Consider the following 922,746-nt stretch of genomic DNA (forward strand, 5'->3'; position numbering starts at 1 on the left):
ATGAACGATTTCTGGCAACACTGCGCGACCCGTCTCGAACAAGAGCTGACGCCCCAGCAATTCCGCACCTGGATCAAACCGCTGGCGCCGCTCGACTTCGATGAACAGGCACGCACGCTCAAGATTGGCGCCCCCAACCGCTTCAAGCTGGATTGGGTGAAGAGCCAGTTCTCCGGGCGAATCCAGAGCATGGCGGCGGATTACTGGAACGCGCCGATCGAGGTGACGTTCGTGCTCGATCCGAAGGCCGGTACGCGTGTGCCGTCCTCGACCCCTGCCCCGCCCCCGGCACCCGCGCCGGTGCCGGCCAGCGTCGCGCGAGCCAATCCGGCGGCTGCGGCAGCACAGACTGCGGTGGCAGGTGGGCATGGCGGGCACGGTGCCGACACGGCGTCGCTCGATGGCGAGCGTCCGGACCTGGAGGCCAGCGAAGCCGAGGCGGTGCGCCGCAATTGGCGGGTTACGCCGCAAGAACCGGTGCAGGTGGGAGAAGCCGAGTCGATCTATGAGCGCTCGAAGCTCAACCCCGTGCTGACCTTCGACAATTTCGTGACGGGTAAGTCGAACCAGCTCGCGCGCGCCGCAGCGATTCAGGTCGCGAACAATCCGGGCACGTCGTATAACCCGTTGTTCCTGTATGGCGGCGTCGGTCTGGGTAAGACCCACTTGATCCACGCCATCGGCAACCAGTTGCTGGCGGAAAAGCAGAATCCGCGCATTCGGTACATTCACGCCGAGCAGTACGTGTCCGACGTGGTCAAGGCATACCAGCGCAAGGCTTTCGACGAATTCAAGCGTTATTACCACTCGCTCGATCTGCTGCTGATCGACGATATTCAGTTCTTCTCGGGCAAGAGCCGCACGCAGGAAGAATTCTTCTATGCGTTCGAGGCACTCATCGCGAACCGTGCGCAGGTGATCATCACGAGCGACACGTATCCGAAGGAGATCACCGGGATCGACGATCGTCTGATTTCGCGTTTCGATTCCGGTCTGACGGTGGCCATCGAGCCGCCCGAGCTGGAAATGCGGGTGGCGATTCTTATCAAGAAGGCGCAGGCCGAGGGTGTGGGCCTGTCGGAAGATGTGGCGTTTTTCGTCGGCAAGCATTTGCGCTCGAACGTGCGTGAGCTCGAAGGCGCGTTGCGCAAGATCCTGGCGTACTCGAAGTTCCATGGTCGCGAGATCACCATCGAACTGACGAAGGAAGCGCTGAAAGATCTGCTGACGGTTCAGAATCGTCAGATTTCTGTCGAAAACATTCAAAAGACGGTGGCCGATTTTTACAATATCAAGGTCGCCGACATGTATTCGAAAAAACGGCCTGCCAATATTGCGCGGCCGCGTCAGATTGCGATGTATCTGGCGAAGGAGTTGACGCAGAAGAGTCTGCCGGAAATCGGCGAACTGTTCGGCGGACGCGACCATACGACGGTGCTGCACGCGGTACGCAAGATTGCGGAAGAGCGAGGCAAGGACGCGCAGCTCAATCACGAGTTGCACGTGCTGGAGCAGACGCTCAAGGGGTAAAAACCGGCGGATACGCGGGATGGCGGGCGGGGTTGCCTGCATCCCTGTGGATAAGCTGGGTGCGGTTTGGGGGGAACTGACGTTTTCGGGCACAATAGCGGATCGGCGCACAATGCGTCCCCTGTTCGTCCACAGCGTTTTCCGCCCTGTTATCCCTTCCACAAGCGATTGATTGATAAGGGAATCTTCGGGTTTTCAGCAGAAACTGATGCCCGTTAACAGTTACTACGAAGGATAAATATGCAATTGGTCAAAACTCAACGAGACAATCTGCTGCGGCCGCTGCAAATTGTGAGTGGCATCGTCGAGCGTCGCCATACGTTGCCGATTCTGGCCAATTTGCTCATTCGCAAGCACGGACAGGACATTTCCTTCCTGTCGACCGACCTTGAGCTGCAGATCACGACCACCGCCGATTGCGGTGCTGGCGCCGATGATGTGGCGACGACCGTGGCTGCCCGCAAGCTGCTCGATATTCTGCGCAACATGCCGGACGCTGAAGTGGCGTTGTCGCTGTCGGACAAGCGTCTGACGGTGCAGGCCGGCAAGAGCCGATTCCAACTGCTGACGCTGGCGGCGGAAGATTTCCCGACGGTTGCCGCAGCGACGGACTATGCCGCGAGCTTCAAACTGCCGCAGCGCGCGCTGCGTCAATTGCTGGGCATGGTGCATTTCGCCATGGCGCAGCAGGACATCCGTTATTACCTGAATGGCATGCTGCTCGTGGTCGAAGGCACCAAGATCGAGGCGGTGGCGACGGACGGTCACCGTCTGGCGTATTGCAACACCACGATCGAGGGTGAGAATTTTGCGCGTCAGGAAGTCATCATTCCGCGCAAGACGATTCTTGAGTTGCAGCGCCTGCTCGAAGACATCGACGACAAGGTGGAAATCGATGTGGCACCGAGCCAGGTCAAGTTCACCTTCGCGAATGTCGAGCTGGTCTCGAAGCTGGTGGAGGGCAAGTTCCCCGACTTCAATCGTGTGATCCCGAAGGGTTACAACAAGAGCTTCCTCATCAGCCGCGAAGAGTTGCATCGTTCGTTGCAGCGTGCGGCCATTGTGACGTCGGACAAGTTCAAGGGCGTGCGTTTCCAGGTGAGCGATAACCTGCTGCGGATCAACTCGACCAACGCAGAGCAGGAAGAAGCACAGGAAGAAATCGAAATCGATTACACGGGCGAGTCGGTGGATATCGGCTTTAACGTGACGTACCTGCTCGACGTGTTGTCGAACCTCAAGGTCGAACAGGTGAAGGTGAGTCTGGGCGATGCGAATTCGAGCGCCCTGATCACCTTGCCGGACAACGACGAGTTCAAGTACGTCGTCATGCCGATGCGCATTTGAGCGGATATTCCGCCATACGCGCCGTCATATGCGCGAAGGGGCCGAGTGCCCCTTTGGCGTTTCTAGAGAATTATCCTTTTGCGGGATAAGCCTGCCTTTGCAGCGCCAAAAGCGCGCGGAGGTGGCGGGTCATGAAGCAGTAATTCGTCAGTTAAATGACGCAGTAACCGGAAGATTGTCATGAGCGAACAGCAAAAGCAGGCCGATAGCGGCTATGGTGCAGCCTCCATCCAGATCCTCGAAGGTCTGGAGGCTGTGCGCAAGCGTCCCGGCATGTACATTGGCGACACGTCGGACGGCACGGGCCTGCATCACTTGGTATTCGAGGTGCTGGACAACTCGATCGACGAAGCGCTTGCGGGTTACTGCGATGACATCCACGTGATCATTCACGCGGACAATTCCATTTCCGTGACGGACAACGGTCGCGGCATTCCCACGGGCATCAAGTTCGACGACAAGCACGAACCGAAGCGCAGCGCTGCGGAAATCGTGATGACCGAGTTGCACGCGGGCGGCAAGTTCGACCAGAACAGCTACAAGGTGTCGGGCGGTCTGCACGGCGTGGGCGTGTCGTGCGTGAACGCGCTCTCCACGTATCTGAAGCTGACCGTGCGTCGCGACGGCAAGAAGCACTTCATGGAATTCCACCGTGGTGTGCCGCAGAACCGCGAGCTGGAAGTCATCGACGGTGTCGAGACGTCGCCGCTCAAGCTGCTGGGCGACACGGACAAGCGCGGTACCGAAGTGCACTTCCTGGCTGACGAAACGATCTTCGGCAAGGTCGAATTTCACTACGACATTCTCGCCAAGCGCATGCGCGAGCTGTCCTTCCTGAACAACGGCGTGCGGATTCGTCTGACGGATCAACGCACGGGCAAGGAAGACGATTTCGCGTTTGGCGGTGGCGTGAAGGGCTTCGTCGAGTACATCAACAAGTCGAAGTCGGTGCTGCACCCGACGATCTTCCACGTGACGGGCGAGCGCGACGGTATCGGCGTGGAAGTCGCGATGCAGTGGAACGACAGCTACAACGAAACGGTGTTGTGCTTCACGAACAACATTCCGCAGCGTGATGGCGGCTCGCACCTGACCGGGCTGCGTGCGGCGATGACGCGCATCATCAACAAGTACATCGACGAAAACGAACTGGCGAAGAAGGCCAAGGTCGAGACGACCGGTGACGACATGCGCGAAGGTCTCACGTGCGTGTTGTCGGTGAAGGTGCCGGAGCCGAAGTTCTCGTCGCAGACGAAGGACAAGCTGGTGTCGTCGGAAGTGCGTGCGCCGGTGGAAGAGTACGTGGCGAAGGCGCTGGAAGAGTTCCTGCAGGAAACGCCGAACGACGCGAAGATCATCTGCGGCAAGATCGTTGAGGCGGCGCGTGCGCGCGACGCCGCGCGCAAGGCGCGTGAAATGACGCGTCGTAAGGGCGTGCTCGACGGCGTTGGCCTGCCGGGCAAGCTGGCGGATTGCCAGGAGAAGGATCCGGCGCTGTGCGAGATTTACGTGGTCGAAGGCGACTCGGCAGGTGGGTCGGCGAAGCAGGGTCGCGACCGTAAGTTCCAGGCGATTCTGCCGCTGCGCGGCAAGGTGCTGAACGTCGAGAAGGCGCGCTTCGACAAGCTGATTTCGAGCGAGCAGATCGTGACGCTGATTACTGCGCTGGGTTGCGGTATCGGCAAGGACGACTACAACATCGACAAGCTGCGTTACCACCGCATCATCATCATGACCGATGCTGACGTGGACGGCGCGCACATCCGCACGCTGCTGCTGACGTTCTTGTACCGTCAGGTGCCGGAGCTGATCGAGCGCGGCTATGTGTATATTGCGCAACCGCCGCTGTACAAGATCAAGCACAACAAGGACGAGCGCTACATCAAGGACGAAAGCGAGCTGGGTCAGTACATGCTGAAGCTTGCGCTGAACAATGCCGAGCTGACGCCGACGACGGGCGCTGCGCCGATTTCGGGCGATGCGCTGGGCGAGCTGACGCGCAGCTACCAGTTGTCCGATGGTGTGATCGAACGTTTGAGCCGCATTTACGAGTCGTCGGTGCTGACGGCCGTGACTGAAGGCGTCGAAATCAATCTCGACACCGAGGCGACGGCGCAGGCGTCGGCCAAGGCGCTTGAGGCAGCATTGAGCAACGATCCGCTCGCGCCGGAGATCACGATCACGGCGGTGATGGAAGACGTCGAGAATGCCGAAGCCGTGCCGTCGCTGCGTGTGGAGCGTCGTCACCACGGTAACGTGAAGGTGACGGTGATCGATCAGGACTTCCTGCAGACGGCGGACTATGCGCAATTGCTGAAGACGGCCGAGACGTTCAAGGGCCTGATCGGCGAAGGCGCCACGATCAAGCGCGGCGAGCGCTCGCAGCCGGTGACGAACTTCAAGTCGGCGATGAAGTGGTTGATGGCCGATGCGGAAAGCAAGGTCTCGAAGCAGCGCTATAAGGGTCTGGGCGAAATGAACGCGGAACAGTTGTGGGAAACCACGATGGACCCGGCAGTGCGCCGCCTGCTGCGCGTGCAGATCGAAGACGCGATCGCTGCGGACGGCATCTTCACCACACTGATGGGCGACGACGTGGAACCGCGCCGCGCGTTCATCGAGTCGAACGCGCTGCGCGCGGGGAATATTGACGTTTGATTGATGTTGTTGCAGGGAAACCGAATTCGTGAGATTTGACGCGAATTCGTGAGACCAAGGTAACGAAGTTGATGAGACTATCTGGACTCGATCTGCCACACATTTGCACCGTCTGAGCCAAAATGACGGTGTGTGTTGACCATAGCAAAAATTCGAAGAGGGCCTTGAAGTTCAAGGCCCTCTTTTTGTTTGATATTGGAGTGCAACCCTGCTGTGGCGCACCACAACTCGCGCGGTAGGACGCCAGATACGGCGCCACCGGCCGCTAATCGAGCCAACTGGTTGCGGCACGACCAAAAATGATGAGCGCGAAGTCTTTCGTCGCGCGGTGTTCTCCCGACCGTCTCTTACCGGCCAGCTGAGAATCTGGATGACTACCGTGACAACGCCGCAGTCGATCCGAGGCACGAATGTACATCATCTGTAAGGGGCGTGGGTATTCGAATCCGCTTGATTTGTTGGGTGCGGAGTTGAATGTGCTCGACGTCGGGCAATTCGTACGGGAGCAAAATCCGATTAAAGATCGGACCATTGTTGTTCGGCTCCTCCGATCAGCGGATCTCGATGATTGGAGGCTGATGGGTGGCATTCCCGCGAACTATCCGGACACCACTTCCGGCTGAACAGCCATCACGAAGTCTTGTTTGAAGGAACGGATGGATCCGAAGTCCCAGAAATCGACAAGTTCACCGTGGATCTTGGCAACCAACCGAGGATAATTACAGTCGCCCACGATGCAACAACCGCCTACTTCGATTTGCGGGGCGTCGGACAAGTCTCTGCTCCAGAACTGGCCAAATTCATTTGTGAGCCGGATCCATTTGTCTGCCCGCGCTGAGTCCAATGGATTGGATCGAAGCGTCGCTGCAGTGTAGCGTCTCAGATCGTCGCTGGCGGCGGCATCGGCGGCCACAGGTGGCGCGAGGGCGAGGAATATCGCCTTTGCGCGCAACTTCTCGTTCCGACCGTTCGTGTCGAACGCGTCGACGGATGATTCCGGAACCTTCTCGCCGATAATCCATGCCAACCACAACAGCAACACACGGAGCTGAATCGCTTCCTCGGTTTCCGTGTTGGTATCGTCCGTCAGTGTGTCGATTAGCCGCGTTCTGGAATTGAACAAACACCACATGGATTCGTCCAGCAAGCGACGGCGCTCTGCCTCGGGAACGAGGAACTCGCGTGCCATTTGCCAACGCGGTAAGCGCTCAATACGCACCAGCTCCTTCACGAGCGAAAGCACGGCGATGAGTTGAACGAGCGCCCGCGCTTTGGTATCAGTTCTGTCGGCCTTAGTCAGCTTGACGAGCATCCGGTTGATGAGCCTCGTCACTTTTTTGCCAACCCGCCGCGCAATCTCGGCATCGCGGAGAACCTGAGCGTCGACATTCTCACCGTCTTCGGTTTGCTCTGGATTGTCGTCCTGATTGACCTGTTCTTCCTCGGTTCGGCCTGCCCTGTCCATGGGCATGGTCGGCTGCGTACGTAGCTCCTCGCCGAATTTTCGGGTCAGAAGGTCGATCAGCGTGATGATATCGGCGGATTCGACTAGACGGCGACGTCTCCTAGTCTGGCAAAGCTCGGTGACGCTGATTTCGAATGTGTCGGGTCTGCCGCCACTCGCTATGTGGGCTTGCGCCGATCCACGCCGTAATCGCACTTCGTTCTGTATTTCTTCTTCGGCGGCCGGTTCGAAGATCGCAGCTTCGACCGCCTTGAGCATTTCTGAAATGCTCTCACCGGACGGGTCCAATGCACCGAGCGCGTCGCGAACCTGGCGATGCGACGATCGCGTCTCCGCCGTCAGCAAATGTGGGTGAGCGATCATCGCCCTAGCCACGCGCTCGCTACCCAGGTACAAGTCGCACGCGCGCACCAGCTTCACGTCGATCGACACGGGAATACTCAGGACATCTCCCTTGCGAGTGACGGCGATATTTGCTTGAATTACGTCTAGATTGTCACTTAACAGACAGGCGCTGCCGGGCTCGATGGCCCCGCCTGGCGTTGCGATTTGCAGTTCGTTAGGGTTTGCCGCTACACCTATCCAGAAGCGTTCGGCCGATTCATCGATCGAACGTATTTGGGTGACGCTTCGTGTAGCGGTGGCCTCGAGCTCGCGTGCTGAGAGCGGTGGCAGCGCGAACATGCCGTACAACCCCAGCGCCTCCGCCGTCACCTGTGCGTCTGGACCAATGCGCATCATCACGGCTTCGACATTCGCGCGGCTTCGATCGCCCATCCAAGCGGGGCGGCTGGGATTGGCGCTTCCCGATATGAGCGCGTTCCCATTGTCATGCGTTTGCTCAATATATAGCGCCTTCGCATGTAGGTACTTGTCGCCGCAATTGCTGGGGTTTGTCCAGAGAAGCCTCGCGTCCACGAAACGCGCCTGCACCTTATGCATGCTTGGCAAATGCACGGTTTCCGGATCGATTGCGATGACCACGTCGGCCTGCGGCCAGCGTTCATGCAGATGCGCGACGAAAGCCAGGTCGCTATCGAAGAACGCACCGGTCACCCCGATCCTGCGAACTTCGCCTTTAACGCGCGCGTCAATTTGCTCAATAAGCGACGCTCCTCCTGGGCGCTGATGTAACGCGACGGTCGTCGTGGTTGCGCCTGGCGACGACAACGGCGCCACGCTTTTGGAAAAGGAAAGCACCGCTTCGATCAGGGAGGGTGGCGCCTGCTCCCGTGCAAGTTCGATCCACTCCTGCGCCATCTGCCAAATCGAGTCCAGCAGAGCGGCACCTTCCTGATCCTTACGGTCCGTCACGTGCACCCAGTTCGTGATCTCCCGGTTGTAGCCGAAGCCTGATAGCGTCAGATTGTGGCTGCCGACGAGAATCGAGGCCTTCTTTTTGCCGGCCAGAATACAGACTTTGGGATGAAATGCTCCGCGCACGTTGACCGGCAAGAGCGAGTACGCTATGCCTGCAAGCCTCGGGCGGGTCGCTTCGGATTGCCAGCTTAAGCTGCATTGTGCGTGATCCATCAAGACGATGTTCTGGTGGCAGCCCGCCGCCACCAAGCGACGCAGCAAGACCTCTTCATAGAAGGGCAGGCTCGCGTTGAACGTGGTGATTAGTGATGCGTCGAAGCCGCCTTGCTTGATGACATTCAAAAGGGAGATCGAATCAGGCACTGACGCCCTCCATCAACTGCTTGCCTTCCGCGCTCAGCAACGTACGTTTATCGTCATTGCGCACGACCGCGCCTATGTCCATCAGGATCTGTAGTGCTTGACGAAAGCGCGGCGTGGTATTGGACGGTGCGGGTATGTTTCCATCTGTCAGTTGCAAACCGCGCTCAGACGGGCGGAAACGAAACGTCGCTGAATTCGTGCGATGAAGTTTGCGTAACGACACGCGCAAATGCGTATTCATGCACCACGCAACGACGTCAGAGACCACGGCGCTTGGTGACATCTCTCGCCACTCAGCAGCTTTGCGCCGGAACGTATCGAGATTGATGGGGTAATCCCGCAGTGCTTGTGGCGTGATCGCGAGCCCTTCATACGGCGCACGACTAAAATCGTCACGAATGACAAGGATCGCGAGCACTCGCATGGCTGACGCAAACAACGCGGCTTCGCTTTCGCGCCCCCAAGACGAAACCATGTTTTGAGCCATCGGCATCTCGTGACCCTCAGCGGACCACTCCTCGAGCGCTGGCAATGTAGATTCGATGTTCGAGAGCCACGCTCCGAACGTCGCACAGTTGGTGTCGGCAACGAAGCCTTCCACGACGGCTGATTCCTCGAACGCCTTGACGAACGCCTCGACTGTGTCGCACACATAGCGCTCTCCCGCGATCTGCGGGGATAGCTTGTTTAAAACAAGCGAGAAGATCGTCTGAACCGCAACCGATAGCAGATCGTTGCGAACGTAAATGGCCCAGGTCGCACGCGTGGACGCCAGATCGGCTGGGATGCTCCAGCACGGCCGATCCGGCAGTGCGTTGCCATACATGACGGCGCGGAATACGTATTCGGAAAACTCGACGTCAGGCGTCAGATTATCTATGAGACGCTGGATTATCGCTAGCGAACGCTTGCGCTGCGTGCCTTCTTCGCCGTACTCTCGCAACCGGTCGAAGTAGATATCGGTGAGCCGTTCGCGCTCACTCGACTCGGGGCTTCGAAGGTGGCACGGACAGAACGCATGCAACTGTCTAATGTCGTCGTCAGCGATCTCACCTTCCTCGAGGATGCTCCAGAATAGGTCTGACGGCACCGATGCATTGAAAGCTTCGGCAATTGGCTTGCCGACTTCCTTTGTGAATTGAAACCACGGCTTTCTGCCGCCGTGCAGCATGCGTAAGTCGGTGAGCGTTCCTGCGTAATACTGCGAAAGCCCTCCCATGCGATTCATGAAGTACCGATCTTCGGAGTCGTTGGCGGTGAACCTGACTAGCTTCAGTGTCTCTCCGTCGAGCGCTCGCTGCACTGCGCTGACCAGTTTCTGTCGACCTACCATCGCTGCGCCGTGGCGCTCGCTGATCTTGTCGGTGCATTGCGAGTGGTGTTCGGCAATCAGTGTGAACAGGCAATCGGCTCGCCGAAAACGTTCGACGAACGATGTCTCGTCCTCGTCATACGGAAAGCGTTTTGCGAGCGACCATATGAGCCACGGATAGAAGGAGTAATAACGGGCTCGGTCGGTGACGTTCGTTATTCCCGGCAATAGCTGACCGTAAATAAGAACGCACGGCGCTTGTGCGCCGAGGTGATCCAATCCGCCGATGGAGTGTGGGGGTTCGACCCACGCAGTGTCGATTTTCAATTCGCTCTCTCGGGATGGCGGTATTTAATTGGGGCGTGGAGTGGCACGCATGGCGAGGCGGTTCTGTCTGGGCAATTGTCGGTTCGTCGGATTCATGTTCGCTATCGGCAGACTTCTCCAATTAGTAGGTGCACGAAACAGGTTAGTCAGCCTCACAGTAACGATGCGTGATCCCGTAGTCGCGCCAACTGCGACATGTCAGTCGACGGAGGGCTCAAACTTGGCAAAGAGTTGTACCCATCGCTCAATCAAATCAATATCTATATCCGAGATCCCCTTGGACAGCGAGACGGTCTTCACACGCTTCGCAACCTCCACCTTCCAACCAAGCGTGAGCTCAATGCCTTCACGCTTGGCCCAAGCTTCCACCTGAGGCACGATGGGCTTACCTTTCAAGGCGGCATCCGAGAAGGTTTGCTCCGCAGCACGAAAGACGCGGTCCACACCATCTACAAAGCGCTGGTGAGGAATCAAGTCCTCCAGCTCCGACCCTTGGAATTCGACGAATTCGTCTGTTGATATGACCTTCGCCTCCTCGCGGTTATAGAGGCTACTACGAAGCTCTGCGGCCAACTTAGTGCCCATGTGATCACCATCTAGCAAAACGACCGGCAGAGTCTCATCTCGACCAGTCAGGATGCTGGCAGTGATCCGAAGTGTTTTGGTTCCACCTGCGGGTGGAAACACCAATTCTCTACGAGGTTTAATCTTTCCTGCGCCAATGAGGAGAGCCTTGATCATCGTGAGATAGTGCTGATCAGACGCACCTTCCACGACAATCGGCAGGCACCCTAGAAGCAAGCTCTCGGCGACATTCAGATTGAGTGCCGAATACACAGCATACGCAGCGCCAGCTTGCGCTGGGTCGGCCCCCGACTGACGTAGATTTGGCGAGGACTCAGTCGAGCCATCTGAAGCGACATAAACTTTTCGTACTCGATCTAAGCGGTCGGGATCAACGAGAAATGGCGAATGCGTCGTATAGATGATTTGATTGGTGTTAGCCAGCCCATCGAAGAAGGCGGATAGATCGCGCTGCGCGAGAGGATGAAGGGATAGGCCCGGCTCATCGAGCAGAAGGATGGCACCTTCGTGATCACCTTGGCTTTCAACCAAGAACACGAGATAGAAGCTTAGGAACCACTGCAATCCAGTACTGCGATTCTCAAGTTCCACTTCCTCCGGACGTCGATCGTCCGATACCCAGATGCGAAAATGATCGCCGTCTGCCTCGAAGCGGAAGCGGTAGTCGCCTTGTTTCCACCACGACTTGAACTCTTTGGTCAAAGTTGTGCCCGCAGACTGTAACAGGATGGATCGCTCTCGCTTGCGCTCGGCGATCTTCGCGATCTCGTCTTGGGTTGGCTGCCGGTTTTGATTGCTGGGGTCTTTGAAATCACGACCGAGTTCAAGAATTTCCTTGGGCTGAAGCCGAACGAAGCTGAATAGCACGCGGAGGGTTCGAGCTTTCGCCGCTTCCTTGGCGCCCAGATCTTTTCTTTCCAGATTCTGGACTACATGGGGGAGATAAATCTCGGAGTCTAGATTTCCATAATTGGAGTAGTAGACAAATTTGGGGAGCGCGTTCAGGACAAGGTTCAGGACTCCGTCGATGTTCTCTGGAGCGGGTGACCGGATTTGGGACAAGCGGCCGGTTAAGACGTCGATGGTTTGCTGGACGCGAGGGACGATTGTCGACGTTTTCGCTGGTTGTTCTGGCAATAACTTATTCAGTAACTCAATGGCGGTATCCAAGTCCTGTGCAGTCCAGTCTTGGCTAATGGAGTCGATCAGCTCGCGAACAGCGTCGACAAGTGTTAGCTTAAGAGACTCTTCGCTTTTGAGCGCCTCGGTCTGTTTAAGAGCTGTGGATAAGGACGTCAACTCGTGCCTCATGTCCAGAGCAGTGACGGTCGTCTCGGGAACATACAGAGGAAACGAGATCTCGTATTGCCCGTCAAAGTACCTGTCGACACGCACGATTTTAAGTTGTGAAGCATCCAGATTCGTGCTTTCGACCAATCTGGCGCTGAGAGACGTTGCATCAAAGTCGGCACTGATGAACCGAAACCGCCCCGGTTTGTCACGCACATCCGCGAACATGGTCTTCGGGTAGTCCGATGTCGGCTGAATCTCGCCTTCACGGGCGGGATTGAGCTTCCAAAGGGGAAGCAGCAAGTTCGTTTTTCCAGACTCGTTTACACCGATTAGTGCGGCAACGTCACCAGCTTCAATATCGCCGCTGTCCTTCACAGAGCGGAAATTCGTTACCCGGTATTTGATCAACTTCATCCTGCCCCCGTTGAGATTGCTTATTCGTTTGCGAAACTGAAGTCCGTGCGACCAATTGGTTACAGTAATCGGTGTGCCTAGCCGATGATGCGGGCTACCCCATCCGGGGAGGAGCCCACCACAGCCGGCTGTAGGAATACGGCATCGTCGTGTCGATGAGCTGTTTCATGTCCGGAAACGGTCGAGCTCGATCTTCACGCCATACGGGCCAGAGACGTTACGTGCCCGGACTATTTTTTCGTTTTGTTTGTCTCCGGATTGGCGGAGACACCTCCTGATCATCTGGCATGACTGCCGGTCGCCTTGCCCCTACGGAGAGGGACTGCTTCAACCTCTCCAGCATCTTCTCGCCCAACTCCGGGTGCATACGTTTCACCATAGCGGCTTGTCCCCTAACTCTGCTCACTGGCATTGTGGACTCCTCACCGATGGAGATAGCCAGGTTTGTGCGATGGAGCAGAGAGGAGATGCTTCGACGTTGAGGTTTCGGCAACGAGACCTTCTTATTCACCACAAGGCCGTTGACGGACGTCCGTGCGTTGCTTCGTTGAACATCATGCTTGGGGCGTTTGACGGAATAGCCATGCCTGTTGACAAACGCGAACAGCATTCGATTCGTCTCCGTCACTTCGTCGCTATTTACTCGTTGTTGCTTCGATATTGTGATGTCATCAACCAAGCGAGAGTATCGCCATCCCTGCCTTTCCAATCGAGCGACTAGATCATGCTCGTCTGAAAAAAACACAAGATTTGCGAGATAACTACTGGTCCTCGCGCCTTGAGGAAGGAACCCGTCTTTGGTTGTGAGCATGGTGAGCAACTTCGCAACCGCAGGAGAAAAACGAAAAAATTTGGACCAAATGTCCATTACTGCCGAATCGGAGGTGCTTGGAAAAAAGTCAGCGATATCCAGCGTCACGAGGATTGTGGGGTCAACGTGGATTTCGGCATTGCGAACATAGTCGCGAGGATGGAGCCGGTCACGAATTCCGCCCTGAAGGAATAGGGGAAACATCGTCCGGTGGAAGATCCTGCTGTTAATGTGTCCGTGAACTTCTTTCAGTTGCTTCTGAGCATCCCATGTGTACCGCGTCGAGCCATCCTTTTTAGGTACGGGCACTTTTCTGTACATGCGAGACGCGTTACGGGCGAGTTGAAGCAATTGAGGCTCGGTCAAAAGCAATGTCCGAGCAAGCGCGCCCACACTCTTTATAGGCGCGTTTCTATAAAAGGGCTTGTTCTGAAGGCTCTTCATTCAACAACTGGAGTGCAGTGAAGGAAAGCTTCTCTTGAAGGTCAAGTGGCAGCCCAGCGAGTTCTGTTTGATCGGCTGCGAGGAAAAACAGAATACCTGATGGTACAGCCAACGCTTCAGCGATTTTCTGAATAACCGATAACGTTGGGTCCTTACGCTTGTTTTGTTCTAGGAGCGAAAGGTACGACACAGAAATCTCGGCCTTCTCCGCAAGCTGCGCTTGGTTCCACCCACGCTGCTTGCGACAAAGCGTGATTGCGCGGCCCAAATTCATTTTCTAACCCTTGGAAAAAATGGTTCGCTGCGTCAACTCGGGTTGAAGAATCGATGAATGAGAGCTGCCAAGTTACTCACGATACCTGCGGCTTGAACGATAAGTTCCAACGCGCGCATGCGCAGGTGACGCGGCACTTCAACTTCATCTTCCCTATCTTGCAGGCAACGTTCCAATTCCTCAACGAGTGCCTTCAACTCTTCATTGACGCTGGTGCTTAACTCTTGGTGCTTGCTCTGACGAAGCGCGTTGAGCGCATCGATGCAGTACTTCAAATGGTCTGATTTCATGGAGATTCTCCGTTGCAGGGCACATGCCCAGCTTCCACAAGCAGGTAACCGAACGGAGAGAGTTAGAGCACCACGAACCACATTCCAATTAGCTTCCACAACACAGCTTTTGAGATACCGAACATTGCCTACAGCTTCCAAGAATCCACCCGGTATCGGAGAGGACAGGCGCGGAAGCTAAGTTCCGACAGCATGCACTGAGCTCCGGAGCCAAGTATTGACGCCCGAATCGCAGACAGCGGCTCGGCCTCGTTTCGTGCGATACGGCGCGATACGTCTCGGTTCGACAATGAGACGGCGCGTTAGTCCGAAGGCCTCACGAAAATTGCCCGCATAGCGGGTACCCCGTCCAAAGGACGAAGCGGCACTACCTCGCTACCACTTGAGGAATTACGAAATCGACCTGTTAAAGAGCACCGGAGCAGTTCTACTCCTCCCAACGCAAATAATAGTGGAATGCCCACCAAAGTCAATAAAAATTATCTGGCAGTCAATTTTTGAGGGTTTTGGTAAGGCATCACGTCGAAATGCAACGGGTGCGAGCAGTTTTCACATTGGCGCAACCTTGACGCAAGCTACTTGTCTGGTCTGGCACATAGGTGGACGCCTGAGTTTGCTTGCGCCTCATTGGGGCGCTCTGAGACTGACAGATCCAGCTTGGGTACCACGGTGCCCGCTCGCGTATGTATTCGCTGCACGCTTACCGTACTTCCCGCCACCACAGATTTCCAACGTAGGAAATCATTCTTGTGGCAAAGTGAAATAAAAATACCTATTTTTAATCAATAACTTACGCATTGACTCGGTTTCACCTTTGGTCTAACGTTGGTAACACTTATGACCGCCCGCAAGCATTTCACGATGTCAACGCCGATCGGTATCCACCTTAAGACGCTTCGATTGAGAGCTGGCTTTCGACAGCAGGAGCTTGCTGCTCGGCTTGAGTATGACGCGTCGCATGTCTCGAGCGTAGAGGTCGGTCGCAAAAATCCCTCCCAAGATTTCCTTCATCGCTTTGCTAGCGCGCTTCGGCTTTCGCAAGACGAAGTTGCGCACTTGGAAAGGGAGATGTCGGATTCTCCTACGAGCATTCAACTGATTCCGGATTTGCCCACCGACGAGTACAGGATGTACGCAGAACTTGCTCGGAAGCTTGGGAGATTGTCGCCTGGACAAATCGTGGCGATACGGAAGATTGCCGGGCTCGACGAGGAGATACGGATGCAGCCCACTTATCAGCCGTCACGTATCAAACGCCGAGTAAAAGAGGAGGCGCCAATGTAAAAACGGGACAAACCTCGCGGCCTGTCCCGTTGCGAGTTAGCGAACGACACTAACCCGGTTAGCGCCTTTAGTATCAATCGCAGCCTCACGACAGTCAAGCCGCTTTTTCGTCGAAACATGGAAAGCGCGCGAACCCTGTGTGTCCGCGTAAGGACACTATGTCGCCTGAATTCCAGCATATCGGCAGCTGACGTTGTGAACACGACGTGGCCGACATCGGCATTGGCTGGTTCCAAGTTTCGTCTTCAACGAACCCGCGCGTCTTATACGACGCGCGCGGACTCTTTCGTAGGTGCGGACATGGAAATTGAATCTAAAGACGCCGGCACTAGCCGCAGCACCCTTTCCTCCTCGTCACACAACCTCGTTCCGGCGCGCAATCCTGTTACTCCGTCCGGTCGAGGTTTTCGGGCGAAATTCTTCTCACCCAAAAACCAACGGCTTATCCGGTGCGAAAGCCTTCTCGAGTTTGACTGCTTACACCTATTTGAATTTGCGCGCGGCGTGACGAGCTTCGTCGAACAGCCGAAAACGATTCGATATCAGTTACGAGGTCGCTCGCGCACGTACACGCCTGACTTTGCGGTTGATTGGGCCGATGGACAACGCTGGCTGGTCGAAGTAAAGCCAGCGGACGTACTGCAAGCGCCTGCGAACAGAGAGAAGTTCGAGCGACTCGCAGAGGTGTTTGGTAACCAGCAAGACAAATTCGTGATTCTGAGTGATAGACAGATACGAAACGCCGTCCGGCTCAAGCAGATCAAGCACCTGCTGCGCATTCGTTATGAAAAATGGTTGGATGGAACGGCGGATGCGGTAGCACCGTCGAGCCTGGAAAATCGCACGATTGCGCAAGTGCTTAACGCCGGAGCGTCTGGGCGGGCGATATTACATCGACTTGCTTCACGCGAAATCGTTTGTTCTCTGGACGAAGAAATCACCGGCGCGACACGCTTGCGCGCTTTTGAGGAGCGCGACGATGCCGTCCTATTCCTTTAAGGTTGGCGAGATGATCGCGCTCGAGGACAAGATCTTCCTGATTGAACACATGATTGGCGAGATGATTCACGTGGTCGGCGCGACAGACGCACAACGCACCACCTACCCGGCCGTCACCCTTCTGGAGCACTTTGCACAAGGGCGGCTGAAATTCATCACGCGCGGAGAACTCGAGTCTGGCGTGAGCGCTATTTCGACCGAGGCAACGCTCGAACGCAGCCTCTCGGATTTTCCGTTGGCGCTCCAGCAAAGCGCGCTACGAAAGTGGCGATACCTAAACGCGATTTGCCCCGATGGTCGGCTTGGGGTCTCGCGGCCCGTGCTGGCTCAAATGCTCCGGACTGTGTGGTCGGGGCTTGGTGCTCAGTCGGGCGGTGCCATGCCGCCGTCGGTACCGAGCTTTTACCGCTGGCGATCGAAGTGGGTCTGGTCGAGGCTCGATGTTCGTTCGCTTATCGACAAGCATGAACTTCGGGGCCGGCGCCCGACGTCGTTGCCCGACAGATTATCGGAGCTCATCGACGAAGGGATTGAGAAGATTTACCTCACGCCGCAGCGAGAATCGCTACGAGAAACTCGGGACTGGATTCAGTTGAGGATTGAGCAGGAGAACCGACGACGGACTCCCACGCAGGCGCTTCCTGACGTTACGCATCGGATGTTGCGCCAGGCGCTCTCTCGCATTGACCGATATGCGATTCTCAAGGCCCGCTATGGGCAGCGATACGCGCAGGATGCGGTCCGCGTCTACGGAAAAGGCCCGGCATGTACGTATCCGCTGGAGCGCGTCGAGGTCGATCATACGCCGCTGGACGTCCTGGTCGTCGACGCTGAGACCGGACTGCTTCTGGGGCGACCTTGGATCACGGTTATGATCGATGGGTACTCAAGGATGATCGTTGGTATCCATATTTCATTTCGCAATCCGAGCGTTCGTTCGGTGCTTCGATGCCTGAAGCACGCGATCCTGCCCAAAGTCGATGTGAAGGAGCGCTTCCCCAAGGTCAACGGTGAATGGAAAGCGTACGGACTCATCCATCAACTGGTGTGCGACAACGGGCTTGAGTTTCACGCCCACGATTTGGAGGCGGCATGCGCTGAGCTTGGCGCGCACGTGGTCTATTGCCCGACGAGATCCCCGCAGATGAAAGGCCGCGTTGAGCGCTTCCTGAAAACGCTGAACTATGGTTTCGTTCACTTGCAGCCTGGAACGACATTCGCGACCTACGACAAGCGGCATGTGTACGACTCTGGCGCCACTGCGGCGCTCACGCTCGAATCTCTGCAGGAAATCGTTCACCGCTGGATCGTCGATGTCTACTCGGTGACTTTCCATCGGGCAATTCAAAGCACACCCAGCCAGAGGTGGGATGAGGGAATACAAAAGTTTCCCCCGCGCCTGCCCAAATCCGCCGATGTCGTGAATGCTTACCTCGGGAATTGCAGCCGCCGGCACCTGACGAAGAACGGGATCGAGGTCCATTCCTTACAGTACAACTCGGCAGCGCTGCAAGAGCTCAGGCGACGATGCGGCAACATTGAGGTATCCGTCAGGACCGATCCTGATGACTTGGGCGCCATTTTTGTTTTTGATGATCAGTCAAAACGATATCTTGAAGCGCGATCCACCATGCCAGGCTATGCGGATGGCGTCAGTGTGGAGCAACACCGATGGATACGGTCCAAGGCACGTCGGGACTACGCGGCCTCGCCGATGCGACACGCTTTGCTCGCCGCGAAAGCAGACTTGCGCGCCGACACGGAAAAAGCCATGGACGCGGGCCGGGCTTTGCGGGGCAAGGACCGAAGAAAAACGCTGCCCAAGCATGAGCGGGAGCTCATGGTGCAACAGGCGGAGGCGCGACAGCAAAACCTGCCGCTGGAGCTCGAATCCGATGAGCCGTTTGCGCCGGATGAACCGACGGAAGACCTCGCGCACGATCACGAGGTCCCGCTTTTCCCAGTTCGTCGCGGCACGAATGGAGTGCCACCTGCGCGGGGGGGCGGCGAGGACAATCCCGTCGGAGGCCCGGCCCCCCACAGGAGGCACTTGTCATGAGTGACGTCATTAGAGCGGGGGCGCAGCCGCCGAGCAGGGTAAGTTCGAGCGAAATCGCGTCGATGTCTTCGTCCGCGATTGGAATAACGGAGATCGTGGCCGGAGTTCGGGGCACACTGATCGAACACCCGGCATTCGCTGCAGGAATTGCGGCGATTCAACGATGCCACCGCATGGGGCGGTTTGCGCTCGAGGAGCCCGGTTGCTTGTTAATTACCGGTGTTTCGGGCAGTGGCAAGTCCACGCTTCGTAAGGAGTACGCGAGGCATCATCCTCGCCGGGAGACCCCTGAGGGGACGGAAATTCCGGTATTGCATCTTGAATTGCCTGCGCAACCGACAATAAAAAATGTTGCTGAACGCGTGCTTTGGGAGCTAGGTGATCCGCTATTTACCCGGGGTTCTGCTGAAGCGATGACCTCGCGCATTGTGACGTTATTCAAAAACTGCAAGGTCGAACTGGTGGTTCTCGATGAGTTCCAGCATTTCATCGACCACTCGAGTGAGAAGATTGAAACTCGGGTTGCTGACTGGTTAAAGCATCTGGTGAACATCACGAAAGTGCCGTTCGTCCTAATGGGACTGGGGCGATGTCGTCGCATTCTTCAGAGTAACGAGCAACTACGCCGGCGTTTTTCGCGACACATCGCACTCGAACCCTTTGGTAATTCTGAGAAACGTGCCAGACGCATCTTTGATGGCCTAATGCGCTCCATCTGGGCCAACGTCCCGGTGATGCCGTCACCGGATTTAGTGGAGGATGGCGATATGCTGGACCGAATTCACTATGCGACGTATGGCCTGATTGGTTACATCATGACGCTTGTGAGCACGTCGGTGGAGATCGCATTGGACGAGAAGCGTTCGAGCATCGACCGGGAGGTGCTCGCGCACGCATTTGTCGAGTCCGTTTGGCCCGAAGCACGGGGGAACAATAACCCATTTCATCCTCGCTTCATCATGAGGCCTCTGACGCACATTGGGGAGCCCTTCGGTGGTTATGCCGTCTGAAATCGGTGGCCGTCGCTTTGTCCGCCGGCCGCGTCCGGCGGATGACGAGCACGTACTGAGTTACTTCATGCGCCTTGGCGAGGCGAACGGCTTCACGGGTAGGAAAGCGCTCGGGAGCTTGGTCCGATATCTCACCGCCGCGCTTGAGCGCCCGAGTGAACGGGCTGCGGTTTCATGCGCGCTGGACGTAGACGAATCCGTCATGAGGGAAATCAGCCTACGTCATCAACGCGTTCACGGTTTTGCGGGGCACGCTAAGGGCTACGCGCGCCGCAATTTCTTTCGTGACCCGCACGTGGCGTATTGTCCGGCGTGTGTCCGGGAGCGAGGACTCTTCAGGGCCCTATGGAATTTTCGTGCGCTCGCCGTTTGTGAGTCGCACGGACTCTGGCTTCTGGAGCGTTGCCAACGTTGCTGTGCGTTGGTGGGATGGGATCGTCCCGGGTCGACGACCTGCGCATGCGGGTTCGAGTTCGGACAAGCCAAGACCACTGCGGCCCCCCATGAGGCTGTACTCATCAGCATGCTGATCTCCGCCGCTATTGTGGGTTCAGACGCGGCGAATTTCGTAGATGAGCAGCATTTTTGCTCGGAAGCCCGGCAAATGAGTGCGATCGACTGGCTAGCCGTCGCGAGCTTCTTCGCCATTTTTGTTGATGGCGAACCTCGCGTCAGCCCGCGACGAAGGGCGAACCTGGACGCAGAAAAGCGTGCCACCTTGCTGGCGGTAAGATGGTTCACTCAATGGCCGCGGGGTGCAGAACAGGAGTTGAACAGCAGCACTCAGGCCCTGTGTGACCCCGGCGGTCCGCTACTTTTCGCATCGCGACACTTGCGCTCCAAGATACCGGCGCGATTCCTAATGTATCGCTGTGGAGAGCTCACCCTACCCGACTTCATGATTAACTTAATTGAGGGTTACGGCCATTCGCTGTTTGTGTATAGCGACGGATGCGGTCTCGTCGTCAATCCGAACCGACTGGTGTCTGGGGAGGATGGGGTGCTCGGCCTCGAACTGCCACGTGCTGAGCACGTGCGTTCATCAGCGGGCAAAAAGCGGCGGAATTTTCTGCCACTGGCGCGCTTTATCAGGGGCGTGCGCGCCGCGAACATCGTGCTTTACGACAATCGAGAAGTGGAAATCCTGATTGGGGCCACGGCGATCCAACGAGCTGTGCTTGTCGATGGTGGTTTCCTCAAAGTTGACGACGAAAGACGGAACATGTTGTCGACCGAAGTCGAGCGATTCCGTACTTGGCTGACGAACGCCAGCACCTATATCACGGACCTCGACGATATGCTGCCGCTGAGCCAGTTGTCGGTGCGAAGGAAGGAGTTACTGTTGCAAATTCTAAGGGCGGCTGCCGCCGCTCGCATATCCCTGTTCAGAGACACCAAAGGTACGGCAAGGCTGGATGGGTGTTACGTTCGACGAATTGAGCTCGACGAACTCGCAAGGGGAAGCTGTGTCTAGGCTCCTTGTGCGTCCAGCACCGATGCTCGATGAAAGTATGATCGGCTATTTGCTTCGGCTCGCCGAATGCAATGGGTTTGCATCGCTGTGTGATCTGGATTTCTTGGTCTCTCCGCAGAATTGCGGTGGTAGCCGCGTAAAGGTAGAGAGCCTGCTTGGTGGGCTGTCATTGTCGGCAACACGCGGGCAGGTGACGTACTTTCGGAACCTCCAAATTCCCGACTGTGGGGGCGTTGATTCGAAGTGCTGGAATGGACGAAGACCGCGTTACTGCCCAATCTGCCTCGCTCAGGCGCCTTATTGGCGCGCAGTATGGGACTTGACATTGATGGCCGCCTGCCCGGCGCACCGGGTTGCGTTACGCGATTCTTGTCCTGGTTGTCATCGTGCTCTAACGTGGAAGCGTCGCCATGTTTCCGAGTGTGATTGTGGTCATACGTTGACGAAGGTGGAACCAGAACATGCCTCCGATGAGTCTGTCGCGATAGGGGCCTATCTAGCCTACGCGATGTCTCCGAAAGCAGCTAGCTCTCTGAGGTACCGACAGCCGGACGTTCAGGCGCTCTCCCTTGTCGATCTGTTTGACCTCTGCGTTCAGTTCGGTACCTATCTATCCCCAAAGGGAACAAAGCCCACGAAAGTGGCAAATTTGTACGATGTGTCGGTTGCTCTGGGTGTGGCAAATGGCGCCGGGCAAGTATTGATCGATTGGCCCAATGGGTTTTTTGGATTGCTTCGAGAAATCGGTAACCGTGCCGCCATCGATGGCAAGTCGAGTCGCCTGTCGGCAAGATTCGGGTACTTTTATACCGCGCTTTATCGTCGGTTCGGTGCCAGCCAGTTCGATTTTCTGCGCAGAGAGTTCGAGACGTTCGTAGGACGCGAATGGGTGGGGCAATTAGCGGGACGGAACCGTCGCATGTCTCTAGCCACAAGACGCGAGCACGCGTGGCTTCCCATCACAGTAGCGGCGAAGTTATTAAGAGTTGGACGGGATACTGTTCGAGCGCTAATAGAGGAAGGAAGACTTGAGGGACAAACCCACGTATCTCCAGCGGGTAGGACCTGGGGCACAGTAAGCAAGCTAAGCGTTGAACAGCTACGTAATGCAGGGGCGCAGCGGATGACGCTGACCGAAGTGCGAGGGGTTCTTGGCATCTCGCGGAAGCACGCTTATGCACTCATACGCTCCGGCATGATGAAAGCGATTCGAGGCCCCTCCGTGGATGGCTCAGCGGTATGGCAATTTGATAGACAAGAGATCGCGGAGTTAGGGGAGCAGCTCTCCAACCCCATTCCGACGTGTCATACCCATTCGCAGTGGAGGAATAATGAGCGGGAACGATCCAGAGGGCGCCACCCCTACGGCATTGAATTCGTGTGAATTGACGAGGTCACTGGACACGCTCTGCGAAGCCGACAGTCGTAACGCGTGTTCTTTGCGCAAAGATACGAACACCGGGGAAATTCGTCTCGCCACATCTGCAGATCAAATTGCGGACATGGCTGTCTTCAATCTCTCCAGCAGGGTTCCGACGGCGGTTCATATCCACTTTGAAACGGCCAAGAATCTCTACGTTTACGCGTGGTTTGTTTATCGCTTCTATTCGGTAGCAGAGCAGCAAGCGTTGGCCTCACTTGAGTTCGCTCTTCGAACAAGACTGGAAGACGATGCTTCGCGCTCAGCGTCAAGAGGTGCAAAGCGACCGCGCGGGTTGAAGGCGTGGCTGAATGAAGCCTTGAAGCAAGGTGCGATAGCTAATGATCGATTTCAGTGGGCTGAAAAGCGGGCGAAGGCACGTGCGATGCGACGAGTAGATGTTCAAGCGATTCAGCAGATGAAGGATTTGGGGTTGAAATCCATACAGCTCGATTATTCGCGCGCAGAGCTGCTGCGCGAGGATTTCGCCGAAGATTGGATTGGCACGTTCATCGAGACGCTTCCTGAAATTCGAAATGAATATGCCCACGGCTCGAGTCATTTGGATAGTTCTTCCGTCTTGAGGACGTTCGAAATCATCACCGAACTTATCAACCAATTGTTTGACCGAACATCGGGGCCGCGCTGATCATGGGCACACTTCATCCATGGGAATGTCGAATATACATAGACACCGAATTCACTGACATAGCTGCACCGGAGCTTGTTAGCCTAGGGATGGTCGCGGAGGATGGCCGGGAGTTTTACGGCGAATTGAACGATATTCCGATAGAGCGCTGTAGCTCATTCGTACTAGCTAACGTATTGCCGCAACTGGGAACGGTGCCTGCGCAAATGATGTCGCTTATAGCTTTGGGCGGTGCCGTTCGAACATGGATGCAAAGTTTCGAGGGGCAGAAGCAGCGCCCCGTAATTTGCTACGACCATCCAGTTGATGTTGAGCTTCTGTGGCGACTAGTCGGCGGACGGCCTGCTGGATGGAAGGAAAAGCTAATTTCCCAGATGATCGATCACCGGAGCAGAGAGGAGTATTTTAAAAGAAATGGGGGCCGGCATCACGCTTTGCATGATGCGAGAGCGAACAGAACGGCATGTAGGTGAGGCAAGAGCAGGACGAGTTCTCGAGGACGAGATTTCCGATAGAGTGCGGTTGTTATCCCTTCCGTCCGGTTGTGACCTGATTGGTAGCTCTCGCGAGAGACCTCAAATTGCCACAGGTTGATTACCCTACGAAGTCTTTTCTGTCGTGAGACCAATGCAAATCCGCGCGCTTCACCGACAGCCGGAGCATGGTCAGCAATGCCGCCTATCGCTAAATAGGCGGCGTTCTCGTCCTACTCGATGGAGAGGCGCCCTAGCGCGTCGCCTTTACATGCTAGGTTTCGTCGAACGGGCAGAGTCAATAATCGGCACGCACCTTTGCTTACGGCCAACTCGACTATCCTCCAACTACCACCAGCTGCGACTCCGTGATGGCCTACTGTAGCGGAGGCGCTCGCGACGACTGCTACATTGCTGTCCTGCACGATGCCTAGATATTCCTGGTGTCGATGACCATGAAGGACGACGGAAGGCTCGCCTCGCTTTACAAGCATCTCGACCAACTCGATGGCGTTTTCGAACACGAGGAAAGCGGCCTTGAATCGCGTTGCGAGGCTGCTACTTTGCGGAACAGCGAGATGATGGTGCACGGCGACAGCAAAGCACTTGAACGTGTCTGCGGTAGCGGCCATCAACGTTTCGCAGCGAGAAATTGCATCGGATGGTGCTGCGCCGATTGCATTAGTGGCATTCACGGAAGCCGGCTTTACGCTATCGAGCAAAATCATGCCAACGCCGTGAGTTCCAGATTTAACCACCAGCGGGAACATGCCACTCCAAATCTCCGACATGGGGGTTTGGGGGCCCGGAGTACTGCTGATATGCGCATTAATAGACGCAAGGTGACTTCGTGAATAGTCTGCGAGAGTCACGACGCGATTTGTTCGCCGGTCGACTAGAAGCGCACGGTCTCCCATTAGTTCAGTCATGACGCACATTGCGCGAATTTGACGCAAGCCGCGACCAAAATTACTGAACCGTTCCGCTTTCAATCTTGGCACACTGAGAAGCCAATTCAGCTTTCGCCGGAATGGTCTTGTGTCAGCTTTAGCGCCCTGTTGAAGGTTGAGGTCGTGGTTGCCCGGAATCAAGATCAGGTTGCCATGGAGGCTCGGTGGGCAAAGCGTCAAGAACCGCTCCCAGGCAGCCGCAGAACCGTCGTCGGTGATATCACCGGTCATGAGAACTGCATCGCAATCCGAGGCATCTCGCTCTATCGACGTCAATACTTTACGAACGACATCGTCCGATATCGGTTGTCCGGTTTCAATAAGGCCCGCTTCTTGGCTCGCGGTTACGTGTAGATCAGAAGCATGAACGACCCTGAATTTTGAATAATTATCATGGTCGAAGGCGGAGAATTTCTTGATTTCATCGCACTTTGGCTTCGCAAAGATCATTCTCCATTTGCGAGAGAAGCCGAAGCGGAACAATAAGATAGAAAAGGTTGTGGCGACGAGTAACACAAGGGTAAACAGAAACATCTGCGGACTTGTGAAATGCGAAAGTGCAATGCCAGTATCGATGCTGCGCGGAATCTCAGGGGCGAGCGCAACCGAAAATCTAAAAGCTATAACAATGAATATGAGCGCAAAGAATGAGGCTAGCCAACCAATAAATTTTCTCGCATACCACAGATGATCAGGGATTATTGCGTGACAGAGCGCATGCCCAACAACGAGTGCGCGTCCAACAAAATCCTCAAGACGCTTTCCGAAATATCGGAGCATCTCGGGGATCCTGTTCCAATTAGATGATGTAATAATAAAAAGCAGCGAGGTGATGCCGATGATGAAAAAATCCAGCCACCTCATGGGCACATGTGGGCTTGCGGTCGTCGAGCCGAGTGCCGCGACTATGCTGAACACGTATACCGCCGCCGATGTGAGCCACAAGTAGATTGCGATGCCGAAAAGAACCACTCCCATCAAGCGCTTGAACGCCGATGTGGTCTCTGGCTTAGTAGGGTTGGAAGTCTTTTGAAGTAGTAATATCCATTCGGAGTTCAAAATTACCTCGTTTGGTTGACAGCGGATTCGGCAGATCGTATCAAAGACGGGCGGGTTTGATACTGGCTAACAGCGATCGATGGCTCCTCGCAGGTAGTGAGCCACGCCATACGTCGAGGGAACCTTCTTAAAGATAAGTTGTGAGCCAGTTGGGAGGATCTGGAGCATGATGCCTCTTCGTTTGCGAGCACAGCTGATCCAATTAGGATAGCGTAATCAAAAGATCGAACGTCGTTGGGGAAGATGGAAAAGAAAGCGAAAGCCGTTACCGAAATCGACACAGTCCGCGCGTCACGTGCCGGTCACACGTTCCACGAGCGATGGACTGCGAGGCGCGCCTTGCAGTTGGTCTTTCCGAATGACGATCTGTTTGCGATCGCCGTGGAGGGGATTTCATCAACCGAGACCGTAGACCCGGGGGTGAAGGCCGAGGAGGTCGCCGACCTTGTTCTTTACTATGGCAACGGGGACAATTTTCGGTCCTGCGATCGGCTCGAAACGATTCAATTCAAGTACAAAATTCGCGAAGAAGCTGTTACAGCTGCTTATCTTAAAAAGACAGTCGAGAAATTTTCTAGCTCGATCTTGGGGTACGAGGGTAACTCCGCGCCTGATGAGGTCGACAATAAGATCTCATTCATTTTCGTCACGAACGCGGAATTCACTGAAAGTCTTTGGGAAGCGATCAAGTCACTTGTAGAGGGAACAACGCCTTCCGATCGCGAGGCGGCCAATCAGGCCCGAAATCTCAAAAAGTGGTGTAAAGATAGCGGCTTGTCGGACTCAATGCGCCTCTTTTCGCGGATAGTATTTCAGGCTGGCGAGAAGCGCGTTGCCGGGCTGGATAATGCGTTGAAGCGGACGCTTACTGACTGGTCCGCTGGCGCTGATTCTGAGGCTAGAGTCCGGCTCCATGAGCTCCAAGACCTTGTCTTGAAGAAGGCAAGCCCGAGCGGCCAAGGCAAGAATCTGATTCGGCGAGAAGATGTCCTGGATGCATTTGATTGTGAGCCGGAGGATCTTTTCCCCGCGGATACACGGTTCATCGACGTCGGTGCGGTCGTCGAGCGGGCTGAACTCTCAGTCGTTTCGGGTTTGATCAAGACTTCAGAGGTACCCGTTGTTGTCCATGCCGATGGTGGGGTGGGTAAGACGGTGCTCATCCAAAGCCTTGCCGAAAAAATGGCGAGCGAGTTTGAGGTCGTTGTTTTTGATTGCTTTGGTGGTGGTTCATACCGCTCTGAGAATCACTCCCGTCATCTTCCCAGAATAGGGTTGGTTCAGATCGTCAACGAACTGGCATCGCGAACGTTATGTGACCCGATGCTACCGGGCGGCGATGATAATCGAAAAATCATGAAGGCGGCACGCAGGCGACTGGAACAAGCTGCGCTGGCAATTCGAACTCAATCAAAAAAGCAGGCGCTGCTTATTATTATCGATGCGGCCGACAATGCTCAGCTTGAGGCCGACTATCGTCATGAAGCTGCATTTCCTAGGCTTCTTCTGTCTACTGTCGACGAAGATCCGATCGAGGGCGTAAAGCTGTTGTTCACAGCGCGCCCCCACCGAAAAGGGGCAGTTATCGGTTCCGCTAGGGTGAATGAGCTGGCGCTTGGACCATTCACCGATTCAGAGGCGTGCGAATTCCTTAAAGAACGTAAGCCCAGTGCTTCTTACGCGGAGATCACCACAGCGTTAGCGCGCTCCGGGCGCAATGCACGCGTCCTCGACTACCTTGTTCAAACGTGGGACACAAATGTTATCGGCACAACTTCGGATCTCCCGATCTCTGTTCGGGAGATTATCGCCCAGCGTTGCACCAAGATTGTCTCGGATCTTCATATTGCAGGGTGGCCTGATTCAGAAATAACCGAGTTTTTTGTTGCACTGTCACTCCTTCCACCGCCGATCCCGCTGGAAGAGCTAGCGAACGCGCTTGGGTGGTCTGCTGCGCAGGTCAAGTCTGCGGCATCGGATTTGGCCCCAATGCTTGAGATCACGTCGCACGGTGCGATTTTCCGAGACGAGCCAACCGAAACATACGTTCGGGAGACTTACTCTGATCGGTCATCAGCTCAAAGAAGCATTGCTGACCGCCTTCTGTCATCGCAGGCAACGTCAACCTATGCTGCCGAGGCACTGCCGCACTTTCTAGTCGTGATCAAAGATAGCGACAGGGCATTCGCACTCGCTGATTCAAATAGTTTTCCAGCGTCAATACAGTCGGATTTCGGTCGCCGCCGACTAGCGCTTGCGCGTCTTAGAGCAGCTTTTCGGTTAGCGGTGGCGGAGGATGACTTCGATAGGGCACTTGAACTCAGTATGCGACTGTCTCAGTCTGCTGCTGCAAACATGCGAGGAGATGAGTTTATTCGAAGCTCGCCCGCTCTTGCGATCGTACTCGGGGACGCCGACTCCTATCGCCGTCTTGCATCGGATCGCTCCGGGTGGCGTGGTGCAAGAAGTGCGCGGCTGACGGTCGCGCATCAATTTGCGGGCGATGCCGAAGAGGCGCAGATACAGTGCGAAAGTACCATTCGCTGGATTAACTGGAATGCCTCACAGCGGCGAGACGGATTCCGGCGGGACCAATCTGGTCCGGAGATGGACGACTATGTAGCGGTGCTCTTCCAGCAATCGGTTCAAGGGCGGTTTGAAACAGTCAATCGCAATCTGGCGAACCGGAATGAACGCTTTTCGCTGTCCGCTTGTCATGAGCTCCTGAGGTTGCTGGAATTGTTTGACCAAGCAAACGAGACAACCGTGCTGAAGGACTTGACCTCGTTCGCCGTCAGCAATAACTGCAACTCTCGATCGCTGAGACTATGGATGCTCGCGCGTTGTCGATACGTCGATGGAAAGCACGCGAAAGTACTTGCGCAGAAGATCGCGAAGTTCCCTCCCGATGAAGACCGGACCAACGAGGGCTTCTCCAATGAGAACGAACAAGAGAGTGCAAATCCCACCGATTTAGCGGCATTGGCTGCGCTCTTCTACGGTTCGCGAACCTCCGCTGCCGCGATTATCGGTAATGCGTCTCGTGCACGTCCGTCCGCTTACGACTATGGCGAGCGTTATGGTCTGTCCAGAGCTTGGCCTCCAATCCTCCGAGCCTGCATTCGTGCTTGGTCTGCTAAGAGACCGGTCGCCTATCACGATCTCCTGCCCGACGGCGTTAAGGTCACCAAGCTGGCAAAGTCCATCACGACTCCAGCCGAGCTGGCGACGTTTTTGCAGAAACTTCGCAAAACCTCATCTACCGGAAATGCCAAGAAGAGAGGAAAAAAGCAGTTCGAGGCGAGATTCGACGAGCGAGAACGCAGGGACATCAGCCACGGTATCGACGTGGCGCGAGCATTAACCAAGCCAATCGAAGATGCAGTCCTCACTGGACGTTTCGTTTCGGTTTCCGACTTCTTGGACGTCTGGGCAAAACTTTTGCGTCGAGATGTGCACTGGCGAGCAGATAGTGCGGCGGATTCGTTAGTCCGCACTTTAGGGCTGGGTTGTATGAGTGTTCTGCTGAACCATGCACGCGACGTATCGGTCGCTCAAGCCGAGGTACTTATTGGCCTGATCTCTACAGGGCACTTCTTCGTCCCGCAGAAGATTGACGTATTGGCGCAGCTGGCCCGGCGACCTGCGCTCCATGAGCTCGCGGGAAAGTTCGCACGTCACGTCGCGGAGCAGATTCGCGGAGATGACGACGTCGGAGGACGTGGCGCCTCCTACATAAAGTTAGCAGAATCCCTAGTCCACATGAGTATCAATGAAGCCCGAGAGTACTATCGGGAGGGGCTGGCCGAGTTAGACCAGATAGGTGGAGAAAGCTACGACCAAATCTACGCACTGCTTCATTTCTCATGTGCCCAGCAAGGTGGTTTTTTAAAGCCCGCGTTGGCGCAACGGCTAATGAACCTTTGCCAAACGTTGGTGCAATACGATGCCAGGAAGTTTGGATGGACGTTGTTCGCGAGAGCCGCCGCTACCTCCATTGGCCTTCCAGCAATAGCCAAGTTGGTGCGCTGGCATGATCAAGACGTCGCAGACCTGTCTTATGGATTGCCGCAGCTTGTATGTTTTCTTGCCAAGAATGGCAAGCTTGATCCACGCCGCGCTGCATTTGTTCTCACGATTTGTGAGGAACACGGATGGTGGGATTGGCGCACTGCCGACGGGGTTGCCGACTTGCTCGGGCTGACCGATGCCGGGAACCAACGGCGGATTTTTCTGGCGATCTTCGAGAAATGGCGTGGTGAGCACCCGTCCGGTGGTTGGCCCGCGCTTTGGGAGGGGCTCCTAGAAGCGAGCAATAAGTATCCAAGTGTAACCACCACCGAAGTGCGTGAAGAGATTGAACGACTCTGTGCTGTTGCTCGGCGCAATCAGGAAGAGTCTCATAGTCGAAGTAACTCGTCGTCGGACTTCCTGGCAAGCAAATCCTCAAAGCGAAGTGAGGCCGAAGTTGAGAGCGTCATCGCCGCATTGGCTTCTGCCTGCGATCCCACTTCGGAAAGTTCGATTGATGAAAACCTAAGAACCATAGCCTCCGACGACAAGCTGAGCTACTCTGCTCGACAACAATTTATCAACAAGTTGCGTGTCACTTGCCCGTACTCAAAGCGGCTGCCCTTTTTATCCGCGATCTGTAGTGCGTCCGAGCTGAGTTTCGCTCAGTCATTAGAAATCCTCTCGGGTTGCTTCACTGCTTGGATCGATTCATCCAAGCATCTGGTCTCAGAGGCAAAGGTGTTGGTTGTGCGTCTGTTCGAGTGCAAGAGTCCGGAACTGTTCGAAGGACAGTTCTCCGACGTGGCGCGCGATATCCGTCGACTGTCGGATCTCTGCAACGATCAGAGGTTTGTGCTGCAGCTCGTTCTCCGCAAGGTTGCCGCCGACGAGGTCGACCTCGATGGAAATGAGTGGCTCCAACTAGCTACTGCATTATGCGAAGTAGCTGATGCTAAAACGGGACTTTGTGCATTAGAGTCACTACTTTCCGGCCCGGCGGCTCGCATTGCCGATGAGATCGGAGAGGGCCCATTTCGGCAGCAGCAGGAAATCTCGACGAGCGACTCAGAGTTTATCGTGGACGTCATATGGCATCTTCTTGGCGACGATGACGCCTACGTTCGTTGGACCGTTGCTAGGGGCTTGAAGACGCTGGTTGAGTTAGGACTCAACGAAGACCTATCTCTGTTAGTTGATCGCTTTGACCAAACCGAATCCCCGGCCTTGGCTTCGACCGACAGGAAACTGTCGTTTCAGAATTCCCAGCAATGGTTGCTGATGGGATTGGCGCGAGTTGCTTTGCACCATGGAGAGACCATGGGCACACTTCGAAACAAGCTACGCGCTCTCGCACGGAGACCTGATCTGCACGTCATAAATAAAGTTCACCTTGCGAGGTGCTTGGGCCACATTGGAAGTGAAGAGCCTCACGATGAGGAGTTGGGGACTCTGCTTAGTGAAATCAACCAACCTGCGTATGGCGTTGCCATCAGCGACGGCTACCCAGGTGAGGTGAAGCGGACATCGGATTTTTACTTCGGCTATGAGTTCACGAAAAACGAGATCGGCGACCTCGTTCGCTTATTCAACGTTGCCCAAGGAACCGTCGAAGACGCCATCGCGGCAGAGATAAAGCGCAAATGGCCGAGGACTACTTCAATGAACGATTTCCCAGGCAGCAAGCGCTACTGGCGAGACCGAGGAGACCGATATGAATCCTATCGAGAGCATATTCAGAGACATGCACTGCTTAGCGTTGCTACCAATCTGCTAAGGACGATGCCGACGGTTGTTCGAAGCTACGAAGACCAGGATAACTCACCTTGGCTCGAGTGGCGCGATCGCTTTGATGTCACATTCGATGACGGGTCATGGCTGTCCGATCATAAGGATGCCGTTCCTCAACAGGCGAAGGAGTATCTGCTAGGTAAGAGGGGCACCAAACAGGAAACACTGCAGGATCAGGACGTGATACTACGCAAATTAGGTTTTTGCGGGGCCAACGCTGATGCACTGTTTCCGTTGTATGGGACTTGGTCGTCTCCTGACGGAGTAAGCGTACGGTTCACATCTGCGCTGACAGTGCGAAAGGATGTCGCAGGTCGCTGCAGGGCCTTTGCGAAGCGAAAAGAACATGATTTTTGGTTGCCGGAGTTCTGGGACGATGGGTATTACGATCGCCGCTATCGAAAAGACAATCCTTTTGCTCCATTTGTATGGGCACCTGAAGCACACAGGCTTGGTATAGATGAGGGTGATGAGATGGCCGCCAAGGGGCCGGCAAGACGACCGCGTCTCGGTATTGACATCACGAAGAGCCTGTCGCTGTTGAATGAGCCGGGAAGTCCTGAATGGCGCGCAAGAGATGGACGCCTAGCTTTAAGGAGCCAAGTGTGGGGCAATTGGAAGCCTGACTCCAGCGATCACCGTTCCCGCTATCAAGATGATGGTGAAATGTTATGGGCCTCTCCAGGATGGCTGGATGCAACGTTGTCCGACCTCGACCGCAATCTCGTTTTTACGGTGAAGCTATGCAAGTACGGATCGTCGCGTGACTATGACCCTTCAGAAGGCGTCAAATCCGTTTTCCTGGGGTTAAGAGCTGATGACGGCACGCTGGAGTTTTGGCCGGCAACCAATGCCTCAAAGCAAGACTAGGCGTGTTGGGCAATTCATTGCTGCAAGCGAATTGTCTAAATTTTACGAAAGCGGCGACCACGAAGCTAGCGACAACTATGGAAAACTCGAAGAACCTCGTAGTTACCATCGACCACTTTCGACGAGCACTCGGTGACGTGAGCGACTTGCACTACGATGATGTGATGGAGATTCGTTACATGGATGTTGCGACCCGGCTATACCTGACCGCGGGGGTAGCGATAAGGTTTGCGTCAAAGCACGCCCGCTGCGGGTGGCAGGCTTGGACACTTCAGTCGCTCGTCGCTGACGGGGTGATCCAGGACGAGGTCGGGCGAGATTTTACTCAGGCCGACCTGCGCCTTATGTCGACCCGTAGTGGGTCGATCAGGATCCGATACGCGAACAGCGCATTGCACGGGGATGCGTATCTTAATGGCGATCACTTGTTCGGGTGGTCAGATTGATCGATCGGGCCGCGAACTTCGGCGGGCCACGGGGGCTGGCGGAGCAATCTAACGATTTCGCGACGCAAATCAGGTAAATCTCACTAATTCGGTCAAGCCGGCGAAAATATGTGACAGAATTCGTGAGTAACTACCTGTTTTATAAGGGGGCGCAGTCTAGCGAATTTGCGATCCCTGCAGTTGTAGCCGTAGGGCGCCAGAGTAAGTGTGACTGGCGCCATACTTTTGCGACTGTGTAACTGAGTTTGTGCGATTTACCTATTGAAGTAAGGAAGTCGTCGCGACGAAGCGCTTGGGCTGGAAGAAAATTTGGGGCCGGAATCGCGGCGGGACGCTGGCAATCCGATGCCTCGTATGCCTCGTATGCCTCGCGTTCGCGATGTGAGGGTCGTGAGTTCGATCCACATCTGCCCCATCAAAAAAAGGGCTTACCGGCGATTCGTCTGTAAGCCCTTTGTGTTTCTGGACGAAGTGTAACCGCTGTGCAATGCGCGAGCGCTTCCCATTCATCAAGTTCGCCGATGTCGAGTGCCGCCTGATCAAGCGCTGGATATCCAGGTGCTCGCCGCCGCATTCATCTGGACCTGCTGATTATCAACAGGCCCTAGGTCATCATGCCCGGCAATGCTTCTGCCAACGCGTCGACGGCGATGCGAACCTTGCGCGGCAGATGCGGCGTCTGCAGCCATAACGCATAGGCGTCGTAGAGAAATGGTGGCTGCTCGGGAAGCAGGTGAACCAGCGCACCTGCGCGAATGCGATCGCTCACCAGCCAGTAGGGCAACCAGGCGATGCCCGCGCCCAGCGTCGCAGCGTCGGCGATGGCGTCGAGATCGTCCATGCGCACCCGATTCGCGGGCATGAACGCGTGCGGCGCTTGTCCATCGCGGGGAAACAACCACGGACGCGCCCGGCCGGAGCGTCGATACAACACCGCCTGATGCATGCCGAGCGCGTCGATGTCGTGCGGCAGTCCATGCGTCTCGACGTACGCGGGCGACGCGCAGACAATCATCGGCTGACGCGCCACCCGCCGCGCAACAATGCCCGCCTTGTCCTCCAGGTCGCCGGTGCGAATGGCGATGTCGTAGTCCCCCTCCGCCAGATCGACGAAACGATCGCTGAACGAGAGATCGAGTTCCAGCGCCGGATACCGCTGCGCGAGGCGCAGGAGCACGGGTGCGACACAACGTCGGCCGAAGTGTACCGGCATGGCCACACGCAGCTTGCCGCGCGGCTCCGCCAATTGATCCGCCGCGAGCGCATCCGCCGCTTCGGCCTCGGCGAGCACGATCTTGCAGCGCTCGTAGTAGGCGCGTCCGAAGTCGGTCAGGCTCTGGCGCCGCGTCGTGCGATTGAGCAACCGCGTCCCCAGCCGCGTCTCCAGCCAGTGCACGTGCTTGCCAACCATGGGGCCGGACAGGCCGAGGGTATCCGCCACGGCGGCAAATGATCCCAGATCGACCGCTTTCACGAATACCGCCATGCTGGTGAGACGATCCATATTGGAAACCCCTGGTTTCTAGTGTTGATATCGAACCGCCATTTATTGACGGAGAGCGTACCGCTACAGTGAATTCCTATCAATGAGTTCTTACTGGAGGTCCAAATGGCAACCCAAATGGCACGCGTCGTTCGTTTTCATCGACATGGCGACCCGGAGGTGCTTCGCATCGAAACGGTGGAGGTTGCGCCACCGGGGCCGGGGGAAGTGCAGATTCGCGTCAGGGCGCTGGGGCTTAATCGCGCAGAGGCGTTGTTGCGGGCGGGGAAGTACATCGAGCAACCGACTTTTCCGTCCGGACTGGGACTGGAGGCCGCGGGCGTCGTCGAGGCGGTGGGCGAGGCGGTGACCGGCTTCGTACCGGGCGACGCCGTGAGTGTGATCCCGCCGCAATCGATGGTGCGCTGGCCCGCGTACGGCGAATTGGTCACGTTTCCCGAAGCGCTCGTGGTCAAGCACCCGCCGGCGCTCGGCTGGGTGGCCGCAGCGGCAGTCTGGATGCCGTACCTGACCGCCTATGGCGCGCTGATCGATATCGGCAAGCTGAGCCGGGGAGACTTCGTCGTGGTGACGGCAGCGTCGAGCAGCGTGGGACTCGCGGCGATACAGATCGCCAATCGGGTGGGTGCGATCCCCATTGCGGTCACGCGGACGTCGGTCAAGGCACAGGCGTTGCGGGAGGCCGGCGCGGCGCATGTCGTAGCGACCGCCGAGGCCGACCTTGCCACACGGCTGCAGGAAATCACCGGGCGGACCGGGGCGCGAGTGGTGCTGGACCCGATCGGCGGGCCGATTTTCGAACCGCTCACGGCCTCGATGTCCCGCGGTGGCATCCTCATCGAATATGGCGGTCTAAGCCCGGCGCCAACGCCGTTCCCGTTGTTCGCCGTGCTGAGCAAGACGCTGACGCTGCGTGGCTATCTCGTTCACGAAATCACGGGCGATCCGGTGCGGCTGGCGGCGGCCAAGGCGTTCATCCTTGACGGGCTGGCATCGGGGGCGTTCTCGCCGGTGATCGCGAAGACGTTTGCGTTCGACGACATCGTCGACGCCCATCGTTTCCTCGAATCGAATGAACAGTTCGGCAAGATCGTCGTGACGGTTTGAGACGGTGTAGTGGCACATGGGAAACAACACCGCACCTGCGCGTCATTAGAGGCCGTTCAGCGCAGCGGTCACTCGTAAAAGTATGAGACGTTGGATTCCTGAAGCCATCTGGTCCGTGTATGCGCTTAGCCAATACAAGATGGACAAGAAAATCGAGCAAGCACTCGGCCGGCGCTAAATCCATCGCCCCTTGAGCGGAGTTGTCTCCGCTCAGGGAGCTTAAGTTTCAAAATTTGAGCTTTAGTGGGGCACTGGATTGCTAATGGGCTGAGAGTCCTTCTCGGGCAGAGGTTCACTATTCCGACAGTTGATGAAGTAGCGTTGTTTGCTAGCGACTCGTGCGTTTGTGAGTCCCGAGACACGTGATTGAAGTGCCGCCATGCGATATTGGTTTGTGTCGTTATCCGAACTTATAATGACAAAAAAAATCGCGGGGGCGAATAAATGACGGAGGGGATTTCGCAACAAGGGGCAGGCCTGCTCACGTATCTCCGGAGACTAATCGCCGGAAACAACGCACGGGAAGTCGATGTATCTGTAATTTCCGAGCGTACGCAAAGTTACGCTGTCTCTGTCGGCGTCATGTGGCAATTCCGAAGCGACGTAAGTGCGCAATCGGTTGCCGGAATGTCGCCCATCCGCGGTGCGCACTATGGTTATGACGCGGACAGCTTCGATACGAATATTTCTCGCCTTTGCCGAGAAGCGGTCCATCGAATGGACATTCGCGAACGATTCATGCGGCGGATCGATGGTGCGGGTGTTGATGGGTTAGATTTAAGCTGCTCAAGGCAGCCCGTGCATGATTTCGGCTCATATTCGAAGTTTCGAGATTGCAGCACGTGCGAAGGGGGCGGAACGGTACGCTGCGGCCGTTGCTCTGGAACTGGCCGACACATATGCACTGGATGTGGCGGGGGCGGAACCGTCCTCCAGATGCAGACGAGCACGCGATGGAACGGACGTTACAACGAAACCTATTCGCATTCGACATACGTGACGTGCTCGTCCTGTTGGGGCGGGGGAACGACGAGGTGCAATGGTTGCGCCGGCTCAGGTGACCTAACGTGTAACCCCTGCAAGGGGCACGGATGCTTCACTGACATCTCGAACGTTCAATCGATAGCGAAACCCACGTGGCTCGTCCCGAAATTGACTGGATTGGCTGGTGATGCGCTATCTGCCGCACTTCAACGAAGAGGCCCGAGCGGTGCTCACGCCCTGGTTGCACTCACTCCCGCGGGGACGCATTACAACGATGAGACTGATTGGGTCGTCCGCTACAAAGGGATGGCCGAAGTTGTCGAACTGGACGTCGTCGTAAAGAAATCACAGCACACAGTCGCTGCTGTCGGGAAAAGCATAATCCCTATTTCACGCCCCCCAATCTTTGATCAGTTATTAGGGAACGAACTGTCGACGATTCGCGGTCTATCGACGTCAAACGGTCAACCTCAACTCGGGAAGCGTCGGTCGTCTTCGTTATTTCATCATTATCGTTCGCTCCCGGCCATGGATAGGGCTCTCCACAGAGTCGCAAAACTAAAGGGAAGTGATCGCGCACATCCTGAAGCCGCTGTGTCAATCGCAACGGACGGATTCATATCTCAAGGTGCGGCTAAGGCGATAGGCACTACGATTATCGGCATCATCAACAAAGTGTCGCCAGCGTACTCCGTCGCCGCATGGTCATTGATTGCGTTGCCAGTAGCAGGCGTCGCATTTTTTCTTACTGCAAATGAGTTTCTGAAGGTTTCGACGGCAGGTATCTGGAGCACCCTGTTCGTCTTGACTGTTTGTGCGGCGCTCTCGGCATTCGCGATGTTGATTGCATCTCCCCTGGCCTGGGTATCGAGCGCGTTGACCAGCGCACTACTTCGATTGCGAGTGCCAAAGGATTACCGGCAGCGAGGTCGAAACTGGGAGCCATTGAGGAAAACGTTACTTGGCGTCACTGGTGCGGCGTTACTCGGTGCCGGATATGGCTCTGCGGCATCGTTTCATCTCACTCCGCCACTCGCTGAGGTGCTTGCACCTGCTGTTACGTACGCGGCGTCTTTGGTTCCGAACAACGCTTTCGCGACGGCAGTTCTATCGTCTTCACCCAATAGGGCATCTGGCCACACAGCTGTCGTCTCGGGCCCAGAGCTTTACAAGGAAATCCAGGCCAGGCTGATTTTGACCGGCTATTTGCACGGAAAGGCGGACGGCGTGATGGGGCCCTCAACGCGAGCGGCGATTGCGCGGTATGAACGCTCGAATAACTTGTCGCTCGGCACCTCATTGACAGATTTATTAGCGCATATGAGAAAGATGCGCGAAACGTCAAATTGAGGCGTATGTATCGGCACGGTTCTCCATTGGTCCGGTGACCTCCCCCCCAAAAGTCCGCCATTTCTTGACTTTGCGATTCATTCGTTCGGCAAATTAGTCAATTCGATTTGCGCAAGAAATGGCCGGACACCCCACAGCTTAGAATCCAACCAGGACATACCGGTGCAATTAATACATTAAATGGATCTTGCCTGGATCCGCTCTGGAGACACGTCGATGGCAATTCAGATGGATCACATTTCCTCGCCGCGAGAAGCGACGGCGGACGCGTCCGCTACGCGCGCCCGCGCGGTCGAAGAGGCCACCTATCGTAAGGTTGCGTGGCGGCTCATACCCTTGTTGATGCTTTGCTACGTCGTGGCGTACCTCGACCGAGTCAACGTGGGTTTCGCCAAGTTGCAGATGGCGAGCGACCTGAATCTGTCAGACGCCGTGTACGGTTTCGGCGCCGGAGTCTTCTTTCTCGGCTATTTCTTGTTCGAAATCCCGAGCAATCTGATCCTGAATCGCGTCGGCGCACGCGTCTGGATCGCTCGGATTATGATCACGTGGGGCCTGATCTCGTGCCTGACGCTCTACGTCACGTCGCCCACCGGCTTCTACGTGATGCGTTTCTTGCTCGGCGTTGCCGAGGCCGGCTTCTTTCCCGGCATCATCGTCTATCTCACCTGCTGGTTCCCGGCGCATCGACGCGCGCGCATGACCTCGCGCTTCATCGTGGCGGTGCCACTTTCCGGCATCATCGGCGGCCCGCTCTCCGGCTTCATTCTCAAAACCTTCGACGGTCTGCACGGCTGGCATGGCTGGCAATGGCTCTTCCTGCTCGAAGGCCTGCCCTCGATCCTGCTTGGCTTTCTGGTGCTCAGGTGCCTCGACGACCGTATCGACAAGGCGAAATGGCTCACGCAAGAAGAGAAGGCCCTGCTCGTGCGCAATGCCGATATCGATAACGCCAGCAAGACCGACGTGCCGCTCGCTGCGATCCTCGCGGACCCGCGAATCTGGCTGATCTGCGCGATGCATTTCTGCTTTGTCATGGGGATGTACGGCGTCGGGTTCTGGATGCCGACGATCATCAAGGGTGCGGGCGCTGTCGATCCGTGGACGATCGGGTTGCTGTCCGCGATTCCATCGCTCGCCGCCGTGGTCGTCATGCTCGGCGTCGCGCGCAACGCCGATCTGCGCCGTGAACGCCGCTGGCACACCGCAGGCCCGGCGCTTTGCGGCGCGGTCGGCTTACTGCTGGCCGTGGCATGGACCCACAATACGACGCTGTCGATGCTCGCGCTGTCGATGGCAACGGCAGGCATTCTCACGACACTGCCGCTCTTCTGGTGTTTCCCGACCGCCATTCTGGCCGGCGCGGGGGCAGCCGCCGGCATCGCGCTCGTCAATGCCATGGGGAATCTCGCCGGCTTCGCGGGGCCGTATGCAGTGGGTTGGCTACGCGACGTCACCGGCTCGGCTACCGCCAGCATGGTGATGCTGGCCGGGTTCATGGTGCTCGGCGCGATTCTGGCGCTGTGCGTGCCCGGGAAGCTAGTCAATCGATAAGGGGATGACGAGGGTACGCCGGCCGCCATCCGGTTGGTGTGCCCGCCCCTTTTTTGCATTCTTCCGAAAATCCAATCAATCTATTTAGTCAACGCATAGATGCCTTGCCTGCGCGTGACGAGAATGTCATCAACCGACTCAGAGGCCGCTGCCCTTGCGTGCGTCCACCGGTTCAAACCAAATAAACGAAGACAGGAGACATCATGGCAGAGCAAACCGCCCAGCCCAGGGTCGATAAGGCAAAGCAGGCTCGACGCGCACTCATCTCAAGCTGTGTCGGCACGTCGGTGGAGTGGTATGAGTACTTCATCTATGGCACGGCGGCGGCCCTCTACTTCGGGCCGCTATTTTTCCCGAACAAGGACCCTTCGATCGCACGGCTGATCGCCTTCGCGTCGTTCGGCGTCGCATTCCTGGCGCGCCCGCTCGGTGCGTTCCTGTTCGGTCACCTCGGTGATCGCATCGGCCGTAAGTCGACGATGATCTTCACGCTGGTGCTCATGGGGCTGGCCACAGGCGCCATCGGCTTGCTGCCGACCTACGAGCAGATCGGCATGCTCGCGCCGGTGCTGCTTGTCTCGCTGCGCCTGCTGCAAGGCCTTGCGGTCGGCGGTGAATGGGGCGGCGCCGTGCTGGTCGCCGTCGAAAATGCACCGAAGCACAAGATCCGGCTTTATGGCGCCGCCCCGCAGATGGGCAGCGGCTTCGGTCTGTTCCTGTCGACCGGCGCGATGGCGCTCGTAGGTATGCTGCCACCCGACGATCGTCTGGCATGGGGCTGGCGCGTGCCGTTCATTGCAGGCTTCGCGCTCGTGATCATTGGTTTGATCATTCGTCTCGGTGTCGCAGAATCGGAAGACTTCGAGCGCGTGAAAGCCGCCGGCAAGCGCGTGAAACTTCCCATCGCCGACCTGCTGCGTCACGCGAAGGTGCCCACGCTGATCTCCACGGCGATGTCGGCCTCGTTCGCCGTTGTCTTCTACATGGTGGCCACATACTTCGTATCGTATGCCACCTTTCAACTCAAAATGCCGCAGGCGATGACGTTCCGCCTGGTGATGATCGCGTCGCTGGTGGCACTGGTCGCTTTCCCCATTGTTTGTTCTTATGCGGACCGCATCGGCGCGCATCGCATTTTCTTCTTCGGCACACTCTTCGCCGTCTTCGCCAGCATTCCTCTGTTCATGACGCTGAATACGGCTAGCCCGGTGCTCGTCGGCATTGCGCTAGCGCTCGCGATGGTGTGCGGCCAAGTCACGACGTACGGCGTGGTCGGAAGTATGAGTGCGGAGTTGTTCCCGGCGGAGTACCGGTACACCGGTGTGGCCGTCTCCGGCGCCATCGCCTCGATTCTGTTCAGCGCGCCCACACCGCTTCTCGCCGAGTGGCTGATGCGTGAGACGGGATCCTGGGTCTACCTCGCCGGCATGGTGTCGGTGTCGGGCCTGGTCGCCACGCTCGGCGGTATCGGCTATATGAAGCGGCATCACCGTACCCATTCGGTGGGCTACGCAGGCGGTATGACGTCCACCAGCAACGATTCGATCGCGCCGAGAGCGACGGTCGTCGGCAACAGTGCAGCCACCTGAGCCCACAGTGCGCTGCCGGTAAGGCCGGCATCACCCGAACGGTGTCACCGCGTATGCAGTGACACCGTTTTTTAATGTGTGAGGGAAGTCGGCCGCAGCACGTTACGCCACCATTGCGGCACCGTCATGCCGCCGTGCCGGCACCTTGCATCAGCGTCTCGAACTCCTGATGCAGATGCTCGCGGAAGCTCTTGATGGCGCTGGTGGGCACCGCCTTGCGGGCGACAATGCTGCCGTAGCAACGCGTGGCGTGAAAGTCGGCGAGCTCCAGCGTGGTGCGATTACGGCGTGCGTTCGACTCCGCGAGCGAACGAGGCATGAGCGTTAGGAAGCCCCCGGTGTCGATCATGCCGAGCAATGTCGGCAGCGTGGCGGCCGACGCGGCATCGAACACGGCACCCCGCTCATCGAATGCCTGAGCGAGACGCTGGCGCAGATTGCCATAACGGGCCAACAGAATCAGACGGAACGGCAACAGCATTTCGACCGTCACCTTCTGCACTTGCGTAATCGGATGCGACGCGGGCGCGATCAGCACCACGGGTTCTTCGGCAAGCGCGCGGAAGACGAGATTGTCCTGCTCGCCATCGATGGCGGCCACACCCAGATCCGCCGCACCGTCGGAGACCGACTTGAGCACGCTTTCATACGGCATGTCCCTGAGCTGGACACTGACGTCAGGAAAACGCTCGCAATACGAGTGAATGATTTGCGGGAGGAATGTCGCGGCAATCATCGGCGTGGCAGCCACGATGACACGATTACGTGCCGCTTCGGAGCGGCCGCGGAACTGTCTGAGTACATCGTAGAGGCCACTGAGCGCCTCGGTCGCGGCGGCCTGCAGCAGGCGCCCTTCTTCCGTCGGCTCGACGCTGCGCGTGGTGCGCACCAGCAATTGCACGCGCAATACCGATTCGAGCTTCTTCACCCGGCTCGACGCCGTCGGCTGAGAGATGCAGAGTCGCTCGGCCGCCTTGCTGAACTGTCCTTCTTCGAGCACCACCAGGAAAGTTTCCAGCTCAGGAAGGTGAAAGCGAAACGCGGGGTTGTCCATGAGATCGGCCGAGGGTGGAAATGCGTCGGACGCACGCATGTGCGGCGCAGCCGTCGCTAAAAGATTCGGCGGCATCGTGCTAACGCGTTAGCGGCGATGTTAGCACGCAGCCCGATGGCCGATTGTCCGGAAATCGTCTCTGCGCGTAGGGAAATACACTGAGGTACAGGTTCAGTTCAGCGCCCGCGTGCGGACGCGAAGTCGGCAACGCGGGGGCAGACGCGCTCAAGCGAATACGTGATCCTGAGCGAGATGCGTCAGATATCGGCCATCGCAGAACGCGAGCGGTGCCCGATCCGCACGGAACAGGTTTTCGACCTGGCCGAGAAACACGACGTGATCGCCGCCGGGATACGTCGCCATTTTTCGGCACTCAAGAAAGGCGGCGGCTCCACGTATGATCGGCAGGCCGCCCAGCCCCTCGTCGATGTCGACGCCTTCGAACTTATCGTCGCTGGATTGCGCGAAGCGATCCGACACGTGACTCTGATCCGCCGCCAGAATATTGACGACGAAGCGTTCCGTGTCGCGAAACGCCGGATGGCTGCGCGATGCCGTGGACTGGCTCCACAGGATGAGCGGTGGATCCAGAGAGACCGAGCTGAAGGAGTTGGCTGTAACGCCATATCGCTTGCCATCTTCGCCAAGCGTGGTGATGACCGTCACGCCCGTCGTGAATGCGCCGAGCGTCTTGCGCAGCGCTTTGCTGTCGATGATGTTCATGTTTCCTCTCGCTGCCTTTCAAGCCATTTCCGTCGCGCCGCAATACGCGACCAGTTGTGCGATCGAGATCAGCGCGATGCCATGCTCGATAGCAAAGCGCATCAAGTCCGGCTTGCGCGCCATCGTTCCGTCGTCGTTGACTACCTCACACAGCACACCGGCATAGCCGCGGCCCGCCAGTCGCACGAGGTCGTAGGCCGCTTCGGTGTGTCCCGGGCGCTCCGTCACGCCGCCCTCGCGGGCGCGCAGCGGGAATACGTGGCCTGGGCGCACGAAGTCGTCGGCCGAAGACTTCGTCTGCGCGAGCGCGGCGATCGTCGCCGCCCGATCGGCGGCCGAGATGCCCGTCGAGATGCCCTGACGCAAGTCAACGCTGACTGAGAAGGCCGTGCGCATCGGATCTTCGTTGTTCTGCACCATCGGCGGAAGATGCAAACGATCGAGCACACGCCCGGGCATCGCCACGCAAATAAGCCCACTGGTATGCCGCACCATGAAGGCGAGCTTCTCAGGTGTCACGGCGTCGGCCGCGATAATCAGATCCCCCTCGTTCTCACGGTTCTCGTCGTCCAGTACGAGCACGAACTCGCCGCGCTCGATGGCGTGAATCGCCGACGGTACATTGTCGAACGCGCACGTCACATTGGTGCGATGCCGCCCGGCATGAATCGATTGGCGCGCCTCGTTAGAAGGCGCAGGTCTGCCCATCAGGGAATGAACGTCGTGCATGGTTCTGGCCTTGCGTGTCTGTCCGGAAGATTCGACATCCTCAGCGTCGCCCATTACAGCGGCACCTCGATGTCGAGCAGAATCGCGTGCTGCTGTGCGCCGTAGATGTCGGTGTCGCCGATGGCGCCCGACGCGATACGGCGCGGCAACGTCGCCTTCCATGCGAGCGCCGGTGGATACTCGGTGAAACGCACCTGTTCGACGTCGACCTGATACAGCGACGCGATGCGCTGGGCGGTAATGACGCCCGTGGCACGCACGCGCTCATACAACGCCGGGTCGTCGAACATGATGTCGAGCGTGATGTGAAACGGTCCCGCGTTCTTGCTCTTGCACGCCTTCGCGATGTCTTTGAGACGGGTCATCGTCAGACCTCCTCGTATTCGATTGGGAACATTTCGAGCGGGTTGTCCGGAAGTACGACGTGCTGCAACATGAACTCGTACACTTCGCCGCGCTCGATGTCCGACGGCGAGAACGGGAACGCCATATTGCCCTCGCGACACATGCGTCCAGCAAAGTCCGAATGTAGCAACGTGACACGCGCGAGCGAGAGTGCCGCGTTCGCGATCTCCTGCGTCTTGCCGATCACCTCGGCGATGATCGACATTTCGACCGGCACGACACCGGATGTCGGTTCCCACGCGCCCATCACGCCGTTGCGACCGTAGACACGAAGCACGAGCTGATAGTCGTCGGGCGAGATGTTCAGTGCAGAGACTTTCGTCCGCGTCGATTCGCGCACGAAATCAAGAAACGTGTCGATCTGCGAAATCAGTCCCGGGTCGCGTGTCGCTGCGAACGTCACGGCACTGAAACCGACGCTGCGGGCCCCTTCAAGTTTGATCGAGTACGGTTGCGGTACCCAGCCCATGCCGGACACGCGTACCACGCGGTCGGTGACAGCTTCGATGCGGCAATGCGTCGTGTCGACGAGACCACCGGGTTCGTGCCGAATCACCGGACTCGACGTTTCATGCAGCGCCTGAACCGCGACCGACAACGGCGTGCACCGGAGTTCGGGATTGAGCGGCTCGGCTTCGACGTAGTCGTCGCCCACCGTCACGAGCAGGCAGTCGTGCTTCTTCGGGATCGCCGCGTTGCACGCGCATTCCAGCATCTTGCCCGCGTACCACGACGACGCCTCCGGCATGCCGTGATGCATCGCCAGCGCCACCCACGGAGACGGGTCGGTGCCGCGACCGCCGAGGATCACCTGCGCTCCGGCCTCCAGTGCCGCCCGATACGGTTCGGGCCCCATCATGCCGACGATGCGATGCGCGCTGTCGAGCGTGTCGGCGTCGAGCATCGGTGCATCGTCGAGGGCGCGGACGCGGCCTTCGGCGAGTCGTCGCTTGAGGTAATCCTTTGGCTGTTCGGCGTGAATCAGCGCCATCTTGAAATGCAGATCGTGCTCGCGGGCGATCTCGCGCACGATATCCGCGCAGACCTGCAGATGCGGTTCGCCGCCGGCGCCGCCTGCCGTGCCGACCATCATCGGGACCCCCGAGGCAATGGCCGCGCGCAGCAACAACGACAGGTCCCGCTTCATGGCGAGCCGCGAGTTCAGTGTCTTGCCCGAGCCCAGGTAGTAGGGGCCCGGGTCCGAGCTGCCGCCATCCACACCGAACATGTGCGGTCGGCGTTCCATGGCCGCTCGAATCGAGGCTTCCGGAAAGCCGTAGCCAAGGATGCCGCTCGCCGACATCATGCGTACTGTCTTGGACGTCATTTGGACGGTATCTCCCATATCGTTCAGGTCACCCGCCAATCACTGCGGCTTGCGCCAATCGCCGGCGCGCGGCTTGCGCAGACCGAGATGACTGCGCAACGTGCCGTCTTCGTATTCCTTACGGAACACGCCGCGCTTTTGCAGCTCGGGGATCACCAGACGCACGATGTCTTCGTAAGTGCCCGGCACATACGTCGCAGACAGGACGAAGCCGTCGCACGCCTTGTCGAACCACTCGATCATTTGTTCCGCCACCTGTGCGCCGGTGCCGACGAAGCATGGACCGTCGCGCAACGTACCGCGACCGGAGGCCTCGACGAAATCGCGTACGGACGGATTCTTCTTGCCGCTGACCTGCACCACTTTGTCGCGCAGGCTCTGCCACGACACGGCGGCTAGTTCTTCGTCGGTGAAAGGTTGATCGTAAGGACGCCCCGCGAAGTCGATGTTGAGCGTCTCACCGATCATCGTCAGGCCGTCGATCGGGCGCGAGAGCGACGCGATGAGGTCGTGCTTTTCGCGGGCATCGGCTTCGGTGTCACCCACGATGATCTTCACTTCGGCGCAGATCTTGATCGACGCCGGATCGCGGCCGGCCGCTGCCGCTCCCGCTTTCAACGCCTGATACTGCTTGATGCCATTCTCGAGCGTCGGGTACTTGGCAAAGACGACTTCGGCCCAGCGCGCCGCGAAGGCCAGCCCCCGACCGCTCTGTCCGGCCTGAAGAATCACGGGGTGACCCTGCGCCGAGCGCGGTACCGTGAGGGGGCCGCGAGATTTGAAGAAGCGGCCCTCATGGTCGAGCCGCGTCACCATCGACGGATCGGCGAAATAGCTTTCCTGCTTGTCGGCCACGATGGCGCCCTCGCGCCACGTACTCCAGTGACCCATCACGACTTCCATGAACTCGTCGGCGCGGTCGTAGCGGGTGTCGTGTTCCAGGTGTTCGTCCGCGCCAAAGTTCGCCGCCTCCGAGTCGTTCATCGACGTGACGACGTTCCAGGCGACGCGGCCCTTGGTCATCAGATCGAGCGTCGCGAACAAGCGCGCCACATGGTACGGCTCGTAGTAAGTCGTCGAGTAGGTGGCTCCCAGCCCGAGGCGTGATGTCACCATACCCATCGCCATGAGTACGGATGTCGGTTCCAGCTTGATGGCGCGCACGCCGTGGCGAACGGTTTCGTGATGGTTGTTGCCGTAGATGTCGGGCATGGCGAGGCGGTCGTCGAAAAATGCCATGTCGAACTTGCCTTCTTCGAGCGTGCGGGCAATGCGCTGGTAGTACTCGGGAGACAGATAGTCCGTCATGCTCGACGGGTGCCGCCACGAGCCCGCGTAGTTGCTGCAATTCTGCGCCTGGAGGAAGGCGACCAGCGCCATTTGCCGCGGTGTTGCTGAAGTCATGATGTCGTTGTCCTCGTGTGGAATTGGGTGGTGCGTTTCACGAGAGCAACGTTATTACCGGCGGACACCGAGCACAATTTAGACAGTCCGATAGATCTATAGGCATATCGAATGAATCGGGGACTCCGAGTGCGTCACGGATGCGTTTATGCTTGTTGCCAAGCCAGATTCGCTTCGATTCGCCCCGGCCGGCAGCGTGCCGCGCGACGCCCGCGAATGAATCCGCCACCGGATCGGGCATTCATTCGCTGCACGGATAGATTCGACATATCGCCCCGGAACGAGGTGCGGCGAATGCGAAATCCACGGCTACCATCTTCGGAGGAGACATTTCGTGAACGCTTCAACCCAAGCTGCCGTCCAGCACGATCCGCCCCTGGTCCAGACACGTCACCCGAGCGCTGAGTGGCTTGCACGCGCGCCCGAGCCGACGCTGGACCCGACGCGCCGGATCATCGATCCGCATCATCACTTCTCACATCACTGGGGCGGTTTCGGGCTCGACGACCTTCTGCGCGACACCGGCGCGGGCCACAACGTCGAAGGCACCGTCTATGTTCAGTGTGGCTGGGAGTACCGGACGTCGGGCGAAGCGCGATGGATGCCGCTCGGCGAGACCGAAGCCGTGGTGGCTTGCGCCGAAGCGGCGCAGGCGCGCGGCGCGAAGACCGACGTGGCGGCCGGCATCGTCGGCTACGCCGATCTGCTCGAAGGCGATGCCATAGAAGACGTGCTCGTCGCGCAAATCGAGGCCGGCAAGGGCCGTTTTCGCGGAATTCGCTGCTCGGCCGCGCGCCATGACGCGTTCAAACACGGCGTGTTGCCGCGTCCGCCGGCCGGGCTTTTCGCCGACGGTGGATTCCGCGCAGGTGTGCGCCGGCTGGCGAAGCTTGGGCTTTCATTCGATGCCTGGGTGTATCACACGCAGCTACAGGAAGTGATCGATCTTGCACGTGCCGCACCGGACACGATCATCGTCCTCGACCACATTGGCGGGTTGCTTGGCGTCGGCCCCTACGCCGGCCGGCAGCAGGTGGCCTTCGACGAGTGGTTGTCGTTGCTGGCGCCGCTTGCTGCATGCCCGAATGTCGTCGTGAAGATCGGTGGGTATGGCACAGCCGTGTACGGCTTCGACTTCATCAGTCAGCCCGAGCCGCCGTCGTCGCTCACGCTCGCCAACGCGTGGCGTCCATCCGTGGATGCGGTGATCTCGGCGTTCGGCGCGCAGCGCTGCATGTTCGAGAGCAACTTCCCGGTCGATCGTGCATCGGCCAGTTACGCGACGGTGTGGAACGCGTTCAAGCGTCTCGCCGCCAACGCGAGCGAGAGGGAGAAGCACGATCTTTTCTACGGCACGGCCGCCCGGATTTACCAGATCGGCGACGCTGCTCGCGGCATCTGAGCGATGCGAAGGCGCGCCGCGCGCAACCACACGAATCGAATACGCCTTGAACACAACACCGATTTAGCCCTGACGTCGTGCGTCGTGGCCGAATCGATCTCGCCTGCAAAGAGACACACCATGCACAGCAATTCCTTACTACGTCAGCCCTCGGCAAATATCGCCCAATGCCTATCGACGTTCGCCGTCGATCTGAATGTCGGGACGTTGCCCGAGAGCGTCTGGAACAAGTCCGTTCATCACATCGTCGATGCCATCGGACTCGCTTTCGCTTCGCACCATTTTCCGTTTGCCGCCCCGGGGCTGCGGGGCATCCGCGCGGCTGCCGGAAGTGGTGAGGCGACGGTGATCGGAAGCGATGCGCGTCTGGCACCGCGCGATGCCGCGTTGGCTAACGGATACCTCATTCACGGCCTGGACTTCGACGACACACATCCGGCGAGTATTGTGCATCCGTCGGTGGCCTGTTTGCCCACGGCACTGGCGTTGGCCGAGGCGACCAACGCGACCTGGGGTGAATTGATCGCAGCCTATGTTGCGGGCATGGAGACGGCGATTCGCCTGGGACGTGCAGTGAAGGGCGGTTTCCATCACGTCGGCTTCCACGCCACCGGTATCGTGTCGCACTTCAGCTCAGCGGTCGTCGCGGGCAAGCTGCTCGGTCTGACGGCCGATCAGATCACCTGCGCGCAAGGCATCGCCGCCAGCACGGCGTCGGGCGTACAGGTGTTCCTCGAAGATGGCGCGTGGACCAAGCGGATGCACCCCGGGTGGGGCGCACTCGCGGGCATCACGGCGGCGTACATGGCGCAGGCGGGATTCGCCGGCCCGAAGCGGCCATATGAGGGGCGGTTCGGCCTGATTGACACGCACTTGCAGGAACTGGCCGGTCAAGTCGATGCGGACTCCGCCATCGACGGGCTCGGCACGACGTGGACGATGCTCGACACGTCGATTAAGCCGTTCCCGGTGTGCCATTTCATTCACGGCTGTGCCGAAGCTGCGCTGCAACTGCGCCGGGAACTGGGGCCCGACGCGAAGATCGAGCGCATCGTGTGCGAGTTGCCGGAGGCGACGCTGCCGATCGTGGCGGAGCCAGCCAGCGCCAAGATCGTGCCGAAGAGCGACTACGAGGGAAAATTCAGCGCACAGTTCGTCGTCGCAGCTTGCTTTGCGCGCAATCGATTCACGCTGGGCGAACTCGACGACAACAGCCTGCGCGATCCGGAAATTCTGTCGCTCGCAGCGAAGACTGAATGCGTGAAGGAGGTCGATTCCAGATTCCCGACATACTTCTCCGGCGCGGTGACGGTGACGCTCGCGGACGGCCGGACGCTGCGTGCACATGTGCCGATGAATCTCGGCAGCGGCGCGCGTGCACTGTCACTCGCTGAAATCCAGGAGAAGTTCCGTGGCAACGCCGGACTGACGCTGTCGGATACCCGCGCGAGCGCTGTGCTCGACGCGTTGCTCTCGGCCGGACCTGACACGCCGGTGCGCGACGTGACGCGTGTGCTCGGCTGACATCGTCACGTAAGACGTTGTGTCGTATGGACGCCGCGGCGCAACACCTTGAGGCTCGGTCATCCTGCATGCCGAGCCTCTCGTCTTTGGCTTGCGGCCGCGTGAAATTCGATGGGCTGCCGCGCTGCTATAGAATCTTCCGTCATCGTCGGTTTGCATTACCCGTCGAGCACGTTGCACATTCATTGGAGATCACAGGCGAAACGTCATGGACATGCGACATCTGCGCTCCTTCGTTGCTGTTGCGGAGGAGCTGAGCTTCAGCCGCGCAGCGGAGCGGCTTCACATTTCGCAGCCGCCGCTTACGCAGCACATCAAGGCGCTCGAAGCGGAGATGGGCGTGCAGTTGTTCGCGCGCACGAAGCGTGAGGTCAGGCTGACGGACGCCGGCGTGGTGTTCCTGCGCGAGAGCCGGTTGCTGCTCGATCAGTTGCGCACGGCAGTCAATGCGACGATACGTACTGCGAAGAGCGACGCTGGCACGTTACGTGTGGGTGTCGCGACGGCGGCATTGTTCGGCGTGATGCCGACGTTTCTCTCGCTGATGCGCGAAGCGTTTCCGCATGTCGTGATCTCGGTCAACGACATGCAGTCCCAGGATCAGGTGGTGGCTGTCGCGCAGGGGGCACTCGATCTCGGCATCGTTCATGTGCGCCCGGATCGCATGAAGCTCAGTCACGCACCGATCTTCAGCGAGTCGCTCGTGGCCGTCGTGCCCGAGCATCACTGGCTCGCGAGCAAGCCGGACTTCACGCTTGCCGATATGGCCAGCGAGCCCATGGTAGGGCTCTCGCGCGAGCACGGCCCCGCCATCTTCGATGCCATCGTGGCGTGCTGTCATCGGGCGGGCTTTAGTCCGGAAATGCAACATAGCGCGCGCAATCCGTTGACTATTTTCCAGATGGTGCGCCTGGGGTTCGGGGTGTCGCTCGTGCCTCGTGCATATGCACACAGTGCATTCCCGGGCGTGCGATTTCGCGAGATGCCGACGACGGCCGGCAGTGTGCGCATGGAAGCGATTTGGAGCGAGCGTCATGCGTCTGCGCTCACGCACAAGATTGTCACGACGATACTGCCGCGATTGGCGGGTGTGCCGTTCGAGGAGGCGTGAGCGGGCCGCGCGATCGGTTCGTGCGGCCCGTGTCGGACGATGTGGCGATTCAGGAGATCATGCCGACTTTTCCCCTTTACCGCTGGCCCGACCGTCGACGATCTGCACGATCGCAGGGTGGTAGTTCTGACCGAAGCCGGCTTCACGCGCTTCGCACATCAGGTCGTAAGTGTATTGCGCGATGTGTGGTTTGAAGTCGCCTTGCTTGGCCAGATTCAGCGCAAGGCTCGCGTCCTTGATCGCATACACGAGCGGAAACACTTTCTCCGGGAACGTGTCGGCTGCGAGCGACTTCATGCCGTGGTTGCGCAGCACAAAGCTGTCGGCCGATCCCTTCGACAGCAGATCGAACAGTACCTGACCGTCCAGCCCGGCACGACGCCCGATCGTGATGATTTCCGACAGCGCATTCACTGTCATGAAGACCATCATGTTGTTGAGGATCTTCACCATCTGGCCGGCGCCGACGTCACCGCAATGCAAAACGTCGCTGCCCATGCATTCAAGCAGCGGGCGGACGGATTCGAACAGCGCGACGCTGCTGCCTACTGTGATGAGCAGCGTTCCCTTAACGGCGGCCTCGGCGGTCCGTGCGACGGGCGCGTCAATGTAGGCGATACCGTCGCTGGCGAGCGACTCGGCCAGCGCGCGGGTTCGCGTCACGTCGCTCGTGCTCATGTCGACGATCAAACGAAGCTTGCCGCCGGCGCTGCGCAGTTCCGCGCACACCGCTTCGACCTGATCGATCGACGGCAGCGAGAGAAACGCGATGTCGGTGGCCTGTGCAAGCGAGGCGATGCTACTGTGCGCTGTGGCACCTGCTTCGACGAGTTTGCCGAGGGCCTCCTTCGAAGTATCGAACACATGCACCGGGTGGCCGGATTTGCGCGTGAGATTGGCGCACATAGGGCCGCCCATCACGCCGAGGCCGATGAAGCCGATTGTTTGCGTAGTAGCCAAGGTTGTCTCCTGAATGTCGTTATTGGGGTTCGCGTTGACGACAAGGTCGCGAGGTGCGCCGTTGGCGAGTCGCGGCCTTTCCGAATCGCTACGTGCGGATCGCAAACGGATCTCGAACGGCGTCGGAGTAATCGATCATGACGTTCTTGGTTGTCATGTATTCGTGCAGACCGGCTTCGCCGCGCTCGCGCCCGATCCCCGATTCCTTGAAGCCGCCGAAGGGGGCTTGCGCCGCGAGTGCGCGATATGTGTTGACCCACACGCTACCGGCCTGAATCGCTTTCGAAACGCGCATGACCCGCGAGATGTCGCGCGACCAGATGCCAGCGGCCAAGCCGTAGCGCGTGTCGTTGGCGATCGCGATGGCCTCGGCTTCCGTGTCGAACGGAATGATGGCCAGCACCGGCCCGAAGATCTCTTCCTGAGCCAGTTCGCTGCGGTTGTCGACATCGGCGAAGATCGTCGGCTCGATGAAGTACCCTTGATCGAGGCCGGGTCCAGTGGCGCGCCTTCCGCCGCAAATGAGGCGTCCGCCAGCCTCTTTCGCAGCTTCGATGGCGGCGAGGATGCGTCGGTATTGCGGCTCGTTGGCGACGGCACCCATCTCCGTTGCCGAATCGAGCGGATCGCCCATACGGATGGAACTCGCCCGCGTGGCTAGCCGGTCGATCACCTGATCGTAGACATTTCGCTGCACCACGAGGCGCGAGCCGGCCACGCATGTCTGCCCGGTGGCGCCGAAAATGCCGGCGAGAGCGCCCACGACGGCCTTATCGAGATCTGCGTCGTCAAAAATGATGTTCGGCGATTTGCCGCCGAGTTCGAGCTTGACCGGGATCAGGCGGCGACCGGCGGCGGCGGCGATATGCCGGCCGACGTTAGGGCTGCCGGTGAAACTCACGAGCGATACGCCTGGGTCGTCGACCAGGGCGCGGCCGGTTTCCGCTCCGCCGGTCACGACGTTGAAGACACCGGGTGGGAAGCCGGCTTCTTCGACCAGTGAGGCGAATTCGAGCGTCGATGCGGAGGCGTGCTCGGACGGTTTCACAACGACGCAGTTGCCGGCCGCGAGCGCTGGAGCCAGTTTGTTGGCGAGCAGCGAGAGCGGGGAGTTCCAGGCGGTGATCACCCCGACGACGCCGTACGGTTCGAGCGAGAGGTAGTCGAGAGTGTTCGGTTGATCGAGCGGGAGGTGCTGGCCAAGCAGCTTGTCGGCGTAGCCTGCGAAGTAGCGCAGGTTGCGCGCTACCCAGAGCATCTGCGGGCGCGTCTCGCGCACGATCTTGCCGTTGTCCGTGCTCTCGATGGTGGAAAGACGGTCAGCGTTCGCTTCGACCAATGCCGCAAGCTTATGCATCAGACCGGCCCGCAGGACACCGGGGGTGTTGCACCAGCCTTCGTGGAAGGCTCGGTTGGCCGCGGCGACCGCGCGCGACACGTCGGCTGCACTACCGTCGGGTATTTCAGCCCACACAGCGCCGGTGTAGGGATTGACGCTCGGTAGCGTCCGACCACCCGTCGCCTCGACCGGGCGGCCATCAATATAGAGCTGGTATCGCTTGACCACATCGTCTCCTGTCTTCTTATGAGGATTACCCGCTTACGTGCCGCACTCCGTGCAACACGCCAATGCAGGGCATCTTCAAACGAAGCCGCGCAAGCGTCCAATATCGATTTCGAAGTTCTGTTATTTGGGGGGCGGGGGTAGGAGAAAATCTGGTGCTTGGTGACGTGTCCCCTTTTCGGGGACATGTCATTTACCGCGAAGACACCGGCCCGGATGTCTCTTGCGTATTGCTTTGCGTCATCGCACGGGGTGCGACGACGCGCTGCCCGCCGGGCATCGCCGTCAGCTCGATGGTCTCATTGATCTGCGTGAAGGTGCTCATGCTGGAGACACGCATCTTGATCACCCTGTTGAGTTGCGGTGAGTACCAGATCGTCGCGTCGTAGGGCGTCGATTGCATCGAGCGACCCTGGTTGCGCGTCGCCACTTCGAGCAATGCGCCGTGGTATTCAACGCGTAGCACATCGAATGTTCCTGCCGGCGTGACGAGCGATTCCTGCGAGGCTACGCGTGCGTTGAGGTTCAGCGAGCGGCCCTGCGTGCCCAACGAGGTATAGCTCATGGTCCAGGCCTGTCCCGGCTTGGCGCCCTCGCGAACCCAGCCGCCAGCGGGCATCGAATTGTCGATTTCGCCGAGCTGAGGTTGCGACATCTCGATCAACTTGCCGTCCGCCAGCTCCACACGAGCGCCGTTGTTGTAGAACAGCTTGTCGCCGTCAATACGATCCACGACCATCGCAACGCGACTCTTTACGCCGGTAAATCCATCGGTAATCGTGTACTCCCACCGTGCCCCGAGGGTACCTGCCGCCGCCTCCCGGGCCTGGGCAACCTGCTTTGCGGCGGCGGCGTGCGAATCGGCGGTCTCGCGCGCCGCAATGGCTGCGCGACTGCGCGACGGCAACTCGTCGATGAAGTTCGCCGGAATGGCGTAGTTCAGGTTCTGATTCAGATGGCGGGCGTCTTCAAGCACGGCCGTGGTCAGGCCGATCAAACGGCCTTCGGTGTCGAACAATCCGCCACCGCTCGATCCCGGCGAGACCGGCGCGGAGGTTTGGATCAATGAAATGCGTTCGTCCGTATCCAGATGCAACGACGAGATGATGCCGTCGGCCAACGAGAGTTCCTGACCGCTCGGGCTGCCAAGCGTGTAGACCTTCTGCCCGACACGCAGCGTGTTCATAGGCGCGCGCGCGACGGGGGGCGCGGTCATTTCATCGACCCGCAGTTGGCACAGATCCCGTGCCGGATCTACCAGTTCCAGCGCGGCGCGATGACTCGTGTTACGTCGCTGCACGACCACGCGCGACGCTTTACGCAGGACATGACAATTCGTCGCGAGACGCTGCGGCGCGACAACAACGGCACTGCCTTGTGACAGACGCTTGCCGTCGCGGTCGTATGTGATGACGACCCACACGCTAGGTGAGGCCTTTTCGTAGAGTTTTTCGGCGTCCAGGGCAAGTGCCGGGACACAGAAGGTCGCGGCCAGCGCTGTGGCCAGAAGACGTTTGAGCATGTGCGAAAAGCGCCGTGCGAAGCGCCGGCCCCCATTTTTTGATTTGTATCGCTCCTTCGCGCCTTCGTCGTCAATCCTGCGGCGATGGCGTCCGATTCGCGAGAGTGTACCCAAAGCTTGGGCACCCTGCAAAAGCTCGGATTCCTGTATGCTATTTCGCACAAAAACAAGACGTCCGGAAAATGACAAGAAAACACGCAGACCATCGGGGGATGGGGTCACAGGGGACTACACGGCAATGGATGAGCCGCGCAGGTGTTGCCCTGACGTTGGCGGCAGCGGCCCTGCTTGCCGGCTGCGCTACGCCGACCGATATCACCAGCACACGCGTAAGCGACTACAAAGCGCACATCGACCGCATGTTCGTCGTCTATGACGGGGATATGCGTTTCGGCGACGATTTTGCCGCCGGCTTTCGCGACGAACTCAGACAACGACTCGCGTCATGCAACGTCAAGAGCGATTTCGGTGAAATACGTGCCCTGATGCTCGACACCTCGCCGGTGGAGCGGAAGCTTCGCGCGTTTCAACCGGATGTGACATTGCGTGTAGATCCCAACGGTGGTGTTGTCACTGGCAATCTGCCGCTACGTGTCGATTTCCGCGTCAACATGTTCGACATGGATCGCAACGCCACGGTCTGGCGTGGCATTTTCCAGGTCCACCATGTCGGCACACTCTACGTTTCCAAGACGGAGCGAGGCGCTGTCTTTGCGGTCGACATCGTCAATCAACTGATCATCGACGGGCTCATCCAAAACTGTCCGATCACCCGGCTCGATGCGGGCAATCGGCTGCCGAAGCGTCCGACGGTCACTGTCACGCCCGCGGAATCAGGTACCGAGAAGGTGCCCGCAGCACCGACCGCTTCGGGCAAGCCAGCGCCATCGCCTTACAAGCTTCCGGGGGGGCCGTCGGTGGCGACAGCGGGTTCTGACGCTCCGGTCGTCCCTGCGACAACTGCCATCCCGAGCCAGCCGACACGCGCAGCATCGACACCGGCGCCTGCACGGACAGCCGGGGAGAAGCCGGCACCGCAGCCGCGCGAAACGTCGGTGAAACCCACATTGCCAGCACTGCCTTCGACATCTCTGGCCGATCTTCCTCCGATCGATGCGCCCGAATCGTCGCCGCCTGCTGCTACGCGGAATTCCAAGGTGGCGCCGACTGTCACTCGCGTCGAATCGCCCCCTGCCCCGAGCGGTAGCGCCGCGAATTTCCGCACGGATACGCGCGTGAAGCTCGACGATCTGGATGGTCTGCTGCCCGCCAAATGAGCGGCGCTCCGGGGGCAACATGAAGCGACTAATGGTCTTGATGGCACTCGTGCTGCTCTGCACGGCCTGCGTGCCCCGAGGAGCGCAGCCCTCGCTCGCATACTCTCCGCTCAATTTTCGGATGCCGAAGCCGGAGGACAACCTCATTCGAAAACCCGGCTTTTTGACATGTGAGTCGGAAGCATTCGTTGCACTGGGGTACGGCCGACAGGTGATCGTATTCAAGAGCACACAGGCATCGCTGCTGGCGGGACCAGATGTTGGCGCTCTTCAGATCGCGTTGATCGATGAGCTGTTCAAACGCATGCAGAGCGAGGGATTTTCAGACTATCCGCGATTCGCAGCGGAGAAGTTCTACGCATGCACTGAGCGTGAGAAGGTGCCTGTGGAAGAAAATCTGACCAACGCGTCGATCTGCCTGTTTCGCCAGGACGTTCTCTTCTACCTCAACGAGAGAAAGAAGCAGGGCCGTTCGCTCAACGAGGCGACGCTGATGGTGTCGAAGATGTACCGCGAGAATACGGAGGAAGTCCTTCCTCAACGCCTCATCGATATGGCAGCGTCGATGGTCTATAAAGCGAAGACCGATGAGGACATGTATGCGCTTCGACGATTCCATTTCGAATCGTGTCTGTTCCCGGATCAGTGGAAAGCCTGGTGGAATGCGCAACAGACACCGAGGAATCGACTGGAGTAGTCGCCTGAGGTGAAAACAAAAGGCCCCGGAGAGTTGGCGTCCTGCCCAACCATTGGACGTCAATTCAAAGTGAAGAGACTTCTGAGTTCTCTATTTTCGACCCAACGACAGAGCCCTATTCATCACTCCGATGGGTGGGGGCTGAATACGTGAGCAGTCGGTGCCGCGAACGTGTGTCGAGGTCGGTATCGAACCACCCGCAGGCGGGATCATTGCGTTGACGCTGCGCAAGTCCTCAGTGCCGCGATGAATGCCGACGCGAGTGGCGAGAGCGGGTAGTCCTTGCGCCATGCCACGCCCATCGGTGCTGGTAATGGCGGTGAGCGCAGCGACAGGATCGAAACCTCGCCCTTGTCGCGCAGCTCGTAAGCGAGCCGACTCGGCAGCACCGTCATTGCATCGCATGACTGCAACATGCCCAACGCGAGCGGGATGGAAAACGCCTCTACGATGACCTTCGGACCTTGCGCGCCGTCCGATAGGAACTGAGACTGGATCGCGTGGCTAATCGGCGACTCCTTCGGCGGCAGCAACCAGGGATAGTCGGCCACGTCGCGCCATCTCAAATCCGTTGCCTTCGCCAGCGGATGACCACTACGACAAATCACAAGCAGGTCTTCTTCGAACAGTGGCTCAAGATTGACCGCCGAACGAAAATACTCCGGCACGAGTCGTCCCACGATCAGATCGAAAGTCCCGTCGTGAAGGCCCGCCGCCAATCCGAACGAACCGCTTTCGCGCACGGTAATGACACAACGAGGATCCGACTTCGCGAGCAGCGCGATGGCCTGCGGCAGCAACTGCGGCATCGCGATGAAGAGCGCGCCGACGGCGAGGCTCTCACGGTGCTCGTTCATCAAATCGCGAAGCTCGTCCTCTGCCGAACGAAGATTCCCGAGAATCAAGCGAGCATGACGCGCGAGCGTGCGCCCGAACGTCGTCGGCACCATGCCGGATGCCGTGCGCTCGTAGAGCTTCACGCCGAGCAAATCTTCCAGCCCCGCAAGCGTCTTCGAAAGCGCCGCGCGCGTGAGATTCAGACGATCGGCTGCCTTCGCCAGACTATGCGTTTCGTCGAGCACGGCCACAGCCTGAAGGTATTTGAGTTTGATGCGCGAAGGCGGTGCCTGACCGGTAATGGCTTTCATCTTCAATCTCCGACGACACGTTGACGGCAAGCAAGGCGACGCTCCCTTCCCGCTCATCTTCGCGACGCACAAGCCTGTCCGTCATCCTCTCACCTGTTCAACGACTTCGCGCGCACGGCGTCAACCCATAGTTGATGACCCGCTCCAAAAAGTCACCGGACGGGCCTTGCGCTGGACCTAAACTCGTTTTCCAGAGCCTTCACACACTGAGGGACGGATTCAAAAGGCAGGGGCCGCGTTCGCACAACGCATGCAGGCCTCAACGGGCTAATTATGTTTAAGTATAAATTATTCATACATAAAAGATAGCGCATTCCCGCTTCCTGAACATGATTCGGGGTTGCGACGGATGCATGGCGGGCAATGCCTATCGGGCGACGTCTCGTGGAAGCTGTCCTTGTTATGCACCTAGAACCATTCAGGGGAGACAACGTGAATCATCACGGCATTTGGGCAGGCTCGCTGCTCGCTGCGGGCGTCATGAGCGGCGGGTTTGCGATGACGGCGTCGGCGCAGAGCAATCTCGAAATCAGCGGCCTGCTCGGCACAGGCGTGGGCTATACGAGCAACGTAGGCGGCGGCGCCGCTATCACCGCAAATCCTGGTGTGCTGCGCCCGAGCGCAGTGATCTTCAGGGGAGCGGAGGATCTGGGCGACGGCAATCGCGCCGTGTTTAATCTCGGCACGCTGTTCAGCATTCTTAACGGCGGCGTGTTTGGCGGGCCGGGCACCCTCTTCTCGCGTGAGTCGTATGTCGGGCTGGCGAATCGCTATGGCACGTTGACGCTCGGCAATCAGCGCGACTTCATGTTCGACAGCCTCACACTGAATCGCTATCCGGGCAGCTTTTTTGAAGGCGCTTATGCGGCGCACCAGGGGCCGTTCTCAAAATTCGGCGTCTCATATTCCCCGCAAGGTTCGTTCGATTTCGATCGCGTGAACGGTGAAGCGATCACCAACACCATCAAGGTCAAGAGTGCCGATTTTTACGGCTTGACGTTCGGCGCCATGTACGGCTTCGGCGGAGTGGCGGGCAGCTTCGGGCGGTCGAGCGCCACGAGCTTCGGCATCAACTATGAGCGTGGCAACGCGGGCTTCGGTGTTGCGTACACCATGGTCAAGGCACCGCAGACGAACAACGGCAACGACGGTATCCGCAACCTGGGCTTCGGGCTTCGCTACGGCTTCGACAGGCTCACGCTCTCCGGCCTCGCCACGGTCTCCCACAACACGGCAACCGGTGCGCAGATCAACGTGTTCGATGTCAGCGCGGGCTATGACTTCGTGTCGGCGTGGTACGCGTCGCTGACCTACAGCTACATGCATGGCAACGCGCAACTCGACAACCGCCGCGCAAATCAACTGACCTCGCTCGTGGGCTATCGCTTCTCGAAGCGCACGACCGTGTACGTCGACGCCGCTTATCAGCTCGCCTACGGCGCAGGTGCCCAGGCGCAGGTGAATGCATCGGCGGGCCCATCGAGCAGTGACCGTCAGTTCATCGGCACGCTCAGCATTCAGCACACTTTCTAACGCTTCGTCGCGCACAAGGAGTCAAGACATGAGGGACGAAATACACCAGGGCCGGCGCAGCCTGCTCAAGCTTTGCGGTGCGATGGCGGGCGGCACGTTGATGTCCGCCTCCGGTATCGCGCACGCCGCAGACGCCCGTAAGGTACCGTCCGGCGAATACATTCTGCGCGGCGGCTATGTGCTCACGATGGATTCGTCGCTCGGCGAATTCCCAGTGGGCGACGTGCACGTGAAGGACGGCAAGATCGTCGCCGTCGCTGCCCGGATCGTCGCGCCGCACGTGCGCATCGTCGATGCGAGTCACAGGATCGTCATGCCCGGCTTTGTCGACACGCACCAGCACTTGTGGACGAGTCTGTTGCGCGGTTCGTTGCGCGGCGACGATCCAATGTTTGGTTACTTTCCAAGCAAGGCGCGCGCCGGTGCCGTCATGACGCCGGAGGACTTCTTTCATTCGGTGCGATTCGGCGTGGCGCAAAACCTTGCCTCGGGCATCACGACCGTGCACGACTTCTGTCACAACGTGCCCTCGCCAGCGCATGCCGACGCGGATATGCAGGCGTTGGAAGATCTCGGCGTGCGCGCCCGGTTTTCCTACGGCCGCTTTGGAGAGCCGTCGACGCGGCCGATGGACTGGCAAGACGTCGAGCGCGTTCGGCAGACGCTCGTGCCGAAGCGCTCACGTTTGACGCTCGGTGTGGTCGTAGCACCGACCACAGAGAAAGACGGCTCGATGCGTCAGAACGTGTTCGACGATCTCAGCGTATCGATGGCGCACGCGCAGGCCATGCAACTGCCGTACACGTTGCATTACGGCAATCTGACGCACGGCATCATTGAGGTCATGGATAAGCACGGATGGCTCAATTCCAACCTGTTGCTCGTGCATCCGCAGGGTTTCAAGGAAACCGAGCGCGAAATGCTCGCTGCGTCGAACGTGAACATCAGCATCGCACCGATCATCGAACTTCAATACTCCACGGTGCGAAGCGGTTATACCCAGTTCGCGGAAATGGAGGCGCTGCATGCGCAGATGGGGATCTCGATAGACTCGTCGGCGGCGTCTGCAAACGCGAACTTCTTCAACGAAATGCGCGCGTTGCTGTGGGCGCACAAATCGCGCGGCGCACACGTTCCGCTCACGCCGCGCAGGCTGGTGGAGCTCGCCACCATCGACGGCGCAAGAACGCTCAATCTCGCCGAGCGCACCGGCTCGCTCACCCCCGGAAAGCAGGCTGACATTCTCCTTGTTCGCATGGACGCTCTCGATATCGCGCCGGTCTTCGATCCGTTCAACGCGCTGGTATATTCGGCACAGCCAGATCACGTGGATACGGTGATCGTGGACGGCCGGGTGCTGCGACAGGGCGGCAAGTTTGTGTCGATCAACGCGGATGAGATCATTCGTGACGCGACGCGATCGGCCGTGCGGTTGAGGAAGGAGGCCGGTCTGGCGTGAGTAAAAAGCCGCAGACTACGTATGTTGTGGTCTGGGCTGCCTTGGTACGGGGGAACCGTAGCGTGCGGTTGGCATGCGCCGATGCTGTCGCAGCCGCGCGCAACGACTCTGGCGCTGCTATGGGCGAGTCGCAAGAACGGTGGTGTTACCATATGCGCCTATTGCCGATCAGAGCGGTAACTCGTTGATTTATCGGAGCCTATAGTTGTGTAGACTCTGGCGCTCTACGGTTTGACGTCAGGCAACAGCCCTGACATCAAATCGAGATCGCACTGACAAGCGGGACGGAAATCGCAAAAGGCCTTAAGCATTAAGGCCTTTTCTTTTTGCTTTTCCAGTCCCGCCTATTTTTCACTTAAGGAACACGAAGTTGGCACGACCGGAACACGAACAGCACCGAGACGGTAGCGAAACGGGGGCATCGGCTCCGAGTGAGTTGCGTCGCACCCTGTCGGCGCGTCACCTGACAATGATCGCGGTAGGTGGGTCCATCGGGACGGGGTTGTTCGTGGCCTCCGGCGCCACCATTGCGCAGGCGGGGCCCGGCGGCGCGCTGCTCGGCTATGTGCTGATCGGCGTCATGGTCTACTTCCTGATGACCAGTCTGGGCGAACTGGCGGCAGCCATGCCGGTGTCCGGTTCCTTCTCGACCTACGGCGCGCGTTACGTCGACGAGGGTTTCGGCTTCGCACTGGGCTGGAACTATTGGTACAACTGGGCCGTGACCGTGGCGGTCGATCTGGTCGCGGCGCAACTGGTCATGGCGTACTGGTTCCCGAGCGTGCCCGGCGTCTATTGGAGCGCCCTCTTCCTGGCCATTACCTTCGGCCTTAACGCGTTGTCCGCACGCGGTTTCGGTGAGGCCGAATTCTGGTTCGCCTTGATCAAGGTGTTCGCCGTGCTCGCCTTTGTGGCGATGGGCGTGATGATGCTGTTGGGCATCATTCGTGGGGGCGAGAGCGGCGGTGTCGCCAACTGGACGGTCGGCGATGCGCCATTCGCCGGGGGCTTCGCAGCGCTGATCGGCGTGGCGATGGTCGTGGGTTTTTCGTTTCAGGGCACCGAACTCATCGGCATTGCCGCAGGCGAATCGAAGGACCCCGCACGCAATCTGCCGCGCGCGGTTCGTCAGGTGTTCTGGCGAATTCTGCTCTTCTACGTAGCGGCCATTCTGGTGATCGGTCTGCTGATTCCGTACACCGATCCGCATCTGCTGCGCAACGACGTGACCGACATCAGCGTCAGTCCGTTCGCCCTCATCTTCGAGCGCGCCGGCTTGCTCGGAGCCGCTTCCGTCATGAACGCGGTGGTGCTGACCTCCGTGCTTTCGGCCGGCAACTCCGGCATGTACGCGGCCACACGCATGCTCTACAGTCTCGCGCGCGATGGCAAGGCACCCCGTGTCTTCGGCCGCATCTCGCGCAACGGTGTGCCGTTGTGGGCGCTGCTGGCAACGGCCGCCGTCGCGGCGTTGTGCTTCTTCACCTTCGTGTTCAGTCCCAACGCCGTCTACATCTGGCTGCTGAACACGTCCGGCATGACGGGCTTCATCGCATGGCTGGGCATCGCGATCAGTCACTACCGGTTCCGTCGCGGATATCTCAGGCACGGCCATCATCTGGCAGATCTGCCTTACGTCTCCCCCTACTTCCCGTTCGGCCCGATCTTCGCGTTCGTGCTCTGCCTGATCATCACCCTAGGCCAGAACTATCAGGCGTTCCTGCAGGACAGGATCGATTGGGGCGGCGTGGTCGCGACCTACATCGGCATCCCGCTGTTCCTGCTCATCTGGGCGGGCTACAAGCTCGTGCGCGGCTCGCGCTTCGTGCGCTATCGCGACATGCAATTCCCGATAGCACCGAAGCGCACCACGGAAGACCTATCGGCTTCCGGGGTGGCGACCGAGACGGCTTAGGGCGCGGCGTTAATTCGTCAGCGAGACGAACCAGACTTTTTTCACGAAGGCGTCGACCTCCCAGTGCCCTTTGTAGCCCTCAGGCATGACAAAGGGATCACCGGTGCGCAGGGCGTGTACCGTGCCGTCGGGGTCGACCACACGGCAATCGCCTTCCAGGATGTATCCGAACTCGATATAGCCCGTGGTATCCGCACGGAACTTGCCCGCCGTGCTTTCCCAAATGCCGGACGACGCGCGCCCGCCATTGCCCTCGAATCCCGTCATGCTGCGAAATACCGTGTCACCTTCCATCGGACGGCGCGGCTTGCCGATCTCGGGATTCTGCAAGGGCCCCGCGCTAAAGCGCACCAGACGCGAATGACTTTCGGCCACAACTCACCTCTCTCTTGATTAAGACGGATTACTAAATGAATGAATAATTCGAGCGGGACGCGGCACCTTTGAGTTAGCCGTTCCCCGCTCTAAGTACGCCGGATTCAATGTCGGGTGTACTTCGAGAGCCGGAAAGCATGCGGATCGACCTTCGGGGTGTTGCCCTGCACGAGATCCGCCATCAGCGCCCCCGCTGCCGGACCGATGCCGAAGCCATGACCCGAGAAGCCGGACGCAAGGAAGAATCCCGGCACCTCGTCCACACCCGAAATCACAGGAATCGCGTCGGGTGTCACGTCGATAAAGCCGGCCCAGGCATGCGCGATCTGTGCCGGCTCAAAGGCCGGGAACGCTTGCTTGAGCTTATCGAGCGCCACGCCAATCGATTTCATCCCCGGCGCCGGATCGAGCGTGCGATGCGCTTCGAACGGCGTTGGGCTATCAGCGCCAAAGCGCGTGGGCATCCTCAACTCATCGAGGAAGCGCTTGCCGACGCGCAGCTTCAGATACTTCTTTTCCGATAGCCACGCCGGGAAGAACTGGCGGCACAGGCGAATACTGTCAGGGGTGAGATCGGCGACCGATGCCCCCAATTGCGACACCGAATAGCCGCCGTCTGCCCGCTTGCGGCATGTGAAGTCTTTGCCGTTGACGGCGAGATCCAGTCCGGCGTCCATCGGTGTGGTTCGCAAGACCGATGCATGCACCTTCAACTGCGGGAAGTTCACCCCCGTATTGCCGCAGAACAGACGCGACCACGCGCCGCCGGCTAACACGACCGCATCGGCGGCCACACGTCCCCGTTCGGTCACGATGCCGCTCGCCCGTCCCCCCTGCCGATCGAGACAACGCACGGCGGTCTGCTCGAACACCTGCGCACCGGCAGCCACCGCCAGCGCCGCAATCGCTTTGGTCGCGCGTTCCGGCTCAGCCACGCCGTCCACCGGACAATGCAGCGCGCCGATCCAGCCACGCGCCGATGGCGTGTTGAACAGGTCGGGGAGTTGCTCGCGGTTCAGCAATTGCGCCGGCACACCCAATGGCAAGGCTTTGTCGAGCCACTTGCGATAACCGGCCATGTCGGCGTCGGACTCGGCGAGGTACGCCACGCCAGTCTGGCGGTAGCCGACATCGTGCTGCGACTGAATTTCCTTCCACAGGTCGATGGCCTGCATGGCCAGCGGCAGTTCCTTGTGATCGCGTCCGACCGTGCGAATCCAGCCCCAGTTGCGCGACGACTGTTCGCCGGCAATCACACCTTTCTCGAACACTGCCACGCGCAGACCGGCCTTTGCCAGCGCCCACGCGGTACTCATTCCGATGATGCCTGCGCCAATGATCGCAACATCGACCTGCTTGGGGAGAACGCTAGCCATAAATCACCAATCGACAGAAGAGGAAACAGTCAGCGGGGACATTCGCGCGACAGACGTCGCGCTCATACGTAGAAGTGGTTGCTGTTCACGACCATGAACACAGTGGGTTCGTCCCACGCGTTTTCCCAGCGATACGGCCGGTTGCCGGTGAAGCCATAGGTGTCGCCGGGGCCAAGCACCAACGTGGTGTCGTCGATGAACACGCGCAATTTGCCGGCGAGCACGTACCCCACTTTGTCCCCGGTCTGCACCAACAGATTCGAATCGGACGCGGCACCCGGCTCGAGCTCCATCATGAATGCCTCGAGCGACGCACAATTCGATGGCGTGATGCGCGACTTTGTCACGCCGGAGCCTGCCAGCCGTAACGGTTTGCGTTGGTTTGCCCACACCACGAACTCGTTCGGCTCGGTGCTGTTCGGCGCGTCGTCCGTTTGCGCCGGGGCCGACGTGAACAGCGCGGCGCCGTCCACGCCCAGCGCATGACACAACTGACGCAGCGAACGCATCGAGGGCGAACTTACGCCGCGCTCGATCTGGCTCAACATGCCGATCGACATGTTGGTGCGCGCTGCCAGATCCTTCAGCGTGAATTTGCGTTCGGTACGCATGGCCCGCAGGCGCATCCCCAGCTCCTTGTCGCTGGCCTGCACTGCGGGATCGTCGGGCAGATCGTCGGCCAGACGGAGAACCCCGTCGGGTTCCGGCGCTGAAGACGCGGTCGGGGTCTGAGGAGGGACAGCTTTCGGCTTCGATGACATGGCGAAAGGGAATCGGAGACGCAACGGGACGGAGGCGCGTGAAACGTACGCTCGACGAATTTCAATATCACTTCAAAAAGCTTAGAGTGATTTCGATATAGCGTCAATTCGGAAAGGCCCGCCTTTGTCGTCATCGCCACGAATTTGCAACGGCTCGCAACGCGATGTCACGGCCGTCACTGCGTCATGACGTTAATAGGCCGCCAGCGGGCTGCTGCGTGCAAACGTGCGGTCGTGCCAGAGCAGGCAGCCGGCGTTGGCCGTATCGCCGACCTTTGTGGCGGCTACGGCGCCCACGATGATCGTGTGCGAGTAGCCGTCGTGCGTGTCGAGCAACGTGCAGTCGAGCGTGAGCGCGGCATTGCTCAGGGTGGGGGCGCCTGTCTTGAGCGGGGCCCACAGCGCCGGCTCGAAGCGCGCGGCGCCTCGCTGCTGCGAAAAGCGGGCGACGAGCGCCTGGTGGCGGGTGGACAGCAGATTTACGGCGAAGCAGCCGGCATCGAGAATGGCGTCGTGCACCGACGCATGCTTGTGCACGCAGACCAGAATCGATGGCGGTTCTGCCGAGAGGCTGCATACGGCGGTCGCGATGATGCCAATGGGGCCGTCGGTGCTGTGTGTCGTGACGGCCGTAATGCCGCCGGGGAACGAGGCCATCGCCTGCTGAAAATCGGGGACTTGCACGGTGGAGATCATGATGTCGGACTGCCTGTGTCGTGAGTTGCTCTGCCGTTGCGTCAGTCCTGCCGGAACGTCAGCGGTCTGAGGCCGAGGTTCGCGCGCAGCGTCGCGCCCTCATATTCGGTGCGGAACAGCCCTCGACGGCGCAACTCCGGCACCACCAGTTCCGCCATGTCGTCGATGCCATGCGGCAGCGTCGCCGGGCAGATGTTGAATCCGTCGGCGGCCTCGCTCCGGAACCATGCCTCCATCTGATCGGCAATGTCGGCGGGCGTGCCGATGACCATGCGCACGGTATAGGTCGCCGCCACGCGCTGGTATAGCTGGCGGATCGTGAGATTTTCGCGGTGTGCCATGGCCAGCAGATTCTCGGCGATGCTGCGGATGCTGCCGCCGGCCTCGATCTGTGGCACCGGCCCGTCGACCGGATAGCCGGACAGATCGCCCAGCGCGTCGTACAGGCTGGCAAGGCCGCTGATCGGGTCGATCAATTCCTGCAACTGGTCGAACTTATCCTGCGCCTCCTGACGGGTACGCCCCACGAAGGGCGTGAGCCCCGGCATGATCAGCAGATCGTCCGGTGCGCGCCCTTGCGCCGCGAGCCGCGCCTTCAGATCCCGGTAATACGCCTGGGCGTGTTCGAGGTTATGCGAGTTGCTGTAGACGAGATCGGCCTCGCGTGCCGCCAGTGCCCGCCCTGCCTCGGACGCCCCCGCCTGTACGATCAGCGGCCGTCCTTGCGGCGTGCGCGCGGAGTTCAATGGGCCGCGCACCTGAAAGTGTTTGCCCACGTGATTCGGAACGTGCAGCTTGTCTTCGTCGTAAAACACCCCACTGGCCTTGTTGCGCACGAAGGCATCGTCTTCCCAGCTCTGCCAGAGCGACTTCACGACCTCGACGAACTCGTCCGCGCGCTCGTAGCGGGCTTCGTAGCCCAGATGCTCGTCACGGCCGAAATTGCGGGCTTCCTCGTTGGACCACGACGTGACAACGTTCCAGCCCGCGCGCCCGCCGCTGATGTGATCGATCGAGGCAAATTTACGGGCAACGTGAAAGGGCTCGTTGTAGGTCGTCGATGCCGTGGCGACCAGACCGATATGCGACGTGTGTGCGGCAATCGCAGCCAGCAGCGTGAGCGGTTCCAGTTCGGCGTTGCGCATGTCGCGGGCCAGCGCACCGCGTGGATTGTCCTGGGCGCGAATGCCGAGTCCGTCGGCGAAGAAGATCATGTCGAACTTGGCGGCCTCGGCCTTCTGCGCGTTTGCCAGGAAGTAGCGGTAGTCGAGCGCACCGCCCGCCGGTACCTCGGGGTGACGCCACGCGGCGACGTGGTAGCCAAGGTAGCGCATCGACAGGCCGAGCTTCATTTTGCGAGCAGTCGTCATGGGAGGGGGCCTTCAGGAAACGTTGAGAAAGTGGGATGTCCGGTGGGCGGCGCTAGGCACCGCAGCGCGCCGAGACTTCGCTAAAGCAGCGGTCGCGGGATTCGCGCAGGAAAGCGATGAACGTGCGGCACACCTTCGAGAGCGGCCGATGGCGCGGGTACAGCAATCCCACCCCGAAGTCGAGGCTGGGGCGCAGCACACGCGCCTCGACGCGATCGAGGTTGGCATGCACCGTGAACGGATCGGCCAGCGCGACGCCCATGCCGAGATGCACGAACTCGCCGACCGCCTGCAGGTAGGACGTCTCCAGATGCGTCACGCGGCGCACGCCATGCGTGTCGAAGAACTGATCGACGTGATGGCGTACCTGACACACGCTGGTCATCGAGATGAACGGCAGGCCGTCGAAATCGCGCGGCTGCAGTTCGCGCCGGGCTGCCAGTGGGTGGCCCGGTGGCACGATGGCGTAGTAAGGCACCCGGCAAAACTCGTCGACGGCGACGTCTGCCCGCGAGAACGGCAGCTCGGCCAGACCAAAATCCGTTTGCTGCGCGGCGATCCAGTCTTCCACGCGTGCCGACGACTGGATCTCGAGCGAGATGCTCACGCCGGGATACTTGTCGCAGAACGCCTTGACGACGCCGGGCAAAAAGCTCAGGCCCAGCGCCGGCATGCACGAGATGGCAATCTGTCCGACCCGGTTTTGCCGCACGTCGGCCGCAAGTTCCTGGATACGCGCGTGAGCGCGATGGGCGTGTTCGGCTTGCTCGAAGATCAACTGCCCTTCGGGCGTTGGCACCAGTCGGCCGTTGGCGCGATCGAACAGCGCCAGCGCCAGCGAACGCTCGAGATGCCCGATCAGGCGGCTGACGGTGGACTGCGAGGTCCCGAGCATTTCCGCCGCCCCGTTGACGGTGCCGGCGGTGACGGTGGCGCGGAAGGCTTCGAGTTGTCGAATGTTCATCGTGAACTCCGGGAGGGGGGGCGCAGGCGCGTGAAACCATCTTGGGACTCGCGCGCCGTGCAGGCAATGACATCAATATGGGTTGGCATTGCAAAAACTGCATATGCCGGACGAAACACCGCCGGTGGCATGGGGCAGTGGCATCGCCAAGACGCAAAAGCCCGGCAACCCCTGAAGGGCTGCCGGGCTGCGCTATCTCCGAGCAGGCTAACCGGTGTCTGGCGCCGGGCGCCACACCGTCACTTCACGTGCTTGCGGCTGGCGTACAGCCCGATCAACGCGAACACCGCGATGATCACGATGTAGTACGCCGGCGCCATGACGCTCCCCGTGGTCTTGACCATGAAGCCGACCACCAGCGGCGTAATACCGCCAAAGAACGTCTGCGCGATCACATAGGCGATCGACACGCCCGTCGTACGGCACGACGTCGGAAACAACTGCGACAGCAGCGACCCGATCGGCGAGTAGTAGAAGCTGTAGAACACGAATGACAGCGTGCACTGGAAGATCGCGAGCGTGAGCAGCGAAGGCGAGCGCGTCAGCATCTGAAACAGCGGGAAGACCAGAATTACACCGACGATCAGCGCCGTGCGCATCACCTTGATGGTGCCGAGGCGGTCGGCGGTTATTCCGCCGAGCATGGGCACCAGCGTGCAGACAACGCCGCTGCAAATCGATGCAATGAAGGCGTCGTCCTTGGTCAGACCGAGGTTGTTGATGGCGAACGTCGGCATGTAAAGGTTCAGAAAGCTGGCTACCACGCCGGCGGCCGCCACCATCGCGCCGATCAGCACGAAGCGCTTGTGCGACCGGAACGTCTCCGCAAGCGGGTTCTGCACCGTGGCGCCCGCATGCTTGACCTTCTCGAAGTCAGCGGTTTCCTCGATCTTCGAGCGGATGTACAGCCCCACCGGTCCGATCAGACAACCGAACAGGAACGGCAGACGCCAACCCCATGCGTTGATCTGATCCTGCGTGAGCGAATGGTTGCAAAAGTAGGCGAACAGCGATGCGGCCAGCACCGCGAGGCCCGACGCCGAGAACTGCAAGCTCGCGAAAAACGCCTTTCGCGAGGCGCTTTGTTCCGTCAGGTACGAGTTCGCGGTGCCGAATTCTCCCCCCACGGAGAAGCCTTGCAGCAAACGGCCCGTGACGAGGATCACCGGCGCCCAGACGCCGATTGCGTCGTAGGTCGGCGATACGGCGATCAGGACCGTGCCGGCCAACATCAGCATCGCTGCGAAGCTCAGCGTGGCGCGGCGTCCCACCTTGTCGGCCATGATGCCCAGTACCACGGCCCCGACCGGTCGGATCAGGAACGAACTGGCGAACGTCATCAGGCTGAACAGCAATGCCGACTGCGGATCGCCCTGCGGGAAGAACAGCTTGGAGATGGTGATCGCGAACATCGCGTACACCAGAAGATCGAACCACTCAAAAAACGTGCCGAAGTTCGCCGCGATCACGTCGCGGGTCCGGTTGCCCTTGCGGGCCTTCGGTGCCGGGAAACTGCCGATTTTGGTGGTGTCCATATACGACCTTCCAGTGCGAGACGTCACAGTGACCTGAGCCTGCATTCTGAGCAGCCGAATTAGGTGTCGATATTAGAGATTTCACCTATGTGAAATTTTCATGCGAATTTCGATGAAATTTCTTTCTCATTGAAATTATTTTGAAGTCGGATGCCGGGCGACCGGATGTGGCCACGGATCGCGACAGACGTTGCCGGCCGGCGATCGTTGAGAAGGTTGCAAATCGGGAGCCTGATTGCCTGATGCGTCAGGGACCTTGGGGTCGTGCCATTGGCAGGAGAACAAGGGGGACGTCAGGCGTTCACTCGGCACATTTCTTTTTTTGATTAGCTCGTGATCCTAAATGGTGCAAAATGCTTTTTCTTCACAAGAATAAGCACCATCGATGGGCATCCGAGATGAAATATCAATCACTTGACGATTTTCTGCGCTCCACCGCCGAGCGCAACCCCGGCCAACCGGAATTCCTGCAAGCTGTCACGGAGGTGATGGAAAGCCTGTGGCCGTTCATATCGCAGCATCAGAAATATGCCGAGCATGGTTTGCTCGACCGTCTGGTCGAACCCGAGCGCATCGTCATGTTCCGGGTGTCGTGGGTCAACGATCACGGTGACGTTCAGGTCAATCGCGGTTATCGCATTCAACATAGCTCCTCGATCGGTCCTTACAAGGGCGGTCTGCGCTTCCATCCGTCGGTCAATCTCTCCATCCTGAAATTCCTGGCCTTTGAGCAGACGTTCAAGAACGCGTTGACCACACTGCCCATGGGTGGCGGCAAAGGCGGCTCCGACTTCGATCCGAAGGGCAAGAGCCCCGGAGAAGTCATGCGGTTTTGTCAGGCGTTCGTGACCGAGCTGTTCCGCCATGTCGGCAGCGACACGGATGTGCCTGCGGGCGACATCGGCGTGGGAGGGCGCGAAGTCGGCTTCATGGCCGGCATGATGAAGAAGCTCTCGAACCGTGCCGATTGCGTATTTACCGGCAAGGGACTGTCGTTTGGCGGCTCGCTGATTCGTCCGGAAGCCACCGGCTACGGCACGGTGTACTTCGCCGAGGAAATGCTCAGGCAGACCGGCCGCAGCTTCGACGGCTTGCGAGTGAGCGTGTCCGGTTCGGGCAACGTGGCGCAGTACGCGGTGGAGAAAGCAATGGCGCTTGGCGCCAAGGTTGTCACCGTCTCCGACTCAAGCGGCACGGTCGTCGACGAAGCGGGCTTCACTACCGAAAAGCTCGCCGAGCTGATGGACGTGAAGAACCATCACTATGGCCGCGTCAGCGACTACGCAAAGCGCACCGGCCTGGAATTCCTGGCGGGGCAGCGCCCGTGGCATATCCCCGTTGACGTCGCGCTGCCCTGCGCCACGCAGAACGAACTGAATGCCGACGACGCGGCAACCCTCATCAAGAACGGGGTGATCTGCGTGGCGGAAGGGGCCAACATGCCCTCGACCAACGAGGCCGCCAAGCGTTTTGAAAGCCACGGCGTTCTGTACGCGCCGGGCAAGGCGAGCAACGCCGGCGGGGTCGCGACCTCGGGGCTGGAAATGAGCCAGAACGCGATGCGCATCTCGTGGCCGCGCGAGGAAGTCGATGCACGTCTGCACGACATCATGCGCAGCATCCACGAGGTCTGCCTGCAACACGGTCGGCGTGCCGATGGCTCGGTCAGCTACGTGAACGGTGCGAACGTCGCCGGCTTCGTGAAGGTTGCCGACGCCATGCTCGCCCAAGGCGTGATCTAAGCTGCTGGCTAACGTCGGCATTGAGTGAAATGCCGACGTGCGCGATCTAACGCCCGCGGAATCTGTGAAGGAGCAAACGAGCGGCGAAGTGCTGGTCTTCGGTCATCGCCTCGCCGAGCCGGGAGTGCGTCTGCGTCATGCTCATCGTTGGCCAGTTCGGCCACTCGTGTGATGAACTATAACGACGCATACTCGTTCGAAGGATTGACGACGCACTTGCCGCGCAAATGACCGGGCATCGTTCGATCACGATAGCCTTTGTCGCCGGCGCACTCTCGACACACGCCAACCTCCCAAAGCTGAACTGCCCCATGACAGAAACACCACCGCCGACAGAGGGCAGTCACACATATCTTTGGACTTTCCAACACGTTGCACAATTAGACGCGTTGTTGCGACATGGTGTGTTGTATGGGGATTGGAGGCATGTCGATCCTCATTGTGAGCAAGCGTACCGGTACATGTGCGGAGTCATGGAGAAGTGCGGGTTGGATTGTGGGACTGCCCCTCCGATTTGGGCATGGCACTCCTGCTGGGGAAATCAGAAAGCACCTGATCGTGAGGTTGCGACGCAGCTTCTCAGCCTCGCCCAGCTAGCTGAAGACAATATGGTGATGCTTACCCTGGCGTGCCCCGATGACCAGTATCTGCTCTCCAGCTATCACCAGTGGTGTGACCTGGTCTACTTCCCGTCATTACAGGAAGGGGGGCATTGCGATTTGGAAACGACGTGGCAGGAAGCGAACGAAACGGAGCGGCGCATCCTTGAAATTGATTTTTCTTCCCTCGAAGATGACATGGTCCAAGCCACACTGCCCCGTGTTCGCAAGGAATGGCTAAGGCAGGTTCATCGAGTCTGACTTTGATCGACAGACCGCATCAATCGCCAGAACGTTGTCCGGCTGATGCCCAGCGCGCGGCTGGCGGCGGCCCGATTACCGCCCGCAGCCTCCAGCGCGGCGAGTGCAGCGGTGTATGTGACAGGCGCGGCCGTTGCGCCCGCTTCGGCAGCCTGCTGCACGGGTTGCGGTTTCCCCGTCGAAACTCGCAACAACTCCGGAAATACCTCATGCAGCGTCTGCGCGTGACGCGCCACATCGTTATCGAGATAGATCGCGGCACGTGCCAGCAAATTCTCCAGCTCACGCACATTGCCCGGCCAGTCGTAGCGATCGAACAGCGGCGAGAGCGCCTTGAGAATCCGTTTCGATGCGGTGGCATCCAACCCGTACTGCGCGGCGTTTCTCGAGAGTAACGTCTGCGCGAGCAGACGAATATCCTCGCGACGTTCGCGCAATGCGGGCAGTGTCACCTGCAATAGATTCAACCGGAAATACAGATCCGCGCGAAAGCGACCTTCCGCGACCAGCGCGTTCAGATCGCGATGCGTTGCCGCAATGACCCGGACATCGATCGGCACCGGACGCCCCGATCCCAGCCGCATCACCTCGCGTTCCTGCAACACGCGCAGCAATCGGCTTTGCAGGGCGGCCGGCATCTCGCCGATCTCGTCGAGAAAGATAGTGCCGGTGTGCGCGATCTCGAACAGCCCCGCCTTGCCACCGCGCCGTGCGCCGGTGAACGCGCCCTCGTCGTGTCCGAACAGTTCGCTCTCGATGAGCCCCTCGGGAAGCGCTGCGCAGTTGAAGGCGACGAACGGATTGCCGCGTCGCGCACTCGCGTTATGAATGCCCTGCGCGACCAGTTCCTTGCCCGTGCCGCTCTCGCCGGTCAGCAGCACCGTTGCATCGTGCGATGCGCCAGTGCGTGCGAGCCGCCTCACCTTTTCGATCTGCGGCGAGTCGCCGACCAATTCGGCCAGTTCATGTTTCGCCACCAGATGTCTGGGCCGTTGCGTTGTGCGCAACGATCGGTCGATGCGCTGCGCCATTTGCGCGTCCTGCACCGTGACCACCGCGCCCGAGCGCATCCCGTGCTCGTAGATCGGCACACAACTCACGATGAACGGGCGGGCGTCGATATGGGCCAGACGCTCCTCGATGGCGACGCCGTCGTCCGACAACTCGCGCAACATCGGCCCGAGTTTTCGCGTCAGTTCGAATTGCCGCGCACCCTGCGTTGCGACTCGCTCGGCGTCGATGTCCAGCAGCGAAAACATCGCGGGATTCACCGCTTCGAGTTGTCCGTTTTCGTCAAACGCGGCGACACCGTCGCGCATGTGCGCCACGATGGTGTTCAGACGCATGCGTTTTGATTCCTTCTCGCGGCTCACCCGCGCCAGCTCGACCGATCGCTCGAAGGCTTCTTCCACCGCGCCGAGCGAGTAGAGGAAGACGTGTTCGAGCCCCGCCTCTTGCGCCAGATCGCACGCCATCCCGGGGCCGATGATGACCTTGCACCCCTGCGCCGCCAGTGCGTCGACCGCCGCCTGAACTTCGTCCACGGAACGGTAAGCGCGCTGCCGAAGCTGAATCTTCAGCAACTCACCCAGATCGTCCAGTTCGCGCGACACCGTTTCGTGAAGCACCAGGCCCAGCGGCTGATCCGGCCAGGTTGTGGTCGCACGCGTGATCGCGCTGAGGACGTCGAAGCCATTGACCTTGACGGTCACGACCGGCACCGACAGGTTTTCGCGCAGGTACGCGCCGTTCGATCCTGCCGCCAGCACGACGTCGACAGCCCCGGATTCCACATACGACTGCAACGCGGCGACGGCCGCACCGTAGCCTTCGCGCACCGAGTAAAAGCGTGCGCGGTCGGTGTAGCGCGGCGCGACCGTCTCACAAAGGGTCTGCAATCGGCTGATGCTCACGAGGGCGATGCCCGGACGGCGTGCGCGGGGATCAAGCGGTGCGGATGTGCCTGAATGCGGTGGCACGGCACCGGAAAGGCTGGGGGGCATGACGATGTCTCCGGACGGCACTTATGAAACGCAAGACCCACCGTTTCAAAAGCGTTTCATGAAACGTTTCATTTTCTGCCCGGCGATTCTGCCACATCCGTGGAAAACGGGCTGTGCAGCGCAAGTCCATGATTTGACGACGATTTGCGCAACGTTCTCAAAGCGAGTGACGACTGGCACGCGGCTTGCGAACGGTAGACCCATTGACCGACACCGCAGGTGCCACTGGCACCACCGATAGGAGACAAACATCATGACCACCGCGACCGCGCAACGCCGCGCCGAATTCCGCCGTAAAGTCGAAGCCCGCCGGGGGCTGCTCGTGCCTGGCGCCTTCAATGCCCTTTCGGCTCGCGTCATCGAAGACGCTGGCTTCGAAGCGCTGTACCTCACTGGCGCGGGCGTCACCAATATGTCGCTGGGCCTGCCCGACCTTGCGTTCGTTGGGCTCGCCGAGATGGCCGAGCACACCGCACGCGTGCGCGACGCCGTGTCGTTGCCGATCATCGTCGACGCCGACACCGGGTTCGGCAACGCGCTCAACGTGCGTCATACGGTGCGCGTGCTCGAGCGCAGCGGTGCCGACGCCATCCAGTTCGAAGATCAGGTGTTGCCGAAGAAGTGCGGTCACTTCAACGGCAAGGCCGTGATCGGTGCCGACGAGATGGCCGGCAAGATCCGCGCTGCCGTCGATGCGCGCGAAGACGCCAACCTGCAAATCATTGCGCGCACCGACGCTGCGGCCGTCGAAGGAATTGAAGCCGCCATCGAGCGCGGTCGCCGCTTCATCGAAGCCGGCGCCGACATTCTGTTCATCGAAGCGACGGAAACGCTGGCCGACATCGAACGCCTGCCCGCGCTGTTCGATCGTCCGCAGTTGATCAACATCGTGATCGGCGGAAAGACACCGACGCAATCGCAGCCGCGTCTGGCCGAGCTGGGCTACGGCATCGTGCTCTATGCCAACGCGGCGTTGCAAAGCGCCGTGCTCGGCATGCAAAAGGCGCTGGGCGCACTGCGCGACAGCGGCCGTCTGGATGAAGATCCGACGCTTGTAGTGCCCTTCGCGGAACGCCAGCGTCTGGTGAACAAGCCGTTCTACGACGCGCTCGACAAGCAGTACGCCGCCGACTGAGCGTACTGCGCGCCACGCCCCCCGAATACGCATGACAGTGACGCCGGCCGTGCGCGGCGTCGCTCGTATTTCCAGCAGCACGGCATGACTGCACGACTGCACCACACAACAAGTATTGGAGACAGATGTTGACGCCCCCCTCGGATTCCCTCGCCGCTCGCCCTTCTCAAACAACACTTCCGACTCACGCGACTTCCGGCGCGCGTGCGCCAGTCAAGATCGGTTCCATCGTCGGCGGCCTCGCGGGCAACCTGATCGAGTGGTACGACTTTCTCGCGTACAGCATCTTCTCGATCTATTTCGCCAAAGCGTTTTTCCCCGGCGATAACCCGACCGTTCAACTGATGAATACTGCGGCGATTGCAGCAGTCGGCTATGTCGCACGCCCGCTGGGCAGTTGGTTGATCGGGCTTTACGCCGACCGGCGCGGCCGCAAGGCCGCCCTCACGGGATCGGTGCTGGCGATGAGCGTCGGCTCCATGATGATTGCGCTCACTCCCGGCTACGCGAGCATCGGCATCTTCGCGCCGATGGTGCTGATTGCGGCGCGTCTGCTGCAAGGCCTTTCGATGGGTGGCGAGTACGGCACCAGCGCGACCTACCTGAGCGAAGTCGCGCCGGAGCATCGCAAAGGCTTCTACCTCGGGTTCCTGCAAGTGAGCGTGGTGGCCGGACAACTCGTGGCGCTCGGCCTGATGCTGCTGATGCAGCGAGTCTTGCTCACGTCGGCGCAAATCGAACATTGGGGATGGCGTATCCCATTCGTCATCGGTGGTGTGCTGGCGCTCTTTGCCCTGTATATGCGTCGCAACGTGACGGAGAGCGAGGCGTTTGTCGATAGCGCGAAGAAGCGCGAGACGTCGATTGCCCGCGAGGTGCTCGGACACTGGCGTCAGATTCTGCTGGCGATCGGCATCACCATCGGCGGCACGGTGGCGTTCTACACGTTCACCGTCTACATGCAGAAGTTTCTGGTGAACTCCGTCGGCCTGTCGAAAGAGTCGTCGACGTTCGTCTCCGCGCTGGCGCTGTTGCTGTACATGCCGCTGCAACCGCTGTTCGGACTGCTCTCGGACGTGATCGGACGACGCAAGGTACTGATGATCTTCGGCGTGAGCACGACGCTGTTCTCAGTGCCACTCTTCACGGCGCTCAGCCACACGAAGGACCCGGTCGTGGCGTTTGCGCTGTCGTTCGCCGGATTGGTGATGCTCTCGGGCTTCACGTCGGTGCACATGCTGGCCAAGACGGAATTGTTCCCGCCGCGCATCCGAGCGCTCGCGGTCGGCTTCCCGTATGCGCTGACCACGGCGATTCTCGGCGGCACGACGGAGTTCGTCGCATTGCGTTTCAAAGCCAGCGGTCACGAATCGTACTTCTATTGGTACGTCACGATCTGCGCGGCCATCTCGCTCGTCGTCTATCTGAAGATGCCGGAGACGCGCGGCCGACGCTTCGACTGAATACCGACGGAACCACGCTCAACAATTTCGCTGCAAATTGCGTTGACTTTGCGCGGATGCGACGACGGCACGAAGGCATCGCGTCTGCCATCGTCGCGCCCGCCGTTCGTCTCGCTACATCTCGTCGACGGCCGTGCTGAGCGTGGGTTGACCGCGCTCTTGCTCCAGCGAGAATCGGTTGCGGGTATCGACGTAGAAGCTCGCACCGAAACGTCCCACGGGAAAGTAGTTCTGCAACCGGACACGCCATTGCTCGGTATCGATCAGTTCGTCGCGGGCGTGCATGCGCTCAACGCGTCCGATAAAGATATGACGGCTCGGCGTCTCCAGCGTTTCCCAGAGCGTGCATTCAAACGCGACCGGCGCCTCCGCAATGCGGGGTGGTGCGACGAGACTGCTTGCCACCGGCGTGAGGCCTGCGTGCGTCAACTCGCTCTCGCTGGGAGGCAACCGGTCGCCACACACATGCATGCGCGCCGTCATCGCTTCGTCAGTCAGATGCACCACGTATTCGCGGCTACGCAGAATATTGGCGGCAGTGTCCTTGAGCGAGTCGTCGTCGCGCCGGTTGATGGATAGCATCACGATGGGCGGTTCTTCGCCGAGCATGTTGAACATCGAGAACGGGGCGGCGTTGACGGCGCCACCATCGTTGATTGTCGTGACCAGCGCAATCGGACGCGGCACGATCAGACTCGCCATCAGTTTGTAGCGTTGGTACGCCGTGATTTCACGGAAATCGATTTCCATGCGTTGTCCTCAGCTTTTGCGGCGGCGTTCGCGTTTGACGGGAGCGTCCGGTGGTGCAGCCTGCTGCGGCAATGCCACCTCCGGCAAACCCAGCAGCGACGCCAGACTTTTCTCGCCGCGCATGCGGGTCGTCTCGATGCGCCGCTCGAGTTCTTCGAGATGCGCTTGCATGCGAGCAATGGCGCCCGCGGCGTCGCGCCGGGCGATGCAATCGACGATTGCCGAATGTTCGTCGTGTTCGCACGGGGCGTAGCCGGGCGGTTCGTACAAGCCGACGATCAGCGAGCAACGCGAGATCAACTCGGTGAGATAGCGCAGCAGCACCGCGTTGCCTGCCAGCGCAGCGACGCGCAAATGAAAGTCGCTCGCGAGGCGCGCCCACGACGGCTGATCGAAACGATGCATGGCGGCATGCTCGGCGTCGAGTTGACGGCGCAGCATCGCGAGATCGTCGTCGTTCACGTTGGCGACCGCCAATTCGACGAGCGCGCGCTCCAACGCGCGCCGCGCCTGAAAGATCTCGCGGGTTTCTTCGGGCGTCGGCTCGGCGATCACCGCCCCTTTGTTGGGGCGCAACGTGACGATGCCGTCATGCGCCAGTCGCTCCAGCACGCGACGTACCACCGCACGCCCCACATCGAAGAGCTGGCACAGCTCAGGCTCAGGCAGTTTCGTGCCGGGGGTAAGCCGATGCGCAAGCACACCATCGACGATGGTGCGATAGATATGCGTCTCGATCCGCATTTCGGCGCTCTGATCGCCGAGGTCCTGCGTGGCTGGAGTATGCAGAGACAGCAGACGGGATTCCGTATCGTTCGCAGACATCGAAGTGCTGGCGGCGGACACGCGCTGTGCAGCGCTTGCGGCGGTGCGACGCGAAGGGGGCGACGATTTTTCGGCAGGCATAGACGGCGACGGTAACAAGGTCGAGGGCAGGCAGTCGGGACACGCGGGGCAATGCAGCTTGAGCGTCATGTCGCACCTTACCCCATGAGGGTGTCGGGTTGCGTCACGCTCACGGTGGCGACGTGCAATGCGATTTGGCCCGGTGTGGCGAGCCAGATTTCACCGCGTCGCGCCGCGTCGGCAATGGGCGTGAGCACACGGCGCAAATGACGCAGGCGATACGGTTGCCCGACGAGATACGGATGCAAGGCGATCCCCATCACCAGTGGCTGCGCCCGCGTCGGGTGTTCCGCCTGTGCGTACATCTCGTCGAACTGGTCGGTAATCATGTCGGCAAAAGCCGCTCCGTCGAGATGACGGCCGACGATCATCGGAATGTCGTTCACCTCCTGCGGATACGGCACCGACCACAGCGTGCCGTGCGCGGTGCGCATGCGCACCGGCCGGTCGTCGTGACACCAGTTCAACGTGTAGCGATAGCCGGTGCGCGCGAGCAGATCCGGCGTGTGGTGTGTCTCCGATATCCACGGCGACAGCCATCCCGTCGGCGCGTAGCCCGCCTCTGTCGTCAGGCGTTCCCGGCAATGGGCCAGCAGGTCGTGCTCATGCGCAAACTCGAAGTCGCTCTGCCGATGCGCGTTCGTATGTCCGTGTCCGATCAACTCGTCGCCACGCGCGACACACGCATGCACGAGCGCGGGGCAGTGATCGAGCAACGACGTATTGAGCACCACGCCAGCCGGCATCGACAGATCGTCGAACAGGTCGAGACAGCGCCATGCCCCCACACGATTGCCGTATTCGCGCCAACTGAAGTTGAGGACGTCCGGCTGCGGCGAGAGCGGGCCGAGGTTCGCCCCTAATCCTTCCCCAAAAGCGAAGTGCTCCAGATTGAAGCCGAGGTAGACGGCCAGGCGCGCGCCATTGGGCCAGCGATAGGTGTCGCGCGCCGTGATCGGCAGATAGTCGAAGCGGTCGTGGGTACGAAGCGCGCCGAAGCGGGTGTCGGGGCTCGCGCGGTCGTCGTGTTCCGGAAGCGTCAGGGCAGAAGTCATCGGGTGTCGTCTTTGCCTCGCGAGGTTCGCCAGGCGTGCTCACTGTCAGGGGCCATTCATTCATCGTTCGTGCTCACGTCGTGGGCCGACTTGAAACATTTGCGCACCGCGACTGTGCGGGCGCGTTCCGAGTTGGCGCAAAACCTATCGTCAACGAACGTCATAACCAATCGTTCGCAATTTCAATGCCAGATCGTCAACACATCGCGATGCGTTTCGTACCGGGCGATTCACGCGAAATGTCGACGACGTGGCACGCCTCTTGCGTGAGGCGGTGACATGTCCGGGCGATGTCCCGGCACCGGGACTGTGATCGGTCCGCTCTCGATTCGCTTCTGATGCTTCCTCACGGAGATTGCTCATGTCTGCATCTGTACGTTCTCACGCTGCCTGCGCCAACGACTCGACGGTGGCGTCGACCTCACCTCGCCGGCGTTGGCTGCGCGCGGGTGCACTTGCGCTGGCAGCGGCCGGTATGTCGCTCGTCGGTGTCACGAGCTATGCGGCGGACACGATCAAGATCGGTCTGGTCACCGCGCTCTCCGGGCAATCGGCACGTGCAGGCGAAGCGCTCACACGCGGGATGACGATCGCCATCGACGAAATCAATGCGAGTGGCGGCGTGCTCGGCGGTCGCAAGCTCGAACTGGTGCGTCGCGACGACGAGGGCAATCCCGCCAAAGGCGTGCTCGCGGCACGTGAGCTGATTTACAAGGACAAGGTGGCGGTGCTGTTCGGCGGACTCGACACGCCGGTGTCGATGGCCATTGTGCCCATTGCCAATCAGGAGAAGGTGCCGTTCATGGGCCCGTGGGCGGCGGGCACGCCGATCACCCGCAACGGTGCCAATCCGAACTATGTGTTCCGCGTGTCGGCCGTCGACGAGATCGTCGACAGTGCCATGGTGGTGCACGCGCAAGAGACCTTCGGGGCGAAGAAGCTTGGCCTGATTCTCGTGAACAACCCGTGGGGCGAATCGAACGAGAAAGGCATCGTGGCGGCGCTGGCAGCGAAAGGCATGAAGCCCGCCGGCGTGGAGAAGTTCGAAGCGAACGACGTGGACGTCACGCCGCAGCTTGGCCGCCTCAAGGCCGCCGGGGCCGACACATTGCTGATGGTCGGCAACGTCGGGCCGTCGGCGCAGGTGGTGAAGTCGCTCGACCGCATGGGGTGGAAGGTGCCTATCGTGTCGCACTGGGGCCCGGCGGGCGGACGCTTCACCGAGTTGGCAGGTCCCAACGCCAAGGCCGTGCATTTCGTACAGACGTATAGCTTCTTCGGCGCGACATCGCCGGTGAGCGCGCGCGTCGTTGCCGCGCTCAAAGCGAAATATTCCGACGTGAAGGGCGTTGACGACATTACCCCGGCCGTGGGGGTGGCGAACGCTTACGACGCCATGCGTCTGAGCGCACTTGCCATCGACAAGGCCGGCTCGACCAACGGCGACGCAATTCGCAGCGGCTTCTACAAGATCGACCGCTATGAGGGGCTCATCAAGACTTATGTGAAGCCGTTCAGCGATCAGCAGCACGACGCGCTGTCTGCACAGGACTACGTGTGGGCGCAATTCATCGACAACCGCATTGTCCCGGTGCCTGCTGCCGGCGCGAAGGTCGCGGCGAAGTAAGTCACACCTCACCGGTATTGAGGGATGCCGCACGGCGGCATTCCGGAGGACATCTCATGCAATGGATTTCGGCGCTCGTCGCCGGCCTGGGGCTCGGCAGCATGTATGGGCTCATGGCGCTCGGCTTTCATCTGACCTTTGCGGTGAGCGCGACGGTCAACTTCGCGCAGGGTAGCTCGATGATGCTGGGCGCCGTGCTGGCGTACACGTTCGCGCAGACGCTTGGCTGGCCGATGCCGTTGGCGATCGTCGTCGCACTCGCGCTGTGTGCCGTGTACGGGCTGGTGGTCGAGCGGCTCGCCGTGCAGCCGTTCGTGCGGCGCGGGTCGAGCGCGTGGCTGATGGCGACGGTGGCGTTGGGTATCGTGCTGGACAACGTGGTCATGCTGACCTTCGGCACGGAGCCGCGAAGCCTGCCGTCGTCGCTGGCGCAAAGCTCGTTGCACATCGGCGACGCAGGACTCGGCGTGTATCCGCTGCAACTGGTGATCCCGGTGGTCGGCCTCGCGCTCGCAGGGGGATTGCACTACGTGCTGCGCCGCTCGCGCTGGGGCGTGGCGATGCTCGCCGTGGTGCAGAACCGCGACGCCGCACGACTCATGGGCATTCCCATTCAACGCACCATTGCCGCCGCGTTTGCGGTGTCGACGCTGCTCGCAGGCGTAGCCGGCGTGCTGATCGCGCCGCTCTTCAACGTACAGGCCGATATGGGGACGGTGTTCGGCCTGAAGGCGTTCGCCGTGGCGATTCTCGGCGGACTTTCCAGCGCGTGGGGCGTGATGATCGCGGGACTGCTGTTCGGCGTGAGCGAAGCCATGATTACCGCGACGCTGGGCTCGAGCTACACACAAATCATCACGTTCGGTCTGGTCATCGTGTTGCTTGCGATGCGTCCGGAGGGCATGTTCGGTCGCGCGGAGGTGCGCAAGGTATGAGTGATTCTCCTTTGCGGCTGGCGTCGCATGCTATGAAGCCGGGCGTGTCGGGCATGATGACCGCCCGACACCGTGACGGCATCGCCCTCGCGGCCATCCTTGCCGTCGTACTGCTCGCAATGGCGGGGGCGGCGTGTGTGGTGAACGGCTATTTCGTCGTCGTGATCGCGGGTGTGGCATTGCTCGCGATCTGCGGCGTGGGCCTGAATCTTCTGCTGGGACTCACCGGGCAAGTGTCGTTCGGGCACGTGGGTTTTTACGCGATTGGCGCGTATGCGGTTGCGATTCTGACGACACAGGCGGGGTGGCCGTTCTGGCCCGCGTGGCTTGCGGGCGGGATGATGGCTGCGCTGACCGGCGCGTTACTGGCGCTGCCGGCGCTGCGGGTTCGGGGACCGGGCCTTGCCATGGTGACGATTGCCTTTGGTTTCATCGTCGAGCATGGTGCGGTGGAGTGGCGTGCGCTGACCGGCGGGCAGAATGGCTTGATGGGTGTCATGCCGCCGGGGGTGTTCGGCATGGCCGGAAGCGAGCGCGTGGTGGCCGTGGCGGCGCTCGCCGTGCTGGGCGTGGCGCTGCTGATCTATGCACGTATCTCTCGCGGCGCCTGGGGCGCCGCCATGCGCGCCGTGCGCGACAGCGAGACGGCGGCGGCATCGATTGGGGTCAATCCGTTGGTCGTCAAAGCGGTGGCGTTCGCCTTCTCGGCGGCCCTTGCCGGGTTGGCGGGCGGCTTGTTCGCGCCGTTGCAGGGCATGGTTACGCCGGGCATGTTCTCGTTCCTCCAGTCGCTGTTGTTCGTCCTGGTCGTGATGATCGGCGGCGCAGGCACGATTGCCGGGCCGCTGGTCGGCGCGGTCGTCGTCGGGTTGCTGCCGGAGTTGCTGGCGAGCCTCGAGAATCTGCGTCTGCTGTGTTTCGGCGTGCTGCTGCTCGTGGTGTTGTGGGGCGCACCGAATGGCGTGATTGGTGTGTTGGGAAGCTGGTGGAAGTCGCGGCGTGGCGTGTCGTCGGGAGACGTTCAAGCCGATGCAGCGGCGTCGCTGACGCTGCCGGTGCTTGCACAAGCGCAGCGCAAGAGCCTCGCGGCGCAAGGTCTGGCCATGACGTTCGGTGGTGTGAAAGCCGTGGCCGATCTGTCGTTCGAACTGCCGGCGGCGAAGGTCACGAGTCTGATCGGCCCGAACGGCGCAGGTAAATCGACCGTCCTCAATATGTTCTCGGGCTTTTATCGACCGCAGGCGGGCACGCGCGCACTCGGTGGCGACGCCCTTGCCGCGCGAGGCGCATGCGACAGTGCACGGCATGGCGTGGCGCGCACGTATCAGACGTCGCAACTGTTTGGCGGCATGAGCGTGCTGGATAACGTAACGCTCGCGCTGAGTGCCGGAAGACTCGGTGGCTTGCTTGGCGTTGCGCGCATGCGCAGCAAGACACATCGCGACGCGGCAACCGCGTTGCTGCGGGCGTGCGGGTATCACGGCGATGTGGAATTGATGGCCGCCGATCTTGCGCACGTCGATCGTCGTCTGGTGGAGATCGCCCGTGCATTGGCAACGCGTCCGGCCGTTCTGCTGCTCGACGAACCGGCCGCCGGGTTGTCGACGCAGGACAAGGCGCAGCTAGGCAAACTGCTGCGCGAGATCGCCGACAGTGGTGTAGCGGTTGGGCTGGTGGAACACGACATGTCTCTGGTGATGGGCGTGTCGGATGGGATCGTCGTGATCGATGCGGGACGCTTTCTTGCGCAGGGATCGCCCACGGCGATCCGGCATGACGAGCGCGTCCGCGAGGCTTACCTCGGGGCATCGGCGGCGGCATTGGACAAGCCGGTTCAGCGCGACGCTGCGATCACTCAGGAAGTGCTGGGCGTTGGCAAACTGACCGCAGGATATGGCGCCGCGCCGGTGCTGCACGACGTCTCGATTCAGGTCCGCGAGGGCGAACTGGTCGCACTGCTCGGCGCCAATGGTGCGGGCAAGTCGACCCTCATGCGTTCGCTCGCGGGATTGCATCGCCCGGTGAGTGGCGGCATCACATTCGACGGACGCGATCTGTCGCGACTGGATGCGGCGAAGATCGCGGCGCTGGGTGTGGTACTGGTGCCGGAGGGCCGGCAGGTGTTCGCGGAACTCTCGGTGCTCGATAATCTTCGGCTCGGTGCCTTTCCGTGCGGACGTCTGCCGCGCGCGACGCGCGACGCCCGTATCGAGCAGATGTTCACGCGCTATCCGCGCTTGCGGGAGCGGCAGCATCAGCGCGCTGGCTTGCTCTCGGGTGGGGAGCAACAGATGCTCGCCATTGCGCGTGCGCTGATGTCTGCACCGCGCGTGCTGTTGCTCGACGAGCCGTCGCTCGGGTTGGCCCCGAAGGTTATTGCGGAGTTGTTCGCGTCGCTCGATGCGTTGCGGCGCGAATCGCTGTCGATGTTGCTCGTCGACCAGATGGCGGCCATGGCGCTGTCGATTGCAGATCGCGGCTACGTGCTCGAAGAGGGGCGCGTGAGCGTGAGTGGCGCCGCGAGCGAACTGGCGGGCGATGCCCGGCTGGCGGCGGCGTATCTCGGTGGACAACACGGCGCAGGAGCCGCCGCATGACGGCGCGGGAGATTGCCGGGGTTGCCGATGCCGACGAGGTGGCCGCAGCGGCCCTCGCCTGCGGCCGCGCCGGATTGGTCACCAGTCCGCATGCGCTGGCCAGCGCGGCGGGGCGCGATGTGCTGCAACAGGGCGGCAATGCCATCGAAGCGGCCATCGCCATCGCGGCCATGCTGTGTGTCACGATGCCGCACTTCACCGGACTTGGCGGCGATGGCTTCTGGCTGATTGCCGACAGTGCGCCGGGCGATGCGCCACCGCTTGCGATTTCCGGCATTGGACAAGCGGCGCGGCACCTCCCGTCGGCGTTGCTCGATGGTGCGACGATTGCCTCACGCGGCCCGGCTTCGGCGCTCACCACTGCGGCGACGGTCGCGGCATGGGAGGCCGCGTATTGCGTGAGCCGCGACGCATGGGGCGGCACGATGTCGTGGGCGTCGCTGCTCGCACCGGCCATTGCCGCTGCCGAGGAGGGTTTCGCTGTTAGTCGTTCGCAAGACTTCTGGTATGGCTATCGCGCGAACGAGATGGGCGATGCCACGACGTGGCATGGGTTTGCGAAAACGTTTCTGCCGGGCGGGCGCGCACCGGCCTTGGGCGAACGGTTTCGACAACCGGCATTGGCGCACACACTCCGGTGCGTGGCCGATGGCGGTGCGCGCGAATTCTATGAAGGTGAATTGGCGGCCCGTATGGCGAAGGGCCTGCAAGCGGCGGGCTCGCCACTGACGCGAAACGATCTTGCCGCCACGCGCGTGTATGTGTCGTCTGCACTGACGATGCCGTATGGCAATGGCGTGCTGGCGACCTTACCGCCGCCGACGCAAGGCGTGACGACGCTGCAAATCATGGGAATACTCGCGCGACTGGGGCTGGACGACTGCGCCCACGGGAGCGCGACGTATTACCACCGTCTTGTCGAGGCGGTGAAGCAGGCGTTCATCGATCGCGACCGCTTCGTGGCGGACCCGGAATATGCCGATGTCCCCGTGCAGACGATGTTGTCCGAGGCGCATCTCACGGCGGCTGCGTCGCGTATCGACGACCACGCTGCACTCGACTGGCCGCACCGCTTTCGCGAGGGCGATACGGTGTACTTCGCCGCGACGGACGCCGCCGGGCGTGCCGTCAGTGTGTTGCAGACGATCTATTTCGATTGGGGAAGCGGTGTGATGGCGGGCGACACGGGCGTGTTGTGGCACAACCGGGGGGCGGCGTTTCGTCCGGTGGGCTGCGCGCATCCCAATGCGTTGATGCCCGGCAAGCGACCGTTCCATACGCTCAATCCCGGCATGTATCTGGAAGGCGGTCGCCCTCGCCTGCTGTACGGCACGCAAGGGGCGGACGGTCAGCCGCAAACGCTATGTGCACTGCTCACGCGGCTGATCGACTACGGCATGCGTCCGCACGAAGCGCTTTCGCAACCGCGCTTTCTGCTGGGGCGTACCTTCTCCGATAGTCGGGACAATCTGAAGCTGGAGTGCGACGCGGGAGAGGACGTATTTGCCGACTTGACGCAGCGCGGCCATGCGTTGGCGGCGCTACCGAGGCACAGTCCCCTGGCGGGGCAGGCCGGGGTGATCGCGATGGACGCGCACGGGTGGGCGACGGGCGCTCACGACCCGCGCAGCGATGGGGCGGCGTTGGCCGTCTAGCGAGGGATTAGCGTGGGCCGTCGCTGTCGTCGAAATCCGCGTCGGACGACGGATTCGCATCGCCCCTTGTCGTCGCGCGTTTGTGCTTGACCTGATAAGCGGTCATCACGAGCGTGGCGACCAGATCGAGCGCGGGACGCGTTTCGCCATTGCGGTCGGTCCACACCTTCGGCGTGAGCGAGCCGGATATCGACACGCTATCGCCGTCTTCGAGCGCCAGCAGCGCGTTGCTCGCGGTCTCGCTGAAGGCGATCACGTTGACGAAGATCGCGTCGCCATCGCCGTCCCCGCCAGTCGCGCGAACTTTGGCGGTGACGAAGGGGTGTCCGTTCTGTCCGGTGCGTTGCGATGCCTTGCCGTACAGTTTGCCGCCGATCAGGCCGTCAATCATTGTGATTCTCCATGGCGATTCGGCTGAGCGTCTCGCGCAATGCTGCGTGTGTGATCGCACCGGCAATGCCGATGCGAGTCGGATGGGCTTTCATGTTGCCCGATGTCTGACCGACACCTGGCACCGTCCCTGATGGTTATGCGTGGGCTGCCTGTTCGAGGGTGTCTGCCACCCATTGGTTGAGGCTTTGTCCATGCGCTGCCGCAGCAATGGCTGCCGCTTCGTGAGCCTTAGGATTCAGGCGAATGACGAACTTGCCGGAAAATTGCTTTTGGGGCTCGACACCCCGTCGGGCGCACTCCTCCAGAAAGACTTTCAACGACAGTTCGCCTTCGCGCCGCAACCCGGAAACATCATCCGCATAAAAGTCTGCGCCGCCATTCAGGCCGACAAATTCGCCCCTGAACATGTCTATCTCCGGGTCAAAGGAGATAACTGCCTTATGTCCACCGATGATCATGACATTGTTCATGGTTGCACCCCATTATCTTCAAGCCATTTGCGGATCGACGCTATCGCCCCTTTGTCCATATTTGGCGAGGGGTGAGGTCGATGCATGACCTTGATTTGGTCGAACAAGTACACGGCGACACGGGAGCCTTCCCGCTCACTCAACGCTCCACCAAGTTCAAGAAATAACGCCACAACGTCGGCCCACTTGACGCTCGCCGGGGTCGGGCGGGAAAAAATCAGATCAAGAGTTCGTCTTGATTTGGATTTCATAAACGAATGATATTAAAAAATAGTACTACCGTCAAGCGCAACGGAGGTGGGGGCCTGAGGTTGCTCGGGCGGTGTAGCGGGAGTCAGTCGGACGGGGCAGTATGGGGCACCGAACGCGTGCCGTTTCGAGGCGTCGCGGTTTATGCGGTCGGAAGATTATCGATCTCGATTCGTTCGCGCCCGTGAGCGCTTGAGTGGCGGCAACGCGGCGGACCATCATGAAGGGCGAGGCCCGATAAAGAGTCGGAGCACTCCCATGAGCGAACGCAAGGGTTCGGACTCGCTTGCGCTGGGCCCAGCGAACGTCTCGCAAGGAGATCTTGCCTGTGGTGCCTGATTGAATGTTGGCTTGTCTACTACCAACGCTGCATTTCAGCGTCTGACAGTCCGCGATGGTGGGGAGATTGTGGCTACGGTCCGACGTGCGCTGGTGCTGCAAGCTACACCAAAATCACGCCAAATCGTCAGGGGGAGGCGCTATTGGAAATAGCGCTTTTGGTGCCCAGGGCGGGACTCGAACCCGCACGCCTCTCGGCGCTACCCCCTCAAGATAGTGCGTCTACCAATTCCGCCACCTGGGCAGGGGACGGCGATTGTAACGGGAAAATCGGATTTTGTGAATGCTTCGCGTGCGAAGCGCCCCGATGGCTGCGAAGCCCGTTTCCCGAACACAATGTCGCGCTCGCCCAATGCCGGCTCAGCCCTCAGGCGGCCAGACGCTGCGCCGATCCGACCACCGACAGCGACGGCGATTGCGGCGCGCCAACGCCGTGCGAGTCGCTGCGATGCCCTTCGCGCAGACGGAAGCGCGCCACGGTTTCGGCGAGCATGCGGGCCTGCTCGCTCAACATCGCCGACGCAGCAGCAGACTCCTCCACCAGTGCCGCGTTCTGCTGCGTCGCCTGGTCCATTTCCGAGACTGAGCGGTCGATCTGGCTGATCCCCGCGCTCTGCTCGGTCATCGCGCCGTGGATCTCGCTTACCAGACGCTGCACGCGCGTAATCCCATCGACGATCTCGTTCATCGTCGTGCCCGCCGCCTGCACGCGCTCCGTGCCGCTCTTCACGTTATGTACCGACGTTTCGATGAGGGCCTTGATTTCCTGTGCCGCGGCGGCGCTGCGCTGGGCCAGCGTGCGCACCTCGCCCGCCACCACGGCGAAACCGCGTCCCTGCTCGCCCGCGCGTGCGGCTTCCACCGCGGCGTTGAGCGCAAGAATGTTGGTCTGGAACGCAATGCCGTCGATCACGCCGATGATCTCCGTGATGCGCTCCGACGATTGCGTGATCGCCGCCATCGTGCCGACCGCATCGGTTACGACCTGACCCCCGCGCGCAGCAGCGGCGCTCGCGTCGTTAGCCAGACGCGTGGCGTGCTCGGCGGTGTCGGCCGTCTGTTTGACGCTGGAGGTCAGTTCGGTGAGCGCAGACGACGTTTCCTGCAACGACCCCGCCGACGCTTCCGTGCGTTGCGACAGATCGCGGTTGCCCATCTCGATCTCGCTGGTGGCCGACGTCATCGACGACACTCCGGCGCGTACATCGAGCATCACCGAACTGATCTTGTCGACGAACGCATTGAACGACTTCGAGATTTGCGCCACTTCGTCGTGACCGACGACGTCGAGGCGTTGTGTCATGTCGCCGTCGCCTGAACCGATGGTGTCCATGGCGTCGCGCACGGTCGACAGGCGCTTGAAGGCGCGCGATGTGAAGATCGAGGCAATCGCCAGCGAGATCAGCGTCAGCACGATCAGCGTGATGACCGTCGCGCCCAGCACATGGGTCAGGCCGGCAGTGGCTTCCGCGCGGTCGAGGGCGACCACGAGATACCAGTCCGTACCCGGAATGCGCTTGGCCTTGAGCAGCTTGGGCGCGCCGGCGAGTTCCATGGCGACCGGTGCGGCGCCGTCGGCGGCCATGCCCGGCAACGAATCGGCGGTAAGCGCGGCGGCGACTTCCGTAGACGGCTTGAGAGAGAACTTGTTGTCCGGGTGGGCAATCACCTGCCCGTCGCTCGCCACGACCAGCGCGAGGCTCGACGGCGTGGGGTGCACTGCCTTGATGATGTCCTGCACGCCGGTGAGCGCCACGGCGCCGCTGATGGCGCCGGTGGTCTGGCCGTCACGCACGAGCGGCGCGGTGAAGGCCACGTAAGGAATACCCGTCGACGAATCGCCATACGGCTTGGTGACGGTCAGCTTGCCTGCGGCGACCGCGCTTTTGTACCAGGGCCGGGCGGTGGGATCGTAGTCCGCCGGGGTGGGCGCGGTCGAGAAGAAGGTCTTGTCCGACCAGCCGATGCTCGTGATCGGAAAATCGTTGGTCTTGCCCATGAGCTTCACCAGCCCGGCCGGGTCTCCCTTCTCGACGACCTGCGACGTCGCCACGACCGCCTGCGCCTTGTCGGCCGACCAGCGCTCGATGGCGCTCGCATTGCCGTTGGCAACGGCCGAGAGCGTGTGCGCAATGCTCGACATCATGCTATCGCGCACGATCACGTAAGTCGTGATGCCAGAGAGAATCAGGGCCCCCACCACCGTGAGGCAGGTAATGAGCAGAATCCGGGTTCGCAACGAAGTGACTTTCATGGGCTTTCATCGTTAGGCTCGCGCGCGAGCCGTTGATTGGGGGGGGCCGCTCAGGCGGTGCTGCCGGTGCCGTCGCATCGTGGCATGGCTGCGTGACTTCTTCACTCTCTGCGCTTACGGCCCGTCGGACCGATAACTTTAATGAGCGCAGATCAATGCACGCGTGCCGTGTTTCAACGGCGGTCCAGATGGCCTGACACCCTGCCTGACAACCCCTCTCCCCGCTTCACCCATCCTTGCGCGTATTGCCGCGAGTGTTTTCATCGTCATCGTCGCCGGCGATGAAGGGGGAGTCGGTGTCCACAACCCCTTGCTTCAGTGCAATCCGTGCCGCCTCGGCAAGACTCTCGTAGCGCTTGCGGAAGCGGTTCAGCTCCTTCTCGTCGAGTTCTTCGAGATCGAGCAGCGCGTTGTGGGCGCCCTCCATCGCACGGATCAACTCGTCGAGCTTGATCTGCATGGCCGCCGTGTCGCGGTTCTGCGTATTCTGGATGAGGAAGACCATCAGAAACGTGACGATGGTGGTCGAGGTGTTGATAACCAACTGCCACGTATCGCTGTAGTGAAACAGTGGGCCCGTCGCTGCCCAGATCAGGACCAGCGTGACGGCCAGGACGAACGAAACCGGCCGGCCGGTTACGGTGGAAAGGTAGCTCGAAAACTTCGAAAACCATTTGCCGCTCATGACCGTCTCCCGTGATTGGAACGATAGACGGATGATGGCACAGACGCGTCGAAAGACGCGAGCGATGGGCAAACCGCCTTAGACGACGCGGTGGCGTGCGAGATCGGGGAAGCCGATCGTGGTGGCGTGACAGCCGTCGGCGAGTTCGTCGTCGTGCGTCGAGAAGAACACGCAGCGATCCTTGCCGAGGGTCGTGAACAGCTCGATGAGCACGGCGCGTGATCCGGCATCGAGGCCGCCGCTGGGCTCGTCGGCGAGAATGACGCTCGGCGTGCCGAATAGCGTCGCCGTCAAATAGAACTTGCGTCGGGTGCCGAGCGACATCTGATCGAACCGTTTTTCGCGATGTGGCGTCAGCCCGAAGCGCTCGGCCAGATCGAGGACATGGGCGTCGACACTCGACTGCGTTTCGCGGGCGCGTTGCTCAAGAAAGCCTTGGCCGGTTTGCGAAGGATCGGCAAGGCAGTCGAACGGCACGACGGCAAGCGACGCCTTCGCGGCAGCCGGGGCTTCGTGCATGGCGTGATCGTCAATCCAGACCTTGCCGCCCTCCGGGTCGGCGGTGCCTGCAAGCATCGCCAGCAACGTGGTTTTGCCACCGCCGCCCTCATCGCGCAAGGCGAAGCATCCACGCGCCGCGTGGAAACTCAGGTTCTCGAAAAGGGTGAAGTCGCCGAAGCGGCGGGTGAGATTTTCAAAGCGGAGCATAGCGGCGTGAGGGCTACTTCAGATAGGCCTTGATGACATGAAGCACGGGCGCCAGCTCGGCTTCGCGATTCGCCTGTTCGGGTTCATTGACGAGGTGATCGACGAGATGGCCTTCGATGACCGCGCCCATCAGACCGTTGACCGCTCCGCGAATGGCCGCGATCTGCTGGAGGATCTCGACGCAGTCGCTCTCCTCATTCAATTGACGCTCCAATGCTTGCGCCTGTCCTTGAATGCGACGCACGCGTGCCAGCAACTTGTTCTTGTCTCGAATCGTGTGCACGGTCTGCCGCGCTCCTGTCTGTGACGTCAACGGATGAAAAATGCTAACACGAATATACTGGGGGGTAGTATATTCCGGATTCACCGTCCCACCTCTCGAATCGTGCGTCATGACTGAGTTCTCGACTTTGCTTCAGCAAGGCAATGCCTGGCTGTTCCTCCCCAGCGCCATCTTGCTTGGTGCGTTGCATGGACTGGAACCGGGGCATTCGAAAACGATGATGGCGGCGTTCATCGTTGCCATTCGCGGTACCGTGGGACAGGCCGCGTTGCTCGGCTTATCGGCGACGGTGTCGCATACTGCGGTCGTCTGGCTGGTCGCGTTGGCCGGGCTGTACTTCGGACGTAACTGGAACGCCGACGCCTCCGAACCGTACTTCCAACTCGCCTCGGGCGTGCTGATACTCGGCGTCGCTGGCTGGATGCTCTGGCGCACGTGGCGCGACAACGCACAGACGCACACGCACGATCATGACCATGCGCACGGGGCACACGCGCATGCCGCTCACGTGTCCTCGGATGGCTATCAGGACGCTCACGAACGCGCCCATGCCCGCGACATTCAGAAGCGCTTCACGGGACGCGACGTCACGACTGGTCAGATCGTCGTGTTTGGCCTGACCGGCGGTCTGGTCCCATGCCCGGCATCGATCACGGTCTTGCTGCTCTGCCTGCAACTCAAGCGGTTCGCATTGGGCGCGGGCCTCGTGCTGTGCTTCAGCATCGGGCTGGCGGTCACGATGGTCGCGTCCGGCACATTGGCAGCGCTCAGCGTGCGGCACGTTTCTCGCCGGTGGAGCGGTTTCGGCGACTTCGCGAGAAAGGCACCTTACTTTTCGGGCGCGTTGATCATCCTGGTAGGACTGTACGTCGGCTATCAAGGCGCATCGCACCTCTTCTTCAAGGCGTAGTGGATTGGGCCGGATGGTAAAGCGGCCCTCGCCAACGCGCGGAAGTTGATCGCGATGGCGGACGCTTCCTGCATACCCGTCTTTCAGATTCAGCCTGTCGCGCCTGTCGGTGCGCGCGTTCATCGATGTCATGACGGAACACTATCGTCGGCCGTGAACGATTGCCCGGCACGGTCGACGGGGCTGTGCAAAAATCGGCACATCCCGCATCGATTTCGTGAGATAGGCATCATGACCGATTCCAAAGACATCGCTCCCGAGAGCACGGCGGCGCGCGTGGCGCTGTGGCGTGCGCTGCATCTCGAACTCGACGGCGCGCCGCCCATTCTTGCCGACGACGTGGGTCTGAAGCTGCTCGACCCGCCAGACGACTGGCGCGAGCGTGGCGACATGGACCCCGTGTTCACCCGAGCGTTTCGCGCGTCCATCGTTGCCCGAGCGCGCTTCATCGAAGACCTTGTGCTGGCGCAAATGAAGCAAGGCGTTACCCAGTACGTGATTCTTGGGGCGGGCCTCGACAGCTTCGCACAGCGGCATCCCGAACTCGCGGCATCGCTCACGATCTTTGAAGTCGACCGGCCAGGGCCGCAGCGCTGGAAACACGACCGGCTTATCGCGCTGGGCTACGGTGTGCAAGACTGGCTGCATTTCGTGCCGGTGGATTTCGAAGCCGGCCAGTCGTGGCGTGACGCCCTCTTGCAACATGGCTTCGACGCCAGCCGGCCGGCGGTGATCGTGTCGACTGGCGTCAGCATGTATCTGACGCGCGAAGCGAATGCTGCGACGTTGCGCGAAGTGTCGTCGTTTGCGCCCGGCTCGACATTGGCGATGACGTTTCTGCTACCGCTGGAGATGGCCGATCCCGAGGTGCGCCCCGGCCTTGAAATGGCGGAGAAAGGGGCGCGGGCGAGCGGCACGCCGTTCATCAGCTTCTTCACGCCGCAGGACATGATGGCGTTCGCCCGGGAAAACGGCTTCAGGCATGCAACGCATGTCTCGGCGGCGGCGCTCACCGAGCGCTACTTCGCGAACCGGGAAGACGGGTTGCGTCCGCCGTCAAACGCCGAGGAACTGCTCATCGCAACAACGTAAGCGTTCACTGGTTGGCCACGCCTGCTATGCGAAACCGCCGGGATCGCGATATGCTGCGTCGCGGATTCCCGACAATAACAACGGAGTAGTGGCATGACGCTGACCGAACTTCTCATCCCCACGTTGTCGCATATGCTGCGCGGCTTGTCTGCATGGCTGGACAAGGCGGCGGCATACGAGAAATCCAAGGGCAAGGATCCCGATGCGCTGATGACATTGCGTCTCGCGCCGGACATGTACCCGCTTGCCGCGCAGGTGCGCTTCGTGTGCTATCAGGCGATGGAGCCTGCCTACCGGCTGCGCAGCGAGCCGATTCCGGAAGATGTGCTCGCGGTGCAGCGCGACGGCTGGAATGCCGAGCAACGTCCGGGCACGTTCGCCGAAGCGAAGACTTGCCTTGCCAACGCCATCGCCTTTCTCGACGCGCTCCCCGGCAACGCGCTTGACGCGGGCGAGTACATCGACATCTCGCTCTCATTGCCCAATGGGGTGGTCTTCGACATGACGGGCGAACAGTACGCACGCGACTGGTTGCTCGCGCAGTTCTATTTCCATACCAACATCGCCTATGGGATTCTGCGTCAGCATGGCGTGGAACTGGGCAAAGCCGACTACGTGGCGCATGTGGGCAAATACCTGCGTCCGGGCACGGCGCCCAAGGGCTGATTACTCGCCAATCAGAAACGGCGGCCCGAAACGCGTGGCGATGTGCTCCGTCGACTCGAACAATTCGCGCAGCACCTGACTGGTACACGTCGGTTGCACGTAAAGATAGAACGCGACGTCGGGCAGACGTGGCAGACCGTCGGCCTCCGAGAGCACGCGCATGTTCGCGTCGAGCAGCTCGGTGGTGCGGGCCGTGACACCAAGGCCCGCGCTGATCGCGGCCTTGATGCCCGTGAGTGTCGGCGAGATGAAGCTCGTGCGCCACGCGATACCCGCCGCGTTCAGGCGCTCGATCGACAGCCGCCGGAACAGACTCAACTCGTCGGCCATCACCAGCGGTACCGGCGCGGACGAATTGAAGATGAAATCGTCCGCGCAAATCCATACCATCGGCGAGGTGCGCAGCTTGATCCCCGGAAAGCCTTCGTCGTAACGGGTCGAGATCGCCAGATCCAGTTCCTTGTCGCGCAGCGCGTCCATCAGGTGCGGACTGCGTCCGACGATAATCTCCAACTGCAACTCTGCCGAGAGTTTCGATAGCCGTCGCAACATGCTGGGCAGGATCGAATCGGCCACGTCGTGTGGCGAGCCGATGCGCAACTTCTCCGCAGGCCCGCGTGTCTGCATGACCTGCACCGCTTGATCGTTGAGCGCAAGAATCTTGTTTGCATAGGCGACGAGCCGCACCCCGTCGGCCGTCATCGTCTTCTGCCGCCCCTGCTTTTCAAACAGCGCACACCCCATTTCCTGCTCCAGCCGCTGCATTTGCTGCGTGATGGCGGACTGCGTGCGACCTACGCGGGTGGCCGCCGCCGCGAAGGTTTCGTGCTGCGCAATCGCCACGAAAGTCCGCAGCAGATCGATGTCGAGGTTTCGCATGGTCGTTAGGCTAATACTTCAGAGGCGCTAATGTTTTCGAGATAAAAATTAAATTGTTCTTGGGAATTTTGGTGGATAACCTGCCTGACACTCAAGCAATATTTATGTGACCGGGGCATAACGGGTGGATCGCCGGCGCTGACCGGTCCCCCGCTAATCGATTCGCCCCCCCAGGTCGAACTCAAGGAGACTCAGGATCATGTGGCAACGACACCTTGCAGCCGCGCTGTTGGCAACCCTCGCCATGACAGGCGTCGCGCACGCCGACCAACTGGCTGACATCAAGGCGCGCGGCACGCTCGTTTGCGGCACGCAAAACGCCAGCGAGCCGTATGCGTTTCCCGATGCCGCCACGCGCAAGATCGTCGGCTTCGATGTCGACGTGTGCAGCGCGATCGCCAAGGGGCTGGGCGTGAAACTCGAACACCGCGCCCTGTCGACCGACGCCCGTATTCCCGAACTCAAGACGCGCCGCGTCGACGTATTGGCCGCCGCTGTCGCCTGGATGCCCGCCCGCGCCGCACAGGTCGACTTCAGCGATCAGTACTTCGTCGCGCCGATTCGCGTGCTGGTGCGCGCCGACTCGCCGCTGCAAACGCTCGACCAACTCGCCGGCAAGAAGATCGCCGCGTCCGAGGGTTCCAGCTCGGCGGCGGTATCGGTGACGCGTCTGCCCGATTCGAACCTGTTGACCTTCCATGACATTTCGTCGGCGTTCCTCGCATTGCAACAGGGCAAGGTGGAAGGTCTCGTCGCCGGCCAACTGATTCTGGCGCGCTTTGCCAATGAAGCGGCCGCCAAGGGCGGCCAGCAATATCGTCTGCTGACCAAGCCCGTCTTCGAGGAGCGTTGGGGCGTAGTGATGAACAAGAACGAACCCGCATTGCTCGCTGCTGTGAACAAGATTCTGGTCGACTACGACAAGTCGAACGGCTTGCAGGAGAGCTTTGACAAGTGGCTCGGCAACAAGTCCGTCTACAAGTTCACGCGCGACTATAAGGTCGAGCCGATCAAGGTGCAGTAAGCGAGACGACGCGCAATGTTCGATCTCTCGTTTTTGCTCGAAGACGGCTACCTGAAGCTGTTTCGCGACGGTGTGCTCACGACGCTCCGGCTGTTCGTGGTCTCGGGTCTGCTGTCCATCGTGGTGGGCGTCACGCTCACCACGTTGCGCGCCCTGCCGGTCAAGCTCTTCAAGGGCTTCGTGATCGTGGTGGTGGAGTACCACCGCAACGTGCCTGTGCTGGTGCAGATTCTGGTGTGGTACTTCGGTGTGCCGCAACTGCTGCCCGAAGGACTGCGCGACTGGATCAACGCGGGCAACACCGAGTTCTTCTTCGCGACGATCGCGCTGTCGCTCAACGCCGGTGCGTTCATCTCGGAAGACCTGCGCTCGGGGTTGCGCGCGATCCCGAACACGCAGCAGGAAGCCGCGTGGTCCATCGGTCTGACGTATCTGCAGTCGTTCCGTTACGTGATCCTGCCGCAAGGGATTCGTGTGGCATTGCCCGCGTTGCTCAACCAGGCGCTACTGCTCTTCAAGAACAGCTCGCTGGCGATGGCGATCGGTGTGCACGAACTGCTGTACCGCACGCGTCAGATCGATAACCTGACGTTTCGCACGTTCGATGTGTTTCTGGTCGCGACGATCCTGTATCTGATCGGCACGCTGGCCTTGATGGCGCTCTCCGAGCACTTCGCCAAACGCCGCATGGCGCCCTCGGGAGTCTGAGACGATGTACGAGATTCTGCATGACTATCTCGCGTTGTTCCTCGTCGGGAGCTGGCCTAACGGCCCGCTCGGCGGCGTGGCGATCACGCTCATTCTCTCGGCGCTTGGGCTGGTGATTTCGTTCCCGATCTCGGTCGCGATCGGACTGGCACAGGTTTCGCCGTGGCGCTGGATGCGTCGCGTGGCCGGCGTCTGGACACGACTGGTGCGCGGCATCCCGCTGCTGATGATCATCTTCTGGGCGTACTTCGCCGTGCCGCTGCTGGTGGGCGCTGAAGTGTCGGCATTCACCACGGCTGTGTGCGCGATCATCGTCTACGAGAGCGCCTTCCTGTCGCAGATCGTGCGGGCCGGTCTCGAGGGGCTGCCGCGCGGGCAGATGGAGGCGGCGCGCTCGAACGGCCTGTCGTGGCTGCAAAGCATGCGTTATGTGCAACTGCCGCAGGCGCTTGCGAACATGCTGCCGTCCATCGTCAATCAGTTTGTGTCGATCATCAAGGCGACATCGCTGGCGTATGTGATCGGGGTGCCTGAGCTGACGTATTCGGCCGCACAGGTCAATACGATCGTGCTGACCAAGCCGCTGCAGACGTTCCTCGTGCTGGCAGCTTTCTATTTCGTGTTGTGTTTCGCCATTTCGCGCTTCGCTGGCTGGCTCGAGCGTCGCATCGCCCGTCAGCGCGCGGGGTTGGCGTGAGCGCAGGATTCAAGAAGGAGAACGCGACCATGAGCATGCTCGCATTCGAGAATGTCGATAAGTTCTACGGCGAACATCATGTCCTCAAGGGCATCAATGCCACCATTGAACGCGGCGAAGTCGTCGTCGTGTGCGGTCCGTCGGGTTCGGGCAAGTCGACCCTGATTCGCACCGTCACGCGGCTCGAAGCCATTCAGAAGGGGCGCATCCTCTTCGAAGGCAAAGACGTAAGTGCGCGCGATGTGAAGCTCAATCAGTTGCGCGCCCGTATCGGCTTCGTCTTCCAGAGCTTCAATCTGTTTCAGAATCTGTCGGTGCGGCAGAACCTGATTCTCGGGCCGACGAAGGTGCTGGGCATGTCGCGCGACGAGGCGATCGCTCAGGCAGAGACGCTGCTCGCCAAGGTCGGTCTCGCCCACAAGATCGACGCCATGCCGTCGAATCTCTCGGGCGGTCAGCAGCAGCGTGTGGCGATTGCCCGTGCGCTTGCCATGAAGCCGCCGCTCATGTTGTTCGACGAGCCGACGAGCGCGCTCGATCCGGAGATGGTGCAGGAAGTGTTGCAGGTCATGCGCTCGCTGGCTGACGAAGGCCTGACGATGATGATCGTGACGCACGAGATGGGCTTTGCGCGCGATGTCTCGAGCCGCGTCTGGTTCATGGATCAGGGGGAGTTGCTCGAAGACTCGCCGCCCGCAGCGTTCTTCAGCCAGCCGAAGCATGCGCGCGCACAGCGCTTCTTGCAGGACGTGCTGCGCCCGTCACCGATGATCAGCGTCCCGCGCGACCCCGTGCCCGCCTGAGGGTCGCTGCAACGCCAGGCGAATCAATCCTCACATCAACACACGACAGCGCCCCCTCGGGCACCTCGCATAACAAAGCACAACGGAGAAGACTCTCATCATGTCCACGCCCACTGTTTCCGAACAACGTCAGGCCGCCGTCAGCGACGCGATCAAGGCCATGAAGGCCGCATTGGCGCCCGAGGGCGAAACGCGTCCCGCGCTGGCGGCCGTGCTCGATCAGGTCAAATCGCTCGCCGCGCGCAGCGCATTGTGGAGCGAGGCCGACTTCCCGCCGCCGACCGACGGCGAATTGCAGGCGCGCTATCTGATTCACGAAGATGCCGACAAGACCTACGCGCTGTATCTGAACGTCATGCGTCCGGGCAAGAAAATCACGCCGCATAACCACACGACGTGGGCCTGCATCGCGGCGGTCGACGGCGTGGAATACAACTACGTCTACCGCCGCACGGACGATGGCAAGACGCCCGGCGTTGGCACGCTCGAAGTGAGCGACACCGTCGTGGTCGATCCTGGTCACGGCATTGCGCTGGCCTCGGAAGACATTCACGCGGTCGAGATCAAGGGCGAAGCGCCGATTCGTCACCTGCACATGTACGGCCGTGCGCTGGAAACGCTCACCGAGCGCATCACCTTCGACCTTGCCAAGGGCACGTATCAAGTGATGGACATCGGCGTGAAAACCCGCCGCTGATCGTGCAGTGACCGCCGGGAAAGACCGGCGGCGAATTTCCTGACGGCGCGAATCCGTTTCGCGCTACCCGCATCACACCGCCCTCGTGGGCGGTGCGGGCCTGCTCATCCCTACGCTTTGGCAAAGGCCGGGCGAAACCTGACAACGACGCAACGCTATGACCTCGTTCACTCCTCAATTTGTGCCGCCCACCCGTCTCAAGGAATGGCTGCACGATGGCGCCGAGATCGCCGTGTTCGACGTGCGCGAGCACGGCCAGTACGGTGAGGCGCACCTCTTCTACGGCGTGACGCTGCCTTACAGCCGTCTCGAACTCGATATCGTGCGGCTGGCCCCGCGTCGCGGCACCCGCGTGGTGCTCTACGACACCGACGCGAGTGTCGCCGTGCTGGCGGCGCAACGGCTGGCCGCACTCGGCTACACCGATGTGTCCGTGCTCGAAGGCGGCACCAATGCCTGGCAACAGGCGGGCTTCACGCTGTTCGCCGGGGTCAACGTGCCGTCGAAGACATTCGGCGAACTGGTGGAGATGGCGTATCACACGCCGCGCGTCACCGCTCGCGAACTGGCGGCGATGCGCGAACGCGGCGACGATCTGGTGATTCTCGACGGACGCCCCGTCAGCGAATATCTGAAGATGACGATTCCGTCGTCGATCTGCTGTCCGAACGGCGAACTCGGCTATCGCATCCGGGAGCTGGTGCCGAACCCCACGACGCCCATTGTCGTGAACTGCGCCGGACGCACGCGCAGCATCATCGGCGCACAGACGCTCATCAACCTTGGCATTCCCAATCCGGTGATGGCGCTGGAGAACGGCACGCAGGGCTGGTATCTGGAAGACCTGCCCCTGGAGCATGGCAGCACGCGCCGCTACCCGGACGTAGTGACGCCGTCGAGCCTTGCGCAAATGCGCGAAGCGAGCAGCGCGCTGGCCGAGCGATTTGCCGTGCCGGAGGTCGACGCCGCCACGTTGGCGCAGTGGGCATCGGACACGTCGCGTTCGTTGTTCCTGTGCGACGTGCGCACGCCCGAAGAATTCGCCGCCGGCTCGCTGCCGGGGGCGCAGCACACGCCGGGCGGTCAGTTGATTCAGGCGACGGATCAGTATGTGGGCGTGCGTCACGCGCGTGTGGTGCTGTTCGATAACGATGGGGTGCGTGCCCCTATCGTCGCAAGCTGGTTGCGTCAGTTGGGTCACGATGCCTACGTGCTGCGCGACGGTCTTGCCAGTGGCGCGTCGCTGCCGGCAAGCGAGTCGGTCGTTGGCACGACATTGCCGGAAATCGACGTGGCAACGCTGGCTGCCGCGCTCGCCGAGGGCACCGTTACCGTGGTCGATGTGCGTCCGAGCATGAGCTACCGTCGCGCGCATGTGGCTGGCGCACAGTGGGCGATTCGTCCTCATCTGCCGACGCTGCCGGCGTCGCGTAACATCGTGCTCATCGCAGAGGAACGCGGTATCGCGGAACTGTTCGCGGCCGACTGGCGTCTTGAGCACGCCGGCGATTCGCGTGCGGTCTCGGTGCTCGCGGGCGGCTTCAAGGCATGGGCCGCTGCCGGTCTCGCCGTCGAGAGCACGCCCGATCTGCCGCCGGATGCCGAGTGCATCGACTACCTGTTCTTTGTCCATGATCGCCACGACGGCAACAAGGCGGCGGCACGTCAGTATCTGGCGTGGGAGACGGGCCTGCTCGCACAGCTCGACGAACAGGAGCGCGGGGCTTTCCGTATTGGTGAGTCCGCCGCCGCGCAGTAAGCTCTGAGCTCGGCGTGCGCGTCCCGATGCGAACGCCGGGACGCCACCTCCGAATCGTTCGAATCGTTATCAGTCACGCCCCCCGATCATGTCCCGACAATCGTCTCCCAAACGTCTCGCCACCCGCCTGGTCAAGGGCGGCACGCATACCACCGTCGTTGGCGGCCGCGCCGTCAATCCGCCGGTGGTGCGCGCGTCCACCGTGTTGTTCGACTCGATGGACGACCTGAACGACGCTCGCCGTCGTCGCGGCACCGAGCGCATGTTCACCTACGGCGCACGCGGCAACCCGACCGGCTTCGCGCTGGAGGATGTCGTGGCCGATCTGGAGGGCGGCTATCGCACGCGACTCTTCCCGACGGGACTCGCGGCGATCTCGATGGTGTTTCTGGCTTACGTGCGTCCGGGCGACCATGTGTTGATCTCGGACTGCGTGTATCAGCCGTTGCGGCACTTCGTCGAGACGTTTCTCAAGCCGTGGGGCGTGCACGTGACCTACTTCCGCGCCGACGGCAGCGATGCGGACGAGCATTTCACTGCGCGCACGAAGTTGATCTATGTGGAAGCGCCAGGCTCGCTCGTCTACGAGATGTGCGACATTCCGGCGCTGGCCGATCTGGCGCATCGTCACGGTGCGTTGCTGGTGGCCGATAACACCTGGGGCTCGGGCGTGCAGTGCCGTCCGCTCATGCTGGGGGCCGACGTGTCGATCATGGCCGCGACGAAATACCTGAGCGGGCACTCGGACGTGATGATGGGTACCGTCACCACCACGCAGGAGGTCTGGCAGACGCTCTCCACCATGGCCGACGCGCAGGGCGTGGCGGTGAGTCCCGACGATGCCTATCTCGTGCTGCGCGGTACGCGCACGCTGGCCGCGCGTTTGCAGATGCACGAACGCCATGCGCTGGAGATTGCCCACTGGCTCGAGAGCCTCCCCGACGTGGCGCGTGTGTTCTGCCCGGCGCTGCCGACGCATCCCGGCCACGCGTTGTGGCAGCGCGATTGCCTCGGCACGAACGGCCTCCTCTCGTTCGAGTTTGCGAACGCCACGACGGCGCAGGCGGATCGCTTTGTCGACGCGCTTGAGCTGTTCGGCATCGGCGCGTCGTGGGGCGGTTTCGAGAGTCTGGCGACGGTCACGAACGTTGCCGGCACGCGTACTTGCGAGGACTGGTCGTCTGCGGGGCCGATCGTGCGCCTGCACATCGGTCTCGAAGATCCGCAGGATCTGATCGACGATATGACGGCAGCGCTCGAGCGCGTCTTCGGGCAGCCGTCCCGCGTGGGCTGACGGGACGTCGGCATATCGGCGCGTTGGCGCATCGACGCGCGCTCGGGTTCGCTTCGATGAAACGGGCGATGGTCTCGATCTCGCCGGACGAGATCACTCTCGCGAGGCGGCCGTGGCGCGTGTGCCGCCATCGAGCGTCGTCAGGATGTGATGCGCTGCGCGAATGCGCTCGTCCATCGGGTAGTTCTTGTTCGCCAGCAACACAATGCCCATCTGCTTCGACGGCACGAAGGCGACGTAGGTGCCGAATCCGTTTGTCGATCCCGTCTTGTTGATCCAGACGACGGACGTCGGCGCCATCGGCGGCGAGAGTTCCCGGGCGGGCGTCGGTTCATACGCCATGTGGTTCGCGTTGCCTTCGAGCAGTGCATCGACGCCGACGGGATACGGATACTGTTCCCAGATCAGGTCCTGCGTCATCGGCTTGTCGAAGAAATAGCCGGTGTGCGTTGCCTGAATGGCCTTTCGCAACGACTCGTCGCGCACTGGTCCGCCGAGGTTGGCCTGCACGAATTGCAGCAGGTCGCTCGCGGTGGTTTTTACCCCGTAGGCTTCCTGCTCGAACACGCCCGGGTTGACGCGAATCGGCTTGCCATCCTTCCCGTAGCCCCATGCGTAATTCGCCTGTTGATCTTCCGGCACGCGGATGAAGGTGTGCTTCAGATCCAGTGGCTTGAAGACATGTTCGGTGACGAGCGTGGAGAAGTCGCCATGCATGGCGCGCGCGGTGATCCAGCCCAGCGCGCCGATACTGACATTCGAATAGGTGCGCACGGTGCCCGTCGGTTGCGCCGGTTTCCATGCCTTGAAGTATTGGACGATCTGGTCGGTGTTGTGGATATCGTCCGGCACTTGCAGCGGCATGCCGCCAGTCGTGTGCGTGCCGAGATTCATCAACTTCACGTCGCCGAAGGGCGTGCCGGCCAGTTCAGGCACGAAGCGACTCGTCTTGTCGTCGAGCGAGAGTGCGCCGGTCGTTTGCGCGTAAGCCGCGAGCGTAGCGGTGAAGGTCTTGCTGACCGAGCCGATTTCAAAAAGCGTGTCGGGCGTGACGGGCTTCCTGGTAGCTTTGTCGGCTACGCCATAGTCGAAGACGTAGGTATGTCCGTCGAAGACGATGCCCACGGCCATGCCCGGAACGTTCTGCCGGGCCATGAGCGGCGTGATCGTGTTGTCGACCAGCGACTTGATCTCCGCCTGCCGTGGGTCGGCGGGCGCTGCGGCAGCGGGCTCGGCAGCGTAGCTGCGTGCACTGAATGCCATCCAGCCAATGGCAGCCGTGGCCGCAAGCGCGGCACAAAGGGTGAGGTAGGGTTTGGTCATCGATGGTCGTCTCCGTGAAGGGCGTAGCACGCACAAGCGGCGGCAGCCCGACTGCGTGCGGGGGATGCGGTCAGCCATGCCCGAAGCGTAAACCCAAATCGATGCCTGCCTGAAGGCTATCGACGTAACTGACGTAACCGACGTAATGCGCGCAACGAAGTATCGGGCGCAGGTGTCAGGGTCTCGTCGCCGGCAACGTGGCCCAGATGCATTCAGACGAAAAAAAGCCGCTCTCACGGAGCGGCAGCACGCTGAAATCAAACGGGGGGAACCGCTTTTCAGCGCGTGGGGTTGTCGGTCGTGGCCTTACGCCGGTTCGAGTTCGCGGCTATGGGCTTCGCGCATGATGCGGATGGCTTCGGCCGAGATCATGGCGTCGGCGTTGAGCGGCGGCACATCACCGAACAGCGGACGGTAGACGAAGTCGCCCACGTCCATCGTCTCGCCCGTCAACGCGCAAACGCCCGGATGATGGGCGCGGCGGATGCGCCAGATCTGCGCACCGTAGTTGCCGCCCATCGCGTCGTTCCACGACACGGTGATCGTCAGTTCGCTGGAAATTTCCAGCACCCGGACGATGGGAGCGCGTCGCGTGTAGGGAATGACCGGCTGGCACACGACAGGCTCGGCATCGAGCATCGCAACGGTGTGCTGCCAGACGCCCTGAGTGCGCGAGGCACTGCGCGATGTGCGCGGGGTACGGGAGGTCGGGGAGGTTCCCGGGGCGCGGCTGCTGCCGCTTCGGTTGGGGCAATTGGTTCGGTCGCTTCGCATGATCAGGCCAGCCGGATGCGCGGCCCGCGAAGGCCGCCGAGTTTTTCCGCGCCAAGCAACACGGTCGCGCGGGCGAACCCGTGCAATGCCTGCTGATGACGCCGATACAACATGGCGTGGCTCCACTGCGCAAACTGTCCGCGCACGATGCCACCTTTGAAAAAGCCGAATCGTCCCAGCGTGCCGAACGCGTTGTAGTCAGACAGCGAAACCAACGCGCCGGGATCGCGATAGGCGAACGGCGGAATTGCGCGGCCTTCGAGCCACGCACCGAAATGACGGCCCAGATGCGCCGCCTGTTGTGTCGCCACCTGAGCCGTCGGCGGCAACGCGCTCTCACCTTGTGCGGGGGTGAGCGATGCGCAGTCGCCGAGCGCGAAAATTCGCTCGTCCTGCGCGGTTTGCATCGTATTGCGCACCACGATCTGATCGGCCTCGTTGGTGGTCAGGCCACCGATGCCCTTCAGGCAATCAGGGGCTTTCACGCCCGCCGCCCAGACCAGCAGATCGCCGGGAATCAACTGACCGTCGTCGCGATAAAAGCCGTCGCGATCCGCACACACGATGCGGGTGTCCGTCAGCACGCGAAAACCCAGACGCTCCAACTGTGCCTGTGACGCCTCGCAAACATCAGGCGGAAATGCGCCCAGCACACGCGGGCCGCGCTCGACGAGCGTGAGTTTCAGACGCTCGCAAATCTGGGGATCGCCGTATCCGGCGGCCAGCGCAAAGGTGCGGCTCAGCTCGGCGGCAAGTGCTACGCCGGTGGTGCCACCGCCAGCGATCACGACACGCAGCGCGTCGTCGTTCACGGCACTGCGTAACGCCTCGCAACGCAGCGCGTCATGAAAAGCCTCGGCCTGCGGCTGACTGTCGATGAAATGACAGACGTCGCGCACGCCGGGCAGACAGGCGTCGTCGGCTTGCGAGCCGAGCGCGAGCACCAGCGCGTCGTAGGGTACGCGGCGCTCGCTCAGCAGGCGGGTGCCGTCGGGCGCTTCCATTTCCTCCAGCACGATCTCCCGGTGCGCACGGTCCAGTCCGCACATGCGCCCTGCCTGATACGTGAAGCCGTTGCTGCACGCATGGGCCAGATACGCCACCTGGGTGTGCGTGACATCACGCGTGCCGGCCGCCACGGTATGCAGCATCGGCTTCCAAAGGTGGGTAGGATGGCTGTCGACAAGTGTCACGCGCGCAGTCCCGGCGCGTCCGAGCGTGCGGCCCAGACGCGTTGCCAGCTTGAGGCCGGCGATACCGCCACCGACAATCACGATTCGGTTTGCGCGAGACATTCGGGGGGAAAATGTCAAATTCAACAAGTGATGAATAAGCGCATAATAGCGACCGTGGCCCCAGCGTGTCAAATAGCAAACGTCTGGGCAGGCAGGCGCGTTCGGGTCGGGTAGACTTGGCGCATTGCTGTCGCGAATTCGACCACCCCATCGTTCAATGACTCCAAACAAAGCTGTCTCGCAAGCCGCACCGCCCCGAAAACGCACCCGTGGACGCCCCACATGCGACTGCACGCATGGTGCCGACGCGTTGTTGCTCAACGCCAGACGTATTTTTGCGCAACGAGGGTTCTATGCGAGCAGCGTGCGGCAGATCGCGGAGGCGTCGGGTGTCGACGCGGCGCTGATCTCGCACCACTTCGGCTCGAAAGAGGCGCTGTGGGTCGCGGTCGTCGATCAGATTGCCGCGATCACGCGCTCGCTCATCGAGCAGACCGATGCCCTGCAACATGCGCCACTGCCGCCGGCCGAGCGTATCGAACAGGCCGTGCGCGTGTTCGTGGAAGTGGTCTTCGAGAATCCGGACGTCGGCATGTTCTTCTCGACCGCGGCCACCGAAGAGGGCGAGCGGCTCGACATTCTCACGCAGCGGCTCGTGCGTCCGTATCGCGATGCGATGGTGCCGCTCGTGGCCGATTGGCTCGAAGCGCAGAAGCGTCCCGTGGAAGACGCCGACGTGATGTTCTTCATGCTCACGTCCGCCATCAGCAAGACGGTGTCGTATCGCCACATGATGGGGCCGTTCCTGCCGCCCGAAGGCATGGCCGATCTCAAGCGCACCGTGCTCGACTGTGCGATGGCGCTGATCCGGCAGTGATCCGCCGGTCAAGGGGAATGGGGGAATACAGGCGTCGTATAAGATAGCGCCCGGGCCGACTCCCGGCCCGTTTTCTTTGTTACGGTGCCCCCCTATGTCGAACGAAATCAAGCGTCTGTACACCAACGCTCGCATGAGCCAGATCGTGATCGCCAACGGCGTGGTGTATCTGGCCGGTCAGGTGCCCGATACGGCCGACCTGTCGGTCACGGAGCAGACCACCCAGGTCCTCGCCCGCATCGATGCGTTGCTCGCGGACGCTGGCGTCAACAAGTCGCGTTTGCTGACGGCCAACATCTGGTTGTCCGATGCCAAGCACTTCGCCGAATTCAATGCCGTGTGGGACGCCTGGGTGCCCGAAGGCCACGCGCCGACGCGTGCCTGCGTGCAATCGCCGCTGATGCGCGCCGGCCTCGAAGTCGAAATCGCCGTGACCGCACTGGCGTAATGTCTATCTGCCGCAACGCCCATGACGTTCGACGTGTTCGACGCCCTTGGGCCATGGGCCGATGAGATAACCACGGCCCTTATTGCGGCATCTCTTCCGACGAATCGGTGCTTGGCGCTTGCACGGCGTCTGCACCGGCTTCGGTATCGTCACCGCCGATCACGCTGATCTCGAACAACGACTTGCCCGCGAGCGAGCGCACCTCCCGATCTTCCGGATAGGTCTTGAGCAACGGCAGGATCACCGAGCCGCCAATGACGTTGCGACGGCTGTTATCCGCAGGCGAAAGCCCCCACACGTTCTGATAGGTCATCGGCACACTGGCGCCGTCGCGCTGCGCATTGCCCAGATACAGCATGATGTGGCCGTTGATGTGGATCAGCGTCATCAGCGGGCGGCCGCGCTCGGCGAGTGTGCGCAGTCGCGTATCGATGTCGGCCGTGCGCAGATCGGTGCGTTGGCCCGCGCGTAGCTGATCGGACGAATGTCGTGGCAGCCACACGCCGAAGGGGGCGAAAAGACTGCGCGTCTCTGCCGAGCAATCGTTATAGAACAGCGTGTTACCCCAGCCGTAGGGGCGTCCGATCTGCTGCTTCATCACCTGAGCCATATGACGCGGCGTCAGCGCCCACGGCATCGGCACGATGGTCGATGTGTCGAGCACAATGGTGCGAATCTGCGCATGTCGTTCAATGTCGGCCACGGGGAACATCGCCACTTGCCGTGCGTCGCGCGAGGGCATCAGCGGCAGCACCGTGCCGATCGGCGCGAACGTGCGGTAGATGGGCACACCCGCACCGGCGGCGCCGGATGACACGTCGGCCAGCGCGGTGTCGGCACGCACGATCGCACCGAGGCTGCGCTGCGCCGCGTTACGCCAGGTCGCAACGAATCGCTCGTCGACCGACGCCACGGTGCGGGCATCCACCCATCCGATCAGATCGGGCGAATAGACGAGCAGCCATGCGCCGTCGGCGCTGCGCGCGAGCGTGTACACCGGTGTGCCGGGGCGCAGTGCGGAGTCTTGCAGTGCATCGAACGGATAGCCCTCGCCGGCTTCACGGAAATCGTAGAACGCCGGATCGGCGCTCGGCAGCTGGCGCACAAGCGCATTGTCGACGGTGATGCCGCGACGTCGCGGATCGTATTGCCATGCCGCGTGATCCGCATTGAGTTGCGCCAGCGCCATGTTGGCTTCGATGGCGCGAATCCATGCGGCAGTGTGCGGCTGAAAATTCTCTCCGTAGGTCGTGCGCACGCCGGGCGCGCTGTTGTCGAAACGTCTGACACGACGGCCTTGCGAATCGGCGATCTGCCGGGCACCGGCGGCATTGAGCAGCGAGTTTGAGAGCCATGCGCCGTTCCACGGCGACGGGTCGCGCGGTGCGGTGCCGAAGTAGCGCGCACGGAACGCGTCGAAGCGTCGGCTTTGTGCTTGCTCGGAGAGGAGCGGTTGATCGTAGCCGGGGTCGTCTGGGCGAATCCAGTGATCGACGGTCTGATCGTAATGCTCGATGGGGAAGCGGCTGAGGTTGCCGCGCGCGGCCGTGGTGATCGCGCCGGACGGCGGTGGCGCCGTGACGCTTTGGGGAGCACCCGCACAGGCGGCGAGCAAGAGGAGCGGCAGGAGTGGCGCGAAGAAGGCGGCGCGGCGGTGGGTACGGCCCGCGACGTTGCCTGCTGCCTCGTGCGAGGCCGCGCGCAGTGTGGCGCTGCGCGCCGCAAGGATTGCACTCATGTCGTGCGAAAGAGAGCCCGGATGCCGCCATGCTACTCCATCGCACCAGGCGCGATCCCGGGTGCCCGCAACACGCGAACGCCCCGGGATCTGCCGACGCGTTTTACCAGCGCGCCGTCACACTGCCGAGCACCGTGCGGCCGGTGCCGTAGTAGCACTGCACCGTGGTGTTGCAGCCTGCCACATAAGTGCGGTCGAACAGGTTGGTCGCGTTGAGTTGCACACGCCAGCGCCAGCCGATGTCGGCATGCAGCGAGGCGTCGACGAGCGTGACGCCCGGTACCGAGAACGAGTTGGCCGTGTCGCCTGCCGTCTGACCCAGATAGCGCACGCCTGCGCCTGCGCCGAGCTTCACGTCGCCGACATTGCCGAAGTTGTAGTCGGCCCAGAACGACGCCATGTTGCGCGGCACGCCATAGGGGCGCTTACCCAGATCGCTGTTGTTGCTGCGAGTGACTTCGACGTCCTGATACGTGTAGCTCGCGACCACGTTGAGCCTGTTCGTCAGGCTCATGCGGGCTTCGAGTTCCGCCCCGCGCGAGCGCACTTCGCCCGTTTGAATCGTGTTGCGCGTGTTGGCCGGATCGGCGGTCGAGACATTTTGCTGGGTCAGGTTGAACAGCGACGCGGTGAAGATCGCATTGGTGTTCACCGGCTGGTACTTGATGCCGATTTCGTATTGCTGACCCGTCGTGGGCTTGAGCGGATCGCCCGCGAGGTTGGTCGAGAGCGTGGGCAGGAACGACGTCGAATAGCTGAAGTACGGCGACAGGCCGATGGCCGACTCGTACAGCAGACCGGCGCGCCAGGTGAACTTGTTCGGCGTTTGCTTCACCGACGTCTTGTTGATGTTGTTGTCGGTCGTCGACCACGTGAAATCTTCGCGTCCACCCAGCGTGAGATACCAGCGGTCCCAGCGCATCTGATCCTGCAAATACAGACCGAGCTGCGTTTGTGTCTGGTCGGTGCTTGTCGTGGGGTTGGCGGGCAACACGCCCTTCACGCCGTAGACCGGTGCGTAGAGATCGAGCGACGGTGCCGTGCCCGTCCACACGCGATTCAGGAAACGCTGCGTCTGGAAATCGACGCCCCCGACGACCTTGTGCGCCACGGGGCCGGTTTTGGTGTCGTATTGCACGTTGTTATCGAGCTGCCAGCCGTTAAGGATCGGCGCGGCCTGATAAGCCGTGCGTTGCAACGTGCGTTGATCGGCCAGCAGTGCCGTGCCATAGATCGACTTGTAGTCGAGATCCATGTGCGTGAAGCGCGCGGTCGAGCGAAATTGCAGGGCGTCGTTCAGGCGATGCTCGAAGCGGTAGCCGGTGGCGACCTGCGTTTTGCGATAGCGATCGAACGCCGGGTCGCCGGTGAGCAGGTCGCGGTCGATGCGGCCCCAGCGCGAGGGATTCACCATGCCGAGCGCCGGGCCATAGCTGACCGACGAGCCCATGTTGTCCTGCATGTAGTTCACGAACCACGTGAGGCTCGTCTGCGCATTGGGACGCCACGTAATCGACGGTTGAAGCATGATGCGGTCGTCGCTCACGTTATCGGTCTGCGAATTCGAGAGACGCCCGAGTCCTGTGATGCGGTACAGCAGCGTGCCGTCTTCGTTGGCCGGCCCGGTCATGTCGACGCGCAACTGACGTCGATCGAAGGTGCCGTAGTCGACGCCGATTTCGCGATACGGCTCAGCGCTTGGCGCCTTGCTCACGAGATTGACGAGACCGCCGAGGTTGCCTGCGCCATAGAGGATGGAACTCGGACCGCGCAGCACTTCCACGCGCTCGAGCGTGTACGGATCGACGCGAATGGCGGCGTAGCTGCCCGGACGGTTGGCAATCTGCGGCACGCGCAGGCCATCCCAGTAGACGTCGGCATTGAAGCCGCGAATGTAGAACCAGTCGGCGCGGGTGTCGCTGCCATACGGGTCGGCGTTCACGCCGGCGGCGTACTTGAGCGCGTCGGTCACGGTCTGCACGGCCTGATCGTTCATCTGATCGCGCGGGATCACGCTGATCGATTGCGAGGTCGTCATGATCGACGTATCCGACTTGGTCGCCGTGTCGCTGCGCTGCGCGACGTAGCCAACGACCGGCCCGCGAGCGACGTCGCGCTCAGCGCGGGCGTTCACGTTCGTCTGCGGCAGAGCGACGGCGGCGCCGGTGGCGCCGGCCGCGGCACTCGCGCCGGGCGCGATGAGGTAGCCCCCGTTGGGTTGGCCGGAAGCCTGCAAGCCGGTGCCTTCGATCAGGATCGCCAGCCCGAGCGACGGCGTGTAGGTGCCCGAGACACCGGCCGTGCGCTTGTCGGCGATCTGGGCGGCGTCATAGGAAATCATCAGGCCGGTCTGCTGGGCAAAGGCGACGAGGCCCTGTTGCAGCGACCCGGCGGGAATATGCAGCGACTGCGCGGCGCGCGCCGCTGTGGCCGGGGCGGCGCTGCCGCCGGCCGACTGAGCGTAGGCGCTCAGGGCCGTCAATGCGCTCAGGGCGAATAGCGTGCTGGCGGCCAGCGTGACGGCCCGGCGAGCGTTGGCGGTTTCGGCACGCACGAGCGTGCGCACACGTGCGGCACGCATAGGCGTGTGGCTGACGTGAGAAGACATGACGGCGGATTCCTTTCTATGGAGCATCGAAACATCGAAATGGGCATTCCTGTCTATGCCCCGCGAGATTCGAAAACCCCTCATCCGACGTCAAAATATTTCCTGCCATTGCCTCAGGTGTGCGGGCGGTCGCCGCCGACGGCACGGTACGTTCGCACGCGCCCCGGGGGTTCGCTCGTGCCCGCGCCGGGCTGTACGCGAACGAACCAGCGCGTGTAACGCTGCACGTCGACCGGCAATGCGCGCGAGAGCATATCGAGCACGCGGTCGGTGTCGTCGACGGGGTAAATGCCGGAGACGCGCAGGCCGGCGATTTCCGGGGCGCATCCGAGATGCCCCCGGCGGTAGCGGCCGAGCTCGGTAAGAAAGGCGCCGAGCGACATGGCGTGGACGACGAGCATGCCTTGTGTCCACGCGGCGGCGGCGCTGGCTGCGCTCGGGTCGTCGACGCGTGAGCGCAGCGCGATGGCGTCGAACGTCGCGCCCTGTCCTGCCGTGAGGATGGTGGCGGCGCTCGCGGCTTTCGCGGGCACGATGCGCACGGCGCCTTCGAGCACCGTGACGGTGGCGCTGTCGTTGTGCTGACGCACGACGAAGCGAGTGCCGAGCGCCTGAAGACTGCCCTGTGCGGTGTCGACAAAGAACGGGCGGTGGCCACGATCCGCATCGGCGCCGGTCGTGATGGCGATCTCGCCGCGCAAGAGGCGCAGGCGGCGGGTGTCCTGCAAGAGGCTGACGTCGACGGCGGAGTCGGTATTCAGTGCGAGCGTGGTGCCGTCTGCCAACTGGAGGGTGCGGCGCTCGCCCACGCCGGTGCTCACGTCGGCTCGCCAGGCACGCACGGCATTGGAGTCGCTGGCGGACCAGACGGCGCCCGCGATACCGCCAAAGGCGATGAGGCTGAGCACGCGCCGTCGCCCCGGATTCGCTCGCGCACGCACGAGCGTGTGGTGCGCGACGAGGGGCGGGAGGGTGCGCAGATGCGTGCCGAAGTCGACCAGACGCTGCCATGCGAGGGCGTGGCGGGTATCGGCGTCGTGCCAGTGCTGCCATGCGGCCTGCGTGGCGGCGCGAACGCTGGCGTCGGTGCCGGGCGCATCGTTCGCTTGCAGGCGAACGAACCACTCGGTGGCCGCGAGCGTGATCGATTCCGGAAGGCGTGCGGAACGCGTGTCGGCACTCATGCGGCGGGGTTCCCGAAGCAGCACGCGTGCAGCGCCTTGACGATGTGGCGTTGCACCGTGGCGATGGAGATGCCGGTGGCGTCGGCAATATCGCGCTGCGCGAGGCCGTCGAGTTGCGACATCAGGAAGACGCGGCGCACGACAGGCGGCAGGCCGTCGAGGCGTCGGTCGATATCGATGAGTGTCTGGAGCAGGATCGCACGGGTTTCCGGATCAGGCGCAACGGTCTCGGGTTGCGCGGCGAGCGCGTCGAGATAGGCGGCTTCGATCTTGCGATGGCGATGCAGGTTGGCGACCAGCCCCTGCGCAACGACGGTGAGAAACGCCCGGGGTTCGCGTGGGCAGACGGGGGCGTCTTTGCTGAGCAGGCGCACGAACGTGTCGTGCGCGAGGTCGGCGGCGTCGCCGTGATTGCCCAGCTTGCGCTGCAACCAGTTGCGCAGCCAGCCATGGTGATCGTGATAGAGCGTGGCCACGCCGGACGCGTCGGCGCGTGCGTCGTGTTTGCGTCCCCCGGTGTCGTCACGCATCATGGTCCTGGCTCGGCCGCGCGAGTACGCAACCTTCGCTGATCTAGCCGCTTTTGAGGTTAATGATAATCATTCGCATCATATCATGAGCGTATCGGGTGGTGACGCATAGGAAACAATTCGGGAGCCGGGGAGGGCAGCCGGATTAGGAACACCGGCAATGGGGGAATCGATTATGCTGTACAAATGTACAGTACAATCGCGGCATGCCGAGCGAAGCGCGGATGCTGCCAGCGACTGTCGTATCGGCCTGATACAGTAGTTCCCCCGAGGCGCGCGTGCGCGCTGTCAGACGTCACGCTGTTTATCTTCACGCTGTTCATTGTCAATCAAGCGGCCCTGATACCAAGTGGACAAGTCATCCCCGAAATCCGACCCGTCGGCCAGCCACGCCATTCGCATTCGTGGCGCTCGCCAGCACAACCTCAAGAACCTCGACGTCGATCTGCAGACCGGTGAAATGACGGTCGTGACCGGTCCGTCCGGTTCCGGCAAGTCGAGCCTTGTCTTCGACACGCTGTTTGCCGAAGGCCAGCGGCGCTACGTCGAAACCTTCAGTGCCTACGCCCGCCAGTTCCTCGATCGCATGGATCGTCCGCAGGTCGACCATGTGGAAGGGGTGCCGCCTGCCATCGCCATCGATCAGACGAACCCCGTGCGCAGTTCGCGCTCGACGGTCGGCACGATGACCGAACTCAACGATCACCTCAAGTTGCTGTTCGCCCGTGCGGCGGCGCTGTTCGATCGCGAGACGGCGCAACCGGTGCGTCACGACACGCCCGAGACGATCTACGCCGATCTGATGGCACGTACCGCCGAAGGCGATCCGCGTCTGGTCGTGACGTTCCCGGTCGAACTGCCGGGCAGCGTGACGGCCGATGAAGTCGAGCAGTGGCTATCGGCCTCCGGCTATACGCGTGTGCAGGCCGAGCGCGAAGTCGCAACGGCAGATGGCACACGCAAGGTGCTTGACGTCGTGGCCGACCGGTTCCGTTTGCAGAACACCGAGAAGGTGCGTGCGATGGAGGCCATCGAGTCGTCGCTCAAACGTGGTCGTGGACGTGTGAATGTCTACGTGCTGGCCGACGTGGGCGAGCCCGACATCTGGCGCTACTCGCAGGATCTGCACTGCCCCGATAGCGACCTGCATTACGCCGACCCGCAACCCGCGCTCTTCTCGTTCAATTCCGCCTATGGCGCGTGCGAAGCCTGTCGCGGCTTCGGCCGTGTGATCGGTGTCGATCTCGGTCTGGTGATTCCCGACGAACGCAAGACGCTGCGGGGGGGCGCGGTCAAGACCATCCAGACACCGGCGTGGAAAGAGATTCAGGACGACCTGCTCGAATACGCCGGCAAGGCCGGTATTCCGCGCGACACGCCCTGGTCGAAACTGTCGCCCGAGCATCGCGAGTGGGTCATCGAAGGCGATGCCGACTGGAAAGGCGAGTGGAACAAACAGTGGTACGGCATCCGCCGCTTCTTCGGCTATCTGGAGTCGAAGGCGTACAAGATGCACATCCGTGTGCTGCTGTCGAAGTACCGCAGTTATACGACTTGCGAGACCTGTGGCGGCGCTCGCCTGAAGACGGAAGGCCTGCTGTGGCGTCTTGGCTCGAAGGCGAACGCCGACGCCGTGATGCCGCCCGCCCAGCGCTTCATGCCGCGTGGCGTGTCATGGTCGCGCGAGCAGCTCGAGGCGCTGCCGGGCCTCACCATGCACGACCTGATGCTCATGCCGATTTCGCGCGTGCGTCAGTTCTTCGATTCACTCACCTTGCCCTCGAGCCTGCTCGACGACGCTCTCAAGCTGCTGCAGGAGGAAGTCGGCACCCGCCTGAAGTATCTGTGCGACGTCGGCATCGGGTACCTCACGCTCGATCGCCAGAGCCGCACGCTCTCCGGCGGTGAAGTGCAGCGTATCAATCTGACGACCGCGCTCGGTACGTCGCTCGTCAACACGCTCTTCGTGCTGGACGAACCGAGTATCGGCCTGCATCCGCGCGACATGGACCGCATCGTTGCCGCGATGCATCGTCTGCGCGACGCGGGCAATACACTCGTCGTGGTCGAGCACGACCCGGCGGTGATGCTCGCTGCCGACCGCGTCATCGATATGGGGCCGGGGCCGGGCGAGCGTGGCGGCCAGATCGTTTTCGACGGCACGCCGGAGGAAGTGCGTCACGCCGATACGCTGACCGGCAGCTATCTGGGCGGGCGCAAGCATGTGGCCAACGCGTCGAACTGGCGCGCGCGCCCGGTCGATGCCGATACGCCGCGCCTGACGTTGCGTGGCGTTCGCGAGCACAACCTCAAGCATGTCAACGTCGAGATTCCGCTCGGGCGACTCGTGTGCGTGACTGGTGTGTCGGGTTCCGGCAAATCGACGTTGGTGCAGGACGTGCTCAATCCGGCATTGGCGCGTCACTTTGGCGATCCGACCGAGGCGCCGGGCGCGCACGACGAACTCCTCGGTGCCGAGCAACTCTCGGGCGTGGTGTTCGTCGATCAATCGCCTATCGGCAAAACGGCACGTTCGAACCCGGCGAGCTATGTCGGCGCGTTCGACGAGATTCGCAAGCTGTTCGCGGCCGAGCCGGTGGCACTGCAACGCGGCTACACCGCCAGCACCTTCAGTTTCAACTCCGGCAACGGGCGTTGCCCGACGTGCGGTGGCTCGGGCTTCGAGCATGTGGAGATGCAGTTCCTGAGCGACGTCTATCTGCGCTGCCCGGATTGCGACGGCAAGCGCTATCGCGCCGAAGTGCTCGACGTGAAGATTCAGCGCGCCGTGCCGGGTGAGGCGATGTGCGAATTGAGCGTGTCCGACGTACTCGAGCTGACGGTCAACGAGGCCGTCAAGCTGTTCTCGTCGGATCGCGATGTGCTGCGAGTGCTTCAGCCGATCGTGGACGTCGGTCTCGAATACGTGAAGCTGGGCCAGCCGGTGCCGACCCTCTCGGGCGGCGAAGCCCAGCGTCTGAAGCTGGCGGGTTTCCTTGCGGAAGCTGCGCAGAAGAAAACGGCGAGCGGACAGAAGGTCGCGCATCGCGGCCGTCTCTTCATCTTCGACGAACCGACGACCGGGCTGCACTTCGACGATATCGCCAAGCTCATGCGGGCGTTCGGCAAGTTGCTCGACGGCGGTAACTCGCTGCTTGTCATCGAACACAACCTCGACGTCGTGCGTGCGGCGGACTGGATCATCGACCTTGGCCCGGAAGGTGGCGAAGGCGGCGGTGAAGTCCTCTGCGCGGGCACGCTTGCGCAGGTGGTCGCTTGCGAGGGGTCGCATACGGGACGTGCACTGGCCGACTACGAACGCACGGTGGTCGCGCCGGGACAAGCGGCCGCGGTAGCCAAACCTGCTGGCGACCCCGGCATGCCGTTGCAAACGGCGTTGCGTGCAGCGCGGGCGCATCGCAAGCCCGCCGGTGGCGACGACATTCGCATCGTCAATGCGCGCGAGCACAATCTGAAGTCGCTCGACGTTTCCATTCCGCGCGGCAAGTTCAGTGTGATTACCGGCGTCTCGGGCTCGGGCAAATCGACGCTCGCGTTCGACATTCTCTTCAACGAGGGGCAGCGTCGTTACCTCGAATCGCTCAATGCCTATGCACGCTCCATCGTGCAACCGGCGGGGCGTCCGGAGGTGGACGCCGTGTATGGCATTCCGCCGACCGTCGCCATCGAGCAGCGCCTGTCGCGTGGCGGGCGCAAGAGTACCGTCGCAACGACGACCGAGGTCTGGCACTTTCTGCGCCTGTTGTACGTCAAGCTCGGCATTCAGCACTGTATCCACGACGGTGCGCCTGTCACGGCGCAGAGTCCGGATTCCATCGTTGCGCAACTGATGCGCGACCGTCGCGATCAGCACGTGGGCCTGCTTGCACCGCTGGTGGTGGGCCGCAAGGGCATCTATACCGATCTGGCGAAATGGGCCAAGGCGCGCGGACATTCGCATTTGCGAGTGGACGGCGTGTTCCTGCCGGTCGACCCGTGGCCGAAGCTCGATCGCTTCCGGGAGCACACCATCGAACTGCCCGTGGGCGATGTGGTGATCACGCCCGAGAACGAAGGCCTGCTGCGCACGTTGCTGGCGGCGGCGCTTGAGTTGGGCAAGGGCGTCATGCATCTGCTTGCGCCGCTCGACGGGCTTGGCGACACGATGTCCGACGAACAGCCGGGCGAAGGCGTGGGTGAGATCGAGGTGTTCTCGGTCAAGCGGGCGTGCCCGGTGTGTGGCACGAGTTATCCCGATCTCGATCCGCGCATGTTCTCGTTCAACAGCAAGCACGGCTGGTGTACGACGTGCGTAGGCACGGGCCTCGCGCTCACGCGCGAACAACGCGAAGCCTTCGACGACACGGTGCTCAATCAGGACAACCGGGGGCGTGAGCATTCGCTGCCGTCGGAGGAGCAGGAACCGGAAGGCGTGGGCGATCAGCCGTGTCCGGATTGTCATGGCGCGCGGCTCAATACCGTCGCCCGCGCCGTGACGTTCGACGAACACGCGATCTCCGACGTCGCCCAATGGACCGTGAGCGACGTGCGCGAGTGGATTCAGCAACTCGAACTTCGCGGCCGCGATGCGAGCATTGCGCGCGACCTGATCAGCGAGATTCAGGGGCGTCTGGAGTTTCTGGAGGAAGTCGGGCTCGGTTATCTCACGCTCGACCGTGCGGCGCCCACGCTCTCGGGCGGCGAGTCGCAGCGTATTCGTCTGGCGGCGCAGTTGGGCAGCAACCTGCAAGGCGTTTGCTACGTGCTGGACGAGCCGACCATCGGCTTGCACCCGCGCGACAATGGCATTCTGCTCGGCGCGTTGCGCAAGCTGGGCGATCAGGGCAATACGCTGGTCGTGGTCGAGCACGACGAGGACACGATCCGTCGCGCGGATCACATCATCGATATCGGGCCGGGCGCAGGCAAACGTGGTGGCACGCTTGTCGCGCAAGGCAGCGTGGCGGATCTTGCTGCGCATCCCGAATCGTTGACCGGCCAGTTCCTGGCGCACCCGTTGCAGCATCCGCTTCAACCGCGTCGCGAGGTGATCGCGCCCGCCAAGGGTGTCGAAGCGGTGCCGCCGAACTGGCTGACGGTGCACGGCGCGACGTTGCATAACCTGAAGCACGTCACGGCGTCGTTGCCGTTGTCGCGGCTCACAGCGATCACCGGTGTCTCGGGGTCGGGCAAATCGACGCTCGCGCGCGATGTGCTGATGACGAACCTGCTCGATGCCGTGGGGCGTTCGGTGCTGTCGTCGCCAGCCGAGCGACGTGCCCGCAAGGGGACGGTGCGTCACGCAGTGAAGGCAGACGGCAAGCCGCGCGCGAAGTCGGAGGCGCCCGCAGAACCGCGTCGCCCGGTGGTGCACGCCTGGCATGGCTGCGAGTCCGTGACGGGCTGGGAGACGATCGATCGCGTGCTTGAAGTCGATCAGACCCCTATTGGTAAAACACCGCGTTCATGCCCTGCCACGTACATCGGCTTCTGGGACACGATTCGACGCTTGTTTGCCGATACGCTCGAAGCGCGTGCGCGCGGTTATGCGGCGTCGCGATTCTCGTTCAATACCGGAGAGGGACGTTGTCCGGCATGCGAAGGACAAGGCGTGCGCACCATCGGCATGAGCTTCCTCGCCGACGTGAAGGTGCTCTGCGATGTCTGTCACGGTCAGCGCTTCAACGCCGAAACGCTCGCCGTCACCTGGCGTGGCAAGAGCATTGGCGATGTGCTGACGATGGAAGTGGACGAAGCCGTCGAGTTCTTCGCGTCGATGCCGAGCATCGCGCATCCGCTGCAACTGATGCAGGACGTCGGGCTCGGTTACCTCACACTGGGACAGCCGTCGCCGACGTTATCGGGCGGTGAAGCGCAGCGTATCAAGCTGGTGACGGAGTTGACCAAGGTGCGCGACGATATCACGCGTCGCGGACAGAAGTCGCCGCACACGCTGTACGTGCTCGACGAACCGACCGTCGGTCTTCACATGGCAGACGTGGCGCGACTTATCAACGTGCTGCATCGGCTCGTGAATGGCGGGCATACCGTGGTCGTCATCGAGCACAACCTCGATGTGATTGCCGAAGCCGACTGGATCGTCGACATGGGACCGGAAGGCGGCAAGAACGGCGGGAGCGTGGTGGCGACGACATCCCCCGATGCGCTGACGAAGGTCGCGGCAAGTCACACCGGCATTGCGCTCAAACCGGTGCTCGCGCAAACCACGGCCTCGGGGACGTCGACTAGGAAGTCGGAGGAAGCTGCCACAGCGAAGTAGCCGCTCGCTTTCCCGGTCGACTCGACCCTCGACCCTCGTTCACGGCCAGTTCGTGGGCGATAGACGGGACGCCTGATGGCGTCCCGTTTTTCATTTGGCACCGCGATTCATCGTATACGGTTTTGTATATTTTAAATTCCCCCTTCTGTTCATCACTGTCACGGCCAGCCGTGCGTCATTTGATGTAAGTGTGTGCACACTTGCTCTGATACGTCGGGAATATCTCGCCTTAATTGTTTCTAAAATAGCAATTAGAAATAGACAATTATCGACTTTATTGCGATTGATGGTGGCAATAGACTGCAACTGTCGACGATGAATTGAACATCGCCGCGTTTTAAATAGACAGGAGAAAACACCATGAAGCGCACTCTTATTACCTCTGCCCTGATTTCCGCGATGTTGGCTGTGTCGGCCGGTTCGGCTTTCGCCAGCGACGCTTTCGAAGGTCCGTCGGAATTCTCGTGGGTTCCCCAAACCAGCGTGCTGACCCGCGCCCAGGTTCGTGAAGAACTCGTGCAAGCTCAGCAAGCCGGTCTGCTGCAACAACACGATTCGGTCTATCCGAAGTCGGTTGCCAAGGTTGGCGGTGCCACTGCCGTTGTGACCCCGGGTTCGGTCGGTAACATCGCACAAGCGGGTACCACGTACTTCGGTAGCTAATTCCCGCTACCTGTCGCTGCACTTGCTGTAACCCCCGTGAGCCAGCGCCGTCAGGGCGCATTGCGACTCCGGGTAGCAGTCTCCGATGACAAATCGGCCGCAATTCTGGCGGCCGATTTTGTTTTGTGCGCCGCATTCCTTCGCGCATCGGTTGTGGACAAGTCTGTCGATAACCCTGTTGGCAAACTGTGATTCGACTGTGGGCAACCCTGTGGATGACGAGGGGATAGCCGGTGGATAGGCGGGGGAAAAGTGTCCGATATCCGTGGGATAACCAGTGGATATCCCGTGGATAAGGGGTGGATATGTAGTGGAAATACCTTGGATAACTCAGGGGAAAACCAGTGAATTTCCTGTGGGGATCTCCGGTTTTTCTGTGATTAAGCTGTGGATTCCCGGTGGATAAATTTCGTTGCACCCGACGGCCACGACCACCGGGCGGGCATCTCCACCGCAATGCCGGGAATGCCTCGCCGAATGCGCAAGAAAATCACGTTCCGAAAACTTTTGCAAGAAACGTCGTCACGCGTGCGATAGCGTCATCGCGTGCTTCCGGCTGGGTGCCGGTAACTGGCACGACGTGAGTGCGCGGGTTGGTGAATTCCGGACGACTGCGCACGGGGAGATTCGGATAGTCGAAATCGTGCACCGCGCCCGGATAGATGTGGAATGTGATCGGTGCGCTCTGTGCCATCACGCTGTGCACGAAGGCGTCGCAAGGGGCGGGCTTCGACCACACGTCGTCGGCACCGATGAGGAGCAGCAACGGGATGCGCGTCGTCCAGTCGGCACCTTGCGCCGTCGCGTTGCACCAGCCGGGATAGAACGCGATGGCCGCAACGAAGTCCGGCGCCGGTTTGGCATCCTGCGAGCGGCCGGGACCCTTCGGGCCGATCGAGAACAGCACTGTGCCGCCGCCATGCGACCAGCCCATCAAGGCAATGCGATCCGGCTGGATGGCCGGTAAGGTCTGCAAGTAACGCAATGCCCCGTAGGCATCGCGCGGGCGCTCCACGGATGGGCGCACCGGTCCGCCCCTGGCACACTCGCTGGACTGTCCGCGCGAGGTGAAGCTGTCCACGGCCAGTACCGCGTAGCCTTGCGCATTCAACCGGTGTGCCCAGTCGAGTTCGCGGCTGTCGATGTTGCCCTTGCGCGTGAACATGCCGTTGCAGCCATGCATGAAAACGACGGCAGGTGTGGGGCCGGTGGCGTGGGTCGCGCGGAACAAGTAGGCGTCGATCATCACGGGCGCGCCGTTGTTGTCGGTGTCCAGCGAAGGGAGGCTCACCTTCTCCTGCGCGAACGCTGTGCCAAACCCACTCAACGAAAGACAGATGAGCGCGACGGCAAGGGATGACGTCACAGGGTGTGCGGACCGACTGACAAAACGGTGAGAGACGCGATCCACAGGACGCATGAGACCTGTGAGACCCATAAAGCCAGTCGCCATGAGATGCCTCTCCCGGAAGCCGCCGCCGCGGCGTGTGCGAACGAGTATAGCCAGCGGCTCAAGCCTCCGATAGCGCAGCGGTCACGCCTGATATTACGAAAGGTTGCGGGTCGTGTCTCGCTAAGCATCTGCCAATCGGAGATAAGCCCGGATCATGTCGCCGTTTAGAATGCCGTTGGATACCTAATCAAATCGTTCCGCCCGTGGAGCGTCATGCTTATCCGGAGACATTCGACATGACCGACAAGACCAACGCATCATCGCAAGCCCCGCAATGGCGTCTCGAGACGCTTGCCGTTCACGGTGGCTACCGCCCTGACCCGACCACGCGCGCCGTGGCCGTGCCGATCTACCAGACGGTGGCCTACGCCTTCGACGACACGCAGCACGGTGCCGACCTGTTCGACCTCAAGGTGCCGGGCAATATCTACACGCGCATCATGAACCCGACGCAGGACGTGCTGGAACAGCGCGTCGCGGCGCTCGAAGGCGGTGTGGCGGCGCTGGCGCTGGCGTCCGGTCAGGCGGCCGTGACTTACGCCATTCAGACGATTGCCGAGGCGGGCGACAACATCGTGGCCGCCAGCACGCTGTATGGCGGCACCTATAACCTGCTGGCGCACACGCTGCCGCTCTCGGGCATCACCACGCGCTTCGCCGATCCGCGCGAGCCGGAATCGTTCGAGCCGCTCATCGACGCGAACACCAAAGCGATCTTCGCAGAGTCGGTCGGCAATCCGCTGGGCAACATCACCGATATCGCGAAGCTCGCGGAGATTGCGCACCGTCACGGCATTCCGCTCATCATCGACAACACGGTGCCGTCGCCCTATCTGCTGCGTCCGTTCGAGCATGGCGCAGACATCGTCGTGCACTCGCTCACGAAGTATCTCGGCGGCCACGGCACGAGCCTGGGAGGCGCCATCGTCGACTCGGGCAAATTCCCGTGGGCCGATCACAAGGTGCGTTTCAAGCGTCTGAACGAGCCGGATGTGAGCTACCACGGCGTGGTGTACACCGAGGCCTTCGGCCCGGCGGCGTATATCGGTCGTGCTCGCGTGGTGCCGCTGCGCAACACGGGCGCGGCGATCTCGCCGTTCAACGCGTTCCAGATTCTGCAAGGCATCGAAACGCTGGCGCTGCGGCTCGATCGCATCACCGACAACGCGCTGAAGGTCGCGCAGTTCCTCAAGACGCATCCGAAGGTGGAGTGGGTGAATTACGCGGGGCTGCCGGAGCATCCGGACCACGCTCTCGTGGCGCGCTACCTGTCGGGGCGCGGTCCGGGCATTCTGACCTTCGGCGTGAAGGGCGGCCGCGAAGCCGGCGCCGCGTTTCAGGACGCGTTGCAACTCTTCACGCGGCTGGTCAACATCGGTGACGCCAAGTCGCTCGCGACGCACCCGGCATCGACCACGCACCGCCAGCTCTCGCCCGAGGAGCTGCGCAAGGCCGGGGTGAGCGAAGAGACGGTGCGTCTGTCGATCGGCATCGAGCACATCGACGATCTGATCGCGGACCTGGATCAGGCACTGGGACGTCTGAAGGGCTGATTGCCCGGGGACCCAATACCTCATTTCCTGCCAATTCTGTGGGAGTATCATTCGCGGCAGCCGGTTGAGGGCAGGCAACCGGCGCCGGCGTCATGTGACTGTCACGAAAATGTCACGAGTCCGGCGTACTGTCCTTGCCCATTTCCCAGGGATTACGCATGGATTATCTGCAAGTACTCGTGCTCGCCATTGTGCAGGGCGTGGCGGAATTGCTCCCGGTGTCGAGTTCGGCACACGTCATCATGGCCGAGAAGCTGATGGGGCTCGATCCGTCGGCCCCAGAGATGACGTTGTTGCTGGTCATGCTCCACACCGGCACGATGCTCGCCGTCATCGTCTATTTCTGGAAGTCGTGGCGCGAGCGTTATTTCTCGTCAAAGTACGATTTCATTCACAACGCCAAACAGGTGATCATCGCCACCGCCTTCACCGGCGTGATCGGACTGGCGCTGATGTTCTTCATCGAGAAGGTGCTGATGCGCGGCACCCAGCATTCCGAGATCGAGCATCTATTCGGCAACCTGTACATCATCTCGGCCGGTCTCGCGATGGCGGGCATTCTGATTCTGATTTCGGGCACGCGGCGCCCACCGATGGGCGACCGTCCGATGCGTGCCGCCGACTCCGCGTGGATCGGTGCCGTGCAAGGCATTTGCCTGCCCTTTCGTGGCTTCTCGCGCTCCGGCTCGACCATCTCGACGGGCATGATGCGCGGACTCGATAAGGTGCGTGTCGAAGAATTCAGCTTCGCGCTGGCCGTGGTGCTCACGCCGCCGGTGATCGTCAAGGAGGCTTACCGTCTGTACAAATCGGGGGGCGCGCAGTCGTTCTCGGGTCATTACATGACGGTGCTCACGCCGAGTCTCGTCGGCATGGTGTTCAGCTTCCTCGCCGGTCTGGTGGCGCTGCGCTGGCTCTCGCGCTGGCTGGAACATGGCCGCTGGTACCTGTTCGGCATCTACTGTCTCGTGGCCTCGGCCGTGGTGCTGGCAGCAAGCCAGTTTCTGTAACGCGAGATGTTTCGGGGGCAGCCCATCCGGCGCTGCCCTCGCGATGCTCGATGCCCGATGCCGCCAGGCATCACACCAATCCCGCCACCACTTCCAGAAACGCCGCGATCGCGCGCGATTCGCGCCGTTCCGCCAGACACACGACGACGGTGGTCGTCTCCACGCGGGCGTCGCTGATCGCCACCGTGGCGAGCCGCTCGTCGGGGGTGTGCTCACGCGCCGACACCGCCGCAATCCCCAGTCCCAGAATTACCGCCTCGCGGATGGCTTCGCGACTCCCGATCTCCATCGCCACGCTCGGCGTCACGCCAGCGCTCTGCAACGCGGCTTCGAGTGCGTGACGCGTGGTCGAACCCGGCTCGCGCATGAGCATCGGCACGTCGGCCAGCGCGGCGAGCTTCACGCTGCGGTGCCGCGCGAACGGGTGCGAGCGTGGCACGAGCAGCACGACCGGATGCGTGCGATAGGGCACCACATGCAGCCGGGCGTCGTCGTAGTAGCGCGCGAGCACCGCCACGTCGGTGCGATAGGCCAGCAGGCTCTCGATCATCTCTTCCGAATTGCCCGGGCGCATCGAAATGCGCATGCCGGGATAGCGCGGCTGGAAGGCCGCCACGATCTCCATCGCGTGATGCGGGCCGACGGCACCCAGACGTAACTCCCCCGTGCGCAGCCCGCCATGCTCCTTGAGCAGGCCGAGGGCCTCGGCCTCGTCGGCAAAGATGCGCAGACTCACGGCGTACAACGCTTTGCCGGTCGGGGTCAGCGTCAACCCGCGCCCGTGCCGGTAGAACAGCTCGACCCCGTAGGTCTCCTCCAGCGCACGAATCTGCGTGGTCATCGTGGGCTGACTGACATGCAGGGCTTCTGCTGCGCGTGTCACGCTGCCATGACGCGCCACGGCGTGGAACGAGCGCAATTGGGTAATCCGCATCGATGACGCTCCGGTGACGAGGTATAGGTTTTACCAATACAACGGCGAAAAAATGTGAATTGGAAGTATAGGACGGCGCTCACCATAATCCAGCTCAATCTTCGTCAATTGATCGCATCGCCTGCGGGCGCGGCGGCACCGTCCTCACCATGACTGCACGTTCACGTTTTCATAATCCGGTCGACGTTCACTTCGGTGCGGGCGCCCTCGCCCATTTGCCCGAACTGGTCGGCAACCGCCGCGCGGTACTCGTCACCATGCCCGAGGCGCGTGCGCTGGGCATGTCCGGTCAGATCGAAGCGCTGCTCGGGCACCGCCTCGCCGGGGTCATCGATCAGGTCAGCCCGAATCCCGATGTGCGCGAGCTCGCACCGATGTACGGCGACTTCTGGCGGCGCTACGGTCAGTGCGAAGTGATTGTGGCGTTGGGCGGCGGCAGCGCGCTCGACACGGCCAAGCTGCTCATGGTGGCGGGTGACGACGATCGCTTCGCCACGCTTGTCGACGCGCTCGATGCGGGCGAGACCTTCCGGCCAGCGCGCACGAAACGCCTGATCACCGTGCCCACGACGGCCGGTACCGGCAGCGAAGTCACGCCGTGGGCCACGTTGTGGGATCGCCATGTGAAGCGCAAGAAATACTCGCTGCATCTGCCCGAGACGTGGCCGGAAGCGGCCATCGTCGATCCGCGTCTGACACGTTCGTTGCCGCGCGCCGTCACATTGCAAAGCGGTCTGGACGCCCTCTCGCATGCGCTGGAGGCGATCTGGAACGTCAACGCCAATCCGATCTCCGACACCTTCGCCGTGAGCGCAGCGCGCGACATGATGCGCGTGCTGCCACGACTCATGGCGTCGCTCGACGATGAGGATCTGCGTGCGCAGGCCGCACTTGCCGCGCTGCAAGCGGGCATGGCGTTCTCGAACACGAAGACCGCGCTGGCGCATTCGATTTCGTATGACATGACGATCCGCCACGGTCTGCCACACGGCATTGCGTGCTCGTTCACGTTGCCGGCGGTGATGCGGCTGGCCATCGGCCGTCGTGCCGAGCGCGATGCGGTGCTGGCACGCGTGTTCGACGGCGATATCGCCGACGCGCCAGACAAGCTCACGGCATTCCTCAACGACCTGGGCGTGGCCACGGAATTCTCGGCGTATGGCGTGAGCGAGCCGGAATCCAGTGCCATGATCGCCGCCGCGCTCGAGGGTCCGCGCGGCCGCAACTTCATCGGGGCAGCCGTCTGACCGACAGGCTGTCGCTTTGATCGCATGCGTTTGCGCGTATGCGTGTTTTCGAGTCTTACCCGCAGTCCCCGCAACACCCATTATCAAAAAATAGTCGCGTGACGAACCGATGTACGCGCGGCACCGAGACATCCAGGAGACAGACGCCCGGCGCAGACCGGCGCGTCGCAGCGCGCCGCACGGCGCGGCGCATCAACAGGAGGCGCAATGGAACAGGTTCTCACCGGCGTGGGTGGCAGCGATGCCGTGAACGCCGAAAAAGCGGTGCGCACGGTCGCGCTGGCCAGCCTGATCGGCACGACCGTCGAATGGTATGACTTCTTCCTGTACGGCACCGTCACAGGGCTCGTCTTCAACAAACTCTTCTTTCCCAGCGGCGACGCCTTCGTCGCCACCGCCCTCGCCTACACGGTCTATGCGGTGGGTTTCGCGACGCGTCCGCTCGGCGGCATCCTGTTCGGTCACTTCGGCGACCGGCTCGGCCGCAAGCCATTGCTGATCGTCACCCTCACCATCATGGGGGTGTCGACCTTCCTGATCGGACTGGTGCCAACCTACGACAGCATCGGGATTGCTGCGCCACTGATCCTGCTATTCCTGCGGCTGTTGCAGGGCATCGGACTGGGCGGTGAATGGGGCGGCGCGGTGTTGATGGCGTTCGAGTACGCACCGCGAGGCAAGCGCGGGCAGTTCGCGGCGTATCCGCAGATCGGACTCGCTGTGGGGCTGTGTCTGTCGACGGGCGTGGTCGCGTTGCTCTCGTCCACTTTGACCGACGCGCAGTTCATGGCCTGGGGGTGGCGCCTCGCGTTCATGCTCAGTCTGGTGCTGGTCGCCGTGGGCATGTTCATCCGTCTGCGCGTGCTCGAGACACCCGAATTCGCCCGCATCAAGGACAGTCAGCGCGTCGCGCATGTGCCGCTCTCGGAGATTGCGCGCGACTATCGGCGCAACGTGCTGCTTGGGTGGGGCGCGCGCTATATCGACGGCGTGGTGTTCAACGTCTACGCAGTGTTCGCGATCTCGTATCTCGTGGGCACGCTGCACTTTCCGAAGACGCCGATTCTGCTGGCCGTCACGTTCGCGGCCCTCGTGCTGGTTGTCACGATTCCCTACGCATCGAAGCTGTCGGATCGCGTGGGACGCCGCCGTGTGTTCGGCTGGGGCGCATTGGCCTGTGGTGTGTCGTCGATACCCGCACTGGCGGTGATGCATTACTCGTCGAACGTGTGGTGGGTGTCGCTCGCCGTGATCGTGCCGCTGGGCGTGGTGTACGCGTTTGTCTACGGACCGGAAGCGTCGATGTTCTGCGAGTTGTTCGATACGCGGGTGCGCTACACGGGCATTTCCGTCGTGTATCAGGTCTCGGGAATCGTTTCCAGCTCGATCACACCGTTGGTCGCGGCAACGCTGCTCGAATACGGCGGCCATCGACCCTGGTGGATCGCGGTGTATGTGCTGGTGGTGGGATGTCTGTCCGCAGCCTGTGCGTCGGCAATGAAGCGCACTTACTGAGCGGCGGGGGAAAACCGGAGGGGGCAGGAGGAAGCGAGAGGGACGTCCCGTGAATCGGGAGCGCGGCAGGCCGGTGGATGGCTCCCCGGCCTGCCGTTTTTTTACACAGACTTACTGACCGAAGTAGATCGATCCGGCGCGATTCACGCGACCCGGCACTTCATACACCGGGGCAACCGTCGACGTTTGCACTGCGGCGGCTACCGGGCCCGGCTGGGCTTGCGTTTGCACTTGCGTCTGGGCTTGTTGCTGGGTTTGCTGCGGCTGAGCGGCCGGTTGGGAACTCTCGGCGGCGCCGGCGGCACCTGCGGTGAGACATGCGGCAACGAAGGCCGAAGCGATCAGAATCTGTTTCATTTTCATTTCTCCTGTCTGGCGAGACGTCCACCGTGGGCGCCGTCATTGCCGCCAATCTACGCCCGCGCGTAAAGGAGAAAAATGCGATCCCGAGGAAGGACGCATTGCTGAAAACGAAATAATGAGCCGTCAGAAACGTGGATTCGTCGCCGAATTCGGGGTGACCGGGCGAACGACCCAGCGATATCTCGAGACGTGAGGGAAGCGGATGCTTCGGTTCAGCGACGCGTCACGCGCGCCTGCTGACGACGTGTACGCTCGGCACGGCTGCGAAGATAGGAAGCGGTGAGCAGCGAAGCACTCGCCAGCAGAAGGAAAGAACCGAGGGCAGCCATGGTATTGCTCCTGTTCGAACCGGCGTCGTTCGCGGTGCGGCGCACCTTGCGACTCACGAGGCCAGTTGACTTCATCACGTTGTCACTCTACTGCTGTCACACCCAGCAATAAACCCCACCTGAACAAACAAGCTATTGCACGCGGCGACATTTGCCGTCGAATCGCTGCCCGGCGGGCGCCATTCACGCGCCATATTGTTGTTTTATCGGCATTAAATGGTTGATTTTCAATAGCTTTTTCGAATCGGACGATCGGTTGCGTTTTGTGGACGCTCAGTTGCGAAAAAACCACGGGTTTTCCCTAAGATTCATCCATGCCAACGCGACGGACACCGCAACGCAGCAAAACGAAGTGCCGAAAGTCGATTGATGCTGTCGATTGACGCCTGACACCTCCGCTGCCGATGCCCCGAACGCTAGCTGATCAAGACGTTATCAACTAATGACAGGAGTCTCACCATGAACACCCGTATCCTTGCTGCCGTTGTCGCTGCTGCTTCGTTCGTATCGGCCTCTGCTTTCGCTGACGCTCGCTACGACAACAACGTTTCCGATTTGCAAGTCGCTACCCAAAGCCAGGTGGCTCGCGCCGAAGTGCGCAGCGAACTGGCGCAAGCCAGCGCTAGCGGCCAGTTGAATCAGGTCGAAACCGGCGCGCCGCTGGTGTCGGCTACGCAAGCGCAACAAGCCGCGCCGGCGGATTCGCTCACGCGTGCCGATGTGCGCGCTCAACTGAACGACCGTCACCTGCTCGATCAGGACAACCGCTCGTAAGTTGCATTGACGCATCGACCCCAAGCGATGCGACGCTGCCGGCCTGCCCAGGCCGGCTTTTTTTCGTTCGCGGAATGCGTGAAAGCGGCCCGAAAAAAAGCCGCCCGAAGGCGGCTGAAGGTCGGGTGAGACCAAGGAAAAGCGGGGATGCCGGGGCGTCAGGCCGCCAGCGTCCGGGTGAGCGTATCGCGCGCTGCATCGAAGTCCGTCGCGAAACTGCGATGCCAATCGCGGCGCGTGCTGTCGTCGATCCAGGCACCGTCGAGGCCGTTGCGCATGAAGCCGCGCAGGTCGTCGAGCGAGAACCCGAAGTGGCTGTACATCAGCTCCCATGCCTGCGCGGGATTGACCTTGTGCAGCGTCGGATCGTCGGTGTTCGGGTGCAGCTTCAGTCCGAGCCCGGGCATGCGGCGAATCGGGTGATCCTCTGCCCAACGCTCCGGCGTGAGCGTGCGCAGGTAATACGAGTTGGTCGGCACGACAGTGAAGACGATGCCGCGCTCGGCGCATTCGCGCGCGAAGTCCGGTGCATCGACGATGGTGTAACCATGATCGATGCGATCGCACTTGAGCAGTTCGACGGCCGTCTCGACGTTGGTCCACGGCATGCCGAATTCGCCCGCGTGCGCGGTCGTCTTGAAGCCCGCCAGACGCGCATTGCGATACGCCTTCCAGAACAGCTCCGGTGGCCGGTCGTTCTCCCGGTAGTCGATACCGATGCCGATCACTTCGTCAGCACGATGGGCGCGCATCCACTCCACCATCTCGACGGCTTCGCGCGGATCGGCCTCACGATCGATGCTCGGCACGAGACGGCCGACGATGCCGTGATCGCGTGCGGCATCGCGAATGGCGGCGACGATGGCGTCTTGCGCGCGCGGATAAGGAATACCAGAGGTGCGCACGGTGCCCGTCGGGTTCCAGAAAAACTCGCTGTAGCGCACGTTGTGCGCTGCGGCGTCGGCCAGATATTCGTAGGCGATGCGATGCAGATCGTCAGGCGTGGTCAACAGATGCTCGTCGAGCGCGCGCAGTACGCGCAACACCCCGACCGGCTTTTCGCCACGCGTGTAAAAGGCGTCGATCTCGACACGCGCCAGCGGCGCGTTCGATTTTTCCGCGAGCGCCACGAACGTGTCGTGACGCACCGCGCCCAGCAAATGGCAATGCAATTCAACCTTCGGCATCGCATGGAAAAACGTGCGGTGCGCCTCCTGAATCTGCACGCCGGTGCGTGCGGCGGGCACATGGCCCGGTGTCTCTGTCATCACGTCTAGTCTTCTCTTGAATTCACCGGCAGACGGGGCATCTGCCGGTTGAACGGTGTGCCGCTCAATGGCGTCCCACCACCGTCCAGAAGTAATACGCCAGCGGCAGCGCCAGCACGTACAGTCCCCACGGCAATTCCCTGAAGCGGCCCATCAGCGCCTTGACCAGCACGTAGCACAGCAGCCCGCCCGCGATACCGGTGCCGAAGCTGTTCGAGAGCAGCGTGAGCAGCACCATCGCCAGCACGGGGAACGCATCGCTGAAATCGTCGAACGGCACATGACGGATGGTGCTGAACATCGACAGACCAATGAGGATCAACGCGGGCGCCGTGGCTTCCTTCGGAATGGCCAGCGCGACCGGCACGAAGAAGCACATCAGCGCGAACATCACGGCAGCGGCAATCGACGTGAGACCGGTGCGGCCCCCCGCTTCGACACCGGCTGCGGACTCGACCAGTGCCGTCAGCGCCGGAATGCCGAGCAATGCACCGCCTGTCGCGGCGATCGAATCGACGAGGAACGGACGGTTGATGTTCTCCATGTTGCCGTGCTCGTCGAGCAGGCCAGCCTTGCCGCCGACGGCGAGCGTGGTGCCCAGCGTGGAGAAGAATTCGGCAGCGAAGAACGCGAACAGATACGGCAGCGCGGCTATCGTCAACGCACTGCGCAGGTCGAGTTGAAAGGCCACCGGCGCAATGCTGTGCGGCAGCGAAATGAATGACTCGGGCAGCTTGGTCACGCCCAGCGGCACCCCGGCCACCGCCGCGACCAGAATCGACCACAGGATCGCGCCCGGCACCTTGCGGCCTTGCAACAGCACGGCAGTGCCCAGACCGATCAACGCGACGATCGTGCCCGGCTTGCTGAAGTCGCCCAGGGCAAATGCGTTGGTCTTGGCGTTGGCCACGACCATCCCCGCATTGCGCACGCCCAGCACGGCGATGAACAACCCGATGGACGCGCCCAGACCCAGCTTGATGGCCGTCGGAATCAATCGCGCGACCACGCTGCGCGCGCCGATTACCGTGAGCAGTAGGAACAGCACGCCGGACAGGAAGGCGATGGCGATGCCCGTCTGCCAGGCCACGTGTTCCGTGGCGGCGAGCGTGACGCCCACGATGACCGATCCGCCGATGCCCGGCCCGACGACGAACGGCAGGTTCGCATAGAAACCCATGAGCACCGAGAACAGCACGAAGACCAGCATGACGGCCGTGGTGGCCGCGCCGCGATCCATGCCGCCCGTGGCGAGCAGCGAGGGAATGACGACGAGCAGATAGGCGGCAGCAAGGAACGTGGTGATGCCGGCCAGCACTTCGGTGCGCACGCTGGAGCCGCGCCCGGCGATGGCGAAGCGGCGCTCGAGCCAGCCGCCCGGGACAGCGGCTGGCCGGCCCGAAGTGATGTCCGACGCCGCGGGGCGCACCGTGTCGCGCTCAGGAGTAGAAGTCTGCATAAGCCAAGAATAGTGGGTCTTTGCGTGGCACTTTACGTGCGTGCGACTATAAATAAAAAATGAAATTACTTATGATTCAATAATTCAAATCTATTCTTCGCGAAGACCGTGGATTCCCGGGATGTCCTGGGCGTCCGGCGCATCGAGTCCTCAAAGCGGTCTCGCGATATTGCTGTCCTGATCTTTCCTCAGGACGCCACTACAGGAGCGCGCCATGGCGACTTCGTCCCGACGTCCCGAGAACCCAGCGGCCACTGCGAGCGGGGCGAAGCCATCCCGGGCGGCAGCCTCCACACCCTCCGCGCCTTCGTCCGGGGCGTCGATGTCCCCCGTGCCGCCGCTGCCTGCGCTGACGCTGCGTCAGGTGCAGTACTTCGTGGCGCTTGCGCATTCGCGCAGCTTCACACAGGCGGCACAGGCACTTTCGGTGACGCAGCCCGCACTCACGGCGGCCATTCGTCAGATCGAATTCCTGCTCGGTGGCCGGCTGTTCGAGCGCTCGGCACATCGCCTGACGCTGACCGAGGCCGGCACAACCATCCTGCCGCTCGCCGAACGTCTGCTCAACGCCGCCCGCGGGACCTTCGACGACATGAGCAGCACCTTCGCTTTGCAAGCGCAGACGGTGCGCATCGGCTTCATTCCGTCGGTAGCGGCACGTCTTCTGCCGGTGCTCGGCACGCTGCGCGAGGCGCATCCGAACGTGCGCTTCGCATTGTCGGACCTGCCGAACAGCGAACTCGTCGCGGCCCTTGCACGCGGTGAAATCGATCTCGGCGTCGGGGTTCGCGACGATGCCGACGAGGCCGGACACGCCGCCACTGCCGACGGCTTTCGTTGCGACGACCTGTTCGATGACGAGATCGTGCTCGTGGCGCGTCGCGACGATCCGCTCGCTCGCGCGGCATCGGTCACGTGGGCGCAACTCACCGAGCGCGACCTCGCGGTGTTCGTGCGGGGCAATGTCAGCGATTCTCTGCAACGCACGGGCGGGTCGCAAAATCTGCGGCTCGAACCGAAGTACCGCATGGAGTACACCGAGCCGCTTTACGCGCTGGTGCGCAGCGGCCTTGCGCTCGCGATCCTGCCCAGGCTCTACACGCTGCATTTGCACGATCCGGCGCTCGTCGCCCTCGACGTCACGGCACCGCGTGTCACGCGCACCGTGGCGTTGATGTCGCTCGAAGGCAAGGAGCGGGGGCCGCAGGTCAGTGCCTGCCGCGACTGGATCGCAACGCATCTCGCCACGTGAGGGGCCGCGTGCCCCCCGTCATGCAAAAACGCGGCGGCCATTCCCGGCCACCGCGCTGTCCCGGCGTCGACGTGACATGGTCATGTCATCGGCGAGTTACGGCAAACGCGCAATACGTGCGAGCAACGTTTCGTAGAAGCGGTCGGCGTCCACATCGGTGATCCATGTGGCGTTCACGGCGCGCTTCGAGCGGCCGTTCCAGTCCACGACCGTCTCACCCAGTGTCAACTGACCTGTCGTTTCCACGGCAACGTTCACACGGCGGCCACCGAACATCGTGGGATCGACGAGATAGCCGATGGTGCAGGGGTCGTACATCGGTGCGGATTCCACGCCGCGGCGTCCCTTCTGATACGCCACCTCGGCTGCGAGAATGTCGGCCACGATCGGACCGCAACGATTCTTCAACGCGCGGAACGGCGCGACGCGCTCCGGCGTGATCGGTGCCTTCACGCAGACGTCGCGCGGCAAGACGGTCACGGGCACGCCCGCACCGAGCACGATGCTTGCGGCTTCCGGGTCGACATAGATGTTGAATTCGGCTGCCGGCGTGATGTTGCCGCGCTCGAACCACGCCCCCCCCATCAATACGATTTCGCGCAGGGCTTTGGTACCCTCCGGCGCGGCAGTCAGGGCGGTGGCGATGTTCGTCAACGGACCGAGCGCCACGAGTGTCACACTGCCCGGCGCCGCGGCGCGCAGGGTGTCGATCAGATACGTGACGGCGTGCTGCGGCGCCAGCGGGCCACGCGGCTCGTGCAGCGTCACGCCGTCGAGACCGGTGCGGCCGTGCACGTTCGCGGCAGTGATCAGCTCGCGCATGAGCGGCTTCGGGCAGCCGGCGTAGACCGGCAGCGTCCTGGTCTTGTCGGCCCAGTCGCGCACAATGCGCGCATTGCGCTCGGTCAGACTCAACGGCACGTTGCCGCCCACGGCGGTGAGCGCCTTCAGGTCGATCTGATCGTGAGCGCCCAGCGCGAAGAGGATGGCGATCGCGTCGTCCTGACCCGGATCGCAGTCGATGATGACGGTGCGGCGCGACGTGCCATCGGCCGCCAGACGCGCAGCACCTTCGGTCGAGGTGAGGTCTGCGAAGGCGCTGCGGGCACCGGTCGCGCCCAGCGTGGCGAGCGAGGCGGCGAGCGACGTGCGCAGGAAGTGACGACGCTTGCGAAGGTCCTGACGAGGCGAAGTGCCTGCGTCGGCGAGCGTGTTCCGTTCGTTCAGATTGGCCATGATGTCGAACTTGCTAGGCATGCATTAAGGAAGGCAACGCGTCAGAACGTGTGACGCATGCCCAGCGTCACGGCCATCTGGCGCTTGGTGCTCGACGCCGCGTAGCCGAAGAGTTGCGCGTATTGCGCGTCGCCGGCAGCTTGCTGGGCATTGAGCGTGAGCGCGACGTCCGTGCGCTTGGACAGCCAGTAGTCGGCCTGCAGGTTCACCTGATGCCACTGCGGACGCGTGTTGATCACATCGTACTTGCCCGACGTGAAACCATACGCCGCACCGAGCACAAGCGCCGGCGTGACGTTGTAGTTCAGCGTCAGGTTGTAGTTTTGCAGATGCAGGTGCGACGCATCGAGGTACGTGTAGCGCACGTCCGAGAACATCGCGCCGATGAGCGCCGGGCCCCAGCGATAGAAGCCGCCCGTGGCGAAGATGCGTTGCTGGCTCGCGAAGACGTTCGCACGCGTGGCGCTCTTCGAGAAGATCAGCAGCGGACTGGCGTAATCGTTGGCGATGGCGCCGTCGTTGTTCGTGCCGCTGAACGGGTTGTTGTACTGCGCGTAGGCGGCATTCCAGTCGAAATCGGCGTACTTGTAGCCGAGGCCGAAGCTGTAGGCGTTGTTGTTGCGAAAGCCCGTCGCCGAGTTCGAGAAACCGTACTGCGCCGTGCCATGGAAGCCGCCGAGCGTCGGGCTCACCCACTTCACCGAGTTCTGCATGCGGATATCGTTGTACCCGTTGTCGTTGTCGCCGATGTTCACGCCGTTGCTCGAAATGATGATCGGGCCGACGTAATCGTGAATGGTGTCGTACTGACGACCCAACGTGAATGTGCCCCACGACTTGTCCGACAGACCGACGAACGACTGACGGCCGAAGGCGCGGCCGTTCTGGGCGCCGGTGCCGTTCATGATGTTGAAGCCGGCTTCGAGCGTGAAGATGGCCTTGGTGCCGTTACCGAGATCTTCCGAACCGCGGAAACCCCAGCGCGGATTCTGGTTGGTGCCCGAGAGCGCCTGCCATGTCTTGTTGCCACCTTGATTACTCACGTAGCCCACACCGCCCGAAATCAGGCCGTAAATGGTGACGTTGCTTTGTGCATGCGCGGTAGTCGCAGCAAGGCCCATGGCGGCGCATGCGCCGGCAAGGCCCAGACGGGCCAGAATCGTGGTCTTCATGAGGTGTGGCGTTCTCTAAGATATTCGGGAAGCATCTGCGCGCTTGCGAGAGACGGCGCGGCTGCGACCGAACTATAGGGAACGAGGTTGTATAAATATAATTTTGATTTTTTATATATCGATAAATTGAATCGATATTAGCGGCGAAGCCGCATGGCGTCTTGCGAGGCTGGAGGCTGGGCGAGGGTTGCGTTGCATCGTCGGCGTTGCGCCGGGCAGACACCGATCCGATGGACGGTGTCTGCGGGAGGGCTGCGGGCAGTGCGTCAGTGCATCAATGCGTGCGCGCGAGCAGTACAGGGGCTTGTGCGATCAGATACAGCACCGCCCCGATCAGACCCCCCACGAGGGTGCCGTTGATGCGGATGTATTGCAGATCCTGCCCCACGCTCAGGCGGATCTGCCGGGACAGATGTTCGGCATTCCAGCCATGCACCGTCGCACGGATATGATCCGTCACGAAGTCGGCAAAGCCCGGCGCCATGCGTTCGGCGGCGTCGAGCAACTGCGCGTCGAGGGCCTTGCGAAGCGATTCGCTGCGCGCCAGCTCCTGACCGATCCATGCGGCCGCACCGGTGATCCTGGCGCCGATTACCGAGTCAACGCGCGCGAGATCGCGCTTCACCCAGCTTCGCCATTCGTTCCACAGGCCGCCCACATACGCGTTCAACGCCGTATCGCCCTTGAGCTGCGTTTTGAACGCGTCGAGCTTCGCCTGAAAATCGGCATCGTGCTTCAATCGGTCGATCAGTCCCGCGACCGCGCGATCGAACGCCTGACGGAGTTGATGCGATTCGTCGGCCTCCATTTGCGCGAGAAGACGGGTGACGGCGGCCGAGATCATGTCCGATCCCTTGTTGCCCAGCCACTCCGATGGCAACACTTTCTCCTTCTTCGGATGATCGGTTTTGAGCCAGTCGACGATGCGTGCCGAGATGAATTCGCGCGTCTGCGGCTCGTTGAGCAGTTCGACGAGGTAGTCCAGCGTTTCGTCGAGCAGGGCCTGATGGCGGCCGTCGCGGGTCAGCGTATCGAGAATGGCCGCGGCCGATTGCGACAAGTCCAGCCGGTCGATCATGGTGTCGAGCGCGCGGCGGATGAAAGCCTGCACGTTGCGCTCGTCCATCACGTCGAGCACACCGCCCGCCACCTTCACCAGCACCGCACTGAGTTGACGCGTGTTCTCGTGCGAGCCGAGCCAGTGCGAGACGGCGTCGGCCGGATTTTGCTGCTGAATGAGCCGAACGACTGACGGGGTGTCGAGAAACTTCTCGCGCACGAAGCGCGCAAGGCCGTCGCCGAGGGCGTCTTTCTTGCGAATCAGGATGTTCGTATGACGAGAGAGGCCGGGGATCGGAATGCGCCGGAACAGCGCTTCGACCGCGAACCAGTCGGCCAGGCCGCCGACCATGGCGGCTTCCGCCGCCGCGCGAATCCAGCCGGTGACGAAGTGCTCCGGCATGAAAAGCGTGGCGATAAAGATCGCCAGCGCGACCAGAAGGAAGGACAGGGCACGCCGTTCGGCGCGTTGCAGGGCGAGTGCGGGGTCCATGCGCGGCCGGCTCCTGAAAATGCAAAGACGCCCGACAGGTTACCCCGTCGGGCGTCCGATGATAAGTCTTGTGCTGCCTGACCTATCGCGGGTCGATCTTCCGAGGCGATGGCCTCAGGCGATTATCCGCGTTGCTTCGCCTTCAGTTCGAGACGGTACTTGTGCAGCAGCGGCTCGGTGTAGCCGTTGGGCTGCGTCAGTCCTTCGAACACCAGCGCGCTGGCGGCCTTGAATGCCAGCGAGTCGTCGAAGTTGGGCGCCATCGGACGATACTGCTTGTCGCCCGCATTCTGCTTGTCGACCACGGCGGCCATGCGCTTGAGCGTTTCTTCGACCTGCTCGCGCGTAATCACGCCATGGCGCAGCCAGTTCGCCAGATGCTGGCTCGAGATACGCAACGTGGCGCGGTCTTCCATCAGGCCGATATCGTTGATGTCCGGCACCTTCGAGCAGCCGACACCCTGATCGATCCAGCGAACGACGTAGCCCAGAATGCCTTGCGCGTTGTTCTCGATCTCCTTGCGGATTTCATCGGCGCTCCATTCGGCCTTGGCCACGACCGGCACCGTCAGCAGACCCGTGAGCAGCGTGTCGCGTTCCTTGGCGTAATCGATCTTCTCGAGTTCCTGCTGGACGGCCTGCACGTCGACCATGTGGTAATGCAGCGCGTGCAGCGTGGCGGCGGTCGGCGACGGCACCCAGGCGGTGTTCGCCCCGGCCTTCGGATGTGCGATCTTCTGCTCGAGCATGGCGTGCATCAGGTCCGGCATGGCCCACATGCCCTTGCCGATCTGTGCGCGGCCACGCAGGCCGGCGGCCAGACCCACGAGCACGTTGCTCTTCTCGTAGGCGGTGATCCACGCCGACGACTTCATGTCGCCCTTGCGCATCATCGGACCGGCTTCCATCGCGGTGTGCATTTCGTCGCCCGTGCGATCGAGGAAGCCCGTGTTGATGAAGGCGACGCGCGACGCGGCAGCGGCGATACAGGCCGAGAGGTTCACGCTGGTGCGGCGCTCCTCGTCCATGATGCCCATCTTGAGCGTGTTGCGCGGCAGGCTGTACAGGTCTTCGATGCGGCCGAACAGTTCGTCGGCGAACGCGACCTCGGCCGGGCCGTGCATCTTCGGCTTGACGATGTAGATCGAGCCGGTGCGCGAGTTCAGTTGATGCTTGCGATCGTGCAGCGAGGCGAGCACCGTGACCACACCGTCGAGAATGCCTTCCGGAATCTCGCGGCCTTCGCGATCCGTGATCGCCGGGTTGGTCATCAGATGGCCGACGTTGCGAATGAACAGCAGCGAGCGGCCATGCAGCTTCACCGGCTTGCCATCGGCACCGGTGTACTCGCGGTCGGCGTTCAGACGGCGCGTGAAAGACTTGCCGCCCTTCGTGACTTCTTCCGTCAGCGTGCCTTGCATCAGGCCGAGCCAGTTGCGGTACAGGTCGACCTTGTCGTCGGCGTCCACGGCGGCGACCGAGTCTTCGCAGTCGATGATGGTCGTCACCGCGGCTTCGACGAGCACGTCCTTGATATGGGCCGCGTCGGTCTTGCCGATCGGGTGCGAGGCGTCGAACTGGATCTCGAAGTGCAGACCGTTGTGCTTGAGCAGCACGGCCGTCGGTGCGGCGGCGTCGCCCTGATAGCCGATGAACTGCGCCGGCGTTGCCAGTGCGGTCTTGCCGTTCCTGGTCGTGACCACGAGCTTGCCGTTCTCGACGCTGTAGCCGGTGGCGTCCTTGTGCGAGCCGTCGGCCAGCGGGGCGGCCTGATCGAGGAAGCCACGCGCGAAGGCGATCACGAGTTCGCCGCGCTTCGGGTTGTAGCCGGTGCCCTTCTCGGCGCCTCCCGTCTCGGGGATGGCGTCGGTGCCGTAGAGCGCGTCGTACAGGCTGCCCCAGCGTGCGTTCGCCGCATTCAGGGCGTAGCGGGCGTTGGAGAGCGGCACGACGAGCTGCGGGCCGGCCTGTTCGGCGATCTCGTAGTCGACGTTGGCGGTGGTGGCCTTCACGCTGGCGGGCGCGGGCAGCAGATAACCGATCTTTTCGAGGAACGCGCGATAGGCGGCGGCGTCGGCAATCGGGCCCGGGTTGGCGCGGTGCCAGCCATCGAGCTCACTTTGCAGGCGGTCGCGCTCGGCGAGCAGGGCGCGGTTCTTCGGTGCGAGGTCGTGGACGATGGCGTCGAAGCCTTTCCAGAACGCGTCGACATCGACGCCGGTGCCCGGAAGGGCTTCCTTTTCGATGAACGCGATCAGATTGTCTGCGACCTTCAGGCCGCCACGCTGGGAAGTGGAAGTCATGATGCTGTACTCGAGTTTGAAAACCTGGTTGACGCGATGTCGTCTGGTCACCCGATGTTCGCTCCGGCGCACAAATCACCGGAAAGGGGGGCGGGAGGACAGACGATAAGGGGCAGTCTTATATAAGAGTCTGAGTGTAATCTTTCTCCGGGCGATCGGAAACCCGTGAATGCGAGCCTTGAGACCCCCGTAGCTTATAGGTGGCATAAGGGTTGGCGTATGACGTCGGCGCCATAAGGCTTTGCGCCCGGGGCCAATTTTTTTGCGTGCGGTTGCAGCATTCGGTATGACGTTTCACTTCATGAGAAACGCGCAGGCGGCGATGCGAAGGGCCTGGCCTGCAATGAGTGCCGGAGGGAGGGAAGGCGCGAGACGAGGCGCCGGGTACACTCCTCGTCTGTACCGAATGCGCGCGGTGCGCCCCGTTGTGTGTTCGGTCGTGTGCCAGAGACGGGCCATTCCCTCGAAACCATCTGCCCAGGAGGCATGAGTCGTGAAACAGATACTGATGATGAGCAGCTCCCGCAAGGGCAACCTGGGCTTTCTGGCGCACGCCGACGATCAGGTGCATGCAGTGCTCCGGGGGCGCGTGAAAAGTGTCCTCTTCGTGCCATACGCCGGGGGCATCACCTTCAGCTATGACGAGTACGAAGCGCGCGTGAAGCCGACGTTCGACCGGTTGGGTTACGTGCTCGAGTCGATCCATCACCACAAGGATGCGCGCGCGGCGATCGAACAGGCGCAGGCGGTGGTGGTGGGCGGCGGCAACACGTTCGCGCTACTCGATCGCATGTACAACGCGGGTATCGTGGGCCTGCTGCGCGAGCGTGTGAACGCCGGCATGCCGTATGTGGGATGGAGTGCGGGCGCGAACGTCGTCTGCCCGACCATTCGCACGACCAACGACATGCCGATCGTCGAGCCGCCGACGCTCAAGGCGCTCAATCTGATTCCGTTTCAGGTGAATCCGCACTTCATCAGCGGCAAGCCGGCGGGGCACAACGGGGAATCGCGCGAGGAACGTCTGGCGGAGTATCTGGCGATCAATCCGGACGAGAGCGTTGTCGCTATCCCCGAAGGCACGGCACTTCACGTGCAGGGAGAGAACGCGACGGTGCTCGGCGAGTTCGACGCGCTGCATTTCAGGCAAGGTGGCGCGGTCGACAAGATTCCGACGGGCCATACGTTTGCGCTGGCATCGATTTGAGCGAAACACATTCGGTGGACGCTGCCGTGAGAGATTGCTCGTCCGCAAATTCTGAAATCTGACTTTTCGCACCGAATCGTATTCTGCCGGTGAGCTTGCGCTGGCAGAATGCGAGGTCAAATTGGGTGCGCTTTCCCCCGGGGCGTGAGATGCGATGACGTAAGCGGGCGCGCTTTGCCTGTGTCGTCGGAACGTTCAGCGGAGGGGAGATGGCAGGAAAGCACGCGCGTTACGGGCCCGAGGCCTGTGCACTGTTCGCAGCGCTATTGAACGGCACGATCGGCGTACTGACGCGGGTCGGATTCGATCAAGGGGCCACCCCCGCGCTGATCGCCTTCTGGAAGTGCTTCGGCGCGTTCCTGTTGGTTTGCACACTCTGTGCATGTCGCCCGCAGCTACGTGCGCAGACGGTTGGCCTCGCCCGTCGCTGGCCACAATTCGCGTGCCTCTCGCTTCTGGGTATCTTTGGTCTCTATTACTTCGAGACGAAAGCATTCGCGCACGCATCGGTCCCACTGGTTTCGTTCCTCACTTATGCCGCAGGCGGGGCCACAATTGCGCTGTCCGGTCTGTGTCTCGGCGAAAAGGTCACGCGACAGAAACTCGGCGCCTTTGCGGCGATCGTTGCCGGCGTTGGCCTGATGAGTGTGTTCGAGCACGGCGTCACCGGCAGTCTGTCCGGCATGGGGCTCGCTTTGATGGGCGGGTGCGGCTATGCGCTGTTCATTTTTCTTTCCAAGGGGTTCCGGATCGGCTCGGGATTACCGCAGCTCGTCTGGCTTTTCGGATTCGGAAGTGTTTTCTTGCTCACGCCGCTCGTGCGTGAGGGCTTCGCCATCCCCGAGGGGGCCATGTGGGCGACCATCTGCGCGCTTGTCTTGCTGCCGACGATCGGCGGCTTCTATTTCACGACGCGCGCGGTAGAGGGCGGACAAGCCAGCAAAGTGCAGATCATCGAGACCAGTGATCCGCTATTTGCCACGGTCTTCGGATTCTTGCTGTTAGGGGATCGATTGAGTGTTGCCGGGTTGCTTGGCGCCGGCTTCATTGCAGCAGGCCTGCTGATTGCAGTCTGGCATCGACCGTCCCCCGATCTGGCGAGGGCGTCCGCCGAGTGACCAAACAAAACCGCCGCCCGGGCGTGAGCCTCGGGCGGCGGTGGGTCGACGCTTGTCACGGGGGGCAACGCTGACGTTTGCCCCTCGTGCTGTCAGTGTCGATGCGGCATCAGGCATCGTCGTCGAGCCACGGCACTTCGACGTCGGTCAGGAAGGCGACCATCGCGAGCGGACGCGCTTCATGGCGGCCCATCTTGCCATCGGCACGGTGCCACACCACCCGGAACGTCTCCGGATGTTTGTCGGCAATCAACTGCACGGTGCGCAGCTCTTCCTCTTCGGCTTCGTCGATGGGGCCGTCGAACGACAGTACGAGTGCCTGCGGCCACACACCGTCTTCCGGGTCGTAGACCTTGTCGCCGTTAGGCACGTCTACCACCGCTTCGACGCCGATCGTTGCCGACGCTGCCACGATCATCTCGCCAAGCGCGCGCAACAACGCGGTTGCACGGGCAGAGTTGATCTGGCGCATGGCGAGATCGCCGCGCGTCAGGGCTTGTTCCAGCTTGGGATCGGTTTTTTGTTTGGACATGCGGTTCCTCGGTAAAACGTTAGCCACCACGCAGCGGCCGTGCCATGTCACTGCGACACCGACGTCATACGTGGGGTTCCGATGCTACCACCGTCAAGCACGCCGGGGCGCATTACAATGCGGGTTTTCGATATTGACGCTTTTTCGCGCGCTGCCGTACTTCGGCCTGTGCGCTGCCCCGGAGCCCCGCCGTCATGGATTCACCCAAGCCCGCCCAATCGGATCAACGCCCTCAAAATCCGTCGTCTGAGCCCAGCGACGTCTACGTGCGCCTGCTCAGTGAGACCGCCAAGATCGACTGGAAGGACCTGGAGTCGTTTTTCGCACGCGGGGTGCTGCTGTACGTTGCCCCCGGCGTTGACCTCGTGTCGGTCGCCGAGGCGGTGGCGAACGACGACAAGGACACCGTGTCGCAATGGCTCTCGTCGGGCATGGTGCAGCGCATGCAAGCCGAACACGCGAATGACTACGCCACGCGCACGCCCGAGCTTTGGGCCGTTGTCGTGGCACCGTGGGTGCTGGTACAGGAGCGTGGCATCGGCGCGTGACGACCATGCACTGCCGCTATCCGCACGCGGTGCGACAGCGCACGGCGACTCGCGAACCGTCCCTGTCAGACCGTATCCGGCGATATCAGTCAGTCACGCCCGCCTCGACGAGGCGTCGCGTGCAGTCTTCCAGCAGATCCTGCGCGACGACCGACGCGTAAGCATAGTCCGCGTCGAGCGATTCCATCATTTCATGTGCCGTATACAGGCCGGCCTCGCGAGAGAGCGTGCCGGCCAGTTCGCGCGCGAAATCGTCGCTCAAGGTCGATAGCAGGCGTCGCTCCTCCAGCGGCAATTGCAGCTTCGAGCGCGACAGCCACATCTGTGCGAGGGTGGCGCCCTGTTTGTCCGTCATCCACTGCCCGTGTTCGTAGAACGCCGACAGACGCTCGGCCGTCAGAGCGAACAGCAGCGCGCGGCGGGTGTTGAAATTCAGACGAATCGGTGTGGCTTCCGGCATGACGGCAACCGCAGTGAGCGGACAAAAACGGGATAGGGGGCAAAGGTATCACGCGAAGAGCCGCAACAGCGCATTGCGCGCGTGCCGGATCAGGTCGGTCTCGTCGGCGCGTCCGGGCAGCAGGTGGAATTCCGCGCGCGGCAGCGGCGGCAGGCCGAGCGACGCCGGACACACGATGAGATCGGACGTGAGCGCCGATTCGTTCAGGCAAGAGATACCCAGTCCGGCCCCGAGCGCCAGTTGCATGCCAGCCACGCCCGCCGCCGAGTGAGAGACGCGGTAAGGCACCTTGTGCCGCTCGAGCACACTGAGCACGAGGCTTTGCAGCGCACACGAGGGCGGCAGCGTCACCAGCGGCAACGGCTCGTCGACCGGCTCGGCCAGCGTCGACGACATCGCCCACACGAGACGCTCGCGGCGTACCAGCGTCCCCGGCGTGCGATAGCCCAGCGCCTTGGCGCCCCGCCCGACATCCTCATTCATCAGGCGTAACGCCAACCCCACATCGAAGTGTTCGCCGGTCAGCGCGGTGCGCTCGATTTGCGCGCTTTGCATGGCGCTCACATGCAGACGCAGGCGCGGATAAAGGCTTGTGAACCGCTTGAGTACGCGCCCGACGTCGTGGGGGCGATAGTAATCCGTGATGGCGATGCGCAACTCGCCATCGAGCAGCACCCCTTGCAGATCTTCAAACGCTGCTTCGGACAGCGCCGTAATCTGCCGCGCATAGGCGAGGAGTCGCGTGCCCGCAGGGGTCGGGCGCATGCCTTTGCGCGAGCGCACCAGCAACGGCTGTCCGGCGCGCTCTTCGAGCTTCTTGAGTTGCTCACTCACGGTCGATTGCGACAGAAAGATCTGCTCGGCCGCGGCCGAAATGCTGCCGGCATCGTGAATGGCGATAAAGGTACGCAACTGCGTGAGATCGAAGGCACGGGCATTCATGGCATCTCTCGGATGGCATCGCGTTGACGGCACAGGCGCCGCACCGTCACTTCCGAAGATGATCCGGAAAACACGATATAAGTCATCGAATTTTCCCGCTTTTCCGATGGATTGTCTATCCGTAGGATGCGGAGCATGGTGTCCCGAATCGGGGTTTGGTGCGAGACGGGATGCCGCGACTTCTCCGCTCTGAGCCGCGTGCCCGCGGGCCGCGCACCGTGTCACCTATGAATGAACGGCTGTGTACTGCCCCTGCTGCTGTGACCGCGACCAGCCATCAGGCGCCACCTGTGCTGGGCCCGTCACCCCTCACCCACAAACTCGGACGTAACCATCGTTGGAAGGTGCTGGGCGTTGGCGTGGCGGCCAACTGCAGCTTCGCCGCCGCGATGGGCGGCATTCCCGCCACGGCCGTGCAGATGCGCAGCGCCTATGCGCTTGCCAACGGCGACCTCGGACTCGTGCTCGGCATGATCGGTCTGGGCATTGCCATTTCCGAATTACCGTGGGGCATGCTGACCGACCGCTGGGGCGACCGGCGGGTGCTGCTCGTCGGGCTGATGGTGACGGCGGCGGCGCTCGTTTGCCTCGCGTTGTGGGGCGTGCCAACGAAGCATTACGTGCCGTCGATGCCGATGCTCGCGGCGGGCATGCTGGCCATCGGCGTACTCGGTGGCAGTGTGAACGGATCGAGCGGTCGTGCGGTCATGCGCTGGTTTCACGATAGCGAACGCGGTCTGGCCATGAGCGTGCGGCAATGCGCCGTGCCGATGGGCGGTGGCATCGGCGCGCTGATATTGCCGGGCACGGCGTTGCACTTCGGCTTCAGCGCGGTGTATTTCGAATTGGCGATCGCGTGCGTCGCCGCCGCGTTCATGGCATGGCGATGGCTGCTCGAGCCGCCGGAGGAACCGCATGAAACCGCCAGCACGGCAGCTCGTGCAGCGAGTGCTTCGGGCGGGCGTCCGGCCGCGAGCTATACGCCGTTGCGCGATGCGCGTCTGTTGAGCACTGCGCTGGGCATGGCGGTGCTGGCGATGCCGCAAATCGCTGTGCTGACGTTTGGCACCGTGTTCTTGCACGACTTTGCGCATGTCAGCGTGGCGACGATTTCCTTCACGCTGGGCGCTGTGCAGACGGGCGCGGCGATCACCCGCGTGTGGAGCGGGCGTTATACGGACAAGCGTCGTAATCGCCCGGCGTATTTGCGCGTGTGCACGATTGTCGTCGGTGTGGTTTTCGCGCTGCTGGCGCTGCTCGTCACGGCGCTCGCGCATCGTCCCGATTGGCTCGCACACGGCACACCGTGGTTGATCGCGCTGTTGATTGCGGGCGGCGTCGTCGCGTCGGCGTGGCACGGTGTCGCGTTCACCGAGCTGGCAACGCTCGCGGGAGCCTCGCGTGCCGGGACAGCGCTGGGCATCGGCAACACAGGCGTCTTCCTGACGATGTTCCTCACGCCGCTCGCGATCCCGTTGCTGCTGTCGATTGGCAGTTGGGGACTGGTATGGGCGGGTGGTTTGATCTGCGCCGCGCTGGCGTGGCCGCTCTTTGTCTGGTCGCATCGCCAACGGACATCTTGAGCACTGCGGCGGGAGGCCGCATCATGAGCATCGATTCATACGTGTGAAATTCTGGAACGCTCACCGAGGAAGCGATGACATGAGAGATCTGCCGCCTACCGCCACGTTGCGTGCTTTCGAGGTCGCGACACGGCACGCAACGTTTACCTCTGCGTCAGAGGAGCTGCACATCACCCAAAGTGCGGTCAGTCATCAGCTAAAGCACCTCGAAGACCTGTGGGGGTTGCAACTGTTCGAGCGAGGCAGGTCGTTACGCCTGACACCGGCAGGTGCAGCCCTCGCGCCGATCGTGCGCGAGTTTTTCATGAGTCTGGGGGCAACGCTCGCCGACCTGAGAGAGCAAAAAGGTCGAGTCCGGCTCAGAGTCAGTACCACGTATTCCTTCGCCCTGAAATGGTTGCTGCCCCGACTGCCGAGTCTGTCCCGGCAGCACCCGGAAATTCTGGTCACGCTCGAAACCACCGACACTGCCATCCATTTTTCGAGCACGGAACCGGAGGTTGCGATCCGTTTCGGCAGTGGAAATTACCCGGCACTGCATTCGGACTTCATGTTCAGGGAGCAGATTTTTCCGGTGGCCAGTCCCGAACTTCTGAACCGCTTTGGCGTACCGCACGACCCTGCCGAATTATTACGCTACCCGCTGCTCACGCGCGATGGTTCCGATCTGGTGCCGAAATGGGCGCTTTGGTTTCAACAAGTCGGGGTGGCCATATCGGCGCTCAAGGAAAACGTCAGATTTGCCGACACCAACATGACGATTGAAGCGGCGCTGTTGGGGCAGGGAGTTGCACTGGCAAGAAGTGGCCACGTGGAAGCCGAGATTGGCGACGGCAGTCTGGTCCGGCTGTTTGACGTTCCGTTCCCGTCTCCCGTGGCCTACTACTTCGTCTGCCCGAAGGGCGTCGAGTCGCAGCCCCACATCGTCAACTTTCGTCACTGGCTTCTGGCGGAGTCCGGCAAAGCTCAGCAAGTCTATCGTTGACCCATGAGGATTCACTCATCCTGCAATGAGGAGACTTCGCTTAACCCAGGGGCCGATGATGCTTAGTATGGCGTATGCCTTTTCACATCGTTCTCCTGGTACTGATGGCGGCCCTTCTGCATGCCAGTTGGAATGCGCTGCTGCGTGGCGGGGCCGACCGGCTTTGGTCGATGACGATCATGTGTGTGGCCGTGGCGATCGCCAGCGCCGCAATCGCCCTGTTTCTGAAGCCGCCAGCCGAAGCCAGTTGGGGGTATGCCGTGCTTTCTGCGATGCTGCACGTTGGCTATAACCTGTTTCTTGTCAGGAGCTATCGAGCGGGCGAGCTCGGACAGACCTATCCGATTGCACGAGGCTCCTCCCCCGTGATGATCGTCGTCGCGGCATCGGTGTTCGCTGGAGAGAAGATCGGGATCGATGCCTTGCTCGGCGTTGTGCTGGTGTCGGGCGGCATCGTTTTCCTGGCCTTCACCGGGCGCGGGCTCGCCCTCACCAGCCTGCCCTACGCCTTGGGAACCGGGTGTTTCATTGCGGCTTACAGCGTGGCAGACGGCATCGGCGTGCGCCTGTCCGGCGCTCCGCTGGCCTACACGGTCTGGATGTGCGCTTTGTGGGGCATCTTGATGCCAGGGGTGTACATCGGGCTGCGCGGCGCAGGTAGTCTGCTGGCTATCCGCCCCGGATTCGCGCAGGCACTTGTCGGCGGATGGGTCTCTCTTCTGGCCTACGGAATTGTGATCTACGCCATGGCTCGCGCGCCCATGGGGGCGGTATCGGCACTGCGAGAAACCAGTGTGCTTTTCGCCGCGCTGATTGGGTATGTCTTCCTTGGCGATGCGTTGACCGTTCGGAAGATGTTGGCGTGCACTGTCATTGCCATCGGGGCGGCGATGATCGGATGACGCTCACACTAACGAGCGTCGTGCAGAGCTATTTCGGATAGCAATATAGACGAGGAAGGCCATCGGGCGTCGCGCGCTCGCATGACCGGAATGACAAGACAACAGGAGCACCATCACGATGTCAGAGAATCCATCCGTTGCCATCCTGGGCCCGGGGGCAATTGGCACGACCGTCGCCGCTGCGATGCATGCGGCTGGACGCACGCCGGCGATATACGGCCGCACGAGGCATGAGCATCTGGTGCTGCGTACCGATAGCGATCGCATTGTGGTTCCGGGGCCGGTGAGGACGGATCCCGTCGAGATCCGGGACACATTCGATCTGGTGTTCGTCGCGGTCAAGTCGACACAGGTAGCGGCAGCGGCCCCTTTGCTTTCGGCATTGTGCGACGCCAGGACGGTGGTCTGCGTGCTGCAAAACGGACTTGAGCAGAAAGCGCTTGTCGCGCCGCACGTGCATGGAGGGCCAGTGCTGCCATCGGTGGTCTGGTTTCCTGCGCAACGCGAACCGGATGCCTCGGTTTGGCTGCGTGGCAAGGCGCGCCTCACCTTGCCTGACGCACCGGGGACCCGCCTGGTGCTCGAGGCTTTGCGTGGCACATGGTGTTCGGTCGACGTCGCAACGGATTTCACATCCGTCGCCTGGCGAAAGCTTCTACAGAACGCGGTAGCCGGGTTGATGGTGCTGACAAATCGTCGCGCCGGCATGTTCTCCCGAAGTGACATCGCCGGGCTGGCACTGGCCTATCTACGGGAGTGTCTCGAGGTGGCTCGTGCGGCGGGGGCGACACTGGGCGACGAAGTCGCGCAAGCGATCGTGGATCAATTCGCCCATTCTCCGTCCGACTTGGGCACATCGATCCTTGCCGACCGGCAAGCCGGGCGCCCGCTCGAATGGGACAGCCGAAACGGGGTGGTGCAGCGATATGCGCGTGCGCGCGGCATTCCTACGCCAATCAGCGATCTGATCGTGCCCCTTCTGGCTGCGGCCAGCGACGGGCCCGGTTGAGTCGCGGCGTCCGGGGAGGGGCAGAATCTCTGCGGGTTCAGGGCAGGTGGACGTTGGCCACAAGAAAGTCGAGAAACGCACGGACGCGTGCAGGCAAATGGCCACCTTGGCCGACATACACGGCGTGCACCGGCTCCAGGTCGCCCGGGTTGTAGTCCTCCAGCACGGTGACGAGTCGTCCCGCGCGCAAATCGGCATCGACGTGATAACGGGAATGGCGCGCCAGTCCCAGTCCTTCAATGGCGAGCTTGCGCATGGTGTCGCCGTCGCTTACCACCATATTGCCGATCTGCGGGTAGTGCGTGATGCCTCCCGCACCGTCGAGAAACGGCCAGCCCTGTACCTGACGGTCGAAGTTGAAGGCCATGACGTTGTGATGAATCAGGTCGGCGGGCGAGCGCAGCGGGCCGTTGCGCGCGAGATATTCGGGCGACGCCACCACATGCACGCGACTTTCCCCGAGCTTGCGAGCCACCAGCCGCGAGTCGCGCAATGGGCCTGCGCGCACGGCCACGTCGGCGCGCTGCTCCAGCAAGTCGACGACCGTGTCGGTGAGGGTCAGATCGAGGCGGATCTCGGGGTACTTGGCGAGAAATGCCGGGATGACCGGCAGCAGGTACAGCGAGCCGATCGGCACGCTGGAATTCACGCGCAACAGGCCGCGCGGTACGGCGCCCGCCGCCGCTTCGCGCTCGGCGGCTTCGATGTCGGCCAGCACGCGCAACGCGCGCTCGTGAAACGACGTGCCTTCGGGGGTGAGTTGCAGACGTCGCGTCGAGCGATTGAACAGTCGCGCCCCCAGACGCGACTCAAGCCGGGCGATCAGTTTGCTGACGGCAGACGGCGTCATATGCAACGCGCGCGCCGCCGCCGAGAACCCGCCCAGCTCCACGACGCGAGCGAAAACTTCCATATCGCCTGAGCGATTGACGTCCTGTCGACCCATCGGATGTGCCCCCTGACCCTTGCTACGACTGGCTTTGCGCGATGTTGTGACATCAAGTCACAAATCATTTTCCTTTAAGCAGTCTATTTCATCAATGCAAGGGCGTCTATATTCCGCACATCGGTTCACGACCGTCGCCTCGGCGGCGTGACCTTTCCTCATATTCAGACAGGAGTTTTCCGTGCCCATCGCCCTCTACGCCCTGACCGCCGGTGCCTTCGGCATTGGCGTGACGGAGTTTGTCATCATGGGTCTGCTGCTCAACGTCGGCGCCGATTTCGGCGTCTCGATCGCGGCCGCCGGCCTGCTTATTTCCGGTTATGCGTTGGGGGTTGTCGTTGGCGCCCCGCTCATGACGACCGCCACCGCTCGCTGGCCGCGCAAGACCGTGCTGCTGGTGCTCATGGCGATCTTCACGATCGGCAACGCGGCCTGTGCGCTGGCGCCCAGCTATGGCGCGCTGATGGCGGCCCGCGTGCTGACTTCGTTCGCGCACGGGACGTTCTTCGGTGTCGGTTCGGTCGTGGCGACCGGTCTGGTGCCGCGTGAGCGTCGTGCGTCGGCCATTGCGGTGATGTTTACCGGTCTGACCGTTGCAAACATTCTCGGCGTGCCGTTCGGTACGTGGCTGGGCCAGCATTACGGCTGGCGTGCGAGCTTCTGGGCGGTTACCGTCATCGGTGCGCTGGCCTTCCTCGTGATCGCCTGGTTCGTGCCGAAGATCGCGGCACCGAAAGATGCGGGCGACTGGCGTGCCGATCTGCGTGCGCTGGCACGTCGTCCGGTGCTGCTCGGTTTGCTCACGACGGTGCTCGGCTGGGTGGGCGTGTTCGGCGTCTTCACTTACATCGCGCCGTTGCTCACCGAAGTCACCGGCTTTGCCGAAGGCGCTGTCTCGCCGATTCTGCTGATCTTCGGCGGGGGGCTGGTTGTCGGTAATCTGCTCGGCGGCAAACTCGCGGATCGTCGTGTCGTGCCGACCGTGTTGGGTAGCTTGCTGGCGCTGTCTGTTGTTCTCGGCTTGATGACGTTCGCCTTGCACTCGCAATGGCTGGCCATTGTGTTCGTGGCCCTGCTCGGTGCGGTGGCGTTCGCCACGGTCGCCCCGCTGCAACTGTGGGTGATGGAAAAGGCCTCGGGGGCGGGCGAAAGTCTCGCGTCGAGCTTCAACATCGCCGCGTTCAACCTCGGAAATGCTATTGGTGCCTGGCTCGGTGGGTTTGTCATCGACCACGGCCCGGGGTTGGCGGCAGTGCCCTGGGTGGCCGCGCTGGTGCCGCTGATCGGGGTGGGCGTTGCGGTGTTGAGCCTGCGCCTGGATCGTCGTGACGCGAAGCAACAACTCGCACCGAACTGCGAAACCCCTGCGCTGTAATGCACTGGATGGCCTGACGCGTGTGCGTCGGGCCATCGCCCCTTCAGGCCATGGCCCTCACGCCATCAGGCCATCACGCCTACGATCACACTGACGGCCGCGAACGCGGCCGTCGCGCTGACCCCCACCGTCAGTCCGCGAGCCGACAGCGTGTCGTGCGGCATGACGGCGGCGAGCCGGCTACCGCCGGGCAACGCCAATATCACCTCCGCTTGCCCGGCGTCGTCGGTAATGGCGTCTACCGTGCCGGAGAGGCGGTTGGCCGTTGGCAGTCCTGCAAGATCGGCGCCGCGCGCGATCTCGATCCACGGCGCCTTGATGAGGGCGAATGCATCGCCGCCCACGGCAAGCCCCAACGTCTGCGTGCTGTGATGCGTCAGCGACGCGGTGATGGCCTCCCCGCCGGGCAAGGTCAGCGTGACTTCGTCGTTCACGCCACAGCGTCGAATGTCGGTAATGTTGCCGTGCAACTGGTTGCGGGCGCTCGTTTGCAATCCGAGTCGAGCGATCACGGGCCACTGTTCGTCGAAATGCTCGAGATCGTTGGCCACGCGCGCGAGAAACTGCCGTTGCGCCACTTCCACCGCCCGAAACGCGGCCACGAGCTTCGCCCCGCGTGCAGTGAGGCGCGTGCCGCCACCGCCACGGCCGCCTGTGCTGCGCGCGACCAGTGGCTCACCGGCAAGCTGATTCATCGCATCCACGGCATCCCACGCCGCCTTGTAACTCATGCCGGCCGCTTTGGCGGCCGCGGTGATCGATCCGTGCGCGGCAATCTGTTCGAGCAATGCAATTCGGGCCTGGCCGCCGAGCGACGAGTTGCCGCGATGCAACCAAAGTGAACCACTGACTTGCAGAGCATCATCCATTTCGTTGTGTAAAACGCCATCCGGCGTTGAAGAAGGTTCGGAAACCATAATGATTTTTTCGATCAAACCCAGCAGGTGGCCGCATTGTAGAGGGCGGGCGAACCCGCGAAAACCAACGCTGGACGGGGAAGTGTTGCGGCGCACCAACGAAGCGCGCTTTGGTCGTGCATTTGGGGGACGAATGGGGGACGTTTCTCCTCTACATTGAATTTCGCCGCATGCCCCCCCAATGCCGGTCGGTATCGCATCAGGCTGACATTCAGGCCGGATGCAGATTGACCGGGAATGCGACGTTTGCCGAAGTGCCCACTCACCTGACACAACAGAAACGGGGTGAAATGATGCGCGTCAGGAATATCAAGGAAACGGTTGACGGGGCTCGATACTATCGTCTGGTTCGCACGCTGCCCAACGGCAAGCGACATCAGATGCAAATCTCTTTCTCCGCGGGTGAAATGCGCTTCAGAAGGTTCGTCGCACAGCGATTATGGTTGCTGCGCGCCGAGATGAGGGACAGTACGCGGGCGGCAGCCATGCCGGCACCGCGTAGCAACATGCCGCAGTTGGTCTTCTGACCTCATTGCAGTACCGTCAGGCAAAACGCCTGGCCGGTTATGTTTCCCGGCCAGGCGTTTTCGTGCGCCGCGCTGATGATGTTCAAACCGCCTTGTGTTGCTGGACGGGGGGATGCGGCGTGACAGACGTAATCGACGTGACCGTCGCAGCATGCGGCTTCACGGTCGTGAGTCCCGCGCCCGCATGCGCAATGGCAAACGGCACCAATTCGTCGAACGAGATCGGACGTGCGAACAGATATCCCTGCGCATAAGTGACATTGCGCTCGCGCAGATAACTCGCCTGCATCTCACTCTCGACACCTTCCGCAACGATCGTCATCCCCATTCGCTCGGCCAGATTGATGATGGAGTCGCAGATGTTGCGTGTGACCACATCGTCTTCGGTGACGGGCAGGAATTCCTTGTCGATCTTCAGATAGTTGAAGTCGTATCGCTTCAGGTAGCCGATGGAGTTGTTCTCTGCACCGAAGTCGTCGAGCGCGGTTTCGATCCCGCGGCGCTGGAGCTCCGCCATCACGTTGCGCGCCGCCGCCGAATCGCGGATCACATAACGTTCGGTGATCTCGGCGACCAGCGGATACGTGTCGTTGAGCGAGCCGTAGATCCGTTCGATGTCCTGCACGATGGTGGTGTCGCGCAAGTGTCGCTCGGCAAGATTAATCGCTACGTGGAAGCCCTGCGGCAGCGCCCCCTTCGACACGTCATTGCGAATGATCTTCAGCAGTGAGCGGGTGAGCTCGATAATCAGGCCGTTGCCTTCCGCGATGGGGATGAAGGCATCGGGCCGAACCAGACCAGCCTCCGGATGGTGCCAGCGCACCAGCGCTTCGGCGCCGGAGCAGCGTCCCGTCGCCAGTTCCATCACCGGCTGGTAATACACCTTGAATTCGTTGCGTTTGATACCGAGGGCGATTTGCCGGCGCATGAATTGCGCGGCGCTGAGATGGCGGAAGACCAGAATGCCCAGCAGGACCGCGATGACAATCCCGAACGACAGGTAGATGGGGGCGTAATTCGCAATCAGCCAGCGAGTCAGAGACGGGCTGCCGGCGACCGATGTGGCGAAGAGTTCCGAGCCGAGGGTGATTTGCGCGCCGCGCGTCGCAATCGCGGCCGACTCGAGTCTTGTGCCCTCGGAGGTGAGGGAAAGCTTCCCGATGGTCATCGCGGTCCATTCGAGATCGCTGTTTTTCACGCTATGCAATGACTCGCTCAGGTACACGCCGTCGATGAATCCCAGCACGCCGTCGGTGGCGGAGGTGGGAACGAAGATCGCGAGCGCAGGGGAGTCGCGGACGTAAGGCGTGCTGGGGACAAAAATGGCACGCGTGCCCGCGAGCATTGGCACCAGGTCGTTGGGCAGCGGCATATCGATGGCTTCGTCGCTGCGAAGGACCGACGAGCAATACATCTTCCCGTGCGAGATAAGCCAGATGGAACGGAAGTAGGGGCTGAGTGTGCCCTCGGCCTGAAGCGCGCTGCTGACTTCGTTGCAGTTGCGTCCGACCCAGGCGGTGGCTCCCTGCAGGGTGGCGTCGGCTCGGTCGACGATGCGCTCGAGCGCGTCGCGCTGGCGCTCGGCTTCCTCCTGCAAGATCCCCTGCGACGCACTGACGACGCGTAGCCAACCGAGCAACAGCACGACAAGCAGCGTGGCCGTCACGACGAGCCCGGTCACCAGCCACTGCACGACTCTGGAGTGTTGAATCATGTTTTGCCGCCAACCAAGGAAGGAGTAGGGCCCGTATGTGTGCTTGGTGTTGCATGGCACAACTCGCCAATCGACTCTACACGAATCCCCGGCGGCGACCAACGCCCGATAAACCCGGACAACCTCCGGCAAACGCGGGCTTGATCGGCTCTAAGGTGGTGGGCACGGACCCTTTTGTCCAATGCCTTGTCGAGCGTGCCTTGTCGGCTTCGACAACGCATACAGCGGTGGGCTGGGGATGGCGGAATCGCGACAAAACTTGGCGTAACGACGATTTACGCATGCTCTACACTTCACTTATTCAATTTCCGGTCAAAAATGGGATAAATCCCAACTTTCACGTATATCTGCACGAAAGCTGCCGGAAAGACTGCGTTTTCCAAAGCCTTTGACGTCAATCCTTCCTCCCATGTCGAGTCAACCTGCAACTACCCTTCCCGGCGCCCCCTCGCCGGCCGCGCAGGGCACAGCGTTCCGCGTGCTGTCTGCGATCAGCTTCTCTCACTTGCTCAACGACATGATTCAGTCGTTGATCCTCGCGATCTATCCGCTGCTCAAGGCGAGCTTCGATCTGAGCTTCGGTCAGGTCGGCCTGATCACGCTCACGTATCAGATCACCGCGTCGCTGCTGCAACCGGTCGTGGGGCTATATACGGATAAGCATCCGAAACCGTATTCGCTGCCGGTGGGCATGGGCTTTACGCTCGTGGGTCTGCTGTTGCTGGCCGTGGCGCCGAACTTCGGCGTGCTGCTGGTCGCGGCGGCGCTCGTCGGTATGGGCTCGTCGGTGTTCCATCCGGAGTCGTCGCGCGTGGCACGCATGGCCTCGGGTGGACGCCACGGCATGGCGCAATCGTTCTTCCAGGTGGGCGGTAACGTCGGCTCTTCGCTGGGCCCGTTACTCGCTGCGCTGATCATTGCGCCGCACGGTCGCGGCAGCGTGGCGTGGTTTTCCGTGGCGGCGCTCGTGGCGATCGTGGTGCTGTTTCAGGTCAGCCGCTGGTATGCAGCGCAGCGCGCCGCAAGCAAAGGCAAGCCGGCCGCGCGACGTGGCGGCCACGCGCATCTGACGCGCGGCAAGGTGATGTTCGCCATCGGTATTCTGCTGGTGCTGATCTTCTCGAAGTACTTCTATCTCGCGAGCATCAGCAGCTACTTCACGTTCTATCTGATCAGCAAGTTCCACGTATCGGTGCAAAGCGCGCAGGTGCATCTGTTCGTGTTCCTGTTCGCTGTGGCGGCCGGCACGATGATCGGCGGCCCGCTGGGCGACAAGATCGGTCGCAAGTATGTGATCTGGGGGTCGATCCTCGGCGCGGCGCCCTTCACGTTGATGCTGCCGTACGCCAATCTCTTCTGGACGGGCATTCTGACGGTCGCGATCGGCCTGATTCTCGCCTCGGCATTCTCGGCGATTCTCGTCTATGCGCAGGAGCTGATTCCGGGCAAGGTCGGTACCGTATCGGGGCTGTTCTTCGGTTTCGCGTTCGGGATGGGAGGCGTGGGTGCCGCAGTGCTGGGGCAACTCGCCGACTCGACGAGCATCGACTTCGTCTACCACGTGTGCGCCTATCTGCCGCTGTTGGGGATCGTGACGATTCTGCTGCCGGACGTCGAAGGCAAGAAGACGATGGCGGCGGCCTGACATCGCGATGTGAACGATGCGCCGGCGCCCGTTCGTCGGCGACGCAATGAAAAACGCCGGCCCGAAAATTTCGGGGCCGGCGTTTTTTGTCCTACGAAGGCATGGCGGAATCGATTACGGCGTGCCGCGCTTCTGCAGTTCCCAGCGGCCGGCGTCGCCCTGCTTGCAGGCGGGCAACTTGAGCGTGACTTCCTGACCCTTCGCGCCGAGCAGCACGATCAGGTCGCGGCAGGTCTTGGTGTCGTCCTTCTGGGTGTTGGTCGGCGTGAGATGTGCCGTGATCGCCACCGGATTGCGCGTGCCCTTGTTGGCCCACTCGACGGTTTCGTTGTCTTGCTTGGTGGACAGGACTTCGTTGGCGGCTTTGGCGAGCGACTCGTTATCGGCCTTCTTCATGTAGGCCAGCGGCGAGTTGCTCATGAACATGAGATTGGAGGCGGCGAACGCGGGGGCGGCCAGGCCGGCCCCGACGGCGAGTGCCGTGCCGAGCGCGATCGAGCGGAAGCGCGACAAATGAGTATGCGACATTCGGAGTCCTTGAGATTGTCGACAGAAAACGGGGGCCTGCACGAGACCGTGTCGGGTCTTGTTCCGACGGCTCGGCCGCAGGAAGCACGTCGATCATAAAAGAAACCGCGAGCCACGTCATCCCGGCGAATCATTGGCGAACGGCAGCACGCAGGACATCGGCGACCCGCGCCAGCGCACCTTCCAGTGCAATATCGCTGGCCGGTGAACCCAGGGCGACGCGAATCGCCGCCGGTGCCGCCTGTCCCGGCGCGGCGAACGCATCGACCGGCGTCACGGCAATGCCCTGCGTTTGCAGGGTGGCCACCACGTCGTCGCAGCGCGTGGGCGCAGGCACAGGCAGCAGCAGATGAAACGCCCCGGCATAACCCGTCGCGCCGAGCTCTGCGAAGCAAGCCTGCGCGATCGCCTGACGCTGCCGGGCCAGCGCCCGCTTGCGCGTGATCCAGAGATCGAGGGTGCCGTCGTCCAGCCAGCGCGACGCCAGTTGCGCCATCAACGGCGCGGCGCTCCACACACTCGCGCGCATGGCCGCGTGCAGGCGTGGTAACCACCCCACAGGCCCGGTCAGATAGGCGATGCGCAGCCCCGGCGCGGCCGGTTTGGACAGACTGCAAACCTCGAAGGTGCGCTCGGGCGCAAGCAACCGAAGCGGCGGCGGCGCGTCGGCCACGAGAAATCCATAGGCACTGTCTTCCACCAGCAGCAGATCGTGACGTCGCGCCACCTCGACCAGTGCCAGCCGTTGCGCGAGCGGCATCACACTTCCCAGCGGGTTGTGCAGTGTCGGCATCGTGTAGACAACGCGCAAGCGTCCCGCATGTGCGCGACAGATCGCGTCGAGTGCCGACGGATCGAGGCCGTCGGCTGTCATCGGTACGGCCGCGAGAGGGATGTCGCGCATGGCGGCAAGTGCCTTCCAGCCGGGATACGTCAGCGCTTCGACCGCGACGGGCTCCCCCGCGCGGCACAGAGCCAGTTGCAACACGTCGAGCGCATGCTGACCGCCTGCGCAGACGACCAGGGCATCGGGCGACACGTCGACACCGTCGCGCCGGGATAGCCACTGCGCCGCCGCGCGGCGATCGGACGGATGCCCGTCGTGTGGCGCGTGCGAGAGCAATGTGCTCAGGTCGCCGCCGGACGCCGTCTCTCTCAACGCCTGCCGGAATGCCTCGGTCTGCCCGGGCAACACCGGGTAGTTGAACGCCAGATCGACGCCCCCGAGCCCACCGGGCGCCGGCGCCCACTGCGCGAACGCCGCGGCGGCACCCACGGCAGGCGAGCGCACGAAGGTGCCGCGCCCCACTTCACCGACGGCGAGGCCGCGCCGCGCCAGTTCGGCGTAGATCCGGGTGACGGTGGAGAGGGCAAGTCCGTGGGCGTCGGCGTAGTCGCGCTGCGGCGGCAGACGCGTGCCCGACGCGAGATCGCCGGACACGATGGCTTTGGTGAGACGCTCGACATGATCAGGGTAACGGGTGGGAGCGGCCATGACGGGTGGGGGGAAATTGATCTCAGGACAATTCAATAATTGCACCGGATTGGCGCCGTAGCAATACTGCGTTGATGGTGCATATCGTGCCCCCGCGCTCCCGCGCAGATCCCTTCACCGTCGTTCCCCAAGGTGTATCGCATGTCTCGCCCTGCTCCTCGCGCCAACGCTCATCCCGATGCCACGTTTCGGTTGCCTGCTCCGGCGCGACCCCGCTGGGCGATCCCGCTGCTTGCTCTTGCGCTATTCCTCGTGACGTTCGCCGTCAATCTGCAGGCGCCGCTGGTGCCGCATTACGCGGCGGCGAGCGGTGCCGGCACGGGCGCACAGGCGCTTGCCTTCGCCTGCTATGTCGGTGCGCTCGTGCCGACGCTGCTGCTTCTCGCGGGATTGTCCGATCGCGTGGGACGCCGCTTGCCGTTGGCCGTGGCGCTATTACTTGCACTGGCGGGTACCTGGCTGACGCTGCGTTGGCCGACGCTCGTCGGGCTTGGCGGCGCACGCGCGTGCTACGGTGTGGCGACGGGACTCGTGGCCGGCAGTGGCACAGCGTTCATGACGGAGTTGTACGGCGATCGTGAGGATGCCGCGACACGGGGGGCTGCACTCGTGGCGGCAGCGACGTCGCTGGGTTTCGGCACAGGGGCGCTGGTCACCGGCATTTGCCTCGTCGTGGCCCCTTCGATGCTGCCGCCGGTGAGCTTGTGGGCATACCCGCCGTTGGCCTTCGTGGCCGCGTTCGCAGTGGCGGCGCTGCCCGCGCCGGCGCGTCATCCGAACGTACCGTGGCTGCGCTGGCCGGTGCTTGCTCCCGGCACCGTACCGCTGGGGGTGGCCATTCTTCTCGCGTGGGCGGCAGTGGGGGTCGTGATCGGTGTCGTGCCGGCCGCGCTAGCGGCGCATGGCCATGCGGCGTGGGCCGGATTCGCCACGTTCTTCGTCATCTCGACGGGATTGCTGTTCCAGCCTGCCGCACGACGAATGGCGCCGGTGAAAGCCGTCCGCATTGGCCTCGTGCTGGTGCCGCTGGGTTTCGTTGTGCTGGCGTTGGGCGTGACTTACGCCAATCTGCCCGCCTTGCTCGTCGGTGCGGCTGTGGCCAGTTCCGCGTGCTACGGCTTCACGTATCTGGGGGGACTGGCGGCCGTCAATGCGGCGGTGGCGCCAGCATTGCGTGCGCGGGCGGCGGCCGGGTATTTCCTCTTCGCGTACTTCGGCTTTTCGGTGCCCGTGGTCACGAGCGGCTGGCTTGCCGACCACTTCGGCATGCCTGTCGCCCTGTCGCTGTTCACTGCGGCGTTGATCGCGGGCAGCGTTGCCCTGGCGGTGACGCTGCGTCGCGAGACGACATCGGTCACGCGTCCGGTTTAACGCGGCCGCCCCCCGTTGCACTGCCACCGCCTGCCGGGCCGCCGGCCGGACTGGCTGGACTGACGTACGCGCCGGTACCGTGCAACTGGTCTTCTGCGAGTTCCAGCGCGCGCACCGCACCGCGTCCCTTGCGGGCGAGCAGCATTTCCACGAGCGTTTCCACCACCGCGATGCCCGCCGTGATCGATGGGAAGAACGACGGGCTCTCATGCGAGAAAAGCACGGTCACGTCGGCGTCGAGGGCGAGCGGCGAGACGGTGGAGTCGGTGAGGGCAAGCACGCGTGCGCCCGCCGCCCGCGCAGCGCGCGCGACGATCAGCGCTTCGTTCGAATACGGCGCAAAGCTGATGACGACAACGACATCGCGCGCCGAGAGCGCGCGCAATTCCATTTCCAGCGTGCCTGCCTCGCCACGAATCAGATGCACCGTCGGCCGGAACAGCCGATAGACATACTGAAAGGTGAACGCAATGGGGAAGCACGCCCGAAAACCGGCCACATGGACGGTGCCCGCATTGGCGAGCAAATCGACCGCCGCACCCAGCGACGCGTTTGCGCCCGCCTCGGTCAGGTCGAGGTTGTTGTGCTGCACGCGGAACATCTCGGGCACCATGCGCGCAGCGTCGCCTTCGCGAATGACCTGCCGCGCGCGGCTCGCATACGGCTGCGGCCCGAGACGGATGGATTCGAGAAACAGTTCGCGCAAACCATGCCAGCCGTCGAAGCCGAGATGCTGCGCAAGCCGCACGAACGTTGCAGGTTGCACGCCGGCCTCGGCGGCAATCGCGCGCATGGAACTGATCGGCACGCGTTGCGGGTGATCGAGCAGAAAACGCGCGCCCGCCTGAAATTGCGGACTGAGATGGGGATAGCGCTCACGCAATTGCGTGTTGAGTTGTTCGAGCGTCTGCGGCAGCGCTGTGGCTTTTGTCATTGGGGGATGGCAACACGGCGACGAAATAATGTAACGATTGTTGCATGAAATGCCCCGGCCGCGCACGCGCTTTCCCTGGGGCGTGTGGGCTGCGCCGAAGCATCGAGTGTGCTAATGGGATTGCGCGAAGTGTTGCGATGATAAAACACATGAAACATATGTTGCAAAGCGGCGATGTTGGGCCTACACTCAGCAACATCGTCCGCATGTCGGTGGCCGGGGCCATCGCGCGACGCGTCATCTTTCCGTCAGGGGTTCAGGCATGACTCACGTGTTTCACCGCAATCCGCGCCAGACGTTGCCCGTCGCGGTCGGCGGCCAGGGAATCGAGCTGATCGACAGCACCGGCAAGCACTATCTCGACGCCTGCGGCGGCGCAGCGGTTTCGTGTCTTGGGCACGGTCATCCCCGCGTGATCGAGGCGATGCAGCAGCAGGCGGCGCAGTTGGCCTATGCGCACACGTCGTTCTTCACAACCGAGGTTGCCGAACATCTGGCCGACACGCTGGCTGCGAGCGCACCCGGCGATCTGAATCACGTGTATTTCGTCAGCGGCGGATCGGAAGGCGTGGAGGCGGCGCTCAAGTTGGCGCGCCAGTATTTCGTCGAGATCGGGCAACCACAGCGTCAGTACTTCATCGCCCGCCGTCAGAGCTATCACGGCAACACGCTCGGCGCGCTGGCCATCGGCGGCAACGCGTGGCGCCGCGAGCCGTTCCTCCCGCTGCTGGTGCCGGCGCATCACGTCTCGCCGTGCTTTGCCTATCGTGAGCGGTTCGACGGCGAAAGCGATGCGGCTTACGTGCAGCGCCTGGCCGACGAGCTCGAAGCGAAGATCGTCGAACTCGGCGGCGACACGGTGATTGCCTTCGTGGCCGAGACCGTTGTGGGCGCCACTGCCGGCGCTGTGCCGCCGGTGGGCGACTACTTCAAGCGTATTCGCGCCGTGTGCGACAAGTACGGCGTGCTGTTGCTGCTCGACGAAGTGATGTCGGGCATGGGCCGCACGGGTTACCTGTTTGCCTGCGAAGAAGATGGCGTGGTGCCGGACATTCTGGTCATCGCCAAGGGGCTGGGCGCGGGCTACCAGCCCATCGGCGCGATGCTCTGCTCCGACAAGATCTACGACGCCGTGGTCGGTGGTTCGGGCTTCTTCCAGCACGGTCACACCTATCTGGGCCATGCGATGGCTTGCGCCGCCGCACTGGCCGTACAGCGCACGATTGCCGAAGACCATCTGCTGGAGAACGTGAAGGCGCGCGGTGAACAACTTCGCGCCCGTTTGCGCGAAGTCTTCGCCGATCACCCCAACGTGGGCGATGTGCGCGGCAGGGGGCTTTTCGTCGGCGTCGAGTTTGTGGCCGATCGGGCAACCCGGCAGACGCTGCCGACGGCCGACAAGACGCATGCGCGCCTGAAGGCCGCCGCCAAGGAACGGGGCTTGCTGATCTATCCGATGGGCGGAACCGTTGACGGCGTTCACGGCGACCATGCGCTGATCGCGCCGCCGTTCATCTGCCAGCCGGACGACATCGATCGCATCGTCGAACGGTTGGCGATGGCCGTGGCCGACGTGACCGGCGTGAAAGCCGGAGGTATCGCATGACGCGGGCTTTTGCTCTGGCGGTCGCCCCCAACGGCGCGCGCCGCACGCACACCGACCACCGTGCATTGCCCATGACCCCGGCGGAGCTTGGCGCGTGCGCCAAAGCGTGTCTGGATGCGGGCGCAGCGATGATCCACCTGCATGTGCGCAAAGCCGATGGCACGCACAGTCTCGAAGTGGTGGACTACACGGCGGGGATCGACGCCGTGCAGCGCGCCGTCGGCCGCGAACTCGTCTTGCAGGTGACGACCGAGGCCGTTGGCATTTACACGCCGGCGCAGCAGATCGCGACCGTGCGCGCCCTGCATCCCGAAGCCATTTCGGTGGCGTTGCGCGAAGTGTCGCCCGACGCGGCCCACGCCCCGGCGGCGGCAGCGTTCTTCGCATGGCTCTGGCAGGAGAACATCGTTACGCAGTACATCCTTTACGACACCGAGGACGTGGCGCATTACTGGCGCCTGCGCGCGAGCGGGGCGATCCGCGAGGGCCGTCATTGGGTGCTGTTCGTGTTGGGCCGGTATAGCAAGGGGCAGTTGTCGTCGCCCTCGGATCTGTTGCCCTTCCTCTCGGCATGGGAGACCGGCGCGCAAGCACTGGGAACGCCCGCCACCGCAACGCAGTGGGCGATGTGTGCCTTCGGCCCGCGCGAGGCGGAGTGTGCGCTGGCGGCGGTGTTGCTGGGCGGCCACGCTCGCATCGGTTTCGAAAACAATCTTTATCTGCCGGACGGCAGCGTCTCGCCGGACAATGCCGCGTCGCTCGGCGCGCTGACCGTGGCGGCAACCCCGCTCGCACTGGCGCCCATGACTGCTGACGCGCTGCGTGAACTGACTCGCTGAGCCCACCTCCGGGCCTCGTTGGGGCTGACGCTACCGTCAGCCGGGTCGCTGAATTCAGAAATAATCCCAAATACAGGGCTTGACCGGCGTTGTCCGGCCAGGCCGCTGTAATAGAATCGGCGTAACTCAAAAGGCCCGCGTCGCCCTCCCCCGGCACCGGGCGTGAACAACGAACGGGAGCGCGGCGTGAAACACTGGTCGATCCGACATCGCATTCTGGCCAGTTTTGGCCTGATCCTTGCCTTGATGGCGCTCATGGCGGGCGTTGCCTATACGCGGCTGATTGCCATCGAGCAGGAGGCGTACAGCGTGGAGTCCGACTCCACACCGGGGCTGTACTACAGCACGATGCTGCGCGGCGCATGGTTCGAGAGCTATCAGTTGCTCCAGCAGGTCGTCGCCATCGACGAGAACGACAAGACTCGCACGATCGATCTCGACGCGCTGCGCAACGCGGACACCCGGATCGACGGCTGGGTCAAGGACTACGGCACGACTGTCAACCGCTCGATCGACCGCATGCAGTACGACGAGGTGCGTGGTGTGCGTCAGCAATACAGCCGCATCAGCAATCAAGTGCTCAAGCTGGTCGCCGACGGCCAGATGCAGGCCGCGCGTTCGATGCTCTCGGATCAGCTCTATCCCGAATGGGGCCGTGGCCGCTCCGCCATCCAGCGACTGGTCGACACCAACAAGACCTTTGCCGACGAATCGACCCACAATATTGCCGAGGCGGTGACCGCAGCCAAGGCGATGCTGCTTATCACGCTGGCGGTGGCGCTCGCGTGTGCCGTGCTGTGCGGCTGGCTGCTGTTCCGGGCGATCAGCGTGCCGCTCGCGAGCGTGATGCAGATTCTGGAAGTCATGCGCTCGGGCGATCTGACCAAGCGTCTCGATCTCGCGCGCCGCGACGAATTTGGCGCGCTGGAATCCGGCTTCAACCGGATGACGGACGAACTCACCGGCCTCGTCGGGCAGGCGCAGAAGTCGGCCTTGCAGGTGACGACATCGGTGACCGAGATTGCCGCGACCTCGCGTCAGCAGCAGGCCACCGCGTCGGAGACGGCGGCGACCACGACGGAAATCGGCGCGACGTCGCGCGAGATCTTCGCCACGTCGCGCGATCTGGCGCGCACCATGACCGAAGTGGCAGGGGTCGCCGATCATGCCGCCTCGCTCGCGGGCACCGGCCACGTCGGCCTCACGCGCATGGAAGATGCCATGCGTCACGTGATGGAAGCCGCAGGTTCGGTCAATGGCAAGCTGGGCATCCTCAACGAGAAGGCCGGCAATATCAATCAGGTCGTCACCACGATCACGAAGGTGGCCGACCAGACCAACCTGCTCTCGCTCAACGCGGCCATCGAGGCCGAGAAGGCCGGCGAGTACGGACGCGGCTTTGCCGTGGTGGCGACCGAGATCCGGCGTCTGGCCGATCAGACGGCGGTGGCGACCTACGACATCGAACAGATGATCAAGGAGATCCAGTCTGCGGTGTCGGCCGGCGTAATGGGTATGGACAAGTTCGCCGAGGAAGTGCGTCGCGGCATGGACGAAATGCGTCAGGTCGGCGATCAGCTCGCGCAGATCATTGCGCAGGTGCAGACACTGCCGCCGCGCTTCCAGGTCGTGAGCGAAGGCATGCAGGCGCAGGCCACCGGTGCCGAGCAGATCAATCAGGCGCTGGTGCAGCTCTCCGAGGCAGCGCAGCAGACGGCCGAGTCGCTGCAACAATCGAGTCAGGCCATCGAAGAGCTCAATCACGTTGCCAACGGCCTGAAGAGCGGCGTATCGCGCTTCAAGGTGCAGACCCTGCCGCCCTCCGGGCTGGTCTGACGTCAACCACGCCTTCTTCGTCATTCGCGGACATCGCCATGTTGTTCCTGCGTTTCGCCATCGCGACCGATCATTACGTCATCGAGGCCAATCATGTGGCCGAGGTGCTGCCGTGGCTCGCGCTCAAGCGCCTGCCCGCAGCACCGGCATGGGTGGCGGGCGCGTTCAGCTATCGCGGCGAACCGGTACCCGTCATCGATCTGACGCGACTCGCGACCGGCGCGGGCGCCCCTGAGCGCCGTTCCACGCGTCTGGTGCTCGTGCATTACCCGGCGCCCGGCCCGGATGCGCGACGTCTTGGTGTTCTCGTCGAGCGCGCCACCGACATGTTGCGCGCCGACGCTTCGGCGTTTCAGGCAAGCGGCGTCGAGTTGCCGGAGGGCCGATACCTCGGCCCGGTACTCGATACCGACGAGGGACTTGTGCAGTGGGTGCGCGTCGATCAATTGCTCACCGACGAAGCTCGCGCGCTGCTGTTCGACGCCGCGCGCGACGTGCTGACCGAGGTGCCGGAGGCGTCGTCATGAGCCACGTGCGAGACATCGAACGCCTGCTGCGCGACACGATGGGTCTCGATGCGCAAACGCTCGGGGCAAACGCCATCGAACGCGCTGTGCGCGCCCGGCTTGCCGCGCTGTCGTCGGCGTTCAGCGATGCATCCTCGTACTCGCTGTACTGGCAACATTTGCAGCAATCGCCGCAAGAGCTTCAGGCACTGATCGAAGCCGTGGTGGTGCCCGAAACGTGGTTCTTCCGTCACCGTGAGGCGTTCACTGCGCTGGCGCAAATGGCCCTCGACGAACGCGCCACGCGCAACGGCACGATGCGCGCGACGCAGGCATTGCGTCTGTTGAGTCTGCCATGCGCCACTGGCGAGGAACCGTATTCCCTCGCCATGACAATGCTGGACGCCGGTTTCGCCGCCAACGAGTTCACCGTCGACGCGCTCGACATCAGCGAGCGAGCGCTCGCCGTGGCTCGCGAAGGGCTGTATGGTCGCAACTCGTTTCGCGGGCCGCCGGCATCGATGTCGTTCCGCGAGCGCTATTTCACCAAGGAAGACGACAACTATCGTGTTGTCGAGGCACTGCGCACGCAGGTGCGCTGGCATGCGGGCAATCTGTTCGACGCGTCGCTTGTCGACCGGCTGGGCACGTTCGACTTCGTGTTCTTCCGCAACGTGCTGATCTACTTCGACCGCGAAGGGCAGCGCCGCGCGATTGCCGCACTCGAGCGTCTCATGCGCATGGGTGCGACGCTCTTCGCCGGACCCGCCGAAGGCGGCACGTTGACCAGCAACGGGATGACGACGACGGGTCACGTACAGGCGTTCTCGTTCCGCGCAACGGGGCCGGTGAAGGATGTGGTCGTACCGCCCGCCGGCATGGCGCGCGCCCCGCAGGCGCTCGCGGCCTCCGGCGTGACGCGTGCCACCCCCGTTGTCGATACAGTCGCCCAGCGCCCGCCGCAGTCGGTTCATGTCGCGCATGGTGGTCGTGCGCGAACCTTTGCGCCATCGCATCCGGAATCTGCGGCTACGCCACCGGTCGCGCCGCGCGACGCCGCCACCCGCGCCGACATTCACCCACCGCTCGACCAGGCACGCGTTGCCGCCGACGCCGGCGATTTCGACCGCGCCGTCGCATTGTGCCGCGACGTACTCGCGACCGATCGCGCCAACGCGCAGGCGGAATACCTGCTCGGACTCGTCGACGACGCGCGCGGCGACGCACCCGGTGCGCTGATTCATTACCGTCGTGCGCTGTATCTCGATCCGGGACATTACGAAGCGCTCGTGCATTGCGCGGCGCTGCTCGACGCACGCGGCGACACTGCCGGTGCCAGACGTCTGCTCGAACGTGCCGGACGCGCACAGCATGCGGGCGGCGCAAAGGCCACCGAACCTCATGACAACGCGCATCGCGACGGGACCCGACATCGATGACAAATCGTGAAAACGCGCGTGAACCCGATCCCATGTCCGGCGAACGCCATCCGAATCCCAGGCTGAACGTCGACGCGCATAGCTTGCATCGGCAGGCAGCGGAATTGCTCGACCGGTTGCCGGTGACGCCTGCGGACCCGGCGCCGTGGCGCGCCGTTCCCGGCGAAGAAGCGACGGCACGCGGACCCTCGTTACTCCTGTTCCGCCTGGCCGACGAATGGCTCGCGTTACCCGCGTCGACCATCGAAGAGGTGGCGCCGATGCGCGCATGGCATTCGGTGCCGGGACATCGCCAGCGTGCACTGCTGGGTCTGGTCAACTTGCGGGGCGCGCTGGTGCCGTGCCTCTCGCTGGGCGAATTGCTCGGCGTGCAACCGGCGCCGCCATCCCAGGCCACGCAGCCTACGCCATCGAACACGTTGCGCGCGAGCACGTCACGTCTGCTGGCGCTGCGTCACGGTCATCATCTGAGCGCATTTCCCGTTACGGAAGTGCACGGCACCGTCACGCCGGCCAAAACGACGATGGGCGCGGCGCCTGCCACAACGCTGGGCGCGAGCGATGGTTTTGCCGTGGCGGTATTGCACTGGCGAGACCATGTCGTCGGCGTACTCGACCCGCTGCGCGTTGGCGCGGCGTTCGACCGGAGTCTCGCATGAGCGACGACTTGCAGAACGCTACATTGCTCGACCTGTTCCGCATGGAGACGGAGACGCAGGCGCAAGTCCTCGGCGACGGACTGCTGGCGCTTGAGCGCGCACCGACCGATGCTTCGCGTCTTGAAGCCTGCATGCGTGCGGCACACTCGCTCAAGGGCGCGGCGCGTATCGTCGGTGTCGAGGCCGGCGTCTCACTCGCCCACGTGCTCGAAGATGCCTTCGTTGCCGCGCAACGCGGCGCGCTGGTCCTCGACGTCGCGATCATCGACCGCCTGTTGCAGGGCGTGGATCTGCTCATGCGACTGGCGCATCCCCCGGGCCGCGATGCGGGCTGGGCGCAGGGCGCGGGCAAAACGGAGATCGACACCTTTGTTGCGGCACTTACCGAACAACTGGCCCCGTTGACGGGCGGCGCGACGCAGGAAGTTGTGTCATCGCCCGAGCCGACGGCGTTCGATTACGCCAGCTATGGCATGGAGACGACGCCGCTCCCCGAAGGATCTGCGCCCGAGACTGTGGCGGCACAGGAGCCGCCGTTTCTCCCCACGCCGCTCCCCTCGCCTGCGGCAATCGGCGCTCACGATGTGCCCCCCGGACACGACGCGCGACACGACGAAGGCGCGGACAATGCGTCGAGGGCGCTGCGTGTCTCGGCCGACAGTCTGAACCGGCTGTTGCGGCTATCGAGCGAAGCGCTGGTGGCCTCGCGCTGGTCGAAGCCGTTTGCGCAATCGCTACAACGACTCAAACGCCACCAGCACGAAGCAGGCGATGCGCTCGACCGGGTCAGTTCGGCGCTCGCGCAAGTGGATGGACGTTCCGGTGACGATCGTCAGCAACTCCTCGCGGCGCTGGCGGATCTTCGGCGCGCCCTGGGTGTCGGGGGATCGTTGCTGGCCGAGCAGATTCACGAGCTGGACCAATTCGACCGGCGCTCGACGCAATTGTCGCAGCGGCTATATGACGAAGCGCTAGCGTGCCGGATGCGGCCGCTCGACGACCGGTTGGGCGGGTTTGCGCGCATGGTGCGCGATCTGGGCCGCTCGCTGGGCAAACCGGCGCGGCTGGAGATTCGCGGCGCGCAGACTCAGGTCGACCGCGACATTCTCGATCAGCTTGAAGCGCCGTTAGGCCATTTGCTCCGCAATGCCGTCGACCACGGACTGGAGAGTCCGGCGCAGCGCGCGGCGGCTGGCAAACCCGCCGAGGGCGTCATCACGCTCAGCGCGCGGCACAGTGCTGGCCTGCTGCTCGTGAGTGTGGCCGACGACGGTGCGGGGATCGATCTCGAACGCGTGAGGCAGTCGGTCATTGCGCGTGGACTGGTCACGCCAGACACTGCACGTCAGCTTGACGAGAACGAACTGCTCGAATTCCTGATGCTGCCCGGCTTTACGCTGCGCGATACGGTGACAGAGGTTTCGGGCCGGGGCGTCGGCCTCGACGCAGTACGAGCCATGGTGGCGCTGGTGCGCGGCACGGTGCGCATCGAGCATACGCCGGGCCGCGGTACGAAATTCGTCCTGCAATTGCCGCTGACGCTCTCGGTGGTGCGCAGCTTGCTCGTGGAGATCGACGGCGAGCCGTATGCGTTGCCGCTGGCGAGCCTGTCGCGCACGCTGGCGCTGCCGCAGGAGCGCATCGACATGCTCGAAGGCCGCCCGCACTTCACGCTGGACGGCAAGCAGATCGGGCTTGTGAGCGCGCAGCAGGTGCTGTGCGGCAGCGAGCCGGTGTCGGTGGCAGGCGATCAGCCGGTGGTTGTGTTCGGCGAAGGCGACACGCGGTATGGTCTGGCCGTCGATAAATTTCTCGGCGAGCGCATGCTGGTCGTGCAGCCACTGGATACGCGACTGGGCAAGGTGCCCAACATTGCCGCAGGCGCGCTCACGGAAGATGGCTCGCCGTTGCTGATCATCGATACCGCCGATCTCGTGCGCTCGATTGCGAAGGCCGTGGAGATGGGATCGCTCGAACGGTTGCCGATGCGTGCCACGCAGGCGAGCGGCCGGGGTCGCAAGCGTGTGCTGGTGGTCGACGATTCCTTGACCGTGCGCGAACTCGAACGCAAACTGCTCGCCGCGCGCGGTTACGATGTCAGCGTGGCCGTCGACGGCATGGATGGCTGGAACGCCGTGCGCAGCGAAACGTTCGACATGGTGATTACCGACGTCGACATGCCGCGCATGGACGGCATCGAGCTGGTCACGCTCATCAAGCGCGACGCGCGCACGGCGGATTTGCCGGTCATGATTGTTTCATACAAGGATCGCGAGGAAGATCGCCAACGCGGACTCGACGCGGGTGCCGATTATTACCTCGCGAAAGGCAGCTTCCACGACGACACGTTGCTGCGTGCCGTGGTGGATCTCATCGGGGAGTCGGGGTCATGAGAATCGGCATCGTGAACGATTCGGTCATTGCGGTCGAAGCGTTGCGTCGCACGCTCGCGCAACGTCCGGGATTCGAGGTGGCGTGGGTGGCGCACGACGGCGCACAGGCCGTGGCGATGTGCGCGAGCGTGCTGCCCGACATCGTGCTGATGGATCTCGTCATGCCGGTCATGGATGGCGTGGCCGCCACGCGCGAGATCATGCGCCGCACGCCCTGCCCGATTCTGATCGTGACGTCGGACGTTGGCCATCATGCGAGCCTCGTGTTCGATGCGATGGGCGCCGGTGCCGTCGACGCCGTCGATACCCCGGTGCTCGGGGCGTCGGATCTGGCGCGTCCGGCCTCGTCGCTGCTGGCGAAGATCGATGCCGTCGCCGCCCAGCAGGCCGATGCGCGGGTGCCGCAGCCGACGCTCGCGCCCGTTGCCGCCACGGGCACCGACGCGCTGGTTGCCATCGGCGCCTCCGCTGGCGGGCCGGCCGCGCTGGCCACGCTGCTCGGACGCCTGCCCGCGAACTTCGCGGCGGGTGTGATCGTCGTACAGCATGTGGACGATGCGTTTGCCCCCGGCATGGCGACCTGGCTCGATCAGCAGACACCGCTCACCGTGCGCCTGGCGCAGGCGGGCGAGCGTCCGGCGGCGGGGGTGGTGTTGCTGGCGGGCGGCAATCGTCACCTGCGTGTCGAGGCAAACGGCCGCTGCATGTATACCGACGAGCCGAAGGAGGCTGTGTATCGGCCCTCCATCGACGTCTTCCTGCGAAGCGTGGCCGAGAACTGGCGCTCGCGCGCGGTCGGTGTGCTGCTGACGGGCATGGGCCGCGATGGCGCATCCGGGCTCGGCGCCATGCGCACACAGGGCTTTATCACGATCGCGCAGGATCGCGCGACGAGCGCCGTGTATGGCATGCCGAAAGCGGCGGCCGAAGCGGGCGCGGCGTCGGAGATTCTGGCGCTGCCGACCATTGCGCCCCAGTTGGTGGCGCTGTTTGGAACCGTATGACAGGACGCAAATCATGACGACAACTCCCCGCCAACCGAAGCCTGTGGAGCACGCGCTCGGTGCCGAGAACAGCCTGAACGATTCGTCGGCGATGGTGTTGCTTGTCGACGATCAGGCGATGGTCGGCGAAGCCATCCGTCGGGCGCTGGCCGGTGAAGCGAATATCGACTTTCACTATTGCTCGAATCCCGAAGACGCGCTGCGCGTGGCGGAACAAACGCGCCCGACCGTGATCTTGCAGGACCTCGTCATGCCGGGCACCGACGGCCTGTCGCTGGTGCGCCAGTATCGCGCCAGCCCGCTCACGCGCGATATTCCGATCATCGTGCTCTCGACGAAGGAAGAGTCGACGGTCAAGCGTGAGGCCTTCTCGGCGGGGGCGAACGACTATCTGGTCAAGCTGCCCGACACCATCGAGCTGGTCGCTCGCATTCGTTACCACTCGCGCTCGTACATGAACCTGCTCCAGCGCGACGAGGCATACCGCGCTCTGCGCGAGAGTCAGCAACAGTTGCTGGAAACGAATCTGGAGTTGCAGCGGCTCACGCATTCCGATGGCCTTACCGGACTGGCGAACCGCCGTTACTTCGACGAGTACTTCGGTGCGGAGTGGCGTCGTGCGTTGCGCGAGCAGCGCGAGATGGCGTTGCTGATGATCGACGTCGACAACTTCAAGATATACAACGATACCTACGGCCATATCGCGGGTGACGACGTGCTGCGTCGCGTTGCCGCCACGATTGCCGATGCGGCGTCGCGTCCGGCCGACCTTGCGGCACGTTTCGGTGGCGAGGAGTTCGTGATGGTGCTGCCGAACACGTCGGCGAGCGGCGCGGCGATCATTGCAGAGAAGGTACGCGCGCAGATCGACGCGATGGCAATTCCGCACGTAGGATCGGCCAACGGCCGCCACGTGACGATCAGCCTCGGCGGTGCCGCGTTGGTGCCGCGTACACACATGGCGTCGACCTCGTTGATCGAGTCGGCGGATCTGGCGCTCTATCGCGCCAAACAACAGGGCAAGAATCGCGTGGAGATGCAGCCGGGCGCTTCCTGAGCCTGAGGAGGGTACATGACCTTCGAGCTGTTCTATTGGCCGGGCCTGCAAGGGCGCGGCGAGTTCGTCCGCCTCGCTTTCGAGGCCACCGGCACGCCGTATGTGGAGATCGTGCAGGGCGACCGGCCCGGACAGGGCATGGACGGTCTGCTGCACACGATGGACGATCCCGCGTGCATGGACCCTCCCTTTGCGCCGCCCTTCCTGCGTGTGGGCGATGAGTTGATCGGACAGACGGCAAACATACTGGCCTATCTCGGGCCTTTGCTTGGCCTCGTGGGTGAGTCACCCCGGGCGCGCCGTTGGGTCAACCAGTTGCAGCTCACCCTGGCCGATCTCGTGGCAGAAGTGCACGACGGCCATCATCCCATCGCGAGCCGTCTCTACTACAGCAATCAACGGGCGGAAGCGCGCAAGCGCACGGCAGATCTGATCGATTACCGGTTGCCGAAATTCTTTGGGTACTTCGAGCGCGTGCTGGAGAACAATCCGCACACAGGGGGTTGGCTTTCCGAAGGCGCGATGTCCTACGCCGACTTGTCGCTGTTTCAGGTCATCGAGGGGTTGCGGTACGCCTTCCCGCGTGCCATGTCGGGGTTCGCCAAGGCGTTTCCCCGCTGCCAGTCGGTGCATGACGCCGTAGCGCGCGTGCCATGGATTGCGGCGTATCTGAAGTCGTCGCGCCGCCTTCCGTTCAACACCACCGGCATCTTCCGTCACTACAAGGAACTGGATCGCGCCTCGCCGTTCTGACGCGGCGCCTGCGTCATTCAGGGAGTGTCGTATCGCCCGCGTTGAGCGGCCGTTGCATGAGAACGGTGTCGACCCAGCGGCCGAACTTGAAGCCGACGGACTTGAGCACGCCTGCCGGCACGAAGCCGCACGCCGTGTGCAGACCGAGCGACGCCGCGTTGCCGCTATCGCCGACGTTCGCGATCAACTGCCGCCACGGCCCCGCTTCGCAACGTGCAATGAGGGTGAGCAGCAACGCGCGGCCAACGCCCTGTCCGGTGGCGTCGGAGGCGATGTACACCGAGTCTTCGAGCGTGAACCGATAGGCCGAGCGCGGCCGGTAGTGCGTGGCATACGCGTAGCCGAGCACCTTGCCATCGCGTTCGGCAACGAGGTACGGCAGCCCGGCGTCGAGCACCTTCGCGCAACGTGCGCGCATCTCGGTCTCGTCGGGCGGCACTTCCTCGAACGATGCGGAACCGGTAAGCACGTGATGGGCGTAAATCGCCGTAATGGCGGGCAGGTCGTCGTCGCGCACGGCGCGTACCGCGCATGCGCAGCGCGCCAGTTTGACGCCGATTCGTTGTGGTGCACCGGATGCGTGGGAGGAAGATGACGGCATACGAAAAGGTCAGGACGTTGATTTTCTACCAGCGAACGCGTTCGTTAATGAAACTCGCTCGTTAAACTTATGCGGTGCTGCGAACGAAGGCGAGCAACAGCGTGTAGTCACCGCTATCGGCAGCGCGCAGCGCGGTTAAATATCGCGCGCGAGCGTTGTCGGCTTCGACGAGGTTGCCCCCACCGCCCCACGTGAATGGAGAGGCTTTCATCTCTCGCAAAAGCGCATCAGCCATCATTCGCGAGTGTCGACCATTTCCATTGGGAAACGGGTGAATCCAGACCAACTCACGATGAAATCGGGTCGCGATTTCATCCGGTGGGAAGACCTCGTTTTCGACCCAGTAGCGCACGTTGTCGAAAAGGTCGCGCAGCCTGACGCTCACCTGTGTCCAATCGCATCCGATGTTTTTATCGGACTTTCGGAATGTACCGGCCCAAGCCCACGTTTTATCGAACATCTTCTTGTGCAGTGTGCGGCAGAAATCTTCACTGAGCACCTCCAGCTTGCGGGCACTGCGAAGCCAGGTCACTGCCGCGAGGATGTTCTCCTGCTCCCAGTCGTTAAGCTCACTCTTCGTGGCCAAGTGCGTTGGTTTTAATCCAGCAACTTCGTCGGGATCGAGAGGTGTTTGCCCCTCTTGCTCGTCAAAATTTATCGCCATAGTGCTGACCATCGACCGCGAAGCAACTCTTGTGCGCGTTGGTCAACCTGTTGGCGAAGGCGTTCAGTTGTCGGGCGTTGGTCTTCCAAACTCATGGTGTGTGCTACGCCGCCGACTTCCTGCAGTGCGATGGCGTGCGCCCGCTCTATGACCACTTGCGTGAGTGGCCTGCGGGGTACCAGGGCATACACGAGCTCACAGTCCAATCCTTCTGCCAGCTTGCGCAGTTGCCCTAGCGTGATTCGTTCATCCGCTTCCGCTTGCTCGGACTTATGCAGTGTCGGCGCAGAGATGCCTAGGCGCTCGGCCTGTTGCCGCTCTGTCAGGCCTAGTGATTCTCGAATGAGCTTCAACCAGCCCCGAGGTGGCGCCCGGCGCTTCGTCAATTCGGCATACGCTTCGGTCGATTTCTGAACTTGTTCGAGCCGGAGTTGATTCATCCTTGCATTCATTTGCTTGCCTACGAGCTAACAAAAAACAAAAATATAGTAGCCTATGGGCAAGCAAGATGCAAATAATTGCTAGCTTATGTGCTATCAGAATAATTTCATTTGATACCCTATAAGCTACTGAAAAGGGAAGAAAGCGGACCCCGAGCGACGTGCGAACCGCTGACGGGTGAAAAGTTGCCCCATTCCACCACCTCGGCACTGAGCCGATTTCCACGGCATTCCGGATAGCCAATTTCACAGTGAGCCGGCTTTCAGCAGCAGGCCCAGGACTGCCAGCAGTTTGCGCCGTGCCGATTCATAAGAAAAGCTGGTACTGGTTATGAATTGCATAAGCAGTACTTTGAGATGCTCACGCGCCGCGCACGCCTTCTTCGCCGGTGGCTCCTGCGCCAGACGCCACGTCACCGGTGGCATTCGACTCGGCATTCATGGCGTCGAGGCGCTGGCGCACGAAGCCGATGTGCTCGCGCAGCACGTAAAACTGATCGGCGTAGGCCAGTGGAATCTTCAGGCGGTTCACGGCGGCTTCGATGGCATCGAGCCGGTGGCGCAGGCTACGGTATTCGGTGTGCGCATCGTCGGCTAGCGCTTCGCGTTCCAACGCGATCAGCGCGCCGTACCAGCGGTACAACCGCGATTTCACGCGCCAGCTATACAGCGACGGCACCAGCCGGAAGGCCGGAATCAACACCACGATGATCGGCACCAGCAGCACAACGATGCGGTCGGCGAGGCTCGCAATCCAGAACGGCAAATGTCGGTACAGGAAGCCCTTGCCTGACTGGTAGTAACGCGCGGCGTCGTCGGAAATCGGGAATTCGTGCACCTGTGCCGACGGGAATTCGCCGGCGCGTTGCAACACATTGGCCTTGCCGTGCACCTCCTTCGCAGCTTCGATCAGCAGGTCAGAGAGCGCCGGATGCAGGCTGTCGCGCGCCACAAGCTCAACCGTCGGGCTGATGACGTGTACAGGATGTGCCGGGAGGTTGCGTCCGAGGTCGAAGACGCCGCGCGGCAACGTGAGCTGATTCAGATAGGTGAAGCGACGCGTGTACGCATCGGCCTGCGCGAAGTCCATCAGATGCACGCCGGGGGTGCGGATCAATTTGCCCATGGTCGGGCCGGTGGCGGTGTCGCCGGTGAGCATGGCGGCGTCGACACGGCCGTCGGTCAGCGCCTGCGCTGCCTCTTGCCCGTCGTAAGCGGTGAGGGTCGTCGAGCCGCCCGGCTCGATGCCGTTGGCCTTGAGCAGCGTGAGCGACAACGCACGGGCACCACTGCCTTCGCGACCGATGGCAATGCGCTTGCCCGTCAGGTCCGACAGTTTGGTCACGCGCTCGCCGCGATAGAACACGGAGATCGGCGCGTAGAAGACACTGCCAAGCGAGACGAGGCCATCGACATCGAGGCCTTGCGAAACACCGCCCTGCACCAGCCCGAGGTCGACGTTCTGCTTCTCGTCGGCGAGCCGCTCGACGTTCTGGCGCGAGCCTTCGGAGGGGAGCACGTTGAGCGTGATGCCGTCGCGCGCGAGGATAGTCTTGTAGCGTTGCGCGGCGTTCCAGAAGGAACTGCCTTCCGGCCCGGCACTGAGGGTCACGGTGCGCGGCGGCGCCGGCTTCACCAGCCATACGGCGAGCCAGATGGCCGCAATCGAGACGAGCACGACAGGGCCGAAAGACACGGCGAGATCGCGCCAGGAGATCGCGACGAAGCGCGCACGGAGTCGCCGGTGGGCGGGTTGGTTCGAGTCGGTCGTCATCTAACAGGCAGGAATATCCAACACCCGGCCGATCATACGCCATCTGCGGCATCGCGCTTCAGCATTCCGCCTTGGCGTCACGTTCCGCGGTGTGGCCGGATCAGCGGTGGGCAAGACTTTGCGCGAGTTGTTTCCAGAGGTGATCGGCGGCAGGCGACAGACGCCGTCCCACGCGCGTCATCATCTGGCTGGAGAAACCCGTCGCAATCGGATGGTCGATGGGCACGGCAACCAACTCGCCGAGTTCGATGCCACGCCGCGCGGTGATTGCCGACATGAAAGCTACGCCGAGGCCGGCCGCCGCGAGCGTCTGCGCAGTGTTGAACAGATCGACGCGATAGGCAGGAATCACGTTCAGACGCGCAGTGTCGAGCACCGAGTGCACGAAGTGCTGTACGCCGTGCGCCTCGGTCATGAAGATGAGCCGCTCGTGCGCCAGTTCCGAGGGCGGCACGCTCGGCATCTTGGCGAAGCGGTGTGTGGGCGCGACCACCGCGCACAATGCCTTTGCTGCGAACGGATGAATACGCATCGCGGGATCGTCTGCCGAGCGTGCGCACAATCCGATATCGACGACATCGTCACGCACGAGCGAGAGCACCACGGGGGTAGGGCCGGAGCGAATCTCGACGAGGATGTCCGGATAGCTCATCGAAAAGCGCTGCAAGGCCTGCGCGATCAGCCGGCCGATGAAACCCTCTCCCACGCCGATGGCGACCCTGCCGCGCTTCAGATGCCGGTATTCCTCCAGCCGTGCCGACAGATCGCGCTGACGACGCTGGCCGTCGCGGTAATAGTCGATGAGCACCTGTCCGATCTCGGTCACGCTGACGTTGCGTCCGCGCCGCTCGATCAGCGGAAAACGCAAACGCCGCTCCAGCGCCGCGATCTGTCGGCTGACCACGGACGGATTCACGCCCAGTGCTTCGGCAGCCATGCGCACACCGCCTGTCGAGGCAATTTCGGCGAGATATTTGAGCGGGCGCTCGCCAATGTCGTCCATCCACGACTCGTTTGTCATGTTCGTTTCACTGTTGGGGCTCGAATGCGTTCGAGAGATGACGTCGACCTGACCAGGGCATGGCGCCGGTGACTGCCGCGGGGGCTCGGAAAGTGGCCGGAAAACTCATCAAGTCTTTGAATCAACGCTGGTTTTTTTCATCGATACCGACATCCTGAGGGCGTCGTGCCGCCATCGATTGTTGACTTCAGAGCAACATTTTGACGTGGTTTGCGTCATGGGTCGAGATTTTCGTCGGTGCAATACTCCGCGTTATTCAAAAGAGAGGAGCCCCCGATGAGCGAGATTCGCTATTGCGAAGTCGGCGATCTGGCCGATGCCCGCGAGCAATTGGCCGACATTCGTCACCATATCCACCAACACCCCGAGTTGTCCTACGAGGAAGTCGACACGTCGCGTTACGTGGCGGAGAAACTCGAAAGCTGGGGCTATCAGGTCACGCGTAACGTCGGGGGGCACGGCGTGGTGGCCTCGCTCACCGTGGGCACGAGTGGTCGTACCGTGGGCGTGCGCGCCGACATGGATGCGCTGCCGATTCACGAACAGACCGGCCTCGCTTATGCCAGCGTGCACGACGGCAAGATGCACGCCTGCGGCCACGACGGCCACACGACCGTGTTGCTGGGCGCCGCGCAACATCTCGCGAAGACGCGCAATTTCGACGGCACCGTCCATCTGATTTTCCAGCCGGCGGAAGAAGCCGGTTCGAACAGCGGCGCCGAGCAAATGATTGCTGACGGACTGTTCGAGCGTTTCCCGTGCGAAGCGATCTTCGGCCTGCACAATCATCCGGGCGTGGCCACGGGCACCTTCGGTTTCCGTGCCGGCCCGCTGATGGCCGCGTGCGACACCGTCAAGATCCGCATTCACGGGCGTGGCGGTCATGCGGCCCGCCCGCACCTCGCCATCGATCCGGTGGTGATCGGCAGCAGTCTCGTGATGGCGCTGCAAACGGTGGTCGCTCGTAACATCGACCCGACCGAAGCGGCCGTGGTCACGGTCGGCACGTTCCACGCCGGTTTTGCGCCGAACGTGATTCCCGAAGACGCGACGATGGAGATGAGCGTGCGCTCGTTCTCCCCGAAGGTGCGCGCCACGCTCGAAGAACGCATCCGCGCGCTGGTGAAGTCGCATACGGAAGGCTACGGCGCGAGCGCCGACATCGAGTACATCCGGGGCTATCCGGTGCTCGTGAACAGCGAGGCGGAGACGGAATTCGCGCGCAGCGTGGCGCAAGAACTGGTTGGCGCCGAGCACATCATCTCGCCGTTCCCGCCGATCGCGGGCAGCGAAGACTTCGCCTACTACCTGCAGAAGGTGCCGGGCTGCTTCATTCGTCTGGGTAACGGCGAAGGCAAGCCCATGCTGCACAACGCCAAGTACGACTTCAACGACGACAATCTGACCATCGGGGCCGCCTTCTGGACGCGTCTGGTCGAACGCTTTCTGAGCAAGGATCGCGCATGAGCATCGCAACGCAATCGTTTCCGGCTGACGGCGCGCAGCCGGTGCCAATGAGTCCATCGCAGCAGCGCAAGATCGTTTTCGCCGCGGTCATCGGTAACCTGCTGGAGTTCTTCGACTTCACGGTCTACAGCTATTTTGCTCTGACCATCGGCAAGCAGTTCTTCCCGGCGGACGATCCCATCACGTCGTCGTTGCTGGCGTTCGCCGTGTTCGCGGTGGGCTTCGTGATGCGTCCGCTCGGCGGTATCGTGATCGGCCGCTATGCCGACCGTGCCGGCCGCAAACCGGCGCTCACCCTGACCATCGGTCTGATGGCGCTCGGCTCGGTAGCCATCGGTCTTGCGCCGACCTACGCGCAGATCGGTCTGGCGGCGCCGTTGCTGATCGTCGCCGCCCGGTTGCTGCAAGGCTTCGCGCAAGGCGGCGAGTTTGGCGCGGCAACGGCCACTCTGCTGGAAATGGGCGGCGCGAAGAGCCGAGGTTTTCGTGCCAGTTGGCAGTTGGCGAGTCAGGGCGCAGCCGCCCTGCTCGGCTCGGGTCTGGCGGCAAGCCTCGGCTTCCTGCTCTCGGACGACACCATGCATAGCTGGGGCTGGCGCATCCCGTTCCTGCTGGGGACGTTGATCGCGCCGGTCGGGATCTACCTGCGCCGTCACATTCAGGAAGAGCCGCCGAAGCCGAAGACCGTGGCCGGTCGCGACGATCCCAAGCGTGGCCTGTACGTACGTAACTGGTTCCTCACGATCTTCTCGATCATGGGCATGTCGGTTTCGACTTACGTGATGATGTATTACATGCCGACCTACTGCATCCAGTACCTGGGTCTGCCGCCGAAGATGTCGATGCTCGCGGGCGTTGCCGCCAGCACGATCTCGCTGGTGATGTGCCCGATTTATGGCGCATGGTCGGACAAGATGGGGCGTCGCAAGCCGCTCACGATCATCGGCCGTGTGGGCCTCATCGTGCTGCTGTACCCGGCGTTCTGGATCATGACGCACTTCCCGTCGCTGCCGGTGGTACTCGCTGCGCTGATCGTGCTGATGCTTTGTTACACGATGGGTTCGGCGCCGGCGTATGCGCTGATGCCGGAGAACTTTCCGAAGCATCTGCGCGCGGGCTACATGTCGAGCGCATATGCCATTGCCGTGTCGGTGTTCGGCGGTACGGCGCAGCTCGTTGCCGGCTGGCTGATTCGTGTGACCGGCAACAAGATGGCGCCGGCCTGGTACATGATCGTCTGCGTGATCATCTCGCTCATCGCCGTGTCGATGTTCGAAGAGACCGGCAACAAGGCGCTCGACGACTAAGCACCGACCGAAGTTTGACGATGCCGCAAAGGCGACGACGGATGCCGTCGTCGCCTTTTTCGTTCGGTGCCCGCCCTTATGAACGCCCGAACGTTGCGCTGATATCGAGCGGATACACCGGACGATTCACGCGCGAGAACGGAAACAGCGCGTAGTTCGAACTCGTCACACCATCGCTGTCGCACTCCACCAGCCCCGCCGAAATCGGCACGAACACCGGTCGGCAGTACATGCGCGACTTGAGCAGCAGGAAGCGTTCGCTGCGCGGATCGAGGCCAACGCAGGTGAACACCCCGTGGTCCCACGGTTCGTGCGTGCGCTCTGTCACCACAATGCGCGCCGCGCCGATATCGAACAGCACGGTGCGTCCCATGTAGCAGCGTTGACCGGTGTACGTCGGTCCGGTGACGACATACTCGCCGTCGCTGATCTTGCGCACGATACCGGTGAGCACCGGCGGCGTCTTGGTGATGCCCAACTGTGTCAGCGCACGTTTGTTGCCGAGGGCGAGCGTGACCTCGGCGCCCTCGCCTGCGGCGATCAGCGTCGCTACGGCCTGCGGATCGCACAACGGCCCGACGCCAATCCCCGTCAGCCCGCCCGCGAGCGCCGCTTCGAGCACATCCATCGTGTCGCAGGTGCCGCCTGACATGCAGTTATCGCTGTGATCGAGCAGCAGCACCGGTTTGTCGGCGCCTTCGGCCAACTGTTTCGCTTCGGCAATCGACTCGGCCAGCGGTGCGCTGCGATAAACGAAGCCGTCGCGCTCGTCCCACACCTGTGCGGCAATGCGATCCGCAACGGCCTGCGCGCGTGCCACCCCCGCATCACTGCTATCCGCCGTCACCACAACGCTGATGCACGGGGCCGGAATGTCGGCGAGCGAGAAGCCGGAGAATACCGACACTGCTGGAATGCCCTCCTCGGCCTCCGCGCGACGGGCCGCATCCAGGGCGCGTTTCATCGCACCGCCATGACTGGTACTGCGCAGCGAGTGCACCATCAACGGTGGTTGTTGCCACACCACCCTGGGCTGTCGTTTGCCCGCCAGCATCTCGAATAGCAGACGCCCCGCGTGCTCGCCCGTTTCGTACATGTCGACGTGCGGATACGTCTTGAAGCCCACGACAATATCGGCGTTGTTCACGATCTTCGGCGTGACGTTCGCATGCAGATCGAGCGCCACGGCAATCGGCGTGCCGGGTGCGGCAGCGCGCACGCGCTCAAGCAGATCGCCTTCGCCGTCGTCGCTGTTCTCGGCGACCATCGCACCGTGCAGATCGAGCAGGATGGCATCGACGCCGCTCGCTGCTGCCACGATCCGGCGGCACAGTTCGTCATAGGCGCTCGCGGCCACCGGTCCGCTCGGGTTGGCCCCGGCCGACACAGGTGTCACCACCTCGGCGCCGGCGGCTTCTGCCAGATCGAGGAACGCGGCCATCGCCGTGCGCATGCCCTTGTTGTCGCGATAGGCGGCCTCGTCATACGTCGGCCCATGATTGCCGAACGCTTCGAGCGGCGTGGGCACCGGCGAGAACGTGTTCGTCTCGTGATTCATCCGCGCGATCATGACTTTCATGCGGCACCTCCTGCGCGTTGCAGCATGGCTTGCAGCAGCACGTTGCAACCGGCTTCGAGGTGCGCCGGATCGGCGTCTTCGATTTCGTTGTGGCTGATGCCATCCTTGCACGGCACGAAGATCATGGCTGTGGGCGCCACGCGGGCGAGATACACCGCGTCGTGCCCTGCGCCGCTGATGGCATCCATCGACGACAGGCCCAGCGCTTTCGCGCCATCGCGGATCGCCTCGACGAGTTCCGACGCGAAAGGCTGCGGCGGGAAGTACACGACCTGCTCGATGGCGACGTCGATGCCCTTCGTGCTCAACGCCGTGCACTCGGCGCGGAGCTTCGCGTTCAGGGCGTCGAGCGTCGCGTCGTCGGCGGCGCGCAGATCCACGGAGAGTTTGACGCGCCCGGGAATGACGTTGCGCGAGTTCGGGTAGTTGTCGATCCAGCCGACCGTGCCACGCGCATGCGGTGCGTGTTCGCATGCGATGCGGTTCACCGCCTGAATCAACTGCGCGGCGGCAAGCAGCGCGTCGCGGCGCAATTCCATCGGCGTGGGGCCGGCATGCGCTTCCATGCCGGTGATGGTGACGTCGTACCAGCGTTGGCCAAGTGCGCCCTGCACCACACCGATGGTTTTCCCGTGGGCTTCGAGCACCGGGCCTTGTTCGATGTGCGCTTCGAAATACGCGCCGACAGCCCCCGGGCGCCCAAGCGCCGACTCGGTACCGGCGTAGCCGATGCTGCGCAATGCCTCGGCGACGCTCACCCCGTCGTGGTCCTTTTGCGTGAGCGCGTGATCCAGCGTGAAGGCGCCGGCATAGACGCCCGAGCCCATCATCACGGGCACGAAGCGCGACCCCTCTTCGTTGGTCCACACGGCGACTTCGAGCGGCGCTTCGGTCACGATCCCGTTGTCGTTCAGCGTGCGCAGCACTTCCAGTCCGGCGAGCACGCCGTAGTTGCCGTCGAACTTGCCGCCGGTCGGCTGGGTGTCGATGTGGCTGCCGGTCATGACGGGGGGCAGCGTGTCGTTACGGCCGGCGCGGCGCGCGAAGACGTTGCCGATGGCGTCGATGCGCACGGTACAGCCGATTTCCTTCGCCCACGCGACGAACAGATCGCGACCCTGGCGGTCGAGATCGGTCAGCGCAAGGCGACAGACGCCGCCCTTCGCGGTCGCGCCGATTTGCGCGAGGTGCATGAGGCTGTCCCACAGGCGCGCGCCGTCGATGCGCACTGCGGCAGCCGGTTGATCGAGACGTTCCATGTTCACAAGTCCTTCAGGGCATGCGCCGCGCGGTTCACGCTGACGCAGGCGTTGGCAGAATGGCGCGCTCGCCTAACGGCCTGGCGACGCGCGTCGGAGAGTGAGAGCGGCGTGGCTCACGCCACGCCCACGCCGAGATACCGGTCCTTGACGACCTCGTCGGCGAGAAACGCGGCATTGTCCGCGCCGTACACGATCACGCCTTGCTCGACGATGTAGTGCCGGTCGGCGAGCTGCGTGCAGACTTCCAGATTCTGTTCGACGAGCAGGATGGCGACGCCGGCCTGCTTGATGAGTTTCAGTTGCGCCACGATCTCTTCGACGATCACCGGTGCGAGGCCTTCGACCGGCTCGTCAAGCATGAGCAGGCGCGGGTGATTCATCAGCGCGCGGCCGATCGCGAGCATCTGTTGCTCGCCGCCGGACAGTTGTGCACCCCCGTTCTTGCGGCGTTCCTGAAGGCGCGGAAAGATGCGGTAAATGTCGGCAAGCTGCCACGGCGAATCGCGTCGCGCGCCGAGTTTGAGATTCTCTTCGACGGTGAGCAATTTGAAGATGCCGCGATGCTCGGGCACGAAACACACGCCCTTCGCTGCGATGCGGTGCGCGGGCTGCCCGGCGATGGGCTTGCCCAGAAACGAAATGCTGCCCGCCTTGGGCGTGACTACGCCGGCAATGGTCTTGAGCGTGGTCGACTTGCCCGCGCCATTGCGACCCAGCAGCGTGACGAGTTCGCCATCGCCGACGCTCATCGTCACGCCTTGCAGGATGTGGCTCTTGCCGTAATAGCTGTGAATGCCTGCGACGTCGAGAATCATGCGCGGCCTCCGGTAATCATGTTGCCGAGATAGGCGGCGCGTACACGGTCGTCGGCGCGAATGGCGTCCGGCTTGCCTTCGACCAGCACGCGGCCCTGCTGCATGACGGTGATCGTGTCGGAGATGTCCATCACGATGTTCATGTTGTGCTCGATGAGTACAACGGTGTGATCGTCGCGCAGGCCACGGATGAGTTGCTTCATGTCGTCGAGATCGTCGATGCCCATGCCGGACGTCGGTTCGTCGAGAAAGATCGCCTTGGGCCGTGCCGCCAGCGCCATGCCGACTTCGAGGCGGCGTTGCTGCCCGTGCGAGAGCGCGCCCGCCGCAGTGTCGGCATGACGCGTGAGCGCGAGCCGTGTGAGCACATCGTCGACGATGGTGGCGCAGGCGCGTGGACCATCCGCCTTGCGCCAGCACGAGAGTGCGCGGCGCGGTGTCACGCCCAGCGCGGCCAGTCGCAGGTTCTCGCGCACCGACAGGTTCTGGAATAGCGCCGTGACCTGAAACGAGCGGGCGATGCCGCGCTGCACGCGTCGGTAGTCGGCTTCGGTTGTCACGTCGTGACCGTCGAACACGATGCGTCCGCCCGAGACCGGCACCGTGCCGGTCAGCATATGGAACAGCGTGGTTTTGCCCGCGCCGTTCGGACCGATGACGGAGTGCACCGTGCGCGGTGCGACACGCAGATCCACGCCATGCAGCGCGGTGAACTTGCCGTAGCGTTTGACGATGCCGCTCGCTTCTATAAGCACGTTCGGGGCGTCGCTCATGTCGCATCTCCCTGCGTATCCAGTTTGCCGTTGGCATCGCCGCGCTTGCCGGCAATGCGGTACCACAGCGATTCCCCGACGCCCCACAAGCCGCGATGCATGAACAGACTCACGGCGATGAGCAGCAGGCCGAGCAACAGCAGCCAGCGCGGCCAGAGCGTGGAGAGCCAGTCGGCGGCCAGCACATAGAACGCGGCGCCGAGCACCGACGCGAACAGATTGCCCGTGCCGCCGATGACCGTCATCACGAGGATCATCTCGCTCGTGTGGTACTCGATGTTGGACAGCGGTGCAATGCCGGTCATCAACGCATGCAGTGCGCCGGCGAGCGCCGTGACGGCGCCCGAGATGGCGAACGCCACGAGCTTGAACGTCTTCACGTGATAGCCGATGGCGGCGGCCCGCGTCTCGTTGTCGCGAATGGCGAGCAGTGTGCGTCCGAACACGGAATCGGCCACACGCAGCAGCACCGCGAAAACGATCAGGAAGATGACCGCGACGAAGGTGTAGTACTGCCACGGCGTCTCCAGCGGGATCAGCGTCTTGCCGCCGAGCGCGAGCGATTTACGTGGAATGTCGAGCAGCCCGTTGTCGCCGCCGGTCCATTCGGTCGCGGTGTAGGCGAGGAAGTAGAACATCTGTGCGCAGGCCAGCGTGAGCATCACGAAGTAGGTGCCCTTCTGCCGTATCGCAAAACTGCCGACGACCGCTGCGATCACCGCGCCCAGCACGATCGAGATGACGATGGCGAGCGGCATGGGCAACGCGGTGCGCGTGAGCATGATGCCCAGCGTGTAGCTGCCCAGACCGAAGAAGATGCCTTGTCCGAACGAGAGCAGGCCGGTGTAGCCGAGCAGCAGATTGCAGCCGAGCACGGCGAGCGCGTAGACGAGCACTTCGGTCGCGAGCGTGCCCGAAGACAGCGTGACCGGCAGGATCAGTGTGACGGCGGCGGCGAGCAGCCAAAATCGATAACGTACCAGCATCATCCTCTCCCGAGCAGGCCGTGCGGACGCATGAGCAGCACTGCTGCCATCGCCACGTAAATCATCAGTCGTGCGCCTTCCGGCCAGATCGTGCTCATCAGACTCTGCACGATGCCGATGACAAGACCGCCCACGAGTGCACCGGCGAAACTGCCCATGCCGCCGATGACGACCACGACAAAGGCAATGCCCAGCGCCTCGATGCCCATGAACGGTTCAACGCCGCGCACCGGTGCGGCCAGCACACCCGCGAGCGCTGCCGTGCCGGCCCCCAGCGCGAAGGCGAGACTGAACACGCGGAACACGTTGATGCCGAGCAACGACACCATCTCCGACGACTCGCTGCCTGCGCGCACGGCACTGCCCAGACGTGTGCCTTCGAGCAGCCACCAGAGCACGGCGGCGAACACGGCGGTGAATCCGATGAGGAAGAGGCGGTACTTCGGATAGATGAAACTGCCCCACATCACGACGCCGTCGAGCACCTCGGGCACCGCCACGTTGTCGCCCAGCGGGCCCCAGACGATGATGACCAGTTCCTGCACGACCAGCGCGAGGCCGACCGTCACGAGGATATGGAATTCGTGTGCTTTCTCGTAGATGTGCGAGAGCAGCACTTTCTCGGCGACCCACGCGAGCGCGCCCACGACGATGGGACAGATGATCAGCGCGAGCCAGAACGACAGACCCCATTGCAGCGCCTGATAGCAGCAATAGGCACCGAGCAGGTAGAAGGCGCCGTGCGCGAAGTTCACGAAGCGCAACAGGCCGAAGATGATCGACAACCCGACGGCGAGCAGGAAGTACAGCATCCCGATCCCGACGCCATTGATGACTTGCAGCAAATAGACGTTCATGCGCGTCCCGGAGAGCTTGAGTGGACGTGGAGCACCGTGTGCCGTGCAGCCTTCGCTGCGCAGCACTGACGACACATGCGGGGACGGCCAGGCGTCCCCGCGAGCGACACTTCAGACAGCCATAGCGATGCGCGGCTGCGTCAGGCCATCTTGCACTCGGTCTTGTCGAGCGGCAGGAACGATTTCCCGGCACTGACGATATCGGCGTAGTCGTCGGGGTTCTTCATCTTCGACTTGGCCTTGCCCTTGAGCAGGTAGTAATTCTTGAGTACCTGATGGTCGCCCTTGCGAATCTCTTCCGGACCCGTGAGGCCGTCGTACTTCATGCCTTCCATCGCGGCGATGACCGCCTTCGGGTCGGCACTGCCCGCCTTGACCATGGCGTCGAGCATGAGCTTGGTGCAGATGTATGAGCCCGCAAGGCTGTAATTCGGGTTCTGCTTGAAGCGGTCTTGCGTGCGTTTGACGAGGTCGAGGTTCAGCGGCGAGGCCACGGCGTGCCAGTACTGCGCGCCGAAGTACACGCCGTCGCACAGATCGGCGCCGAGCGTTTCGAACTGTTCCAGACCCGACGCCCATGCCATCAGGATAGTGCAGTTCTTCTTCATACCGAAGCTCACCGCCTGACGCAGCGTGTCGGACGATTGCGAACCGAAATTCAGAATCAGCAGGACGTCGGGCTTGGCGGCAGCGGCATTCGTGAGATAGCCGGAGAACTCTTTCTCGGTGAGCGAGTGATAGCTGTTGCCAACGTGCTCGATGCCTTTCTCTTTGAAGATGTTCTTGGCGGCCGTGAGCAGACCGTCGCCAAAGACGTACTGCGGCGTGATCGTGTACCAGCGCTTGGCCTTGGGCATCGATTCGATCAGCGGACGCACCGTTTGCTCGATGGCGCCGAAGGTCGGCACCGACCAGCGGAAGGTGGCGTTGTTGCAGTCCTTGCCCGTGATCTCGTCGGCACCGGCCGTCGTGATGAAGATGCCGCCGGCCTTCTCGGCTTCTTTGCCCATCGCCAACGCTTCGGATGACAGGATGCCGCCAGCAAAGAAGCGCGCGCCTTTCTGTTGCGCGATCTCCTGCACGCGGCGGATGGCCGTGGCGGGTTTACCCTCTGTGTCGAGGGTGGTGTAGGCGAGCGGGCGGCCCAGCACTTTGCCGTATTGCTCGACGATGAGTTTCATGCCGAGATCGGCGAATTTGCCGTTAGCGGCAAACGGGCCCGACATCGGCACCGGACAGGCCAATTGAATGGCGCCGGTGCTTTGCGCGAACACGTCGCGAGCGGAGAATAGGGAGCCAGGCAGAGACGCCGCAGCGGCGAGCTTCAACAGTTCACGACGATTCAATTGGGTCTCCAGGGAAGAGAGCAATCGTTCATGGGGTGCCAACGCGCAGCACGTCATCTGCTGACCGGCCGCGGATAGCAAGACATCGATCTGCGGCAGCGACCTGACGGTGACGAATTGCAACGTCCGGGGCCTTATCCCTATCCGTCATATTTATAATGATAAATAGGATGGATTTGATCGTAGGTATAATGCTTTGGAGTGTCAATCGGAAAAAATTCCGAGGCGGCACAGTCCGAAATTCGTGTGAACAAGACCCTTTTGAGGCGCTACATGGCATTGGATGCGCAACTGGTGCGAGAGCCGTTGGAAATCAAACAGCAAAAGCGCGGCGATCTCGTTGCCGAAGCCATCAAGCGTCTGATCACCGAGGGCAACCTGATGCCCGGCGATCGTCTGCCGCGCGAGGTGGAGTTGCAGCAGATGTTCGGGGTGTCGAAGAGCACCATTCGAGAAGCGCTCAAATCGCTCGAAGTGCAAGGTCTCATCAAGGTGAGTACGGGGCCGTCGGGCGGCGGCATGGTGGTGGAAGTGCCGCTCGAGCGCACGTTCCAGCTCATGCAGAACTACCTCTTCTTCAAGGAAGTGAGCATCGACGACATCTATACGGTGCGTCAGTTGCTTGAGCCGGAGCTTGCCGCAGGGGCGGTGCCACATCTGACGGAAGCCGACTTCGAAGCGCTCGAACACAACATGGCGTGTTGCAGCCCGGCGTCGCATGATCGGCGCGAGTTGCTGCGGCAGCGTCAGGCCGATGTCGACTTTCACGACATTCTCGCGGCCGCCAATCCCAACAGTTTTCTGCGCTTCACCTGCGAACTCGTCAACGAGATGATTCGCCAGTTGATCGTGTTCGGCAACGAAACGCCGCGCCGCGAGCACGAGAAATTCGGCACGGCCAACGTCAATATTCATCGCGAGATTACCGATGCCGCGCGCGCAGGCGACGCGCAGCGTGTGCGTGAACTCATGCAGTTCCACATGCAGGAGGCGCGCACCTATATCAAGCGGATGAACGGGAAGCTGCGCGGCCGTCTGATTCTCGATTCGGATATCGTCGACATGCAGCAGCGCGTGCGTTCGCAGTTGGGCTCGGGTGCACCGCAGATACCGCGTCGCAAGGCAGCCACCGAAGCGGCGTTGCCGCAAGCCGACGTCGCACCGCCGAAGCGCGCGTCGCGCAAGACGGCGGTTCAGGAGAAGGGCGTTGCGAAGGCCGCCGGCAAGACCTCGGCGAAGTCGAAGACGAGCGTGGCGCAGACGCCGGTGAAGCCGGAGACATCGGTGAGGGTCGCGAAAGCTAAGGCGGAGACGCCGCGCAAGCGTCGCGTGGCGGCGAGCTAAGGTGCTTGCACACAACATTCGCTGCGGCGCTTGGCGCTCGCGAAGCGGCTCAGATCGGGTCCGGATCGGCCAGATGGACGGTGAGTCGCTTGAGCGCTCGCACCTGGCGTAGGGCCACGCGCAAGTCGCACGTCGAGATCAGGCCGATGCCTCCTTCGTCGTCGCCCAGCGGGAGCCCGTCGCGCTCATAGACGACGAGCGCGCCCACCCCGACCGGCGTGTTGTACAACTCATGCCACGAGAACATGACGGTGTACCCGTCGGCACCCTGTGCCAGCACGAAGGCCCGTGTGAAATCGCGCGCTTGCGCCAATCGTAGCCGGGCAACGTCGAGCAGGGCGGTCAGCCGCACGCCTTTGTAGTCGATCGCGCTTCGTACCTTCCGGCCAGACAGACAAACGACGTCGAGCGGCCCGGTCAGTTGCGTCGGCAAACGCATCAGCGAGCAGAGATCGAAGGAATGACGACGATTGACGCAGCCGGAGACAACCACTTCACGAGAGACGAGCGGGGCTGGGGCCTCGGGCGCAGGGCTCGCCAGGGCGAGCGGCGCGCTGTTGGCGCTAAGGCGACTGTCCGGCGAAGCGCTGGACGGCATACGCATGGGGTCGATGGGCATGTCGGATGGGTTGGGGGGCACCGGTCGCCTCAATATAGCGGCCGGGCCTTCGGCGGACATACGGGGTGCCTGATAGCGCCTATTTGCGAGGCTTGAACGGGCCTCTCACAGGCAATGGGTGCCGTTGCGCGCCGTCAGCTTCCGTAGCGTGCAGCGCGACGTGCGGGCTGCGGTGCCGGCACGTTGGCAAGCATCTCGCGTGCCTCCTGCACATCGGCGAGCGACTCGCCCCCCTGGAGTGCGTCGAGCGCCGTGCGCAACACCTGCACGAGGTTGTTGTCTGTGGTGGCGTTGCCCTCACCCAGACGCAACAGGCTGAGCGCTGCCCGTAACGTGAGCATCGGCGAGGCTTGCGCTTGCGCGATCTGCAACGCGTGCTCCAGCCACGGACGCACTGCGTCGTCGGGGTGATGACCGGCGCGCAGGAACTCACCCTTCTGGCGCAGGAATTCCGCTTGCCAGTGAGCGTCGTTGCGGCGTGCCGACACATGGGCGCCCCGCTCGGCCGCGTGCAGTCCCAGCGCAATGTCGCCGGTGCCCGCACAGGCTTCCACGAGCAGCCCGAAGAACATGCCTTCGACACCGCCCATGATTTCGCTCAGACGGCCCACGCTGTCGGTGATGCGCTCGAGGCCACTCACGTCGCCGCGAGAGGCGAGCGCCCAGCCGCGAATCGTCTGCCCGGCGAGCGCCCAGAGGGCCACGCCTGCCTCCGTCGCCACTTCGGTCGCTTCGCTTGCCAGTGCCTCGGCTGAAGCGACTTCACGACGCAGGCGCCGCAACATTGCCGCGAACACCAGCGCAAACGAAAAGGAGTAGCGACGACCTTGCTGACGTCCCATCGCCAGGGCTTCCTCGCTCGCGGCGAGCGATTCGTCATGACGTCCGGTGAACCAGTAGGCCCACGAGAGGAACGACAGCCCAGTGATGCGTGCGTCTTCGCCAAGTCCGGTGTCGGCGTGTTCGGGGCGGTAATGCGAGAGACCGGTTTCCAGAGCCGTGACCGCACCGCCAAAGTCGCCATGGCAGCACAGGCTATTGCCCAGCGCGTAATACGCGTGGGCGAGCAGGGGTGCGGCGTCGGCCTGTTCGGCGATCAGGATGAGTTTGCGGGCGAGATCGACGCTGCGGTCGAAGTCGCTCCACGAGCTGGAGCCGAGCCACAGCCCCCAATAGACGGGGAACAGCGCGATGTCGTCGCCCATCGGTTGCGCGAGGGCGAGCGCGGTTTCGAAGTTGTGACGCGCCGGTTCGGAGCCGTAGCCGTGCAACGAGACCAACGGCACGCCGAGCGCCATGCGCAGTTGCAATTCCTGCTGTGCGGTCTGGGCGCTGGAGCCCGTTTGCCGTAGAACGTCGAGTGCGCTCTGGTAGTGTGCGCAGGCTTCGCGGAACGCCTGACGGCCCGTTGCGTATTCGCCCGCGAGACGGTAGTGCTCGATGGCCGCCTCCGGCTCGTCCGCCTGCCGGAAATGCCAGGCAAGCACTTCCGGTTCGGACTGCACAGCCGAGGCGCCTTGCTCGCGCATGGCCAGGGCAATCCGGCGGTGCGCATCCTGACGGCGTTCCTGCGGCTGTGCGTCGTAGGCGGCTTTGTGCAGCAATGCGTGGCGGAAGACATAGCGGCCGTTGTCCTGACGTTGCACGAGGGCGCAGGCAACGAGCGTGTCGAGCGCGCGCTCGACGAGCGCCATCGACCGCCCGCTCGCGACGGCGAGCACGTCGGCCTGAAACTCAGGACCGAGGCAGGACGCGAAGTGAGCCACCGGTTTGGCGCTGCCGGCGGCGTCAATGCGCGCCATCATCAATTCCTGGAGGCTGGCCGGCATCGGCATCGTGCCGACGGGGCCGCGTCCGCCTTGTTGGGCCGCCGTGGCCCGCGCAAGTTCTTGCAGGAACAAGGGAACGCCCTCGGCGAGATGCACGATGCGCTCGCGCATGGCGGCCGGCAGGGCGACGCGCGGCGTGGCCGCCCGCACGATCGAGGCGGCGGCGCCCGCGTCGAGCGGCGCCAGATCGATGCGGCGCAAGCTGGCGGTGTGATGCCACGGCAGCTCGAATTCGGGGCGCGCGCACACGATCAACAGACGACCGGCCGGCGGATTCTCCGCCATGAGCGCGAGCAACTCCTGCGTGGACGGATCGGCCCAGTGGGCGTCGTCCAGCATGAGCACACCCCCGTCGGGCAGCAGCGCGGCGAGCAGGCCAGGGGCTTCGTCGAGCACCGCCTGCTTCCAAGCGTGCGGCACGTTGCCGTCGGCGTGCATGTCGAACAGCGCACGCAGGCGACGATGGGCGAGCAGGGCGGGTTGCGGGAGTTGCGACGCGTCGGCGGCAGATTGCGTGCGCAGCCAGCGGGCAATCGGATGGAAGGGCGTGCCGGCGCCGTCTTGTGCGCAGGCCAGATCGATCACGCGCAGGCCGCCCGTCTCGATGAAGTGACGCACCAGCGCCGACTTGCCGATGCCGGCTTCGCCAATGACCAGTGCGAGCACGCCCTGAGCGGCGCTGGCGTCGCGCATGGCTCCGTGCGCGCAGGCAAGTTCGGCGAGTACGGCATCGCGGCCGAAGAGCATGGCTGCGCGGCGGCGCGACCGGCGCTCCGGCGTCGGATCGGGATTGACACGAAACACCGGGATATCCCGATTCGCATGGCGCTCGCGGACATTGCCGTGGGGGGTCGTCGCGATGGCCACGCCGATCAGGCGTTGCGTGTCCTCGCAGATCACCACTTCGCCGGGCAGCGCCAGATCGGCCAGTTGTGTAGCAGAGCGCGAGACACGTCCGCCCGTGTCGGGACTGTCGTCGGCAACCGAACTGATGACCAGCCCCGTGTGAACGCCCGCGCCGATGCCCACGCGAGCTGTGCTTGCCTGCACGCAGCGCATGGCGGCTTCGACCGCGTGACGGCCGGCGCCTTCCAGCGCGGTCGGATATCCGAAATAGCCGAGCAGGCCACCCGTCGGCGTGCGCATCGTGTAGCCCCACGACTGGCGCAGGATCGTTTCACACTGCACCAGCGGCGGACGCATCATGCCTACGAGTTGATCGGGATCGTCGATGCCGTTGGGCGCGAATTCGATGGCGACGACCGTCAATTGACGACGCTCGGGCCCCGTGGCGCGTTGTTCCATCCGCGCGGGTGGCGTTTCCAGCAACTGCGTGAGCGCCGCGCCGGGCACCTCCCCGAGTTCCTCGCGCAACACGTCGCACAGGCGACGGTATTCGGTTTCGGCCTCGTCGCGTCGCCCGGCGCGCAACAGCAGCGCTAGCAGACAATGCCAGCCCGATTCGTCGAACGGCGCGAGTGCCACGAGTTGCCGTGCGTGAGCGAGTGCCTGATCGAGGTCGCCGAGACGGGCGTAGCCGTCGGCAAGCAGTCGCTCACCGAAGACCCGGCGGCGCTGGTATTCGTCGCGTTGCAGCTCGATCCACTGTTCGAGATCCGGCGTGTCGCGCACCGACAGGCCGTGCAGGAAGGGGCCTTGATAGAGCGCCACGCAGTCGGCCAGATGCTGGAGGTGGGCCGCCAGGTCCAGACCCGTGACGCCATCGAGCGTGCGATTCGCCTGTTCGATCATGCTCGCGAAGACGTGAGCGTCGATCCACAGACCGGTTTCGGGACGCAAACGCACGACCTGACGATCGGACTCGAAGAGTTCGTCGCCGAGGGTGTCGCGCAGGTGGAAGAGCATGCGCTTGAGCTTGTCGCGACCGCCCTGGCCGTCTTCGTCCGGCCAGAACAGGTCGGCGAGCGCGCCGCGCGTGTGATAGCCCGGTTGCAGGGCGAGATAGGCCAGCAACCCGCGCGCCTTCGTGTATTTCACGGCGCAGGCTTGTTTGCCTTGTTCGACCCGCATCGGACCGAGCAGGTAGAGCGATCTGGTGGCTTGCATTGTCCCTGGACGGCGAATAGGCAACGCCGGCGCACACTTTTGCGTGTTGCACCGGTGTCGCGAATTTCATGATGTCGTCGAGCCAGACCGACGTTTCCGGAAGGCAACGAGCGCTGCCGTCGGCGCCGAGTCGGCAGTCTGGCGAGACGCCAAGGCCGTTCCGGGGGGGCTCCGGCCGAATGCTTCAGGTATTACATGTCGAAGTATAAACACGTGTATGAATTCCGTCGGGAATACCTGAGGAATTCGCACGATATTGTGGAAATTACGCCAAGGCGGCGCAATTCTGCCTGCCCGGCCGTCCTGCTGGACGATACCGCGAACGTTTGGTTCGTTGTACGGCTCAGGCCGGCGGTTGCCAGAGGGTGGCGTCGGCGGCGTCCACCCGCCTGGGCAGCAATCCCGCCTGCGTGAAGACGTCGGCAATGCGCTGCTGCTCGGCGATGGCGTCGCGCACTACTGGCTGCACGTCGTAACTGCGCCGTTTATTCGCCGCCTCGACGGTCGTGACGTCCAGTCCCCAGATCGGAGCGAGTTGTGCCGCGGCGTCGCGCGGGTTGGCGCGTACCCACTGACCGGTCTCGTGCAGCGTCCGGTAGACCTCGCGCAGCACGGCGTCGTGATCGCGGACAAACGCAGGCGTTGCGAGGTAATAGCGCTGATAGCCCGCGAGGCCGCGCGCGGTCGTCAGTGTGCGCACCTTGTCCTGACGTTCAACACTGGCGAGGAACGGATCCCACGTCACCCAGGCGTCGACGTTGCCACTGGCGAACGCGGCGCGTCCATCGGCAGGCGTGAGGTAGGCGGGTTGTACGTCGTTGATTCGGAGGCCGACGCTTTGCAGTGCCGCGATCAGCAGGTAATGCACGCCCGCGCCCTTGGTGACGGCGATGCGCTTGCCTTTGAGGTCGGCGAGCGTCTTGATCGGCGAGTTTTGCGGCACGAGGATCGCTTCGGCATCCGGCGACGGTGTCTCGCGTGCGACATAGGCGATGCGCGCACCTGCAGCCTGTGCGAACACCGGCACGGTGTCAGCCACGTCGGCCGAGAAATCGATGCTGCCGACGTTAAGTGCTTCGAGCAGTGGCAGCCCGCTCGTGAATTCGTGCCAGGTGAGCGTGACGTTGTGCGGCGCGAGCGCCTGCGCCAGCGTGCCGCGCGCCTTGGCGAGCACGATGAGCGTCGACGATTTCTGATAGCCAATGCGAAGCGTGATTGGCGTGGTGGCCGCGCGGGCACTGTCGCTGAGGGCCAATGCGCCTGCGGCACCGAAGGCATGTACGGCGCCGCCCGCAAGCACCACCGTGCCGGCGCGCTGGAGAAAGCGGCGGCGCTGCGGATGGGGTGGGACGACTTCGGAGGCGTGATGCGCTTGGGTGTTCTGGCGGGAATCGATCTGACGGGACATGGCGAAGCGAAAGGAATGGCCTGGACGACGCGGCAAAACACAAAGGCCGCGCATGCGAGTGAACCCTCTTGTATCGCGATGCCCAACACAGGCGCCAATAAGCGATTCGTCTTTGCATAGCGGTGCTGGCGTCATATCCATATGACCTGAGCTTGCTCGCCAGTCTCGTCAGACAAAACCAGCGCGTCACGCTCAAACCCCGCGATTTGCTCAAAAGTTCTGCAACCGTTGCGCCGTTGGTTCTAGGGAAAACCCGTAATTCCAAATGTCGATTCGCGCGAATACCGATTCGATGTCGACGAAGCAATCGTCATGCTTTCATCGCCTTACCTCGCATGCGCACCATATAGGTGCGCATGTGTTACGGCGTATTACAGGGCGCGATGTGATTTCAAAGGGGTGATGCAAAACGCGCGTCTTGTAATGAAAATCATTCTTATTTATATTCGCGGCCCAAGTCGAGTGTGACGGTCGCTGGGTTCCGGTGCGTCATTCGTCGGCGTCAGTTCCGTCTTTCTCATCTCTGCGTCAGACAACGACGCATTTCGAAACCGATCATGATGCAACGCAAGCCGCTGGCCCTGGCAATGATGGCGCTCTTCGCCACGCCACTCGCCGTTACCTATGCTTCGCCCGCCATGGCGCAGAGCGCGGACACGGCGCAACCGCAGGGCGTGGCACCGGCCGCTACGCCGTCTGCTGCGCTGCCGCAGACCGAGGTATCCGGCACGTCGATTCGCGAGGAGTATCAGCGTGACGTCTCGACCGTCGGCGGCAAGATTCCCACGGCGATTCGCGACATTCCGCAGTCGGTCACGGTGATCGACAAGGCCGTGATGCAGGCGCAGGGTGCGACCTCGTTTGCCGACGCGTTGCGCAATTCGCCGGCCATCACCATCGGCGGCGCCGAGGGCGGACAGATTGGCAACAACATCAACCTGCGCGGCTTCTCGGCGCGCACCGACATCTATCTCGACGGGTTCCGCGATCGCGGCCAGTACTACCGCGACACGTTCTATCTCGACTCCATCGAAGTGCTCGAAGGCCCGTCGTCGATGTTGTTCGGACGCGGCTCGACGGGGGGCGTGATCAATCAGGTGAGCAAGCAGGCGAACCTCAAGCCGCTCAACGAAGTCTCCGGCACCCTCGGCACGAACGACCGGTATCGCGGCTCGTTCGACTTCAACCATCCGCTGTCGGACACGGCGGCCTTCCGGATCAACGGCTTCGCGCAGGACATTCACACTACGCGCGACGTCATGAACAATCAGGACTGGGGCGTTGCGCCAACGCTCAAGCTGGGCATCGGCACGCCCACCCAGATCACCCTCTCGGCGCTGATCGAACATAACCGCGACATGCCGGACTACGGCACCGTGGGGTACAACGGCCACCCGTTGCCGATCTCCAGGAATCAGTTCTACGGCCTGACCACCGATCGCACGGTGCAGGACGTCATGAGTTTCTCCGCGAAGATCGAACACAAGGTCGACGACAGCCTGAAGATCTCGAATCAGACGCAATACAGCCGCTATGTCATCGACGCCATCGAGACGTCGTCGCATGCCGTGGGCGTACCTAACGGCTCGGGCGGCTTCACGACGCTGCCCACTGGCGCCACCGCGGGCATTCCATCGTATTCGCTCGATCAGCTTTGGGTGCAGTTGCAGAGCCACGACCGGAAGATCACCGACACGTCGCTGTTCAACCAGACCGATGTGGTGAAGACGTTCTCGACGGGACCGCTCAAGCACACGCTGATCGCCGGGGCGGAAGTGGGGCGCGATACCTACGAGAACCAGACGTATCTGCGCACGGGCGCGGGCCAGGCCTCGGGCATGCTCGGCTGGATTCCGGCCAGCAGTACGGCGTACTACTCGAATCTGCCGAACGTGACGACAAGCGTCGGCAATCTGGCGCAAGGGTCGGCGGAGACGGTCGCGTTCTACGCGAACGACACCATCGAGCTGAACAAGCAGTGGAAGATCGTGGGCGGTTTGCGCTGGGATCGATACAAGGCGCAACTCTCGAACACCATCAGCGCACCGGGTTATGCGACGCAGACGGTCAATTACACGAGCGTGCGCACGGGCGTGATCTACCAGCCGAGCGAGGCGCAGTCGTATTACTTCTCGTATGGCACGTCGTTCAATCCGTCGCTCGAGACGCTGACCGTCACGAACAACACGCAGGCCCTGCCGCCCGCGACGAACGAGTCGTTCGAAGTCGGCAGCAAGTGGAATCTGTTCGACGACAATCTCTCGATCAACACCGCGCTCTTCCAGGTCACACAAAACAACGCGCGCACGCAGACCGGCACGTCGGGCGAATACACGAACGCGGGCAAGGTTCGCATTCGTGGGGCGGAGGTGAGCGCCACGGGCCACATCACGTCGAACTGGCAGGTGATGGGCGGCTATATGTTCCTGAATTCGCAGATCGTGCAGGCGAACGACGGTACACAGGGCAATGTGCTGGCCAACACGCCGCGTCACTCGCTCACGCTCTGGTCGACCTATACGCTGGGTCACTGGGAAGTGGGCGGTGGCATGAACTACATGTCGATGCGCTATGCGGCCAATACGAATCTGATCAGCGTGGGTGGCTACACCCGTTGGGACGCCACCATCGCCTACCATCAGCCGAAATACGACATTCGATTCAACCTGCTCAACGTGTTCAACAAGAACTACTTCGACGCGTTGATTCCGTCCGACGGCGGGCGCGCGGTACCCGGTATCGGGCGCACGGCGCTGCTCACGGGAACGTATCGCTTCTGACGGGCAACGGCCGGGCTGGCTAGCGCAAGCGCCGCGTCATCGCGCCCGGCAAAAAATGCCGCACAATACGAGGCGCGAGTCGGCGGTATCAATGTATTGCCGCCTTCGCGCCTTGCGCTTTCTCGAGGAATGTCAGCCCATGTTGCTCCGTATACCGAATGTGCTCAACGCCGATCAGGTGCGCTGGGTTCGTGCCAAGCTCGATCACGCGGGCGACGCCTGGGTCGACGGGCTCGCCACGGCGGGTTATTCGGGCGCGCCCGTCAAACAGAACCAGCAAATCGATGAGCGCTCGCCCGTCGCGCACGAACTGGGTGACGTGATTCTCGGCGCGCTGGAGCGCCATCCGCTATTCATCAGTGCGGCGTTGCCGAACAAGGTCTACGCGCCGATGTTCAATCGCTACGGCGAAGGCATGCACTTCGGCAATCATGTCGACGGCGCGATTCGTCTGCAACCGGGTAGCGGCATGCGCATCCGCACCGACATTTCGGCCACGCTCTTTCTGACGTCTCCGGACGAATACGATGGTGGCGAACTCGTCATCGAAGATCAGTACGGGGCGCATCAGGTGAAGCTCGCCGCCGGCGAGATGGTGCTATATCCCGCGACCAGCCTGCATCGCGTGAACCCGATCACACGCGGTACGCGGGTCGGGTGCTTCTTCTGGGTGCAGAGTCTGGTCAGGGACGACACGCAGCGCACGCTGTTGTTCGACATGGACAACGCGATTCAACGGCTGAATGCTACGGAGGCCGACGAGACCGCGCGTCGCACGCTGGTGGGGACTTATCACAACCTGCTGCGCCTCTGGAGCGAGACCTGATCGCCGGGGTGGGGCGCCCATCCATGTCGCCATCGCTGTGCCCCTAAAAAACGCCCGGCCCTGCAGGATCGCAGGGGCCGGGCGTTTCACAACAAGCCGGGCAATCGCGCCCGGCGGCGCTGGCCTCGCGCTTATTGAGCCTGACCGGCCGGCGCCGGCGCAGGTGTTGCCGGCGCGCCCTTGTGCATCTGGCCGCGATGCTGCATCGCCTTGTCGTGCCAGGCCTTCATCTTGGCCCAGCGCGCCTTGATAGCGGTGCTCACGAGGGTTTTCTGGTCGTTGTTCAGTCCGTTGTACACGTTAAGCCACGCATCTTCCGTCTGGCTGCGAAGCTGGCGGTTCTGATCGAATACCTTCTCGCGTGCGGCTCGCATACCGGCCAGATCGAGCACTGGCTGATCCTTCGCCTGCGCAATCATCTGGCGGAACTGCTCGCCGTTCTTGCGCATGGCGTCGCGGTTCTGCTTCGACGTGTTCACGGCCTGTTGCCAGGCTTGTTCCTGCTGCGCGTCGAGCTTCAGTTGATCGTGCAGCTTGCGAATGTCACCGAGCCCCCAGGGACCGTGGTCGCCGCGCATACCGTGCATGGCGGCGTGCGGACCCGTGGCCGGCGCAGTGGCGTCTGCGGCATGGGCGACGCCGAACATCGAGGTGGCGATGAGGACTGCCGACGCGGCGGCGATCTTCAGTTTGCGCATGGTGTTGACTCCTGTTGATACTGCCGGAATTGGCAGTTTCAGAGTAAGTCATCGGCACGCCGAACACGTTGCAAAGTGCAACCGCTGTATTACTCAGCGTTACCAACGCCCGCATACGCAATATTCCGAAACGACTCGGCCCGCCCTTGCCGGCGTTCGACAAGGGCGGGCCGTCATGAGCGTCGGTGTAATGAGATGCCCGACGCTCGGCTCGTATGGGGCGTGGTAACCGGGGCGATCAGTCCCAGGCGCCTCGGCCACCGGACACGCTGTAGCGGCCGGCACCGAAGAGAATCACGCACAGGCCGGTGAGCAGGTAGAAGCCTTGCAGCTCAAGCGCCCAGCCGCCGGTCTTCGAGAGGTCGCCCAGTTGGCTCAGGTGAACCAGCGAGAAGGCGACGAGCATGTTGCCCACGACCAGCAGGCCGCCCAGACGGGTAAGTACGCCGAGAATCAGCAGTACCGGGGCGAGCACTTCGCCCAGATAGGCGCCATAGGCGAGAAAACTCGGCAGGCCGTGCGAGGTGACCATGCCCTCGATGAAGCCGACGCCGTTGATCACTTTGCTGACGCCGTGAAACAGCAGCAGGATACCGAGGGTGAGGCGCAAGATCAGTTTGCCGAGGTCGTCTCTGGTGCTCTGCATGGTGAAGGCTCCTTCTTGACTCGCGGGGTCGCGTATGGATGCGGACAGGTAACGGGGTGGCACGCACTGCGGGCAGGGCGTGCCGGCCAAATGGGCACCACTGTATCAAATCGTTACGGCGCTGTCTGCGGCTGTCTGAACGATTTCAGGCACATGGCACGCGCCGGGCACGACATGGGGATTACAAGCCGTTACTTTTCGGACTGCCCGGTTACACGACGACGGTCGGCGAGGCGCGCCTGCACTTCGTTAATCCGCATAAGGACGCGGACATTCGCTGGCAATCCCGCCAACGGCCCCGGTCCCGACGGTTCCCTGATCACGTATTCATTCCATCGTGTGCAGGTATTTCGAAAGCACTGCCCCAGTCAATAAGGATTCCATCATGAACGTTCGTAAAACGCTGATTCTGAGTGCCGTGACCGTTGCGCTTGGCGGTGTGTTCGCCTCGCAGGCATTTGCACAAAGCACCGCCACCGAAACGGCGCGCGACATCCAGCAGCAACAGCGCATCGAGAATGGGCTCAAGAGCGGCCAGCTTACGACCAAGGAAGCGTCGGGTCTTGAGAAGGGCGAAGCGAAGATCGATCGCATGCAAGCACACGCCGATCACACGGGGGATACCGCTGCCGAGAAGGCGCGCATCGCCAACGCACAGAACAAGGAGAGCGCGAAGATCGATCAGCTCAAGCACAACGCCCGCGTGGCGAATCCCACGACCCCGTCGTCCGAACGCATGCAGGCCGATGTGCAGCGCAACGTCAATCAGGAAAAGCGCATCGCCCAGGGGCAGGCTGCCGGTACGTTGAACAACCGTCAGATCGGCAATCTTGAACGCGGTCAGGCGCACGTCGACACTGCTGAGGCTCACGCAGGCAAGAACGGCCACGTAAGCCATGGCGAGCAGGCAGGTATCCAACACCGCGAGAATCATCAGAGCCAGCGAATTCATCAAGACAAGACGAACGGATGAGTTGCCGCTGATTGCCGATGGCAGGCTTGACCTTAGCGCCACCCTTTGCCGGGTGGCGCTGTTGTTTTGGGGCTATCATCGGCGTCACAACAACGTTGGAGGATGCTCAGGATGGAGCTGGTGCAAGCGCAGAAGATGCTCGATGGACTCGTCTCGCCGTGGGTGCGGCAACTGAATCTGCAAATCGAGGCGACCGGGCCGGAGCAAAGCGAATTGCGATTGCCGTTCGACGCCGCGTTCAAACACGGCGGCGGTGTGATCTGCGGGCAGGTGTTCATGGCGGTGGCCGATACGGCAATGGTGGTGGCGCTTTCGGCCGCGCTTGGGGGGTTCCAGCCGATGACGACCGTCACGCTAAATACGCAGTTCATGCGCCCGGTGACCGAAGGCGATTTGCGCGTGATCGCGCGAATTCTGCGTCGGGGCAAGAATCTGGTGTTCGGCGAGATCGAGATCTTCGATGCGTCGGGCAAGATGGCCGTACACGCCACGACCACCTATGCGCTGCTCTGACTGCTCTGAGCATGTCGCTGCGCGGCGCGCAGCGTCGATAGCGTCGATAGCGATATCACCGAGGGGGCCAAGTGTTCGATCAGATCGTATTTGCCGGCGGCGGCAACCGCTGCTGGTGGCAAGCGGGATTCTGGGAGCGCGTAATGCGCGAGGTGCCACTGCGCCCGCGCGTCATCACCGGGATATCGGCCGGTGCGGCCACGGCGTGCATGCTGCATATGCGTGCGTCGGACTGGGTGATGGATTACTACCGGCAGGCCCTCGCGAGCAACCGCAAGAATGCTTACTGGGGCAATCTGCTGCGCCGTGAGCGGGTATTTCCGCACTACCGCATCTACCGGCAGGCGCTGCTCGATATTTACGATGGGCAACTCGACAAGCTCGCCGCCGGGCCGGAGATTCGCGTGGGCGTGTCGCACATTCCGCGCTGGCTTGGGCCGCGCACGGCAACGGCGGCAGGGCTGATGGCGTACAACATCGACAAGCATGTACGCCGCACGCTGCATCCGACGTTGGCGCGCCGACTTGGCTTCACGCCTGAGTTCGTGCGCGCGCAGGATTGCCGGTCCACCGAAGAACTGGCCGATCTGATGCTGCAGTCGTCATGCACGCCGCCGTTCACACCGATTCTGCGGCGCGGCGGGCGAGCGGTGCTCGATGGCGGCATGGTCGACAATGTGCCGGTCGATGCCCTCGATGCCACGCCCGGACAGGTGCTCGTGCTGGTCACGCGGCGCTATCCGCGTCCGCAGATTTTTACCCAGCATCATGGTGGGCAGGATCGGTTATATGTGCAGCCGTCCGTGCCTGTGCCGATTTCCAGTTGGGATTACACGCGCCCGGACATGATGGGCCCGGCATTTGCGCTTGGCTGCAAAGACGGCGAGACGTTCCTGCGTCATCTTGAGACGATGAAGTAGGCCGAGTCTCGCCAGTGGGATCGGCGCAACGCGCCGGTGACGCGACCCGCCTAGCGGCCGAAGCCGAGCAGCGCGGCCGGGTTCGCGACGTGCGCGCGGTCGCCGTTCAGGAAGTCGACGATGTTCTGGAAGGCCACGCGGAAATACAGCTCGTAGCTTTCCCGTTCGACGTAACCGATGTGGGGCGTGCACACGCAATTCTCGAGGCGCAGCAGCGGGTTGCCTTGCAGAATCGGCTCGCTCTCGAAGACATCGATGGCCGCCATGCCGGGACGGCCGCGATTGAGTGCCGTGATCAGCGCGTTTTCTTCCACCAGCTCGGCCCGGCTCGTGTTCACGAACAGCGCAGTCTGCTTCATTTGCAGCAGATCTTCGAGCTTGACGAGATGACGCGTCTCGTCGTTCAGACGCAGATGCAGCGAGAGCACATCGCTTTGCGTGAAGAGTTCTTCCTTGCTGTTCGCCACGCGCAGGCCGTCGGCCGCAGCCGCTTCACGCGACCCCTCGCGGCCCCACACCATCACTTCCATGCCGAAGGCCCGGCCATAGCCTGCCACGAGCCGGCCGATCTTGCCGTAGCCCCACAGGCCCAGCGTCTGGCCGCGCAGCACCTGACCCAGACCGAAGTTCGGCGGCATGCTCGATGACTTCAGGCCCGATTGCTGCCAGGCGCCGTGCTTGAGGCTGGAGACATATTGCGGAATGCGACGCTGGGCGGCCATGATCAGCGCCCAGGTGAGTTCGGCCGGTGCAATGGGGGAACCCACGCCTTCGAGCACGGCCACGCCACGGGCGGTGCAGGCGTCGATGTCGATGTGATTGCCGGCGCGTCCGGTCTGGCTGATGATCCGCAGACGCGGCAGTTTATCGATGAGTTGCGCCGTGATGGCGGTGCGTTCGCGAATCAGCACGAGCACTTCGGCTTCGCCGACGCGGGCGGCAAGCTGCCCAACGCCTTTGACCGTGTTGTTGAAGACCTTGACGTCATGACCGGCCAACAGGGAGAAGCAGTCGAGCTTGCGAACGGCGTCCTGATAGTCGTCGAGAATGGCAATTTTCATGGCAAAACGTAATCGGATCGGCGCGGGACTGCGAAGCCCTGCGCGGACGGAACAATTGTCGGAGGCCGCCGCACTGGCGGGCGTTCTGGTCGATGACACGGACGACGTCTATCGGGGCAAATTCCCCGTCGCCCTTGTTGCGACGCAGCACCGGCGCGATTTGTGCGGTGGTATGCTGACGCCTCGTTTTGCATAGTATGGCAGGTGTCCTGGCAACCATGGCGAAACCGCCTCAACACGATGGCAAAAAATCGAATCCACCCCGCAAACGCAAGTCGGACCTGGTGAACGAGACGCTTGAAGCGCACGTATCGGTGCGCGTGTTGCCCCCTGCCTTCCTGCGTGTGTTTTCGCGTGCGTCGACAGACGCACAGCACGCTCCTTACTTCTCGCGGCCTGAGCCTGCAAGCGCTCGCATTTCCCGCGCCCGCAGCCATAGCCGGGGCAATTTCGCCCATCCGGTATCCCCAACCGGATGGACTGCCCGGCGATGCAAGGTGCCCGCGCGACGGACGCCCGTCGTCCGCATCGATTTCTCGACTCTGCATGGAGACAACCCCCATGACGCAAGCCAGTGTGAGCGCCAGTGCGCTCAACGCCTCCTCCTCGTCCAATGTCGCCACCCGTGATCTGCCCGCCTGGGTGCGTCACCGCAAGCTGATCGACTGGGTATCGCGCATCGCGGCGATTACGCAGCCTGAGCGTGTCGTCTGGTGCGACGGCTCGCAGGAGGAATACGACCGTCTGTGCGAACAGATGGTGGCCGCCGGTACGATGAAGCGGCTCAATCCCGCCAAACGTCCGAACTCATTCCTCGCGCTGTCCGACCCGTCGGACGTGGCGCGTGTGGAAGACCGCACCTTCATTTGCAGCGAAAAGCGCGAAGACGCCGGTCCGACCAATCACTGGATCGACCCGCGCGAAATGCGAACCACGCTCGACGGCCTGTTCGACGGTTGCATGCGCGGCCGCACGATGTATGTCGTGCCGTTCTCGATGGGGCCGCTCGGTTCGCCGATCGCCCACATCGGCGTGGAACTGTCCGACACCCCGTATGTGGCAGTGAATATGCGCATCATGACGCGCATGGGTCGCGCCGTGTACGACGTACTTGGCGCCGACGGCGAGTTCGTGCCGTGCGTGCACACGGTCGGCAAGCCGCTCGCCGCCGGCGAGAAGGACGTGGCTTGGCCGTGCAACAACACGAAGTACATCGTTCATTTCCCGGAAACGCGCGAGATCTGGAGCTATGGCTCGGGCTACGGCGGCAATGCGCTGCTGGGCAAGAAGTGCTTCGCGTTGCGCATCGCCTCGAAGATGGGCCGCGACGAAGGCTGGCTGGCCGAACACATGCTGATTCTTGGCGTGACCTCGCCCGAGGGCAAGAAGTATCACGTTGCGGCGGCGTTCCCGTCGGCATGCGGCAAGACCAACTTCGCGATGCTGATTCCGCCGAAGGGATTCGACGGCTGGAAGGTCGAGACCATCGGCGACGACATTGCGTGGATCAAGCCGGGTCGCGACGGCCGTCTGTACGCGATCAACCCGGAGGCCGGCTTCTTCGGCGTGGCCCCGGGCACGAGCGAGAAGACCAACCCGAACGCGCTGGCAACGCTCGGCGAGAACGTCATCTTCACCAACGTGGCGCTGACCGACGATGGCGACGTGTGGTGGGAAGGTCTGACCGACACGCCGCCCGCACATCTGATCGACTGGCAGGGCAAGGACTGGACGCCGGAGAGCGGCAAGGAGACGGGCCGCAAGGCAGCGCATCCGAACTCGCGTTTCACGGCACCGGCGTCGCAATGTCCGTCGATCGACGCCGACTGGGAGAACCCGGCCGGTGTGGCCATCGACGCATTCATCTTCGGCGGCCGTCGTTCGACGACCGTACCGCTGGTGACGGAAGCGCGCGACTGGACCGAAGGCGTATACATGGCCGCGACGATGGGCTCGGAGACGACCGCCGCTGCCGCAGGCCAGCAGGGTGTGGTGCGTCGCGATCCGTTTGCCATGCTGCCGTTCTGCGGCTACAACATGAGCGACTACTTCCAGCACTGGCTCGACACCGGCGCGCATCTCGACAAGGCGGGCGCGAAGCTGCCGAAGATCTACTGCGTGAACTGGTTCCGCAAGGGCGCAGACGGCAAGTTCGTGTGGCCTGGCTTCGGCGAGAACATGCGCGTGCTGGCATGGATGCTCGGCCGTATCGATGGCACGGCGCAAGGTGTCGAAAACGCATTCGGGATCACGCCGCGTTACGAAGATCTGAACTGGAACGGTCTGTCGTTCACGCCGGCACAGTTCGACGACGTGACCTCGATGGACCCGGCCGCATGGCACGAAGAGCTGAAGCTTCACGCCGAGTTGTTCGACACGCTCAAGCATCACCTGCCGCAAGCATTGCTCGACACGAAGGCCGATATCGAACGTCGTCTAAAGGCGTGATTCGCCCTGGACGATTGGCGTAGCAATGCGCTGATCGTTTGCGATTGCCGGCATTGCCGGTAGCACTATCGCGATGTGCACGACGATCCCACCGAGGGAGACTTCGGTGGGATTTTTTATTGCCTTGTGATCCTTCCGAAAGCTGCGCCGTGCAAGGGGCTGGGCGGTTTTCGAAAGCGTGCCGGTGCTAGCATTTCCTGTGCCGTCCGAGTGTTCGATTCGGACGGAAAATTGGGTTGATGAACGCAGGGAGGGGCTATGCACATGATGTTGATTGAGGGGATTGATGAACCGCTGATGAGATCGATTCGATCTCGCGCGGCATTGCACGACAGAACGCCGGAGGCGGAGGTGCTGGCAATTCTGGATAACGTAGCGAGACTTCCGGGATTCCGATGCATCGGAGACGCGATCATGCATTTCCCCAACGTCGGGCTTGACAGCGATTTCGAACGTGTCAATTGAGCCAGTCGAGTACCGCCATGTATCTGCTCGATACGAACGTGATCAGTGAGTGCAGGAAGTTGGGGGGAGGCGACGTGGGTGTGCAACGATTCATTCGCCACACCACGCGAAACGCGATACCCCGCTACCTATCGGTCGTCACGCTCGGGGAGCTGCGACGTGGAGCGCTCCTGCTGCGTCATCGCAATGACCCGCATCAGGCGACGCTTGTGGACAATTGGGTGACGATCGTGCATCGAGATTTTCTTGAGCAGATTCTCCCCGTTGATGTGAACGTCTGTAACGTGTGGGCACGCCTGAGGGTGCCACATCAACAGCATCCTATCGATAAGTTGATTGCGGCGACCGCATTGGTTCACAAGCTCATCGTCGTCACACGCAACGTCAAGGATTTTTCCAACACCGGCGTGGAGGTATACAACCCGTTTCAGCAGTAGATCGATGTCGGGCGATGGCCCATGTCGAGACCTTACAACCGGTTCTCTACCGCGAATTTGATCAACTCCGCTTGCCCTTCGATGCCGAGCTTGCGCTTGATGTTGAGTCGATGCGTCTCCACGGTTCGGACCGACAGATCCATTTCCGTCGCAATCTGCTTGTTCGCGAGTCCACGGGCAATGCGCGTGAGAATTTCGCGTTCGCGAGGTGTGAGCGAATCGATGGGGGCGTGCGACGTCGAAGCCTGCACCACGCGTGCGGCGATGGCGGCGCTGTAGTACGCGTCACCGCGAGCGACCCGTTCGATCGCAGTCACGATCTCGTGCGCCGGCGCATCTTTGAGTACGTAGCCGCGTGCACCGGCACGAACTGCCTGGCGCACATATTCGGCGTTGTCGTGCATCGAAAGGATCAACACGGCGATGTGCGGAAATTGCTCCCGGAATTGCGCCGTCAGTTCAATGCCGTTCGTGCCGCGCATGCTGATGTCCATCAGCGCGAGATCGGGCGACGATGTTTTCGCGCGCGTGAGCGCTTCCTGCGCGTTGCCGGCTTCGCCCACGACCTGAAGGTTGGGAGAGGCGTCGAAGCGCGAACGCAGTCCGTCGCGGACAAGCGGGTGATCGTCGATCAGTAGCAATCGGATAGGGGGGGCTTGCGTCATTTGCGTGAGGTTGCACGAAGTGCCGCTTTCACGGCGGCGGGCGTGAGGGGCACCCACGCGCTGATGGTGGTAAGGCCCGGCCACGACTGAATGCCAAGCACGCCACCCACGGCATCGAGACGCTCGCGCATATTGCGCAGGCCAATACCGTGGCGGGGGTCGTGGTGCACGTCGGACACGTCGAAGCCGCGTCCGTCGTCGGCTATCGACAGATGAATGCCGTCGGATTTGAAAATCAGCAGGATCGAAACGCGCGACGCCTGCGCATGGCGCTCGATGTTGGTCAACGCCTCCTGCGCGATGCGATAGAGCATTGTCTTGATGTTGTCGTCCAGCACGGGCGCGTTGCCTTCGACATTCATTTCGACGGGCAAGCCGGCGTGCGACCCGAATTCCCGAGCGAGTTGATCGATGGCGGCGGCCAGACCGAGATCGTCGAGCATGGCCGGGCGCAAGGCTTGCGAGATGCGTCGGACTTCGCCGAGCGTGCCGTTGAGCCGGTCGATCGCGATGCCCAGCGTAGTGCTCGCTGCGGCGGGTGAGCCCGGCAATCGCATCGATGCCGACTCGAGCAGCAACTTGACCGAGACGAGGAGCTGACTGATGCCGTCGTGCAATTCGCGCGAGATACGGGATCGCTCGAGTTCCTGCGACTCTACGACCTGCCGCGCCAGTTGGCGCAGCTTTGCGTCGGCAGTCTTGAGTTCGGTGATGTTCACAACGAGCCCGCACAAGCCCACGATGGCCAGGCACGATGATGCGATGAGCGTGATCCAGATCAGCGTGCGGTCGATGTTCGACTGCGCGCGATCGTCCGACTCGCGCAATGTCGCCTCGACGTCGTCGAGATAAATGCCCGTGCCGATCATCCAGTTCCAGCGCGGCAGGGCAATGACATAGCCGAGCTTCGGTGTCATCTGCTGGAGAGATGGCTTCTCCCACGCGTATTGCACATAGCCGCCGCCCGCGCGTGCCGCTGCGATCAACCGTTGAATCGTGGGGGCGCCCGACTCGTCTTTGAGCGACCAGAGATTGTGCCCGACCAGCTCGGGTTGACGCGGATGCATCAGGCTGCGGCCTTCGAGATCGTAGACGAAGAAGTAGCCGTCCTTGCCGAACTCCATGCGCGCAAGGGTGGCCAGCGCCTGTTCGCGCGCGGCGGGGGTGTCGGGGCCGTCGTAGAGCGGCTCGATGGCGTTGCGCGCAAGGCCCACGTAATGCAGCAGCTCGGCCCGCTTGTTGGCCAGCGATGTGGTCTGCACGGCGTCGTGCTGCGCGCGCGAAAGCTCGATGCCTTGATGTCGCACGGCCAGCGCGATGGCGACCATCGCCAATGCGACCGGCAGCAACGCCAGGACGAAAAATTTCTGTCGGAGATTCATGACATTCGAAAAGCCTGCAATGCCGTGTCTTACAGCATCGCGCTACGTAATAGCACGTAGCGTTCCTGCGTAGTTTCGCGCTTGTGGCGCGATGGGCAAACGCCAATACTACACGCCGAATCGTGGCCGGGGCTGCCGAGTGTAACCCGCAGGTTACGCACAAGGTCACCGCCGCTTGCGATACGCAGACCCCCGAAAGAGGAGGGGCGTTCGCAGTGAGTCACGATTCGGGGCGTCTCGATGACGCCGACCAAGAGGCGGGACAGTGTCGCAACGGCACTGTGCCGGGTTGCTGCCCACAGGAGGCAGTTCCGAGGAGAGACAATGAATCGCATCTGGCAACAACTGCCCTGGGCAGCGGTGGCCGTCGTCGGCGCGTGCGCGCTTGGCACGGTGGCACTATCGCGCGGCGAAACCGTCAGCGCACTCTGGATCGTGATCGCAGCCATCTGCGTTTATCTGATCGCTTATCGTTTCTACAGCAAGTTCATCGCCACGCGCGTCGCGCAGCTTGACGGCACGCGCATGACGCCGGCCTGGCGTCACAACGACGGGCTCGACTACGTGCCGACCAACCGCTACGTGCTGTTCGGTCACCACTTCGCTGCGATTGCCGGTGCCGGGCCGCTCGTCGGCCCGGTGCTTGCCGCGCAGATGGGCTATCTGCCAGGCATGTTGTGGATCCTCGCCGGGGTGGTGTTCGCCGGTGCGGTGCAGGACTTCATGGTCCTGTTCATCTCCACGCGTCGCGACGGCCGTTCGCTCGGCGATCTGGTGAAGTCCGAACTCGGCATGATTCCCGGGGTGATCGCGCTGTTCGGCGCGTTCCTCATCATGATCATCATTCTCGCCGTGCTGGCGCTGATCGTGGTCAAGGCGCTCACGGGTTCGCCGTGGGGCACGTTCACTGTCGGGCTGACGATTCCGATCGCGCTCTTCATGGGCATCTACACGCGCTTCATTCGCCCGGGCCGCATCGGCGAAGTGTCGATCATTGGCTTCGTCATGCTGATGGCCGCGATCTATTTCGGTCAGAGCGTGCACGACAGCGCGGCACTCGCACCGCTGTTTACGTTCGACGGCAAGCAACTCACCTGGATGCTGATCGGTTACGGTTTCGTCGCGTCGGTGTTGCCCGTGTGGCTGCTGCTGGCGCCGCGCGACTATCTGTCGACGTTCCTGAAGATCGGCACGATTCTGGCGCTCGCCATCGGCATTCTGGTGGTCGCGCCCGAACTGAAGATGCCGGCGCTCACGCAGTTCGTCGACGGTAGCGGTCCGGTCTGGTCGGGCAAGCTGTTCCCGTTCCTCTTCATCACGATCGCGTGCGGTGCCGTGTCGGGCTTTCATGCGCTGATCTCGTCGGGTACCACGCCCAAGCTGCTCGATAACGAAGTCAACGCGCGCTTCATCGGCTACGGCGGCATGTTGATGGAGTCGTTCGTGGCCATCATGGCGCTGGTCGCCGCATCGGTGATCGACCCGGGTGTGTATTTCGCGATGAACAGTCCGGCCGCCGTGATCGGCACCACGCCGGAAGCGGTGGCGCAAGTCGTCTCGGGCTGGGGCTTCTCCATTACGCCCGACGTGCTGACGGCCACCGCACACGCGGTTGGCGAGAACACGATCATCTCGCGTGCCGGTGGCGCACCGACGCTGGCCGTCGGCATGGCGCACATCCTGCATCAGGTCGTGGGCGGCGAAGCGATGATGGCGTTCTGGTATCACTTCGCCATTCTGTTCGAGGCGTTGTTCATCCTGACGGCAGTCGATGCGGGGACGCGCGCCGGTCGCTTCATGCTGCAGGATCTGCTGGGCACGTTCGTGCCGTCGCTCAAGCGCACGGAGTCGCTGCCCGCCAACCTGATCGCCACGGCGCTGTGCGTGGCAGCGTGGGGTTACTTCCTTTATCAGGGCGTGGTCGATCCGCTCGGCGGCATCAATACGCTGTGGCCGCTGTTTGGCATCTCCAACCAGATGCTGGCCGCCATCGCACTGATTCTTGCAACGTGCGTGCTCTTCAAGCTCAAGCGTGAGCGCTTCGCCTGGGTGACGATCCTGCCGACGCTGTGGTTGCTCGCCTGCACGCTTACGGCCGGATGGCAGAAGATGTTCGATCCGGATCCGAAAGTCGGCTTCCTCGCTCACGCCGCGAAGTATCAGGCCGCACTTGCCGACGGCAAGCTGCTCGCTCCGGCCAAGTCGGTCGCGCAGATGCAGCAGATCGTGTTCAACGACTACGTGGATGCCACGCTCGCCGGTGTCTTCATGTTCGTGGTGGTGGCCGTGGCAGTCTTCGGTCTGCGCACGATCCTCACGGCACGTCGGGCCAACAAGCCGACGGCTCGCGAAACGCCGTTCGAGCCGATGCCGGCCGGACGTCAGGTCTGAGACCGGGGAGACCGCCATGTTCGATGAAGTCGGTAAGGTCGGCCGCTACCTCGGACAGGCCATGCGCCTGATGGTCGGCCTGCCCGACTACGAGACCTATGTGGCGCACATGCGCGCCACACACCCGGATCAGGAGGCCATGAGCTACGAGGCCTTCTTCCGCGAGCGGCAAGAGGCGCGCTACGGCGGCAAGAGCGGGGGACGGTGTTGCTGAGGTCTCCGTGGCCTAGGCAATCTAGACGTTGTGAATGACAACGCCCGGTGGCATTCCCACCGGGCGTTGTCTTTTTGCGAGAGACGGGCACTGCTGTTCGGTTACATCACCTTTGCGCAACGTGCATTGGCCGCGCTGCGGCGATAGCGATCGAAGACCTGCGCCACGACACGTACCAATAGGCGCCCCGCAGGCAGGACGCGTAGCCCGTGGGCATCGATGGCGACGAGGCCGTCGGCTGCCAGATCGGCCAACTCGCCGAGTTCGCTCGCGAAGTAGGCGACGAAGTCGATGTCGTATGACTGCTCGATGTCGGCAAAGTCCAGCGACATGCGGCACATCACGCGTGAAATGACGTCACGCCGGATAACGTCGTCTTCATCGAGACGCACGCCACGCGTAACGGCGAGTCCGCCCGCATCGATGGCTTCGTAGTACGTCTTGAGCGTCTTCGCGTTTTGCGCGTAGCTATCGCCCACCCGGCCGATCGCCGACATGCCCACCCCGACGAGGTCGCAATCCCCGCGCGTGCTGTAGCCCTGAAAATTGCGATGCAGCGTGCCGGCGGCTTGGGCACGCGCCAGTTCGTCGTCGGGGCGGGCGAAGTGGTCCATGCCGATGTACACGTAGCCCGCGGCCGTCAGCCGGGTAATGATCGTCTGTAACAGCGCGAGCTTTTGCGGCCCGTCGGGCAAGGCGTCGGGCAAGCAGCGTTGCATCTTGAATTGCTGCGGCAGGTGCGCATAGCTGAAGACCGAAAGGCGTTCCGGCGACATCTCGATCACGGCGTCAAGCGTGGTCGAGAACGACTCGGGGGTCTGATGTGGCAAACCGTAGATCAAGTCGAAGTTGACGGACCGGATGCCACAACCTCTTGCGGCATCGAGCGTGGCTTCGACCAGCGCACGTGGCTGCACGCGGTGAATGGCTTCCTGAACGCGAGGATCGAAATCCTGAACGCCGATGGATAGGCGATTGAATCCCAAGGCACGCAAGGCGCGAATCGACGCCGGACCCGCGCTGCGGGGATCGATCTCGATGGAGTATTCGGCACTGTCGTCGGGGGGGATCGAGAATTGACGGCTGATGACGTCGATGAGCGAGGCGATCTGTTCGAGCGAGAGGAAGGTGGGGGTGCCGCCACCCCAATGCATCTGCGCGAGCGTGCGACCGGCCCCGAGCAACGACGCCTGACGCGCAATCTCCGCGTGCAGCCGTTCGACGTAGGCATCGGCGTGGGCGCGATTGCGGGTGACAACCTTGGTGCATGCGCAGTAGAAGCACACGGTGTCGCAGAACGGCACATGGAGGTAGAGCGAGAGCGGCTTGCCGGTGCGTTTGGACTGGGCCGCGGCACGCGCATAGTCGCTGGTGCCGAAGTCGTCGCGGAATTGCAGTGCCGTTGGGTACGAGGTGTAGCGCGGTCCGTTGACGTCGTAGCGCCCGAGCAGTCGCGCATCGACATGCATTGGGGCAGATGGGGGAACAGGGGCCGTTCGCCGCGCCGCGCGGGTTGCGCATCGCGATGCGCTCTGGCCTTCGGTCGACGCGTGCGAGGTGCAGCCCGGGCAGGGCGAACGGGTATGCGGTTCGCCGCAGGCCAAGAGGTTGGCGCAAGGCGTCGGCAAAAGGGGGAGGGCGGGCATGACGAAGCCTGTAACGAAAGGTGATATTCGACTGTAGCCTCGCGGTGAACGGCACGCCCTGACCTGCATCAAACCTCCCGCTGGCGACCGAAAACCCGCAAGGAACTTGCGCTCGCGGGGCGCGATTGCCATCGAAACTGCGTGAAATCGGGCATGAGACGCAGATTCGGCTGTGAGAAGGCGCATGCAACACGCTAGCCGTGCACTCAAATCATTGCCGCGACAGGCAATTTTTGGCCGTCTACGGTAAGCTAGCGTCTTATTGACGTCTCCCCCGCCGTGTCGACACCCCTGGCGGCACGCGCGCGGCTCTCCCGGAACGGTTCGGGGTGGCGCCGGCCGGTGCCCGCGGGTATCTGCCAGTGCCGGTGAATCACCGGTCCGCCCATGCTCGTTTTTGCCGGAACGACGCGGCACATCACGATTGGAAAGAACATGGACCGACTGCAATCGATGCGCGTTTTCGTCAAAGTGGCCGACAACGGGAGCTTTGCCCGCACGGCTGCCCAGATGGATCTGTCGGCCGCCGTGGTCACGCGGCACGTCGCAGAACTGGAATCGCATCTCGGCGTTCGTCTTCTCAACCGCACCACGCGCAGCCTGTCGCTGACCGGCGCCGGGCAGGTGTATCTCGAACGCTGCCGGCAGATCATCGACGAAGTCGACGAGGCCGACGCCCTCATCTCCAGTGCATCGCGCGATCCAAAGGGCACCCTGAAGGTTGTCGCACCGGTCTCGTTCGGCTTGCGAAATCTCGCCCCGTTGGTCAAGAAATATCAGGAGATGCACCCGAAGGTGGTGGTCGACCTCACGCTGACCGATCGCGCGATCGATCTGGTGGAAGAGGGCTACGACTGCGGCATTCTGCTTACCCGCATGATCAACAGCGAAAGCCTGATCTCGCGTGTGCTTGCCGAAACGCGCGTGATGTTGTGCGCATCGCCCGCGTACATCGCCGAACACGGCGAGCCGGTGACGCCGCAGGAACTGGGCGAGCATGGCGTGCTGGGCTTGCCCAACGACTTCTGGAGCGACGACCGCGTGTTCTCCGGCCCGGACGGCGAAGTGCGCGTGCGAGTGCAGAACAAGTTCATCTGTAACAACACGGCATTGTTGCGCCAGTCGGTGCTGCTCGGACACGGCATCGCTTTCCTGCCGTCGTACCTCGTGGGCAACGACGTGCGCGATGGCGATCTCGTGGCGCTGCTGCGCAATTTCTCGCAGACGCCGGTCGATGTCTCGCTCGTCTACCCGAGCCGCAAGTATCTGTCGGCCAAGACGCGCGGTTTCATCGATCTGACGGTCGAATACTTCCGTCAGAACGAAGGCATCTCGGCTGCCGAGCGCTGGGTGCCGCCCAAGCTGCCGTCGCCAACCACGCCGAACGCCGAAATTCAGGTGTGATGTCGTTTGCGCCGCCAGATGGCAAAACGGCCACTCCCGTGAGGAAGTGGCCGTTTTTCATTGCCCCCTGACATCCGGGGCAATGCGCTGCCCAACTGGCTTAGAACGGTGCGTCGTCGTCGTCGAAAGCGGCGTCGTCCGATGCACCGGCAGCCGGCGTTGCGGCCGGTTTGGCCTTCGCCGTCGTCTTCTTGGCCACGGCTTTCTTCGCCGGTGCCTTGGCGGCAGCGGTCTTCGCTGCCGTCTTGCGGGCCGGCGCCGCCTGCTCGTCACCCTCGGCGTCACCCGCCTTCGCGGCTGTCTTCTTCGGGGCCTTCGCCTCGAACTCGAAGCCGATCTTGCCGTCCTTCTGCTGGGCCAGATAGGCCTTGAACGTGCGGCCGGTGCGCGACGACTTGAAGTTCGTCAGCAGATCCGTCTTGCCCTCGGTGAGCAGCTTGTGGATTTGCTCACGCGTGATTTCCTGCTGGAGAATCACCTTGCCGGAGGTGAAGTCGCAGGTCTTCGGGTTCGCGACGGCGTTCTCGCAGACATACCGCATGCCGTGCTCGAAGACGCGTCCGCCGCACTTCGGACACTTGCCGACCGGCTCCTGTCCTGTGAAGTCGGGGGCTTCGCCGTCTTCGTCGCCGTTGTCCTGACCGAAGTCGAACTCGAGCTTGTAGCCCATTTCGTCGTCGGGCGAGAGCTTGAGAATGGCCGAGAACGGACGTCCCATCTTGCTGCGGAAACCCGACAGCGGTCCGATCGTCTTGTTCTTGAGCAGTTCCTCGACTTCCGGGATCTCGAATTGACGGCCGCCCGGGATCTTCGAGATCGAGAAGCTGCAATTCGTGCATGCGAAACGGCGGTAGTTCTCTTTGACCACGCCGCCACAATGCGGGCACGGTGTAGTGAGCGTTGCGTAGTCGCCGGGGATCGTGTCCGAGTCGTATTCCTTCGCGCGTTTGACGATGGTCTGCGTCATTTGCGCGATTTCGTGCATGAACTCATCACGCTTGAGGCCGCCGCGCTCGATCTGTGAGAGCTTGGCTTCCCATTCGCCCGTGAGTTCTGGCAACGTGAGTTCATCCACGCCGAGGCCGCGCAGGAGCGTCATCAACTGGAACGCCTTGGCCGTCGGATGCAACTCGCGGCCTTCGCGCACGAGATACTTTTCCGTCAGCAAGCCTTCGATGATCGCCGCTCGCGTGGCCGGTGTGCCGAGTCCCTTACCTGCCATCGCTTCGCGCAACTCACCGTCTTCGACCAGCTTGCCTGCGCCTTCCATGGCGGAGAGCAGCGTCGCTTCGCTGTAGCGTGCGGGCGGCTTGGTCTGCAGGCCAACGGCTTCCACCTTGTCCACACCGACCTTTTCGTCTTTTGCGACCGGCACGAGGTTCGGCTGGTCTTCCTTGCCGTCCTTGTTGTCTTTCCCGTCGCCCGCACCTTCCTTGCCGTAGATGGCGAGCCAGCCGGCGTTGACCAGCACCTTGCCTTCGGTCTTGAAATGATGACCGACCACTTCCGTGATGCGGGTCGTGACCAGCGACTCGGCTGCCGGGAAGAACACCGCCAGGAAGCGCTTGACCACGAGGTCGTACAGCTTCTGCTCCGGCTCGGAGAGGTTCTTCGGCGCTTGCAGCGTCGGGATGATGGCAAAGTGATCGCTGATCTTGCTGTTGTCGAAGATCCGCTTGTTCGGCTTGACCCAGTCCTTTCTCAGGACCTGGTCAGCGAACTGATGGTAATTGTTGCTCTCCTTGAGCACGGCCATCGTCTCTTTGACGGTGTCCAGATAGTCTTCCGGCAGGGCGCGCGCGTCGGTACGCGGGTACGTCAGCACCTTGTGCTTTTCGTAGAGCGCCTGCGCCAGACCCAGCGTGTTCTTCGCGGAGAAGCCAAAGCGACTGTTGGCTTCGCGCTGCAGGCTCGTCAGATCGAACAGCAGCGGCGAGAGTTGCGAGGTCGGTTTCGATTCTTCCGTGACCGTGCCATGCTTGCCACGCACTGCGGCCACGACCGATTCGGCCGCCGCCACGCTCCAGAGACGCGAGTCGCGCTGTTCCGGATCGAATTCGTTGCGTTTGAAGTTCGGGTCGAACCAGCGGCCTTCGTAGAAGCCGGCCGAAGCGACGAACTCGGCCTTCACTTCCCAGTAGTCGCGCGACACGAACTTGCGAATCTTCTCTTCGCGCTCGACCACGATCGACAGCGTCGGCGTTTGCACGCGACCGACCGTCGTCAGGAAGAAGCCGCCGCCCTTGCTGTTGAAGGCCGTCATGGCGCGCGTGCCGTTGATGCCGACCAGCCAGTCGGCCTCGGCACGGCTGCGCGCGGCGTCGGCCAGCGGCAACATATCGTCGTCGGTACGCAGACGCTTGAAGCCATCGCGAATCGACTGCGGCGTCATCGATTGCAGCCACAGACGCTTGACCGGCTGCTTCGCCTTCGCGTGCTGGGCAATCAGACGGAAGATCAGTTCCCCTTCGCGCCCCGCGTCACAGGCGTTGATCAGGACATCGACGTCCTTGCGCTTGATGAGGCGGGTGAGTACCTTCAGGCGCGATTCGCTCTTGGCGATCGGCTTGAGGTCGAAATGGGGGGGAATCACGGGAAGGTTGGCGAAGCTCCACTTGCCGCGTTTGACTTCATAGTCTTCCGGCGCGCCGATTTCGACGAGGTGGCCAACCGCCGACGAGACGACGTAATCGTCGCTCTCGAAGTACTCGTCATGCTTGGTAAAGCCGCCCAACGCCCGCGCGATGTCATTCGCGACGGACGGTTTCTCGGCAATGATCAGAGCTTTTGACATGACGTTAGGTAATGTTGAGGGGGTGTCGCCAAGCGACATTCGTTGGCTTTATAACATATAGCCAATCCGGCGTTGCCGTCGGATCGGGCACAAGGCGTGCCTGAAAGCGGCACATCATAAGCGCGTCGCAGGCCGGCGGCAAGCGTGGTGCCGGCAGCGTGGCGCGAGGGTTGTGGTGCGGCGACATGCCCCGTCCGGCGTTCCCGTCGTGCGGCTCCGGCAGACGTTATCGGGCAAGGAGGTGCTCGCGCAGTGCGGGGGCGATGACGGTGGCGTCGCCCAACACGTCGGCGTCGAGCATACGCTCAAGAATGCCGATGGCAGGCAGCACCGGACCGAAGAAACGTGCCTGCCCGGCCGGCTGCGGCGCATCCTGAACCAGCAAGGTCGGGAAATTTTCGATGTCGTGATCGTCCAGCCAGTCGGCGTGGGTCTCGATGTCCACCCAGACGAAACACAATGCCGGATGGCTGGCCGCCAGTTGCTCGAACGTCTGCGCGTATTCGCGGCACGTACCGCACCACGCGGCGCACAAACAGGCCACGAGACGCGTGTTGCCATCGGCCAGCGCGGCGGCCAGCGCAGAACGGTCGGCGACGGGATCGAAAACAGGCATGGTGTCGGGAGTATCGGTATCTCGGTATTGGGGGAGTGCGCTTTTCTGCGGTGCCCGGGGGCTTGCCGGCGCAGAACTCGCCGCCGGCTCGTTAGCGGATGTCCAAGGTCGTCAGTCGGACAAACCGGCCGCCGGGCAGGCGGGCGATCCGGCCATCGAGTTCGAGCGCGCTCAGGTGAGCAAGCACTTCGGGGACTCCCATGCCGGTACGCCCACAGAGGGTGTCTGCGCTGACGGGATCATAACCCAGCGCCTCCACGACTGCTGCCATGCCCGGCGGCATGCCAATGGGCGGGGTCGTGGTGGCATGGACCGCCGGTGCGCGCTGAGCGTTCCCGTTGCGGTTCTGGTCGATTGAACGCGGGCTTCGCGACGTCGGTTTTTGTTTATCGACGTGTCGCGAGCGTGTTTCGGCAGACCGTATTGTGTCGACCGTCGCGGCAGGGGGGGCGATCCCCAGCGCCTCGAAGACGTCGTCGGGCGACGTGGCGAGCGTTGCGCCATCCCGTATCAGTGTGTGGCAGCCTCGGCTTTGCGGCGCATGGATCGAGCCGGGAATGGCGAGTACGTCCCGGCCCAGTTCGCCCGCCAGACGCGCCGTGATGAGCGAACCCGAGTGCGTGGCGGCTTCCACGACCACCGTGCATCGCGCTAGCGCCGCAATCAAACGGTTGCGCCGGGGGAAGTGGTCTGGCCGGGGCGGTGTGCCGATCGGGAAGGCGGACAGCAACAGCCCGCGCTCGGCAATACGCTCAGCGAGCCCATGGTGGCGCGCCGGATACACGATGTCGGCGCCCGTCCCGACGATGGCACAGGTACGTCCTGCGGTCTCCAGCGCACCTTCGTGCGCGGCGGCGTCGATGCCGGCGGCCAGTCCGGACACGACGGTGACACCTGCCTGACCCAGCTCCTGGGCGAAGTGCCGCGCGTTGTCGCGACCTTGGGGCGTGGCGCGACGACTGCCAACCAGAGCCGCCGTCCTGTCGCCCGCGCGGTTCGGCAAACCGATGTCGCCCCGGCAATAAAGCATGGGCGGTGCATCGCCAAGCGTCAGCAGAGCGCGTGGATAGGCGGCTTCAGAGAGCGTTACGACGGCACACCCCGGCCGGCTGGCCCAGTCGAGGGTGCGGTCGATTTGTGTGGCCAGATCGGTGCATAGGGGGGCCAGCAGCCGGGCGACGAGATCGTCGGGCAGTACGCGGGCCAGATCGCTGCGCGTTGCGAGGAAGATTGCGCCCGGCGGCCCGAAGACCGTCAGCAGGCGGCGTACTGCGGCCGGCGGCACGCCAGGGGTGTGGCACAGCCGCAGCCAGTCCTTGATTTCCGAGCGATCGGCACCGATCCGATCCTTGTCGGGCGTGAGGTTCTCGTCGGCACTGAAGTGGGGGGCGGCGACGTCTGGGGTGACGCCGGGAAGGGCGTTGGCGCAGGCGTCTCGGGCGGGCGGCGTCGCGCCAGCCGCCAGCGCCGACAGGGGCGCTATGCTAAAATTTTTCATCATCCGGTAAGCATTGACCGGGGGGCCAAGGTTGGCATCGACGGCGGCGCGAGCCTCGCGACGCCGTCTCCATCGCAAGATTGTGCGTTCGCAGCCACCCCCAGGGCAATGCGGCGAATTCCCGTTTTCATCATGGCATTACTGACAATTCTTCAATATCCCGATCCGCGTCTGCACAAGGTGGCCAAGCCGGTCGCTCAGGTCGACGACCGGATCCGCCAACTCGTCAAGGACATGGCCGAGACCATGTACGACGCCCCCGGCATCGGCCTCGCGGCCACCCAGATCGACGTACACGAGCAGGTCATCGTGATGGATCTCTCGGAAACGCGCGACGAACTGCGCGTGTTCATCAATCCCGAGATCGTCTGGCGCAGCGACGAACAGAAAGTCTACGAAGAGGGCTGCCTCTCGGTGCCCGGCATCTACGACGAAGTCGAGCGGGCCGACCGCGTGCGCGTGCGTGCCCTGAACGAGAAGGGCGAGAAGTTCGAACTCGATGCCGACGGCCTGCTCGCCGTGTGCATTCAGCACGAAATGGATCACCTGAAGGGCCGCGTGTTCGTCGAGTATCTCTCGCCGCTCAAGCGCAACCGCATCAAGCAAAAGATGAAGAAGCAGGTCGAGCGCGCCTGACCCGTGCGGCGTGCCCGGCGTGGGCGCGCCCGTTAAAGTCCTCTATACTTGCAGCGCTCGCGGACCCTGAGTCCGCCTTCCGCCGCTGCGACGGGGCGTCTCGAACGTCTGCCGTCGGGCCAACTCCCGACTGTTTGCCGAGATGTCCATCGCCATCGCCTCGTCGTCTTCCCGCACCCGCACGATTTACTGGCTGAGCGCCGCGCTCCTGTTTGCCTTCCTGCTGGCCGGCTTGTTCGACCGTGACCCCTGGAAAGCCGACGAGCCGTACTCCGTCGGTATGGTCCTGAATTTCTTCCGTGGCCACGATCTGGTCGTGCCCCGCGTGGCCGCCGATCCGTTCGTGGAGAAGCCGCCTGTCATGTATTGGACGGGCGCGTTCTTCGCCAGACTCGCATCCGGTGTGCTGCCGGTCTTCGACGGCGCGCAACTCGCGGTATTCGCCTGGCTCGTGATTGCCGTGCTTTGCGTCGGTCGTCTGGCGCAGCGGCTTTACGGTCCGGCCCACACGCATAACACGGACACTTTCCATTGGCTCGCGCCCATGCTGATGGTGGGCAGCTTCGGGGCCATCGAGAACATTCACAAGCTCACCGCAGACGTGCCGCAACTGGCGGGCGCTGCGCTCGCATTAGCCTCGCTGGCGCGTTTGGCCAGAACCGAGAATTCGACGCGCCTGTGGGGACTGCTGTTCGGCACCGGTGCGGGAATCGCCTTCCTGAGCAAAGGCCTGCTCGTCCCTGGCGTGCTGGGGCTGACCGCGCTGGCCGTGCTCGTTCTGCCCGCTTACCGCACGCGTCGCTACGCTGCCGCACTCGCGTGGGCTGTGCTGGCGGCGCTGCCTTGGGTCGTTATCTGGCCGGTGTTGTTCTGGCATGCCTCCGAGCCGCTTTTCATCGAATGGTTCTGGGATAACAACTTCGGCCGGTTCTTTGGTTTCGTCCACCTCGGCGGTGAGCGCAAATCGTACTGGAACGACCTCACGAGCCTGATCGGGCTCACGTTTCCCGCCGGCTGGCTCGCCGTCGGTGCATTGGTTGCGCAACTGCGGCAGGGTGGGGTGCGCAGCTTCCTGAACGAGCGTCCGGAACTGGCCATGCTCTGGCTCTACTCGGGCTTGTTCGTGTTGACGCTCGTGGTCTCGTCGGCCATTCGCGATATCTATATGTTGTCGCTCTTCCCGGCGCTCGCCGTGCTCGGTGCGGGCGTGCGACTGCCCGCGTGGCTCGAGAGGACGTGGTCGGGCGTGGCATTCGTGCTCATGAGCGTGCTGGGTCTGTTCTTGTGGGTTCGCTGGGGACTGCAACTGACCGGTAACGGGCACGTCGCGGCCGGGCCGATCGGCAAGTGGCTGCCGCTCGACTACGTGCTGCCGTTCTCACCCGGCCTCGTGCTCGCGGCGCTTGCCATCGCCGTGCTGTGGGTCACGGCCATCGTGCATCGCCGTCAGTTGGGCGCGCTGGTGTTCGGATTCGCCGGATTGATGTTCGTCTGGGGAACGCTCTCGACGTTGCTGCTGCCGTGGATCAACGAGGCGCGCAGCTATCGCACGCCGTTCGCCGCGCTGCGCGAATCGCTCGCGCGCGTCGGGCCCGTTTCCCCCGCGGGCACCACGGCAACGAACACCTGTATCGGGTCGTTCAACGTCGGTGAGTCGGAGCGGGCGATGCTCGACTATTTCATCGATGTGCGTCCGGTGCAGCTCCCGGATTTGGCGCAGGCGTCGCGTTGCGGCGTGCTGCTGTTGCTCGACAAGGCCAACGCGCGCATTCCTGCGCCGGACGGCTGGCACGAGATCTGGCAGGGCGGCCGCGCGGGCGACACCAACGAGCGTTTCCGCGCTTTCGTCGCACCAACGGCTTCCGGCGCCGCAGCTACCGCTGCGACCGGCGCCGTCAAGTAAGTCACAGCGTTCAGCAGGAGGAAGTTTGTCATGACGCTTCGCATCGTTTTCGCCGGTACGCCGGAATTCGCTCAAACTGCGCTTGCCGCCATCGATGCCGCCGGGTTCGCTGTCGAGTTGGTGCTCACTCAACCGGACCGTCCGGCGGGGCGAGGCATGAAGCTGCAAGCCAGCCCGGTCAAACGCTACGCGCTGGCGCACGGCATGCCGGTGTCGCAGCCCCCGTCGCTGCGCCGTAACGGCAAGTACCCGGAAGAGGCCGCGGCGGCCATCGAGCAACTGCGCGCGCTGGCGCCCGACGTCATGGTCGTGGCCGCCTACGGCCTGATCCTCCCGCAGGAAGTGCTCGATCTGCCGCGTTACGGATGCCTGAACATTCATGGCTCGCTGCTGCCGCGCTGGCGTGGCGCCGCGCCGATTCATCGCGCCATCGAGTCGGGCGACGCCGAGACCGGCATCACCATCATGCAGATGGACGCGGGCCTCGATACGGGTGCGATGATTCTGCGTGAGGCCGAGCCCATCGGCCCGGACGATACGACCGCCGTGCTTCACGATCGCATGGCGGCGCTGGGCGGCAAGCTGATCGTCGACGCGTTGCGTCAACTCGCGCGCGACGGGCATCTGCCGAGCGTCGCCCAGCCCGAGGCGGGCGTGACCTACGCGGAGAAGATCGCGAAGCAGGAAGCCGTGCTCGACTGGCGCAAACCTGCCGAGGTGCTGGCGCGTCAGGTGCGTGCGTTCGACCCGTTCCCGGGGGCGCTCGGCACGGTGCACGACACGCCCGTCAAACTGTGGCGCGCGAGCGCCGTGGCTGGCAAGCCGGGGGCAGTGCCCGGCACCGTCCTGGAAGTAAGTACTGACGCCATCGTCATCGCTTGCGGGGAAGGGGCGTTGCGTGTGACCGAATGCCAGAAGCCGGGCGGCAAACGTCTGCCGGTCCGCGAATTCCTCGCGGGATTTGCGCTGGCACCAGGTGACGTGTTCGCGAACGTCGATTCGCAGACGAATTGACGGCTTCCGGTTTCCACGTTTTTGCCATCAAAACAGCACGAAAAAGTCGCAAAACGTCGGTGAATTGGCAGGAAACTCAGGCAAACGTCTGAAAAGTATCTAAGCTGGAGCCGCAGACGTTGAATTTTCGACGTCCGGCACCATCTAACGCCCGAGGACACGCAAAGTGCGTGGCTCCTCGGGTCATCAAGATTTGCAGAGGAGAACAACCATGTTCAATTGGATGAAGACCACCCTGCTGATGGCGGCCATCACCGCGTTGTTCATGGTGGTGGGCGGCATGATCGGCGGCAAGCAGGGCATGATGCTCGCGCTGGCGTTCGCGCTCGCGATGAATTTCTTTTCGTACTGGTTCTCGGACAAGATGGTGCTGCGTATGTACAACGCGCAGCAGGTCGACGAGACGAGTGCACCGCAGTTCTACAACATGGTGCGCGAGCTGTCGCAGCGGGCTGGCCTGCCGATGCCGAAGGTCTACCTGATCAACGAAGACGCCCCCAACGCGTTTGCAACCGGTCGCAATCCGGAGAACGCTGCCGTGGCCGCCACGACCGGCATTCTGCGCGTGCTTTCCGATCGCGAACTGCGTGGCGTGATGGCGCATGAGCTGGCGCACGTGAAGCATCGCGACATTCTCATCTCGACCATCTCCGCGACCATGGCCGGTGCCATTTCGGCGCTTGCCAACTTCGCCATGTTCTTCGGCGGACGCGATGAGAACGGCCGCCCCGCGAATCCGATCGCCAGCATTGCCGTGGCGATTCTCGCGCCGCTGGCCGCGTCACTGATTCAAATGGCGATTTCGCGCGCGCGCGAATTCGAGGCAGACCGGGGCGGTGCGGAAATTTCCGGCGATCCGCAGGCGCTTGCCGCGGCGCTCGACAAGATCCACCGCTACGCCCAGGGCATTCCGTTCGAGGCGGCCGAGCAGCATCCCGCCACGGCGCAGATGATGATCATGAACCCGCTGTCCGGCGGCGCGATCGCCAACCTGTTCTCGACGCACCCGGCGACCGAAGAGCGCATTGCCCGTCTGATGGAGATGGCGCGCACCGGGCAGTATCCGGCCTGAACGGGCGTGCGACAGGCAGTAAGTGAGGACTGACCTCGCCAGCAACGACCCTGCTCGCTGGCGCGAGCGCTGCCCTCGGGCGCGGTTCGCCAGTCTGCTATCCTGTCGCTCGACAGCCGTCCGATAGCCTCCCATGCCCGCCGTCGCGCGGGCATGTTCGTTTTAGAAAGCCCATGCCGCAACCGAGTCTGCCCACCGAATCCCTGGCCTATGCGCTGCAACGCGCTGCGCAGGCCCTCGAATCCGTTCAGAAGGGCACCGCGTTGCCGCAAGCGCTGGCGCAAGCCGCCGCTCAGAGCGCGCCGGCGGCGCGCGCCGCCGCTCAGGATCTGGCCTATCGCGCTGTGCGCCGCCTTGGCAGCAGCCGCGCGTTGCTCGCCTTGCTGGTCAAGCCGGCGCTGCAAGCTCGCGTGCGCGACATCCTGCTGTGCGCCCTGGCGTTGTTGCAAGACGACCCCGCCGATGCTGCGTACACCGAATTTACCGTCGTCGATCAGGCCGTCGAGGCGATTGCCGCGCAGCGCCGCACCGTGGCGGCGAAAGGCCTGGCCAATGCCGTGCTGCGCCGCTATCTGCGCGAGCGCGACAGCCTGCTGGCCGAGATCGCGACGCAACCCGAAGCGCGTTGGAACTACCCCGTGTGGTGGATCGACACGGTGCGTCGCGCCTATCCGGATCAATGGGAGACGCTGCTGGCGGCAGGCGACAGCCGTGGCCCGATGACGCTGCGGGTCAACACGCGACGCACGAGCGTCGCCGCCATGCAGGAACGTCTGACGCAGGAGGGCATGGCGTCCGAAGTCATCGGCCCGGTGGCGTTGCGTCTGGCGCAGGCGGTGCCGGTGGATCGTCTGCCGGGCTTTGCCGACGGATGGGTGTCGGTGCAGGATGCCGGTGCGCAACTGGCCGCGCCGCTCGTGCTGGGTGAGAATCCGCGTCCGGGCATGCGTGTGCTGGACGCCTGTGCGGCGCCCGGCGGCAAGACCGGTCACTTGCTGGAAATGGCGGACGTGCAGGTCGTCGCGTTGGAGTCGGATCGCACGCGAGTGCCGCGCATCTACGAAAACCTCGAACGCCTGGGATTGAGCGCGGACGTGCGCATCGGCGACGCGGGTGCGCCGTCGAAGTGGTCTGGCGGCGGCTGGGACGGCGTGCCGTTCGAGCGCATTCTGGCAGACGTGCCGTGCTCGGCGGCGGGCATCGTGCGGCGTCATCCGGACATTCGCTGGCTGCGCCGCGAGGCCGATATCGCGGCGCTGGTGGCGGAGCAGCAGCGCATTCTGCTCGCCCTCTGGGACACCCTGGCCGTGGGCGGCGAATTGATCTATGCAACGTGCTCCGTCTTCCCGGCGGAGAATGAAGCGCAAGCGCAATGGTTTGAACGTCTTCGCACAGATGCGGTACGATTGGACGCTCCCGGGCAATTGCTAATGACCCCTGGCGGCGCCCATGACGGCTTCTACTACGCTCGCTTCCAGAAACGGTGACTTTCTCCCAACGGCTCCTGGCCAGTTTGCTGCCGCTGCTGCTGTGCGTTTTTGCGCTCGGCTTCGCCGCGCCTGCGCGTGCCGAAAACGAAATTCAGGTTCGCGAAGCGCGACTTGAGCCGTCCGAGGGCGGCTGGTCGCTCGACGCTCGCTTCGCTTTCGAACTCAACAGCAGTCTTGAAGACGCGGTCAATCGCGGCGTCTCTCTTTACTTCACGACCGACTTCGAACTGACGCGTTCGCGCTGGTACTGGTTCGACGAAAAAGTCGTGACGACGTCGCAAAGCGTGCGCCTCTGGTTCCAGCCGCTCACGCGTCAATATCGCGTCTCGAGCAACAACGGCAACAGCAATAGCGGCGGTCTGCAACTCGGCTTCACCTCGTTGCGCGACGCGCTTGCCCTCGTGCGCAATGTGAGTGGCTGGCGTGTCATTGACAAGGGCGTGACCAAGCCGGGCACTCAGTATCAGGCGTCGGTGCGCATGCGTCTCGACAATGCGCTCATGCCCAAGCCGTTCCAGATCGATGCCGTGAACAATCGCGACTGGAATCTCAGCTCGGACTGGGCGCGCTTCATGTTCTCGCCGGCCCCGCCCCCGGCCGCCGCCAGTGTGTCGACGTCGACGATCGCGCCGGGCGCGTCGTCGGGTGCCGCAGCGTCGGTGGCGGCACCGGCCAGCGCGTCTGCGAGCGTTGGCATGACAGGGTTGGTGGCCACGGCGGCCTTCGGCACGTCGAACCCCTTGGCCCGTCTGACGGGGAATCTGCCGCTAGCCTTCAGCGCGGCGTCGCCGCCCGGAGCGACCCGTGTCAAATAACGGCGGCGGCCTGCTCAAGCACATCGTCATTCGCACGTTGATCGTGACGATGGCGCTGGTCGCCATCGGGCTGTTCTGTCTGCTCGCGCTCGCGTCGGCCAATACCGAATTCTTCGATCGCTACTACTCGCTGCTCTACACCGCGAACATTGCGGTGGCGATCATCTTCATCTTCATCGTCGGCGCGCTGGTCTGGATCATTCTGGTGCGTCTGCGCCAACGACGCTTCGGTACGCGCTTGCTGGCCAAGCTCGCGATCTTCTTCGCGCTGGTCGGTGTGCTGCCGGGCGGCATCATCTATCTGGTGTCGTTGCAGTTCGTCTCGCGTAGTATCGAATCGTGGTTCGACGTGCGCGTGGAAACGGCGCTCGATTCGGGCCTCGAACTCGGTCGCGCCATTCTGAATAACGGCTTGTCGGATCTGAGCGCGAAGGCACAGCTCGTGGCCGACAATCTGACGGCGAGCGGCGACAAGGGCGGCACCCTGACGCTGCTGCGCATGCGCGACCAGTTCGGCTTGCAGGACGCCACGATCGTCGACGGCAACGGGCGCGTGCTGGCGTCGGCGTCGGGCAACTTCAACGCGCTCGTGCCCGATCTGCCTACGGCGCTCATGTTGCGTCAGGCGCGCACGCAATCGCGCGGCTACACGGCCATCGAGGGCGGCAGCGAGGGTTACGACAAGCATCAGAGCGACCAGCTTCGATGGCGGGTGGTGATCCGTATCCCGTCGAGTTACTCGTCGTCATTGCAGGACGAAGAGCGTTTCCTGCAGGTCATGCAACTGGTGCCGGCGAACCTTGCGCAGAACGCCGAGGCGGTGCAGAACGCCTATCGCGAATATCAGGAAAAGGCGCTGGGCCGCACCGGCTTGCGCAAGATGTATATCGGCACGCTGACGCTCTCGCTGTTCCTCGCGACGTTCGTAGCGATGATGCTCGCGCTGGCGCTCGGCAATCAGCTGGCGCGGCCGCTTTTCCTGCTCGCACGCGGCACGCAGGAAGTTGCGGCAGGCGATTTGTCGCCGAAGGGGGAAGTGCGCACCAACGACGAACTTGGCTTCCTCACGCAAGCCTTCAACGCGATGACGCGCCAATTGTCGGATGCGCGCGCGACGGTCGAGCGCAACCGTCTCGCGCTTGAAAGCTCGAAGGCTCACCTGGAGAGTATTCTGTCGAATCTGACGGCCGGGGTGTTCGTCTTCGACCGCGACTTCCGCCTGACGACGGCCAACGCCGGTGCAGAACGCATCTTCAAGCAGAGTTTTCAGGGCGAATTGAACCGTTCGCCGGCGCATATTCCGGCGCTGGTGGAGTTCGGCGAGACGTTGCGCCGTGCCTTTGCCGATCGCGATGCGAACGCCGATCTCGGGCCGGGCGGGCACTGGCAGCAGCAGATCGGCCTGACGCTGCCGGGCGAGACCGATGCCGTCACGCTGCTCGTGCGCGGCTCACATCTGCCTGAACCGATGCTCGCGGTGGCCGGCGTGCCGACCCGGGCGGGAGGAGGGTATGTGGTCGTGTTCGACGATATCAGCGACGTGATTTCCGCGCAGCGCTCGGTCGCGTGGGCCGAGGTGGCGCGGCGTCTGGCGCATGAAATCAAGAACCCGCTTACGCCGATTCAATTGTCGGCCGAGCGATTGCAGATGAAATTGTCGGACAAGCTGCCGCCGGCCGATGCCGAAGTGCTGCGCCGGGGCGCGACAACTATCGTCAACCAGGTGGCGGCGATGAAGCGCATGGTCGACGATTTCCGCGATTACGCGCGCTTGCCGCCGGCGATCATGCACCCCTTGCAGCTCAATGAGTTGATCGGTGAGGTGTTGACGTTATACGGTGTGGATGAAGGGCGCGGCGCGATTCGTCCGTATCTCGATGCAGAACTGCCGGAGATACGGGGCGACTCGACGCAATTGCGTCAGGTTATTCATAATCTGCTGCAGAATGCTCAAGATGCCGTGGGCGGAACCGAAAACCCTCTTATCACGGTGGAAACGAAGACAGTAGAATACGCAGGATCGGATGGGCATCCCGGTGAACCGAAGCGCACGGCGGTGCGTCTGACGATTTCGGACAATGGGCCAGGTTTCCCGGCCCGCATTCTGACCCGCGCATTCGAGCCTTACGTGACGACCAAGTCGAAGGGCACCGGACTGGGGCTTGCGATGGTCAAGAAGATTATCGACGAGCATCAGGCACGCATCGACATTCGCAACCGGTCATTGCCCGAGGGCGAAGGGAGTGCAGGTGCACAGATTTCGATCTTGTTTACTCAATTGGCTGACGACCAGGACCTGCCGCGCACCAAGCCGGCAGAACACACGAAGGTAGCGTAAATGGCAACCATTTTGGTGGTGGACGACGAAATGGGGATCCGGGAGCTGCTCTCGGAGATTCTGAGCGACGAAGGGCATGTCGTGGAGGTGGCGGAGAACGCGCAGGAAGCGCGTGCGTTCCGCGCCACGCACACGCCTGACCTCGTGCTGCTCGATATCTGGATGCCCGATACCGACGGCGTGACCTTGCTCAAGGAGTGGGCAGCACAACAGTTGCTGACCATGCCTGTGATCATGATGTCGGGCCACGCGACGATCGACACCGCCGTCGAGGCGACGAAGATCGGGGCGCTCAATTTCCTCGAAAAGCCTATTGCCCTGCAGAAACTGTTGCAGGCGGTGGAGCAGGGCCTCGCACGCGGCAAACGCGATCCCTCGGGTGGCGCGGCGAGCGCGTTCGATGCCGACGACGACGCGCTCGACACGGGCGTCTTCGGCGAGAGCGAGGCTCGTCATGCGGGCACGGGCCTGAACGGCGCAGCCACGCATCACGCGCCGCTTGGCGCACACGACGCCGAGGGTGTCGCGGGCGTGTCCGGCACGGGCATGTCTGCGGATATCTCGTTCGACGTACCGCTGCGCGAGGCACGCGACGCTTTCGAGCGTGCGTACTTTGCTTATCATCTGGCCAAGGAGCACGGCAGCATGACGCGCGTGGCCGAGAAAACCGGACTGGAGCGCACGCACTTGTACCGTAAGCTCAAGCAACTGGGCGTGGAACTCTCCAAGAGCAAGACTTGATGGCGGTGCGGCGCGCGTCGGTGCGCTGCCATGCCGCTTTCCTGCAGATTTTTTCGCCATGGGGCTTGCATAAAGCGTCTGCAGTCTCTATAATCGCTTTTCTCTTGGCCCGGTAGCTCAGTTGGTAGAGCAGCGGATTGAAAATCCGCGTGTCGTTGGTTCGATTCCGACCCAGGCCACCAAATTCGAAGGGCTTGCGCACATCGCAAGCCCTTTTTGCGTTTGAACGAAAACGCTGCCCGATGATGGGTATAACGTCCCGGCGATAGCGACGCGGGCCGCCGCGGTTCAAAATCGCGTGACATATCCCGCACGTGGGTCGCCAAAGAGGTGGCCGCAAGCGCGTGCCCCGGCCCTCGTCGTCGCGATGCTCTGACGGCAAAGGCGATACTGCTAGCGCATGATCATGACGACAAGCACCGATTCCGCTCTGGTTCTGTTCTCCGGTGGACAGGATTCGACCACCTGCCTCGCGTGGGCACTGTCGCGCTATGCGCGCGTCGAAACGCTGGGTTTCGATTACGGCCAGCGTCACAGCGTGGAGCTGGAATGCCGCACCGACGTGTTGGCCAAGCTGCGCGAGCGTTTCCCGCAGTGGGCACCGCGCCTGGGCGACGACCACATGATCGACCTGTCGATCCTGGGTCAGATCAGCGAGACGTCGCTCACACGCGAGACCACGATTGCGATGGCGGCGAACAACCTGCCGAACACCTTCGTGCCGGGCCGGAATCTGCTGTTTCTGACGATTGGTGCGACCATTGCGTATCGGCGCGGTTTGCGCGTGCTGGTCGGCGGGATGTGCGAGACCGATTTTTCGGGCTATCCCGACTGCCGCGACGACACCATGAAGGCGCTTCAGGTCGCGCTCAATCTGGGCATGGATCAGCGCTTTATCGTCGAGACGCCGCTCATGTGGATCGACAAGGCCGACACGTGGCAGATGGCGCAGGATCTGGGCGGCGAGTTGCTCGTCGAGACCGTGCGCGAAGACACGCACACGTGCTACCTGGGCGAGCGCAGTGTGCTGCATCCGTGGGGCTACGGTTGCGGCGAATGTCCGGCGTGCCAGTTGCGCCAGCGCGGCTACGAGCAGTGGCGCGCGCGCAGTAACGATCAGGATCGCGGCGCGGCCTGATCCTTCGACTATCGAGAGAATCATGACGTACGCAGTCAAGGAAATCTTCTACACATTGCAGGGCGAGGGCGCGAACGCCGGCCGCCCGGCGGTGTTCTGCCGGTTTGCGGGGTGCAACCTGTGGACCGGCCGCGAAGAGGACCGTGCTGAGGCCGTCTGCCAGTTCTGCGACACCGACTTTGTCGGCACCGACGGCGAAAATGGCGGCAAGTACCGCACGCCGGCCGATCTCGTCGCGCAGATCGTGGCGTTATGGCCGGAGGGCGACCGTGCCCACCGGTTCGTGGTGTGCACCGGCGGTGAGCCGTTGCTTCAGCTCGACTCGCCGCTCATCGACGCGTTGCACGCTGAGGGTTTTCGCATTGCCGTCGAGACCAACGGCACGCAAGTCGTCCCCGAGGGCATCGACTGGGTGTGCGTGAGCCCGAAGGCCGATGCGGAGATGGTCGTCACGCGTGGCGACGAGTTGAAGGTGGTGGTGCCGCAGGATCGTCAGCGTCTGGCCGATTACGAAGCGCTCGATTTCCAGCACTTCTATCTGCAACCGATGGATGGCCCGTTACGCGACACCAACACGAAGCTGGCGATCGACTATTGCAAATCGCATCCGCGCTGGTCGCTGTCGATGCAGACGCACAAATACCTGAATATTCCCTGAGCCGTTGCCGTGATTACGATTACCCGGAAACTCGAATTCGATGCGGGCCACCGCATTCCCGATCACCGAAGCCAGTGCCGCAACCTGCACGGGCATCGCTACGTGCTCGAGATCACGCTCGCAGGCGAAGTGAGCCGCGAGAGCGGTGCGTCCGACAACGGCATGGTGATGGATTTTGCCGACGTGAAGGCGCTCGCCAACGAACACCTCGTGTCGGTATGGGATCACGCGTTCCTCGTCTATGAAGGCGACACGGCCGTGCGTAACTTCCTCGAGACGATGCCCGATCACAAGACCGTGGTCTTCGATCGCGTGCCGACCGTAGAGAATCTGGCCGCTGCGGCCTTCGACAAGCTGAGCAGCGTCTTCGACACGCATTACGGTCACGACTTGCGTCTGGTGCGTTTGCGTCTGTACGAGACCCCGAATTGCTGGTCGGAAGTCACGGCGTAAGGTGTGGCTGGCGTTGTGACATTCGTCAGAACGCCATTCGTTCGTGGCGCCTGTGCAATTGTGCCGATGCCACCGGAATTGACCGGGATGACACCTACGGTGCAACGAATTCGAAACTCCACCCGCGAAGTCGATGGCTGCCGGTGATGACATGACCGAAAGTCCGAACCCGCCAGATCACGAGTCTGGCGGGTTTTTTCATTACAGGACAAGTCATGACAAGAATTTCAGCAGGCAGCCACGTCGTTGCCTTCGATAGTCAGACAGCGGTGCGGTTCATCTCCATGCGACGCGTGGACTCACAGGGAAATCTCGCGTCGCTGGACGGTGTGGCCAATCGGCCGGTCGCGATCGTGTCCGCTCGGCCACGGCCCAGTGCACCTCCGCTCGCCCATGACGATTTCCGGGCCGATTTTGCCGGCGCACGGTCGCCTGAGCGCGCGTTGTCGCCCCATCCGTCGCGAGGCACGCAGCGCTGGACGTTCGACATGCCGGCACAGACCGACGGTCCAGCGGATGCCCCGCCGCCCTACTCGGTCACGTCGCCAGCCCATCCATGGGGCTCGCCGCCGCCGTATTCGGTCGTCGACAACACGCCCCATCGCACCTTCCCGGGCGGCTCCGGGCCGGCCTCGCCGCCCGCGTACAGCCCGCCGAGTCTTGCGTGGATGTCGGGGCAAGGCTATCCGGATACGACAGTCTGAGGGCGGGCCGCGCAGTGTGCTTCGACGATCACCTGCTGGGTGTCAACGCGCTATGATGCGGCTGGCACACAACATCATCCAACAGGGGACTCCACCTATGAAGACGCTGCTGCGCGGCTTGCTGGCCGCAATCCTGCTCACGGCTTTTGCTCTGCCTGCCACGTCGGCGTTCGCGCGCGACAAGGTCGTGTATCACATCAACGATGCCGAACATCAAGCGCTCGCCGGTCTGCGCAGCATGCGCAATCAGCTCGACACGGCGCCGGACACCGACATCGTGGTCGTCGCGTATTCGCAAGGGGTCGATTTCCTGATGGAGAGCTATAAGGATGCTGCGACCGTCGGGCCGCTGGTTTCGGCGTTGCATGCTCGCGGCGTGAAGTTCGAAGTGTGCGAGATCACGCTCAAGCAGCGCAATCTGAAGAAGGACCAGTTTGTCCTCGACGCCGATTTCACGCCCTCCGGCGTGGTCGAGCTTACGCGCCTGCAGCAAAAGGGCTACGCGTACATCAAGCCGTAAGCTGGCGCTGTATCTGCGGTATTGCGGTACCGAACCCCGGCCGAGCGCCGGGGTTTTTTATGCCGTCTCTCGGTGATCACAGCGCTTTCCTGCTTGAGGCGAGCAGGACGTCGGTGCTCCGGCGTGTCTTTTTCATTTGGCGCACAATAGGCGCAAGCCCGCCTCCGGAGATTTGTCATGCCGCTGTCCTTCGCCATGCGCCGGCTGCTTGCCGGTGTCACCGCCACGCTCGTGAGTGTGGCGTGCCAGCCGATTCCCTATGCGGTGGCTGCCGCTCAGGCCCCTGCGCAGACACTGACCGATCAGGCCGTCCATCACTACGAAGCCGGTCAGCAATCGCAAGCGCTTGAGGAGTTTCGCCGGGCCGCCGAGCAGGGGAATCGTCTGGCCCAGTTCGACTACGCGATGATGCTGCTCAACGGCGAAGGCGGCACACCAGATCCCGACGGCGCCGTGCATTGGCTGGAACGTGCCGCGAACGCGGGCATGACGCAGGCGCAATACGTCTACGGAAAAATGTTCGACGACGGTTACGTTGTCGGCAAATCGATTCCGCAGGCCAACCTCTGGTACGAGAAGGCCGCCAAGCAAGGACACGTGCAGGCGCAGGCGGCCATCGCCAACGAATATTTCATCGGCCGCGGTGTACCCAAGGATTACAAGGCCGCGTTCGGCTGGTACGAGAAAGCCGCTCGTGGCGGCGATCTGCCGTCGCAATACATCGTTGCGAGCTATTACGAACGCGGCTACGGGGTCGTGACACCCGATCTCGAACGGGCGCGTCTCTGGTACGAGAAGGCCGCTGCGCAGGGTGATGTGGCGGCGCAGGGCAAGCTCGAGGCGATGAATCGCGAGCGTATGCAGCCGTCATCCCCGATACCCGCCCCCGCCCGTTGAACGAAGTCGACACCTGAAACAAAAAACGGCAGGGCGATCGCCCTGCCGTCATCTTTTGTGTCGTGTCGTTGTCCGAGCACCGCTAACTCTGCATGAGCCGCTTCTCGCGCGCGACACTCATCAGAATGCCGACCCCGAGGCCGAGCGTCACCAGCGCGGTACCGCCGTAGCTCATGAACGGCAGTGGCACGCCGACCACCGGCAGAATGCCGCTCACCATTCCCATGTTCACGAACGCATAGGTGAAGAAGATCATCGTCACGGCACCGGCGAGCAGCCGCCCGAACAGCGTTGCGCCGGATGCCGCGATCATCAGCCCGCGCGCGACCAGCAGCAGATACAGCACCAGCAGCACGCCTTCGCCGATCAGCCCGAATTCTTCCGCGAAGACGGCGAAGATGAAGTCGGTATGTTTTTCCGGGATGAACTCGAGGTGAGCCTGCGTGCCCTTGAGCCAACCCTTGCCCATCGTGCCGCCCGAGCCAATCGCAATGACGGACTGAATCGTATGGAAGCCCTTGCCGAGCGGGTCTGTTGTCGGGTCCAGCAGCGTGCACACGCGGTGCTTCTGGTAGTCGTGCAGGATGTGCCACTCGACGTCCGGCTGGCAGATCTTGTCTTCGAGCGCGAGGATCGTCCCGATGCCGAGCACGCCGGCGATGAGCACCGGCAGAATGAGCTTCCACGACAGGCCGGCCAGATAGATCACGTAAAGACCGGCCGCAGCCACGAGCAGGCCGGTACCGAGGTCGGGCTGTTTCGCGATGAGTCCCACCGGCACGCCGAGCAGGGCGAGAGCGGCCAGATAATCGAACCAGCGGATGTTGCCTTCACGCTTCTGGAAGTACCAGGCCAGCATGAGCGGCATGGCGATCTTCATGATCTCGGACGGCTGGATCACCATGCCGACATTCAGCCAGCGCTTCGCGCCTTTCTTCGTCAGCCCGAACATCGCCACGGCAATGAGCAGTGCAACACCGGCGGTATAGAGCGGGACCGCGAACTTCATCAGCGTCTGTGTCGGCAGCATTGCCAGCACCCACATCAGAATGAAGGTGAGCACGATGTTGCGGATCTGGTCTTCGACCCGACCGGGCACGTCGATACTGGCGCTGTAGAGCGTAACCAATCCCACGCAAAGCAGCAGGAAGACGATCAGCGCCAGCGGCTTGTCGAAGCCGACGAACAGGCGCTTGACCTGCTCTTTCCACGTATGTTTGTCGAGCGCCATCATGGCGTTCCTCCTTGCGCGCCCTGTGCACGGATGGCGGCGCGATGGCGGGCTTCGTCGGCGACAGTCGGGCTTACGGCGGGTTGACGCTGTGGGGCCGGCTTGGGCGTTTCCGGTGCTGTCGGCACCGGTGCCGATGTCGCGGTCTTGCCAGCGGCCGGTGCCGACGCCGTTGCCGGGGCCGGCGACACGCGCGCTACGCTTGCGGGGGCGCCAGCCGCGCGGCCACCGAGTTCGGCGGCGCTGGCGGGCGGGGCGTCCGGTGTAGCGGACACGGCCAGCGCACCCGAGGCTGCGCCCGGCGCCGAAGCCGACGCCTGCAACGCCGCCGCTTCCGCCGCGCGTTCCTTCGGTTCGTCGATGAGATAGTAATCGAGCAGTCGACGCGCGACCGGACCGGCCTGCGCCCCGCCCCAACCGGCGTTTTCAACGATCAGCGCGATGGCGATCTTCGGATCGTCGGCGGGCGCGAAGGCGATGAACAACGCGTGGTCGCGCTTGAACTCGGGAATCGCGTTGTGGTTGTACTTCTCGTTCTTGCCGAGCGAATAGACCTGTGCCGTACCGGTCTTGCCGCCCGCGTCGTAGGGTGCCCCGGCGAACGCCTGACGGCCCGTCCCTTCCTTGATCACGCCGACCATCGCCCGTTTGACGAAGTCCACGTCGGCCTGCTTGTACGGCAGCCGCGCGCTTTCCTTCGGCACGGTCAGCGCACGCGAGTGCGAGACCGGGTCTTCGACGGCCTTGACCAGGTGTGGCTTCATCACCACGCCGTTGTTGGCCAGCGTGGCCGTGGCATGCGCGAGTTGCAGAATCGTGAACGAGTTATAGCCCTGACCGATGCCCAGACTGATCGTCTCGCCGTCGTACCACTTCTGCTGCGCGGGCTTCTTGTAAGCCTTGCGCTTCCATTCGGTCGAGGGCAGGATGCCGCGCGCCTCGCCTTCGATGTCGATGCCCGTCAACTGACCGAAGCCGAGTGGCGCCATGAAGTCGTGAATGGCGTTCACGCCGAGGTCGTGCGCGAGCATGTAGTAATACGTGTCGTTCGACACCACGATCGAGCGATACATGTCGATCCAGCCCTGACCGTTGCGAACGTCGTTGCGGAACGTGTGGTTACCCAGCGTGAACGAGCCTGTGTCCTGGAAGCCCCAGTTGGTCGTGCGCTTGCCGAGTTCAAGTGCGGCGAGGGCCATGAACGGCTTGTACGTCGAGCCGATCGGATAGGTGCCGCGCAACGGACGGTTGAGCAGCGGGCGGTCGGGCGAGTTGTTCAGGGCGTCCCAGTTCTGCTGATCGATCCCTTCGACGAACATGTTCGGATCGAAGCTCGGTGCCGACACGAAGGCGAGCACGTCGCCGGTCTTCGGTTCGATGGCGACGACAGCGCCACGGCGTCCGGCAAAGGCTTGCTCGGCCACTTGCTGGAGTTTGATGTCGATGGACAGCACCAGGTTGTCGCCCGGCGTGGCGGGCGTGCGCGAGATCGTGCGCACGGGCCGGCCGCCGGCGGTCACTTCGATTTCCTCGAAACCGGTGATGCCGTGGAGCTGCGTCTCGTAACTCTGCTCGACACCGATCTTGCCGATATAGTCCGTGCCCTTGTAGTTATTCACGTCGCGACGGATGTCGTACTTGGCGCTATCGCTGTCGTTCTCGTCGCTCATCGCCTCGATGCGCTGACGATCGCGCTGCGAAATCCGGCCGATGTAGCCGATCACGTGCGCGGCCGTCTCGCCAAGCGGGTACTGACGGAACAGACGAGCGTGCACGTCCACACCGGGAAAGCGGAAGCGCTGCGCGGTGAAACGGGCGACCTCTTCGTCGGTCAGGCGGGTGCGGATCGGTAGACTTTCGAAGCTCTTGCTGTCGTCCATGAGCTTCTTGAAGCGGGCGCGATCGCGTGGCGTGATCTCAATCACGTCGGACAGATCCGTGACGACGTCTTCAAGCGGACGGCCGATCTTCGACGGCGTGATTTCCAGCGTGTACGCGGAATAGTTGCGCGCGAGCACCACGCCGTTGCGATCCATGATCACGCCCCGGTTGGGCACGATCGGGGCGAGCGAGACGCGGTTTTCGTCGGCTTGCAGGGCGTACTGGTTATGACGGAAGACTTGCAGGTAGACGAAACGTACCGCAAGCAGGCTGAAGCAGATCAGCACGAAAAGCGCAGCCGCCGTCACCCGCAGATGAAACGTCTGCAGTTGTTGCTGGGGATTCTTGAACTCGGTCATGCTGGCTGGGCGGGCGGGGCTCTGTGGCGCGATCGTAAGGGCATGCGGCCCCTCAGATCGGACGCGTGTCGTCGCGGTCGACGGCGCGTTTCTGCGGCGCCAGCAGCAGGATACTGATCACCGGCCAGAGCAAAGCTTCCACGAAGCTTGCCGCGAGCGGCCACCAGCCCGGAAATGCCGCACCGGTCGCCAGACGAATGATGAACGGTACCACGTGGGCGAGCAGCAGCAGCGGCAGCACCGTCAGCGCCTGCCCGAGCAACGTGAAGAACAGCACGCGGCGGTGGATCATGATCGCGCCATACGACAGCAGCGTGTAAGCGAGCGCATGCTCGCCGAGCAGGCCGGCGTTGTGCACGTCCATGAGCAGCCCGACGAGAAACGCCACGCCCATGCCCACCTTGCGGGGTTGGTGGATGTTCCAGAACATCAGCACCAGCGCGACGAAGTCGGGCATGGCGGGGGCGTGCCCCCACGGCATCAGGTTGACCAGAAACGCCACCACGAGACTGAGCGCGATGAAGTACGGATTGACCGGCAGCAGAATGTATTGCGGTCGTGACATGTCGATTCCTCAATGACCCTTTCGGACGGCCGGCGCGCGCTTCGGATCGGCGCGCGTGGCTCCCTTCTGGCCGGGCTTTTCGCCGCTTGCCGCCGGATCGGAGGCGCGCGCGAGATCGGCGGCGGCGTCCGGGTGCAGGGCGAGCGGCGTGGTGTATTGCAGCACCAGCACCTGACGCTGGCTGCGCAGATTGGCCACCGGCTGACACAGGATGCGCGCGAACGCCGTATCCGAGACGCGGTCGACCTTGGTAATGCGGGCCACGGGCAGGCCGGCGGGGTAAATGCCGTCCAGACCGCTGGTGGCGATTTCGTCGCCCACTTTGACGTCGGCCGACAGCGGAATAAAGCGCAGGTCGAGCACATCGCCGCGCAGTCCGCCGTAGATCACGCTGTGCACCCCGCTGCGCGTGACCTGCACGGGCACCGCCTGTTCCTTGTCGGTGAGCAGCGTGACCTCGCTTTGCAGCAGGAATACGCGTGAGACCTGGCCGAGCAGGCCCTGTTCCGTGACGACCGGTGCGCCCAGTTTCACGCCGTGTTTCGTGCCGCGATCGATCACCACGCGCTGCGTGAACGGGTCGCGCGTGTCGTATTCGATTTCGGCGGGAATGCTGGGAACGGGCAGACGGTCGCGCAGCGCGAGCATCTGACGCAGATGTTCGTTCTCGGCGACCAGTTGGTTATTGCGCTGGGCCTGTACGGAGAGTTCGAGATTTTGCTCGCGAAGCGCTCGGTTTTCGCCCGTGAGTTGCGATTCGGTCGAAAAGAAGCTCGCCACGCCGAGAATGGCGTCGCGCGGCAAGAGCATCATGCGTTGCACCGGATAAAGCGCGGTGCCGACCACGGCCCGAACCCGTTCCAACGTGTTGTAGTGCGAGTCGACCACGAGCAGGCCGATGGCGAGCGCGACGAAACAGATCAGCCGGGCCAACGCCGACGGTCCCTGTTTGAACAGTGGCGGCGGACTGTACTGCATGGTGGGCCCTTCAGGGAAGCACGCGCAGCGAGCCGCTGCGGTGCGCGAATGGTGTCAGTCGGGCGCGACGGGGCTGCATGACGGCAAGCTCCGTGCGCGTGGTCTTGCTGCGTGTCTGGCCGTGTCTGGCGAGGTGTGGAAGGGATTGCCCCACCGCGCCGGACGACGAACCACGCACGTTGGCTTACTCGTAGGAGAAGATGCTGCCGAGCTTGTCCATGCGCTCGAGTGCCATGCCCGAACCGCGCACCACGCAGGTCAGCGGGTCTTCGGCCACGAGCACCGGCAGGCCGGTTTCTTCTGCGAGCAGGCGATCCAGATCGCGCAGCAGCGCGCCGCCACCGGTGAGCATCATGCCGCGCTCGGCAATGTCGGCGCCCAGTTCCGGCGGCGTTTGTTCCAGTGCAATCTTCACCGACGACACGATCTGGTTGAGCGGATCGGTCAGGGCTTCAAGGATTTCGTTGCTCGAAATGGTAAAGGCGCGCGGAATCCCCTCCGAGAGGTTGCGGCCCTTCACTTCCATTTCCTTGACTTCGGAACCCGGGAAGGCCGAGCCGATTTCCTTCTTGATCGCTTCGGCGGTCTGCTCGCCGATCAGCATGCCGTAGTTGCGGCGGATGTAATTGACGATGGCTTCGTCGAACTTGTCGCCACCGACACGCACCGAACCCTTGTAGACGATACCGCCCAGCGAGATCACGCCCACTTCGGTCGTGCCGCCACCGATGTCGACGACCATCGAGCCGGTGGCTTCCGAGACCGGCAGGCCGGCGCCGATCGCGGCGGCCATCGGCTCTTCAATCAGATACACCTGCGAGGCGCCGGCACCGTGTGCGGCTTCCTTGATGGCGCGGCGCTCCACCTGGGTCGAGCCGCACGGCACGCAGATGATGATGCGCGGCGACGGAGAGAACAGACGCGACTCGTGCGCCATCTTGATGAACTGCTTGATCATCTGTTCCGTCACGGTGAAGTCGGCGATCACGCCATCCTTCATCGGCCGGATGGCCTCGATGTTGCCCGGCACCTTGCCAAGCATCTGCTTGGCTTCCTTGCCAACGGCCTGAATCGTCTTCTTGCCGCTCGGGCCACCTTCCTGACGAATGGCGACTACCGACGGTTCGTCGAGAACGACGCCCTTGCCGCGCATGTAGATGAGGGTGTTGGCCGTGCCCAGGTCAATGGCCAGGTCGTTGGAGAAATAGCTGCGAAGAAAACCGAACATGCAAAATCCTGTGTTTGCGTGAGGCCGTCCCAATGGATGTGACTGGGACGGCTGCCTGTCATCTGGGTTCCGGACTGTTCGCAAAAAAATCGCCAGGCGCCACGCGGCGGCTCGCGAAACGTGCGGACAAACCGAGGAATGCTGTACCGGGCAGGAGGCGGGGCTGCCGTCAAAAATCTGTCGCGTCAGGGTCTTCCAATGGACTGCGCGATCGTCTGTCGCGCCCCCCGGTCCGACCGTGGCCCACCTGCGCGACAGCGGCGAAGGGTGCAAAAACACGCTCCGACGCAAATTTAATGCGCAATGATACCTTATAATTTCGCAGGTTTTGCAGGAAAAACGAGCACGTTGACACCACAATCGACTCCCTCGACATTTGGGTCGGGAGCCTTGTGTCACGGCGTGCCAGCCCTCCTGCGCAGCCCGGTGCACGGAGTAAAACCGCAGACGAGTTCAAGCTCGTCCGCGCATTCTCCGCATTCTGGCCCTAATATCGGCATCATGTATGCATCCGGTTGCTCCCCAATGCGCATTTTTTCGGGATTTCTTCATGGCTTTGAATCTCTCAGACGTCAAACGCATCGCCCATCTCGCGCGTCTCGAGTTGGCCGATGACGAGGCGGCTCATATGGAAAAGGAGCTGAACGGCTTCTTCGCGCTCGTCGAGCAGATGCAGTCGGTCGATACGACCGACGTCGCGCCGCTTGCGCATCCGATCGAGCAAATTCAGGCAGTTGCCCAGCGGCTGCGTACCGACGCCGTGACCGAACTGGTCGACCGCGACGCCAATCAGCGCCCGGCCCCCGCCGTGCAGGACGGCCTCTATCTGGTGCCGAAGGTCATCGAATGAGTCCGGCGCGTTGCGCTGCACCCGGCCTTCCGGCCCGGCCAGTGCCCACGCAACGTGTCGTCACGCGCCGTTGGCGCACCTCATTCCCCCAAGCGCTACACAGCAGCCACCATGGAACAAGATCTGATTCATTTGCAGGATTTGCGCGCCGCGCTCGACGCCAAGCGCGTCTCGAGCGTCGAGCTGACGCAGCACTATCTGGACCGTATCGCCGGCGCCGCCGATCTGAACGCATTCGTGCATGTCGACGCCGAAGCGAGTCTCGCGCAGGCGCGCGCGGCCGATGCCCGCATCGCGGCCGGCGATGGCGCGAACCAGCCCCTATTGGGCATTCCCGTCGCGCACAAGGACGTCTTCGTCACGCGTCACTGGCGCAGCACGGCCGGCTCGCGCATGCTCGAGAACTACGTGAGCCCCTACGACGCCGCCGTGGTCGAGCGTCTGGCAGACGCCGGGATGGTCACGCTCGGCAAGACCAACATGGACGAGTTCGCGATGGGCTCGTCGAACGAGAACTCGTTTTACGGCCCCGTGAAGAACCCGTGGGACAAGCGTGCTGTGCCCGGCGGTTCGTCGGGGGGCTCGGCCGCCGCCGTGGCCGCGCGTCTCGCGCCGGTCGCGACCGGCACCGACACTGGCGGCTCGATTCGTCAGCCGGCCGCCTTCTGCGGCGTGACGGGTATCAAGCCGACATACGGTCGCGTCTCGCGCTACGGCATGATCGCGTTTGCCTCGTCGCTCGATCAGGGCGGCCCGTTCGGTCACAGCGCGGCGGATTGCGCGTGGATGCTAAACGGCATGGCGGGCTTCGACGCACGCGACTCGACCAGCCTCGAGCGCGCCGACGAAGACTTTGCACGGGGTCTGGGCAAGCCGCTCGACGGCGCCACGGCAGACAAGCCGCTCGCAGGTCTGCGTATCGGTCTGCCGGCCGAGTACTTCGGTGACGGTCTCGACGCCGACGTGCGCGAAGCCGTCGACAACGCGTTGCGCGAGTTCGAGAACCTCGGCGCCGTGCGCGTGCCAGTGTCGCTGCCGAAGACGGAACTCTCGATTCCGGTGTACTACGTGTTGGCGCCGGCGGAAGCCTCGTCGAACCTGTCGCGTTTCGACGGTGTGCGCTACGGCCACCGCGCCGCGGAATATCGCGACCTGCTCGACATGTACAAGAAGTCGCGTGCCGAAGGCTTCGGCACCGAGGTCAAGCGCCGCATTCTCGTGGGCGCATACGTGCTCTCGCATGGTTACTACGACGCCTACTATCTGCAGGCGCAGAAGATTCGCCGCCTGATCGCGCAGGACTTCCAGAACGCGTTCTCGCAGTGCGACGTGATCATGGGCCCGGTCGCGCCGTCGGTCGCGTGGAACCTCGGCGAGAAGAGCGCCGACCCGGTACAGATGTATCTGGCCGATATCTACACGCTGTCGGTCAGCCTCGCCGGTCTGCCGGGCATGAGCTTGCCGGTCGGTCCGGGCCGCGATGCGCGTCCGGTCGGCTTGCAACTGATCGGCAACTACTTCGACGAAGCCCGCCTGCTGCAAGTGGCCGACGCGTTCCAGCGCGCGACCGACTGGCACAAGCGCGCACCGTCGGGCGTCTGATCATGAGCCGCTCGCGCGTGGTGACGTCTCTCGCTTCGGCCGGCTCGCGCACCGCTGCATTGGCCCTGGCTTCCAAGGGGCTGATGCTCGCCGGTATGGTGCTGACGCTCGCGTCGTGCACCTTGCCGTTCGGGCGACCGACACCGATCGCATACCGCGAAATCAATCTGTCGGGCTATTGCTCGCAGACGGATGAAGACGGTTTTCGCGAACAGGCAACGCTCAAGGTGTCGGCCAACCAGGTGCAGTCGCTCGACTGGCGTCTGTGGGTCGGCAAGCGTGGGAGCTGCCACTTCAATCTGGCGGACTTCCACCAGACGCAGTGGCGCCCGAGCATCGAGCTGCGCGCGAACAGCGGTAGCTGCAAGCTGCTCATCTGGCAGGACCCGGGCAACGTGACCATCGGGCATGCGAACTGCGAGGCGTATTGCACGCCGGGCATCTACGAAAACGCATGGCCGGTGAGCTTCGATCCGCGGTCGGGGATTTGCGCCGCGGGGACTCGCCGGTAAGTGCTGGTAAGTGCTGGTAAGTGCTGGTCGGTGCCGGTCGGTGCCGATCGGCGCAGGTCAATCCGGGCGAACAGGAACAGGCCGGAGCGTCACCGTCGCGGTGACGACCGGCGGCAAGGGCAAGGCGAGTACGCCATGCCGACAAGTTGAGACAGGGTGAACCTTATGCAATGGGAAGTCGTTATTGGTCTGGAGACGCACGCACAGCTCTCCACCGCTTCCAAGATTTTCTCGGGCGCATCGACGCAGTTCGGTGCGGCTCCCAACACGCAGGCCTGTCCCGTGGACCTGGCGCTGCCGGGCGTGTTGCCCGTGCTCAATCGCGGCGCCGTCGAGCGCGCGATCGAATTCGGTCTGGCCATCGGGGCGACGATTGCGCCGCGCAGCATTTTCGCGCGCAAGAATTACTTCTACCCCGATCTGCCCAAGGGCTACCAGATCAGCCAGTACGAAATTCCGGTGGTGCAGGGCGGCACGCTGAAGATTCAGGTCGAGGCGGATGCCCGCACCGGCCGTGAGGCGTATGAGAAGGTCGTCACGCTCACGCGCGCCCACCTCGAAGAAGACGCAGGCAAGTCGCTGCACGAAGACTTCGCCGGCATGACCGGCATCGACCTGAACCGGGCCGGCACGCCGTTGCTCGAAATCGTGACCGAGCCCGACATGCGCAGCGCGGCCGAAGCCGTGGCTTATGCGAAGGCATTGCACGGGCTGGTGGTGTGGCTGGGTATTTGCGACGGCAACATGCAGGAAGGGTCGTTCCGTTGCGACGCCAACGTGTCCGTGCGTCCGGTCGGCCAGAAGGAATTCGGCACGCGTGCCGAGATCAAGAACCTGAACTCGTTCCGCTTCCTCGAAGAGGCGATTCAGTACGAAGTGCGTCGTCAGATCGAGCTGATCGAAGACGGTGGCACGGTGGTGCAGGAAACGCGCCTGTACGATCCGGACAAGAAGGAAACGCGTTCGATGCGCAGCAAGGAAGACGCGCACGATTACCGCTACTTCCCGGACCCGGATCTGATGCCGCTCGTGATCGACAGCGAGTGGGTCGAACGTGTGCGCGCGGCGTTGCCCGAACTGCCCGCGGGCATGCAGGCGCGCTTTGTCGAGTCATACGGCCTGTCGGACTACGACGCCGCCGTGCTGACCCAATCCAAAGCACAGGCCGCGTACTTCGAAGCCGTGGTCGAGAAGGCGGGCAAGGCCAATGCCAAGCCGGCCGCCAACTGGATCATGGGCGAACTGTCGTCGCTGCTGAATCGTGAGGACATCGGCATCGCCGACAGCCCGGTGTCGAGCGCTCAGCTCGCAGGCCTGTTGGCGCGTATCGCCGATAACACGATCTCCAACAAGATCGCGAAGGAAGTCTTCCAGTTGATGTGGGAAGAACGCGCCACCGATGACGGCGCGGCAGATCGCATCATCGAAGCGAAGGGGCTGAAGCAGATCACCGACACGGGCGCGATCGAGAAGATCATCGACGAAGTGCTGGCCGCCAATGCCAAGTCCGTCGAGGAGTTCCGCGCGGGTAAGGAGAAGGCGTTCAACGCCCTGGTCGGACAGGCGATGAAGGCCACCAAGGGCAAGGCCAACCCGGCGCAGGTCAACGAGTTGCTCAAGAAGAAGCTCGGTGCCTGACGAGAGGTGAGGCTGCCGCGTTCGTCGCGGCGGCCCCGAAGCATCAAGCAAAAAGCGCGGCAGCCGGTTCGGTGCCGCGCTTTTTGTTCGTCCGCGCCTTTGCCATGCGTGTCGCGTCACGTCTCGCGGCACGCCCGGCGCCGTCTTATCACGCCGGACGATTCGCTTATGCCACGCTTTTTTTGCCCTCTCCGCAAATTGCGCGATACTGCCGGATCGGCTGTCACAAGGAGTTGGCGATGTTCGAGAAATACCGCGTACCGCTCGGCAAGAAGCTCGACCTGTCGGACTACGATCCGGCCGACAAGCCGTTTTCCGGCGACAACAAGGACGACGACAAGGCGCGCATGGCCGAACTGGCGCTCAAGCTCGACGAGTTGCAGACCATTCTGCACGCCAACAGCCAGCATCGTGTCCTGCTCGTATTGCAGGGCATGGACACCAGCGGCAAGGACGGCACCATTCGCGCGGTGTTCCAGAACGTCGATCCGCTCGGTATCCGCGTGGCGAATTTCAAGTCTCCCACGCCCATCGAACTAGCTCACGATTTCCTGTGGCGCGTGCATCGGGTGGTGCCGGGGGCGGGCGAACTGGTGATCTTCAATCGCAGCCATTACGAAGACGTGCTCATCACGCGCGTGCACGACTGGATCGATGCCGACGAGTGCAAGCGCCGCTATACCCACATCAACAACTTCGAACGCCTGCTCGCGGATAACAACACGCGCATCATCAAGTGCTTCCTGCATATCTCGGCGGAGGAGCAGCGCAAGCGGCTTCAGGAGCGTATCGACGATCCGAACAAACACTGGAAATTCGAGCTGAACGACCTCAAGGAACGCAGCTTCTGGCCGCAATACACCAAGGCCTATGAGGCCGCGTTGCCGGCCACCTCGACGGAAGATGCGCCGTGGTATATCGTGCCTTCCGATTCAAAACGCCACCGTAATCTGATGGTGGCAGAGTTGCTGGTGCAGGCGCTGACCGATCTGAAGCTGTCCTATCCGCCCGCGAGGCCCGAACTGACGGGCATGAAGGTGGAATGATGCGGTGCCGCATGGCCAACGAAGACAAACAGGCATGACGTGAACGGCTGTGGGGATCCACGGCCGTTTTGATAGAAAAAACAGGCGCGGCCGGGCGAACGGGGGTTTGCCGGGCAATGGGCGTCGCATGGGGAAACGGGGAAGAAGATGAGTGACGAGAACGCCCGCCGGCAAACGCCGGAGGACGCTGCCGAGCGCGGGCATCAGACGGCCATCCACGGTAGCGCAGGCGGTACATCGCGAGGCACGGCGCGCTCGCGCCGCTGGATCACCGGCGTACTGGCCGTGGTGGTGATTGCTGGGGCCGGCGCATGGCTGCGCTCACGCGGCGCGGAGAAGCCCGCCAAGGCGGCGCTTGCCCCTTCGGTGACGGCCGCCACCGTCGAAGTGCGTGATGTGCCAGTGCGGCTCATCGCCAACGGCACGGTCACGGCGCGTCAGACCATCGAAGTGCGTCCGCAGATTTCCAGCACCATCCGACAGGTCCACATCAAGGAAGGCGATTTCGTCAAAGCGGGGCAGTTGTTGTTCTCGCTCGACGCGCGCATGGACGAAGCCAACCTCAAGAAAGTGCAGGCGCAACTGGCCAAGGACGAAGCCGATCTCGCCAACGCCCGCCGCACGCTCGCCCGCACGAAGCAACTGATCGCCGAGCATTTCGTCTCGCAAAGCGCCCTCGATACTGCGCAGAGCAGCGTCGACAGTCTGACGGCGCAAGTCGCCGCCGACCGGGCAGCGATCTCGGCCAGTCAGGTCGCGGTCGACTACAACCAGATTCGCGCCGGCATCGACGGCCGTACCGGGGCGATCAACGTTCACCCGGGCAGTCTCGTCACGCCGGGCGGGGCGGCGCTCGTGAGCATCACGCAGCTCGATCCGATCGATATCAGCTTCACGTTGCCGGAAGGTGCGCTGGCCGAGTTGCAGGCTGCACGCGCCGGCGGCCCGGTCGCTGTAACGGCCACGCTTGGCACCACCGGCGTGACGGCTACCGGGCAACTCAGCTTCATCGACAACGCCGTGGATTCGCAAACGGGCACGATTCGCCTGAAGGCCGCCTACGACAATCGCGATGCGAAGCTGTGGCCCGGCATGTATCTGAACATCGCGGTGATCGGCCGCGTGCTCAAGCAGGCCAGCGTGGTGCCGCCGCAGGCGGTGCAGACCGGCCCCGACGGCAAGTTCGTCTATGTCATCGGCGCCGACGGCCGGGTGAGCGCGAAGCCCGTGAAGGTCGGTTACGTGGAAGCGAAGCTGGCGGTCGTCGAGGGGGTGCCCGCAGGCGCGCGCGTGGTGCAGGAAGGCGCGGAAAATCTGCGTCCGGGCAACGCGGTGACGATTGTGGCGTCGCGTGACGGCGCCGCCGGGAAAGCGCCATGAACCTGTCCGAACTCTGTATCCGCCGGCCGGTCATGACGATCCTGCTGTGCGTCGCGGCGGTCGTCGCAGGCTTGATCGCCTACGGCCAGATTCCGATTTCCGCGCTGCCCAGCTACAACTCGCCGGTCATTCAGGTCACCGCGACCTTGCCGGGGGCGAGTCCGGAGACGATGGCCGCGTCCGTGGCCGCGCCGATGGAAAAGCAGTTCTCGACGATTGCCGGTGTGGCGGTCATCAGCTCGACCAATACGCAGGGCACCACGTCGATCATCATCGAATTCGACAGCGATCGGGATATCGATGCGGCTGCCGTCGACGTGCAGGCGGCGTTGTTCCGCGCGCAGCGCAAGCTGCCGGTGGAGATGACGACGCCGCCGTCATACCGCAAGGTGAATCCGGCCGACGCGCCGATTCTGTTTCTCGCGATGAACTCGCCGTCGATGTCGCTGGCCGAACTCGACGACTACGCGGAAAACCTCGTCTCTCCCACGCTTTCCACGCTGCCCGGCGTGGCGCAGGTGCTGATCTTCGGGCAGAAGCGTTTCGCCGTGCGCGTGAAGGCGCGTCCCGACGCGCTCGCCGCGCGCAAGCTCACGCTCGACGACGTGGCGCGTGCCCTGGCTTCGGCCAATGCCAACAGCCCGGTCGGCACGCTCGACGGCAATCGCCAGACGCTGACCATCGAGGCGAATCGCCAGATGACCAAGGCCGACCAGTTCGCGAGCCTGATCATCGCGAGCGTGAACGGCAACCCGGTGTATCTGCGCGATGTGGCCGACGTGCAGGACAGCGTCGAATCCGTGAAGACCGGCAGTTGGGTCAATGGCGAGCGCTCGATCGTGCTCGCGGTGCTGCGTCAGCCCAATGCGAATACGGTAGCCACCGTCGATCAGGTCAAGGCGGCGCTGCCGCGTCTCGCGGAGCAGATGCCGCAGTCGATTCAGGTCAAGCTGCTCAACGATCGCTCGGTGTCGATTCGCGAGTCCATCGACGACGTGCAGTTCACGCTTGGCCTGACGGTGATTCTCGTCACGCTGGTGATCTTCCTGTTCCTGCGCCGTCTGGCTGCCACGTTGATTCCGGTGATGTCGCTGCCGGTGTCGCTGATCGGCACCGTCGCGCTCATGAAGGGGATGGGCTATTCCATCGACAACATCTCGCTGCTGGGCATCACGCTCGCCGTGGGGCTGGTCGTGGACGACGCCATCGTGATGCTCGAGAACATCGTACGTCATATCGAGAACGGCGTACCGCCATTGCGTGCGGCGCTGGTGGGGTCGCGAGAAATGGGCTTCACGATTCTGTCGATCTCGATTTCGCTGGTGGCGGTGTTCATCCCGATCTTCTTCATGCCGGGGGTGATCGGGTTGATGTTCCACGAATTCGCCGTGGTGGTGTCGCTCGCCATTCTGGTGTCGGCGGCCGTGTCGCTCACTTTGATACCGATGTTGTGCAGCCGCTATCTCAGGCACGAGCAGGACGAAGGGCTGGGGCTGCGCGCCACGCAGTGGTTCGAAGACGGCTTCGTTTGGGTGCAGAACGGTTATGTGCGCAGCGTGGATTGGTGTCTCGCGCATCGCCGGTGGGTGATGGGAGCGGCGGCGGCCACGTTTGTCGCCACGGGCGTGTTGTTTGCCACGATTCCGAAGGGCTTCTTCCCGAGTGAAGACATCGGGCAGGTGCAGGTCACGGCCGAAGGTGCGCAGGACATTTCGTTCACGGCGATGTCGGCGCTGCTGCGTCAGGCGGGCGACATCATCCGTGCGAACCCGGCGGTGAAAACGGTGATCGTGTCGGCCAACGACAGCAATCAGGGCCGTATGTTCATCAACCTGAAGCCGCATGGCGAGCGTGCGCACATGAGCGAGGTGCTCGAAGGGCTGCGGCGCGACGTCAAGCAGGTGCCGGGGCTCAACGTCTACTTCAATCCGGTGCAGAACCTGCAACTGGGCGGCAAGCAGAGCAAGAGCCGCTATCAGTACGTGATGCAGAGCGTGAAGCCGGGCGAAATGCAGTTGTGGTCCGACCGGCTGATGAACCTCATGCGTGCCGACCCGATCTTCCGGGATGTGACGACCGATGCGCAGATGAAGGGCCTGCAAGCGCAGCTCACCATCGATCGCGACAAGGCAAATACGCTGGGTGTGGCCATTGGCGACATTCGAAGCGCGTTGTACAGCGCGTTCGGCGAGCGTCAGGTCTCGACGATCTACACGCCGAGCGACAGCTATCAGGTCATCCTTCAGGCTGACGATAACGACCGTCGCGACGAAGGCGCATTCGACAAGATCTATGTGCGCGGCAAGGGCGGTGCGTTGGTGCCGCTCTCGGCGGTCGCCACGGTCGAGCGCAAGATGGGACCGGTGTCGGTGAACCATCAGGGTCAGTTGCAGGCGGTCACGCTGTCGTTCAATCTGGCGCCGGGCGCGGCGCTGGGCGACGCGTCGCAGAAGATCGTCGGCTTCCAGCAGCAACTGGGCTTCCCGCCGAGCATCATCACGAGTTGGGGCGGCGATGCGGCCGCGTTCCAGAAGTCGCAGTCCAGCCAGATCGTGCTGCTGGTCGGCGCGCTGCTCGTGATCTATGTGCTGCTTGGCGTGCTGTACGAGAGCTACATCCATCCGATCACGATTCTCGCGGGCTTGCCGTCGGCGGCCGTCGGGGCGCTGATTACCCTGCGCTTGTTCGGTATGGACCTGTCGCTGATCGCGGTGATCGGTGTCCTGATGCTCATCGGTATCGTGAAGAAGAACGCGATCATGATGATCGACTTCGCACTCGACGCGCAGCGCAACGGCGGCATGACACCCCTTGAGGCGATTCGTCAGGCATGTGCGTTGCGCTTCCGTCCGATCATGATGACGACGCTCGCGGCACTCATGGGCGCGTTGCCGATTGCGCTGGGGCTCGGTGCGGGCGCGGAACTGCGTCAGCCGCTCGGTCTGGCCGTGGTCGGTGGCTTGCTGTTCTCGCAGGTCATCACGCTCTACATCACGCCGGTGATCTATCTCTATCTCGATCGCTTCGCAGGCAAGGGGCCACTGGTACTGCCCGGCGACAAGGCAGCGAACGACGCCCCCGAGTCGGACCATAGCGGCGCGAGCGGGCATGGCTCGGCCCGCATCGAAGGTCCTCATGCAGGCACGGCGCACTGACGCGCTGATGTTCTGATACCGAAGGCAGGCAGAGCAAAAGCCTCTGCTTGCGCCACCTGCCTTCGGGGTATCACGCGGCCATCCAACCCGCGTAGGCAAGGCATGCAACGTGCCTTGTGAAATCACTGATTAGCGCCGTTGGCACACGACGTTGTGAATACTCTCGCTGCGGTTGGGGTAATTCCGACGCTGGCAAATCTCGGCATGACGTCACCGATTCCCGGTGATCCGCGTACACCCTCGTTCGGCACATCATTTCCGGCACATCACGACGCTATGACGATGTGCATCGACTTATCGGAATCGATGCGCGAATGGGCGGTTTCTTGTCCTGTGCAATTGTCAATTTGCGAAAAGTCGGGTTAGCACGCGACAACGGGGTGTTGGGGGTTCAGGCATAAATCGCCCCTGTCGCGGCTTAGGGGAGACATCGCTTCGCCGCGCCATCTTTCCAAACGAATTGCTCAGGATGAGGGATATGAACATGCAAGTGAACGGGGGCGCACTCGTGCAGATGAAAAGCAAAATGGTCAGCCGCTTGAACAAGCGCCGTCAGCGCGGTGTGACGCTGGTGGAGCTGTCGGTGGCCGTGGCCGTGATGGGCCTGATCATGGCCGGTGCGATGGTCGGCGTGCCGCGACTGATGAATTCGGTGCGTGTGAATCAGGAAATCAAGGACTGGCAGATGGCGGTGGTGTCGGTGCAAAACGCCGTGATGTCGGGGCAATTGAATGCCACAACCACGATGGTAAGCGTGCACGATCTGGGCATTTTCGGCTCGATGCAGCGCATCGGGACGACCAACAATTACCTCAATCGATTTGGCGGAACCGTCACGCCAGAGGTGATTACCAGCGGTGGGGGAAATTTGCCGACGTTCGGACTGAAGATCCAGTCCAAAGATCTGCCAAGCGAGCAATGTCAGCGGCTCTTCACCTCGATGCATCCGAGCTTTGCCACGATCAAGGTGAACAACACCGAATTAAAGACCATGACGACCTCTTTCGCCATGAATGATCTGGCGACGGCATGCCGTTCCTCAGCGAAGGTAGGCGATACCGACGGCCAGAACGATGTGACCAAGGCGGATGTCGAGTTCACCATCGGCGGCGCCTGATCCCGTGATCGAACCCCATCCGGCAATTCAGCATTGAATTCGACGTGAGGAAAAGATGCGCATCAAAAGGATGCTAACTGTCGCGGTGGCGTCGACGGTAGGGTCGAGTCCGGTCTTCGCTCTGGAGCGAGTGCAAGCCGAACTCCGGTCGGCCGACATCGAGATCGCCTTCGCCAGCCATAAGCCGCTGATGGCCGGCGGCGCAGCGGCAGCGGCGACACCGTCGCCTGCGCTCGCGAGTGCGCTGGCGCCGCTGCCATCGGTCGACGTGTCGTCGGATGTGGCGCATGCGCCAGCGTCGTTGTCCCAGGCGGCGGCGTCGGCGGAGCCGGTCGCGCCGGTCGAAGTCCGCGAACTTCTCGAGCTGTTCATGTCGCCTGGCGACGGCCGCGTTTCCGTCGCTCTTCAGCGGTATCTGGAGGCGCATGGCTGGCAGCTCGCGTGGGAAATCGAACGCGACTTCCCTATCGACTATCCGGCTACGTTCACAGGGGACTTTCTCGGCATCGTCGAGCAAATCGTCGTCTCCCTGCAGAACACCGATGCGCCCATTCGCGTGAAAGTCTACGAGGCCAACCGCGTGCTGCGCGTCGTTCACGCCACACAATAACGAGCGCTGCGCATCCCCCCGGGCGCGGCCACCATCACGGAAGCGGTAATCCATGAGAAAGCGACTTGGCGTGTTGTGCGCCACAACGTTTCTGACGGCGTGCGGCACGCCAGGCATGCTCACCCAGACCGACGCGAACGTTTCGCAGGCGCGCACGGAGGGGCAAGCGGCGTTCGAGACCTATTCGGCAGCGCCGATTCGCGCCATCGAGCATGTGGAGGGGGCATGGCTCGCGAAGCGCTCCGTTCCCATCAACGCCTCGATCGCACTTCCCGATTTCTTCAAACGCAATGTGCGCTTCGCCACGGGCGCACCGCTGCCGATCTCGATCGTGCTCGCACAGGTAGCACGCGGCAACGGCCTGACCATCCGCATGGCCTCCGACGTGTCGTGTGTGGCCGGTGGCGGCGCTGGAGGCGGCGGCAACCGTGGCGCCAATCGCGCAGGCGGCCCCGCCAACCTCTTTCAACTGAACTGCTCCGATACGGGCGAGCCGACGGTGCCGCTGCAATACTCGGGCACGCTCTCCGGACTGCTCGACACCATCGCGCATCGGACCGGCACGCACTGGAGTTATCGCGACGGTGTGGTGCATTTCGCACGCTATGTCACGCGCACGTTCCAGATCAAGATGATGCCCGGCAGTTCGTCGTACTCGGCATCGGTGGGCAAGGCCTCGCAGATGAAGGCGAATCGCGGTGCGGCCGGTGGGAGTGGTCCGGGCAACTCGGCTGGCGGTGTCGATCTGAGCTTCAATGCCGACGCCAACGTCAGCGTGGAATCTGAACTCGATTACTGGTCGGACCTCGTGCGCACGGTGTCGGACATGCTCTCCGAAGGGGGGCGTGTGACGCCGTCCGTCGTGACGAGTTCGCTCGTCGTGAGCGATACGGCCGACGTCATAGAGCGCGTGGCGAGCTACATCGACGCCGAAAACGCCGTGCTGGGCCGTCAGGTCAAACTGCGTGTGCAGGTGTACTCGGTAGCCCTCGAAGAGAATTCTGCCGCTGGCGTCGACTGGGATCTGGTGTATCAGGCGGCCAGCGGCATTACGCTGGGTCTGGCCGGTCCCGCGGCGGGGGGCACGCTGATGTCGCGCAAGGGCGGACTTCAGCTCAACAAGATCGACAGCGGCAGATTCCGCGGGTCCGGCGCGTTCCTCCGCGCACTCAGCCAGCAGGGGCGCGTGAGTACGGTGATCGACACCACGGTCGTCACGCTGAACAATCAACCGGCGCCGGTCGCCGTCACCCAGAATCAGGGCTTCGTCGCGCAAACGAAGATGACGCCCGGCAACTATGGCGGGCAGGCGGTCGTGACGGCCGAGCAGTCGGTGCTGACGACGGGCTTCGTCATGAACTTGCTGCCCACGCTGATGGACAACCGTAGCGTGATGTTGCAGGTACAGATCGATATGTCCGACCTGAAGAAACTCGACAAGATCAATCTGCGCACGGGGAAGGAAGCGCCAAGCGGCACGAACCCGGACACCGGCAGCGGTTCGGATGCGAGTGCGGAAATCGGTTCCGATGGTGTGAAGATCGACGTGGGCGGCAAGAAGGACGAACGATCGGGTACCGATGACGGACTCGGCGTGGGGACATTCATGCAGTTGCCGATTACGGCGTCGATCCAGACCATGCAACGCGCGTCGCTCAAGTCGGGCGATACGCTGGTGCTCAGCGGCTTCCGCCGCCGCGACGATTCGACCGATCGCGATGGCATCTTCAATTACCAGGGCGGCACCAAGGAGGCGCGCCAGCAGGTCAAGGAAGTCGTCATTCTGATTTCGCCGGAACTGACCGAGGGCGTGTGACATGACGCGCATATTGTCTAACCAGCTCGTCGTCGGTGCGCAGTGGGAGACATTGATCGGCTTGCAGAAGGAGCCTACGGAGATCCGTGGACTCGCCCGGAGTCGCGACGCCTCGCACTACGCGGTGGCCGACGACGGTGCCGGCACACGCACGGCGGGACTGTTCTCGCTGGATCTTTCGGTCAACGTGCAGAGCGGACTCGAGTGGTATGCGTTGGGCGCGGTTCTTGGGGAGATGATCGACGCGCCGAACGTGGCGTTCGTGCATCCCGATCCCGACGACGCGTCTGCCATGGTCCTCGTCACGTTGCGCGATCGGCGTCCGGAGCTGGATCTGATCGTGCCTACCTCGGAACTCGGCACCCGGCTGGAGCAATGGGCCGCAGAGATCGAGAGCGGCATCAAGATTGTGGGCGTTGCCCCCTTGAATGGCAGCGGCGTCGATTTGACACTCACGCTCGACGACATTGCGGCGCAGGTGCGCAAGGAGCCCCCGCGCGACGCGCGTTTACTGGCTGTGCGCAAGCCGTTACCGGCACGGAAACTCAAGCTTGCCGCCATCTCGCTCGCCGCGCTCTCGCTGCTCTCGATGGCTGGCTGGTGGGGATGGAGTTGGTACGAGGCACAGCAACAGGCCAAGCTCGCCGCAGCCAATCGGGTCGACCCGGTGGACGCCTATCGCAGCGCGCTTGCCCGTGCCATTGCCGCGGAGCCTTTTTCGGCAGGCGCGTCGTATGCCCGGCGCGTGCAATACGCGGTGCAATCGTTGCCCGCGAGTGCTGGCGGATGGCGTCCGGCGTCCATCGAGTGCCGGGGCGATCGTTGTGAAATCCAGTGGCGTCGTCAAGAGGGCGGCACGTTCGATTTGCTCCTCTCGCAGCGGCCCAACGCGCAGATTGTCGATCTCGATAACGCGCGCGAGATCATGACACCTGCGGATACCCTTCCCCCTGTCTCGGCGCCGGCCCGAGCCATGCCCGTTGCGACGGACGCGGAAGGACTCGCGGACAACGAAGACGAAGTCGACGATGGCGACGCCCGCGTGACGCCCGTGCCACGCACGCAGTTCCTGCGCACGGCGGGCGCGCGTCTGCAATCGCTCGGCGACTACGGCATGGACATCTCGCTGTCGATGCCCCAGCCGCTCGTTCAGGCGCCGCAGGCCGTCACCACACGTAGCGATGTGCCGCCGCCGATTGCCAAGGGGGAATGGAAGATGGCCGGTCATCTGGCGTTCGTCGATTCGGTAGCGGGTCTGATGATGCGCGCCGGCAACATGTCGTTGCACGAGTTGACGATCGTGATCGACGACACCAAACCCGTCTTCTCTGCTCGAGGAACCTACTATGTCCATTAAGCTCCGCCGCACGGCATGGATGACGACGGCCGTGGTGGCGTCGTCGTTGATGCCCCACATGCCTGTGAATGCCGCAGAAACGATCGACGCGTTTGCCCGTGCCCACCTCAAGTCGTCGCAGGAGACACTGACGGCCGACGGCACGGCGTCGTCGTCCGCCACGATCAGTGCGGCGCCCGACGTGCTGCCGGAACTGATGTTCATTCACGGCGTTGACGACACCACGGTGGCTTATCTCCGGGTCGATGGCCGCTTTGGCTACAGCGTGAGCGACGGTGACCGCTTCGGTGACTGGCGAGTGGTGAAGATCGGCAGCGATTTCGTGGACGTGACGCGAGGCGGCAGGTCGCAGCGATTGCTCCTGCCCAATGCGATGGGGGCGTCCTCATTGGGCGATGCACAGGCGAGTCGCGCGAGACTCGGTTCATCGGGGCGACGCAATGGCGAAGATTTCTGAGCGTTTCCAGGCGGCGCTCTCGCGCGTCAATGCGCGTGGCGGGACCGTGGCGCGGCCCATTGGCGAGCTTCGCGTCGACGACATTCAGATGCAGGGCTGGCGACAGGATCTCGGCATCACATTGGCCGGGGCGGAGAACGGGTCACTCGTGCTCGTTGCACCGAAGCCCCGGCTCTTTCTGGTTCTGCTGGAGCACACGACGTTCGTGCGCATGCAGGGCTCCGATCTGTTGTCGCGTTTCGAGCAGGCCGTGCGTGCAACACATCGGCTGGATCTCGAAGGGATTTACGTCGGTACGACCGAAGAGATCCTGCTCATGCAGTCGCGTCTGCAACAGCAGAACGACGCCGGCGCCCGGACCGAAGAGCAACGCACCGGGGCCTATCGAAACTTCGATCTGATCATCGAGCGTGCCATCGACGCGAAGGCGTCCGACGTTCACTTCGAGTTTCGCGAAGGACAGCACGTGCGCGTGCGCATGCGCATTCACGGCAAGCTGCGCGTGACCAGCGAAACCGATCGTCTCTCGCGCGACTATCACGCCATGCTCGATGCCGTGTCGGCGGCGTATAACTCGCGCGCCGACCCCAGCAGCCGAAGCCACAACCACTTCGACGAGGATCAGCACCAGAGTTGCTCGATCCCGCTGAATCTGCGCAATCGCAAGTATCAGCTTCGCTTGCAGAGTATCCGCGAGAATCGCGGCGTCGATGTGGTGATACGACTGCTTGTCAACGAAGCGATGGACGACGACGTGCTGTCGCTCTCCGAGCTCGGTTACTCCGACGATCAGATCGAAGTGCTCGAGAACGCGGTATATCGCAGTCCGGGACTGACGATCATCGCGGGGGAGACCGGGTCGGGCAAGTCGACGACCCTGCGCACGATGATGCGATACGAGCGCGACTCCGGTAAGAAATTCTTTTCCATCGAAGATCCGGTCGAGTACATCCAGCCGCATGTGACGCAGATTCCGATTCAGCGGCGAGCCGAAGACGGCCACGGCGAATCGGCGTTCGGCGCGGCGGCGAAGGTGCTGCTGCGTGGCGATCCGGACAAGCTCATGCCCGGCGAAATCCGCGACATCGAGACCGGCTCGTTCGCCAAGTCGATGACGGAGACGGGGCATCAGGTGTTGTCCACGGTGCACGCGTCGAGCGCGTTCGGCATCATCCCGCGATTGATCAGCGATGAGATCGGCATGCCGGTCTCGGCCGTGACGTCCCCCAACTTTCTGACCGCCATGGTCTATCAGAAGCTCATTCCGGTGCTGTGCGAGCACTGCAAACTGCCGGCCGTGGGGCATCTCGACGAGGCGACATTGTGCGTGATCGCGGGCCTTGGCATCGACACCGCGCGGGTGCGTGTCGCGGGGCCCGGCTGCGATCACTGCAAGGGGCGAGGCACGGCCGGGCAGACGGTCGTGGCAGAGGTCTGCGAACTGTGCGACGAATTGCTCGACCTGCTGCGTCAGTCGAAATTCTGGGAGGCACAGCGCTATTGGCGCGCGCAACACGACGGCGATCTGACGAGTCCGGTCATGTGCGGCAAGTCGGCCATGGAGCACGCGATCTACAAGATGGCGCTCGGCCTCATCGATCCGGGCGACATCGAGGCGGCGTTCCACAAGCTCAAGAAATTCGAGACGTGGAAGGGCGGCGCTACGGCGCCTCAACCTCCGCGTCGTTTGGCGAGCGTGTAAGTTGCGCCGCGCCATTCGTCTTGCCATTTATCTGAAACGCAGCGCTACTGCCTATGCTCGAAGCCGCCAATCGTCTGCTTGCCAAGCTGTCTCCCGCGCGTGATCCGTATCCGGGGCTGAATCGGGCGAAGCGTCACTTTCGCAAGATGCGCGCGAAGTTCTACAGCGACTTCGCCGACGCCATCGAAGACGGCGCCAATCCGTTCGAACTCTTCTCTCGCCGGTACGCCCGGGCGAAGGAGCGGCGCAATCCGATGGCGCCGCTCTATGCCATATGGCGTGATCGCGCCAGCTCGAAGAATCTGCGCAAGTCGTGGGAAGGCACTATTCCGGACGAAGACCTGATCGTGATTTCGGCGGGTGAGAAGGGGGATTTGCCCGGCGCGCTGCGATTTCTGGCGCGCGTGGTGACGTTGCAGCAGCAGACACGTGCGGCAATCGCGGGGGCTGTGGTGCTGCCGATCTTCATGTCGGTGTTGCTCGCTGCAATTCAACTCGGTGTGGCCTACGGCATGATGCCGATCATGATCGAAATCATGCCGCCGGATCAATTTCCGCTGGTGGGCGCGGGGCTGTATATCGTGTCGGGTTTCGTGGCGAACTGGTGGCCGCTTCTCTACGGCGTGCCTCTCCTGATCGTGGTGGCGGTGTCGCTCTCGCTCAGTCGATGGACAGGGCCGCTAAGGCGACGCGTGGACAATTTCGGCCCCTATGCCGTGTATCGCGACGTGCGCGCCGGCGAGTTCCTCGTGTCGCTTGCCGCGCTCACCGGCGCGAAGACATCGGTGTTCGATTCCATTTCACTGTTGCTCGCGGGGGCCTCGCCGTGGATGCGTTCCCACTTGCTGCGCATGCGCGCTTCGCTCAAGAGCGAACGCAGCATGGTCAAGGCGATGGATACCGGCATCTTCAACGAAGAGGTCTTCGATCGTCTGGTCGAATACTCGGGGCGTTCCAACTTCGACGCGGGCATTCGCAAAATCGGCCTGATGACCATTGAGGAAGTCGCGGAACGCATCAAGATGCGCTCCGCCGCGCTTCGCTCCGTGCTGATGGCGCTCGTCGGTCTGACGATCATCTTCACGGTGGCCGGCATGTTGCAGATCGGACACGCAGCAGGCGAATACGCGGAGTCGATGTTCTGACGATGACGTCGCTCCCCGATTTTCTCTCGCATGAATTCCGAGCGCTGCCGCGCGAAGCCATTGCCGCTGCGATGGCGATGCTAGGGCTGTTCGTAGGAAGCTTTTTGAACGTGGTCGTGCACCGCTTGCCGCGAATGCTGGAGATGCAATGGGCGCGAGAGAGTGCCGAGTGGGCGGGGCAAGTCCCGCCTGTCGCCCCCGCTTTCCATCTGGCTTGGCCGCCGTCGCATTGCCCGCGCTGCGAAACGCGCATCGCAGCGCGTCATAATTTTCCGGTACTCAGCTATCTCTTTCTGCGTGGCCGTTGCGCGCATTGCCGCGCGGGGATTTCACCGCGTTATCCGCTCGTCGAACTGAGCGTCGGGGTCATGTTCGCGTGTGTGGCATGGCACTTCGCGCCGTCGATGCAATACTTCGCGATGCTGGCATGGTGCGGCTTCGGTGCCACGCTGCTGGCGCTCACGCTGATCGATAGCGACACGCGACTGCTGCCCGACGCGCTGACATTGCCGTTGCTATGGGCCGGCTTGCTGTGCAGCGTGGCAGGGCTGACGTTATCCCTCGATGACGCCGTGCTCGGTGCGGTCCTGGGTTATGGCGTCATGGGGATGATCGCCTACGCCTATCGCCTGCTGACGGGGGCGGACGGACTCGGCGGTGGCGATGCCAAGCTCGTTGCCGCGTGTGGCGCGTGGCTCGGCTGGATCGGCGTGCCGCTGATGCTGGCGTTCGGCGCGGTGGCGGCGACACTCGCCTTCGCTGTGCTGGGACTGTGGCGCGGCCGCGCATTGCGCGAGCCGCTGCCGTTCGGTCCGTGGCTGAATCTGGGAGCGGTGGCGAGTCTGTTGTGGGGCGAGCCGTTCCTAAATCTGTGGCTGCGCGCCGGCTAACGTCTCCGATTCCTCTGCATGCGCTACCCGCACGGGCGCCCCGATGTTCTGTGCGTGCGCCGAAGCACATCGCAGCATCAGATCCGCGGCTTTCTCCCCGATCATCATCGACGGTGCGTTGGTGTTGCCACCGATGAGCGTCGGCATGATCGATGCATCGACCACGCGCAGTCCTTCCACGCCTCGCACCCTCAATTCCGTATCGACGACCGACGCCGCGTCGCTGCCCATGCGGCAGGTACCGACCGGGTGATAGATAGTGTCCGCGCGGGCTCGGATCAGCGCGGTGAGCGCCTCGTCCGACTCGATACCGCGGCTGTGCAATTCGCGTCCGCCAAATTGCGCGAGCGACGGCGCCGCGAGAATTCGCCGGATGACGCGCGCCCCGCGCAGCAAGGTGTCGACATCCTCCTGCGCTTGCAGAAATGCCGGGTCGATGTGCGGTGCATCGCGCATGTCGGTGGAGGCGAGCGTCACACGCCCACGGCTCTTGGGACGCAGCACGCATGCGTGCAACGACAAGCCGCGCCGCCAATGCAGCCGGCGATTGTGGTTGTCGCAAATGCCGACGAGAAAATGCATCTGCAGGTCGGGACGCGCGAGCGCGGGATCGCTCTTGAGAAACCCCCCCGCCTCGGCGATGTTGCTGGCGAACAGGCCGCGCTTGTCGCGCAGATAATTCAGCCCTTGCCTGAGCAGATGCCACAATCCGGCCGGCGTATAGCCGACGAGATCGGGATGCGCGACATACTTGTTGATGATGAAGTCGATGTGATCCTGCAGATTTTCACCGACACCCGGTGCATCGACGCGCACCTCCAGACCCTGCGAGCGCAGATGCTCGGCTGGGCCGATGCCCGAGCACATCAGCAACTGCGGCGAATTGAACGCCCCGGCACTCAACACCACCTCTGCCCGTGCGCGAATCGTCTCCAGCGCGCCGTGCCGTTGCAGTTTGACGCCGGTGGCGCGCTTGCCGTCGAAGAGGACTCGTTGCACGACGGCGTCGGTGATGACATGCAGATTGGCTCGCGATCTCCCATGCAGATAGGCGCGTGCAGCATTCCATCGCTCGCCGTCTTTCTGCGTCACCTGGTAGATGCCCGCGCCTTCGTACTGAGGACCGTTGAAGTCATCGCTGACGGGAAATCCCGCTTCGCGCGCCGCGTCGACGTAGTGTTGCGAGAACGGATTGACCGTGCGCAGATCGGAGACGTTGAGCGGACCGCCGGTGCCGTGCCACGCGTCGCCGCCGCGCTCGTTGTTTTCGTTTCGGCGGAAGTACGGCAGTACGTCGTCCCACCCCCAGCCGGTACAGCCGGCTTGCGCCCAGTCGTTGTAATCGTCTGGATGACCGCGCGTATAGATCATCGCGTTGATCGAACTCGAGCCGCCGAGGCCGCGGCCGCGTGGCTGATAGCCTTGACGTCCCGCAAGTCCTGCCTGCGGTGTCGTGCGATAGCCATAGTTGCGGCGCGAGCGGAACGGCACGAGCGCCGCAATGCCCAGAGGTAATCGCACAAGAAAGCTGGTGTCGGGCGGGCCGGCTTCGATGAGCGCGATCGTGCGATCCGGTGCGCCGTCGGCCAATCGCGCAGCCAGCGCGCAACCGGCAGAGCCGCCGCCGACAATGACGTAGTCATAGTCCATGCTGTCATCCTCCCTTGGATGGGCACTTCGTCTCAACTGCGTTTGCTTTGATTTCTTGTTCGCCGCTTTTGATTATGGTTTTGCGCGTGATGTCTTGTGCCGCACTGCGCGGTTTGCCCCTCGAATTTGCCCCCTCGCAGCGGCACTCATTGTAGGCAGACCTGGTGTGTGCCGGGGGCGAAGTGAAGCATTCCTCTAATTTGTGCGAACGCCGGGACCTAACCGCTATGATGAAAGGATGCACTAGAGGTGACCGTCCCATGTTTGGCAGACGGGCATACGGAGACACGGATGACTGAAGCCTGGCAAACCCACGACGTCACCAATCAGGTGCCGCCGCTCACGGATTACAACCTTTACGCCACGGACAATGCGCTGCAAGCTGCCGTCGCGGCGTTCAATGCCGACTGGCACGTCAAGGAACTGCATCGTCAGGGCGCGCGATTGGGGGAATCCGACGTTCAGCAATGGGCCGAGACGGCCAACCGGCACTCGCCGGAACTGCAATCCTTCGATTCGCAAGGGAATCGCATCGACCACGTCGAGTTTCATCCGGCGTGGCATGCGCTCATGGGCCTGTTGCGCGGTGCACAGCTTCAGTCGTTGCCTTGGGCGCATCCGCGCGGCGGCGTGATGGCGGCACGCACGGCGTCGTACTTTCTGCACGCGCAGAACGAGGCGGGTGCGTTGTGCCCCACGACCATGACGTTCGCGAGCATTCCCGTGCTCGCCAAGGAGCCCGCGCTCTTCGCGTCGATCAAGGACAAGTTGCTCGCACCGCAGCACGATCCGCGCGACGTGCCGCTCGCGCAGAAGCATGCCATTCTCATCGGCATGGGGATGACGGAAAAGCAGGGCGGCTCCGACGTGCGGACCAACACCACCACAGCTACCGAGCAGGGTGACGGCGCGTTCTCACTCGTAGGACACAAGTGGTTCTTCTCGGCGCCGCAATGCGATGCGCATCTCGTCCTTGCGCGTGACAGCGACAGCGATGCGCTCTCCTGTTTCTTCGTGCCGCGCTATACGCCGGACGGCCGCAAGAACGCGGTGCAGATTCAACGTCTGAAGGACAAGCTCGGCAACCGTTCCAACGCCAGCAGCGAAGTCGAATTTCAGGGCGCCTATGGCACGCGTGTCGGCGCGCCGGGGCGCGGCATTCCCACGATCATCGAAATGGCGACATACACGCGGCTCGACTGCGTGATCGGCAGTGCGGCGATGATGCGCGCGGGTGTGGTGCAGGCGATTCATCACGCGCGACATCGCACCGCATTCGGGGCGAAGCTCGTCGATCAGGACCTGATGACGACCGTGCTCGCGGACCTCGCGCTGGAATCGGAAGCCGCGACGTGGCTGGCGATGCGCCTCGCACAGGCGTTCGACGCGAGCGCAGCCGACGACGATTCGCCCGTCGAGCGTGCATGGCGACGCATTGTGTTGCCCGCCGCGAAGTTCTGGGTATGCAAGCGTGCGCTCGAACTCGCGGGCGAGTGCATGGAGGTGTGGGGCGGCAACGGTTATGTGGAGACCGGGCCGCTGGCCCGTCTGTATCGCGAGGCGCCCGTCAATTCGATCTGGGAAGGGTCGGGCAACGTGATGTGTCTCGACGTGTTGCGTGCCATGAGCCGGGAGCCCGACGTTGCGCAAAGCTGGTTCCAGTGGCTGGAAAAACGCGTGGGATCGCACGCGCCATTGCGTGAGGCGCTGGCGCAATTGCATGGCTGGCTGGCGGCCGATCCCGCAACGCATGCGGTTCGTGCGCGCGCCATCGCCCAACAAGTCGTCTTGCTCTCTCAGGCGGCGTTGCTGCTTGAACATGCACCGGCCGAACTGGCGCATGGTTTCATCGAGAGCCGCTTCTCGAACGCCGGGGGACGGGTCTATGGCGTGATGCCGGACACGCTCGCGGCAGGAGTTCAACGCGCCTGGCTCGATCGGGCGTTTCTCGCATAACGCATAACAACATATCGATGACGCCGGACGACGCACAGGTGTGCACTCGTCGCGCGCAGGGAGGAGACGGCATGGGACATCACCATGAACCGAATGGTCTGCACGAGGCAGTGCCGCTGTCGTCGGCACTGGCTACCACGGTGGAAGACGACATCGCGCGCGCATGGCTGACGCCCCGTTTCGATGCGATGCGCCATGCCCACGACGCCGCACCCCATGTGGATTGGCCGACACGCAAACGTCATCTGCAAGCTTTGCAGGCGATGCTGCACAAGTATCGCGAGCCGTTCGCCCGCGCCATCGATGAGGATTTCGGCGGCCGCTCGGCGCAGGAAACGGACATGCTCGAGCTGTTTCCGTCGCACGGCAATCTGAAGCATGCGCTCTCGCACACGCGTCGCTGGATGCGCGGCTCGCAGGGCTGGGCCAATCTCTGGCTGCTGCCCGCGCGACGGGCGATTGTGCCGCAGCCGTTGGGGGTCGTCGGTGTGATCGGGCCCTGGAATTACCCGTTGTTCCTCGCCGTCGGCCCGCTGACCGACGCGCTGGCGGCAGGCAATCGCGTGATGATCAAGGTGTCGGAAGTCACGCCCCGCTTTGCCGAGGTGTTCGCAGCGGCAGTGGCCGAGGCATTTGCGCCGGAATGGGTGACGGTCGTGACTGGCGACGCGCAAGTGGCGCGCGCGTTTTCGACGTTGCCGTTCGATCATCTGCTGTTCACTGGCGCCACGTCCATCGGTCATCATGTGATGCGCGCAGCGAGCGAGCACCTGACGCCGGTGACGCTCGAGTTGGGCGGCAAGTCGCCCGCCATCATCGGGCCGGGCGCCCGTTGGGCGCACGCCGTGGAGCGCATCATGCTCGGCAAGCTGGTCAACGCCGGGCAGACGTGTGTGGCGCCGGACTATGTGCTCGTGCCGCGTGAGAAGCTCGATGCTTTCGTGGCGACGTCGAAGCAGGTGGCGGCACGCCTTTATCCGGATGCGGTGAACAACCCGCAATACACGAGCATCGTGTCGACACGTCACTTCGAGCGATTGTCCGGGCTGGCCGATGAGGCGGCGGCGCAGGGCGCGACATTGCACGCACTGTTCGATACGCCGGCGCTGGCATCGCGCAGGCGCCTGCCGCCGGTGGTGCTCACCGGCGTACACGATGGCATGCGCGTGATGCGCGAAGAGATTTTCGGTCCGCTTCTGCCTGTCGTGCCCTATGACGATCTGGACGCCGCCATCGCCTATGTGAACGAACGCCCGCGTCCGCTAGCGTTGTACGTGTTCGATACCGACAACGCGCGCATCGATCAGGTCGTCGATGGCACGATTTCCGGCGGGGTGACGGTCAACGACACGCTGCTTCATGTGGCGGAGCATTCGCTGCCGTTCGGAGGTGTGGGCGCATCGGGCATGGGCGGGTATCACGGCGAGGCGGGCTTTCGCACATTCTCCAAGGAGAAGCCGATTTTCCGGCAGGCGCGCTGGAACGGCGCCGGGTTGCTCAATCCGCCCTATGGCAAGGTGTTCGCCGCGATGCTCCGGCAATTGCTGCGCTGACGTTGCTCAGTTGTGCCGGACCTCTGGCTTCGTTTCCGACGGTCGGTGTCAGGCGTCAGGACAAAGCAAAACCCCCGCCGGTTTGACCCGGGCGGGGGTTTTGTTTGGCGCTCGCCGGTCGAAACCGGGGAGCGCCGGGGATTGCCGTGCGGCCGGTACGGCTCGATCAGGCGACGGCGCGCAGACCGGCGTCAGCCAGTAGCGCGTCGGCGCGATCGGTCGCTTCCCACGAGAATTCCGGCTCTTCGCGGCCGAAGTGACCATAGGCGGCGGTCTTTTCGTAGATCGGACGCAGCAGGTCGAGCATCTTGATAATGCCCTTCGGGCGCAGATCGAAATGTTTCGCGACCAACTCGGCAATGCGCTGATCGCTGATCTTGCCGGTGCCGAAGGTGTTGACCATGACCGACGTCGGACGGGCCACGCCAATGGCGTACGAGACCTGAATCACGCACTTCGACGCCAGACCGGCGGCCACGATGTTCTTCGCGACGTAACGGCCGGCGTAGGCTGCCGAGCGGTCGACCTTCGACGGGTCCTTGCCCGAGAATGCACCACCACCGTGCGGTGCGGCACCGCCGTAGGTGTCGACGATGATCTTGCGGCCCGTGAGGCCGGCGTCGCCTTGCGGGCCACCGATCACGAAACGGCCAGTCGGGTTCACCAGGAACTTGATGTCGCCCTTGATCAGGTCGGCCGGCAGCACCGGCTTGATGACTTCTTCGATCACGGCTTCGCGCAGGGCTTCCAGTGCGATGTCCGGGGCGTGTTGCGTCGAGAGCACGACGGTGTCGATGCTGTGCGGACGGCCGTTTTCGTACCGGATGGTGACTTGCGACTTGGCGTCCGGGCGCAGCCAGGGCAGACGGCCGTCACGGCGCACTTGCGACTGGCGCTCGACCAGGCGGTGCGACAGGTAGATCGGCAGCGGCATGAGTTCCGGCGTTTCATCGCAGGCGTAGCCGAACATCAGGCCCTGGTCACCGGCACCTTGATCGAGGTTGTCGTCATGTGCACGGTCCACGCCCTGGGCGATATCCGGCGACTGGCGGTCGTAGGCGACCAGCACCGCGCAACCCTTGTAGTCGATACCGTAGTCGGTGTTGTCGTAACCGATGCGGCGGATCGTCTCGCGCGCCACTTGCTGGTAGTCCACCGTGGCGGTCGTGGTGATTTCGCCGGCGAGCACGACAAGCCCCGTGTTGCAAAGCGTTTCGGCTGCAACGCGGGCGTTACGGTCTTGCGTCAGGATGGCGTCGAGAACGGCGTCGGAAATCTGGTCAGCGACCTTGTCCGGGTGACCTTCAGAAACCGATTCGGAGGTAAAGAGATAGTCGTTCGCCACTTCTGGCTCCTCTAAACGAATTTGGCGACTCACGTAGCCGTCATCGGAGGGGAAGCGGCGACGCTTTAGCGGAAAGTTGGTCGAATGCGCTGCCGGTAAGGTGGCTCATTCGAATCGCCCCGCAAGTTGTCAGTTAACTCGGCGATGTCGATTATTATACGCCCCTGAAGAAATTTTGCTGGCGACATGGCAACTACTCCCAAGAAGTCCATCGGCTACTACCTCAGCGTTGGCCTGTTGCGCGGGCTGAACCTGCTGCCTTATAGCTGGGTTGCGCGTTTCGGCGCCGGCCTGGGGCGGGTCCTTTACGCGCTTCCTAGCTCGCGCAAGCGCGTGGTGCATACCAATTTGCGCCTGTGTTTCCCCCATTGGGACGACGCGACGCGCGAGCGCGTCGCCAAGGCGTCGTTCGTGCACGCCATTCGCAGCTATGCGGAGCGCAGCGTGCAGTGGTTCGCCGACGGCAAGAAGCTCGAACGCCTCATCGAACTCGATTCGGCGGTCGATCTGCGTGACCCGAACATGCCGCCGACGATTCTGCTCGGCTTCCACTTCGTGGGCATCGAGGCCGGTTCGGTCTTCATTAATTACTCGCTGCACCGGCCTTGCGCGTCGCTCTACACGCCGATGTCGAATCCGGCGTTCGACGCCATGGCGCGCGAGCAGCGCGGTCGTTTCGACGCGGAAATGATCCCGCGTGGCGACAGCGCCCGCGACGTGCTGCGTATGTTCCGCAAAGGCAAGCCGGTCATGCTGGCGGCGGACATGGACTATGGCGCGCGAAATTCCACGTTCGTGCCGTTCTTCGGGGTCGATGCCTGCACGCTGACGTCCGTTTCCCGCCTCGCCGAAGTCGGCCGGGCGCAGATCCTGCCGTTCATCGGCGAGGTGCTGCCTAACTACAAGGGGTATCGCCTCAAGGTGTTCCCCGTGTGGGAGAACTATCCGAGCGGCGACCCGGACGCCGATGCGCGTCGCATGAACGCCTTCCTCGAAGAGCAGATTCTCAAGATGCCGGAACAGTACTACTGGGTACACAAGCGCTTCAAGACACGTCCGCCCGGCGAGCCGGGCGTGTATTGACCGGCACCGGATGCGCGTCGACCTTCTCCACTACAATAGCGGCATGAAGCTCAAATTCACCAAGATGCAAGGCGCCGGTAACGACTTCGTCGTCATCGACGGCATCTCGCAGACCATCGATTTCACGCCCGAACAGTGGCGTGCGCTCGCCGACCGCCATTTCGGCGTTGGTGCGGATCAGCTTTTGCTGGTCGAACGCCCGACCTTGCCGGACGTGGACTTCCGCTACCGCATCTTCAACGCCGATGGCGGCGAGGTGGAGCATTGCGGCAATGGCGCGCGCTGCTTCGTGAAGTTCGTGCGAGACACGGGCCTTACCGACAAGCGCTCGGTGCGTGTCGAAGTCCAGCAGGGCGTGATTACGCTGACGATGCGCGACGATGGCCAGGTCAGCGTGGATATGGGGGCACCGATTCTCACACCGTCCGACGTGCCGTTCGACACTCGCGGCCTGGAAGGCCGCCGCGAGGGTGACGATACGCTCTGGCCGCTCGACGTGGCGGGCGAGACGACGTGGATTTCCGTGGTCTCGATGGGCAATCCGCACGCCGTGCAGGTCATCGATAACGTCGACACCGCGCCGGTGGAGACGCAAGGCCCGCTGATCGAGCGCCATGCCCGCTTTCCGCGCCGTGTGAACGCCGGTTTCCTGCAGGTCGTGGACAAGCATCAGGCGCGTTTGCGCGTGTACGAGCGTGGTGCCGGCGAGACGCTCGCCTGCGGCACCGGCGCATGTGCGGCCGCCGTGGCAGGGATTCGCCGTGGGCTGCTCAGCGCGCCCGTGGCCATCGAAACGCATGGCGGCACGCTCACCATCGACTGGGACGGCGCAAGCGGTCCGGTCATCATGACGGGGCCGGCCACCACGGTCTTCGAAGGCACGATCGAGGTCTGACGCAAAACGTCGGCCCCGGTGCAGCGCTCCGGCAGCGGCACAGTACGATATTGGTTTCTCACGGATTCTGATTTAGCGACCCAGGCGGCCGCGGGCCACCCTTGTGCTCGAGGGCGGCTGGCGGCAGTTGACGAACAGCAGACGGACACTCATGAACGACCGAGATATAGCGGAATACCTGATCGCGCATCCCGACTTCTTCGAGCGCCATGCCGAATTGCTGGCCGGTGTGCGGCTTACCAGCCCGCATGGCCAGCGAGCGGTGTCGTTGCAGGAGCGCCAGATCGAGATGCAGCGCGAGAAGACCAAGCAGATCGAGCGACGCCTCGCCGAACTGATGCGCTACGGCCACGAAAACGACGACATCTCGGCCAAGTTGCATCGCTGGACCCTCGGTCTGCTCGGCGAGCGCGACCCACATGCGCTGCCCGAGGCCATCGCCCGTGGGCTGCGCGACGTCTTCAACGTGCCTTTTGCGGCCGTGCGCCTGTGGAATGTGGCCGCGCCGTACCAACCGGCCGAGTTCGCCCGCAGCGTGAGCGAAGAGGTGAAAATCTTCGCAGCGAGCCTGGCCACGCCGTATTGCGGTGCCAATACCGGCTTCGAAGCCGTGACGTGGCTGGGCGCGTCGAGCGACCCGGCGTCTGTCGCGCTGCTCGCCTTGCGCGATCCGCAAACGCCGGAAGGGCCGATTTTCGGTCTGCTCGTGATGGGTTCGGAAGATGCCCGCCGTTTCCACGAAGGCATGGCGACCGATTTCCTGACGCAGATCGGCGAGTTGGCCGGGGCAGCGCTCGGCAAATTGCGCGCGGACGACTGATGCCCGCCGGGTTCGTGGCGCGCTGACGACTTCCCTTCCTGCCCCTCATGGTCACGTCGACCCGATCGCCACGCCCTGCCAGGCAGGGGGCCGCAGCCGGCCCCCGAGCCGGCAGTGCCGCCCCGGTTCGTGCCCGCAAGCCAAGGGCAGCGGAAAACGAGCCGGGCGAGGGGGCGTCCAAAACTGCCGAAGCGCCCGAAACACCTGAAACGCCGCTCGAACCGGGCATTCGCAGCTACCTCACTTCACTCGCCAGCGAACGCAAGCTCGCCGGATTGACCCTCGAGAACTACACGCGCGATCTACGTCAGTTGCAGCGTCTGGCGCGGGGTCGTGCGCTCGAATCGCTTGAGCACGGCGACATTCGCCGCTTCGCCATGCAGATGCACAGCGAGGGGCTCGTTGGCCGGTCGATCGCCCGAAAGCTCTCTGCCTGGCGAGGATATTTCGCGTGGCTCGCGCAGCGAACTTCGCTTGCCGCCAATCCGGTGGAGGGCGTGCGTGCGCCCAAGCAGCCCAAGCCGTTGCCGAAGGCGCTATCGCCCGATCAGGCTTCGGCGCTGGTCGAATATACCGCCGGCACGTCAGCCGAGGCCGTGCGCAACCGGGCAATGTTCGAACTCTTGTATTCCTCAGGCCTTCGCTTGTCGGAGCTGACAGGCCTCGACCATCGTTATGTGGACTCGGAGGGGTATCGCTCCGTCAGTTGGCTGGATTTGCCCGAACGCGAGGTGGTCGTGACCGGCAAGGGGAACAAGCGACGCCGCGTGCCCGTCGGCGAAAAGGCGGCGCAGGCACTCTCCCTCTGGCTCGACATGCGCTCGCCACTGGCGACAGCCGAGCCGCACGCGCTCTTCCTGTCGGCGCGCGGCAAGCGCATCGGCGCCCGCGCGGTGCAGCAAGGGCTGGCGCGTCACGCACTGGCGGCCGGGTTGCCGACGCACGTTCATCCGCACATGCTGCGTCACTCGTTCGCCACGCACGTCCTGCAATCGTCCGGCGACCTGCGCGCCGTGCAGGAGATGCTTGGTCACAGCAATATTTCGACGACGCAGATCTACACGAAGCTCGACTTCCAGCATCTCGCGAAGGTCTACGATCAGGCGCACCCGCGCTCGCGCAAGAAGACCTGAGCTTTGCGGCGGGCGATACGAGTCGGTGTAGAGAGTCGGTGTAGAATCGCGTCCTTCCCCAGTAAGTCCCGCATGCTGTCCGTTTGCCGGACGTCGCCCCCGTCGAGGCGACGCCGCCGCGTGCGCTGCGCGACTTGCCGCCATTCCGTATGCAACCGTTGGCCCGTCCCGCATGAATACCTTGACCCTCAAGCCCGGCAAAGAAAAGTCCTTGCTGCGCCGTCACCCCTGGATTTACGCCACCGCCGTGGCACGCGTGGACGGCAAGCCGGCTTCCGGCGCAACGGTCGTGGTACGCGCCGCCGACGGGCGTTTCCTCGCGCGCGCCGCATTCAGCCCGGTCTCGGCCATCCGTGCCCGCGTGTGGACGTTCGACGAAAACGAGCCGGTCGATCATGCCTTCTTCAAGCGTCGCGTGTCCGCGGCGCTGGCCTATCGCCAGCAGATGGTGCGCGACACGGGGGCAACGCGCCTGATCTTCGGTGAGGCCGACGGCCTGCCGGGCCTGATCGTCGACCGCTATCAGTCCGCACCCGGCGCGCCGGTGACCGACCAACTCGTGTGCCAGTTCATGGCGGCGGGGGTGGAAGCCTGGAAGGACGCGATCGTGAAGGCGCTGACCGGCGTGACCGGTTGCCCGAATGTCTACGAGCGCTCCGACGCCGCCGTGCGCGAGCGCGAAGGCCTGCCGAGCCTCACCGGCGTGCTGGCAGGCGCCGAGCCGCCCGAAGCGCCGGAATCCCTGACAACCTACGAATGCGGCGTGAAGTATTACGTCGACGTGCGCAACGGACACAAGACGGGTTTCTATATCGACCAGCGCGACAACCGTTTGCTCGTGCAGCAGCAGGCCAAGGGCAGCGACGTGCTCAACTGCTTCTGCTATACCGGCGGCTTCTCGCTGGCGGCGCTGGCCGGCGGCGCGCAAAGTGTGTTGTCCATCGACTCGTCGGGCGAAGCGCTGGCGATTGGGGCGCGTAACGTCGAACTCAACGGTTTCGACGCGAGCCGTGCCGAGTGGCGCGACGCCGACGTCTTCAAGACCCTTCGTGCCCTGCGTGAAGAAGGCCGCACGTTCGACATGATCGTGCTCGATCCGCCCAAGTTCGCCCCGTCGGCGCATCACGTGGATCGTGCTGCCCGGGCGTACAAGGACATCAATATGGCGGGCTTCCGGTTGCTGCGTCCGGGGGGGCAGTTGCTGACCTACTCGTGCTCGGGGGCCATCGACGCGGATCTGTTCCAGAAGATCGTCGCGGGTGCCGCGGTCGACGCCGGTGTCGACGCGCGCATTCTGCGCCGCCTGTCGGCGGGCATGGATCATCCGATGCTCACGCAATTCCCCGAGGGTGAATACCTCAAGGGGCTTTGGTTACAGCGTATGTAAGTGCTTGCCATCAATGATGTTGTGGCGTTAGCCCAGCGTCAAAGCGACCACACCCAATGCGATCAGCACAGCACCGCCCACACGGCGGTGCATCTCGCCCTCGCCCAACAGGCGCACACCCAGCAGCGCGGCGACCATCATCGACATCTCCCGTGCCGGGGCGACGTGTGAGACCGGCGCGTACTTGAGCGCCGTGAGGATCAGGAAGTAGGACATGGGCGAAATCAGCGAGATCAGCACGATCTTGCGCCAGTTCGACTGCCAGAGCATGGCCATGCGCGCAGGGCGCGAGCATGCCATCGGGGCCGAGAGCGCCACCCGAAGCACGTTCTCCAGGTAGTAATAGACGAGCGGGGCGAGCAAAAGGGTGCGAATAGCGTAGGCGTCGGCCAGCGTATAGGCCGCAATGAATCCCCCTGTAAGCACGCCCCAGCCGGCGCCCGCATGCATGCTGCCGCGCCGGAACAGGCGCTCGCCACCGGCGATGATCAGCACGCCGGCGACGACCAGCCCGATGCCCACGAGCGCCAGCCAGCCGGGGCGTTCCCCCAGCAATACGATGGCGCCCAGCGACGACAGTAGCGGCCCGGTGCCGCGCGCCAGCGGATAGACGACCGACAAGTCGCCCACCCGGTAGCCACGCTGCAAGACCAGCGTGTAGCCGTAGTGCAGCAAGGCGCTCAGCGCGATGACGACCCAACCCAGCGCCGTCGGCCAACTGGCATCGGCGCCGATCAGGAAGAACAGCGCCAGTGGCGTGTACAGCACGACGGTAAGCAGCGCATAGAGGAAAACGAGTTGCGGGCCACCCCCTTCGCTCGTGTCGATGCGTTTGGCGAGGAAATTCCAGGTGGCGTGCAGGAAGGCGGCGGTAACAACGAGGGCGAGAGCGGTGGGCGACATGTCGAGGGCGGTTTTTGTGTCAATTGTATGACGCATTGCCCGTCCACTTTGAGTCACTTTCCGCCAACATCGCCCGGCGCTCGCCCACGAACCCTTCACTTTTGCAACTCGGTTGCAGCGCTGACGGCGCTGTGCTTAAATCGATTCATGAGCCTTACTCAACTACAACCGTATCTGGAAGCCGCCCGAACGAGCTTGCAGGAGCAATCGGGCCGCGTGACCTCGGGGCGTGTGCGTGTGCTGGCATTGCTGCTCAAGGCCGGCCGGCCGCTGACCCATCAGGAAGTGCTGGCCGATCTGGCCACCGATGCCGATCCGCTCGATCGCGTGACGGCTTACCGCGTGCTCGACTGGCTGGTCGCGCAGGGCTGGGCCACCAAGCAGGCGGGCGACGACCGTATCTTCCGCTTCGTCATGGCCGAGCACGTCGATCCGCAACGTGCCGCGTCGCCGCGTCCGCATACGCAACACGGTCATTTCCGCTGTGTACGCTGTCATCGGACCTTCTGTCTTGACGATTGGCCCCAGCATCCCCAATTGAGTGAGCGCGAACTCAAGCGTCTGCCCAAGGGTTTTGTGGGCGAACAGGTCGAGCTGCTGATTCACGGCACTTGCGCACAGTGCGCGGGCGCCCCCAACTGACGCGTCCCAAGCCGCTTTTCGTCACCTCGGGTAGAGTGAGTGACATTCAGGCGGCAACGGGCACGCCGCTTCACAACAGGACATTGCATTCATGACCCCCGTCACCATCCTGACCGGTTTTCTCGGCAGCGGGAAAACCACGCTGCTCAAGCGCATTCTGACCGAAGCGCACGGCATGAAGATTGCCGTCATCGAAAACGAATTCGGTGAAGAAAATATCGACAACGACATCCTGGTGCAGGAAAACGCCGAACAGATCGTGCAGATGAGCAATGGCTGCATCTGCTGCACGATCCGTGGCGATCTGGTGCAGGCGTTGTCCGATTTGAACAGCCAACGCGATGCGGGCAAGATCCAGTTCGATCGCGTGGTGATCGAGACGACCGGGCTGGCCAACCCCGGCCCGGTGGCGCAGACCTTCTTCATCGACGACGAAGTGGCCGATACCTATCGGCTCGACGCCATCATCACGCTGGTCGACGCCAAGCATGGCCCGCAGCAGCTCGACCAACACGAAGTGGTGCAGCGCCAGGTGGGCTTTGCCGACCGCCTGTTCATCACCAAGGCCGATCTGGTCACGCCCGAGGTGCTGCACGACCTGAAGCATCGTCTCGCCCACATGAACCCGCGGGCGCCGCAGCAGGTGGTCGACTTCGGTCAGGCCGACCTCAAGCAGATCTTCGATATCCACGGCTTCAATCTGAACGACAAGCTCGATATCGATCCGGACTTCCTCGCCGCCGACGCGCATGACCACGATCACGACCATGCGCACGACCACGATCATTCGCACTGCGATCACGATCATGGCAAGTGCGACCACGAGGGGCACGACCATGGGCATCACCATCACCACCATGCCCATCACGACGACGCCATCAAGTCGTTCGTCTTCCGCAGCGAAAAGCAATTCGATCCGGCCAAGCTGGAGGATTTCCTCGGGAGCATCCTGCAGGTGTACGGCGAACGCTTATTGCGTTATAAAGGCGTATTAAACATGCGCGGCATCGATCGCCGGGTCGTGTTCCAGGGCGTGCACCAGATGATGGGCAGCGACGTGGGCACGAAATGGCAACCCGGAGAGACACCGAATACCAAGATGGTGTTCATTGGTGCCGAGCTGCCGAAAGACATCATCCTGCAAGGGCTGGAGCGCTGTCTGGTCTGAGCGGGACTGCCGAATCGAGCAACGGGAAACCCCTTAACCGGGGCTTTTCGGTGATTCGGTTACAATACCTGCCCACTGGGCTGTCGCCAGCGAATTCACGCGGCATTCCGGGGGGTAGGCAGGGGAGCACCGCCATGGCCACCGCCTCTCGCAAGACTGCCACCGCACGCCCCACGCGCCGGTCTGACCCGGCGCCGGATGCGGGTGCCAAGCGTGCTCCAGCAGGCAAATCGAAGACGGGCGAGAAGGTCGCCGCCAAAAAGGCCGCGCCCAAATCGTCCGGCAGGAACGTAACCCAAGAAGCCGCCCGCGGCATCGCCGGTAAGCAAGACGTCCCATCTGCTGCAGGGGCGTCGCCGGACTATCCGAAAGAGACGCCACAAAAACCCATGAGCAAGAAAAGACTTTTGACCGAGGCCGAAATTCTGAAGATGGGCGAGAAGGACTACATGAATGAAGATCAACTCGCCTTCTTCAAGGATCGTCTGGAAACTCTGCAAGCTGACATTCTGCGCAATGCCGGTCAAACGACCGAGAACCTTCGGGAAACCATTCTCGTGCCGGATCCGGCTGACCGCGCCACGATCGAAGAAGAGCACGCACTTGAACTGCGTACCCGTGATCGTGAACGCAAGCTGCTGAAGAAAGTGCAGCAATCGCTCGCCCGCATCGATTCCGGCGAGTATGGCTGGTGCGAGGAAACCGGTGAGCCGATCGGCATTCCGCGTCTGCTCGCTCGCCCGACGGCCACCCTGTCGCTCGAAGCGCAGGAACGTCGCGAACTGCGTCAAAAGCTGTTCGGCGACTGATCGCATCACGCATTCCGGCCCGATGCCGCGCGGTGGCGGCAACTTTGTCGGGCCCCTCGGTTTGCTAAAGGCATGTCTTCACGACATGCCTTTTTTGTTGCTTTTTTGACGCGACCGGTCGACCACCCCATCGCAAGCTCAACACTGTCGCCTGCGCGCAACGCAAGGTAAGGCTCGCGGCACCGCCTGGTTTATGGCAGAATTGCAACTCAGTTGCAATTTGACCTTTCCATGTCTCTCATCGACCCCGTCTCCCGCCGATGGCGTGCGCATTTGCGCATGCGGTCTGGCCGTGGGCGAAGTGGCTGGATCGCGTGGCTCATCGTCGCGCTGGTCTGCGTGCAGATGTGGGGCCTGCAACACGAAATATTGCATGCGCGCGAGCTGTCCGGCGCCGCGCAGTCCGTGTCGGCGACAGTCGATTCGGACGATTCGGATTTCACACTGTCCGAGGACGGCGGCGGGGCATCGTCGCAAGTCGGCGTTGGCAACCGCCATCATCATTGCCACCTGTTTGAAGGGGCGACGCTGGCGGCTGCGATGGCGGTCGCTGTGCAGCAATGGTGCGGCGACACCGTCACGGCGAATGCGCCGCGGCGGACCACCGGCCGCAGTCACGCCAGCGCACCACAACTGCCATTCGATTCTCGCGCCCCACCGGTCGCGGTCTGACCCCACGCGTTCTCACGCGTTTCTCCGCGCTTCGTGCGCGACACCCTGCCGAATCCAGCACTGATTTTCGCAAGACCCCGGTCTGCGATGGTGGTGTGCTGCCGAGCGTTTGTGCGTCCTCTGGCGCAGACGTGGCGGGTGTTCGTTCGGGCCGATTCCTGCGGGACCCGGGAGCCCCGAGCCTCCGAGCAAGGCTCCCTGCGCAGACTCAACAGAATTCACAACGACATGGCACACCTGACTTCGAACGCCGCGCGTCAACGCGCGACGTCTTCTCTCGCCCCCGCTTCCCTACCGGCCGCGCGTCACCCACGCCGCGCGTTGCCCGATGTCGCGCCCTTGCCGCTGGCCGTCGCGCTGACATTCGGCGCGCTTGCCATGACGAGCCTGTCCGCACACGCGGCCGACGCACCGTCCGAGACGCCGTTAGCGAGCGTTGCGCCGACGTCACCCGAGGCGGCATTGCCGACCACCTTCGTCACGGGCAATCCGCTCGGTCGCGCTGCCGCGGACCTGACCGTCCCGGTGACCGAACTCGACGGGAAAGCGCTTGCGCTGCGACGCGCCGGCACGCTGGGCGAGACCCTCGACGGACTGCCGGGCGTTTCGGCGACCTCGTATGGCCCGAACGTGAGCCGGCCGATCATTCGCGGTCTCGACGGCGACCGTATCCGCGTGTTGCAGAACGGCACCGCCGCCCTCGACGCTTCATCGCTGTCCTACGACCACGCGGTCGCACAAGATCCGTTGACGATCGAGCGCGTCGAAATCGTGCGCGGCCCGGCGGCGTTGCTCTACGGCGGCAACGCGGTCGGTGGTGTGATCAATACCATCGACAATCGCATTCCACGCGAATCCATCACCGGGATTTCCGGTGCCACGGATGTCAGCTACGGCGGCGCAAACCGGGAACGTGCGGGCGCGGCCCAACTCGAGTTCGGTAACGGCCAATTCGCGTTCCACGTCGACGGCTTCGCTCGAAAGAGTGCCGACTTGCGTATCCCGGGCTTTGCGCGTTCGGCACAGCAACGTGCGCGCGACGACGAAGACACGCCGCAACCGCAGGGGACGTTGCCCAACAGTAACGGACAGGTGAGTGGTGCCGCCGTGGGAGCCTCGTGGACGTGGGCTAACGGCTACACGGGCCTGTCGTACTCCGGCTACGACTCCGATTACGGCACTGTGGCCGAGGCGGACACGCGCATCCGGCTGCGACAGCAGCGCCTGGCGTTGGCGAGCGAAGTGCGCAGTCTGAGCGGGCCGTTCACGGCCCTCAAATTCAACTTCGGCTACACCGACTACGAGCACAAGGAGATCGAGAACGGCGAGACAGGCACGACCTTCAAGAACCACGGTTTCGAAGGCCGCATTGAAGCGCGCCACGCGAAGATCGGGCCGCTCGAAGGTGCGCTCGGAGTGCAGTTCGCGCAGAACACTTTCTCGGCGCTTGGCGAAGAAGCTTTCGTGCCGAAGAGCGACACGAGCAACGTGGCGCTTTTCGCGCTCGAGGAGTGGGCCGTGAGTGAGGCGGTGAAGCTCTCGTTCGGCGCGCGCATCGAACACACGAGCGTGAAGCCGACAGCGGGCGGCAATGAGCGTTTCGACAACCTGCCGTCGCGCAACTTCACGCCGGGCAGCGTATCGGCGGGGGCGGTCTTCGCGCTGGCGCCTGCGTGGTCCGTAGCGCTCAACACTTCGTACACGGAGCGCGCGCCAACGTTCTACGAGCTGTACGCGAACGGCCCGCATCTGGCGACCGGCGTCTGGGAAACCGGCAACCCGCAGGCCAAGCTCGAGAAGGCATTTTCGACCGATTTGTCGCTGCGTTATGAGAGCGGTCCGAACAAGGGCAGCGTGGGGCTGTTCTACAGCCGCTTCACGAATTTCATCGCGCTGAACAACACGGGCGAGACGATCGCGGAAGACGACCGGAACCTGCCGGTCTATCAGTACGCGGGTGTCCCTGCCGATCTCTACGGCGTCGAAGCCGAAGGCCGTGTGCGGATCTGGCAAGGCTACGGCAATCTCGATCTCGAACTGCGTGGCGATTACACCATCGGGCGCAACCGCGATACGGGGGAACCGTTGCCCCGCATCGCACCGTTGCGTCTGACGGCGGCGCTTGCCTACGGGCTGGGTCACTGGGGCGCGCGTCTCGAAGCCGTGCACGCGAGCAATCAGGGCCGCGTGCCAGCGAACGATCTGACGACGAACGGTTACACCACACTTGGGGCGGCGCTCACCTACCAATTCAAGGCAGGCGGCGCGCAGTGGCTCGCCTATCTGAAGGGCGAGAACTTGACCAATCAGGAAGTGCGTCTGGCCAGTTCGGTGCTGCGCGACATTGCGCCGCAGGGTGGGCGTTCGGTGCGCGTGGGGCTGCGCACCACGTTCTAAGCGGCAGCGTTCCGCAAAAACGAGGCAATTTCCGAGAAATTGCCTCGCTACACGCAATTCGCGCGGTGCAACGCCGCGCGAATCTCCCGATCCATGCCGCTTTTTTCGACATCGGCTCACGCGTGAAAGCGGCACTCGCCCATCGCCGTCGACGCCTCTTGATATTCTTTCGATTGCCCTAAACTACAGTCACGTCTCGCCCGGTCGGGTGCGTCGTCACAGTCGTGAGGACGTGTCAGGCGTCCGGGCCAATCGTTACGGGGCGCGTGTCGCCCCCCGAAAAGGAACAGGCATGGAGCAATATCACGGCACCACCATCGTCTCCGTTCGGCGCGGCGATCAGGTCGCGCTCGGCGGCGACGGTCAGGTCACGCTCGGCAACATCGTGATGAAGGGCACTGCACGCAAAGTGCGCACGATTTACGACGGCAAGGTCATGGTCGGCTTCGCCGGTGCCACGGCAGACGCCTTCTCGCTGCTCGATCGTTTTGAGGCGAAGCTCCAGAAGCATCAGGGGCATCTGACGCGCTCGGCGGTCGAACTGGCCAAGGACTGGCGTACCGACCGTATGCTGCGCCGGCTCGAAGCGATGATGATCGTTGCCGATGCCGAGACCACGCTGGTCATCACCGGTAACGGCGATGTGCTCGATCCGGAAGGCGGCGTCGCGGCCATCGGTTCGGGTGGATCGTATGCACAGGCTGCGGCGCGCGCGCTGGTCGAGAACACCGACCTGACGCCCGCGGAGATCGTCAAGAAAGCGCTGACGATTGCTGGCGAAATGTGTATCTACACCAACGGCAACCACATTATCGAATCGCTGCCGCCCAAGGCCGCGAATTGACGATGGACGACGCGCGCATCGCAGCAGGTGGACTCCTGCGATGCGCTTTGCCGACCGGCGGCTGAACGACAGCCGACCGGCCGGGCGTCACCCTCTGTGCGAACCCCTAATTTGGCGAACGTCATGACCCATATGACCCCCTCCGAGATCGTTTCCGAACTCGACAAACACATCATCGGCCAGCAGAAGGCCAAGAAGGCTGTTGCGGTGGCGTTGCGCAACCGCTGGCGTCGTCAGCAGGTGGCTGAGCCCCTGCGTCAGGAAATTACGCCGAAGAATATTCTGATGATCGGTCCGACCGGTGTCGGCAAGACCGAAATCGCGCGCCGTCTGGCCAAGCTGGCCGACGCACCGTTCATCAAGGTCGAGGCGACCAAGTTCACCGAAGTCGGCTATGTGGGCCGCGACGTGGACAGCATCGTGCGCGACCTCGCGGAAATCGCGATCAAGCAGACGCGCGAAGCGGAAATGAAGAAGGTGCGCACCAAGGCCGAAGACCGCGCCGAGGACCGCATTCTCGATCTGTTGCTGCCGAGCGGACGCGAATCGTCGCGCGATATCCGTTTCGGTTCGGCGTCGCATGAGGCGGAGCCGAACACGGAAGATAACGCCACGCGTCAGACGTTCCGCAAGCGTCTTCGCGAAGGTCAGCTCGACGACAAGGAAGTCGAACTGGAAGTGGAAATTCCGGCACAGGGCATGGAGATCATGGGGCCGCCGGGAATGGAAGAGATGACCGAGCAGATCAAGGGCATGTTCGCGAATCTGGGCAATCAGCGCAAGAAGCGCCAGAAGCTCAAGATCAAGGACGCGCTCAAGGTGCTCACCGACGAAGAAGCGTCGAAGATGCTCAACGACGAAGAGGTCAAGCAACTGGCCCTGCGTAACGTCGAGCAGAACGGCATCGTGTTCCTCGACGAAATCGACAAGATCGCCACGCGCAGCGAAGTGGGCGGCGGCGACGTGTCGCGTCAGGGCGTGCAGCGCGATCTGCTGCCGCTGGTCGAAGGCACGACCGTGAGCACGAAGTTCGGCATGATCAAGACGGATCACATTCTGTTCATCGCGAGCGGTGCGTTCCATCTGGCCAAGCCGAGCGATCTGATTCCGGAATTGCAAGGCCGCTTCCCGATTCGCGTCGAACTCGAATCGCTGTCGGTGCAGGATTTCGAAGCGATTCTCACGCAAACGGACGCCAGCCTCGTGAAGCAGTATCAGGCGTTGCTCGCCACGGAAGACGTGAATCTCGAATTCGCGCCGGACGGTATCAAGCGTCTCGCGGAAATCGCCTTCTCGGTCAACGAGAAGACGGAAAACATCGGGGCACGACGTCTGTACACCGTCATCGAGAAGCTGCTCGAAGACATTTCGTACAACGCCGGCAAGCAAGGTAGCGAATCGGTGTTGATCAACGCCGAGTACGTGAATCGCTTCCTTGAAGAAGTGGCGCAGAACGAAGATCTGTCGCGCTACGTGCTGTGAGATCGACGTGATGTGAAAAAGGCCCCTTGCGGGGCCTTTTTTTTGCCTGACTTTTCGTCTGACGTCGCGCCCGGCGAAGCGCGTCAGACGGGCGGCGGCGGATTACTGCTTCACCGGCCGCTTCAGCAACTTGCGCTGTAACGTGCGCCGATGCATGTTCAGGGCGCGGGCCGTGGCCGAAATGTTGCCGTTGTGCTCGGCCAGCACACGTTGAATGTGTTCCCACTCGAGGCGCGCGACCGACAGCGGCGACGGATTCTCGAAGGCTTCGTCGGCCTGCGTCTCGCTCGCGTCGCTGCGCAGCGACGCGAGGATCGTGTCCGCGTTGGCCGGCTTGGCGAGATAGTTGTCGGCGCCGTCCTTGACGGCCTGCACAGCCGTCGCAATGCTCGCGTAACCCGTGAGCACCAGCATGCGGGCCTTCGGTTGCAGGGCGCGCAGCGGGGCGATGAGCGGCAGTCCCGAGTCGTGACCCAGATGCAGGTCGACCGAGATCAGATCGAACTGACGCGTGCGCGCCGCGAGCAATGCCGCAGCGCTATCGGCGGCGATCTGCACGTCGTAGCCGCGACGCGTCAATGCGCGGGCCAACGTTTCGGCGAAGACGACATCGTCGTCGATGAGAAGGAAATGCGAGGCGTTCATGTCTGACTCCGCGAGCCGAAGAAGAAGGTGGCCATCGGCAGGCGCAGCTCGGCGCGCGTGCCTTGCGGCGTGTTGGGGGTAAGGACGATATCGCCGCCCAGACGCTGCGCGCTGGCAAAGGCGAGGTACAGCCCCATGCCGTGCCCACCGTGGGTACTCATGACGGGAGAATTCCCCAGCCGGGTGCGCAGCTCGGCGGTCATGCCGGGACCTTCGTCGCACACCGTAAAGCTGACGGCGTCTGGCGTCACGCTCACGTCGAGCGTCACCGACGACGGGCTGAAGTACGCCGCGTTATCGAGCAGGATGGTCAGAATCTGACCGACCTGCACCGTATCTTCGATGCGCGCCGTCATCTGTGGCGGCACGCGTAACTGGAACTGCACTTGCGGGTGGCGCAAACGCCATTGCGTGGTGAACGCAGGCAGCCACTCGGCGACCGCCTGGCGCACCGGCGCTGCGGCGCGCGTTTGCACGTGGCCGATGGCGCTTTTGCACAACGCGATTTGCTGCTCGAGCGTCTGAAGATCCGGCTCGAACGGTTTGAGTGCGGTGTTGCCCCGGCTCTCGCTGCGAAGCTCGCCAACGACGACGGCCATCGTCGAGAGCGGTGTGCCGAGTTCGTGCGCCACGCTCGCCGCCTGCGCGCCAAGCGCGGCCATGCGTTCGTCGCGCAACAGGCGTTGTTCCGCGCGGGCGAGTTGAGCATCGCGGGCGCGCAGGGCACGGGACATCCGCGAGACGAACCACGCAATCACCAGCACGCTGACCACGAAGTTGACCCACATGCCGGCCAGATGCAGGCGCAACAGGTTGCCCGGATCGGCCAGATCGAGCGGCACGTACTGGAAGTTCAGGGCGCCATAGGCCACCAGCGAGAGCAGCGCCAGTTGCGAGGCGTTACGCCACGGCAGCACCGCAGCGGCAATGGCCAGACCCGGCAGGAAAAGCGAAACGAAGGGATTGGTCGCACCGCCCGAGAAGAACAGCAACGCGGTGAGCGCGGCCAGATCGACGAGCAACTGGCCCATCAGGTCGAGATCGGTCCGACGCTTGGCGCGCTCGAGACCGCGTCGGGCCCGTATCCAGGTGAGCACGTTGAACAGCACTTCGAGCGCGACGATGGTGAGCATCGGCTCGAGCGGCAACCGCACGCCAAGCCAGAGTTGCGCGACACCGATTGTCGCCAGTTGGCCGACGATGGCCAGACAGCGCAGCCAGAAAAGCTGGACGACGTTGGTTCGCTCGATGGGGAAATGAGTCATACGACAAGTGTACCAAGTCCGGGTCACGGGCTATCCCGCGTCTCCGGGCGCTGCGACACTCTGCCGCATGGGGTAAATGGCGCGTAAGCGGCGGGGAAATGGGCCTCATCATGACACCCGCACACGCATGCGGCGAGGCGCGACTACAATGAACATCCACGTCTTGCGCGGCAGGGTGTCGCGCAACGTCTCATGCGATACAGGGCGGATGCGTGTCCGTCGACAACGAAAAGGAGTTTGCATGAAGCACAAGCTTTGGGTGGCTGCCGCGCTGAGTCTGGGCATGGCCTCGGCCTATGCACAGGTGGATGTGTCCGACGCGTGGGCACGCGGCACGGTGCCTGGCCAGACTGCGACCGGCGTTTTCATGACGTTGCAGGCGCATCAGGCGACCACGCTCGTCGGCGTGAGCACGCCTGCGGCGGCGAATGCCGAAGTCCACGAGATGAAGCTCGAAGGCACGCTCATGAAAATGCGTGCGCTGCCCAACGGCCTGCCGCTGCCGGCCAATCAACCGGTGCAGCTCAAGCCGGGCAGCTATCACATCATGCTCACCGACCTGAAGGCGGCGCTCAAGAAGGGCGATACCGTGCCTTTGACGTTGCGCTTCGAATCGGCGGATCACAAGACGTCCGAGCAGCAGGTGCAGGTACCGGTGCGCGATCTGACGGCGGGTGCACCGCCGGCAGGTGGGGCAGGTGGAGGGATGGCCGGCATGGCCCACGGCGCACACAGCCAGTAATTCCGGCGAGCGTCGATCCGGTGCGCGTGGCCAGCCCGGTTTAGCGGGGATCGGCGGCAGTCCCGTCGATCGCCACCCCGGCGGTGGCGAGCGCCGCACGCAGGCAGTCGGGGCACAGACAGGCGCCGACGCCGAGTCGGGCCGACGCCGGCAGACGGGGCCAGTCGAGGCACCAGCACTGCACGTCGCCGGCGCCATCCGCACACGCCAGTGCGCCGCAGGTCACGACGGCGCCGCACTGCGGGCAGTGTGAGGGAATGGGGGCGTCGTCGGCCGGTGTTGTGAGGTTCGTGTCGGTCATGCGCAGAGGTTGAGTCATTCCAGATGCCATTGCCCCCGATTACCACGTCGTGAGAGACGGCGGCGCCACCGCGTCAGCATTTCGCCGGGACATTCGCCGGTACGAGTTGCGCGAGTGCAACAGCGCGGAGGCTGTCATCGGCCGGCCATCAGCGCGCGGTCGCGGCGCCGAAATCGGGGGGGAGGGGCGATGCGGTAAAAATCGGCCACTGACGGGCGTCCATAACGAAGTGAAAGGGGTGATACGCACGCACGATGGTGTGCCGCTGAGCGGGCGAGAATCGCCGCTTTTGCGGGTGCCGTCCGGTACGTGACAAAGGGTAGCCATGGGCATTGGCCGAGGCAAGTCCCGGACCCTTCCGAAACCCGTCGAACCCCCGCACGCCAAGGCTTCTTGGTTGTACAATGCGCCGTGTTTCTGGTCCACCTGCTAAAAACCTTCCCGCCATGTCCGATCCGCAACTGTCTTCCATCGACGACATCGCACCTGCTCTCAAAGCCGAAATTCTGGCTGAGGCGATGCCGTATATCCGCAAGTACCACGGCAAGACCGTGGTGATCAAATACGGCGGCAACGCAATGACCGAAGAGCGTCTGAAGCAGGGCTTCGCACGCGACGTCATTCTGCTCAAGCTCGTCGGCATCAACCCGGTGGTGGTGCACGGGGGCGGTCCGCAAATCGATCAGGCGCTCAAGAAGATCGGCAAGCAGGGCACGTTCATCCAGGGCATGCGCGTGACCGACGAAGAGACGATGGAAGTGGTCGAGTGGGTGCTCGGCGGCGAAGTCCAGCAGGACATCGTGATGCTGATCAACCAGTACGGCGGTCAGGCGGTGGGTCTCACCGGCAAGGACGGCGGCCTCATCAACGCGCGCAAGATGCTGATGCCGGATCGCGAACACGAAGGCCAGTTCCTCGACATCGGGTTCGTTGGCGAAGTCGACTCGATCAATCCGGCTGTGGTGCGCGCGTTGCAGGACGACGCTTTCATTCCCGTGATCTCGCCGATCGGTGTGGGTGAAGACGGTCAGGCGTACAACATCAATGCCGACCTCGTGGCGGGCAAGCTTGCCACGGTGCTGGGCGCCGAGAAGCTGGTGATGATGACCAACATCCCGGGCGTGATGGATCGCGCAGGCAATCTGTTGACCGATCTGTCGGCGCGCGAAATCGACGAACTGTTTGCCGACGGCACGATCTCGGGCGGCATGCTGCCGAAGATCTCGTCGGCACTCGACGCGGCGAAGAGCGGCGTGAAGTCGGTGCACATCGTCGACGGCCGCATCGAGCACTCGGTGTTGCTCGAAATCCTGACGGAGCAGCCGTTCGGCACGATGATCCGCTCGCACTGAGCGCGACGTCATGCGGGTCATGTCGATGGCAACATCGCAACCCGCAAGTCTCAAGGGCGGACCCTGCGGGGTCCGCTTTGCATTGGTGCGATCCGTCGTTCGGACGGATCGGCTTCGACTGACCGACAGACCTTTCGACTGACTCACGAGACCCCATGCCCACGCCTGCCTTTTTCTCCTGGAGCGGCGGCAAGGATTCCTGCCTTGCACTGCATCACGCCTTGTCTTGCGACACGGCCGGCGTGCCGCACTACGACGTGCGGCGGTTGCTGGCGATGTTTGACGACACCGGCGACAGCTCGCGCTCGCATGGTCTGCCGCGTGAGCTGATGCAGGCGCAGGCGGATGCGCTCGGTATCGCACTCGACGTCGGGCAAGCGGGCTGGCACGAGTACGAGACGGCATTCGTCGCCCGGTTAGAGGCCCTGCGCACTGAGGGCATCACGCATGGCCTGTTCGGCGATATCGACTTGCAGGCACATCGCGATTGGGAAGAGAAGGTGTGCGCGGCGGCGGGCATGATTGCCGTGCTGCCCTTGTGGCAACGCGAACGCCTGACGCTCGCGCATGAATTCATCTCGCTGGGTTATCGCGCGGTGATCGTGTGTGTCGACGGGCGACATCTTGGGCCGGAATTCGTCGGCCGCGAATACGATGCCTCGTTGCTCGCCGACCTTCCGGCAAGTGTCGATGCGTGTGGCGAGAACGGCGAATTCCACACCTTCGCTTACGACGGCCCGCGCTTCACGCAACCGGTGCCGTGGCGCATCGAGCGGGTCGAGACGATCCACGGCCCCAAGGAATACGGCGCCACGCCGTACCACCGAGCCCACATCGTGCCCGCACAGCGCTGAGCGGGACGCGGCACGTTGCCCAGTCAGCCCGATCGGCCGGGCGCGGTCAGTTGACGCAACTCGTCGAGCAGCTTGGCCGCCGGGCTTGGCAGGATCCCCTGACGACGGCGAAACGCGGTGAGTGTGCGCGTGGCGCGCACGGTCGCAATCGGCAACGTGTCCATCACCCGCGCCTGCGCTTCGACGTCGTACATGGGTTCGGGCATCCATGTGAGAAAGCCGCATCGCGCGACCATGCTTTTGAGCACCGGCACCGAGCGCGTCTCGACAACGATGTTCGGCAATCCCAGCCCGTGTGCAGCGAACACGCCCTGCATATGCGCGTATGGCGCGGTGCCGCGCGGTGGAATCGCCCAGCGCGCTCCCAGCGTGTCGGCGAGTTCAATGGTCTTGCGCTTGCGCAACGGGTGATTGCAGGCGGCGACCACATAGCTGTCGTCCTCCCAGTGGCAATCGGCGATGGCGACGATGTCGTCGGTATCCGGTGCGACGGTCGAGAGCGCCAGATCGATCTCGTGGCGCATCAGTCCCTGCGCGAGCCGATCCCACACCCCTTCGATGATCTCCACTCGCAGATTCGGCCAGCGATCGAGCACACGCTCGACCGCCAGCGGCAGGACATGACTGGCGATGGCGCCGACTGCGCCGACCTTGATCGTGCCCTTGGCCAGACCGCGTAGCGCATCGATCTCTTCACGCGCATGGTCGGCCTCGCGTTCGAGCAGCATCGCGTGGGGCAGCAGTGCCTGCCCGAACGCCGTGAGTTCCATCCCCTTGCTGTGACGCTCGAACAGCGGTGCGCCGAGATCGGTTTCGAGCCGCTTGATGGTGCGGCTCAAGGCGGGCTGCGTGAGGTGCAGTTCCGTGGCGGCGCGGCCGAGACTGCCCGTCGCAACGATGGTCGTGAAGGCGCGCAGTTGCTGGAGGTTGAGACTCATGGCGGACGACGGAACTCCAATGGGCGGGATGGCATACGTCGCCATCAGGGCGAGGCGTGACGACGCGCAAAAGTCATGCAAAAGCGTAATGACTTCGGCACGTAAAAGCAATTCCGGTGCATATATCGGCTCCCTATACTTATCCCGTCGCTCATCCCATCGCGCGCCATCCACGATTCGCGCGCAGCCGGCCGGGGCGGTCCATTGAGCACCGCGCCGCGAGGCCCGAGCCAACAAAAGAACCACGCCGTCACGTTTGCGCGTCGACGGCGGCACGAGACAACCGCATCCATGAAAGACAGCCGAGAAGTTCGTGCCGGCCAACGCGCCGGTATTCCTCAAGCCCTGAGCGTTCGTGAGGTGGTCATCGATCTGATGCGCCGTCACGGCATGACCAAGGTGTTCGCCAACCCCGGTTCGACCGAATTGCCGCTGTTCCGCGACTTTCCCGCCGACTTCGAATACGTGCTGGGGCTTCAGGAAGCGGTGGTCGTCGGGATGGCCGACGGTTACGCGCAGGCAACCGGCAACGCGGCGTTCATCAATCTGCATTCCGCCGCCGGGGTGGGCAATGCGATGGGCAACATCTTCACGGCGTACAAGAATCAGACGCCACTCATCGTCACTGCGGGTCAGCAGGCCCGGTCGATTCTTCCGTTCGATCCGTTTCTCGCGTCGGTGCGTGCGACCGAGTTGCCGCAGCCCTACGTCAAGTTCAGTCTCGAACCCGCGCGTGCCGAAGATGTACCGCTCGCACTCGCCCGTGCGTATCACATCGCGATGCAGGAGCCGAAGGGGCCGGTCTTCGTCTCGATCCCGGTCGACGATTGGGATCGTCCTGCCGACACGTTGCCGCCGAGACAGGTCAGTACGCGTGTGCAGCCCGATCCGGTGGCGCTTGCACAATTGGGGGCGGCGCTCGACGCGTGTGCGCGTCCGGTGTTCGTCGTCGGGTCGTCGATCGACCGTGCCGGGGCGTTCGACGCTGTCGTTGCGCTGGCCGAACGACACAACGCGCGGGTCTTTACGGCGCCGATGTGCGCTCGTTGCGCGTTCCCCGAAGATCATCGCTTGTTCGCGGGCTTCCTGCCGCCGATGCGCGAGAAGATCGTCGGCCTGCTGGGGGGGCACGACCTGATTCTCGTCATTGGCGCCCCGGCGTTCACATACCACGTGGAAGGCGCGGGGCCGCATGTCCCCGAGGGCGCGTCGTTGTTCCAGTTGATCGAAGATCCGGGCGTCGCGGCATGGACACCGGTTGGCGCCTCCGTGGTCGGAAACGTGAAGCTCGGTGTCGAAGCGCTGCTGGCACGCGACATGCCGGGCGAGCGCGAGTTGCCGCCTGCGCGCACGGTGCCGCCGGTCGCTATCGCCAACGTGCCGGGCGAACGCATGACGACCGCCTTCGCGTTGCAAACGCTGGCCGACGTGCGCGACGCGAACGACATCGTCGTGGAGGAAGCGCCGAGCGCACGCTCGGTCATGCAGCAATACCTGCCCTTCACGTTGCCGGGCACGTTCTACACCATGAACAGCGGCGGCCTCGGCTACTCGATGCCCGCCGCCGTCGGTGTGGCGATGGCGCATCCGGCGCGGCGTGTCATCGGCCTGATCGGCGACGGCTCCGCGATGTACTCGATTCAAGGCTTGTGGAGTGCGGCGCAGGCCAGACTGCCGATCACGTTCGTGATTCTGAACAACCGTCGCTATGCCGCGTTGCAGGACTTTGCGCCGTCGTTCGGCTTCGGCCCGAAAGATCCCGTACAAGGCACCGATTTGCCCGATCTCGATTTCGTGCAGCTGGCGCAAGGAATGGGCGTGCGCGCACAGCGTGTCGAGCAGGGAAGCGAGTTGCGCGACGTCTTGTCGCAGGCCCTGTCGAGCGGCGAGACACGTCTCGTCGAAATCGTGGTGGCATGATGCACGGCGAGTGCCCGCGCCGGGCATCGTGAGCGCGCATCGCGCGATCCCGTGACGAATCATCGAGTAAGGAGACGAATGCCAATGCAGACCCAACAAGACCCCAAGGCCCTGACGATGCTGATCGCCGGGAAGCGCGTCGGCGCGACACAGGGGGCCACCTTCGAGCGCCGCAATCCGCTGGACGGCGAGGTCGCCTCATGTGCGCCTGCGGCCACTGTCGACGACGCCCGCGCCGCCGTGCGAGCGGCATGGGACGCCTTCCCCGCATGGTCGAACACCGGCCCAGGCGAACGTCGGGCGCTGTTGATGAAGGCCGCCGACCGCCTGGAAGCGAAAGTCGAGCAGTTTCAGGCGGCGATGGCAGCGGAGACGGGGGCGTCGGGACTGTGGGCGGGCTTCAACGTTCATCTGGCGGCGCAGGGACTTCGCGAAGCCGCCGCGATGACGACGCAGATTGCCGGCGAAATCATCCCGTCGGATGTGCCGGGCAGTCTCGCGATGGGCGTGCGTCAGGCGGCAGGCGTAGTGCTGGGCATCGCCCCATGGAACGCGCCGGTCATTCTCGGCGTGCGCGCGCTGGCGTTGCCGCTGGCCTGTGGCAACACCGTGGTCTTCAAAGGCTCGGAGTTGTGCCCGGCCACGCACGGTCTGATCGCGGACGCGCTGGACGAAGCCGGTTTGCCGCCAGGCGTGGTGAACTTCATCACGAACGCACCGAAGGACGCCGGCGCGATCGTTGAGGGACTGATCGCAGAGCCCGCCGTGCGTCGCGTGAACTTCACCGGTTCGACGCGAGTGGGCCGCATCATCGCCGGGCTGTGCGCCGAACATCTCAAACCCGCCGTGCTCGAGTTGGGGGGCAAGGCGCCATGCCTCGTGCTCGATGACGCCGATCTCGACGCCGCCGTGAACGGTGTGGCGTTCGGGGCGTTCGCCAACTCCGGCCAGATCTGCATGTCCACGGAGCGCATCGTCGTGGCGGAATCGATTGCCGACGCCTTCGTGGAAAAGCTCGCCGCCAAGGCCCGCGCGCTGCCGCTGGGCGATCCGCGCGAAGGCCCGGTCGTACTCGGCTCCGTGATCGATATGGCGAGCGTCGAGCGTTGCAACGCGCTGATCGACGATGCCCTCGCCAAGGGGGCAAAGCTGCTGTGCGGCGGCCGCGCCGACACCACGCTCATGCCCGCGACATTGCTCGATCACGTCACCCCCGACATGAAGATCTACCACGAGGAATCGTTCGGTCCGGTCAAGGGCATCGTGCGCGTGAAGGACGACGAAGCGGCCATCGCGTGTGCCAACGACAACGCCTACGGCTTGTCGTCTGCCGTTTTCAGCCGCGACATTGCGCGAGCGATGGGCGTGGCAAAGCGCATCGAGTCCGGCATTTGCCACATCAACGGCCCCACGGTGCATGACGAAGCGCAGATGCCGTTCGGCGGCGTGAAGTCGAGCGGCTGGGGACGTTTCGGCGGCAAGGCGGGCATTCACGAGTTCACCGATCTGCGCTGGATGACGGTGCAGACCACCCCGCGTCACTACCCGTTCTGAGCGACGCTCGGCGGCCGGACGCCCCATGACGTAACGCAAGACCACCATACCGCCGCAGCCGGGAGACCGGAACAGACGGCCGGAGGAGACAACCGTGTCACAACAGTACGAAACCGCCCCTGCGGGGGCTGGCGCAACATCCGGCCATTCCGGTGCCAGCGAGGCTCACCAACCCGACGCCAACGCTGCCGCCAGGACGGCAACGTCCGGCGCTTCGGCGAACTACGGCCGCGTGGTGGCGGCCAGTTGTTTCGGTACCGCCATCGAGTGGTACGACTTTTTCATTTACGGCTTTCTCGCGCCCATCGTGTTCGACCGGCTGTTCTTCCCGCAGCTCGATCCGATGGCGGGCATGATCGCCGTGTTTGCCACCTTCGCCGTCGGTTTCATCGCGCGGCCGATCGGCGGCATTGTGTTCGGCCACTTCGGCGATCGCATCGGGCGCAAGTCGATTCTGCTGTTCACGCTGATTCTGATGGGCGTAGCGACCACGATGATCGGTCTGCTGCCCACTTACGACATGGTCGGCATGTGGGCGCCGATCATGCTCGTGACGCTGCGTTTCGTGCAAGGGTTCGCGCTCGGTGGCGAGTCCGTCGGCGGCTTGCTGATGACGGTGGAAGGGGCGCCCGCGCACTTGCGCGGCCTCTTCGGCGGCCTGATTCAGGCGGCGGGGCCGACATCCATCGTGGGTGCTTCGCTGGCCATCGTGCTCATCACGCGACTGCCGGAAGACGACCTGCTCACGTGGGGCTGGCGCCTGCCGTTCCTCGTGAGTCTGTTGCTGGTGGCGTTGGGGACGTATGTGCGCCTCAAGGTGGAGGAGTCGCCGAGCTTCAAGGCTGCGGAGCAGCATCGCGACATCGCGAAAGTGCCGGTCGCGGAGGTAATCACGCATTACTGGCGGCCGACGCTCGTGACATTCTTCATCTGTCTGGCCGAAACGAGCTTCTTCTATCTGGTTGCGATCTTCTCGCTGTCCTATGGCACCAAGACACTCGGTCTGCCGCGCAACACGATGGCCGACGGTGTGCTGTACGCCAACATTCTCGCCATGCTGACGATCCCCGCGTTCGGCATGCTCTCCGACAAGCTCGGTCGTCGCCCGATGTTCCTGATGGGATTGGCCGCCACGGCGATCTTCATCTATCCGTTCTTCCTGATGATGGGCAGCAAGGAGACGGCGCTCGTGGTGATGGCGATCGTGATCGGCGCGGGCGTGATTCATCCGATGATGTTCGGCCCGGAAGGCAGCTTCTTCTCGGAGTTGTTCGACACACGTGTGCGGTTCTCCGGCGTGTCGCTCGGCAAACAGATCGGCACGGTGTTGGGCGGCGGGCTGGCGCCGATGATTGCCGCGAGTCTGCTGGCGTGGAGTCACGGGCAAATCTGGCCGGTGATCGTCTACTTCCTCATCCTCGCGGCGATGGCGTTGATCTCGACCTTCCTCGTGCGCGAGACGAAGGACCGCGCGTTGTAACGCGCCTCGTCCATCGATGAAAGCACAACAGCCCCGCTCGCGATGCGAAGCGGGGCTGTTGTCTTGTGGGGCAGACGCCGAAGCGTTACAGATCGAGTACCAGCATGGCCGAATGGCTACGCGAACAGCACGGCAGGATCTGATCGTTGGCGGCGCGTTCGTCATCGGTCAGGTAGACGTCGCGATGATCGGGCGTGCCGTCGATAACTCGCGTGAGGCACGTGCCGCACACGCCTTGTTCGCACGACATCTGCACTTCCACACCCTGAGCGGCGAGGGCGGCAACGATGGTCTCGCCGGCCTTCACGTCGATCACACGGCCAGTCGAATGCAGTTTTACCTGAAACGGCTTGTCGCCGTCGGTGTCTGCGGGCACCGGCGCGGCGAAGTATTCGCGATGCACGTTGCCTTCCGGCCATTGGGCGGCTTCTGCCCGTGCAAGCACGGCCTCGATGAATCCGGCCGGGCCGCACACATACAGATGCTTGCCACCGGACGGTTGCGCGAGGATGGCGTCGAGATTGGCGCGCTCGCCGTCGTTGTCGAAATACAGGCGTGTCTTTGCCGCGAGATCGTCGCGCGCGAAGCGCTCGCGAAACGCGGTGCGCGCGGCATCGCGGGTGCAGTAGTGCACTTCGAACGATGCATCGCTGGCGGACAATGCTTCGGCCATGCAGAGAATCGGCGTCACGCCGATGCCGCCAGCGAGCAGAATGCTGTGCTGCGCTTGCTCGGCGAGCGGGAAGTGATTGCGCGGTGCGCTGATCTCCAGCGTGGTGCCCACCGTGAGCGCATGCATGCCGGTGGAGCCGCCCCGCGACGCCGGGTCGCGCAGCACGCCCAGGCAGTAACGGTGCGTCTCCCCCGGCGCGTTGCACAGCGAGTACTGACGCACGAGGCCGTCGGCCACCTGCACGTCGATGTGAGCGCCTGCCGTGAATGCCGGCAGCGCGCTGCCGTCGACACTCACCAGTTCGAATTCGCAGATGTCGGTGGCGACATCGCGCTTGTTCGCCAGCCGGACTTTCATGCTGCGCTCTCCACGCTCGCCACGCCCTGTGCACCCGAAGTACCGGCGCGCTCGGCGTCGATCAAACGCTCTAGCACCTTGCGCGACTGCACGCCGCCTGCGTCGATGTTGAGCTTGAGAATCTTCTTCTCCGGATAGGCGGAGAGATTGCGTTGCTGGGCTTCCAGTACCTCCTGGTCTTCGGCGAAGATGCCGCCTTGCCCGCGTTTGATGGCGGCAGTCAGCTCGGCGTCTTCCGGCTTGAAGTTGCGCGCCATGCCCCAGAAGTACCAAATGGATTCGTCGGTCTCGGGCGTGATGAAGTCGACCACGATACTGCCCGCCTTCTTCTCGGCCGGGGCATCGTAACCGCCATGACCTGCGTGCGCGACCCCGACCTCGATCATCACGTGACTCGGCGGCGTGAAGCGGCAGACCTGCCAACGGTCGCACGGCACCTGATCGTCCAGACCGTTGGCGCGCAACGCGCTTGCCCAGAACGGCGGCGCCTTGATGTTTTCCATGTGACGCGCCGTGATCACCATGTCGCCCTCGACGGTCGTCTTCGGCGGCGCTTCCTCGATTTCTTCCTGACCGATGCTCGTCGCGTGCACATACGTTTCGTGCGTCAGGTCCATGAGGTTATCGATCATCAGGCGGTAGTCGCACTTGATGTGATACAGCCCGCCGCCATACGCCCACTGATCGCTCACGGCCCATTCCAGATGCGGGATTTCGTCGGGATTGGCGAGTGCGGCGTCGCCAGGCCATACCCAGACGAAGCCATAACGCTCGACACACGGAAACGAGCGCGTCTTCGGGAAGCCGCCGACACGCTGACCGACCATCTTCGTGCACTTGCCGCCGCCATCGACCGTCAGGCCGTGGTAGCCGCACACGAGGTGCCCGTCCTTGACGAAGCCCAGCGACAGCGCTGCGCCGCGATGCGGGCAGAAGTCTTCAAGGGCGGCGACGTTGCCGTTGCCGTCGCGGAAGAACACCATCGGCTCGTTGCAGATCTTGCGGCCGAGCGGCTTGTCGGCAAAGTCGTCCGGGGTGCAGGCGACGTACCAGGTATTTTTGAGAAACATGATCGTTTGTCTCCTTGGCGCACCTTCGACTGGCGCGCTCTCGTTGCAATAGGGGATGGTCGGGATGAATGGGGTGGGCGCGCGTCAGAGCAACTGGGCGCCCATGCTGTGTTCCTGCGTGACGATGTGCTCGCGGCACATGAACTCGGCGCGATCGGGCTGACGCGCGGCAATCGCCTCGACGATGGCGTGATGCTGGCGATGCGCATACGCGATGATGTCGGCGTACTGCCGCCGGTCTTCGTGGCCAAACGCCACCGTGCGCGGCGCGACGAACGGCACCAGATTGCAGCGCGCGATGAAGCCTTCGAGCAGCGGGTTGCGAGCACCGGTCACGAGCAGGTCGTGAAAGCGCGCGTTGAGCGACGCGTAGCCGATCTGCACTTCGGCCGTCATCGTATGGCCGGCGAGCAGGTCGTCGCCTTCGGCCAGCAGGTCGCGCAACTTCGCGAGCAACTCGGCACTCGCGCCTTTCTCGGCGAGCAGACGCGCGGCGTAGCCTTCGAGCGCGCCGCGCAGATGCAGCGCCTCGACACTCTCCTCACGCGTATGTGCCCGAACGGCATAGCCTCGCTGTCCGGCGCGTACCACCAGCCCTTCCTCGGCGAGCACGGGCAGCGCTTGCCGCACCGGCATGCGCGAGACACCCAGTTGCTCCGCGAGCTTGGCTTCGGCCAGGCGTTCACCCGGCGCGAGTTCGCCCTTGAGGATCATCTCGCGCAATTGAACCGTCGTCGGCGTGGGGTGCAGCATGCGTCTCCTTTCGATCACAGAAATATCTGCAGTCATGTCTGCCGGATGCTCAGGCTCGACCCTGTCAGATCCGGCTTTTTTTCATTATGGGATCCCGTAATTGCAAAACGCATCAGTAAATACCCTGCTTTATGACAATATGGGATCCCGGATAGACTCGGCGCTGCATAAATGCGGGTGGTGTCATTCGGCTGCCCGGCATCAAAAGACAAAAGACGGAGACTTCGCGTGGCAAAGATCATTGGGGGGATCGGTACGTCGCATGTGCCGACCATCGGCGTGGCGTACGACAAGGGCAAGCAGCAGGATCCGGCGTGGGCGCCGCTGTTTCAGGGCTACGAGCCGGTAGCGAAGTGGCTGGCAGAGAAGCAGGCCGACGTGCTTGTGTTTTTTTACAACGATCACGCCACGACCTTTTTCTTCGATATGTATCCGACGTTCGCGCTGGGCGTGGGCGAGTCGTTTCCGATTGCCGACGAAGGGGCGGGGTTGCGTCCGTTGCCGCCGATCCGGGGGGATGTGGCGTTGCAGGCGCACATTGCCGAATCGCTGGTGAACGACGAGTTCGACATCACCGTGTTTCAGGACAAGCCCATCGATCACGGTTGCGCGTCGCCGCTGCCGTTGCTCTGGCCGCACAAGCCGGACTGGCCGGGCACGGTCGTGCCGATCGCGATCAACGTGCTGCAATACCCGCTGCCGACAGGCCGTCGCTGCTATCGCCTCGGTCAGGCCGTGCGTCGCGCTATCGAGTCGTATCCGGAGGACCTGCGCGTGGTCGTGGTGGGCACGGGCGGTCTCTCGCACCAGATTCACGGCGAGCGCGCGGGCTACAACGACGAAGCCTGGGATCGCGAGTTCCTCGATCTGCTCGAACATCAGCCCGAGAAGTTGACCGAACTCAAGCACGTGGACTATGTCGAGCGCGGCGGCGCCGAGAGCGTCGAGCAAATCATGTGGCTGTCGATGCGTGGCGCCATGGGGCCGCGCATCAAGCGTCTGCATCTGAACTACTACCTGGCGACGACCACGGCCATGACGGTTGCGCTCTACGAGGAGGACGCCGCATGAATCCGCAACTCGAAGGGATCGAGGCGATCACCGGCACGTATGCGTTCGACCTGCGGGTGAGCAACCGCACGCTCAAGCTCAATCGTTTCTTCTGGCACATGATCCGCGCGGAGCATCGCGAAACGTATTTGAACGACCCCGTTGCCGCGATGACGGCGGCCGGCCTGAGCACTGAAGAGCAGGCAATGGTGCAGGCGCAGGACTGGCTGGGCCTCGTGCGTCACGGGGTGAATTTCTTCGTGCTGGAGAAGTTTGCCCGAGTGGTGCGCAAGACCAATCTCGAAGTCTATGCGCTCATGCGCGGCGAGACATTCGACGAGTTCATGGCCACGCGTCGCGTGCCGACCATGCGCTGAGCCGGGCATGTCCATCGACACCGCCATCAGCCTGACTCACACGCCGGCCGCTCCCCGGCTGGCGTGTCACGAGCGCGGCACCTGGAGTCGTGCGCCGCAGAACAACGAAGCGACGCTGCTGTGCCGCAAGCTCAGAGGCCTGCGCGCGATGGTCGCCGTGCTCGAATGCGATTCGGTCGCGCGCGCAGCCCGCATGCTGCATCTGTCGCAGTCCGCCGTGGCGCGTTCGATCTCCGACATCGAGGCCGAGCTGGGCTTCCCGCTGTTTCACCGCAGCGGGCGCGGTCTGATTCCGAACGCCGCAGGCCAACGACTCGGTGTGCGTGCCACGCGTGCGCTGGCCGAACTGGCCAATGGCTATCGCGAGGCGTTTGCCGCTACCGCGTCCCAGGCCGACGGCGGTGCGCGCGCGGCGAGTCGTTTCGCCGCCGTCGTTGCGCCTCAACAACTCACGAGCTTCATCGCCGTGGCGGAATTGGGAAGCGGGCCGCTCGCGGCGAATCGTCTGCAATGCTCGCAGCCGACGATCCAGCGCAATCTCGATCAACTCGAAGACCTCATCGGCATCAAGCTCTTTCGGCGCACGCCGCGTGGCACGCGTCTGACGGACGAGGCGCAGGCGTTGCTCGGCCCGGTGAAGCGGGCGCTGGCGGAACTGGCGATTGCCGAAGACGAACTCGCGCCGTTCGGCGGTCGTCAGCAGGGCACCGTGATCGTGGCCGCGCTGCCACTGTCGAGCGGCTTCCTGTTGCCCAAGGCCATCGATAGCCTGCTGTACACGTCACCGTATCTGAGTGTGACGGTCGTTGACGGGACCTACGAGGCGCTGGTGCGGCAGTTGCGTCAGGCCGACGTCGACATGATCGTCGGAGCCTTGCGCGCCAACGACGTGCCGCCGGACATCCGTCAGGAAGCACTGTTCGAAGATCACCTGTCGGTGGTCGCGCGCGCCGATCACCCGTGCCTGCTGTCGGGGCATGAACCGACGCTCGCCGAACTGGCTCAGTACGGTTGGGTGAGTCCATTGCCGTGCACGCCCGCACGCGGCGTGTTCGAGCGGGTGTTTCATGCGGAAGGGCTACCGCTGCCGCGCACGCAGGTGCACGCGAGTAGCTCGCCGGTGGTGCGCGGGCTGTTGTCGTCGAGCGACCGGCTTGCGTTGCTCTCGCCGGTGCAGATCACCTCGGAGTTGCGCACGGGCGAATTGGCCGTGGTGCCGGTCACGTTGCACCACGCGCGGCGAGCCATCGGAGTTGCCACGCGCCGCGACGGTTTGCTGTCACCGGCAGCCGAGCAATTGCTCGACGAACTGCGTGCGCTTGCGCCGACGATGCAGCATCCGACGTAATGCGCGCATCACATTCGTGAAGTCCCCGGCGAGCGCGGCGAAAATCGCCGGATTCGCCATGAGTTGCATGTCTCGCCTGCGTGGCCCGAGAACCGATTTTCGTTCGCGGGCCGATCGCTGAAGTGCGCTCGCTGCGCCTTGTGCGACGGGCGTTTCACCCACGGATTGCAATGTGTGCCGCAGCGCGAAATTCCTCTCGCAGAAAACGTCACATAACGTAGGGGAAATCTCGGGGATATACGAAAAACGCAACGCTCGACGCGGGAGTTTCATTCGACGTGTCGTTTTCGGCTGCCTAAGCTGTTCCGGACACATTGAAAAGGTGCGCCAACCCCCGGCGCACCACATCAGAAAAAACGGAGCGGCGCACGACGCCGACGAGGAGACGACACCATGATGAAGCGCCATCTCTGGCTCGCGGTAGCACTCGCGGGCGTTTGCCAACTCACTGCTGTCTCGGCGCGCGCCGAGGAAATCAAGGTCGGCATGTTGGGCCTGTTCTCCGGCTCCTCGTCGTGGTGGGGCACGGAGTACCGTCGTGGCGTGAACCTGTGGCTCGAACAGAACAAGAACAAGGTCGGCGACGACACGCTCGTGGTCCTGGAACGCGACGAAGGGGGTGTGAACCCGCAACGCACGCGTCAACTGGCGCAGGAACTCGTGGTGCGCGATCAGGTGCAGTACCTGTTCGGCGGCTCGTTCACGCCGAACGTGCTGGCCATGGCCGACGTGGCGAATCAGACCAAGACCCCGCTGGTCATCGGCAACTCGGGCACCTCCAACGTCACGCTCAAGTCGCCGTACTTCGTGCGCACGGGTTTCACGCAGTGGGCCGTGAGCGTGCCGCTCGTGCAGTACGCCGCCAGCAAGGGCGTGAAGAATGCCGCCATCGTGGTGGCCGACTTCGCCACGGGTTACGACGCCATCGACGCCTACAGCGAGACGTTCAAGAAGGCCGGCGGCAAGATCGCGGTCGAAGTGAAGGTGCCGCTGGGCACGACGGACTTCTCGAGCTACCTGCAACGTGTGCGCGATGCGAAGCCGGATGCCGTCTTCCTGTTCATGCCCGTGGGCCCGATGTCGGCAGGTGTCGTGAAGGCGTTCAAGGAGCGCGAACTCGACAAGGCCGGCATCCAGTTGTTCGCGACGACGGAGACGATGGAATCGGATCTGCCGGCCATTGGCGACAGCGCACTCGGCACGATCACCGCATTGCACTACTCGCCGTATCTGACCTCGCCGGAGAACGTTGCCTTCGTGAAGGCCTACAAGGCGAAGTACGGTCCGGGCGCGCTGCCTTCGATCGCCTCGGTGTCGGCATACGACTCGATGACGCTCATCGCACAGATGATCAAGGCCACCAAGGGCAAGAAGGACGGCGACAAGGCCGTTGCGGCCATCAAGGGCTACGCCTGGACGAGTGCTCGCGGCCCGGTGTCGATCGACCCGAAGACGCGAGAAATCATTCAGAACGTGTATATCCGTCGTGTGGAAACCATCGACGGAAAGCTCGGCAACAAGCCGATCGAGACCTACAAGTCGGTGGTCGAGCCGTGGCATCTGAGCCACCCCCAGGTGGCTGCCAAGTAATGCGGGCGTCGTCGTTCAGTTCGTTCGGTAATTTGTCATGACGCAATCGCTTGCCACTTTCCTGTCGTTGTCGATCGATGGCGTGGCCTACGGGATGTTGCTGTTCCTCATCTCCGTGGGTCTCACCGTCACGCTCGGCGTGATGCGCGTGGTGAATCTCGCGCACTCCGCCTTCGCCATGATCGGCGGTTATTTCACCTTGTGGGCCATGCAGCGCGCCGGGCTCGATTTCTTCGTCGCGCTGCTCGTCGGCGTGTTCGGCACGATGGTGCTTGGCGCCGTGCTCGAGCGCACGCTGTATCGCTGGGTCTACACGGCCAACGGTCTGGGGCAGTTGCTCATGACGATCGGCCTCGCGTTCATCATCTGCGCGATTGCCAAGAACCTCGCCGGCACGGAGTTGCAATCGATTCCCGTACCGCAGGGGCTGCGTGGCACGTGGGACTTCGGCGCGTTCTCGGTGTCGGTCTATCGCATCTTCGCGCTGGTGTGCAGCGCGGTGGTAGCCCTCGGTATCTGGTGGGGGCTGGAGCGCACGCCGTTCGGTGCGAAGCTGCGCGCCGCCGTCGACAACCCGCGTATGGCGCGTTGCGTCGGCATCGATGTTCCGCTGGTGTTCTCGATCACGTTCGCCATCGGTTGCGGTCTGTCGGGGCTGGGCGGTGCACTCTCCAGCCAGATCCTGCCGCTTGAGCCGTACTACGGCCTGAAGTATCTGGTGCTGGTGTTGATCGTGGTGGCCGCCGGTGGTCTGGGCAGTCTGCGCGGCTCGCTCTATGCCGGGTTGCTGTTGGGTATGATCGACACGCTCGGCCGTTACTACGTGCCGGCGCTCGGCGCCTTCATGATTTATCTGGCCGTGCTGGCCATTCTGCTGATCCGCCCGCAAGGGTTGGTCGGCCGCGCCTGAGCGGAGGGTCACGATGTCTCATACGAATCCTCTGCCGACGGTGGCCGGCGCTGCGCAAGTCGTTCCTGCGCTGCGTCGCAAGCGTCTCGGCGCCCTCGATGTGGTGCTGCTCCTCGTCGCCGTTGCCACGTATTTCTTCGCCGATCTGTATCTGGCGCTCGCCACGAGCGTGCTGATCATGATCATCTTCGCGCTCTCGCTCGATCTCGTGCAGGGCTACTGCGGTATCGAGACGTTGGGGCATGCGGCGTTCTTCGGTAGCGGTGCCTATGCGGCGGGACTCTTCGCGCTGCATGTGTCGCCCAATCCGCTGCTGGGCCTGGTGGCAGGCGCTGTCGTCGCGGCAGTCGTGGGGCTCATCACCGGCGTTGTCGTGCTGCGTGTGAGCGGCCTGACCCAGATCATGCTGACGCTGGCGTGCGCCACGTTGCTCTACGAAGCGGGCAACGTCGCGAAGTCGATCACCATGGGCGACGACGGCCTGACCGGCTACACCATCGCGCCCGTGCTCGGCCTGTTCGAGTTCGATATTTACGGCCACACGGCATATCTCTACGCGCTGGCCGTGCTGCTCGTCGTGTACCTGTTCACGCAGTTCCTCGTGAACTCGCCGTTCGGCCTGACCGTGCAGGGCATTCGCGAGAACGCCATGCGCATGTCGCTGCTCGGCGTGCGCGTTGGTCTGCGCCGCCTGATGCTGTACACCCTCGCCGCTGCGGTGGCCGGCGTGGCGGGCGCGCTCTCCGCGCAGGTGAACAACATTGTGGCGCTCGACACGCTGTCGTTCACGCTCTCGGCGAACGTGCTCGTGATGCTCGCGCTGGGCGGTACCGGACGCCTCTACGGCGCGGTCCTCGGTGCGGTCGTCTTCATGGTGCTGTCCGATCGCATTGCGGCCATCGATCCGACGAACTGGCTCGCCGCGCTCGGTGTGCTGCTCATCGTGGTGGTGCGCTTCGCTCCCGACGGTCTGATCGGTCTGGTGGATCGCTTTGCCGCCCGCTTCCGTCGTCCACGTGAGGGGGTGGCGACGTCGCCGCAGAGCACCGGCGCCAAAGCAACGACCACGGACAAGGAGGTGACGCCGTGAGCGCTGCACTCGAAATTCATGGACTGTCCAAGCGCTTCGGCCAACTGGACGTCACCCGCAATGTCAGTCTGTCGCTGCCCGTCGGCGCGCGGCACGCGCTGATCGGCCCGAACGGCGCAGGCAAGAGCACGTTGATGAATCTGCTCACGGGGGTGCTCAAGCCGAACGCCGGGGTGGTGCGCGTCGGCGGCACCGACGTCACGACGATGCCATCGCATAAACGCGTGAAGCTCGGGCTGGCGCGCACGTTCCAGCTCAACACATTGTTCGACACGCTGACCGTGGCCGAGAACGTGGCGCTGGCGCTCACGTCGCGGCGCGGTCTCGACGGGCGCATCGGAAAACCGCTCGCGAGCCGTCCGGCAGTCGTGGAAGAGGCGGCGGAACGGTTGCGCGATCTGGGCATGCTCGAACTCGCCGGCAAGCGTATCAACGAACTGGCGTATGGCCAGCGTCGTCAGGTGGAAATCGCGCTGGGCCTCGCGCTCGACCCCAAGGTGCTGCTGCTCGACGAACCCGTCGCAGGCGTGCCGTCAGGGCAGGGACGCAAGCTGTTCGAACTGCTCGAACGCCTGCCCGAAGACGTGGCGGTGATGGTCATCGAACACGACATGGATCTCGTCTTTCGCTTCGCGCGTCGCATCACGGTGCTGGTCGAGGGCGCGGTGCTGATGGAAGGCGAGAAGGACGAGGTGCGCAGCGATCCCCGTGTGCGCGACATTTATCTGGGGCGTCGCCACCATGACTGACATTCTGCTCGAAGCCGGCGGACTGAGCGCCGGCTATGGCGAGACCATCGTGCTCGAAGATCTGAGCCTGCGCGTGGGGGCGGGAGAGGCCGTCGCCATCCTCGGTCGTAACGGTGTGGGCAAGAGCACGTTGCTGCTCAGCCTGCTCGGACTCACCACGCGGCACGGCGGTGTGGTGCGTTATCGCGACGACGACATTTCGTCGTGGCCTGCCTTCAAACGCGCACGCGCCGGGCTGGCGCTGGTGCCGCAAGAGCGCGAGATCTTCAAGTCGCTCTCCGTCGAAGAGAACCTTCAGGTCTCGGCCATGGGGGACGAGAGCGACAGAGACGACTGGACGCTCGATCGCGTGTACGACCTGTTCCCACGGTTGCATGAACGTCGTCGCAATCTCGGCAACCAGCTCTCGGGCGGCGAGCAACAGATGCTTGCCATCGGGCGCGCGCTGATCGGCAATCCCCGCGTGATTCTGTTCGACGAGCCGTTCGAAGGACTCGCGCCGGTGATCGTCGATCAACTGGTCGACGCCTTCTGGAAGCTGCGTGCCAACGGTGGCATGGGCGTGGTGCTGGTGGAGCAACACGCGGAACTGGGGCTGGAGCTGACCGATCGCGCGCTGGTGCTCGACCGGGGCCGCGAGGTCTGGGCGGGACGCAGCCACGAACTCGCCGCATCGCCCGAACTGCTAGCCACGCTGGTCGGACTGGAAAGCGCCTGATCCTCGCGATCGGGCTGCGCACAACACGAATTGACGCCAAACACATGAGCACAACACAGAACACCTCTGTCCCCGGGCTGGCCGGCCTCGTCGTCAGCGCCCATTCGGCGGACTTTGTCTGGCGCGCTGCCGGCACGATTGCAACGCACGTCGCGCAGGGCTATCGCATGAAGATCGTCTGCCTGTCGTTCGGCGAGCGTGGTGAGTCGGCCAAGCTCTGGCGCAAGGGCGCGGAGATGACCGAAGCGAAGGTCAAAGCCGCACGCCGCGACGAAGCGCAGCGCGCGGCCGATATTCTCGGCGCGGAAATCGAATTCCTCGACATCGGCGACTACCCGATGCGCGTGTCCGACGACACGCTGTTTCGACTCGTCGACATCTATCGCGATGTACAGCCGTCGTTTGTCCTGAGCCATTCGGAAAAGGACCCGTACAACTTCGATCATCCGCTGGCGATGCACGTCACGCAGGAGGCCCGCGTGATTGCGCAGGCGGAAGGTCACAAGCCGGGCGAGAAGATCATCGGCGCGCCGGCGGTGCTCGCCTTCGAGCCGCATCAGACCGAGCAGTGCGAATGGATTCCGAATACGTTCGTTGACATCACGCCGGTGTGGGACAAGAAGCGCGCCGCCATCGAATGCATGGCCGGTCAGGAACATCTGTGGGATTACTACACGCGGGTGGCGCTGCAACGCGGTGTGCAGGCCAAACGCAACATCGGCATCACCGCCGCGCGCGACATCAAGTATGCGGAGGGGCTGATGCGCCTTACGCCGGTCGTGACGGAGCAACTGTCATGATTCGCGGCGTCGTCGTTCGTCAGATTCCCCGTGTCGATGCCGCTACGCTCGACATTCTGCGCAGCGCAGGCAGCGCGACCGTTCACGAAGCGCAAAGCCGCCTCGGCCTGATGGCGACTTACCTGCGTCCGATCTACGCCGGTGCGGCCGTCGCGGGCAGCGCCGTGACGGTTCTCGCGCCGCCCTCGGATAACTGGATGCTGCACGTCGCCGTGGAGCAGGCGCAGCCGGGCGACATCGTGGTGGTCGGCGTGACGTCGCCTTGCGACGATGGCTATTTCGGCGATCTGCTCGCCACGTCGATGAAAGCGCGCGGCGTGGCCGGGCTCGTGATCGACGCCGGTTGCCGCGACATCGGCACGCTCACCGAGATGCAGTTCCCGGTGTGGTCGAAGGCGATCTCGTCGCAGGGCACGGTCAAGGAGACGCTCGGTTCGGTGAACGTGCCGGTCGTTTGCGCCAATCAAATCGTGAACCCGGGCGATGTGATCGTGGCCGATGACGACGGCGTGGTCGTGGTGCCGTTTGCGACGGCGCAGACCGTGGCCAAAGCGGCCGCCGCGCGCGGTGCCGACGAGGCGTACAAACGCGGCGTGCTCGCCGGTGGCACGCTGGGGCTCGACTACTACAAGATGCGCGAACGTCTTGCCGCGAAGGGTCTGCGTTACGTCGATTCGCTCGACGAGTTGCAGGGCGAGTGAGGACGGCAACTTGACCGACATGGCCGAAATGACGCATTCCCAGACACGTATCCGCGCCGCTGTCATGCGCGGGGGCACCTCGAAGGGGCTCTACTTCCTGGCCGAGGATCTGCCTGCGGACACGGCGACGCGCGACGCCGTGCTGCTCGCGGCAATGGGTTCGCCCGACGAGCGTCAGATCGACGGGATGGGCGGTGCGAATCCGCTCACAAGCAAGGTCGCCATCGTGTCGCGGGCAACGCGTCCCGATGCCGACGTGGACTATCTCTTTGCACAGGTCGTGGTCGACGAAGCCCGCGTCGACTACGGACAGAACTGCGGCAACCTCCTCGCCGGGGTGGGGCCGTTTGCGATCGAGCGCGGGCTCGTAGCAGCAGCGGGCGACGTGACCGACGTCGGTATTCACATGGTCAATACGGGACAGGTGGCGGTGGCTACCGTGCAGACGCCCGACGGCGTTGTGAAGTACGACGGCGACGTTGCCATCGACGGCGTGCCGGGTACGGCCGCCCCGATGCCATTGATGTTCCGCGACACCGCAGGCTCGTCCTGCGGCGCGTTGTTTCCGACCGGCAGGCGTCAGGATGTCGTGGAAGGTGTCACGGTGACGTGCATCGATAACGGCATGCCGCTCGTGCTCATGCGTGCGGCCGACCTGGGGTGTACCGGCACGGAGTCGTGCGAACAGCTCGAAACGGACGCGGCGTTTCAAGCCATGCGCGAGAAGATCGAGGCGATTCGTCTGGCGGTCGGCCCGCGCATGAACCTCGGTGACGTGCGCTCGCGCACCGTGCCCAAGATGTGTCTCGTCGCGCCGCCGCAAGCCGGTGGCGCCCTCGCGACGCGTTGTTTCATTCCGCACCGCTGCCATTCGTCCATCGGCGTGCTGGCGGCGGTCAGTGTCGCAACGGCGGCCGCGTTGCCCGGGACCGTTTGCCATGAGATGGCGGTCGTCCCCGATGGCGCCGCGCCGCTGCTCGCCATCGAACATCCGACCGGCGAATTCACCGTCCGTCTGGCGCTCGGCGAAGGCGCCGACAGCACGCCGGACGTGACGCGAGCCGGATTGTTGCGCACGGCGCGCTGGCTGTTCGACGGCGAGGTCTGCATACCCGCTCGAATCTGGGCGCAGGGAGGGAAGTCATGAGCACCGAACGTCCCCCGTTGCTCATGCTTCCCGGCTTGCTTTGCGACCGGGTGGCATGGGCGGCCACTGCGGCGCTCCTGCCGCAATACGACTGCCGTGTTCCGGCATGGGGCGCACTCGACACCATCGAGGCGATGGCCGATCACGTACTGGCAAGTACGCCTGAGCCGCACTTCGCGCTCGCGGGACATTCGATGGGCGGACGCGTGGCGCTGGAAGTCGTGCGTCGCGCGCCGCATCGTGTGACGCATCTCGCGCTGCTCGACACCGGGTATCAGGCATTGCCCGACGGCGAAGCTGCCGAGAAAGAGCGCAGTGGGCGAGCGGCATTGCTCGCGCGTGCCCGTGAGGCCGGTATGCGCGCGATGGGGCAGGTGTGGGCGACCGGCATGGTGCATCCCGACCAGATCGGCACGCCGCTCTTCGGCGCGATTCTCGACATGATCGAGCGCAGCCATCCCGAACAATTTGCCGCACAAATTCACGCGCTGCTCGGTCGTCCGGATGCGACGTCGCTGCTTGGCGACGTGCGTTGCCCGACGCTCGTGCTGTGCGGGCGACAAGACACGTGGAGCCCGCTCGCGCGTCACGAAATCATGGCCGGACTGATGCCGAATGCCGTGTTGAACGTGGTGGAGCACAGCGGCCATATGAGTCCGATGGAGCGTCCGCAAGCGGTGGCAGAGGCCATGCAGGCATGGCTTGCGCGCCCGATGTCTGACGCGGCATCCACGCAGGAGAGATCGGCATGACGCAACACGTCGCGTATCAGGACACAACTCTCGCTGTCGATGTCAGCCCCCTCGACGCGTTGCTCGCCAAACAGGCGTGCCACGACCTCGTGATGCGCTTTGTCGCCTGCAATGACCGGCGTGACCCGCAGGGGCTGGGCGCGCTGTTTGCCGAGAAGGGCGTGCTGGTGCGTCCGAACGGCGACACGCTCGTCGGGCCGGCCGCTATCGCCGCCGCGTATGCCGACCGTCCGGCGGATCGGCTCACACGGCATCTCGTGGGCAACGTGCTGATCGATGTCACGTCGCCCACGAGCGCCATCGGCAGCAGCACGGTGCTGCTCTGGAGCGGATCGGCGCAGGACACCCCGGGACCGTTCGGGCGTCCGGCGCAGGGACGTCAGGTCATGGGGGAATTCGAAGACACGTTTGTCCGGACCGCGCAGGGCTGGCGCATCGCTCGCCGTGAAGCGCGTTTCACTTTCATTCGCGAGGCGTGAGGGAAAAATCAGCGCCTCACGTCGCGCCAAAAAATGCGGGGATCGATGCCGAAAGTGCAGCACAGGAGGCGGCAGCGATCACCCGGCAAGGCAATCGGGGCAGTGAAAGCAGTCAGGCCGTAAAGGCTTTGAAAAGGGGCAGTACCCGAGGCGGCCGGCGTGCCGTCTTGCAGAAGGCTGGGCCGGCGACGTTGCCATCGGTCCGGAGGTTTGGAGACCCGAGGGTGAGCAGACCCTCTTAGCTGTGTATTTCAAAAACAAGGGGACAGAAGTGAAAGTGAAACACGCATTGGCCGCTGGCCTGCTGCTGAGCGCAGGACTGGCTCAGGCGCAAAGCAACGTGACGCTGTACGGCATCATCGATACCGGCATCGCTTACTACAACAACGCTGCCGGGGGCGGCAGCTTCGTCGGCGAACCGACCCTCACGGGCAAGGTGCCGTCGCGCTTCGGCTTCAAGGGCGTCGAAGACCTGGGCGGCGGTCTGAAGGCCGTCTTCACGTTGGAAAACGGCTTTCAGCCGGGCACCGGGGGTCTGAACTACGGTGGCCGTCTGTTCGGCCGTCAGGCGAACGTGGGACTGTCGGGCTCGTGGGGGACGTTGCTCATCGGTCGTCAGAACAACATGACGTTCTACGTCACGGGCAACGCCGACGTGATCGGCCCGTCGATCTTCTCGCTGGCCAGTATCGATCCGTACATCGCCAATGCACGTAGCGACAGCGCCGTCGGCTATATGGGCAAGTTCTCGGGCGTGACGCTCGGCGCCACGTACAGCTTCGGCCGCGACGGTTCGGCCGCAGGGGGCCCGTCGGCCACGAACTGCGCAGGCAACGTGGCGGGCAACTACCAGGCGTGCAAGCAGTTCACCGGCCTGATCGGCTACGACTACGAGAACTTCGGTATCTCCGCGTCGTATGACCAGATGCGCGGCAACACGGGGGCAGCAGCACCGCTCACCAGCTCGCAGTACACCGACTCGCACTCGGTCATCAACGCGTACTACAAGTGGTCGACGGGGCGCGTGGGCGGCGGCTGGATTCACCGCAACGTGAGCGCCGACGCCGCATCGCTGCGCTCGGACATCTACTTCGTTGGCTTCACCTATCTGCCGACGATCACCTGGGCGTTCGACGCGCAGGCCATTCGTTATCAGTTGAAGAGCCGTGCCAATGCCACGATGCTCATCGGCCGCGCAACGTACTCGCTCTCGAAGCGCACGTCGCTGTATGGCATGGCCGGCTGGGTGGCGAACAGCCAGAACGGCGCGGTGGCAATTGCCGCCGGCGGTTCGGTCGTCACGGGTGGCAATCAGTTCGGCACGATGCTGGGCATTCAGCACACGTTCTGAACGGGTGTCCTGACGACGCCAGAAAGCGCCGCATCGCATGGGTTTGACACGCGCGCAACGTCCGGGGGGACGGTTCGCGCGTGAGGCGATGCGGCGTCACTCCCTGTTGCGCGGCATACGACGTGGTGGCGGTGCCGCGCGCCACGAGAGAGTGATCCGGCAGACGTCATGCGGCGTGACCGTGCGCAGCCGTACATTCCCCGAGCTGTGCCATTGCGCATGATTTTCCTGCCCGGCCCGGGCTATGATGCTCGCTGCAAGTGCGAAGGTTGTCCCGGGCCGCATTTTTTCCGCTGTCTTTGCGCGATACGCCATGTCTTCAGTGGGCTTCCCGCGTTTTCCTTCCCTGCGTGACGGCCGTTTCGCTTTCCGAACCCGTTTCACCACTTTCGACGTATGACCCAATCGATGGCACCCTCCGCACCGCTCGCCGAAGGACTGACAGCGAGCGCCCGGCGTATCGCTGTGCCTTCCATTTTGCTGGGCACCTTTCTCGGGAATCTGGACGCGTCCATTGCCAATGTCGCGTTGCCGACCATCGCGCGCGATCTCGTGGCCGATCCCGCGTCGACCGTCTGGGTCGTCAACGCTTATCAACTGATTTTCGCGATGGCCGTGTTGCCGCTGGCGGCGCTCGGCGAAAAGCTCGGCTATCGGCGCGTATTTCTCTTTGGCGTGGCGGGATTCACGCTCGCCTCGGTCGGCTGTGCGCTCGCACCGAATCTTGCGTGGCTTGTAGCGGCGCGCGTGGTGCAGGGGCTGTGCGGTGCGTGCATGTCGACCATCGTGCCGGCCTTGCTGCGCATGGTGTTTCCGCCGCAAATGGGCGGGCGCGCCATCTCGCTGCTCGCACTGACCGTTGCCTTGTCGACCGCCGCCGGCCCCAGCGTGGCAGCGGGCATCCTGTCGCTTGGCGACTGGCGCTGGTTGTTCGCGATCAATCTGCCCATCGGGCTGCTCGCGTTCGCCGCGTCTTACCGGTTCCTGCCGCGCACGCCCGGCGCCGAGCGGCGCATCGATGTGCCCGGTGCGCTGCTCAATGCTGCCGCGCTGGCGCTCTTCATCATCGGACTGGGGCATGTGGGCGAGGCGGGGCATCATGGCGTCGCGGCACTGCAAATCGTGCTGGGGCTCGGGGTGGCGGCGATCCTCGTGCGGCACCAACGCACGCAAGCCACACCACTGCTGCCGCTCGATCTGATGCGCGTACCGGTGCTGGCGCTCTCGTCGCTCACTTCGGTGGCGTGCTACATGTCGCAGACGCTGTCATACGTCGGCATGCCGTTCCTGCTGCAACATACGCTGGCTCGCAGCGAGGGCGTGACCGGTTTGCTCATCACGCCGTGGCCGCTGGTGATCGTGTTCATCGCGCCGCTGGCGGGGCGTCTGTCGGATCGCTTCGACAGCGCACGCATGAGCGCGCTCGGTCTGGGCGTGTTTGCACTCGGACTGGCGTCGCTGGCGTGGTTGCCGGTAGACGCCAGCGATTGGGGCATCGCCGCACGCATGGCGGTCTGCGGTTTGGGATTCGGCTTCTTTCAAACCCCCAACAATCGCATCATCATGATGGGCGCGCCGCGCGAGCGCAGCGGCGCGGCAAGCGGCCTGATGACGATGGCTCGCACGGTCGGCATGACGCTCGGGGCTGCTGTCGTGGCATTGCTGTTCGACCTTTACGGCGATGACGGGGCACGCGCAGCCATGGTGGCGGCGACAGTCCTTGCCGCGCTCGGCGGGGCGGTGAGTTTGTTGCGTGTGCGGGCCAGGGCGCGCGTCGGGTAATCGTCACGGCGTTGGCCGGCTGGGCGCGGTGACCGGCGCTGCGTCCGCGACACGGGCTGGCCTGTGCGGCCCTGGGCAGTCACACGGCGGGCCGAGTCGATTTGTCAAAGCGGGCCTTGCGCGCTAGCATCGTGCCTTGCCGTGGCTGCGCCGCGTTCTCCGGCAAGCCGGGCGAATGCGCTGGTGGTGTAGCCATCTTCACGTATCTCCTCGCATGAATCCGCTATCTCCGTGCCTTCTTCTCACGTTTTGAGCCGGCGACGCCGGGCGCCTCGCGCCCGCACCGACTACGGCTCGCGCGGTCCGGTCTGGCTGTTCGATCTGGACAACACGCTGCATCGCGCGTCACACGCGATCTTTCCGCGCATCAACCGCGCGATGACCGCCTATATCGTCGAGAAACTGGGGCTGTCGCACGACGAGGCCAATCACCTGCGTTCGTCCTACACGGAGCGCTATGGGGCCGTGCTGCTCGGTCTCATCAAGCACCACGCCATCGATCCGCACGAGTTTCTGGCGCGGGTACATGAATTGCCGCCGCTGGTGGAGGTGCTGCGTGCGGAGCGGGGCGTAGCGCGCCTGCTCGCCGGGTTGCCAGGGCGCAAGATTCTGCTGACCAACGCGCCGGCCCACTACGCGTTGCCGATCGTGGAGGCGTTGGGTATCCGCCGCCATTTCGAGCGCTGCGTGAGTATCGAGGACATGGCGGACCGTCGGGCCTGGCGAGCCAAGCCCGACGCCATCATGCTGCGCCGGTTGCTGGCACGCGAGGGACTCGCGCCGCATCGCACATGGCTGGTCGAAGATACGCGCTCGCACCTGAAACACTTGCGGCATTTCGGCATCAGGACAGTCTGGATTACGGGGCATCTGCCGGTCAGAAACAGTCTTGGCGACGTGATGCCGCGCAGTGGGCGCCCACACTACGTGGATATCAAAGTACAATCTCTGCGCGAGTTACGGGCGCGCCTTGCGACCGGGGTCCTAGCCCAGGCCGTCCGACAATCAAATCCCTACCGATAACGACCAGACGATGCAGCAGGAAAACTCTTCGAGCGGTGCCGGGTACGGCGCTGCCGATGCGCTGGAGGCCGCGCCCGCGCCGGTAAAGACAACCCGCCCCAAGCCGGGTGAACGTCGCGTGCAGGTGTTGCAGACGCTCGCGGCCATGCTCGAGACGCCCAAGGGCGAGAAGATCACCACGGCCGCGCTCGCCGCGCGCCTCGATGTCTCCGAAGCGGCGCTGTACCGCCATTTCGCAAGCAAGGCCCAGATGTTCGAGGGGCTCATCGAGTTCATCGAACAGACGATCTTCGGCCTGATCAATCAGATTTCCGCGCAGGATCAGGACGGCGTGACGCAAGCGCGCGCCATCGTGCTGATGCTGCTCGGTTTCGCCGAGAAGAACCCGGGCATGACGCGCGTGCTCACGGGCGAAGCGCTGGTCGGCGAGCACGAGCGCCTGCAAGAGCGTATGAATCAACTGCTCGACCGCATCGAGGCGTCGCTGCGCCAGGTGCTGCGTCTGGCGGTCGCGCAAGGCACGTTGCCCGAGACGTTCGACGCCAATTCGCGCGCCAATCTGCTCGTGTCCTACGTGCTTGGCCGTTGGCATCGCTTCGCGAAGAGCGGCTTCAAGCGCTCGCCCGCCGAGGGCGCCGAGCCGCAGGTCGCAGCGCTGCTGCGCTAAGGCCCGGTGGTCTGCGCCCTCAGCGCAGATTACGTTATACTTTTGCAACCCGTGACGGGGCCGCCGGAGACTGGACCGGCCCTGTTACGATGATTGGCGCGCCGATTTGGTGACTCGCTTGCGGGCGCGCGAATGACTCTGCCGGGGCTTTCCGGGCACTGACATTCATTAAAAATGCGGCTAAAGAGGTCGTGCGCGCGCACTCCGCCGTCATTCCGTCGACCCCTTTTCCCGCACAGAACGCTTCAGGACGCCGTCCGTCGATCATTGTCGACAGGGACGCCGGCCACGGCATGTTTCGGACAGGGATTTATGGAATCTTCAATCGGAATCGTCACGCCGCAGCGGATGCATTTCGCTGAACCGCTGGCATTGCAGAACGGCAGTTCACTCGCGGGCTACGACCTCATGGTCGAGACCTATGGCGAGCTCAACGCCGATCGCAGCAACGCCGTCCTGGTTTGTCACGCGCTCAACGCGTCGCACCATGTGGCCGGTATCGCCGCCGACAATCCCAAAGACATTGGCTGGTGGGACAACATGGTCGGGCCCGGCAAGCCGCTCGACACCAATCGCTTCTTCGTCATCGGGGTGAACAATCTCGGTTCGTGCTTCGGTTCGACCGGACCGATGAGTCTGGACGAAACCACCGGCACGCCCTACGGTGCCCGCTTTCCTGTCGTGACCGTGGAAGACTGGGTCAACGCGCAGGCCCGCGTGGCCGACGCGTTTGGCATTCGGAAATTCGCGGCTGTGATGGGCGGCAGTCTCGGCGGCATGCAGGCGCTCGCATGGAGCATCATGTATCCCGAGCGCGTGGGTCACTGTCTGGTGATCGCCTCCACGCCCAAGCTCTCGGCACAGAACATTGCATTCAACGAGGTGGCACGCTCGGCCATCCTCTCCGATCCGGATTTTCACGGCGGCAACTATTACGCACACGGCGTGGTGCCGCGACGCGGGCTGCGCGTGGCGCGCATGATCGGTCACATCACCTATCTGTCGGACGAAGACATGGCGACCAAATTCGGCCGGGCGTTGCGCCGTGCCGAAGCGCTGGTGGACGGTGTGAAAGCGGCGGGCAAGACGGACGGTAATGGCAACGGGCAGGACGACGCCTATCGCTTCAGCTTCGATGTGGAATTCGAGGTGGAATCGTACCTGCGCTATCAGGGCGACAAGTTCGCCGAGTATTTCGACGCCAACACCTATCTGCTGATTACGCGCGCGCTGGATTACTTCGACCCGGCGCGCACGGTCGGCGGCGATCTGGCCAAGGCGCTGTCGCACACCACGGCCAAGTACCTGATCGTGTCGTTCACGACCGACTGGCGCTTCGCACCGACGCGCTCGCGGGAGATCGTCAAGGCGCTGCTCGATACGCGCCGTACCGTGAGCTACGCCGAGATCGACGCCCCGCACGGCCACGACGCTTTCCTGCTGACCGATGCGCGCTATCACAATCTGGTGCGCGCCTACTACGAACGTATCGCCGAGGAGGTCGGGGTATGAGTCTGTCCACGATACCTGCCAACAGCGCGCAGGCGGCGCAACTGGCCGCGTCGCGCGATCGCATTTCGGCGTCGCTGGCCGACCGGCCGGATTTCCGGGTCATCGCACGATGGATCGAACCGTCGTCGCAAGTGCTCGATCTGGGATGCAGCGACGGCTCGTTGCTGCGCCTGTTGATGGATGAGCTCGATGTCAACGGCTATGGCATCGAGATCGACGACGCCGGGGTGCTCGCCTCGGCAAAGCGCGGCATCAACGTGGTTCAGCAAAACATGGAAGACGGATTGAAGCTCTTCGAAGATCAGAGCTTCGATACCGTGATCCTGTCGCAGACGTTGCAGACCATTCACCGGACCGCAGACATTCTGCGCGAGACCGTGCGTGTCGGTCGTGAGGCGATCGTGTCGTTCCCGAACTTCGGTTACTGGCCGCACCGCCTGTCGGTGTTGCAGGGGCGCATGCCGGTGTCGAAGAGCTTGCCGTTCCAGTGGCACAACACGCCGAACGTGCGTGTGCTGACCATCAAGGACTTCGAGGCGCTCGCACCCGATGTCGGCGTGAAGATTCTCGATCGTGCGGTGCTTCACAACGGGCGGCTCGTGTCCGTGGGCGCGAACTGGCGTGGTAGTCTTGCGGTCTATCGCGTCAAGCGTTCCTGAACCGACGGCAGCTAACGGGGCAGCGAAGCGCCGGGCTCCTGACGGCTGAAGACGCCCGGGAGCCGGGTGCCGCGCACCGCAGCGGCTGGCCCCAACTGTCCTTTCCATGACCGATTCGCTGCCGCCCGCCGACGGGCGCGTCTTCCACCCCACGCGGATGCTCATCTGCGTGATTCTCGGCTTTACCTCCGGCTTGCCGCTGTTCATTCTGCTCAATCTTGTGCAGGCGTGGCTGCGCAGCGAGCACGTGGATCTCAAGTCGATCGGCCTGTTCGCTCTGATCCAGTTTCCCTATACGTGGAAGTTTCTGTGGGCCCCGCTCATGGATCGCTTCGCGCCCAACGTGTTCGGATGGAAACCGGGGCGGCGCCGCGGCTGGATGTTCGTCACGCAATTGCTGGTGGCGGGAGCGGTGGCGGTCATGGGGACCTATTCGCCACAGCGCGATCTGATGACGATTGCCGCGCTGGCGGCGGCGCTGGCGTTCTTCAGCGCGAGTCTCGACATCTGTCTGGATGCCTATCGACGCGAGTTGCTCTCCGATCGCGAGCAGGGGCTGGGCACCGCCATGCATGTGAACGCCTACAAGGTGGCCGGGCTCGTGCCGGGGTCGCTCGCGCTCATCATGGCCGATCATCTGCCGTGGTCGCAGGTGTTCTTCGCGACGGCGGCGTTCATGCTGCCGGGGATCGTGATGACGCTCGTCGTCAAGGAACCGGAGATTCGCGGCACGCCGCCGAAGACGTTGCGCGAGGCTGTCGTGGAGCCATTTCACGAGTTCGTCACGCGCGGCGGCTGGTCGCAGGCGCTGCTGGTGCTCGCGTTCATCTTTCTCTACAAACTCGGCGATTCGATGGCGACGTCGCTGGCCACGTCGTTCTACCTCGACCTCGGGTTCACGAAGACGCAAATCGGCGTCGTGGCCAAGGCGACGAGCCTGTGGGCCAGCGTGGCGGGCGGCATCATCGGCGGGATCTGGCTGATCAAGCTCGGCATCAATCGCGGGCTGTGGGTGTTCGGCGTGCTGCAACTGGTGTCGGTGCTCGGTTTCGCGTGGCTCGCGGAAGCCGGACCGGTGGTCACCGGGCTCGGCGCCGTGATCGCCTTCGAGGCATTCACGGCAGGGCTGGGCACCGCAGCGTTCACGGCTTACATCGCCCGCACGACGGACCCGCGCTATACGGCGACGCAGTTCGCGCTGTTCACGAGTCTGGCCTCCGTGCCGCGCACGTTCGCCAACGCGGGCACTGGCTATATCGTCGACGGCGTGGGCTGGCTGACGTTCTTCCTCATCTGCACGGCACTTGCGCTGCCCGGCATGTTGTTGCTGCCGAAGGTCGCCCCCTGGGGGGCGGACGACGATGGTGGCGATGGTGTGCCCGTCACGAGCGGATCACGCTGAGCGAGCGCTAAGCGATGTCGGTACCGGGGCGTCGCGTGGGCGGGGGCGCGGGGTTCAGGCGCCGCGAAAAGACACCTTCTGACGCGTGACGACCTGAGTGGCGAAATCCGCATCGGGCGGAATCGGTTCCCAGAAGAAGTCCCACTGGAAGATCGGGATACGGTTGAATTTTCTCGATCGGAAGATGCCACGGTTGCGTTTGAATTCGCTGTACCGATCTCCCTTGAAATGCCGGTTCACCGAGGTGAACGGCAGGAGGCGCTCCGCAATGTCGGGGAAATCCAGATTCGGGTACGCATCCTTGATCTTCTCCAGCGCCGCGAATTGATCCCGACCGATGACCTGAATCGCCGTCTCGGGCATGGCGTAGCGCTGGGCCCACATGACATGCCATCCCGACTGCGTGTCGTTGATGAAGTCCACGAGTGGCTGGCTCAGGGTGTATGCGTCGGATTCAATGTGGACGATCTTGTCTGCGTCCATGGCGCGCGCAATGCTCACCGAATGAAGGAAGCTGCGCCACCATCCGGGATACAGACTCATGCTCTGCCGCCCCAGGTTATTCTCGAACCGCACCACGGCGTGCACCGGCTCGTGTGCGGACAGGTCGCTGTGCGCCGGCACTGTCGGGATGATGCTGGCCGGTGGCAGGTAGGGCGAACCGTCGTCGATCATGAGGATCTTGTCGGCGTGGATCGGCCCGTTTCGGTAATAGTCGAGCCAGCGCCGATACCGATGCTGCCAGGCATCGGCATCTTTCATATAGCTGGTGCAGAACAAAAGCGTCTTCATCGTGCAATGCGTTACAGCGCGTGATCGTAGTCGACGGTCAGCGGTGCGTGATCGCTGAACTTGATGTCGCGGAACACCGACGTGGCTTTCGCTTTGCCTGCGATGCCCTGCGTCGCGATCTGGTAGTCGATACGCCATCCGACGTTCTTGGCATAGGCCTGACCGCGATTGCTCCACCACGTGTATTGGTCGGCACGCGGGTCGAGCGTGCGGAAGACGTCGACGTAGCCGTGATCGTCGAACAACTGCGTGAGCCACGCGCGCTCTTCGGGCAGGAAGCCCGAGTTCTTCAGGTTGCCCTTCCAGTTCTTGATGTCGATTTCCTTGTGCGCGATGTTCACGTCGCCGCACAGAACGACTTCGCGTCCGGCCGCCTTGAGGGCGAGCAGGTGCGGCATGAAGTCGGCCATGAAACGGAATTTGGCGGCCTGACGTTCCTCGCCGCTCGAACCCGAGGGAATGTACACGGAGATCACCGACAGATTGCCGTAACGCACTTCGACGTAGCGGCCTTCGGCGTCGAACTCGGCGTTGCCCCAGCCGATGACGATGTCGTCGGGCTCGCGTCGCACGTACACGCCGGCGCCGCTGTAGCCCTTCTTCTCCGCGTAGTGGAAATAGCCCTGATAGTCGTGCGGCTTGAGGAAGTCCGGCGTCATGTCAGGCAACTGCGCCTTGATTTCCTGCACACAGAGAATGTCGGCTTCCTGCTTGCCGAACCACTCGAAAAAGCCCTTCTTGGCGGCCGATCGCACGCCGTTCAGATTCGCGGTAATGATGCGCATGAGTGTCGATGCGCCGCGCTCGCGCGGCAAAAGGGGGAAAAATGTCAGCGGCAAGGATACCGCAATCGCGGTGCGGTGTCGGGCGCTGCCGGTGGCGCCGCCTTACGTGCGGCGAGCGCCACCGGCGATGGCTGCCTGGGCGTCGCCGTCGCCACCCGGGCCGAGGATGTCGCGCGCGAGCGCAAGCCAGCGTCGTGCCGCGTGCGACAGATACGAGTCGCGCCGCCATGCCATCGCGAGATCCCACGGGATTTCCGGGTCACGGATATCTGTCATCACGAAACGTTTCGGATCAAGCCGCGCACAGAACGGCTCGGGCAGCAGGGCGATGCCCACGCCGTTGTCCACCATCGAGGCAATGAAGTCCCATTGGCTGGAGCGTCCCGCGATTTTTGGCGAAAAGCCTGCACGACGACACGCGGCAATCACGAGTTCGGACAATGCGAACCCTTCGCCGTAAAAGACGAACGGCTCGTCGCGCAATTCGCCCAGACCGACAGAGGCGCGTCCTTCCCAACGCGACTCGCGCGGCGCGATCAGGCGCAACGCGTAATGACACACCGGCAGTACGTCGAGAATCGTGGGATCGACCGGCAACAGCACCGCACCGAGTTCGATATCCCCCGCCAGCAGCGCTTGTTCGATGGCGCGCGAGCCAGTCTCGAAGAGCTTCATCTCGATATCCGGATAGTGCTGATGAAACGCGCCGATCACCGGGATGAACAGATCGCCGCCCAGCGGCGGAATGCCGATCGACAACTCGCCGCGCGCCACCGTTTCCAGATCGGCCAACTCCTGTTGCAACCGGGCGTAGGCGGCCAACACATCCTGCCCGCGCTCGAAGACGACGCGGCCCGCATCGGTCAACTGAAGCCGACGGCCCATGCCGCGCTCTTCGCGCAACATCAGCGGCGTGCCCAGTTCGTCTTCTAGGGCCTTGACCATTTTGCTCACGGTCGGCTGGGTGACAAACAGCGCTTCGGCCGCGGCCGTGAAGCTCTGCTGTCGCACAACTTCCACAAATCCTCGCAATGCACGCAGTTCCATTTTGGTTCTCGCGAATGCCCCAAACTGGTGCTAAATCCCGGAAAGCCCCGTCAGACAAGGCTTTCTCATGCACTATTAGGGTTAATACTTAAATTATTCCAATATGGAATCGATTTTATACGATTAATTCATTATATTTATGTTGCGGTGCTTCCTATACTCCCCTTCATATTGATGCCAACCCCGGGAGTCCGCCATGACCAAGATGATTGCCAGCCGTCTGTATAGCCGCAGCAAGCGCGTTGTCGACGTGGTCTGGCAGATTGCGTTGCTCACGGGCATCTATCTGGTGGCCGATGCTGCATCGCGTCATTTCCATTTGCCGCTGCCGGGCGGTGTGCTGGGCCTGCTCGCCGTCGTGGTGCTGCTCATGAGCGGCGTGCTGAAGACGGAGAAGATCAAGCGGGGCGCCGACTGGTTCCTGGCCGAGATGATCCTCTTCTTCGTGCCGATGGTCGCCGCCGTCATGCAATACACCGATCTGCTGCGTCACGAAGGCCTGCAACTGCTCGCCGTGATTGGCGTCGGCACGGTGCTGGTCATGGTGTCGACGGCATTGGCTGTCGATCTCGCATGCCGTGCGGAACGTCACATGAAGCGTGCGCTCGTTCGTATCCCGGTTCGCCGTGCGCATGCGCACGACGCCCGCTGATGCACGAGCCCGTCGTTATCGCCATCGGTTCCTCTAGCGCTTGCCGGGTATTGCCATGAATCATACGGCGCTCCTGCTGCTCGTTCTCACCGTCGTGTTCTATTACGTGTCGAAGCGCCTTTACGCGCGTTTCGGCAAGGTATGGCTCGGCCCGGCGATTCTCGCGCCGATCCTGCTCATCATCGTGATGGTCGGCGGCGACATTTCCTACACGACGTATATCTCCGACTCGCGCTGGCTGGTCTGGCTGCTCGGCCCGACCACGATTGCGTTTGCCGTGCCGATCTACGAGCATCGCGACATTATTCGCCGGCATGCATTTGCGCTGATTGTCGGCGTGCTGGTCGCGATGATCGTGGCCGTGGGCAGTTCTTTTGTGCTCGCCCGACTGTTCGAGCTGCCGCCCGAGATGGCGCGCAGTCTGCTCGCCCGGTCCATCTCGACGCCGTTTGCCCTTGCCGTGTCCGATCAGGTGGGTGGTTCGCGCGATCTGGTGGGACTTTTCGTCATCATCACCGGGTTCATCGGCATGCTGCTCGGCGAGGCGTTGCTCTCGTGGCTGCCGCTGCGTACCCGCATGGCGCGCGGCGCACCATTTGGCGCGGGTGCCCACGGCTTCGGTACTACCAAGGCGCGCCAGATCGGCAGCGAAGAGGGCGTGGTGGCCAGTCTTGTCATGATGATCAACGGCATTCTGATGGTGTTCGCCGCACCGCTGCTCGCGCATCTGCCCATCTGAATTCCCGGCGGGCTAAGCGTGTGCGACGAGCGTTGCGTCGCGCGCGGCGCTTACCGCGGTCATCTTCCTCGCAAAAATAATCCTTCAGGCGGTACTCGCGGCCCGACGCCGCGCATCAGTTTTGCTACAATGCCGGGATCTTGAGGAGCGTTGCGACAGCCACCGTGCTGCCAGGCTCAAGATCCTTCCTTTTGGCCGCGCCGGCCGCCGGTTTTCTACGGATAGCATGGCGTGTGAGCCTCCAGAACGGCGCTCACGTCCCACTATCTAGTCTTTATTTAGAGAAAAGGAGGCGTGATGAACGCCGTAGTCGATTCGAAATTCTCCGATTTCCACGTTGCCGATATCAACCTCGCCGGTTGGGGTCGCAAGGAACTGACCATCGCCGAGAGCGAAATGCCGGGTCTGATGGCCACGCGTGCCGAGTTCAAGGCCAGCCAGCCGCTCAAGGGCGCGCGCATTGCCGGCTCGCTGCACATGACCATTCAGACGGGCGTGCTCATCGAGACGCTGACGGCGCTGGGTGCCGAAGTGCGCTGGGCCTCGTGCAATATCTTCTCCACGCAGGACCACGCCGCCGCCGCTATCGCCGCCGCGGGCATTCCTGTGTTCGCCTTCAAGGGCGAATCGCTCGACGAATACTGGGAATACAGCCACCGCATCTTCGAATGGCCGAACGGCGAATTCGCCAACATGATTCTCGACGATGGCGGCGACGCCACGCTGCTGCTGATTCTGGGCAGCAAGGCCGAGAAGGATCTGTCGGTGATCGCCAACCCGACCAACGAAGAAGAAGTCGCGCTGTACGCCTCGATCAAGCGTCACATCGAAATCGATCCGCAGTGGTACAGCAAGCGCCTGTCGCAAATCAAGGGCGTGACCGAAGAGACCACCACGGGCGTGCATCGTCTGTATCAGATGGAAAAGGACGGCACGCTGCCGTTCCCGGCCATCAACGTGAACGACTCGGTCACCAAGTCGAAGTTCGACAACCTGTACGGCTGCCGTGAGTCGCTGGTCGACGGTATCAAGCGCGCGACGGACGTGATGATCGCCGGCAAGATCGCGCTCGTGGCCGGTTACGGTGACGTGGGCAAGGGCTGCGCACAAAGCCTGCGCGGTCTGGGCGCCACGGTGTGGGTCACGGAAATCGACCCGATCTGCGCACTGCAGGCCGCCATGGAAGGCTATCGCGTCGTGACGATGGAATACGCCGCAGACAAGGCCGACATCTTCGTGACGGCCACGGGCAACTTCCACGTGATCGACCACGACCACATGGCTGCGATGAAGCATCAGGCCATCGTGTGCAACATCGGTCACTTCGACTCGGAAATCAACGTGGCGTCGACCCGCAAGTACCAGTGGGAAAACATCAAGCCGCAGGTCGACCACATCATCTTCCCGGACGGCAAGCGCATCATTCTGCTGGCAGAAGGCCGCCTCGTGAATCTGGGCTGCGCCACGGGTCACCCGTCGTTCGTGATGAGCAACTCGTTCACGAACCAGACGCTCGCACAGATCGAACTGTTCGTTCATGGCGCCAAGTACAAGAACAGCGTGTACGTGCTGCCGAAGCATCTGGACGAAAAGGTGGCGCGTCTGCACCTGGGCCGTATCGGTGCCGATCTGACCGTGCTGACCGACGACCAGGCGAAGTACATCAGCGTCGACAAGAACGGTCCGTTCAAGCCGTCGCACTACCGTTATTGATCGTCTTGCGCGCTGAGCCGGTACGGGGCACGCAGGGGTGCGATGTGCCGGTCAGGTGCGACGAGCTAATGTGGCGGCATCGAATGCCGCCGCGCTTGTTTTTTGCTAACGCCGGTGCGGGACCGTCAATCCCGCACCGGCCCGATCTTCGGAGCTTGCCATGCGTCTGCTGCTGATTTGGCTCATCAATGCCATTGCGCTTCTCGTCCTGCCGTACATCGTGTCGGGCATTCAGCTCAAGGGTATCGGCACGGCATTGATCGTTGCGGTCGTGCTCGGCCTGATCAACGCATTCTTGCGGCCGCTGCTCGTCGTGCTGACGCTGCCGGTCACGGTGCTCTCACTGGGGTTGTTCATTTTCGTGATCAACGCCTTGCTGTTCTGGCTGGCCTCGCATGTCGTCAAGGGTTTCGAAGTCTCGGGATTCTGGGCGGCGCTCTTCGGCTCGCTGCTGTACAGCCTGATTTCGTGGATTCTGTCGGCGCTGGTGTTCGGCGGCGACCGCGCCACTAACGTATAAACGTCGACGCATGGCCGTCGACGGTACTTTGTAGGAAACCCGCAGTGATGTCGCAAGCGCTTCGTGCCGATCAGGCGCTCGTTTCTCGGGGGCTGGCCGCATCGCGCACCGCCGCACAACGTCTTATCGATGCCGGACGCGTGTATTTCGCCGGCACTGAAACGGCGCTGAAAAAAGCCAGTCAGGTTGTGGCGGACGATGAGGCCCTCGAAGTGCGTGCGGCGTCGGACGGCTTGCCCGGCGAAGATCGCTACGTGTCGCGTGGTGGGTTAAAGCTGGCCGGTGCGCTGGCGCAGACCGGCCTCGACGTCACGGGGCGTGTCGCGCTCGACGTTGGCCTGTCGACTGGCGGCTTTGCGGACTGTCTGTTGCAGTCGGGCATCGCGCAGGTTGTCGGCGTGGACGTCGGGCACGGGCAACTGCATCAGCGTCTGGCGAGCGAGCCGCGCCTCGTCTCGCTCGAGGGCATCAACGCGCGTCACCTGTCGCGCGAGATGCTCGACGAACGTCTGGCGCAGCGCGCGGCCGATGACGACACGAGGGACGTCGCGATGGCAGCGACGATCGCCGTGCCGGCAGCGGGCTTCGATCTGATCGTCGGCGACGTGTCGTTCATCTCGCTCACCTTGATACTGCCGGCACTCGCGCCGTTGCTGGCTGCGACGGGCGATCTGCTGATGCTGGTGAAACCGCAGTTCGAAGTGGGGCGCGAACACATTGGCCGCGGTGGCCTCGTGAAAGATGCTGCGCAATATGCGCAAGTGGAGACAAAGATCCGCACCGCCTGTGAAGCGCTGGGACTGAGCGTGGCCGCCTGGCTCGACAGCCCCATCGCCGGGGGTGACGGCAACCGGGAGTTCTTCGTGCACGCCACGCGCGCGGCATGAGCGGCTCTCTCGATAACAAGACCATCATGACGAAGCCTTCCTTCAGTTTCGAATTCTTCCCGCCCAAGACTGTCGACGGCGCGGAAAAGCTGCGCGCCACGCGCCAGCAACTGTTTCCCCTTGGCCCCAAATTCGTGTCGGTGACGTTCGGCGCCGGCGGCTCGACGCAGCAGGGTACGCTCGATACGGTCATCGAAATCCAACGCGAAGGCGTGGAAGCCGCGCCACACCTCTCGTGTGTCGGCTCGACCAAAGAGAACATCCGCGCCATTCTGAAGACGTATCGCGATAACGGCATTCGTCATATCGTGGCGCTGCGCGGCGATCTGCCGTCCGGGATGGGCGAGATCGGCGAGTTCCGCTATGCATCGGAACTGGTCGAGTTCATTCGGGCCGAGACCGGCGACTGGTTCCACATCGAAGTGGCGGCCTATCCCGAATACCACCCGCAGGCGAAGTCGCCGCGTCTGGATCTCGAGCATTTCGCCAACAAGGTGAAAGCCGGGGCGAACGCCGCGATCACGCAGTACTTTTTCAACGCGGACGCCTATTTCCGCTTTGTCGAAGACGCGCAGCAACTGGGCGTGACGGTGCCGATCGTGCCGGGCATCATGCCCATCACGAATTACTCGCAGATGATGCGGTTCTCGGAAATGTGCGGTGCCGAAGTGCCGCGCTGGGTGGCCAAGCGTCTCGAAGGTTTTGGCGACGACCGCGAGGCGATCCGCGCCTTCGGGCTCGACGTGGTGACGGCGCTGTGCGAGCGCTTGCTTGCGGGTGGCGCGCCGGGATTGCACTTCTATACGCTGAACGCCGCGTCGGCGACCAAGGCGATGTGGCAGCGCCTCGGTCTGTAAGGCGTCACGCAATCGTTGGCTAGCGGGTGGGTCGATGGGAGTCAATCCTGATCATAATTAAGCGATTTCCTAATCAAAAACACCACAAATAGGCGGTTTGCTAGGGATTTGGCGTGTTGTGACGCGGGAGAAGCTTAAGTAATATCCCTCGTGGGCCCGGCGGCGGATCGTCGCCGGGCGACATCCCATACCCGAGGAGCCTATGAAACAGACCCACACCCTGCGTTTGCTTTTGGCTGCGACCTTGCTTGCCGGTGCGGCCGTGATCCCGCCCGCGGCAGCCGTCGAGCTCCCGAACAAGACTCTCGTGTATTGCTCCGAGGGCAGCCCCGCCGGTTTCGATCCGGGGCAACTCACCACTGGCACCGATTTCGATCCCGCCGACGCCATCTACAACCGCCTCATCGCCTTCGTACCGGGAGAGACCGGTGTGATGCCATCGCTCGCGGAGAAGTGGGACATCTCGCCGGACAACAAGATCTACACGTTCCATCTGCGTCGCGGCGTCAAGTTCCACACCACCGACTACTTCACGCCCACGCGCGACTTCAACGCTGAAGACGTGAAGTTCACTTTCGATCGCATGGGCGATCGCGAGATGCCGTTCCGCAAGGCCTATCCGACCGAGTTTCCGTACTTTGTCGACATGGGGCTTCAGGCGGACATCGACCGCATCGAGATCGTCGATCCGTACACCGTGCGTTTTGTGCTGAAGAAGGTCGACGCCCCGTTCATCCAGAATCTGGCGATGTCGTTTGCGTCGATCCTCTCGAAGGAATACGCGGACAAGCTGCTCGCGGCGAACAACCCGCGCGACATTGCGCTCAAGCCGGTCGGTACCGGCCCGTTCATCTTCCGCAGCTACACGAAGGACGCCACGCTGCGCCTCGATGGCAACAAGGACTACTGGAACGCGAATCTGCCGCCGAAGGTGGGCAAGCTGATCTTCGCGATCACGACCGACGCCAACGTCCGCATGCAGAAACTCAAGCGCAACGAATGCCAGGTCGCGACCTACCCGCGTCCGGCGGACGTCGACGCGCTCAAGGCCGACATCTCGGCACAGGGCAAAGCGTCGAAGCTGAAGATGCCGGATCAGGTTGGCTTCAACCTCGGCTATGTGGCGTACAACGTGCAGAAGAAGCCGCTCGATCGTGTGGAAGTGCGTCAGGCGCTCGACATGGCGATCAACAAGAAGGCGATTCTTCAGTCTGTCTACGGCTCGGCCGGCCAGTTGTCGAACGGCGCACCGATGCCGCCGACGCAATGGTCCTACGACAAGAACATCAAGTCGTCCAGCTACGACCCCGAGAAGGCCAAGGCGCTGCTCGACAAGGCCGGCGTGAAGAACATCGAAATCACCTTGTGGGCGATGCCGGTGCAACGTCCGTACAACCCGAACGGCAAGCTCATGGCGGAAATGATCCAGGCCGACTGGGCGAAGATCGGCGTGAAGGCCAACATCGTGACGTATGAGTGGGGCGAGTACATCAAGCGCGCCAAGGCCGGCGAACACGACGCGATGCTCATCGGCTGGACGGGTGACAACGGCGATCCGGACAACTGGCTCGGTGTGCTGCTCGGCTGCGACTCGATGAACGGTAACAACTTCTCGAAGTGGTGCCACAAGCCGTTCGACGATCTCATCAAGCAGGCGCGTCAGACCACCGACGTTGCTGCGCGTACCAAGCTGTACACGCAAGCGCAGGAGATCTTCGCGCAGCAACTGCCGTTCTCGCCCATCGCGCACTCCACGCAATACAAACCGATGGCCACGAACGTGAAGGGCTTCAAGCTCAGCCCGTTCAGCCGCAACAGCTTCGCCGGCGTGTCGCTGGACTGATCGAGTCCCGCAATACGACCTCGACGTCAGCCGATTCCGGCTGGCGTCGGCCAGAGGCAAGACGTTGGTATCAAGCAGGCAGACCCGGCCGCCGCGCCCGGATCTGTCTGCCGCACCCAGACAACAGACCGTCTACGACTGATTAACGCGGCACAGCGCCATCCGTCCCTGCGCCGGGGGCGGGCGGTGCACGAAGCCCCCACGGAACCCTCCTATGCTGAGATTCGTCCTGAGACGACTGGGCATGGTGATCCCGACTTTCATCGGCATCACTATCCTGGCGTTCGCGCTCATTCACCTTATTCCCGGCGATCCGATCGAAGTGCTCGTGGGCGAGCGGAACCTCGACCCGGTCATGCACGCGGAGGCGATGAAACGGCTTGGACTCGACCAGCCGCTCACCACGCAATATTTCGTCTATCTGAAGCACGCAGCGCAAGGTGACCTCGGGCGCTCCATCGTGACCAACGAGGGGGTGCTTCACGAGTTCTTCTCGCGCTTCCCCGCCACGCTGGAACTGGCCCTCTGCGCGATGATCTTCGCACTCGTGGTCGGGTTGCCGGCGGGTGTTGCGGCGTCGCTCAGGCGCGGCAGGATGCTCGATCACACCACCATGGGCGCCGCGCTCACGGGCTACTCCATGCCGATTTTCTGGTGGGGATTGCTGCTCATCATGCTGTTCTCTGTCGACCTGCAATGGACGCCGGTGTCCGGGCGCATCGGCGTGGAGTACGACGTGCCGGTGGTCACCGGCTTCATGCTGATCGATACGTTGCTCTCGGGCGATCAGGGGGCCTTCAGTTCGGCGGTGAGCCACCTGATTTTGCCGACCATCGTGCTCGGCACCGTGCCGCTCGCCGTGATTGCCCGCATGACGCGCTCGGCCATGCTCGAAGTGCTGCGCGAGGACTATATCCGCACGGCACGGGCAAAGGGTCTTTCGCCGTGGCGTGTGATCGTGGTGCATGCGCTGCGCAACGCCATGATTCCCGTCATCACCGTGATCGGTTTGCAAGTCGGCACGCTGCTGGCCGGGGCGGTGCTGACCGAGAACGTGTTCTCGTGGCCAGGCATCGGCAAATGGCTGATCGACGCCATTCTGCGCCGCGACTATCCGGTGGTGCAGGGCGGCATTCTGCTCATCGCGACGGGCGTAATTCTGGTCAACCTGCTGGTCGACGTGCTCTATGGCGTCGTCAACCCGCGCATTCGGCACTGAAGGAGGTCAACGATGAGTGACACGCCTGCTACGCTGCCGCCTCCCGTCACGGTGACGGCCACGCCTCGTGCGCGTCTGGTCCGGGAGTTTCTGCGCAGCTTTACCGCAAATCGTGGTGCGACGGCCGCGGCCATCGTGCTGTTACTGATGTTTGCCGCGGCGATTCTTGCGCCGCTGATCGCGCCGCACAGCCCCATCGAGCAATACCGCGACTTCGTGAAGATTCCGCCCGCATGGTTCGAAGGCGGCAACGCCCGATTCCTGCTGGGCACGGATGAAGCTGGTCGCGACATTCTTTCGCGTCTGATTTTCGGGGCGCGTCTGTCGTTCTGGATCGGCTTGTCGTCGGTCGTGCTGTCGCTGATTCCGGGCATTCTGCTCGGGCTGCTTGCTGCGTTCTTCCCACGCTGGCTCGACACGCCGATCATGCGCCTGATGGACATGATGATGGCGCTGCCGTCGCTGCTGCTGGCCGTGGCCGTGGTCGCCGTGATCGGTCCGGGGCTGGCCAATACGACCATCGCCATTGCGATCGTGACATTGCCCGCCTACGTGCGTTTGACGCGCGCGGCGGCGATTGGCGAATTGCAACGCGAGTATGTCGTGGCCTCGCGCATGGCCGGGGCCGGCACACTGCGGCTGATGTTCTCGACGGTGCTGCCGAACTGCGCGGCGCCGCTGATCGTGCAGGCCACGCTGAGCTTCTCGGTGGCCATTCTCGATGCGGCCGCCCTCGGCTTTCTGGGCCTGGGCGTGCAACCGCCGCTCGCGGAGTGGGGCTCGATGCTTGCCTCCGCACGCGACTATATGGAAAGTGCCTGGTGGATCGTGACGCTGCCGGGCCTTGCGATCGTCATCTCGGTGCTCGCGATCAATCTGGTCGGCGACGGCCTGCGCGATGCACTCGACCCCAAACTGAAGCGAATCGCATGAGTCTGCTCTCCATTCGAAATCTATCGGTCGACTTCGACGGCGCGCGCGCCGTCGACGCCATCGACATGAACGTCGGCCAGGGCGAGATTCTCGGCGTGGTCGGCGAGTCCGGTTCCGGCAAGAGCGTGACGATGCTCGCGCTCATGGGCCTCATCGACGCCCCGGGGCGTGTGCGGGCCGACGAAGTGCGCTTCGACGGACGCGACCTGTTGAACGCGTCGGCGCGCGAGCGGCGAAGCATCGTGGGGCGCGACGTCTCGATGATCTTTCAGGACGCCCTCACCAGTCTTAACCCGAGCTACACCGTGGGCTATCAGATCGGGGAAGTGCTGCGACGTCACATGGGGCTGCGCGGCAAGGCGTTGAAGGATCGCATCGTCGAACTGCTGGAGCAGGTCGAGATCCCCGATGCGGCCAACCGGCTCGGTGCGTATCCGCACCAACTGTCGGGCGGGATGAACCAGCGGGTGATGATCGCCATGGCGATTGCCTGCCGCCCGAAGCTGCTGATTGCCGATGAGCCGACCACCGCGCTCGACGTCACGATTCAGGCGCAGATCATGGCCTTGCTGCTGCAACTGCAGAAGGACTACGGGATGGCGTTGGTGCTGATTTCGCACGATCTTGCGGTCGTGGCCGAAGTCGCGCACCGTGTCGCCGTCATGTACGCCGGGCAGATGATCGAGGTCCAGCAGGTGCCGGCGTTGTTCGACGCGCCGCATCATCCCTATACGGAGGCCTTGCTCGCGGCCATTCCCGAACACAACCGGGGGGTGCGCCGTCTGCACACGCTGGCGGGGGTGGTGCCCGGACGCGACGACCGTCCGGCAGGCTGCCTGCTCTCGCCGCGTTGTCCATATGCCGACGACCATTGCCGGACGGTGCCGCCCGCGCTCGAGCCTTACACCGGGTCGCAGGCCACCGGAGCGCCGCTGGTGCGGTGCTTCAAACCGCTGCCGCATATGGCGGCGGGCATACAGACGAGTGTTCAGACGACAGGAGGCGCGCAATGAGTGAAACCGTTTTCGCGACACCTCCGGGAGCCCCGCAAGCGCCGGCATCGGAGGGCAGCGGCCGCGACGGTGGGCCGCTGGTACTGGCCGCGCAGGAATTGACGCGTTTCTACACGGTGAACCGCGGGTTGATGCGCGCACACGCCACCGTCAAGGCGCTGAATGGTGTGTCGTTCGAGTTGACGGCCGGGCGCACGCTGGCCGTGGTCGGCGAGTCGGGGTGCGGCAAATCGACGCTGGCCCGGGTGCTGACGTTGATCGAACCGCCCACGTCCGGCAGACTCGCTATCGATGCCACCGAGACCACGGGGGCGTCGGCAGGCGATCTGGCGCCGCTGCGCACACGCATTCAGATGGTGTTCCAGAATCCGTATGCGTCGCTCAATCCCCGCAAGACCGTGGGGCAGGCGCTTGATGAACCGCTGGCGATCAATACCTCGCTCAGCCGTGCGGAGCGGGGCGAGAAGATCGCCGCGATGATGCGCACGGTCGGCTTGCGTCCGGAGCACGTGGCCCGGTATCCGCACATGTTCTCGGGCGGTCAGCGGCAGCGGGTGGCGATTGCCCGGGCGATGATCCTGTCGCCCGCCATCGTGGTGGCCGACGAGCCCGTTTCGGCCCTGGATGTCTCAATTCAGGCACAGATCCTGAATCTTTTCATGGATTTGCAGGACCGATACGCGACGAGTTACGTGTTCGTGTCGCATAATCTCGCCGTGGTCGAGCATGTGGCCGACGACGTCATGGTCATGTACCTCGGTCGCGCGGTCGAACACGGTCCCAAGGCCGCCGTGTTCGGCAAGCCGCTACATCCGTACACCAAGGCGCTGATGTCGGCGACACCGGCGATCAAAGCCTCCGAGCGGCGAGTGAAGATTCCGCTGATCGGCGAGCTGCCGTCGCCGTTGCGCCCGCCGCCGGGGTGTGCGTTTGCGCCGCGCTGTCCGTATGCCGTCGATCATTGCCGCGAGGAAGTGCCGCAATTGCGCAAGCTCGAAGGACGTCTGGTGGCGTGCCATCGGGTTGAAGACATTGAGGGATAACGAGATTGGGTGGACCACCACGCGCGACGCAGGTTCGCCGGGGCGTTGCATTGACTGGCTGGCTGCTTGGCTGCCTGCTCATGACGCTCGCCGTCACACTGGACGCCGCGTCGAGCGTGACGCCGCGTGCCGTGACGCCACGCACGTTGCCGCTGGTGGTGCCCGAGCCGGGCGAATCGCCGCCGGGCGCCAATCTCCCGTTCTACGAAGCCCGCAAGGGCGACATGACCATCTACGTGATGGGCACCCTGCACGTTGGCAAGCCCGACGACTATCCATTCCGCAAAGTGGTGGTCGATGCCTTGCGCGTGTCGAAGGTGGTGGCATTCGAGCTCTCGCCTGACGATCTGACGATGTCGCAGGACGACGTGCAGAAGTACGGCATGTGCACGCGCGCCTGTCTGCCGAAGATGATTCCGGCGCCGTTATGGCGCAAGTTGAGGGATCGTCTGAAGGGCAATCCGGCGATGCTGGCCGAGATTCGTCACATGCGACCGTGGCTGGCCGCGCTGCTGGTCGAGACGCTGGATTCGATGGGGGCCGATCTGCAAACGGAGTACGGCACCGAGAATCAGCTCGAGAACATCTATCGCGGCCGTATCGTCGGTCTCGAGTCGCTCGCGGAGCAGATGGACGCCTTCACCGGCCTGACCTCGGCGCAGCAGAACGAGTTGCTGGCCCAGGAACTGGTGCTCACGCCCAAGACAGCGACGGCGCAGGTCGAGGAACTGCACCGCTTGTGGCGTGCGGGCGACGCGGAGCTGGTGTTCGACTGGTCGCAGGGAAAGTCGGCGCAAGTGCGACGTAACGTGGCATTGGCCGACGCCATCGACGAGCGCATTCTGTATTCGCGCAACCGGCGTTTTCTGGCACGCATGCTCTTTCTGACAGACCCGGGCAAACCGGTGTTCGTCGCCATCGGCACATTGCACCTCGGTGGTCCGCACGGCGTGCTGCAACTGCTGCGCGAGCACGGATTTTCGGTGGCGCAGCGGTAGTCTGGGACGGTCATAAGAACAGCGGGCGATCTCAGTAGGAATCGCCCGAGAAACAAGCCGACCCGATTGATTCCTCCCAACCCTGACGATTAATTGGGCAACACTCGTGTGAGTGGCGCCCCGTCGGGCTCGCGCATTACCTCAAGCCAGCATCCCCCGCGCTTCGATAAAGCTGATGATTTCCTGAAGGCCTTTGCCTTCCTTCATGTTCCCCATGACGAAAGGACGCATGCCGCGCATCTTCTGCGTATCCGAGCGCATGATGTCGAGCGACGCACCGACGTAAGGTGCAAGGTCAGTCTTGTTGATGACGAGGAGGTCTGACTTGGTAATGCCGGGGCCACCCTTGCGCGGGATCTTCTCGCCGCCTGCGACATCGATCACGTAGATCGTCAGATCCGAGAGTTCGGGGCTGAACGTGGCGGCGAGATTGTCGCCACCCGATTCGATGAAGACCACGTCGGCGTCGGGAAAGCGATCCAGCATGCGCTCGACAGCTTCAAGATTGATCGACGCGTCTTCGCGAATGGCCGTATGCGGGCAGCCTCCTGTCTCGACGCCCAGAATACGTTCGGGCTCCAATGCACCTGCCACCGTCAACAGGCGTTGGTCTTCCTTCGTATAAATGTCGTTGGTGATGACGACGAGATCGTAGCGCTCGCGCATGGCTTTGCAGAGCATCTCGGTCAGGGTGGTCTTGCCGGAGCCGACAGGGCCTCCGATGCCGACACGCAGCGGCGGATTCTTCTTGGTACGACGGGCGTTGGCAGAAGTCGTCATGGCGAATGTCGTGGGTGGCGGAGAAAAGGCACAAAGAGAAAGACGCAGGGCATCGCGTCTTACGAACGGAACAGACGTGAATACTGTGTCTCGTGACGCGACGCGAGAATCGCGAGCACCGGGGAAAACGTGTTGATCTGGTCATCGGGCAACGACGCCGCCCGGTGGGCCGCGTCGACGACGCGAGGGCGCAGCGCGACAATGACGCGTTGCGCGGCCAGTTGTCCGAGCGGAACCGCCTTGAGTGCACCGGCGACCTGATTCTCGAGCCAACTGAACGCGTAAGCCACGAGCGTGTCGGGCAGCGCGGCGCCATGCGTCAGTGCCGCAAACGCGAAGGCCGTCGGCAGGGCAATCGGACGCAGCGACGCCAGGTGATCCCGCTGGGCCGGTTCGCCCCATTCGAGCGAGAGCGCGAGTTGCGTGAGCGACCAGCCCATCTGCTCGGTTTCCGCGCGCAATTCGGCTGCCTCACGCGTGGCGAGCAGCCAATCGTTAACCTGCGTGAGCGATGCGATATCCCCCGCTCGCCAGTGCCGCCACTGTCGGGCGAGTAGTGCCATCTCGCCGGTCGTGAAGACTCCGTCGAGTTGGCTGGCAATCCATTGCCCGGCGCTCGGCGCGTCGTGAATGATACCGTGCTCGACAGCCGCCTCGAGGCCCTGCGAATAGCTGAACGCGCCGATGGGCAGCGCCGGCGAGGCGAGATGAAGCAGCGCCGCAAGCGATTGCAACGACGCGGCGGCAACCGTTTCAGTGAGAGGACTGGCCAGACTTGCCGTCATCGGTCGGACTCACAGGGGTAGGCTCGACGCCAACGTTGCTGACGCCCGGCGTAGGAGAAGGGTCATGCCCGCAGTCGGGGCCGTGTACGTGAACTTGACCGGTGGTGCGATCGTCGTGAGCGTGCGAGTGAGCGCAATCGGGGCCGTGCACATGTCCCGACGCGTGATCGTGATCGCAGGCCGCGCCATGCACGTGACCGTGATCATGGCCATGCGAATGCCCATGCCCATGCCCATGCGAGTGTCCGTGGTGATGGCCGTGATCGTGCTCATGATCATGATCATGCGAGTGACCATGGTGTTCGTGGAAAACCTTCTGAGCGATAGCGAAGTCTTCGGCGAACGTCGCATCGTGTCCGTGCTTGTGTCCGCCGCCGTAAGCCCCGGCCTCGGGTTCGAACGGCATGAGCGCTTCGGCAACGTCGACATCGAGCCGCAGCAGCATGTCGCGCAGCACGGGGTCGTATTCGAGCTTGAGATAGCCGTCGCCAACCTCTACCGGGGTATGCCGGTTGCCAAGGTGATATGCCGCGCGGGTGAGCGCGAGCGCTGTGGCTGCGCTCACGAGCAGCACGGTCTCGGCAGCCGCTTCCACGCGGATGAGACCGCCATCGTCGGCCACGAGCACATCGCCGCCACGCAGTACGGTGCCGCGCGGCAGGAACAGCGCCACCTCTTCACCGGTGTCGAGCGTGGCGCGCAGTCGGCTCTTGCTGCGGGCGTCGAACGGCAACACGAGTGCGGGGGCGCGACGCGCCAGCGGCGCGGCAATGCGTCCGGCGTCGAGACGTTTCTCGACACGGCGCAGTGTCGACGATGCGACGGTCTCGGCGTTCCCGGTGGAGGAGGGTGATTCGGAATCTTGCGACATGGTTCAGAAAAGGAAGTAGCGTTGCGCCATCGGCAGCACGGTGGCGGGCTCGCACGTCAGCAGCTGACCGTCGGCGATGACCTGATAGGTCTCGGGGTCGACACTGATGTGCGGCAGCCAGTCGTTGTTGACCATGTTGGCCTTGGTGACCTGCCGGATATCGCGCACCGGCACGATGCGCTTGGACAGCCCGTAACGGCCGGCCACGTCGCCATCGTACGCCGCTTGCGACACGAACGTGAGGGATGTGCGTGCCATCGCCCCGGCGCGCGCGCCGAACATCTCGCGGTAATGCACCGGCTGGGGCGTCGGGATCGACGCATTCGGGTCGCCCATCAGCGCCGAGGTAATCATGCCGCCCTTGAGAATGAGCGTCGGTTTTACGCCGAAGAACGCCGGCTCCCACAGCACCAGATCGGCCCATTTCCCCACTTCGACCGAGCCGATCTCATGGGCCATGCCGTGCGTGATCGCCGGGTTGATCGTGTATTTCGCGACGTAACGCTTGACGCGGAAGTTGTCGGCCTGTGCCGTGTCGGTCCCCAGCGCGCCGCGCTGCACCTTCATCTTGTGCGCGGTCTGCCACGTGCGCATGACGACTTCGCCGACGCGCCCCATTGCCTGCGAGTCCGAGGAGATCATCGACAGCGCGCCCAGATCGTGCAGGATGTCTTCGGCGGCAATCGTCTCGCGCCGGATACGCGACTCGGCAAAGGCGATATCTTCCGCGATGGCCGGGTCGAGGTGATGGCAAACCATCAACATGTCGAGATGCTCGTCGAGCGTGTTGATGGTGTAGGGACGGGTCGGATTGGTGGACGAGGGCAACACGTTCGGCTCGCCGCACACCTTCAGAATATCGGGGGCGTGACCGCCCCCGGCGCCTTCGGTGTGATACGTGTGGATCGTGCGGCCGTTGATGGCCGCAACGGTCGCTTCGACGAAACCGCCTTCGTTGAGCGTGTCGGTGTGAATCGCGACCTGAGTGTCAGTCGCGTCGGCCACCGACAGGCACGCGTCGATGGCGGCAGGTGTGGAGCCCCAGTCCTCGTGCAGCTTCAGACCGATGGCGCCGGCTTCGATCTGCTCGAGCAGCGGCGCGGGTTGGCTCACGTTGCCCTTGCCGAGAAAACCGAGATTGATTGGCCAGCCATCAGCGGCTTGCAGCATGCGCTCCAGGTGCCACGGTCCGGGGGTGCAGGTGGTAGCGTTCGTGCCGGTCGCGGGGCCGGTGCCGCCGCCGAGCAGCGTGGTCACGCCCGACGAGAGCGCTTCCTCGATCTGCTGCGGGCAGATGAAGTGGATATGCGAGTCGATGCCACCGGCCGTGACGATCATCCCTTCGCCGGCAATCACTTCCGTCGCACCGCCGAGCGGGATGGTGACGCCAGGCTGGATATCGGGATTGCCGGCCTTGCCGATACCCCAGATGCGGCCGTCCTTGAGCCCGATGTCGGCTTTGACGATGCCCCAGTGATCGATGATGACGGCGTTGGTGATGACGGTGTCGACGACATCGGCGCGCGTGCGCTGCGACTGGCCCATGCCGTCGCGAATGACCTTGCCACCGCCGAACTTCACCTCTTCGCCGTAGATCGTGTAGTCGCGTTCGATCTCGATGATGAGTTCGGTGTCGGCTAGTCGCAGACGGTCGCCCGTTGTCGGGCCGAACATTTCCGCATAAGCGCGGCGTGAAATCTTCATAGCGCCCCCATGACGCGACCCGCGAAACCGAAGACGCGGCGATCGCCTGCGAGCGCGACCAGTTCGACGGTGCGTTGCTGCCCCGGCTCGAAGCGCACCGCCGTGCCGGCCGCAATATTCAGACGAAAGCCACGCGCCGCTTCGCGGTCGAATTGCAAAGCGTCGTTGACTTCATAGAAGTGGAAGTGCGAACCGATCTGGATCGGACGGTCGCCGGTATTGGCGACGCTCACGCTGAGGGTCGGACGACCTTCGTTCAGCGTGATCTCACCTGCGGCGGGTAACAGTTCTCCGGGAATCATGCGCGTCTCCGAATAGGCGTGACGGGGGCGACGGCGACTCAGGCCGCTGCGGCGAGCAGCGAAAGGCCATACGCCAGCACACCGGCGCCCAGCAAACGGGGGACCCAGACGGTGCGATGGCGCAGGGCAACGCCGACGGCGATGCCGATGCCGTGCAGCATGCCGGTCGCAAGGAGGAAGCCGGCCATGTAATGCATCGCACTCGCCTCATCGGGCAGTTCCGCGCCGTGCGCGAAGCCGTGGAAGACGGCGAAAGCGCCCACGATGGCGGCGCCTGCCCAGCCCGGCAGCTTCGCCCGTGTGGCGAGCATCAGTCCGAGCACGAGCAGCGACACAGCAATCATCGGCTCCACGCCCGGCAACGAAACCTCGTGCGACATGCCGAGCAGGCCACCGGCGGCGAGCATGGCGACGAAGGCCACCGGAGCAAGCCAGACACGCCTGGACGTGAGCGAACTCCACAACCCGACGACGATCATGGCGCACAGGTGATCTGCACCGGTCAGCGGATGGAAGAAGCCGGCGGCGAAACTGCTGGCGGCGTCGTGACCCGGATGGCCGGGGTGCGCGAGCGCGACGCCCGATGCGGCGAGCAGCGCGAGGCCGGTCGCGGCGCGCGCGAGCCGACGCTGCGTGTGGTCGGAGGCGATGGCGCAAGCCGTCAGCGAAGTGGCGGACACTTCGGCGGCATCATGAGCATTGAGGGGGCGGTCCACTGACATGAGACGTCCTTAGGGTGTTGTTATCGACGACGAAGAAACGGATACGAATCGAAACCGGATCGCACACAAGCGAAGGCGACGCGACAGGGAATGCCGGCACTCGCGCGCGCGTGCGCCCATCAGGGAATCGGGTGATGCACGGTGACGAGCTTGGTGCCATCCGGAAAGGTCGCTTCGACCTGAATGTCGGGAATCATCTCCGGCACGCCGTCCATGACGTCGTCGCGGGTCAGCAGCGTCGTGCCGTAGTGCATCAGGTCGGCCACGGTGCGACCATCGCGCGCGGCTTCCATGAGGGCGGCGCTGATGAAGGCGACCGCCTCCGGATAGTTGAGCTTCAGGCCGCGCGCGCGCCGACGTTCGGCGAGCAGGGCGGCGGTGAAGATGAGCAGCTTGTCTTTTTCGCGTGGCGTGAGCTTCATCGTAACGAAGAAATTTCAATGCGAAGGGTTCAAGGGGGTGACGCGGCTGCCGCACATCATAGGCGCGCGTTCGCGTGTGCGCCACTGCGTTTTGCAGGCCGCTTGCCGCGCACCAAAAATGTGCGAAGTGTGTTCCTGGCGGCGATGGAAGGCGTCGTTCCCCGGCGTTGTCATTGGCAGATGAACCGTTGCAATTCCGGCGTGGACGGCTGCGTGAACAGCGACTCCGGCTCGCCCGACTCCCAGATCTTGCCCTGATGCATGAACACCACGCGATCCGATACATGGCGCGCGAAGCGCATCTCGTGCGTCACCAGGATCAGCGTCATGCCCTCGGCGGCAAGGTCTTCGAGCACCTTGAGAACTTCGGCGACCAGTTCGGGATCCAGTGCCGACGTGATCTCGTCGCACAGCAACACGGCGGGGTTCATGGCGAGCGAGCGGGCAATCGCGACACGTTGCTGCTGGCCGCCCGAGAGTTGCGACGGATAGCTGTCGAACTTGTCGGCGAGTCCCACCTTGGCGAGCATGGTGTGGGCGATCTCGCGGGCGTCGGCGCCGGACGTTTTCTTCACCACCTTTTGCGCGAGCATCACGTTCTCGCCGGCCGACAGATGCGGAAACAGGTTGTACTGCTGGAACACCATCCCGACCTTCAGACGCAGGGCGCGCAAGTCGGTGTCGCGCGCACCGACGTGTACACCGTCGACGGCGACGCTGCCGGCGTCGAAACGCTCAAGGCCGTTGAGCGTGCGCAGCAACGTGCTCTTGCCCGAGCCGCTCTTGCCGATGATCGAGACGACCTGACCGCGTTCGACGTCCATGTCGATGCCCTTGAGCACCGGGGTTTCGCCGAAGCGTTTCTGCATGCCCCTGACTTCAATGAGCGACATGGAGTTTCCTTTCAAGATGACGCGCCCACAGCGATAACGGATAGCAGGCAGCGAAGTAGAGCAGGGCAACGAGTCCGTACACGGTGAACGGCTGGAACGTCGCGTTGGTCAGCATGGTGCCGGTCTTGGTCAGTTCGTCGAAACCGATGATCGACGCGAGCGCCGTGCTCTTGATCACTTGCACCGAGAAACCGACCGTGGGCGCGATGGCGATGCGCAGCGCCTGCGGCAGAATGACGTGACGCAGTTGTTCGCCGTAACGCATGGCAAGGCTCGACGACGCTTCCCACTGACCGTGCGGGATGGCGTCGACACAGCCGCGCCAGATTTCCGTCAGATAGGCGCTGGTGTAGAGCGTGAGGCAAACGGCGGCGGCGATCCACGGCGACACGTCCAGGCCGAGCAGCGGCAGGCCGAAGAACACCAGAAACAACTGCATGAGCAACGGTGTGCCCTGAAAGACTTCGATGTATAGCGCCACGGCATTCGCGGCCCATTGCACGCGTCCCACGCGTACCACGAGCAGCAGCAGCGCGACCAGGCCGCCGAAGACGAAGGCGATCGCCGACAGGGCGAGCGTCCAGCGTCCGGCCAATAGCAGACCGTGCAGCATGTCCCATATCGAGAACTCGGTCATCGCGCACCTCCCCGGACCTTGACGGTGCCGCGAAAGAGCCGGCGCGCGCAACGCATCAACACGCGGCGCAGCGCAATCGCGAGCATGAGATACAGGGCGGTGACGATCAGATAGCTCTCGAATGCCCGGAACGTGCGCGACTGCACGAAGTTCGCGGCATACGACAGATCGGGCACGGAGATTTGTGAGACGACCGCCGATCCGAGCATCACGATCACGATCTGGCTGGCGAGCGCGGGGAATACCTTGGCGAACGCCTGCGGCAGGATCACATGACGCAGGATCTGTGCGCGCGTCATGGCGAGCGACAGTCCGGCTTCAGACAGTCCGTTCGGCACGGCACGCATGCCCGCGCGAATGATCTCCGTGGCATAGGCGCCAAGGTTCACACTCATGGCGACGATGGCGGCGGTGGTCTCGTCGATATGAATCCCCAGGCTCGGCAGCCCGAAGAAGATGAAGAAAAGCTGCACGATGAACGGCGTGTTGCGGATCAGTTCGACGTACAGGCCCGCGATCGCCTTGAGCCATCTCGGCCCCTCTTCGCGGGCGACGGCGCACAGCGCACCGACGATCACCCCCACGACCGTGGACACGGCCGTCAGGGCGATCGTCAGTGCGGCGCCGCGCACAAAGAGCATCAGGTATTGCCGCAGATCGGCAAAGTCGAGGACGTAATGCATGTGAAGCCGGTGGTGAGTCGCCAGGTAAGTTGGGCCGCAGCCCGCATGCAGATCAGAGATCGGCCGGCAGCGGCATGCCGAGCCACTTCTGCGAGACCTTGCCAAGCGAGCCGTCCTTCTTCGATGCGGTGAGGATGTCGTTGACCTTGGCGAGCAGTCGCGGCTCGTTCTTGTTCAGGCCGACGAAGCAGGGCGAATTCTTGATGAGGAACTTCGGCTCGGGCTGCTTGGGCGGATGCTTGGCGAGAATCGCCGCGGCCACGACGTTGCCCGTGGCGACCAGTTGCACCTGACCCGAGAGGAAGGCCGAGATCGTGCCGTTGTTGTCTTCGAAGCGTTTGATCGTGACGTCGGCCGGTGCGATCTTCGACAGTTCGAGGTCTTCCACGGCACCGCGCGTCACACCGATGGTCTTGCCCGAGAGGTCGGCAGGCTTGGACACGGCGAGATCCTTCGGGCCGAACACACCGTTATAGAACGGCGCATACGCTTCCGAGAAGTCGATGACCTTCTCGCGCTCGGCGTTCTTGCCGAGGCTGGAGATCACGAGGTCGGCTTTGTTCGTCGTGAGGTAGGGCACGCGGTTCGCGCTGGTGACCGGCACGAGTTCGAGCTTCACGCCCATGCCCTTGGCCAGCAGGGCGGCGGTGTCGATGTCGTAGCCGGCCGGCTTCATGTCCGGACCGATGGAGCCGAACGGCGGGAAGTCTTGCGGCACCGCCACGCGCAGGGTGCCGCGTTTGACGATGTCGTCGAGCCCGTCGGCGTGGGCGGCGCGCGGCATCGCCACCGTGAACGCAGCGATGGCGCTGACGGCGAGCATCAGCGTCGTGAAGGTGCGACGGGCGCGGGCACGTGCGCTGAGCGTGGTGGCGACGACTTCGTGAGAGACGGCGGTGCGGGTGAACGGCAGCATGACGGCAACCTCGGGTATCGGGGGCGAAGTATTCCGGCAACAGGAGTGTGCCGGCGGCCGGATCATCTGGTCTGACCGGTCGATACAGTGAGGTAGCAGGAATCGTGCCCGGTGTTGCCGAATGCCGTGCGTGATACGGCGCAGGGCGCAAGCGCGTCATCACCGCCGACACAAGGGCGACGGCGGGAAGCGGAAAGACGAAAGGTCAGCCCAGTATTGGTGCGAAATCGAGGTGGCAGGGTGTCGTGGCCGGGGCTGCGTCACCGTTTTGGTGCATTTCGTGTGCCCGTCGGATCATGTCGCCCAGAGACGCAGAGGTTCGGCGGGCACGCCGTGGACCAGCGGACGCAGTGTTAGCCAATGCGAGACGAGCAAGCCGCGCACCGTCTCCATGTCGTGACCGAGCACGCGCAGCACGAGGACGTTCCCGGGCAGGCAGGTGATGCCGGCGCGCAGGTCGTCGGTGAACGGCAGTCCTTCGGCGAGCGATTCGGCAAGCGTTCTCGTGCAAGCGTCGCCGACTGCCCACAGAGCGGCGAAGACCGGGAAGCCAGCGAGGCCGGTGGCGCCGGTGCGTTGCGCGTCGTTAGCGCCAAGCACGGCCTGTTCCGCCCACAGCAATCGGTCATTGGCGTCGCGCAATTCGAAGGTCGATCGCCAGCGGCCTTGCGTCCACTGTTCCCCGGCGGCCTGACGGCCAAGCAAGGTGGCGTCCCAGCCGATGACGCTCGCGCCAGCGCCTAGCCGAACGGTAATGCGCTGGCGTGCGTCCGCATGTTCGAACACGATGTTCTCGAGCGGCAGCCAGTCGAGCTTTGCGCCGTCTTGCACTGTGAGCGAGATGTCCTGCGTGCCGAAGCGGCCCTGCGATTTGTACCACTTGGTGGCGCCGGGCGTCGTGAGCACGGCATGTGCACGTTCGCCAACGTCCACATCGATGGACAACGTGTCGCCACCGGCAATGCCGCCGGGCGGATGCACCACCACGGCGTGGCAGATGCCGGGGCCTTCCGGGTGAAGCGACTTCTGGACGACGAGCGGACCTTGATGGCGGCGCGTGGCGAGGACGGTGCGCGCATCGTGTCGCGCAAAGCCCAGCGTCAGCTCGGCATGCCAGCCGGTGGAGGAAGCGTGCAGGGAATTCATGAAAAAGGGATCGGCGGTGGATGCCGCGAATCTAGCACGCGGCGAGCATGGGGGGCAGCGTAGCGCGCGTGGTGGGCATTGCGCGCGCTACGTATGTCGGGCGGTGCCTGTATTACACCGCCACCATATGCCGCACGCCGTCGGCCTCCATGTCCTTGCCCAGACCGCTCGCCACGATGGCACCACGACTCATGACGCGATAGTGATCCGCGAGTTCGAGCGCGAAGTCGTAATACTGTTCGACGAGCAACACTGTCATGCCGCGCTCGTCGACCAGCCGACGCAGGGTCGCACCGATGTCCTTGATGATGGACGGCTGAATGCCTTCGGTCGGCTCGTCGAGAATCAGCAGTTGCGGATCGCTCATGAGGGCGCGTCCAATGGCAAGTTGCTGCTGCTGTCCCCCCGACAGATCGCCGCCACGGCGCTGCTTCATGTCGCGCAACACGGGGAAGAGTTCGTAGATGTGATCGGGCACGCCGCGCTTGGCCTCGCGCGCGGGGCGGCTCGCCGCGCCGATCAGCAGATTCTCCTCGACGGTTAGCCGGGGGAAGATGTCGCGCCCCTGCGGCACATAGGCGAGTCCGTTGGCCACGCGCGCATACGGCGGCGCGGAGGTCAGCGCGTGGCCCCGCCAGGCGATGCTGCCGGACTTCACGGGCACGACCCCCATGAGGCATTTGAGCAGCGTCGTCTTGCCCACGCCGTTGCGTCCGAGCAGCACGGTGAGCTGCGCGTCGGGCACGGTAAATTCCACATTGCGCAGGATGTGGCTGCCGCTGTAGTACTGATTGAGTGCGTGAATTTCCAGCATGGTCAGCGTCCCAGATACGATTCGATCACGCGTTCGTCGCGCTGTACGGCGTCGAGTGTGCCTTCGGCGAGCACCCGGCCCTCGGCCATCACGGTGACGAGCCCTGTTTCGCCCGCGAGCGCCGCGACGAACGCCATGTCGTGCTCGACCACCATCATCGAGCAGTGACCGCGCAGGCGACCCAGCAATTCGGCAAGCTGCACCGTCTCTTCATCGGTCATGCCGGCGGCAGGTTCGTCGAGCAGCAGGAGCTGCGGCTGCTGCATGAGCAACATGCCGATCTCCAGCCGCTGCTTCTGGCCGTGCGATAGCTGTCCTGCACGCACGCGCGCCTGATGCTCCAGATGCGTGAGCGCCAGCACTTCCTCGATGCGATGTCGAATGGTCGGCGTGAGCATGGCCCAGAGCGAGCGGAACCAGCGCTTGTCGCCCGCGCAGGCGAGTTCGAGGTTTTCCCACACGCTGTGATGCTCGAATACCGTCGGCTTCTGGAACTTGCGGCCGACGCCGGCCTGCGCGATGGCTGGCTCGTCGAGTCGCGTGAGATCGAGTGTCTGGCCGAGGAAGGCACGGCCGGCGTCGGGGCGGGTCTTGCCCGTGATCACGTCCATCATGGTCGTCTTGCCCGCGCCGTTGGGCCCGATGATGCAGCGCAACTCGTCGGTCTTGATCGACAACGACAGATCGTTCAGCGCACGAAAGCCGTCGAACGACACGGAGATGTTCTCCAAATACAGGATCAGGCCGTGCGACGTGTCGATCTCACCCGGCACGACGAAGTGCGACATGCCGGTGGTGTCGCCGCTGACGTTGACGGCAACCGAGGCATCGGGCGTATCCGCCAACTGCCAACTGATATCGGCCATGTAGTTGTTCATGCGCGGTCTCCGGTGACAGGGTGGGGCGCATCGCCTTCGGCGGCGGCCGGCGCGTGTCGGGCCCGCTTGCGCGAGAGTTGCGTGACGAGTCCCATCACGCCCTGCGGCAGCAACAGCGGCACGAGCACGAACATGGCACCGAGGAAGAACAACCAGTACTCGGCAAAGTACGCGGTGAAGAAGCTCTTCGCGCCGTTGACGAGGAAGGCCCCGGCAATCGCGCCGACGAGCGAGCCGCGTCCGCCGATGGCCACCCAGATCGCCATCTCGATCGAGTTGACCGGGGCCATTTCGCTCGGATTGATGATGCCGACCTGCGGCACGTAGAGCGCGCCGGCAACACCGCACAGCATGGCAGACAGCGTCCACACGAACAGCTTGTAGCTGAGCGGCCGGTAGCCGAGGAACATGGCGCGGGACTCGCCGTCGCGAATGGCCGTGACCACGCGACCGAACTTCGACACGACCAGCGCGCGGCACAACAGGAACGCGCCGACGAGCACCGCGAACGTCACGAGAAACAGCACCGTGCGTGTGTTCGCCGAGGTGATCGAGTAACCGAGAATGCGCTTGAAATCGGTGAAGCCGTTGTTGCCGCCGAAGCCGGTCTCGTTGCGATAGAAGAGCAGCATGGCGGCGAAGGTGAGCGCTTGCGTGATGATCGACAGATACACGCCCTTGACGCGCGAACGGAAGGCCAGATAACCGAAGAGCCATGCGACGACGCCCGGCAAGGCGACGACGAGAAACATCGCCCACGCGAAATGCTCGGTACCGGTCCAGTACCAGGGCAGCGACTTCCAGTCGAGAAACACCATGAAGTCCGGCAGATCGCTGTGATACACGCCGTCGCGTCCGATGCCGCGCATCAGGTACATGCCCATCGCATAACCGCCGAGGGCGAAGAACAGGCCGTGGCCGAGGCTGAGAATGCCGCAGTAGCCCCACACCAGATCGAGCGCGAGCGCTGCAATCGCGTAGCACATGATCTTGCCGACGAGCGTCATGGCATAGGCCGACAGATGCAGCGGATGCGTGGCGGGCAACACCAGCGCGCAAACAGGCACCAGAATCCCGACTGCGATCACGAACGCCAGCAGCAGGGGCGCGACGTGCTTCGGCAGAAGACGGGCGCGCGGCGGCACATCCAGCGTGATCGACGGCGCGGTGCCTTCGGGCAAATAGTTCGACGTCTGCATTCAGGCCTCCGCGCTGCGCCCTTTGAGCGCAAACATGCCCTGCGGGCGTTTCTGGATGAACAGCACGATCAGGATCAGCACGGCGATCTTGGCGAGCACGGCACCCCACACGGGTTCGAGCAGTTTGTTGGCGATGCCCAGACCGAACGCGCCGACGATCGTCCCTGCGAGTTGTCCCACTCCTCCCAGCACCACGGCCATGAACGAATCGATGATGTAGCTCTGTCCGAGATCCGGGCCAACGTTACCGATCTGCGAAAGCGCACATCCGCCTAGTCCGGCAATGCCCGCGCCGAATGCGAAGGCGTAACTGTCGACGCGGCCGGTCTTCACGCCGACGCAGGCAGCCATCGAGCGGTTCTGCGTGACGGCCCGAATGAACAGGCCGAGACGCGTGAGATTGAGCACCGACCATGTGAGCGCCACGACCACCAGCGCGAAGATCAGAATCACGATGCGGTTGTACGGCAGCATCAGGTTGGGCAGCACCGCGATACCGCCGCTCATCCACGACGGATTGATCACCTCGACGTTCTGCGCACCGAACAGCGTGCGCACGCCCTGAATCAGCAGCAGGCTGATACCGAATGTCGTGAGCAACGTCTCGAGCGGGCGACCGTAAAGGTGCTTGATGACAGTGCGCTCCAGCACCATGCCAAGCACGGCCGCGACAAGAAACGCGGCAGGCACGGCGGCAACGAGATAGAAATCGAACGCCCCCGGCAGAAAGCGATGAAAGAGGGTCTGCACCACGTAGGTGGCATACGCGCCGACCATGAGGAATTCGCCGTGCGCCATATTGATCACGCCGATCAGGCCATACGTGATGGCCAGTCCCAGCGCGGCGAGCAGCAGCACGCTACCCAGCGACAGACCGGCGAATAACGTGCCGAAGAACTCGCTGCGGCGTTGTGCGGCGGCCAGTTTCGTCAACGCGATGTCGGCGGCGCTGCGCACGTTGGCGTCGGGTTCGGCGTAGGTGCCGTCCGCTTGTTTGGCGACGATGGGCAGCAGCAGGTCGCGCATCTGCGGATCGCCTGCTGCGGCAATCAGATCGATGGCTTCGCGGCGCTTGGCGGGATCGGTATCGTGCAATGCCGATTGCGCCCAGAGTTGATCGAGCCGTTTGCGCAACGCCGGGTCGGTCTCCTTCTGGCGAGCCTGTTCGATCAAGGTCTTGAACGCGGGCGACGGGTTTTGCAGCATCGTGTCGATCGCTTGCGCCCGGGCGTCGTGATCCGTCGAGAGCAGCGCGCCGGCGGCGGCGGCTGTCGCGACCTTGGCGCGCAACACGTTGTTGAGCGTGAGCGAGCCGGCGTTGTCGGCCTTGAGTGCCGCGCCCGTGATCGGATCGATGTACTTGTCGCCGCTCTGAATGGCGATGCGCTCGCCTACGGTCACGGCCGAGTCGTCGGCCAACGCCTTGAGAAGTGCAGCCGCCTGCGGTGAACCGTCGGCTGCAAGATGATCGATGGCTTGCGCCTTGGCGTCGAAGTCGTCGCCGGCGAGCGCGGTGAGGTCGGCATCGGTGACGCCCGGTTGGGCGGCCCGGGCCGTGGAAGGAGTGATCAGCGCGGCGCCCAGCGATATCAGGACAAGGGCGGCAGCGGTCCAGCGTCTTATCGTTATCATCAAAACCTCTGCGTGCGCCGGAGACCGTCCACGCGGCTCCGGCGCAAGGAATGAAAGGAGGGTCAGACTTTATCGGGCTTGCCTTCGTTACCGGCGATGAAGGGGCTCCACGGCTGTGCACGCACCGTCGACTTGGTCTTCCACACCACGTTGAACTGACCGTCCGGGCGGATTTCGCCGATCATCACGGGCTTGTGCAGGTGGTGGTTGGCGTCCATGACCATGTCGAAGCCATCCGGCGACTTGAAAGACTGGCCGACCATGGCCGTGCGTACCTTGTCGACGTCGACGCTGCCGGCCTTCTCGACGGCCTGCTTCCACATGTGCATGCCCACGAAGGTGGCTTCCATCGGGTCGTTCGTCACGCGCTTGTCGCCACCCGACAGCCCCTTCGCCTTGACGTAGGCGAACCACGCCTTCTTGAACGCATCGTTGGTCGGGTTCTTCACCGACATGAAGTAGTTCCAGGCGGCGAGGTGTCCCACGAGCGGCTTCGTGTCGATGCCACGCAGTTCCTCTTCGCCGACCGAGAACGCCACGACCGGCACATCGGTGGCCTTCAGGCCCTGGTTGCCCAGTTCCTTGTAGAACGGCACGTTCGAGTCGCCGTTGATGGTCGAGATGACGCTGGTCTTGCCGCCTTGTGCGAACTGTTTGATGTTGGCGACGATGGTCTGGTAGTCGCTGTGACCGAACGGCGTGTAGACCTCCTGAATGTCCTTGTCGGCCACGCCCTTCGAATGGAGGAAGGCGCGCAGGATCTTGTTGGTCGTGCGCGGGTAGACGTAGTCGGTGCCGAGCAGGAAGAAGCGCTTCGCGCCGCCGCCTTCCTTGCTCATGACGTATTCCACGGCGGGGATCGCCTGCTGGTTCGGCGCTGCGCCCGTGTAGAAGACGTTCTTCGACATCTCTTCGCCTTCGTACTGCACGGGGTAGTACAGCAGGCCGTTGAGTTCTTCGAAGACCGGCAGGACCGACTTGCGCGACACCGACGTCCAGCAACCGAACACGGCGGCGACCTTGTCCGTGGTGAGCAGTTGGCGGGCCTTTTCGGCGAAGAGCGGCCAGTTCGAGGCGGGGTCGACCACCACGGCTTCGAGCGGGCGGCCCATCACGCCTCCCTTGGCGTTGATGTCGGCGATGGTCATGAGCGCGACATCCTTGAGCGACGTCTCCGAGATGGCCATCGTGCCCGAGAGCGAGTGCAGGATGCCGACCTTGATGGGCTGCTTGCTCTGGGCGAACAAGTTCGGCGCCATGCCGGTAAGCGAAGCGGCGCCCGAGAGGGCCGCCATCTGGAGTAGCGTGCGTCGTTTCATGGTACGTCTTCCCCTTTCCTGGTTAGACCGGTGGATCCGGTATGGGGGGACTCACGCAAAGGTCGTGCCAGCGGCGAGGCGCCGGCGTGTGCGATGCCCCCGGGGACTTCGCGAACCGGCCGTCACGCGCGATCGACTGGTGTACAAGTCAAGACGCCATCTGGTGCACAAGGCGGCGATGTCCGGCTTCTGGCGCGGGGAGCGACGATGCCGGGAGACCGCGCAGGTATCCGTCTTTCGGCTGATGGAAGAACGCGGGGCGAAGCACGTTGGTGCGGCGACGCGCAGAGTTGGTGCGCACCGAGTTGGCGCGAAGCGGGGCGGAGATGGCCCGTCGCGACTTTCGGAGCGTCGCCGGGGAGGAGAGGTCACCGAGTGGCATTTTTTGATGCATGATTGGCATTCGTGCCAAAACGGGCGTCGGCAAGATGAGGGCTCTCGAGGACTCCCGACTTGTTCGACACCACACTCATGACCGATGCCATTGCCGGGCGCACCGCCCCCCCTACCGAACCCGGACACGCCGAAATGCAACGGCGCAAGATGGGTCGTCGCTACGCTGCCGTGCTGGCGGCTTGTCAGGCGCTGTACACCGCTGCGCTGTCCGTTGACCTGACCCTGACGGGGCTCGTCGGATACATGCTGGCGTCGGACAAGGGCTACGCGACGCTGCCGTTCTCGCTGATTACCGTGGCGTCGGCGATCACGACGATCTTCGCGTCGATGCTGATTCAGCGCTTCGGCCAACGGCTGGGCTTCGCCCTGGGCGCGTTGTTCGGCACCGTGGGCGGGCTGGTGTCGGTCGTGGCGATCTACGAGCGGCACTTCGCGATGTTCTGTGCGGGCACGGCATGTGTCGGCGTGTTTCAGGCCTTTGCGCGCTACTACCGGCTCGCGGCGGCTGACGTGGTGCCTGTCGAGGACAAGCCGCGCGCCATCTCCATCGTACTCACGGGGGGCGTGCTGGCGGCCGTGATCGGACCCGCGCTCGCGGCAGGCAGCAAGGACTGGCTCGCGCCGGTCACGTTCGCCGGATCGTATCTGGTCGTGACGCTGCTCTCCGGTATTTCACTGCTGTTGCTGGTCGGCTTCCTGCGCAATTTGCCCGTGCACGCGGCAAGCGGCGCGGCGGCCGATGCGGCGGCATTGCCTGCGCGTCCGCTGGGCGAAATCATGCGTCAGCCGATCTATATGGCGGCGTTGGCGAACAACCTGATCGGTTTCATGGTGATGATGTTCGTGATGACGGCGACGCCGATTGCGGCGGTGGCTTGCGGGCACAGCATCGACGACGGGGCGCACATCATCGAGTGGCATCTGGTGGGCATGTATGCGCCGTCGTTCTTCTCGGGACATCTCGTCAAGCGTTGGGGTGTTGTGCCGGTGCTATTGGCGGGGATTGCGATGAGTGCGCTGTGCGGCGTGCTGGCGCTGATGTCGACGAGTCTGCCGTACTTCTATGCGGCGCTGGCGTTCCTCGGTGTGGGCTGGAACTTCATGTTCGTGGGCGGCACGACGTTGCTCACCCTGTCGTATCGCCCGGCAGAGCGCGCGAGAGCGCAGGCCGCGAATGAATTCATCACCTTTGCCGGAACGGCGATTTCGAGCCTCTTTGCAGGACAACTGCTCGCTCGCTTCGGTTGGGCCACGATCAATCAGGCGACCTTTCCTTTGCTCGCGATCGCAGCGCTGGCGACCGTTTGGTACGCCGTCGACGCGAAACGGCGCCCGGCACATGTGCCTGCCTGACGATTCCTTTTGTCTGTGAGCGTATGACCGTATGAACATCCGCCAGCCTCGTCTCGTTGCCTTTCTCATCGTGCCGCCGTTCGTGCTGCTGGATCTGGCGGGGCCGCTCGACGCGTTTCACGCGGTCATCCGCAACTTCAACGATTCCGGACAGCCGGCGCCCTATCGCACCGTGGTGGTGTCGGAGCACGGTGGTCCGGTGGAGACCGGCTCGGGGATCACGCTGCATACGGAGCCGATGCGCGCGCTCGAAGCGATGCAGGTCGACACGTTGATCGCGGTCGGTGGTGCGGTGGCGCATCGTCCTGCGGTGCCCGGCGAGGTGGGGGCGTGGTTGCGCAACTATGCACCGAGCGTGCGCCGCGTGTGCTCGGTGTGCGTGGGGGCATTCATTCTGGGGGCGGCGGGATTGTTGAACGGACGTCGCGCGACAACGCACTGGCTGGATACGGCAATGTTGCAGACGTGCTTTCCGGAGGCGCGGGTCGAGTCCGATCCGATCTATGTGCGCGACGATGCGGTGTGGACGTCTGCCGGGATCACGGCGGGCATCGATCTCGGGCTGGCATTGGTCGAAGACGATTGCGGCGTGGACGTGGCGTTGCAGGCAGCGCGCCGGTTGGTGGTGTTTCTCAAGCGTGCGGGTGGGCAATCGCAGTTCAGTCCGCCGTTGCGGGAGCAGGTGGCCGCTGGCGCACCGTTCGGGGAGTTGCATGCGTGGATGTCGACGCGGCTGGATGGCGATCTGTCGGTGATGCGTTTGGCGGAGCAGGCGAACATGAGTCCGCGCACGTTCGCGCGAAGCTATCTTGCGCATACCGGGTCGACACCGGCGAAGGCGGTTGAGCGGATGCGCCTGGAAGCGGCGCGTTTCGCCTTGCTCGACTCGGACGCGCCACTCAAGCGCATTGCCGCGCGCGTTGGCTTTGGCGACGAGCAAAACCTGCGCCGGGCGTTTCAACGTCAGTACGGCGTGACGCCCTTGGCCTATCGGGAGCGGTTCGGGATGGGGGAGGGGGCGTGCGCGCGCGTTGTGACACTGGCCTGAGGGTGGTGCAGCGGTTTGCGATGCTAAAGCCGTTGGAAACGTCACCTCGCCAAGAGGTGCCGCGAGCCGTCATCGATTGTCGCAGCTTATGCCGCCAGCTTTCCCGCCGCCGCCCGATCGAGAAAGCGGAACAAACGCGCATCGTCCGAATACGCGACGTTGAAACGGAACCAGTGGCAGGGCTCGTTGTGCGCGAGGAAGAATTCGCCCGGGGCGAGCATGATGCTTTCCAGCAAGGCGGCTTCCGCCAGTTCGCGCGCCGGTCGTGCGGTCTGCGGCAAGCTGCCGCACACGAACATGCCGCCTTCCGGCTGCGCCAGCAACGTCACCCCGTGTGATTGCAATTGCGTGATGAGCCGCGCACGAGCGCGCGTCAGCCGGTCCGACAGGCGTTCGATGTGCTTGCGGTGACGTCCCTCGGTCAGAATCGCATGCACGATGCGTTCGTTAATTTCCGACGACGTGAGTCCCGCCACCATCTTGCTGCGGGCGATTTCATGCGCCAGATCGCGCGAACAGGCCAGATAGCCGACGCGCACCGACGGCGAAATCGTCTTCGAAAAGCTCGACACATAAATCACCCGCGACAGACCGTCCATCGCGGCAAGCGACGGGGTGCCTGCGGGGGCCAGCTCCCGGTAGATATCGTCCTCGACGATCCAGAATCCATGTTGCTCGGCACACTGCAAAATGCGATGTGCCGTTGCGGGCGAAAGTGATGTCCCGAGCGGATTCTGCAACGCGGGATTGACGAACAGCGCGCGCGGACGATGCGTCTGCGCCGCCTGCTCCAGTGCAGCGAGATCCAGCCCGGCTTGCGTGCGCTCGATGCCCACGACGTTCAGTCCGGCCAGGCGCAGCACCGCCAGCAAATTACAGTACGCCGGGGCCTCGACCAGTACAGTGTCGCCCGGCTTGAGCAGTGTGCGAACGATCAGATCGAGCGCCTGCGTCGCACCGTGAGTGAGCACGATGGTTTCGGGCGGCGCGTCGATGGATAACTCGCCAAGACGTCGTGCCAGCCACTGACGCAATGGGCCGTAGCCGTGCGGATGCCCGTAATGGGCGAAATGCGCCCCCGGCCCTTTCGAGAGCGAACGCAGGGCGCCATGCAGGCCGTCTTCGTCGAGCCAACTATCCGGCAACCACCCGCAGCCACTTTTCACGGCAATCGAGTCGTCCGCAAAGATCTCGGAGAGCAGCCATGCATTCGTGACTTCGCTTGCAGCACCGCCGACGGTCAGGCCATTGCCCGGACCGGTCGATCCGGCGTCTCGCGCGTCGGCCGCCCCCGCGACGAAGAACCCCGCCCCACGCCGCGCTACGAGCATGCCGTTGGCTACGAGCCGGTCGTAAGCCTCCACCACGGTGAACGTGCTGATGCCGTGCGCCTTCGCCAGCGCACGAATCGACGGCATTCGCATGCCCGCATGCAGCGTCTGACGCTGCAACGCGTGTTCGACCTCGCGCACGATCTGGTCGACGAGCGCTTCCGGTTGGGCGCGATTCAGGGAAAAGGCGAGCGGTTGGACCATGGTGGCAGGGTAGAGGCTGTTGCCAATACAGTTGAGGCAATTGACCGATACAGAATATACATTTTCCGAGAAACTGTACATGTCTGTACCGGTTGGCCTCTCGTAGGATCGATGCCATCCACCCGTGGCGATCTGTCTTGCCGTCCGCGGGACATCCTGATCGAGCCAAGACCTGAGGAGCCCCCGCGATGAACATGAAAGACCTGAATCTCGATATGACGGCGTTCTGGATGCCATTCACGAACAACCGGCAGTTCAAAAGCTCGCCGCGCCTGTTGGTGAAGGCCGAGGGCATGTATTACACGTCGTCGGACAATCGACAGATTCTGGACGGCACGGCCGGGCTGTGGTGCGTGAACGCCGGTCACTGCCGTACCGAGATTGTCGAGGCGATCCGTCAGCAGGCCGGTGAAATGGACTTTGCGCCGACGTTCCAGATGGGGCACCCGAAGGCGTTCGAAGCCGCTAGCAAGATTGCCGCCATCACGCCGCAGGGACTGGATCGCGTCTTCTTCACGAACTCGGGCTCGGAGTCGGTCGACACCGCACTGAAGATGGCCCTCGCGTATCACCGCGCACGAGGGGAAGGCCAGCGCACGCGGCTCATCGGTCGCGAGCGTGGATACCACGGCGTGGGCTTCGGCGGCATTTCGGTGGGGGGTATTTCGCCGAACCGCAAAGCCTATTCGGGCCAACTGCTGCCGGCCGTCGATCACCTGCCGCATACGCTCAACATCAAGGAAGCCGCCTTCACCAAGGGACAGCCGACGTGGGGCGCGCATCTCGCCGACGAACTCGAACGTCTGGTGACGCTGCACGACGCGTCGACCATTGCCGCGGTGATCGTCGAGCCGCTCGCCGGCTCCACTGGCGTGCTGGTGCCGCCGCAGGGCTACCTGCAGAAGCTGCGTGAAATCTGCGACAAGCACGGCATTCTGTTGATCTTCGACGAAGTCATCACCGGCCTCGGCCGTCTGGGCAAGCCGTTCGCCGCGCAGTATTTCGGCGTGACGCCGGACATCATCACGATGGCCAAGGGGGTGAACAACGCTGCCGTTCCGATGGGGGCCGTCGCCGTGAAGACGAGCGTGCATGACACCATCGTCAATGCCGGTAACGCGGGCGCGATCGAGTTTTTCCACGGCTACACGTACTCGGGGCACCCGCTGGCCGCCGCTGCCGCGTGCGCCGCGCTCGACGTGTACAAGAACGACGGCCTGTTTGAACGCGCCGCAAAGCTCGCGCCGTATTTCGAGAAGACGATTCACGGTCTGCGCGATCTGCCGAACGTCATCGACATTCGTAACCTCGGGCTGGTCGGCGGCATTGAAATGTCCACTCGCGACGGCAAGCCCGGTGCACGTGCACACGAGGTCTTCGTCAAGTGCTTCGAGAAGGGCGCGCTGGTGCGTTATACCGGCGACATTCTCGCGTTCTCGCCGCCGCTCATCGTGAGCGAAGCGCAACTCGACGAGTTGTTCGGCATCGTGGCCGAAGCCATTCGCGAGACGGCGTAACGACGTAAGCCGGAAACAAAAACGCCGTCAGGAGGTTTCTGACGGCGTTTTTTTCATGCGTCGACGTTAGCGCACCGGTGCGATCTCGATACCTTCGTCGAGCAGGAAGCTGCGAATGCGTTTGGCGAATTCGAGCGCGTGTTCTCCGTCGCCATGCAGGCAAACGGTTTGTGCCTGAATCGGAACGAGCGTGCCATCGATCGCGCGTACCCGTTGCTCGCGCACCATCGTCAGCGTTTGCGCCAGCGCGTCTTCTTCGCGTTCGATCAGGGCGCCGGGCGTGCCGCGTTTGACCAGCGAGCCGTCCGGGTTGTAGCCACGATCGGCGAAGACTTCCTCGACCGCATGCATGCCGGCGGCGCGCGCCGCCTTCACCAATTCACCGCCCGCCAGGCCGAAGATCGCAAGATCGGTGTCGAACGCGCGCACGGCTTCGACGAGCGTTTCGGCCAGCGCCGGATCGCGTGCGGCCTGATTGTAGAGCGCACCGTGAGGCTTGACGTGCGACAGCCAGCCACCTTGCGCGCGCACCATCGCCGCGAGTGCGCCGATCTGATACAGCATGCCGGCACGAATCTCGTCGAGCGGAAGCTGCATCTCGGTGCGTCCGAAATTCTCGCGGTCGGGGAAGCTCGGATGCGCACCGATGGCGACACCGTTCTCCAGCGCCCAACGCACGACCTGCTGCATGGTGCCTGCGTCGCCCGCGTGCCAGCCACAGGCAACGTTGGCTGAGCTGACCAGCGCGAGCAGCGCCTCGTCGTAATCGCAACCTTCGCCAAGGTCGACATTCAGATCGATCTTCATCATCAGTTCTCCAGCCGGGGACAAGCCGTCGCGCTTGCGCTGCGTCAGCGCTTGCGCGTGATGGCCGGTACCCGAGGGGTGTGCAGAATGCCGCGATCGTGCCACGCGAGGGCGCGCTCGATCTGGGCAAGATAACGCAACTGTTCGCGCAGGGCTTCGCGCGCCTCGGCGGCGCTGCATTCCGAGAAATACAGGGTGCTGCCCAGCCGCGCCTGACCGAGCCGCCACAGATCGGCAGTGATGACGGTGCCGATCTTGGGGTATCCGCCGGTGGTTTGCGCATCGGCCAGCAGAATGATCGGCTGTCCCGACGGCGGCACCTGAATGACACCCGGCAGCACACCGTGCGAGAGCAGATCGTGACTGCGATTCTTCTTGCGTGCGAGCGGTTCGGGTCCCGCCAGACGGTAGCCCATGCGATTGCTGTTAGGCGTGACCTGCCACGGATTCTCCCAGAAGCTCTTGTGCGTGGCAGCGGTGAAATCGTCGTACTCCGGACCCGGCAGGACGCGAACCCGTTGCGCCAGCGGATCGGACAGCCACAACGGGGGACGCACGCCCAATGGCTCGACCTTGCGCAGGGCGGCGTTGGCGCGCCCGATGCCGATGCGGTCGCCGTCGCGCAGCGCCCGGCCTTCGAAACCGCCGAAGCCGGCGGCCAGATCGGTGCTGCGCGAGCCGAGTGTCTCGGGCACGTCGATGCCGCCCGCGACAGCCAGATAGGTCCGCATGCCGAAGCGGGCCGGACGCAGTGTGAGTGTCTGACCGCGCGCGACCGGGAATCGCCACCATGACCACACGGGCGTGCCGTCGAGGTCGGCATGACAATCGGCCCCGGTCAGGGCGACGAGCGTGGCGGTGCTGAAGCGCACCACGCACGTCCCCATGGTGATTTCGAGGGTCGCGGCGCTCAGGGCGTTGCCGACCAGGCGATTGGCCACGGCGCAGGCGAGCGGGTCGACGGCGCCACCGCTGGCCACGCCGAATTCACGTTGTCGGGTACGGCCCAGATCCTGAACCGTGGTGAGCAGGCCGGCACGCTGGATGTCGATCACAGGTCAAGACTCGCGATAGTGAAGCGCACGCGGTCGCCCGGCGCCAGCAAGGCGGGCGGGGTCGCGGCGGGGTCGAACAGCGCACTGGCAGTGTGGCCGATGATCTGCCAGCCGCCGGGCGAGGTGAGGGGGTAGATGCCGGTTTGATTGCCGCCGATGCCCACGGAGCCGGCGGGTACCGACAGTCTTGGTTCGGCCCGGCGAGCGGTGGCAATCGACTCGTCGAGGCCACCCAAATAGGCAAAGCCCGGCTGAAAGCCAAGGAAGTAGACGACGTATTCCGGCGCGGTATGGCGCTGTACGACCGTCTTCGGCTGCAAACGCGCGAGCCTGGCCACCTCGGCCAGATCCGGGCCGTGCTGGCCGCCGTAGTGCACCGGGATCTCGATATCGCGTCCGACGTCTCCGGCGGCGGGAGGCGTCTGCCAGGCATCGCGCAGGCGCTCGCTCAGCAAGTCGATGTCGGTGGCGAGCGGATCGAACAGCAACGTGAGGTTGTTCATGCCGGGCACGACTTCACGCACATCGGGCCACTCGCGCGCGAGCGACGCCACGTGCCACACGCGGCGCTGTGTGGCCAGCGTAGGCGTGGTGCCGGCCTCGCATATGAGCGCACTGTCGCCGAGCGGCAGAATCTTGAGCGTTGTCATGGATTTAGCGATGGGTGCCGGAAGGGCGTGCAAAGGTGGCGGATTCCGTCACGATGGCGTCGAGCGCCAGATCGTGGGCTTCGGCGCTGAGGTGTTCGATCTCGAGCGCGTCGTAGGCGATGCCGAGCGTTTGCGGGGCGGGAGTCATCGAATGCAGCGTGCGGTCGTAGAAGCCGCCGCCATAGCCCAGCCGCAGACCGTCGCGCGTGAAGCCCACGCAAGGCACGAGCAGCAAGTCGGGCACCAGCACTTCGGTATCGGCCGGCACGGGAATGCGGTAGCGGCCCTCTTTCATGACGGTAGCGGGTGTCCAGCGATGGAAGACGAGCGGCGTCGCGGGGGCCGTGACGACCGGCAGGGCGGCCAGCCGCGGTGCTCCGGGAGGTGCCTGTGCGAGCCAGGCACCGACGACCTCGCGCGCGTCGAATTCGCGCTGGATCGGCCAGTAGAAGCCCACACAGCGCGGTGCACGGCGTGCCAGTTCGTCGGTCAATCGAGCGGCGAGCGCGGCGTCGCGTGCGTCGCGGTCAGCGAGCGTTGCACGCGTGTCCAGCAAAGCCTTGCGCAAACGTGCCTTTCCGGTGGCTGATTCCATCCCATTCCCGGCGGTTTGGGCCGCCGATTGGGCGGGGTCCCGTGCTATGCTTGAATCCACTTTTTAACCGACGCTCCCCGAAGATGTCAGAACGTTTGACCCGAGTATATCGCGCCGCTGCGCTGGCCCTGACCGCTGCCGCGCTGGTCGCCTGCAGCACGACCCAGGCAACCGGTCGTCCGAAGGCGCCACCGGCGGCAAGCCGCTCGACGACATCTGCCGACGCGCTTTCGCAGCGCTCGCCCGACGACATCTTCGTGCAACTGCGCGACGCCGCCCGCACCAACGATGCGCCGCGCGCCACCGCGCTCGCCGCCATGCTCACCGACTACGACGTGCCGTCGTATGTCCAGTACTTCCAGATCAAGTCGCGCATGTTCGATCGTTCGGGCAAGGCGCTCATCGATACGCCCGACGACGATATCCGGGCGTTCTTGCGCACGTATGACGGTCAGGCGATTGCCGACCGGATGCGCAACGACTGGCTGCTGGTGCTGGGCAAGCGCCACGACTGGCAGACGTTCGATGCCGAGTATCCGAAGTTCGTGCTCGACGACGATACCCAGGTCAAGTGCTATTCGATGATGTCGCGCGCTGCGCGTGGCGAGAACGTCACGCAGGCCGCCACCGATCTGCTGACCACGCCGAAGTACTACGGCGAAGGTTGCGTCGACATGATCAATACGCTGGCCGCGAGCGGGCAGTTGCCGCGCAAGGAAGTCTGGCACCAGATGCGTCTGGCATATGAGGAGAACTACACCTCGCTGGGCAAGCAGATTGCCGATGCGCTCGGCACCGCGCGCCCCGACGATACCCTGCTCGATATGGCGGCAACGCGTCCGGCGCAGATTCTCGCGCGCGGCGTCGACGGCTCGGAGGCGTCGCGCCAGCTCGCACTGCTCGCCACCGTGCGCATGGCGCGCAGCGACGCCATGCTCGCCGCAAGCAGCTTCTCGGGCATCGCAGGCAGTCTGTCGCAGGACGAGCGCGCCATCGGCTGGGGCGCCATTGGCATGCGCGGTGCCCTGTCGCAGAGCCCGATGGCGATCACCTGGTACCGTCAGGCCGGCAGCGCCAAGCTCTCGAACACCGCGCAGGAATGGAAGATTCGAGCTGCACTGCGCGCGGGCGACTGGAATCTCGTGCGCACGGGCATCGAAGCGATGCCCGCCGCGTTGCGCGACGACGGCGTCTGGACGTATTGGTATGGCCGCGCGCTGCGCGAAGCCGGTCAGGGCGACGCCGCCCGCGCCCAGTTCCAGAAGATCGCCATGCAGACGAACTTCTACGGTCAATTGGCGAACGAGGAGTTGGGCAACAAGACGGCGCTGCCCGCACGCACGACCGTCACCAAGGCGGAGATCGACGCGAACCGCGCGAACCCCGGTTTCCAGCGTGCGGCCAAGTTCTACGATCTGGGCCTGCGTTTCGAGGGCAACCGGGAGTGGAACTGGGAACTGCGCAACATGACCGACCGTCAGTTGATCGCCGCCGCCCAGTACGCCAATAGCATCGAACTGTTCGATCGCGCCGTGAACACGGCGGATCGCACGAAGGCCGAGCACGACTTCACACTGCGCTATCTGATGCCGTTCCGCAGCAAGGTGGAACCGCTCGCCGCCGCTGTCGATCTGGACGAGGCGTGGGCCTATGGTCTGATCCGTCAGGAGTCGCGCTTCATCATCAATGCCCGTTCGTCGGCCGGTGCCGGCGGTCTGATGCAGATCATGCCGGCGACCGCGAAGATGGTCGCCAAGCAGATCGGCATGGATTACCAGCCGGGCATGATGCACGACATCGATACCAATATCCGTCTGGGTACCAGCTATCTGTCGGATATCTACAATAAGTTCGACGGCTCGGCCGTGCTCGCGTCGGCCGGTTACAACGCCGGCCCGGGGCGTCCGCGGACCTGGCGCTCCACGCTGGACCGTCCGGTCGAGGGCGCGATCTTCGCCGAAACGATCCCGTTCAACGAGACGCGCACGTATGTCGAGAACGTGTTGTCGAACACGACGTATTACTCGGCCCTGATCACTGGCCGCCCGCAATCGCTCAAGGAGCGGCTCGGCGTAATCTTGCCCCAGTGACGGCGCCGCCGTCCCACAGTCATGACGCGGAGGTGACGCATGCGCTATAACGTTTGTGTCGTCGGTGGCACCGGTTTCATCGGCAGCCATCTGGTAGCCCGACTGGTGACCCTGGGACACGCGGTGCGCCTGCCGACGCGGCGCGTCGAGGCCGCAAAGGCGCTCGGCGTGTTGCCCGGTGTGGAACTGGTCGAGTGCGACGTGCACGACCCGCGCGCGCTGGAACGCGTGATGGCGGGTTGCGACGCCGTGATCAATCTTGTGGGCGTATTGCACAGCGATCGTGGCACGCCCTACGGTCGCGCGTTTGCCCGCGCTCACGTCGAACTGCCGCGCAAGATCGCACAGGCCTGTCGCGACAGGGGAATCGACAGGCTCATTCACATGAGTGCACTCGGCGCAGATTCCAACGGCCCGAGCATGTACCAGCGCTCCAAGGGCGACGGCGAGGTGGCGATTCGCGAGACGGGCATTCCTGCCACGATCTTCCGCCCGTCGGTGGTATTCGGCCCGGGCGATAAATTCCTGAATACGTTTGCCAGGCTGCAAAGGCGTCTGCCGGTGGTGCCGCTCGCGTGTGCCAAGGCACGCTTTCAGCCGATCTATGTGACGGACGTCGCGCAGGCGTTCGCAGGGGCGCTCGATAACGACGCGACGGTGGGCAAAACCTACGAACTGGGTGGCCCCGACGTCTACACGCTCGAAGCGCTCGTGCGCTTTGCCGGTGCCGCGTGTGGCTGCGAACGGCCGGTTCTGGCATTGCCGGACAGCACCGCGCGATTGCAGGCCGCGATCTTCGAGAAGTTGCCGGGCGAACCCATCATCACGCGCGACAATCTCGACTCGATGACGGTCGACAATGTCATGAGTGGTCCGCTGGCGCCCGAACTCGGACTCACGCCGAACGGGCTCGAAATTGCCGTCGATTATCTCGATGGCGATAACTGGGAGCGGCGTCTGTCGGATTACCGGCGGTACGCCGGACGTTGACGCTTCGCGTTTGCACGTCTGCGCAATCTGTGCGACAACGCTTCCTCATTACAGTCGCGCGGCACCCGGCGTGCCGCGGGCAAGGAAAGTCCTCATGCAATTGATCATCGCCAACAAGAAATATTCCTCATGGTCGATGCGTCCATGGGTCCTGCTCAAGCACTTCGGTATCGCGTTCGAAGAGCAGCAGGTGTGGCTCGCTCAACCCGACTCACGCGAGCAGATCCTGCGCTACTCCCCCACGGGCAAAGTGCCATGTCTGATCGACAACGGCATTACGGTCTGGGACTCGCTGGCCATTTGCGAATATCTGGCCGATAGCTATCCGCATCTGCCGCTGTGGCCGAAGTCGCGTGAAGCGCGTGCCCACGCGCGCAGCGTTTGCGCCGAGATGCACAGTGGTTTCACCGCGTTGCGCACGAACATGTGGATGAACGTGGGCGCGCATTGGCCGGGCGCAGGCACGACGCCCGAGGTACTGGCCGATATCCGTCGCATCGAAGCGATCTGGGAAGACTGTCTCGCGCGCTACGAAGGTCCGTTCCTGTTCGGCGACTTCACCATTGCCGACGCGTTCTATGCGCCGGTGGTCATGCGCTTTGCTACCTTCGAGCCGTCGCTGTCAGCGCATGCGCAGGCCTATGTCGAGCGTGTTCGCGAAGTGGCGGCCGTGCAGGCGTGGGTCGCTGCGGGGCGTGGCGAGACGGTGAGCATCGCTTATTACGAAGTGCGTCCATGAAGATTTACGCTGTCGGCGGAGCGATTCGCGACGCCATGCTGGGACTGCCCGTCAAGGATCGCGACTACGTGGTGGTGGGCGCGACGCCCGAGGAAATGGTGCGGCAGGGTTTTAAACCGGTCGGCAAAGACTTTCCCGTGTTTCTCCATCCCCAGACCCGTGCCGAATACGCGTTGGCTCGCACTGAGCGCAAGACGGCACGCGGCTATCACGGTTTCTCGTTCTACTTCGCCCCGGAAGTCACGCTGGAGGAAGATCTCGCGCGGCGCGACTTCACCATCAATGCGATGGCACGCGAAGTCATGCCCGATGACAGTCTGTCGGACGAACTGGTCGATCCCTACGGCGGTAAGCGCGATCTCGAGGCGCGGTTGTTCCGTCATGTGGGCGAAGCGTTTGCGGAAGACCCGGTGCGAATTCTGCGTTGCGCCCGGTTTGCCGCACGCTTCACCGACTTCTCCGTGGCCGGGGAGACGCTCGACCTGATGCGAGAGATGACGGCCAACGGCGAGGTCGATGCGCTGGTGGCCGAGCGCGTCTGGCAAGAGATTTCACGTGGGCTGATGGAGCGTCAGCCATCACGCATGTTCGACGTGTTGCGCGATTCGGGTGCGCTAGAGCGCATTCTGCCGGAGCTGGCGCAGCTATGGGGCGTGCCGCAACGTGCCGATTTCCATCCGGAAGTGGATACCGGCGTGCATGTGATGATGGTGATCGACTACGCCGCGAAGCAAGGCTATTCGCTGCCGGTGCGCTTTGCGGCGCTCACACACGATCTCGGCAAAGGCACGACACCGGAAGACATATTGCCGCGTCACATCGGACACGAGGGGCGTAGTGTGGGATTGCTCGGCCCGTTGTGCGCGCGCTTGCGCGTCCCCGTCGAGTGCCGCGAACTGGCGCAAGTTGTGGCGCGCGAGCACGGCAATATCCATGGGAGCCAGAAGTTCGGCGCGGCGGCGCTGGTGCGTTTGCTCGAGCGGTGCGACGCGCTGCGCAAACCCGACCGGTTTGTCGAAGTGCTTCAGGCGTGCGAGGCGGACGCACGCGGACGCGGCGGCGATTTCGCAACCGCACCCTATCCACAGCGAGATCGGTTGATGGCGGCGCTTGCCGCGGCGCGCAGCATCGATGCAGGGGCTGTCGCGAGCCGATACACGGACCATCCCGAGAAGATTCGCGACGCCGTGCAGGCCGCAAGAATCGATGCCGTCGAGGCGGCGGGGTTGGGCACCGCAGACGAATGAGCGCAGCGCAAGTGTGGCCGTTCGCGCCACACTTGTGCGCGCTCGACGCTACGGGAAAGGACTATTGCGATTCCGTAGACGACAGAAAGTCGTCGCGACACGGCGGCGCCAGTAATGTCGGATTTTCGGTCGGCAGCGAGAGCGCGCGCCCTGCCATCTTGATCCTCGCCATTTCAATCGAGACACTGTAAGTCCGGTCGTCGCGAGCGAAGACAAGGCCCTTCTGACGCCGGATCAGCCTGTCGACCGTTTGCGCCTGCGCGGGATCGTGCTGGATGCGGCGATGCGCATGCAGGGCGAGTCGCGTCGACGACTGCGTATGTTGCATGAGCGCCGACGGCAGCATCAGGTCAGCCTCGTGGCTGGCCACATAACCTTTGCCCAGCATCTCGCTGAACTCGCCCGCTCGCAGGCGCGTGTGCAACAACGTGAAGGCGTCGGCATTCCGGAACATGGATTTGCACGCACACAGGCTGAACATGGCGCAGTCGATGGGGCTTTGCTGGGCGCCCGTCTCGAAGAACATCAAGTGCCTGTCAAGGCCGTTGCGAGCGACGCACGTCACGGTTTGCTTCAGGGCTGCGGCTAACCGCACGAGCAGCATGGCCGAGCCCGTCGCGTTCAGCGTGCTGGATTCGACGGCGATGACGGTAGGCTCGCCCGCGTCGATGCGCAGATCGACGCCCACACAGTGCCCCTCCATGGGGCTAAGCTCGACCAGACATTGCTCGCGGAGCGGCGCTCCTTTGAGGCATTGCTCATTCACGTACTTCGCAAAATCACCGGGTGTCTCGTGATGGGTGATTCGCAAGCCGGGATGAAGCAACATCTCCGAGCGGATCAGTGCGGGGATGGCGCCCCGGTCGGCCCAGTACATATCGAGACTCTGCCGGTTTGCCTTCAGGAAGGCGACGGCGAAGTTGTAGTAGTGCGTCGGCGTCTCGGGCAGTGTCAGGGCGTCGGGGGGCGAGGGCGGAACGTTCCCGGCAAACTCCAGCGACGCACTGAAACGTCTTGCGGGCAGCGCGTGGCCTTCGGGGTCGCTCAGGGTAACCGGGCGAGAGGGGAGCGAGGGGCGGGGGACGTGTGTAGCGGCCGGCGCGTGGCCGCAGGGTGAAGACATCATGAACGGGGCTCCGGAAAAGACGAAAGGCAAAGCCCCCATGATGGAGATCTTTGCCTTTCTCCGATGTTGCCCCCGACGCGCGAACTACGGATTTGCAGTCAGCGAGAAGGCACGCTGTTGCACGCGGTCGACAGGCGTTACTCGAACGCCTTGTCGTTCGGATTCGCGTAGAGCTGCTTGAGCTGCTCGCTCATCGGGAAGTTGAAGCTGGTGTTCTTCGGCGGCACGGGCGATTCGAACCACTTCTTGTACATCGTGTTGATCTCGCCGCTCTTCATCACACCCGCGAGCGTGTCGTCGACGAGCTTTTTGAACTCCGCATCGCCATGTTTCATCATGAAGCCGTAAGCCTCGAACGACTGCGGCGTGCCCGTGACGATCCACTCGTCGGGGTTACGGCCCATCGTGCGCGCGCCGGCGAGCAGCACGTCGTCCATCATGAACGCCTGAACCCGGCCACCCTGGAGCATGGTGAACGATTCACCGTAGTCCTTGCCCGAAATCACGCTCATGTTCATTTTCTTGTCGTTGTTCATCTTGTTCAGGATGCGCTCCGACGTCGTGCCCGCATTGGTCACGACAGGCTTGCCGGCCAGATCGGGGAAGTCCTTGATGCCCGAAGTCTTGTTCACCAGCAATCGCGTGCCGGCAACGAAGAATGTGTTCGAGAAGTTGACCTGTGCCTGACGCGCTTTCAGATTCGTCGTCACGCCACACTCGATATCGACCGTACCGTTCTGCACGAGCGCGATGCGGTTCTGCGAGGTCACGGGAATGAAGCGAACTTGCAGATCGGGCTTCTTCAGACGGGTCTTCACCACGTCGACGATCTTGTTGCACAGATCCTGCGAGTAACCGATGACGTTGTGGTTGTTGTCGTAGTACGAGAACGGAATCGACGACTCGCGATGCCCGATGGAGATCACGCCGCTGCTATCGATTTTTTGCAGCGTCTCTGATGCGTTCTGGGCCAACGCCGTGCCTGCCGCGACACACATTGCTACACCCAGCATTACCCCGGTCAATCGCATCTTGATCATGTCCTGCTCCTGAAATGGTCTCACCGTGATTCCCGTTTGAATCATTTGTTTCATGTTAATTTTTTTGCAACAAATGATCAAATGGTTGTTAACCCTAGCAGCGACAGGGGTTTGATGGCGACGCGCGACGGCGCTGGCCGGCCCTTGAGGGCAGTGGACAGGCGGAGGATCAGGGGGGAGCCGGAGACAGGAAGCCGCCGGCGGGCGTTGCAACAGGTGTTGCGCGCAGCGCCGGGGATTACAGCAAACGAATCAGCAAATTGAAGACGAGCGAGAGCACGACCGTCGAGGCAAAGGGGAAGACCATCTCGCGGCCGCGCCAGCGCAGACGTAGGTCACCGGGCAACCGGCCGATGCCGAGCTTGGTGAGCCATGGCGAGGCTGCCGAGAGGATGCAGATCGCAATGAAGATCGTGAACATCCAGCGAAACATCGGCATGACCTTTTATGAAGGGATTGCGTTAGAGCGCGTGGCTGCGATCGCCCGTGGCGAAGCCGAGCAGACCGGCCCACTCGTCCATGCCGCGTCCGAAGGCGATGACCTTGAATAGCTCGCCCATCTCCGCTTCGGAGAGCAGCTTCTGCGCGGCGGCGGCCGCCGGCAGGAACGTCTTCGGATCGGTCGGATCGAGCGCACTCATCAGGTCGACGATGCCTGCGTTCATCAGGAATCGCGCCTGCGACGTGAAACCGAGCAGATCGAGCCCGGCTTCGACACCGGCGTCGGCAATTCCGGAAAACTCGACGTGCGCCGTGATGTCCTGCAAGCCCGGATAGTAGAACGGATCGTCGTGTGCGTGATGACGGTAGTGGCACATCAACGTGCCGTGAGCCCGCTGCGGGTGATAGTACTCACGCGCGGGGAACCCGTAGTCGATGAGCAGCAACACACCGCGCGCGAGCAACGGCGCCACGCTGCGCACGAAGGCCGATCCGGCTTCGTGCGTTTCCGTCAGGTATTCCTGTGTGGGCGGCAGCTCGGCCAGCGTGGCGAGCGCTTCCGGCAACTGGCCGCTATACAAGCGTTCTTCCCACCCGAAACCCGCCGGTGTCCGAATCACGCCGCGCTGGAACCAGACAGGCTGCCCGGTCTCGTCCGGACGTCGCGCCCACAGGTGCACCGGCATGGCGTCGAGCACTTCGTTGCCGAGCATCACGCCGTGAAACGCGTCGGGCAAGCGGTCGAGCCACGTCACACGCTCGAGCAAATGCGGTGCCGCGCTGGCGATGGTGTCGCGCTGGCGTGCGCGCAACTCGCCGGACAGTTCCATGATCGAGTACGTCTCGCAGGGCGTGCCTTCGGCCTCGAGCGCGAGCAGCAGATCGGCGGCCAGACGTCCCGACCCGGCGCCGAATTCCAGCACATGGGCGTCGCCCGTCTGCTCGAAGATTTCACCGAGTTGACGGGCCAGCGTGCGCGCGAAGAATGGGGTGAGTTCCGGTGCGGTGACGAAGTCGCTGCCGTCGGCGGCAAGGCGACCGAATTTGGCGGCGCCGGCGGCGTAATAACCGAGGCCGGGCGCGTACAGGGCCAGTTCCATGAAGCGATCGAACGGCAACCAGCCGCCGGCCGCATCGATGGCGTCGGCAAGATGCGCCGTGAGACGGCGCGAGTGTTCGAGCGCGTCCGGCTCCGGAACGGGTAAACTATGGGGTTTCGGTGCGGCCTGATTCATGCGGGCATTGTAACGGAGACGGTGCAGACTGGCTGCTGGAGATATGAAAGCGCGTCTGCGGGCGATATCGACGTAATTTCCGCCGATTTTCGTCACTTTTTAGCCGTTTTTGCATGGTTTTCGCCAGTTCTCGCGATATTTGCCCGTTGTCCCGGGAACGCGCGGGGGCATCGCGAGCCATGATGCCCCGGGGCCGGCCAAGCCGACCGCCGTCCGAAGATCGTCCACCTGCCTGCCCTCTGACCGGAATTCGCCGCATGACCGTTGCATCGACGCCACGCCCTACGCCTGCCACAAGCGACGCCGCCCGCACGCCTGCCGTGCCGCGCGTGGCGCTCGTGACGGGAGGCGCGCGCCGGATCGGGCGCGCGATTGCGTTGCGGCTCGCGAGCCTGGGCTGGGACGTCGCCGTTCACTACGAGCGCTCGCACGACGAGGCGCTGGAGACCGTTGCCGCTATCGAGGCGTTGGGTCGCCGGGCCGTTGCGTTGCAAGCCTCGCTGGCTGACGAGGACGCCACGGCCGGGCTCATCGCTCGCTGTATCGAAGCGCTGGGCGTGCCCGCATGCCTGGTGAATAATGCCTCGCGCTTCGAGTACGATAGCGCCGGCGATTTCGGCTACAAGGCGCTGGAGCGCCACATGCGCGTGAATGCAGGCGCGCCGCTCGTGCTGGCGCGTGAGATGCACGCTGCACTGGGCGATGCGGGACGCGGTGTCGTCGTCAATCTGCTCGATCAGAAGCTGGCGAATCCGAACCCCGACTATTTGTCGTACACGCTGTCGAAGGCAGCGCTGGACGTGGCGACGACGTTGCTGGCGCAGGCCTTCGCGCCGCGCTTGCGCGTGGTCGGTGTGGCGCCCGGCGTGACGCTGCTGTCGGTCGATCAGACACCGGCGGGCTTTGCGGCGGCACACGCCTCGACCCCGCTGGGCGCCTCGTCGACGCCGGAGGATATTGCGCAGGCCGTGGCGTATCTGGCCGAAGCCCCTGCCGTGACCGGCACGGTGCTGTATGTCGACGGCGGGCAACATCTCGCGAGTTCGTCGCGCGACGTGAAATTTCTGACCGAGCCGGCGGATGCCGACCGGTCTCGTTGATTGTCATTACGAGTTTTCAAAATGCATAGCGCTCTTTCCCACCCTCGCCTGATGGACTGCCGTCGCATGTTCCTGCGCGACTACGAAGTGTTCATCAACATCGGCGTGCACGATCACGAGAAGCGGGGCGAACAGCGCGTGCTGATCAACGTGCAACTCTTCGTGCCGCTGGCCGAGAGCACGCCCGTGGCCGACAAGCTCGACGAGGTCGTCGACTACGACTTCATGCGCGAGACGATCGCGAAGCGCGTGGGACAAGGCCACATTCATTTGCAGGAAACCCTGTGCGACGACGTGGCGAGTGCGCTGCTGGCGCATCCGCGCGTGCGTGCCGTGGGCGTGTCGACCGAGAAGCCCGACGTTTATCCCGATTGCCACTCGGTCGGCATCGAAGTGTTCAAGATGAAGGATGCCTGACATGAGTGCCGTCATGCCCGAGACCGGCGCGCCCATGGCGGCGACCGGCAACGTCGCCGTCGATAGCGTGAAGAAAGCCCAGAAGCTCGCGTTCGAGAACAACAAGCTCGAGAAGCGGCTGTTCCGTCTGACGGGGCAGGCCATCGGCGACTACAACATGATCGAGCAAGGCGATCGTGTGATGGTGTGCATGTCCGGCGGCAAGGACAGTTACGCCATGCTCGACATCCTGCTCAAGCTGCGCGAGCGTGCGCCGATCGACTTCTCGATCGTCGCTGTGAATCTCGATCAGAAGCAGCCGGGGTTCCCGGAGCATGTGCTGCCCGATTACTTCCGTTCCATCGGTGTGGATTTCCACATCGAGAATCAGGACACGTATTCCATCGTCAAGCGCGTGGTGCCCGAGGGCAAGACGACCTGCTCGCTGTGCTCGCGGCTGCGTCGCGGCATTCTCTATCGCGTGGCAGGCGAACTGGGGGCGACCAAGGTCGCGCTCGGCCACCATCGAGACGACATCATCGAGACCGTCTTCCTGAACCTGTTCTACGGAGGCAAGCTCAAGGGCATGCCGCCGAAGTTGCAGTCGGACGACGGCAAGAATGTGGTGATCCGCCCGCTCGCGTATGTGCGTGAGTCGGATCTGGAGCGCTACGCCGAGTACAAGCAATTCCCGATCATTCCGTGCACGCTGTGCGGCAGCCAGCCGAACCTGAAGCGCGCCGAGATGAAGGCGCTGATCCGCCAGTGGGAGAAGCAGCACCCGGGGCGCATCAAGTCGATTTTCAGCGCGCTCTCGAACGTGATCCCGTCGCACCTGATGGATACGAATCTTCACGACTTCAAGAATTTGCGTGCGACGGGGCAGCCCGATCCGCTTGGCGATATTGCGTTCGACGAGGCGCCCTGTGGCGACGAGAACGACGCGGGCATCATCCGCATCACGCAATTCGACGACTGAGCGCGATCGCTCTCGCTCGCGACATGACATTCCTTGATGCGGCGCCGCCAGTCTGACCGGCGGGCCGCAAGCTACCGACACTCCGACACACCAATCGTCACGACGCCATGAATATTGTGATTCTCGCCGCCGGCATGGGTAAGCGCATGCGCTCGAAACTGCCCAAGGTGCTGCAACCGCTGGCCGGCCGGCCGCTGCTGTCGCATGTCATTGCCACCGCACGCAAGCTCGCGCCGGGCCAACTCATCGTGGTGATCGGGCATGGCGGCGACGCCGTGCGCGAAGCCGTGGCCGGGGATGGCGTTCGTTTCGCCGAGCAGGCACAGCAGTTGGGCACCGGACACGCGGTGCAGCAGGCGGCATCGCTGCTCGACGAGTCGGTACCGACGCTGGTGCTCTATGGCGACGTACCGCTCACGCGCACCGAGACGTTGCAGACGCTGATCGACGCCGCGGGCAACGACAAGCTGGGCGTACTCACCGTCGATCTGGAAAACCCGACGGGGTATGGCCGGATCGTGCGCGATGCCGCTGGCAACGTGCAGCGAATCGTCGAACAGAAGGACGCCAACGAGGCCGAGCTGGCCATCCGCGAGATCAACACGGGCATCGTGATGGCGCCGACGCGCGCGCTCAAGGGCTGGCTGAGCGGTCTGAAGAACCAGAACGCACAGGGCGAGTACTACCTGACCGACGTGATCGCGTGTGCGGTGGCGGATGGCGTGCCGGTCGTCACCACGCAATCGGCCTTCGCGTGGGAGACCGACGGCGTGAACGACAAGGCGCAGCTTGCAGAGCTGGAGCGCGCCTATCAGCGCAACGCGGCGCGCACACTGCTCGCGGCAGGCGTCACCCTGATCGATCCGGCGCGTTTCGACCTGCGTGGTGAGATCGCCTGCGGCACCGACGTTTCCATCGATGTGAATTGCGTCTTCGAAGGCAAGGTGACGATTGGCGACGGTGCGGCCATCGGCCCGAATTGCGTGATTCGCAACAGCACCATCGGCGCCGGCACGCGCATCGAGGCGTTCAGTCATCTGGACGGCGCCGTGGTGGGCGCCGACGCGCATGTCGGGCCGTATGCCCGCTTGCGCCCGGGGGCAGATCTGGCCGACGAGGTCCATATCGGCAACTTCGTGGAAGTGAAGAATGCGTCGCTCGCGAAGGGATCGAAGGCCAACCATCTGGCCTATGTCGGCGACTCGACCGTAGGCGCGCGGGTGAATATCGGCGCGGGCACCATCACCTGCAATTACGACGGCGCGAACAAGCATCGCACGGTGATCGAGGACGATGTCTTCATTGGCTCCGACACGCAACTGGTGGCGCCGGTGACGGTGCGTCGCGGCACGACGATCGCTGCCGGCACGACCGTGTGGAAGGACACGCCGGAAGACGCCCTGGTCCTTAACGGCAAGACGCAGGAAGCGAAGATGGGCTATGTCCGTCCGCGCAAGCAGAAGCAGTAAAATCGGCGGTTATGGGCCGGCGCGCGACGTCAAAAGCGGGCCGGCGAGAGAAACGGATCGAATCCGATCGAATGAGCCAGGGCCCTCTGGCATAAAGGGAAGCGAATATGTGCGGCATTGTCGGCGCGGTAGCGCGACGTAATGTAGTCCCCGTGTTGGTCGAAGGTTTGCGCCGCCTGGAGTACCGCGGCTACGACTCGTGCGGCGTTGCGGTGTTGAAGGACGGCGTACCTCAACGCGCCCGCAGCGTGTCGCGCGTAGCGGATCTGGACGATCAGCTCGCACAAACGCACCTCAGCGGCGAGACGGGCATTGCACACACCCGCTGGGCGACGCACGGCGCACCGGTCACGAACAACGCGCATCCGATCTTCTCGCGCGACGAAGTGGCGCTGGTTCATAACGGCATCATCGAGAACCACGAAAGCCTGCGTGACGAGCTTCGCGGGCTGGGTTACGAGTTCGTGTCGCAGACCGACACCGAAGTCATCGCGCATCTGATTCATCACATTCTGACGAACGGCGCGGCCGGCGATCTGTATCACGCCGTGCGTCTAGCGACGCGCCGTCTGCACGGTGCTTACGCCATCGCCGTGTTCCGCAAGCAGGAGCCGCATCGGGTGATTGGTGCTCGCGCGGGTTCGCCGCTGGTCGTGGGGGTGGGTGAGGGCGAAAACTTCCTCGCTTCCGACGCGCTGGCACTCGCGGGCACGACCGATCAGTTCATCTATCTGGAAGAGGGCGACGTGGTCGAACTCACTTTGGATGGCGTGACGATCATGGACCGCAATCACGTGGCGGTCGAGCGCGAGATTCGCACGGTACAGGCGTATTCGGGGGCGGTGGAACTTGGCCCGTATCGTCATTACATGCAGAAGGAAATCTTCGAGCAGCCGCGCGCCATCGGCGACACGATGGAGGGTGTGGAAGGTATTTCGCCGACGCTCTTCGGCGAGAACGCAGAGGCGGTGCTGAGCAGCGTTGATTCGATTTTGATTCTGGCGTGCGGCACCAGCTACTACTCGGGCATGACGGCCAAGTATTGGCTGGAATCGCTGGCGCAGATTCCGACTCAAGTGGAAGTGGCGAGCGAGTATCGCTATCGCGACAGCGTGCCGAATCCGAAGACGCTGGTGGTGACGATTTCGCAGTCGGGTGAGACGGCCGACACGATGGCCGCACTCCAACATGCGCAATCGCTGGGCATGACGAACACGCTCGCGATCTGCAACGTGGGCACCAGCGCGATGGTGCGTCAGACGGCGCTGCATTACCTGACGCGTGCCGGAACGGAGATCGGTGTGGCGTCGACCAAGGCGTTCACGACACAGTTGACCGCGCTGTTCCTCCTGACGCTGACCCTCGCAAAACTGCGCGGCCGTCTGACGGCGGCACAGGAAGCCGATTACCTGACGCAGCTGCGCCATCTTCCGGCGGCGCTGCACAGCGTGCTGGCGCTCGAGCCGCAGATCATTGCGTGGGCAGAGGAATTTGCCCGTCGCGAGAATGCGCTGTTCCTCGGGCGCGGTCTGCATTATCCGATCGCACTCGAAGGCGCGCTCAAGCTCAAGGAAATTTCGTACATCCACGCCGAGGCGTATCCGGCGGGCGAACTGAAGCACGGCCCGCTTGCGCTGGTGACGGACCAGATGCCGGTGGTCACAGTCGCACCGCGCGATGCGCTGGTCGAGAAGCTGAAGTCGAACATGCAGGAAGTGCGCGCGCGCGGCGGCCAGTTGTACGTATTCGCCGACGCCGATACGCAGATCGCGAACGCCGAGGGCATCCACGTGATTCGCATGCCGGAGCACTATGGCCAACTCTCGCCGATTCTGCACGTCGTGCCGCTGCAACTGCTGGCGTATCACACGGCCTGCGCACGCGGCACCGACGTCGACAAGCCCCGTAACCTCGCCAAATCGGTGACAGTGGAGTAAGTCGAGGCGGCGCACATCGCCCCTCTCAAAAAAGAAGGCCGGCTTCGCTTTGCGCGAGCCGGCCTTTTTTGCCGTCACATGATTTTCAACAGGACGTCAGAACTTCACTTTCCAACCCGCGCGCAAGGCCGCCGCCATTCGACGCGCTTCGACGTTATTCCCACTCCAGGGCCTTCTTGCCCCACTCGTAGGCGAAGCCCACCGCGAGAATGAACAGGAAGAACATCATGGCGAAAAAGCCGGGCCAGCTTACGTCCCGTATCGCCACTGCCCACGGAATCGTGAAGGCCAGTTCGATATCGAACACGATGAAGAAGATCGCGACGCGGTAGTAGCGCACGTCGAACTGCTTGCGGGCATCGTCAAAGGCATTGAACCCGCATTCGTAGGGGGAGTTCTTCGCGAAGTCCGGACGGTGAGGCCGAATCGGCTTGGCGACCACCAGCAGCCCTCCGCCGATAAGCAGGGCGACCACCAGAAACAGCAGGACGGGGAAGTATTCGGAGAGTTGCACCGGGGTTCCTTCGTAAGGCCGGCACTCAATGGTTCATGCCGGGCGGTGCGCGTTAGTGTCTTGGTGGCGGGCGTATGTTCCCCGGCGTGCGAGCTTTGGGGCGTGTCCCGGCCCGCAAACGCCGCAGACAAGGAAAAAAGGGAGTCCCACCGGGACTCCCTTTAATACTGGAGCACTCAAACGAGGTACTACACGTCTCGCGAAGACGTTGGCTTAGAACTTGTGACGCAGGCCCGAGATCACAGCGGCCTGGGTCTTCGTGCTCGAGGCACCACCAGCACCGTTGATCGACGCTGCGGTGGCGTCGCCAGCGGCCTTTTGATAGATACCGACCAGATACACGTCGGTGCGACGCGAGAGCAGGTAGTCGACGGCGGCGTTGACCTGATGGTACTTCGGCTTCAGGTCGGCGAGCGTGGTGCTGCGCGTGCTGGCGTCGGTGTACGTGTACGACAGGCCGAGCAGCAGCGACGGCGACAGGTTGTACGTGCCGTTGACTTCATAGTTCGATACGCGTGCGCCCGTGCCGCTCACGTACTTGAGCTGTGTGTTGCTGTACACGAGGCCGACCGTTGCCGGGCCGAACTTGTAGCTGCCGCCCGTGGCGAACACGCGTTGCTTGTCGACGCCGAAGGTCGTGGCACCGATCTTCGCCGAGTAGAAGTCGCCGCTGTAATCGCCAGCCACCGAGCCGCCGGTGTTGGTGCTGTTCGGCGAACTGACGTCGAGGTAGCCGATACCGAACTTGATCGGGCCGTTGGCGTAGCCAGCCCCCACGCTGAACGCGCGGTTGTTGGCGAAGCCCGTGCCGGCCGTGCCGTTGCTGGCCTGGTTCGAGAAGCCATACAGGCCGCCGAACGAGAAGCCGCCGTAGTTGGCGCTGGTGTACTTGACCGAGTTGTTGATGCGGAACGAGTTGTACAGGTTGTCCACATCGCCGACGTGGGCGCCCAGCTTCGTGGCGAATTGCTTGGCCGACGTCAGGCCGCTCACGAAGTCGACCACGGAGTCGTACTGACGGCCGATGGTCACGCTACCCAGGGTCTTGCTCGACAGACCGACGAACGCTTGTCGACCGAATTCACGGCTGCCCTGACCGAGCGCGCCGTTCGAAATGTTGAAGCCGTTTTCCAGGTTGAAGACGGCCGACAGACCGCCGCCCAGATCTTCCGAGCCCTTCAGGCCCCAACGGTTACCCGACTGCAGACCGTCAGCCGTGGTGAAGTTCTTGCTGCCGCCAACGTTGCTCACGTAAGCGATACCGCCATCGAGAATGCCGTACAGCGTAACGTTGCTCTGCGCGTGCGCGGCACCGGCGGCCACCACCGCGATAACGCCACCGAGTGCGGCAGCCAATTGCGTCTTTTTCATCGGTCTATTCCTCTTTCGATAACTTTTTGAGTTGATGCGAACCCGTCGCCTGTGGAGTAGCGCCCCGTGGGTTCGGGCCGAACTATATCGAACGAAACAGAAATTCCGTAGGTGTATTAACCAAATTGGGGCGCGGATGTCGGCACGCTACAACGCATTGAATGTCCTTGCCAAAAATCTCGCGAGTTTCATTTCGATGACACATGCGGGCCCTATAACGACGAATGCGCACAAGTTCCGGCCGTGTGTGTCCTCTTCGACGCGGTGATGGGTTGCGTGCATGTCGGCAGTCCCTCTCTCACCCGTTCCGTTCTGCCGACAATGGCTTGCCCCCTTTGAAAGCGTGATTCGTCATGAAACTTGTCGTTTCGACAAAAAAATACGTTTTTACGACGAATTGACGCTACATTTCATCGGGCACTCTCCCTAGAATTGATGTCGTGGTGCTCGCATTCACGCCGCCGGGGCCATCCCCAAAACACGCGTTGCGAGCCGTCTTGTTCGACGTCTTGATCCGGGGAGACAACATGAAAAAGATCGCTTTGCTTGGTGCGGGACATATCGGCCAGACCATCGCTCGTCTGTTGCATGGCAGCGGCGACTACCGGGTGACGGTGTTCGACCGCAATGCGCGCGCGGCGGCGGTGGTGCAGGACAATGCCGATGCGTTCGTCGAGTTGACCGGCAGCGACACGGGGTCGTTGCAAAAGGCCGTGGCGGGGCACGATGCCGTCGTCAATGCGCTTCCCTACACGATGGCCACGAGCGCAGCGACAGCCGCCGTGGCGGCCGGGTGTCACTACTTCGATCTGACTGAGGATGTGGCGGCAACGCACGCCATCCAGCAACTTGCCGAAGGGGCGTCCACCGCGCTCATGCCGCAATGTGGTCTGGCGCCGGGCTTCATCGCCATTGCGGCCCATCATCTGGCTGCGGCCTTCGATCAGGTCGACTCGGTGAAGATGCGCGTGGGCGCGCTGCCGGCATTTCCCACCAACTCGTTGAAGTACAACCTGACATGGAGCGTCGACGGACTCATCAACGAGTATTGCCAGCCTTGCGAGGCGATTCGCGACGGTGTCAGGCTCACCGTGCAGCCGCTTGAGGATCTGGAGCACTTCTCGCTGGACGGCGTCGAGTACGAGGCATTCAACACGTCGGGCGGGTTGGGAACGCTATGCGAGACGCTCAGCGGACGCGTGCGCGATCTCGACTACAAGTCGGTGCGCTATCCGGGGCATGGCGCGTTGATGAAGGTTCTGCTCAACGAGTTGCGCCTGAAAGACGATCAGGACACGCTCAAGACGATGCTCAAACGCGCGGTGCCGAGCACCTTGCAGGATGTGGTGCTCATCTTCGTGGTCGTCAGCGGCCTGCGCAACGGGGTGCTCACACAGGAAGTGTTCGCGCGGAAGATCTTTGCGGAGCGCAACAATGGTCACAGCGCCAGCGCGATCCAGATCACCACCGCATCGGCCATCTGTGCCGCTGTCGATATGTTCTTTGCCGGACAGTTACCGCAACGCGGTTTCGTGCGTCAGGAACAGATCGCACTGCCGGATTTTCTGGCGAATCGCTTCGGTCAGGTCTACGCCCATTCGACGCACATCGAATCTCTCTCCTGAGGCAGGGGAGGGGCGTTCCTCAAAAAAGGCACGATGGCCCGGCACAAGCGGTCTGCCTCCCGCAACCACCAGGCCGTCGTTGAGGAAAGCGTCGGAAGCGATGCTGTGAATGCCTGCGGTGATACCGATCTGCGTGTCTGCGGCGCCGGTCAGGTCACGACGACAAGCTCACCAAATTGACAGTGCGATTCAGGATGCTGGAAGCGATAGACCACGCTTGGAAGAAAATTCCTAATTCTCATGATTTTTGGGATTAATTTTCCCTGAAAATGATTGTTGTCGGGTGATTTCGCAAGCTTTTTCTCACTTCCGTCGCGTAGGATCGATGCACTTATTTATCCGGGGCCGATCATGCGCGAGAAAGAACCACTCCATTACTTTGACTATGCCGCCACCACGCCTGCGGACGCAGCCGTGATTGCCGCGATGTCCGACTGTCTCGGTGTGGATGGCGTGTTCGGCAATCCGGCGTCGAGTTCGCATGCGGCGGGTGTGAGCGCGCGCCGTCTCGTAGAGCGCGCGCGCATGCAAGTCGCGGCACTCATCGGTGCCGACGCCGCAGAGATCGTGTGGACGTCCGGCGCGACCGAATCGAACAATCTGGCGCTCAAGGGGTATGCGGAGCTGGGGCAGGCACGCGCGCACATGATCACCAGTGTGCTCGAGCACAAGGCGATCCTCGACACGATGGCGTATCTGGAAAAGGGCGGCGTGCCCGTGACGTATGTGACGCCGTCGGCCACCGGCGAAATCACCGTCGACGCGGTGACGGCGGCGCTGCGTCCCGAGACGGGGCTGGTGTCGCTCATGCTGGTCAACAACGAACTTGGCACGCTGACCGACGTGGCCGCCATCTCGAAGGTGGTCCACGCGGCCGGCGCACTGCTGCATGTCGACGCGGCGCAGGCGCTGGGCAAGACCCCTATCGACGTGAAGACGATGGGCATCGATCTGCTGTCGATGTCGGCGCACAAGGTGTACGGGCCCAAGGGGATCGGCGCACTGTACGTGAGCAAAGACGTCATGTCGCGCATCGCGCCGCAGATTCACGGGGGCGGTCATGAGCGCGGCTTGCGCTCCGGCACGTTGGCCACGCATCAGATCGTCGGTATGGGAACGGCCTGCGAGTTGGCCATGCGAGGCATGACGACGGACAACGCGCGAATCGCGCAACTGAGCCGCCGTCTGCTCGATGGCGTGCGGGGGCTCGATGGCGTAGTCCACAACGCCGCCGACGCATTGCGCATTCCGCACACGCTGAGCCTGACGATCGGACATCCCGGGTTTTCCACATTCATGCTCAACGGCAATCTCGCGGTATCGTCGACGTCGGCTTGCAACTCGGCGTCGGGGGCCCCTTCGCATGTGCTGAGCGCTATCGGACTCGACAGCGAAGCCGCCAGCCGCACCGTGCGCGTAAGCCTGGGGCGCTTTACCGATGAAGCTTCCATCGACTTCGCCATCGCTTGCTTTGAGCGTGCGGTCTGTCAGTGCCGGGCGTTAGCCGCCTGAGCTGACGATTGCCGCCGGCGTCGGTGCTGGCCCGTTGTCTTTGAGGCGGGCGAGGCCGACGCGGTAACGTCATCGACGTCCGCGCTCGCGGACGTTTCTTTTTGCCGCCATTCGCGCAACGCCGCGAGCCGGGGCAATCTTGCGCGCTCGGCGCGATCTATCGCAAGTTGACGAATATTCAATGCACCGAATGCCGGTGAGTGTATTGCGTCGTCTTGTATTATGCTTTGAACGACTTGCGATATCGCAGACTCCAATTCTCTTCCTCTCCCCACCCACCTTCATCTCGGAGGTATGTATGAGTCATGAGAAAGATCGTCCGGATACCGGATCGACGACCGGTGCAGGTGCGCCGGCAGCAAGCGACCGAAACACGCTATCGGTCGGGGCGGACGGTCCGCTGCTGCTCCACGACGTTCACTTCATCGAGCAAATGGCGCACTTCAATCGGGAGAAGGTGCCCGAGCGTCAACCTCACGCCAAAGGCGCTGGTGCTTTCGGCGTCTTCGAAACCACTGAGGATGTCAGCCGTTACACCAAGGCCTCGTTGTTCAGGAAGGGCGCCAAGGTAGAGATGCTTGCGCGTTTCTCGACGGTCGCAGGCGAGGCCGGTAGTCCCGACACCTGGCGCGACGTGCGCGGCTTTTCCCTCAAGTTCTATACCGACGAAGGCAACTACGATCTCGTCGGCAACAACACGCCGATTTTCTTCGTGCGCGACCCGATGAAGTTTCCGCACTTCATCCGCAGCCAGAAGCGTCTGCCGGACTCGGGGTTGCGCGACAACCACATGCAATGGGATTTCTGGACGAACAATCCGGAGTCGGCGCATCAGGTGACCTATCTGATGGGCGACCGTGGGTTGCCGCGTACCTGGCGTCATATGAACGGCTATGGTTCGCACACCTACATGTGGATCAATGCGAGCGGCGAGAAATTCTGGGTGAAGTATCACTTCCATACCCAGCAGGGCATGGAGTTTTTCACCAACGCCGAAGCGGCAACGATGTCCGGTCAGGACGCGGACTTCCATCGCCGCGATCTGTTCGATGCCATCGCGCGGGGTGAGCATCCGAGCTGGATTCTCTCGGTGCAGGTCATGCCGTATGCCGATGCGAAGCAGTATCGCTTCAATCCGTTCGATCTGACGAAGACGTGGTCTCACAAGGACTACCCGCTGATCAAGGTGGGCAAGATGACGCTCAACCGGAATCCGGAGAACTTCTTCGCACAGATCGAGCAGGCGGCGTTCTCGCCCGGCAATACCGTGCCGGGCATCGGCCTGTCGCCCGACAAGATGCTGCTCGGACGTGCCTTCGCTTACAACGACGCGCAACGCAATCGCATCGGGACGAATTTCCATCAACTGCCGGTCAATCGTCCGAAGGTGCCGGTGCAGTCGTACATGTTCGACGGCCACATGACGTTCGAGCACAGTGGCAATGCGCCGACGTATGTGCCGAACAGCGGTGGGCGTCCCTACGCCGATCAGACCGGCCCGGCGGAGGACGGCTGGGCGTCGGACGGCGACATGGTGCGCAGCGCTTATACGCTGCACAAGGAAGACGACGACTTCTCGCAACCGGGCAATCTGGTGCGCAATGTGTTCGACGATGCGGCTCGCGCGCGTCTGGTCGAGACGGTGTCGGGCGCGCTGCTGGCCGGCGTGCGTAGCCCCGTGCTGGAGCGCGCGTTCGATTACTGGAAGCAGATCGACAAGGATGTCGGTGCACGCATTGAGGAAGCTGTGAAGCGCGCGAAGAAGTAGGCGCTTTATTGACGCTTATTGTCACGGTGTCGGTTTCGGCGGGTCGCGATGCGAGGTATTGCGCCCGCCGTTTTCGTTTGCGCGAGCGATTGACGTCGCTCGTCGCGCTACCGAGAAGACTCGCCGTTCCTAGAATTTGCCGCGCGCCAGATCCACGAGCGTGCGTTGAAATGCCGACGCGTTTTTCATGCCCTGATCCTCGTGATTCGTATTGAACAGGACGTGCGTATCGTCGGCCTGTGCTGCGATGCGCTGGACGCGAGCGGAAATGTCGATCAATTCGCTCGCGCTGTACTCGTAGACGAAGCGCCCGGATGAGGCGACAACGCCTCGCCGGTTCCATGCGTCGGCGTTACGGCCGTGCAGGCGCACGACACACAGGTCGTCGCGTGTTGTCGCCCAGACCGCAGGTACGGTGTTGTCGAATCCGCCGGGGCTGTCGACGATGGTGTGCGCCGCGCCCGTCTCCCGCAGCATGGCGAGCGTGGCGGCTTCGCGCGAGGGCGTGTCGAACCAGCTACGGTGACGAAATTCGATGGCGTGCCGCTCGCCATCCAGGCGTCGGGCCGTCTCGAAGACGAGTGCCCGACCCGCCTTGTCGTTACGCACCCGTGGCGAGAATTGAAAGTGAATCGCGCTCAGTTGACCGCTCTGACGCAGCGGCTCGACCGCTTCGAGATAGCGTCGCCAGAGTTCGTCGCGCAGCTCGGCAGGGATGTCGTCTGGCGCGATGGTGTTCGCGGCGGATGTCGTGGCGCCGGCATTCGCGTCAAGCGCTTCGGCGATATCGGCAGGGAAAGCGGCGAGGGTCGTCGTATGCCCCGTGAACGCGCGAAATGCCTTGATGTGAAAGCGAAACGATGGCGGCGTGCGTTGTGCCCAGCGCCATGCCACAGCGGCATCGGGCAAACGGTAGTAGCTGCTGTCGACCTCTACCAGATCGAATTTCGAGGCGTAATGACGCAACCGCGCCTCGGGCGTATCGACGCCCGGCGGGTAAAACCGTCCGCACGCAATGAGCGTCGGATCGGTCCACGACGAAGTGCCGGTGCGAATCGTCATTAGATGGGTCAGGGCGCCGTCGGCCGGACGAGCGCCGGGTGTCGTCTTAATTTCGGATAGGAGGTCGATGGGCGTTGGCGTCATCGATATAATGTATAAATATACAGTACTCAACAAACGTAGCCGCGCGCGATAGCCCGCGTTCTCGTGGCGCATTCTCGCCGTTTTCCCAGATTTCGCATGTCAGACCAGCCGACTGCCCCCGCCCGCGATCCGTGGGCCGAACTCAACGAACGCCAGCGCGAGGCTGTCGACCACGGTGTGGGTAACGACGGCGCGCCTGGCGGTCCGCTGCTCGTCATTGCGGGAGCCGGCTCGGGCAAGACGAGCACCCTCGCTCATCGCGTGGCCAGGCTGATCGTGAGTGGGGCCGATCCGAATCGCATTCTGTTGCTCACGTTTTCGCGTCGCGCGGCGGGTGAAATGGAGCGACGCGTGGGCGCGGTGCTCCAGAAGGTGTTGGGGCTGGCGTCGTCGCAACCGCCGTCGCTGCCGTGGGCCGGGACGTTTCACGCCATCGGTGCGCGTCTCTTGCGGGACTTCGCAACGCGCATCGGCCTGTCGGAAGCGTTCACCATTCACGACCGCAGCGACGCCGAGGATCTGCTGGGCCTCGCGCGTCACGAACTGGGTTTCTCCAACACGCAGTCGCGCTTCCCGCTCAAGGGCACCTGCCTGTCGATCTACTCGCGGGTGGTGAATAGTCAGGCCCCGCTCGCCGACGTGCTGGCGAAGCACTTCCCGTGGTGCGCCCAATGGGAGGCGCAACTCAAGACGCTCTTCGGTGCTTATGTCGACGCGAAGCAAGCGCAACACGTTCTCGATTACGACGACCTGCTGCTGTACTGGGCCGAGACGATGAGTGCGCCGGAACTCGCGCGTGAGTTGGGGGAGCGCTTCGATCATGTGCTCGTTGACGAGTATCAGGACACCAACCGTTTGCAGGCGCAGATTCTGCTGGCGATGAAGCCCGATGGTCGCGGCCTGACCGTTGTCGGCGACGATGCGCAGTCCATCTATGCGTTTCGTGCGGCCACCATCCGCAATATTCTCGATTTCCCCGGCCAGTTCGCCGCGCCCGCGCATGTGGTCACGCTCGAACGTAATTACCGGTCGACGCAGCCGATTCTCGACGCATCCAATGCCGTGATCGCCGAGTCGAGCGAGCGCTATGCGAAGGCACTATGGACCGATCGTCAATCGACGCGTTTGCCGCAACTCGTCAATGTGAGCGACGAATCCGGGCAGGCCCGCTGGGTGGCCGATCAGGTACTGGAACAACGCGAGACCGGCACGCGACTGAAGCAGCAGGCCGTGTTGTTCCGCACGGGCAGTCACAGCGCAGCGCTCGAGCTGGAACTGACGCGCCGCAATATTCCGTTCGTGAAATTCGGGGGATTGAAGTTTCTCGAAGCGGCACACGTGAAGGACATGTTGTCGGTGCTTCGCTGGGCCCACAACCCCGCCAGCCGCTTGTCGGGGTTTCGTGTGGCGCAGCTTATCCCGGGCATCGGCCCGGTGAGTGCGACGCGTCTGCTCGACGCCATGGCGCAATCGACCACGCCCGCGCAAGTGCTCGCGGAATTCAAGCCGCCGTCGGCCGCTGCGGCCGATTGGCGCGCGTTTGTCGAAGTCTTCATGGCGTTGCATGACACGCGTGTTGCATGGCCCGCCGACGTCGATCTTGCCTTGCGCTGGTACGCCCCGCTGCTTACGCAGCGCTTCGACGATGCCGCCGTGCGTCAGGCGGATCTGGAGCAACTCGCACGCATTGCCGGTACCTACGGCTCTCGCGAGTCGTTTTTGACCGAACTGACGCTCGATCCCCCGGACGCGACGAGTGCGCAATCGGGTGTGCCGTTGCTCGACGAGGATTATCTGATTCTGTCGACCATTCACAGCGCGAAGGGACAGGAGTGGCATTCGGTCTATGTGCTCAATGTTGTCGACGGATGCATTCCCTCTGATATGAGTACGGGCGACGACGCCGACATCGAGGAGGAGCGGCGGCTGCTGTACGTGGCGATGACGCGTGCGAAGGAATCGCTGCAACTGGTCGTGCCGCAGCGGTTTTACGTGCATCAACAAACCGGTCTGGGCGATCGCCACGTGTATGGCACGCGTAGCCGTTTCGTGTCCGACAAGATGCTGCCGCTCTACGAAATGCTCCCGAAGCCACGCGAAGGCGAAGTGCCACGCGGGCCAGTGGGCGACGTGACTGTGCACATCGATGTCGCAAGGAAGCTTCGCAATGCATGGTCCTGACATCCTGCTGCGCAGCGCGCGTGAGTCTGACATCGCGGCGGTGACCTCGCTTCTCATGCAGACCTATTACGAGACGTGGGCGCCGATGCTGCGACCGGAAGCGGCGGCGGCGTTCGCTTCCGGCGAAAGAACGCGGGCCTACGTGCAGGGTCATTGGCCCGAGTTCACGGTGGCGACGTCCGGTGCGGATGACGATCGGGTCGTTGGCATGGTGCATGGGGTGGGCGATTTCATCGATGCCCTGCATGTGGCGCCGGCGCAGCAGCGTCGCGGCATCGGCGCGTTGTTGCTCGCGCATGCCGAGGCACACATGCGCGCGCAGGGACACCGCGTCGCCCAGCTCGAAACCGACACGTTCAACACGCAAAGCCGCGCGTTTTACGCCCGACACGGTTACGCCGAAGTCGCGACGTATCCCGACGAGGAATGGGATAGCGGGTTCACGACCGTGCTGCTGACCAAGACGCTCTGAACGGTAGACCTTTCGCCACGTTTCCAATGTCAGGCGCGGAAATATGCCAGAGTTGCCGTCTTTCGTGCATCAGGTATAGTCGCCGCATCGGCGGCGGGGCATCGTGCACCGCCGTCATGCCGGTTTCATCACGACCTGAAAGAGACGCCTGCGAGGGGACACGAATGCAATGGCTGGTTGACCAAATGACGTTGCTGCCGACGGGGCTGTTGCTCGTCAGCATGGCGTTCGGCACGGCGCTGGTCGCCATGATCGTCGCCTGGTTAGCGCGCATGTGGTTGTTCGACCGTCTGGCCGATCCGTCGGAAGTGCGGGGTACGGTCGCCGATGTGGTCCACGGCAGTTTGCTCGCGTTCATTGTCTTCGTGCTCGCTCACGTGCTGACCGACGTGCGAGCCAATCTCGGCCATGCCGACGATCAGGCGCTGCACGAGGCGTCGGTGGTGCGGCGTCTGGACCGAGAACTCAAAGCGGTCGGAGATGCCGACGCGCAGTCAGCACGTGTGCTGCTGCGCAGCTATGTGAAGTCAGCCATCACCGACGAATGGGCAACATTGAGCACGGCCGATCCGGATCTGTCGCCGCTCACGGAAGAGGCGCTCACGACGTTTGTCGGTGCCACGCGTCGCGTGGTGGCCAAACATGAAGATAGTGCAAGCTCGATCCGGACATTGCTCGACCGGCTCGAGGAGTCGCGGCAGGGGCGTTTCGAAAACGCCACGAAGACCGTGCCGGGCGTGTTCTGGTGGGTCATTTCACTTTTCTTGCTGGCGGCCATGGCGATGAACGGCCGGTATCCCGGCTCGTGGAAGAGTAATTTCATCATTGCGATCCACATGGGCGCGATCGGGATGGTGGTGGCGTTGATCATCAATCTGGACGAGCCATTCCGCGGCGTGTCGGCGATTTCACCCGCGCCGCTGGCGAAATCGGTAGGTCTTGTCGTGCCGCACTGACGCGGAACGTTCGCGAGCCTTTCCTATGCCGGACCGCTTCCGGTTGTCGTATGCAGGAGAAGAGAACGATGTATTCGAATATGCCAGCGTCATCGGCAGAATCCACGCCGGAAATCGAGGCGTTCCGCCCCGGTGTCTACCGTCACTACAAAGGCAATTGCTATCTCGCGCTGGGCATCGCCCGCGCCGACGAGACCGACGAACCGGTCGTCGTCTACACGCGACTCTATCCGCGCGAAGGGTTGCCCATGAGCACCCGCCTGCTGCGTATTTGGAATGAACCGGTGATGACGGATAGCGGCCCGGTCGCGCGCTTCACGTACCTCGGTCATACGACTCCCGCCGCCTGAGCCATCGTGCGTTGCGCGTCGGGTAACTGTGCGCACGGACTTCACGATTCATTGCACCTCGCCATTTTCAGGACACGCCTTCCATGACCACGCTCCCCCCGATGCGCCATTCGGCCATGATCGATTCGCGCGCGCCCCTCGCCGCAGCCGATGCGCACACTCCCCGTAACGCTATCGCCACTGACGCGCCATCGTTATCGAAGCCCGCGCCACGCAACTTACGCCGTTGGTGGGCATTGTTCGCCATTCTTCCGTTTGTGATGTCGGTGTCGGGATGCGGATTGATGGCCGCGCCGTGCCGAGTGACCTCGGCCGGGTTGAAGATCATCCCGGGTGTCGGGGGCGTGCTGGCGGCGCCGACGGATGCATGCGCGGCTGCCATTGATTGATCGTCCCGCGTGTCTGGCGCCCGGGCGGTGTCCGTTTTCCGGTCGCAGAAAAAAAGAAAGCCCGCATGGTGCGGGCTAAATCCATATCAGGAGGAGACATGGAGGAGACGAGTTCAGTATAGGACGACGTGTTGCAACGCACCATATGTATTTTTACGTAAGTTCCCATATGTTGCGTACTCGCAACGGGAAATAAATCTCATAAAATCAATGATTTATTTCCATTGCCCCAGCATCTGCCCGCCTGCCATCCCTCAGAATTTCGAGTCCTTCCTCTAGTTATTGTGCGCGCGCACGTTTTTTCGTCGACATCTGTTCGAGAACGAACGGCACCGAGTCGCGCAGCGATGGATTGACCGTCGCGTCGTGATCGAGCCCGTCATACACGCGTACCAACGTTGTGGTGCCCGCTTTGGTGACATCGCGCGCAAACGCTTGCTGCATGATGACCGGCACGTCGATGTCCTTGCTGCCCATGCCGATGAACACCGGGTGCTTGATGTGCAGTGTCGGGTAGCGCAGCGAGGGCGTCTGGTTGGTCAGGAGCTTCTGGATCATCGGCTGAAGGCTGTTGCCGGCGTTCAGACCCGCAGCCGTGGAGTGATTGGTCAGCTCATCGATGCACAGCGTGCGGGCCTCATCGAGCACCGGCAACGCCTGCGGCGAGAAGTACCGTGCCGCCTGCAACGACGGATCACGGTCTGCGGCCGACAGGAACAAGTACATCGCGTAGGGGATCTTCGGGTCCGGCGCGCCTGGATCGGGCTGGCCCGCGAACAACATGGCGGCCGACGTCTGCGCATTGAAGTACGGCGTGCCGGTCAGCACGGTGGCGATCACTTTGACGTCCGGCGCGTACTGCGGCTGGTAGCCCGCGGCCGCGAACGCGGCATGTGCCCCCTGCGATTGGCCGACGATGACCACGCGGTTTTGCAACGGGAACACACTGCGGGCTGCGAGCAGACCGTCGAGCACGCTATAGGCTTCGGCGCGCGAATTCAGGTAGTGATGCAACCCTTGCGAGCCAAGGCCGGCGTAGTCGGGCGCAACCACCGCGAAGCCAAGCGATAGCCATGTACCGAGATATTGAATATCGCGCTGACTGCGCACATTGAGTGATGGCGCACACGCGCTGGCGACGCCCACGGTGCCGTGCGCCCACACGACGACAGGCCAGCCGCCGGGCGGCGTCGGACCTTTGGGCAGGAAGACGGCGCCCGTGTCTTCTCGGGCTTCGATGCCCCCCACGCCGTCGATGGAGCTGTATCGAATGCGGAATTGCTCGCCGGCCTCGGGCAAGCCGTGGTCGGCTTCGAGCGGTTGCCGGTCGACGATGGCGCCATGCGGAATGGTGGCGGGAGCCGCTTCAGGGGTGAGCGCATGGGCGGTGCGGCCGACGACCAGACTGGCGAACAGGGCGGCGCTCGCGAAGCGCCACAGGCGGTTGAACATGTTGAACTGTCCTCGTCTCGGGTTGTGCTTCTGAAGCTAGCCTGAGCGACGCACACACGTCGCCCGAATGCCGGTTGCCGTTACCTTGGCCAGTACAAGTGACGTTACACCGTCCCCATACGAATGTCTTGCGCGCTCCGTGTCAATGCGCCGTCAACCATGCGATGCCTGATTGCCTTGTGCCTGTACGACGGCAGCTTGCTCGGCAGCCGCTCGCCACGCGCGACGCGAGCGGCGCATGCGACGCAACGCGAGCGACGCCATCGTGATCCAGCCGAACGGACGCGGATCGACGAGCATGCTCACCGCGCGGGCGTAATCGAGCACCAGGCCGGGTGTCCACGCCATCGTCTTGGCACGCTTGCGAAGTTGCGCCGCGACCCACAGTTCCGGCGTGAGCCACAGGCGCACGAACGTCCACCAGCCCGCATCCGCACCGTTCGACAATTGTCCCACCCGGCCTTCGATGGCCGCCTCGAGTGCCTTGGCGACACTGCTCGAGCAGTTGCGGTGGGTGAGGTTATACGTGGGGTTCTGCCGGTATGTCTGCCAGAAGGCGCTAAGTTGCTGGGGACTGTAGTTGCGAATGCGGACCCGAACCGTCGACGGACACCACGCTTTCGACTCCGTCGCGTAGTCCGGCTGGAACACGCCGGGCACATCGTTTTCGCGTGTGGCGCGCAGCAGTTGCCCGAACTGGTCGGGGGAGCGGTCGATTTCCTTGGCCGGATAAAGACTGACGTACACGCCCTCATGGCTTTCCAGCGCGGCGTGGCCCGTCGAGATCACGCCGTTCTTGTCGACGGCAGCGATGTAGCGATCGATCACCGGATGGCGACGGGCCGGCGCTTTGGACGAGCCCGAAGGCGTCCAGACATGCACCGTCAGCGCCGGCTCGGAATCGGTCGGCGGGCCTTCCCAGCGAGGCGCACGCGGTCGCGCTTCCCACAGATGGCGCTTGTCCTCGGGGCTACCGAGAATCTGCTCGACACGGAAGTCGCGGCGCATGCGTCGTGCGCGCATCGCGAGCACCAGTACGTTCCAGCCGGTGAACGCGAGTCCCAGCCCGATGGCGTATGGCAGGGTGCCCTTGTAATGCGTCGGATACGGTTGATAGAAGAAGATCGCCACCGCGATTTCGAGCAGCCCGCCTGCCATCGCCCACGCCCAGCGCGGATAACGCACGACATACGCCGCCACACATTGCAGCAGCCCATCGGCGAGGAACAGCGTGCCGAACAGCATCGACAGCCAGAAGTTGCCGTATCGCTGGTCGAAGAAGAGCACCAGCAACGCGGCGAGTGTGAAAGCTCCCCCCTTGAGCCCGCGCACGATGCGCTGGCCTCCCACACCGATCGTGACGATGGCGAGTGTGGCCAGCCCTTCGAGCAGAAGCATCCAGGCGAATACCTTGAGCGGGAAGTGCACGACACCGTCGAGCGCGTCGACGATGAGAGCCAGCCCGAAGGCAAAGAAGATCGCACCGATCCAGATCAGCGCCCGCGCCCGGCGGCGCAGGTAATCGACGCCAAGCAACAGCAGTATCAGACGTACCAACGTTAGGTCTCCATCGCAGGCGCCTGTCCCCGCTGATCACGGAGGAAAGCGCGCACCCCGAATGCGGGATGATTTAGGATTTAGCTTATTTTGACGCTATCTTAGCGCGTGAACCGTGACAGGCCAAAAACAAAGGCGGCGCGCTCCTTTCGGGGCGCGCCGCCTGTTGTGACAGACAACACATGCGCACCGCCCAGTGGGGCGATGCGTTAGCAGTTGACTTAGTCCTTCTTGCTTTCGAGCTGCGGCAGGGCGTCGGCGCTCGATGCGGTGAGCAGACCGGCCTTGGCGTAGGTCATCAGCTTCTCGCGCGTGTCGACGATGTCGAGCGTGCGCATCGTGAGTTGGCCGATGCGGTCGAGCGGCGTGAAGACCGAGTCGCCCTTTTCCATCGTCAGGCGTTCCGGCTTGTACGTGAGGTTCGGCGACGTCGTGTTGAGCAGCGAGTAATCGTTGCCGCGACGCAGCTCGATGGTCACTTCGCCGGTCACGGCGCGGGCCACCCAGCGTTGCGCCGTCTCGCGCAGCATGATGGCTTGCGGGTCGAACCAACGGCCCTGGTACAGCAGACGGCCCAGACGGCGGCCGTTTTCGCGGTACTGCTCGATGGTGTCTTCGTTGTGGATGCCGGTCACGAGTCGCTCGTAGGCGATGAACAGCAGCGCGAGGCCCGGGGCTTCGTAGATGCCGCGGCTCTTCGCTTCGATGATGCGGTTTTCGATCTGGTCGCTCATGCCCAGGCCGTGACGGCCACCGATACGGTTGGCTTCTTCGAACAATTCGACGGCATTGGCGAACGTCTTGCCGTTGAGCGCCACCGGCTGGCCTTCTTCGAAGCGCACGGTGACTTCTTCGGCCTTGATCGCGCAATCGTCGCGCCAGAACGGCACACCCATGATCGGCTGCACGATCTTGATGCCCGAATTCAGGTGCTCGAGATCCTTGGCTTCATGGGTCGCGCCCAGCATGTTCGAGTCCGTCGAATAGGCCTTCTCGACCGACATCTTGTAATCGAAACCGTTGGCGATCAGGAATTCCGACATTTCCTTGCGGCCGCCAAGCTCGTCGATGAACGTCTGGTCCAGCCACGGCTTGTAGATTTGCAGGCCCGGGTTGGTCAAGAGACCGTAGCGGTAGAAGCGCTCGATGTCATTGCCCTTGTACGTGCTGCCATCACCCCAGATATTGACGTCATCTTCCTTCATCGCAGCGACGAGCATCGTGCCCGTGACGGCGCGACCGATCGGCGTGGTGTTGAAGTAGGTGACGCCGGCCGTCGAGATATGGAAGGCGCCCGATTGCAGAGCGGCGATGCCTTCGGACACGAGTTGCGCGCGGCAGTCGATCAGACGGGCGTTCTCGGCGCCGTAACCCATGGCGCGGCGCGGGATTTCCTCGTAGTCCGGTTCGTCCGGCTGACCCAGATTGGCCGTGTAAGCATACGGAATCGCGCCTTTCTGGCGCATCCAAAGCAGCGCAGCGCTGGTGTCGAGACCGCCCGAAAAGGCGATACCGACCCGTTGTCCCGTGGGAATGTGTTGCAGAATCGTGGTCATCGGCGTGAAAAAGCTGGGTTTTTAACCTGTCAAGTATCCCCGTCCGGGCTATGGATGGTCAAGTCTGACGGCCGACTCCCGTGCGCCGGGAGCGGCGTGAGCGCCTAAATCCTCACCATTGCATCCCCGCCACGCTGCATGCCGAGGCCAAAAAGTCGGAGAACGCCCGAATCACGAGCGATGCCTGACGATGCTGCGGATAGACGACGTGAATGGCCATCGGTGCGGGCGCGAAGTCGTCGAGCACCGTCACTAGCCGCCCGTTCAGCAGCGCCGGGGCGACGATGAACACCGGCAGCCACGACAGGCCGAGGCCCGCCACGGCGGCGTCGCGCGCCAATTCCCCATTGTTCACGCGCAGGCGGCCTGCCACCGCAATATCGACCGGATGACCGTCTCGTGCGTATGTCCAGTTCACGCGCTGGGTGTGGCCGTAGGGCAGCAGGGCGTGCTCGCGCAGGTCCTCCGGGGTCTGGGGCGTGCCGTGGGCCTCCAGATAGCGTGGGCTGGCGCAGGTGACCATCCGCATGGGGGCGACCGTCCGGGCGATCAGGGACGAATCGGCCAACTCACCGATGCGCACCGCCACGTCGTAGCCCTCCGCGATGATGTCGACGGTGCGGTCGTTCAGCTCAAGTTCGATCGTGACGTCGGGATAGGTCGTGAGAAACGACGGGATGACCGATCCGAGGAACATCGTCCCGAACGACATCGGGGCAGAGACGCGCAAGTTGCCGCGAGGGCGCTCGCCCTGGCTGCTCACCGCAAGATTGGCCGCTTCCACGTCGTCGAGAATGCGGCGGGCCCGATCGTAGTAGATGCGGCCGAGGTCCGTGACCGCCAGCCGACGCGTCGTGCGCAGCAGCAACCGCGCCCCTAGCGTCTGCTCCAGCGACGAGATGCGCCGGCTCACGAACTGCTTCGAGAGTCCGAGCTTCGCCGCCGCGCCCGTAAAACTCATGGCATCCACGGCGGTGACGAAGATCCGCATGTCGTCGAGCAAGTCCATCGGCAAGATTCCAGTGGTAAGAGAGTGCGGGTGACAACGAGCGCGTTGACTGCGTCATTGTCACCCGGTAGCTGACAATCTTAGCCGAGGTGAGGCGTTACCGAAGCGCCAGCCGCAGCCCCAGCAGAATGGCGGCGGTGCCCGCGACGGCGAGCGCCGTCGGGCGATGGCCGAAGATGCCCCAGTCGAGCAATGCCGTCACCACGGGAACCAGATAGAACAGGCTGGTGACGGTGACGAGGTTGCCGGTCGCGATCATCCGGTACAGCAGCAACGTGGCGCCGACCGAAATCACAAGTCCCATGTAGAGCAGCGGCAACCAGAAGCCCCACGAATCGTCGAGGTGCCACGGTTGAGTCGGCGCGACGAGCAGCGCCATCGCGAGCCCGACGGCGTATTGCAGCGGCAGCACGTCGAGCGGCGTCTGGCGTGAGCCTTTCTGCGCGAGGGTGCCGAGCGTCATGCACACGAGTGCACTCAACGCCCACACCGAGCCCACGGCCGAGAGCTTCGCCGACATCAGGCTCTGCGCCACGACGAGCGCGAGTCCGGCCAGCGCGACGGCCAGCCCCGCGAGACGCCGTGCGCTGTGCGTTCGTTCAAGCGCGACGAGCGTGAGGATCGGCTGCACGCCCAGCACCGTGGCAAGCGCTCCCGGTGTGATGCCGTTCGCGAGCGCCAGCAGGTACGCCGCCTGATAACCACCGATGAGCAACACGCCGGTTCCGGCGACCTGCCATCGCGTGCCCACCGCCGGCCACCATTGACGCCGCGTCAGAGCAATGAGCGTTAGCGCCGCGAGCGCCACGCCGAGCCGCACGACGAGGAACGCAAATGCCGACGCATGCGTCAGCCCCCATTTGGCGGCCAACGCGCCGCCACTCCACAACAGAACAAACAGAAGCGTCGCGCCATGCCGGCGCCACGCGAGACTTTCGACTTGCATCGATCTTCCCCTGAACAGGATGTCCAGCCTGCCTGGCACCGGGTCGACGACACGGGGGGGCGAGTGCCCTTTCCCGTGACGCGATTCACGTCACATGCGCAGCATCACAACGTGTCATCGCGTTCGACGCACGACGCGCAGACAGGCGGATCGAAACTGAAATTCGGATGAAAAGGTGTTTGCCGGGTGACGAACACCCGGCACGCCAGCGGTGGCGTCAGGCCACGACGTTGGCGACTGTGACCACCACGGCGGGCGGTGCTACGCCGGCCGGCGGCGACAGCGGGGGAGGTGCGACGGCTGCAAAGCGTCCGCGCAGATGCAAGCCAACACCGCGTGGTAGCGGTGCGACGTCGGACCTGGTAAGTCGCGGGAACGCGTGAGCTGTCATGGATCGATGATGAGACAAAGCGGCGCCCGTCACTCGGCGGGCGTGGACTCACTTTACACGGACCCTCTGCCTGCGGCAAGCGTGCGACGCGACAGACCGATCAGCGGGATCAGTCGGATCAGCGTGCCGGCCACGTCCCCGTGTGCCCGACGCTGGGCGACGCTTCGCCATCTCGCCATTGGGCGGGCAGAGCGCGGCGAACGCGACGAACTTCGCGTACCTTCATGCGCACGAGCCGTTGCGCCCCTTCGAAGCCGCTCTGTGTTTCGTCATGCCACAGAATCTCGGCGTCGCCTGCGATGTGAAGAAAGTCGCCCGACGCAAAGTCGACGAACACCAGTCCCGCACGCGGGTTGGCGTGCAGATTGCCGAGCGTGTTGTAGAACGCGTTACCGCGAAAATCGGGCCACGTCAGCGTGTGCGCATCCTCGACGCGCACGAAGCCCGGCTTGCCGCCCCGATGCGACACGTCCGTGCCGGCGTTGCGCTCGCTGGCATCTTCCCCGGCGTAATGCGTGGCGACGAAGAAGGTATCGGCACTGGCGATCTGCCATTGTGCGTCATCGTCGAGCGACGTTTGCGGCAGATCTGCCTGCGGCGTGTCGTCGTGGCCGTCGGGTGTGATTTCGCGTTTGCGGATGTACTGCGGGCAGTTGCCGAAACTCTGCGCGACGCGAATCGCAAAGCCTCGCGCATCGGCGTCGACGATCGGACCATTGACGCGATTTCTGCGGCGCGTCGACGGTTCCAGTCCCAACATGCCGACCGGTGCGCCCGGCGTCATCGCGCCGTACAGGGGATCGGTCTCGGGTGGCAACGCATCCACACGTAACAGCGTCGGGTCCGGCGAGTGTGCGAAGCCGGGCGTGCCGTTCAGCAGCGTCGCCCAGGGCTGACCGTCGGCGTCCAGCGCACCCACGACGAGGAACGGCAACTGCGCGAAGAATTGCCGATGCTGCTCCGGCATCGCGGTACGAATGAGGCGCGCCCCGACTTCCGCCATCGCTTCGCGGGAACCGGCGAGCGTTTGCACGGCCATCTCGCCGGGGTGAAACGGCGAGGCAGCGAACGATGTTGCGACGGGTGCGGTCATGATCTTCTCCTGACGTTCAGGCGGCATTCAGGCCGCAAGCGGTCGACGCCATCGGGACGAAGCGCGGCAACCCGGCCACACGGCCCAGCCATGCGCGTACAGCGGGATAGGGGGCGAGCGAAACATTGCCCTCTGGGGCATGCGCGAGATACGCATAGCAGGCGACATCGGCAATCGTCGGGGTGTCACCCGCGAGGAACGCTGTCGCTTGCGGCGCGCTGAGATAGGTCTCGATGTTCGAGAGCAGTGTCTTGGCCCGCTCGATCATCTCCGTTGCGTCCACAGGGCGCTGGAACAGCACCACGACGCGCGCTGCCGCCGGTCCGAACGCCAGCTCGCCTGCCGCGACCGACAGCCATCGCTGCACCTTCGCGGCGCTCAGCGCGTCGCGCGGCAGCCAGGTGCCACGGGCGTCGTAGCGGGTGGCGAGATACGTGAGGATGGCGTTCGAATCGGCGATCACTACGCCATCGTCGTCGATGGCCGGGACTTGCCCGAAGTGATTGATGGCGAGATACGCCGGCTGCTTGTGCTCGCGTGCCGCGAAGTCGATGTCGACGGTCTCGTAGGGCAGATCCAGCAGGTGCAGCATCAGTTCGACGCGATGACAGTGACCCGACAGCGCATGCCGGTACAGACGAATCGGACGAGCAGGGCGAACGAGGGACTGCGCTTGGGCTTCGGCAGGGCGAGTCATGAAATGTCTCCGGTAGTGATGGACCGCAGACGGCGCGGGGTGCCTGCGCCGTCGCACGATAGGGCCATTCTCTATCCTGCCGATTTCCGAATAAATACTCGTGAGTTGATTTGACTACTCCGATAAACGGAGTAATGATGCGCGGCATGGACAAACTTCGCGCTATGCAGACGTTCGTCGCCATCGTCGATCAGGGCAGCCTGAGCGCTGCGGCGCGCGTGCTCGATTCCTCGCTTCCGGCGGTGGTGCGCACGCTGGCGGCGCTCGAGACCTCGCTCGATGTGCGGTTGCTCAACCGCACGACCCGACGGATCGCGCTGACCGAGGAGGGGCGGACGTATCTCGATACCTGCCGCCAGATCCTCAGCGAATTGCAAGAGGCCGAAGCGCGTCTGGCGGCACGCCACGAAGCGCCGACCGGCACGCTGGTGGTCACGGCGCCGGTGCTCTTCGGGCAACTGCATGTCGCGCCTGCGCTGTATCGCTTCCTGCGGGCCTATCCGGCTGTCAAATGCCGCTTGTTACTCAACGACCGTGTGGTGAATCTCTGGGAAGAGGGCATCGACGTCGGCATTCGCATCTCGCCGCTGGAAGACTCGACCCTCGTCGCGCAGGGCATCGGCGCGATTCGTCGCGTGGTGGTCGCGAGTCCCGGGTGTCTGGCCGAGCAGGGCGAAGTGACGCATCCGCGCGAACTCGTCGGCAAGAACTGTATCCGCTCGCATGGCGGCGGCTACGGGCAGTGGCGCTTCTGGGAGAGTGGGCGCGAGTTCGTCGTGCCGGTCGACGGCAATCTCGAAATCAGTCACGGCTTCACGGCGGTCGAGGCATGCATCGACGGGATGGGCTACGGCTGCTTCCTTTCGTATCAGGTGGCCGGCGCGATGGCCGATGGCCGTCTGGTACGCGTACTCAAGGAGTACGAAGGGCCGGCGCGCCCTGTCAGCATTGTGTATCCGCACGCGCGGCTGCTGCCGTCACGCACGCGCGCGTTCGTGGAATGGATGAAGCGTGAGTTACGCGACGTGCCGATGGTGTAGGCGCGTGCGAGCCATGGTGAAAATGCGGGCGTCGGATAAAAGAACGCGGAAAGCGACAGCGCCGCTTCCCGCTTAAAAAGCCCGCCGACGCCAACCGGCGGGCCGCTTCGTTCTGGATAGGATCAGTCGTCGTCGCCGCGACGCCAGCCACGGTGCCAGCCGCGATCGTGACGGTCGTCCCAGCGGCGATCGCGCCAGTCGTGCCAGCGGTCGCGGCCGTAATAGACGACCGGTTGCGGCGCCTCATACACCGGACGCGGCTGGACATAAACCGGCTGCGGTGCGACGTAGACAGGCGGTGCCACAACGACCGGCGCGGGCACGCCGAGATAGACGCCCACATCAACGTGGGCCGAGGCAGCGGTCGATGCGACGGCGGCGACGGCGCCGAGGGCAGCAATGACAAGCATGCGTTTCATGGTGTCCTCCAGGGGGCGCTTGCAGGTGGACGCAAAAGGCGAAGATGCTGCGCGCGCGTAGGCAATGTAGCCAGTGAGTCGGATCGATTCGCGAAGGCGGGTGATGCAAAAGGGGAGAAGCCAGTCGTCGAATCGTTGAAACCAGTGTATCGACGAGGTCGCGTAGCAGGTGCTACGAGTTTGTCTGGGATGTGTCGTTTTGTAACGCGGGTGGACGGGCTTCGTTTGCGCATCGACCCGGTGAATCGACGAGGGAGAGCCGGCGGAGGTGACGAGAAAAATCGATCGCCGAAAAAACAAAAGGCGTCACGCGAAAACGCGCAACGCCTTGTGCTTTGATTCGTTGGTAGGCTCGATTGGACTCGAACCAACGACCCCCACCATGTCAAGGTGGTGCTCTAACCAGCTGAGCTACGAGCCTAGAAAGACCGCGAGTATAGGGTCAATTTTCGAAGCTGGCAAGCGTTTTGCACGAATTCCGCACGAAATATCCGAAAAAAGTTTCCGACGTGCTCATTCGCCGCGCTTCGCGGTCCCGCGTTTCGGCTTGATTCGCACCCAGAGTCCCTTGTTGCCGCCACTTCCCGCGCGCTGTTCGACATCGAAGAGGCCGATGGTCGTCACGAGGTCGCTCAGTTTTCCGAAGCCGTAATTGCGTGCGTCGAAGTCGGGCGCCTGCTTGGCGATGTGACTGCCGATAGGGCCCAGACTGGCCCAGCCGTCTTCGTCGGATACACCGGTCACGGCATTGCGCAGCAGTCGCACGAGCCGGGTGTCGCGCTTGAGGTCCGACGCCGTGCGACGTTTGCGCGGCGCGGGCGCTTCGTCTCCATCGGGCTCATCGTCCTGGCGCAGCAATTCCGTGTAGATGAACTTGTCGCAGGCGGTCACGAACGGCTGCGGCGTCTTGCGCTCGCCGAAGCCGTACACGATCAGCCCTTGCTCGCGAATGCGCGACGCGAGGCGCGTGAAATCGCTATCGCTGGAGACGAGACAGAAGCCGTCGAAGCGCCCGGTGTAGAGCAGATCCATCGCGTCGATGATCATGGCGCTGTCGGTGGCGTTCTTGCCGACGGTGTAACGGAACTGCTGAATCGGCTGGATCGAGTATTCGAGCAGGCACTTCTTCCAGCCGTCGAGATTCGGCTTCGTCCAGTCGCCGTAGATGCGTTTCACACTCGCCACGCCGTACTTGGCCACTTCGGTCAGCAGACCTTCGACGATAGCGGGCGCGGCATTGTCGGCATCGATGAGCACGACGAGCGTGGGGCCCTGGGCGGTGACGGGGGTGGTAACGGGCATGGCAGTTTCCTTGATGGCGAGGACGTTCCGCATTATGGCCCGGAAGTGTGTCCGCCATGCCTTGAAACGGATCAGTGGGCGACGCGACGGTGTCCCAACGGTGCGAACCACAACACCACAATGCCGACGAGCAGGCTCGCCGCCGCAAACATCAGGCCCGACGTGAACGAGTGCGTCCAGTCCTTGAGCACGCCCACGACAATCGGACTCAGCGCCGAGCCGAGATTGCCGACGGCGTTGATGACGGCGAGTCCAAGCGCGCGCGTGTGTGGCGCGAGACTCCGATCGGGCACCGTCCAGAAAATCGCCATCGCGGTGTAGGCCCCGGTCGAAGCCATTGCGACGCCCGCCAGACGCAACGACGGATCCGGCGCGAAACAGGTGACGACCCAGCCGGCGGCAGAGAAAAGCATCGGCAGCACCAGATGCCAGCGACGTTCCTGCAAGCGGTCGGACCGGCGTCCCCACCAGATCATGCCGGCAATCGTGCATACCGACGGGATGGCCGCGAGCAGGCCGATGGTCACATTGCTGCTGGTGGTGCCAAAGCTCTTCACGATCTGCGGAATCCACAGAGAGGCGAGCGAGAGTGTGTTGACGAGGCAGAAGTACCCGAGCGCGAATTTCGCCACGCTCGGCGTCAGGATCGCGCGCCACGCGCTATCGGTTTTGCCCGATGGCAGGCCAGCCCTGGCCACTTGTTGTGCGATGGCAGCGGCACGGTCGCGGGCGATCATCGCGTCGAGCGTCTGCCTCTCGGCGGCGCTTAGCCAGCGCGCGTCGGCGGGCTTGTCGTCGAGATACCACCAGGTGACGACACCCAGCAGCACCGTCGGCAATCCTTCGAGCACGAACAGCCATTGCCAGCCGGCGAGACCGGCGACTCCGTCCAGACGCAGCAGAAAACCCGAAGCGGCGGCGCCGATGGCGGACGTCACCGGCATCGCGATCATGAACCAGGCGTTGGCACGCGCGCGGGCGGCCGACGGGAACCAGTCGCCCATGTACAGCAGCATGCCGGGCAGGAAACCCGCTTCCGTAATGCCGACGATGGCGCGAATCAGATAGAGACTCGTCGCGTCGTGCGCGAACATCGTGGCGCTCGAGGCGAGCCCCCATGCGATCAGAATCGCGCCGATCCAGCGGCGCGCGCCGAACTTCACGAGCATCAGATTGCTCGGCACGCCACACAGCACATACGTCAGATAGAACACGGTCGAGGCCATGCCGAACATCGTGCTCGTGAGCCCGAGATCCTGACTCATCGTCAGTGCAGCAAAGCCGACGTTGATGCGATCGAGGAACGAAAACAGGAACAGGACGAACAGGAAGCCGAGCAAGCGCCGGGATATCTTGCGCACGACGGCGCGCTCCATTGCGTCGTTCTGTGCTGTCGGTTGCCCGTGTGTGCCGTCAAAAGCAGTGGCTGCGGTGGCGTGAGATGCCGATGCGGCAATGCCGCCGGCAAGTCTGGCGGCAGGTGTGATACGACTCATGATGGGTGTCTTCTCCAACGCTCCCCGCCTTGGTCTGGGTGTGGCGGTGTGATGTGAACGGGTTCGCCGTCGAGGGCGGACACCGATGGGGCAATCAGGGGCAAGCACCGGCAAGCACAGGCAATACCGAACGCTTGCCCGGTCAGTGCGCTTGTGCGACAGCGTTCTGTGCGCTGTTCGCGGCGCGTCCGATGAGATCGATTACACGCTGCGGGTCGCGGATCTCATGGGCCAGCAGCAGAGCCACTTTGGCGAGAAACAACTCGCGCTTGTCTTCCGGCGCGGCGTCGATAGCCAGTGCGAGGGCGTCGTAGATCTCCTCGAGTCCGGCGATGGCAATTTGTGCGGTGGTCATGATGGGCTTCCTTGTGTGACGCGACGACTCACGCGCGGGCCGTGGCCTGCGCGAGCGCGCGAGCCAGACGTGCGGCGTCGATCTGCTGCCAACGGGCGCAGACATGGTGATCGGGGCGCACGAGATATGCCGTGCCGTTGGCGGCACCGTATTTCATCGCGGCGTGCCCGGTCGGATCGGGCAGCGTGATATCCGCGCCCGGGACAGTGCGTTGCGACGGGGCAAACGCGATGACCTTCACCGGCACACCGCTTTCGCGCCACGTCACGATTTCGTGACGCAAGCCCTCGTCGAGCGGTGCGTCGCCAAACGTCACCAGATGAAATGCCGCGCCGAGGTGATCGTAGAGATAGTCGTTCTCGCCCAGCTTCACATTCGCCGCCGGCGCACCGACCGTCGGGCCGGCCGTCATGCGGGCGTTATCGTCGTCGGGGCAGTTCAGTGGCGAGTCGCGATAGTCGTGTGCGCGCGACGTGCGCCAGTGAAACAGCGGCCGCACGAATTCGTGGTCGAGCGAGAGATCCAGCACGGCGTCGCGCAATACCCGAAAGCCATGCGATGGCGGCGTCATGAAACGTGTGCTCTTGCCGGCTTCCGCGATGATTTCCCGGGCCGCGCCCACACGGTCGTGCGTGTACGACGCGAGCAGTGGCGCAGGCGCCGCTCCCTTCGCGACGGCCGCCAGCTTCCACGACAGGTCGATGGCGTCCTGAAAGCCCGTGTTGGCGCCGCGCACGCCGAAGATCGGCAACAGATGCGCGGCGTCCCCCGCGAAGAGCACGCGGCCCTGCACGTAGTCGGGCAACGTCAGCGCGCGCGCCGAATATACCGAACACCAATCGAGTTCCCACGGCTTGCCGCCCAGCCCCATCATCTCGAGCTGCGCGTTGATGCATTCGCGAATCGTCTCGGGTTGCAGCGCATGTTCGGAGGTCTCCGACGCAGGCAATTGATAGTCCACGCGCCAGATGCCGTCAGGCTCGCGATGCATGAGCACCGTGTTTCCCGGATTCCAGTCGGGCGCGAAATACGCGAGCCGCTCGGTCGGCAGATCGAGATCGATGCGAATGTCGGCGATGACGAAACGGCCCTCGTAGCTCGCGCCTTCGAAGCGCAGGCCCAGCGCGGTACGCACGGTCGAGCGCGCGCCGTCGGCGGCGACGAGCCACTGCGTGCGTTGTGTGTACTCGCCATCGGGCGTGTCGATTTGCAGGGTGACACCGTGTGCATCCTGCGTGAGTCCAGTGAGCTTGTTGCCCCAGCGCATCTCGATGCGCGGCTCACGCTCGATAGCCTCGACCAGATAGCTCTCGAGCACGTTCTGTTGCAGGTTGATGAGCGGTGCGAAGCGGTCGTCCTCGTCCACGGGGGATTCCATGCGGAACACGCGCTGGCCGCGATAGTACGAATTGCCGCTGGTCCACGGCAGGCCCTTGGCGACCACGGCGTCTGCCACGCCCACGGCTTGCAGAATTTCCTGCGAGCGGCGCGTGAAGACGATGGCGCGGCTGCCCTCCGAGACTTGCTGTTCGGCTTGCAGCACGACGCAGCGCACACCGTGGCGCGCCAGCGCGAGCGCCGTGACCAGGCCGATGGGGCCGCCGCCGACGACGGTGACGGGGACTTCCGACGTGTCGCCCTGCGGCGCGAAGTGGGGATGAACGCGGTACGCGTGATAAAGCGACGCGCGCGGGGTGGTCTCTGGTCGATGCATGATGCGGCACCCTATAAGCCGCTCGGCGCATGTGCAGGCAGTCTCGTGTCAGCGGAGGGACCCCTGGTCGCACATCGCGCGAATGACGAAAAACGTCATCGAGCATTTAGTTGCTAACACAACAATTCTAGTGTGCTAAGGTTGCGTTCGCAACCAAATATCGACCCATTTCGTCTAGGGGAAAACACTGAAATGCGGCCTGTTCACCCATCGCTCGACCAGTTCCTGACGTACAAGATGCACCGCCTGATGAAGCAGCACGACAAGCGCATCGCGCAGTCGTATGCGGACGCGGCGCAATTGAGTCTGGCCGAGTCGCGCGTGCTTGCCGCCGTGGGTACGGCGGGGGCGTTGTCGAACTCGGAGTTGGCGCGCCGGGCGAATCTCGATAAGAGTCAGGCGAGCCGCGGGGCGGACGGACTGGTCTCGCGCGGGTTGGTCCGTCGCGGCCCGGACGAGCACGACGGCCGTGCGGTGAAGGTGTCGCTCACCCCGGAAGGCGAGCGTGTGTGGCGCGTGGTGATAGACGCCGCGCGCGCGCATTACGAACGGTTGTTCGACGCGCTGACGGACGACGAAATGCGTGTGTACGAGCGTTTGCTCGACAAGCTGCTGGTGCGCTCCGACGAACTCGACTCCCAGGCGTGACGCGCGCCGCAGGCATTGCGCGGTAGCAAAAGGCAAGGGCACCCGAAGGTGCCCTTTTCCTTAGGCGCGCGACGGGGACGATGTCCGCCGCATGCGCATTTTCATGCTCAGGCGAACGTCAGCGTCTTCGTCAGATCGCCCGGCGGCATGGCACCGCGTGCGGCGAAGGCGGCGTTGCGATGGGCGAGGCCTTCGAGCGTCGGCAGGTCGTACAGACGGGTGACCAAGCGCAGCACCGACGTGGTGTCGTAAAACGTGTGATCGACATTGCCGCGTTTGGCGAACGGCGAGACCACGAGCGCCGGAACGCGCGAGCCGGGACCCCAGCGATCGCCCTTCGGCGGGGCCACGTGATCCCACCAGCCGCCGTTTTCGTCATACGTGATCACGACCATCATGTTCTGCCACTGCGGCGACTTCATCAGGTGCGCGAGCACGTTCGACACGTGCTGGTCGCCCGACTCCACATCCGAATAACCGGCGTGCTGATTCAGATTGCCTTGCGGCTTGTAGAACGTGACGGCGGGCAGCTTGCCGGCGATGGCGTCGGCGAGGAATTTGTTCGCGATCGGGCTGTCGCCCTCGCCACCGTCGCGCAGGTGCGCCTCACGTGCGGCCGTGCCCGGCGCGAACTGCGCGAAGTAGTTGAACGGCTGATGGTGATACTGGAAGTTCGGCCGGTCCGCGCCGCCTTTGTGATCGAGCGCCGATTGCCACGCGCCCGCATACCAGGCCCACGACACGCCTTTCGCCGAGAGCAGATCGCCGATGGTGGCGAACGTCTGCGGTGGCAGCGTCGCAGGGTTCGACGGATCGGCCATACGTTTGTCGCCCGCTGCCGCCGGCTTGATCGGCGACGGCTGATACGGCGGCATCATGGTGTTGACCGCGAAATCATCGGGTGTGATGGCGCCGTCGCGCACGAATTTCGGCTTACCGTCGGCGGCCGACGCGGGCGAGTCCGGGGCCACCGCCAGACGCACGCCCTGCGGCCCATCGGCCAGCACGGCGATCTTGTCTTTCGCAGGGCTTTGCGCTGCGTTCGGATAGACCGGCGGGCGGCCCGAAATCAGGAACTGGTGATTCAGGAACGAGCCGCCGAATGCCGCCATGAAGAAGTTGTCGCACATCGTGTACTGCTGCGCGATCTTGTACATGTCGAGCGTCTTGGCGGTCTCGCCGTAGTAGCCCATCACCGTACCGCCCGAGTCGGCCCACGCGGCGAACTGGTTGTTCGCGCCGTCGTTGATCTGCATCTGGTTCTGCCAGAACAGATGCCACAGGTCGCGGGTGATGACCGATTCCGGCAGCAGCTTGCCGTCAGCGTCCTTGAGCATGAATGGGGCGTTCGGCTGACGCCCGATATCCTTCTCGGTGATGTGGTACTTCTTGCCGCCGATCATCTGTGGGCGAGGCACCAGACCGTCGAAGAACGGCGGCAGCAGCGACATCGGCGTCTTGCCGTCGCGGTCGAGCTGCGTGTAGGCCGATGCGGGCACCTTCGAGAGCGGCTTCTCCACGCCGGGGAAATCGGCGAACAGATTGTTGAAGCTGCGGTTCTCGAGATAGATCACGACCACCGTCTTGATGTTGGCCTTGAGCTGCGCGTCGAACGTGCCGCCTGCGGGCACGACTGTCGGGGTGCCCGCACCGCCTTCGGCGGCGCAGCCAGTCAGAGCTGTAGTGGCGCCTGCTGCACCGGCGGCGCCGATGGCGGCCAGCCCCTGAAGCAGACGGCGACGCGACGGGTCCGACGGATTGTCGTCGTGCGAGAGGTCGGCATCCAGAGCGGGATCGTGGGGGTGGGGCGTGGCGTCGTTCGTCATGATGTCCTTGATTGACGTATCGGGCAGTGGCGTTCGGCTAGATGCGCGCGGGGGACGTGGGCCGTGGCCACCGGTCGGCGGCAGCAGGCGCCGACACACGGAAACGGCATTGACGGCTTTCCCGCGCGGGCGAGGCAGACGACGTTTTTACGCGGGGATTGTGACAATTCGGTGACGCCGCGATGGCGTCACGACAGACGAAACGCTGGGGAGGCTTCAGGCAGAGGGCGTGGCTTGACGTCCTGCGTAGCCGGTGTCCTCGAAGAGTCCGGTACGGAACTGTTCGACCAGATCGTCGAGCAGCGCGCGCAGGGCGCTGGGCATCTGCTTGCGCGACATGTACACGCCGTAGACCGTCATCTCGCGCGGCACGTAGTCGGGCAGCAGGGCACGTAGCGTGCCGTCGCGCAGATGCGGCAGTGCCGAATACACCGGCTGCATGGAGATGCCCGCACCCGCCAGCGTGGCGGCGAAGACCACGTTCACTTCATTGGCCGACAGATTGCCGCCGACGGGTACGCCGAGCGGCGTGCCGTGATGGGTGAATTGCCAGAGGCTCTTGCCGAAATAGGTGTACGTCAGACAGTTGTGCAGCGCGAGGTCTTCGGCACGCTCCGGTGTGCCATGACGCTGGAGATACGCCGGTGAGGCGCAGACCACGGAGTGGCAAGTGGCAAGACGGCGGGCAATCAGGCCGGGCGACGGTTCGGAAGTCACGCGAATCGCCAGATCGATGCGCTCGTCCACCAGATCGACGGCGCGGTCCGCCACGACGAGATCGATGGCTACGCCGGGATGCCGGGCGATGAAACGCGTGACGGCCGCCGCCAGAAACGCCTGACCGAGCGAGGTGCTGCACGCCACGCGCAGCAGGCCGCGCGGCGCGCTGTCGGCGTTCGAGGTGCAGGCAAGATCGTCGGCGATGCCGAGCATTTCGCGGCAACGCGGCAGCGCGTCGTTGCCGGCGTCGGTCAGGCTCACGGCGCGCGTCGTCCGGTGCAGCAGGCGCGTGCCGAGCCACGCCTCGAGTTCCGCCAGATACCGCGAGACCATCGCCCGCGACATGTCCAGCCGTTGCGCTGCCGCCGTGAGCGAGCCGCGATCGGCCACCTCGGTAAAGACACGCATTGCCGTCAGACGGTCCATGATTTGCTCGATCTGTGCAACAAAGTGATCGCCATTATGGGCTTTTTTTGAGCGATTGGCGCGACTACGATGGCATTCATGAGACGCCGTCGAGCGACGGCGCTGCACGACACAGGACAGACCGAAATGACTCAGGCAACTTTGCATTACATCGCCGATCCGCTGTGCGGATGGTGTTATGCCGCCGCGCCGCTGGTGCGTGCGGCGCGCGATGTGGCGGGCCTCGACGTGGCGTTTCACGGGGGCGGCATGATGGCCGGTCCGAACGCCCAACCCGTCACGCCACAGCTTCGCAATTACGTCATGCCGCACGACCATCGCATTGCGTCGTTGACCGGCCAGCCGTTCGGCGACGCCTATTTCGACGGCTTGCTGCGCGACGGCACTGCCGTGTTCGACTCTGCGCCGCCCACTGCCGCCGTGCTGGCGGCCGAAGCATTGGCTGGCCGCGGCCTCGACATGTTCGCCGCGTTACAGCGCGCGCATTACGTCGACGGTCGACGCATTGCCGATCGCGACGTGCTCGTCGGTATCGCCGCGGATCTGGGGCTGGATCGCAACGCCTTCGCCAGTGCCTTCGACGCGCAGGATGCCGCTGCGCTCATGCAGCATTTCCGCGACAGTCGCGCGTGGTTGACCCGCGTGGGTGGCAGCGGCTTTCCGACGTTTGCGCTGGATATCGGCGGCAAGATCGAGCGGCTGGAACCGGGCCGCTATCTAGGACAACCCGATGCGTGGCGCGATGCGCTGCGCGAGCGTTTGCTGGCCGCACAGGTGTCGTCTGCCGATGGCGATGGCAGCGCGTTGCCGCAATGCGGTCCCGACGGCTGCGCGCTCTGAGCGCTCGCGCTTTACCTGCTCACCCGTGAACCCCGAATTCCCCCTCACTCCCAGGAGATTCCTGATGAAAGTCGCCTTGATTGGTATCACCGGCCGCGTGGGAACGCGCGTTGCCGCCGAGTTGCTGCAACGTGGTCACACCGTCACGGGCATCGCCCGTAATCCCGAGCGCGTCGAAGCCGAGGCGGGCCTCACCGTCGTCAAGGGGGATGCCGCCGATCCGGCGTCGCTCGCGCCGCTGCTCGCCGGTCACGATGCCGTGATCAGCGCCGGTCGTTTTGTCTCGATGGATGCGGCCAAGCTCATCGACGCCGTGAAGCGCGCAAAGGTGCCGCGTCTGCTCGTGGTGGGCGGTGCCGGCAGTCTGGAGATTGCGCCGGGCAAGGCATTGATCGACACGCCGGAGTTTCCGCAAGCGTACAAGCCGGAAGCCAGCGCCGGTCGCGTGTTTCTGGAAGTGTTGCGCGCCGAGCCGAAAGACTCACCGCTGAACTGGACGTTCCTGTCGCCGTCGGCGTTGTTCGAACCGGGAGAGCGCACGGGCAAGTTCCGTGTGGGGGGCGATGGCCTGCTGGTCGATGCCAACGGCAAGAGCTGGATTTCGATGGAGGACTACGCCATCGCGCTTGTCGACGAGCTCGAAAAGAACCAGCATCCGCGCGCACGTTTCACGGTCGGCTATTGAGCGTGGTGTGACGGCGGCGCGCGTGAGTCGTCGTTCGTTGTTCGAGACAGCGATCAGCGCGCCTGCCGGAACGTGAGGTTGTAACGCACGGCTTGCGCGTCGAAGCTGCCTTCGACGCTGGCAATGCCGTGATAGGCGAGTCGCGACGGCCCGCCCCATACCACGACGTCGCCCGGCGCAAGCCGCACGCGACGTGTGCGATCGCTGCGCTGGAGGCCGCCCCACAGAAAAATCGCGGGCAGGCCGAGCGAGACCGACACGATGGGCGCCCCCAGTTCGCGCTCGTCGCGATCCTGATGCAGCGTGAGCCGTGCATCCAGCGCATAGCGATTGATGAGGCAGGCGTCGGGCCGGAAGTCCCGATAGCCGGCCGCCTCGGCGGCGTGCTGCGCGAGCACTTCGAACGAGGCCGGCATCGACGGCCACGGTTGCCGCGAGAGCGGATCGTGCGCGCCGTAGCGATATCCCATCCGGTCGCTGATCCATCCCACTTCCCCGCAATTCGTCATGGCGACCGACATGCGCTTGCCCCCCGGCGTCAGCCAGTGACGCAACGGTGCCTGCGCAATCACCGCGTCGATATCCGCTTGCAGGGTCGTCAGTTGCGGCTGCGCAAACCCCCGCAACACGAAAGCGCCCGGGCCGAGTTCGTCCGTCTGGGGGCTGTCGTGGCGGGCATCGTCGTTGCCGAAGAGGTCGAGTGTCATGTGGCGTCGTGCAGGATTACGCCGAGCGTATGCCGATGGCCGCTGCGCACACGGCTCACACCGTGACGCATGTTGACGCGATATACCCCGCGTGTGCCGTTCACCGGGCGGTGATGCACGGGGAACACCACGGCGTCGCCGCGCGTGAGCGGCACCACTTCGGCACGCGACTGCATGCGCGGACGCTGCTCGGTGAGTACGAATTCGCCGCCTGTGAAGTCCTTACCGGGCTGCGACAACAGAATGGCCACCTGTAACGGGAAGACGTGTTCCCCGTAAAGGTCTTGATGCAGACAATTGTAGTCGCCGGCTTCGTAGCGCAGCAGTAGCGGCGTTGGGCGGCGCTGGCCCGCGTCGTGGCACTGCGCGAGGTAGGCGCGGTGCGTGGGCGGATAGCGAGCGTCGATGCCCATCGCTGCGTGCCAGCGATGCGCGATTTCGCGCAACGGTGCGTAGAACGCTTCGCGCAGTTCGGCAACGAGCGAAGGCAGCGGATAGGCGAAGTACTGATATTCCCCCTGACCGAAACCATGACGCGCCATCACGACGCGGCTGCGAAAGCGAGGCGATGTTGGTGTCGCGCTCGTTTTGCCGTTCGTCTCGCCGTACATCTCGCAGAGGTCGGTGCATTCGCCATCGTTCAGCAGACGGGGAATGTGTGCTGCACCGAAGCGATTGAGTTCGTCTTCCAGTGCAGCCCAGTCGAGCGAGTGGATGACTGAGGTGCCTGCGCTCACCGCTTCACCTTGTTCACTTTGTCCGACGCGTCGCCCCGCTCTGCACGCTCGTGAGCGAGTAGCGCGCGCTTGCGCTCGACGCCCCAGCGATAGCCCGACAGCGCGCCGTCGTTGCGCACGATCCGGTGACACGGAATCGCCACAGCCAGTTTGTTCGACGCGCAGGCTTGCGCCACGGCACGCACGGCGCGGGGGGATCCGATGCGCTCGGCGATCTGTGCGTAACTGGCCGTCTCCCCTGCGGGCACTTCCCGCAACGCCTGCCAGACGCGCTGCTGGAACGCCGTGCCGCGCACATCGAGCGGCAACGACAGACCGATGCGCGGCGACTCCACGAATCCCACGACTTGTGCGACCCAACGTTCGAACTCGCTGTCTGCGCCGACCAGTTCCGCCTTTGGGAAGCGATCCTGCAAGTCCTTCACGAGCGTCTCCGGGTCGTCGCCCAACGAGATGTCGCAAAGGCCGCGCGAGGTCGCTGCCACCAGTAGCGCGCCAAGCGAGCATTGCGCCACCGCGAAGCGAATCGATTCGGCTTTGCCGCCTGCGCGGAACGCGGCCGGTTTCATACCGAGGAGTGCATCGGCATTTGCATAAAAGCGGCCATTGGAGTTGAAGCCTGCGTCGTAGAACGCCGACGTGACGCTCTCGGCGGCGGGCAGTGCGTCACGCACACGTTCGGCGCGACGGGCGTTCGCGTAGGCGCGAGGCGTCACGCCTGTCACCGAGCGAAAGAGTCGATGGAAATAGTGAGGGCTCAGGCCGGCCTCGGCAGCGAGCGCTTCCAGACGCGGCGGCGTCTCGGCCGTTTCGATACGCCGGCATGCGGCGGTCACGAGCGCGGCGTGACGCGCGTCGAGTGCGCCCTGATCCGGCTTGCAGCGTTTGCACGGACGAAAGCCGGCGCGCTCGGCGGCGGCCATGTCCGTATGAAACGCCACGTTTTCACGGCGCGCCAACCGGGCGCCGCACGACGGGCGGCAATACACGCCGGTCGTGCGCACGGAGTAGAAGAATTCGCCATCCGCCTGTTTGTCGCGGGCGACAACGGCCGCCCACTTCGCGTTGTCGGTCGCGTAGCGCGTCGCGTTTGGGGCAGACGCGGTTCGGGGCTGCGCATCGCGCGGATCGGAGCGAAGGGGACGTTTGGCGGTCATTGGGTCGGTACGCATCACGATGGTCTCCGGATGACTGAAGTCTGGCCTTCAGTGTAGGGAGCAGGTCGCGATGCTGCGCTCCGTTTCTTGCTATCGAATTCGATCAGACGCCCGGAGGCATCGTGGTGCCGAGCTTGGCGGCCAGACTCATCACCATCACCAGCACGAGCGCTTCCACGGCGACGACGCGGGCAAAGGCGGAAGTATCGAGTGGCGTCTCCCCCGTATCGAGCACCAGACGTGGCAGGAAGTGCCAACGATTCCACGCACCGAGCAATGCGGCGCAGGCGACCAGCACGAGCTTCGTGACCAGCCATGCCAGATACGGCGCATTCTGATCGGTGAACCACAGCGAAGGCGTTTCACCGAGTGTGCGCCATGCGTTGAACGCCCCGGTCACGAGCGCCACGAACATCGCGAGTGTAGCGACCGACGACAGCCTTTCACCATAAGCGGCACGTGCGCCGACCGGCCAGTGACGCCAGCCCGGGATCGCACATCCGGCGACGAGCAAGACGCCGGTCCACGACGCGGCAGCCCCCACATGCAGGGTATGCACGCCGATGGCAAGCCATGGCATCGATGCGTCCGCGGCATGCCCCGTACCGGCCCGGGCGAGCGCCAGCACGACGGCACCGCCCGCATAGATCGCACGGGCGTAACGCTCCTGACGATGTTCGCGTCGGTGATGCCGGTCGCGAGGGTCGTCGGCGACCGGCAGCACCGCGCGCAGACGGCGGCGTGCGTCGTACCAGGCCCAGGCGCCGACACATAACAGCACGGCGCCAAGACCGGCGACCCACTGCATCCGGCCGAAGTGCGATTGTGTGAGCACGAGCCACACGTCACCGAGCATGGCCGACGTGCTGTCCCAATCGCCGCCGGTCATCGCTTCGGTACTCGCGAGCACGTAGGCGATCCACGCGAGCATGGCGAGCCCGGCCGCGAACGCGGGCAGTACCCGCACCGTAAGGCCGCGCCGCACGGCGTGCGGACTACGTAACAGCCACACCCCGAGGGCGAGCGCCAGCGCGAGGTTCAGCAACCCCGCCGTGGCAGGTTGCCACGTACCGGCGGCCAGGTCGTCCGGCATCACTTCACAGTGAACTTGAAGTTGCCTTGCGTGCGATGGCCGTCGCTTGCGACAGCGACCCAGTTCGCCTGATAGTCGCCGGCCGGCAACGCGGGGAGCGACAGGGTGAGCGTCTTGCGGGCAGCGTCGAGTTCGGGTTTCGCCTGCGTGACCGGATTGCCCTTGGCGTCGACGACGCTCAGCTTCGAGAGGGCGCCTTCGAGCGCCGAATCGAACGTGACACGCACGGACTTCGGCGCATCGACAGTGGCCTGCGCGGCAGGCTCGCTCGATACGGCGTGCGCGTGCGCCCAGGCGCCTTGAGAGAGACCGGCCAGACCGAGCACTGCTGCAAGCGTGAGTCCCTGCGTGGCACGGCGCAGCAACGTCGTGGGGCGAGGAGCATGGGAAGCGATCTTGGAAGTACGCATATCGAGTTCGGCTTAAGGACGGAAAAGTCGGGAAAGCGGCGTTTGCCGGCGAACCGGAGGTACGGGCTCTGCGCCGAGCATGCCACGCCACAAGGGCTGGTTTGGCCCGCAGGAATACGCGACTTGCGCCGCTCGCGCAGTATCGCAGACCTTGCAGACCGGCGCAGCCGCCCGTCGGTTCCAGTGCGGCGCCTCGCGCGGCAATGTGTCGCGCGGCTGCACCACGCCACAGGTCGGGTATGTGCAACTGAGTTGCAAAATCGGAATGATCGCCGTATCATCGCGTCATATTGCAACTCGGTTGCATTAATTGGGTGGTACGAATCCGGCTGCGGACAGTGCAGCGACGGGCGATGACGTGGGTGCGAAGTGGCCGGCGTCATGCCGTGGCTGTCGCGGGTCTTGCGCCATGCGGTGTCCGGTGAACGGCTGGCATCGCCACGAATGCGCGCCGACGCGCCCGTGCCGCGTGATGCCGAGCCGATCCCCCCGACGGTGCGCGCCAGCGGCGTCATGCATTGCCGTACCCGCCATCCCAGGCGGCGGGTGCGGCGGGACATCCCGGGTGGGTGTCGTCGGTGCGCATCCTTCGGGAGATCGCGCGCACCGGGCACGCGTTGCCCGCCCCCACAAGATCACAGGACTTTGCCGTCATGACTCTCCCTCTCGCGAAATCCGGCGACGCCGATCGTCGCCTGCCCGTCACCGTACTTTCCGGCTTTCTCGGTGCGGGCAAAACCACGCTGCTCAACCATGTGCTGCGCAATCGCGACGGCCTGCGTGTGGCCGTGCTCGTCAATGACATGAGCGAAGTGAATATCGATGCCTCGTTCGTCGAGCGTGGCGCGGCTAACGCCGGCGCGGCGCTCTCGCGCACAGAGGAGCGTCTGGTCGAGATGAGCAACGGTTGCATCTGCTGCACGCTGCGCGAGGACTTGCTCATCGCGGTACGCGAACTCGCGCAGGACGGTCGCTTCGACTACCTGCTCATCGAATCGACGGGCATTGCCGAACCGATGCCGGTCGCCGCGACGTTCGAGTTTCGCGACGAGGCGGGGCAGTCGCTTGCTGACATCGCGCGCCTGGACACGATGGTGACGGTCGTCGATGCCCTGCATGTGCTCGAAGACTTCCATAGCCTCGACACGCTCGCTCAGCGAGGCGAAGTGGCCGGCGAGGAAGACGAGCGTCGTCTCGCCGAACTGCTGACCGAACAGATCGAGTTCGCAGACGTGGTTGTGGTCAGCAAAGTGGATTGCGTCGACGCGGAGCGGCTCGAGGCCGTCAAAGCGCTGATTACCGGTCTCAATCCGTCGGCCCGCATCGTGCTGGGCGAGCGCGGACAGGTGCCGTTGACCGAAGTGCTGGGTACCGGGCTGTTCGACCCGGAACGTGCCGAACAGATGGCCGGTTGGGCGCAGGCGCTCGCGGGCGAGCACGATTCCGAAGCCGACACCTATGGTGTGACGAGCTTCGTGCTGCGTCAGCGCGAGCCGCTGCATCCGGCGCGCTTCGCCTCGTTCATGTCTAGGCCGTTCGATGGACTGATTCGCGCCAAGGGGTATGTCTGGGCGGCGAGCCGCCCGGCCTGGGCGCTGGCGTACTCGCGTGCAGGCAATACCGCAACGCTGGAACCCGTGGGCCATTGGTGGGCCGCCGCCGATCCGGCGCAATGGCCGCCGCAAGGCGATCCGCAGCGCGTTGCGATCGAAGCGAACTGGGAAGCGCCGTGGGGTGATCGCATCAACGAAGTCGTGTTCATCGGACGCGACATGGATCGGGCCGCCATCGAGCAGGCCTTCCACGCTTGCCGACTGAGTGTCGTCGAACTGGCTCAGGGCGAAAGCGCGTGGCGCGACGCCGAACATGCGCTGCCTCTGGAAATGGCCAGCGAGAGCGCATGAGTCGTGGGGGATCCGGCGAGTCGCACGATGGGCGCGAGCGCGCGCTCAAGCGCACCACACAACGCAAGACTCGCAGTCTTGCCGTGGTGGAGTCGCGTGCGCAATTCACGCTCTCGCGTAGCTTCGTGTTCGAAGCGGCGCATACATTGATCCGGCGCGACATCGATCCGCCGAGTATCGATGCCAGCCGTCGCATCCACGGTCACAGCTACCGCGCGACGGTGGAGGTGACGGGCGACCCGCAAGGCGAAAGCGGCATGGTGCTCGATCTTGGCCGTCTGGACGCCGAACTCACCCGCGTGCGCGAGCGGCTCGATCATCGGTTGCTCGACGATGTGGCGGGTCTTGGCCCGGCCACGCTGGAAAATTTGTGTGCGTTCCTCTGGCGTGCGCTGGCACCAACGCTCGACGGGTTGTCTCGAGTCACGGTCAGCCGCGATGCGCGCGGCGACGCCTGCTCGCTCACCCTTCGCGAGCGTTGATTCGCTCACGCATTCGCGAACCCCAGACAAAGAAAAGCGGCCGGCACCGTGAGGTACCGGCCGCGGGCGCGCGGGAAGTCGCGCCCAAGGCGCCAGATGCGTCGGGAAGTTGAGCGCATCCGGCGTCTACCTGCCTCGCCTTAGAAGTCAGGCGTTTCCACCGGACGCAGGTCGAACACGAGCACTTCAGCGTCGGTGCCGTTCGAGAGCGTGAGCGCGGTTTCGTCGCGTACACGCACGCCGTCCCCCTCGCCCAGCGCCACGCCATTCACGCTCACGCTACCGCGTGCGACATGCACGTAAGCGTAGCGATTCGGTGCGAGTGTCAGCGTAGCCGACTCGTCGCCGTCGAACAGACCGGCATACACGCGAGCATCCTGATGGATGTGCAGCGAGTTGTCGTTGCCATCCGGCGAGATGATCAGGCGCAGGCGGCCGCGCTTTTCTTCCGGCGTGAAACGCTGTTGCTGATACTCAGGCGCGATCCCCGTCTGGTTCGGCACGATCCAGATTTGCAGGAAGTGCACCGGCGTCGTGGGCGAGTGGTTGAACTCGCTGTGCGCCACGCCGCGCCCGGCACTCATCAACTGGACGTCGCCCGGCTCGATCACCGAACCCGTACCCATGGTGTCCTTATGTTCGAGTGCGCCTTCGAGCACGTAGGAAAAGATCTCCATGTCGCGGTGCGGGTGCTTGCCGAAGCCCTGTGCCGGGGCCACACGGTCGTCGTTGATCACCAGCAGATCGGAAAAGCCGACTTGCTTCGGATCGTAATAATTGGCGAACGAGAACGTGTGGCGCGAGCTGAGCCAGCCATGATCGGCAACGCCTCGGTCTGCAGCTTTTCTGATGTCCAGCATGATGGGCTCCTGAGTCTTCATCGTTTCGTTGGGAGGCTTGATCGGCCTCGATGAATGTCATTTTAGAGTCCTGACGGAGAACTACAATCCATCTGAATCGTGAATAATTGTCATCCATAGTGTGACAATTAAGGGCGGGCTTCGATGGCCCGTTTTCCGGCAATGCGGCAGACGATTCCTATGGGACGGGGGACAACCGGCTGAAAGCACCGCCATTGGCGCGCGTGCCGTGGCGTGATGTGCGAGACTACGAGCCTTCTTTCGCCGTGCCATCGTCTGACGCCGCCCCCACTGGAGATTTGTCATGAGCCGTACCTATGCCTTTCGTATCGTCAATGTCTTCGCCGAAACGACCTTCGGTGGCAATCCGCTGTGCGTATTCGAAGATGGGCGGGGCCTGAGCGACGACGAAATGCGATTGTTGGCACGGCAGTTCAACCTGTCGGAGACGACGTTCATTTTCCCTTCGCAGACGGCGCAGGCCGATGCGCATGTGCGCATCTTTACGCCGGGCTACGAGATGCGTTTCGCCGGGCATCCGACGCTGGGCACGGCGCACGTGCTGCGTGCGTTGCGCGAACTGGGCGATGACGTGACGCTGCAATTCGCCGCAGGCCTGGTACCTGTCAAGGCCGAGGGCGATCACTGGACGCTGACGGCACCGTCGTCGGGCGAGCCCAAGATCGAGAAGGCGAGCGAAGCGGACGCCGACATTGCCGCGCTGGTGCGACTGAGCCGCGACGACCTTGCGCAATCGCCGCAATGGGTCGACACCGGCGCCGACCAGTTGCTGATTCCCGTGCGCAATGCCGACGCCGTTGCGCGTGCGCAACCCGACAGCGCGCGACTGGAACGGTGGCCGCTCTCGAGCCTGGAGCGCAAGACGGGTTACGTGTTTTCCATCGATAGCGCGAACGGCGGCGAGCTGGAGGTGACGGCACGCTACTTCTTCACCACGCAGGGCGGTGGGGTGAGCGAAGACCCGGGCACCGGTTCGGCATGCGCGAACCTCGGTGGCTGGCTGATCGGTCAGGGCTACCCGTTGCCCGTGCGTGCACGCGTGACGCAGGGCGATGCCATCGAGCGTCCGTGCCGACTGACGCTCGAAGTCACGGCGAACCGGGAGATTCGTGTGGGGGGCAATGTCATCGAACTCGCTCGCGGCGAGGTGCGCCTGTAAGGCGCGCGGGGGACGACAGTCGTATGTATGCTTTGGCAGCACCGGTCGAGACCGAGCTGGATATCAGGAAGAGCCGGTTCATCGGCATTGTCATGCCTGTGGCCTCGCGAGAGGCCGCGATGCGCGAACTCGACGCGCTGCGTGTGCGGTACCCCAACGCCACGCATTACTGCTGGGTGTTGTTGTGCGAGGGGGCGTCGGGTTTCGATGACGATGGCGAGCCGGGGGGCACGGCGGCCAAGCCGATGTACAACGTGCTCATGCACAAGGGGTTGGCGAACGTGCTGGCGGTCGTCGTTCGGTACTACGGCGGTATCAAGCTCGGCGCGGGCGGATTGACCCGGGCCTACGGACAGGCGGTCAGCGAAGCGCTGAAGCTCGCGACGCTGACCGCCGTCGAGCCGACGGCGGAACCCCGTTACCGCTGCACGTTTGCCCACGAAGCGACGCTGCGCCGGATCGCGGAACGTCATTGCGCCGAGGTGCTCGACGTCGGGTACGACGACGCCGTCACGCTCCGGTTACGGCTGAAAGTGCGTGACGTGGAGGCATTCGAAGCCGACGCAACCGAAGCGCTCAGCGGCGGGTTGGTGCGCTGCGACTGACCCGCCGCCCTCGCGTGACGATCAGCGGCGTTTCAGCGCACGTTGACCACGCCGCGCATGCCGGCTTCGAAGTGTCCCGGTTCGAGGCAGGCGAATTCCACCGTCCCCGGCTGGGTGAAATGCCACACGAGCGTCTTGCGCTCACCCGGGTCCACCGTCACGGCATTGGGTTCGGCGTGGGACATGCCGGGCATCTGCTGCATCATCTTGGCGTGCTCTGCGAGCGACGCCGCCGTGCCCAACGTCATTTCGTGGCGGATCTTGCCGTTGTTGGTCACCACGAAGCGCACCGTGTCGCCGCGACGCACGGTGAGCGTGGCGGGCGAGAAGCGCATGGTGTCGCGCATGTCGACATCGACCGTCCGGGTGGCCTGCGCGTCGTCGCCGGGTTCGCCGATGGCGGTGGCCGCGCCGCCGTGACCGTGCTGCATATGCATGGCGTGCGGATCGTCGGCAACGGCAGGGGCAGCGAATGCGAGCGAGGCGGCGCCGAACACGAACGGCATGGCGAAGACACGGGTGAAGCGCGAAGGGATACGTGAGCGAATCATGATTTGACTCCGGTTTTGCCCGCGTTGGCGGGCTGACGATGAGGAGAGGGTAACGCCGAAGCGCTGCCTTGCCACGGACTCGCGACCGAGCCTCGTGGCGCGCGATACGCGCCGGGATCGCGATAACTGTCGCGCGGCAGGTCCTGCCGCACTTTCAGGGTGGTGAACATGCCGCCCATTTCGATGGGGCCGTAGGGGCCGGTGCCGGTCATCATCGGCAACGTGTTCTCCGGCAGAGGCATCTCCATGCCGTTCATCGACGCACCGGTTTCGCCCATCGCCATATAGTCGGGAATGATGCGGGAGATCCGGGTGGCGATCTCGCGCTGGTTCACGCCCAGCATGGTCGGTACCTCGTGGCCCATCGGGTTCATCGTGTGGTGCGACTTGTGGCAGTGCAAGGCCCAGTCGCCGGGCTCGGTCGCCTCGAACTCGATGGCGCGCATCTGTCCCACGGCGACGTCGGTGGTGACCTCGGGCCATTGCGCGGTGGGCGGCACCCAGCCACCGTCGGTGCCCGTCACCTTGAACTCGTGACCGTGCAAGTGGATCGGGTGATTCGTCATCGTGAGATTGCCGATACGAATGCGCACCCGGTCGCCCTGACGCGCCACCAGCGGATCGATGCCGGGAAACGCCCGGCTGTTCCATGTCCACAGATTGAAGTCCGTCATTTCGTTCACCCGGGGCGTGCGGCTGCCGGGGTCGATGGCGTAGGCGTTGATGAGGAACACGTAGTCGCGCTCGACCGGCAGGAACGACGGGTCTTTCGGATGCGTGACCCAGAAGCCCATCAGGCCCATCGCCATCTGCATCATCTCGTCGGCATGCGGGTGATACATGAACGTGCCGGGACGCTTCGCTTCGAACTCGTAGACGTAGGTTTGCCCCGGTGCGATGGCGCGCTGGTTCAGACCCGCCACACCGTCCATGCCGTTGGGCAGGCGCTGGCCGTGCCAGTGCACGCTGGTGGCCTCGGGCAGACGGTTCGTGACGTACAGACGCACGCGATCGCCTTCCACGACTTCGATGGTCGGCCCGGGGCTCTGACCGTTATAGCCCCACAGATTTGCCTGCATGCCCGGCGCGATTTCGCGCACGACCGGCTCGGCGATCAGGTGAAACTCTTTCACGCCATTGCGCATGCGCCACGGCAGTGTCCAGCCGTTGAGCGTGACGACAGGGCGATACGGGCGGCCGTTGGGCGGCGCGAGCGGTTTGGCGGTGCTGGCGTCGCTGCGCGTGGCGGCGTCGGGCAGGGCGGCCAGGCTGGTGCGTTCGACGGCGGTCGCGCCCATGACGGCGAGGCTGGCGTCACGCAGGAATCGTCGGCGCGAAGTCATGCGCCACCTCCATGTGAGTGAGTCGGGGAAGGTTGCGAGGGCGGTGCGGCCGGCGCCGTGCCTTGAGGCGTAGCGGGTGTGGAGGCTGGGCCTGTGGTGTCGGCGGTGACATCGGTGTCGGCTTCTCCACCGCCCAGACTCTCGCGAAACGATGCGTCGGCCAGCCAGTAATCTGCCGTGGCATCGATGTAGGCCAGCACCGTATCGTGTTGCTCGCGCGCGTCGGTCAACAGGTCGAAGACGCTGGCGAGCATGCCGTTATAGCGCAGCAGCCATTCGTCCGAGACACGCTGGCGCATCGGCAGAATCGTCACGCGGTAGTGCTCGGCGATGTCCCAGGCGGCGAGTGTCTGGGCGCGCCGCGTGCGAACGTCGGCACGCGCGGCGACCGCTGTGTCCGCAAGGCGGTCGACGCTCTGGCGATAGCGCGCTTCGGCACCGGCCACGCGTGCGGTGCCCCAGTCGAAGAGCGGCACCTCCAGCGAGATCTCGTAACCCCGCTCGTTGGGTGAGCCCGTCGCACTGTTGTTGCGATAGGCGGTGTCGAGCACGTTGACGAAGCGCGTGACGCGCGTGAGTCCCAGATCGCTCGCCGTGCTGTCGAGCGCGGCACGAGCGGCGCGAATGTCGGCACGTTCGCGTAACGCCTGGGCTTCGGCGTCAGGCCATGTCGGCCGCATGCGCGGGAGCGCCGGCAGACGTGCCGGCAGCGTGAAGCTCAGTTGCTGGCCCCACAGACCCATTTGCCGGGCGAGTTGTTCGCGTGCTGTGCCGGCCTGTTCACGCGCTCGTGCGAGGCGCGCCGCCGTGTCGGCGTAGACGAGATTTTCCTGCGTGCGACGCATCGCACTGAAATTGCCCGCGCGCGCCATGCCGTCGGCGAGTTCGCTGGCCGCCTGGGTGGCGAGACTCGTCTGCTCGAGAATCTGCACGCGTTCCTGCGCGGCCACGGCATCAATCCACGCGCGGCGTGTGAGCGTCGCCTGTTCGATGACGGCCTGCGTCACTTGTGCCTGTACCTGCGCGAAGCGGCGCGCTTCAATGCGCGAGGCGAGTGGCATCGTGAGCACACGAACGAAGTCGAGTCCCCATGTGCGTTCGATGCCGATATCGCCGCCGCCCTGCACGCGTTGGAATGAGAAGCGCGGATTGGGCAGGCGTCCGGCTTGCACGAGCGAGGCTTCGGCGATGCCGAGTTCCGCATAGGTCGCTTGCAGGCCGCGATGATTGAGCAGCGTGAGACGCACGGCGGTGTCGATGTCCAGGGGGCGGGCGAGCCAGTCGTCGCGTGTTTTTGCGAGGTCTTGTAACGCGGCATCGTCGCGTGCCCAGACTGCCGGTTCGCCAAGGTGCTGCTGCGTCGCTTGCGCGACCGGGCCAAAGCCGCCGTCGCTGCTGAACGTCGCGCAACCCGATAGTGCCAGCGTGGCAAGGGCCGCGACGATCAACGGTGCGCGGCGGTGTTGGCCCGGTCGCGAGACGGCGGGCGCACTTTGCCGAGCGGGGAACGCAAGCGTCGCATTCGGCATGACGGAGCGCGGGAGGAGGAGGGAAGCTGTCATCGCGCGCCTCCTTGCGTGCCGTGTCCGGCATGTCCCGCATGTCCATTGACCGGTGCCGCAGTGGCGCCGCCCATGTCGTGGCGACTGCCGGACATCTCTGTCATGTCTGTCATCGCGGAAACACTGGCGTTCACCTTGCGCCAATCGCCCGTGGGGACAGATAGCGCGGGACGGGAAAAGTCGTGCAGCACGCCGACGGGCAACGGACCGGCGAGGGCATCCGGCGAAGCGGGATCATCGGATCCGGTCGGGCTCGCGTGACCATCATGAGCCGCGTGAGCCGGGAGTGCCGGGGCACTCGTCGCGCTGCTGGCTGGCGCTGGCCACGCGCTCCACAGCGATAACACGGCCGGCACGATCCACGTGTGCCGTCGTAGAGAAGTGAGAAACGTCATCGAAAGGCTCGTCAATCTGGCGATGCCGTGACCGCGCCACGCATTGACGAGGCGCGACGGCGTCGCAGGTTCAACTGGCAGACGGACTCAACGCGACGACGCGAACGACCGGCGAATGCAGGCCGGTCACGTGACAGTGCGCAAAGTCAGTCAGACGGAGAACGGAGACGGTCAGTCATCGGCCGGCACGATGCAGCATCGAATGATGTCTGTCATCGAGACACCGGCGAGGAACCGTCAGGCGACGAGGGCTTTCGGTGGGCGCTCAGGCACGGCAACGACGGCGCTGGCGGCCGACGTGCGAAGGAAGGGGATCGCGGCGGACGGTTGGGCGTCCGGCGTGCGAATGGCAACACTGGGCGGGAGCGCCGTGCAGACGACGCACGCCGCGCAGGCCGAGCAACTCGCATGGAGGGTGTGCGGGTTGGCCGCCGCCGCGGGGTCCGACGACGCGTCTTGATTGGCCGTCGGAGACGCGCTCGCGTTGTCTGCAGCGGCGCTGTCATGGTGATGCATGCCGGGCATGGCGTTGCCCTGTGCAGACATCGTCATCGCGTGATGCATGGCCATTGTGGCGCTGGCGTCAGTCGTCGTTCCCGGTGCGCAATGCGTGCGCAGTGCGGCCATTGCCTGCAAGGGCATGGTTACGCACAACAGCCACAGCACGAGAAGTTTGCGCCAGCGATTCATGCCGCGCAGTCTAGCACCGCCTGTGCGACGCTCGCAAATCGACACGACGTCGTGTCGATCACCAATGCTCGAAAAGATGAAACGCTTCGAAGTGCGTGCGCCGTCGCGAGAGCGCGACAAGATTGACGACACACACCACGGCGACGAGCACGAAGAGTGGCGCGGAGACCTCGATGGTGTCGCGCGCGAGCACCGAGATGGACGTCAGCCCGATCATGAGCGCAAGCATCGCGCGATGTAGCCATGCTGCCAAACGAAGATGCCGTTCGGATTGCGCGACCAGCACCACAAGCGAGACATAGAACGGCGCGGCAAGCAGGGCGAGCACGCATAGCGCGAGCAACACGCCAAGTACGCTGGCGAGCAGCTCATGCCCGTCGGCGGCGCTCGATTGCACGCCGACGACCGTCGCGGCCGCGAGGTAAAGCAGCATCAGACCATCCAGAACGATCGCGAGTCGGCTCATGACGTCTCTCCGCCTATCGATAACAAGCCCAGCCAGACGGCGGCCGCCTCGATGCTTGCAGGATCGGACGTCGCCTGAACCCGATAAATCGACACGTTGCCGCTGTCGTCGACACAGAAAAGATCGCGCTCGAGGTCGGCAACGATGTCGAGCCGTTGCTGAAATCGGTAGAAGCCCAGCGGGGTGAGATCCTGCACGAGCGCCGCGAGCGTTTCGGGGTAGAGGTACAACCGTCGGGGCCAGTGGCCGTGGCGAAAGCGGAACTTGCCCACGGCGCCAAGCACATGGGCGAGCGTGCCGCCGTGCCCGCGAACGTGCCGCATGAGACGCGCCATATCGCGCGCCTTGCCGTTCTCCGGACTATCGGGGCGAAGACCGCAGGGGAGGGTGGGGTGTCCCATGGTTCACCCCGCGTCACGCACAACCACGCGAGCGCATTGCGAGCAATGCACTGCGGAAGACGCACACGTATCCACAAACACTCCGTTGACTTCCCGAAAGTGAGTGCCCGGCGAATATTGATCTTGTGTCTCGATAGTTGCAGAGCGATGCCGCGTGCGAAATCCGCACTTTCGCTTAATCCGTCGGCATGAGGTGTCGCGCGAGGCCGACAGATGACGGCTGTCATCTATCGCAGCGTGCGGCTGTGTGTCGGCAGGAGAGGCACAAATGGAAACCGGCGGGCTAAGCCGCCGGTTGAGGCCCCATCGGGGCATCGCCAGCCGCGTGTACCGGCGCGGCGTGGTAAGGGCCAAGGAGACTTGGCACCTGGGGGTATTGCCGTCATGCACTGAACCACCATCGGTTCCCGGCCGTGCCCATGCAGTTTCACTGCGATTGCAGTATAGGTCGCGGGCAGCCTTCGTGAATCGGCCTTTTGGATGAGCACGCAGCGCAAGCGAACTATCGGGCGTTCACACACTCGAAATGGCGCACGATTTCCCCTGTGACCGTGGTTTCGTCCGTGCCGACTTTGGGTTCTAATGGCACCATTCATGGCGGATATCGCAAGTGGCGCAGCCCCGCACGGCGACCACGCTGCACGCCACCGCACTCAGTCATAACATTCCAACGATGGCAACGAATTCACGACAACGATGGGCCTTGCTCGCTTGCCTTTGCGCAGTGCAGCCGGCCTTCGCCGCCGACCAGTGTGAGGGCATCCTCTTGCTGGCCAAGAGCGCGCAGAACGGTTTTGAAGATATCACCGGCCCGCTCGCGGCCAAGAACGAGCGTGGCGAAAGCTATCAGGCCACTTATTCGGTGCCGGGCGGCGACTGCAAGGTGTTCCGGGCCACAGGCCTCGCGCCGACCTACGAGTGCATCTGGGATTACCAGAAAATCACGCCGATGGATCTGCGCAATCAGGCGCAGTCGTTCGCGACGCAGGTCTCGCGTTGCACCCGTGGCGTGACGACGTTGCGCACCACGACCACGAACCCGGCGGGCCTGCCTGCCGAATGGCAGAGCGCGACCAGGAAGTATGCGCGTCCGGTCAACTTCACGGTCACGGCGCAGGATCTGGTAACGCCGCGCGGCGAGCGGATGCGCGAGATTTCGCTGTCCGTCGAGAAACAGGTCGAGAAGTAAGACGAGTGTCGCACTCGCAGACGTTGACGGCGCGCTTGGCTCACGTCGATCAATGCTCTCAAAGCCCCGTCGGCTATGGCCCTGCGGGGCGGCTTGTGTAAGCGGATTGCCGCAGTTACAAACGGTTGCAGACCACGTCAGGCATTAACATTTTTTCGGTCGACGCTCGTTCGGCTGACCCGGTACAGTCATTCTTGAGGCGTATGGCGCACTTGCAACCCGCAAGGTAGCCAATGCGTCCCGTGCCAACCGGCCCCACTCAGGGCCGGGTGCCGTGGCTGAACCCAAATGCGTGCCCGACTTCGTTACTGTTTCCTGTTGCTGCTGGTGTGTGCCTACCCTGCCTGGGCTGACGGTGGGCGTGGGCGCGACGTGCTGGACGTGAACAAGGCATCGCTTCGGGAAGACATCAGTCGTTTCAACGCCGATCGTGGCCGTGGACAGTCCGCCTATCCGAACTGGGCTGCCCCGGCGGAGCCCCGCGAACGTCAGTACACCCCGCAGGGCGAGCCACGCGGCCCGCGCGGCGGCGAGGGCAACCGTCGCAATCGCTAACGGGCGCCGGCGCCCACCCTCATGACGCGCTGACGCCATTCACCGTTCGCGGGCGAGTCCTTCGGCCCGCTGATCGCACCCCCTACAGCCCGTATGTCACCGTGCCGGACAATTTGCCCGGCATCGCGCCGCATTTTTTTCCTCACCCCCTCCCGAATGCATCGAATGTTGCACATGTGCAACATTGACTGCGGCCGACGCGACCCAATGACGTCTGACGGTCGTATATGCCAATTGCCTATTATTGCCGCACGTCACGGTGAATGTGAGTGTTCGCTAACCCGCTGATATAAGGGATATATCGATTTCGTTATACCGGGATTAATAGCGGCGCGGGTGGTCGGCCGATTTTTGTCTCCCCACCATTTCCGAGCCACGTCGTGTGGTGCTTTTTTCGTGCGGTGCCGCCCTATCTGCGCATGGCGGGGCTGTGCGAGAATCACGGCCGTTTATCAGGGAGGCGCTTCTTCAGCGGGCGCCGGCAGGTCCCGCGCAACGCGGGAACAGGCATACAAAATACATAAACCAAGGAGAAGTCAATGAAGCGGAGCATGGCCAAGGGCATTGGCGGGGCAATCGTGTTGGGCGCGTGCATGAGCGCACCGGCATTCGCACAATCGAACGTCACGTTGTACGGTCAGGTCGACGCCTGGGTGGGCGCGGTCAAGAATCCAGGGGGCGATCGTGCCTGGACGCAGGGCGGCGGGGGCATGTCCACGTCGTACTGGGGCATGAAGGGCAATGAAGATCTTGGCGGCGGCCTGAAGGCCGTGTTCGTGCTCGAAGACTTCTTCCGTCCGCAGAACGGCCAGTATGGCCGCTTCCAGGGCGACTCGATGTTCTCGCGCAACGCCTACGTCGGTCTGTCCTCGGACTCCGCCGGTACGGTCACGATCGGTCGTCTCACCACGTCGTACTTCGTCTCGACGATTCTGTTCAACCCGTTCGTCGATTCGTACACCTTCAGCCCGATGGTGTTCCACACGTTCATTGGTCAGGCCGGTCAGGGCATCGTGGGCGACTCCGGCTGGAGCAACGCCGTGATGTACACCACGCCGAACTTCAAGGGCCTGTCGGGCAGCGTGTCGTATGCGTTCGGCAACAAGGCGGGCGAAGCCGGTCAGAACAAGTGGAGCGCATCGGCGCTGTACTTCAACGGCCCGTTTGCCGCGACCGTGGCGTATCAGCAGGTGAAGTTCGACTCGCAGCCGGACGATCTCGCCGGCATGGCGGGCTTCCGCAGCCAGCAGGCCGTGCAACTGGGCGCGACGTATGACCTGCAGGTCGTGAAGCTCTTCGGCCAGTACCAGTACATCCGCAACAACATCACCGGCGGTGGTGTGTCGGAGAACGGCGGCCAGCTCGGCGTGTCCGTGCCGCTGGGCGGTGGCAGCGTGCTGGCGTCATACGCGTATACGAAGAGTTCCGGTACGACCAACGTGAACCGCAAGACGTGGGCGCTCGGTTACGACTACAACCTGTCGAAGCGCACCGATATCTATGCGGCTTACATGAACGACAAGGTCAGCTCGATGTCCGGCGGCGATACCTTTGGTGGTGGCGTTCGCATGAAGTTCTGACGTTGCGTGGCGCGCGTGCCCGAGTCGCGCGCCCGGCAAGATCGACGAAGGGGGCAGACGCTGTTCAGGGAGCGTCTGCCCCCTTTGGTTTGTGTGCCGATGCTGCCGGCAGACGAGACTCACGGCAACACTGCGCTGCGCGTTGCAGCCCTGAGCGTTTCGCACAGCGGTTTCAGGTGTCACCGATTCGACGTGTCCGCGCTATGATTTGTGCACCGCGCAAGACGGTATTCCCGCCACCATTCAGCACAAACGGAGCAGAGACGACATGACGATTCAACACGTAGGCATCATTGGCGCAGGCACGATGGGTAACGGCATTGCACAGGCTTGTGCGGTGGCCGGGTTGCCGGTGACGATGGTCGATATCAGTGATGCGGCCGTGCAGAAGGGCGTGGCGACGATCGCGGCCAGTCTCGACCGCCTGATCAAGAAGGACAAGCTGAGCACTGCCGACAAGACGGCGGCGCTCGCCCGCATTACCACGGCAACCGACTATGCGGCGCTTGCCGGGGCCGACATCGTGATCGAAGCCGCGACCGAGAACTTCGATCTGAAGGTCAAGATTCTCAAGCAACTCGAAGGCGTGGCGAAGGAGGATGCGATTCTCGCCTCGAACACGTCGTCGATCTCGATTACCAAGCTTGCCGCCATCGTTGCCAAGCCTGCGCAATTCATCGGCATGCATTTCTTCAATCCGGTGCCGCTCATGGCACTCGTGGAAATCATTCGCGGTCTGCAAACGAGCGACGCGACGCACGCGCGTGTCGATGCGCTCGCGCGCCAGCTCGGCAAGTCGCCGATTACGGTGAAGAATGCGCCGGGCTTTGTCGTCAACCGCATTCTGGTGCCGATGATCAACGAGGCGTTCTTCGTGCTGGCGGAGCATCTCGCGTCACCCGAAGAGATCGACGAAGGCATGAAGCTCGGCTGCAATCACCCGATCGGGCCGCTTGCGCTTGCCGACATGATCGGTCTGGACGTCTGCCTGTCGGTCATGAATGTGTACTACGAAGAGTTTGCCGACTCGAAGTATCGCCCGTGCCCGCTGCTCAAGGAGATGGTCGCGGCGGGGTACCTCGGGCGCAAGACCGGACGCGGCGTGTACACCTACTGACAATCGTGTGACCGCAGGAAAGCACCGGCGCGGGCATCGCGCCGGTAGCGAGGGACAGGCCTCGCGTCAAACCTCAGCCTCGTCCTCCTCCAGTTGCGATGGCAACGTATCCCCCGACGCGAGACTGCCGCCCCGACTCATCGTGCTCGTTGCCGATTGACTCGATGTGCCTTCCGAATTCAACGAATTTCCCCGGCCTCTCGCGTTGACACGGTGAGCGCCGAGCGGACGCGTGACGGAAACGGTGTATTCATTGCCAGGCAGATGCCCGATGTCGATCAGTGCGCGATTGATGACGCGCCCGGCATCGATCCGGCTGGTGGTGCTCGCGAACGAGATGGCTTTCGTTGTGCTCCACGGATCGAGAAGCACCGTCGACTGACGTGTGAGGTACGCCGCCTCTCGGAAGAGCTCATGGTTGATGCCGTCGCGATAGCCCGGATTGGGTGGCTGGGGTGTGGATCGGTCCATGAGTTCGATAAAGTGTTCGGACTCCGTATAAAGCACCATGACGTGAGGTGGACGGTTTTTCGGCTTGATGGTGATCATGCGGATCTGGTTTTTCGATATGCCGTTCTGGAGCAATGCGTGGAAAAGAATCTCTGCGTTTTCCTGACAGAAGGCCTCGGCGGTGACGTTCCACTCGTAATAGATCGCCGTGATCGTGGATGCATCGCGCTGTTGCTTGATCAGTGGGGCGTGCGGGTCGACCCGGCCGTTCATGGCGTTGCGCAGCACCGCCCGATGGTTCACGATCGAATTGTCCCGAATCGGTCGTAGATCGGCACGATTGGTTCGCCGCAAATGCAATTCGCTCAGCTCGACGAACGCATTCTGGATCGCTTCCTGTGCGCCTTCGTCGGGAACGTGGCGTATCGCGCTGTAAATATCCTCAAGACTGCCGGCGATGCTGTCCTGCACGTAGTCGAGCCGGCTCGCGCCGCACCCGCCGCCGCATAGTCGCAACGGCGCGTGGGCTTGCCACTTGCCGGTGCCTGCGTCGTATGTCACGGGCACCTGCGCTCGGCTTTCGCTGCCTCTGGGGGCGTCGACCAGCCAGTGGTCGGCGCTCAGACCTTTCTGCACGCGATAGAAGCCCGCTTCGCCCCTGAGAAAGTGCTGTGCGTTGACCACCACGACGCGCGGCAGTGCGTCGGAAGGAAGCTGATCTGCCGTCAAGGTCTGTGCATAGCCTTGCAGATGTTCATGTTCCCCCACAATGTGCGGCCGGCTTGCCGACGCGGGGTCGTTCGCGCGACCACCGGCGGATTTCAAGGCCGGGTGCGTGGCTTGCCCCGGGTGAGTCTCTCGCGGCCCTGCGCCGCTCTGGCCTCGGGCAGGCGGCCGCGCTTGCAACGACACGTCCCTCGCCTCCGGCTCTGGACGCAACGCGTCGAAATGAAGCGCCAGCCAGGATTTCTCTGCCGGGCGACGTGCTGAAGATGCTGGAATGGGATGAGCCGAATCGGCGTGCGCTTGCGGGCCTGAACCGAGACTGCGCGGATCGCCGAATTGCAGTAGGCCTATCAGCTTTTCGGGATCGTAAGATTTGCCTTCCAGTTCATCGCTGACGACGCTCGCAAGATCGCCGGGCAATCGCGTGAGTCGCACCTGCGGCACCCATCCGGTCGCGAAGTCCAGCGCATCGGCCCCTTTCCGCACGCTCTCGCGCAGGCCCGGGCTGACTGTGCTTCCGCTCAGCACTTCGTAAGCCTCTCCCATCGATTCGCCCAGATGGTGGAATGGGGCGCTTGCCGTGGACACCGCCCTGACGAATTCCTCAAAGGTGTATTCGGTCTTGAAAGACGAGGCATGTTCCACGGGCCTGATGATGACGTCGTCGTGCGCCGACGATATGGGCGCTTCGACTTCGGAGGGCTGAGCGTCCGGCATATGGCCGGGATTGAACGACTGGAAGCGAGGTCCTCTGACGTCGTCGTCCCCGTCAGAATGAAACGCGCGACTCAACACGGCGCCAGCGGCGGGCGTCGCGAGATTGGCGACCAGAAGAATGGCGAGCGCGGCGGGCCAGACGGTGTCGTTTGGCGATCGGTGGGCGCGCGTGCGTTCGCGACGCAGGAGTGCCCGCGAACCGGTCTCCTGGGGCACACAGCGCGCGCTGCGAAAGGCGCGTGGCAAACCTGCCGGGGTGTCTGGTTTGCGCTCGTGATGCCGGTGCGCATGCGGTAATCCGTAACACGGCGAAAAGCTGGAAACGCGAGGGTGCGAAGCAAATGGCATGAACTTCTCCAAGGGGCCGGGACACTGATGTGCGGACGGCTGGATCGTGATAGGGGGGAAGCGTGTTGGCGGGTTAGACGGCCACACCACCGCTGCCTGATCCGGAGGTGGACGACGCTCGAGCCGAAATGCCCGGGGAGTCCGACCCGCCCGAACTGCCGAGACTCACCATACTGCCGCGACGGCTCCCGAGGGTGCGTCGCCCACCGAGTGGACGCGTGATGGAGACGACGTACGGATTGCCGGGTCGATGACCGGTGTCGGCGAGTGCGGCGTTGAGCTCGTCAACCAGTTCATGCTCGGAGGTCGTGTCCACGAACGACGTGGCCTTGACCGTGCTCCACGGGTCCAGCAGCAGCGTGCTGTCGCGCGTCATGGATACCCACCCCGCGAACGAGGCGTCGTCGATGCCGTCGATATAGCCGGCCACGGGCGGCTGCGGCGTAGCCAGTTCCAGCAGGTCGATGAAAACGGGCGACTCCGTATAGAGCACCATGACGTGCGGCGCACGATTGCGTGGCTGAACGGTGATCATGCGAATCCGATCGCCGGGCACGCCGTTATCCAGCAAATAGTGAAACAGCACTTCGGCGTTCTCCTGACAGAAGGCCTCGGCCTCGCGGTTCCAGTAGTAATGCGTCGTCGTCGACAGCGCAGCCTCGCGTTGCTGGATGAACAGGGAGGCTTTGTGGTTAATCCGCTTCATGGTCGGTGTCAGGGCGGCTCTGTGCCCCACAATGGAGTTGTCCCGCATTTGCCGCAGGTCCTCTCGATTGGACCGCACCAGGGCCATTCGGCTGACGTCGTGGAATGCGCGCTCGATGGCGGTGCGCACAGGCTCCTCAGGAATATGTCGCACCGCATCGGCGATCTGCTGATACTTCATCGCGATGCTGTCGGGCGAGGCTTCACGACTCGGCGCGCACCCGCCCCCACCGCACAGGCGTAACGGCGCATGGGCTTGCCATTCGGCGGTTGCCTTGTTGTATGTGACGGGAACCTGTGCCCGCGTCTCGCCCTTCTGGGGCGCGTCGACCAGCCAATGATGACCGTCGCGAGCCCGCGTAGCCCGGTAATAACCGAGTTCGCCCCGAATGTAGTAGTGACCGTTCGCAACCATGAGCCGTGCGCGTGTGTCGGCCGGTAACCGCACACGCGGCAGGTCCTGTTCGTAACCTGACAGGAATTGGCGTTCATCCTTGATCCGGAAGTCCGCAGGCGTGTGGTTGGCCATCTCGCGGCCGCGAGATCCGGGCGAGATGGCATGGCTTGGCGCACCCCCGGTATCGTGGGCGTGGTATTGCCTGAGAGGGCTGTGCCATGGCGATGCGGCGTCTTCGACGCTATCGACACCGTGGTCTTCGCCGGTATTGCCGGCTTTATCTTCCTCACTGGCCTCGTCGACCTCGTTGGTTTCACCGGCATTGCCAGCGACATCAGCGTCGGGGGATTTTGCCGGCACCTGTCTTGCCAAGGTGTCCTCCTCCGGCATGAAGGGGACGTTGGCGCCGCGTTGCGTTGCGCGCATTCCCTCCGGCTCGACAAAGTTGCGCGGGTCCACCAGTTGAAGCGTTTCGTCCAACTCACCTGCCACCACCGCAATGTCCTCCACTTCGTCCGCGATTCGTCCGGCCAGATGGCTGGGGATGCGAATTTTCTGGACTTGCGGGATCAGGCTCGTCGCCGAATCGATCATGCTCGCGATTTTCTTCAACGTCGTACAGGTCTGCGGATCGAGTGTTTCTCCGCTCAGGAGCGCGTGGGCGTCGCAAATGGACTCGCTCAACTTGCGAAAGGGCTGGTCGCCCGCGGCGATAGCTCGCAGCACATCACCGAAGGTGTAGTGCGTTCGAATGGACGAGTGCTCCATAGGAACGCGCACGACGTCGGCGTGTTCGCCCGCCGACATCGTCTGGGTTTCCACTGGCGTCACCGTCGGTGTTGCCGGGACGACACCTCTTTCGTCCAAATCGCCCGGGAGCCAGTCCCCCGGGTTTTGCGGCCCTGGCGTGGAGAGCGCGGTAGACGTCCCCATATTGGCGGCAACGAGCATCATGGCAAAGGCAGTCGGCCAGACGACCGACGAGGTGTGTCGCGCACGGGTTTCCGCCGCGTGCGTGACGTCGGTGGCTCGCGCGATGCGTGCGTGCCGCAACTCCGCTGCGAAGGTCGTGTGCGGCCGGTTATCCCGAAGACTGACCGAGATCGGAATACCGTAGTGAGGGACTGCGCTGGCGAGGCGATGGCGTGACAAATAGGGCATGGACACATCTCCATAGGATGTGAGACGCACTGTTAAGCGAGGGCCCGGAGGCTTGCGAACGATGGGGGGCGCTCGCGCGCGGCAAGCGCACCGGGGGGCGTCAGACCGGAATCAAAGCGGCGTGTCGCGGGCGGCGTCCGGCGGTGAGTCCGGCGAGTCGGGCGGGGCGCGGTGCGAGGGACCCGAGCGTATCGAGTCTCCTGCCGAACTTCCCTGGCTTCGCATGCTGATGGAGCTTCCGCTCGAGGAGACGGATCGCTCACGTGCAGCCGGGTACGGCCGGGTCAGGGCGACCGTGAAAGGGCTACCGGGAATGCGTCCGGTATCGGCCAGTGCGATGTCGAGCATGCGCCGCACATCGTCGGCGTCGTTGGCCCATGGAAATGAAGATGCCTTGATGCGGCTCCAGGGGTCGAGCAGGACGGTGGAGCTGCGAGACAGGAAAAGAGCTCCTGCAAACATGTCTCCGGGAATACCGTCGTCGTGACCGAAAATGGGGGGCTGCGGTGTCGTCAGATCGAGCAGATCGATGAATGGGTCCGATTCCGTATAGAGCACCATGACGTGGGGCGGGCGGCCGTGCGAGCGCACGGTAATCATGCGGATGTTGTTGCTGGACACGCCGCGCATGAGCAGGTAGTGAAAGAGAATCTCCGCGTTCTCCTGACAGAAGGCCTCGGGGCTGAGATCGAGAAGATTGTGATCCGAGTAGTTGTCATAGTGGATCGTCGTGATCAGGGCGGCTTCGCGTTGCTGTTCGAGCAGCGTCGAATACGGATCGAGCCGCATCAATTGCGGCACCAGCACACGGCGGTGAACGACGATGGAGTTGTCGCGCAATGCGCGCAGGTCTTCGCGATTGGTGCGCATCAGATGCAAGTGCGCCAGATCGCTGTATGCCTGCTGTATGGCGTCGCGAACATCGCGATCGGCAATATGACGAATCGCCTCGGCGACATCGTTCTTGCTCATGCCAACGCTGTCCGGTGTGGACTCCCGGCTCGGTCCGCATCCGCCTCCGCATAGACGCAATGGGGCGTCTGCGCGCCAAGTGTGCGTCTGCGCATCGTATGTCACGGGGATTTGCGCCCGTGTGCCGCGCGGGGCGTTGATCAGCCAGTGGTCGGCGCTGCGCCCGGGACTCACGTGGTAGTAGCCGGATTTTCCAGCGAGATAGTGACGGCCATCGAGCGTCATCAACTGGCGTCGTGAGCCGGTGGGGAGTTGCGACAAAGGGAGCGTCTGTTCGTATCCCTGAAGATATTCGTGCTCGCCTTCGATGTGCAGTGCGGCTTCGGCGCTATCGGGCGCATCGGGCGTGTCGAGCGTGTCGAGCGCGTCCGGAATTGCTGCGGCATCGGGGGCGTCCCGACCCCCTCGCCCCTTTCTGCCACCGAGGCCACCGAGTTTGCTGAGGGTACTGAGACCACCGAGGCCGCTGAGGCCATGAAGGGTGCGCATGCCACCCGGAGCGCCTGGGCGATGGATCGCCGCGGACGCGAGCGGGCCGAAACGTTCTCCGTCGCCTTCTTCGGTCGCCGCGCGGGACATTGCCGGCGGATTCTCGTCAGCAGGCAAGTTTGCTGCCGGGCCGATATCGATGTCCTCATCGGGGAAGGCGTCGAACACGGGCGCGCGGCGGAAAAGCACAGGTTGATCCGGCGGCGCTTCATGTGGCGCTGGCGCGTGGCTCCCAAACGAACGCGGGTCGCCAAACTGCAGGAGATCGGCGATCGTCGATGGTGGCGGCAGCCTGCCCTGGAGGGCGTCCGCGCTGACCTCGGCGACACGTCCGGGCAGCCGGGCGAGCTGAACTTGTGGGATCAGGCCGGTGGCGGCATCGGCAACGCTGCCGACCCGCTCGGCCGTCGCGACGGCTGGCGGGTTCGCTTGCTCGCCGCTCACCGCCTCGTAGGCTTCGCCCACCACCCTGCCAAGATTCCGGAACGGCGAACTGGCCATGGCGATGGCCCTGAGAAACTCCTGAACGGTGTAGCTGGATTTGACGCGTGGATGATCGAGGGGGTGCCGCTCGATATCGTGCCAGGCTTGCGTTTGCGCCTCGGGCGGGGAGGCTGTGGCGATGTCGGACGCGCTATCCCCTTCCGGTTGTTGCGCCGCCCGACGCGGCAGCATCGGCGTGGCCAGGACCGGCGGCGCGACGAGATTGGCCACCAGCATCACGGCCAGGGCGATCGACCAGGGGTTCGTGGACGCCGACGCGGCACCGGTGGGAGAGGTGCGATCCGAGCGAGGGCTGGCGGAACACTTTCGGGCGTTGTGTGTGCCGTGAAACTCGTTTGGGAAGGCAGGCAGCGTGAACGCGAGCGTGTCGCGAGAGGGCGGGTGACGGTCAGCTTGATAACAAGGGGGAGCATTGATCGCACGACAATGCGACGAATACCGCATGGCATGACCTCCTGAAGATGAACGGAATATGAGCATGGCGAGGCGGGCAGGAAGCCGGGCCGGCAGCCAAGGGGGAAGATTCGCATTCGCAAACAGGATGTGTTTGTGCTTCGGCCGTGCGGGTTATCGATTCCGTCGCGTTGCTGCGAAACGTCGACGGCACTCACGTCGAGTCATGTGGGTGGGACAGCATCCGGCTTTGGCACCCCAAGACGTCTGCCGCTGGGCGAGGCGTCAGGGCGACTTAGCGGCTCGGGCCGCGAAAGGATGGCCCCCTCGCCGCCGAACAGGCTGCCAAGGCTGCCCGCGCTTCCCCGACTGCCGGTGCTGCCCAGGCTGGAAATGCTGCGCTGACGTGCCCCGAAAATGCGTGAACCGAACGGCCGGGTGACCGACACGGTGTACGGTTGACCGCTTTGGAGTCCGATGTCCGCAAAAGCCTCGTCCAGTGTACGGATGACGTCGAGTTCGTTGCCCGCGCGCGAGAACTCGATAGCCTTGGTGGTGCTCCACGGGTCCAGCAAAATCGTTTGCCCCTTGTTCATGTACACAAACCCCCCGAACGTTACGCCGCTGATGCCGTCACGACGATCGACGACCGGCGGTTGCGGTGTCGCGAGATCGAGAAGCGTGATGAAGTCATGCGCTTCGGTATAGAGCACGAGAACGTGCGGCGAGCGTTGATGCGGCGTGACAGTGATGATACGGAGCCGGTCCTCCGATATGCCCCGTTGCAGCAATTGATGAAAGAGAATCTCCGCGTTCTCGTGACAGAACGCTTCGGCGTAGTGGTTCCAGTAGTAATGCCGCGACGTGATCTCTGCGGCCTGACGTTGTTGTGTCACCAGCGGCGCATAGCGATCGATGTGTTTCATCGCTTTGCGCAACGCGGCGCGATGCGCCACGATCGAGTTGTCGCCGGAACCTCGTGTGTCACGGCGGTTGGTTCGCAGCAAGTGCATGTCTGCCAGTTCTCCCATACCGTGCAGAATCGCCATCTGCGCTCTCTCGTCATGCAGGTGACGGATGGCGGCTTCGATTTCCGAGTAGGTGCCGGCAATGCTGTCCGTCGATGGCTCTTTGCTGCCGCCGCAACCTCCCCCACACAAGCGCAACGGCGCGTGGGCCTGCCACTGCCCGGTCACGGAGTCGAAGGTGACGGGGACCTGGGCTTTATCGCGTCTTGGGGCGTGAATCAGCCAGTGGTCGTCGCTGCGACCGCGTGCGGCGCGGTAGTAGCCGGCGTCGCCGCCGATGTAGTGATTCCCGTTGATGAGTAACAGACGTGGGCGCTTGCCCGGGGGTAAAGCTTCGCCACTGAGCACCTGTTCGTAACCGCGCAGGTGTTCCGTCTCGCCCTCGATATACAGCGATGTGGCGGGCGCGGGATTTTTGGCCCGAACCGCATCGGGCGCAAGGAAGAAGTGCTCGGCCTCGATGGCCTCTCCATCTGGCGACGGTTTTCTTCGGGCCGCCATTTGCGCACGAGGTACCGGATGAAGCGGGCGATCCGAGGGGATGCCGGGGGCATGCGGCGCTTCGCCCCGCGCCGGGCGCGATGCGAGACGTCTCGCATGAGGTGCCGCATGAGGTGCCACGTGAGGATTCAGGCCGCGAGGGTCGGCGGATTGCACCAGACCCGCGAGTGTTTCGCCTTCCGGTGCTTTGCCCTCGAGGCTGTCTGCCAGCACGCCGGCCAACTCGCCGGGCAGTCGCAACAGTTGTACGTCGGGGAGGAAACCTGTCGCGAAGTCGATGACTTCGGCGCCCGCACGTATGCGCTCACGGGTCTGCTGCGTCATCTCATGCCCGCCAAGGACCTCATAGGCATCGCCCACGGATTCTCCCAGGTGACGAAACGGCTCGCGTGCCGCACTGACTGCGCGCAGCGCCTCGGGAAACGTGTAGTCCGATCTGATGACGGTGTGCTCCACAGGACGCACCGCAATGGCGGGGTCATGCAACGGTGCCGGGCTGGACGAAGGATTTGACAGGAGCTCAGCGGGACGGCCCCCGGGGTAGGGCAAGGCGTCAAGCGCGCCATCGGCGGTGTGCTGCCCCGGGCGGGCGGCGACAGTCGGCGTCGCGAGTTGAGAGATCAGCATGACCGCGAGCGCGGCGGACCAGACGGGTACGCGCTCCGGCGTTTCGGCATTAACAGCACGCGAGGTCATCGCGCGCAGCCCCACCGACGTAGGCGTACCTCGTGCCCCGAGAAACGACTGCGCGAAAGGCGCGTGCGACGCGGAAGACCGAGCGCGAAACGCGTGGAGACGCTCATGCGTCAGGCGCGTGCGATGTGCCGTGGGGGGAAGATCGTAACGAGGTGTCGTTCGGACAGCGCGTTGATTGGAAACCGATGACATGGCCACTCCTCTCCAGAAAGGGCTGCCGTCTTGCGCATCGCGAGCGACGCGGGCGTTACCGGCAGTCTGGGGAGGACGATGACATATTGCATTCGTCAGGCTTGCGCTTCGGCGGACCGAGTTATCGATTCCGTCGTCGCACGACGACGACGGAATTCGCACGATATCAGGTGGAGGGGACGGTATCACCGTTCGACGCCGAAGTGCCGCGTGACTCGGACTCGGGGCGGCTTAACGCCTCGGGATCCGAGGGCGGCGATTCTACGCCGTCGAACACTTTTCCGAGCCTTGCCGGGCTGCCGGAAGTGCTAAGGCTGGAGATGCTGTGCTGACGGTTTCCGAAGATGCGAGTGCCGAACGGCCGGGTAACCGATACGGTGAAGGGCTGTCCGCTTTGGTGCCCGACATCGGCAAGGGCGTTGTCCAGCATTCGCATGACATCGCGTTCGTCGCGCGCACGGGAGAATTCAAAGGCTTTGATACGACTCCATGGATCGAGCAGAAGCGTCGTTTTTTTGTTCATGTAGATGAAGCCACTGAACGTCACGCCGCTGATGCCGTCGCGATGATTGACGATGGGGGGCTGGGGCGTCGCGAGATCGAGCAATGTCGTGAGATCGTGCGTCTCGGTATAGAGGACGAGCACGTGCGGTGAGCGGCGCTGTGGAGTGATGGTAATGATGCGAATCCGGTCTTCCGGTACGCCGCCCTGCAACAATTGATGGAAGAGGATTTCCGCGTTCTCGTGACAAAAGGCCTCTGCGTAGTGGTTTCGGTCGTAATGCCTGTACGTGATTTCCGCGGCTTGCCGTTGCTGTGTCACCAGTGGCGCATAGCGATCGATATGTGCCATCGCTTTGCGCAACGCCGCCCGGTGGGCCATGATCGAGTTGTCGCCGGTACCTCTCGTGTCGGGGCGATTCGTGCGCAACAGATGCATATGGGCCAACGTCTCCATGCCGCGCAAAATCGCCAACTGCATTTTCTCGTCGTAAAGGTGGCCGACCGCCGCTTTGATTTCCACGTATCGCTCGTCGATGCTATCTGACGGCAGTCCGTTGCTCAGAATCTCCTCGTGGAGGCGGCCGACCGGCGCTTCGATTTCCGCATGTCGCTCGTCGATACTATCCGTCGGCAACGCTTTGCTCTGGCTGCAACCGCCTCCGCATAAGCGCAAGGGGGCGTGCGCCTGCCACTGCCCGCTTGCCGCATCGAATGTCACGGGAACCTGTGCCTTGTCGCGCCTCGGTGCGTCGATCAGCCAATGGTCGTCGCTGCCCCCGCGTGTCGCGCGGTAGTAGCCGGCTTCGCCACCGATGTAGCGCTCGCCATTCATCACCAGCAGACGCGGTCGCTCGCCGTCGGGCAATGGGTCCGCAGGGAACTCTTGCTCGTAACCGGACAAGTGTTCGGCCTCGCCTGCGATATACAGCGGCGCTGCGAACGCGGGGTGGTCGTCATGTGTCGACTCGGGAGCAAGGTCAACGGGGTCGGCGGCAATATGCTCTGCTCCATTGGTCGCCTCTCTGGCAGTGTCAGCTTTATGTTCGCTGGGCGGATGTCGTCGAGCCGCCATTCTTGCGCGAGGCACCGGATGAAATCTCCGGCTTAGGGAGACGATCGGCTCGATGGGCAATTCGTCTCCCATCGAGGGCGGCACTTTGGGGCGCGCGTGTGACGCCATGGATAAGCCGAAGGTGCGTGGGTCTGCGCCTTGCACCAGTCCGGACAGCACGTCACCGGTCGGCAACTTGCCATCGAGGCTGTCCACGACCACGCCGGCGAGTTCGCCGGGCAGTCTCACGAGTTGAACTTCGGGGATGAACCCCGTTGCGATATCGACGAGTTCGCCGCTTATCGTCATGCCTTGACGCAGCCCCGGTGCCACGTCGTGTCCGCCAAGGATCTCGATGGCGTCGCCGACCGATTCGCCCAGACGGCGAAAGGGCTCGCGCGCCGAACTGACCGAGCGCAGTACATCGGGAAACGTGTAGTCGGACTTGAATGCCGGGTGCTCCATGCGCTGCACAAGAATGGTGGCGCCGCTGTCGGTCGCATGATTCGACGCAGGGTGGGGGAGATGGCCCTCGACCGGTGGCTCGGTATCGCGCGGTGGGCTGGCGACAGAGCGATCCGGGAGCGCTGCGGTGGCAGGCGTCGCAAGATGGGAGATCAACATCACGGCAAGGGCCGCACGCCAGATGGCGGTGGGTTCTCGCGAGGCATTGTCGCCACTGCGAGCGGTCATTTCACGCAGGCCTACGGATGCCCGTGTGCATCGTGCCTCGACAAACGTGGCGACAAAATATTCGCGCGTCGACGGTGAACGGCGGCAACGTGCTGACTCGAGACGCCCCGATGTCGACTGACGAGGACGACGCGCCGCAGTCGGAAGGTCGTACTGCGGCGTCGGTCGGATAGCGCGTTGATGAGAAATCGATGACATGGCAACTCCTCTCCTGAAAGGGCTGCCGTAGTGCGCGTCGTGAGCGACGTGTACGCTACCGGCAGTCCGGGAGTGACGATGGCATATCGGGCAGCCGCCGGGCTTGCGCTTCGGTGGGACGCCTTATCGATTTCGGGGTGCCGGGGCGTGGGTCAGGCGCCCGCGGCCATTCGTTTGGGGCAGCCGATGGGGCGCTCAGCCGGCGAGGCGCCGGCGGGTGTCGTCGTACTCCTGCTTCAGACGCGCGATGATCTCGGCCGCCGGGCGAACGTCGTCCATCAGCCCCACGCCCTGACCGGCGCCCCAGATGTCCTTCCACGCCTTTGCCTTGGCGAAATTCATGGCGGTCTTGTCCGCGGTGGGCAGGTCGTCCGGATCGAGGCCGGCGTTCAGAATGCTCTGGCGGATGTAGTTGCCAGACACACCGGTAAACAGGTTCGTATAGATGATGTCGTTGGCACTCGCGTCGACGATGGCCTGCTTGTAGGTGTCGCTCGCATTCGCTTCCGTCGAGGCGATGAAGCGCGTGCCGATGTAGGCCAGATCGGCACCCATCGCCTGAGCGGCGAGGATCGAGCCACCGTTGGCGATCGATCCCGAGAGCACGAGGGGGCCGTCGAAAATCTTGCGCACTTCGCCGACCAGCGCGAATGGCGAGAGCGTGCCCGCATGTCCGCCTGCGCCGGCGGCAACGAGGATCAGTCCGTCCACGCCGGCCTCGAGCGCCTTGTTCGCGTGACGCAGATTGATCACGTCATGCAGCACGATGCCGCCGTAGCTGTGCACCGCGTCGAGCACTTCCTTGGGCGGCGCGCGCAGGCTGGTGATGAAGATCGGCACGCGATGCTCCACACACACGCGCACGTCATGCTCGAGCCGCTGATTCGACTGATGCACGATCTGGTTGACGGCAAGCGGGCCGACAACCGCCTCCGGATTCGCTGCCTTGTACGACGCGAGTTCCTCGGTGATGCGGGAGAGCCAGTCTTCGAGAATCTGCGGCTCGCGCGCGTTGAGCGCCGGGAACGAGCCGACGATACCGGCCTTGCACTGCGCAAGTACCAGTTCCGGATAGCTCACGATGAACATCGGCGAGGCCACAACGGGCAGCGCCAGGTTTTGCAGAATCTTGGGAAGTGCCATGAAGTCTCCTTGAGCAGGACGTTCGACGGTCGGCGAGCATTGCGTCGGCGCGCAATTTGCGGAGATCCAGTTTCGCGAACGATCGTTCGATTATAGGGGGATTCGCCCGTGGCCCGGTGAGCGGGCACTCGAAGAAATCTTCGGTTCCGACGGGACGCATCGGGCCGCCGATATTGCTTTGTCCGCGTTGTCGTCCCACGCCACGGTCCCGCTTTTGCCTCGTATCAGGGAAAGTCCCCTTGGGGCGAAGCGGGTGTGGCGCCTAGGATGAAATCGCGTGCCAGGCGGCCTCAGCATCACGATGTCGCAGGACGGGCGCAGCGTTAGCGACCGCAGCGTTCGTCCGGCACGTCACGTCCTCAAACGCCGCTTGCCCTTGCTGGCAAGTGGCGTTGTTTTTTTGGGGCTGGGCCAAGTCGCTCATACGGCGTACAGCATATCCGTCTCGCGGTCATGGCGCAGCGCGCCGGCCTTCACCAATTCCGCAACGAGCGTGTCGAGCAGATCGGGCCAGCCCGACGGCGGCGCGAGCATCGCGGCGGCATTGCGCCACACATGTGCGGTGTCGAAGGTGGCCTTGAGCGCCGCAGCGGCCATCGCCGTCTCGGCCATCAGACGAAAGACGATCAGCACCTTGAGCGCATTGCGTGCGTTGCGGGCGGGATCGCTTTGCAGGTAATCGAGGCGGGAGCGTGCAGCAACCAGCGCAGCGTCGATATCGTCGAACGGCTTGCCATGCCCGGGAATCACCAGCGAGACATCGAGTTGCGCGATGAGCTCGAGCACGGCGGCTTGCTCGGCGAAACCCGACTCGCCGCCAAGTTCCGGGAAGATTACGCCGAAGCCGCGTTCCCACAGGGCATCGCCCGAAATGAGGATGCCGTCGGTGGCGTCGTAGAGCATCAGCGCATGCGGGTCGTGCCCCGGTGCGCCGAGCACCAGCCACTCGTGCTCGCCGAGCGTCATGGCGTCGCCGGGCGAGAGCGTGTCGTCGAAGGTGAAGCGCGCGCATTGCTGCCCCGTCGCCTCGAACGACAGGCGTCGCTCGTCCCAGTGGCGGACCGGATCGGCTTCGGCGGCCGGCACCCATGTGCGGCATCCATAGCGGGTCTGGAGCGCGGCGTTGCCGCCGCAGTGATCGGAGTGCAGATGCGTATTGACGAGCCGAGCGAGCGGCTGTCCGTCGGGCAGCGCGTGCGCGACGAGCGCCAGCGTCTGTTCCGAGTGCGAGACGTAGCCGCTGTCGACCAGCGTGGGCGCGTCGCCAAGGAACAGCACATTGTTCGATGAGAGCCAGCCGCGCTCGAACACGCGCAGCCCGGACGGGAGGGCAAGCGAGGTCATGGGCGTGTCTCGTGAACGGCGATCCGGGGGATGTCGGGTGACACGGCGGGGGGCGGGAGGGCGCGGCGCATCAGGCCGGTTTGGCGCATACGAGAATCTTTGCCGTGGCGGCAATCACCGTCTCGCCGCGCTGATTGACGGCCTCCCCGTCGAGCGACACGATGTCGCCCGCGAGTTTTTCTTTCCAGAGACTGTCGGTGACTGTCCAGCGCACGGTGATGTCGTCGCCCGCGTGCACCGCGCGGCGCAGCTTCATGTCGAATTCGAGGCCGAGGGGTTGCGCCGTCTTCGAGTAATGCGTGGCGAGCAGTGCAGCCAGATAGGACATCTGTTGCGTGCCGGACGAAATCAATCCGCCGAAACGCGGATCGGCCGCCGCGTAGTCGGCGTCGAGATGCAGCGGGTTGAAGTCATGCGCGAGCGTGGAGAACTCGCGGATCGAGTCGGGCGAGAAGTGATGGGTGGCGGAGAACGTTTCGCCAACTTCAACGATTTTTCCCATATGCGGTGACGAAAGGGGGTTCATGTGTTGTTCGCGCCAGCATCGCCGGCCCCGCCGGCGCCGCCGGTGCCGCTCGCGACGACACGACGATGCTGCACCGGCGGTTCCTCGTGCTCGACGCGCCGTGCGGGCAGCAACGACCAGATGCGGCGCTTGTCGTCGTCGTCCATGGTCGACCAGGCGGCGATTTCGCTGAGGGTGCGCCAGCAGCCCGAGCACCAGCCCGTCGCCGGGTTCATGCGACAGATGTTGGTGCAGGGCGACGGGACGGGGGAGGCGAGTGTGGTCATGACAGCCAGTAGGCGGCGCAGGGCGGCGCGAAGTTCAGACGGCGAGGCCGAGCTTGGCGGCTTTCTCGCGCAGCTTGCCGTGGAAACGTTCCTGATCGACGATGACGCGCTCGTGGGTTCCGGCGCTCACTTTGTCCAGACCGTCCCAGGCTTCGACTTCGAAGCGAAGGGTGCGGCCTGTGACATCCACGAGCTTGCCCCGAATGCGCAGCGTGTCGCCTGCCGGCGTGGCCGCCAGATGCGAGAACGAGACGAGGGTGCCGAGCGATTGCTCGCGCGGCCAGTCGAGATACGGGCGAATCGCCTGGAGGCAGGCGCATTCGAGAATGCCCGCGAGATAGCCGGTGGCGAGCACGGCCGGCATGTCGCGGCATAGTTCGACATCGTCGTACAGTTCGGGGACCACGGCCTTTTTCGGCACGCGATAAGTCCACTCGAATGTCAGGCCCGGCACAAGTTCGGGGCTCGGCATCGCACGTCTCCTTGATGTTGTTCCTGGGTGCGACGCTCGACCTGAGCGTCGCAGATCCGCCCGCGCGAGCGCTCAGCTTCGCAGCGCCACATCGACGACGGGCGCGCCCGTCATCGCCACGAGTTGCTGCGGCGTGAGGTTGAACACGGCGTGCGGGTGGCCGGCGGCGGCCCACAGGCTGGCGAGCTTGAGCAGGTCTTCATCGATCAGCGTGACCGGCGAGACGACATGTCCGATCGGGCTCACGCCCCCGATCGAATAGCCCGTCTTTTCCTTGACGAAGCGCGCATCGGCGCGCGCCAGTTCGCCGACTTGCGCTGCGACCTTCTTCTCGTCGACACGATTGACGCCGCTTGCAATGACCAGCACCGGTGTGTCGTCCGATGCACGGCGGAAGATGATCGACTTGGCGATCTGCGCGACTTCGCAGCCCAATCCGGCGGCAGCTTCGGCAGACGTCTTGCCCGTGGCCGGCAGCAGCACGATCGGCTGATCGTGGCCCATGCCGGCGAGCAGGCGCGCCACATGACGCGCGCCTTCGGGGAGATCCTGCGCGTTCGCAGGTTCGGGAGTGTGGGGTGTCTCGCTCATGGTCAGGTCAATGTCGATGATCTCGATTCACAGGAAGGGGCGCCGGTCAGGCACCGGCAGCCGCGGTGTCTTTGAGCTTCGCGAGCATGGCGCGTCCCACGCGTGAAGCGTTCGGACGACCGATGGCTTGCGAAATGAAGTCGCCGGTGTGCACCACGGCGTCGAGATCGATACCCGTCTCGATGCCCAGTCCGTGCAGCAGATACAGCACGTCTTCCGTCGCCACATTGCCGGTGGCGCCCTTGGCGTAAGGACAGCCGCCGAGACCGGCGACCGACGAGTGGAAAATCGTGATGCCCGAGAGCAATGCGGCGTAGATGTTGGCGGTTGCCTGTCCGTAGGTGTCGTGGAAGTGACCGGACAGGCGCTCGATCGGGAACACCTTCGCGCAAGCTTCCATGACTTCGCGCGTGCGTGACGGCGTGCCTACGCCGATGGTGTCGGCGATATCGATCTCGTCGCAACCGAGCGCAGCGAGACGTTGCACCACATCGACCACACTCGCGACCGGCACTTCGCCCTGATACGGGCAGCCGAGTGCGCACGAAATGCTGCCGCGCAGACGCAGCTTCGCGTCTTTGGCTGCACGCGCCACGGGTTCGAAGCGCGCAATGCTTTCCTCGATGGAGCAGTTGATATTGCGCTGGGAGAACGCTTCGCTCGCGGCGCCGAAGATCACGACTTCATCCGCCCTGGCCGCCACGGCGCCCTCGAAGCCTCGCATGTTCGGCGTGAGCACCGAGTAGATCGTACCGGGACGACGCGTGATGCCGGCCATCACCTCGGCGCCGTCGGCCATCTGCGGCACCCACTTGGGCGAGACGAACGACGCTGTCTCGACGTTGGCGAAACCGGCGGCCGACAGACGGTCGACCAGCGCGATCTTGATGTCGGTCGGTACCGGCTGCTTCTCGTTCTGCAGGCCGTCGCGCGGGCCGACTTCGACCACTTTCACGCGTTGCGGCAGTTGGGACGTCACCATGAGTTGTCTCCTCGTTGCGGTGCGGGCAGGGGATCTCGAGCGCGGCGGTTCAGTAGCCGCGCGTCAGATCGACGATGCCGGTAATGGCTTCGCCACGCTCGAGGGCGGCGATCTTGCCTGCGATCTGCGCAACTGTTTCGTCGCGCAAGGTCAGGGCCGAAATATGGGGCGTGACCGTGATACGCGGTTCGCGCCAGAACGGATGGTCGGCGGGCAGCGGCTCCGTGCGGAAGACGTCGAGCGTGGCGCCCGCGATCTGCGCACTTTCCAGCGCGGCCAGCAGGTCGGCCTCGACCAGATGGGCGCCACGCGCCACGTTGATCAGGAATGCCCCCTGCGCCAGTTTTGCAAACAGGCTGGCGTTGAGAACGTCGACCGTTTCCGGCGTGAGCGGCAACAGATTGACGAGAATGCGAGCACCGGACACGCAGGCATCGAAGCCGGCACTGCCGTGATACAGCTCGACGCCGTCGCCATGCGCGCCTTCGCTGCGTTGGCTGCGGCTCCACGCGCGCACCGGAAAGCCGAACGTCTTCAGCGTCTTGGCGACGTGTGCGCCGAGCGTGCCATAGCCGAGCACCGTGACGGGAAAGTCCGCGAGCCGGTTCGGCTTCTGAAATTTCCATTGCGCCTGAGCTTGCTGGTCGTGGAAGACGTCGAGACGACGGAAGTAACGCAACGCGGCGGCGCTCACGTACTGCGCCATCTGATCGGCCATGCCGGCGTCTTCCAGACGTACCAGCGGCACACCTGCCGGCAGACGCTGGGCGCCTTCACCACGCGTGCCGAGCACGCCGTCGACGCCGGCCCCCATGTTGAAGATCGCCTTCAGACGCTCGCGTGGTTGCAGCACTTCCGCATTCGGCTTCCAGAGCACCAGATAGTCGGCGGCGGCGCTGTCGCCGGGTTGCCAACTGCGGATGCTGGCCTGCGGCAAATGCTCGGCGAGTCCGGTTTCGTAAGGGGCGGTCTTGCCGTCTGGCGAAAAGATCAGGATGTCCATGAGGTGCGGGGCAAACGCATATAGGAATGAGGCACGGCGACAGGGGCAGCGAGCTGACGACACACGTACACACACCGAAGCGAGCCGGCATGCGCATCTGGCGCGCTGCGCCTGCCGGTCCGGCGAGCGCGGATGGCGCGGTCGCAGTGACTCGATTGACGTTAACGTCAAGTGTAACGCAGCTTGTGGTGTGCCGCGTATTGGGGCGAGGCCGGAGGGGATGGCCGGCAAAGCGGCTGGGACAGAGGGGAAGCGGGGCGGGCGGAGCGGCGGGGAAATCCGCTCCGGGCCGAAGGCTCGGCCGGAAACCGGTCAGTCGTCGGCTGCGGCGCGCAACGTGACGAGATTCACCGGCAGATTGTGGTTGTCGTCGGCGATCCAGACTTCACCGTCCTGAATCGTGCATTGCAGACGCATCGTGCGCGAGGCCAGCGCCGTCAGCGCTTCGGCCGAGGCTTCGTCAAGCATGCGCACCGTGAGGTTCGACAGGCGGGTGATCTGCGTTTCGGTCGCTTGCCACCAGATGGCGGCAGGCTTGCCGCCGTAGGCCAGTACATCGACATGCTCGGCGCGGCCCGCGGCCTTGACGAGGCGGCGAGCGTCAGGTTGCCCGACGTCGATCCACCGGACGATATCGCCCCCAAAGTCGTGTTCCCACAGGTCGGGCTCGTCGGCCGTCGAGATGCCCTTGCCGAACGAGAGGCGCTCACCGGCGTACAACATGAAGGCGAGCAGACGCACCATCATGCGTTCGTCGGTTTCCGACGGATGCCGGGCCAGCGTCAGGCTATGGGAGGCGTAGTAGTGGCGGTCGAGGTCGGTGATTTGCACCTCGGCCTTGTAGATAGTGGCTTTGAGTGCCATGCCGGGAAACCGCAGGAATGAAGAAAGTCGCAAGCATACACCAGCGCCCGATGCCCGCTCGTTTGCCCTGCACGGCGCAGGCGGCGCGCCGCAGCAAGGGGGCAGCAAGCTCGGTATACTGGCGGCCCGTCTTACCTGATGTGTCCCCATGCCGGTTCCTGCACCGCAAACGATCGACGTCAACGGCTATCCGATGGCGTATGTCGAATCCCCCGCACCTGCCGACGCCGTCGGTGCGCCGCTCGTGCTGGTTCACGGCTCGCTTTGCGACTGTCGCTACTTCAAGCCGAACATGGCGCCGCTGGGACAACGCCGGCGGGTCATCTCGGTGAGCCTGCGCCACTATTGGCCGGAAGCCTGGAATGGCCGCGACGGCACTTTCTCGGGCGAACAGCACGCCGAAGATCTGGCCGCGTTCATCACGGCGCTCGATGTCGGCCCCGTTCATGTGCTCGGCCATTCGCGCGGCGGCTATGTCGCGCTGCGCACGGCACTGTTGGCGCCGGACACCGTGCGCTCGCTGATCCTGGCCGACCCGGGCGTGGAAATCAGCGGTGGCCCGATTCAGGTGCCGCTCGATAGTGAGCGAGGCAATTTCCGTCAAACCGCGCTTGCCGCCATCGAGGCCGGCGATATCGACGGCGGTCTGGCGATCTTCATCGACACGGTGAGCGGGCCGGACACCTGGCGACGCATGGTGCCCTGGTTCAAGCAGATGGTTCGTGACAACGCACTCACGTTGATCGGCCAGGTGGCCGAGCCGCGCACGCCGTTGCCGATCGATGCGCTGGGTGCCTTGCATGCACCGGTCTTGCTGATGGGCGGCGCGCAGAGCCCCGCGCCCTATCCGGATGTGCTGAATGCGCTCGCGCACGCCATGCCGGAAGCCCGCCGCATGGTGATTCAGGACGCGTCGCATGGCATGAATCTCGCCAATCCGATCGCGTTTCACCTCGCGGTGGACGCCTTCCTGGGCAACGACTAACGTCCGGAAACGCTGGACGCCTGACCTGCGGTGTCGCCCGACACCTGACGCGAGCCCGTCGTCTCGACTTCGCGTTTCCTTCTTATTCGTCGCGCAACACGCCGTGACCCAGACGCAAGCTCAGCGTGCGGACCAGATCGGCCATCCATGCCTGATCGCGGTCCGACAGTTTCTGCATCGCCCGATTGAGCGACGGATACGGATCGCACGGGGTTGCCGCACTCGGGCCGGCATCCGACGCCATGCCGTTCGAAGCATCGAATGCGAGCAACTCGTGCGGCGGCAACCCTAGCGTGTCCGCCAGAATGCAGATGTTGCGCAGCGAAATATTGCGCTTGCCTCGCTCGACACCGCTCAGGTAAGAACGTGCCAATCCGCTCTCCAGCGCCAGCTTGTCTTGTGCCCAGTTGTATTTCTTGCGCAAGCCGGCAAGGTGTCTGCCGAATCGAAATAAGTTGGTGTCCATAAGAATGTTTTCCTTGTTAGGGACGAGAAGATTGAAACAAAAATCCGGTATTGAGGGCGGTGCCTCGGGTATCCCCCGTTTGCGAGGCACGAACTAGCGGGTCCGCAATACGGATTTTTTGCGATCTTTCGGAGAAGGCACAAAATGCGCGAGCTTTCCGAGGGTCGTGACGGCGCCAATCTGCGTACCGCTGCGAAGGCATTGCGATACCGCATGTCGCACTCCCGTCAACCGGAGCCGCGCAGTGTGACACCGGACATGCGAAACCAAGCCACGGGGCGATTCTGAAAGGTTCCGCTTTGGGATGTCACTCGATGTCGACGGGACGAGTCCCGTGCGGCGTCGATGCGCATGGGGGTGCGGCGGGTATCAACCCGCTGTCATGCCCGTAGTGACTGGCGTACACGCATTCGGCTCCAAGCCGTGGGGCGTTGTTGGGTGCCACGCCGGACGCCTGCCGGGGTGATCGATTTCACCAGGGGTCTTGGTAACTTTTACTGAACGAACAATCGCGCAATGCCGCCGGAATCTCCGGGCGACTTTGCGCAATGTCCTAAGAATCAAATGCCCGGCGATGGCTCACGCTTCGTCGTCGTTGGGGAAACGCCGGGAGTCTTCGCGCGCGATGGCATCGGATCGGTGCGTCGTGGCCGGGTCGGGGGAGGGGGGCGCGTCATCGGACGAGGTATGCGCCGGTTCGCGAATATGCATGCGGGTATCGGCGGGCCTGTCTGCGTCGTCGTCGACACGGTAGACCGTTTCCATCGATGCGGCGAATTGAGCAGATGCGGGAACGTTACCGAGTGGGGGGCGTGGCACGCGGGCGTCGTTCGCGCGCTCGGCATCGACAGCGTCAGGGAAAGCGTCGGGGTCTTCGTCGTCCTCTTTCTCGATTCGGTCGTTGTGCCCGGCACGCGAAACGGCGGAGGTCTGCGTCACGGCGTGAGTGCTCCCCGGTGGGGCAGCGTGACTCAGACGGGAACTAAGACTTCGGATGATTTCGGCGAGCCAGACCTGATCGCGATTTTCGAGCCGACACAGCGAGCGGCTGATTTGCGGTAGCGGCGTGCGATCGGACGGCGCGCTGGTGTCTTGCGCGCCGGGCGCCGCCTGAGCGAAGCGCAGCATCTCAGACGTTGGCACACCGAGCGTATCGGCCAGGACGCAGATGTTGACGAGAGCGACATTGCGTCTGCCGCGTTCGATGCCGCTGACATACGAGCGTGCCAGACCGCTCTCGAGAGCAAGTTTCTCCTGCGACCAGCCGCGCGCCTTTCGCAGGCGGGCCAGATGGTCTCCGAACAGCGCGAGTGGATTTGTTTGCATGGCGGAACTCCGTTGACGAGTCACACAGCGTAATCAATCCCCCCGTGTCCTGCGACGTTATATCGCTCTCCTTCCCATGCGTTACAGCCGGGCCTCTATAAAGAGTCGGTGACGCTAATAGCGCAAAATTTATCGGACGATTCCCAATTATTCGGACAGTGCAGGCACGGGTGCACGTGCTTTGCGGATCGGCAAATGCCAGTTTTCACCCAGTGCGACGCCGGCCAGAATCAGCGCACCCCCCACCAGGTGATAGCTCGCGAGATGCTCGCCGAGACCGACCGCCGCGATCAATGCAGTGAAGATCGGTACGAGGTTGATGACGGCGGTGGCGCGTCGTGGGCCGATCCGTGCAACACCGATCATCCAGATGAACGGCGCGGCGACCGATACCGGAAGGGTGGCGAAGGCCAACTGAGGCAGGTTGTCCATCGACACGCCCGCCTTCTGGGAGAACAGATAGAACGGCAGCAAGACGACCACCGCGCACATGATCTGCGCGTACAGCGATGGCAGCGGCGCGAGCGGCAGTTGCCACTTGCGCAGCAGCACGCAATAGACCGCGTAGGCGAGCATGGCCCCGAACATCATGGCGTCGCCGATGCCAATCCCTTGATCCGCGAGATGCAACAGGGAGCCGTGTCCGACCACCAGCAGCACGCCGAAGATCGACAGCAGGCCACCCGCGAGCGCACCGGCGGTGAGCGCATCGCCCAGCATGATGACGGCCAGCGTGAGCGTGGTAAGGGGCAACAACGCCAGAATGATCCCCATGTTGGTGGCACTCGTGTAGTGCGCTGCCGAGTAGGCGAGCCCCTGATAAATCGCCATGCCGAGCACCCCTAACGTTGCGTACTGCGGCAGATGCGGCAGGAACACCCGGCGGACGCGCCACAGCGCAGGCAACGCAAATGGCGTAAGAATCAACCCGGCGGCAAACCAGCGCAGGAACGCAATCTCGGCGGGGAAAATGTGGCCGACGGCCAACTTGCTGACGATCACGTTGGCAGACCAGATCAGTACGGCAGTCAGCGGCAGGATGAAATTGAACATGGTTCTGGAATGGGGGGCACGGCGCGCGGCCGGCAAAGCACAAAACGGTACGGGAATCTGGGCGTGGGGCCGGGTGACACCGCGATGGCGCGGCTCGCATGAGGCGGACACGATGGAGCGAATTGTCCGCCCGAAAGCGGCGAGTGGCATAGCGAATTTAAGACAAACGATAAGGCGTTTCAGACGCGACGTCGAGACTGGGCTTTGGCGGGGAACGCTGGAAGATGTCGGCTGGTTGGACCGGTTTGACCCATAACGCTTTGCCGGCATGCGTGGCAGGTAGAATGGCGCCATTCCGGGTTCGAGACGTCAATCGCGTATGCGAGACGCTGGTGAACACCGGTGGTGTGGCAGGTCAGGGTCTGATGTACCGCCTGCTTGCCGATCTGCGGGCGCGGGTCGCACAGGCCGAGGCGCAGATGCAGACGGCGCAGTCCCTCTCGTTGGCCGAGTGCACGGTGAGCATCGGGCTGGTGCCATTTTCCTCGACCTTCGATACCCCGCAATCGTGGCTTCAGCACGCCGATCGCGCGCTGTATCGCGCGAAACGCGAGGGACGCGACGGCATGGTCGTGCTCGACGCAGAAGGGGTGGTGAAGTCGGCGCGCGAGGGCGAAACGGGTGCAGATGCTGAGACCGCTGGCGCCGGCCTCATCTGAGGCAGCGCAGGCATCCGCGCTGCCGATACCTCGCGCTGATCAGCGTGCGCAGAGGCGAGTCAATGCGCCGCGAAGGGCGGCGGGCAATGCGGCAGCGAAGCCAAACGGACGCGCCAGCGTTGCCAGCCCTTCGCCGTTGAGCACGCGAGCGCCTTCCAGATGCGTAGACAGCACGCAGAAATCTTCGCGTTTCATCCCCACGCGCTGGCACGCCTTATCGAGTTGTTTCAAATCGTTCGGGTGCAGCGTGATCGTCAGGGTGATGCGCTCAGGGTCGGTGTTCATGACTGTCAATTTTCTCTTTTTTAAGCATGGGGCATGTCGCGTGGATGGTGCGCATGCCAAGCGCCCACGCGATAACGCAGGCGAGCGTGATCCGACTGCGAGCCGTCGGCCGCGCTGATGAATGCGGCGAACACGGCAAACACGTCTGACGAACGGAAAGACGCCATCGTGGCGGCCAAAACCATTCCGACGATGCCTGCGATGCGTGATCGGGGCGTCGGGTTGTCTAGTGCAACGCGTGGGCAATACGAGGCTGTGGGCGCGCAATCCGCCGCCTGACGTGCGGGCGGCGGTACGGCTCTGACGCGTGAGAGCGATGCCTCGTAACAGCAGGGAGGGATGACTCTCCATCCGGCCATGACACAAGTGCCGGAATACAGCATGAGTACTGCGGACTGCAACTGCGGGTCGTGCTTGAATTCACTGCGAAAACTGCGGTTGCCAGACATCGGCAACGGGTGATGCTGTTGATGCGAGACCTTCTGTACTGCAGGACTGCGGGTGGTGCGTGTACAGCGATGCAGACCTGAAACTTCCGATACTGCGACTTGCTGAACGGCTACTGCGGAAAAAACGGAACTACCAGTACTGCGGGATTTCGACTGCTACTGCTACTGCTACTGCTACTGCTACTGCTACTGCTACTGCTACTGCTACTGCTACTGCTACTGCTACTGCTACTGCTACTGCTACTGCTACTGCCGGACGACGCAGCGTTACGCGGCGTCCTTGAACTGAATGCGTGAGCAGGGCGTACTGCGATGGCGGCGGCGGAATCGCAACACACGCTCAACGTGCGTGGCGGCTGCGGCGCGTTCTGCGCGGCGATGCAACTGCATCACACGCGCCGCCGAGACTGCTACGGCGACGACTGCAAACATCAACCAACCGACGAAGACCACAACACTTCTCCCTGATGACGGCAGCCTTTGAAAAACCGGAGCGCGTCGAATTCGAAGGGAAATCCAGAAAGCGTGGTTACCACCGGTTGCGACTGCATTGAACTTCAATGAAGACGAATTCTAAATAGATTCCCGAATAGGGTAAACCCTTAAAATTGTAAATAGTGTATTTTTTTAGACGAATGAGTCCAAGTTTTCCAAACGAACGTCTGAACTTTAAGTCACTTGATTCATTGGAAAAATCGACCCAAACCCGCATGTTTCAACGGGTTCGGGCCGATATCGAAGCGATGGATCAGAAGCTGTGCTTCAAGCCCATGCCGACCAGCAACTGCGTTCGCGCGCCGGCGTCCAGACCGGCCGAGCCGACCGATGCGCTGGCTTCCACGACGCGGCCGTTATCCAGCGTCTTGCCGACCGCCTGTTGGTAGCCGCCGATCACATACGTCGACGTGCGCTTGGACAGCGCATACGTTACGCCGGCGTTGAACTGGTTGTAGTGCGCGCCGACCTGGCGTCCGCCACGCAGACGCGTATAGCTGTAGCCGATACCCGTGTTGATGGCTGGCGTCAGTGCGTAGGTGGCGAAGGCATTCACCGTGTCGAATTTCGCGGTACCGGTGAAATCCGACAGCCCGTCGCTCGCATACTGCGCAGTCGAGAACGACATGCCCAGAATTGCCGGGCCGACAGCGTACTTGCCGCCTACACGCGCAATACGGACTTTGCTTGCCGTGCGGAAGCCTCGGTTGATCGGCGAGCTGAACAGCGAGCCGGCGCTGCTGGTCCATTCGCGATAGCCAAAGTCTTTTTTCGTGTAATCGGTCACTTCACGGCTGCCGCCGTCGGCGAAGAAGAAGCCCGCGCCGAGCGACACCGGGCCGTTGTTGTAGGCACCTGCGAAGCCATAGGTGCGTCCGGCGCCTTCCTTGCCCGCGACGTTGCCCGTCGCGTACATGCCTTCGAATTGCAGGCCACCGAAGTTCGGCGTGGCGTAGCGGATCGAATTGTTGATGCGCGCGCCGTTGTCGTAATTGTCGACGTCGCCGGGCGTGGCGAAAAAGCCGCCGAAGATGCCGTCGGCCGTTGTGCCCTGCACGAGGTTGACGACCGGATCGTACTGTCGGCCGATGGTGACTTCACCCCATTGAGCGCTTCTCAGACCGACGATGGCCTTGCGCCCGAACGCGCGGCCGCCGTTGCCCATCTCGCCGTTGACGGCGTTGAACCCGCTCTCCAGTTGGAACAGCGCGGACAGCCCCTGACCCAGCGGTTCCGTGCCGCGCAGCCCCCAGCGGCTGCCGGAGAGTATGTTGCTCGTGATCATCGAGCGCGATTGCGGACCATTCTCGGTGGCGGTGTGATTGGCGTGGACGAACCCCGAATCGATCGTGCCGTAGAGCGTGACATTGCTTTGTGCACTGACGCTGGCGGGCAGCGAGAGCATTGTGAGAGTGGCGGCCAGTGCGAGGGCGCGCAGACCGGTGTGCGTGTGAGGGTATGGAGTCATGGTGTCGAGCGCCTTGGCGCGCGTGGTTGAAATCGACACCGAGAATATTTCCGAACACCCATTCGGATTCCTTATGAAAATTCCGAATGAATGAAACCCCGCATGGCAGCGCCCGCTTCTTAGGGGCGCTGCCGAAGTTTCTAGGAACCCTCCTCAAATTTCATCGATGAATAACGCAGTAAGCGGTCGCGTGAAGTCTTCCTCGCGACGAGGCTCAGGATTGGGCCTTCTTCGGCAGACCTGCGCGTCGCAGCGCCACGCGCGAGAGCGCAGCCCAGTCGAGATGTCCTTCGCCGTGCGCGAGGCTGTCGAGATGGTTGTCGAGCAACACCGTGCCGAAGGGCATTGGCACGTTCGCCGCCTCGCCCGCCAGCAGCGCGAGGCGAACGTCCTTCGCACCGAGCGCGAGTTTGAAACCAGCCGGCTCGAAGGTCTCCTTGGCAATTGCCCCGCCATAGCCCGTATAGGCGGGCGTTGCGAACACCGCGGTCGTGATCATGTCGAGGAAGTCGGCGCCGGCCACGCCGTGCCCTTGCGCGAGTGCTGCGGCTTCGCTCATCGATTCGATGGCGCTGGCGATCATGAAATTCGCGGCGAGCTTCACGACGTTGGCCTGTCCGGGCGAATCGCCGAAGCGCCAGGTGCGTTGGCCGAGTACGTCGAAGAGCGGTTGGACGGTATCGATCGTGTTCGCATCGCCTGCCACCAGAATGTTCAGCTTGCCTGCTTCGGCCACATTCACACGTCCTAGCACCGGGGCGGCAAGGTAACGCAGGCCGAGCGACTCGCATCGCGCCGCCATCTCCCCGGCGAAGGCGAGCGAGACCGTAGCCATGTTCACGACGATGGCACCTCGCGGCAAGGCGTTCAGCGCACCACCGTCGGCACCTTCGCAGAGCACGGCGCGCGAGGTGTCGTCGTCCGACAGGATCGCAATGAGAACGTCCACGCCGCGCGCGGCGTCGGCCGGGGTGGCGGCAGGTGTGGCACCGTCCGAGGCCAGCGCGTCGACGGGGCCGCGCGAGCGATTCCATACGTGCAGTGCGAAGCCCGCCTTGAGCAGGTTGCGTGCCATGGGGGTGCCCATGGTGCCGAGTCCGAGAAATCCGATTTTCATAAGGGCTCCTGAAGCCAGAGATATCGATGCTACGCAGCGGCAGGACGGGATGAAGGCAGACGTCAGGTGCACCGCGAGACGGGCGCGTCGCATGCTGATGCCGAGCGCGTTGTGCGAAAGCATGACACTGAACGCGAGTTGACGCAGAGAAGGCCCGGCGGAACCGCCGAAGGTAAGATGCGCGTGATGCCCGCCGTCGTCGGGCGTATCCGTTCCCCGCTATCGCCTATCGCCATGAGCCTGCGCAACAATTGGCCAAGTTTCAAGAAGCTGCCGTATCCGGTGTATTTCCGGTACGAGGCGTTCGACGCGCAGACGGCGTGGGAGCCGCATCGTCACGACTGGGGCTCGCTCCACTATGTCGCCAGCGGTGTGATGCAACTGGAGATCGAGGGCATCCGGTTTCTGGCGCCGCCGCAATACGCTGTGTGGACACCGCCGAAGGCCGCCCATGCGAGTTTCAACGCGAACGCCGTGATCTATCGGTCGGTGTATATCGACGCGTCGCTCGCCGACGCGCTCCCGTCGAATGCCGCGACCTTGCGCATCAGCGGCCTGCTCCGGGCGATCCTGTCCGATTTTGCCGAGCGAGGGGTGGCGTGTCCGAGCACGGACGCCGACCGGCGTCTGGCGCAGGTGCTCATCGATCAGTTGGCGCTCGCGCCGGCAGAGCCACGATTCCTTCCGCAGGCGCGCTCGCCGTCGCTGCTCCGGGTACTGGACGCCTTGCAGCGGGAGCCCGCCGATAACCGCACGCTCGAAGCGTGGGCAGAGACCGTTTCCATGACGGAGCGCACACTCGCGCGCCATTGCCGCGCGGAATTGGGGATGACGCTGGGCCAGTGGCGGCAACGCATGCGCTTTCTGCGCGCCATCGAAGGACTGGAGGCGGGACGCACGGTCAAGTCGATCGCGTTCGATCTGGGCTACGCCACACCTTCCGCATTCATCGAAATGTTCACGCGCGAATCGGGTCTGACGCCGGAGCAGTTCCGGCGTCAGACGATTATGGGCGCGGCAGGGTCAGATCCGGCGTAATGCCGACCCGACCTGACGAGCCGGGTCGGGCTGCCCGCGGCCCGGTGGGCGGCGGTTACCGCTTGAACGCCAGCAACTGCGCGCCTTCGGGCACCTGATCGCCGACCGCGTACAGCACTTCTTCGATCTCGCCGTCGGCCGGGGCACTGATGGTGTGCTCCATCTTCATGGCTTCCATCACGAGCAGCGGGGCGCCCTTCTCGACCTTCGTGCCGGCCTTCGCGAGTACCGCGATGACCTTGCCCGGCATCGGCGCCGTCAGCCGGCCTTCGCCGCCTTCCTGCGCCCCCGCCTGTGCCAGCGGATCGTGCCAGCGCAGCGTCCACGACAGGCCATCGGCGAAGACGTGCGCCGCCTGCTGCTCGAAGTCGACGTGACCCTGCACACGCCGCTCGCCGAGCGTCACGCGGTACACCCCGCCGTCGTGGGCGTAGCGATACGGATAGGTCTGCGCGTCGACAGTGAGTGTGCTGGCTTGCGGTCCGCTCGTGAGCACGACGTCCAGACGCGTCTCGCCATGATCGAACGACAGCGTGCGCTGGTAATCGCCGTTCAGACGCCAGCCGGTCGCGAGTTGCCACGGCGAGTGATGGTCGATGCTGTCCTGATACTTGCGGCGTCCGATCACGGTCTCGCGGCTGAGTTGTGCGGCGACCGCCAGCGCCAGTGTAGTCGCAGGCACCGGCGCGGGCGCGGGGAACAGCGTGTCGCGATGACGTTCGATCAGACCGGTATCGAGATCGGCCCCGGCGAACGGCTCGCTGGCAACCAGACGTCCGAGGAACGCGATGTTGGTCTGCACACCGACGACGCGGTACTGACCCAGCGCACGTCGCATGCGCGCGAGCGCCTCGTCGCGGTCCTGTCCCCACACGATCAGCTTGGCGATCATGGGGTCGTAGAACGGCGAGATGGTGTCGCCTTCGCGCACGCCCGAGTCGATGCGCACGGCGGCCGGCGAGCCCGCATTGCCGATCTCGAACTGCACCGCAGCGGGCGGACGCAGCGTGGACAGCGTGCCCGTCGACGGCAGGAAGTTGTTGTCCGGGTTCTCGGCGTAGATACGCGCTTCGAGCGCATGGCCGTGAATACGCAATTCGTCCTGTTTGCGCGGCAGCACTTCACCGGCTGCCACGCGCAATTGCCACTCCACCAGATCGAGGCCGGTGATCATTTCCGTGACCGGGTGCTCGACTTGCAGGCGCGTGTTCATTTCCATGAAGTAGAACGAGCCGTCCTGATTGGCGATGAACTCGACCGTACCGGCGCCGACATAGCCCACGGCGCGCGCCGCGTTGCAGGCGGCCTCGCCCATCGAGCGGCGGCGTGCTTCGGTCATGCCTGGCGCGGGCGCCTCTTCCAGCACTTTCTGGTGCCGGCGTTGCACCGAGCAGTCGCGCTCGAACAGATAGACGCAATTGCCATGCGTATCGGCGAACACCTGAATTTCAATATGCCGCGGACGTGTCAGGTACTTCTCCACGAGCACACGCTCGTCGCCGAAGCTGCTCGCCGCTTCGCGCTGGCACGACGCCAGCGCGGCGCGGAAATCCTCGCTGCGCTCCACCACGCGCATGCCCTTGCCGCCACCCCCCGCGCTGGCCTTGAGCAACACGGGGTAGCCGATCTCGTCGGCGCGCGCGTGCAGGAACGCGGCGTCCTGATTGTCGCCGTGATAACCCGGCACCAGCGGCACTGCGGCGCCTTCCATGAGGGTCTTGGCGGCGCTCTTGCTGCCCATGGCGTGAATCGCGCCGACCGGCGGGCCGATGAAGACGATGCCGGCTTCATGGCATGCGGCGGCAAACGCTTCGTTTTCCGACAGGAAGCCGTAACCGGGATGAATGGCTTGTGCGCCGGTGGCTTTGGCGGCGTCGATGATGGCGTCGATGCGCAGGTAGCTGTCACGCGCGGCGGCGCCGCCGACGTGAACCGCTTCGTCGCACACGGCAACGTGCTTGGCCTGGGCATCGGCGTCGGAATAGACGGCCACCGTGCGAATACCCAGCCGTGCCGCGGTTGCCGCGACGCGACAGGCGATTTCGCCGCGGTTGGCGATGAGGATCTTGTCGAACATATTGCCTCCGGAAAATGATCGATTGGGGCGGCGCTTGCGCATCGCACCTCCGCTTGTGACGGAAGGCCTATGCACTCGCGCCATTGTCGTTGCTATCCAACTTCGCCGTGACGGCGGATCGTCTTCTGCGATCTCGTGACCGTCGCGGCGTTTAACCTGTCAACACATCCTTCAACGCCAGCCGTGCGCCGCAACGCTCAGCCGAATGATCGAGCGCGCTCAGTGCGTGGCGCAGGCCGTAAGACCGTCGCACTCGCCGGCGTTCTCGGCGCCGAGCTTCTCCTCGGTCGACGTGCGCATGCCGAGGCGTGCCAGCAGCGCACGGTCGTGCTCGGCCTGCGGATTCTGCGTCACGAGCAGCTTCTCGCCGTAGAACATCGAGTTGGCGCCGGCGAGGAAGCACAGCGACTGCAACGCGTCGTCCATCATTTCGCGCCCGGCCGACAGACGCACCATGGCGCGCGGCATCGTGATGCGGGCTACGGCGATCATGCGCACGAAATCGAACGGATCGACGTTCTCGTTATTTTCGAGCGGCGTGCCCTCGACCTTCATCAGGTTGTTGATGGGCACCGACTCGGGATACGGCGACATGTTGGCCAGTTGCGCGATCAGACCGGCGCGCTCGCGGCGCGTCTCACCCAGACCCACGATGCCGCCGCAGCACACCTTCAGTCCGGCGTCGCGCACGCGGGCGAGCGTGTCCAGACGATCCTGATACGTGCGCGTGGTGATGATCTGACCGTAGAACTCGGGCGACGTATCGAGGTTGTGGTTGTAGTAATCGAGACCGGCTTCGCGCAACTGTTCGGCCTGACCGTCGCGCAGCATGCCGAGCGTCACGCATGTCTCCAGACCCAAGGCCTTTACGCTGCGCACCATCTCGCCCACGGCGTCGACCTGATGTGGCTTCGGGCTGCGCCACGCCGCGCCCATGCAGAAGCGGGTGGCGCCGGCATCCTTGGCACGCTGCGCGGCGGCAACCACCTCTTCGACCGGCATGAGCTTCTCGGCTTCCACGCCCGTGTCGTAGCGTGCCGACTGCGGGCAATACGCGCAGTCTTCCGGGCAACCGCCCGTCTTGATCGAGAGCAGCGTCGAGAGCTGCACGGCATTGGCGTCGAAATGCTCGCGGTGCACCTGTTGCGCGCGGAAGATCAGATCGTTGAACGGCAGCGCGAAGAGGGCCTCGATCTCGGGAACGGTCCAGGGCTTGTCGTTGCGGCGCAGTGCTTCGTCGTGTCCGTGAGCGGCGGTGTGGGCGTGAACTTGCATGCTGAGATTTCCTTGAATTCTTTATGTGAGTGAATGTCGCGCGATGGGGGAGCGTCGCGCGTTCAGGGTGCCGTGTGCGGGCGCGTCTTGAGCGACGCCTCTACCGCATTCGGCTGCGGGGTATCGACCAGCGGGGCAATGTCGAGATAGCCGGATGCCGTTGCCGCGTCGGGATGCGGCAGATGCGGCACGCGTCCGAGCAGCGGAGCGGCCAGCCGTGTGGCAATCGCCTCGATATTGGCGTCGACATGACGCATGTCCGGATCGACGTGATTGGCGACCCAGCCCGCGAGTGTGAGTCCGCGCGAGGTAATGGCTTCGGCCGTGAGCAGCGCGTGGCTGATGCAGCCCAGCCGCAGACCGACCACGAGGATCACCGGCAGACCGAGTTGACGGGCGAGATCGGCGGTGTCCGGCGCGCTGGCGTCGGGGCCGAGCGGCACGCGAAACCCGCCCACGCCTTCGACGATTACGAGGTCGGCCCGCGCGGCAACGCGTGCATAGCCCGCGCGGATCACGCCGCAATCGAGGGCGACGCCTTCAGCCGCAGCCGCGATATGCGGTGCGGTGGCGTCCTTGAGCACGTAAGGGCAATACCAGTCGTCCGGCAGCTTCAGATTGCTGGCCTGATGCAATTGCTCGACATCTTCGTTGACGAAGCGTCCGTTGAGTTCGGACGCCCCTGCCGCCACCGACTTGAGGCCGGCGCACACCAGCCCGCGTCGCGCTGCGGCGTGCAGCAGAGCCGACGAGACGAGCGTCTTGCCGATCTCGGTGTCGGTGCCGGTCACGAAGAACGCATGGCGGGCAGGCGTCGGCCGCGCGGCCGGGGCATTCGTTGCTGCGATAAGGTGCTGATCAGCCATGCGCGTGCTCCCTCCAGTCCCGATCGAGTTGGTTGATGGCGGCGGCCAGGCGCGCAACGTCGCTCTGTGTATGCGCGGCGCTTAGCGTGACGCGCAGACGCGAGGTGCCCGGGGCCACGGTCGGCGGACGAATGGCCGGCACCCACAAGCCGGCTTGTGCGAGGCCTGCCTGCGCGTGCAGCGCCGCCGCGTTTTCGCCGAGAATGATCGGTTGCACCGCGCTCGGCGAGGCCATGTGTTGCCAATGCCGCAGCGTGAGCGAATCGCGCAGTTGGGCAATGCGGGCCTGCAACGCGGCGCGGCGCTCGCGTCCTTCGTCGCCCGAAATCAGGGCAACGCTCGTGAGCAGCGCGTGCGCCTGCGAGGGCGCGGCCGCGGTCGTAAAGATGTACGGCCGTGCGCGATTGATGAGCCAGTCGATCACGCGGTGGTTCGCCGCGACGAAAGCACCGCCAACGCCCGCCGCTTTGCCGAGCGTGCCAATGATGACGAGGTTGGGCGAGCGCAAAGCAAAATGCTCGAACACGCCACGTCCGTTTTCGCCGACGACGCCGAAGCCATGCGCGTCGTCCACCACCAGCCACGCGTTGTACCGTTCGGCCAGCGCGAGCAATGACGGCAGCGGCGCGATGTCGCCATCCATCGAGAACACCCCGTCGGTGACGATCAGTTTCGTTTCGGCCGTGCTGGTGGCGAGCATGGCCGCGAGGGCGTCGACGTCACCGTGCGGGTAGACATGCGTGCGGGCACGCGACAGACGCGCGCCATCGATCAGCGAGGCGTGATTGAGCGCCTCAGAGAAGATGTCGGCGTCTTTGCCGGCGAGTGCGGAGATCGTCGCCAGATTGGCCATGTAGCCGGTGCAGAAGTACAGTGCGCGACCGTCGACCAGATGCGGCGACATGAACGCGGTGAGCGCGTCTTCAAGCTCGGCGTGGGCCTGCGAATGTCCGCTGATGAGGTGCGACGCGCCACTGCCTGCGCCGTAACGGCGGGCACCTTCGATGAGCGCTTCGACGACCTTGGGGTGGGCGGCCAGACCGAGATAGTCGTTACTGGCGAACGCGAGCACGTCGTGGCCGTCGGCACGCACATGTGGCCGGCAGGGCGTGGACACCACGCGATGCCGACGGCGCAGATGGGCGCGGTCGATCTCCGCGAGTCCGGCGTCGAGGCGGGCGAGCAGGGGATGGGTCGTCATGCCGTCACCTCCCTGCCGTGCGTCATCGTCGCATCGAAGGCGGCGAGCGTTTGCTGCGCGAGCCAGTCGATGGTGCCGTCGTCCAGCACGTAAGGCGGCATCAGATAGACCGTGGCGCCGATCGGGCGCAACAGCACACCGCGTGCGCGGGCTTCGGTGTAGAAGCGCCTGGCGAAGGCACTGGCGGCGCCGGGGGCGTCCGGCACTACGGCGTCGAAGGCCCAGATCATGCCGCGCTGGCGGAAGTGCCGGACGCGCGGGTCGTCGGCCAATGGCGCGAGCGCCTGCGTGAGGTGCGCCGCACGAACGGCGTTGCGTGCGAGCACGTCGTCGTCGGCAAAGATGTCGAGCGTGGCGAGAGCGGCGCGGCACGCCAGCGGATTGCCGGTGTACGAGTGCGAATGCAGGAAGCCGCGCGTGGTGTCGTCGTCGTAGAAGGCGTTGTAGATCGCATCGCGCGAGAGCACCAGCGAGAGGGGCAGATAGCCGCCGCTGATGCCCTTGGACAGTGTGAGCAGATCGGGCCAGATGCCCGCTTGCTCGCTCGCGAAGAACGTGCCGGTGCGTCCGCACCCGACGGCGATTTCGTCGGCGATCAGGTGCGCACCGTGTTGGTCGCACAACGCCCGCACGAGACGCAGGTATTCGGGATCGTGCATGGCCATTCCGGCCGCGCATTGCACGAGCGGCTCGACGATGACGGCGGCGACTCGGCCCTCGCGTTCGACGAGCAATGTCTCCAGTTCGGCCGCAGCGCGCCGGGCCACGTCGACCGGGGTTTCGCCATCCCGCGCCAGCCGGGCATCGGGCGACGCCACCACATGGGCATGACGCAGCAGCGGGTCGTAGGCGTCGCGGAACAGCGCTACGTCGGTGACGGCAAGCGCACCGAGGGTCTCACCGTGATAGCCGTTGCGCACGCACACGAACTCGCGTTTGTCGCTGTGGCCCTGATTGCGCCACGCGTGAAAGCTCATCTTGAGCGCGATCTCGACGGCCGACGCGCCGTCGGACGCGAAGAAGGCATGGCCCAGCACGCCGCCGGTCAAAGCCGACAGACGTTCGGCCAACGCCACGACCGGCTCGTGCGTGAAGCCCGCGAGCATCGCGTGTTCGAGGCGGCCGAGTTGATCGATGAGCGCCGCGTTGATTCGCGGATTCGCATGGCCGAAGAGGTTGACCCACCACGAACTGATGGCGTCGAGATAACGCTCGCCGTCGGTGTCGACGAGCCAGGGGCCTTCGCCGTGAGACAGCGCGACGAGGGGCAGCTTTGCCTGTTGCTTCATCTGCGTGCAGGGGTGCCAGACCTGTCGCAGACTGCGCGCGGCGAGATCGCCGGGGCCGGCGGGAGGGCGCGTGAAGGCGTCCATCATTGACTCCTTGGTTGGCCGTGACGAACGACGTAGGCACAGGGGCGTGCGTCGCGCGTCCGGCTGGCCGATGGCGGGCGCTGCATTGAGCGTCGCCGCACGGGGCCGGAGGTGGGGGATGGGCGCATGGTAGGCAAAGCGTTTTGGCAGGGCAATAGGCGGAATTGGCGCAAAAAATCGCTGGTTTATGTGCCGTAGCAAGACGTTATCGATAAATTCGCAAAACCCGTCGATAACGTTGCGGCATCTCCGCCGTCAGCCCTCCTCAAAAAAATTTGTAACCGATGATGCGTGCTGGGTCTCGTTTCGGGCTCAGGACACCTCGCGCCACGACGGCGAACGCTTCTCGAGGAATGAGCGCACGCCTTCGCGGCCCTCGTCGGAGGCGCGGATGATCGCGATACGGTCCGCCGTTTCCGCGATGGCCGGCTCATCGATGGCGCGGCTGGCGAAGTCCTGCACCAGGCGTTTGCACTCCTTCACGGCGTTCGGGCTGTTGTCGACGAGCGCCTTGGCAAGTGCCTGCACGGTGCTGTCGAGGGCGTCTGCGCTCACGACTTCGTGCACCAGGCCGTGCCGTTGTGCCGTGGAGGCGGTAAAGCGCTCGGCCGTGAGGAAGTAGCGGCGCGAGGCCGACTCGCCAAGGGCGCGAATGACATACGGGCCGATCGTGGCAGGGATCAGGCCGAGCTTCGCTTCGGACAGGCAGAAGTGCGCGGAATCGACGGCAACGACGATATCGGCGACGGCGGCGAGCCCCACGCCCCCGGCATACGTGTCGCCCTGCACGCGGGCGATCACCGGCTTCGGGCAGCGGTAGATCGTATTGAGCATGACGGCGAGCGTCATCGCATCGGCACGGTTTTCGGTGTCCGAGTAACCGGCCATTTTCTTCATCCAGTTCAGGTCGGCGCCGGCGCAGAAGGCAACCCCTTCGGCGGCGAGCACGACGACGCGCACGTCGTCGTTCGTGGCGAGCGCACGGAAGGCGCCGGTCAATTCTTCGATGACGGTTTCGTTGAAGGCATTGCGCACCTCCGGACGATTGAGCGTAATCGTGGCGACGTGGGCTTCGACGCTGAGTTTTAACGTGGCGAGATTCATGACGTGGAATTCCTCGATGGACCGGTGCAGGCGATGACAGACGATTACATGCGGAACAAGCCGAAGCGTGTTTCCGGAATCGGCGCATTCAATGCTGCCGACAGTCCCAGTCCGAGCACGGTGCGGGTATCGGCCGGGTCGATCACGCCGTCGTCCCACAGGCGGGCGCTCGCGTAATACGGGTGGCCCTGACGCTCGTACTGATCGCGGATCGGTTGCTTGAAGGCGTCTTCTTCTTCGGCGCTCCACTGACCGCCCTTGCCTTCGATGCCGTCGCGCTTGACCGTGGCCAGCACCGACGCGGCTTGCTCGCCGCCCATGACCGAGATACGGGCGTTCGGCCACATCCACAGAAAGCGCGGCGAGTATGCGCGACCGCACATGCCGTAGTTACCCGCGCCGAACGAACCGCCGATGATGACGGTGAACTTCGGCACATTCGCCGTCGCCACCGCCGTGACCATCTTCGCGCCGTGCTTGGCAATGCCTTCGTTCTCGTACTTGCGCCCGACCATGAAGCCGGTGATGTTCTGCAGGAAGATCAGCGGGATCTTGCGCTGGCAGCACAGCTCGATGAAGTGCGCCCCCTTTTGGGCCGACTCGGAGAACAGAATGCCGTTGTTCGCCACGATGCCGACCGGATAGCCCCACAGATGCGCGAAGCCGCAGACGAGCGTGGTGCCGTAACGTGCCTTGAATTCGTCGAACTCGGAGCCGTCGACCAGACGCGCGATCACTTCGCGCACGTCGAACGGCTTCTTCGTATCGGACGGAATCACGCCGTACAGTTCACGGGCGTCGAACTTCGGCTCGACAGGCGGCCTGATCGCCACAGTGGCCGGCTTCTGACGATTGAGATTGGCGGCGATGCTGCGTGCGATGGAAAGGGCGTGCGCGTCGTTTTGCGCGAAGTGATCCACCACGCCCGACAGGCGCGTATGGACGTCGGCCCCGCCGAGGTCTTCGGCGCTCACTTCCTCGCCGGTCGCGGCCTTCACGAGCGGCGGCCCGCCGAGGAAAATCGTGCCCTGTTCCTTGACGATGATCGACTCGTCGCTCATCGCAGGCACGTAGGCGCCACCGGCCGTGCACGAGCCCATCACCACGGCGATCTGCGGAATGCCCTGCGCCGACATTTGCGCCTGGTTGTAGAAGATGCGGCCGAAGTGATCGCGATCGGGAAACACGTCGTCCTGATTCGGCAGGTTGGCGCCGCCGGAGTCGACCAGATAGATGCACGGCAGATGATTCTGCTCGGCAATCTCCTGCGCGCGCAGGTGCTTCTTGACCGTCATCGGGTAGTAGGTGCCGCCCTTGACCGTGGCGTCGTTGCAGACGATCACGCATTCCTGACCCGACACGCGGCCGATGCCGGTGATGATGCCCGCGCCCGGCGCGTCGTCGTGATACATGCCGAAGGCGGCGAGCTGCGAGAGTTCGAGAAAGGGCGAGCCCGGATCGAGCAACTGCTGCACACGGTCGCGCGGCAGCAACTTGCCGCGGCCAACGTGCTTCTTGCGTGCGGCCTCACCGCCGCCACCGGCCAGTTGCGCCACGCGTGCGCGCAGGTCGTCGACCAGGGTCTGCATCGTGGCCGCGTTGCGTGCAAAGTCTTCGCCGCGCGGGTTGAGTTTGCTTTCGAGAATCGGCATGTGACGAAATCCGGTGGAGAGTGAGTTGTCGTTGAATTCGTTGTCGGTACGTGCGTGAGCGTGACATGGCGCTCTTGCGATCTCAGTCGAACAGATCGCCGTCGATATATCGCCAGCGACCGTCGTCGGTGCGCTCGAAGCGACTGCGCTCGTGCAGGCGGTGGGCGCGTCCGCCGATTTTGTAGCGGGCGACGAATTCGACTTCGGCGTGATGATCGTCGCGTTGCAGATGGGCCTTGATCTGTAGACCGAGCCACTGCGGCGCATCGTCGAAGTCGAGCGTGGCGGGACGCGTGCGCACCGCCCACGTATCGAGCAGGTACGGCGCGTCGTGACGCACGAACGCCGTGTAGCGCGAGCGCATCAGCGCTTCGGCCGTGGGAGGGATGTCGCCGCGCATCAGATAGCGAGCGCAGCAGTCGTCGAACGCGAGCCCGCCGCAGGGGCAGGGTTCGCGCTCGAGGTCCTGTGTCGTGGTGCTGCGCGACGGTTGGGGTCTTGCCATCGTGTGTCTTGCCTTGTTGTCAGATCTTGCCTTGCTTCAGGCAGGCCTCGACCTGCGAGAAGCGGTCGAAGCCCCAGAACGGTTCGCCATCCACGATCACGAACGGCGAGCCGAAGACACCGCGCGCGATGGCCAGATCGATCTCCGCCTTGAGGTGGTCCTTGGCGGCGGGGGAGTGCATGCCGGCGTCGAGCGCCGCACCGTCGATGCCCAGGGCCTCGCCCAGACGTACCAGTTCCGCCGGGTCGCCGATGTTCACATCGTCGACGTACAGCGCCTGAAAGACCGATTTCGCGAACTCTGCGGACAGGTCGCCACCGCGATGATCCTGCACCCACAGCACGGCGCGTTCGGCGGCTTGCGTCGGGATCGGGAAATGCGTCGGTCGCTTGTACGCGATGCCGTGAAAGCGCGCGGTGCGCTCCACGTCGTGTCGCAAATACTCGGTCTTGATCGGATGTTGCACCGGTGCGCCCGTGCCGTTCACCTTGTAGACGATGTCGAGCAAGATCGGATGCCACGCGACACCGCGTCCGGCTTTCGCGGCGATGTCGTCGATGCGGGTGCTCGCAAAATACCCATACGGGGATGCGAAGTCGAAATAAAAGTCGATGGCGGCCGTCATGTTGGCTCCGTTTCCGAGTGACGTGTCTGGCCCGCGAATCAAAAGATACGGCGGTATGGCGACAGCTTGTTATTCCGTCTGACGCCGGGCAATGCTTGCCCGGTCGCTACGTTGTCTCTTCCCGTGCTCCGTTCCCGCGTGGATGACTCACGCCTGTAACTTCATCCGGCAAACCCGATCCGGCAAATGGCCGCCCGCCCGGTGATTACCACGTGAGCGCGTTGCCGTCGTAATTGAAGAACCCGCCGTTGTGCGTGGCGCGCTCGCCCGGCGCGCGGGCAAACACACGGCGCATTCCGGCCACGCTCGTCTGCACGTCGATGTCGGCGTTCTCGCCGCCCATGTCGGTGCGCACCCAACCCGGATGCATCGCGACGCACGTGGCGCGCTGTGCTTCCAGCGAGACGGCCTTGACCACCGAATTCACCGCCGCCTTGCTCGCGCGGTACAGCCAGCTTCCGTTCGAGTCCATCAGCGCGACACTGCCCATGCGGCTCGACAGAAAGCCGAACGTGCCGCCTGCGGCTTCGACGAACGGCAACACGAGCGGCGCGGTTTGCATGGCGCCGAGCACGTTGGTGTGGAACACGCGGTCGAACGCTTCCTTCGTGATCGGGGCGAGGCCGATCGTGCGATCCGAATTCACGCCCGCGTTGTAGACGGCGACATCCAGTTCCACGCCGTCGAGCTGCCACGACAGGCCGGAGAGCGATTCGACGCGCGTGACGTCGAGCTTGAACGGCTCTGCGCCGAGTTCGCGCAGGGCCGACAGGCCGTTGTCGTCGCGCGCGGTGGCGATCACACGCCAGCCGTCGTCGCGATACTGCCGTGCGAATTCCATGCCGATGCCGCGCGAGGCGCCGATGATGAGCGCAGTTTTCATGACGGTTTTGTCCTGTCGGCCAGCGCCGAGGTCAGAGGAACAGAGGGTCAGACGAGTTCGATGGCCATGGCCGTGGCTTCGCCGCCGCCGATACACAGGCTGGCGACGCCACGCTTGCCGCCGGTCTTGCGCAGGGCGCCGATCAGCGTGACCAGAATACGCGCACCGGAGGCCCCGATCGGGTGGCCAAGCGCGCACGCACCGCCGTGAATGTTGACCTTCGCATGCGGCAGATCGAACTCGTGCATCGCGGCCATCGCGACGACGGCGAAGGCTTCGTTGATTTCAAAGAGATCGACGTCCTTCGTCGACCAGCCGGTTTTCTCGAACAGCTTGCGCATGGCGCCGACCGGGGCGGTCGTGAACAGGCCCGGCTGCTGAGCGAAGGTGCTGTGGCCGGCGATGCGGGCGAGCGGCGTGAGGCCGAGGCGTTTGGCCGTGGATTCGCGCATGAGGACGAGCGCGGCGGCGCCGTCCGAAATCGACGACGAGTTGGCGGCCGTCACCGTGCCGTCTTTGCGGAAGGCTGCCTTGAGGGTCGGAATCTTCTCGGGATTGGCCTTGAACGGCTGTTCGTCCTGATCGACGACGGTGTCGCCCTTGCGCCCGGGTACCGTCACCGGTGTGATTTCCCACGCGAACGAACCGTCTTTCGTGGCGTTCTGCGCGCGCTCGAGCGAGGCGATGGCGAAGGCGTCCTGCGCTTCGCGGGTGAAGGCGTAACGGTCGGCGCATTCTTCGGCAAAGGTGCCCATCAGGCGGCCCTTGTCGTAGGCGTCTTCCAGACCGTCGAAGAACATGTGGTCGATGACCTGACCGTGCCCCATGCGCATGCCGGCGCGCGCCTTGGGCAGCAGATAGGGGGCGTTGCTCATGCTTTCCATGCCACCGGCGACGATTACGTCGGCACTGCCGGCGGCGAGCATGTCGTGTGCGAACATCGCGGCACGCATGCCGGACCCGCACATCTTGTTGACGGTGGTGGCGCCGGCGGCGAGCGGCAGTCCGGCGCCGAGCGAGGCCTGACGCGCCGGCGCCTGGCCCTGGCCGGCCGGCAGCACGCAGCCCATCACCACTTCATCGACCTGCTCCGGCTTGAGGCCGGCGCGCTCGACGGCGGCACGAATGGCGGCCGCTCCCAGTTGCGGTGCGGCGACATCGCCGAATACCCCTTGCAGGCCGCCCATCGGCGTGCGGGCAGCGGAAACGATAACGATCGGGTCTTGTTGCATGGCAGTCTCCTGTAATCGGTGCCGGGGCCGGCGATCCGTTCTGGCGAACGGGTTCGTCAGCCCCCGAATATCCAATGCTTCAGTCCTTCCATCGTCCACGCGCCCGCGCTGGCCAGCGCTTGCTGGCGCTGGCATAAGGGGTAAGGTGCGCCCGTCGCTTAAGCGCGTGGATGACGCAGTTCGTCCATCGCGGCGACACAACGGTCGTAGACGCGCGGCAATGTTTCGAGGCTATTGACCGACATGCGCAGATCGCGCACCAGTCCGTCGCGCAGGCCGTACACCCAGCCATGCACCGTCACGGGTTGGTTGCGGGCCCAGGCGTCGCGCAATACCGTCGTATGGCAGATATTCACGACCTGTTCGATGGCATTGAGCTCGCACAGCCGGTCGTGACGCGCATCGCGCGAGGGCAACGCGTCGATCTGGTCGACGTGGCGTTCGTAGACGTCGCGCACATGGCGCAGCCAGTTGTCCACCAGGCCCATCTTCGCGCCGTCCAGCGCAGCACCCACGCCGCCGCAGCCGTAGTGGCCGACCACCATGATGTGGCGCACCTTCAGCACTTCGACGGCGAACTGCAATACCGACAGACAGTTCAGGTCGCTGTGCACGACCACGTTCGCAATATTGCGGTGGACGAACACCTCGCCCGGCGCCAGCCCCGTGATCTGGTTGGCCGGGACGCGCGAGTCCGAACAGCCGATCCAGAGATATTCCGGGGTTTGCAGTTTCGACAGCCGCTCGAAAAATGCGGGATCTTCCGCGTTCACGCTGGCAACCCAGGCGCGATTGTTGTCGAGCAGATGGATAAGAGGTTGGTCTTTGTCTTCGGTCATGATCGTGTCATCCGGCGGGCGTGTCGTGTGCTGGGAGACGTCGCATGCTCAAGCGGCCGCCGCGCGGGGCGGGGCGCTCGTGGCACCGCTGCCGGTGCCGTAGCGATTGACGAAACGCAGCGAGACATCGTACGGATAGAAGTCGTGCATCTGTCCGGCTCGTACCCGGTCCTGATAGTCCTGCCACAGGCCGGGGTCGAAGAAATCCGGATGATGCTGGCTCAGATAGTGCCGCACGCGCGCATCTCCCGTCAGAAACGTCTCAAACGTCTGCGGAAACACGTCGTGCGGGCCTACACGGTACCAGACTTCCCCCGACATCGCCTCTTCTTCGTTACGCGGTTCCGGTACTCGACGGATGTGGCAATCCGTCAGATATTCCAGTTCGTCGTAGTCGTAGAAGACCACCCGGCCGTGACGCGTCACGCCGAAATTCTTGTACAGCATGTCGCCCGGAAAGATGTTCGCCGCCATCAGTTCCTTCACCGCGTTGCCGTATTCGCGCATGGCGTGCTCGATCTGCGTGTCGGACGCCGCCTGAAGCCACAGATTGAGCGGCGTCATGCGGCGTTCGATATAGCAATGGCGAATCACGAGCGCGTCGCCATCGACTTCGAGCAACGACGGCACTTCGCGCCGAAGCTCGGCGAGCAGGGCATCGTCGAAACGCGCGAGCGGGAAGGCCACGCTCGAGAATTCCAGCGTATCGGCCATGCGGCCGACGCGATCATGCTGCTTGACCATCAGATACTTGGCTTTCACCTGCTCGCGCGTGGTCTCCTTGGGCGGCGCGAAGCGCTCGCGAATCAGCTTGAAGACGTAGGGATACGAGGGCAGCGTGAACACCAGCATCACCAGCCCGGGAATGCCCGGCGCACTCACGAACTTGTCGCTGGAGTGCTTCAGGTGATGCAGAAAGTCGCGGTAGAACAGGTTCTTGCCGTGTTTTTGCAGCCCGACCGACGTGTAGATCTCGGCCTTGGGCTTGCCCGGCATGAGGGTGCGCAGGAAATGCACGTAGGCCGACGGCACTTCCATGTCGACAAGGAAATAGGCGTGCGTGAAGCTGAACACCACGCGCAGCTCGTCGCCGCGCAGCAGGGCGGTGTCGAGTACGAGCTTGCCGTTGGCATCGTGCATGATCGGCACGGCGAACGGGGTGATCACGTCGCCGTTCACGATGCGGCCCACGATATAGGCAGCCTTGTTGCGGAAGAACAGCGACGCGAGGACGTGAATCTGGAAATTCGGGGCCGGTTCGAACACGCCGAAGGCGTCTTCGATGGCTCGCATCACATAACCGACGTCGCGCGACAGATCGGCAAACGGGCGGCGGAGTTGAAAGTTCGTGACGATGCGCGCGAGCGTGGCGGCCATGCCGTCTTGCGCCGGGTAATAGACACGATAGGTCGGTTTGGCCGCGGGCGCGTCGTTCTCGATGTACTCCGTCGCCACGGCGGGACGCACGAAGATAAAGCGGTTGTTGAAGTAGGAACGATGCAGGATCTTGCAGCACACCGAGTTGAAAAACGTCTCGGCCAACTCGGGCTGACGATGCTCCGTGAGCAAGCCGATGTAGTGCAGCTTTACCTGTTGCCAGACATCGTCGTCGAGCGACTGGGCGTCGAACTCGTCTTCCAGCGTCATGATGCATTCGCGCACGCGTTCGTCGTAATAGGCGATGCGGTCGCGCTGGAGTTTCTGAATGCCCGTGAAGTCGCCTGCCTCGAAACACGCCTGCGCCGCGACACACACCTCGCGGAAAATGCGGTAATGCTTGTCGAAGCCGTCCAGCATCAAGCGGGCGACGTCGAAAGCAAACTGCGACGACAGGAGTTTCGGGAAGTGATTCATACCGGTCGGGACTGGCGCAGGGCGGTGCTTCGATGGATTGTAGCGCCGCTGCCTGTGCCGCAATGTCCGTCGTGGAGCGACGTCGTTACAGGGTTTCCGCGAACAATTCGCGGCCGATCAGCATGCGGCGGATCTCCGACGTGCCCGCGCCGATTTCATAGAGCTTCGCGTCGCGCCAGAGACGGCCGACCGGGTACTCGTTGATATAGCCGTTGCCGCCCAGAATCTGAATCGCTTCGCCAGCCATCCACGTTGCCTTTTCGGCGGTGTAGAGAATTACTCCAGCGCAGTCCTTGCGCACCTGGCGTACATGGTCGCTGCCGAGCGCCTCGAGCTGACGGCCCACCGCGTACAGATAGGCGCGGCTGGCCTGAAGGATCGTGTACATGTCGGCGACCTTGCCCTGAATGAGCTGGAATTCGCCGATCGACTGGCCGAACTGCTTGCGGTCGTGGATGTACGGCACGACCACGTCCATGGCGGCCTGCATGATGCCCAGCGGGCCGCCGGCGAGCACGGCGCGCTCGTAGTCCAGGCCGCTCATGAGCACCTTGACGCCGCCGCCGACCTGACCGAGTACGTTCTCCTCAGGCACTTCCACGTTCTCGAACACCAGTTCCCCCGTGTGCGAGCCGCGCATGCCGAGCTTGTCGAGCTTTTGCGCGACCGAGAAGCCCTTCATGCCCTTTTCCACGAGAAACGCGGTCATGCCGCGTGCGCCGGCTTCCGGATCGGTCTTGCCGTAGACCACCAGCGTGTCGCAATCCGGGCCGTTCGTGATCCACATTTTCGTGCCGTTTAGCACGAAGCGGTCGCCACGCTTCTCGGCGCGCAGTTTCATGCTCACGACGTCCGAGCCGGCGTTCGGCTCACTCATCGCGAGCGCGCCGATGTGCTCGCCCGACACCAGCTTGGGCAGGTACTTCGCCTTTTGTGCGGCGGTGCCGTTGCGGTGAATCTGGTTGACGCACAGATTCGAGTGCGCGCCATACGACAGGCCGATCGAGGCCGACGCGCGCGAGATTTCCTCCATCGCGATCATGTGCGCGAGATAGCCCATGTTCGCGCCGCCATACTCTTCCGAGACGGTCATGCCCAGCACGCCCAGGTCGCCCATCTTGCGCCAGAGATCCATCGGGAACTGGTCCGTGCGGTCGACTTCGCCCGCGCGCGGTGCGATTTCCTTGGACGCGAAGTTCGCGACCGATTCGCGCAGCATGTCGAGGTCTTCGCCGAGCATGAAATTGAGGCCGGGCAACGTAGTCATGACACAGTCTCCAGAGGGTGGCGCGTGGCGGCTCGCCCGCGCTGATGTTCGATGGTATTTCGAGAAGCGTTGGTTCGGTGCGGGCGCTGCACGGGCGCCTAGCGTGTGCCGGACGCCGAAGGCGTGGTCGCCAGCGCGAACAGCGTTTGCTGCATCAGTGCGCACAGCGTCCATTTGCCGTTGTCGATGACGAACAGTTCGGCGGTGGTGACGATGAGCGTGCGTCCGGCTTTGACGACCTGACCGCGTGCGACCAGTGTATCGCCCTTGCCGGGCGCCAGAATGTTCAGTTTGTATTCCGCCGTGACCAGTTCCTGATCCGGCGAAATGCGCGTGTAACCCGCATAGCCGCCCGCCGAATCGGCAATGGCGCCGATCACGCCGCCGTGAAAGAAGCCGTGCTGCTGGTTGACCTTGTCGGAGAACGGCAGCGTAATTTCGCAATGACCGTCGGCCAGGTGCGTGAGTTGCGCGCCCCAATGCGTCATCACGCCTTGTTTGTCGAAGCTGGCGCGAATTTTCGCGGCGACGTCGTCGTCGAGCGGTGCGGCGTGAGAGACAGGAATGTTGGCCATGATGGGAGCAAAAGCGCTGACAGGGCTGAGTTCGCAGATCTTACTTTACGTTTACGTAAACGTAAAGTAAGGGGTTTCCTGAGGCGTCTATGGGCGTTCTCAGGAGGGAAAATCCCGCCGGACTGCGCGTCGTTCGGTCGGCGCGGGGGCGGCAATAGAGGGGGCGGCGCGTCAGTGCGACGTGGCGGCGGCTTTCGTCCGCCGGGCGGCGGTGGCCGGTGCCGCTTCCCCGGCGGCTTCGAGCAACGAGAGGCATTGCGCCTCGTGTTGCGAAACTTCGTCGAGCGTCGCGTGCAGGTCTTCGAGTTGCTGCTCGAGCACTTGCCTGTGTTGCGAGAGCGTTTCGAGGAACACTTTGAGCTGGGGCACCGTATCCTTGGGGGACTCGTAGAGATCGAGAATGGTCTTGATCTCGGAGAGCGTCAGTCCGAGGCGTTTGCCACGCAGTGTCAGCTTGAGACGGGTGCGGTCCTGTCCGGTATAGACGCGATGGCGTCCGCCGGGGCCTTCGCGGGCTGGCGTGAGCAAACCCTGATCTTCATAGAAGCGGATCGCGCGGGGCGTGATGTCGAACTCGCGCGCGAGGTCGGTGATCGTGTATGTGAGCATCGGGTTAAGCAAGTGCTTACCATTGCAGATAGAATTGCCGTTTACGTTAGCGTCAACTTGCATCGTATGCAATCGGTGACGGCGTCAACCTGACAACAAAAGAACAAGTCCATCTGGAGCGTGGTTCCCTGTGAATGCCCTTGAACAACAACTGAACTATCCCCTTGGCGATTTTCTGCCGGACGGCGGCACGGTGCACGAAGTGGTGCCGGGCGTCTTCTGGGTGCGCATGCCGCTGCCCTTCGTGCTCGACCACATCAACCTGTGGTTGCTACGCGACGAAGTGGATGGCGTCAAAGGTTGGACGGTTGTCGATTGCGGCATCACGCATGCGCAGATCAAGGCGTATTGGGAGCAGGTGTTCGACAGTGCGCTGGGCGGCGAGCCGGTATTGCGCGTTGTCGTCACGCACTGCCACCCGGATCACCTGGGACTGGCGCACTGGATCTGCAAGGGCGGTGACAAGCAGCGTTGGCAGGCACGTCTTGCCATGTCGCTGGGCGACTACGCGTGGGGGCGTCTCATGTCGGAGGGCGACAACAACAACGCGGCCAATGCCGGTGGCGATTTCGCCGTCACGCACTTCATCTCGCACGGCCTTGCGGACGAAGCGATGATCGAGCAGATCCGCAGCCGCAAGCGTTACTTCAGCGATCTCGTGCCCGAAGTGCCGTCGCGTTTCTACCGTTTGCGCGGCGGCGATACGCTGCGCATTGGCGGCAGCGACTGGCGTTTGATCGCGGGCTACGGCCACTCGCCCGAACACATGGCGCTGTATTCCGAACAGCACAATGTGCTGATCTCCGGCGACATGGTGCTGCCGCGAATCTCGACCAATGTGAGCGTGTTCGACATCGAGCCCGAAGCCAACTCGCTGCAATTATTCCTCGACTCGCTGGGCGTATATCTCGATCTGCCTGCCGACTGCCTCGTGCTGCCCTCGCACGGCCGTCCGTTCACGGGCCTTCACACGCGCATTCGTCAACTGCGTGATCACCATGCCGCGCGGTTGCAGGAAGTGCGCGAGGCATGCGCAACGTCGCCGCGCAGCGCGGGCGACATCGTGCCGATCATGTTCCATCGCAAGCTCGACGCGCATCAGACGACCTTCGCCATGGGCGAAGCACTGGCGCATTTGCACATGCTCTGGCGCGCGGGGGAACTCAAACGTTATCGCGACGAAAAGGGCGTCTGGCGTTTCTCGCCGGTCTGAGCTTCGTATCGCGGCTTGCTTGATTCGACAGGAATGGAAAATGCCCCGGTGACCATCGTCACCGGGGCATTTTTTATGGTGCCGCGAGCGCGGCGTCAGGCGTGTTGCGTCGACGCCGAAACGTGCCGGCCTTCGCGACCCAGCAGGCCGTAGGTCACCAGACTGATCGCCACCGTCAGGAGAATGTAGTACGCCGGGGCCAGCGGGTTCTGCGTCGCCTTGATCAGGTATGTGATCCAGAACGGCGCGAGGCCTCCGAACAGCATCACGGAGACGTTGTAGAGAATCGACACGCCGGTCGAGCGCACACCGACCGGGAACACTTCCGTCACCGCCGTCGGGAAGGCGCCCCACACGAAGCCCATGCAGATCGCCGGGAGAATCTGCGCGAGCAGCAGATTACCCATCGACGGCGCGCCGTGCAGACGTGTGAACATCCAGAACGAGACCAGACCGTAGAGCAGCACGAACAACAGAATCAGCGGCTTGCGGCCGACACGATCCGAAATCCACCCGGTGAGCGGACACATCACGGCGATCAGGATGGCGGCGATGAACGTCGACAGGCTGGCAGAGCCTTGGGTCAGGCCCAATTGCTTGACGGCGTAGATCGGCGTGTAGATCAGTGTCACGTAGAACGACGTCGTTGCCGCTACCGTCAGGCCGAAGCCCGCAACCAGCGAACGATAGTGTTTCGAGAAGACGTCGGCAAGGGGCGTGCGGCGCGTGGGCTCACGGGCGGCAGCGTAGGCCAGAAACTCCGGCGACTCCGTCATGCGGCGTCGGATGTAAAAGCCTACCGGTCCGATCAGAATCCCGAACAGGAACGGCAGACGCCAGCCCCACGATTCGAGCGCTTCTTTCGTCAGCCCGGTGTTGAGCGCATAGGCGCAAAGCCCGGCGAGCGCGACGGCCAATGCCTGCGAACACATCTGGAAACTGCCGTAGAAGCCGCGCAGATGCGGCGGCGAGAACTCGATGAGCATGGCGGTCGAGCCGCCGAATTCGCCACCGGCCGAGAAGCCCTGGATCACCCGTGCCAGCAGGATCAGCAGCGGGGCCGCGAAGCCGATATGCGCGTAGGTCGGTGCGATGCCGATCAGGCCCGTGCCGAGCGCCATGAGTAGCACCATGACCGAGAGCGCCGACTTGCGCCCGGCGTGATCGGCGTACAAACCGAATGCCAGACCGCCGATGGGGCGGAAGAAGAACGCCACACCCAGTGACGCCACACTCGCGAGCAGCGAGTTGGTATCGTTTTCTGCAGGGAAAAAGAGTTTTGCGATGACGACGGCGAAAAGCCCGTAGACGGTGAAGTCGAACCACTCGAATGCATTGCCCAGCGTGGAACCGATCACGGCTTTGCGTCGCAGTGCCGGATCGATGACCGGCGCGCCGGTGGGGGTTGCCTGCATATGCCTCTCCTGCTTGGTTGGGACTGCCGCAGTCGGATCGGTATGCGATGTAACGTCCTTCGGCATACGCCCGCTCTATGGCGGCAAGACCGGTTTAACGTCGTGTGTACCTCTATTCAAGTTACACAGGCACTCTAGCGCAGGTTTGTAATGCACCACAACGGGTCAATATTCCGTACAGGCATCGCAGGAGAGGGGGCGTCTCGGGCGGGCGCGGCAGGGATCAGCGATTTCCCCGGCTGCCTTTCCAGCGGTAGTCACGCTGTCCGATCCATCCCCAGGTGCCGGAGTAAGGATCGTACTCGTACCGCTGCTGATACTCGGTGGTGTAGCAGCCGCCCTTCTCCAGATAGCACCGCTCTCTGAGAAAGTGCGCCGTATCGCGCGTGGTACGCGGGCGAGGCTGAGGTACGACGATGTAGGGCTGTGCCGGACCAATGATCACGGGCGGCGGCGCAACGATCATGGGGGCGGGGGTGACGATGACCGGTGCGGGTGTCACGATCGCGGGGGCAGGTGCCACGATGGCCGGCGCCGGGCGGACGTAGGACTGCGGCGGGCCAACGACCTGCCAGTTACCCGGGTCCATCACCGCGCATCCGGAAATGGCGGCGGCGACCGGTACAAGAAGAAGGAGAGCGACGCGCCGGAAAGAGGCGACGCCGCGATTGTGGCAAGCGCTTGACGCGTCTTGCGTTGACATGGCGTTCATGGGGACCAGGCGCGTGAGAAATTTGGGGCACTGTAACGTGCCTCTCACGGCTTCGCGCGGGTTCGCCCTTCAATTTGGGTGATGTCCTTACGATGCTCGATGATTCGGGAATATTCAGGTTTATTCAGGCGTATTCGGCGGGATATCCGTCGTTTTGCCCGACTTGCCTGGCTCATCCGGACGTTCCGGCCTGGCCGGCGTACTCTCGCTTGCCTGCCGCTCGGACAAACGCGGCTTGCGCGGCGCGCGGGCGAAGAGCATGTCGTAGAGCCAGCGTGGCAGGCATTTCATGGCGCAAGCCACCACCCCCATCTGCCACGGCAGCACCACGAAGCGCTTGCGCCGTGCAATCGCCGCGGCCGCTTTGCGTGCGAACTTGTCCGAGTCCATCAGGAACGGCATCGGGAACGGATTGCCATCGGTCATCGGGGTGCGGATGTAACCCGGTGCAATGGTCACGACAGCGACCTTGTCGGCGCGCAATTCCACCCGGAGGCTTTCCAGATACGTCATGGCCGCGGCTTTCGATGCACTGTAAGCGCCGTGTCCCGGCAGCCCGCGCACCCCGGCCACGCTGCCAATGCCCACGAGCCTGCCGCGTTTGCGCTCGCGCATGGGTGCGACGAAGGGGCTGAAGGTGGCAACCATCGCCATCCAGTTGGTCTCCATCACCGATGCGAAATGCGGCAGGTCGGCCGCATCTTCCGTATTCACGCCGTGGCTGATGCCGGCGTTGGCGATCACGATGTCCGGCACACCGTGGCGCGACATGAAGTCTCCGGCCGCCGCGCGCAGGGCGAGAGAATCGCGCACGTCGAGCGCGTAGCAATGCACGGCATGCGGATGCGGCAGTGTGGCGGCAAGCTCGGCGAGCTTTTCGCCGCGACGGCCGACCAGCCCGAGGATGGCGCCCTCTGCGGCGTAGTGACGCGCGAGGGCCTCGCCCAATCCGCTCGAGGCGCCCGTGATGAAGACTTTCGGAGATGTCGTGTGTGTGGCCATGTAACGCAAAAGCCCGGCCGGGGCCGGGCTTTATGAGTGGCGAAGCTTACAGCTTCTTCGCGCGGATCTGATTGATGATCGAGTCGGCTGTCTTGAGCGCCGCATCGAACGTCTGCTGCTCGGTCGTGGCCGGCTTGCCGGCCTTTTGCAGCGCGTCGCCCGAGGTGGCCGGCGAGACCAGGTACTTGCCCTGGATCGCGATCGTGGGCACGCCGTCGATCTTGTAGTCCTGCCACGTCTTGTTCGCCGTCTTCACGTTAGCCTGCGTCGAGAAGCCGTTATAGGCGTCCATGTACTTCTGCTTGTCGATGCCGAACTGCGCGAGGAAATCGGCTTGCGTCTGCGCCGTCAGCAGGTAGTTGTGCTTGACATGGATTTCATTGAAGACCTTCGGCGTGAGGTCGGCTTCGCGGCCCAGCGCGGTGAGCGCGTAGAACATGCGGGTATGCGGCTCGAAACGGTCCTGGAAGGCGACCGGCACGCGTTTGAACACGACATCCTTACCTTGCTTCTTCACCCAGGCTTCGAGCGACGGCTCGAGCGCATTGCAGTGCGGGCAGCCGTACCAGAAGAACTCGGTCACTTCGATTTTGCCCGCGCCAGCCGATGTGGGCTGTGCCTGCGGCAACACCAGATAGTCGGTCCCCGCGACCGGTGCTTCGGGCGACGCCGAGGCCGCACCGGAGAGGAAACCGAAAGAAATCAGAACGGCACCAAGAAGTTTTTTCATGATCGTTGTTTAGGAGTGAAGCAGGCGCGCCTGCCATCGATTGAGCGGTGCTCCTGCGAAACCATATCCCGGATTCAGCTACATTAGCCAGTGCGTATGACCGGCGATGTGCCGCCGGGTTCAACGATCCGGCGAGGCCGGATCCTCCCGAATGATGCGTTGTTTTCCCCTGTCATGCTCGTGAGGGGGAGGGCTGTTTCGGGAGAAGAAACAAAAGGCGTTGCACCCATCGTGCAACGCCTTTTGCATTTACTGCTTCGTGAAGCGGATAACCGCCGTGTCGTAGCCGCCATCCTGCAGGCGTTGACGCACGTGATTCATCTCGTCGAGCTTGCCGTATGGGCCGAGGCGCACGCGGTAGAGCGTCAGACCGTTCGCGTCGCGCTGCGTGACCTTCGCCTCGAAGCCCGAGAGGGCCAGCTTGGCGCGCAGTTGCTCGGCGTCGGTTTGCGACTTGAACGCGCCGACCTGCAGGTAGTAGCCCGTGTTGGCGTTATCCGTGGCGCTGGCGGGCGGCGTGGTCGGCGGGGCAACCGGGACCGTCGACTTTCCGTTGAGGATGTCGGCCGGCGACGGCTTCGTATGGCCAGGTTGCGTGCTTGGCGCCGTCGCGGCAGAGGCGCTCGGCGGTGTGCTCGGCTCGACCGGCGGGACCGTCGTGCCGGGCACGAGCGGCGACGTCACGGCCTGCGATGCCGTGTCCGGTGCGCCAGGCACCGACGCGCCCGGCAGCGGCGTGCGTGGCTGCAGCGCCTTGTTCGGATCGGGCGCTTGCGCGGCCGGCGAGTTCTCGGCCGGACGCGGCGGCGTCTTTTCGACGAACGGGGTCGGCGTCTTCGTGATGTAGAGCGCAACGACGACGGCAACGGCCAGCCCAACGATCAGGCCGAGCACGATGCCCAGAAAAGTACCGCCCCGCTGGCGGGGTGGTCGACGTGTGTTTGCCATCGAGTCGATTCCGTCCTTACAGAGTTCCGATGCGGTTGCCGTTCGGAATGGTTGGGTAATTGGCGTGATCGGACCTTGCCGGTCCTTACATCTTGGCCGGGGCAGACACCCCCAGCACGGCAAGGCCGTTGCGCAGCACCTGACGCGTTGCCGCCAGCAGCGCCAGACGGGCACGCTTGACGGATTCGTCGTCGACCAGCACGCGATCGGAGTTATAGAAGGAGTGGAACGCTCCCGCCAGATCCCGCAGATAGAAGGCCACCGCATGCGGTGCCAGTTCCTCGGCGGCGCGCGTGAGCATGTCCGGGTACTCGGCGAGCAATTGGAGCAACGCGAGTGCGCGTTCGCTGTCGAGCGGCGCGAGCTCGGCGTTGACCAGTTCGATGTCGTTCCCACCCCACTGCGTGAGGATCGAGCAGATGCGCGCGTGCGCGTACTGGACGTAATACACCGGGTTCTCGTCGTTCTGCTTGAGGGCGAGATCCACGTCGAACACGAATTCGGTGTCGGCCTTGCGCGAAATTAAGAAGAAACGCACGGCATCGCGGCCACGGCGCAGAGCGTCTTCACGCTCGGCGGGGTCCGTCACCGGCGTTTCCGCCGTAATGCCGCCCGACCACTCGATCAGGTCGCGCACGGTCACATAGCTGCCGGCGCGCTTGGAGATTTTCACCTCTTCGCCGTTGCGCATGACGGTGACCATCTTGTGCAGCACGTAGTCGGGATAGCCCTTCGGAATACCGATGCCCAGTGCCTGCAAGCCGGCACGCACACGGGCGATGGTGCCGTGGTGGTCCGAGCCCTGCACGTTGATGACCTGATGGAAGCCGCGATCCCACTTGCGCGTGTGATACGCAACGTCCGGCACGAAGTACGTGTAAGTGCCGTCGGACTTGCGCATCACGCGGTCCTTGTCGTCGCCGTAGTCGGTCGTGCGCAGCCACAGCGCGCCCTCCTGTTCATACGTGACGCCAGCGTCGACGAGCGCCTGTACCGTGCGCTCGACGCTGCCGTCCGCATACAGCGAAGACTCGAGGTAGTACTGGTCGAAGATGACACCGAACGTTTGCAGATCGATGTCTTGTTCGCGGCGCAGATATGCCACGGCAAATGCGCGGATCGAGTCGATGTCCTCGATGTTGCCGCTGCCGGTGACCGGCGCGCCATCGGACGCCTGCACGGTTTTGCCCGCGAGGAAGTCCTGCGCGATGTCGCCGATGTAGTCGCCGTTGTAGGCCGATTCCGGCCACTCGGCGTCGCCCGGTTTGAAGCCGCGAGCGCGCGCCTGCACCGAAGTCGCGAGCGTGTGGATCTGCACGCCGGCGTCGTTGTAGTAGAACTCGCGATGCACCGGACGACCTTGCGTACCGAGCAGTGCCGAGATCGTGTCGCCGAGCGCGGCCTGACGTCCGTGGCCCACGTGCAGCGGGCCGGTCGGGTTGGCCGAGACGAACTCGACGAGCACCGGCAAGGCTTCGTTACTGGCGGCACGGCGGCCGAAGGCGGCGCCTTCGGTCAGGATCGCGCGCGCCACCGATTGCTTGGCGGCGTTGGCCAGTCGCAGGTTGATGAAGCCGGGACCGGCGATTTCGACGGCGTCGACGAGGCCTTTGGCGCGGCTGTCGGCGAGGATGGCGTCGGCAATCTTCTGTGCCAGCTCGCGCGGATTGGCGCGCAGCGGCTTGGCGAGTTGCATCGCCACGTTACAGGCCAGGTCGCCATGAGCGGCGACTTTCGGGCGTTCGAGCAGGATGACGGGCGCGGTGCCGTCTGCGGGTATCAAACCGGCGACGACGTCGCCGATCAGCGCGACGAGAGCATTCTTTTGGGCGGGTAGCATTGGCGGGTGTTTCGGGTGCGTCCGGACGCGTCCGGACAGGCAATTGAATCGTCAGCACCGGATTTTAACAGGTGTATCATAAAGTCACGGTACCGGCCGGTCCCCCTCGTTGCGTAACAAGCCGGGGGGCGGCGGTGGTGATAACGCGAACAGGGAGACAACCATGTTGGTAACGTTCAAGTCGCACGCCTCGCCCACGATCACCATGCTGGAGAATCTCGCGCAGTTTCTGCTCGGGTTGGTCGGCAAGAAGCTCGGGGAGCGCGGAGCGATCGGCGAAGACGAAATGGGCGAGGCGATCGCCAAGCTCGAGGCTGCCATCGCGGAGGATAACGCCGCTGCGAAGAAGGAAAGCGAAGGGAAAAAGTCCGACGAACGCGACGAGGACGATCGTCTGCGTCTGGCACAACGTGCGTATCCGTTGCTCGACATGCTGCGCGAGTCCCGCAAGGAGAACGTGGCGGTGATGTGGGAAGTGGGCAATCGTTAAACGCACGGCACCGGTTGCCCGATGAGGGCGCCCGGAACGCTGGAACGTAGGTAATGAAAAAGCAGGCCGCAAATTGCGAGCCTGCTTTTTTTGTGCCCTGCGCAAACGGGCCACCCCCGGGCGAGGATGTCAGGCTCGGCCTTGACCTTCGCGACAAACGGAGGGTGGAAGGAGGGGTAAAAAGGCCGTGAACCTTGGCGGCGCCGATGCCATGGCGCGGTACCGCATTACCGCAGTACCGCTTCCGCAGGCCACCGTCGGGTCATCTTGACCGACGTTACTGCGCCTTGCCCGGCGCGTTATCCGGCGCGTTGGTGGCACCGTTACCCGTATTGCCGTTGTTCGGCGTCTTCTTCGTGCTGTGACGCGGCTTTTGTGCCTTCGAATTCGGATGCGGGTCCGACGGCGTCATCGTCTGCGCGCCCGGTGTCGGAGCCTGACGCGAGTCCGGCGACGCCTGGCTCGGCATCGGGCTCGACGGGTCGGTCGTCGTGCCGCCGCCAGGACCAGCCGCTCCGCCACCGGCAGAGCCTTGCGCGAAACTCAGTGCCGAAGCACCGGCGAGGGTCAGGGCGGCAACCGAAATAATCAGCTTCTTCATCAGATGGACTCCTTTGCTTTGCGCTGCACATCGAAGGAATGTCTTTCGTGCAGGCATCACTTGCGTTAGTGAGATTCCAGTCTAAGAAGACGCAGCATGCGGTGCTGTAAGGCTTTGTAATCGTTTGTAATTCGGCTTTTTCACTTAGTCATCCGAACGGCTCGACCAGAACACCTGATTGACGCCAGGCAGCATTTCGAGATGATCGGTGAGCGCGTCGAGTTCGCCTGCCTTGACCGCCGTCGGCAGCAGCAGCGCCTCGATTTCGACCTCCGCTTCGCCGAACGGATGAATGTCCAGCGCACGCACCGGATAGTTCGACGCCTCGAGCCAGGCTTCGACCTTGTCGAGCACTTCGCGCTGCGTCGTCCGTGCACAGATGACCGACAGCGCGTAAGTCGCTTCGGACGTTGCCTCGTTGATCGGGGCACGGTTAATGCGGTTCACGATGGGACGCAACAACGTATTGGCGGCGAGCACGAAGGCGGCCACGACACAGGCTTCGACGATCAGACTCGCGCCTGCGGCGGCGCCCACGGCGGCCGAGCCCCACAGTGTGGCGGCGGTATTCAGGCCACGCACCGAGGCGCCGTCCTTCATGATGGCGCCCGCGCCGAGGAAGCCGACGCCCGACACCACATAGGCGATCACACGCGTATCGCCGGGCATGAGCCGCATCGATAAGTCGACGAAAGCGGCTGCGCCCACGGCCACGAGCACGTTGGTTCGCAGACCGGCCGTGCGTTGGCGGACCTGTCGTTCCACGCCGATGATCGTGCCGAGCACGAACGCGACGAAGAGCGAGACTGCCGTGTTCAGCAGTGGGAGGAGCTGGAAATTCTGGATGCTTTGGAGTGCGTGCATGGAACGTCTCGAAGAGAGCCAACCGGCAGAGAGCGGGTCGGAGGCCGGCAGTCCGATCGGATCGGCCCGGTCGGGCGGGACACTACGCTTCGGTTGCGACAGGCACGTGACACAGGAGACGGCAGGCACTGGAGGGTGCCCCGCCGTCAGTCAGGTCGATGCCATTGCCGGGTCGGTGCGCCGCCGCGATTATGGCATTCCGATCCGGCGGGCGGTAGCCATACCGTGCGCCGGATCGCTTTTGCAGCAGGTTCCTACGACAACTGCGGTGCGAGCAGACGCCGGGCGGTCGCCTCGTCCACGTTGGCACGTTCCATGAAGTCCTCGACCTGATCGGGGCCGATCTTGCCGACGCTGAAGTACGTGCTGTCCGGATGCGACAGATAGAAGCCGGAGACGCTTGCCGCAGGCAGCATGGCGAGCGATTCCGTCACGCTCATGTTGATCTCGTGGGCCTGAAGGTACTGGAACATCGGACCCTTGACTGAGTGCTCCGGGCAGGCCGGATAGCCCGGCGCCGGACGGATACCGACGTAGGCTTCCTTGATGAGGTCGTCGTTGTCCAACTGTTCGGTGCTGGCGTAGCCCCAGAAGTCGCGACGCACGCGGGCGTGCATGCACTCGGCGAACGCTTCGGCCAGACGGTCGGCGAGCGCTTTGAGCATGATCGCGCTGTAATCGTCGTGCGTGGCGAGGAAGCTCGCTTCCTTGGCATCGACGCCAAGCCCCGCCGTGACGGCAAACACGCCGATATAGTCGGCCACGCCGCTGTCCTTGGGCGCGATGAAGTCGGCCAGCGAGCGGTTCGGGCGGCGCACGCCGTCCACGACCGGGCGCTCGCTTTGCTGGCGCAGGTTGTGCCAGGTGAAGGCCACTTCCGAACGCGATTCGTCGGTATAGATCTCGATGTCGTCGTCGCCGACTACGTTGGCCGGCAGCATCGCGATCACGCCGTTGGCCGTCAGCCAGCGGCCCTTGATGAGCCGGTCGAGCATGTCCTTGCCGTCTGCGAAAACGCGCTGGGCCGACTCGCCGACGACCTCATCGGTCAGAATCGCCGGGTAGGGGCCTGCGAGGTCCCACGTCTGGAAGAACGGGCCCCAGTCGATGAATGCCGCGAGTTCGGCCAGATCGTAATTCTTGAACACGCGACGGCCGATGAACTTCGGCTTGGGCGGCACATAAGTCGACCAGTCGACCTTGAACTTGTTTTCACGCGCGCTCGCGAGCGAGACCATCGGCGTGGCCTTGCGGTTCGCGTGCTGCTGGCGCACTCGTTCGTAGTCCGTCTTGACCTCGGCGAGGTAGCGCTCGGCGGCGTCGTCCGAGAGGAGGTTCGAAGCGACCGACACCGAACGCGATGCGTCCGGCACGTAGATCACGGGGCCGTCGTAGTGCGGCGCGATCTTCACGGCGGTGTGCACGCGCGAGGTCGTTGCGCCGCCAATCAGCAGCGGAATGTTGCGCAGACGGAAGTACTCGTCGCGCTGCATTTCCGAGGCGACATAGGCCATCTCTTCGAGACTCGGCGTGATGAGACCCGACAGGCCGATGATGTCCGCGCCTTCTGCCTTCGCCTTGGCGAGGATTTCGGCGCACGGCACCATCACGCCCATGTTGACGACTTCGAAGTTATTGCACTGAAGCACCACGGTCACGATGTTCTTGCCGATGTCGTGCACGTCGCCCTTGACCGTGGCGATCACGATCTTGCCCTTCGAGCGAACGTCTTCGCCGGCCGCGGCCATGCGCGCCTTTTCTTCTTCGATGAAGGGCACCAGGTGCGCCACGGCCTGCTTCATGACGCGGGCGCTCTTCACCACCTGCGGCAGGAACATCTTGCCGGCGCCGAACAGGTCGCCCACGACGTTCATGCCGTCCATGAGCGGGCCTTCGATCACCTGAATCGGGCGACCGCCCGCATCGTGAATCTTCTGACGCACTTCCTCGGTGTCTTCCACGATGAACGTGGTGATGCCGTGCACGAGCGCGTGCGCGAGACGTGCTTCGACCGGCTGATTGCGCCACTCCAGATTCTCTTCGCGCTTCTGCGCGCCGCCCTTGAACCGGTCGGCGATTTCCAGCAGACGTTCGGTGCTGTCTTCGCGGCGATTGAGCACCACGTCTTCGACGCGCTCCCGCAGTTCGGGATCGAGGTTCTCGTACACGCCGAGCTGGCCGGCGTTGACGATGCCCATGTCCATGCCCGCCTGAATCGCGTGGTACAGGAATACGGTATGAATCGCTTCGCGCACGAGGTCGTTGCCGCGGAACGAGAACGAGACGTTCGACACGCCGCCGCTGATCTTCGCGCCGGGCAGGTGTTGCTTGATCCAGCGCGTGGCGTTGATGAAGTCGACCGCGTAGTTGTTGTGCTCTTCGATGCCGGTGGCGACGGCGAAGATGTTCGGATCGAAGATGATGTCCTCGGGCGGGAAGCCTACCTCGTCGACCAGCACGCGATAGCTGCGCTCGCAGATCTCGGTCTTGCGCGCGTAGGTGTCGGCCTGGCCCTGCTCGTCGAAGGCCATGACCACGGCGGCGGCACCATAGCGGCGAATGCGCTTGGCGTGATGCACGAACGCGTCGTGGCCTTCCTTGAGCGAGATCGAGTTGACGATGGCCTTGCCCTGCACGCACTTCAGCCCCGCCTCGATCACTTCCCACTTTGAGGAGTCGATCATGATCGGCACCCGCGCGATGTCCGGCTCGGAAGCGATCAGGTTCATGAAGCGCACCATCGCCGCCTTGGAGTCGAGCATGGCCTCGTCCATGTTGATGTCGATGACCTGCGCGCCGTTCTCGACCTGCTGGCGGGCGACCGCGAGGGCTTCGTCGAACTGGCCGTTCAGGATCATGCGCGCGAACGCTTTCGAGCCCGTGACGTTGGTACGCTCGCCGACGTTCACGAACAGCGTTCCTTCGCCAATGTTGAAGGGCTCGAGGCCGGACAGGCGCATCGGCTGCACGGGTTCGACCGGCTTCAGGAAGGGCGTTTGGCTCATGGGGCAATCCGTTCAGTGGTGGGCGCGCCTGTCATGGCGATCGCGCGGGGGCGATGGCGGCGCGCCGGGCTTGTGCAATCAGTGAAGTGGCTTCGGGCGGACGGTGACGCGTTATGCGTCGATGGCGTCGATGCCGTCGGCGTTCGCATGGCGGTATTGCGACGGCCAGCGGCGGGGTTTCACGTCCGCCAACGCCTTGGCGATCTCGGCGATGTGCTCGGGTGTCGTGCCGCAGCAGCCGCCGGCCAGATTCACGAGACCGGCCTGCGCAAACTCCCGGAGCAGCCCCGAGGTCACGTCCGGTGTCTCGTCGAAGCCGGTATCGCTCATCGGGTTCGGCAGGCCGGCGTTCGGGTAGACCGACACGTAGGTGTTGCACAGCTTGGCCAGTTCGGCGATGTACGGCCGCATGAGCGTCGCGCCGAGTGCGCAGTTCAGGCCGAACGTGAGCGGACGTGCGTGACGCAGCGAATTCCAGAAGGCCTCGACCGTCTGGCCGGACAGAATGCGTCCGGAGGCGTCGGTGACGGTGCCCGAAATCATGATCGGCAGCACCTCGCCGGTGTCTTCGAACAGCTCGTCGATGGCGAAGAGCGCGGCTTTCGCATTGAGCGTATCGAAGATCGTCTCGACCAGGAACAGATCGACACCGCCTTCGAGCAGCGATTTGGCTTGTGCGTAGTAGGCGTCGCGCAGTTGGTCGAAGTCGACGTTGCGTGCCCCCGGATCGTTCACATCCGGGCTGATGCTTGCCGTCTTGGGCGTCGGGCCAATGGCGCCAGCGGCGAAGCGCGGCTTCTCCGGCGTGCTGAACGCGTCACAGGCCGCCTTGGCGAGACGTGCCGACTCGCGGTTCATCTCGTCGGCCAGATCTTCCATGTGATAGTCGCTCTGCGCGATCGTTGTCGCGCCGAACGTGTTCGTCTCAAGGATGTCGGCGCCCGCCGCGAGGTACTTGCGGTGAATTTCGCTGATGACATCGGGGCGCGTGAGCGAGAGAAGCTCGTTGTTGCCCTTGACGTCGTGAGCGAAGTCCGCGAAGCGCGTGCCACGGTATTGCGCTTCGTCCAGCTTGTACCGCTGGATCATCGTCCCCATGGCGCCGTCCAGAATCAGAATGCGGGAATCGAGCAGCGCAGGCAGCGCCTGACCACGCGTATAGCGGGTCTGCACAGGGGCCTGGGCCGTGGTCGAAGCGATCCCCGGACGGGCGTTGGCGGCGGATGGGGTTGCGGTAGTCATGACGGACGTCGCCTTGGAGTAGCCGGAAAACCTATAATTGTAATGGTTTTCGCGCCTGTCGCCCGCCCGTCGGGCCGCGCCGGGCGGGGGATTGCGAAGACGCGATGTGCCCGATGCCCCGTTTTCAATCTTTTTTGCCGACTTGCCGACGATATGGAATTCCTGCTCCCGAACGCCGCTCATCAGTTTCTGCAAGCCAACGCCAACGCGCTGTTCGTCGACTGCCGAAGCGAGATGGAATATCTGTTCGTGGGCCACCCGGCGGGGGCGATCCATGTGGCCTGGAACGACGGCCCGGACTGGGAGATCAATCCTCACTTCGTGCCCAGCGTGCGCAAGCTCGCCGGTGCGGGCGGCGAGCGTCCGGTGCTGCTGATCTGTCGCAGCGGCAATCGCAGTGCGGCTGCCGGCGAAGCGCTCGAGGCGGCGGGGTTTCGCAATATCTACGGGGTACTGCACGGTTTCGAGGGCGATCTCGACGCGACCCATCATCGAAACGCCGTCAACGGCTGGCGCTTCGATGGGCTGCCGTGGGAACAGTGCTGAGAACGGCAAACCGTCGGGACGTCAGGGAAAGAAGGGCGTCAAAGTCTCACATTGCGTCAAGCTCTTGCCAATGAAAAAACCCTCGCGCTGCGAGGGTTTTTCGTGTGGCGACACCGCGTACGGTGTTGGCATCAGTGGAGCACGACCGGGTTCGTCATGAAGTTATCGAACTGACCGAGAAATTCATCGACTTCGTCCTCGGAGGGCTCGGAAGCGATCAGCTTCTGCACTTCTTCACGGAATTGCCGGGCGAGCGTGCCGTCGAGAAAAATCTCACGGCCAGCGGTTTTGTCCACGATTTCATAGCCACCGGCAGACAGCGCGTGATTGCCGTTATCGGCGGAAAACTCAACGACACAGTAGTTTGGGCTGTTGTAAATCATGAGCATGGCAACTCTCCTGGTGTTCCTGCATGGTCCTTGATAACCCACATAGGGGCGACGCGGCGCGATTTCAAGAGGCAGTGCCCCATGATTCGCTTATCGGCACACCGGCTGACGAATTCAATGGATTTTTGCCCTCCTTGTCAAAGGTCCCGTTTTCAGGTCCCGCAGTTTGCAGGGTTCAGACATTAGAGGCGGTTCCCTGCAGAAATGTTGCAACGGCATTGGTTACGAACTGTTTCTGTTCGACGATCGACAGATGCGCCGCGTCCGGCACGATTTCCAGCCGGGCATGCGCAATGCCGCTGGCCAGACGCTGGGCGACGGCGGGCGGCGTCGACGGGTCGTTTTCCCCGACGAGGACCAGCGTGGGTGCCTCAATCTCCGGCAGGCGTGTTCGCAAATCGAACGACGCCAGCGCTTCGCATGACGCCGCAAAGCCCTCCGGGTGCGCGTGGGCCACGAGTGCCCGAATGCGTTCGGCCTGCTCCGGGTGGCGCTTACGGAAGCGTTCGCCGAGCCAGCGCTCCAGCGTACCGTTGGCAAGTGCCTTCATCCCGTGCTCGCGCGCATGGGCAGCGCGTTCGAGAAACAGCTTCGCGTCGGCGTCGTCGTAGCCCCCGGTGGTGTCGATGAGCGTGAGGCTGGCAATGCGCTCCGGGGCGTCGAGCGCCACTTGTTGCGCGACGGCGCCGCCCATCGAAATGCCAACGAAATGCGTTCTCGGGATTTCCAGCGTGCTGAGCAAGGCGGTCGCATCGGCCGCCAGTTGCCTGATGGTGTACGGGCCACGCGGCACGTCGCTGCCGCCATGACCGCGACTGTCATACCGCAATATCCGGAAGTGTGCTGCGAGGTCGGGCACGAGGTCGTCCCATACCGTGAGATCCGCACCCAACGGATGCGCCAGTGTCAGCCACGGGCCGTGGCCGTCCACCGCGTAATGAATCGATGCTCCGTTGGCACTGACTTTCATGGTGAGCGGCCTCCCTGATCTCGGCGATGCGTCTGCTAACGATGTGGCGTCGATGCAGTGGGATGATTCCGATTATGTCAGGAACCCCCGACTTGTGCAGAGCGAATCGTAGTAGTGGGGCAACACTTTCCCGAAGCCCCGCATGAATTCGGCATCGCTCGAAATTCTAACGAATCGATTTTCTACTGCCGGGGGGGAGGAGTCGGGGTCAGGGCGCCGATTTTTGCGTGAAGATCAGCTCGAACTCGTTGCCCGAAGGTTCGGTCTGTTTCACCCGCACCGGTAGCCAATCGAGGGATGGCGCGAGCCAGATATCGACACGCCGTTCGTCCCCCGCCTTGCGCGGCAGTCGTGTGAAATGACGGGTTTCGACATAACCGTGCGGTGTGCGCAGGGTTTCGACACCTACGTACTGCACCGGCCAGACCTCGCTGCTGTCCGTGTCGACGACCGTGAACTCGTGCGTCACCCCGACCTGGGTATAGCGTTCGGGGTTACCTCTCGCGTAGCTCGCCAGTTGCATCATCACGCTGAACCGGTCTTGCGCCCCCGGCGCCAGGGGCAGGGACTGACCGGAGCGCGTGAAGGTGAGCGTGGGGGTGCCGTCGCGATGGAAGTCGGTGGTGTACTCGGCGCGCCGGCCGCGTTTTTCCACATAGCGGGATGGCGCAATGCCGTTGACGTCAAAAGCGCCCTCGCTGATGAACTCGAACGTGCCCAGGAAGATGATCGGCACCGCGACGCGCAGGCGGTAATGCCCGTTCTCGTTTACCCAACGCATTTCGCCGGTCTGGTTGCGAACCCCGTTCATCAAGGCGTCGTAGGTCAGCGTGACCGATGGCGGCGGGTCGAACTTGTCGCCATTGGCTGCGGCTGCCGTCAGCGGCGGGCTTGCCGGTGCGGCCGCTTGCGCGCCGCTGGCCGGGCCGTCGGACGTATTGCCGTCACCGGCGACCGTCTCCGAGGCGGCTTGCGGTCCCGGCGAGTCGTCCGTTGCCGGTGCAGCCAGCGTATCGGGCCGTGCCAGCGCGGGGGACTTGGGCGGACTCGGCTTCACCACCGGCTTCGGCTTCGGGGGCGGCGGTGCTGGTGGCGGGGGGGGGGCGACTGGCTTGAGGGGAATCAGCGTGATCGGAATCTCGGGGATCGGCGCGTCGTCGAGCGTCGTGCGGTGGCTGGCCACCCACAGTGCGATAAGCACATGCGCGACAAACACCGCGGCGAGCACGCTGACCCAGACGACCCGGCGGTCGCGCGAGCCCGGCGGCGTGGTGCCGGAGGGCGTCGAGACGGTGTCGGTGGCGTCGTTGGGAGACGGAGGCACGTTAGGCGCTGTTTGGCGAGCGGTACGAGGTGGGCGAGGGGCGCGCGAAAACACGAGAATCGATAGGCCGGAACGTCAGGGCGTCAGGATCGCACATTGCGGCGAATGTCGGTTCGACAGATCGCGCGCGGGGCCGTTCAAGACGTGGCGGGGCCGTCGCATATCCGCTGTCGTCGACGCCTGCCAGCGCTGCCACTCAAGGCTTGGCCCCCGGTGCGTGCGAGTGGCCGAGGTCGGCCGAGAGTTGCTGGGCGAGCGTGCGCAGGGCGGTATCGATCGGGCCCCCCCAACTCGCGTCGAACCGGCTTTCCGGGCCCAATGCCATCAGACCCATCACCAGTTGCCCTGTGGCATCGAACACCGGCATGCAGAAAGCGTTGACCGACGGCAGCACCGTGCCCTCGACGCGTGCCGCCCGGTGTGCACGCACATCGTCCAGCACCGCGTCGTACTGCGCGCGCGTGGCGGGCAGATGATGGCGCGACGCGTGTTGCAGGGCGGTGAGGGCGGCGTTGATGAGCGGTGCCGTCTGGCGTTCGGGGAGATACGCGGCGAACAGGCGACCGGCGGCCGATTCGAGCATTGGCATCACGTCGCCCAGACGTAGCGGCACGCGCATCGGAAAGGTCGAATCGAGCCAATGCACCACGGTCGGCCCCTGATTGCCCCAGACGGCGAGGCCTACCGTCTGGTCGATGGCGTCGCGCAACTCGGACAGTGCAAAGCGGGCGGCCTTGAACGCATCGATACGGGCGAGATGCGCGAGACCCATGCGCAGCGTGAACGGCCCGAGGTCGTAACGTCCGCTGATGGGGTCTTGCACGATGAGGCCGAGCCGCTGGAAGCTCACGAGATAGCGGTGTGCTTTGGCGGGGTTCATGCCGGCTGCGTGTGCGAGGTCGCGCAGCATCATCGCGTTCGAGGCTTGTGTCAGTACCTCGATGAGTCGGAAGCCCACCTCGATGGACTGGATACCCGAGCGGGTTTTCTCCTCCTCGGGGGTGGCCGTGTTGTCGTCGTTCTCGATCTTGTTGTCTTGCTCAGGCACAGTGGTGTGTCTCCGTCTTCGTCGTCCCGGCGTTGCCGGGCCGAAGCCCTCGGGTAGAATCTTCGGCTTCAAGCGCCATTCTATCGGGCCTGAGACGGCTCGCAGACTCCAACACATGAAACTCGCTACCCGCAAGGACGGCACCCGCGACGGCCAGTTGATCGTCGTGTCGCGCGACCTGTCCATCGCCTGCATTGCCGATGCCATCGCCCCCACGCTCCAGCGCGTGCTTGACGACTGGACCTTCTACGCTCCCCAACTCCAGACGCTATACACGGAACTGAACCACCACCGTGCGCGTAACACGTTCGCGTTCGACCCGGCGGAGTGCATGGCGCCGTTGCCACGTGCGTACCAGTGGGCTGACGGTTCGGCCTACGTCAACCATGTCGAGCTGGTGCGCAAGGCACGCGGTGCGGAGATGCCGCCCGAATTCTGGACCGATCCGCTGATGTATCAGGGGGGAAGCGACGACTTCATCGGGCCGACGGACGACATCGTGTGCGCCTCCGAGGATTTCGGCATCGACTTCGAAGCCGAGGTTGCGGTGGTGACGTCCGACGTGCCGATGGGCGCGAGTCCTGCGCGCGCCCTTGAGGGCGTTCGACTGCTGATGTTGGTCAACGACGTGAGTCTGCGCAACCTGATTCCGGCGGAACTCGCCAAGGGTTTCGGTTTCTTCCAGAGCAAGCCGGCGAGCAGTTTCTCGCCGGTGGCGATCACACCGGACGAATTGGGTGATGCGTGGCAGGGAGGCCGAGTGCACCGACCGCTTACGGTGAAGTGGAACGACAAAAAGTTCGGCGCTCCCGAGTGTGGCGAAGACATGGTGTTCGACTTTGGCCAGTTGGTTGCGCATGTGTGCAAGACGCGCAATGTGCGGGCGGGCACGATCGTAGGATCGGGCACGATTTCGAACAAGGATCGCAGCCGTGGGAGTGCGTGCATCGCGGAGAAGCGCATGTTGGAGACCATAGAAAAGGGTGCTCCGGAGACGGCATTCATGCGTTACGGCGATCGAGTGCGAATTGAAATGTTCGATGCGCAGGGCAAATCGATTTTCGGCGCGATCGATCAGGCGGTAGCACCGAAAGACGAATAAGTCGAACAAGACGCAGTCGCGCGCAGAGCAGAGGGTGTCCCCAGGAGGTGCTACGGGCGTGAGAAGAGACGGACCGGGGCGCCTTTCTGCAGCGAGTTGGGTTTATGTCTGAGAGGCGGAAAGGGGCCCCGGTCCGTCTGTGGGGAGGTGTTAAAAAAGCGGCCCGAAAAACGGCATAGTAGATACCTCCATAGGGTGAACCCGGATATGGCTGAGAATTCCGGCTCCGCTATTCTTTGTCTCCTTGAGCCGGTTCGCCCCTATTGGGTGAGCGAGCGGGCCCTAACTTCGCCGGCGCGGCGCGAGGTGCCCTTTCCGGGGTGTCGGCGTTAAAAAAACGAGCGCAGGCCAGACCAGGAGATTTTCCATGCGAAACCCCGTGCGCACTGCCCTGCTGGGTGCGATGTTGCTGGCAATGGCTGGTGGCGCAGTTGCTCAGGTCAAGATTGGCGTGAGCATTTCGCTGACGGGCCCGGCGGCCTCGCTCGGCATTCCTGCGCGCAACACGATCACCATGTTGCCGACCGAAATTGGTGGTCAGAAGGTGGATTACATCGTGCTCGACGACGCGTCGGACACCACGACCGCTGTTCAGAACACCAAAAAGCTGATCTCCGAGAATCACGTTGACGCGGTCATCGGTTCGTCGATCACGCCGAACACGCTGGCGATGCTCGACGTGATTGCCAGCGGCACCACGCCGACCATATCGCTGGCGTCGTCGGCGCGCATCATCGAGCCGGTCGATGCCAAGCGTTACTGGATGTTCAAGACCCCGCAGACCGATGCGCAGATGGCGTCGGCCATTGCCGAGCATGCGAGTCGTCATGGCGTGAAGACGATGGCGTTCATCGGTCAGGGCGATGCGTTGGGAGAGGCCTTCTACGAAGAAGTTGCCAAGTTCGCTGGTCTGCACAAGATCAAGATGGTGGCGAACGAGCGTTTCGCGCGCACCGACCCGAGCGTTACCGGGCAGATCCTGAAGATCATGGCGACCAATCCGGACGCTGTCGTTGTGGGGGCGGCTGGCACGCCTGCTGCGCTGCCGCCGAAGGCGTTGGCCGAGCGTGGTTTCAAGGGCCTTGTGTATCACAACCACGGCGTGGGTAATAACGACTTCCTGCGGGTGTGCGGCAAGGACTGCAACAACACCTACCTGCCGGCGAGCCCGGTGCTCGTGGCGTCGCAACTGCCCAACGATCATCCGGCCAAGACCGTTGCGCTCGACTACATCAAGAAATACGAAGCCAAATACGGTGCAGGCACGGTGGCGGCCTTCGGTTCCTATGCTTGGGACGCAGGCATTCTGCTCCAGCGCGCCATTCCGATTGCGTTGAAGACGGCCAAGCCGGGGACGCCCGAATTCCGCAAGGCGCTGCGCGATGCGCTCGAGACCAGCAAGGAAGTGCATGTGTCGAACGGCGTGATCAACATGAGCCCGACCGATCACCTTGGCCTCGACCAGCGTGCGCGCGTGATGGTCAAGATCGAGAACGGCAAGTGGCTGCTCGCGCCGTGATCGCGGCATGAACGCGGCGAACACTGCCGAACCCTAAATGATGGATGTGAAGCGCCCGACGTCGCTCACATCGCCCAGTTGACCGTCGGCGGCGCTGGCTTCGGCCGGTGCCGCTGTTTCCCAATCCCCGCCTGTGCGGGGATATTTTTTTGGAGCGGTAAGCCATGTCGCAAGACCCGTATCAACACTACCAGTCGCTTCAGTTCAAGCGGCATCCCAACGGTGTGCTCGAACTCATCATGGGGGCCGGCGCGAACAAGAGCGGCTTGTCGACGGCCGATCATCAGATGCACCGCGAACTGGCCGACGTGTGGCGCGACATCGACCGCGACACCGAGACTCGCGCGGTCGTCATTCGCGGAGAAGGCAAAGGCTTTTCCGGCGGCGGCGATCTGTCGCTCGTGGAAGACATGGCCGACGATTTCGCCGTGCGCGCACGCGTCTGGCGCGAAGCGCGCGACCTTGTCTACAACGTGATCAATTGCAGCAAGCCGATCGTCTCGGCCATGCATGGTCCGGCCGTCGGTGCCGGGCTGGTCGCGGGGTTGCTCGCCGACATCTCCATTGCGGCGAAGAACGCTCGCATCATCGACGGTCATACCCGCCTGGGGGTGGCCGCAGGCGATCACGCGGCCATTGTGTGGCCGCTGCTGTGCGGCATGGCGAAGGCGAAGTACTACCTGCTGCTGTGCGAGCCGGTGTCCGGCGAGGAGGCCGAGCGCATCGGACTCGTCTCGCTCACCGTCGACGAAGCCGACCTGCTGCCCAAAGCCTTTGAAGTGGCGGACAAGCTCGCGCGCGGCTCCACGACGGCCATTCGCTGGACCAAATACGCACTCAACAACTGGCTGCGCAGTGCAGGGCCGTCGTTCGACGCGTCGCTTGCCCTCGAATTCATGGGATTTGCGGGGCCGGACGTGCGCGAAGGTATCGCGTCGCTGCGCGAGCGTCGTGCCCCGGACTACGGCGGCGAAGCGCCGTTCTGACACACCACTGGCGCAGGCTCGGCGTATGATCGATATCCATACGCCATGCGCGTGGCCTGCCGGGACCGGCCCACAGGCCATCCGTCCCCGACCGAGACTGGAGACTGTAATGAGCGATTCGACGAGTGCCATGCCCAACGGCTTCGACATTCTCAAGAAGATGTGGGAGGCGTTCAGCCCTCCTGCGACATTCACCTCGCCGCTCACGCAGTTGATGCAGAGTGCCGCGCCGTTGCTCGATCCCGATGAAATCGAGAACCGCATCGCCGAGATGCGTGCGGTGGAGCAATGGCTCACGCTCAATCTGAACGTGCTGCGCTCGACCATCCAGGCGTTCGAAGTGCAACGTGCGACGTATGCGACGCTGCGGGCGTTCGGCTCCGGCGGTTTCGGTGCCGCGAGCGGCGCCGAGGCAGGCGCGACGAGTACGCCGGACAGCGGCGCCGCGTTCACAGCGCCATTTGGGCAGGCCGCCGCCAACTTCTGGCGATCCCCGTATGCATCAACGGAACCCGCGCAGGACGTCGAATCGCAGGCGCGTGCCCCGGAGCCCGAACCAGAACCCGAACCGGAAGCTGCGCCGGCAGCCGACGAGGCCCCACCGGAGGGAGGGGATGCGCAGTCGCCGTTCGCTCAGGCGAGCAACGCGTATGGAGCGCTGGACCCTTCGCTGTGGTTCAACGCGATGCGCGCGCAGTTCGATCAAATCGCGGCCGCCGCGCAGGCCGCCGGCATGTCGGCGGCACAAATGACGGAAGCCGCTACGGCGCAAATGTCTGAGGCAGCCGCCAAGGCGACACATGCCCCGCAGGCCAAACCGGCAGGATCGAAGTCTGCGAAGTCTTCTGACAAAACACCGGGCAAGGCAGGCGCTGCGGCGCAACGTGCCACTGGCGCGACCAAGGCAGCGGGCAAGACCGCCGCCAAGCGCGCACCGGCCAGCAAGAAGACACCGGCGAAGTCGGCTGCGGCGAAAACGTCGGCGAAGACCTCGACGAAGACGGCCGCCAAAGGCGCAAAGGGGGAAGAGAAGCCCGCGCCTGCGACCGGGAAGGCGCCGGGAAAGCCATCCGCCTGGAAGTGGTAAGAGGGAACGACCTCGCCCCGGATGGCACATAACAAGCGCAACGACAACAAAGTCAGGAGGAGGCCCCCATGATTTCAGGTGAACGTACCGGTCTCGTCCTGATGGGCGGCGGTGCACGCGCTGCATATCAGGTGGGCGTGCTCGCGGCGATTGCTGCGATCCAGCGCGAAGTCCTGCCATCGCGGCGCACCATCCCGTTTCCGATTGTCTGCGGCACATCGGCTGGCGCGATCAACGCGGCGGCGCTCGCCTCGCATGCGGACGATTTCCAGCATGGTGTCATCAAGCTCGATGCGGTGTGGCGTCAGTTCCACGCCGGTCAGGTGTTCCGTGCCGATTCGCTGGGCATGGCGGGCACCGGCGCGCGCTGGCTTGCCGCGCTCTCGCTCGGTTGGGCGCTACGCCGCTCGCCGCGCTCGCTGTTCGACTGGTCGCCGCTCGCCGACATGTTGCGCAGCGCGATACGCCTCGACCGGCTGCCGGAAGTCTTCGCCTCGGGAGCGCTCGAAGCGCTGTCGGTCACCGCGCTGTCGTACTCGTCGGGCAAACACGTTACCTTCTATCAAAGCGCGTCGCCGATTCAGGCGTGGAAGCGTTCGCTGCGTCTGGCGCGTGCCGTGCCGTTGACCGTCGAGCACCTGCTGGCGTCGAGCGCAATTCCGTTTCTGTTCCCGGCCATCGAACTCGATCTCGACGGCCAGCCCGAATATTTCGGGGATGGATCGATGCGTCAGATCGCACCGCTGAGTCCGCCGATTCATCTGGGTGCGACCCGCATCCTCATCATCGGTGCCGCGCACGGACAGTACGGACTCGACAGCAGCGGCGAGCGCATCGGTGGCTATCCGAGCCTTGCGCAAATCGGCGGACAAGCCCTCGCGAGCGTTTTCATCGACGGCTTGTCGGCGGATCTGGAACGACTTCAGCACATCAATAACGTGCTGCGGCATGTGCCCGAAGCCCATCGCGAGTCGAGCGGCTGGCGGCCCATCGAGACGCTGGTGATCTCGCCGAGCCAACGCATCGAACCGATTGCGGCGCGCCACCTGCAACAGTTGCCGCGTGCGGTACGCACCATGCTCGGCGCGATTGGGGCGGACGAAGCGCGCGGGGCAGCGTTCGCCAGCTATCTGCTGTTCGAATCGTCGTACACGCAGGAGCTCATTGCACTCGGAGAGGCCGACGCCTACGCACAACGCGACGCGATTGCCGCGTGGCTCGTCGCCGAGGCCGACGGCACCAGTCCGTTCGACGATGTCGAAGCCGGCGCGGTGGGCAGCGTCGAACAGTCCGCGAATTCGCCGCTTTCCGCAGAACCGTCCGACGCCGTTGCCGACACCGGCAAGCCTGCGGCCTGAATTGACGACGTGACCCGGCCGTCGCCACGAAATCACACGCTTATGTCGAAATCCTCAGTCTCCTGTCCTTACCCCTCGACGTTCTGGCGCGATCCGGCGTTGCCGTTTCTCGAAGCCCGCGAAGTGCTCGATGGCCGTCGCGTGTGCTATGCGCTGCACAGTCACGAGACGTTCTCCATCGGTGCCGTAACCGGCGGGCGCAGCACCTATCTGAACGGCCAGGCACGCGAGACGGTCGGTCGCGGCAGTGTCGTCGTGATGAATCCCGATGCTGTGCATGCCTGCAATCCCATCGGCGACGAAGCGTGGGCCTATCGCATGTTGTTCGTCGACACGGTATGGCTAGGGAATCTGCAACGCGAGTTGGGCTTCGGGCGCGGACACGATCTGCATCTGTTCGACACGATGTCGTCGACCGATCCGGTGTTGTACGAGGGACTGAACCGACTCTATGACGTTTGCACCGATGCTGCTCGCGACCGGCTCGAGCGAGAGAGCGTCGTGCAGCAGTTTTTCATCGACGTGCACGAGCGCCTGAATCCCGCGCCGCGCGCGATGCGCGACGACTCGCACAAACTGCGCGACGCCGCCGAGTTCATCCGCGCACATTGCCGCGAGGCACTGTCGCTGACGCAGATTTGTGCGGCGGCGGGATTGTCGGCGTCGTATCTCACGCGCGCATTTCGCGCGCAATACGGCCTGACGCCGCACGCCTTTCTGATGAATCAGCGAATTCAGTACGCCCGTGGGCGATTGCGTCGCGGGCACGCCATCGCAGAAGTTGCGCTCGATGCCGGCTTCGCCGATCAGGCGCATTTCCAGCGCACTTTCAAGCAACTGCTTGCGGCTACGCCCGGTCACTACCGGGAATCGCGCGCGGCCTGATACGGTGACGGCCGATGCCGCCGGCGTCCTGCCGGCGCGCCATCGTGTCGCATCGCGCGGCAATCGAGCCGTCATCGCGTGCTTGTCGATCGCTACGTCGCCGCCACCAGATAGACCGCACTGCCGGCCAGTAGCGCTGCCATGACGCGATTCAGACGCCGCACGCGGCGTGCGTCGCGCATGTGATGACGCAGCATGGCGCCCGCAGCCGCCCAGCATCCCACCGATAGCCAGCAGATCACGAAGTAGATCGCGGCGAATTGCCAGATGCGCATGGGCTCGCCCGCCGTGTAGGCCCCCATGCCGGCCAGCGCCGCAAGCCATGCCTTCGGGTTGAGCCACTGCATGACGGCGCCATGCGACATCGTCGGGCCGCCCCGCGCATTGGCGTCGGCGTCGCCCAGTTCCCCGTTATCGATCGCCAGCTTGTACGCCATGTACAGCAGGAACGCCACGCCGAACCACTGAATCGCGTGCATCAGTATCGGCATGCGTTGCAACAATTCGTAGACCCCGAAGCCGACTGCGATGAGCAGCGCTACGAAACCTACGGTCGCACCTGTCACGTGACGCAGGCTCGGCATGAGCCCGTAGCGCGCGCCCGATCCCAGCGCCACGACGTTGACCGGACCGGGGGTGATCGATGCCGCCAGCGCGAACGCGGCCATCGAGTAGAAAAGTGTCATCGGAAACCTCACTGCGGGAGACGCATGTCAATCGAGGTTCCGAATGTACGCGCGGACGTGCGCTGCGTATTGAAGAAAACTGCCCTTTGGGGATCGGGCCGGTGCAGGCGTGTCAGCGGAACAGACGTTGTTGCATCCAGCGTAATAGGCGACCGACGAGAGGCAGTTTGGCGTAGACGTCTTCCGTGGCGTCCCAATAGTCGCGCTGATAGGTGACTCGCCCGTCGACGGCCAGGCGCAGGTGAGAGGCGCCATGGATGATCTGCTCGTCGTCGAGCCATCGCTTGGTATGGAAATGCAGATTCCAGACGAGCATCGCCTGATTGTGTTGCAGCAGCGTGGCGGTGATTTCGAAGCGCGGCACGTCGACGCGCTCGAACAGGTGGGTGAGCAGCGTGGCGACTTCGGCTGCGCTGCGGACCTCGTGCAGCGGTGTCTTGAGATAGACGTTGGGCGTGTAGAACTCGCCCAGATTCCCGACGCTCAGGCGGGTGAGGGTCTCGAAGTAGCGCGTCAGGCGCGTAAGCGCTGCAGCATGATCGATATCCATAGGCACGCTCGCGTGGGCGCTGTCACAGCGCGATTCAATGGACAAACCCGTGGCCGGTTCGGGCGATGCCCCTCTGCTCCTCGGGGAAGGCATTGTCTTAAGTTACACCTGCATGGCGATGGCGCGGCGCGCGTGGCGTCGATGAGACACCCGTCGGTATTCGCTGCACGGCGCTCAGTGCGCGTCGCTGATCAGCTCGGCGCGCAGGTCGGGGGCACTCGTGCGGGGATCGAGCCAGATGGCAAAGAAAGCGCGGCCGAAGGCGTCGCCCGCAATTTGTCCGATAAGTTTGCCGTCCGAGAAGAAGCGCGTGCCGTCACCGGGCCGGAATACCCCCGTCAAATGCTGCCCGGCGGAGACGTCAGGCAAGATGCGCGCAAGCTCATCGGCCCAGCGCTGACGTTCTGCGTCGGTTGCCACTTGCAGCCGGGTCATTTCGATCAGACTTCGCTGCACCAGCGTGTGGGACTTGAAACTCCGCGCGTAACGCAGGTCTAGTACCAATGGGTGCGTACCCCAATTGGCGCTGAGGCGATCGGGGCCGGAAAAGAGTTCTGCGTCGTACAGATGGAAGCCCATGCGCGTGAACGAGCCATGGCCGACCAGATGGGCGGCCGGAATCTCGGCCGAGGCCAATTGCCCGGCGTCGAACGCCATGGCACCGGGGGCTGTCGCCACTGCGGCCAGAAAACAGGCGGTGCGCAGCCATACGGCAAATGCGGGACGAGTTGCCATGCTCGGCTCCTTATCGGTCAAGGAATCCAGTCGAGTAGGAAGGCCCGTTGGCGGTGCGCAGGTCGTTCTCCGACGCACCGGCCGGTACAACTTGTTGCGTAATTGCGACTGAGAACTATCCTCGAAATGAGGCGCTGCAAACGGCAAGACATCGCGTCGGCAGTCGTGACTTCCGGACTCAGCCCGCATAGGCGGAACGATTGCTTTCAGCGTAGACCATCAGACGCCGCTCGCGCAGGCCCGTGGCACAAGGACATACCCTGACGCCCCGCCGTGGTGCTTCCCTCAGGGACGTGGCTGCGGGAGGGCACGGGGAGTGTGCAGAGGCCGGTTCGTCTGTGTTGCCGGGATGCCTGTCGCCCCTTGAGCTTAGGCGCTTTGCGTGACATTTTGATGGGCGTCAACATTACGACGCATTACCGTCATGTGGCTGTCAGCGAAGGGGGTTCTGAAAGGCTTTTATGTTATGATTCAAGAGTTTGCCCATATTTTAGTAGGGTCGCTCTAAGCCATATCGCCAACGTGCGGCCAGATAACAGGCGTTAAATCGCCGTCCTTCTGCGACGGCAGGGTTCAAGACGTGAAGCCGGACGGCGGGGGCCGCCCGCGACACGCTCACCGTTTTGTCTGTCGAAATTCGGCGTAAACTTTCACAATACTATCTTGAGTCCTGGTGTAAGGTCTCGCGACCTTGGGGGTAATTGAAATGAACGAAATGCTGTATCCCGAGCTGTACAAGTCGCTGGAGGCAGTGCGTTGGAACATGGAGAAGGACATCCCCTGGGATAAGTTCGACGCCAGCCAACTCACCGACGATCAGGCGCGCACCATCAAGATGAACGCCATTACGGAATGGGCGGCGCTGCCGGCCACCGAGATGTTCTTGCGCGACAACCGTGACGACAGCGATTTCTCTGCGTTCATGAGCGTTTGGTTCTTCGAAGAGCAGAAGCACTCGCTGGTGCTCATGGAATACCTGCGCCGCTTCCGCCCGGAGCTCGTGCCGACCGAGGCTGAACTGCATGCCGTGCGTTTCCCGTTCGATCCGGCCCCGCCGCTCGAAACGCTCATGCTGCACTTCTGCGGTGAAATCCGCCTGAACCACTGGTATCGCCGTGCTGCCGAATGGCACACCGAGCCGGTCATCAAGGCCATCTACGAAATCATTTCGCGTGACGAAGCCCGTCATGGCGGCGCTTACCTGCGCTACATGAAGAAGGCGCTGACGAGCTTTGGCGATAACGCGCGTGCCGCGTTCGCAAAGATCGGTGTGCTGATGGCCTCGGCACGTCGCACGGAAAAGCCGCTGCACCCGACCAACCTGCATGTGAACAAGGACTTGTTCCCGAATGACACGGTGCAGTCGCGTCTGCCGGAGCCGGAATGGCTCGAACACTGGCTCGACGAACAGATCAAGTTCGACGACAGTTGGGAGAAGAAGGTGGTCGAGCGCATTCTGCACAACATGTCGCTGCTGTTCGAGCGCACGTTCGCGACGGCGCAGGACCTGAATCGCTACCGCAAGGAAATCACGACCCGTCTGGCTGCGGTGACCGCACCGGCATCGGCCGTGGCCGCGTCGGCGTAATACGCAGGTAGCGTCGGCGCATTCGCAGAAAAGGGGCTTCGGCCCCTTTTTTGTTGTCTTATGCGGGGCGTGGGACAATAGCGCGTCTACTCCGACTCATTGCCATGCCATCTTCTCAAGCCACGTCTCCGGCCGATTTCGAGGCCAAGATTCTCTCGCGCGAAGCGCTCGCGGCGCTGGCGCCGACGTTGCCGCGCCCGCTCGTGTTTACCAACGGCGTATTCGACATCCTGCATCGCGGCCATGTGACCTATCTCGCGCAGGCGCGGGCGCTGGGCGCGTGCCTGATCGTCGGTGTGAATACTGACGCGTCGGTGCGCACGCTAGGCAAGGGCGACGACCGTCCGATCAACAACGAAAACGACCGTGCGGCATTGCTCGCGGCGCTGCAAAGCGTGGACTATGTCGTGACGTTCGGCGAGACCACGCCGGAGTCGTTGATTGCTGCGGTGCGTCCCGACATCCTCGTCAAAGGCGGCGACTACGAGATGGACAAGTTGCCGGAGTCCGCGCTCGTTCGCGGATGGGGTGGCACGGCCGTGGCCATTCCGTTCGAGCATCAACGCTCGACCACATCGCTGCTCAAGAAGGTGCGGGCCCAGTCATGAGTCTTGCACCGCTTGTTGAAGTCACGCGTGGCGCCAATGGCGTCGACACGGTCGAGTGCGTGCATTACGGATCGGTCGCTGTGGTCGACGCGCAAGGGCGTTTGCGGTATGCGGCAGGCGACCCGTCGTTCCTCACGTTTTCACGCTCCACGCTCAAGCCGTTTCAGGCCTTGCCGTTTGTCGAAGGCGATGGTGTTGCCCACTTCGGGCTCACGCCATCGGAGCTCGCGCTGCTATGCGCGAGCCACTCGGGCGAGACCTTTCACGTTGACGGTGTGAAGCGCCTGCTGAGCAAAGCCGGGTGCGACGAGCATCATTTGCAGTGCGGCTGCCACACGCCGACGTTCTACTCAGCGACGGGCAAGCGTCCGCCGGTCGATCTGAAACCGACGCCGCTGCACCATAACTGCTCGGGCAAGCATGCAGGGTTCCTCGCGTATTGCGTGCAGCATGGGTTGCCGCTCGAGACCTATCTGGATCCGGCACACCCGCTGCAGCAGGCGATTCGCGCTCGCGTGGGCGACGTGGTGGGCGTGCATGGCGACACATTGCCGCTCGGCATCGACGGCTGCTCAGCACCGAACTATGCGTTACCGCTCGACAAACTGGCTGCCGCTTACGCGCGGTTGGCTGCGAGCGACGATGCCGCGCTGTCGACCTTGTTCGCGGCGATGACGCAGCAGCCGGAGATGGTGTCGGGTACCGCGCGTAACGATCTGGCGTTCATGCGCATGGCCCCCGGTGACTGGGTGGCGAAGATTGGTGCGGACGGTGTCCAGACGATCGGTGTACGCTCCGCCGGACTCGGTATTGCGATCAAGGTGGTCGACGGCAATATGCGAGCACTTTATACGGCCGCCGTTGCCGTTCTCAAGGCACTCGGCCTGGTGGAGTCGCCCGAGTCGACCGGGTTGGCACCGTGGGTGTCGCCGGTCGTCAAGAACGCGCGCGGCACTCATACCGGGGTTGTGCGCTCAGTGGTCGAACTCAAGCGCGTCGGATAAGTCTGGCGCCGAAGAAGCAACGAAGCGAAGAGGGGCGGTCCCGGACGGGCCGCCCTTCTTCGCTTGTGATGCCGGGGCCGTGGCTGGCTCCACGTCGCCTGGTTGGGTCAGTGTGTCCCTTCGGGGGGACTCCCTGCCGGTGACGGGCAGGCTCGTACCAACTGCGCGGACCATTGCTGGGTCACTACGCTGCGCACCTGCGTTGCGGCGTTCGCATTGATCCCGGCGATCCGGTAGACGATCCGGCTCTTCGCATTCGGCCGCTCACTCAATTGCGGCGTGATGCCTTTCTTCTGTGCTGCTGCCATCAGGCGCACCGCACGTTCCCGGTCGTTGAAGAGGCCGAGCGAGACAACCAGATTCGAGCTGTCGTCGTTGAGCAGAAAGTACTCGGTGATACCGGCCGAACGCAGTTGCGCCACTTGCTTGTCTGCCGCGGTCTTATTCGGCACAGGGTTGAGATGCACCCAGTAGCGTTTGTCGAGCGTTAGCGATTGAATATCGCCCTGTCCCGAGGGCAGCGCCGCGAGCAACAGACCGCGGGCTTGTTGTGCGTCATTGGACGCGAAGGGACCGATGTCGAGGCAGACAGACGCGGCAATGGCCGCCGCGGCTTGCGATGCCGCCGTGTCGCCCGAGACGGCGCTCGGTGCGGTCGCGGCAACTGCCTGACTCGCGGCGGCTGCGGTCGATGCCGATACGGACGACGTCGGTGTCGGTGCCAATGCCGGTTCCGGGGTGGTGTCGCGGCGCCCGTCGCGATTCGCGGTGTCGGCGCTGTCGGCGATCATTGCCGCCGACGCCTGTGCGCTGACTTCAACACCGGTCAGACGGATATTTCCGGGATCGAGTTGCTTTTCGACGCGCGCGGGTTCACGGCCGGTGGCGGGCAACACGTCACGCCACTTCAGCCAGCCGAACTGCACCGCAGCGAGCGCCACATTGGCCGCGAGAAACATGACAAGCAACAGCGCACGCAACATCTCAGGCACCTCCCCGGGCATGTCCGGCATCGCGCGGGGCGGATGCCGATGAATCCGTCCTGGCAGCGTCACTCCCTGCCGTTGCCGCACCGGCGTCGGCCGCACGCAACGCGACCTCGTACAAACCGGCGGGCACCAATTGATCGTGTTCGGTAAAGGGGAGCGTGAGGGTTTGCGCCAGCGCCTGACGGGCGCCGCCCGAAAGCACACACCGCACGGGCGCTCCCAATTGCGCCTGAAGTTGTGCGTGGCTTCGTTCGACGAGACCGGCTTGCGCGGCGGCGCAGCCGCGCAGAATGGCGTCGGCCGTGCTGCGTGCAAAGTCCTGCCCGCCGGACGGCGTGGCGGCGTCGAGCGTCGGCAACTGGGCTGTGCCTTGCGCAAGGGACTGAAGCATCAACGCCGGGCCCGGCGCGATCAACCCGCCGAGATAGTTGCCGTCGGCACGCAGCGCTTCGACGGTCGTGGCAGTGCCCAGCGTCACGATCAGCAGATGCTCGCCGGGCCACGCGGCGTGGGCACCAATCAGACTTGCCCATCGGTCGCTGCCGAGTTGCGTGGGCGTGTGATACCCATTGCGCACGCCCGCGCGAGACTCGCTGGCGCGCAGGACTTGCAGCCAATCGGACGATGCCATGCCCCACAGCGTTTGCAGCGTCATGCGAACCGCTTGCTCGGCGGCGTCGCCCGCGACGTTCGCGAGCCAGACGCCGGCGGGCGCCGGGCAAATGAAGCCTTCATCCTGTCCGCCCTGACCAATGGCGAGCGGCGCTGTGTTCGGCGCGAAGTGCGCGTCGTGGCCGCTCCCGGAGGTCATCGCCGCCCAGCCCGCGCGGATTTGGGTCGCGAGGGTGCGCCACTCGGCATGATCCACCGCGCCGCTGGCCAGAAACGACGGCGATGCGGCGCGCCAATCTGCCGGCCGCATGGCGGGCGCGAGTGCCCACTTGATCCGGCTGTTTCCGGCGTCGACGAGCAGCCACGGCGTGCCGTCGGCACCGCTCGTGCTCGCGGCACCATGGTTGGCGCGGTTGTCGTTCGTGGTTGCCGTGTGCCGTGGCGTAGGCATCAGCGAACTCCTTGTGTGCCCGGGGCGCCGGACGTGTCGAGCAATCGCACCGAGACTTCTCCGCTCGCGATGACGCGCTCGCCTTCGTCGGTCGCCACGCGCAGGCAGCCTTGCGAGTCGACACCGAGCGCCACGCCATGCAAGAGATCGCGACCATGTTCGATGACGCGAATCGATGCCCCGCCGTAAGCGTGCATCGCCTCCCAGTCATCGCGAAATGCGCTGAATCGGTGTTCGGCAAAACGGTCCAGCATGGCCGCAAGGCGCTGCACCAGGGCGATGAGGACCGAGGACATGTCAGGCGCCGGGAGCACCGATTCGAGTGCGGCGGGTGGCGTGGCGGGGATGACAACCGTTGCGGCACCCGTGCTGAGGGGCGCGCCGGTGGCGTTGTCGATACGCTTGGCGACATCCCCGGCGTGCCGGAGATTGACCCCGATGCCGATCACGACACCGATGCGTCCCACGCCTGCCGGAACGGTCTCGATCAGAATGCCTGCGAGCTTGCCGCCACGCAGCAGCACGTCGTTGGGCCACTTGAGGCCGAGGGCATGCGGCGCCGACAGTGGCAGATCGGACAACCCTTCTACGACCGCGACACCGGTGGCAAGCGACAGTCCTGCCAACTCGGCCGGCCCCCCCGGCATCACATAGGCCAGCGAAAACGTGAGACTGTCCCCGGGCACGCTTTGCCAGGCCCGGCCGCGCTGCCCGCGTCCGGCGGTCTGTTGCATCGCCGCTCGCACCGTGGGCGCACACGACGCGTTTTCACGAAGTCGAGCGAGCAGGTCGAGATTCGTGGAGCCGGTCGCGTCGACGACTTCAATCTGCCAGCCACGGCAAGCGGTCGCCAGACGCCGTCGAATCCGTTCACCGTCGAGCGAGCGCGACACCATGTCGCGCGCTGGCTCGCCACCCGTGCCGGACGGCCGTTCAGGCGAGTCCGCAGTCGTGGCGGTAAGGGGCGGATTGGATGAGGAGGATGCGGCGTTTTTCATGGCTGCTATTGTAGCGGCGAGGCAGGCGCCGCGCCGGTCTGCGCTGCGTCGATCCTCGTATTTCGGCATGATCCGAGGCGTAAGTCGGCCGATTCCGGCACGTTTTCAGCCCTTGGCGGGTTGCCATCGATCGGTCGCCCCTGTACCGTACAATGACCTCGTTTTGCCGGATTCCGGCGGCTTTTTTTGCCAGGAGATCGCCTGTTTTGAACCTCGACGCCGTGCCCACTCTGGAGCTGACCACCTCGCCACAAGGCCCGGTGGTCATGCTGCGCGGCCTATGGACGGCGCTGGCGCTTTCGCAGCGCAAGAAGACGTTGCTGGGTCTCGTGCGTGCTTTGCCTCAGGGGAAGCTGGCATGGGATCTGACCTGTGTGGAGCGTCTCGACCATGTCGGCGCGCAAGCGCTGTGGCGCTACTGGCAACGCCGGTATCCCGAGCAGATCGCGCTGACGCCGACGCAGCGAGCGCTGTTCGATCACCTTGCCGAATTCGACCGCACGCGACAAAGTCCGGTGCCTGCGCGTCGCGTCGATCCGGTCAGCCGCCTCGGGTACTCGCTGTTCACGCTGGGGGAGCATCTGCGCGACGGCATCACGATGTTCGGCCGCTTCGTGATCGACCTCGGTCGTGTGATTCGCCATCCGGTGCGTGCGCCCTGGCTGGAGATGTCCGCCAATATCTATAGTGCAGGGACCAAGGCGCTCGGCATTACGGCGATGGTCGCGTTCCTGATCGGCATCGTGCTGTCTTATCTGTCCGCTCAGCAGTTGAAACTGTACGGGGCGAGCACATTCATCGTAAATATCCTCGGTCTCTCGGTGATCCGGGAACTTGGGCCGGTGCTGTCTGCGATTCTCGTGGCGGGACGCTCCGGGTCGGCGATTACCGCCCAACTGGGTGTCATGCGCGTGACCGAAGAGCTGGACGCGATGCGGGTGATGGACATTCCCCACGGGCTGCGGCTGGTGCTGCCCAAGGTAATTGCGCTGGCCATCGCCATGCCGCTGCTGGTCATGTGGACGAATATCGTTGCCTTGCTCGGTGGCGCGCTTGCTGCGAAGTACGAACTGGGCATCGGGCTGCATTACTTCTTCACCACGCTGCCCAACGCGGTGAACATTGCCAATCTCTGGATCGGCCTGGGTAAAGGCGTTGTCTTCGGTATGTTGATTGCGCTGGTGGCCTGCCACTTCGGCATGCGCGTCAAACCCAATACGCAGAGTCTTGGCGAAGGCACGACGCAATCGGTGGTGACATCGATCACGGTGGTGATCCTCGCCGACGCGGTCTTTGCGATTCTGTTCCGCAGTGTGGGGATCGGCTGATGCGCGAAACCACTGTCCCCCATTCGTCGACTCAACCGGCGACCGCAGCAACGCCGGCAGCGCCTGTGTTTGCCGGCGACGTGCGGCCTGTCACGGCGGCGGGTTGTCCTCCGGTATCGTCGACGTTGCCGGGGGAAGCCGAACCCGTGATCGAAGTGCGCGATCTCACCAAGCGGTACGGCACGCACACGATTCATGAGCATCTGGATCTCACCGTTCGTCAAAGCGAGATCATCGCGCTCGTCGGTGGGTCCGGTTCGGGCAAGACGACACTGATCCGACAGATCATCGGACTGGAGTCCCCCACCAGCGGCCACATCAGCGTCTTTGGTCACGACATCACGATGATCGACCGGCGTACCGCACACCTGCTGCGTCGCCGCTCGGGCATGTTGTTTCAGCGGGGCGCGCTGTTCTCGGCCATGACCGTGTTCGACAACATTGCGCAACCGTTGCGCGAGTTGCACACGCTCTCGGAAGATCTGGTGCGCGATGTCGTCATGTACAAACTGGAGATGGTCGGGTTGTCGGGGCGCATGGCCAACCGCATGCCGTCGGAGTTGTCCGGCGGGATGATCAAGCGCGTGGGGATTGCGCGCGCCATTGCACTGGAGCCGGAACTCCTCTTTCTGGACGAACCGACGGCCGGTCTCGATCCGCAGGCCTCGGACGAATTCGTAGACATGATTCGCGGCCTGCACCGCTCGCTCGGTCTGACCGTTGTCATGGTCACCCACGATCTGGATACGGTGATGATGCTCGCCACGCGCGTAGCCGTGCTGGCCGAGCGCAAGGTGCTCGTCAACGCGCCGGTGGAAGACGTGGTGTGCGTCGATCACCCGTTCATCCACAGCTTCTTCCTCGGTGAGCGCGGCAGACGCGCGTTGCTGGCCTTGCCCGCAGCGCGGCGCGCCAAGATTTCGGAGTTACTCGACGATGGAAAATAAATCGCACGCTTTCATGGCGGGCCTCTTCACGCTGGCGTTGCTCGCTGCCGTGGCCGCTGCGGTGTACTGGTTCAATCGCGACAATCGCGTTCGCATTCCCTATGAGCTGGTCTCTCGTACCAACGTGACCGGCCTGAATCCCGAATCCGCCGTGCGTTATCGCGGATTGGGGGTCGGCAAGGTGGACTCGATCAAGTTCGATCCGCACACGCCCGGCCAGATTCTGATTCGTATTCTCGTGAACGAAGGCACGCCGATGACCAAGTCGACGTTCGCCACGCTGAGCTATCAGGGGGTGACGGGGTTGGCCTTCGTGCAACTGGACGACGATGGGCACGACCGCACGTTGTTGCCGTCGTCCGCGGCGCACGTTGCCCAACTGCGGCTACGCCCGAGCTTTGTCGACGAACTTCAGCGGCGCGGCAACAATCTGGTGCATCAATTGGAAGAGGCCGCTTCCTCGGTCAACAAGCTGCTTGCGCCGGACAACCGGCAAGCGATGATGGATTCGATCAACAGCGTGAAGATGGCAGCGCAAAGCGTGAATCGCGTGGCACAGCAACTCGAGCCCGTCACGAAGCAACTGCCCGACACCGTTCGCGAACTCAACGGCACGCTCGCCGGTACGCATCGTCTGACGAACGCACTGGCCGATCCGCAAGGGCCGCTGATTCGCAATCTGGACAGCGTGGGACGGGCTGCCGATCAGGCGACGTCGAGTCTCGCGGCCTTCCAGGGAACGATGCAGACGTTCGAGGGATCGCTGCAACAAGAGGCGCTGCCGCGTCTGAATACGCTGTCGGACGATCTGCGTTCGACGACGCAGGCCGTCGGGCAGGCGGCCGAGACCATCAATCGCAATCCGCGCGCGCTGCTGTTTGGCACATCGCCGCCGCCACCCGGTCCGGGGGAATCCGGCTTCTCCTGGCCCGGCCGGGCAGGTCAATGATGCGCGACACCGTCATGCAAGGGGATATCGAGATGACTGAGCCAACCGGCGCGATCCGGACGAACGAGGCAACTGCCGCCCTGTCACCGCGCGGACGTAGCGCCCGCAGGGGGCGCACGCTGGCCACCTGGTTACTTGGTGCCGGGACGGCTGCCCTGATCGCCGGATGCGCTACCTCGACGCCGTCGGGCTCGCTGACGCGCTTCGATCTTGGTCCGCCGACAGGGCCTGCTGCCCTGACCGCCGGCAACGCTGCCAACGCGACCAACGCCGCCTCACCGGCGTCGGACGTCACCGCCGCAGGCGCACCGCGTCTGTCACCGCTGAAGGTCGTGGTCAATGCGCCGAGCTGGCTCGACGCCGACGTGATCTATTACCGTCTGCCCGCAAGCGAAGGCGATCAGGCGCGCGTGTACGCGAACAGTCGATGGCTGGCGTCGCCCGCGCGGCTCTTCGGAGATCGCCTGCGCGCTGCCTTGTCGATCGACCGCCCGGTACTCGCGGCGGGCGATCCGACGGCGGCACCGGCCGTGCGCGTAGAACTCGAGGAGTTCGCGCAATACTTCGACAGCACCACGTCGAGCCACGGTGTCGTGCAGGTGCGCGCCACCCTGTTCGATGGCCCGAAACTGCTCGCACAGACCACGTTGCGGGCACAGGCCCCCGCCGCAAGCGCAGACGCCGCAGGTGGCACGCGCGCGCTCGCCGTGGCCAGCGATGCCGTACAGACGCAACTGATCCAATGGCTCGCCGGGCGTGTGCCCGCGCCGTCGGCAACGACTCGCGCACCCGGCCAGTCCCGGGCTTTGCCCGCAGCGTCGTCGGCATCGGGTGCCGCTGCGCCAGCGAGATAGAGCCCGCCGCCGATGCCTGAGCCGGATGTCAAACCCTGGCAGCGACGCGCCTCTCCGCTCACGCGTCAGGGGCTGATCTGCCTGATTCTGCTGATTGCCTACGCAAGCCTGTACCCGTTTGAGTTTCAGCGCGCGGCCGTCGGGCCGTTCGACTATCTGTTCGCGCCGTTACCTCGATGGATGACGCTGTTCGACGTCGTCACCAACGTGCTGGGTTACCTCCCGCTCGGCATGCTCACGGTACTGGCGCTGCACCCTGCCTGGCGAGGCACCCGCGCTGTTCTCACCGCATTTCTGCTCGGCGCCATGCTCTCTGGCGGCATGGAGGCGTTGCAGACGTATCTGCCGACGCGTGTGGCGTCGAATGTCGATCTCGCGACGAACGCCCTTGGCGCGCTCATCGGTGGCGCGATTGCCGTGCCTCTCACAAGCCCCTTGCTGGATCGCGGATGGCTGCGGCATTTGCGCTTCGCGTGGTTCGAGCGGCAGGCCAGTTTGTTGCTCGTGTTGCTGGCGCTATGGCCATGGGCGCAGGCGTATCCGCAGCAATTCCTCTTCGGAGATGGTGATCTCGTCCGGCAAATCTGGCTCTGGCAGGACCCGGACGTCACCGATCTGGTCCTCGACTGGGTGCCGCGACTCGGACAGTTGCAGGACTACCTTTCCGAACTCGACGCCGTCGCCAGTCACGCCTTGTGGGAGACGGTGGTGAGCGCGAGCGGCACCATTCTCGCGGGGTTGCTCGCCACGCTCGCGATGCGTCGCTCGGCGCCGCGCGTGCCGTTGCTGTGTGCGATGTTCGTCAGCGCGTTCGCGATCAAGGCTGTCGCATCGGCGTGGCAGTTCTCTCCCGCGCAGGCGTTCGATTGGGTGACCGCGGGGGCCATCTACGGGGTCACGGTCGGTGCGCTCGTCCTGCTCGTCGCCGGCCGCGGGCCACGCGCGCTACGCGGCGCCGTTGCACTGGCCGCGCTCGTGGTGCTGCTCGTCTTCGTGAATCTATTGCCCGCCAATCCCTACTACGAGGCGGCGCTTCAATCGTGGCGGCAAGGCCGCTATGTCCACTTCAACGTGTTGGCCCGCTGGCTGGCATGGACATGGCCATACCTCGTACTGATCTATCTGCTCGCGATGTTCGATCCGAGCCATCGCGGCCCCGCCCGCAGCGTCGGCAATCAGCGCTAAGCCCCGTCCTGTCTGGCTGAGCGGCCGGGCCGGACGGTAGATTGTTGCCAATTCGGCAATAGCGTATTGGTCGCGACCCCATTGGTGACACGGCCCGCCGATCCTAAACTCCCATGTAAGGCACGCTGATATTCGGTGTGTCGCGACCGCCCGGCATCTTCAGGCAGATCCCGGGCGGTTTTTCATTGGTGAGGGAGGCGATGAGTACCTGGGGATTGAGGTTTGCGCACAAGACACGTCAGCGAGTGCTGATGGCGGTGATCGCTGCCGCCACGGGCATCGAAATGCTGGAGAACGGCATGTTCGTGTTCGCGTCGTCGCATATCGCGGGCGGCGTCGGTGCCGCGCCCGAAGAGTACGCATTCGTCTCCACGCTCTACGCCGTAGCCGGGATTCTCGTCATTCTGAAACAGCGTTGGCTGGCGGCGCGTCTGGGGTATCGCACCTTCCTCGCGGGCGCGCTCACGCTCATGGCGTTCGGCGCCGGGTTGTGTGGCATGGCTCACACGCCGACCCAGCTTGCCATTGCGCGCTTCGTGCTTGGCCTGGGCGCCGGGTCGCTGTTCACCGCCAGCCGGATTCTCATCAACCTGTGCTTCGCGCCCGAAGAGCGGCTGCGGGCGCTGCTTTTCTTCACCTACGGGTTTTTCGGCGCACAGATTTCCGCGCCCTTGCTCGCGAGCTATCTCGTCGACCATTTCCTGTGGTCGTCGGTGTTCTTCGTCATCGTGCCGATTGCGCTGGCGGGGGCCATCGCTTCGTGGCTCGTGATTCCGGATTTTCGCGAGCGTTTGCGCGACGAAGGCGAGTTTGAAATGCGCGGCATCGTGTTCTTTGCCGCTGGCGTGCTATTCGTCGAAGTGATGATGCAGCAATCGCGTTTCGACTTCTTCTCCAATCCGCTGCACCTGCTCGAACTGTGTCTGGTCGGTGCGATCTGCGCGATCGGTTACATGTGGCATCAATACTCGCACCACAAGCCGCTGATCGATTTTCGCGTGCTGGTGCGCAACCCCGTCTATGTGCTCGGGTTGGGCGGTTACGCTGTGTATTACTTCTTCTCGTATTCGACGTCGTATCTGTTCCCGATCTACATGCAACAGGGGCTGAACTGGAGCGTGGAGCACACGGGCTATCTGCAAGCGGTGGCGTCGGTGACGAGTCTCGTCGTGGCTGTGTTGTACACGATGGCAAGGCCGAAATTCGTGCAACTCAAACCGTTCGTGCTGCTCGGCTATCTGTGCCTGCTGGGCTACGCCTTCCTGCTCTCGCAAAGCTACCCGGGCGTGTCCAGCCAGTGGCTGATTCTGCCAATGGTGCTGAGCGGGCTGGGCGGCGTGTTCGCCATGATTCCGATTGCCGAGCTGACGTTTCGCGGCATGGATGAGTACGTCTTCCAGCACGGCTATCAGACGAAGAACATCGTGCGTCAGTTGGTGAGTTCCATGTCGGTGTCGGTCATGGCCGTGTTGATGCAGGACCGGCAAGCGGTCTTCATGCATCAGCTCACGCCATCGATGACACCGCTCAATCCGGCGTATAACGCTGCGGTGTCGCAAGCGCAGCAGGCGTTCAGTGCGAGTGTCGATGCCACGACGGCGTCGCATATGGCATCGGCGTGGGTCGGTGGGCTGGCGTCGCAGCAGGCGCTGGTGCTCGCGTGCGTGAACGTGTTCTTCGGCTTCGCATGTCTGGCCGCGCTCTGCGCCATCTTCATGGCGGTGCAGCGGCGCCTGCGTTAAGAGACATGGCGGCCCGGGCGTCCCGGATTCCGCATTTCTTCATGCCTGCCGCAGGGCGCGTAGCGCGTGCGCGGTGCGCGCGCCCGCAACTGCCGGGCAGGTCGGTTAGAATGGCCCGCAATACGTTGCCACTCCCCAAAAGCACCGACATGGCCACCCAGCCGCAGTACTACCAGCATCACGTCTTTTTCTGCCTGAATCAGCGCGAACCCGGCGCGGATCGGCCCTCGTGTGCCAACTGCAACGCGCAGTCGATGCAGGAGTACGCGAAGAAGAAGGTCAAGCAGCTCGGCCTGGCCGGTCCCGGCAAGGTGCGCGTGAACAAGGCCGGGTGCCTCGATCGCTGCGAGCAAGGGCCTGTCGTGGTGATCTATCCCGAAGGCACCTGGTACACGTATATCGACGAAACCGATATCGACGAGATCGTCGAGAAGCATCTGGCGCAAGGCGAAATCGTCGAGCGTCTGCTGATCGACTGATGCCGGCGGTCGTCTCGTCGATTCGCGAAGGCATCGATCCATTGGCTTGCCGATTCATCGTTTAGCTGCCCCGCGCGCCGCGTTTTTTCGCCGTCGCGCCCCAGCCCAACATCGCTCATGAACGCTCAGACTGAACGCTTCACCATCGACGGCCCGGTCGGCGCCATCGAAATCGCCATCGACCGTCCGGCCGGCGCGCCGCGCGGCATCACGCTCGTGGCGCATCCGCACCCCCTCTTTGGCGGCACGCTCGATAACAAGGTCGCGCAGACGCTGGCCCGTGCATTCGTGCAGCTCGGCTACGCCGTGGTACGCCCGAATTTTCGCGGTGTCGGCAAGTCGGCGGGCGAGCATGACAAGGGCATAGGCGAGCGCGACGATCTGCTGGCCGTGATCGAATGGATGCGCCAGCAACCGGGCTGGGAAACGTTGCCGCTGGCCCTCGCCGGGTTCTCGTTCGGCACGTTCGTGCTCTCGCACGTCGCAAAGACACTGGAGGCGGCGGGCACGCCGGCGCAGCGTCTGGTGTTCGTGGGCACGGCGGCGAGCAACTGGGACGTGGCGACGGTGCCGGCCGACACGCTCGTGATTCACGGCGAAGTGGACGATACCGTGCCACTGCAATCGGTACTGGACTGGGCGCGTCCGCAGACGCTGCCGGTGGTGGTCATTCCCGGCGGCGAGCACTTCTTCCATGGCCTGTTACCGCTGCTGAAACAGATCGTGGTCGACGCGTGGCGTCATTGATACACACCGGGCGAATTTGGGCCAATTTCGGCCGCGTTGGGCCGCCGCGCTGGGGTCGCGAAATCGCGGCGGGTATAATTCGCTTCTGAACCATGTCGTGCCGTGCCGGGTCTATGTCCCGGACAGGCATGGCACCGGCGCCACGGTGCCGCTGTCTTCTTCGCCGTGCCGCGCGTTAGTCAAAGTGTCGGTTGCACGGCGCTTCTTCAAGTGCAGATGCCCCTGAGTCTCACATCGTTTCCCTCATCGCCAATGAAATTCAACGCTTCGCTGTCCCGTGCCGCCGCTGCCGCGGCGATCGTCGCTTGCGGCTCGCTTGCTGCGCTTCCTGCCCGTGCTCAACAGATTCCGCCGCCGCCGATGACGGCCAAGGCCTGGACCATCGTCGACGTCACCAGCGGGCAGGTGCTCGCCGCCGGTGACCCCGATGCACGTGTGGAGCCGGCTTCGCTCACGAAGATCATGACGTCGTATCTGATCTTCGAAGCCCTGCGCGACAAGCGCATTTCGATGGATCAGACCGTCATTCCGGGCGAGTCGGTTCGCAAGGTGGGGCGCGACGAATCGCGCACGTTCATCGAAGCCGGCAAGCCGGTCTCGGTGCACGACCTCGTGTACGGCATGATCATTCAGTCGGGTAACGACGCCTCGATCGCGCTGGCCGAACTCGTGGGCGGCTCGCAGCCGGGCTTCGTCGAGCTGATGAACCGCGCGGCGCAGCGCATGGGCCTGAAGAACACCCATTACACGAACGTCGACGGTCTGACCGATCCGCAGCACTACACGACGGTGGCCGATATCGCCACGCTGTCGACGCACATGATTCAAGACTTCCCCGAGTACTACAAGATCTACTCGGAGAAGAGCTTCACGTACAACAACATCCGTCAGCCGAACCGTAACCGTCTGCTGTATCTCGATCCGACGGTCGATGGCCTGAAGACCGGCCACACCAAGGAAGCGGGCTACTGCCTCGTGTCGACGGCGTCGCGTCCGCTGCCGGGTACGCCTGGCGTGAACCGCCGCGTGTTGTCGGTGGTCGTGGGCGAGCCGACCGAGCGCGCCCGCGTGCAGGACAGCCTCTCGGCCCTGAACTACGGCTATCAGAACTTCGACACGCTGCGTGTGTACGGCGCAAATCAGGTCGTCGCCACGCCCAAGGTATGGAAGGGCAAGGACAGCGAGCTGAAGATCGGTGTGAAGAAGGACACCTTCATCACGGTGCCGAAGGGCATGGCCGACAAGATCAAGCCGCAACTCGAATTGCGTGAGCCGCTGATCGCGCCGCTGGCCAACGGGGCGCCGGTCGGCACCGTCAAGGTCATGGCCGATGGCAAGCAACTGGCCGAATTCCCGGTTGTGGCCCTCGCCGACGTGCCGCAGGCCAGCTTCATCGGTCGCGCCTGGGATGCGCTGCGCCTGATGTTCGTGAAGAAGTAAGGATGGGGAGTGACGTCCCGCTCGCGGGACGTTCGCCGGCAAAACGCGTAGGATGCCCGTATGCGTTGATCCGGCAACCGGTCTGGCAGGCTCGCGGTGCGGGCCTGCTGCAACGCAAAGGCGCGCCCGGTGGGCGCGTTTTTTCCTTTCGCCGCGCGTCTGGCGCGCACCTTGCAAACATGGATAACCCCACCGTCTGGCTCAATGGCGACCTGATCCCGCTCAGCGACGCGAAAATCTCCGTACTCGACCGCGGTTTCCTCTTCGGCGACGGCATCTACGAAGTCGTGCCGGTCTACCACGGCAAGCCGTTCCGGCTGGCGCAGCATCTCGATCGCCTCGAGCGCAGTCTCGCCGAGATCCGTATCGAGAATCCGTACACGCGCGCCGAATGGGAGGCGCTCTTCGCGCGTCTGTCGGCCACCTGTGCGGCCGATCCGCATAGCGTCTACGTACAGGTCACGCGCGGTGTCGCGCCGCGTCAGCACACCTTCCCCAAAGACATTACGCCGACGGTGTTCGGTATCGCCACGCCGCTCACGCTGCCCAACCGCGAGAAGGTGGAGCATGGGGTGGGCGCGGTCACGCACGAGGATCGCCGCTGGCTGAACTGCCACATCAAGTCGACCTCGCTGCTGGGTAATGTGCTGATGGCGCAATACGCGGCCGATCACGACGTTCAGGAGACGATCCAGTTTCGCGACGGCAATCTGACCGAGGCGTCGTCGAGCAATGTGTGGGTCGTCAAGGGCGGTGAAATGTTCGCGCCGCCGCGCGATAATCGGATTCTCGAAGGCATTCGTTACGGTGCGCTCGAAAGCCTCGCGCAGGAGTGCGGCATTGCGTTCCATGAGCGTGTCGTGAGCGAGGCGGAAGTCCGCGCGGCGGACGAGTTACTCATTACCTCGGCCACGAAGGAAGTGTTGGCGGTGGTGACGCTGGACGGCAAGCCGGTGGGCGATGGCAAGCCGGGCCCCGTCTTCCGCGCGCTTTACGCGGCCTATCAACGCGCCAAGGAGGCACTATGACGACGGAAAAGAAGGAAAGCTTGCTTGAGTTTCCGTGCGACTTTCCCATCAAGGTGATGGGGGCGACGCAGGATGGATTTGCCGACGCCATCGTGGCACTGTTGCGGGAGTTCGACGCAGAATTCGATGCGGCGACGGTGGAAATGCGGCCGTCCAGTTCGGGCAAGTATCTCGGGCTGACCGTCACGGTGCGGGCTCACTCGAAAGCGCACCTCGACGATATCTATCGTGCGCTGACCGGCCACCCGATGGTCAAGGTCGTGCTGTAACGCCGAAGCCCGGCAAGTGAAGCGGGTGCGAGAAACGCACGCGCTTCACGCATCTTTCATCCACGCTTTACGCATGTGTCGGCGCCCCGTCGTCGGCCGGCAGGGCGGGGTCCAGTCCCAACTGGGCGTCGGTCGTCATCTCGCCCGCCGTGGCGGCCATGCCGGCCGCCAGCGCTGCGGGACTCGGCTGCGCCGGGCGGCGCTGCATGTGCTTCACCTTCTCGAACGCTGCCAGCTCCTCCAGAAACCACGTTCTGAACGCCTGAACGCGCTGCGTTTCGAGTACCGCGGGCGGGCACACAAAGTAGTAATCCCACTCGCACGGCGTATCGACGTCGGACAGCCGTACCAGGCGTCCGGCCATGATGTCGCCCACGGCGAGCGAGCGTCGCACGAGCGCCACGCCCTGACCGACGATGGCCGCCTGCGACAACATTCCCGAATCCTCGTACATCATGCCTTGCGTCGGCTCCGGCAGATCGAAGCCCGCCGCGGCAAACCACGGCGCCCACGGCTCGCCCTCCGAACGTAGCAACGTGCTGCGGCGAAAGTCCTCTGCGGTCTGCGGAGGGTTCCCATGGTTGTACGATGGGCTGCAAGCGGGGAAAAACACATCGTCGAGCACTTTCTCGATGTGCAGTCCCGGCCAGTTGCCTTTGCCCATGCGCAGGGCGATATCTACGTCGTCGCGTTCGAAGTCGGTGAGCTGTGCGCTGCACCGCAGCTCCACTTCCAGTTCGGGGTGCCGATCGATGAAGCGACCGATGCGTGGCGTGAGCCACCGGCTGGCAAACGATGGCATGGTGGTGAGTACCAGACGCCGTTCGCTGCGCGTGCCGGCCTGTAGCTTGCGCGTTGCCTGAGCGATGTCGCCGAGGGCCGTGCGGATCGACGCGGCGTACTGGCGGCCCGCCGGCGTAATGCTGATGCGCTTGCCGTTGCGGGTGAAGAGCGTCGTGCCCAGCTCCTGTTCCAGCGCGCGAATCTGATGGCTGATGGCGCCGTGCGTGACGAACAACTCCTCGGCGGCACGCGAGAAGCTCTCCAGACGGGCAGCCGCCTCGAAGGCACGCAGGGCGCTCAGGTTGGGAAGTCTCCGAAGATCCATGTGAGATTTATTCGCAAGGCCGTGAAAATATGTCGTTTGGTATAGCGCTTGGCAGTCCCTATGATTCAGTCATTGTCTCGCACTGAGTGGGGGTCGTAAAATGCAAAACAATTTGACAAAGGTGCAGTACTTCTACGGAATTCGTCCGGGCGAAGTGGTCACCCTCGACCTGCATCACGAGCATACGCTTGTTGCCCGCGGCTCGGCGGTTTGGGTGACGCGCGCAGGCGATCCGCGTGACTATTGGCTCACGCCCGGCCAGCGCCTCACCGTAGAGCCGGGACGCCGTTACTGGGTGTCGTCCGATAACGTTGCGGAAGCCCAACTGGAGCGCGAAGTCAGCCGTCGTTTCCCGCTGGCCCGTGTGCTGAGCAAGTGGCTCGCCGGACGCCGTGCGGCCCGCGAAGCGAACTCCTGCACGGCCGCTGCCTGAGGACACTCAGGGCATTTGCCCGTCGACACCACGCGCTCTCTGGCGGTGAACGCCAGAGAGCGCGTGTTTCGTTTCAGAGGGTGGATGCCGGACCCGTCAATTTGTTACTGGAATTCACAACAAGACGCGCAATAATCGACCTTAAAACATCTCGATAACGCGTCAAAACAAGAGAAGTAGTTTCCCGATGACCGAAGCCTCCCGCCCGGCCCCCCTGCCTTCCTCTGCGTCGGACACCGTCATACCTCGCCATCCTCAGGCCGATGAGCGTCTCGGCCGGTGGTTGATGATCGCCGCCATGGTGATCTCCGGCACGATCGGTTATTTCGTATTGATGTCCGGACAACCGGCGCTCAATGTCGTTTTCTTGCGCTGTCTGATCGGCGCGGCCAGCCTGTGCGCGTGGTGTGCTTACCGGGGCTACTGGCGCGGGTTGCGCATGGCCCGTTGGCAGGTGGTGAACGTCACGCTGGGCGCCATTACGCTCGTCTCGAACTGGTATTTCCTGTTTACGGCCTACCGGTTGACGTCTGTGGGCATCACGACCGTCGTGTACAACGTACAGCCGTTCCTGCTGGTGCTGGCGGGCGTGATCGTCACGCGCGAGCGCCCGTCGCTGGCGACGCTCGGTTGTCTCGGTGTGGCATTCGCGGGGCTGGTGATTCTGGCGGAACCGGGTGGCGTGCACGGCGCGGGGTATCTGACTGGCGTGGCGAGTGCGCTGGCCGCCGCCACGCTTTACGCGGCGACGACCCTTTTCACGAAGCGGCTGGCCGGCACGATCCGGCCCGAGATCATCGCGGCATTGCACATGGTGATCGGTGCCGCGGTCTTCGTGTGGATGGCGGATTTCCATCATCTGCCTTCGGCTCCCCGTGAGATCGGGGCGGTCGTGACGCTCGGCCTGTTCCATACGACGTTCATGTATCTGTTGCTGTACGGGGCGTTCCAGAAGGCATCGACGTCAAGTCTGGCCGTGTTCGGCTTTGTCTACCCGGTGGTGGCGGTCGCCGTGGACTTTCTCGCGTTCGGCATTGTGCTGCATCCGACGCAATGGCTCGGCGGGGTCATGATTCTGCTGGCCGCCGGCTTTTATGCCCGGGGCCTTGGCGTAACGCCCGCGAAAAAAGCGGGCTGACACTGTGGGCAGCGCGTGAGCAGGAGGCGTGTCGGCCGTTGTGCTCGGGCAACACCGCCGGCCGGTGAACAGGGACCGGGAGGCGGGGAACGCCACGTCGAGCAAGACTGCGCCGGTTTCGCTAAAATTGCGGGCATGACCTCCCCGATCGAAGTGTGCTGGCGCGGCACCGAAGACTACGCCACATCGTTCGACGCCATGCGTGCGTACACCGACACACGTGGCCCGCACGGCCCCGACCAGCTGTGGATCGTCCAGCATCCGCCCGTCTATACGCTTGGACTGGCCGGCGACCCCGCCCACCTGCTTGTTGCCAATACCGGTATTCCGCTCGTCAAGGTAGACCGCGGTGGCCAGATCACGTATCACGGCCCGGGACAGGTGGTGATTTACCTGCTCGTGGACCTGCGACGGCGCAAGCTGGGGGTGCGCGAAATGGTGCGTTTGATCGAGCAGGCGGTGATCGACACCCTTGGGGCGTATAATCTCGACGTTGAGCGCCGGGCCGGCGCGCCAGGGATCTATGTGAGCCCGGGCGACGGCACCGCAGCGCACGCCGGCGCGAAAATCGCGGCACTCGGGTTGAAAATCCGCAACGGATGCAGTTATCACGGCGTGTCATTGAACGTCGCGATGGATCTGCGGCCGTTCGACTGGATCAATCCGTGCGGTTACGCCGGCTTGCAAACCGTAGACATGGCCACGCTCGGCGTGGCCCCCCGCTGGGACGAAGTGGCCGCGCGACTGGCGCAGCAACTCGGTCATCATCTCGAACAGCACCCCGCGACGGCCGAAGCCGCGCCACAGGCCGACCCGGCCGCCAGCGCAAACGCCGCCGCCTGATTGGACGCCTGGAAAGCCCCCATCATGACCACCGTGACTCAGAACGACACCGCGAGCAAGGAAGTTCGCACGATCGACGGCGATTACGACGCCACCGCCAAGCAAAAGTCGCAAGCCAAGACGGCGCGCATTCCGATCAAGATCGTACCGATCGAGCGTCTGAAGAAGCCGGACTGGATTCGCGTGAAGGCGGCGACCCACACGTCCCGCTTCTACGAGATCAAGCAGATCCTGCGCGAGCACAATCTGCACACGGTGTGTGAAGAGGCCAGTTGCCCGAACATTGGCGAGTGCTTCGGCAAGGGCACGGCCACGTTCATGATCATGGGCGACAAGTGCACGCGCCGTTGCCCGTTTTGCGACGTTGGCCACGGCCGTCCCGACCCGCTCGACGTCGACGAGCCGCTCGACCTCGCGAAGACCATTGCCGCGATGCGCCTCAAGTACGTGGTGATCACGAGCGTGGATCGCGACGACCTGCGCGATGGCGGTGCCCAGCACTTCGTCGACTGCATCCGGCACGTGCGCGAGCTTTCGCCGCAAACCCGCATCGAAATCCTGACGCCGGACTTCCGTGCGCGTCTGGATCGCGCGTTGGGCATTCTCAACGCCGCGCCGCCCGATGTGATGAACCACAACCTCGAAACGGTGCCGCGCCTGTACAAGGAAGCGCGTCCGGGCTCGGACTACCAGCACTCGCTCACGCTGCTCAAGGAATTCAAGGCGAAGCATCCGGACGTGGCGACGAAATCGGGGCTGATGGTCGGCCTGGGGGAAACCGACGAGGAAATTCTCGAAGTGATGCGCGATCTGCGTGCACACAACGTCGATATGCTCACGATTGGTCAATACCTTCAGCCGTCGGAGCATCACCTGCCGGTGCGCCGCTACGTCACGCCGGAGACGTTCAAGATGTTCGAAGAAGAAGCCAACAAGATGGGCTTCACGCACGCCGCCGTGGGCGCCATGGTGCGCTCGAGCTATCACGCCGACGTGCAGGCGCATGAAGCGGGCGTGGCCGACGCGATCTGATTTCCGCTTCATAGCACTGGCAGACACAGAACGCGGGCCGTCGAAAGACGGTCCGCGTTTTTGTTTGGGCGAACGAGTCGGCCGACTTCGCCGACGTTGCCGGTGCGTCTTGACTGAGTGACACGCGCTGCGTGGATTACGTCGCGTCACAGACGGCGCCCGGTTCAATACGTAATACGGCCAGCGCGGACGGGTGTGCGGCGGTATCTCGTCGAAAACACGTCGTTATCTGAGAGTAACGTCGCTGAACTGACCGTCCCGCTCCCCGGGGGCGTCCCGTCGCCGCCCGAAATATGTTGTAACAACCCTTACCTTGTCGCCGTCCCCCCGTTGTTTCAGAATATTGAAACCTTGTTTTGCTTGACAAAACAATGCGTCCGTCATGGGTATTGGCGGAGGGAGGTTCCGGATGCGCGTGAGGAGAGGGCATGTCCCGTCAGGTCACTGAGGGCCGTTATTTTGTGGAAGCGCCACAAGGGGGCCTGGGGAGACGTTTGCCTCTCGTGATCGACGTGCCGCACAGCGGTCATGTCTTCCCGCCGGACTTCGACACCATTGCCCCGACGGCGGCGATTCTCGCGTGCGGCGATGCCTATGTCGACGAGTTATGGTCGGTCGCCACACGACATGGCGCCACGCTCGTCGCTGCGCTTTTCCCGCGCGCCTACATCGACCCGAACCGTGCCGAGCACGACATCGACCCCGAGTTGCTTGCCAGCCTGTGGCCGCACGACGCACGCCCTCAGGTGTGTAGCGAGCGGGGTGTCGGACTGCTCCACCGGTTTGCCGCGCCGAACGTGCCGCTCTACGACCGGCGTTTGTCCGTGGCCGAGGTCGAGCGACGCATTCACGACTATTACCGGCCGTACCGGCACGCCTTGCGCGACGCACTCGACGCCGCCTGGCACCGGCACGGTGTGGTCTGGCATCTGGACTGTCATTCGATGCGCTCGCGCGGCGGCGCGCTCGATCCCGACGCGGGACGCCTGCGCGCAGACGTTCGTGTCAGCGACGGCGGCGGTACGACGGCCGACCCGGCGTTCTCGCGCTGGATCATGGCCGAGTTCACGCGGCTGGGTTTTCGCGTGGCGTACAACACGCCGGGTCATCTCGAGGGCCGCGAAGATCTGGTGCGTCACTTCGGACGCCCGGCCGCGCGTCGTCACAGCGTGCAGATCGAACTGAACCAGGCGCTTTACCTGAATGAATCACGCGGCGAGAAGCATGACGGCTTCGCGACGCTGCAAGCGCAACTTGGCCAATTTGCGGCGGCGCTCGCCGCTTATGCCGAACAACATAGCGAGGAAGTTTGATGGACTACACAGTCGCTTCGGTCGACACAGCGCTTTCGCTGCTGTCGCTGGTCGGGGAGTGCCCCGGTCTGGGTGTGACGGAACTGGCGCAGCGCGCCGGCCTGAACAAGTCGCGAGCGTTTCGTCTGCTGGCGACGCTCGAGCAGCATCGCTGGGTGGTCCGCGAGGGCAGCCCGGTCACCTACGTGCTCGGCGCACAGGCGCTGGTGCTCGGTGTCGCAGGCCACGAGCAGGTCAATCTCGTGAAGGTGGCGCATCGTCATCTTCAGGCGCTCAACCGTGCACTCAACGAGAATATCCAGCTTCGCGTGCGCGACGGTCTCGAGTCGTTGTGCGTGGCGCGAGTGGAATCGACACACGAGTTGCGTGTGCATGGCGTGGTCGGCAACCGTCGCCCGCTGTATGTCGGTGCGTCGGGGCGCGTGCTGCTGGCGTTTGCGTCCGACGACGTTCGCGCGCAGGTGTTGGGCCGCCCGCGCAAGCGTTTCACGGCAGGCACGCTCATCGAGCGCGACGAACTGGCGGCCGAGCTGCTTAACGTGCGTCGTCAGGACTGCGCGGTGAGCTTCGGCGAACTCGCGCCGGAAGCGGTGTCGGTCGCAGTGCCGGTGCGCGACGCGTCTGGCGAAGTGATCGCGTCGCTGTCGGCCTCCGGTCCGTCGTCCCGCATGACGCGCGCGCTGCTGCCGGACATCTCGTCGCGCCTGTCCGCCTGCGCTGCCGAAATCTCCACCGCACTGGGCTATCAGATCCCCGTGCCGGAAGCCCTGTCGGCCTGACGCGGCGCCGTCTCTTCCGATGCGTTCGCCACAACGTCGGCGAACGCATGCAAGGAAGGTATCGAAGCCTTCAACGGCCCGTTGGATGCGGCCTGCCTCGGGATTTGCCCCGATACCTCGCGTGAAATGTCCCCCTTTCACCTGATTTTCTGGAAATCCAGAAAGCTTCTTCGCCTGTTTTCCGGTTTTCCATATAACCGACCATCGGGTTTTCCACGATTTCACTCAATAAAATCAATGGGTTATGCATCTGGCATAAGTATTGCTTTCTAACGCGCGTGCTGCCGCGATGTCTGGAATCCCGACGGGAATCCGGAATGCCGGGCAAGCCGTTCAAATAAGAGAGGAGACCTTATGTTCAAGCAATGTCTTGCCGCCGCAGCGCTGTGCGCGGCTTCGCTACACGCTTTCGCCGACGATCTGGTGCGTCTGGGCAACCTGAAGTTCGCCCACTACGGCGCGGTGTCGTACATGAAGGTGATCGGGCCGAAGTACGGTCTGAAGATCGAAGAGCGTATGTTCGCCAAGGGGGTGGACATCATGCCGGCGATCGTGGCGGGGCAGATCGACGTGTCGGCAAGCGCGCTTGACGCCGCCATCGCCGGTCGTGCGCAGGGGGCGCCGATCTATGCCGTGGCCGGTTTCGCGAAGGGCGGTGTGCGTCTGGTCGCGAAGAAGGGGCTGCCGGTCACCAAGGTGGCCGATCTCAAGGGCAAGAAGGTGGGGGTCGCCCGTGGCGGCGCTCAGGAACTGATTCTGTACGCCGAACTGGCCAAGGCCGGTCTGACGTGGTCGGATCAGCCGGGCAAGGACGTGCAGATCATGTTCATGGCCTTCGCCGATCTGAATCAGGCGCTCGCTGCCGGCAGCATCGACGCGATGTGTCAGTCGGAGCCGCAGGCATCGCAAGCCATCAACAAGGGCTTTGGCGTGGAAGTGCTCAAGCCATACGACACGCCTATCGGCGAGCCGGTGCGCGCGCTCGTGATCACCGAGAAGCTCTACAAAGAGAAGCCGGACGTGGCGCAACGCCTGATGTATGCGTTCGTCGAAGCGACCGATTACTTCATCAAGAACCCGCAAGCGGCCGAGAAGTACGTGCGCGAGGACATGTTCAAGAACCAGATCACGACCCAGGACTTCACGGATGCCATCGGCAACTCGCCGTATAGCTACGACCTGAGCGTCTCGCATGTGCAACTCACGACCGACCTCATGAAGAAGTACGGCGTGGGCAAGCTGCAGGATCCGGTGCCGAAGGCGGAAGACTGGGTCAAGCTCGACCTGCTCGCCAAGGCAAAAACCAAGCTGAACATCAAGTAAGGCGAGGCGAACGGATGGCCGCTGTGCTTGCTTCTTCGGGCGCCTCGCGCACCACGCGTTTGTTGCGTGGTGTGTTGATTCCGCTCGCGGTCGTGGTGATCTGGCAGATCGTCACGGGCCTCGAGTGGATCAACCCGATCATTCTCCCGTCGCCGGTCGCTGTCGTGACCAAGTGGTGGCAATACCTCAAACCGACTGTCACGCTGGCCGAAGGCGTCGGCGCATGGCTGCATTCGAGCGAACTGCTCACCGATGCCGCCAACAGTCTTTATCGCGTCATCATGGGCTTTCTCGTGGGCACCGTGATCGCGCTGCCGCTCGGCCTGCTCATGGGCACGAGCACTCGCGTCTATGGCTTGTTCAATCCGCTGGTGCAGGTCGTGCGTCCGATTCCCCCGATCGCGTACATCCCGCTGGCGATTCTCTGGTTCGGTCTGGGCAACCCGCCGGCGTTCTTCCTGATCGCACTTGGCGCGTTCTTCCCCGTGCTGATGAACACGATCGCGGGGGTGCGTCACGTCGATGGTATTTATCTGCGTGCGGCGCGCAACCTCGGCGCGAGTCAGTTCACGATCTTCCGCCGCGTGATCATGCCGGCGGCCACGCCGTACATCCTGTCGGGCATTCGCATCGGTATCGGTACGGCGTTCATCGTCGTGATCGTGGCCGAGATGATTGCCGTGAACAACGGTCTGGGTTACCGCATTCTGGAAGCGCGCGAGTACATGTGGTCGGACAAGATCATCGCCGGCATGCTGACCATCGGTCTGCTCGGCCTGGTGATCGATCTGGGCATGGATCGTCTCAACAACCACCTGCTCAAGTGGCACCGTGGTCTCGAAACCAAGTGAGGCGAGCGACATGCTGATTGAAATCGATAGCGTCAACAAACAGTTCCCCGTGCCCGGTGGCACGGTCGATGCGCTCAAGAACATCGACCTGAACATCGGCGCCGGCGAGTTCGTCTGCCTGCTGGGCCCGTCGGGTTGCGGCAAGTCGACGCTGCTCAACGCACTCGCCGGTTTCGTACAACCGACCTCGGGTGCCATTCGCATCGATGGCCGTGCAGACGCGGCTGCCGAGCCGGGCCCGGACCGCGGCATGGTGTTTCAGGAGTACGCGCTGTTCCCGTGGATGACGGTGGCGCAGAACATCGCCTTCGGACTGGAAATCAAGGGCATGAAGCGCGCCGAGATCAACGAGCGGGTCGACCTGCTGCTCGGCAAGCTGAACCTGCGCGAGTTTCGCGACCGGTTCCCGCGCGATCTGTCGGGCGGCATGCGTCAGCGCGTGGCAATTGCGCGTGTGCTCGCGCTCGACAGCCCGATCATGCTCATGGACGAGCCGTTCGGTGCGCTCGACGCCCTCACGCGCCGCACCTTGCAGGACGAGCTGCTGCGGATTTGGGAGGAATTCAAGAAGACGATCATTTTCGTCACACACAGCATCGAGGAGTCGATCTATCTGGCCGACCGGGTCGTCGTCATGACGTACCGGCCGGGCACGGTCAAGCGAGACGTGGTCATTGAACTACCCCGTCCGCGCGACACGGCAGGCAGCGAATTCAATGAATTGAAGAAGGAGCTGGCCCAGATGGTGATGGAGGAGCAAATGCGCTTCGCGCAAAGCGAGATTCGCGGGGTCACCGCGGATTGATAACAAGGGCGGTGGCTTGCCCCGCCGCCTGAAGAGGAAACAACATGCAAACCCAGACCAAAAAACCCTTTTACCGCATCCTGTACGTGCAGGTGCTGATCGCCATCGTCATCGGCGTGCTGCTCGGGCATTTCAAGCCCGACCTCGCCGTTCAGATGAAGCCGCTCGGCGATGCGTTCATCAAGCTGATCAAGATGATCATCGGCCCGGTGATCTTCTGTACGGTGGTGACCGGTATCGCCGGCATGGAAGATATGAAGAAGGTCGGCCGCGTTGGCGGCAAGGCCCTCATCTACTTCGAAGTCGTCTCGACGCTGGCGCTGATCATCGGCCTGTTCGCGACGCACATCCTGAAGCCGGGTGCCGGGTTCAACGTCGATATCGCCACGCTCGATCCGAAGGCGATCGCGGGCTATGCCGAAAAGGCTGCCCATGGCGACACGTTCGTCGACTTCCTGTTGCACCTGATCCCGAACACGATTACCGATGCGTTCGCCAAGGGCGAGATCCTGCAGATCCTCGTGATCGCGATTCTGTTCGGTGCCGCATTGGGCATGATCGGTGAGCGTGGCCGCGTGGTGACGGGCTGGATCGACAGCGTCTCGGGCGTGCTCTTCCGCGTGGTGCACATCATCACCAAGGTCGCCCCGCTGGGTGCCTTCGGTGCCATGGCGTTCACGATCGGCAAGTACGGTATCGCCTCGCTGGTGCCGCTTGCCAAGCTCATGGGCACGTTCTACCTGACGTCGTTCCTGTTCGTGATCGTCGTGCTGGGTCTGATTGCCAAGTTCACGGGTTTCTCGATCTTCCGCTTCCTCGCCTACATCAAGGAAGAGCTGCTGATCGTGTTGGGTACCAGCTCGTCGGAAGCCGCGCTGCCGCACCTGATGGAAAAGATGGAGAAGGCCGGTTGCTCGAAGTCGGTGGTGGGTCTGGTGATCCCGACCGGTTACTCGTTCAACCTGGACGGCACGAACATCTACATGACGATGGCCGTGTTGTTCATTGCGCAAGCGACGAACATCGACCTGACCTGGGGCCAACAGCTCACGCTGCTCGCCGTGGCAATGCTCACCTCGAAGGGCGCCTCGGGCGTGACCGGCGCAGGCTTCATCACGCTGGCCGCAACGCTCGCCGTGATTCCGACGATCCCGGTGGCCGGGATGGTGCTGATCCTCGGTATCGACCGCTTCATGAGCGAATGCCGTGCGCTGACGAACATCTGCGGCAACGGCGTCGCCACGATCGTTGTGTCGGCCTGGGAGAAAGAGCTGGACCGCAAGAAGCTGGCGCAAGCCCTGTCCGGCAAGCAAGCGCCGGAGCTGGCCTGACGGCCGGTGGCGCGGATGGCCGGTGCTGCGCGTGAGTGATCTCGCGTGAGGGCATCGGTCCTGCGCCAATGCAACGTTCGCCACCGGGCGGTGCGGCACAGGCACAATAGCGCCTGAGCTTCGCCGCCCGGTGGTCCTTTGGTTCACGCACGCTGTGCCCCAATGGCCACCCTGCACGACAATCTGATCCGCGCACCGAAAGGTGACACAGCCTTGCCTGCGGACCCCCGGCGCGACGAAGTCCCCATCGATCTCGAGAGGACTGTGCCGATGCGCCGTTGGTCATGGATCGTCGTCATGCTGTTGGCGAGTGTCCTGTTTTGCTGGTTGACGTATGCCCTGAGCTGGCAGCGCGGCGTGGCCGATCTGCGCGTGAATGCCGGTGCGCGTGTCGAGCGCTATGCGGGCAGCCTGCGCAGCACCGTCGACCGTTACGAATTTCTGCCGTATCTGCTCTCGCTGCATCCCTACGTGCACGATCTGCTGCGCCATCCTGAAGATCGCGCGGTCGTGCAGCGTGCCAACGATTATCTTTTCGACGTGAATCAGCGCGCCAAGGCATCGGCCGCCTATGTGATCGACGCCAACGGGTTGGCGCTCGCGGCCAGCAACTGGCGTGAGAAAGCCACGTTTGTGGGGCAGGAGTATCGTTTCCGCCCCTATTTCATCGACGCCATCAAAGGGGCGCTGGGCCGTTTCTACGGCGTGGGGACGACCTCCGGCGAGCCGGGGTATTTCGTCTCGCAGCCGATCGTCGTGGACGGTCAGATTCGCGGCGTCGTCGTCGTCAAACTGAATCTCGAGTGGTTCCAGCGCGCCGGCGCCGACGCGTCGGAACCGGTCGTCGTCGCCGACGATCATGGCGTGGTGTTCCTGTCGTCCGAGCCGCGCTGGCAGTATCGGTCGCTCACGCCGTTGACGCCCGACGTGAAGGCGGCGCTCGACAGCACGCGCCAGTATTACAACCAGCACATCACGCCACTTGGCTGGACCGAGGACGAACGGCTCGATGCCGACGGCGAAGTGGTGACCGTGCGTGACGGTCGCGGGGCGGGCAAGACGCGGCGCTTCCTTGCCGTTCAACGCAAACTCGGCGAGCCGGACTGGACGCTGATGTACTTCGCCCCCCTCGATCAGGTCATCGCGAACGCGCGCATCGCGGCGGTGGCCGCGGCGTGTCTGGCTGCGTTCACCTGCTTGCTGGGCGTGGCCTGGAACCAGCGGCGGCAACGCGTGCGCGACATGCTCAAGAGCCGTGAGTTGTTGCAGTCGGCGTATGCGGAACTGGGCGAGCGAGTAGCCGAGCGCACGGCGGATCTGCAATCGGCGAACGAGCGTTTGCAGACGGAAGTCCAGGAGCGCTCGCGCACGGAGCATGAGCTGCGCGAGGCGCAGAGCGAGCTTGTGCAGGCATCGAAACTCGTCGCGCTGGGCCAGATGGCTGCCGGTATCACCCACGAACTGAACCAGCCGCTCTCGGCGCTGCGTAGCTTCTCCGACAATACGCGCGTGCTGCTCGAACGCGGTGAGCATGCTGCGGCACAAGAGAATCTGGAAGCCATCGCGTCGCTCACCGATCGCATGGGCAAGATCACGGGGCAACTGCGGCTGTTCGCAGGCCGTGCGCGTCGTGGCGATATGGAAGCACTGGTGCATCGCGCGCTCGACAATACGTTGATGCTGCTGCGTGGGCGCCTCGCGGGCATTCAGGTGACGACAACATTCGCCACCGGTTTGGACGAGGTGCAGGTTGCCTGCGAAGGATTGCGTCTCGAGCAGGTGTTGATCAATCTGGTGGGGAACGCCATCGATGCCGTGGCAGGTGCCGCGAGTGTTGCCAGCAGCGCGGGGGGCGCAAGTTCGCATGCGCCGCCGTCGATCTGGATCGATGTAGACGCCGACGACCTGTGGGTGCGCATCTATGTGCGCGATAACGGGCCGGGCATTTCGGAGGCCAATATGCCGCGTTTGTTCGAGCCATTTTTCAGTACCAAGGAAGGCGGTCAGGGCATGGGGCTCGGACTCGCCATCTCATCGTCCATTGCGCAGGAGAACGGCGGCCAGTTGGTCGCGCGCAACGTTCCCGGCGGTGGTGCGGAATTTCTCGTGACGCTGCGCCGTGTGCAGCGCACAGGCAAGACAATCGCATGATGTACAAGAACCTTCAGATCCTTTTCGTCGAAGACGACGAACTCGTGCGGCGTGCCACGCTGCAAAGCCTGCAACTCGCCGGACTCGACGCCTTCGGGCTCGCCTCCGCCGAGGCGGCACGCGAGCGCATCACGCCGGATTTCGCCGGCATCGTCGTGTCCGACATTCGCCTGATCGGCATGAGCGGGCTCGAATTGCTCGCGCATCTGCGTCAGCACGCCCCGGAAGTGCCGGTGATTCTCGTGACTGGTCACGGCGATATCTCGATGGCCGTGCAGGCCATTCGCGATGGCGCTTACGACTTCATCGAGAAGCCCTTCGCGCCGGATCGCCTGATCGAGTCGGCCAAGCGCGCGCTCGAGACACGCAAGCTCATGCTCGAGAATCAGGCGTTGCGGCGCGAACTGGCCGAGCAGGGTGGGCGTGCCTCGCGCATCATCGGTCGTAGCCCGTCGATGGAGACGCTGCGCACGCTCATCGCCAACGTGGCCATGACAGACGCGCCGGTGCTCATCAACGGCGACACCGGCACTGGCAAGGAACTGGTGGCGCGCAGCCTGCATGAGTTGTCGCGCCGCCGCGATGCGCCGTTCGTCGCGTTGAACTGCGGCGCGCTACCCGAAGCGATCTTCGAGAGCGAGATGTTCGGGCACGAGGTCGGGGCGTTTACCGGTGCGGCGAAGCGTCGTATCGGCAAGCTGGAACACGCGTCGGGCGGCACGTTGTTTCTCGACGAAATCGAGAGCATGCCGGCAGCGTTGCAGGTCAAGCTGCTGCGTGTGTTGCAGGACGGCGTGCTAGAGCGGTTGGGATCGAACCAATCGATTCGCGTCGACTGTCGCGTGGTCGCTGCGGCCAAAGGCGATATGGAGGCGCTCGTGCGCGAGGGGACGTTCCGTCGCGACTTGTATTACCGCCTGAACGTGGTGACGCTGGCGTTGCCGCCGCTGCGCGAGCGACGTGAGGATATCCTGCCGCTGTTTGAACACTTCATGCTCGATTCTGCCGTGCGTTATGGACGTCCGGCACCGGTCGTGTCGGACCGGATGCGCCAGGAGTTGATGCAGGCGGATTGGCCGGGCAACGTGCGCGAGCTCCGTAACGCGGCGGACCGTCTGGTGCTGGGCGTAGCAAGCGCACCCGAAGGCGACTCGCTCGCGCCGCTGCCGCTCAAGGAGCAGGTGGAACGTTTTGAGCGCGCCGTGCTGCAAGAGGCACTCGAACACAGCAAGGGCAACGTCGCGGCGACGGCCGAGGCGTTGCATGTGCCCAAGGCAACGCTCTACGAAAAGCTCAAGCGTTATGGCCTGCATACGCGGGGGCACGGCGAGGGGAGCGACAACGGACGTTGATGGGATTGCCGGGGCTGACGGAACGCATCTACTCGGTGCGACGTTAGTCGAACGCTACGGGCATTGCCGGTCGCACGGTGACGATTCTGGTGCCGAGATCGCAAGCGTTAGCGTCGTGGTGCGAAAAGGCGGCGACAGGCTCCCGGCCCGCCGAAAAACAAAAGCGCCCCGAAGGGCGCTTGCGATGCAATGCGGTGAACAGCGAATGAAGCCCGAGGAAGTCGGCGGGCGTGAGACGGGTTACGCCTGCTTGGCCAGTGCCTTTTCGATGAGCTTGTCGAGTTCGGCGTACTCCGGCTCGCCGACATACTGCTTGAGCACTTTGCCGTCACGATCCACGACGAAGGTCGTCGGCGTGAGTTGCACGTTGCCATACTGTTTGGCCACGCTGCCATCGGAATCCATGGCCACCTTGAACGGCAACTGACGCGACTGCGCGTAATTCATCACGTACATCGGCGGGTCGTAGCTCATGGCGACCGCCACGAACTCCAGACCCTGGCCCTTGTACTTCTCGTATGTCTGCACCATCGTCGGCATTTCCTTCATGCACGTCGTGCAGCTCGTCGCCCAGAAATTGACGAGATAGACCTTGCCCTTGAGTTGCTCGGTGCCGACCTTCTGTCCGGAGAGCAGCGTGAACGTCGCCTCGGGCGCGCGCTTCTGTCCGGCGAAGGTGAAATATGCGGCAACCGCCACGACGGCGATGATCGCCACGGCGAGAATCTTGCCCAGGGGAGACTTGCGGGAGGTCGTAGCGCTCATGACACAGCCGTGAGGATGGTGGGGTTCATTGGGTGACGTCGATTCTACTCTGAATCTCAGCGCGTCGTGGCGCCGCTCCCGACGTGCAAACGCGCGCGTCCACGGGCGATCGCGTCGTCGAGATATGCGCCATAGAAGTCAGGCAGCCCGGCACCGATCAACGGGTCGGCCACGGGGCGTCCGCTCGTGTCGAGGAACAAAACCGTCGGCGAAACCTTGACGCCATGTGCACGTGCCCAGGCGACGCCGGTGGTGGTCGAACCGTCGAAGTCGCGCACGGCCGTGCGGCTGTCCATACCGATCTCGCGCACTTCGTACTTGCCGCTTCGCACGAGCGGCGCGAGTTCGCGCTGACGGATCGGGCCGCAATACACGCAGTCGCGCAACGACACCAGCACGATCAGCGGCGCGTCGAGCGACGCCGCGCGGCGGGCATGGGCGGCGAAGTCCGTCGCCATGGGGACAGTGGACGGCTCGGCCCGTGGCTTCGCGGTCGTCTTGCTGTCGACGGGCGAGGCGCCAACTGCGCCTTCACGCGGATAGGTGATGCCCGTCGTTTGCGCCAGTTCGATTTTCGCCAATTCGACTTTCGGTGCTGCTACTCCGGCAGGGCCAGCAGCGCTGGTCGGTGCGGCGATGGCGGTACCGATCGCAAGTCCTGCCGTCACCACGAGCAACGCCGTGGCGATTTGGCTGACGATTCGCGAGCGTTTTGAGCGCAAGCGCGCAGACTCGCGCTTGCCCTGCGTTCTGAAGACGCGGGCGGGCAGGTCGCAGAGCCGGTGGGCAAGGTCGTGTTCCATGCTGCGGATGATACCGGGAACCTTCACGGCGCGTTTTTCGTGCCGTAACACATGGCGGATAATGGGCGTTTTCTGTCCTCCGACTTCCTCTCTCGTCTATGAATCGCGTTGTCCGTGTTTGCGTGATGTTCGCCGCGACGGTGGTGCTCGTCGCCTGTTCGCCCCGCTACGACTGGCGTGAAGTGCATGATAAGGACGGCGCCTATGCGGCGACCTATCCCGCCAAGCCGACGCAGGATGCTCGCGAGGTGAAATTCGCCTCCGGCCCGTTGCCGATGCGCATGCAAGCCGCGCGGGTCGACGCAGCGCTCTTTGCGGTCGGCGTCGTCACCCTGCCCAGCGACGATGCGACGTTGCGTCAGGCCGTTCTGGCCGAGTTGCAGCACGGTCTGCTCGCCAATGTGAACGAGGGCGCGGCGACGCCTGTGCAGGTGATGGTGCGTCAGGCCGGTGACGCGCCGGCGATTCCGGGGCTGGCCGTCTCCGCGCAAGGCATGGCCAGCGACAAGACCGAGCGTTACGTCGCGGCCCGCTTCGTCGGACGCGGCAACCACGTTTATCAGGTTGTCGTGCTGGCGACCAAGGCCCCCGCGAAAGACCAGGTCGATCAGTTTCTGGACGCCTTCACGCTGGAGTGACCGGGAGGGGCATCGTCACGATGCCGGGGCTTCGCGATACTGCACCGCCTCGCCGACGTGGTGAGCGTCGATGTCGGTACAACCGGCAAGATCGGCCACCGTGCGTGCCACGCGCAGGACGCGGTGATAGGTGCGTGCGGACCAATGGTGCTGCGTCACTGCCCGGTGCAGAACGTCCAGAGCGTCTGGGCGCAGCGCGCATTGTGTTTCCAGGGCGCGCCCCGACAAGCCGCAGTTCAACTGTCCCTGTCGCGACAACTGACGCTCACGCGCTTGCCTGACACGTCGCGCCACGACGTCGCTGCGCTCGCCGCTGGCCGGGGCGGCGAACGTCTCGGCGTTCAGCGCGGGCACTTCGACATGCAGGTCGATGCGCTCAAGCAGTGGTCCCGAAAGACGGCCGCGATAGCGTGCCACTGCTTCACTTGTACAACGGCAGCTTCGTGACGGATGTCCCAGATCGCCGCACGGACAGGGGTTCATGGCGGCCACGAGTTGGAAGGCCGCGGGGAACGTGGCGTGGCCGCCCGCGCGTGAGATCGTGACGTAACCCAGCTCCAGTGGTTCGCGTAAGACTTCGAGCACGCGCCGCTGGAATTCGGGCAATTCGTCGAGAAACAGCACGCCGCGATGGGCAAGGCTGATTTCGCCGGGACGCGGTGCACTCCCTCCGCCCACCAGGGCTGCCGACGACGCCGTGTGATGCGGCGCACGGAACGGCCGCCGTCCCCAATGCCGCATATCGAAGCCCTGTGCGCTCAGGCTGGCCAGCGTGGCCGCTTCGACCGCCTGCGCTTTGCTCAACGCGGGGAGCAACCCGGCGAGCCGCGTCGCCAGCATCGACTTGCCCGTGCCCGGTGGTCCGTAAAACAGAATGTGATGCCCGCCCGCCGCTGCAACTTCCAGTGCGCGTTTGGCATGGGCCTGTCCTTTGACATCACTGATGTCGCTTGTCTCGGCGAGGCCGGTGGCGCGTGCGCCATCGTGGCCGACGCCAGACGCTGCCGCGACGGCGCTCGGGACTACGGCGCGCGGCAGCGGTATCGCCACGCCGGGTTCGGCAAGGTGCGCGCAGACGTCGAGCAAGGTGCGTGCGCCATAGACCGTGGCGTCTTCGACCAGTGCGGCCTCCTGCGCACTGCCGGCGGGCAGCACCAGCGCGCGTGCCGAGGGTTCGGCGGCAACGGCGCTCGCCATGGCCAACCCGCCTCGCACGGCGCGCAACTCTCCGGTGAGCGACAACTCGCCAGCAAACTCGTGGGTGCGCAGCCCAGCTTCGGGCAACTGACCGCTCGCCGCGAGAATGCCCAGCGCTATCGGCAGATCGAAACAGCCGGACGCCTTCGGCAGATCGGCCGGGGCCAGATTGACGGTGATGCGCCGCGCGGGGAATTCGAACCGGCTGTTCTGCAATGCCGAGCGCACGCGCTCACGGCTTTCCTTGACCTCGGTATCGGGCAGACCGACCAGCGACAGGCCCGGCAGCCCGTTGGCCAGATGTACCTCCACGGTGACCGCGCGTGCCGCCATTCCTGTGATCGCCCGGCTGCTGACAACTGCCAATGACATGACGTCTCCTCGTTTCCCGAAACATCGCGAACCGCGATAGGCCTCGCATGCGTCGATAGTCGTCGCGAGACACCGCGTCGCGCAATGGGTTGTCGGCGGAAAGACAGGAAGCGGAGACGTTTTCGGAGTGGTGCTGTGGACGTACCGGAAAGGTCTGTCGGAACTTAGGATGATTCCGATTGAGGATCGGGATTTCAGGAGGGGGCCATGCCCAGCGAGCGGTGGGGCAAGGGAGAACAACGGTCTGCCAGAGGCTAGCGCTGGCACGCAGGCCCCGAAAACGATCAGGGGCGCCGTAGCGCCCCTGTGATGCGTCAGTCTTGCGCTTCGCCGCGCAGGCTTTCCAGTTCCGCCACGCGCTTTTCCAGCGCTTCGAGCTTCTCGCGTGTGCGAGCGAGCACTTGCGCCTGGACGTCGAATTCTTCGCGCGTTACCAGATCGAGTCGCGTGAAGCCCTGGTTGAGCAGGCTTTTGACGTTGCGCTCGATATCCTTGGCGGGCGATTGCTTGAGCATCTCGCTCACCTTGGCTTGCATGTCTTGCAGGATCTCGTTCGGTTTCATAGGCCTTCCTCTCTTCGTTTCTTCGCACCAAGGTGGTGCTTGCACCGTCAATGTGCTTCAACGGGTCGGTCTGGCCGGTGCAAGGTGGTGCATTGGGTACGCACATCAATGTTGGCGCAACTCTATCACCGTTTCCCGCACCCAGCCAGCGCCGGCACCCCGTCTAACCGTTACCCGGTAAGGATCTGACACGAATCGACGGGCATCGTTGCCATCGCCCGCGTTGCTCGCCGGCCTCATCGTCCCTGCAATTTTGCCAATTTTTTATCTCGAAATTCGTATCTTGCGCGTCGCAGCGCACGCAGATTCCGAGGCTGGCACGGGAGTTGCTCTACCCAGTCCGCAACCTGCCGCACGCTGTACCAAAGACGTTGAAATTCAACTTAGGGGAAAGTGATGAAAAAAGTGTCAACTGCGATGGCTGGTGTTGTGTTGACTGGTGCGATGGCAATTTCCGCCGGCGCCTTTGCGCAGGCAAGCGCCGATGGCGCCGCCACACCCGCCGCAGCGCCTGCTGCGGCACCGGCCGATGCAGCCGCGGCTGCGGCCGAACCGCTGACGATCACCGCCAACATCGGCCTGTTCTCGGACTATCGCTTCCGCGGTATTTCGCAAACGGGCAAGCGTCCGGCAGTGCAGGGCGGTTTCGATCTCGCCCATGAATCCGGTCTGTATGCCGGGGTGTGGGCATCGAACATCAGTTGGATTTCGGATGGGAATTCCGCCGTGAGCGCGCCCATCGAGATGGACTTCTACGGGGGCTGGAAGAAGGAAATCATTCCCGACTGGACCATCGATGTGGGTGGTCTGCAGTACTACTACCCGGGCACTTATCCGTCCGGGGCTTACTACCCGCGCCCGCATACGTTCGAGCTGTATGCCGCCGTGGGCTGGAAAACCGTGACGCTGAAGTACTCGCACTCGTTGACCCGTCTGTTCGGTCTGGTCAGCCCGGACGGCCAGGATACGTCGAACAGCGGCTACCTTGACCTGACGGGTACCTACGATCTGGGCTTCTGGGGCATCTCTGCCGTGGGCCACGTGGGTCACCAGTGGGTGCACAACTTCAGCGCGGCGAGCTATACCGACTGGAAGATCGGCCTGTCGAAAGACCTGGGCAAGAACTTCTCCGTGTCGGTCTCCTACGTCGATACGAATGCCGACGAGAAGTACTACACCGCCGCGAATTCCGGCAAAGTGCTCTCCAAGGCAACGGTCGTCGTAGGGCTGTCGAAGACATTCTAAGGAGCGACTCATCATGAAGCTGATTACCGCAATTGTGAAACCCTTCAAGCTCGACGAGGTGCGCGAAGCCCTCTCGAACATTGGCGTGGCGGGCATTACGGTGACCGAAGTCAAGGGCTTCGGCCGCCAGAAGGGCCATACCGAGCTGTATCGGGGCGCAGAATATGTCGTCGACTTTCTGCCGAAGGTGAAGATCGAGGCGGTAATCGGCGACGCCTTGCTCGACCAGGCGATCGACGCCATCGAACAGGCAGCCCGCACCGGCAAGATCGGCGACGGCAAGATTTTCGTGTCAAACGTCGAGCACGTGGTCCGCATCCGTACGGGAGAGACCGGCGAAGACGCGCTGTAAAGGTCCTACATAAGAGACAACAATCATGAAAAAACTGCTTGCCAAACTCTTGCTCGCCGCCGCGTTTCTGGGCGTTGCCGGCACCGTGAGCCTCGGCTCCACCGCTGCGCTTGCCCAGGACGCCTCGGCGCCCGCTGCTGCCTCCGAAGCTGCGTCGCCCGCCGCGGCTGCGGCTGCGGCTTCCGCAGCAACACCCGCCGCTGCACCCGCCGCCGCTGCTGCGGCAGCACCGGCACCTGCCGCGGCTGCGGCACCCGTACCGCCGAACAAGGGCGATACGGCATGGCTGCTCACCTGTACTGCCTTTGTGATTCTCATGACGCTGCCCGGTCTGGGCTTGTTCTACGGCGGCCTCGTGCGCTCGAAGAACATGCTGTCGGTGCTGATGCAGTGTTTCATCATCTTCTCGCTGGTGGTCGTGCTCTGGGCGATCTACGGCTACAGCATCGCGTTCACCGAGGGCGGGGCGTTCTTCGGTGGCTTCGACCGGCTGTTCCTGAAAGGCATGACGCCGGATTCGGTGGCTGCGACCTTCAGCAAGGGCGTGAATGTGCCGGAGTACGCGTACATGGCGTTCCAGGCAGCCTTCGCCGCCATTACCTGTGCGCTGATCGTCGGTGCCTTCGCCGAACGCGCCAAGTTCTCGGCCGTGCTGCTCTTTACCGTCATCTGGTTCACGTTCTCGTACCTGCCGATGGCCCACATGGTCTGGTTCTGGCCGGGTCCGGATGCGTACACCGACGCGGCTGCCGCTGACGCTGCCAACGCGCACGCTGGCTGGCTGTTCCAGAAGGGCGCTCTCGACTACGCAGGCGGTACGGTGGTGCACATCAACGCCGCTATCGCAGGTCTGGTCGGTTCGTACATGGTGGGCAAACGTGTGGGCTTCGGTAAGGAGGCCTTCAAGCCGCACTCGCTCACGATGACGATGATCGGCGCCTCGCTGCTCTGGTTCGGCTGGTTCGGTTTCAACGCTGGCTCGGGCCTGGAAGCCAACGGCGGCGCTGCGCTTGCGTTCGTCAACACGCTGCTCGCCACCGCTGCTGCCACGCTGTCGTGGACGGCCGGCGAGTGGATCGGCAAGGGCAAGCCGTCGATGCTCGGCGGCGCCTCGGGGGCGGTCGCCGGTCTGGTGGCCGTGACCCCGGCCGCAGGTTTCGTCGGTCCGATGGGCTCGATCGTGCTCGGCTTGCTGGCCGGTCTCATCTGCCTGTGGGGAGTGAACGGTCTGAAGCGCCTGCTCAAGGCCGATGACGCGCTCGACGTGTTCGGCGTGCACGGCGTGGGCGGTATGCTCGGCGCGATTCTGACGGGCGTGTTTGCGGCACCGTCGCTGGGCGGCACGGGTATCTATGACTACGTGGCCAACAAGGTCGCTCCGGACTACTCGATTGCCGGTCAGGTCTGGATTCAGTTCCAGGGCGTGGTGACTACGCTCGTGTGGTCGGGTGTGGTGGCGTTCATCGCCTTCAAGATTGCCGACATCGTGCTGGGTCTGCGCGTGCCGGAAGACGAAGAGCGCGAAGGGCTGGACATCACCTCGCACGGCGAATCGGCCTATCACAACTGATCTCGATCGGTTCGTCTCCATCTGTCTCATCGCACCGTTTAGGCCCGGCACCCGCCGGGCCTGACGCCAACGACGATCAACGAATCGGCAAGGGTTCGTGATTCAGCCCGGGCTTGGGCGTTGGGCCTCTGGCCCCGCCCGGGGCGAGCGAGAGGAGTTGCTGACGGCCGGTCGGACAGCCGGCCCCAGCTTTGCACGGGTACCCGAGGGGTGCCCGTTTTTTTGCTTGCGATTGCCGGCTTCGTCCCCACCTTCTCTCATCGCAGCATCGCACTGCACCTTCCCCGAACCTGCCTGCGTTCACGTGTCTCCCAGCGGTTGTCCGACCGACAACAGGCAAGAGGCCGCGTACAAGGCCAGGCGTGGTGCCCCTTCCAGGGGCATGGCGAACGGCGGGGACGCCAGGCGTATGCTCTACAATCGATATTCCATCTGGATATGAGAGAAGCATGGTTCCGCATCTCGTCACGGCCCTGAAAGGCCCCCTGCTCGACCTGGAAAAGAAGATCCTCGATGCGACACCTGCCATCGAGCGCTGGTTCCGGCTTGAGTGGCAGGAACATACGCCGCCGTTCTACTGTTCGGTCGACCTGCGAAATGCCGGCTTCAAGCTCGCTCCCGTCGACACCAACCTTTTCCCCGGTGGCTTCAATAATCTGGCGCCCGAAGTCCTGCCGCTCGCGGTGCAGGCGGCCATGGCCGCCATCGAAAAGATCTGTCCCGACGCCAAGAACCTGCTGCTGATTCCCGAGCGTCACACGCGCAATTCGTTCTATCTGCAGAACATTGCCCGTTTGTCGACGATCATGCGCCACGCGGGGTTGCATGTGCGCCTGGGCAGTCTGTCGGACGACATCACCGAGCCCACGACCATCGAGCTGCCCGATGGCCAGCATGTCGTGATCGAACCGCTCGAGCGCACGCCGCGCCGGCTGGGGCTCAAGAATTTCGACCCTTGCTCGATCCTGCTCAACAACGATCTGTCGGCCGGTATCCCGCCGATTCTTGAAGGTCTGCATGAGCAATACCTCCTGCCGCCGTTGCACGCGGGGTGGGCGGTACGTCGAAAGAGCCAGCACTTCTCGGCGTATGACGACATCGTCAAGAAATTCGCCAAGATGATCGACGTCGACCCCTGGATGCTCAACCCGTACTTCGCGAAGTGCGAAGGCATCGATTTCGACGAGCGGGTTGGCGAAGAGAAGCTCGCCGATACGGTCGACGCCGTCCTCAAGAAGATCAACAAGAAGTATCGCGAGTACGGCATCACCGAGAAGCCATTCGTCGTGATCAAAGCCGATGCCGGTACCTATGGCATGGGCGTGATGATGGTGCACGACGCCGCCGAGATCAAAAACCTGAACCGCCGCGAACGCACCAAGATGAGTGTGGTGAAGGAAGGCCTCGAAGTGCACGACGTGATCGTGCAGGAAGGTGTCTACACGTTCGAGCGCATCAACGAAGCCGTGGCCGAACCGGTCGTCTACATGATCGATCGCTATGTCGTTGGTGGTTTTTACCGGGTACACACCGGACGCGGGACCGACGAAAACCTCAACGCGCCCGGCATGCATTTCGTGCCACTCGCCTTCGAGCACACGGCGTTGCCCGACGTTCACGCGAAGCCGGGGGCGGCGCCGCCCAACCGGTTCTATATGTATGGCGTGGTGGCGCGTCTTGCGCTGCTCGCGGCATCGGTCGAACTCGAACGCACCGATCCGGACCCTGAGACGTATTGATCACGCGAGGCTTGTGCTGCGGCAAGTGACATTCGCTCGCAGCCTTTCGGTCTCGCCGTCGATTTGAGATGTTTCCGAATTTGATGGACGGGCGCGCCTATGTTGCCGCCCCAGTCATCTCTCGTCCTGAGAGATGAAAAGAAAAAGACGCCCGGCTGGCCCCCCGACTAGCCGGGCGTCACATTTACCGGTCGCCTCATGCAACGACCGGAAATCGGGGCTTCCCTGAGCGGGCCCCCCCGCAAACCAGTTCCTGTGCGTTCCTTTCGATGATCGGATCGGTGTACTGTGCCGATCCTTCGTCCGGTTTGCATCAGCAATGGCGTGATGATGCGACCGATTGACGCGTCCAACATCCCCCGAATGGGGGATGTCAGTACGCGATCGAGTGGAATAGGAAATTTCCTCGGAATTGTCTGCGCTGGGAGGAATACCGGGATGCAGGGGGATATGCGTACATGCCTTCGTCAAATCCATCAATTGCCAGTGCCGATGCTCGGCTATCTGCCACTCTGGCTGGAGACGCTGCGCATCTGGCTGGCGGCAGACGGCGTAGCGGCGCTCTGGGGCCATGCGTCCGACGATCCGGATACGGCGCCGGACGGCACCTGCTGGTACGCGCCGCAAGCCCCCATGTCCGCGTGCGAACGGCTCGCCGCCAGTGGGTGGGCGATGCCGTCAGTGGCGCAATTGCAACGCGCGCTTTCGCACGGTGCATTGCTACGCGGTCATGCGCGGCGTTCGCGAGGCTGCCCGGGGGCATTGCCGACAACGTTTCGTCGCCCGCTGGAGCTGGATCGATGTCTGCCCGACGGTGATGTACTCGACGTTTGCCTGTTGCCGGCGGTCGGCGCAAGGGTCGAGGCAGGCGAGACAAGCGAGCGAGCCGGCATGCCGCCAGCGGCGTCGGTCGGCGTGTTGCGGCTGCTGGTGTCGCGCCGCCGATCGCGGCCACGCTTCAGTGCTCGCGAGGTCACGGCATTCGAGACGGCCGCCGCGGAATTCACAACCGCTCCCGATCGCCCCGCGTTTCCCCCGCTGACGGCGATGGCACCGCCGGCGCCCAATCTGTGGTCGGAGGGGGCCGGGACCTCGGGGGCGGTCGGGGACGACGTTGCCGGCACGCTCGTCTGGCATCAGCGCCAGCCCGAGTGGGCCGACCCCGCCGCGCTGGCGCTCATGCACCGGGTCTGGCGCCCCACGGCGGGGCCCGCGTGGCCCGACGCGTGTGTCGTCGTTCAGGCGTGCCAGGCACTGGCCGATGAGTTGACGGTTCACCGCCCGGACGCCGTTTCATTGGGCGTGCAGGTCTGCAAGGCGGTGGCGGTGCCCGGTGGCACGCTGCATCTGCACGCGACGCACCTGTGCGGCATGGGCGGGCGTGCGACCGACCGCGTGCGCATTGCCCTGCACCTTGCCGTGCCGCCGGCCATTCGACTGTTGCAACGGCTCTGGGAGACCGCGCTGACGCCCGTCCAGCGCGAGATTGCGATGCGTCTGCTGGCCGGTCAATCGCGCTCGCAGACGCGGGAGGCGTGTGCCATCGGTGTGCAGACACTCAAGACGCATCTGTCGCTGATGCGTGCCCGTCTCGACCCGGTACGCGACGCCGCGCTGCTCCTCGGACTTGGCGGTCCGGGAGGGACGGGAAACATGCACCGAACGTGACGGTTTTCCCCGCAGCACGCCTCACGGTCGGTGCGGCGGTGCGCAGCGGCAAAACGGCGCCTCGGCTAGAATAGATGCCTGTCGCCGCAGACTGCGGTGTGTGCATCCGAACCCCCCAAGACCTCCGCCGATCGATGCAGATTCTCTTTATCGCCGACCCGCTCGACCAGTTCAAAACCTACAAGGACACCACGTTCTCGATGATGCGCGAAGCGTCGCGTCGCGGGCACCGCATCTTCGCGTGCGAGCCGCACGAGATGGCGTGGCAAGGCGCAACGGTCGATGCGCGTGTGAAGGAAATCCGCCTGACGGGCGACGCGGATGCCTGGTACGACGTTGTGGAGACGCGCGTGGCGGCGCTCACCGAGTTCGATGCGGTGCTCATGCGCAAGGACCCGCCGTTCGACATGGAGTACATCAACTCGACGTGGTTGCTCGAAATTGCCGAACGTGCCGGGGCGCGAGTCTTCAACAAGCCGAGCGCGATTCGGGACCACTCCGAAAAGCTTGCCATCGCCGAGTTTCCCCAATTCGTGGTGCCGACGCTCGTGACGCGCGACGCCGCACGGCTGCGTGCCTTTCACGCCGAACATGGCGACGTGATCTACAAGCCGCTCGACGGCATGGGGGGCACAGGCGTGTTTCGCATCGGGCCGGATGGTCGCAACCTCGGTGCCGTGATCGAGATGCTCGGTGAAAACGGCGCCCGCTCGGTGATGGCGCAGCGCTTCATTCCCGATATCAAGCTTGGGGACAAGCGAGTGCTCGTGATCGGCGGCAAGGTCGTGCCGCATTCGCTGGCGCGCATCCCGCAGGGCAATGAAGTGCGCGGCAATCTCGCCGCCGGGGGCCTTGGCGAAGCGCGCGACCTGTCGGCACGCGATCGTCAGATTGCCGAAGCATTGGCGCCGACGCTGTGGCAACGTGGCCTGCTGCTCGTGGGACTGGACGTCATTGGCGATTACCTCACGGAAGTGAACGTCACGAGCCCGACGTGCTTCCAGGAAATCACGCAGCAGACCGGTTTCGACGTGCCGAAGATGTTCATCGACGCGCTGGAACTGGCCGTTTGAGGGGAAGCGGGTCTGTCGCTCTGCAATTCGCTTGGGGCAGGCCCTAACATGATGAAAATTCGGGGTTTTTGCGCGCCTGCTAAAATAAGAATCCCAAAATCGACAGGTTCGCGTTCGTCGTTGTGTTTGTATCCCGGACACCCGCGGCGCTTGGCGTGCCTAGCATCATGGCTGGAATTCTGATTATTGCCCACGCACCGCTCGCCTCGGCACTTCGCGAGTGTGTTTCGCACATCTACGGCGGCTGTCCGTCGCGCATCGGCGCGATCGACGTCGTCCCCGACCAGGACACGGCGGCACTCGTTGAGATTGCCCGTGAACGCCTCGCGCAATTGCGTGAAGACAACGGCGTGCTGGTCCTCACCGATTTGTTCGGTGCCACGCCGTCGAATGTCGCGGCGCAACTCGTCGGACCGAAAGTGCGTGTGCTCGCAGGGGTGAACCTGTCGATGCTCATCAAGGCGGTGTGTTATCGCTCCGTGCCGCTCGACACCCTGACGGAGAAGGTGCTTTCCGGCGGATCCAAAGGTATTCTCGAAGTCGGCGCGGGTGCGCCGGCCACACACACTACGTCACACTGAAACATGCTTCGACAAGAAACGACGATCGTAAATAAATTGGGCTTGCATGCCCGGGCATCTGCAAAGCTGACGCAACTGGCGGCGAAATTTCAGAGTGAGGTCTGGCTGACCCGGAATGGTCGGCGCATCAACGCGAAGAGCATCATGGGCGTCATGATGCTGGCTGCCGGGATCGGCGCCAAGGTCGAAGTGGAAACCGAGGGGACCGACGAGCAACAAGCCATGGATGAGATCCTGGCCCTCATCGCGAACAAGTTCGGCGAAGGGGAATAACGCGTCGTTGCGGTAAGTTGCGGCGCATGGCAAGCGCGCCGCCGGGCGCGGACCGTGCCTGCGGACGAATCCTTGCCCACCGCAGAACGCTACCCCGAACGCAGCGAAAACACCTGGATTACGGTCGAATCATCCGCCTCTGAACTGGGGAGAGTTCCTTGTCTTTCACCCTGCACGGCATTCCCGTTTCGCGCGGCATCGCGATCGGACGCGCCTATTTGCTCGCGCCCGCCACGCTCGATGTGCCGCATTATCTGCTCGATCCCTCCCAGATCGACGACGAAATCGCGCGCTTTCACGGCGCACAAGCGAGCGTCCAGCACGAACTCGATACCCTCAAGGCCGAACTGCCGGACGACGCACCGGGCGAGATGGGCGCGTTCCTCGACGTTCACTCCCTGATTCTCAACGACACGTTGCTGGCCGATGCGGTCATCAAGCTGATTCGCGAACGCCGCTATAACGCGGAATGGGCGCTGACCACGCAGCTTGAGGTGCTTGTCGCCCGCTTCGAAGACATCGACGATGAATACCTGCGCGAGCGTCGTGCGGATATCGAGCAAGTGACCGAGCGAGTGCTCAAGGCACTTGCCGGCGCGCCCGGTATTCGCCATGTGGTTGCCGAGACCCCGCGCGACGACATGATCGTCGTGGCTCGCGATATCGCGCCTGCCGACATGCTGCAATTCAAGTCGCAGACGTTCAAGGGCTTCGTCACGGACCTGGGCGGCAAGACGTCGCACACGGCCATCGTGGCCCGCAGTCTGGGGATTCCGGCGGCGGTCGGTGTGGCGCAAGCCAGTCTGCTCATCAAGCAGGACGACATCATCATCATCGACGGCGACAGCGGGATTGTCATCGTGGACCCGGCGCCGATCGTGCTCGAAGAGTACAGCTACCGCCAAAGCGAGCGGGCGCTGGAAGAGCGTCGTTTGCAGCGTCTGAAGCACTCGCCCGCGCAAACCATCGATGGAACTCCCATCGAGTTGCTCGCCAACATCGAATTGCCGGAAGACGCCAAGACCGCCGTGGCCGCGGGTGCCGTCGGGGTGGGGCTGTTCCGCACGGAATTCCTTTTCATGAACGAGAAGGACGCGCCGGAAGAAGAGGCGCAATTCGAGGCGTACAAGCGCGCTGTGGAGGCGATGAAGGGGCTGCCGCTCACGATCCGCACGATCGACGTCGGTGCCGACAAACCGCTCGACAGCCACGAGACCTACGAGACCGCACCGAACCCGGCGCTGGGCCTGCGCGCCATTCGCTGGAGCCTGTCGGAGCCCCGCATGTTCCTCACGCAGTTGCGGGCGATCTTGCGCGCATCCGCGTTCGGCAAGGTGCAGATTCTGTTCCCGATGCTCGCGCATGCACAGGAAATCGATCAGACGCTTGAACTCGTGCGCGAAGCGAAAGCACAACTCGACGCGGCGGGTCTGCTCTACGATCCGGGTGTGAAACTGGGGGCGATGATCGAAGTGCCGGCCGCCGCGCTCACGGTCTCGATGTTCCTGAAGCGACTCGATTTTCTGTCCATCGGTACGAACGATCTGATTCAGTACACGCTGGCGATCGATCGCGCGGACAATGCCGTTGCCCATCTGTACGACCCGTTGCACCCTGCCGTGCTACGCCTGATCGCCATGACCATCCGCGAAGCGCACGCGTTCGGGGTGCCGGTGGCCGTGTGCGGCGAGATGGCCGGTGATCCGACGGCGACGCGCTTGTTGCTTGGCATGGGGCTGCGGGAGTTTTCGATGCATCCGAGCCAACTGTTGCAGGTCAAGCAGGAAATCCTGCGGGCACACCTGCCGGATCTCGAACGTCCGGTGCAGGAACTGCTTGCCGCGACCGAGCCGGAAGAAATGCAGGCGGCGTTGGCGCGTCTGGCCGTCGCTTGATCGACTGACCCGGACGAACGTGGACCGACGAACGGACCACGTTCCTCAAATGAAAAGCGGGCGCTCCGATATCGGGGCGCCCGCTTTTTTTGCGGCGCTTCGTTTCGCGGGACTCAGTGACGCTGTCCGCAAACCTTGCATTCGGGATTGCGCGCGCAGTGCATGGTGTGCCAACTCATCTTGCGTCCGTCGAGCATCTGGAGGCGGCCAACCAACGGCACGCCCACCCCCGTGATGAGCTTGATGGCTTCGGCTGCCTGCATGCTGCCGATGATGCCCACGAGCGGCGCGAGCACCCCCATCGTGGCGCAGGCCTGCTCGGGGAACGGTTCGTCCGCCGGGAAGATGCATTCGTAGCAGGGCGACGCATCGTTGCGCACATCGAAGACGCTGATCTGTCCGTCGAAGCGCAGCGCCGCGCCGGACACCAGCGGCACGCCCGCCGCCACGCAGGCGCGATTGACCGCGTGACGCGTAGCGAAGTTGTCCGAGCCGTCGAGTACCACGGTGGCGTCGCGTGCCAGCGCGGTGAGCCGCGCTTCGTCCACGCGTTCGCCGATGACGTCGACGATCACGTCCGGGTTGATCTGGGCGATGCGGTCTCGTCCCGAAATCACCTTGGGCCGGCCCACGCTCTGCGTGTCGTGAAGAATCTGACGTTGCAGATTGGTGAGGTCGACGACGTCGTCGTCGATCAAGGTGATGCGTCCGACGCCCGACGCCGCCAGATAGAGTGCCGCGGGCGAGCCGAGGCCGCCAGCCCCCACGATCACGGCGTGGGCGGCGAGCAAGCGCTCCTGACCCTCGATGCCGAGTTCGTCGAGCAGGATATGGCGGGAGTAACGCAGCAACTGATCGTCGTTCATCGCAAACCGGAGAGGAATAAAAAACCGTGCCGGCTTTCGCGGGCACGGTTTGCAGTGTAAAGCGGATGCTTACTTCTTGTCTGCCGGCTTTGCCGGTACGACGGTATCGGTCTTGGGGTCCGTCTTGGCACCGGCTGCCGGTGCCGCAGCCTTGGCGGCGGCGTCCTTGGGCAGCGGACCGGCGTTGGCTTCCAGACGCGACTTCGTGCGCTGGACCGGCTCGCCCTTGAGCTGATGGATGGCCTGCTGGAGCATGAAGTCGTCGGCACTGCCCAGATCCGGCAGGCGTTCCTCACGTTCCTTCTTGCGCTCGTCCGGCGTCTTCTTCGCGTTCTCTTCCTCGAGGCGGCGCAGTTCTTCCAGGCGGCGGGCTTCGCGGGCGTCGATTTCCTTCTGCTCGTCAGGCGTTTGCGTGTTGTGCAGGTGGTTCTGGTAATCGATTTCGCGCGTGACCAGCACGTCGTCCGGATCGCCCTTCGGATTCTGGTCGACCGGCACGTCCGGCTTGATACCGATGGACTGGATCGAGCGGCCGCTCGGCGTGTAGTAGTACGCCGTGGTCAGACGCAGGGCAGTGTCCGGCGACAGTTGACGCACGGTCTGCACCGAGCCCTTGCCGAAGGTCGTCTTGCCCATGATCAGCGCACGCTTCGAATCCTGCAGTGCACCCGCCACGATTTCCGAGGCCGAGGCCGAGTAGGCGTTCACCAGCACTACCATCGGCACCGTCTTCCAGAAGGCGGCTTCACCCTTGAGCGGATCGTCCGGGCTGGCCGACAGGCGGTAGTTGTCGAACGTGGCCGTGTACTTCTGCTTGGCGTCTTCGATCTGACCGTTGGTCGTCACGACCGTGGCACCTTCCTTGAGGAAGGCGGCGGACACGCCGACTGCGGACTGGAGAATACCGCCGCCGTTGTTACGCAGATCGAGCACCAGACCCTTCAGCGGTTGATCCTTGGCCAGCTCCTGGAGCTTCTTGGCCAGATCCGGCACGGTGCGTTCCTGGAAGCTGGTGATACGCACGTAACCGATACCCGGCTCGAGCATCTTGCCCTTCACGCTCTGCACGCGAATTTCCGCACGCACGATCGACACCGGGAAGGTGCGCTCGTCGGACTTGCGGAAGATCGTCAGCGTGACCTTGCTGCCGGGGGCGCCGCGCATACGCTTGACCGCCTGGTCGAGCGTCATGCCGCGCACGGGCTTGTCGTCGATACGGGTGATCAGGTCGCCGGGCTTCAGGCCTGCCTTGAAGGCCGGGCTGTCTTCGATCGGCGAGATCACCTTCACGAGGCCGTCTTCCTGCGAAATCTCGATGCCGAGACCCGCGAAGCGGCCGCGCGTCTGCTCTTGCAGCTCTTTGTATTCTTCCTTGTCGAGATACGACGAGTGCGGATCGAGGCTCGACACCATGCCCTTGATCGCCGCGGTCAGCAGCTTCTTGTCGTCGACCGGTTGCACATACTCACGCTTGATCTGACCGAACACTTCGGCCAGCAGGCGAAGCTGTTCGAGCGGCAATGGCGTGGTAGCGCTTTGTGCGGAAGCCTGCGAGAACGCGAGGGTGGCAGCCGCACCGGTCGCGAGGCCCAGCACGATCAGGCCGATGTGTTTGAGGGTTTGGCGCATATAGGCGTGGAAATTCCGGATTTTTCGGGGCGCCCGCCAATGGGCGCGCGCACTTTGGCGAAGTATAACCGTTTGCCCGCAGGGCGGGCATTGGCCATTCGACAGGGACTTTTCCCGAGTGGTTCGACAAAAAGTTCCATTCGATGTGCCGCTGTGACGGGATTTTGAGCGGGCGTCGTCCAATAGCGCGTGGCTTTTGCCGGCGGCGCGCGCATTGGCAGACGTTGCGCAGCCGAAAAAGCGACGCCTCGAACGCCGTCGACATCGTGTTACGGGGTATTACGGGCGAGGCGGAAAAAGCGGGGAAGGGCGGAGAAAGCGGGAGGCGGAGGGAGCGCGCACCGCGCGGGGCGGTGCGCCGGGTTCCGAGGCTCGCGTCACGCGAGCGCCGGCGATTACTTCGACTTGCCTTGCGCAGCCACGGCGGCCAGCGCGCCGGCGATCTTCTCCTGATCGCCCAGATAGTAATGACGGATCGGCTTGAGTTCGGCGTCCAGTTCATACACGAGCGGCGTGCCGTTCGGAATGTTCAGGCCGGCGATGTCGTCGTCGGAGATGTTGTCGAGGTGCTTGATGAGCGCACGCAGCGAATTGCCGTGGGCGGCGACGAGCACCTGCTTGCCGGCACGCACCGCCGGGCCGATCGACTCGTTCCACAGCGGCAGCACGCGAGCCACGGTGTCTTTAAGGCACTCGGTGAGCGGGATCTCTTCGCGCTTGAGCTTGGCGTAACGCGGGTCGTTGTACGAGCTGCGCTCGTCGTCCGCAGCCAACGGGGGCGGCGGCGTGTCGTAGCTGCGACGCCAGACATGGACCTGATCGTCGCCGTACTTGGCCGCGGTCTCGGCCTTGTTCAGGCCTGCGAGGGCGCCGTAGTGACGCTCGTTCAGGCGCCAGGTATGCACGACGGGGATCCACATCTGGTCCATGGCGTCCTGCACATGCCACAGGGTGCGGATCGCGCGCTTGAGGACCGACGTGTAGGCGAGATCGAACTTGAACCCGGCCTCGGCGAGCAGATTGCCGGCCTGGCTGGCTTCCGCGACGCCTTTTTCGGTCAGGTCGACGTCGACCCAGCCGGTGAAGCGATTTTCCTTGTTCCACGTCGATTCGCCGTGGCGGATGAGAACGAGCTTGTACATGAGCAAACTTCTGTCAGAGTTGGAAAGCGGGGGCAGCCGACGGGGACGGAGGCGGTTCGCGGCGCCTTGCGCGACAAGGCCGGGCAAGGGCTTTGCAGCATTAATTCAGGGACATTTCGGGCAGCAGTGAAGCGGCCGCCGACGTCCGGCGCAGCGATTGGCAACGCAACCCGTCGGCGCAATCACGGATTATTTTATAATGATCGGATTCTTTTGATCTTTTTCAGGTGGTTTGTGAAGTTCTTTTCCGATTACACCAACCTCGCGCTGATCGCGATTGCCCTCGTTTCGGGTGGCATGCTGGCCTGGCCGGTCTTCAAGCGCGGCGGTCGCGGACTGTCGACCATCGAAGCGACCCAGCTCATTAACCGTAAGGGCGCTGTGGTGCTCGACGTGCGTTCGGGAGAGGAATTCGCCGCCGGCCATCTGCCGTCTGCGCGAAATGTGCCGCTCGACGACGTGGAGCAAAAAGTCGCTCAGGTCATCAAAAACAAGGCAGCACCGGTACTGATCGTGTGCAAGAGCGGCCAGCGCTCGGCGCGCGCCCAGACGCTGCTGCGCAATCTTGGCTATGCTGAGGCGTTCAGCCTCCAGGGCGGCATTGCCGCCTGGCAGGAAGCCGGCCTGCCGGTCGTCAAGTAATCGAGGAGTTGCAAGTCATGCCGAAGATCGTGATGTACAGCACGCAAGTGTGCCCGTATTGCCAGATGGCGGAACGCCTGCTGCGCCAGCGCGGCGTTCAGGACATCGAGAAGATTCTGATCGACAAGGAACCCGCCCGTCGCGAGGAAATGATGACGCGCACGGGCCGTCGTACCGTCCCGCAGATCTATATCGACGAGCGTCATATCGGCGGTTACGACGATCTGTCGGCGCTGGATCGGGCCGGCGGCCTCCTGCCGCTCTTGCAAGCGGCCTGATACCCCCTAAAATAGTGCGCCCAGCCGCGTGTCTGCGCGGCTGTCTTATACCCAAGGAAACGAAATGTCCGACCAGAATCAGCCGTTTTTCAGCATCCAGCGCGCTTACCTGAAAGATCTGTCGCTCGAGCAGCCGAATTCGCCCGCGATCTTCCTTGAGCAGGAGATGCCGACCGTTGAAGTGCAACTGGACGTCGCTGCTGAGCGTCTGGCCGAAGAAATCTTCGAAGTCGCCGTGATCGCCACCGTGACGGCCAAGATCAAGGACAAGGTTGCGTTCCTGGTTGAAGGCAAGCAAGCCGGTATCTTCGAAATCCGCAATGTGCCGGTCGAGCAGCTCGATCCGCTCATCGGCATCGCCTGCCCGACGATCGTGTACCCGTACCTGCGCGCCAACGTGGCCGACGCTATCAGCCGTGCCGGCTTCCAGCCGATCCACCTGGCCGAAGTGAACTTCCAGGCGCTGTACGAGCAACGTCTGGCACAACTGGCCGAGCAACAAGCGGCCAACGGCGAGACGCCGGCGCCGGGCATCGTGATGCCCGACGGCTCGTCTGCCCAGACCCACTAAGCGCTTGCGCTTGATCGACGTGACGACCGACGGGGTGTCGGGCGTCGCGTCGGGGCCTCCTTCATGAAGATTGCCGTATTCGGTGCAGGTGCCTGGGGCACCGCAATGGCGAGCCACATGGCAGCACGCCATGATGTTGTGCTTTGGGCGCGCGATGCGGCGCTTGTGAAGCAACTGGCCGCCTCCCACGAGAATTCCGCCTATCTCCCCGGTTCCACGCTGTCCCCCCGTTTGCGATTCGAAACCGATTTCGCGACGGCGTTGGCGCATGGCACGGGCGAGAACGCATTGTGCGTCGCTGCTGTGCCTGTCGCAGGGCTGCGGGCATTGGCCGGGCATATGGCGCTCGCCGCTCATCCGCCAGAGAACCTGATCTGGCTGTGCAAGGGCTTCGAGGCCGAGACCGGATTACTCCCACATCAGATTGTCAGCGAGGTTTTCCCGCAAGTTGCGGGTGGATCGCTTTCCGGACCGAGCTTTGCACGTGAAGTCGCGCAGGGACTTCCGGCCGCGCTCACCATTGCCAGCGCGGTGCCGTCGTTGTGCGAGTTGACGATTGCTGCGTGCCACTTCGGTGCGTTGCGCATCTATTCGAGTGACGATCTCGTCGGTGTCGAAGTCGGTGGTGCGGTGAAGAACGTGCTCGCGATTGCCACGGGTGTCAGCGACGGGCTGGGCCTGGGGCTCAACGCGCGCGCGGCGCTGGTAACACGCGGTCTGGCCGAGATGACCCGCCTGGGCGTCGCTCTGGGGGGGAAGCCCGAGACGTTCATGGGGCTCACAGGCATGGGCGACCTGATCCTGACGGCGACTGGCGATTTATCGCGTAACCGTACCGTGGGCCTGCAATTGGCGACGGGCAAGTCGCTCGACGACGTGTTGGCGTCGTTGGGGCATGTGGCCGAAGGCGTGCGATGTGCACGAGCGGTCCGTGATCTGGCGCGTGCGCATGGCGTCGAAATGCCGATTACCGACGCTGTCTGTGCCACATTGTTCGAGGGGTTGCCTGCCCGCGCGGCGGTAGAAGCGCTGCTGCGGCGCGACGCGCGCGCGGAGCGCGAGGACGACGCGGGCTAGGCGCGTCACCGCACGCTGCGCTGCTGATGCAACGCCAGACGCGCATGGCGTGCCGGCGATGCCTGGTGAGATCGCCGGGCGCCGATACCCCGTTTCTCCGGCGGCGGAGGTCCGTTGCCAACACTCGCCACAAGGGAGTCGAGCCCATGTCGCAAGTTCTCCGTCTGTATGCCTCTCAAGGCGACATCACACAAGCACCGGTCGATGCCATCGTGAACGCCGCGAACGAATCGCTGCTTGGCGGCGGTGGCGTGGATGGCGCCATTCATCGCGCGGCCGGCCCCGAACTTCTCGAGGCCTGTCGCCAACTTCACGGCTGCCCGACGGGGCAGGCAAAGCTCACGCCGGGATTCCGTCTCAAGGCAAAGTTCGTGATTCACACGGTCGGCCCGATCTGGCACGGCGGCGCCGACGACGAGCCCGCGCTGCTGGCGAGTTGCTACCGCGAAAGCCTGCGTCTGGCAGCGGCACAGGGTTGCCGGAGCGTGGCGTTTCCGGCGATCAGTTGCGGCGTGTACGGCTATCCAGCCGAACTGGCCGTGCCGTTGGCCGTGTTTACCGTGCGAGACGCGTTGCCTCACTTCCCGAGCATCGAACGAGTGGAATTCGTTTGCTTCGACGCGCCGATGCTGGCGCGCTATCAGACGGCGCTCGCCAGTCAGGACCCGTCGGCGTAACCCTGTTGACGCCACGCTTCGAAGACCACCACAGCGACCGTATTCGACAAATTGAGGCTGCGATTGCCGGGACGCATCGGCAAACGCACGCGTTGCGTGGTGGCAAACGTGTCGAGCAATTCCGGCGCGAGCCCACGCGTCTCCGAGCCGAAGATGAACCAGTCGCCCGGCATAAACGACAAGTCGCCAAAGGGACGCGAGCCCCGTGTCGTCAATGCGAACATGCGCGTGGGGTCGGGCGTTTCGGCGGCCATAAACGCGTCCCAGTCCCGATGCACCTTCATCTGCGCGTACTCGTGATAGTCGAGGCCTGCGCGACGCATGCGTGCGTCGTCCAGTGGAAACCCAAGCGGTTCGATCAGATGCAGACGTGCGCCCGTGTTGGCGCACAAGCGAATGACGTTGCCGGTGTTCGGCGGAATTTCAGGCGAAACGAGAACGACGTTGAACATGGGTGTGGGGGCGGAGTTATGAGGAGGACGGCGTGCGCAAGACGACGGCCGCCAGTACATGTGTGGCGCCCGCATGTTTGAGCGCGGCGGCGGCAGCGTCGCAAGTCGCGCCGGTGGTCATGACGTCGTCGATCAGCACGATGCGGCGCCCGCAAACGTGATCGCTTGCGACGAACGCACCTTGCAGATTGCGTTTGCGCGCTTCGCGAGACAGACGCCGCTGGGCGGCAGTCGTCCGGTCACGCCGCAGCACATGGGCGCTGGCCGGCAAATTCGCACGGCGGGACGCTACCCGTGTCAGTTCCCAAGCCTGATTGAAGCCACGCGATGCGAGTCGCGAGGGCGCCAGCGGCACAGGGACCAGCAGCGGTGTGAACGGCGTCACGTCCGCGTGGGCGGTCAGCGCGTCGCCGAGACGTTCGCCGAATTCGCGCGCGAGTGGCAAGGCGCTATGGTATTTCAGACGAATCATCAGCGTATCGAGCGGTGCCACGTAGTCTGCGAGCGTCAGGGTTTGATCGAACGCGGGCCGGTGTCGCAGGCATTGTCCGCAGACGACGGTTGATTGGGTGCGGCAAATTGCCGCACCTTCGGCCTCGGGCGTCATGGCGTCACGCGTCCGTGCGGCAGGCGAGGTCAATGGGGCGGCACATTGGCCGCAGCGCAGCGGCGCGTCGGCCCGGGCCGCGTCGAACGCTTGCGCGCAATCGGCACAGACCTGCCGGGCCGCACGTCGATGGCAGATCGCGCAGTGATCCGGCAACGCCGTGCGCAGCAGTCCGCCAGCAAGCCTGACGAGCGTAGGAAAAGTGGCGCGAAGGATGGGCAAGGCGATAGCGGGTGCGAAGTGAGATGGCGGGCCGTGCGGCCACCGCCATCGAGGGGCGCTGGGCCGGTTGAGGTCATAGCGCATGGCGGTGCCCGATGCATTCGGGCAGCAGCGAGTATACTGCCGACTCGCCTTTTTGCCCGTCCCATGAAGCCCTCTGCCGCTCCCCAAACACCGTCCTCAGCGTTCTCAGCCCGCTTTTTGCGCACCGCATTCGACCGCCGCGCGCCGAACTGGCACGAGGCCGATTTCCTGATGCGGGAGGTGGCGTCCCGTCTCGCGAGCCGGCTTGACTACATCAAGCTCAAGCCGAAACGCGTGCTCGACGTTGGCTGCGGTACCGGCGGCGACCTGCTGAGTTTCGGCGAGCGTTACCCCGACGCCTATCGCGTGGGCCTCGACGCCTCGTTCGCGATGGCCAAAGCGGCGGCGGCGGCCGGGGCGACGACCGGTTGGCGCCGGTTGTTGCGCACTGCGCCCCCCTACGGCGTGGTGCAGGCCGATTTCTCGACGCTTCCGTTTGCACCGCGCACGTTCGACCTGGTGTGGTCGAATCTCGCGCTGCACTGGTATCGCGAACCGCATCGTGTCATTCCCGAGTGGCATCGCGTGCTGAGCACTGACGGCCTGCTGATGTTTTCGGCCTATGGTCCCGACACGCTGCGCGAGTTGCGCACGGCGTGGGCGGAGGTCGACGACGTTGCCCATGTGCTCGAACCGACGGACATGCACGATCTGGGCGACATGATGGTGGCGAGCGGCTTCGATACGCCGGTTACGGATATGGAGCGACTGACGCTCACGTTCGAATCGCCGGACACGCTGTTGCGCGATGTGCGTCTGCTGGGCGTGAATCCGCTGCCGGAGCGGCGTAGCGGACTCACCGGGCGGGCGCGTCTGGCAGCCTTGCGCGCGGCGCTGGAGCGTCAGCGTGGCGCGGAGGGCACGATCGCGCTGACCTTCGAACTCGTCTACGGCCACGCCTGGAAAATTCCTGAAAAGACCGACGCGGCAGGTAACGCCGTCGTCCGCATTCAGGATATCGGACGCGGCGGCCGTCCCCGTTAAGCGTCACCTGCGAACGCCGGCGCTCGCCGTCGCGTTCGACACGTTCTCGGGCGTTATTGCGCGCCTGTCTCGATCCGCGGTGCGGTGACGGGCGGATCGTTTCACACCGCCTCCTACCGCTGTCTGCCGCTTCCCAAAAGCCTCGCCGCATCCTGCGTCCTACACGACTATGCAGGTGTTCCGCGCTCGTCCGGTTCGCTTAAATGACGCTTCACGGCGTGCATGAGCGAAGACGTTTGCGGATCGCATTCACTTCACTGCACCACGCCATTGCGTCGCCTTCGGGCGGGACTTCGGGAGGTGGGCTGTGAGGCATGAGCACGAAACGTGGGTGGCACCGCCGCAGGCTGGGCCCGAAGCCTGCGAGAGCATGCGCGACGGATTGCCGTTGCGCGTCGGTGGGGCGTTCCTGCAACCGACGGCGCCGGTCTTCACTGCTATCGATGGCTTGTGTCCCGCCACGGTGCATCTCAAGCTGGAAGGACTGAATCCGGCAGGTTCCATCAAGCTCAAAACTGCGCTTCAACTGATCGAGGATCTGGAAGCGACGGGACGCATTTGCGCGAACACGCAGATCGTCGAATCGTCGTCCGGAAACCTCGGCGTGGCGTTGGCGATGGTCTGTGCGAATCGTGGCTATCGATTCACTTGCGTGACCGACCCCAATACGTCGCGTCAGGCCATCCGGGCCATGCAGGCGGCAGGTGCCCGTGTGGTTCGCGTTGAGCGTCGCGATTCGCAGGGCGGCTACCTCGGCACGCGCATCGAGTGGATTCGGGAGCAAGTAGCGCGTGATGCGCGATGGGTATGGGTCAATCAATATGCCAGCCCGGGCAATTGGCGGGCGCACTACCGTTGGACAGCGCCTGAAATCTTCTCGGCCTATCCCGATGTCGGCCATCTGTTCGTCGGCGCAGGTACGACCGGCACCTTGATTGGGTGCTTGCGTTACGTGCGAGCGCATCGACTGCCAACGCGTGTCATCGCGGTCGATGCCGTCGGCTCGGTCACGTTCGGCGGCTCGCCGGGTCCGCGACGTATACCTGGGCTGGGGACAAGCTGCCGGCCGGCGTTGTGTGAATCGCTGGATGCCGAGCCGCCTGACGCCATCGTCCATGTCCCCGAAGCGGAAACGATGCGGATGTGCCGCCGTCTGGCCGCGCGAGGTCTTTTGGCGGGCGGGTCTACGGGGAGTGTGCTGCGTGCCGTACAGATGTTGTCGGTGGATATTGCGGCCAGCGACACGGTGGTCGCCATTGCCCCGGACATGGGGGACAAGTATCTGGACACTCTTTACGACCCCGACTGGGCCGCCGCCTACGTCGACAACGGTTCCGACGTGGCTGGCGGAGCGCCTCACAACCTCGACACCGTGAGTTCCTCATTGCCATGAACGCTTTACCGATACCGCAATTTCGCGTGTTTACCGGCGAGCAGATTGACGCCGCCCTCGCGCAAGACAAGTCTGCTGTCCTCGATACGGTCGAGGCGGCATATCGCGCCCACAACGCCGGGCGCACGGTGAATCCGGAAAGTCAGTTTCTCCGATTTCCCGATGGACAACGCAATCGCATCATCGCGTTGCCTGCGCACATTCGCGATCGCGATGGAGAAGGCGAGGGCGTGACGGGCATCAAGTGGATCTCAAGCTTTCCCGAAAACATCGAGCGGGGCATGCCTCGCGCATCGGCGGTGCTGATTCTGAATGACCCGGTGACCGGCTATCCGATGGCGTGCATGGAAGCGAGCATCATCAGCGCGGCGCGCACGGCGGCGAGTGCGATCAGTGCATTGCGCTGCCTCGCGGGCAATGCGTTTGCCACGGGCGAAACATCGTCGAGCGGCTTGCGTGTGGCATTCGTCGGTGCGGGCGTTATCGCGCGTCATGTTGCCGAGTGTCTGCCACTCGCAACGCTGCCGATCAGCGAAGTGAGGGTGCACGATCTGCACCACGATTACGCCATGTCGCTCGCCACTCGCATCGGGATGCACCTCGCCTACGAGGCCCGCCCGGAGGCGTCACTCGAAGCCACGATTCGCGAGTCGGATGTCATCGTGCTTACCACCACGGCGGCATCACCATATCTCGACAATCCCGATTGGTTCTCGCATTGCCCGATCGTGCTGCACCTCTCGCTGCGCGACCTCGCGCCCGCAGTCGTTCTCGCATCCCACAACGTGGTGGATGACATCGACCACTGCCTGCGGGCCATGACGTCGCTGCATCTTACGGAAGCCGAGACCGGCCACCGGCGCTTCGTGACGACATCGCTGCCGCATCTGCTGTGTGGCGGCGAGCCACCGGTGCGCGACCGGCCAATCGTGTTTTCACCCTTCGGACTGGGCATTCTCGATATTGCCGTTGGACGCTGGGTCTACGACCGGCTGGCGGCGCAGCAAGCCCCGGTTCCCCGATTTTTCTACGATATGCAACGCGCATGACCTCCGTATCTTCCAGCCCCTCGCTTCACCCCGCTCACCTCGCTTCGGATCGCGCAGAAGGTTTCGCCGACGTCCTCGTCGGCCTGCAATACGGCGACGAAGGCAAGGCGAAAATCATCGACGCGCTTGCGCCCGGTTATGACGTCATCGCCCGGTTCAATGGTGGGGCCAACGCGGGACACACCATCGACACCCCGTCCGGTCGCATTGCGCTCAAGCAATTGCCATCTGGCGTATTTCATCCACACGCAACGCTGTACATCGGGTCAGGGTGTGCCATCAATCCGTGGAAGCTGGTCGACGAGATCGAACAGTTGCGCGAGATGGGCGTTTCGCTCGAAGGCCGCTTGCGCATCAGCGCACGCGCGGCACTCGTGCAGCCGCACCATATCGCGATGGACCGACGTGGAAGCGGCACGATCGGCACCACGGGCAACGGCATCGGGCCGTGCTACGCGGATCGCGCGATGCGCATACGCAACGAAACACGCGTCAACCTGATGCTCGGCGATCTGCTGACGAACGAGACGGACACCGTCGCCTCAATGCGAAATGTATTCACTCGCATGATCAACGCCGAGGGTGGCACGTCCCCGTGGATCGCAGAGATGTCGGACATGTTCCTGAGTCTGCCGAGGGTCACGGAGACCTTGCGGGGTTACATCGAGTCGGATCGTGGATGGCTGACGGATCGAGTGCGGGGCGGTGCCAACGTGCTGTTCGAAGGCGCGCAGTCGGTGCTGCTCGATGTTGTCGACGGTAGCCAGCCGTTTGTGACGTCGAGCCACACCGTGCCGGCCTACGCGTATGTGGGGGGCGATCTGTCGCCGAAGTATCACCGTCGAACGATTGGTGTGGCGAAGGCCATCATGTCGCGCGTCGGGCGAGGTCCGTTTCCTTCCGAGTTGGGAGGCGAGCGTTCGGCGCAGTACTGTCACGACGCGTCGCAGGCGAGCGTTGGTGCTGCGCATGAGCAGGTGCGCCATTCGCCGGATCAGCTATTGCGCTCCAGCGATCCTTTCGATGTCGGCACGGCGCTTCGTATGCTGACGGGCGAGTACGGCACAGGGACCGGCCGACCACGCCGGATCGGCATGCTGGACCTCGCGCAACTGCGAGACGTCGTCAAGGCGCACGGGGTGGACTGCGTCTACCTCAACAAAGTCGACTGTCTGTCGCACTATTTTCATTCGGCGTATCAAGGCATACCGATGCGTGTCCATCGCGATGTATTGTCGGATCATGTCATGCCGGATGTGCTGATCTATCCCGGATTGAACGAACGTTCGCTCGCGCTTGGCCGCGAGGGAACGCTCGATGCCGCGATGCATGGCTTCGTCGACTTCGTTGAGCGGCACATCGGTGCGCCGTTGGCCGGCATCGGACTTGGGCCGGAAAGGTCGAGTCTGATTTCGCTGACCGCGCATCAACTCGCGCCTGTTGCTGCGGCGTCGTCTCATGTCTGACCCAAATCCGTCGAACGGTGAGAGGCGCCCGCTTGGCAGCGGAAGCGCGCCCGATCATGGGCAACGGCCGTGGCAGGACGTTGCGGTCGTCACTCGCCGTGCGGCGGAGACACCGTTCCCGCCATTGTTACCGGATCAGTTGTTCTTCAACGTGGCACTGATGCCCTATGCCACGCACCCGCTGGTTTGTGCGCTTGGACAGGCAGCCCGGCAGCAATTGAGCGCGTTACGGTTAGCGGACTACCTGAACAAGACGGAGCGCGTGGAATTGCACATCGTCAATCGGGCCGTCGAAGCGATACTCAATATGCCGGGTATCGCCTCGGTCAGCCGCGACGATCTGTTGGCGATCTACACGGACGAGGGTTTTCACACGTGGATGATGGAACGCTTCCGCAGGCGTCTGCTGTGCCATACGGGGTATTCGCTGACGCAAGGTGCGTCATTGAGCGTTGCGCGCGTGCTTGCATTGTGCGAGACGGTGCCGGCGACACATCGGGAGATGGCCATCGTGGCAGCAGCGTCGGTGACCGAGACGCTCATTACCGGCACGCTGCGTCGGGCGGGCGCCTGCGACGACGTGTATCCACCCGTGCGCGAACTGCTGGCCGATCATGCCGCGGACGAGATGCGACATCAGGCGGCATTTGTCCGATTTGTGAGCGAGTGGGTGCCGTTGCTGTCGCCCGGTGAACGTGCGTCGCTCAATGCCCTCCTGCCCGATCTCATGACGGCGTTTCTTGCCCCCGAATTGCCCGTGTGGCGAGACCACTTGTGCTTGATCGGGCTCGATGAAGCCGACGCCGACCTTGTGATCCGGGAGAGTATCGATCCGCTGCAAGTGGGTGTGCAGATGATGGAGGCGGCACTTGTGCCACGACGTCTGTTCGAGCGATTGGGCATGACATGTGCCGAACGCTTCGCGCAGCAGGCGAGCCGCTGGCGTCCTCCCTGAGTGTGCGTCGCCCATCGTGCGCCGAGGGCGACGGCAGGTGTGCATGCCGGCAAATCTCAAGCGCGACAGACGGCGTGGTGCTGTCTGCGAACCATCATTGAGAAACGACCAGGAGAGATGTGTGACTTGTCCCTGGCTAGCCCCCGATCTGACCATGAGTGCAGCGGACTATCGTGCCCTGCTCGACGCGGCCCTGTCGTTCAAGCGCCGATATCCGCAACACACGGAAGGGGCGTTGCGCGGTCGAACGATCTACTTCCTCTTCTATAACGCCTCACTGCGCACGCGCAGCAGCTTCCAAACCGGACTGTCGAGAATGGGCGGGCACGCCATTGTGCTCGATCCTCAGCACGGGATTTATACGCCCGCATTGCCGGAGGCAGAGATTCCCTATTCGACGGAGCGTGTCGCCGACGTGGCGAGGGTGCTCTCGTCCTATGGCGACGCGATTGCGATTCGCATGTACGGCGAGCCGGCCGGTTGGGTGTACGGCGCCGCGCATCGCCATCTCGAGGCGTTTTCGCAATGGAGCCAGGTGCCGGTGATCAACATGGAGTGCGATCGCTTTCACCCGTGTCAGGCGCTCGCCGACGTGATGACAATGCGTGAGCGACTCGGAGGCCTCACCGGGCGTCGGCTATGCATCAGTTGGGCCTATTCCGGAAGTTGGCACAAGCCCGTGGCAGTGCCGCAAAGTCTGCTGCTCGCGGCCGTGAAGACGGGGATGGACGTCACGCTCGCGCATCCGGCGTCGTTGGGTCTCGATCCGCAGGTCATGCAAGCCGCCACGCAGTTTGCCGAGCAGACGGGCGCACGTATCCGCGTGACGCACGATTTGCGCGATGGTGTGACCGATGCGCACGCCGTCTATGCCAAGTCGTGGTGCAGTCTTGGGCTCTTGCCGACGCGGCACGGCGACGCGGTCGACGAGATGGCCATGCGGGAGACTTTTGAGCGCCATCGGGATTGGCGCGTCGACGCCGACGTGATGCGTCTTGCCGCGCCGGACGCCGGGTATTTGCATTGCCTGCCCGCAGACCGGGGGCAGGAGGTGACGGACGATGTCATCGATGGTCCGTCGTCGTGGGTCTTTCAGCAAGCCGCCAACCGGCTTCATGCGCAGAACGCCGTGATGGCACATTTGCTGAACCCGGGGTGCCTCGCGTGACGTCGTGCTTCTCGTATCGCTATGCGTGTGTGAGATGCGCGACACCGCAGTCCTGGGGCGCAATTCGGTACCGATGCCATGTGTGCGGACAGAATTTGGGCATCCAACGCAAACCGAAGGGGGCGGTGCCGACAGCGGGCGACATCGTGAGCATGTTTCGCGGACGAGGCATGTGGCGATACCGTGCGCTCCTGCCCGTCGAGGCTCGCTGGGGGAGTCGACTGGTCGTCGGCGACACGCCGATGATCGATTGTGGCGACGATGGCGGAGTGAATCTCTGGGTGAAGGACGAGGCGCGCAATCCCAGCGGGTCGCTCAAGGATCGCGCCACCGAAGTGGTGCTGGCCGTCGCGAAGCGGGCCGGATGCTTGAATACGGTGGCGGCATCAACAGGCAATGCCGGTGCATCGTTGGCGTGTATTGCGGCCTCGCAAGGCATGGCGGCGACCGTTGTAGTCCCGGCCAGCACGCCGTTTGTCAAACTTGCCCAGATTCGTGCTTATGGCGCCAGGGTTTGCGAGGTCGACGGCACTTACGACGACGCGTTCGAGATCGCCGAGCGCATGGCCGATGAGGCCGGTGTGTGCTGCCGCAATACGGGGATCAACCCCTTCACGCGCGAAGGCAAGAAGACGTGCGCGTTCGAAATGGCCGAGGCGTTCGATTGGCGTGTGCCGGATTGGGTGGTGGTGCCAACGGGAGACGGCAACATTCTCTCCGGGATTGCGGCGGGATTCCTCGATCTGTACGCGTTGGGGATCACGTCAGCGGTGCCACGGCTACTCGCCGCGCAGGCGGATAGTTCAAACAGCATCACGCGGGACTGGCAAGCGGACGACGAAGGGACGGCTCTGCCGCAGTCGCCCACACTTGTCAGCCCCGAGACCGTGGCCGACAGCTTGTCGGTGAGCCGTCCACGCGATCATTTCGCGGCGCTTCACGCGTTGCGCGCCACGCGCGGTGTTTGCGTCGCGCTCGATGACGCGCGCATTCTCGCCGCGTCGCAAACGCTGGCGCAGCGCTTCGGCTTGTGGTTCGAGCCATCGACGGCCGCCGGGTATGCCGCATTGCATGCGTGTCTTGCCACCGGCCAGATTCAGCCCGGGGCGCGAGTCGTGTTGCTGGGTACGGGCACAGGGCTGAAAGCCCCACACGACTTTGACCGCGTGACACCGGGACACTTGCCGGATGAGGCGGGCGTCATGCCTCGTGGTATTCCCGAAGATCGCCGTTATTTCCGTGAGGAGGGACAGGCGTGACGCGGCAACGCATCATCGTGCTTGGCGCTGGGGTCAGCGGACTGACGACCGCCACGACGATGGCAATGGCCGGATGCGACGTCACCATCCGCGCGGCGGAAGGACCTGCGCAGACGACGTCGGCCCTCGCCGCTGCCATCTGGCATCCGTTCTATCAGGCGCCTGACTTCGTTTATCTCGAACGCGCCCGGCAGACTTACACGACGATGCATCGCTTGTCTGCCGACACGTCGTCGGGCGTTCTCATGCGAACGCTCACCGAGTACTTTCAACAGGACGCCGGAATGCCTTGGTGGGCGGAGTGCGCGAGCGACCTCAAGAGACTGCCGGACGCGGAGGTTCCGTCGCGCTTTGCCTGTGCGTATCGCATGTCTGTTCCCGTCGCCGACACGGCAGCTTACCTTCGCTATCTGATGCATATGTTCTTTGAGCTTGGCGGACAGTTCTTGCCGCAACGTATCGATGATCCGGCCTCACTCCTCGACGATGCCGACTACGTGGTGAATTGCTGCGGTTACGGCAGCCGGCAGTTCGGCGACGGCGAGTTGTCGTTGTCGCGGGCGATCGTGTTGCGTGCCCGGCGCGCCGCTGCTGTACGGGGCTGCTTCATCGATGACGCTGATCCGGCAGCGCCCACTTACATCGTGGAGCGAAGCCACGACATCGTCCTCGGCGGCACCGCCGACCCGGAACTGACATCGACCGTCATTGGGGTGCGACAAATCGAGGACATCGTGCGCCGTTGCACGCAACTCTGCGAAGGGGTGGCTGCGTTGCACGTGATCGATGCTCGCACCGGATTTCGGCCAATGCGTCGTGTCGCCCGCGTCGCATGCGACGAGCGGCACTCTCGGCTGATTCATAACTACGGTCACGGTGGCGGGGGTTTCACGCTGTCATGGGGCTGCGCCAACGACGTGTTGCGTCTGGCGGGCATGACACCGGCCAATTAACGTGTGGCGTGCCGGCAGCACGACTGCCGGGCATCGCCCCTCTGGGATGCGATATGGAACTGGACCCGGCAACGCTCGACGAAGCCAGCATCTACAACTTCATGATGAGTACGATCCTGCCGCGTCCCATCGCGTGGGTAAGTACGGTGGATGAGGACGGCCGTCCGAATCTCGCACCGTATGCGTACTTCATGGGGGTGTGTTGTGTGCCGATGACGGTATTGTTCTGCCCCGTCGTGCCGCCCGCGCCGAAGCAAAAGAAGGACACGTTGCGCAACGTCGAAGCGGTCCCCGAATTCGTCGTGAACGTGGCGAGCGTGTCGTGTATCGACGCTGTGAATCTCTCGGCAGCGCCGCTGCCCGCCGGCGAGTCGGAGTTCGACCTGACGGGCGTGACACCGGTGCCGTCATCGCGCGTGCGGCCGCCGCGTGTGCTCGAGGCCGCTGTGGCTTACGAGTGCCGGGTACGCGACATCATCGAGATTAGTGCTGCGCCGGGGGGCGGATGGGTCGTGCTTGGCACGGTGCTCGCGGCACATGTCGACGACGCATTGCTCGACCCCGTCACGCATCAGGTGGATTTGCAGGGGCTGAGGCCGGTTGGGCGTTTGGGGGGAGGGGCGTTTGTGAATGCCGCGAGCGATACCTTCACGTTGACGCGTTACAAGACGCTCGCAGATCTGGCCGCGCGCAAGTGACGACGTGCGGACCCGCCGAGGCGAAGTCGTCGAGCAACCCGTAATCGCTGGCGAGCTTCGCCGCGCGGTGACGGCTCGATACGTCGAACTTGCGCATGACGCTGCGCAAATGGAAGACGACGCCATGTTCGGAGATGGTGAGGATGCGACCGATCTCCCACGAGGTCTTGCCACGCGCGACCCAGCGCAGGCACTCGCGCTCGCGTGGCGTCAATACGGGGGCATCGTGACGCACGGCGTCGCGCTGCACGATGCGCCAAACGACCTCGTGCACATGCATGGCCAGCACCGCGCCGCCATGCTGTATCCACGCGTGTGCGCCGGGCGCGCGCGGGTGTCGGGGCGGATGACGTGGCGACGACAGACTCAAGGTCCCTGACGCGCCAGACGGCGTGAACACCGGATACGTGATGCCGGAGCGCAATCCTGCGGCGCGCTGGTCGCGAAGCAGTTGCCGGGCTTCGGGGGACGCGTACAACGACGGTATCCATTCAACGGGCGTGAGTCGCTGGCATGCGAGCGAGAGCACGGGGTCGATGCTCGCGTAATGTTGCGCGTCGTAACGTTTCTGCCATGCCTCGGGAAAATTGCCGAGTTGCGGCGTCGCGAGCTTTCCGCCCGGCAACGGGAAATGCCCTCGATAGTTGAAATAGCGCTGCCTGAGAGCGACGCACAACGACTGCAACAGAGTGCGCAAGGCATCGAAGTCGGTGACGGAGTGCAAGGCGCTCAGACCGTCGGCAAACGAGCGGGGAGTGACGCAACGCGTGGCACGCATGACATATCGATGTAGGGAACATGTTTCGCTTGTAGCATGCGTGATATCGACGCGCGCACCGACGCTCGCCGAGGGGACGCGCGCAGGGGATGAGAAGGTCCTTCGCAACGTCGTCGTAGCGCGTGGTCGCCGGGCGCGACATAACGTCGCATGCGACATCCCGCACAGCGTCTAGTGTTGATGGATATCGGACGAATCCCGCATCGCAGCGAAGGTGGCGTGGGGTGTGGCGCGCCGTGCGATTCGAGGCAGGCGCGTTTGACGATGGGAAGCTTCGTTCCCCGAGGCAGGGGTTTCGGGTATTCAGGACACCGCAACGAGTCGTGTCTTGTTGCGATGTGTCAAACCGGCGACGCATAGGGAGTATCCCGTAGACGCGCGCCTGTGGAGATTTCCGGCTAGGGGAATAACCGGATTTCCCTTTTGCATCAATGAGTTCAGGAGGATGCTATGACGCGTCAAATACTCGGTATCAATGTTGTCGCTTCGAGAATGCGCGTTCTATAATGCGGCAGTTTGTCGCGGCCCGGACGCAACTGGTTCCCGGCCGTCGGACATGAAAGACCCAAAATGCCCCACGGGTGACGGCGATGCTCGCAGCCTCTTCCTCCGACGTCGGATCGGTGACGAAGGAATGGACGCACAAGCGCAACTGCGCGATATCGCCGCGCCAGTTTGTCCTGTTCTACCTGTCGTTGGCCGCCGTGTCACTGGGTGTTGCCTTGATTGCGGCGTGGCGCGGTGGGTGGTTGGTCTTGCCGTTCACAGGCCTGGACTTGCTCGTGGTGGGCGTTGCGTTCGTCATTCATGCCCGGCATGCCACAGATTACGAGGTCATTCGGTTGTCGCCCGTGAGCCTTGTGGTCGAGCAACGTTCAGCACAGAGGTTGACGCAGTACGAGTTCAATCCCCGCTGGGTACGCATCGACATCGAAACGCCGCCACGCACGCGCATTGTCTTGCGCTCGGGTAGCCGCTCGGTCACCGTCGGTGCCTATCTTGCGCCGCATCGCCGCGAAACGTTTGCGCGCGAGCTGCGCCGTTGTCTTGCCCAAGAGGCCTGAGAGATGGAGACGATCTCGGGCGACCGCCAGGGAGGATTTGGATGGTAATTTTGGGTAAGGAAGCTATGAAAAAAACGAAACATGCCTTGGCGGCTTTCCTTGCGGGCGCCTCACTGCTCGCCGTCGCTCCGGCAATGGCGGCGGTCACGGATATGCCGGGGGGGCCGGCCGTCAACGAACTCAACTTCCAGCCGCCGGTCACGAAACTTGCGGAAGAGCTTCACAGCCTTCACACCATGATGCTGATCATCTGTCTGGTGATCTTCATCGGTGTGTTCGGTGTGATGTTCTATTCGATTTTCAAACACCGCAAATCGAAGGGCCATCAACCCGCGAATTTCCATGAAAGCACCACGGTCGAGGTGATCTGGACGGTCGTACCGTTCATCATCGTGATTCTGATGGCGCTGCCCGCCACGAAAACCGTGGTGGCGATGAAGGACACGACCAACGCCGACATCACGATCAAGGTGACCGGCTACCAGTGGAAGTGGGGCTACGACTACCTGAAGGGCGAAGGCGAGGGCATCAAGTTCCTCTCTACGCTGAGCACGCCGCGCAGCCAGATCGACGGCCAGGAGGCGAAGAGCAACACGTATCTGCAGGAAGTCGACAACCCGATGGTCGTGCCGGTCAACAAGAAGGTGCGTCTCATCACGACGGCCAACGACGTCATCCACTCGTTCTACGTGCCCGCCTTCGGGATCAAGCAAGACGCGATTCCGGGCTTCGTGCGCGACACGTGGTTCAAGGCAGAGAAGGTCGGCGAGTATCGCGGCTTCTGTACCGAGCTGTGCGGCAAGGAGCACGCGTACATGCCGGTCGTGGTGAAGGTGGTCTCGGAAGACGATTACAACAAATGGGTCGATACGCAGAAGAAGCAGATGGCGGCATCGGCCGACGATCCGAACAAGACATACACCGTGCAGGAACTGATGGAGCGCGGTCAGAAAGTCTACGCATCGAATTGCGCGGTTTGCCACCAGCCGAACGGTAAGGGCGGCGGTGCATTCCCGGCACTCGATGGCGGCAAGATCGTGACCGGCCCGGTGGCCGACCACATCAGTATCGTGCTGCACGGCAAGAATGCGATGCCCAACTGGTCGCATCTGAACGATGTAGAGCTTGCGGCCGTCATCACGTTCGAGCGCAACTCGTGGAGCAACAAGACCGGTGACATCGTTCAGCCGGCGCAGGTGCGCGACGCGCGTGGCAACAAGTCGGCAAACGCCGCAGGGGCTGCCGACGCTGGCGCAGCGAAGAACAGTTAAGTGCCGTTCGACCAGTTCGAGGAAGGAGATTGGGTATGAGTTCCATCGCTCACGATCACGTGGCGGGTCACGACGATCACGCGCACGACCATCCGCATGGATGGCGTCGCTGGCTGTTCGCGACGAATCACAAGGACATCGGCACGATGTACATGATTTTCTCGTTTGTCATGCTGCTCTCGGGCGGCGTGATGGCGTTGATGATCCGTGCGGAATTGTTCGAACCGGGCCTGCAGTTCATTCGTCCGGAGTTTTTCAATCAGCTCACCACCATGCACGGCCTGGTGATGATTTTCGGCGCGATCATGCCGGCGTTCGTGGGCTTCGCGAACTGGATGATTCCGCTGCAGATCGGCGCGTCGGACATGGCCTTCGCGCGGATGAACAACTTCAGCTTCTGGCTGCTGCCGGTGGGCGGTCTGCTGCTGATCTCGTCCTTCCTCGTGCCGGGCGGCGCCACGGCAGCCGGCTGGACGATGTACGCGCCGCTGTCGGTGCAGATGGGCCCGGGGCAGGATCTGGCCATCTTCGGTGCGCACATTCTGGGTGCGTCGTCGATCATGGGCGCGATCAACATCATCGTGACCATTCTGAACATGCGCGCACCGGGCATGACGCTCATGAAGATGCCGATGTTCGTGTGGACGTGGCTGATCACCGCCTATCTGCTCATCGCCGTGATGCCGGTGCTTGCCGGCGCGATCACGATGCTGCTCACGGACCGTCACTTCGGCACGTCGTTCTTCAACGCGGCGGGCGGCGGCGATCCGGTCATGTATCAGCACATCTTCTGGTTCTTCGGACACCCGGAGGTGTACATCATGATTCTGCCGGCGTTCGGGATCGTCTCGCAGGTGATTCCGGCGTTCTCGCGCAAACCGCTGTTCGGCTATAGCTCGATGGTGTACGCCACGGCATCGATCGCGATTCTGTCGTTCATGGTGTGGGCGCACCACATGTTCGTGACGGGCATGCCGGTCACGGGCCAGCTCTTCTTCATGTACGCCACGATGCTGATCTCGGTGCCGACCGGCGTGAAGGTCTTCAACTGGGTTGCCACGATGTGGAAGGGCTCGCTCACGTTCGAGTCGCCGATGCTCTTCGCCGTCGGCTTCCTGTTCGTGTTCACGATGGGCGGTTTCACCGGCCTGATTCTCTCGCTGGCGCCGCTCGACATCCAGATGCACGGCACTTACTACGTGGTGGCGCACTTCCACTACGTGTTAGTGGCCGGTTCACTATTCGCACTCTTCTCAGGGTTCTATTACTGGGTGCCGAAGTGGACAGGTCACATGTACAACGAGTGGCGCGGCAAGTTCCACTTCTGGGGCTCGCTCATCACGTTCAACGTGACGTTCTTCCCGATGCACTTCCTGGGACTGGCCGGTATGCCGCGTCGTTATGCCGACTACCCCGCGCAGTTCACGGACTTCAACCAGATCGCGACGATTGGCGCGTTCGGTTTTGGCCTGATGCAGGTGTACTTCCTGTTCTTCGTCGCGATTCCGACGTGGCGCGGTGGCCCGGCCGCCGAAGCCAAGCCGTGGGATGGCGCAGAAGGTCTGGAGTGGACAGTGCCGAGCCCGGCGCCGTTCCACACGTTCGAGACGCCGCCGAAGGTGCATTGAACATGGCAGCCAGGCACGAACAGCGAGCGAAGAACCTGCGCACGGGGCTGATTCTCGCCTCGGTCGTGGCGGTCTTCTTCGTCGGTGTGATGATCAAGACCAAGTTGATGGGCGGTATCTGACCCGGAAGCCTCGCCGTCGCGGCGGGGCGCCCGGCAGCAGGCTCACGGCAGCGGAAGCAATGCAGCGCAACAGGCGGCACTGAGCGAGTGCCCTCAAGGCGAATATGGGCGGTTTGCGACGAATCAATGTGCGTACCTTCAGCAAGTTGCTGCTGCTGGTCGCGGTGATGTTCGGTTTCGGCTATGCCATGGTGCCGTTCTACCGCGCATTCTGCGATCTTGTGGGCATCAACCAGTTGGGCGATCGCACGACCGAGATTTCGGCGCGCAATTCGCAGGTCGACGAGAGCCGCACGATCACCGTCGAGTTCGATGCCAACGCGCAGGGACCGCTGCGTTTCAAGCCGGCGAAGAGCAGCCTGACGGTGCACCCCGGCGAGATCGCGACCATCGAGTACGAAGTGGCGAATCAGCAACCGCACGAGGTGCGTGCGCAGGCGATCCCGAGTTACGCCCCGGCGCAGGCGGCGAGCTACTTCAAGAAGATCGAGTGCTTCTGTTTCACGCAGCAAACGCTGCGGGCCGGAGAGGCCAAGGAATTCCCGGTGGTCTTCGTGGTGGACACGAAGCTGCCCAAAGATGTGAATACGATCACGCTGTCCTATACTTTTTTCGATCTCGGCAAGAACGACGCCAATCAGCGCGCAGACGCCAAGGCGGGCGCGCAGAACGGTGAGTTGAACGCAGGAGCGACAGGAGGGGGCAAGGGCAGCAATGGATGACCTGAAGGAGGCGACCCAGCGCAAGCTGTCATTCGTCCAGACCATCAAGGCGGTGTTCTGGTCGTTTTTCGGTGTGCGCAAGGGGCGTGACCACGACCGCGATATGGCGCAGCTCAATCCTGTGCATCTGATCATTGCGGGACTGGTCGGGGGCATCCTGTTTGTCGTGGCGCTGGTGCTGTTGGCGAAGCTCGCCATACGGCTCGCGACGTGAATGGCATAGACAAAGAGAACCAAGCCTGGAGAGATAAGAATGAGTGGTCAACACCAAACGGCGCCTTACTACTTCGTGCCGGCCCCCTCGCGTCACCCGGTGAGCTGCAGTGTCGGCTTGCTGGTGGTGCTCGGTTCGGCCGCCGCGTGGGTCAACGGTCTATCGTGGGCACCGTGGACGGCGCTGGCCGGCCTGCTGTGGGTGCTTTGGGTGCTGCGCAGCTGGTTCGGCGACTCGATCGCCGAGTCCGAAGGCGGGCTGTACGGCAAACGCATCGACGTGTCCTATCGCTGGGGCATGAGCTGGTTCATCTTCTCCGAGGTGATGTTCTTCGCGGCCTTTTTCGGCGCCCTGTTCTACGCCCGCACGCTGGCCATGCCGTGGCTCGGCGATCTCGACAACAAGCTGCTGTGGCCGGACTTCACCGCTGTGTGGCCCAACGCCGGCCCGGCCGGCGTGGTCGACGCCTTCGAGACGATGGGCCCGTGGCCGATCCCGACGCTCAACACAGCACTGCTGCTGACCTCGGGCGTCACGCTCACGATCTCGCACCACGCCTTGCGCGCCAACCATCGTGGCAGTGCGATCTTCTGGCTGTTCGCCACGGTGGTGCTGGGCTTCGTCTTCCTGGGCTTCCAGGCTTACGAATACCACCACGCTTACACCGAACTGAACCTGAAGCTCACCTCGGGCGTGTACGGCTCGACGTTCTTCCTGCTCACCGGCTTCCACGGCTTCCACGTGATGTTGGGCGCGATCATGCTCAGCGTCATGCTGATTCGCCTGATGAAGGGCCACTTCACGCCGGAGCATCACTTCGGTTTTGAAGGCGCCGCCTGGTATTGGCACTTTGTCGACGTGGTCTGGCTGGGCCTGTACGTCGTGGTCTACTGGCTCTGACGTCGAACGCGGCAAGACACTCGGGACGCCGCCGGATTCCGGCGGCGTTTCCATTTGCAGCGGCCGTCGTCAACCGATAGGGCAGTAGGGGCTTTGCGGGGGAAAGCGGTGGACGGGCCGCGCAATGCGGCCTTATGTCGCACAGCCGAGTGCCACGCCGGAAGTCGCGGCACCGAGCGATGACGACAGGCGTCACAGGGATCGGGGACGGACAGTGAGGATGAGGTGCGGCGATTTGTCGCAGGAGGGCGGCGCGGGACTCAGTATCGTATGCCCGTGCTGTGGATCCAGCCCATCCAGTTGGCGAACAGGATGAGCAGGAACAGCGTCACCGACAGGCCGACGCGCACCATGAGCGAATGCACGGTGCGATTCGATCGGCCCTTGTCCCGCATCATGAAAAACAATGCGGACGCCAGACTGCCAAGAATCAGGACGAAGGCGATGGCAACAATGATGCGCATGATCTGTCCGATGACGGGAATTCGTCATTATCGGGCAACGGACACGCGCTGGCACGCTGCAATGCAGTGTATTGCGCCAGTGTTCATTGCGCTGCCAGACAAGGAATGCACGTGTTGAAAACTCTCATGCGCGGCATGCGGCCGGTACCGGCGCTGCTGATTCTGCTGGGCGTGATGCTCACCGCAGCGCTCGGCGTGTGGCAGTATCAGCGCGCACAGATGCGTCTGGCACGGCAGGCGCAGATCGAGCAGGCCGAACATGCACCGGTGATCACGCTCGGCGCGCAGACTTATGCGCTGGGGGATGTGGCGAACCGGCGCGTGCGTGTCACGGGCCGCTTTCTGCGCAATCGCGTGGTGTATCTGGATAATCGACCGCGCAACGACCAGCCCGGCTTTTACGTGGTGATGGCATTGCAGACGGCACCGGACCATGTGGTGCTCGTCAATCGTGGATGGCTGCCGCGCGATTTGCGCGATCGCGCCGCGATCATGCCCTATGCGACCCCGGCGGGCGACGTCACCATCGAAGGTCTCGCGCAGCCCGATGCGTCGCGTGCCTTCGAGTTGGGCCATGGCGGCTCGGCGGCGGGGTTGGTCATTCGTCAGAATCTCGATGTGGCAGATTACGCGCGCGAAACGTCGCTGCCGCTACAACCGTTTGTCGTCATGCAGACGAACGACACAGGCGATCATCTGCTGCGCGACTGGCCTGCGCCGGCGAACGGCGCGGATCGCAATTATGGATACATGGCGCAATGGTTCGGCATGTCGCTGATCCTTGCGTTGCTGGGTTTGCGTCTGGCCTATCGGCGCGGACGCCGGCTGGCGACAGCCACCGACCCTTTCACGCGGGCATGAGGCGAACATGAGTACAGAAGTGAGTGCCGGACGCACGGGGAACCCCGCCATCGATCCGATGCAACGACGCCGGGCGAGGCGCATGCTGGTGCTGCTGTTCGTGGTGTGTGCGGCGCCGGCAGTGGCGGCGTATCTGATGTATTTCGTCTTCAAGCCGCAGGGTGGCACGTCGGCCTACGGGAAGCTGATCGAACCGCAGCGGCCGCTGCCCGCGCTGGTGGTGCGCGACGACGAGACGGGCGCGACGCTGCCGTTGTCGTCGCTCAAGGGCAAGTGGCTGATGATCAGCGCCGATACGGCAGCCTGTGACGAGAATTGCGTGAGCAAGCTCTTCTACATGCGGCAGATCCGTGTGTTGCAGGGCAATGAGCGAACGCGTGTCGAAACCCTGTGGCTGGTGACCGACGATGCCCCGGTGGCCGACAAACTCGATGCGGCGTATGAAGACACGCGTCGCCTGCGGGCCGACCCGGTCGCACTGGCGTCGTGGCTGCCCACACAGGACGGCACCGGCCTGCGCGACCACATCTATCTGGTCGATCCGTTGGGCAACCTGATGATGGCGTTCCCGAAGAACGCCGATCCGGGCAAGATCAAGAGCGATCTGTCGCGACTGCTCAAGTGGTCGGGGACGGGTTGAGGGGCACGCCCCGCAATGTAGACGAGACCGCGCGCGTTGGCGCACGGGACATGACGAAGAACTGACGTAAAACCGATGCTTTACCTTCTGGAACTGGGCTTCATCGGCCTGTGTATTGCGGTACTGCCGCTCGCCTGGGTGCTATTGCGCCGGGATGCGAACAAGTACCGCAAACTGGCCTGGGTGACGACCTTTCTCACGCTTGATCTGATCATGTTCGGCGGTTTCACGCGGCTCACGGACTCGGGCCTCGGGTGCCCCGACTGGCCGGGTTGCTATGGCACGTCGTCGCCGTTTGCCGCGCACGCGGACATCCACGCCGCGCAGTCCATGCTGCCGACCGGTCCGGTGACGTTCGTCAAAGCGTGGATCGAGATGATCCATCGGTACTTCGCCATGTCGGTGGGCGTACTCATCATCGTGCTGATGGTGATGGCCTGGGTGAAGCGACGCGAACTGAAGCAGTCGCCCTGGCTCGCGACATGGCTTTTCCTTCTCGTGTGTGTGCAGGGCGCGTTCGGCGCATGGACCGTCACGATGAAACTTCAGCCGGTGATCGTCACCACACATTTGATGTTGGCGCTTACTCTGCTAGGGTCGCTTGCCTGGCTGGCATCGCGTCAGATGCCGCTTGCGAGTGTTGCGGCGGATCCGGGGGCGCTGCGCTGGCGTTGGGCGGCGCTGATCGGACTGGCGCTGCTGGTGTTCCAGATTGCGCTCGGTGGCTGGGTGAGTACCAACTACGCCGTGCTGGCGTGTACCGAGTTCCCCACCTGTCAGGGGCAGTGGGTGCCGCCGATGGACTTTCACAACGGCTTCAAGCTTTGGCGCGAGCTGGGCAAGACAGCCGGTGGCGAAGTGATTCCGATGGACGCGCTCGTGGCGATCCATTGGGTACACCGGACGTTTGCGGTGGTGGTCGTGGCGTATCTGGCGTGGTTGGCGATCCAGCTGCGGCGTCATGCCACGCTCAGAAAACCGTCTATTCTGGTATTGATGCTGGTGTTCGTGCAATTCGCGACGGGATTGTCGAACATCGTTTTCCAATGGCCGCTGCTCAACGCTATCGCTCATAACGGCGGGGCGGCCGTCCTGCTGCTGCTGCTCGTTATGTTAAACTACCGCATTCGCGCCGCTAGAACGGCGGCGTCCATTGCGGCCGGCCTGACAGATCAGGCAGACCTTCCGGCCCGCCAGAAGCCCCTCCCGTCAGCGGAGTCGGCTACCGAACCACTCGCTGGCGCCCCGACTGGCTCGGCATAGCGCATTGCCTCTGAGTGTATGAAAAGCACGACCCTTCCCCATCCGCCGTCTAGCCGTATCGCACAATACTGGGCGTTGACCAAGCCCCGTGTGACGCAGCTCGCCGTCTTCTGCGCCGTTATCGGCATGTTCCTGTCCACGCGCGGCATGGTGCCGTGGCAGGTGCTGATCGGTGGCACCATCGGTATCTGGCTCCTCGCCGGCTCCGCCTTTGCTGTGAACTGCCTGATCGAACAACGCGTCGACGCGCTCATGCGCCGAACGGCGTGGCGTCCCTCCGCGCGCGGCGAGATTGCCCCGTGGCAGATCATCGTCTTCTCGACGATTCTGGGCGCGGCCGGCATGGTGGTGCTCTACACGTTCACCAACGCGCTCACGATGTGGCTCACGCTGGCCACGTTCGTCGGCTATGCGCTGATCTACACCATCATCCTCAAGCCTTCCACGCCGCAGAACATCGTGATCGGCGGTGCGTCGGGGGCGATGCCGCCGGCACTCGGCTGGGCCGCCGCCACCGGCGCCGTGCCTGCCGATGCGTGGATTCTGGTGCTCATCATCTTCGTCTGGACGCCGCCGCACTTCTGGGCGCTCGCGCTCTACCGCCGTCAGGATTATGTGAATTCGGGCCTGCCGATGCTGCCGATCACGCACGGCGAGAAGTACACGCGTCTGCAGATCCTGCTTTACAGCGTGGTGCTGTTCGCCGTGTCGCTGCTGCCGTTCGCCCATCGGATGAGCGGGTATCTGTATCTGGTCTCGGCGGTGGTGCTCTCGGGCATCTTCCTGGGCTATGCGGTCAAACTGTGGCGTCACTATTCCGACGAGCTCTCGCGTTCGATGTTCCGCTACTCGATCGTCTACCTGTCGCTGCTGTTCGCGGCACTGCTGATCGATCATTACGTTCAGATTTTCCTGCTCGGCTGACGCCGGGCGGTCACGGGGCGGCGTCGGCCGCCGTGGTGTGAGTCACGAAGACAGGCGCGTTACGGTATTCTTGGCCGGCGCGCCTGTTGTATTTTCGGAAGCCATTTTTTCCATACGTTCTGGGGTCATTCGTTCATGAATCTCGCTGTCATCTGGTTGCGTCGTGCGATGTTGTTGATGGGACTCACCGTGCTGCTCGCCGCGTGTGGCAAGGCAGGACCGTCGTTCCAGAGCCTGGATATCACCGGAAACAAGGAGTTCGCGCAGGACTTCTCGTTGCAGGACCCGCAAGGCAAGACACGCACGCTCGCCGACTACAAAGGCCGCGCGGTCGTCATGTTCTTCGGTTACACGCATTGCCCCGACGTCTGCCCGACCACGATGGCAGAACTCAATCAGGTCATGCAGAAGCTCGGTACGGATGCGCAACGCGTCCAGGTGCTCTTCGTGACCGTCGATCCGCAACGCGACACGGCGGAACTGATGGGCCAGTACGTGCCGGCGTTCAACCCGGCGTTCGTCGGCCTGCGCCCGGCCGACGAGGCGGCGCTCAAGGAAGTCACGAAGTCGTTCCGCGTGGTGGTCAACAAGGTGGAAGGCTCGACGCCGAACAACTACACCATCGATCACACCGCCGGTATCTATGTCTTCGATCCGAACGGTCAGTTGCGCCTGTTCATGCGCCCGGACGAACCGGTCGATGCGATGGCCAAGGATTTGCAGACGTTGCTGAGCTGAATGCGTTGAGTCGCAGGACAGGCGGTTGCAGCACAAAAAAATCGCGCCCCACGGGGCGCGATTTTCATTTCTACCTGCTGCGGGTCAGGATCAGCTGTCTTCCTGACTGCGGCGTTCGAGGTCGTCGTGCGCTTCGAACCACATCACGTTGATGATGCCGAACGCGAGCGCGAGGCCGAGGCCGAGAATCCAAGAGAAGTACCACATGTCGCGACTCCTTGATCAGTACATCGTGTGCGGGTTGTCGTTGACCGTCTCGATCGTCACGCGGCCACGAATCACGCGATACACCCAGCCGGTGTAGAGCAGGATGATGGGCAGGAAAACGATCACGGCGATCAGCATGATTTGCAACGTGAGCTGGCTGGACGTGGCATCCCAGACCGTGAGGCTGCTGCCCGGCGACGTGGCCGAGGGCATCACGAACGGGAACATCGAGAAGCCGGCGGTGAGGATGATGCCGGCCATCATCAGGCCGGTCACGACGAACGTCCAGGCATAGGCGCGGCTGGTTGCAAGCAGGGCCGCGAGCAGGGCGCACAGACAGGCCACCACCGGCGCCGCGATCATCCACGGATAGGTGTGGTAGTTCGTGAGCCACAGGCCGGCGCCGGTCGTGACTTCCTTGAGCAGCGGGTTGGCCGGCGAGTCGGTCGGCCCCATCTGCGTGATGGCGAAGCCGTCGACGTGCGTGGCGACGAGCACACCCGCCACGATGAACAGCAGCAGTGTGCCCAGCGCGGTCAGGCGCATGATGCGCCCGGCGCGCTCGGCCACGACCGGATCGGCCTTCATGCGCAGGTGTGCGGCGCCATGCGTGAGCAGCATCAGTAGACTGACCAGACCGCACAGCAGGGCGAACGGGTTGAGCAGGGCCCAGAACGAGCCCGTGTACGTCGAGCGCATGGTGTTGTCGAAGGAGAACGGCAGCCCCAGCAGCAGATTGCCGAAGGCCACGCCGAATACCAGCGACGGCACCACGCTACCGACGAACAGCGCCCAATCCCACGAATTGCGCCAGCGTGCGCTGGGCAGCTTGTTGCGGTAGTCGAAGCCGACCGGGCGCAGGAACAACGCAAAGAGCACCAGCAGCAGTGCCCAGTACAGGCCGGAGAACGCCGCAGCGTAGACGAGCGGCCACGCGGCGAACATCGCTCCGCCTGCCGTCACGAACCACACCTGGTTGCCTTCCCACGTTGGGGCTACGGTGTTAATGATGACGCGGCGCTCCGCGTCGGTCTTGCCGAGGAAAGGCAGCAGCGTCGCCGTGCCCATGTCGAAGCCGTCGAAGAAGGCGAAGCCGATCAGCAGCACGCCGATGAGCACCCACCAGATCAGCTTGAGTACGGTGTAATCGATCATCATGATGTCGTGTCTCCCTGACGATCAGACCGAAGTCGCCGCACGGTCGCCGGCGATGGCGGTACCGTTCGTGCCTTCTGTCTCGAAGTGGTAGCGGCCGGTGTGCAGCGACGACGGGCCGAGCTTGACGTACTTCACCATCAGGAACATTTCAATGATGAGCAGCGCGGTGTAGAAGATGATGAAACCCGCGAGGCTCATATACAGGTCGCTTGCCGAGAGCGACGACGTCGAGAGGTGCGTCGGCAGAATGCCGGCGATGGTCCACGGCTGACGGCCCACTTCGGCCACGATCCAGCCGAATTCGGCGGCCAGCCAGGGCAGCGGAATCGCCCAGACGGTCCAGCGCAGGAACCAGGCCGAACGCGGCTTGAGCAGACGGCGGCGTGCGCACAGCCAGAAGGCCCACAGGAAGGTGAACAGGAACAGGAAGCCCAGTCCAACCATGATGCGGAACGACCAGAACACGGGCGCCACCGGCGGGATCGTGTCGTTGGCCGCCATGTGGATCTGCTCCGGCGTGGCGTCGACCACGTTCGCGGTGTACTTCTTGAGCAGCAGGCCGTAGCCGAGGTCGTCCTTGTACTTATCGAACTCGGTGCGCACGGCCGGTGACTTGTCGCCGCTGCGCAGCTTCTCGAGCGCCGCGAAGGCGATCATGCCACGCCGGATGTTCTCCTTATGCTCATCGCGCAGTTGTGTGAGGCCGATCACCGGGGTGTCGACCGAGCGCGTAGCGATGAGGCCCATGGCCCAGGGAATCTTCACCGCGAAGTCGGTGCGTTCTTCCTTCTGGTTCGGCAAGCCGAACAGCGTGAACGAGGCAGGCGGCTTGGCCGTTTCCCACTCCGCTTCAATGGCGGCGAGCTTGACCTTCTGCACTTCGCCGGTGGTGTAGCCCGATTCGTCACCCAGCACGATGACCGACAGCGTCGAGGCCAGACCAAAACCGGCCGCCACCGCGAACGAGCGCAGTGCGAACGGTACGTCGCGGCGTTTGAGCAGGTACCACGCCGAGATGCCGAGCACGAACATCGCGGCGGTGACATAACCGGCCGAGAGCGTGTGGACGAACTTCACCTGCGCCACCGGGTTAAAGATCACTTCCCAGATGCTGTTCAACTCCATGCGCATGGTCTCGTAGTTGAAGTGCGCCCCGACCGGATTGTTCATCCAGCCGTTGGCAACGAGAATCCACAGCGCCGAGAGGTTCGAGCCCAGCGCCACGGCAAACGTGGTCGCAAGGTGGCTAATGCGCGAGAGCTTGTTCCATCCGAAGAAGAACAGGCCGACGAACGTGGCTTCAAGGAAGAACGCCATCAGACCTTCGATGGCGAGTGGCACACCGAAGATGTCGCCGACGTAATGCGAGTAGTAAGCCCAGTTGGTGCCGAACTGGAATTCGAGCGTAAGACCCGTGGTCACGCCCATCGCGAAGTTGATCAGGAAGAGCTTGCCCCAGAACTGGGTCATGTCCTTGTAGATCTGCTTGCCGGTCATCACGTAGACCGACTCCATGATGACAAGCAGCCAGGACAGCCCGAGTGTGAGCGGGACGAACAGGAAGTGATACAGCGCCGTTATGGCGAACTGCAAGCGCGAGAGGTCAACGACTTCGCTACTGATCATGGCGGACACCTTGACTTGGGGTGGGGGACTGCGCTTCGACGGCTTGCGGCCCGATCAGGGCGCGAGCCACGACGTCCGGCGGCAACTGCATGTGCCTGGCCATCGGGGCGTCGAAGAACGCGTGCTTCAGAATGAACAGGAGTGCTACCTTGATCGCGAGAACGATCAGGATTTCGATCATGAAACGGGAAGGGCGGGTGCGCCAGCGCGTGATCAGCCAGGCGACGATGGCGGCGCTGCGCGACGCCGCGACGGGCGCGCTCGGCGCGGGAGGCTTCAGACTGCTAGGAGAGTGGGTGTCCATCCGTGACGGCTCCTGGCGTCGAAAGTCGTGGTGTTGGGAACAGCGTCGACTTCCGGCGCATTTTGCCTTATCGCTTGAAAATGTCAAACCGCGGAGCGCGGGGGCGGATGACACGCAAGTGACGCTGGTTCGAGGCGAATCCGCCATCACGAAAGATGGCCGACGAGAAGCGAGTTCGAGACAAGGTCGGGCGCGGCGAACGGCCCCCGGGCCGTCCTTCGCACGTAGCATGGCCACGTACGAGCCGATTCTATCGACCGGTCGCGCAGGCGACCTTGCGATGCATCAAGTCCGGCGCAAATGAGTCGTGAACTTTCGAAGTCCAATGAAAAAGCCCCGTGAATCTCACGGGGCTTCGGTGTCGGTGATGATCGACCGACGGTGATCCGGCAGGGTCTGTGGCAATTTGTCGCGTTGCCGCCCCCACCCGATCAAGGCATTACGCGTAGGCTTGCAACGCGCCTTTCATCTTCTTCATGGCGGCGACTTCGATCTGACGGATGCGCTCGGCAGACACACCGAACTCGTCGGCCAGTTCATGCAACGTGGCGCCACCGCTGCCGTCGTCGGCGACCGACAACCAGCGCGCTTCGATGATGCGGCGGCTGCGCGGGTCGAGGCGGCCAAGCGCGGTTTGCAGGCCGTCGCTTTGCAGATGGTCACGCTCGCGCGCGGCGATCACGGCGGTCGGCTCCTGATGCGAGTCGGCGAGGTACGCGATGGGGGCGAAGCTCGGGCTATCGCTATCGTCGCTGTGCCCTTCGAGGGCGATATCGCCACCCGACATGCGCGTTTCCATCTCGACGACGTCTTCGCGCTTCACATTCAGATCGCGGGCGACCTGGTCGATCTCTTCCGGCGTGAATGCCTGCAGGCCCTGCTTCTGGCTGCGCAGATTGAAGAACAGCTTGCGCTGAGCCTTGGTCGTGGCGACCTTGACCGTGCGCCAGTTGCGCAGCACGTATTCGTGAATCTCGGCCTTGATCCAATGCATGGCGTACGACACGAGTCGCACACCCTGAGTGGGATCGAAGCGCTTCACGGCCTTCATCAGGCCGATGTTGCCTTCCTGGATCAGGTCGGCGTGCGGCAGCCCATAGCCGAGGTAATTGCGCGCGATCGAGACCACCAGACGCAGGTGCGAGAGCACGAGCTGGCGGGCGGCATCGAGGTCGTCGCTTTCCCGCAGGCGTTTGGCGAGCGACTGCTCTTCCTCGGCGGTGAGCAGGGGAATGCGGTGGACAGCCTGAATATAGCTGTCGATATTGCCCAGACTGCCCGGCAGCATCAATGCCGACGGGGCGAGAGCAAGGGCACGAGAATTCGGCGCCGTGCCGGTGGCCGGCGTCGTCGGATGCAAAGTGGCGGCAGTACTCAAGTGGTGGACTCCTGGTTAGCCTCTGGGAAAGCATTTTAGCACTCTCTTCAGATGAGTGCTAAAGACGTTAGAACCCTTACCGGGCGGGAAGTTTCCGCCGTCTCGGGGTTTTCCAGCACCCCCCGAAAAACCGGAGAAGTCACTGGCGCAAACGTCGCATGGATGGTGTAAATTGCAACCCAAGTCGCGAGCGTTTGGGGTCGGCGAAGACGGGAGGTCAACATGGCGGGAAAGCACATTGACGTAGTGCGCGAGCGCGAATCCGCGCGTTTCGACGCAATGGTTGAGGGGGACGTCGAACAACTCGACGCGCTCCTGGCAGACGGCCTTCACTACGTTCATTCAAACGGCAAACGCGAAACCAAGCGCGAATTCCTCGACGCCCTGACCTCGGGCCGCCGTCGATATCTGGACATCGATATCCGGGCGCAAGAACTCCGACAGTTTGGCGACACCGTGGTCGTTACCGGCAAGCTCAAGATCGAACTGGAAACCGCGACCGGCTCGCTTGAGTCGCAAATGGCCTATACGGCGGTCCACGTGCTCGAGGCCGACGAATGGCACCTCATCTCATGGCAGGCGACCCGCATGGCGTCGGCCGAATGAATCGTCGGTCGTCTGCCGGCGGACCCGACGGCTATCTCGTCCGGTACTCACCGGACGTCCTCTCCGAACAGAAGATTTGATGTGTTTTGGGACAAATTGTTCCGGAAAATATTAAATTTATCGAATTCCGGTAGATTTTCGTACTTTACGAGCTAATCGAGTCGTTTTGCGGCCGAATATCGCTCGAATCGCCAATGGCGGCATCATTTCCGTTCACCGCGTGATGCCCAGCCCCAACGCCTGACGAATCACCTCGACCTGCCGGGCAATGGGTGCGGGCACGTCGACGTCGCCGGCCAGCACGGCTTCAATCCAACGGGCCGTGGCGGGGGCATCGGACGCGGGCAGTGTCGGCGGTATGCCCGTCGCGCCTTCCTCTGCGGATTGCCACAACCGATACACCCCATCCGAGAACCCGTCGATTGCGGTCTGGCGGCGGGCATCGGCGACCGGTTCGCCTTCCGTGCCGCGAGCCAGCAGCACACCGGGCGCCGGGCTGTTGGCGGCGTCGGCGAACATTTCGCCAAGCGTTTCCCGGTATTCGGGGTGCGTGTAGTTCACGAGCCGCAGTGCCGGCCCGGCAAACGGTTGCAACAGCTTCACTACCGTATGGCCCGAGTTGCGCACGCCCAGCGCGGCACGCATCTCCAGTAGCCGCTCCAGTGCGGGCGAGAGCGCGGCAATCGGCAGATAGGCGACGCGACGGGTTCGCAGTGCTGCCTCGGCCTCGGTGGCCGACTGGCAGGCGGCGTGGCCCAATGCTGCAAAGATCGCCTGTGTGCCGACGCGATTCGCGCCGCTGTGATGCTGGCCATGCACCAGCGTCGGAATGCCTTCGCGGGCGAGCAGCAACGCCAGCAGCGGCGTGAGATTCGGTTGCTTGCGCGCGCCGTTGTAGCTGGGGAGCAGGACGGGCGGCGGCGCGTCGGCCGGTGCGGCGAGCGGCGTGAAGGTCGCGTGCGCGGCGTCGAGCATCGCGCGCAGTTCGACAGGCGTTTCGCCCTTGATGCGATAGGCGATCAGCACCCCGCCCAGTTCGGCCGGTGCCACCCGATCGGCGAGGATGGCGTCGAACAGGGTGCGCGTCTCGTCGGCGTTGAGCGGCCGTGCGCCTTTCGCCCCTCGGGCGATGGTTTTGAGCAACGGCGCGCAGGCAAAAGGAGGGGCAGAGGTCATGACACTCGGGATGGGGATTCGTATCCGTTCATCATACGCAATCGGGTGTCCTCGGGGCCAGCGCTTGAAGTACCATCTTGTGTTCGGACGCGAGCGTCACAAGCCGTCTCGCCGCCTGCGCGTCTTCCCCCATTCCGATTTCGAGGTTTGTCATGTCCACGCTGTACAGCTATTTCCGCAGTTCCGCCGCGTATCGTGTGCGGATCGCCCTGAATTTGAAGGGACTCGATTACGACACCGCACCCGTGCATCTGGTGCGTGACGGCGGCGAACAGCTCAAACCGGCGTACCGCGCGCTCAACGTGAATGGACTGGTGCCAACGTTCATCGACGGCGACGCGAACATTCACCAGTCGCTTGCCATCATCGAGTATCTGGAAGACGTGCATCCGACGCCCGCGCTCCTGCCGGCCGACCCGGTGGCGCGCGCTCAGGTGCGGGCACTGGCGCTGGACATTGCCGCCGACATCCACCCGATCGACAACCTGCGGGTGCTGCGTTACCTCAAGCACGATCTGGGCGTGAGCGAGGCGCAGAAGAACGCCTGGTACGTTCACTGGATCGTCGAGGGGTTCACGGCGCTGGAAGCGCGGCTGGCGTCGCAATCTTCGCAATCGTCGCCGGGCAAATTCGTCTTCGGCGACACGCCGACGTTGGCGGATTGCTGCCTCGTGCCGCAGGTCTACAACGCGAACCGCTTCAACGTGGACATGACGCCGTTCCCGCGCATTGCCGCCGTGAACGCTCACTGCCAGACGCTCGACGCCTTCCGTCGCGCCGCACCCGAAGCGCAACCCGACGCCGAGTAAATCCGTCATGGTCGACCCGGCTTTCTGGCGGGGCATGGCGCTTGGCGCCAGCCTCATCATGGCGATTGGTGCGCAGAACGCGTTTGTGCTGCGGCAGGGCATTCTGAAGCGTCACGTGGGCCTGGTGGTGGCCGTGTGCGCCGTCTGCGACATGGCGTTGATCGCGGCTGGCGTGGCCGGGATGGGCGGCCTCATTGCTGCCTATCCGAGCTTCCTCGCGGCGGTGACGTGGGGCGGTGCGGCGTTCCTGTTCTGGTATGGCCTGCGCGCGTGGCGTGCGGCGTTGCGTGGGGCGGGCGCGTTGCAGGCGGACGGTAGCCATGCCGCTACGCAGGAGATGACGTGGCAACGCGCGTTCGTCCTCGTGCTGATGCTCTCGTTGCTCAACCCGCACGTGTATCTCGATACGGTGATTCTGCTCGGCGGCATTGGCGCGCGCGAGGCGTCGCCCGGTAACGTGTGGTTCGCGGCGGGCGCGATGACCGCGTCCGTGCTGTGGTTCACGCTGCTGGGCTACGGTGCACGCTTGCTCGCGCCGTTGTTCTCGCGGGCGCGAGCGTGGCAGATCCTCGACGGCATCGTCGGCATGATGATGTGGGGACTTTGCGCAGGGCTCGTCGCTCAGCAGTTGTAACGCATTGTTCGGCGATCCATTTCCGTCGCCTGACGTTCGCCCGGAAAAACAAACGGCCCGCCAATGGGAAATGGCGGGCCGTTTGTTTTGTGGCGGGCGATGCGAAGCGTATGGCGGGAGGCGTTTATCCCAGCAAAGCGTCTGCGAATTCGCGTGCCGAGAACGGTTGCAGGTCTTCGACCTTTTCGCCCACGCCGATGAAATACACGGGCACCGGACGCTGGCGCGCAATCGCGGCGAGAATGCCTCCCTTGGCAGTGCCATCGAGCTTGGTGACGATGAGGCCGGTGAGTTGCAGCGCGTCGTCGAATGCCTTGACTTGCGTGAGCGCGTTCTGCCCCGTATTGGCGTCGATCACGAGCAGCACCTCATGCGGTGCGCCGTCGGCAGCCTTGGCCAGCACGCGCTTGATCTTCTTCAATTCCTCCATCAGATGCAGTTGCGTCGGCAGACGACCGGCAGTGTCGGCCATCACGATGTCGATCTTGCGGGCGCGGGCGGCATTGACGGCGTCGAACACGACGGCGGCCGGGTCGCCGCTCTCCTGCGAGACGACGGCGACATTGTTGCGCTCGCCCCAGATCGTCAATTGCTCGCGGGCGGCTGCGCGGAAGGTGTCGCCGGCGGCGAGCAACACGGACTGGTCATAGTGCTGGAAATGCTTGGCGAGCTTGCCGATGCTCGTCGTCTTTCCCGCGCCGTTCACGCCTGCGATCATGGCGACCATCGGCGCGTCGCGACCGAGCACGAGGCTCTGCTCCAGCGGTTGCAGCAGATCGACCAGCAGGTCGTGAAGCGCGCGCTTGACCTGCTCGCCTTCGGTGAGTCGTTCGGACTTGACCTTCTTGCGCAGCGCCTCGATTAGGAACGTAGTGGCTTCGACACCCGCGTCGCTCATCAGCAGTGCGCCTTCGAGTTCTTCGAACAGATTTTCGTCGACCTTCACGCCGACGAAAATGCCCGTGAGGCCTGCGCTCGTCTTCGACAGGCCGGCTTTCAGACGCGTGAGCCAGGAGCGCTTGGCAGCCGGTGCCGGGGCGGGGGCGGCGACGATCTCGCCGATGGCTTCGCCGTGCGAGTCCTTGACGACGACAGGCGCCGGCGCGACCGGCTCGATAGGCTCGACCGGCTCGACCGGCTCAGGCGCAATTTGCGGGGCAGGCGTGGCAACGACCGGTGTCGGCGCTTCGAACGCCGGGACATTCACCGAGGCCGGTTCGGAATGCGCCGAATTCTCGACGGGGTCGACGGGCGCACGCGGGGTCTCTGCCGGTGCAGCAGGCGTCTGCGGTGCGGTGACGACTGTAGCGGGAGCGCTCGGGGCCGTGGCGGCGGGTACAACGGGTTGCGGCGTAGCGACCGGGGCAGATGCGGCGGGCTGAGCCTGCGCGGCCTCGGCCTTCGGCGCAGGGCACTCGACAGGAGCACCCGACGATTCGGGCGGTTCCGGCAATTGTGCCGATTCGGCGGATGCCGGCGATTCGGTCGATGCGGGACTCGTCTCGGCGGCCTTGTTACCGCCGGACTTGAAGCGCTTGAAGAAGCTGAACATGGGGTGAAGAACTCGACGTGGGGGCGCGCGGTCGGCGTGCGTCTGTGATTTGTCTTGCCATTCGCACCGGACAAAACACCCTACAATGGGCGAGTCGTTGTTTCCGACGCGGGAAATGCGACGTATTTTATCAGACGCGTATCGACGTCCATGACGGGCGAAAGGGGATCCATGACGGGAACCATGCGCTGGCGACGTGCCTTGGTCGGACTGACCTTGGCCGGTGTGATGAGCCTGAGCCATGCTGCGGACACCACCGGCAGCAAAACAACGGACAACACTTCGGAATTTACGCTATCGAACGGCCTGCGGCTGATCGTGCGCGAAGACCATCGGGCACCGACGGTCGCCCACGTGGTCTGGTATCGCGCCGGCTCGCTCGACGAGTTCAATGGCACGACGGGGGTGGCCCACGCGCTCGAACACATGATGTTCAAGGGCACCAAAACGGTCGGACCGGGACAATTCTCCCGTCAGGTCGCCGCCCTTGGCGGTCGCGAGAATGCGTTCACCAGCAAGGATTACACGGGCTACTTCGAGCAGACGGAGAAGTCGCGTCTGCCGGAGATGATGCGTCTCGAGGCCGACCGCATGGCCAACCTCACGCTCACGGCCGACGAGTTCGCCAAAGAGATTCAGGTGGTCATGGAGGAGCGCCGTCTGCGCACGGACGACCAGCCACGCGCATTGCTCTACGAACAACTGATGGCCACGGCGCTCGTGGCCAATCCCTATCGCCGCCCGATCGTCGGCTGGATGGACGATTTGCAGCACATGACGGTTCAGGACACGCGCGATTGGTACGAGCGTTGGTACGCACCGAACAATGCCGTGGTGGTCGTGAGCGGCGATGTGGACCCGGCGCAGGTCAAGCAACTTGCCGAGAAGTACTACGGCCCGCTCAAGCAGCGTGCGTTGCCTGAGCGCCGTCCTCAGAACGAGCCGGCGCAACTGGGCGTGCGGCGGATCTTCGTAAAGGCGCCTGCCGAGAATCCGAACGTGATGCTCGCATGGCGCGCGCCGCGCCTGACCGATGTCGAGAAGGATGACGACGTCTATGCGCTGCAAGTGCTCGCCGCTGTGCTCGATGGCTATGGCAATGCGCGTCTGACGAGTCGTCTGGTGCGCGAGCAACGCATCGCCAACGACGTGGGCGCCGGTTACGACGGTGTGGGCCGTGGCCCGCAGTTCTTCATTCTGGACGGCACGCCGGCACAGGGCAAGACGCCGGAGCAGATCGAGAAGGCGTTGCGTGCGCAAGTGGCCGATATCGCTGCACATGGTGTGACGCAGGCTGAACTGGCGCGCGTGAAGGCGCAGGTGGTGGCTTCGCAGATCTACAAGCGCGACTCGGTGTTCGGTCAGGCGATGGAAATTGGCCTGAACGAAATGTCGGGAATCTCGTGGCGCAAGATCGATCGCATGCTCGAAAAGGTGAAGGCAGTGACGCCTGCACAGGTGCAGGCGGTGGCGGGCAAGTACTTTGGCGACGAGTCCCTGACCGTGGCAACGCTGGTGCCGCAGCCGATCGACGAAGCGACACGCAAGCGCCGCGCCCAAGGGGCGGAAGACCTGAAGACCATGCGCTGAGAGAGGCCACACGATGATGAAAATTTCCGCACTGTTGCGTGCGTTCTCCGTGCCTGCGCGCACGGGCCTTCTGGCGAGTGTTGCCGCAGGTGCGCTGGTAGCGCTCATGCCGCTGAGCGCCTCGGCGGCGCTGCCGATCCAGCGCTGGGTCTCGCCGTCGGGTGCCAAGGTGCTGTTGGTCGAGAGCCGTTCGATTCCGATGATCGACGTGAACATCGATTTCGATGCGGGCAGCCGCTACGATCCGCCAGGCAAGTCCGGGCTGGCGTTGTTCACGGCCGGTCTGCTCGACTCCGGAGCGTCTGCGGCAGGCGGGCAGCCGGCGTTGACGGAAGCGCAGATTGCCGACCGCTTTGCCGACGTCGGGGCGATGGCGTCGACGAGCGCCGGGCGCGACGCCGCGACCGTCACCATGCGCACGCTGTCCTCGGCGGCTGAGCGTGACGCCGCCGTGAGCACCCTGGCGCAGTTCCTGCAACATCCGACGTTCCCCGATGTCGTGCTCAAGCGCGAAGCGGCGCGGCTGGCTTCGGCCATTGCCGAGGCCGACACGAAGCCCGAGGCGATTGCCGAGAAGGCGTTTCGTAGCGCCGTCTACGGTAGCCACCCCTATGGCGTGAGCCCGACGGTGGCCAGCGTCAAGGCGGTGAGGCGCGACGATCTGGTGCGTTTCTATCGCGATATGTACAGCCCGAAGCGCGCGGTCGTGACGATCGTGGGCGATATTGATCGTGCGCAGGCGGAGAAGCTCGTCGCCTCGCTGATCGATGCGATGCCGGCCGGTGTGACGCCGCCCGCCATGCCGCCGGTGGCGGCGCTGCGCAGCGCCGTGCAGATCGATCTGCCCCACCCCGCCGAGCAGGCGCATATCGTGACCGGGCAGGCATCGGTGGCCCGCAGCGATCCCGACTATTTCCCGTTGCTCGTGGGGAACTACGTGCTGGGCGGTGGCGGCTTCGTCTCGCGGCTGACGGCGGAAGTTCGCGAGAAGCGCGGTCTGACTTACGGCGTGTCGAGCGGTTTCGCCCCGCAGTTGCAGGAAGGGCCGTTCGAGATCAGTTTGCAGACGCGTCGTGAGCAGGCCCCCGAGGCGCTCAAGGTCGTGCGTGAGACGCTCGCCAAGTTCGTGCAGGACGGGCCGACCGACGCGGAGATGCAGGCCGCGAAGGACAACCTGACCAACGGTTTCCCGCTGCGCCTCGACAGCAACCGCAAGCTGCTGGCGAACGTTGCTGCCATCGGTTTCTACAACCTGCCGCTGGACTACCTCGATACGTGGACCGACAAGGTCGAGGCCGTCACCGCGGCGCAGGTGCGCGATGCCTTCGTGCGTCACGTGCAGCCGGAGCGGCTTGTCACGGTTGTCGTCGGTCCGAGCGATGTCTTCGGTGCGGCCAGTGCCGGGGCCGCCGCGCCGAGCGGCAAAGCCGATGCGGCCAAGTCGGCGAAATAGTGGGCACGAGTCCGCATAGGTCGACGTGAGTCGACCTATGCGACGGATTGCGGCGCATTGCGTGACACGTCATGCGGTTGGCGCGACGAATGAGAAACGGCACCGGTGTCATTCCCGGTGCCGTTTTTCTTGGGTGACGATGCGTGCCCGGGGGACGCCGCACTGGCTACCGGAGAATCCGTCTGCGCAACAGCACCAGCGCGAGCGCGAATCCGACGACGGCATAGACGGCAAGTGCACCGGCGTGCAGCCACGGCAGCTCGACGGCACGCCCGAGCATGGCCGGACGAATCAGCGCTACCGCGTGCGCGAGCGGTAACCACTCCGTCACATGACGCGCTGCTGCCGGGAGTTGCGACAAGGGGAAGAACACGCCGGAGAGCAGCAGCATGGGCGTCATCACGAGCGTTTGGTAGAACATGAAGAAGTCGTAGCTCGGTGCGAGCGCCGTCATCACCATCGCCAGACTCGCGAACGCCAGACCCGCGAGCAACACTGCGGGCAGCACTACAGGCAGGCTGTCGAGGCGTGCGTAGCCGAGCACACTGGCCACCAGCAGAATGGCGAGGCCCGAGAGCACCGCCTTGCTGGCTGCCCACACGACTTCGCCGAGTGCCACGTCGCCCAACGTGAGCGGCGTGTGCATCAGCGCCTCCCAGGTGCGCTGCACGTGCATGCGCGAGAAGCCGGAGTACATCGACTCGAAGCTCGCGGAGAACATCACGCTGGACCCGACGGTGCCCGCCGCGAGAAACGCGATGTACGAGGTGCCGTCGACTTCGCCGACCATCATCCCAAGGCCGAAGCCCAGCCCAAAGAGGTAAATCATCGGGTCGGCCAGATTGCCGAACATCGATGCGATGGCGAGCTTGCGCCACACGAGGAAGTTGCGTCGCCAGACGCCTGTCCACGGCGTGATGCCCGGGAGGTAGCGGGGCGCGTCGGGAGGGCGTGCGTGCGATGTGCCGGGATGAGGTGCCCTTGCCGCAGCGGCGGCGGTGCCTTCCGCGTGGGGGGCGCTGCCGGGATCGTGTCGATCGTGCTCAGTCATCGCGCATCTCCCGTCCCGTGAGTTTGAGGAAGACGTCCTCCAGATTCGCGCGCCGATGCAGATAGCGCACACCGGGCTGGTCCTGAAGCGCGCTTACGACCGGGGCGGCGTCGCGCACATAGCAGAAGTGGGTCTCGCCACTGGTCTCGAGGCGTTCGGCGAGCGGCGCCAACCGGGCGAGCAACGCCTGGGGAACGTCACCGAACACTTCCACAACGTCGCAGCCGATTTCCCGGGCAACCAGCTCGGGCGGTGTGCCTTCGGCAATCTTGCGGCCGTTGTCGATCACGCACAGACGATGGCACAAGCGCTCGGCTTCTTCCATGAAGTGTGTCGTGAGCAGAATCGTCTTGCCCTCGTTCATCAGTGATTTGAGCCGCTCCCAGATCAGATGCCGGGCTTGCGGGTCGAGGCCGGTGGTCGGCTCGTCGAGAACCAGCAGATCCGGATTGTTGACGAGGGCGCGGGCAAGGGTGAGGCGTCGCTTCATGCCCCCCGAGAGCTGGCTCACGCGGGCGTCGGCTTTCGATTCGAGACGGGCGAATGCGAGCAGGGCGGGCACGCGCTCGCGAAGCTCGGCGCGGGAGAGTCCGAAATAGCGGCCGAAGACGGCGAGATTCTCGCGCACGGTGAAGTCGGGGTCCAGATTGTCGAATTGCGGCACGACCCCGACACGGCGCCGCGCCTCGGGCGCCAGTCGCGGCACGGACATGCCGCCAAGGTGGATCTCGCCAGCGTCGGGAGTGACCAGACCTAGCAGCATGCGCAGGGTGGTGGTCTTGCCCGCCCCGTTCGGCCCCAGCAGACCGAAACACTCGCCCGGCGCCACGCGCAGCGAGAGGCGATCGACGACAGGGCGGCCGTCATAGGCCTTGCATAGCTCGGTTACCTCGATAGCGGCATCGGTCATGGCGAGTCGGGCGGTCTCCTGTCAATCCGCGGGGGCGTGCGCCGTGCGGCATCTGCGCATTGTCGGACAACGACCCACGCGCGTTCGCACATTGCCTTACGGATTGCGTGTCCTTATAAGGTGGGGATTGCGGGCGATGTGGTATGTTTCGCCTCAACAATGTAGCGTGATTTGTCATGATTTTGGATTCCTGGCGTGTGCAGCAGCGCGCGCGAACTCACTTTTTCCCCGGCGACGGGGCATTCGGCAAGGCTGTGTCGCGGAGGACGGTATGAAGTCCGGTGCGGGTAACGTGGCACGCGGCGCGCCGCAGCAAGTCCGGATCATCGGTGGCCAGTGGAAACGCACGCCGCTGCCGGTGCCGCCCGGCGACGGGTTGCGGCCCACGCCCGATCGGGTGCGCGAAACGCTGTTCAACTGGCTCGGCCAAGATCTGAGCGGCATGCAGTGTCTCGATGCCTTTGCCGGGAGCGGTGCGCTGGGGTTCGAGGCGGCATCGCGCGGTGCTGCGCGGGTGCTGATGATCGAGCACGCTGCGCCAGCCGTGCGCCAGCTTCGCGCCAATCAGGCGAAGCTCGGTGCCAGCCAGATCGAGGTCGTGCAGGCCGATGCCCGACGCCTGATAACCACACTGGCACCCGGGGCATTCGACGTGGTGTTTCTCGACCCCCCATTTGCGAGTGGTTGGCTGAGCGACTTGTTGGCGCCTGCGGCCCGTCTGCTGGCCCCGAACGGGGTGATATACGCAGAATCCGACATTGCGCTGGAGGACGATGCGCTCGCCGCGCTCGACCTCGCATGCCTGCGCCGGGCGAAAGCCGGGGCGGTGCATTATCATTTGCTTGAATCGATTCCGAAAACCTAGAGACCACAATGAATAAGTACGTAGCATCGGTCCCCAGCCGCGAGGAGACGTTGGCATGGTAGTGGCGATCTATCCGGGGACGTTCGACCCGCTGACCCGAGGACACGAAGATCTGGTTCGCCGCGCGGCGGGCATCTTCGACAAGCTCGTTGTCGGTGTGGCGGATAGCCGAAACAAGAAGCCGTTCTTCACGCTCGACGAGCGCATCGACATTGCGCGTGAAGTGCTGGGTCACTATCCGAACGTCAGCGTGGAAGGGTTTTCCGGGCTGCTCAAGGACTTCGTGCGCAAGCACCAGGCCCGCGTGATCGTGCGCGGTCTGCGTGCCGTGTCCGACTTCGAGTACGAGTTTCAGATGGCAGGGATGAACCGCTATCTGTTGCCCGATGTGGAGACGATGTTCATGACGCCGTCCGACCAATACCAGTTCATCTCGGGCACGATCGTGCGCGAGATCGCTCAACTGGGCGGCGACGTCAGCAAGTTTGTGTTTCCTTCCGTCGAAAAGTGGCTGGTGACGAAAGTCGGCGAGCTGCCGGCGAGGGAATGAGTATCGCGCGCGCCGGTCGGGGCTTCACGGCTGACCGGCGTTGCGATACGGCTGGAGGTGCCGTATGGCCTTGATGATTACCGATGAATGCATCAATTGCGACGTGTGCGAGCCCGAGTGCCCGAACGACGCAATTTCGATGGGGGTCGAGATCTACGAGATCGACCCGAACAAGTGCACCGAGTGTGTCGGTCACTTTGATGAACCGCAGTGTGTGCAAGTGTGTCCGGTGGAGTGCATTCCCATCAACCCCGAACACGTCGAGACGCCCGAGCAACTGCTCGCGAAATACACCCACCTGCAAGCGGATAAGACGGCCTGAGCGGCGCCATGCCGCTCGTTCGTCCGCCGCTCCGCTGCTCTGCCGCTGCGCTTACTTCCCCGGCGTGGCGTGCAGACGCATCATCGCTTTTTCCATCTCGCCTTTGACGACCAGATCGATGATGTCGAGTGAGCGCGACATGGCGTCGTCGATCAGGGCTTGCTCTTCCTTGCGCGGCGGCTTGAGCACGAAGTCCACGACCTGTTGCTGACTGCCCGCCGGTTGCAGCGTGCGCGGATGGCCGATGCCCAGGCGCAGGCGCCAGAATTCGGGCGTCGTCAGGTGGGCGGCAATGTCCTTGAGGCCGTTGTGGCCGCCGCTGCCGCCGCCTCGCTTGAGCTTGACGGCACCCGGCAGCAGATCCAGTTCGTCATGCACGACGAGAATCTCATCCGGCAGAATCTTGTAGAAGCGCGCGAGGGCGACGACCGACTGCCCCGAGCGGTTCATGAAGGTCTGCGGCTCGAGCAGCCACACCTCCTGACCGGCGATGCGCGCACGCGCGGAGAAGCCGTGGAAGTGCTTCTGGTGGGTGAGCGAGGCGCCGCATTGCTGCGCCAGCGCGTCGACGAACCAGAAGCCGGCGTTGTGACGCGTCGCTGTATATTCGGCGCCCGGATTGCCGAGCCCTGCGATCAGCTTGATCATTTCGGTATCAGGATCTTGGTGCGCGTACCGTCGGGCATACGCACCGCCAATAAAAAAACCCGCCGGACAGGAATGTCGCGGCGGGTCTTGCGTCCAGCGTCGCCGCTGAAAGCTAACGCACGAGGCTTAGGCAGCCGGCGTTTCGCCTTCGGCAGCCGGGGCGGCCGCTTCGTCAGCAGCAACACCAGCCGGTTGGACGGCTTGCGCCACCACCGGGTTTTCTTGCTCGACGTGCAGCGTCAGCGTCACGCCGGCGGGCAGCTTGACGTCCTTGGCGTGCACCGATTGACCGGCTTCCAGCTTCGACAGGTCAACTTCCAGGAATTCCGGCAGCTTGCCCGGCAGGCAGTTGATGTCGAGTTCGTTCACGGTGTGGCTGATCACGTTCGACGCCAGCTTCACGGCCGGGGCGTTCTCAGCGCCCAGGAAGTGCAGGGGCACCTTCACGTGGATCGACTTGTTCGGGTCGACACGTTGGAAATCCACGTGCAGAACCAGTTGCTTGAACGGGTGGTACTGCACATCGCGCAGCAGCACTTGTTCGGTCTTGCCGGCAACTTCCAGCTCGAGAATCGACGAGTGGAAGGCTTCCTTGCGGAGGGCGTGCCACAGGGCGTTGTGATCGAGTTCGATCAATTTCGGATCGACATTACCACCGTACACGATGCCCGCGGTCTTACCGGCATTGCGCAGGCGGCGGCTCGCACCCGTACCTTGCAGATTACGCTCAAAAGCGACGACTTTCATAACAACTCCTTGGACTGCCCGCGACCAGGCAGCGATTTCTTCCCGAAGATCCCGCCAAAAAACACAGGCTTCAGGAACGACAAAGGCGGGGAGATGCTCCCCGCCGACATAACAACGGCGCCACACAGGCGCCGCCGCAAAATCCTATAGAACGCTTATTCCGCGAACAGCGACATCACCGAGTCGCCGCGACGAATCCGCGAGAACGTTTCGGCGAGCAGATTGGCGCAGCTCAGCTGGCGAATCTTGCCGCCCTTCGAGTCGTCGCGCAGCGGAATCGTGTCCGTCACGACCACTTCGTCCAGCTCCGAGGCGTTGATACGCGCCGCAGCACCACCGGACAGCACCGGGTGCGTGCAGTACGCGAACACCTTCTGTGCGCCACGCTCCTTCAGTACTTGCGCAGCTTTGCACAGCGTACCGGCGGTGTCGACCATGTCGTCCATGATGACGCAGGTACGGCCTTCGACTTCACCGATGATGTTCATCACTTCGGCCACGTTGGCCTTCGGACGACGCTTGTCGATGATGGCCAGATCGCAGTGCAGTTGCTTAGCGAGGGCACGGGCGCGAACCACACCGCCGACGTCCGGCGACACCACCAGCAGGTTTTCGTGGTTCTGCTCGCGCACATCTGCGAGCAGCAGCGGCGAAGCGTAAATATTGTCGACCGGGATATCGAAGAAACCCTGAATCTGGTCGGCGTGCAGGTCCATCGTGATAATGCGCTCGACGCCTGCGATTTGCAGCATGTTGGCCACGACCTTCGCCGAGATCGCCACGCGCGCCGAACGGGGGCGACGATCTTGACGGGCATAGCCGAAGTACGGGATGGCAGCAGTGATCCGGCCGGCAGAAGCGCGCTTGAGCGCGTCGACCATGATCATCAGTTCCATCAGGTTGTCGTTGGTCGGTGCGCACGTCGACTGGAGGACGAAGACGTCCTTGCCGCGCACGTTTTCCTGAATTTCGACCTGGATTTCACCGTCGGAGAACCGGCTCGCCATGGCCTTGCCGAGCGGGATGCCGAGCGTGTCGACGACCGCTTGGGCCAGGGCGGGATTGGCGTTCCCGGTGAATACCATTAGGTTATCACTACTCATCTGGCTACCTGCGGAACGTTTGGATGCTGACACTGCACGACAGAGAAATTGGCAGGGGAGGAAGGACTCGAACCCTCGTATGCCGGAATCAAAATCCGGTGCCTTAACCAACTTGGCGACTCCCCTACACTAACCGATGCCCTTGCTGCGTCGTAGGAAACGCAACAAAGTAAAACTTTCTCACGCAAATCCGAACATTGGGTGTTCGGCCAGACTGGTGGTCACTTGACCGATCCAGCGCTCTGGCAATCGCTTGCATGCCGCTTCCGCCTCTGCCTTCGTGTCGAATACCGCAAACACGCTGGCGCCGGAACCTGTCATGCGTGCCGTGGTGAAGGTTCTGAACCAGTCAATCACAGCAGCGACTTCCGCGTATTCTCGAGTGACTGCCGCCTGCATGTCGTTACGGAAGATTTCATCCGTTTCGAGCATGTTTTTGCTGGCGTGCTCAAGAAAGAACGCCATTGTGACGATCTTCGTATCCCTTGTCAACAGGGGGTCGCGAAATATTTTGTCTGTCGCGACGTGCACGCGCGGATTCACGACGAGGAAGTGTCGTTGCGGCAAATCGACGGCGTGCAACTCCTCGCCCAGGCCCTCGGCGAAGGCATTTTTGCCGAAAACGAAGAACGGCACGTCGGCGCCCAGTTTCAGGGCAAGCGTCTGAAGCTCGGTGCGCGACAGATTCAGTTGCCACATGCGATTGAGCGCGAGTAGCGTCGTCGCGGCATCCGAACTGCCGCCACCGATACCGCCGCCCGCGGGCAGGCGCTTCTCGATGGCGATGTCCACGCCGAAACGCACGCCGCAATGTTCCTGCAGCAAACGCGCCGCCCGCACGGTGAGATCGGTTTCCGGCGGCACACCCGGCAGCGGGTTCGTGTGCACGATCTGGCCATCGTCCCGGCGCTCGAAATGCAGCGTGTCGGCCCAATCGATCAGTTGGAAGACGGTTTGCAGCTCGTGATAGCCATTCGGCCGGCGTCCCACGATGTGCAGGAACAGGTTCAGCTTGGCCGGAGCCGGGCAGTCACGCAGGATTTCGTACATGGCGATGCGACACGAGGGCTAGCGGGTATCGTCGCCGCGACGCGCGCGACACCGATGTCCGGAAATAGGGGAAACGTCCCGATGAGTCCGATCGATAGGGGAACGGCACGCAAACGTGCGTTCGCAAGGTCGATGCCGGTCAGACGGGGCGGCGCCAAGGATAGCATCGTCGCGGCGGCAACGCCCGTGCAGGCGTTGCCATCTCGTCGGCGAAAGCGGAGTGAAAGATGCGAGGTGCGACGAGAGATGAGACGGGCGATGCGATGATCCACGCGCAACCCGACCGGGACTTACTCGTCGATCACCAGCCGGACGGCGAGCGGCGAGCCGTCGAGGTCGCGCGAGAGGTCAAGGCGTTTGACCCGCAGCGGCGAGCCATCGAAATAGGCCTGATAGTCGATCGTCCAGCCGTCTTGTTTCAGATGCGTCGGACGTTGCGTTTGCGGATCGCGTTCGATGCTGGCCTGCGAGCCCGGCGCGCTCTGCATGCGCAACCAGTAGCGCAGTCCGCCCACCGGCAGCGCAAAGCCGAGCGCGTCGTGCATGACATCTTCGAGACGCGGGCCGGTCAACGGTGCCTTGCCGGGCAACTCGAGCGACGCACGCCGCGGATTTTCGCGCACGATCGCCTGTGTTTGCCCAAGCGGATCGAGCAGTTGAACCGTCGCGTTCTCGCCGCTTTGCTGCCAGTCGAAATTGCCGTAAGTGTTACGTGCTTCGCCGTTTTGCTCGTAACGCACGGCGAAGCGGCCGCGATAGTGTTCGACGCTCGCGCCGTCCGGCGCCGTGGTCGGCACGGGCGGTGCGAGACTCGCGCAACCCGTCGCCAGCACGGCGCCCGCGCAGGCCAGCGCCAGCGTCATGGCGCGAATCGAGCGAGATCCCCCGAACGAGAACGATGCAGCACGAAGCGAGAACGTCGACATCATTCGCATTACGGGGCCACGTTGTAGCGCTTCATGGTCGAGCGCAGAGTGTCATCGTCGCCATCGAGTTTCAACGCTTCGCGCCACGTCTTGCGCGCTTCGTCCTGCTGACCAGATTCCCACAGCACTTCGCCCAGATGCGCGCCGATTTCCGCCTGTGCCTGAATGCCATACGCGCGGCGCAGCAAATCAAGGGCTTGCTGCTTGTCGCCGAGGCGATACTTCACCCAGGCCAGACTGTCCATGATGTACGGATCTTCCGGAGCGAGCGACGACGCCTTTTGCAGCAGCTTGAGCGCTTCCGGCAAACGGATATTGCGCTCGGTCAGCGAATAGCCCAGCGCGTTGTATGCCTGTGCGTTATCGGGCTGCGACGTCATCACGCGACGCATCGCCTTTTCCATCACGTCGTAATGCTTGTTCAGTTCGGCCACCATGCCGTACTGATAGAGCAGGTCCGGGTCGTCGGGGTTGTTCTTGACCTCGACGGCGAGCAGCTTCTCTGCGTCGTCGTAGCGCTTCGCCTTGACGAGCAGATCCGATTCGGCGCGCTTGAGTGCGAGTTGCTCGCGCGGGTCGCTCGACTTGATGCCATGCAACAGGGCACGACCTTCTTCGACCTTGCCCTGATCGGCGAGCAATTGTGCGCGACCGATCTGTGCGGGCAGATACGCGTTGCTGTCTTCGCGAATCTTCGAGAGCCACTTGTCGGCGGCCGGATAATCCTTGCGATCCTGCGCGATCTGCGCGAGATAGACGTAGGCCTGAGCGCCATCGGTGTTCTGCTGTTCCGCTTCTGCCGCGTACTTCTGCAGATACTGCTCGGCGTGTTCGGGATGCTTGGCGTGCAGGTTGAGCAGCGCGAGCGCCATGAGCGTCGAGAGTTCGTGCGGGTAACGCTTCTCCAGCGTCTCGAACTGCTTCTGTGCCGCATCGAGCTGGTTGTCGGCGAGCAGCAGCTTGGCGTAGGCGAAGCGCGCTTCCTTGGCGTTCGGGTTGCGATCGAGGAACGTCTTCAATCCGGCGATGGCGCTGGTGCGCTCTTCCGGGCCCATCTGCCCATAAAGAAGAGCCGCGGCTTCGTAGTCGGGCTTGAGCTTGAGGGCCGTTTCGAGCGACACGCGTGCGCCGGCTGTGTCACCTGCGTCGAGTTGCGAGCGGGCGATCGCCAGTTGCGCCTCGGGGCGCTGCATGTCGTTCGCCAGCATGCGCTTGAGCGAATCGATGCCCGTAGCGCGCTCCGGACTGCGCGCAATCATCTGCTGAAGTTCGAGAATGGCCTGACCGCGACGCGCTTCCGGCACCTTGTTCAGTTCGTCGACCAGCAGCGGTTCGGCTTCGGCCAGATGGCCGGTGCCGACTTCGAGGCTCGCGAGCAATTGCGACGCCGGACGCCAGGTCGGGTCGAGCTGATGCCACAGACGGGCGGCCACCAGCGCATCGCCGAGCTGACGCGCACCCAGCGCGATCTCGACCGAACGGCGCGCCATGCGCGGATCCTTGGTCCGGTTCGCCAGGGCGATGTACGTGTTGAACGCCGGTGCGAGACTGCCTTGTTGCAGGCTCAGCTCGGCGGCCATTACTTCGAAAACGATTTCGCTGGTGAGCGCGACGTTCGGCAGCTTTTCGCGCGGGATGTTCGCGTTCGGTTTGACATCGTCGCTGTCGACATCCGCATCGGCGTCACTGGCCGCGCCGGGTGCGACTGCGTTGGACGGCACCGCCGGTGCTTTCGGCGCCGTTTGTGCGGCAGGGCCGGTCTGCGCGAATGCATTCGAAGATGGCAGGAATGCCATGATCGCGCTGGCGCACGTTACGCTGAGCGCCGTGGCGCCGGCCCACGCCCCGCGTGCCAGGGCGCCGCGCAGGCGCAAAACCACGGGTGCCACGGTGAGCGCTGTCTTGTCGGCGGCGGGAATGGACTGGAATCGGGTGTTCGGCATAGGGATCCACGGCAGGTTTCGAGCGATTGTAGCGCGCCCGATACAATAGAGTCTAAATCCTCAGCAAACGTTCGCAGGCATGCCTGAACTCCCAGAAGTCGAAGTTACCCGCCGCGGTATTGCGCCGCACGTGGCGGGCACGCGTATCGCGCGTATCGACGTGCGCAACGGCGCGTTGCGCTGGCCGGTGCCCGATGGCCTCGACACGCTCCTGCGTGGTGAAACGCTCGTCGGTGTGACTCGTCGCGGCAAGTATTTGCTGCTCGAGTACGCGCCCGGCTGGTTGCTCGTGCATCTCGGAATGACGGGCACCCTGCGCGTGATGCCCGAACCGGAGGCGCTTCCCACCGCTGGCGTGCATGACCACATCGACCTGGTGTTCGAGCGGTGCGCGCTGCGCTATCGCGATCCTCGCCGTTTCGGCGCGGTGCTGTTCCATCCGCGCTCGGCCGGCGATGTGCTCCTGCATCCGCTGCTCGCCAGTCTCGGCGTGGAGCCCCTGACGGACGACTTCGACGGCAACTGGCTGTATGCCGGCACACGCGGCCGCACGGTCGCCATCAAACAGGCGCTGCTCGCGGGCAGCATTGTGGTGGGTGTGGGTAACATTTATGCGTCGGAGAGTCTCTTTCGCGCCGGTATCCATCCGCGCATGCCGGCTGGCAAACTCTCGCGTCCGCGTGCGGACAAGCTCGCAAAAGCGGTCAAAGACGTGCTGGCCGCCGCCATCGAGAAGGGCGGCAGCACATTGCGCGACTTCGTCGGCAGCGACGGCAAGAGCGGCTATTTCCAACAGGAGTATTTTGTCTACGATCGCACCGGACAACCGTGTCGGGTGTGTGGCACGCCGATCCGACAGATCGTGCAGGGCCAGCGCTCCACGTTCTTCTGCCCGCATTGTCAGAAATAACACAGCGGCGATGGCCGATTGAGCGGCAACGCAATGCGTCTTCGTCTGCCATCGACTGCTGCCCCCGACGCCCCCCGAAATCCATATGAACGAATCGTCCAACGATCTTCCTGCCAACTCGCTTGCGGGCACTTTTGCCGAGCGCCTCATCGCCTGGCAGGCGGAGCACGGCCGCCACGACCTGCCATGGCAGAACACGCGCGACGCCTATCGCATCTGGCTGTCCGAAATCATGTTGCAACAGACACAGGTCGCCACGGTCATTCCGTATTACGGGCGATTTCTCGAACGCTTTCCCGATGTAGCCGCGCTCGCCAGCGCACCGCAGGACGACGTCATGGCGCTCTGGGCCGGCCTTGGTTACTACTCGCGGGCGCGCAACCTGCATCGTTGCGCGCAGGTCGTCGTCGCTGAACATGGCGGACGTTTCCCGTCGGATCCCGAGACACTCGCTACGCTGCCGGGCATTGGCCGCTCGACGGCCGCCGCGATTGCCGCATTTGCTTACGATGCGCACGCCGCGATTCTCGACGGCAATGTCAAACGCGTGCTGGCGCGCGTGTTCGGCATCGAGGGCTTTCCGGGGACGCCGAAGATCGAGCGGGAGATGTGGGCGCTGGCGGAATCGTTGCTGCCGAAAAGCGACTTGCCCGCTTACACGCAGGGCATGATGGATCTCGGTGCGACGCTGTGCGGACGTGGCAAGCCGCGTTGCGGCGAGTGCCCGTTCGACAGCGATTGCGTGGCCCATGCCACGGGACGCGAGCGTGTGTTGCCGACATCCAAGCCGAAGAAAGTGCAACCCGAGCGCTATGTCGACGTGCTGGTGATTTGCGCGCACGAGCGCATCTTGTTCGAACGACGGCCCGACAGCGGGATCTGGGGCGGGCTCTGGAGTTTTCCGGAATTGACACCGCCGGCCGGTGAGCGTGAGGTGGACGATGCGTCGCTGCGCGAGCGTCTGAGCGCGCATGCGGCGGCCCTGGGGGCAAGGCAGGGCGTGGTGCAGTCAATCGTGCCGCTTCAGGGGCTCACGCACGTCTTCACGCATTTCCGGCTGCACTTGCGGCCGTGGCTGGTGACGTTGTCCGGGGCATCGGCCGCGCGATCAGGAGATTTGCGTCACGCCTGGTTCGATACCGCGGGCATCGCTGCCGCTGGATTGCCGTCGCCGATTCGCAAGATTGCCGACGCGCTGGCGGCGATTTCGCCGGACGACGGTCAACTCAGTTTGCCGGCCTGAATCAGGGGATAGGCGTGGGGTCGGGCGGGGCGAGTTCACGATGGCGCACGAGCACGCTGGCTTCCGTCCGGAAACGAGCGCCCAACGTTTCGGCAATGAATACGGAGCGGTGCTGACCGCCCGTGCAGCCGATCGCTACCGTCAGATAGCTACGGTTGTCGCGCATATAGCTCGGCAGCCATTTGTGCAGATACGCGCCGATATCGTTGGTCATCTCGTCGACTTCCGGAATGGCCGAGAGGAAGTCGATGACCGGCTGATCGCGCCCGGTGAGCGGGCGAAGCTGTGTGTCGTAATACGGATTGGGCAGAGAGCGCACGTCGAACACGAGATCGGCGTCGAGCGGCACGCCGTGCTTGAATCCGAACGACTCGAACATCAGCGTGAGTCCGGTGTGATCGTGTTGGACGAATTCGCGAATCCAGCGGCGCAGCGCGCTTGCGCGCAAATTGCTGGTGTCGATCTGGTGACCCAGTTCGGTCACGCTGTTGAGCATCTCGCGCTCTTTCTCGATCGCCTCGACGAGCGAACCGGTCGCCGAGACCGTATCGTCGCCGGAGGCTGAGAGCGGGTGACGGCGACGCGTTTCGGAGAAGCGCTGTACGAGCGTTTGCGTGGTGGCGTTGAGGAACAGTGCGCGCACGTCGTGGCCGAAGCGGCGCAGTCCACCGATGATGGGTGGCAAATCGGCGAGCGAGCCGCCGCTTCTCGCGTCGATAGCGACGGCGAGGCGCGTGTAGTTCTGCGTTTCGAGATATTCGGCGAGTTCAGGCAGAAAGCGCGACGGCAGATTGTCGACGCAGTAGTAACCCGCATCCTCGAGGACGTTCAGGGCGAGCGATTTGCCGGAACCCGAAACGCCGGTAATCAGTACGATCTTCATGACATTTCCCGGATACAACCATCATGGTAAGCGATTGTGTCTTACGGGTGTCGAGACGACAGAAACGAGAACGTTCCCGACGATTTCTCTTGATTCACGAGAGAACGGCGTTTCACATGCGACAACGGCGCCCGTAGGGCGCCGTCGGGCGAGCGTCGGCGGGGAAAACCGTCAGGCCGCCGGTTTGTTCGACAGGCACGACTTCATGAAGGCTTTGCGATCGTCGCCTTTCTTGTCGGCGGCTTGCGCATTACACGTCTTCATCTTTTCCTGCTGGGTCGGCTTGGCGGCGGCGGCTGGCTTGCTCGACAGGCAGTCCTTCATGAACGCCTTGCGATCGTCACCCTTCTTGTCGCCTGCCTGCGTATTGCAGGTGCTCATCTTGTTCTGTTGGGAATTGGCTGCCTTGGGAGCTGGCGCCGGGGCGGCCGTTTGGGCGAACACGGGCGATGCGAGCAGCGGGGATACCAGAAGCCATGCAGCGAGTGCTTTTTTCATGATCGTCTCTCCATAAGGTCGACACGCACGGGAAGGGACCGCGTGGCGATTACAACATGAAAGAAAACGCGCCGCAATCGCGCGGCGTTGACAGAAAAAAGCAGAAATTGCGGTAAACCCCGGCGTTTTGGGCAACGACCGGCGTTACCCGTGGGGGTTCAGAGCAGCTTGCCCTGCATGCCGTCCGGGTCCTGCATGGCTTGCCGCTGGCGTTCCATGAAGTCCTTGAGGGTATCGATGCCGCGCAGTTGCAGGATCGTATTGCGCACGGCGGCTTCGACCAGCACGGCGAGGTTTCGCCCGGCGGCCACTTGCAGGATGACCTTGTTGATGGGCAGGCCCAGGACATCCACCGTCTGCGCTTCGAGCGGCAGGCGCTGGAATTCGCCATCGGGGCGGCGCACCAGTTGAACGATCAGCTTGAGCTTCATCTTCCGGCGCACTGCCGTTTCACCGAAGATCGTCTTGATGTCGAGCAGGCCGAGTCCGCGTACTTCCAGCAGGTTTTGCAGCAGCGGCGGGCACCGGCCTTCAACGAAATCCGGTCCGAGACGCACGAAATCGACGGCATCGTCTGCCACCAGCCCATGACCCCGGCTGATCAGTTCCAGGCCGAGTTCGCTCTTGCCCAGGCCGGAGTCGCCGGTGAGCAGCACGCCCATGCCCAGAATGTCGAGAAACACGCCGTGCATCGTGCATCGTGGCGCGAACACACGCGAAATGTACAGACGCAGGCTGTCGATGACGGCCGCCGTCGACATCGGCGTGGTGAACAGCGGGGTAGATGAACGGGTACAGCGCAGCACCAGATCGGGCGGGGCTTCGAGGCCATCGGCCACGACGAGAAACGGTGGCTCGAGCGCAATTACCTCGCCCATATGACGCTTACGATTTTCGTCCGTCAGGCGCTGGTAGTAACGCAGTTCGGCCTCACCCAGCACCTGAATCCGGTTCGGGTGGATGAGGTTCAGGTGACCGACGAGGTCGGCGCTTGACGTGGCGGTGGCGACGCTCTCGGGCGTGAAACCGCGCTCCCATCCCTCATGGCCGGTCAGCCACGACAAACGAAGCGTGGCGGCGTTGTCGTCGAAAATGCTTTGCGCGTTGATGCCGGTCAGTTCCACCGCGTCGCCTCGTTCGGTTGGGTGTGGGAGCTACGAATTCTCGGATGTTCGCGGCGGATACCGGCGCAAGCGCCGGCTCAGGGCTGCCAGTTGGCGAGTGCGGCGTGGATCTCGTCGGCACTCGGCGCGTGGGTCAACGTCTCGCGCATCGCGCGATCGGAGAGCAACTGGGCAATTTCGGAAAGAATCTCAAGATGTTGCTGCGTTGCCTGCTCCGGTACCAGCAGGAAGAACAGCAGGGACACCGGCTGGCTGTCGGGCGCTTCGAAGGGAATCGGGTCATCGAGGCGCACGAAGGCGGCCATCGGATGCTTGAGGCCCTTGATTCGGCCATGTGGAATGGCCACGCCTTCGCCCAGTCCGGTCGAGCCGAGACGCTCGCGTGCGAACAGATTGTCGGTCACAAGCGCGCGCGACAGGCCGGCATTGTTTTCGAAAAGTAGCCCGGCTTGCTCGAAGACGCGCTTCTTGCTGGTGACTGACAGTCCAAGCAGGATGTTGGACGCAGGTAAGAGTTTGACTAAACGGTTCATCTTGTAATGCGGGCGAACGCTGAGTCGCCCTCCAACCCCCGATTGACCACGCATTATAGACCACCCGCCGCAGCGGCCGCGGCAATCCACGGAACTTGGCGGAACCATACAAAAGGGGCCGTTCAACGGCCCCGCGGTGGGTGATGCCAGACTTATGACAGACGCGTGTGCGCTCGGGTGGTTCCGTGCGATTTCACGAGGCTGTCAGTCAATGCGACTACCACGCCCGGACAGACTCATTGCAGCGGTTCCGCCTCGGGAGGTTGCTGGTGCTTGAGGGCCTCGCGACCGTGATCCTGAACCTTGTCCTTGTATTGCATTACCTTGCGGTCGAGCATGTCGATCAGCTTGTCGATGGCGGCATACATATTCTCGTCACACTTCTCGACGAAAATTTCCTTGCCCTTGAGATACACGGTGACGCTAGCAATCTGGCGTCCGGCCTTCTCCTTGGTCTTGTCGACAGATAGGATCACCTCGGCGCCAATGAGCTGGTCGAAATGCCTCAACACGCGTTCGAGCTTGTTGACGACAAATTCGCGCAGTGACGGCGTGAGTTCGAGGTGATGTCCACTGATCTTCAGATTCATAGCTGCTCTCCTTGCTGAAATGCCGAAGTGCAGGCCGCGTCATGAGCGACGCTGGCTAGCGGGAGTGCGAGCCATTGACGTGACGCAATGTCGCACTGCGGCGTTATGCCCCAGCGAGCCAACATGGCGCACCAGGACCGTCCTACAAAGATTTGCGCAAGTTCACTGCGGGGATTCGCATGGCCTCGCGGTATTTCGCGACGGTGCGCCGCGCTACCACGAACCCTTGCTCTGCCAGCAGTTCCGCGATACGGCTGTCGGAAAGGGGGCTCTGCGGGTCTTCTGCTCCTATGAGTTGCTTGATGAGTGCGCGGATGGCGGTCGATGACGCTGCGCCCCCGGCTTCCGTTGCCACATGTGAACCAAAAAAGTACTTCAGCTCAAAGGTTCCGAATGGAGTGAGCATGTACTTACTGGTAGTCACGCGTGAAATCGTGGATTCGTGTAAACCCAGCGTATCAGCAATCTCGCGTAAAACCAAGGGCCGCATGCCGATTTCGCCGTGCGTGAAGAAGTTCTTTTGACGCTCGACAATCGCCTGCGCCACGCGCAGGATCGTATCGAAGCGCTGCTGAATGTTTTTGATCAGCCAGCGCGCTTCCTGAAGCTGCTGCTGCAAGTTGCCGGTGCCCGGATCGTTGCGGTTATTGCGCAGAATGCGCGCGTACATCTCGTTGATGCGCAGGCGCGGCATGACGTCGGGATTCAGCTCTGCGGTCCAGCCGCTGCCCTGTCTGCGCACGAGCACATCGGGGATGACGTAATCGGCCTGAGGCGAACCATAGGCGGCGCCGGGGAACGGGTCGAGCGAGCGAATCAGTTGATGGGCGGCACGCAAGCTGTCTTCGCTCACGCCCAGCAGGCGGCGCAGGCGAGTGTAATCGCGGGCGGCGAGCAGTTCCAGGTGATCGCTGACGATACGCAGCGAGAGCGTGCGAACGCTGCTCGCGGGCAGGCGCTGGAGTTGCAGGCGCAGGCATTCCGCCGGACCGCGGGCCCCCACGCCCGCGGGGTCGAAGCTTTGCAGCAGGGCAAGCGCGGCGTTGATCTCTTCCGTTTCCAGCGCCAGCTCTTCGGGCATTTCTGCCTCGATGTCGTCGAGCGTGGTGCCGAGATAGCCGTCTTCGTCGAGCGATTCGATCAGGAATGCCACCAGCGCACGGTCGCGCGGCGCGGCTTTGGTCAGGCGCAACTGCGCCAGCAGGTGTTCGCGAAGATTGGGATGGTCGACGTGCAATTGCGGACGCGCGTTGTCGTCGTCGTCCGAGGCGTTGCCCGAGCGAGCGAAGTCGTTCAGGCTCCAGTCGCTGCCGTTGTCTTGCGCGTTGTCGTCGAAGCGGGCTTCGCCGTCGAGTTCGCGGGCTTCATCGCGGCCGTTGGCGGGTTCGGAGCCGTCGTTCGTATGACTGGCCGACGTGCTCCGCTCGTTGCGCAACGACCCGTCCGTGCCCACACGTACCGAGCCCGCGAGCCAATCGTCCTCGCGTTCGAGCATCGGGTTCTGGGTGAGGGCGTGCTCGACTTCCTGCTGAAGTTCGAGCGTAGACAGTTGCAACAACCGGATCGATTGCTGCAACTGCGGCGTGAGGGTCAGGTGCTGCGAGGTGCGGAGTTGAAGAGTCGGTTTCATAGCGTGTCTCGCCTTCATTGTAGAGGCTTTGTCACGCCAGCGGAACCGGCCCTGTCCCCTATCGGAGGCAGGGTTTACATGCGAAAAATTAGCTTTACATCCGGAAATTTTCGCCCAGATACACGCGCCGGACGCTTTCGTCGGCCACGATCTGGTCAGGCGTGCCGGCGGCGAGCACCGAGCCTTCGCTGATGATGTAGGCGTGATCGCAGATACCGAGCGTCTCGCGCACGTTGTGGTCGGTAATCAGGACACCGATGCCACGATCCTTCAGGAATCGCACGATCCGCTGGATTTCCAGCACGGCGATCGGATCGACGCCCGCAAATGGTTCGTCCAGCAAAATAAAGCGCGGCTGCGTGGCCAGGGCGCGGGCGATTTCCACGCGGCGGCGCTCGCCGCCCGAGAGCGACATGGCCGGATTCTCGCGCAGATGGCTGACCTGCAACTCGTCGAGCAGCGCTTCAATACGGCGATCGATTTCGTCTCGCTTGAGCGGTTTGCCCTGCGCATCGAGCTGCAATTCGAGCACGGCGCGGATATTGTCCTCGACCGTGAGCTTGCGAAAGACCGACGCTTCCTGCGGCAAATACGAGACTCCCATGCGAGCGCGCTCGTGAATCGGCAGTTCGCTGATCAGGTTGCCGTCGAGCTGAATCTCGCCGTCGTCGGCCGGCACGAGGCCCACGATCATGTAGAACGACGTTGTCTTGCCGGCACCGTTCGGGCCCAGCAGACCCACGACTTCGCCGCTTTTTACATCCAGCGAGACGTCCTTGACGACGGTACGGGCACCGTATTGCTTCTTGAGCGAGCGCACGACGAGTGCGCTCGGCTTGCCCGCTTGGCCGAAGCCGGGGTTGATGGTCGAAGCGTTGCTGTTGGCAGAATTACTCACGCGGATTCCCAATGCTTTTTGAGGGAGACAGCGGCGGCAGATCGCCCTTGGGGGCGGGGGCGGCCGGCTTGCTCGCGCCGCCGGGCTGCGCCTGATTCGCCCCTGTCGCATTGCGCGGGGCGAGCGTGGCGCGCACGCGGCCGTTCGGATTGTTGGCGTTGACCTGATCGGCGCCGCTGTTCGCGGTATAGACCTCGTTATACGTGTCGTAAGTAATCACGCTGCCGTGGATCTCGTCGAGCACCCGGGTGCCGCCGGCCAGACGCTTGAGCGTGGCTTGCGTGGTGAGCGTGGCGACTTCGGTCTTGCCGTTGTAGTAAATCGTCTGGCCCCAGCCGTCGATGTACTCGTCGAGGCCGTCGCGCTTCTGGCGCATATAGGCGAGCGGGCCGCCTGGCTTGTAATACGCCGTGGCGTACTGATAACCCTCCGGATCCTGAGTCACTTCGACGCGATCGGCCTTGAGGAGAATCGTCCCCTTGGTCATCGTCACGTTGCCGGTGAAGATGTTGACCTGCTTGAGGTCGTCATAGCTCATGTGGTCCGACTCGATGTTGAGCGGCTTGTCGCGGTCGGCGCGCTCGGCATGGGCGAGCGGCGACACGAGTGCACCGAGCACGGCGAAGGCGGTGGCCAGCGCGCGCAGTGCGCGCATCGACAGGAAAACGGGTCGCGGGTTGCGGCGATCGGTCATGGGGTCTTGGAGCCCTGTTTAGTCTGGGGTGGCGCGCTTGGCGCGGCGGGCGGCGCCGGGCGCTTGCTGCCCATTTCCGCCGGCTGGATCGTGCCGTGAACATTGCCGAGCAATTGTACGGCGCGCGAGATGTTATTGAAAATCATGCCGTCGCCGAACATCACCGACGATCCACGGTAGAGCTGAACCGGCAGTTCCGTGCGCACGATGTCTTCGTTCACGAGGACCTGGAAGTGTTCGGACAGCGCGCGCATTTCCGGATCGCGCGGACCCGCCTGACGCACCACCACGGCATCGTCGTACATATCGACGATGGACATGTCGGCGTTGAGCGTGCCGCGCTTGCTCGTGGCGGTCACTTCCGGCTGATCCGGCGTGAACGCGCGCACGGCGGGCATTTTCAGCGCCGTTGTCTGGTCGTCTTCGTAATGCGTCATGTGAACCGCATTGATCCGGTATTGCGTGAGCCCGCTCGCCGACAGCGTGGAAATGCTCATGTCGTCGGCGTAGTAATCGGGAATGTGCTGCTTCACATACGGCGCGCGATCGGCGTCGGACGGCAGCGTGCGTTGCACGAGCCAGTACGTGCCGGCAGCCAGGCTGGCCAGCACCACGACGGCGATCAGGGAGGCAGGCGAGACGCGTTGATTGGCCATGAGTGATCGGCTTCCTCTGCGCGTCAGGCCAGCGCGTCTGCGAGCAGGGCGTCGTAGCGTCCCTGAGCGCGCAGGATGAAGTCGCACAGCTCACGCACGGCGCCTTCACCGCCACGCGTGCTCGCCATCCAGTGGCAGCGGGCCTTCACTTCGGTGTGAGCATTTGCCGGGCACGCCGCAAAGCCTACGCGGGTAAGTACCGGCAGATCGGGCCAATCGTCACCGATATGTCCGCACGTTTCGGCCGTTACCGACAGCTTGGCGCAGAGATCCTCGAACGCAGCACGCTTGTCGTGCACGCCCTGATAGACATGGGCGACGCGAAGATCCGCCGCACGCTTGGCGACGATGTCGGACTGGCGCCCGGTAATGATGGCGGTGACGATACCGGCCTCGGCGAGCAGCTTCAGGCCGTGACCGTCGAGCGAATCGAACGTCTTGATGACCTCGCCGGCCGGGCCGTAGCGCAGGCCGCCGTCGGTGAGCACACCGTCGACGTCGAAAATCATCACACGCAGGCGCGCGGCGCGCGCGATGGCGTCGGCCGTGTCGGATACGTTCACTGGCGTGGATTGGGCGATACTGGGTTGACTCATGGGCAAGAGACTCACACGACCTTGGCGGCGAACAGGTCGTGCACGTTCAGCGCACCGACGAGGCGGTCGTTCTCGGTCACGAGGAGTTGCGTGATGCCGAAACGCTCCATCAGCTCGGCGGCTTCGGCGGCGAGCTGATCGGGACCGATGGTGCGCGGGCTGGCCTTCATGACGTCGGCCAGCGTGAGCGTGGTGAAATCGAGGGTACGTTTGAACAATCTACGCAGATCGCCGTCGGTAAAGATACCCACGACGCGATCGTCGGCATCGACAATGGCCGTCATGCCCAGGCCCTTTGCTGTCATTTCGAGCAGGGCGTCGGACAGGCTGGCATCGGAGCGTACCCGCGGAATGCGTTCCCCGGTACGCATGACATCGCGCACGAAGGTGAGCAGGCGTCGGCCGAGCGCGCCGCCCGGGTGCGAGCGGGCAAAGTCCTCTGCGCCGAACCCGCGGGCGTCGAGCAGCGTGACGGCCAGTGCATCGCCGAGGGCGAGGGCTGCCGTGGTGCTGGCGGTGGGCGCGAGCCCCAGCGGGCAGGCTTCGCGGTCCACGTGCGCGTCGAGGTGCACATTGGACAGGCGACCGAGGCTGGAGTTGGCGTTGCCGGTCATGGCGATGAGTTTCGCGCCAATGCGCTTTATCATCGGGAGAATGCTGACGAGTTCGCCCGTTTCCCCGGAGTTCGACAGGGCGACGACGACATCGTCGGCCGTGATCATGCCCAGGTCGCCGTGGCTGGCTTCGGCGGGGTGAACGAAGAATGCGGGGGTGCCGGTGCTGGCGAAAGTGGCGGCCAGCTTGCGGCCGATGTGACCGGATTTTCCCATCCCGGTGACGACCACACGTCCGCGGCAGTCGAGCAGCAGCGAGACCGCTTCGGAGAAGCTGTCGTCGAGGTGCGCGGAGACGCGTTCGATGGCGTCGGCTTCCGTGCGCAACACCTCCCGGGCGACCTCGAGTGCCCGGCCTGGATTGATTTTCGCTATCATGCGCGGAGTATATCAAAACGGACGCGGCGCCGAGGACAGCCGCGCCAGGCCTGGCCCCGCAGCGTTCGTGCCGTCTCAGGATGCGGCCCGCTCCCTCCTCGGATGCCGCTTCACGGACGCAATCTGGCACGGCACTTGCATGATGAGTGCCGCGCCCATTCGGATTCACTCAGGAAACCCACCTTAGCCGATGGCATCACCGCTCGAACTCACTCTCGTTCTGTTGTTTGCCGCCTGCGTCGGGGTGGTGCTGTTCCGCATGCTCCATTTGCCGCCGATGCTTGGCTATCTGAGCGTGGGCATCGTGATTGGCCCGCACGCGCTGGGGCTGGCTTCCGATTCGCAACGCGTGCAGTACCTCGCGGAGTTCGGCGTTGTCTTTCTGATGTTCTCCATCGGCATCGAATTTTCGTTACCCAAGCTCAAGAGCATGCGTCGCGTGGTGCTGGGGCTCGGGGTGTCTCAGGTCCTGGGGACATTGCTCGTCGCGATCGGGCTGGGCGCGGTCGTCAACCTGTTCTGGTCGTTCTCGTGGCAGGCGTCGGTGGCGCTTGGCGGCGCGCTCGCCATGTCGTCGACGGCCATCGTCACCAAGATGCTGGCAGAGCGTCTGGAACTGGAGACGGAGCACGGCCGCAACATCATGGGCGTGCTGCTGTTTCAGGATCTGGCCGTGGTGCCGTTGCTGATCGTGATTTCCGCGCTTGGCGGCAATTCGAAGGCGTTGGTGCTGGCGTTGTCGCTGGCGGCGCTCAAGATCACGGGCGCGCTGGCGCTGCTGCTGTGGGTCGGGCAGAAGCTGGTGGGCCGCTGGTTCCACATCGTGGCGGCGCGGCGCTCGCAAGAGCTGTTCATGCTCAACCTGCTGCTGCTCACGCTCGGCCTTGCCTACATCACCGAACACCTTGGGTTGTCGATGGCGCTGGGCGCGTTCATCGCGGGCATGCTGATCGCGGAGACGCCGTTTCGCCATCAGGTGGAAGACGACATCAAGCCATTTCGCGACGTGCTGCTGGGTCTGTTCTTCATCACGACCGGGATGTTGCTCGACCCGGCCATCGTGATGAAGCAACCGCTGCTCGTGTTGTTGTTCTTCGTTGGCCCGCTGGTTGTCAAATTCACGCTGATCGCAGGTCTTGCACGCGTATTCGGCAGCCCGCCCGGCACGGCGATCCGTACCGGTCTCGGGCTGGCGCAGGCGGGCGAATTCGGCTTCGTGCTGCTCAATCTGGTGATCGACCGTCAACTGCTCGACCCATCGCTGTCGCAGGCGGTGCTGGCGGGCATGTTGCTCTCGATGCTGTGCGCGCCGTTTCTCATCATCAATGCCGACCGTATCGCCCTGCGCTTCGTCGCCAACGAATGGATGATGCAGTCGTTGCAGATGACGAAGATCGCTACGCAGAGCATCAAGACGTCGGGGCACGTCATCATCTGCGGGTACGGCCGATGCGGTCAGAACCTTGCGCGCATGCTCGAACAGGAGGGCATCGGCTACGTGGCGCTCGACCTCGATCCGGATCGTGTCATGGAAGCGGCGAGTTCCGGCGAGACCGTGGTATTCGGCGACGCGGCCCGGCGCGAGGCGCTCGTCGCGGCGGGAATACACCGCGCCGCCGGTATCGTGGTGACCTACGACAGCACCCCGGCCGCGCTGAAGGTGCTTGCGCAGGTGCAGGCGCTGGAGCCCACGTTGCCGGTGGTCGTGCGCACGGTGGACGACACGCACATCGACGACCTGATCGCCGCAGGCGCGACCGAAGTGGTGCCCGAGATCGTGGAGGGCAGCCTGATGTTGGCGTCGCACGCGCTGGTGCTGATGGGCGTGCCGATGCGCCGCGTGTTGCGCCGTGTGGCGCAGGCACGTAACGAGCGCTACAGCCTGCTGCGAGGCTATTTCCACGGCCTCGACGATGAAGACGAAGGCGGCGAGCGCGAGCAGGTCCGCCTGCAATCCGTGCCGCTCACCCTCAATGCCGACGCGGTCGGGCGCACGCTTGGCGAACTTCGGCTCGACAAGCTCGGCGTGACGGTCACGGCCATCCGCCGGCACGGCATCCGTGGCGTCGAGCCGGTGTCGGAGACGCGTCTGATGGCCGAAGACATCGTGGTGCTGCGTGGTTTGCCCGAGAAACTGGTCGCGGCCGAACAGCGGCTGTTGGGGCGCGAGTAACGCGAGCGCGCCACATCCCGACGTGCCAACCGGGTGCCGGACGACGGCTTCGCGTCCCGTTTCCAACAGAGAACGGGCGCGCCGGGCCTTTTTGGCATAATGTGGCGTGTTACCTATCAGTACCCCACGAAGGATCCCCGTGCAGATCGATGAGTCTCCTGCCGCCTATATCAAAAGCCAGATCCGCACCGTGCCGGACTGGCCCTCGCCCGGCGTGCAGTTCCGCGATATCACCCCGTTGCTCAAGAACCCGCGCACCTTGCGGGTGTTGATCGACGTGTTCGTGCATCGCTATATGGAGCACCGGCCCGATTACATCGCCGGACTCGATGCGCGTGGATTCATCCTCGGTTCGATTCTGGCCTACGAGCTCAACATCGGCTTCATCCCCATTCGCAAGAAAGGCAAGCTGCCGTATCAGACGGTTGCCGAAGAATACGAGCTGGAATATGGCAGTGCGACGGTCGAGATTCATGCCGACGCGTGCGGTCCGGGCGATCGCGTGCTGCTGATCGACGATCTGGTCGCCACCGGCGGCACCATGCTGGCAGGCAAGAAGCTGCTCGAGCGTCTGGGCGCTACCGTCATCGAAGGTGCCGCCATCGTCGACCTGCCCGAGCTGGGCGGTTCGCGCCTGATCCGGGATGCGGGACTGCCGCTCTTCCTGCTGTGCTCGTTCGAAGGTCATTGAATACGTCCGACGTGCCCATCGTGCCTATCGTGCCTATCGTGCCAATTCGCCTCGACCTCGCCTTCGTCTTCCACACCTGACACGGACGCCCCGATGCCCAATCTCTGGCTGTTCCTGCTGACCTCGGTCGCGATCACGCTCGCACCGGGGCCGGACAACATGCAGGTCATCGCACGCGGCATTGCGCAGGGACGCCGTGCCGGGCTGGCGGCGGCGGCCGGCTTCACATTCGGTTGCCTGTTCCACACGACCATCGCAGCCGTGGGGCTGGCTGCCGTGCTGCGCTCGTCGCCGTGGGCATTCGAGGCGATCAAGCTGGCGGGGGCTGCCTATCTCATCTGGATCGGGATCAAGGCGCTGCGTGCGCGTGGCGCCATGGCACTGGCCAACGACGCTACCCCGCAACCGCTCTCGGCCGTGTTCCGTCAGAGCGTGTTCGCGAACATGCTCAATCCGAAAGTCACGCTCTTCTTCCTCGTGTTCCTGCCGCAATTCGTGAGTGCCGACGCCGCCCATCCGGGCTGGCAGATGTTGCTGCTCGGCCTCGTGTTCATGGGGCAGACCATCGTGGTGTTCAGCGCGTATGGTTGGTTCGCTGGCGTGTTGGGCACGTGGCTCAAGCGGCGTCCGGGCGCGGGGCGATGGCTCGATCGCGTAGCCGGCGCGATATTCATCGGCCTAGGTTTGCGTGTCGCGTTGCAGGGGTAACGCCGACACAAGCGTGCCGCACCGGCGGCATACCCTTTGCGTTCGCGCACGACCGGCGTTGGCCTTGCCGATGCCGCCAAAGATTTCGTAGTCCAACCGACATTGTCCGATCATGCTTGCCGAACAACGCCAACAATACGTGCTCGAACAACTTGCCAAGACCGGGGCACTCGCGATCAGCGATCTGGTGCGCGAGTTGGGTGTCTCGCGAGAGACGGTGCGTCGTGACCTGAATACGCTTGCCGCGCGCGGCCTGTTGCTCATGACACACGGTGGCGCGCTGGCCGCCGATCGCAGCGAGCCCGACTGGACCTTGCGCGAGAACGTCAATGCCGTGGGCAAGCGCGCCATCGGTGTGCGCGCGGCCGAGCTCGTGCCCGATGGCGCATCGGTCATCATCGACTACGGCACGACCACGCGCGCGGTGGCGCAGGCGTTGCTCTCCAAACATCGTCTTCGCATCTACACCAACGATTGGCAGATCGCGCGTCTGCTGGGGCGGCATCACGACAACCGGGTCACGATGCTCGGCGGCGAGCTGCAGGACAATGAAGACGCCGTGCAGGGCTGGGACGCCATCAACCAGATCTCCCAGTACCATGCCGACTTCGCCTTCATCGGCGTGGGTGGCGTGACGGAAGACGGTGGCATTACCGACTTCAATCGCGCGGCGGCCGAATTGCGTGCGCGCATGTTGCTGTGTGCGAACGTCTCGGCCGTGGTGGCAGACCACACCAAATTCGGCCGTGTCACGCCTGTGCGCATCCGCCACTTCGAAGCTGCGCGTTACCTCATCAGCGACGCAGCGCCGCACAAAGGCATGCTCGCGCAACTGCGCGCACGCGGCCCGGAACTGCTCATCGCCTGAGCACGTAAGCCTGCCTAATCCCGCCCAAGCGCTGGCCCAAACGAGGGCCAAGCGCGGTCCCCGTTCGCCATAGGTCGCCACAGCACGCCACACGTCGCCAAGACCGGCGGGCACGACACAAAACATCTCATCGTCTCCCCTTTGTGGTGTTGCCTGTGGCGCGGCCTTGCGCCATGGGGGGCTTCCCCGGCACCCCTCGCCGATCCTCCGAAAAGATGTAGACAAAATCGACGCCCGGGCCGGAGGGCGACGTCGTTCCGTGTCAACAGACCTGACGGCGCCGCCCGTGCACGGGCACAAGCGTCTGCGCCGAAAACGTTCCCAAATCATTGAGTACACAAGGGTTTTCGGTGAAAACGAAAAAGCTGGCCGATTGTCACTGTCTTGTCATCGAGGCTTTTTAGACTGCGTTCACTTTTGGCACAAATTGCCACAAAACAGCTAGTCGAGCGATGCGGGCGACGGGCTCCCTCAGTGGAGGGGCCGTCAGAAGGAAAGCATCGGGTCCGACCGGCGATTCGACTGACAGGTGAACCGTGGACGAAGCGATTCGAATCGAGCGACTGACCAAGACTTTCGGGAGTGGTCGCCGTGCCCTCGACGAAGTGGCGCTCAAAGTCATGCCGGGCGAAATGGTCGCCCTTATCGGGGCGTCGGGCTCGGGCAAGTCGACGCTGATGCGTCACATTGCGGGCTTCGTGGCTGCCGACCAACAGCCTGGCAGCATCGAGATTCTGGGGCGCCCGATCCAGCGCGACGGTCGCATCGTGCGTGAAGTGCGCCAGATTCGCCGCGACATCGGCTTCGTCTTCCAGCAATTCAATCTGGTGGGGCGTCTGCCGGTCATTACCAACGTACTTACGGGCCTGCTGGCTCGCGTGCCGCTGTGGCGCAGCCTGATGTTCCGCTTCACCACCGAAGAGCGTCAGGCGGCGCTCGCGTCGCTTGCCGAAGTGGGCATTGCCGATCTGGCCTACCAGCGTGCCAGCACCTTGTCGGGCGGGCAGCAACAACGTGCGGCACTGGCGCGCACGTTGGTGCAGGGCGCGAAGATCATTCTTGCGGACGAACCCATTGCGTCGCTCGACCCCGAGTCGGCGCGCAAGGTGATGGACATGCTGGCGCGCATGAATCGCGACCACAAGCTCACCGTTGTCGTCTCGCTGCACCAGGTGGATGTGGCGATGCGTTACTGCGTGCGCACCGTTGCCCTGCATCAGGGCCGCGTAGTGTACGACGGCCCGTCAGCAGCCCTCACGCCCGATCTACTGCGCCGCCTTTATGGCGTGCAGGCGAGCGAGTTGCTCAACGAAGCCTCCGATGCCTCGGAGAGCGCGGCGGGCACGGCGGGCGAGACGCCCGCCGACGCAGAAGCCCCTTTTCTTACCTCGATGTCCCTCAGCCTGACCTGACCTGGAGCTTGCTCTCATGAAACTGTGGAAAACCCTGCTGGCCGGCGCGGCCATGATCGCCTCGGTGGCGGCAGCGCACGCGCAGGAAATCAACTTCGGCATTATTTCGACCGACTCCAGCGCGGCACTGCGCCAACGTTGGCAGCCGCTGATCGACGACATGGAGAAGCAAACGGGCCTGAAAGTGACCCCGTTCTTCGCCACCGACTACGCGGGTGTGATCGAAGGCATGCGCTTCAACAAAGTGCAGCTTGCGTGGATGGGTAACAAGGGCGCGATGGAGGCTGTCGACCGCTCGCAGGGCGAAGTCTTCGCGAAGATCATGTACGCCGACGGCACCGAAGGGTATTACTCGCTGCTGATCTCGAACAAGTCGAGCCCGTACAAGACGCTCGACGACGTGATCAAGAACGGCAAGAAGATCAACTTCGGTCTGGGCGATCCGACCTCGACGTCGGGCACGTTGGTGCCGGGCTACTACGTGTTTGCGAAGAACAACATCGATCCGCGCACGTACTTCAAGACCGCGCGCAGCTCCAACCACGGTGCCAACCTGATGGCCGTGTTGAACAACCAGATCGACGTGGCGACCAACAACACCGAAGAGCTCAACAAGCTCGAGGCGACGCAGCCCGAGAAGGCCAAGCAGGTTCAGGTCATCTGGAAGTCGCCGCTGATCCCGTCGGATCCGCTGCTGTGGCGCAAGGACTTGCCGGATGCCACCAAGAAGAAGATTCGTGACTTCTTCCTGGCCTACGGCAAGGATGCGCATGAAAAAGAAGTGCTGAAGAATATCTACAACTACGGTGGTTTCCGCGCGTCGAGCGACGCGCAACTGCTGCCGATCCGTCAGCTCGAGCTGTTCAAGCAGAAAGTGCAGCTTGAATCGGACGCCAACATCGATGCAGCCAAAAAGAAGTCGCAACTGGCCGATCTCGATAGCAAGCTGGCCGCGCTCGATCAGGAAATGAACAAAGCGAAGTAAGCGTCAGCCATTGATTCAAGCGACGTCACGGGGCGGCACGAGCGTGCTGCCCTGTGACGAATACCGGCGGGCCGGACCTCCGTGCTTGCCGTGTCCTTTGCGGTTCGATATTTCGCCGGCCGAAGCTGAGCCGGAATGACCTGTGGTACTCGACATGAACACCAGCGTATCCCTCACTACAAATGGTCGCCTGCCGGGCGAGCCGCCCAAGCGTTCGTGGCTGTCCCTGATTAGCTGGGGTGTTTTCTTCCTGGTCCTGGTGTGGTCGTGGGGCGGTGCCGACATGCGTCCGCTCGATCTGATTCGCGATTCCGGCAACATGAGCCAGTTCGCGCACGATTTCTTCCCGCCCGACTTCCGTGATTGGCGCGTGTACGTGCATGAAATGCTGGTAACCATCCACATTGCCGTATGGGGCACTGTGCTTGCGGTCGTGTGTTCGATCCCGATGGGATTGTTGTCGGCGTCGAACATGGTGCCGGCGTGGGTGTATCAGCCGGTGCGTCGCGTGATGGATTCGTGCCGCGCGATCAACGAAATGGTTTTCGCGATGCTCTTCATTGTCGCGGTGGGCTTGGGCCCGTTCGCTGGTGTACTCGCTTTGTGGGTGCACACGACAGGCACGCTCTCGAAGTTGTTTGCCGAGGCGGTAGAGGCGATCGATCCGCGTCCGGTGGAAGGTGTTCGGGCGACGGGCGCGCGAGCGATCGACGAAATCCTGTATGGCGTATTGCCGCAGGTCATGCCGTTGTGGATCTCGTACACCCTGTACCGTTTCGAGTCGAACGTGCGTTCGGCGTCGGTGGTTGGCATGGTGGGGGCGGGCGGTATTGGCGTGGTGTTATACGAAGTGATTCGTAGCTTCCAGTATGCGCAGACGTGTGCGGTGATGTTGATCATGGTCGTTGTGGTGACGTGCATTGACGTGTTCTCGGCCCGAGTGCGAAAGATGGTGATCTGAGGCAGAACAAAAGCCGAGACACTCAGCAGAGAAAAAACGCCGGTCGTGGACCGGCGTTTTGCATTTGAGAGAAGGAAAGAGAGAAAGAAAAAAGAAAAGGGGGGGGAGGTATGGCTGGAGGGACCGACGAGGAGGAGGGGGATGGACCGGGGCGCCTTTCTGCAGCGAGTTGGGTTTATGTCTGAGAGGCGGAAAGGGGCCCCGGTCCATCGGGGGGGAGGTGTTGAGTTGAGGGCGCTTGAGGAGCTGAGCGCTAGGTGAGCGACTTAGGCGACGCGCTGTCCTTCAAGATAGGTGGCACGGGGCACCGGTGGCATACCGTGGCGAATAGCGACGCGTATCATATCGGCGCGAAGGCCGGGCACGATGCCGCCACGGTCGGCGAGGCCGACAGACTGTGCGGGAGTCCACGACACGGTACGTATGGCCTTCGAGAGAGACCAGCCGATCTCGCTGTGCAGTTGGAAGGCGGCTTGCAGCAGGCTTGAGGGCACGTAGTCTGACGAGAGGATGTCGAGCATGTCTGCGCGTGCCAGATCGGCGGCTGCCACATTGCCTGAGTGTGATCCACCGCGCACGATGTTGGGTGCGCCCATGATCACGCCGATGGACTTTTCGCGGGCGGCACGAGCGGCGGTGAGCGTCGTTGGGAATTCCGAGAGTGCGACACCGTCCCGTACTGCTTCGTCGACGTGTTCGATCGATGTGTCGTCGTGGCTTGCGAGTGGCAGACCGCGTTCGCGGCTCATCGCCACGATCGAGCGGCGGTGAGGTGATGCGAAGGCTTCCTGCTGTGCCTTCAGTTCGGAGAGCATCGTTTGCCAGGTCTCGTCCGACACCTTGCCGTTGCGCTCGTGATACTGGCGGTATTGCACCGGGTCGTGCCACTGGCGCTGCCCCGGTGTGTGGTCCATGACCGAGACGAGCCGCAGCAGCGGATGGTCGCTCATTTCGGCGAACGCATCGGCGGCGTCGTGCGTGGCGACTTCGCAGCGCAAGTGCAGGAAGTGGTCTGCACGAAACAGGCCGGCGGCGGTGGCGTCGAGCATCGCCTGTCCGCATTCGTTCTGCACCTTACGGCTGCGCAGACCGAACGCGTCGCGCTCCCCGATGACCAGCGAGTCGAAGACCGTAGTGATGCCAGCGGCGGCGACTTGCGCGTCGTGAATGGCGAATGCGGCGTGCGTGTTCCAGAACACGCCCGGACGCGGCGCGAGGTGCTTCTCCAGATTATCCGTATGCAACTCGACCAGACCGGGCAGCAGATGATCGCCTTGCCAGTCGATGGCCGCCGGCACCTCGGTCGTGCCTTCCTCCACCGAGTGAATGCGGCCCTCGCGTACCTCCACGACCCCGGTGAACGTGGTCTCGGGTGTGACGATGCGGGCGTTCTTGATGAGCATGACAAACTCCGGGGGATCAATGAGCGGGACGGAGCACGGGGCGCATGGCGAGCGTGCGTGAGGCGACCTCGTCGCGGGTGGCCTCGTCGTGGAAAATGCCGACGATTGCACTGCCGGCGGCGCGTGCCTCGGCGATCAATTGCGCGACCACGGCTCGGTTCTGGGCGTCGAGAGACGCGGTCGGCTCGTCGAGCAGCAACACTGGCGCGGCGGCGATCAGCCCGCGTGCGATATTGATGCGCTGCTGCTCGCCGCCCGAGAACGTCGCCGGGGCGAGCGACCACAACCGTTCGGGAATATTCAGGCGGGCGAGCAGATCGCGGGCACGGCCGGCGGCGTCGCCATCGTCGTAGCCCAGACGGCGCAGCGGCTCCGCCACGATGTCGAGCGTGCTCACCCGCGGAATCACACGCAGAAACTGGCTGACATAGCCCAGCGTGGTGCGTCGTACCGAGAGCACCTCGCGTGCCGTGGCCGAGGTCAGGTCCACCCAGCGCTCGGCGTGACCGTCGTCGTGACGGATCTCGATGCGGCCCGCGCCCACGAGGTAATTGCCGTAGAGACAACGTAGCAGCGTGCTCTTGCCGGCGCCCGAAGGACCGACCAGCGCCACGCATTCGCCGCGCCGCACCGTCAGATCCACGCCGTCGAGTGCCGGAATGGCCGCGCCGCCCTGCGCGTGCAGCCGGAAAGTCTTGTACAGGCCCTGCGCGCGCAGCATCACATCGTGCTCGCGTGTGGCGAGCGTGACGGATTCGTGCCGCAGCGCTGCCCCGTTGGGAGACGTAGGGAAGTGCATTCCGGAGTTCATACAGGCAGTACCGAGGAGACCAGCAATTGCGTATAGGGATGTTGCGGATCGTCAAGCACCTGATCGGTCAGCCCGGCTTCGACCACGCGGCCGGCCTGCATCACGATCAGACGATGCGCGATGAGTCGCGCCACCCCGATATCGTGCGTGACGATGATGGCGGCAAGATGAAGGCGCTCCACAAGCGAGCGCAGCAGATCGAGCAGACGTGCCTGCACCGAGACGTCGAGACCGGCGGTCGGCTCGTCCATCAGCACCAGACGCGGTTCCGTCACCAGATTCCGGGCAATTTGCAGACGTTGCTGCATGCCACCCGAGAACGCGCCGGGCATCTCGTCCACGCGTGCCGGATCGAGTTCGACCTGCGCCATCCAGTGACGGGCCTTGTCACGAATGTCGCCGAAATGGCGCGCGCCGACCGCCATCAGACGATCGCCGATATTGCCGCCGGCCGAGACATTCATGCGCAACCCGTCGCGTGGGTTCTGTTCCACGAACCCCCATTCGGTGCGCAGCAGACGACGCTTGTGCGCCTCATCCAGCGCCATCAGGTCGTGCAACGTGCCGTCGGCGCCGCGATAGTGCAGCGTGCCGGCGTCGATCTCGTGACGCAGCGCCAGCGCGTTGAGCAGCGTCGACTTGCCCGAGCCCGATTCGCCAACGATACACACCACCTCGCCCGGCCAGAGATCGAACGTCACCTCGGTGCAGCCGATGCGATCGCCGTAGCGCTTCCCCAGCCCCGCAACTCGCAGCAGCGGTTCGTCCAGCGGCGGCGCAGCGCGCAAAGCAGCATTCGTGGCCGTATTCGGAGACGCATTCATGCGACCTCCTTTGCAGCGGTTCGGCTGCCGCAGTAGTCGCTGTCCGAGCACACATACATGCGCGTGCCGGCATCGTCCGTAATGACTTCATCGAGAAAACTGTCGGTTGCGCCGCACAGCGCGCAGTGCGCGTCCCACTTCTGGATCTCGAACGGGTGATCGTCGAAGTCGAGACTCTCGACCGGTGTGTACGGCGGAATGGCGTACAGACGGCGCTCGCGTCCCGCACCGAAGAGTTGCAGGGCCGGGTTCATATGCAGCTTGGGGTTATCGAATTTCGGGATCGGGGAGGGCGACGTGAGGTAGCGCCCGTTCACAATGACCGGATAGTCATAGGTCGTTGCGATCGCGCCGTGCCTCACGATGTCCTCATACAGACGCACGCGCATGAGGCCGTACTCGCCCAGCGCATGCAGCTTGCGCGACTCGACGATGCGCGGTTCCAGACGGAAAAGGGGCTCGGGCATCGGCACCTGATAGACCATGATCTGGCCTTCGTGCAGCGCCGCTTCGGGAATGCGGTGACGCGTCTGAATGACCGTGGCGTCCGACGTCTTCGTCGTCGTAGCGACGCCGGCCGTGCGGGCGAAGAAGCGGCGGATGTTGACCGCGTTGGTCGTGTCGTCTGCGCCCTGGTCGATGACCTTGAGCGTGTCGTCTGTGCCGATCACGGCGGCGCTTACCTGAATGCCGCCCGTGCCCCAGCCATACGGCAGCGGCATTTCCCGGCTGCCGAACGGCACCTGATACCCGGGAATCGCCACCGCCTTGAGCAGGCTGCGACGAATCATGCGCTTCGTCTGTTCGTCGAGAAACGCGAAGTTGTAGCCCTCCACCGTGGTGGGGCTGGCCGTGGGTGAAGGTGCTTGCGCGGTGTCGCGCGAAGTGCGAAGCGAATCGGCAGCGTCGCTCATGCGGCCTCCTGAGTGTTCTGCACGGCGGGGGAGGTGGATGAGTGGGGGCCATCAGGGGCGCCGGCGGCCTGCGTTCCGTATTTCGCGGCGTGCTCGGCGCGCAGACGACGCACCAGCGCCAGCTCGGCCTGAAAGTCCACGTAATGCGGCAGCTTCAGGTGCTGGACGAAGCCCGACGCTTCGACGTTGTCGCTGTGATAGAGCACGAATTCCTGCTGCTGCGCGGGCGAGGTGGCGTCGTCGCCCAGTTCCTGCGTGCGCAGCGCGCGATCGACCAGCGACATGGCCATCGCCTTGCGCTCGTTGTGACCGAACGCGAGACCATAGCCCTGCGTGAACTGCGGCGGTACGTCCTGATTGCCGCCGAACTGCGTCACCATCTGGCATTCCGTCACGGCGATCTCGCCGATGTCGATGGCGAAGCCCAGCTCCTCCGGCACGATCTCCACCGCAACCTGCCCGATGCGGATCTCTCCGGCGAACGGATGGTCGTTGCCGTACCCGCGCTGGGTGGAATAGCCCAGCGCGAGCAAGAAGCCTTCGTCGCCGCGTGCGAGGTTTTGCAACCGCGCTGTGCGCGACGCGGGCGTAAAGAGGGGGGTATGCACGAGGTCGTGCGGCTCGGGGTCGGTGCCATCGGTGCGCAAGGTTTCGAGCAACCCGTCGCGTCCCAGAATGTCCGTCACGCGCGGGGTGGCGGCCAGCGGCGGCAACTGCGGGATCGCGGCGTCATGCGAATCGACATGCGCAGCGTGGTGCGTGACGACGCGGGCAGCCGTGTCGACTTTGCCGGGCAACGGTGCACCGTCGCCATGCGCGTGCTCACCTTCCGCGAGCAACGCGAAGTCGAGCAGCCGTTGCGTGTAGTCGTAGGTGGCGCCCAGCACCTGACCGCCCGGCACGTCCTTGAACGTCGCGGAAATGCGGCGCGACAAACGCATCGACGCGGTATCGATCGGCTTGCTCGTGCACAGACGCGGCAGTGTGGTGCGATACGCGCGCAGCAGAAAGATCGCTTCGACGAGATCGCCGGCCGCCTGCTTGATCGCCAGCGCGGCGAGCGTCTCGTCGTACAGCGCGCCTTCGCTCATGACACGCGAGACGGCCAACCGCATCTGTTCGCGGATCTGCGCGACGCTCAGCGCGGGGACCTCGGGATTGCCGCGTCGCGCTTTGGCGAGCAGATCCCACGAGTGTTCGATGGCGCGCTCGCCACCTTTGACTGCGACGTACATCAGCAAACCTCCACATGCGTGGTGCGCGGCAGGCCGAGCACGGTGTCGCCCGAGGCGATCAACAGGTCGAGCCCGGCGGGAAAACGCGGCGCAAGCGCGGCGCGCGCCTGCCAAAAAGCAGCGCCGAGCCCGCCGACGGTCACGTCGGCATGGGACTCGATGCCGGGGCCGCGCAGGCGAAGATGCAGGCCGCCAGCACCGCTATGGCCGGCGGCAAGCGTGGGCACATCGACGATCAGCGTGGCGCTGTGCTCGGGCGATTCCGCAGTGCCGAACGCAAATTGCTCAAGCGCGGGGCAGCGCGCCGGATCGGTGAGCAGCGCGAACTGCGCTGTCGCGAGATCCGCCTCGCCACTCAACAGCGGGGCCCCCGTGTGAAAGCGCAGCGCGCTCGCCACTTCGGGCAGCGGAAATTGCAGCCAGACGGCGGTGGTGGCGTCGGCCAGCGCGAGCAGCGTGGCGCGCGCGGCAATGCTCGCTTGCTCGCTCGGTGCGAGCCGGCTCCCGACACTGCGCAGACGGCCGGGACGCGCCAACGCGTCGAGCACCGCGCGGAACACACCTTGCGCGTCGTGAACCGGATCGGCGAAGCCGGGTTGCAATTGCGACCAGTCAGGCATCGATGCCATCAACATTCAGGCCTCCCGGACCATGGTGAAGAATTCGACGCGGCTCGCGGCCGTGTCGGCGTCGTGCTGTGCCGCAGTGGCGGCCAGACGTCCGGCTATCGTGGAGAGCGGGCCGGTGGCGAGCGCGTTGCGGTGTTGCGGCATCTGCATCAGCGCATCGAGACGCGCGACACGTGCAGCGCGCTCGGCGTCGCGACCCAGTACGTAGCCGGTGCCGACGACACCGTCTTGCTGGCGCAACGTGCAGCGCGTGACGGTCGTCTCACCGAGATTGAAACGATCGCCGCTGCCGCCGACGCGGCCCTGTACCAGCACCAGTCCGGTTTGCGGTGCGCGCAGCCAGACGAACTCGGGGGCGTCCGGGCAGTGCGCGATGGCGTCGTCAAGCTCGTCGCGCGTGGCGCGGGCGAACAGCGCGAGCCATTGCGCGCGTTCGGGCGGGGCGGCGCTGCTCTCGTCCCGTGCCGTGTTGGATGATGGGTTTGGCATGATTGTCTAGTCGTATAGACGTGTGTATGATCGCAATGACGTCGATTGGGTAATGCACGCGAACCCATTACAACTTTTCCGGGTGTCAATTTGATGACAGCACAACTCGAACGGGGTGGCGGTGTCGCCGTCTGGCGGCAGATCGCACAGATTCTTGCGACCGAAATCGGTGAGCGCCGGTATGGCGAAGGGTTGCCCGACGACCGTCTGCCGAGCGAGACCGATCTCGCATTGCGCTTCGGCGTGAACCGTCACACGGTGCGCCGCGCGATCCTCGGGCTCTCGGAGCAGGGGCTTGTGAACGTCGAGCACGGTCGCGGCACGTTCGTGCAGGCGGGCGCTATCGGCTACGTGATCGGACGCCGCACGCGTTTTACCGAAAATCTCTCCCAACACAATCTCAAGACGGCGCAGCAGATCCTTTCGGCACAGAAGGTGAAGGCCGAAGCGACAGTGGCGCATGCCCTCGGGATGCGTGTCGGTGCGCTGGTGTATCGCGTGGAACTCGCGCGCCGCAGTCTCGACGCGCAAGGCATCGAGCTACCGCTCGCGTACAGCGAGAACTGGTTTCCCGCGTCGCGTTTTCCCGACTTTCCGGAGGTCTTCGCGCAGCACACGTCGATCAGCGCCACGCTGGCGAGCTTTGGCGTGACGGACTACACGCGTCGCGAGAGCCGTATCGGCGCGCGGCTTCCCGACGCCGAGATTGCGCGGCACCTCGGCATCAATCGTCAGCAGCCGGTGCTGAGTGTGGAGAGTACCGACGTCGACGAAGCGGGCAAGCCGGTCAAGTACGGCATCGCCTATTTCCCGGCAGATCGCATGCAACTCGTGGTGCAGGGAGACATGGCATGAGCGACGCACAGCAACTGGCGCTCGATCTGTGCGTGGCACGCTTCGCCATCTACTACGCGCCGCCGGCGGGCTCGTGCTGGTGGAACGAGGGCAGCCGCTGGCTCGGACGCGATGCGATCACCGGGCGCCGTCTCAATGCGCCGCAAGTGCCGGGGCTGTCCCGTGCGCTGCACGACGTCACGCTCGATCCGCGGCGCTACGGACTGCACGCCACGCTCAAGGCGCCGATGCGTCTCGCGCCCCAGGCCCGGCTCGGCGATCTGACCGGCATCGCGAAGGCGGTGGCCGCGCGCCATGCGCCGTTCGATCTTGCGGTACACACCGATGTTGTCGATACGGATAGCGGGAAGCGGCCGGGCTTCGTCGCGCTGCGTCCCTCGCTCGGGGCGGCGGGCGCAAAAGCGGTGGATGCCCTTGCGGCTGACTGCGTGCGGGCCTTCGACGATCTGCGTGCGTTACCGACCGAAGCCGAACTGGCCAAACGTCACGCGCAATCGCTATCGTCGCGCCAGCGCGAGCTACTCGCGCAGTGGGGATACCCTTACGTGCTCGACGAATTTCGTTTTCATGTGACCCTGTCCGATCGTGTGGACGCAAGCGATGCCACTGTCATCGTCGACTGGTGGCAGCCGCGCGTGCAGGCGCTTGGTGCCATGCGCGTCGATAGTCTGGCCCTCTTCGTGGAGCCGTCGCCGGGCGAACCGTTCCAGCTATTCGAACGCTTTGCCTTTGGGAAGGCCACATGAATCACGCTCGCCTCTTTTACGTGATGGGGCCGTCGGGGGCAGGCAAGGACTCGCTGCTTGCCTACGCGCGCGAACGGATCGGCACCGCCTCGCCGGTCGGCACGACGGTGCTCTTCGCCCATCGGTACATCACGCGCGCCCCATCCGATGGGGAGAACCACGTCGCGCTGACGCATGCCGAATTCGCGGTGCGGCACTCGTTGGGTTGCTTCGCACTGGACTGGACGAGCCACGATTGCCGATACGGCATCGGTATCGAAATCGATGCCTGGCTGGCGGCAGGGGCGAATGTCGTCATGAATGGCTCGCGCGCATTTCTCGAACAAGCCGTGCATCGCTACGGCGAACGTCTGCATCTGGTGGAAATCCGGGTCGATCCGGTGGTGCGGGCTCAGCGCCTTGCCAGTCGCGGTCGCGAAACCGGCGATGCCCTCGACAAGCGTGTCGCACATCAGGTGGAATGGACGCCTCCCGACGGCATTCCCCTCACCGTGATTCCCAACGACACCGCGCTCGCGCAAGCCGGGGATCGTCTCGTCAGCTTGCTGACGGCACGGGGCTTGGCCTGACCGACGTTCCTGGGCCGAGTACCGAATGACGGGGATGCCCGCCATGTGACGAGGATGTGAATGTTGCATCGTGTGTCTTTATTTTGCAAATTATTGCAAAGATGGCGCACTTTGCGTAACCTCACGTCATCGCACACGGCATCGCCCGGGGATGACGTTGTCATCGCTCCGGGCTCATTCGGGAGCCCCTCATGTCTTCAGCCTTGCCCACTCACGCTCGCGTCGTCATTGTCGGCGGCGGCATCGTCGGTTGTTCCGTCGCCTATCACCTCGCCAAGCTCGGCTGGACGGAGGTTGTCCTGCTGGAGCAGGGGCAGTTGTCGTGCGGCACCACCTGGCACGCGGCGGGGCTGGTGGGGCAGTTGCGCTCGCAGGAGAGCATGACCAAGCTCATCCGATACTCGACGAAGCTCTACAGCGAGCTCGAGGCGGAGACCGGGCTCGGCACCGGCTGGAAACAATGCGGGTCGCTGTCGGTGGCTCGCACGCACGAGCGCATGACGCAACTCAAGCGCACGGCTGCCGTGGCGCGTGCCTATGGCGTGCAGTGCGACGTGATCTCGCCGCGCGAGGCGGGCGAACTCTGGCCCGTGATGCGTACCGACGATCTCGTCGGCGCCGTGTGGCTGCCGGGCGACGGCAAGGCCAATCCGACCGACCTCACGCAGGCACTGGCGCGTGGCGCGCGCAGTCGCGGGGTGCGCATCGCCGAGAACACCTGCATCACCGAGATTCATACGGCGTCGCCCAATGGCATTCGCACGGCGACGGGCGTGTCGTGGCGCCATAAGAATGGCGAGAGCGGGCGCATCGACGCGGAGATCGTGGTGAACTGCGCCGGCCAGTGGGCCAAGGCCGTGGGCCGCATGTGCGGCGTGACCGTGCCGCTGCACTCGGCCGAGCACTACTACATCGTGACGGAACGGATTGCCGGCGTGCATCCCGATCTGCCGGTCATGCGCGACCCCGATGGCTACATCTACCTCAAGGAAGAGGTCGGCGGTCTGGTGATGGGGGGCTTCGAGCCGAACGCCAAGCCGTGGGGCATGGATGGCATTCCCGAGAATTTCGAATTCCAGTTGCTGCCCGACGACTGGGATCAGTTCGAGATCCTCATGGAGAACGCGCTGATACGCGTGCCCGCGCTGGAAACGGCGCAGGTCCGGCAGTTCTACAACGGCCCGGAGTCGTTCACGCCAGACAACAACTTCATTCTCGGCGAGGCTCCCGAGCTGCGCAATTTCTACGTCGGTGCGGGCTTCAACTCGATGGGCATTGCCTCGGCCGGCGGGGCGGGGATGGCGCTCGCGGAGTGGATCGTGGCGGGCGAGCCGACGATGGATCTCTGGCCCGTCGACATCCGCCGTTTCGCCGGATTCAACGGCAATGACACATGGCTGCACGATCGTGTGAAAGAGACGCTGGGTCTGCACTACGCCATGCCGTGGCCGAATCGCGAGCTGGACACGGCGCGTCCGTTCCGCCGCTCGCCGCTATATGCGACGCTGCTCGCCAAAGGCGCGTGCTTCGGCAGCAAGATGGGTTGGGAGCGGCCGAACTTCTTTGCACCGTCGCCCGAGCAAGCCCGGATCGAGTACAGCTTCGGTCAGCAGAACTGGCATCCGTGGAGTGCTGCGGAGCATCGCGCGTGCCGCGACGCCGTGGCGCTGTTTGACATGAGTTCGTTCTCGAAGCTGCTCATCAAGGGACGCGACGCCGAGCGAGTGTTGCAATCGCTGTGCACCAACGACGTGGCCGTGTCCCCGGGACGTACCGTCTACACCGGCATGCTCAACGAGCGCGGCGGCTACGAGTCGGACTTCACCCTCACGCGTCTTGCGCCCGATCAGTACCTGATGGTCACCGGTTCGGCACAGACCACACGCGACATGGATTATCTGGAGCGCCGCATCGCGTCGTTGCCCGACGATCCGCGCTGCACCGTGGTCGACGTCACCGGGCAATACGCCGTGTTGGCGCTGATGGGACCGAATTCGCGAGCGTTGCTGCAACAGGTTTCGAAAGCGGATTTCTCCAACGACGCGTTTCCTTTCGGCACGAGCCGTGAGATCGATCTCGGCTATGCCACTGTGCGAGCGACGCGCCTGACCTACGTGGGGGAATTGGGCTGGGAACTGTACGTGCCGGTCGAATTCGCGGTGGGTGTCTACGAGACGCTACACGCGGCGGGCGAGGCGTTCGGGCTGAAAGACGCCGGTTACTACGCGATCGACTCGTTGCGCATCGAGAAGGGTTATCGCGCCTGGGGACGGGAACTGACGCCGGACACGAATCCGGTGGAGGCCGGCCTCACGTTCGCGTGCAAACTCGCGAGCGACATGCCATTCATTGGCCGCACGGCCGTCGAACTGGCCAAGGCGAAGGGCGTGCAACGCAAGCTTGTCAGCGTGGCGCTCGACGGCGCACACGACAAGATGCTGTGGGGCGGCGAAGCCGTGCTGCGCGACGGCCAACCGGCGGGGTTCGTTTCGTCCGCGGCCTATGGACACACGATCGACGCGCCCGTCGCACTGGCTTTCCTGACGAATCCCGATGGCGCCGTGTCTGCCGAATACGTGGAAACCGGCCGCTATCAGGTCAATCTCGCGGGCGAGTTGCTCGACGCCCGTGTGCAACTGCGGGCGTTGTACGACCCGAAGGGCGAGCGCGTGAAGGCTTGACACCGCGGGCCTTCGTCGGTGGCGTCATGCATGGGAATGGCGAGTCACGACACCGGACATGGGCGGACTCGCCGCCGCTTCTGTAAAATGCCGGTTTTGCTTCGATTTCGCGTGCTTCCGACCGGGGGCGCGTCCGGTCTCTGACGTATGTCTTTTGCTTGTATTGCGGCGGCGCGCCGCTTCGACGACACGGCGCATTTGCCGCTCGTGATCGGTTCGCAGCGTTATGGATGGATTCGCCGTCGCGACGTCGAATCGCTGTGCCGTTGGCCCGACGTCTTCGAGATCAGTTCGCTCGCGGTGCGCATTCACCCGCGCCATGACACCTGCGACGCCCGCACGGATGCGCTGGCGCCGGTGGTCGAAACGCTGGCGGCGGAAGGGCGCATTACCGGCTGGCGCAACGAGCGTTACGCGATCCGGCAACGTCTCTACGACGCACCGCTCGCGTGGATCGAACGCGCGGCCTCCCGGTTTTTCGGCACGCGCACGTTCGCCGTGCATGTGAACGGTTACGTGCCGGCGCGCTTCGTCGGCGAAGCCCCGAAGATGTGGATCGCGCGGCGCAGCGTGCTCAAGGCGACGGATCCCGGCTGTCTTGATAACGCGGCCGCGGGCGGTATCGGTAACGGCATCGGCGTGGGCGACACGCTCGTCAAGGAATGCTGGGAGGAGGCGGGCATTCCGGCCTATCTGGCGAACGAAGCACGGCCGGGTCGCACGCTGCACATCCTCGCGGAGATTCCGGAGGGCGTGCAGTCCGAGCAGATCTTCGTCTACGACCTTGCATTGCCGCGCGGCTTCGTGCCCGAGAATCAGGACGGCGAGGCGAGCGCACACTGGTTGTGTACCGCCGGCGATGTACGCGATGTGATCGCGCGCGGCAAGATGACCGTCGACGCGAGCCTCGCGAGTCTGGACTTTCTGCTGCGCGAAGGCGCCATCCGCGCGAAAGATTGCGCCGGCATCGAAGCGCTATTCAAGCCGGCCGACGAGTAATCCGGGGCGTCAGCCGCACGGCTACCCTGCCACAGACAAGCATTTCAACACTGCAACGACATTGCAAGCCTTTGCCCAGGAGCAATCATGGCACCGATCGAAAATAGCTACATTCTGAAGTTGTCCTGCCCGGATCGTCCCGGCATCGTCCACACCGTGGCCGGTTTCCTGGTCGAGCGCGGCGGCAACATTCTCGACTCGGCCCAGTTCAACGATCGCTTCACGGGCGGCTTCTTCATGCGTGTGCATTTCCAGCAACTGCCGGGGCAGACCGATCTGGCGTCGTTGCAACGCGACTTCGCGCCGCTCGCCGAGCAGTTCGAAATGCAGTGGGAACTGGTCGACGCCGCGATCAAGCCGCGCGTCATGCTCATGGTCTCGAAGATCGGTCACTGCCTGAACGATCTGCTGTTTCGCTACAAGACCGGTCAGCTCAACGTCGAGATCCCGGTGATCGTCTCGAATCACAAGGATTTCTACCAACTGGCCGCGAGCTACAACATCCCGTTCCATCACCTGCCGCTGATGAATTCAACGCCCGAATCGAAAGCCGCGCAGGAAGCCAAGGTGTTTGAGCTGGTGGAGGACAACAACATCGACCTGGTGGTGCTTGCCCGTTACATGCAAGTGCTCTCGAGCGATCTGTGCAAGAAGCTCGCGGGCCGCGCGATCAACATTCACCACTCGTTCCTGCCGAGCTTCAAGGGCGCGAAGCCGTACTATCAGGCGTTCGACCGTGGCGTGAAGTTGATCGGCGCGACGGCGCACTATGTGACGTCCGATCTCGACGAAGGTCCGATCATCGAACAGGAAGTCGAGCGCGTGGATCACACGATGGACCCGGAGCAATTGACGGCCATCGGTCGCGACGTGGAATGCGTGGCGCTTGCGCGTGCCGTGCGTTACCACGCCGAGCATCGCATTTTGCTCAACGGTCACAAGACGGTGATCTTCCGTTAAGCGTTGCCGCGAACTGCCGAAAGCACAACGCCCGGGACATCGTGTCCCGGGCGTTGTCGTTTCTGGTGACGCGTTCGATGTGCTCCGGCGCGAGCGTCAGCTACGCTGCGCCAGTTCGCTGCCCGCATCGCGCGCGAGACGCGCAATCGAAATGGTCGAACTCACGGCGATCAGGCCCACGGTCAGGAAGGCCCACGGGAAGTCGACGTCGGTGACGTGATCGCGACCGTGCAGCCAGGACGACGTCTGCAACACGGCCGCCCCGATGGTGATGCCCAGTGTGAGCGAGACCTGTTGTGCGACGCTGGCGAGGCTCGTCGCCTGACTCATGCGATGCGCGGGCACGTCGGCGTAGGAGATCGCATTCAGGCTGGTGAACTGCAACGAGCGGAAGCACCCACCGAACAGCAACGTGCAGAGAATCACCAGATGCGATGTCTGGTCGGTGAACAGCCCGTAGCCGCCGATGGTTGCCGACGCGATGAGTGCGTTCGTCATCAACACGCGGCGAAAGCCCCAGCGTTGCAAAATGCGCAGCGAGAGTGTCTTCATGAACATCGCGCCGGCGGCAGAAACGAACGTGAGTGCACCGGACTCCATCGGTGTCATGCCAAAGCCGAGTTGCAGCATCAGTGGCAACAGGAACGGCGTGGCTCCTACGCCGATACGGAATAGCGTGCCCCCCGCAACTCCGGCGCGGAACGTGGGGATCCGAAAGAGGTCGAGTCGCAGCAGCGGGTGGGCGAGCCCTTTCGCGTGACGCAGATACGAGATCAGCAGCGCGGCGCCGATGGCGACGAGGCCCAGCGCGAGCGGTGTGGGAATCAGATGGCGGCCGATGGTGGACAGGCCCAGCATCAGCACCGACAGGCCGAGGCCCGACAGGATGAAGCCCTTGACGTCGAGCGGCGGCACTTCGTCCTCATACAGATCGGGAATGTACTTCGTCGCGAGAATGAAGCCGAGCACGCCAATCGGAATGTTGATGAAGAAGATCCAGCGCCAGTGCCAGTAGGTGGTGATGAAGCCGCCGAGCGGCGGGCCGAGCACCGGGCCGACCAGCGCAGGGATCGTGAGGTAGTTGAGCGCGCGCACCATGTCGCGCTTCTCCACGGATTTGAGCAACGCGAGGCGTCCGACCGGGACCATCATGGCGCCGCCCATGCCCTGCACGAAGCGCGCGACGACCAGCGTCGGCAGATTGGTCGAGATGCCGCAGCAGATCGAGCCGAGAACGAATACACCGATGGCGGTGCGAAAGACATTGCGCGTGCCGAAGCGGTCGGCGATCCAGCCGCTGATCGGAATGAAGACCGCGAGGCTGATGAGGTACGTCGTGAGCGCAAGCTTGAGCGTGATCGGGCTCTCGCCGAGATCTTTCGCGATCAACGGCAAGGAGGTGGACAACACGGTGGAATCCATGTTCTCCATGAACAGTGCGCAGGCAACTATCAGTGGAACAAGCATGAGGCGTGGTGTTGCCGTCGTGGCAACGGGAGTCAACAGTGGAAATTCGACACGGTGCACGACATCCGTGCGCCGTCGGGGATAACGAATGAAGCGATCGAAGCAGACAAAGCCAACGAAGCGGACGAGCGAGCGAACGAAACGAATGACGCGCAGGCTGCACCGAACATGGCTGATGTGATGGCAGCACTGTGTGCGTTATAGCAAACTTCGCCGCCGCCCGTCCCGTTCATATGCAACGCCAGACGTCATGCGGATCTTCAAGGCATCGGCGTCGAGCGACATCGTTTTGATGAGCGGAATGGCGTGTTGGCGCACGATACGCAGCGGTATCCGGTGAGCCGCGCCGCCACCGATGCCGCGTTGACGACTTCCTCGCTGCCCGCGACGCCCGCGATCCGTCGATCCGTCGATCCGGCGATCCGGCGATCGTCAGCGCCTTTGCCCGCAGCGTCTATGCAAATCGGTCTAACGTGATTCGAGGAAATCGCGCAGCACATGAAGATGCGTGTGTGCGTCGTCGTCTTCGAGGCGATGGGCGGCGGTGAGCAACGTGACCGGGCCGTCAGCCAGACGCGTGCGCAGTTCGGCGAGCATGGCGTTGTGATTGGCATCGAGTGCGGCGAGTTCGTCGAGAAAGCGTTGACGGAATTCGTCGAACTGCTCGGGATGCTGGTGAAACCACTGCCGCAGCGGCGTGCTCGGCGTGACGTCCTTGGCCCAGAAGTCGATCTGCGCCTTGGCCTTGGCGAGGCCGCGCGGCCAGAGACGGTCGGCGAGGATGCGCTGTCCGTCGGCCGGATCGGGCGCCTCGTAGACACGTTTGAAGCGAATGTCGAAGGGTTTGGGGCCACGCTTGCGCGCCACGCTGGCCTTGGCCGGGGGAGCGGCGTCAGCGGTTTTCGAGGAAGGCATGGAGGACAACTTCCGGGAGAGCGCGCGACGGCGCAACACCCGAAAGCTTACCGGATGAGCCCCGTACAGGCGAGTGCCGCCCTCGGCCGGCGACGCCAAATCGCGCCGCCGGCCTCTGGCACCTCCTCCACTGTCAGGCTCGCCCGCTTGTCCGAGCCGGGTGAATCAATGCGCGGTCGGCGTGGGGCGCCACATGCGTCAGAAACGCCAGTTGAGATTGCCGTAGAGTGTGTTGTCGCTGACCCGCCCGCTGAACTGGCTCGAGTAGCTCACGCCCAGGGTCATGGCGTGACCGATGAAGGCGTCGACACCGGCACTAACGACCGCCGCATCACGGGCAATGGGCACGCCGCCGACCGTGAACGCCGCCGAGGTTCCCGAGAACGCCAGCCGCATGTCGGGCCGGTCCGCGCCGTAAGCGTGGCGCCAGCCGGCCGACAACCGCAGGCGCCCCGACGCCATCGATCCGCCGCCAAACGCTATCTCGCCGCGCAAACCCGCTGTCGAGAACGTGATGCCCTGCGATTGTTCGTCGGCGTGGAGCGCGGCGATGCTGCCCGTTTCGTCGAACGCATCGGTGCGCACGCGTGCGTACGCTACGTTGGCGAACGGCTCGAGGCTTGCCGGGCCGGCGTTCAGTCGCCATGCGGCTTCACCGAAGACTTGCCACACCGAGGCGTTGTAGCTCGCCCGCGCCGTTTGGGCGATGGGACCGATGGCTACGCTGCGTTGCGAGGTGATTTGCTGCCATCCATAGGCGCCGCCAATCGTCGCGCCGAGGTGTCCGAAACGACGATTCACGTAGGCGCCGATCTGCGCATCGTTGCTGTTCCCGGAAGCACTCGATCCGGTATTGAACGTGCTGTGGCCCAGGCCGCCGAATCCGCCTGCGCGCCATGCATCGGCCAGTGGCGCGTCGACACCGGCCAGCACCCCCATACCGCGCCGATGCAGGGTCGCGGCGCCGGAGCCACCGTCGGCGACCGATGAATTACGCATCTGGCCATCGTTGCCATAGACCGAAGCCCATGCTTGTGTCGTGCGTGGTTGCGTGTGGCAGTTTTGGCTTCGGTCGACTTTGGCAGGGTTGTCGAACGAGCGTTCGTCGGATGACGACACCTCACAGTCCTGCGCGAGAGACAGGCTTTCCCGCAGTCGTTGCGAGACCGCATCGCGCGCTATCTGACTTTGGCTGAGCAACATCGACGCGACCGACGCGTGAAGACTGCCGTCGAGACTCTCGAAGGCGGCCGGTGCTGTTGCCGCGCTCAGGCCGAGCGCGGCCTGATAGAGCGCGCTGCCCGAACCGAGCGCGGAGACTGCCCCCGCGACCGCTCGCTGATTCGGCGTGACGGCCCCAGCGGAAAACGGCGTTCCGTTCGGCGCGAACGTCAGCAGTGCCGCTGTCGGCGTGTAACTGACCTGGGGCGTGAGGTAGAGCAGATTCGTCGACGCCGACGCAAATTGACCAGAGAGGCCACCCGGTGCAGACACGATGACGGCGCCCGAGGCATCGGCGGGTTGCGTTCCCGGTGCCGCGTTCACGACAAGTTGGCTGCCGCCGAGCGAGGCACTGCCGCTGGCGTTCACCTGACTGGGCGGGGTGCCGGGGGCGACGCTCACTTGCAGCGTCGAGCCGGGGGCCAGCGTGAGATTGCCATTGACGCCCAACGTCGTGCCCGGGGAGGCGACCAGGATCTGACTTCCGCTTGCGCCCGTCAACGACCCGGTTTGCGCCCCCGTGCCGCTGCCGCCTGACGATGCGGGGGCCGGTGTCGCCAGCGTGGCGCCTGCCTGAACGGACACCGGCGAATTTGGAAGGCCGCCTATGCCGAGCGTGCCGCCCGCGACGGTCGTCGGCCCGGTGAGCTGGCTTTGGCCTCCGAGCGTGAGCGTATCTGTGCCGGTCTTGGTCAGACTACCGTTACCGGAGACGCTGCCGGGGAACGCACCCGCCGAGACCGTGACCGATCCGCCGTTGATAGCGAGACTGCCTTGCGCCGTGCCGTTCAGCGTAGGCAGCGTGACGTCGACCCCTTGTGTTGTCACCGTCCCTTGCGAGAGGGTGAGCCCACCGGTGCCAAGGCCCGTCGGTGAGGTGACGCTAACACTTCCGCCGGTGACGGTCGTGCCGCCAGTGAAGCTGTTGTTGCCGTCGAGCGTGACCCCTTGCGGATTGTTCAGGGAAAGGCCGCCGTTGCCCGTGACGTTGCCGCTGAGCGTCACGGGAGAGGCACCGGAAACGCCGAGCGTCACGCCGTTGTTCAATGTCACGGCATTCGCCACGGTCACGGGGGCGTTGGCCGGCGCGTTCGCGGCGAGCGAGCCGTTGCCGTTCACGGTAATGCCTGCGGAACCGAGTGCTGCGCTGTTGCCGAGCGAGAGCGTTCCGGCATTCAATGTCGTGCCGCCGGCGAACGTATTCGGTGCGTCGAGCATGAGCGTTCCGCTACCGTTTTTGACCAGTCCGCCCGCTCCCGACAATGTGCCGCCGAAGGTGTGGTTGCCACTGTCGCCAGTGATCAGTCCGCCGCCGCCGAGCACAAGCTGCGTGCCGGCATCCGCCTCGAGCGAGGCGAAGGCCAGCGGTGCAGCGGAGGCGGAGGCATCGAACGTCGAGCCGGTATTGCGCAATGCCAGACCTGTGCTGTTGCCCACCTGTCCGGATACGCCGAGCGCCAACGTCCCGCCCGTGACGGCGGTGGTGCCGGTGAACGTGTTTTGGGCGCCGAGCGTGACGGTGGCGCCGCCTTGCTTGGTGAGGCCACCGGTGCCGTTGATGACACCGTCGAACGTGCTGTTCGTCGTGCCACCCACTGTGAGCAATTGCGCACCGAGCGATACAGTGGAACCCGTTGCCCCGTCGAGGCTTGCGATGACCGCCGACGTCGAGGCGCGCGAGATGTCCAGCGTTGTCCCGGCAGCAAGCGAGACATTGTTGGCGCCGGACAGCGTGCCGCCTGAGCCGAGGGCGACGGTGCCGTTTGCCACGTCAATGGCACCGGTGAAGGTGTTTTGTCCCGTGAGCGATTGGGTACCGGTTCCGGTCTTGATGATGCCTCCCGCACCGGCGAGGGACGCCGCCAGCGATTGGTCGGTGTTGTCGCCGAACGTGAGTGTGTTGCCACCGAGATTCACGGTGCCGCCGGTACCCGATAGCGTGCCGAGCGTTTGATTCCCGGCGGCCGAGATGTCGAATGCGGCGTGGATCCCCGCCACGACGACATTCGCGTTGTTGGCAAGCTGGCCTGTTGCACCGAGGGCCAGCGTGCCGTCGGCGATGGTGGTCGTGCCGGTGAAATGTTGTTGTCCGATCAGCGTTTGCGTTCCGCTGCCTTGTTTGACGATGCCGCCCGCGCCGGAGAGGGTGCCGCTCACGGTGTGGCTCGATGCGTCACCGAAGGTCAGCGTGTTATTGCCCAGAACGACGTTCGTGCCGGTCTGCGCCGTGAGTGCGCCGATGGTGCGCTCGCCATTGGCCCCGGAAATGTCGAGCGTCGCACCCGGGTTCTGTAGCGTGACGGCACCTGCTGACGACAACGTACCCGCGCCACCCAATGCGAGCGTGCCTGCTTGCACCACCGTCCCGCCGGAGAACGTATTCGCACCCGTCATCGTCTCGGTTCCCGCGCCAACTTTCACGAGACTACCGGTGCCTATCACGCCGCCGCTGTAGATCTCGTCGAGACCGCTCGTGCCGACTTCGAGAGTGCTGCTTCCCATGTTGATGGCGCCACCGCCTGTGAGCGCGCCGAATGTCTGTGTGCCATTGCCCGCCGACAAATCGAACATGGCGCCGGTGGCCACATTGACGACGCCTCCCGCGTCGAGGCTCGCGCCTGCACCCAGCGCCAATGTGCCGGCATTGACGTTGGTCCCTCCCGCGTAAGTGTTCTGCCCGTTGAGGGTTAGTGTGGCCGCACCATTTTTTGTCATGCCGCCTGCGCCGCCAATCGCGCCGTTGAGCGTGAGATCGTTCGAGCCGGCGACATTGAGATTGCCGTCGAGCGTGATCTGATTGCCCAAGGTGCTGGTTTGCGTCGCGTCGAGCGACGTGCCGTCGGCGAAGCGCACGCTACCCGTTCCCAAGGCCGTGTTGCTGCTCACAGTGATGCCACCGGCCTGCACGTCGACCCCGCCGCCGAAATCGTTATTGCCCGCGAGCGTTTGCACGCCGTTGCCGAGTTTGACGAGACGGCCGCCCGTACCGTGGATGTCGGACGCGATGGCGCCGCTTGCGGCGTCGGCGAGCGTGAGTGCCGTGTTGCCGAGGTGGATGCTGCTGCCTGCGACGCCAGTGAGCGAGGCGACGGTTTGATCCGGTCCCGTCGAGATGTCGAGCGCTGCCGTTGCGCCGTCGAGTGTGACTGTGTTGCCGCCCAACTGTGTGCCATTGCGCAGGGCGAGCGTACCGGCGTCGACGCGAACGTCGCCGGTCAGCGCTGCGCCGCCATCGAGCGTTTGCGTGCCGCTGCCCTGCTTGATGAGGCCGCCGGTGCCGTTCAGCGTGCCGGTGAAGGTGCCATCTCCCGCGCTGCCGAGCGTGAGCGCCTGTGTGCCTGCGTTGACGGTGCTACCCGCCGCGCCCGTCAGCGATCCGATGACCGGCGCCGTGGCGGCGCTCACGTCGAAGGTCGCACCGGAGGCGAGTGTCACGTCGTTGGCGTTCGACAACGTGCCGCCGGCACCGAGGACTAGCGCGCCGCTATTTACGCCGACGTTTCCTGTGAACGTGTTGACACCGCCAAGCGTCAATTGCCCGGCGCCATCCATGATGAGGGCGCCGGTCCCCGAGATGGCGCTCGCCAGCGTGGCGGTGTCGTTGTTGCCCACGCGCAATGTGCTGCCGCCACCGAGGACCACGCTGCCGCCGCTCCCCGACAGATGACCGAGCGTTTGATTTCCCGCCGCACTGACGTCGAACACGGCACGGTTGCCGGTCAACGCCACGACTGCGCCAGTGCCGAGATTGCCCGTCGAACCGATGGCGAGCGTGCCGTCGGCAATCGTCGTGCTGCCGGTGTACTGCTGCGTGCCCAGCAGCGTGGTAGTTCCGCTGCCCTGTTTGACGATGCCTGCGCTGCCGCCGATGATCGCTGCAACGGTATGGCTCGTCGCGTCGCCGAAGGTGAGCGTGTTGCTGCCCAGCCGGATCTGCGTATTCGCATCGGCAGACAGCGCCCCGACCGTTTGCGGTCCGTTGGCGCCGGAGATGTCGAACGTGGAACCGGCATTGTTCAACGTGAGCGGCCCACTGGCGGCAAGCGTGCCTGCCCCTCCCAACGCCAGCGTGCCCGCCTGGACGACTGTGCCGCCCGTATAGGTGCTTTGTCCCGTGAGCGTTTCAGTGCCGGTGCCGATCTTGATGACCGATCCGGTGCCCGTGAGGCTGCCGCTGAACGTATCGTTGGTGGCACCGCCAATCTCGGTCACGAGGGCGCCGATGTTGACGGTCCCCGCGCCATCGATCGCGCCGATGACTTGCGTGCCGTTGCCCGCCGACAGGTCGAGCGTTGCGCCGCTGGCGATGTTGATCGAACCCGACGCATTGAGCGACGCCCCGGCGCCCAGCGCCAGCGTGCCGGCGTCAACGACGGTTGCGCCCGTGTAGGTGTTGCTGCCGCCGAGCGTGAGCGTTGCTGCCCCGGTTTTGGTCAGGCCACCGGCGCCGGACAGCACGCCATTGAGCGTCAGGTCGTGGCTGCCGAGCACCGTCAACGTGCCCGACAGACCAACGTTGTTGCCAAGCGTAACGGCTTGCGTGCTGTCCAGACTCGCATTGCCGTTGAGTGTGAGCGCACCGGTGCCGAACGCGAGGTCGTTGCCGGCGACCAGACCACCCGCACCGACGGACAGGCCGCCGCTGAAGTCGCTGGCGCCGAGGAAGGTTTGCGCCCCGGTACCCGTCTTGATGAGCGCGCCCGTTCCGTGAACCGCGCCGCCAAACGAAGCGTCGGTGTTGCCGCCGAAGGTCAGATTCTGCGAGCCGAGCGATACGCTGCTGCCCGTCACGCCGTTTAACGCACCGATCACCGACGTGCCGCCCGCGCTGATATCGAGCGCGCTGTTCGCACCGCTCAGCGTCAGGGGATTGGCCCCTTGAAGCGACGCGCCGCTCCCCAGTGCCAGCGTCCCATCGGCGACATCGATGCTGCCTGTAAAGGTTTGCGTCGTCGTCAGCGTTTGTCGTCCCGCACCCTGTTTGACGATGCCGCCCGTGCCGCTCAGCGTCGCCGCCAGCGTCTGATCGGTAGCATCGCCGAAGGTCAGCGTGTTGGCGCCCAGGGCGACTGCGCCGCCGGTGCCGGAGAGCGTACCGATGGTTTGTGCGGCGGCCGCGTTGCCGATGTCGAATACTGCCGTGGGGCTGTTCAGTACAACAGCCCCCTGCGCGGCAAGCGAGCCACCGGTACCGAGCGCAAGCGTGCCGTCGTTGATCGTCGTGCCGCCGGTCCATGCGCCAGCACCCGCCAGCGTTAGCGTTGCTGCGCCGGCCTTTTGCAATGCACCGTTCCCCGAGACGCTTCCCGCTAGCGTCAGATTGTTGCTGCCGAGCATGGCGGACGTGCCGTTCAGCGTGATGTTGTTGGCGAGGGTCAGCGTCTGCGTGGTGTCGAGCGTTGTCTGATCGGCCATCGTGAGCGCGCCGGTCCCGATGGCGTTCGCGTTGCCCAGTTGCAGACCGCCAGCGGCGACATTGACGCCACCGGTGAAGTCGCTGGCACCGGCCAGTGTCTCCACGCCGCCACCCTGTTTGACGAGTGCGCCGGTGCCGTGAATGACGCCGTTGAATGTTTCTCCGGTGTTGTCGCCGAACGTGAGCGTGTTCGCGCCGAGAAAGACTTGTGCGGCGCCGCCGCTGAGCGCACCGATGGTCTGATTGCCCGCTGCGCTGATGTCCAGCGCCGTGGTGTTGTCGCCCAGTGTCACGGCATTCTGCGACGACAGGCTGCCGCCCGACCCGATGGCGAGGGTGCCCCCTCCCACCACAACGCGCCCGGTAAACGTTTGCGCGGCGGTTATCGTCTGCGTGCCTGTGCCGAACTTGACGATACCGCCGCCATTGCCGGTCAGCGTGCCCGCGAACGTCCGATCGCTGCTGTCCCCAAAGGACAGGGTGTTGCCGCCGAGATTGATCGTGCTGCCTGTGGCGCCGGACAAAGCACCGACGGTCTGGTTCTCGCCGTTGCTGATATCGAGTGCGGCGCCGCCAGCAATGCTCAGGGGGTTGGCCGATAGGGTGCCGGTACCGCCCAGCGCCAACGTACCGTTCTGGATGTCGATCGGACCCGTGAACGCATTCTGCCCGGTCAACGTCTGCGTGCCTGTGCCGGTCTTGACGATGCCGCCGGTCCCTCCGATGCCGCCCGCGAACGTCTCGCTGGCCGAATCGCCGAGCGTGAGTGTATTGCTGCCCAACGTCACCTGACTGTTGGGCGTACCGATCAACGAGCCGATGCTCACCGGGCCTGCGCCACCGATATCGAACGTGGCGCCGTCGCCGACGGTCAGGACATTGCTGCCAGCCAGCGCATTGTTGCCTTGCAGCGCGAGCCGCCCGGCCACGACGTCGATGCCGCCGGTGAAGGTTTGGGCACCCGAAAGCAGAAGCGAGCCGGTGCCCTGTTTGACGAGGCCGCCTGCGCCCGAGATCGTGCCGCCGAACGTCGAATTGCTGGCGTCGCCGACGGTCAGCGTCTGATTACCGATCAGTAGTGTCGATCCGTTGACTCCTGAGAGTGCGCCGAAGATCATGCCCGTGGCGGCGGAGAGGTCGAGCGTTGCGCCATTCCCCGTTAATGCAAGCGGTGTGGCGTTGGCAAACGCGCTGTCCTGAAGCACGAGCGTGCCGGCGCGAACATTGATCCCGCCGCCGGCCGTATGGGTGCCGGTCAGCGTCATCGTGCCGGTGCCTTGCTTCACAATGCCGCCGCCGTTTCCCGTAAAGCTTCCGGAGAATGTCTGGTCGGTCGCATCGCCGAAGGTCAACGTGTTGTTGCCCAGCGCGATCGATGTGTTGGCAATACCGGTCAATGCCCCGATGGTTTGCGCAGACGCTTGACTGATATCGAACGTGGTGCCGCTGCCGAGCAGCGACACAGCACCCGTGCTGGCCAGCGAGCCACCGGCGCCGAGCGCAATGCCGCCCGCGTTGAGTGTTGTGCCGCCGGTAAATGTATTGACGCCAGAGAGGGTTTGCGTGTCGCCGTTCGTCTTGACGATGCCGCCCGTGCCGCTGATCGTGCCCGCGAACGTGCCGCCTGCGCTGTTGCCGAGGGTCAGGTTGTGACCGCCGAGATGGACCTGCGTATTCGCCACGCCCGACAACCCGGTGATGGTTCGGTCGCCATCCGCGTTCGACATATCGAAGATCGCACCCGCCCCCGAGAGGGTGAGCGGCGTGCCGCCGATCTGCAATGTGCCGGCCCCGGAGAGCGCCAGTGTTCCCGCGGCGACGTTGACACCGCCGCTGAACGTATTGGCACCGGTGAGCGTGACCGTCTGCGCGCCCTGTTTGGTGAGACTGCCACCGCCCGTAATCTGCCCGGACAACGTTAGCGGGGCGCTACCGCCGAGTGCCAATGTGCTGCCGCCGCCGATCGCGATACGGTTGGCGAGCGTGACCGGTGCGTTGGCGTCGAGCACGCCCGCCGTGCCCGATACCTGCACGGTGCCGCCGCCGAGTGCCGTGTTGCTGCCGGCGATCAGCGTGCCGCTGGTCAGCGAAGTGCCGCCGGCATAGGTGTTGTTTCCTGCGAGCGTCAGGCTGCCGGTGCCGGTCAGCGATACGCCGCCGCTGCCCGTCACCGTGTTGCTGAGCGTGAGCGGATTCGCACCGGAGACCGTCAGACCATTGGTCCCGAGCGAGACGGGCAGCGCAATACCAAGCGACGCGTTGGCGGCCTGCATCGCGCCACCGTTGATCGTGAGCGAGCCTGTGCCGAAACTGCCGGGATCGTCGAAGATGGCAAGTCCGCCGTTGAGCGTTGTCGAGGTGACGGCCAACGGACCGTGCAGCGTCCAGGTCCCGCCGTTGACCGTAGCCTGCGAGAAATTCTGATAGCTGGCGCCATTGAGCGTGCCGGTGCCGGTTGTCGAGGCGTTGTTCGCCGAGTTGCGCAGTACCAGCGAATTGGTGCCGCCTGCGCCACCGTCGATGATCCCGGTGGCTGCGAACCCGAGATTGAACCCGACGACGCTCAGCGCGCCGAGACCTGTGCTGCCGCCGTCGTCCACCGTCGAACCGGTTACGGCCGTGAACGTGTTCGCGCTGTTCGCGCCGAGCGAGACGCTGCCGCTGATGGCGCCCTCGTTGGTGAACGTGTTGCCGGCCCCCGGCGTGCCGTTGGCTTGAAACGCGATGCGTCCCAATACGTTGCCCGTGTTGCTGAAGTTGACGGTGCCGCCGCCGTAAGCCGCCGCGACAGGGGCGCTGCCGGTGCCGGTCAGCGAGATGCCGAGCAGTGGCGTGGCACCGAGCGTACCGCTGTTATTGATAGTGGTGGTGCCGCCGGTGGCGTTCTGTACCGAGAGCGCCAGACCGGTGAGGCCCGGCAGGCTCACGCCGAGAAGTCCGACCGTGCCTCGCATGATGGCGTTGTTCGTCACCGTTTGGGTGCTCCCGCCGGCGGTGGCATTGCCGATGACCGTGCCGCTCGCGAGCAAGCCGACGCCGCCGAGCAGCGAAGGGTCGATGGTGCCGCCATTCACGAGCGTCACGTTGTTGCCCGTCAGGGACATGGCAGTCCCACCCACGCCGAGCAATACCCCGACCCCCGCACTGCTGTTGACGTTTACCTGCAGGTTGCTCGCAGCATTCGAATATGACGGGGCCAGCGGGTTGGCGGCGCCAGTGCACGTCACCACGCTGCCTGCGGCGGTGCATACGGCCCACGCGGCGCCGGGCGCTGCCGCGCCTAGCAATGCGATGCATGCGAGGCAAACACGGCTAAGCGAAAGCGAGAGCCATGAGGCGCGTGTGCCGCTGCGTGCGCGACGCACACGCGAAGCCGGTGCGCCCGAACGTTGACGCGCGGTCTCCGGTGCAGGAACGACATCAACGCGGCAATGCCGCCAGACCAACCGATAGAGGTGCTTGTTCATCGTGCTCGGGTTCCCCAGTGACATGGAATGCAGAAAGGCAGCACGCCAGACGAGCGTGTGCCTGTGACAGCCGACATTCGGGGGGAGGCGACGACAGCGGCGAACGAACAACGGTCAGTGCGTGCAGCGAACCGAGACGTGTCTTGCCGGATGACGCGCTAATGCGCGGGTGATGTGCGGGGCATTCTAGGAAGCGCGATGGGAAAGTGCTCGTTGTGCGCAGGTATCGGGCATAGACAACGCGTTGTCCGTGACACCGAATTTGGCAGGGGAATCAAGGCCGTGCGATGACGCGCCGACGCCATCGAAGCATCGGGGGAAAAGCGGAGTTTCGGACGATTCCCTACTTCAGCGGGAAGGGTCGGCAACGGGTGACCCCCAGGGCCACCCGTTGTCGTATGGCGGAGCGCTGACGCAGGACTTACGCAGCGCGCGTAAGCGGTGCGACCTGTCGAATGCCGAGCGACGTCAGCGACTGCGCAATTGCCGTGACGACATTCCGCATTTCGTTGTCGTCGATGGCGCCGATACAGCCCACGCGGAACGTCTCGATCTGCGTGAGCTTGCCGGGGTAGAGGATGTAACCACGATCGCGCACCGCCGCGTAGAACGCCTTGAAGTCGTACTTGCTGTCGGCAGGTGCGTGGAACGTGACGATCACGGGTGCCTGGACTTCCGTGGCGAGGAATGGGCGGAAGCCCAGCGACGCCATCCCGTCGACCAACGCGCGGCAGTTCTTCCGGTAGCGCTCGCCGCGAACCGGCTGTCCCCCTTCGGCGAGGAACTGATCGACCGCCGCACGCAGTGCCGCGACGACATGCGTCGGCGGCGTAAAGCGCCACTGCGTGGTCTTCTGCATATAGACGTACTGGTCGTGCAGGTCCATTGCCAGCGAGTGGCTGTTGCCTGCGCTAGCTTCCAGCACCGACTTTTTCGCGATCACGAAGCCCATGCCAGGCACCCCTTCGAGGCACTTCCCGCTCGCGGCGATGAGGGCGTCGAACGGCATCGACCGCACGTCGATCTCGATCGCGCCGAACGAACTCATGGCGTCGACGATGAGCCCCTTGCCGTGCTTCTGGCAGACGCGAGCGATGTCGGCGAGCGGGTTGAGCACCCCGGCTCCGGTCTCCAGATGCACCTGCGCCACGTGCGTGATCGACGGATCGCGCGTGAGCGCTTCGTCGATCGCGGCGGCGCTGGCGGCCTGATCTTCGGGAATGGGCAGGGCGACGGCGTCGCGTCCCAGATAGCGGCAGATCTTCAGAATGCGCTGGCAGTACGCGCCGTTATCGGGCACGAGAATGCGCGCGCCGCGCGGCGTAAGCGTGCCGATGGCCGCTTCGACGGAGAACGTGCCAGAGCCTTGCAGCGGCACGCAGACATAGTCGTCGCCACCGTGCACGACGTCTACCAGATCGCGACACAGCGACGCCGTGATGCGATTGAACTGGGTATCCCATGACCCCCAGTCGCGCAGCATGGCCTGTCGGGTGGCCGGCGACGTGGTGAGCGGGCCGGGGGTGAGCAGAATCGGTTCCTGACCGAGAATCATGACCGCCTCCTATCAAGCGGGGAAACAAGCGAGAGAAGTAACAACACTGTCGACAAGGGGATTGCAGCAGGCACCGGCGCTGCGGACACAGCGCGGGGCCGGTAATCGTTCATGCGTTGGTTCGTGATCGCTAAGTCCTCAGTGATGTCAGTGCGCCTTGCGGACCATGCCCGACGGCCGGCGCCATGCCTGCGTATAGCGCTCCACCACGATCTGAATGCCGTGATAGAGCAGGCACACGCCCATCGACGTGAGCACGACGAGTGTGGCCATGGCCGCAGCGGGACCGATGGAGCCGGTCTCGTCCATGTTGACGATGGCGACCGACGCCAGCGAGGTGTCGGCCGAGTACAGGAACACGACAGCCGACACCGTGGTCATGGCGTTCACGAACAGGTACCGGCTGATGTCGATGATCGACGGCAGGCAGATCGGCGCCGACACGCGCCAGAAGGTGCGATAGAAGGGCACCTTCAGCGACGCCGACACGTACTCGAATTCCGGATCGATCTGCTTGAGTGCCGTGACTGCGGTGAGATGGCTCGACGAGTAGTAATGCACGACGTTGACGATCACCAGAATGGCCAGCGTGCCGTACAGGCTGTGCAGCGGATTGGCTTCGGGGACAAAGAAGAAGATGTAGCCGAGCCCCAGCACGAGGCCGGGCACGCCCATCGGCAGCACAGCCATCATGCGGATGAAACCGCGCAGCCATGTCATGCCGCGTGTCTTCTCAAGCAGATAGGCGATGACGAAGATCGCCGCCGTGCCCCATACCGCACACCAGAACGCCATCTGGAGGCTGTTCACGTAGGAGTCGAACGCGCCGCTTTCGATAAGGCCGAAGCGATAGTGGCCGAGCGACAGGCTGAAGTTGTACGGCCAGAACTTCACGAACGAGGCGTACACGGCCATGCCGAGAATGGCGAGCATGATCGCGGCCATGCCCCAGCACAGCGTGGCCATCAGCCAGTCGAACCCGCGTGAGGGCTTCGGGACATACGGCACCGCGCGCGCCGAGAGCAGCGCCTGTTGCTTGCGTTGCACCACCGAGTCCACGAGGTAGGTGATACCGACCGGCACGAGCAGCACGAGACCCACGACAGCGCCTTTCGAGAAGTCCTGCTGACCGATCACGAGCTTGTAGATGTCGGTGGCGAGCACGTTGAAGTCGCCGCCGATGACTTTCGGAATCCCGAAGTCGGAAATCGCATACGTGAAGACGATCATCGCGGCGCTGATCACACCATACTTCGCGCCCGGCAGCGTGATGGTCAAGAAGCGTCGCAGCATGGGCGTGCCGAGGGCATCGGCAGCCTCGTAGAGCCGCGCGTCGGTGAGCGAGAGCGCGGTGATCAGAATCATCAGCGCGTGCGGGAACGTGGCGTTCACCAGCGACATCACAATGCCCAGCGGCCCGTAAATGTCCACGTCGCCCATGAACGGCCGCAGCAGCCCCTGATTGCCGAACCAGAAGATGAACGAGATCGCGGGCAGCAGGGTGGGGCCGAGAATCGGAATGAGCGCGATGTTGCGCAACAGCGTCTTGCCGCGAATGCAACTGCGCGTGAGGGCATACGCGAAGATGAAGGCGAGCGGCACGGTAATGCACGTCGTCACCATCGAGATCCACACACTGTTCCAGATCGATCCTAACAACGCGGGCGAATGGAAATACTCGCGAAAGTGTTGCAGACCGACGAAGTGCCCGTTGTTGTCCTGCACGCTCTTGATGAGAATCGCCGCCATCGGCGCGAGCAGGAAGAGAACGCCGGCGGCGGCGGCCACGAGCAGCAATGCCTGCGCGAGGCGATCCGTCCAGTGAGAGGCGAGGCGCACCGGACGGATGGCCGACGGTGGCGGGCGGCCCGCTGCCGTATGCGCTGCCTGTGCCGTGGACGCCGCGTGAGCTTGCGGCGCGCTGATCGCGGTGGAGGGTAAGGAACTCATCGTGGCATCACCCCTGACGGAAGACGCGTACGGCCGCGCTCGGCACGGCAAAACGCAGGGCGCTGCCCGTGGCCGGTCGCAGGGCCCGCATGTCTGCGGGCGAGAGGTCGGCATAGAGCGGGTGTTCGCACGCGTGCATGCGCAGCGTCACGCGGGAAAACGCGCCGAGAAACTCGATCTTCTCGACGGCGCCGTCGAAGACGTTCGCTTCATCGTCGAGGTCGTCGAGATCGCGCACGCGAACGTCCTCCGGTCGGAAGAAGACACGGATGTCTTCGCCGGTGCGACAACCGTTGAGCGTGCCGCAGGTCAGTTCGTACTGCCCCACGCGCACGCGTCCGGCGTCGCCGAGCCGGGCGGGCAGGATGTTGGTCTTGCCGACGAAGTCCGCCACAAACGGGGTGGCGGGATGCTGATAGATCTCGCCGGGGGTGCCGATCTGTTCGATCACGCCGTGGTTCATCACCACGATGCGATCGGCCATCGACAGCGCTTCTTCCTGATCGTGCGTGACGAGAATCGTGGTGATGCCCAGACGCTGTTGCAACGCACGAATCTCGCTACGCAAACGTACACGCACGCGTGCGTCGAGCGCAGAGAGCGGTTCGTCCAGCAGCAGCAAGCCGGGCGATGTGGCCAGCGCCCGCGCAATGGCAATGCGCTGTTGCTGGCCGCCCGATAGCTGGCCGGGAAACTTCGCGCCGGCGTCGGGCAACCCGACCATCTCCAGCAACTCCGCGACACGGGCGTCGCGCTCGGCGCGTGGCACGCGCCGGTTCGTCAGCCCGTAGGCCACGTTTTGCGCCACGCTCAGGTTGGGAAACAGCGCGTACGACTGAAACACGATGCCGTAGTCGCGCTGCATGGGCGGTAGCGTCGAAATGTCGCGGCCGTTCTGTGACAACGTGCCCTGCGTTTGCGCCTCCAGTCCGGCGATGACGCGCAGCAGCGTTGTTTTTCCGCAGCCCGAAGGACCGAGAAAACACAGCATTTCGCCGCGTCGCACGGTGAGATGAATGTCGTGCAGCACCACAGTGCTGTCGAAGCGTTTGTGGATGCCGGCGAGGCTCAGATACGTGTCGTCGCTCATTCGGGGGACCTCCTGCGGGTTCGCGTTGTCCGGTGGGCCGGGAGACGTTACTTCTTCTCCGACTTGGCGCCGTAGCGCTTCTGCCATTCCGCGAGCACCGATTCACGGCTCTTCGCGATTTCCGTGAAATCGTTCTTCACGAGCATGTCGGGATAGTTGGCGGGAATCGTGTCGAACTTCTTCGCCACGCCCGGATACGCCACGATGGCCCAGTCCTTCGCGTACATCTCGTTCGCTTCCTTGCTGGCGAGCCAGTCCATGTAGCGCTTGGCGGCGTCGAGTTTCTTGGTCGTCTTCACGATGCCCGCGGCCTCGATGTCGTAGCCCAGGCCTTCCTTCGGAAATACGAGTTCGATGGGTGCGCCTGCGGCCTTCGTGCGATGCGCGTTGAATTCGAACGAGATGCCGATGGGGTATTCCCCCGCGCCGGCGTCGCGGCACGGCTTCGAGCCCGAGTGCGTGTACTTGACGATGTTCTTGTCGAGCGCGTCCATGTACTTCCAGCCGCCTTCCTTGCCGAACATCTGGAGCCAGGCGGTCACGTCGAGAAAGCCCGTACCGGAAGTGGCCGGATTGGGCATCACGATCATGCCTTTGTAGATCGGCTTGGCCAGGTCTTCCCACGACGTTGGCTTGGGCAGATTGCGCTTGGCGGCTTCCACCGTGTTGAAGCAGACCGTGGCGCCCCACACGTCCAGACCGACCCACGACGGCGGGTTGGCTTTGTCGCTGTAAGCGCGCGTGAGCTGATCGAAGCCCTTGGGCGCGTAAGGCGTGAGCAGACCTTCCTGCTTGATCAGTTCGAGACTCGACGCCGCGAGCCCGGCGATCACATCGGCCTGCGGGTTGGCCTTCTCCGCGAGCACCTTCGCCGTTACCACCCCCGTGGAGTCGCGCACGTACTTGATTTCAATGTCGGGGTTCGCTTTCTGGAACGCCTCCGCATACGGACGCATGACTTCGACTTCCCACGCCGTATAGACAGTCAGCGTGGTCTTGGCGAGCGCGTGGCCGGCCTGGGCCGCGCAGACGAGTCCGGCGGCGAGAGCAGCGGCAGCACGCATGGCACGGCGCAATGATTGGTTCATGGATGGCTCCTGTGGGTCGCGATTCCAGGTCGCGTAAGTGAGTGCGGCAAACGCCCTCTATGAGGCGATGTGTTGCATATTATTGGCAATTTATGTCTTTTTCTTGAAACCCTTGGCCTTTGTCATCTGCTCGTCAAATACCTCCAATAGTATGGAAATCATTGATTCAGATAGGGTTTTGTCGCTGCCTGCCCCCATTCAACCCGACGATGTTGCAAAATTTGCCTGCGATGTCGGATGTGATTTGTTGACAATCTACAAACTGCTGTGCTTGAATGTCAAGCAACAAAAATAATCACGTAACGCCACAAATCGCCAAACGTACCTGTGGAAGCGGTTTGGCCTTCTGGCGGATGGCGTTGCGCGATAGCGTCAGTGTTCAGAGATAAGGAAGACCGGTATGACCCCGAAGCCCACGTCGCCTACGGCAATTGAACTGTTGCAGAGTCAGTCGCTCACCACGCTCGTCCAGCACGAGATCGAGCGCCAGATCATGGCGGGCACGCTCACGCCCGGCACCAAGCTCAACGAGATCGAGGTGGCTGGCCGTCTGGGCGTGTCGCGCGGTCCGGTGCGAGAGGCGTTTCGTGCACTGGAAGAGGCGGGGTTGTTGCGCACCGAGAAGAATCGCGGGGTGTTCGTGCGGGTCATTTCGCTGGAAGAGGCGGAAGAGATTTACACGCTGCGTGGCGTGCTCGACGAATACGTGGGCCGAGCGCTGGCCGAGACGATCACCTCCGAGCAGCTCACCCGGTTGCGCGAAGCCGTCGAAGCGATGCATCGCGCGGTGGAGTCGGGGGACAGCGAGGGGTATTACCAGTTGAACGTGTCGTTTCACGATTCGCTCGTCGAGATGGTCGGCAACCGCAAGTTGCTCGAGACCTACCGCCGGCTGGTCAAGGAATTGAGCCTGTTCCGTCACGAAGCGTTGACGGGCGATACCACCGCGCCGCCGAAGTCGGAGCGCGAGCACCGCGACATCGTGAGTGCGATTGCCTCGCGCGACCCCGAGCGCGCCGCGCAGGTTACGCGCGAGCATCTGGCGCGTGGCCGGGCCCGCATTCGTGAGGCGCTCGCGCGCGCACCGGGTGCCCCGGCGCAGGCGAAGGCCGGCTGAGCGCCGGTCGAAGGTCAGTGAGAACGTTGTCTTGTTGAATACCCGGCCGCCGCGCGGGTGTCGCATCGATGTCGATGCCAGCGGTGGTCAATCCAGTTGCTCTTGAGGAGACCCGACGTGAACCAGCCCGTGCAGATCCAAGTGAACGGCCGCCAGTACCGGTTGCCGCAACAGCCGACCGTCATCGTGTGTGTCGATGGCTGTCAGTTCGAGTATCTCGAAGCCGCTGCGGCGGCAGGTGTGGCGCCGTATCTGAAGCACCTGCTGGCCGACGGCGCTGTCTTTCAGGGCGACTGCGTCGTGCCGTCGTTCACCAACCCCAACAATCTGTCGATCGTGACCGGCGCGCCCCCCGCCGTGCACGGTATCTGCGGTAACTACTTCTTTGACCCGGCCGCCGACGGCGGGCGCGGCGCGGAAGTCATGATGAACGACCCGGCCTATCTGCGTGCGGGCACCGTGCTGGCCGCCGCCGCCGATGCGGGCGCGAGCGTCGCCGTGGTCACTGCCAAGGACAAGCTGCGCAAGCTGCTCGGCCACCGCATGAAGGGCATCTGCTTCTCGTCGGAGAAATCCGATCAGGTCACGCTGGAGGAGAACGGCATCGACGACGTGCTGGGCCTCGTCGGCATGCCGGTGCCGGATGTCTACAGCGCGGCACTCTCCGAGTTCGTGTTCGCGGCGGGGGTGCGTTTGCTCGAGACGCGTCACATCGACCTGATGTATCTCTCGACGACCGACTACGTTCAGCACAAGTGGGCGCCGGGCACAGAGGGCGCAAACGCCTTCTACGCCATGATGGACAAATACCTGCGCCGTATGGACGAACTGGGCGCGGTCATTGGCCTGACGGCGGACCACGGCATGAATGCCAAGCACGATCCGAAGACCGGTCAGCCCAACGTCATCTATTTGCAGGATCTGCTCGACGACTGGCTCGGCAAGGGCGTGGAAGCGGGTGGTGCACGTGTGATTCTGCCGATTACCGATCCGTATGTGGTGCATCACGGGGCGCTGGGGTCGTTTGCCACGATCTATCTGCCGCGCGACGTGGATCGCGACGCCATCCGCCAGCGCATTGCCGCGTTGCCCGGCATCGAGGTCGTGCATACCAACGCCGAAGCGTGCGCCCGTTTCGAGCTGCCGCCGGACCGCGTGGGCGATCTCGTGGTCGTGAGCGATCAGTCGGTGGTGCTGGGCACGAGCGCGAGCCGTCACGATCTGACCGGGCTGACGGTGCCGTTGCGCTCGCACGGCGGGATTTCCGAACAGACCGTGCCGCTGCTGTTCAACCGGAAGACGCAAGGCATTCCGGGTAAGGCGCGGTTGCGCAACTTCGACATTCTCGACGTCGCGCTCAATCACGTCTGATGCCTTGCCGCCAAGATTTGCAATGAGAACCAACGGCGCGCAAACCCCAGAACGTTTGCGTCGCCGGGCCCCTGTCCGGTTGGATATGCTGTGGAGAACCCCATGAACGCGCCGCACAAGCTGCACCCCGAATTCCGCGCCGAAGCGCTTCGCATCGGTGGCGAAAAAGTGACCCGCGAACGGATCATCGAAGTCTTCAACCCGTACTCGGGCGATTTGGTCGGCACCGTGCCGAAAGCCTCGCTCGACGATGTGCGCCGCGCGTTCTCGATCGCGAAGCAGTACCGCTCGACGCTCACCCGTTTCGAGCGGGCCAACATTCTCGACAAGGCCGCCGCGTTGCTGCGCGAGCGTACCGCCGAGGCCGCCGCGATCATCACGATGGAGTCGGGGCTGTGCAAGAAAGACGCCGTCTACGAAATCGGACGCGTTGCCGACGTGCTCGGTTTCGCCGCTGGCGAGGCGCTCAAGGACGACGGGCAGGCCTTCTCCTGCGACCTCACGCCGCACGGCAAAAAGCGCCGCGTGGTCACGCAGCGCGAGCCGCTGCTGGGGGCGATCTCGGCTATCACGCCGTTCAATCATCCGATGAATCAGGTGGCGCACAAGGTCGCGCCGTCGATTGCGACCAACAACCGGATGGTCCTCAAGCCGTCGGAGAAGGTGCCGCTGTCGGCGTTCTATCTGGCCGACACGCTGTATGAAGCCGGTCTGCCGCCGGAGATGCTCCAGGTCATCACGGGCGATCCGATGGAGATCGCCGACGAGATGATCACGAACGAGAACATCGACATGATCACGTTCACCGGCGGCGTATCGATCGGCAAGTACATCGCGTCCAAGGCGGGCTATCGTCGCATCGTGCTGGAACTGGGGGGCAACGATCCGCTGATCGTGATGGAGGACGCCGACCTCGATCGCGCCACCGATCTCGCGGTGCAGGGGTCGTACAAGAATTCGGGGCAGCGTTGCACGGCGGTCAAGCGCATGCTCGTGCATCGCGACATCGCGGCACAGTTCACCGAATTAGTCGTGGAGAAGACCCGCGCGTGGAAGTACGGCGATCCGGCCGATGGCGCGAACGATATGGGCACGGTCATCGACGAAGCGGCGGCGCGTCTGTTCGAAGCTCGCGTGAACGAGGCGGTATCGCAGGGGGCGCGGTTGCTCGTGGGTAACAAGCGCGAGGGCGCGCTGTACTCGCCGACCGTCATCGATCGTGTCGATCCGAAGATGACGGTGGTGCGTGAAGAGACGTTCGGGCCGGTCTCGCCGATTCTCACGTTCGGCAGCATCGATGAAGCCATTGCCATGTCGAACGGCACGGCATTCGGGCTGTCATCTGGCGTGTGCACGAACCGCCTCGACTATGTCACGCGCTTCACCAACGAACTTCAGGTGGGGACGGTCAACGTCTGGGAGGTGCCGGGCTATCGCATCGAACTGACACCGTTCGGTGGCATCAAGGATTCCGGCCTCGGCTACAAGGAGGGGGTGCAGGAAGCGATGAAGAGCTTCACCAACACCAAAACCTTTACGCTGCCGTGGGGAATCTGAGCCTGATCGCGGCCTGAAAACTGAGCCGGATTTCAGGATGTGAAAGGGGGGCAGGGACAACACAACGGGCGGAAAGTCGGTGCGACAGCGACCCTCGACCCACCCTGTCCCCCTTACGCAACAAGGCTTAGCAGAACCAGAGCAAAAATTGTGACAAATTGATGACACGATTGTTGCGCTGGTCGTTTTGGTGTACGGTGTATCGATTGGGGATACGCATGACGCGTGAACTTCATACGCATCCCGACGCCAGTGTTGGACTGACGCGGGATGCCGGTTTGGCAAACCAGTGGACGCGTCATGTTGGCGGCGCGAGGCGCTGCCTGTCCCGTCGACAAAAAGATCACGGAACACTGGCATGCTGACACTGCTCAACCTACTTTCCGGCGTGGCGATGCTGATCTGGGGTACGCACATCGTGCGTACCGGGGTCCTGCGCGTCTACGGTGCCGACCTGCGGCGCATTCTGTCGCACAGCATTTCGAATCGCTTTCTCGCGTTTGCAGCGGGCGTGCTCGTCACGGGCCTCGTGCAGAGCAGCAACGCGACGGCACTCATCGTCTCCTCATTCGGCGCTCAGGGGTTGATCGCGCTGGCCCCCGCACTGTCGATCATGCTCGGGGCAGACGTCGGTACGGCGCTCATGGCGCGGATCCTGACGTTCGACCTGCACTGGCTCTCGCCGCTGCTGATCTTCTTCGGCGTCATCTTCTTCCTGTCACGCAAACAGACCCGCGCCGGCCAGCTTGGCCGCGTATCGATCGGGCTGGGCCTGATCATTCTGGCGTTGCAACTGATCGTGGGCGCGACCACGCCGATGACCGAAGCGGCGGGCGTGAAGGTGCTGTTCGGTTCGCTGACCGGCGACGTGATGCTCGACACACTGATCGGCGCGCTCTTCGCCATGGTGTCGTATTCGAGCCTGGCGGCGGTGCTGCTGACGGCGACGCTCGCGTCCTCGGGCGTGATTTCGCTCAAGGTGGCGCTGTGCCTCGTGATCGGCGCGAATCTGGGCAGCGGCATGCTCGCGATGCTGACCTCGGCCGGACAGAATGCGGCAGGGCGTCGTGTCGTTTTCGGCAGTCTCATCTTCAAGCTGATCGGCTGCCTGCTCGTGCTGCCGTTCGTCGACTATGCACCGATGCTGGTGAGCTGGCTCTCGGACGCCCCTGCGCAAGCCGTCGTCAATTTCCATGTGCTTTACAACCTGGTGCGTTGCGTGGTGTTCCTGGCGTTCACCGAGCCGATGGCACGTCTGTGCGTTCGCCTGCTTGCGGAAAAGCCGGAGGCGGATGGGGTGACGCGCGCCCGCCATCTGGACGAGAGTGCGCTGGAGATGCCATCGGTTGCACTAGCCAACGCAACGCGCGAAACGTTGCGCATGGGCGACATCGTCGAGCAGATGCTCAACGGATTGCTCGATGTCATTCGCAGCAACGATGTGGCGCGGGCGCGCGAGACGCGCCGGATGGATGACGACGTCGACCATCTCTACACGGCGGTCAAGATGTACCTGACGCGCGTGTCGCGCGAGAACCTGAGCGAGCAGGACAGCCGCCGCTGGACGGACATCATTTCGCTCACGATCAATCTGGAGCATGCGGGCGACATCATCGAGCGCATGGTGACGGAGGTCGAGGAGAAGAAGATTTCGCACAAGCTGTCGTTCTCCGAGGCCGGGTTGCAGGAGATCTGCGACATGCACGCGCGTCTGGTGACGAATCTGCAACTGGGCCTGTCTGTGTTTCTGAACACGGACCTGAAGAGTGCCCAGCGGCTGATGGCCGAGAAGGAAAGCTTCCGCGATCTGGAACGCGCTTATTCGTACACGCACCTGAATCGTCTGGCGGGTCAGTCGGTGCAGAGTATCGAGACGAGTTCGCTGCATCTGGACATCATCAGCGACATGAAGCGTCTGAACTCGCTGTTCTGCTCGACGGCGTACCCGGTGCTCGACGACGCAGGCGCGCTGCGCAAGAGCCGCATGCGAGACAAGCCGAAGGACGGCAAGGACGCCAAGGACGTGAAGGATATCAAGACGCCGAAGGAATCGAAGGTGTCGAAGCTGGCGGCGCTTGCCGAGGTCGCGACGGCCGCTGCCCCAAGTTCTCGCGACGACAACGAGAGTTCACACGATGGCCCTGAGCCTGCCGGACATCCGCACCCTGTTCGATAAATTCGGTTCGATCGCCTACAGCGGCGAGCCTGTCACCCAACTGGAGCACGCGCTGCAAAGCGGCGCGTTGGCCGAGAGCGAGGGCGCCGACGAGGCGCTCGTCGCCGCCAGTTTCCTCCACGATCTCGGCCATTTGCTCAACCTTCAGGGCGAAACGCCCACCGAGCGCGGCATCGACGATCTGCATCAATACTTCGCGCTGCCGTTCCTGCGTCCGTTGTTCAGCGACGCGGTGCTCGATCCCATTCGCCTGCATGTCGACGCGAAGCGTTGCCTGTGCGCTATCGATCCCGAGTACTACGGCAAGCTGTCGGTCGATTCGGTGCGTAGTCTGGCGTTGCAGGGTGGGGTGTTCAGCGACGACGAGGCGAAGACGTTCCTCGCGCGAGAGCACGCCGAGGCGGCGCTGCGGCTGCGTCGTTGGGACGACCGGGCGAAGGTCGCTGGCATGGTGACACCGCCACTCGATCACTATATGAAGGTGCTGGAGCGGGTCACGTTGCAGTAAGGGGACGGGCGGCGGATGCGCCAGCGAACGCGCACCGTTTGCGCGTGCCGATTCGTCGACTGAGGAAAGAGGGGGAGGGCGCGCCGCACTCGAACGAGAGGCGGCGCGGGACTGCGCAAGGTTATTGAGGGAGATGGGCTCGCCAGCCGCTGGGAAGCAGCTTCAGCACGACGGCTCGCGCCGGGCGCCAGAGGGCGGACAGCAGCAACAATGCGCCCCCCACAACAACAGCGACCACCGCCAATGCCTGTGAAGCGGCGGACGTCACGAGAACGCTCAGAATCGCGCTGATCACGTACAACAACGACGACATCATCAGCGCACGCCGATCGATGGCAAGTGAGATGCCGGTCAGCAGCACAAAGACGGCGATGACCGCGATCGGATAGCCGGGCATGAGCGCCCAGAAGATCGGATGCGTGACCATGCAAGCCGCCAGCAGGTGCAACCAGAAGGCGACGTCCGAGCGAATGGTCTTGCGTTGCGGGTCTTGTGCATCCCAGCGCAGTGCCCAGACGAAAATGGCCAGGCCGACAACGATGTTCGCCGCCCGCATCAGGCCGATGTAGTCCTGACCGGCAACGAGCACGAGGAACCATGTCAGGCAGACGACGCCGGCGAAGCCCAGCGCGATGGTGGCTGGTACCCGGAAGCGTCGCCAGTAAGCCACCGTGCCGATGACGATGCCGACGTAACTCGCGAGCATTTGAGGAAGGAAATACAAGAGCCCCTGGGCCTCGATATACACGTCCGAGGGGCCGCTGTCCGCGTGCCCCGACGGAATTGCCACAAATCCGGCGCAAGCGAGCGTGGCAATGAATCCAAAGCTATAAGACAGCGCGGGCAACGCCATGCGGCGGCGTCGCACGAAGACCTCCGACAGTCCCCAGAAGAGCGCAGCACAGATCAGTGCGATGAGCCACGGTGGCAGAGTGTTCGTCAGCCACACCGTGCCGAACACGAGCAGTGCCGACGCGACCACGACGAAAACGTCGTTGAAGCTGGTGATCAACTGCATGGGCTCGTCGTCGATGCGTTGCTGCGGCACACCGGGTGTGGCAGTTTGCGGTGAAGGCGGGATGTCTGAGGTGGTCATGGTTTCGCTGAGGTCGGCACGTGTAGCCCAAAGTGTATCCGTCGGACGAACATCCCTAAGCAGAAATCCCGGGGGATTTCACAAACCGTCGGCCCGGCTGGGGAAACGGACACGCCATCTTGCGGGTATGAGGCGCAATGCTGCATTCCGCACCGGGTTCCAGCGCTCCCATATCACCACGAGGGCGAGCGCAAACGTCATGTTTGCAATGCCAAGGGCGCTTTGTGCACGAATAGGGATGCCGATGGCGAGCATATTGGCAAAGGCGAGAAGAGCATAGGGCGATGATATGACGATCAATGCACGTCTGTCCGCGACTACCGATAGCGGGAACATGAGTGCGAACGCGACCAAAACGAGGAGGGGCATGTCATTGAGCGCGAGAAATATGGGGTTCACGATCATGCAGGCAGCCAATAGGTGCAGCCAAAATGCGACATCCGACCGGATCGTGCCGCGTCGACGGTCGAGCTTGTCCCAGTGCAATGCCCAGAGGTATATCGCCACGCCAGCGACAGCGGTGGCGATGAAAACGGTTATCTGGAAGCGGGGGCTTTTCAGCAGCAACGCGTATACCCAGACAAGAACCGCAATCCAACCAATACCTATCGCTATAGCTGCGCAAGCCCGAAAGCGCCACCAATACAGCGCAGCACTTATGCCTGTCAGGAAAACACCGGCGTAGAACATGGACCAATGCAGGGAGTGTCGTACGGCTTCCACGGAAGCGTCCGTCGGACGTGCCGTGCAAAACCCCAATAGGGATACGAAGAAGACGAAGACCGCACAAAGCACTTGAAGCGAGAGCGAGCGTCGTTGTCTGCGAGCTAGCACGGTTGAACATCCCCAAGCTACGGCGGCAGATAACAATGAAGTGAGCCACGCGCCACTCATGCTCGAGACCATGGTCATGCCGCAGAAATACAAACCTGCGGCCGTGATGAAAATGAAGTCGCTGCTGCTTATCGCAAACAATGGGGCATCTCTCTTCCTCTTCTGATCGAAGGAAAAGCGAGCGTCGTGACACTGGGTGGTTTTTGCCGAGAGGGACGATGCGGCGGATGACGGCGCGTTGGGAGTGGTCATAGGTCATGGCGATCAATGGATGCCTCATTCCACACCACCGTGCAGCACCTGTCTTGCTCACGAGTGGAACGAGGAGAATCGTCCAGCCTAGAGACGTGCGTAATGCATTGCTATCGCGTTTTGCCGGGCCTGAGGCCATTGGCAGTCGATTCGGAATTTACTTGTCGTGCGATTGAGAGCGACTGCGCACTGGCAGGAACGGGCGAAACGCGCTCCTGCCTGCATGGCATTGTGCTGGTGCGAGGTGGTCAACCCGCCAACGCCATCGCCTCGATCTCGACGGCCACGCCGTGACTGAGCGCGGGCACCGGTACGACGGCGCGAGCGGGTTTTGCGTTACCGGCCCAGGCGGCGTAGACCTCGTTGAACGGGCCCCAATCGTCGACGTTCGTAATGTACACACGAACTTGCACCAGACGATCGATGGTCGTGCCGCATGCCGTCAGAATCGTCGCGACATTATCCAGCGCCTGTTTCGCCTGCACCGCGAACGGCGCACCCACGAGGCGCTCGCCTTCCGGCGTGATCGGCAACTGTCCCGATACGAACACAAAGCCGCCCGCACACACGCCATGCGAATAGTGACCGCGCGGCGGTTGCAGCGTCGGCACGTTCACCGCTTCGATACCGCGTTCCTGTGCGCTCATACGGCCTCCCCGAGCGTGAGTTTGGCGAAGCGTTCCATATCGACGTTGCCACCCGACAGGAGGATGCCGACACGCTTGCCGCGTACCTCCACCTTGCCCTGCAGAACGGCTGCCGCCGCCAGACAACCCGTGGGCTCGACCACGATCTTCATGCGGCTCGCGAGGAACTTCATCGTCTGCACGAGTTCGTCGTCCGTCACGGTCAGGATGTCGTCCACGAGCGAACGAATGACCGGGAATGTGTATTCGCCGAGATGCTGGGTTTGCGCGCCGTCGGCAATCGTGCGGGGCGTCTCGATATGCACGATTTCGCCCGAACGAAAACTCTGCTGACCGTCGTTGCCCGCTTCCGGCTCCACACCGAAAATCTCGATGTTCGGATTTAGCGCGCGGGCGGCAATCGCGCTGCCGGAGAGCAGTCCGCCACCGCCGAGGCAAACCACGAGCGTGTCCAGCTCGCCGGCGTCTTCAATCAATTCCTTGGTGGCCGTGCCCTGTCCCGCCATGACATGCGGATGGTCGTAAGGCGGAATCAACGTCATGCCGCGCGCTTGCGAAAGCTGTTTGGCAAGCGCCTCGCGATCTTCCTTGTAGCGGTCGAAGAGAATGACTTCCGCGCCGTACCCACGCGTTGCGTCGATCTTCATCTGCGGCGCGTCCTGCGGCATCAGAATCACGGCAGGCACGCCCAGCTCACGCGCGGAGAGAGCAATCGCCTGCGCATGGTTGCCCGACGAGAAGGCCAGCACGCCGCCACGCTTTTGCTCGGCGGTGAATTGCGAGATCGCGTTGAACGCGCCGCGAAACTTGAACGCGCCCATGCGCTGGAAATTCTCCGCCTTGAAAAACAGGCTGGCGCCGGTCATGGCGTCGGCGATGCGCGACGTGAGTACCGGCGTGCGATGCGCGGCCTCGCGAATCCGGTCGTGGGCGGCGACGACGTCGCCATAGGTAATCGCCAGCGGGGGAGCGGTCATGATGCGCCTTTCGGGTCGGAGAGGTAGGTGTAGACGGTCGAGCGGGCGATGCCTAACGCGCGGGCGACCTCGGCATGAGCGTGGCGCAGATCCAGCAGTCCACGCGCTTCGATGAGACGGATGGCGTCGCGGCGTTGCGCAAGCGACAGACCCTGCGGCGTCGTGTTGCGCTGTGCGGCGAAGTCGGCAATGAGCGGGGCGATGTCGTCGAGCCGGCGGTTGGAGAGCGTCTCGCGAACCGATGCCGGTGCGTGATTCGGCACGTTCACCAGTTGCTGAACACTGGCGGCGGCGGCGGCGAGCATGGAGATGTCCATGTTCAGGCAGATGGCCGCGACATACTCGCCCCTGCTGTTCTTCAGCCCGATGGACGTGCTTTTGGCCGGTCGTCCGTCCGGAAACCGGTTCGCATAGTTCGCGATGACTTCGGGGAATGCCGGATCGGCGATGCGGGCGAGCCCCATCTCCGTGACCGCGTCGCCCGGCTCACGTCCCGACAGGTTGTTCGAGATTGCCACGATGGCATGGTCGGGGTCGGTCAGGTCGTGTAGCACCACTTCGACCAGCGGAGCGAACGTCTGGCCAAGCGCCTCGACGATCTTGCGACCCTCACGCAACAAGAGCGTGTTTTCGTCGAGCTTGCCCGAGGTGGGAGATTTGGCGGATTTCATGATTTGACATTATGTCACTGGGTGACGAAATGTCAAATCGTGCCGAAAAATATCGCCCGGTGCTCGGTGGTCCCCGGTGAAAGGGCGACGGGCAGCGGGCGTGCGAGACGCTCAGACGAGTTCGTTTTCCGCCAGTTCGCTCTTGAGATAGCCGTAATAGATCGGCGCGGCGATGAGTCCTGGCAGCCCGAATGCGGCCTCCATCACGATCATGGCGAGCAGCAACTCCCAGGCGCGAGACTGGATCTGCGTGCCGACGATGCGCGCGTTCAGGAAGTACTCGAGCTTGTGGATCACGATCAGGAAGACGAGCGCCGTGATCGCCACGTACAGCGACACGGACAGACCCAGCACCACGATGAACGTGTTCGAGATCAGATTGCCCACGACCGGCAGCAGGCCAACGACGAATGTCACAACGATCATCGTCTTGCGAAGCGGCACGTGAATGTCGAACAGCGGCAACACGCCGAGCAGGAAGATCGCGGTAAAGACGGTGTTGATCGCCGAAATCTTCACCTGCGCGAACACGATACGGCGAAAGGCATCGCCGAACCGTGTCACGCGGCGAGCGAGCGCGGCCGCGAGTGGACGCATGCTGTGCACGGGACGGATCGTGGAGAGCGCCACAAGCGCGCCGAGCACCAGCCCCACCACAATGTGCACCATCGCGTTGAGCGCTTCCTTGCCAACGAGCGACATCTCCTGCGTGTGGTCTTTCAGGTAGCCGGTGATGGCCTGATGAATGTCATCGCTGTCGGCCGGCAGGCGTGCAGTGACCCACGCGGGCAACTGCGCGCGGGCCTGCTCGATGGCCTCCATCATCTTGCCGTTGATGTGCTGTAGATGGCCCGCATCGCTGCGGAAGAACGTGATGATGCCGAAGATGAGCGCCGTCATCAGCGCGACGATCACCGCCGACAGAAGCGCGACGGCGACCAGCCGCGCGCGCTCGCTCGAGATCCGCAGTTGCAGGCGAGGCCCGAGCACGTGCACGAGTTGATAGACGACCATTCCCGAGAGCACCACCGATAGCAGGTGAATGCTCAGAATCAGCCAGAGGGCTACGGCGGCGAAGACGTAGCTCGTCAGTTCGATCCAGAAATTCCGATCCGGATTCCAGCCAGCACGCGGTTCCATGCAATGACGTCCTTCAAAAAAGCCTGTGCCGAGGCGGCTTGGGCGGTGCGCCTTACTTCTCGCGCTTGAGCAGCGGGGCGAGGTATTTGCCGGTGAAACTGGCCTTGTTCGCTGCCACTTGCTCGGGCGTGCCCTGTGCAATGATCTGCCCGCCGCCCGCGCCGCCTTCCGGCCCGAGGTCGATCACCCAATCCGCCGTTTTGATGACATCCAGATTGTGCTCGATGATGACGACAGTATTGCCCTGGTCGCGCAGCCGGTGAATCACGGTTAGCAGCAATTCGATATCGTGAAAGTGCAGCCCGGTCGTCGGTTCGTCAAGGATATACAGCGTTCGGCCCGTATCGCGCTTGGAAAGTTCGAGCGAGAGCTTCACCCGTTGTGCCTCGCCGCCCGAGAGCGTGGTGGCCGACTGGCCGAGGCGGATGTAGCCCAGACCCACGTCGAGCAGTGTCTTGAGCTTGCGCGCCACGACCGGCACGGGCTTGAAGAACTCGTGCGCCTGCTCGACGGTCATGTCGAGCACTTCCGAGATATTGCGGCCCTTGTATTGCACTTCGAGCGTTTCTCGGTTGTAACGCTTGCCGTGACAGACGTCGCAAGGCACGTACACGTCGGGCAGGAAGTGCATTTCGACCTTGATGACACCGTCGCCCTGACAGGCTTCGCAGCGTCCGCCCTTCACGTTGAACGAGAAGCGACCCGGATCGTAGCCGCGTTCCTTGGCCGCCGGCACGCCGGCGAAGAGCTCGCGGATCGGGGTGAACACGCCCGTGTAAGTGGCCGGATTCGAGCGCGGTGTTCGGCCGATGGGGGACTGATCGACGTTGATGACCTTGTCGAAGTGTTCCAGCCCTTCGATCTGGTCATACGGCGCCGGCTCGGCCGACGACCCATAAAGATGGCGGGCGATGGCGTGATACAGCGTGTCGTTGATCAGCGTCGACTTGCCCGATCCGGACACGCCTGTCACGCAGGTCAGCAAGCCGACCGGCAGATCCAGATTGACGTTCTTGAGGTTGTTGCCCGTCGCATCGAAAATGCGCAGACGCTCTTCACGCGGCGCATGGCGCTGCGTCGGCACCTCGATGCGTCGCGCGCCCGACAGGTATTGCCCGGTCAGCGATTCCGGCGCTTGCTCGATCTGCCGGGGGCTGCCTTGCGCAATCACCGTGCCGCCGTGGATACCGGCGCCGAGCCCCATGTCGACGACATAGTCGCTCGCGAGAATCATGTCTTCGTCGTGCTCGACGACGATTACCGAATTGCCAAGGTCGCGCAGGTGTTTGAGGGTGCCGATCAGACGGTCGTTGTCGCGCTGATGCAGCCCGATGGACGGCTCGTCGAGCACGTACATCACGCCCGTGAGACCTGAGCCGATTTGCGACGCGAGACGGATGCGCTGCGCTTCGCCGCCCGAGAGCGTATCGGCGCTGCGTTCCAGCGAGAGATAGTCGAGTCCCACGTTGTTCAGGAACGAGAGACGCGCGACGATCTCCTTGACGATCTTGTCGGCGATCTCGCGCTTCGCGCCGTGCAACACGAGTTCGTGGAAGTAGCCCAGTGCATCGCGCAACGGCAGATTGCCGATTTCATAGATCGCACGGGCCTGCGGGCCTTCGCCGACCTTCACGAAGCGTGCTTCGCGGCGCAGGCGGCTGCCTTCGCAATCGGGGCAGGCGCGGTTGTTCTGGTACTTGGCGAGTTCTTCGCGCACGGCCACGGAATCGGTCTCGCGATAACGGCGTTCCAGATTCGGAATGATGCCTTCGAACGCGTGCTCGCGCACTGACGTGCGGCCTTTCTCGTTCACGTAGGTGAAGGGAATGGTCTGCTCGCCCGAGCCGTAAAGCACGATCTTCTGCGTGTCTTCCGGCAATTCCTCGAAGGCGGTATCCACGTCGAAATCGTAGAACGCCGCGAGGCTTTGCAGCATCTGGAAGTAAAACTGGTTCCGACGGTCCCAGCCCTTGATCGCGCCGGAGGCCAGCGAGAGCGCCGGGAAGGCGACCACCCGCTTCGGGTCGAAGAACGTCATCTGGCCCAGACCGTCGCAGGTCGGGCAGGCGCCCATCGGATTGTTGAACGAGAACAGACGCGGCTCGAGTTCCTGCAACGAATACGCGCACACGGGGCACGCGAACTTCGAGCTGAAGACGTGTTCCTTCTCGGTATCCATTTCCAGCGCAATGGCGCGGCCATCGGCCAGGCGCAGCGCCGTCTCGAACGATTCCGCCAGGCGCTGCTTCAGATCGGCGCGTACCTTCACGCGATCGATCACCACATCGACCGAATGCTTCTCCGTTTTCTTGAGCTTGGGCAGGGCGTCGATGTCATAGACGCGGGCATGGCCTTCGTTGGCGGCGCCACCGCCGGAGCGGATGCGAAAGCGCACGAAGCCCTGCGCCTGCATCGACTCGAAGAGATCGGCGTGCTCCCCTTTGCGATCGACAACGATCGGCGCAAGGATCATGAGCTTGGTATCTTCCGGCAGCGCGAGCACGGCATCGACCATCTGCGAGACGTTTTGCGACTCGAGCGGCAGGCCGTGATCGGGGCAGTAGGGCGTGCCGACGCGGGCGTAAAGCAGACGCAGGTAGTCGTGGATTTCCGTGACCGTGCCGACCGTCGAACGCGGGTTATGCGACGTTGCCTTCTGCTCGATCGAGATCGCGGGCGAGAGGCCCTCGATCAGATCGACGTCGGGCTTCTCCATCAGTTGCAGGAACTGACGGGCGTAAGCCGACAGACTCTCGACGTAGCGCCGCTGACCTTCCGCATAAAGCGTGTCGAAGGCGAGCGACGATTTGCCGGAGCCGGACAGGCCGGTGATCACCACGAGCTGGTGACGCGGCAAGTCGAGATTGACGTTCTTGAGATTGTGGGTACGAGCCCCACGAATACGAATGCTTTCCATTGACGGTTCCGGGTCGTCGCCGAGGAATCCGCGCGGCGAATTGTCGCGGGGCGGGATCCGGCCCCCAAGAGTCCGAGTTTCCCGGGACGTCGGGCCGTACCGGCGCGGCGTTGGCCGGCGTCGACGCGACTGGCGGCGGGAGCGGTCGGGCGGGCCGCTGGGGGAGAAATCCGGGCGGCTAAACCTGCTAATATACCTAAGTTTGATTGCCGGGGCTGAACCTGCTGACAGGCTGTCCCGGGCGGCACACCGGCACGAGGCACAGATGGGGACGAACCGCCCGATTTCCAGAGGCTGGCGCCCGACCGTCGGCAAGACGGCCATCGACGCGCCTGCCGGACGGCAGACCTGCCGCCGGATCGGGCCGTAATCATCAGAAGATTCCGAGGCAGCACGCGTTTTTTCCATCTCCCAGGACGTAATGTCGACTGATTCCGTGACTTCCGCTTCCCCTGCCACGACACGCGGCCGAGGTGGCCGCATGACCCCGCTAGAAGTGCGCGCGAGTGCGTCGCTCGCGGGGATTTTTGCCCTGCGCATGCTCGGCCTGTTCCTGATCATGCCGGTGTTCTCGGTGTTTGCTCAGACGATTCCGGGCGGCAACAATACCTTCCTCGTCGGACTGGCGATCGGCATTTACGGCCTGACGCAGTCGCTGCTCTATATCCCTTACGGCTGGGCGTCTGACCGACTGGGGCGCAAGCCGGTCATCATCTTTGGCCTGATCGTGTTCGCGATCGGCTCGCTGGTGGCGGCGCTGGCGCATGATCTGATGTGGATCATTGTCGGCCGGGCGATTCAGGGGGCCGGCGCGATTTCGTCGGCGGTCATGGCCTGCGTGGCGGACCTGACAAGCGACGAGAACCGCACGAAGGCGATGGCGATGATCGGCGGCAGTATCGGCGTGTCGTTTGCGGTGGCGATCGTGTGTGCGCCGTTCCTGTACCACTGGCTGGGCATGAGCGGCTTGTTCTCGGCGATCGGCATTCTGGCGGTGCTGGCGATTTTCGTGGTGTTGTGGGTGGTGCCGACACCGCCCGTGCACGCCAAGGCCGGGCCGGCGCCATTTTCCGAGGTGTTGCATAACCCGGAACTGTTGCGCCTGAATTTCGGCGTCTTCGTGCTGCATGCCACGCAGACGGCGCTGTTCGTGGCGATGCCGCGCATGCTGGTCGCGGCGGGTCTGCCGGTCGCGCAGCACTGGGAGATCTATCTGCCGGTGATGGGCCTGTCGTTTGTGGCGATGGTGCCGGCGATCATTGCGGCCGAGAAGCGCGGCAAGATGAAGACGGTGCTGCTCTCGGCGATTGCGCTGGTAGCGATCGCACAGGCGGCGCTGGGCGGTTTGCCGCCGACGGTGACCGTGATTGCGGTGGTGCTGTTCGTGTATTTTCTGGGCTTTAACGTGCTCGAAGCATCGCAGCCGTCGCTGGTCTCGAAGCTCGCACCGGGGCAGCGCAAGGGCGCGGCGGTGGGTGTCTACAATACGACACAGGCACTCGGGTTGTTCTGCGGCGGGGCACTAGGGGGTTATCTGATGACCCACTACGGTCAAAACGCAATATTCCTCACATGCGCAGCCGGAGCTTTCGTGTGGCTTATAATCGCCGCACCGATGAGGACGCCAGCGCCTCGTCAATCCTGATCGGATTTCAGCAATACCGGAGAAAGTTTTATGGCATCAGTCAACAAAGTGATCCTGGTCGGTAACCTTGGCGCCGACCCCGAAGTCCGCTATTTGCCGAGCGGCGATGCGGTCGCGAACATTCGTCTGGCGACGACCGACCGTTACAAGGACAAGCAATCCGGCGAGTTCAAGGAGATGACGGAATGGCACCGCGTGTCGTTCTTCGGCCGTCTCGCCGAGATCGTCAACGAGTACCTGAAGAAGGGCTCGTCGGTGTACATCGAGGGTAAGATCCGCACGCGCAAGTACCAGGCGCAGGACGGCACGGACCGTTACAGCACGGATATCGTGGCTGACCAGATGCAAATGCTGGGTGGCCGTGGTGGCGAGGGCGGTGGCGGCGGCGGTGGCTACTCGCGTGGCGGCGGCGACGAAGGTGGCGGCGGTGGTGGCTATTCGCGCGGCGGTGGCGGTGGCGGCGGCGGTGCGCGTCAGCAAGCGCCGGCCAAGCAGTCGGGCGGTGGCTTCGATGACATGGACGACGATATTCCGTTCTAAAAAGACGTTTTAGTGAACGTAGACAAAACCCCCGGGACTTTATGTCGCCGGGGGTTTTGTCATTGTTTACATCGAATTGTCACGTTTGACGAGCACCGCAGAGCGATCGCCGGTCGCATCAACGCCTGGACGTCGTGATTCCCGCAAGGGCCGGCCGGCGCTGCCGGCCGAGTGCGCTCTCGTGGGGCGACGTACCGTGAAACGCCCGCGTTCTCAGGTGCGCAGGAAAGCCAGCAGGTCGGCGTTGACGCGGTCTTGAAGCGTGGCCGTCAGACCGTGCGGAGCGCCTGGGTAGTAAATCTCTTTCGCGTGCTTCACGAGGCGGGCGGCCTTCTTCGCGGCGGCATGCACCGGCACGATCTGGTCATCTTCGCCGTGAATGAAGAGCGTGGGCACCTCGATCTTCTTCAGGTCTTCAGTAAAGTCGGTCTCCGAGAAGGCTTTCACGCATTCGTAGGCGTTCTTCTGCCCGCTTTGCATACCCCAGAGCCAGAACTGATCCAGCAGGCCCTGAGACACCTTGGCACCGGCGCGATTGGCCCCGTAGAAGGGAACCGCGAGATCCTTGTAGAACTGCGAGCGGTCGTTCGCCACGCCGTCGCGAATGCGGTCGAAGACCTCGATGGGCAGACCGTCCGGATTAGTGGCCGACTTGACCATCACCGGCGGCACTGCACCGATGAGCACCGCTTTTGCCACGCGACGGTTACCGTGTCGACCGATGTAGCGCGCCACTTCGCCACCGCCGGTGGAGTGGCCCACCATCGTGATCTGCTTGAGGTCGAGCGACTCGATCAACTGCGCCAGATCGTCGGCGTAGCCGTTCATGTCGTTGCCCGACGAGGGTTGCGACGAACGGCCGTGTCCACGACGATCGTGCGCAATCACGCGAAAGCCGTTGCGCGCCAGAAAGTGCATCTGTCCGTCCCACGCGTCGGCATTGAGCGGCCAGCCGTGCGAGAAGGTGACGACGGGGCCTTCGCCCCAGTCCTTGTAGTAGATCTGCGTGCCATCTTTGGTAATGAGGGTGCTGGAGGTCATTCGTACGCTCCGGGTCGGTTGATGATTGGATTGCGTGCCCGCTTCTGCGCGCATGGCGAAAGCACTGGCGGCTAGTGCCGCACTGCCTGCCAGCATGCTGCGACGGGTTGGGTTGTGCGAATCGTTCACGGGAAGCCCTTGAGTGGTAAGAGGGTAAGGGCATCGTAGGCGGGGTCTCACGAGGGGGGTAGATGCTCCGGAGGAAGCGTGCTGTTGTGCCGGGCGCACCAATGCGGCGGCCCCCCGGCGGGGCACCGCGTATTGGTGCCCTGTGCGCAACATCGTGCGTCCTTTCGCGCGGCTACCGCCGCCCGGGTAGCGCCTCTAGCATGGATTCCAACGGCACCCGACGCGGACCATCGCAATCGTCAGACTTCGCTTACGCGCCACGTGCTCCGATCCATTCACTACCTGACGAGGTGACGTATCGTGCAGAAAGCCTCTTGCAACACTTCGACCGGGAGATCCCATGCTGCCGCATGAGTGGATCGCACAGAACGGTGTGCTGTTGGTGTTCCTCAACGTATTGGGAGCATCGCTGGGGCTGCCGCTGCCCGTCATGCCGACCCTGATCGCCGTCGCCGCCTGCCAGACGCAGGGGGCGGCGAGCCTGTGGTCGATCGCACTGCCGCTCTCGCCGATACTCGGCGTGGCGGTCCTGGCAGGCGTGCTGGCTGACCTGATCTGGTTTTTCTGGGGCCGGCGTTATGGCCCGCGAACGCTCAACACCGTGTGCGATCTCACGCTATCGCGCGAAGCCTGTGTGAGCAAGACTGAGCAGATCTTCGGACAATGGGGTGCGCGCCTGCTCATCGTGGCGCGCGTTCTGCCTGGGCTGTCATTGGTGGCCGTGCCACTTTGTGGCGCGATGGGAGTCCGGCTGCGTACCTTCGTCGGCTACGATTGTGCGGGCGTGACGCTGTGGATCGGTGCCGGGCTCACGCTGGGTGTCATGTTCGCTTCGCAGATCCAGCGCCTGCTCAACGCGCTGTCCGTCTTTGGCGCGCGGGCCATGATCGCGATCGGGGTGTTGGCGGTAGTCTGTGTCGCGTATCGGTTTGCGCGGCGCATCTGGACGGCGAGAGCATCGGACAACGATGCCTCGCTTCAGATCGATTCACGGATATGACAGGGCAACCGAGATGCTCTCGTATGTGGACAGGAACGACCTCCGGCACTTGATGAATCGAGCCACGAGGTAAGACTCGGGTTCGATGCGATCCAGGGCAACTGGCAGGCCCCGCAAGCGTTCAGTTTGCGGGGCCTTTGATTGTTGGGCCGGGGGGGCTCACGGAAAGTATACGGATCTTCAGGATTGTATAATCGTCGAGCCACTCCCTCCGGCCTTGATCAACGAGCCTCTGTGACCGATACCAACAACGCATCGCCATCCACCGCCGAGCGTGCCTATGAGGAAATTCGCCGGCAGATCCTGTCCGGAGTGTTGCCGGAGGGCGCGCCGATTCGTCAGGACGACATTGCGGCGCAAATCGGTGTGAGCAAGATTCCGGTGCGCGAAGCGCTCATGCGGCTGCAGTCCGAAGGTTGGGTCTCGCTCAAGCGTAACGCTGGCGCAATCGTATCGCCGCTCACCGCGAGCGACTGCGTCGAGATGCTCGACATGCGCATTGCGCTCGAGTGCCGCGCGCTGGAGCTTGCCGTGCCGAACATGGCGCCGAGCGATCTTGCATTGGCCGAAGAACTGCTCAAGCGATATGCGAAGGCGGATACGCCGCAGTCGTGGAGCGATTTGAATCTCGCCTTCCATCAGGCGCTATATGCGCCCGCCAATCGTCCGCGTCTGGTGGCTACCGCGCAGGCGGCACAGGAGCGCATGGGACGTTTTCTGCGCACACACCTCTCGGCCGTCAACGACCATCAACGCTCCACCGACGAGCACATCGCCATCCATCAGGCCTGCGTCGCGGGCGACACGAAAACTGCAGTTCGCCTGCTTCGCAAACACCTCGAACAGACGCAACGCGAAGTGATGGCGTATTTCCGTCTGAACAGCAAGCCGTCGGCCTGAATCCCCCCCCTCGATGGCGAGTACCGAAGACTTCATCGCGATTCGTCATTCGCAAAATCGTATACGAAAATAATAAATGATATACGAGCACATTTATGTTCGCGTATAGTCCATGTGATCGGGGTGAACCTCACCCGGGTGTTCGGGCGGCCCCGCATGGGGTCTGATGCCCGTGTTTTTGTTCGGCTGCCGCCTGGCGTAAGGCGCCCCCGGCGCCCCGCCCGGCGGGGCTGAGACGCCTTTTCGCCATGTTGTTTTTCAGGGCTAGGACTTTCCCTGATTGGACGCAACCCCTGATTGTCGGAATCGAAAAATTAGGTGTACTGTCTTTACATGTATATACAACGTAGGGCGAGCCACTAATTTTATTGATCAGGAGGGTTTCATGTCCGAGTTGGAGAGTCAGCAGAGTCTGAAGGGCGCCAGTGCCTGGCGAGGTGCCGAGATGGCGAACAACGATCGTTGGGTCAAGACGTTCCCGGCGGTTGTGCTGCAGCAGATCGATGCCGCGCTGGAGATGACCCGGGAGGTCGATTGGCGCGACATCAATCGTGAGAATTTCCCGCTGCCCGACGCCACCGCCTTTTTCGACGACGTGCGCGAGGAACTGGAAAACGGCTCCGGCATGGCGAAGATTCGCGGACTGGACGTGAGCCGCTACAACGCAGAAGAGCTGCGCCGCATCTGGTACGCACTGGGTGCGCATCTGGGCACGCCGATGTTCCAGAACTATCGCGGTGAAGTCATGCGCGAGATCAAGGACGAAGGCATGGGCGTTGGTGCGAAGCTCTATGGCGCCACGGTCGACAGCTCGGGCAAGCCATTCCTCTCGTCGGGCGCGCGCACGCTCTCACCGGGCCAACTGCGCTTTCACACCGATCGTTGCGATGTCGTGGGATTGCTATGCGTGCGTCAGGCGTCCGAAGGTGGCGTGAGCAAGCTGGCCAGCAGCGTGACCGTCTACAACGAAATCCTCAAGCGTCGTCCCGATCTGCATGCCTTGCTGTGCCAACCGATTCCGCGCAGCCGCTTCGGTGAAGAGGCCGGTGGCGAACACATCGCTTACGATCTGCCGATTTTCGGCGTGCGCGACGGCAAGCTCACCAGCCATTTTTCGCTCACCTATATCGAGAACGCCCAGATGCTGCCGGGCGTGCGCAAGCTGAGCGAGGCCGAGCACGAGGCGATTCGCATGCTCATGGCCGTGGCCGAAGAAGAATGCTTCGAGATGCGCTTTGCGCCGGGCGACATTCAACTGTTGAACAATCACATCGTCTACCACGGCCGCACCGCCTTCAAGGATGATGTGCAGACCGGTCAGGACCGCATGCTCATGCGCCTCTGGCTGTCGATGCCCAATTCGCGCGCATTGCCCGACGATCACGCGGTACTCTGGGGCGACGTTCGCGCCGGCAAACCGCATGGCGGCATCGCACAGCCGGCCACCGCGCTGCCTGTCTGAACGCGCACACTGGCACTGCAACCCGAGAAAGATTCACCACGAACGCCGGATGACACCGCTCGCGGGACGCGAATCCCGCGACTGCGGCCGTCCCCACTGCCGAATTTCCGGCAGTGGCCCGGTCGTTAGACGCAAACCGAAGACGCAAGGAGATACCCCCATGAAACAACTCGAACGGCAAGACAAGAAGCGCGCAAACCGCACGATGCCCCGTCTGCGCATGTTGCTCATTCCGCTCGTGCTGGGCGGCCTCTCGGCCGGGGCATCGGCTGCGCCGGACTACGGCAACTGTCAGGTGACCGGCACCCGCGGATCGATCAAGCTCGAGACGGTCACGCCCGGCGCATTGTCCGTGCGTCCCGTCTTGCCCGCCCCCGGTTGGTGGAACGGCGACTCGCCCGACACCATCAAGGACGGTTTCGAATACTGCATGGCCGCCAACATAGCGTACCGTGCGGGGCTCGATCGCGTGATCGTCGTCAATCGCTCCTTCGCGCAGGTCGTGACCGGACAGGCGAAGGGCTTCGACATCGCGCTGAGCGAAATCACGATCACCGACGATCGCAAGAAGGTCGTGAACTTCACCGACCCGTACTTCAGTTCGGATCAGGGCGTCCTCGTCAAGACGGGCACCAAGGTCGACAGGGAGAGCATCAAGAAGATGCGCCTGGGCGTGAAGCAGGGCACGACGATCCTGCCGTATCTGACCGACAAGGTGAAGGTCGCCGAGCATCCGAAGGTCTACACCGACGCAGCCGCCATGTACGCTGCGTTGGCCGCCGGTCAGGTCGACGCCGTGCTGTACGACACGCCTAACGTGCTGTCCATCGCGAAGAAGTCCGAAGGCCGATTCGAGGTCGTCGGCCGCTACGACACGAGCGAACAGTGGGGCGGTCTCGTGAACAAGGACTCGCCGAATCTGGCCGCTTTCAACAAGTTGATCGCGGAGATGAAGAAGGACGGCACCTTCGACCGGCTGGCCACGCAATATCTGGTGCCGAGTCTGGGCGCAGATCCCGCGAAGCTGCCGATTCTGACGCCGTGAGGTCGATCCGACCATGAGCGATTCCACGGAAAAGGCGCCCAGCGCGGTGCTTGGCATGATCGGGCGCGAGCGGCGCCTGAGCATCGGCGGCATGCCGTCGGCGCCGGTCGTGCTGTGCCTGTGTGCATTGCTGGGGGCGGCCATTGCCATCGCCAGCAGCGTGTACACGATCGCAGCGCTGCGCGAAGGGCTGCTCGCCAATCAGCTCGACGGCTGGTGGCTGCCTGCGGGGGCCGGTCTTCTCGGACTGGCGTCGCTGGCAGTGCTTGTGCCGCTCGCCCGCGCGTTCCGGCACTGGCGCGAATTCGGCCGTGCTACGGCGAGCCGCGACATTGTCGCGGCCCGCGTGGCGCGTGCCGAGGCGAGCGTGCAGTGCTGGATCACGTTGGGCTACACGCTCGCGCAAGTGCTTGTCGTGCTGGCACTGCAATTCGTGCTGGCGAACGATCTGGCGGTGGCGAAGACATTCTTCTTTGTGCCCCTGATCGTCAAGACCTTCCCGCTGGTGCTCGATGCCTTCTGGGTCAACGTGAAGATCTTCGTGATCGCGGAAGTCTTCGTGTTGGTCTGGGGGCTGATCGTGGCGCTGGCAATGTTCGCACCGGGCAAGGCAGGCAAGCCGCTGCGCATCATCGCTACCGCCTACGTGGACGTGTTTCGTGCCATGCCCGCCGTACTGGTGATCTATCTGGTCGGCTTCGGTCTGCCGCTCACCGGCGTGCCGATCCTGAAGGACCTGTCGCTGACCACCTACGTGGTGATCGCGCTGACGCTCACCGTCGGTGCGTATGTGGCGGAGATCTACCGTGCAGGCATTCAGGGGGTGCACTGGAGCCAGGTCGCTGCGGCCCGCTCGCTGGGGCTGTCGTACACGCAGACGCTACGTTTCGTGGTGCTGCCGCAGGGGATTCGCCAGATCATCCCGCCGTTGCTCAATGCCTTCATCGCCTTGCAGAAAGACACGGCGCTGGTGAACGTGGTGGGGGTCATCGACGCCTTCAATCAGTCGATGGTAATCGCGTCGAATCACTACAACCTGTCGGCGGCGACAACGGTCGCCATTCTGTTCATCATCATCTCGGTTCCGCAGGTGCGCTTCGTGGAGCGGATGGCAAAACGCGACCGTGCCCGCATGCGGGCAGGCGGGGCCTGAGGAGCACACGTCCATGTCATTTATCGAGATTCGCGACATTGCCAAGTCGTATGGCGACGTGTCGGTCATCAACGGTCTGGCGCTGACGGTGGAGGAGCATCAGGTGGTGTGCCTCATCGGGCCATCCGGTTCGGGGAAGTCGACACTGCTGCGCTGTATCAACGGGCTGGAGTCGATCGATGCGGGGGAGATCCTCGTGCATGGCGATCGCATCACGGGGCCGGGCGTCGATGTCAATTCGTTGCGCCGGGACATCGGGATTGTGTTTCAGGGCTACAACCTGTTCCCGCACATGACCGTGCTGGAGAACGTGACGCTCGCGCCGATTCGCGTGCTCAAGCAACCGAGGCGCGAGGCCGAAGATCGGGCGATGGCCTTGCTCGAGCGCTTCAGTCTTGCGCACAAGGCGAAGGAGTATCCCGATCACATGTCGGGCGGCCAGCAGCAGCGCGTGGCCATCGTGCGGGCACTGGCGATGGACCCGATGGTGCTGCTGCTCGACGAAATCACTTCGGCGCTCGATCCGGAACTGGTCTCCGAAGTGCTCAACATCGTGCGGGATCTGGCGAACGAAGGCATGACGATGTTGCTCGCTACCCATGAGATGGGCTTCGCCCGCGAGGTTGCGTCGAAAGTCTGTTTCCTGTGCGATGGGACAGTCTGCGAAGAGGGGCCGCCGGAACAGATCTTCGGCGATCCGCAACAGGAGCGCACCCGAGCGTTCCTGCGCAGTATTCGTCAGGCCAAGCGTCTTTGAGGTCTTTGAGAACTGGCGCCTCGGGCGTTGTCGTTCGAGGCGCCAGTTCGTAAAATTGCGGCAGCCGCCTTCGCCACGATGAATTGAGGCGATCGCGGACGCAACACTGACGCAACGGAATTCCCATTGGCATGAACACATCGACTTCGCGACTGGCGCAAGCATTCTTTCCCTATGAAGAGGTGGTCGCGACCGTGCTCGGCACCGCCGGCATGTCGTTGGCCAAGGGGGAAGCGCCCGAGGGGAACGGCAGTCGCGAAGACGGTTCGCACGATGGGTCACACCTGATTCGGGTGTGGCGTCTGGTAACGGAGATTGCCGCGGATGAGGCCGGCGTCGATCTGGAGATGCTGGCCGTGGCGACGGTGCTGCACGATTGCGTTCCGGTCGAAAAGGCGGACCCGCGCCGTGCTCAGGCATCGCGGCTCTCGGCGCAGGCCGCGAGTCGCATTCTGCATGTGCTGGGCTGGACTGCCGAGCGGATCGATGCGACGGCGCATGTCATCGAGGCGCATAGCTTTTCGGCGGGTATCGCGCCTCGCTCGCGCGAAGCGTGTGTGCTGCGCGATGCGGACCGGCTCGACGCCATCGGCGCCATTGGCATTGCGCGCACGTTCTACGTCGCCGGTCGCATGGGGTCGCGGCTGTACGATGCTCTCGATCCGTTCGCACAGCACCGCAGTCTCGACGACCGCCGCTTCGCGCTGGATCATTTCGAAACCAAGCTGCTTCGACTGAGCGAAGGCCTGATGACATCGAAGGCACAGCATATTGGCGAGCAACGCATCGCGACGATGCGCGCTTACCTCGATCTGCTGCGAAGCGAGATATCACCCGGCGCTCATGAGTGATGGGGCGGCGCGGCACACCCCATTCGGAAATCGCTGAGAAAGGTCCGTTCAACCCCCGAGCGCGCCGTCGTTTATGTCACGTTGCGGCGGCGTCCAGTGGCACTTCCAGTCCGACTTTCACGTTGCTCATCGATACGAGCGTCTTGAAGTGCTTGACGTTGTTGCTCTCGAAGAACAGGGCGCGCGTGAGTTCGGTGTACTGGGCCATGTTCTGCACGACCATGATGACGACGAAGTCGCACTCTCCCGCGACGTAGTAGCACTGCTGCACCTGCGGGCATGCCAGAAAGCTGCGCTTCATGGCGTCGAGCAGGTCGAGCCGCTCGTTCTCCACTTCGATTTCGGTGATGATCGTGAGCGGGTAGCCAACGCTCGCCGGATCGACGAGCGAGACGGTCTTGCACGTCACCCCCTCGTCGGCGAGCTTCTTGAGCCGCCGGTTCACCGCAGCGGACGACAAATTCACCTGTGCCCCGAGCGCATGCTGAGGTGTCGTTGCATCTTGCTGAATCGCCGCGAGCAGGGCGATGTCGTAACTGTCGAGGCTCATGGTGCGCAATAAAAATTCGATTCGGCCGCCCAAAACGCGTTAATCCTACGCGCTCCACGGAATATTATTCAGGCTGTCCAATGATACTCCGCTAGCGGGAACCCCTGATGGCGGCGCTACTCTCGGCTTACCCCGAGATTCTTGCCAAAATTCTTGCCAACACGACTCACCCCGACGCACACATGTCCGAAACGAAAGCTCCCGCTGTCCTCCATCTCAATGGCCCTGTTCTGCTGCGGCAACTGCGCGAACTGGGGGAAATCGGTGCCGACCCCGTTGCGGGCGGACGCACCCGCGTTGCCCTGACCGATGCCGAGAAGGCGGGCCGCGATCAAGTGGTCGCATGGATGCGCGAACTCGATCTCGACGTCGCGATCGATCGCATCGGCAATATCTTCGGCACGCTTCCGGCGGCCGAGAAAGCCGCCTCGGACGAGGCGGCGCGTCCGCTGATGATGGGATCGCACATCGACACCGTCATCAATGCCGGCGCGCTCGACGGTTGCTACGGTGTGCTGGGCGGCCTGGCCGTTGTGCGGGCGTTTCGTGACGCGGGCATCGTGCCGTCGCGCCCGATCACCGTGGCGGCGTTCACCAACGAAGAGGGGGCGCGTTTTCATCCCGACATGATGGGGTCGCTGGTGCATGCCGGCGGCTTGCCGCTCGATGAAGCGCTCGACGCCATCGGCACCGACGGCGCTCGTCTGGGCGACGAACTCGTGCGCATCGGTTACGCCGGGGAGATGGCGCCCGGCACGCTCGTGCCGCACGAGTATCTCGAACTGCACATCGAGCAGGGACCGATTCTCGAAGCGGAAGGGATCGAGATCGGTGTCGTCGAGAACTTGCAGGGCATCTCGTGGCAGCAGATCACCGTGCAGGGCAACGCCAACCACGCGGGTACGACGCCGACACGCCTGCGTCACGATGCCGGCTATGTCGCCGCAGCAACGGTCGCCGAGTTGCGCCGTATCGCGCTCGAGTCGGGCACCACACTGGCGACGGTCGGTACATTTCAGGTCGAACCGGGCGTGATCAATGTGATTCCACGCAAGGCCGTCTTCACGGTCGACATGCGCGATCCGGATGAGCAACGGCTGACGGCGAGCGAGGCACAGCTTTCGGCGTTCCTCACGAAGATTGCCGAGGAGGAGGGGGTACGCGTGTCGACCGAACGTCTCGCGCGCTTCACGCCAGTGGTCTTCAATGCCGAATTGGCCGACATCATCGAAGCGAGCGCCAAACGTCGTGGCCTCTCGTACAAGCGCATGACGTCGGGGGCCGGGCACGATGCACAGATGATCGCGCGCATCGCCCCGGCCGCCATGATCTTTGTGCCGAGCCGCGGCGGCATCAGTCACAACCCGCGCGAGCATACCGACGACGACCAACTCGTGCGCGGTGCCGAAGTGCTGCTCGATGTCGTCGCGCAACGTCTTGGTGTGAATTCGTAAGCCAGCCCCCCGAACCACGCAATACCGGAGCCCCCCATGTTCTACGTCAACCCTCATGCCGTGCGCACGCCGTATCCGGTGAATCTTCAGGACATCATGAGCATGTTTCGTGCGCAGGAGAGCCGCGACTGGCTCGCGCACTGGAATGGACTGACGCCCGGCAACACACCGCTGCGTACATTGCCTGATCTGGCGGCGTCGCTGGGCGTGGGAAGCGTGCTCGTGAAGGACGAAGCGTTGCGCTCCTCGCTGGGCAGCTTCAAGGCGCTGGGGGCGCCGATTGCGCTCGTGCGCCTGTTGCTGCGCAAATTTGTGGGGCAAGGGTTCACAGCACAATCGCTGCTGAACGGCGAACATCGTGACGCACTCGAAGGCTTCACGGCGATCAGCGCGACGGACGGCAATCACGGCCGCGCGCTGGCCGCTGCCGCACAGAGCCTCGGCTGTCGCTGTGTGATCGTGTTGCACGCGCAGGTGAGCGAAGAGCGGGAACAGGCGATTGCCGCCTATGGCGCCGAGATCGTGCGCATCGCCGGTAACTACGACGCCTCGGTAGAGGAAGCGGCGGCGCTTGCGGCGCGTCATGGCTGGTATGTCGTTTCGGATACGTCCTACCATGGCTACGAAGTCATCCCGCGCGACGTGATGCAGGGCTATGCAACCATCGCTGCGGAAGTCGACGAAACGTTGTGTGGCACAGACGCCAACGCAGGCAATCACGACGTCTGTCCCGTGACCCATGTCTTCCTGCAAGGTGGCGTGGGCGGATTGGCGGCCGGCGTTGCGAGCTATCTTTGGGAACGTTGGGGCGAAGGGCGTCCGACGTTCGTCGTGGTCGAGCCGGAACAGGCCGATTGCCTGTACCAGAGCGCCATCGCAGGTCAGCCGGCATCGGCATCGGGATCGATCGATTCCGTGATGGCCGGGCTGGCGTGTGGCGAGACGTCGCCGCTGGCGTGGCGATTCCTGCAACCGTCGGTCGACGCGTTCATGACCGTCACCGATGCTCTGGCCGTCGAAGCGATGCAGCGTCTGGCGCGTGGCAGCGAGAACGATGTGCCGTTCGTGGCGGGAGAGTCGGGCGCCGCAGGTCTGGCAGGATTGATGCAGGTCGCGGCAACGCCGACGATGGCAGCGGCTATCGGACTCACGGCAGATTCGCGCGTTCTGTTGATCAGCACCGAAGGCGCGACGGCCCCGTCCGTGTATGCAGATCTTGTCGGCGAACCCGCCACGTCGGTCGTGCAGCGCCAGCAGGCGTGGATGGCGCGCTGACGTCGTCGTCGAACATCGCAAGCCAAGGAGATACGCATGACGCAGGACATCTATTTCGCCCAGGCGCTGACGGGATGGCGGCACGCGTTCCATCGTCAACCCGAAACCGGCTTCGAGGAAATCGGCACCTCGCAGAGCGTGGCGACGATTCTTGAAAGCCTCGGGCTGGACGTGCATCGCGGCATCGGCGGCACGGGCATCGTCGCGAATCTGCGCGTGGGCGATGGCAGCGGCGCGATCGGCATTCGCGCCGACATGGACGCCCTGATGATCGCCGAGCAGGCGCCGGGGCGCGAATACGCATCGCAAGTGCCGGGCAAGATGCACGCCTGCGGGCACGACGGGCATATGTCGATGGTGCTGGGTGCGGCGAAGCTGTTGGCCGAGTCGCGCGACTTCAATGGCACGGTGCGCTTCATCTTCCAGCCCGCGGAGGAACACGGTCGCGGTGCGAAGGCGATGATTGCGGACGGGCTGTTAACGCGTTTCCCCATCGACGCGATTTATGGCGTGCACAACATGCCGGGCATTCCGGCGGGACGCATTGCAACGCGCACGGGCGGCATCATGGCGAGCGAAGACAACTTCGTTATTCGCATTCGCGGCAAGGGCACGCATGCGGCGCGTCCGCACATGGGCGTCGATCCGCTGGTGATCGGCGCGCAAATCGTCGTGGCGCTGCAAACGGTAGTGTCGCGCAATGTCGATCCGGGCCTGTCGGCGGTCGTGTCGTGCACGGAATTCATCACCGATGGGATTCGCAATGCGATTCCCACGAACGTCGTGATCAAGGGCGACACGCGCAGCTACACGCCAGATGTCCAGCATTTGCTGGAGACACGCATGCGCGACATTTGCATGGGCGTGTGCGCGATGCACGGTGCCCATTGCGAGTTTGAATACACCCATGAATTTGCCCCGACCGTGAACCGGGCGGAGAACACGGCGCTTGCCGTGCGTGCGGCGCAGGCGGTGGCCGGTGAGGCGATGGTCGATGCCGATGTGGCGCCGATGATGGCGTCGGAGGACTTCGGGGTGTTCCTTCAGCACTTGCCGGGCAACTTCGCGTTCATCGGCAACGGCAGCGGCGACGAGCCGGGGGCGATTCCGTTGCACAACGCCGGTTACGACTTCAACGACGCGATCCTTCCGCTCGGCGCGCGTTACTTTGCACAAATCGTGCGCGACAGTCTGCCGCGTTGATCGCGGCGCAGCGCTGGCTGCTCAGCGAACCGATACGAGTGGCACGGCCCCGGCATTGACGACGGCGTCGGGGAGTTCGCGCACGGCTTCAAGCGTCTTTCGGATGTGCGCGGCGAGCAGTGCCGACGCCGTGTCGGCGTTGCGCGCGAGGCAGGCGTCGAAGATCGCCTGATGTTCTTCGTGTACGTCGCGCGGCACGGGTCGATGCGTGATCGACAAACGCCGGTAGCGCTCCGACTGACGATAGAGGATCGCCAGAAAGTGATGCAGCCAGCGCGACGGGCACGCCCGGATCAGCACCTCATGAAACGCGCGATTGCGCGCCTCCCATTGGGCGAACTGGCCGCTGTCGCCAGGTTGCCCATCCCCCAGCCGTTCTTCGGCGAGCGAGAGCAAGTGAAATGCGCTCGTCAGATCGGCCTCCCAGGTGTCGTCTCCCAGCGCCACCGACTGGCGTAACGCCTCGGTCTCCAACTGCACGCGCGTCTCGGTAATGTCGATGAAGTCGGCCAGCGAGATCGGCGTGACGCGAAATCCACGATGGCCGTGTTGCACGACGAGGGCGTCGGCGACCAGCAACGCCAGCGCTTCGCGCAGCGTGCCCGCGCCCACTTCGTAACGATCCTTCAGATGCTCGACACGCAGCTTCTCACCCGGCGCGAGCCGTCCCTCGACGATGTCGCTGCGCAAGCGCATGTAGGCGCTTTGCGCCAGCGTGGCGTCGGCAGTCTGAGCGGGAGACGAAGTCGGGCTGTGCATGCGCGGTGCGGTCAGGTTCGGGGGAAGTGCCGAGATTATAAGCAGCTTCCCTCCGATTGTCGCAAAAATGAGTAAAAATCGAGATAAATAAAAATTCTCGAGAAAATGTTGACGAGGACCCGGGCATGGATTTATCGTGTGCTCCATGCGGCTGCCCGTGGTGACACGGGGATGCCGCGCAGCGTGACATGCGTTGGGGCATGACAGCCCCGTCCCGAAGTAACCGACAGAACGAGAGTGAGACATGAAGGATTTCCAGAACTTCATCAACGGTGAGTGGGTGTCCAGCCCCCGCACCTTCGAGAACCGTAACCCGGTCGACAACCGCCTGATCGGTCTGGTGCACGAAGCCGGGCGTGCCGAGGTGGATGCCGCTGTGCGTGCCGCGCGCGCCGCGCTGCAAGGCCCGTGGGGCAAGATGACGGTCGCGCAGCGCGTGGAATTGCTGCATGCGGTGGCCGATGGCATCAATCGCCGCTTCGACGACTTCCTTGCCGCCGAGATCGCAGACACGGGCAAGCCGCACGGTCTGGCGAGTCATCTGGATATTCCGCGCGGCGCCGCGAACTTCAAGGTGTTCGCGGACATGATCAAGAACGTGCCGACCGAGTCGTTCGCGATGACGACGCCCGACGGCGGCAACGCGCTGAACTATGGCGTGCGCACGCCGCGTGGCGTGATCGCCGTGGTGTGTCCGTGGAACCTGCCGCTGCTGTTGATGACGTGGAAGGTCGGTCCGGCGCTGGCGTTCGGCAATACGGTGGTGGTGAAGCCGTCGGAGGAGACGCCTGCCACGGCCACGCTGCTGGGCGAGGTGATGAACGAAGTCGGTGTGCCGCCGGGCGTCTACAACGTCGTCCACGGCTTCGGTCCCGAATCGGCAGGTGCGTTCCTGACCGAGCATCCGGGCGTGAACGGCATCACGTTCACGGGCGAGACGCGCACGGGCGAAGCGATCATGAAGGCGGCGGCGAATGGTGTGCGTCCGGTGTCGTTCGAGCTGGGCGGCAAGAACCCCGGCATCGTGTTTGCCGATGCGGACTTCGACAAGGCGGTCGCGGGCATTACGCGCTCAAGCTTCGATAACAGCGGTCAGGTGTGTCTCGGAACGGAGCGCGTGTACGTGCAACGTCCGATCTTCGAGCGCTTCGTGGCCGCGCTCAAGGAACGCGCCGAGTCGCTGAAGCTGGGCGATCCGTATGCCGAGGGGACGAACTTCGGGCCGCTCGTCTCGCAGGTGCATCGCGAGAAGGTGCTGTCGTACTACGCCAAGGCGCGTGAGGAAGGCGCAACGATCGTCACCGGCGGTGGCGTGCCCGATATGCCGCCGTCGATGAAAGACGGCGCGTGGGTGCAACCGACCATCTGGACCGGCTTGCCGGAGACGGCGTCGGTGATCCGCGAAGAGATCTTCGGGCCGTGCTGCCACATCGCGCCGTTCGACACGGAAGAGGAAGTCATCGCCATGGCCAACGCCACCCCTTACGGTCTCGCTGCGACTGTCTGGACGTCGGATGTCAGTCGCGCGCATCGTATGGGCGCGGCACTTGAGGTCGGTGTCTGCTGGATCAACGCGTGGTTCCTGCGCGATCTGCGCACGGCGTTCGGCGGTGCGAAGCAATCCGGTATTGGTCGCGAAGGTGGCGTTCATTCACTCGAGTTCTATACCGAGCTGCGCAACGTCTGCGTGAAGCTCTGAGCGAAAACGCCGAAGGCCTCGCTGATCCTCCCGTTGCAGGCGGCCAGCGAGGCCTTCGTTGTAGCATTGGCGGCGCGTGCGGCGCCTTACTTAGCCGGCTGGCCGGTCGCGCGCATCGCGCACGCCAGTCGTGCCACCCCCTCTTCAATCACCGTGACTGCCGGTGCGGCGAACGAGAGCCGCAGCGATGCTTCGTCGGCATGTTCGGCGAAGAACGCCGTACCCGGCACGAACAACACCTTCTCGGCGATCGCGTGGGGCAGCAATTCGCTCGTCTTCACGGCGGCGAGACGCGCCCACACGAACATGCCGCCCTGCGGCGCGTGGAACTGGATGGCATCGCCCAGCTTGTCGCGCAGCGCAGCGCACATGGCGTCGCACTTGAGTCGATACGCGTCGGTGATCTTCGGCAGATGCCGTGTCAACGCGCCATCCGCAAGATATTCGGCCGCGACGGCTTGCGTCCACGGCACACTGCATAGATCGACGGTCTGTTTGGCGACCACGCAGCGGCGCGTAATCTCCGGCGGCGCGACCGTCCAGCCCACACGCAATCCCGGTGCAACGATCTTCGACAGACTTGAGAAGTGCACCATCCAGTCGCGCGAACCCGGCACTTCTGCCGTGAGACCCAGCAGCGTTGGCACGGCGTCGCCCGCGAAACGCAAGTCGCCATAAGGATCGTCTTCCACGACCACGAACCGGTACTCCACGGCCAGCTTCAACAGCGCAATGCGGCGCTCGCGCGAGAGCGTGGCGCCCGTCGGATTGGCAAACGTCGGCACGGTGTACAGAAGCTTCGGCACGGCGATCTTGCCCTCGCGCAGCAGGGCGCTCAAATGATCGACGTTCAGCCCCTCGGCGTCGACAGGCACCGTCACGATCTTCGCCTGTTGCAGTCGCAATGCCTGCAACGTTGCCGGATAGGCAGGCTGCTCGGTCACGACGACATCGCCCGGCGCGACCATCACGCGCAACAGCAGGTCGAGTCCTTGTTGCGATCCGGTCGTCACCAGCATTTCTTCGGCGGCGCACGGAGCGCCGCGCGACGCCATCAGCGAGATGAGTTGGGCCTTGAGTTCGGCGAGCCCGTCGGTCGGGCCGTATTGCAGGCAGCGCGTCGGTTGCGAGAAGGCGCGGGCCTGCGCCGCGGCGAGCCCGTCGACGTCGAACAGATCGCTCGCCGGATACCCGCCGGCGAACGAGATCATGCCCGGCTCGGACAGGTATTTGAACAGTTCGCGAATCGGCGAGCCTGCCGGATTGGCGAACGGAGAAGTGAATGCGTACATGCGGGCCTCGCTACGGAAAGCGTGACGGAATTCGGCGACTTGGGGGAGGCGGCGCCGAACGCCTCGGCCGTGTTGGCATGAGGCGTCCGGTGCTGACAGACGTTGCGGCCGACCCAGCGGCGTAGCGCATCGAAATGGGCGACGCCAGGGCCGGCTAGCGCGACTTCACTCGATCGAGAAGTCGATGCCTTGCGCGAGCGGCAGGGCGGAGGAGTAGTTCACGGTGTTGGTGGCACGGCGCATGTAGCCCTTCCACGCGTCGGAACCCGACTCGCGGCCACCGCCGGTTTCCTTTTCGCCACCGAACGCGCCGCCGATTTCGGCACCGCTCGGGCCGATGTTGACGTTGGCGATACCGCAGTCGCTACCGGCAGACGACGTGAAACGCTCGGCTTCGCGCAGGTCTGTCGTGAACACGCACGACGACAGGCCGTGCGAGGCGGCATTGTTACCGTCGATGGCTTCCGAGAAGTCGCTGTACTTGAGCACGTACAGAATCGGCGCAAACGTTTCGGTCAGCACGACTTCCGTCTGCGACGGCATTTCGACGATGGCCGGCTTCACATAGAAACCGTTCTCTGCACCGGCGACGATGTGGCGCTCGCCACCCGTGACCTTGCCGCCCTGTGCGCGCGCCTGATCGAGGGCGTCCTGCATGCGCTTGAACGCGCCTTCGTCGATCAGCGGGCCCATCAGCGTGCCGCGCTCGAGCGGGTTGCCGATGGAAACCTTGCCGTACAGCGTCTTCAGACGGTCGACGGTCTTGTCGTAGATGCTTTCGTGCACGAACAGACGGCGCAGCGTGGTGCAGCGCTGGCCTGCGGTGCCCACGGCCGAGAACAGAATGCCGCGCGGGGCCAGTTCCATGTCGGCGCTGGCCGTCACGATGCCGGCGTTGTTGCCGCCGAGTTCGAGGATCGAACGGCCGAAGCGGCGTGCGACTTCCACGCCCACCTTGCGGCCCATTTCCGTGCTGCCCGTGGCGCTCACGATGGCCGAACGCGGATCGGCAACCAGCGCTTCGCCAACGTCGCGGCCGCCGATGATGAGCGAGGTCAGGCCCGCCGGGGCATCACCGAACTCGGCGATGACTTCTTCCATCAGCTTGTTGACGGCCAGTGCGGTCAACGGCGTCTTCTCCGACGGCTTCCACACGACGGCGTTACCGCACACGAGCGCGAGCGCGGCATTCCACGACCACACGGCGACCGGGAAGTTGAATGCGGAGATGACGGTGCACACGCCCAGCGGGTGCCACGTTTCGGCCATGCGGTGGCCCGGGCGCTCCGACGCGATCGTCAGGCCGTACAACTGGCGCGACAGGCCGACGGCGAAGTCGCAAATGTCGATCATTTCCTGCACTTCGCCCAGACCTTCCTGCAGGATCTTCCCGGCTTCGAGCGTGACGAGCGCGCCCAATGCCTGTTTGCGCTCGCGCAGCTTTTCGCCCAGCAGGCGAACGAGTTCGCCGCGACGCGGCGCCGGCACGTTGCGCCAGGCGGTGAATGCCGTGTGGGCTCGGGCGAGCGCCGCTTGCGCGTCGGCGACCGAAGCGCTGGCCACGCGGCCGATCAATGCGCCGTCGATCGGCGAATGCACGGCGATGTCGCCGGCTTCGGCCAGTTTGGCAATGCCCAGTTCGTTGAGGATGGAAGTCGCGTTCACGTTGATACCCCTATGGAATTCAGTGTTGCCGCCGGTGCCGTTCACCGGGTCGGCGGGTCGACGAGTGAGAAGGCGGCGCTGGCGCACAAGACGTATTGTGCCCCGATGGCTGCCTGCACTCGCGTCGTTCAGTTACTTGGCGTTGGCCGTCATCTTGAAAATACCTTGCGCGTTGCCGGCATCGAACCGCAGATCGATCTTCCAGCAGCGTTTGGCGGTGTCGTATTCACGATGGCGCGTGATGAACTCGTAGAACGAGCCCGGCACGTCGCGCGTGACGATCTCTCCGTCCTTGCCACGGAACTCGCGACGCACGGTGTCGGCGCGGTAGGCCGTCTGGAACACGCGGCCGGAGCGCGAACGCTCGACTTCAGGCTTCATCGGGCGGCTCTTGGCCTTCTCGGCGTCGGACAGGGCGAACACGTCTTCGACGCGGTCGGTCGCGTGGTTGAATGCATTGCCCTCGGTCGCAATCCATGCCATTTCGGCGGATTCGGCCAGCAGCAGTTCGTAGTCGGCTTCGCTCGGCACGTCGTGTTGACGGGCGAACGCGCCGACGATCACCGGCAGCAGCGCCTGCGCGCTGTCGAGCGGCAACGTGCCATCGCGCTCCAGTTCCCACAGTTGGCCGACGGCTGCCGGCGTGAGCGGGTCTTTCGATGTACCGACAACGCGCGATACGGCTTGCTGGAACGTCTCGGAGAAGCGCTCCGGATGCAACTCGCTCACGAAGAACTGCGAGATTTCTTCGGGCGCATCTTCATGCGCGTAGGCGCGGCCGGTCATGCCGAGACGGTCGAGCGGATAGCGGCCGTTCAGACGGAAGCCCAGCGGACGCAGAATGCGCGTAAAGGCCGCTTCGCCCGGCGGCAGCGCACCGTTCTGGTCCCAGCGTACCGTGCGCAGTGCGCCGTGATCGAAGTAGACACTGCCGCCAGCGGCAATGGTTTCTTCGGTATAGGTGCGGCCGTTCGGCGAGCGCGCCAGCAGTCCCTCGAACAGGGCCATGTTCATGGCCTGCGCCAGTTCGGCACGCGTCACGCGGCCCGGCTCGCAATCCGCCAGAAACGACGGCGAATTGAGCGTGGCGAAGAGGGCGTCGGTTCGTGCTTCCCCTAGCAGGGAAACCAGCAAGGACTGCACATTGGCGTTGCGCATCGGATTGTCTCGCAGGGTGGGCGCCGTCTCGGGGCGGTGCCGCAGGGTGTCAGGGCTTGGCTTGGGATGGGTTACCCGAAGCCTTCTTGCAGTGACAGCATTATTGGAACGGATGCCACGCTCGTAAAGCGAGATAAAATTGCCACTTGATGCGTTTTAGGAATCAACATGCGCAAATTCAAGACCCCCGGCACAGCAGCGCTGCTGGCTTTCGAGGCGGCTGCCCGGCATGAGAGCTTTACCCATGCGGCGCGCGAGCTGTTTTTGACGGAAAGCGCCGTGTCGCGCCAGATCGCCACGCTGGAGACACAGCTCGGCGTGCGGCTGTTCGTTCGCGCGAAGCAGAGAGTGGTGCTGACCCGCGCCGGGCGTCTGTACGGCACGCAGGTGCGTCGCACGCTGGAGCAACTGGATCGGGACACGCTGGCGATCATGGCCCACGGCAGTGGTGGCGGCTATCTCGAACTGGCGGTGCTGCCGACGTTTGCGTCCGAGTGGTTGATTCCGAGAATGAAAGACTTCGACGACCGGCACCCCGACGTTCGCGTGAACATGGGCGTGCACACCGACCTCTTTACGTTCGACGAAACCCACTTCGAAGCGGCCATTCACTTCGGGCAGCCGACGTGGCCCGGCACATCGTCGGATTACCTCTTCGGCGAGGAGGTGGTGCCGGTGTGCCGCGCGTCGCTACTGAAGGGGCCGGTGCACGGTGCGGCCGATTTGCTCGCGTACCCGTTGTTGCACTCGACCACCCGTCCCAGTGCATGGACGCAATGGTTCGCCGAGCAGCGCATCGAGGACCACCGGGCGTTGCAAGGCGTGCGGTATGAACTCCACACGATGTTGATTGCGGGGGCGGCAGCGGGGCTGGGCATCGCGCTGGTGCCGAAGTTCTTCGTCGAAGGGCAGTTGGCGAGTCTCGGCCTGACGATTCCGTTCGATGTGAAGAGCGTGGCCGGGTCGGCCTACTACCTCGTCTATCCGACGGAGCTGACGCACGGGCAGCCACTCAGCGTATTCCGCGAGTGGCTGCTGAAGCAGGCAAGTGCTTACCGGCCTGATGCACGATAAAGCACGATAACGTCAGAAGGGCCGACGCTTAACGCCCGGTGTAGCGCCCCGGCCGGTGCCATGCCACGACCATCGCGCTCATGGCGACGGCAGACAGCGCGGACCAGGCGACGCGACCTGCGGGGATCGAAGTGAGCGAGACGAGCAGAATCGTCGCGTCGATACAGACCTGGGAGATCCCGGCGTTGATGCCGCGCTCGCGTTGCAGCCACAGCGTGACGATCCCGGTGCCGCCCACGCCGGCACCGTGACGGGCGAGCGCGAGAATGCCCATGCCGCACAGCGTGCCGCCCACGAACGCGGCGAACAGCGGATTGACGAAGGCGACATTGAACGTCTGCGGCATGGCCGCGAGGGCGAATGTGATGCCGAAGCTCGCGACGGTGGACTTGAGCGCGAAGCGCGGGCCCATCGTGAAATACGCGAACAGGAAGAACGGAATGTTCACCAACGTGAAGATGGTGCCCACCGGTAGGGGGAAGACGTAGGAGGCGAGCAGCGCGATACCGGCCACGCCGCCGGTGACCAACCCGGCAGCCTTGAGCAGCACCAGACCGACCACCACAAATGCCATGCCGATGACCATCGCATAGATGTCTTCGAGCACGGAGTGCGGAACGCCGATTGTGTCGGTTGCCGCAATGGCGCCGGATACAGCGCCCGTATCGTGTTTCATGATCTGTAAGTCAAGAACAGCAAGACGGCGGGCACGACTCTCCTGATGTCGTGACGCGCCGCCAATGATTTCCCGCGTCGCTGTCTCGGGCGACGCGCAGCTTCACAGCTTGTTATGTCGTGGTACGCAAGGGCTTACGGCGTGGGTGAGCACGCGATTACGCGACGTGGTGCACCCAGCCGAACGGGTCGGCGACTTTGCCGCGCTGGATGCCCGTGAGCTGATCGCGAATGCGCTTCGTGATCGGGCCCTCGCCGCCGTCGGCAATGTTGAACTCGCCCTTGGCATGACGCACCTGTCCGATGGCCGTCACGACCGCAGCGGTGCCGCATGCGAACGTTTCTTTCACACGGCCGCTGGCGGCATCGGCTTGCCACTGGGCAAACTCGTAAGGCGTTTCGTTGACCGTCAGTCCTTCGCGCCGGGCCAGTTCGATAATGGAGGCACGCGTGATACCCGGCAGGATCGTGCCCGAGAGCGGCGGCGTCTGGAGCGAGCCGTCGTCCATCACGAAGAAGACGTTCATGCCACCGAGTTCTTCGATCCAGCGGTGTTGTGCGGCATCGAGGAACACGACCTGATCGCATCCCTTCGAACTGGCTTCGGTTTGCGCGATGAGGCTGGCAGCGTAGTTGCCGCCGCACTTGGCGGCGCCTGTGCCACCCGGCGCAGCACGCGTGTACTGGTCGGAGACCCACACGGTCACGGCCGACTTGCCCGGCTTGAAATACGGGCCAACCGGGCAGGCGATCACACAGAAGATGTACTCGTGTGCCGCGCGCACGCCCAGGAAGCTCTCCGAGGCGAACATGAACGGACGGATGTAGAGGCTGCTGCCTTCCGTGCCCGGAATCCATGCGCGGTCGATGTCGACCAGCTTTTCCACGGCTTCGAGGAACACGGCTTCCGGCAGTTCGGCCATCGACATGCGCTGGGCGGATTCGCGGAAACGCTTGGCGTTGGCCTGGGGACGGAACAACGAAATCTTGCCGTCTTCGCCACGGTAGGCCTTCATGCCTTCGAAGATTTCCTGCGCGTAGTGCAGCACGGCGCACGCCGGATCGATTTCGAACGGACGGCGGGCCTCTACCTTCGCGTCATGCCAGCCCGTGCCCTCGGTCCAGCGGATCGTGACCATGTGGTCCGTGAATACACGGCCGAACACCGGGTTCGCCAGCTTGGCGGCGATCTGGTCGGCAGGAGTGGGGTTGGCGTGCGGCTCCACGACAAAACGCAATTGATTATCGGCGCTCATGTTTCTTCAATGTCTCGGCAGAGGTGGCTTCAGTCGTCAGTGCCGTTAACGTAAACGGCAAGGTGGCGATATTTTCCTCCTTTCGCCCCCTGCCTGTCGACTGAATTCACCGTTCAAGCCGTCGCACCGGGGTTTTCGCGGAAATGACGCCGAAAAACCTCGGAATTTGGTCCGTTTTTGGAATAAAAATGCGGAATTTCGCGAAGTCGGGCTGCGGCGTTGCCTGCCATAACTTCATCGTACACAGCAGTAACCGTGTGTAAAAAAGCGTTTCCGATCCCATTGCCGAAGGTGCTCGACATTTAACATCAGAAGCGGATGATGTCGGGATCGCCCCGGTTTCGCCGACGGCTCGCCGCCGGTGGCCATCGCAGACCAGGACGTTCCCGCGCAATGAGAGCAAAGGGAGAGGAGACAGATGAAATCGTCAACGATTCGGATGTTGCGCGCGTATCTGCTTGTGGCCTCGCTGGGGGCTGCCTGCATCGACGCCTGTGTCGTGATCGCCATGCTGGTGTTCGACGTGCCTGAGCGAATCTTCACTTCGACCGATTTCCGCATCGCGATGGCGGCATCGCTGCTGCTGCTCATCCTCGCGGCGCGCTCACTTGCGGCATCGGCGTATCAGGCGGCAATCGCCTCGCACCACGCCACGGTGTCGGGTGCACGCGGCCGGGCCAGCGTCGCATTGCGCGAGGACTGCCCCAACCGTTTGCTGGTCTTGCTTCACATCCGCATTCACCGCCAACGTCTGGCGATGGTCGCGGCCTGACAGACCCTTACCGCCGCCTACCATCGCTCAGGCAGCTAGGCAGCTAGGCAGCTTTGCCGTCCACAAGATCGCCCGGACGAGACGGGCGGGTCATGGCAATCCACTCCTGCACCGCCGGTCGCGTGAATTGACGACGGGCGTATTCGACCAGCGCGGGCGGCACCACGTCGTCGTTGTACACGAGACGGTTGAGCATCAGCGCGAGATCGACGTCTGCGATACACCACTGGTCAAATAGCGACGTGCGGCCCTCGGGCAGCAGGCTCTGGGCAATGGCGATCAGTTTGCTGGCGGCGGCGTAGCCCGCATCGGAGAGCGGCTTGTCCGTCGGACCGTAGAAGATGACTTCCGTCGAACGATCCTCACGCAAGGCCCCCAGATCGCTGCGCAACCAGGCCTGCACCTGACGCGCGCGTGCGCGCTCGCGCACATCGACCGGATACACCGGGACGGCGGGCGAAATCGTTTCGAGATACTCGGTGATGGCCGACGATTCCGACAGCGTGAAGTCACCGTGCACGAGCGTGGGCACGCGACGTGTGAGCGACAAATCTGCATAGCCGGTTTCGTGATGTGCACCCTGCCAGAGATCGACGGTGCGCAGATCGAACGGCAGACCTTTCTCACGCAGCGTGACGAAGACCGACAATGCGTAGGGGCTCGTGAACTGAGCGTCTACATAGAGCGTGAACGAGGCGGGGGCAGCGGCTGACACGATGAACTCCTGTGAGAGGAAACGCGGGTGGTGGCGACGCGCGCCGAAGTGGCGTGCGATGTTGGCGCAACCCGCCGCAAGCCTCCATCTTGCCGCACCCGCACGGTGATAAGCTACTGCACAAATCGCCAATAAGCTGTGATCTGGATTCACACCTTTCGGCGTCTCTCCGTGCATACTCCGTCGCCCCTCATCTCATGAACCCTTCGCATCGCGCCCGCCCGCCGCTCGCCAATCTGGAGACCGTCTGTCTCGTCGCCCGCAGCGGTTCGTTCACGGCGGCGGCCGAGGCGAGTGGTCTCACGCATGGCGCGATCAGCCGCCGGGTCGGGGCGGTCGAAAACTGGCTCGGTTGCGCGCTGTTCGATCGGCACGCCCGGGGTGTCAGCCTGACCTGCGACGGCCAACGATTTCTGGGACGTATCGAGCATGCGTTCGACGTGATCGACGCCGCTGCCGATCAATGGCACCAGTCGCGCAAAGCGCCCGCCGTGCGGTTGAGCGTGGTGCCGTCTTTTGCCAAGCTCTGGCTGCTGGAACGCTTGCGTTCGCTCGAAGCGGGCGAGCCATTCATCGACATTCAGGTCACGACCGAACATCGCAACGCCGATGTGAGCGCGGGGGAAGTCGACATCGCGCTGCGTTACGGCCGGGGCGGCTGGGCCAGTGTCGATGCCGAGCCATTGATGAGCGAGAGGTTGTACCCGATCGCCTCGCCGGACATTGCGCAGCGCCTGGAAGGCGCGAGTGCGGCCGACATGCTCGCGATGCCGCTGTTGCACGACTCCGATCTGACGGGCTGGCGTGCGTGGTGCAATGCGCAGGGCGTGTCGTTGCGTCCGCGCGCGCGCGACCGGCGCTTCGAGGATTACACCGTCGTGCTGGCCGCCGCCGACGCGGGGCTGGGCATCGCCCTGGCGCGTGCGCCGCTGGCCGACGACTGGATCGCTCGCAGCCGTCTCAAGCGGTTGTCGAACATCGAAGTCGAGTGCCCGTTGAAGTACCACGTCGTGACCGCCAAGCGCGAGAAGCGTCCCGAGGTGCTGGAAGTCATTGCGCGTCTGCATGAAGCGGCGCGTGCCGGCGCGCGCACGTAAGTACCACGAACGGACTGGCCCGCATGGGCGGGGTTTCCCGCACTGCGCACGGTGCCGGACATTGCCTAAAATGCGGGACCCGATCGCCTTGGGTGACTCGACCCCGAGGCCCGTAACGCTTCTTGCAGGACTGCACGGCTGGGCATGAACTTACGCTCGCTCGATCTGAATCTGCTGCTCGTGTTCGAATCGTTGCTGCGCACGCGCAGCACGACCGTCACCGCAGAGGAACTCAACCTCACGCAATCGGCCGTGAGCAACGCGCTCAAACGTCTGCGTCTCGCGTTCGGCGATCCGCTGTTCGTCAAGACGCCGCAAGGCATGTGGCCGACCGATCTCGCGCTCACGCTCGCACCGCCCGTCACGCAGGGGCTCGGTCTGATTCGCGGAGCGGTGGAAGCGCCGCAGGACTTCGAGCCTGCGAACGCGCAACGCACGTTCCGCCTGTACCTGAGCGATATCGGCCAATTGATCTTCATGCCGAAGCTGATGGCCGCGCTTGCGGCAGAAGCGCCGGGCGTGCGCATCGTCACGGTCGACACCACCCCGCGCGAAGCCCAGAACGCCATGGCGATGGGCGACATTGACCTCACGCTTGGCCTGTTCACCCGCTTCTCGTCGGGCTTTCACCAGCAGCGTCTGTTTCGCGAGCATTACGTCGCCCTTGTGCGCGACGGACATCCGGTGATTCGCGACGAACTGACCAGCGAAGCGTTCCTCAACGCCGCACATGCGGTGTATCGCCCGACGGCGGGGCATCACGACGTCTTCGAAACCGCCGTCGAGCATTGGTTTGCACAAGCGGGACGTCAGCGCCACGTTGCACTGCGCATGGCGCATTCGATGGGACTCTCCGCGCTGATCGCGGCGAGCGACCTCGTGGTCTGCGTGCCCACGCGGCTCGGCCGCGCGCTCAAGGGAGCCGCCGATCTGCGCACTTACGCGCTGCCCTTTGACGGGCCCGAGTTCGACATCTCGCAACTCTGGCACGAACGCTTTCACACCGACGCCGGTCATCGCTGGCTGCGCAGCACCATCTTCCGCCTGTTCCACGGCGAAGACTGACGACGGATCTGTCTGCCTTCCTCACTCGTATGACACGCTGCCGCGCAAGGCGGCGGTGCATTGGCTCGCGCATGCTGCACTCCCAATTCACAACGTAAATACCGCGCATTTACGCAATTTGTTGGCGTCATGCGACGCGGATCCTTATCGTATCCCTCACGACATTGGCGTCACCGGGCGACCGTCCGGGACACACACAATATCCGCAGGAGACAAGCGGTGATCAATCTGCACGACATCCGTTACGTGCGGCTGGGCACACGCGACCTCGAAGGGGCGACGCGCTATGCGCGCACCATTCTCGGGTTGCAGGAAGTGCGCCGGGAGGCCGGTTACGTATTCCTTCGCAGCGACAGCCGCGACCATTCGGTGTGCTACTTCGAAGGCGATCCCGCCGACCACACGGTCGCGTTCGACATCGCGAGCGATGCGCACTTCGACGCTGCCGCCGCGCAACTGGAAGCCATGCACATCGAGTTTCGGCGCGGCACGCGAGACGAAGCCGACATGCGCCGCGTGGCCGATTTTCTGACGTTCCGTGACCCGACCGGCAATCGGATCGAACTGGTGTTGCGCGCCTCGCAGACCGGCCGCCGGTATCACGGCGAACGCGATGCGGGCATCGATTCGTTCAGTCACGTGGGGCTGTGCACGACCGATGCGCGGCGTGACGAAGCCTTCTGGACCAGCGTTTGCAACGCGCGTGTGTCGGATCGCATTGGCGACGCCCCGCTGCTGCGCATCGACGACGTGCATCACAAGATCGCGCTGTTCCCGGCCAAGCGCGCGGGTATTCAGCACGTGAATTTTCAGGTGAATGGCATCGACGACCTCATGCGCTCGTGGTACTTCCTGCGCGAGCAGGGCGTGCCGATTCGCTTCGGTCCGGGGCGTCATCCGACGTCTCACGCGATGTTTCTGTACTTCGCCGGGCCGGACGGCATGGTCTACGAGTACTCCACTGGCGTGCGCAAGATCGCGCCGGAGGATGAGGCGACTTACGTGCCGCGTCAGTTCCCCTTCGATCCGACGGGGTTCTGCATGTGGGGCGCGAAGCCCGAGATCCCGGAGTTTTCCGCATGACGCTGCCGATCGCCCGATAACACCGAATAACACCGAATAACGTCCGACTCCCCATGACACAACACACGTTCGATGCCGCGCGCATTGCCGAGCTGGATCGCAGGGTTCGCGTCGCCGCGCGCACGCTGGCCCGCGCAGGACTGGCCCACGCGTATGGTCATTGCAGTGCACGGCTCGACGCCGATCATTTTCTGGTGTGCGCGGCTCGCCCCATGGGACTCATCGGCGTGGGCGAAGCGGGCACGGTGGTGCCTGTGAACGGCCCGTTGCCCGATGGCGTGCTCGGCGAAGTCCGTCTGCATCAGAAGATCTATCGTTCGCGACCCGACATCGGCGCCGTAGCGCGCTCGATGCCACCCAAAACCATGTCGCTCTCGACGTTGCGCAGAACGCCGCGCGCGTTGCATGGCCCGGGGACCTACTTCGCCCCCGGCGTGCCGCTGTGGGACGACCCGCAACTGATTCGCTCCGACGCGCAGGCCGAGGCGGTGATCGCGAAGATGGGCGAAAACGCCGCCGTGGTGATGCGCGGCAACGGCGCGGTTGTCGCGGCCGACTCGCTCGAAGCGATGGTGGCGCTCACGTGGTACCTCGAAGACGCGGCCCGCGTCGACCTCGACGTGCTTGCACTCGAAACGCTTCACCCCGCCGCGGTACTCGACCTCGACGCCTGCCACGCGCGCGCGACGCGTTCGGGCCGGATCATCGAGCGCATGTGGGAATACCTCTCGACCGGAGACCCCGAACTGCCGGCCGCCAGCGCGTCGGTTGCCGCGTGATCGTGACCTGGTGATTCAACCCGTCATGCATAACTTTTTTACGTAATCGCCCCCAACCGGCGGCGTGGCCTTCACAGAGCGTCATCGACAGACGCCACGGCCAGCCGCTCAGTCTGCGGTCACCACCGCACAGGAGACAGACATGGAAATATCCGCATTGATGAACCGCAGGGGCATCACGCCATTTCAATGGCGTGTGATCGCCCTGTGCTTTCTGATCGTCACGCTGGACGGCTTCGACACGGCGGCGATCGGCTATCTCGCCCCGGCCATTCGTAGCGAATGGACGATGGCGACGACCAGCCTCGGCACTGTCTTCGGCGCCGGGCTCGGCGGCCTGATGCTGGGCTGCTTCATCTTCGGCCCGCTGGCCGACCGTATCGGGCGCAAGCGTGTGTTGATCCTCTCGGTCATTCTGTTCTCGCTGGGCAGCATCGCGTCGGCGTTCGTTCACAGCCCGACCGAGCTTGCCGTCATGCGCTTCATCACGGGGATCGGCCTGGGCGGCGCCATGCCGAACGCCATCACGCTCAGTTCGGAATATTGTGCGGAGCGCATGCGTTCGCTGCTCGTGACGGCCACGTTCTGCGGCTTCACGCTCGGCTTCGCCATCGGGGGCGAGATCGTGGCGCAGACGCTTCCGCACATCGGCTGGCGCGGCGTGTTGATCGCCGGCGGCGTGGTGCCGCTGGCTGTCGTGCCGATCCTCATGCGTTGGTTGCCGGAGTCGATGCGTTACCTTGCGGCGCGCGGCGACAGCGCCGAACAGTTGCTGGCCATCGCGCGTCACATCGACCCGCAGGTCACGCGCATCGATCCGGAAGCGGTGCCCGCCGGGGCGGCAAGTTCCGCCGTCGGCGGGTTGTTCACGCGACAGTATGTCGTGGGCACGCTGCTGCTCTGGGCGACGTATTTCTGCACGCTGTGCGCGTTCTATCTGCTCACAAGCTGGCTGCCGCTCGTCGTCAAGGATTCGGGCTACACGTTATCGGAGGCGGCACGCATCGGCGCAATGCTGCCGCTTGGTGGCACCGTCGGCGCAGTGCTGATCGGCTTTGCGATGGATCGCACGAGTCCGTACCGAGTGCTCGCCGCGTCCTACGTCATGGCGGGGATTGCGTTGTGTGTGCTGGGATCGGTCACGCATCAGGCCGGCTGGCTGATGATCGTCGTCTTCCTCGCGGGCTTCGGCGTTGCCGGTTCGCAGACGGGCGCCAATGCGCTGACCGCGGCGTACTACCCGACGGCATCGCGTGCGACCGGCGTGGCATGGGCGCTCGGCGTGGGACGCCTGGGCTCGATCCTCGGCTCCAGTCTCGGCGGCGTGCTGATCGCCACCGCGTCGAGCACGGCGCAGGCGTTTCAGATTGTGGCCATCCCCGCATTTCTTGCGGCGGCGCTGATGCTCGTCATGCGTCGTCGCGTGAGCCGCACGGGGTCGCTCGCAGGTGCGGCGGCGAAGCCTGTCACCGGCGTTGTCTGATCCGAGTCTGGGGCGAGCGTGATCGCGCTCGTCCGTGCAGTACCCGTAGCGTGAGCGTCCCCCGACGGTCATGCTGCGGCGCCTGCTCCGCAGGCATGCGTCAGTCACCGGTCGACACAGGCCGGACCACCACACGATTCCATGGAGACTTCACCGTGACCCTCAAGGGACTGCCCGCGCTCGCGCTGACCGCCGGCCTCGCGTTGGCCCACACTTCCGCTTCGGCCCAGAGCGTAACGCTCTACGGCATTCTCGATACCGGTATCGAATACCTTTCTCACGCGGGCGCCAACAACAGCTCGCTGGTGCGCATGCCGGGCAACACCGGGTCGTTACCGTCGCGTTGGGGCCTGCGTGGCGATGAGGATCTCGGTGGCGGTCTGCACGCGGTGTTCGCCCTTGAAAATGGCTTCAACGTTCGCGCGGGCGACCTCAATCAGGGCGGGCGGCTCTTCGGCCGTCAGGCGTGGGTGGGACTGTCGAATGCCTACGGCACGCTGTCGTTCGGTCGTCAGTATTCGATGACGTTCTGGGTGATGGGCGATGCCGATATTCTCGGCCCGGATCTCTTCGGCAGTGGTTCGCTCGACAGCTACATTCCGAACGCGCGCAGCGATAACACCGTCGCCTACAAGGGGGTGTTCCAGGGCTTGACGGTGGGCGCGACATACTCGTTCGGACGCGATAGCGGCGGTACCGGCAATTCGCCGGGACAAGGCACCTGCGCCGGACAGACGCCGGGGCAGATGACGTCCTGCCGCCAGATCTCGGCCATGCTCAAGTACGATACGGCGTGGTTCGGGGTCGCAGGGGCATGGGACGAGCAGCGGGGCGGCGCCGGTGCCGCCGCCAACTTCTTCAATGGTGCCGCGAGCGTGCCGCTCACGAGTTCGTCGGACAAGGACACGCGCTGGCAATTGAACGGCTATGTGAAGGGCGGCAACTGGAAGGCGGGGGCGGGATGGCTCGGCCGTCGCGTGCAAACCGCATCTGCGACGGTGGCCGACGTGAATTCCGACATGTTCTACCTTGGCGCGATGTACCAGTTCACGCCGACGTTTGCCGTGGATGGTGAAGTCTTTCGTATGTTGAATGCCCGTCAGAACACGCGGGCGACCATGGCGACGCTGCGCGGCACGTACTTCCTGTCCAAGCGCACGGCGGTGTACACGCAGGTGGCATGGCTGGGGAACAGCGAGCAGGCGGCGTACTCGGTGAGCTCCGGCGGGGCGGGCGGTGCGCCGACGGCGGGCACGAGTCAGTTGGGGGTAAATGTCGGCATGCGTCACACGTTCTGACGCACGGGCATATCGAGAACCGTCGCTGCGCGCTCTGCGGCACGAATCGCGTTCTCAAAAAACACGGCGCACAGTGTTTCCTGTGCGCCGTGTTTCGTGACAGCGGTTCAGCGTTGCCGACGAGCGATCAGAGCAGACCGGCCTCGGCGAGTTGCGCGCGGCGCGGGTCGCCCTGACGCGAGAGCATCCAGCCCGGATACTCGCTCGGCAGTGCGCTGGCGGCATCGATGGCCGACAACTCGCGAGCGTTCAGCGTGACGCGTGTGGCGGCGATGTTGTCGTCGAGCTGATCGGCGCGCTTGGCCCCGATGATGACCGTCGAGACGACCGGCTGTGCGAGCAGCCAGGCGAGGGCGATCTGTGCGACCGACACGCCCTTCTCGGCGGCGATGCCGCGCATGATGTCGATCGCGTCGTAAGCGCGTTCCACGTTGACCGGCGGGAAGTCGAAGCTCTGGCGACGGCTGCCGGCTTCGGTCTGACCGTCACGCGTGTATTTACCCGAGAGCAGGCCCCCGGCGAGCGGGCTCCACACCATCAGGCCGACGTTTTCGCTGCGCAGCATCGGTACGATTTCGCGTTCGAGGTCTCGCCCAGCAACGGTGTAGTACGCCTGTAGCGACGCGAAGCTTGCGAGATTCAGGCGCGCCGAAATGCCCAGCGCTTTGGTGATTTGCCATGCCGCCCAGTTCGAGACGCCGATGTAGCGCACATGGCCCTGACGCACGAGCGTGTCGAGTGCACCGAGCGTTTCTTCGATGGGCGTTGCCGGATCGAAGCCGTGCACCTGATACAGATCGATGTGATCGAGTTGCAGGCGCTTGAGGCTGGCCTTGACGCCGTCCATGATGTGATAGCGCGACAGGCCTCGCGAGTTGGCGCCTTGTGCGCCCGTCACGCCGAAGACCTTGGTAGCGACCACGACGTTATCGCGCGGCACCTTGAGATTGCGCAGTGCCTGTCCGGTGAGCATTTCCGATTGCCCTTCCGAATAGACATCCGCGGTGTCGATGAAGTTGATGCCCGCGTCGAGCGCGCGGCCTACGAGCGCGTCGACATCGTTCTGCTGCAATTGGCCGATCTTGCTCCACATTTCGCCCTGGCCGCCGAAGGTCATCGTGCCGAGGCACAGTTCCGAGACGAAGAGGCCGGTGTTGCCGAGTTTCCTTTGTCGCATTGCATCGCTCCGTTGAAATTGCCGCCCGTCGCCAGCGGCCGTCAGGGGGAAGACGGCGTGCACGGGATGGGATGCATTATGCGTCGCGGGGCATCAGGCAAGCAGTACCTGTTCCTGCACATTTCCTGCCTGATTCTGCACGCGCTCGATTTCATGCACCGGATTGGGGTTCCCGTTCGCTGGAAAGCATCGCCAAATATGGCGCAAGGATGACGGGACGTGCGGCGTGACGCGGGGATTGTCGGCTGAAAGTCTCCGGATTTTGCCGAATTCTCCGGGATTTCTGCCCGATCGTGCCTACGTGATGACAGAGGATCAGGCAAGTTCCCGCGGCAGGCGTATGCTGTGCAATATTGCGGCCGTGATGTCAGTCGTGGTCCATCCGAATCGAAGGCACATCCATGCATCTGGTTAAGAACCCCCCGCGCGAGGCGATTCACCGCGAATACGCCGACGATCCGTCGCTTACCGCCCGCAACGAGTTGGTCGCGCTGCTCGAGCGGGCGACTCACGGACTGGAAGGCACGACGCCGACGGCCGTCGACGGACTGTTCGTCCATCGCATTCTGCATCCCGGAGGACCGAGGCCGGTGATTCAGCAACCGGCGTTTGCCGTCATCGCGCAGGGAGAGAAGCGTTTGCAGATCGGCGAGGCGCATTACGCCTACGATCCAATGCACTACATGGTGTCGTCGGTGCATTTGCCTGTGGTTGCGCAGGTGTCGGGCGCGAGCGAGCAATCGCCCTATCTTGGGTTGCGCCTCAATCTGGTGGCCGAGGACGTGACCTCGCTCATTGGCGACGAGCATTTGCCACCGCCGGCCCCTTCGGCGAGCGGTCGCGGCATGTATGTGAACCGGCTCGATGCGGCACTGCTCGACGCCGTCTTGCGTCTGCTACGCCTGCTGGACACGCCACGCGACATTCCGATTCTGGCGCCGATGATCAAGCGCGAGATTGTCTACCGGCTGCTCATGAACGGGCAGGGCGTGTTGTTGCGGCAGATGGCGTTGCAGGACAGCCAGATGAATCGCATTGCGCGTGCGGTGCGGTGGTTGCGCGACCATTATGCGCAGCCGTTGCGGGTGGAGGCATTGGCGCAGGAGGTGCACATGAGCGTCTCGTCGCTGCATCACCATTTCAAGCTGGTGACGGCGATGAGCCCGGTGCAGTACCAGAAGCAACTGCGTTTGCAGGAAGCGCGTCGCCTGATCTTCGCGGCGGACATTGCCGTTGCGGCGGCAGCGCAGGCGGTGGGCTACGAGAGCGCTTCCCAGTTCAGTCGCGAATATGCGCGCGTGTTTGGCGAGGCGCCGCTGCGCGACAAGCGCCGATGGTTGCAGGACGGGGATGCTGGCGGTGGGGCTCGCGCTTAGCCGTGTTCGGGTATTCGCGCGATGCCACGCTCACGGCGCCAGCCGATCCAGCATCGCCTTCGTCACCCGCTGTTGTGCGGCCTTGTCATAGTCGGCCCAAGGATCTTGTTTCAACGCGTTCAGCCGTTTGACGGCATTGCGCACATTCCATGCGTCGGCGCCGGGTAAATCGGACAACTCTTCCCAGCGAACCGGCATCGACACCGCCATACCCTCGCGGGCTCGGGCGGCGTATGCGCAGACTGTCGTCGCCCCACGGTAATTGCGCAGATAGTCGATAAAGCACTTCCCCACGCGATGCTTCGGCCCCATCGTTGCCGTGAATCGATCCGGGAGCACGCTCGCCATATGTTTGGCCACCGCTTCGGCAAACCCCTTGGCGACCTCCCACGTGTGACGTCGCGCCAAAGGCGTCACGATGTGCAGCCCCTTGCCGCCGCTCGTCTTGACGAACGCTGTCAGTCCCAGTTCCTCAAGCATTGCGCGAATCAACCGCGCATCTTCGACGATGCGGGCAAACGTCACGCCCTTGCCGGGGTCCAGATCGAAGATCACACGGTCGGGGCGCTCGATCAGATCGCTGCGGGCATTCCACGTATGGAACTCTACCGTTCCCATCTGAACGGCACCCACGAGGCCGCGAACGTTATCGATCTGCATGAGCGGTTCATGATCCGGATCGAGCGATGGGTCCAGGGCGCGCACGCCCTGAATCGTCTTCGCCGCGTGCTTTTGAAAGAACATTTCGCCCCCGATACCCTCGGGTGCGCGCAACACGGCCACAGGCCGTCCTGCGAGGTGCGGAAGCATCCACGCAGCGACCGCGTGGTAGTAGGCTGCAAGCTCGGCTTTCGTCACACCCGAATAGGTGTCCATGATGCGTTCGCCGTGAGTGATCTTCACTGGTAACGCAGACGTTCCATCATTCGACCGGGCGGCGCGGGGCATAGGCGGTGTCTCCGTGTGAGGGGTGGAGGAAGCGGACTCTGCCCGTCGGGCTTCGCGTCGGACGTCCTTCGCAGACTTGTCCCGACGCATCGCGAGGAAGGCGGCCTGGCGTACATGACCGTCGCGCGTCCACTCGGCGAAGCGCACTTCCGCCACCAATACGGGGCGAAGCCAGTGCACGCGGGTTCGGCCTCCGGGGCGGGGGGCAGGCGAGAGCGGCGCTCGGGTAGTTTCTAGCGCATCGATTTGTTCTCGCAGGCGCAGCAGTCCCGCGGTATCGAATCCCGTGCCGACCTTGCCTGCGTAGCGAAGTGTCTTGCCGTCGTCGTCGTAATAGCCGAGCAATAGCGCCCCGAAACCCTGCCGCGAGCCGGAGGGCTCCGTAAAACCCAGCACGACAAACTCCTGACGTTGCGAGCATTTGAGCTTGCGCCATGCGTCGCTGCGGCCGGCAACATAAGGCGAGTCGTCACGCTTGACCATGACGCCTTCGAGGCCGGCCTCGCAGGCGCTATGCCAAAGCGCCTCGATGTCCCCGGCGACCGGCTCGAGCACGCGCACGGCACCTGTCTCGCGTCCTTCGAAAAGACGGGAAAGTGCGGCTTGGCGTTCTCTCAACGGTCGGTCGCGAAGATCGCGGCCGTTGCACCAGGGCAAGTCGAAAACATAGATGAGAATGGCGTCCGGCGAGTCTTCGTCGAACGCGCGTTGCAACGCCTGAAAATCGGGCAGACCATGCGCATTCGTCACGACAGCTTCGCCGTCGAGCCATGCATTTGGCAGACCACGTTTGCGAAGCGCATCGACGGCGGGTTGAAAGCGATGCGTCCAGTCTTGCCCGGAACGGGTAAAGACACGAATGTCGGCGCCCGCGATGCGGATGAGAACGCGATAGCCATCGAGCTTGATTTCGGCATGCCATCCCTGCGAGGCGGGGGCAGACTCGACCAGCGTGGCGAGCATCGGGCGCATCTCGACCGGTGGCTTCACCGACGACTTTCGCGACGTCACCCACGCTGTCTTCGACTTGTCCGGGGTTGTCGGCACGACCGTCTCATCCTGTCGATGAATCATCAGCCACTGAGGCTGACGTGCGGTCTTGTCCGTGCGAATGAGCGTCCAGCGTCCGCCCAGCCGCTCACCATGCAAAGTGAACGACAGTTTGCCGCTTGCATAATCGCGCCGAGCGTCACCGTCCGGCTCCCATGTGCCGCTATCCCAGATATCGACATGTCCCGCGCCGTAGTTTCCCGACGGAATGTCGCCTTCGAAATCGGCGTAAGCCAGTGGGTGGTCTTCCACCTGAACGGCGAGGCGTGGGCGGCGGATGTCCCGGCTCGGCTGCTTCGGCAACGCCCACGACTTCAATGTGCCGTCGAGTTCAAGCCGGAAATCGTAGTGAAGATGACTCGCGTCGTGACGTTGAATGACATATCGAAGCGCCTTGCCCGATGTCGCAGGCTTGCCGAGCGGCTCCGGGGTTGACGTGAAATTTCGCTTGGCGTCGTAGGCGCTCAGCGCGCTGTCGGGTTGCCGGCGTCGCGTTGTCGATGTGGCTTTGGCATTGCGTTTCGGCATGGTGGACGTCATCGGCCTTTGGCACGCTTGGCAGACGCTTTGCCCGACGCGGCTTTCTTTGCCGGGGATGGCGTCCCGGTGGCCTTCTTCCCGGTTTTGGCTTTCGTGGCTTTCGTGGCTTTCGAGGGTTTCGCAGGTTTCGCCGCGGCCTTTGCCGATTTCGATTTTCCGCTGCCGGAGGCTTTCGCATCCACATCCTGCGCGTCGATGGTCACGGCCGCTCGCTTGTCCTTGGTGCCGAGGCTCTGCCTGAGCAATGCCATCAGATCCGTGACGTTGCCCCGACTCGGCAATTGGGGCGCACTCGCTTCGATCTGCGCGACTTCCCGAGTTTGGCCGGAAGCGATCTTGCGATCGATGAGTGCCTTGAGGTCGTCCTGAAACGTGTCGTGATAGTCGCCGGGGCGCCAGGGGCCGGACATCTCGTCGATCAACCGGATTGCCATCTCCAGTTCGCGCTCGGCCGGCGCGGCGAGTTTGCCGAGCTTCTCCTTCGTCAGCCCGACTTCCGCCGGATCGCGCATCTCGTCTTGCCAGCGCAACGTGTCGAGCACGAGCGCGTCGCCTGCTGGCGCCAGTACGGCCAGATGCGCACGCGTGTGCATCACCACGCGCGCAATGCCCAGCTTGCCTGCCTTGATGAGGGCCGCGTGCAGAAGCGCATACGCCTTGGCGCCACCGCGTTCCGGAACGAGATAGTAGGGCGTATCCAGATACATGAACGAGACATCCGTAGCATCTACAAACGCCAGAATGTCGACCGTTTGGGTGGCCGCCGGATTCGCCGAACGAATGTCGTCGTCGCTCAGTACGACGTAATTCCCCTTCTCGTATTCATAGCCGTGCACGATCTGATCGCGCGGCACTTCCTTGCCGTTTTCCTTGTTGACGCGCTTGTAGCCGACCGGCGACATGGTGCGCTTATCGAGCCAGTCGAGATCCAGCGTGTGCGTGGTCGAAGCGGGAAACAGCGAGACGGGCACGTTGACCAGTCCAAAACTGATGGCACCCTTCCATATCGCGCGAGCCATATGTGCTCCCAGTGCAGGATTCTTCGGGTTGAGTCACCGCTGAAGCGAACGACGACAGCCGAATTGCCAGTATAGGTGGCAACGAAATGGCACAGGCGGCCCATCGCCGTCGCGCTTGCGGCGTATTTGGGTGCGATCGAGCGCACCGCCCGCCAGTTCCCAGGCATTGAATTTCTCAATGCGTCGCCTTGTTCCATAAGGATTCCTTGATGAAACAAAGCGCTCGGGCGCCTATCCCACTGAGATAGCTAGCTGAATTCAGCACAGGGAGGTCAGTAATGGCAATGATCGTGGCAGGGCGGTTCATGACGTTCGATCAGGCGAATCTGGTAGCGAGTCGCCTTTACGACCGGTCATTCCGGCCGTCCGACGTATCGGTATTCTTCCTGAATCCCACCGGTCAGCATGCCCGGTATCCGATCGGCGGCGATGTCAATGCGGATGCCGCTGCACGCCCGGCAGGCAAGGGCGCCGCTCAGGGTGTGATTGCCGGCGGTGCATTCGGGCTTGCGTTGGGCGCATTGCTGTTCGTTGTCTGGCGCTTCTGGCTGGTGCCCGTCGTCGGTTTGATGGGCGGGGCCTATCTGGGGGCGTTCATCGGTGCGCTGCGACGCATGCGCGGCCGACAGCACGTCTCGGCATCGCAAGCCGGTCGGCGCGACGCCGGGGTGATGCTTGCCACGCATGTGAGCGAGTCCACGGCCGAGGCGGCAATTGCCGTATTGCGCGACGCCGGTGCCGCCGAGATCGAGCAAGCGACCGGCGTGTGGGAGAACGGTGAGTGGCGCGATTTCGATCCGCGTGAGCGGGTGCATCACGCCAACGAGCCGGAGAACGCCGCCGAACCGACGATTGGTGTGGCCGCCAACGATCGGCCGTCGCCACCCACGGCCCCGGATCGTCAGGCCCGGGAGGACGCGACACGCGCCAGCCCGAGACGAACCGACTGGCTGTAGAATCGGTCACATTGCCGATAACGACCATAGACAGGAGGCTCGCCATGCTGTCGATCCACACCGGTTTCGTCGTTTGTCCCACCTGTAAAGCCCGCTTTGCCGTAGCGGCGAGTCAGCCGACGGTTCAGGCACTCTACGACTATCTTCATTCGGATGCCGAAGTGAAGTGCCCGACATGCGAGACGGCTTTCACCACAGGCAGTGCCAAAAGCAGCATCGAGTTCGAACCCGTCAACGATAGCGTCACATTGACGCCATCGCCGGAGCGCAGCATCGACGGGCTGGACAATCACTGAAGCCCTTCACCAGTCACAGCGGCGTGAGCAACGGCTCGTTTGCCTGATAGCGGCGCGCGTTCTCGAGGAACATCGCGAGCGTTGCGGCTTCGGCTTCAGGGGAGCGTCCGGCCACGTGAGGGCTGAGCACCACGTTCTGCAAGTCGATCAGTGCCGCAGGCGGTGACGGTTCGCCTTCATACACGTCGAGCCCGGCCCCGGCGATCGTGCCATTGCGCAACGCCTCGGCCAGCGCGGCCGTGTCGACGATGCTGCCGCGTCCGAGATTGACGAGAAAACCGTGCTTGCCGAGTGCGCGCAGCACGTCGGCATTCACAAGGTGGAAGGACTCGGCGCCGCCTGGTGCCGTCACCACGAGATAGTCTGCCCATTCGGCTAACGCCGGCACGTTGTCGAAGTATTGATAATGGGCGGGCAAGTCGTTGCGCCGGTTGCGGTTCCGGTAGCCGATCTGCATATCGAAGCCTTCGCCGCGCTTGGCGAACTCGCGGCCGACGGCACCCAGCCCCACGATCCCCAGCTTCTTTCCCGATACGCCGGGCTGCATCGGCAGCGCGTCGCGCCATACCCCCTTGCGGCAAGCCAGGTCGTACTCCGGAATGCGGCGCACGACGGCGAGCAGCAAGGCGAAGCCCTGATCGGCGACCGTCGGCGCATTGGCGCCAGCACCATTGACGGCCACGATGTTGCGCGCACGCATGGCGGGCAGATCGAGATTTTCGTAGCCGGCCCCGAGCGCGCTGACGAATTCCGCATTCGGCAGATGCGCCAATTCGGCGGCATTCAGACCGCGTCCGCCGTTGGTCAGGACGAAGCGCGCCCGCTCGCCATCGGCGCCCCAGCCTTGCGGCACGGGATGATGGCTCGGATGGTAGATCACGTCGAAGCGGGTTTGCAGTTCGGACAACTGCTCGGGATGCATCGGGATAACGACCAGCAGTGGGGGCAGCGACACCTTCAATCTCCGGCAGAGGAATCAGAGGAACGGGGGATGCGCGGCGCGGCGTCGGCATGACGCGGGTGCCCGGGAGCACTTCGACTTCGCCGCCAGCCGATACTTTATTCCTATCCGCCGTGATTTGCGCGGTGCAACACCGGAGCGCGTATGTGTCACGTCAATCCCTTGCCACAAAAGGCAACGGGCGCCATCGCGTCATGCGACTGGCGCCCGTTGGACCGGTTGTGCGTGTTACGGGAGGCGAAACACTCAGGCGGTGGCTTGCACCGCGAGCGCCGCTTGCCGGCGACGCAGACGGCCGAGCGTGAGCATCGTCAGGCCGGCGAGCACAGCAGGCACGCCGATAGTGGCGAAGAGCGCCGGCATGGACCAGCCCATGGCGAGCATCGAGGCACCGCCGACCGAGCCGACGACCGAACCGAGGCGTCCGACCCCGTTGGCCCAGCTCACGCCGGTGGCGCGGCAGTCCGTCGGATAGAACTCGGCGGATAGGGCGTTGGCGCCGACCTGACCGCCAGACACGCAGAAGCCCGCCCAGAACACGGCCACGGAAGCGAGCACGGGGGAGCTGGCCAGCGGGCCGACGGCCGCCACACAAATGCCGGCGAGCACATAAGCGGCCGCCAGCACGTAGTGTGGGTTGAACCGATCCATCAGCCAGCCCAGCACGATGGCGCCCAGCGTACCGCCCACCTGGAACATGGCCGTGACGATGGCGGCGTTGCGCAGCGTGAGACCGTTGGTGCGAAGCAGGGTCGGCAACCAGCTCGAGAGCAGATAGATCACGAGCAGACTCATGAAGAACGTGATCCAGAAGAGCAGGGTGCCACGCAGCAACTCAGGTTTGAAGAGATGCCCGACAGGCGATGTGGTCGACGGCTTCGATGCGATGTCGAACGTTGCGCCGCGCAGATCCTCATGCGGCGCAATACGTTGCAGCGACGCCGCGACGCGCTCAGGCGATTTGCCCGCCTTCACGAGGTAGCGCACCGACTCGGGCAGGGCGCGGATCAGAATCACGCCAAGCACGAGCGGCATGACGCCGCCCACGATCAGCACGGAGCGCCAGCCAAAGGCTTCGATCAAGCCCGCCGAGGCAAGCCCGCCCAACGCCGAGCCGAGGGTGAAACCGCAGAACATGGTCGTCACGAGGAACGACCGGCGCGAGTCGGGGCAGTATTCCGAGGTGAGCGTGATGGCGTTGGGCATCGCGCCGCCAAGACCGAGGCCGGTGAGAAACCGCAGGGCGATCAGTTGCCACAACTCCATCGACCACGCCGATGCAAGGCTTGCCACACCGAAGAACAACACGGAGAAGATGAGGATGGTCTTGCGCCCGAACCTGTCCGCGAGCGGCCCGAACAGAAAGGCGCCTGCCATCAGGCCGGCCAGTCCGGCGCCGAAGAGCGGCGCGAGATGCGCTGGCGTGAGCGACCATTCGGCCCGAATCGCAGGCGCGATGAAACCGATGGCAGCGGTGTCGAATCCGTCGATGGCGACGATCAGAAAGCACAGAACGACGATCATCACCTGAAACGGCGAGATGCGATGCCGGTCGATAAACGCCGTGACGTTGATGGGGGTGGCTGGCATGGGTTGTCTCCTCGAAGGTGCCAGAAGCGGTGCAGCGGGCAGGCCTGCATCGCCAGGGTGCATTGCAGTGATTGTTGTTATGGGTGTTGCGAATCCATCGTGTGCGATAGGCAACGCGATGGTGTGCCGCGCGACGGTGTGAGCGTCGCGCAGCGCGTTATGGATGACGAGTGACGAAAGCGCCGGCTTACGCGTCGGCAAGCCAGGGAGTTTGCGACAGGCAGTGCTCCGCGCGCCAGCCGTGCAACCATGTCAGGGCGTCGTAGAACTGTGGTTGCGTGCGGCCCTTCCACAGCGAGTTGCGCACCCAGCGATCCACGCCCTTCGCGTGGTACACGCGGCCCATGTCGCGCGCGCCGTACAACACACGCGCCGTGCGGGGAATACGCGCGTGTTCGTAGCGGCGGAACGCGTCGACGAAATCGCCGTTTGCTGCCGCGTAGGCGGCACCGAGCGTGACGGCGTCTTCGAGCGCCTGACAGGCCCCTTGCGCGATGTACTGCGTCATCGGGTGAGCCGCATCGCCGAGGATCGTTGCGCGACCAAAGCTCCACTGTGCGACCGGATCGCGGTCAGCGGTGGCCCAGCGTCGCCACGACGTCGGACGGTCGAGCATCTGGTGCGGCAATGCATCGATACCCTCGAAGTACGACAGCACTTCTTCCTTGCTGCCGTCACGCACGCCCCAGACTTCCTGCTCGCGACTGTGGAACGTGACCACGAGGTTGTATTGCTTGCCGCCGCGCAGCGGGTAATGCACGAGGTGACAGTTCGGCCCCGCCCACACGACCGGCGCGTTGACCTGCAAGTCGCGGGGCATGTTCTCGACGTCGACCACCGCGCGATACACCACATGACCGGTCACGCGCGGCTCGTCGCCGATCAGCGCGGCGCGCACGGCGGATTTCACCCCGTCGCAGCCGATCACGGCGTCGGCTGTGTGGCGCGTGCCATGCTGATCGATGACGGTCACGCCGTTGTTGTCTTGCTCCAGCGATTCGACACGTGTCGCGGTCCGGAACTGGATCAGCGGGTTGCGCTGTACGGCTTCGAGAATCGACAGATGAATGTCGGCGCGGTGGATCACGGCATACGGATTGCCGAAGCGTTCGCGATACGGTGCGCCCACGTCGACTTCCGCGATCACGCTGCGATCGATGGCGTCGCGCAGCGTGATGTGATCGGTGAAGACCGAACGGCCACGCGCGGCTTCGCCGACCCCGAGTGCATCGAGGGCCGCAAAAGCGTTGGCCGCGAGCTGAATGCCAGCGCCGATCTCGCCGATGGTTTCGGCCTGCTCCAGCAGTTCGATGCGCACGCCTTGATTGGCGAGCGCCAACGCAGCAGCGAGGCCACCGATGCCACCGCCAACGACGAGGGCTTTGGGTTGAGAGGTTTGACTCATGGTTGTCTCCTGCGGCCCTTCCAGCCGTTCCGGATATCAGTTACGCCGTGTAGTCCGGCTGAAGGTTGGGCGCCGCCGCGAGGAACGCCGGGTGCGTCTGCGCGTGGACATACACCGCCATGGCGCGCGGATACGCCGACAAATCGCAGCCCATGCGCTGGGCATTGGCGATTTGCGGAATCAGGCAGACGTCGGCGAGCGTGGGGGCATCGCCAAAACACCAACTGCCGTGACCGTGTTTCGTCAGCAACCGCTCTACACCCGCCATGCCCTCGGCGATCCAGTGCTGGTACCACGCATCCTTCTGCGCGGCGCTCAGCCCCAGCGGCCCTTGCAGATACTTCAGAATGCGCAGGTTGTTCACCGGATGGATATCGCAACTGATGAGCATCGACAGTTCGAGCACACGCGCGCGGGCTTCAATGTCCTGCGGCAGCAGACGCGGCTCGGGATATTTCGCCTCGAGATAATCGATGATGGCGATGGACTGACCCAGCGAGACGTCGCCATCCACGATGGCGGGCACCACCGCCGACGGATTGACTTCGTCGACATACGGCTCGGCGCGATGCTCGCCGACACGAATGTTCACGGGAACGGTGTCGAACGCCAACCCCTTGAGCGCGAGCGCAATGCGCACGCGATACGACGTCGAGCTATTGAAGAAGCTGTAGAGCTGCATGGCAATGTCTCAGACCACGCGTACCGTGATTTCGCCGAGCCCTTCGACGGCGGTGACCATCGTCTCGCCCGCCTTGACCGGACCCACACCCTCGGGCGTGCCGGTATAGATCAGATCGCCCGGTTCGAGACGGAAGAACTGCGACAGATACGAGACCGTTTCCGCTACCGACCAGATCAGATGCGTGACGTCGCTCTTCTGCTTTTGCACGCCGTCGACGCTCAACGAGATGCCGGCCTTCTCGATGTGACCGACACTCGATACCGGATGGATCGGACCGATGGGCGCCGATGCATCGAAGGCCTTGCCGATTTCCCACGGACGCCCCATTTCGCGCATCTTCATTTGCAGATCGCGGCGGGTCATGTCGAGACCCACGGCGTAACCCCACACGTGATCGAGTGCTTGTTCGAGCGGAATGTCCGAACCGGCTTTACCGATCACGGCGACAAGCTCGGCTTCGTAGTGATAATTCGACGTCTGCGCCGGGTACTTCAGTTCAAGCGTCTCGCCGTAGGCCACGGGCAGCACGGCATCGGCCGGCTTGCAGAAGAAGAACGGCGGTTCGCGATCGGGATCGAAGCCCATTTCGCGGGCGTGCGCAGCGTAGTTGCGGCCCACGCAATACACACGGCGCACGGCGAATTGATCGTTGCTGCCGACAACGGGAATGGCGACGGTGGCGGGTGGAGCGAAGACGAAGGACATGGTGTTGAACTCGATGATGAAAGGAAAAGGGAGTGACGACGCGCGCCGATCAAGTGAAGGGCGGACGCGCGGTGCCGATACCGGCGCGGTGGTGCCCGATCAGGTGCGCGATTCGCGCAGCAGATTCAGGGCCGCGAGCACCGGGCGATCCGAGTAGCTGAAGAGCACGGCGTCGTCGAGCGCGGCGAGTTGCACCGGCGCCCACGACGGCACGACGAAGTGATCGCGCGGTTCGAACTGGAATACCTCATCGCCAATGCGCACCGTGCCGCGACCTTCGACTACCGAGAAGACGGTGGCGTCGGTGCTGCGATAGGTCTTGCCCTGAAAGCCGGCGGGCAGGTATTGCATGAACGTCGCCATGGTCGGCATCGGCCAGCCGCCGGTTGCCGGATTGACGTAGCGCAGCTTGATCCCGTCCCACGGATCGAGTTCGCCGTTGCGATACAGCGTGTCGAGCGCTTCGCGCGAGCGGGCATACGGGTAGCTGAAGATCGGCGAAGTCGGATCGCTCACCTTGTGCTGCACCGGCAGCATGTTGTAGCCATAGCGGGCGAAACTGTCGCCCTCGGGCCGCTGCACGGGCTGCTGCGATTCGGGGTAGTTCTCGGCAAAGCCGGCATCGAAGTACTGCACGAGCGGAATGTCCAGACCGTCGAGCCACACGACCGGCTCGCCGTCTGCGGGGTTGCCGTGGTCGTGCCACGTCCATGACGGCGTGATGATGAAGTCGCCCGGATGCATGGTGGTGCGCTCGCCGTTCACGGCCGTCCACGCACCGCGACCTTCCACGATAAAGCGCAGCGCCGACTGAGTATGGCGATGGCTCGGCGCGATCTCGCCCGGCAGAATCAGTTGCAGCCCGGCGTAGAGCGAGCCGGTAATGCTCGACGAACCGGGCGTGCCCGGGTTTTGCAGAATCAGCACACGGCGCACGGCCTCTTCTGCGCTGATGACGCTGCCGGCTTCCATCACCAGCGGACGCACTTCGCTGTATTTCCAGATGGCCGGCACTACGCGCGGGCGAGGCTGCGACGGCACCAGGCTGTGCAGCGATTCCCACAGCGGGGCCATCTGGTTGCGGCCGATGTGTTCGTAATAGGCAGCGCGTTCGGCGCTAGGGGCGCGTTCTGACATGCATGTCTCCGTATCGGTAGGGGCCCGGTCGGCTTGTCTGGCAAGCCCAGCCAGCGAGGGCTTGCGGGTCTATGGATAGCGTTATACTCGGCGAGACATATTCTTTGAAATGAATAAATCATCGGATCCATACGAAAAATCGTATGGATCGGGCGATTTTTGCGGTGCCCGAGGGGTGCCCGGAGACTGCGCATGGATTGGACCCATCGCCTGCGTCTGCGCAACCTGCAGATGCTGCTGACCCTCGCGGAGACCGGCAACATGAGCCAATCCGCGGCATTGCTCAATACGACGCAGCCCGGTTTGTCGAAGTGGCTCAAGGATCTGGAGGACGATATCGGCCTGCCGCTGTTCGAGCGTCAGGCGCGGGGGCTGCGTCCGACGGCCTACGGGGAAGCCCTGATCGAACACGCCCGGCGGATCGAGGCGCAGCTCGATACCGCGCGAGACGATCTCGACGCCATGCGCGAGGGCGGTAGCGGTCTGGTGGCGATCGGCACGTCGGGGGCGTCGTCGGCCGATACGGTGCCGTTGGCGGTGTTGCTGCTTCTGCAACGCATGCCGCGCGTGCAGGCGCGGGTGATCGAGAACACGATGGACCGGCTGATGAATCAACTGGCGCACAGTGAAATCGACATCGTTGTCGGACGCTCCGCTCCGGAGCTGCAGGACCGCAATGTTCGGGCCGAGGCGTTATATCTGGAGCCGCTCCATTTCGTCGCGCGTGCGCGTCATCCGGTGTTCTCGCTCGATCAGGTGGATTGGCCCGACATGCAGCGCTATCGCTGGGTGGTCTGGCCGCGCGGCACGCCGATTCGCAATGCGCTGGAAACGGCACTCGCGGAAGCCGGATATCCGTTACCGAACGACACCGTCGAATCGAATTCCACGATTCTCAACCTCACACTGCTCAACAACAGCGACATGATCGGGCTGGCGTCGCATCGCACGGCGAGCCGTTTGCAGGCGCTCGGTGCGTTGCGCATCGTGCCGCTGCGCCTTGCGGGGTTTGGCGCGATCTCGATGTACTGGCGCGACGACGGTGCGAACCGGGCGGCGGTGGTGGAGGCGCTCGAATGTCTGCGCCGTGCAGCAACGCGCTCGACCGGCGATGCGATCGCCGGTATCGAAGGCGAAGGGTGAACGGCCCGGCGCGGCGGTTCTGCCGCAAGGGTTGCCGTTTGCTACACTTGCCGCCTGTCGAAGTCACTCTCTCGGGGCATCAATGATTGGCCGCATCTCCGGTACCTTGCTGGAAAAAAATCCGCCGCACATTCTGGTCGATTGCCAGGGTGTGGGCTATGAAATCTCGGTGCCGATGAGCACGTTCTTCAATCTGCCGAACATGGGCGAGCGCGTGACGCTGCTCACGCAGTTCATCGTGCGCGAAGACGCGCAATTGCTCTTCGGTTTCGGCTCGATGGACGAGCGCAATACCTTTCGCGAACTGCTCAAGATTTCCGGCGTTGGGGCGCGCACGGCACTCGCGATCCTCTCGGGCATGAGCGTGGCGGACATTGCGCAGGCAGTCACGTTGCAGGAGTCGGGGCGTCTGACCAAGATCCCCGGCATCGGCAAGAAGACGGCGGAACGTCTGCTGCTCGAACTCAAGGGGAAGCTGGGCGCCCAACTGGGTACCGTGCCCGGCACGGCGACGCCACACGATCACAAGAGCGACGTCGTCAACGCATTGCTCGCGTTGGGATACTCCGACAAGGAGGCGCTGGCCGCCGTCAAGTCCGTGCCCGAGGGCACGACGGTGTCAGATGGCATCAAGCACGCGCTCAAGTCGCTCTCCAAGGCCTGAGCGTCATCGGAACCGGCGTGCCCGGGCAGGGCATGACGGCGTGAAGAGGCAGTGAGGAAACGGCATGCAACTGCGATGGCTGGAAGACTTCGTCGAACTCGCACGCACGCGCAGTTTTACGCGGGCGGCGGAGAACCGCTTTGTCACGCATCCGGCATTCGGCCGACGCATTCGCGCGCTGGAAGAGTGGGTCGGCACGCAACTCGTCGAGCGCAGCAAGCCGCTGGAGCTCACGGCCGCGGGCACGGTGTTTCTCGACGCCGCCACCAACGCGCTCGACATTCTGCACAGCGCGCGCACGCAATTGCAGGACGCCGCGCCCACGCTCGAAAACAATCTGAAGATCGCCACCGGCCGCACTCTGGCGGCCACGTTCTTTCCCGACTGGTACGACGAAACGGTCTCGCGCATCGGCTTCTTCAGCGCCACGCTTTCCACGAGCGGTGCGGAGGAAGCCATCTTGCGGCTGGCGGCCGGCGAGGTCGATCTGCTCATCGTGTATTCCAGCGCACACACGCGGCTGCTCATCGATCAGGAGCGTTACGACTGGCTGAGCGTGGCGCGCGAAGTGCTGGTGCCGGTGAGCGCACTGGATGCCAGGGGCCGTGCGAAGTATCGACTGGCGGCGGGACCGTCGCCGATTCCCTGGCTGGCGTTCACGCGCACATTGACGCTGCGCGCGGTGCTCGCGCGTCATCTGGCCGAGATGCCGAATCGGCCCACGCTCAAACCTGTCTATCAGGCCGACTCCTACGAGGCGATTTTGGCGATGGCGCGACGCGGCACCGGTATTGCATGGCTGCCGCAACGACTGGTGGCCGACGACGTTGCACGCGGCACGCTCGCTATCGTGGGTGGCAAGGACTGGCAGATCGGTTTCGATATCGCTCTCTACCGGCGCAGGCATCAGCCGCACCCGGTGCTCGACGCCATCTGGCAGCGGGTGCGTCAGGGCTCAGGTGACGACGCCTGAAGAACCCTTTCAACGACCTGCGCTGCGCTTTCAGGCGACGAAGCCGCACGCGCCGACGACGCATGACGATGGGAAGACGGGAATGAGAGAGGCCGTCGCGCGGGCGACGATGCATGCCCGCGCGAGGTAAAGCGAAAGACGACAGAGGCGGTGCGCTGCTGCGCTCGCCTCGCGCCGTCGGGATTAATGCTCGTGGTGCAGATACTTTGCCTGACGCGGCAGCCGCAAGCTCACGAGGAACGCTACGATCATCATGCCCGTCACGTACCAGTAGAACGTCGGCTCCATGCCGGCCTTCTTCAGGCCGAGCGCCACGTACTCCGCCGAACCACCGAAGATGGCGTTAGCCACGGCGTAGGCCAGGCCGACGCCCAGCGCACGGACTTCGATCGGAAACATTTCCGCCTTCACGATGCCGCTGATCGACGTGTAGAAGCTCACGATGGCCAGCGCCAGACAGATCAGCAGGAACGCGGCGACCGGGCTTTGCACCGTCTTGAGCGCCGTGAGAATGGGCACCGTGGCAATCGCGCCGAGCGCACCGAACAGCAGCATGTTGTTGCGGCGACCGATCTTGTCGGAGAGCATGCCGAAGATCGGCTGCATGCACATGTAGACGAACAGGCAGCCCGTCATGATGTAGCTGGCCGTCTTGATCGGCATACCCGCCGTGTTCACCAGATACTTCTGCATGTACGTGGTGAAGGTGTAGAAAATCAGCGAACCGCCTGCGGTGTAGCCCAACACCGTGAAGAACGCGGCCTTGTGATGACGGAACAGCCCGGCGATCGAACCGGCGTCGCGGTTGTTGCGGCTCGCGCTCGTCGACGTCTCGTGCAGCGTGCGACGCAGCATGAGCGCCACCACGGCCGTGATCGCACCGACCACGAACGGAATCCGCCAGCCCCAGGCCTTGAGTTCCGCCTCGTCGAGCAGTTGCTGAAGAATCACGACCACCAGCACGGCGAGCAGTTGGCCGCCGATGAGCGTCACATACTGGAACGACGAGAAGAAGCCGCGACGGCCCTTGAGCGCCACTTCGCTCATGTACGTGGCCGTGGTGCCGTATTCGCCGCCGACTGACAGGCCTTGCAGCAGACGCGCGAACAACAGCAGCGCCGGTGCCCAGTTACCGATGCTGGCATACGTCGGGAGCGCTGCGATCAGCAGCGAGCCGAAGCACATCATCATCACCGAGATGACCATCGAATTCTTCCGGCCATTGCGGTCGGCGATCCGGCCGAAGATCCAGCCGCCGATCGGTCGCATCAGGAAGCCGGCCGCGAAGACCCCCGCCGTATTGAGCAACTGTGCGGTGGGATCGGAACTCGGGAAGAATGCAGGCGCGAAGTAGATCGCGCAGAACGCATAAATGTAGAAGTCAAACCACTCGACCAGATTGCCCGACGATGCCGCGACAATCGCGAACACGCGTCTGCGGACTTCTTCCGGGGAAGGCGGCTGGGTGGCCATGGCGGCTTCGGTTGTAGCTGTGTCTCTCATTTCTACTGGCGATGGGGGCATCGCATTGATAACTACGTTTGCGACATGACGCGACATGGCGTTGACCTCATATGCATTTCACACACGAAGGACTTAGCAAGGATCGCGTCGCGGGGGCGGGGCCACTATAGCGGGTGTCGACGGGGGCAGACAATGCCTGTGCGTCGGATTGATTATTGCGAATATAGAAACAATTGCATGGATTGTTGCGTCGCAGCATGGTGATGATGCCCGCCGGGCGGCGGTTTGCGCGAACGTGTCGGGCGTTTCAATAGGCGGGACGACGCTGCGAAAATCGCGAAAATATTTTGTGTCCGCGATGGCCGATGCGGGATGGGGGGCTTATGCGTGAGCGTCGTGTGTATTTCTGCGCGGCATTCATAAGCATTTCGATAAGAAATGCTTAGGCGCGAACAGGGTGGCCGGTACGATGAGAGGCCGCACTATCTCAATGCTCTCGCGCCTGCACGCGAGGCGCCACCCCCGAAGTCATGCAAGGCGATACGTTATTGATCAAGTCGGGCGGCGCTGCCGCGCTGACCGAGTGGCAGCACCATTTCGCGCGGCTGATGCCCGGCCTGCGCGTGTATGGATGGGACGATCCGTTCGTCGATGCACGCAGCGTGAAGTACGCGCTGGTCTATCAGCCCGACCCTGGCCGTCTTGCCCACTATCCGCGCCTGCGCCTGATTCTCAGTGCTGCCGCCGGCGTCGACCATATCCTTGCAGACCCGGCGTTGCCGGCCAATGTCCCCATCGTCCGGATGGTGACGGAAGAGACTCGCGAGCGCATGAGCGACTTCGTGACGTTCGCCGCGCTGGCTGCCGTGCGGGACATGCCGGCCATCGTGGCCGCCCAGCGAGAGGGCCGGTGGGCCAGCGAACTGACGGGACGTCTCGCCCGCGACACGCGTGTGAGTGTGCTCGGATTGGGTGAGCTGGGACGTGCCGTCGCTACCCGTTTGCACGCCCATGGTTTCCGGGTGAACGGTTGGGCGCGCACATCGAAGGCGCTTGCCGATGTGCGGGTGTTCGCGGGGGACGCGCAACTCGATGCCTTGCTGGCCGAGACCGATATCCTCGTCAACCTGCTCCCCGACACGCTCGCGACGCGAGGTATTCTCGGACGCAAGCTGTTTGCGCGTCTGCCGGCAGGGGCAAGCCTGATTCAGGTCGGGCGCGGCGCGCATCTCGACCGGCAGGCGCTGCTCGATGCCCTCGACAGCGGCCGTCTGCGCTCGGCAATCGTCGACGTGTTCGACATCGAGCCGTTGCCGCCCGACGATGTGCTGCGCCGTCACCCCAGGATTCTCGTCACGCCTCACATTGCATCGACCGTATCGTATGCGGCGCGGGCGCGTCAGGTGGCCGACGTGCTGGGTGCGCATTTGCGCGGCGCGCCGTTGCCATTCGTCTACGACGCCCTGCGAGGATATTGACACCATGAGCCCCGTCTCACGCGACACTGAAGATGCCGCGGCGATCGCCCGTGGTGACGACGCCTACGAACGCATTCGACACGACGTGCTGACCTGCGTGATCATGCCGGGCGCCATCGTGAGCGAAGCGGAGTTGATGCGTCGTTACGACATCGCGCGCACCAGTTGCCGGGTGGCGCTCGTGCGACTGGTGCACGAAGGCTTCGCGCGAGCGATTCCGCGACAGGGGTATCGCATCTCGCCGATCACGCTGGCCGACGTCGAAGACATTTTCAACCTGCGCGCACAACTGGAGCCGATGGCGGCGAGACTCGCCTGCGGCAACGTGGACACCGAACTGCTCCAGCGTCTGGACGAGGCGTGCGAAGCGCCTCACGCCCACGAACCCATCGGTCATCAGATCGAATGGTTTCTGCATACCAACCGGAAGTTCCATCTGACGATTGCTGCGGCGAGCGGCAATGCGCGCCTTTATCGCACGCTGGCCGGTCTGATGGACGACATGGCACGCCTGGTCTCGCTTGGCTTCGGCGTGCAAGGCATCCGGCCACGCATCGAACACGATCACCGGGCGATCATTTCGGCCTTCGTGTCGGGCGACGCGACCCGCGCGGAAGCGCTCGCCCGGCAGCACATCGAGACGTTTCTCGCGCAGACAAAGGAACATGTCTTCGCCAGCCTTTCGACGTCGGGTACCTGGCTGCCGTACTTTTCGATTGCCGATCTGCGCCGGTAGACCGGGGCTCGAGTCCTATGATTGCCCCAACGCTGCTACGCCGCAGAGCGCGCCTGCGCGCTGTCCTCCCGGCGTCGACCCGGAATGGCATCGAGCAGCGCACGCGTGTAGGGATGCGCCGGTGTGCGGAAAATCGCAGCGGTATCGCCATACTCGACCACGCTACCCGACTTCATGACGGCAAGCGAGTCGCATAATTGCGCCGCGATGCGAAGGTCGTGTGTGATGAAGATCATCGACAATCCCAATTCCGACTTCAGCCGCGCGAGCAGTCGCAGCACTTGCGCCTGAACCGAGACGTCGAGCGCGGAGACCGGCTCGTCTGCCACCAGCACTTTCGGACGCATGGCCAGGGCGCGTGCCAATCCGATGCGCTGGCGTTGACCGCCGGAGAATTCATGCGGGAAGCGCTCAAGGGCATCGGCGCTCAGGCCAACCAGCTCGAACAGTTCGAGCGCGTGGTCGTGGGCCTGACGCGGCGGCTCACCGCGTGCGATCGGTCCCTGCGTGACGATGTCGCCTACCCGTCGACGCGGATTGAGCGAGCTGAAGGGGTCCTGGAACACCATCTGGATATCGAGTGCGGTACGGCGTGCGTTCGCGTCGAGCGAATCCGACGCCAGATCGGTGTCGCGATAGAGGATACGACCGGCATCGGGCGTCATCAGTCGGAGGATCGAGCGCGCCAGCGTCGATTTTCCCGAACCGCTCTCCCCGACGATCCCCAGTGTCTTGCCAAGACCCACATCGAGACTGACATCGCGCAACGCCGCGGCTTGCGCCTGTCGTTTCCTGCCGAGCCAGTGAGGTTTGGCGTAAGTCTTTTGCACTTGCTGGATACGCAGGACGGGCGGCGTGCCGTCGTCGCGTTTGTCGAGTTTCGTCGCGTTCGCAGTCACGGGCCCGGTAGACGAAGGCAGCGCCGGCACGGCCGCCATCAGCGCGCGGGTGTACTCATGCGACGGCCGCGTGAGGAGAGCATGCGCCTGCCCCTGCTCGACGATCTCACCGTGCCGCATGACCGCGACACGATCCGCGATTTCCGCGACCACACCGAAGTCGTGTGTGATGAAGAGAACGCCCGTCCCCTTGCGTTGCTGAAGCTCGCGAATGAGCGTGAGAATCTGCGCCTGCGTGGTGACATCGAGCGCGGTGGTCGGCTCGTCGGCAATCAGGAGTTCGGGTTCCAGCGCGAGCGCCATGGCGATCATGGCGCGCTGACGTTGTCCGCCGGAGAGTTCGTGCGGATAGCGCTTCGCCGCCTCGATGGGCGACGGGATGTGCACGGCGTCGAGCCACGCCAGCGTGCGGGCGCGAATGGCGCTGCCGGACAGCCGCGTGTGCGTGCGATACACCTCGGCGATCTGGTCGCCGATGGTGCGCAGGGGATTGAGCGCGGTCATCGGTTCCTGAAAGATCATGCCGATACGTGCCCCGCGCCAGCGGCGGCGCTCGGCTTCGGGCAGCGCCAGCAGATTGCCTTCGCCCTCCCACGCAATGCGTCCCGCGCTCGCTTGTACGCCCGGAGGCAACAGGCCGAGCAGGGCGCTGGCGGTCATCGATTTTCCCGAGCCGCTTTCCCCGACCATACACAGGATTTCGCCGCGCGCGAGCGAGAACGAGACGTCGCGCAGCGCATGCGGGCGATCTGCATTGGGTGGCAGGTCGAGGGTAAGGTGTTCGACGTCGAGCAGAGTCGTCATGGTGGCTGTCCGTAAGGTTCGCGACGGGGAAGCGAGGCAACGCGGCGCTCAGAGGCGCTGACCGCCGCTCGCGTCGAGGGATTGACCCGTGATCCAGCGCCCGGCATCGCTGGCGAGAAAGGCCACGATGTCGGCGATGTCGCGCGGCTCGCCAACGCGTCCCAACGCGACGGTCTGCGCAATGGCCTCTCGTGCGACCGGATCGCTCGCGCGCTTGTTCAGATCCGTGGCGGTCGCGCCCGGCAGCACTGCATTGACGGTGATGCCTCGCGCACCGAGATCGGCGGCGAGCAGCAACGTCAGCGCTTCCAGACCGGCCTTCGCGGGCGCATAGACGCTCATTTCGGGATAGGCGGCACGCGTGCCCATCGAGGAGATGTTGACGATGCGTCCGCCATCGCGCAGGTGCGGCAATGCATGCTGGATCAGAAAGAAGGGCGACTTCAGGTTCACCTGTAACACCCGGTCGAAGTCTTCCGGTGTCACGGTGTCGATGCGCGAGCGAAGGCCAACGCCGGCGTTGTTCACGAGGATGTCGAACCGGGGCGGCAGGTTGTGGGCAGCGAGCGCGCCCGTGAAGCGCTCGACCAGCAAGCGCGCGCCGTCGGCCGACGACAGGTCGGCTTGCACGGCAAAGGCACGGGCACCGCTGGCACGCAATTGGGCGACGAGCGCCTGCGCCTCGCTGGCAGCCGCGTGGTAGTGCACGGCGACCGTGGCGCCGCGCGCGGCCAGTGCCGACGCGATGGCGCGTCCGATGCCGCGGCTGGCGCCGGTCACGAGCGCGATCTTGCCGTCGAGACGGATCGGATCGATGGAATCAGGCAGAAGACTCATGACGCGAGGGCTCCGGAAAGCGTGAGGTTGTTGGCGAGGTCGTCACTCCATCCACGCGAGGCTTCGAGCGCTCGCGCCTGTTGCAACAGGGCGTGACGGTCGACTTTGTTGGTGCCCGCCCACGGCAGTTCGGCGACGAACGCGACCCGACGCGGGTGCTGATACGCCGGACCGTTCGAGAGCGCGTGTTGCTTGAGGGCTTCCACGCTCAGCGCGCTGCCCGGCTGACGCACGACAAAGGCCACGGGCACGGCGGCGCGTTCCTCGTCGGGTAAGGGCACGACACTGGCCTGCCGGACCTCCGGGTGCGCTTCGAGCAACTTCTCGACCTCCACCGGATAGATGTTCTCGCCGGCGCAGACAAACATGTCGTCGGCCCGGCCGACGAAGTAGAAGAAGCCGTTGGCGTCGCGGCGCATCACGTCGCCGCTGTAGTACCAGCCGTCTTCGAGCACTTGCGCCGATTTTTCCGGCAAACGGTGATAACCGTGCATGACCGCCGGGTTACGCATGCACAGCACCCCCTGATTCGCATCGGGGCCGTCGACGAGCTTCACCGTGTCGGGCGAGAGCGGATAGCCGAGTGCGAGCGGCGGCAGTGCGATGCCGTCGGGGTGCTGGCCGAAAATGCTTGGCCCGGCTTCCGTCGTGCCATAGCCGTGATGGATGTGGGTGTGCGGGAACGCAGCCTGAATCCGGGCAAGCAGCGCGGCACTCATCGGCGCGGAGCCGAGCATGACGCGCTTGAGGGCGGACACGTCGCGTCCGGCCAGTGTCTGCGGATCTTTGACGAGGCGCGCGAACATTGTCGGCACGGCCGTCAGTACCGTGATCCGATAGCGCTCCAGCGCATCGACATACGACGTCACGTCGAACGAGGGCAGGATGACGAGCGTGCCGTTCGCGGCGAAGGCGCGCTTCGCCATGAACAGGCCGTTCATGTGGAACAGCGGCTGCGCGAGCAGATAGCGCTCGGCCGCAGCGCTGTCGGGGCGCACGTAGGTCGCGCTCAACGCCCAGAGCTGGCCGGTATGCGTGAGCGGCACGCCCTTCGGCTTGCCGGTCGAACCGGACGTGTAGAGCATTTGCGCAACGTCGTCGTGCGCGGGGTGCCGCGAGTCGAAGCTCGCAGGCGGCACCTGCGCCGCGAAGCCATCGGGGCCGTCGTCGTCGAAGTCGATGACCGGCACGCGCGAGGCGAGTGCGTCGTGGCGCTCGGCATCGACGAACGCGAGCGAGATGCCGGCGTCGTCGATGACGTAATCGAGAATCTCGCGCGACTGCTTGATGTTGATCGGCACGGCGACGTAACCGGCGCGCATGATGCCGAAGTAGGCGATGAGGTACTCGGCACGGTTGAGCGACGCGATAGCCACGTGCGCGCCGTCGGGCAGGCCGCGCGCGCGCAGTGCCGCGGCGACACCGCCTGCCAGCCGGTCGATCTCGGCGTGGGTGTACTGACGCGGCTGATGCGCATCACGAAGGTCGATGATGGCCGTCGAGTCGAGGCCGAGGGTTCGGTCGACGAGATCGCCGAGGTTATGCCAGCGGTGTGTCATGAGAATCGGAATCGCAAAAATGGGGGCAGGGGAACATGAGGGCGAGGGCAACCGATAAGGTGACGAGCGTCGCACTCATCGCTTGCGCAGCGAAGGATTGAGGGCGTCGTTCAGGCCATCCCCTACGAGATTGAGTGCCAGCACTGCGAGCATGATCGCGAGGCCCGGCTCAGCGCACAGATACCAGGACGAGCGGATCAGCGTGCGGCCTTCGCCAATCTGCCGGCCCCAACTCGCAATATTCGGATCGCCCAGCCCGAGAAACGACACGACCGACTCGTAGAGAATCGCGCCAGCGACCACCAGCGTGCCCATCACCAGGACGGGGGGCAGTGCGTTCGGCAACACTTCGCGCAGGGCGATGCGCCACGGCGACAGCCCGACGGTGCGGCACGCCTGCACAAACTCGCGCGATTTGAACGACAGGCATTCGGCACGCGTGAGACGCGCGATGGCCGGCCACGACACCAGCGCCACGGCGATGATCGTGTTCTCGATGCGAGGGCCGAGAATCGCAACCACCGTGAGCACGAAAACGACGTTCGGCACAATCTGAAACAACTCGGTCAGGCGCATGAGCACTTCGTCGATCCAACCGCCCCACCACGCCGCGACGGCGCCGATGGAGACACCGATAACCGTCGCTGCCACGCTCGCGACCAGACCGATGGCGAGCGTGGCGCGCGCACCGTGCGCGAGCATGGCGGCAATGTCGCGACCCAGCGCGTCGGTGCCGAGCGGGTATTGCCATTGCTCGAACGGCCAGATCTCGGGCGAGGCGACAATGCGCAGCGGATCGCCCGGGTACCACCATCGCGCGCACACCGCGACGACAAGGATGGCGGCTAGCAATACCGCGCCGGCGAGCGCACCGCCATGGCGGGCGAATTGGTGCCACGCACCGCGCCGTCGCAAGGACGCGCGTGGCGGTGCCAGGGAATCGGACAAGTCGCTCGCGGTGAGCGTATCGAGCGTGGGTTCGGCAGAAGACGTCATGGGACAGACCGGGGTTCGTTACGGTAAAGCGCTACGGGCATTCATGAGGCATGCGTGCGAATGCGGGGATCGAGCCGCGTGTAGATGAGATCCACGGCAATGTTCGCGACGATGACGAGGGCGGAACTGAGCACGAGCAGCCCCAGCACGACGGGGTAGTTGCGGCTCATCACGCTGTCGAAGAGCACCCCGCCGATGCCGGGCCAACTGAACACGGCTTCCACGACGATGCTGCCACCCAGTACGGTGCCGAGCTGCAAGCCCAGCAAGGTGACGACGGGCAGCATCGCGTTGCGCACCATGTGCCGGGTGATCACGGCGCGGCGCGTGAGGCCCTTCGCCTGTGCCGTGCGCACGTGATCCTGTCGGGCGACTTCGAGCATCGACGCGCGCATCACGCGGGCGTAGGTCGCCGCATAGAACAGACCGAGGGTGAGGGCGGGGAGCGCAAGATGATGCAGGACGTCGAGCGCGGCATGCCACACCCCGGCGACACCCGTGCCGTAATCCAGGCCGATGGTTGTCATGCCGCCCACGGGGAACCACCCGAGCTTCACCGAAAACAGGATGATGAGCATGATCCCCAGCCAGAAGCTCGGCGCCGCGAAGCACACCACGGCCAACATCGATACCAGCGTGTCGCGCCACGTATTGACGTTGACGGCGGCGATGACACCGGCCGCCACGCCGACGATCACGGCAATCGCAAGACTCGCCAGCATCAACACGAGCGTGGCGGGAAGGTGCGCCATGATGACGTCGAACACCGGCAGGTTGTGGCGATACGAGTAGCCGAGATCGAGATGAGCCACCGCATCGATGTAGTGGAGCAGTTGTTGCCACAGCGGCTTGTCCATGCCGTAGGTCACGCGCAGACGTTCGATCAGTGCAGGGTCCGTGACCTGTTGTTCGGCCGTCATCACGTCGAGCAGCGTGCCCGGCACCGACTGGATCAGGCAGAAGTTCATGATGATCACGCCGAGCAGCAGCGGAACTGCCTGCAAGACACGGCGCAACAACAGACGCGTCACCATGGCAGCCGTCTCCTCACGAGGCGAGCCAGACGTCGGCCAGCGCGTCGCCCTGCACGTTGGCGCTGGTCGTCGCGCGTCGCACGTTGGTGCGCGAGAGCGTGAACGATTCCATCTCGACGAGCGGCACGAGCGGCACGTCGGTCGCCGCCAGTCGCGCGAAGTCGTGCGCGAGTTTCTGCCGCTTGGCGTTGTCCGTCTCGACCGTCAGACGGTCGACGAGGGCATCCATCGCCGGATTCGAATACCCGGTCGCGTTGCGGAAAGCGGCTCCCTTGACGATGCCGTCCGTCGTGAAGAATTGCGTGACCACCGGCACCAGTTCCAGCGGCGCGGTGAAGTTCGACACGGCAATGTCGTAGTCGTAATCGCTATAGATCCGCTTGAGCGACGTGGCACGGTCGAGCGAGTCGAGCTTCACGGTGATGCCGATATCCTGCAACGCCTGCTTCAGATACTGGCCGAGTTTGGCGTTCTCCTCGAACCAGGCGGCTGCGACCAGATTGATCGAGAAGCGCGAGCCGTTCTTGCGCGGCAGACCGGCCGCGTCGAGCAGGGCGTTCGCCTTTGCAGGATCGAACGGGTACTTCGGTACGTCGTCGGTGAAGAACAGGGGATTGCTGCGGAAGATCGGCGAGACGGCGGGCTTGCCACGACCGAAGTAGATCGTGTCGATGATGAACTTGCGGTCGATGGCGTGCAGAATCGCCTGACGGACTTCACGCCGCTTGACATGCTCGCGTCGCTGATTGAATTCGACGGTCACAGTCCACGCCGCGTTCTCGTACCCCTTCGTGTCGACCGCGATCTTGCCCGTCTTCACGAGACGATCGATGTCGCGCCCGGGCACCGGGTTGGAGAATGCGACGCCCAGCTCGCCGGTTTCGAGCGCCGCGGAGCGCGACGCGGGATCGCTCCACCAGCGGATGATGAGCTTGTCCGGGTAGGGTTGGGCCGCGTTCCAGTATTGGTCGTTGCGCGCGTAGGCCACATGGCTGCCACGCACCCATTGCCCATACTTCCATGGGCCTGTGCCGACAGGGGCGTTGTTCACGGGGTTCGTGATGATGTCCTTGCCCGCGTACAGATGCTTGGGCACCACCACCTGATACTGCCCGGCCAGAATCGATTTGAAGAAGAATTCCGGCACCGGTGTGGAGAACTCCAGCTTGACGGTGTGAGCGTCCGTGGCGCTTACCCGCTTGAGCGACTTGAGGGCGACACCTGCCGCAATCGGCTTCCAGTGTTCCTGCACGTTGTAGACCACGTCGTCGGCTGTGAACGGCTTGCCGTCGTGCCACTGCACGTTCTGACGCAGCGTGACGGTGTACGTCCTGAAGTCGCTCGACGCCCGCACGTCGGTGGCCAGCACCGGTTGAAACGCGAGCTTCTCGTCGATCTTGAGCAATCGTTCGAGAATCTTGGTCGACGTCATGAACGGGCTGGAGCCGCCGCCGCCCGGCACGAAAAGCGCCTGCGGCTCCAGGCCGCCCCAACTTGCCACGAGCGTGCCGCCGCGACGCGGTGCGGCGTCTGCCGCCACTGCCTGCGACGGTGCGATGAGCCAGCCGGCAGTGCCCGCGAGGGTCGCGGAGGTAGCGGCCAGCGCACTGCTGGCGCTGCGATACAGGAACTGACGTCGGGAAAGGCCCCGGGGATTGCGCATGATGAACTCCGGAAAAACGCGGCGCCCGTGCGTTTCCGCTGGCGCCTTCAATACTCGAATCGGTGATCGCGACGGTGGGCGTGTGGCTCAGGCCGGCGCCAGCGTGGCGTAGCTCGCGCGGCCGATGGCGACCAGCGCACCCTGCGCGTTGAACAGGTCGACGTCGGCCACACCGATGCTCTTGCCGAGGCGCCGCACGCGTGCCACGGCGCGCAGATCGGTGTCGATGGCCGGGCGCAGGTAGTCGACACGGAAGTTGACCGTCGGCAGACCACGTCCGACGAGCATGCCCACCGCGAAGTCGCCGACCGTATCGATGACGGCCGCGAGCGGGCCGCCGTGCCACTGACGTGTGCCCGCGCCACGCTCGAATGCGCTCTGAAACGGAATGTGGACATCGAGGGTCTGGGCGTCGTGATCGAGCGACGTCACGCGCATGCCGAGCCAGGCGATGAAGGTCGAGTTGTCGAACGCTTTCTGTACCTGGTCGACGGACAGTGGGGTGGTCGTCGTGCTCATGCGCCCACCAGCACCTTGCCGACGATCTGGCGATTTTCCAGCGATGCCAGCGCCTGCGCGCCGTCTTCCAGCGGCCACTTCTTGTCGACCAGCACGCGCAGCTTGCCGCTGGCCACCAGTTCGAGCAGTTCGTGGAGGTCTTCGCGCTCCCAGCCATTGGAGCCGCGAACCTGCAACTCGAATGTCCAGATGAAGCGCAGGTCTTCTTTCGGATCGAAGCCCGCCGTGGCGCCGCACGTCAGAATGCGGCCGCCTTGACGCAAGGTGCGCAGCGAGCGCGTCCACGTGTCGCCACCCGTGAAATTCACCACGACGTCGACGCCGCCGTTGAGCGCCGCACCGCGACGGCGCGCCGCCTTGCCGTAGCGCGCACGCACCACTTCAACGAAGTCTTCCTCGGTGTAATAAATGATGTCGTCGGCGCCCAGTTCGCGCAGGCGTTCGCCCTTCTCGCGCGAGCCGGCGCAGGCGATCACTTCGGCGCCGGCAAGTTTTGCCAGTTGCACGGCACACACGCCGACACCGCCGCTTGCGCCGAGGATCAGCACACGCTCGCCGGCTTTGACCTGACCGATGCGGTGCATCATGCGCAACGCTGTGCCATAGGCGACCGGCAGCGCGGCAGCGTCGTCGAACGACACGCCGTCGGGCAGGCGCACGAGTTGATGCTCGGGCACGCGGCACAGTTCGGCCAGACCGCCATGGGTCGTCTCGCCAACGAGGCCGCCCGTCACACGATTGATCGGGTCGACGAGTACGCGATCGCCGACCGACCAGCCCTGCACGCCAGGTCCGACGCTGGCGATTTCCCCCGCGACGTCCAGCCCGATGATGACCGGGAACGGCAGCTTGATGCCGGGCATGCCGCGACGGGTGAACACGTCGTGATAGTTCAGCGAGGAGGCGCGTACACGCAACACCACTTCGCCTTCGCCCGCGACCGGATCGGGGAAGTCGGTTTCCAGTTTCAGACGGTCGTTGTCGCCGTGTTCACGCAATACGATGGCTTTCATGTTGAGCTTTGAGTCGAATTCAGGGTGAGCGACGCCCTCGGGCAGTCGCCGATCCAAGTTGAAAAAAGGGATGAGTCGAGGTGGTGCGCGCCTAGCGGCGGCTAACGCCTGTCATGCGGCCGATGCCGCTCAAGCCGCCGTGGCAAGTCCTTGCAATGCTTGCGCCGTGATCTGCAACCCATGCGTGAGCACGCTGCTGCGCCAGACGGACGACACGGGCACGAAGGCATCGAGAACGTCGGCTCGTAACTGGCGATCACGCGTGGCGTCGGGGTGCGCCTTGGCGTGTGAGCGCAGCCATTGGTCGAGACGGTTCGCGACGCTCGCGTTTGCCCCTCGTGTGCCGAACTCCACCACCGCACCGATCACCGGCCGTCCTTGCGAAAACTGCTCGACACCACGGAACACCAGTCCCTGATAGTCAGGGCGGCGCAGTCCATGCGGGCGCTGATCGAGCACTCGCTCTGCGCCCCACCAGCGTGCGGCTTCGCGTTGCTCGATGCTGGCCTGCGCGTTAAAGCACAGGAAGAACGGTTCGCCATACTCGCCGATGCCCGTATGCCAGTCGATCAGACCGATGCGCTGCGCTTGCGACAGATCGCGCTCGACAATGGTCTGCAACGTGACGTTCGACCATTCGCGTGCGCGTCCGCCGTAGATGAGGCCGTCCGCATGGGTGTACTGGCCGCTGGCTAGGGTATTGAACAGCGCGTCCGGGCCGTGCTCGCTGCGAAACGCGTCGATGGCGAGCGCGCTTTGTGCGAGACCGTCGGTGGTCCACTCGGCGGGAATCAGATGCGCGTGCAGCGACGCGTAATGCACGTTGACGGGATGTGCGCGGTCGTGATCGATGAAGTTGCGGTTCAGATCGACGTTGTTTTCGGTCGTGCGTGTTGCGTGCGCGAAGCCATAGGGATTGAGCGCATGCACGAAGGTCACGGCGACGTCGGCGGGCAGCGACTTGGCCGCGTGCGTGAGCCAGGCGGTCTGCACGGCGGAGCCGGCGCCGCCTTCGAGGCCGTGTGTGCCGCTGATCGCAAGGAGTTGATGCGGCGCGTGGGCCGGGCCGAGTCGGGCGACGTCGATGCTTAACTCGCCCCCATCCGGTGCTTTGGCGTCGGGGTGCACATAAGTGCTCAGGCTGGCCCCGGCGCGGTCGGCGGCGGCGCGAAAGCGCTGGCGTGCGTCGGCATAGTCGACGCCGAACGCCTGCCACCAGGTCGGTTGACCGCTCATGCGCCGTCTCCTTCGACAAACTGGAGCGCAACGTGGAAGCCATCGGCGGCAGCCACGAGAACGGAGCCATCGGGCAGCGGGGTCCAGGGCACGCCGTTCTCACGCAGCGTGGCTTGTGTCTGGGTGAGCGAGCGTGTGCGCAGGACAAGGGCGACATTGCGCTCGCTGCCGTCATCCGTCGTTTCGACCTTGCCAAAGCGCTGCTCGGCCTCGGCGGGCGTGACGAACTGCACGCGGGCGCGGCCGGCCGTGAGCGAATAGCCCAACGTGCCCGTGGCGGCGAGGACACCGGGGCCGAAGACACGGTCATAAAGCGCGGCCGTGACCGCCGGGTTCGGCGATGCAATCACGAAGCCGACGATGTCGGTCACGCCGTTCGGATGGTCGCGCCATTCGTCGCGCCAGACATGTTCGGGCGTGAAGTGGTGGCAGAAGAAGGTGCGGCCGTTGCGCACCAGCTCGCTGGCCAGACGCACGGTACGGAAGCGGGCGTCTTGTGTGGTGCCGTCCGGCAGCCGCACGGGGCGGAAGAATTCGGCGGGCGTTTCCACGCCGATACCGCGCGCCTGCAATTCGGCGAACAGACCCTGCGAGTCCTGCGTCTTGAACACGAGACCTGTCAGGCCTAGCGGGGCTTGGGTAACGTCGGGGCGTGCGGTCGACTTGCCTGCCTCGTAACCGAGCAGTTCGAGGTAGTTTTCCCCGAAGATGGCCAGATGGTTGCTCGTGCCGAGCGAGTGATGGCCACGTTCTGTGAGGGCGAAGCCCAGCCGACGGTAAACGTCCACCGAGGGGTCGAGTTCGCCTTTGACGTTGATGACAACGTGATCGAGAACCGGTGCGGGAAGCTGACTCATGCCGGATCTCCGGTGCGTTGACGATGGGGCGAAACGAGGGAGGCAGGGCAGGTGAAGGCGACGTAGGCAACCGGTAACGCGCCCAAGGCAGAACGACTAGACACGACAACTCCCGACAAGGAAAGGACGACGCGTCCATTCTAGAGGCCTTGGGAGGGGAGTCCAAACGATGGATTTTGCTTTGCTTAGTGCCGGGTGGCCCAATCGTGAGGCCCTCACGACGACCGAGGGCGCCCGTCAGACCTTCGTATGGAACTGGGCGAGCAGATCGAGAAAGAGGTCAAGGGCACGGGTTCTCGGGCGCGAGGCTTCCGTGATTGCGCTGATCGCGTTTTCGTATTCCGGGCCTGACGGCACCCGTGCGAGCGCATAGCGCTTCGGAAACGACGCCGCGTAATACTGCGGCAGCAGCCCGACGTAATGTCCCGACAGTACCAGCATGGCCACTGCCTCCAGTCCCGACGCCGTGGGCCCGCGCGTCAAGCCCAGCGAGTGCAGGGCTTCATGGACAAATGGCTGGGTGCGATACACGAGCGGCAGCGTGGATGCGTCCTTGATCCGGTGACGCGCCACGTATAACTGATGACGCTCGATGAACAGCGGCTGGTAATGAAATCCCGCCTCGCGGCGGTACATGCCGCGAATGGCGATCTGCACCCGGCGCTCGCGCAACGCGAGATCGAGTTCGTTGAACGTCATGACGGTCAGCTCGACCTTCACGTCGGGCGCCTGTGCCTTGAGCGCAGCCAGCGCCTCCGGAATGTGACAGCCGACGTCGGACACGATGTGCTCCACCATGCCGATGGACAGGGTGCCTGACAAAACCCCTCGCACGGCGTCGATTTCGGGACGAATTCGCTCCAGCGACTTGAGCGCGTCGCGCGCCAGTTCCAGCGCGACCTTGCCCGCGTGAGTGAGCACGAACCCCGATGGGCCGCGCTCGCAAAGGCGTGTGCCCAGCGTCTCCTCGACCTCACGGATGTGGCGGCTGATCGAGGCCTTCGACATATTCAACTGCTTTTCCGCCGCAGCGAAACCGCTGGCCTGCGCTACCGCACAGAAGATGCGCAGCGATCGCAGGTCCCGCTCGCTGAAATCACGATTTGCCACGGGTTAACTCCCATCGGAGACGCCAACGCCGTGACGGGGGGCGCCTTTCAAAAGGTTTCATTTTTTGAAACCATACCAATAAAAAAATCATTTTTCATGATCTTTTTGCCCGCATACATTGAGTCGGACAGGCACATCGAGGCGATGCGCCAGACAGATTTGACACCCACACGACGCGAGGCAAGCTATGAAGACCTGGTCCAGACGATCCTTTGTAAAGGCGACGCTTGCATCGAGCGCCGCATTGGCGTTGCCGGCACTGCCGACGCTCGCGCATGCCGAAGGCGGCACGCTGGCGGACATCAGGAAGCGCGGCAAACTCACCGTCGGTACCGAAGCGGCCTACGAGCCGTTCGAGTTCGTCGAAAACGGTCAGGTGGTCGGTTATGGGCATGACGTGCTGGAACTGATGGCCGCGAAGCTCGGTGTGAAGCTCGAGCAGATGAATCTGCCGTTTCAGGGGTTGCTGCCGGGCCTGATGTCGCACAAGTTCGATTTCGTCGCGACGAGCGTGGGCATCACGCCGGAGCGCGCCAAGCGTTTCGCTTTCAGTCAGCCCGTGGGGGTCGTGCGCTCGGTCCTGATGGTGCGCGCCGACGATGTGGCGATCAAGCAGGACATGGACATTGCCGGCAAGACCATCGGCACCCAAATGGGCTCGTCGTCGCAACCGGTGGCCGACGAATTCGAGAAGGAACTGAAGGAGAAGACGGGCAAGGGCTATGCGGGCACGCGATTGTTCCAGGCGTACCCGGATGTCTCGAACGCGCTCGCCAACAAAACGATCGACGTGGCGTTGATGCCGTCGAATATCGCTGCCGTTCAGATGCGCAGGCAGCCGAACGTTTTCCGCATCGCCAGCGCCATCGGGCAGCCGAAGTTGCTCGCCTGGGTCGCCAATCCCAACGATCTGGAGATTCGCAAGTTCATCAACGACTCGCTCGACGAGTTTCGCGCGAACGGCAAACTGGCGGCGCTGCAGAAGAAATGGTTCGGCGCTCCGATGGATACGCCGCGAGAGAACTATCTCCCGCAAGGTGCCATTTGACGTCCGGGGCCATGTTCGACTGGCTCGGTATGGGCGGCGTGATCGCTCCGTTTCTCGAAGGTGTGGTTTCGGGAACGGCAATCACCCTGGCGGCGTCGGCCGGTGCTTTCGTGATCGGTCTGGCGCTCGGCATCGTGCTGTTGCTCGCGCGCATCTCGCCGTTCGCGCCGTTGCGTGGGCTCGTCGTCTTATGGGTGAGCCTGATTCGTGGCACGCCGGCGCTGATTCACATGCTGATCGCGTACTACATGGTGCCGGCGTTGTTCGACATCTCGATCTCACCCATCACGGCCGGGATCGCCGCGCTTGCCTGCAACACGAGTGCCTACATCGTCGAGATTCTGCGCGGTGCGCTCGGCACGATCTCGCACGGACAACGGGCAGCCGCTTACGCAATGGGCATGCGCGCCACGCAGGTCTGGACGCACATCCTGTTGCCGCAGGTCATCTATCGCGCCATTCCGCCGCTGACCAGCGAGTTCACGATTCTGCTCAAGGCGTCGTCGCTGATGTCGATCATTGCCGTGCCGGAACTGGCGACCGTGGCGCGCAATGCCACGTTGCAGACCGACCTGCCGTTACAGGTGTTCGCGATCACCGCCGCCGTCTATTTCGTCCTGCTGTTCTGTATTTCGGCCGCCTCGCGGATTGGCGAGCGCCGGGTTTCGAGGATGCTGCCCCATGGCCATTGATTTCTCCATCGTGCGCGAAGCGATCCCGGTCCTGCTCGAAGGTCTGCGTGTGACCTCGCTCGTGAGCGTGATCGGCATACCGCTTGGCATCGTGATCGGCATCGCGGCGGCTTACTCGGCGCAGTCGAACTCGCTCTTGCGGCCCGTCGCGCTGGGTTACGTCGAGTTGGTGCGCAACATCCCGTACCTGATCCTCGTCTATCTGTCGTTCTTCGGGCTGCCCAAGCTCGGTGTGAACGCGTCGGCCATGGCGGTGGCGGTGGGCTGCACGGCGTTTTACACCGGCGGCTATTTCTGCGAAATCCTGCGGGCGGCGCTTCGCAGCGTGGCCCGTGGGCAAACGCACGCTGCGCTCTCGCTGGGCATGACCTACTGGCAGACGCAGCGACACATCATCGCGCCGCAGCTATTCGGCTTTCTCATTCCTCCGACGACCAGCCTCGTGATCATGATGTTCAAGGACTCGGCCATCTTCTCGGTGATGAGCTTGCCCGAGATGACCTATCAGAGCAATCTGCTCACGGCCAATACGTTCGCCTATGTCGAAGTGCTTGGCACTACGGCCTTGATCTACTGGGTCAGCAGCGTGTTGCTGGCCAGCGTTGGGCGACGTCTGGAAACCGTGGTCGGGCGACGTACCCGACACGCCTGACGTCCCCTGATTCCCACCCAAGGACCCTCTCATGACGACTTACACCGTTGCCCCGCGCGTCGGCCATCCGACCCTGTTGTACTCGGAGCTGGACCTCGATATCGACAACCTCAAGGCTGACATCGCCGTGCTGGGCATGCCCTATGGCGCGCCCTACGCCGCGTCGGATTTCAGCAACGACCAGACAAACGCGCCTTCCGCCATTCGGCAGGCGACGGACCGCGTCGTGCGCCGGCCGGGCCATTACGACTTCGACATCGATGGCCCGTTGCTTCAGGGGCGCACCGATATCCGCTTCGTCGATTGCGGCGACATCATCCCGGATCTCACCAAGCCGGGCGAGCACTATGCCCGGGCCGAGACGGTGGTGCGGCGCATCGCAGCGGGTGGCGCCATGCCTATCGTGCTGGGGGGCGATCACGGCATCACCACACCGGTGTTGCGCGGTCTGGATCAGCGGGGACCGATTACGCTCGTGCACATCGATGCGCATCTCGATTGGCGCGATGAAGTGAACGGCGTCCGGGAAGGGCTCTCGAGCCCGATTCGACGCGCGTCCGAGATGGCGCACGTCGATCGCATCGTGCAGATCGGCCTGCGCGCGCAGGGGAGCGGCCGTCCCGAAGAACTGGTCGCGGCGCGCGCTTACGGGGCGGAATTGGTGACGGCTTACGAGTTGCACGACATCGGTATGGACGCTGTGCTCGCGCGCATCCCCGACGGTGGCAACTACTACCTGACCATCGACGCCGACGGGCTCGATCCGTCGACGATGCCAGCCGTCGCGGGGCCTGCGCCGGGCGGTGTGACGTTCGTGCAGGCGCGCAAGCTGATTCACGGACTGGTTCGCAAAGGGCGTGTGGTCGGTATGGACATCGTGGAGATTCAGCCTGAAAAGGACGACGCCAACCAGATTTCCTGCATCACCGCCGGCCGTCTCATTCTCAATCTGATCGGCGCGTCGATCCGTGCGGGGCACTTCGACAAATGAGTACGGCACAGCCCATTATCGAAATCCGCGACGTCGACAAGTGGTACGGCGCGCATCACGTGCTCAAGCAATGTTCCACCCGGGTTGGCAAGGGGGAGATCGTGGTGGTTTGCGGGCCGTCCGGCTCGGGCAAGTCGACGCTGATCAAGACCGTCAACGCCCTGGAGCCGTTTCAGAAGGGTGACGTCGTGGTCGCCGGAACGTCGCTCACCGCCAGGTCGACGAATCTGCCGAAGCTGCGAAGCAAGGTCGGCATGGTATTCCAGCATTTCGAGCTGTTCCCGCATCTGGATCTCACGCGCAATCTCACCTTGGCGCAGCAGATCGTCCTGGGACGCGACGCCGGTGCGGCGCGCACCAAGGCGCGTGCGCTACTCGATCGCGTAGGTCTGTCGGCGCATGCACACAAGTATCCGGGCCAGTTGTCGGGCGGTCAGCAGCAGCGTGTCGCTATTGCACGCGCGTTGTCGATGGACCCGATGGCGATGTTGTTCGACGAGCCGACGTCGGCACTGGATCCCGAAATGGTCAACGAGGTGCTGGACGTCATGGTGGAACTGGCGCGCGAGGGCATGACGATGATGGTCGTCACACACGAGATGGGGTTTGCGCGACGCGTGGCGCATCGCGTCGTGTTCATGGAAGACGGCGCCATTATCGAGGACAGCCCGACCGACGTGTTCTTCAACGACGCGGCCAGCCCCGCCGCCAAGCGGTTTCTCTCCAAGATTCTGGCCCATTGACCGCGCGCTGCGCCCGCATCACATTCCGCATCCCTACCGAGACATCATGACGCATACCCGAATTCGCAAGTTCAACACCCGCGAGACCTACCCTGAGCAGAAGCTCGACAACGATCTGTGTCAGGCAGTGATTGCCGGCAACACCATCTATCTGCGCGGCCAGATCGGTCAGGACCTCGATACCCGCGAGTCCGTGGGCATTGGGGACGTGACCGTACAGACCGAGAAGGCGATGGCGAACGTGGCGATGCTGCTCGACGAGTGCGGCAGCCGGCTCGAAGATATCTGCAAGGTCACGGTGTACATCGTCGATCCCCGTTACCGGGAAGCGGTCTACAACGTGATGGGCCGCTGGCTCAAGGGCGTGTTCCCGGTGTCGACCGGGATTGTGGTGCAGGCCTTGGCGCGTCCGGAGTGGCTGGTCGAAATCGATGTGACGGCCGTGAAGCCTGCGGCGTGAGACGCACGCGTGCAATGTGTGATCGGCGTGTGGCCGGTCGCACATTGCATTCGGGAGGGCGGTCGAGCTCAGAAGCGGCGTTTGACGTACACCGTCGCACCGATATCGTGCTGGCCCAGCAGGGGTACGCGGGCGGTCGCCGAGACTGTCCAGTCCTGCGTCTTGAGCGCCAGGCCTCGCTTCGGATCGGAGCCGAGCTTGTCGTTGGCGTTGTCCCACTGCACGAGAGACAGCCGCGGCGCCACGGACGGGCCAATGCTCAGGTAGTTTCGCGTCGGTTGCACCGCAGGCTTCTCCGTTGACGTATCGACCCAGCCCATATGCCGAGCGTCGGTGACGGGCGCGGCGTTGTTGATCGATTCGATACGTGTGTAGAGGAGCGTGTTGTCATCGGGCCGCGTGGCCGTGTCGAGACCTTCGCGGCCGAATGGGTACAGTGTGACGGGAACAGCCGGGACCGCAGCCACAGACACGGGCGGGGCAGGCGGCGGAACGTGGACGGGGAGCGGCGCGGGGCCAAGATTGGCCAATATCATCTGTTCGGATGAGTTCGAGTCGGCACCACCAGCGATCGCCACGCCGCTCAACGTGACGACACATGCGCCGATCATCCATTTGCCTAGGCACGTCATGGACATGCCTCCCGTGAAGGAATGGAAACGCTAGTTCATCAGCCCCATTTGGCTTTCTCACACGACCTTCGTATAACGAACCGTCTTTCGCGGTTTGCACGCATCGTGTGCACTTAGGAAGTGTAGTCAGTCATTTGCATCGCGCCACCCCGATTTTTACCGAGGTCGACCTGGACGAAACCTCGGAGGCCCGAAGAACCTTGTCGGGCGTGAATGTTGTGTTTGCGTCCTCAGCGCTGCCTCGGGTTTGTCCCGACGCTTTCCTGATCGGCTGTTTTCGCATCGGGCGCTTTCGGCCGTTCGGCAATCCCGTCGATGAAGACGCGCAGGCGGGCCAGCAGGTCGGGGAAAATCGACTGACAATCGCTATTTGCCGGCCGACAGCGACGGCGTTAGCCGTTATCGGTGAAACGGGCGTCCTCATGGTCGGCAATCGAGCGGATCGTTCGTGCCGGATTTCCGCCCACAAGCGTGTTCGGGGGAACATCCTTCGTGACGACCGATCCTGCTGCGACAACTGAGTTTTCACCAATCGTCACGCCGCCGATAACCGTTGCGCCCGCTGCAATCCACACGTTTCTCTCAATCACGATAGGCGTTGCGACGACGCCGTCGTGCCGCCGGGACGGCGATATGGGATGGCCGGATGTGATGAGGCTAACGTTCGGCCCAATCATCACATCGTCGGCAATGTGGAGTCCGCCGAGGTCGTAAAACGTGCAATTCTGATTGATAAAGACATTGCGCCCGATACTGATATCGCCCCCACCTGTTGTATAGAACGGCGGTATCAGCAAAAAGGTGTCGTCGACCCGTTTGCCAATGAGATCGCCGAACAAGGCGCGCACGGCGTCGGCATCGTCGAACGTCAACTGATTGAGTCTGGCGGTGATCGCCATTGCACGTTTGACGTTTGCCGACATAGCTGCCGACTCCGGCGTTTTCCGGAGAATTATTTTGGTGCGCTCATCCTTCGCCATTTGTCTTTTCCTTCGGCAGACACGAGGTACGGCCCGTCGCTACGCACGCTGGCCCAGCGTAAGGACTACGCCTTAGCCGCGTGGCAAACCATTTCAATAGGGTGTCCCCTCCGACGCAATCCTGCCCTTTATGCCCCGACGGCACGATACCGCCGGCTCACCGTGGACAGCAGCGCATTGCCAAGCAACGCGAAGAGCATGAGAAAGAGGGCGACGGCCATGAGCGTGTCGATGTTCCCCAGATTCATCGCATTGGAAAGCTGGTGTCCCAGCCCTTTCTGCGACGCGAACATCTCGCCGATCAACACGCCGAGCAGCGATAGCGAAAATCCTAGTCGCACGCCCGACAGCACCTCGGGCAGCACCGCCGGCAGCACGACACGCAGCGCAATCTGTCGACGCGACAGATGCATCGCCTGGGCAGCACGAAAGTAGACGGGCCTGATCTGGCGCACGCCATTCATCGTGAAAATCAGGATGGGAATCAGACCGTGCATGACCCCGAAGGCGACTTTCGACGCGAGCCCCAGCCCGAAGATCAGCAACACCAACGGGTAAAGCGTCACCTTCGGCAACGAATACAGATTGACGAGAATCGGCTCGGCAACGTCAGACGCCAGACGATTCGCACCTAATCCGAGTCCCAGCGCAATGCCGCCAGTCACCGCAATCACCAGCGAGTAGACGAGTGCCCGGCCAGTCTCGATGGCGTCGATCCAGAACGCCGCCGTGCCCATCATCTGCCAAAGGCCCTGCACGGTCGCGACGGGAGACCCGATGGCGGCGCCATTGAGCCAGTGCACCGCTTGCCAGATCCCGATCAACACCAGCAGGACGGCGAACGTGCCGAGCAGATTGGGTGTCTTCATTTCCATGAGATGTGCATCCGGTCAGCGACGATTGCGCGCCTGAACGCGCGCATCGACGTGGTTCAGCACGCCATTGACCAGCGTGACCGTGACCAGCACGAGAAGCATCAGGGCATACATGTCGGCGTTCTCGAAATTGTTATACGCATAGCTGATGGCATAACCGATCCCCGAGCCCGACAGGATGAACTCCGATGCAATGACCCCGATGAATGCGTGCGACACCGCGAGTCGTACTCCACCGAACAGATGCGGCAGGGCCGCCGGAAGCTTGATGTGCCACATGGTTTGCCATCGACCGAGTCGCATTACCCGCGCGGTCTTCGAGAATGCGCGAGGAATACGGTCGAGTCCGGTCATGGTCGCGGTGATCATGGAGACAATCGCGAGCAGTGTGGCAATGACAATGATGGGCAGCGGCCCGACGCCGAACAGCACGATGAAAACGGGATAGAACGCGAAGGTCGGTACCGCGTAGTAGCTGGCGATAAGCGGCTCCAGCGCACGGCGCACGCCCGGCATGGCATGTATGGCAAGTCCGGCGGCAAAACCCAATCCCACGGCGCACACCGCAGCGGTGGCAATGCTGGCGAAGCTCGTGGCGAGATCGTGCGTGAATCGTCCGTCACGCAGGATCTCGATGGCATGAATGGCCATTGCACTCGGGGGAATCATGACCGAGACGGGAATGGTACCTGTCCGGCACAGTCCCTCGATAAGCAGCACGAGGCCGGCGACAATGCCCAGACGAATAGCAGGCGCGATGCGGATCATCACAACGTGTTTCCTCGCCCGATCAGCGGCCGCGAACACGCGGAGGCCGCACCTTGCCACCGTCGCCGGGCCGCTCCTCCGCCTGCATGGCCTTGAGTGACTCGGCGCGCAAGGTGTCCCACAGATGCGCCGTGATCTCGCCGAAGCGCGGTGTCGTCACGCTCTGAGCACTGCGCTCACGCCCCCAGCCCGTGTCGAGAATGTCGATGAAGCGCCCCGGACGGGATGACATCACGCCCACGCGATCCGACAGGACGGCCGCCTCGTCGAGCGCATGAGTGATCAGCAGCACGGTCGCGGACGTCTCTCGCCAGAGTCGCAGCAACTCGTCGCCCATCAGCATGCGGGTTTGCTGGTCGAGCGCACCGAACGGTTCGTCGAGCAGGATCAGACGGGGCTCGATGACCAGCGTGCGCGCGATACACATGCGCTGACGCATGCCGCCCGAGAGTTGCGCCGGATACGCATTCGCGAAATCGCGCAGCCCCATGAAGCCGAGGGCGTAAGCGACGCGACGCGTGACTTCGGCGCCGTCCAGCCCCGCCATGCGAAGGCCAAAGCCGATGTTCTCGCGCACGGTCAGCCATGGAAACGACGCGTCTTCCTGAAAGACGACGCCGACCCCGTCGGGCACCCCGGTGACCGGTTGCGCTTCAAAGGTCACGGTTCCCGTGCTCGGTGCGGCGAGTCCCGCGATCAGTTCCAGCAGCGTCGACTTGCCGCAGCCGGAGGGTCCGACCACGGAGAAGAACTCACCCTTGCGCAATGTCAGGTCGACCGGGCCGAGAGCATGCAGCCGTGTCTTTCTGGCGGTCTTCTCGTCCGGCGTGTCGAAGTCCTTGGTCACGCCGCTCAGCACGACATGCGGCGTCTGACAGGCCGGCGGCGTCTCGGTGCCGTCGACCAGATGCAAATGCGGACTCGGGCAATGCGAGGTCATCGCTGACCCTTGGTGCGGAGGTCTGCCGGCAGGAAGCGCGAGTCGATCAGCTTTGCCCAGTCGACGTCTTCCCTGATCTCGCCGATGAGCTTAAGGCCGCTCGCGACGCGATCCAGTTCGGCGCGGTCGAACTGTCCCGGGCTCCACATGTGCGAGCGCACCATGTTGTCGACCGCCTCCTTGGCGACGTCGGGTGACAGCTTGAACTGTGCCGCGAGCAGCTTCGCCGCGCCGGCCGGATCCGCATAGGTGGCGTCAACGCCGGCACGGCGTCCGGCGATGATGGCGCGCAAGGTGTCGGGGTGCGACTGGGCGAACGCGCGCGTGGTAATGCCGACCGATGTGGTCATCGGTTTGAGCACGTCGCCTGCGCGATAGAGCGTGCGATATTGAGACTTGCGGAGAATCGACAGCGGTTCGATCGCGACGGCACCGGCGACTGCGCCCTGTTCGAGCATCGTCATGCCGTTGACGTAACCGCCGGATGCAAGGCGCGTGACCTTCGAGGCGTCGATTCCCTTCTCGCGCAAGACCATCAGGAAGAGCATTTCCGACACACTCTTTGGCGCGGTGATGGCGACCTTCTTGCCGACGAGATCGTCGAGCGTGTGCACGTTGCTGCCGGGCATCGTCACCATCGACGCCTCGGCAACGCTGCGCGTGCCCACGTTCACGATCACGATGTCCAGACCCTGACGCGCGGCGGCCAGCGCGGCGGACACCGCGACTTCACCGTAGGGTGTCTTGCTCGCCAGAATGTTGCGCACGGTCGTGCCGCCGCCGCCCGAGCTGAGGATGCCCGTGATGTCGACGCCCGCCTTCTTGAACAAGCCCTTGTCCATCGCCACGGCGTAAGGCAGTCCGTACAGACTGCTGCCCCATTGGGTGACGGAAATCTCTTCGGCGCGCGCGACGCGTGCCGTCGACAGAACAAGGGCGCCCGCCAGTGCGAACCAGTAAGCGAGTTGGGACAGCCTATTCATCATCTACTCCGGGTCAGACAAGCCGGCGCATCACCGCGCGCCGGGAAAAAAGTCGAAAACGAGTGCACCCTGAGGCGCAAGTGTCGGGCCAATCGCCGCTTTGAACGCGTGATGGACGGGGTCGAAACACGTGGCGTCGTGCACGATGGGCTCGCCGACATAGAAGTTGCGATCCCCTTCGGAATCGAACGTCATGAGGAACACATGTTCGAATCCGAGCCCGTTGCCTTCTCCGCTTTCCTGCCGGCCGTGCTCGAGGCTGCGAATATACGGTTGTCCCTCGCGCAGGCAGTCGTCCTTCAGGCGCACAAAGCGCTCAATCATATGCTCACGCGTGGCGATTGGCACGTCGTTTGCAAAACGCAGCAACACAATGTGCCTTAACGGGACGGCGCGATAGTCTCTCGCCGTGAAAGCGCGCTCGCCAATTTGCGCACAGCGGTGCGCGAGGCGCGCCTCCGCCAGTGGCGAAGTGTATTCGACCGGAGGGGCGAGTGTCTCGGCTGGCAGGTTTGCCGCGAGCGGTGTGGCGGTCATCGTCGAGCTCCATTCGTGAGACGAGGGGCACCCGCGATCGGGTGCGATTCCCTTGAGGGGTTGTGGAAGGGGCATCGCCGGCGTCGTTTGTCGGGACGTCGCGGTGACGGTTCGCGCCGTCGTTTCGATGCTCACATGATGAGGCATTTCGGATTCTCTCGTCGGTGTGCGTGCGCGGTCTGCAGATCCGTGCGTTCGTCGCTAGTATTGGCGACACGTTCGTCTATGCCGACATTGCGAGGCCACTCATGCGCATTACCGAGATTCGCGAGCACACCATCCCCGTTTCCCGCTATCAGGATCCCGCCGTGGCGTCGGGCGGCCTGACGACCAGTCTGGTCGCCGTGACGACCGACGTCATGCGCGAAGGCAAGCCCGTGATCGGCTACGGTTATGCGTCCATTGGGCGCTTTGCTCAGGGAGGGCTGATTCGGGAGCGGTTTGCGCCACGTCTGCTGGCGGCCGGCGATCGCGACCTTGACGACGAGAATGGCGTCACGCTGGACCCATTTCGTGCGTGGCGCCTGATGATGACTGGCGAGAAGCCAGGCGGTCATGGCGAACGATGTGTGGCCGTCGGCGCGTTGGACATGGCGATCTGGGACGCCGCCGCGAAAATGGCGGACTTGCCGTTGTACCGCTTCCTTGCCGACAAGCTGGGACGTGAGGTGGGCGTGGCGCCGCGCGTGGCGGTGTATGCCGGCGGTGGCTATCCGTATCCGCACGATGATCTGGCGAGACTGTCCGACGAAATACGGCGAGCGGTCGATCTCGGTTTTACTTACGTCAAGATCAAGATTGGCAGCGATGCGCTGGATCAGGATCTGCGTCGCATCGATGCGGCAGCGCGCGGACTGGCAAGCGCGAGCCATCTGGCCGTGGACGCGATGAACCGGTTCGATCTCGCGACGGGACTGAACGTTGCCCGGGCACTGAAGGGCTACGCGCTACATTGGTTCGAGGACATCTGCGATCCGCTCGACTTTGCCACGCAGGCAGCAATCGCGTCGGCATATGGCGGCCCCATTGCCGCAGGTGAGGCGCTGTTTTCGCAGGCCGAGGCAAACCTGCTCGCGAACTATGGCGGATTGACGCCAGGGCGCGATGTGCTCGTTTTCGATCCCGTGCACTGCTACGGCGTACCGGGCTATCTTCGGATCGTCGAGACCATGACGGCCGCCGGATGGTCGCGCGACGCATTCTGGCCGCACGGCGGGCATCTGTTTTCCTTGCATCTTTGTGCGGCGTTGGGGTTGGGCGGTGCAGAGCTCACGCCATTCGCCTTCGCGCCGTTCGCCGGACTGGCCGACGGCATGCGTGTGGCCGCGGGACAGATCGACGTGCCGCAGTCGCCGGGCATCGGGTTCGAGACGGTTCCGGCCATCTGGCAGGCGTTGCAGGCGCTTCATTGAGGCCCGCAGCCGCCAGGATATGCGGCGTGCCAATGACCTTTCGCGCGCCGCAAGAGGCTGGGACGACCTCGTCCCGGCACCGATATGGAGCGTCGACGTGTCAGCCGTCCGTTGACACGGTGAGCGACTCCCACGTGCGCAACGCTTCGTCCATTGCCGCCCATTTTTCACGCACGAGTCCGAGCGCATCGCTGCCAAGCAGGAGATGCGCTGGTGGATGATCCGACGCGATCACCGCGAGCATGGCCCGTGCCGCTTTCATCGGATCGCCCAATTGCTTGCCGTGTTTCTGCTCCCGCGCGGAGCGAACAGGATCGAAAATGGCGTCGTAGTCGGGGATCGAGCGCGGCGTGCGTGCCATCGACCGTCCGGCCCAGTCCGTGCGGAACGACCCCGGCGCCACGGCGGTCACGGCGATCCCCAAAGGCCCGACCTCTTTGCCAACGCTTTCCGAAATCCCTTCGAGCGCAAATTTACTTCCGCAGTAGTAGGCAATGCCCGGCATGGTGACGTGACCTCCCATCGACGTGATGTTCAGGATGTGGCCGCGTCGGCGCCCGCGCATGAAGGGCAAGACCGCTTTCATCATGGCGACGGCACCGAAGACGTTCACGTCGAACTGCCGGCGCATTTCCGACAGCGGCGACTCTTCCAGAATGCCTTCATGTCCATACCCCGCGTTGTTGACCAGGACATCGACAGGGCCGACGTGCGCCTCGATATCGGACACGACGGCGTCGATGGCGTCGAAGTCGGTGACGTCGAGCACGCGTCCGAAAGCGGCCGTCTCCGACAGTGCCTCGAAATCGCGTTTTGCCTGCGCGGTTCTCACCGTGCCCACGACCTGATGGCCTGCGGCAAGCGCCTCTTGCGCGAGTGCGCGCCCGAAGCCGCTGCTGACGCCGGTGATGAGCAGGATCTTGCTGGATGCCATGTTTGCCTCTCTCAGTTGTCGTATCGAGAGTGCATACTAGTCTTCCAACTTGGCATAATTAAGCCGGATATCGCTAATTTTATTGCCTAAAACTATGAGAAAACAGGCTGCGCAAGCGTTGTCACCGAGCGAGGCATCGCTGGCGCAAGTCCGCACGGTCGCCTTGTTGCGTGCACTGGCGCCACACGAGGGTTACAACCTGACGGCGTTGCCGAGCGTTCGCATCTTGCGCTCCGACCGTGCGCTGTCGCGTACCCCTGTGCTTTACGACCCCGGCATCGTGATCGTTTGTCAGGGCCGCAAGCGGGGGTACTTCGGCGACCAACTCTATCTGTACGACGAGCAGCACTATCTCGCCGTCTCGGTCCCTGTGCCGTTCAGCATGGAAACCGATGCCACGCCCGAGCGCCCGCTGCTCGCGCTGTACCTGCACCTCGATTTCGCCATGGCTGCGGAGTTGGCCGCGCAAATCGATCGGGAGGGCGTGTCGGATCGTGTGGCGGCGCCACAGAGCCTGATGTCGACGCCGATGGACGATGCGATGCAAATGTCGGTGTCGCGTTTTCTCGAAGCGATGTCGCGACCGCTCGAGGCTGCCGTATTGGGGCCGGGCCTGCTGCGGGAACTGTATTTCCGTGTGCTGACCGGTGCTCAGGGGGGAGCGATGCGAGAGGCGCTGGCGATGCGGGGGCAGTTCGGCAAAATCGGCCGTTCGCTGCGACTGATCCATTCCGCCTACGCGCAGTCGTTGGACGTGACGCAACTCGCCGAAGAAGCCGGCATGAGCGTGCCGAGCTTTCACAGTCATTTCAAGACGATCACGCAGGTGTCGCCCATGCAGTACGTGAAGTCGACGCGTCTGCATCAGGCGCGATTGCTGATGGTGCGTCAGGGGCTGAGCGCCGAGGCCGCCTGCCACGCTGTGGGGTATACAAGCGCGTCGCAATTCAGTCGAGAGTTCAAGCGCCTGTTTGGCTCGACCCCCGCGGCGGAGGCGAAGCGCATGCGCGAAAGTTTTGCCATGCCCACGGCATTTGCCGATGCCATTTACGTCGCGTCGCATTGACGTTGGATCACCGGTAATGGCGGCCTCTCAGACCACTACCGAAGTTCCAGATGCGGCTCATGCGACGAGTGGGAGTCATCCACCCACGCGCTAGATTTCCAGCGCGAACCACAGGCAACACTCGGTTGACTGTTTGCCTATCCACCGGATGCGCGTCAAAAATGCGCAGATTTTGCAAGCTTCGCCGAAAATTTCGGTCCAGGATGGATCTATTTGCGGGGACACCTCATGACGGAAACGGCGTCGCGATTTGACGTCCGTTGCTCAGACGGTCGCCTCGTTCGGTAAGCAAGATCCCAGCCCTTGTTTCGGATTTATCTCCCTGTGGACAGAATCAGCGCCTCGTCGGCAATACGCCCAGTGAATTACGCCAATGCCCAACCACCATCTGACCGCGAATCCGAGTCCGTCAACGGACCGTCGGGCACTTATGTACAGGCGTGGCATGTGCCGCCGTTCAATTGCGCTACGCGAGACGATGGCTCCTATGAGCGCCTGTCAGCCCATCTTCTCGGCGCGATGTTGTGGCTGGATCGCGCACCTCCCATGACCAAAGACGAGAAAGCGTGGACGATTAACGAACTGCAGCGGTATCTCAAAGATGTGTACGGCCGAGAGGAGGTCCCAACGGAGACTACACAGGAGCTAGCCAACGAAATCGTGCGCAATTGTGGGCAGGGGGCGGGACGTGATGAGCCTAGCGCCGCCACGATCGCCTTCGCACGCGATGTACTTGGGGAAATCCGCGAACAAAGCAAAATTAAAGTCGATGTGGACTATGTCCTGCACGGGATGGCAAGGGACACTCCCCGAGGCTTCACAGCCATGACGCACGAAGCCGTTTCCGACCTGCTTTATCAGAACCATGTGATGGCTTGGGCAAAATTGGGGCCCGACAACGAGGCCAATGGGCGCGCCATTGTCGCGAGGCAGCTTCTTCAAACACTGTCGTCTGACCTTTACGATGCGTTAACCGCGTCGAACCTTGGCTTGACAAGTTTGCCAGATCTACCGGAAAGCCTTTGCTACATGAACGTTGGACGCAACAAATTAAAAGAGTTGCCAGTGTTTCCCCGGGAAATTGTTGTGGTACTTGTTTACGACAACGTTTTAACAAAACTGCCGTTTGTGCCAAGCGAGATGAGATATCTCCATGCAGAGAACAATCTGCTAACTGAAATCCCATATGAACTACGGGACACGGGTGACAAGTGCGTGTTCTACTGCGCCGGTAATCCATTATCCGAAGAGATGGTGAACTACTGGACAAATCTCATCTCAAACACGCCAAAATATGGTCCCGACTTTAGAAAGCTTTGGTCTGTAACCAATACATTTGCCGATACAGTTGGAGAAAAGCCTGGCGTCTACACGGGCTCGCAGATTAGCTTCGGCTCAGAGCCACCAGATCTTCGGCCATGGGACGAATGGGATTTATGAACGCCAGATTCTCACTTCAGACCCCGTCCAAGAAATCCAAGTGCATCAAAAAATACCTCAAAGGTTGGATTTGCATCCAACTTTTGGGGGGCTGTTCTAAGGTTGCGCCGCAGTTTGTCCATAACGGTACGCTATGAAGATTGATGCGCCGCAATGCAGCCCCGCTCCCCCGCTCCGTTACGGCGCTCATTGTTTTGCATCAATTCCCATGCAAGGCTCCCCCCAAACAGCACCTTTGCGTGCCGAATCGGCACGAAGCCCGGTTTTCTGCCGCCTACACTCCGCTTCCTGAGACTGGCCGGTGGCCCCTGCGCGCTTTGAGCGTGTATTGCGTGGCCGCCACACATTTATCACCAACGCCAGCGTGATCCAGAGGAGCAGGGCATGACCAGTAACGCCAAACCCCACAACCCGTGGCGCGAGATCTGCGCCGCGAGTATCGGCAACGCACTCGAGTTCTACGATCTGCTGATCTATGGCTACTTCGCCATCGTGATCGGGCAGTTGTTCTTCCCGTCGCACGACGCGACCACGTCACTGCTGCTCTCGGTCGGCACCTTCGGTATTTCGTTTGTGACCCGCCCGCTCGGCTCGATCGTCCTTGGCAGCTATGCCGATCGTGCGGGCCGCAAGGCGTCGCTCACGGTGTCCATCGCGCTGATGATGCTCGGCACGGCAATGATCGCGTTCGCGCCGACCTACGCCCAGATCGGTATCTTCTCGCCGCTGATCATCATCGTCGCGCGCATGTTGCAAGGTTTCTCGACGGGCGGTGAGTTCGGTGCCGCCACGGCTTTCATGGTCGAGCACGCCGATGCCAAGCGCCGTGGCTTCTTCGCCAGTTGGCAGATGTCCACGCAGGGCCTTGCCACGGTGCTCGCCGCCGGGGTTTCCGCGCTGCTGAGCATGCTGCTCACCGCCGATCAACTGAGCGCATGGGGCTGGCGTATCGCCTTTGCCGTAGGCCTGCTCATCGGCCCGGTCGGTCTGTATATCCGCCGCAACATCGATGAGACCGCCGACTTCAAGAAGCTCGGCGAGAAGCAGCGCGAGAAGTCGCCGCTGCGCGAAGTCTTCGGCCGCGATCGCGCCAATATGCTGCTCGGCGCCGGCGTGGTTGCCGCCGCTACGGCATTCAACTACGTCCATAAGCTGTACATGCCGACGTATGCAGTCAAGCAACTGCATATTCCGGCGACGTCGTCGTTCATCGGTGCCGTCGTGACGGGCGTGATGCTGATGATCGCCGCCCCCGTCGTCGGCCACCTCTCGGACAAGTTCGGCCGTATCCGCGTGATGCTCTGGGCGCTGATTCTCGTGGGCGTGACCACGTACCCGCTGTTCGTGCTGCTCAACCGCTACCCGACCTTCCAGACGCTGCTCATGGTGCAAGCGCTCGTGGGGCTGCTCATTGCCGTCAGCCTCGCGCCGCTGCCTGCCCTGCTGGCGGACATCTTCCCGACGAGCACCCGCGGCACCGGGCTGGCACTGTCTTACAACTTCTCGGTGACGGTGTTCGGCGGGTTCGCGCCGCTGATCGTGACCTGGCTGATCGATGCGACCCAGAACAAGCTCGCCCCGAGCTTCTACGTGATGGCGACCGCCGTGCTGAGTATTACCGCCGTGATCACGCTGGGCCGCCGGGTGCGCGCCGGCAAGATCGCCGGTATGACGCACGGTTCGCCCCGTGCTTCGAAGGCCTGATGAAGCCCCTCATCCGTCAACCGATGAACTGATTTTCGCCGTAACGACGACGTCCGCTGTCCCCTACAGCGACGTCGTCATCTTTTTCGGCATCCCCTGCGGAGCATTTCCATGACCACGCTTGAAGCGATCCGCGCCGCCCTGCCGGCGTACCCCATCGAAGTCTCGTTTCCCGACATCCACCGCTGGCGCGAAGGCAATACCGGCATCGACTTTCTGCACTCGTTCGATAGCGGCAAGCCCGGCAAGCACGTCATGATTCTCGCGCTCACGCACGGCAATGAAGTCAGTGGCGCCATCGCCGTCGACGCGCTGCTCGCGTCCGGTGTGCGTCCCACAACGGGGCGTCTGTCGCTGGGCTTCGGCAATATCGGTGCCTACGAGCAGTTCAGCGCCGAGAACGCCGATGCGACCCGTTTCCTCGACGAAGACATGAACCGCGTGTGGACCGCCTCGACGCTCGACGGAGAACGGCAGAGCCGTGAACTCGCGCGGGCTCGCGCCATGCGTCCGTTCATCGACACGGTCGATCTGCTGCTCGACATCCACTCGATGCACGAAGCTTCCGCGCCGCTGATGATGACCGGGCCGCTCGAGAAAGCGATTGCGCTGGCCGCCGAACTCGGCACGCCGGAGCACGTCATTATCGACAAGGGCCATGCGAACGGTACGCGTATGCGCGACTACGGCGGCTTCGGCGACGCCGCCAGCCCGAAGAACGCCTTGCTCATCGAGACCGGTCAGCACTTCGCCAAGAGCGCACGCGACGTCGCGCTCGATACCGCCGCGCGCTTCCTGCTGCACGCCGGTGTCGTGGCCGAAGCCGATGTGGCACCGTTCCTCACTCAAACGTTGCCTGCGCGTCAGAAGTTCGTGGAGATCACGCAGCCCGTGGTGGCGCGCTCGATGGATTTCTGTTTCTCGCAGCCGTTCACCGGGCTGGAAGTGATCGAGAAGGCCGGCACCGAGATTGCTCGCGATGGCGACGAGATCATCGTGACGCCCTATGACAACTGCGTGATCGTGCAGCCGTCGATGCGCCATCTCGGCGTGAATGTCACGATGATGCGTCTGGGACGTTTGCTCGATCGCTGATGACGCAGCGAGCGCGTCGATGTGACTGAGGCAAGGAATGGGCCGGCGGATCGCCGGCCTTTTTTTGTGCGCTGGGTTCGTCGTGACAGTCAGAACGTGCCGACCAGCGAGCCGACGACGATCACGGCCACGAGGGCAATCAGCGCGCTCACGATGCTCGTCATGACGATGTCGAGATAGCTCTCGCGATGCGTGCTGCCGCAAACGGCCAGTAGCGTGACGACCGCGCCGTTGTGCGGCAAGCTGTCGAGCGTGCCCGACGCGATCACGGCGACCCGATGCATGAGCGCCGGATCGATCCCGTGTTGCGCTGCGAGGCTCACATACGCCGGGCCGAGTGCGTCGAGCGCAATCGTCAAGCCACCCGAGGCGGACCCGGTGATCGCGGCGAGCAGGTTGGCTGACAGGGCCAGGGACACGAGTGGGCCGCCGTCGATGGACAGTACCCAGTCGCGAACCAGCTCGAAGCCAGGCAATGCGGCAATCACGCCGCCGTACCCGACCAGACTCGCGGTACACATGATGGGCAGGACGGAGGCGTTGGCACCGGCGTCCATCGTCTTTCGCAACGCGGGCAGACGTCGCCATTGCAAGGCCACCAGCACGACGATGGCGCTGGCGAGGGCCACGCACACGCCCCATACCCCGGCCACGCTCTGCAATGTGATGCCACCCCATCGAGGCTCGGAGAGAAAGCTCGCATCGAGACGTGGGAAGACGATCACGTTCATCACGAAGTTGCCGCCGATGACGACAAGCAACGGCAGCGCGGCAGTGAGGATGCCGGGCAGGGTGTCGCTGCGATGTCCTTGCTCGATTTCCGCCGGATCGAATTCGCGCGCCACGCTCGCGCGCTCGCGCACGACGGTGGGATCGGCGGGTTTGTCCCACACCTCCGTTTCGGCGTAGCCATGACCTGCACGACGAGCCTGCGCTTCGCGCCACGATAACCACCACAGGCCAATCGCGAGCATGATCGCTGAGGCCATCAACCCCAGCCCCGGTGCGGCGAACGGCGTGGTGCCGAAGAACGGCATGGGAATGGCGTTCTGGATGGCTGGTGTGCCCGGCATGGCCGACATCGTGAACGTCGACGTGCCCAGCGCAATCGCGGCGGGCATCAATCGCACGGGAATGTTGGCTTCGCGAAAGAGCGCGTGCGCCATCGGGGCGAGGACAAAGAACGCGACGAAGAGGCTCACGCCTCCATACGTGACCAGGGCACCGCCAAGCACGACGGCGAACATGGCCCGGCGCGCACCGAGTTTGTCCGTGAGGAACGCGGCAATCGCACGCACCGCACCGCTGTCCTCCATCAGCTTGCCGAACAGGGCACCGAGCAGAAACAGCGGGAAGAACTGCGCGACGAAGCGCGCGGCGTTCTGCATGAATGTCTGCGTCCAGTGTGCGAGGACGGGTTCGCCCGAGAGGGCCGCGGCGAGCATGGCTGCGGCGGGGGCCAGCAGCAGTACGGTCCAGCCGCGATAGGCCAGCCAGACAAGCAGCGCCAGACCGATCAGAATGCCGGCAAGCTCCATTCAGAGGGTCTCCGTCAAAGCGTCCAGATCGAGGGAAGCACGATGACCTAGGTCGGCGCCGTGCTGTTGCAGGAAGGCGTCGGCGCAGCGGCGTCCCTCGTCGCGCAACATCACCAGAAAATCCCATTCCGCCGAGAGCTTGGACGAGTAGCCGAGCGTGGTCATCATGTCGCTCGCGATGCGGTGCATGCGCATTTGCGCCCAGCGTTTGCCTTCGTCGCTACCGGCATCCACGACCTGACGCAGTACCGCGATCATGCGCAGTTCCTTGAGCAGCGTGGCGTTGAACGAGACTTCGTTGACGCGGTTGAGAATCTCGCGCGCGGAACGGGGCACGTCGTGGCGCTCGACCGGATTGACCTGCACGAGAATCGTGTCGCACGACGCCGTCTCGCGTATGAGCGGTGTAATCGTGGGATTGCCCGCATAGCCGCCGTCCCAGTAAGGCTCGCCATCGATTTCTACCGCGCGGTACAAGGTGGGCAGGCAGGCCGAGGCGAGCAAGACCTCGGGCGTCATCTCGACATTGCGGAAGACGCGGCCGCGCCCGGTGCGAACGTTCGTCGCGGTGATGAACAACTGGATCGGGCTGGCGGCGATACCGTCGAAATCGATGTGATCGGCCAACAGCCGTCGAAGAGGATTGAATTCGAGCGGCGTGAGATCGTAGGGCGACACGACGCGCGCGGCCAGATCGAAAAACATGAAGAACGGCGAATTGTCGAGCGACCAGCGCCCGAGCACGATGTCGAGCGGGGTACGGCGTAGCGGGCTGAACCGCCCGGCGTGGGACACGTCGCGCCAAAACTGCTCCAGCGCACCGCGCGCGGCGTCGGGACCGCCACGAACGTAGCCGGTCGCGAGCACGGCGGCATTCATGGCCCCGGCCGACGTGCCGGAGATGCCTTCGATATGGAACGGTGCGCCGTGCGAGACCGCTTCAAGCAAACGGTCCAGCACACCCCAGGTGAAGGCGCCGTGCGCCCCACCACCCTGCAGCGCGAGATCGACAGGCATGGTGCGCGTGGACGACGCTCGGGAGGTGGCTCGTGCGCCAGGCGAGGTTCGCGTGGCGGGACTGGCTCGTAGAACACGTGGCATGATCCCTCGGCGATGCGGCACTGCACCGACAGGCGCTGGCCGCGGGGGTCGTAACGAGAGTACGGTTGCAACGAGTACGCAGATTGCGCTGCAACATAACCACTGTCTCAGATAAACAAGAAATCGGCAACCTCGTGGCCGAGCGTCCGTGGGTCCGCTGTTCTTGCTGGCGCGGGTGCGGGTTCAGGCGGTGTGTGGTGTGTGGCTGGTGCTTGTGGCGGCGAGGGCGTGTGCGGTATCCGCAGCGTCGTCGGTATCGTCCACCTCATCTGCCTGCGTCGGTTTGCCGCGGCGAAGGCTCAATTGGGCGAGTACGTCGGCATGTTGATTGCCCCAGCGGTACAGCATCTCGATAGGCTCGATGAACAATTCGCCCAACGGCGTGAGTGAATATTCCACCTTGGGTGGCACCACGGCATAGACCTCCCGATGGATCAGGCCATCGCGCTCGAGTTCGCGCAATGTCTGGGTGAGCATCTTCTTGGAGATACCCGGCAGGCGGCGTTGCAACTCCCCGGTGCGCGTGGTGCCGCACTGCAACGCGTACAGCACCATGCTCGTCCACTTCACGCTGAAGAGTTCCAGCACGCGACGCGGCACGCAGGTTTCTTCAAAAACGAATGGTTCGCGTTTGTTCATGGTAACCAAATGGTGACTATTCAACTAAAGAGTGCCTACTGGGGATTTCGGCCCTTCCTCACTATACTTTGTGGCGGTAGTGCGCGTCATCTGGTGTGAGTGGCCATCAGGCCAGAAAATGCCGGATTCGGGCGCGCGCAGGACAATGGAGAACCCCATGAGCAGTTTGTCGAAGACGGCCCTCTCGATGCTGGATCTGGTGCCGATACGCGCCGGCGGCACGGTGGCCGAAGCCCTGAAACAGTCCACGGAGCTTGCTCAGCACGTCGAGCGACTGGGATTCCAGCGTTTCTGGCTGGCCGAGCATCACAATATGGACGGTATCGCGAGTTCGGCGACCGCATTGCTGATCGGCCATATTGCGGACAAGACGTCGCGCATTCGTGTGGGATCGGGCGGCGTCATGCTGCCGAACCATCCGCCGCTGGTCGTGGCGGAAAACTTCGGTACTCTGGCTGCGCTGTATCCGGGGCGCATCGATCTGGGGTTGGGACGTGCTCCGGGCGCCGATCAGGCGACGATGCGCGCGCTGCGTCGCGACCGCCTGCCTGTCGAATGGCGACGACTTCCCCGAACAAGTTGCCGAATTGCGTGCGTTGCTCGCGCCGGCGCAGCCGGGGCAACGGTTAGTCGCGACGCCTGGTGCGGGCAGCGATATTCCCGTGTGGTTGCTGGGTTCGTCGCTGTTTTCGGCGCAACTCGCGGCACATCTGGGGCTGCCGTATGCGTTTGCGTCGCACTTCGCGCCGCGCTTCCTGTTTGACGCGCTAAGGCTTTACCGCGAGCTCTTCCGCCCGTCGGCGGTATTGGATAAGCCCTACGTGATGGTGGGCGTGCCCGTTGTCGCGGCACCGACGGATGAGGAAGCGGCATTTCTCGCGACGTCGGCGCAACAGAAGATTCTGGCCCTCATGCGCGGGCAGAGCCTGAAGCTGCAACCGCCGGTGGACGATATGGATGCGCGTTGGGACCCGGCCGAGCAGCATTCGGTGGAAGCGTTCCTCGGTGTGTCCGTAGTGGGCGGCCCGGAGCGCGTGAAAGCGGGGCTGTCCGATCTGGTTGAGCGCACGCAGGCCGATGAGTTGATGCTGGTGACCGACGTGTACGACCCCGCGTTGCGACTGCGTTCATGCGACATCGTTGCATCGGTCTGCAAGTCCTGACGATCCGCGCGTCGCGCTGGTAAGTGGGGGAATAGGGAGCGGACGGCACATGCGTCGCACGTGCTTCCCGCTCGCCCCCATTTGCGTTAGCGAAAGCGCCCGATAGAGAACGGCGACAGGTCGATGGCAGGCCGCTCGCCCGTTACCAGCCCGGCAATCGTGCGGCCTGTCGACGCCGCCGCTGTCAGACCCACGTGACCGTGGCCAAAGGCATAGAACGCGTTCGGCACCTTCGAGGCGGCGCCAAGCACCGGCAATGAGTCGGGCGTGCTCGGGCGGAAGCCCTGCCAGCGCGCACCGTCGACCGATAGCGTCGGCTTCGTGCCTTTCACCGCTCGCGGAAACATTTTGTGCAACTGCCCCAGCAGGAGATCGGCACGTCGCCAGTTCGGTGGCGCTTGCAGCCCTGCGAGTTCGACCGTGCCTGCGCCGCGAAGGCGGCCGTTCATCGGCGTGGCGAACAGCTTGCCTTCGGCCCACATGACAGGGCGTGATGGCATTTCGTCCGGTGCAGGAATTTCCACGTGATAGCCGCGCTCGGTATCGAAGACGATCCGGTCGCCCAACTGACGCACGAACGGCGCGGACCACGCGCCCGCCGCAACCACCACGGCGCTTGCGGCTTCGCGTCCCTTGTCGGTGTGTACGGCGACGGCCTGTGCGCCGTTGGTCTCGATGGCCGTGGCGGCAGCATCGACCACGCGGCCACCCCGTGCGACCACCTGCGCGCTCAGGCGCGCGAGGAGTGCGCCCGGATCCAGCGTGTGTCCCGTCTCGCTGATGTATCGCGCGCCGACGAAGTCGTGCGATAGCGTCGGCTCGAACTCACGAAGCGCAGCCGCATCGAGTGACTCGATGTGCACGCCGTTATCGCGGCGAAGCGACATGCCCCCTTCGTCCCCCGCCATGCCGCTCTGGCTGGAGTAAGCGATGAGATAGCCGCGACGCGTGACCAGATCGTTGGCGTTCGCATCGTCGAGCAGGGGTTGATAGGCGTCGAGCGCGGGGCCGAGCAGCGCGCGCAGTGCGCGAGCCTGAGCGGCCACGCGAGCGGGCTGGCTCGCCGCGACGAAGCGCATGAGCCACGGCACCATGCGGGGGAGATAGCGCCACCGCAGCACCAGCGGGCCATCCGGTTGCATCAGCCAGCCGGGGACTTGCCACAGCACGCCGGGCATCGCGATCGGCACAACCGACGAGCCGTTGATGCAGCCCGCATTGCCGAGCGATGCTGCCTGACGCGCCGACTGCCGGTCGACGATGACGACCGAATGGCCTGCGCGTTGAAGATACGCGGCGGTACATACGCCGACCAAACCGCCCCCGATAACGACGACGGGACGTGATTCGTTCATGAAGCCGTCCTGCAAAAGCACGAAAGCGCCTAGTGTACTTCGTTGTGTGCGTGTCACCAGGCGCCTTCAACATTCATGAGCGCTGTCAGATCATCTCCAGGGGACGTTTGCGCGAGGGGGCCTCGAAATGATGGTCAAGCAAGGCGAGTTCCTCGGGGCTCAGAACGATGTCGTGCGCGGCGCGATTGGCGCGCACATGGTCTGCCGTGCTCGCTTTGGGAATCGCGATGACGCCCGGTCGGTGCAATACCCAGGCGAGTGCGATCTGCAGCGGCTCGACGTGATGCGCCCGAGCGATGTCGTCCAGCCCCGCCTTTGTCGCCAGTCGTCCCTGTTCGATGGGCGAATACGCCATCATCGGCATGCCACGCTCGGCAAGCCACGGCTTGAGGTCGAAGTCGGGGCCACGCCGCGACAGGTTGTACAGCACCTGATTCGTCGCACACGCATTGCCACCACGGGCGTCGAACAATTCCTCCATGTCGTCCACATCGAAGTTGCTGACGCCCCAATGTCGGATCTTGCCTGCCTGACGCAAGGCTTCGAACCCGGCAATCGTTTCTTCGAGCGGCACGTCGCCACGCCAGTGCAGCAGGTATAGATCGAGACGGTCGGTGCGCAGGCGCTCAAGACTGCGCTCGCAAGCGGCAATGACGCCGCGCTGCGAGGCGTTGTGCGGGTAGACCTTGCTCACGAGAAATACTTCGTCGCGTAGCCCGTCGAGGGCTTCGCCAACGAGACGCTCGGTCGCGCCCTCGCCATACATTTCGGCCGTATCGACGAGCGTCATGCCCAGCGAGACACCGAGCCGTAACGCTTCGATTTCCTCGCGTCGCCGCGCCGCCTTCTCACCCATCATCCACGTGCCCTGACCAAGCACGGGTACGGTTTCGCCTCCGGGAAATGAGATGTCTCGCATCGTCTGTCCTCCATGATTTTGGTAACCATTATCGGCCCGCAGGTCGAGCCATGACCAGCACTGTGAGGGGTACACGCAACACTTCGCGGTGTCGTCCTATCTTTTGACCCGGATTCGTCCTAGGCACGGCTCGGATATCCCCGCTATTGCATTCGTGCACCGATTCTCTCGGATAGTTCACAGACCCCTGGCGGCACTGCCGCGATAAGCTGATTTCACCGATGCACATGGCGAATGTTGCTCCGCAGCGAGACGGCTCGGTGATGGCTCCGGCCGTGTGCATCGGACCTGTGAAGATCGGTAGCAAGAGAGGTGTTTGGGACGCGCCCAAAAAAGAAGCCCCGCGAGCGGGGCTTAAAGGCCGACCATGCGACGGTCGGCCAAGGAGGTTCATCCTGCGGGCGCGCATCGGATATCGGTGGAAAATCCGTAGACATTCGTGCTTGCCCGAGACGTATTGTCGGCATAGCAACGCCGTCCGTGGGGAGGAGGAATCCGAATGCAAGGAGGAAACTTGAAGTAACAACTGTGACGATTTGTGACCTTTTCGCGTAACAGGTGGGACGCCATAATGGGGGACCTGCAAACAGAAGAGGAATCCCAGAGATGGATAACGCGATCAAGTTTCGCTCGCGCGGCTCGCCGCTTTCGTCGAACGCACGCTATGCGCCGCCCGCTATCTTCTTTCACTGGGCGATTGCGTTGCTCATTGTGATCGCCTATGCGGCGGTCATCACGAAGGGGTATCTGCCGAAAGGCAGCGCGCCGCGCGCGTTATCCATGACGATTCACGAGTGGGCCGGTGTCATGGTGCTGGTACTGGCGGTGCCGCGTCTGCTCTGGCGATTGATCAAGGGCGCGCCGGGGCCGTTACCCGGTCAGGGCTGGCTGGTGCGGGCACTCTCGGCTGCGGTGCATCTGTTGCTATACCTGTTCCTGTTTGCACAGCCGGTACTGGGGTATCTCACGCTCAATGCGGGGGGACATGGGCTCACGATCCCGGGGTTGGATATCGCGCTGCCGCAACTCATCGCGAAGGACGATGACGTGCGACGGTCGATCAAGGAGATTCACGAAACACTGGGTAGCGCGTTCTATTGGGTGATCGGCCTTCATGCACTGGCCGCGCTGTGGCATCACTACTTCCGTCGCGACGACACGCTGCGTCGCATGCTCTGAGCGCCGGCGGCCGTCGTACCTGTATGACGTACCGCCGGGGCGGGGACGACGCCGCTTCATGCGCCGCACCCGCCCCGCACAGCCAGTTCGTTACCAGTCTGTTAAGCGTCAGAACGCAAAACGCACGCCCGCGAACACGCTTCTGCCGTCGCCCGGATAGAACACGGCAGTGTTGGCTGTGCGGGCGTCGGTCACCGTGCTGAAGTCGGTGACGTAGCGTTTGTCGGTCAGGTTGCGAGCGTCGACATAGAACGTGACACCGCGCTGGATCAGGTACGACGCCTGTACGCCGAGCAACGTGTAGCCAGGCACGCGCATCGTGTTGGCGTAGTCGACCCACGCGCCGGTCGGCACCCAGTCGAGCGACGCGGAGATCTGGAAGCGGTTAGACAGCGCATAGCCGAGCGTCGTGCGCAATACGTTAGTCGGCACGCCGGCGATGCGATTGTTTCCGTACTGCGGATCGTCGCGGAAACGGAAATCGCTGTAGTTCCAGATTTGCGACAGCGTGACGCGATCGCCGGTGGCCACCACGTTCCTGAACAGATCCACCGCAGCGCCGACTTCCAGACCTTGCAGCACAGTCTTGTTCGCGTTGAAGGTTGAGGCCGGGATGTCGGGCGACGTCGTGTACTGCAGCAGTTGGTCGCGTACCAGCGAACGATAGGCCGTCACGTCCCACGCCACACGGTCGAGTTTGCCGCGCGTGCCGGCTTCGATCGTCCAGGCGTGTTGCGATGCCAGCGGAACGAAGCGCGAAGTGGTGCCGAACGTCTGCGACAGATCGGTGAAGTCCGGCACATCGGCGCTGCGGGTGATATCGATGAAGGCTTGCACGTCCTTGCGAGGCTCCCACAACAGCCCGATCTTCGGATTGACGCCCGAATAGGCGGCGCTCGTCGAACGATAGTTGGGATCGCCCGGCAGGCCACCGTAGTCGATGTATTGGCGCACGTCGCGGTAGGCCTTCGCACCCACCATCAGGCCGAGCGTCGGCAGGAAGAACAGGCGGTTTTCGAAGTACGCCTCGTAGTTGTATGCGCTCTGACGGGAGTCGAGCGTTTGTGCGCCGCGATTGCCGTTCACGTTGACGTACTGGTCGGCCTTCGTATTTCCGCCGAAGAAGCGTGCGCCGACGATGAGATCGTTGCGCATGCCCGCGAGCGTCAGGTTGGCCGTGTAGCGCGGTGCGACGCCGTAGGTCCAGCCGTCCTGATCGATGACCTGAAAGATCGGGTGATACAGGCTCTTGTGAATGACCCACGACGCAATGTCGAGCTGGCCGGTGGCGAAGCGAATTGTCGTCAGGTTGCCGAGCCGCTCGGTGCGGGTGTTGCGCGCCTGATCCCCCGAGACGGCCGATGCGGCCGCTTTCGTCGGATTGTTGAGCGCGTCGTACAGCGAGAGCGTGCCGGGCAACTTCTGGTCGACGATATACGCACCGAAGAAGAAGCGGGTTTCAACGTTCGGCGAGAACTTATAGCCAATATTGGCGTTGATCTGCGCGTAGTTGCCCTTGTCGTGGTCGCGATAGCCGTCCGAGCGGTTCAGCGTGACGGTCGCGAGTGCGTCCAGCGGGCCGAAGATGCGAGACATCTGGCCGCTGGCGCGCACGGTGCCGAAGCTGCCACCCTCGAGGCGAAACTGATTGGGCGCGTCGGCCGTATAGGCGGTCGGGGTAACGAAGTTCAGCGCGCCCCCAAGTGTCGTCGTTCCGTAGGTGAGGCCGTTACCGCCTTTGTAGACCTCGGTGGAGCGCAGGCCCATGGGGTCGATCTGGTAGTAGTCGCCGCTGCCATCGGCCGAATTGGTCGGAATGCCGTCCTGAAGAATATCGAGTCCGCGAACGTGATAGCCGCGTGCGATGCCGGAGCCGCGAATCGACACACGCAGTTCCTGGCCGTAGCGGTTCTGCACGTAGACGCCGGGGGTGTCCTTGAGGATGTCCCGCAAGTTGAAGGCGTAGGTGTTCTGGTACGAATCGGCGTCAACGAAGCTCACGGCACCTGCCGTCTGGAACAGGTTGGCCTTTTGCTCGGCTACGCTCGGCGAGGTGAGCGACTCCGCGGGGGCGGTCACGGTGGTCAGCGGCAGCGAGGCAGTCGGAACGTCCGGCGCGGGCGCGGCGGAGGGAACTGCCACCTGTGCCAGCGACATCGCAGGGGCAAGCGTCGCGGGCTGCGCGCTCCGCGCGGACGACATCGCGTGGGCGTCAGGGTGGTTGCCGGTGTGCGTGGCCGCATGCGTTGCGTCGATTGCAACGCTCAGGCCGGTGGCCGCCGGATCGTTGGTGAGTGCGTGTGCCGTGCTGCCCAGCGAGGCGAGGGCAAGCGCGATGGCCGTTTTCAACGGCTTCTGTGTCATGGGACGTGACATGAGTCTCTCTCTCGCGACCGCATTGCGGCCGCCTGATGATCGTGATGTGCCGAACGTTTGCCGCACACGCCCGCCACAGACGGGAATGACATTAACCCGCGCGTGGCGGTGACCACGACCGACGTGAGCGATGTCGTGACAGCGCGTGCAGATGGCGGCAAGACGAGCTAACGAAGCCCGTTGCGTTCGGCAAGGCCTTCCGGTATCTCCGTTACGTTCGGTATCGACCGGAAGTCGAAGGGATCAGACGGCGAGAGCGGGCGGTGCGCGCGCGAGGGCGGCAGAGAAGCGGTCGCGCGGGTAATACGGCACCAGCACTCGGGGGGCGGTGGCGATACCAGCGGGCGCGGCAGGCGGGGGGGAGAGAAAATTGGTGGCGACAAGCGGCTGATGGGCCCAAAGCGCACAGTAGCCGCATTTTTCCCAGTGATCGGACGAGGCAAGCGAGTGATCCGCGCCATCGTGGCTGCTATGCAGGCGGGTGGCCTGTGGCTGCGCGGGCGGTGCTTGTGCGTCGTCGTGACCGGTGTGTCCGTCGTGGGCCGCTTCACGCTGAGCGTCGGCGCGCGGCGTGGTGTTCGTGCCGAGCGAGGCTTGTGTGCCCTGTACGGTGCAATAGACCGCGAACGGGTCCTGCTGCATCGCGGCGCGCCATTGCGCAATCGCCGGCATGAGCGCTGCCAGCAGGATCGCCAGCAAGGCGATCCCGATTGCGACGCGGTGCTGACGGAGCTTGCGCATGCCTGGGCCGGATGACGAAATGGGAAAAAATCAGGGAACCAGGCATTGTAGGTGCTGTCGCCGAGCGGCGTAAATGCTTTGCGTTCTCATGTAGGGAGCACGCGACAATTTGCCGCATCGGCCATTCGGATGAGTTCGGATGAAAAAAAGAACGCCACAGCCCCCCAGCGTGCGGCGCTCTACACCGGATATCAGAACTTCACCCCCACACCGACGCCGACGATGAGCGGATCGATGTGCAGCGTGCCAAGATCGGTGCCGGCGAGTGACGTATCCGTCTTCATCCAGATCTTCTTGATGTCGATGTTGAAGAACATTGTCTTCGTCATCTGAATGTCCACGCCGGCCTGCAATGCCGGGCCGACGCTGTGGTTCTTGATCGAGATCGGCGTGCCGCCTGCATTCAGATTGCTGTTCCAGAAGCGCGTGTAGTTGATACCCGCGCCCACGTAAGGACGGACCTTGCCGGCGTGGTTGAAGTGGTATTGCAGCAGCAGCGTTGGCGGCAGCACGTTCACACCGCCCAGATGGCCGAGGTTCGACGTGAGTTGATGACGCGACATGCCGAGAATGAGCTCGACGCCGACGTTATCGAGAATCATGTACGTGAAGTCGAGCTCCGGCACGATCGCGTTGTTCACGCTCACGCCCAGCGTCGGCAGCACGCTGCCGCTCGCATGCGAGTCCGGCAGAATGCCGATAGCGCGCACGCGCGCGAGAATGTCGCCGGCATAGATGCCTTGCGAGCTGTCCTTGATGAAGCCGAAGGTCTTCTCCGACGACGGCGCCGCATTGTCTGCGGCGCTTGATTGAGCTTGCGGGTTGGCTTGTGCCGAGGCGGATGCGCTGAAGAAGGCGGCACCCGTAACGAGTGCGGCTGCGATGGCCGCAGCGCCGAGGGAGTGCTTCATGATGATTTCCAAAGTCGTGAGTGAGCACGGCCGATGGTAGAAGCAGGTGCCCGCGGCGAACTTGATGCGCGTCAAGCGCGGGAAAACGCGAGCGTGCCATGCGACAAACTGCCGCGCTTTGGACGGCGATTCACACACGCCCTCCGGAGGAAGTGCACCGCATCATGCGCACGCCCATCGGCTTCGTGTGGTGCAGGCTCAAGCCGGACTCGCCGGCGCCGATCGTGCCTTGAGCTTGCCTGATGCGCCTGCCGGTTTTGGTAGGATGCGGACTTTGCCACGCTTTCCCCCATCGTGAAGCGCCAGATTTCGTCGCTGTTGCATGCCGCCGCTCAAGCCGGCCGTCATGGTCTCCGCCTTCTGCAACCCTTGCAGCCGTATGCGGCTCGCGTTGGGTATCACCTGCGCCATCCCACACGCCGCGGCATACTTATCGCCATTGCGGCCGTGCCATGCCTGCTCGTCGCCTACACGCTGATCCTGATTCCGTTCACGCCGGGCATTCGCGACATCCGGCGGGCCAAGGTCGATCAGCCGGCGCAGATATTGTCGGCAGACGGCAAGCTGCTCGCCGAGTTCCGGCCGTCAAACCGCGAATGGGTAGCGCTCAAGGACGTGTCGCCGAACGTCGTCAAGGCACTGGTCGCCACGGAAGACCATCGTTTCTACGAGCACCACGGCATTGACCTGAAGCGCACCGCATCGGCGGCGCTGCACACGTTCTCCGGCGACCGGCAGGGCGGGTCGACCCTCACGCAGCAACTCGCGCGCAATCTGTATCCCGACGCCATCGGGCGTGCGCCTACGCTTACGCGCAAGCTCAAGGAAGCGATCACCGCACTCAAGATCGAAGCGCTGTACACGAAGCCCGAGATTCTCGAGACCTATCTGAATACGGTGCCGTTCCTGTACAACGCGTATGGCATCGAGATGGCGGCGCGCACATATTTCGACAAGTCTGCCGATCAGCTCGACGTGGTCGAGGCCGCCACGCTCGTCGGCATGCTCAAGGGCAACAGTTATTACAACCCGGTGATCAATCCTGAGCGCGCCTTGCAGCGTCGTAATACCGTGCTCGCGCAAATGGTCAAGTTCGGGGATCTCGACGCCTCGAAGCTCGCCGCGTTGCAAAAGCGCCCGCTGCGCATCAATTTCGAGCGCCAGACCGAAGCGCCGGGGCCGGCCCCGCATTTCGCGCAACAGTTGCGCAAGTGGTTGATCGGCTGGGCCGATCGCAACGACTACAACATCTATTCCGATGGCCTCGTGGTGCACACCACCATCGACTCGCGGTTGCAGACGATGGCGACGCAGGCGCTGACGCGTCAGGCCAATCAGTTGCAAGGCATTGCCGATGCGAACTGGTCGGCCCGCGGCGGCTGGCGCGACAGCACGGCGTTGGTGCAGTCGTTCGTGCGCGAGTCGGCGGAGTATCGCAATGCGGTGGCTGGGGGCGAAGCCCCCGAGGCGGCGATGAAGCGTCTGCTGGCGGACAAGGCTTTCATGCAAAACCTGCGCACGACGAAGACCCGCGTGCAGGCCGGTTTCCTCGCTGTCGATCCGCGCACCGGGGAGATTCGCGCATGGGTTGGCAGTCGCGACTTCACGATCGATCCGTTCGATCACGTGCAGCAGGCGCGCCGTCAGCCGGGCTCGACCTTCAAGCCGTTCGTCTATGGCGCGGCTTTCGTCAAGGGCCGAACACCGGACGATACGATCGTCGATCAGGTGGTCGAGATTCCGCTGCCGGGCGGCGAGATCTGGCGGCCGAGCGACGACAGCGCGCCGACCAACAAACCCATGACATTGCGCGACGCACTGGCGCAGTCGCGTAACACCGTCACGGCGCAACTGATGCAGGACGTCGGGCCGTCGCGCGTGGCCGGGCTGGCGCGGGCGATGGGGGTGCGCGAGAGCAAGCTCGATCCGGTGCCGTCGCTCGCGCTGGGCACGAGCCCGGTTTCCCTCAAGGAAATGGTGGCGGCCTACGGCACTATCGCCGACGGTGGTGAGTATCGCGAGCCGACGATGGTCACCGAGATTACGAACGGCGAGGGCGATGTGCTCGCGACCTTCTCGCCGGCACGTCCGGAACGGGCGCTGTCCGTGAACGACGACTACACGTTGCTCGACACCATGCGCGGCGTCATCAATCGCGGCACGGGCAATGCGATCCGCACGCGCTTCGGCATTCGCGCGGACGTCGCTGGCAAGACGGGCACGACGCAGGACAACGCAGACGGATGGTTCATCCTCATGCAACCGCAGTTGGTCGCAGGCGCGTGGGTCGGTTTCAACGACAGCCGCATTACGCTGCGCAGCGATTATTGGGGGCAGGGCGCGCACAGCGCGTTGCCGATCGTCGGCGATGTTGTCTCGCGGGCGTTGCGCGCGCGAGTGATCGACGCGAACGCGAAGTTCGAAGCACCGGATAACCATCACTGGTACAGCGACTGGTGGACGCGTGCCTCGGACTGGGTGACGGGCCTCTTCGCGAAAAAGCCGGAACCGCAAGCCAGGCCGAAGGTGCCAGCGAAACGACCGGCAGCGCCGGCGCCTGCACCGGCGGTCCCGACCCCCGAGGCGGCGAGCGACGGTGGCCCGTTGCCCGTGCCGGTTGCCTCGGCCGTGCTCGCCCAGCCCGAGTACGCATTGCCCGCGAGCGCCCCGCATGGCAACACGATTCCGGGGGTGCCGGGCGAGTGGAACGGGCCGGGCGGCGCGTCGCCGAATGGTGGATCGTCGCCATCCTCGACAGGGAGCGGCGCGCCGTCTGCGCTACCCGTGACGCCTGCCTCGCCATCCCCGGCGACGGCCAGTCCGCCTACCCCCGCTACCCCCGCCCCCGCGCAGTGACCGGCGGCGCTCGGGCAGGCATGCTGCCTGCCGTGCGCCGGGCGGATTTTCCATAACAGTTATGCCGCATTCTCATGACTGGCCGGCCACCGCCTGCGCTATATTCTCGTGGATATAGCGCAGGCGGTGGCGTCTGCCGCGACACCGGGGAGGACGCGGGCCATGTTCATTCGGCAGTTGAGTTATCTCGTGGCGCTTTCGCAGGCACAGCACTTCCGCCGTGCGGCGGAGCTTTGCAACGTGTCGCAGCCCACGCTGTCCGGCGCGATCCGCAGTATCGAGGAGGAGTTCGGCTTGCCGATCGTGCGGCGCGGTCGCCGTTTCGAAGGCTTTACGCCGGAAGGCGAGCGCGTGCTTGCGTGGGCGCGTCAGGTCCTCGCCGATTGCGAGGGCTTGCGGCAGGAGGCGAGTGCCAGCCGTCGTGCAGTCACCGGATGCCTGCGCATCGGCGCGATACCTACGGCGCTGCCGCTCGTGCCGCTGCTCACCGATGCTTGCCTGCGCGACTTCCCCGGCATGCGCCACGAGGTCTACACGCTTTCCGCGACGCAGGCGCTGCGACAGCTCTCGGAACTCGATCTGGATGTGGGGTTGAGCTATCTCGACGATCCGCGTCTGCGCGAATTCGAAACCATCCCCTTGTTTCGCGAACGTTACGTGCTGATCGCACGCGACGAGTCCGCGCTGGCGGGGCGTACCTCGTTATCGTGGCACGAGGCGGCGAAACTGCCGCTATGTCTGCTGACCGGCAATATGCAGTGCCGTCAGGGGATCGACGCCGCGATGGCGCGGGCGGGCACCTCTGCGTCGCCAAGAGTGGAGACCGATTCGCTCATGGCGCTGTATGCGCATGTGCGATGCGCCAACCTTTTCAGCATCGTGCCGCACAGCGTGCTGTGTCTCGCTGAAATGCGTGACGAGTTGCACGCCGTGCCGTTACAGCCCGCACTACATCGCGAGATCGGACTGATTCTGCGTGAGCGGCAGCCGCGTGCGCCGTTGCTCGAGGCGGCGGTTGCCTCGTTCCGTTCGGTCGATTTGCAAACACGGCTGGACGCGTTGTTACCGGCATAAGCACGTCGCACAGACCGTGCGTAGCAGTATGCCGTGGCATACAATTTCGCGCATGACGCTCCTCATTCGTAACGAAACGCCCGCCGACATCGACGCGATCGAAGCGTTGACCGCCGCTGCATTCCTCAACGCGCCGCACACCGCGCACACGGAACAGTTCATCGTGAATGCGCTGCGTCGCGCCGGTCAGTTGACGGTGTCGCTCGTGGCCGAGGACGAGCGCGTTGTCGTCGGGCATGTCGCGATCTCTCCCGTGACGATTTCCGACGGCAGTGCCGATTGGTACGGGCTGGGGCCCATTTCGGTGGCGCCGGATCGGCAGGGTGAGGGTATCGGCAGCCAACTGATGCGTGCCTCGCTCAATGCGCTGCAATGCCTGGGTGCCGCTGGCTGCGTCGTACTCGGCGAGCCGGCGTATTACGGACGTTTCGGCTTCGTGGCCGAGCCGACCGTCACGCTACCGGGCGTCCCCGCCGAGTACTTTCAGATCGTTCGGTTCGACGCGCCGATACCATCGGGCACCGTGGCTTATCACGATGCCTTTCAGGCGAGCGCCTGACCTCACGAATCGGCATCGCTCGCATAAAGTGCTTGACCTGAAGTCGACTTGAGTTGGCAAACTTCCGGACATGCGCAACGCCGGGCGGATTGCGGGAGATCATGGGGATCGACTGCGGTTCGTGCGGCGCGCACCTTTACGAGGTTTGCCATGACTGCATCCGTCAATCAAGTTCAGGCCGAATTATGGAACGGTGGCTCGGGGAGTGCCTGGGTCGACAACCGCGTCGCGCTCGATCAGATGTTCGTGCCGCTCGCACGATTCCTCATCGACCGCGCCCGCGACACGGCGCAGTGCGTGCCGTCGGGACGATTGCTCGACGTCGGGTGCGGCACCGGTGGCGCGACGCTTGCGCTTTGCGCGGCGCTTGGCGATCGCTGGCAATTCACCGGCGCCGATATTTCCGCGCCGATGATCGACGTTGCCCGTTCGCGCGCCGCGCATGCGCGCGCACCCGTCGAGTTCATCACCGCCGACGTGCAGACGCACGAATTCCCGTCCGCGCACTTCGACCTCATCGTCTCGCGGCTCGGCGTGATGTTTTTCGACGACCCGGTCGCCGCATTCGCCAACCTGCGTGCATCGGCGCGACCCGGCGCCGCGTTGCATGCGCTTGCATGGCGCAGCCCCGCAGAGAATCCCTTCATGACGGTTGCCGAACGCACGGCGGGGCCGCTGTTCGCCAATCTGCCGCCACGTGTGCCGGGCGCGCCGGGCCAATTCGGGTTCGCGGATCGGGAGCATGTCGAGCGGATACTGATCGCAAGCGGTTGGACCGATGTCGCGCTCACGGCCGTGCATTTCGAATGCACATTCGCGCAAGCCGACCTGCGTGAGTACGCGTCTCGTCTCGGGCCTGTCGGGCATGCGCTGGCCCGGCTGGCACCGCACGAACGGGCGGGCGTGATTGACGCGCTCGTCGACGCCTACGCACCGTTCATCGAGAACGGCGTAGTTCGCTTTACCTCGGCGTGCTGGCACATTGCGGCCCGTGCGCCCGACATCTGAGCCATCTCGTTCCTTCTTGATAGGTCTCGCCGATCAACCGATCGGCCGGAACGATTTTCCAAGCATGTCTGCGGCACCGATCATTGGCCTCAATGCAGCGACGTCGTCAGGCGTCGCCATCGCAGACATCTTGTCGATCATCATTCAGGAGCGAGACATCATGGCCAAGATTGTGTGTGTGCTGTACGACGACCCCGTCACCGGATACCCGAAGACCTACGCCCGCGACGATCTGCCGAAGATCGAATGCTATCCCGATGGCCAGACGCTGCCGACGCCGCGCGCCATCGACTTCCAGCCGGGCGCACTGCTCGGTAGCGTGTCGGGCGAACTGGGCCTGCGCAAGTATCTCGAATCGAACGGCCACCAACTGGTGGTGACGTCGAGCAAAGACGGCGATAACAGTGTGCTCGACCGCGAACTGGCCGATGCCGAGATCGTAATCTCGCAACCGTTCTGGCCCGCTTACATGACGGCCGAGCGCATCAAGCGCGCGAAGCGATTGAAGATGATCGTGACCGCTGGCATCGGCTCGGATCACACCGATCTGCAAGCCGCCATGGAACACGGCATCACGGTCGCGGAAGTCACGTACTGCAACAGCAACAGCGTGGCCGAACACGTGATGATGACGACGCTGGCGCTCGTGCGTAACTATCTGCCGTCGTATCACTGGGTGCTCAAGGGCGGTTGGAACATCGCCGATTGCGTGGAGCGTTCTTACGATCTGGAGGGCATGCACGTTGGTACGGTGGCGGCCGGACGGATTGGTTTGCGTGTGCTGCGCCTGATGAAGCCGTTCGGCACGCATCTGCACTATCTCGACCGTCATCGTCTGCCGGCGTCGGTGGAGAAGGAACTGAACCTTACGCACCACACGAGTCTGGAGAGTCTGGCGAAGGCTTGCGACGTGGTGACGCTGAACTGTCCGCTGCATCCGGAAACGGAGCACATGATCAACGCCGACAGTCTGAAGCACTTCAAGCGAGGCGCGTATCTGATCAACACGGCACGCGGCAAGCTGTGCGATCGCGATGCGGTGGCGGCCGCCCTCGAAAGCGGTCAACTCGCCGGCTACGGCGGCGATGTGTGGTTCCCGCAACCGGCACCGGCCGACCATCCGTGGCGGAAGATGCCGCACCATGGCATGACGCCGCACATCTCCGGCACGAGCCTCTCGGCGCAGACGCGCTACGCCGCGGGTACGCGCGAAATCCTCGAGTGCTATTTCGAGAACCGTCCGATTCGCAACGAATACCTGATCGTGCAGGGCGGCAAGCTCGCCGGGGTGGGCGCACACTCATACAGCGCCGGCAACGCCACTGGCGGTTCGGAAGAGGCGGCTCGCTTCAGGAAGTCGGCCTGACGCCTGTGTCAGATCTGACGCTTCACTGTCGTATGGCAAGACCCGCCGGATCGTCGGTCCGACGTCTGGCGGGGCAGTACCTCCTCGTGCATCGTCGCGTTCTCAGGCCGGACCTCTCATCGAGGGTCCGGCTTTTTTTGCCGTCGTACAGGCTCAGGCCGGGCGCTTCGGAATCTCGAGACCGCGAACCACGGCGGGCCGTGCGACGAATGCCGCGAGCACGCGTTGCACGTTCTTGAATTGGGCAAAATTGACCAGATCACCTGCCTCGTAAAAGCCCACGAGGTTGCGAATCCACGGGAATGTGGCGATGTCGGCGATCGTGTAGTCGTCGCCCATGATCCACTGGCGATCCGCCAGATGCTGATCTAGCACGGCGAGCAGGCGCTTCGATTCGGTCACGTAACGCTCGAGCGGACGCTTGTCTTCGTAGTCTTTGCCCGCGAATTTGTAGAAGAAGCCGAGCTGGCCGAACATGGGTCCCACGCCGCCCATCTGGAACATCACCCATTGCAGCGTCTCATAACGCGCCGCCGGATCGGCAGGCAGCAGCTTGCCGGTCTTCTCGGCGAGATACCAGAGAATCGCGCCCGATTCGAACAGCGGCAGCGGCTTGCCGCCGGGGCCGTTCGGATCGAGGATGGCGGGAATCTTGTTGTTGGGGTTGAGCGAGAGAAACGCCGGCGAGAGCTGATCGTCGGTCTGGAAGCTCACCAGATGCACTTCGTATGGCAGCCCGATTTCCTCGAGCATGATCGATACCTTCACGCCGTTGGGCGTCGGCAGCGAATACAGTTGCAGGCGTTCCGGGTGTGCAGCAGGCCACTTACGCGTGATCGGAAACTGGGACAAATCGACGGGCTGATCGGACATGGGGATCGATGCATTCGTGATATGCGGCCAACGTGGCCGCGGGACAGCCAATATAACGCTAAGCGAGTCGATCTGCTGACGATCGCTGCATGGCCGTACCCAGCACGCAACCACGACGGGCAACGTGCCGTCCCTCATCGCCCGTGCGGTTCGTGACATCGGTGTGGCAGGAGGCGTGAATCCCGCTCACGAAATCGTCAAGAATTTTCACCTTGCGCGCTTGCTCATCGCCGCCTTAAATAGAAAACCTTCACGCCGGGTGTCTGGCACACCGACGCGTGAAGTCCTGTCACGATGGCCGGCAAATCCTGCCGCGCTGCCTTCTCTGTCGCGACGTGGCATCCCCCGCCCTCACCGGCGCCACGTCCGGCACCCTCGTTGTCGTTCATATCGCGCATTGCGCAAGGATCGCACCATGAGCACGTTCAAGACGAAGGATGGCACCTCGATTTTCTACAAGGACTGGGGTAAGGGTCGCCCGGTGGTGTTCTCTCACGGCTGGCCGCTGAGTGCCGACGCCTGGGATGCCCAGATGCTGTTTCTGGTGCAGCACGGTTTCCGCGTGATCGCGCACGACCGTCGTGGCCACGGCCGCTCGGCACAACCCGGCACCGGCAACGATATGGATACCTACGCCGACGATCTGGCGCAATTGGTCGACTCGCTCGATCTGAAAGACGCCACGTTCGTGGGCCATTCGACCGGCGGTGGCGAAGTGGCGCACTATCTCGGCCGTCACGGCACGGGCCGCGCCGCACAGGCGGTGCTGATCGGCGCCGTACCGCCCGTGATGGTGAAGTCCGACAAGCATCCTGACGGTCTGCCCATCGGCGTATTCGACGAGATTCGCGCGAATGTCGCGAGCAATCGCTCGCAGTTCTATCAGGATCTGGCCGTGCCGTTCTATGGTTACAACCGGCCAAACGCCAGGAAGTCGCAGGGGGTGATCGACGCGTTCTGGCTGCAAGGCATGTGGGGCTCGCATCTGGGCCAGTATCTTTGCATCAGGGAGTTCTCGGAAGTGGACTACACCGAGGATCTGAAGAAGATCGACGTGCCGACGCTGGTGCTGCACGGCGACGACGATCAGATCGTGCCCATCGACAACTCGGGAAAGCTCAGCGCGCAGATCGTCAAGAACGCCACGCTGAAGATCTATCCCGGTGGCGCGCACGGCATGTGTACCGTCGAAGCCGACAAGGTGAATGCGGATCTGCTGGCGTTCCTGCGCGAAGCATCTTGAGACGTCGCCCCGCATGAAAAAAGGACGGCGGGTGCCGTCCTTTTTTCTTCACGACCTCAGGTGAGGTCCGACGCTCAGGCGTTGTTCAGTACCTTGGCAATGCTGGCGGCCACCACACCAACGTTCTTCTCGTTCAACCCCGCCACGCACATACGGCCCGAGCGGATCAGGTACACGCCGTGCGTGTCGCGCAGCGTATCGACTTGCGCCGCCGACAGACCCGTGTAGGTGAACATGCCGCGCTGCTCGAGGTAGCGCGAGAGCATCGTCTCGGGCACATGGCCGCGCAGGCCTTCGTGAATCGCACCGCGCATGCGCGTGATGCGCTGGCACATCTCGGCGAGTTCGGCTTCCCACGACTTGCGCAGTTCCGGCGTGGCGAGCACCTTGGCCACGATCTTCGCGCCGTGCGTGGGCGGGTTGCTGTAGTTCGAGCGCACTGCGCTCGTCAGTTGACCCAGCACACGATCCGCAGCCTCGGCCGATTCGCAGATGACCGACAGGCCGCCGCAACGCTCGCCGTACAGCGAGAAGTTCTTCGAGAACGAGTTGGCGACGAAGGCCGGCACCCCCTGGCGGGCCAGTTCGCGGATCACAAAGGCGTCGGCGTCGATACCCGAACCGAAGCCCTGATACGCCATGTCGACGAAGGGCAGCAGTTCGCGCTTCTTGAGCACGTCGATCAGTTGCACCCACTGCGCGTCGTTCAGATCCACGCCGGTCGGGTTGTGGCAGCACGCATGCAGCAGCACGACGCTGCGTGCCGGCAGCTTGTCGATGGCGTCGACCATGGCTTCGAATTGCAGGCCGCCGGTGGCTTCGTCGTAATACGGATACGTGCTTACCGTGAAACCGGCGCGCTCGAAGATGAAGCGGTGGTTGTCCCACGTCGGATCGCTCACCCACACTTGCGAGCCGGGGAAGTAGCGCTTGATGAAGTCCGCGCCGACCTTCAGGGCGCCCGAGCCGCCGAGCGTCTGTACCGTGGCGATGCTGCCGGCAGCGCGTGCGGGCGAATCTTCACCAAACACGAGGCCCTGCACGGCGTCGCGGTAGTTGGCGAAACCCGCCATCGGCAAGTACGGCTTCGGACCGACTTCGGCGAGCAACAGGGCTTCGGCCTGACGCACGGCCTGCATGACCGGCAGACGACCGTCGTCGTCGTAATAGATGCCAATGCTCAGGTTGACCTTGTTGGTGCGGGGGTCCTTCGCGAAATTCTCATTGAGCGACAGGATCGGGTCACCGGGGTAGGCATCGATATGTTCGAACATGGCAGTTCCTGGAAAACGAAAGAAATTCGGTCATGCGGGCCGGCAGGGCACGAGGCCGGCCGGGGGATCCCAGCGGCGCCTGCGGCGCTAAACGACCGATGATACCGCTAGTGTGGTATCGCCGGGTATGCCCCGGGCGGCGGGTGCCCGGGGATGCATCGTTTTCTCGCGACCGTTGGCGTCGCTCGCCGCCGCGACGGATCGGCGACGGATCGGCGACGGATCGGCGCCGGATCGGCCTGATCAGCGGGTGGCGCTGGCCGGCACGGGGGCGGCGCTGTTCCTCAGGCGCAGGCGATAGCCAATGCCGAGCACCGCCAGCCATACCGGGATCAGGTAGACCGAGATGCGCAGATCCGGGATCAGGTACATCACGACCAGAATGCCGCCGAGGAATGCGAGGCACACGTAGTTGGTGAGCGGATAGCCGAGGCTCCTGAACAACGTGGTTTCGCCTGCACGCGCCTTGGCGCGGCGGAAGGCCAGATGGATCACGCTGATCATTGCCCAGTTGATGATCAGGGCCGACACGACCAATCCCATCAAGAGTTCGAACGCCTTGCCCGGCATGAAGTAGTTGATCACCACGCACACGGCTGTTGCTGCGGCAGAGACGCCGAGCGCCGCGAGCGGGATGCCCCGGGCATTGACCTTGAGCAGTGCGCGCGGCGCGTTGCCCTGACCGGCCAGACCGTAGAGCATGCGGCTATTGCAGTAAACGCAACTGTTGTAGACCGACAGCGCAGCCGTGAGCACCACGGCGTTGAGCACATGGGCGACGAAGTTGCTGTTCAACTCATGGAAGATGAGCACGAACGGGCTGCCGCCGGTCACGACCTTTTCCCACGGATAGAGCGAGAGCAGGACGCCGAGGGCGCCGACGTAGAAAATCAGAATGCGGTAGATGACCTGATTGGTCGCCCGCGGAATGGTGCGCGACGGATTGTCGGCTTCGGCGGCGGTAATGCCGACCAGCTCCAGTCCACCGAACGAGAACATGATGACGGCCATCGCCATCACGAGGCCCGTCACGCCATTCGGGAAGAACCCGCCGTGCTGCCACAGGTTGGCGACGCTGGCGTCGGGGCCGGCGTTGCCGGAGAAGAGCAGGTAGCCGCCGAATCCGATCATGCCGACGATGGCAGCGACCTTGATGATGGCGAACCAGAATTCCATCTCGCCATACGATTTCACGCTCGAGAGGTTGATGGCGTTGATCACGCCGAAGCACACGAGGGCCGAGACCCATGTGGGAATGGCGGGCCACCAGTACTGCACGTAGATGCCGACGGCGGAGAGTTCGGCCATCGAGACCAGCACGTAGAGCACCCAGTAATTCCAGCCCGAGACGAAACCCGCGAACTGGCCGCAATACTTGTTGGCGAAGTAGCTGAACGAGCCGGCGACGGGTTCGTCGACGACCATTTCACCGAGCTGTCGCATGATGAAAAATGCGACGATGCCCGCAATGGCGTAGCCCAGCAGAACGGAGGGGCCAGCGGTCTTGATGGTTTGTGCGATGCCGAGAAAGAGGCCGGTGCCGATCGCGCCACCTAACGCGATCAATTGGATGTGACGATTCTTCAGGCCGCGGTGGAGCGAGCCTTCTTGTGCTGCATTGCCGGACATGTCTGTTCCTTACCCTACCTTCGTTGCCCCGCGGCGCGCTTCTCTGATTTCGCTCTGTGAGAGCGAATCGGAACCGTTGAGCCGCCATGGCGCGGCGCTTATGGCGCCGTCACCGTGTCCTGTGTGAGCATCGCTTGGCGCGATGCTCGTGTGCCCGGCGCGCATGCCGGGCATGCTGCCGGGTGTCTCCCCTGGACTCAGACCTTGAGCGTGCCGCGCTCGATCTGGTCGCGTTCGAGCGATTCGAACAGCGCCTTGAAGTTGCCTTCGCCGAAACCGTCGTCGCCCTGACGCTGGATGAACTCGAAGAACACCGGGCCGAGCAGGGTCTTCGAGAAGATCTGCAACAGCAGACGCGGCTTGCCGCCTTCGGTCGTTCCGTCGAGCAGAATGCCGCGCGACTTCAGCTCGCCAACCGGCTGACCGTGACCCGGCAAGCGGGTTTCGAGCGCATCGTAGTAGAAGTCGTTCGGTGCGGTCATCAGGTCGACACCGGCCATTTGCAGGCGATCGATGACCTCGAGCAGGTTGTCGGTGAGGAACGCAATGTGTTGAATGCCCTCACCGTTGAAGGCCATCAGGAATTCCTCGATCTGGCCGCTGCCCTTGGCGGATTCCTCGTTCAGGGGAATGCGGATTTTACCATCGGGGGCCGTCATGGCCTTGGAGGTCAGACCGGTGTACTCGCCCGAGATGTCGAAGTAACGGATCTCACGGAAGTTGAAGAGCTTCTCGTAGAAATTGGCCCAGTACGCCATGCGGCCGCGATATACGTTGTGCGTCAGGTGATCGATCAGACGCAGGCCGTGGCCGACCGGATGACGGTCGACGCCTTCGAGGTATTCGAAGTCGATGTCATAGATCGACTTGCCTTCTTCGAAGCGATCGATCAGGTACAGCGGCGCACCGCCAATGCCCTTGATCGCGGGCAGGCGCAGTTCCATCGGACCGGTCGAGATCTCGACAGGCTGGGCGCCGAGTTCCAGCGCGCGGGCGTAGGCCTTGTGCGAGTCTTTCACGCGAAATGCCATGCCGCAGGCGCTCGGGCCGTGTTCGGCGGCGAAGTAAGCGGCTTCGCTGTTCGGCTCGCGATTCACGATGAAGTTGACTTCGCCCTGGCGGTACAGCACCACATCTTTCGAGCGGTGACGGGCCACGAGCGTGAAACCCATCTGTTCGAAGATGGGCTCGAGAACGTTCGGCGTGGGCGACGCGAATTCCACGAATTCGAAGCCCATCAGTTGCATCGGATTATCAAAGAGGTCGGCCATGATCGTCTCGGCTTGGTGAGGTGATTTGTGAGGTGACTGATTCGTTGGACGCGTGCACGCGCCGGGGGTTGTCATCCGAAGTTCGTCGGCGGGTCCGGGCGATGCAACAAAATTGTGATTTGCTGACCGTGCGGTCGGGATAGGGTGTCCTGACCGTTTCATCCGCCGGAACCCCTGGAATGACAAGGATATCGCGTGCATTTTCAACGTTTTCCGGGGCTCAGTGTAAGTGTGTCACCACAAAATAGGATTTCGTAACTGAGGTAGGGAAACCCTAGGTTATGCATTAATATTTCTGAATTCAGGCTTCATGGGAAATAAAAGTGCATAACATCGAGATCGACCGAATCGACGTCCGGCTGCTGGGGATTTTGCAGTCGAACGGGAGAATTTCGAATCTGGAACTGGCCGAGGCGATCAAGCTGTCGCCGGCGCAGACATTGCGTCGTCACCGGCGCCTGGAGGAGATGGGCGTGATCAAGGGCTACGACACGCGCCTCGACGCACAACGGCTGGGATTCAGTGTGGTTGCGTTCGTCCATGTGACGATGGAGCGCGGCCATATCCGCGACCTGTCGAATTTCAAAGGGCTGGTCGCGGAGCTGGCGCAGATTCAGGAGTGCTTCTCGGTGACCGGGGATATCGACTACGTGCTCAAGGTCGTTGCCCGTGACCTGAAGGCGTTATCCGATTTTCTACTTGATACGCTGATGCGCATTCCAGGGGTAAGTGCCGTCAAGTCGAGTGTTTGCCTCGACGAAATCAAGTGCACGTCGGCGGTGCCGCTCTCGGCCTGAGTTCCGGCGCGCGCCACATCGATCAACGCCGAGGAGGTCTCCCCAAGGCAAGGGCGACCGCAGGCGCCACGCCGACGTCCCCTCGTCGCCCGGCAACCGGCCCTGCCCATCATGGGAATCTCGCGAGGCAACACATCATGGTTGACAGCGTCGGAAAATCTGTGATTTCATGTGCCACATGATCACCGCGCAATTCTCCCTCTCGCTACGACTACTAGCCCGCTCCACCGGGCTTGGTCCGTTGCTGCGCGCGTGCATCGTCTGAATTCCTCACTGAAGCACCGCTGATTTTCCCCAGTTACGCCGACCTGAGCCCCGGTTCCTTCAACCGGCGGTCGTAGCTTTTTTGCGTTCATGCGTCGTCCGGTTGACACTTTTGCCGACAATCGAGACAACGCCATGCTGAAGAACCCTGCCACGAAGTACCGCCCGTTCACCCCGGTCAACATTCCGGATCGACAATGGCCGAGCCGCACCATTACGCGCGCCCCGATCTGGATGAGTACCGATCTGCGTGACGGCAATCAGGCGCTGTTCGAGCCGATGGACGCGCAGCGCAAGATGCGCATGTTCAAGACGCTCGTCGCCATCGGTTTCAAGGAAATCGAAGTGGCGTTTCCGTCGGCGTCCGACACCGATTTCAACTTCGTGCGCGAATTGATCGAAGGGGGGCACATTCCCGACGACGTCACCATCGAAGTCCTCACGCAAGCCCGCGACGACCTCATCGAACGCACGTTCGCAGCGCTCAAGGGCGCACCACGTGCCATCGTTCACCTCTACAACGCCACCGCCCCCGAATTCCGCCGCATCGTCTTCAACCTCGACCAGCCGGGCGTGAAGGCGCTCGCCGTGTCTGCCGCCAAGACGATCAAGCGCTGTGCCGACGCCGCGCCCGAGACGCAATGGACGCTGCAATACAGCCCCGAGACGTTTACCGGCACCGAACTCGACTTCGCGAAGGAGGTTTGCGATGCGGTATTCGACGTATGGCAGCCGACGCCGGAGCGCAAGTGCATCGTCAACTTGCCGGCCACGGTGGAGATCGGCACGCCGAACTACTACGCCGACCAGATCGAATGGATGCACCGCAACCTCGCGCGACGCGATTCGCTGATTCTCTCGGTTCATCCGCACAATGACCGTGGCACGGCAGTGGCTGCCGCAGAACTGGCCGTGATGGCTGGCGCGGATCGCATCGAAGGGTGCCTCTTCGGTAACGGCGAGCGCACCGGTAACGTCGATCTCGTCACGCTCGGTTTGAACCTGTACACGCAAGGCGTGGACCCGGGCCTCGACTTCTCGAACATCAACGAAATCGCTCGCACATCGGAAGAGTGCACGCAGTTGCCCGTGCATCCGCGTCATCCGTATGTCGGCGATCTGGTGTTCACCGCATTCTCCGGCTCGCATCAGGACGCCATCAAGAAGGGCCTCGCCGCACAAAAGCCGGACACGATCTGGGAAGTGCCGTACCTGCCCATCGATCCGAGCGATCTCGGTCGCACTTACGACTCGATCATTCGCGTGAACAGTCAGTCGGGTAAGGGCGGGATCGCCTACCTGCTCGAGCAGGCCTACGGCGTGCAGATGCCGCGTCGCCTTCAGGTCGATTTCAGCTCGGCGGTGCAGCGCCATACCGACGAGACGGGCGCCGAAGTCACGGCGTCGCAGATCTGGCAGTTGTTCCAGAAGGAATATGTGGCGTCCAGCGAGCCGGTCACCTACATCGGTCATACGCTCTCGGAGCGCGACGGCCGTCAGCACATCGCCGTGACCATCGATCTTCATGGTCAGCGCACCACTGTGTCGGGTGCCGGTAACGGCCCGCTCGACGCGCTGATGCATGCCATGCGCACGCCGGTGCGCGTGCAGCACTACGAGGAGCGTGCGCTGACGCAGGGTGCCGACGCGCGTGCGATCGCCATTGCGGAGATGGCAGGCGAGACCATCGTCGGCAGTGCGTTCGGCGTGGGTATCGATGCGAATCTGACGACGGCATCGATTCGTGCGGTCATCAGCGGTATCAACCGTGCTTATGCCCGCAGCGACGCGGATGCACAGGCGACGTTCTTCGATGCCGTAATGCGCGACGTGGCCAAGGCCGTCTGAGCGGCTAGCGCGGCATTAACGGAGCAAACGGATCAGCAGGAACCGCAGGAACAACAGGAAGGACGGAAGGAGACACAGGGCAGACGCGTCCTGCGCGGCACGGATCGTGCCCGCAGGACCCCGGTGCGGCGTAGCGAGACTTACCCAGCCTCGCACGCGCGCCCCGGCCCGAAACCATCGGCGGGGTAATGAGAAAGTGGAATTACAACGCCTCGATGGCGATAGCGATGCCTTGGCCGACCCCAATGCACATCGTACACAGCGCAAAGCGACCACCAGAACGCTTTAGCTGATACATCGCCGTCGTCACCAGACGTGCGCCGCTCATGCCGAGCGGATGGCCCAGCGCAATAGCGCCACCATTCGGATTGACGCGCAGGTCGTCGTCGGCCACGCCGAGCTGACGCAGCACGGCCAGGCCCTGGCTCGCAAACGCTTCGTTGAGTTCGATGACGTCGAACTGATCGAGCGACATACCGAGCCGCGCGAGCAGTTTTTTCGTTGCGGGAGCCGGACCGATGCCCATGATGCGCGGTGCCACCCCTGCCGTCGCCATGCCCAGAATCCGGGCGCGCGGCGTCAGGCCAAAGCGCGCCGCACTCGCCTCGTCTGCCAACAGCAGTGCGCAGGCGCCGTCGTTGACGCCAGAAGCGTTACCGGCGGTCACGGTCCCATCAGGGCGTACCACGCCCTTCAGTCTGGCGAGCGCTTCCAGGCTCGTCGCACGCGGATGTTCGTCGCGATCCACGATGATCGCTTCACCCTTCTTCTGGGCGATGGACACCGGCGTGATTTCTTCGGCAAGCGTGCCGTTCGCCTGAGCGCGCGCTGCCTTCTCTTGCGAACGCACCGCAAAGCGGTCCTGATCCTCACGGCTGATGCCGAACTCGGTCGCGACGTTCTCGCCGGTCTCGGGCATCGAATCCACACCGTATTGCGCTTTCATCAGCGGATTCACGAAACGCCAGCCAATGGTCGTATCGAAGATCTCCGCCTGACGCGAGAACGCGCTCGCCGCCTTGCCCATCACGAACGGTGCGCGGCTCATGCTTTCCACGCCGCCCGCGATCATCAGCCCGGCTTCGCCCGCCTTGATGGCGCGCGCCGCGGTGCCGATGGCGTCCATCCCCGAGCCGCACAGGCGGTTGAGGGTGGCGCCCGGCACATCTTGCGGCAGGCCGGCCAGCAGCGAGGACATGCGTGCCACGTTGCGATTGTCTTCCCCGGCCTGATTGGCGCAGCCGAAGATCACGTCGTCGACCTGCGTCCAGTCGACGCCGCCGTTACGCGCCATAAGCGCCCTCAGCGGGATGGCGCCGAGGTCGTCGGCGCGCACGGAGGACAGCGCGCCGCCGTAGCGGCCGATCGGGGTGCGAATCGCGTCGCAGATAAAGACTTCACTCATTTGTCTACCTCACAATGAAAATCGCCGGGTCACATCCGATGATGTCCCGGCGATGGTGTCGTGCGTTGGGTCAGGCAACCGTCGGCGACGGCAGTAGCGTCACCCCGGTCAGGCGTTGTAGTTCGTCGAAGGAGAGGCCGTCGACGATGTCGATCACGCGCAGCCCTTCGGGTGTGACATCGAGCACAGCCAGATCGGTGTAGATGCGCGTGACGCAACCCACGCCGGTGAGCGGATACGTGCACTGCCCGACAATCTTGCTCTCGCCTTGCTTGGTCTGGTGTTCCATCATCACGAACACCTGCTTGGCGCCGCTCGCGAGGTCCATCGCGCCGCCCACGGCGGGAATCGCGTCGGGCGCACCGGTGTGCCAGTTGGCGAGGTCGCCGGTGGTCGAGACCTGGAATGCGCCCAGCACGCAGAAGTCGAGGTGGCCGCCACGCATCATCGCGAACGAGTCGGCGTGATGGAAAAAGGCGCCGCCCGGTTTGAGCGTGACGGGTTGCTTGCCGGCGTTGATGAGGTCTTCGTCCTCTTCGCCCTTCGCGGGGGCCGGGCCCATGCCGATCACACCGTTTTCGCTCTGGAGAATGATCTCCTTTTCCGCCGGCAAATGATTGGCCACGGCCGTTGGCAGGCCGATGCCGAGGTTCACATAAGCGCCGTCGGGAATGTCCTGGGCGACGCGGGCGGCCATCTGGTCGCGGGTCAGTCGGTTCATGTCGTGCTCCGAATTCGGATGAGGATCAGGCGCGTGCGGTGCCGGGCACCGCGACGATGCGTTGAACGAAGATGCCGGGCGTGACCACGGCTTCCGGGTCGAGCTCACCGAGCTCGACGACTTCGTTCACCTGAACGATGGCGCACTTCGCCGCCGTGGCCATGATCGGGCCGAAGTTGCGGGCGGTCTTGCGATAGACGAGATTGCCCCAGCGGTCGCCCTTGAGGGCCTTGATGAGCGCGAAGTCGGCATGGATCGGCAGTTCGAACACATACGGCTTGCCGTCGATCACACGCGTTTCCTTGCCTTCGGCGAGCAGCGTGCCGTAGCCGGTCGGCGTGAAAAAGCCGCCAATGCCCGCGCCAGCGGCACGAATGCGCTCGGCGAGATTGCCCTGCGGCACCAGTTCCAGTTCGATCTTGCCGGCGCGATAGAGCGCGTCGAACACCTGCGAATCGGTCTGACGCGGGAACGAACAAATGATCTTGCGCACACGTCCGGCCTTGAGCAAGGCGGCAAGGCCCGTCTCTCCGTTACCGGCGTTGTTATTGACGATGGTCAGATCGCGTGCGCCCTGATCGATCAGGGCGTCGATGAGGGCCGAGGGCATCCCGGCGTTGCCGAAGCCGCCAATCATGATCGTCGCGCCGTCGTGAACGCCGGCCACCGCGCTGGCGAGCGAGTCGTAAATCTTGTTGATCACACATGCCTCCTGGGCAGTTCCATCGGGCTGACAGGCTTCGCGCCCTTGCCCACGTTGGGTGTCTCCCGGCGATGGCCGCTTGTCCGTTGGCCTCGTCTGGTTCACAATGTTCTTATAGCGAACAAATATTCGCTATAAGAACAGCGTAAGCCTTCCCGTGTCGGGCGTCAAGCGAGTGCCCGCCAGGCGGGCGGGCCATGCGTCGATCCCCGCACCGTGAGGTGACGTGTGTCGCGCGGTGGAACGCGCGTCGCAAATCCATTACGCTTGCCGTTCACGCAAAGCCTCACGAATCCCCGATATCTACATGACACCTGTGCCGAACGACGCGACCGAACCGACCGACAAGAAGCCGGGCGACTCCTATGTACAGTCGTTCGCGCGCGGGCTGGCGGTCGTCAAGGCGTTCAGTGCCGCGCGCCCCGCGCAGACACTTTCGGAAGTCGCACAGGCCTCCGGGCTCACGCGCGCCGGGGCTCGCCGCATTCTGCTCACGCTCGAGGCGCTGGGTTACGTGCGAAGCGAAGGGCGGTTGTTCCGGCTCACGCCGCGAATTCTCGACCTTGGGTTTTCCTATCTGACGTCGATGCCGCTGTGGAATCTGGCCGAGCCGTTTATGGAGGCGCTCGTGCAGCAGGTGCAGGAGAGCAGTTCCGCTTCGGTACTCGACGGCGACGACATCGTCTACGTGCTACGCGTACCGGTGCGCAAAGTGATGTCGATCAATCTGTCGATCGGCAGTCGCTTGCCGGCGTGGTGCACGTCGATGGGGCGGGTCATGCTCTCGGCGCTGCCCGACGATGAACTCGACGCCGCATTGCGTCGCGCCGATATTCGTCAGCACACACGTCGCACGGTGACGGACATCGACGCTCTGCGCGAGCGAATCCTCGACGTGCGTGCCAAGGGATGGGCGCTGGTCGATCAGGAACTGGAGGAGGGGCTAATCTCCATCGCTGCGCCGATTCGCAATCGCAGCGGGCAGGTGATTGCGGCGATGAACGTCAGCGGTCAGGCCAACCGGACGTCGGCTGCCGAGATGGAGACGAAGTTCCTCGCGCCGCTACAACAGGCGGCACAGAAGATCTCGCAGATGGTGGTCGTGTAACGCCGGTTCGCGGGAAATCGCAGGTTGGTTGCCCAAAGCAAAGCGGGGCGCCCGGTTATCGGGCGCCCCGCTTTGCTTGAAATGCGTGACGATTGAACGCTGCTGCGCGATCAACGGGTTGCGTTGCCCAACGCTCCCGCGCGTGCCAGACGAAGCGCCGAGAGCAGCGTATCGTGATCGCCGATCTGGTTGGCAAGCAACAGAATCAGTTGAGCATTGGCGGCCTCACTTTGCGACGCGTCGAGATCGCGATGCATGTCGATCAATGCTTCGTAGAAATCGTCCGGACGCGTCAGTCGCGGTTGTGTATCGAGTGCCATGAAGTGTCTCCTTCCTGCGAAATCGGTGGTGTCCGATCGTCGATCGGTGTGAGTGGCGGCGTTGACGTCAGGCCGCGCATTGCATCGACGCGACTTCCGGCGCCGTGCGGCCGAGGGCGCGCTCGCGCGCGGCGGCAATCGCCGTGGCGTCGACCGTGCGCCAGCGCGCGCACACATGTTGATCAGGACGAATCAGATACACCGTGCCCGGCGCGGCGTCGTAGCGTTGGGCGGCCAGACCTTGCACGTCGTGCCAGACGCTGTGCCCGTCGTGCGCTTCGTGCGTGTCTTGCGCGGCCTCCCCGTCCGGCGTGACGAACACCGGGATGACCGGCACGCTGTCGTTCGCGAGCGCATCGAGGGCGGCGAGCGACGCGGCATCGAGCGAACCCGGCGCACCGAACACGAGCGCAACGAAACGCCCGCCCAGTCGCGGCAGCAACCAGCCGTCCTGCCCCTGGTGCGTGAGCGGCGCATCGACGCAGGCCGCGCCTGGCACCATGCGTCCGGCGAACGGGTCGCTTCCCGCCGTGTTGAGGGTCGACTCGTGCAGCACGGCGGGCACCGACAGCCGTCCGCTATTGACCAACTGACGCGCAAACGCATGGTCGCGGGCCAGCGTCAGCACAGCGTCGCGGAATACACGCGAGACCGGGCTCTTCGGCGTGATGAAATCGGTCGAGCGAGTGGAGTTGCGAATGTTCTCGTCGGCGGCGAATTCGCGCTCGCGGGCGTAGGTATCGAGCAACGCATCCGGGGCATGACCGGCGAGCACCAATGCCAGCTTCCACGCGAGGTTCTCGGCGTCCTGCACACCGCTGTTCGCGCCGCGGGCGCCGAACGGCGACACGCCATGCGCGGCGTCCCCGGCGAACAGCACATGGCCGTGACGGAAGTCGTCCATGCGCAGGCATGAGAAGGTATAGACGCTGACCCACTCCAGCGTGAATTTGGCGTCGGGACCCAGCAGCGCCTGCACGCGCGGGATGACCCGCTCGGGGCTCTTCTCCAGTGCCGGGTCGGCGTCCCATCCCAACTGGAAATCGATGCGCCACACGTCGTCCGGCTGGCGATGCAGCAACACGGATTGATTCGGATGGAACGGCGGGTCGAACCAGAACCAGCGCTCTGCCGGAAAGTCCGCGGTCATCTTGACGTCGGCAATCAGGAAGCGGTCCTTGAAGGTGCGGCCGTGGCTGTCGACACCGATCAATTTGCGCACGGGACTGCGCGACCCGTCGGCGGCGACGACATAGCGTGCGCGCGTTTGATATTCGCCGTCGGGGGTCTCCACTGTGAGCGTCACGCTCGCATCGGGCGCGCCCGGCGTGCCTTGTTGCGTGAGGCCGACCACCTTGCTCTTCCAGCGGATCTCGATGTTCGGAAGCTCGCAGGCGCGCTCGAACAAATAGCCTTCGACGTAGTACTGCTGAAGATTGATGAACGCCGGACGATGGTGTCCTGCTTCGGGCAGCAAATCGAAGTTGTAGACCTCCTGGTCGCGCAGGAACACGCGACCGACGTTCCAGCGCACCCCCTTTTGCACCATGCGCTCGCCGCAGCCAAGGCGGTCGAAGATATCGAGCGTGCGCTTGGCGAAGCAGATGGCGCGCGAGCCGGTCGAGAGGGTGCAGTCGTCGTCGAGAACGATGACGGATACGCCTTGCTGCGCCAGATCGATCGCCGTCGCCAGGCCCACCGGACCCGCGCCGACGACGATGACCGGATGCGTCTCGGACGCGACACTACCGGACTGTTCTGCACAGGGCCGGTAATCGAACGTCAGGCGCTGGTAATCGATGCTGCTCATGCAATGTCTCCATCGTCGGCACCGCACCGGCGCACATGCGCCGGCGGGCTCCGTTTTTACTTTTTGCTTTTGCTGTCGGCGCGCTCACCGGGGCGCGCCGCGATCACACTCAGTCTTGCAGCGCGGCCCACATTTCCTTGTCGCGTTGCGCCGTCCAGATACGCGGATGCGTGATGCCGCTCGCCTCGTCGAATGCCCGGGTCACATCGAAGGGCAGGCAGTGTTCGTAGATGAAGACGTGACCGAACTTCGGGTCCATGTGGCTGCGCGTGAGGGCCATGGCCCCCTTGAGGTCGAGCTTCTTTTCGACGGCTTGCTTGCCGGCTTCGAACAGCGTCGTCACGAAGTCCTTCGTGTAGGCGAGGCCCTTGGCGACCTCTTCAGGCGTCGTCAGCGCGGGGCCACGGCCCGGCACGAGCTTTTCGGCACCGAGCGCGGCCAGCGCGTCGAGCGTGGCGGGCCATTCGGCGAGTTGCGCGTCACCGGTGTAGCAGGCGGCGTCGTACTCGACCAGATCGCCCGAGAACAGCACCTTTTGCGACGGCAGCCACACCACGGTGTCGCCCTTGGTATGCCCCGAACCGAGGTGCGCAATCTTCACTTCGAGCTTGCCGAGGAAGAGCGTCATTTCCTTTTCGAAGACGAGCGTCGGCCACGTGAGGCCCGGCACCGTCTCGACACCGGCGAACAGACGCGGGAAGCGTTCGATTTCCGACTTCATGTCGGCTTCGCCGCGCTCGACGATCATTTCGTAAGTGCCGCGGCTCGCGATGATCTGCTGAGCACCTTCGGCGAAGTACGCCGATGCGCCAAGCACCCGCACGGCGTGGTAGTGCGAGAGCACCACGTACTTGATCGGCTTGTCGGTGACGGTGCGAATCTTCGCGATGAGGTCTTGCGCCATGGCGGGCGTGGCCGTCGTGTCGACGATCATCACGCCGTCGTCGCCAATGATGACGCCGGAGTTCGGATCGCCCTCGGCGGTATAGGCCCAGGTGTTTTCCGACAGTTGGGTGAACGTGACCTTTTTGGCTTCCAGGTCGGCTTGCGAGGCGAATGCTTTGGCCATGCTTGTCTCTCTCTTATCTCGTCTGCGGGGATGGTGCGAAGGATGAAGGCATCTTACGAAACGCTCAGAATATTTGTCAATGACAAATGTGATTGTTATTTGCTAATGTGATGGCGTTGGCGATCTAAGGCGGTTGTCGTCTCGGGTTAACCCTGCGGCATGAGGGGAGAGATTGAAAATGCGGACGCCGACTTGTTTAGAATCTAGGCCATTTTCCTTGGGGAGCCCGGCTCCCACGACCGCATGAACCGAATTCCGATGGACGGCACTGCCGACGCCAGTGGCCAGCCCGGCCGAGCCTCACGTGGCGTGCAAAGCGTGGACGTTGCGGCACGCGTGCTTCAGGCGCTTGCCCACGCGCGACGCCCGCTGGGGCCGGGCGATCTCGCCGCGCTTGCCGGACTGCCGCCTGCGCAGGCGCATCCCTATCTGGTAAGTCTTACCCGGTTGGGGCTGCTCAAACGTGACCCCATGTCGGGCGACTACACGCCGGGGCCCATGACATTGCGTCTCGCGTTGCTGCATCTTGAAAACGACCCGGCGTATCGCGCTGCCGTGCCGCGTGTGATCGCGCTGGCGCGCGAGACCGGTTTCTGTGTCGCGATTTCCACCCATGCGCCGCAAGGCCCACTCGTCGTGCATTTCGAACGTGCGGCATTTCCGCTGCATGTGAACCTGCACGTCGGCTCGGTCATGTCGCTCACCACAACGTCGACCGGCCGAGCGTTCTGCGCCTTCACGCCGGCAGCGCAATGGCCACAGGCGTGGGCTGAGCAGATGCCGATAGTCCCGTCCGAAAGGGAACGGTTCGACGCGTTGCTTGGCGAGACACGCACGCACGGCATGGCGCGCAGCGTGAACACGCCGAGTCCGTCGGTCAGCAGTCTGTGTGCGCCGGTGTTCGATGCGAGCGGGCGCTTGCGTCTGGCGCTCACGGCCATCGGGCCGACGGCGGCGCTCGACGTGGCGTGGGACGGTGCGCCCGCCCGTGCGTTGCGTGCGGCAGCGAGCGTCATCGCGTCGCAGGTCCATGCGGATCGAGACAACGACGAGGTGAACGTATGAGCGCGACGCGAAGCCGTGCCGGAACGGACGACATGACAGCCGACGTGACGACGACGCAGACGAAACCGCAGCGTGGCATTCAGGCGCTGGAAAGCACCGGTGCGTTACTTGAAGCGCTGGTCGCGGCGGGACGTCCGTTACCCCTCAATGCGCTTGCGCGCGACGCGGGCATGGCCGCAGCGAAGGCGCATCCGCATCTGGTGAGCCTGCAACGTGCGGGCTTGCTGACGCGCGATGCGAACGGCAATTTCGAGGCAGGGGCATTGAGTCTTGACCTCGGACTAATGGCGTTGCAACGGCTTTCGCCGACAGGCGAAGCCGAGCCCGAGATTCTCGCGCTGGCGCAATCGACGGGATTGTCGGCAGCGATGGCCGTCCTGGGGCCGGTCGGCCCTACGGTTGTGCGGCTGGAGGAAGCGATGCGACCGCAGCATGTGAGCTTGCGCATCGGCACGGTGCTCTCTCTGGTGAATACCGCCATTGGACGCACGTTCGCGGCTTTCCTTCCGGAAGCGGTGCTCGATGGGCTGCTCGCTCAGGAGCCGGTGAGAATGGCTGGACTCGGTGCGGAAGGGCGTCCCACAACGCCTGAGGCGGACTATGTCGGGCGGCTGACGGCGATTCGTCGACAGCGATTCGATACGGCGTTGAGCAACCCGGTGCCCGGTATCGATACGGTCGCGGTGCCCGTGTTCGATCACACGGGGGAGGTCACGCTGGTGCTTGCGTTGATGGGGTCGACGGGAAGTTTCGAGACCGCGCTCGACGCGTCGCCGGCGCAGGCGTTGCAGGCCGCAGCACGCCGGTTGTCATGGCGCTTCGGTGCGGTGGGCCGTGCAGACGAGGCCGGCGGGTAGTCGCGGGATCCGTGAGGGCGTGACGCTCGGATGTCGATGCATTTGCGCCACGCTTTCACATGGGTTTAGGCGACGCTAGGCACGCACGGTAAGATGGGCGTCAACGCCGTCCCCGTCACCCCGACCAGAAGCCATGACTGCCGCCATGACCCGCGTGATGACTCGTGAACCCGTTCGATCCCGTGATGCTTGTTCAGACGCTCCGGTTCGCCGCAGGCAAAGGCGTCGCGGCGTGCGGTGGCAGACGTGCGTTGCGGCATTGGCGCTCGCAGGTTCGCTAAGCGCCTGCACGACATCGTCACCGCCGTCGCCGGGGCAGGCCAAACCGCCCGAATCGGCGGCCCGCATCGACGGCATGCCCGCCGACTGGACGCTGGTATCCACGGTGATTGTGAGCCGTCACGGCGTGCGATCGCCGACCCATGCCCATCCCCCGCTGGACAAGCTGACCCCGGACGCGTGGCCCGGCTGGCCTGTGCCTGCGGGGTATCTGACGGCGCGCGGCGGTTCGCTGGCTGAGCGTATGGGGCGCTACTACGGCGACTGGCTGCGCGCGCGGCGTGTGCTGCCGGACAATGCATGCCCGGCGCCCGGCACCGTCTACGGATGGTCCGATATCGATCAGCGCACGCGAGAAACCGGCAATGCCCTGTTGCAAGGCATGGCGCCGGGATGCGACCTGCGCACATCGCATCAGGCGGATCTCACGACCTACGACGCGGTATTCCAGCCGGTGGCCGCCGGCGACTGTCCGCTCGATCCGGGCGCGGCACGCGGAGCCATCGAGGCGCGTCTGGCACCGGAGGGTGTCGCGGGCCTGAACAAGCGCTACGCCGCGACCATTGCCCGCGCGAGCGAAGTGCTCGATTACGCGCATGGTCCTTTATGCGGCGCGCAAGGCGGCTGCAAGCTCGAAGACGTGCCCACGCGTCTGCGTGTCGAGGGCGACGGCAGCGGCGTTGCGCTGCGCGGCGCGCTCGGGAGTGCGGCGAAAGTGTCGGAAGTTTTCCTCCTGCAATACGGCGAAGGCCTGCCCGACAGCGACGTGGCGTGGGGCCGAATTCGCGACGAAAAGGATTGGGCGCGTCTGCTTGAGGCGCATAACGCACAACGCGATCTGCTTGATCGCACGCCGTATCTCGCAACGACCAACGGTACGCCGCTACTGGCGCTCACGCTCGATGCGCTGACACGTTCGGCCACGCACAGCGATGCCGCGCAGGCGTCGCCGGTGCGCGGTCCGGTCTTGCCGGCGGGCAATCGGGTCTATGTGCTGATTGGCCACGACACGAACGTGGCCAACCTCGCCGGCATGCTCAAGCTCGACTGGCAACTCCTCGACCAGCCCGACAACACACCGCCCGACGGCGCACTCGTGTTTTCGCTCTGGCGAAATCCGGCAGGCGAGGCATTCGTGCGTGTGGAAATGGTGTATCAATCGATGCACCAGATGCGGCACCTCACGGCACTCTCGCTCGACGAACCGGCAAAGCGCGTGATACTCGCCTTGCCCGATTGCAACGACGGCCCTGACGCAAAGAGCTGTCGCTGGCCGGCGTTTGCCCAGCGCACGAAGGCGGTGCTCTCGCCTGCGTGTCTGGAAGGCGTGCGGTAACGGCGTATCGATGGCCCCGTCAGGCCCGCGTCAGAAGGTATGACGCATGCCGATGCGAATCGCCGTCGACGACGGTCCGTCGCCGGTGTAGGCGCCCTTCACGAACGTGGGGGCGGCACCGCCGCCGAGATACACCGGTGCGGCGCCGCCACCTGCATAGAGGTACGTGCCTTCGACGTACACATCGGTGCGTTTGGACAACGCATAGTCGGCCAGCACGGTCACGTTCTGCCAACGCTGCACATCCATCTTCGAATACCAGTAACCGGCCATCAGTGTCCATGCGGCACCGGGGCGATAGATCTGGTTGAACTCATAGGTGTTCATCACGACGCTCTCCGCACCATTGCGGAACCGCGTGCTCGTGAACAGCAGTCGCGTGGTATGCGGCCCGTAGCGATAGCTGCCGCCGATCCCCCAACTGGCGATGTTGTCGAGCACGGCGGGTCCGGGCGGAAGATCCGGGAAAATCGTCGTGCCCGCTTGCGTCGGGGCATTCACGCCCGAGTTGTGCGTGTTCGTGTAAGCCGCCCCCAGATTGAGCGCGCCGTTGACGTACTTCATGCCGAACGCCATCACGCGTCCGGTGCCGGCTGACACCGTGCTCGATGGCGTGGCATACAGGCCACCGAGGGTCAGGCCCGCCAGGGTCGGGGACGTGTACTTGATCGCATTGTTGACATGCAGCGTGCCGGCGAGGTGGTCGAAGTCGCCGGGGTGCCATGAGTACTGGCCTGCCAACTGCCCCATGGCGAACTGGGTCAGGTTGTCCCAGAAGAAGTCGTACTGTCTGCCGAACGTCAGTGTGCCGGCACGATTGTCCTGAATACCGAGCCATGCCTGACGGCTGAAGAGCACGCCGGACTGCACCATCGTGCCGCTGTAGAGGTTGAAACCGTTCTCCAGGGCGAAGATCGCGCGACGGCCGTCGCCGAGGTCTTCCGTGCCGCGAAGCCCCCAGCGGTTGGCTTGAATCGCACCGTCGTTGGCCACGACGGCGCTGCTGCCGTTGACGTTGCTGAAGTAGGTCAGGCCAGCGTCGATGATGCCGTACAACTGGACACCGCTTTGCGCGGCAGCAGGAGAGGACAGCGTGACGAGAGCCGGCGCGATCACGGCGGCAAGCCATGATGCAGTCCGATGACGAGTTGCACGAGCGAGTTTCATATCAATGTCTCCAGGTTGCTATTTTTTTGAGGCAAAGCGATGCCATCACCCTCTGATGGGGCGAGTCGGAACTACAGGAACTGCGGAATCGAAATGAGTGAGCGCCGGGCCGCGTGGATCACACGGCGGCCGTCTTGCTCAACGCCGCGATTGGCGTCTTACCCGTTGAAGCGATAGACAACCGAATCGATCCGGAAGCACATCTCCGGGCTGAGGCTGTTCGTGACGACGACATAGCGTTGCCCTGCCTCGTCGAAGACCGCCGCATCGGTTGCCCCCGAGGTGTCGATCTCCTCGACGCACTCGAAGCCGTCCGCGCGCCACCTCAGCAATTTCGAACGCTGCACCGGATCGGGCTGCTGGGGCGTGCCGGTGATGAAACACACGAGCAACAGGTAGCGGGTCTGCGTTCCCTGCACTCCGGCGATTTCGCAAAGCTCGCGGCCGCCGGCGTCGTGAAGCGTTTGCACATGGACGAACTGCGTGTCGTCAAAACGATAGAGCGATGTATGACGCAGCAAGTTGGCATAGACCAGCCAGCGTGCGCCGTCGGCTTCGAATGTGTGGAACGCGCGGCCACCCGGTTCGTCGAAGATCTGCCATGTGACGAAGCGGCCGTCGCGCCAGTGGAAGATGCGCGAGCCGCTGACATGGTCGGCATACGCCAGGTAGTGTTCTCCCGCGTGCTCGAAATGCGTCCAGTTATATCCCCACGCGCCGCCGGTGACCTGGAACGGTTGAAAACGCTCACCGTCCCATTCGAAGACGCAGGACTGCGAGGGATGGCGTGCCACCACGCCCTCCACCGTCACACCCTGCGCCAACGCCAGAAAATGCCGGCCTTCGATCTCGAAATAACGCCACTGTTTGCCCGCGAATACCTCGAAGCGCTGATGTTCGGCCCATGTGTTGCCTCGGCGTTCGTACAGCACCGCTTCGGTGTTCAGGTCATACGGGCCGCTACCGGTACGAATCCCCACGCAGGCCAGAAACTCCCGCCCGTTCAGGACGAAGTGTTCGACGTCTTCGCCGCCGGACAGCGGCAGCGTTTCCGCGAGCACGAAGGCGTTCTGGTCGCGCCGGAACAGCAGGGCGTCGACGTTGCTGTCGCCTCCGTTCATATAGGGCGCCTCGCCGGGCACATCGCGGGACATCTGCGCGACGGCGAGCCATGTTGTGCCGTTGCGCGTGAAGATCTCGGCGGCACGCGCTGCGCTGGTAGGCAACGTTTCGACGCGCGTCAGATAGGGGATGGCGTCCGTCTTAACGACCATGTTGCATGTCTCCGTGCGGTGCCGCGCTGTCGGCGAATGAGGGGGCGTCGACGCTGGCAGCGCGCTCGGTCTCCGGTGGCGTTTTCCAACGGGCAATACTGACGCCCACTGCGCCGACGACGGCGAGTACGGAAGCCAGCAGAAACATTTGCGACAGTGGCATCTCCCGGGCGATCAGCCACCCGCCGACGGTCGGGCCGATGATCGAACCGAGACGTCCGATCGCCATCGTGCCGCCAACGCCGGCCGCTCGCACTTCCATCGGGAACAGGCGGCTCGCGATAGCGGGAAACGTCAACTGGCCACCCACTAGACAGGCGCCTACGGCGAACAACATCGGAAACACCGTTTGTCCCTGTCCGATAACGTTACCCAGCACGGCGGTGAGCACCGCACCACCGATGAACGAGGTGGCCACCGGTACGAACGGACCGGCCCGTCCAACGACACCGGAGAGGATCAGCGCACCGAGAATCGCGCCAACGTTGAGGATCACGGCGCCCATGGCGGCCCGGTCGGGCGGCACGCCATTCAGGTGGAGCAGGGTCGGCATGAAGCTCACGAGAAAGCCGGAAAGAATCATCGTCGCCAGCACACCGATCCAGAGCGCGGTGGCGGCAACGAAGCGTCCGTGACCGAAGACCTTCGACATCGCTTGCGGCTCACGCAGCGCTGCGCCGGGGTGGCGTGCGTCTCCTAGCGCATCGTTCCTGCCGGACGCCTGAGCGGTGGACGCCGGCAGCACCCACAGTACCGGTGCGATCACCAGCAGCGCGAAGGCGCCTCCCATCTGGAACACGAACGGCCAGCCGAAACGCATCATCAGCACGGCGGATACGGCGCCACCGACCACGGCGCCCAGCGGGAATCCGATGAACATCAGAATGACGAGTGCAGAGCGGCGACGGATGGGCGCACTTTCCGCCGTGATGGCGGTGACCGGCGGGATCGCACCGCCCATGCCGAGACCGCCGAGCAAACGCAGGACCGACATCTCGGTGGCCGAGGTTGCCCACGCACAAGCCAGCGTAAAGATACCGGTCATCAACAGCGCGGCGACGAGCGTGCGACGACGCCCGAAGCGGTCGGCCAACGGCCCCGCGATCAGCGAGCCCACGACAGTGCCGATGAAGCCTGCACCGAACACGCGTCCCAGCGATGCCGGGTCGATGTGAAGCGATTTGGAGAGCAGCGGCGCGACGAAGCTGAGCATCAGTGTGTCGAAGCCGTCGATCATCGAGACGGCGAAACACACCAGCGTGATGGCGGCAACGCGCCGCCTGGAAAGTCCGGGCGAGGCGGTGTCCTGCCCGGTCAGATGCGAAAGGTCCATGGTTGTCTCCTGATGGGCTTGTCGATATGAGGCCTGCGTACCACGGCGTGGCATGAGCAGGGGCGGGGAAGCGGTACGGCGCCCTGCCGTCCGCTTTGTTGTCCCCTTGTGTAACGGCTAGTAACGGCTATCGCTGTGCGACGGGTAATTCACATGCGTAAAGCCGGGAATGACAACGAGTGCCGGGTCGTTGTCGCACCGGACGAGCGCGTCGACGATGTAGTCCGCGACGCAGTTCGACAACAGTTGCGCAGGGTCTTCCATGATGCGGCGAAGGCGCGCCGCCATGACGCTGCGATCGTCGGGGTTCGTCAGCGGCGGCATGGCTTCGTCCGTTGCGGGGCGGAACACATAGGCGGGTGCCTCCGGAAACATGCGGCGCGACACGTCGATGCTCGCGCGCGTGTTGTGCCAAAGCTGCCGGTAGCTCGCTTCGAGCGCACGAATACCCTCCGCCGATGGCAGATTTGCGACGGAAAATCCGGGGGCATGAGGCGCTACCAGCACGCGATCCGGCGGGAGTCGCTCCCCCGACGTGCGCCATATCAGATGGCACATATTGTTCGAGGCCCAGGAGGCACCGGCCGTCGGCCGGCCGGACTGTCCCGACACGATGACCATCGCCGTCGACCAGTCCACCGACTGCGCGCGCAGCCAGTGCCCGATGCGATAGACGATGTCGAGGTACGCGAGGCCGAACGTCGCGAACATGACGTCGTTCATCGGCACTGGCAGCCCTTCGCCCGGCGAGGGTGCGAAGTAGGTTTGCACGAGGTGCTCGAACGTCAGATGCTCGGGGTTGGCGAGCGCATCCGTGAGCACGTCGATGGAGACGGCACAGGTGTAGTCGATCAGATCGACGAGCTTGGCGTTTTGCAAGCGCAGGCTTTCCACGGCAACGTCTTGCTGCCAGTGCGATACGGTGTTGGCCGCACGCACGGCGTTCGCGTGCGCAATCAGACGTGTTGCCTCGGCTCGCCAGCGTGCGTCGTCCGTGGGGACGAGTTCGCGCAGACGAGCGAGGTACGCCAACGCAAGCGGCAGATGCGAGACCGCCGTGAGTTCGATGAAGCCGCGCGTCGATTTACGAAAGCTCTCGATATGCGGACTCGCGCCGTTGCCGGGAAACAATGCGATGTCAGACCCGGTGGAAACGAGCAGCGGCAAGGCGGCGTCGCGTGCCGACATGACCTGCGCCAGATGGTTGCCGAGACTGTCCGGCGCCGAGGTGAACGCGTGGAACAGACCGGCAAAGGCGGAGTGAGGTTGGTAGCTCATGGTCTGAGAGTCCGAAGTCCGGTTGGGGGCCGTTCGGGCCGCTCAGAAGTCGTACAGACGGGCCGGATTATCGACGAGAATCCGGCGGCGCACATCCGTGTCGGCGGTCCAGTCGGCCAGCAGGTTGAGCAACTCGCCCGTGTCGCGCTCGCCCATCGGAATGTGCGGCCAGTCGGAGCCCCAGATGACCTTGTCCGGTGCCGTGTCGATGATGGCTTTCGCCATCGGGGCGACGGCGTCGAGGCCCCGGTGTTTCGCCACCCGGTATGGGGCGGAGAGCTTCAGCGTGCAACTCCCGTCCTTGAGCAGGGACAGCAGGCGCTTGAAGTCGTCTTGGGTCAGCCCATCTTCTTCGAGCATGTACCCCATGTGATCGATGACGAACGGCGTGCGTACCTCGCCGAGGAACGGAATCAGATTGCGCACGACCCAGCCCGGCGCATAGAACTGAAGGTGCCAGCCCAGGGATTCGCAGAGTGTTGCCATGCGAGCGATGTAGGCCTGGATCTCCGGCGTGGGCAGTTCGGCGCGAGCAAAGAGATCGAGACGCACGGCACGGACGTTGGCGCGATGCATGGCGTCAAGTGTCGCGGCGGGCATCCCTTCCTCGATCATGACCACACCTCGGGCAGCGTTGCCGGCGATGGCCAGCGCGTCGAGCAGGCAGCGGTTGTCCGTGCCGTAGAAGCTTGGCTGCACAATGGCGAAACGACGAATGGACAGGACTTCCATCGCTTCGCGGTATTTGGCGAGGGCGCCGTCGGGCAGCGTGTATTGCGGCGTGCTCACGCTCGGATATTGGGCGAGTGGCTCGAACACATGCATGTGGCTGTCGCATGCGTTGTCCGGCATCTCGAACGTGGGACGCGTCAGGGTATGGGCGGCGCGCATCGGCGTCGATGTCAGAGGGCCAGCGTATTGAGTTGCCATTTCGGTTGCTTGATTGAGGTTTGACGTTCGTACAAAAGAGGGCGATGACGTTGAGCGAGGTGCGATGGCCGCGTCACTGTGGCGTTAGCGCGCCCCGGTCGCTGCTGACACGACGACGCAACGCGTCGAGAAACAGGTCGGTGTCGATGCCGCTGAAGATGAACGGTGCCGCGCCGTCTGCGCGCAGTGCCGTGAGCGCCTCGCCTTCCGGCATGCCGCCCACGATGGCGACCTTGCCCTGGCGTCGAACGGCGGCAATCACATGACGGCAGGCGGCAAGCACGTCGGGGTGCGTCGGGTTGCCGGTATGGCCGAGATCCGCGCTGAGATCGTTGCAGCCCAGCGCGACGATATCGACACCCGGCACGGCGGCGATAGCGCTGGCCGCTTCGACACCGGCCCGGCTTTCGATCAGCAGCTTCACATAGGTGGCGGCGTTGACGCGTCGATTCATCTCTGCGGCAGGCAGTCTTTCGTAACCGACGAAGGGGAGCGTGGCGAGTTGCGAGCGTTGCCCGAGCGGGGCAAAGCGTGCAGCCGTGACGATGTCGGTGGCTTGCCCGGCTGATTCCACCCGTGCCGCAACAATGCCGAGCGCTCCGCCATCGAGCACGCGGTTGATCATGCCGTAATCGCGCTCCGGCACGCGCACCCACGGCATCAGGCCAAGGTCGGCGGCGCACAGGCAAAGCTGCGAAACCAGGTCGACCGGCATCGGGCTGTGCTCCATATCGATCCAGACGGTGTCATATCCGGCTGCACGTGCCCAGCGAATGACATCGGGCGAGCGCGCCGAGCGCAGTCCGAGCGCAAAGACCGGCTGGCCTGCGTGCAGGCGAGCGATCAGATCGGAAGATTCCATGGTGTCTCCAGAGAGGCTAAGGCCATTGTGTTTTTTCTTGATTGACGTGAGTATGGCCTCGCCAATAGATTTCATTTATTCTCCGAAACGACTTTAATGATTTAGAAAACAAATCAAGGAATGGCGATGAACATTCGTCACCTCGAATATTTCGTGGTGTTGGCCGAGGAGCTGCATTTCCGACGTAGTGCGGAGCGCATTGGCGTGACGCAGGCGCCGCTGAGTCTGGCGATTCAGGCGTTGGAAGAGTCGTTGGGCGCGCGACTGTTTCATCGCACCAGACGATCGGTCGCGCTCACCGAGGCGGGCATTGCGCTCTATGAACAGGCGCCGGCGATTCTGGCGCGCATCGAGAGCGCGCGCGAATCGGTATGGCAGACGGTCAGCGGCGAAGTGGGACGGCTGCGCGTCGGATTCACGAATGCCGCATCGCTTTCGCCGATTTTCCCGAAGCTGATCCACGACTACCGCACACAGCGGCCCAAGGTGCAGGTGCAGTTGCGCGAGTTGGCGTCGTCGCAGCAGCTCGATGCGCTGGAGGCGCGCGACATCGACGTCGCGTTGCTTCGCCTCGACGACCAGCAGCCAGCGCGGGCAACGCTGGCATTGACGCCCTTGATCGTCGAGCCGCTGGTGGTCGCCATGCACACGAAGCATCGGCTGGCAAAACTGGCGAAGGTCAGGATCGCCGATCTACGCGACGAGGCGTTCATCGCCTATCCCCGTTCCGCAGGCGTGGTGATGTTCACGCAGATTCAGGCGCTGTGCGCCAAGCGTGGGTTCACGCCGAATATCGTTCAGGAAGCGCAGCAGGCCTCCACGCTTATTGGCCTGACGGCAACAGGGTTGGGCGTTACCGTGGTGCCCGCGTCGCTTGAAGCGATCTCGCTGCCCGGTGTCGTCTTTCGACGCTTCGCAGACGCCGACACGACCACGACCCTGCACATCGGGCACCGGTACGGCGATGGCAATTCGCGCGTGGCGCTATTCGTCGAGCTGGCGCTGGCGCTTCGCAAGGAGTTTGCATAGCGTGCCTGTTCGGGCAGCGCTGATGCGGCTTGCCGTGTTCCGCTTCCTGTAATTCCCCTCTAATTTATTTCGTATGCGAAGTAAATTTTCGAATATACTTCGTGTGCGAAATACATTTCGAAGCTGTCCCTTCCACTGACAGACGCTGCGCGATCCCCCCGGAGCCTGCGAGCGCCGGGGAGTTGTGTCATGCCATCGCTTGCCGTCGAAATTCCCGCCATTGACGCTTACCCGCTGGGTGCGCACGTCTGGTATCCGGACACATTGCCGGCGCGGGGTGTTGTGCTGATCCATCCGGCGACCGCCGTGCCGGAGCGCCTGTATTTCGCCTTCGCAGACTACGTGACGCAGCGCGGTCTGATCGCTGTCACTTACAGCTACCGCGGGATCGACGGATCTCGTCCGTCGACGCTGCGGGGATTCCGGGCCAGCATGCGCGACTGGGCCGATCTGGACGCTGAAGGCGTGACCCGTTGGGCGTTCACGAGTTATCCGTCGCTGCCGGTCTATGCGGTCGGACACAGTTTCGGCGGGCATGCCATTGGGTTGTGCGAAAGCTCGAATCGACTGGTCGCGGCAGTGCAGGTGGCCTCACACGCCGGGACCATGCGTGTGGTGAGCAACCGGCGCGAACGCACGCGCGTCACGCTGCTGATGCACTGGCTGGCGCCGGTGCTCGTGCGTCTTGTCGGGTATATGCCGGGCAGCCAACTGGGCATCGGCGAAGACTTGCCCGCGGGGGTGCTGCTTGAGTGGAGTGGATGGACCCGCTTGCCGAACTACTTCTTCGACGACCCGACGCTCGACGCCGATGCGCGCTTCGCACGGGTGCGCACGCCGATCCTGTCGCTGGGTTTCGACGACGATCCCTGGGCCACGCCGATGGGCCTCGACATCCTGGTGTCCCGCTTACGTAACGCCCCGGTCACGCGTCGGGAGATATCCGCGATTCGTTCGGAAGCCGGATCGATCGGGCATATGGGATACTTCCGCCAACGCGCCGGTGCGTTTCTGTGGCCGGAAACCATCGACTGGTTGTTGTCGGCGGGCGCCGCGCAGGCGATGAACGTCTCGACACGATCGGGCGATCATGACGCGATGCGCGTCGCGTGGCTGGGCGCGCCGATCCCGTCGGCGACACGGTCATCCCCAGCCGCGCCGTCGCCTCCATGACATCACTTCGATTCCATCAGACTGAATGCCAAGACGCCAATCGCCCACCGCTACGATCGCTGCCAACGCTGCGGCTGACAGGAAGCCGGGCAAGGGTGAGGCGGTCGACCGCCGTCTGTACTTTCTGCTCAACGTCGGCCAGCGACGGGTCCAGCGGTGGATCGATGCCCGCGCAGGCGATAGTGCGAGTGTGAGCGCTGCCCAGGCCGGCGTGCTGTTCTATCTGCTGCATCACGAAGATGCGCTCGTGGGGGAAGTGGGCGCTGCGCTGCAACTGTCGCCGTCGTCGATGACGGGACTGGCGAACCGCATGGTCACCGCGGGTCTGCTCACCCGCTGGGCCGACGCCGAGGACGGACGCGCCACGCGCTTGAAGATCACCGCGGCGGGTCACAAGGCGATTGCCCGCGCCCGCGAGATCCTCGAGGATCTCAATGCGCTGCTGCACGACGACTTCACCGAAGCCGAACTCAATGTCGTGGCGCGTTGGCTCGGTAATCTACAGCACCGGTTCCCGGCCGAGACGTAATCTGGCCGGGACAGCCTGAAGGCCCCGCTAATCCGTCAATGAATCGCCAGCGCGTTGGCTTGTGCGTTGGCGACGCCAGCGGCCACATTCACGCCGATATTGCCCGACGCACCCATCAGCGCCCGGTCGCCGAGCGATGCATGCATCGCGCCGGTGACGATGGCGGCATTGCGAATCGTTTGACGGGTGTCGACCGTGACGTGCGACGCGCTCGCCAGCACGAGCTGGTTCGACTGCACGTTGAGGGCGCCGGCGGCAACGTTCACACCGAAACTGCCGTGCGCGTCGCGCAGGGCGTCGGCGCCGAGCGTGGCCGCCTGTGCGCCGCCGAAGACGGCATCACCGGCGATGGACTGTCGGGTGGAAAGCTGGACGACGGTAGCGTCGTCAGGGGTGGCAGCGAAGGCCGAAGTGTGGGCAACGGCCAGTGCGAAAGCACTCAGCAAAACGAGACGCGGCATGTTGATCTTCCCCAGATCGTCCGTTGGGACGGATATCTGGATATCGGCACCTGAGGTGCTCGGGTTGAATGATTTTTCATGTGCCGCACGTGCGACGGGCCATTGATGGTTTGCCCCTGCACCGACGCATCGCGTCACCGAAAGCCGCCGTCATTCCCATGACCGCTGCGGCGCGCATTTTCGCACGGCGACACCTGTGTGCGCCGCCGTGCCATGAGGTCAGACTTTCACGCCCGCGCGCGCCTTGACGCGCGAGATTACGCCGGTTCTCCCGCGCCGTTCGCGAGTCCCGACGCATGACCACGCGATTGCGCGGCGGCTTGCTGCTGCACCGAGGCCGATTTCTTGTGGTCGATCAACAACACGGCAACCACGGCGATGACGGCGGGAATCGCGATCGCCATAAAGTTTTGCTGCAACGGCAGCGACATGCTCACCAGCACACCGATCACGATAGGCGCAAGAATGGCGCCGCTGCGTCCCACCCCCGAGGCCCAGCCGATACCGGTGCCGCGTGCTGCCATCGGATAGAACTGCCCGGCATACGCGTAGGTCACGATCTGCGTGCCGATGGTCGATGCACCGGCCAGTCCGACGAGCACGAACAGTACCGGCGTGGGCACTTTCACGCCGAGCAATGTGATCGACACGGCGGCGAGCGCATACATGCCGACGAGCACGTACTTGATGTTGAAGCGGTCGGCGAGCCAGCCGCCGCCGATGGCGCCGAGCATCGCGCCGAAGTTCAGCACCAGCACGAACGTGAGCGCCGAGCCGAGACTGTAGCCGGCGCTGGCCATGAGCTTCGCGAGCCACGAGCTGAGCGCATACACCATGAACAGACACATGAAGAACGCCACCCACAGCATGACCGTGCTGAACCCGCGGCCGTCCTGAAACAGACGCGACAGCGGCGCGGCCTGTTTGCGATCCGTGGCAGGCAGCGCGAACTGATCGCCCGGCTGCGCGACGTAGTCCGGTGTGAGACGGGAGAGTACTTGCTGGAGTGCGTTGAGACGACCGGTCCGGATGAGGAACGGCATCGACTCCGGCAATCCTTTCATTGCGAAGGGCACGAGCAACGCAGGCAGGCCTGCGGCGAGGAAGACCGACTGCCATCCGTAGGATTCGATCAATCCCTTGCCCAGCAGTGCGGCGAGCATGCCGCCCACCGAATAGCCCGAGAACATGAGGGTGACGAGCGTGCCGCGCAGTTTACGGGGTGAGTATTCGGTCATCTGTGCGACGACGATCGGCATTACGCCACCGATCCCGACACCCGCGAAAAAGCGCGTGACGGAAAAACTGATCGGCTCGTGCGTAAGTCCGGCCGCCGCAGTGAACAGCGAGAACATCAGCACGCAAATGGCGATGGCTTTGCGTCGGCCGATGCTGTCGGCCACCATGCCCATCACGATTGCGCCGAACATCATGCCGAAGAGCGCCGCGCTGACCATGAAGCCGGCGCTGGTGGCGTCGACATTCATGGCCTTCATGATCGACGGCAGCGCAATGCCGGCGACCGCGAGGTCGTAGCCGTCGAAGATGATGATGAGCGCGCACCAGATCAGAATGCGCCCGTGATAGCCGTTGAAGCGCGCTTCGTCGGCCAGATGGTGTACGTCGATGTGTCGCATGCGGTGTCTCCATAACGAATCCGCCCTCCGTCGAAACGCGGAGAGTCTTGGGGATGTCTTGACCGACGCAAGCGGCACCAGGCCGAGCCTCACTAACGCGGCCGATGGCCGTCGCCAATGACGCAAACCACCTCGATGAACAGCGAAGGGTGGCTATTTATGCAATATTGTGCATGCAGTAAACGCGAATTGGTCGCCAACTGCAAGGGCAATTTGGTCGTTTCAGGGTTTTACATGAGAAAACAGGGCACGTAAGTGCCTGTTTAATTGCGGTGCGCCGTGATGTTAGGGGGGGAGGGGTGCGACGGCGAATGTGCCGCCGCACGTTGAGGCAGGATGCAACTTATTGCTTGGCAACCGAGAACGGCGGGAGCTGATAGCTCCAGGTTTCGCTCACGGCCTTGCCGCCGGACACCAGGGCAGCGCGCAGTTCCACGACCTTGGCCGGGTCCTTGACCATGACACGCAGATTCAGACGCATGCCGCGCGTGACCGGATTCGGTTGCAGCGTCTGCTCGATGAGGGTGGCGTTATCGCTCACGCTGACCTGCGGCGTGACCGAACCGGCGGGCAGCGAGGCGAGCGGGCCGCCGTCGAAGTCCACGATCAGACCGGTGCTGCCGTCGAAATGACGAATCAGGTTGGCCTGCGTGATTTCGCCGGCGGTACGAAGCGTCTGCTTCACCCAGGCCAGATGGCGATCGATGATGCCGCGCTCGTTCATCGTCCAGCGAATCGAGTAGTCGGCCTGGAGCGGTTGCCCTTTGGGGGGCAACTGGTCAGGTGTCCAGAACGCCCCGATGTTGTCGTTGGTCTCGTCCGGCGACGGAATCTCCACCAGTTCGATATGGCCCTTGCCCCAATCCCCCTGCGGTTCGATCCAGGCGCTCGGGCGCAGATCGTAGCGATCCTTGAGGTCTTCGTACTGGGCGAAATCGCGGCCACGCTGAAGCAGACCGAATCCGCGCGGATTGGTGACCTGAAACTGGCTGATGGCGAGATTGCGCGGATTGTTCAGCGGCCGCCAGATCCATTCGCCATTGCCCGCGTGAATCGCCAGACCGTTCGAGTCGTGCAATGCGGGGCGGAAGTTGTACGGATCGCGTTGCTGATTCGGTCCGAACAGGAACATGCTCGTGAGCGGCGCGATGCCGAGCTTGGTCACCGGCCCGCGCATGAATACCCGGGCCTGCACCTTCAGCACGGAATCTTCACCCGGCGCCAGATCGAAACGATACGCTCCGGTGGCGCGCTTCGAGTCGAGTAGCGCGTAGAAGACGAGATGTTTCTCGCCCGGGTTGGGGCGTTCGATCCAGAACTCGCGGAAAGCGGGGAATTCTTCGGCGATCGGCAGACCCGTATCGATGGCCAGACCCCGCGCGGACAGCCCGTAAATCTGACCTTTGCCGATCACGCGGAAGTAACTGGCGCCGAGCACGCTCATCACCTCGTCGAGCTTGCCGGGTTCGTTGATCGGGTACAGCACGCGAAAGCCGGCATAGCCGAGGTTATGCGTGGCGCTGCGGTCGAGTTTGAGGTCGCCGAAATCGAAGCGGTTGGTGTCGTATCTGATCTCGTCGATCTTCGCGTTACTGCCATTGCCGACGATCTCGTTGATCTTCACCGGCGTGCTGAACTGCATGCCCTGATGATAGAAACCGAGCCGGAACGGCGTGGCCTGATCGTTCCACTCGAAGGTCTCGCGCCGCGGCTGAATCTTGATGTAGTCACCGAACGGCATATTCGCGAAGGCCGGCGTGAGATTGCTCACCGGGGCGGCATAGGGCTTGTCGGCGAGCGCCTTCGCGCGGGCGGTCACGTCGTCGAGGGAGAAGGCATGGGCATGCGCAGCACCCAGCAGGGCGGCACCTGCCATGAGTGCGGGCAAGAACGAACGTGCACGTCGATGCCAGGACATGGCGGGGGAAAACAAAACCACGAATCTCTCCAGAAGTTGGGGGGAGCTTGCAAATCTCATACGCGTTCTGTGCGGGTCTCGCGAGCGTCTCACCGCGCCAAGGATCGGCGCGAAAATGGGGCGAAATCGCTTTGAAGATACCAATTGTGGCAAAGTATCGCACTTCGCCCACTTCGCCCACTTCGCCGTTACGCGTCCGGACGCAGTCCCCGGACCGGGTAACTCCAGTTGATACGACGGGGGTGACGCCGCAGGCCGCCCTGCCGGTTTCCCACCGCCGCGCCACATTGGATCGCTATCACATGAGAATGTTCTCCGCACTGGCTCTCGCCGCCAGCCTCGTCGTGGCGCCGGCCTTTGCCGCCGCGCCTTCCGGTTCGAACGCCAACGAGCCGGGCAACGCCCCGGTCGCCATGCCGTCCCCGTCCGCCAAACAGGCATTTATCGACGATCTCATCGCGCGCATGACGCTCGACGAGAAGATCGGTCAGTTGCGTCTGATCAGCATCGGCGCGGAGATGCCGCAGCCCAAGCTCATTCAGGAAATTGCAGCCGGTCGCGTGGGCGGCACATTCAATTCGGTCACCCGTGAAGATAACCGCCCGTTGCAGGATGCCGCGGTCAAGCAAAGCCGCCTGAAGATTCCCATCTTCTTCGCCTACGACATTGTGCACGGCCATCGTACCGTGTTCCCGATCAGCCTCGGGCTGGCGTCGAGCTGGGATATGTCGGTGGTGAAGCAGGCGGCGCGTGTGGCCGCCATCGAGGCGAGTGCCGACGGGCTGGATGCGACGTTTGCGCCGATGGTCGATATTTCGCGTGATCCGCGTTGGGGGCGCACGTCGGAAGGCTTCGGCGAAGACCCCTATCTGGTCTCGCAGAGTGCGCGCGCCAGCGTGCAGGGATTTCAGGGCACATCGCCCGCGAACCCCGACAGCCTGATGGCCTTCGTGAAGCATTTCGCGCTGTACGGCGCCGTCGAAGGCGGACGCGATTACAACATCGTCGACATGAGCCCGATGCGCATGTACCAGGACTACCTGCCACCGTATCGCGCCGGTATCGACGCTGGGGCCGGTGGCGTGATGATTGCGCTGAACTCCATCAACGGCACGCCGGCCACGTCGAACAAGTGGTTGCTGCGCGACTTGTTGCGCGACGAATGGGGTTTCAAGGGCGTGACCGTGAGCGACCACGGTGCCATCGAGGAACTGATGCGCCACGGCGTGGCGAAGGATGGCCGGGAGGCAGCGAAGCTGGCCATCGAGGCGGGCGTCGACATGAGCATGGCCGACGTGCAGTACCTCAAGCAATTGCCTGACCTCGTGAAGTCCGGCGATGTGCCGGTGCGCATCATCGACAGTGCTGTGCGCGAAGTGCTCGGCGCGAAATACGACATGGGTTTGTTCGCCGATCCGTATCGCCGCATTGGTCATGCCGCGCAAGACCCGAAGGATGTGAATGCCGAAAGCCGTCTGCATCGCGATGCGGCGCGCGACGCGGCGCGCAAGTCACTCGTTCTGCTGGAGAACCGGCACGACACGCTGCCGTTGCGCAAGGCCGGCAAGGTCGCTGTGATCGGGCCGCTTGCCGACGCGAATATCGACGTCATGGGTAGCTGGTCTGCGGCCGGCAAGGCGACGCAGGCCGTCACGCTGCTGCAAGGGGTGCGCGATGCCCTCGGCACGCAGGGCCAGGTGATCCATGCGCGTGGCGCGAACATCACCGACGACCCGCGCGTGGTCGAATACCTGAACTTCCTCGACTGGGACAATCCGGAAGTCGTGCAGGACAAGCGCACGCCGCAGCAGATGATCGACGAAGCCGTGCAAGTCGCGCGCAGCGCCGACACGCTGATCGTGGCGGTGGGCGAATCGCGCGGCATGTCGCATGAGGCGTCGAGCCGCACGAGCCTGTCGCTGCCGGGTAGCCAACTGGCGCTGTTGCAGGCGCTCAAAGCCACCGGCAAGCCGCTCGTCGTGGTGTTGATGAATGGACGGCCGCTCGATCTGAACTGGCCGCAAGCCAACGCAGACGCCATGCTCGAGACGTGGTACGCGGGCACCGAGGGTGGCCACGCCATTGCCGATGTGTTGTTCGGCGACGAGAACCCGTCGGGCAAGCTGCCGATCTCGTTCCCGCGCTCGATCGGTCAGATTCCGACGTACTACAACCAGTTGCGCATCGGCCGGCCGTTCACGCCGGGCAAGCCTGCGAATTACACGTCGCAGTACTTCGAGGAAGACTCCGGCCCGTTGTATGCCTTCGGCTACGGCCTGAGCTACACCACGTTCGACGTGTCGAAGGTGAAGCTCTCGGACAAGACGCTCGCGCGCGGCGGCAAGCTCGATGCGAGCGTGACCGTGCGCAATACCGGCAAGCGCGAAGGGCAGACAGTAGTGCAGCTTTATCTGCAGGATGTCGCGGCGTCCATCGTGCGTCCCGTCAAGGAGCTGAAGAGCTTCGAGAAGGTCAACCTCAAGCCGGGCGAGTCGCGCACCGTGCACTTTGCCATCGACGAAAGCCTGCTGAAGTTCTACAACGCGAAGCTGCAATACGTGGCGGAACCCGGCGACTTCAACGTGCAGATCGGACTCGATTCGCAGCACGTCGAGCAGGCGACCTTCACGCTTCAGTAATTTCGGTCACTCATCGAGTCCCACGACGCCTGCGTCTGGAATTCTCCCGCGAGAAATTCCACGCAGGCGCGCACCTTGGCTGACGACGCCACGCGAGACGGGTAGACCGCCCAGACATTGGCCGGTTGCGTGACGTCGGGCAGCACCTGCACCAGATCGCCTCGCGCGATGAGTGCCCCTACATCCCACATCGAACGCAGCACGATTCCCTGTCCGTCGAGTGCCCATTGCACGGCCACTTCGCCGTGATTGGTGGAGAGCGGTCCTGTCACCTTGAGCGACACGGCCTCACCGCGCTGTTGCAGTCGCCACATGCCGAACGGGTGGTCGCGCTCCTTGATGACGATGCATGCATGCCCGGCCAGATCGCTTAACTGGCGCGGCGTGCCATGTGCGTCGAGATAAGCGCGCGACGCGCACAGCACGCGGTGATTGTCGGCGAGCTTGCGGGCAATCAGATGTGGCGCGATGTCGTCGCCGATGCGCACATCGAGGTCGTAGCCCTCGGCCGCCACGTCGACGATCCGGTCGAACAGGTCCAGCCGCACGTTGAGCTGAGGGTGCAGCGCGCGCAAACGCGACATGGCGGGCGCGACGACATGGCGTCCGAAGCCGAAGCTGCTCGACACCCGCAAGGTGCCGCGTGGCACCTGCCGCGTGCTCGACACGTCTTCCATCAGGTGATTGACGTCGTCGAGAATCTTCTCGGCCCAGGCATAGACCCGTTCGCCCGCGTCCGTAATGGCCACACGCCGCGTCGAGCGGTGCAGCAGGCGCGTACCGAGATCGGCTTCGAGCATCCCCACGCGTTTGCTCACATAGGCGGGCGAGACGCCCAGCGCTTCGGCGGCCGCCGAGAAGCTGGCGCGGCGAGCCACCTGACAGAACACGCGCAGATCGTCGAGATTCGGATTGACGGGCAGGGGTTTATTCACGATTCGTAGATAGTGGATTAACCGATTGGGGGATTTTATCCGTGTTGGAATGGAATAACCTAACGCCATCGTCCAAACATCAGGAGAGAGAGACCATGACCGACACGTCCCAACGCCCCCAGCGTCCGTTCAAGATCGCCGTGATCCCGGGGGATGGTATCGGCAAGGAGGTGATGCCCGAGGGCCTGCGCGTGCTCGACGCCGCCTGCCAGCGCTTCGGCATTCCCGTCGAGTACCAGCACATCGAATGGGCGAGCTGCGACTACTACGTCGAGCACGGCCAGATGATGCCGGACGACTGGAAGCAGCAGCTCGACGGCGTCGACGCCATTCTCTTCGGCGCGGTGGGTTGGCCCGAGACCGTGCCCGATCACATTTCGTTGTGGGGATCGCTGCTCAAGTTCCGTCGTGAATTCGACCAGTACATCAACCTGCGTCCGGCGCGCTTGTTCGACGGCGTGCCGTCACCGCTGGCAGGGCGTCAGGCGGGCGATATCGATTTCATGATCGTGCGCGAGAACACCGAAGGCGAGTACTCGTCGGTCGGTGGCGTGATGTTCGAGGGTACGGAGCGTGAGTTCGTGGTGCAGGAGTCGGTCTTCACGCGTCACGGCACGGAACGCGTGCTGAAGTTCGCCTTCGATCTCGCACAGCAGCGTGAGCGCAAACACGTGACGGTGGCCACGAAGAGCAACGGCATCTCGATTTCGATGCCGTGGTGGGACAAGCGCGCTGCCGAGACAGCCGCGAAGTATCCGGACATTACGTGGGACAAGCAGCACATCGATATTCTGTGCGCGCGTTTCGTGCTCAATCCGGATCGTTTCGACGTGGTGGTCGCCTCGAATCTGTTCGGCGACATTCTGTCGGATCTGGGCCCGGCCTGTACGGGCACCATCGGGATTGCGCCGTCGGGCAATCTGAATCCGGAAGGCAAGTTTCCGTCGCTGTTCGAACCGGTGCACGGCTCGGCACCGGACATTGCGGGCAAGAACATCGCCAACCCGATCGGCATGATCTGGACGGCCGCGATGATGCTCGATCACGTAGGCGGCGGTCAGGGCCGGGCGCGTGAAGCGCACGACGCGATTCTCGCGGCCATCACCGATGTCATCAAGCACGGTCCGCGCACCGGCGACATGGGCGGTCGCGCGAATACGACGGAAGTGGGTCAGGCGATTGCTGCCGTCGTTTGCGCCGGTTGAGATGTTGACGTACCGTCGGCCGCGTGAGTGGCTGACGGCGACGATGTCGATGCATCGCGCGACGGGAAGTGCCGGTTGGGAACGGCCGGCACGCCAAGATTCTCGCGGAAGGTGCGCCCCTCGTAACGCGTGCGGAAAAGGCCGCGCCGCTGCAACTCCGGCACGACCAGATCCACGAATGACGTAATGCCCACGGGCGCGCTCGGGAACATGATGTTGAAGCCATCGGCCGCGCCCGTCTCGAACCAATGCTGGAAGTCGTCGGCAATCGATGCCGGCGTGCCGACCAGCACGCGATGCCCCCCGCCGGTAAAGCGCGTGTAAAGCTCACGTACCGTTGGCTGTTCGCGTCGAATCCAGTCCACCAGCAACTTTTGACGGCTCTTGTGAGAGTTGGTCTCTGGCACATGCTCGGGCAGCGGCACCTTTGCGTCGAGCGGCAGGCTGCCAAGGTCGATGCCCAGACTCGCATAGCTCGTCAGCGAATGCAGCACGACGGCGGGGTCGCGATGCGCCAGCAGCGAGTCGTAGAGGTCCTCGGCTTCGCTTTGCGTGCGGCCTACGATGGGCGACACGCCAGGCAGAATGACAATGTGCTCGGGACGGCGGCCGTATTTCAGCGCCCGCGTTTTCACATCGGTGTAGAACGCGCGCGCATCGTCGATGTCTTGCGCGGCGGTGTAGAGCAATTCGCCCGCCCGCGCGGCCAGTTCGCGGCCGGCCTCGCTCGATCCCGCCTGCGCTATCACCGGCCATCCTTGCACGGGGCGTGGCGCGCTGAGCGGACCCCGCACGCGGAAGTGCTTGCCGCGATGATCGAGCTTGCGAATGCGTGTCGGGTCGGCCCACTGCCCCGTGGCTTTGTCGCGAGGGAAGGCGTCGTCTGCATGGCTGTCCCAGAGACCGGTCACGACGTCGTAGAACTCGTTGGCGCGCTCGTATCGCACCGCGTGATCGACATGATCGTCGCGGTTGAAGTTCTCGCCCCCGCCGGTGGACGTCACCAGATTCCAGCCTGCCCGACCGCCCGAGAGATGATCGAGCGAGGCGAACGCGCGCGCCACGTTATAGGGCTCGCTGTACGTGGTGCTGACCGATGCCACCAGACCGATATGCTTCGTTGCCCCGGCCAGACCGGCGAGCAGCACGACCGGGTCCCAGCGCGGCGCACCGGGGCTGTGGGCGAGCGACACCGGGTCGGTCGACATGAAAAGGTTGTCGAAGAAGAACAGGGCGTCGAAGTACCCGCGTTCGAGTTCCTGCGCGTAATGCCGATAGCGCGCGAACTGCGTGTCGGCGTCGGTGTCCGTGTCGGGATGACGCCAGCTATCGCCCTGCACGCCGGACCCCGACATGTAGGCGCCCAGCCGGAGCTTGCGGGCAGGTTGGCTCATGGTGTGGCCCTCGTTCGATTTCAGTAGACGATCACGATACGGGAGCGCGGCAAGCCGAGACAAACAACGAAATCCGATAAGCAAACCCGCATAAGCAAACGGCGGCGAGACTTGCTATGGAACGCATCAATCGATGGTTGGGGATGCGTGCGGGCTTGCCTAGACTGACACGTCCGATTACTTCTGCCGCTGCGCTCCGGTGCGGCGTTACGACATGAAGACATCCGCTTCCTCTCCCGCACCGGTGGTGAATCCGGTGATCGATGCGTTCATCGCGGCCTCCGCCATCGCCTTTGGCCTCTATGTGTCTGCGCCCTCGCGCGCCGCCATGTTGCAAGCCTCGCTGACGCGTTCCGCCAGGCGCGATCTGCGCAGCCGTGTGCGTGAGCGCTGGCCGACGTGGCGTGCCCGCCTGCGTCGCGCCGCCGCCGCTGCGCTGAGTGTCGCGGCGATTCTCCCGTTCGGCACCAAAGCGGCGGACAAGCCGGTGCTGGTCGTCGGTGATCAGGCGTACAACGCGCAAAGCCTCTTCGAGGCGTCGGGCGCATTGCAGGACGCTCCCTACACCGTCGCGTGGAAGCAGTTCCCGGCGGGCACGCCCGTGATCGAGGCGGTCAACGCGGGCGCGCTAGATATCGGTCTGCAAGGCGATGGTCCGGTATTGTTCCTCGCCGCGCAGGGCGCACCCGTCAAAGTCATCGGCATCTATCGGGATAGCCCCGACAGCGTCGTGCTGCTCGCCGGTCCTCATACGCAGATCAAGACGGTCGCCGACCTGAAGGGCAAGACGGTGGCGATCACGCGCGGCGGCTGGTCGCAGCAACTGGTGCAGGCAGCGCTGACGTCTGCCGGATTGCCACTGGACTCGGTGAAGTATTCGTATCTCGCGTCGGTCGATTCGGCGGCGGCGTTGCAGGCGGGGAAGGTGGATGCGACGGCGACGTGGGAGCCGTATGTCACGCGTTTGCGCGAGGCCGGCGCTCGCACGGTGATTACGGCGCGTGGCCTGATCGCGGCGCAGAGTTACCTGTCCACTACGCAGAAAGTCATCGACACCAAGCGCGAATTGCTGGGTGACTTCGTTCAGCGTTATCAGCGTGCGCGTGAGTGGCCACTGGCGGACGCGCGGCATATTGAGCGTTATGCCGATGTCTGGGCCGCCAGGTCGCGCGTCGATCCCAAGCTGGCACATCAGTGGTTCAGCACGTCGCGCATTCGCTATGAACCGCTGACAGAGAGTGCCATCGCCGAGGCGCAAAAGAGTGTGGACGACTTCGTCAAGACCGGCACCCTGACCAAAGGCTTCGACGTGCGCGGACTTTTCGATACGTCGTTCAACAAGTTCACGCAGGCCGCGCGCTAAGCGGGAACGGGGAACCGGTAGGGCGAGCTCAGGTGCTCGCTCGCTGCAACGCCGGTTGGTCCCCAAACGCTTGCGGACGCGGTGCGTCGACCCGCTCGCGCAGCAGCGCCACGGCTCGCTGTGCGCGTGCCGAAAGCGGCCATTCGGCGCGATGAATCAGCCACAGCGTATCGACTACCGGTGGGCCGCAGTCGACTACGCGAATGGCATCCTGATTGGCAAACGCCTGTCGCGCGTACTGCGGAATGATGGTGAAGCCCAGGCCGCGCGCCACGTATTCGAGAATCAGGCTGATCTGATTCGTACACCCCTTGCACGGCAAGCTCTGCACGCCCGGATTGCCCGGAAAGCGTCGGCTGAGCAAGCGCGTCGACATGGCCTCGCCATCGGGGTGATCGATGTAGCCGATGCGCTTCAGGTCTTCCCACGTGTAGACATCGTCGCCCGCCGGAACCACGAGTTCCAGCGGCTCCTGCGTGAACGGCGTGGCCGCGAGCCGGGGATCTTCCGGGCGCAGCGTCACCAGCCCCAGCTCGAAGTGGTTCTGCAAAACGCCTTCGAGCACCTCGCGATCGGGCGCGAAGCGGTGACGCACGGCCATCGCCGGATGCGCCTTCTGCATGTCGAGCAGGATCGGACACAGATACAGCCCGATACTGCCCGGTGTGATGAGCGTGATGACGCCGCACTCTTCGTTCGCATCGTCCAGGCGCGAGCGCAGATGCCGGGCCGCACATTCGACTTCCAGACAATAGGTCAGCAACGCCTGCCCGGCCGGTGTGAGTTCCACCGCGCGCGGACGTCGCACGAGCAACGGCCCGAACGCCTCCTCCAAGTGCTTCACATGCTGACTCACGGCAGCCTGCGTGAGGCCCAGCCGGTCGGCCGTGCGCGTGAAGTTACCCAGCTCGGCGAGCGTGGCGAACGATTTGAGCCACTGGGGATTGACCATAATGAACTGTTATCGATTTGATAATGTGCAGATGGTTTTCATTATAGCGACATGCGACTAAGATGGCTCATGTCGGCCATCACCGGTCGAGGCGTTGTCAAACGTTGCCGGGCGCCCAGCGCTCCGCCAGTCAGCGCCGCTTTCCCTGACTCCTTAGAGAATTCCTCATGTCTGCCCTGTTTTCCCCGTTCGCGCTGAAAAGCGTCAAGCTGCGCAATCGCGTAGCCATTCCGCCGATGTGCCAGTACAGCGCTGTCGACGGTGTCACCAACGATTGGCATCTCGCCCACTACGCGGGTCTCGCGCGTGGTGGCGCCGGGTTGGTGATCGTCGAGGCCACCGCCGTCTCGCCCGAAGGCCGAATCACCCCGGGATGCACCGGTCTGTGGAACGACGAGCAGGCGCTGGGCATGGCCCGCATTGCCTCGGCCATCAAGTCGTATGGCGCGGTGCCCGGCATTCAGATCGCGCATGCGGGACGCAAGGCGAGCGCCAACCGTCCCTGGGAAGGCGACGACCACATCGGTGAAGACGATTCGCGCGGCTGGCCGACGATCTCGCCGTCCGCCGTGCCGTTCGGCGGGCATCTCGGCAAGGTGCCGAAAGCGATGACGCTCGATGACATCGCGCGTGTGAAGGCCGACTTCGTGGCAGCGGCGCGTCGTGCGTTGGCCGCTGGTTTCGAGTGGCTCGAATTGCACTTTGCGCACGGGTATCTGGCGCAGAGCTTCTTCTCGGTGCACGCGAACCATCGCGACGACGCCTACGGTGGCGATCTCGCCGGTCGCAGCCGTTTCCTGCTGGAGACGCTCGCTGCGGTTCGCGAAGTGTGGCCCGACCATTTGCCGCTCACGGCCCGTTTCGGCGTGATCGAATACGACGGTCGCGATGAAGAGACGCTTTCGGAATCGATCGCGCTTACGCGTCAGATGCGCGAAGGCGGTCTCGATCTGCTGAACGTGAGCGTTGGTTTCTCGACGCCCACCGCGAAGATCCCCTGGGGCTCGGCGTTCCTCGCGCCGATCGCCGAGCGCGTCAAAAAAGAAGCCGGCATTGCTGTGGCTTCGTCGTGGGGTATTGACGATCCGCACGCAGCGAACCGCGTGGTGGCCGACGGCCAGATGGATCTGGTGATGATCGGTCGCGCGCTGTTGGCCAATCCGCACTGGCCGTACTACGCGGCACGCGAACTCGACGTGGCGCGTCCGTCGTGGGTGCTGCCCGCGCCGTATGCGCACTGGTTAGAGCGCTATCAGGTGCAACGCGCCGCCTGAGCTTCCTTATCGCGCGGTGTTTGCGCCGCGCGTGAAAGGATCTGTTTCGAATGTGCCAACGGCCCCGCCCGTCTCACGACGCGCGGGGCCGTTGGCATGTTGCGCTGGTGGTGCGGTATCCGGCGCCGGTCAGGCTCGCTTGAACGGCAGTTCGACCTCGGGGGGGATCGGGCAGACGTATGGCTTGCCCTGGCGTCGGGCATGCAATTCGGCCTTTGCCTTGGCGAGCGTGTCGGGCGAGCGGAACAGATCGATGGCCGACGCCGCCATTGTCTTGGCGGCAAGCAGCATGCCCTTGTGAGCGAGCGAACTCTTGCCCTGAGCGACCAATTGCCATGAGTGGAACGGCGTGCCGAACGCATAGCATGCGGTGAAGCACTGTGCCGTTGGCGTAATCCAGCTCACATCGCCAACGTCGGTCGAGCCGTACAGCGTGGGCTCATGCCCCGCCTGGAACAATGCGACGTGATCGAACAGCGGCTTCGGGTCACGCCATGCCTGACCCAGAGTGCGAGTTGCGCCTTCGATGTCTTCGCGAGTGAGCGAGCTGTCCTGCACGCGCCGCGCATACGCGATTTCGGTGGCATCGTACTGCGGTGCGCCGAAGGCCTCCAGATTGCGATACATCACTTCGTTGAGCACGGTGTTCTGCACAAGGTTCGAGCACGCCTTGTCGAAGACCACTTCCATCTTGCACTCGGTCATGAGCGCGGCACCGCGTGCGATGTTCTTGACACGCTCGTACAAGTCGGTGGCTTGATCGTTGCGGGGGGCCCGCACGAGGTAGAGCACTTCGGCGTTTGCCTGCACGACATTCGGCGATGTGCCGCCAGTCTGGGTAATGGCGTAGTGCACGCGTGCGTCAGGCAGCATGTGCTCGCGCATGTAGTTCACGCCCACGTTCATCAACTCCACCGCATCAAGTGCGCTGCGACCGAGATGCGGCGAACTGGCAGCGTGCGAGGCTTTGCCGTGGAAGCGGAAATAGGCTTGCACGTTCGCGAGCGACTGTCCGGAGAACACGCCGTTGTGAACCGCGGGGTGCCACGACAGCGCTGCGTCGAGATCGTCGAACAGCCCGGCACGCGCCATGAACGTCTTGCCTGAGCCACCTTCCTCGGCGGGGCAACCGTAAAAGCGCACCGTGCCCGGCTGACCCGTGGCTTCGAGGTGGGATTTCACGGCGGCCGCCGCGAGGTGTGCGGCGGTGCCGAGCAAATGGTGACCGCATCCGTGACCGTTGCCGTTGCCGATCTCCGTCGACGGTTGGCATGTCAGGGCGTCTGCCTCCTGACTCAGGCCGGACAGGGCATCATATTCGCCGAGAATGCCAATGATCGGACCACCCTGACCTGCTTCGGCAACGAAGGCGGTCGGAATGCCCGCTACACCCCGTGTGACGCGAAAGCCTGCCGCTTCGAGCACTTCGATATGGAGGTCGCTCGACGCAAATTCTTCATAGCGAAGTTCGGCGAGATTCCATATCTTGTCGGCCAACGATGTGAACTGCGGGCTGTGACGTTCGATGTAGTCGATGGGGGATGGGTGCGGAGCTGCAATTTCAGACATGATGTCCTCCTGGAGAGTGAGCCATGGCGCCGTCAGAATTTCTGCCGGAAGCCGAGTGCGAAGACGACGGGATTGATGCCGGGCACGCCAAGCGGGTCGGCACCAAACGAAAGGGTCGATTGGCCATAGTTGCGAAAGCCGCCCACGCGGGCGTACACGCCGGTGAGCTTCGAGAATTGATAGTCGTAGCCGAGCAGGGCGCCCAGAGCGTGATCGAACTTGCCCGCGACGTTCCGATAGATGGCGCCGAAACGAACCACGTGCGGGCCGCGCTGCCAGACCAGCCCGAGCGAGTACACCTGGGCGTTGAATGTGCCCGGCCCGTTGGGGCGATTGAGCACGTAGCTGAGCGAGCCCATCGTTTCACCGAACTGGTAGGTGGCGCTGAGCATGTACGCATCGGTACGTGGACCGTTGGGCGCCCCGCCGGGCACGGTGCTCGTGGCAGCCCATACCGCGTTGTAGGAACCTGAGAGCATCAGCGGGCCGTGCCCGTAGTTGACGACGGTGCCGATATTGCTCGCGTTGGGACTGGCGCCGGCCACATTACGAGACGCATAAAGCACCGTGGCCGAGAGCCCTGCCAGATCGGGCGTTTCATAGCTCACCGCGTTGTCCACGCGCGCCTGGATCGATGCCGCGCCGGGGCCAAGGTCGGACACCACCAGTGCGCTGGTGGCATAGGGGGAGAGTTGTCCGACCGAGTAAAAGGGGTCGATGCCTTCCGGACCGATGGCTGGATATTGCTTGCCAAGCTTGAGGGTTCCCCACTCCGTGGACGACAGCGAAACGTTCGCTTCGCGGTTGTAAAACGCCGAACTGCTTTGCGGGCGGCCGCTCATGAGGTCGAAGCCGCTCTCGAGGCGAAACGCCGCACGCATGCCGCCGCCGAGATCTTCCGTGCCGGTGAAGCCCCAGCGCGATGTCGACGCACCGCCCGAGAGCAGTTGCAGGTTCTGCTGTCCGCTATTGCGCGAATACATGAGGAAGCTGTCGAGGGCACCGTAAATCTGCACGGTGGCGTGCGCGGGTGCGCTCGCGGCGAAACTTGCGCAGGCGAGCGCCAGCGTGAGTGAATATCGTGATGTCATGTCTCTCTGAATGTTCTTATCGAAAGGGGAGGCGCCGTGTGCGAATCGCAGGCGCGTGTCGTCCCCGGCCGCTTGTGAGCGCGGCCCGTTGTTATTTGGCGTCGTGAGCGAGAAGGCGAGCGTGCGTTGGCGCGCTAACCCGGTGGCCTCGTGGCGAGATCAGGGGTTCGGTGTGGCATCTGCGGGACGCTCGGGGAAACACCACAACGCGATCTGACTGACGATGCCGCAGGCGAGGAGGTACCAGGCAGGGGACATGGCATCGCCCGTGCGATGTAGCAGCCAAGTCACGTTGAACTGAGCGAAGCCGCCGAAGATGGTCACGCCCAGGCTATAGATCATGGCCAGCGCCGTTGCGCGCACGCGTCGCGGAAACGCTTCCATGATCAACAGGAAATATGATCCTGTGCCGAGCGTCGCAATCCCCATCACGAGGGTCACGATGCCGATCATGAGCGGGACGGAAGGCGCTGTCGTCAACCATTTGAATGCGGGGTAGACGCACAGCAGCGTGGCTAGCGACGTGACGATCACCACAGGTTTGCGGCGCGAGATGCGGTCGGTAATCCACAGACCGGATATCAGCGACGAGATCATCATGATCCCGCCCGACGCGCAGCCCGCCAGAAATGAAGTTGCCACGGGCAGGTGCAGGGTGCGCACGCCATACGCGGGCATGTAGAAAACGATGATGTAGAGCATGCTCGTGCCGCCCACGAGCATCAGCGTGCCGAGCGAAATGCGGCCTAAATAACACTGCATGATTTCCCGAAAGGCGCTCTGCTCACGCTCGGGGGCTTCGAATGTCTCGTCGAGATTGCGGCGGATATACATGCCGACCGGCCCAACCAGCAGGCCGAGCACAAACGGAATGCGCCAGCCCCAGCTTTCGAGCGAGGCCGGCGTGAGCGTGGCGGAGAGCAGTGCACCGAACATGGCGCCGCACAGGGCTGCCGCCCCCTGGCTCACCATCTGCCAACTCACCATGAAGCCGCGGCGCGACATTGGCCCCGACTCCATCAGGAAGGTCGTGGCAGCGCCGATTTCACCGCCGGCCGATAACCCCTGCAGCAGTCGTCCCAGCACGACCAGCACCGGCGCGGCCACACCGAGGGTGGCGTAGCTCGGTGTGAGGGCAATCAGGGCGGTACCCACCATCATCAGCGCAATGGTGAGCGTGAGCGCGGCGCGACGCCCCGCACGATCCGCATAGTTGCCAATCAGAATGCCGCCGAGTGGTCGCATGACGAAGCCCACCCCAAAGGTGGCCATGGCCAGCAAAAGCGGGCCCGCTCCCGAATCGATGGGAAAGAAGCTCTTGCCGATGATGGCTGCGAAGAAGCTGAAGACGGTGAAGTCGAACATCTCCAGCCCGTTGCCGATAGAGGTGGCGACGATGGTTCGGCGTCGTGCCGTACGCGAGGCGTCGGCAGGCGCGCTGGCGATGGGGCTGGCAAGTGCGCCGTGGATGGGCGAGGTAGCGTCATGCGTCATTCAGGATGTCTCCATGCGATGGGGGATCGTTCTGTCCATTCGCGCGTGTCGGCGAGATAGCCGGCGTTCGCGCGCATGCGACGATTCGAGGCGATCTTAATCAAGCCGTAATAATCCCGATACGCATAAATTCTTATCCTGATAACATCCATTTATCAGTGATAACCCCTGGTTTTCTGCGATGAAACTTCATCAGTTGCGCGCGCTTGTGGCCATTGCCGGCACTGGCAGCATTCACGAAGCGGCGCGCACGTTACATGTGACGCAGCCGGCCGTCACGCGGGCGTTGCGCGACCTCGAAACCGAGGTGGGGCTGATGCTGATCGTGCGAAGCTCGTCTGGCGTGTCGCTCACGCAGGAGGGCCGCGCCCTGCTCCAGCGCGCCGAATTGATCGTGAACGAGATGAAGCGCACGGAAGCGGAAATGATGCGTCTGCGCGATACCCGTCAGGGGCGTGTGTCCATCGGCGTCACGCCGCTCTCGGCGATCACTGTGCTGCCCAAAGCCTATAACCGCTTCCGGCAGACAATGCCTGACGTTGCATTGGAGTTTTCGGAGTTCAGCGCGTCGCAGTTGGTGGAGCAATTGAAGAGCGGGGCGCTCGATTTTGCGTTGGGCTCGGGGGTCGACGCACGAGAGTTCGGCACGGTGCGCGCGGTGCATCTGGCCACGTTTCCGATGTGGTTTGCGGTGTCCCGGCGCGGGCAGTTGGCGAACGCGACGTCACTCGCCGATTTGCGAGACGCCGAATGGCTGCACACCGCACCCTCCAGCGAGTTTCAGGCATTCCTGAGCGAGTTGTTTGCGCGTCAGGGACTCGCGCCCCCTCGACGGGTCACGCGATGTGCATCGCAAACGCTCTTCTACAGTCTGGCCGTCAACAGCAATGTCGTGACCTCGTGGACGCATCTGGCACTGCGCACGGAAGGCGCTGCCGAAGAACTCAAAACGCTGGATCTGCTCGAGCAACCGCCTGCGCGAAAGCTTTTCCTGCTGTTTCGGGACAGCGCCATTCCCACGGCGCCCGCCGAGTACTTCGTTCGCTGTATCGAAGACGCGGTCAAAGCCGAGCAGGTCGCGCGACGCTCGCGCAAGTCCTCCGCGCTGTGATCGCGCAGGCTGTCATTACCAGTTGATATCGACGCAGAGCACATGCAGGCCCTGTTTGGCCGGCGTGGCAATCGAGGCCGTCACGCAGAGGTGCGCCTCGTTGATGGAGAGGTAGGGAGGCGTGAAGTGCACTTCGCCGGGCGCGCGCATGGCTTCGATGAAGTACGGCCGCCGCGCCCAGTTCGCGCCCTCCGAATGCAGCAGTGGACGGAAACGTTTGGCGCGCTGTGACGAGTGGCTGTGCGGTAGCACGTTGTCGCCGATCTGACGCCCGAGGGCGTCGAGCAGGAAGCAACGGGCGGCGTCGGGCAGGGCGAGCAGGTCGTGCGTTGCCTGATCGATGGGCTGATTCTGCGCGAGGCGCGCCGCCGCCGATTCGATCCCGGCCACATACGGCGCAAGCCGTGCATGCTCGGCGCGCTCGCGCTCCACCAGTTGCGTGCGCAGTGCCGACGAGAGCGCGTCCATGCGTTCGGCCGCCACCTTCGGCGGCACCGGGTCGACGTCGGGCGCCGCGAAGTATTGCCCCTGCACGAAGTCGACGTTGCACTCCAGCGCAAGTAACGCTTCGCGATCCGTCGTGAGGCCGCCCATCATTACCAGTTGCCCTGATTCGTGCAGCAACGACACGAGGCCCGGCAGCACGCGGGCCAGGTGCGATTGCTCCGTCGCCTGCGCGAGAATGCCGCGATCGAGCGCCACGATGTCGGGACGCAGGTCCCAGACCCGGTCGATGTTCGAGTGCTTGGCGCCGAAGCCGCCCAGCGCGATCAGGAAGCCCGCTTTGCGCAAGGTGCCGACAATGGCGCCAAAGCGCGGCGTGTCGCCACCCGCCTGTTCCGGCACTTCGAGCACCACGCGTTGCGGCGATAGCCCGATGGCCTTGAGCGTGGCGATAAGCGCGTCGCCATAGACCGTATCCATCAGGGCGGCCGGGTGCAGACTCAGGAAGAGCCACGCGTCGCGGCTGTCGAATTCACAGAAGTTGCCCAGATGCAGCGATTCGGCGAGCCGGCCGAGTTCGAGCATGTCGCCATGGCGCGCCGCCAACGTGAAGACTTCGTGCGACGGCACATGACGCCCCTCGGCGTCGTGCGCGCGCAGCGAAGCGTGATAACCGATGGCCCGTCGGTGCGAGACGGAGAATACCGGCTGGAAGACGCTGCAAATCGTGAAGTCGCCGTAAATGACGATGCGCCGGCCGTCGTCGGCGGCCGTCAGTCGAGGCGGCAGCAAACCGGGGGCGTCGAGATCGATCATGGTCATGGTAGAGACGGGCGCGGGGGCAGCAGTGATAGGTACAGAATAGGCGAGCAAGAAGCGTGCTCAAAGGCGCCCAGCGGCGCCGGCGCTATTGTCCGCGATTTTCCCCCGGCGTTGTGACGCATCGCACCAGAGAACGGCGTGAGCGCACCAAAATGGGGCTTCACCTCTGATGCCGGCGGCGCTTGCGGGTGCGGCATGGCATTCCGTTCTCTGCGTACCCAACGCGCCGTCCCGACGAATTGCTTGCCTCAGGGCGCCAGCAATTGCGCTCGCCGCGCGACCCGGGCGAGGGTCAGCGCGCAGACCACGTTGAAGACGTGCAGGCCACCCGGACCGAGCAGCGTCACGACGACGGACGCGATCATCGGCCCGAGCATGCCACCGACCGAGAAGAGGATGAGTAGCGTGGCACTCACCGCTACACGTCGTTCGGGCGCCGTGCGGTCGTTCACATGCGAGACGATCAGCCCGTACTGCGTGAAGTTCACCGCCGAGAACAGGAACATCAGCACGAACACCAGCCAGTGCGCCTGAAAGAAGATCAACGGTGCGCAGAAGGCGGCCGAGGCAAACGCGAGACGCCGCGACAACGTGCGTCGGTCCATGCGATCCGAGAGCCGGCCCACCGGCCATTGCATGAGCAGCGCGCCGAAGAGCGCTACTCCCATCAACGTCGACAGGCTACCGATCGACAGGCCGATGCGGGTGAGGTAGACCGGCATGATGGCGTAGAACGCGCTGTACAGAAACCCGGCGAGGATACAACCGGGAATGGCGATGGGCGTGGCGCGCGACATTTCGGCGATGCTGTCGAAGAGGCTGATCGCCGGCTGTTTGACGAGCCGTTCGTCGGCCACGCGTGTCGGCCATCCCTGCATGAGGGTGATGGGCAGAATCGCCGCGACGAACAAGCCTGCCACGAGCAGGAGCTGGCCCTCGCTGCCGGCTTCGCCGATGTTGAGCAGGAACTGCCCGGTGCTCACGGCGAGATAGTTGATCGTGAGATAGGCGCCGAAGACGCGTCCGCGCATGGTGTTGGGCACCGAGCCGTTAAGCCAGCTCTCCACCGTGGTGTACATGCCCATCAGCGCGAAGCCTGTGCCGAGTCGTAGTACGCAGAGCATGAGCGTGGTCTCGCTCACGGCGAAGCCCATCACGAACAAGGCCGCCAGCGCCGTGAAGGCCACGAACGCGCGATGCTGCCCAATGCGCTCGATGAGCGAGCGGTTGTGGAACGCGCCCAGCAGAAAGCCGCCGTAATAGCACGACTGGATGACGCCGATCGTGAATGTCGACGCGCCGTACTTGAGCGCATGAAAGGGAATCGCGGTGGCGAACAGCCCGTTGCCGATGACCAACACACCGTAGCCCAGCAGAATGCCCATGAGCGCCGGATAGACACTGATGGGCAGCGGCACGGCGTCCGCCGGGGCCGGGCCGGGCGGTGTCGACGGTGCGCCCAGCAGGGACGCTTCCGAGAGGGGCCCCGGACGATCGGGTTCGTCTTCGGGAATGGCGGCATCTAGCGACGGGTCTCGCTGCATTATGTCTCGCGGGCCAGAGGATTGGGGGCAACAGGCTTTCATCGTGCCCGGCGACGACAATCCTTTGCACTGCAAAATGTGCAAACGGCGTGCAAGGCCGTCGCCGGAGGGTCGTGTGAGGCATGAGAGCGATACCCCGAATCATCGCACGAGATCGCCCGTTCCTGAACCGATCCGGATCGTGCCGCTGGCGCGACGCCAATGAAAAAGGGCGTGTTCCGGTCGGGAGCACGCCCTTCAATGCGCGCCGGTGCACCGATACCCGATCGGCGCACCGGCGACGCAACGCCTGCCATCAATGCTCGGTCACCCCCGCCCCGTGCCATACGTGCTGGCGGCGCTTGCGGCTGCCGATCCACGCAGCGGACAGCGCGCTGACGAGTGCGGCGCACAGCACATAGATGCAGATCATCCACGGCTCGCCGCCGTTCTTCTGCAACAGATAGGTGGCGACGATCGGGCTCAGGCCGCTCGCGAAGATCCCGGAGAACTGATAGACGAAGGAGATGCCGGTGTAGCGCACGTCGGCGTCGAACAGTTCCGCGAAGAGTGCGGCTTCCGGCCCGTAGATCGACGCATAGATCACGCCCAGCGGAATCACGATGGACAGCCACACGAGCATCACGTTGCCGCCACTCGCCTTCATCAGCCAGAACCCGGCAAACGAAGACAGCCCGGTCGCGAGCGAGCCCCAGAAGTAGATGCGGGTGCGACCGATACGGTCGGACAGTTTGCCGAAGAACGGGATGGTGAAGATCATCACGAACGCGGCCGCCATCACCCCGGTGAGGGCTTCGGTCTGGGAGAGCTTGAGCGTCTGCGTCAGATAGGCAATCGAGAACACGCCGAAGATGTTGAAGAGCACGCCGTCGATGAAGCGCGCGCCCATGCCGGCCAGCACGTTGCCGGGGTTACGCGTGAGTACCTCGGCAATCGGAATCTTGATCTCGGTGCCGGCCTTCTTGATCTTCGTGAACTCGGGCGTTTCCATCACGTTCAGGCGGATGTACATGCCGATGGCGACCAGACCGACCGACAGGAAGAACGCCAGACGCCAGCCCCACGAGAGGAACTGCGCCGAGGTGAGCGTATACGACAGCAACGCCACCACGCCCGAGGCTAGACACAGACCGAGCGCGAGACCCACCTGCGGGATGCTGGCGTAGTAGCCGCGCTTTTCCTTCGGTGCGTACTCGAACGCCATGAGCACCGCGCCGCCCCACTCGCCACCGAGTCCGATGCCTTGCAGCACCCGCAGCAGGAGCAGGAGGATCGGCGCCCACAAGCCGATCTGCGCATAGGTCGGCACCAACCCGATGAGCATGGTGGCGATGCCCATGATGGTGAGCGTCATCACCAGCATGCTCTTGCGGCCGAGCTTGTCGCCGAAGTGTCCGAAGATCACGCCGCCCAGTGGCCGGCTGAGAAAGCCCACGGCAAACGTGCCGTAAGCGAGCATCGTCGAGACGAGCGGATCGCTGCCCGGGAAATACAGCTTGTTGAACACAATGCCGGCGACCACGCCGTACAGGAAGAAGTCGTACCACTCGATGGTGGCGCCGATGAGGCTGGCGACGACGACACGGCGCATCTGCCGGGCGTCGGTCTGGGTCGATGCATTCATGGTTGTCTCCGGATCTTGTAATGGTTGGGGGCTGACGTGACTGGCTAAATCGTGACGGCAACGCTTGCCACTTCCGCTTCCGCTGGCGTCTGCCCGCTGCCGCGGATCTCCTGCATGCCCGACGCCTGCTTCCTGTCTTCGAGAATCATGTCGGCCGCCTTCTCGGCGATCATGATGGTCGGTGCATTGGTGTTGCCCGAGATCAGTTCGGGCATGATCGACGCGTCCACGACGCGCAGCGCCGCGAGACCGTGCACGCGCAAACGGTCGTCGACGACGGCCATGGTGTCGTGCCCCATCTTGCAGGTACCTGCCGGGTGATAGATCGACTGGCTGAACTGACGCGCGGCCTGCAACAACTCGTCGTCGGTCTGGTACTGCACCCCGGGGACGAATTCGCTGATGATGTGCGGCGCGAGCGAGGGGGCGGCCGCAATGCGACGCGCCACCTTGATCCCATCGATCACCACGCGATGATCGCGGGCGTCGGACAGATAGTTGGCCTGAATCACGGGGTATTGCAGCGGATCGTTGGACCGGATCTCGACGCGGCCCCGACTGTGCGGACGCAACTGGCAGACCGAAGCCGTGAACGCCGAGAAACGATGGGCTCCCTTGCCGGGCTTGTCGGCGGACAACGGCTGCATGTGGAACTGGATGTCTGGCCGTGTCACGTCAGGACGCGAGCGCGTGAAGATCGTCACCTGACTGGCGGCCAGCGTGAGCGGCCCGGTGCGGAACATCGCGTATTGCAGGCCGATCAGGGCCTTGCGCAGGGGATGATTCACTTCGTCGTTGAGCGTGCGCTCGCGAGTCTTGAAGACCAGACGAACCTGCAAATGGTCTTGCAGATTCTGACCGACACCGGGCAACACGTGACGCAGCGCGACGCCTGCTCTGGCAAGTACCGTCGTCGGACCAATGCCCGAGTTTTGCAGCAATTGCGGCGAGCCGATCGCACCGGCTGCGAGAATGACCTCGACGCGGGCACGCGCTTTCCTGCGCTCCCCGTTCTGCAAATATTCGACACCGACGGCGCGTTTGCCTTCGAAGAGGATGCGGCAGGTTTGCGCCCGGGTCTCCACGATCAGATTGCGCCGCTCGCGAACCGGCTTGAGAAAGCCTTTGGCGGTGCTGCAACGACGTCCCCTGAACGCCGTCTGCTGGAAATAGCCGACACCTTCCTGCGTCGCGCCGTTGTAGTCCTCGTTGAATGGAATGCCCGTGTCTTGCGCGGCGGCGATGAAGTGTTCCGCGATGGGGCGGCGCAGCCGCAAGTCCGACACCTTGAGCGGGCCACCCACGCCGTGATACTCGTTTGCGCCGTGCTCCTGATCTTCGGATTTGCGGAAGTACGGCAGCACATCGTCGTAGCGCCAGCCGCGATTGCCCAGCGCGGCCCAGTGGTCGTAGTCTTCGCGCTGACCCCGGACATAGAGCAGGCCATTGAGCGAGCTCGAGCCGCCGAGCACCTTGCCGCGCGGCCAGTCGATCTGGCGGCCGGCCACATTGGCGTCGGCCTCGGTGCGATAACACCAGTCGAGTTCCGGGTCGTGCATCGTCTTGAAATAGCCGACCGGGATGTGAATCCATGGATTGCTATCGGGGCCGCCGGCCTCGAGCAACAGCACCCGGTTCGCCGGATCCGCGCTCAGACGATTGGCGAGCACGCATCCGGCAGAGCCCGCACCTACGATCAGATAGTCGACCTCATGTTCCATACCGCCTGTCTCCTGCCTCGAGTCTGCTTCGATAGGGTGAAACGATTCGTTTCGGATTGTTTCGATCCAATGTCGGCGAGCCCTGTGCAAATGCCAAGGGAAAAACGATGTGCAACGGAAAACTGAAACGGATTTCGCGCTTGCCGTCTCAGAACGACGCAATTGCTGCGGCGCATCTGCGGGGTTTTACTAAGGAGCAGAGCTTGAGGTATGCGCGCCGGTCAAGGGCACGTTTGAGGCGTTTTCGATGTCGCACCGGGGTTATCCCGAGGCTGTTGGGTTTTAAATAATTGGTATATTTTGTTTCTTTTATTGATTGAGAGCGGCGGGCGACGAGCGAGGAGGCGCAATGCGCGAGACGATAACGCTGGACGAGGGGGACTTACGCGCGAGCGATGAAGCGCGGAATCTGCGAGCGCTGGCCGTGATCGAGCGGCTGGCCATGGCGGGGCAGCCCTACACGCTGTCGCAACTCGCGACGCGCCTGTCGATCCCGAAGGCCACCCTCATGCGCCTGATCGAAGCGCTCGAGATTTGCGGCTATGTTTCGCATGTGCCCGATTCGCGCGGATCGGAGCGAGGTCTGTCGCTGGGACCCCGGGCTGCGCGATTGGCGCTGGTCACGCTGGCGAACAACAGTTTTACGCGCGCGGCGCGTTCGCTGCTGCGCACGCTGGTCGATCGTGTTGGCGAGACGGTCAATCTGACGGTGCTCGACGGCGACGAGGTGCTTTACATCGAACGCGTGGAGACGAGCGAGCCGCTGCGCATGCAGATGCATCCCGGCATGCGGGTGCCGTTGCACTGCACGGCGAGCGGCAAGTTGTATCTGTCTCAGATGCCGCTGACTGAGCGTCGGGCGGTGCTCTCGCGGCTGTCGCTCAAGCGCATGACGCCGCGCACGATCACCGACGCGAGCCTGCTCGACGCCGAGCTGGATCGCCTGGCCGCGCGGGGCATCGGCATCGACAACGAAGAGTTTGTGCGTGGCATGGTTGCGGTCGGCGTGCCGGTGCGCGCCATTGAGGATGGACACGTGCGCGCCGTACTTGCCGTGCACGGGCCGACAGCGCGTGTGACGCTGGAGCAACTGCTGGGGCTGGTGCCGACGCTGCGAGAGACCGCGACGGCGCTCGCACCGCTGCTCGACTGGCAGCGGGCAAGCAAGACGGAGGCGTTGGCGAAAAAAGCGAAAGCGAAAGCGGAAGGGGCGGCGCAAGACCTGTCGGAAGCTCGCGCCAAAGCGTTCTGACGCGTCAGAACGTCTTGGCGAGTTCCTTTGCAGCTTCTTGCAGACGCGGCACGAACTCCATCGCTTTCGACAGCGACGTGCGCGAGACAGGCGCGTGTACGGCCACCGCAGCGATACATCCGCCGTCTTCCTTGAGAACCGGGGCGGCGACGCACGCGATGCCCAATACGAACTCCTCGTTATCGACGGCGATGCCCTTGTGCGCAATGCGGTCGAGTTCGCTCTCGAGCAATTCGGGATCGGTCAGCGTATTCGGGGTGAAGCGTTGCAGTTTCATCGCCCGCAGAAGCGCGGCGCGCTGTTCGCGCGGCATCATGGCGAGCAGCAACTTGCCGCTCGCGCTGCTGTGCGCGGGCACATGCGAGCCCGGCTTGAGATCGAGACGCAGCGGCCACGGGGCTTCCATGCGATCGAGATAGAGCACCTCGGTTTCGTGCAGCATCGTGAGGTTGCACGTCTCGCCGAGATCGGCCACGAGACGGCCAAGAATCGCGTGACGCATGCGCCGTGCCCCCGCTTGCATCATCACCCCCAGACTCAATTGCGCGAGGCGAGGGCCGATCACATAAGCATTCTTCTGCCCGGGTTCGCGAATGACCAGTCCACCCGCTTCGAGCGAGCCGAGCATGCGGTGCAGCGACGCCTTCGGCATCTGGATGTCGTGCGCCATGTCGGCGAGCGAGACCGGTGCATCGGCGGCGACGAGATATTCGAGCAGCGCAAACGCCCGCAGGGTCGGGGTGTCCGCCTTGTTGTCCGAAGGGGTGTCGTGCTGGGTCGCTGTGTCGTTCATATGCGCCGTTCCGGAAAATGGATCAGCGGTATTGTACCCAAACGAACTATCGAGCGGATTGAGCGACATTGGGCGGTTTCCGATGCGTTTCAGTTCGTTCGAATGTAGATGCGCCGACGCCGTCGCGTCAATTGCTAATTTTATTATTCGGAACGAATTGTTTCTAAAAATGGTTAACGCTATGATGCCCTGACATTGCCTTGGCACAGTGAAACCGTGGAACAGGAGAGGGACGTGATGGAGACTGCAACCCAACAACCGGATCGTCTGGTCGACGCTCGCACCGTATTCGGCATCGATACGGATCTGCAGGTGCCGGCGTTCAGCGAGCGAGACGATCACGTCCCCGAGATCGACACGGCGTACCGCTTCAACCCGGATGTCACGCTGGCGATTCTGGCGGGCTTCATGTGCAATCGTCGCGTGATGGTGCAGGGTATGCACGGCACCGGTAAATCCACGCATATCGAGCAGGTGGCCGCGCGGCTGAACTGGCCGTGCGTGCGGGTGAATCTCGACGGCCACATCAGCCGTCTCGATCTGGTCGGCAAAGACGCCATCGTCGTGCGCGATGGCCATCAGATCACCGAATTTCAGGAAGGCATCGTGCCGTGGGCGCTGCAACGTCCGGTCGCGTTGATCTTCGACGAGTACGACGCCGGCCGTCCCGACGTGATGTTCGTGATTCAGCGCATTCTGGAGCGCGACGGCAAATTCACGCTGCTCGACCAGAATCGCGTGATCCACCCGAATCCGGGCTTTCGCATGTTTGCCACGACGAACACCGTTGGCCTGGGCAATCTCAACGGCCTGTATCACGGCACGCAGGTGCTCAATCACGCGCAGATCGACCGATGGAACGTCGTCGCCACGCTGAACTATCTGTCGAGGGACGACGAAGCGGGCATCGTGCTGGCTCGTGTGCCGGAGCTCGACAACGACGCCGGGCGCACGCTCATCGATTCGATGGTGAGCGTGGCGGAACTCACCCGCAAGGGCTTCGCCACCGGCGATCTGTCGACGCTCATGTCGCCTCGCACGGTGATCAATTGGGCGGAGAACGTCGGTATCTTCCGCGACGCAGGACTGGCCTTCCGCCTCACGTTCCTGAACAAGTGCGACGAGGCCGAGCGCGCGGTGGTGGCCGAGTATTACCAGCGTGCCTTCGGCCGTGAGTTGCCGTCCCTCGATGGCGGCCGCTCGCTGCTGGCCGATGCGTCATGACGATCTCGGATCGCGAGGCGGCACGACGCGCCGCGCGTGGCGAAGCGCTGTGCGCCGCGACGGTACGCGCGCTGACCGGCGACGCCGCGTTGCACTACAGCGGCGCGCGCCTGTGCCGGAACATGCGGCCGTTGCCGTTGCATGCCCCGCATCTGCAAACGCTGCCGGGGCCCGCCGACCCGCTGAGCGCGCTCGCGACATTGCGCGGTGCCGCCGACGGCGCGGCGCTGCGGCTGAGACACAGCGATGCCGCCTTGCACCGCCGCCTGCAACCCGACGCACCGCTCGAACGCCTGCTCTTCGAGTTGATGGAACAGTTGCGCTGCGAGACGTTCATCCCGGCGGGCATGCCCGGCATCGCGAAGAATCTACGAGACCGGTTCGAAGCGTGGTCGCGCGCAATGCACGTCACCGGGGTGGCCGAGAGTCATGTCGGGCTGCTGCTCTATACCGTGGCGCAGATGGGCTGGTCGCGATTGACCGGCTATCCCGTCGTCGAGGACACGGAAGGATTGATCGAAGCCACGCGCATGGCCATCGCACCGCGCATTGGCGGCGCGCTCGCGGGGATGCGCCGGACGCGGGCCGATCAGACGGCCTTCGCCACCTACGCGCGCGAGCTGGCGGCCGACATCGCCAGCCTGATTCGTGCGGCGGGCGGCGAGTCGGCGGAAGACGCCAATAACGGCGACGACGAAGACGAAAAGGGCGTGCGCAACGCCTTCTCCCTTTTTCTCGATTTCGACGAACAGGAAGACGACGGCATCACGCTTGCGCATTCGGGCGATAGCCGAGTGCTCCAGGCGTCGGCGCAGGGTTATCGCGTTTTCACGAATCGCTATGACCGGGAGCTGTATGCGGGCACACTCGTGCGCCGTGCGTTACTGACCGAGTTCCGGGAGCGCCTCGACGAGCGAATCGTTGCGCAGGCGATCAACGTGCCGCGGCTCGCGCGCGCACTCAAGGCGGCGTTGGCCGTGCCGCAACGCGATGGCTGGTCGTTCGGGGAGGAGCAGGGGCGTATCGACGGCCGGCGCCTTGCGCAACTGGTCAGTTCGCCGGCCGAGCGACGACTGTTTCGGCTCGAAAAGCACACGCTGATCGCCGAGTCGATGGTGAGCTTTCTCATCGATTGTTCTGGGTCGATGAAGGCGCAGATCGAAGCGGTGGCGATGATTGTCGATGTCCTGTCGCGCGCGCTGGACGCGGCCGGCGTCACCAATGAGATTCTTGGCTTTACCACCGGCGCGTGGAACGGCGGGCGTGCCCGCACCGACTGGCTGGCGCGCGGTAGGCCGAGATTTCCGGGGCGTCTGAACGAGGTTTCGCATCTGATCTTCAAGGACGCCGTGACGAGTTGGCGACGGGCGCGAAGCGACATCGCGTCGTTGTTCAAGGCCGATCTGTTTCGTGAGGGCGTCGACGGCGAGGCCGTGGCGTGGGCGTGTGAACGATTGCGGGCGCGAAGCGCCAACCGGCGTGTGCTGATCGTGATTTCAGACGGGAGCCCGATGGATGCTGCAACGAATCAGGTCAACGACGAACACTACCTCGACCATCATTTGCGCGAGGTCGTGACGCAGCAGCAGGCCCGCGGCGATGTGGAAGTGCTCGGCCTCGGCGTCGGGCTCGATCTCAGTCCGTACTATCGCAATTCGCTCGCGCTGGATCTGACGGCTGTGCCCGACATGACAACGCTGTCGAGGCTTGTCGACTGGATCGGCAGCGGCGGCCGCCGCGCGCAGCCGTACCAGACGTAATGGCGCGTGCTACGCCATCTCCAGCAGCGCGTTCACCATCAGATGCCCGCCCAGCAGAATCAGCGTGAGGAAAGCGAGGCGACGCGTCGTGACGCCCGAGAGCGGCGGCGGATAACGGCGAGCCAGCAGCGTGGCGAACGTCACGATGGGGAACGCTGAGGCCGCTTGCCACCACATCGAGGCGGGCAACTGACCTGCGAAGGCGCTGTAGGTCGTGCGAATCGATGCCGTGACGGCGAACAGCAGGATCAAGGCGCAGCGAATCTGCACCAGTGTGAGAGGTTGCCGATAGAAATAGAAGATCAGCGGTGGCCCGGAGATGCCGAACATGCCGCTGAGCAGGCCACCGAAGATACCGCTGAAGAAGAAACCCGTATCCCCTGAGCGTTCGGCCTTGGGCGCAGGACGCAGCGCCGACCCGATACCGCCATACAGCACCACCGCACCGAGCAGCAGATGCAGTACGTTCGATGCCGTGCCGTTCAGATAATCGAAGAGCAGCACACCGACGACCACCGACGGCAGGATGCCGAGCGTCGCGGCGCGCACCGCTCGCCAGTCGATGTGATGCAGCGTGCCCGGCAGCGCCAGCGCGCTGTTCACGAGCGTGACCAGACTCACGAGGATGGCAACACTCGCCACCGGCGCCAGCCCGAAGCCGCTGGCACCGCCCAGCACGATCATGCCCAGCCCGAATCCCGTCACCGTTTGAAAATATGTGGCGAAGCCCAGTAGCAACATCAGGGGCAGATAGGCCTGAATCGCGTGCAGCGTCATGGCCGGATGGCGAGTGGCGAGACCCCGGTGAGCTTGGCGCGTGCGGCCTGCGCCTGCACGCAGGTCACGCCGATCACGTAATAGATGTCGTCGGCGCTGCAACCGCGCGACAGGTCGTTCGCCGGACGGTTCAGTCCTTGCAGCAAGGGGCCGATGGCCTTCGCGCCGCCAATGCGTTCGGCCAGTTTGTAGCCGATGTTGCCGGCGTCGAGGCTGGGGAAGATGAGCGTGTTGGCATGCCCCTCGATCTGCGAGTGCACGACTTTGCGCTGCGCGATTTCGGAGACGATCGCCGCATCGAGTTGAACGTCACCGTCAATGGCCAACCGGGGACGCGCTTCTTTCACGAGACGTGTCGCCTCCACGACTTTATCCACGGCCGCATGTTTTGCGCTGCCGCTCGTCGAGAACGACAGCATCGCGACGCGCGGTGGCTCCATGAGCAAGGCGCTGGCACTGTCGGCCGCCGCGAGTGCGATCTGCGCGAGTTGCGCCGCATCGGGATCGACCACCAGAGCGCAGTCGGAGAAGATCAGGCCGCCCTTCATCGTATGGAACGGCTCGCAGAGCATCATCAGGAAGAAGCTCGACACGAGTTGGAACGACGGCTGCACACCGATGATCTGTATGGCCATGCGCACCACGTCGGCCGTGGTGTTCACCGCACCCGCGACGGAGCCGTCGGCATGGCCGAGGCGCACCATCATGTTGGCGAAGCCCAGCGGCGAGCGCATTTCCTCGGCCGCTTGCGTGCGCGTGATTCCCTTCTTTGCGCGCATGCCGTACCACGTCTCGGCGAACGCATCCGCCATGTCCGACGTTGCCGGATCGATCAGCTCCATACCGGCCAGATCGACGCGTGCCACGTCGGCCGCGCGCTGTGTCCTGCCAATGTCGCCGACAAGCACGATGCGTGCGATGCCTTCACGCGTCGCCCGGGCGGCAGCCGTGAGCATCCGGTCGTCTTCCGATTCGCACAACACGATGCGCATCGGTGCACGCCGCGCCGTCTCGATGATCCGATTGATGGCTTTCATGATGTCCGGAAAATAAAAAAGCGCCCCCGGCACCCACAGAGCCGGGAGCGCTGTAACACGAATTACCTCAACCGCGTCAGACGTAGTCCTTGTACTTGTCGAGCATGCGCACCGGCTTGGACAGCGCGTCGCGGCGGAACGGATCGCCCAGCTCGCGGGTGCACATGATTTCGATGATCGTCGTCTTGCCGTGGTTCATCTGCAGGTCGATGGCCTTCTTCAGCGCAGGGCCGACATCTTCCAGACGATCGACCACGATGCCCTCGGCACCCATCGCACGGGCGATGTTGGCGAAGCTCGGGCTCTCGAGTTCGCCGGCGACGAAGCGACGATTGTAGAAGTCCACCTGATTCTTCTTCTCGGCGCCCCACTGACGGTTGTGGAAGACCACGGCGGTGACCGGAATGTTGTGGCGCACGCAGGTCAGCGTTTCCATCAGGCTCATGCCCCAGGCGCCATCGCCGGCATAGGAGATGGCCGGACGGTGCGGTGCGGCAACCTTTGCGCCGATGATCGTCGGGAACGCGTAGCCGCAGTTGCCCCAGCTCATGGCAGCAAAGAAGCTGCGTGGCTTGTTGAAGCGCAGGTAGCTGTTGGCCACCGAGTTGATGTTGCCGATGTCGGTCGAGACCATGACGTCTTCCGGCATCGCCTTCTCCAGCTCGCGCAGCACCTGACGCGGATGCAGATACTCACCACCGTTGAAGGTGCGCTCCTGCTTTTGCTCTTCGATCATGTCGAGGCTGTACGGATCGCGCTCGTGCGTCCAGTCGTCGAGCTCCTTCTCCCACGCGGCCTTTTCGGTGGCGATCTGGTCGGCGCGGGCCGCGCGCGTGGCATCGCACACGAGCGTGCGCTGCGCCAGACGTTGCGACAGGGCCACGGCGGCGGCCTTCGCATCGCCGCAGATACCGACCGAGATCTTCTTCACGAGGCCGAGCATCTTGTGATCGGCGTCGATCTGGATGATCTTGGCGTTCTTGGGCCAGTAGTCCAGACCGTGTTGCGGCAGCGTGCCGAACGGTCCGAGACGCGAACCGAGGGCGACGACCACGTCGGCCTGTGCCAGCAGCTTCATCGCAGCCTTCGAGCCCTGATAGCCGAGCGGACCGCACCACAGCGGATGATTCGCCGGGAACGAGTCGTTATGCAGATAGCTGTTCACGACCGGTGCGCCGAGGCGTTCGGCCAGTGCCTTGCACTCTTCGATCGCGTCGGCCATGACCACGCCGCCGCCCGAGATGATGACCGGGAACTTGGCTTGCGCGAGCAGTTCGGCAGCTTCGTTCAGGCGCTCTTCGCCACCGGCCCCGCGGTCGAGTCGCTGCGGACGCGGAATCTCGGTCTTGATCTGGCCGTAGAAGTAGTCGCGCGGAATGTTGAGTTGCGTCGGGCCCATTTCGGCCATCGCGCGATCGAAGCAGCGGCCGGTGAATTCGGCCATGCGGGCCGGGTGCGTCACGTGCCCCTGATACTTCGTGAACTCCTGGAACATCGGCAACTGCTTCGCTTCCTGGAAGCCGCCCAGACCGATGCCCATCGTGCCGGCTTCCGGCGTGACGATCACGACCGGGCTGTGCGCCCAGTAAGCGGCGGCAATCGCCGTCACGCAGTTACTGATGCCCGGACCGTTCTGACCGATCACCACACCGTGACGGCCCGACACGCGGGCGTAACCGTCGGCCATGTGGCCGGCGCCCTGTTCATGCACTACCGGGATCAGACGAATGCCGGCAGGCGCGAAGATGTCCATTGCGTCCATGAAGGCCGAGCCCATGATGCCGAACATCTCGCTCACGCCGTTGGCGACCATCGTTTCAACGAAGGCTTCGGACGGCGTCATGGCCTGCGGGCCACCGTCGGCGGCAGTCAGTTGCTGGGTGGCCGTAGCCGGATCTTTGGCATTCATGGGTGTCTCCAGTGAAAAATAAACGGAACAAATAATTCCGATTTCGTTGCGTATGTGGAAATCTAGGCGATCTGTTTGTCGTGGTCAATCAGTATTTTTATTATTTGGTACGTTTTGTATTGAAAAATGAAAATGCCGCGACAAGGCCATAGCCCCACGAAGGGATGGGGGAGCGTCAGAACGCGGGGCGATCCTTGCGGAAGGCGTTTTTCACTTCGATCTTGCCGTCGCGCAGGGTGAAGACATCGACCATGCGTGCCTCCACGCGGCTACCGTCTGCCTTCGTGCCGCGAAAGGTCGACTCGGACACGCCGCGATTGCCGGTGACGAAATGCACGCCCTCGGTCCATGAGGCGTCGGGGAAGTTCTCCCACGCAGACTGAAACGCGGCGCGCACGGCGTCGCGTCCTTCGAAGGTGCGACCCAGCATGTCGGGACCGGCCACGGCGTGAAACACGCAGGCGTCCGTCATGCAGGCCATGAGGGCGTCGATGTCATGGCGGTTCCAGGCGTCGTTGAAGGTCTTGAGCAACTGGATGTCGGCGGATTCGTTCTGAGTCGTCATTGCAGATTCCAAAAAAATGCAGAGGGGAAGACGGATCAACGCGCTTCGTCTTGCGCGTGATACCGCTGATAGAGGAAACGCTGGCCGATGCGACGGAAGGGCGCAAAGCCTTGCCACTGCACGGTGCCGAACACGTTCGGGTATTGCAGCGCCGAGTCGTAGATCGGCAGATCCCACGACGGGTCGCGCTGACCGGCAATGCGCTGGGCGAGGCGGCGTCCGGCGTGCGCCGAGAACGACACGCCGTTACCGCCATAGCCCACTGCGTAGAACAGGTTATGCCGGGGATCGGGCTGCGTGACGCGCGGCATCATGTCGTGACTGACATCGACCCAGCCCCACCACGAGTAATCGATGCGAATGCCGCGCAGTGCCGGAAACTTGCGATGCAGGCCTTCGACGAGCACCGCCATGTGTTTCGGATTTTGCGCATCCGCGCCAGTGATCGAACTGCGGCTGCCGATCTGCAGGCGGTTGTCCGGCAGCAGACGGTAGTAGTAGCGCAGCGTGCGCGTGTCGGTAATGACTTCGTGCGTGCGAAAGCGCGTGGCTGCGATTTCGTCGGGCGTCAGCACGCGCGTGACGAGCGAGTTCGACAGAATCGGCATGATCTTGGCGCGCAGCGCCTTGGTCACGTCGTTGCGTGTGTAGCCGCCGGTCGCGAAGGCAACGGCCTTGGCGCGCACGACACCACGCGGCGTGCGCACATGATGCACCCCGTTGATCGTCTCGACACCCAGCACCGGCGTGGACGGATGCACGCGAGCGCCGAGCGCGCGCGCCATGCGCAGATAGCCGAACGCGAGCTTCAGCGGGTGCACGCCGATGCCGTCGGGTTCGTGCATGGCGCCGCAGCTTTCCTGATCGTCGACATACTGTTCGCTGACTTCGGCGCGCGAAAGGATGCGTGTGTCGTAACCGAAGACGTCGCGCATGACCTTGGCTTCGTTGCGAAGGAATTCCATCTTGCGATCGCGGTGGGCGATGTAGAGATGGCCGCCCGGTTGCGGATCGCACTCGGGCACTTCGGCGATGAGCGACCTGAATGTGTTGAAGCCCTCGCGGATTTCGGCATCCAGACGCAGGGCGGTCTCCTTGCCCCAGCGCGCGATCCATTGCGAGCGATAGAGTCGTCCGCTCGCGTTCTGCCCCTGACCGCCGTTACGGCTGGTGCATCCCCAGCAGGTGCGGTTCGCTTCGAGCACCATGGCGCGAATGCCATGTTCGCGAGCGAGGAATAACGCGGTGGACAGGCCGGTGAATCCGGCACCGACAATGACCACGTCGACATCGGCATCGCCGGGTAGCGGGCCGTCGTCTTCGGGCGGTTCGCCGGCGGTGGCGACCCAGTAGGTTGGCGCGTAGTCCATGCCCAGGCCGGGGCCAGACGAGACCAGGGGATCGTAAAGCGGATCGTATGGCGCAGCTTCGGAGCGACGATCCAGCGCGAAGGATTCAATCGTACCCACGTTAGGCTCCTGACGGAAATGAGCCAATACTGCCAAGAACATTTTCCCGGCATTAGTACCACCGCCGCTTTGTGATGGTGCCAGCGCAAAGTGGCACCGCCGCAGCGTTTTCGCGGCTCGGGGAAGGCCTCTCTGGCACCACATTTTTCTGTCATGTGGCTCTAAACGGCGCGAATTTTGGCTGTAGATACTGGGCCAGACAAATGGGGGCCTCGTGTCGTCATCCGACGACATGGCCCAAGCGTGCACGGCCACGGTCGACGAGCCCCCGCCGAATAACGCCCCGCGTACTGGAGACAGAACATGCTCAGATTGTTGATTGGCCTTGGATTGCCGTATCTCGGCGTCGTGGGGTTGCTGCCGTGGGCGGCGTCCGTCGAGCGCTATGTCCTCGGCGTGCCGTTCATCTACGGTTGGATCTTCCTGTGGTTCGTCCTCACGTCGGCCTGTCTGTGGCTGTGCTGGACGCTGTTCGACCGTCACCTCGCGGAAGACCCGGCGTGAGTGTCGTTCGCGTCATTGCGCTTCTGATCCCTGCGCTTTTCTGACGGTCGGCACGTCCCGCCGTCATGCCCAGTTGGCGCGATACCGCGCCTCAGTACCGAATCTCCGGAGATTGCGTCGATGGCAACCCTTATCTTTGCCGGCTTCATTCTGTTGTCGGTCTATCTCGCCTTGCGAGCGCGCGGTGGACGCGGCCCTCAGAGCGTGCACGATTTTTTCGTCGCTTCGCGCCAGTTCGGCGCATGGCTCGTGTTCTTCCTCGCGGCCGGTGAGATTTACAGCATCGGGACGATGGTTGGCTTCCCAGGCGGCATTTACGCCAAGGGGCCGACATATGGCGTGTGGTTCCTCGGCTATATCCTGTTGGCCTACCCGGTCGGGTATTTCCTCGGCCCGAAGATCTGGGATGCGGGCAAGCGCTACAACGCCATTACGCTGCCCGATCTGTTCAAGGGGCACTTCAACAATCGCTTCCTTGAACTTGTCGTCGCCGTGACAGCGATTCTCTTCCTGCTGCCCTGGGGACAGTTGCAGTTCACCGGACTGGTGGCGGCGCTCAAGGGGCTGGGATGGAATTTCCAGCCGCTGTGGCTCATCTCGTTCTCTGCGCTATTGGCGTTCGTCTACATCGCCATTGCCGGCGTGCGTGCGTCGGCCTATATCGCCGTGCTCAAGGACGTGCTGATGGTCGCTGCGATCGTCATTACGGGGGTGGCGGTGGCGTGGGAGGCCGGCGTCACGCCCGTGTTTCAGGCGGCGAGCCAGCATGTGAGCAATACGATGAGTCCGCCGCAACTCACCTTCGCGATGACGACCATCGTGTTCCAGTCGCTCGGGATGTACGTGATGCCATTCGGCGTGCAGAACTTTTTCACGGCGAAGAGTGCAGCCACGATTCGCCGCACGCAGATTGCCATGCCGCTGTACATGCTGATGTATCCGTTCCTTGTGCTGGCGTCGTATTACGCGATCAGCCGGAACATCACGCTGGGCTCGCCGAACGAGGCGTTCTTCGCAGCCGTGACGCAGTTGCTGCCGTCGTGGCTGGTCGGGCTCGTGGCGGCGGGGGCGGCGTTGTCCGGTTTGCTGGTGCTCGCCGGCATCTGCCTCGCGCTGGGCCCCATCGTCACGCGCAATATTCTGTCGGGCATGCCGGAGCATCGTCAGAAGGCCAGCTCGAAGGTTGTCATCGTGCTGTATCTGCTGGGGTCGATCGTGCTCACGCTGCTGACGCCGAATCTCATGCTCACGCTGATCAACATGGCGTACTACGGCGTGACGCAGTTCCTGCCTGGCGTGATCGCCGTGGTCTTCCGCATGCGCGTGCGCGCGACGGCTGTGGCGGCAGGCGTGCTGGCGGGGCAGGGGCTTGCGCTTGTCCTCTATTTCAAGAATCCTGATCTTGGCGGCGTCAACCTCGGGTTGATCTGCCTGATCGTGAACGTTGTGGTCATGTCCGTGTTCAACCTGCTCCTTGGCGGCAACCGGGAGCGCTCGATGGATGCGGGTGTGGGCGCACTTTCCACCTACAAGAAGTGAAGATGACAGACAGAGACAACACCGCAGCCAGCCGCGACGACATTCGTGTCTACGTCGCACGCAAGATTCTCACGATGAACCCGACGCAGCCGGTGGCCACCCATGTGGCCGTGTGCGACGGGCGTATCCTCGCCGTCGGTGGTCCGGAGGACATGCGTCGCTGGACGGATGCGGCGCCGATCACGACATTGCGCGACAAGGTGTTGATGCCCGGTCTGGTCGAGGGGCATTGCCATTTGATGGAGGGCGCGATGTGGGATGCCGTCTATGTCGGCTATTACGATCGTCGTGGCCCCGACGGTCACTTGTGGGAGGGGCTGAAGACGCCCGCTGCCGTGCTGGATCGCCTGCGCGACGCGCAGCGGCGCATGACCGACGATCACAAGCCGCTGCTCGCCTGGGGCTACGATCCGATCTTCTTTGAAGGCGCGCCGCTCGTGGCGAGCGACATCGATACCGTGTCCATGACCCGCCCCATCGTCATCCTGCATGCGAGTGTGCATCTGATGAACGTGAACACGGCGATGCTGGCACTCGCCGGCATCGACGGGGACGCCGACATCGAAGGCATCGTCATGGGCGAGGACGGCGAGCCGACGGGCGAGTTGCAGGAGTTCGCGGCGATGTTCCCGGTATATCGCGTGATCGGCGAAGGGCTGTCGATCGCGGCAAGCGAGAGTGTTCGCGCGATCTGGAATTTCGGCCGCGTTGCGCAACTCGCCGGGGTGACGACAGCCACCGATCTCGTCAACGACCTGACGCCGTCGGGCAATGCCAATCTGCACGAGGCGACGCAGGACCCGAAGTATCCGATTCGCATCGTGCCCGCGTTTGCACCGCAACGCTGTCCCGAGGGTGGGCCTCAGCGCGTGCTTGACGCGCGAGAGGGCAACACCGACAAGCTGCACTACGGGCCGGTTAAATTCATCGTCGACGGCTCGATTCAGGGCTACACGGCGCGGCTGCGCTGGCCGGGGTATTACAACGGCAAGCCCAACGGCCTCTGGCTGATCCCGCCGTCGCAACTGGTCGAGACATTCTTGCCGTTCCATGAAGCGGGTCTGCAATTGCATATCCACACGAACGGCGACGAGGCCACCGACGTCGTGCTCGATGCCATCGAGACGCTGCTGGCACTGCATCCGCGTGTCGACCATCGCCACACGTTGCAGCATTGTCAGATGGCCGATGCGGCGCAACTGACGCGCGCTCAGCGGCTCGGCATGTGCGTGAATTTCTTCGCGAACCACGTCTACTACTGGGGCGATGCGCACTACCAGCGCACGATGGGCCCGGATCGCGCCAACCGGATGGACGCGGCCGAGATGGCGCTTCAGATCGACCTGCCGTTTGCGCTGCATTCCGATGCGCCGATCACACAACTCAACCCGTTGTTCACCGCGTGGTGTGCGGCCAAACGGGAAACGTCGTCGGGCCGCGTGCTGGGCGAATCGTTGCGTCTGCCTGTCGCGGACGCGTTACGTGCGATCACGCTGGGCGCGGCATTTTCGCTGGGGATGGATCATCTGATCGGTAGTATCGAGGTCGGCAAATACGCCGACTTCGCTGTGCTCGACGCCGATCCGTTCGAGGTGCCGGTGGACGATTTGCGCCAGATGCCGGTGTGGGGCACCGTGTTGGGCGGCGAAGTCTTTCGCGCGCCGACGTGATGCATAGGCGCACGGAACCCTCAGCCCCGCAGGGCGCCGGGACCGTCGTCAGGCCGCCGATCCCGATGATCGTCCTGGGCGGCTATCTCGGTGCAGGCAAGACAACGCTCGTCAACGCGCTGTTGCGCAACGCCGACGGCCTGCGGGTGACCGTACTGGTCAACGACTTCGGCTCGATCAATGTGGACGCCTCGCTCATCAGAGAGCGCGGCGACGACGTGATCGGGCTCGAGAACGGGTGCGTCTGTTGCACGATCGGCGGGCGTTTGGTCGAGACATTGATTGCCCTCGGCGAACGCGCCGAGCGGCCCGACTTGCTGGTCATCGAAGCGAGTGGCGTGTCCGATCCGATGCGTATCGCCCAAGTCGGGATGCTAGACCGAGCATTTCGGCTGCACGGCATTGTGGTCGCGGTGGATGTCGAGACGATCGATGCAGTGTTGGACGACCGCTACGTCGGCGATATCGTGCAACGGCAGATTGCAGCGGCCAGCACGCTCGTGTTGACCAAGACCGACCTTGTCGACGAGGCTATGGTGGCGACGGTCAGGCACCGTCTGGCGTCGCTGGGTGCCACGCAGATTGTTGTGACGGCAACCCACGGCGTGGTGCCACCCGAGATTCTCTTTCCCGACGTTGTTGACGAAGCCGGCGAGCCTGTTGCCGTACCGGGGCTGCTGAGTCCGCATTCGATGCGACCCGCATCCCATGCGCTGCCACGCGGCCTGCGGAGCTTCACTGTCGAAGCCTGCGGGGTGATCGACCGCGCTCGCCTGAAGGCCGCACTCGCGATGTTCCCCGAGAAACTATTGCGCGCCAAAGGGTTCGTCTCGCTGCGTGCCGGCCAGATCAGTGAGCTTCATGTCGTCGGGCGTCGTTCGATGTTCACACGCCGCCCCGATATCCCGGCATCGTCGTCGACGATCGTGCTGATCGGCATCTTTTCCGACGAAGAGCAGCGTTTGCTGACACAGGCGCTGGTTTGCGCCGTTCTCTAAGGCCATCGGCCGCGCTTCCTTCTTTCCTTCGTTCGACGCCCGCGCAGTGAGTTCGCGCACCGCAAAGCAAAACCGGCGGCAGATGATCTGCCGCCGGTCATGACGTCTATCTCGCGATCAGATTTCGAAGCCGGGGTCCGGCGAGCGCAGCTTGCGCCAGATCGAACGCACGGTGAACGCGACGAGCAGTACCGTCAGACTGACGACTCCCAGGGCGAGCGGTGTGCGCTGGTCGGGAATGAAAGCCATGGCACCGACGATGGACAGCATGCCGATGATCGCGACCCAGGTGAGGTACGGATATCCCCACATCCGTACCTTGAGCTTGCCCGGCGCTTCGCGTTCGAGTCGTTTGCGCAGCTTCAACTGGGAGAACGCAATCAGCACGTAGACGAAGATCGCGACGGTGCCGTAAGAGTTCACCAGAAACGCAAAGACCGTGTCAGGCGAGACGTAGGACATCACCACGGCCGCGTACCCGAACAGGGTGCCGACGAGAATCGCACGTACCGGCACGCCACGCGCATTGAGCCTGGCAAGCGAGCGCGGCGCATCGCCACGGCGCGTGAGGGCGAACAGCATGCGCGACGAGGCGTACAGACCGGAGTTGAGTGCCGAGAGCACTGCGGTGAGCACGACGGCGTTCATGATGTGCGCGGCTGCCGGAATGTGCATGGCTTCGAGTGCGCTCACATACGGCGTGGCCATGCCGGTCGAGTTCCAGGGCACGAGCATCACCACCAGCAGGATCGAGCCGATGTAGAAGAACAGCACGCGTCCGATCACCGAATTGGTCGCGCGGGCGACGGCTTGCTGTGGTTCGGCCGCTTCGGCGGCGGCGATCGTCACGATTTCCGCACCGAAGTAGAAGCCGGTAGCCGCGACGGCGCCGGCCATCACGGGGCCGATGCCATTGGGCATGAAGCCGCCGTGCGAGAGCAGATTGCCGGTGCTCGCGACCGCGCCCGGCCACATCCCGAATACGAAGAGCGCGCCGAGGAACAGGAACACGACGATGGCCGCGACCTTGATCGATGCAAACCAGAACTCGAACTCGCCATACGAGGCCACCGACACCAGATTGGTCAGCGTGAGCACGACAAGCAATACCAGACTGATGGCCCACGCGGGAATATCGGGTAGCCAGAACTGAATCAGGTTGGCGCCTGCCACGGCTTCCACCGCGACGACGATCACCCAGAAGTACCAGTACATCCAGCCGGTGAGAAAGCCGGCAAGCTCGCCGCCGACCGGCTTGTCGTTCCACGCGAGGCGCGCGTACTCGTAGAACGATCCGACGGTGGGCAGCGCACACGCCATCTCGCCGAGCATGCGCATGACGAGCACGACGAGCGCGCCGGTGATGAGGAACGACAGCACCGCTGCCGGGCCGGCTGCATGTACGACCACGCCGCTACCGACGAAGAGTCCCGCGCCGATCACACCGCCCAGCGCGATCATGCTCATGTGCCGTTGCTTGAGGCTCGATTGCAGATGCGTGCCGTTGTCACGATTGGCCATGGCGACCTCCCGTGAGGTGGCGCGCGATCGGCGCGGCGTTAAGCGAGAGACGAGGGGAACGGGAAGAACGGGAAGAACGGGAAGAACTGGGATAAGGGAAGAACCGGGGGGAAACGACAACAGCGACCAGGCCGACTGAATGCCGCTCGCGGGCAAGACGCCCGCTCTGCAATGTCTCGACTGCCACACAACCTCCTGAATGCCTTGTTTGACGGCAGGTGCGGCGGGGGGAGCCGCCCTGCGTCTTTTGTGATGACCAACGGACCTGCTATGACCTCGTCAGACCTTGCCTTTCCAGGGCACGAGTACGCGTTCCAGATAGCGCATGATCAGATCGAAACCGAAAGCGAAGAAGCCGATCACGATGATCCCCATGATCACGATGTCCGACGCGAGGAACTCCGCCGCGTTGAGCACCATGAAACCGAGTCCGCTCGACGCCGCCACCATTTCGGCGGCGACCAGCGTGGTCCATCCCACACCGATGCCGATACGCATGCCGGTGAAAATTTCCGGCAGCGCCGACTTCACGATGACGTGCATGACGATCTGGCGCGGTGAGGCGCCCATCGAATACGCCGCGTGAATCTGTTCCATCGATACCGACCGCACCCCCGCACGCGCTGCGATGGCAAGCGGGGCGAAGATCGCCAGATAGATCAGGAACACTTTCGAGAACTCGCCGATGCCGAACCAGATGATCACGAGCGGCAGATAGGCGAGCGGGGGCAGGGGACGGTAGAACTCGATGGGCGGATCGAATACGCCGCGCGCCACACGCGACACCCCCATCAGAATGCCGACCGGGATGGCAGTGATGCACGCCAATGCAAAGGCGCCGAACACGCGATACAGACTCGCGAGCGTGTGTTGCCACAGCGTGGAGCCTGCGAAGCCCTCGGTCATGACCTGCATGAACTTCTCGACGATGGCGCGCGGTCCCGGCAGGAACAGGGGCTTGATCATGCCCGACGAGGTAATGGCGATCCACAGCAGCAACAGCGCGATGACCGTCACGATGCTGATGGCAAGACTGGGCCCCTGGCCCGGCGCGCCGAACGATTCTCCTGCCTTGACCGGACGTGGCGCGAACATGCGGGCGAACCAGCCGCGTTGACGCGGCGTCCGAGGTGCCGAAGGGGCAGTGGCCGGGCGTTGCGTGCTGCCGCCGGCGGGGGATCCGGTCGGGGTCGCGTGGGGAGTGGTGACGGGTTTGGTCATCATGATGGCAGCGTCTCCTGCTTCGATCAGGCGGCGACCGCGCTGGTGCCGGACGTCGCCGTCTGGCCTGCGCGTTCGTCGCCGTAGATGATGCTGAGCACGGTCTCTCGCATGGCGATGAAATCGGGGCTCGACTTGATGGCGCGCGCATCGCGGCATTCGAGATAGCGCTGGTTGAAATCGAGTTCGTAGGTGTGCGTGATACGGCCCGGGCGCGGCGACATCACGATGAGTCGGCTCGCGAGAAAGAGGGCTTCTTCCACGCTGTGCGTGATGAAGAAAATCATCTTGCCGGTCTCGCGCCACACGTCGAGCAGCAATTCCTGAATGGTTTCCCGCGTGAGCGCGTCAAGCGCGGCCATCGGCTCGTCCATGAGCAGCATCGACGGATTGCACGTGAGCGCGCGCGCAATGCCTACGCGCTGCTGCATGCCGCCGGAGAGCTGGTAGATCATGTGGTTGTGGAAGTCCTGCAAGCCGACCAGCGCGAGGTTACGTGCCGCACGGGCGCGCCGTTCCGTCTTGGGAATGCCTTGCAGCTTCAACCCGAATTCGGTGTTCTCCATCACATTGAGCCAGGGCAGCAATGCGTGCTTCTGGAACACCACGCCACGGTCGGCACCGGGCCCCTCGATGGGGGCGTCGCCCAGCAGCAATTCGCCGGAGGTCGGTGCGATGAAGCCGGCCATCAGACTCAGTAACGTGGTCTTGCCGCAACCCGAGGCGCCCAGCGCCACCACGAAATCGCCGGGTGCGATGCTCAGATCGACGTGCGCGAGCGCCTGTACCTGCTCGCCGGGACGCCGGCCGGGATAGACGACGCTGACGTCGTTGACGATGAGTTGTTCCATGAAGCCCTTCTCCTGTCGATCCAGCGATCGGGGAGGGGCGTCTGCACCGGAGATCCTCCGATGCGGGCGCCCCGGCGCGGCTTACTTCAGTTTGAGTGCGGCGTCGACATAGCGCGACGTGACGTATGGCGTGTAGTCGGCCTTGACGGCGTTGATCTTCTGCTGGCTCTTGAGGAACTCGGCCGTGTCCTTGAGCGCCTTGGCCGCGCGGCTGTCCTTGCCGCCGCCGAGCCATTCGCCGGAGGCCTGCTGCTGCGCCGACGGATAGGCGTAGAGCGAGAGCGCGCCGGGTACGTCCTCCGGCTTGCCGCCGATCATCTTCACGATCGCTTTGACCTGCGGCGAACCGGCGGACCATGCGGCCTGGTTCTGGCGATAGGCGGCGTCGGCGTCGGCGATCACCTTGACGAATTTCGCCATGAAGTCGGCGTTCGCTTCTCCCCATTTCCGGTCGACGGCGATACCGTCGAACGTCGGTTTGCCCTGCTTCGACAACTCACCCGACGTGATCAGCACATGACCGCTTTGCTTGATCTGCGCGAGCGCCGGGTCCCATACATACGCCGCGTCGATATCGCCGCGCTCCCATGCCGCCACGATCTGGTTCGGCTGCATGTTGAGTACCGTCACCTCGTTGGGCTTGATCCCCCACTGTTGCAACGCAAACATCGTGTGGTAGTGCGTGGTCGAGACGAACGGCACGCCAATCTTCTTGCCCTTCAGGTCGGCGGGCGTCTTGATGTTCGACGCGTTGCGCACGACCATCGCTTCGGCCTGATTGATGTCGTCGAGAATCCAGAACAACTGAAGGTCAAGCCCTTGCGAGACGGCCGCTGCCATGGGGCTGGAGCCGAGCACGCCGATCTTGATGTCGCCCGACGCGAGCGCCGTGCCGACCTTGGCGCCGGATTCGAACTGACGCCAGTGAATCTTGTAGCCCGTGGCTTTTTCGAACTCGCCGCTGGCAATCGCGACCAGCCACGGGTCGACGATCTGCTGATAGGCAATCGTCACCTCTTTTTCCTGCGCCTGGGCCGTGGCGGGCAACGTCAATCCAAGCGTCAGCGCGGCAGGTAGCGCGGCGGAGGCCAACGCGGTAGCAGCGAACACCCGTCGCAGCCGGTTCGGAAGTCCATTCATGGTTCACCTCTAATCGGAAATTTCGGTGGAACACTCGGGTTGACGCGGCTGGGATTACGAATCGGCGTCAAGTGACTGCATCATTGCTGCCTGCATTTTTGTTCGTTAGAGCCAGTTGGCCGCATTTGATGATGCCAACTGGTCCAGATCGCGTGGAATCGGCCCGTGAGCCGCATGGATGCTGGAATTCGAACGAAATTCGATTGACTGCGGATAAACCCGAATTCGGAATAAACGTCACCGTCTCATGAGTAATAATTGACGCTCTGGAAGTAACAAGAAGAGAGGGCGCGATGTCGAGCCGGATTTCTGCGGCGATGTGGAACCAGTTGTTTCTGATGTCGGCGCGCGCCGGCATGGGATTGCAGAGCCAGATACGCCAGATGCTGGTGTCGGCGATTCTGGACGAGCGCCTGATGCGCGGTGCCGCAGTGCCGTCGTCGCGCGAATTGGCGGAAGGTCTCGGCGTGGCGCGCAACACGGTGGTGCTGGCCTACCAGCAACTGGTCGACGAGGGCTATCTGATCGCACGCGAGCGACGCGGCTACTTCGTGAACGGCGACATCCTCGCGCCGCGCGTCGGGTCGCAGAGTGCGCCGGTGAAGGCGGCACCGGAGCCGGCGGCTGGCACCATTGCGCCGCTGGACCCGTCGACGCCGGATTGGGAGGGCCGCTACGTGGTGCGTCCGTCAGGGCAGCGCAACATCGTGAAGCCCATCGACTGGCAGCAGTACCAGTACCCGTTCATTTATGGTCAGTTCGATCCGACCATGTTCCCGACGGCGGACTGGCGCGAATGCTGTCAGAAGGCGCTCACCATCATGGAGATTCGCGACTGGGCGCCGGACATGATCGCGCGCGACGACGAGACGCTCATTCAGCAGATCCGCACGCGCGTATTGCCGCGACGCGGCGTGTGGGCCGACGCCGACGAGATCGTGCTGACCAACGGCGCGCAACAAGCGCTCTATCTACTGGCGGATTTACTGGTCGGCGCGCACACGACGGTAGGGATCGAAGATCCCGGCTACCCCGATGCGCGCAATATCTTCGCGATACGCACGCCCAAGCTGGTCGGTTTGCCCGTCGACGAATACGGGGTGCCTGTCGACGACCGGTTGTCGCAATGCGACTACGTGTACGTGACGCCCTCGCATCAATGCCCGACGACGACCACGATGCCGCTCGCGCATCGCGAAGCCTTGCTGCGTCGCGCGGAGACCGAGGACTTCGTGCTCATCGAGGACGATTACGAAAGCGAGAACAGCTATTCGGACATCCCGATTCCGGCGCTCAAGAGTCTGGACCGCAGCGATCGGGTGATCTATATCGGGAGTTTGTCGAAGTCTTTTGCGCCGGGATTGCGGTTGGGATACATCGTCGCGCCTGCGGCGTTGGTGGCCGAGTTGCGTGCGCTGCGACGCTTGATGATTCGTCATCCGTCGGCGTTTATTCAACGTTCGTTCTCGATGTTCCTCGCGCTGGGCCACCACGACGCCTTGCTGCGCCGTCTGGCGGACACCTACGCCAATCGCGCCGAAGTGCTGAGCGCGGCGCTTGCCACGCATATGCCGGAAGCGTCGTTCGTGCAGGTGAAGGGCGGGGCGTCTTGTTGGGTACGGGGGCCGGAAAACCTCAATGCCAACGTGCTGGCGGCGCGGGCGAAATCGCGCGGCATTCTGATCGAACCGGGCGATGTGTTCTTCATGGGCGATGCGCCGCCACGCAATATGTTCCGGCTGGGCTTCTCCTCGATACGGCTCGAGCATATCGAGGCGGGCATCATCGCGCTGGCCGAAGTGTTGCGTGAAACGTTGGCGACCGGGCCGGGGCAATAGGCGAGACGCCTTCAGGCACCGGTCGCTCGCGACGGAGTGTCGCGAATTCGTTAGGGCGTGCCGTTTCGTCCGTAGCGGCGAAAACCTTCGTTCGACGACAGGCGTTCGTAATAGGCCGCGACGGCATCGAGCGTTGGCCTATCGACTGGCGTGGCGAACCAGCGATGCACGGCCAGACCGATCGGGATGTCCGCGAGCGTGAACGTATCGCCACAGACAAAGGCTTGCGTCGACTGCAATTGCTGCTCGAGCACGCCCATGAGTTCCGTCCATCGCGCAACGCTGCTGGCCACCATGCGGGCGTCGTCGTATCCCGGGGCGCGACGAACGATCGATTTGAACGGATACACCCATGCCGGATTCAGATCCGAGGCCTGCCAGTCGATCCATTGATCTACGCGGGCACGTTCGCGCGGTGCAACGGGATAAAGGTCGACGCGTTCACGCGAAGCGGCAAGGTAGCGCAGGATGCTGTTGGATTCCCACAGGACGAAGCCGTCGTCGTCGATCACCGGCACCATCTTGTTGGGGTTGAGCGCGACGAACGCCGGAGCGTCCAGCTCGCGCGATGGGTCGCCGTCACCCCATGGCGGATTGACGAACGGCGTGTCGAGTTCGTGACACAACCACAATACCTTGCGAACGTTGATGGACGCCGGTCTGCCGAGGATGCTGAGCATGGGTAGCCTGTATCGATGGGATGGGGAAGGGAACGGCTCCATTCTAGTGACGCCGCCGGGGCGACGATAGATACAGATTGACGGCTTTCCGAGCGAAGCAGGGCGACCTATGGTGGCCACGCAATCGCGTGGCCGCCGTCTCCCGATACGTGCCTTAAGCGGGCACGGCAGCGGCTGCCGCCTTGAGGGCTGCGGACGCCGCGTCGATGAACTCGCCGGTGCGTTCGGTGCTCAGCTTGCCGCCGGACCAGTTCAGCGTGAAGCAGAACGTCACGGGTGTCGTGCGGACTTGCATCTGGCCCGCGAAGCACAGGCAGTGGAACGACTCCCAGTCGAGGCTGCCCCCTTTGCCGAACGACAGATGGCCGTCGGGAACCGCCATCCAGAGCGCGTCGGCCGTTGCCTGAATGCGCTTGTATTCGGTCAGCGACGACGGCTTGCTGAAGAACTTCCCGGCCAGTGACTGCTGGTACCAACGAACCATTTCGCTGGCTGTGCTCAGCATCGCCTGCTTGTCGTTGATGACGTCGGTACGGGGCTTGAGCCCGAGGTTTTCATTGTTGCCGAGCTTGACCATGCCGGCCCAGCCGAGATCGACGCCGGAGTCTGCTCCGGCCAGATAGGAAAAGAGTTTGCGGGTGGAGTCCGGGATGCGGGTGGCGCGAAGTCCGGCGTCGGCAATCAGGGCGCGCACCCGATCCGGGCCGACGGCCGCCAGTGCGATGTCCGTGCCGGTGTTGTCGCTGTGGGAGATCATGCACTCGAGTGCCGTGCGATAAGGCGTAGTGCCCGTCAGCCCGACCAGCACCGGACTGCCGGGCGAGCGCACGCTGTCGTCTACGGTGCAGGGGTTCAGGGTGGTGAGTCCGCCGCGTCCCGTTTCGGTGTCGCGCAGAAATTGCGCGAGGATGAACGTCTTCACAGCGCTTCCGACGAACAATTGTCTGTCCGGTGCGTAAGCGGCGCGCCAGACTTGTCCGTTGGCCCCGCCGGCTTCGATGAGGCAATTGGATGTCTGGGGCGCCAGCGCGCCGAAGCGTTGTACGGCGACATCGACGTCGGCGACGCCGGCGGCCAGTACCTGCGGTGCTGTGGCGAGCAGCGACGGTGCGGCCAGCGACGTGGCGGCCAGTTTCAGCGCATGGCGCCGGGTCGGTTGGAATGTCGTCATACGAAGATGCCTCGGAGGGTCGAAATTTCACGGGGTGCGAATGAAGTTCGGAGTTTCTGGCAAAATCGCCAAAGCGGTTTAGTCATTCGGTCTCAAATTTTGGTCGATTCGTTGCCCGAGGCAATGTCCGGTCAGTCAGCAACACAGTAGATGGCCTGCCGGCTTGCGTTAGCGAGTGCAGGCGGCGTCCCCAGCGGTATGGGGTCCGAAGCAGCACTCAGAAACCGGGGTCTGGGTCACGATAATGCAAAAGACACGCCTTCACGGGGATGCACCTTTCTCGGGCACATTGTCTGCCGGGCATTTCCACACGTTCTCCACGGCCGACGAGACGGCACCCAATCAGCTCGACTACTGGATTTCCAGCGCCTATCGCGCGGTCGAAGCCCGCCCGTTGCAGGACGCCCCCAACGCGCCGTTCTACGGCCGCGTGGCGTCGTATAAAGGCGAGACGGCGCAGTTCGTGCATTGTGCAAGCTCGCCCGTCGACACCTGGCTCACGCCCGGCCGCATACGCGGCATGCTCAGCGACGAACACATTGCCATTTGTCTGCTGGAGCGCGGCGAGTATCGCGTAGAGCAATCGAATGGCGAACGTACCGTGCTGGGCGAGGGTGAGTTATTCATGTTCGATTGCGGACAACCGATGTCGTCGCACTGGACGGACACGTCGACCTGCTATTTGCGCCTGCCGCGCCCGCTCGTGCGACAGGCGTTGGGCACCGACCCCGCCGATCTCGGACGGGTTGCCACGTCGCTCTCGGCGTCGCAACTGTCGCCCTTCCTGTGCGCACAGCTTCGTTTGCTGGCGGCGCAGGGGGATGCGCTGGGTCGCGACGAACTCGATCATGCGATGCGTGTGACGGTCGACATGGCGCTCTTCCTGATCGGGTCGCATCTGGGCGACGCCCGTGCGGCGTCCGACGAGGCGCGCTGGCGCAGCGGCAAACGGCAGGCGGCCTATCGCTTCATGCGCGAGAACGCGCATCGTCACGACCTCACGCCGGAAATCATCGCGGCCGCACTGCATTGTTCGCGTGCGCAGCTCTACCGTTTGTTCGAGGGCGAGCCGTTCAGCGTGAAGGCGGCACTGCGCGAGATTCGTCTGCAACAGAGCAAGCTGCGTCTGGAGCGGGCGGGACCGGATGCGCACATCGGCACCATCGCTTACGAGTGTGGTTTCGCCGATCAGGCGGCCTTCGGCAAAGTCTTCCGCCAACGATTCGGGATGACTCCCGGCGAGGCCCGGATGAGCGGAGCGCCGCGCTGATTCACCCCGGCGTTTGCCGTGACGGGATGTCAGCGGGACGTCTGGGCGGACATGCGATAGATGTCCGCCCGTTCGAGTATCGGTTGCGGGGTGCCCCGGCGCACGACGTTCAGCATCGCGTTGCCGATGACGCGTGTCGTGAGAATGCTGGCGGGCCAGAGATGTCGCAGCAGCGCCAGTACCGGTTTGAACACGAGATAGAGCCACCGGTAGCTGGCGGTTCGCGACTGAATGCCGTCTTCCGGCACGATGGCGGCCGGTCGGAAGATGGCGACCTGTCCGAATGGCAGACGTTGCAGCGCGTTCTCCGTCTGGCCGCGAACCCGCGCCCACATCGTCCTGCCGCGTTCGCTGCTGTCGGCGCCCGCACCGGAGACGTACACCATCGTCATGCCGGGGCTGCGCCCGACCAGTTGCTCGGCAACGTGCAGCGTGAGGTCGTAGGTCACTGCACGGTAGGCCGGCTCCGACATGCGGAACGACGTTACACCAATGCAGAAGAAGCACGCGTCAACGTTGGCAAAGACGTCGTCTGCCGCGCTGAACCGATGGAGATCGGCAACGACGATGTTTTTGATGCGCGGGTCTTCGTAACCGCTCAGCGCGCTTCGTCCGACGACGAGGATCTGCGTCACGTCGCTGGCGGCCAGACACGCCCGCAAGACCCCCTGACCGACCATCCCGCTCGCACCCAACAGAACGATTCGCATCGCTTCACTCCAAAGGCCACTCGGGCGTTGCCGAACCGAAGTCGGCGTAAAGGGTGACGGGCTTCCATTGCTGCTTCAGGGCTTCGCGCTCTCCGGCTTTGCAAAGCGGCCTTGCACGGCGACGAGCGCATCGTCGGTGGTGGCGACCAGCCACAAGCGCGCCTGTTCGACCATATGGCGATTGTGGTCCTTCAACGGGCCCATGGCCGCGGCGGCCTTCCAGACCACCGGTCCGACTTTGCTTTTTCTGCCGGACGGTGCACCGACGAGCAGACAGTGCGGCCCCAGCGCAAGCGTGACGAGAGGGAGCGCAGGGCTAGGGAGCGCGCGCCAGTCGATGAAGGGGGCGTCGCCGATGAGCAGTGGGGTGGGCAGGCCGTAAAGCACGCTGAAGTCATACAGCGCCAGTTGTGCCCGCATGCCGACATAAACGCGTCGGACATCCTCGACGACCGCCGCGCGGATTTCGTCCTCGAACATGGGTTCTTGCGAATAGCGAGCAAACGCCTCGCGGGCCGTCTGCTGATAGGCGCTGAATAGCCCGAGGTCCACACAGTCGGCGACGGCGCGCTGAACCTCCGCCACAGACCCCGCGTCTTCCGGTTTCCCCAACTGCGCGGCCTTCAGGAACCGCGCCAGCCCCGCCTCCTGAATCGCAGGGCCACCCGCAGACGCATCGTCGACGGCGTTTTCACCCAGCGGCACGTAGAGATAGTCTTCGGCCGCAAAGTGCGACTTCTTGCCTTCGTCGAATTTGATTTCACCGTCGGTGCAGTCCAGATAACGCGTGCCGATTCGGCCATGCTCCCAAACCCAGTTCTTCAGGAACGGGCGTAGCGGGTGCAGCGTGTCTTGAGTCGCCATGCAAATCTCCAAGGTCCCTGAATTGTGTCGTCGGGGGCGCCTGTTCGGGTGGGCGCGGCGGCGAATCCCGCCAGCGCTTCAGATGGCCGGCTTGCGCCACACGCTCGCGAGCCAGGGTTGCTGCTCCCGCGGCAAGCCGTCGGGGCGGTAATAGTGTTCGAGTTCGGTAAATCCGGCATCCCTCACATAGCGACGCCACGCGTCGAGATCGTGGAACGTGCCGTAGCGGCCGTGATGCCAGCCTTCCTGATTGGTGCCGCGTGGGTTGGAGCTAAAGAGCACGCCACCGGGCTTGAGCGTTGCATGCAATTGCCGCAGCACGCGCGGCAGATCCTGACTCGGGATATGGAACAACACGGCGTTGGCGAAGATGCCATCAAAGTGCGCGTGCGGCAAATCAAGTTGCAGAAAGTCCTGATGCCAGACTTCGCAACCGGTTTCGTTGCGAGCCATGGTGACAAAGCGCTCGGCACCATCGAGGCCGATGGCGCGATGGCCCTGCGCGGTGAATGCCTTGAGGTCTCTGCCCGGGCCGCACCCGAAGTCGAGAATCGTGAAGGGAGGCGCGACGTCGATATGCCGCAGTAATGCGGCAATGTTCTGCGTGACGTCGTGGTCGCGCGTGCCTTCGCGGAAATCGTCGGCATTCGCGTTGTAGTGCTGCAATGTGCCTGCACTGATTTGCTTCAGATCGTGAGGGGTGAGTTTCATGGACATGCCAGGGCTTAGCGCGACCGTTACGGTCGGGTCATCGAGACCTTACTGGATCGCGGGAGGAGTGCCGAACGTTGCTGCCAGTATGCCACCGAAGACATCGCCCACTTGTTCTGACTTCCTCGCGCCTGCATTGCGGAAAATTCGGACCCTAGCAGGGAAAACCGTCGGTAAATGCGCCGCGCAAGTAATCGACGAACCGTTTCACGGCCCGCGGCACGTGCGACGCATACGGGCGCACCACGTAGATTCGCTCGGCAAACGCCCCGACCGGCCGCCATTCCGGTAACAGCACGACCAGCTTGCCTGCGCGAACCGCTGCCTGCGCCGTGAAATCGGGCAATAGGGCGATACCCAGATCGTCCAGCGCGGCGTCGCGCAACGCTTCGCTATTGTTCGCCGCTATCGGGCCGCTGACGTTGATCGTCACCGGAGCACCGGCCGATTTGCGCCCCATGCCTTGTTCAAACGACCAGGTGTTCGCCGTTTGCGCACGTGGATAGGAAAGGCAATCGTGCGCTGTCAGGTCGGCGGGCGAGGCGGGCGTGCCGCGCCGTTTCAAATACGCGCGCGTGGCGACGATGAGCGAGCGTGTGTCGCACAATTTCCAGGCCACGTGCGTCTCGGGAGCGTTCGTACTGTGTCGGATGGCAAGATCGAAGCCCTCGGTGGCAATCGAACTCAGCCGATCCGACAGGTCGAGTTGCACACGCACTTCAGGGTGTTCGCGCAGGAACTGCGACAACCTCGGGATGACCTGCTGTCGCCCGAGCGCGACCGGGGCCGTGACGCGGATCAATCCTCTCGCCACGCCCGCCTGATCTCGCACGTTCGAAAAACTCGTGGCGATGTGCTCGTACTGTGCGCGGGTGTCGTCGACAAGCTGTTGCCCGGCCTCCGTAAAGCGAACACTGCGCGTGGTGCGCTGCACAAGCGACACGCCTGCGGCACGTTCCAGCTCGGCAATGCGCTGGCTCATCGCCGCCTTGCTCACCCCCAGACGCGCCGCCGCCGCCGTGAAGCTGCCTTGTTCGGCGAGCACCGTCAGCCAGTGAAGGTGCGTCCAGAGCCCTTCAATTTTTCCGGGTTCCATCAGTCGATTGTTCGCCATTGAAAACAATAAATTCAATGATAGCGCCTATGCGGCGCCGTCGGCGATTCATACACTGCTGGCATCGTTTATCAATTCATGAGGAGTCGAAATGCAAGCGTTCAACGATACCGCCGACGTGGTGCACTACATTCAGGGCGAGCGCGTGAAGGGGAACAGCGAGCGGACTCAGCCGGTGTTCAACCCGGCAACGGGGGCTAGCGCGCGCCAATTGGTGCTGGGTGACGTGTCCGATGTCGAAGCGGCCGTGGCAAGCGCGAAGGCAGCGTTCCCGGCATGGAGCAACACGCCGCCGATTCGCCGGGCGCGCGTCATGCTGAAGTTCCTCGAATTGATGAACAAGCACCGCGACGAACTCGCTGCGATCATCACGGCAGAACACGGCAAGGTGTTCTCGGACGCACAGGGCGAAGTCTCGCGCGGCATCGACGTGATCGAATTCGCCTGCGGCATTCCGCAATTGCTCAAGGGCGACTATACGGAGCAGGTGTCGACCGGCATCGATAACTGGACGACGCGTCAGGCGCTCGGCGTCGTGGCCGGCATCACGCCGTTCAACTTCCCGTGCATGGTGCCTTGCTGGATGTTCCCGGTTGCCATCGCCGCCGGCAACGCCTTCGTGCTCAAGCCCAGCGAGCGCGATCCGTCGGCATCGCTGTTCATGGCCGACCTGCTCAAGCAGGCGGGATTGCCGGACGGCATTTTCAACGTGGTGCAGGGCGACAAGGTCGTGGTCGACGCGCTGCTCACGCATCTGGACGTCAAGGCCATCAGTTTCGTCGGCTCGACCCCGATTGCGAACTACATTTACGAAACCGGTGCGAAGCACGGCAAGCGCGTGCAGGCGCTGGGCGGTGCGAAGAACCACATGGTCGTGATGCCCGATGCAGATCTCGATCAGGCCATCGACGCGCTGGTCGGCGCAGGCTACGGCTCGGCGGGCGAGCGCTGCATGGCCATTTCGGTGGCAGTGCTGGTCGGCGACGTTGCCGACAAGATCATGGATCGTCTGGCCGAGCGCGCCCGCACGCTGGTCATCAAGAACGGCATGGAGCCGGACGCCGAGATGGGCCCGATCGTCACGCGTCAATCGCTCGAACGTATCGAAAGCTACATCGCGCTGGGTGTGGAAGAAGGCGCCAAGCTGGTGGTCGATGGCCGAGGACTCAAGGTGCCGGGCCATGAAGCGGGCTTCTTCACCGGCGGCACGCTGTTCGATCACGTCACGCCGGACATGCGAATCTACAAGGAAGAAATCTTCGGCCCTGTGCTCGCCTGCGTGCGCGTGAAGGACTTCACCGAAGCGATCGATCTGATCAATGCGCACGAGTTCGGTAACGGCGTGGCGTGCTACACGCGCGATGGCCACATTGCGCGCGAATTCGGTCGTCGCATCGAGGTGGGCATGGTCGGTATCAACGTGCCGATTCCGGTGCCGATGGCATGGCACGGCTTCGGCGGCTGGAAGCGCAGCCTGTTCGGCGACATGCATGCCTACGGCGAAGAGGGTGTGCGGTTCTACACCAAGCAGAAGTCGATCATGCAGCGCTGGCCGGAGAGCACCGAGAAGGGTGCCGAGTTTGCCATGCCGACGGCGAAGTAGTCCGCAGGTTTTTCACGACGATTGGAAGTTCCGCAGCGGTGCCACTGTTGAGTCAGTGGCACCGCTTTGTCGTTTCCGGAACCGGCGGGCCGGGTTTGTCGGGCGATGCGTGGGGCGGGCCTCGTCGAGCGTCATGGTCCACGCAGGGGGGGCTCAGAGAAGCACGCACTGCCCTGTAAAGCGAGTACCGCTCCACGTAATGTTGAGCGGACGAGCCGGGTCTTTGCAGATGAGCGTTTGCAACGTGCCGAAGCGGTCAGCGTGCAGTGACAACTGTTCGCCGGGGGACAGCCCGTAGAAGCCCGAGTAGTTCTTTTCGCATCGCGCCGAGTCGTCGGCGGCATTGTTTGCGGTCACGCACCAGGCGACATTGATCGCGTAGCCGCAGGTGTTCCTGACGCCGGTTTCGACTTCATACCAACCGACGTAACCCTTGGCGCCTCGAGGGATTCGCACTTGCTCGACGCAGCCGCTGATGGGCGCGGTCGTCTTGCGTCCTGCGGCCGCTGCATTGCTGCCGGCGCCTGCGTTGTAATTGCCGGACGTGGGGGCCACCGACTGAGGCATGGCCGAGGGGGACATGGCGGCGCCGGACGTCGCTTGCAGCGCCGAGGCCACGGCTTGATATTGGGCAGCGTTGCGTCCGCCGCCGCTTGCGGCGCCTTGTGCCGCTGCGCCTAACAGTCCTGCGACGATGGAAAGGACGCCGGGGCCGTCGTCGGAAGCCGCGGATGAGGTTGCGCTTGAGCGCACGCCGTTGGCGTAGGTCGCGATGAGGGTGCCGTCGGCGCGCGTGTCGGTGCCGTCGTAGATCTTGCCCTTGACGAATTGACCGGCGCGCACCGACCCATCGGACGCAAACGTAATGACACCGGGGCCATCGAACGCGTTGTCGGCCCACTGACCGCGGTAGGTATTACCGTTGGGCTCCAGTTGGTAGCCCTGGCCGGTGATGTTGTCGTTGAGTATGTCGCCTTCATAGCGCTTGCCGCTGGCCCAGACGTAGATGCCTTTGCCGGTGCGTTTGCCCGCGATGAAGTCACCTTCGTAGGTATCGCCATTGGTCCAGAAGAACTTCCCCTTGCCGGTACGCTCGTCGTTGACAAAGGGACCTTCATAACGATTTCCGCTCGCCCACGTGTAGGTGCCGACGCCGGCACGTTTGCCCTGACTTAGCTCGCCTTCGAGACGTTGATCGAAAACCCCGTTTTTGAACCACTCCTCGACGCCCGGTCCATCGGCATAACCGTTCTTGCACGGTCCGACCCACGTTGCGCTCCACGTAATGCCCGGGCTGTCCGGATCGTTCGACCACACCTTGCAGTCTCTGTCGGCGACCTTGACCCAGCCTGCGGCATGCGCCGGGGCGCAGCTCAGCAGGCCGAAGACGCCCGCAATACTGAGCGCGAACATCGCACCGCGTTTGAAATGTCGCCCGTCATCCATCACTTTCTCCCTGATCTTCTCTGGATATCTCTTTGCTCGGGACGATAGCGAAGGATCGGGCTGCCCGGCATCCTCCATTTGGAGGATAGGGCGCGGCTGTCGCCCAGCGCTTGGCGTTTCCCCCGAGCGACCCGCGCTGCCCCGTTTCTCCCCCTCCCCCCTTCCAACGCAAACCTCTCGTCAGAGAAAACATTATTTTTTTCTCTTTGACACTTTATTTTCGTTTACGTAGTTTACTGAAACATAAGTTCCAAAAATGCCACAACCCCTGAAACGCGCGATGCAAAAGGCGCTGACGGTGGCAGCATGCTGGAACCTGCAACTTTGCGCCCACCGGTAACGGACGGGTGATTGGAAAAGACCATGAACGGCACGCTTCAAGACCGGATTCTGCAACTGCAAGACGACTTCACGCCCAGCGAGAAGCGTCTGGCGGACGTGACGCTGGCCCACTTGCCGCAGCTAGCTTCGTATTCCGCCACCGAACTGGCCGAGATGGCCGAGGTATCGAAGGCCTCCGCCGCACGCTTCTTCAAGCGCCTCGGCTATGAGACGTTCAACGATCTGCGCACTCGCATGCGCGACGACGCGGACCATGGCTCGCCGCTCTTCGCGCTCGCGGGCATTGCGACGCCGGACACCGCCAGCGACGCCCCGGAGGGTGCGCTCGGCGCGCATCTGGCGACCGATCTGCAAAATCTGGCCCACACCTTCGAGCGTATCGATGCGGCCGACATCGAGCGGGCGGTAGAGATCGGGGCGAGCGCGCGACGTGTCTTCATCGCTGGGTTCCGCAACGGCCGCGTGCTCGCGCAATACATGTGGGCATTGCTCACCCAGGTACGCGACGGTGTATTGCTCGTGCCCGGCGCGGGCCTGAATCTGGCGGAAGACCTCGCTGACATGACCGACGACGACGTGCTTGTGGTGATGGACTTTCGCCGCCGCGTGACGCTGCTGCGTCCGATGGTCGAGCATGCCAACCGCGTGGGCGCTCGCGTCGTGATTCTGACCGACCCGACCGCGACCGAGCTGCCGGCGCGCAGCGACATCGTGCTGCGTTGCGTGAATCGCACGACCGGCATGTTCGATTCCTATGTCGCCGCCATGAGCCTGATCAACCACCTTTGCACGCGCCTGGGTATCGCTTTGGGGGAGGCGGCGCGAGAGCGCCTCGCCCACATCGAGCGCCTGCACGACGACTACGGCGATCTGCGCCGTTAGTCGGTCATTCACCGACAGATCTATCCAGAGAACCGAGGAGTTCGTATGACCCACCCCCTTCCCAATCTGCGCCTGCAGCGTTTCGTGAACCCGGCCGCCGAGCCCGATGCGGCCTATGGCGAAGCGCGTCGCGCGATTCTGGGCGGCGACGCGTTTGCGACGGCCGAGCGTGAAATCACGCGCTGGCCGGGCTACGCCGAGACGCCCCTCGTGGCGCTCGACGGGTTGGCGCGGGCCGTAGACGTGGCGCAGATTCGTTACAAGGACGAGGCTGGCCGGTTCGGTCTGGGAAGCTTCAAGGCGCTGGGGGGCGCATACGCCGTGAGCCGCCTGCTGATCCGCGAGATCGAGGCGCGCACCGGGGAGACGGGCGTCACCGTAGCAGACCTGCTGTCCGGGCGTTTCGCCGACCTGACCCGCACGCTGTGCGTGACGTGCGCCACCGACGGCAACCACGGTCGTTCGGTGGCATGGGGCGCGCAACGCTTCGGTTGCCAGTGTGTGATCTACGTTCACGCGACGGTCAGTCAGGGGCGTGTCGATGCCATTGCGCACTACGGTGCCGAGGTCGTGCGCACCGCCGGTAACTACGACGATGCCGTGCGTCAGGCGGCCGAAGATGCAGCGCGTCTGGGGCGCTTCGTGGTGTCAGATACCTCGTACCCCGGCTACATGGATGTGCCCAAGGATGTGATGCAGGGCTACGCCGTGATGGCCGACGAGGCGTTGCGCCAGTTCCGCGATGAAGCGGGACAACTGCCGACGCATGTGTTTCTGCAAGGCGGGGTGGGCGGCCTGGCGGCCGCTGTGCTGGCCCACTTCTGGGAAACGCTCGAAGCCCGCGGGGAATCGCGTCCGCGCTTCGTCGTGGTCGAACCCGACAAAGCCGCTTGCCTCTTCGAGAGCGCACGCGCCGGCGAGCCGGTGGCGGTTCATGGCGATCTCGATACGGTCATGGCGGGACTGGCGTGCGGCGAAGTGTCGTTGCTGGCCTGGGAAATTCTGCGTCCCGGCGCGCTGGCGTTCCTGACCATCGATGACGCGTCGGCATTGGAGACGATGCGCATTCTCGCGCAGGGCCGCTTCGGTGACGCACCGATGGTGGCGGGCGAGTCTGCGGTGGCAGGTCTTGCAGGTTGCCTCGGCGCCGCGGCCGACGCTCAGTCGCGTGCCGAACTCGGTCTGGACGCATCGAGCCGCGTGCTGGTCTTCGGCAGCGAAGGGGCGACCGATCCTGCGCTGTTCGAGACGATCGTCGGCATGCCCGCCGAAGCTGTGACGGCGAACGTTGCTAAACAAACCAAACAAGCCGCCTGAATGCCGGAGCCGGAGCGCAATATGAGCACGCTTTTCACTGCCGCTTCGCCGGATCACGCGATGTCGGATCTGCGCATCGACTTGCCGCGTCTGCTGGCGCGCATCGCCGCGCTGGCGGAGGTTGGGGCGATCGATGGCGGTGGCTGCTGCCGTCTGGCGCTCACCGACGAAGACGGCGAGGGCCGCAGGCTCGTCGCCGGCTGGATGCGCGAGCTTGGGCTGACGGTGAGTGTCGACGCCATCGGTAACGTGGTGGGCACACGCGCCGGTCGGGAAGATGGGCCGCCGGTGATGACCGGCTCGCATATCGATACGGTGCGCACTGGTGGCCGTTACGACGGCAATCTCGGCGTACTCGCAGGACTGGAGGTCATCGCGGCACTCAACGATGCAGGCATCGTCACGCGTCGTCCGCTCGCGGTGGGTTTTTTCACAAACGAGGAGGGCGCACGCTTCTCGCCCGACATGATGGGCAGTCTGGTCTATGTCGGAGGCATGCCGCTGGACGACGCGCTCGATACCGTCGGAATCGATGGGAGCACGGTGAGGGAAAACCTCACGCGTATCGGGTACGCGGGGCCGCAGCCGGTGGGAACGCCCGATGTGCACGCGTTCGTCGAATTGCACGTCGAACAGGGGCCGGTGCTGGAGCATGAGGGCGTCACGATCGGCGCCGTGACAGGCGTGCAAGGCATCCATTGGACCGAGTTCACGGTCGAAGGGGTATCGAACCACGCGGGGACCACGCCGATGCGCATGCGTCACGACGCCGGTTACGCGGCGTATGCGATTGCCGCTTTCGCTCGAGATGTCGCGCGCGAGTTGGGCGGCGCTCAGTTGGCGACCGTGGGCCATGTCACGGTCTCGCCGAACCTCGTCAACGTGATTCCGAACCGCGCGGTCTTCACTGTCGACCTGCGCAATACCGATGCCGACGTGCTCGCCGAAGCCGTGCGTCGTGTCTTTGCGAAGGCCGATGCGGTGGCTGAGGCTGAAGGCGTGCGCATCACGCATCGCTCGCTGGCGGACTTTGCGCCAGTGGCGTTCGACGAGCGCATCGTCGCACGTGTCGAGTCGCTGGCGCGGGAGCGGGGGCACTCGGTGCGTCGCATGCCGAGCGGCGCGGGGCACGATGCGCAGATGCTGGCGCGCGTATGCCCGGCCGGCATGATCTTTGTGCCGAGCGTGAAGGGCCTCTCGCACAACGTCGCCGAGTTCACCCACGACGCCGATATCGGCGCCGGGGCCAATCTGCTGCTCGCGCTCATGACCGAGCTGGCAGCGTAGTTCATACCGCAATCTGGCAGTCACCCTGGAGGAGGCGTCCGGCGTACCGGACGCTCAGGGATTCGAGATTCATCAAGGAGATAACGAAATGTCCCGTATCGTCAACGTCGCCGCCGCGCAGCTTGGACCGATCCAGCGTGCCGATTCACGAGCCGACGTGATGGAGCGCCTGCTCGCTCACCTGCACAACGCGCACGCGATGGGCTGTCAGCTTGTCGTCTTTCCCGAACTGGCGCTCACGACGTTTTTCCCGCGCTGGTACATGGAGGACCCGGTCGAGATCGACGCGTTTTACGAGCGTGAGATGCCCGGCCCGCAAACGCAGGTGCTGTTCGACACGGCCAAACGTCTGGGCATCGGTTTTTACCTCGGGTATGCCGAGATCGCGCTTGATGACGCGGGTCGCCCGCATCGCTTCAATACGTCGATTCTGGTCGGTGCCGACGGCAACATCATCGGCAAGTATCGCAAGGTGCATCTGCCGGGGCATGCGGAGAACGAGCCGTGGCGCGCCTTCCAGCATCTGGAAAAGTACTACTTCGAGCCGGGCGACGCGTTCGACGTCTGGCGCGGCTTCGGCGGCGTGATGGGCATGGCGCTGTGTAACGATCGTCGCTGGTCGGAGACCTATCGCGTGATGGGCCTGCAGGGAGTCGAGATGATCCTGCTCGGCTACAACACACCGGTGCATAACCCACCGGCACCGGAGCACGACGACCTGTCGATGTTCCACAACCAGTTGGTGATGCAGGCCGGGGCATACCAGAACGGTACCTGGGTGGTCGGTGTCGCCAAGGCGGGTAAGGAGGAGGGCTGCGAGATGATCGGCGGGAGCTGCATCATTGCCCCGTCGGGCGAAGTGGTGGCGGCGTGCTCGACCAAGGGTGACGAACTCGCCATCGCCCGTTGCGACCTCGATCTCTGCAACTCCTACAAGCGCACCACCTTCAATTTCGCGAAGCATCGTCGTCCGGAGGCGTATCGCATGATCGTCGAGCGTCGCGGTGCCGTGGCGCCGGAGGCCTGAGTTCCGAGGCCGCCGGCTTGCAAGGCGTGAGACGCAACAGCGTCTGACCGGAGGTACGCGTCAGGCAACGCGACACCTCCTGCTTTTCCCAATCCCATAACAGGCATGCAGGCCGCGAGGCCCGCAGGGGAACGTGTTGCCCGAAGCTTATGCCGAAGTCTTCGTGCGCATCACGCCTGGCCAACAGTTCGTCACGATATCTTTCGCGCTGGAGCCTATGATGAAAAACGCACCATCCCCTGCATCCCTCGCGGGCAGCCCGCCCGGACACCCCATGCATGCCGACCCTCACATGCTGAGCGACGCCGCCGACAATGCCTTGTATCGCCGCGTGGCATGGCGACTGGTCCCGTTCCTGATGCTCTGCTACGTGGCCGCGTTCCTCGATCGTGTGAACGTCGGTTTCGCGAAGTTGCAGATGCTCGACGATCTGGGTTTCTCCGAGACCGTGTACGGCCTGGGCGCAGGCATCTTCTTCATTGGCTACTTCCTCTTCGAAGTGCCCAGCAATGTGCTGATGCATCGCATCGGCGCGAAGAAGACCCTGGCGCGCATCATGGTCCTGTGGGGCATGATCTCGGCGGCCATGGCCTTCACGCAGACGCCGACACAGTTCTACGTGCTGCGCTTTTTGCTCGGTGCGGCCGAGGCCGGTTTCTATCCGGGCATCATCCTGTATCTGACGTATTGGTTCCCGTCGGCACGTCGCGGTCAGATCATCGCGATCTTCATGACGGCCGTGCCGTTCGCAGGGATTCTCGGCGGCCCGCTCTCCGGCTGGATCATGCAGACGTTCCACATGGGGCACGGCATGGCTGGCTGGCAGTGGATGTTCATCATCGAAGCCGTGCCGTCGCTGGTGCTGGGTATCGCGGTACTGGCCTATCTTGACGACCGCATTACCGATGCCCGCTGGCTCAGCGACGCCGAGAAGGCGCGACTCGCTCACAATGTCGCGGCGGAAACGCGCGAGAAGGTCGAGCACGTCTCGCTGTGGAAGCTGTTGCAGGACCGTCGCGTGCTGCACATGGCGTTGATTTGCTATTGCACGGTGTCGAGCCTCTCGGGTCTGGCGTTCTGGATCCCCTCGGTGATCAAGTCGACCGGTGTGAAGTCGCTGCTGGAAATCGGCTTGCTGACTGCCGTGCCCAACGCCTGTGCCGTCGTATCGATGGTGCTGGTGTGCCGCCATTCCGACAAGACACGTGAGCGCCGCTGGCACATGGTGATTCCGTTCGTGGTCGGCGGCGTGGGGCTGATCTTGTCGACGTTGTTCGGCCATAACCCGCCCGTCGCGGTGGCCATGCTCTCGGTGGCCGCCGCCGGGTGCATGGTTTGCTCGCCGCTGTTCTGGAGCTTGCCGACGGCTTTCCTCGAAGGGCGCAGTGCAGCCGCAGGCATTGCGGGCATCAATGCGTTCGCCGGTCTGGCGGCGTTCGTCAGTCCGTATGCCATTGGCTGGATCAAGGACACCACCGGCTCGACCGACTGGGGCATGTATTTCCTCGCGAGCTTTGCGTTCATCGGTGCCTTCCTGGTGTTGCGCGTGCCGGCTCGCCTCGTCAATCGCTAAGCCGCAGGAGCCTGAACGAAATGACGATCGACGTTATTGCGCTGACGCAGGAAATGGTGCGCACGCCGAGCCTCTCGGGCGACGAGGGAAGCATGGCCGCGCTGGTCGAACAGCGGATGCGTGACCTCGGTTTCGACGAGATTCATCGCGATGAAAACGGCTCGGTGCTGGGCCTGATCGGCCCGGCGGGCACCGATGTTGCCGTGCTGTTCGACGGCCACATGGATGTCGTGCCGGTGGTCGGCACGTGGCGCGAGGAGCCGTTCGGCGGCGAGATCCGGGACGGCCGGCTCTACGGGCGTGGCAGCACCGACATGAAGGGCGGTATCGCGGCGGCCATGTGCGGCGCCGCACAGGCGGCCGCAACAGGCCGCCTCACACAGCGCGTTGCGGTGTCGGCGAGCGTGATGGAGGAGGTGATCGAAGGCTTTGCGCTGGCACCAATCCTTGACCGGTGCTCGCCTGCTGCGGTGATCATCTGCGAACCGTCGAAGCTACAGATCAAGTCCGGGCAGAAGGGACGCATGGAGATTCTGCTGACGTTCGAGGGCACGCCTGCGCATGCGGCGTCGCCCGAGTGCGGCGTGAACCCGTTGCATGCGGCAGCCCAGGCGTTGATCGCGTTGCAGGATCTGCCGTTGCCGACGCATGCGTCGCTGGGGGAGGCGTTACTGGTGCCGACGGATATCGTCTCGACACCGTATCCGTCGATTTCGATGATCCCGACCGCGGTGACGATCCGCTTCGACCGGCGCACGTTGCCGGGAGAAACGTCGCAGGATGTGCTTTGCGCCATCGAAGCGCGGCTGCGCGATGCCGGACTCGCGCGTTTCACACTTGCGGTGACCGGCGACAAGGTGAGGACATTTACCGGTTGCTGCGCGCGGCCGTTCCGATGGCTGCCCGCGTGGCAGATTGCAGACGATCACGCGCTGGTGTCGGCGGCGGGCCGCGCGGTCCAGAAGGCAGGACGTGTTGCCAGCCTCGGGACCTGGCGCTTTTGCACCAATGGCTCGGAGTCTGCGGGGCGCCGTGGCATTCCGACGATTGGGCTGGGGCCGGGCAACGAGGAAGACGCGCACACCATCGACGAGTCGATCGCCCTCGATCAACTCACTGGCGCGCGCGACATCTATCGCGAACTGGTGCTTCAACTGGCGGCGGGGTGATGCCGCGATAAGCACGATTTGACGGGCAAGAGCGCCTCTGGCCGAAGCGCTCCCCCACGGCGGCTCATCGTTTGCTAGCCGTTGCGTGTCGATTGCTTAGGTATTCGATAGATAACGGACACAAATTTGGGCGTCTCACGGCGTTCTACGACGACACCGCCGAGAGATTCGGCGATACGGCGGCTCGCGTGGTTGTCTTCGGCGACGGGATAGATGAAGCTCTCGCAGCCAAGGCCAGTGCTTGCCCACATCGCGACAAGGCCGACAGCTTCGCGGCCAAAGCCTTGCGTGTGGAAGTCTTCTCGAATCCAAATGCCTAATTCCGGGCTGAGGTTCCGAGCCTCATGAAGTCCGGCCAATCCCAGGAAATTCCCGTTCGTCCTTTGGCGGACGGCGAATGTGAAGTCGGTCCCTTCGGCGTTCGTCAGTAACCAACGCTGCCAGACGCGATCAAAGGCCTCTCGATTCGCGGGTGGGTCCCATGACATGAATCGGGTAAGCGAAGGGGTAATGCAGCGAAACGCGGCGTCAGCATCGTCCACCGAGAATGGCCGGATCGAAAGGCGTTCTGACTCGATGTGGATGTCATCCGGGCGCAACGGCATTTTCCCTCCCTGTTTGCCTATCGATGTTGTCGAATTGTCGGCGAACTGCGGCGTTGTGTCGAACGTCGCTCAGCCGGCCGACAATTGTCACGGCTTGCGCGCAAATGATGAATTAGAATGGCCGCATCTCAATAAAACATGAATTCCATTCATCAATCATGCTTGATCGTATCCATTTGTCCATCGTGCAGGAGGTGGAAAAGCAGGGTTCGCTGACCGCGGCCGCCGGGGTCCTGCATGTGACGCAGTCGGCGTTGAGTCACAGCATGAAAAAGCTGGAACAGCAGTTGGGCACCGACATCTGGCTGCGCGAAGGTCGCAGCCTGCGTCTGACGCAGGCCGGCCAATATCTGCTGGCGGTGGCCAACCGGGTGCTGCCACAACTGAGTTTGGCCGAAGAGCGTTTGCGGCAGTTCGCTCAAGGGGAGCGGGGCGCGCTGCGCATCGGCATGGAATGTCACCCTTGCTACCAGTGGTTATTGAAAGTCGTGTCGCCCTATTTGGCCGCGTGGCCGGATGTGGACGTAGACGTCAAACAAAAATTCCAGTTTGGTGGCATCGGTGCACTGTTCGGTTACGAGATCGACCTGCTGGTAACGCCCGATCCGCTGGACAAGCCCGGCCTCGTATTCGAGCCGGTATTCGACTACGAGCAAGTCCTGGTCGTCGCCGGCAACCACAGGTTGGCCAAAGAGGAATACATCGAGCCCAAGCAACTGACCAATGAGGTACTGGTGGCTTATCCCGTGCCGGTCGACCGACTGGATATCTACAGCATGTTCCTCACGCCCGCCGGCATTGCACCCAAACGACATAAGGCGATCGAGACCACCGACATCATGTTGCAGATGGTGGCCAGCGGTCGCGGCGTGGCGGCGCTTCCGCGCTGGCTGGTGCTGGAGTACGCGGACACGATGGATGTAGTGCCAGTCCGGCTGGGCAAGAACGGCATTGCCAAAAACATCTATTTGGGGGCTCGCGAAACCGACCTGGACGTCGATTATCTGCGCGCCTTCATCGAGCAAGCGAAGAGGCCTGTCGTGGCGTGATGCGTCTCGGCAGTGGGCTCCATGAGCGCAACTCATATGCCCATGAGAACTTATCCATTTTCATGGCTATCGGTCGGACACCATAATTCGAAGCTCCTAGTCCCAGCGCGGGCGTATTTCATGGAGACGTCTCGTGGTGTCCGCGATCGAACGCAAGTCATTGGCTTTATCAGGCGAGCACAAGCGAGTGCGATTGCACTCGTGCTGCGCTCCCTGCTCGGGTGAGGCGATGAAAGCGATGCAGGCCTCCGGCATCGACTTCACGATCTTCCTCTACAACCCGAACATCCATCCGCTCAAGGAATACGCACTGCGCAAGAACGAAAGCATTCGTTTTGCGCAGACGTTCGGAATGCTATTCGCCGACGCCGATGACGACCGCGATAACGGGTTCAAACGTGCCAAGGGCATCAGATCACAATGAGTAAAGATTTCACATTTGCCATCAAGAGCATTTGTTTCGATGAGAACTATCATCCTTCGGACAATACGCGAATCACAACCAATTTTGCTAACCTGGCCAGAGGAAACAGCCGTCAGGAGAATTTGCGTAACACCTTAAGGATGATTGACAATCGTTTCAATGCTCTGGCGTATTGGGATAACCCCAAGGGCGATCGTTATGCCGTCAATCTTGAAATCATTTCCGTTGAGATGAGCATTGACGGCGAAAGCCGCGGCAACGCTCTCCCGCTGATCGAAATATTGAAAACAACTATCGTCGATCGGGATAACGACGAGCGCATCGAGGGCATTGCCGGGAACAATTTTTCCTCTTACGTGCGAGATTATGATTTCAGTGTTCTGCTGCTGGAGCACAACAAAAATCAGCCGAGCTTCAGTGCGCCTGATAATTTTGGCGATCTGCACGGAAAGCTATTCAAGAGCTTTATCAATTCAAGCGCTTACAGAGGCAATTTCAAGAAGCCGCCTGTCATCTGCCTGAGCGTGTCGAGTAGTAGAACCTATCATCGGCTCGCAAATCGACATCCAGTGTTGGGTGTTGAATATCGGCAAGACGAATATTCTCTGACCGACGAATACTTCAGAAAAATGGGATTGAAGGTTCGCTACTTCATGCCTCCGGGCAGTGTGGCGCCTCTGGCCTTTTATTTTTCTGGTGATTTGCTGGGCGATTACAGCAGCCTTGAACTCATCAGCACCATCAGCACGATGGACACCTTCCAGAAAATTTATCGACCGGAGATTTACAACGCGAATTCGGTGGCGGGGGAATGCTATCGGCCAAGTCTGAAGCATCAGGATTTTTCCCTGACCCGCATTGTTTATGACCGGGAAGAACGCAGTCGATTGGCTATTGAGCAGGGGAGGTTTGTTGAGGAGCACTTCATCAAGCCTTACCAAGCCGTTCTTGATCAGTGGTCTGCCAGCTACGCTATTTGATTCATCAAAAACACAAAGACAAGGTCATTCATCATGAAAAAATTGCTACCCACTTCAACTGCCGGCAGCCTGCCGAAACCTTCCTGGCTTGCAGAGCCCGAGAAGCTTTGGTCACCCTGGAAGTTGCAGGACGAGGCGTTGCTTGAGGGAAAGCGGGATGCGCTGCGCTTGTCTTTGCAGGAACAGCAGCATGCAGGCATTGACATCGTCAGTGACGGCGAGCAAACGCGCCAACATTTTGTGACGACGTTTATCGAGCACCTCAGCGGCGTGGATTTTGAGAATCGTCAGACCGTGAGAATTCGTGATCGCTACGATGCAAGTGTGCCCACGGTTGTCGGCCCTGTCGCTCGCCAAAAGCCGGTTTTTGTCGAGGATGCCAAGTTCTTGCGTGGGCAAACCAAGCAACCCATCAAGTGGGCTCTGCCGGGTCCCATGACGATGATCGATACGCTCTACGACAATCACTACAAGAGTCGAGAAAAACTGGCTTGGGAATTCGCCAAGATTCTCAATCAGGAAGCCAGGGAGTTGGAGGCTGCCGGCGTCGATATCATCCAGTTCGACGAGCCTGCTTTCAATGTCTTCTTCGATGAAGTGAACGAGTGGGGCGTTGCCACGCTGGAAAGGGCAATTGAAGGGCTCAAGTGCGAAACGGCCGTGCATATTTGCTATGGCTACGGCATCAAAGCCAACACCGATTGGAAAAAGACGCTGGGATCGGAGTGGCGACAATACGAAGAAGCCTTTCCCAAGCTGCAACAATCCAGCATCGATATCGTCTCGCTGGAATGCCACAACTCCCGTGTGCCGATCGACCTCATTGAACTCATTCGTGGCAAGAAGGTGATGGTCGGAGCCATCGACGTGGCAAGCGAGACCATCGAAACGCCGGAGGAAGTCGCCGCTACGTTACGAAAAGCCCTTCAGTTCGTCGATGCCGACAAGCTCTATCCTTGCACCAACTGCGGCATGGCGCCCTTGTCGCGTAGCGTTGCGCGCGGCAAGCTCAATGCGCTGAGTGCGGGGGCAGAGATCGTCCGTAGAGAACTCTCGAACTAATGCCGAACTGAAGTCGGCGAGCGCAAGCGGGCCAGTCAGGTGTTGTTGCTGATCGAGATACGTCAGTCGGCACCCTGGACGGGTTTGCTTGCTCTGATCGAGCCGCGCCCAGCATTGAGTCTCTTCTATGTCTTATTCCCCTACTGCGATCGAGCCACTGAGCTTTCGTGAAGCGCTCGGACACTACGCTTCCGGCATCACGGTAATTACCTCGCACGTTGATGGCGAACCGATTGGCTTCACATGCCAGTCGTTCTACAGCGTTTCAACGAGCCCGCCGCTGGTGTCGTTCAGCGTAATGTCCAGTTCGGCCAGTTACCCCAAAATTCGCCAGGCGGGTCGATTTGCCGTCAACATTCTGTCAGATGCGCAGGTCGAGATCTCCAACCAGTTTGCCCGGCGAGGTGCCGACAAGTGGCACGGAATCGAACGGCTGGAATCACCGCTGGGGAATCCGATCATCGCCGGCAGCCTTCACTGGCTTGATTGCGAAATCTACGCCGAACATGCCGCAGGGGATCACCTGATCGTGATTGGTGAAGTGAAAGCGTTAAACCTGCAAAACGCAGCGGCAATGCAACCGCTGCTGTATTTCAAAGGGCAATATCGCAATATCGCTGCGTCGACACACGCGACGTCACGCATCAGCCCGCCCCGACCGGTTCGCACGGGGACGGGATAGTCCTGAGATGCCAACGCCGATGAGTGCTGCACACCGTCGCCGGCCGGAAGCAGGCAACCGTGCCTGCATCCGACGGAGCCGCGCAGGATTTACTTCCCGAACGTGATATTGAGGCCGGCGAAGACTGTGAACTGCGGGACTCCCTCGCCTTTGTGCGCCACCGTCCACTGTGGCTCGACAAAGGCGTTGAAGATATCTTTGCCGACTCGCCACGCTTTGCCGACGCCCAGGCCAAGTGGGATGTCGTAGTTGTTTTTCTGCACGTCAAAGGTCCACGTTCCCGTCGAACGCAAGTACCAGCCCTGTGGAAGGTTTCGAATGATAAAGGGCTGCAACGTCGCGGTGTGAACCGTCTCACGCTGGCTTTGGCCTGCGAATGAATGTTGCCATTGAACAAGACCTCCCAACAGCCCTTCCTTGCTGGCGTGGACGGCGACAGCGGCCAGTCCGCCCGACCACTTGCCTGTGCCCAGTTCGCGACTGGTTGCCGTTGGCAAAGTGATCAGCGGCCCTACGCCGATATCGAGCTCGCCCTGCTTTAGCAGGAGGATGTCGAACAGATTGATGTCGCCCAGGCCGGTTGTGTAGCCGCCATCGCCCGCAGGTCTTGTGCTGATGGGCACGGTCATTCGCAAAATCTGCGGATACCCGATGAGACCTCCGGGAGCAATCGGCAGTGTCGGGCGCACAAGAAAATCATTGGTGTGCGCCCGAGTGTCGAACAGCCTGGGCGTGTAGTAGTTCTGAAAATTAAGCGAGGTAGCGAGGTTGAGCGGATTGTTGCTCTTGTTCGCATCGTCAGCCGACTGCGAAAGCGCAGATTGGCAAAAGCTACCGACAAGGACCGCCATGATGCATCTTTTCAGCATTGCCGTACCTTGAGAAAACGTCTGTTGGACTCACGATGAACGCTCATGGCATTGGTCGGAGCTGATTGCCCACGGATACCCAGGAGAACTTGTGCTCGGTTATTGAGCAGCCGGTGACGACCCTCACTTCACGGGCTCAAAGTCTCCCGGCTTCCAGCGCTTGTCGAAAGCGGCGGCTTCAGGGCCATAGATTCGGATGTAGGCGAACCAGCCTTTGCCCGGCGTCGTCTTGATCCAGCGGCCCTCGTTCCCCTTGGGGGCGGTCGGACCGAAGTAGAGATCGACCGGTTTCGACGTGTCCACATCTTTCAATTCAAACAACGAACGCAAGGCCGCCTTGTCCTGATCGGTCTGCACTTGTGAGCGCGTCGTAGCGTCATACACCGTGACCGACCAGAACAGCTTGCCCGGCACGGGCTGAGGAATCGTCAACTTGTAAGTGCGACCGCCTTCGAGGTATTTGCCGTCCTTGTCGCGCGCTCCCAGCCAATAGAGGGATCCTGCGCCAGCATCACGGCGAAACATCGCCGGGGATGCCACGATAGCCTGGGCGAACCATCGGTCCCGAGCCTCCAGATCCATGCCGCCTGGCGTGGAGAACTGAGCATTACCCGAAACCAGACTGGCCCACTCCCATTGGCGGTCAGGCCAATTCTTGCGATCGGGGCGAGCGCTGGCGAAGGCGGATACCAACATCTGTGCCCGACCGTCTTGCGCGGCGCGCGTCAGGATGGTTTTCATCCGGGCGTCCGGGGCAAAGGGCTTGCCCTTCTCGATGCCAAGTTCTGCCAGCAGGCCATACATCGGCAGGAACGCGGGCACAGGAGGCTCTTCCTGAATCACCTTGTTCAGCACTTCCCAGAACTGCAAATTGTCTTCCCACTTGAGGGATGTGCTGTCCATCGCCCTTTGTGTCGTCTCGACGGCGGGCAGCGGTGTCGGGTGGCTCGCCTGCGAGAGAGGATAGATCTTGATCGAGCGAAGACCGTCGAGGGCTTTCTGGACATCGCCGCCCACCGGCAACGCGCGCACGGCCACGAGATTCTTCAAAGACGGGGAGCGGCCGACGTAATAGCCATCGGGCACATTGCCTGTATATCCCGGGGGCAGCACCAGATGCTTGCCGCCCTTGCCGGCGTCAGGGCCGGGCAACCCCATATCCTGCACCCAGCCCTGGTTGTGATCGTCTATCAGACCGATGAACTGGCCCGGGGGCAATTCGACCACCATGGGCCCGTTGGACAGGTCCAGCACGCCTGAACCGTAGGGGGTATCCGAGTTCAGCGTGAATCCGACTTGTCGCGGTCCGGTCGATGCGATGCCCCATTGCTCGCCGTCTGCGATGCCTACGGCTCGATTGCCATTGAAGATTCCCTCTACCGACACCGTTGGGTACCAGAACCGGTAAGCGATCAATGCGCGTTGAAAGTCCGCGTCATCGCTGGCTTGCTTCGCCGCTTTCGCGGTAGGGAAGCCATTCTCGAAAGGGTAGGGGGTGCCACCGCCCGAGGCGGCAACGCCGAGGTTCGACACGAACGACAGCGCCAGACCGACTGCGGTCATGGAGGTGAGAATATGACGCATAGCGTGAGTTTCCGGTGAGGGTTGCGTGGCCATTTATCGAACCTTCTCTACGTCGCTGGGCTTCCATGTCTGGTCGAAGAAGGCTTGCTTCGGCCCGTACAGTCGCAAGATCACGAAGAAGCCCTCGCCCGGCACTGTCTTCAGCCAATTCTTGCTTTGGTTGGCCGGGGGCGTCGGGCCGAAGTACATATCCAGAGAACCGTCGGCGTTCATGTCGGGCTTGTCCATCGTGTTGATGGACGGGAAGGGCTGACCGTTAGCCAGTCCGGAGGCCGTGTCCGGTTTGTAGACGGTGACCGACCAGAAGATGCCCGCCGGAATGTCCTTGGGCAGGTGCAGCTTGTACGATTTGCCGCCGGAGAGCGGATCGCCGTCCGAGTCGGTAAATGCCACCGGATACTTCGCGCCCATGCCAGCCATGTTCACTGCCATTGCGGGACTCGCCGAATACGCCAGGGCAAAGAAGCCCGTGCGCAGGTCGAGATACTTGAACGACGGGCCGACGAAGTCGGTATTCGCAGGGAACGGGTTCACCCATTTGCGATCGGGATACCAACGCGTATTCGGCACGATCGGCGGCGGATCGTAGGCAATGGCACGACCGATCCGGAATGCGGTCTTACCTGCCTGGTCCAGAATCTCGCGCGTATGGTCATCGGGTTTGAACGGCTGTCCCTTGACGATCCCGAGACTGGCCAGCATGCCTCGCATGTCTGCATCGGCCGGATCGACGTATTCGCTGTCGATAAAGCGCGAAAGCATGTCGAACGCCGTGCCATCGGTGGGATAGAGCATGTACGGGGCGGCCGTCGATCCATCCGGGAATTGCATCGGCTTGGCGGTGCTCTTCTTGCCAAGCGGATAAATTTTCGTTCGCATGATCAGGTCGACCGGCTCCGACAAATTCGCCGGGTCTTTGAAGAACGCTCGCCAGAACACAAACACGTTGTAGGTTTTGGACTTATAGACGATGTAACCCTTCGGAATTTCGCCCTGATAGTCCGGGGGGATGATCAGATAGTTCGCCCCTTTTCCTTTGTCGGGTCCCGGCAAGCCCACGTCGCCGCACCAGATGTCCTTCGCATAGGGCGCCGGATACCAGGTTTTTTCCTTGACGGGCGCGGGATTGCAAATCGGGCGTTGGAAAAAGTCGTCCAGAATGCCCTGCAATCCCGGCGGCACTTCAAGCACCATCGGACCATCCTGCTTCAGATCCAGATAGCCCATCGCATAGATCACGTCGGAGTTGGGCGTGGTGACCTGCGTCTTGGCATTCAGACGTTCCTTCCAGACCGGCAATATGTTGTAGCCCTTGCCGAATATCTTTTCCGATCCCTCTTTCATCGCAAAAATATTCAAGGCTGGCTGTGCCCAGAGATAAGACTGCACTGCACGCTGAAAAAGAAGCTCGTCTTTTAGCGTGCGTGAGTCGGCTTGCGATAGGTACCCCTCCGTCAGAGGGATACGAGCCAGAGCGTCAAAACGTGAGGACTGCGCCTGTGCGGCGGCAGCGCCAGTCAAGATTGCGGAGACCATCAGCCAGCGGAGAACCGTCGTCGTGTAAGGCATGCTTACCCTCAAATATTTGACAGCAGACATATGAAGACGTACTGACAAGTCAGGAATTTGGAATTAAATATGGGTATTTAAATTATTTGAATTTAATAAAAATATTGAGCAAGATAATTTAAATTATCATTGTTTATTGGATCTTCGTACTTATGATTAGTTATTCAACTAGAAAAGTCAACGCCATAGAGATTGGCAACCGGGAATTTTTGATGGTTGGCATTTATTCAAAAAAATAAGAGACGTTGACTTATTTAAGTCGATTTGCTGATGTTCCGATGGGTATTGCGCAGATCATGAGCGCGCCACGTGTGCCGGGGCAGGGGCGCACTATTCCCGTCATGATTCTCGGAATCAAGTTTCTATTTGGGTTTGGCGGCTTTGATGACGCAATAACGCCCGGAGATTCGGAATATGAGCGTTGTCGGCTCAGGCGGGCAGAGATGTTCTTGAATCAGGAAATCGAGCGGAATGTTCGGTCCGACATGCCGGCACATGAGCGGGGCAAGCTGGGATGTCCAAAGAGCGCCGGACTCTTTTGGGGGGTATCTCGGTGTGATTGATGTGGCGGGGGCCACGTTTCCACTGGCCCCGAAGCAGCCAAAGATTCATGGTGCAAGAAGGTTGCTTTCCGTCGCCTAGGCACAAGGCGAAAGGTACCCTGGGTCCCGCGCCTTATTCCTTCACAGGCGTCCAGGACGCGACCAGTTGCAGCAGCCCCGGAAATCGCGATTCCAGATCTTCCGTGCGCACACGGCTTCGCCGCTCGAGCCCATATTGCCGTTGTCGGAGGACACCCGCCTCTCGCAACGCCTTGAAGTGATGGGTCAGTGACGATTTGGGACGGTCAAAGCCGAACCAACCGCACGGATGGTCATAGGCCTCTGATTCCAGCATCAACTTGCGAACGATAGTGAGACGCAGCGGATCAGCCAACGCGCCAAGAATTGTCTCAAGACGCAAATTGGCCACGGCTGGTTCGGGCAAAGGGGCGGGCAGCTCGGGAGGCACCGGAATGCCTGCCTCGTTAAGTGTCTTCGATTTCATGACGCGACTATATCATCTGTACGAGTTTTTTCGAACTAGGCTATAGTTCGAAAAAACTCGTACAGGAGAATCGTTGTGTCCGACACCCTCGCCGTCTCAGGCGCCCGCGCCGCGTCGCGCACCAGTCCCGACATGTGGCGTGCCGCATGGACGGTTACCGCAGTGTTCATGCTGTCCAACTCTCCGACGCCGCTATACGTGTACTGGCAACGCGCACTCGGCTTTTCGTCGGGCACCCTCACGGTCATCTTCGCGCTTTACATCGCCGGCTTGCTCGGCACGCTCTTGCTTGCCGGCCAATTGTCCGATCGCTATGGGCGCAAGCCCGTCCTGCTGCCGGGACTTCTCGCGGCACTGATCGCGTGTGCGCTGTTCGCGAGCGCGTCGTCCGTTGCAATGCTAGGTGTAGCGCGGCTGTTGGCCGGCATTTCGGTCGGCGTCATTGTGTCTGCGGGGATGGCTTCGGTGGGCGATCTGGGGGGCGCGCATCGGCGCAGGCAGGCCGCATTGCTCGCTTCGGTGGCGATGGTGCTTGGTGCGGGTTTAGGACCGCTGCTCGCGGGCGCAATTGCACGCGTGCTTGTGCATCCCATCCCGTATGTCTTCGGCATTGAGTTTGTCGTGCTATTGAGCGCGTTCGTCATCGCTGCCCGGTTGCCGCTGAAGCGTCCGGCACGAGTGGGCGACGCCGACGCGCAGTTGCATTTGCCGTCTGTTCCGGCGCAAAACCGGCGTCATGTGGCGAGCGGCATCGGCGTGTTCGGGCCCGGGATTACCGCCACGTCGTTTGTGTTGGCGCTGGGGCCGTCGTTACTTTCGCGACTACTCGACGTGCATAGCCCTCTGATCGCAGGTGGAATGGCCTGTGCGATGTTCGCCGCGGCCACTGGCGTGCAGTTCGCCGTGCGTCGCTGGTCCGTGCGGGGGATATTGGCCGGCGGCACGATGGCAACGATGCTCTCGATGGGCGCGCTGAGTTTCGCAGTCCATGCGTCGTCGGCGCTGCTGCTCGTTGTCGCAGCTTTGCTCGCGGGTGTCGGTCAGGGGCTGGGGCAATTGGGCGGGCTGACGCTGATCGGTCTGCATGTGCCTGACACGCACCGGGCTGAGGCCAACGCGGTGATGAATATCGGCGGCTACCTGCCGGCAGGACTGTTGCCGGTGATGACCGGTTATGCGATCGATTTCGTAGGGCTGCCGGCCGGTACGACGTTGTTTTCCGTTGCACTGGCAGCCATTGCACTGGTATCGGGCGGTGCGGTGTTCCGCTACTTGTCGTCGCGCGATGCAATGACCAGTTCGTGAGAACGAGCATTCGCCACCTTCACCGTCGGGGACTATCGTCTGGCCCCGGCGGACGAAAGGTGGCTTGCGAACGTCAAATGCCGGCCTTGGAGGCGTTAAGCATCAATCGCAGGCCGAGTGCTGCGATGGCGACGGCGGCAATCCGATCGACCCATTGCTTCGCGTGCAGATAAACCTCACGCGGGCCCCTGCTCGAGAAACATAGCGCAACGATTGTGTACCATCCGCATTCGACGATAAACACAAGCGGCGGCAGCGCGAAATAACACCAGAGTGGGGGATGCTGAGGGAGCAAGGCAGCAAAAATACTGCCGTACCAGATGGCCGTCTTGGGGTTGCTTAGCTGAGTGCTAAGGCCGATCCAGAACGACCTGCGTACGCTGCCCGATAGGGTGACGCCAGCGTCATCGACGGTGATGGGACTGCCGGCACCGCGCCATATTTTCGACGCGACGAAGAGCAGATACGCACCGCCGGCGACTTTCAGACCGATGTAGAGCCACTCGACGGACTGCAAAAGCGTGTAGAGCCCGGCGAGCGCAACGCCGCCAAAGAAAATGCCCCCCACACCCATTCCCAGCGCCGTGGCTAGCCCGGCACGACGAGACACGCCGATGGCATTACGGGCGACGAGCACGAAGCTCGGTCCCGGAATCATGGCGCCTAACCACAGCGCGACGAGAACGGCGAAAACAGCAGTCAAACCAGTCATCGAGGACTCCTCGGAGCAGAAAGTCGGACATGTGCACACGGATTTTGGCACCGTCTCAGGGCACACGTCGTGTAACGCGTTTATCGATCAGTTTAGGTCATATCGCCCAGCCCGTTCGCCGTTAGCCGTGAGGCGGAATGGCGTCCGGGTCCATCCACATCACCTCCCGGATATGGCCGTCCGGATCCTCAAAGCTGCGTCCGTACATGAAGCCGAAATCCTGGACAGGCGTGGGGTCCGCCTTGCCGCCTGCGTCGGTGGCCTTCTGCACGAGTTCCGACACCTCTTCCCGTCCGCCTGCCGACAGACACAGTAATACCTGTGCCTCCGCAGCGACCAGCTCAGCGCGTCGTACTTCCATTGCACGTCACTGCGGCACGGACCCCGGCGATGCGGAGAACCTTATCGGCGTGCGCCGGTGACGGGAAGCCGGCGGTTTGCAACGAGGCGTTGCGGAACTGGAACGGTTCCGCCGGACACAAGGGATCAGGCGGAGGCCGGACCGGATGGCCACCTTGCGCGCACCAGATCGAGGAACACACGCACGGCGGAAGTCATACCGCGCCGACTCGGGTACATGGCGTACAGCGTGGCCGGGTGCGAGCGCACGGCTTGCAGCACGGGCACCAGGGTGCCGTCATCGATGGCGTTCTGGCAAAGATAGGCCGGCAACTGTGCCATGCCGGCGCCGCGCCGCGCGAGTTCGCGGATGACCTGGTCCAGGCGCTCCTCGGCCAGGTCGACAAAGCGATTCGAGAGCGTCAACTGCACCTGTACGTCCGGGCACATCGGCTCGATCATTCAAGTGTGCCCGTAGCGAGGTCGAAACCTTCATCGAGCCATCCGGTAACACCGCCGATCATTACCTTCACTGGTCGTCCCAACTGCGCCAGTCGGATGGCGCCTCGTGTTGCGCCGTTGCAATGCGGTCCTGCGCAGTAGGTCACGAAGAGCGTGTCGTGCGAATAATCGGCGAGCTTCGACGCGATGATCTTGCCGTGCATCAAATTCACGGCACCCGGAATGTGGCCCCGAGCAAATAACGCCGGACTTCGGACGTCGAGCAACACGAAGCCGGGCGATCCGAGGGCAAGCGCACTGGCAACATCGGAGCAATCGGTTTCAAATTGCAGCGACGCGCGAAAGTGGGCAAGTGCCGTGGTGCTGTCGGCTGCGGGAATGGCGATAACGGCGTTGCTTTCAGTGATGGTAGACATTGGTTGAGTCCGGAAAAATGCGGTACGCGTGATGTACGGCGAGCGCGATTCGGGAACCCTCATTTTGCCGTTGCGACGTCAGGCCGATAAGTGTCGTAAATGACAATCTCCGGTAACATTACGCCATGGAAAATCATCTCGTTGTCGCATTGGCTTATGACCGGCTCTGCACTTTCGAATTCGGTTGCGTCACCGAATTGTTCGCACTGGAGCGCCCCGAGCTTGACGTCAACTGGTATCGATTCGGCGTTTGCGCCATCGAACCCGGACCGCTGCGTGCGGCTGGCGGCATTACGGTCGCCGCACCCTACACGCTCAAGCGACTCGATAGCGCGAATACGATCGTGGTCCCAGGTTGGCGCGATCCGGATGAAGTGCCGCCTGAGGCGCTGCTCAAGAAGATTCGCGCAGCGCATCGGCGCGGCGCACGTCTCTGCTCGATTTGCTCCGGCGTATTTGTGCTGGCGGCGGCTGGCGTGCTGGACGGCAAGACTGTGACGACCCACTGGCGTTACGCTGAGAAGCTGCAGCAGCGCTACCCGACGGTGCGCGTGCAGCCAGACGCGCTGTACGTCGACGAAGGTCAGATCATTACGTCGGCGGGATCGGCGGCGGGGCTCGACATGCTGCTTCATCTGGTGAGGCAGGATTACGGAAGCGCGGTGGCCAATCGGGTTGCCCAGCGGCTGGTGGTGCCGCCGCATCGCGAGGGTGGTCAGGCACAGTTTGTGCCGCGACCGATGCCGCGTGACGAAAGCGGACGTCTGGCGAAGCTGATCGACTGGGTACGCCAGCACCCCGCCTTACCGCACACCTTGCGCTCGCTTGCCGACAAGGTGGCTATGAGTCCGCGTACCTTGCAACGGCATTTTCAGGATGCAACCGGAATGGCGCCTTATGAATGGCTGATGCACGAGCGTGTGGCCGTGGCGCGAGAGTTGCTCGAAGCGCAGCCTTCCATGCCGATGTTGCGTATCGCCGAGCTGGCAGGCTTCGGGTCGGAAGAGTCGATGCGCCGGCACTTCCGGCGCATCGCTCATACAAGTCCGGCCGCATATCGCGAGAAGTTTGGTCATGAAGCACGGACGCGGAAGGTCTGACGAGACCCGATGGCTGATTGGAAAGAGATTAATATTTACACTCGAAATCCGTGATGCCGTTCATCGAACGGGGCCGCGAATGTCGCACTAATAGAACATGACGATGTCCTCGCAGCCCGGCCCATCGGTTGGATCGAAAGGTCTTGGATAAAGGTGACTCCATCGCGTGTGCTGCGCGAAGACAACCAAGACGTCTTGACGCATCCCCATGAAAGCGGGGAGAGGAGCTGGAAAGAAAGATGGACCGACTTGAGCAATACCGAATCTTCGTCAAGGTAGCCGAGCTGGGCAGCTTCATAAAGACAGCCCAACTTCTGGAGATTCCGCGCGCTTCAATCTCGGCCGGTGTGCAGCAATTGGAAACTGCGCTGGGGGCAAGGCTACTGCATCGGACCACGCGAAGCGTTTCGGTGACGCCGGACGGCGCTCAAGTGTTGGAGCGCGTGCGCAAACTGTTGGCGGATGCCGACGATATCGAGCAACTCTTCCACTCTCGTTCGCTACAGGTGTCCGGGCGCCTGAACATCGATGCGCCAAGCCGCATCGCCAGACGTCTGATTGCCCCTGCTCTCCCAAGCCTTCTACGCACCTATCCCCGTTTACAGGTCGGACTCGGTTCAAGCGACCGAACCATCGATTTGATACAGGAAGGCGTCGATTGTGCGGTACGGGTGGGAGCATCGCGCGACAGCAGCCTGGTAGTCAGGCCGTTGGGCCATATCGCCATGATCAACTGTGGCAGTCCTGACTACTTGCGAGAATACGGCATGCCGCTCAGTCCTGAAGATCTTCGACAGGGACATTGGTGCGTGGGCTACTCGCCAGCGGCGGCAGGGACTGAAGCCCCGTGGGAGGTTGCGGGACAATCGCTGGCGCTACAACTCCCTAGCCAGGTTATCGCCAACAACGTCGAGGGCTACATTGCATGCTGCGTCGCAGGTCTCGGCTTAATCCAGATTCCTCGTTTCGACGTTCAGCACCTGATCGATGCTGGCAGCCTCATCGAAGTCATGCCACAGTTCCCGGCGGCGTCCATGCCCATTTCTCTGGTCTATCCGCATCGGAGACAGCGGTCGAATCGATTAATCGCGTTTATCGAATGGTTCGAATCGCTGATGAAGCAGCACCTTGAATAGCCGGCTCCACACGCGATGACGCCCGCTCCATTCATTGCGGACCCGTATCGCCCAAATCGCGGCTCGATTCCCGCCATACCACGCGATTGCGTCCTTCCTTCTTCGCACGATACAAATGATCGTCTGCCGCCTTCAACAGGGCGGCAGCGGATTCGTCCGTGCCGGGTTGCAGCGTCGCCCCACCCAGGCTCACCGTGACCTGACCGGCGTGCGCAGCATCGGACCATAGCAGCGGCAGCCGAGAGGTTGCCTCGCGCAGACGTTCGGCGAACCGCGCAGCACCTTCGGCCTCGGTGCCCGGCATCAGCACCACGAACTCCTCTCCGCCATAGCGGGCTACCAGGTCCGTCGAGCGCACCATTTCGCGGGTCAGTATCGAGGCGACGCCCTGCAGCACCCGATCCCCCATTGCATGGCCTGCGCGATCATTGAATTCCTTGAAAAAATCGATGTCGAGAATCGCCACCGAAAGCGGGCGTCCTTCTCGCGCGGCGTGTGCCCATTCGGTCGCGTAACGGTCGTCGAAATAGCGCCGGTTCGCAATCTCGGTCAGCCCGTCGACGTTGGCCATCGTCTCGAGCATCCGACGCTGCCGGGCGAGTTGCAGGTGCAGGCGCACGCGTGCGCGCACCACAGCGAGATTGAACGGCTTTGTGATGTAGTCGGAGGCACCTAGGGTCAGTCCGTTCTCTTCGTCTTCCGGCGTATCGAGGCCGGTAATGAAGACAACGGCAATCGCCGCCGTGTGTGGATCGCTCTTGAGCCGGCGCAATACGTCATACCCCGTTACCTCGGGCATCACGACGTCGAGCAGAATCAGGTCCGGACGATGTTGTGCGGCAAGCGTCAGCGCCTGTTCGCCGTTTTTGGCGAGAATGACGGTGCAATCGGACTTCAGCAAATCCGTCAGTACCTGACGGTTGATCGCCGCATCGTCCACCACCAGCACTTTTTGCATTTCAGTCTTGCTCAACAGACACCCCCCATTGAATTCCTGCCGCGACAGCTAGCGCTTCCAACTGCGCCAGCGCGCTCGCATATTCGACATCGATCACCGCACCGGCAATCTCGGCAAGTGCGTCATCAGACCACACGTTTCCCTTTGCCGCTTTCAAATCCGATAACGCGTCGAGCGCACGGGCATCGTCCGCGCGCAGCAGCCCGGCGAGTCGCTTCACAAGCGGGATAAGCTCGGTGAGATCGGACGCCCCGGCGGCCACGGCAGTCGTCATGTCCATCTGTCTGAGACCATCGACGAACGCCGTCAGCGTGCCGGCCAAATCCGGCGTCAGGGCCAGTGCCTCTTCCTCGGCGCCCCGCCGCAATGCCCGTTCGACCTCACCGGCAAGCCATGACAGATTTCCCGCACCAAGGTAGGCGCAGGCCGACTTCAGGCCATGTGAGATAGATTCGATTTCGCCCAGGTCACGGCGCTCGGCCGCATCGAGCAGCGCCTGCGCAGACCGGGCGTGGTCCTCGCGGAAACTGTGAATAAGCTTGTACAACAGGGCGGGATTATGATTGACCCGTTGCAGCGCTGCCTGCCAACTCACACCCGCGAGCTGCGGCAGCGGCTTCAATGGCGTCTGCCGCGGCAAACTTGCCGGGGAAGACGGGACATCTGCCGCGGAGGATGCGTTCCGGATTGCCGATGGACGAACCCATGTCACCAGCACACGCAGCAACGCCTCGGGGTCGATCGGTTTCGCAATGTGGTCATTCATTCCCGCGTCGAGGCTCGCCTCGCGATCGCGCTCCATCGCGTGTGCGGTCATCGCCACGATCGGCAACGACTCGAAACCGGCCATTGCGCGAATCGTGCGCGTCGCGCTCAACCCGTCCATGACCGGCATCTGGATATCCATCAGGACCAGATCGTATTGCGTAGTCTGCACCCGTGCGACAGCTTCACTGCCGTCCACGGCGACATCGACATGAACTGGCGTCTGCGCGAGAAACTCAAGCGCGACTTCCCGATTGATTTCGTTGTCCTCAACAAGCAACACCCTGGCACCGGCGAGATGCGAAAATTCGTCCGCCATCCCTGACGGAGACATTTCACGCACCTGAGCCGTTTCCGTTCGAGACGCCGCTGCCGGATACAAAGCACTCAACAATGTGTCGTGCAACGTTGATGGACTGACCGGCTTGGACAAGACGCCATCGAGATGAACGCCGGTCGATTCCTCGATGACATCTTCGCGCGAGTACGCCGTCACCATCAGCACCGCCGGAGTGGCAGCAATACGCGCGTCGCTACGAATGTAGCGTGTCGTCTCCACGCCATCCCACCCCGGCATGCGCCAGTCCATCAGTACCAGGTCGATCGGCTTGCCTTCGCTGGACGCCACCACCAACGCATCGAGTGCAGCGACGCCGGACGAAGCCATGCTGACCTGCGCACCGAATGCCATCACCATCTCGGCAAGGACTTCGCACGCCACTGCGTTGTCGTCGACGACCAACACCCGGCGCCCCTGCAATGACGGCACCTTGTGACGCTCCTGAGCATTTTCCTCGCGCCCGATTTCCAGGTCCACGGTGAAGGTAAAACGGCTGCCGGCGCCGGGCGTGCTCTGCACCTCGATGTCCCCGCCCATCAGTTCGACCAGTTGCTTGCTGATCGCAAGTCCCAGCCCGGTGCCACCGTACTGGCGGGTGATCGAGCCGTCCGCTTGCGAGAACATCTGAAAAAGCTTTGCCAGTTGAGCCTCGGTCATACCGATACCGGTATCCGCAACCGAGAATTGCAGCCTGGCGCGCTGCGCGTGCAGTGCCAGCAGATCGACGCTGACGACGATTTCCCCCTGGCGCGTAAACTTGGCAGCGTTCGTCCCGAGGTTGACGAGAATCTGACCGAGCCGCAGCGAATCGCCCATCAAGAGTGGCGGAATATCCTTGTCGACGCGAAACACCACTTCGACACCGGTCGGCTCGGTCTTGAGCACGATCAAGCTCGACAGGTTGTCGAGAATATCCTGAAGTCGGAATGGCGCGTGCTCAAGGACAATCTTGCCCGCCTCGGCCTTCGAGAAATCGAGAATGTCATTGATGATACGAAGCAGGCTTTCCGCCGACGCGGCGATTTTCTCGACGTAGTTGCGTTGCTGCGGCGAAAGATCGGTCTTCAACACCAACCGGGTCATGCCAATGACGCCATTCATGGGTGTTCGTATCTCGTGACTCATGTTGGCGAGAAACTCGGACTTCATCCGCGACGCCTCTTCTGCCGCTTCCTTCGCCTCACGCGTCGCCTGTTCGGCATGCTTTCGTTGCGTCACATCGAGCGCCGTCCAGACCGATCCTTTGCTCAAGTCGTTCGGGTCCAGCACTGCGCCGTGGTCTGCACACCAGATGGGCGTCCCGTCCTTGCGCACGAACTTTGCATCGCCCACGTGGACGCGCCCGCCAATCACCTCGTAGTCGCGCCCGGCTTCCTCCCACTCCTCGTCGGTGGCATAAAGAATACGCGTCGACTTGCCGACCGGTTCGCCCGCTTCGTAACCAAACAACTTCTCGAAGCCGCGATTGCATCGCACGATGACCCGGTCTTTGACAAAGCAGACGCTGACCGGCGTGTGATCCAGTACCGCCGTTTGCTCGAGAAGCGCTTGTTCGAGTTCCCCTCTCAACGAGGCCGCATCATCGAGCGCTGCGCTCGCCTGCCTCCGGGCGTCGGCCAGGGCAACTGCGAGTTTCTCGAGTTCGACTTCATGCTCCGATACCGTCGTTGTGAGTCGAACTGACCGGGCACGCTCGCGCCGAGTACGAAATACGGCCCAAACCGTCGCCGCCAGTAGTCCGCAGATCATTGGCCCCGGGTAGATCACCGCAATGAATTCCATCATCGATCTGTTTATTTTCTGGTTACGTGAGACGTTGCTCTCATCCAATCCTCATGACACATGTCACGTTGAATGCCGTGGATCGGCCGCGCTTCAAAAAACCATACACTCGAACAATACCGAGCAATCTATGACCCGAACCTAATTTTCACTAATTATCCAATAATTCGCGTCCATTTTTCCTTTGATTTTGGGCGCACAAATAGCATACTCATTCGAGATTCACAACGTGCTGTCGATGAAGCGTTTACCAATCACTTGGTAATACGAGGCAATTTTCGCAGGATATTTGCTGGGCTTAATCAAATCGATTAAGCCCAGCAAAAGAAGAGGGATGTCGAGGGATGAGGCGGACAAGCGGTGGGCTCAGCTTGCCATCGGCGGATATGTCAGCCGCTGGGGAGACTTGTGACATATCCGCGTATTACCTGTGGATATGCCGGGATCGCGATCGTCCCGGCATGATGACGGGGCTTACTTTGTCGTGTACCCGCCGTTGATCAAGATCGTCTGACCCGTGATCCACCAGCCATCGCTGACGAGATGCCGAATGAAGGGCACGACGTCCTCGATGTCGGTCAATCCTGTCTTCGAGAACTTCGACAGTGCGGCAGCCGTCTTGTGATACGCGACCGCGTCCGTGCCTTCAGCGGGATAGAAGAACGGTGTGTCCATCGGACCGGGGCCGACGGCTGTCACCGAAATTCCGCGCTCGCCGAACTCTTTCGCGGCGGCCCGCGTGTAGTGCTCCACCGGCGCCTTCGTGCCCGCGTAAGCCGCATAGAATGGGGTGAACGCGCCGAGGAGCGACGTCACCAGCGTGACGACTTTGCCGTTGTCGTTCACATGACGACCGGCTTCTCGCAGAAAGAAAAATGCCGACTTCGAATTCACGGCAGTCATCTCGTCGTACTCTGCCTCGGTGATCTCCGTGAATGCCTTCTTCAAGACTTTGCCGACCGTGTTGATGGCAATGTCTGGCCGCCCGACTGCCGCGATCGCGTCAGTGAACAGTTTCTCGACAGCGCCCGCACTCGTCAGATCTGCCTGGATGGCGACGGCCTCTGCGCCCGCCTGCCGGATCGCTGCGACGGTCTCGTCCGCCGCCGCTTTCGTGCTGGGGCTGTTGTAGTGAATTACGACCGCTTTCGCACCGTGTGCTGCCAGGTCTCGCGCGATAAGGCCGCCAAGATTCTTTGCGCCGCCTGCAATCAGGACGGTCTTACCCTTGATGTCATGGTTCGCCATTGCCTTTCTCCAGTCCGATGGACCGCCCAATGCAGCCACCGCTGTCGTAAATCATATAGTTCAGCTTGGACGCAATAAAGCCTCCAAATCTGGATGCATTAACCAGAATCCGAGCCCAATGGAAACGCTTCGACGGCAACGCTCAAGTTTGTGTGAAACGTTTAGGCGGTAGGCTGGGCGTCCACCAGCATGATCTCAATACGCTCCTTTCCCCGCCCTGTGTTCTTGCGCTTGAGTTTCACCGCACCAACCTCGCGAGTCGATTTTGGATGCGTGCCGCCACATGCCATCATCGCAAAGCCGTCGACTTTCCAGTATCTGCGCTGCGTTTGGATATCGCTGAAGCCGGTGAGAATAGGGAGGTCGCGCGTCGTCAAATTGCCCGCCTCCCATTCGATCTCGGGAAACAGCGGCGCCAGGCTGACATCGCTCGCGAAGTCGATGCGCGCCTTGTCTTGTGCGATGTGGGCACCGATGCGCTCGATGCCCGGACGCAGCTGATAGACCAACTGCAAGACCATTTCTGCGGCGAAGTGCAGGCGCATGAGGCGATAGCGCCGTTCCCAGTCAATTTGCCATGTGGCGCGGTCCCCTACACGTAACGAATGGTCGTGCGGCAACGTATAAACGATTCCCAGACCAAGCCTTTCGGCTTTGATCACCGGGTATCCGCCAAGGGAACCTTCGTCGCTTTCCTGGCCGCCGGAGAATGCAAAAAATATCGTCGACTCGACCTGGACGTGCTCACCGTCAACCTGACTGACGGCGGTATCTAGCGTTGTTTGGTAAGGTTCGTCCCAGAATATTTTTTGCGTCACGATTCGACCGATCCTGTTCTTTCCCGAAAAGGTTCACAGGGTAATCGAGCCGAATTCGAGTGGCTTGTACGATCTTGCGATCGGCATGCGCTTCGCATTGCAACATCAACTGCGTGGTCCTCGCTCGCGGTAAGCGTTTTTATGGCGGCTTTCGACCCGAAAGGGACGTTTCGGAACTGCGGGCGTCGCGAACATCGAGCCCGAAATGCCTCGAGACGGATCATCGACGTTCCAGCAAAGACGTATTGTCTTGTCCCAAGATATCCCGAATCTGATCGTTTTCGAGCATAACCATACTACCCGCCGGAAGCAGAAGGGTTTGCATCAATATTGGCTTGAACGTTAGTAGCTGGAAAACATAGCCCCCCCTCAAGTTCTCCGGGCTGTTGTCCCCTTCGGTATAGCCGAAGAACCAGCCCGAGTCATCCTGTTGGGGTTCGATTCGCTCTGCGTACATCTGGCTCGCGTCGAAAACACCGTCGGCAAATATGATCTTGTCTTGGAACGAGATATCCGTGGGAGCTACGCCTAGCATCTTGGTAAGCGCGCTCTGGGCGGCAAGAACACGCAGAAAAATGCTGACGTCGTCGCGTGTCTGCGCAAAAGGATTGTGGCCATAGTCCGGCTCGCAGATAACTACCTCGCCGTGTCGTTCGAGCAAGATCAGGAATGACCAACCGAACCGAATTCGCAGACCATCTGCAAGTACCATTCCATTTGCGTATTGCCGGTGTAGTTCATTGACAACGGCCTCCGCTGTCTGCTCCAGAGCACCGTCAAAATTTATGCGAACTCGTTTTTCGCCAAAAGGCCTGATAAGCGTTGCCATATATTCACAATTCAGTTCGATTTCTTTGCTTGGGAGAATCAGTGTTCGAACACTCGATCATTACGGTACGCACTTGGCCGACAACGGTAAAGTGCAATCATCTCGGCAATGCCCACTTCTGGCCGAAAACGGTCGTCGCTCCTGAGACTGTAGACACTCATTCCAATCTCCACGGGCAGCGCACGACGGCGTAGCTTACGGGATGCCCGATCTCGCTGAGCCGTTATCGGATCTATTGCTATTAGCAAGTCGCAAAATCAGCCCTCCGCAATCAACGTGTTAGAATCTTTGACTGATCAAACATTGATCCGTCCAAAAAATGGCTCCCAGTCCCAGTACCCCGCATTCAGCGGGGCAGGTATTGCCGTTCCGGCAGTCGCTCGTGGCGATGCTCGGCCTTTGTTTCTGCACGATGATGGTGGCGCTCGACCAGACGGTCGTCGGTACGGCATTGCCAACCATCGTGGCGGAACTCAAGGGGTTCGAGTATTACGCGTGGGTCGCGACGTCGTATCTCCTTACCTCCGTCATCACTGTGCCGATCTTCGGCCGGCTTGGCGACTTTTACGGTCGTAAGCCGTTTGTCGTTGCCGCCATCGTGGTTTTCACCGCGGCGTCCGTCCTGTGCGGCGCCGCGAACAGCATGCCGTTCCTCGTCATCGCGCGCGCCTTGCAGGGCATCGGCGGCGGCATGCTCGTCGGCACCGCGTTTGCCTGCATCCCGGAATTGTTTCCCGATGCCCATGTGCGCCTGCGCTGGCAGGTGATGCTCAGTTCCGCATTCGGCATTGCCAATGCCATCGGCCCCTCGCTCGGTGGCTTCCTCACGGAAGGTTATGGCTGGCGCTCGGTGTTCTACGTCAACCTGCCGGTCGGTTTGCTCGGGCTCTGGTTCGTCGGCCGCCATTTGCCGCACATGCGCGCCGAAGGCCACGGCAAGGCGAGTCTCGACTGGCTCGGCGCACTCCTCATTACCGCCGCACTCGGCAGCCTGCAGATGCTTGTCGAATGGCTCCCCGCCGATGGCCTCTCGCGCGGCGTGGTGACGTTGTTCGTTGTGCTGATCGTCTCGTCATACGCCCTCTATTGGTGGGAGAAGCGCACCTCGCATCCGATCCTGCCGTTCGAAATGTTCCGCGATAAGAGTCTGGCGTCGCTCTTCGTGCTGTCGGTCTTCGCAGGCTTTGCCATGTTCGGCGTGCTGTTCTACGCACCGTTGATGCTTCAGGGGGGCTTCGGGCTTTCGCCGCGTGAAACCGGTCTGCTCATCACGCCAATGGTGGTGTGCATCACCGTGGGCAGTATCGTCAACGGCCGACTCATCACCCGTTTGCCGAACCCGAACGTCATGCTTTACGGTGGCTTCTTTTTGCTCGCGCTGGCCTGCGCAGGCGTCATCACCACGCATCGCGGCACGCCTCACGGACTGATCGCCGGCTATATGCTGCTTGCCGGTCTCGGCCTTGGCTTCGTGATGCCGAACCTCACCGTCTTCGCGCAGGAAGTCGCCGGACGCGCGCATCTCGGCATTGCGACCGCCCTCATGCAATCGCTGCGCATGATCGGCGGGATGCTCGGCACCGCTATCGTCGGCACACTCGTGAATCACAGCTACACCGCACGCGTGAAAGACGCGCTCGTCGCCAGCGAGGGCACACAGTGGACAGCCCAACTCTCCGATCCCCAGATTCTCGTGAACACTCAGGCACAGAACGACTTCATGATGACGCTTGCGCACATGGGGCAGAACGGTGCGCTGTTCATCGAGTCGGCACGCATCTCGCTCGTCGCCGCCATTCATAACGGGCAGATGGTGTCGCTCGCGGCGGCGCTTGCCGGTCTTTGGTTCGTGCGGCGCGTGCCGCTCATTCGTCTGACGCGCGGCGCAAAGCCGAAGGCGCCAGTCGGGGAGTGACGCGATGCCTACGGCTCTCAAACGTAACGTCATCCAGCAGCTCAGCCTGACGTATCGGGCGATGATGCTCGCGTTCGACGCGCAGGTCGGCCACCCGTTGCCGCGCTGGCGAATCATTCTCGCGCTGGCCGAACGTGGTACGTGTTCCCAAAAATTTCTGGCGGAACACTGCCGACTCGATCCCGCGTCGCTCACGCGTCAGTTACAGTCGATGGAGGCCCTCGGCTGGCTCTCGCGTGCAACCGATCCCGACGACAATCGCCTCACGAACGTCACGCTCACCGCCGCAGGCATGACCGTGTATGAAGAGGCGACACCGCGCCGCCAGGCCTTTTTCGACGACGCGCTCGAAGGGATGACGGCGGCCGACATCGCCACGCTGGAAAGCGCTTTGGGACATCTCGAGGCCCAGTTCAAGTCGGTGGCGACCCGGGCAAAGGCATCCGATCCGGCGGCGAAGCCGGGCGGGGAGCCGAAGCGCAGAAATGCGGCCGCTTCAGCCGATCAGACGGCACCGCCCGGCGCGGCACCCCGCAAGCGCGCGCCGCGAGGTCAGTCGTAAGCTCTGGTTCGCCATGATTGCGATGTGATGAAAAATCCGCCCCAAGGGCGGCTTTTTCATGGTGGCGGCGCCGGCGAGATGTCTCGTTGTCTCGCTTTCACCGGACGTTCAGAAGAACGTTTGCACGATGTCGACGACGTTGTAGTCACCGTCGACGATCGGCACATGACGCCATTTGTCGAACGTGAGGCACGGGTGCGAGATGTCGAACGCGATCATGTCGCCGACGCGAACATCGTCACCCGGTGCGATGCGCAGATAGGCATGCTGATCCATCATGCCGGTGATCTCCCAATGCGAGGGCGCGGCCCTCGGGGCATGGCTCTCGCCCGGGCGGAACTGCTGCGCGGGTTCCGGCATGCCGGCATCGAACGCCGCATCTCGCTTGCCCAGGGCGATGATGGCGCGCTCCGGTTCGGGAATCGACTGCACATAGGCCCAGAGTTGCAGCGCCGGTTGCAGTTGCGAGCGCATCTGCTTCGCGATCGGGTTGCGCGTGGCGATCTGTGCTTGCGCTGCCTTGTAGATGCCAACGTCGTGCGTGAGATAGCAGCCGGGGCGCAACACCACGTCGAGCGGAGCCCCAACGTCCTTGTGCGCAAACTCGTCGGCAACCACGTCGTACCACGCCGAACCCGCGCCGGAGAGCACCGCCGGGCTACGCTCGATGCGACCCGACGCGATCAACTCGCGCGTGATGTTCACCGCCCGTTGCAGGAACGCGCGAATGTCCGCTTCGGTGCTGAGCACGCCTTCGTAGACTTCCACACCCGCGAGCTTGACGGCGTCGCGGTACTGCGTCAGCGCGTCGAGCACGGCTTGTTGTTGCGCGGCGTCGCGAACGCCGGTGCGTCCGCCCGTCACGCCGAGTTCGATCAACACTTGAATCGACTGGCCGCGCGCACGGAAGAACTCGCCAAGGTGAGCCACCGCAGCGGCCGAGTCCACCAGACAGAAGAACTCGAAATCGGGGTCTTTCAGCAGATCGGCGATCAGCGCCATGTTGCGCTTGCCGACTAGCTGGTTCGCCATGAGGATGCGTCGCACCCCATGGTGATATGCCGCGTTGGTCTGGTGCGCGGTGGCGAGTGTGATGCCCCACGCCCCACCGTCGAGCTGACGGCGGAACAGCTTCGGCGCCATCGTCGTTTTACCGTGCGGCGCGAGCTTTACGCCGTACTCATGCACGAAGCGCTGCATCCACGCGAGGTTGTGACGGATCTTGTCTTCGTAGAGCACCGCCGTGGGCAGACTCAGATCTTCGTTGAGCAGATTCCAGCCCAGTCCTGCCGTGGCCGACGGCGCAAGCGGGGCATTCAACGCACCGAGACCCTTGTTGAGGGTATCGATCATGCCATGTTGATAGTTTGTATCATTCATTGAGAATCCTCCACGTGACGATGCGCCAATAGCCGCCGGATGGCTCCTATAATAGCTTTGAATTACCAGCGTTTGACAATTTTGTTATAAAGTACCAAAAATTGGTGAATCTTTCAAAAAGGCGTCCCGGCGAATCGTCGCGGGAGCCACACAGACCCGGGACATGGCCGAAACCTTCGATATCGTGACGCGCGTTGCCGAACGCAGCGACGCCTTGAGCCAGGCGGAGCGCAAGGTCGCGCAGGTGGTGCTGGAAGATGTGGCGGGCGCGGCGGCCGCATCGATCAATGTGCTGGCGGAGCGCGCAGGGGTGAGCGAGGCGAGTGTGACGCGCTTCGCCAAGGCGATGGGCTGTCGCGACGTGCGCGATCTCAAGCTTCGTCTGGCACAGGCGGCCGTGGTCGGTCAGCGTTTTTTCGGCGCGAACGCGACCAATGGGCAAGACGGTTCGGGGCAGACCATAGACCGGATTGCCGACGATATTCAGACCACGTTGCAGGTGCATCGCGGCCTCATCAAGCCGGATGTTGTGCGGCGTGCGGCAGGGCGTCTGCTGTCGGCCCGCATGGTGTATGCCTTCGGCATGGGCGGTGGTTCGTCGCTGATGGCTGACGAGGCGCGTTACCGGCTGGTGCGTCTGGGGCGGCCGGTGGCGAGTTATCAGGACGCTGTGATGGCTCGTATGGTCGCCGGCACGCTCGGGCGCGACGACGTCGTGCTCGCGTTCTCTGTGAGTGGCCACACGCCCGAGCTGGTTTCGGCGTGCGAGATCGCGCGGGAGTACGGCGCACAAGTGGTGGCGATCACGGCGACGGGTTCGCCGCTTGCGGCGCTGGCCGACGAGGTGTTGCCGATCCGTGCGCTGGAAACGGATTTTATTTTCAAACCGTCGTCGTCGCGTTACGCGATGCTGCTGGCGATGGACGTGCTGGCCACGGAACTGGCGTTGCTCGCCAAGCCGCAGAGCCAGGCGCTGTTGCGGCGTATCAAGTATGTGCTCGACACGCATCGGGGCGGCGGCGATCGCCAGCCTCTGGGAGACTGATATGACTGACTGCCTTGCGAACCGGACGGTCGACACCCTCATTACGAGCGTTCGTCTGGCGGACGGCTCCGGCGCGCCGATGACCGACGAGCGTTTCGACGTCGCCTTGCGCGACGGCCGTATCCATACGATTGCGCCGGCCGGCGCCTTGTCGGGCTGGCAGGCGGCGCAGCAGATTCAGGGCGACGGACTCGTGCTGAGCCCTGGCTTCATCGACGTTCACACCCACGACGACACGAACGTCGTGCGCGCACCGGACATGACGCCAAAGCTCTCGCAGGGCGTGACGACCGTGGTGGTCGGCAACTGTGGCATCAGTGCGTCGCCGGTGACGCTCAAGGGCGATCCGCCCGACCCGATGAACCTGCTGGGCGAGGCCGATGCCTTCCGGTATCCGACCTTCGCCGCGTATGTCGACGCGCTTGAGAAGGCGCAGCCGGCAATCAATGTGGCCGCGTTAATCGGTCACACTGCCCTGCGCAACAATCATATGGACCGGCTTGATCGTCCCGCGACCGAAGCGGAGATCGAGGGCATGCGCGCGCAATTGCGCGAGGCGCTCGACCATGGCGCGTTAGGCCTGTCGACCGGTCTTGCCTATGCGAACGCCAATGCCGCGCCGACGGAGGAAGTGCTCGCGCTGGCCGAGCCGCTTGCCGAAGCCGGTGGGCTGTATGCCACCCATTTGCGAACCGAATTTGCCGAGATTCTTGAAGCGCTCGACGAAGCCTTCCGCATCGGTCGTCATGCCCGCGTGCCAGTGGTCGTCTCGCATCTGAAGTGTGCCGGCGTCGATAACTGGGGACGCAGCACGGAGATTCTCGAGGCGCTCGACAAGGCGCAGCGCTTCCAGCCCGTTGGCTGCGACTGCTATCCGTACACGGCCAGTTCGTCGACGCTCGATCTCAAACAGGTCACTGACGACTTCGACATTCTCGTGACGTGGTCGCAACCGCATCCCGAGCAAGGCGGCAAGCTACTCGCGACGATTGCCGGCGAGTGGGGCGTCGATCTGATGGAGGCCGCGAAGCGTCTGCAACCGGCAGGCGCCGTGTACCACTGCATGGAAGAGGACGATGTGCGACGCATTCTGCGGCATCCGGCGACCGTGGTCGGCTCCGACGGGCTGCCGAACGATCCGTTGCCGCATCCGCGTCTGTGGGGCGCATTCCCACGCGTCCTCGGTCGCTATAGCCGAGAGCAGCAATTGTTCCCGCTAGCCGAAGCCATCCACAAGATGACGGGCTTGTCGGCCGAGCGCTTCGGTCTGACGCAGCGCGGCTTCGTGCGCGAAGGTTACTGGGCCGATCTGGTGCTGTTCGATCCGGCCACCGTGGCCGACGCCGCCACGTTCACCGACCCGATGCAGCCGGCCTACGGCATTGCTGCCGTATGGGTCAACGGCGTGTTGTCGTGGCAGGATCGCGCGCCCACGCAGAATGCGCGCGCGGGACGTTTCGTGCGTCGCGGTACGCCGCAGCCGGTACTTTGAATTCATGTGGTTGAAGCCGTTTTGTCGAAAGGAGCGATGATGAGCATCAAACGTTATGGCGTGGAAGGCGGGCAGGGCACGGGTGGCCAGCGCATGCCCTTTGCCCGCGCAACCGAAGCCGATGGCTTCCTGTTCGTGTCGGGGCAGACCCCGATGAAAGATGGCGAAGTGATCGATGGCGGCATCGTCGCGCAGACGCATCAGGCCATCCAGAATATGCTCGCGATTCTCACGGAGGCCGGTTACGGCACCGAGCACGTGCTGCGTTGCGGTGTATGGCTGGACGATCCGCGCGACTTCGCATCGTTCAACAAGGTGTTCAAGGAGTACTTCGGTGAGCACCCGCCCGCGCGCGCCTGCGTGGTGTCGAGTATGGTGATCGACTGTAAGGTGGAAGTAGACTGCGTGGCGTACAAGAAGCCTGCGGCCTAGGCTTATTGATTGCCTCATTGGCAAGTCCCCGGTACTGGTTTCACAAAGCCCGCGGTTGGGCTTCGATGGCACAGGATGGGAGAGGCGTGCAGGCTTGCGTTTCCTAACTTGTCAGGAGACGAACCGTGAGACTGGACTCAAACTCGACAACGACCGCAGTACCTGCCACGACGCCGCAGTCCTCGATGGATGCCCATCTGGACGAACTGACCCGGGTCATCGACTTCCCGCTTGCGCCTGACGATGTCCGCCTTCACCGGCAAACGGAGCGCCCGGTGTGTCCGGCGGGATGTTCGACGATGTTGACGGGGTTGGCAGTGACGATTCTGGGCATCGCGGGCGTCGCCGGGGGCGCATATTTCGTTGTCGATGCCGCGACGACGGTTGACGATTCGTCGCTGGCGCAAAGCCAGACGAGGGCGAAATACAGTGCGGGCGGAGCACTCCTCGGACTCGGGGTGTTGGCGGCCACGCTGGGCCTCTACCGCCTTGGCATCGGGTGGGAGAAGCGTAGCGCGATGGCCTCCGAACCACAGGATTCGCGTGTGGGCGAGCAGTTTGAAATGAAGGCGGGGACGCGAGAATACGCATGATCTGCCGATGAGGCGGCGCCCGGTCCGATATCCCGTTGAGGAATGTCCGGTCGGGCGAGAGCGGGACTTCGAGGAAGCGGCCGACGATTTCGTCGGCCTTTTTTTTGCGTGTTTTCGCCTCACGCATTCACATTGACGGACACTTTGGTAACCGTTTCGCAAAGTCTGCGGTTTGACTTCGATGGCTGTCGATATCGGGTGCGCGCAGTCTTCAATCTCCCGATCAGAAAGGAGATGGACCGTGAGACCAGCGCCAATATCAGGTGCGACTGTGCAAGTGCCGTCGCATCGCCCGGCAGTCGAGGCTGCCGAGGACATGCAAGTCAACATCGATTTTCCGCTAACACCCGACGATGTGCGTTTGCGTTCCCGGAGGATGAGCCGGCTTGTCGACGCAGGATGCGGCGCTGGGCTGATAGGGATGACGAGTGTGGTGTTGGGGCTGGCAGGGCTCGTGAGCGCCGCATACATCTGTCTGGAGGCAGACGCGCAGGCGGATACTTCGGTCGCAGCGCACAATCGCCGATGGCTGGGCTATGGCTTCGGCGGGGGCATGGGATTCGTGTCGTCGGTGGCGGTGACGTTCGGTCTCACTCAGGTGTGTCTGGCGTTGCGAAAGCGTCGCGAGGCCGCCCAGGAAATAGGGACGCTGAGCGTGCGAGCACGATTCGAAACCGGTGACTTCGGAGGACCTGCGGCGTGAGCCTGTCTGAGATATCCCAAGACATGATGCCGTCCTCGCAGGACATCGCCAACGAGATCGATGTGGCCTTGGCTGCCGTGCGCGACGCCAACAAACAGCGCGAGGCCATGGGGATGCCACGTCCCGGCGCGTGGGACGCGATGCAATGCGACGCGGCGTATCGCTGCGGCTATGGGGCGTTCGAGCGCGGTGACTATGCACAGGCCATCGAATGCTTCGCCCCGCTGCTCTCGGCGTGTCCGCTCGAAGCCGACTATGCGGTGGCGCTGGCGCTCTCGGTGTTACGGCATGGCGAACCGAAGGCCGCGCTGCCGCTGTTCATGGCGGCGGCATTGATGGACGAGGAGGCGCCCGGGCCGATGTATCGCGTTGGGGAATGTCTGATCGAGCTACAGCACTTCGAGGCGGCGCACCGCGCAATGACGGAGACGCTGAATCGATGCGCCGGTCAGCCGAAATATGCGAACGTAGGCAACGCCGCGCGTAAGTTGCTGCTCAAGGTCAGTTACCTGAGCTAGTCGGTAGACACACGTTATGTGGGTGGATTTGGCGACGGGGCTCACCCGTCGCCTTTTTTATGGGGCGCGATTGACGTCGCGATCCCCGCACATCACTGACGCGCGGTGCGCGCGTTGTCCGGCATCGGCAGCGTGAAGTTGGTGCGAAACGGGTTGATGTCCAGCCCACCGCGTCGCGTGTAGCGGGCATACACGGCCAACTGGCTCGGTTTGCACTGGCGAAGGATGTCCATGAAAATGCCTTCCACGCACTGCTCGTGAAAACCGGTATGACGCCGGTACGAAATCACGTATTTGAGCAGGCCTTCCTGATCGATCGGCGGTCCGACGTAGCGAATCTGCAGACTGCCCCAGTCGGGTTGCCCCGTCACCGGGCAGTTGGACTTGAGCAGGTTCGACACCAGTGTCTCGTCCACATGAGGTTCGCCCTCGGCGGCCTTGAGCAACGTGGCGTCGGGGGTATAGACATCCGTTTCGATGTCGAGTCGGTCGACGAGCAGGCCGTCGAGTTCGTCGAGTTCGAGCTTGTCGAAGGCGCCCGGTTCGACGAGGCGCACCTGCACGGGGGCCCCGGCCGCTTCCGACAGGTCTTGTTGGATCAGCGCACGTGCGGCGTCGACGTTGGCCAGCTTGGTCTGGGCGAACGACCCGAGGTACAGCTTGAACGACTTCGATTCGATGATGTTCGGCGAGTCGGCCGGCACGATGGCGGTGAGCAGTGCGATCTGCGGCTTGCCCTTTTCGCCCAGCCACGAGAGTTCGTAGCCGTTCCAGATGTCTGCGCCGAAGAACGGCAGGGCATCGGGCACGCCGATGGCCGCGCGCGCCGGGGCGCGTGCGATCGGGAAGAGCAACGACGGTGTGTATTGCTCGGTGTAGGCAACTTCTTTGCCCAGCGGAGATTGGTCAGGCGTTGTCATGATTGGCTATGCCACTGATGACGTGTCCGGTCGGGCTGACCCGCGCGGCGGACTCGCAGTGGCGTGTTTGGTCGTCGAAGAAGAAATCGGGCTCGAACTCGCGCAGGAAGGTGCCTTTGTCCAGCCCGCCCAGAAACATCGCCTCGTCGATGTCGATTTTCCAGTCCATCAGTGTGCGAATGGCGCGCTCATGTGCCGGGGCGGAGCGTGCGGTCACGAGCGCCGTGCGGATCTTGACCGGCACTTCGTGGCCCGCGAGCGTCTGCAATCGATGCAGCGCCAGCAGCAGCGGTTTGAACGGACCCGGCGGCAGCGGCGTTGCGGCGCGTTCGATTTCATGTTGCTGGAACGCGTCGAGGCCGTTGCTTTGGAAGATCCGTTCGGCTTCATCGGAGAAGAGCACCGCGTCGCCGTCGAAGGCGATGCGGATTTCGTCGGGATGAAGCTCCGCCTTTTTGGCCGAATCGGGATACACGCGTGCTGCCGGAAAGCCGGCGGCAAGGGCGCCGCGTACATCGCGCTCGTTGGCCGACAGAAACAGGTGGGCGCCCAGGGCGTTGAGATAGCCGAACGGATCGCGCCCGCGCGTGAACACGCCGCGCTCGATCTTGAGGTCGACCTGACGCGCCGAGCGAAACACGCGCATGCCGCTCACGGGATCGTTGCGCGAGAGCACGACGACCTCGACGCGATGCTTGTCTTCGCTACCTTCGTTGAAGGCGAGCAACTTCTTCACGAGCGGGAACGCCACACCGACACGCGCAGGTACGTCGAGGCGTTCGAGCTGGTAGCGCATGTACGACTTGTCGTCGCCATGCGCCACGCCGGTCTCGTACACGCGGTTCTCTTCTTCGAAGTCGAACAGCGCGCGCGAGGATATCGCGACAACGAGTTTGTTCTCGAGCGAGATCGGCATGGTGGCGATGGCGTCCTGTCGTGAGCGGGTGGAGGGCGGTGTCTGCGCGGTTCCCGCTTACGCGAGGAACAGCTTGTAGACGGGGTTGTCGCTTTCGTCCCAGTAAGGATAGCCGAGCGTGGCGAGGAAGTCGCGGAACGCGGCTTTCTCGTTGTCCGGTACCTGCATGCCGACCAGGATGTTGCTGTAGTCGGCCCCCTGATTCCGGTAATGGAACAGGCTGATATTCCAGTTCGGGCTCATGGCCGAGAGGAATTTCATCAACGCGCCCGGACGCTCGGGGAATTCGAAACGGAACAGCACTTCGTTGCTGGCGAGCGCCGAGCGGCCACCGACCATGTAGCGGATGTGCTGCTTGGACAGTTCGTCGTTGGACAGATCGAGCGTGGGGAAGCCGTGGCGCTCGAAGCCGGCCTTGATGCGTTCGCCTTCGTCGCGGTTATGCATCTGGATACCCACGAAGATGTGGGCGTTGGACGCTTCGCTAATTCGGTAGTTGAACTCGGTCACATTGCGGCTGCCCACCACTTCGGTAAAGCGCTTGAAGCTGCCGCGCGCCTCGGGAATGGTCACGGCAAACACAGCTTCGCGCGCCTCGCCGACTTCGGCGCGCTCGGCCACGAAGCGCAGGCGGTCGAAGTTCATGTTCGCGCCGGAGGTGATCGCCACGAGCGTTTCGCCCTTGAGCTTTTCACGTTCGCTGTAGAGCTTGGCGCCCGCGACGGACAGCGCGCCCGACGGCTCGAGCACGCTGCGGGTGTCCTGGAAGACGTCTTTGATGGCGGCGCAGAGTTGATCGGTGTCCACGCGCACGACTTCGTCGAGATACGCTTCGCACAGGCGGAAGGTTTCCGCACCGACGTATTTCACGGCAGTGCCGTCGGCGAAGAGGCCTACGTCGCTCAGCAGCACGCGCTCGCCGGCGTGGATGGATTGCGCCATGGCGTCGGAGTCGACCGATTGCACGCCGATGACTTTGATCTCGGGGCGCACGGCTTTGACGTAGGCGGCGACACCGGCGGCGAGACCGCCACCGCCGATGGGCACGAAGATGGCATGCAGCGGACCCTGATGCTGGCGCAGCACTTCCATGGCGATGGTGCCCTGACCGGCAATGACATCGGGATCGTCGAACGGCGGCACGAAGGTGAGGCCGCGTTCTTCCTGCAAGGTCATGGCGTGGGCGTAGGCGTCGCTGTACGAGTCGCCGGCGAGCACGACTTCGACGGCGCGGCCGCCATGGGTTCTGACGGCGTCGATCTTGACCTGCGGGGTGGTGACCGGCATGACGATGACGGCCTTGCAGCCCAGACGCGCCGCCGAGTACGCCACGCCCTGGGCATGGTTGCCAGCCGACGCGGTGAGCACGCCGCGCTCGCGCTCGGCGTCGCTCAGATTGGCCATCTTGTTGTACGCGCCCCGAATCTTGAAGGAGAACACCGTCTGGTTGTCTTCGCGCTTCAGATAAATTCGATTGTGCAGCCGCATGGAGAGCGTGCGCGCCAATTCGAGTTCGCTTTCTTTGGCGACGTCGTAGACTTTTGCGGTCAGGATCTTCTTCAGATAGTCGGGAGCTGCGTCGGACATGATTTAAGGCTTCTTCAGGTTAGGCACATCAAGGAACAAAAGGACAATGATAGACCAGCACGTCCGCCAGGGCGGTCGCGCTTGTCTCTCGGGAAAATACGGGAAAGGGGAGTGCGCGCCCTAGCGAAGGTCGTCTGGGGTGTCGATGTCGCGCACGATTCCGGCGTCGTCGACATCGACGATCGTAATGTGCTCGCTAATCAACAGGTCGCGCGCGCCAATGTCGCCATCGAGGGCGGCCAGACGCGAGGTAAAGGCAGAACCAAACGCGACGGGATGGCCGCGTTGTCCCTGATAGCTCGGCGCAACGATGGCTTCGGGCGAGGTGAGCCCGTTGGTGATCGCGCGCAGGGTGTTCGGGTGGATGTAGGGCATATCGGCCAGCGCAACGAGCCAGCCGTCGAGATGTTCGAGCCCGGCGGGCGGGGCTTCGTTGATGCCGGACTGGATGCCGGCGGCGAGCGTCGCACCCATGCCGCGCTTGGTGGCGTGGCTCATGACGACTTCACAACCGGCCTGCAACAGCACGTTTTCCAATTCCGCCGAATCCGGACGCACCACGGCAATGACGCGCGGCAACACCGCCAGCAGCGAGTGGGCGCTGGCGAGGGCAACGGGTCGGTTCAGGGGATCTCCGGGCAGCGGCGCGAGCAGCTTGTTCCGGCGCCCAGCCGCATCGAAGCGGGTACCGAGTCCGCCTGCCAGTAGAATGGCCACGGGCGGCGTCAGGGGTCGGGTCATGGTCTCGCATTATGCGCCAGACTTTTTGTTTCTGCCAAACAACGCGTGCTCGCGAGTGTCGACGTTGTGCCGACCGTCCGGTCGGTCATGGACGGCGGGATTCGCCCCGCTTTTCGATTCGTTCTGATTTTTTCCGGAGTTGCATGGAGTCGTTCATCACCTGGCTGCTCGGCGTGCTCGCACTGCCCGGCATCGGACTGCCAGCCATTTTTCTGGTGTCGTTTCTGTCCGCCACGCTGCTGCCCATGGGCTCGGAGCCCGCGCTGTTCGGCTACGTGTCGCTCAATCCGCATATGTTCTGGCCCGCCATCGTCGTGGCCAGCGTGGGTAATACCGCCGGCGGCATGCTCGACTGGTGGATGGGCTTCGCCGCACGACGCGCTTTCGTGCGCCTCAAGGCCCGCCGGCGAGCCCATGCCCGCGCTGCCGCACTGAACGGCGGTGGGGGCGTTGTGCCGACGGTTTCTGATGGGGACGAGAGTCAGCGCGCCCAAGGCAAGGCGCCGATGAGCGAACGCTATCACCGATGGATGCGCCGCTTCGGTCCGCCCCTTCTGCTCCTCTCATGGCTTCCCGTCGTCGGCGACCCCCTCTGCACCCTCGCCGGATGGCTTCGCCTCTCCTGGCGTGCCTGCCTCTTCTATATCGCCATCGGGAAGACGCTTCGGTATATCGCCATCACCTATCTCATGCTGCGCGTGCCTGAGTCGTTCTGGCAGGGGATTTTTGCCCCCTTCAAGCATCTGCTCGTCGGGTAGGGCTTATCGTTCGACTGCCGCTTCCTTCCTTTTCTTAACCCCACGGTTCTGCCCAAAGCCCCAGAGGCGGGACCGGGGCCCCTTTCCGCCTCTCAGACATAAACCCAACTCGCTGCAGAAAGGGGCCCCGGTCCCGCCTACCATCAGGTTTTCTCAGGAACCCCCTTCCTTCTTTCTTTTTTGCTGAGTTCTCTTACGCCTGCGTGACTTCGAACGGCAACGCCCGCTGGCGCTTGCCAGTCAACGCGAATAGCGCATTGGCATACGCCGGCGCCAACGGCGGCAAACCCGGTTCACCCATGCCCGTCGGTGCATCGCCGGAACTCACCACATGGACGCTAATCGCCGGCATGTCCGTCAACCGCGCCACCGTGTACTGATGGAAGTTGCTCTGCTCCACCGCACCATCCTTCAACGTGATGGCCGCGCCGGCTAACGTCGTACCCAATCCCATTAACGCCGCACCCTCCACCTGTGCCGCTACCGTCAACGGATTGACCGCGAAATTGCAATGCACCCCCGCCGTCGCACTCACCAATCGCGGAGACCCATTTCGCATTTCCGCAACCACCACATACGCCACCACGGAATCGAAGGACTCATGCACCGCTACGCCCCACGCTTGTCCCTGCGGTAATTTGGTCTTGCCATATCCAGAACGCTCGACCGCCAACGCCAAGGCCTCACGATGCCGCGGATGCTTGTCCCCCATCAACGCATATCGATACGCCACCGGGTCCTGTCCCGCATTCTTTGCCAATTCGTCAACCAGTGTCTCCATGACGAACGCCGTGTGCGTGTTGCCCACGGAACGCCACCACAGGACCGGTACGTTGACCTGCGGACTATGCAAGGTCAGACGCAACGGCACCGCGTACGGGGTGCCCGATACGCCTTCCACACTCGTCGCGTCGATGCCGTTCTTGACCATCATTTTTTCGAACGGCGTGCCCTGCAAAATCGATTGGCCCACGATGGTGTGGTTCCACGCCAGAACGTTGCCCTTGGCATCCAGACCGATCTCGGCACGATGCACATACATCGGGCGGTAGTAGCCGCCATGAATGTCGTCTTCTCGGCTCCAGATGACTTTGACCGGCTCCCGGTGCCCCGCCCGACGCCACGCTTTCGCCACCTGTGCGGCCTCGACACCATAGTCGGACGTCGGCACCGCGCGACGGCCGAAACCACCCCCGGCCATTAACGTGTGCAGCTTGACTTGCTCCGGCTTCAGATCGAGCGTGCGCGCCATGGCCGCCTGGTCGACGGTCTGGAACTGTGTGCCCGTCCACACTTCCGCCCCTTTGTCTGTGAGCTGTACGGTGCAATTCAACGGCTCCATCGGGGCATGGGCCAGATACGGGAAGCTGTATTCGGCGACGAGCGTTTTCGGCGCGCCCTTGAGTTTGGAGATGTCGGCATCGATAGCGACAGTCCCCGGTGTCTTGGCCATTTCCTTGAATTTGGCCAGTTGCGCGGTGGTGTCGACGTGCTCGACACCGCTGGTGTCCCACGTGGCATTCAACGCGTCGCGCCCGGTCTTGGCCTGCCAGTAGCCATCGGCAATCACGGCCACGGCGGTGCCGCCCCGGTCGTCGGGAATCTCCAGCACGTCGCGCACACCCTTGATCGCGCGCGCCGCTTTGGCGTCAAAGCTCTTTACCTTTGCACCGAATACCGGCGGACGTGCCACGACCGCCACTTTGAGGTTCGGCAGCTTGAAGTCCATGCCGTACATGGGCACGCCGGTCGACTTGGCGCGCGCGTCGAGCCGGCCGGTCGGCTTGCCGAGCAGACGGAACGCGGACGGATCTTTCAGGGCGACGTCGGCCGGCACCGGCAGCGCTTGCGCCCGCGCAGCGAGGCTGCCGTAGGTGGCGCGCTGGCCATTGGGGCCCAGGACGACGCCGTTTTCGGTGCGCAGTTGCGACGCAGGGACTTTCCACTGCTGTGCGGCAGCGGCGATGAGCATGGCGCGGGCCGATGCCCCGATGCGCCGGTACTGAAGCCACGAGTGCGCAACGGACCCGGAGCCCCCCGTCATCTGAATGCCGAATAACGGGTCTTTGTAGACGTCGGCCGCAGGCGCCAATTCGCTTCGTACTTTGGACCAGTCGCAATCGAGTTCTTCGGCGACGAGCATGGGCAGTGCGGTCTGCACGCCCTGTCCGAAGTCGAGTCGGTTGACCTGAATGGTGACGGTGTCGTCCGGCGCAATGCGCACGAACGCCGACGGCACGACGGGGGTGGCCGCCGCGCCCTGCGCGCTGGCGGAGCGCATGGCGCCCGGGAGCGACATTTCGAGCATCAGGCCGCCCGCCGCCATCGCCGACGTTTTGAGAAACGCTCGGCGTGACACGCCGGCAAAGTCGCCCACGGCAACGCCGGGACGCTGGGAAAAACGAAGTCCACGCATGGTGTTGTCTCCTCGCCTCAGGCCAGCGACGCCGCAGCGTCTTTGATCGCCGCCCGAATGCGGGCATAGGTGCCGCAGCGGCAGATATTGCCCGCCATGGCCGCGTCGATCTGCTCGTCGTTGGGCTGTTTGTTCTCGCGCAGCAAGGCCGCGGCAGACATGATCTGGCCGCTCTGACAGTAGCCGCACTGGGGCACGTCGTGCTTGACCCAGGCGTCCTGCACGGCGCGCCCGACGGGGTCCGCGCCGACGTTTTCAATGGTGGTGACTTTTTTGCCCGCAACCGCAGAGATCGGGGTAATGCAGCTCCGGATGGGCGCGCCGTCCAGATGCACGGTGCAAGCGCCGCACAGCGCCATGCCGCAACCGAACTTGGTGCCGGTCATGTTGAGCGCATCGCGCAGGGTCCAGAGCAGGGGAGTGGCAGGGTCGACGTCGACCTGCACGGGGCGGCCGTTCAGTTGAAACGAAACCATAGAGACACCTCTTGACGGGTGGATGGATCGGGGGAACCGGCCCAACATACTCCCATTCGTTGGAAATTTCAGCCCAGAAATGCTTCATAAATCGTTGTATATAAAAGGATATAGCGCTATTCGCACGCGGCGGGTTTGTCTTGAAATATTCAAGGGCGGGGCCGTCGTGGAGGTGATGTCAACGTGGCGATGAACCTGCCGGGGCGCCGCAAAAGAGGGGAAGCATGCGCGGCGAGGGGGAATTCGGCGCGGCGCCGACGTGTTGCGGTGCAATGAAGTACAATTCGGCCTACATTCCCCTACCAACACTTTCCAAGCCGGAAGAAAGATCTGGGCATGCGCACCAACTGCCTCACCCCTCTGTGCTTCTGCTCGATGACTGGACACGATTCGTCATCGACGTCTTCGCACGGCAGTCGTCGATCTCGTTGACCGCAGATCGTCTGTTGCCGACGCGCGCGCACCTGTCGCGTGAGCCGTCGGCATCCCCAGCGCATACCCGATTTTGACTTTCGGCGCGTCCCGCGAGACGAACGCCGACGGCGGATGCACCGCCGCACTGACGAGCCCGACAAGATGAACGCACCCTTGCCTGCCTTCGAGCCGCACGACGCAAAGCATGCCGTAGCCGCAAATCCCCCGCGACTGCGCGAGATTCCCTACAACTACACGTCGTTTTCGGACCGCGAAATCGTCATGCGCCTGCTCGGCGCCGACGCCTGGGCCATCCTCGATGAACTCCGCGCTGAGCGCCGCACGGGCCGTTCGGCCCGCATGCTGTATGAAGTGCTCGGCGACATCTGGGTGGTTCGCCGCAATCCCTATCTGCAAGACGACCTGCTCGACAATCCGAAACGTCGCAAGCTGCTGATCGATGCACTCGATCACCGCCTGAACGAGATCGATAAGCGTCGTCGTGCCGATGTGGCCGAACACGCCGATGCGACGGGCCGCGAACGCGCCGCCCGCGTCGAGCAACTGGAAGCGGCTGCGCGCCGCGCCGTGGCGGACTTCGCCGCCGAGTTCGACAAGATGGCCGAACTGCGCCGTCGCGCGAAGAAGGTGCTCGGCCGCACGACCGCTCACGACAACATCAAGTTCGACGGCCTGTCGCGTGTCTCGCACGTGACGGACGCCACCGACTGGCGCGTGGAGTACCCGTTCGTTGTGCTGACGCCGGATACCGAAGCCGAAATGGCGGCGCTGGTGAAGGGCTGCTTCGAACTGGGGCTGACGGTGATCCCGCGCGGAGGTGGCACCGGCTACACCGGCGGCGCGATTCCGCTCACGCCGTTCTCGGCCGTCATCAATACGGAAAAGCTCGAGCAGCTCGACGAGGTCGAGTACTCGGCATTGCCGGGTGTCGACAAGCCGGTGCCGACGATTTTCTCGGGCGCCGGTGTGGTGACCCGTCGTGTCGCCGAAGCGGCCGAGCGCGCCGGGCTGGTCTTCGCCGTTGACCCGACCTCGATCGATGCGTCGTGCATTGGCGGCAACGTGGCCATGAACGCCGGCGGCAAGAAGGCCGTGCTGTGGGGGACCGCGCTCGATAACCTTGCGTGGTGGCGCATGGTCGACCCGCAAGGTAACTGGCTCGAAGTCACGCGCCACGATCACAACCTCGGCAAGATTCACGACATTCCGGTCGCCCGCTTCGAACTGAAGTGGTACGACGGCAATCAGGCGCCCGGCGCCGTGCTGCTCAAGACGGAAATGCTGGAGATCGAGGGCAAGCGCTTCCGCAAGGAAGGTCTCGGCAAGGACGTCACGGACAAGTTCCTGGCGGGGCTGCCCGGCATCCAGAAGGAAGGCTGTGACGGTCTGATCACGAGTGCGCGCTGGATTCTGCACAAGATGCCCGCGCATACGCGCACGGTCTGTCTCGAGTTCTTCGGTCAGGCGAAGGAAGCGATTCCGAGCATCGTCGAGATCAAGGACTACATGTTCGCGCAGACGGCCGCAGGCGGGGCGATTCTGGCCGGCCTGGAGCATCTGGACGAACGCTATCTGCGCGCCGTGGGCTATGCCACGAAGTCGAAGCGCAACGCTTTCCCGAAGATGGTGCTGATCGGCGATATCGTCGGTGACGACGACAACGCTGTTGCACAGGCGACCTCGGAAGTCATTCGCATGGCGAACGGCAAGAGCGGCGAAGGCTTCGTCGCCGTGTCAGCCGAAGCCCGCAAGAAATTCTGGCTCGACCGGTCGCGTACCGCCGCCATCGCACGCCATACCAACGCCTTCAAGATCAATGAAGACGTGGTGATCCCGCTGCCGCGCATGGGCGAGTACACGGATCACATCGAACGCATCAATATCGAGTTGTCGCTCAAGAACAAGCTGCAATTGGTCGACGCGCTCGAAACGTTCTTCGAAGCGGGCAACCTGCCGCTGGGCAAGACCGACGACGCAAACGAGATTCCGTCGGCCGAACTGCTCGAAGACCGCGTGCAAACGGCCCTCACGCTGCTGCGCGACGTGCGCGCACGCTGGGTGTTCCTGCGCGATCACTTCGAGCTGCCGCTGGCCGAGGCGATTCCGCTGCTCAATCGTCACGGCATTCGCGACATGAATGTGGCGCTGAACGACCGTATGAACAAGCATCCGGAAACGCGTCTCATCGATCTGCTTCAGGATCGTACCGTTCGCGTGTCGTGGAAGCAGGAGATTCGTGCCGAACTGCGCCAGATCTTCATGGGCGGCGAATTCAAGCCGATCCTCGACGAAGCGCAAGCCATTCACAAGCGCGTGCTGCACGGCCGCGTGTTCGTCGCGCTGCACATGCACGCCGGCGACGGCAATGTGCATACGAACATTCCGGTGAACTCGGATAACTACGAGATGCTCCAGGATGCGCACAAGGCCGTGGCTCGCATCATGAACATCGCGCGCTCGCTCGACGGTGTGATCTCGGGCGAACACGGCATCGGCATCACGAAGCTGGAGTTCCTGACGGAAGCCGAGATCGGTGAATTCCGCGCCTACAAGCAACGCGTGGACCCGGAAGGCCGCTTCAACAAGGGCAAGCTGCTCGACATGCCCGATCTGCCCGCCGATTTGCGCAACGCCTATACGCCCAGCTTCGGGCTGATGGGCTACGAGTCGCTCATCATGCAGCAGTCGGACATCGGTGCGATCGCCGACAGCGTGAAGGACTGCCTGCGCTGCGGCAAGTGCAAGCCGGTGTGCGCGACGCACGTGCCGCGCGCGAACCTGCTGTACAGCCCGCGTAACAAGATTCTCGCGACCTCGCTGCTCATCGAGGCGTTCCTGTATGAGGAGCAGACGCGCCGCGGTGTGTCGATCAAGCACTGGGACGAGTTCAACGACGTGGCCGATCACTGCACGGTCTGCCACAAGTGCGTGACGCCGTGCCCGGTGAAGATCGACTTCGGCGACGTGACGATGAACATGCGCAATTTGCTGCGCAAGATGGGGAAGAAGAAATTCAACCCGGGCGCGGCCGCCGGCATGTTCTTCCTGAACGCCACCAATCCGGAGACGATCAACATCACCCGCAAGGTGATGATCGACTGGGGTTACAAGGCGCAGCGCTTTGGCGCTGACATCTTCAAGAAGATCGCGAAGAAGCAGACGGCGCGTCCGCCTGCGACGGTGGGCAAACCGCCGCTGCGCGAGGAAGTGATTCACTTCGTCAACAAGAAGATGCCGGGCAACCTGCCGAAGAAGACGGCGCGCGCGCTGCTCGACATCGAAGACAACAAGGTCGTGCCGATCATCCGTAATCCGAAGGCCACCACGGTGGATTCGGAAGCGGTGTTCTACTTCCCGGGCTGCGGCTCGGAGCGTCTGTTCTCGCAGGTCGGGCTGGCCACACAAGCCATGCTCTGGCATGTGGGCGTGCAAACGGTGCTGCCACCGGGTTATCTCTGTTGCGGCTATCCGCAGCGCGGCTCGGGGCAGGGCGAGAAGGCCGAGAAGATCGTGACGGACAACCGCGTGTTGTTCCATCGCATGGCGAACACGCTGAACTATCTCGATATCAAGACCGTGGTCGTGTCGTGCGGCACTTGCTACGATCAGCTCGCGGGCTATGAATTCGAGAAGATCTTCCCCGGCTGCCGCATTGTCGACATTCACGAATATCTGCTCGAGAAGAACGTGAAGCTCGAAGGCGTGAACGGTACGCGCTACATGTATCACGATCCGTGCCACACGCCGATCAAGATGATGGACCCGGTCAAGCTCGTCAACCAGTTGATGGGCAGCGAGAACGACGGCTACAAGATCGAGAAGAACGATCGCTGCTGTGGCGAATCGGGTACGCTGGCGGTCACGCGCCCCGACATCTCGACGCAGATCCGCTTCCGCAAGGAAGAGGAAATGCGCAAGGGCGCTGCGAAGTTGCGCGCCGACGGCAAGGTCGACGATGTGAAGATCCTCACGAGCTGCCCGTCGTGCCTGCAAGGGCTGTCGCGCTACAACGAAGACGCTAACGTCACGGCCGACTACATCGTCGTCGAGATCGCCAAGCATGTGCTGGGCGACGAGTGGCTGGTGGATTATGTCAAGGATGCGAACAACGGCGGCATCGAACGCGTGCTGGTCTGATGCACCTCTCAGGGACGCGGCCGATGCCTGACCGACGGACCACGGAGGTGGCATGGAGGTAGTCTACACAGCACTCATCCTGCTGTTCGTGGTGGCGCTGACCGGCGTGCTGGTCAGCTTCATCCGCTTTTTGCCGGTACCGCTCATTCAGATTGCCGTGGGCGCCGCGCTCGCTTATCCGGGCGCGGGGCTGCACATCGATCTCGACCCCGAGATATTCTTCCTGCTGTTCATCCCGCCGCTGCTCTTCGCCGACGGCTGGCGCATGCCGAAACGTGAGTTCTGGCATCTGCGCGTGCCGATCATCGCAATGGCGCTCGGTCTCGTGATTTTCACCGTGCTCGGCGTGGGCTATTTCATCCACTGGATGATTCCGTCGATTCCGCTCGCCGTGGCGTTCGCGCTTGGCGGCGTGCTCTCGCCGACCGACGCGGTGGCCGTCTCGGCCCTCACCGGACGCATGCGCATGCCCACACGGCTCATGCATGTGCTCGAGGGCGAGGCGATGATGAACGACGCGTCGGGGCTCGTCGTCTTCAAGTTCGCGCTCGTCGCGGCCACCACGGGGCTGTTTTCCATCGGCAGCGCGACCTTCTCGTTCTTCGTGATCGCGCTGGGCGGACTGCTGGCCGGCTGGGCCGTGACGTGGCTCTTCACGCAATTCCATCGCCGCGTGATGGACGCGACCACGGAAGAACCCGCGACGGTCGTGCTGCTCCTGCTGCTCATGCCGTTCGCCGCCTATCTGCTGGCCGAACACTTCGGTTTTTCGGGCATTCTCGCGGCCGTGGCCGCCGGCATGACGGTCAGCTCGACCGATCTGCTCAACTCCCGCACCGCCACGCGTATTCTCGGCAACGGCGTGTGGTCGATGCTCGAATTCGTGTTCAACGGCGCCGTGTTCGTTCTGCTGGGGCTGCAATTGCCGGACATCGTGCGCGCCGCGCTGCGACCGAGCGAACATCTGTGGGGAACGCTCGCGAATCTCGGCGAACTGATGTTCTATGTCGGCGCAATTTCCGCGGTGCTCATCGTGCTGCGCTTTTGCTGGGTGTGGGTGGCGTGGCGGGTGATGTACTTCCTGGGCATGCGACGCGGTGAAATCACGATGAAGCCCGGCATGCGCTTTACCGGCGTGACGGCGCTCTCGGGCGTGCGCGGTGCGGTGACGCTGGCCGGCGCGCTCTCGGTGCCGCTGGCATTGCCGGGCGGGGCACCGTTCCCGGGGCGCGATCTGTTGATCTTTCTGGCTGCCGGGGTGATTCTGCTGTCGCTGATCGGCGGCAGCCTCGGTTTGCCGGTGCTGTTGCGCGGTGTGCGCTGGCCGGTCGAAGAGGCGCGCAATCGTGAAATGGGCGAGGCGCGATTGGCCGCCTCGGAAGCGGCGATTCGCGCCGTCGAGTCGTTGCAGAAGGTGATTGCGAAGTCGGGTGACGAACTCGATACCGCGGTGTGCGCCGAAGCGGCCGCGCGCGTGATGGGGCGCTATCGCCGAACGCTGAACGCGGCGACGGCCACTGACGAGATGCGCGAGCGGGCGGTACGCGAGGTCGAAGTCGAGCGACGCCTGCGCGCGGCAGCGCTGCAGGCCGAGCGGGTGGAACTGTCTCGTCTGCGTATTACCCATCGCATCAACGACGAAACGCTGCGCGAGTTGCTCAGCGAGATCGATTTCGCCGAACTCGCGCTCGGATCGGTCGACCCGGCCACCGGCAAACGAAAGAAAAGCAGGAAGCACTGACGCGCACCGTTGCCGGGCAATGCATCGGCGCTGGCGCACGGCAGGCAAACCAAGGGAGAAGGATCATGGAATGTCCGTTTTGCACGGGGGATGGCGGCGACGTCGTGTGGCGCGACCCGGTGCTGCGCGTGGTGCTCGCGAACGAGAACGGCTATCCGGGCTTCGCGCGGGTCATCTGGCATGCCCACGTCGCCGAGATGAGCGATCTGCCCGAAGCGGCGCGCGAGCATGTCATGCGTGTGGTGTTTGGCGTCGAGACCGCGCAGCGCACGGTCATGTCGCCGGACAAGGTCAATGTGGCCAGCCTGGGCAATATGGTGCCGCACGTGCATTGGCATGTGATTCCGCGCTATCGGGACGACGTCCATTTCCCCGGATCGGTCTGGAGCGCACCGCAACGCGAGGTGCCGCAGGCGCTCCTCGCCGAGCGCGCGGCCTGGATGCCCGCGTTGCGCGAGGCTATCGTGGCAGAATTGGACCGCATTCCGGCGTGGCCGGCATGACCGTTGAGACCTGAGCAGCTATACTGCCGGCCGATGTGCCGCATGTCGGTATACCGACCGATTTTTCTGGAGCAAGACCATGGCTGGGCTGGAGAAAGACACGCCGATTCCCGTTTCCCTGACGCTGCATCGTGCATCAAAGGTGCTGGAACTTGGTTACGAAGACGGCAAACACTACCGCCTGCCGTTCGAATTGCTGCGCGTACTCTCGCCGTCGGCGGAAGTGCGTGGTCACGGACCAGGGCAGGAAACGCTGCAAACCGGCAAGCGTGACGTCACGCTGAACGGCCTCGAGCCGATCGGCAACTACGCGGTGCGCCCGGTCTTTTCGGACGGTCACGACACCGGCATCTATTCGTGGGATTACCTCTACGAGCTGTGCGTGCGTCAGGACGCACTGTGGCAGGAATACCTGGACAAGCTCGCGGCGGCGGGTGTCGATCGCGACACGCCGATGCCGTCGCCCGCTGCCGGTGGCTGCCACCACCATTGAGGCCCCGGCGGTGCGCACGCCTGAGTGTGCGCCCGCTTACATGATTTGGAGATTGCAATGGGCCAACAGACCCACTTCGGTTATGAAACCGTCGACGAGAAGGAAAAGGCCGGCAAGGTGGCCGAGGTGTTCCACTCGGTCGCCAGCAAGTACGACATCATGAACGACCTGATGTCGGGCGGCCTGCACCGGATCTGGAAGGCCTTCACGATCGGCCGCGCCGCCGTGCGTCCCGGCTTCAAGGTGCTCGACATTGCCGGTGGCACCGGCGACCTTTCCAAGGCGTTTGCCCGCGCGGCCGGCCCGACCGGCGAAGTCTGGCTCACGGACATCAACGAATCGATGCTGCGCGTGGGCCGCGATCGTCTGCTCGATGCCGGCATCGTCACCCCGGCCCTGCTGTGCGACGCCGAGAAGCTGCCGTTCCCGTCGAACTATTTCGATGTAGTGACCGTGGCCTTCGGCCTGCGCAATATGACGCACAAGGACGCCGCCCTCGCGGAGATGCGCCGGGTCATCAAGCCGGGCGGCAAGGTGATGGTGCTGGAATTCTCGAAGGTCTGGCAGCCGCTGGAAAAGGCATACGACGCCTATTCGTTCAAGGTGCTGCCGTGGCTCGGTTCGCGCATTGCGGGCGACGCCGAAAGCTACCGCTATCTGGCCGAGTCGATCCGCATGCACCCGGACCAGGAAACGCTCAAGACAATGATGGAAGAGGTCGGTCTGGAGCGTGTGGAATATCACAACCTGACAGCCGGCGTGGTCGCGCTGCATATCGGACGCAAATTCTGACGCGTCGGAAAACTAAGTACTCACTTACCTGATTCGGCCCAGCGCCCCGGTTGGCAGAAAAAATCTGCACCGGGGCGTTTCTCTAAGTACAAGCTAATTCTGCTATGGCAGAATCGGCCGTCACCTCATCCGGTTTCAACACGTAAAAAAGTGCTGAACCATTCGAGTTGACGCATGTCAGTAGACAGCAACCTATAAACTCCACGGAGAGACCAGAACGATGTTCCAGTTCCTGAAAAACAAGCTGTTGTTGGGCGTGGTGGCCGGCGTATTGGCGGTCGGCATGACGATCGCGGACGCCGATGCCAAACGCGTTGGCGGCGGCCGGAGCATCGGCAAGCAGTCCAACACCGTGACGCAACGCCAGCAAACGCCGCAACAACCGAACCAGGCCGCACCGGGTGCTGCACCGCAGCAAGCCGCGCCGGCAGCCGCAGGTGCGGGAGCGGCAGGGGCCGCCGCCGCCAAGCCGGCCAATCGCTGGCTCGGCCCGATCGCCGGTCTGGCCGCGGGTCTCGGCATCGCCGCGCTGCTGTCGCACTTCGGTATGGGCGGCGCCTTCGCAAGCATGATGGCCAACGTCATCATCATTGCGCTGATCGCGTTCGCTGCCATGTGGCTGATCCGCCGTTTCCGCGGCAATAAGTCGCAGTCGCAGACGCCGGCCTATGCAGGCGCAGGCAACGACGCGTCGAACAACTCCCTGCGTCAGTCGTGGGATAGCCAGCAGCAGCCGTCGTCGCAACCGGCATCGTCGGCCCAACCGTCGCTGTCGGCCGTGCCGGCAGCCGCGGCGGGCGCCGCCGCTGTTGCCGAGCCGTTCGGTGTGCCGGCGGGCTTCGACGCCGAAGGCTTCCTGCGCAGCGCCAAGGTGTACTTCAACCGTCTGCAAGCCGCATGGGACAAGGGCGATCAAGCCGATATCAACGAGTTCACCACGCCGCAGATGTTCGCGGAAATCAAGATGGACCTCGAAGAGCGCGGCAAGTCGACCAACCGTACTGACGTCGTGCAACTCGACGCCGAACTGCTCGGTATCGAGCAAACGGCGACCGAGTACATGGCAAGCGTTCGCTTCTCGGGCTTGATCCGCGAAGCCGAAGGTGCCCCGGCCGAGCCGTTCAATGAAGTGTGGAACCTGACCAAGCCGGTCGCCGGTAGCGGTGGTTGGGTCCTCGCGGGAATTCAGCAGCTCTAAGCCTCGCGCCGTTTTTGCCGTAACCTGCCTTACAATGAGAGCCCGCGTTTGAAGCGCGGGCTCTTTTGTTTTTGCCGTCCGCAATGCATCGTTGGGCGGCGTCTTTCGGTGCGACCGGTGCTCAGCGCCGGCCGGCCGCCAAGCTCATGACCGTAGCCGCCAAAGCCTTTGCCGCCACCGTGAATCATCTGCTCGCCCGCGAACCGTGGGCGCGCGAGCGTTTGCGCCATCATATCGGTGCGTCTGCCCGGCTTGCGATGTCAGCCATCGACCTGCGCCTGCGCGTGGGCGATGACGGTTACCTCGCCGCCGCCGAATCGGACCTGCCTTGCGACGTCAGCATCTCGGTGCCCCCGGCGGCGCTCGCCGATTTCGCGGGCGGCGGTCAGGCCGCTGTCATGCGTCACGTCAAGATCGAAGGCGATGCCGAGTTCGCCAATACCGTGTCGTATCTTGCCCAGCATTTGCGCTGGGAGGCCGCCGAAGACCTGAGCAAGGTGATCGGCGACGCTGCCGCGCATCGGGTGACGCAAACCGGCAAGGCCGTCGTCGCCAGCGCACGCCGCACGGGCGACACGCTGGCCCGCTCGCTCGCCGATTACCTCGTGGAAGAGAATCCGCTGCTCGTGGCGCGTGTGCGCCTCGATGCGATGCGCACCGACATCAGCACGTTGCGCGACGACCTCGCGCGTCTGGAGAAACGCATCGAAAAGCTCGAACGCCAGAAGGGCCCGCGCGACGGCACCGCCGTCCCGGCATCCCGCACTCAGGGAGGCCGCTGACCGATGCGTCTTCTGCGCCTGATCAAGATATTTTTCGTCTGCTATCGATACGGGCTCGACGAGCTGGTGCTCTCGAGCATTCCCCATCCCTTCGCGCGTGGGGTGTTGCGCGTGCTGTCGTTCGGCCGCAGCGGGCTGAAGGCGCCACGAGGCGAGCGCTTGCGCCTCGCCCTCGAATCGCTGGGGCCGATCTTCGTGAAGTTCGGGCAGGTGCTCTCGACGCGCCGCGATCTGATGCCGCCCGACATCGCGCAGGAACTGGCGCGCTTGCAGGATCAGGTGCCGCCGTTCGACCCCGAGGTGGCGCGCGCTGCCATCGAGCGTTCGCTGGGGCATCCGCTTGAAGACGTGTTCGTGGAATTCGAACGCTCGCCGGTCGCGAGCGCGTCGATTGCCCAGGTGCACTTCGCGCGCATTCGCGATGGCGAACACGCAGGCAAGCAAGTCGCGGTCAAGGTGTTGCGTCCGAACATGCTTGGCGTGATCGACAGCGATCTCGCCCTGATGCGGGATCTGGCGGGGTGGGTGGAGCGTCTGTGGCCGGATGGCAAGCGCCTGAAGCCGCGTGAGGTGGTCGCCGAATTCGACAAATATCTGCACGACGAACTCGACCTCATGCGCGAAGCCGCCAACGCGGCGCAGCTTCGTCGCAACTTCATCGACTCCGGCATGCTGATGGTGCCGGAGATCTACTGGGAGTTCAGCTCCAGCTTCGTTCTCGTGATGGAGCGCATGCACGGCGTGCCGATCAGTCAGATCGAAGTGCTGCGCGAGGCGGGCGTCGATCTGAAGAAGCTCGCCCGCGAGGGTGTCGAAATATTCTTCACGCAGTTCCTGCGCGACGGCTTTTTCCACGCCGACATGCACCCGGGCAATATTCTCGTGAGTCTCGACCCCGCAACGTTCGGCCGTTACATCGCGCTGGATTGCGGCATCGTCGGCGCGCTGTCCGAATTCGACAAGAATTATCTGGCACAGAACTTCCTCGCCTTCTTCCGTCGCGATTACCACCGGGTGGCGTCGTTGCATCTGGAGTCGGGCTGGGTGCCGCCGGACACGCGCGTGGAAGAGCTGGAAGGGGCGATTCGCGCCGTGTGCGAGCCGTACTTCGACCGGCCGCTCAAGGAAATCTCGCTGGGACTGGTGCTCATGCGCTTGTTCCAGACGTCGCGCCGCTTCAACGTCGAGATTCAGCCGCAACTCGTGCTGCTGCAAAAGACGCTGCTCAATATCGAAGGACTTGGGCGTCAGCTCGATCCGGATCTGGATTTGTGGAAGACGGCCAAGCCGTTCCTCGAGCGCTGGATGGCCGAGCAGATCGGCCCGCGCGGCTGGCTTGAGCGACTGAAGGCCGAGGTGCCGCAGTGGAGCAAGACGATGCCGCAACTGCCGCGTCTCATCCATCAGGCGCTGGCCGCCCATGCTCGTCCGCAGGACGACACGCTCCTGCTCGCCTTGTTGCAGGAGCAACGCCGCACGAACCGGCTGCTGACGGGCGCGTTTTGTCTGGTGGGCGGGATCGCCATCGGCGTGCTGACGGCGTTTGTCTGGCTCTATCGCTGATTCTTGGACAGGAGCCGACTGTGACCGTCGCCCGGATGATTCATGTCACACCCGCCGCACCTCGCGGCGATGACCGCCCGGAGGCGGGCGGTGCGCCAGCGCCTGCATCGGCGCCGTCCTTTGCCCATCGAGATTCGTCTCGGGCCGAATTCTGGGACGAGCGGTTCGCGAACGCCTTCATGCCCTGGGATGCCGCTGGCGTGCCTCAGGCGTTGCGCGACTTCGTGACTGCCGAGGGCGCACCGCGTGCCACGCTGATTCCGGGCTGCGGCGCGGCATACGAAGCGGCGTGGCTCGACGCGCAAGGCTGGCCGGTGCGCGCCATCGACTTCTCGCCGGTGGCGGTGGAATCGGCGCAGGTCCAACTGGGCTCGCGGGCGTCGCTCGTCGAACAGGCCGATTTCTTCACTTACACTCCGCCGTTTGCGCTCGACGTGGTCTACGAGCGGGCGTTTCTTTGCGCCTTGCCCCGCACGTTGTGGCAGGACTACGCGCGCCGCATGGCGCAACTGCTGCCGCAAGGGGCGCGTCTGGCCGGGTTCTTCTTCCTCAAGGACACACCGAAAGGCCCACCGTTCGGGATCACGCCTGAGGCCCTCGACGGGTTGCTGGCTCAAGACTTCGTCTGCGAGGCCAATCGTCTGGTGGACGACTCCGTGCCGGTCTTTGCCGGCGCCGAACACTGGATGGTCTGGCGTCGTCGCTGATCCGCAATCTGTCGTCACGGCGCGTCAGCTGGCGCGAGACGCTGACGCCAACTGCCGGTAAGTCGTCTCAGACACTGGGCATTTCCCGATATTTGCCACGATCCACGCAGAGAATTGTGATTTTTTCCCCGGGCGTCTCTCACGCCGCTATAATCGGCCGAAAATTTTTTCGCCAGGTGGCAAAAACGGGCGCCCCCGAGCGCTGAATCGCATCAGCCCCGTCATGCACGACCTGATTTTCTGTTGCCCGGAAGGCTGCGGCCCACGGCTCGGTATCGTTAGCTCGCGCGGCGGCTTCATGCGGCCGGATCACGCCCGCTGCTGACGCCGCCCTGTCATGACCGTCGCCCTGGGGCTTGGCTGGGGCCGCGTTATGCTGATCTGGTTTGTCATTCTGTATTGGGTCATTTCGGTGGCCATCGGGCTGTTGGCCGCCCTCAAGGTCCGCAATACCAAAGATTTCACTGTCGCTGGCCGTCGTCTGCCCTACGGCATGGTCGTGGCCGTTGTGTTCGCCACCTGGTTCGGCTCGGAAGCGGTGCTCGGCATTCCCGCGACCTTCATCGGCGAAGGGCTGCGCGGCGTGGTCGCCGACCCGTTCGGCTCGTCGATGTGCCTGGTCCTCGTGGGCATGTTCTTCGCCCGCAAGCTGTATCGCATGAACCTCATGACGATCGGCGACTTCTACAAGCTCAAGTACAACCGCACGGTCGAAGTGGTGACGAGTATCGCCATCGTGATTTCGTACCTCGGCTGGGTCGGAGCGCAGATCAAGGCGCTGGGCCTCGTGTTTCACACGGTGTCGGGCGGTGCGATGTCGGAGCCGACGGGCATGATCATCGGCGCGATTTCGGTGCTGGCCTACACGCTGCTCGGCGGCATGATCTCGGTGGCGGTCACCGACTTCATCCAGATGATCATCATCGTCGTGGGGCTGGTGTACATCGCCGTGGTCGTCTCGGGCATGGTGCCGGGCGGGGCGAGCGCCGTAATTGCCCACGCGTCGGAGGCCGGCAAGTTCGTATTCCTGCCGGAGATGAACCCGGCGGACGTATTAGCGTTTATCGCGGCGGGCGTCACCATGATGTTCGGGTCGATTCCCCAGCAGGACGTGTTCCAGCGCGTCATGTCGTCCAAGTCGGAGAACATCGCGGTCTCGGGGTCGGTGACCGGTGGCGTGCTGTACTTCTTCTTCACGTTCATCCCGATTTTCCTCGCGTACTCGGCTCTGCTGATCGCGCCGTCGATGGTACAGAAGTACATAGGCACCGATCCGCAGCAGATCCTGCCGCAGTTGGTGCTGACCAGCGTGCCGATCGTCGCGCAGGTGATGTTCTTCGGCGCGCTCCTCTCGGCGATCAAGAGCTGTGCCTCGGCCACGCTGCTGGCGCCGTCGGTGACATTTGCCGAGAACATCATTCGTCCGATGCTCAAGGGGCAGATCGATGACAAGCATCTGCTGCGCCTCATGCGTATCGTCGTGCTGTGCTTCACCGCGCTGGTGCTGGTGTACGCGCTGAACTCGAAGGCTTCGATCTTCCAGATGGTCGAAAGCGCCTACAAGGTCACGCTAGTGTGCTGCTTCGTGCCGCTCGCCTTCGGCCTGTACTGGAAGCGGTCGAGTTCGCTGGGTGGCACGCTTGCCGTGTTCTGCGGGCTGGTCGTCTGGATCGGCTGCGAGGCCCTGGCGCCCGAAGCGCTGGTGCCGCCGCAACTGGCCGGTCTGCTGGCGTCGATCTCCGGCATGGTGGTCGGCTCGCTTCTGCAACCCGCGTCGGAACGTGGCCAGCCCCCCGAGCAGCGAATTTCGACGATCTGACGACCTCAGGCAACGGGAAGCACGCCCGCCACGCCAAGCGCGGGCACTTCCCGTCTTGATCTTGCACGGCCACAGCCCCATATATCTCCGACAAATCCCGAAAGCCTTGTGAAGCGGTTATAATTCAAGGCTTTGCGCGCCTTTTTCCGTCGGAAGAATCATGCCTATCTACGCCTATCGTTGCGAAACATGCGGTTTCGCCAAGGATGTGCTGCAAAAAATGAGCGATGAACCGCTCTCCCAATGCCCGGAATGCGGCAAGGACTCGTTTCGCAAGCAGGTGACTGCTGCCGGGTTCCAGCTCAAGGGATCGGGATGGTATGTGACCGACTTCCGCGGCGGATCGGGGGGCGCAAGTGCGCCGGCAGCCGGTGCCGGTGGTGCCGCAGGTTCGGCGCCGGCGCCAGCCGCGTCGTCGGGCGAGAGCGCCTCGTCGGCATCGTCCGGCGGTGAATCGTCGGGCACCCCGGCGGCAAGCTGTGGCGGCGGTTGCGCCTGCCACTGAGCAATACAAGACAGCGCACGTCAAGCCTGGCGGTCTGGCGTGCGATAGTACCGAATCAGCACCGAGCGCCTGGCGCTGTCGTTCCCCTGCTGACACACCCCGTAGCCGCCAATATTCGCGAGTCCTGCCATGAGCGTTAAGAAACCCGCGCTGAAGACGATTTTCCTCACCGGCCTGCTGGTGCTGGTGCCGCTCGCCATCACGCTGTGGGTGCTGGGCCTGATCATCGGTACGATGGATCAGACCTTGCTGTTGCTGCCGGACGATTGGCAGCCGTCGCATCTCATCGGCATGCGCGTGCCGGGCTTTGGCGTGGTGGTCACGCTGGCGTTCGTTTTCGTCGTCGGTCTTCTGGCGCATAATTTCATTGGCCAGAAGCTGGTCGGCTGGTGGGAAGCCGTGCTGACGCGCATTCCCATCGTTGGACCATTGTACGGTAGCGTCAAGCAGGTGTCCGACACGCTGCTCTCGAGCAGCGGCAATGCGTTTCGCAAGGCGTTGCTGGTGCGTTACCCGCACGCGGACTCCTGGACCATCGCTTTCCTGACCGGCGCGCCGGGCGGCGATGTAGTCAATCACTTGCAGGGCGAGTATGTGAGCGTCTATGTCCCGACGACGCCGAACCCGACGTCAGGCTTCTTCCTGATGATGCGGGCGAGCGACGTTGTCGAACTCGACATGTCGGTCGACGCGGCCCTCAAGTACATCGTATCGATGGGCGTGGTGGCGCCCGCCCACAACCCGCGCCAGCAACGTCCCGGTCCGCTCCTTTGAGCCATCGGGAATCGCCGGCGCCATTTTTTGAAAATCGGAACAGCAAAATGTCCATGCGTACCTCCTACTGCGGTCTGGTGACCGAGCAACAACTGGGCCAAACGGTCAAGCTTTGTGGCTGGGTCAATCGCCGCCGTGATCACGGCGGGGTCATCTTCATCGACCTGCGCGATCGCGAGGGTCTGGTGCAGGTCGTGTGCGATCCGGACCGCGCGGAGATGTTCAAGGCCGCCGAAGGCCTGCGCAATGAGTTCTGCGTGCAGATCACGGGCCTCGTGCGCAGCCGTCCGGCCGGCACCGAGAACGCCAACCTGACGAGCGGCAAGATCGAAGTGCTGTGCCACGAGCTGGAAGTGCTCAACCCGTCGGTCACGCCCCCGTTCCAGCTCGACGACGAAAACCTGTCGGAAACCACGCGCCTCACGCATCGCGTGCTCGATCTGCGTCGTCCGCAGATGCAATACAACCTGCGCCTGCGCTACAAGGTGGCGATGGAAGTGCGCAAGTATCTGGACGCGCAAGGCTTCATCGACATCGAAACGCCGATGCTCACGAAGAGCACGCCGGAAGGTGCGCGCGATTATCTGGTGCCCTCGCGTGTGAACGCCGGCATGTTCTTCGCGTTGCCGCAGTCGCCGCAGCTCTTCAAGCAATTGCTGATGGTGGCCGGCTTCGATCGCTACTACCAGATCACCAAGTGCTTCCGCGACGAAGACCTGCGCGCTGACCGTCAGCCGGAATTCACGCAGATCGACTGCGAAACCTCGTTCCTCTCGGAGCAGGAAATCCGCGATCTGTTCGAGAACATGATCCGCCACGTCTTCAAGGAAGCGATCAACGTGGATCTGGACGCCAAGGTGCCGGTCATGGAGTACGCGGAGGCGATGCGTCGCTTCGGCTCGGACAAGCCCGATCTGCGCGTGAAGCTCGAGTTCACCGAGCTGACCGACGTGATGGGCGACGTCGACTTCAAGGTGTTCTCGGTGCCGGCCACGACCGAAGGCGGCCGTGTGGTTGCGCTGCGCGTGCCGGGCGGTGCCGAGATCTCGCGTAGCGAAATCGACGCCTACACCGACTTCGTGAAGATCTACGGCGCGAAGGGTCTGGCCTGGATCAAGGTCAACGAAGTGGCCAAGGGGCGCGATGGTCTGCAAAGCCCGATCGTCAAGAACCTGCACGATGCCGCCATTGCTTCGATCCTTGAGCGCACCGGCGCGCAAGATGGCGACATCATCTTCTTCGGCGCCGACAAGGAAAAGGTCGTCAACGACGGTATCGGCGCCTTGCGTCTGAAGATCGGTCACTCGGAATTCGGCAAGAGCCACGGCCTGTTCGAAGCCGGCTGGCGTGCGCTGTGGGTCGTCGACTTCCCGATGTTCGAATACGACGAGGAAGATGCCCGCTGGGTCGCCTGCCACCATCCGTTCACGAGCCCGAAGGACGAGCACATCGACTACCTCGAGACCGATCCGGGCAAGTGCCTGGCAAAGGCCTACGACATGGTGCTCAACGGCTGGGAAATCGGTGGCGGTTCGGTCCGTATCTTCCAGGAAGAAGTGCAGAGCAAGGTGTTCCGCGCACTCAAGCTGGGTGAGGAAGAAGCCCGTGCGAAGTTCGGCTTCCTGCTCGACGCACTGCAATACGGTGCGCCCCCGCATGGCGGTATCGCGTTCGGTCTGGATCGCGTCGTCACGATGATGGCCGGCGCCGATTCGATTCGCGACGTGATCGCGTTCCCGAAGACGCAACGTGCGCAGGATCTGCTCACGCAAGCGCCGTCGCCGGTGGACGAGCGTCAACTGCGCGACCTGCACATCCGTCTGCGTCAACCGGAAGCGCCGAAGGCCTGACGGTAGTGTGACGGCATCGGCGAGCGCCGATGTGCTGGCTTCGAACCCCCTCTGTCGAAAGGCGAGGGGGTTTTTGTTTTTGGGACGTGACGATCTTTGTCGGGACCCAAACGATCAGGCGACCCGGCGATCGGGCAACGCGGCGACACAGTGTTGTCCGGCCGTTTGGACCGATGCGTGGCATTACCGCAACGAAACGGACTCATTGCCCATTACAATGAGGCGCTCAAGCCGGTTTGCCGTCATGGGTTTGCCGTTGTTCACGAGTCGATTTCAAGCTACTGCCGCCTGCATGAAACCCTTCAAGATTCCCGAATCCGTGCTCGTCGTGATCTATACGCCAGCGCTCGACGTTCTGCTCATCGAGCGTGCCGATGCCGAGAATTTCTGGCAGTCGGTCACCGGCAGCAAGGATCGGCTCGACGAGCCGCTGGTCGAGACGGCAGCGCGCGAGGTCTTCGAAGAGACCGGCATCCGTGTTGCAGACGGCACGGCGGTGCCCACGACAGCCCTGACCGACTGGCAGCATGAGATTCAGTACAACATCTACCCGCAATGGGCGCATCGCTACGCGCCAGGCGTCACCCGCAATACGGAGCATTGGTTCGGCTTGTGCGTGCCGGAGAATACGGCCGTGACACTTGCGCCGCGCGAGCACGTCGCCTACGCATGGCTGCCGTGGGAAGCGGCTGCCGCGCGCTGTTTTTCACCTTCGAACGGTGACGCCATCCGGCAGTTACCGTTGCGCGTGCGCTAATCGCTGCATCGCGCGCCGATGAGCAAGTATCTTCCGTTCTCCCACGATAACGATCTGACGCTGCTCTATCTCGGTCAGAACTACTTCACTGCGCTCGTCGCGGCGATCGACAACGCGAAACGCGACGTCGTGCTCGAAACGTACATCTTCGAGGCCGACGACGTTGGGGCGAATGTTTCCGCCGCGCTGCAACGCGCCGCACAGCGCGGCGTTGCGGTGCGCGTGATTACCGACGGTATCGGCACGAGCCGTCGTCTGCCATGGTTCGCCGATTGGCGCGAGAGCGGGGTTCAGCATCGCATCTACAATCCGCGTCTGTTCGGCAAGTTCGGTTTCTCGCGCACGCATCGCAAGCTGGCGATCGTCGATCACGACGTGGCCTTCGTCGGTGGTATCAACATCATCGACGACTTCAACGGCGGGGGCGGCACCCGCATGAGCGATCCGCGCTGGGACTTTGCCGTGCAATGTCGCGGCCCCATCGTTGCTGAGATCGCCGTCGCGTTTCACATACAGTGGCTGCGTCTCGCGCCGGGATATCTGGGCACGCCGTTTCGTCATCGGCGTCGCGGGCTGCGAGGACGATTGCACGCCCCATACGCCGGTCAGGCCGCCTTCGTGGCGCGCGACAATCTGCACAATCGCCGCGCGGTCGAAAAGGCCTATCTGATGGCGTTGGGCCGCGCACGTCACGAGGTCTGGCTCGCGAATCCCTACTTCGTGCCGGGCCGGCGGCTGCGACGCGCGTTGACGCAGGCAGCCAGACGCGGTGTGTCGGTGCATCTGCTGATCGGCCGCAAGGAATTCCGTCTGCTCGACACCGCGGTGCCCTGGCTCTATGCCAAGCTGCTCGACGCGGGCGTGCGCATTGGCGAGTACGACATGCGGCAATTGCATGGCAAGGTGGCCGTGGTCGACGATGTGTGGGCAACGGTCGGCTCGTCCAATCTCGACGCGTTGTCCTTGTTCCTGAACCACGAAGCGAACGTCGTCGTGCTCGACGACCCGATGGTGATCCAGTTGCGCGATCACATCCGCAAGGCCTTTGCAGAGGCGCGTCTGATCGACCCGGAGCGCTACGGAGAACGTTCGCGCTGGCGGCGCTTTCGTCAGTGGACGGCCTACCGCCTCTACCGCCTCGTGATGAAAGTGCTCACGCGCGGCAAATACGACTGATTCCCGACCGGCGGCCGGACACCTCCCACAGACCCGAACACCCGGCCGGCCCTTGTGCCGCCGGGGTCGACGCCGTTCCTGCCATCAATACCGATTAGGTATTCCGATCTAATAAATTCCTTGTTCGCCCATGGGCGTCACCCAATAATAGGACGGCCGTTCGATTTTTTGGTTAGCATCGGGGAACGGATAACGATAGCGATGCCATACACATGCGAAAGGGTGAACAGACACGTGCCGCGATCCTGAATGCCGCGCTGGAACTGGCGGGGCGGGATGGACTCGAGGGGCTGACGATCGGCTTGCTGGCCGACCGTATGCAAATGAGCAAAAGCGGTGTCTTCGCGCACTTCGGATCGCGCGAAGACTTGCAGATCGAAGTGCTGATGGAATACCACCGGCGCTTCGAGGAAGAGGTGTTCGCTCCCAGCATGGACGCGCCACGCGGTCTGCCGCGACTCAGAGCGCTGGTGGACCGCTGGATGGACAAGCGCATTCGCGAAGTGACGACGGGTTGCATCTACATCAGCGGTGCGGTCGAGTATGACGATCGCGCGGCCAGCCCGGTGCGCGAAGCCTTGGTGAAGAGTGTGCGGTTGTGGCGATCGGCCCTGCTGCGCGCTATCACGCAAGCGAAGGAGGAGGGGCATCTGCGTGCGGACACCGATCCGCGTCTGATGCTTTTTGAAATGTACAGCCTGACACTCGGCCTGCATCACGACGCGCGCTTCCTTCGGGAACCCGGCGCCGTCGACATGACCCGGGTGGCACTGGAAAAACTGATTTCGTCTTATCAGCGCGGGTGAGGCGCGAGCCGTCCGCGATTCAATTCGAAGTGTTCGGAGGAGTAGGTCATGGGACAGTACAACGCGCCACTGCGCGACATGCAATTCGTCATGCACGAGCTGCTGGGCGTGGAAAACGAATTGAAGGCATTGCCGAAGCATGCGGACATCGATGCCGATACCATCAATCAGGTGCTGGAAGAAGCCGGCAAATTCTGTAGCGAGGTGGTCTTCCCGCTGAATCAGGTGGGCGATCGCGAAGGCTGCAAGTACGAGGGCGACGGTGTCGTCACGACGCCGACCGGTTTCAAGCAAGCCTACCAGCAATACGTCGAGGCGGGCTGGCCCGCGCTGGCGTGCGATCCCGAGTTTGGCGGGCAAGGCCTGCCGCAGGTCATCAACAATGCCCTGTACGAAATGCTCAACTCGGCCAATCAGGCATGGACGATGTATCCCGGCCTGTCGCACGGCGCCTACGAGTGCCTGCATGCGCACGGCACCCCCGAGCAACAAGCGACCTATCTGCCGAAGATCGTGTCCGGCGAGTGGACCGGTACGATGTGCCTGACCGAGCCGCACTGCGGCACCGATCTGGGCATGCTGCGCACGAAGGCCGAGCCGAATGGCGACAATTCCTACGCCATCTCCGGCACCAAGATCTTCATCTCCGCTGGCGAGCACGACATGGCCGCCAACATCGTTCACCTTGTGCTGGCCCGTTTGCCCGACGCCCCGCCGGGAACGAAGGGCATCTCGCTGTTCGTCGTGCCGAAGTTCATTCCCGACGCGAACGGCGCACCGGGTGAGCGCAACGGTATCAAGTGCGGCTCCATCGAACACAAGATGGGCATTCACGGCAATGCCACCTGCGTGATGAACCTCGATGGCGCCAAGGGTTGGCTCGTCGGCGAACCGAACAAGGGCCTGAACGCCATGTTCGTGATGATGAACGCCGCACGTCAGGGCGTGGGCATGCAGGGTCTGGGGCTGACGGAAGTCGCGTATCAGAACTCGCTGGTGTATGCGAAGGAGCGCATTCAGATGCGCTCGCTCACCGGCCCGAAGGCACCGGACAAGCCGGCCGATCCGATCATCGTGCACCCGGACGTGCGCCGCATGCTGCTCACGCAGAAGGCCTATGTGGAAGGGGGGCGTGCGTTCTCGTACTGGACCGCGCTGCACATCGACAAGGAACTGTCGCACGGCGACGAAGCCGAGCGTAAGGAGGCCGCCGATCTGGTCGCGCTGCTCACGCCGATCATCAAGGCCTTCCTGACCGACAACGCGTTCGAGTGCACCAACCACGCGATGCAGATCTACGGTGGCCATGGCTTCATCTCCGAGTGGGGCATGGAACAGTATGTGCGTGACGCGCGCATCAACATGATCTACGAAGGCACCAATTCGATTCAGGCACTCGACTTGCTGGGCCGCAAGGTGCTTGGCGACATGGGCGCGAAGCTCAAGAAGTTCGGCAAGCTCGTGCAGGACTTCGTCGAGGAGCAAGGCACGAAGGAAGAGATGCAGGAATTCGTCAATCCGCTCGCGGATATCGGCGACAAGGTTCAGAAGCTGACGATGGAAATCGGCATGAAAGCGATGGCCAATCCGGACGAAGTGGGAGCCGCCTCCGTGCCGTATCAGCGCGTGGTCGGTCACCTCGTGTTCGCCTACTTCTGGGCACGTATGGCACGCATTGCGCTCGACAAGCAAGGCAGCGGCGACAAGTTCTACGAATCGAAGCTCGCCACGGCGCGTTTCTATTTCGCCAAGTTGCTGCCGGAGACCGCGTCGCAAATTCGCATGGCCCGTGCCGGTGCGAAGACGCTGATGGAAGTCGACGTCGACCTGTTCTGAGAGCGGAGGAGATCACCGTGAGTCAAACCAATAAACCCCTGGTCGTGCGCAAGGTTGCCGTGCTGGGCGCCGGCGTGATGGGCGCGCAGATTGCCGCTCACCTCGTCAACGCGAAAGTGCCCGTTGTCCTGTTCGATCTGCCGGCCAAGGAAGGCCCGAAGAACGGCATCGTCACGCGCGCCATCGACGGCCTGAAAAAGCTGAGCCCCGCGCCGTTCGCCGACAAGGCCGACGCGCAATACATCGAAACGGCGAACTACGAAGACGACCTCGAGAAGCTCGCCGGCTGCGACGTGGTGATCGAGGCGATCGCCGAGCGCATGGACTGGAAGCATGACCTGTACAAGAAGGTCTCGCCGCATCTGGCCAAGCATGCCATCTTCGCATCGAACACGTCGGGTCTGTCGATCACCGAACTCTCGGAAGGCTTCGATGCCGACCTGAAGTCGCGCTTTTGCGGCGTGCACTTCTTCAACCCGCCGCGCTACATGCATCTGGTCGAGCTGATTCCGACCGCCACGACGGCGCCGGCGATTCTCGATCAACTCGAAACGTTCCTGACGTCCACGCTCGGCAAGGGCGTGGTGCGCGCGAAGGACACGCCGAACTTCATCGCCAACCGTGTCGGTGTCTTCTCGATTCTGGCGGTGTTCGCCGAAGCGCAGAAGTACGGCATCCCGTTCGATGTCGTCGACGACCTGACCGGCAGCAAGCTCGGCCGCGCGAAGTCGGCCACGTTCCGCACGGCCGATGTGGTCGGTCTGGACACGATGGCGCACGTCATCAAGACGATGCAGGACGGCCTCAAGGACGATCCGTTCGCACCGACATATGCGACGCCGCCCGTGCTCAAGGCGCTGGTAGAGAAGGGCGCGCTGGGCCAGAAGACCGGCGCCGGCTTCTACAAGAAGGAAGGCAAGGTCATCAAGGTGCTCGACCCGCAATCGGGCGAGTATGTCGAGTCGGGCAAGAAGGCCGACGAGATGGTCGTGCGCATTCTGAAGAAGGCGCCGGCCGAGCGACTCCGTTTGCTGCGCGAGTCGACCCACCCGCAGGCCCAGTTCCTGTGGGCCGTGTTCCGCGACGTGTTCCACTACATCGGCGTGTATCTCGAGCAGATCGCCGACAACGCGCGCGACGTGGACTTCGCCATTCGCTGGGGCTTCGGCTGGAGTACCGGACCGTTCGAAGACTGGCAGGCCGCCGGCTGGAAGGAGATCGCGCAGTGGGTGCAGGAAGACATCGATGCCGGACACGCACTGTCGAAGGCACCGTTGCCCAAGTGGGTGACGAGCGGCAAGGTGGCCGAGGCGGGCGGTGTGCACACCGCTGAAGGCTCGTATGCGCCGGCCAGGGACGCCTTCGTGCCGCGCAGCACGCTGCCGGTGTATCAGCGTCAGGTGTTCCCGGCATCGCTCGTGGGCGACGCCAGCGCCGATCCGCGCAAGTTCGGCAAGACCATCGAAGAGAACGACGCCGTGCGTCTGTGGGTCGACGAAACCCCGGGTCAGGACGACGTGCTCATCGTCTCGTTCAAGTCGAAGATGAACACCATCGGGCCGGCCGTCATCGACGGTCTGACCCGCGCCATCGATCTGGCCGAGCAGCAGTATCGCGGCGTGGTCGTGTGGCAGCCGACCTCGCTCAAGCTCGGCGCGCCGGGCGGCCCGTTCTCCGCCGGCGCCGATCTGGAAGCCGCCATGCCTGCGTTCATGATGGGCGGGGCCAAGGGGATCGAGCCGTTCATCAAGAAATTCCAGGACGGCATGATGCGCGTGAAGTATGCGCAGGTGCCGGTCGTCTCGGCGGTCTCCGGCATTGCGCTGGGCGGTGGCTGCGAACTGCTGCTGCATAGCGCCAAGCGCGTGGCGGCGCTCGAGAGCTACATCGGTCTCGTGGAAGTCGGCGTCGGCCTCGTGCCGGGCGGCGGTGGTCTGAAGGAAGCGGCGATTCGTGCAGCGGAAGCGGCCAGCGCGGCGGGCAGCGTGCAGTACCTCCAGTTCGTGACCAAGTCGTTTACCAACGCCGCGATGGCGAAGGTCTCGGCTTCGGCACTCGATGCCCGCGAGATGGGATATCTGAAGCCGACCGACACGATCGTCTACAACGTGCACGAACTGCTGTCCGTGGCCCGCAACGAAGCCCGTGCGTTGGCCGTCTCCGGCTATCGTCCGCCGCTCAAGCCGGCAGGCATTCCGGTCGCCGGTCGGTCGGGCGTCTCGACGATCAAGGCGTCGCTGGTGAACATGCGCGACGGCAACTTCATTTCGGCGCACGACTTCCTCATTGCGTCTCGCATTGCCGAAGCGGTGTGCGGTGGCGACGTGGAGGCCGGCAGCCTCGTGAACGAAGAATGGCTGCTGGCGCTCGAGCGTCGTGCCTTCATCGAATTGCTGGGCACGTCGAAGACCCAGGAACGCATCATGGGCATGCTGCAAACCGGCAAGCCGGTGCGCAACTAAGCCGATCGGAGACTGACATGAGCAAACAACTGCAAGACGCCTATATCGTTGCCGCCACGCGTGCACCGATCGGCAAGGCACCCAAGGGCAGCTACAAGAACACCCGTCCGGACGATCTGCTCGCGACCATCCTCAAGAGCACGCTCGCGCAGGTGCCGGATCTCGATCCGAAGGTAATCGAAGACGCGATCATCGGTTGCGCGATTCCCGAAGCCCAGCAAGGCCTGAACGTGGCGCGTATCGGTGCGCTGCTCTCCGGTCTGCCGAATACGGTGGGCGGCGTGACCGTCAACCGTTTCTGCGCCTCGGGTCTGACGGCGCTCGCCATGGCCGCCGACCGCATTCGTGTGGGCGAAGCCGACGCGATGTTCGCAGGCGGGATTGAGAGCATGAGCATGGTGCCGATGATGGGCAACACGCCGTCGCTCTCGCCGTCGATCTTCGAGCGCGACGAGAACGTGGGTATCGCCTACGGCATGGGGCTGACCGCCGAGAAGGTGGCGCAGCAGTGGGGCGTGACGCGCGAAGCGCAGGACGCTTTCGCGCTGGCGTCGCACCAGAAGGCCATCAAGGCTCAGCAAAGCGGCGAGTTCACCAACGAGATCACGCCGATCGAGATCGTCGAGCGATTCCCGAATCTGGCCACCGGTGAAGTGTCGATCAAGACGCGCACGCTCTCGCTTGACGAAGGCCCGCGCCCCGATACGTCGCTCGAAGGGTTGGCCAAGCTGCGCCCGGTGTTTGCGAACAAGGGCTCGGTCACGGCAGGCAATAGCTCGCAGACGTCGGATGGCGCGGGTGCGCTGCTCGTCGTCAGCGAGAAGATCCTCAAGCAATTCAATCTCACGCCGCTGGCCCGTTTCGTGTCGTTCGCCGTGCGAGGCGTGCCGCCCGAGATCATGGGCATTGGTCCGAAGGAAGCCATTCCGGCCGCGCTGCGCGCCGCGGGCCTCACGCAGGACCAGATGGACTGGATCGAACTGAACGAAGCCTTCGCGGCGCAGGCACTGGCCGTCATCAAGGATCTGGACCTCGATACCAGCAAGGTCAACCCGATGGGCGGCGCGATTGCTCTGGGTCACCCGCTGGGCGCGACAGGTGCGGTTCGGGCAGCGACCGTGGTGCACGCGCTGCGCCGTCACAACCTGAAGTACGGCATGGTGACGATGTGCGTGGGTACCGGCATGGGCGCTGCGGGGATTCTGGAGCGCATGTAAGGGCAGACGTCGTCGGCCGTTGGCGGATATTGGGCAGACTTCCGGCAGATTGGCAGACGACGGCTCGGAGCGCCGGGGTGCGGTTTCGCGAATGCGTGGCCGCCCCCGGCGTTTTCATCGATAGCGGACGATGATCCGGCCTGACCGGATGGTCGAATTGAGGGATCGACGGACTCACCGATTCCCGGCAACTCCGAGGAGACAGAAGCGATGGAAGACGTATTGGTGCAGCGTCAGGGCGCCGTGCAGGTGCTGACGTTCAACCGGGCGCACAAGAAAAACGCGATTACTGCGGCCATGTATCAGGCCGTCGCCGAGGGCATTGCCGAAGCGGAGGCCGATCCGTCGTTGCGCGTGATCCTGATTCAGGGGCAGCCAGAGGCCTTCTCGGCGGGCAACGACCTCGAGGATTTCCTGAAGCACCCGCCGAAGGACGACGACGCGCCTGTGTTCCAGTTCCTGCGGGCAATCAGTCAGGCGACCAAGCCGATTGTGGCGGCCGTGGCGGGCAATGCGGTCGGCGTCGGCACGACGATGCTGCTGCATTGCGACGTGGTGTATGCCGCGGACACGGCGCGTTTCTCGTTGCCATTCTCGCAACTGGCGCTGTGTCCGGAGGCGGCGTCGAGCTGGCTGCTGCCGCGCGTGGCGGGCTACCAGCGTGCTGCCGAGAAGTTGCTCTTCGGTGAGCCGTTCGACGTGAACGAGGCGGTAGCGATGGGTTTCGTCAATCGCATCGTGCCGGCGGCCGAACTGGCGGAGTATGCGGCGAAGCGCGCCGCACAATTGGCGGCCATGCCGGCGGGATCGCTGCGCGTAACCAAGCAGTTGATGAAGGGCGATAGCGCGCGCGACATTCAGGAGCGCATTCGCGACGAAGCGCTCGAGTTCGGCAAACGGCTGGTGTCGCCCGAAGCGCGCGAAGCCTTCACGGCCTTCTTCGAGAAGCGCAAGCCGGACTTCAGCCAGTTCTCGTAACGCGCATCAGAGGGACTGCCGCTGCTGGCGTCATCGACGCACGGGCGGGTCAAAACACGAACGCCGCACGCCTCGTCCCGCGAGGCGTGCGGCGTTTGCCGTTGACGGGGGCTCAGCTTGGCGTTTCGAGCTTGGGCAGCGCGCGCGGACGGCGGTTTTCGTCGGTCGCCACATAGGTCACCGTCGCTTCGGTGACTTTGACGATCTCATGCGACAGGCGCATGCGCTGTGCGTATGCCTCGACGTAGACGGTGATCGACGTGTTGCCCGTCTTCGTGATCTTGGCGTAGAAGCTCAGCAGATCGCCGACGAACACGGGCTGCTTGAACAGGAACGAGTTGACGGCGATGGTGGCCACGCGGCCGTTGGCGCGCTGCGCAGCGGGGATCGAACCGGCAATGTCGACCTGCGCCATGATCCAGCCGCCGAACACGTCGCCATGGGCATTGGCATCGGCAGGCATTGGCATGACACGCAACGCCAGTTCTTCTTTTTCGGGCAGCGCCGTGAGGGCAGGGGTCGGGATACTCATGAGATTCCTTGCGTGAGCCGGAAAAGCCGGAAACAGCGGGGAAGATGGGAATCGCAGGCGACACCCGTCATTCCGAGGCCCGCCTCAGGCGGGAGGGCCGCCCGGCGTCGGCTCAGCATGAGACGCCGGGTTCTGCGAAAATACGCCATCGACGATTTTAGCGGAAAGCCCTCTCGCGAGCCGGACGCCGCCCCAACCCCATCATGAGACGTTTCACTCCGGCCGAGCCTGCGCCGGTGGCCCCCGGCGCCCGCAAGCCTTCTCGCGGCGACTGGCAAGTCATCAAGTCGCTGTTTCCCTATTTGCTCGAATTCCGTGGACGCGTGGCGCTGGCCCTGTCGTGCCTCGTGCTCGCCAAGGTGGCCAACCTGGGCGTGCCCATCATCATGAAGCACATCGTCGACGCGCTCGGCCCGGTGGCGGCGCTCTCGGCCACGGCCCGCGCCACGGGCGATGCGAGTCTGATCGTCGTCGGCAGTCTCGGCCTGCTGGTCATCGCCTACGGGATCGTGCGCCTGTCCACGTCGCTTTTCACCGAGCTGCGGGAAATTCTGTTCTCGAAGGTGACGGAGAGTGCGGTGCGGCAAATCGCGCTCAAGGTGTTTCGTCACCTGCACGCGTTGTCGTTGCGCTTTCATCTGGAGCGCCAGACAGGCGGGATGAGCCGCGATATCGAGCGTGGCACGCGAGGCATCCAGTCGATGATCTCGTATTCGCTCTACAGCATTCTGCCGACGCTCATCGAAGTGGCGCTCGTGCTCGGTTTCTTTGTCGTGCGTTACGACGCCTTCTACGCCATCGTCACGCTCATCGCGCTCGCGTTCTACATCGTGTTCACGGTGAAGGTCACGGAGTGGCGCACGCACTTCCGGCGCACGATGAACGAACTCGACTCGAAGGCCAATGCCCGCGCCATCGATTCGCTCATCAACTACGAGACGGTGAAGTATTTCGGAAACGAAGCGTTCGAGACCCAGCGTTACGACGAGAACCTCAAGCGCTATCGTGCGGCGGCGATTCGCTCGCAGAACTCGCTCTCGGTGTTGAACTTCGGGCAGCAGGTCATCATCGCGACCGGGCTGATCGCGATTCTCTGGCATGCCACGCAAGGTGTGATGAGCGGGCGCATGACGCTCGGCGATCTGGTGCTCGTCAACACGTTCATGCTGCAGCTCTACATTCCGCTGAACTTTCTCGGGGTGATCTATCGCGAACTCAAGCAGGCGATGACGGACATGGACCGCATGTTCACACTGCTCGACGTGAACCGCGAAGTGGCCGATCCGCCGGGCGCACCACCGCTCGTCTGTCGCGGCAGCACGGTGCGCTTCGAGCATGTGAATTTTGGCTACGAGACGTCGCGCCAGATTCTGCACGACGTTGATTTCACGGTGGCTGCGGGCACGACCACGGCAGTCGTCGGTCACAGCGGCTCGGGGAAATCGACGCTCTCGCGCCTGCTGTTCCGCTTCTATGACGTTGGCTTCCCCGGAGTGCCCGCCGGGCGCATCACCATCGACGCCCAGGACATTCGCGACGTGACGCAGGATTCGCTGCGTGCGGCCATCGGCATCGTGCCGCAGGACACCGTGCTGTTCAACGACACCATCTACTACAACATTGCCTACGGCAATCCGTCGGCATCGCGCGAGCAGGTCATTGCGGCAGCGCGTGCGGCGCATATCCACGACTTCATCGAAAGCCTGCCGGCCGGTTACGAGTCGATGGTCGGCGAGCGTGGCCTCAAGCTCTCCGGGGGCGAGAAGCAGCGCGTGGCGATTGCCCGCACCATCCTCAAGAATCCGCACATTCTGATTTTCGACGAGGCGACCTCGGCGCTGGACTCGCGCTCGGAACAGGCGATCCAGTCCGAGTTGCGCAGCATCGCCCGCGAGCGCACCACGCTCGTCATCGCGCACCGCCTCTCGACGGTCGTGCACGCGGCGCAGATCATCGTGCTCGACAAGGGCCGCATTGTGGAGCGTGGCACGCACGACGAGTTGCTGCGTGCCGAAGGGCTTTACGCGCAGATGTGGGCGTTGCAGCAGCAACGGCGTGGCGGAGAGGGGGATGCCGAGGCATCGCATTTCGCGACGGTCGTGTCCTGAGCAGCGGCGGGCCGGCGGCGGGTAGAGGGACGGGCAGGGCGCCGGGTGGCCACGGACGATGGGCGCGGGCCTGTCATCCGGGCGGGCGATTGAGTAGACTAGCGCGCTGAGATCGCCGACGCCGGAGCGCCGCATGGAAATCAAATGGCTCGAGGACTTCGTGTCGCTCGCCAAGACGAACAGTTTCAGCCGTTCGGCCGAGTTGCGCCATGTGACGCAGCCGGCGTTCTCGCGCCGCATCCAGTCGCTCGAGGCGTGGCTTGGCAGCGAACTCATCGACCGCTCTAGCTACCCAACGCGCCTGACCCCGGCCGGTGAGGTGTTCTACGAGCAGGCGCTCGCCTTGCTCTCTCAGGCGCAGGAAGCCCGCGCGCTGTTGCGCGAGCAGCGCTCAGCCGATCATTCGGTACTCGATTTTGCAGTGCCGCACACGCTGTCGATGACGTTCTTCCCGCGTTGGCTCAAGACGCTGGAAAAACGCATGGGCCTGTTGCGCAGCCGTCTGCGTGCGCTCAATGTGCACGACGCTGCCATGTCGCTCACCGATGGCGGCTGTGACCTGCTGATGTGCTATTACCACCCGAGCCAGCCACTGCAACTCGACGCGTCACGCTACGAGATGATCGTGCTCGGCAGCGAGCGCTTCAGCCCCTACAGCGCCCCGACGGCGCAAAAGCGCGCCCGGTTCAAGCTGCCCGGCACACCCGAGGCGCCGGTGCCTTATCTCGCCTACACCTCGAATGCCTACCTGGGGCGGATGGCCGATCTGCTCGCCGGGGATGCCTCGAGTTCGCCCTACCTCGACAAGGTGTACGAGACGGATATGGCCGAAGCCCTCAAGGCCATGGTGCTGGCCGGGCATGGCGTGGCGTTTCTGCCGGAAAGCGCCGTGGTCGATTCGGTCGCACGCGGCGAACTGATCGATCTCGCCCCGCCGGGCAAGGCGGCCGCGCCGTGGCATCTGGACATGGAAATCCGGCTGTACCGGGACCGCCTGGCCTATACCGACGCCAGCAACCGTCGCGAGCGCACCAAGCGCGACGTCGTCGAAGCGTTCTGGCAGGCCGTGCGCGATCAGGTCAAAGGCTGACGCTGTTTCGGCGCAACAGCCCGGCAACGGGGCATTTCCCACCATTGCCGGGGAAAGACCTGTCCCAAAGTAGGGTCTCGCAAGGCCCTGGGAATTCGCAGGGGTTCGCAGGCATTCGCGTGGCATAAGGGCGAAATAGCCGTCAGGTCAAAACTATGCATGAAATGCATAGATGCATGTTTATTCGGCATTGGATTGTTCTTTGCGGTTCTTTGTAAAGTGCCAGCCATTCGTGTCGCAAGCACGGTATGTGCGTGCGGCGCCGATTGAAGCCGGAGAATCCAACAATGTCGCAAACGTCACATGCC

799 protein-coding genes, 4 tRNA genes, 9 pseudogenes and 1 riboswitch (1 of these 813 only partly in view) are annotated in these 922,746 nt (G+C 63.3%); of the genes and pseudogenes, 421 read left to right on the forward strand and 391 right to left on the reverse strand.

What is annotated here, in order from left to right:
- The 3 genes from dnaA to gyrB all read left to right on the forward strand — a co-directional run bounded on the left by dnaA (window position 1) and on the right by gyrB (window position 5,535).
- A complete protein-coding gene (dnaA, locus tag PI93_RS00005; RefSeq protein WP_039373225.1) occupies window positions 1-1,530 on the forward strand; it encodes a chromosomal replication initiator protein DnaA in 1,530 nt (509 codons plus the stop codon).
- Window positions 1,531-1,770: 240 nt separating this feature from the next.
- Window positions 1,771-2,877 (forward strand): DNA polymerase III subunit beta, encoded by a 1,107-nt coding sequence (dnaN, locus tag PI93_RS00010; RefSeq protein WP_039373228.1) that lies wholly within the window; start codon window positions 1,771-1,773, stop codon window positions 2,875-2,877.
- Between the two features lie 180 nt (window positions 2,878-3,057).
- Window positions 3,058-5,535 (forward strand): DNA topoisomerase (ATP-hydrolyzing) subunit B, encoded by a 2,478-nt coding sequence (gene gyrB, locus PI93_RS00015; RefSeq protein WP_039373230.1) that lies wholly within the window; start codon window positions 3,058-3,060, stop codon window positions 5,533-5,535.
- A gap of 598 nt (window positions 5,536-6,133) precedes the next feature.
- Here gyrB and PI93_RS00020 read toward each other — a convergent pair.
- From PI93_RS00020 to PI93_RS00045, 6 genes are all read right to left on the reverse strand, one after another.
- Window positions 6,134-8,683 (reverse strand): phospholipase D-like domain-containing protein, encoded by a 2,550-nt coding sequence (locus tag PI93_RS00020; protein ID WP_039373233.1) that lies wholly within the window; start codon window positions 8,681-8,683, stop codon window positions 6,134-6,136.
- Window positions 8,676-10,322 carry a hypothetical protein gene (locus PI93_RS00025; RefSeq protein ID WP_039373234.1) on the reverse strand — a complete coding sequence of 549 codons (1,647 nt, stop codon included), beginning with the start codon at window positions 10,320-10,322 and terminating at the stop codon, window positions 8,676-8,678. Before PI93_RS00025 ends, PI93_RS00020 begins: the two co-directional genes overlap by 8 nt.
- A gap of 198 nt (window positions 10,323-10,520) precedes the next feature.
- Window positions 10,521-12,614: an AAA family ATPase gene (locus PI93_RS00030; RefSeq protein WP_039373235.1), complete on the reverse strand. Its 2,094-nt coding sequence runs from the start codon at window positions 12,612-12,614 to the stop codon at window positions 10,521-10,523.
- Window positions 12,615-12,831: 217 nt separating this feature from the next.
- The gene (locus PI93_RS00035) at window positions 12,832-13,791 is read right to left on the reverse strand and encodes a reverse transcriptase family protein (protein WP_158453279.1); all 960 of its coding nucleotides are present in this window, start codon (window positions 13,789-13,791) and stop codon (window positions 12,832-12,834) included.
- 46 nt (window positions 13,792-13,837) lie between these two features.
- Window positions 13,838-14,143, reverse strand: coding sequence for a helix-turn-helix domain-containing protein (locus PI93_RS00040; RefSeq protein WP_039373237.1), 306 nt, complete (start codon window positions 14,141-14,143; stop codon window positions 13,838-13,840).
- Between the two features lie 32 nt (window positions 14,144-14,175).
- Window positions 14,176-14,433, reverse strand: a complete 258-nt coding sequence (locus PI93_RS00045) for a hypothetical protein (RefSeq protein ID WP_039373239.1) — start codon at window positions 14,431-14,433, stop codon at window positions 14,176-14,178.
- Window positions 14,434-15,270: 837 nt separating this feature from the next.
- Between PI93_RS00045 and PI93_RS00050 the strand changes: the two genes are divergently transcribed.
- The 8 genes and pseudogenes from PI93_RS00050 (at window position 15,271) to PI93_RS00080 (ending at window position 23,328) form a co-directional block, all read left to right on the forward strand.
- Window positions 15,271-15,717, forward strand: a complete 447-nt coding sequence (locus tag PI93_RS00050; RefSeq protein WP_052240864.1) for a helix-turn-helix domain-containing protein — start codon at window positions 15,271-15,273, stop codon at window positions 15,715-15,717.
- Between the two features lie 300 nt (window positions 15,718-16,017).
- Window positions 16,018-16,716 carry a TnsA endonuclease N-terminal domain-containing protein gene (locus PI93_RS00055; RefSeq protein WP_158453280.1) on the forward strand — a complete coding sequence of 233 codons (699 nt, stop codon included), beginning with the start codon at window positions 16,018-16,020 and terminating at the stop codon, window positions 16,714-16,716.
- On the forward strand, window positions 16,697-18,775 hold the full coding sequence (locus tag PI93_RS00060) for a Mu transposase C-terminal domain-containing protein (RefSeq protein WP_052240866.1): 2,079 nt from the start codon (window positions 16,697-16,699) through the stop codon (window positions 18,773-18,775). Before PI93_RS00055 ends, PI93_RS00060 begins: the two co-directional genes overlap by 20 nt.
- Entirely contained in the window at window positions 18,772-19,785 is a 1,014-nt protein-coding gene (locus tag PI93_RS00065; protein ID WP_052240867.1) for a TniB family NTP-binding protein, read from the forward strand. Before PI93_RS00060 ends, PI93_RS00065 begins: the two co-directional genes overlap by 4 nt.
- A 67-nt stretch (window positions 19,786-19,852) precedes the next feature.
- Window positions 19,853-20,113 (forward strand): annotated as a pseudogene (locus tag PI93_RS25035) (hypothetical protein); the annotation flags it as partial.
- A gap of 195 nt (window positions 20,114-20,308) precedes the next feature.
- Window positions 20,309-21,259, forward strand: a complete 951-nt coding sequence (locus tag PI93_RS24750) for a hypothetical protein (protein WP_236105682.1) — start codon at window positions 20,309-20,311, stop codon at window positions 21,257-21,259.
- A 37-nt stretch (window positions 21,260-21,296) separates the two neighbouring features.
- Entirely contained in the window at window positions 21,297-22,643 is a 1,347-nt protein-coding gene (locus PI93_RS25040; RefSeq protein ID WP_407945376.1) for a TniQ family protein, read from the forward strand.
- Window positions 22,591-23,328 (forward strand): hypothetical protein, encoded by a 738-nt coding sequence (locus PI93_RS00080; RefSeq protein WP_039373244.1) that lies wholly within the window; start codon window positions 22,591-22,593, stop codon window positions 23,326-23,328. The genes PI93_RS25040 and PI93_RS00080 overlap by 53 nt, the downstream gene beginning before the upstream one ends.
- A gap of 706 nt (window positions 23,329-24,034) precedes the next feature.
- Here PI93_RS00080 and PI93_RS00090 read toward each other — a convergent pair.
- Window positions 24,035-25,810, reverse strand: coding sequence for a metallophosphoesterase family protein (locus tag PI93_RS00090; protein WP_144400362.1), 1,776 nt, complete (start codon window positions 25,808-25,810; stop codon window positions 24,035-24,037).
- 243 nt (window positions 25,811-26,053) lie between these two features.
- Between PI93_RS00090 and PI93_RS00095 the strand changes: the two genes are divergently transcribed.
- On the forward strand, window positions 26,054-32,482 hold the full coding sequence (locus tag PI93_RS00095; protein WP_039373253.1) for an NACHT domain-containing protein: 6,429 nt from the start codon (window positions 26,054-26,056) through the stop codon (window positions 32,480-32,482).
- A gap of 1,050 nt (window positions 32,483-33,532) precedes the next feature.
- Here the strand turns inward: PI93_RS00095 and PI93_RS00100 are convergent.
- Window positions 33,533-34,432 carry a LysR family transcriptional regulator gene (locus tag PI93_RS00100; RefSeq protein ID WP_039373258.1) on the reverse strand — a complete coding sequence of 300 codons (900 nt, stop codon included), beginning with the start codon at window positions 34,430-34,432 and terminating at the stop codon, window positions 33,533-33,535.
- A gap of 117 nt (window positions 34,433-34,549) precedes the next feature.
- Between PI93_RS00100 and PI93_RS00105 the strand changes: the two genes are divergently transcribed.
- The 5 genes and pseudogenes from PI93_RS00105 to PI93_RS00120 all read left to right on the forward strand — a co-directional run bounded on the left by PI93_RS00105 (window position 34,550) and on the right by PI93_RS00120 (window position 41,016).
- Window positions 34,550-35,539 (forward strand): zinc-dependent alcohol dehydrogenase family protein, encoded by a 990-nt coding sequence (locus tag PI93_RS00105; RefSeq protein ID WP_039373260.1) that lies wholly within the window; start codon window positions 34,550-34,552, stop codon window positions 35,537-35,539.
- Between the two features lie 49 nt (window positions 35,540-35,588).
- Window positions 35,589-35,717 (forward strand): annotated as a pseudogene (locus tag PI93_RS25045) (YqaE/Pmp3 family membrane protein); the annotation flags it as partial.
- 1,400 nt (window positions 35,718-37,117) lie between these two features.
- Window positions 37,118-37,873, forward strand: a complete 756-nt coding sequence (locus tag PI93_RS00110; protein WP_158453282.1) for a peptidoglycan-binding domain-containing protein — start codon at window positions 37,118-37,120, stop codon at window positions 37,871-37,873.
- A 228-nt stretch (window positions 37,874-38,101) separates the two neighbouring features.
- Window positions 38,102-39,427, forward strand: a complete 1,326-nt coding sequence (locus PI93_RS00115; RefSeq protein WP_039373414.1) for an MFS transporter — start codon at window positions 38,102-38,104, stop codon at window positions 39,425-39,427.
- 203 nt (window positions 39,428-39,630) lie between these two features.
- Entirely contained in the window at window positions 39,631-41,016 is a 1,386-nt protein-coding gene (locus PI93_RS00120) for an MFS transporter (protein WP_052240868.1), read from the forward strand.
- A gap of 124 nt (window positions 41,017-41,140) precedes the next feature.
- On the opposite strand, the gene PI93_RS00125 is transcribed toward PI93_RS00120, so the two are convergent.
- The 6 genes from PI93_RS00125 to PI93_RS00150 form a co-directional block, all read right to left on the reverse strand.
- Window positions 41,141-42,145, reverse strand: coding sequence for a LysR family transcriptional regulator (locus PI93_RS00125; protein ID WP_224786163.1), 1,005 nt, complete (start codon window positions 42,143-42,145; stop codon window positions 41,141-41,143).
- 150 nt (window positions 42,146-42,295) lie between these two features.
- On the reverse strand, window positions 42,296-42,793 hold the full coding sequence (locus PI93_RS00130) for a flavin reductase family protein (RefSeq protein ID WP_039373262.1): 498 nt from the start codon (window positions 42,791-42,793) through the stop codon (window positions 42,296-42,298).
- A gap of 18 nt (window positions 42,794-42,811) precedes the next feature.
- On the reverse strand, window positions 42,812-43,522 hold the full coding sequence (gene ribB / locus PI93_RS00135) for a 3,4-dihydroxy-2-butanone-4-phosphate synthase (protein ID WP_224786161.1): 711 nt from the start codon (window positions 43,520-43,522) through the stop codon (window positions 42,812-42,814).
- 53 nt (window positions 43,523-43,575) lie between these two features.
- Entirely contained in the window at window positions 43,576-43,887 is a 312-nt protein-coding gene (locus PI93_RS00140) for a DUF4387 domain-containing protein (protein WP_039373263.1), read from the reverse strand.
- A gap of 2 nt (window positions 43,888-43,889) precedes the next feature.
- Window positions 43,890-45,254 (reverse strand): acyclic terpene utilization AtuA family protein, encoded by a 1,365-nt coding sequence (locus PI93_RS00145; RefSeq protein ID WP_224786159.1) that lies wholly within the window; start codon window positions 45,252-45,254, stop codon window positions 43,890-43,892.
- A gap of 39 nt (window positions 45,255-45,293) precedes the next feature.
- Entirely contained in the window at window positions 45,294-46,658 is a 1,365-nt protein-coding gene (locus tag PI93_RS00150; protein WP_144400366.1) for an LLM class flavin-dependent oxidoreductase, read from the reverse strand.
- A gap of 334 nt (window positions 46,659-46,992) precedes the next feature.
- On the opposite strand from PI93_RS00150, the gene PI93_RS00155 reads away from it, so the two are divergent.
- The 3 genes from PI93_RS00155 (at window position 46,993) to PI93_RS00165 (ending at window position 50,695) form a co-directional block, all read left to right on the forward strand.
- On the forward strand, window positions 46,993-48,060 hold the full coding sequence (locus tag PI93_RS00155; protein ID WP_236105683.1) for an amidohydrolase family protein: 1,068 nt from the start codon (window positions 46,993-46,995) through the stop codon (window positions 48,058-48,060).
- A gap of 120 nt (window positions 48,061-48,180) precedes the next feature.
- The gene (locus PI93_RS00160) at window positions 48,181-49,584 is read left to right on the forward strand and encodes an MmgE/PrpD family protein (protein ID WP_039373267.1); all 1,404 of its coding nucleotides are present in this window, start codon (window positions 48,181-48,183) and stop codon (window positions 49,582-49,584) included.
- A gap of 208 nt (window positions 49,585-49,792) precedes the next feature.
- Window positions 49,793-50,695, forward strand: a complete 903-nt coding sequence (locus PI93_RS00165; RefSeq protein WP_039373270.1) for a LysR family transcriptional regulator — start codon at window positions 49,793-49,795, stop codon at window positions 50,693-50,695.
- A gap of 57 nt (window positions 50,696-50,752) precedes the next feature.
- Here PI93_RS00165 and PI93_RS00170 read toward each other — a convergent pair whose 3' ends face one another.
- The 3 genes from PI93_RS00170 to PI93_RS00180 form a co-directional block, all read right to left on the reverse strand.
- On the reverse strand, window positions 50,753-51,613 hold the full coding sequence (locus PI93_RS00170) for an NAD(P)-dependent oxidoreductase (RefSeq protein ID WP_456238609.1): 861 nt from the start codon (window positions 51,611-51,613) through the stop codon (window positions 50,753-50,755).
- Between the two features lie 130 nt (window positions 51,614-51,743).
- Window positions 51,744-53,222 carry an aldehyde dehydrogenase gene (locus tag PI93_RS00175; protein ID WP_039373273.1) on the reverse strand — a complete coding sequence of 493 codons (1,479 nt, stop codon included), beginning with the start codon at window positions 53,220-53,222 and terminating at the stop codon, window positions 51,744-51,746.
- A gap of 190 nt (window positions 53,223-53,412) precedes the next feature.
- Window positions 53,413-54,741, reverse strand: coding sequence for a S1C family serine protease (locus PI93_RS00180; protein WP_052240870.1), 1,329 nt, complete (start codon window positions 54,739-54,741; stop codon window positions 53,413-53,415).
- Window positions 54,742-54,983: 242 nt separating this feature from the next.
- Between PI93_RS00180 and PI93_RS00185 the strand changes: the two genes are divergently transcribed.
- Window positions 54,984-56,018 carry a hypothetical protein gene (locus tag PI93_RS00185; RefSeq protein WP_039373276.1) on the forward strand — a complete coding sequence of 345 codons (1,035 nt, stop codon included), beginning with the start codon at window positions 54,984-54,986 and terminating at the stop codon, window positions 56,016-56,018.
- A 19-nt stretch (window positions 56,019-56,037) separates the two neighbouring features.
- On the forward strand, window positions 56,038-56,715 hold the full coding sequence (locus PI93_RS00190) for a hypothetical protein (protein WP_144400368.1): 678 nt from the start codon (window positions 56,038-56,040) through the stop codon (window positions 56,713-56,715).
- Between the two features lie 209 nt (window positions 56,716-56,924).
- Here PI93_RS00190 and PI93_RS00195 read toward each other — a convergent pair whose 3' ends face one another.
- The gene (locus tag PI93_RS00195; RefSeq protein ID WP_039373281.1) at window positions 56,925-57,863 is read right to left on the reverse strand and encodes a LysR family transcriptional regulator; all 939 of its coding nucleotides are present in this window, start codon (window positions 57,861-57,863) and stop codon (window positions 56,925-56,927) included.
- 432 nt (window positions 57,864-58,295) lie between these two features.
- On the opposite strand from PI93_RS00195, the gene PI93_RS00200 reads away from it, so the two are divergent.
- From PI93_RS00200 to PI93_RS00210, 3 genes are all read left to right on the forward strand, one after another.
- A complete protein-coding gene (locus tag PI93_RS00200) occupies window positions 58,296-59,396 on the forward strand; it encodes a porin (protein WP_052240871.1) in 1,101 nt (366 codons plus the stop codon).
- 28 nt (window positions 59,397-59,424) lie between these two features.
- Window positions 59,425-60,855, forward strand: a complete 1,431-nt coding sequence (locus PI93_RS00205; protein ID WP_052240872.1) for an amidohydrolase family protein — start codon at window positions 59,425-59,427, stop codon at window positions 60,853-60,855.
- Between the two features lie 370 nt (window positions 60,856-61,225).
- The gene (locus PI93_RS00210) at window positions 61,226-62,770 is read left to right on the forward strand and encodes an amino acid permease (protein WP_052240873.1); all 1,545 of its coding nucleotides are present in this window, start codon (window positions 61,226-61,228) and stop codon (window positions 62,768-62,770) included.
- Window positions 62,771-62,779: 9 nt separating this feature from the next.
- Here the strand turns inward: PI93_RS00210 and PI93_RS00215 are convergent, their stop codons facing one another.
- The 7 genes from PI93_RS00215 to PI93_RS00245 form a co-directional block, all read right to left on the reverse strand.
- Entirely contained in the window at window positions 62,780-63,145 is a 366-nt protein-coding gene (locus PI93_RS00215; RefSeq protein ID WP_039373283.1) for a cupin domain-containing protein, read from the reverse strand.
- A 104-nt stretch (window positions 63,146-63,249) separates the two neighbouring features.
- Window positions 63,250-64,521 (reverse strand): NAD(P)/FAD-dependent oxidoreductase, encoded by a 1,272-nt coding sequence (locus PI93_RS00220; RefSeq protein ID WP_039373284.1) that lies wholly within the window; start codon window positions 64,519-64,521, stop codon window positions 63,250-63,252.
- Between the two features lie 62 nt (window positions 64,522-64,583).
- Window positions 64,584-65,282, reverse strand: coding sequence for a helix-turn-helix domain-containing protein (locus PI93_RS00225; protein WP_052240874.1), 699 nt, complete (start codon window positions 65,280-65,282; stop codon window positions 64,584-64,586).
- A 192-nt stretch (window positions 65,283-65,474) separates the two neighbouring features.
- Complete coding sequence (locus tag PI93_RS00230; protein ID WP_039373286.1) at window positions 65,475-65,978, reverse strand: flavin reductase family protein; 504 nt, start codon at window positions 65,976-65,978, stop codon at window positions 65,475-65,477.
- A 41-nt stretch (window positions 65,979-66,019) separates the two neighbouring features.
- A complete protein-coding gene (locus tag PI93_RS00235) occupies window positions 66,020-67,348 on the reverse strand; it encodes an LLM class flavin-dependent oxidoreductase (protein WP_039373289.1) in 1,329 nt (442 codons plus the stop codon).
- 52 nt (window positions 67,349-67,400) lie between these two features.
- Window positions 67,401-68,312 carry a LysR substrate-binding domain-containing protein gene (locus tag PI93_RS00240; RefSeq protein WP_039373292.1) on the reverse strand — a complete coding sequence of 304 codons (912 nt, stop codon included), beginning with the start codon at window positions 68,310-68,312 and terminating at the stop codon, window positions 67,401-67,403.
- Between the two features lie 239 nt (window positions 68,313-68,551).
- Window positions 68,552-69,847, reverse strand: coding sequence for an MFS transporter (locus tag PI93_RS00245; protein ID WP_052240875.1), 1,296 nt, complete (start codon window positions 69,845-69,847; stop codon window positions 68,552-68,554).
- Between the two features lie 398 nt (window positions 69,848-70,245).
- Between PI93_RS00245 and gdhA the strand changes: the two genes are divergently transcribed.
- Together gdhA and PI93_RS00255 are read left to right on the forward strand one after the other, a co-directional pair.
- Window positions 70,246-71,589 (forward strand): NADP-specific glutamate dehydrogenase, encoded by a 1,344-nt coding sequence (gene gdhA / locus PI93_RS00250; protein WP_039373293.1) that lies wholly within the window; start codon window positions 70,246-70,248, stop codon window positions 71,587-71,589.
- A 311-nt stretch (window positions 71,590-71,900) separates the two neighbouring features.
- Window positions 71,901-72,449: a DUF3841 domain-containing protein gene (locus PI93_RS00255; protein ID WP_158453283.1), complete on the forward strand. Its 549-nt coding sequence runs from the start codon at window positions 71,901-71,903 to the stop codon at window positions 72,447-72,449.
- Here the strand turns inward: PI93_RS00255 and prpR are convergent.
- Window positions 72,437-74,452: a propionate catabolism operon regulatory protein PrpR gene (gene prpR, locus PI93_RS00260; protein ID WP_080759331.1), complete on the reverse strand. Its 2,016-nt coding sequence runs from the start codon at window positions 74,450-74,452 to the stop codon at window positions 72,437-72,439. The genes PI93_RS00255 and prpR overlap by 13 nt on opposite strands.
- A 253-nt stretch (window positions 74,453-74,705) precedes the next feature.
- Here prpR and PI93_RS00265 point away from each other — a divergent pair, with 253 nt between their 5' ends.
- Together PI93_RS00265 and PI93_RS00270 are read left to right on the forward strand one after the other, a co-directional pair.
- On the forward strand, window positions 74,706-75,587 hold the full coding sequence (locus PI93_RS00265) for an isocitrate lyase/PEP mutase family protein (protein ID WP_039373297.1): 882 nt from the start codon (window positions 74,706-74,708) through the stop codon (window positions 75,585-75,587).
- A gap of 125 nt (window positions 75,588-75,712) precedes the next feature.
- The gene (locus tag PI93_RS00270; RefSeq protein WP_039373299.1) at window positions 75,713-77,050 is read left to right on the forward strand and encodes an MFS transporter; all 1,338 of its coding nucleotides are present in this window, start codon (window positions 75,713-75,715) and stop codon (window positions 77,048-77,050) included.
- Window positions 77,051-77,164: 114 nt separating this feature from the next.
- Here PI93_RS00270 and PI93_RS00275 read toward each other — a convergent pair whose 3' ends face one another.
- From PI93_RS00275 to PI93_RS00285, 3 genes are all read right to left on the reverse strand, one after another.
- On the reverse strand, window positions 77,165-77,800 hold the full coding sequence (locus PI93_RS00275; RefSeq protein WP_039373301.1) for a flavin reductase family protein: 636 nt from the start codon (window positions 77,798-77,800) through the stop codon (window positions 77,165-77,167).
- A 9-nt stretch (window positions 77,801-77,809) separates the two neighbouring features.
- Complete coding sequence (locus PI93_RS00280; RefSeq protein ID WP_052240886.1) at window positions 77,810-78,544, reverse strand: GntR family transcriptional regulator; 735 nt, start codon at window positions 78,542-78,544, stop codon at window positions 77,810-77,812.
- Window positions 78,545-78,783: 239 nt separating this feature from the next.
- Window positions 78,784-79,761, reverse strand: a complete 978-nt coding sequence (locus PI93_RS00285) for a polysaccharide deacetylase family protein (RefSeq protein ID WP_039373303.1) — start codon at window positions 79,759-79,761, stop codon at window positions 78,784-78,786.
- Between the two features lie 475 nt (window positions 79,762-80,236).
- Here PI93_RS00285 and PI93_RS00290 point away from each other — a divergent pair, with 475 nt between their 5' ends.
- Genes PI93_RS00290 through PI93_RS00305 form a run of 4 tightly spaced genes read left to right on the forward strand, consistent with a single transcriptional unit; the run spans window position 80,237 to window position 86,575 of the window.
- Complete coding sequence (locus tag PI93_RS00290; protein ID WP_052240887.1) at window positions 80,237-81,388, forward strand: ABC transporter substrate-binding protein; 1,152 nt, start codon at window positions 80,237-80,239, stop codon at window positions 81,386-81,388.
- A 56-nt stretch (window positions 81,389-81,444) separates the two neighbouring features.
- Window positions 81,445-82,323 (forward strand): branched-chain amino acid ABC transporter permease, encoded by an 879-nt coding sequence (locus PI93_RS00295; RefSeq protein ID WP_039373305.1) that lies wholly within the window; start codon window positions 81,445-81,447, stop codon window positions 82,321-82,323.
- 53 nt (window positions 82,324-82,376) lie between these two features.
- Window positions 82,377-84,920, forward strand: coding sequence for a branched-chain amino acid ABC transporter ATP-binding protein/permease (locus PI93_RS00300; protein WP_167525559.1), 2,544 nt, complete (start codon window positions 82,377-82,379; stop codon window positions 84,918-84,920).
- Window positions 84,917-86,575 (forward strand): gamma-glutamyltransferase family protein, encoded by a 1,659-nt coding sequence (locus PI93_RS00305; RefSeq protein WP_052240877.1) that lies wholly within the window; start codon window positions 84,917-84,919, stop codon window positions 86,573-86,575. Before PI93_RS00300 ends, PI93_RS00305 begins: the two co-directional genes overlap by 4 nt.
- A 7-nt stretch (window positions 86,576-86,582) precedes the next feature.
- On the opposite strand, the gene PI93_RS00310 is transcribed toward PI93_RS00305, so the two are convergent.
- From PI93_RS00310 to PI93_RS00345, 8 genes are all read right to left on the reverse strand, one after another.
- A complete protein-coding gene (locus tag PI93_RS00310) occupies window positions 86,583-86,966 on the reverse strand; it encodes a single-stranded DNA-binding protein (protein WP_039373309.1) in 384 nt (127 codons plus the stop codon).
- Between the two features lie 136 nt (window positions 86,967-87,102).
- Window positions 87,103-87,438, reverse strand: a complete 336-nt coding sequence (locus PI93_RS00315; protein ID WP_039373312.1) for a type II toxin-antitoxin system HicB family antitoxin — start codon at window positions 87,436-87,438, stop codon at window positions 87,103-87,105.
- Complete coding sequence (locus PI93_RS00320) at window positions 87,435-87,689, reverse strand: type II toxin-antitoxin system HicA family toxin (RefSeq protein ID WP_080759334.1); 255 nt, start codon at window positions 87,687-87,689, stop codon at window positions 87,435-87,437. The genes PI93_RS00315 and PI93_RS00320 overlap by 4 nt, the downstream gene beginning before the upstream one ends.
- A gap of 496 nt (window positions 87,690-88,185) precedes the next feature.
- Window positions 88,186-88,270 (reverse strand) — tRNA-Leu (locus PI93_RS00325).
- 123 nt (window positions 88,271-88,393) lie between these two features.
- Window positions 88,394-90,280 (reverse strand): methyl-accepting chemotaxis protein, encoded by a 1,887-nt coding sequence (locus tag PI93_RS00330; protein ID WP_039373314.1) that lies wholly within the window; start codon window positions 90,278-90,280, stop codon window positions 88,394-88,396.
- Between the two features lie 226 nt (window positions 90,281-90,506).
- Entirely contained in the window at window positions 90,507-90,965 is a 459-nt protein-coding gene (locus PI93_RS00335) for a low affinity iron permease family protein (protein ID WP_039373315.1), read from the reverse strand.
- 78 nt (window positions 90,966-91,043) lie between these two features.
- Window positions 91,044-91,673 carry an ABC transporter ATP-binding protein gene (locus PI93_RS00340; RefSeq protein ID WP_039373316.1) on the reverse strand — a complete coding sequence of 210 codons (630 nt, stop codon included), beginning with the start codon at window positions 91,671-91,673 and terminating at the stop codon, window positions 91,044-91,046.
- 13 nt (window positions 91,674-91,686) lie between these two features.
- Window positions 91,687-91,956 carry a metal/formaldehyde-sensitive transcriptional repressor gene (locus PI93_RS00345; RefSeq protein ID WP_039373319.1) on the reverse strand — a complete coding sequence of 90 codons (270 nt, stop codon included), beginning with the start codon at window positions 91,954-91,956 and terminating at the stop codon, window positions 91,687-91,689.
- A gap of 109 nt (window positions 91,957-92,065) precedes the next feature.
- Here PI93_RS00345 and PI93_RS00350 point away from each other — a divergent pair, with 109 nt between their 5' ends.
- The 3 genes from PI93_RS00350 (at window position 92,066) to PI93_RS00360 (ending at window position 94,624) form a co-directional block, all read left to right on the forward strand.
- Window positions 92,066-92,866: a nickel/cobalt efflux protein RcnA gene (locus PI93_RS00350; RefSeq protein ID WP_039373321.1), complete on the forward strand. Its 801-nt coding sequence runs from the start codon at window positions 92,066-92,068 to the stop codon at window positions 92,864-92,866.
- Window positions 92,867-93,097: 231 nt separating this feature from the next.
- Complete coding sequence (locus tag PI93_RS00355; RefSeq protein ID WP_039373323.1) at window positions 93,098-93,958, forward strand: class I SAM-dependent methyltransferase; 861 nt, start codon at window positions 93,098-93,100, stop codon at window positions 93,956-93,958.
- 93 nt (window positions 93,959-94,051) lie between these two features.
- A complete protein-coding gene (locus PI93_RS00360) occupies window positions 94,052-94,624 on the forward strand; it encodes a DUF1993 domain-containing protein (RefSeq protein WP_039373325.1) in 573 nt (190 codons plus the stop codon).
- On the opposite strand, the gene PI93_RS00365 is transcribed toward PI93_RS00360, so the two are convergent.
- Window positions 94,625-95,503, reverse strand: coding sequence for a LysR substrate-binding domain-containing protein (locus PI93_RS00365; protein ID WP_039373328.1), 879 nt, complete (start codon window positions 95,501-95,503; stop codon window positions 94,625-94,627).
- Window positions 95,504-95,702: 199 nt separating this feature from the next.
- Here PI93_RS00365 and PI93_RS00370 point away from each other — a divergent pair, with 199 nt between their 5' ends.
- The 7 genes from PI93_RS00370 (at window position 95,703) to metC (ending at window position 102,485) form a co-directional block, all read left to right on the forward strand.
- A complete protein-coding gene (locus PI93_RS00370; RefSeq protein WP_039373329.1) occupies window positions 95,703-96,527 on the forward strand; it encodes a transporter substrate-binding domain-containing protein in 825 nt (274 codons plus the stop codon).
- A gap of 15 nt (window positions 96,528-96,542) precedes the next feature.
- On the forward strand, window positions 96,543-97,235 hold the full coding sequence (locus PI93_RS00375; RefSeq protein ID WP_039373331.1) for an amino acid ABC transporter permease: 693 nt from the start codon (window positions 96,543-96,545) through the stop codon (window positions 97,233-97,235).
- Between the two features lie 4 nt (window positions 97,236-97,239).
- Window positions 97,240-97,932 (forward strand): amino acid ABC transporter permease, encoded by a 693-nt coding sequence (locus tag PI93_RS00380; protein WP_039373334.1) that lies wholly within the window; start codon window positions 97,240-97,242, stop codon window positions 97,930-97,932.
- A 35-nt stretch (window positions 97,933-97,967) separates the two neighbouring features.
- A complete protein-coding gene (locus PI93_RS00385) occupies window positions 97,968-98,735 on the forward strand; it encodes an amino acid ABC transporter ATP-binding protein (protein ID WP_144400374.1) in 768 nt (255 codons plus the stop codon).
- 100 nt (window positions 98,736-98,835) lie between these two features.
- Window positions 98,836-99,432 (forward strand): cysteine dioxygenase family protein, encoded by a 597-nt coding sequence (locus PI93_RS00390; protein ID WP_039373338.1) that lies wholly within the window; start codon window positions 98,836-98,838, stop codon window positions 99,430-99,432.
- Window positions 99,433-99,589: 157 nt separating this feature from the next.
- Entirely contained in the window at window positions 99,590-101,191 is a 1,602-nt protein-coding gene (locus PI93_RS00395; protein WP_039373340.1) for a rhodanese-like domain-containing protein, read from the forward strand.
- Between the two features lie 88 nt (window positions 101,192-101,279).
- Window positions 101,280-102,485, forward strand: a complete 1,206-nt coding sequence (metC, locus tag PI93_RS00400; RefSeq protein ID WP_039373341.1) for a cystathionine beta-lyase — start codon at window positions 101,280-101,282, stop codon at window positions 102,483-102,485.
- A gap of 93 nt (window positions 102,486-102,578) precedes the next feature.
- On the opposite strand, the gene blaPNC is transcribed toward metC, so the two are convergent.
- The 3 genes from blaPNC to PI93_RS00415 all read right to left on the reverse strand — a co-directional run bounded on the left by blaPNC (window position 102,579) and on the right by PI93_RS00415 (window position 105,877).
- Window positions 102,579-103,808, reverse strand: coding sequence for a PNC family class C beta-lactamase (gene blaPNC / locus PI93_RS00405; RefSeq protein WP_039373344.1), 1,230 nt, complete (start codon window positions 103,806-103,808; stop codon window positions 102,579-102,581).
- Window positions 103,809-104,114: 306 nt separating this feature from the next.
- Window positions 104,115-104,582 (reverse strand): DUF3331 domain-containing protein, encoded by a 468-nt coding sequence (locus tag PI93_RS00410; protein WP_080759335.1) that lies wholly within the window; start codon window positions 104,580-104,582, stop codon window positions 104,115-104,117.
- Between the two features lie 2 nt (window positions 104,583-104,584).
- Window positions 104,585-105,877 carry an NAD(P)/FAD-dependent oxidoreductase gene (locus tag PI93_RS00415; RefSeq protein ID WP_039373345.1) on the reverse strand — a complete coding sequence of 431 codons (1,293 nt, stop codon included), beginning with the start codon at window positions 105,875-105,877 and terminating at the stop codon, window positions 104,585-104,587.
- A 157-nt stretch (window positions 105,878-106,034) separates the two neighbouring features.
- Between PI93_RS00415 and PI93_RS00420 the strand changes: the two genes are divergently transcribed.
- Together PI93_RS00420 and PI93_RS00425 are read left to right on the forward strand one after the other, a co-directional pair.
- Window positions 106,035-106,694 carry a TetR/AcrR family transcriptional regulator gene (locus tag PI93_RS00420; protein ID WP_039373348.1) on the forward strand — a complete coding sequence of 220 codons (660 nt, stop codon included), beginning with the start codon at window positions 106,035-106,037 and terminating at the stop codon, window positions 106,692-106,694.
- A 94-nt stretch (window positions 106,695-106,788) separates the two neighbouring features.
- Window positions 106,789-107,142 (forward strand): RidA family protein, encoded by a 354-nt coding sequence (locus PI93_RS00425; RefSeq protein WP_039373351.1) that lies wholly within the window; start codon window positions 106,789-106,791, stop codon window positions 107,140-107,142.
- Window positions 107,143-107,221: 79 nt separating this feature from the next.
- Here the strand turns inward: PI93_RS00425 and PI93_RS00430 are convergent, their stop codons facing one another.
- The 4 genes from PI93_RS00430 to PI93_RS00445 form a co-directional block, all read right to left on the reverse strand.
- The gene (locus PI93_RS00430) at window positions 107,222-108,880 is read right to left on the reverse strand and encodes an SH3 domain-containing C40 family peptidase (RefSeq protein ID WP_052240879.1); all 1,659 of its coding nucleotides are present in this window, start codon (window positions 108,878-108,880) and stop codon (window positions 107,222-107,224) included.
- Between the two features lie 103 nt (window positions 108,881-108,983).
- A complete protein-coding gene (locus tag PI93_RS00435; protein ID WP_052240880.1) occupies window positions 108,984-111,488 on the reverse strand; it encodes a TonB-dependent siderophore receptor in 2,505 nt (834 codons plus the stop codon).
- 113 nt (window positions 111,489-111,601) lie between these two features.
- Entirely contained in the window at window positions 111,602-112,672 is a 1,071-nt protein-coding gene (locus tag PI93_RS00440; protein WP_052240881.1) for a FecR domain-containing protein, read from the reverse strand.
- Complete coding sequence (locus PI93_RS00445) at window positions 112,669-113,205, reverse strand: sigma-70 family RNA polymerase sigma factor (RefSeq protein ID WP_236105685.1); 537 nt, start codon at window positions 113,203-113,205, stop codon at window positions 112,669-112,671. The genes PI93_RS00440 and PI93_RS00445 overlap by 4 nt, the downstream gene beginning before the upstream one ends.
- A 346-nt stretch (window positions 113,206-113,551) precedes the next feature.
- Here PI93_RS00445 and uvrA (PI93_RS00450) point away from each other — a divergent pair, with 346 nt between their 5' ends.
- Both uvrA (PI93_RS00450) and PI93_RS00455 read left to right on the forward strand, forming a co-directional pair.
- Entirely contained in the window at window positions 113,552-119,482 is a 5,931-nt protein-coding gene (gene uvrA, locus PI93_RS00450; protein ID WP_039373353.1) for an excinuclease ABC subunit UvrA, read from the forward strand.
- A 360-nt stretch (window positions 119,483-119,842) separates the two neighbouring features.
- Entirely contained in the window at window positions 119,843-120,145 is a 303-nt protein-coding gene (locus tag PI93_RS00455) for a DUF4148 domain-containing protein (protein ID WP_052240882.1), read from the forward strand.
- Window positions 120,146-120,635: 490 nt separating this feature from the next.
- Here the strand turns inward: PI93_RS00455 and PI93_RS00460 are convergent, their stop codons facing one another.
- Entirely contained in the window at window positions 120,636-121,436 is an 801-nt protein-coding gene (locus PI93_RS00460; RefSeq protein ID WP_158453284.1) for a dienelactone hydrolase family protein, read from the reverse strand.
- Window positions 121,437-121,834: 398 nt separating this feature from the next.
- On the opposite strand from PI93_RS00460, the gene PI93_RS00465 reads away from it, so the two are divergent.
- Together PI93_RS00465 and PI93_RS00470 are read left to right on the forward strand one after the other, a co-directional pair.
- Window positions 121,835-123,151, forward strand: coding sequence for an O-acetylhomoserine aminocarboxypropyltransferase/cysteine synthase family protein (locus tag PI93_RS00465; protein ID WP_039373355.1), 1,317 nt, complete (start codon window positions 121,835-121,837; stop codon window positions 123,149-123,151).
- 158 nt (window positions 123,152-123,309) lie between these two features.
- Window positions 123,310-124,161 carry an undecaprenyl-diphosphate phosphatase gene (locus PI93_RS00470; RefSeq protein WP_039373358.1) on the forward strand — a complete coding sequence of 284 codons (852 nt, stop codon included), beginning with the start codon at window positions 123,310-123,312 and terminating at the stop codon, window positions 124,159-124,161.
- 70 nt (window positions 124,162-124,231) lie between these two features.
- Here PI93_RS00470 and PI93_RS00475 read toward each other — a convergent pair whose 3' ends face one another.
- Entirely contained in the window at window positions 124,232-125,095 is an 864-nt protein-coding gene (locus PI93_RS00475; RefSeq protein WP_039373359.1) for a LysR substrate-binding domain-containing protein, read from the reverse strand.
- A gap of 149 nt (window positions 125,096-125,244) precedes the next feature.
- On the opposite strand from PI93_RS00475, the gene psrA reads away from it, so the two are divergent.
- Together psrA and PI93_RS00485 are read left to right on the forward strand one after the other, a co-directional pair.
- On the forward strand, window positions 125,245-126,342 hold the full coding sequence (gene psrA, locus PI93_RS00480; RefSeq protein WP_039373362.1) for an iron-containing alcohol dehydrogenase PsrA: 1,098 nt from the start codon (window positions 125,245-125,247) through the stop codon (window positions 126,340-126,342).
- Window positions 126,343-126,549: 207 nt separating this feature from the next.
- On the forward strand, window positions 126,550-127,857 hold the full coding sequence (locus PI93_RS00485; RefSeq protein WP_052240883.1) for an MFS transporter: 1,308 nt from the start codon (window positions 126,550-126,552) through the stop codon (window positions 127,855-127,857).
- 111 nt (window positions 127,858-127,968) lie between these two features.
- Here the strand turns inward: PI93_RS00485 and PI93_RS00490 are convergent, their stop codons facing one another.
- Complete coding sequence (locus PI93_RS00490) at window positions 127,969-128,214, reverse strand: hypothetical protein (protein WP_039373363.1); 246 nt, start codon at window positions 128,212-128,214, stop codon at window positions 127,969-127,971.
- 794 nt (window positions 128,215-129,008) lie between these two features.
- On the opposite strand from PI93_RS00490, the gene PI93_RS00495 reads away from it, so the two are divergent.
- Window positions 129,009-129,323, forward strand: a complete 315-nt coding sequence (locus tag PI93_RS00495) for a DUF4148 domain-containing protein (RefSeq protein ID WP_039373366.1) — start codon at window positions 129,009-129,011, stop codon at window positions 129,321-129,323.
- Window positions 129,324-129,481: 158 nt separating this feature from the next.
- Here the strand turns inward: PI93_RS00495 and PI93_RS00500 are convergent, their stop codons facing one another.
- Together PI93_RS00500 and PI93_RS00505 are read right to left on the reverse strand one after the other, a co-directional pair.
- Window positions 129,482-130,591, reverse strand: a complete 1,110-nt coding sequence (locus PI93_RS00500) for an adenosine deaminase family protein (protein WP_039373368.1) — start codon at window positions 130,589-130,591, stop codon at window positions 129,482-129,484.
- A 64-nt stretch (window positions 130,592-130,655) separates the two neighbouring features.
- Entirely contained in the window at window positions 130,656-132,050 is a 1,395-nt protein-coding gene (locus PI93_RS00505; RefSeq protein ID WP_080759337.1) for an NCS2 family permease, read from the reverse strand.
- Window positions 132,051-132,372: 322 nt separating this feature from the next.
- Here PI93_RS00505 and PI93_RS00510 point away from each other — a divergent pair, with 322 nt between their 5' ends.
- Entirely contained in the window at window positions 132,373-133,302 is a 930-nt protein-coding gene (locus PI93_RS00510) for a LysR family transcriptional regulator (protein ID WP_039373369.1), read from the forward strand.
- A 96-nt stretch (window positions 133,303-133,398) separates the two neighbouring features.
- Here PI93_RS00510 and PI93_RS00515 read toward each other — a convergent pair whose 3' ends face one another.
- The 4 genes from PI93_RS00515 to PI93_RS00530 form a co-directional block, all read right to left on the reverse strand.
- Window positions 133,399-134,538 (reverse strand): nucleoside hydrolase, encoded by a 1,140-nt coding sequence (locus PI93_RS00515; protein ID WP_080759344.1) that lies wholly within the window; start codon window positions 134,536-134,538, stop codon window positions 133,399-133,401.
- 41 nt (window positions 134,539-134,579) lie between these two features.
- Window positions 134,580-135,710 carry a porin gene (locus PI93_RS00520; protein ID WP_039373370.1) on the reverse strand — a complete coding sequence of 377 codons (1,131 nt, stop codon included), beginning with the start codon at window positions 135,708-135,710 and terminating at the stop codon, window positions 134,580-134,582.
- A gap of 274 nt (window positions 135,711-135,984) precedes the next feature.
- Window positions 135,985-137,262, reverse strand: a complete 1,278-nt coding sequence (locus PI93_RS00525) for a DUF445 domain-containing protein (RefSeq protein ID WP_039373372.1) — start codon at window positions 137,260-137,262, stop codon at window positions 135,985-135,987.
- Between the two features lie 122 nt (window positions 137,263-137,384).
- On the reverse strand, window positions 137,385-139,565 hold the full coding sequence (locus tag PI93_RS00530; protein WP_039373373.1) for a malate synthase G: 2,181 nt from the start codon (window positions 139,563-139,565) through the stop codon (window positions 137,385-137,387).
- 493 nt (window positions 139,566-140,058) lie between these two features.
- On the opposite strand from PI93_RS00530, the gene pepE reads away from it, so the two are divergent.
- Complete coding sequence (gene pepE, locus PI93_RS00535; protein WP_039373374.1) at window positions 140,059-140,772, forward strand: dipeptidase PepE; 714 nt, start codon at window positions 140,059-140,061, stop codon at window positions 140,770-140,772.
- Window positions 140,773-140,981: 209 nt separating this feature from the next.
- Entirely contained in the window at window positions 140,982-141,890 is a 909-nt protein-coding gene (locus PI93_RS00540; RefSeq protein WP_039373375.1) for a DMT family transporter, read from the forward strand.
- A gap of 109 nt (window positions 141,891-141,999) precedes the next feature.
- Here the strand turns inward: PI93_RS00540 and PI93_RS00545 are convergent, their stop codons facing one another.
- Window positions 142,000-142,422, reverse strand: coding sequence for a hypothetical protein (locus PI93_RS00545; protein WP_039373377.1), 423 nt, complete (start codon window positions 142,420-142,422; stop codon window positions 142,000-142,002).
- 194 nt (window positions 142,423-142,616) lie between these two features.
- On the opposite strand from PI93_RS00545, the gene PI93_RS00550 reads away from it, so the two are divergent.
- Complete coding sequence (locus PI93_RS00550) at window positions 142,617-142,970, forward strand: DUF2288 domain-containing protein (RefSeq protein WP_039373379.1); 354 nt, start codon at window positions 142,617-142,619, stop codon at window positions 142,968-142,970.
- Window positions 142,971-143,055: 85 nt separating this feature from the next.
- Here PI93_RS00550 and PI93_RS00555 read toward each other — a convergent pair whose 3' ends face one another.
- Window positions 143,056-143,430 (reverse strand): hypothetical protein, encoded by a 375-nt coding sequence (locus PI93_RS00555; RefSeq protein ID WP_039373380.1) that lies wholly within the window; start codon window positions 143,428-143,430, stop codon window positions 143,056-143,058.
- Between the two features lie 48 nt (window positions 143,431-143,478).
- Window positions 143,479-144,372: a LysR family transcriptional regulator gene (locus tag PI93_RS00560; protein WP_039373381.1), complete on the reverse strand. Its 894-nt coding sequence runs from the start codon at window positions 144,370-144,372 to the stop codon at window positions 143,479-143,481.
- A gap of 227 nt (window positions 144,373-144,599) precedes the next feature.
- On the opposite strand from PI93_RS00560, the gene PI93_RS00565 reads away from it, so the two are divergent.
- The 4 genes from PI93_RS00565 (at window position 144,600) to PI93_RS00580 (ending at window position 148,851) form a co-directional block, all read left to right on the forward strand.
- Window positions 144,600-145,955: an MFS transporter gene (locus tag PI93_RS00565; RefSeq protein ID WP_080759338.1), complete on the forward strand. Its 1,356-nt coding sequence runs from the start codon at window positions 144,600-144,602 to the stop codon at window positions 145,953-145,955.
- 79 nt (window positions 145,956-146,034) lie between these two features.
- Entirely contained in the window at window positions 146,035-146,940 is a 906-nt protein-coding gene (gene gcvA / locus PI93_RS00570) for a transcriptional regulator GcvA (protein ID WP_039373383.1), read from the forward strand.
- A gap of 74 nt (window positions 146,941-147,014) precedes the next feature.
- Window positions 147,015-147,842: a DMT family transporter gene (locus PI93_RS00575; protein WP_039373385.1), complete on the forward strand. Its 828-nt coding sequence runs from the start codon at window positions 147,015-147,017 to the stop codon at window positions 147,840-147,842.
- Between the two features lie 112 nt (window positions 147,843-147,954).
- Window positions 147,955-148,851, forward strand: a complete 897-nt coding sequence (locus PI93_RS00580; protein ID WP_201278439.1) for an oxidoreductase — start codon at window positions 147,955-147,957, stop codon at window positions 148,849-148,851.
- A 37-nt stretch (window positions 148,852-148,888) separates the two neighbouring features.
- Here the strand turns inward: PI93_RS00580 and PI93_RS00585 are convergent, their stop codons facing one another.
- Window positions 148,889-149,797, reverse strand: a complete 909-nt coding sequence (locus PI93_RS00585) for a LysR family transcriptional regulator (RefSeq protein ID WP_039373387.1) — start codon at window positions 149,795-149,797, stop codon at window positions 148,889-148,891.
- 181 nt (window positions 149,798-149,978) lie between these two features.
- On the opposite strand from PI93_RS00585, the gene PI93_RS00590 reads away from it, so the two are divergent.
- Window positions 149,979-151,172: an MFS transporter gene (locus PI93_RS00590; RefSeq protein WP_039373390.1), complete on the forward strand. Its 1,194-nt coding sequence runs from the start codon at window positions 149,979-149,981 to the stop codon at window positions 151,170-151,172.
- A 65-nt stretch (window positions 151,173-151,237) separates the two neighbouring features.
- Here PI93_RS00590 and PI93_RS00595 read toward each other — a convergent pair whose 3' ends face one another.
- Both PI93_RS00595 and PI93_RS00600 read right to left on the reverse strand, forming a co-directional pair.
- The gene (locus PI93_RS00595) at window positions 151,238-152,041 is read right to left on the reverse strand and encodes a TOBE domain-containing protein (RefSeq protein WP_039373391.1); all 804 of its coding nucleotides are present in this window, start codon (window positions 152,039-152,041) and stop codon (window positions 151,238-151,240) included.
- Window positions 152,042-152,698: 657 nt separating this feature from the next.
- Entirely contained in the window at window positions 152,699-154,330 is a 1,632-nt protein-coding gene (locus PI93_RS00600) for an EAL domain-containing protein (protein ID WP_039375001.1), read from the reverse strand.
- Window positions 154,331-154,739: 409 nt separating this feature from the next.
- Here PI93_RS00600 and PI93_RS00605 point away from each other — a divergent pair, with 409 nt between their 5' ends.
- Complete coding sequence (locus tag PI93_RS00605; RefSeq protein WP_039375003.1) at window positions 154,740-155,975, forward strand: MFS transporter; 1,236 nt, start codon at window positions 154,740-154,742, stop codon at window positions 155,973-155,975.
- A 114-nt stretch (window positions 155,976-156,089) separates the two neighbouring features.
- Here the strand turns inward: PI93_RS00605 and PI93_RS00610 are convergent, their stop codons facing one another.
- Entirely contained in the window at window positions 156,090-156,503 is a 414-nt protein-coding gene (locus PI93_RS00610; RefSeq protein ID WP_052241072.1) for a hypothetical protein, read from the reverse strand.
- Window positions 156,504-156,633: 130 nt separating this feature from the next.
- Window positions 156,634-157,998, reverse strand: coding sequence for an aminotransferase-like domain-containing protein (locus tag PI93_RS00615; RefSeq protein WP_039375004.1), 1,365 nt, complete (start codon window positions 157,996-157,998; stop codon window positions 156,634-156,636).
- A gap of 141 nt (window positions 157,999-158,139) precedes the next feature.
- Between PI93_RS00615 and PI93_RS00620 the strand changes: the two genes are divergently transcribed.
- Entirely contained in the window at window positions 158,140-159,369 is a 1,230-nt protein-coding gene (locus tag PI93_RS00620; RefSeq protein ID WP_080759476.1) for an MFS transporter, read from the forward strand.
- On the opposite strand, the gene PI93_RS00625 is transcribed toward PI93_RS00620, so the two are convergent.
- Window positions 159,353-160,303: a MurR/RpiR family transcriptional regulator gene (locus tag PI93_RS00625; protein ID WP_052241073.1), complete on the reverse strand. Its 951-nt coding sequence runs from the start codon at window positions 160,301-160,303 to the stop codon at window positions 159,353-159,355. The genes PI93_RS00620 and PI93_RS00625 overlap by 17 nt on opposite strands.
- A gap of 262 nt (window positions 160,304-160,565) precedes the next feature.
- Here PI93_RS00625 and PI93_RS00630 point away from each other — a divergent pair, with 262 nt between their 5' ends.
- From PI93_RS00630 to PI93_RS00675, 10 genes are all read left to right on the forward strand, one after another.
- Complete coding sequence (locus PI93_RS00630; RefSeq protein ID WP_039375006.1) at window positions 160,566-161,909, forward strand: aspartate aminotransferase family protein; 1,344 nt, start codon at window positions 160,566-160,568, stop codon at window positions 161,907-161,909.
- Window positions 161,906-162,748 (forward strand): BKACE family enzyme, encoded by an 843-nt coding sequence (locus tag PI93_RS00635; protein ID WP_039375007.1) that lies wholly within the window; start codon window positions 161,906-161,908, stop codon window positions 162,746-162,748. The genes PI93_RS00630 and PI93_RS00635 overlap by 4 nt, the downstream gene beginning before the upstream one ends.
- Window positions 162,749-162,934: 186 nt before the next feature.
- Window positions 162,935-164,584, forward strand: a complete 1,650-nt coding sequence (locus tag PI93_RS00640) for a methyl-accepting chemotaxis protein (protein WP_039375061.1) — start codon at window positions 162,935-162,937, stop codon at window positions 164,582-164,584.
- A gap of 38 nt (window positions 164,585-164,622) precedes the next feature.
- A complete protein-coding gene (locus PI93_RS00645) occupies window positions 164,623-165,111 on the forward strand; it encodes a chemotaxis protein CheW (protein ID WP_039375008.1) in 489 nt (162 codons plus the stop codon).
- Window positions 165,108-166,529: a CheR family methyltransferase gene (locus PI93_RS00650; RefSeq protein ID WP_039375010.1), complete on the forward strand. Its 1,422-nt coding sequence runs from the start codon at window positions 165,108-165,110 to the stop codon at window positions 166,527-166,529. Before PI93_RS00645 ends, PI93_RS00650 begins: the two co-directional genes overlap by 4 nt.
- Window positions 166,526-167,188 carry a chemotaxis protein CheW gene (locus PI93_RS00655; RefSeq protein ID WP_052241074.1) on the forward strand — a complete coding sequence of 221 codons (663 nt, stop codon included), beginning with the start codon at window positions 166,526-166,528 and terminating at the stop codon, window positions 167,186-167,188. Before PI93_RS00650 ends, PI93_RS00655 begins: the two co-directional genes overlap by 4 nt.
- Complete coding sequence (locus PI93_RS00660; protein ID WP_039375011.1) at window positions 167,185-169,581, forward strand: hybrid sensor histidine kinase/response regulator; 2,397 nt, start codon at window positions 167,185-167,187, stop codon at window positions 169,579-169,581. The genes PI93_RS00655 and PI93_RS00660 overlap by 4 nt, the downstream gene beginning before the upstream one ends.
- The gene (gene cheB / locus PI93_RS00665; protein ID WP_039375012.1) at window positions 169,578-170,585 is read left to right on the forward strand and encodes a chemotaxis response regulator protein-glutamate methylesterase; all 1,008 of its coding nucleotides are present in this window, start codon (window positions 169,578-169,580) and stop codon (window positions 170,583-170,585) included. Before PI93_RS00660 ends, cheB begins: the two co-directional genes overlap by 4 nt.
- Before the next feature lie 13 nt (window positions 170,586-170,598).
- Window positions 170,599-171,642 (forward strand): diguanylate cyclase, encoded by a 1,044-nt coding sequence (locus tag PI93_RS00670; RefSeq protein ID WP_039375014.1) that lies wholly within the window; start codon window positions 170,599-170,601, stop codon window positions 171,640-171,642.
- Between the two features lie 15 nt (window positions 171,643-171,657).
- A complete protein-coding gene (locus tag PI93_RS00675; protein ID WP_039375016.1) occupies window positions 171,658-172,395 on the forward strand; it encodes a glutathione S-transferase in 738 nt (245 codons plus the stop codon).
- Window positions 172,396-172,408: 13 nt separating this feature from the next.
- Here the strand turns inward: PI93_RS00675 and PI93_RS00680 are convergent, their stop codons facing one another.
- The 5 genes from PI93_RS00680 to PI93_RS00700 all read right to left on the reverse strand — a co-directional run bounded on the left by PI93_RS00680 (window position 172,409) and on the right by PI93_RS00700 (window position 176,895).
- Complete coding sequence (locus tag PI93_RS00680; protein ID WP_080759477.1) at window positions 172,409-172,996, reverse strand: GNAT family N-acetyltransferase; 588 nt, start codon at window positions 172,994-172,996, stop codon at window positions 172,409-172,411.
- Window positions 172,997-173,063: 67 nt separating this feature from the next.
- Window positions 173,064-173,672, reverse strand: coding sequence for a mobile mystery protein B (locus PI93_RS00685; RefSeq protein ID WP_236105689.1), 609 nt, complete (start codon window positions 173,670-173,672; stop codon window positions 173,064-173,066).
- Window positions 173,651-174,112 carry a mobile mystery protein A gene (locus tag PI93_RS00690; protein ID WP_039375017.1) on the reverse strand — a complete coding sequence of 154 codons (462 nt, stop codon included), beginning with the start codon at window positions 174,110-174,112 and terminating at the stop codon, window positions 173,651-173,653. Before PI93_RS00690 ends, PI93_RS00685 begins: the two co-directional genes overlap by 22 nt.
- A 349-nt stretch (window positions 174,113-174,461) precedes the next feature.
- Window positions 174,462-175,874, reverse strand: coding sequence for a TAXI family TRAP transporter solute-binding subunit (locus PI93_RS00695; RefSeq protein WP_052241075.1), 1,413 nt, complete (start codon window positions 175,872-175,874; stop codon window positions 174,462-174,464).
- A gap of 100 nt (window positions 175,875-175,974) precedes the next feature.
- Complete coding sequence (locus tag PI93_RS00700; RefSeq protein WP_039375019.1) at window positions 175,975-176,895, reverse strand: LysR family transcriptional regulator; 921 nt, start codon at window positions 176,893-176,895, stop codon at window positions 175,975-175,977.
- 276 nt (window positions 176,896-177,171) lie between these two features.
- On the opposite strand from PI93_RS00700, the gene PI93_RS00705 reads away from it, so the two are divergent.
- Window positions 177,172-178,362, forward strand: a complete 1,191-nt coding sequence (locus PI93_RS00705; RefSeq protein WP_039375020.1) for a M20 aminoacylase family protein — start codon at window positions 177,172-177,174, stop codon at window positions 178,360-178,362.
- Window positions 178,359-179,669 (forward strand): MFS transporter, encoded by a 1,311-nt coding sequence (locus PI93_RS00710; protein WP_201278418.1) that lies wholly within the window; start codon window positions 178,359-178,361, stop codon window positions 179,667-179,669. Before PI93_RS00705 ends, PI93_RS00710 begins: the two co-directional genes overlap by 4 nt.
- Before the next feature lie 76 nt (window positions 179,670-179,745).
- On the opposite strand, the gene PI93_RS00715 is transcribed toward PI93_RS00710, so the two are convergent.
- The 7 genes from PI93_RS00715 to PI93_RS00745 form a co-directional block, all read right to left on the reverse strand.
- Entirely contained in the window at window positions 179,746-181,248 is a 1,503-nt protein-coding gene (locus tag PI93_RS00715) for a M81 family metallopeptidase (protein WP_039375022.1), read from the reverse strand.
- Window positions 181,245-182,507, reverse strand: coding sequence for a Zn-dependent hydrolase (locus PI93_RS00720; protein WP_039375024.1), 1,263 nt, complete (start codon window positions 182,505-182,507; stop codon window positions 181,245-181,247). Before PI93_RS00720 ends, PI93_RS00715 begins: the two co-directional genes overlap by 4 nt.
- 116 nt (window positions 182,508-182,623) lie before the next feature.
- Window positions 182,624-183,325 (reverse strand): ABC transporter ATP-binding protein, encoded by a 702-nt coding sequence (locus PI93_RS00725; protein WP_039375026.1) that lies wholly within the window; start codon window positions 183,323-183,325, stop codon window positions 182,624-182,626.
- Window positions 183,322-184,098: an ABC transporter ATP-binding protein gene (locus tag PI93_RS00730; RefSeq protein WP_039375028.1), complete on the reverse strand. Its 777-nt coding sequence runs from the start codon at window positions 184,096-184,098 to the stop codon at window positions 183,322-183,324. Before PI93_RS00730 ends, PI93_RS00725 begins: the two co-directional genes overlap by 4 nt.
- Window positions 184,095-185,084, reverse strand: a complete 990-nt coding sequence (locus PI93_RS00735) for a branched-chain amino acid ABC transporter permease (RefSeq protein ID WP_039375029.1) — start codon at window positions 185,082-185,084, stop codon at window positions 184,095-184,097. Before PI93_RS00735 ends, PI93_RS00730 begins: the two co-directional genes overlap by 4 nt.
- Window positions 185,084-185,941, reverse strand: a complete 858-nt coding sequence (locus PI93_RS00740) for a branched-chain amino acid ABC transporter permease (protein WP_039375071.1) — start codon at window positions 185,939-185,941, stop codon at window positions 185,084-185,086. The genes PI93_RS00735 and PI93_RS00740 overlap by 1 nt, the downstream gene beginning before the upstream one ends.
- A gap of 140 nt (window positions 185,942-186,081) precedes the next feature.
- Window positions 186,082-187,287: an ABC transporter substrate-binding protein gene (locus PI93_RS00745; protein ID WP_039375030.1), complete on the reverse strand. Its 1,206-nt coding sequence runs from the start codon at window positions 187,285-187,287 to the stop codon at window positions 186,082-186,084.
- A gap of 246 nt (window positions 187,288-187,533) precedes the next feature.
- Here PI93_RS00745 and PI93_RS00750 point away from each other — a divergent pair, with 246 nt between their 5' ends.
- Window positions 187,534-188,631, forward strand: a complete 1,098-nt coding sequence (locus PI93_RS00750) for an FCD domain-containing protein (RefSeq protein WP_407945341.1) — start codon at window positions 187,534-187,536, stop codon at window positions 188,629-188,631.
- Window positions 188,632-188,680: 49 nt separating this feature from the next.
- Here PI93_RS00750 and PI93_RS00755 read toward each other — a convergent pair whose 3' ends face one another.
- The 3 genes from PI93_RS00755 to PI93_RS00765 all read right to left on the reverse strand — a co-directional run bounded on the left by PI93_RS00755 (window position 188,681) and on the right by PI93_RS00765 (window position 194,554).
- Entirely contained in the window at window positions 188,681-189,250 is a 570-nt protein-coding gene (locus tag PI93_RS00755; protein WP_052241077.1) for a molybdopterin-dependent oxidoreductase, read from the reverse strand.
- A gap of 134 nt (window positions 189,251-189,384) precedes the next feature.
- Window positions 189,385-193,146, reverse strand: coding sequence for a BTAD domain-containing putative transcriptional regulator (locus PI93_RS00760; RefSeq protein ID WP_039375031.1), 3,762 nt, complete (start codon window positions 193,144-193,146; stop codon window positions 189,385-189,387).
- A gap of 343 nt (window positions 193,147-193,489) precedes the next feature.
- Entirely contained in the window at window positions 193,490-194,554 is a 1,065-nt protein-coding gene (locus tag PI93_RS00765; RefSeq protein ID WP_080759480.1) for an aliphatic sulfonate ABC transporter substrate-binding protein, read from the reverse strand.
- 557 nt (window positions 194,555-195,111) lie between these two features.
- Between PI93_RS00765 and PI93_RS00770 the strand changes: the two genes are divergently transcribed.
- A complete protein-coding gene (locus tag PI93_RS00770; protein ID WP_039375032.1) occupies window positions 195,112-197,334 on the forward strand; it encodes a TonB-dependent receptor in 2,223 nt (740 codons plus the stop codon).
- Between the two features lie 139 nt (window positions 197,335-197,473).
- Window positions 197,474-198,160 (forward strand): Fe2+-dependent dioxygenase, encoded by a 687-nt coding sequence (locus PI93_RS00775; protein WP_039375033.1) that lies wholly within the window; start codon window positions 197,474-197,476, stop codon window positions 198,158-198,160.
- A gap of 131 nt (window positions 198,161-198,291) precedes the next feature.
- Here the strand turns inward: PI93_RS00775 and PI93_RS00780 are convergent, their stop codons facing one another.
- Complete coding sequence (locus tag PI93_RS00780) at window positions 198,292-198,858, reverse strand: periplasmic heavy metal sensor (protein ID WP_039375034.1); 567 nt, start codon at window positions 198,856-198,858, stop codon at window positions 198,292-198,294.
- 238 nt (window positions 198,859-199,096) lie between these two features.
- Window positions 199,097-199,504 (reverse strand): DoxX family protein, encoded by a 408-nt coding sequence (locus tag PI93_RS00785; RefSeq protein WP_039375037.1) that lies wholly within the window; start codon window positions 199,502-199,504, stop codon window positions 199,097-199,099.
- 385 nt (window positions 199,505-199,889) lie between these two features.
- Here PI93_RS00785 and PI93_RS00790 point away from each other — a divergent pair, with 385 nt between their 5' ends.
- The 3 genes from PI93_RS00790 (at window position 199,890) to PI93_RS00800 (ending at window position 201,910) form a co-directional block, all read left to right on the forward strand.
- Entirely contained in the window at window positions 199,890-200,477 is a 588-nt protein-coding gene (locus tag PI93_RS00790; RefSeq protein WP_039375038.1) for a hypothetical protein, read from the forward strand.
- A gap of 111 nt (window positions 200,478-200,588) precedes the next feature.
- Window positions 200,589-200,990, forward strand: a complete 402-nt coding sequence (locus tag PI93_RS00795; protein ID WP_039375039.1) for a PaaI family thioesterase — start codon at window positions 200,589-200,591, stop codon at window positions 200,988-200,990.
- 71 nt (window positions 200,991-201,061) lie between these two features.
- On the forward strand, window positions 201,062-201,910 hold the full coding sequence (locus tag PI93_RS00800; RefSeq protein ID WP_039375040.1) for a patatin-like phospholipase family protein: 849 nt from the start codon (window positions 201,062-201,064) through the stop codon (window positions 201,908-201,910).
- A 50-nt stretch (window positions 201,911-201,960) separates the two neighbouring features.
- On the opposite strand, the gene PI93_RS00805 is transcribed toward PI93_RS00800, so the two are convergent.
- Entirely contained in the window at window positions 201,961-202,971 is a 1,011-nt protein-coding gene (locus PI93_RS00805; protein ID WP_039375044.1) for a D-2-hydroxyacid dehydrogenase family protein, read from the reverse strand.
- A 561-nt stretch (window positions 202,972-203,532) separates the two neighbouring features.
- Here PI93_RS00805 and PI93_RS00810 point away from each other — a divergent pair.
- Both PI93_RS00810 and PI93_RS00815 read left to right on the forward strand, forming a co-directional pair.
- Complete coding sequence (locus tag PI93_RS00810) at window positions 203,533-205,419, forward strand: phosphoenolpyruvate carboxykinase (GTP) (RefSeq protein ID WP_039375046.1); 1,887 nt, start codon at window positions 203,533-203,535, stop codon at window positions 205,417-205,419.
- Window positions 205,420-205,901: 482 nt separating this feature from the next.
- Window positions 205,902-206,321 carry a type II toxin-antitoxin system VapC family toxin gene (locus PI93_RS00815; protein ID WP_039375050.1) on the forward strand — a complete coding sequence of 140 codons (420 nt, stop codon included), beginning with the start codon at window positions 205,902-205,904 and terminating at the stop codon, window positions 206,319-206,321.
- A gap of 32 nt (window positions 206,322-206,353) precedes the next feature.
- Here the strand turns inward: PI93_RS00815 and PI93_RS00820 are convergent, their stop codons facing one another.
- Together PI93_RS00820 and PI93_RS00825 are read right to left on the reverse strand one after the other, a co-directional pair.
- Entirely contained in the window at window positions 206,354-206,986 is a 633-nt protein-coding gene (locus PI93_RS00820) for a response regulator (RefSeq protein WP_039375051.1), read from the reverse strand.
- On the reverse strand, window positions 206,983-208,368 hold the full coding sequence (locus tag PI93_RS00825) for a cache domain-containing protein (RefSeq protein WP_039375052.1): 1,386 nt from the start codon (window positions 208,366-208,368) through the stop codon (window positions 206,983-206,985). The genes PI93_RS00820 and PI93_RS00825 overlap by 4 nt, the downstream gene beginning before the upstream one ends.
- Window positions 208,369-208,692: 324 nt before the next feature.
- On the opposite strand from PI93_RS00825, the gene PI93_RS00830 reads away from it, so the two are divergent.
- On the forward strand, window positions 208,693-210,759 hold the full coding sequence (locus PI93_RS00830) for a carbon starvation CstA family protein (protein ID WP_039375053.1): 2,067 nt from the start codon (window positions 208,693-208,695) through the stop codon (window positions 210,757-210,759).
- A gap of 16 nt (window positions 210,760-210,775) precedes the next feature.
- On the forward strand, window positions 210,776-210,973 hold the full coding sequence (locus PI93_RS00835) for a YbdD/YjiX family protein (RefSeq protein ID WP_039375054.1): 198 nt from the start codon (window positions 210,776-210,778) through the stop codon (window positions 210,971-210,973).
- Window positions 210,974-211,074: 101 nt separating this feature from the next.
- Here PI93_RS00835 and hemN read toward each other — a convergent pair whose 3' ends face one another.
- Window positions 211,075-212,442, reverse strand: a complete 1,368-nt coding sequence (gene hemN / locus PI93_RS00840; RefSeq protein WP_039370269.1) for an oxygen-independent coproporphyrinogen III oxidase — start codon at window positions 212,440-212,442, stop codon at window positions 211,075-211,077.
- A gap of 612 nt (window positions 212,443-213,054) precedes the next feature.
- On the opposite strand from hemN, the gene PI93_RS00845 reads away from it, so the two are divergent.
- Complete coding sequence (locus PI93_RS00845; protein ID WP_039370273.1) at window positions 213,055-214,023, forward strand: LysR family transcriptional regulator; 969 nt, start codon at window positions 213,055-213,057, stop codon at window positions 214,021-214,023.
- Between the two features lie 100 nt (window positions 214,024-214,123).
- On the opposite strand, the gene PI93_RS00850 is transcribed toward PI93_RS00845, so the two are convergent.
- The 3 genes from PI93_RS00850 to dprA form a co-directional block, all read right to left on the reverse strand.
- Complete coding sequence (locus tag PI93_RS00850) at window positions 214,124-216,817, reverse strand: DNA topoisomerase III (RefSeq protein ID WP_039370276.1); 2,694 nt, start codon at window positions 216,815-216,817, stop codon at window positions 214,124-214,126.
- 226 nt (window positions 216,818-217,043) lie between these two features.
- Window positions 217,044-217,433 (reverse strand): thioredoxin family protein, encoded by a 390-nt coding sequence (locus PI93_RS00855; RefSeq protein WP_039370279.1) that lies wholly within the window; start codon window positions 217,431-217,433, stop codon window positions 217,044-217,046.
- A 91-nt stretch (window positions 217,434-217,524) separates the two neighbouring features.
- Window positions 217,525-218,934, reverse strand: coding sequence for a DNA-processing protein DprA (gene dprA / locus PI93_RS00860; RefSeq protein WP_236105691.1), 1,410 nt, complete (start codon window positions 218,932-218,934; stop codon window positions 217,525-217,527).
- A 129-nt stretch (window positions 218,935-219,063) separates the two neighbouring features.
- Here dprA and def point away from each other — a divergent pair, with 129 nt between their 5' ends.
- The 15 genes and pseudogenes from def to PI93_RS00935 all read left to right on the forward strand — a co-directional run bounded on the left by def (window position 219,064) and on the right by PI93_RS00935 (window position 233,310).
- Window positions 219,064-219,567, forward strand: a complete 504-nt coding sequence (def, locus tag PI93_RS00865) for a peptide deformylase (RefSeq protein ID WP_039370642.1) — start codon at window positions 219,064-219,066, stop codon at window positions 219,565-219,567.
- A gap of 142 nt (window positions 219,568-219,709) precedes the next feature.
- Window positions 219,710-221,470: an ArnT family glycosyltransferase gene (locus PI93_RS00870; RefSeq protein ID WP_052240652.1), complete on the forward strand. Its 1,761-nt coding sequence runs from the start codon at window positions 219,710-219,712 to the stop codon at window positions 221,468-221,470.
- 30 nt (window positions 221,471-221,500) lie between these two features.
- Complete coding sequence (gene fmt, locus PI93_RS00875; protein WP_039370282.1) at window positions 221,501-222,484, forward strand: methionyl-tRNA formyltransferase; 984 nt, start codon at window positions 221,501-221,503, stop codon at window positions 222,482-222,484.
- Window positions 222,485-222,695: 211 nt separating this feature from the next.
- Window positions 222,696-223,556 (forward strand): zinc metalloprotease HtpX, encoded by an 861-nt coding sequence (gene htpX, locus PI93_RS00880; protein WP_039370285.1) that lies wholly within the window; start codon window positions 222,696-222,698, stop codon window positions 223,554-223,556.
- A gap of 173 nt (window positions 223,557-223,729) precedes the next feature.
- Window positions 223,730-225,043 (forward strand): 16S rRNA (cytosine(967)-C(5))-methyltransferase RsmB, encoded by a 1,314-nt coding sequence (gene rsmB / locus PI93_RS00885; protein ID WP_039370287.1) that lies wholly within the window; start codon window positions 223,730-223,732, stop codon window positions 225,041-225,043.
- Window positions 225,040-225,633, forward strand: a pseudogene (locus PI93_RS00890) (DUF4390 domain-containing protein); the annotation flags it as partial. The gene rsmB and the pseudogene PI93_RS00890, both read left to right, overlap by 4 nt.
- Before the next feature lie 277 nt (window positions 225,634-225,910).
- Entirely contained in the window at window positions 225,911-228,199 is a 2,289-nt protein-coding gene (locus PI93_RS00895; protein WP_328803355.1) for a sensor histidine kinase, read from the forward strand.
- Window positions 228,200-228,940 carry a response regulator gene (locus PI93_RS00900; protein WP_039370293.1) on the forward strand — a complete coding sequence of 247 codons (741 nt, stop codon included), beginning with the start codon at window positions 228,200-228,202 and terminating at the stop codon, window positions 228,938-228,940.
- 106 nt (window positions 228,941-229,046) lie between these two features.
- Window positions 229,047-229,122, forward strand: a tRNA-Phe gene (locus PI93_RS00905).
- Window positions 229,123-229,340: 218 nt separating this feature from the next.
- Window positions 229,341-230,078 carry a 7-cyano-7-deazaguanine synthase QueC gene (gene queC, locus PI93_RS00910; protein WP_039370298.1) on the forward strand — a complete coding sequence of 246 codons (738 nt, stop codon included), beginning with the start codon at window positions 229,341-229,343 and terminating at the stop codon, window positions 230,076-230,078.
- Window positions 230,079-230,100: 22 nt separating this feature from the next.
- On the forward strand, window positions 230,101-230,736 hold the full coding sequence (queE, locus tag PI93_RS00915; RefSeq protein WP_039370301.1) for a 7-carboxy-7-deazaguanine synthase: 636 nt from the start codon (window positions 230,101-230,103) through the stop codon (window positions 230,734-230,736).
- A gap of 9 nt (window positions 230,737-230,745) precedes the next feature.
- Window positions 230,746-231,189: a 6-carboxytetrahydropterin synthase QueD gene (queD, locus tag PI93_RS00920; protein WP_039370303.1), complete on the forward strand. Its 444-nt coding sequence runs from the start codon at window positions 230,746-230,748 to the stop codon at window positions 231,187-231,189.
- Window positions 231,190-231,404: 215 nt separating this feature from the next.
- Window positions 231,405-231,893, forward strand: coding sequence for a hypothetical protein (locus tag PI93_RS00925; RefSeq protein ID WP_039370305.1), 489 nt, complete (start codon window positions 231,405-231,407; stop codon window positions 231,891-231,893).
- A 97-nt stretch (window positions 231,894-231,990) separates the two neighbouring features.
- Entirely contained in the window at window positions 231,991-232,413 is a 423-nt protein-coding gene (locus PI93_RS00930) for a DsrE family protein (protein WP_039370306.1), read from the forward strand.
- 177 nt (window positions 232,414-232,590) lie between these two features.
- Entirely contained in the window at window positions 232,591-233,310 is a 720-nt protein-coding gene (locus PI93_RS00935) for a tetratricopeptide repeat protein (protein ID WP_052240654.1), read from the forward strand.
- Between the two features lie 82 nt (window positions 233,311-233,392).
- On the opposite strand, the gene rodA is transcribed toward PI93_RS00935, so the two are convergent.
- The 5 genes from rodA to PI93_RS00960 all read right to left on the reverse strand — a co-directional run bounded on the left by rodA (window position 233,393) and on the right by PI93_RS00960 (window position 239,552).
- Window positions 233,393-234,541 carry a rod shape-determining protein RodA gene (gene rodA, locus PI93_RS00940; protein WP_039370655.1) on the reverse strand — a complete coding sequence of 383 codons (1,149 nt, stop codon included), beginning with the start codon at window positions 234,539-234,541 and terminating at the stop codon, window positions 233,393-233,395.
- A complete protein-coding gene (gene mrdA / locus PI93_RS00945) occupies window positions 234,541-236,781 on the reverse strand; it encodes a penicillin-binding protein 2 (protein ID WP_039370307.1) in 2,241 nt (746 codons plus the stop codon). The genes rodA and mrdA overlap by 1 nt, the downstream gene beginning before the upstream one ends.
- A gap of 52 nt (window positions 236,782-236,833) precedes the next feature.
- Entirely contained in the window at window positions 236,834-237,346 is a 513-nt protein-coding gene (gene mreD / locus PI93_RS00950) for a rod shape-determining protein MreD (protein ID WP_010805639.1), read from the reverse strand.
- A gap of 9 nt (window positions 237,347-237,355) precedes the next feature.
- Window positions 237,356-238,324, reverse strand: a complete 969-nt coding sequence (gene mreC / locus PI93_RS00955) for a rod shape-determining protein MreC (RefSeq protein WP_039370310.1) — start codon at window positions 238,322-238,324, stop codon at window positions 237,356-237,358.
- A 184-nt stretch (window positions 238,325-238,508) separates the two neighbouring features.
- Window positions 238,509-239,552: a rod shape-determining protein gene (locus tag PI93_RS00960; protein ID WP_010805637.1), complete on the reverse strand. Its 1,044-nt coding sequence runs from the start codon at window positions 239,550-239,552 to the stop codon at window positions 238,509-238,511.
- A gap of 550 nt (window positions 239,553-240,102) precedes the next feature.
- Between PI93_RS00960 and gatC the strand changes: the two genes are divergently transcribed.
- From gatC to PI93_RS01035, 15 genes are all read left to right on the forward strand, one after another.
- Window positions 240,103-240,402, forward strand: coding sequence for an Asp-tRNA(Asn)/Glu-tRNA(Gln) amidotransferase subunit GatC (gene gatC / locus PI93_RS00965; protein ID WP_039370313.1), 300 nt, complete (start codon window positions 240,103-240,105; stop codon window positions 240,400-240,402).
- A gap of 111 nt (window positions 240,403-240,513) precedes the next feature.
- The gene (gatA, locus tag PI93_RS00970) at window positions 240,514-242,004 is read left to right on the forward strand and encodes an Asp-tRNA(Asn)/Glu-tRNA(Gln) amidotransferase subunit GatA (protein ID WP_144400313.1); all 1,491 of its coding nucleotides are present in this window, start codon (window positions 240,514-240,516) and stop codon (window positions 242,002-242,004) included.
- An 83-nt stretch (window positions 242,005-242,087) separates the two neighbouring features.
- Window positions 242,088-242,516, forward strand: a complete 429-nt coding sequence (locus tag PI93_RS00975; protein ID WP_080759197.1) for a hypothetical protein — start codon at window positions 242,088-242,090, stop codon at window positions 242,514-242,516.
- A gap of 165 nt (window positions 242,517-242,681) precedes the next feature.
- The gene (gene gatB / locus PI93_RS00980; protein WP_191623400.1) at window positions 242,682-244,154 is read left to right on the forward strand and encodes an Asp-tRNA(Asn)/Glu-tRNA(Gln) amidotransferase subunit GatB; all 1,473 of its coding nucleotides are present in this window, start codon (window positions 242,682-242,684) and stop codon (window positions 244,152-244,154) included.
- A 239-nt stretch (window positions 244,155-244,393) separates the two neighbouring features.
- Window positions 244,394-245,200: a polyphosphate kinase 2 family protein gene (locus tag PI93_RS00985; RefSeq protein ID WP_039370317.1), complete on the forward strand. Its 807-nt coding sequence runs from the start codon at window positions 244,394-244,396 to the stop codon at window positions 245,198-245,200.
- Between the two features lie 147 nt (window positions 245,201-245,347).
- Window positions 245,348-246,580 carry an efflux RND transporter periplasmic adaptor subunit gene (locus PI93_RS00990; RefSeq protein WP_080759176.1) on the forward strand — a complete coding sequence of 411 codons (1,233 nt, stop codon included), beginning with the start codon at window positions 245,348-245,350 and terminating at the stop codon, window positions 246,578-246,580.
- On the forward strand, window positions 246,577-249,735 hold the full coding sequence (locus PI93_RS00995; RefSeq protein ID WP_080759177.1) for an efflux RND transporter permease subunit: 3,159 nt from the start codon (window positions 246,577-246,579) through the stop codon (window positions 249,733-249,735). The genes PI93_RS00990 and PI93_RS00995 overlap by 4 nt, the downstream gene beginning before the upstream one ends.
- Before the next feature lie 478 nt (window positions 249,736-250,213).
- Window positions 250,214-250,852: a type II secretion system protein gene (locus PI93_RS01000; RefSeq protein ID WP_039370319.1), complete on the forward strand. Its 639-nt coding sequence runs from the start codon at window positions 250,214-250,216 to the stop codon at window positions 250,850-250,852.
- A gap of 70 nt (window positions 250,853-250,922) precedes the next feature.
- Complete coding sequence (locus tag PI93_RS01005) at window positions 250,923-251,462, forward strand: toxin co-regulated pilus biosynthesis Q family protein (protein ID WP_052240656.1); 540 nt, start codon at window positions 250,923-250,925, stop codon at window positions 251,460-251,462.
- Between the two features lie 52 nt (window positions 251,463-251,514).
- Complete coding sequence (locus PI93_RS01010; protein ID WP_080759180.1) at window positions 251,515-253,278, forward strand: secretin N-terminal domain-containing protein; 1,764 nt, start codon at window positions 251,515-251,517, stop codon at window positions 253,276-253,278.
- A 1-nt stretch (window position 253,279) separates the two neighbouring features.
- Window positions 253,280-254,635, forward strand: a complete 1,356-nt coding sequence (gene pilO2 / locus PI93_RS01015) for a type 4b pilus protein PilO2 (RefSeq protein ID WP_039370324.1) — start codon at window positions 253,280-253,282, stop codon at window positions 254,633-254,635.
- Complete coding sequence (locus PI93_RS01020; RefSeq protein ID WP_039370327.1) at window positions 254,625-255,092, forward strand: hypothetical protein; 468 nt, start codon at window positions 254,625-254,627, stop codon at window positions 255,090-255,092. Before pilO2 ends, PI93_RS01020 begins: the two co-directional genes overlap by 11 nt.
- The gene (locus PI93_RS01025) at window positions 255,076-256,794 is read left to right on the forward strand and encodes a GspE/PulE family protein (RefSeq protein WP_039370329.1); all 1,719 of its coding nucleotides are present in this window, start codon (window positions 255,076-255,078) and stop codon (window positions 256,792-256,794) included. Before PI93_RS01020 ends, PI93_RS01025 begins: the two co-directional genes overlap by 17 nt.
- Window positions 256,795-256,847: 53 nt before the next feature.
- Window positions 256,848-257,939, forward strand: coding sequence for a type II secretion system F family protein (locus PI93_RS01030; RefSeq protein ID WP_039370332.1), 1,092 nt, complete (start codon window positions 256,848-256,850; stop codon window positions 257,937-257,939).
- A gap of 2 nt (window positions 257,940-257,941) precedes the next feature.
- Window positions 257,942-258,829: a prepilin peptidase gene (locus tag PI93_RS01035; protein ID WP_201278419.1), complete on the forward strand. Its 888-nt coding sequence runs from the start codon at window positions 257,942-257,944 to the stop codon at window positions 258,827-258,829.
- On the opposite strand, the gene PI93_RS01040 is transcribed toward PI93_RS01035, so the two are convergent.
- A complete protein-coding gene (locus PI93_RS01040) occupies window positions 258,803-260,479 on the reverse strand; it encodes a GMC family oxidoreductase (protein WP_039370335.1) in 1,677 nt (558 codons plus the stop codon). The genes PI93_RS01035 and PI93_RS01040 overlap by 27 nt on opposite strands.
- 291 nt (window positions 260,480-260,770) lie before the next feature.
- On the opposite strand from PI93_RS01040, the gene PI93_RS01045 reads away from it, so the two are divergent.
- Both PI93_RS01045 and PI93_RS01050 read left to right on the forward strand, forming a co-directional pair.
- Complete coding sequence (locus PI93_RS01045) at window positions 260,771-262,435, forward strand: isovaleryl-CoA dehydrogenase (RefSeq protein WP_039370337.1); 1,665 nt, start codon at window positions 260,771-260,773, stop codon at window positions 262,433-262,435.
- 188 nt (window positions 262,436-262,623) lie between these two features.
- Entirely contained in the window at window positions 262,624-263,988 is a 1,365-nt protein-coding gene (locus PI93_RS01050) for a coniferyl aldehyde dehydrogenase (RefSeq protein ID WP_052240673.1), read from the forward strand.
- 166 nt (window positions 263,989-264,154) lie between these two features.
- On the opposite strand, the gene metK is transcribed toward PI93_RS01050, so the two are convergent.
- Window positions 264,155-265,333, reverse strand: a complete 1,179-nt coding sequence (metK, locus tag PI93_RS01055; protein ID WP_039370340.1) for a methionine adenosyltransferase — start codon at window positions 265,331-265,333, stop codon at window positions 264,155-264,157.
- A 186-nt stretch (window positions 265,334-265,519) separates the two neighbouring features.
- Here metK and PI93_RS01060 point away from each other — a divergent pair, with 186 nt between their 5' ends.
- The 5 genes from PI93_RS01060 (at window position 265,520) to PI93_RS01080 (ending at window position 270,651) form a co-directional block, all read left to right on the forward strand.
- A complete protein-coding gene (locus PI93_RS01060; RefSeq protein WP_039370344.1) occupies window positions 265,520-266,416 on the forward strand; it encodes a lipid A biosynthesis lauroyl acyltransferase in 897 nt (298 codons plus the stop codon).
- A gap of 43 nt (window positions 266,417-266,459) precedes the next feature.
- A complete protein-coding gene (dapF, locus tag PI93_RS01065; RefSeq protein WP_039370678.1) occupies window positions 266,460-267,311 on the forward strand; it encodes a diaminopimelate epimerase in 852 nt (283 codons plus the stop codon).
- A 151-nt stretch (window positions 267,312-267,462) separates the two neighbouring features.
- Window positions 267,463-268,131: a DUF484 family protein gene (locus tag PI93_RS01070; protein ID WP_039370347.1), complete on the forward strand. Its 669-nt coding sequence runs from the start codon at window positions 267,463-267,465 to the stop codon at window positions 268,129-268,131.
- 47 nt (window positions 268,132-268,178) lie between these two features.
- Window positions 268,179-269,264, forward strand: a complete 1,086-nt coding sequence (gene xerC, locus PI93_RS01075; RefSeq protein WP_080759183.1) for a tyrosine recombinase XerC — start codon at window positions 268,179-268,181, stop codon at window positions 269,262-269,264.
- Between the two features lie 172 nt (window positions 269,265-269,436).
- Window positions 269,437-270,651 carry a class I SAM-dependent rRNA methyltransferase gene (locus PI93_RS01080; protein ID WP_039370350.1) on the forward strand — a complete coding sequence of 405 codons (1,215 nt, stop codon included), beginning with the start codon at window positions 269,437-269,439 and terminating at the stop codon, window positions 270,649-270,651.
- Between the two features lie 27 nt (window positions 270,652-270,678).
- Here the strand turns inward: PI93_RS01080 and PI93_RS01085 are convergent, their stop codons facing one another.
- The gene (locus PI93_RS01085; protein ID WP_039370684.1) at window positions 270,679-271,554 is read right to left on the reverse strand and encodes a DMT family transporter; all 876 of its coding nucleotides are present in this window, start codon (window positions 271,552-271,554) and stop codon (window positions 270,679-270,681) included.
- A 147-nt stretch (window positions 271,555-271,701) separates the two neighbouring features.
- Between PI93_RS01085 and PI93_RS01090 the strand changes: the two genes are divergently transcribed.
- From PI93_RS01090 to hslU, 7 genes are all read left to right on the forward strand, one after another.
- Window positions 271,702-272,196: a Fur family transcriptional regulator gene (locus PI93_RS01090; RefSeq protein ID WP_039370352.1), complete on the forward strand. Its 495-nt coding sequence runs from the start codon at window positions 271,702-271,704 to the stop codon at window positions 272,194-272,196.
- 91 nt (window positions 272,197-272,287) lie between these two features.
- On the forward strand, window positions 272,288-273,364 hold the full coding sequence (locus PI93_RS01095) for a CobW family GTP-binding protein (protein ID WP_039370354.1): 1,077 nt from the start codon (window positions 272,288-272,290) through the stop codon (window positions 273,362-273,364).
- A 389-nt stretch (window positions 273,365-273,753) separates the two neighbouring features.
- On the forward strand, window positions 273,754-274,173 hold the full coding sequence (dksA, locus tag PI93_RS01100; RefSeq protein ID WP_010805609.1) for an RNA polymerase-binding protein DksA: 420 nt from the start codon (window positions 273,754-273,756) through the stop codon (window positions 274,171-274,173).
- 231 nt (window positions 274,174-274,404) lie between these two features.
- Entirely contained in the window at window positions 274,405-274,845 is a 441-nt protein-coding gene (locus tag PI93_RS01105) for a hypothetical protein (protein WP_144400315.1), read from the forward strand.
- Between the two features lie 378 nt (window positions 274,846-275,223).
- On the forward strand, window positions 275,224-277,242 hold the full coding sequence (locus PI93_RS01110; protein ID WP_052240674.1) for a TonB-dependent receptor: 2,019 nt from the start codon (window positions 275,224-275,226) through the stop codon (window positions 277,240-277,242).
- 292 nt (window positions 277,243-277,534) lie between these two features.
- The gene (hslV, locus tag PI93_RS01115; protein ID WP_039370359.1) at window positions 277,535-278,086 is read left to right on the forward strand and encodes an ATP-dependent protease subunit HslV; all 552 of its coding nucleotides are present in this window, start codon (window positions 277,535-277,537) and stop codon (window positions 278,084-278,086) included.
- 123 nt (window positions 278,087-278,209) lie between these two features.
- Window positions 278,210-279,568 (forward strand): ATP-dependent protease ATPase subunit HslU, encoded by a 1,359-nt coding sequence (gene hslU / locus PI93_RS01120; protein WP_039370361.1) that lies wholly within the window; start codon window positions 278,210-278,212, stop codon window positions 279,566-279,568.
- A 102-nt stretch (window positions 279,569-279,670) separates the two neighbouring features.
- Here the strand turns inward: hslU and PI93_RS01125 are convergent, their stop codons facing one another.
- Both PI93_RS01125 and PI93_RS01130 read right to left on the reverse strand, forming a co-directional pair.
- Window positions 279,671-280,213 (reverse strand): response regulator transcription factor, encoded by a 543-nt coding sequence (locus tag PI93_RS01125; RefSeq protein WP_039370362.1) that lies wholly within the window; start codon window positions 280,211-280,213, stop codon window positions 279,671-279,673.
- Complete coding sequence (locus PI93_RS01130) at window positions 280,210-281,478, reverse strand: ATP-binding protein (protein WP_039370364.1); 1,269 nt, start codon at window positions 281,476-281,478, stop codon at window positions 280,210-280,212. The genes PI93_RS01125 and PI93_RS01130 overlap by 4 nt, the downstream gene beginning before the upstream one ends.
- A 241-nt stretch (window positions 281,479-281,719) precedes the next feature.
- Between PI93_RS01130 and PI93_RS01135 the strand changes: the two genes are divergently transcribed.
- Complete coding sequence (locus PI93_RS01135) at window positions 281,720-282,220, forward strand: copper chaperone PCu(A)C (protein ID WP_039370366.1); 501 nt, start codon at window positions 281,720-281,722, stop codon at window positions 282,218-282,220.
- 40 nt (window positions 282,221-282,260) lie between these two features.
- Here the strand turns inward: PI93_RS01135 and PI93_RS01140 are convergent, their stop codons facing one another.
- Complete coding sequence (locus PI93_RS01140; protein ID WP_144400316.1) at window positions 282,261-282,539, reverse strand: hypothetical protein; 279 nt, start codon at window positions 282,537-282,539, stop codon at window positions 282,261-282,263.
- A 428-nt stretch (window positions 282,540-282,967) separates the two neighbouring features.
- Here PI93_RS01140 and argB point away from each other — a divergent pair, with 428 nt between their 5' ends.
- Complete coding sequence (gene argB, locus PI93_RS01145) at window positions 282,968-283,873, forward strand: acetylglutamate kinase (RefSeq protein WP_039370368.1); 906 nt, start codon at window positions 282,968-282,970, stop codon at window positions 283,871-283,873.
- A 155-nt stretch (window positions 283,874-284,028) separates the two neighbouring features.
- Complete coding sequence (locus PI93_RS01150; RefSeq protein WP_039370371.1) at window positions 284,029-284,727, forward strand: Dph6-related ATP pyrophosphatase; 699 nt, start codon at window positions 284,029-284,031, stop codon at window positions 284,725-284,727.
- A gap of 23 nt (window positions 284,728-284,750) precedes the next feature.
- Here the strand turns inward: PI93_RS01150 and PI93_RS01155 are convergent, their stop codons facing one another.
- Window positions 284,751-285,665, reverse strand: coding sequence for a LysR family transcriptional regulator (locus PI93_RS01155; RefSeq protein WP_039370373.1), 915 nt, complete (start codon window positions 285,663-285,665; stop codon window positions 284,751-284,753).
- 291 nt (window positions 285,666-285,956) lie between these two features.
- On the opposite strand from PI93_RS01155, the gene mdlC reads away from it, so the two are divergent.
- The 3 genes from mdlC to PI93_RS01170 all read left to right on the forward strand — a co-directional run bounded on the left by mdlC (window position 285,957) and on the right by PI93_RS01170 (window position 290,619).
- On the forward strand, window positions 285,957-287,585 hold the full coding sequence (mdlC, locus tag PI93_RS01160; RefSeq protein ID WP_052240659.1) for a benzoylformate decarboxylase: 1,629 nt from the start codon (window positions 285,957-285,959) through the stop codon (window positions 287,583-287,585).
- Window positions 287,586-287,669: 84 nt separating this feature from the next.
- Entirely contained in the window at window positions 287,670-289,139 is a 1,470-nt protein-coding gene (locus PI93_RS01165; RefSeq protein ID WP_039370376.1) for an aldehyde dehydrogenase, read from the forward strand.
- Between the two features lie 94 nt (window positions 289,140-289,233).
- Window positions 289,234-290,619: an MFS transporter gene (locus PI93_RS01170; RefSeq protein WP_039370378.1), complete on the forward strand. Its 1,386-nt coding sequence runs from the start codon at window positions 289,234-289,236 to the stop codon at window positions 290,617-290,619.
- Window positions 290,620-290,704: 85 nt separating this feature from the next.
- Here PI93_RS01170 and PI93_RS01175 read toward each other — a convergent pair whose 3' ends face one another.
- The 3 genes from PI93_RS01175 to PI93_RS01185 all read right to left on the reverse strand — a co-directional run bounded on the left by PI93_RS01175 (window position 290,705) and on the right by PI93_RS01185 (window position 293,472).
- On the reverse strand, window positions 290,705-291,649 hold the full coding sequence (locus PI93_RS01175; RefSeq protein ID WP_039370379.1) for a PDR/VanB family oxidoreductase: 945 nt from the start codon (window positions 291,647-291,649) through the stop codon (window positions 290,705-290,707).
- Window positions 291,646-292,719, reverse strand: coding sequence for an aromatic ring-hydroxylating dioxygenase subunit alpha (locus PI93_RS01180; RefSeq protein WP_039370383.1), 1,074 nt, complete (start codon window positions 292,717-292,719; stop codon window positions 291,646-291,648). The genes PI93_RS01175 and PI93_RS01180 overlap by 4 nt, the downstream gene beginning before the upstream one ends.
- Window positions 292,720-292,803: 84 nt before the next feature.
- On the reverse strand, window positions 292,804-293,472 hold the full coding sequence (locus PI93_RS01185; RefSeq protein ID WP_039370386.1) for a GntR family transcriptional regulator: 669 nt from the start codon (window positions 293,470-293,472) through the stop codon (window positions 292,804-292,806).
- 228 nt (window positions 293,473-293,700) lie between these two features.
- On the opposite strand from PI93_RS01185, the gene PI93_RS01190 reads away from it, so the two are divergent.
- The 20 genes from PI93_RS01190 to PI93_RS01285 all read left to right on the forward strand — a co-directional run bounded on the left by PI93_RS01190 (window position 293,701) and on the right by PI93_RS01285 (window position 313,579).
- The gene (locus tag PI93_RS01190) at window positions 293,701-294,543 is read left to right on the forward strand and encodes a gallate dioxygenase (protein ID WP_039370388.1); all 843 of its coding nucleotides are present in this window, start codon (window positions 293,701-293,703) and stop codon (window positions 294,541-294,543) included.
- A complete protein-coding gene (locus tag PI93_RS01195; RefSeq protein ID WP_039370391.1) occupies window positions 294,540-294,899 on the forward strand; it encodes a protocatechuate 3,4-dioxygenase in 360 nt (119 codons plus the stop codon). The genes PI93_RS01190 and PI93_RS01195 overlap by 4 nt, the downstream gene beginning before the upstream one ends.
- 7 nt (window positions 294,900-294,906) lie before the next feature.
- Entirely contained in the window at window positions 294,907-296,247 is a 1,341-nt protein-coding gene (locus PI93_RS01200; protein ID WP_039370393.1) for a LysR family transcriptional regulator, read from the forward strand.
- A gap of 393 nt (window positions 296,248-296,640) precedes the next feature.
- Complete coding sequence (locus PI93_RS01205) at window positions 296,641-297,837, forward strand: ABC transporter substrate-binding protein (protein ID WP_039370394.1); 1,197 nt, start codon at window positions 296,641-296,643, stop codon at window positions 297,835-297,837.
- Between the two features lie 37 nt (window positions 297,838-297,874).
- A complete protein-coding gene (locus tag PI93_RS01210; RefSeq protein WP_039370397.1) occupies window positions 297,875-298,747 on the forward strand; it encodes a branched-chain amino acid ABC transporter permease in 873 nt (290 codons plus the stop codon).
- Window positions 298,748-298,760: 13 nt separating this feature from the next.
- Window positions 298,761-299,837, forward strand: a complete 1,077-nt coding sequence (locus tag PI93_RS01215; protein ID WP_039370400.1) for a branched-chain amino acid ABC transporter permease — start codon at window positions 298,761-298,763, stop codon at window positions 299,835-299,837.
- Window positions 299,834-300,586 (forward strand): ABC transporter ATP-binding protein, encoded by a 753-nt coding sequence (locus tag PI93_RS01220; protein WP_039370404.1) that lies wholly within the window; start codon window positions 299,834-299,836, stop codon window positions 300,584-300,586. The genes PI93_RS01215 and PI93_RS01220 overlap by 4 nt, the downstream gene beginning before the upstream one ends.
- Window positions 300,579-301,304, forward strand: coding sequence for an ABC transporter ATP-binding protein (locus tag PI93_RS01225; protein WP_039370406.1), 726 nt, complete (start codon window positions 300,579-300,581; stop codon window positions 301,302-301,304). The genes PI93_RS01220 and PI93_RS01225 overlap by 8 nt, the downstream gene beginning before the upstream one ends.
- 44 nt (window positions 301,305-301,348) lie before the next feature.
- Window positions 301,349-302,104 carry a PIG-L deacetylase family protein gene (locus tag PI93_RS01230; protein ID WP_039370409.1) on the forward strand — a complete coding sequence of 252 codons (756 nt, stop codon included), beginning with the start codon at window positions 301,349-301,351 and terminating at the stop codon, window positions 302,102-302,104.
- On the forward strand, window positions 302,101-302,805 hold the full coding sequence (locus tag PI93_RS01235) for a 4-carboxy-4-hydroxy-2-oxoadipate aldolase/oxaloacetate decarboxylase (protein WP_201278420.1): 705 nt from the start codon (window positions 302,101-302,103) through the stop codon (window positions 302,803-302,805). The genes PI93_RS01230 and PI93_RS01235 overlap by 4 nt, the downstream gene beginning before the upstream one ends.
- 28 nt (window positions 302,806-302,833) lie before the next feature.
- A complete protein-coding gene (locus tag PI93_RS01240) occupies window positions 302,834-303,952 on the forward strand; it encodes a 4-oxalomesaconate tautomerase (RefSeq protein WP_039370694.1) in 1,119 nt (372 codons plus the stop codon).
- Entirely contained in the window at window positions 303,949-304,704 is a 756-nt protein-coding gene (locus PI93_RS01245) for an alpha/beta fold hydrolase (RefSeq protein ID WP_039370413.1), read from the forward strand. Before PI93_RS01240 ends, PI93_RS01245 begins: the two co-directional genes overlap by 4 nt.
- A complete protein-coding gene (locus PI93_RS01250) occupies window positions 304,701-305,183 on the forward strand; it encodes a nuclear transport factor 2 family protein (protein WP_052240660.1) in 483 nt (160 codons plus the stop codon). The genes PI93_RS01245 and PI93_RS01250 overlap by 4 nt, the downstream gene beginning before the upstream one ends.
- Window positions 305,184-305,454: 271 nt before the next feature.
- Complete coding sequence (locus PI93_RS01255) at window positions 305,455-306,534, forward strand: porin (RefSeq protein WP_370834480.1); 1,080 nt, start codon at window positions 305,455-305,457, stop codon at window positions 306,532-306,534.
- A 396-nt stretch (window positions 306,535-306,930) separates the two neighbouring features.
- On the forward strand, window positions 306,931-308,316 hold the full coding sequence (locus tag PI93_RS01260; RefSeq protein ID WP_052240661.1) for an MFS transporter: 1,386 nt from the start codon (window positions 306,931-306,933) through the stop codon (window positions 308,314-308,316).
- A 231-nt stretch (window positions 308,317-308,547) separates the two neighbouring features.
- A complete protein-coding gene (locus PI93_RS01265; RefSeq protein ID WP_191623385.1) occupies window positions 308,548-309,339 on the forward strand; it encodes an HAD-IA family hydrolase in 792 nt (263 codons plus the stop codon).
- Between the two features lie 10 nt (window positions 309,340-309,349).
- Window positions 309,350-310,006: a nucleoid occlusion factor SlmA gene (gene slmA / locus PI93_RS01270; RefSeq protein WP_039370420.1), complete on the forward strand. Its 657-nt coding sequence runs from the start codon at window positions 309,350-309,352 to the stop codon at window positions 310,004-310,006.
- A gap of 312 nt (window positions 310,007-310,318) precedes the next feature.
- Window positions 310,319-311,518, forward strand: a complete 1,200-nt coding sequence (gene metX, locus PI93_RS01275; protein ID WP_039370424.1) for a homoserine O-acetyltransferase MetX — start codon at window positions 310,319-310,321, stop codon at window positions 311,516-311,518.
- On the forward strand, window positions 311,515-312,177 hold the full coding sequence (gene metW / locus PI93_RS01280) for a methionine biosynthesis protein MetW (RefSeq protein WP_236105693.1): 663 nt from the start codon (window positions 311,515-311,517) through the stop codon (window positions 312,175-312,177). Before metX ends, metW begins: the two co-directional genes overlap by 4 nt.
- 106 nt (window positions 312,178-312,283) lie before the next feature.
- Window positions 312,284-313,579 carry an AmpG family muropeptide MFS transporter gene (locus PI93_RS01285; protein ID WP_039370426.1) on the forward strand — a complete coding sequence of 432 codons (1,296 nt, stop codon included), beginning with the start codon at window positions 312,284-312,286 and terminating at the stop codon, window positions 313,577-313,579.
- Window positions 313,580-313,633: 54 nt separating this feature from the next.
- Here the strand turns inward: PI93_RS01285 and PI93_RS01290 are convergent, their stop codons facing one another.
- The 3 genes from PI93_RS01290 to PI93_RS01300 all read right to left on the reverse strand — a co-directional run bounded on the left by PI93_RS01290 (window position 313,634) and on the right by PI93_RS01300 (window position 316,203).
- Window positions 313,634-314,371, reverse strand: a complete 738-nt coding sequence (locus PI93_RS01290; RefSeq protein ID WP_039370429.1) for a hypothetical protein — start codon at window positions 314,369-314,371, stop codon at window positions 313,634-313,636.
- A gap of 11 nt (window positions 314,372-314,382) precedes the next feature.
- Window positions 314,383-315,156 (reverse strand): exodeoxyribonuclease III, encoded by a 774-nt coding sequence (locus tag PI93_RS01295; RefSeq protein WP_039370433.1) that lies wholly within the window; start codon window positions 315,154-315,156, stop codon window positions 314,383-314,385.
- Window positions 315,157-315,258: 102 nt separating this feature from the next.
- A complete protein-coding gene (locus PI93_RS01300) occupies window positions 315,259-316,203 on the reverse strand; it encodes a LysR family transcriptional regulator (protein WP_039370437.1) in 945 nt (314 codons plus the stop codon).
- Window positions 316,204-316,399: 196 nt separating this feature from the next.
- Between PI93_RS01300 and PI93_RS01305 the strand changes: the two genes are divergently transcribed.
- The 12 genes from PI93_RS01305 to PI93_RS01360 all read left to right on the forward strand — a co-directional run bounded on the left by PI93_RS01305 (window position 316,400) and on the right by PI93_RS01360 (window position 328,620).
- The gene (locus PI93_RS01305; RefSeq protein WP_052240663.1) at window positions 316,400-316,855 is read left to right on the forward strand and encodes a CidA/LrgA family protein; all 456 of its coding nucleotides are present in this window, start codon (window positions 316,400-316,402) and stop codon (window positions 316,853-316,855) included.
- Between the two features lie 55 nt (window positions 316,856-316,910).
- Complete coding sequence (locus PI93_RS01310; RefSeq protein WP_052240676.1) at window positions 316,911-317,594, forward strand: LrgB family protein; 684 nt, start codon at window positions 316,911-316,913, stop codon at window positions 317,592-317,594.
- 136 nt (window positions 317,595-317,730) lie between these two features.
- Window positions 317,731-317,856: riboswitch (S-adenosyl-L-homocysteine riboswitch) on the forward strand.
- A gap of 35 nt (window positions 317,857-317,891) precedes the next feature.
- Window positions 317,892-319,307 (forward strand): adenosylhomocysteinase, encoded by a 1,416-nt coding sequence (gene ahcY, locus PI93_RS01315; protein WP_039370440.1) that lies wholly within the window; start codon window positions 317,892-317,894, stop codon window positions 319,305-319,307.
- A 160-nt stretch (window positions 319,308-319,467) separates the two neighbouring features.
- Window positions 319,468-319,827 (forward strand): phage holin family protein, encoded by a 360-nt coding sequence (locus PI93_RS01320; protein ID WP_039370443.1) that lies wholly within the window; start codon window positions 319,468-319,470, stop codon window positions 319,825-319,827.
- Between the two features lie 47 nt (window positions 319,828-319,874).
- Window positions 319,875-320,714 carry a TlyA family RNA methyltransferase gene (locus PI93_RS01325; protein ID WP_039370446.1) on the forward strand — a complete coding sequence of 280 codons (840 nt, stop codon included), beginning with the start codon at window positions 319,875-319,877 and terminating at the stop codon, window positions 320,712-320,714.
- A gap of 26 nt (window positions 320,715-320,740) precedes the next feature.
- Window positions 320,741-321,571, forward strand: a complete 831-nt coding sequence (gene metF, locus PI93_RS01330) for a methylenetetrahydrofolate reductase [NAD(P)H] (protein WP_039370710.1) — start codon at window positions 320,741-320,743, stop codon at window positions 321,569-321,571.
- A gap of 202 nt (window positions 321,572-321,773) precedes the next feature.
- Window positions 321,774-323,414: an ABC transporter substrate-binding protein gene (locus PI93_RS01335; RefSeq protein WP_039370449.1), complete on the forward strand. Its 1,641-nt coding sequence runs from the start codon at window positions 321,774-321,776 to the stop codon at window positions 323,412-323,414.
- A 214-nt stretch (window positions 323,415-323,628) separates the two neighbouring features.
- Window positions 323,629-324,633 carry an ABC transporter permease subunit gene (locus PI93_RS01340; protein ID WP_039370452.1) on the forward strand — a complete coding sequence of 335 codons (1,005 nt, stop codon included), beginning with the start codon at window positions 323,629-323,631 and terminating at the stop codon, window positions 324,631-324,633.
- A gap of 12 nt (window positions 324,634-324,645) precedes the next feature.
- Complete coding sequence (locus PI93_RS01345) at window positions 324,646-325,566, forward strand: ABC transporter permease subunit (RefSeq protein ID WP_039370455.1); 921 nt, start codon at window positions 324,646-324,648, stop codon at window positions 325,564-325,566.
- A complete protein-coding gene (locus tag PI93_RS01350; protein WP_039370457.1) occupies window positions 325,563-326,579 on the forward strand; it encodes an ABC transporter ATP-binding protein in 1,017 nt (338 codons plus the stop codon). The genes PI93_RS01345 and PI93_RS01350 overlap by 4 nt, the downstream gene beginning before the upstream one ends.
- On the forward strand, window positions 326,576-327,622 hold the full coding sequence (locus tag PI93_RS01355) for a peptide ABC transporter ATP-binding protein (RefSeq protein ID WP_236105694.1): 1,047 nt from the start codon (window positions 326,576-326,578) through the stop codon (window positions 327,620-327,622). The genes PI93_RS01350 and PI93_RS01355 overlap by 4 nt, the downstream gene beginning before the upstream one ends.
- A gap of 50 nt (window positions 327,623-327,672) precedes the next feature.
- Entirely contained in the window at window positions 327,673-328,620 is a 948-nt protein-coding gene (locus PI93_RS01360) for a TraB/GumN family protein (protein WP_328803341.1), read from the forward strand.
- 141 nt (window positions 328,621-328,761) lie between these two features.
- Here PI93_RS01360 and ureG read toward each other — a convergent pair whose 3' ends face one another.
- From ureG to urtA, 17 genes and pseudogenes are all read right to left on the reverse strand, one after another.
- Complete coding sequence (ureG, locus tag PI93_RS01365; RefSeq protein ID WP_039370461.1) at window positions 328,762-329,400, reverse strand: urease accessory protein UreG; 639 nt, start codon at window positions 329,398-329,400, stop codon at window positions 328,762-328,764.
- A 59-nt stretch (window positions 329,401-329,459) separates the two neighbouring features.
- Complete coding sequence (locus PI93_RS01370; protein WP_052240665.1) at window positions 329,460-330,185, reverse strand: urease accessory protein UreF; 726 nt, start codon at window positions 330,183-330,185, stop codon at window positions 329,460-329,462.
- A 145-nt stretch (window positions 330,186-330,330) separates the two neighbouring features.
- A pseudogene (ureE, locus tag PI93_RS01375) lies at window positions 330,331-330,993 on the reverse strand (urease accessory protein UreE); the annotation flags it as partial.
- A 66-nt stretch (window positions 330,994-331,059) separates the two neighbouring features.
- Complete coding sequence (gene ureC / locus PI93_RS01380; protein ID WP_039370466.1) at window positions 331,060-332,760, reverse strand: urease subunit alpha; 1,701 nt, start codon at window positions 332,758-332,760, stop codon at window positions 331,060-331,062.
- Window positions 332,757-333,062, reverse strand: coding sequence for an urease subunit beta (locus PI93_RS01385; protein ID WP_039370468.1), 306 nt, complete (start codon window positions 333,060-333,062; stop codon window positions 332,757-332,759). The genes ureC and PI93_RS01385 overlap by 4 nt, the downstream gene beginning before the upstream one ends.
- 38 nt (window positions 333,063-333,100) lie before the next feature.
- Window positions 333,101-333,784, reverse strand: coding sequence for a HupE/UreJ family protein (locus PI93_RS01390; protein WP_080759185.1), 684 nt, complete (start codon window positions 333,782-333,784; stop codon window positions 333,101-333,103).
- 119 nt (window positions 333,785-333,903) lie between these two features.
- Complete coding sequence (locus PI93_RS01395; RefSeq protein ID WP_023598019.1) at window positions 333,904-334,206, reverse strand: urease subunit gamma; 303 nt, start codon at window positions 334,204-334,206, stop codon at window positions 333,904-333,906.
- 170 nt (window positions 334,207-334,376) lie between these two features.
- A complete protein-coding gene (locus PI93_RS01400) occupies window positions 334,377-335,099 on the reverse strand; it encodes an amino acid ABC transporter ATP-binding protein (RefSeq protein ID WP_039370471.1) in 723 nt (240 codons plus the stop codon).
- A complete protein-coding gene (locus PI93_RS01405; protein WP_039370474.1) occupies window positions 335,086-335,736 on the reverse strand; it encodes an amino acid ABC transporter permease in 651 nt (216 codons plus the stop codon). Before PI93_RS01405 ends, PI93_RS01400 begins: the two co-directional genes overlap by 14 nt.
- Window positions 335,733-336,419, reverse strand: coding sequence for an amino acid ABC transporter permease (locus PI93_RS01410; protein WP_039370478.1), 687 nt, complete (start codon window positions 336,417-336,419; stop codon window positions 335,733-335,735). The genes PI93_RS01405 and PI93_RS01410 overlap by 4 nt, the downstream gene beginning before the upstream one ends.
- Before the next feature lie 52 nt (window positions 336,420-336,471).
- Complete coding sequence (locus PI93_RS01415) at window positions 336,472-337,242, reverse strand: transporter substrate-binding domain-containing protein (protein WP_039370722.1); 771 nt, start codon at window positions 337,240-337,242, stop codon at window positions 336,472-336,474.
- Between the two features lie 387 nt (window positions 337,243-337,629).
- Window positions 337,630-338,481 (reverse strand): urease accessory protein UreD, encoded by an 852-nt coding sequence (locus PI93_RS01420; RefSeq protein WP_039370481.1) that lies wholly within the window; start codon window positions 338,479-338,481, stop codon window positions 337,630-337,632.
- Window positions 338,482-338,593: 112 nt separating this feature from the next.
- Complete coding sequence (urtE, locus tag PI93_RS01425; protein WP_039370484.1) at window positions 338,594-339,295, reverse strand: urea ABC transporter ATP-binding subunit UrtE; 702 nt, start codon at window positions 339,293-339,295, stop codon at window positions 338,594-338,596.
- Between the two features lie 2 nt (window positions 339,296-339,297).
- On the reverse strand, window positions 339,298-340,083 hold the full coding sequence (gene urtD / locus PI93_RS01430; protein ID WP_236105813.1) for an urea ABC transporter ATP-binding protein UrtD: 786 nt from the start codon (window positions 340,081-340,083) through the stop codon (window positions 339,298-339,300).
- A gap of 86 nt (window positions 340,084-340,169) precedes the next feature.
- Window positions 340,170-341,372, reverse strand: coding sequence for an urea ABC transporter permease subunit UrtC (gene urtC, locus PI93_RS01435; RefSeq protein WP_052240666.1), 1,203 nt, complete (start codon window positions 341,370-341,372; stop codon window positions 340,170-340,172).
- Window positions 341,373-343,004, reverse strand: a complete 1,632-nt coding sequence (gene urtB, locus PI93_RS01440; protein WP_039370488.1) for an urea ABC transporter permease subunit UrtB — start codon at window positions 343,002-343,004, stop codon at window positions 341,373-341,375.
- A gap of 62 nt (window positions 343,005-343,066) precedes the next feature.
- Entirely contained in the window at window positions 343,067-344,323 is a 1,257-nt protein-coding gene (urtA, locus tag PI93_RS01445; protein ID WP_039370491.1) for an urea ABC transporter substrate-binding protein, read from the reverse strand.
- A gap of 528 nt (window positions 344,324-344,851) precedes the next feature.
- Between urtA and PI93_RS01450 the strand changes: the two genes are divergently transcribed.
- Entirely contained in the window at window positions 344,852-346,072 is a 1,221-nt protein-coding gene (locus PI93_RS01450; protein WP_236105814.1) for an MFS transporter, read from the forward strand.
- A 31-nt stretch (window positions 346,073-346,103) separates the two neighbouring features.
- Window positions 346,104-347,120, forward strand: a complete 1,017-nt coding sequence (locus PI93_RS01455) for a GlxA family transcriptional regulator (protein WP_052240667.1) — start codon at window positions 346,104-346,106, stop codon at window positions 347,118-347,120.
- Window positions 347,121-347,206: 86 nt separating this feature from the next.
- Here the strand turns inward: PI93_RS01455 and PI93_RS01460 are convergent, their stop codons facing one another.
- Complete coding sequence (locus PI93_RS01460; protein WP_039370738.1) at window positions 347,207-348,655, reverse strand: aminotransferase-like domain-containing protein; 1,449 nt, start codon at window positions 348,653-348,655, stop codon at window positions 347,207-347,209.
- Window positions 348,656-348,843: 188 nt separating this feature from the next.
- On the opposite strand from PI93_RS01460, the gene PI93_RS01465 reads away from it, so the two are divergent.
- Complete coding sequence (locus PI93_RS01465) at window positions 348,844-350,172, forward strand: aspartate aminotransferase family protein (RefSeq protein WP_039370498.1); 1,329 nt, start codon at window positions 348,844-348,846, stop codon at window positions 350,170-350,172.
- A 66-nt stretch (window positions 350,173-350,238) separates the two neighbouring features.
- Here the strand turns inward: PI93_RS01465 and pxpA are convergent, their stop codons facing one another.
- Genes pxpA through PI93_RS01485 form a run of 4 tightly spaced genes read right to left on the reverse strand, consistent with a single transcriptional unit; the run spans window position 350,239 to window position 353,339 of the window.
- Window positions 350,239-350,979 carry a 5-oxoprolinase subunit PxpA gene (gene pxpA / locus PI93_RS01470; protein WP_201278440.1) on the reverse strand — a complete coding sequence of 247 codons (741 nt, stop codon included), beginning with the start codon at window positions 350,977-350,979 and terminating at the stop codon, window positions 350,239-350,241.
- Window positions 350,980-351,023: 44 nt separating this feature from the next.
- On the reverse strand, window positions 351,024-352,034 hold the full coding sequence (locus tag PI93_RS01475; RefSeq protein WP_039370505.1) for a 5-oxoprolinase subunit C family protein: 1,011 nt from the start codon (window positions 352,032-352,034) through the stop codon (window positions 351,024-351,026).
- Window positions 352,031-352,684 (reverse strand): 5-oxoprolinase subunit PxpB, encoded by a 654-nt coding sequence (pxpB, locus tag PI93_RS01480; protein WP_039370508.1) that lies wholly within the window; start codon window positions 352,682-352,684, stop codon window positions 352,031-352,033. The genes PI93_RS01475 and pxpB overlap by 4 nt, the downstream gene beginning before the upstream one ends.
- 4 nt (window positions 352,685-352,688) lie before the next feature.
- Entirely contained in the window at window positions 352,689-353,339 is a 651-nt protein-coding gene (locus PI93_RS01485) for a 5-formyltetrahydrofolate cyclo-ligase (RefSeq protein ID WP_407945342.1), read from the reverse strand.
- A gap of 23 nt (window positions 353,340-353,362) precedes the next feature.
- Here PI93_RS01485 and PI93_RS01490 point away from each other — a divergent pair, with 23 nt between their 5' ends.
- The 4 genes from PI93_RS01490 (at window position 353,363) to PI93_RS01505 (ending at window position 358,345) form a co-directional block, all read left to right on the forward strand.
- Complete coding sequence (locus PI93_RS01490; protein WP_039370513.1) at window positions 353,363-355,369, forward strand: lytic transglycosylase domain-containing protein; 2,007 nt, start codon at window positions 353,363-353,365, stop codon at window positions 355,367-355,369.
- 39 nt (window positions 355,370-355,408) lie between these two features.
- Complete coding sequence (locus tag PI93_RS01495) at window positions 355,409-356,359, forward strand: complex I NDUFA9 subunit family protein (RefSeq protein ID WP_039370517.1); 951 nt, start codon at window positions 355,409-355,411, stop codon at window positions 356,357-356,359.
- Between the two features lie 94 nt (window positions 356,360-356,453).
- The gene (locus PI93_RS01500; protein WP_039370519.1) at window positions 356,454-357,098 is read left to right on the forward strand and encodes a glutathione S-transferase family protein; all 645 of its coding nucleotides are present in this window, start codon (window positions 356,454-356,456) and stop codon (window positions 357,096-357,098) included.
- Window positions 357,095-358,345, forward strand: coding sequence for a multifunctional CCA addition/repair protein (locus tag PI93_RS01505; protein WP_039370523.1), 1,251 nt, complete (start codon window positions 357,095-357,097; stop codon window positions 358,343-358,345). Before PI93_RS01500 ends, PI93_RS01505 begins: the two co-directional genes overlap by 4 nt.
- 61 nt (window positions 358,346-358,406) lie before the next feature.
- Here PI93_RS01505 and PI93_RS01510 read toward each other — a convergent pair whose 3' ends face one another.
- The 4 genes from PI93_RS01510 to PI93_RS01525 all read right to left on the reverse strand — a co-directional run bounded on the left by PI93_RS01510 (window position 358,407) and on the right by PI93_RS01525 (window position 362,187).
- Window positions 358,407-359,471 carry a YopJ family acetyltransferase gene (locus PI93_RS01510; RefSeq protein WP_158453275.1) on the reverse strand — a complete coding sequence of 355 codons (1,065 nt, stop codon included), beginning with the start codon at window positions 359,469-359,471 and terminating at the stop codon, window positions 358,407-358,409.
- A 137-nt stretch (window positions 359,472-359,608) separates the two neighbouring features.
- Window positions 359,609-360,511, reverse strand: a complete 903-nt coding sequence (locus PI93_RS01515) for a glutamate/aspartate ABC transporter substrate-binding protein (RefSeq protein WP_039370741.1) — start codon at window positions 360,509-360,511, stop codon at window positions 359,609-359,611.
- Between the two features lie 238 nt (window positions 360,512-360,749).
- Window positions 360,750-360,950, reverse strand: a complete 201-nt coding sequence (locus PI93_RS01520) for a DUF2905 domain-containing protein (protein WP_370834466.1) — start codon at window positions 360,948-360,950, stop codon at window positions 360,750-360,752.
- Window positions 360,951-360,972: 22 nt separating this feature from the next.
- On the reverse strand, window positions 360,973-362,187 hold the full coding sequence (locus tag PI93_RS01525; RefSeq protein WP_052240668.1) for a class I SAM-dependent methyltransferase: 1,215 nt from the start codon (window positions 362,185-362,187) through the stop codon (window positions 360,973-360,975).
- Between the two features lie 257 nt (window positions 362,188-362,444).
- Here PI93_RS01525 and PI93_RS01530 point away from each other — a divergent pair, with 257 nt between their 5' ends.
- The 5 genes from PI93_RS01530 (at window position 362,445) to glmS (ending at window position 368,068) form a co-directional block, all read left to right on the forward strand.
- Window positions 362,445-363,287, forward strand: a complete 843-nt coding sequence (locus PI93_RS01530) for an SDR family oxidoreductase (protein WP_224786124.1) — start codon at window positions 362,445-362,447, stop codon at window positions 363,285-363,287.
- A gap of 21 nt (window positions 363,288-363,308) precedes the next feature.
- Window positions 363,309-363,704 carry a dihydroneopterin aldolase gene (locus PI93_RS01535; protein WP_039370528.1) on the forward strand — a complete coding sequence of 132 codons (396 nt, stop codon included), beginning with the start codon at window positions 363,309-363,311 and terminating at the stop codon, window positions 363,702-363,704.
- Window positions 363,705-363,738: 34 nt separating this feature from the next.
- Window positions 363,739-364,662: a tRNA 2-thiocytidine(32) synthetase TtcA gene (gene ttcA / locus PI93_RS01540; protein ID WP_407945352.1), complete on the forward strand. Its 924-nt coding sequence runs from the start codon at window positions 363,739-363,741 to the stop codon at window positions 364,660-364,662.
- A gap of 107 nt (window positions 364,663-364,769) precedes the next feature.
- Window positions 364,770-366,131, forward strand: coding sequence for a bifunctional UDP-N-acetylglucosamine diphosphorylase/glucosamine-1-phosphate N-acetyltransferase GlmU (gene glmU, locus PI93_RS01545; RefSeq protein WP_039370532.1), 1,362 nt, complete (start codon window positions 364,770-364,772; stop codon window positions 366,129-366,131).
- A gap of 107 nt (window positions 366,132-366,238) precedes the next feature.
- Window positions 366,239-368,068 (forward strand): glutamine--fructose-6-phosphate transaminase (isomerizing), encoded by a 1,830-nt coding sequence (glmS, locus tag PI93_RS01550; protein ID WP_039370535.1) that lies wholly within the window; start codon window positions 366,239-366,241, stop codon window positions 368,066-368,068.
- 154 nt (window positions 368,069-368,222) lie between these two features.
- Here glmS and ndhC read toward each other — a convergent pair whose 3' ends face one another.
- Together ndhC and PI93_RS01560 are read right to left on the reverse strand one after the other, a co-directional pair.
- Window positions 368,223-368,582 (reverse strand): NADH-quinone oxidoreductase subunit A, encoded by a 360-nt coding sequence (gene ndhC / locus PI93_RS01555; protein WP_039370538.1) that lies wholly within the window; start codon window positions 368,580-368,582, stop codon window positions 368,223-368,225.
- A gap of 213 nt (window positions 368,583-368,795) precedes the next feature.
- Window positions 368,796-369,953, reverse strand: coding sequence for a porin (locus PI93_RS01560; RefSeq protein WP_039370542.1), 1,158 nt, complete (start codon window positions 369,951-369,953; stop codon window positions 368,796-368,798).
- A 527-nt stretch (window positions 369,954-370,480) separates the two neighbouring features.
- On the opposite strand from PI93_RS01560, the gene PI93_RS01565 reads away from it, so the two are divergent.
- From PI93_RS01565 to PI93_RS01575, 3 genes and pseudogenes are all read left to right on the forward strand, one after another.
- Window positions 370,481-371,578 (forward strand): saccharopine dehydrogenase family protein, encoded by a 1,098-nt coding sequence (locus tag PI93_RS01565; protein ID WP_039370545.1) that lies wholly within the window; start codon window positions 370,481-370,483, stop codon window positions 371,576-371,578.
- 351 nt (window positions 371,579-371,929) lie between these two features.
- Window positions 371,930-373,087, forward strand: a pseudogene (locus PI93_RS01570) (cysteine desulfurase family protein); the annotation flags it as partial.
- Window positions 373,088-373,388: 301 nt separating this feature from the next.
- On the forward strand, window positions 373,389-374,858 hold the full coding sequence (locus tag PI93_RS01575) for a catalase (RefSeq protein ID WP_039370547.1): 1,470 nt from the start codon (window positions 373,389-373,391) through the stop codon (window positions 374,856-374,858).
- 129 nt (window positions 374,859-374,987) lie between these two features.
- Here the strand turns inward: PI93_RS01575 and PI93_RS01580 are convergent, their stop codons facing one another.
- A complete protein-coding gene (locus PI93_RS01580) occupies window positions 374,988-375,920 on the reverse strand; it encodes a DUF72 domain-containing protein (protein WP_039370550.1) in 933 nt (310 codons plus the stop codon).
- 180 nt (window positions 375,921-376,100) lie between these two features.
- On the opposite strand from PI93_RS01580, the gene PI93_RS01585 reads away from it, so the two are divergent.
- From PI93_RS01585 to PI93_RS24970, 5 genes are all read left to right on the forward strand, one after another.
- A complete protein-coding gene (locus PI93_RS01585) occupies window positions 376,101-378,185 on the forward strand; it encodes an ATP-dependent helicase (RefSeq protein WP_039370553.1) in 2,085 nt (694 codons plus the stop codon).
- Window positions 378,172-378,657, forward strand: coding sequence for a GNAT family N-acetyltransferase (locus PI93_RS01590; protein ID WP_039370556.1), 486 nt, complete (start codon window positions 378,172-378,174; stop codon window positions 378,655-378,657). Before PI93_RS01585 ends, PI93_RS01590 begins: the two co-directional genes overlap by 14 nt.
- Before the next feature lie 164 nt (window positions 378,658-378,821).
- Entirely contained in the window at window positions 378,822-379,613 is a 792-nt protein-coding gene (locus PI93_RS01595) for a bestrophin-like domain (protein WP_039370558.1), read from the forward strand.
- A 68-nt stretch (window positions 379,614-379,681) separates the two neighbouring features.
- On the forward strand, window positions 379,682-379,963 hold the full coding sequence (locus PI93_RS01600; protein WP_080759190.1) for a DUF1653 domain-containing protein: 282 nt from the start codon (window positions 379,682-379,684) through the stop codon (window positions 379,961-379,963).
- A 236-nt stretch (window positions 379,964-380,199) separates the two neighbouring features.
- A complete protein-coding gene (locus PI93_RS24970) occupies window positions 380,200-380,352 on the forward strand; it encodes a DUF6726 family protein (protein ID WP_039370757.1) in 153 nt (50 codons plus the stop codon).
- 279 nt (window positions 380,353-380,631) lie between these two features.
- On the opposite strand, the gene PI93_RS01610 is transcribed toward PI93_RS24970, so the two are convergent.
- From PI93_RS01610 to PI93_RS01640, 7 genes are all read right to left on the reverse strand, one after another.
- Window positions 380,632-381,804: an alpha/beta fold hydrolase gene (locus tag PI93_RS01610; protein ID WP_039370561.1), complete on the reverse strand. Its 1,173-nt coding sequence runs from the start codon at window positions 381,802-381,804 to the stop codon at window positions 380,632-380,634.
- A gap of 153 nt (window positions 381,805-381,957) precedes the next feature.
- Window positions 381,958-383,361 carry an HdeD family acid-resistance protein gene (locus PI93_RS01615; protein ID WP_039370564.1) on the reverse strand — a complete coding sequence of 468 codons (1,404 nt, stop codon included), beginning with the start codon at window positions 383,359-383,361 and terminating at the stop codon, window positions 381,958-381,960.
- Between the two features lie 221 nt (window positions 383,362-383,582).
- Window positions 383,583-384,917, reverse strand: coding sequence for an argininosuccinate synthase (gene argG, locus PI93_RS01620; RefSeq protein ID WP_039370567.1), 1,335 nt, complete (start codon window positions 384,915-384,917; stop codon window positions 383,583-383,585).
- Between the two features lie 112 nt (window positions 384,918-385,029).
- A complete protein-coding gene (locus PI93_RS01625; protein WP_039370570.1) occupies window positions 385,030-385,926 on the reverse strand; it encodes a LysR family transcriptional regulator in 897 nt (298 codons plus the stop codon).
- Between the two features lie 97 nt (window positions 385,927-386,023).
- Window positions 386,024-386,872: a DMT family transporter gene (locus tag PI93_RS01630; RefSeq protein ID WP_039370573.1), complete on the reverse strand. Its 849-nt coding sequence runs from the start codon at window positions 386,870-386,872 to the stop codon at window positions 386,024-386,026.
- 509 nt (window positions 386,873-387,381) lie between these two features.
- On the reverse strand, window positions 387,382-388,356 hold the full coding sequence (locus PI93_RS01635; RefSeq protein ID WP_039370577.1) for a pyridoxamine 5'-phosphate oxidase family protein: 975 nt from the start codon (window positions 388,354-388,356) through the stop codon (window positions 387,382-387,384).
- Between the two features lie 16 nt (window positions 388,357-388,372).
- Window positions 388,373-389,053, reverse strand: a complete 681-nt coding sequence (locus PI93_RS01640) for a glutathione S-transferase family protein (RefSeq protein ID WP_052240669.1) — start codon at window positions 389,051-389,053, stop codon at window positions 388,373-388,375.
- A 146-nt stretch (window positions 389,054-389,199) separates the two neighbouring features.
- Between PI93_RS01640 and PI93_RS01645 the strand changes: the two genes are divergently transcribed.
- Window positions 389,200-390,093, forward strand: a complete 894-nt coding sequence (locus PI93_RS01645) for a LysR family transcriptional regulator (RefSeq protein WP_039370763.1) — start codon at window positions 389,200-389,202, stop codon at window positions 390,091-390,093.
- 122 nt (window positions 390,094-390,215) lie between these two features.
- Here the strand turns inward: PI93_RS01645 and PI93_RS01650 are convergent, their stop codons facing one another.
- The 6 genes and pseudogenes from PI93_RS01650 to PI93_RS01675 all read right to left on the reverse strand — a co-directional run bounded on the left by PI93_RS01650 (window position 390,216) and on the right by PI93_RS01675 (window position 395,379).
- Window positions 390,216-390,512, reverse strand: a complete 297-nt coding sequence (locus PI93_RS01650) for a hypothetical protein (RefSeq protein ID WP_039370579.1) — start codon at window positions 390,510-390,512, stop codon at window positions 390,216-390,218.
- A gap of 344 nt (window positions 390,513-390,856) precedes the next feature.
- Window positions 390,857-390,933: transfer RNA gene (locus PI93_RS01655), tRNA-Val, on the reverse strand.
- Window positions 390,934-391,028: 95 nt separating this feature from the next.
- Window positions 391,029-391,814: pseudogene (locus PI93_RS01660) on the reverse strand (NYN domain-containing protein); the annotation flags it as partial.
- Between the two features lie 71 nt (window positions 391,815-391,885).
- Window positions 391,886-393,310 carry an MFS transporter gene (locus PI93_RS01665; RefSeq protein ID WP_201278421.1) on the reverse strand — a complete coding sequence of 475 codons (1,425 nt, stop codon included), beginning with the start codon at window positions 393,308-393,310 and terminating at the stop codon, window positions 391,886-391,888.
- A 142-nt stretch (window positions 393,311-393,452) separates the two neighbouring features.
- Window positions 393,453-393,665 carry a hypothetical protein gene (locus PI93_RS01670; RefSeq protein ID WP_039370585.1) on the reverse strand — a complete coding sequence of 71 codons (213 nt, stop codon included), beginning with the start codon at window positions 393,663-393,665 and terminating at the stop codon, window positions 393,453-393,455.
- A gap of 28 nt (window positions 393,666-393,693) precedes the next feature.
- Window positions 393,694-395,379 (reverse strand): FAD-dependent monooxygenase, encoded by a 1,686-nt coding sequence (locus tag PI93_RS01675; RefSeq protein WP_039370588.1) that lies wholly within the window; start codon window positions 395,377-395,379, stop codon window positions 393,694-393,696.
- 192 nt (window positions 395,380-395,571) lie between these two features.
- Between PI93_RS01675 and PI93_RS01680 the strand changes: the two genes are divergently transcribed.
- Window positions 395,572-396,027 (forward strand): MarR family winged helix-turn-helix transcriptional regulator, encoded by a 456-nt coding sequence (locus PI93_RS01680; protein WP_039370592.1) that lies wholly within the window; start codon window positions 395,572-395,574, stop codon window positions 396,025-396,027.
- 107 nt (window positions 396,028-396,134) lie between these two features.
- Here the strand turns inward: PI93_RS01680 and PI93_RS01685 are convergent, their stop codons facing one another.
- Window positions 396,135-397,853 carry an acid phosphatase gene (locus tag PI93_RS01685; protein WP_080759192.1) on the reverse strand — a complete coding sequence of 573 codons (1,719 nt, stop codon included), beginning with the start codon at window positions 397,851-397,853 and terminating at the stop codon, window positions 396,135-396,137.
- 216 nt (window positions 397,854-398,069) lie between these two features.
- Window positions 398,070-398,999, reverse strand: coding sequence for a LysR family transcriptional regulator (locus PI93_RS01690; RefSeq protein WP_039370595.1), 930 nt, complete (start codon window positions 398,997-398,999; stop codon window positions 398,070-398,072).
- Between the two features lie 126 nt (window positions 399,000-399,125).
- On the opposite strand from PI93_RS01690, the gene PI93_RS01695 reads away from it, so the two are divergent.
- Window positions 399,126-399,839: a DsbA family protein gene (locus PI93_RS01695; protein WP_039370597.1), complete on the forward strand. Its 714-nt coding sequence runs from the start codon at window positions 399,126-399,128 to the stop codon at window positions 399,837-399,839.
- Window positions 399,840-399,903: 64 nt separating this feature from the next.
- A complete protein-coding gene (locus PI93_RS01700) occupies window positions 399,904-400,524 on the forward strand; it encodes an NAD(P)-dependent oxidoreductase (RefSeq protein WP_039370600.1) in 621 nt (206 codons plus the stop codon).
- Between the two features lie 53 nt (window positions 400,525-400,577).
- Here the strand turns inward: PI93_RS01700 and alkB are convergent, their stop codons facing one another.
- The 5 genes from alkB to PI93_RS01725 form a co-directional block, all read right to left on the reverse strand.
- The gene (gene alkB / locus PI93_RS01705) at window positions 400,578-401,231 is read right to left on the reverse strand and encodes a DNA oxidative demethylase AlkB (RefSeq protein ID WP_039370602.1); all 654 of its coding nucleotides are present in this window, start codon (window positions 401,229-401,231) and stop codon (window positions 400,578-400,580) included.
- Window positions 401,228-401,968, reverse strand: a complete 741-nt coding sequence (locus tag PI93_RS01710) for a 2OG-Fe(II) oxygenase (protein ID WP_039370605.1) — start codon at window positions 401,966-401,968, stop codon at window positions 401,228-401,230. Before PI93_RS01710 ends, alkB begins: the two co-directional genes overlap by 4 nt.
- Entirely contained in the window at window positions 401,965-403,140 is a 1,176-nt protein-coding gene (ada, locus tag PI93_RS01715) for a bifunctional DNA-binding transcriptional regulator/O6-methylguanine-DNA methyltransferase Ada (RefSeq protein WP_328803342.1), read from the reverse strand. The genes PI93_RS01710 and ada overlap by 4 nt, the downstream gene beginning before the upstream one ends.
- A gap of 88 nt (window positions 403,141-403,228) precedes the next feature.
- On the reverse strand, window positions 403,229-404,218 hold the full coding sequence (locus PI93_RS01720) for a copper resistance D family protein (protein ID WP_039370610.1): 990 nt from the start codon (window positions 404,216-404,218) through the stop codon (window positions 403,229-403,231).
- Window positions 404,218-404,628, reverse strand: coding sequence for a copper resistance CopC family protein (locus PI93_RS01725; protein WP_080759193.1), 411 nt, complete (start codon window positions 404,626-404,628; stop codon window positions 404,218-404,220). The genes PI93_RS01720 and PI93_RS01725 overlap by 1 nt, the downstream gene beginning before the upstream one ends.
- 653 nt (window positions 404,629-405,281) lie before the next feature.
- On the opposite strand from PI93_RS01725, the gene PI93_RS01730 reads away from it, so the two are divergent.
- Both PI93_RS01730 and PI93_RS01735 read left to right on the forward strand, forming a co-directional pair.
- Complete coding sequence (locus PI93_RS01730) at window positions 405,282-406,532, forward strand: GTP-binding protein (RefSeq protein ID WP_039370612.1); 1,251 nt, start codon at window positions 405,282-405,284, stop codon at window positions 406,530-406,532.
- Window positions 406,529-407,014 carry a 6-pyruvoyl trahydropterin synthase family protein gene (locus PI93_RS01735; protein WP_080759194.1) on the forward strand — a complete coding sequence of 162 codons (486 nt, stop codon included), beginning with the start codon at window positions 406,529-406,531 and terminating at the stop codon, window positions 407,012-407,014. Before PI93_RS01730 ends, PI93_RS01735 begins: the two co-directional genes overlap by 4 nt.
- 140 nt (window positions 407,015-407,154) lie before the next feature.
- Here the strand turns inward: PI93_RS01735 and PI93_RS01740 are convergent, their stop codons facing one another.
- Complete coding sequence (locus tag PI93_RS01740) at window positions 407,155-407,874, reverse strand: pirin family protein (RefSeq protein ID WP_039370776.1); 720 nt, start codon at window positions 407,872-407,874, stop codon at window positions 407,155-407,157.
- A 304-nt stretch (window positions 407,875-408,178) separates the two neighbouring features.
- Here PI93_RS01740 and PI93_RS01745 point away from each other — a divergent pair, with 304 nt between their 5' ends.
- Both PI93_RS01745 and PI93_RS01750 read left to right on the forward strand, forming a co-directional pair.
- Window positions 408,179-409,054, forward strand: a complete 876-nt coding sequence (locus tag PI93_RS01745; RefSeq protein WP_039370615.1) for a PhzF family phenazine biosynthesis protein — start codon at window positions 408,179-408,181, stop codon at window positions 409,052-409,054.
- Between the two features lie 23 nt (window positions 409,055-409,077).
- Entirely contained in the window at window positions 409,078-409,659 is a 582-nt protein-coding gene (locus PI93_RS01750; protein ID WP_039370617.1) for an IMPACT family protein, read from the forward strand.
- A gap of 32 nt (window positions 409,660-409,691) precedes the next feature.
- On the opposite strand, the gene PI93_RS01755 is transcribed toward PI93_RS01750, so the two are convergent.
- The 6 genes from PI93_RS01755 to PI93_RS01780 all read right to left on the reverse strand — a co-directional run bounded on the left by PI93_RS01755 (window position 409,692) and on the right by PI93_RS01780 (window position 415,067).
- A complete protein-coding gene (locus tag PI93_RS01755) occupies window positions 409,692-410,210 on the reverse strand; it encodes a cupredoxin domain-containing protein (RefSeq protein WP_236105698.1) in 519 nt (172 codons plus the stop codon).
- On the reverse strand, window positions 410,207-411,553 hold the full coding sequence (locus PI93_RS01760) for a multicopper oxidase family protein (RefSeq protein WP_039370619.1): 1,347 nt from the start codon (window positions 411,551-411,553) through the stop codon (window positions 410,207-410,209). The genes PI93_RS01755 and PI93_RS01760 overlap by 4 nt, the downstream gene beginning before the upstream one ends.
- Window positions 411,550-413,115 carry a TolC family protein gene (locus PI93_RS01765; protein ID WP_236105706.1) on the reverse strand — a complete coding sequence of 522 codons (1,566 nt, stop codon included), beginning with the start codon at window positions 413,113-413,115 and terminating at the stop codon, window positions 411,550-411,552. The genes PI93_RS01760 and PI93_RS01765 overlap by 4 nt, the downstream gene beginning before the upstream one ends.
- Before the next feature lie 632 nt (window positions 413,116-413,747).
- On the reverse strand, window positions 413,748-414,200 hold the full coding sequence (locus tag PI93_RS01770; RefSeq protein ID WP_039370621.1) for a hypothetical protein: 453 nt from the start codon (window positions 414,198-414,200) through the stop codon (window positions 413,748-413,750).
- Window positions 414,201-414,258: 58 nt separating this feature from the next.
- On the reverse strand, window positions 414,259-414,666 hold the full coding sequence (locus PI93_RS01775; protein ID WP_039370624.1) for a hypothetical protein: 408 nt from the start codon (window positions 414,664-414,666) through the stop codon (window positions 414,259-414,261).
- Window positions 414,663-415,067 (reverse strand): hypothetical protein, encoded by a 405-nt coding sequence (locus tag PI93_RS01780; RefSeq protein WP_144400322.1) that lies wholly within the window; start codon window positions 415,065-415,067, stop codon window positions 414,663-414,665. Before PI93_RS01780 ends, PI93_RS01775 begins: the two co-directional genes overlap by 4 nt.
- A 610-nt stretch (window positions 415,068-415,677) precedes the next feature.
- Here PI93_RS01780 and PI93_RS01785 point away from each other — a divergent pair.
- From PI93_RS01785 to PI93_RS01800, 4 genes are all read left to right on the forward strand, one after another.
- Window positions 415,678-416,256 (forward strand): hypothetical protein, encoded by a 579-nt coding sequence (locus PI93_RS01785; RefSeq protein ID WP_039370631.1) that lies wholly within the window; start codon window positions 415,678-415,680, stop codon window positions 416,254-416,256.
- 288 nt (window positions 416,257-416,544) lie between these two features.
- The gene (locus PI93_RS01790; protein ID WP_039370633.1) at window positions 416,545-416,811 is read left to right on the forward strand and encodes a hypothetical protein; all 267 of its coding nucleotides are present in this window, start codon (window positions 416,545-416,547) and stop codon (window positions 416,809-416,811) included.
- A gap of 539 nt (window positions 416,812-417,350) precedes the next feature.
- Complete coding sequence (locus PI93_RS01795) at window positions 417,351-418,391, forward strand: porin (protein WP_039370636.1); 1,041 nt, start codon at window positions 417,351-417,353, stop codon at window positions 418,389-418,391.
- Window positions 418,392-418,659: 268 nt separating this feature from the next.
- Entirely contained in the window at window positions 418,660-419,508 is an 849-nt protein-coding gene (locus PI93_RS01800) for a 3-hydroxybutyryl-CoA dehydrogenase (RefSeq protein WP_039373570.1), read from the forward strand.
- 66 nt (window positions 419,509-419,574) lie between these two features.
- Here PI93_RS01800 and PI93_RS01805 read toward each other — a convergent pair whose 3' ends face one another.
- The 14 genes from PI93_RS01805 to PI93_RS01870 all read right to left on the reverse strand — a co-directional run bounded on the left by PI93_RS01805 (window position 419,575) and on the right by PI93_RS01870 (window position 438,424).
- On the reverse strand, window positions 419,575-421,749 hold the full coding sequence (locus tag PI93_RS01805; RefSeq protein WP_144400186.1) for a hypothetical protein: 2,175 nt from the start codon (window positions 421,747-421,749) through the stop codon (window positions 419,575-419,577).
- A gap of 73 nt (window positions 421,750-421,822) precedes the next feature.
- Entirely contained in the window at window positions 421,823-423,658 is a 1,836-nt protein-coding gene (locus tag PI93_RS01810; RefSeq protein ID WP_159372148.1) for a hypothetical protein, read from the reverse strand.
- A gap of 465 nt (window positions 423,659-424,123) precedes the next feature.
- Window positions 424,124-426,421, reverse strand: a complete 2,298-nt coding sequence (locus PI93_RS01815; protein WP_158453257.1) for a hypothetical protein — start codon at window positions 426,419-426,421, stop codon at window positions 424,124-424,126.
- A 173-nt stretch (window positions 426,422-426,594) separates the two neighbouring features.
- A complete protein-coding gene (locus tag PI93_RS01820) occupies window positions 426,595-428,595 on the reverse strand; it encodes a hypothetical protein (RefSeq protein WP_039373577.1) in 2,001 nt (666 codons plus the stop codon).
- Window positions 428,596-428,953: 358 nt separating this feature from the next.
- Window positions 428,954-431,035 (reverse strand): hypothetical protein, encoded by a 2,082-nt coding sequence (locus PI93_RS01825; RefSeq protein WP_039373579.1) that lies wholly within the window; start codon window positions 431,033-431,035, stop codon window positions 428,954-428,956.
- Window positions 431,036-431,428: 393 nt separating this feature from the next.
- Window positions 431,429-432,376, reverse strand: coding sequence for an NAD(P)H-dependent flavin oxidoreductase (locus PI93_RS01830; protein WP_039373580.1), 948 nt, complete (start codon window positions 432,374-432,376; stop codon window positions 431,429-431,431).
- Between the two features lie 420 nt (window positions 432,377-432,796).
- Complete coding sequence (locus PI93_RS01835; RefSeq protein WP_039373582.1) at window positions 432,797-433,720, reverse strand: MBL fold metallo-hydrolase; 924 nt, start codon at window positions 433,718-433,720, stop codon at window positions 432,797-432,799.
- 70 nt (window positions 433,721-433,790) lie between these two features.
- Window positions 433,791-434,222 (reverse strand): MaoC family dehydratase, encoded by a 432-nt coding sequence (locus tag PI93_RS01840; protein ID WP_080759354.1) that lies wholly within the window; start codon window positions 434,220-434,222, stop codon window positions 433,791-433,793.
- 20 nt (window positions 434,223-434,242) lie between these two features.
- Window positions 434,243-434,512, reverse strand: a complete 270-nt coding sequence (locus PI93_RS01845; protein WP_080759355.1) for a DUF1289 domain-containing protein — start codon at window positions 434,510-434,512, stop codon at window positions 434,243-434,245.
- 34 nt (window positions 434,513-434,546) lie between these two features.
- The gene (locus PI93_RS01850) at window positions 434,547-434,984 is read right to left on the reverse strand and encodes a thioesterase family protein (protein ID WP_039373585.1); all 438 of its coding nucleotides are present in this window, start codon (window positions 434,982-434,984) and stop codon (window positions 434,547-434,549) included.
- A gap of 72 nt (window positions 434,985-435,056) precedes the next feature.
- Window positions 435,057-435,575, reverse strand: coding sequence for a YbaK/EbsC family protein (locus PI93_RS01855; RefSeq protein ID WP_039373587.1), 519 nt, complete (start codon window positions 435,573-435,575; stop codon window positions 435,057-435,059).
- A 46-nt stretch (window positions 435,576-435,621) separates the two neighbouring features.
- Window positions 435,622-436,557, reverse strand: coding sequence for a hydroxymethylglutaryl-CoA lyase (locus PI93_RS01860; RefSeq protein ID WP_039373589.1), 936 nt, complete (start codon window positions 436,555-436,557; stop codon window positions 435,622-435,624).
- A 49-nt stretch (window positions 436,558-436,606) separates the two neighbouring features.
- Window positions 436,607-437,560, reverse strand: coding sequence for a 2-hydroxyacid dehydrogenase (locus PI93_RS01865; protein WP_039373590.1), 954 nt, complete (start codon window positions 437,558-437,560; stop codon window positions 436,607-436,609).
- Between the two features lie 312 nt (window positions 437,561-437,872).
- Window positions 437,873-438,424 carry a YaeQ family protein gene (locus tag PI93_RS01870; protein WP_039373591.1) on the reverse strand — a complete coding sequence of 184 codons (552 nt, stop codon included), beginning with the start codon at window positions 438,422-438,424 and terminating at the stop codon, window positions 437,873-437,875.
- A 148-nt stretch (window positions 438,425-438,572) separates the two neighbouring features.
- Here PI93_RS01870 and PI93_RS01875 point away from each other — a divergent pair, with 148 nt between their 5' ends.
- Window positions 438,573-439,409 (forward strand): alpha/beta fold hydrolase, encoded by an 837-nt coding sequence (locus PI93_RS01875; RefSeq protein ID WP_039373592.1) that lies wholly within the window; start codon window positions 438,573-438,575, stop codon window positions 439,407-439,409.
- Between the two features lie 82 nt (window positions 439,410-439,491).
- Here PI93_RS01875 and PI93_RS01880 read toward each other — a convergent pair whose 3' ends face one another.
- The 3 genes from PI93_RS01880 to PI93_RS01890 form a co-directional block, all read right to left on the reverse strand.
- Window positions 439,492-439,875, reverse strand: a complete 384-nt coding sequence (locus PI93_RS01880; protein ID WP_039373593.1) for a helix-turn-helix domain-containing protein — start codon at window positions 439,873-439,875, stop codon at window positions 439,492-439,494.
- Window positions 439,876-440,454: 579 nt separating this feature from the next.
- Entirely contained in the window at window positions 440,455-441,201 is a 747-nt protein-coding gene (locus PI93_RS24755; protein ID WP_080759356.1) for a helix-turn-helix domain-containing protein, read from the reverse strand.
- Between the two features lie 147 nt (window positions 441,202-441,348).
- Window positions 441,349-442,254, reverse strand: a complete 906-nt coding sequence (locus PI93_RS01890; protein ID WP_039373594.1) for a DMT family transporter — start codon at window positions 442,252-442,254, stop codon at window positions 441,349-441,351.
- Window positions 442,255-442,538: 284 nt separating this feature from the next.
- Here PI93_RS01890 and PI93_RS01895 point away from each other — a divergent pair, with 284 nt between their 5' ends.
- Window positions 442,539-442,913 (forward strand): GGDEF domain-containing protein, encoded by a 375-nt coding sequence (locus tag PI93_RS01895; protein ID WP_039373596.1) that lies wholly within the window; start codon window positions 442,539-442,541, stop codon window positions 442,911-442,913.
- Window positions 442,914-442,952: 39 nt separating this feature from the next.
- Here the strand turns inward: PI93_RS01895 and PI93_RS01900 are convergent, their stop codons facing one another.
- The 3 genes from PI93_RS01900 to PI93_RS01910 form a co-directional block, all read right to left on the reverse strand.
- Window positions 442,953-443,198 (reverse strand): hypothetical protein, encoded by a 246-nt coding sequence (locus tag PI93_RS01900; protein WP_039373598.1) that lies wholly within the window; start codon window positions 443,196-443,198, stop codon window positions 442,953-442,955.
- A gap of 1,197 nt (window positions 443,199-444,395) precedes the next feature.
- Complete coding sequence (locus tag PI93_RS01905; protein WP_080759359.1) at window positions 444,396-445,610, reverse strand: porin; 1,215 nt, start codon at window positions 445,608-445,610, stop codon at window positions 444,396-444,398.
- 214 nt (window positions 445,611-445,824) lie between these two features.
- Complete coding sequence (locus tag PI93_RS01910; protein WP_039373601.1) at window positions 445,825-446,727, reverse strand: NAD(P)-dependent oxidoreductase; 903 nt, start codon at window positions 446,725-446,727, stop codon at window positions 445,825-445,827.
- Between the two features lie 234 nt (window positions 446,728-446,961).
- Between PI93_RS01910 and PI93_RS01915 the strand changes: the two genes are divergently transcribed.
- Window positions 446,962-447,765, forward strand: a complete 804-nt coding sequence (locus PI93_RS01915) for an AraC family transcriptional regulator (protein WP_039373627.1) — start codon at window positions 446,962-446,964, stop codon at window positions 447,763-447,765.
- Window positions 447,766-447,820: 55 nt separating this feature from the next.
- On the opposite strand, the gene PI93_RS01920 is transcribed toward PI93_RS01915, so the two are convergent.
- From PI93_RS01920 to PI93_RS01995, 16 genes are all read right to left on the reverse strand, one after another.
- Window positions 447,821-449,842: an acetyl/propionyl/methylcrotonyl-CoA carboxylase subunit alpha gene (locus PI93_RS01920; protein ID WP_039373603.1), complete on the reverse strand. Its 2,022-nt coding sequence runs from the start codon at window positions 449,840-449,842 to the stop codon at window positions 447,821-447,823.
- 219 nt (window positions 449,843-450,061) lie between these two features.
- A complete protein-coding gene (bioB, locus tag PI93_RS01925; RefSeq protein WP_052240909.1) occupies window positions 450,062-451,072 on the reverse strand; it encodes a biotin synthase BioB in 1,011 nt (336 codons plus the stop codon).
- A gap of 107 nt (window positions 451,073-451,179) precedes the next feature.
- Window positions 451,180-451,983 (reverse strand): dethiobiotin synthase, encoded by an 804-nt coding sequence (gene bioD, locus PI93_RS01930; RefSeq protein ID WP_080759358.1) that lies wholly within the window; start codon window positions 451,981-451,983, stop codon window positions 451,180-451,182.
- Window positions 451,976-453,184, reverse strand: a complete 1,209-nt coding sequence (gene bioF / locus PI93_RS01935) for an 8-amino-7-oxononanoate synthase (RefSeq protein ID WP_039373604.1) — start codon at window positions 453,182-453,184, stop codon at window positions 451,976-451,978. The genes bioD and bioF overlap by 8 nt, the downstream gene beginning before the upstream one ends.
- Window positions 453,181-454,557, reverse strand: coding sequence for an adenosylmethionine--8-amino-7-oxononanoate transaminase (gene bioA / locus PI93_RS01940; RefSeq protein WP_039373605.1), 1,377 nt, complete (start codon window positions 454,555-454,557; stop codon window positions 453,181-453,183). Before bioA ends, bioF begins: the two co-directional genes overlap by 4 nt.
- Before the next feature lie 312 nt (window positions 454,558-454,869).
- Entirely contained in the window at window positions 454,870-455,661 is a 792-nt protein-coding gene (locus PI93_RS01945; RefSeq protein ID WP_039373607.1) for an enoyl-CoA hydratase/isomerase family protein, read from the reverse strand.
- Between the two features lie 44 nt (window positions 455,662-455,705).
- Window positions 455,706-457,313, reverse strand: a complete 1,608-nt coding sequence (locus PI93_RS01950) for a carboxyl transferase domain-containing protein (protein ID WP_039373609.1) — start codon at window positions 457,311-457,313, stop codon at window positions 455,706-455,708.
- A gap of 82 nt (window positions 457,314-457,395) precedes the next feature.
- Window positions 457,396-457,818, reverse strand: coding sequence for a YchJ family protein (locus PI93_RS01955; RefSeq protein WP_039373610.1), 423 nt, complete (start codon window positions 457,816-457,818; stop codon window positions 457,396-457,398).
- A gap of 19 nt (window positions 457,819-457,837) precedes the next feature.
- Entirely contained in the window at window positions 457,838-458,443 is a 606-nt protein-coding gene (locus PI93_RS01960) for a 2-hydroxychromene-2-carboxylate isomerase (protein ID WP_039373611.1), read from the reverse strand.
- Window positions 458,444-458,648: 205 nt separating this feature from the next.
- Window positions 458,649-459,326, reverse strand: a complete 678-nt coding sequence (locus PI93_RS01965; RefSeq protein WP_039373613.1) for an SDR family oxidoreductase — start codon at window positions 459,324-459,326, stop codon at window positions 458,649-458,651.
- Window positions 459,327-459,373: 47 nt separating this feature from the next.
- Window positions 459,374-460,558 carry an acetyl-CoA C-acetyltransferase gene (locus PI93_RS01970; protein WP_039373615.1) on the reverse strand — a complete coding sequence of 395 codons (1,185 nt, stop codon included), beginning with the start codon at window positions 460,556-460,558 and terminating at the stop codon, window positions 459,374-459,376.
- A 158-nt stretch (window positions 460,559-460,716) separates the two neighbouring features.
- Window positions 460,717-461,397 carry a carbonate dehydratase gene (gene can / locus PI93_RS01975; RefSeq protein ID WP_039373616.1) on the reverse strand — a complete coding sequence of 227 codons (681 nt, stop codon included), beginning with the start codon at window positions 461,395-461,397 and terminating at the stop codon, window positions 460,717-460,719.
- 48 nt (window positions 461,398-461,445) lie between these two features.
- Window positions 461,446-463,251 carry a bifunctional isocitrate dehydrogenase kinase/phosphatase gene (aceK, locus tag PI93_RS01980; protein ID WP_039373617.1) on the reverse strand — a complete coding sequence of 602 codons (1,806 nt, stop codon included), beginning with the start codon at window positions 463,249-463,251 and terminating at the stop codon, window positions 461,446-461,448.
- 85 nt (window positions 463,252-463,336) lie between these two features.
- The gene (locus tag PI93_RS01985; protein WP_039373619.1) at window positions 463,337-464,518 is read right to left on the reverse strand and encodes an isovaleryl-CoA dehydrogenase; all 1,182 of its coding nucleotides are present in this window, start codon (window positions 464,516-464,518) and stop codon (window positions 463,337-463,339) included.
- Between the two features lie 98 nt (window positions 464,519-464,616).
- Window positions 464,617-465,093 (reverse strand): PaaI family thioesterase, encoded by a 477-nt coding sequence (locus tag PI93_RS01990; RefSeq protein ID WP_039373621.1) that lies wholly within the window; start codon window positions 465,091-465,093, stop codon window positions 464,617-464,619.
- 171 nt (window positions 465,094-465,264) lie between these two features.
- A complete protein-coding gene (locus PI93_RS01995; RefSeq protein ID WP_039365333.1) occupies window positions 465,265-465,702 on the reverse strand; it encodes a MerR family transcriptional regulator in 438 nt (145 codons plus the stop codon).
- A gap of 130 nt (window positions 465,703-465,832) precedes the next feature.
- On the opposite strand from PI93_RS01995, the gene PI93_RS02000 reads away from it, so the two are divergent.
- Complete coding sequence (locus PI93_RS02000) at window positions 465,833-466,915, forward strand: MBL fold metallo-hydrolase (protein WP_039365336.1); 1,083 nt, start codon at window positions 465,833-465,835, stop codon at window positions 466,913-466,915.
- A 95-nt stretch (window positions 466,916-467,010) separates the two neighbouring features.
- Here the strand turns inward: PI93_RS02000 and PI93_RS02005 are convergent, their stop codons facing one another.
- From PI93_RS02005 to argS, 6 genes are all read right to left on the reverse strand, one after another.
- Window positions 467,011-468,330 carry an MFS transporter gene (locus PI93_RS02005; RefSeq protein WP_039365338.1) on the reverse strand — a complete coding sequence of 440 codons (1,320 nt, stop codon included), beginning with the start codon at window positions 468,328-468,330 and terminating at the stop codon, window positions 467,011-467,013.
- A gap of 223 nt (window positions 468,331-468,553) precedes the next feature.
- Entirely contained in the window at window positions 468,554-468,919 is a 366-nt protein-coding gene (locus PI93_RS02010; RefSeq protein WP_039365340.1) for a hypothetical protein, read from the reverse strand.
- A 243-nt stretch (window positions 468,920-469,162) separates the two neighbouring features.
- The gene (locus tag PI93_RS02015; protein ID WP_052240319.1) at window positions 469,163-470,044 is read right to left on the reverse strand and encodes an SDR family oxidoreductase; all 882 of its coding nucleotides are present in this window, start codon (window positions 470,042-470,044) and stop codon (window positions 469,163-469,165) included.
- A 46-nt stretch (window positions 470,045-470,090) separates the two neighbouring features.
- Window positions 470,091-470,774 carry a thiol:disulfide interchange protein DsbA/DsbL gene (locus PI93_RS02020; RefSeq protein WP_039365342.1) on the reverse strand — a complete coding sequence of 228 codons (684 nt, stop codon included), beginning with the start codon at window positions 470,772-470,774 and terminating at the stop codon, window positions 470,091-470,093.
- Window positions 470,775-471,023: 249 nt separating this feature from the next.
- Window positions 471,024-471,722: an SPOR domain-containing protein gene (locus PI93_RS02025; protein ID WP_039365344.1), complete on the reverse strand. Its 699-nt coding sequence runs from the start codon at window positions 471,720-471,722 to the stop codon at window positions 471,024-471,026.
- 85 nt (window positions 471,723-471,807) lie between these two features.
- Window positions 471,808-473,562 (reverse strand): arginine--tRNA ligase, encoded by a 1,755-nt coding sequence (gene argS, locus PI93_RS02030; protein ID WP_039365346.1) that lies wholly within the window; start codon window positions 473,560-473,562, stop codon window positions 471,808-471,810.
- Between the two features lie 163 nt (window positions 473,563-473,725).
- Here argS and PI93_RS02035 point away from each other — a divergent pair, with 163 nt between their 5' ends.
- On the forward strand, window positions 473,726-474,052 hold the full coding sequence (locus tag PI93_RS02035; protein WP_039365348.1) for a DUF1840 domain-containing protein: 327 nt from the start codon (window positions 473,726-473,728) through the stop codon (window positions 474,050-474,052).
- A 277-nt stretch (window positions 474,053-474,329) separates the two neighbouring features.
- Here the strand turns inward: PI93_RS02035 and PI93_RS02040 are convergent, their stop codons facing one another.
- The 4 genes from PI93_RS02040 to PI93_RS02055 all read right to left on the reverse strand — a co-directional run bounded on the left by PI93_RS02040 (window position 474,330) and on the right by PI93_RS02055 (window position 479,764).
- Window positions 474,330-474,653 (reverse strand): hypothetical protein, encoded by a 324-nt coding sequence (locus tag PI93_RS02040; RefSeq protein WP_039365350.1) that lies wholly within the window; start codon window positions 474,651-474,653, stop codon window positions 474,330-474,332.
- 144 nt (window positions 474,654-474,797) lie between these two features.
- Window positions 474,798-475,517: an MgtC/SapB family protein gene (locus PI93_RS02045; RefSeq protein ID WP_039365352.1), complete on the reverse strand. Its 720-nt coding sequence runs from the start codon at window positions 475,515-475,517 to the stop codon at window positions 474,798-474,800.
- A gap of 254 nt (window positions 475,518-475,771) precedes the next feature.
- Window positions 475,772-478,477 carry a methionine synthase gene (gene metH / locus PI93_RS02050; RefSeq protein ID WP_144400181.1) on the reverse strand — a complete coding sequence of 902 codons (2,706 nt, stop codon included), beginning with the start codon at window positions 478,475-478,477 and terminating at the stop codon, window positions 475,772-475,774.
- A 156-nt stretch (window positions 478,478-478,633) separates the two neighbouring features.
- Window positions 478,634-479,764 (reverse strand): homocysteine S-methyltransferase family protein, encoded by a 1,131-nt coding sequence (locus PI93_RS02055; protein WP_039365354.1) that lies wholly within the window; start codon window positions 479,762-479,764, stop codon window positions 478,634-478,636.
- 153 nt (window positions 479,765-479,917) lie between these two features.
- Between PI93_RS02055 and PI93_RS02060 the strand changes: the two genes are divergently transcribed.
- On the forward strand, window positions 479,918-480,310 hold the full coding sequence (locus tag PI93_RS02060; protein WP_039365355.1) for a rhodanese-like domain-containing protein: 393 nt from the start codon (window positions 479,918-479,920) through the stop codon (window positions 480,308-480,310).
- 131 nt (window positions 480,311-480,441) lie between these two features.
- Here the strand turns inward: PI93_RS02060 and PI93_RS02065 are convergent, their stop codons facing one another.
- The 4 genes from PI93_RS02065 to PI93_RS02080 all read right to left on the reverse strand — a co-directional run bounded on the left by PI93_RS02065 (window position 480,442) and on the right by PI93_RS02080 (window position 484,041).
- On the reverse strand, window positions 480,442-480,699 hold the full coding sequence (locus PI93_RS02065; RefSeq protein WP_039365357.1) for a BTH_I0359 family protein: 258 nt from the start codon (window positions 480,697-480,699) through the stop codon (window positions 480,442-480,444).
- A 175-nt stretch (window positions 480,700-480,874) separates the two neighbouring features.
- Window positions 480,875-481,669, reverse strand: a complete 795-nt coding sequence (locus PI93_RS02070) for an alpha/beta fold hydrolase (protein WP_039365359.1) — start codon at window positions 481,667-481,669, stop codon at window positions 480,875-480,877.
- Between the two features lie 208 nt (window positions 481,670-481,877).
- Window positions 481,878-482,993, reverse strand: coding sequence for a DUF3108 domain-containing protein (locus tag PI93_RS02075; RefSeq protein ID WP_052240320.1), 1,116 nt, complete (start codon window positions 482,991-482,993; stop codon window positions 481,878-481,880).
- 196 nt (window positions 482,994-483,189) lie between these two features.
- Window positions 483,190-484,041: an IclR family transcriptional regulator gene (locus tag PI93_RS02080; RefSeq protein ID WP_039365361.1), complete on the reverse strand. Its 852-nt coding sequence runs from the start codon at window positions 484,039-484,041 to the stop codon at window positions 483,190-483,192.
- 115 nt (window positions 484,042-484,156) lie between these two features.
- On the opposite strand from PI93_RS02080, the gene PI93_RS02085 reads away from it, so the two are divergent.
- The 6 genes from PI93_RS02085 (at window position 484,157) to PI93_RS02110 (ending at window position 490,978) form a co-directional block, all read left to right on the forward strand.
- Window positions 484,157-485,143: a fumarylacetoacetate hydrolase family protein gene (locus PI93_RS02085; RefSeq protein ID WP_039365363.1), complete on the forward strand. Its 987-nt coding sequence runs from the start codon at window positions 484,157-484,159 to the stop codon at window positions 485,141-485,143.
- Between the two features lie 367 nt (window positions 485,144-485,510).
- Complete coding sequence (locus PI93_RS02090) at window positions 485,511-486,662, forward strand: ABC transporter substrate-binding protein (protein ID WP_039365365.1); 1,152 nt, start codon at window positions 485,511-485,513, stop codon at window positions 486,660-486,662.
- A 164-nt stretch (window positions 486,663-486,826) separates the two neighbouring features.
- On the forward strand, window positions 486,827-487,648 hold the full coding sequence (locus PI93_RS02095; RefSeq protein WP_039365367.1) for an enoyl-CoA hydratase/isomerase family protein: 822 nt from the start codon (window positions 486,827-486,829) through the stop codon (window positions 487,646-487,648).
- A gap of 109 nt (window positions 487,649-487,757) precedes the next feature.
- Window positions 487,758-488,735: a PhaM family polyhydroxyalkanoate granule multifunctional regulatory protein gene (locus PI93_RS02100; RefSeq protein WP_039365368.1), complete on the forward strand. Its 978-nt coding sequence runs from the start codon at window positions 487,758-487,760 to the stop codon at window positions 488,733-488,735.
- Between the two features lie 68 nt (window positions 488,736-488,803).
- On the forward strand, window positions 488,804-490,093 hold the full coding sequence (locus tag PI93_RS02105; protein WP_039365370.1) for a patatin-like phospholipase family protein: 1,290 nt from the start codon (window positions 488,804-488,806) through the stop codon (window positions 490,091-490,093).
- Between the two features lie 42 nt (window positions 490,094-490,135).
- Complete coding sequence (locus tag PI93_RS02110; protein WP_039365372.1) at window positions 490,136-490,978, forward strand: AraC family transcriptional regulator; 843 nt, start codon at window positions 490,136-490,138, stop codon at window positions 490,976-490,978.
- A 92-nt stretch (window positions 490,979-491,070) separates the two neighbouring features.
- On the opposite strand, the gene PI93_RS02115 is transcribed toward PI93_RS02110, so the two are convergent.
- The 3 genes from PI93_RS02115 to PI93_RS02125 all read right to left on the reverse strand — a co-directional run bounded on the left by PI93_RS02115 (window position 491,071) and on the right by PI93_RS02125 (window position 492,949).
- The gene (locus PI93_RS02115) at window positions 491,071-491,664 is read right to left on the reverse strand and encodes a LysE family translocator (RefSeq protein ID WP_039365373.1); all 594 of its coding nucleotides are present in this window, start codon (window positions 491,662-491,664) and stop codon (window positions 491,071-491,073) included.
- A 112-nt stretch (window positions 491,665-491,776) separates the two neighbouring features.
- Window positions 491,777-492,214: a nuclear transport factor 2 family protein gene (locus tag PI93_RS02120; RefSeq protein WP_039365375.1), complete on the reverse strand. Its 438-nt coding sequence runs from the start codon at window positions 492,212-492,214 to the stop codon at window positions 491,777-491,779.
- Window positions 492,215-492,388: 174 nt separating this feature from the next.
- Window positions 492,389-492,949, reverse strand: coding sequence for a chalcone isomerase family protein (locus PI93_RS02125; protein WP_052240321.1), 561 nt, complete (start codon window positions 492,947-492,949; stop codon window positions 492,389-492,391).
- A 715-nt stretch (window positions 492,950-493,664) separates the two neighbouring features.
- On the opposite strand from PI93_RS02125, the gene PI93_RS02130 reads away from it, so the two are divergent.
- From PI93_RS02130 to PI93_RS02140, 3 genes are all read left to right on the forward strand, one after another.
- On the forward strand, window positions 493,665-494,537 hold the full coding sequence (locus PI93_RS02130) for a ferritin family protein (protein WP_191623339.1): 873 nt from the start codon (window positions 493,665-493,667) through the stop codon (window positions 494,535-494,537).
- Window positions 494,538-494,641: 104 nt separating this feature from the next.
- Window positions 494,642-495,145: a D-glycero-beta-D-manno-heptose 1-phosphate adenylyltransferase gene (rfaE2, locus tag PI93_RS02135; RefSeq protein WP_039365379.1), complete on the forward strand. Its 504-nt coding sequence runs from the start codon at window positions 494,642-494,644 to the stop codon at window positions 495,143-495,145.
- Complete coding sequence (locus tag PI93_RS02140) at window positions 495,142-496,149, forward strand: asparaginase (protein ID WP_039365381.1); 1,008 nt, start codon at window positions 495,142-495,144, stop codon at window positions 496,147-496,149. The genes rfaE2 and PI93_RS02140 overlap by 4 nt, the downstream gene beginning before the upstream one ends.
- A gap of 107 nt (window positions 496,150-496,256) precedes the next feature.
- On the opposite strand, the gene PI93_RS02145 is transcribed toward PI93_RS02140, so the two are convergent.
- The 3 genes and pseudogenes from PI93_RS02145 to PI93_RS02155 all read right to left on the reverse strand — a co-directional run bounded on the left by PI93_RS02145 (window position 496,257) and on the right by PI93_RS02155 (window position 499,199).
- Window positions 496,257-497,132, reverse strand: coding sequence for an SPOR domain-containing protein (locus PI93_RS02145; RefSeq protein ID WP_039365383.1), 876 nt, complete (start codon window positions 497,130-497,132; stop codon window positions 496,257-496,259).
- Window positions 497,133-497,217: 85 nt separating this feature from the next.
- A pseudogene (locus PI93_RS02150) lies at window positions 497,218-498,060 on the reverse strand (type III pantothenate kinase); the annotation flags it as partial.
- 140 nt (window positions 498,061-498,200) lie between these two features.
- Window positions 498,201-499,199 (reverse strand): biotin--[acetyl-CoA-carboxylase] ligase, encoded by a 999-nt coding sequence (locus PI93_RS02155; RefSeq protein ID WP_158453254.1) that lies wholly within the window; start codon window positions 499,197-499,199, stop codon window positions 498,201-498,203.
- Window positions 499,200-499,405: 206 nt separating this feature from the next.
- Here PI93_RS02155 and PI93_RS02160 point away from each other — a divergent pair, with 206 nt between their 5' ends.
- The 11 genes from PI93_RS02160 to PI93_RS02210 all read left to right on the forward strand — a co-directional run bounded on the left by PI93_RS02160 (window position 499,406) and on the right by PI93_RS02210 (window position 510,167).
- The gene (locus PI93_RS02160) at window positions 499,406-500,527 is read left to right on the forward strand and encodes an MlaE family ABC transporter permease (protein WP_039365385.1); all 1,122 of its coding nucleotides are present in this window, start codon (window positions 499,406-499,408) and stop codon (window positions 500,525-500,527) included.
- Entirely contained in the window at window positions 500,527-501,474 is a 948-nt protein-coding gene (locus PI93_RS02165) for an ABC transporter ATP-binding protein (RefSeq protein ID WP_236105708.1), read from the forward strand. The genes PI93_RS02160 and PI93_RS02165 overlap by 1 nt, the downstream gene beginning before the upstream one ends.
- Window positions 501,464-502,423 carry an MlaD family protein gene (locus PI93_RS02170; protein WP_039365387.1) on the forward strand — a complete coding sequence of 320 codons (960 nt, stop codon included), beginning with the start codon at window positions 501,464-501,466 and terminating at the stop codon, window positions 502,421-502,423. Before PI93_RS02165 ends, PI93_RS02170 begins: the two co-directional genes overlap by 11 nt.
- Before the next feature lie 32 nt (window positions 502,424-502,455).
- Entirely contained in the window at window positions 502,456-503,277 is an 822-nt protein-coding gene (locus PI93_RS02175) for an ABC-type transport auxiliary lipoprotein family protein (protein ID WP_158453253.1), read from the forward strand.
- Between the two features lie 12 nt (window positions 503,278-503,289).
- Window positions 503,290-504,462: a VanZ family protein gene (locus PI93_RS02180; RefSeq protein WP_052240325.1), complete on the forward strand. Its 1,173-nt coding sequence runs from the start codon at window positions 503,290-503,292 to the stop codon at window positions 504,460-504,462.
- 200 nt (window positions 504,463-504,662) lie between these two features.
- A complete protein-coding gene (locus PI93_RS02185) occupies window positions 504,663-506,204 on the forward strand; it encodes an MFS transporter (protein ID WP_080758970.1) in 1,542 nt (513 codons plus the stop codon).
- A 149-nt stretch (window positions 506,205-506,353) separates the two neighbouring features.
- The gene (locus PI93_RS02190; RefSeq protein WP_039365526.1) at window positions 506,354-506,683 is read left to right on the forward strand and encodes a (2Fe-2S) ferredoxin domain-containing protein; all 330 of its coding nucleotides are present in this window, start codon (window positions 506,354-506,356) and stop codon (window positions 506,681-506,683) included.
- A 117-nt stretch (window positions 506,684-506,800) separates the two neighbouring features.
- Entirely contained in the window at window positions 506,801-507,430 is a 630-nt protein-coding gene (locus PI93_RS02195; RefSeq protein WP_039365391.1) for an alpha/beta hydrolase, read from the forward strand.
- A gap of 252 nt (window positions 507,431-507,682) precedes the next feature.
- On the forward strand, window positions 507,683-508,870 hold the full coding sequence (locus PI93_RS02200) for a D-alanyl-D-alanine carboxypeptidase family protein (protein ID WP_144400176.1): 1,188 nt from the start codon (window positions 507,683-507,685) through the stop codon (window positions 508,868-508,870).
- 179 nt (window positions 508,871-509,049) lie between these two features.
- Complete coding sequence (locus PI93_RS02205) at window positions 509,050-509,898, forward strand: D-amino acid aminotransferase (protein ID WP_039365529.1); 849 nt, start codon at window positions 509,050-509,052, stop codon at window positions 509,896-509,898.
- Entirely contained in the window at window positions 509,895-510,167 is a 273-nt protein-coding gene (locus PI93_RS02210) for a DUF493 family protein (protein WP_039365396.1), read from the forward strand. The genes PI93_RS02205 and PI93_RS02210 overlap by 4 nt, the downstream gene beginning before the upstream one ends.
- 67 nt (window positions 510,168-510,234) lie before the next feature.
- On the opposite strand, the gene PI93_RS02215 is transcribed toward PI93_RS02210, so the two are convergent.
- Window positions 510,235-511,275 carry a transcriptional regulator GcvA gene (locus PI93_RS02215; RefSeq protein ID WP_039365399.1) on the reverse strand — a complete coding sequence of 347 codons (1,041 nt, stop codon included), beginning with the start codon at window positions 511,273-511,275 and terminating at the stop codon, window positions 510,235-510,237.
- Between the two features lie 100 nt (window positions 511,276-511,375).
- On the opposite strand from PI93_RS02215, the gene PI93_RS02220 reads away from it, so the two are divergent.
- From PI93_RS02220 to PI93_RS02275, 12 genes are all read left to right on the forward strand, one after another.
- Window positions 511,376-511,708, forward strand: coding sequence for a DUF2917 domain-containing protein (locus PI93_RS02220; RefSeq protein WP_052240326.1), 333 nt, complete (start codon window positions 511,376-511,378; stop codon window positions 511,706-511,708).
- 187 nt (window positions 511,709-511,895) lie between these two features.
- Window positions 511,896-512,846, forward strand: coding sequence for a DMT family transporter (locus tag PI93_RS02225; RefSeq protein ID WP_080758971.1), 951 nt, complete (start codon window positions 511,896-511,898; stop codon window positions 512,844-512,846).
- Between the two features lie 135 nt (window positions 512,847-512,981).
- A complete protein-coding gene (gene lipB, locus PI93_RS02230; RefSeq protein WP_052240328.1) occupies window positions 512,982-513,689 on the forward strand; it encodes a lipoyl(octanoyl) transferase LipB in 708 nt (235 codons plus the stop codon).
- A 24-nt stretch (window positions 513,690-513,713) separates the two neighbouring features.
- Window positions 513,714-514,721 carry a lipoyl synthase gene (gene lipA, locus PI93_RS02235; RefSeq protein ID WP_039365401.1) on the forward strand — a complete coding sequence of 336 codons (1,008 nt, stop codon included), beginning with the start codon at window positions 513,714-513,716 and terminating at the stop codon, window positions 514,719-514,721.
- 428 nt (window positions 514,722-515,149) lie between these two features.
- Window positions 515,150-516,034 (forward strand): N-formylglutamate amidohydrolase, encoded by an 885-nt coding sequence (locus tag PI93_RS02240; RefSeq protein ID WP_039365403.1) that lies wholly within the window; start codon window positions 515,150-515,152, stop codon window positions 516,032-516,034.
- Window positions 516,034-516,813, forward strand: a complete 780-nt coding sequence (locus PI93_RS02245) for an IclR family transcriptional regulator (RefSeq protein WP_039365404.1) — start codon at window positions 516,034-516,036, stop codon at window positions 516,811-516,813. The genes PI93_RS02240 and PI93_RS02245 overlap by 1 nt, the downstream gene beginning before the upstream one ends.
- Window positions 516,814-517,167: 354 nt before the next feature.
- Entirely contained in the window at window positions 517,168-518,136 is a 969-nt protein-coding gene (locus PI93_RS02250) for an ABC transporter substrate-binding protein (protein WP_039365405.1), read from the forward strand.
- A gap of 14 nt (window positions 518,137-518,150) precedes the next feature.
- Window positions 518,151-518,987: an ABC transporter permease gene (locus tag PI93_RS02255; protein WP_039365406.1), complete on the forward strand. Its 837-nt coding sequence runs from the start codon at window positions 518,151-518,153 to the stop codon at window positions 518,985-518,987.
- Between the two features lie 10 nt (window positions 518,988-518,997).
- Complete coding sequence (locus tag PI93_RS02260; protein ID WP_039365407.1) at window positions 518,998-519,792, forward strand: ABC transporter ATP-binding protein; 795 nt, start codon at window positions 518,998-519,000, stop codon at window positions 519,790-519,792.
- Between the two features lie 44 nt (window positions 519,793-519,836).
- Complete coding sequence (locus PI93_RS02265; RefSeq protein WP_039365408.1) at window positions 519,837-521,123, forward strand: dicarboxylate/amino acid:cation symporter; 1,287 nt, start codon at window positions 519,837-519,839, stop codon at window positions 521,121-521,123.
- A 162-nt stretch (window positions 521,124-521,285) separates the two neighbouring features.
- Complete coding sequence (locus tag PI93_RS02270; RefSeq protein ID WP_039365410.1) at window positions 521,286-523,274, forward strand: sensor histidine kinase; 1,989 nt, start codon at window positions 521,286-521,288, stop codon at window positions 523,272-523,274.
- Window positions 523,274-524,626 (forward strand): sigma-54-dependent transcriptional regulator, encoded by a 1,353-nt coding sequence (locus PI93_RS02275; protein ID WP_039365537.1) that lies wholly within the window; start codon window positions 523,274-523,276, stop codon window positions 524,624-524,626. The genes PI93_RS02270 and PI93_RS02275 overlap by 1 nt, the downstream gene beginning before the upstream one ends.
- 240 nt (window positions 524,627-524,866) lie before the next feature.
- On the opposite strand, the gene PI93_RS02280 is transcribed toward PI93_RS02275, so the two are convergent.
- Both PI93_RS02280 and PI93_RS24760 read right to left on the reverse strand, forming a co-directional pair.
- Window positions 524,867-525,391, reverse strand: a complete 525-nt coding sequence (locus tag PI93_RS02280) for a TlpA disulfide reductase family protein (RefSeq protein WP_039365412.1) — start codon at window positions 525,389-525,391, stop codon at window positions 524,867-524,869.
- A 56-nt stretch (window positions 525,392-525,447) separates the two neighbouring features.
- A complete protein-coding gene (locus tag PI93_RS24760) occupies window positions 525,448-526,221 on the reverse strand; it encodes a thioredoxin domain-containing protein (RefSeq protein WP_236105711.1) in 774 nt (257 codons plus the stop codon).
- A gap of 71 nt (window positions 526,222-526,292) precedes the next feature.
- On the opposite strand from PI93_RS24760, the gene PI93_RS02290 reads away from it, so the two are divergent.
- Window positions 526,293-526,832: a hypothetical protein gene (locus PI93_RS02290; RefSeq protein WP_039365415.1), complete on the forward strand. Its 540-nt coding sequence runs from the start codon at window positions 526,293-526,295 to the stop codon at window positions 526,830-526,832.
- 15 nt (window positions 526,833-526,847) lie between these two features.
- Here the strand turns inward: PI93_RS02290 and PI93_RS02295 are convergent, their stop codons facing one another.
- Together PI93_RS02295 and PI93_RS02300 are read right to left on the reverse strand one after the other, a co-directional pair.
- Window positions 526,848-528,401, reverse strand: a complete 1,554-nt coding sequence (locus PI93_RS02295) for a YifB family Mg chelatase-like AAA ATPase (protein ID WP_039365416.1) — start codon at window positions 528,399-528,401, stop codon at window positions 526,848-526,850.
- A 314-nt stretch (window positions 528,402-528,715) separates the two neighbouring features.
- On the reverse strand, window positions 528,716-528,964 hold the full coding sequence (locus PI93_RS02300) for an accessory factor UbiK family protein (protein ID WP_039365419.1): 249 nt from the start codon (window positions 528,962-528,964) through the stop codon (window positions 528,716-528,718).
- 396 nt (window positions 528,965-529,360) lie between these two features.
- Between PI93_RS02300 and PI93_RS02305 the strand changes: the two genes are divergently transcribed.
- From PI93_RS02305 to ptsP, 9 genes are all read left to right on the forward strand, one after another.
- Entirely contained in the window at window positions 529,361-530,209 is an 849-nt protein-coding gene (locus tag PI93_RS02305) for a TorF family putative porin (protein WP_039365421.1), read from the forward strand.
- 13 nt (window positions 530,210-530,222) lie between these two features.
- On the forward strand, window positions 530,223-530,561 hold the full coding sequence (locus PI93_RS02310; RefSeq protein WP_010804740.1) for a P-II family nitrogen regulator: 339 nt from the start codon (window positions 530,223-530,225) through the stop codon (window positions 530,559-530,561).
- A 25-nt stretch (window positions 530,562-530,586) separates the two neighbouring features.
- On the forward strand, window positions 530,587-532,131 hold the full coding sequence (amt, locus tag PI93_RS02315) for an ammonium transporter (RefSeq protein ID WP_039365431.1): 1,545 nt from the start codon (window positions 530,587-530,589) through the stop codon (window positions 532,129-532,131).
- 449 nt (window positions 532,132-532,580) lie between these two features.
- Window positions 532,581-533,870 carry a glutamate--cysteine ligase gene (gene gshA, locus PI93_RS02320; protein ID WP_039365433.1) on the forward strand — a complete coding sequence of 430 codons (1,290 nt, stop codon included), beginning with the start codon at window positions 532,581-532,583 and terminating at the stop codon, window positions 533,868-533,870.
- Window positions 533,871-534,320: 450 nt separating this feature from the next.
- Window positions 534,321-535,538: a helix-turn-helix transcriptional regulator gene (locus tag PI93_RS02325; RefSeq protein ID WP_144400175.1), complete on the forward strand. Its 1,218-nt coding sequence runs from the start codon at window positions 534,321-534,323 to the stop codon at window positions 535,536-535,538.
- A gap of 134 nt (window positions 535,539-535,672) precedes the next feature.
- Window positions 535,673-536,611 carry a glutathione synthase gene (gene gshB, locus PI93_RS02330; RefSeq protein WP_039365437.1) on the forward strand — a complete coding sequence of 313 codons (939 nt, stop codon included), beginning with the start codon at window positions 535,673-535,675 and terminating at the stop codon, window positions 536,609-536,611.
- 167 nt (window positions 536,612-536,778) lie between these two features.
- A complete protein-coding gene (locus PI93_RS02335; protein ID WP_039365439.1) occupies window positions 536,779-537,192 on the forward strand; it encodes a PTS sugar transporter subunit IIA in 414 nt (137 codons plus the stop codon).
- Between the two features lie 3 nt (window positions 537,193-537,195).
- On the forward strand, window positions 537,196-537,465 hold the full coding sequence (locus tag PI93_RS02340; protein WP_039365441.1) for an HPr family phosphocarrier protein: 270 nt from the start codon (window positions 537,196-537,198) through the stop codon (window positions 537,463-537,465).
- A gap of 158 nt (window positions 537,466-537,623) precedes the next feature.
- Window positions 537,624-539,360, forward strand: coding sequence for a phosphoenolpyruvate--protein phosphotransferase (ptsP, locus tag PI93_RS02345; RefSeq protein WP_039365443.1), 1,737 nt, complete (start codon window positions 537,624-537,626; stop codon window positions 539,358-539,360).
- Window positions 539,361-539,473: 113 nt separating this feature from the next.
- On the opposite strand, the gene PI93_RS02350 is transcribed toward ptsP, so the two are convergent.
- The 3 genes from PI93_RS02350 to gpmA all read right to left on the reverse strand — a co-directional run bounded on the left by PI93_RS02350 (window position 539,474) and on the right by gpmA (window position 542,997).
- Window positions 539,474-540,226, reverse strand: coding sequence for a HesA/MoeB/ThiF family protein (locus PI93_RS02350; protein ID WP_039365445.1), 753 nt, complete (start codon window positions 540,224-540,226; stop codon window positions 539,474-539,476).
- 69 nt (window positions 540,227-540,295) lie between these two features.
- Window positions 540,296-541,855 carry a S41 family peptidase gene (locus PI93_RS02355; RefSeq protein ID WP_039365447.1) on the reverse strand — a complete coding sequence of 520 codons (1,560 nt, stop codon included), beginning with the start codon at window positions 541,853-541,855 and terminating at the stop codon, window positions 540,296-540,298.
- Window positions 541,856-542,250: 395 nt separating this feature from the next.
- Window positions 542,251-542,997 (reverse strand): 2,3-diphosphoglycerate-dependent phosphoglycerate mutase, encoded by a 747-nt coding sequence (gene gpmA, locus PI93_RS02360; RefSeq protein ID WP_039365449.1) that lies wholly within the window; start codon window positions 542,995-542,997, stop codon window positions 542,251-542,253.
- Between the two features lie 234 nt (window positions 542,998-543,231).
- On the opposite strand from gpmA, the gene PI93_RS02365 reads away from it, so the two are divergent.
- From PI93_RS02365 to PI93_RS02385, 5 genes are all read left to right on the forward strand, one after another.
- A complete protein-coding gene (locus PI93_RS02365) occupies window positions 543,232-543,639 on the forward strand; it encodes a rhodanese-like domain-containing protein (RefSeq protein ID WP_039365541.1) in 408 nt (135 codons plus the stop codon).
- Between the two features lie 17 nt (window positions 543,640-543,656).
- Window positions 543,657-543,917 (forward strand): glutaredoxin 3, encoded by a 261-nt coding sequence (gene grxC, locus PI93_RS02370; protein WP_039365451.1) that lies wholly within the window; start codon window positions 543,657-543,659, stop codon window positions 543,915-543,917.
- A 64-nt stretch (window positions 543,918-543,981) separates the two neighbouring features.
- Entirely contained in the window at window positions 543,982-544,488 is a 507-nt protein-coding gene (gene secB / locus PI93_RS02375) for a protein-export chaperone SecB (protein WP_010804753.1), read from the forward strand.
- Between the two features lie 63 nt (window positions 544,489-544,551).
- A complete protein-coding gene (locus PI93_RS02380; protein WP_039365454.1) occupies window positions 544,552-545,565 on the forward strand; it encodes an NAD(P)H-dependent glycerol-3-phosphate dehydrogenase in 1,014 nt (337 codons plus the stop codon).
- Window positions 545,566-545,711: 146 nt separating this feature from the next.
- Window positions 545,712-546,242 (forward strand): O-acetyl-ADP-ribose deacetylase, encoded by a 531-nt coding sequence (locus tag PI93_RS02385; protein ID WP_039365456.1) that lies wholly within the window; start codon window positions 545,712-545,714, stop codon window positions 546,240-546,242.
- On the opposite strand, the gene trmL is transcribed toward PI93_RS02385, so the two are convergent.
- Window positions 546,224-546,694 (reverse strand): tRNA (uridine(34)/cytosine(34)/5-carboxymethylaminomethyluridine(34)-2'-O)-methyltransferase TrmL, encoded by a 471-nt coding sequence (gene trmL, locus PI93_RS02390; RefSeq protein ID WP_039365457.1) that lies wholly within the window; start codon window positions 546,692-546,694, stop codon window positions 546,224-546,226. The two genes, PI93_RS02385 and trmL, sit on opposite strands and share 19 nt — an antisense overlap.
- A gap of 16 nt (window positions 546,695-546,710) precedes the next feature.
- A complete protein-coding gene (locus PI93_RS02395) occupies window positions 546,711-547,523 on the reverse strand; it encodes a ComF family protein (protein WP_158453252.1) in 813 nt (270 codons plus the stop codon).
- A 147-nt stretch (window positions 547,524-547,670) separates the two neighbouring features.
- On the opposite strand from PI93_RS02395, the gene PI93_RS02400 reads away from it, so the two are divergent.
- From PI93_RS02400 to PI93_RS02440, 9 genes are all read left to right on the forward strand, one after another.
- Window positions 547,671-548,591, forward strand: a complete 921-nt coding sequence (locus tag PI93_RS02400) for a methyltransferase domain-containing protein (protein ID WP_052240330.1) — start codon at window positions 547,671-547,673, stop codon at window positions 548,589-548,591.
- 331 nt (window positions 548,592-548,922) lie between these two features.
- Window positions 548,923-549,984: a 2,3-diaminopropionate biosynthesis protein SbnA gene (gene sbnA, locus PI93_RS02405; RefSeq protein WP_080758973.1), complete on the forward strand. Its 1,062-nt coding sequence runs from the start codon at window positions 548,923-548,925 to the stop codon at window positions 549,982-549,984.
- On the forward strand, window positions 549,981-551,033 hold the full coding sequence (gene sbnB, locus PI93_RS02410) for a 2,3-diaminopropionate biosynthesis protein SbnB (RefSeq protein WP_039365461.1): 1,053 nt from the start codon (window positions 549,981-549,983) through the stop codon (window positions 551,031-551,033). Before sbnA ends, sbnB begins: the two co-directional genes overlap by 4 nt.
- Window positions 551,030-552,499: an adenylosuccinate synthetase gene (locus PI93_RS02415; RefSeq protein WP_039365463.1), complete on the forward strand. Its 1,470-nt coding sequence runs from the start codon at window positions 551,030-551,032 to the stop codon at window positions 552,497-552,499. The genes sbnB and PI93_RS02415 overlap by 4 nt, the downstream gene beginning before the upstream one ends.
- Window positions 552,492-553,454, forward strand: a complete 963-nt coding sequence (locus tag PI93_RS02420) for a diiron oxygenase (protein WP_080758974.1) — start codon at window positions 552,492-552,494, stop codon at window positions 553,452-553,454. The genes PI93_RS02415 and PI93_RS02420 overlap by 8 nt, the downstream gene beginning before the upstream one ends.
- Window positions 553,455-553,575: 121 nt before the next feature.
- Complete coding sequence (locus PI93_RS02425) at window positions 553,576-554,622, forward strand: ornithine carbamoyltransferase (protein WP_158453251.1); 1,047 nt, start codon at window positions 553,576-553,578, stop codon at window positions 554,620-554,622.
- 170 nt (window positions 554,623-554,792) lie between these two features.
- On the forward strand, window positions 554,793-555,881 hold the full coding sequence (locus PI93_RS02430; RefSeq protein WP_159372149.1) for a threonine synthase: 1,089 nt from the start codon (window positions 554,793-554,795) through the stop codon (window positions 555,879-555,881).
- Window positions 555,878-556,834 (forward strand): FAD-dependent oxidoreductase, encoded by a 957-nt coding sequence (locus PI93_RS02435; RefSeq protein ID WP_039365468.1) that lies wholly within the window; start codon window positions 555,878-555,880, stop codon window positions 556,832-556,834. The genes PI93_RS02430 and PI93_RS02435 overlap by 4 nt, the downstream gene beginning before the upstream one ends.
- A 53-nt stretch (window positions 556,835-556,887) precedes the next feature.
- The gene (locus PI93_RS02440) at window positions 556,888-557,532 is read left to right on the forward strand and encodes a flavin reductase family protein (RefSeq protein WP_039365470.1); all 645 of its coding nucleotides are present in this window, start codon (window positions 556,888-556,890) and stop codon (window positions 557,530-557,532) included.
- On the opposite strand, the gene PI93_RS02445 is transcribed toward PI93_RS02440, so the two are convergent.
- The gene (locus PI93_RS02445; protein WP_052240333.1) at window positions 557,483-558,310 is read right to left on the reverse strand and encodes an autoinducer binding domain-containing protein; all 828 of its coding nucleotides are present in this window, start codon (window positions 558,308-558,310) and stop codon (window positions 557,483-557,485) included. The two genes, PI93_RS02440 and PI93_RS02445, sit on opposite strands and share 50 nt — an antisense overlap.
- Window positions 558,311-558,900: 590 nt before the next feature.
- On the opposite strand from PI93_RS02445, the gene PI93_RS02450 reads away from it, so the two are divergent.
- From PI93_RS02450 to PI93_RS02475, 7 genes and pseudogenes are all read left to right on the forward strand, one after another.
- Window positions 558,901-559,374 (forward strand): DUF2244 domain-containing protein, encoded by a 474-nt coding sequence (locus tag PI93_RS02450; protein WP_039365472.1) that lies wholly within the window; start codon window positions 558,901-558,903, stop codon window positions 559,372-559,374.
- 41 nt (window positions 559,375-559,415) lie between these two features.
- Window positions 559,416-560,642, forward strand: a pseudogene (gene coxB, locus PI93_RS02455) (cytochrome c oxidase subunit II); the annotation flags it as partial.
- Window positions 560,643-560,680: 38 nt separating this feature from the next.
- Window positions 560,681-562,273, forward strand: a complete 1,593-nt coding sequence (gene ctaD, locus PI93_RS02460; protein WP_039365476.1) for a cytochrome c oxidase subunit I — start codon at window positions 560,681-560,683, stop codon at window positions 562,271-562,273.
- 2 nt (window positions 562,274-562,275) lie between these two features.
- Window positions 562,276-562,395, forward strand: a complete 120-nt coding sequence (locus tag PI93_RS24765; protein ID WP_224785919.1) for a cytochrome oxidase small assembly protein — start codon at window positions 562,276-562,278, stop codon at window positions 562,393-562,395.
- Window positions 562,396-562,499: 104 nt separating this feature from the next.
- Window positions 562,500-563,117: a cytochrome c oxidase assembly protein gene (locus PI93_RS02465; RefSeq protein ID WP_052240335.1), complete on the forward strand. Its 618-nt coding sequence runs from the start codon at window positions 562,500-562,502 to the stop codon at window positions 563,115-563,117.
- Complete coding sequence (locus tag PI93_RS02470) at window positions 563,110-563,331, forward strand: DUF2970 domain-containing protein (RefSeq protein ID WP_039365478.1); 222 nt, start codon at window positions 563,110-563,112, stop codon at window positions 563,329-563,331. Before PI93_RS02465 ends, PI93_RS02470 begins: the two co-directional genes overlap by 8 nt.
- Window positions 563,332-563,370: 39 nt before the next feature.
- On the forward strand, window positions 563,371-564,231 hold the full coding sequence (locus PI93_RS02475; protein ID WP_039365480.1) for a cytochrome c oxidase subunit 3: 861 nt from the start codon (window positions 563,371-563,373) through the stop codon (window positions 564,229-564,231).
- Between the two features lie 260 nt (window positions 564,232-564,491).
- Here PI93_RS02475 and PI93_RS02480 read toward each other — a convergent pair whose 3' ends face one another.
- Entirely contained in the window at window positions 564,492-564,695 is a 204-nt protein-coding gene (locus tag PI93_RS02480) for a twin transmembrane helix small protein (protein ID WP_023597799.1), read from the reverse strand.
- A gap of 135 nt (window positions 564,696-564,830) precedes the next feature.
- Here PI93_RS02480 and PI93_RS02485 point away from each other — a divergent pair, with 135 nt between their 5' ends.
- The 5 genes from PI93_RS02485 (at window position 564,831) to PI93_RS02505 (ending at window position 569,121) form a co-directional block, all read left to right on the forward strand.
- A complete protein-coding gene (locus PI93_RS02485; protein WP_080758978.1) occupies window positions 564,831-565,556 on the forward strand; it encodes an SURF1 family protein in 726 nt (241 codons plus the stop codon).
- 7 nt (window positions 565,557-565,563) lie between these two features.
- Window positions 565,564-566,196 carry an SCO family protein gene (locus tag PI93_RS02490; protein ID WP_039365486.1) on the forward strand — a complete coding sequence of 211 codons (633 nt, stop codon included), beginning with the start codon at window positions 565,564-565,566 and terminating at the stop codon, window positions 566,194-566,196.
- Between the two features lie 75 nt (window positions 566,197-566,271).
- A complete protein-coding gene (locus PI93_RS02495; RefSeq protein ID WP_039365488.1) occupies window positions 566,272-567,459 on the forward strand; it encodes a COX15/CtaA family protein in 1,188 nt (395 codons plus the stop codon).
- Window positions 567,460-567,477: 18 nt separating this feature from the next.
- On the forward strand, window positions 567,478-568,383 hold the full coding sequence (gene cyoE, locus PI93_RS02500; RefSeq protein ID WP_039365491.1) for a heme o synthase: 906 nt from the start codon (window positions 567,478-567,480) through the stop codon (window positions 568,381-568,383).
- Window positions 568,384-568,518: 135 nt separating this feature from the next.
- A complete protein-coding gene (locus PI93_RS02505; protein ID WP_039365493.1) occupies window positions 568,519-569,121 on the forward strand; it encodes an SCO family protein in 603 nt (200 codons plus the stop codon).
- A gap of 90 nt (window positions 569,122-569,211) precedes the next feature.
- On the opposite strand, the gene cydX is transcribed toward PI93_RS02505, so the two are convergent.
- The 5 genes from cydX to rpoH form a co-directional block, all read right to left on the reverse strand.
- Window positions 569,212-569,328, reverse strand: coding sequence for a cytochrome bd-I oxidase subunit CydX (gene cydX, locus PI93_RS02510; RefSeq protein ID WP_039365494.1), 117 nt, complete (start codon window positions 569,326-569,328; stop codon window positions 569,212-569,214).
- A 15-nt stretch (window positions 569,329-569,343) separates the two neighbouring features.
- Window positions 569,344-570,480, reverse strand: a complete 1,137-nt coding sequence (gene cydB / locus PI93_RS02515) for a cytochrome d ubiquinol oxidase subunit II (RefSeq protein WP_039365555.1) — start codon at window positions 570,478-570,480, stop codon at window positions 569,344-569,346.
- Between the two features lie 27 nt (window positions 570,481-570,507).
- A complete protein-coding gene (locus PI93_RS02520; protein WP_039365496.1) occupies window positions 570,508-572,112 on the reverse strand; it encodes a cytochrome ubiquinol oxidase subunit I in 1,605 nt (534 codons plus the stop codon).
- Window positions 572,102-572,416: a cytochrome oxidase putative small subunit CydP gene (gene cydP / locus PI93_RS02525; protein WP_144400173.1), complete on the reverse strand. Its 315-nt coding sequence runs from the start codon at window positions 572,414-572,416 to the stop codon at window positions 572,102-572,104. The genes PI93_RS02520 and cydP overlap by 11 nt, the downstream gene beginning before the upstream one ends.
- Before the next feature lie 439 nt (window positions 572,417-572,855).
- Window positions 572,856-573,794, reverse strand: coding sequence for an RNA polymerase sigma factor RpoH (gene rpoH / locus PI93_RS02530; RefSeq protein ID WP_039365498.1), 939 nt, complete (start codon window positions 573,792-573,794; stop codon window positions 572,856-572,858).
- 222 nt (window positions 573,795-574,016) lie between these two features.
- Here rpoH and PI93_RS02535 point away from each other — a divergent pair, with 222 nt between their 5' ends.
- Complete coding sequence (locus tag PI93_RS02535; RefSeq protein ID WP_039365500.1) at window positions 574,017-574,400, forward strand: nuclear transport factor 2 family protein; 384 nt, start codon at window positions 574,017-574,019, stop codon at window positions 574,398-574,400.
- Between the two features lie 213 nt (window positions 574,401-574,613).
- Here PI93_RS02535 and ybiB read toward each other — a convergent pair whose 3' ends face one another.
- Complete coding sequence (gene ybiB, locus PI93_RS02540; protein ID WP_039365502.1) at window positions 574,614-575,576, reverse strand: DNA-binding protein YbiB; 963 nt, start codon at window positions 575,574-575,576, stop codon at window positions 574,614-574,616.
- A gap of 152 nt (window positions 575,577-575,728) precedes the next feature.
- Between ybiB and maiA (PI93_RS02545) the strand changes: the two genes are divergently transcribed.
- Window positions 575,729-576,385 (forward strand): maleylacetoacetate isomerase, encoded by a 657-nt coding sequence (gene maiA, locus PI93_RS02545; protein WP_039365504.1) that lies wholly within the window; start codon window positions 575,729-575,731, stop codon window positions 576,383-576,385.
- Between the two features lie 7 nt (window positions 576,386-576,392).
- Entirely contained in the window at window positions 576,393-577,019 is a 627-nt protein-coding gene (locus PI93_RS02550) for a LysE/ArgO family amino acid transporter (RefSeq protein ID WP_039365507.1), read from the forward strand.
- Window positions 577,020-577,143: 124 nt separating this feature from the next.
- Here PI93_RS02550 and ftsY read toward each other — a convergent pair whose 3' ends face one another.
- On the reverse strand, window positions 577,144-578,571 hold the full coding sequence (ftsY, locus tag PI93_RS02555; RefSeq protein ID WP_039373715.1) for a signal recognition particle-docking protein FtsY: 1,428 nt from the start codon (window positions 578,569-578,571) through the stop codon (window positions 577,144-577,146).
- Between the two features lie 171 nt (window positions 578,572-578,742).
- Here ftsY and PI93_RS02560 point away from each other — a divergent pair, with 171 nt between their 5' ends.
- The gene (locus PI93_RS02560; protein WP_039373717.1) at window positions 578,743-580,161 is read left to right on the forward strand and encodes a M16 family metallopeptidase; all 1,419 of its coding nucleotides are present in this window, start codon (window positions 578,743-578,745) and stop codon (window positions 580,159-580,161) included.
- 13 nt (window positions 580,162-580,174) lie between these two features.
- Window positions 580,175-581,614 carry a M16 family metallopeptidase gene (locus PI93_RS02565; RefSeq protein WP_052240921.1) on the forward strand — a complete coding sequence of 480 codons (1,440 nt, stop codon included), beginning with the start codon at window positions 580,175-580,177 and terminating at the stop codon, window positions 581,612-581,614.
- 166 nt (window positions 581,615-581,780) lie between these two features.
- On the opposite strand, the gene PI93_RS02570 is transcribed toward PI93_RS02565, so the two are convergent.
- Window positions 581,781-582,665 carry an ABC transporter permease gene (locus tag PI93_RS02570; protein WP_236105713.1) on the reverse strand — a complete coding sequence of 295 codons (885 nt, stop codon included), beginning with the start codon at window positions 582,663-582,665 and terminating at the stop codon, window positions 581,781-581,783.
- On the reverse strand, window positions 582,658-583,575 hold the full coding sequence (nodI, locus tag PI93_RS02575; protein WP_039373718.1) for a nodulation factor ABC transporter ATP-binding protein NodI: 918 nt from the start codon (window positions 583,573-583,575) through the stop codon (window positions 582,658-582,660). Before nodI ends, PI93_RS02570 begins: the two co-directional genes overlap by 8 nt.
- A 271-nt stretch (window positions 583,576-583,846) precedes the next feature.
- Between nodI and rsmD the strand changes: the two genes are divergently transcribed.
- The 3 genes from rsmD (at window position 583,847) to PI93_RS02590 (ending at window position 585,312) form a co-directional block, all read left to right on the forward strand.
- A complete protein-coding gene (gene rsmD / locus PI93_RS02580; protein ID WP_039373719.1) occupies window positions 583,847-584,440 on the forward strand; it encodes a 16S rRNA (guanine(966)-N(2))-methyltransferase RsmD in 594 nt (197 codons plus the stop codon).
- 55 nt (window positions 584,441-584,495) lie between these two features.
- Window positions 584,496-584,990 (forward strand): pantetheine-phosphate adenylyltransferase, encoded by a 495-nt coding sequence (gene coaD, locus PI93_RS02585; RefSeq protein WP_039373721.1) that lies wholly within the window; start codon window positions 584,496-584,498, stop codon window positions 584,988-584,990.
- Between the two features lie 64 nt (window positions 584,991-585,054).
- Window positions 585,055-585,312, forward strand: coding sequence for a YfhL family 4Fe-4S dicluster ferredoxin (locus PI93_RS02590; RefSeq protein ID WP_039373722.1), 258 nt, complete (start codon window positions 585,055-585,057; stop codon window positions 585,310-585,312).
- 51 nt (window positions 585,313-585,363) lie between these two features.
- Here PI93_RS02590 and pth read toward each other — a convergent pair whose 3' ends face one another.
- The 7 genes from pth to PI93_RS02625 all read right to left on the reverse strand — a co-directional run bounded on the left by pth (window position 585,364) and on the right by PI93_RS02625 (window position 591,729).
- The gene (pth, locus tag PI93_RS02595; RefSeq protein WP_039373724.1) at window positions 585,364-585,960 is read right to left on the reverse strand and encodes an aminoacyl-tRNA hydrolase; all 597 of its coding nucleotides are present in this window, start codon (window positions 585,958-585,960) and stop codon (window positions 585,364-585,366) included.
- 126 nt (window positions 585,961-586,086) lie between these two features.
- Window positions 586,087-586,707 carry a 50S ribosomal protein L25/general stress protein Ctc gene (locus tag PI93_RS02600; protein WP_039373726.1) on the reverse strand — a complete coding sequence of 207 codons (621 nt, stop codon included), beginning with the start codon at window positions 586,705-586,707 and terminating at the stop codon, window positions 586,087-586,089.
- A 155-nt stretch (window positions 586,708-586,862) separates the two neighbouring features.
- Window positions 586,863-587,810, reverse strand: coding sequence for a ribose-phosphate pyrophosphokinase (locus PI93_RS02605; protein WP_039373727.1), 948 nt, complete (start codon window positions 587,808-587,810; stop codon window positions 586,863-586,865).
- A gap of 49 nt (window positions 587,811-587,859) precedes the next feature.
- Window positions 587,860-587,936, reverse strand: a tRNA-Gln gene (locus PI93_RS02610).
- Between the two features lie 54 nt (window positions 587,937-587,990).
- A complete protein-coding gene (ispE, locus tag PI93_RS02615; RefSeq protein WP_039373729.1) occupies window positions 587,991-588,860 on the reverse strand; it encodes a 4-(cytidine 5'-diphospho)-2-C-methyl-D-erythritol kinase in 870 nt (289 codons plus the stop codon).
- A gap of 290 nt (window positions 588,861-589,150) precedes the next feature.
- Window positions 589,151-589,789 (reverse strand): outer membrane lipoprotein LolB, encoded by a 639-nt coding sequence (locus tag PI93_RS02620; protein ID WP_052245656.1) that lies wholly within the window; start codon window positions 589,787-589,789, stop codon window positions 589,151-589,153.
- 5 nt (window positions 589,790-589,794) lie between these two features.
- Entirely contained in the window at window positions 589,795-591,729 is a 1,935-nt protein-coding gene (locus PI93_RS02625) for a tetratricopeptide repeat protein (protein WP_039373731.1), read from the reverse strand.
- Between the two features lie 79 nt (window positions 591,730-591,808).
- Between PI93_RS02625 and mutM the strand changes: the two genes are divergently transcribed.
- Together mutM and mutY are read left to right on the forward strand one after the other, a co-directional pair.
- Window positions 591,809-592,639, forward strand: coding sequence for a bifunctional DNA-formamidopyrimidine glycosylase/DNA-(apurinic or apyrimidinic site) lyase (gene mutM, locus PI93_RS02630; RefSeq protein ID WP_039373733.1), 831 nt, complete (start codon window positions 591,809-591,811; stop codon window positions 592,637-592,639).
- Window positions 592,640-592,724: 85 nt separating this feature from the next.
- Entirely contained in the window at window positions 592,725-593,882 is a 1,158-nt protein-coding gene (gene mutY / locus PI93_RS02635; RefSeq protein ID WP_039373735.1) for an A/G-specific adenine glycosylase, read from the forward strand.
- A 1-nt stretch (window position 593,883) separates the two neighbouring features.
- Here the strand turns inward: mutY and rapZ are convergent, their stop codons facing one another.
- The 11 genes from rapZ to PI93_RS02690 form a co-directional block, all read right to left on the reverse strand.
- Window positions 593,884-594,765: an RNase adapter RapZ gene (rapZ, locus tag PI93_RS02640; RefSeq protein WP_039373736.1), complete on the reverse strand. Its 882-nt coding sequence runs from the start codon at window positions 594,763-594,765 to the stop codon at window positions 593,884-593,886.
- A gap of 171 nt (window positions 594,766-594,936) precedes the next feature.
- On the reverse strand, window positions 594,937-595,263 hold the full coding sequence (locus PI93_RS02645) for a PsiF family protein (protein WP_039373738.1): 327 nt from the start codon (window positions 595,261-595,263) through the stop codon (window positions 594,937-594,939).
- 158 nt (window positions 595,264-595,421) lie between these two features.
- Entirely contained in the window at window positions 595,422-596,387 is a 966-nt protein-coding gene (gene hprK, locus PI93_RS02650) for an HPr(Ser) kinase/phosphatase (RefSeq protein WP_010804807.1), read from the reverse strand.
- A gap of 77 nt (window positions 596,388-596,464) precedes the next feature.
- Window positions 596,465-596,920, reverse strand: coding sequence for a PTS IIA-like nitrogen regulatory protein PtsN (gene ptsN, locus PI93_RS02655; protein ID WP_039373740.1), 456 nt, complete (start codon window positions 596,918-596,920; stop codon window positions 596,465-596,467).
- 236 nt (window positions 596,921-597,156) lie between these two features.
- Window positions 597,157-597,510, reverse strand: coding sequence for a ribosome hibernation-promoting factor, HPF/YfiA family (gene hpf / locus PI93_RS02660; RefSeq protein WP_039373742.1), 354 nt, complete (start codon window positions 597,508-597,510; stop codon window positions 597,157-597,159).
- 142 nt (window positions 597,511-597,652) lie between these two features.
- Window positions 597,653-599,140, reverse strand: coding sequence for an RNA polymerase factor sigma-54 (locus PI93_RS02665; RefSeq protein WP_039373743.1), 1,488 nt, complete (start codon window positions 599,138-599,140; stop codon window positions 597,653-597,655).
- 94 nt (window positions 599,141-599,234) lie between these two features.
- Window positions 599,235-600,005 carry an LPS export ABC transporter ATP-binding protein gene (gene lptB, locus PI93_RS02670; RefSeq protein ID WP_039373831.1) on the reverse strand — a complete coding sequence of 257 codons (771 nt, stop codon included), beginning with the start codon at window positions 600,003-600,005 and terminating at the stop codon, window positions 599,235-599,237.
- Window positions 600,006-600,030: 25 nt separating this feature from the next.
- Window positions 600,031-600,732 carry a lipopolysaccharide transport periplasmic protein LptA gene (gene lptA / locus PI93_RS02675; RefSeq protein ID WP_039373744.1) on the reverse strand — a complete coding sequence of 234 codons (702 nt, stop codon included), beginning with the start codon at window positions 600,730-600,732 and terminating at the stop codon, window positions 600,031-600,033.
- On the reverse strand, window positions 600,729-601,388 hold the full coding sequence (lptC, locus tag PI93_RS02680; protein WP_039373745.1) for an LPS export ABC transporter periplasmic protein LptC: 660 nt from the start codon (window positions 601,386-601,388) through the stop codon (window positions 600,729-600,731). Before lptC ends, lptA begins: the two co-directional genes overlap by 4 nt.
- Window positions 601,389-601,411: 23 nt before the next feature.
- The gene (locus tag PI93_RS02685) at window positions 601,412-601,984 is read right to left on the reverse strand and encodes a KdsC family phosphatase (protein ID WP_080759364.1); all 573 of its coding nucleotides are present in this window, start codon (window positions 601,982-601,984) and stop codon (window positions 601,412-601,414) included.
- An 11-nt stretch (window positions 601,985-601,995) separates the two neighbouring features.
- Window positions 601,996-602,976, reverse strand: a complete 981-nt coding sequence (locus tag PI93_RS02690) for a KpsF/GutQ family sugar-phosphate isomerase (protein ID WP_039373748.1) — start codon at window positions 602,974-602,976, stop codon at window positions 601,996-601,998.
- A gap of 190 nt (window positions 602,977-603,166) precedes the next feature.
- On the opposite strand from PI93_RS02690, the gene PI93_RS02695 reads away from it, so the two are divergent.
- The 7 genes from PI93_RS02695 (at window position 603,167) to phnE (ending at window position 610,774) form a co-directional block, all read left to right on the forward strand.
- Window positions 603,167-605,149, forward strand: a complete 1,983-nt coding sequence (locus tag PI93_RS02695) for a monovalent cation:proton antiporter family protein (protein ID WP_039373749.1) — start codon at window positions 603,167-603,169, stop codon at window positions 605,147-605,149.
- 139 nt (window positions 605,150-605,288) lie between these two features.
- Window positions 605,289-605,840 carry an adenine phosphoribosyltransferase gene (locus PI93_RS02700; RefSeq protein ID WP_010804817.1) on the forward strand — a complete coding sequence of 184 codons (552 nt, stop codon included), beginning with the start codon at window positions 605,289-605,291 and terminating at the stop codon, window positions 605,838-605,840.
- Window positions 605,841-605,933: 93 nt separating this feature from the next.
- Window positions 605,934-606,548: a LysE family translocator gene (locus tag PI93_RS02705; protein ID WP_039373750.1), complete on the forward strand. Its 615-nt coding sequence runs from the start codon at window positions 605,934-605,936 to the stop codon at window positions 606,546-606,548.
- A gap of 112 nt (window positions 606,549-606,660) precedes the next feature.
- Complete coding sequence (locus tag PI93_RS02710; RefSeq protein WP_039373752.1) at window positions 606,661-607,416, forward strand: DeoR/GlpR family DNA-binding transcription regulator; 756 nt, start codon at window positions 606,661-606,663, stop codon at window positions 607,414-607,416.
- A gap of 536 nt (window positions 607,417-607,952) precedes the next feature.
- Entirely contained in the window at window positions 607,953-608,828 is an 876-nt protein-coding gene (gene phnC / locus PI93_RS02715; RefSeq protein ID WP_039373754.1) for a phosphonate ABC transporter ATP-binding protein, read from the forward strand.
- A 16-nt stretch (window positions 608,829-608,844) separates the two neighbouring features.
- On the forward strand, window positions 608,845-609,813 hold the full coding sequence (phnD, locus tag PI93_RS02720) for a phosphonate ABC transporter substrate-binding protein (protein WP_039373755.1): 969 nt from the start codon (window positions 608,845-608,847) through the stop codon (window positions 609,811-609,813).
- Between the two features lie 154 nt (window positions 609,814-609,967).
- Window positions 609,968-610,774, forward strand: coding sequence for a phosphonate ABC transporter, permease protein PhnE (gene phnE / locus PI93_RS02725; RefSeq protein WP_144400519.1), 807 nt, complete (start codon window positions 609,968-609,970; stop codon window positions 610,772-610,774).
- A 266-nt stretch (window positions 610,775-611,040) separates the two neighbouring features.
- On the opposite strand, the gene PI93_RS02730 is transcribed toward phnE, so the two are convergent.
- The 7 genes from PI93_RS02730 to phnG form a co-directional block, all read right to left on the reverse strand.
- On the reverse strand, window positions 611,041-612,177 hold the full coding sequence (locus tag PI93_RS02730) for an alpha-D-ribose 1-methylphosphonate 5-triphosphate diphosphatase (RefSeq protein WP_039373756.1): 1,137 nt from the start codon (window positions 612,175-612,177) through the stop codon (window positions 611,041-611,043).
- A 16-nt stretch (window positions 612,178-612,193) separates the two neighbouring features.
- Window positions 612,194-612,898, reverse strand: coding sequence for a phosphonate C-P lyase system protein PhnL (gene phnL / locus PI93_RS02735; protein ID WP_236105815.1), 705 nt, complete (start codon window positions 612,896-612,898; stop codon window positions 612,194-612,196).
- Between the two features lie 86 nt (window positions 612,899-612,984).
- Window positions 612,985-613,812: a phosphonate C-P lyase system protein PhnK gene (gene phnK, locus PI93_RS02740; protein WP_080759365.1), complete on the reverse strand. Its 828-nt coding sequence runs from the start codon at window positions 613,810-613,812 to the stop codon at window positions 612,985-612,987.
- The gene (locus tag PI93_RS02745; protein ID WP_236105816.1) at window positions 613,809-614,603 is read right to left on the reverse strand and encodes an alpha-D-ribose 1-methylphosphonate 5-phosphate C-P-lyase PhnJ; all 795 of its coding nucleotides are present in this window, start codon (window positions 614,601-614,603) and stop codon (window positions 613,809-613,811) included. The genes phnK and PI93_RS02745 overlap by 4 nt, the downstream gene beginning before the upstream one ends.
- Before the next feature lie 119 nt (window positions 614,604-614,722).
- Window positions 614,723-615,961 carry a carbon-phosphorus lyase complex subunit PhnI gene (locus PI93_RS02750; RefSeq protein ID WP_039373757.1) on the reverse strand — a complete coding sequence of 413 codons (1,239 nt, stop codon included), beginning with the start codon at window positions 615,959-615,961 and terminating at the stop codon, window positions 614,723-614,725.
- Window positions 615,961-616,596, reverse strand: coding sequence for a phosphonate C-P lyase system protein PhnH (gene phnH / locus PI93_RS02755; RefSeq protein WP_236105717.1), 636 nt, complete (start codon window positions 616,594-616,596; stop codon window positions 615,961-615,963). Before phnH ends, PI93_RS02750 begins: the two co-directional genes overlap by 1 nt.
- Window positions 616,597-617,079, reverse strand: a complete 483-nt coding sequence (gene phnG / locus PI93_RS02760) for a phosphonate C-P lyase system protein PhnG (RefSeq protein ID WP_039373758.1) — start codon at window positions 617,077-617,079, stop codon at window positions 616,597-616,599. It lies immediately after the preceding gene.
- Window positions 617,080-617,172: 93 nt separating this feature from the next.
- Between phnG and phnF the strand changes: the two genes are divergently transcribed.
- From phnF to purU, 6 genes are all read left to right on the forward strand, one after another.
- Window positions 617,173-617,934: a phosphonate metabolism transcriptional regulator PhnF gene (gene phnF, locus PI93_RS02765; protein WP_039373759.1), complete on the forward strand. Its 762-nt coding sequence runs from the start codon at window positions 617,173-617,175 to the stop codon at window positions 617,932-617,934.
- Window positions 617,931-618,680 (forward strand): DUF1045 domain-containing protein, encoded by a 750-nt coding sequence (locus PI93_RS02770; protein ID WP_039373760.1) that lies wholly within the window; start codon window positions 617,931-617,933, stop codon window positions 618,678-618,680. The genes phnF and PI93_RS02770 overlap by 4 nt, the downstream gene beginning before the upstream one ends.
- Window positions 618,677-619,249, forward strand: a complete 573-nt coding sequence (gene phnN, locus PI93_RS02775; protein ID WP_039373761.1) for a phosphonate metabolism protein/1,5-bisphosphokinase (PRPP-forming) PhnN — start codon at window positions 618,677-618,679, stop codon at window positions 619,247-619,249. The genes PI93_RS02770 and phnN overlap by 4 nt, the downstream gene beginning before the upstream one ends.
- A gap of 191 nt (window positions 619,250-619,440) precedes the next feature.
- Complete coding sequence (locus PI93_RS02780; protein ID WP_039373765.1) at window positions 619,441-621,930, forward strand: GcvT family protein; 2,490 nt, start codon at window positions 619,441-619,443, stop codon at window positions 621,928-621,930.
- A gap of 147 nt (window positions 621,931-622,077) precedes the next feature.
- Window positions 622,078-622,929 carry an NUDIX hydrolase gene (locus PI93_RS02785; protein WP_039373766.1) on the forward strand — a complete coding sequence of 284 codons (852 nt, stop codon included), beginning with the start codon at window positions 622,078-622,080 and terminating at the stop codon, window positions 622,927-622,929.
- 87 nt (window positions 622,930-623,016) lie between these two features.
- On the forward strand, window positions 623,017-623,889 hold the full coding sequence (gene purU / locus PI93_RS02790) for a formyltetrahydrofolate deformylase (protein ID WP_039373767.1): 873 nt from the start codon (window positions 623,017-623,019) through the stop codon (window positions 623,887-623,889).
- Window positions 623,890-623,985: 96 nt separating this feature from the next.
- On the opposite strand, the gene PI93_RS02795 is transcribed toward purU, so the two are convergent.
- The 7 genes from PI93_RS02795 to PI93_RS02825 all read right to left on the reverse strand — a co-directional run bounded on the left by PI93_RS02795 (window position 623,986) and on the right by PI93_RS02825 (window position 642,058).
- On the reverse strand, window positions 623,986-625,311 hold the full coding sequence (locus tag PI93_RS02795; RefSeq protein WP_236105718.1) for an MFS transporter: 1,326 nt from the start codon (window positions 625,309-625,311) through the stop codon (window positions 623,986-623,988).
- 513 nt (window positions 625,312-625,824) lie between these two features.
- Complete coding sequence (locus PI93_RS02800; protein WP_080759367.1) at window positions 625,825-626,271, reverse strand: DUF488 domain-containing protein; 447 nt, start codon at window positions 626,269-626,271, stop codon at window positions 625,825-625,827.
- Between the two features lie 198 nt (window positions 626,272-626,469).
- The gene (locus tag PI93_RS02805) at window positions 626,470-636,375 is read right to left on the reverse strand and encodes an autotransporter-associated beta strand repeat-containing protein (protein ID WP_052240924.1); all 9,906 of its coding nucleotides are present in this window, start codon (window positions 636,373-636,375) and stop codon (window positions 626,470-626,472) included.
- A 421-nt stretch (window positions 636,376-636,796) separates the two neighbouring features.
- Window positions 636,797-637,930 carry a 2-aminoethylphosphonate--pyruvate transaminase gene (locus PI93_RS02810; protein ID WP_039373771.1) on the reverse strand — a complete coding sequence of 378 codons (1,134 nt, stop codon included), beginning with the start codon at window positions 637,928-637,930 and terminating at the stop codon, window positions 636,797-636,799.
- Window positions 637,931-638,077: 147 nt separating this feature from the next.
- A complete protein-coding gene (locus tag PI93_RS02815; RefSeq protein WP_080759368.1) occupies window positions 638,078-639,880 on the reverse strand; it encodes a putative 2-aminoethylphosphonate ABC transporter permease subunit in 1,803 nt (600 codons plus the stop codon).
- Window positions 639,881-639,887: 7 nt separating this feature from the next.
- Complete coding sequence (locus PI93_RS02820; RefSeq protein WP_039373773.1) at window positions 639,888-640,970, reverse strand: putative 2-aminoethylphosphonate ABC transporter ATP-binding protein; 1,083 nt, start codon at window positions 640,968-640,970, stop codon at window positions 639,888-639,890.
- Between the two features lie 47 nt (window positions 640,971-641,017).
- On the reverse strand, window positions 641,018-642,058 hold the full coding sequence (locus tag PI93_RS02825; protein ID WP_039373776.1) for a putative 2-aminoethylphosphonate ABC transporter substrate-binding protein: 1,041 nt from the start codon (window positions 642,056-642,058) through the stop codon (window positions 641,018-641,020).
- 400 nt (window positions 642,059-642,458) lie between these two features.
- On the opposite strand from PI93_RS02825, the gene PI93_RS02830 reads away from it, so the two are divergent.
- From PI93_RS02830 to PI93_RS02850, 5 genes are all read left to right on the forward strand, one after another.
- Window positions 642,459-643,175 (forward strand): phosphonate utilization associated transcriptional regulator, encoded by a 717-nt coding sequence (locus PI93_RS02830; RefSeq protein ID WP_039373777.1) that lies wholly within the window; start codon window positions 642,459-642,461, stop codon window positions 643,173-643,175.
- 117 nt (window positions 643,176-643,292) lie between these two features.
- Entirely contained in the window at window positions 643,293-644,546 is a 1,254-nt protein-coding gene (gene phnA, locus PI93_RS02835; protein WP_039373778.1) for a phosphonoacetate hydrolase, read from the forward strand.
- A gap of 102 nt (window positions 644,547-644,648) precedes the next feature.
- A complete protein-coding gene (phnY, locus tag PI93_RS02840; RefSeq protein WP_039373783.1) occupies window positions 644,649-646,103 on the forward strand; it encodes a phosphonoacetaldehyde dehydrogenase in 1,455 nt (484 codons plus the stop codon).
- 358 nt (window positions 646,104-646,461) lie between these two features.
- Window positions 646,462-648,279, forward strand: coding sequence for a Na/Pi cotransporter family protein (locus tag PI93_RS02845; protein ID WP_080759369.1), 1,818 nt, complete (start codon window positions 646,462-646,464; stop codon window positions 648,277-648,279).
- Window positions 648,239-648,787 carry a phosphonate degradation HD-domain oxygenase gene (locus PI93_RS02850; RefSeq protein WP_039373785.1) on the forward strand — a complete coding sequence of 183 codons (549 nt, stop codon included), beginning with the start codon at window positions 648,239-648,241 and terminating at the stop codon, window positions 648,785-648,787. Before PI93_RS02845 ends, PI93_RS02850 begins: the two co-directional genes overlap by 41 nt.
- Window positions 648,788-648,908: 121 nt before the next feature.
- On the opposite strand, the gene PI93_RS02855 is transcribed toward PI93_RS02850, so the two are convergent.
- From PI93_RS02855 to uvrA (PI93_RS02885), 7 genes are all read right to left on the reverse strand, one after another.
- Window positions 648,909-649,883 carry a hypothetical protein gene (locus PI93_RS02855; RefSeq protein WP_144400517.1) on the reverse strand — a complete coding sequence of 325 codons (975 nt, stop codon included), beginning with the start codon at window positions 649,881-649,883 and terminating at the stop codon, window positions 648,909-648,911.
- Between the two features lie 78 nt (window positions 649,884-649,961).
- Window positions 649,962-650,969 (reverse strand): DUF2339 domain-containing protein, encoded by a 1,008-nt coding sequence (locus PI93_RS02860; protein WP_144400516.1) that lies wholly within the window; start codon window positions 650,967-650,969, stop codon window positions 649,962-649,964.
- A 248-nt stretch (window positions 650,970-651,217) separates the two neighbouring features.
- Complete coding sequence (locus tag PI93_RS02865; protein WP_039373788.1) at window positions 651,218-651,616, reverse strand: RidA family protein; 399 nt, start codon at window positions 651,614-651,616, stop codon at window positions 651,218-651,220.
- Window positions 651,613-652,593: a threo-3-hydroxy-L-aspartate ammonia-lyase gene (locus PI93_RS02870; protein WP_039373789.1), complete on the reverse strand. Its 981-nt coding sequence runs from the start codon at window positions 652,591-652,593 to the stop codon at window positions 651,613-651,615. The genes PI93_RS02865 and PI93_RS02870 overlap by 4 nt, the downstream gene beginning before the upstream one ends.
- Window positions 652,590-653,264 carry a helix-turn-helix transcriptional regulator gene (locus tag PI93_RS02875; protein ID WP_052240926.1) on the reverse strand — a complete coding sequence of 225 codons (675 nt, stop codon included), beginning with the start codon at window positions 653,262-653,264 and terminating at the stop codon, window positions 652,590-652,592. The genes PI93_RS02870 and PI93_RS02875 overlap by 4 nt, the downstream gene beginning before the upstream one ends.
- Before the next feature lie 111 nt (window positions 653,265-653,375).
- The gene (locus PI93_RS02880; RefSeq protein ID WP_039373792.1) at window positions 653,376-654,404 is read right to left on the reverse strand and encodes an AI-2E family transporter; all 1,029 of its coding nucleotides are present in this window, start codon (window positions 654,402-654,404) and stop codon (window positions 653,376-653,378) included.
- A gap of 52 nt (window positions 654,405-654,456) precedes the next feature.
- Window positions 654,457-657,321 carry an excinuclease ABC subunit UvrA gene (gene uvrA / locus PI93_RS02885; protein WP_039373794.1) on the reverse strand — a complete coding sequence of 955 codons (2,865 nt, stop codon included), beginning with the start codon at window positions 657,319-657,321 and terminating at the stop codon, window positions 654,457-654,459.
- 421 nt (window positions 657,322-657,742) lie between these two features.
- Between uvrA (PI93_RS02885) and PI93_RS02890 the strand changes: the two genes are divergently transcribed.
- The gene (locus PI93_RS02890) at window positions 657,743-658,966 is read left to right on the forward strand and encodes an MFS transporter (RefSeq protein ID WP_039373797.1); all 1,224 of its coding nucleotides are present in this window, start codon (window positions 657,743-657,745) and stop codon (window positions 658,964-658,966) included.
- A gap of 30 nt (window positions 658,967-658,996) precedes the next feature.
- Entirely contained in the window at window positions 658,997-659,506 is a 510-nt protein-coding gene (locus tag PI93_RS02895) for a single-stranded DNA-binding protein (protein WP_039373799.1), read from the forward strand.
- A 213-nt stretch (window positions 659,507-659,719) separates the two neighbouring features.
- Here the strand turns inward: PI93_RS02895 and PI93_RS02900 are convergent, their stop codons facing one another.
- Entirely contained in the window at window positions 659,720-660,643 is a 924-nt protein-coding gene (locus PI93_RS02900) for an alpha/beta fold hydrolase (RefSeq protein WP_039373800.1), read from the reverse strand.
- A 373-nt stretch (window positions 660,644-661,016) separates the two neighbouring features.
- Between PI93_RS02900 and PI93_RS02905 the strand changes: the two genes are divergently transcribed.
- The 7 genes from PI93_RS02905 to PI93_RS02935 all read left to right on the forward strand — a co-directional run bounded on the left by PI93_RS02905 (window position 661,017) and on the right by PI93_RS02935 (window position 667,844).
- A complete protein-coding gene (locus tag PI93_RS02905) occupies window positions 661,017-661,676 on the forward strand; it encodes a DedA family protein (RefSeq protein ID WP_052240927.1) in 660 nt (219 codons plus the stop codon).
- A 234-nt stretch (window positions 661,677-661,910) separates the two neighbouring features.
- Window positions 661,911-662,576, forward strand: a complete 666-nt coding sequence (locus PI93_RS02910) for a GntR family transcriptional regulator (protein WP_039373802.1) — start codon at window positions 661,911-661,913, stop codon at window positions 662,574-662,576.
- Window positions 662,577-662,961: 385 nt separating this feature from the next.
- Window positions 662,962-664,038 (forward strand): TauD/TfdA family dioxygenase, encoded by a 1,077-nt coding sequence (locus tag PI93_RS02915; RefSeq protein WP_201278422.1) that lies wholly within the window; start codon window positions 662,962-662,964, stop codon window positions 664,036-664,038.
- 160 nt (window positions 664,039-664,198) lie between these two features.
- A complete protein-coding gene (locus PI93_RS02920; RefSeq protein ID WP_236105719.1) occupies window positions 664,199-665,083 on the forward strand; it encodes an ABC transporter substrate-binding protein in 885 nt (294 codons plus the stop codon).
- Between the two features lie 13 nt (window positions 665,084-665,096).
- On the forward strand, window positions 665,097-666,236 hold the full coding sequence (locus PI93_RS02925; protein ID WP_039373803.1) for an amino acid ABC transporter permease: 1,140 nt from the start codon (window positions 665,097-665,099) through the stop codon (window positions 666,234-666,236).
- A gap of 13 nt (window positions 666,237-666,249) precedes the next feature.
- Complete coding sequence (locus PI93_RS02930) at window positions 666,250-666,993, forward strand: amino acid ABC transporter ATP-binding protein (RefSeq protein WP_039373804.1); 744 nt, start codon at window positions 666,250-666,252, stop codon at window positions 666,991-666,993.
- A 131-nt stretch (window positions 666,994-667,124) separates the two neighbouring features.
- Window positions 667,125-667,844 carry an HD domain-containing protein gene (locus PI93_RS02935; RefSeq protein ID WP_052240928.1) on the forward strand — a complete coding sequence of 240 codons (720 nt, stop codon included), beginning with the start codon at window positions 667,125-667,127 and terminating at the stop codon, window positions 667,842-667,844.
- A 76-nt stretch (window positions 667,845-667,920) separates the two neighbouring features.
- Here the strand turns inward: PI93_RS02935 and PI93_RS02940 are convergent, their stop codons facing one another.
- Window positions 667,921-668,394, reverse strand: coding sequence for an Lrp/AsnC family transcriptional regulator (locus tag PI93_RS02940; protein ID WP_039373848.1), 474 nt, complete (start codon window positions 668,392-668,394; stop codon window positions 667,921-667,923).
- A gap of 182 nt (window positions 668,395-668,576) precedes the next feature.
- Here PI93_RS02940 and PI93_RS02945 point away from each other — a divergent pair, with 182 nt between their 5' ends.
- The 3 genes from PI93_RS02945 to PI93_RS02955 are packed head-to-tail and all read left to right on the forward strand — an operon-like array spanning window position 668,577 to window position 672,326.
- Window positions 668,577-669,848, forward strand: a complete 1,272-nt coding sequence (locus PI93_RS02945; protein ID WP_039373850.1) for a Zn-dependent hydrolase — start codon at window positions 668,577-668,579, stop codon at window positions 669,846-669,848.
- Window positions 669,849-669,884: 36 nt separating this feature from the next.
- Window positions 669,885-671,123, forward strand: a complete 1,239-nt coding sequence (locus PI93_RS02950) for a diaminopropionate ammonia-lyase (RefSeq protein ID WP_039373805.1) — start codon at window positions 669,885-669,887, stop codon at window positions 671,121-671,123.
- A 36-nt stretch (window positions 671,124-671,159) separates the two neighbouring features.
- Window positions 671,160-672,326, forward strand: a complete 1,167-nt coding sequence (locus PI93_RS02955; protein WP_052240929.1) for a M20 aminoacylase family protein — start codon at window positions 671,160-671,162, stop codon at window positions 672,324-672,326.
- Window positions 672,327-672,347: 21 nt separating this feature from the next.
- Here the strand turns inward: PI93_RS02955 and PI93_RS02960 are convergent, their stop codons facing one another.
- A complete protein-coding gene (locus PI93_RS02960; RefSeq protein ID WP_039373808.1) occupies window positions 672,348-673,085 on the reverse strand; it encodes a GntR family transcriptional regulator in 738 nt (245 codons plus the stop codon).
- A gap of 244 nt (window positions 673,086-673,329) precedes the next feature.
- Between PI93_RS02960 and PI93_RS02965 the strand changes: the two genes are divergently transcribed.
- The gene (locus PI93_RS02965; protein ID WP_039373809.1) at window positions 673,330-674,784 is read left to right on the forward strand and encodes a 2-hydroxymuconic semialdehyde dehydrogenase; all 1,455 of its coding nucleotides are present in this window, start codon (window positions 673,330-673,332) and stop codon (window positions 674,782-674,784) included.
- Between the two features lie 86 nt (window positions 674,785-674,870).
- Here the strand turns inward: PI93_RS02965 and PI93_RS02970 are convergent, their stop codons facing one another.
- The 3 genes from PI93_RS02970 to PI93_RS02980 form a co-directional block, all read right to left on the reverse strand.
- Entirely contained in the window at window positions 674,871-676,076 is a 1,206-nt protein-coding gene (locus PI93_RS02970) for an aminotransferase-like domain-containing protein (RefSeq protein WP_039373810.1), read from the reverse strand.
- 165 nt (window positions 676,077-676,241) lie between these two features.
- Entirely contained in the window at window positions 676,242-677,741 is a 1,500-nt protein-coding gene (gene amaB / locus PI93_RS02975; RefSeq protein WP_039373854.1) for an L-piperidine-6-carboxylate dehydrogenase, read from the reverse strand.
- A 132-nt stretch (window positions 677,742-677,873) separates the two neighbouring features.
- Window positions 677,874-678,899 carry a DUF1338 domain-containing protein gene (locus tag PI93_RS02980; RefSeq protein WP_039373811.1) on the reverse strand — a complete coding sequence of 342 codons (1,026 nt, stop codon included), beginning with the start codon at window positions 678,897-678,899 and terminating at the stop codon, window positions 677,874-677,876.
- Between the two features lie 168 nt (window positions 678,900-679,067).
- Here PI93_RS02980 and PI93_RS02985 point away from each other — a divergent pair, with 168 nt between their 5' ends.
- Window positions 679,068-679,973, forward strand: a complete 906-nt coding sequence (locus PI93_RS02985; RefSeq protein ID WP_039373813.1) for a LysR family transcriptional regulator — start codon at window positions 679,068-679,070, stop codon at window positions 679,971-679,973.
- Window positions 679,974-680,001: 28 nt separating this feature from the next.
- Here PI93_RS02985 and PI93_RS02990 read toward each other — a convergent pair whose 3' ends face one another.
- Both PI93_RS02990 and PI93_RS02995 read right to left on the reverse strand, forming a co-directional pair.
- Entirely contained in the window at window positions 680,002-680,649 is a 648-nt protein-coding gene (locus PI93_RS02990; protein ID WP_052240930.1) for a YitT family protein, read from the reverse strand.
- A gap of 157 nt (window positions 680,650-680,806) precedes the next feature.
- Window positions 680,807-681,904, reverse strand: a complete 1,098-nt coding sequence (locus tag PI93_RS02995) for a branched-chain amino acid aminotransferase (protein WP_039373816.1) — start codon at window positions 681,902-681,904, stop codon at window positions 680,807-680,809.
- Window positions 681,905-682,322: 418 nt separating this feature from the next.
- On the opposite strand from PI93_RS02995, the gene PI93_RS03000 reads away from it, so the two are divergent.
- Window positions 682,323-682,676 carry a hypothetical protein gene (locus PI93_RS03000; protein ID WP_039373818.1) on the forward strand — a complete coding sequence of 118 codons (354 nt, stop codon included), beginning with the start codon at window positions 682,323-682,325 and terminating at the stop codon, window positions 682,674-682,676.
- 43 nt (window positions 682,677-682,719) lie between these two features.
- Here PI93_RS03000 and yfcF read toward each other — a convergent pair whose 3' ends face one another.
- Complete coding sequence (gene yfcF / locus PI93_RS03005) at window positions 682,720-683,391, reverse strand: glutathione transferase (RefSeq protein ID WP_039373819.1); 672 nt, start codon at window positions 683,389-683,391, stop codon at window positions 682,720-682,722.
- Window positions 683,392-683,588: 197 nt separating this feature from the next.
- Here yfcF and PI93_RS03010 point away from each other — a divergent pair, with 197 nt between their 5' ends.
- The 6 genes from PI93_RS03010 (at window position 683,589) to PI93_RS03035 (ending at window position 690,196) form a co-directional block, all read left to right on the forward strand.
- Complete coding sequence (locus PI93_RS03010) at window positions 683,589-684,488, forward strand: LysR substrate-binding domain-containing protein (RefSeq protein ID WP_039373821.1); 900 nt, start codon at window positions 683,589-683,591, stop codon at window positions 684,486-684,488.
- 144 nt (window positions 684,489-684,632) lie between these two features.
- Window positions 684,633-685,553, forward strand: a complete 921-nt coding sequence (locus tag PI93_RS03015) for a LysR family transcriptional regulator (protein WP_039373824.1) — start codon at window positions 684,633-684,635, stop codon at window positions 685,551-685,553.
- Window positions 685,554-685,772: 219 nt separating this feature from the next.
- Complete coding sequence (locus tag PI93_RS03020) at window positions 685,773-686,636, forward strand: VOC family protein (protein ID WP_039373826.1); 864 nt, start codon at window positions 685,773-685,775, stop codon at window positions 686,634-686,636.
- 53 nt (window positions 686,637-686,689) lie between these two features.
- Complete coding sequence (locus PI93_RS03025) at window positions 686,690-687,415, forward strand: class II aldolase/adducin family protein (protein ID WP_052240932.1); 726 nt, start codon at window positions 686,690-686,692, stop codon at window positions 687,413-687,415.
- A gap of 142 nt (window positions 687,416-687,557) precedes the next feature.
- On the forward strand, window positions 687,558-688,898 hold the full coding sequence (locus tag PI93_RS03030) for an MFS transporter (protein ID WP_039373827.1): 1,341 nt from the start codon (window positions 687,558-687,560) through the stop codon (window positions 688,896-688,898).
- Between the two features lie 155 nt (window positions 688,899-689,053).
- Complete coding sequence (locus tag PI93_RS03035; protein WP_407945343.1) at window positions 689,054-690,196, forward strand: porin; 1,143 nt, start codon at window positions 689,054-689,056, stop codon at window positions 690,194-690,196.
- Between the two features lie 127 nt (window positions 690,197-690,323).
- Here PI93_RS03035 and PI93_RS03040 read toward each other — a convergent pair whose 3' ends face one another.
- On the reverse strand, window positions 690,324-691,373 hold the full coding sequence (locus PI93_RS03040; protein ID WP_039368189.1) for an aldo/keto reductase: 1,050 nt from the start codon (window positions 691,371-691,373) through the stop codon (window positions 690,324-690,326).
- Window positions 691,374-691,774: 401 nt separating this feature from the next.
- On the opposite strand from PI93_RS03040, the gene PI93_RS03045 reads away from it, so the two are divergent.
- Window positions 691,775-692,749 carry an AraC family transcriptional regulator gene (locus PI93_RS03045; protein ID WP_039368191.1) on the forward strand — a complete coding sequence of 325 codons (975 nt, stop codon included), beginning with the start codon at window positions 691,775-691,777 and terminating at the stop codon, window positions 692,747-692,749.
- 30 nt (window positions 692,750-692,779) lie between these two features.
- Here PI93_RS03045 and ligD read toward each other — a convergent pair whose 3' ends face one another.
- Together ligD and ku are read right to left on the reverse strand one after the other, a co-directional pair.
- Complete coding sequence (gene ligD / locus PI93_RS03050) at window positions 692,780-695,275, reverse strand: DNA ligase D (protein WP_052240533.1); 2,496 nt, start codon at window positions 695,273-695,275, stop codon at window positions 692,780-692,782.
- An 8-nt stretch (window positions 695,276-695,283) separates the two neighbouring features.
- Window positions 695,284-696,306, reverse strand: a complete 1,023-nt coding sequence (ku, locus tag PI93_RS03055) for a non-homologous end joining protein Ku (protein ID WP_039368194.1) — start codon at window positions 696,304-696,306, stop codon at window positions 695,284-695,286.
- 278 nt (window positions 696,307-696,584) lie between these two features.
- On the opposite strand from ku, the gene PI93_RS03060 reads away from it, so the two are divergent.
- Window positions 696,585-697,262, forward strand: a complete 678-nt coding sequence (locus PI93_RS03060; protein ID WP_236105720.1) for a hypothetical protein — start codon at window positions 696,585-696,587, stop codon at window positions 697,260-697,262.
- 44 nt (window positions 697,263-697,306) lie between these two features.
- On the forward strand, window positions 697,307-697,558 hold the full coding sequence (locus PI93_RS03065) for an MJ0042-type zinc finger domain-containing protein (protein ID WP_039368196.1): 252 nt from the start codon (window positions 697,307-697,309) through the stop codon (window positions 697,556-697,558).
- Between the two features lie 13 nt (window positions 697,559-697,571).
- On the opposite strand, the gene PI93_RS03070 is transcribed toward PI93_RS03065, so the two are convergent.
- From PI93_RS03070 to gtdA, 6 genes are all read right to left on the reverse strand, one after another.
- Window positions 697,572-698,480, reverse strand: a complete 909-nt coding sequence (locus tag PI93_RS03070; protein WP_039368355.1) for a 2-hydroxyacid dehydrogenase — start codon at window positions 698,478-698,480, stop codon at window positions 697,572-697,574.
- 285 nt (window positions 698,481-698,765) lie between these two features.
- Window positions 698,766-700,109, reverse strand: a complete 1,344-nt coding sequence (locus PI93_RS03075; protein ID WP_039368200.1) for an MFS transporter — start codon at window positions 700,107-700,109, stop codon at window positions 698,766-698,768.
- Window positions 700,110-700,296: 187 nt separating this feature from the next.
- A complete protein-coding gene (locus tag PI93_RS03080) occupies window positions 700,297-701,514 on the reverse strand; it encodes a 3-hydroxybenzoate 6-monooxygenase (RefSeq protein WP_039368201.1) in 1,218 nt (405 codons plus the stop codon).
- A gap of 40 nt (window positions 701,515-701,554) precedes the next feature.
- Window positions 701,555-702,196, reverse strand: a complete 642-nt coding sequence (gene maiA, locus PI93_RS03085; protein ID WP_039368202.1) for a maleylacetoacetate isomerase — start codon at window positions 702,194-702,196, stop codon at window positions 701,555-701,557.
- Window positions 702,197-702,205: 9 nt separating this feature from the next.
- Window positions 702,206-702,904, reverse strand: a complete 699-nt coding sequence (locus tag PI93_RS03090; protein ID WP_039368204.1) for a fumarylacetoacetate hydrolase family protein — start codon at window positions 702,902-702,904, stop codon at window positions 702,206-702,208.
- Between the two features lie 99 nt (window positions 702,905-703,003).
- Complete coding sequence (gene gtdA / locus PI93_RS03095; RefSeq protein ID WP_039368207.1) at window positions 703,004-704,041, reverse strand: gentisate 1,2-dioxygenase; 1,038 nt, start codon at window positions 704,039-704,041, stop codon at window positions 703,004-703,006.
- A 192-nt stretch (window positions 704,042-704,233) separates the two neighbouring features.
- Here gtdA and PI93_RS03100 point away from each other — a divergent pair, with 192 nt between their 5' ends.
- The 3 genes from PI93_RS03100 (at window position 704,234) to PI93_RS03110 (ending at window position 706,821) form a co-directional block, all read left to right on the forward strand.
- On the forward strand, window positions 704,234-705,184 hold the full coding sequence (locus PI93_RS03100; protein WP_039368209.1) for a LysR family transcriptional regulator: 951 nt from the start codon (window positions 704,234-704,236) through the stop codon (window positions 705,182-705,184).
- An 82-nt stretch (window positions 705,185-705,266) separates the two neighbouring features.
- A complete protein-coding gene (gene ruvA, locus PI93_RS03105) occupies window positions 705,267-705,848 on the forward strand; it encodes a Holliday junction branch migration protein RuvA (RefSeq protein WP_039368212.1) in 582 nt (193 codons plus the stop codon).
- Window positions 705,849-705,912: 64 nt separating this feature from the next.
- The gene (locus PI93_RS03110; protein WP_039368214.1) at window positions 705,913-706,821 is read left to right on the forward strand and encodes a LysR family transcriptional regulator; all 909 of its coding nucleotides are present in this window, start codon (window positions 705,913-705,915) and stop codon (window positions 706,819-706,821) included.
- 183 nt (window positions 706,822-707,004) lie between these two features.
- Here the strand turns inward: PI93_RS03110 and PI93_RS03115 are convergent, their stop codons facing one another.
- Entirely contained in the window at window positions 707,005-708,294 is a 1,290-nt protein-coding gene (locus tag PI93_RS03115) for an MFS family transporter (RefSeq protein ID WP_144400198.1), read from the reverse strand.
- A gap of 521 nt (window positions 708,295-708,815) precedes the next feature.
- Here PI93_RS03115 and PI93_RS03120 point away from each other — a divergent pair.
- On the forward strand, window positions 708,816-709,763 hold the full coding sequence (locus tag PI93_RS03120; protein ID WP_039368217.1) for a 2-hydroxyacid dehydrogenase: 948 nt from the start codon (window positions 708,816-708,818) through the stop codon (window positions 709,761-709,763).
- A 4-nt stretch (window positions 709,764-709,767) separates the two neighbouring features.
- Window positions 709,768-710,499: a GntR family transcriptional regulator gene (locus PI93_RS03125; protein WP_039368219.1), complete on the forward strand. Its 732-nt coding sequence runs from the start codon at window positions 709,768-709,770 to the stop codon at window positions 710,497-710,499.
- A 35-nt stretch (window positions 710,500-710,534) separates the two neighbouring features.
- Here the strand turns inward: PI93_RS03125 and PI93_RS03130 are convergent, their stop codons facing one another.
- The 11 genes from PI93_RS03130 to PI93_RS03180 all read right to left on the reverse strand — a co-directional run bounded on the left by PI93_RS03130 (window position 710,535) and on the right by PI93_RS03180 (window position 723,026).
- Window positions 710,535-712,202 (reverse strand): ABC transporter ATP-binding protein, encoded by a 1,668-nt coding sequence (locus PI93_RS03130; protein WP_039368221.1) that lies wholly within the window; start codon window positions 712,200-712,202, stop codon window positions 710,535-710,537.
- Window positions 712,203-712,250: 48 nt separating this feature from the next.
- Window positions 712,251-713,039, reverse strand: a complete 789-nt coding sequence (locus PI93_RS03135; RefSeq protein WP_052240528.1) for an SDR family oxidoreductase — start codon at window positions 713,037-713,039, stop codon at window positions 712,251-712,253.
- Window positions 713,036-714,598 carry a class I adenylate-forming enzyme family protein gene (locus PI93_RS03140; RefSeq protein WP_039368223.1) on the reverse strand — a complete coding sequence of 521 codons (1,563 nt, stop codon included), beginning with the start codon at window positions 714,596-714,598 and terminating at the stop codon, window positions 713,036-713,038. The genes PI93_RS03135 and PI93_RS03140 overlap by 4 nt, the downstream gene beginning before the upstream one ends.
- 75 nt (window positions 714,599-714,673) lie before the next feature.
- On the reverse strand, window positions 714,674-715,594 hold the full coding sequence (locus PI93_RS03145) for an ABC transporter permease (RefSeq protein WP_080759100.1): 921 nt from the start codon (window positions 715,592-715,594) through the stop codon (window positions 714,674-714,676).
- Between the two features lie 41 nt (window positions 715,595-715,635).
- Window positions 715,636-716,628 carry an ABC transporter permease gene (locus PI93_RS03150; RefSeq protein ID WP_039368225.1) on the reverse strand — a complete coding sequence of 331 codons (993 nt, stop codon included), beginning with the start codon at window positions 716,626-716,628 and terminating at the stop codon, window positions 715,636-715,638.
- 13 nt (window positions 716,629-716,641) lie between these two features.
- The gene (locus PI93_RS03155; RefSeq protein ID WP_039368228.1) at window positions 716,642-718,291 is read right to left on the reverse strand and encodes an ABC transporter substrate-binding protein; all 1,650 of its coding nucleotides are present in this window, start codon (window positions 718,289-718,291) and stop codon (window positions 716,642-716,644) included.
- An 87-nt stretch (window positions 718,292-718,378) separates the two neighbouring features.
- Entirely contained in the window at window positions 718,379-718,810 is a 432-nt protein-coding gene (locus PI93_RS03160) for a PaaI family thioesterase (protein WP_039368233.1), read from the reverse strand.
- Entirely contained in the window at window positions 718,807-719,823 is a 1,017-nt protein-coding gene (locus PI93_RS03165) for a quinone oxidoreductase family protein (protein ID WP_039368237.1), read from the reverse strand. Before PI93_RS03165 ends, PI93_RS03160 begins: the two co-directional genes overlap by 4 nt.
- Before the next feature lie 129 nt (window positions 719,824-719,952).
- On the reverse strand, window positions 719,953-721,059 hold the full coding sequence (locus PI93_RS03170) for a M14 family metallopeptidase (RefSeq protein ID WP_039368240.1): 1,107 nt from the start codon (window positions 721,057-721,059) through the stop codon (window positions 719,953-719,955).
- Complete coding sequence (locus PI93_RS03175) at window positions 721,056-721,916, reverse strand: VOC family protein (RefSeq protein WP_039368243.1); 861 nt, start codon at window positions 721,914-721,916, stop codon at window positions 721,056-721,058. The genes PI93_RS03170 and PI93_RS03175 overlap by 4 nt, the downstream gene beginning before the upstream one ends.
- Before the next feature lie 237 nt (window positions 721,917-722,153).
- Complete coding sequence (locus PI93_RS03180; protein ID WP_039368245.1) at window positions 722,154-723,026, reverse strand: LysR family transcriptional regulator; 873 nt, start codon at window positions 723,024-723,026, stop codon at window positions 722,154-722,156.
- A 187-nt stretch (window positions 723,027-723,213) separates the two neighbouring features.
- On the opposite strand from PI93_RS03180, the gene PI93_RS03185 reads away from it, so the two are divergent.
- The 6 genes from PI93_RS03185 to PI93_RS03210 are packed head-to-tail and all read left to right on the forward strand — an operon-like array spanning window position 723,214 to window position 727,612.
- Complete coding sequence (locus PI93_RS03185; RefSeq protein WP_039368248.1) at window positions 723,214-724,074, forward strand: transporter substrate-binding domain-containing protein; 861 nt, start codon at window positions 723,214-723,216, stop codon at window positions 724,072-724,074.
- 11 nt (window positions 724,075-724,085) lie between these two features.
- Entirely contained in the window at window positions 724,086-724,766 is a 681-nt protein-coding gene (locus tag PI93_RS03190; RefSeq protein ID WP_039368251.1) for an amino acid ABC transporter permease, read from the forward strand.
- Window positions 724,756-725,418, forward strand: coding sequence for an amino acid ABC transporter permease (locus PI93_RS03195; protein ID WP_039368254.1), 663 nt, complete (start codon window positions 724,756-724,758; stop codon window positions 725,416-725,418). Before PI93_RS03190 ends, PI93_RS03195 begins: the two co-directional genes overlap by 11 nt.
- Before the next feature lie 31 nt (window positions 725,419-725,449).
- On the forward strand, window positions 725,450-726,409 hold the full coding sequence (locus PI93_RS03200; RefSeq protein ID WP_039368258.1) for an agmatinase: 960 nt from the start codon (window positions 725,450-725,452) through the stop codon (window positions 726,407-726,409).
- Window positions 726,410-726,423: 14 nt separating this feature from the next.
- Window positions 726,424-727,152 carry an amino acid ABC transporter ATP-binding protein gene (locus tag PI93_RS03205; protein ID WP_144400206.1) on the forward strand — a complete coding sequence of 243 codons (729 nt, stop codon included), beginning with the start codon at window positions 726,424-726,426 and terminating at the stop codon, window positions 727,150-727,152.
- Window positions 727,153-727,198: 46 nt separating this feature from the next.
- Window positions 727,199-727,612: a RidA family protein gene (locus PI93_RS03210; protein ID WP_191623320.1), complete on the forward strand. Its 414-nt coding sequence runs from the start codon at window positions 727,199-727,201 to the stop codon at window positions 727,610-727,612.
- A 68-nt stretch (window positions 727,613-727,680) separates the two neighbouring features.
- Here PI93_RS03210 and PI93_RS03215 read toward each other — a convergent pair whose 3' ends face one another.
- The 7 genes from PI93_RS03215 to PI93_RS03245 all read right to left on the reverse strand — a co-directional run bounded on the left by PI93_RS03215 (window position 727,681) and on the right by PI93_RS03245 (window position 733,327).
- Window positions 727,681-728,244, reverse strand: a complete 564-nt coding sequence (locus tag PI93_RS03215; RefSeq protein WP_144400200.1) for a hypothetical protein — start codon at window positions 728,242-728,244, stop codon at window positions 727,681-727,683.
- Between the two features lie 392 nt (window positions 728,245-728,636).
- Entirely contained in the window at window positions 728,637-729,224 is a 588-nt protein-coding gene (locus PI93_RS03220) for a sugar O-acetyltransferase (RefSeq protein ID WP_039368266.1), read from the reverse strand.
- A 128-nt stretch (window positions 729,225-729,352) separates the two neighbouring features.
- Window positions 729,353-730,099: an ABC transporter permease gene (locus tag PI93_RS03225; RefSeq protein WP_039368269.1), complete on the reverse strand. Its 747-nt coding sequence runs from the start codon at window positions 730,097-730,099 to the stop codon at window positions 729,353-729,355.
- Between the two features lie 15 nt (window positions 730,100-730,114).
- A complete protein-coding gene (locus PI93_RS03230; protein WP_039368272.1) occupies window positions 730,115-730,867 on the reverse strand; it encodes an ABC transporter permease in 753 nt (250 codons plus the stop codon).
- A gap of 22 nt (window positions 730,868-730,889) precedes the next feature.
- On the reverse strand, window positions 730,890-731,807 hold the full coding sequence (locus PI93_RS03235; protein WP_080759101.1) for an ABC transporter ATP-binding protein: 918 nt from the start codon (window positions 731,805-731,807) through the stop codon (window positions 730,890-730,892).
- Complete coding sequence (locus PI93_RS03240; RefSeq protein WP_052240529.1) at window positions 731,804-732,793, reverse strand: ABC transporter substrate-binding protein; 990 nt, start codon at window positions 732,791-732,793, stop codon at window positions 731,804-731,806. The genes PI93_RS03235 and PI93_RS03240 overlap by 4 nt, the downstream gene beginning before the upstream one ends.
- A 27-nt stretch (window positions 732,794-732,820) precedes the next feature.
- Window positions 732,821-733,327 carry a Dabb family protein gene (locus PI93_RS03245; protein ID WP_052240530.1) on the reverse strand — a complete coding sequence of 169 codons (507 nt, stop codon included), beginning with the start codon at window positions 733,325-733,327 and terminating at the stop codon, window positions 732,821-732,823.
- Between the two features lie 248 nt (window positions 733,328-733,575).
- On the opposite strand from PI93_RS03245, the gene PI93_RS03250 reads away from it, so the two are divergent.
- Window positions 733,576-734,739 carry an enolase C-terminal domain-like protein gene (locus PI93_RS03250; protein WP_039368376.1) on the forward strand — a complete coding sequence of 388 codons (1,164 nt, stop codon included), beginning with the start codon at window positions 733,576-733,578 and terminating at the stop codon, window positions 734,737-734,739.
- Window positions 734,740-734,839: 100 nt separating this feature from the next.
- Here PI93_RS03250 and PI93_RS03255 read toward each other — a convergent pair whose 3' ends face one another.
- Window positions 734,840-735,673 carry an oxidoreductase gene (locus PI93_RS03255; protein ID WP_039368278.1) on the reverse strand — a complete coding sequence of 278 codons (834 nt, stop codon included), beginning with the start codon at window positions 735,671-735,673 and terminating at the stop codon, window positions 734,840-734,842.
- A 94-nt stretch (window positions 735,674-735,767) separates the two neighbouring features.
- On the opposite strand from PI93_RS03255, the gene PI93_RS03260 reads away from it, so the two are divergent.
- From PI93_RS03260 to PI93_RS03275, 4 genes are all read left to right on the forward strand, one after another.
- Entirely contained in the window at window positions 735,768-736,739 is a 972-nt protein-coding gene (locus PI93_RS03260; RefSeq protein ID WP_052240531.1) for an AraC family transcriptional regulator, read from the forward strand.
- Between the two features lie 360 nt (window positions 736,740-737,099).
- Entirely contained in the window at window positions 737,100-738,179 is a 1,080-nt protein-coding gene (locus tag PI93_RS03265) for a hypothetical protein (RefSeq protein ID WP_144400202.1), read from the forward strand.
- Window positions 738,180-738,563: 384 nt separating this feature from the next.
- The gene (locus PI93_RS03270) at window positions 738,564-739,883 is read left to right on the forward strand and encodes an MFS transporter (RefSeq protein ID WP_039368290.1); all 1,320 of its coding nucleotides are present in this window, start codon (window positions 738,564-738,566) and stop codon (window positions 739,881-739,883) included.
- Between the two features lie 111 nt (window positions 739,884-739,994).
- Window positions 739,995-740,978, forward strand: a complete 984-nt coding sequence (locus PI93_RS03275; RefSeq protein WP_039368293.1) for a M14 family metallopeptidase — start codon at window positions 739,995-739,997, stop codon at window positions 740,976-740,978.
- Between the two features lie 89 nt (window positions 740,979-741,067).
- Here PI93_RS03275 and PI93_RS24695 read toward each other — a convergent pair whose 3' ends face one another.
- From PI93_RS24695 to PI93_RS03285, 3 genes are all read right to left on the reverse strand, one after another.
- A complete protein-coding gene (locus PI93_RS24695; RefSeq protein ID WP_039368296.1) occupies window positions 741,068-742,516 on the reverse strand; it encodes a GntP family permease in 1,449 nt (482 codons plus the stop codon).
- On the reverse strand, window positions 742,517-743,533 hold the full coding sequence (locus PI93_RS24700) for a patatin-like phospholipase family protein (RefSeq protein ID WP_039368298.1): 1,017 nt from the start codon (window positions 743,531-743,533) through the stop codon (window positions 742,517-742,519).
- Window positions 743,534-743,800: 267 nt separating this feature from the next.
- Window positions 743,801-744,256, reverse strand: a complete 456-nt coding sequence (locus PI93_RS03285; RefSeq protein ID WP_052240532.1) for a winged helix-turn-helix transcriptional regulator — start codon at window positions 744,254-744,256, stop codon at window positions 743,801-743,803.
- Between the two features lie 157 nt (window positions 744,257-744,413).
- Between PI93_RS03285 and PI93_RS03290 the strand changes: the two are divergent.
- Window positions 744,414-745,419, forward strand: a pseudogene (locus PI93_RS03290) (LLM class flavin-dependent oxidoreductase).
- A gap of 86 nt (window positions 745,420-745,505) precedes the next feature.
- Here the strand turns inward: PI93_RS03290 and PI93_RS03295 are convergent.
- Both PI93_RS03295 and PI93_RS03300 read right to left on the reverse strand, forming a co-directional pair.
- Window positions 745,506-746,774: an NAD(P)/FAD-dependent oxidoreductase gene (locus PI93_RS03295; RefSeq protein WP_039368302.1), complete on the reverse strand. Its 1,269-nt coding sequence runs from the start codon at window positions 746,772-746,774 to the stop codon at window positions 745,506-745,508.
- A gap of 85 nt (window positions 746,775-746,859) precedes the next feature.
- Window positions 746,860-747,693, reverse strand: coding sequence for an aldo/keto reductase (locus tag PI93_RS03300; RefSeq protein ID WP_039368304.1), 834 nt, complete (start codon window positions 747,691-747,693; stop codon window positions 746,860-746,862).
- Window positions 747,694-748,299: 606 nt separating this feature from the next.
- Here PI93_RS03300 and PI93_RS03305 point away from each other — a divergent pair.
- Window positions 748,300-748,872: a cytochrome b gene (locus PI93_RS03305; RefSeq protein ID WP_039368307.1), complete on the forward strand. Its 573-nt coding sequence runs from the start codon at window positions 748,300-748,302 to the stop codon at window positions 748,870-748,872.
- Between the two features lie 108 nt (window positions 748,873-748,980).
- On the opposite strand, the gene PI93_RS03310 is transcribed toward PI93_RS03305, so the two are convergent.
- The 3 genes from PI93_RS03310 to PI93_RS03320 form a co-directional block, all read right to left on the reverse strand.
- Complete coding sequence (locus tag PI93_RS03310) at window positions 748,981-751,074, reverse strand: TonB-dependent receptor family protein (RefSeq protein ID WP_039368381.1); 2,094 nt, start codon at window positions 751,072-751,074, stop codon at window positions 748,981-748,983.
- Between the two features lie 417 nt (window positions 751,075-751,491).
- The gene (locus PI93_RS03315; protein WP_039368310.1) at window positions 751,492-751,989 is read right to left on the reverse strand and encodes a DUF2946 family protein; all 498 of its coding nucleotides are present in this window, start codon (window positions 751,987-751,989) and stop codon (window positions 751,492-751,494) included.
- A 191-nt stretch (window positions 751,990-752,180) separates the two neighbouring features.
- The gene (locus PI93_RS03320; protein ID WP_039368314.1) at window positions 752,181-752,900 is read right to left on the reverse strand and encodes an OmpW/AlkL family protein; all 720 of its coding nucleotides are present in this window, start codon (window positions 752,898-752,900) and stop codon (window positions 752,181-752,183) included.
- Between the two features lie 98 nt (window positions 752,901-752,998).
- Here PI93_RS03320 and PI93_RS24930 point away from each other — a divergent pair, with 98 nt between their 5' ends.
- From PI93_RS24930 to PI93_RS03345, 6 genes are all read left to right on the forward strand, one after another.
- Window positions 752,999-753,133, forward strand: a complete 135-nt coding sequence (locus PI93_RS24930; RefSeq protein ID WP_268893816.1) for a hypothetical protein — start codon at window positions 752,999-753,001, stop codon at window positions 753,131-753,133.
- Window positions 753,134-753,191: 58 nt separating this feature from the next.
- Complete coding sequence (locus PI93_RS03325) at window positions 753,192-755,756, forward strand: penicillin-binding protein 1A (RefSeq protein ID WP_407945353.1); 2,565 nt, start codon at window positions 753,192-753,194, stop codon at window positions 755,754-755,756.
- A 162-nt stretch (window positions 755,757-755,918) separates the two neighbouring features.
- Complete coding sequence (locus PI93_RS03330; RefSeq protein ID WP_039368317.1) at window positions 755,919-756,830, forward strand: LysR family transcriptional regulator; 912 nt, start codon at window positions 755,919-755,921, stop codon at window positions 756,828-756,830.
- Window positions 756,831-756,882: 52 nt separating this feature from the next.
- On the forward strand, window positions 756,883-757,389 hold the full coding sequence (locus PI93_RS03335; protein ID WP_039368319.1) for a GNAT family N-acetyltransferase: 507 nt from the start codon (window positions 756,883-756,885) through the stop codon (window positions 757,387-757,389).
- A gap of 150 nt (window positions 757,390-757,539) precedes the next feature.
- Window positions 757,540-758,397, forward strand: coding sequence for a class I SAM-dependent methyltransferase (locus tag PI93_RS03340; RefSeq protein ID WP_039368321.1), 858 nt, complete (start codon window positions 757,540-757,542; stop codon window positions 758,395-758,397).
- Window positions 758,398-758,557: 160 nt separating this feature from the next.
- Complete coding sequence (locus tag PI93_RS03345; RefSeq protein ID WP_039368385.1) at window positions 758,558-759,763, forward strand: NAD-dependent formate dehydrogenase; 1,206 nt, start codon at window positions 758,558-758,560, stop codon at window positions 759,761-759,763.
- Window positions 759,764-759,916: 153 nt separating this feature from the next.
- On the opposite strand, the gene PI93_RS03350 is transcribed toward PI93_RS03345, so the two are convergent.
- Window positions 759,917-760,636: a glutathione S-transferase N-terminal domain-containing protein gene (locus PI93_RS03350; protein WP_039368323.1), complete on the reverse strand. Its 720-nt coding sequence runs from the start codon at window positions 760,634-760,636 to the stop codon at window positions 759,917-759,919.
- Window positions 760,637-761,051: 415 nt separating this feature from the next.
- Between PI93_RS03350 and PI93_RS03355 the strand changes: the two genes are divergently transcribed.
- Window positions 761,052-761,879 carry an alpha/beta fold hydrolase gene (locus PI93_RS03355; RefSeq protein WP_039368325.1) on the forward strand — a complete coding sequence of 276 codons (828 nt, stop codon included), beginning with the start codon at window positions 761,052-761,054 and terminating at the stop codon, window positions 761,877-761,879.
- A 74-nt stretch (window positions 761,880-761,953) separates the two neighbouring features.
- Here PI93_RS03355 and PI93_RS03360 read toward each other — a convergent pair whose 3' ends face one another.
- The 3 genes from PI93_RS03360 to hppD all read right to left on the reverse strand — a co-directional run bounded on the left by PI93_RS03360 (window position 761,954) and on the right by hppD (window position 766,053).
- Window positions 761,954-763,153, reverse strand: coding sequence for an amino acid aminotransferase (locus PI93_RS03360; protein ID WP_039368327.1), 1,200 nt, complete (start codon window positions 763,151-763,153; stop codon window positions 761,954-761,956).
- Between the two features lie 243 nt (window positions 763,154-763,396).
- On the reverse strand, window positions 763,397-764,782 hold the full coding sequence (locus PI93_RS03365) for an amino acid permease (RefSeq protein ID WP_039368329.1): 1,386 nt from the start codon (window positions 764,780-764,782) through the stop codon (window positions 763,397-763,399).
- A gap of 197 nt (window positions 764,783-764,979) precedes the next feature.
- Window positions 764,980-766,053 carry a 4-hydroxyphenylpyruvate dioxygenase gene (gene hppD, locus PI93_RS03370; protein WP_039368330.1) on the reverse strand — a complete coding sequence of 358 codons (1,074 nt, stop codon included), beginning with the start codon at window positions 766,051-766,053 and terminating at the stop codon, window positions 764,980-764,982.
- Window positions 766,054-766,376: 323 nt separating this feature from the next.
- On the opposite strand from hppD, the gene PI93_RS03375 reads away from it, so the two are divergent.
- Window positions 766,377-766,850, forward strand: coding sequence for an Lrp/AsnC family transcriptional regulator (locus PI93_RS03375; protein WP_039368333.1), 474 nt, complete (start codon window positions 766,377-766,379; stop codon window positions 766,848-766,850).
- Window positions 766,851-767,249: 399 nt separating this feature from the next.
- Window positions 767,250-768,962 carry a 2-isopropylmalate synthase gene (gene leuA / locus PI93_RS03380; protein WP_039368335.1) on the forward strand — a complete coding sequence of 571 codons (1,713 nt, stop codon included), beginning with the start codon at window positions 767,250-767,252 and terminating at the stop codon, window positions 768,960-768,962.
- Between the two features lie 202 nt (window positions 768,963-769,164).
- Here the strand turns inward: leuA and pcaF are convergent, their stop codons facing one another.
- The 3 genes from pcaF to PI93_RS03395 form a co-directional block, all read right to left on the reverse strand.
- Window positions 769,165-770,367 carry a 3-oxoadipyl-CoA thiolase gene (gene pcaF / locus PI93_RS03385; protein ID WP_039368338.1) on the reverse strand — a complete coding sequence of 401 codons (1,203 nt, stop codon included), beginning with the start codon at window positions 770,365-770,367 and terminating at the stop codon, window positions 769,165-769,167.
- A gap of 70 nt (window positions 770,368-770,437) precedes the next feature.
- Window positions 770,438-771,088, reverse strand: coding sequence for a CoA transferase subunit B (locus tag PI93_RS03390; protein WP_039368341.1), 651 nt, complete (start codon window positions 771,086-771,088; stop codon window positions 770,438-770,440).
- 25 nt (window positions 771,089-771,113) lie between these two features.
- A complete protein-coding gene (locus PI93_RS03395) occupies window positions 771,114-771,791 on the reverse strand; it encodes a 3-oxoacid CoA-transferase subunit A (protein ID WP_039368345.1) in 678 nt (225 codons plus the stop codon).
- A gap of 307 nt (window positions 771,792-772,098) precedes the next feature.
- On the opposite strand from PI93_RS03395, the gene PI93_RS03400 reads away from it, so the two are divergent.
- Window positions 772,099-772,899 (forward strand): IclR family transcriptional regulator, encoded by an 801-nt coding sequence (locus PI93_RS03400; protein ID WP_039372476.1) that lies wholly within the window; start codon window positions 772,099-772,101, stop codon window positions 772,897-772,899.
- Window positions 772,900-773,009: 110 nt separating this feature from the next.
- Here PI93_RS03400 and PI93_RS03405 read toward each other — a convergent pair whose 3' ends face one another.
- The 3 genes from PI93_RS03405 to PI93_RS03415 all read right to left on the reverse strand — a co-directional run bounded on the left by PI93_RS03405 (window position 773,010) and on the right by PI93_RS03415 (window position 776,098).
- Entirely contained in the window at window positions 773,010-773,219 is a 210-nt protein-coding gene (locus PI93_RS03405) for a DUF2783 domain-containing protein (RefSeq protein WP_039372474.1), read from the reverse strand.
- Window positions 773,220-773,286: 67 nt separating this feature from the next.
- The gene (locus PI93_RS03410; protein WP_039372472.1) at window positions 773,287-775,029 is read right to left on the reverse strand and encodes an FAD-dependent oxidoreductase; all 1,743 of its coding nucleotides are present in this window, start codon (window positions 775,027-775,029) and stop codon (window positions 773,287-773,289) included.
- Window positions 775,030-775,138: 109 nt separating this feature from the next.
- Window positions 775,139-776,098, reverse strand: a complete 960-nt coding sequence (locus PI93_RS03415; protein ID WP_039372469.1) for an MBL fold metallo-hydrolase — start codon at window positions 776,096-776,098, stop codon at window positions 775,139-775,141.
- A gap of 243 nt (window positions 776,099-776,341) precedes the next feature.
- Between PI93_RS03415 and PI93_RS03420 the strand changes: the two genes are divergently transcribed.
- The 3 genes from PI93_RS03420 to PI93_RS03430 all read left to right on the forward strand — a co-directional run bounded on the left by PI93_RS03420 (window position 776,342) and on the right by PI93_RS03430 (window position 779,635).
- Complete coding sequence (locus PI93_RS03420) at window positions 776,342-777,163, forward strand: IclR family transcriptional regulator (protein WP_236105721.1); 822 nt, start codon at window positions 776,342-776,344, stop codon at window positions 777,161-777,163.
- 32 nt (window positions 777,164-777,195) lie between these two features.
- Window positions 777,196-778,020 (forward strand): IclR family transcriptional regulator, encoded by an 825-nt coding sequence (locus tag PI93_RS03425; protein WP_039372540.1) that lies wholly within the window; start codon window positions 777,196-777,198, stop codon window positions 778,018-778,020.
- A gap of 232 nt (window positions 778,021-778,252) precedes the next feature.
- On the forward strand, window positions 778,253-779,635 hold the full coding sequence (locus tag PI93_RS03430; RefSeq protein WP_052240807.1) for a histidine-type phosphatase: 1,383 nt from the start codon (window positions 778,253-778,255) through the stop codon (window positions 779,633-779,635).
- 30 nt (window positions 779,636-779,665) lie between these two features.
- Here the strand turns inward: PI93_RS03430 and PI93_RS03435 are convergent, their stop codons facing one another.
- The 6 genes from PI93_RS03435 to PI93_RS03460 all read right to left on the reverse strand — a co-directional run bounded on the left by PI93_RS03435 (window position 779,666) and on the right by PI93_RS03460 (window position 786,479).
- Entirely contained in the window at window positions 779,666-780,802 is a 1,137-nt protein-coding gene (locus tag PI93_RS03435) for a porin (RefSeq protein ID WP_052240806.1), read from the reverse strand.
- 158 nt (window positions 780,803-780,960) lie between these two features.
- The gene (locus tag PI93_RS03440; protein WP_052240805.1) at window positions 780,961-782,076 is read right to left on the reverse strand and encodes a hypothetical protein; all 1,116 of its coding nucleotides are present in this window, start codon (window positions 782,074-782,076) and stop codon (window positions 780,961-780,963) included.
- On the reverse strand, window positions 782,066-783,409 hold the full coding sequence (locus PI93_RS03445; protein WP_052240804.1) for an MFS transporter: 1,344 nt from the start codon (window positions 783,407-783,409) through the stop codon (window positions 782,066-782,068). Before PI93_RS03445 ends, PI93_RS03440 begins: the two co-directional genes overlap by 11 nt.
- A gap of 117 nt (window positions 783,410-783,526) precedes the next feature.
- The gene (locus PI93_RS03450) at window positions 783,527-784,687 is read right to left on the reverse strand and encodes a DUF5624 domain-containing protein (RefSeq protein ID WP_039372465.1); all 1,161 of its coding nucleotides are present in this window, start codon (window positions 784,685-784,687) and stop codon (window positions 783,527-783,529) included.
- Between the two features lie 42 nt (window positions 784,688-784,729).
- Window positions 784,730-785,617: an amidohydrolase family protein gene (locus PI93_RS03455; protein WP_039372462.1), complete on the reverse strand. Its 888-nt coding sequence runs from the start codon at window positions 785,615-785,617 to the stop codon at window positions 784,730-784,732.
- 73 nt (window positions 785,618-785,690) lie between these two features.
- On the reverse strand, window positions 785,691-786,479 hold the full coding sequence (locus PI93_RS03460; RefSeq protein WP_052240803.1) for an HpcH/HpaI aldolase family protein: 789 nt from the start codon (window positions 786,477-786,479) through the stop codon (window positions 785,691-785,693).
- Between the two features lie 126 nt (window positions 786,480-786,605).
- On the opposite strand from PI93_RS03460, the gene PI93_RS03465 reads away from it, so the two are divergent.
- The 3 genes from PI93_RS03465 to PI93_RS03475 all read left to right on the forward strand — a co-directional run bounded on the left by PI93_RS03465 (window position 786,606) and on the right by PI93_RS03475 (window position 789,210).
- Window positions 786,606-787,508, forward strand: coding sequence for a LysR family transcriptional regulator (locus PI93_RS03465; protein WP_039372460.1), 903 nt, complete (start codon window positions 786,606-786,608; stop codon window positions 787,506-787,508).
- Window positions 787,509-787,697: 189 nt separating this feature from the next.
- Window positions 787,698-788,681, forward strand: coding sequence for an alpha/beta hydrolase family protein (locus PI93_RS03470; protein WP_236105722.1), 984 nt, complete (start codon window positions 787,698-787,700; stop codon window positions 788,679-788,681).
- Between the two features lie 25 nt (window positions 788,682-788,706).
- Entirely contained in the window at window positions 788,707-789,210 is a 504-nt protein-coding gene (locus PI93_RS03475; protein WP_080759282.1) for a MarR family winged helix-turn-helix transcriptional regulator, read from the forward strand.
- Window positions 789,211-789,245: 35 nt separating this feature from the next.
- Here PI93_RS03475 and PI93_RS03480 read toward each other — a convergent pair whose 3' ends face one another.
- The 3 genes from PI93_RS03480 to PI93_RS03490 form a co-directional block, all read right to left on the reverse strand.
- Window positions 789,246-789,671 (reverse strand): hypothetical protein, encoded by a 426-nt coding sequence (locus PI93_RS03480; RefSeq protein ID WP_052240802.1) that lies wholly within the window; start codon window positions 789,669-789,671, stop codon window positions 789,246-789,248.
- A 257-nt stretch (window positions 789,672-789,928) separates the two neighbouring features.
- Window positions 789,929-791,308 (reverse strand): MFS transporter, encoded by a 1,380-nt coding sequence (locus tag PI93_RS03485; protein ID WP_039372459.1) that lies wholly within the window; start codon window positions 791,306-791,308, stop codon window positions 789,929-789,931.
- Between the two features lie 343 nt (window positions 791,309-791,651).
- A complete protein-coding gene (locus PI93_RS03490; protein WP_407945354.1) occupies window positions 791,652-793,226 on the reverse strand; it encodes a glucan biosynthesis protein G in 1,575 nt (524 codons plus the stop codon).
- Window positions 793,227-793,534: 308 nt separating this feature from the next.
- Between PI93_RS03490 and bglX the strand changes: the two genes are divergently transcribed.
- Window positions 793,535-795,865, forward strand: coding sequence for a beta-glucosidase BglX (gene bglX, locus PI93_RS03495; RefSeq protein WP_039372455.1), 2,331 nt, complete (start codon window positions 793,535-793,537; stop codon window positions 795,863-795,865).
- Here bglX and PI93_RS03500 read toward each other — a convergent pair.
- Window positions 795,859-796,800, reverse strand: a complete 942-nt coding sequence (locus tag PI93_RS03500; RefSeq protein ID WP_039372453.1) for a LysR family transcriptional regulator — start codon at window positions 796,798-796,800, stop codon at window positions 795,859-795,861. The genes bglX and PI93_RS03500 overlap by 7 nt on opposite strands.
- A gap of 95 nt (window positions 796,801-796,895) precedes the next feature.
- On the opposite strand from PI93_RS03500, the gene PI93_RS03505 reads away from it, so the two are divergent.
- Window positions 796,896-798,005 (forward strand): tartrate dehydrogenase, encoded by a 1,110-nt coding sequence (locus tag PI93_RS03505; protein WP_039372451.1) that lies wholly within the window; start codon window positions 796,896-796,898, stop codon window positions 798,003-798,005.
- Here PI93_RS03505 and PI93_RS03510 read toward each other — a convergent pair.
- The gene (locus tag PI93_RS03510) at window positions 797,972-799,399 is read right to left on the reverse strand and encodes an LLM class flavin-dependent oxidoreductase (protein ID WP_080759281.1); all 1,428 of its coding nucleotides are present in this window, start codon (window positions 799,397-799,399) and stop codon (window positions 797,972-797,974) included. The two genes, PI93_RS03505 and PI93_RS03510, sit on opposite strands and share 34 nt — an antisense overlap.
- A 214-nt stretch (window positions 799,400-799,613) precedes the next feature.
- Here PI93_RS03510 and PI93_RS03515 point away from each other — a divergent pair, with 214 nt between their 5' ends.
- Window positions 799,614-800,762, forward strand: a complete 1,149-nt coding sequence (locus PI93_RS03515) for an ABC transporter substrate-binding protein (protein WP_080759280.1) — start codon at window positions 799,614-799,616, stop codon at window positions 800,760-800,762.
- 28 nt (window positions 800,763-800,790) lie between these two features.
- On the opposite strand, the gene PI93_RS03520 is transcribed toward PI93_RS03515, so the two are convergent.
- Window positions 800,791-801,714, reverse strand: coding sequence for a LysR family transcriptional regulator (locus PI93_RS03520; RefSeq protein ID WP_052240800.1), 924 nt, complete (start codon window positions 801,712-801,714; stop codon window positions 800,791-800,793).
- Window positions 801,715-801,881: 167 nt separating this feature from the next.
- On the opposite strand from PI93_RS03520, the gene PI93_RS03525 reads away from it, so the two are divergent.
- Entirely contained in the window at window positions 801,882-802,988 is a 1,107-nt protein-coding gene (locus PI93_RS03525) for an NADH:flavin oxidoreductase/NADH oxidase (protein WP_039372448.1), read from the forward strand.
- 129 nt (window positions 802,989-803,117) lie between these two features.
- On the opposite strand, the gene PI93_RS03530 is transcribed toward PI93_RS03525, so the two are convergent.
- From PI93_RS03530 to PI93_RS03540, 3 genes are all read right to left on the reverse strand, one after another.
- Window positions 803,118-804,557 (reverse strand): M20 family metallopeptidase, encoded by a 1,440-nt coding sequence (locus PI93_RS03530; protein ID WP_039372446.1) that lies wholly within the window; start codon window positions 804,555-804,557, stop codon window positions 803,118-803,120.
- Window positions 804,558-804,589: 32 nt separating this feature from the next.
- Window positions 804,590-805,648 carry a porin gene (locus PI93_RS03535; protein ID WP_052240799.1) on the reverse strand — a complete coding sequence of 353 codons (1,059 nt, stop codon included), beginning with the start codon at window positions 805,646-805,648 and terminating at the stop codon, window positions 804,590-804,592.
- A gap of 159 nt (window positions 805,649-805,807) precedes the next feature.
- Window positions 805,808-807,142, reverse strand: coding sequence for an MFS transporter (locus PI93_RS03540; protein ID WP_052240798.1), 1,335 nt, complete (start codon window positions 807,140-807,142; stop codon window positions 805,808-805,810).
- Window positions 807,143-807,323: 181 nt separating this feature from the next.
- Here PI93_RS03540 and PI93_RS03545 point away from each other — a divergent pair, with 181 nt between their 5' ends.
- A complete protein-coding gene (locus tag PI93_RS03545) occupies window positions 807,324-808,253 on the forward strand; it encodes a LysR family transcriptional regulator (protein ID WP_039372442.1) in 930 nt (309 codons plus the stop codon).
- A gap of 15 nt (window positions 808,254-808,268) precedes the next feature.
- Here the strand turns inward: PI93_RS03545 and PI93_RS03550 are convergent, their stop codons facing one another.
- The 4 genes from PI93_RS03550 to PI93_RS03565 all read right to left on the reverse strand — a co-directional run bounded on the left by PI93_RS03550 (window position 808,269) and on the right by PI93_RS03565 (window position 814,408).
- Window positions 808,269-809,519, reverse strand: a complete 1,251-nt coding sequence (locus PI93_RS03550; protein WP_039372440.1) for an EAL domain-containing protein — start codon at window positions 809,517-809,519, stop codon at window positions 808,269-808,271.
- A gap of 248 nt (window positions 809,520-809,767) precedes the next feature.
- Complete coding sequence (locus PI93_RS03555; RefSeq protein WP_052240797.1) at window positions 809,768-811,063, reverse strand: MFS transporter; 1,296 nt, start codon at window positions 811,061-811,063, stop codon at window positions 809,768-809,770.
- Window positions 811,064-811,358: 295 nt separating this feature from the next.
- Entirely contained in the window at window positions 811,359-812,687 is a 1,329-nt protein-coding gene (locus PI93_RS03560) for an MFS transporter (RefSeq protein ID WP_039372439.1), read from the reverse strand.
- A gap of 44 nt (window positions 812,688-812,731) precedes the next feature.
- Window positions 812,732-814,408, reverse strand: coding sequence for a GMC family oxidoreductase (locus PI93_RS03565; RefSeq protein ID WP_039372436.1), 1,677 nt, complete (start codon window positions 814,406-814,408; stop codon window positions 812,732-812,734).
- Window positions 814,409-814,757: 349 nt separating this feature from the next.
- On the opposite strand from PI93_RS03565, the gene PI93_RS03570 reads away from it, so the two are divergent.
- Window positions 814,758-815,660, forward strand: coding sequence for an IclR family transcriptional regulator (locus PI93_RS03570; protein ID WP_052240796.1), 903 nt, complete (start codon window positions 814,758-814,760; stop codon window positions 815,658-815,660).
- A 4-nt stretch (window positions 815,661-815,664) separates the two neighbouring features.
- Here PI93_RS03570 and PI93_RS03575 read toward each other — a convergent pair whose 3' ends face one another.
- Window positions 815,665-816,453, reverse strand: coding sequence for an IclR family transcriptional regulator (locus PI93_RS03575; protein ID WP_052240811.1), 789 nt, complete (start codon window positions 816,451-816,453; stop codon window positions 815,665-815,667).
- A gap of 237 nt (window positions 816,454-816,690) precedes the next feature.
- Here PI93_RS03575 and PI93_RS03580 point away from each other — a divergent pair, with 237 nt between their 5' ends.
- Both PI93_RS03580 and PI93_RS03585 read left to right on the forward strand, forming a co-directional pair.
- Window positions 816,691-817,677 (forward strand): AAA family ATPase, encoded by a 987-nt coding sequence (locus tag PI93_RS03580; RefSeq protein WP_039372434.1) that lies wholly within the window; start codon window positions 816,691-816,693, stop codon window positions 817,675-817,677.
- Entirely contained in the window at window positions 817,674-819,437 is a 1,764-nt protein-coding gene (locus tag PI93_RS03585; RefSeq protein ID WP_039372432.1) for a cobaltochelatase CobT-related protein, read from the forward strand. The genes PI93_RS03580 and PI93_RS03585 overlap by 4 nt, the downstream gene beginning before the upstream one ends.
- A 9-nt stretch (window positions 819,438-819,446) precedes the next feature.
- Here PI93_RS03585 and PI93_RS03590 read toward each other — a convergent pair whose 3' ends face one another.
- The 5 genes from PI93_RS03590 to PI93_RS03610 all read right to left on the reverse strand — a co-directional run bounded on the left by PI93_RS03590 (window position 819,447) and on the right by PI93_RS03610 (window position 825,194).
- A complete protein-coding gene (locus PI93_RS03590) occupies window positions 819,447-820,214 on the reverse strand; it encodes a sulfite exporter TauE/SafE family protein (protein WP_039372430.1) in 768 nt (255 codons plus the stop codon).
- Entirely contained in the window at window positions 820,211-821,251 is a 1,041-nt protein-coding gene (gene pta / locus PI93_RS03595; RefSeq protein ID WP_039372427.1) for a phosphate acetyltransferase, read from the reverse strand. Before pta ends, PI93_RS03590 begins: the two co-directional genes overlap by 4 nt.
- A 76-nt stretch (window positions 821,252-821,327) precedes the next feature.
- On the reverse strand, window positions 821,328-823,160 hold the full coding sequence (gene xsc, locus PI93_RS03600; protein WP_201278423.1) for a sulfoacetaldehyde acetyltransferase: 1,833 nt from the start codon (window positions 823,158-823,160) through the stop codon (window positions 821,328-821,330).
- A 175-nt stretch (window positions 823,161-823,335) separates the two neighbouring features.
- Window positions 823,336-823,725, reverse strand: coding sequence for a nuclear transport factor 2 family protein (locus PI93_RS03605; protein ID WP_039372425.1), 390 nt, complete (start codon window positions 823,723-823,725; stop codon window positions 823,336-823,338).
- 35 nt (window positions 823,726-823,760) lie between these two features.
- Window positions 823,761-825,194: an NAD(P)/FAD-dependent oxidoreductase gene (locus tag PI93_RS03610; protein ID WP_039372422.1), complete on the reverse strand. Its 1,434-nt coding sequence runs from the start codon at window positions 825,192-825,194 to the stop codon at window positions 823,761-823,763.
- Window positions 825,195-825,497: 303 nt separating this feature from the next.
- On the opposite strand from PI93_RS03610, the gene PI93_RS03615 reads away from it, so the two are divergent.
- The 4 genes from PI93_RS03615 to PI93_RS03630 all read left to right on the forward strand — a co-directional run bounded on the left by PI93_RS03615 (window position 825,498) and on the right by PI93_RS03630 (window position 829,905).
- Entirely contained in the window at window positions 825,498-825,698 is a 201-nt protein-coding gene (locus PI93_RS03615; RefSeq protein ID WP_039372420.1) for a DUF3311 domain-containing protein, read from the forward strand.
- A 120-nt stretch (window positions 825,699-825,818) separates the two neighbouring features.
- A complete protein-coding gene (locus PI93_RS03620; protein WP_039372417.1) occupies window positions 825,819-827,237 on the forward strand; it encodes a sodium:solute symporter family protein in 1,419 nt (472 codons plus the stop codon).
- Between the two features lie 2 nt (window positions 827,238-827,239).
- Window positions 827,240-828,907, forward strand: coding sequence for an amidohydrolase (locus PI93_RS03625; protein ID WP_039372414.1), 1,668 nt, complete (start codon window positions 827,240-827,242; stop codon window positions 828,905-828,907).
- A 65-nt stretch (window positions 828,908-828,972) separates the two neighbouring features.
- Entirely contained in the window at window positions 828,973-829,905 is a 933-nt protein-coding gene (locus tag PI93_RS03630) for a CobW family GTP-binding protein (protein ID WP_039372412.1), read from the forward strand.
- A gap of 117 nt (window positions 829,906-830,022) precedes the next feature.
- Here PI93_RS03630 and PI93_RS03635 read toward each other — a convergent pair whose 3' ends face one another.
- The 4 genes from PI93_RS03635 to tauA form a co-directional block, all read right to left on the reverse strand.
- On the reverse strand, window positions 830,023-831,426 hold the full coding sequence (locus PI93_RS03635) for an amino acid permease (protein ID WP_039372411.1): 1,404 nt from the start codon (window positions 831,424-831,426) through the stop codon (window positions 830,023-830,025).
- 279 nt (window positions 831,427-831,705) lie between these two features.
- The gene (locus tag PI93_RS03640) at window positions 831,706-832,521 is read right to left on the reverse strand and encodes an ABC transporter permease subunit (protein WP_039372500.1); all 816 of its coding nucleotides are present in this window, start codon (window positions 832,519-832,521) and stop codon (window positions 831,706-831,708) included.
- A 152-nt stretch (window positions 832,522-832,673) separates the two neighbouring features.
- Window positions 832,674-833,498: a taurine ABC transporter ATP-binding protein gene (locus PI93_RS03645; protein ID WP_010805019.1), complete on the reverse strand. Its 825-nt coding sequence runs from the start codon at window positions 833,496-833,498 to the stop codon at window positions 832,674-832,676.
- 81 nt (window positions 833,499-833,579) lie between these two features.
- Window positions 833,580-834,638, reverse strand: coding sequence for a taurine ABC transporter substrate-binding protein (tauA, locus tag PI93_RS03650; protein WP_144400204.1), 1,059 nt, complete (start codon window positions 834,636-834,638; stop codon window positions 833,580-833,582).
- A 293-nt stretch (window positions 834,639-834,931) separates the two neighbouring features.
- On the opposite strand from tauA, the gene pdxR reads away from it, so the two are divergent.
- Window positions 834,932-836,476, forward strand: coding sequence for a MocR-like pyridoxine biosynthesis transcription factor PdxR (gene pdxR / locus PI93_RS03655; RefSeq protein WP_039372406.1), 1,545 nt, complete (start codon window positions 834,932-834,934; stop codon window positions 836,474-836,476).
- Window positions 836,477-836,526: 50 nt separating this feature from the next.
- Here the strand turns inward: pdxR and PI93_RS03660 are convergent, their stop codons facing one another.
- Both PI93_RS03660 and PI93_RS03665 read right to left on the reverse strand, forming a co-directional pair.
- A complete protein-coding gene (locus tag PI93_RS03660; RefSeq protein ID WP_039372404.1) occupies window positions 836,527-837,156 on the reverse strand; it encodes a glutathione S-transferase family protein in 630 nt (209 codons plus the stop codon).
- A gap of 154 nt (window positions 837,157-837,310) precedes the next feature.
- A complete protein-coding gene (locus tag PI93_RS03665; RefSeq protein ID WP_039372402.1) occupies window positions 837,311-838,327 on the reverse strand; it encodes a serine hydrolase in 1,017 nt (338 codons plus the stop codon).
- Window positions 838,328-838,571: 244 nt separating this feature from the next.
- Between PI93_RS03665 and PI93_RS03670 the strand changes: the two genes are divergently transcribed.
- Window positions 838,572-839,597 carry a helix-turn-helix domain-containing protein gene (locus PI93_RS03670; protein ID WP_052240795.1) on the forward strand — a complete coding sequence of 342 codons (1,026 nt, stop codon included), beginning with the start codon at window positions 838,572-838,574 and terminating at the stop codon, window positions 839,595-839,597.
- 29 nt (window positions 839,598-839,626) lie between these two features.
- On the opposite strand, the gene PI93_RS03675 is transcribed toward PI93_RS03670, so the two are convergent.
- The 4 genes from PI93_RS03675 to PI93_RS03690 form a co-directional block, all read right to left on the reverse strand.
- Window positions 839,627-840,307 carry a Rossmann-fold NAD(P)-binding domain-containing protein gene (locus PI93_RS03675; RefSeq protein WP_039372401.1) on the reverse strand — a complete coding sequence of 227 codons (681 nt, stop codon included), beginning with the start codon at window positions 840,305-840,307 and terminating at the stop codon, window positions 839,627-839,629.
- 75 nt (window positions 840,308-840,382) lie between these two features.
- Window positions 840,383-841,171 carry a hypothetical protein gene (locus tag PI93_RS03680; protein WP_039372398.1) on the reverse strand — a complete coding sequence of 263 codons (789 nt, stop codon included), beginning with the start codon at window positions 841,169-841,171 and terminating at the stop codon, window positions 840,383-840,385.
- A 78-nt stretch (window positions 841,172-841,249) separates the two neighbouring features.
- Window positions 841,250-841,882 carry a class I SAM-dependent methyltransferase gene (locus PI93_RS03685; protein ID WP_039372395.1) on the reverse strand — a complete coding sequence of 211 codons (633 nt, stop codon included), beginning with the start codon at window positions 841,880-841,882 and terminating at the stop codon, window positions 841,250-841,252.
- Between the two features lie 154 nt (window positions 841,883-842,036).
- Window positions 842,037-842,978 (reverse strand): LysR family transcriptional regulator, encoded by a 942-nt coding sequence (locus PI93_RS03690; RefSeq protein WP_039372492.1) that lies wholly within the window; start codon window positions 842,976-842,978, stop codon window positions 842,037-842,039.
- A gap of 109 nt (window positions 842,979-843,087) precedes the next feature.
- Between PI93_RS03690 and PI93_RS03695 the strand changes: the two genes are divergently transcribed.
- Window positions 843,088-844,599, forward strand: a complete 1,512-nt coding sequence (locus PI93_RS03695; RefSeq protein WP_039372392.1) for a CoA-acylating methylmalonate-semialdehyde dehydrogenase — start codon at window positions 843,088-843,090, stop codon at window positions 844,597-844,599.
- A gap of 153 nt (window positions 844,600-844,752) precedes the next feature.
- Here PI93_RS03695 and PI93_RS03700 read toward each other — a convergent pair whose 3' ends face one another.
- Entirely contained in the window at window positions 844,753-846,045 is a 1,293-nt protein-coding gene (locus PI93_RS03700) for an MORN repeat-containing protein (RefSeq protein ID WP_052240794.1), read from the reverse strand.
- A gap of 363 nt (window positions 846,046-846,408) precedes the next feature.
- Here PI93_RS03700 and PI93_RS03705 point away from each other — a divergent pair, with 363 nt between their 5' ends.
- From PI93_RS03705 to PI93_RS03730, 6 genes are all read left to right on the forward strand, one after another.
- Window positions 846,409-847,269, forward strand: coding sequence for a MurR/RpiR family transcriptional regulator (locus tag PI93_RS03705; protein ID WP_039372390.1), 861 nt, complete (start codon window positions 846,409-846,411; stop codon window positions 847,267-847,269).
- Window positions 847,270-847,314: 45 nt separating this feature from the next.
- On the forward strand, window positions 847,315-848,586 hold the full coding sequence (locus tag PI93_RS03710) for a diaminopropionate ammonia-lyase (RefSeq protein WP_039372388.1): 1,272 nt from the start codon (window positions 847,315-847,317) through the stop codon (window positions 848,584-848,586).
- A 21-nt stretch (window positions 848,587-848,607) separates the two neighbouring features.
- Window positions 848,608-849,873, forward strand: coding sequence for a Zn-dependent hydrolase (locus tag PI93_RS03715; protein ID WP_052240809.1), 1,266 nt, complete (start codon window positions 848,608-848,610; stop codon window positions 849,871-849,873).
- A gap of 88 nt (window positions 849,874-849,961) precedes the next feature.
- The gene (locus tag PI93_RS03720) at window positions 849,962-850,900 is read left to right on the forward strand and encodes an N-carbamoyl-D-amino-acid hydrolase (RefSeq protein WP_039372386.1); all 939 of its coding nucleotides are present in this window, start codon (window positions 849,962-849,964) and stop codon (window positions 850,898-850,900) included.
- 274 nt (window positions 850,901-851,174) lie between these two features.
- Window positions 851,175-852,473 (forward strand): MFS transporter, encoded by a 1,299-nt coding sequence (locus tag PI93_RS03725; RefSeq protein ID WP_039372383.1) that lies wholly within the window; start codon window positions 851,175-851,177, stop codon window positions 852,471-852,473.
- A 20-nt stretch (window positions 852,474-852,493) separates the two neighbouring features.
- Window positions 852,494-853,642, forward strand: coding sequence for a YgeY family selenium metabolism-linked hydrolase (locus PI93_RS03730; RefSeq protein WP_039372381.1), 1,149 nt, complete (start codon window positions 852,494-852,496; stop codon window positions 853,640-853,642).
- Between the two features lie 74 nt (window positions 853,643-853,716).
- Here PI93_RS03730 and PI93_RS03735 read toward each other — a convergent pair whose 3' ends face one another.
- Entirely contained in the window at window positions 853,717-854,247 is a 531-nt protein-coding gene (locus PI93_RS03735; RefSeq protein ID WP_039372379.1) for a GNAT family N-acetyltransferase, read from the reverse strand.
- A 158-nt stretch (window positions 854,248-854,405) separates the two neighbouring features.
- Here PI93_RS03735 and PI93_RS03740 point away from each other — a divergent pair, with 158 nt between their 5' ends.
- The 5 genes from PI93_RS03740 (at window position 854,406) to PI93_RS03760 (ending at window position 858,444) form a co-directional block, all read left to right on the forward strand.
- Complete coding sequence (locus tag PI93_RS03740; protein ID WP_039372377.1) at window positions 854,406-855,296, forward strand: LysR family transcriptional regulator; 891 nt, start codon at window positions 854,406-854,408, stop codon at window positions 855,294-855,296.
- 229 nt (window positions 855,297-855,525) lie between these two features.
- On the forward strand, window positions 855,526-855,720 hold the full coding sequence (locus PI93_RS03745; RefSeq protein WP_407945344.1) for an epoxyqueuosine reductase QueH: 195 nt from the start codon (window positions 855,526-855,528) through the stop codon (window positions 855,718-855,720).
- Window positions 855,717-856,700: a DUF1852 domain-containing protein gene (locus tag PI93_RS03750; RefSeq protein ID WP_039372375.1), complete on the forward strand. Its 984-nt coding sequence runs from the start codon at window positions 855,717-855,719 to the stop codon at window positions 856,698-856,700. Before PI93_RS03745 ends, PI93_RS03750 begins: the two co-directional genes overlap by 4 nt.
- 33 nt (window positions 856,701-856,733) lie before the next feature.
- Entirely contained in the window at window positions 856,734-857,762 is a 1,029-nt protein-coding gene (locus PI93_RS03755; RefSeq protein ID WP_039372373.1) for a methionine synthase, read from the forward strand.
- Window positions 857,763-857,889: 127 nt separating this feature from the next.
- Window positions 857,890-858,444 carry a flavin reductase family protein gene (locus tag PI93_RS03760; protein ID WP_052240793.1) on the forward strand — a complete coding sequence of 185 codons (555 nt, stop codon included), beginning with the start codon at window positions 857,890-857,892 and terminating at the stop codon, window positions 858,442-858,444.
- Between the two features lie 89 nt (window positions 858,445-858,533).
- On the opposite strand, the gene PI93_RS03765 is transcribed toward PI93_RS03760, so the two are convergent.
- The 4 genes from PI93_RS03765 to PI93_RS03780 all read right to left on the reverse strand — a co-directional run bounded on the left by PI93_RS03765 (window position 858,534) and on the right by PI93_RS03780 (window position 863,513).
- On the reverse strand, window positions 858,534-859,295 hold the full coding sequence (locus PI93_RS03765; protein ID WP_201278424.1) for a hypothetical protein: 762 nt from the start codon (window positions 859,293-859,295) through the stop codon (window positions 858,534-858,536).
- Between the two features lie 141 nt (window positions 859,296-859,436).
- Window positions 859,437-860,897, reverse strand: a complete 1,461-nt coding sequence (locus PI93_RS03770) for a DUF1254 domain-containing protein (protein ID WP_201278425.1) — start codon at window positions 860,895-860,897, stop codon at window positions 859,437-859,439.
- Between the two features lie 33 nt (window positions 860,898-860,930).
- Window positions 860,931-862,241, reverse strand: coding sequence for a DUF1254 domain-containing protein (locus PI93_RS03775; RefSeq protein WP_236105723.1), 1,311 nt, complete (start codon window positions 862,239-862,241; stop codon window positions 860,931-860,933).
- Window positions 862,242-863,141: 900 nt separating this feature from the next.
- Entirely contained in the window at window positions 863,142-863,513 is a 372-nt protein-coding gene (locus PI93_RS03780) for an ArsR/SmtB family transcription factor (protein WP_039372366.1), read from the reverse strand.
- Window positions 863,514-863,588: 75 nt separating this feature from the next.
- Between PI93_RS03780 and PI93_RS03785 the strand changes: the two genes are divergently transcribed.
- On the forward strand, window positions 863,589-864,818 hold the full coding sequence (locus PI93_RS03785; protein WP_201278426.1) for an MFS transporter: 1,230 nt from the start codon (window positions 863,589-863,591) through the stop codon (window positions 864,816-864,818).
- Between the two features lie 73 nt (window positions 864,819-864,891).
- On the opposite strand, the gene PI93_RS03790 is transcribed toward PI93_RS03785, so the two are convergent.
- The 4 genes from PI93_RS03790 to PI93_RS03805 form a co-directional block, all read right to left on the reverse strand.
- Window positions 864,892-865,530 carry a LysE family translocator gene (locus PI93_RS03790; protein ID WP_039375547.1) on the reverse strand — a complete coding sequence of 213 codons (639 nt, stop codon included), beginning with the start codon at window positions 865,528-865,530 and terminating at the stop codon, window positions 864,892-864,894.
- Window positions 865,531-865,651: 121 nt separating this feature from the next.
- Complete coding sequence (locus PI93_RS03795) at window positions 865,652-865,891, reverse strand: VOC family protein (RefSeq protein WP_407945345.1); 240 nt, start codon at window positions 865,889-865,891, stop codon at window positions 865,652-865,654.
- A 125-nt stretch (window positions 865,892-866,016) separates the two neighbouring features.
- On the reverse strand, window positions 866,017-866,331 hold the full coding sequence (locus PI93_RS03800; protein WP_039375545.1) for a LysR substrate-binding domain-containing protein: 315 nt from the start codon (window positions 866,329-866,331) through the stop codon (window positions 866,017-866,019).
- Window positions 866,328-866,747 carry a rhodanese-like domain-containing protein gene (locus PI93_RS03805; protein WP_039375544.1) on the reverse strand — a complete coding sequence of 140 codons (420 nt, stop codon included), beginning with the start codon at window positions 866,745-866,747 and terminating at the stop codon, window positions 866,328-866,330. Before PI93_RS03805 ends, PI93_RS03800 begins: the two co-directional genes overlap by 4 nt.
- Window positions 866,748-866,872: 125 nt before the next feature.
- Here PI93_RS03805 and ftrA point away from each other — a divergent pair, with 125 nt between their 5' ends.
- Both ftrA and PI93_RS03815 read left to right on the forward strand, forming a co-directional pair.
- Window positions 866,873-867,847 carry a transcriptional regulator FtrA gene (gene ftrA / locus PI93_RS03810; RefSeq protein WP_039375542.1) on the forward strand — a complete coding sequence of 325 codons (975 nt, stop codon included), beginning with the start codon at window positions 866,873-866,875 and terminating at the stop codon, window positions 867,845-867,847.
- 239 nt (window positions 867,848-868,086) lie between these two features.
- Window positions 868,087-868,983 (forward strand): LysR family transcriptional regulator, encoded by an 897-nt coding sequence (locus PI93_RS03815; protein ID WP_039375541.1) that lies wholly within the window; start codon window positions 868,087-868,089, stop codon window positions 868,981-868,983.
- Between the two features lie 31 nt (window positions 868,984-869,014).
- Here PI93_RS03815 and PI93_RS03820 read toward each other — a convergent pair whose 3' ends face one another.
- From PI93_RS03820 to PI93_RS03840, 5 genes are all read right to left on the reverse strand, one after another.
- Complete coding sequence (locus tag PI93_RS03820) at window positions 869,015-869,941, reverse strand: diguanylate cyclase (RefSeq protein ID WP_144400556.1); 927 nt, start codon at window positions 869,939-869,941, stop codon at window positions 869,015-869,017.
- A 1-nt stretch (window position 869,942) separates the two neighbouring features.
- Complete coding sequence (locus tag PI93_RS03825) at window positions 869,943-872,876, reverse strand: PAS domain-containing hybrid sensor histidine kinase/response regulator (RefSeq protein ID WP_144400555.1); 2,934 nt, start codon at window positions 872,874-872,876, stop codon at window positions 869,943-869,945.
- 426 nt (window positions 872,877-873,302) lie between these two features.
- Window positions 873,303-874,076, reverse strand: a complete 774-nt coding sequence (locus PI93_RS03830) for an SDR family oxidoreductase (RefSeq protein WP_039369728.1) — start codon at window positions 874,074-874,076, stop codon at window positions 873,303-873,305.
- A gap of 161 nt (window positions 874,077-874,237) precedes the next feature.
- Window positions 874,238-874,894: an alanyl-tRNA editing protein gene (locus tag PI93_RS03835; protein ID WP_039369733.1), complete on the reverse strand. Its 657-nt coding sequence runs from the start codon at window positions 874,892-874,894 to the stop codon at window positions 874,238-874,240.
- Between the two features lie 220 nt (window positions 874,895-875,114).
- On the reverse strand, window positions 875,115-875,723 hold the full coding sequence (locus PI93_RS03840) for an immunity protein Imm33 domain-containing protein (protein ID WP_144400554.1): 609 nt from the start codon (window positions 875,721-875,723) through the stop codon (window positions 875,115-875,117).
- A gap of 319 nt (window positions 875,724-876,042) precedes the next feature.
- On the opposite strand from PI93_RS03840, the gene PI93_RS03845 reads away from it, so the two are divergent.
- Window positions 876,043-877,638, forward strand: coding sequence for an MDR family MFS transporter (locus PI93_RS03845; protein WP_039369741.1), 1,596 nt, complete (start codon window positions 876,043-876,045; stop codon window positions 877,636-877,638).
- 4 nt (window positions 877,639-877,642) lie between these two features.
- Window positions 877,643-878,200 (forward strand): MarR family winged helix-turn-helix transcriptional regulator, encoded by a 558-nt coding sequence (locus PI93_RS03850; protein ID WP_080759157.1) that lies wholly within the window; start codon window positions 877,643-877,645, stop codon window positions 878,198-878,200.
- Window positions 878,201-878,308: 108 nt separating this feature from the next.
- Here PI93_RS03850 and PI93_RS03855 read toward each other — a convergent pair whose 3' ends face one another.
- Window positions 878,309-879,580, reverse strand: a complete 1,272-nt coding sequence (locus PI93_RS03855) for an amino acid deaminase (protein ID WP_039369743.1) — start codon at window positions 879,578-879,580, stop codon at window positions 878,309-878,311.
- 163 nt (window positions 879,581-879,743) lie between these two features.
- On the opposite strand from PI93_RS03855, the gene PI93_RS03860 reads away from it, so the two are divergent.
- From PI93_RS03860 to PI93_RS03885, 6 genes are all read left to right on the forward strand, one after another.
- A complete protein-coding gene (locus tag PI93_RS03860) occupies window positions 879,744-880,625 on the forward strand; it encodes a MurR/RpiR family transcriptional regulator (RefSeq protein WP_039369745.1) in 882 nt (293 codons plus the stop codon).
- A 1-nt stretch (window position 880,626) separates the two neighbouring features.
- The gene (locus PI93_RS03865) at window positions 880,627-882,117 is read left to right on the forward strand and encodes an N-acyl-D-amino-acid deacylase family protein (RefSeq protein ID WP_039369749.1); all 1,491 of its coding nucleotides are present in this window, start codon (window positions 880,627-880,629) and stop codon (window positions 882,115-882,117) included.
- Between the two features lie 45 nt (window positions 882,118-882,162).
- On the forward strand, window positions 882,163-882,549 hold the full coding sequence (locus PI93_RS03870; RefSeq protein ID WP_039369822.1) for a RidA family protein: 387 nt from the start codon (window positions 882,163-882,165) through the stop codon (window positions 882,547-882,549).
- A 125-nt stretch (window positions 882,550-882,674) separates the two neighbouring features.
- Window positions 882,675-883,142: a hypothetical protein gene (locus tag PI93_RS03875; RefSeq protein WP_039369752.1), complete on the forward strand. Its 468-nt coding sequence runs from the start codon at window positions 882,675-882,677 to the stop codon at window positions 883,140-883,142.
- 454 nt (window positions 883,143-883,596) lie between these two features.
- The gene (locus tag PI93_RS03880) at window positions 883,597-883,845 is read left to right on the forward strand and encodes a hypothetical protein (protein WP_144400553.1); all 249 of its coding nucleotides are present in this window, start codon (window positions 883,597-883,599) and stop codon (window positions 883,843-883,845) included.
- Window positions 883,846-883,868: 23 nt separating this feature from the next.
- Window positions 883,869-884,363: a hypothetical protein gene (locus PI93_RS03885; protein WP_039369758.1), complete on the forward strand. Its 495-nt coding sequence runs from the start codon at window positions 883,869-883,871 to the stop codon at window positions 884,361-884,363.
- Between the two features lie 92 nt (window positions 884,364-884,455).
- Here PI93_RS03885 and queF read toward each other — a convergent pair whose 3' ends face one another.
- From queF to PI93_RS03905, 4 genes are all read right to left on the reverse strand, one after another.
- Window positions 884,456-885,283, reverse strand: coding sequence for an NADPH-dependent 7-cyano-7-deazaguanine reductase QueF (gene queF, locus PI93_RS03890; protein WP_039369761.1), 828 nt, complete (start codon window positions 885,281-885,283; stop codon window positions 884,456-884,458).
- The gene (locus tag PI93_RS03895) at window positions 885,270-886,199 is read right to left on the reverse strand and encodes a 5'-nucleotidase (RefSeq protein WP_039369764.1); all 930 of its coding nucleotides are present in this window, start codon (window positions 886,197-886,199) and stop codon (window positions 885,270-885,272) included. The genes queF and PI93_RS03895 overlap by 14 nt, the downstream gene beginning before the upstream one ends.
- Window positions 886,200-886,256: 57 nt before the next feature.
- Window positions 886,257-887,786 (reverse strand): threonine ammonia-lyase, biosynthetic, encoded by a 1,530-nt coding sequence (gene ilvA / locus PI93_RS03900; protein ID WP_039369767.1) that lies wholly within the window; start codon window positions 887,784-887,786, stop codon window positions 886,257-886,259.
- Between the two features lie 120 nt (window positions 887,787-887,906).
- On the reverse strand, window positions 887,907-888,527 hold the full coding sequence (locus PI93_RS03905) for a nucleotidyltransferase family protein (protein ID WP_039369770.1): 621 nt from the start codon (window positions 888,525-888,527) through the stop codon (window positions 887,907-887,909).
- Window positions 888,528-888,670: 143 nt separating this feature from the next.
- Here PI93_RS03905 and PI93_RS03910 point away from each other — a divergent pair, with 143 nt between their 5' ends.
- Complete coding sequence (locus PI93_RS03910; RefSeq protein WP_039369773.1) at window positions 888,671-889,285, forward strand: YqaA family protein; 615 nt, start codon at window positions 888,671-888,673, stop codon at window positions 889,283-889,285.
- A 193-nt stretch (window positions 889,286-889,478) separates the two neighbouring features.
- Here the strand turns inward: PI93_RS03910 and PI93_RS03915 are convergent, their stop codons facing one another.
- Window positions 889,479-891,701 carry a xanthine dehydrogenase family protein molybdopterin-binding subunit gene (locus tag PI93_RS03915; RefSeq protein WP_039369775.1) on the reverse strand — a complete coding sequence of 741 codons (2,223 nt, stop codon included), beginning with the start codon at window positions 891,699-891,701 and terminating at the stop codon, window positions 889,479-889,481.
- A gap of 17 nt (window positions 891,702-891,718) precedes the next feature.
- Window positions 891,719-892,177 carry a (2Fe-2S)-binding protein gene (locus PI93_RS03920; RefSeq protein ID WP_039369778.1) on the reverse strand — a complete coding sequence of 153 codons (459 nt, stop codon included), beginning with the start codon at window positions 892,175-892,177 and terminating at the stop codon, window positions 891,719-891,721.
- A gap of 576 nt (window positions 892,178-892,753) precedes the next feature.
- Between PI93_RS03920 and PI93_RS03925 the strand changes: the two genes are divergently transcribed.
- The 20 genes from PI93_RS03925 (at window position 892,754) to PI93_RS04020 (ending at window position 918,708) form a co-directional block, all read left to right on the forward strand.
- A complete protein-coding gene (locus PI93_RS03925; RefSeq protein WP_039369825.1) occupies window positions 892,754-896,749 on the forward strand; it encodes a DUF3683 domain-containing protein in 3,996 nt (1,331 codons plus the stop codon).
- 52 nt (window positions 896,750-896,801) lie between these two features.
- On the forward strand, window positions 896,802-898,490 hold the full coding sequence (locus PI93_RS03930; protein ID WP_052240622.1) for a Na+/H+ antiporter: 1,689 nt from the start codon (window positions 896,802-896,804) through the stop codon (window positions 898,488-898,490).
- A 65-nt stretch (window positions 898,491-898,555) separates the two neighbouring features.
- Window positions 898,556-898,993, forward strand: coding sequence for an HIT family protein (locus PI93_RS03935; protein WP_039369781.1), 438 nt, complete (start codon window positions 898,556-898,558; stop codon window positions 898,991-898,993).
- Between the two features lie 79 nt (window positions 898,994-899,072).
- On the forward strand, window positions 899,073-899,486 hold the full coding sequence (locus tag PI93_RS03940) for a gamma-butyrobetaine hydroxylase-like domain-containing protein (protein ID WP_039369784.1): 414 nt from the start codon (window positions 899,073-899,075) through the stop codon (window positions 899,484-899,486).
- 57 nt (window positions 899,487-899,543) lie between these two features.
- The gene (gene ubiE, locus PI93_RS03945) at window positions 899,544-900,278 is read left to right on the forward strand and encodes a bifunctional demethylmenaquinone methyltransferase/2-methoxy-6-polyprenyl-1,4-benzoquinol methylase UbiE (protein WP_039369785.1); all 735 of its coding nucleotides are present in this window, start codon (window positions 899,544-899,546) and stop codon (window positions 900,276-900,278) included.
- A gap of 220 nt (window positions 900,279-900,498) precedes the next feature.
- Window positions 900,499-901,476: a Tim44 domain-containing protein gene (locus tag PI93_RS03950; RefSeq protein WP_039369788.1), complete on the forward strand. Its 978-nt coding sequence runs from the start codon at window positions 900,499-900,501 to the stop codon at window positions 901,474-901,476.
- Between the two features lie 146 nt (window positions 901,477-901,622).
- Window positions 901,623-902,258, forward strand: a complete 636-nt coding sequence (locus PI93_RS03955) for a ubiquinone biosynthesis accessory factor UbiJ (protein WP_039369831.1) — start codon at window positions 901,623-901,625, stop codon at window positions 902,256-902,258.
- A gap of 3 nt (window positions 902,259-902,261) precedes the next feature.
- A complete protein-coding gene (gene ubiB, locus PI93_RS03960; RefSeq protein WP_039369790.1) occupies window positions 902,262-903,821 on the forward strand; it encodes a ubiquinone biosynthesis regulatory protein kinase UbiB in 1,560 nt (519 codons plus the stop codon).
- Window positions 903,822-903,856: 35 nt separating this feature from the next.
- Window positions 903,857-904,528 carry a methyltransferase domain-containing protein gene (locus tag PI93_RS03965; RefSeq protein WP_039369792.1) on the forward strand — a complete coding sequence of 224 codons (672 nt, stop codon included), beginning with the start codon at window positions 903,857-903,859 and terminating at the stop codon, window positions 904,526-904,528.
- Window positions 904,529-904,901: 373 nt separating this feature from the next.
- Complete coding sequence (locus PI93_RS03970; RefSeq protein ID WP_039369835.1) at window positions 904,902-906,347, forward strand: sodium:solute symporter family protein; 1,446 nt, start codon at window positions 904,902-904,904, stop codon at window positions 906,345-906,347.
- A gap of 160 nt (window positions 906,348-906,507) precedes the next feature.
- Entirely contained in the window at window positions 906,508-906,852 is a 345-nt protein-coding gene (locus PI93_RS03975; RefSeq protein ID WP_039369795.1) for an FmdB family zinc ribbon protein, read from the forward strand.
- Window positions 906,853-906,981: 129 nt separating this feature from the next.
- Window positions 906,982-907,626: a DUF502 domain-containing protein gene (locus PI93_RS03980; RefSeq protein WP_039369797.1), complete on the forward strand. Its 645-nt coding sequence runs from the start codon at window positions 906,982-906,984 to the stop codon at window positions 907,624-907,626.
- Between the two features lie 47 nt (window positions 907,627-907,673).
- On the forward strand, window positions 907,674-909,476 hold the full coding sequence (gene aspS, locus PI93_RS03985) for an aspartate--tRNA ligase (protein ID WP_039369799.1): 1,803 nt from the start codon (window positions 907,674-907,676) through the stop codon (window positions 909,474-909,476).
- A 292-nt stretch (window positions 909,477-909,768) separates the two neighbouring features.
- Window positions 909,769-910,233, forward strand: a complete 465-nt coding sequence (gene nudB / locus PI93_RS03990) for a dihydroneopterin triphosphate diphosphatase (protein ID WP_039369802.1) — start codon at window positions 909,769-909,771, stop codon at window positions 910,231-910,233.
- Between the two features lie 18 nt (window positions 910,234-910,251).
- Window positions 910,252-911,409: a cardiolipin synthase ClsB gene (gene clsB, locus PI93_RS03995; RefSeq protein ID WP_039369806.1), complete on the forward strand. Its 1,158-nt coding sequence runs from the start codon at window positions 910,252-910,254 to the stop codon at window positions 911,407-911,409.
- 212 nt (window positions 911,410-911,621) lie between these two features.
- A complete protein-coding gene (locus tag PI93_RS04000; protein ID WP_039369808.1) occupies window positions 911,622-912,215 on the forward strand; it encodes a TetR/AcrR family transcriptional regulator in 594 nt (197 codons plus the stop codon).
- Between the two features lie 48 nt (window positions 912,216-912,263).
- Window positions 912,264-914,051, forward strand: coding sequence for an acyl-CoA dehydrogenase C-terminal domain-containing protein (locus tag PI93_RS04005; protein ID WP_039369811.1), 1,788 nt, complete (start codon window positions 912,264-912,266; stop codon window positions 914,049-914,051).
- 77 nt (window positions 914,052-914,128) lie between these two features.
- Window positions 914,129-916,513, forward strand: a complete 2,385-nt coding sequence (locus PI93_RS04010) for a 3-hydroxyacyl-CoA dehydrogenase/enoyl-CoA hydratase family protein (protein WP_052240624.1) — start codon at window positions 914,129-914,131, stop codon at window positions 916,511-916,513.
- 17 nt (window positions 916,514-916,530) lie between these two features.
- On the forward strand, window positions 916,531-917,730 hold the full coding sequence (locus PI93_RS04015; protein WP_039369816.1) for an acetyl-CoA C-acyltransferase: 1,200 nt from the start codon (window positions 916,531-916,533) through the stop codon (window positions 917,728-917,730).
- 210 nt (window positions 917,731-917,940) lie between these two features.
- Window positions 917,941-918,708 (forward strand): enoyl-CoA hydratase, encoded by a 768-nt coding sequence (locus tag PI93_RS04020; protein WP_039369818.1) that lies wholly within the window; start codon window positions 917,941-917,943, stop codon window positions 918,706-918,708.
- 112 nt (window positions 918,709-918,820) lie between these two features.
- Here the strand turns inward: PI93_RS04020 and PI93_RS04025 are convergent, their stop codons facing one another.
- Window positions 918,821-919,240 (reverse strand): acyl-CoA thioesterase, encoded by a 420-nt coding sequence (locus PI93_RS04025; protein WP_039374277.1) that lies wholly within the window; start codon window positions 919,238-919,240, stop codon window positions 918,821-918,823.
- Window positions 919,241-919,443: 203 nt separating this feature from the next.
- Between PI93_RS04025 and PI93_RS04030 the strand changes: the two genes are divergently transcribed.
- The 3 genes from PI93_RS04030 to PI93_RS04040 form a co-directional block, all read left to right on the forward strand.
- Window positions 919,444-921,348: an ABCB family ABC transporter ATP-binding protein/permease gene (locus PI93_RS04030; protein ID WP_039374276.1), complete on the forward strand. Its 1,905-nt coding sequence runs from the start codon at window positions 919,444-919,446 to the stop codon at window positions 921,346-921,348.
- Between the two features lie 133 nt (window positions 921,349-921,481).
- Window positions 921,482-922,438, forward strand: a complete 957-nt coding sequence (locus tag PI93_RS04035; protein ID WP_039374275.1) for a LysR family transcriptional regulator — start codon at window positions 921,482-921,484, stop codon at window positions 922,436-922,438.
- Between the two features lie 287 nt (window positions 922,439-922,725).
- Window positions 922,726-922,746, forward strand: the 5' portion of a protein-coding gene (locus PI93_RS04040) for a Glu/Leu/Phe/Val family dehydrogenase (RefSeq protein ID WP_039374274.1). It continues 1,266 nt past the right edge of the window; the window shows 21 of its 1,287 coding nt (coding positions 1-21); the start codon lies at window positions 922,726-922,728; its stop codon lies beyond the right edge, outside the window.

The organism is Pandoraea fibrosis (assembly GCF_000807775.2).
Taxonomy (GTDB): domain Bacteria; phylum Pseudomonadota; class Gammaproteobacteria; order Burkholderiales; family Burkholderiaceae; genus Pandoraea; species Pandoraea fibrosis.

Excerpts from the sequence above, each read along its gene's own strand:
- dnaA (WP_039373225.1), top strand. The coding sequence starts at position 1 with ATGAACGATTTCTGGCAACACTGCGCGACCCGTCTCGAACAAGAGCTG.
- dnaN (WP_039373228.1), top strand. The coding sequence starts at position 1,771 with ATGCAATTGGTCAAAACTCAACGAGACAATCTGCTGCGGCCGCTGCAA.
- gyrB (WP_039373230.1), top strand. The coding sequence starts at position 3,058 with ATGAGCGAACAGCAAAAGCAGGCCGATAGCGGCTATGGTGCAGCCTCC.
- PI93_RS00030 (WP_039373235.1), bottom strand. The coding sequence starts at position 12,614 with ATGAAGTTGATCAAATACCGGGTAACGAATTTCCGCTCTGTGAAGGAC.
- PI93_RS00040 (WP_039373237.1), bottom strand. The coding sequence starts at position 14,143 with ATGAATTTGGGCCGCGCAATCACGCTTTGTCGCAAGCAGCGTGGGTGG.
- PI93_RS00045 (WP_039373239.1), bottom strand. The coding sequence starts at position 14,433 with ATGAAATCAGACCATTTGAAGTACTGCATCGATGCGCTCAACGCGCTT.
- PI93_RS00050 (WP_052240864.1), top strand. The coding sequence starts at position 15,271 with ATGACCGCCCGCAAGCATTTCACGATGTCAACGCCGATCGGTATCCAC.
- PI93_RS00055 (WP_158453280.1), top strand. The coding sequence starts at position 16,018 with ATGGAAATTGAATCTAAAGACGCCGGCACTAGCCGCAGCACCCTTTCC.
- PI93_RS00060 (WP_052240866.1), top strand. The coding sequence starts at position 16,697 with ATGCCGTCCTATTCCTTTAAGGTTGGCGAGATGATCGCGCTCGAGGAC.
- PI93_RS00065 (WP_052240867.1), top strand. The coding sequence starts at position 18,772 with ATGAGTGACGTCATTAGAGCGGGGGCGCAGCCGCCGAGCAGGGTAAGT.
- PI93_RS24750 (WP_236105682.1), top strand. The coding sequence starts at position 20,309 with ATGCTGATCTCCGCCGCTATTGTGGGTTCAGACGCGGCGAATTTCGTA.
- PI93_RS25040 (WP_407945376.1), top strand. The coding sequence starts at position 21,297 with ATGATCGGCTATTTGCTTCGGCTCGCCGAATGCAATGGGTTTGCATCG.
- PI93_RS00080 (WP_039373244.1), top strand. The coding sequence starts at position 22,591 with ATGAGCGGGAACGATCCAGAGGGCGCCACCCCTACGGCATTGAATTCG.
- PI93_RS00095 (WP_039373253.1), top strand. The coding sequence starts at position 26,054 with ATGGAAAAGAAAGCGAAAGCCGTTACCGAAATCGACACAGTCCGCGCG.
- PI93_RS00100 (WP_039373258.1), bottom strand. The coding sequence starts at position 34,432 with ATGGATCGTCTCACCAGCATGGCGGTATTCGTGAAAGCGGTCGATCTG.
- PI93_RS00105 (WP_039373260.1), top strand. The coding sequence starts at position 34,550 with ATGGCACGCGTCGTTCGTTTTCATCGACATGGCGACCCGGAGGTGCTT.
- PI93_RS00115 (WP_039373414.1), top strand. The coding sequence starts at position 38,102 with ATGGATCACATTTCCTCGCCGCGAGAAGCGACGGCGGACGCGTCCGCT.
- PI93_RS00120 (WP_052240868.1), top strand. The coding sequence starts at position 39,631 with ATGGCAGAGCAAACCGCCCAGCCCAGGGTCGATAAGGCAAAGCAGGCT.
- PI93_RS00125 (WP_224786163.1), bottom strand. The coding sequence starts at position 42,145 with ATGCCGCCGAATCTTTTAGCGACGGCTGCGCCGCACATGCGTGCGTCC.
- PI93_RS00130 (WP_039373262.1), bottom strand. The coding sequence starts at position 42,793 with ATGAACATCATCGACAGCAAAGCGCTGCGCAAGACGCTCGGCGCATTC.
- ribB (WP_224786161.1), bottom strand. The coding sequence starts at position 43,522 with ATGCACGACGTTCATTCCCTGATGGGCAGACCTGCGCCTTCTAACGAG.
- PI93_RS00140 (WP_039373263.1), bottom strand. The coding sequence starts at position 43,887 with ATGACCCGTCTCAAAGACATCGCGAAGGCGTGCAAGAGCAAGAACGCG.
- PI93_RS00145 (WP_224786159.1), bottom strand. The coding sequence starts at position 45,254 with ATGACGTCCAAGACAGTACGCATGATGTCGGCGAGCGGCATCCTTGGC.
- PI93_RS00150 (WP_144400366.1), bottom strand. The coding sequence starts at position 46,658 with ATGACTTCAGCAACACCGCGGCAAATGGCGCTGGTCGCCTTCCTCCAG.
- PI93_RS00160 (WP_039373267.1), top strand. The coding sequence starts at position 48,181 with ATGCACAGCAATTCCTTACTACGTCAGCCCTCGGCAAATATCGCCCAA.
- PI93_RS00165 (WP_039373270.1), top strand. The coding sequence starts at position 49,793 with ATGGACATGCGACATCTGCGCTCCTTCGTTGCTGTTGCGGAGGAGCTG.
- PI93_RS00170 (WP_456238609.1), bottom strand. The coding sequence starts at position 51,613 with ATGGGCGGCCCTATGTGCGCCAATCTCACGCGCAAATCCGGCCACCCG.
- PI93_RS00180 (WP_052240870.1), bottom strand. The coding sequence starts at position 54,741 with ATGCTCAAACGTCTTCTGGCCACAGCGCTGGCCGCGACCTTCTGTGTC.
- PI93_RS00185 (WP_039373276.1), top strand. The coding sequence starts at position 54,984 with ATGAGCCGCGCAGGTGTTGCCCTGACGTTGGCGGCAGCGGCCCTGCTT.
- PI93_RS00190 (WP_144400368.1), top strand. The coding sequence starts at position 56,038 with ATGAAGCGACTAATGGTCTTGATGGCACTCGTGCTGCTCTGCACGGCC.
- PI93_RS00195 (WP_039373281.1), bottom strand. The coding sequence starts at position 57,863 with ATGAAAGCCATTACCGGTCAGGCACCGCCTTCGCGCATCAAACTCAAA.
- PI93_RS00205 (WP_052240872.1), top strand. The coding sequence starts at position 59,425 with ATGAGGGACGAAATACACCAGGGCCGGCGCAGCCTGCTCAAGCTTTGC.
- PI93_RS00220 (WP_039373284.1), bottom strand. The coding sequence starts at position 64,521 with ATGGCTAGCGTTCTCCCCAAGCAGGTCGATGTTGCGATCATTGGCGCA.
- PI93_RS00225 (WP_052240874.1), bottom strand. The coding sequence starts at position 65,282 with ATGTCATCGAAGCCGAAAGCTGTCCCTCCTCAGACCCCGACCGCGTCT.
- PI93_RS00230 (WP_039373286.1), bottom strand. The coding sequence starts at position 65,978 with ATGATCTCCACCGTGCAAGTCCCCGATTTTCAGCAGGCGATGGCCTCG.
- PI93_RS00235 (WP_039373289.1), bottom strand. The coding sequence starts at position 67,348 with ATGACGACTGCTCGCAAAATGAAGCTCGGCCTGTCGATGCGCTACCTT.
- PI93_RS00240 (WP_039373292.1), bottom strand. The coding sequence starts at position 68,312 with ATGAACATTCGACAACTCGAAGCCTTCCGCGCCACCGTCACCGCCGGC.
- PI93_RS00245 (WP_052240875.1), bottom strand. The coding sequence starts at position 69,847 with ATGGACACCACCAAAATCGGCAGTTTCCCGGCACCGAAGGCCCGCAAG.
- gdhA (WP_039373293.1), top strand. The coding sequence starts at position 70,246 with ATGAAATATCAATCACTTGACGATTTTCTGCGCTCCACCGCCGAGCGC.
- PI93_RS00255 (WP_158453283.1), top strand. The coding sequence starts at position 71,901 with ATGACAGAAACACCACCGCCGACAGAGGGCAGTCACACATATCTTTGG.
- prpR (WP_080759331.1), bottom strand. The coding sequence starts at position 74,452 with ATGCCCCCCAGCCTTTCCGGTGCCGTGCCACCGCATTCAGGCACATCC.
- PI93_RS00265 (WP_039373297.1), top strand. The coding sequence starts at position 74,706 with ATGACCACCGCGACCGCGCAACGCCGCGCCGAATTCCGCCGTAAAGTC.
- PI93_RS00270 (WP_039373299.1), top strand. The coding sequence starts at position 75,713 with ATGTTGACGCCCCCCTCGGATTCCCTCGCCGCTCGCCCTTCTCAAACA.
- PI93_RS00275 (WP_039373301.1), bottom strand. The coding sequence starts at position 77,800 with ATGGAAATCGATTTCCGTGAAATCACGGCGTACCAACGCTACAAACTG.
- PI93_RS00280 (WP_052240886.1), bottom strand. The coding sequence starts at position 78,544 with ATGCGGATCGAGACGCATATCTATCGCACCATCGTCGATGGTGTGCTT.
- PI93_RS00285 (WP_039373303.1), bottom strand. The coding sequence starts at position 79,761 with ATGACTTCTGCCCTGACGCTTCCGGAACACGACGACCGCGCGAGCCCC.
- PI93_RS00290 (WP_052240887.1), top strand. The coding sequence starts at position 80,237 with ATGTCGCTCGTCGGTGTCACGAGCTATGCGGCGGACACGATCAAGATC.
- PI93_RS00295 (WP_039373305.1), top strand. The coding sequence starts at position 81,445 with ATGCAATGGATTTCGGCGCTCGTCGCCGGCCTGGGGCTCGGCAGCATG.
- PI93_RS00300 (WP_167525559.1), top strand. The coding sequence starts at position 82,377 with ATGATGACCGCCCGACACCGTGACGGCATCGCCCTCGCGGCCATCCTT.
- PI93_RS00305 (WP_052240877.1), top strand. The coding sequence starts at position 84,917 with ATGACGGCGCGGGAGATTGCCGGGGTTGCCGATGCCGACGAGGTGGCC.
- PI93_RS00310 (WP_039373309.1), bottom strand. The coding sequence starts at position 86,966 with ATGATTGACGGCCTGATCGGCGGCAAACTGTACGGCAAGGCATCGCAA.
- PI93_RS00315 (WP_039373312.1), bottom strand. The coding sequence starts at position 87,438 with ATGAACAATGTCATGATCATCGGTGGACATAAGGCAGTTATCTCCTTT.
- PI93_RS00320 (WP_080759334.1), bottom strand. The coding sequence starts at position 87,689 with ATGAAATCCAAATCAAGACGAACTCTTGATCTGATTTTTTCCCGCCCG.
- PI93_RS00330 (WP_039373314.1), bottom strand. The coding sequence starts at position 90,280 with ATGAAAGTCACTTCGTTGCGAACCCGGATTCTGCTCATTACCTGCCTC.
- PI93_RS00335 (WP_039373315.1), bottom strand. The coding sequence starts at position 90,965 with ATGAGCGGCAAATGGTTTTCGAAGTTTTCGAGCTACCTTTCCACCGTA.
- PI93_RS00340 (WP_039373316.1), bottom strand. The coding sequence starts at position 91,673 with ATGCTCCGCTTTGAAAATCTCACCCGCCGCTTCGGCGACTTCACCCTT.
- PI93_RS00350 (WP_039373321.1), top strand. The coding sequence starts at position 92,066 with ATGACTGAGTTCTCGACTTTGCTTCAGCAAGGCAATGCCTGGCTGTTC.
- PI93_RS00355 (WP_039373323.1), top strand. The coding sequence starts at position 93,098 with ATGACCGATTCCAAAGACATCGCTCCCGAGAGCACGGCGGCGCGCGTG.
- PI93_RS00360 (WP_039373325.1), top strand. The coding sequence starts at position 94,052 with ATGACGCTGACCGAACTTCTCATCCCCACGTTGTCGCATATGCTGCGC.
- PI93_RS00365 (WP_039373328.1), bottom strand. The coding sequence starts at position 95,503 with ATGCGAAACCTCGACATCGATCTGCTGCGGACTTTCGTGGCGATTGCG.
- PI93_RS00370 (WP_039373329.1), top strand. The coding sequence starts at position 95,703 with ATGTGGCAACGACACCTTGCAGCCGCGCTGTTGGCAACCCTCGCCATG.
- PI93_RS00375 (WP_039373331.1), top strand. The coding sequence starts at position 96,543 with ATGTTCGATCTCTCGTTTTTGCTCGAAGACGGCTACCTGAAGCTGTTT.
- PI93_RS00380 (WP_039373334.1), top strand. The coding sequence starts at position 97,240 with ATGTACGAGATTCTGCATGACTATCTCGCGTTGTTCCTCGTCGGGAGC.
- PI93_RS00385 (WP_144400374.1), top strand. The coding sequence starts at position 97,968 with ATGCTCGCATTCGAGAATGTCGATAAGTTCTACGGCGAACATCATGTC.
- PI93_RS00390 (WP_039373338.1), top strand. The coding sequence starts at position 98,836 with ATGTCCACGCCCACTGTTTCCGAACAACGTCAGGCCGCCGTCAGCGAC.
- PI93_RS00395 (WP_039373340.1), top strand. The coding sequence starts at position 99,590 with ATGACCTCGTTCACTCCTCAATTTGTGCCGCCCACCCGTCTCAAGGAA.
- metC (WP_039373341.1), top strand. The coding sequence starts at position 101,280 with ATGTCCCGACAATCGTCTCCCAAACGTCTCGCCACCCGCCTGGTCAAG.
- blaPNC (WP_039373344.1), bottom strand. The coding sequence starts at position 103,808 with ATGACCAAACCCTACCTCACCCTTTGTGCCGCGCTTGCGGCCACGGCT.
- PI93_RS00410 (WP_080759335.1), bottom strand. The coding sequence starts at position 104,582 with ATGCGAAGCGACCGAACCAATTGCCCCAACCGAAGCGGCAGCAGCCGC.
- PI93_RS00415 (WP_039373345.1), bottom strand. The coding sequence starts at position 105,877 with ATGTCTCGCGCAAACCGAATCGTGATTGTCGGTGGCGGTATCGCCGGC.
- PI93_RS00420 (WP_039373348.1), top strand. The coding sequence starts at position 106,035 with ATGACTCCAAACAAAGCTGTCTCGCAAGCCGCACCGCCCCGAAAACGC.
- PI93_RS00425 (WP_039373351.1), top strand. The coding sequence starts at position 106,789 with ATGTCGAACGAAATCAAGCGTCTGTACACCAACGCTCGCATGAGCCAG.
- PI93_RS00430 (WP_052240879.1), bottom strand. The coding sequence starts at position 108,880 with ATGAGTGCAATCCTTGCGGCGCGCAGCGCCACACTGCGCGCGGCCTCG.
- PI93_RS00435 (WP_052240880.1), bottom strand. The coding sequence starts at position 111,488 with ATGTCTTCTCACGTCAGCCACACGCCTATGCGTGCCGCACGTGTGCGC.
- PI93_RS00440 (WP_052240881.1), bottom strand. The coding sequence starts at position 112,672 with ATGAGTGCCGACACGCGTTCCGCACGCCTTCCGGAATCGATCACGCTC.
- PI93_RS00445 (WP_236105685.1), bottom strand. The coding sequence starts at position 113,205 with ATGATGCGTGACGACACCGGGGGACGCAAACACGACGCACGCGCCGAC.
- PI93_RS00455 (WP_052240882.1), top strand. The coding sequence starts at position 119,843 with ATGAAGCGCACTCTTATTACCTCTGCCCTGATTTCCGCGATGTTGGCT.
- PI93_RS00465 (WP_039373355.1), top strand. The coding sequence starts at position 121,835 with ATGACCGACAAGACCAACGCATCATCGCAAGCCCCGCAATGGCGTCTC.
- PI93_RS00470 (WP_039373358.1), top strand. The coding sequence starts at position 123,310 with ATGGATTATCTGCAAGTACTCGTGCTCGCCATTGTGCAGGGCGTGGCG.
- PI93_RS00475 (WP_039373359.1), bottom strand. The coding sequence starts at position 125,095 with ATGCGGATTACCCAATTGCGCTCGTTCCACGCCGTGGCGCGTCATGGC.
- psrA (WP_039373362.1), top strand. The coding sequence starts at position 125,245 with ATGACTGCACGTTCACGTTTTCATAATCCGGTCGACGTTCACTTCGGT.
- PI93_RS00485 (WP_052240883.1), top strand. The coding sequence starts at position 126,550 with ATGGAACAGGTTCTCACCGGCGTGGGTGGCAGCGATGCCGTGAACGCC.
- PI93_RS00490 (WP_039373363.1), bottom strand. The coding sequence starts at position 128,214 with ATGAAACAGATTCTGATCGCTTCGGCCTTCGTTGCCGCATGTCTCACC.
- PI93_RS00495 (WP_039373366.1), top strand. The coding sequence starts at position 129,009 with ATGAACACCCGTATCCTTGCTGCCGTTGTCGCTGCTGCTTCGTTCGTA.
- PI93_RS00500 (WP_039373368.1), bottom strand. The coding sequence starts at position 130,591 with ATGACAGAGACACCGGGCCATGTGCCCGCCGCACGCACCGGCGTGCAG.
- PI93_RS00505 (WP_080759337.1), bottom strand. The coding sequence starts at position 132,050 with ATGCAGACTTCTACTCCTGAGCGCGACACGGTGCGCCCCGCGGCGTCG.
- PI93_RS00510 (WP_039373369.1), top strand. The coding sequence starts at position 132,373 with ATGTCCCCCGTGCCGCCGCTGCCTGCGCTGACGCTGCGTCAGGTGCAG.
- PI93_RS00515 (WP_080759344.1), bottom strand. The coding sequence starts at position 134,538 with ATGGCCAATCTGAACGAACGGAACACGCTCGCCGACGCAGGCACTTCG.
- PI93_RS00520 (WP_039373370.1), bottom strand. The coding sequence starts at position 135,710 with ATGAAGACCACGATTCTGGCCCGTCTGGGCCTTGCCGGCGCATGCGCC.
- PI93_RS00525 (WP_039373372.1), bottom strand. The coding sequence starts at position 137,262 with ATGGACCCCGCACTCGCCCTGCAACGCGCCGAACGGCGTGCCCTGTCC.
- PI93_RS00530 (WP_039373373.1), bottom strand. The coding sequence starts at position 139,565 with ATGACTTCCACTTCCCAGCGTGGCGGCCTGAAGGTCGCAGACAATCTG.
- PI93_RS00540 (WP_039373375.1), top strand. The coding sequence starts at position 140,982 with ATGGCAGGAAAGCACGCGCGTTACGGGCCCGAGGCCTGTGCACTGTTC.
- PI93_RS00545 (WP_039373377.1), bottom strand. The coding sequence starts at position 142,422 with ATGTCCAAACAAAAAACCGATCCCAAGCTGGAACAAGCCCTGACGCGC.
- PI93_RS00550 (WP_039373379.1), top strand. The coding sequence starts at position 142,617 with ATGGATTCACCCAAGCCCGCCCAATCGGATCAACGCCCTCAAAATCCG.
- PI93_RS00555 (WP_039373380.1), bottom strand. The coding sequence starts at position 143,430 with ATGCCGGAAGCCACACCGATTCGTCTGAATTTCAACACCCGCCGCGCG.
- PI93_RS00560 (WP_039373381.1), bottom strand. The coding sequence starts at position 144,372 with ATGAATGCCCGTGCCTTCGATCTCACGCAGTTGCGTACCTTTATCGCC.
- PI93_RS00565 (WP_080759338.1), top strand. The coding sequence starts at position 144,600 with ATGAATGAACGGCTGTGTACTGCCCCTGCTGCTGTGACCGCGACCAGC.
- gcvA (WP_039373383.1), top strand. The coding sequence starts at position 146,035 with ATGAGAGATCTGCCGCCTACCGCCACGTTGCGTGCTTTCGAGGTCGCG.
- PI93_RS00575 (WP_039373385.1), top strand. The coding sequence starts at position 147,015 with ATGCCTTTTCACATCGTTCTCCTGGTACTGATGGCGGCCCTTCTGCAT.
- PI93_RS00585 (WP_039373387.1), bottom strand. The coding sequence starts at position 149,797 with ATGGGTCGACAGGACGTCAATCGCTCAGGCGATATGGAAGTTTTCGCT.
- PI93_RS00595 (WP_039373391.1), bottom strand. The coding sequence starts at position 152,041 with ATGGATGATGCTCTGCAAGTCAGTGGTTCACTTTGGTTGCATCGCGGC.
- PI93_RS00600 (WP_039375001.1), bottom strand. The coding sequence starts at position 154,330 with ATGATTCAACACTCCAGAGTCGTGCAGTGGCTGGTGACCGGGCTCGTC.
- PI93_RS00605 (WP_039375003.1), top strand. The coding sequence starts at position 154,740 with ATGTCGAGTCAACCTGCAACTACCCTTCCCGGCGCCCCCTCGCCGGCC.
- PI93_RS00610 (WP_052241072.1), bottom strand. The coding sequence starts at position 156,503 with ATGTCGCATACTCATTTGTCGCGCTTCCGCTCGATCGCGCTCGGCACG.
- PI93_RS00615 (WP_039375004.1), bottom strand. The coding sequence starts at position 157,998 with ATGGCCGCTCCCACCCGTTACCCTGATCATGTCGAGCGTCTCACCAAA.
- PI93_RS00620 (WP_080759476.1), top strand. The coding sequence starts at position 158,140 with ATGTCTCGCCCTGCTCCTCGCGCCAACGCTCATCCCGATGCCACGTTT.
- PI93_RS00625 (WP_052241073.1), bottom strand. The coding sequence starts at position 160,303 with ATGACAAAAGCCACAGCGCTGCCGCAGACGCTCGAACAACTCAACACG.
- PI93_RS00630 (WP_039375006.1), top strand. The coding sequence starts at position 160,566 with ATGACTCACGTGTTTCACCGCAATCCGCGCCAGACGTTGCCCGTCGCG.
- PI93_RS00635 (WP_039375007.1), top strand. The coding sequence starts at position 161,906 with ATGACGCGGGCTTTTGCTCTGGCGGTCGCCCCCAACGGCGCGCGCCGC.
- PI93_RS00645 (WP_039375008.1), top strand. The coding sequence starts at position 164,623 with ATGTTGTTCCTGCGTTTCGCCATCGCGACCGATCATTACGTCATCGAG.
- PI93_RS00650 (WP_039375010.1), top strand. The coding sequence starts at position 165,108 with ATGAGCCACGTGCGAGACATCGAACGCCTGCTGCGCGACACGATGGGT.
- PI93_RS00655 (WP_052241074.1), top strand. The coding sequence starts at position 166,526 with ATGACAAATCGTGAAAACGCGCGTGAACCCGATCCCATGTCCGGCGAA.
- PI93_RS00660 (WP_039375011.1), top strand. The coding sequence starts at position 167,185 with ATGAGCGACGACTTGCAGAACGCTACATTGCTCGACCTGTTCCGCATG.
- cheB (WP_039375012.1), top strand. The coding sequence starts at position 169,578 with ATGAGAATCGGCATCGTGAACGATTCGGTCATTGCGGTCGAAGCGTTG.
- PI93_RS00670 (WP_039375014.1), top strand. The coding sequence starts at position 170,599 with ATGACGACAACTCCCCGCCAACCGAAGCCTGTGGAGCACGCGCTCGGT.
- PI93_RS00675 (WP_039375016.1), top strand. The coding sequence starts at position 171,658 with ATGACCTTCGAGCTGTTCTATTGGCCGGGCCTGCAAGGGCGCGGCGAG.
- PI93_RS00680 (WP_080759477.1), bottom strand. The coding sequence starts at position 172,996 with ATGCCGTCATCTTCCTCCCACGCATCCGGTGCACCACAACGAATCGGC.
- PI93_RS00685 (WP_236105689.1), bottom strand. The coding sequence starts at position 173,672 with ATGGTCAGCACTATGGCGATAAATTTTGACGAGCAAGAGGGGCAAACA.
- PI93_RS00690 (WP_039375017.1), bottom strand. The coding sequence starts at position 174,112 with ATGAATGCAAGGATGAATCAACTCCGGCTCGAACAAGTTCAGAAATCG.
- PI93_RS00695 (WP_052241075.1), bottom strand. The coding sequence starts at position 175,874 with ATGACGACCGACTCGAACCAACCCGCCCACCGGCGACTCCGTGCGCGC.
- PI93_RS00700 (WP_039375019.1), bottom strand. The coding sequence starts at position 176,895 with ATGACAAACGAGTCGTGGATGGACGACATTGGCGAGCGCCCGCTCAAA.
- PI93_RS00705 (WP_039375020.1), top strand. The coding sequence starts at position 177,172 with ATGAGCGAGATTCGCTATTGCGAAGTCGGCGATCTGGCCGATGCCCGC.
- PI93_RS00710 (WP_201278418.1), top strand. The coding sequence starts at position 178,359 with ATGAGCATCGCAACGCAATCGTTTCCGGCTGACGGCGCGCAGCCGGTG.
- PI93_RS00715 (WP_039375022.1), bottom strand. The coding sequence starts at position 181,248 with ATGAAAGTCATGATCGCGCGGATGAATCACGAGACGAACACGTTCTCG.
- PI93_RS00720 (WP_039375024.1), bottom strand. The coding sequence starts at position 182,507 with ATGGAACGTCTCGATCAACCGGCTGCCGCAGTGCGCATCGACGGCGCG.
- PI93_RS00725 (WP_039375026.1), bottom strand. The coding sequence starts at position 183,325 with ATGATTCTCGACGTCGCAGGCATTCACAGCTATTACGGCAAGAGCCAC.
- PI93_RS00730 (WP_039375028.1), bottom strand. The coding sequence starts at position 184,098 with ATGAGCGACGCCCCGAACGTGCTTATAGAAGCGAGCGGCATCGTCAAA.
- PI93_RS00735 (WP_039375029.1), bottom strand. The coding sequence starts at position 185,084 with ATGCTGGTACGTTATCGATTTTGGCTGCTCGCCGCCGCCGTCACACTG.
- PI93_RS00740 (WP_039375071.1), bottom strand. The coding sequence starts at position 185,941 with ATGAACGTCTATTTGCTGCAAGTCATCAATGGCGTCGGGATCGGGATG.
- PI93_RS00755 (WP_052241077.1), bottom strand. The coding sequence starts at position 189,250 with ATGCCCATCGACCCCATGCGTATGCCGTCCAGCGCTTCGCCGGACAGT.
- PI93_RS00760 (WP_039375031.1), bottom strand. The coding sequence starts at position 193,146 with ATGCAAGCCACCAGATCGCTCTACCTGCTCGGTCCGATGCGGGTCGAA.
- PI93_RS00765 (WP_080759480.1), bottom strand. The coding sequence starts at position 194,554 with ATGTCCCGTCAGATCGATTCCCGCCAGAACACCCAAGCGCATCACGCC.
- PI93_RS00770 (WP_039375032.1), top strand. The coding sequence starts at position 195,112 with ATGATGCAACGCAAGCCGCTGGCCCTGGCAATGATGGCGCTCTTCGCC.
- PI93_RS00775 (WP_039375033.1), top strand. The coding sequence starts at position 197,474 with ATGTTGCTCCGTATACCGAATGTGCTCAACGCCGATCAGGTGCGCTGG.
- PI93_RS00780 (WP_039375034.1), bottom strand. The coding sequence starts at position 198,858 with ATGCGCAAACTGAAGATCGCCGCCGCGTCGGCAGTCCTCATCGCCACC.
- PI93_RS00785 (WP_039375037.1), bottom strand. The coding sequence starts at position 199,504 with ATGCAGAGCACCAGAGACGACCTCGGCAAACTGATCTTGCGCCTCACC.
- PI93_RS00790 (WP_039375038.1), top strand. The coding sequence starts at position 199,890 with ATGAACGTTCGTAAAACGCTGATTCTGAGTGCCGTGACCGTTGCGCTT.
- PI93_RS00795 (WP_039375039.1), top strand. The coding sequence starts at position 200,589 with ATGGAGCTGGTGCAAGCGCAGAAGATGCTCGATGGACTCGTCTCGCCG.
- PI93_RS00805 (WP_039375044.1), bottom strand. The coding sequence starts at position 202,971 with ATGAAAATTGCCATTCTCGACGACTATCAGGACGCCGTTCGCAAGCTC.
- PI93_RS00810 (WP_039375046.1), top strand. The coding sequence starts at position 203,533 with ATGACGCAAGCCAGTGTGAGCGCCAGTGCGCTCAACGCCTCCTCCTCG.
- PI93_RS00815 (WP_039375050.1), top strand. The coding sequence starts at position 205,902 with ATGTATCTGCTCGATACGAACGTGATCAGTGAGTGCAGGAAGTTGGGG.
- PI93_RS00820 (WP_039375051.1), bottom strand. The coding sequence starts at position 206,986 with ATGACGCAAGCCCCCCCTATCCGATTGCTACTGATCGACGATCACCCG.
- PI93_RS00825 (WP_039375052.1), bottom strand. The coding sequence starts at position 208,368 with ATGAATCTCCGACAGAAATTTTTCGTCCTGGCGTTGCTGCCGGTCGCA.
- PI93_RS00830 (WP_039375053.1), top strand. The coding sequence starts at position 208,693 with ATGAATCGCATCTGGCAACAACTGCCCTGGGCAGCGGTGGCCGTCGTC.
- PI93_RS00835 (WP_039375054.1), top strand. The coding sequence starts at position 210,776 with ATGTTCGATGAAGTCGGTAAGGTCGGCCGCTACCTCGGACAGGCCATG.
- hemN (WP_039370269.1), bottom strand. The coding sequence starts at position 212,442 with ATGCATGTCGATGCGCGACTGCTCGGGCGCTACGACGTCAACGGACCG.
- PI93_RS00845 (WP_039370273.1), top strand. The coding sequence starts at position 213,055 with ATGGACCGACTGCAATCGATGCGCGTTTTCGTCAAAGTGGCCGACAAC.
- PI93_RS00850 (WP_039370276.1), bottom strand. The coding sequence starts at position 216,817 with ATGTCAAAAGCTCTGATCATTGCCGAGAAACCGTCCGTCGCGAATGAC.
- PI93_RS00855 (WP_039370279.1), bottom strand. The coding sequence starts at position 217,433 with ATGCCTGTTTTCGATCCCGTCGCCGACCGTTCTGCGCTGGCCGCCGCG.
- dprA (WP_236105691.1), bottom strand. The coding sequence starts at position 218,934 with ATGATGAAAAATTTTAGCATAGCGCCCCTGTCGGCGCTGGCGGCTGGC.
- def (WP_039370642.1), top strand. The coding sequence starts at position 219,064 with ATGGCATTACTGACAATTCTTCAATATCCCGATCCGCGTCTGCACAAG.
- PI93_RS00870 (WP_052240652.1), top strand. The coding sequence starts at position 219,710 with ATGTCCATCGCCATCGCCTCGTCGTCTTCCCGCACCCGCACGATTTAC.
- fmt (WP_039370282.1), top strand. The coding sequence starts at position 221,501 with ATGACGCTTCGCATCGTTTTCGCCGGTACGCCGGAATTCGCTCAAACT.
- htpX (WP_039370285.1), top strand. The coding sequence starts at position 222,696 with ATGTTCAATTGGATGAAGACCACCCTGCTGATGGCGGCCATCACCGCG.
- rsmB (WP_039370287.1), top strand. The coding sequence starts at position 223,730 with ATGCCGCAACCGAGTCTGCCCACCGAATCCCTGGCCTATGCGCTGCAA.
- PI93_RS00895 (WP_328803355.1), top strand. The coding sequence starts at position 225,911 with ATGGCGCTGGTCGCCATCGGGCTGTTCTGTCTGCTCGCGCTCGCGTCG.
- PI93_RS00900 (WP_039370293.1), top strand. The coding sequence starts at position 228,200 with ATGGCAACCATTTTGGTGGTGGACGACGAAATGGGGATCCGGGAGCTG.
- queC (WP_039370298.1), top strand. The coding sequence starts at position 229,341 with ATGATCATGACGACAAGCACCGATTCCGCTCTGGTTCTGTTCTCCGGT.
- queE (WP_039370301.1), top strand. The coding sequence starts at position 230,101 with ATGACGTACGCAGTCAAGGAAATCTTCTACACATTGCAGGGCGAGGGC.
- PI93_RS00925 (WP_039370305.1), top strand. The coding sequence starts at position 231,405 with ATGACAAGAATTTCAGCAGGCAGCCACGTCGTTGCCTTCGATAGTCAG.
- PI93_RS00930 (WP_039370306.1), top strand. The coding sequence starts at position 231,991 with ATGAAGACGCTGCTGCGCGGCTTGCTGGCCGCAATCCTGCTCACGGCT.
- PI93_RS00935 (WP_052240654.1), top strand. The coding sequence starts at position 232,591 with ATGCCGCTGTCCTTCGCCATGCGCCGGCTGCTTGCCGGTGTCACCGCC.
- rodA (WP_039370655.1), bottom strand. The coding sequence starts at position 234,541 with ATGGCGCTCGACAAACATACGTGGAAAGAGCAGGTCAAGCGCCTGTTC.
- mrdA (WP_039370307.1), bottom strand. The coding sequence starts at position 236,781 with ATGACCGAGTTCAAGAATCCCCAGCAACAACTGCAGACGTTTCATCTG.
- mreD (WP_010805639.1), bottom strand. The coding sequence starts at position 237,346 with ATGTCACGACCGCAATACATTCTGCTGCCGGTCAATCCGTACTTCATC.
- mreC (WP_039370310.1), bottom strand. The coding sequence starts at position 238,324 with ATGCAGTACAGTCCGCCGCCACTGTTCAAACAGGGACCGTCGGCGTTG.
- PI93_RS00960 (WP_010805637.1), bottom strand. The coding sequence starts at position 239,552 with ATGTTCGGTTTTCTTCGCAGCTATTTCTCCAACGACCTGGCCATTGAC.
- gatC (WP_039370313.1), top strand. The coding sequence starts at position 240,103 with ATGGCTTTGAATCTCTCAGACGTCAAACGCATCGCCCATCTCGCGCGT.
- gatA (WP_144400313.1), top strand. The coding sequence starts at position 240,514 with ATGGAACAAGATCTGATTCATTTGCAGGATTTGCGCGCCGCGCTCGAC.
- PI93_RS00975 (WP_080759197.1), top strand. The coding sequence starts at position 242,088 with ATGCTCGCCGGTATGGTGCTGACGCTCGCGTCGTGCACCTTGCCGTTC.
- gatB (WP_191623400.1), top strand. The coding sequence starts at position 242,682 with ATGCAATGGGAAGTCGTTATTGGTCTGGAGACGCACGCACAGCTCTCC.
- PI93_RS00985 (WP_039370317.1), top strand. The coding sequence starts at position 244,394 with ATGTTCGAGAAATACCGCGTACCGCTCGGCAAGAAGCTCGACCTGTCG.
- PI93_RS00990 (WP_080759176.1), top strand. The coding sequence starts at position 245,348 with ATGAGTGACGAGAACGCCCGCCGGCAAACGCCGGAGGACGCTGCCGAG.
- PI93_RS00995 (WP_080759177.1), top strand. The coding sequence starts at position 246,577 with ATGAACCTGTCCGAACTCTGTATCCGCCGGCCGGTCATGACGATCCTG.
- PI93_RS01000 (WP_039370319.1), top strand. The coding sequence starts at position 250,214 with ATGAACATGCAAGTGAACGGGGGCGCACTCGTGCAGATGAAAAGCAAA.
- PI93_RS01005 (WP_052240656.1), top strand. The coding sequence starts at position 250,923 with ATGCTAACTGTCGCGGTGGCGTCGACGGTAGGGTCGAGTCCGGTCTTC.
- PI93_RS01010 (WP_080759180.1), top strand. The coding sequence starts at position 251,515 with ATGAGAAAGCGACTTGGCGTGTTGTGCGCCACAACGTTTCTGACGGCG.
- pilO2 (WP_039370324.1), top strand. The coding sequence starts at position 253,280 with ATGACGCGCATATTGTCTAACCAGCTCGTCGTCGGTGCGCAGTGGGAG.
- PI93_RS01020 (WP_039370327.1), top strand. The coding sequence starts at position 254,625 with ATGTCCATTAAGCTCCGCCGCACGGCATGGATGACGACGGCCGTGGTG.
- PI93_RS01025 (WP_039370329.1), top strand. The coding sequence starts at position 255,076 with ATGGCGAAGATTTCTGAGCGTTTCCAGGCGGCGCTCTCGCGCGTCAAT.
- PI93_RS01030 (WP_039370332.1), top strand. The coding sequence starts at position 256,848 with ATGCTCGAAGCCGCCAATCGTCTGCTTGCCAAGCTGTCTCCCGCGCGT.
- PI93_RS01035 (WP_201278419.1), top strand. The coding sequence starts at position 257,942 with ATGACGTCGCTCCCCGATTTTCTCTCGCATGAATTCCGAGCGCTGCCG.
- PI93_RS01040 (WP_039370335.1), bottom strand. The coding sequence starts at position 260,479 with ATGGACTATGACTACGTCATTGTCGGCGGCGGCTCTGCCGGTTGCGCG.
- PI93_RS01045 (WP_039370337.1), top strand. The coding sequence starts at position 260,771 with ATGACTGAAGCCTGGCAAACCCACGACGTCACCAATCAGGTGCCGCCG.
- PI93_RS01050 (WP_052240673.1), top strand. The coding sequence starts at position 262,624 with ATGCGCCATGCCCACGACGCCGCACCCCATGTGGATTGGCCGACACGC.
- PI93_RS01060 (WP_039370344.1), top strand. The coding sequence starts at position 265,520 with ATGGCAACTACTCCCAAGAAGTCCATCGGCTACTACCTCAGCGTTGGC.
- dapF (WP_039370678.1), top strand. The coding sequence starts at position 266,460 with ATGAAGCTCAAATTCACCAAGATGCAAGGCGCCGGTAACGACTTCGTC.
- PI93_RS01070 (WP_039370347.1), top strand. The coding sequence starts at position 267,463 with ATGAACGACCGAGATATAGCGGAATACCTGATCGCGCATCCCGACTTC.
- xerC (WP_080759183.1), top strand. The coding sequence starts at position 268,179 with ATGGTCACGTCGACCCGATCGCCACGCCCTGCCAGGCAGGGGGCCGCA.
- PI93_RS01080 (WP_039370350.1), top strand. The coding sequence starts at position 269,437 with ATGAATACCTTGACCCTCAAGCCCGGCAAAGAAAAGTCCTTGCTGCGC.
- PI93_RS01085 (WP_039370684.1), bottom strand. The coding sequence starts at position 271,554 with ATGTCGCCCACCGCTCTCGCCCTCGTTGTTACCGCCGCCTTCCTGCAC.
- PI93_RS01090 (WP_039370352.1), top strand. The coding sequence starts at position 271,702 with ATGAGCCTTACTCAACTACAACCGTATCTGGAAGCCGCCCGAACGAGC.
- PI93_RS01095 (WP_039370354.1), top strand. The coding sequence starts at position 272,288 with ATGACCCCCGTCACCATCCTGACCGGTTTTCTCGGCAGCGGGAAAACC.
- dksA (WP_010805609.1), top strand. The coding sequence starts at position 273,754 with ATGAGCAAGAAAAGACTTTTGACCGAGGCCGAAATTCTGAAGATGGGC.
- PI93_RS01105 (WP_144400315.1), top strand. The coding sequence starts at position 274,405 with ATGTCTCTCATCGACCCCGTCTCCCGCCGATGGCGTGCGCATTTGCGC.
- PI93_RS01110 (WP_052240674.1), top strand. The coding sequence starts at position 275,224 with ATGACGAGCCTGTCCGCACACGCGGCCGACGCACCGTCCGAGACGCCG.
- hslV (WP_039370359.1), top strand. The coding sequence starts at position 277,535 with ATGGAGCAATATCACGGCACCACCATCGTCTCCGTTCGGCGCGGCGAT.
- hslU (WP_039370361.1), top strand. The coding sequence starts at position 278,210 with ATGACCCATATGACCCCCTCCGAGATCGTTTCCGAACTCGACAAACAC.
- PI93_RS01125 (WP_039370362.1), bottom strand. The coding sequence starts at position 280,213 with ATGAACGCCTCGCATTTCCTTCTCATCGACGACGATGTCGTCTTCGCC.
- PI93_RS01130 (WP_039370364.1), bottom strand. The coding sequence starts at position 281,478 with ATGACTCATTTCCCCATCGAGCGAACCAACGTCGTCCAGCTTTTCTGG.
- PI93_RS01135 (WP_039370366.1), top strand. The coding sequence starts at position 281,720 with ATGAAGCACAAGCTTTGGGTGGCTGCCGCGCTGAGTCTGGGCATGGCC.
- PI93_RS01140 (WP_144400316.1), bottom strand. The coding sequence starts at position 282,539 with ATGACTCAACCTCTGCGCATGACCGACACGAACCTCACAACACCGGCC.
- argB (WP_039370368.1), top strand. The coding sequence starts at position 282,968 with ATGTCCGATCCGCAACTGTCTTCCATCGACGACATCGCACCTGCTCTC.
- PI93_RS01150 (WP_039370371.1), top strand. The coding sequence starts at position 284,029 with ATGCCCACGCCTGCCTTTTTCTCCTGGAGCGGCGGCAAGGATTCCTGC.
- PI93_RS01155 (WP_039370373.1), bottom strand. The coding sequence starts at position 285,665 with ATGAGTCTCAACCTCCAGCAACTGCGCGCCTTCACGACCATCGTTGCG.
- mdlC (WP_052240659.1), top strand. The coding sequence starts at position 285,957 with ATGAAAGACAGCCGAGAAGTTCGTGCCGGCCAACGCGCCGGTATTCCT.
- PI93_RS01165 (WP_039370376.1), top strand. The coding sequence starts at position 287,670 with ATGCAGACCCAACAAGACCCCAAGGCCCTGACGATGCTGATCGCCGGG.
- PI93_RS01175 (WP_039370379.1), bottom strand. The coding sequence starts at position 291,649 with ATGAAAGTCCGGCTGGCGAACAAGCGCGATGTCGCCACCGACATCTGC.
- PI93_RS01180 (WP_039370383.1), bottom strand. The coding sequence starts at position 292,719 with ATGTTTCTCAAAAATACCTGGTACGTCGCCTGCACCCCGGACGACTTT.
- PI93_RS01185 (WP_039370386.1), bottom strand. The coding sequence starts at position 293,472 with ATGCTGCACCCCACGCCGACGACGGTTCAATTGCGCGAGATGATCCTC.
- PI93_RS01195 (WP_039370391.1), top strand. The coding sequence starts at position 294,540 with ATGAATCCGCAACTCGAAGGGATCGAGGCGATCACCGGCACGTATGCG.
- PI93_RS01200 (WP_039370393.1), top strand. The coding sequence starts at position 294,907 with ATGTCCATCGACACCGCCATCAGCCTGACTCACACGCCGGCCGCTCCC.
- PI93_RS01205 (WP_039370394.1), top strand. The coding sequence starts at position 296,641 with ATGATGAAGCGCCATCTCTGGCTCGCGGTAGCACTCGCGGGCGTTTGC.
- PI93_RS01210 (WP_039370397.1), top strand. The coding sequence starts at position 297,875 with ATGACGCAATCGCTTGCCACTTTCCTGTCGTTGTCGATCGATGGCGTG.
- PI93_RS01215 (WP_039370400.1), top strand. The coding sequence starts at position 298,761 with ATGTCTCATACGAATCCTCTGCCGACGGTGGCCGGCGCTGCGCAAGTC.
- PI93_RS01225 (WP_039370406.1), top strand. The coding sequence starts at position 300,579 with ATGACTGACATTCTGCTCGAAGCCGGCGGACTGAGCGCCGGCTATGGC.
- PI93_RS01230 (WP_039370409.1), top strand. The coding sequence starts at position 301,349 with ATGAGCACAACACAGAACACCTCTGTCCCCGGGCTGGCCGGCCTCGTC.
- PI93_RS01235 (WP_201278420.1), top strand. The coding sequence starts at position 302,101 with ATGATTCGCGGCGTCGTCGTTCGTCAGATTCCCCGTGTCGATGCCGCT.
- PI93_RS01240 (WP_039370694.1), top strand. The coding sequence starts at position 302,834 with ATGACGCATTCCCAGACACGTATCCGCGCCGCTGTCATGCGCGGGGGC.
- PI93_RS01245 (WP_039370413.1), top strand. The coding sequence starts at position 303,949 with ATGAGCACCGAACGTCCCCCGTTGCTCATGCTTCCCGGCTTGCTTTGC.
- PI93_RS01250 (WP_052240660.1), top strand. The coding sequence starts at position 304,701 with ATGACGCAACACGTCGCGTATCAGGACACAACTCTCGCTGTCGATGTC.
- PI93_RS01260 (WP_052240661.1), top strand. The coding sequence starts at position 306,931 with ATGACCCAATCGATGGCACCCTCCGCACCGCTCGCCGAAGGACTGACA.
- slmA (WP_039370420.1), top strand. The coding sequence starts at position 309,350 with ATGCAGCAGGAAAACTCTTCGAGCGGTGCCGGGTACGGCGCTGCCGAT.
- metX (WP_039370424.1), top strand. The coding sequence starts at position 310,319 with ATGGAATCTTCAATCGGAATCGTCACGCCGCAGCGGATGCATTTCGCT.
- metW (WP_236105693.1), top strand. The coding sequence starts at position 311,515 with ATGAGTCTGTCCACGATACCTGCCAACAGCGCGCAGGCGGCGCAACTG.
- PI93_RS01285 (WP_039370426.1), top strand. The coding sequence starts at position 312,284 with ATGACCGATTCGCTGCCGCCCGCCGACGGGCGCGTCTTCCACCCCACG.
- PI93_RS01290 (WP_039370429.1), bottom strand. The coding sequence starts at position 314,371 with ATGAAGACGCTTTTGTTCTGCACCAGCTATATGAAAGATGCCGATGCC.
- PI93_RS01295 (WP_039370433.1), bottom strand. The coding sequence starts at position 315,156 with ATGCGCATCATTACCGCGAATCTGAACGGCGTGCGATCGGCCGCCAAG.
- PI93_RS01300 (WP_039370437.1), bottom strand. The coding sequence starts at position 316,203 with ATGGAACTGCGTGCATTGCGAGGATTTGTGGAAGTTGTGCGACAGCAG.
- PI93_RS01305 (WP_052240663.1), top strand. The coding sequence starts at position 316,400 with ATGACCAAGATGATTGCCAGCCGTCTGTATAGCCGCAGCAAGCGCGTT.
- PI93_RS01310 (WP_052240676.1), top strand. The coding sequence starts at position 316,911 with ATGAATCATACGGCGCTCCTGCTGCTCGTTCTCACCGTCGTGTTCTAT.
- ahcY (WP_039370440.1), top strand. The coding sequence starts at position 317,892 with ATGAACGCCGTAGTCGATTCGAAATTCTCCGATTTCCACGTTGCCGAT.
- PI93_RS01320 (WP_039370443.1), top strand. The coding sequence starts at position 319,468 with ATGCGTCTGCTGCTGATTTGGCTCATCAATGCCATTGCGCTTCTCGTC.
- PI93_RS01325 (WP_039370446.1), top strand. The coding sequence starts at position 319,875 with ATGTCGCAAGCGCTTCGTGCCGATCAGGCGCTCGTTTCTCGGGGGCTG.
- metF (WP_039370710.1), top strand. The coding sequence starts at position 320,741 with ATGACGAAGCCTTCCTTCAGTTTCGAATTCTTCCCGCCCAAGACTGTC.
- PI93_RS01335 (WP_039370449.1), top strand. The coding sequence starts at position 321,774 with ATGAAACAGACCCACACCCTGCGTTTGCTTTTGGCTGCGACCTTGCTT.
- PI93_RS01340 (WP_039370452.1), top strand. The coding sequence starts at position 323,629 with ATGCTGAGATTCGTCCTGAGACGACTGGGCATGGTGATCCCGACTTTC.
- PI93_RS01345 (WP_039370455.1), top strand. The coding sequence starts at position 324,646 with ATGAGTGACACGCCTGCTACGCTGCCGCCTCCCGTCACGGTGACGGCC.
- PI93_RS01350 (WP_039370457.1), top strand. The coding sequence starts at position 325,563 with ATGAGTCTGCTCTCCATTCGAAATCTATCGGTCGACTTCGACGGCGCG.
- PI93_RS01355 (WP_236105694.1), top strand. The coding sequence starts at position 326,576 with ATGAGTGAAACCGTTTTCGCGACACCTCCGGGAGCCCCGCAAGCGCCG.
- ureG (WP_039370461.1), bottom strand. The coding sequence starts at position 329,400 with ATGACGACTTCTGCCAACGCCCGTCGTACCAAGAAGAATCCGCCGCTG.
- PI93_RS01370 (WP_052240665.1), bottom strand. The coding sequence starts at position 330,185 with ATGACGGCAAGTCTGGCCAGTCCTCTCACTGAAACGGTTGCCGCCGCG.
- ureC (WP_039370466.1), bottom strand. The coding sequence starts at position 332,760 with ATGAAGATTTCACGCCGCGCTTATGCGGAAATGTTCGGCCCGACAACG.
- PI93_RS01385 (WP_039370468.1), bottom strand. The coding sequence starts at position 333,062 with ATGATTCCCGGAGAACTGTTACCCGCCGCAGGTGAGATCACGCTGAAC.
- PI93_RS01390 (WP_080759185.1), bottom strand. The coding sequence starts at position 333,784 with ATGTCAGTGGACCGCCCCCTCAATGCTCATGATGCCGCCGAAGTGTCC.
- PI93_RS01395 (WP_023598019.1), bottom strand. The coding sequence starts at position 334,206 with ATGAAGCTCACGCCACGCGAAAAAGACAAGCTGCTCATCTTCACCGCC.
- PI93_RS01400 (WP_039370471.1), bottom strand. The coding sequence starts at position 335,099 with ATGTCGCTCATTGAAGTCAGGGGCATGCAGAAACGCTTCGGCGAAACC.
- PI93_RS01405 (WP_039370474.1), bottom strand. The coding sequence starts at position 335,736 with ATGACCGAGTTCTCGATATGGGACATGCTGCACGGTCTGCTATTGGCC.
- PI93_RS01410 (WP_039370478.1), bottom strand. The coding sequence starts at position 336,419 with ATGCATTACGTCCTCGACTTTGCCGATCTGCGGCAATACCTGATGCTC.
- PI93_RS01415 (WP_039370722.1), bottom strand. The coding sequence starts at position 337,242 with ATGCTCGCCGTCAGCGCCATCGCTGCGTTCACGGTGGCGATGCCGCGC.
- PI93_RS01420 (WP_039370481.1), bottom strand. The coding sequence starts at position 338,481 with ATGAATTCCCTGCACGCTTCCTCCACCGGCTGGCATGCCGAGCTGACG.
- urtE (WP_039370484.1), bottom strand. The coding sequence starts at position 339,295 with ATGCTGGAAATTCACGCACTCAATCAGTACTACAGCGGCAGCCACATC.
- urtD (WP_236105813.1), bottom strand. The coding sequence starts at position 340,083 with ATGTCGCACTTCGTCGTGCCGGGTGAGATCGACACGTCGCACGGCCTG.
- urtC (WP_052240666.1), bottom strand. The coding sequence starts at position 341,372 with ATGCAGACGTCGAACTATTTGCCCGAAGGCACCGCGCCGTCGATCACG.
- urtB (WP_039370488.1), bottom strand. The coding sequence starts at position 343,004 with ATGATAACGATAAGACGCTGGACCGCTGCCGCCCTTGTCCTGATATCG.
- urtA (WP_039370491.1), bottom strand. The coding sequence starts at position 344,323 with ATGAAACGACGCACGCTACTCCAGATGGCGGCCCTCTCGGGCGCCGCT.
- PI93_RS01450 (WP_236105814.1), top strand. The coding sequence starts at position 344,852 with ATGCAACGGCGCAAGATGGGTCGTCGCTACGCTGCCGTGCTGGCGGCT.
- PI93_RS01455 (WP_052240667.1), top strand. The coding sequence starts at position 346,104 with ATGAACATCCGCCAGCCTCGTCTCGTTGCCTTTCTCATCGTGCCGCCG.
- PI93_RS01460 (WP_039370738.1), bottom strand. The coding sequence starts at position 348,655 with ATGGTCCAACCGCTCGCCTTTTCCCTGAATCGCGCCCAACCGGAAGCG.
- PI93_RS01465 (WP_039370498.1), top strand. The coding sequence starts at position 348,844 with ATGAACATGAAAGACCTGAATCTCGATATGACGGCGTTCTGGATGCCA.
- pxpA (WP_201278440.1), bottom strand. The coding sequence starts at position 350,979 with ATGAAGATCGATCTGAATGTCGACCTTGGCGAAGGTTGCGATTACGAC.
- pxpB (WP_039370508.1), bottom strand. The coding sequence starts at position 352,684 with ATGACAACGCTCAAGATTCTGCCGCTCGGCGACAGTGCGCTCATATGC.
- PI93_RS01490 (WP_039370513.1), top strand. The coding sequence starts at position 353,363 with ATGTCAGAACGTTTGACCCGAGTATATCGCGCCGCTGCGCTGGCCCTG.
- PI93_RS01495 (WP_039370517.1), top strand. The coding sequence starts at position 355,409 with ATGCGCTATAACGTTTGTGTCGTCGGTGGCACCGGTTTCATCGGCAGC.
- PI93_RS01500 (WP_039370519.1), top strand. The coding sequence starts at position 356,454 with ATGCAATTGATCATCGCCAACAAGAAATATTCCTCATGGTCGATGCGT.
- PI93_RS01505 (WP_039370523.1), top strand. The coding sequence starts at position 357,095 with ATGAAGATTTACGCTGTCGGCGGAGCGATTCGCGACGCCATGCTGGGA.
- PI93_RS01510 (WP_158453275.1), bottom strand. The coding sequence starts at position 359,471 with ATGATGTCTTCACCCTGCGGCCACGCGCCGGCCGCTACACACGTCCCC.
- PI93_RS01515 (WP_039370741.1), bottom strand. The coding sequence starts at position 360,511 with ATGATCAAGATGCGATTGACCGGGGTAATGCTGGGTGTAGCAATGTGT.
- PI93_RS01520 (WP_370834466.1), bottom strand. The coding sequence starts at position 360,950 with ATGCCGATGTTTCGCTGGATGTTCACGATCTTCATTGCGATCTGCATC.
- PI93_RS01525 (WP_052240668.1), bottom strand. The coding sequence starts at position 362,187 with ATGAATCAGGCCGCACCGAAACCCCATAGTTTACCCGTTCCGGAGCCG.
- PI93_RS01530 (WP_224786124.1), top strand. The coding sequence starts at position 362,445 with ATGACCGTTGCATCGACGCCACGCCCTACGCCTGCCACAAGCGACGCC.
- PI93_RS01535 (WP_039370528.1), top strand. The coding sequence starts at position 363,309 with ATGCATAGCGCTCTTTCCCACCCTCGCCTGATGGACTGCCGTCGCATG.
- ttcA (WP_407945352.1), top strand. The coding sequence starts at position 363,739 with ATGGCGGCGACCGGCAACGTCGCCGTCGATAGCGTGAAGAAAGCCCAG.
- glmU (WP_039370532.1), top strand. The coding sequence starts at position 364,770 with ATGAATATTGTGATTCTCGCCGCCGGCATGGGTAAGCGCATGCGCTCG.
- glmS (WP_039370535.1), top strand. The coding sequence starts at position 366,239 with ATGTGCGGCATTGTCGGCGCGGTAGCGCGACGTAATGTAGTCCCCGTG.
- PI93_RS01560 (WP_039370542.1), bottom strand. The coding sequence starts at position 369,953 with ATGAAAAAGACGCAATTGGCTGCCGCACTCGGTGGCGTTATCGCGGTG.
- PI93_RS01565 (WP_039370545.1), top strand. The coding sequence starts at position 370,481 with ATGAAAAAGATCGCTTTGCTTGGTGCGGGACATATCGGCCAGACCATC.
- PI93_RS01575 (WP_039370547.1), top strand. The coding sequence starts at position 373,389 with ATGAGTCATGAGAAAGATCGTCCGGATACCGGATCGACGACCGGTGCA.
- PI93_RS01580 (WP_039370550.1), bottom strand. The coding sequence starts at position 375,920 with ATGACGATTCGCACCGGCACTTCGTCGTGGACCGATCCGACGCTCATT.
- PI93_RS01585 (WP_039370553.1), top strand. The coding sequence starts at position 376,101 with ATGTCAGACCAGCCGACTGCCCCCGCCCGCGATCCGTGGGCCGAACTC.
- PI93_RS01590 (WP_039370556.1), top strand. The coding sequence starts at position 378,172 with ATGCATGGTCCTGACATCCTGCTGCGCAGCGCGCGTGAGTCTGACATC.
- PI93_RS01595 (WP_039370558.1), top strand. The coding sequence starts at position 378,822 with ATGCAATGGCTGGTTGACCAAATGACGTTGCTGCCGACGGGGCTGTTG.
- PI93_RS01600 (WP_080759190.1), top strand. The coding sequence starts at position 379,682 with ATGTATTCGAATATGCCAGCGTCATCGGCAGAATCCACGCCGGAAATC.
- PI93_RS01610 (WP_039370561.1), bottom strand. The coding sequence starts at position 381,804 with ATGTTCAACCGCCTGTGGCGCTTCGCGAGCGCCGCCCTGTTCGCCAGT.
- argG (WP_039370567.1), bottom strand. The coding sequence starts at position 384,917 with ATGACCACGATTCTGCAACACATTCCCACGGGACAACGGGTCGGTATC.
- PI93_RS01625 (WP_039370570.1), bottom strand. The coding sequence starts at position 385,926 with ATGGACTTGCTCGACGACATGCGGATCTTCGTCACCGCCGTGGATGCC.
- PI93_RS01630 (WP_039370573.1), bottom strand. The coding sequence starts at position 386,872 with ATGCAAGTCGAAAGTCTCGCGTGGCGCCGGCATGGCGCGACGCTTCTG.
- PI93_RS01635 (WP_039370577.1), bottom strand. The coding sequence starts at position 388,356 with ATGACCGCACCCGTCGCAACATCGTTCGCTGCCTCGCCGTTTCACCCC.
- PI93_RS01640 (WP_052240669.1), bottom strand. The coding sequence starts at position 389,053 with ATGACTCGCCCTGCCGAAGCCCAAGCGCAGTCCCTCGTTCGCCCTGCT.
- PI93_RS01645 (WP_039370763.1), top strand. The coding sequence starts at position 389,200 with ATGGACAAACTTCGCGCTATGCAGACGTTCGTCGCCATCGTCGATCAG.
- PI93_RS01650 (WP_039370579.1), bottom strand. The coding sequence starts at position 390,512 with ATGAAACGCATGCTTGTCATTGCTGCCCTCGGCGCCGTCGCCGCCGTC.
- PI93_RS01665 (WP_201278421.1), bottom strand. The coding sequence starts at position 393,310 with ATGAGTCGTATCACACCTGCCGCCAGACTTGCCGGCGGCATTGCCGCA.
- PI93_RS01670 (WP_039370585.1), bottom strand. The coding sequence starts at position 393,665 with ATGACCACCGCACAAATTGCCATCGCCGGACTCGAGGAGATCTACGAC.
- PI93_RS01675 (WP_039370588.1), bottom strand. The coding sequence starts at position 395,379 with ATGCATCGACCAGAGACCACCCCGCGCGCGTCGCTTTATCACGCGTAC.
- PI93_RS01680 (WP_039370592.1), top strand. The coding sequence starts at position 395,572 with ATGCGGCCTGTTCACCCATCGCTCGACCAGTTCCTGACGTACAAGATG.
- PI93_RS01685 (WP_080759192.1), bottom strand. The coding sequence starts at position 397,853 with ATGACGAACGACGCCACGCCCCACCCCCACGATCCCGCTCTGGATGCC.
- PI93_RS01690 (WP_039370595.1), bottom strand. The coding sequence starts at position 398,999 with ATGGACCGTCTGACGGCAATGCGTGTCTTTACCGAGGTGGCCGATCGC.
- PI93_RS01695 (WP_039370597.1), top strand. The coding sequence starts at position 399,126 with ATGACTCAGGCAACTTTGCATTACATCGCCGATCCGCTGTGCGGATGG.
- PI93_RS01700 (WP_039370600.1), top strand. The coding sequence starts at position 399,904 with ATGAAAGTCGCCTTGATTGGTATCACCGGCCGCGTGGGAACGCGCGTT.
- alkB (WP_039370602.1), bottom strand. The coding sequence starts at position 401,231 with ATGACACTCGACCTCTTCGGCAACGACGATGCCCGCCACGACAGCCCC.
- ada (WP_328803342.1), bottom strand. The coding sequence starts at position 403,140 with ATGCGTACCGACCCAATGACCGCCAAACGTCCCCTTCGCTCCGATCCG.
- PI93_RS01720 (WP_039370610.1), bottom strand. The coding sequence starts at position 404,218 with ATGCCGGACGACCTGGCCGCCGGTACGTGGCAACCTGCCACGGCGGGG.
- PI93_RS01725 (WP_080759193.1), bottom strand. The coding sequence starts at position 404,628 with ATGCGTACTTCCAAGATCGCTTCCCATGCTCCTCGCCCCACGACGTTG.
- PI93_RS01730 (WP_039370612.1), top strand. The coding sequence starts at position 405,282 with ATGACTCTCCCTCTCGCGAAATCCGGCGACGCCGATCGTCGCCTGCCC.
- PI93_RS01735 (WP_080759194.1), top strand. The coding sequence starts at position 406,529 with ATGAGTCGTGGGGGATCCGGCGAGTCGCACGATGGGCGCGAGCGCGCG.
- PI93_RS01740 (WP_039370776.1), bottom strand. The coding sequence starts at position 407,874 with ATGCTGGACATCAGAAAAGCTGCAGACCGAGGCGTTGCCGATCATGGC.
- PI93_RS01745 (WP_039370615.1), top strand. The coding sequence starts at position 408,179 with ATGAGCCGTACCTATGCCTTTCGTATCGTCAATGTCTTCGCCGAAACG.
- PI93_RS01750 (WP_039370617.1), top strand. The coding sequence starts at position 409,078 with ATGTATGCTTTGGCAGCACCGGTCGAGACCGAGCTGGATATCAGGAAG.
- PI93_RS01755 (WP_236105698.1), bottom strand. The coding sequence starts at position 410,210 with ATGATTCGCTCACGTATCCCTTCGCGCTTCACCCGTGTCTTCGCCATG.
- PI93_RS01760 (WP_039370619.1), bottom strand. The coding sequence starts at position 411,553 with ATGACTTCGCGCCGACGATTCCTGCGTGACGCCAGCCTCGCCGTCATG.
- PI93_RS01765 (WP_236105706.1), bottom strand. The coding sequence starts at position 413,115 with ATGACAGCTTCCCTCCTCCTCCCGCGCTCCGTCATGCCGAATGCGACG.
- PI93_RS01770 (WP_039370621.1), bottom strand. The coding sequence starts at position 414,200 with ATGAATCGCTGGCGCAAACTTCTCGTGCTGTGGCTGTTGTGCGTAACC.
- PI93_RS01775 (WP_039370624.1), bottom strand. The coding sequence starts at position 414,666 with ATGAGCCGACTCGCGATCGTTCTGGATGGTCTGATGCTGCTTTACCTC.
- PI93_RS01780 (WP_144400322.1), bottom strand. The coding sequence starts at position 415,067 with ATGGGACACCCCACCCTCCCCTGCGGTCTTCGCCCCGATAGTCCGGAG.
- PI93_RS01790 (WP_039370633.1), top strand. The coding sequence starts at position 416,545 with ATGCGTGCCCGACTTCGTTACTGTTTCCTGTTGCTGCTGGTGTGTGCC.
- PI93_RS01795 (WP_039370636.1), top strand. The coding sequence starts at position 417,351 with ATGAAGCGGAGCATGGCCAAGGGCATTGGCGGGGCAATCGTGTTGGGC.
- PI93_RS01800 (WP_039373570.1), top strand. The coding sequence starts at position 418,660 with ATGACGATTCAACACGTAGGCATCATTGGCGCAGGCACGATGGGTAAC.
- PI93_RS01805 (WP_144400186.1), bottom strand. The coding sequence starts at position 421,749 with ATGCCATTTGCTTCGCACCCTCGCGTTTCCAGCTTTTCGCCGTGTTAC.
- PI93_RS01810 (WP_159372148.1), bottom strand. The coding sequence starts at position 423,658 with ATGTCGGCGGGCGAACACGCCGACGTCGTGCGCGTTCCTATGGAGCAC.
- PI93_RS01815 (WP_158453257.1), bottom strand. The coding sequence starts at position 426,421 with ATGCGGTATTCGTCGCATTGTCGTGCGATCAATGCTCCCCCTTGTTAT.
- PI93_RS01820 (WP_039373577.1), bottom strand. The coding sequence starts at position 428,595 with ATGACCTCGCGTGCTGTTAATGCCGAAACGCCGGAGCGCGTACCCGTC.
- PI93_RS01825 (WP_039373579.1), bottom strand. The coding sequence starts at position 431,035 with ATGACCGCTCGCAGTGGCGACAATGCCTCGCGAGAACCCACCGCCATC.
- PI93_RS01830 (WP_039373580.1), bottom strand. The coding sequence starts at position 432,376 with ATGGCACTTCCCAAGATTCTGCAAAACCTGGCGCTGCCCGTTGTGGCC.
- PI93_RS01835 (WP_039373582.1), bottom strand. The coding sequence starts at position 433,720 with ATGACCTCGCTTGCCCTCCCGTCCGGGCTGCGCGTGTTCGAGCGCGGC.
- PI93_RS01840 (WP_080759354.1), bottom strand. The coding sequence starts at position 434,222 with ATGGGAAAAATCGTTGAAGTTGGCGAAACGTTCTCCGCCACCCATCAC.
- PI93_RS01845 (WP_080759355.1), bottom strand. The coding sequence starts at position 434,512 with ATGACCACACTCGCCTCCCCCGTCCCGTCGCCCTGCACCAACATCTGT.
- PI93_RS01850 (WP_039373585.1), bottom strand. The coding sequence starts at position 434,984 with ATGCCGAGCCCCGAACTTGTGCCGGGCCTGACATTCGAGTGGACTTAT.
- PI93_RS01855 (WP_039373587.1), bottom strand. The coding sequence starts at position 435,575 with ATGAGCGAGACACCCCACACTCCCGAACCTGCGAACGCGCAGGATCTC.
- PI93_RS01860 (WP_039373589.1), bottom strand. The coding sequence starts at position 436,557 with ATGGTGACGTCCCAACTGCCGCAACGCGTGAAAGTGGTCGAAGTCGGC.
- PI93_RS01865 (WP_039373590.1), bottom strand. The coding sequence starts at position 437,560 with ATGGACATCCTGATCTTTTCGCCAGACGGCAAGACCGCCCCTTACGAA.
- PI93_RS01870 (WP_039373591.1), bottom strand. The coding sequence starts at position 438,424 with ATGGCACTCAAAGCCACTATCTACAAGGCCGAGGTGCAAATCACCGAC.
- PI93_RS01875 (WP_039373592.1), top strand. The coding sequence starts at position 438,573 with ATGCCGGTTCCTGCACCGCAAACGATCGACGTCAACGGCTATCCGATG.
- PI93_RS01880 (WP_039373593.1), bottom strand. The coding sequence starts at position 439,875 with ATGGACACCAACTTATTTCGATTCGGCAGACACCTTGCCGGCTTGCGC.
- PI93_RS24755 (WP_080759356.1), bottom strand. The coding sequence starts at position 441,201 with ATGCAAACAAATCCACTCGCGCTGTTCGGAGACCATCTGGCCCGCCTG.
- PI93_RS01890 (WP_039373594.1), bottom strand. The coding sequence starts at position 442,254 with ATGTTCAATTTCATCCTGCCGCTGACTGCCGTACTGATCTGGTCTGCC.
- PI93_RS01895 (WP_039373596.1), top strand. The coding sequence starts at position 442,539 with ATGGCGCCATTCCGGGTTCGAGACGTCAATCGCGTATGCGAGACGCTG.
- PI93_RS01900 (WP_039373598.1), bottom strand. The coding sequence starts at position 443,198 with ATGAACACCGACCCTGAGCGCATCACCCTGACGATCACGCTGCACCCG.
- PI93_RS01905 (WP_080759359.1), bottom strand. The coding sequence starts at position 445,610 with ATGACTCCATACCCTCACACGCACACCGGTCTGCGCGCCCTCGCACTG.
- PI93_RS01910 (WP_039373601.1), bottom strand. The coding sequence starts at position 446,727 with ATGAAAATCGGATTTCTCGGACTCGGCACCATGGGCACCCCCATGGCA.
- PI93_RS01915 (WP_039373627.1), top strand. The coding sequence starts at position 446,962 with ATGAGCCTGCGCAACAATTGGCCAAGTTTCAAGAAGCTGCCGTATCCG.
- PI93_RS01920 (WP_039373603.1), bottom strand. The coding sequence starts at position 449,842 with ATGTTCGACAAGATCCTCATCGCCAACCGCGGCGAAATCGCCTGTCGC.
- bioD (WP_080759358.1), bottom strand. The coding sequence starts at position 451,983 with ATGGCTGATCAGCACCTTATCGCAGCAACGAATGCCCCGGCCGCGCGG.
- bioF (WP_039373604.1), bottom strand. The coding sequence starts at position 453,184 with ATGACGACCCATCCCCTGCTCGCCCGCCTCGACGCCGGACTCGCGGAG.
- bioA (WP_039373605.1), bottom strand. The coding sequence starts at position 454,557 with ATGGACGCCTTCACGCGCCCTCCCGCCGGCCCCGGCGATCTCGCCGCG.
- PI93_RS01945 (WP_039373607.1), bottom strand. The coding sequence starts at position 455,661 with ATGAATCTCGCCACGTTAAAACTCAGCGTCGAAGCCCACGTCGCCACG.
- PI93_RS01950 (WP_039373609.1), bottom strand. The coding sequence starts at position 457,313 with ATGCCGATTCTCGAAAGCAAACTCAACCCGCGCGGCGAAGACTTTGCA.
- PI93_RS01955 (WP_039373610.1), bottom strand. The coding sequence starts at position 457,818 with ATGGCAAGACCCCAACCGTCGCGCAGCACCACGACACAGGACCTCGAG.
- PI93_RS01960 (WP_039373611.1), bottom strand. The coding sequence starts at position 458,443 with ATGACGGCCGCCATCGACTTTTATTTCGACTTCGCATCCCCGTATGGG.
- PI93_RS01965 (WP_039373613.1), bottom strand. The coding sequence starts at position 459,326 with ATGAAAACTGCGCTCATCATCGGCGCCTCGCGCGGCATCGGCATGGAA.
- PI93_RS01970 (WP_039373615.1), bottom strand. The coding sequence starts at position 460,558 with ATGCAACAAGACCCGATCGTTATCGTTTCCGCTGCCCGCACGCCGATG.
- can (WP_039373616.1), bottom strand. The coding sequence starts at position 461,397 with ATGACCGAAGACAAAGACCAACCTCTTATCCATCTGCTCGACAACAAT.
- aceK (WP_039373617.1), bottom strand. The coding sequence starts at position 463,251 with ATGAATCACTTCCCGAAACTCCTGTCGTCGCAGTTTGCTTTCGACGTC.
- PI93_RS01985 (WP_039373619.1), bottom strand. The coding sequence starts at position 464,518 with ATGACTACGTTGCCCGGCCTCAATTTCATGCTCGGCGAAGACCTCGAC.
- PI93_RS01990 (WP_039373621.1), bottom strand. The coding sequence starts at position 465,093 with ATGGCCAACATTCCTGTCTCTCACGCCGCACCGCTCGACGACGACGTC.
- PI93_RS01995 (WP_039365333.1), bottom strand. The coding sequence starts at position 465,702 with ATGCTCACATACACGATCACCGACCTCGCGCGCGAGTTCGACATCACG.
- PI93_RS02005 (WP_039365338.1), bottom strand. The coding sequence starts at position 468,330 with ATGCAGGCAACCCCCACCGGCGCGCCGGTCATCGATCCGGCACTGCGA.
- PI93_RS02010 (WP_039365340.1), bottom strand. The coding sequence starts at position 468,919 with ATGGACCCGGGTAACTGGCAGGTCGTTGGCCCGCCGCAGTCCTACGTC.
- PI93_RS02015 (WP_052240319.1), bottom strand. The coding sequence starts at position 470,044 with ATGGCCACACACACGACATCTCCGAAAGTCTTCATCACGGGCGCCTCG.
- PI93_RS02020 (WP_039365342.1), bottom strand. The coding sequence starts at position 470,774 with ATGAAAAAACTTCTTGGTGCCGTTCTGATTTCTTTCGGTTTCCTCTCC.
- PI93_RS02025 (WP_039365344.1), bottom strand. The coding sequence starts at position 471,722 with ATGGCAAACACACGTCGACCACCCCGCCAGCGGGGCGGTACTTTTCTG.
- argS (WP_039365346.1), bottom strand. The coding sequence starts at position 473,562 with ATGCTACCCGCCCAAAAGAATGCTCTCGTCGCGCTGATCGGCGACGTC.
- PI93_RS02035 (WP_039365348.1), top strand. The coding sequence starts at position 473,726 with ATGTTGGTAACGTTCAAGTCGCACGCCTCGCCCACGATCACCATGCTG.
- PI93_RS02040 (WP_039365350.1), bottom strand. The coding sequence starts at position 474,653 with ATGAAGAAGCTGATTATTTCGGTTGCCGCCCTGACCCTCGCCGGTGCT.
- PI93_RS02045 (WP_039365352.1), bottom strand. The coding sequence starts at position 475,517 with ATGCACGCACTCCAAAGCATCCAGAATTTCCAGCTCCTCCCACTGCTG.
- metH (WP_144400181.1), bottom strand. The coding sequence starts at position 478,477 with ATGCGCCTGTCCGGCCTCGAGCCCTTCAACATTGGCGAAGGAACGCTG.
- PI93_RS02055 (WP_039365354.1), bottom strand. The coding sequence starts at position 479,764 with ATGACTACCGCAACCCCATCCGCCGCCAACGCCCGTCCGGGGATCGCT.
- PI93_RS02060 (WP_039365355.1), top strand. The coding sequence starts at position 479,918 with ATGGAATTCCTGCTCCCGAACGCCGCTCATCAGTTTCTGCAAGCCAAC.
- PI93_RS02065 (WP_039365357.1), bottom strand. The coding sequence starts at position 480,699 with ATGCTCATGATTTACAACAGCCCAAACTACTGTGTCGTTGAGTTTTCC.
- PI93_RS02070 (WP_039365359.1), bottom strand. The coding sequence starts at position 481,669 with ATGAAAGTCAGTGCCAACGGAGCATCGATTCATTACGCGGTGGACGGC.
- PI93_RS02085 (WP_039365363.1), top strand. The coding sequence starts at position 484,157 with ATGAAACTCGCTACCCGCAAGGACGGCACCCGCGACGGCCAGTTGATC.
- PI93_RS02090 (WP_039365365.1), top strand. The coding sequence starts at position 485,511 with ATGCGAAACCCCGTGCGCACTGCCCTGCTGGGTGCGATGTTGCTGGCA.
- PI93_RS02095 (WP_039365367.1), top strand. The coding sequence starts at position 486,827 with ATGTCGCAAGACCCGTATCAACACTACCAGTCGCTTCAGTTCAAGCGG.
- PI93_RS02100 (WP_039365368.1), top strand. The coding sequence starts at position 487,758 with ATGAGCGATTCGACGAGTGCCATGCCCAACGGCTTCGACATTCTCAAG.
- PI93_RS02105 (WP_039365370.1), top strand. The coding sequence starts at position 488,804 with ATGATTTCAGGTGAACGTACCGGTCTCGTCCTGATGGGCGGCGGTGCA.
- PI93_RS02110 (WP_039365372.1), top strand. The coding sequence starts at position 490,136 with ATGTCGAAATCCTCAGTCTCCTGTCCTTACCCCTCGACGTTCTGGCGC.
- PI93_RS02115 (WP_039365373.1), bottom strand. The coding sequence starts at position 491,664 with ATGACACTTTTCTACTCGATGGCCGCGTTCGCGCTGGCGGCATCGATC.
- PI93_RS02120 (WP_039365375.1), bottom strand. The coding sequence starts at position 492,214 with ATGGATATCGATCATGCTGCAGCGCTTACGCGCCTGACGCGCTACTTC.
- PI93_RS02125 (WP_052240321.1), bottom strand. The coding sequence starts at position 492,949 with ATGGCAACTCGTCCCGCATTTGCCGTATGGCTGCGCACCGCCTGTTTT.
- PI93_RS02130 (WP_191623339.1), top strand. The coding sequence starts at position 493,665 with ATGCTGTATCCCGAGCTGTACAAGTCGCTGGAGGCAGTGCGTTGGAAC.
- rfaE2 (WP_039365379.1), top strand. The coding sequence starts at position 494,642 with ATGCCATCTTCTCAAGCCACGTCTCCGGCCGATTTCGAGGCCAAGATT.
- PI93_RS02140 (WP_039365381.1), top strand. The coding sequence starts at position 495,142 with ATGAGTCTTGCACCGCTTGTTGAAGTCACGCGTGGCGCCAATGGCGTC.
- PI93_RS02145 (WP_039365383.1), bottom strand. The coding sequence starts at position 497,132 with ATGTTGCGTGCGCTGTTGCTTGTCATGTTTCTCGCGGCCAATGTGGCG.
- PI93_RS02155 (WP_158453254.1), bottom strand. The coding sequence starts at position 499,199 with ATGAAAAACGCCGCATCCTCCTCATCCAATCCGCCCCTTACCGCCACG.
- PI93_RS02165 (WP_236105708.1), top strand. The coding sequence starts at position 500,527 with ATGCGCGAAACCACTGTCCCCCATTCGTCGACTCAACCGGCGACCGCA.
- PI93_RS02170 (WP_039365387.1), top strand. The coding sequence starts at position 501,464 with ATGGAAAATAAATCGCACGCTTTCATGGCGGGCCTCTTCACGCTGGCG.
- PI93_RS02175 (WP_158453253.1), top strand. The coding sequence starts at position 502,456 with ATGACTGAGCCAACCGGCGCGATCCGGACGAACGAGGCAACTGCCGCC.
- PI93_RS02180 (WP_052240325.1), top strand. The coding sequence starts at position 503,290 with ATGCCTGAGCCGGATGTCAAACCCTGGCAGCGACGCGCCTCTCCGCTC.
- PI93_RS02185 (WP_080758970.1), top strand. The coding sequence starts at position 504,663 with ATGAGTACCTGGGGATTGAGGTTTGCGCACAAGACACGTCAGCGAGTG.
- PI93_RS02190 (WP_039365526.1), top strand. The coding sequence starts at position 506,354 with ATGGCCACCCAGCCGCAGTACTACCAGCATCACGTCTTTTTCTGCCTG.
- PI93_RS02195 (WP_039365391.1), top strand. The coding sequence starts at position 506,801 with ATGAACGCTCAGACTGAACGCTTCACCATCGACGGCCCGGTCGGCGCC.
- PI93_RS02200 (WP_144400176.1), top strand. The coding sequence starts at position 507,683 with ATGAAATTCAACGCTTCGCTGTCCCGTGCCGCCGCTGCCGCGGCGATC.
- PI93_RS02205 (WP_039365529.1), top strand. The coding sequence starts at position 509,050 with ATGGATAACCCCACCGTCTGGCTCAATGGCGACCTGATCCCGCTCAGC.
- PI93_RS02210 (WP_039365396.1), top strand. The coding sequence starts at position 509,895 with ATGACGACGGAAAAGAAGGAAAGCTTGCTTGAGTTTCCGTGCGACTTT.
- PI93_RS02215 (WP_039365399.1), bottom strand. The coding sequence starts at position 511,275 with ATGGATCTTCGGAGACTTCCCAACCTGAGCGCCCTGCGTGCCTTCGAG.
- PI93_RS02220 (WP_052240326.1), top strand. The coding sequence starts at position 511,376 with ATGCAAAACAATTTGACAAAGGTGCAGTACTTCTACGGAATTCGTCCG.
- PI93_RS02225 (WP_080758971.1), top strand. The coding sequence starts at position 511,896 with ATGACCGAAGCCTCCCGCCCGGCCCCCCTGCCTTCCTCTGCGTCGGAC.
- lipB (WP_052240328.1), top strand. The coding sequence starts at position 512,982 with ATGACCTCCCCGATCGAAGTGTGCTGGCGCGGCACCGAAGACTACGCC.
- lipA (WP_039365401.1), top strand. The coding sequence starts at position 513,714 with ATGACCACCGTGACTCAGAACGACACCGCGAGCAAGGAAGTTCGCACG.
- PI93_RS02240 (WP_039365403.1), top strand. The coding sequence starts at position 515,150 with ATGTCCCGTCAGGTCACTGAGGGCCGTTATTTTGTGGAAGCGCCACAA.
- PI93_RS02245 (WP_039365404.1), top strand. The coding sequence starts at position 516,034 with ATGGACTACACAGTCGCTTCGGTCGACACAGCGCTTTCGCTGCTGTCG.
- PI93_RS02250 (WP_039365405.1), top strand. The coding sequence starts at position 517,168 with ATGTTCAAGCAATGTCTTGCCGCCGCAGCGCTGTGCGCGGCTTCGCTA.
- PI93_RS02255 (WP_039365406.1), top strand. The coding sequence starts at position 518,151 with ATGGCCGCTGTGCTTGCTTCTTCGGGCGCCTCGCGCACCACGCGTTTG.
- PI93_RS02260 (WP_039365407.1), top strand. The coding sequence starts at position 518,998 with ATGCTGATTGAAATCGATAGCGTCAACAAACAGTTCCCCGTGCCCGGT.
- PI93_RS02265 (WP_039365408.1), top strand. The coding sequence starts at position 519,837 with ATGCAAACCCAGACCAAAAAACCCTTTTACCGCATCCTGTACGTGCAG.
- PI93_RS02270 (WP_039365410.1), top strand. The coding sequence starts at position 521,286 with ATGGCCACCCTGCACGACAATCTGATCCGCGCACCGAAAGGTGACACA.
- PI93_RS02275 (WP_039365537.1), top strand. The coding sequence starts at position 523,274 with ATGTACAAGAACCTTCAGATCCTTTTCGTCGAAGACGACGAACTCGTG.
- PI93_RS02280 (WP_039365412.1), bottom strand. The coding sequence starts at position 525,391 with ATGAGCGCTACGACCTCCCGCAAGTCTCCCCTGGGCAAGATTCTCGCC.
- PI93_RS02290 (WP_039365415.1), top strand. The coding sequence starts at position 526,293 with ATGAATCGCGTTGTCCGTGTTTGCGTGATGTTCGCCGCGACGGTGGTG.
- PI93_RS02295 (WP_039365416.1), bottom strand. The coding sequence starts at position 528,401 with ATGTCATTGGCAGTTGTCAGCAGCCGGGCGATCACAGGAATGGCGGCA.
- PI93_RS02300 (WP_039365419.1), bottom strand. The coding sequence starts at position 528,964 with ATGAAACCGAACGAGATCCTGCAAGACATGCAAGCCAAGGTGAGCGAG.
- PI93_RS02305 (WP_039365421.1), top strand. The coding sequence starts at position 529,361 with ATGAAAAAAGTGTCAACTGCGATGGCTGGTGTTGTGTTGACTGGTGCG.
- PI93_RS02310 (WP_010804740.1), top strand. The coding sequence starts at position 530,223 with ATGAAGCTGATTACCGCAATTGTGAAACCCTTCAAGCTCGACGAGGTG.
- amt (WP_039365431.1), top strand. The coding sequence starts at position 530,587 with ATGAAAAAACTGCTTGCCAAACTCTTGCTCGCCGCCGCGTTTCTGGGC.
- gshA (WP_039365433.1), top strand. The coding sequence starts at position 532,581 with ATGGTTCCGCATCTCGTCACGGCCCTGAAAGGCCCCCTGCTCGACCTG.
- PI93_RS02325 (WP_144400175.1), top strand. The coding sequence starts at position 534,321 with ATGCGTACATGCCTTCGTCAAATCCATCAATTGCCAGTGCCGATGCTC.
- gshB (WP_039365437.1), top strand. The coding sequence starts at position 535,673 with ATGCAGATTCTCTTTATCGCCGACCCGCTCGACCAGTTCAAAACCTAC.
- PI93_RS02335 (WP_039365439.1), top strand. The coding sequence starts at position 536,779 with ATGGCTGGAATTCTGATTATTGCCCACGCACCGCTCGCCTCGGCACTT.
- PI93_RS02340 (WP_039365441.1), top strand. The coding sequence starts at position 537,196 with ATGCTTCGACAAGAAACGACGATCGTAAATAAATTGGGCTTGCATGCC.
- PI93_RS02350 (WP_039365445.1), bottom strand. The coding sequence starts at position 540,226 with ATGAACGACGATCAGTTGCTGCGTTACTCCCGCCATATCCTGCTCGAC.
- PI93_RS02355 (WP_039365447.1), bottom strand. The coding sequence starts at position 541,855 with ATGCGCCAAACCCTCAAACACATCGGCCTGATCGTGCTGGGCCTCGCG.
- gpmA (WP_039365449.1), bottom strand. The coding sequence starts at position 542,997 with ATGTACAAGCTCGTTCTCATCCGCCACGGCGAATCGACGTGGAACAAG.
- grxC (WP_039365451.1), top strand. The coding sequence starts at position 543,657 with ATGCCGAAGATCGTGATGTACAGCACGCAAGTGTGCCCGTATTGCCAG.
- secB (WP_010804753.1), top strand. The coding sequence starts at position 543,982 with ATGTCCGACCAGAATCAGCCGTTTTTCAGCATCCAGCGCGCTTACCTG.
- PI93_RS02380 (WP_039365454.1), top strand. The coding sequence starts at position 544,552 with ATGAAGATTGCCGTATTCGGTGCAGGTGCCTGGGGCACCGCAATGGCG.
- PI93_RS02385 (WP_039365456.1), top strand. The coding sequence starts at position 545,712 with ATGTCGCAAGTTCTCCGTCTGTATGCCTCTCAAGGCGACATCACACAA.
- trmL (WP_039365457.1), bottom strand. The coding sequence starts at position 546,694 with ATGTTCAACGTCGTTCTCGTTTCGCCTGAAATTCCGCCGAACACCGGC.
- PI93_RS02400 (WP_052240330.1), top strand. The coding sequence starts at position 547,671 with ATGAAGCCCTCTGCCGCTCCCCAAACACCGTCCTCAGCGTTCTCAGCC.
- sbnB (WP_039365461.1), top strand. The coding sequence starts at position 549,981 with ATGAACGCTTTACCGATACCGCAATTTCGCGTGTTTACCGGCGAGCAG.
- PI93_RS02415 (WP_039365463.1), top strand. The coding sequence starts at position 551,030 with ATGACCTCCGTATCTTCCAGCCCCTCGCTTCACCCCGCTCACCTCGCT.
- PI93_RS02420 (WP_080758974.1), top strand. The coding sequence starts at position 552,492 with ATGTCTGACCCAAATCCGTCGAACGGTGAGAGGCGCCCGCTTGGCAGC.
- PI93_RS02430 (WP_159372149.1), top strand. The coding sequence starts at position 554,793 with ATGTGGCGATACCGTGCGCTCCTGCCCGTCGAGGCTCGCTGGGGGAGT.
- PI93_RS02440 (WP_039365470.1), top strand. The coding sequence starts at position 556,888 with ATGGAACTGGACCCGGCAACGCTCGACGAAGCCAGCATCTACAACTTC.
- PI93_RS02445 (WP_052240333.1), bottom strand. The coding sequence starts at position 558,310 with ATGCGTGCCACGCGTTGCGTCACTCCCCGCTCGTTTGCCGACGGTCTG.
- PI93_RS02450 (WP_039365472.1), top strand. The coding sequence starts at position 558,901 with ATGCTCGCAGCCTCTTCCTCCGACGTCGGATCGGTGACGAAGGAATGG.
- ctaD (WP_039365476.1), top strand. The coding sequence starts at position 560,681 with ATGAGTTCCATCGCTCACGATCACGTGGCGGGTCACGACGATCACGCG.
- PI93_RS24765 (WP_224785919.1), top strand. The coding sequence starts at position 562,276 with ATGGCAGCCAGGCACGAACAGCGAGCGAAGAACCTGCGCACGGGGCTG.
- PI93_RS02465 (WP_052240335.1), top strand. The coding sequence starts at position 562,500 with ATGGGCGGTTTGCGACGAATCAATGTGCGTACCTTCAGCAAGTTGCTG.
- PI93_RS02470 (WP_039365478.1), top strand. The coding sequence starts at position 563,110 with ATGGATGACCTGAAGGAGGCGACCCAGCGCAAGCTGTCATTCGTCCAG.
- PI93_RS02475 (WP_039365480.1), top strand. The coding sequence starts at position 563,371 with ATGAGTGGTCAACACCAAACGGCGCCTTACTACTTCGTGCCGGCCCCC.
- PI93_RS02480 (WP_023597799.1), bottom strand. The coding sequence starts at position 564,695 with ATGCGCATCATTGTTGCCATCGCCTTCGTCCTGATTCTTGGCAGTCTG.
- PI93_RS02485 (WP_080758978.1), top strand. The coding sequence starts at position 564,831 with ATGCGGCCGGTACCGGCGCTGCTGATTCTGCTGGGCGTGATGCTCACC.
- PI93_RS02490 (WP_039365486.1), top strand. The coding sequence starts at position 565,564 with ATGAGTACAGAAGTGAGTGCCGGACGCACGGGGAACCCCGCCATCGAT.
- PI93_RS02495 (WP_039365488.1), top strand. The coding sequence starts at position 566,272 with ATGCTTTACCTTCTGGAACTGGGCTTCATCGGCCTGTGTATTGCGGTA.
- cyoE (WP_039365491.1), top strand. The coding sequence starts at position 567,478 with ATGAAAAGCACGACCCTTCCCCATCCGCCGTCTAGCCGTATCGCACAA.
- PI93_RS02505 (WP_039365493.1), top strand. The coding sequence starts at position 568,519 with ATGAATCTCGCTGTCATCTGGTTGCGTCGTGCGATGTTGTTGATGGGA.
- cydX (WP_039365494.1), bottom strand. The coding sequence starts at position 569,328 with ATGTGGTACTTCTCTTGGATTCTCGGCCTCGGCCTCGCGCTCGCGTTC.
- PI93_RS02520 (WP_039365496.1), bottom strand. The coding sequence starts at position 572,112 with ATGATCAGTAGCGAAGTCGTTGACCTCTCGCGCTTGCAGTTCGCCATA.
- cydP (WP_144400173.1), bottom strand. The coding sequence starts at position 572,416 with ATGGACACCCACTCTCCTAGCAGTCTGAAGCCTCCCGCGCCGAGCGCG.
- PI93_RS02535 (WP_039365500.1), top strand. The coding sequence starts at position 574,017 with ATGGCGGGAAAGCACATTGACGTAGTGCGCGAGCGCGAATCCGCGCGT.
- ybiB (WP_039365502.1), bottom strand. The coding sequence starts at position 575,576 with ATGACCTCTGCCCCTCCTTTTGCCTGCGCGCCGTTGCTCAAAACCATC.
- maiA (WP_039365504.1), top strand. The coding sequence starts at position 575,729 with ATGTCCACGCTGTACAGCTATTTCCGCAGTTCCGCCGCGTATCGTGTG.
- PI93_RS02550 (WP_039365507.1), top strand. The coding sequence starts at position 576,393 with ATGGTCGACCCGGCTTTCTGGCGGGGCATGGCGCTTGGCGCCAGCCTC.
- ftsY (WP_039373715.1), bottom strand. The coding sequence starts at position 578,571 with ATGTTCAGCTTCTTCAAGCGCTTCAAGTCCGGCGGTAACAAGGCCGCC.
- PI93_RS02560 (WP_039373717.1), top strand. The coding sequence starts at position 578,743 with ATGACGGGAACCATGCGCTGGCGACGTGCCTTGGTCGGACTGACCTTG.
- PI93_RS02565 (WP_052240921.1), top strand. The coding sequence starts at position 580,175 with ATGATGAAAATTTCCGCACTGTTGCGTGCGTTCTCCGTGCCTGCGCGC.
- PI93_RS02570 (WP_236105713.1), bottom strand. The coding sequence starts at position 582,665 with ATGACTGAGCACGATCGACACGATCCCGGCAGCGCCCCCCACGCGGAA.
- nodI (WP_039373718.1), bottom strand. The coding sequence starts at position 583,575 with ATGACCGATGCCGCTATCGAGGTAACCGAGCTATGCAAGGCCTATGAC.
- rsmD (WP_039373719.1), top strand. The coding sequence starts at position 583,847 with ATGAAGTCCGGTGCGGGTAACGTGGCACGCGGCGCGCCGCAGCAAGTC.
- coaD (WP_039373721.1), top strand. The coding sequence starts at position 584,496 with ATGGTAGTGGCGATCTATCCGGGGACGTTCGACCCGCTGACCCGAGGA.
- PI93_RS02590 (WP_039373722.1), top strand. The coding sequence starts at position 585,055 with ATGGCCTTGATGATTACCGATGAATGCATCAATTGCGACGTGTGCGAG.
- pth (WP_039373724.1), bottom strand. The coding sequence starts at position 585,960 with ATGATCAAGCTGATCGCAGGGCTCGGCAATCCGGGCGCCGAATATACA.
- PI93_RS02600 (WP_039373726.1), bottom strand. The coding sequence starts at position 586,707 with ATGAAAGTCGTCGCTTTTGAGCGTAATCTGCAAGGTACGGGTGCGAGC.
- PI93_RS02605 (WP_039373727.1), bottom strand. The coding sequence starts at position 587,810 with ATGAGTAGTGATAACCTAATGGTATTCACCGGGAACGCCAATCCCGCC.
- ispE (WP_039373729.1), bottom strand. The coding sequence starts at position 588,860 with ATGTACGAAATCCTGCGTGACTGCCCGGCTCCGGCCAAGCTGAACCTG.
- PI93_RS02620 (WP_052245656.1), bottom strand. The coding sequence starts at position 589,789 with ATGATGTCGACGTTCTCGCTTCGTGCTGCATCGTTCTCGTTCGGGGGA.
- PI93_RS02625 (WP_039373731.1), bottom strand. The coding sequence starts at position 591,729 with ATGCCGAACACCCGATTCCAGTCCATTCCCGCCGCCGACAAGACAGCG.
- mutM (WP_039373733.1), top strand. The coding sequence starts at position 591,809 with ATGCCTGAACTCCCAGAAGTCGAAGTTACCCGCCGCGGTATTGCGCCG.
- mutY (WP_039373735.1), top strand. The coding sequence starts at position 592,725 with ATGAACGAATCGTCCAACGATCTTCCTGCCAACTCGCTTGCGGGCACT.
- rapZ (WP_039373736.1), bottom strand. The coding sequence starts at position 594,765 with ATGAAGATCGTACTGATTACCGGCGTTTCGGGTTCCGGCAAATCGCTC.
- PI93_RS02645 (WP_039373738.1), bottom strand. The coding sequence starts at position 595,263 with ATGAAAAAAGCACTCGCTGCATGGCTTCTGGTATCCCCGCTGCTCGCA.
- ptsN (WP_039373740.1), bottom strand. The coding sequence starts at position 596,920 with ATGAACCGTTTAGTCAAACTCTTACCTGCGTCCAACATCCTGCTTGGA.
- hpf (WP_039373742.1), bottom strand. The coding sequence starts at position 597,510 with ATGAATCTGAAGATCAGTGGACATCACCTCGAACTCACGCCGTCACTG.
- PI93_RS02665 (WP_039373743.1), bottom strand. The coding sequence starts at position 599,140 with ATGAAACCGACTCTTCAACTCCGCACCTCGCAGCACCTGACCCTCACG.
- lptA (WP_039373744.1), bottom strand. The coding sequence starts at position 600,732 with ATGACCGATCGCCGCAACCCGCGACCCGTTTTCCTGTCGATGCGCGCA.
- lptC (WP_039373745.1), bottom strand. The coding sequence starts at position 601,388 with ATGGCCAATCAACGCGTCTCGCCTGCCTCCCTGATCGCCGTCGTGGTG.
- PI93_RS02685 (WP_080759364.1), bottom strand. The coding sequence starts at position 601,984 with ATGAGTCAACCCAGTATCGCCCAATCCACGCCAGTGAACGTATCCGAC.
- PI93_RS02690 (WP_039373748.1), bottom strand. The coding sequence starts at position 602,976 with ATGATAGCGAAAATCAATCCAGGCCGGGCACTCGAGGTCGCCCGGGAG.
- PI93_RS02695 (WP_039373749.1), top strand. The coding sequence starts at position 603,167 with ATGGCATCACCGCTCGAACTCACTCTCGTTCTGTTGTTTGCCGCCTGC.
- PI93_RS02705 (WP_039373750.1), top strand. The coding sequence starts at position 605,934 with ATGCCCAATCTCTGGCTGTTCCTGCTGACCTCGGTCGCGATCACGCTC.
- PI93_RS02710 (WP_039373752.1), top strand. The coding sequence starts at position 606,661 with ATGCTTGCCGAACAACGCCAACAATACGTGCTCGAACAACTTGCCAAG.
- phnD (WP_039373755.1), top strand. The coding sequence starts at position 608,845 with ATGAAACTGTGGAAAACCCTGCTGGCCGGCGCGGCCATGATCGCCTCG.
- phnE (WP_144400519.1), top strand. The coding sequence starts at position 609,968 with ATGAACACCAGCGTATCCCTCACTACAAATGGTCGCCTGCCGGGCGAG.
- PI93_RS02730 (WP_039373756.1), bottom strand. The coding sequence starts at position 612,177 with ATGCTCATCAAGAACGCCCGCATCGTCACACCCGAGACCACGTTCACC.
- phnL (WP_236105815.1), bottom strand. The coding sequence starts at position 612,898 with ATGCTGCGCGCGCAGGGCCTGTACAAGACTTTCCGGCTGCACGCGCAG.
- phnK (WP_080759365.1), bottom strand. The coding sequence starts at position 613,812 with ATGAATGCGTCTCCGAATACGGCCACGAATGCTGCTTTGCGCGCTGCG.
- PI93_RS02745 (WP_236105816.1), bottom strand. The coding sequence starts at position 614,603 with ATGATTCGTCGCAGCCTGCTCAAGGCGGTGGCGATTCCCGGGTATCAG.
- PI93_RS02750 (WP_039373757.1), bottom strand. The coding sequence starts at position 615,961 with ATGTACGTCGCAGTCAAAGGTGGCGAGCGCGCCATCGAACACTCGTGG.
- phnH (WP_236105717.1), bottom strand. The coding sequence starts at position 616,596 with ATGTTGATGGCATCGATGCCTGACTGGTCGCAATTGCAACCCGGCTTC.
- phnG (WP_039373758.1), bottom strand. The coding sequence starts at position 617,079 with ATGCCAAACCCATCATCCAACACGGCACGGGACGAGAGCAGCGCCGCC.
- phnF (WP_039373759.1), top strand. The coding sequence starts at position 617,173 with ATGACAGCACAACTCGAACGGGGTGGCGGTGTCGCCGTCTGGCGGCAG.
- PI93_RS02770 (WP_039373760.1), top strand. The coding sequence starts at position 617,931 with ATGAGCGACGCACAGCAACTGGCGCTCGATCTGTGCGTGGCACGCTTC.
- phnN (WP_039373761.1), top strand. The coding sequence starts at position 618,677 with ATGAATCACGCTCGCCTCTTTTACGTGATGGGGCCGTCGGGGGCAGGC.
- PI93_RS02780 (WP_039373765.1), top strand. The coding sequence starts at position 619,441 with ATGTCTTCAGCCTTGCCCACTCACGCTCGCGTCGTCATTGTCGGCGGC.
- PI93_RS02785 (WP_039373766.1), top strand. The coding sequence starts at position 622,078 with ATGTCTTTTGCTTGTATTGCGGCGGCGCGCCGCTTCGACGACACGGCG.
- purU (WP_039373767.1), top strand. The coding sequence starts at position 623,017 with ATGGCACCGATCGAAAATAGCTACATTCTGAAGTTGTCCTGCCCGGAT.
- PI93_RS02795 (WP_236105718.1), bottom strand. The coding sequence starts at position 625,311 with ATGGATTCCACCGTGTTGTCCACCTCCTTGCCGTTGATCGCGAAAGAT.
- PI93_RS02800 (WP_080759367.1), bottom strand. The coding sequence starts at position 626,271 with ATGCCTTCCTCGAAAACCGCTGACGCCGCTCCCCCGGCCAAGGCCAGC.
- PI93_RS02805 (WP_052240924.1), bottom strand. The coding sequence starts at position 636,375 with ATGAACAAGCACCTCTATCGGTTGGTCTGGCGGCATTGCCGCGTTGAT.
- PI93_RS02810 (WP_039373771.1), bottom strand. The coding sequence starts at position 637,930 with ATGATTCTCGGTCAGGAACCGATTCTGCTCACCCCCGGCCCGCTCACC.
- PI93_RS02815 (WP_080759368.1), bottom strand. The coding sequence starts at position 639,880 with ATGAGTTCCTTACCCTCCACCGCGATCAGCGCGCCGCAAGCTCACGCG.
- PI93_RS02820 (WP_039373773.1), bottom strand. The coding sequence starts at position 640,970 with ATGAGCGACGACACGTATCTGAGCCTCGCCGGCATCCACAAACGCTTC.
- PI93_RS02825 (WP_039373776.1), bottom strand. The coding sequence starts at position 642,058 with ATGAACCAATCATTGCGCCGTGCCATGCGTGCTGCCGCTGCTCTCGCC.
- PI93_RS02830 (WP_039373777.1), top strand. The coding sequence starts at position 642,459 with ATGACCCCGAAGCCCACGTCGCCTACGGCAATTGAACTGTTGCAGAGT.
- phnY (WP_039373783.1), top strand. The coding sequence starts at position 644,649 with ATGAACGCGCCGCACAAGCTGCACCCCGAATTCCGCGCCGAAGCGCTT.
- PI93_RS02845 (WP_080759369.1), top strand. The coding sequence starts at position 646,462 with ATGCTGACACTGCTCAACCTACTTTCCGGCGTGGCGATGCTGATCTGG.
- PI93_RS02850 (WP_039373785.1), top strand. The coding sequence starts at position 648,239 with ATGGCCCTGAGCCTGCCGGACATCCGCACCCTGTTCGATAAATTCGGT.
- PI93_RS02855 (WP_144400517.1), bottom strand. The coding sequence starts at position 649,883 with ATGACCACCTCAGACATCCCGCCTTCACCGCAAACTGCCACACCCGGT.
- PI93_RS02860 (WP_144400516.1), bottom strand. The coding sequence starts at position 650,969 with ATGACCACTCCCAACGCGCCGTCATCCGCCGCATCGTCCCTCTCGGCA.
- PI93_RS02865 (WP_039373788.1), bottom strand. The coding sequence starts at position 651,616 with ATGAGCGCACAGGAACGCGGTATCGAAGCGGTGAACGTGCCGACGCTG.
- PI93_RS02870 (WP_039373789.1), bottom strand. The coding sequence starts at position 652,593 with ATGACCGCTCCCCCGCTGGCGATTACCTATGGCGACGTCGTCGCCGCC.
- PI93_RS02875 (WP_052240926.1), bottom strand. The coding sequence starts at position 653,264 with ATGAAATCCGCCAAATCTCCCACCTCGGGCAAGCTCGACGAAAACACG.
- PI93_RS02880 (WP_039373792.1), bottom strand. The coding sequence starts at position 654,404 with ATGGAACCGCGTGCTGGCTGGAATCCGGATCGGAATTTCTGGATCGAA.
- uvrA (WP_039373794.1), bottom strand. The coding sequence starts at position 657,321 with ATGGAAAGCATTCGTATTCGTGGGGCTCGTACCCACAATCTCAAGAAC.
- PI93_RS02890 (WP_039373797.1), top strand. The coding sequence starts at position 657,743 with ATGTCGACTGATTCCGTGACTTCCGCTTCCCCTGCCACGACACGCGGC.
- PI93_RS02895 (WP_039373799.1), top strand. The coding sequence starts at position 658,997 with ATGGCATCAGTCAACAAAGTGATCCTGGTCGGTAACCTTGGCGCCGAC.
- PI93_RS02900 (WP_039373800.1), bottom strand. The coding sequence starts at position 660,643 with ATGCTGGCAGGCAGTGCGGCACTAGCCGCCAGTGCTTTCGCCATGCGC.
- PI93_RS02905 (WP_052240927.1), top strand. The coding sequence starts at position 661,017 with ATGCTGCCGCATGAGTGGATCGCACAGAACGGTGTGCTGTTGGTGTTC.
- PI93_RS02915 (WP_201278422.1), top strand. The coding sequence starts at position 662,962 with ATGTCCGAGTTGGAGAGTCAGCAGAGTCTGAAGGGCGCCAGTGCCTGG.
- PI93_RS02920 (WP_236105719.1), top strand. The coding sequence starts at position 664,199 with ATGAAACAACTCGAACGGCAAGACAAGAAGCGCGCAAACCGCACGATG.
- PI93_RS02925 (WP_039373803.1), top strand. The coding sequence starts at position 665,097 with ATGAGCGATTCCACGGAAAAGGCGCCCAGCGCGGTGCTTGGCATGATC.
- PI93_RS02930 (WP_039373804.1), top strand. The coding sequence starts at position 666,250 with ATGTCATTTATCGAGATTCGCGACATTGCCAAGTCGTATGGCGACGTG.
- PI93_RS02935 (WP_052240928.1), top strand. The coding sequence starts at position 667,125 with ATGAACACATCGACTTCGCGACTGGCGCAAGCATTCTTTCCCTATGAA.
- PI93_RS02940 (WP_039373848.1), bottom strand. The coding sequence starts at position 668,394 with ATGAGCCTCGACAGTTACGACATCGCCCTGCTCGCGGCGATTCAGCAA.
- PI93_RS02945 (WP_039373850.1), top strand. The coding sequence starts at position 668,577 with ATGTCCGAAACGAAAGCTCCCGCTGTCCTCCATCTCAATGGCCCTGTT.
- PI93_RS02950 (WP_039373805.1), top strand. The coding sequence starts at position 669,885 with ATGTTCTACGTCAACCCTCATGCCGTGCGCACGCCGTATCCGGTGAAT.
- PI93_RS02955 (WP_052240929.1), top strand. The coding sequence starts at position 671,160 with ATGACGCAGGACATCTATTTCGCCCAGGCGCTGACGGGATGGCGGCAC.
- PI93_RS02960 (WP_039373808.1), bottom strand. The coding sequence starts at position 673,085 with ATGCACAGCCCGACTTCGTCTCCCGCTCAGACTGCCGACGCCACGCTG.
- PI93_RS02965 (WP_039373809.1), top strand. The coding sequence starts at position 673,330 with ATGAAGGATTTCCAGAACTTCATCAACGGTGAGTGGGTGTCCAGCCCC.
- PI93_RS02970 (WP_039373810.1), bottom strand. The coding sequence starts at position 676,076 with ATGTACGCATTCACTTCTCCGTTCGCCAATCCGGCAGGCTCGCCGATT.
- PI93_RS02980 (WP_039373811.1), bottom strand. The coding sequence starts at position 678,899 with ATGCGCAACGCCAATGTGCAGTCCTTGCTGGTTTCCCTGCTAGGGGAA.
- PI93_RS02985 (WP_039373813.1), top strand. The coding sequence starts at position 679,068 with ATGCGCAAATTCAAGACCCCCGGCACAGCAGCGCTGCTGGCTTTCGAG.
- PI93_RS02990 (WP_052240930.1), bottom strand. The coding sequence starts at position 680,649 with ATGAAACACGATACGGGCGCTGTATCCGGCGCCATTGCGGCAACCGAC.
- PI93_RS02995 (WP_039373816.1), bottom strand. The coding sequence starts at position 681,904 with ATGAGCGCCGATAATCAATTGCGTTTTGTCGTGGAGCCGCACGCCAAC.
- PI93_RS03000 (WP_039373818.1), top strand. The coding sequence starts at position 682,323 with ATGAAATCGTCAACGATTCGGATGTTGCGCGCGTATCTGCTTGTGGCC.
- PI93_RS03010 (WP_039373821.1), top strand. The coding sequence starts at position 683,589 with ATGAACCCTTCGCATCGCGCCCGCCCGCCGCTCGCCAATCTGGAGACC.
- PI93_RS03015 (WP_039373824.1), top strand. The coding sequence starts at position 684,633 with ATGAACTTACGCTCGCTCGATCTGAATCTGCTGCTCGTGTTCGAATCG.
- PI93_RS03025 (WP_052240932.1), top strand. The coding sequence starts at position 686,690 with ATGACACAACACACGTTCGATGCCGCGCGCATTGCCGAGCTGGATCGC.
- PI93_RS03030 (WP_039373827.1), top strand. The coding sequence starts at position 687,558 with ATGGAAATATCCGCATTGATGAACCGCAGGGGCATCACGCCATTTCAA.
- PI93_RS03040 (WP_039368189.1), bottom strand. The coding sequence starts at position 691,373 with ATGCGACAAAGGAAACTCGGCAACACCGGCCTCTTCGTCTCGGAACTG.
- PI93_RS03045 (WP_039368191.1), top strand. The coding sequence starts at position 691,775 with ATGCATCTGGTTAAGAACCCCCCGCGCGAGGCGATTCACCGCGAATAC.
- ligD (WP_052240533.1), bottom strand. The coding sequence starts at position 695,275 with ATGCCGAAACGCAATGCCAAAGCCACATCGACAACGCGACGCCGGCAA.
- ku (WP_039368194.1), bottom strand. The coding sequence starts at position 696,306 with ATGGCTCGCGCGATATGGAAGGGTGCCATCAGTTTTGGACTGGTCAAC.
- PI93_RS03060 (WP_236105720.1), top strand. The coding sequence starts at position 696,585 with ATGGCAATGATCGTGGCAGGGCGGTTCATGACGTTCGATCAGGCGAAT.
- PI93_RS03065 (WP_039368196.1), top strand. The coding sequence starts at position 697,307 with ATGCTGTCGATCCACACCGGTTTCGTCGTTTGTCCCACCTGTAAAGCC.
- PI93_RS03070 (WP_039368355.1), bottom strand. The coding sequence starts at position 698,480 with ATGCATCCCGAGCAGTTGTCCGAACTGCAAACCCGCTTCGACGTGATC.
- PI93_RS03075 (WP_039368200.1), bottom strand. The coding sequence starts at position 700,109 with ATGCCAGCCACCCCCATCAACGTCACGGCGTTTATCGACCGGCATCGC.
- PI93_RS03080 (WP_039368201.1), bottom strand. The coding sequence starts at position 701,514 with ATGAGTCAAACCTCTCAACCCAAAGCCCTCGTCGTTGGCGGTGGCATC.
- maiA (WP_039368202.1), bottom strand. The coding sequence starts at position 702,196 with ATGCAGCTCTACAGCTTCTTCAATAGCTCGACGTCGTATCGCGTGCGC.
- PI93_RS03090 (WP_039368204.1), bottom strand. The coding sequence starts at position 702,904 with ATGTCCTTCGTCTTCGCTCCACCCGCCACCGTCGCCATTCCCGTTGTC.
- gtdA (WP_039368207.1), bottom strand. The coding sequence starts at position 704,041 with ATGTCAGAACGCGCCCCTAGCGCCGAACGCGCTGCCTATTACGAACAC.
- PI93_RS03100 (WP_039368209.1), top strand. The coding sequence starts at position 704,234 with ATGGATTGGACCCATCGCCTGCGTCTGCGCAACCTGCAGATGCTGCTG.
- ruvA (WP_039368212.1), top strand. The coding sequence starts at position 705,267 with ATGATTGGCCGCATCTCCGGTACCTTGCTGGAAAAAAATCCGCCGCAC.
- PI93_RS03110 (WP_039368214.1), top strand. The coding sequence starts at position 705,913 with ATGCAACTGCGATGGCTGGAAGACTTCGTCGAACTCGCACGCACGCGC.
- PI93_RS03115 (WP_144400198.1), bottom strand. The coding sequence starts at position 708,294 with ATGGCCACCCAGCCGCCTTCCCCGGAAGAAGTCCGCAGACGCGTGTTC.
- PI93_RS03120 (WP_039368217.1), top strand. The coding sequence starts at position 708,816 with ATGCAAGGCGATACGTTATTGATCAAGTCGGGCGGCGCTGCCGCGCTG.
- PI93_RS03125 (WP_039368219.1), top strand. The coding sequence starts at position 709,768 with ATGAGCCCCGTCTCACGCGACACTGAAGATGCCGCGGCGATCGCCCGT.
- PI93_RS03130 (WP_039368221.1), bottom strand. The coding sequence starts at position 712,202 with ATGACGACTCTGCTCGACGTCGAACACCTTACCCTCGACCTGCCACCC.
- PI93_RS03135 (WP_052240528.1), bottom strand. The coding sequence starts at position 713,039 with ATGAGTCTTCTGCCTGATTCCATCGATCCGATCCGTCTCGACGGCAAG.
- PI93_RS03140 (WP_039368223.1), bottom strand. The coding sequence starts at position 714,598 with ATGACACACCGCTGGCATAACCTCGGCGATCTCGTCGACCGAACCCTC.
- PI93_RS03145 (WP_080759100.1), bottom strand. The coding sequence starts at position 715,594 with ATGACGTCTTCTGCCGAACCCACGCTCGATACGCTCACCGCGAGCGAC.
- PI93_RS03150 (WP_039368225.1), bottom strand. The coding sequence starts at position 716,628 with ATGGTGACGCGTCTGTTGTTGCGCCGTGTCTTGCAGGCAGTTCCGCTG.
- PI93_RS03155 (WP_039368228.1), bottom strand. The coding sequence starts at position 718,291 with ATGCGCAATCCCCGGGGCCTTTCCCGACGTCAGTTCCTGTATCGCAGC.
- PI93_RS03160 (WP_039368233.1), bottom strand. The coding sequence starts at position 718,810 with ATGAGCACGACGACCACCCCACTGTCCGTCGACCAGGTACAGAAAGCG.
- PI93_RS03165 (WP_039368237.1), bottom strand. The coding sequence starts at position 719,823 with ATGAAAGCCATCGTATTGCGTGAACACGGCGACAACGACCGTCTGAAA.
- PI93_RS03170 (WP_039368240.1), bottom strand. The coding sequence starts at position 721,059 with ATGAGCGGTCAACCGACCTGGTGGCAGGCGTTCGGCGTCGACTATGCC.
- PI93_RS03175 (WP_039368243.1), bottom strand. The coding sequence starts at position 721,916 with ATGAGTCAGCTTCCCGCACCGGTTCTCGATCACGTTGTCATCAACGTC.
- PI93_RS03185 (WP_039368248.1), top strand. The coding sequence starts at position 723,214 with ATGAAGACCTGGTCCAGACGATCCTTTGTAAAGGCGACGCTTGCATCG.
- PI93_RS03190 (WP_039368251.1), top strand. The coding sequence starts at position 724,086 with ATGTTCGACTGGCTCGGTATGGGCGGCGTGATCGCTCCGTTTCTCGAA.
- PI93_RS03195 (WP_039368254.1), top strand. The coding sequence starts at position 724,756 with ATGGCCATTGATTTCTCCATCGTGCGCGAAGCGATCCCGGTCCTGCTC.
- PI93_RS03200 (WP_039368258.1), top strand. The coding sequence starts at position 725,450 with ATGACGACTTACACCGTTGCCCCGCGCGTCGGCCATCCGACCCTGTTG.
- PI93_RS03210 (WP_191623320.1), top strand. The coding sequence starts at position 727,199 with ATGACGCATACCCGAATTCGCAAGTTCAACACCCGCGAGACCTACCCT.
- PI93_RS03215 (WP_144400200.1), bottom strand. The coding sequence starts at position 728,244 with ATGACGTGCCTAGGCAAATGGATGATCGGCGCATGTGTCGTCACGTTG.
- PI93_RS03220 (WP_039368266.1), bottom strand. The coding sequence starts at position 729,224 with ATGGCGAAGGATGAGCGCACCAAAATAATTCTCCGGAAAACGCCGGAG.
- PI93_RS03225 (WP_039368269.1), bottom strand. The coding sequence starts at position 730,099 with ATGGAAATGAAGACACCCAATCTGCTCGGCACGTTCGCCGTCCTGCTG.
- PI93_RS03230 (WP_039368272.1), bottom strand. The coding sequence starts at position 730,867 with ATGATCCGCATCGCGCCTGCTATTCGTCTGGGCATTGTCGCCGGCCTC.
- PI93_RS03235 (WP_080759101.1), bottom strand. The coding sequence starts at position 731,807 with ATGACCTCGCATTGCCCGAGTCCGCATTTGCATCTGGTCGACGGCACC.
- PI93_RS03240 (WP_052240529.1), bottom strand. The coding sequence starts at position 732,793 with ATGATGAATAGGCTGTCCCAACTCGCTTACTGGTTCGCACTGGCGGGC.
- PI93_RS03245 (WP_052240530.1), bottom strand. The coding sequence starts at position 733,327 with ATGACCGCCACACCGCTCGCGGCAAACCTGCCAGCCGAGACACTCGCC.
- PI93_RS03250 (WP_039368376.1), top strand. The coding sequence starts at position 733,576 with ATGCGCATTACCGAGATTCGCGAGCACACCATCCCCGTTTCCCGCTAT.
- PI93_RS03255 (WP_039368278.1), bottom strand. The coding sequence starts at position 735,673 with ATGGCATCCAGCAAGATCCTGCTCATCACCGGCGTCAGCAGCGGCTTC.
- PI93_RS03260 (WP_052240531.1), top strand. The coding sequence starts at position 735,768 with ATGAGAAAACAGGCTGCGCAAGCGTTGTCACCGAGCGAGGCATCGCTG.
- PI93_RS03270 (WP_039368290.1), top strand. The coding sequence starts at position 738,564 with ATGACCAGTAACGCCAAACCCCACAACCCGTGGCGCGAGATCTGCGCC.
- PI93_RS03275 (WP_039368293.1), top strand. The coding sequence starts at position 739,995 with ATGACCACGCTTGAAGCGATCCGCGCCGCCCTGCCGGCGTACCCCATC.
- PI93_RS24695 (WP_039368296.1), bottom strand. The coding sequence starts at position 742,516 with ATGGAGCTTGCCGGCATTCTGATCGGTCTGGCGCTGCTTGTCTGGCTG.
- PI93_RS24700 (WP_039368298.1), bottom strand. The coding sequence starts at position 743,533 with ATGCCTGTCGATCTCGCGCTGCAGGGTGGTGGGGCGCACGGCGCCTTC.
- PI93_RS03285 (WP_052240532.1), bottom strand. The coding sequence starts at position 744,256 with ATGAACAAACGCGAACCATTCGTTTTTGAAGAAACCTGCGTGCCGCGT.
- PI93_RS03295 (WP_039368302.1), bottom strand. The coding sequence starts at position 746,774 with ATGAACGAATCACGTCCCGTCGTCGTTATCGGGGGCGGTTTGGTCGGC.
- PI93_RS03300 (WP_039368304.1), bottom strand. The coding sequence starts at position 747,693 with ATGCGAGACATCTCATTTCCCGGAGGCGAAACCGTACCCGTGCTTGGT.
- PI93_RS03305 (WP_039368307.1), top strand. The coding sequence starts at position 748,300 with ATGGATAACGCGATCAAGTTTCGCTCGCGCGGCTCGCCGCTTTCGTCG.
- PI93_RS03310 (WP_039368381.1), bottom strand. The coding sequence starts at position 751,074 with ATGTCGTCCGCGCGGAGCGCGCAGCCCGCGACGCTTGCCCCTGCGATG.
- PI93_RS03315 (WP_039368310.1), bottom strand. The coding sequence starts at position 751,989 with ATGCGCAAGCTCCGTCAGCACCGCGTCGCAATCGGGATCGCCTTGCTG.
- PI93_RS03320 (WP_039368314.1), bottom strand. The coding sequence starts at position 752,900 with ATGAAGCACTCCCTCGGCGCTGCGGCCATCGCAGCCGCACTCGTTACG.
- PI93_RS24930 (WP_268893816.1), top strand. The coding sequence starts at position 752,999 with ATGCGACAAACTGCCGCGCTTTGGACGGCGATTCACACACGCCCTCCG.
- PI93_RS03330 (WP_039368317.1), top strand. The coding sequence starts at position 755,919 with ATGTTCATTCGGCAGTTGAGTTATCTCGTGGCGCTTTCGCAGGCACAG.
- PI93_RS03335 (WP_039368319.1), top strand. The coding sequence starts at position 756,883 with ATGACGCTCCTCATTCGTAACGAAACGCCCGCCGACATCGACGCGATC.
- PI93_RS03340 (WP_039368321.1), top strand. The coding sequence starts at position 757,540 with ATGACTGCATCCGTCAATCAAGTTCAGGCCGAATTATGGAACGGTGGC.
- PI93_RS03345 (WP_039368385.1), top strand. The coding sequence starts at position 758,558 with ATGGCCAAGATTGTGTGTGTGCTGTACGACGACCCCGTCACCGGATAC.
- PI93_RS03350 (WP_039368323.1), bottom strand. The coding sequence starts at position 760,636 with ATGTCCGATCAGCCCGTCGATTTGTCCCAGTTTCCGATCACGCGTAAG.
- PI93_RS03355 (WP_039368325.1), top strand. The coding sequence starts at position 761,052 with ATGAGCACGTTCAAGACGAAGGATGGCACCTCGATTTTCTACAAGGAC.
- PI93_RS03360 (WP_039368327.1), bottom strand. The coding sequence starts at position 763,153 with ATGTTCGAACATATCGATGCCTACCCCGGTGACCCGATCCTGTCGCTC.
- PI93_RS03365 (WP_039368329.1), bottom strand. The coding sequence starts at position 764,782 with ATGTCCGGCAATGCAGCACAAGAAGGCTCGCTCCACCGCGGCCTGAAG.
- hppD (WP_039368330.1), bottom strand. The coding sequence starts at position 766,053 with ATGGCCGACCTCTTTGATAATCCGATGCAACTGATGGGCTTCGAATTC.
- leuA (WP_039368335.1), top strand. The coding sequence starts at position 767,250 with ATGCTGAAGAACCCTGCCACGAAGTACCGCCCGTTCACCCCGGTCAAC.
- pcaF (WP_039368338.1), bottom strand. The coding sequence starts at position 770,367 with ATGAGTGAAGTCTTTATCTGCGACGCGATTCGCACCCCGATCGGCCGC.
- PI93_RS03390 (WP_039368341.1), bottom strand. The coding sequence starts at position 771,088 with ATGAACCGACTGACCCGCGACCAGATGGCCGCCCGCGTCGCCCAGGAC.
- PI93_RS03400 (WP_039372476.1), top strand. The coding sequence starts at position 772,099 with ATGACACCTGTGCCGAACGACGCGACCGAACCGACCGACAAGAAGCCG.
- PI93_RS03405 (WP_039372474.1), bottom strand. The coding sequence starts at position 773,219 with ATGGCACTCGATACACAACCGCGACTGACGCGTCCGGACGATTTCTAC.
- PI93_RS03410 (WP_039372472.1), bottom strand. The coding sequence starts at position 775,029 with ATGAGCAGCATCGATTACCAGCGCCTGACGTTCGATTACCGGCCCTGT.
- PI93_RS03415 (WP_039372469.1), bottom strand. The coding sequence starts at position 776,098 with ATGGCCAAAGCATTCGCCTCGCAAGCCGACCTGGAAGCCAAAAAGGTC.
- PI93_RS03420 (WP_236105721.1), top strand. The coding sequence starts at position 776,342 with ATGAACCGAATTCCGATGGACGGCACTGCCGACGCCAGTGGCCAGCCC.
- PI93_RS03425 (WP_039372540.1), top strand. The coding sequence starts at position 777,196 with ATGACAGCCGACGTGACGACGACGCAGACGAAACCGCAGCGTGGCATT.
- PI93_RS03435 (WP_052240806.1), bottom strand. The coding sequence starts at position 780,802 with ATGAAACTCGCTCGTGCAACTCGTCATCGGACTGCATCATGGCTTGCC.
- PI93_RS03440 (WP_052240805.1), bottom strand. The coding sequence starts at position 782,076 with ATGGTCGTTAAGACGGACGCCATCCCCTATCTGACGCGCGTCGAAACG.
- PI93_RS03445 (WP_052240804.1), bottom strand. The coding sequence starts at position 783,409 with ATGGACCTTTCGCATCTGACCGGGCAGGACACCGCCTCGCCCGGACTT.
- PI93_RS03450 (WP_039372465.1), bottom strand. The coding sequence starts at position 784,687 with ATGAGCTACCAACCTCACTCCGCCTTTGCCGGTCTGTTCCACGCGTTC.
- PI93_RS03455 (WP_039372462.1), bottom strand. The coding sequence starts at position 785,617 with ATGGCAACTCAATACGCTGGCCCTCTGACATCGACGCCGATGCGCGCC.
- PI93_RS03460 (WP_052240803.1), bottom strand. The coding sequence starts at position 786,479 with ATGGAATCTTCCGATCTGATCGCTCGCCTGCACGCAGGCCAGCCGGTC.
- PI93_RS03465 (WP_039372460.1), top strand. The coding sequence starts at position 786,606 with ATGAACATTCGTCACCTCGAATATTTCGTGGTGTTGGCCGAGGAGCTG.
- PI93_RS03470 (WP_236105722.1), top strand. The coding sequence starts at position 787,698 with ATGCCATCGCTTGCCGTCGAAATTCCCGCCATTGACGCTTACCCGCTG.
- PI93_RS03475 (WP_080759282.1), top strand. The coding sequence starts at position 788,707 with ATGCCAAGACGCCAATCGCCCACCGCTACGATCGCTGCCAACGCTGCG.
- PI93_RS03480 (WP_052240802.1), bottom strand. The coding sequence starts at position 789,671 with ATGCCGCGTCTCGTTTTGCTGAGTGCTTTCGCACTGGCCGTTGCCCAC.
- PI93_RS03485 (WP_039372459.1), bottom strand. The coding sequence starts at position 791,308 with ATGCGACACATCGACGTACACCATCTGGCCGACGAAGCGCGCTTCAAC.
- PI93_RS03490 (WP_407945354.1), bottom strand. The coding sequence starts at position 793,226 with ATGTCCTGGCATCGACGTGCACGTTCGTTCTTGCCCGCACTCATGGCA.
- bglX (WP_039372455.1), top strand. The coding sequence starts at position 793,535 with ATGTTCTCCGCACTGGCTCTCGCCGCCAGCCTCGTCGTGGCGCCGGCC.
- PI93_RS03505 (WP_039372451.1), top strand. The coding sequence starts at position 796,896 with ATGACCGACACGTCCCAACGCCCCCAGCGTCCGTTCAAGATCGCCGTG.
- PI93_RS03510 (WP_080759281.1), bottom strand. The coding sequence starts at position 799,399 with ATGAGCCAACCTGCCCGCAAGCTCCGGCTGGGCGCCTACATGTCGGGG.
- PI93_RS03515 (WP_080759280.1), top strand. The coding sequence starts at position 799,614 with ATGAAGACATCCGCTTCCTCTCCCGCACCGGTGGTGAATCCGGTGATC.
- PI93_RS03520 (WP_052240800.1), bottom strand. The coding sequence starts at position 801,714 with ATGGTCAATCCCCAGTGGCTCAAATCGTTCGCCACGCTCGCCGAGCTG.
- PI93_RS03525 (WP_039372448.1), top strand. The coding sequence starts at position 801,882 with ATGTCTGCCCTGTTTTCCCCGTTCGCGCTGAAAAGCGTCAAGCTGCGC.
- PI93_RS03530 (WP_039372446.1), bottom strand. The coding sequence starts at position 804,557 with ATGTCTGAAATTGCAGCTCCGCACCCATCCCCCATCGACTACATCGAA.
- PI93_RS03535 (WP_052240799.1), bottom strand. The coding sequence starts at position 805,648 with ATGACATCACGATATTCACTCACGCTGGCGCTCGCCTGCGCAAGTTTC.
- PI93_RS03540 (WP_052240798.1), bottom strand. The coding sequence starts at position 807,142 with ATGACGCATGACGCTACCTCGCCCATCCACGGCGCACTTGCCAGCCCC.
- PI93_RS03545 (WP_039372442.1), top strand. The coding sequence starts at position 807,324 with ATGAAACTTCATCAGTTGCGCGCGCTTGTGGCCATTGCCGGCACTGGC.
- PI93_RS03550 (WP_039372440.1), bottom strand. The coding sequence starts at position 809,519 with ATGACCATGATCGATCTCGACGCCCCCGGTTTGCTGCCGCCTCGACTG.
- PI93_RS03555 (WP_052240797.1), bottom strand. The coding sequence starts at position 811,063 with ATGCAGCGAGACCCGTCGCTAGATGCCGCCATTCCCGAAGACGAACCC.
- PI93_RS03560 (WP_039372439.1), bottom strand. The coding sequence starts at position 812,687 with ATGAATGCATCGACCCAGACCGACGCCCGGCAGATGCGCCGTGTCGTC.
- PI93_RS03565 (WP_039372436.1), bottom strand. The coding sequence starts at position 814,408 with ATGGAACATGAGGTCGACTATCTGATCGTAGGTGCGGGCTCTGCCGGA.
- PI93_RS03570 (WP_052240796.1), top strand. The coding sequence starts at position 814,758 with ATGCGCGAGACGATAACGCTGGACGAGGGGGACTTACGCGCGAGCGAT.
- PI93_RS03575 (WP_052240811.1), bottom strand. The coding sequence starts at position 816,453 with ATGAACGACACAGCGACCCAGCACGACACCCCTTCGGACAACAAGGCG.
- PI93_RS03580 (WP_039372434.1), top strand. The coding sequence starts at position 816,691 with ATGGAGACTGCAACCCAACAACCGGATCGTCTGGTCGACGCTCGCACC.
- PI93_RS03585 (WP_039372432.1), top strand. The coding sequence starts at position 817,674 with ATGACGATCTCGGATCGCGAGGCGGCACGACGCGCCGCGCGTGGCGAA.
- PI93_RS03590 (WP_039372430.1), bottom strand. The coding sequence starts at position 820,214 with ATGACGCTGCACGCGATTCAGGCCTATCTGCCCCTGATGTTGCTACTG.
- pta (WP_039372427.1), bottom strand. The coding sequence starts at position 821,251 with ATGAAAGCCATCAATCGGATCATCGAGACGGCGCGGCGTGCACCGATG.
- xsc (WP_201278423.1), bottom strand. The coding sequence starts at position 823,160 with ATGAATGCCAAAGATCCGGCTACGGCCACCCAGCAACTGACTGCCGCC.
- PI93_RS03605 (WP_039372425.1), bottom strand. The coding sequence starts at position 823,725 with ATGACGACTCAGAACGAATCCGCCGACATCCAGTTGCTCAAGACCTTC.
- PI93_RS03615 (WP_039372420.1), top strand. The coding sequence starts at position 825,498 with ATGCTCAGATTGTTGATTGGCCTTGGATTGCCGTATCTCGGCGTCGTG.
- PI93_RS03620 (WP_039372417.1), top strand. The coding sequence starts at position 825,819 with ATGGCAACCCTTATCTTTGCCGGCTTCATTCTGTTGTCGGTCTATCTC.
- PI93_RS03625 (WP_039372414.1), top strand. The coding sequence starts at position 827,240 with ATGACAGACAGAGACAACACCGCAGCCAGCCGCGACGACATTCGTGTC.
- PI93_RS03630 (WP_039372412.1), top strand. The coding sequence starts at position 828,973 with ATGATCGTCCTGGGCGGCTATCTCGGTGCAGGCAAGACAACGCTCGTC.
- PI93_RS03635 (WP_039372411.1), bottom strand. The coding sequence starts at position 831,426 with ATGGCCAATCGTGACAACGGCACGCATCTGCAATCGAGCCTCAAGCAA.
- PI93_RS03640 (WP_039372500.1), bottom strand. The coding sequence starts at position 832,521 with ATGTTCGCGCCACGTCCGGTCAAGGCAGGAGAATCGTTCGGCGCGCCG.
- PI93_RS03645 (WP_010805019.1), bottom strand. The coding sequence starts at position 833,498 with ATGGAACAACTCATCGTCAACGACGTCAGCGTCGTCTATCCCGGCCGG.
- tauA (WP_144400204.1), bottom strand. The coding sequence starts at position 834,638 with ATGAATGGACTTCCGAACCGGCTGCGACGGGTGTTCGCTGCTACCGCG.
- pdxR (WP_039372406.1), top strand. The coding sequence starts at position 834,932 with ATGTCGAGCCGGATTTCTGCGGCGATGTGGAACCAGTTGTTTCTGATG.
- PI93_RS03660 (WP_039372404.1), bottom strand. The coding sequence starts at position 837,156 with ATGCTCAGCATCCTCGGCAGACCGGCGTCCATCAACGTTCGCAAGGTA.
- PI93_RS03665 (WP_039372402.1), bottom strand. The coding sequence starts at position 838,327 with ATGACGACATTCCAACCGACCCGGCGCCATGCGCTGAAACTGGCCGCC.
- PI93_RS03670 (WP_052240795.1), top strand. The coding sequence starts at position 838,572 with ATGCAAAAGACACGCCTTCACGGGGATGCACCTTTCTCGGGCACATTG.
- PI93_RS03675 (WP_039372401.1), bottom strand. The coding sequence starts at position 840,307 with ATGCGAATCGTTCTGTTGGGTGCGAGCGGGATGGTCGGTCAGGGGGTC.
- PI93_RS03680 (WP_039372398.1), bottom strand. The coding sequence starts at position 841,171 with ATGGCGACTCAAGACACGCTGCACCCGCTACGCCCGTTCCTGAAGAAC.
- PI93_RS03685 (WP_039372395.1), bottom strand. The coding sequence starts at position 841,882 with ATGAAACTCACCCCTCACGATCTGAAGCAAATCAGTGCAGGCACATTG.
- PI93_RS03690 (WP_039372492.1), bottom strand. The coding sequence starts at position 842,978 with ATGGAACCCGGAAAAATTGAAGGGCTCTGGACGCACCTTCACTGGCTG.
- PI93_RS03695 (WP_039372392.1), top strand. The coding sequence starts at position 843,088 with ATGCAAGCGTTCAACGATACCGCCGACGTGGTGCACTACATTCAGGGC.
- PI93_RS03700 (WP_052240794.1), bottom strand. The coding sequence starts at position 846,045 with ATGGATGACGGGCGACATTTCAAACGCGGTGCGATGTTCGCGCTCAGT.
- PI93_RS03705 (WP_039372390.1), top strand. The coding sequence starts at position 846,409 with ATGAACGGCACGCTTCAAGACCGGATTCTGCAACTGCAAGACGACTTC.
- PI93_RS03710 (WP_039372388.1), top strand. The coding sequence starts at position 847,315 with ATGACCCACCCCCTTCCCAATCTGCGCCTGCAGCGTTTCGTGAACCCG.
- PI93_RS03715 (WP_052240809.1), top strand. The coding sequence starts at position 848,608 with ATGAGCACGCTTTTCACTGCCGCTTCGCCGGATCACGCGATGTCGGAT.
- PI93_RS03720 (WP_039372386.1), top strand. The coding sequence starts at position 849,962 with ATGTCCCGTATCGTCAACGTCGCCGCCGCGCAGCTTGGACCGATCCAG.
- PI93_RS03725 (WP_039372383.1), top strand. The coding sequence starts at position 851,175 with ATGCATGCCGACCCTCACATGCTGAGCGACGCCGCCGACAATGCCTTG.
- PI93_RS03730 (WP_039372381.1), top strand. The coding sequence starts at position 852,494 with ATGACGATCGACGTTATTGCGCTGACGCAGGAAATGGTGCGCACGCCG.
- PI93_RS03735 (WP_039372379.1), bottom strand. The coding sequence starts at position 854,247 with ATGCCGTTGCGCCCGGATGACATCCACATCGAGTCAGAACGCCTTTCG.
- PI93_RS03740 (WP_039372377.1), top strand. The coding sequence starts at position 854,406 with ATGCTTGATCGTATCCATTTGTCCATCGTGCAGGAGGTGGAAAAGCAG.
- PI93_RS03745 (WP_407945344.1), top strand. The coding sequence starts at position 855,526 with ATGAAAGCGATGCAGGCCTCCGGCATCGACTTCACGATCTTCCTCTAC.
- PI93_RS03750 (WP_039372375.1), top strand. The coding sequence starts at position 855,717 with ATGAGTAAAGATTTCACATTTGCCATCAAGAGCATTTGTTTCGATGAG.
- PI93_RS03755 (WP_039372373.1), top strand. The coding sequence starts at position 856,734 with ATGAAAAAATTGCTACCCACTTCAACTGCCGGCAGCCTGCCGAAACCT.
- PI93_RS03760 (WP_052240793.1), top strand. The coding sequence starts at position 857,890 with ATGTCTTATTCCCCTACTGCGATCGAGCCACTGAGCTTTCGTGAAGCG.
- PI93_RS03765 (WP_201278424.1), bottom strand. The coding sequence starts at position 859,295 with ATGGCGGTCCTTGTCGGTAGCTTTTGCCAATCTGCGCTTTCGCAGTCG.
- PI93_RS03770 (WP_201278425.1), bottom strand. The coding sequence starts at position 860,897 with ATGCGTCATATTCTCACCTCCATGACCGCAGTCGGTCTGGCGCTGTCG.
- PI93_RS03775 (WP_236105723.1), bottom strand. The coding sequence starts at position 862,241 with ATGAAAGAGGGATCGGAAAAGATATTCGGCAAGGGCTACAACATATTG.
- PI93_RS03780 (WP_039372366.1), bottom strand. The coding sequence starts at position 863,513 with ATGAAATCGAAGACACTTAACGAGGCAGGCATTCCGGTGCCTCCCGAG.
- PI93_RS03790 (WP_039375547.1), bottom strand. The coding sequence starts at position 865,530 with ATGACTGGTTTGACTGCTGTTTTCGCCGTTCTCGTCGCGCTGTGGTTA.
- PI93_RS03795 (WP_407945345.1), bottom strand. The coding sequence starts at position 865,891 with ATGGAAGTACGACGCGCTGAGCTGGTCGCTGCGGAGGCACAGGTATTA.
- PI93_RS03800 (WP_039375545.1), bottom strand. The coding sequence starts at position 866,331 with ATGATCGAGCCGATGTGCCCGGACGTACAGGTGCAGTTGACGCTCTCG.
- PI93_RS03805 (WP_039375544.1), bottom strand. The coding sequence starts at position 866,747 with ATGTCTACCATCACTGAAAGCAACGCCGTTATCGCCATTCCCGCAGCC.
- ftrA (WP_039375542.1), top strand. The coding sequence starts at position 866,873 with ATGGAAAATCATCTCGTTGTCGCATTGGCTTATGACCGGCTCTGCACT.
- PI93_RS03815 (WP_039375541.1), top strand. The coding sequence starts at position 868,087 with ATGGACCGACTTGAGCAATACCGAATCTTCGTCAAGGTAGCCGAGCTG.
- PI93_RS03820 (WP_144400556.1), bottom strand. The coding sequence starts at position 869,941 with ATGCAAAAAGTGCTGGTGGTGGACGATGCGGCGATCAACCGTCAGGTA.
- PI93_RS03830 (WP_039369728.1), bottom strand. The coding sequence starts at position 874,076 with ATGGCGAACCATGACATCAAGGGTAAGACCGTCCTGATTGCAGGCGGC.
- PI93_RS03840 (WP_144400554.1), bottom strand. The coding sequence starts at position 875,723 with ATGGCAACGCTTATCAGGCCTTTTGGCGAAAAACGAGTTCGCATAAAT.
- PI93_RS03845 (WP_039369741.1), top strand. The coding sequence starts at position 876,043 with ATGGCTCCCAGTCCCAGTACCCCGCATTCAGCGGGGCAGGTATTGCCG.
- PI93_RS03850 (WP_080759157.1), top strand. The coding sequence starts at position 877,643 with ATGCCTACGGCTCTCAAACGTAACGTCATCCAGCAGCTCAGCCTGACG.
- PI93_RS03855 (WP_039369743.1), bottom strand. The coding sequence starts at position 879,580 with ATGAATGATACAAACTATCAACATGGCATGATCGATACCCTCAACAAG.
- PI93_RS03860 (WP_039369745.1), top strand. The coding sequence starts at position 879,744 with ATGGCCGAAACCTTCGATATCGTGACGCGCGTTGCCGAACGCAGCGAC.
- PI93_RS03865 (WP_039369749.1), top strand. The coding sequence starts at position 880,627 with ATGACTGACTGCCTTGCGAACCGGACGGTCGACACCCTCATTACGAGC.
- PI93_RS03885 (WP_039369758.1), top strand. The coding sequence starts at position 883,869 with ATGATGCCGTCCTCGCAGGACATCGCCAACGAGATCGATGTGGCCTTG.
- queF (WP_039369761.1), bottom strand. The coding sequence starts at position 885,283 with ATGACAACGCCTGACCAATCTCCGCTGGGCAAAGAAGTTGCCTACACC.
- PI93_RS03895 (WP_039369764.1), bottom strand. The coding sequence starts at position 886,199 with ATGCCGATCTCGCTCGAGAACAAACTCGTTGTCGCGATATCCTCGCGC.
- ilvA (WP_039369767.1), bottom strand. The coding sequence starts at position 887,786 with ATGTCCGACGCAGCTCCCGACTATCTGAAGAAGATCCTGACCGCAAAA.
- PI93_RS03905 (WP_039369770.1), bottom strand. The coding sequence starts at position 888,527 with ATGACCCGACCCCTGACGCCGCCCGTGGCCATTCTACTGGCAGGCGGA.
- PI93_RS03910 (WP_039369773.1), top strand. The coding sequence starts at position 888,671 with ATGGAGTCGTTCATCACCTGGCTGCTCGGCGTGCTCGCACTGCCCGGC.
- PI93_RS03915 (WP_039369775.1), bottom strand. The coding sequence starts at position 891,701 with ATGCGTGGACTTCGTTTTTCCCAGCGTCCCGGCGTTGCCGTGGGCGAC.
- PI93_RS03920 (WP_039369778.1), bottom strand. The coding sequence starts at position 892,177 with ATGGTTTCGTTTCAACTGAACGGCCGCCCCGTGCAGGTCGACGTCGAC.
- PI93_RS03925 (WP_039369825.1), top strand. The coding sequence starts at position 892,754 with ATGAACGCACCCTTGCCTGCCTTCGAGCCGCACGACGCAAAGCATGCC.
- PI93_RS03930 (WP_052240622.1), top strand. The coding sequence starts at position 896,802 with ATGGAGGTAGTCTACACAGCACTCATCCTGCTGTTCGTGGTGGCGCTG.
- PI93_RS03935 (WP_039369781.1), top strand. The coding sequence starts at position 898,556 with ATGGAATGTCCGTTTTGCACGGGGGATGGCGGCGACGTCGTGTGGCGC.
- PI93_RS03940 (WP_039369784.1), top strand. The coding sequence starts at position 899,073 with ATGGCTGGGCTGGAGAAAGACACGCCGATTCCCGTTTCCCTGACGCTG.
- ubiE (WP_039369785.1), top strand. The coding sequence starts at position 899,544 with ATGGGCCAACAGACCCACTTCGGTTATGAAACCGTCGACGAGAAGGAA.
- PI93_RS03950 (WP_039369788.1), top strand. The coding sequence starts at position 900,499 with ATGTTCCAGTTCCTGAAAAACAAGCTGTTGTTGGGCGTGGTGGCCGGC.
- PI93_RS03955 (WP_039369831.1), top strand. The coding sequence starts at position 901,623 with ATGACCGTAGCCGCCAAAGCCTTTGCCGCCACCGTGAATCATCTGCTC.
- ubiB (WP_039369790.1), top strand. The coding sequence starts at position 902,262 with ATGCGTCTTCTGCGCCTGATCAAGATATTTTTCGTCTGCTATCGATAC.
- PI93_RS03965 (WP_039369792.1), top strand. The coding sequence starts at position 903,857 with ATGATTCATGTCACACCCGCCGCACCTCGCGGCGATGACCGCCCGGAG.
- PI93_RS03970 (WP_039369835.1), top strand. The coding sequence starts at position 904,902 with ATGCTGATCTGGTTTGTCATTCTGTATTGGGTCATTTCGGTGGCCATC.
- PI93_RS03975 (WP_039369795.1), top strand. The coding sequence starts at position 906,508 with ATGCCTATCTACGCCTATCGTTGCGAAACATGCGGTTTCGCCAAGGAT.
- PI93_RS03980 (WP_039369797.1), top strand. The coding sequence starts at position 906,982 with ATGAGCGTTAAGAAACCCGCGCTGAAGACGATTTTCCTCACCGGCCTG.
- aspS (WP_039369799.1), top strand. The coding sequence starts at position 907,674 with ATGTCCATGCGTACCTCCTACTGCGGTCTGGTGACCGAGCAACAACTG.
- nudB (WP_039369802.1), top strand. The coding sequence starts at position 909,769 with ATGAAACCCTTCAAGATTCCCGAATCCGTGCTCGTCGTGATCTATACG.
- clsB (WP_039369806.1), top strand. The coding sequence starts at position 910,252 with ATGAGCAAGTATCTTCCGTTCTCCCACGATAACGATCTGACGCTGCTC.
- PI93_RS04000 (WP_039369808.1), top strand. The coding sequence starts at position 911,622 with ATGCGAAAGGGTGAACAGACACGTGCCGCGATCCTGAATGCCGCGCTG.
- PI93_RS04005 (WP_039369811.1), top strand. The coding sequence starts at position 912,264 with ATGGGACAGTACAACGCGCCACTGCGCGACATGCAATTCGTCATGCAC.
- PI93_RS04010 (WP_052240624.1), top strand. The coding sequence starts at position 914,129 with ATGGGCGCGCAGATTGCCGCTCACCTCGTCAACGCGAAAGTGCCCGTT.
- PI93_RS04015 (WP_039369816.1), top strand. The coding sequence starts at position 916,531 with ATGAGCAAACAACTGCAAGACGCCTATATCGTTGCCGCCACGCGTGCA.
- PI93_RS04020 (WP_039369818.1), top strand. The coding sequence starts at position 917,941 with ATGGAAGACGTATTGGTGCAGCGTCAGGGCGCCGTGCAGGTGCTGACG.
- PI93_RS04025 (WP_039374277.1), bottom strand. The coding sequence starts at position 919,240 with ATGAGTATCCCGACCCCTGCCCTCACGGCGCTGCCCGAAAAAGAAGAA.
- PI93_RS04030 (WP_039374276.1), top strand. The coding sequence starts at position 919,444 with ATGAGACGTTTCACTCCGGCCGAGCCTGCGCCGGTGGCCCCCGGCGCC.
- PI93_RS04035 (WP_039374275.1), top strand. The coding sequence starts at position 921,482 with ATGGAAATCAAATGGCTCGAGGACTTCGTGTCGCTCGCCAAGACGAAC.